Consider the following 922,746-nt stretch of genomic DNA (forward strand, 5'->3'; position numbering starts at 1 on the left):
GCCGTTATGATGGAACCGATAATCAGATATTTTCCCATGTCAAAAAATTCGTGAGCGGCATGATCCATCATGGAAAAAAATTTGTTCCGAGACGATCCGTCTGAAGAATCATTTGCATGGGAGTGGCTGGCGGTTTGCAGATTCTTCAATGGATTGCCTGAGACAAATTTATAGACGATAAGCCCGATGATCAGACCAACCACCAGAGCCAAGCCCATTCGGGAATAAACAATCTCTGGCTGTAAACGAAAGGCTTGATATGTTGAGGCATAAACGATAGGGTTAACGATCGGTCCAACCAGTATAAAAATAACCCCGATATAAAGAGGCATCCCCATCACCATAAGTCTCCGCACAATTGGGATCATGCCGCACTCACAGACCGGAAAGATAATGCCCAGCGTACAGGCAAATATGAAACCGAGGACCGGATTTTTGGGGCAGAACCGAGCGATCCACCGTTCTGATAGAAACAGCTGCATGAATGATGAGACAAATACACCGATCAGGATATAGGGCAATGCCTCCAATACAATGCTGATGAGCATCGTTTTGAATGTTTGGATTTTGTCCATATCGGGTACAGGCATATTTAAGTTTGAGATGACGTCCGGAAAAAGGGCCACATAGATTATGGCAAGGATGATTACGAGAAATGCCAGATTGAGTCCGGACTTTGATAACCACGTGCGCAAAACAGTACCTCCTATATGTAGACAGCTGCAGGGCAGCTGAGACGGGCAAATAATAAACCGGAGTTCATGCATGCTTCTCCTAATCCGTAATAATTACTATTAAACCATGAATGGCGATCCATTGACAACATCTTTGAGAACACTTGTGAAGATTGTCAGAATGGACTAAAGGCTCTTTGTATGAATTAAGCGCAAGATGAACCGCGTACCCTGTTTCTTGGTGTGCGGTTTTTCTTTATGCTCCGAATTAATGATGAGTAATACCATAAACCGGGAAGTTGACAGATATGAAATTATATCTTAATATGCGTCTAAGGCGTTATTCGTAATAATTACGATTAATGATCACAAAGAGTCAAATGGCTCGGAAAGAAGAGGACATCACCATGCAAAAAGGGATACATCCAACCTTCCAGAAAGTCATATTTCTGGATGCGAGCGTCGGTTATTCATTTCTTAGCGCCTCCACGAAAACTTCCTCAGAAACTATGGAATGGGAAGACGGTCATACCTATCCTGTGATTCGGGTAGATTCGAGTTCTGCGTCACACCCTTTCTTCACAGGCAAACAGAAAAATACTGAAATTGGTGGACGCGTCGATAAGTTCAAGAAACGATTCAGTTATAAAAAGCAGTCGTAAAGCGCTTCCCGATATAACAGTTTGAAGCGTATTTTGCACGCTGTCTTTTTATATTGAGAACGTTTCTTGGGGCATTGGACGAACAAGGGAAGCTTTGATCCAAGTATGGGACTCAAGGGAAGGCACTGTTGTGTTGAAGACTGCACTTGCTGATGGGAGGTTACTTCGTGGACAGCTTTACTCTGAAAAGAATCCGTACCCTTCTGGAAGGTTATATCGGTCTGAAGGTTCCCGCCGAATTAAGGGGAGAAGTACGTTTAACATACCAAATCAGGGAAACAACGATCACATTGTCAGAGGAAAGGCCGGATTGGACGCAGCGTGCCTGGAACGCGACGGAATTTGTTCAATTTCGGCTTGAGGATCATGAATGGCGTGTGTATGGCAAACCCGACGGTGACGAATGGGCTTCATTATCCACAATTGCACCCAGCAGAAATTTTGAAGAGGTGCTGGAGCAGGTTGAGATGGATACCCATGAAGTCATTTGGGTCACATAACCCTGTAAATTTCGATTTATGCAGTGAAGGAGCAGCAGTTGACCATGAGCAAAAGCAATGCAAGCCAGCGTATTCCTCGTGCCAAAGGAATCGATATGGCAGCCGTGTATTCACCTAAAGAGTGCGGAAGAAAGGCCAGGCATCTGATATTGCCTGAATTCAATCAGAGAATTGTGGATGAATTTATAGCCATTTTGGGAATGAGGGAGGAATTTGAGGAGCATCACGTGCCGATCCCTAACCGGGTTGTCATGTACGGTCCCCCCGGAACCGGAAAAACTTTAACGGCCTTTTATATGGCCAACATACTGGAGCTTCCTCTTGTCCTGGTTCGTCTGGATGCCATCATTCATAGTCACCTGGGCGAAACGGGCAGCAACATTCGTAAAATATTCGATTATGCCAACACATTTCCCTGTGTTCTTTTTCTAGATGAGTTTGATGCCATTGCCAGAACGAGGGACAGCAACGATGAAGTGAAGGAGATGGCTCGTGCCGTAAATACTTTGCTGCAATGTCTGGATGACTTCGGGGACAAGAGCATCATTATGGCTGCTACCAATTTGGAGAAGGATTTGGATCCGGCCATATGGCGCAGGTTCGACACAAAGATGACGTATTCGTTGCCGGACTATAAAAGAAGGCAGCATTATATGGAACTCCTGCTCGGAGATTTTCAGTGCGATGAGGCAGCATGGACTGAAGCCTGTGACCAGCTTGAAGGGTGCAGCTTTGCCGATATTGAGCAAATTGTGTTGAAAGCGAAACGAAAAGCTATTATAGAACGTCAACCGCTGCAGGGAAAACATATACAAGATGCTTGCGACGAATATAAGCCTGATGTGGCGACAACTTAACTGGCATGACCCTAATAGAGAACAGAAACAAATCGAAAAAGTGATTGGAAATAAGAAATAGCGGGTTCTTAAATCGTAATCTTTAGACTGAGAAAAACGGTTTTTCTGTCACAAGGAAGGAAGAGAAGGAGATATGATATTGTCTTCCATGCGCGACGTCTTTTTTGGATACGGGGACCAGGCTGTGATTGAACACTTGTCGCTGGATATCCATAGCGGAGAATTTATCGGCATATCCGGTCCCAATGGTGCCGCAAAATCCACCCTGCTGAAATTGATGCTCGGTTTGGCAAAGCCTTGGAGCGGGTCCGTGGTATTCAAGCGAGTGCTGGAGGACGGATCCAAGATATCGGTTGGATATGTGCCGCAGCAAGTAGCCTCATTCAACGCAGGATTTCCCAGTAAAGTGATTGAGCTTGTGCGATCGGGCCGCTACGCGCGCCTCGGTTTGTTCAAACGCTTCACATCCAGAGATCATGAGGTCATTGAGCGCAGTCTGAAGGATGTGGGAATGTGGGAATATCGCAGCCGAAAGATCGGCGAATTGTCGGGAGGTCAGAAGCAGCGGATATGCATCGCGAGAGCCCTGGCCCATGAGCCGCAGGTATTGATCCTTGATGAGCCTACAACAGGGATGGATGTTACGAGTCGTTCGGATCTGTACCGATTATTAAACAATTATGTCAAACAGAAAGGTTATACGGTCATTATGGTTACCCATTCGCTCGAAGAAATCGGTCCATATCTGGACCGTGTTGTCCAATTGGAGCGAGAGGAGAATGAGGGATGGCGATGCTCAGTTACGAATTCATGCAGCGAGCTTTTTGGGCCGGAGGTTTGATCGGCGTTATCGGTCCTGTTCTGGGTGTGTTTTTAATGCTGAGGCGACAGGTGCTTATGGCGGACACACTCTCTCATGTTTCCTTGGCAGGGGTAGCGTTAGGTTCTTTCTTGAAACTGAATCCCGCGCTGAGCGGTTTTGCTATCGCTATCATGGGGGCGCTTGTGATAGAACAGCTTCGTAGAGTTTATCGCACCTACAGCGAGGTTCCGGTCGCCATTATTATGACTTCCGGTCTTGCTCTGGCAGTTGTTCTCATGAGCTTGAATCAAAATCTGAGCAAGAGTTTCAGCTCTTATTTGTTTGGATCGATTGTCGCTGTTAGCGATATGCAACTTCGTCTGATTGCCGTGGTAGCGGCAGTGGGGGTATTGTTTTTTGTCGGTATGCGCCGGCCGCTCTATACCTTTGCTTTTGATGAGGAAACCGCTGCGGTATCCGGTACGCGAGTCTCGCTCCTTTCCTTTTTGTTTGCGGTGTTTACGGGGATGACAGTTGCGGCTGCAATGCCGGTTGTCGGTGTGCTGCTGGTTTCAGCGTTGATTGTGCTACCTGCCTCGATCGCGCTCCGGATTGCGCCGGGCTTTATTGCAGCCATGGGGATTGCCGTCGCTGTTGGCTTGAGCGGTGTTTTTTCGGGGCTTACCGCTTCTTACTATCTGAATACGCCCCCAGGAGGAACGATTGCCCTCATTCTATTAGGCTTCTTAACGATTGCTGTAATCTTTCAGAAATTAATGCAAATACAGAACCGAAGACGGATACAAAAAATAAATAGAAATAGGAGTTATAAAAATTATGAAGAGATTTAAACGCATGTTAACCCTACTATCCCTATCTGCTGTATTGGCTATTGCAGGATGCGGTTCGGGAAATTCGACGGCGGCTAATGAGGGAAGCGCATCTTCCGAAGGCAACCAAGCGGCGGACATTTCCGCCACGGAAACGGCAAAACTTCAAGTTAAAACCAGTTTCTATCCCATGTATGAGTTCACTAGACAGGTAGCGGGCGATCTAGCGGAAGTGGAGAACCTGATTCCTCCGGGTGTGGAAGCGCATGATTGGGAACCGACACCACAGGACATGGCAGGGATTACTGAGGCCGATGTGCTGGTGTATAACGGTGCCGGCATGGAAGGCTGGGTCGATCAGGTTCTGGAAAGCGTTCAGGGCACGGAGTTAACGGTAATTGAGGCAAGCAAGGGAATCGAGATCATGGAAGGATCGGGCCATTCTCATGAGCATGAAGAGGATGCTGATCACAGCCATGACGAGCATGCTCATGAACATGAAGAGGAGGCTGATCACAGCCATGACGAACATGCCCATGAACATGAAGAAGACGGGCATCAGCATGACCATGGTGGACTTGATCCGCATGTGTGGCTCTCCCCTGCCATGGCGGTCCAGCAGGTTCGCAGCATTGAAGCGGGTTTGGCTGAAGCGGCTCCGGAACATAAAGAGGCATTCAAGGCAAACGCGGATGCTTATGTAAGCAAACTGGAGGCATTGGACCAAGAGTTTAGAGATGGGCTGAAGGACGCCAAACGAAAAGATTTCATCACACAGCATGCAGCGTTCGGGTATTTGGCCAGAGAGTATGGATTGACTCAGGTGCCGATTGCAGGTTTATCCCCGGATCAGGAGCCGTCGGCAGCACAAATGGCCGAGGTTATTGAATTTGCCAAGGAGCACGATGTGAAAACCATATTCTTCGAAACCCTGGTGTCATCAAACGTTGCGGAAACTATTGCTTCCGAAATCGGAGCTTCCACGTCGGTCCTTAATCCAATCGAAGGGCTAACCGATGAGGATACCGCAGCCAACCTTGATTACATTGCCATCATGCGTCAGAATCTTGAAGCTTTGCAAAAGGCCTTGAATGAATAGTTACCAACAGAAGGGAGGTGTGTTGGCAAATGGCAAAAAAATCAAAAGTAGTGAAAGAAATGAAAAGACAACAGACGGTAGCTAAATATGCGCAGAAACGCAAGGAATTAAAAGAAAAGGGCGACTATGATGCCCTCCAAAAACTGCCCCGGGACTCTTCCGCGACTCGACTCCATAATCGCTGTGCGATTAGCGGCAGACCAAGAGGTTATATCAGTAAATTCGGTGTATCGCGGATCGTGTTTCGGGAGTTGGCCCATAAGGGGCAAATTCCGGGCATAACGAAGTCCAGCTGGTAATCGTTCCCTGTGAACCGCTATGGACAGAAGAGAAATGACTCCTTATAGATTAAGGGGTCATTTCTTATCATGTGCGAGATTACCGCCTAGCAGAGCAGGTGAAGATACGATTGTTGACAAGTGATAAAACCGGAAGTAATATTAATCGTAATTATTACGAATAAGAAATATAGGTTTGAAAGTTTACCGATCATCGGCTGTTATTGAACGACTTCATGTTTCCAGCAGGGCAGGTGTTTAGTGTGGAGGATAGCAGACAGCTTGATAAATTGATCGATTATCTGGTCGATCAGAGAGTTCGGATAACCACGCAGCGGAGATTTATGCTGGATCTGGTGGTAAGCCTGAACCGCCCATTCTCTGCGATGGAGTTATATCAAGCGATGGAGCAGACCTTTCAAGGTTTGAGTTACGGCACGGTGTATCGAAATCTTGAGCTGTATAAAAACCTGCGCATCATCGAAACGTTTGCGCTGGACAATGAACTTCGTTATCGCTTGATTGATCATGTGCAGCCTCAGCTTCATTTCATTTGTATGGATTGCAAGCAAACGATTCCCATGAGTTTTGATCCTGAGCAAATGCTGCTGCCCGAGCCGCAGCGTTTCCAATCATTGAATTACAAAATCGATGTGTTTGGCTACTGCATGGATTGCCGAGCTTCATCGGAAGAAGGCTTAGAGCAGCCTTAATCAAAAAAAAAGCGGTTTCGCCTTATGGTCTGCTTGATCAAAGATTGACAACCTAAAGCATAAAGGAGTTGTGGAGAATGAGTCATCTGATATTCGAAGATAAGAAAATACCGGTAACGGTACTGAGTGGATATCTGGGGGCAGGAAAAACGACGGTTTTGAATCATGTGCTGAACAATCGAGACGGACTCAGGGTGGCCGTTATCGTGAATGACTTGAGCGAGGTTAACATTGACGCCGGTCTGATCAGGGAAGGCGGTGGACTAAGCAGGACGGAAGAAAAGCTGGTAGAGATGTCCAATGGCTGTATATGCTGCACACTCCGTGATGATCTGCTGTTGGAAGTTGAGAGATTGGCCAGAGAGGGCAGATTCGATTACATACTTATTGAATCCACCGGGATCGGGGAGCCTGTACCGGTTGCTCAAACGTTTACGTACGTAGATGAAGAACAGCAAATCGATCTGTCGAAACTGACTCGTCTGGATTGCATGGTTACCGTAGTGGATGCGTATCATTTCTGGCAGGATTACAACACAAAGGATACATTGCAGGATCGCAATCAGGAAGCGGGAGAAGGTGATACAAGAGGTGTCGTTCATCTGTTGACTGACCAGGTGGAGTTCTGCGACGTGTTGATCATCAACAAGTGCGATATGGTCAGTGAGGAAGAGCTGGCTAACTTGGAAGCTGTTCTTAAAGGATTGCAGCCGCGAGCGAAGATGATTCGCACCACGCACGGCAGAATCGATCCCAAGGAAATTTTGAACACCCGTTTATTTGATTTTGAAGCAGCAAGCCAATCCGCCGGATGGATTCAAGAGCTCCAGAACGAACACCATACGCCTGAAACCGAGGAATATGGAATCTCATCCTTTGTGTATTCACGGAAGGTACCGTTTCATCCGGAACGTCTGCTGCAGTGGATGGGAAAATGGCCCAAGGAAGTGGTTCGCTCCAAGGGGATTTTATGGTTAGCCACGCGAAACCATATGGCAATGACCTTCAGTCAGGCGGGGGTATCACGCCAATTGTCACCGGCAGGCCTATGGGTTGCCGCGTTGTCGGAAGAAGAGAGATTTGCGTATTTTGGCAGCGAATTCGTGAAAACTCCGGACTGGGATGACATCTGGGGAGATCGCGTGAACAAACTGGTGTTTATCGGGGTCAACTCTGACAAGGAAGCCATCACTCGGTCACTGGATCAGGCGCTGCTAACAGACGCAGAGATGGAAAGCGATTGGTCTTTGTTAACAGATCCACTGCCAGCATTGTAGCGCGTGAATAAGCGAATGCATACTAATCTGCATGTCCTGAAGGTTAGTCGTTTTTTGATAAAGAGAGATGAATCATAACCATGATCCGGCAACGGATAACATGATAAAAAGGAGAGTACATCCATGTATTTAACATTCAAGCAACGCAAGAGATTCCCTCGGTTTGTGGCATTAAGCTCAGCTATCATCCTATGTGCATTCATATTGTCAGCTTGTGGGGGGCATGAATCTACAAGCACAGAAGCCGCTCCTCCAAGCAGTGAAACATCTCAAACGGGACAATCGGATTCAAACCTTACACCCATTGAAGAGGATTACATAACGTTTCAGGATTCAACGGGACGAACCATAACTCTTAAGGAACAACCTAAGCGTGTAGTGGTGTTATCGCCTGAATTCCTCGATCTTCTCTATGCCGTGGGGGGGAAGGCGGCAGGGCGAATGGAAGCCTCGGGAGTTTCCATCCCTGAAGAGGCGGAGAGCGTATCATCCGTTGGTACGGTCAGCCAGATTAACCTGGAGCAGGTTGTCGCTTTAAGCCCCGATTTGGTGATTGGACAGCCTCGTTTCCACAAGGAACTTGTCCAGTCTCTTGAAAGCAGCGAAATTCCTGTAGCCTTGATGAGCCTATCCGATTACGAGGACATGAAATCCAAAGCCGAGTGGATGTCTAGGATTGCTGGCACGGAAGAGCAACTGCCGGCGAAGCTGCAGGCATTGGATGACCGCGTGAATGACATTTTGGCTAAGCTGCCCGGTGAATCGCCTACTTTTATCAACCTGAATGTAACTCCTGGCGGGATTTCGATTCAGAAGGATGGCACATCGGGGCTTGAGATCGCTAAAATGCTGGGGCTTACCAATGCAGCCGGGGAGCTGGAAGCCTCACCTAACAGTCCGACGACCTCGCCATACAGCATGGAGACACTTGTGAAGCAAAACCCGGACTATGTTTTTATGATTATCCACGGGCAAAAGGCGGTTGGAGACAAGAAAATTCAAGAGGAATTGGAAAGCAATCCGGCATGGTCTTCTCTGGGGGCTGTCAAGAATCAAAAGGTGATTGTAGTGCCGTCAAATCTGTTTCTTACGAATCCCGGACTGCATTATGATGAAGCATTAGTGTATTTAGCGAAGCTAATTTATCCGGAGATCTTCGGTGATGTTCAATAAAACAACCCGCCCTGTGTGGATCATATTGATCTTTCTGACAGCTGCGATCGCAGCGTGTCTGTTTAGCATTGCCACAGGAGCGGTGATGATCTCTCTGCGAGATATCGTAGACGTTGTTCTGCATCATGATCTTCCAGGCATGAACCGGGACATTATCTGGAACATTCGGCTCCCGAGAACGCTTGTTGCCATGCTGGTAGGCGCCAATCTTGCAGTTTCCGGCGCGCTGCTGCAGGGGGTCATGCGGAATCCGCTCGCAGACCCACATCTTATAGGGGTTTCCAGTGGAGCCGGTTTATTTGGCATTTTCCTGCTGGTCGTTGTTCCACAATATGATCATTTCCTGACACCTGCCGCTTTTATCGGAGCAACCCTGGCTGCCTTCATCATCTACCTGTTGTCCTGGAAAGACGGGGTTAGTCCGCTGAGGATTGTTCTTGCTGGAGTCGCAGTTTCGGCATTTTTGGGATCAGGTATATCCGCGATGCTGACCTTTTACAGTGACCGAGTGCACGGCGCTTTAATCTTCATGGTTGGCGGGCTGGCTGCCAAGAGTTGGCCTGACCTGTCAACGATACTGCCTTATTCGATCATCGGTCTTCTTCTCGCAGTTGCCGGTTCCAAGCAGATGAACATTATGATGCTGGGAGATTCCAACGCACGAAATTTGGGTACTCGAGTGGAGCTTTCTCGGCTCCTGATAACGGCTACGGCTACGCTGCTGGCGGCAAGTGCCGTAAGTATTGCAGGATTACTGGGGTTTGTGGGTCTTATTATTCCCCATATCGCCAGATTGCTTATCGGGGGAGATTATCGAATTCTGATACCGGCATCCGCCCTGTTGGGAGCAGCCGTGCTGACGATTTGCGATACGCTCGCCAGAATCATGTTCTCACCGATTGAGCTTCCGGTAGGAATCATAATGGGTGTATTAGGCGCTCCCTTTTTTCTGTATCTCCTAAGGAGGAAACAAGTTTGAACAGTATCGAGACGGAACAGCTTTCACTCAGGTATCAAGACAAGTTCATTATTGAACAGCTGAATATTTCCTTTGTTGCAGGAGCCGTTCACAGCATTATAGGCCCGAATGGCTGCGGAAAAAGCACGCTCCTGAAATCGCTGGCCCGCCAACTGAAACCGGCTGCAGGTCAAGTTCTGCTGGACAGCAAAGCGCTATCCAACTTGAACAGTCGGGATGTGGCAAGGAAATTATCCTACATGGCACAATCCCAGGATCCGGTGGAGGTGACAGTAAAAGAGTTGGTCGGGTATGGCAGGACGCCTCATCAGCCTTATTGGCATCATACCAGCGAGAAAGACCGCGAAATTACGGAGTGGGCTATCAACGCCGCGGGACTCGCTTCATATCAGGATCGGATGCTCCATACGCTTTCAGGCGGTGAACGACAGAGAGCCTGGATAGCCATGGCACTGGCCCAACAGCCCGGGGTGCTGCTGCTGGATGAGCCGACAACCTATCTGGATATCGCCCATCAGTTGGAAATATTGGAGATGATTAGAGATCTTAATCAAACATTAAAAATGACCATCATTATGGTCATGCATGACATCAACCACGCTGCGTCGTATTCCGACTTTATTCTGGCCATGAAGTCCGGGACGATCGAAGGATTCGGTTCCCCCACGGAGGTATTGACACCGGAACTGCTTAGCCGAGTATTCGGTGTGGTGGCTTCCGTGGAATCCGACACGGTATATAACAAGCCATTTTGCCGGATTACCGGATTAATAGAGAAATAAAGGAGTTGAAGGTCTTGGATGCATTAAATACGCTGTATCCCTTTACTGCTATCGTTGGTCAATCCCAGTTAAAGCTTGCGCTAATCCTGAACGTCATAAATCCAAAGCTTGGCGGTGTATTGATCCGCGGAGAGAAGGGGACAGCCAAATCAACAGCCGTTCGTTCATTGTCCGGACTTGTTCCCGAACTGAACGTAGTCAATCTTCCGGTAAGTGCAACTGAAGATCGGGTAGTTGGCGCTCTGGACATCGAGCATGCAATCAAAACAGGCGAGAAGAAATTTGAGCCGGGATTGCTAGCGGCGGCACACGGTCACATTCTATATGTTGATGAAATCAATTTGCTGGATGACCACATTGTGGATGTGCTGCTGGATGCAGCAGCCATGGGGGTTAACACGGTGGAGAGGGAAGGCATATCTCATTCCCATCCTGCCCGGTTCCTTCTGGTGGGGACGATGAATCCCGAAGAGGGCGACCTGCGCCCTCAGCTTTTAGACCGTTTTGCATTATCGGTGGAGGTAGGCGGAGAGCGGGATGTGCGGGAGCGTGCGGCTGTCATTCGCAGACGGCTGGAATACGAACAGGACCCAGCGACCTTTGTTAAGCAGTATCAGTCGGAACAGGAGAACATGCTGCGGCAAATTCTGCAAGCTCGCAAACGGCTTGACGGTATACGAATCACGGATGACATGCTGGAACTGGCGGCAAGAATCGGCATAGGCCTTGAGGTCGACGGACACCGCTCTGACATAACTCTGATCAAAACAGCATTAACTTTGGCGGCATGGCATGAGCATGAGGCCGTTTGCCTGGAACATATAAAACATGCGGCTCGCTTTGTATTGCCTCATCGCATGAGGCGCCAACCGTTTGAAGAAACGGGCGGCATGGAGGAGCGCTTGCAGGCCGTGCTGGAACCTGCGCTGACGGTATGACGTGATGAACATACACCAGCATGAGCTTTTGAACATATCGTATCCCTTTAGTGCAATATGGGGACAGGAGAGGGCCAAGCGAGCGCTTCTGCTGTATCTTGTTAATCCCGCCATCGGCGGAGTCCTTGTCAGCGGTCCTTCCGGATCAGGCAAGAGTCTATTATTGCATGCGGCTTCGTCTCTGGCTCGGGGACGCCGGAAGTTATCCGTACCGGCCAATCTTACTACGGATCGGCTGTTGGGTTCATTGGACATCCAATCGACCCTGGAAACCGGGAAAATAGTCCATGCGCCAGGGTTGCTTGAAGAAGCTGACGGACAATTGCTGCTTGTGGACCATATGAACCTAATGCCTCAGACCATGATGAAGGAGATCGTCAGTGTCCTGTCAACGGGCAGATTTCACGTACAGAGGGAGGGGGTATCCGCCGAACGAAACAGCAGGTTTATGCTGCTTGCCGCTATGGACCCGGAAGAAGGGATTCCTTCGCCTCCACTGCTCGACCACTTTGGATTTTATGTGGCGATGGATCATATCGGCGAACTCGAAACCAGAGGTGAGATTATTCGAAGAGCGCTTCAGTTTGAAGGAGATCGGCCAGCGTTTAGGGACCGTTATTTGTCTGCTGAGGATGCGCTACACCTTCGATTGGAAGCTGCCGCAAGATCGCTTTCCGGGGTGGCGGTGAGTGAAGAGATGATTCAGCTATCAGCCTCCATCGCACACCAATCGGGAAGCAGCAGTTCTCGGGCTGAGCTTTGTTTGATCGAAGGCGCGAAGGCAGTCGCTGCATGGGAGGGGCGGGAGGAAGTGACTTCCGATGATGTTCGGGAAGCCGCGGAATATGCGCTGCCCCACAGAATGAGAAGTGCGGCGGAGAACCACGGCACTTCCCGGAGCACCTCTGAGGAACACGAGGGGGAGAAGCACTCCGTTTCTTCGAAGGAAGAGGAGGTCATCAGATCACAAGCACTTGTACGGCCGCATGATGGTCATGAACTAAATCGGCAGCATGATTTGAGCGGGGACTCATCATTCGATTCGGATCTGAAGACAGGCAGCGACAAGGCTGACGGGCAAAGCGATGGCCGGGACGAACAAGTGCTGCCGCCGGACGAAACGTTCTCAATCAAGCCTTTAGATCTGGACATGAAGCAGCGGGAGTTCCATCACGAAGGGCCCGGCAAGCGCAATCAAACCCGTGCGTTTCAACAGCAGGGACGATCGATCGGTTTCATGAATCCAAGCAACAGGCATAAAACGGATGTCGCTTTTGATGCAACCATTCGAGCGGCAGCCCCTTTTCAGCGCTTCAGGCCCAAAAGAAAGGGATTGGCGTTTGTCATTGAACCCGACGATTTACGCCAGAAGAAAAAGGAAAGCCGGGTAGGTGCCACGCTGCTGTTTGTGGTGGACGCCAGCGGCTCCATGGCAGCTCGAAAGCGCATGAAAGCTGTAAAAGGCGCAATTCTGTCTCTTCTGCAGGATGCATACGTGAAGCGAGATCAGATCGGCATGATTGCTTTCAGAAAGGGACAGGCGGAGCTTATTCTGCCAGTTACACGCAGTGTGGATGCCGCCTCGAAACAACTAAAGGGAATCCCCACAGGCGGGAAAACTCCGTTGGCAGCTGGGCTTGTCAAAGGCTATGAGACCATTCTTTCCGAAAAACGAAAAAACAAGGGAACATGGCCTGTGATGATTGTGGTGTCGGACGGCAGAGCCAACGAAAGTTTCACTGGACTATCCGCCAATCCTGATATTTGGAACGAATGTCTGGCAATTGCAAGGCGGATAGGTGCTGAAGGAATTCCAAGTCTGGTACTTGATACGGAACAGGGGTATGTCAGATTGGGACGCGCACAACAGCTGGCGGAAGCGCTTGGAGCGGAATATAGAATGCTGGACCACACGGATGATCAGAGATTGCTGAGTACCCTTCGCTCTACTTTGAGCTGAGCCAGCCGGTTTGTAAATAAGTTGAGAGGGGGAGATTCGATGAATATCGTTGTTTTAACAACATCGCACACAGCGATGAAAGATCTGTCACAAGTCTATAAGAATTTGGGACCTGCTCTGCGCAGCCGTTTATCGTTATCCGTATTTAATATTGAAGGAACTCTATCGGAAGAGGCGTGGAAATCGCTTGAAGTCAGCGTGGCAAGGGCAGGGTTTATCATACATGATCCTCATGGGACACCGGCTCCGACACTTGCCCGTATCCATGAATGGTGTGCTGAGGTGGAGGCCGAGCAAGTGATACTGGGCGGAAGTGCCGAAGGGATTCAAGATCTGTTTCGATTGGGTGCTTTGAGATACGAGGATACTGTGGGTGTTCGAGTGCAGGGAGGCTCTCCTGTTTCCCAGGGGGAACCGGGTATATCCAACGATTTGCGGCATTATCGTACGCTGCTTGAATATTGGAGGAATGCAGGAGATCGCAATCTGCACCACATGCTGGGCTATATTGTAACGCACTATGGAAAAGAAGCCAGCTGGCCGTCGGTCGAGCCGCCATTCGTCCTGGAATCATTGAGTATTTATGACCCGTATAAGAAACAGACATATGAATCGCTGGAAACCTATCAGACAATGACCAATATCCAGCAAGAACTGCCAACGGTAGCCGTTTTGTTTATGGGACACAGTTATCCGCTCCATACGGGGGACATAATCGGCGAAATCATTCAGGAGATTCGGAAATTCGCCCATGTGCTGCCCATCGCCATGACTTCTTTGGTTCACGTGGATTCGAAAAAGTTGAGAAATTTCCTGATGTTTGGCGGAACCCGTGGAGGGAAAGTAAACCTGATTGTCAATTTTATCCCGTTTCGGTTAGGAGCCGGTCCGACCGGCGGCAGAAGCGAAGAGATTTTAGCCCTGCTGAGGGAAGTGGAGGCGCCGATGTTTCATCCGTTTTTCCTGACCAGAAGAGAAAAAGAGGAATGGGAAAACTCGCGGCAGGGATTGTCCCCTTCGGAATTTCTTGTACAAATGATGCTGCCCGAGCTTGATGGCAGTATTGAAATGCTCCCGGTCGCTGCATTATCCGCTCGGGACTATGATGAAGAGATGCAGCTTCACATCAAGGAGCTGCAGTTAATCGAAGATCGTGCGCAGCGGCTTGTGAGCCGGGTCCAGCGGTATTTGGAACTTCAAACCAAGCCGCTGGCCAAGAAGAGGATTGCCATCATTGGGTACAATTATCCTCCAGGAGAGGGGCATCTATTCCAGGCATCCTTCCTGGATACCTTCGAGTCGATCTCCCGAATCTTGAATGCGATGAAACAACATGGCTACCACCTTACGGAAACGTATTCCGGAACGGAGCTGCGAGAGCGATTTATCCACGAAGGAATTGTGAATTCCGGCATATGGACAGACGAACGGGGGTCTGCATCTTTACTTAGGTACGACAGCGATCACTACGTTCAGAACAATGAGGTGTTTGCCAAACGACGAGAGGATTATGTTCATCAGTGGGGAGAAGCCCCAGGCGATGTCATGACGACTGAGTCCGGCGCATTCCAAATTCCGGGGCTGATGAGCGGCAATCTGTTTATCGGAGTGCAGCCCAGTCGCGGGATTCATGAGAATCCTGAAGCGGTCTATCATGATAAAGGCCTGCTTCCGCATCATCAGTATTTGGCTTTTTATCAATATATTCGGGACGAGTTCAAGGCCGATGCCATCCTGCATGTAGGAACTCACGGAACCCTTGAGTTTCTGGAGGGCAAAGAGAGCGGAATGTCCGGCGACTGTCTGCCGGATGCCCTGATTCAGGATCTTCCGCATGTGTATGCCTACTATGTCGGCAATCCATCCGAAGCTATGATTGCCAAGCGAAGAACGCATGCAACCCTGATTGGATATCAATCACCGCCCTTCACGGCAAGTGGACTATACGGCGAATATGCGAAGCTTGAAGCACTGCTGCATCATTACCGGGCTGAGGAACAGCTGAATCCGGCACGCGTGGCCGAAGCGTGGAAATTGCTGCAGGAGCAAGCAGCCTCCTTGTTTCTTGAAGCCGAGGGACCGGAAGAGATTGAGAAGGAGCTGTACCGCATCGGAAGATCCTTTATCCCTGACGGTTTGCATATTTTGGGGGAAGGCTATGATCATGAACAGGCTGCCAGGCATATGAACATGATTCTCTGTCATGATCGCGGTTCGCACGCCTCACTCCAGAGATTGTATGCCGCCTCGTTGTCTTGGGATTATGACGACCTGCTGGAGAGCCAGAACATTGATAGGCTCCAGCATCTGGACAAGTGTGTAGAGGACGCTGTCCTGTTTTATACCCGCAGCGGTGAAATTCCCGAACCTCCGCATCTGCCGGAGGAACTGCAGAGCAACTGGGAGGAAACGTGGAATCATGGATTGACGGCATACCGTTCAACCCAAGCCGATGCGGAGCTTAGCCATCTTCTCAAGGCATTGGATGGAAAATATATTCCTGTTTCTTTGGCAGGCGACTGTATTCGTAATCCGGAGGTGCTGCCCTCGGGCAATAATTTGGTACAGTTCGATCCCAGAGCTATTCCCAGCCGTACTGCCGTGATAAGCGGCTTACAAATCGCGGAGAATACGCTGAAGCTGTATCACGATGCACATCAGAAATACCCGGAAACTACCGCACTCGTAATGTGGGGACTGGAGACTTCCCGAACCCAAGGAGAAACGCTGGGACAGATTCTGGCTTATCTCGGTGTCAGAGTGAAGGAACGGGAACGCTCCATGCACAGGGAATTTGAAATTATTCCGGCGCAAGAACTTGCCAGACCCCGCTTGAATGTGGTTGTGCATATCTGTGGATTCTTCCGGGATATGTTTCCGGATCTGCTGGTGGAACTCCATCAACTATTTAAGGCTGTTTCGGAGCTGGATGAACCGGCAGAACAGAATATATTCAAACAGCGTTCCGAGCAGTTGTATGAACAATTGCGCAAGGCCGGAGCCGAGCATGACGAGGCTTGGGATTTGGCATGCGCGCGCATTTTTGGCCCTGCGGAAGGAGAATACGGGACGTCTGTAGCCAAACTGGTGGAGACCAAACAGTGGGAAGATGAAAGTCATCTGGGAGAAGCCTTTATCCACAGTCTGAAACATGTATACAGCTCGAATTACCGAGGCAGGGAAATGTACGAGCTGTACAAGGCCAATCTGGCCGCAGTAGATATCGTTTCGCAAATCCGGAGCAACCATGAGCATGAAATTATCGATCTGGACCATTATTACGAATTTTTTGGCGGTTTGGCCAAATCGGTTGAGATCTCCAAAGGGGAGACGGTCGACATATTCATTTCTGATACGACGCGAGAACATGTGCTGACCGAAGAACTCCAATATGCAGTCCAGCGAGGTGTTCGGACGCGTATGCTTAATCCCAAGTGGATCGAGGGGATGCTGAAGCATGATTATCATGGGGCACAGAAGGTGGCTGACCGAATGGAGAATCTGCTGGGTCTCGCCGCGACAACTAACCAGGTGGATTCTTGGATCTTTTCTGCAGTCCATCAGGAATATGTAGCAGATGAGCATCGCAGCAAGCAAATGAAGGACAATAACCGCTGGGCTTATCACGGCATGCTGGAGACCTTGCTTGAGAGCCATCAGCGGAATTATTGGAACGCTTCCGAGGAGGAGTTGGAGATGCTTCGGAATCGTTATCTGGAGATTGAGGGAGATTTGGAAGGCTAGCGATTCCCATAGGCTTCTTAAAAGAACAGCGTAAAAAAGCTCTTTCGCCGAGGGTCATTGCTAATGCTATGGCATATGCGATTGAGCAGCCGGATTATGTGGATGTAAGTGATTACAATAAGGAAGAAAACCAGCAATCTTCTGATCTGAAGGTTGCTGGTTTTTTTGTGTATCCTTCAACTGGCATATTTTAGAATACGGCAATGGGGAAACTACCCGAATCAAGCCTCAAACAAAAGGATAACCTATCCTTACATCTATGTTAATTAAAGGAGGTACAAGTCAAACGTGAAAGATAATTCACTCGCCCCCCACGAATCGCTCGATCTCCATGAGGTGCTGAATTTCAAGACGCTCTGTGCGGCAAAGTCCAAGCTGATGCAGGGAATCGTTTTTGACCAGGAATTAAAGATGCTTATGCAAAAAGACGTTGAACAATCTACGGTGGCTATCCATGAGCTGAAAGCGATTTATCAAAGAGCGCCATTCCAGGCTCCGGTTCCCGAAAGCAAGCCTACTCCCATTCTAAATTAAAGGTGATGACCTGATGAACAGCGATTATTTAGATCCGATCAATTCGCTTAACATGCCTGAAATGGCCGACATGACATTCGCCATGGATTTTCTGCTTCGAGCCAAGGAAGGGGTACGAAACACCGCCGTTGCCCTGACCGAAACCGTATCGTCCGATGCCAGAGAACTGCTCAAAAAGCAGTTAAAACAGGGCATTGCCCTTCACCAGGAAATTACCGAGCTTATGATCCGCAAAAAATGGTTTCATCCATATGAACTGAACGAACAATATCAGCTGGACCAGCTTTCCGCCAAAAATACGGCCATGATCGCCGGAATGAACCTGTTTCCGGGAGATACGTCGCGCAAAGGGATGTTTGACAGGACGCCGGATGAGCATAAGGGGGAAAGCCAAGCATGATGAAAGCAGTGACGTACCAAGGAGTTAAGAATGTCGTTGTCAAAGACGTTCCCGATCCGAAAATCCAAAAGCCGGACGACATGATTGTCAAGCTGACCAGCACCGCCATTTGCGGCTCCGATTTACACCTGATTCACGGCATGATTCCCAACCTTCAGGAGGATTACGTCATCGGGCATGAGCCGATGGGGATCGTAGAAGAAGTGGGGCCCGAAGTCACCAAGCTGAAAAAAGGGGATCGCGTTATTATCCCGTTCAATATTGCTTGTGGCGAATGCTTTTACTGTAAAAATCATCTGGAGAGCCAGTGCGACAATTCCAATGATAACGGAGATATGGGAGCGTATTTCGGTTACTCGGGAACGACCGGTGGGTTTCCTGGCGGGCAGGCCGAATACTTGCGGGTTCCGTTTGCCAATTTCACGCATTTTAAAATTCCGGAAAGCAATGAGCAGCCGGATGAAAGCCTTGCTTTGATCGCCGATGCGATGACAACCGCTTTTTGGAGCGTTGATAATGCGGGCGTGAAACAGGGCGATACGGTGATCGTGCTTGGCTGCGGTCCGGTCGGACTGCTTGCTCAAAAGTTCTGCTGGTTTAAAGGCGCGAAGCGGGTTATCGCGGTCGACTATGTGGATTACCGGCTGCAGCATGCCAAAAAGAACAATAACGTTGAAACCGTTAATTTCGAGCATCATGAAAATGTCGGAAGCTACCTGAAGGAAATCACCAAGGGCGGAGCGGACGTAGTCATCGATGCGGTGGGCATGGACGGAAAGATGAGCGACCTCGAGTACCTGGCGAGTGGTCTGAAGCTGCAAGGAGGGACCATGAGCGCTCTGATTATTGCTTCCCAAGCGGTTCGCAAGGGTGGGACCATTCAAATTACCGGCGTATACGGCGGACGCTACAACGGATTTCCGCTGGGAGATATCATGCAGCGCAATATAGCCATTCGCTCCGGACAAGCACCGGTCATTCATTATATGCCTTACATGTATGAACTGGTGACGACAGGGAAGGTCAACGTGGCCGATATCATTACGCATGTGATTCCGCTTAGCGAGGCCAAGCGCGGCTACGAATTGTTTGATACGAAGACGGATAACTGCATCAAAGTTATTTTAAAGCCGTGAAGAGCTGACTAAACGAGGGAGTGAACTTCTAGATGAATCCAACGTATGCAATGCATGAAGTCTTGGAGGTGCATGAGATTGCTGCCTTCAAGACGGTTTGCATGACGAAGTCCAAGACGATGCAGGCGCTGGTCACGGACCCCGAACTGAAGCTTATTCTTCAGCAGGATGCCGCCATGTCATCCGATCAGCTGTCCGAGCTCGCTGCGATCCTGACCAAAGGAAAGGAGACATTGCAATGAATCCTGTACTGGAGTACATGACGGGCATGAACAAAATGACGGATGATGTAATCGCCATGGACTTTTTGGCCACGGCCAAGAGCGGCGTCCGGAATTTGGCGATGGCCGTAACGGAATGCGTCACACCGGAAATCAAGGGTGTTCTGGAACGCCAATTGGAACAGGCAATCGATACGCATGAGAAGATCACCCATTATGCGATTGCCAAGGGATTGTATCATCCCTTCAACGTGCAGGAACAGTTCCGCGTCGATATACAGCAGATCGAAACGGCGCAGAGCATACCCTTACCATCACCAGCACCCTCACCAGTACAATAGTATCGAGCACACTTATAAATAACCGCACCTGATTTAGCAGAGAGCCGGCTGTAGCCATACAGCCGGTTTTGTTATGGCGATAGGCCACGAGCCTGGTTTATCATAAATAATATTATTGCAAATGCAACAATATTGAAGTAGAATGAATTCTAGCTATTTTTATTGAATTTGCAACAAAAATATAGAACAAGGAGTTAATTATGAAGGAGATTCTTCGTGAGATTGGAATCATAGCCAGGGCATTAGACTCCATAAGTAATATAGAATTTAAAGAGTATGATCTTACCAAAGGGCAGTATTTGTATCTTGTGCGCATATGTGAAAACCCAGGAATCATTCAAGAAAAGTTAGCAGAGATGATAAAGGTTGATAGAACAACGGCTGCCCGTGCTATTCAGAAGCTTGAAATTAAAGGATTTGTTGAAAAAAAAGACGATACCCATAACAAAAAAATCAAGAACCTCTATCCAACAGACAAAGGGGAACGAGTCTACCCTTTTTTAAAAAGAGAAAATGATTATTCCAATCGTGTTGCATTGGAGGGGCTTTCCGCACAGGAAGTAGAAACCATTTTTAATCTGCTTCAAAGAATAAGAAAAAATGTAGAAAGAGACTGGGAATTTGTAAAAAAGGGAAACGAACGAAGTTATTGATTCCATAAAAAGGAGCTACATGATCAAATGACAATAATTATAAAAAAGTGCACGCTTGAGGATTCGCGTCAACTTCAAGAAATTGGTTATGAAACGTTTAATGAAACATTTAAGGATCAGAACTCACCAGGAAATATAAATGCCTATCTGGAAAGAGCTTTTAACCTAGAACAAATAGAAAAAGAATTATCCAATAAGTTTTCGCAATTCTTTTTTGTATATTTTAATAATGAAGTTGCAGGATATTTAAAGGTCAACACCAATGATGAGCAGTCCGAAGAAATGGGAGATGAATCACTTGAAATTGAAAGGATTTATATAAAGAGTAAATTTCAAAAACATGGGCTTGGCAAATATTTGCTGAATCAAGCTAAGGATATTGCAGTAGAAAGTAATAAAAAGAAACTTTGGCTAGGCGTATGGGAAAAAAATGAAAATGCGATTGCTTTTTACGAGAAAATGGGTTTTGTTCAAACAGGAACTCATACTTTTTACATGGGTGATGAAAGACAAATCGATTTTATAATGAGCAAAATAATGATATAGCCTTTGTTTTGATAGCTGATATTGGGGACCTTGTTCGGATATGACATATAAAGATGAACTGTATGCTGCTGCTCCACTAGTTTAATGTCTGGCGACGCCAGGCGCGAGCAAAGAGTGGATAAATTACTCCCTTGACAATAAAAGGTTATTGTTCAATAATTAACACATCCAATTACTGGTAATATATCTTTCTTTTTTGTCTGACCGATACATCAACTTCACTTGGTTCATGACACTCCGCTAACACGATCCATTGTGACGAAACTCTTCTATTATGCCAGTCTATATAGATTCCTCCATATTTAGACATGACTCCATACCCCTCCATGCTTTTGCCAACAGGTGTGCTTGCTCGGTGTTGATCTCTCATAAATGCGTACTATGAATGTCAGCATTCATCAGCAGTTTACATAGCTGATTCTATATAGCAGAACAGAGCTGCTCACGCTTGATTTCTCCTACTCACGAAGATTGCGAACCCGCTTATTACGCTTCTCACAATTGCGATGAGGTATTGTTTTTCATGACTTTTTACGAGTATATAAGCTCTAAGGAGTTTATATAAATCGCCTTAAAAAGGAGCGGATGCCCACAAATAAACGGTTGTGCACAGCTTTGGCAGGATTATATTCAAGAGAGGAGGCACTCTCACACGCTTCGCGGCAAAGATAGTGTCGAAAAACGAAAGGCACATCATGACCAAACCAAATCATGGGAGGTAATGTGATGATGTTTCAAACCCGATTGGATTCCCGTTTCATCCTGCGATTCATGCTGATTGGCGGCGGATTGCTGCTCGTATTCGCTTGTATGTTCGCGTTCTCGAAGACCGTGTCAGCCCACGGATATATTAATGATCCGGCCAGCCGCGCGATTCAGTGTAAAAATGGATTGAATACCAACTGCGGCTCGATCGTCTATGAGCCGCAGAGCCTGGAGGGGCCGAAAGGTTTTCCTGCTGCCGGACCGCCTGATGGCAAAATCGCCAGCGCTGGCCTTGCCGGCTTCGCTCCGCTTGACCAGCAATCAGCTACGCGCTGGAACAAGGTAAACATGACGAGCGGCACAAAGAACTTTACTTGGATTTTTACCGCTCGCCATGCCACGACAAGCTACCGTTATTTCATCACCAAGCCGGATTGGAATCCCAATGCTCCGTTGACCCGCGCCCAGTTTGATCTGACTCCGTTCTGCACGATTAACGGGAATGGCCAGCAGCCGCCAGCCACGTTAACCCATACCTGCAACGTACCGCAAAGAGATGGTTACCATGTCATCCTCGGCGTGTGGGATATCGCGGATACCCAAAATGCCTGGTATATCGTCATCGATGCCCAATTCGGTGCTGGCGACAGCATTGCACCAACGGTGCCAACCAATTTGGCCGTCAGCAACGTTGGCACAACGACGGCCACGCTGACTTGGGGGGCCTCGACGGACAACAATGGCGTCACGGGTTATGAGGTGTACAACGGCGCTAATGTCATTGCCACTCTGCCTGGCAATCAGACAACCGCCAATCTTACCAATCTATTGGCAGGCACGAATTATAACCTCACTGTGAAGGCGTTTGATGCTTCCGGCAATCGGTCGCCTTCCAGCAATGGGGTCCAGTTTACGACCACGCAGCTCCCGGTTGACGTGACACCGCCGACCAATCCGACCGGCCTGCATGTGATGGGCACCCCGACGTCAACATCAGTCACGCTGATGTGGAATGCTTCCACTGATGCTTCGGGCATTGCTGGTTACCGAATTTACAACGGCAGCACAGTAATAGCTACCGTCACAGGAACAGCAACCGAGAAGGTCGTTACCGGTTTGTCGCCGAACACGCAATATACGTTTACGGTCCGCGCTTACGACCCGTCGAACAACGAATCTGGCAACAGCAATGCCGTCACAGTTACAACGCCTAACGGTCCGAGTGCAACGCCATGGGCAGCAAATACAGCTTATGCAGCCAATACACTCGTATCCTATGACGGCAAGGTGTACAAATGCCTCCAGGCCCATACCTCCTTGCCGGGATGGGAGCCGAGCAACGTGCCCGCGCTCTGGCAGCTGCAACCTTAAACTCAGGTCTTAGAAGAGCAGGAAGCCCGTCGCTTGCAAAGAGCGGCGGGCTTTTTTTCATGGCGATTTGGCTATCTATTCTGAACGAAGTTAAGAAATAGTTTGGATACCTCGGAGAACGATCATCCCTTTTTCCAAATGGCACCCACAGAAACTGCACATTCAGGTGCATTTTCGGGTAACCAGACCAAAGGATGTCTTTGAAGGCTAACGGTTTTTGGGTTCATCCAGGATGTCGCTATGAGGAAAGGATTCACCCCGCATTGCAGACCCAGTGAGACAGATCTATTCAGTTTCTGATGCAAAACGGCTCCATTTACGATATTCTGAATGTAACTCCAGAATTTTGATGGACAAAACCGAAGATATGGCCCAGAGAGGCCTTTTGAAAAGAGGGAATATGGTATACGAGAACAATGAAATCCCATTTCTGCTGGCATCTAAATTAAATCGACCCCAATCCCTCTACCAATCTGTCCCGCGTCCACGGCTATTGGCGCAATTGCATGAAGGATTAAAGCACAAGGCTGCTTTCGTGACGGCTCCGGCCGGTTACGGTAAAACCACACTGCTCAGTGATTGGACCAGGCATTTAGAGGTACCAGTCGGATGGTTATCGCTTGATAGCAAGGATAATGATCTCATCCGTTTCTGGAACTACGTTACGAAGGCGATCGAGCAGGCGAGGGGGGTGACCGATTCCCTTCATACCACATCGGCAGCGCTAAGTCCGGGTCAATACGAACCATTTATCGTCGCTTTGTTAAATGAATTGAACGAGTTGAATGAGACACTTGTCCTGATACTGGATGATTGGCATGTCATTCATAATGCGGATATCTTGGAGTCCGTCTCTTATTTTCTGGAATACTTACCTTCCTCCGTTCATCTATGCTTTGCAAGCCGAAGTATCCATGGATTCCTGAAATCGAGATGGATCAGCCGGAACTGGATCCATGAAATCACAACTCAACAGTTATGCTTCGATTTGCAGGAGACGCTGAAATTGTTCCAAGACGTTGAGAAGAAAGAGCTGCAGAGGGAGCAGATCGAAGGCATACTATACCAAACCGAAGGCTGGGTAACGGGCATTAAGCTGATCTCGTTGTCTTTGCGTGCCGATGAGTGGGCCGGTTCTTCCAAACATATACAATCCAGCCATGAACGCGTCGAGTCGTTTTTATTGGAGGAAGTGTTTGAGTCGCTGGGTGAGCCGCTGCGGCAATTTCTGCTGAACGTCTCCATTTTGCAGCGGATGAATGGGCCATTATGTCAAGCTGTTGCCGGAGAGGATGGTGCAGTGAAACTGGCGGAATTGGCCAAACTCAACTTATTCCTCATACCGCTAGATGAGGAGAAGAATTGGTTCCGGCTTCACCATCTGTTCGGCGAGTTTCTCCTGAAGCACCAGCAGCGCCTTGACCCCGCAAAGACAGCTGCGCTATTCCGGGCAGCTGCCGCATGGTGCGAATCGCAGGAAATGCACGAAGAAGCGGTAGATTACTATTTAGCCGGAGCGTGTTATACAGACGTTATCCGATTATTGGAACAGATGAGAAGCTTGATGATTCGCAGAGAATTCTCTACCATGAGGGACTGGTTGTCGGCCATCCCCGAGGAGCTGCTTATGCGGCATCCGTACCTTTATTTTTCGTATATTTTTTCATTGTTGTGGGCTCAAGAACTTGAACTGGCGGAGCGGTATCTGCAGCTGGCTGAGCAGCATTATGATGCTTCCTCGGCAAGCTGGACTAAGGAAGAGAATCATCGTTATTTGGGGTATCTGTATTATGTAAGGAACTTTAAAGCGACCCAATATGACATGGACATGATTAAAGGACTGGAATACATCCGACTTTCTCTTCAATATAGTCCTACGGGAACGGATCTGATCTTTGCATCCCCTCATATGCCACTGGCTCCGTCCATTTACAGGTCATATAATGGTAAACGTGGTCAGCATTTGCCTCGAGGCCTCTCCGATACTTTCTTTTTGAGTATGATCGAATTCATGAAGCCGATGGGTCTGCAGGATTCGGTTGTGGTCTGTTACGGAGAGTTGCTTTACGAACGCAATGAACTGAAGCAGGCGGAGGATTACTTTAGGTTGGGATTGCAAGGCCGAAGCCAGGCGCATTATCAACCAGAGAAGGTATACGTTCCGGCAAGTCTGTTCCTTTCCCGTATCAGCCAATCCAGGCAGGATATCTCCCAGGCTGAAAAATGGTTGGAAGAAGCTTATCGGAGAGCGCTCGAGGACGAGGCCAAGGCTGCTCTTATCCTGCTCGATTTGGAGATGGCACGTATGCGGCTGAATGCAGGGGATCTGTCAGCTGCTGATGAATGGAAGAATCGCTACAGGCTAGCGGCAGATGATCCGGTATCCGTATATCAGTTATTCGTCTATATCTTCCTCGTTAGCGTGTTGATGGAGAGTGGAAACGCAAGGGAAGCCTGGGCTTTATCTGAGAGGTTGCTGCCCATCGCGGTAAAAGGCCATCGCCCGATGGATGCCTTGGACATACAAGTACTCCAGGCAATGATGCTGCGACTTGAGGGTAAATCGCAGCAAGCACTGCTTAAATTGGAAGAAGCACTGAAATTCGCGGAACCCGATGATTATATCCGTGTGTTCGTCGATAAAGGCAGTCGGGTTGCAGAGCTGCTTACGGATTATGTTCAGCATCGCCAGAGAGGGAGCATTAGAGATAAAAATGCACCTTCACTATCGTATGTGCGAAGGATTCTCTCTGGTTTCGGAGGAACTGCCGAATCGCCGGAACAAGGCAAAATCACATTGGAGAACCTTCTGACACCACGAGAATATGCGGTTTTTCGTTACATGGAAGAGGGGATGGACAATCAGGCGATTGTTGCCGCGCTCGGCTTCGGCATGGGGACCTTGAAAGCGCACATCAATCGCATTTACAGCAAGCTGCAGGCGAAGAACCGAGTAGAGGCCATTAAACGAGGCAAAGAAATTCAAGGCTAGCCTAGAGGATTTAGCAGAAGACCCGCCAACCGGCGGGTTTTTTCATTGGTTCGACTATAACCAAGACTATAACCGGGGTTAGATTCGCATGATCGGGAAATCGAATATACTACGGATCGTGGCTATCGAAAATAATGAAAGGAAGAAAAGATGAAATGAGACGCATCTTCTGTATTTTAATGGTTTTTGTGCTATGGTTAGGAACTTTCCCGTTTCAGGCATTTGGCTACTTGCAGGTCGGCATGTCAGGTGACGGGTCTGCGGGTAATCCATACATCATCACCACATTAGATCAATTGAACGCCGTGCGTAATGACCTAGACGCTCATTACAGATTAGGGGCAGATATCGATGCTTCGGATACGGCAAGCTGGAACAATGGGGAAGGATTTATACCTATCGGCACCGTTGGAATTATCCATAGCGAGTTTAACGGCTCTCTCGACGGAGCGGGATATGTGATTCGCAATCTAACCATACATCGTCCACATGCTGATGTTGCCGGTCTGTTCGGGGTTATGGGTTCCAGCGGGGTGTTGAAGGATGTCGCTCTCGAAGGAGGTTCGATCACAGGAAAACTCGATGTAGGCGGGCTGACGGGGCGCAACTATGGCAGGGTGGACCGGTCCTTTGTTACAGGAACGGTTAGCAGCAATGAAGGCATCGTCGGAGGGGTGGCAGGCTACAATGGCATTGACGGTGAAATCACCTTTTCTTACAGCACCGGTGATGTAAGTGGCGTCACTTATGTTGGCGGTTTGGTAGGACGCAATGACGGGAAGGTGAGTAATTCCTACGCTACCGGTACCATCTCCGGTACGTCTATCATCGGGGGATTAGTAGGAGACAATGAAGGTGGAGAGATCATCCGCTCATACGCCGCTGGGGCCGTTAGCGGCAGCGCAGAACATGTGGGCGGACTAGTCGGCTTTAATATTTCCGCATCCATTCGCAACTCCTATGCCACTGGCGCCGTCAGTGGGCGGAGTGGCATAGGAGGATTGGTGGGCAGCACGAGCCACGGCTTGATAAGTCATTCTTATGCCACGGGTTATGTCAACGGGAGCAACCATATTGTCGGTGGATTGGTTGGGGACAATAGCGGAGAAATAAGCAGCAGCTTCTGGGATACCGAAACGGTCGGTTTAAACAGCGCCTGCGGAAACGATACATATAATAAATGCGCAGCTACCCCTCTCACTACAGCACAGGCGCTTATCCAAACCAGCTATCCGGACTGGGATTTCACGAATGATTGGTTTATGGTCGAAGACTCCACACGGCCGTTTCTGCGGACGGAATGGTCGACCGTCATCCAGAATTCCCATCAGCTGCAATTGATGGAACTGGATTTGTCAGCACAGTATACCTTGTCGAAGAATATTGATTTCGAAGCGACATTCAAGGACGACTCTCGCTCTGATATGTGGGCGACGGGTGCAGGTCATGGGTATGGTTTTGAACCGATTGGCAGCAGGAGCACCTCTTTCACGGGCACACTCGACGGCCAAGGTCATGCTATTACGGGTCTTTATATCCATCGAAACGGTTTATCGAATGTTGGGTTGTTCGGCCATATTTCCGGTGGTGAGGTTCGGGATCTGGATTTGAAGAGCGGATTCATCTCCGGAGACAGCTATACAGGCATGCTGGCAGGAGAGACCGATTCTGGCAGTCAAATCACGCAGGTTCATGCAACAGGGAGTGTTACCGGAACCAGCATGACTGGGGGATTGGTTGGAAATCACTATGGCAAGCTTACAGGTTCCAGTTCAAGTGCAACAATTAATGGTCAATTCAATGTTGGCGGATTGGTAGGACATCTGGATATGGGGGGAGAGATTAACCGGTCATTCGCCGCAAGTCATGTTACCGGTATGGATTTTGTTGGCGGACTGGTGGGGCGCAATGAGCGTGGTCAGGTACATAATGCGTACGCTACAGGTTCCGTTAGTGGTCGCGCCGAAGTCGGCGGACTGGTAGGACGGAATGTCGGTAAGATCGGTACGACTTACGCTGCTGGTCAGGTTAAAGGCAGTAACGAAGTCGGTGGTCTGGTGGGACGGAAATTCGACACGATTACCGCCAGCCTCTATAATCTGGAAACGTCAGGTCAGTCCGATACAGGCAAAGGGGAACCGCAAAAGACGTCGAACATGAAGCAGTACTCCGCCTATGGTAGCGAATGGGATTTCGGTGCAACTTGGTTGCTGCAAGAAGGGAAGATGTACCCCGTCCTGCAAGGGATCACAAGCAATCTCGAATGGGACGCTGCCCCACCAACGATCGTCAGCGCGAAGATCGAAAGTGATCATCCGGACCGGGTCATCGTAACCTTCGATGAAGATGTCCGACTAACGGATGCTGCGGGGATCGCGATTACGGCTAACGGCAACTCCACAACCATCACTGGTGTTGATGGAATGGGCACGAAGGAGCTTGTCTTTAGCGTGGATCAAGTGTTCGAAGAAAACGAGCGCGTGCAACTCTCCTACGATATGGCAGCCGGAAATATAACCGACGCTGCTAACCATGCGTTGCTTGGTGTTACGGATGTCGAGATCGTCTGGATGGTTCCGGCTGATCATACGCCGCCATCTATCGTCATTACGATGACCACTGCGGATGGAAGGGAGTATGTCGATGGTTCATGGAGCGACCAAGCAGTGAGCGTAAGCGCCGAAGCATCGGATGAGCGCGGCGTGACTTCGTTTACCTATTCTCTGGATGACGAAGTGACATGGAGTCCTTATGTATCGGATATCGTCTTACAGGATGACGGCGTTCATCGGATAACGTTCAAAGCCGTTGATACAGCAGATAATGAAGCGGTCGAACAACGGACGGTCAACATAAGCACGACAGGAATCACGCTAACGCCAACACTTGTAAAGGCAGATGGAAGCGAATATGTAAGCGGCGAATGGAGCAAGGCAAATGTCATCGTGAGCGTATATGCCGAATCGGGAGTCAGCGGAATTAATGGTCTTACCTATTCACTGAATGGAGGCGCCTTACAACCGTATGACAATAAAGGAAATCTTGAAATATCGAACGAAGGTGAGCATACCATCCTGTTTCAGGTATCCAACGCTGCGGGGGATACGCTCTCCCTGACGATCTTGGTGAAGATCGATCGTACACGACCGACAATCACCATCCATCCAAATGGCAGTGAAATACAGACGGCAGCGGTAACACCGACCGTCACGGTGACTGACACAGGAAGTAGGCCAGATGCATCCTCATTGGAATATGTCTGGACGACCGATATGTCTGCGCCAACCGCTGGCTGGATGTCGTTTGTGGACGGGGCCGTGCTTGGTAAGAACGGGGTGGAGGGTGATTGGTACTTGCATGTCAGAGCCCGTGATCAAGCGGGCAATGCGAGTAATCTGACTTCCAGCCGGTATCGTTTGATCACCAAGAGGATTGATGAAGCAAACGAAACCAATCCAACGCACGAAACCAATGTACCATCGCTCCCGAGCAACAGCTTTCTGGTAGGCGCGGAGGGCAGAACGATTGTTTTTGATGGTGGGCAAGTCCGAATCCCTGCCAAAGCTCTGAAACGACCGTTTTATGTATCCATACATCAACTAACCCTTCAGGCTGTCCCTCCTCTAAGAGAGGGTGAACGATGGGTAAGTAAAGTTATTGAGTTGAAGAAAGATGTATCAGGGAAATTTGATGAAGACGTAACGATCAGTTTGAAATTTGATGTGGACTCCAGTCGTAAAGACAGCGATGAACTCCTACTCTATCAGTTCAACGAAGATCTGAAAGAGTGGGTAGAACTAGATAACGTCGTCGTAGATTGGCTGGCAGGAACGGTAAGCGGTACGACCGACCATTTTAGCACATTTGCAGTCATCGAGAGAAAGATCGTCCAGGAGCCTGGAATCGGGGCTGCGTTTACAGATATCCAAGGTCACTGGGCGGAGAAGAACATCGAGAAACTTGCAGGAACAGGCATTGTGAACGGTTATATCGACGGCAGCTTCAAGCCTGATCGTACGATTAGCCGTGCTGAATTCACTGCGATGCTGGTGCGAGCGCTGGGTCTCACAAGTGATGGAAGCAACACATTTGATGATATGGCGGATCATTGGGCGAAGCAAGCCGTTTCTGCTGCGTATTCAAACGGGATTATTCAGGGATACGATCAGCGTACCTTCGCTCCCGATGACTTCATTACCCGCGAGCAAATGGCCGTGATGGTGGTTAATGCTTTGCGTATTAATCAAACGATTACGAATAGAAGCTTTGCCGATCAGGACAAGATTTCCACATGGGCACATGATGCGGTCATGATGGCGACAGCGTATGGAATCATAACCGGCTACCCTAACAACATGTTGAAACCGAAATCCCAGGCTACCCGGGCAGAGGCGATTACTGTGATCTTGAGAGCCACTGAGGAGCAGGAATGATCGGGCAAGCGACAACAGAAATAAAGACGCAGATGACATAAATGGTCTCATTAAAAGTCGCTATTCAAGCGGCTTTTTTTGTTTTACTGGGTACAAATTCTGTCTTCGACTGGACAAGAACTTGTGTGGCTCAACGAATAATGAACTTTCTTATAGAGCATATGTATCCTGCCAAGATCGATTAGACATATGGTCAACCAGTCATCCAAGCATGCCCTGAACCAAGCAGCGTGCACACAGGGAGGAGTGCGCACACTGCATCCGAGTTGTATAACTTGAACCAGCATGAAACGTTGTGAATAAAAGAAATTCACGTATAACGAAACATAACTACCTCTTTTAACGTATATCCATTCAGTTTCATATTTTAACAGAGAACACGATAGAGAAGTCTATAGACTATCGTAGAGGTCACGTCTATGCCGGTGTTGAAAAAACGAAAGTGGATGTTATGGGTATCAACTTTAGTTCTTATCGTTGCAGTTTCAATAACCATTTTCATGCAAATCATCATTCATTCCAATGTACCCGAACTGGCAGAAGGAAGCATTGAGCAGCGATATGCACAGCAAGGAAGCCATTCTGTAAAGTTGGAAGAAGTGAAGAGTTCGAGCGGGGAGGCTTTATTTAGAGTATACTACCCCGCATTTCAAGGAGACGAAACCTATCCTATTATTTCATGGGGAAATGGAACAGATGCTACGCCAGATCGTTATGATGAGCTCTTCACTCATCTAGCAAGCTGGGGATTCATTGTAATCGATTCCTATAGCAAGACAACAGGAACAGGCAAAGAAATTGTGGGGGCAATTGATTATTTGAAACATGAAAACGAACGAGCAAACAGCTTGTTTTATCAAAAAGTACAAATAGAACATATTGGTGCGGCTGGACATTCTCAAGGGTCTACGGGGGTCATTAATGCTCATACCAACTATAAAAGCGGATCGTTGATTAAGACGGTTGTATCCATCGCTCTCCCGGATTTGAAGCATTGTGATCCGGAAGATGTGTACGATACATCGCGTATTACCGTTCCCTTCTTCATTATGGGCGGTACACGAGATTTTCTAATCTCGCCGGTATCAACGAATCAATTAGCCTTGCACAGTTCGAACGCAAGCACGCCAGTGATGATGGGGATGGCCAAAGGTGCAGCTCATACAGCGATTGAAGGCAATGGTGGCAATCATAGGGGGTACTTGACGGCTTGGATGAGATATCAGCTGCTTGATGATCAGGAAGCCATGAAGGCATTTCATGGGGATTCTTCCGAGATGATGCTTAATACCAATTGGGAGGACGTGATACAAGCAAATATGGGTGAGTCAGACTGGTAACCATTCAAGAAACAAACTCTCGAAATGACCGTGAACCCAGTGGATATCTAATAGATCAGGGATGAATATCACGAATGATATGTTTCCTTTATAAATTGAATAAAGTGTGCAGTAGCTGGGCTGAAAATCTTATTCTTGTTCCAAGCGATGACATGGGTAGTAATTCGTTCAGGTTCAAAAGGAACAAAACAAGTGCTGCTGCTTTCTCGGATTGTATAGGCTCCACCCACACATATTGCATATCCAAGTTTCCTTTCCACCAACAGCATAGCATTCGTCAATAAATTATGTGATGCAATAATACAAAGGTTATCCTCCTCAACACCAAGCCAGCTTGTAATTTCATTCTGTACAATGGTACGTCGGGGTACAATCAAGGGTAAGGAAAGGATATCTTGGATACTAACAGACTTTTTTTCGGCTAGAGGATCATCACGTCTCATCAGAATCCCCCACTTTTCCTGATGAGGCAATCGAATATAGTCATATTTAGCGGTTTCAATCGGTTCCAATAGAATTCCGATATCTACATTTCCTCGGTCAAGTTTCTCCCGAATGTCATCTCCATCTGCACTATACAATTCATATTGCACCCTAGGGTGCTGATTCGAAAATTTCTCTAACCATTCTGGCAAAGTTCTTGATACCGTGGACTCTACACAACCAACAGAAACCACTCCACCAATCAAATCTTTTTGTTCTGCCAGATCTCTTTCTGTCTTATCTAAGAGAGAAACCATTTCTTTGACTCTTTGTTGAAACAAAAGACCGCTATTGGTTAGTGTGATCTGTCTTTTGCCGCGTATAAATAAACGAGTCCCCAATTCTTCTTCAAGGTCCATCAGCTGCCTGCTTAGGGTAGGCTGTGTAACATGAAGGATTTCTGCTGCTTTTGTTATGTTTCCAACTTTAGCCACCGTCAAAAAATACTTAAACACACGAATATCCATTTTTCATATCATCCTTTCATAATCTGATGGAGGGTTTCCTGATGATTATACGATACATATTAGGCATGATAAAACATTCATCATAGGCATTTGAAATTTTTCGCGCAGAAAATTACTATGGGTATATAACATACACAAAATTGTGGACTTGAAAAAAAACGGTTAAGAAAGGAAATGATTATGAAGAAAAGGAATCTGGGCAAAAACGGTTTGGAGACCTCGGAAGTTGGATTTGGATGTATGGGATTAAACCATCATCGGGGACCGGCAAAAGACCGTCGCGAGATGATTTCCGTTATACACTCAGCTATTGATTCGGGCATTACGATGTTGGATACAGCGGAAGTTTATGGTCCTTACACAAATGAGGAGCTTGTTGGGGAGGCGCTCGCAGGGCAACGGAGTAAGGTACAGATTGCAACGAAAGGAGGCTTTAAGATCACTGGCTTAACCAATGAGCTGGACAGCCGGCCAGAATCCATTGTCCATTCGGTGGAAGGGTCCTTAAAAAGATTACAAACGGATTATATCGATTTGTACTACATTCATCGCGTAGATCCAAAGGTTCCCATTGAAGAAGTGGCGTTGACCATGCAGCAGTTGAAAAAAGACGGGAAGATCCTCCATTGGGGGTTGTCGGAGGCGGGCGCTGAAACGATTCGCCGTGCGCATTGCGTTGAACCGCTGACGGCAGTGGAGAGTGAATACTCGATTTGGTGGCGGGAAACTGAAAGGGACATATTCCCCGTACTCGAAGAATTGGGAATCGGTTTGGTAGCCTATAGTCCTCTTGGTCGTGGATTTCTTACCGGAAAAATAGATAAGAACGCTTCTTTCACCGAGAACGACAACCGGGGGGAGCTCCCGCGGTTTACTAAAGAAGCGATGGAAGCAAATCAGGTGATTGTTGATTATTTGAATAAAGTGGCTGAGATGAAAAATGTAACCACAGCGCAAGTAGCACTCGCATGGATTCTTGCCCAAAAGCCCTATATCGTACCTATTCCAGGGACAACCAACGTTAATAGAATCTCCGAAAATATTGCAGCAAGCGATATCGTCTTCACTGAACAGGAGGTGAGGGTAATCAATGATGAGATTGGCAAGATCCAAATTGTTGGCGACCGTTATCCAGAAGCCGAGAAGAGAAGGACAGGTAAGTAAATGAGGTTGTGCCTTCTTGCATCCTGAGATTTTCCTGCAAAATACTGATGCACAAGCTGTGAATCCAGGGTATGGATGTGTTCATCATTGGGATAATGGGCAAGATCAGCGGACTGCTGGCGCAGAAGCTGCCGTTTACGAGATCAGCTGCCTCTGTTCAACTAACTTAAAAGTTACCTTGTAAAAATTCGTGTTCATAAACCGCTTGAATTCTTTCCAGAACGTTTGATGCCTGGTCTTTGAATTTTAATTCCGCAACCTGGCCTTTCAGCAAATACACGCCAGTTTTATTGTGGTGTTCCCCTAAAGCTCCTTCATACAGCTTGTTCGCGCCGTGAGTAGGAGGGGAGAAAAATAGCTTCATTAGTATTTCAATCAAAAAGGGCAATCCGGATTGTTTTCCTTTTCTTAGCGTATTATTGCTACCTGGGTCAACGCTGCGAATCTTGATGTCATCCTTGGCAAGCTGCGCCGCGATGGCCTGAGTCCAGAGTGAAAGAGCCAGCTTTGATGTTGCGTAAGGACCAAGCAGCTTGCGGAAGGTTTTGGGACGTTCCAGGATATCGATAGTGAATTCTTTAGTGAATTTTAGCGCTGAAGATGAGGTGTTGATCACCGTTTTTAAGCGACCCGCTTTTAGGAGTTCCTTCAACTCCATCAGAATAATATACGGAACGACCGTCAACAGCTCATAATGCTTCTCGCGTCCTTGTTTCGAATAACTCAGCTCGGGAAAGGACCCTCCGGCATTATTGAACAAAATATCAATTCGCTGCTCCTTGCGATTAATCTCTTCCAAAGTACGTCTCAAGCTGGCATAATCGGCAAGATCATCTGTTTTATAAAGTCGAAGTGATCCACTCTTTATTGCATGTTGGATGTTCACATCCTCCGCCGGAAAGTCGGAACGGTTCAAAGCAATCACCTGCCAGTCCTCTGACAGCAACTTTCGTGTTAATTCCAACCCGATCCCGGCGCTTGCACCTGTAATTAATGCGATATGTTCACGTGTATTCTTGTTCATTGTACATCTCCTCCTGATCTCCAGGGTATTTGCCCTGATAGCTCACACTCTACAAGTTGAAGTCGACTCCAAGTCAAGGCGCGAAACCAAGTTTTTTTCTAAAGAATTAGAAACTTGACTTGGAGCCAGCACCAGGATGTATAATGCACAGAAACACAAGCCTCAGGAGGGAACAGGATGAAGGAAGAGCGATTCTACACAATAAAGCAAACCGCCGAGTTAACCGGAATTACGGAGGATACGATCCGTTATTACGAAAAGATTGCGCTGCTGCCTCGTGCAGAGCGGAAGGACAACGGGCATCGCATCTACCGGGAGGAGGATATCCATACGATCCGGCTGATACCATGCCTGAAAAAAACGGGGATGCCGCTAGAGCAAATGCGCCCTTTTCTGGCAATCTCCGCCGATACCGATCCCGCGGAATATCCCGAGCTGGTGGAACTTTTAAGGAGCCATCGGGATAATATGGTCAGCCAGATCAACTCGCTGCAGCAGGTCGTCGATTTTATCGACATGAAGTTGGAGGAGGGCAGGTATCGACGGGACTGCTCAGGTGAAACTCAAGATGACTTATTAGAGCAAAAGGTGAGGCAAGTGAGACCAAAGCCCATCTCACCTGTTGAGATGATTTATTTCTCCGAATCGGCCAAAACGGGCAAATTACCTTCCTCAGCAAAATAAGTCGTAATAAGCGGCTTCTGCAGTTTCCTCTTACGCATATCCATCCTATGGCTGCTGCAGCCATCGATGTACTTCAGGAAACAGCACGCTCCACGTGGATTCGTGATGTGTTCCGCCAGGAATTATATCGAATCGAATCTGCTTCTCGGGAACCCCTGATGCTATCAAGGTCTGGTGTACCAATGCGACGTGCTCGCAGGCAAGCCGATTGAAGTCGGGATTGTCGGTTTCCAGTTCTCCAATGCTTAGATAGACGCGAAGCACAGGGGAGAGGTCCGACTCTTGAATCAATTGGATGATCCCACCACTGTCGTGCCACATGACAAAGGAAACCCCGCCCACACGGCCAAACTGATCCGGATAGCGAATAGCCGTATACAACGAGACGTAAGCACCAAACGAACTTCCAGCAATGGTCGTAAACTCCGCTTCAGGAAGCGTCCTGTAGTGGCTGTCGATATAGGGTTTAAGTGTCTCCGCCAGGAAATCCGCATACGCCGCACCCTTGCCCCCGAAGTTGTACTCCTCATTGATCGTAAAGTTATATTCATGGTTGCGGTCGTCACCCCCATGATCGATAGCGACCACGATCACCTCCAGTGCCGGGTCCTCCAGTGCTTTTTTACGAAAAAAAATAATATCATTGTGTCGAGGGACAAAAACATGCTCCTTTTGAGAGCTGGTACTAGTAGTTAAACATGACGAAATTAGGTTTCAATGGCTTGTCTAGGCCAAGATTTATTTATGATATAATTATGAGAAATGGTTTGCGCGTTTCAAAGAGAACGTTAGACCGGGAGCGTGATAAAATGCTGAAGGGAAACAAGAAAACAGTGATTAGACCGTTCGCAATCTTGCCCACCTTATTAAAGCCACAAATTCATTCGAGTTTCAGGATTATAGCCCATGCGATACGATCTTAATAGTGCAAGGGAATTCGCTATTCGCGTATGTGTTGCTGCTGGAGCAAGCATGGCGGTGGCGATTTCTCTTGCTGAAGCAACTATCGATGCAGAATGTTCAGGTCGGACTTCGGTTGGATTTGCTCATCTTCCCGACTATCTGGAAGGATTTTTATGCGGACGCATTTCTGGTACAGAAGAGCCGGCGCTTTTCTATCCAACGCCTACTATCATTCAGGCCGACGCCAAGGGTGGTATCGCCCAACTTGCTTTCGATAACGCTTTCGAGGAACTGCAAACACGGGCAAGCACTTATGGAGTAACCGTACTCTCGTTAAAGAACAGCTATACTGCTGGAGAGCTGGGCTATTATGTCAGGCGGCTTGCCCATAAAGGATTGGTAGCTATAGCTACCAGCAATGGACCTGCTTTAATGACCGCGGGACAAAGTAAGGAGGCTGTTTATGGCACCAATCCTCTCGCATTTGCCGCGCCTGTCGATAACAGGGCTCCCTTGGTTTTGGATCAGGCATCTAGCGCTACAGCGTTTGTAAATATACGGAAAGCGGCAGAACGGGGAGAGATGATTCCCGAAGGCTGGGCCATCGATGGAAGGGGGCAAAGTACTAATGATTCACGTGAAGCTCTCAAGGGCGCGTTGCTTGCTTTTGGGGGGTCACGAGGCGCCAATATAGCGCTCATGGTTGAAATACTCGCCGCAGGTATGACGGGCGCCAATTGGTCACTTGATGCTCCATCCTTTGATGAAGGGAGAACCTCGCCTGGTGTTGGCCTATTTATAGTGGCGCTGGACCCCCAACTACTCTCTCCCGGTTTTTCCACACGATTAGCGTCTCAAGTCGAACGATTGTCCTCCAAAGGAATTTATATTCCAGGAGGAAGCTATATTAAGGATGAAATAGACGTTCCGTCTACACTTGTTGCGACCCTGGAGGGGTATTGTTTCAAGTGAACAAGTCCACCCCTCATCGTTTTAGTGAAACGAAAGACAAAGCGGCAGCTCGAATCAGATTAAGGTTATATTATTTTATGCAGGAGGTCATCACTTCTTGAAATTTGAACTAGGACGTTGCTTACTGAATGAACGATTGATGGAATCCGGAAAGTCAGCGGAATGGCTGGCAAAAGACTTGCTTTTTAAACCGGAACGAATTTATGACTTTCTTGAAAACAAAAGAGTGATGCCGCTCAAAATTGCCATATCGATTGCCGATTCCATCGGTTGTGATGTTCGTGCCTTGTATGAATTAATTCCAAACGATAATCAATTTAAGCGAGATTAAGGGAACAAGTGTAGATGCATTAAGACTGCAAATATGATCATTAAGCTAACCGGAAACGTTAAGTATCGAGGGGCCAAAACATAGTCCCAAAAAAGTCGCTAAATTAGCGGCTTTTTCGTTTTATCGGAACAAGTTCTTGTCTCGAGCTGAGGACGAGGATGAGACAAGCACCTATCCAAACGGAAGTTTTGAATGGGGCATTGTGGAAACCAAGGTTAACTAACCAATGTTCGTAACGGACAAGAATATAATCATTGCATTTGGTAAAACATAACTTGGTAAACCGACATCGTATGAGGAGGAGAATTGAAGATGGGTATTTTGAGTGACAATCCCAAAAATGAACCACTGCATTATGGAGAGATTTTTAGCGTATGGCAATGCTCCATGGCAGCCAAAGGATTCGTTTCCTGTTATCAAGCATACTTGAATCATGCAGGTGACAAGGATCTTAAGAAAGTGCTGGATGATCTGCTGGATCAAGCCAAACTTGAGATTAAAGAATGTGATACCCTATTAACCGAAAATGGCATTGCCCCTGCACCAATGCTGCCGGAGCGGCCTCCTGTGAAGCTGGAAGATATTCCGGCTGGCGCTAGATTCACGGATCCTGAAATTGCAGCCAAAATAGCAGCCGATACTTCGTTAGGGTTAGTTGCAGCTAGCCAGGTCATGGGGCAGTCTATCAGAGAAGATGTCGGTGCATTATTTGCCAAATATCATCTAACCAAGACGGCTCTAGGAGTCAGAATTCTTCAGATGAACAAAGAGAAAGGATGGCTAGTGCCTCCACCTCTTCAAATCAAAAGACCCGATTCTGACGAAGCCTAAGTAACCGTATGTTTTGCTAAACGATTAGACTGTATTATCAGAGACAAAGATGGAGAGACTGCCTCTCCGTTCTTTGTCTTTTTTGCTGTGCTCTACTGTTTAAAATCATTTGAGCAGGTTATATACATTTTGAATTGATCAACTACCCATAATGGAGGGATTCATATGTTTCGACACCAGAAAGAGTTACAATTCGAGGTAAAAGTAGATCGCCCGGATCCCGTATTTGCTCGCCAAGTCCAAGAGGTACTAGGTGGACAATTCGGGGAAATGACCGTTATGATGCAGTATCTATTTCAAGGATTTAATTGTCGGGGCGAAGAAAAATACAAAGATATGCTTATGGATATTGGTACTGAAGAGATCGGCCATGTTGAAATGCTCTGCGCATTGATTAGCCAGCTGCTGGATGGGGCAACACCTGCTGAGCAACAAAAAGCAGCTGAAGATCCGGTTACAGCTGCAATTATGGGTGGCATCAATCCTCAACACTTACTTGTAAGCGGTCTGGGAGGGTTACCTACTAACTCTAACGGAGTACCCTGGAACGGTTCATACATCGTGGCGAGTGGTAACCTTCTGGCAGACATGCGATCCAATCTGCATGCCGAAAGTCAGGGTCGACTTCAAGTGGCAAGACTCTATCATATGACTACCGATGAAGGTGTTCGTGCAACTCTCCGTAAAATGTTGGCACGTGACCGTTACCATCAATATCAATGGATGGCCGCGATCCAAGAACTGGAGGAAAAGAACGGAGTCGTTGTACCGGCTTCATTCCCACCTGAAGCAGAACAGGAATCCCAGCCAGAAGCTTATGAATTCTGGAATCTCTCGGAGGGAACTGAATCAGGTGAAGGTTTGTGGGCCAAAGGAAGTGCACCCGATGGTACCGGAAACTTCGTGTATATTTCCAATCCTGTTCCAAAAGGACAAATATACGAGCCCCTCATCCCGGCCACAGAACTACACCATGACCTGAATGGTGAAACTATTGAAAAATAATAGATTTAATAGATTGCGCAATAAAAGCACCACAAAAAGAGAAAAACCTTAGAGATATGTACATTGCAGCATGCTCTAAGGTTTTTTGCTACCAAAATAACTACATTTTACATGAGGTGTGTCTAAGTGCCAGTGATTTGTGAAATTTGCGTATATGACTTCGTATATAAAAGATGGGAGATCACTCCAATGTAGTGTTTTGTTTTATCTATACAAGTTTAGTCGTGAATCAAGGACAAAGACTTGTACAAATTACCGATTAGCTCTAATAAAGAAACCGGCCTTCGCAAAGGCCGGTTTCAATCGTTTTATTCCTCGTGTTCATCTACTTCGATAACCAGAAGGTTGGAGTTGACCGTGAATCGCCGAGCCGAGTTGGCCAGCTGGAAACTGACCGATGCTTGGTTTAGCAATTTTTCATTTGGCGGCAATACCGTTTGTTTGGCCTGGAACACCACTTGAATCGTCTGTCCCGGAGCGATGTTACCCAGTGGGATGCCGGCTGCCGGATTGCCACCAGGTACAGCGACGCCGCCGACTACTACGCTTCCCGGCACGAATTGCGTGCCCGCTTGCAGAACGTCCGTTAAGATTGTGTTGAGAAGCGCGGTCGCGCTCGGGTTGGCTACCGTAATCGTAAATCGAACCCGATCGTCGACGAAGATGGAAGTGGCATCCGCTCTTTTTGTAACGGTAGGACCTGTAACCCTCACCGATGCGGCCGTACTGAGCTGTCCTGTCTGAGCTGAATTCAGCAGAACCGTATTGACGATGGTCTCTCCCGGTACGGCCGTGGCCGGAACGGTAAACGGAACGATCAGCGCCACGGTCACGCCGACATCCTGCATCTGTACAATTCCGTTAATACCGAGCAGCGGATCGGAATAGTTAATGTTGAAGAGCGGCACGTTGCCGGTGTTGGTGCCCTCCATCCGGAAGAATACCTCTTGACCGGGCAGGGCGTTGGTCGGAAACACCGTTTTGCTGATGGTCAGCCGTGGATCGCTCGCGATGGTAACGGCAGCCTCAGCCGTGATCGGCGCCGTTTGGTCAGACCTAAGCGTAGCGACATTCGTAATGACCGTACCGCCGCGCGCATCCGCCGGAATCGTGAACGTGCGCGACACAATGACGAAAAATCCGGGTGGAAGAGACGCCACTGTCTTGTCGATCCCGATCAGCTCATCGGTAAATCGCACATTGGTCACCGTTACGTTGGACGTATTGCGAATTTCGAACGAGAAGGTGACCGTGTCCCCAGGCAGCGCGGTAGTCGGGCTTACCGTTTTGATCAGGGTGAGCTGGATCTCCGGCAGCACCGTCACCGTCGACGTTGCAGATGTAGGGCCCGTTTCATTGGAGGTTGCCGTTGCGGTGTTCGTAAGAACGGTGCCTGCCGGTACATTCGGCGTCGTGAACGGAATCGAAAAGCTGCTGACCGATCCTATCGGCAGAGAAGGAATGACCGTATTGAAATTCAGAGTCGCATCCGTGATGACAACATTCGTCAGATCGACGTTGCCCGTGTTTGTGACGGTAATCGTAGCCGTTACGTCCACACCGGGCGCGGCTTGAGCGGGTGCAATCGCTTTGGTCACCGTTAAGCCCGGGCTTGGAACGACCGTGACGGTAGATGTGCCTTCCTCCGGATTCGTCTGATCCGACGTGACAACAGCCGTATTGACAATGACGGTGCCGCTTGGCGTACGGGCAGGAATGACAAATGGGAACGTCAGGACTTGGACTTGACCGGGATTCAGCGTGCCGATGGTTTGCGAAATGCCGAGCGTTGCGTCCGTCACGAGCACATTGGTCAACACGACGGTACCTGTGTTCGTCACCGTAATCGTATAAGTGACAGTGTCTCCCGGTACAGCGGTCAGCACATTCGGTGTTTTCACTACGGTGAGTGATGGCGGCAAAGCGTTAATCAATACGTTGGCGGTCGCTTGCACCGCTTCCGTTTGGTCGGAGATGGCTGAGCTCACGTTCGTGATGACCGTGCCGATCGGCGTTCCCGGGGGAACGACGAAAGTGAGCGTGAAGCTCTGCGACTGACCGACGGCTAGCGATGGAATGACGGTGCTTAACCCGAGCAGATCGTCACTGACACCTACGCTGGTTAATGGAATGTTGCCGCTGTTGGTCACAATCACCGTATAGGTGATCGTATCGCCGGGCAGCGCATTGACCACGTCCGGTGTCTTCGTGAGCGAGATCGCAGGGACTGGATTCACCGCTACGCTAGCGGTCGCATCCTGCGGTCCGGTTTCTGCCGGTGTGACGGTGACAACGTTTGGAATGACGGAATTGGGCGCCGCGGTGGCAGGAACGACAAACGGAATCGTCTCGGTGAACGACGCGCCGACCGCAAGCGAGGGGATCGTCGATGCAAAGGCCAACAACGGATCGGAGACGGCGACGTTCGTTAACGGGATGCCGCCGGTGTTGACAATGGTGAACGTGAAGTTCACCGTCTCTCCCGGACTCGCTTGCGCAAGGTCCGCCGTCTTCGTCACGGTGAAGGCGGGGAAGAGCAGGTCAAGCGTTGCGCTGCTGCTCGCTTCAATCGTTTGCGGGCCGGAGGTACCGGAGACCGTCGCGGTGTTCACGAACGGATTGGCGGTGCCGCTCGCGATAACAAACGGGAAGTCGATTGTGGTCGATTGACCGGGGGCGAGCGTGCCGATCGTCTGGCTGAGTCCAAGCAGCGGATCGGTGAGCAACACGTTATTCAAAGACGTATTGCCGGTGTTGGTAACCACGAACGTATACGTCACGGTAGCACCGACCGACGCCTGCTGCGGCGCGACGGACTTTACAAGCGTGATCGCTGGGGCGCCGATCACTGTCACGACAGCATCGGCTTGCGTCGGACCGGTCTGATTGGAGGTTACGGTTGCGACGTTGACGATGGTATCGGCTTGCATCGCCGTCAAGGGGATCGTAAACGGCACCGTAACCACGACCGAATCTCCCGGATTTACCGCATCAAACGTATGATCGATCCCGAGTGTCGGATCGACGATCCGCACGTTCATCAGCGTCTCGTTGCCGGCGTTTGTGGCTGTCAGCGTATACGTGACGGTATCCCCCGGCGCAGCCGTTTCCGGCGTGACGGTTTTAAACAGGACCAAATTCGGCACTGGTGTGACGATGACGGTCGCCGAATCGGTTGTCGGCCCCGTTTCGTTCGAGGTTGCGGTCGTTACGTTCGTGAATACGGTGCCACCCAGCGCGCCCGGCGGGATGGTGAATGGGACGGTAAACGATTGCGACGCTCCAACGTCCAGCGATGGGATCACTTGGGAGAAACCGAGCAAAGCGTCGGTTACGGTCACGTTGGTCACCGGGGCATTGGACGTGTTCTTCACCGTCAGCGTATACGTGACGACATCGCCAGCCGCAACGGAAACCCGATCCGCCGTTTTCACAACGGCGAGACTGAAGACGGGAAGCACGGTCACGACCACTTCAGCGGTCTGAGGAGTGGTCTGATCGGATGTGACGGTCGCGATGTTGTCGATTACGCTGCCGGCCGGTGTCCCTGGCGGGATGACATAATCCACGTTGAAGGTTACGACGTCTCCCGGCGGCATATCGAGCAGCACGAATAAGCCGAGCAGCGAGTCTTGGATTTGCACGTTCGTGAGGGTGGTATCACTTGTGTTCGTCACCGTAAAGGTATACGTAATCGTATCACCCGGGGCGCCCGTTGTCCGATTCGCCGTCTTCGTGAATTGGATGGAGGCCGGTAACACCTGAACACAGATATCGTCGGACGGGATGCTGCCAGTCAATATCGGACCACCAGCCACACTCTGATATTGGAAATTAATCGTGGCTTGATTGCAGACTAATCCGTTCGGAGGAAGCGACACGATGGTCACGGAGAAGGTAACAAAAACCGACGCGCCCGCCGCTAGCGAACCGATGGGAATGCCGACCGAGGGATCCGCTCCTGACGGCACGCCGTTTATCGTGACGCTCCCCGGAACAAAGACGGTGTTGTTCGGCAGCGGATCGACGATGACGGTAGAATCGGCGGAAGCCGTCCCGGTATTACTTACGATGATGCTGTAAGGTATCGTCTCTCCGACGACGGCTGTGCCATCAATGACGACGGCGTTGACGCCAGCTTGATTCGCGAGAGGGGGTGTGCTGCTTCCACTGCGAAATTTATTGACAATGATTTTCGGAGCGTTGATGTCGATATAAATCCCGACCGCATAGACGCTATAACCATCGTTTGTCGTTCTTAGCTCCAATGTGGCTGAGGTCTGATTGTTCGTTAACGTATTTGAAATGTTGACATTCGTAATATCCCAGCCTTGCCGGCCAGCGACGACGTTGGATCCCAGAGGCATATTGCGTGTGCCGAACGTGCCGGACGTGTCCAGATTACCGCTATCGTCGCAAATTTGTGAAGCGAAAAAGTTGTTCGAGAGGTTCCGCGGGCCGGAGAGGATGGTCAAGCTGGCCGGATTAGGTCCGAACAGTACTTGATCTCCCCCTTTGTTGGAATCCCCGTCTCCAGCGCAAAGTTGCATCCTCCCCGTAACCGGTCCGGTGATGGGTGTGGCGAAACCCGTAATGGTTGTGTCGACCGAAGGCGTACTCGCAAACGCGATATCGACGATACCGACGTTTAAGCTCAGATTGCGAAACGGCAACGTGGTATTTTGGTACACGACGCACAGCGTCCAGCCGCATTGGTTGCCTGTGGAAGTTCCGACGTTTTCCGTATTGCCGACGACACCGCCTACCGTGTACGTGCCGGCGCCTCCTGCCTGAATAATCGACGTGACATCAGCCGAACGGAAATAGTTGAAGTTCCCGTTAATGAACAGCAGTTGCGCCGTAACCGGATCGGGCGCTACGCTAACGGTCGCACCTAGCGGCGTCGTCACGGAGACGGACTTGTCGATAAACGGTGCAAAATTGGTCGTGCCCCCCGTTACCGCATACGTACCGGCCCAGATCAGCTCCGCATAGAGGATACTGCTTCCCGGCAGTAAATTGAGAATGGCGCTGGCGCTGTCCAGATTGAAATCGCTGGTGGTACCTGGCGGAAAGTTGCCGACTTGAAGAGACGTATCCGTTGTGACCAGCGCGCCGATAAAATCTTGTGTTCCCGCGACGCCATTCAGGCCGGATAACCCGAGCGTATTGCCCGTAAACGTGATTGCACCTGTATCATTACCTGAAAATCGAAGAATAAATGGCACGGCATGACCTCCTTTCGTGAAATAGGTGTTTTCAAACGATGGGAAGAGGAATATGAATTAGTAGGCGTGCGTGGGAAGAAGCTTACCGAAAAAAACACCTCACAAACAATCTATGTTGGAGCGGCTTGGTTACATGTCGCGAAGTAGGTGAAACAGGGATATATAATTTATTCAATGTAGTGAAAGGGGGAATTCGTATGTTGCAGCCTAGGTCAAAGTTTATGGATTGTTCGGAGGAGAGTTTAATATGATTAGTGTCTTAACCTTAACCTATCAACGCCATCATTTACTAGAGGAAGCCATTGAATCTTTTCTTCGTCAGGATTTTACAGGTGAATCAGAAATGCTAATTATTAATGATAGCTCTAAGGTCGAGTATGTATTTAATCATCCCAACATTCGAATTGTTAATGTGAAAGAAAGGTTTACATCCATTGGCAAAAAACTCGAATTTGGATTTTCACAATGTAAATATAATTATATATACCGCCTTGATGATGACGATTTAATGCTTCCTTGGGCATTGAGTCATACATGGAATGACACGATTACTCATCCAGGATATGAAATTTATCGAAGTGATGGTCATTATTGTTTTGAACATAACAAATTTAAAGGGATATTTAACAATGTTAATACTGGAAATGTCTACACAAAGAATTATTTGTCACGCATTGAAATACCTGAAAGCAGTTTTGGAGAAGATTACACCATGACTTTTAATAATAATGCAAAAATTTATCAATCTCCTCGTGGTCAAAAAACCATGATATATCGCTGGGGTATGAATACTTATCATATATCTGCAATGGGTGGTAAAATTAGTGAAAGTGTTAGACGTGAATGGACTGATCTTATTGTTAAAAATATAGCAAAGGAAAGGAATACAAGCGTAGAGGAGGGGGTACTAATGCTCCATCCCCACTTTCAAGAAGAATATTACCAACAAATTCCTGTATAAGTAATTACACCCATATCGTTGCCGTAAAATAGAAGAATTAATGGCACTGCATTCGCTCTTGTTTGTGAACTAGATGTTTTCAAACGATGGGAAGACGAATATGAATAAATACGGGCATGCGGTTAGAAGCAGACCGCAAAAAAACACCTCACGGAGCAGAAGGGGAGAAATGGATAGCAACATTATGCTATTGCGAGCGGTCGCACGATGAAGAGGATCCTTCATATGAAAGGAGACTGGTCTTATGAAAGTGGCCATTTTAACGATGTTTACCGGATTAAGCAGCACGTATTCGTTGGTTAACGTCGTTGCCGAACAACTGCGAATGCTTCTGGATGCTCATGTAGCGACCAAGCTATTGGTCTCTGAGCAATTTACTGACGAAGAGAAGGTTGGGGTTTTCCTCGATGAAAGAATTGAATGGGCGAGAATTGCAGGCAACTGGAGCCCCAAACACATCGAGTGGAATGACGATTCCAAGTCCAACGGCAGGGTGCACCATAGCTTTTTTGAAGAAGCGGGTGTTATTGCGCTTGATCTTGAGCGGCATCTGTCGGATGTAGACTATTGTTTGATGCACGATATTCTTTATCTGAGCGAGTATCTTCTCTATAATGTCGCTGTCAGGACGGCACAGCAGCAGTTGCCCAACGTACGTTTTATTGCTTTTTCCCACTCGGCTCCCGCACCACGGCCGCATAACAGCGTATGGCCGTTTGCGGCAAGGTATACGCCAATGGCCAATACAATTTATGCCTATCCTTCAGCCTCGGGAATTTCGGCTTTAGCCAAGCAGTATGATGTGCCTGAAGGGTTATGTCGAGTTGTAAGCAACAGCCTCAATAATCTTAGCTTTTTCAGCGATGAAGTCGGCGCTTTGGCTCGAAAAGTTGATTTGTTATCTCCCGATTATCTCGTTGTCTATCCTGCCCGTTTAGCGTTTGGAAAACAGCCTGAAAAAGTGGCTGCTTTATGCGGTGCCATTAAAAAGTTAACGAAGAGAAACGTTACCGTTCTTTTTTGTGATTTTCCATCCAGCGATATCGATCCCAATACATACAAGACCCTGATTCAAATGGCAGGTTACGAAAATGGATTGAGCTTCCAGGATACTGTCTTCACTACAGATATCGGTTTTGAAGAGGGGTTTCCAAGAAAGGGGATTTTGGAGCTTTTTACACTGTCGAATTTGTTCATTTGCCCATCGCTTTCCGAAGCATTACCACTGATGGTACTGGAGGCAGCCAGCCGAGGGAATTATCTCGTTGTCAATGAGGGAGTACCTGCTCTAGAGGAACTAGGAAAAAAACTGGGTGCCTATATGATGAGATGGTATGCTCACAACACTGGAGTTCCTGCAACTCAGACGTATGATCAGTCCGAGAGGATCTATCTGCAGGAGCATGCAGCCAAAATTGTAGCTAAGATGCAATATGATTCCGTAATCCATGCCAAAACCATAACAAGGCAGCAGTTTAGTCCTCAATGGGTATGGAGGAATCACTTGGAACCGCTATTGCGTAAGTAAATCTTCTTTAGTCTGAGGGGAAGTACCTAATGAACCAAAACCCCAAACATATCCCTAGGGCTGTGTTTGGGGTTTTATGATTCGCAACAATTCAGAACGCGAGACAGCCTTTCCGATTATGCATAATGAACACCCTTATACTAGTTAGAACTCATCCAAAGAATACGGACGTTGCCGTAATCCGACAGGGAAACGCGCATCCTATATGTAAACATAGGGCACTTGGGTTTACTGTAAGTAGACGCTTTTACCACCTTTGGTCATCACCCAGAATATAAGAGCAAAAGCGCTGACGGAAGCCCCAAGCACGCAAACTCCATGCCAACCATACTGTCCATAAATATGGGTCGAAGCAATGGAACCAGCAGCACTTCCGATGGAATAAAAAATCATATACCCGGCAACCATGCGACTGCGCGCCTGCGGGCGCAATGCAAAAATCATACTCTGATTCGTGACATGCACGGCCTGCACCGCCAAGTCCAGCAGAACAATACCAATGACTAAGGCAAACAGGGACTGCTCCGTGTAGCTGATTGGCAGCCAAGATAGTAATAACAGAAACAATGCAATTCCTGTCGTTCTCTGTCCATAACCACGATCGGCTAGCTTACCAGCCTTTGCTGCAGCCAATGCACCCACGACACCCACGAGACCAAACGCCCCGATGGCAGAGTGCGAAAGGGATAGTGGCGGCGAGCTAAGAGGCAGTACTAATGGCGTCCACAAAATGCTGAAAGCGGTAAAAATCAACATAGCCAAAACAGCGCGGATACGTAATAGCCGTTCTTGCAGGAACAGCATCAGTACCGACTTAAGCAGTTGAGAATAGGGAACAGTCTTTACCTTACGCTCACCATCTGGCATCACCTTATATAATGCGTAAACCATGAGCAGCATCAACGCGGCAGAAACCAGATAAACCGAACGCCATCCTGCTAGATCCTTCAAAATTCCTGAAATGGTTCGCGCGAGAAGGATCCCAATCACAACTCCGCTGGTTACCATACCAACGACACGCCCTCGTTCAGCAGGTGCAGCTGTGGTCGCCGCGAACGCTACAATCGTCTGCGTTACAACGGCAAGCAATCCGACCAATGCCAAACCCGCAAAGAGCATCGTTCCGGAGGAAGCAGTACCAACGATAACCAGAGCCATTATGGAGATTGCCATCTGAGCGATAATCAATCGGCGCTGGTTCAGCAAATCGCCCAGAGGCACTAGCAGCAGCAATCCCAATGCATAGAAGACCTGAGTGACGGTAATAAGAATTCCGATGATGGAATAGTCCATGTTGAACTCGTTAGACAGCTCATCGAGCAGCGGCTGTGCGAAGTAGATATTGGCAACTGACATTCCGCAAGCAACCGCAAACAACAATGTCACGTATCGAGTTAGAGGCGTACGATCAACGGACCCAGATTCAGTCGAGGTTACCGTCACCTGCGGGACATGGACCGCTTTTTCTTCTGTCATATCTTCCATTTTGGTTCATTCAACCCTTTCGATTATTATGTACTGTTCGGTATGTTAAACGGTCAAATAAATATACATCACAATTACAATTCAAGTCAACACGTATATTTTGAACGATAAGAGTATACGTAATGAATTGATATTCAACCGGATTATATAAGGGAATCTGTATTTGACAACCACAGCCGTTCATCATAAAATTAATTATACTGATTGGTAATGAAATGAAGTTGTATTCATACAAATGTGATCATAGCGTATCCACAAAAATCAAACGTAACGAGGGGTAAACCATTATGGGACGAGTCCGCGAATTTGATGAAGAGAAAGTATTAGATTCCGCGATGCAGTTATTTTGGGAAAAGGGATATGAGGCTACCTCATTAAGCGATTTGACTTCCAGAATGGGCATTCAGCGGCCTAGTATATACTCAGCCTTTGGAGACAAGAAAGAACTGTTCGAGACCGCTCTGCGCAAATACACGATGTCGCATGCTTCCGAGGCGCGAAGCAAACTTCAAAACCAGCCATCCGTCAGGGAGGCGTTTCGAGCTTTTTTTGAGAACCTGGTTGATGAGGAATATTCCGTAAGCCGCAGCCGCGGATGCTTTTGCATCAATACGATGGTCGAGCTTGCGCCACATGATGAGAAATTTGAAATTCTGACAAGGGAACATCAGATGTACCTGGCGGTCATATTTCAAGAAACCATTGAGCGAGGCATCCAATCTGGGGAGCTTGCAAGTCGCACAGACGCGAAAGCTTTATCGCAAGCTCTCATCGTTTCGTTAATTGGGCTGACCGTCATGTTAAAATCCCGTCCGGAGCGCTCATTTATAAATAATACGATTGAAGTGACTCTTACATTGCTTAAATAAGCGGGATACACTGTGATGGAACGTTTGAAGGTACTATCTCACCAAAGTGAATCTATCAATCGAATAGAGGTCCTTCAAGAAATCAAGAACATGGTCCCATTGAAAGTCGCTAATTTAGCGGCTTTTTGTTTTGTAGGTATAGGTTCTTGTCCCGAGTCGAGGATAAGACCGAAGATAACCGAACCGAAACGAAACGAAGAGCTATATTAAAGATGCTGCAAAAGTTAGCGAATGAATTAACGTTAGTAATGAAGATAAGGAGGCTGCCGATTAGATTAATCAATGCTCGTAACATTGCCAACTCATTTTGTTGCCCATTTTTTAGTTTGTGTTAATCTGTCTAATAGTGAACTCCATATAGAGAGAGGGATGTTACTTGAAAAGAAACGTATTATATATTGAAGATAATGAGAAAATAGGCAGCCTGCTAAAAGAAGAATTGGAACAGCGAGGATTCTCAGTTCAGTGGCTGCTTTCTGGTGAAGGAGCCGAAAAAGAAGTAAATCAGCATGAAGTCGTTATTTTGGATATCATGTTACCTGGTTTAGACGGATTTACAGTGGGAAAACGATTAAAAAAGGCAGCTCCTGCTGTTCCTATTTTGCTGTTATCTGCTCGAACATCGATAAATGATAAGGTAGATGGTTTACAATTTGCTGATGACTATGTAACGAAACCATTCCATACAGATGAATTAGTAGCAAGATTAGAAGTGTTAATTCGTCGAAGTGGTGGAACACATTTCGAACGCATTTTATTAGGAAATCAGATTGAAGTAGATCCAGAAGTCCAAATGGTATATGACAAGCGCACAGGAGAAGAAATTATACTGACAGGGAAACAACATCAAATTTTAATGTACTTCATACGCCACCCCAATCAAGTTTTACCAAAAGAACAAATTTATGAAGCCATTTGGGAAGAAACTTATATAACCGGTGATAAAACATTAATGGTGCATATCCATCGACTGCGTCAGAAGTTGGAACGTCATCCAGATTCCCCAGAGATTATTGAAACGTTGAAAGGAATAGGTTATCGGGTGAAGCTATGAAACAAAGAAGATCATTATTTCATCGTTTTTTAAAAGGACATTTTCTATTTATCTTTTTTCCTCCCCTTGTGCTTATTTTCTTCTCTGCGTTCGTTGGGTCTTCTATCAATGGAGAAGTTCTGAGTACGTTAAATCTATTTTACGTTGTACTACTATTGTTTGGTTTTATTATTGTCGCATTTGTTGTATTATCTTGGATTTTCTTCTTGAGACTTCGTAAACGTCTTAGCGGTTTACAGGAAATCATGTCATTTTCAGCTAATCATCATTCATTTCCTAAACCAATTTCTGTTCAAAGTGATCGTATGGATGAAATAGACCAGTTGGGAAGTTCTTTTAATTGGATGATTCAGCAGCTTGAAGACAGTCGCAAGCGGGAATATGAAGAGGAATTGTTAAGACATCGACTCATTGCGAATTTGTCTCACGACTTGCGAACGCCACTTACCATTTTGCGAGGACACATTACCAGATTAAATAAAGAATCCATGAGTTTAGAAGGACAAAATTCATTAACAGAGATGAACCATACGATTACAAGAGTCGGAGATCTAATGGATGATTTGCTTTCCTATACATTGCTTACATCAGGGAAACATCCTTTTGGGCCAACTTCAACAGATATTGGACGTTTAGTAAGAGCATCTGTTGCTGCGTGGTATCCTGTATTTGAAGAGAAAGAAATGCAGATCGATGTTGACTTACCGGCAGAGGAGACTTTTTATTGGGAAGCAGATCCTAAGTGGATGACACGGGTTCTGGATAATTTATTTCAGAATATTCTTCGCCATGCAGCAGAGGGGAAATATGTAAACATTGTGGTGGATGTAGAAAAAGAACGGATCATTGTTGCAGACCGAGGTCCAGGTATGGATAACTCTTCCTATGAGCGTGGAGCAGGGATTGGCTTGTCGACTTCAAATTATATGCTGCAAAAAATGAAGCTGAAAGCTGATTTTACATCCAATGAAAATGGGACCAAAGTAGCTATTGGTAGAGCTTAAACTAAAGTTAACCCAGAAGTAAACAGCATGATAACCGAGATGTAACTTTGATTCTTTATAATGAGAATCATAACAGAAAGGAAGTGTTATGGTTGCTTACCATTCATAACTTAGTCAAACATCGCGGAAGTCAAGAAATCTTGTCAGGTATCAGTTTTAAAGCTAGACCCGGTAGAGTAACTGGTTTTTTAGGTCCGAATGGGGCAGGTAAAAGTTCTACACTTCGCATCCTGCTTGGATTAGATCGTGCCACCTCAGGAAGTGCACTCATTAATGGAAAGCCATTCGCAGAATTACATAATCCTCTAGAAACCGTAGGTGCCGCACTTGATGGATTTGGAGCTCATCGTATGCGTACAGGACGGGCACATTTGCGTTGGATTGCTCGTGCCGCAGGATTGCCTCGCTCACGTGTCGAGGAAGTTCTGGAAATCGTAGGTCTTACGAATGCAGCTGGTAAAAGAGTTGGGAAGTACTCCCTTGGTATGGGGAGAAGGCTTGGCATGGCAGCTGCACTGCTTGGTGATCCCAAAATATTGATTTTAGATGAACCCGTAAACGGGCTCGACCCGGAAGGAATTCGGTGGATTCGGACATTCTTACGTGAACGTGCTGAGTCTGGAAACACGGTGTTACTATCCAGTCATCTAATGGGGGAGCTTGCAGAGACGGTTGATGATGTGGTGATTATTAAGCATGGAACAATCGTTGCAGATGGAACATTGGAAGAAGTAATAGGTAACCATTCCACGCTGGAGGAAGCCTTTTTTGCCCTGACATCTGAAAATGCAGGTGATGTTGTATGAGAGCATTCAACGCGGAACTATCTAAATTGTTCTCCCTGCCGGGTATTTGGCTTGCCTTTCTGATTGGAGCAATTGCCCCAGCGGTCATTGCTGCCTTGGACAGTACAGCACAAAAAGAGGAGATTATAGCTGGAGTTAGCACACGGCTATCGGAAGTTGGCTATATTGGATTAGCTCTTGGTGTACAAGGTGTCATCATTCTTGGTGTGCTTGCTGTCAGCAGCGAGTATTTGACAGAGAGCAGTGAATCTGGCGGAGGACAACAGATTACAACAAGTTTAACGGTTGTTTCATCAAGGCTTCATTTTTTGCTGGCCAAGGCAGGCGCTGTGACCGTAACCAGCATACTGCTTAGTGTTGTTGCTATGATGACCACTTTGTCAGCCACGCATCTTGTTCTTGGTGAATACACCCCTGCATTTGAAGGGTCCAAACTGCTCGGTGCAATTTGTTACTGGACATTTACTGCTCTTCTGGCATTTGGGATTACTGTTCTTACGAAGAATGGAACTATTCCGCTTGCTGTGCTCATCATAAATACATCCGTTGTATCATTCAGTTTCCTGCTTTCTAAGGTTACAAAGTTAGCATTATACTTACCAGATAGGGCTGGCATTGATATGTTTATGCTTATGAGCGACAGCTTTCTCACCCCGTTCACAGGTGGTTTAGTCATGTTTGCCTGGGTGGTCGTTATTTTTATTGCTGCAGCTATTGTTTTCCATAGGAGGGATATTGCATCATGAGTGTCTCATCGAGTAGAAAGATAACACAAATCCTTGGAGCTGAACTGGATAAATTAGTTACATTACCATTGATATGGCTCACTCTTATGGGTACATTCATTGTTAATTTAGTTTTAGCCGCAGCTTTTACTTCGGTTGGTCTGCAAGGTGCAGCAGGGACACAAAGTATACTGAATATAGGGCTTGCTTCTATGGGATATCTTCATGCAGGGTTCATTATTCTTGGGATCTTAGCTGCTTGTTCGGAGTATACTGGTGGACAGATTCGAACCACTTTAACTACGATACCTTGGCGTGGGTTTCAATTATCCACGAAGTATTTGGCATTGGCAATTATCACCATTCCTGTGGCGTTTATTATTGCTGCATCAGGTGTACTATATGCTTTTATTATGTTGAGAGACACGGCAGCAGTGATTAGAGTAGATACAATGATCGTAACACTAGTAGGTGCAACAGGCTATCTAACATTAACCACACTTCTCAGTGCAGCTATAGGTGCTTTATTAAGACGAACGACTCCTGCTTTAGTAGTACTGCTTGGTTATTATTACGTTGTCAGTCCATTGTCGAGAGATTTTCTACCTAGTATTAGAAATTATTTTCCGGATACGGCAGGATATTATATGTATATGCCGCCTTCCTCTGATGAATTAAATGTCCTTACACCCATGCAAGGGACAGGTATTTCAATGTTATGGACCCTGATCTTTGTTACAGTAGCTATTGTATTTTACCGTAAACGAGATGCCTGAGTGAATTTGCCCTTCTGGATTAGATTCAACTGCCCTGAAGATGCAAGAATTTTAGTATCCTATCAGTCTGGTTGACAATTAGGTGGCCCTTATCAAGAATTTTTCGGTATTGTTCGATCTCGCCTTTCTTTCTATCTCAGAAGCCACTCTTCGGCTTCTTCTTTACTTTCATACAATCTAAAATGATTGCCTTTGTTCGTTTCCATAGCCATTTCTTTAAATCTGTCTCTTTGAATCGTCTCCATTCGCTGTACTTAAAGGTTCAGTAGAACATATCGGACCATGCAAGCTGCACCAAAAATGTTTTTTTATCTCAGGGGCTTCAGGTGATGACACAAGCCATTTTTCAGCTCTTTAAGTCCTTCTTCTGTGATGGAATATATTTTTTTGAAGGAGTATCCTGATGGACCACTTCACTGGTGACAAGATGGAGGGACTGGATGCTCGTATCATTGTGTAGTGGAATATTTTATCCATTTATGGTTGATGAATTTCATGCTAAAGTAAAGCTCCTAATGTGTACGAAAGCAGGACTGGATAACTGATATATTATAATTAAAATGGCGACTTCGGAGTTATTAGAACAAGAGTGCTAATAACTAAATTTTCAGAAGAGGAAGAACACTTTGCCCAAGCACATAAAGATCTACGCACTAATACTTATGATTATCATATTAATAAATGCTGCGATGTACAGACATTTAGAAAACCAATCATCTGAAAAATACAATGACCTCTATTCATTGTATCAGCAGAAGAACGATTCGGCATTTGTCTATTTAGTCAAACACGCTTCTGAAACGGTGCCGCTTGCTGACACTTTAATGGCAATCAGCGAGTCGAAGGAAAATGAAGATCCTGCTAAGATACGGCAATTGATCGATAAGGCGAAGATACAAGCGGAAGAAATCGATGATCAACTATCAACATTCATTGAATTTAGCGATACCTACCTTAATAATGCTGTTCCTAAGCATTTTGTTAATAACACAGCAATGACAACGGATGAGCAGCTGGACATGTTTATTCTAGCGCGTGAGGCGAGAATACGGGGGTCGTTATATGACATAAGCTATGCATATTGGAAGTCTAATCCTAAAACGATAGACATCAAGACTCGAGAAACCTTGCGCTCGCTGGCGTTGGAGCTCTATGAGTTAAATAAGACGATTACGTCGTTTAAGGATAACGACGCGGCTCACATGTTTTATCTAACGGAGAAATATAAAGCTTTGATGCTAGGGAACTTGAAACCACACCTTGAAAGATTGAAAAAGATCCAGGATCATTTTCAGGACATTAATAAGTCAAAAAAAGAAATAGACACGTAATATGAAGCGTATGGTGCTGGTACATTCAGATAAATTATCATTATCTTCATCAAAGATAGAGTTTGCATTTGAAGAGGTTAACATGGATTCAAGCAATTCTTGTTTATAACTTAAGATGCTATCAATTTTTTCTTCTAATGTATTCATATTAATGAGTTTATGGACTTGTACCATGTTTTCTTGACCTCTATGCGGTGTACACGGTCGGTGGCTTGATTCTCATCTGCGGGGTTCCACCAACGATCAAAATGTATAACATGGTTAGCTACTGTTAGGTTTCAAACCTGTTCCTCCAGCTTTCAAGGGAAGAATAAAAATCGGTGTTTGTTTGCTTTGAAAATCATCCACCATCTTGGCCCGTTCCTTCTGTAATGTACTACCGTTCAAGAACAGAACATGGACATCAAATCTTTCAGTTAAATGTTGTTGTAATAACCCTCCCATTTTTACATACTGAGTAAAAAGAAGTACACTTTCATCTGCCTCAAGAATAGTACTAATTAGCTCATCAACCAGGGCTACTTTATTATATAGTCATCATATAGGGCTTCCGTGTTTTCCTCGTTAACTTCTTTGCTTTTTCTTTTACTTCATGCACCAATTTTTTGTATAACTCTTCTTGTTCATCCGTTAATGTGCAGTATTGCTTTTGCTCTATTTTCTCAGGTAGATCACCTTCCAATAATCAAATAATTCACATTCACTTAACTGTCCAGGCTTTTGCATACGTTCTGTATAACATGTACAACTGTATTTTAACTCTTGATTGTTCACCTCATTTTCCACTAGTTAGGGCCCATTTTCAGCTTTGAATGGAAGAGGGATTGCACAGCTTATGCTGAGTAATTCTTCGGGAGGGGGTATATCAGGGATCAGCAAAATTGCAGAAATGGTCATGCCGCTCTATAAGCTAAAGGGCAGGATAGCTCCATACAAGCATAGAATACCTAATATTGGATTTGATGTTATGGGGGGAGGAAAATGGAATTTATATTTATTCGGCACGGTCATGGAGAACATCTCAACGATTATCCAAATCGGTTGAATACTCTGCATCCAAGTCTTACAGAGTACGGCAAATTTCAAGTAACGCAGCTGCGAAACGAAATTAAAATGGATCCTGATGATTTAGTTCTGGTAAGTCCAACTAAACGTACAATTGAGACGGCAACTATTATAAAAAGTGGTATGGACTTCATTATTTCTCCACTTGTTGGTCCGAGAATGTATCCTCAGAACCCCGAACTCCCTTTATTAGCATGTGATCTTATCCTTTCTAAAACTGAAATTACAAATCTGTATGCAGATGCTGGAATTCTTGATTTCAATTTGGATTGCTGGAAAGAAGGGATTAATAGGATCGAACAAGAAATTTTTGAAGGATATGCTAAGCAGTTATTCGATTGGATCGGGGAAAGATATAAAAAAATATTCATTATTTCACATGATGGTACGATAACGAATTATCGAATATTGCTTGGAGAAACAGGGTTGACTCGAAAAGATTTTCTCGGTGAGACGGGGGTATATCGAATGAAGTTGTACTAGAAGGGACACGTGTTGAAACTCAAGGAGCTGGATATTTATTTCGGTGTTAATCGTTTGGAAGGAGCTAGTGATTATTGGTAGAATTAATATGAAGATGATCTGGTAATAAATTTGTACACATAAGGAGATAAACTATGGAAAAAAACAAATTACTGAGAATGGACAATGTTGGCATCGTTGTAGAATCCCTTGATGACGCAGTCTCTTTCTTTGAGGAGATCGGTTTAAAGCTCGAAGGGCGAGCTACTGTCGAAGGGGAATGGGCTGGTCGCGTAACCGGGCTGGGTTCACAGTGTGTAGAGATTGCTATGATGGTTACCCCAGATGGCCACAGCCGACTTGAACTTTCGCGATTCCTTACCCCACCTACTATATCAGATCACCGAACGGCTCCCGTAAATGCCCTCGGTTATCTGCGCGTCATGTTCACCGTGGAAGACATTGACGAAATGTTACCCAGACTCACTAAGCATGGTGCTCAGCTCGTTGGCGAAGTGGTTCAGTACGAGGACTCGTATCGGCTCTGCTACATTCGTGGACATGAAGGACTTTTAATCGGTTTGGCGGAACAACTCGGTAATAAATAAGTGACGTTTTACCTGTCGAGGGACAAGAACAATAGATCCATAGAAAGTCGCTAATTTAGCGGCTTTTTTTGTTTTATCGGTACAAGTTCTTGTCCCGAATCGAGGGCAAGAACTAGTTCCAATTACCGAGTAGATAAATATTTAACTACTTTTCACTGTTCTAATTCATTATGCTAACGGGCAGTGTAGTTCCAATAACATTTACCCTAAACTGGGTATATGTTAGGCTGGATGCATGGTTGGTGGCTGGGACTTTTTTGGAGTCAAAAGGTAAAATCACTATATTCGAGTGGAAGGATAGTGATCTATTTATGAAATCATTCCAAACAGAGCTTCATGTGTCTTACGAAACTCGACTTGCCCGTTATGCCAATGTATCTACTGCCTTAGCGTTGCTCAGTGATGAACGGCTTCGAGAGCGAGTGGAAGATGCTACGGTTCTTGCTACTGGCATCGGTGGTACAACGGCGTTATTGCAACTTGAAGACACGTCCATCTTCGTGAAAATAGTACCGCTAACGGAACTAGAAAGACGCACTCAGAATGTTATGTCCACTGGAAACCTATTCGAACTCCCTCCGTTTTGCCACTATGGCATAGGTTCGCCAGGTAGTAGCGTTTGGCGTGAGGTCGCCGCCCATACCATGACCACCAACTGGGTGCTGGCGAAACAGTGTGAGAGCTTTCCGTTAATGTATCACTGGCGGGTGTTACAAAGTCCGAAACGACGTATGCCAATCTCTGAGGAACTGAGCGATGTTTCCCGTATGGTTGAGTTTTGGGGTTCCCAGGCAGTGCGGGATCGTATCGAGGCGATTGAGCAATCCGTGGATAGTGTTGTACTGTTCTGCGAGTACGTTCCCCATAATCTGCAGGACTGGCTTACCGAACAGGTTGCTATTGGAGAGGCTGCATCCACCTCAGCGTTTGCCATGGTGGATTCCAACCTGCGGTCTGCTGTCTCGTTTATGAATGCGAATGGGTTACTACATTTCGATGTTCACTTTAGGAACGTTTTAACTGATGGACACCGTGTTTATATTTCGGACTTCGGACTTGCAACATCTTCACGCTTTGAGTTGTCCGATTGCGAATTGGAGTTTCTCGAATTGAACAAAGCCCATGATGGGTGTTATGTGGTGACAGAGTTCGTTAACTGGCTTGTAACGGTCTTAGGCAGTACAATGAATCGGACAGAACGTATAGACCTCATACGCCGATATGCTGAGGGTGACGAGTCGCCAGAGATGATGGAATCGGCAGCGGGGATTATTAAGCGGTACGCTCCAATAGCCATAGTGATGAATGATTTCTACACGAATCTCGTTGTGGAGAGCAGAGCTACTCCATTTCCAGTCGAGGAGATTCAACGAATCTGTGCAACAACTGGGTTCGAGCCGTAAGCTCATAGAGCTGTAATTGTGTAGATTACGCTCACGGGAAACGATAGTTCAACCAAGACGGCAGCCGGCCAGAAGGGGAGTTTTATTGAAATTGACTTCAAATTTTTACTAAAGAGGGAATGATCTATTTGGCAAAAACAATGTTCAACTTACAAGGCAGAAAAACGCAACGAACAGAGTTTTCCTGCGCCTATTAGTTGATTGGAGAAATATGAAAGGAGTTGAATGAGAAAGATGACAGCATCATTTTCACATAAGCCCGATGGATACGAATGTCCATTTTGTCGTGTGTGGGGTATCGAGCAACCGAATCAGGGAACAAAACAATGGGATATCATCTATCAGAATGAAAAGGCAACCGCATTTATAGCGAGCAAATGGTGGCCAAACAACAAAGGACATGTTCTTATTGTTCCTAATCAACATTTCGAGAACATCTTTGAGCTCCCGGCGGATTACGCTGTTGAAATTCACCGCGCGGCTCAGCTTACAGCGTTTGCCATGAAAAGTACATATGGATGTGATGGGATTTCTACGAGGCAACACAATGAGCCTGCTGGCAATCAAGACGTGTGGCATTATCATCTCCACGTTTACCCTAGATATGTGAATGATCAACTTTATCTGACTAAGGGTTCTCAGTCGGATCCAGATGAACGCGCTTTCTATGCTAATAAGTTACGTTCTTGGATAAAGGAAAACATATAAGGTCTAGTCATTCTTTTCTTTTTTCTATTTCTTTTTTTTGAAGAAATCGAACAAATCGAATTTGATCACATAATCAAAGAGAGAGGTAATTACAACAACTCCAAGTGGAATTATTGCGTATGCCCAAGGCGGATTATTTGGAGCTTCACCAGGGGGGGCATCAATTAAAATCTCAAAAAGGACAATACAATAAATTACGGCCAATACAATACCTGTTACGTTCCTATTTTTTTTCGGCATAGCTATTTCTAACCTCCCTTAAGATAACAGAACCTGAAAAATAAATCCTCTCATGAAAATTCAAAACTCACTATATTGTTTTGAATAAAAACCATAGATGTACGAACAAAGATCGCTATATAAATTAAGGACTTGGTCTACTTTAACATATTATAATACAGATCATTCATTTGATTTTGTAGCAGCAAGACGAATCTTTCTCCACTTTAAACAATCCACTTGAAGCGGCTCTAGAATTTTATCGAGGGACAAAAAAATATTCCATTGGAAGTCGCTAAATTGACGGCTTTTTCGAATTATCAGGCTAGCCAGAATCTTCTGGTTGGCCTTTTTTGTGGTCATTTTATATTTCGCATTCCTTAACATCGTTTGACATGGGAAGAGGCTTTTCTGAAGCTCGCCGCACTGAAACTTCAAGCGAGCACATGGTGGGGTTTGAACGAAGCAGCTTGACTTCTTACCGGCGCATTTTGCAGGATCAGGAGATAAAATCCGGGATTTAATGTGATCCAAGTATGCGCAATCGTCGTCCATGAGACGATTGTATAAAGAGAGTTTATTGGATTGATGTGGGGAAATGCGAGGTGGATACACATATATCAACTGTGAAACTGCTCTACGAACATAGGATTAAGTGAATCTTGTGGCGAATTCTCCGGGAGCATCCCGCCACAATTGAACAATGGGTAGAATAGTAGAGAAATTTGCAGCTTAGCTTGCCATTTTTACGAAAATTGCGCTAATTCCTTAAGAAGTGAAAGTTCAATTCATAAATTCATAAATATATATTTACGTGTATATACATATTGATATATATTAAGTTCATGAGAACAACAACTATGCAGTTAACGTTACTTACTCTTGCCGAACCCAATCGATTCAACATCGTTGAGTTGCTAAGAAATGGGCCCAAATCGGTAGGCGAAATCGTCCAAGCGCTAGGCATCAGCCAGCCGCACGTATCCCGTCATTTGCGCATCTTGAGCGAGGCTGGAATGGTACGCTCACGGAGCAAAGCACAATTGCGAATATACAGCCTCGAAGCTGGACCGTTCCAGGAGCTGGATGAATGGTTTGATTCCTTCAGCATTCTATGGGAAGAGCGTCTCGACAATTTTGAGGAGTATATGCTGGATTACAAGAAGAAGGAGGACCAATGACAGGTACCAACATTTTCATCGCGAGCTACATGCTGAATTACCGCGAAGTCTGGAACCAAAGGCTGGATTCCCTTGAAAACTACCTGAAAAGGATGACTGCAAATGAAAAGAAAAACTACCATTCGTAAAAACCGCGAGCTTAGAGAACTAACAGTCGAACGCAACATTGCGATGCCTGTCCATCTGGCATGGGAAGGCTGGACGGAGCCCAATCATATTACAAAATGGTGGGGGCCAAAGGGCTGGACGACAACCGTTTACGAAATGGATGTGCGGCCAGGTGGAGTGTGGCGGTATAGTCTTCAGGCGGAAGACAATAGCGGCGAGGCGGCCTATTGCAGAGCCACCTATGACGTAGTAGAGGCACCGGGCAAACTGGTGTACATAGACACTTTTGCCGACAGCGATTGGAATATGGTTCTGGATAGCGAAATGTATACGACCGTGTTGTTCGAGGAGAAAAGCGAGGGAACACGGATAAGCATCGTAACGCGATTCGCTACCAACGAACAATTGGACAACGCGGAAGCGATGGGCATGATTGAAGGATTCACCGATGCTTATGATCGACTGGAAGAATACTTAGAAACGTTAATAGGAGGCAACGACACAATGGAAACCGTTATTTCAAAAGATGGGACACACATCGCTTATACCAAACAAGGGACTGGTCCTGCAATCATCCTTATATCATCGGCGGCGGCTGACCATCAGGATGCTTCACCTTTAGCTGAGCACTTGTCTGTCAGCTTCACCGTATACAATTACGATCGTCGCGGACGAGGCCGCAGTACGGATACCTCACCCTACGAAACCGCACGTGAAGTGGAAGATATCGAGGCTTTAATTGCACTCGCCGGAGGACAGGCTTATTTGTTCGGAAGCTCATCCGGAGCCGTGTTGGCGCTTGAGGCCGCGAACTTGTTAGGAGATTCGGTTGCGAAGCTCTTCTTGTATGAACCGCCATTCATTATTAACGACAGCCGTAAACCTGTACCTAGTGACTACGTCGAACATTTGAATGCACTAATCAAAGCCGAGAAAAGGTCTGAAGCAGTCGAATATTTCGCATCCGAGGCTCTAGGCATCCCCGGAGAATACATCGGCTATATGAAAGCCGATCCTTCTTGGAACAAGATGGAGTCCCTGGCACATACGCTTGCTTATGATGGCATCATTATGGGAACGACGCAATCCGGGAACCCGCTGCCAGCCGGCAGATGGAACGTTACGGTTCCTACTTTGATTATGACGGGGGAAAACAGCGAACCGCTTTTCCATGACGCGGCACGCGCGCTTGTCGAGCTTCTACCAAAGGCTGCAGCTCATTCGCTCGCCGGTCAAGATCATTCCGCGGTTATCATGGCTCCTGATGTAGTAGCAAAAGCTGTAGCGGATTCCGAACAATAAGGAGGATGGGAGCATGACGAATCTTCAGACGCTTGATCGACTAGTCGGTTCTTGGCAAATCAGCGGCGGAGCAGAAGGAACAGTAACCTACGAGTGGATGGAAGGTGGACACTTTTTGATACAACGCGTCCATCTTTCCCAGAATGGACAAGAAGTGAAAGGGATCGAGATGATTGGGCATTTAAAACCCTTCGGCGAAAGCAAGAGTCCGGATATTCGGTCCCGATATTACGATACGTTAGGCAATACCTTCGATTATGTTTATGAGTTGGAAGGGGATTCGCTCGTCATTTGGGCTGGAGACAAAGGATCACTTAACTATTATAAAGGGACATTCCGCTCTGACGGAAACTCCCATTCGGGAGCATGGCATTATTCCGGCGAGGGAGGCTATGAATCGACGATGACGAGGGTCTCGCCAGCAGGAGGGATAGGCATTGGCTAAGCAGTTGGTCATGGTAAAATCTTTAACGATGACGGGCTCCAGGTTCGCCCTTGCGTCGATCATCGCTGGAGGATTGTTCGTGCTTCTCCTAAGCAGCCTTCATTTGCTGGAGCCCGAATTTGACCCGACATGGCGTTTTATCAGCGAATATGCTCTTGGCGACTTTGGTTGGATGATGCACCTGGCTTTTGGGCTGCTGGCTCTTGCTCAAATCAGTGTAGCAATTACGATTTTCCCGCATATTCGCACGGTTACGGGATACATAGGACTTGTTATTCTTGGGATCAGTGCAATAGGCGTTATAATCGCGGGCATCTTCGTGACCGATCCTATCACGGTTAGTCCTGATGATGCTACATTTAGCGGCAGCATGCACTCAATCGGAGCGATGCTGGACTACACGCCGGTAGCCGCATTATTGATTAGTCTTTCGTTAAGCCGACTTGATGTTTGGCGTCCTATGAAGAGAGTGCTGCTCACTAGCGCGATTATTGCAATCGTTGCGATGCTCCTATTTGTGATTCAAATTCCGCAAGACGGGCAATTTGGACCGGGGGTTTTGGCCGGTATGTTCGGACGATTCTTAATCTTGGCGGACATTGCGTGGCTGACTATTGTAGGGATTCATGCAACCAAGCTCGGAGCTTCTAAAAAAATGTAATCGAGGTAAATAGCGTTTCTATGCGTATACAAGTTTACCTCACCGCTTTCGTAGTGAATGTAAAGCAGATGGTCAAATTAACGAACAAAAGCAGCCCGCCCCCAGTTGAGGATGGACTGCTTTTTTTTGCAGCAATACCGTAGATTTTTCAATTCGGAACACTTGTTTAACAAAAAACGAGACTTTTGCGGGGCTCTTCTTTGGGAGTCTTTTTTTTGACTGCAAGCTACGAGTTAGATTTTGTCCCATCCCCCAGAGATTTGTTTTCATAAGGTTAACTCTATGTAAATGAGTGTTTCAAATTTTTTACAGGTAGATAATCATTCGATAACAATAGGCTTGTATGATGAATTTGGGTTTGCAAAAGGAGAGGCTAGACACTCGGTGAATCCGAATTATAAAAAGTGGGGGTATTTGATAGTGAAAAACAGATGGATGTTAACTGCAGTATTTGCATTAGGCGTAGGCCTTCTTGCAGGATGCGGTTCTAACGGAAACACGGCAAACAACGGAGCAGCAGCGGATAATACGACGCCTGCACCTCAGACGAATACGGCGCAAGAATCAACACCTTCTGCAACAGAGATCAAGGAGCTTAAGGTCAGCTTCGTTCCATCCAAGGACCCAGACCAAATCATTACGGCAACAGATCCATTGAAGGATCTTCTGAAAGAGCAATTGGCTACGGAAGGCTACAATGTGGAAAAGGTTACGATCGATGTAGGTACGACTTATGAGGCGGTTGGTGAGGCTTTGACGGCAGGGACGACGGACATCGGGTTCATCCCGGGCGGAACGTATGCCCTGTATGATGACGGTGCAGATGTGATTCTGACTGCTACCCGTGCGGGTCTGTCCAACGATTCCGACAATCCGAAGGATTGGAACGACAATAAACCGACGGCACCTACAGACGAGCAAGCAACCTACTACCGTTCGATTGCCATTGCTGGCCCAACGGATAAAGGTAAAGAGCTGGCAGCTAAGGTAAATGCAGGCGAATCCTTGACTTGGGAAGACCTGGACAGTGCAAACTGGGCAGTAATGTCCACTTCGTCTTCCGCGGGTTACATTTACCCGACACTGTGGCTTCAAAATAACTACAACAAGAGCATCACCGATCTGAAACATGTGGTGACTTCGGACTCTTACGGAAGCTCGTTCGCCCGTCTGGCGGCTGGTCAAGTGGATATCATTGTAGCTTTTGCTGATGCAAGAAGAGATTATGAAGAAAAATGGACAACCGAGTTCAGCCGTTCCGCTTCGATCTGGGATGAGACGAATGTGATCGGAGTTACGCAAGGAATCTATAACGATACAATCAGCGTAAGCAAAAACTCTTCGCTGATGGATGATCAATTCAAGTCTGCATTGCAAAAGGCCTTTATCGCCATTGCTCAAACAGACAAAGGAAAAGAAGTTATCGCCGTGTACAGTCATGAAGGCTACCAAGAAGCAAAATCCTCGGATTACGACAACGAGCGCAAGGCTCAAGAGCTGATCAAGAGTCAAAAGCAGTAATCCACGATCAAGGCGAGGAAGTTAGACGGAAGCTTTGGAATGAAATGAGTGCATCATGGCAACGTGATGCCCTCATTTTTTCACGTTTTTACGCAGACTAAAGGATCGGAGCTTATATGCCATGATTGAATTCAAACAGGTGGAGAAAAAATACGCAAACGGAACTACAGCCTTGAAAAATATTAATCTGTCCATCGAGCAGGGCGAATTCGTCGCCATCATCGGTCTCTCCGGTGCGGGGAAGTCTACACTGATCCGTTGCATTAATCGAATGCATGAGATTACCGGAGGCCAGCTCAATGTGGATGGCATAGATGTAGGGAAGCTGAAGGGCAGCCAGGTTCGCCGGTTCCGCCGGAGAATCGGCATGATTTTTCAATCCTTTAATCTGGTGACAAGAACTTCTGTGATCAAGAATGTATTGGTCTCCTTTGTCCCAGATCTGCCGTTGTGGCGCAAGCTGACTGGAATCTTCACTAAGGATCATAAGATCAAGGCGTTGGAGGCATTAGATAAAGTAGGCATCCTTGATAAGGCGTATATGCGTGTGGATCAGTTGTCCGGCGGTCAGCAGCAGCGGGTAGCACTGGCGCGGACGCTTGCTCAGAATCCGGATATTATTCTGGCGGATGAGCCGATTGCCTCGCTTGATCCGGTGACATCCCGGATGGTCATGGATGATTTCAAACGTATTAATCAGGAGATGAACATCTCGGTGATTATGAATATTCACCATGTCGAGGTAGCACTGGAATATGCCGACCGCATTATTGGCATTCGCCAGGGCGAGGTTGTTTTTGACGGGGAGGCTTCCGGGGTCACAACGGCAGTACTTGGCGAAATTTACGGCGGCCGTTTTGAGGAGGAAATGTCAGTCCAAGCGGAGGCCGAGATTGCTTATGTATGACAAACTATTTCCACCTAAAAAGGTTGCTCTTCCGAACGGCAAGATCGTTCTGGAGAAACGCTCCCGCACACCACTGATTCTATTGCTCCTCCTTGTGGCAGTTGCTCTGTCCGTGGAATTTACGAATTTTAATCTAAACGTGTTGTTTGTGCGAATAGGCAAGCTGTTCGGGATGATTGGCGAAATGTTTCCGCCGGATTGGGCGTACTTTCCTAAATTGTGGGGGGCGCTTGTAGACACCCTGCAGATGTCGCTTATCGGCTCCATGATCGGCGCGCTGCTTGCGCTGCCTATAGCGATTTTGGCCTCCTCCAATGTCGTTCCAAACCGGTTGGTGACAGCCTTCTTTAAGATTATTCTGAGTCTGCTGCGTACCTTGCCAACCCTGGTCACCGCCTTGATTGCTACCTTTATCTTTGGCTTGGGGCCAACCGCGGGCGTGGTAGCCATTCTGCTGTTTACGCTGTCTTATGTAGGCAAGCTGCTGTATGAGCAGATCGAAAATGTGGATATGGGTCCATTTGAAGCGATGGAATCCATCGGTATGACAAGAATTCAGGCATTTCGCTATGCCATGTTTCCACAGGTGCTGCCAAGCTATTTGTCCAATTCGCTGTTCTGCTTTGAGGGGAATGTACGTTATGCGGCGATCCTGGGATACGTGGGTGCAGGCGGAGTTGGCCTGTTGATTAAAGAAGATTTGGGCTGGCGTGATTATCAGAATGTAGGGATGATCATTTTGGCATTGGTCATCACGGTTTATCTGATCGAGACGACTAGTGAGCATTTCCGTAAAAAGCTGATTTGATGAAAGAGAGGAGGTTAGTTTAGTGACGACGATTGAGAAGCAACTTCAGGCCCAACCTCGTAATATGCGGTATGTGCTGACGCTTACGGTGATTATTATTGCACTGTTTGCTTGGTCGCTTGCTGCTGTTAATTTGAAGGATATCAATCAGAGCGGTCTCAAAATCGCTCAGAATATAATAACGGGAATTTTGAATCCTGACTTGAACTTGCTCTTGAGCGTTTCAAAACAGAGCGTATTGTATTTGCTGCTTGAGACGGTAGCCATTGCATTTTTGGGGACCATTGTAGGGGCGATCTTATCCGTTCCGCTTGCCTTTCTGGCTGCTTCGAATATCGTACCCAAGCCGGTGGCTTGGCTTACCCGCCTGCTGCTGATCTTCATCCGGACGATTCCTGCCCTCGTGTATGGCTTGATGTTCATCCGCGTCTCCGGTCCTGGACCGTTCTCAGGTGTGATGACGATAGGGATTACGTCGGTCGGAATGCTGTCCAAGCTGTATGTGGATGCTATTGAGGAGCTCGATACCAAGGTGCTTGAGTCCATGACCTCGATTGGCTGCACGACCTTTGAAAAAGTACGCTACGGCATCTTGCCGCAATTGATGTCGTTGTTCCTCTCGGTAATGATTTACCGGTTCGATATGAATATGCGCGAAGCATCTATCCTGGGCTTGGTTGGAGCAGGAGGGATCGGTGCCCCGCTGATCTTTGCCATGAACGGGTATAAGTGGAATCAGGTCGGGGCGATTCTGATCGGATTGGTTATACTGATTCTGATCATCGAGTGGATATCCAACAAGCTTCGGACTAAGCTGGTAAAAGGATAAGCGGGAGACAGGCTGCTGGTGCTGCCTAGTTGCCCTAAAAGCAACTAATTCGGCGTTTCCGATGAGGAAATTCGCCACCAACTCTAACTGAAAAAGGGCGACGTCAGAGAATGTGTCTCTGGCGCCGCCTTTTTCATTGTGGATTTAGGGGAAGAGACTGCCTAATAAGCTCAGTAAACAACCTCCCAATTATGATTGCAAGTCGCCTGGATCACGCCCACCCGGGAAATGTAATCTGCAAGAATCTCTGTCATATCGGTCGGAATTTCACGAACCACAGGCGCGTCCTTCAGCATGTCGAAGTTACCGCCACCGCCAGCCCGGTAGCTGTTCATGACAACATCGAAGCTTTCATCCGGATCCACAGGCGTTCCGTGGCGTTCCAATCTGACCACCCGCTGCCCGGCGGGCCTTGAGATATCGAGCGTATAGTCGATACCTTCCCACATATCATAATTGAAATGCTGCGGCTTTGGCTCCAGATAAGACGGCGCAATGCACAGTCCATCACCGGTCTCATTCACCTCAAAGTACTCAGCAGTCTGCTCCAGCATGGCTCGGATGTCGCTTCCCCTCATGCGGATAACCTTTAACGTATTAGGATAAATGTAGTTGGACACCACATCCCGCATGGTAATGATTTCTCCGAAGCCTCTGGCTTCATTGGTAAAGATGGCAGCCAGAGAGAGCTCAGCCCCGGTCACCTCCATCTGAATCCGATTTATCATTTCCGTAAAGGCATGATCTGCCTGGCGAGCTGTGAACGGATCGGGAATCGAGAGATCTCCCTCGGTGCGGCCTATGGGTTGATCGAGCCAATGCTGCGTTTGCCGTTCATCCTCAGCAAATAGAGCCAGAAAATCCTCATCCGCCTGATCCTCTTCATCTACAAGAAGCAATGAGGAAGATTTGCCCGATAGCCGCCATCCCTTCTCTGGAACCGCCTGAAATTCAAGCTCTACCTTTGCAATCGCTTGTCCGGCACTGCCAGGCTGCGTAATGACTACCCCGTTAATCTCCCCGTTTAACAGGCGGTGCTGGTGGCCGGTGAGCAGTATGTCGACACCCTGGATTGTTTCACATATAGCATAGCCTTGATTTTCACCGGTTAAGGGTTCGGTCGCTTCACCAGTCATGGGATCGCGTTCGAAGCCCCCGTGATAGCTCAAAATCACCGCATCCGGCTGTTCCGTCGAACGAATCTTGTCTACCCAGTACTTGGCAGCATCCAGCGCATCCATAAAGGACAAGCCTTCGATGTGATTCGGCTCCTCCCAATTCGGAATAAAGTGGGTGGTAAGTCCGAGCAGGGCGATGCGAATGCCTTGCGGAAGCTCAAAGATCCGATATGGCTTGCCGAATGCAGGCTTTCCGTCAGTCTTGTTTACAATGTTAGCAGATAACCATGGACAATCGGAATCACGGATCGCCTGTCGAAGCAGCTCCTGTCCGTAATTGAACTCGTGATTCCCAAGCACAGCTGCATCATATCCAAGTGCATGAAGCGCTCGGGCTGCAGGATGCAGACCGTGGCGGTTTAACTTGGCATAGTGATACATCAGCGGCGTTCCTTGAAGCAAGTCTCCGTTGTCAATCAGGAGCAGATTGGTGCTCCGGCTTCTCTCTTTCTGAATCAGACCTGACAGCTTGGCAAGGCCAAGCGGCTTGTCGCCAGGGCCACGGTAATCGGTCGGATACAGGTGACCGTGAATATCGCTCGTATGCAGAATCGTCAGATTTATAGAATTCATAGATGTCATCAATGGCTGCCTCCCATGCTGATCAGATAAATGTGGAACTTAAATGGAATACAGCTATTATAAACAACTACTTACGTGTCATGGTAAACGCAGTGTTATTTTTGAAGAACACAGATAAAAAAGAAAACGGTATCGGAAGCCTATGCTACTTAGCGTTCACCTTTGTGAGCGGATGTTTACTCGATGATGGGATTAGTGCAATCAGAGAAATCCGGGAACAACAGCGATCGTAAGAACAACACTTCACACGTTGGTTGCCCCTAGCGTAAACTCATGAGTTCAACTGATATAGGTATATAAATTTCTTTTAATTTTACGTAACCTGGCTTTTAAGCTAATAATCACATGTAAAAATAAGGGTGTAAAACTACTCTAAATCTCATGGGAGGGAAATTATGAGCAGAAAGCTGGTTGGACTTGGAAAGAAGATCGGGACGAAGTGGTTGGGGATCGGACTTGCTGTATCCTTGGCATTTACGATTCAACTGGAACTGGGTGCGATACTCGCACCCGTGCATGCCGAGGGTCCGAACGATCCCGCACCCTTTATTGCTGCCAAAGTGGTAAATGAGAATGCCGGCAAGAAAATTCTTTTTGACAACGCTCATGCCCAGACCGCAGGTGCTGCAGACTGGGTTATTGACGGCGGATTTTCCGATTTTGGACAAGCACTGGCTGCTGACGGATTTGATGTCGCCGAGCTGCGCAAGTCAACGCCGATTTCTTACAGCGATCTACGCGGCTATTCCGTATTTGTTATTGCTGAGCCGAACGTTCCCTTCAAGCAGAGCGAGCAGGCTGCGATGGAGCAATATGTACAAAATGGAGGAAGTATTTTCTTCATTGGCGACCACTATAATGCTGACCGTAACAAGAACCGCTGGGATGGCTCCGAGGCGATCAACGGGTATCGCAGAGGGGCTTGGGAGGATCCGGCTAAGGGCATGAGTTCGGAAGAGAGAAACTCAGAGGCGATGCAAGACGTCGTCAGCTCGGATTGGCTCGCAGACCATTTCGGAGTTCGCTTCCGGTATAACGCATTGGGTGATATCACAGCTAATCATATTGTAGAACCGGATCAGGCCTTTGGAATCACCGAGGGAGTTGACGGAATTGCGATGCATGCCGGTTCTACACTAGCGATTACCGATCCGGCCAAGGCCAAGGGCATTGTGTATCTTCCGCAGACGAATGAGTCATGGGGAAATGCGGTCGATCAGGGCGTATATAACGGCGGCGGCATGGAGGAGGGACCTTATGTTGCCGTAGCCAAGGTTGGGTTGGGTAAAGCGGCCTTTATCGGTGATTCCTCTCCGGTAGAAGATGCCACACCAAAGTATTTGCGCGAAGAAACAGGAGCTAAAAAGACAACCTATGATGGCTTTAAGGAGCAGGATGATGCCGTTTTGTTAGTCAATATGATCAATTGGCTGGCTGATCAGGAGAGTTATACAAGTCTGGCACAAGTCGGTGACCTTCAATTGGATGAGGTAACAGAGCTGCATTCCTTCGAAGCGCCACAGGCTTCAACGGAGCCTCAGTCTGAACCTTGGTCTACGCCGGCCGCGGGTTATAAATGGTGGGACAGATCGACCTTCAAGCCGGGTTCTTACGGCGGTGCTACAGTGAGCGCATCGCCAGTCTATAGCTTTGTTCACCAATCCGTTTTACCGAATGCAGCAGAGTTTCAAATCCGTGTTCTTATCGAGAACCTGCCTGCCAATTCAACGGTGACCGGATTTAGCGCAGGGATCTATTTGACGGGTGGAACCCAGGTAGCTATGACGCAAAGAGCGGACGGAACCTGGCCAACCGCGTATGGATATGGGGACACCTTCAGCTTGACCGCCGATAGTCAAGGGCGAGCTTATAAGGATCTGACGATACGCGTCAAGCCAGGCACTTCCGGGGGAGCCAATCTTCGATTGCGCCAGAACGGCAATAATCTGTTGACCCAATCCGTGACTTTAGGTAACGTGCCTGCCGAGCCATTGCCGGATGCAGGCAGCTCGATTCCGGAATTGATTACGATAGCGGAAGGAAGAAGCAAGCCAGAAGGAAGTCTGATCACGGTTCAAGGTACTGTAACGACTGAACCAGGGATCTATGGAGGACAAACCTTCTATTTGCAGGATGCTACCGGCGGAGTCTATGTGTATCAGAGCAGCACGGGGTTTCATCAAGGCGATGTGGTAAAGCTTACAGCCTCAACCACCCTTTATAACACAGAGCTGGAATTAGCGAGCCCGGTCTTAATCGAAAAGGTGGGTACGGAGGAACTGCCGGAGGCGGTTAAGGTCGACTCTGTAAATGCTGCCAATCAAGGCCAACTGATTGCACTTCAGCAGGTGAAAATCACGAATATCATTACGGCATCCCCATCGGGCTCCTTCGAATTTGATGCGATCAGCGCGAGTGGGGTCAGCAACCACGTCCGCGTGGATGTTAGAACTGGGCTGAGCTTGGGCGATTTTCCTTATGAAGAAGGACAAATTGTCAATCTTCAAGGTGTATCCTCGATCTTTAAAGACGTATATCAATTGAAGGTTCGGGGAATAAGCGATATTTCACTTTCTCAGGCGAACGTTCCTCCGGAAACCTCTGCCGCTCTATCGGAGCAGCCGAACTCGAACGGTTGGATTAACCGGAATGTGACCCTTACTTTGACGGCTACAGGTCCGGAGCCGGCATCGACCATCTATTGGTTGAATGACGGAGCTGAGTCCGAATACTCGGGTCCTGTGGTTGTCGACAGAGAGGGAATCAACATCATTCAATACTACTCTTCTGCCGGTGATGTGACTGAAGAGGTGAAGACGATGGAAATCAAATTGGATAAGACAGCCCCTGCCGTGACGTTGACTCAATCGGGGAGCCGAATCGGAGACGTATGGGAGCAGGATAACCTGAAGTTTGAGCTTCACAGCACGGACGAGATCTCCGGCGTCATTACCCAGAAGGTCCTACTGGACGGACAACTGATTGAAGAGGGTCAGACGATCAGCGCCAAGGAGCTGGGAGCAGGAGAGCATGTCATTGAATACCGCGTAGAGGACGCCGCAGGCAACGTGGCCTCAGACCGGGCTGTATTCCAGGTGAAGCAGCCGAATGCCGCCGCAGCGCCGGGCATACCTGTACTGTCAGACAATAATGGTTATAGTACAGGCCTTCGAGACGGAAATTATAAGGTGACGATGAATTTGTGGTGGGGAAATAACGGCTCGGAGTTCAAACTGTATGAAGACGGCGTACTGATTCAAACCATCCCATTGAAAGAGGCTTCTCCCTCGATGCAGACGGCTTCTGTCGATATTAAGGGAAAGGCCAATGGCGTATATACGTATGTCGGCGAATTGGTCAATGCATGGGGCGTATCGCAGTCGGAGCCGCTTCGCGTAATGGTGACGGATGCTTCGCCGGGCAAGCCCGTATTGTCGCACGATAATTGGGACGGAGATGGCAGCTATCTGATTAGCGCCAACCTGTGGTGGGGGACGAATGCTGCCGAATACCGTCTCTATGAGAACGGCGTACTGATCGACACCCAGGATTTGACCAACACTTCGCCTGGTATGCAGGCGGCTGTCACGGAAATCCATGATCGGGCGCCAGGTACTTACGAATATTATGCCGAATGGATCAATGCTGCAGGCGTAACGCAAAGCGACCGTATTCAGGTCCGCGTCGGAGCATCGGGTTTCAAGCCGCAGCAGGCCGCTTAATTCATTTTATAGGATGACTCGTGAAAGGCCGATCGGACCGGGGGAGCTCGGAGCCGATTGGCCTTTCTTGTCCTGTGAGGAAATAGAACATAATCTCATAGAAAGTCGCTAATTTAGCGGCTTTTTGTTTTATTCGTACAAGTTCTTGTCCCGATTGCCGAATAGGACAAAAACACGATCGATTACCGATAGTATCTAACTGAATTATACAGCTATTTCATTAAATTAACTGGCAGGATAGTTTAATCGCGTCTCGAATATTTTATCAGTTGGATAATTGAATGAACTGTGTGAATATAACGTTGTCTGAATGATACGTAAATCTTATATCCGAGGGTGATTTGTTTGAAGCAAGGACTCATCGTGTTTATGAACGGAACTTCAAGTTCAGGAAAGACTAGTATTTCTATGGAACTGAAAAATCAGAAAGAGATTCCTTTTCATCATTTATCCATAGACGATTTTTTTGGTAATTACGATGATTTTATTGATACTAAATTTCCAGATATTGAACCTACAAGAGAAGTGGATGATGTCGGACAAATACTTTTTGATCCCATAATGTCAGTGTACTATGCAACAATTAAATTGTTTTCAGAAATGGGTTTGAATGTCATCGTCGATACCGTAATCGACAATGACAAGCGGTTTAATGATTATCTTGATGTACTTTTTGATCATCCTACATTATTCGTAGGTGTCCTATGCTCGAAAGAAGAACTCACAAGAAGAGAGCAAATACGAGGAGATCGACAGATTGGACTAGCAAGTTCCCAGTTCGACAAAGTATATTGTTTTAATGAATATGACCTTGAGGTAAATACGGAAGAGCTGAATCCAACAGAATGTGCCGAAAAGATATTAAGTTTTATTAAGTCCGATAAGGATTACTCGGCATTTAAGAAATTAGGTAAAAGAGATATACGTGTTTCATAGAAGGCGAATTCATCAGATAACAACGTATTCAAGCATCGAGGATATCGCCATCCCTCGGTCTGCCCGTGGGATTTGTTCTTGGATGTGAGGCTTGCATATGTGACCAAGTATCCATTTTATTAAATTGAGGTAACTGAAGGACATCAGGAAAAAGGCTCTTTCGCGAGAGAATAGTTCAATCACGACTTAATTACCCCAGGAGAACCCATGGACCCGCAAATTAAACTACTGTTTCTGGATGAACAAGCCACGGAAGGTGCCGCGTGATTCGGTTTGATCCTCGAGGAGCTTGGAGATACACCGAGATTTTGGCATTCATGTACGGAAAATTAACAATATATTGATTTTCTTTACATATTTGCACAGCTTATTAAATGACTCTTCTATGCGTAGATTTTTAGACATTATTAGAAGATTTTTCCTACAGTGAATGAAGACAGCTCATTAATGGGCAGCTCATTGGGGCGATTGGAGCGGTTAGGTAGAATGAATCATAAAAATTTTTGTGAAATGCTTGTAAATAGGAGATGTGATTGACACTGTGACACTATTTTATTATATTGCTGCAAGCCATGAACTTCCAACAGGCTCGTTCGGACAGAAAAAAACGGTTATGACGATTAATGATTACGTAACGAATGTGAATCCTGCTGCTAAGGATCAACGCAATATGCAAATACTACTGGAGAAATACCCAAAAGGGGAGAAGTTAATGGAGGTTTACGATTCGGAAGAGGATGCAGCCGGTATATTTATAACCGGGCCCATAACCATACAAGCTTCGCATCTTTTCCGTCATCCATTTGTTTACCAAGTGAATCCTGAAGGTGGTTCATTCAAGATTAACGAAGAAATTAAACAATCTCATCCCATTTCATACCAGACTAGCAAAAAGTGCTTAATAGAGCTATTCGAGTATTTACACCGTAATATGGAACTAGGTGAAGACTCAGAGCTGTATTCTTGCTGGGCATCTGGAAAGGAGAGATTCCTGGATGCTCCTAAAAAGGAACTTGATCTTGTGATTGAACTATCCTCATTTCGATTGGAGAATGAGTTTGAGTGGAAAGAACGTCAGTATATAAGGATAAAGAAGTAAGTAAGGTACAGTTTTCCTTTACGTTAACGGGAAACGGATGCCGAGATCATCGGCAGTCTGTTAAGCTAGTTTTATTGTCGATGGACAACAACATGATTCCAATAAAAGTCGCTAATTTAGCGGCTTTTTTTGTTTTATCGGTACAAGATTTGTCTTGAATCAAAGACAAATCTTGTACAATTTGGCTGGCAGCATTCTCTAATTTGGAAATAGCCATTACAATAACAATAAGCCAATCTTAATGAGGTGAATTCTCTTATTCAAATTAATAGTATATGTAAGCCTTTACATTATGGGTGGGAAGTGGTATAAGATGCTCAGGTTTTCCGATTGGATCCGAAAAGTACGGCCGTTTATCATTCCGACTTCTCTAAAGCGAAAATTGGTTTATGTGCTGGTGTTCAGCACGCTCGTCCCGCTGCTGTTAATCGGCATGATCTCCTATATGTCCATGCATACCATTTTGGAGAAGAAAATCACCAGCGGTATACACAGTAATCTCAAGCAGGTGCGCGTCTCGCTGGAAAATGTGCTGAGCAACTTGAATTACAGTTCGCAGCAGCTCGCTCTCGATGGCCGGATCGGCAAGGATATCTATGCCTACTTGACGACGGAGCAGCCGTATGGGCGAAAAATGCTGGCGGGACAGATTGAAACGGAAATGAACCTGCTCACCTCGACGAATCCCAATATCGGGCTTATGTTTTACTACCTGAAGGACTCCGAGCAGATCCTTTTTCCCAATCTGCTTGTCAAAGATCATTTTCAGCCTGAGCGGCTCCCCGTGTTCACTGAACTGCAGAGCATGACGTATTACGGACCGCATCCGACTTATAATGCGCATTTTAATCGCACCGTCATGTCGCTGACCCGCAAAATGGACGTGCCGGATCTTGAGCCGCTATATATTTATATGGAGACGGACAATCGGCTGGTGGATACGATTTTTAACAAGCTGCAATATGGTATGGAAGTGCGCCATCTTGTTATCGATACCGACAACCGGATCGCATACAGCGAACAGCCGGATTTGTTTCCTGCCGGAACAATCTTCGGAGGAGCGGCGGAGCAGGGAAACGGGAAGATGATAGGCGATTTCTACCTATTCGAGGAAGACAGCAACCAGGGATGGCGAGTCGCAGCCGTCATTTCGGCATCAGCGTATAAACAGGAAATATTCCATTGGTTTCTGCAGTTTTTGGCCGTCGCTTTATTATCCTTAAGCGTCAGCCTTGCGTTTGCCTGGCTGATCTGGCGAACCGTTACCCGTCCGCTGACACGTTTGAACCGGGAAATCCGCTCCATGACCCAGACCCAGGAGGCAAGAGGGCTTCAATTGACCGGCACCGATGAAATTGACTATTCGCTGCGCCGGTTCAATGATATGCAGAAGACGATTGTTGAGTTAATTGAGGATATCAAGCAGAGCGAGCGGAAGAAAAGCCGCCTGGAAGTGGAAAAAAGAATTGCGCAAATTAACCCGCACTTTGTGCACAATACGCTGGATACGATAAGGTGGCAGGCGCGAATGAACGGACAGGAGGATATTGATCATCTCATCTCCACGCTGAATCGGGTGCTTCATTATAATCTGGGCAAAGGCGAGACGGCATCAATCCATGAGGAGCTGGAGGCCTTGAAGGATTATGTTGCTTTACAGGAGGTGCGCTACCAGTTTCATTTTGACATCCGGATCTCCGTTAGCCCGGAGCAGTTGATGCTCCGTATTCCACGGTTTATCCTGCAGCCGCTGATCGAAAATGCACTGTATCATGGCATCCGGGATGACGGATTCATCCGGGTGGAGATTGGCCGGTCGGGACAGGAACGAATCCGGATTCAAGTTTCGGACAATGGTGGGGGCATGACACCGGAGGAGGCCGGACAGCTTCTGAAGGAGGAGCATTCCTCCCGCAGACAGCAGGGGATGGGCATTGGCATTCCTTATGTAGTACAGTCCTTGAAGTATCAGTATGGGGATGCTGCGAGCATAGATATTCAGAGCGCCGTGGACGAAGGGACAACCATTGCCATAACGTTGCCGGCAGATTATGTTGAAGAGGAGAATGAGCATGCGAGTATTCGTTGTGGAGGATGACCGGCTCGTAAGGAAGGGCTTCATATCCTTGATGCCCTGGGAACAGTACGGGATGGTTATTGTCGGGGAAGCGGGCAATGGCGAGGACGCGCTCGAATTCCTGAAGCATCACGAAGTGGACCTCCTGATCACCGATGTGCTGATGCCCAAGATGGGGGGAATCGAGCTGATTCGGGTGGTCCGTGACCAGTATCCCCGAATATGGTCGGTCATCCTGACGTTTCATCAGGACTTTGAATTTATTCAGGAAGCATTGAGGCTCGGAGCAATCGATTATATTGCAAAAACGGAGCTGCAGCAGGACAAAATGGAGGAGGTGCTAGGTCGGATTGAGGGCCGGATCCGGTATGAAAGAGGCCAACAGGGCTTCCAGCCGGAACCGGCATCGCTGCGGAGCCTTGATCAGGCGCTTATATGGTTTGCCCATCCGTACATTCATCCGGTTGGGCTGGGAGTGTCCTTTCTGTCCCGTCTTCAGGCGGAGGAGATCGCGGCCGGCATTTGGATGCGCGCCATGGATGTCGCAGAGATTGAGGAGGAGGTCCACAGGCTGCCTGATTCGCTGCAGCCGGATACTTTTGCCGTATTGCGGCTAAGCGGAATTGGCAGCACGGATCGGGGAAGCGTGGCCCGGGTTCTGCAGCAGTACAGGGAGCGGCTGCTCTTCTATGAATGGAAGGGTTACGCTTCATCCGTTTTATGTAGAAGCTATGATCGGCTGTTGAGGTCCCTTCATGACAGGCCGGAAGCCGGAGCAGAGGAGCTGCTGAGGGAGTCCTGGTCGAGTCTGCAGTGGGTGGTCAATGACCGGTTGTATGAAGAGAACGTTGCGGTGCTGGAGCATGCGAAGCTGTCCCTGCCTCAGCTTGATGCATTGTTTGCTGTAGCTGCTGCCCGTTGGGAACGAATTGTGCCGGGACAGACCTGGACACCCGCAGCCGAAGCGCGTTCCTGCTGGGAAGGCTGGAAGCAATGGCTTGAGGGTTTACGCAGGGAATTGATGTCGCGGTTGTTCAAGCCATCCTATTCACAGGAAGTGCTTTCCTGCGTATGGAAGGCGGTGGAGAGCATTCTCCGTGATTTAAGCCGGGGGATTACACTTAAGGATATCGCCGTAGAGGTGAATATGAGTCAAAGCTATTTGAGCCAATGCTTCCGGGATATCGTGGGTCTATCCTTTAACGATTATGTGCGGCAGGCCCGAATGAACTGGGCCAAGCAGCTGCTGGCCGACACCAATCAACCGATTTATTGGATCGCGACACAGACCGGCTACCCCAATGAGAAATATTTCAGCCGGGTGTTCAAAGCGAAAACAGGAATGCTTCCCAGTGCATATCGTACCTCGGTACATGTGTTTGATTGAAACGAATGCTTTCAAAGTGAATGGTGTGAAGGGCAGAGCCCGGCTGGATACGGATCATCCTGCGGGCTTTTTTTTGTGGATTGCTGGCAGCTGTGATGGGCAGGTATCAATTGATCCGAAATAAAGGGCACAAAGGATTGAAAATCTGTCGATGCTGGAAAGGGAGCAGGGAGTTAGCGAACAAATCAACTCCCATTCAAAGATCGAATGTGCACTCTGCCGTTCATGTCTTCATATACAATTTAGCTATGGTCGTGCAGGAGGATCCAGCATCCGCCAGCAAGAGTGCATATTGAAAGCGTAAACATCATTTAAAGATGGAGGAGCTCTTATGAAAAAATGGTTAGTTGTATTATTAGCCGGCACACTGGCATTCGCAGGCGGCTGTGCCGGAGCGGGCAGCGGCGCAGCCACCCAGACGAAGAAAGAGGAGCTGACGACACCGGCTGATCCGTTCTATAAATATCCAGAGCCGGTGACACTGACGCTTGCGAAGCCGATCAACCCTGAGGATAAAAGTCTTCCCTCCGGCGATACCGTGGACAACAATCAGTTCACTCGTTACATGTTCGAAAAAACCAACATTGCCTTTGATTACGCGTTAACGGCCAAAACGGGAGATCCCTTCACCCAAAAAGTGCAGGTAGCTATTGCGAGCAATGACATCCCCGACGTCATGGTCGTCGGCGAGAAAGAGCTGCGGCAAATGGTGGAAGCGGATCAACTGGAAGATATGACGCAGGTCTACGAGAAATATGCCTCACAGCAGATCAAAGATTTTTACGCCACTACCGACGGCAAGGCGCTGGATAAGGCCACCTTTGACGGCAAGCTGATGGCCATACCGAATATCGTCCCCCAAGGCGATGCGCCTTATTTCCTTTGGGTTCGCAAAGACTGGCTGGATCAGCTAGGCTTGCAAGAGCCGAAGACGCTGGATGATATAGCGGCTGTCGCCAAGGCTATTATCGAGCAGGACCCGGACGGGAACGGCAAAGCTGATACGATCGGACTCCCGGGGTCACCGATAGATCTGGTTCACGGTGAAAATGGTTTTGCCTCGATATTCAGCTATTATAACGCGTATCCGGATTACTGGATCAAGGACAAGGAGGGCAATGTCTCTTACGGGTCCATACAGCCGGAGGTAAAGGAGGCGCTGGCGAAGCTGCGGGAATGGTACTCGTCCGGCTTGATCGACAAGGAGTTTGCACTGCGGAAGGAGGCTTATGAGCTGATGTCCGGCGGGAAGGCCGGCATGTTCTTTGGCCCGTGGTGGCTGCCGTGGGGAGCGCTTGGTGATGCAGTCAAGAATGATCCGAAGGCGAACTGGATTGCCCTGGCTGCTCCGCTGGATGCTGAGGGTAATTTCAAGACACATACCGTGCCGGTCAGCAATTCCTTTGTTGTCGTCAAGAAAAACATCGCACATCCGGAGGCTGTTATGATTGCCATCAACACTACGGTAGCGGGCGAACGTGGAACCGATCCCGATGCGAAAGGGCTGGACAATCGGGTAAACCCGATATACTGGCCGATCCGGGTCGTCATTGAAAATGCAGATACCGTCACGCGCAAACATGACATGCTGAAGCTGGTGATGGACGGAGAGTCCAAGCCGGAGGACATGATTCCAGAGATGCAGGATATTTACGCCAAAGCGAAGGCGGCCGATTTTGATCCCGTCATGGATCTGGGCGCCTGGCAGCCGTATTATTCCTATATGATCGGCAGCGCGCCGCTGAACGGTCCGCTGAAGCCACAGGAAAATCTGTTCACGTCTATTACCAAAACCATGGAACTGAAAAACGCAACGCTCGACAAAATGGAAAAGGAGACGTTTTTGAAGATTATTATGGGTATCGAGCCACTGGATTCCTTTGATACCTTTGTGGAGCAGTGGACGAAGCTCGGCGGGGACCAGATTACAAAAGAAGTCAGAGAATCGGTCGCGGAATAAACCCGCCGACCTTCATCCGTTAACAAGACACACCTGGCGCCTTGGAGCCACGATCCGAGCACAGTGTGAAAAGCTGCCGGCAGGGCTGGATTTGCAGGTTTCGATCAAGTTCTAGTGCCCTGTCGATGTGGCATGACTGCCTGAGAGGTGAATCTTCATGAAGAAACGATCATTTGCTTTCCATTACCACCTGATGCTACTTCCCGGCATTCTGCTGCTGATCTTTTTCAGCATCGTCCCGATGCTCGGCATTACCATAGCGTTTCAGAACTTTAAACCGGGACTTGGTTTTTGGCGCTCCGAGTGGGTGGGGCTGGATAATTTCCGTTATCTGTTTGAGCTGCCGGACAGCAGAACAGTCTTTTTCAATACCATTTATATTGCCATTTTAAAAATAGCGGCGAACCTGATCGTGCCGATCATTTTTGCACTATTGTTGAATGAAGTGAGATCCGTGCTGCTGAAACGAAGTGTGCAGACGATTGTGTACCTGCCACATTTTTTATCCTGGGTCATTCTGGCAGGGATTATATCCGATATGCTATCGACGGACGGGCTGGTCAATCAGATCATCGGCAGGTTCGGGGGCGAACCGATCATGTTCCTGGGCAGCAATAGCTGGTTTCCGGGTATTGTCGTGGGCAGCGATGTGTGGAAGGAGTTCGGATTCGGAACCATCGTCTATCTTGCCGCGCTGACCGGCATCAATCCGGCGTTGTATGAAGCGGCTGCGATTGACGGAGCCAGCCGGCTGCAAAAACTGCGGTATATCACCCTGCCAAGCCTGAAACCAACGATTATTCTTCTGGCTACACTTAGTCTGGGCAACGTGTTAAACGCCGGCTTTGATCAAATATTCAACCTGTACAATCCGCTGGTCTATGACTCGGGCGACATTATCGATACTTACGTTTACCGCGCAGGTTTGCTTCAGGTTCAATACGGGCTTGCGACCGCCGTCGGTTTGCTGAAATCAGTCATTAGCTTTGTTCTCATTGTCATCTCATACATGCTGGCGTCCAAATTCGCCAATTACCGAATTTTCTAAGCAAAGGGGCGGAGGCTTATGGTCCGGAACGACACTTTATTGTCACGTTTTGCAGATGGCGCCATCGTTGCCATCCTTGTTCTCTCGTCGCTACTGTGCCTGTTTCCGATCTGGTATACCATCGCGGTCTCTTTCAGCGATAAATCGGCGGTGGCTGCCGGATTGGTCACCTGGTGGCCGGTGGATGTCACGTTGTCGTCCTACATTAAAATATTGCAGGAGCGCGCGTTTTTTACGGCCTTTGGCGTTTCCTCGGAGAGAGTGCTGCTTGGCGGGCTGATCAACTTTGTCGTCTGTGCGCTGATGGCCTACCCGTTGTCCCGCAATCCCCGTCAATTCCGCTTTCGCAATGCGTACATGTGGTTCATTGTGTTTACGATGCTGTTCAGCGGTGGACTGATCCCCTGGTTCGTTACGATCAAATCCTACGGAATGCTGGATACCATTTGGGCGCTGGTGCTGCCTAATGCGGTTCCCGTATTTAACGTCATTCTTCTTGTCAATTTCTTTCGCAGCATTCCGAAGGAAATGGATGAAGCCGCCATGATGGATGGGGCAGGGCCTTGGTATATGCTGCTCAAAATCTATCTGCCGCTGTCCGTGCCGGTTCTGGCCACGATTACGCTGTTTAGCATCGTCGGCCACTGGAACTCGTTTTTTGATGGACTTATCCTGATGAACAAGCAGGAGAACTATCCTCTTCAGACTTACATTCAACAACTGGTCGTGCAGATCAATACAGACAACATGACGACGGAGGAGCTGCGTCAGAGCGCCCAGTTGTCAAACAAAACGTTGAATGCGGCCAAAATTGTCATTTCCATGCTGCCGATCCTGGTGGTTTATCCGTTTTTGCAGCGATTTTTTATTCATGGCATTATGCTGGGTTCCGTTAAGGAATAACCGTTGATAGGAGGAGTGTTATGAATTCGCCAATTGCACAAAATTCATCGATACACATCGGAGACTCGCATTGGAGTGCTGAATTGGAGCCGAGCGGCGTGATAAAAAGATTGGGGTTTCGCTCAGATGAGGATTGGATCGATATCCGTTACCGGAAAGGGGAGTACACCGGCTTTCGTTGGTACTTGGAAATGAACGGACAGAAGCAGATGGCCGAGATGGTCTTGGAGCATCAAGGCGTGGACAGTGCGCTTTTCAAAGGCAGCATTGGAGCCGTCAATTTCAAGCTGCAGTATCACAGCTCAGAAGGGGATTTCTCGGTCACTGCCTCGGCAGCCAATACCGGGAGGCTTCCGTTTCAGCCGCAGGCGCTTGGTCTGATCACAGGAATGGACACGTACATGGAACGATTTCCGGATTGGAACCATACCTTGTTTCCGACGCTGCTGCGCTGCGAGCCCACGCATTTCTGGGGCTACTGCATGCGGCCGGACGGGGTAATCCTCGGTCTTGCTTCCTCACAGCCGATGGCCTCCTGGCAACTTCAATATAATGTCGGTTACATGGAAGGCGATCTGGCCTGGGGTGGCCACCGGGTAGAGACGTTCATATTGGATTGCCTCCATGCTGGGCCTTTGCCTGAACGTCACCCGCAGCATCTGTTTCAGCTCCTTCCGGGGGAAGAAAAGCAGTGGAGCATCCGGTTCCGGCTCGTTGAACAGATGGATGAGGTCCTTCCAGCGCTGGCATCCGTCTGTCCGGCCCCGTTTATCGAGGTTGACCGGACAACGCTTGCGCTGGGGGAGTCCGCAAGGCTTATCATCCACTCCGGCGAGCCGGTTTCTGCGTTCATCTGGTATCCGGACGGGCAGCGGCTTACAGTACAGCCGGAAGCGATCGGCAAGAACAAGTACGAATGGGTCGTCCAGGGAGGTGCGGAATACGGACATATTCAAATTAGCGTGGAAAACCGCCTCGGTAAACGGAGTGAGGCCATAATTTCCGTACGTCCGCCATGGAGTTGGTTTATGAATAAAGCAAGGGAAGCGGCGTTTCATTTTCCGCCAAGAGCAACCTCTCACTGTGAAAGCTGGTATGGTCTATATACACTTTATTTAGCGGAGCAATTTGAGCCGAATCCGGAAATGCTTAGCCGAACGGAGCAGTGCCTGGACGCCATTTATCCCCTCATGTTTGATATGGAGCGCAATGAGCCGCTGCTTGTGAAACACAGAATTCAAAACGTCAGCACCATGGTGGGAATTTTGGTGGACCGCTACGAAACGACGGGGAATGAAGCAGCGCTGGAGAAGGCATCAGCTCTGGCGGATTGGCTCATTGATGTTGCCCAGCATCCTGATGGTTCTTTCCGGGCCGGGAATACTCACTATACCTCTGTCATTTATCCAGCCAAAAGCATCATGGAGCTTATACTGGCAGAGCAGTCACTCGCCAAACGGCATGCCATCTGGAAAACTCGTTTCGAAAAGCACGCTGCCTCCGTACGTTTGGCCATGGATGAGCTCGTACGAGCCGACGGAGATATCGATACCGAAGGCGAGCTGACATACGAGGATGGTATGATCTCCTGCAGTGCGCTCCAGCTTGGATTGTTTGCTTTAATGCAGCCAACGGAGGAACAAGGAGAGCCTTATGCGAAGGCAGCATTGAAGCTGCTGACCGGGCATAACTCGCTCACCAATCTGTTGATTGCCGATGGCCGGCAGAGGGGTGCTACCCGGCGCTTTTGGGAATCGCAATACGACGTAGCTATTCAGCCTAACATGCTGAACTCGCCGCATGGGTGGACTTCTTGGAGGATCTATGCCACATGGTACGCCTATCTGCTGACTGAAGACGTTACATATCTGCTGCAGACGATGAATGCCGTTGGCAGCACGGCACAGATGGTGGATATGCAATCGGGGCAGCTCCACTGGGCCTTCGTTCCTGATCCATATATTCGTGCTCGTCAGATCAGCAAACCGATGCAGGCAGTTCATGAAGCGGCGCAGCAAGGGCATCATCATACGATGAAGCATCCCTCACAGGAGTTTGTCATCGGAGAGCAGTATATTGACATGATCTCGGACTGGCATGAAAAGAGTCTGCAGGATAATGATGTGCATGAGCATTTCAAATGCCTCGCCGAAGTGGCATTAGACAAAGCGTATGTGGCAAAGGACGGCTCAGGGGGGCTGGTCACCTGGAATTGTACTGCACACGAAAGGGATGGTATCATCTATGTCCAGCTGACAGAACCTCGGATCCGGCTTGTTCATATGAATGCAGGAGCAGGGGAAGTCTGTTTTCGATTTGACGACCAGACGGTTCAGAGTCAGTTTGATGACACTTGCTGGATTACCCAAGAGGGACGGATAATCAGACATCTGTATGCTCTTTCAGATGACCTCAACGTCGCATACGGTTTTCCCGAGTCTAACATTCAGGGTTAAGGTAACGGGGAACGATAGTTGAGTACAAAAAGGCTACCGCGGTAGCCTTTTTTGCTTTATGTTAAGCCTAGTAGGAAGAACTTCCAGTTGAAGACGATCCCCTTCTAGAACTTCACGTGACTGTTTATTGTTTTCATTCCGCTTGTTGTCCGTATGCATATGCTCGTTCCCATGGACACCAGTATCGGAACAAAGCTTTTGCCTTACTTCGTAATGGAGTATTCACTTGATGAGGGGGATCTGCGTAATCAATCACTCGCTGTACGATATCCTGCTCCTCCAGCTCGCAGAAGGGTGAGCATGCGTCGGGCAATATCAGGAATCAACCTTCTCATCTCGTTTCAAGGCTTTACTTTGTGGGGTTATTTTACGTTGAACTTTACAGCTGCTATAACATTAGTGTCATACTTTACAATTAGCTATGACCCATAGTTTGAGAGGAGATATTTGTATGAATGATTCTAACCAAACATTTACATCTGCTGCAGATGCTCGCCAGTTACAGTCATTGGTCATTGGCCGTTGTTAAGCAAGAACTGGAAGAGCAAGTCCGGCAAATAAAGGATAGCTTGTAATGTAGCAGTTGTATGAGGAAAGAGCCAGTAATTTCTATGCTTTAGGATCACCGGTTTATTGATATAGATTGGTCCTCCGTGGATATTCGAAGAATAATATCGGCAGATCTCGAAAAATAAGTATTAGACTTGTCCCAATTATAAAAACAGCGTCAGTCGTGGAGAGAGAAAAGCCCTAGCCTGCCGTTGTATTATTGAGCTTAGGAGGCAGGAGGATTTGCATTGAGCCTGATTTCATCGTAGCGTTATTGCGCCCCTCGCCAATAATTCCATTATTACATGTCTCCGACAATGTTGACGATATTCCCTTTCCGTCTCCTCCAAAGAAGCAGAATACCATACCGATCTCGTCAATTTCGGTTAGTTGCGTCATGATTTTACCGCCTGACTGCATCATTCGTTCAATCGTTTCATCCATAAACCCATCCAAAAAAGGTGGTATGTCACAGGATTAATAAAAAGAGTTTCTCTCTTTTATTATTATGACATAAGGTGACATATTTGAGGTCTATAATGGAGGGGAGATAACGAAAGGGGTAACAAATCATGAAACGGAGAATAATTTTAGATTTAGCAATTACATTAGATGGTTTTATTGAAGGGAAAAAGGGGGAAATTGATTGGTGCATTATGGACTCTGAGATGGGGTTTATTAATTTCTTAAATCAAATTGATACTATTTTATATGGAAGAAAAAGCTATGATTTATGGGGACAATTTACTTCGGAAACTGAACATACGGATTCTGAAAAAGAATTTTGGGAATTGGTTCATAGTAAAGAGAAATATGTGTTCTCCAGGACGCAAAAGGGGACTGATAATAAAGCAATATTCATAAATGATAGTATTCTTGAAGAAGTAAATAAATTAAAGAATAAGCCTGGTAAAGACATCTGGCTATATGGTGGAGCAAGTCTTATAACAACTTTTATCAATTTAGGACTTGTTGATGAATTTAGATTATCTGTTCATCCTGTTGTTTTGGGGGAAGGGAAACCGTTGTTTGTGGATATAAAGCAGAGGTTGAATTTAAAAATGGTGGATACAAGAACGTTCTCCTCAGGCGTTGTACAACTCATTTATCATATGGATGGGAACTAATAATATTGCTCATTCCAATGATAAAATCGTAGATTTCATATTAACAGCGGGAGTCTAAAGCTTTATATTCAGATCTTCGACCGCCGCTTTGTCACCTATTGGGTTCAGTCTAAAATGTCTTCGACACCGTAAGCGCAGAAGCACAGAGACAGCTTAATGAGACTTTTACCGCATTCATCCGCAACCGCTTACACCGATTTAGTCAACCGGATACCGTCGGCTCGGCGGCAACTCCCGCTTCGACGGTCGATATGTGCCCGGAATGCTCCGGAGTCCAGACAGATGTGCAGTTTGTGTGGACAAGCTGCGGGGTAGGCTGACGAGTGAAGAGGTCGCTAGGGGTCATTAGGGCCAGATTATATTCTGATTGACTCAAGTCAATGAACTTGATATATTAACTTTTGAAGTAATCTCATGATTTTACATAAGGAGGTTAACATACATGGCTCGAAAGACGAAACCACCAGAGGAGCGACGCGCGGAAATTATTCAGACAGCCAAGGAATTGTTTGAGGAGAAGGGGTACGACGGAACACAAATTAGTGATATTACAAATAGAATGGGCGTAGCACATGGGCTCGTATATCACTACGTGAAATCAAAATCAGAATTGCTCGATGCCGTAGTTGAAGAGTGGGCTAAAGAGATATTGACAGATTTAATGGTTCTGATGAAAGACAACGCAATCAGCGCAGCGGATCGGTTAGAAAAAATGTTCCTGTTTACAAGCAATATGCTAAAAAAAGATGCCTCTTTAATTACAACCATACATCAGCACGAGAATGAGGAGATCCACAAGCGAATTGGCAGCACAGGAATCAAAATGATTCTCCCTATTTTTAAAGAGTTAATTAGAATTGGAAATGCGGATGGTACTTTCAACTGCTCATATCCTGAGGAGACAGCGAAATTTTGTTTATACGGCTGGCAGTCGATTGATTCAAGCATGTCGGATGAAGAAAGATTAGAAAAGCTAAAGTATTTTTATAAACGCATGTTAGGCCTTGATTAACAACTTCTTCGAAAGTTGTTTTATTTTTATCATATAATTGACTGACGTCAGTCAATAACAGGGAGGTAATATAGTGAAACATTTTAAGAACAAAGTTGTCATCGTGACCGGCGCAGGTGCTGGCATCGGAAGAGAGCTCTGTTGCCAATTATCTAAAATGAGAGCAACCGTTGTCGTAGCAGACATTCGTGAAGATCATGCTAAAATGACTGCAGATCAGATCATGAATAGTGGTAGAACCGCAAACTATATGCGTGTCGATGTCGCTAGCGAAATGGATATTCAACACCTAATTGATGTTACCGTATTACAATATGGCAGGATTGACTATATGTTTAATAATGCCGGCATTGCGATTGGCGGGGATGTCAGAGATTTGACCCTAGCGCAGTGGAAAAAAGTTATGGACATCAATTTCAGTGGTGTCCTTTATGGGTCGATGATAGCCTATCAGGTGATGGCGAAACAAGGGTTTGGACATATCATCAATACAGCCTCGGCCACAGGATTAATGCCGCAGCCCGGCAACACGCCATATTGCGCAAGTAAACACGCAGTCGTCGGATTTTCACAATCGTTAAGGTATGAGGGAGTTGATCTGGGGGTCAAGGTGAGTACGATCTGTCCCGGACATGTTCAAACCGACATTTATAAGAACATGACAGTTGCCAATGTAGCAAATGAAAAAATAGTGCAATCACTGCCTATAGGAGCAATGAATCCACGCGAGGCCGTTGATATTATATTAAAGGGCGTTATCAAAAATAAAGCTATCATTATTTTCCCGGCTTCCGTTCGGTGGGCATGGCGTATTTATCGTTTCTTCCCAAGGTTATTAGATCAAGCTTGGTTACAAAAAATTAGACGTATACGAAAGCTGAAAAACGGTTCTTGAAAACGTAAACAAATGAAGAAAGATAACCAGAGAGCAGACTACCATTGCACCTTTTTTATTAAAGTGACAGGCAGGATAGTGCATTGAGAATTGTTATCACTTGTTGTATATTAAAAACGATACATATAATGGAGTAGGGAGGATACATCATGCAAATATATTGGACTAAAATAAATAAGATTATTGAAGAAACACCGGAGGTTAAAACGTACCTCCTCGATTGTCCGAAAGACTTTACATGGGAAGAAGGTTCCCACACCCACTTCGCACTGGAAGGGTTCAATGCCGGAGATAAACCAAACCGCAGCCTGATTCGCCACATGTCAATCTCTACTTTACCGCACGAAAAATCAATCGGTATCACAACACGAATCAGAGAGCAGTGTTCTGAGTTTAAAACGATTTTAAGAAATCTTAAAGTCGGCGATGAAGTTGCCATATTTAAAACTCATTCGAATGTACCGCTTAAAAGAGAAGACAAAAATGTTTACCTGCTGTCATCAGGTGTCGGACTGGCAACTTTCAGACCGCTTGTTCTTGATTATTTCGAACGCGCTGACCATGTCAATCAAATTCATTCCCTGAACATAGATTCATCAAAAGATTTCTTATTTACTAATATTTTCGAATCCGTTCCTGACAAGAAGTTCACATCACAGTTCGTCGATAATCGTACAGACTACTATGAAGAAGTGAAAAATCTTGCTACAGACAAGGATGGACTGTTCTATGTTGTCGGCAGCGACGAATTCCTCCTTCAGAACATTGAAGTACTGCGTGAGCAGGGCATTAAGCCGGAACAGATTATGCTCGACAAGCGTGAACAACAACTACCTGAGTTTTTATCATTTTGATATGTCAATTTAAGTTATTGTTTCGATCAGATGACTATGAATATAGCAGTAGAGTGGATTTATTGATATATAACCGTTTGATATAAAACTGTTGAGGGATATGGCTTTGGGGTGTATACATACGCCATAGTCCCATTAAAAGTCGCTATTATAGCGGCTTTTTTGTTTTATTGGAACAAGTTCTTGTCCCGATAGGCGTAAAAGACAAGAACATGATGCGTTTATTGATTAGATAAGTATCTAACTAAGCTTCCATGCAAACTCGCATTCAATTCCAGCGGTGCTCCCAGGTGAAAGCACGGGGGAGAGAAGAGACTTATGTAGAAAGCTAACCCCTCTAATCTGGATCTGTTATCAGATGAGAAAGAAAACAATTAGTGATTAGATTCGGATGACAAGTACTTGATAACATTCCCGACTTATTACATTCTCGATATGATTTCATCGAAGGACGTCACACATAGCAAGGGGAGATGGTCGATTCGTCACCGCTTAGATCTCCAAGTGTCGCGAAACCCTGACGTTATAATGTCAAGAACTCGGTTCCATTACAGACGGCATAAACAAGCACCGAATTCATCCAAATCCGCATACATATGGTAAAATAAAGGGGCGATCTGGATGCCGCTAGAAAAAGAGTAACGATTATGCTAAAGAAGAACGATAGAACAAAGCTGCCGCAAGGGCGGCGTCTTTTGTTAATCCTTGAAGTAACGGGCAGATTAGCTTAATACCACAACGAGTAACAGGGTGAGAAAGTGATAAAAACGGCGCGTTGGAATTTAAGAACTGAGACAAAAGACATCCGGATGACTATATAAAGGACTACCTGTGTGAGACACATGTCGATGTCCGGAGAGCGGTGATTCGACTTCCGGAAATAGCAATCGATAAGAAGCCACATCACCTGTCTCATGATAGATTAAAAGTAAATTATCATTTCATAATGATGAAGGAGGAACTTAATTAATGTCAGAAAAGGGTGCTTCCCTTGCCCCACACAATCCGCCCAACCCGGATCTTACGCTTACTCGCTTGAGTGTATTCGTAGGTAAATGGAATACGGAAGGACTGATTAAGGCGAGCCCGTCGGGGCCGGCTGCAGTGGAAATCGGCACAACGGGTCTGCACGTACCAACAAAAGCTGTGAAATGGAGGAAAGTTAATGATTCGAAGTTCTCTCTTCATATTAATAGCGGTCATCGTATTTCTAGCGGGTTGCAGTCATGAACAGGATAAGAATGTTTTAACAAATCAAGACGCATCAGAATCCATTCAAAAGGAGGAACCGGAGAACAACAATTCAAACAATCACAACTCGCCGGATTCCAATCTCAATGAACCCCATTCCGAAATTCAGAACCCACCGGACTCAAACCACAACGAAACTCAGACTTCCTTGACAGACGAAGAAATATTATTGAAGCCTCCAGGGCGATTTGCCGGTTCCAACTATGATGAACAGAAAGTTCAGGCAGCGTTGGATCAATTGCCAAGCAACTTGACTACGGATCAATATAAGGATGAATTGCTTCTCCTACTTGCTGAAGATTATCGTCCGTACGTCACGAATTTTATGAACTTTGATACCGAAATCAGCGTGAACAATGAACGACCCGAAGGCAAGATTACATTGCCCGTAAACAGGAATCTGCATATCTCCATCCTGCTTGACGCCAGTGGCAGTATGAAAGCACAGATCAACGGAAAATCAAAGATGGATTCGGCAAAAGAAGCGATTCAGACTTTCGCAGATAAACTGCCCAACAATGCAGAAGTTTCACTACGGGTATATGGACATAAAGGGACAGGAGATCAGAAAGATAAGCGAGTATCCTGCGACAGTACAGAAGAGATTTTTCATGGCCAGGGCGATCAGACGAATCAAATAAAAACAGCACTCCAAAAAGTTGAGCCGGCAGGCTGGACCCCCATCGCGAATGCTCTTCAATCTGTCAAAAAGGATATCAATCCGGAGACCACCGATTCTGTTGTTTACGTCGTAAGTGATGGCATTGAAACCTGCGGCGGAAAACCTGCTCAAGTTGCACAAGAACTACATCAGTCCGAAGTGAAGACGATCGTGAATATTGTTGGTTTTGATGTAGATAACGAAGGACAAAAACTGCTTCGACAGATTGCTGCCTCTGGTGGCGGCGAATTTATGTCCGTGAATAATGACGAGGCTTTAAAAAATGTACTGAATAAAGCTTATGAACAATTACGAGGCGAGTGGACGAGGTGGAAAGAGAAAGGGGAAGGGGATGCCAATAAACAGAAAGAACAAAAACAAGGGGAAATCAATCGTGCACGAGAAACCATGCAAGGTCTAGCGAACAAAGAGAATTCACATCTGCTGGCAGCCCTTAATTATTTGAAATCGAAAGACAACCAGGAGTTCCCCAATACCGAACTTTTGAAAAAGGTCAATGAACGCAAGAGTTTCGCGTGGGGTTATGCCCGGGATACGGGGAAGCGTTTATATAACGCCGTTTCCGAGAACGGGATACGGGTTTATGGTGATATCAAAGAAGAGGGAAACAAGAATATTGATGATTTGACCAATAAGACAAATCGTTAATGGAGATCATGTGTCTGATCGCTTAATATAGAACCCGCAGCAATACGCTGCGGGTGTCAGAACGTATTGAAATGGGCTGATTGCGTTGTTTATTGACCCGCAGGTGTGTAATTCTCGTCTAGAAAAGATTGAACAGCTTGGAACGCCTGAACTCTATTTTTCTCGAGCAGTACCATGTGAGTTCCTTCTCCGATTTCCACCCAACGGCGATATGAGGCTCCGGTTAAGGAAGTAAAGAAATTTTGAGCCAAATCTAACGGTACATCAATATCCCACTCCGCATGAATGAGGAGGACAGGTACGGTGATATCTTTAGGTTCGTAGAAGGCTTTGCCAACCGTCCAATATTCACGTATGTCTAGAATTGGCCCGTTGGTAGCACGGATATGCTCAGGATGTACAGTCTTGCTATTAGGATCCGAGGCCAGAGTTGCTTCAACCCATTTCTCAAACCAACCGTCAGGGAGCAAGCTGTCACGTTTCCCTTCAGGAGCAGCACTTAACCAGCGTTCTTTAGTAGTACCTGCTGGCACAAGGCGGTAAGAGCCAAGCAAGCCGCCAGTATCAATAGGGATGGGTTTGTTGCTCAGCCATTGAGGGGCAATAAGAGTTAACTTGTTCACTTTGTTGTTATTAAGGCTTGTATATGCTCCAGCCACTGTGCCGCCCCAAGACATCCCAAGTACATTGACCTTCGATAGATTGCGGTGCTTCAGGACGAAGTCTACAGCCGAGCCAAAGTCACGGACTCCGGTTTCTGTACGGACAAGCGGAGGATTCTGATCGGCAGGTTGATCCATTTCTGGCGGTCTTGTGGATCCACCATAGCCACGAACATCTACACCATAGACGTCATAGCCGTGACTAGCGAGGTAATCAAGGAAGGTAAAACCGTCTAGCTCCACATCGTATAAGCTACCAATTGGATAAGTAGCACCATGGACCATGACGATCGTCTTCTCATTAGAGAAGACAGTCATAGATGTTGGACGTTTATTAAGGACCGATAGCTCAATCCCCGGCGTATCGCTGGCAATGTTAAATTTCTCAGATACGATGGAGATAGATTTGTTGAATGTATGGTTGGACATCATATTTTACCCTCTCTTTGATGTATTAGATAAAGTGCCAGTTGAAGCTATCTTCGCTTCTAGTGACGTATCCGGCTGAGCTCTCTGGGAAATGCGTACTGAAATAAATAATTGGACGATCGGCGATGTATTCCAAAGCCCAGCGGCGCGAGATTCGAGCCTGCTCACCAAATTCACAGTACATAGAATTCCAATCTGGCCTCATGACTTGGAAGGGATGATGCATGATATCGGCCCCGAACAAAGCTTCTTCATCACCTGATGAAAGACGAATGGACATTTGTCCAATACTGTGACCTGGAGTCGGAATGAATGTAAATATATCTAGAAATTTTCCGCCTTCTGGACCGATTGTTTCCGTCATGCCTGCCTCAATGATAGGAAGTACACTCTCTTCGTAAACGTTGAAGTTCGCTTCATTTTCTTTGTTATGGCTCACTTCGCTGGAGTAATACTCTTGTTCTTTAATAGGAAATACGTACGTTGCATTTGGGAATGTCGGTACCCATTTTCCGTCAACCAGCTTTGTATTCCAACCGACGTGATCCACATGCAAATGAGTTAGTAACACGTAATCGACTTCTTCTGGAGTAACACCTGCCTCTTGAAGTCGCTCGAGATAAGGTAGATGCAGATTACCAAGATCCGGATTCAGTGGCAGGTTTTTATCATTACCTGTCGCTGTATCAATAAGAATTGTATGTTGGGAAGTTTTCACAACCCAGGTGCCAATACTGACGATAAGTTGAGAGTTTTCATCAATCAAGCCCTCTGAGAAGGATTCTTTATTCGCTTCCAAAAAGGAGGGATCCCATGTACCTGGGAAATAAATTTCTGGTGGAACGCCACTGATTACCATTTCCGTGACTCGGGTAACCGTAGTTTCGCCTACGGTGTAAATCTTAGGAAGCTTAGTCATATGGTTCATCGCCTTCCTTTAAAATTTCGCTGAAAATGAAATGTTATATGGAAAAGAATTATGTGTAAATGTCCCGGGATGATATTTGCACATCTGCCTTGTTAAAATCTTAGTCCAATAATGCTGGTAAATCAACGTTTTTGCACCGAAATTGAACCTTCGTAAGAAAGCTTGCTATTACTCAATATTTTGATTATTATCAAATATAAATTTCGCTGACAGCGAAAAAAATGAATGTGTAGGAGAAATGAAAGATGAATTCTATAGGCGAGGTCATTAGAAATACCCGAAAAAAACAGAAATTAACACTTAAAGAAGTGGCAAAGGCGGGATCCATTTCATTATCTTTTCTCAGCGAAATTGAACGGGACAAAGCGAATCCTTCGATCAGTGTTCTAAAAAGGATTGCCAATGCGTTGAATGTTAATTTTACTGATCTATTTGGAGAGAAAGAGCAAAGCATCGTTGTGAGAAAAAACGAACGTAAACCATTGCTACATTCTGAAGGCTCACGTATTACGTGGTATTCCCTTAGCGAGGGAAGTAGAAATAAGATGGGACCCATATGGGGGGTTCTTGAAGAGGGTGCGACTTCTGGTGATGTGGGTGTAGGACACAGCGAAGGAGAGGAATTTCTGTATGTCCAGTCGGGGTGCTTGGAGTTTATGCTAGGGAATGATAGATATACGCTAGAAGAGGGAGATAGTATTTATTTCGATGCCAGGACGCCGCATAGCTATAAGAATGTATGGAGAGGAGAGACCCTGGTCATTGCCGTATCGACACCTCCAACTTTTTAAGTTCAAATGAAAAAAATATGGGGGAATAAATTATTCTTCATATAAAGTGAGTGAGGAGATTGAACCTGTTGTCGCTAAAGGTTCAAGTGTGGTACAGGCGTTTCGGAAAACGAAACGAGTCCTATGGAAAAGCTGTAGAAAACATGGAACGAGTGGATTCGAACAATTCGGGGAAATGTTGGGTAGGCTTCAAGGTGGCTACACCTATTACATGGTGAATCGGTTGCAACCCGAACGAGCAAAAGGGACACAGTAGGCGCAAAGTCAAAACGGATGCCCTGGATGCCTGGCACCTAGCTGACATGTACTACCGTGGCGACGTAAAGCTGCAGCGAACATGGAATATTATAAATATTATAACCCGAATTAAGGTTTCCATTTTTTTATATTTTATGGTATATATTTGGAGTGTTAAATTTCGAAACTAAATCTAATTGAATAATATATCTCTTCGCTATACTTGACATGAAGACTTTGAGGCGTGTTGATAACCAATTTTATATTCGTTCCCATGTAAAATCGCAGTCTATCTAACCATTTCAAATAGCGAGAGAGTCAAGAACCCTACCAGGTAATAATCGAAATATGACTTCATCTATTCAACAAAAGGCTGCTACGGGTGGTTCTGCTGATTTAAGTATGCATGCTACTGCAGCACAGAATGTTGATGTTCGTCAACAGGATGCCTACTGAAGAGAAGGGAAGTTGTTAACATAGAAAATTACTCTGTTATGAAAGAGATACAAAATTCTCTTTCTATCAAACGAATCGTGATTTGGTTTCTTCTTATGTTGTGGCCTTTTTTTTATTTTATAGTGCAGCGTAATAGTGTTTCTTTCCGAGATCGTCTGGATGTCTTCACTTTCATGCTTGAGGGTATATTGCCTCTTATTTTTGTACTTTTGGCTACATTGGTTTATGTAGGTTCCTTTTCTCAGGAAATAAAAAATCGATTTTTGGTATATACCCGTATGAGAATTCCACTTCGAAAGATGTTATTGATAAAATTTATAGCTAACAGCCTAACCACATTTGGTGTTTTTTTTGTGTTCACGTTCGGGTATTTTTTATTTTCTTTCTATATTGTTCAGCCGTTAGGGTTAATTCACTTTGAACCTGAAGCCTACAAACTTACTGAAACTACAGTCATTCAGGATTCCTATACGCGACATACCTTCACACAACTCCTACAATATGGTTCGCTAACATACGGTTTTCTATATTCTTGTTGGGTGGGTTTTAATGCTGCTGTTTATGCTATGATTGGATTTTTTTTGGTAATCATTATACGTAACCAGTTTTGGGCCTTATCCATCCCTTTTCTTATGTATATTTTGGGTAGTTTCGTGATGGGATTAGACAATAGTTTAATGCGTTTTAGGTTTCCTGATGCAATATTTCCGTATAGCTACATGCAATTGCCGATTTGGACAGCTTTTATACCCTTGTTATTTCTTCTCATCATATGTACCATCCTTGCTTTCTTTGTAAATAAGAATTTGGAACGGATTGATACCTTGTTATGAGTTATATTAAAAAGCTCTTTGATGAATTTACCACATGGAAGTGGAGTATTTTCATTATCATTATTCTCCTCTATGGCTGGAGTATTCGTGTGACTTTTGCTACAAATAATCTTGAACAGCTTCCGTTGAATCAATGGGACATAATTTTCACATTTTTGAGCAGTCCTTTCTTGAACATCTATTTTTATTTACCTTTTTGGTTGTTTTTTTCAAGTCAACTTATCATTAAAGAATGGGATTACACTCTACTTATTCGACTTAAGAGTTTTCCAAAATGGATATTCCATACAATAAGTCGGTTAAGCCCAATGCTGTTCATATTCCAGACTTTTTCCGTAATGGTTAGTTTCTTAGTTGCTATGGGTACTCCAGTTGAAAATGAGTGGAGTGTCTGGGGAATGACATATTCACCTTTAAATAATGTTGTTTTTGTTTTACAGGGAACTGGTTTGTCTCCTTGGATCATTTTACTCTTACAAACTGCACTGCTCAGTCTTTTTTTAGTTACGCTACATGTTGTTACAGCATCTATTTATGCACGTTTCCCGAGGATGAATGTAATTGCCGGTACTAGTTTGTTTCTTTTTATAGGAGCGATCATCTCATATAAAATTTTCCCTGCTGTATTCGTTTTGGGAAATGTAACAAATTACAGCATTCTTTCTTCTGCATATTCTACATTTGATTCTTTTCTTCCATCATTTATTCTATTAATCTTGATCATTACAATCTCTCTTTCCCTTATCGTCCTTTGGAGTAAGGGCTTTTTACAGAGTTTAGCCATCTTTTTATCTGACCATTATCGTTTTATTATATATAGCTCTATATGTTTAATAGGAATTTTTACGCAATTCACACATTCAGGATTAAAGGTTCTACATGTCTGGGAGAACTTATATTTCAATTTTTACGGTGTATCTAAAGATGGGTTTTCGCTTTATATTTACCTTTACTTCTGCATTGTGTTTTTAGGATTTGTGTACTTATTTCAACTTCACTTGAGTAATCTATTAAACGGACATATCTATTACCTGATGATTCGATATAAGTCTTTTTACCGTTGGTTCTTCCAGTTAATGAAAAGGACTATTTTGAGTGTGATTAGCCTACTACTTTTTTTAGCTTTTGCCACTATTCTAGTTGGTCTCATACAAGGACGAACACTAGCGTTTGATACTACTGAGAGTATGACAGAGCTCTTTCCTTATATTTTTTATCATTTTTTTATGAATGGATTCTTACAGATGCTTAACTACATACTTATCGTATTTATTGTAAGTTGGGTTTGGCATGAAGCAATGTACAGTTTGATTGCACTCGGTGTTCTGGCGGTGGCGGGCTTACCAATACTAAATACAAATCAATGGCTACCATCTGGGTTAAATAGTATGGGTTATGTTACGGATGACGGTACTGGCGTATTTAGTACATCTATCGTGCTGTTGATCTATCTTTTAATAGAGATTGGTATAATTGCTTACTTGTTTAGAAAACGAAAAATTTCATTTTAGTAAAGGAGTCTCTTATGACGCTAATTCATATTAAAAACGTGAGTAAATCCTTTAAAGGTATTCAACTTTTTGAGAATACAACCGTCCAGTTTGAAAAAGGGAAAATTTACGGAATTATCGGTCATAATGGATCTGGCAAATCCGTTTTGTTCAAAATGATTTGTGGGTTCATACGTCCCGATGCAGGAGAAATTATAATTAATCCCGCCTATCGGGATAAACAATCCATGTTCCCCAAAAACTTTGGCATTGTGATTGATCGTCCTGGATACATTAGTGGAATAACAGGTTTTGAAAATTTAAAGAGACTGGCTAGAATTCAGCAATTGATCAGTGATCAGGAGATCAGGCAGGCAATGACTCTTGTAGGTCTCGACCCTGAGACTAAACAAAAGGTGAAAAACTACTCACTAGGGATGAAGCAGAAGCTTGCGCTGGCTCAGGCGATTATGGAAAATCAAGACGTTTTGATCTTGGATGAACCATTTAATGCCTTAGACATCGATAGTGTCCATTCGATACGGCAATTGCTTTTAAGATTCAAGGAGGAGGGTAGAACTATAATTTTAACGAGCCATAACCAGGAAGATATCAATATTTTGTGTGATCACGTTTTTCAGATTCGTCAACATGCAGTGGAAGAAGTAAAAGCATAACGTGGTTCTAGAGGGGAGGGTTCTATTGGGAACGGAATTAGAATCGGGAAGTATGAAAGAGTTTTTGAGCGAGCAGTCCATTGAGGCATTTAGACCGATTATAAAGGCCTTGAAGGAGAGCGAAGAGCGCTATCGATTGTTAGCTGATTAGATAAGTACCTAAAATTTTTAAAATGCAATTTCATTAAGTTAACGAACAGTAACTTATATATTACGACGAAACTGAATATGCTGGTGAGCGATAGTGCTTTCAACTTGTTGATTTGAAAAGGCTTGGCAGTTACTAGGGGAGAAGGAAAACTTATCGAGAGTTTTACTGATGAGGATATCGTTCTTGAATTCATTAAAGCGGAAAAGCTCGATGACGGTTCTGGCGGATATGCTCCTTGGTTTTAGATTTGCTGCGATGAGAGTGTTGGGGAACTGGGCAACTGATTACATTTCATAAGAAAAGTTGCATTGATTATTTGAATCAATGGTGAATGACATAAAAAAGGGCGGAGTGTGTTCTGTAAAAATCCGGAGGATAATTTAAACGGGAACATTGACATATGAAGTAGTCGATGTTACGATTCCACTATAAAAATTGAGGAGGATTGCGATCTATGATTCCACGTATTTGGTAAGCACACGATAAAAAGGCTTATTTCCACCCATGTGGGCTTTTTTGAGTTGCTTATCTTTACGTATGAGGACATCGATTGCGATCTCTACGGCCTTTTTTACTGTGCCTTGTTTCGCTCTGTCCAATTGTGTAATTCAAAGCAGACCAAAGCCCCTATTCGGACTTGGGTCTGTTTTTTTATTGCTTTGAATCCAACTATCAAAGGAGTCGTAACAATGCGAGGCATACATCTGTATTTCTTTATTTAATCCTCTCTAAGTAAATCGCGGGTCAGCCTGCGAACGGAAAAACGGAAACTGCGATTTTCGAAGGAGGATTAAGTATGTTATTGATAAAAGCGAAGGATATTTATGTGGAATTTTTGGGGCGCGGCGTACTTGATATCGAGCAGTTGGAGTTGTATGAGTTTGATCGAATCGGTCTGGTTGGCACCAACGGAGCTGGGAAAAGTACGTTGCTCAAAGCGTTGCTAGGCAAAATGCCTTTGCAGCATGGCAAGATTGCAAGGGAGGGGACGTTTACCTATATTCCCCAATTGGAAGAGGCGGTTACCCAAGATGTACAGGATCACGCCATAGCGGGCAAGTTAGGTGTCAGTCAGGTACAGGTGGAGACAATGAGCGGCGGGGAAGAGACGCGGTTAAAAATCGCGCAGGCACTGTCGGGAGAGGTGCATGGCATTTTTGCCGACGAGCCGACCTCCCACCTGGATCGTGAAGGCATCGACTTCCTCGTAAACCGACTTAAACATTATTCGGGGGCGTTGCTCATTATTAGTCATGACCGTTACTTCCTAGACCAGGTCATAGATAAGATCTGGGAGCTTAAAGAAGGGAAGATCACCGAATATTGGGGTGGTTATACCGACTATTTGGCCCAGAAAGAAGAAGAACGAAAAAGCCAGGCTGCCGAATATAAACAATATGTAGTGGAACGTGAACGGCTGGAACTGGCTATTGAGGAAAAGAAAACTCAGGCCAGAAAGCTTGATCAAAAGGTGAAAGGAGCAGGCAGAAAAAACAGAACGGATAGTGGCGGACGCCTCAGCCATCAGAAATCCCAAGGCAGCAAGCAGCAGAAGCTTCATAACGCAGCCAAAAATATGGAACGGCGAATCGAATCGCTTGGCGAAGTCACTGCGCCTGAAGCCATACGAAACGTTCAATTCCGGCAGAGCAAAGCCCTGGAATTGCACAATCCATTTCCGGTTGTGGGATACGAAATCAGTAAACGGTTCGGAGACAAAGTGATATTCGACAATGTGTCCTTCCAGTTCCCGCTCGGAGGCAAGATTTCGATAACCGGTGCAAATGGAGCCGGAAAAACAACGTTGTTCAACATGATCCGCGATAGAGAGAACGGTATTACATTATCGCCCAAAGCGGAAATCGGCTATTTTGTCCAGAACGGTTACAAGTTCGACCAGAAACAGAACGTAATGGCATTTATGCAGGATAACTGTGAATACCCCGTTTCGGACATTCGGGCGGTACTCGCATCTTTGGGGTTCACACACCAGGATGTTCGCAAAGAGCTATCGGTATTAAGCGGCGGCGAAATCATAAAGCTCCAGTTAACCAAATTGTTGCTTGGACGCTATAACATCCTTCTTATGGACGAACCGAGTACCTTTCTGGATATTCCCGCCATGGAAGCACTTGAGACCATGATGCGAAATTACCTAGGCACCATCATATTTATATCTCACGATGTCCGTCTGCGCGAGGGTGTCGCCGATCAGGTGTATGAGGTAAGGGATGGCCGACTTGTACGATTGAAGTAATGTGTAAGTAAGGCGATCCGAAAGAACAAATTTAGGGGGTACAAGACTTCATGTATATGCAATGGAAAAAGAAGTTCGCATTCATCTTCAGCGGGCAAATTTTTTCGATTCTAACATCTTCTATGGTTCAGTTTTCTATCATCTGGTATTTGACTGAGACGACGGGGTCGGCTACCGTGCTGATGATTGCAGGTCTTGCCGGGTTCCTGCCACAAGCGCTCTTGGGCCCATTCATTGGCGTCTGGCTTGACCGATGGAATCGTAAGCTTACAATGATCGTTTCTGACAGCGTCATTGCGTTTTCCAGTTTGGTTTTAGGCGCCTATTACTTATGGGGCGAACCAAGTTTATGGGTCGTGTATGCAATACTATTTATTCGATCAATAGCCTCGTCCTTCCATGCCCCTTCGTTCCAAGCCGCGATCCCTCTGATCGCGCCGGAAGAACAATTAACCAGGGTGGCTGGCTGGAATCAGTTAGTGTTCTCCGCATCCAGCGTACTCGGACCAGCGCTCGGAATAGCGGTATACTCGGCTACTTCACTAGGAACGATATTGCTCTTGGATGTGGTTGGTGCATTAATCGCTAATCTAATGCTTCTATTGGTCAATATTCATCAACCGAAGCCGGAGATCATGCCAACGTCTTCGTTCCGTAGGGAGTTTACTCTCGGTTGGAAAGCGTTCCTGTCTGAAAAGTCCATTGTCACGATTACAATCGCAATGGCGATCTTTAGCGTTGTTTTTATGCCTCTGGCGATGCTGTTTCCCCTGATGACGCTGTCTCACTTCGGCCGCGGGGGTTATAGCGCCAGCCTGATTGAAGCAGTATTCGGAATTGGCATGATCCTTGGTGGTGCCCTGTTGTCGGTTCTTGCTTCTAAGTGGAAGGATTCCACTTATATGAGCCTGAGCTTGGTTGCGATTGGATTGGCCTGCGTCCTGAGCGGGGTACTAGGGAGCGATGCGTTCCTTGCTTTCATCGTCCTATCCTTCCTTATGGGTGCGGCGGCGCCTTTGTTCAACGGTCCTTACATGGCGATGATTCAGAAGTCTTACGAGCCTGAAATATTGGGGCGTGTGCTCTCATTTGTCACGAGTATTGGACTATTGTCTTCTCCGATCGGGCTCGCTTTGGCAGGACCAGTTGCCGACCGATTCGGGGTTCAAGTTTGGTTTTTCTGGTCTGGGATTGTCGTGGCCTTGATCGGAATTTTTATATTTGTCAAGTTTTATGATACAGGTAAAGAAAAGTAACACATCGGTCAGTGTTCGAATGAATGTTGTTCGAAATAAACAGGGCCTGGGCAGGTTGTTTTCCCCGAACACAACAAACAAGGAGCAAGATCGCCGTGGATCTTGCTCCTTGTTCTACACCGGAAAGAAAAATGAAAAAGAATTCTTGGCTGCGACGAAGATCCAGGGTGTGAGATAAACTCATAAGAAAACAACTTAGTATTTCAAGCGAGAAAGAACAACTAATAAACAACCTATATTGTGGCAAACTATTGGCTTTAAATATATCCCGATATGAAACCAAACTTTATTTGATACAATCTGTTTTATATATGTAGATACTTAAAAAATCTTAGTAGGAGGGAAAGCAATGCAGGAAAAAATCAATACAAATATTTTGATTGGAATCTTAATTTGTCTTATACTTATCGCTCTTAAGCCATTCCCCCAAAATAATGAGGAAAATACATCCAATCCATCATTCGTAAGCGAGTCAGTTGTACAGCTAGCTGAGAACAGAATAGCCATAGTTGAAACAGAACTTAATTCTGGACTGAGAGGAAATATAATTGTTTTAGAATTCAATGAGGATAGGAAGACCTTTGAACCTATTGGAAGATATAATTATCTTGATTTTTTTACGAATCCTGAAAAATACAATTTCTAGATTAAGAATTAGAATTTTTAATACTCATTGATGATTGAGATCTAAATCGTTTGGTGAGTATTTTGACTCTTGGAAAGTGGATGATGGATTGGCAGATGCTTACTATAGATGATCTCACTGCTCTCACTTTTGCCCTGCGCGGACTGCTCGCTTCCAATGCATACAGAGGTCTGGAGGAAGACATGCAATTGAATATGAGGCATGGAGCTTTAAAAGGGACAGGGGTGGTCTGTTGATAGGCTTAGTAAAGCCGTGACTATGCAAATACCGCCCTTCTCCGTAGAGGAAATCGGCGGTATTTGTATTGTACAATAGTTGAGTAAACACCATAACATGAATTACTCCCCAAAGAAATTTCTGCACACATGCAAAATTCCCTCGGCGTAAGGATAAGGAGCTACGTTGTTGTGGCATGATTTTGCCTCTGCCGTTGCGTTCTGGAGAAGATATCCATGGGCAACCATCCGAAGCATCTCGATGTCATTTCCGCTGTCACCGAAGGCCAATGTTTTGGACAGAAGTACCTGACAATATTCTATCAGGAATTGCACAGCCGCTTTCTTTCCAGTTCCAACGGGGATAAAATCGACATCATATGCGTGCTCCGGATCACCCGCCTTGGGATTGCAAATATTGATATTAATCCCGATCCCGTGATTTGCAGCCAGGTGCCTGATGATCCTTATATCATATTGGGTTTTGGCTGCTGATACCGGATAATAATAGTAGTTCATTTTATATCCGAATTGACCAAATTGAGTCTGTTCGTGAAGGACAATGTTGAATGTTGATTTTAATTCGCTAATTAAATCTTCTACATCTCTTCGAGAGAATCCGGATGTCCTTATAATCTTTGCCCATGAAGGAACAGTGACCAGTTGTCCGTCAGGCTCGACTTCCCACATCTCTGTGCCCAGATTGCTCGCTATAAAATGGGGGAGCTGCGTCATATCGGCTATTTTCATTTTTGCTTGTAATTGCTGAACACTGCTTCCGGTAACCCAAGCTATCTTTACTTGATGATTTCTGGCAAGGTGCTGGAGGTATTGTTCCAGTTCGTACACCATGTTGAGTTGTTCAGGCAAACATTCATGCGGGTAATACGTTTCGTCAAAATCAAACAATATCAGATATTCGGCTACAGTGGGGGTATAGATAACTTCCATGAGTGTGACTCCTCCTATAGTTTGTTAATGGTATCATAATTGCTGGAATCGTTCCCAGGTCAATACTTTAGATGAGGTGTTAATTTTGCCCACCATAATTGATATTTCACGTGTAAGTGGTCTCTCCAAGTCGACGGTATCACGTGTGTTAAACGACCATCCTCATGTATCTGTTGAAAGCAGACAAAAAGTACAGAAAGCCATTACGGAGCTGGGTTATGTCCGCAATACGCAGGGGGTTCAGTTGCGTCTACAGGCAAGCAATCATGTCGGTGTGCTTGTCCCGGATGTGGAGCAACCCTATTTCAGTCAGCTTGTAGGTGCATTAAGTCGATCTTTAAGCTCAATGGGGTATCAACTTGTTATCTATCAGACCGAATTATCCCGCGAGTATGAACGTGATGTGTATGCCCGATTGTTACGTCGAGAAATGGATGCCGTGGTTATTGCTCATTCCCATTTCTCGGAGAGAGAAATTAAAAAATATATAGGTTCTTACATTGGAATCATATGCAACGAAGCGATGGACGGAGAGTTTCTCGATGTCTTTCGATTGGATGAAGAAGATGCGGTCTTTCAAGCGACAGCATATTTGCTGTCCAAGGGACGCCGTCATCTGTTTTTCTGTATGGATCACCTGACACTATTGCAAGAGAAAAGATGGAACGGGTTTCAACTGGCTCACCAACAATTCGGCCTTGCGTGTACGAGATCACAATGTTATACGGGTCTGGTGTCTATGGAAGATGGTTATGCCTTGGGAGAACAATTATTTACTTCTGATCCATTGCCGGATGGAATGATAACAGGTAGTGACTTTGTAGCTACAGGTATATTGAAAGCAGCCAAGCAAAGGGGGATATCCGTGCCTCAAGAAATGTCCGTCATCGGATTTGATAACCATCCTGTGGGATTGATGACTAATCCGGAACTGACCACATTAACCAATTGTATTCCCGATATGGTCAGGGATGTTACAGAATGTCTTACCCGGAGATTGAAGGGGATGCGATCTGCTCCTATAGCGAAAACCTACAAGGCTACGCTGATTATACGCAATTCTACTTAAGAAAAGTGAAGTGAAAGACAAAGTAAAAAGAAGGATAGTGAAATCCTTCTATCGGTCAGGAATGTTACATGTCTGAAGAGGAATTGAAGCGTTACTAGAACTCTCGTTGTGGTACTTGAATTTCTAGACAAAATGGAGCATTTCTAAACAAGAAGATATTCAGTGGTTCTTTTACACTACCGTAACCTCAATAAATCCTTCTGCTCTCCACAGGAGGATTTTTTTCCCATTTATATTGACCAACAGGTCAGCATCCTGTATGATTTTACTAACCAATTGGTCAGCAAATTCAAAAAGAGGTGATGAATCTGCCGATACAGCTCTACGAACGAGAGAAGATTTTGCAAGCCTGCTTATCCGTGTTTGCCCGCAACGGTTACAAGAACACATCAACGGAAATGTTAGCGGAAGCTGCTGGTATCTCCAAAGCTTTGATCTTTCATCATTTCACGAGTAAGAAGAAACTGTATCTTAGCTTGGTTGACCACTGCTTTGAGAAAGTCCGAACCGGCATCCATTACGATGAGTGGACGGAACACACCGATTTTTTTACAGCTATTTCTCAGTTAAGCCATGCGAAGCTCGACTATTTTCGAGAGCATTCTGATGAATGGAAGTTAGTATTTGAAGCATTTTATGCCACACCCGATGGCCTGAAGGAGGAAGTCGAGGATAAGTATGGTCAGGTCAGCGAAACCCGCCAAGCGATGCTCGTAAGGCTTTTCGACAAGGTGCCGCTTCGCGAAGGCATAAACCGCAAGCATGCATTCGAGCTCGTCATGGCCGTAACCAGACATTTCGAAACGAAGTTTCTGGAGGAGACGAACGGTATGAACCACATTGATGAAACCTATACCCGTAGCCTTATGAAGGAACTGGACGCTTTTTGTGACATGATCCGATTCGGTATGGAAAACTAAAGTAAAGAGGTGATCAGCCGTGAAAGGCATAACAAGCAACGATTTTGTATCGCCGGATACAATGCGTGATTTTAATGCGTTTTACCAAAAGCTGACCCAACATCAGGAAGGACTTTATCGGCTTGATGACTTTTTTGGCATGGGCGAAGCTTGGGTAGCCTTTCGGTATGAGGATGTCTCGGCAATTTTAAAGGACCCCAGGTTCCTCTCGGATCGGCGAAAGTACTCTTCACAGCAAAAAGCCTCACCCCAGAACAACTCCGTCAATGAATTGCTTGAATGGTTCAAGAATATGCCCAATATGCTCACGGTGGATCCTCCCGATCATACCCGGCTGCGGCGTTTGGTCTCCAAAGCATTTACGCCCCGTATGATTGAAGAGCTTCGTCCGCGAATCCAACATATTGCCGACGAGCTGCTGGATAAGGTAGCCACCCAGGGCAAGATGGAACTCATTTCGGATTTTGCTTATCCGCTGCCTATCATCGTGATATCGGAGATGCTGGGGATCCCCAGCCATCATCAGGCACGTTTTCGTGAGTGGACCCACAAGCTGGCTCGGGCTGCGCTAAACCCCGGCCAAGAAAGTTTAGTCCAAGGAGCCCTTCAGGAGTTTATTGACTACATTCAATCTTTGATTTCCGAAAAGAGAGAGCACCCCGGGAGCGATGTCATCAGTGGGTTACTCCAGGCTTACGACGAGGGAGATAAGCTCAACGAGAACGAGCTGCTCTCCACCATATGGCTGCTCATTACGGCAGGACATGAAACGACCGTGAATCTGATCGGTAACGGAACCCTGGCGCTGCTGCAGCATCCCGAGCAAATGCAACTGCTTCAGGAGGATCCGACCCTATTGCCGGCAGCAGTCGAAGAACTGCTGCGGTATGCGGGTCCAGTCATGATCACAAGCCGAGTTGCAGATGAGGATATCGAGATACACGGTACACGGATTCGAAAAGGCGAGATGATTGTAGTTTCTCTGGCCGGAGCGGATATGGATGGAAGCCGTTTTGACGAGCCAGAGCGGCTGAACATCACAAGACAAGAGATCGATCATTTGGCCCTTGGTAGAGGAATCCATCTTTGCTTAGGGGCGCCCCTTGCCCGTATGGAGGGGCAAATCGCGTTCAGCTCTCTATTGCGGCGTTTTCCCAACCTGCGTCTTGACGTTAAACCGGAGGACTTGACATATCATTACAGCACGCTGCGATCTTTGGTGAGCCTTCCAGTCCGTTTCTAATACTGTTTCATATTACTAACGAGCCTAATGGAACGGTTTAACCATTGTGAAAAATGTGATATAACCTTAAAGGAGTGTAAAAACACAGATCGATTGGTAGTCCGGTCGCACAGGGTTAGCTCTAGTGTCAGTGACCTTCCCCCCTCGGGATGTCCATCACTCCAGTATAAACAGAGGGGGAGTAAGTGTGAAGCTTACCGTATTGTTTGATGAAAGTTGTAAGTACTGGATTGATGTGATTGAGCAGGAAGAACAGGGACGTCTAAAAGCTTGTCGTCATATTTTTGGTAACGAGCCAAAGGATACGGAGATATTAGAGTTCGTTAGCGAGAAAATGATGGAATTGATGAACCTTACGAAGGTAGGAACGGATGCGAAACGAAGTAAAAACACTCGAGTAAATCCGAAAAGACTAGCTCGCCAAGCGTCTAAGGAGATTGCCGAGCGAGGTTTATCTAGCCATGCTCAGGAGGCAATAAAGCTGGACCTCGAATCCAGGAAACTTCAACGAAAAGTGCGTAATCGCCAACAAATTCTTGAAGAAAATGAAAGAAAATATCAACTTAAAGTTCAAAAAGCGAAGAAGAAGCACATGGGCAAATAGTCAAAAACAAACTAGCGTCTCAGAGGAAGCACGTCTTATAGACTTGCTTCTTTTTTCTTAATTCTCTATAAGCTAGGCTAAAGAAATTTGATCGTTCATTAAACTAACGGGATACGTTAGTTTAATAAAGACAAGAAAGAAGCCGGTCAGATTGATCAGCTTCTTTCCTTAAGCTAACGGGCAGGATAGCTTTAAGAACATGTAAATTAATTTTGATCCAAAGTTCTTGACTCTGACGTTAGGTCATAGTGCATAATTCTCCCTATAAACGACTAGGAGTGAGAATTATGAACATAACAACATTGCGTTCAGACCACATTTATCAAAAAGTTGCCCAAGCTTCGCCCGAGGAAAAACTTGAATTATTCAGAAACGAAATGATGGCTCCCTTTATGAAACAATGGCAAGTTCAACAGATCCCTTTTAGAGCTGAAGAGGCAAATGGTTTTGACGTTGTCACGTTTAATAGTATGATGCATCGATCCCCTGATCAGATTACCCCGCAGATTTCACCTGAGGTAGAGTTGATTTCGTCAGATTCTTTTTGGTTAGAGTGTGAGCATGCTGTGAAGGAAAGCCTACATCTATTTATAGAGCATGAAATAAATCTCCCCGTTTCTGAATATTTGTTTACCATTCAACTAGGGAATCCGGAAAACCGTGCCTTAACGATAAACGAAGGATATAGCGGCTTTGGGGGCATTCCCGGGTTTATCTGGGGTACACTCTTGCCAAATGAGTACACGATTCCTCGAATGAAGGTTGCGCTGGCGCACGAGTGCAACCATAATGTGCGATATCAATTTATTCAGTGGGATCATACCGTTAATTTGGGCGAGCTTATCGTAAGTGAAGGATTAGCTGAAAACTTTGCTACGTCCATGTTTGGAGGAGAATGGCTCGGTCCTTGGGTAACGAAAACAAACGCAGAAACACTTAACTGGCACATTAAGCCCGTGCTCCGAGAGCAGTTGCAATTAACGGGGTTTGATCAATTGGCCCCGTATCTTTACGGTGACGAGCTCGCAGAACTTCAGAACTTTAAACCGGTCAATATGCCGTACAGCGCCGGCTACGCTTGCGGATATTATTTAATCCAGTATTACTTAAGGAAAACAGGAAGAACGATCTGTGAGGCAACTATAACGCCTGCTGCTCAAATACTAGACGAAGTAAAAGGATTTTGGGATGAAGAAACCATTATTAGCGGTTAAAGATATTGTTCAGATAACAGGCATCACAGCTCGCACCTTGCATTATTACGATAGAATCGATTTATTTAAACCGACACATCTGACGGAAAAAGGGTATCGCCTATACGATCGAAGCAGTTTGGAAAAACTTCAAACCATTTTATTCTTAAAGGAAATGGATTTTTCCTTGAAAGAAATTGCGGACATTTTAAAGCTGACCAGGCAAGAACAGAAACAAATATTAAAGAAGCAAAGTCAAAACTTATTATCGAAAAAACAAAGACTAGAAACCATCATGGTAGCTCTAGATGAATACGTTTCGGGGAATGACATTAGTCATTTGCAAATCTTCAACAGTTCTACCGTTTTGCCATTGAAAGAACAGTATGCCAATGAGGCAAGATTCATTTATGGAGAAACAAAGGCGTACAAAGTGTATAATGAAACGTTGGAAAATTTATCAGTAGATGAAAAAGAGAAACGTTTTTCCGATATGGAAGAAATATATAAAAAAATTGCGTCTTGTGTCGATCAAGATCCTTCCACAGATGAAGTGCAGCGATTAATCGAAGAGTGGAAAGAAAATCTAATGCATTTCATGACATGCGATGCAGAGTTATTGGCTTGCATTGCCCATACCTACAAATTCGATGCACGATTCAAAAGCTACTTTAATCAATATGGCAATGAGGATTTAGCAGATTTTCTTTACAGCGCAATTATGCGTAATATCAATCGGTAAACATATCAATGAATGGGAAATGCTCAAGGTAGCTTGGCCCATGACGATCGTCCATGTGGCCTACAAATGCATGACTCCGATAGTTATTGTAAGCTCGTAGATCAGTGGGGGCTTGCTACACTGAAAGAAATGAGCCCTCTTGTTATGAAAATTAATCATTAAACTACTGGGAAACTAACTATAGCTCAATAAAAACAAGAAGGCAGCCGATCTATATGATTGGCTGCTTTTACTCAACTGAAGTGCAGAGTGGTGGTTCTGTACAGGCGAAGCTCAACAGCCGAGCTTTACTGGTACAAGCATTTCCAGCTTATGAATATGCTTCATAGGGGGATCTTTTTATGAAGATCGGATACTTTTCTATGCACTAACTATAGGAATTCGCCTACTGGAAGATCTAGATCGATCGTTGTATGGCGCAGCATCGGATCATAGTTTCGGGCTTTTGTTGAAAACAGACGAATCAATACGACAACCTGTAAGGAATCGCTGGATAAGGCGCCTTCATCGCAACTAGCGATAAGCTTTACTTCCGGAGCGACCTGCCAAGCACCAGCACGTTCATAAAAATAGGCCAAAGACGGTTTGCACGTAAATATTCCAATACCCGTATTGCCATGCTCTTCGATCCATCGAGTAGCTGCAGCGACTGTACGCAAACCAAATCCTTGGCCATGATATTCGGGGTCAGTCGCCACACAGCTAAGTCCAGCTATGTAGAATAGCTGCCCGCCATGCTTAATAGTTTTGTGCACCACACCTACATAACTGACCAACCTTCCATCTACATAGTAAAGAAATGAACGTGCATTCAGTGATTCATCGTGAGTTGTATTTAAAAATGAAGCCATTGATTTTATTAAGCGATCTTTGACTTTAGGCCATATATGATCTAAATTTTTTTGTTAATGGATATTAAAGTAGAGCATAACATCAGAAAAGAGTCGCTTAAATTGCGGTTTTTTTGTTTTCTTTCTGAAATTGCACTGAACTGATAGAGATTCCCTTTAGGCTAACGGGCAGGTTTGTGAATAAAAAAGAAGGATTGAGACCGTGACTGACGAATTCCCATTGATGATTACAATTACCAAAGTAGGTGGGTGAGTATATTGGATGATTCTGTTTTAGATTTTTATAATGACCTAACAGAAGATTACCATCTTATTTTCGTTGATTGGCATCATGCCATTTCTTGGCAAGGAGAGGTTCTAAGCAAATTCATTCATTCAAAACTAGCGAGTCTTAGCAAAGATGGTGCCTCGCTTTTAGACTGTTCCTGTGGTATCGGTACACAAGCAATAGGGTTGGCTAATCACGGATTTAAAGTAACGGGTACTGATTTAAGCCCAGCTTCTATTGAAAGAGCAACAAAAGAGGCAGAATCTTTCGGGGTTAAAATAAACTTTGGGGTAGCTGATTTTCGTTCATTAGAGAAAGATGTTTCCGGAGTTTATGATGTTGTTCTTTCCGCAGATAATGCAGTCCCACACCTTCTGACAGATAAAGATTTATATCTGGCTGTGAGCAACATGTATTCAAAAGTCAAAAATAATGGCATTCTCCTCATAACCATAAGGGATTATAATGAGCTGGTAAAAGAAAAGCCTAGAGTTACTGAGCCACGCGTTTTCGAGAAGGGCAAACGAATTGTTTTTCAGGTTTGGGATTGGTCAGATGACGCGAAAACCTATCAGACAAACCATTTTTTAATACAAGAAATTAATGGGCAATGGATAACAAAGCATCACAAAACGAGATACAGAGCTATATTAAGAGAAGATTTTAATCATATTTTGAATACGGCTGGGTTTGTGGATATCGAATGGTCTATGCCATCAGAATCAGGTTATTACCAGCCCATTGTAACTGCTCGAAAAAAGGTGTAGTTTAAGCGGGAAACGATAGTTGAATAAAGAAAAGAAGGTTTGCCGTAAAGGACAAGAACATGAGCCGATTACCGATTAGATAAGTATCTAACTATGTTTCCATGCAATCTCATTCAGCTAACGGGCAGGATAGTTTAAGATCCATTCAATGTTCAATTAAATTCCATTAAATAACATAATAATGTTATAATTATAGGGTCTTGGATATCTAATTAAAATTTTTTATCTAGGGGGTAAATAATGAATAAAGATCATGAAACTCCTGAAAGAACAAGAGAAAGACTAAGACAAGAAGAATTGGAAAATAATCCATTTGGTCATATGAATAACGGAATGGGTAGGGCTCAGTATAGTTTAGTCGATTTAGTAGGTAGTTTAGGTTGGAAAGGCACTTTAGTATTAATCATTGTTATTATTGTTGGTCTTATAGTTGCCAATATTTTTAAGTAAGGGAATTATTATTAATGGTTTTAATTTTTTGAGAAAGCCTGTCTAAGAATAATCAGACTTCTCTTTCTTTATGGAATCGAGTCATCATCTTATGTTTGTACTTCTTTTGTGAGTAAACCAATAAGTTTTAACCGTAGTAACTGAATACTGAGGAGACTAGAAGCTGGCTTATTCGCCAGCTTTTTTGGTTTGCAATTGGCAGGTAAATGAACCCTTAATAAAAGATCAATCCTTTATACAAAATAATTTAAGGGGAGAACACATGGTTTGGAACAGATCGAGATATCGTGGTTGAAATACCCTATCCCAGCAGGCAACTGAACACCGCAAAAAGCAATGTAAGCTTCCGGAATAACTGCTAAATCACAATTCCCTCTTGGATGGGATCACATCAATTTTCTAGGCGAATACACATTCAACTTCAAGCAGAATACGTCTTTCGAACTCATTGCAACCGCTGAAACAACAGGAAGTTGAATGACCAGTGGTCCGGGCGGTATAGCCCGAATACAAGTGATTACATAACCTGGGCGATGACTTTATTTGGATATAAAACCAGCCTAGAATCATGGACACCTTGATGACCCTACCATTATTCGCTTAAATACCCGCCGCTTTAATGCAGTTCGCGAAAGCAGCAAACGATTTGCTGCTGAACTGGTCTTTACGCGTAACGAGCCTTGTCGTCATAAACCGATATTGTTCGGGAACCGGATGCACGGCTAATCGCTCGTCAGCTTCAGTAATGACCGATTCGGACAAAAGCGCGTAACCGATGCCTGCTCGCACACAGTTCAGCATCGTATCCAGCGCACTCACCTCGATCATATTAATGGAGGTTATCCCCATGCCTTGAAGCCAATCCACGCTGGCAGATCGGAAAGGGCAACCTTTTGGGAAAACAATCCATGTTGCATTGGTAACATCAGGAGGTGAATTACTTTCATCAGCATTAGTAAGTAGGATAACCTCATCTCGAATTTCGTAGGAGACCTTTAATGGAGCGAGATCGAATTCACCGGAGAAAAAAGCCCCATCCAATTCGCGGTTCAGCACCTTCTCATAATTAAGCGGCGATGTTCCGGTAACAAGCGATAACGCGACTTCGGGGTATTTGGTTTGAAAGTCGGATAACGCGCGAATAAAGGGAGGGGTGGACGCAACGGTTTCCACGACGCCGATCGCGAGCGGACCGCTCGGATGCTCAGACTCCTGAATGGCTGTAACCGCTTCCTCGTACTTGAACAAAATGTCGGCCGCGTACTGGCTGAAGACGAGCCCTTTTTCTGTCGGCAAGACGCCTTTCGGCGTTCTATGAAAAAGCTGGACGCCCAGCTCCGTCTCCATTTTGCGAACTCGCATCGTCAGATTCGATTGCACATAATCCAGTTTTTTCGCCGCACGGGTAATACTGCCTTCTTGAATAATGGCCATGATTATTTTCAGATCGGATAACTCCATTGGCTCCAACCTCCACCTGACGTAATGAGATCAATATTATTGATGTCCTCATCTTTACTGATCATTTTACTATATGCGGTATTCGGAATACAATCAAATCAAGTCATAAAAGCGGTGTGGCGGGATACAAAATACGAGCCCTCAGTATAAAACAAAAAACAAGATGGAGGTGTTGCCAATATCCGATGGCTGAACGAATGGGGGTTCCGATTACGTTGCCGCATGTATCCCCACAGCCTTATACTCGCTTAGCATTTCAGGGCTGCCAGTATGCAAAGGAAAATGGCAAAGCGATTGGATCAAGTGGCATCCAAGGAAGCCCACGAAACAGGAAAGTACAAAGAAGCGCATCCACAAGCACTGGAACATGCCAATAGCGAAAATATTATCTCGGTTCCGCACTTTCGTTATTGGTGACACAACAGTAGATAGTAATGACGAAATCGAGAAACAGAAATCAGATCGTTTCCCGGAAGGGCTGTCCTGCCCGAATCGAAGGCTGTAACTGAAATATGAAGTTGGATTAGGATATCGAAAAAAATACAAAAAACGTAACCTGAAGGGATGATAACAATGACAACATTTACTCAAGTACAAACTCAACCGGATCCATACGCTCCTTTTCTTATTTCACAGGCAATCAAAGTCAACGGATTAGTTTTCGTATCAGGCCAAGCCGCAATCGGCGATGATGGCAATCTCGTAGGGGTCGGTGATTTCGACAAGCAGGCGGACCAGGCTTTCCGGAATTTGGATCGCGCACTTAAGGCAGCCGAATCGGGACTCGACCGCGTCGTTAAAGTAACCATCTATTTAACAGCAATGTCAAACTTCGAAAAGCTTGTTGAGCTTCGTCGCAAATGGTGGTCCCAACCTTATCCGGCAGACACGCTCGTCGAGGTATCCTCGCTCTACTCGCCTGATGCGATGATCGAAATCGACGCGATTGCTCTTGCTAACTGATCAAACGTCATCGGGGAACCCGCTACTCATCGATTTACCCGCCCATGTAAAACAAAGCCGTCCGTTAGAGCAGAATATGCTCTTGTGGACGGCTTTGTTTACTGATCACCGAGTTAGTTCCATCGTAGCGGGTAGTGCCAGTTCGCTGGTACTACCCCTTCCTGGATATTTTCTGCTCTATTAGCATAGAACTTATTACATAACCTTAATTCATGTAATCCGTAATTTTTTTAAGCTCAAAAATAGCTGCCTCTGATAACAAGATAAGCCTATCGTTATTAACAACAAAAAAACTTACACTTACAGGTATGCTAAGTTTTGTAGAAGGGTCACTTATATCTATTGCCTTTACTTCATCATTTATATTTAAGTCTGGGATATCTATTTTATAATGTCTATAAAAAGAGTCAGAGTTATAGCATGTCGCTGTAATCTGATATAATGGATTTTTTAGTTCATATTGATATTTCTTATACTTTTTAAGTCCTTTTGATGAAAAAAAGTCTTTTTTGATTATAATTTCATCTCCAATAAATTTTTGCCCTGTTGGATATTCAGAAGCATCATTATATGAATTTGCAAATCCTAAAAGCTTCTCAACTTTCCAAGTTCCATAGAAATATTTTTCAGTTTCACTATCCAAATTTATACGTTCTACATTACAATATTCGGATGTGTTTTTTGGAATAATAGACTCATCCTTTTCAGGTTTATACTCACTAGAAGTATTTGGATTTGATGTCATTTCAACATTTCCACTAGCCGATGCTACCATCATCATTATCATAATACAAGCCAATATTGTTTGTTTCATATCTCACACTCTTTTTTTATTTTTTTCTTGTGTCACAATCCTCGTAAGAACCAAGAACTTCATAATTATTTTCTTCAGTATAGAACAACCAAGGTTTATAATCCGCGCAAAAGGTCATCTAAGCCCTTGATATCAGAATCAGCATTGGCTGAAAGGGATGGGGGATATCTTTAATGATTTGGATCAATACAAATCAAATCAAAGACCATATCGCTGCTTCTGCAGACGCAATTTGCGTGATGAAAGACAACACGATTATACATGAATGGTATTCTGGTTTCCATCATTTCCATAAAAGTGCTAGGAAGGTTGATGAATATTCTCAATTTAATGAGAGAAGGCGCTGCTGGACAATTACCTCCGAAAGCGGTCAGCAGGAGTCAGGGGGTCGCCAAAATTTTCGATTGAAAAAATCAAGAAACTACTTAAATTATGAATGAAAGAAGGTATAGAAGATGATACGACAAATTAAAGAGCAATTCACTGAAGAGATCCTTACTGAAGCAATAAAGCGATATGACATTAATAATGACACCGTTCGTTTATTGGGCGGTTATGAAAGCTTTGTTTATGAATACCAGAAAAACAATGCATTTTTCATATTAAAAATCTCACACACAATTAGAAGATCAAGAAATAATATACGGGGTGAAATTGAATTTTTAAATTTTTTGTCGAATGAAGGACTGGCAGTTTCTAATGCTGTTCCATCGACCAGAGGTAATATGGTTGAAGAAATTGCTGCAGAAAATGGTTCGTTCCTAGCCATTTCATACGAAATGTCTCTTGGAAAAGAAGTGTCGGATGAAGATTGGAATGAATCGCTTTACGAAAAATGGGGCGAATTTCTGGGGAAAATCCATCATGCCACAAAGGGTTATGAATGGAGTAATCCGGCGTTTAAACGACAAGCATGGGACCAAGAAGTTCAATTAAAGGCGGAGAAATACCTGCGACCTGATGATGTAATGATTTCAATTCTAAAAGAAAGGTTAACAAAACTTACTTCTCTGCCAAAGTCCAAAGATACATACGGTTTGACTCATACTGATTTTCATCAAAGTAATTTTTATCTGCATAACGGAGACATTTATTTGTTCGATTTTGATGATTGCGGTTATACGTATTTCGTAAACGATATTGGGATTACATTGTATTATGCACTTTCTTATCCGTTTAAGGAATTTGATAATAAAACGGAATATTATAAATTGTTTTTCCGCCATTTTATGAAAGGATATCTGAAGGAAAATACAATCCAAGAAGAAGAAATAGTATATTTACAAGATTCTATTAAACTTCGTCATGCATTGCTGTATCTTTATTTTCATCAAACAAACGATGTGTCAAATTTGGATGAAGAATCAATGAACTGGTTAAAAGAGCTTCAACGAGTAGCCGCTTCTGATGACCCTATGCTGCCGATTGATTTTGTTCAAGAATTTAAAAGCATTTATAATAGTATTCATTAACCTGGAAGCAGCGTATTTTACTAGGGACTATAGGAAATGATGGTGCATACTCGCACAGCAAGGCTGCACAGGTATTTAAAAAAATCCCTTCCTGTGTCGGTATCCCTGAGACGCATGGGGGATCATGAATATTATTGTCGAGGACAAGATTATGGTCCCATTGAAAGTCGCTAAAGCGGCTTTTTTATTTTATCGGTACAAGTTCTTGTCCCGAGCCAATGACAACAACTTGTACCGATTGCCGAAATGGACAAGAACATAGTTTGATTGCCGATTAGGCATGTATCTAATTGGTAAATGATATGAAAAAAAAAGTACAGATGATTCTCTAGAAATGGTGCGCTGAATTTACAAGATTAAATAATTATACCCGGGTGATATTGATACTTTTATTTTACCCTGGTATAATTATTGGAAAAGAGCTTTAAAGAAGGAGGTATAAAATGCAGACTGAACTAACTCAAATAAGCTGTACTGCCTTTGTAGGGGGAAAGAGCATTACCAAGGGGACATTGCAGCACATTGTTGCTTTTGTAAAGGATAGCCTGGATGATAAGGAATTCGCCCAATTGCTTATTTTTAACGATTTGACTGGAAAACCAATCGATATTGATTTTCGTGGAAAAACAGCTGAGGTACTTCAACGGTTGAGTAACCACGCTGACCATGCATCAGCTGAGGAAGAAAGCAAACAACCAACAAGACGGGTTGGTCGCCCCAAGCTGGGGGTGGTATCTGGCGAGGTTACTTTGCTTCCTCGACATTGGGATTGGCTTAAATCTCAACCTGGAGGAGCCTCTGTAACTTTGCGAAAACTGGTCGATGAAGCTCGTCGTACCGGGAAAAATGAGAGTAAGGCTCGCGCGGCACAAGAAGCAAGTTATCATTTTATGACGGCAATGGCGGGCGATTTCCCTCAGCATGAAGAGGCCTTGAGAGCACTATATGCCGGGAATCAGGATCGTTTTTACCAATTGATTGACGATTGGGCACCCGATATCAGAGACCATATCAAAACATTAGCGGAGAATGCATTCATAAAAGAAGAGACCTAGGAACTACGAAAAAATATTGAAAGGAATGTTATGAACGTGACTGAATTGATTCGTTACATTGAACCGACTCAAAACAATGGCATGAAGTTTGTACGCCGAAACATGGAGGGTAGTGTATTCATGTTAAATCTGCTGCGTTTTCGGGATATCGCAGACTACACATCTCACCCTGAACTAACCCCTAATGAACCGATCAGTGGGGCGGAAGCTTTCGATCGATACATTAAACACGCACTCCTTTTTACATGAAAGTGAGGGGGAGATCGTTTTTATGGGCAATGACATCGGACTGCGGCCATTGAAGATTCTCGCCTGCTCCCCATAACAGAGCTTCCTAAATTCATTTAAATGAAGGAGAGAACAACAATGAATATTCTGAAAGTAAACGGTATTGATCTCGCCTATGACAGCTATGGCAACGAAACTGACGAAACCATTCTTCTGATTGCCGGGCTTGGAACCCAAATGATTCGTTGGACAGTTCCATTTTGTGAGATGTTGGCGGCTCGAGGATTTAGAGTTATTCGCTTTGACAATCGTGATACTGGTCTATCCACACATTTTAGTCATCACCCTACGTTAGATTTCGAAGCACTCGCAAAAACACTTATGTCCGGACAACGCCCATATATTCCATATTCACTTAATGATATGTCTGACGATGTGATCGGACTGCTCGACGCTCTTGGGATAAAAAAGGCACATGTCGTTGGACGCTCGATGGGCGGCATGATTGCCCAGCTTGCAGCCGGCAGATACCCGGAACGGGTCCTGTCCCTTACTTCCATCATGTCGACTACAGGAAATCCCGACCTTCCACCAACATCACCGGAAGTCATGGCGTTGATGACTCGGCCTGCACCGAATCCGATGGAGGATGAGGCAGGGTATTTGGCTCATAGCCTAGCTTTTGCCAAGCGCATTGCCGGCACCGGCTATCCGTTCGAAGAGAACGAGTATCGTTCGCTTATTCGAGAGGAAGTTCAGCGAGCCTATGACCCGGGCAGTGTTGGGCGACAAATCGCAGCAATTGCCGTTTCTGGCGACCGTCGTCCGCATCTGGAAAAAGTAACCGTTCCAGCATTAATTATTCATGGTATGGACGACCCGATGTTTGTCCCCGCATGTGGCAAAGATACGGCGCAAGCCATCTCTGGTGCAGAGTTCATGTTGCTTGAAGGCATGGGACATGATCTGCCGCCACAACTGTTTGAAACCATTGCTGATGGAATCGAAAGGACAGCCCGGCGCAATGGATAAAAGGTTTGAAAAAGGGGAATGGACGGTGTCTGATATAGGGTGTTCTAATGTGATACGGATACAATTAATATGCTTAAACTTTTAGATCTAGCCGAGAAATGTATCGATAGGTTTTTATTTGTAATAAAGCCTAATAAGATGAAGGGAAAAATAACAAGAAAACGTCAATGGGTACAAGTTCTTGTCCTTTAACGGAACAAGCTCTTGTCCTCAGATACTACCAGACTGGACAAATTACTGATGGGATAGATCAAGTTCCAAATTTGCTCGATATACAAAAAAACAAAAGGGCATAATTTCATGAAAGTAGGGAACTTTGTGTCATTTTGGTAGGGAACTTTATGTCAATGTATGTACAATAATGTCGGACGACTAGAACATATATACATTAGAAGTCGCATATTCTGCGGCTTTTTTATTTTATCGGTACAAGTTCGTGTCCCGAGCCAAGGACAAGAACTTGTACCGATTGCCGGAATGGACAAGAACATAGTCCGGTTAACGATTAGATCAGTGTCTAAATGAAGCATACAGCTATTTCATTAAGCTAACGGGCAGGTTAGCACAGCCATAGTAGCTTAAAATATAGATGACCATTAAATTTAAAGTAAAAAATCCGAAATTAATGGATTATCGATAAGTATCTAACTTGATTTGTCTTTAAATTTCCAGCCAAGTAAACACCTGTTAGACTTAAAAACCACTTAAACCAAAAGTTTAGTACTAACAAAGGAACTAGCATTGCTACACACTATCATTGGATGACAAATATATGTAACACTCTTTTCGACAATAGGGCTCCTTACAAAACATTGACAGGAAATAGAAAAGTGTTTAGAATAAAAATTGATTGATCGATCAAAATAAAAAACGAACAATCAATAAAATAAAGGTGGATGAATAAATGGAGAACAAACAATCTTTGATAGCTGATGCACGGAGAGAACAAATCATTAAAGCTGCTATAGAGGCTTTGGCGGAAATTGGATATCACAACACAAGCCTTTCTAAAATAGCAAATAAAGCAAACATAAGTACAGGTCTTATATCTTATCATTTCTCTGGTAAGGAAGATTTGATGAAAAATACTTTGATGTATTTGGTTGAACAAGAGCGAGCCTTCATTAAGGGAAAAGTAGAACAGAAACAAACGTATATGGAGAAATTAATGGTTTTTATAGAAGCAAGCTTAGCTTATCTGGGTACAAACCGTGGATATAACACTGCTTTACTTGAAATTGTTTTTAATGCTCGAACGCCAGACAACGTCCCTTATTATCTGGCAGAAATTGATGATGAAGATCAATTAAATGTTTTGATGAAAGAGATTCTTTACAAAGGACAAGAATCTAAAGAATTTGGTGATTTTGATCCTCAAGTGATTGCAATTGTCATTCGGGGTGCTATATCAGCGTCAATGTCATTGCCTCAAAATGAATTAAGTCTTGAAGACTACAGTGAAAAGATAATAAAGAGCGTTTTAAAAATGATTAAAGAATAAATCGAAAGTAAGTTATAAAACGACGTTGCGAACCCAATGTCAGGAGTGTGTAGAAACTTCGCCATCTGCTTATTCCTACTCCCATATTTGTGGACACTAGTGAATTTAACACTAAGGAAGGAATGGTTAATAAGATGTTAAAATTTACAACACTGATATATTCTCTGTTGATTATGGTAGTGCTAGCTGGTTGTGCCAGTAACGATAGTACCTCATTAAAAAATGAAGAATTAAATGAGCAAACAGATACAGAAGAGAAAGTGAACGAAACAACACTTGATTATGATGGAGATGGAGGGTACTTATGGAAGGTTGTTAACGGAGAGACAACCATGTATTTGCTAGGAAGCATACATTTAGGTCATGAAAAATTTTTCCCGCTTGCAACTGAAATTGAAGAAGCGTTTGAGAATTCTGATGTCATACTTCCAGAAATAAATATGTTTGAAGCTGAAGTTGATAAAGAGAAAATTAATAAAATGGCTTTATTTGATGATAATACGACGCTTGATGACGTTTTATCAGAAGAGTTTTATGCAAAGCTTTCAGACATATTTGAAGCACACGGAATGCCTGTGGAGACTTTTAACCACTATCAGCCATGGTTTGTAGAGGGTTTATTAGCAGATCTTGTTACGAAGCAAAGTGTTTTAACACCAGAGTATGGAGTTGATTTATATTTCCTTAAACGTGCACTAGAAGACGATAAAGAAATTGTTGATCTAGAAACGATCGAAACGCAATATGAAGTTCTAAGTGGCTTTAGTATGGATACACAAGTGCAAGTTTTAGAAAGTTATATAGAGACATATGAGGAGCAAGCTGATTGGTTAAACCAATTAGGATATAACTGGGTGCACGGCAATAACAATAGCAATAGAGATGCATTTGTTAAACAGCTGTCGGATAGGTTGGAGAGTGTTGATAAAGAGTACAAAGAAGAGTTTAATGACACTCGTAATATTAATATGGCAAACAAACTTGATGAAATTCTACAGAATGACAGTGGACAGACTTATTTTGTTATGGTCGGTTCTGCACATGTTGTGATTGATCCGAGTGTCCCAAGTGAACTCGAGGAAAAAGGATACAAAATCGAACGCATATATTAAGGCACGTGAATGAAAATTATTAACTGATCAATACAAGTAGTCGAAGGCTATTGCACAACGTACTGCGGGAGTCCACGGGCGGTCCCCCGTGCTGGCTAGCCGGTATGTATTTACGGATCTGCTTCGGCTAGGCGCTGCCTATCTGCGCTGGAACATCCGAACCTTTAAAAAGGGAGAATTAATCGTGAACAATAAAAAATGGTATTTTTTGGGAATATCGCTGATCGTCTTGAGCTTCGCCGGAACGGCTTGTCAGCCGCTTGATTTTGTTGACAAGTTGCCCGCGTACGAGCAGAAATGGACGTTTACGCAGGACGAGTTGAATGCGCTCGTCATCGACAGCGAATATGACGTGAACATGGAGTTCATCGCCAGCCCCGACGACACCAACTACGTGGAAATCACCGGCAATATGCAGCAAAATACGATCGATCAGTTGAAAGCGACAGAAATCACAGGGAATGCGTTGGAACTCCAGCTGCAGAAAGATGTGAAATTAGCCGCCCCAAACTACAAGTCCATCAAGACGCGGATTATTGTAGCGCTGGCGGATGATACCCGGCTGCAGCAGATCAGCTATAAATCGGGCTCCGGCAATACCAGCTTTATCGGCTTGAAGGCGGAAAATATCGACTTGTCTGTTTCTGCTGGCAAGCTGCACGCGGAAGCTATCACCGCCGGACGGTTGAGTTTAACTTCAAAATCCGGGGATATTACGGCGGAGCGGATCCAGGGGGATGCGGAAATCCAGCTGCACTCCGGCGATATCAAGGTGGATGGGCTGAAGGGTGCCCTGAAGGTGCAGTCGACTTCCGGCAGCATTACCGCCGTGGATGTCGACGGCTCGGCCGATACCTCGCTGCATTCGGGCAATATTAAGTTTGACCGGTTTACTGGAAATGGCGTGTTTAAATCGACCTCCGGCAACATTACTTTGACGGGGCAGCGTTCGGACAGCCTGGATATCTCCATCCGTACTGGTGACGTGACTTTGTCGCCCGATCCGGAGTTCAAAGGGTTCTTCGACCTGAAGACCACATCCGGACACATCACGGCACCCGAATCCCCGCAAGAGACGACGGACGTTATCAAGGTACGGGCAGCTTCGGGCGATATTCGGATCTGGTGATGGGGGCCGTCAGTGAAAGCTCATGGTGAAAGAGGTGAGGCAGGCTTACGTCTCTGTTGAAAAATAGCGGTAATTTGTTCATTTAATAAACAAAAGGGAGGTGAGGAAGTGTTCACAGAGAGGAGTCGACGTAAAGCCGCGCGACGGGTCAAGGCCGGGAACGGACGTCCACTAAAGGACTTCCGCTGGTGGCAGCCGCTCTCCCGTGCCCTGTTCTACCTTCCGTTGACAAACGATGATGACCGACAAGTGGTCTTCGCCGTTGACGTCTCGTATTGGCAACAGTTTCTGGCGGATGATGGTAAGGGCAAGGCCCATCTATACCTCGATGGCAAACATCACACCGAGTCCAAACTCCCTGCGGCCTTCCCCGTGGCTGGAGGAACAATCGAAGTAGCGTCTACAGTTTTCGGCCTCAAACGTTGCCACTACGTCACCGACGAAGGAGCCGTGCACCAGCTCATCCCGGACGAGAGTTCCGCCGAAGGGCGGCGCGCTCGTCTTGATCGCGAGCACCCGTCGTTGAGCCGATGGATCGGATTCATTTCGCTGATCATGCTCATCGTTCCTATGATTCTCGCCATTCCTCAGATCATCGATTCGCTCACTCATGTACCTCTGATAGCTCAGCACCTCGGGACCTTCAACTCGCCCATTGCTCTGCCGTTGTGGCTCAACATCGCGCTCGGTCTCTGCGCCGCAGCAGGCAGTGTGGAGCGCGCAACACGACTGCAATGGAACGCGTTGCTAGACGGTAGCTTTTAGTAGGTAGCTGCCCATGCGATTCAATTTATCTATATACCGAGGCATGCTTCAAGTCTCAACCGGATCGAATTTAACATTAAATATTTTGTAGAAGAGCCTAGAGCTGATTTATATCGTAATGGCAAGCATATTGTTTATTCTAAGCTTCCAGCTACTTTCCTAATCGAATTTTTAAAATAACTTAAACGAAATAAAAGGGCTATCTAATGGATCATTCATGCGCAGCATTGTAACTTGAAGTTGCTATTAAAGCAGCTCCAGAAGAAACATGTGATTATGATGAAATTGATCCTATTAATCAGCATCGATACCGTTTCTAGTCGTTTCCAAAATGATTTGTTGCGTGTCTGTTCCGCTGCTTTCCAAAAAGTAGAAGATGGATTGCTCAAATGTATATTGCTTGATTATAGACATTGTATTTCTCAGCTGAAAGAGCTCAAAAAAGCGGATAAGTTTGCTGATTTCCCCATCATATGTCCCTATGCATATGCTTAAGTTTACTGGAGAAAGTCTCTGCTAAAGGAAGAATATTTCAACAGTGATAATCTGTGCAGAACGATGGAGCATAGCTATTTTTATAGATCACCATTAATTATAAGGGATCTTTTGAAGTACTTTGCAGACCAAATTGTCAGACATCAAATGAGTGTATCGGGAGGTATCCATCCAAACAGTTTATTCTGAGCACTTGAAAAAACAGTAACTAAGTTTAGTGACAATTTCTTCAAGGTGTGGTTGAGTATAGCAGGGAAGAGAAGTGAGGGAATATACAACTCCAAAAATCGGTTGATCTATATGTTAAAAAATTGAATTTTTAAAACCCGTTGATGATTAATTCCAACGTTTTTTTATTTTTATTAAAACGATGATGGAAGAAATCTAAGAAGGGAAAAGGGCAAATTGCGCAAAGGGTACAAGTTCTTGTCCTTTAACGTAACGGTACACGTTCTTGTCCTTCGACAGATTTGTCGGGGGACAAGAACATTTTCCTATTAAGTGTCGCTATTTTAGCGGCTACTTTTTATCGGTATAAGTTCTTGTCCCGAGTTGAGGACAAGAACTTATACCGATTGCCGAAAAGGACAAGAACATGGCCCGATTACCGATTAGATAAATATCTGATTAAAAAATAGAGCTATTTCATTAAGCTAGGGGCAGATAGTTGAATCAAACAAGAGTAAAATTTCCCAACCGGTTTACTTTTGTTTGGGGAAAGGCCGCAACTGGCCGTAATGCGAATAATCGAGCCTGAGCCTGTATTTAGTGATATGAAGAACAACCGAGGATTCAAGAGGTTCATTCTTCGAAGCTTCTTAAAGTAAGTTTGGGGGTCGGGTGGCTTTCTCTTGCCCACAATCTAATTAAGAAAGACGCTGTCGACGCCAAAAACCAAGGAGCTAAGCGAGAATAAATCGCTTGGCTCTTTCGAATACCATGCTATTTTATTGCTGAGAGTATCCGAAACTTTGCTTTTGGGACACTCCTTTTTTAAACAGAGAGGTCAGGAAAGGGGGGGAATTCCACATAATTTCCTTAGGAACAGAAGACTTGAACCTCTTCTCATCCGTTGCGACATGTTCGATATGACTCACCTTGTAAGTAATTCCTTCCGCCGTAATCTCAATGTCTGTTCTAGAATCCAGCCAATTTCTAACATCTTCAAGTGTGTTTTACAACGGTGAAAACACCGCTTATCATCTCAAATAGAAAACAATGTCTGAAATATGAGAGAGCCGCTAACCGCGTAATAGGGTTATCGGCTCTGTGTCTGTACGGCTAGCTCTTTGACATGCGTTGTCAGCAGCCTCTCGATTATGTCACTTGTTGCTGGTCTTCTTGATCAAGTCCACGCCATCGTATGCCAGACTTTCCACACTTGCCGCCTTCTGCAGGATGTAATGATCAAAAAAGTTCTTCGTATAGTCTGTAACAAGATTTCGCATCTCCATAGCATCCCGTTCGCCTCTGATTTCCTCATTAACACTGGTAAACACGATGTCGCAGTAATCTAAATGCGCAGCACGATCAACAGAGAAATAATAGGTTTCCATGCTATTGTTAGCGCCAATTATCGCATTCATGTTATAGTTAGGTTCACAAAACAGTAGCAAGAAGGGTTTCTTAAGGTCGCTGTCGAGAAGGCCGAACGCACCGCTATCGAGGCCAATCCCACAGGCGAACCGGTCGTCGTCCCGGCAAACAATCGCCGTCGTAAGCCCTCCATAAGAATGTCCGACGATGCCCATGCCGATGTCAAGCAACAATCTGCCCTTAAAGATGGAATTCAGCTCTCCAGAGTCCAGTTTGTAAAGATAATCGGCTACATACCTTACATCTTCTGCCTGTAATTCACTATACTCTGTTAACTTGGCAAGTATCGGCAGTGTAAGCACGTTATGGCACATCTCAATGGCAGTTTCATCGTCAGGCCGCATCTCCATCTCACCAGCCAACGCCAGCATCTCCGGATCTTCAGAAAACGCTGTAATGACATCCGAAAAATCCTTTGATACATTAAACAGGCGCCCATCTTTACGCTTATACATCGTGCTATTCTGATGGCCGATACTAACCACGACATATCCCATGCTTGCCAAGTCTGTACAGATCACTGTACCCCATTCTGGAGAACCGCCCCCGCCGCAAACATAGAATAACACCGGATAGCGCTTTTCCTTCCCGGAGAGAGCAAGGTCGTCGTAACACTGGGTCTTGATATCTATAGAGAAAACATCCTTCAACGCAGTGACAAGTGGCTGCTCATTAAACATCTCGTAGACTTCAGGAAACATGTACGTTGATGTAGTCTTACCTTCGCTACTGTCGGACGGATAGTACACAAACGCCGTCAGTTCTCTTTTTGAGTGATCTGATGCCGTGTACTCAAAATCCATCTGGGTTCGACCGACAGTATAACCGCCAATTGGTTCTGGAAATGCGTCATAGGTTTTCATTTTCTTGTTCCCCCTTAATTAATAAAAGTGGCGAATGTGAAATACATACATTGCACTATAAGCGCTTTTCAAAACTGTGAAACGATTACATCCTGTCTTCAGTGAATCATATCTACTCCTTGGCTTTCTTGAGATCGCTAACAATTTCAGCATATTTATGATCTTCTAGCAGCCCATGACTCATAAAGTCAGTAAAGTACTTGCTAATCTTATTTTGCAGCGTAGAGTCCTTAATATTGAACTCCCTATAAAACATGACTAAATTAAACTGCATTGACTCAAACATAAAAGAAATCAGGTCGTCGTCAAGATCAGGTCGGAGATATCCATCAACTCTCATTCGGCGCAAAATGTCCTTAATCAAGGGGAAAGACTCGCCCTTTAGCACATTCAGATATACTTTAAGTAAAACGTTCTCAGGAATGTATAAAAATGTTTCAGTGAGTTTGATTTCCAGCTCATTCAATGGCTCAGTCACAGTGCCATTAACGTTACCAAATAAGCCAGTAAGGAAAAACCGGTAAAGGGAATCTTCATTACTGTTATTAAAATACGCAGCTCTTTTCTGGGTCACATTACGTACTAAGAGACAATAAAGGTCATCTTTGTCTTCAAAATACCGATAAAATGTTCCCGGGTGCATGGACAAACTATCCAAAACCATCTTCATAGTTATATCCTCGTAAAGATGATCAACAAAAAGATGCATAGCGTTATTAGATATTTCCTCGCGCCTTGCTTCGTCTAAACGAATGAAAGAATTTTTTGGCATAGATTACTCCTTAATGTGAAGTGTGAATTGATTCACACTATACCGATAATCTATTCACATGTCAAGTAGTATTAAAATACTAATATCATTATAAAAAATGAAAACTATTGCATAGAACATTATCGGGTACTTGAAAAAACTCGGCATGTGGTCGAATGCGTGGCAAACAATTGGCCGGCGATGGACGATTTTATCTTGATCCGTAAATAAAGAAAAAGACGACAATGTGGAAGGGGAGTCGTCTTTTTGAACTAACCGTAATCTAACTTTCCATTCTTTATACTAAGGTAGCAGTTGCAAGATAACTCATATTAAACAAGGAGGAACTAAGAATGAGTTTCAAAAAATCTACAGTCGGTTTGTTGGTATTAGCTTTAATGTCAGTGACATCGATAACAGCTTTTGCAGCCAATGAGGTAACCAAGAAATTATATCCTGCTGCTCGTCCGCCGGGTATAACCAGTGACATCGAAGGAGCTCAGCAGGATAGAAGTGTGGATGAGGATGGACCCACTTCAGTTGAAGCTGTTCCACCATTGCCACCCATTGAAGATGGACCCGTTTCAGTCCAAGCCGTTCCACCATTGCCGCCCATCCAATAATTAACTGTACCTGCACATAATCTTGTAACTGCACAGCCAATAGTCGTACAATTCATTTGTGCGGCTATTGCATTGTTTGGTTTGTTGAGGAGGAAACTTCATGAAATTGCTGCTTGTAGAAGATGAAACTGCACTTCGAAATATCATAGCAAAGGGCTTGAGAAGATGTAATTACTCTGTGGATTTAGCTGCTGATGGTGAGGAAGCTCTGGAATTTTATGAGGTTTATGACTATGACTTGATTGTGCTTGACCTGAACCTTCCTAAAATAGATGGTATCGAAGTGTTAAGACGAGTCCGGTCGAACAATAATGAAATTAAGATCCTGATTTTGTCTGCTCGTACTGAAATAGAAGATATAATTAAGGGGCTTGACGATGGAGCCAACGATTACTTGGTGAAACCATTTGATTTTAATGAGCTGGAGGCAAGAATTCGCTCTCTGCTAAGGCGTTCTTTTATTCAAAATGATGTTGTATTGACACTTGGAGATATGAAGGTCAATACAGCGCAAAAATTTGCGGCTATTTATGACATCAAATTCGATTTAACCAAAAAAGAGTATTCTATATTAGAATATCTTATGTTCAATAAAAATAAAGTCATTAGCCCAGAGCAATTGATAGAGCATGTCTGGGATAGCGAAGTGGATTCATTTTCAAACTCATTGAAATATCACATCTATTCATTGAAGAAAAAAATACGTGCTGTCTCAGCTAACGACGAATTCATTAAAAATATCCGTGGTCAAGGATATATAATTTCCGAAAGCAAGGTTGATGGAAATGTTAAATAAGTTATCTTTGCAAATCAAACTAACGCTGCTCACAGGTTGTATTATTATTTTGGTCACCACTTGTTTAACAGGGATTTCAATCGGTAATTTTGGGTACAGTTTTTCTATTGCGCCTATTCCTGCATTAAGTGTAACCCCAGTCGGTGGCAAAGATATCAATGGAAGTCTAAATGAAAAAGCACCATCCCATGATGGCCGCATGGCAGCATTAGAAAAGGCAAAACAAGATTTCGCTGCTCGAAGTATAATTTGGATGATGCTCATAATGATTATAGGTATCGGAATGGTTTATTTTATTTTAGGCAAGGCTCTTAAACCAATGACCACTTTAAATACGATGATTAAGGGGATTAATGAGCATAATCTTTCGACCAAAATTATTATTAGCTCAAAAGACGAGGTAGGAAGCCTTGCCGAATCCTTTAACATTATGCTGGATAGATTAAATCGCTCATTCGAAAATCAAAAGCAATTCGCAGCCAATGCAGCCCATGAGCTTAAGACACCGCTAGCTACGATAAAGGCTGGAATTCAAGTTTTAAAAATGGATGAAGCGCCATCAGTAAACGATTATAAAGAAAATATCGATATTACAGAACAAAGTACAGAAAGACTTATAAAAGTAGTAGATGATTTATTAAATCTTAACTCAACCAAGAATGAACATTTTGCAGGTGAAATAGCTCTACAAGAAGTAATAGAGGATATTTTAAATGAATTGAGCATATTTATTGATGAAAGAAACATAGCAGTGTCTTTTGAAAATTGTGAACATACATTCATTGGAAATAAAAGTCTCATACATAGAGCCCTGTACAACTTAATTGAAAATGCAGTCAAATACAACGGGTCGGGTGGAAGGATACAAATAAATTCAGAAATGATTGAGACGGTGATACTAATCCATATATCCGATACGGGTATGGGCATTGCAGATGATGAATTGCCGAATATATTCGAACCCTTTTATCGTGTAGATAAGTCTCGCTCTCGTGAGATTGCCGGCTCGGGGCTTGGGTTAGCCATTGTCAAATCCATAGTTGAGAAACATAAGGGTCAGGTGAGAGTTCGTAGTGAGCAAGGTGTAGGTACAACTTTTAGTTTACAGTTTTCAAGTAATGATTCGGATTTGGGATAAAACCACCTCTAAATGCGGTCGCTCATTGTTGAGCGAACTTCGTTAGAGGTTTTTCTTTGATGTTGTACAAATATGGAGCAGCCATCATCTACGGGTATTTTGAACTACGTGCTGAAAAGCGTGGGCCTCTTTGGCTTTCGGCGTTATGGTCGTCCTGATCCGATCGGAATGTATTCCGTCGGGCCCATCGGGGGATTGTATTCAGTTCTTTCGCTCTGGATTTCGTCCGTTATCATTAACCGAAACAAGAAAAAAATTGCGGTAAGCATGAAGGAAACATTAGTTGTGAAACAAAATCTTCTGTGATACGATAAGATATATTGTTTCGCACAAAACAATATTATTATTTTGCGCAAAACAATAAATATAAACAAAAGGTGGAGTGGAGCATGCAAAAAATCAATCCCGTCACGCTAACGGATGTCGTTACCGATCTCGCAAATCGTCGTCACATCCCCGGCGAAACTGGCTTTTATCTCCGGCCAAGTGGCCTTGAATGCCGAGGGAGAGCTGATTGGGCCTAATGATTACGTCGCTCAAGCACGGCAAGTATTTATGAATCTGAAGCTGGCCATCGAAGCTGCGGGCGGCAGCGCTGAGCATGTCACCCAAATGAGGATTCATGTGGTGAACCACCGGCCGGAATTGGCAAATATCGTTTTTCAAGCGGGAGCCTAGGTATTCGGTTCCGAATGGCCTTTGACCGCAAGTACGTTTCTGGGGTTCAGGCGCTTGCTTTCCCGGAGTGGCTCATTGAAGTCGACGCGATTGTCGCACTTCCGCAGCAAAACTAAAGACGAGGAGGGGGACGAACATGAATTACGAAGTCATTATTGTCGGAGGCGGACCGGTCGGGATGCTGCTTGCAGCCGAGCTCGCGCTCGCCGAAGTCAACGTATGTGTCCTTGAACGTTTGAAAGAGACGACGCCGTATTCCCGGGCGTTGACGCTTCATCCCCGGAGTCTAGAGATTCTGGATATGCGGGGCTTGAAGCCGAAACTGCTGGAGACGGGGAAGCCGATCTCCACCGGACATTTCGCGGCGCTGGATACTCGCCTGAATTTCTCCAAGTTGGATTCCTCATCCAATTATACGGTCTTCATTCCCCAACATGATACTGAGAAGGTGCTGGAGGATTGGGCGCGAGAACTGGGAGTGGGCATTCATCGAGAAACCGAGGTTAAATCTATTAGTCAGGATGAACATGGTGTAGAAGTGACAGCGGTGGGACCGGAAGGAAAGCTCGTACTGACAGCGGACTATTTGGTCGGTGCCGACGGGGCCGGAAGCATCGTACGGAAGCACGCTGGCATTCCGTTTGTCGGTACAAGCGAGACGATTACGGCCATACTTGGAGATGTGGTTCTGACCGAGCTATCCGAGCCGAGCATTTTTTCGCAGTTCAACGAACAGGGCCAGATCATGGTTGTACCCTTGAAGAACGGCTTGCATCGGATAGTGGCAATCGATCCCGAGCGGGTCCATGTCCCCAAGTCGGAACCGGTTACGCTGGAGGAACTGCGTTCGGCCATGGTGCGTATGTTGGGAAGCGATCTGGGGATTTCCGACCCTTACTGGCTGTCCCGCTACGGGAATGCGACGCGTCAGGCGGAGCGTTATCGGGATGGGCGAATCTTCCTCGCAGGCGATGCGGCGCATATTCATTTTCCCGCTGGCGGACAAGGGCTGAACGTCGGCTTGCAGGAAGCGATGAATTTGGGCTGGAAGCTGGCTGCCGAGCTGAAAGGGCGTGCTCCCGAATGGCTGCTCAACAGTTACCAATCGGAACGGTTTCCGATCAATACGGCGCTGCTGCGTAATACCGAAGTGCAAACCTTCCTGATGGGCTCTGCGTTCACTTCGGACATGATCAATGTGCGCTGCATGCTCTCCGACCTACTTCTTGTCCCGGAGGCTAATTATAAATTGGCGAGCCAAATTTCCGCCTTCAACATTCAGTATGCATCCGCCGCAGACGATCTGCCGCACGAGCTCAACGGACGCCGGCTACCGGAGCTGAAGCTGTCTTCGGCGGATGGAGCGCTTCGGAATACCAATGCCTATGAGCTGTTTCGCACCGGCTCTTACGTGCTGCTTCATTTCGCCGAAGACGATCGGATAAGAGATGTGGTCGAAGCAGCGGGGGCAAAGTGTATTTGCCTCGTATGCGCTTCGCTAGAATTGGAAGCGCCGGACTGGAGCGATGTCCATACAGTCCTTGTTCGCCCGGATGGATACGTCGCTTGGGCGGTCTCACGATCGGAATCGAACCCGATGAACGTCATCGCGACAGGAATCAGCCGCTGGTGCATTCATCCATCTATCCGATAAAATGGTTTTGCGAAAAACAATTATTGTATAATAGGAGGGATACGATAAAGGAGGCATAATAGCTTATGCAGAACAAAGAACTCTCGAAGCAGTGGGTATACACCCTGTTCCTTCAATTGCTCACTCAGCATGACAGGAGAGATAACCAATTTGCCATACGGTTCGACGAAGAATTAAATAGTGTCGAGGCGGAACTGGGCATGAAGCTTAATTTGAACCTGTCAGAGATTCATCTGATCGCCAATATAGGAAGCGGAGACTCGCTTAACGTCACCGCGCTCTCGGAAAAAACAGGGTTGACAAAGGGCTCCATCACAAGAGTGAGCAAAAAATTGCTGAAGCTGGATTTGATTCGGCGGCAGCAGTTTTCCGATAACAAAAAGGAAGTGTATTTCACCTTAACGGAAAATGGAGAACGGCTCTGTCGCATTCATGACCGGCTTCATCAGGAGATCGAGATGCGCTTCAAAAAGTTTCTTGAGAAGTATACGCCGGAGCAACTGGCCTTCGCACGGGAATTTCTGCAAGACTTGCTGAATTGGGACTACTGATTGCATGGCATGAGCGGGACTCCGGCTATCTTGCAATGAGAGGAGTGTGAACGTCATGAGCGTCGCTAAGACGATTCGTGATAGAAGAAGCATCCGTACATTTAATCGGACGCCAGTGTCGAGGGAATTGGTCTTTCAATTGTTGAATGACGCGGTATGGGCGCCGAATCACGGCCTTCGCGAGCCTTGGCGGTTCGTCTATGTTGAGAATGAGAGCGGCAAGGAGCGTAGGCCGATCTGATCATGTCGGCTTCCGGCAGCCACAAGTGTCTGTGGACAAGAACATAGTTCCATTGAAAGTCGCTATTTTAGCGGCTTTTTTGTTTTATCGGTACAAGTTCTTGTCCCGAGCCAATGACAAGAACTTGTACCGATTGCCGTAATATCTAACGGATTGAAACTCGGAGACAATTTGTTGACAATTTGTTCAATAAATGATGATATCTCTGGACTATATTAAATATATGAAACTAAAAATTGATTTTCGTATTGTTTTGGAGAAGAAAAATGGAAGTACACGGAGGTACAAAAAATGAAGAAAAAAATATTCCAATCGTTTTGGTTTCAGTAGTAACGCTTTTAACAGGGCTCGCTCTAGGAGGATACTCATCAGATCAATCGATTTCTTCGTCAAATGAAAAGATGTTCATTCCCAGACTCTAGAACGTGTAGAGTGACGAAGCTGGAAAACAAGGCAAGTGACAAAGGCAGAGGATTCCAAGAAAAAAAACAATCAAAGCCATACGTTAATTCAAAGTGATAATAGAACACTTTGTTGTAAATTCAGTGAAAGTTGGAGGTATAGAAAATCAATGAACGTACCTTTTAAAGGAATAAAAATGATATTTGTACTGCTCATTTTGTTAGTAACCATTACAGGATGCTCCGCAAAAATGCCTGTATCGTCAAATGAAGATCATTCTTCAACGAATCTACCTCAAAATACATCCCCCACAATCGAGACAAGGAATGAAACACCCGAAGTGACGAACATACCATCAAACCCACCGGTTGAGTATGATCCTGCCTGGCCGGACCGTACGGTGAAGTCTTCTAACGGGCATCTTGTGAATAGTTGTGTTCCTGATGAGCTGCGCGATAAAGCAACTACATTGACAACCAGCGATGGGGTGTATCTGTCGGCACTTGTGCTTGGTAGCGGAGATAAAGGAGTCCTGCTTGCACACGAGCAAGGCTATAACATTTGCTCTTTTCTTGACATGGGAAATGAATTGGCTGAGAGTGGATACCTGGTTGTTATTCCTGAATATCGTAATCACGGTGCCTCACAGGATATTCAAGAGGATATTCAACATATAGATCGTGATGCAGATGCAGCCTTAAGCGAACTCAAACGATTGGGTGCAAAGAAAGTATTTTTGGCAGGAGCATCATGTGGCGGTAGTACAGCAATCATTGCAGGCGTTCGTCAAGAGCTGCCTATTGAGGGGCTAATTATTCTTTCTTCTCCTGCACAATGCGGGCCCCATGATGCAATTCCAAGTGTCAAAAAGATTAAAGCGCCATCCTTGTTTGTTTTTTCACCTGGTGATTATGGAGGCTCAATTGAAAAAGAAGTGCGCAAATTATATCAAGCATCCGGAGCAACAGATAAAGAGTTAATTGTGGATGAGAGTGGTTATCATGGAACAGATATGTACCATAAGGGAGAGCACGGTGATGCATTAAAGTCCAAGCTCATTGACTTTGTTAAAAAGAAATTTAATTAAAGTAAACTCAAAATGAGGGTGTTTATTCTGAGGCGTCCGTGTTGGTCGGGCATTTTCTCTTGTATCCTAATTGATTTTTGCATTTTTGATATTTCATAGAAAATGTAATCGAAAAAGAAACGAAGCAAGTATTTCAATAGTTCATCAAGTTTTGCTAATATTTCAGTACGTTACACTGGGGAATAATTCTTATGGGAATGTTATTTATTATCTTTGATTTTTTAAATGAGACTAATTATCAAAATTATCATTTAAGTAAGTATGCCGCTGTGAGTGTAGAATGGTATGACTCCAAAAAGTTAGACACAATATTGTTAGGAGCTGCTTTGTCTTATTTTATCTGTTTCAGCGCCTCTGACCGAGCTAAGTCGGTCAGAGGCGCACTACTACAACCAAACTAAAATCATAGATTCCTCTCTAACAATGTTCCCAGTTGTTCAGCAAGTTTATCATGTGTAACTGGTTTATCATTAGTAAACCACCACTCAATAATCCCTACTTGGGCAGAAGCCACGAATCTGACGAGGATTTCTTCCTCAATTTCTTCATTTTTGCCTTTGGTTATATCTACGTCTTTTCTAAATTCTTCGATCAGAAAGTCAAGGAATCGTTTACGGAAAAAGGGTGCCCCTCTACTGGCTAACATCATCGAAAAAAATGAAAAGTTTTTCTCGAAATACTCTGTCCAAATCATGGTTCCTTCTACATAATCCATTTCGGCTGCTTCTTTACAGAATTCCCTAAGTTCGTCAATATGCGATTCGATGAGTTTATCCAACAAGTCATATTTATCTAAATAATGTAGATAAATCGTTCCCCGACTTAAATTTGCTGTGTCGGAAATTTCCTGTATCGTAATATCATCGAAATTTTTTTTAGACATCAATTCAATTACAGCTTTTTTAAGCGCTTCTTGTGTTTTAAGTATTCTACGGTCCACTTTAGGCATGGAGAGTCACCAAACTTTCTGAAGATAATATACAATTCGCAGGTAGTTGTTCACTAATTAACAAATCGCGTTAATCTAACAATTGCATGGTTGTTGTATCAGTTTATAATTATAGACACAAGCCCATTAATTTAACAAGTTTCATTATCGTCACTTCGTTCATCTTTGGGCGGAAAAAGGAGATGGGATACATTTTAGGGGGCTGGGAACCTAACCGGCTTATCGTTGGCGTTTCGGAAGAAGAACTGATCGGAGTCAATACACATCTTGCTTTCTATACAGACAGGATGGTCGAAGGCGATGTCTGCCATCCAGGTTGCAAAGGAACTGTTTGCAAAAGAAGAATAACATTCATCAGACCGAAAGGATGTATACGTACATGTCGAATATTCAGAATAAAATTGTTATTATTACAGGCGCATCTAGCGGGATAGGGGAAGCGACAGCAAAAGAGCTGGCTTCTAAAGGGGCAAAGCTTGTGCTGGCAGCTCGTCGCGAAGATCGTCTAAAAAGCCTGCAAGAAGAAGTTCAAAAAAACGGCGGTCAAGCGGTCTACAAAGTCACGGACGTGACTTCTCATGAACAAATGGAAGAACTGGCTGCATATGCGCTTAAAGAATTTGGACAAATTGATGTTTTGGTCAATAATGCCGGAATTATGCCGCAAGCCTTTCTGTTCAAGAAAAAAATTGAAGAATGGGATCAGATGATCGACGTTAATATTAGAGGTGTTCTGTACGCTATCGGCGCAGTTCTTCCTTCGATGAGAGAACGCAAATCCGGCCATATCATCAATCTTTCTTCCGTTGCTGGACATAATATTTATCCGGGCGGAACGGTGTACTGCGGTACAAAACATGCGGTAAGAGCCATTTCGGAAGGGCTGCGTCAAGAGGAAGCCATGAGCGGTACGAATATCCGGGTAACCAATATTTCTCCAGGAGCGGTCAGCAGCGAACTGTTGGAAACAACTTCGGATACGGAAATGAAAGCTGGCTTGGATGATTTTTATCAAGTCGCTATCGATGCTCCTAATATTGCGCGTACAATCGCGTTTGCCATCGAACAACCGGCAGATGTAGCAATTAACGAAATGATTGTCCGTCCAACTGCACAAGTGGGATAATATAATTTGGTCATCTGCCCCGGCTATTTACAACTGGGGCAGTATCTATTTATGGAGGTTTTTTTATGATGCGTTCTTTTAGAGCAGGTGGGTGTCGAGGGGAAAGAGGTGGCAGCTTTTTGGACGGACAACGGAAATCCAGGAAACTATGCTACTGATTTTGAGGTGTCGGGGGACAAGAACGTAGTCCCATTGAGAGTCGCTATTTTAGCGGCTTTTTTGTTTTATCGGTACAAGTTTTTGTCCTGAGCCAAAGACAAGAACTTGTACCGATTGCCGGTTAGACAAGTATCTAACTATATTTCCATGTTCATTGCAATATTATATTTAGATTTTGTATTACTCGAACGCACTTTTCTTGATACAAACCCAAAAGCTAGTTCCTTGGGAGACCAGGAAAAGGAAAAAAATAATTACAAGTCGAAATATAATCGAATACTACATAAAAAGGACTGACATTCATATGAAATTGATTCGAAGGGGTAATTATGAACTACCCAAAACACTGATTATGCTCAGTGAATTGGAAGAAGAAATTAGAGAAGAAAGAGGTGAAGAATTTGCGGACTTAGTGGGGCTAAGCTTTTCTTTTTCTCCCGAAGAAAATGATTTCTTTACATATGCAAATGCGCCTATTGATATGGTGTTATTGACGTTCACAAGAGTAGACAGCTACTGCGGATTTATTACAGAATTTAGCACGATAGAAGATCTTGAATACGCCCCAATTGCAATTTTCGAACGACTGGGATTTTGTGATTCCGATTACAGTGCTAAAATTATTGCCAATAACATACGAGATTTTCTAAGATTGCTGATCACGGTTAAAAACATATTCAGCCTCGATCAGGAAGACGATGAAAAGCATGAAGACCAGACCCCTGAGGAAGAGTACTTCTATAGAAAAATCATGGAGAAATTCGATTTAGAGCCATTCGAAAGTGTTCAACAATATAAGCAAGAAATAATGGGAAGTCGAGCACGAGAAGTTGCGATTATGACTAATAATGGATTCGGCGTTATGCCAATTAGTGATGAAGGTTCCCACAAAATCTTTGAACTTAATGAGGAATGGGACAATCCAATAGATGAAATTAAACGTTTTTTTGAAGATGCAAGTTTGGAAAGCAAACTTGCATGTATTCGTAATCTTCAGGAACATTTCTCACTTGAGCATGGAGTTGACCTACTAGACTTTTTGATTGATGAAATGACAAAACTGGGATTTGCCAATGAAGTTAAGAAGTTAAGTTCATTGACTTTGTAGTGTACTGCAAACTGCTTTGGGGTACGTTGCGAGGGACAAAAACATGGTTTTACGCATGCTAACGCACCGAGACATCAACTCAGATCCGGACATGATATATTAAGGTGAAAGGAAACGTACTGATAATAAAATCACTATATAAAGAACCTCAAACTGTTTGGGACAATGTAAAGGATTTCTTTTCGGCTGATTATTATCCCTAATGGGGTACCATTGCCTAATAATATGCCTCATCTAGGTGAAAAGAATAGTGGAGGTACCTGGTTACCGATCCCTAGGAGAGGAATACCTTTTATGCCATTACGTTAAAAGGAGAAAATGTATGAATATTACTAAGTGTATTGAAGATATTTTATTAGATAGGTTCGCCCAGTTTGGGTTTAATTATGAGAAATCAGATACTGGTTGGACTTATATAAGGGAGTTTGGCGGAGTAAAGGAGTTCATCGAAATTGAAAAAGCAATTGGTATGAAAATGCTATAAGTTGTGAGTATCGAAAGGGTACTTCTACTAGAAATACTATTGCCTTTTTGAGAGATCGTATAGAACAGGTGCATGTTTTTTCAGATGAATCTACTTTAAAAGAAGAATTGAAATTGATAGTAGATATAACAGAAAAGTATGCTTTAAAATGGTTTGAACAAATAAAAGTTAAGAAAAAAGACCTGCCCGATAACTTTCTTAAAGAGGAGTGGGCTCCATTACTTCAGTCATTTATCAGAAAAAATAGTATTAAATTTGATAATATTGAATCCATTTTGATCTTAGACAAGATGCTAAAAAAAGAAGTTTCAAAAGAGGAGATATACTCAATAAGCTATTGTTTCGGGGAGATTATAAAACAAAATTTTGGTGCGGAATGGGATTATAGTCCAGAAGATGGACCATTTATTAATAACATTGCAGGCTCAGAGAAGATAGCTCTCAAACCATTTGTTCTTGTTACTAAAATAGTAATGAATCCCGATGTCCTTAGTTTAGAGTATTTCTTTATAAATATTAAAAGCGCGGTTGATGGTATCAAGAATTAATCCATGTGCACGCAAATATAGGAAGAATAAAACACGTGGTAGGATTCTGAAGATGGAGTATGTGTCTGATATTCTTATGGGAATGAATAAGGGACGTCAAAGCAATCCCTACATCATCCCATGTCGGGGACAAGAACATAGTCGCATTGTAAGTCACTAAAAATAGCGGCTTTTTTGTTTTATTGGTACAAGTTATTGTCCCGAGCCATGAGATTGGAACTGTCGGGGGACAAGAACATGGTATTCGGGAATCAAAGTATGATTACATAATATATAAATTAAACTAGATAGCGCTTGCTTCAGATGATTGTTGACTTTCAGTAAGAATATCATGACAAAAATATATATGCTAAGGAGCTACGAAAAGATATCTAATACTGCATCGGTACAGTGTTTGTTGTAAACTGGAAAAAAAGAAGGAACTTTATGTGTCGAGGGACAAGAACTTGTACCGATTGCCGTAATGGACAAGAACATAGTCCGATTACCGATTAGATGAATATCTAAGTAAACCCAATGCTCCTTCATTAAGCTAACGGACAGGATTACGTACTAACCCTATTCTCCGTCGATACGAGAAAAACATCGAGAAACCAATTGTTCTCCATGCTACAATGAACACCGTGGAGGTGCACATCTATGGTCAATAAGCAAAGAATTCAATCCGTACTTAATTATAATGAAACGCATGTACAGAAAGACATTCAGTGTGCTTGTAGCGTTTGACCCCGGCTTCTCTAAGTCACATTTTTTGCGCGTGTTTGAAGCGTACACCGGCTTCACTGACATGTCATATGTACGCGGTTGAAAACAAGATCTTGATGCAGAACGATTAAGGAATATCAATGATAAAATAACGGGGATCGCATATAACTACGTCTTCGAATCCCCTGATGAATTCGGAAGAGCTTTCAAAACCCTGTATAGAATAACACCAGAAAACTATCGGAGAGGAAACGGCTTCTTTTGTCTACCTACATTCCACGCTATAATTGAAATTAATTATCCTGAGCAATTTTTGTGAAACGGAGTAGAAAACAAAATGGTAGACATTCATCATAACTTTCATTTGTTTTTCGACGATTTTGGGCTGCAGCAGCAAAGCTCAAATGGTTCAGAACCAATGATTTTGCGAACGCCAATCGGAGACGGAACCTTTCGTCGACTCGTCCCTCGCCCCGATCTCAATATTGTGTTTTCCGATTTGACGTTTCATGGCGATTTCCTGATGCCGCTAAATGCAAGAACTCCAATGGTTGAGCTTCACTATTGTTTGCAAGGAAAGAATGTCATCCATGTCGAACAAAAACAATACGAATTTGTTCCCGGGATGTGCGCGCTTCAGCTAATCGACGAAGGGAAAGCGCAGTTAGAATTTATCGGGAATCAACATTATCAAGTGTTGTCAGTCGGGATCCCCATTTCGACCTTTAATCATTATATGGAGGATATCTCGGGTGCCAAACATCTTAACTTCTCCGGCCTTCTCGGTCGAAAGTCATTTCGCCTATTTCAGGAGTCCATCGATCCGGTAGCTGCCGTGATCATTAGACGGTTGACTCAGTACGTACAAACAAGCAGAATCAAAAATTTGGAGCTGGAGTGTAATGTGCTGGAGCTCCTGTTGTCGGCCTTTCAATCGTTTCTTTTCGAGCCGAAGCCTCCGAAATTATCCAGCATTGAAAGTCAAAAAATACAGCGGGCGCGCGATATCATGTTGGAACGCATGGCGAACCCCCCATCATTGGTCGAACTGTCCCGCATGATTGGCCTTAACGACTATAAACTAAAAATTGGTTTTAAAGAAGTCTACGGATCGACCGTATTTGGTTATTTGAAGGAAAAGCGTCTGGAGAAAGCCTTTCTCCTTTTACAGCAAGGAGACTTGAATGTGTATGAAACGTCGCTAATGGTAGGCTATTCCAACCCCAGTTACTTTTCGGAAGCGTTTCGGGATAAGTACGGTGTGAATCCCGGAAACTTGCGTAGACGTTCATTTTGATTAGCGGCAGTTATAAACTTGAAAATATTTCTTTGAAAGACTGTTCTTCGGAGTAGTCTTTTTTTGTTTGAATCGATTACTCCCTGTGGCCGCGAAAATACTCCGTCTAGTGGTAGATAAGGAATCAATTCGGTTGTATTCTAAAAAATGTGAAGGTCATGGGAGTGTAGCACTGGCTCCTATTGCTGGAATTCGCAAATATTTGTCGAAAAATGAGCCGAATCAGAGAAAAACGCTGCGATTTGCTTCTGTTATTGGTGCTGTAGGTGACTTAGCTGGGATTCTGATCCAAGTGTAGTGATCTGATATGGGAAGGAAGAGATATGACAAATTAAAAAGGGCTGACAAGACTGCTGGAAATCGCCGGAGAAAGCGCGGACTGATAATCGTCTCCTGCCTGTTATCTTCGCTCGGCGCAGTTTGTATGCTGGTGCCTTACGCTTCCATGTATTTCATTTTGAAAGAGTTGCTGGAACACTCAGCGTCACCAGTGTTGGCTGGAGGAGCAGAGATGATCCGTTGGGGCGTAATCGCATTACTCAGCTTCGCAGCCGGCTTGATCATGATGTACGCATATGATTCGCTGGAACGGATGAATGCTTCTGCCGTCCAGTATGTGCGGGGGATGCCGGCCGTCAAGGTGTTCGGGCAAACTGTGCAATCGTTTCGCCAGTTTCACCAGGACATGATCCGGAAAGCACCGATGATGCGCGAGGAAGTGATCGGCTTGATAAAGATGTGGAAAGTGGATTTCTTACGAGGCTGTGCAAGTGAACGATAAAGAATACATTGAGAGGTAAATGCGCATGAATCAAATTTATACATTATTGGTTGGCATCCATATTTTTGCCGCTATCTTAGGTGCGGGTCCTTTACTCTTATCGAACGTGATCCTAAAAAGTGCTAAGGATTTAAGTGAATTAAAATATGCACATCAAGGCGTTGAGAAACTGAATAAAGCTGCCACTATTGGTTGGATCACTTTATTGCCTACTGGATTATTGATGGGATGGATCAACCCATCACTGTTTCGAATGTTGTGGTTCGACACCTCAATAGCTTTGTTCGTAGTTTTCAGCCTTTACTCGGAAGTGGTTATTGGATCTAAAATGAAAACTTTGCATGAACTGATCAAATCCTGTGAAAGTGAAGAGATTCCGCAACAATATAAAACCTTGTCTAGTAAACTAATTCCTTATGATTGGTTTGGTAAACTACTCGTCGTTGCCATTATCCTATTGATGGTGTTTAAACCTTAAAACTGTAACAAAATATATACTCGTTCCATTTGTATGAAAAAAACAATAAGAGAGGTTTTTTAAGATGAAACGAAGCATACGCAGCAAACTGATAGAATCTATTTTATTAATGAGTGGAACAAAACAACGTTATTCAGATAAAGTGAAGTTTGCGAAATTTCTCGAACAAAAGCGAACCGTGAATGCAAAACCATATTTTTTGCCTAAAGGAATCCAACAAAAACTGAATATTGGCTTGGATCAATCGTATGGAAAGGACTGCTATGTATTACATGGGTACAAACAAGCCGATGATAAATATATTATTTATTTGCTAGGTGGAGGTCATATAAATCGGCCTGTAGGTGGTAATTGGAAATTCATACGTAAAGTAGCGGACCTGAGCAATGCTACAGTGATTGTGCCTATCTATCCAAAAGCCCCTCTTCATCAGTATCATGAATCATATGATCAAGTACTCCCCATTTATGAAAAGCTGTTAATGAAAACCTCTCCGCAAAATATTATTTTGATGGGAGATTCGGCAGGCGGTGGATTTGCGTTAGGATTAGCTCAACTGTTAAAGGAAAAAGATCTACCACAACCAAGTCGAATAATATTAATTTCTCCATGGTTGGATATCACATTGTCGAATCCAGATATTCAACACTTCGAGAAAAATGATGCCACCTTAGGTTCATATGGGCTCACCATCATCGGAAGGCTATATGCTGGCGACACAGACCCGAATCACTATCTTTTAAGCCCAATAAACGGTGATATACATGGCTTAGGGGAAATTTCCTTATTTATCGGAACTCACGATCTGATGGTAGCTGATGCGCGAAAGTTTAGAGACCGAGCTAAAAAGGAGGGTGTCATGATCAATTACTACGAATATCCAAAAATGAACCATGTCTTTCCTGCGATGCCGATTCCAGAAGCCAAAAAAGCAATTAGACAAATCATTGATTTGATCTCTTGAAATAAAAAACTGAAACTGCACCCGTTCCATCGAAACACGGGGAACTACTGACGAAGTGGCTCCCTCCTCCGGAGAAGTGGCTCATTTATTTCGTAGACCTGACTCTCAACTTACCGAAACAGTGGCTCTAACGCAACGGGATATTCGGGAAAAGGGACTGGGCGTCCCCACGTTCAGACTGCAAAAACTGCTGCTTGCCGATATGCTCTGTTATATGCATCGCATTCCGGTAGGACAACAGGTGTGCCGGGTCGGGTAAGAGCTCGCTCATCAACCATGTATTCATGCAGAAGTATCCCGACGACGATCGCGATCGACCAGTCCGCGGTCGGTGTATCCAACCGATCCATTTCTGCTACCTACACGGGGATTATGGATGATGTGCGTAAAACTTTCGCAACAGCCAACCTGGTCAATCCTGGGCTGTTCAGCTTCAACTCCAAAGGGGCTTGCGAGCATTGCCAAGGGCTCAGCGTTGTCTACACGGATCTCGCTTACCTGGATGAAGTTAAGTTACCTTGCGATGTATGCGGCGGCAGACGATTCAAGGAGGAAGTGCTCCGGTATAAGTTGAACGGACGCTCCGTCGCCGATGTGCTGTCCATGACTGTAAGTGAAGCGATCGATTACTTCGGCATGGGCAGCGGAGCATTGTGCGTAAACTGCAGGCGATGAGCGACGTCGGGCTGGACTATCTGTCGCTCGGCCAGCCGCTGAGTAAGCTGTCCGGCGGTGAATGCCAGCGATCAAGCTGGCCATCGAGCTGCACAAGCAGGACGGCATCTATGTGATGGATGAACCTACGTGTCGGGGGACAAGAACATAGTCCCATTAGAAGTCGCTATTTTAGCGGCTTTTTTGTTTTATCGGTACAAGTTCATGTCCCGAGCCAAAGACAAGAATTTGTACCGATTACCGAAAAGGACAAGAACTTGAGCCGATTACCGATTAGATAAGTATCCCAAAGTAGACTTACGGAGGATATGAATTGGCTTGAAAAAGTAAGAGAAACTTGTTCTTTATTTCCAATCTTCCAGTTAACTTTGTCTGAACCAGCAACATTCGGAACAGCGGTTACATTCCTTAGCGTTGAATCGAAAGAAATATATAATCTACACAAGATCTTGTTAGATGCGGTTTCCCCACCGCCCGAACTTATTGATAGGTATATAGAGTTGGATCACTTCATTCCACATTTGGGTCAAACAAAATGGGGCATGAATGAAGCAGAAATTATAGAAATGAAATTGGCTGCGAGAGAAGCATTATCTCCTTTTCCAAGCTTTGATGTATCATTCGTGCGGGTATTTGATATCAAAAAAAACGCACCTTTTGAAGATATCAAACTTGCCAAGTTGTTCTAATTTGATCATTTAACTAACGGGTACGATAGCTCATTAAAACAAGAAGGCAGCAGATCAACGTGATCGGCTGCTTTTGTTCAACTAACGGGCAGCTTAGCGTAACAGCGTGAATGTGTAAGAAAATCAAGAGTGTTGAGAATCCTTACTAAATACATGGACGTCTTAGAATTGGTTATACAATGATGGTTTGTTTGCTTAGAAGCAGCGTCATAAGCTGTAACATATTGTATCGCTGGATATCACATCGTTGTTGAGCGTACATTGCAACATTGGGGAAGTTAATGGCGTTATTTATTATAGAATAAAAATCGATAAAAATGAGAGGGAAAAGGAATGAGATGGCTTGGAGGTTTCATCATTTTAATTGTACTATTGTTAATTATTCTGGTGTCTTGTAAATCTTCATCCAACCAGAATGTGGTTGAATATCGTCAAGAAGTAAGCCAATCAGAAATACCTGCTTTCAGTATATCAGCCAATGAAGTTGTAAGTGTGACAACGCACATGTTGAATTCAGATGATATTGCCGGAGAAACACATGAGGAAAATAATATTAATAAATTATTGAATATTTTAAACCACAATCATGCAATGGATCCCGATGATTCTCCACCGGCGGACTTTTACAGAGAAGTACGCATAAAAAAAACAGATGGATCCTATATAGTACTAAATTTCGGAGGAGGGGGGTCCTTTTTTAAAGAAGAAGATTCAGGATTTTTTTATGTTCTTTCACCAAAAGAAAATTATAGATCATTAAATTCATTAATTGATTATATTGAAGGTGAAGACTAAATTAACATCATTTTTCGTATCTGTCGGGAGACAAGATCATGGTCCCATTGAAAGTCGCTATTTTAGCGGCTTTTTTATGTTATCGGTACAAGTTCTTGTCCCGAGCCAAGGACAAGAACTTGTACCGAATGCCGTAAAGGACAAGAACATAGTCCGATTACCGATTAGATGAATATCTAAGTAATCCCAATGCTACTTCATTACGCTCCCTCGAAATGATTCAGTTTCCTCACTCAGACTCATGAATTCGCAGGATTTCATCTTGGTAGTTAGAATGAAGAAGAGGATGCAGGAGGAGCTGGCGTCTTGAAGATGTAAAATGGGCATGCGGGAATAAAGTTGAAAGATGCGCCACCCATATTGTTCCATATACGCACGTCTCCACTTCGCCCTAACGATTCTCGCTCCCATGTCTCAACGGGTCATAGCCCTTTCATTCCTTCGTCACATCTAACTACGGGGTGGAGGTCGGTCTTTCTAACGGAACGGGTCATAGCCCTTTTGCGTAACGTCTCCCGATACTCCGTGCTTTTTAAAATCCTGCGAATACATGAGCTGGTGAGGATTGATTGGTTTTATGCTGCTTGTGGGAATACTTTAACCGGGTCGTAAGTTGTACTGTTTTTAGCCAGAGCAACAAGCATACGTGCTACTTTACCGCATAATTTCATGATGGATTTCATCTTTTTCAGCTTCTTTTCCTCCACATTGTAACGGTGTGACGCCTGAATTTCCGGGTTTGTCATGACCATACTCATCGTCATGAGATAAAGGAAATGACGTAAACGTGACCGGCCTCGTTTACTGAGCACCATCTTTCCACGCCATTTCCCGGAGCTAGCTTCAGCTAGATTTAACCCGGCATGACGAAGCAGAGCATTTCCGTGCGTATACCCGCTTAGATCTCCAGCCTCACCGAGTACACCAGCCAGGCTTGTTGCATTAACGCCTCGTATTTCAAGCAGCTTCTGCGCAAAAGGAACACGTTTAAGAATGAGATGTAGCTCATGCTCAATTTGTTCAAGCTGGCGCTGGGCTAGGTCATATTCTTCGAGTAATTGTCCAAGATGAAGTTTGTAAGCTTGGAGCGCCTGCGTAGTGCCCACACTGGATTTTGCAAGTGAAATGAGTAGTTCGGCACGGTTAACTCCGGCATGACGCTTCACATATTGCTTCCAACCGTTAATGACCTGGTCCGTGTTTAATTGACTGATCTCTTTCGGTAAAGGAAAGAGTCTGAGAGTTGCGATAGCACTGGTGCAGGTAAGGATTTTAAATACATGACGAAGCTCAGGAAAGACAATGTCTACCCACCGATGAATCTGATTTACCGCACTATTTAAGCGCTTGGTAACCGTTTCTCGGTTTGCCATTAGAATACGTAGTTCCTCGTAAGCTTCCGAATGAAAACGAACAGGGGAGTAGTATCCGTTTTTGACCATGTCTGCAATGACAAGCGCATCTTTATGGTCACTTTTAGACGGAGTATTATCCCGATTTTCCTTGTTCTTTTTGACGAGATGAGGATTAACCAGAACGGTCTCAAAGCCTTGATCGACAAGCCAGCGTGCTAGGCTGAACCAGTAGTGGCCAGTAGGTTCCATGCCAACGATGACGCTGCTAAGTTTGTAGGTTTTGAGCAGGTCCTCAATCCAGCATTTGAACAGCTTGAATCCTTCACGATGGTTGCTGAACTTGAGAGGAGCTCCCAGAGCGATCCCTCGAAAGCTGACAGCGCGGGCCATATGGAGCTCTTGGGCGATATCTATGCCGATGACCAGGTGATTAAACTTCATAGTAGAGCGACCTCCTGATGGGCTTTTTGAGGCTTTTGACCTCGTGCGTAACCCCATCTTACAGAGGCGCTCTGTTTTGTTCAAACTTCAAAATATTCGTAATACAGGAATTCTAACGGGCAGTTTAGTTATAACAAAACTCTCCCAAAATAAGGGGGTACATTTGATATAATCATCTAAGCAGTTGGTAAAACGGCTGTTGTTTACATAGATGGGTATCTATGCCGCTCAACATGATAACGAATATGTCCAGGATCATACGCGCTGCCTCATCGACAAAGAATTATTTTTCGTCAACTAAAATCCCAGATATCGCAAGCAAGATTTTAGGCGAACTTTCCATGAACTTAGATGAGAGTTCCAAATGGGCGATTACCACCTTAGATGAATCTTGGAACTACAAGAATTTTCCACAAAAACCGATTTTAATTTGGAAATAAGAAATCCCTCGATATTATGCTGCGGCTTGGAAATAAACTTCTAGCGGTAGAAGCGAAGGCACGTAGAATCAGGATGAATTCCATGTTTGTTTCTAAAGAATCTATCGAAAATGACACAGCACGAATGGTGATCCAGCCCCTTACCCAGTTGCATGATCGCTTAAAGGAATTAAAAGAAATGAATCATGATATTTTGCAGGGGGTCGATGAGATCTATTTAATGGCGGTTACCTTAGGTGAGTTTCCAACTTCAACCCCATTAAGACGATATCCGAAAGGAGCTGCAGGGCCATTTTCAAATCCCGATTAAGGCATATTATATACTACTCAACAAGCGGTCAGATAACGAGGCCACAAAAAAATACTGAAGGTAGATTGTCGCAACGGCTAGGATTTAATATTACTCAACTTCCGGTTTATTGAGCAAATCTTCCAGTTAGCAAGCGAGTAAACAGACGAAAACATAACTTTACAGTGGGAGTGTGAAATATGAAAAAAATATTATTGGTTTGTATTATGATAATGTTGATGCTAGCATCGGCTTGTGGAAATGTTGAAATGACATCAAATCCAAATACTTCTAGTGAGCCTAAACCTGAAAAGGATGAGTCTATTATTCCAAAAAACACATCCGAATATTGTACTGTAGGACGTATAAATTTGGATACTAAAACTGAAAAATATTTCTATGGAACTTGGAAAGTTGAGAAGCTTTTAGGATTTGCAAATTCATATAATAATGCTTCTGAATATCAACAGGGCAAAAATTTATTGGAGATGAAATTATAATCAAAAAAGACTTTTTTTCATCAAAAGGACTTAAAAACTATAGTAATTATCAATATGAACTAAAAAATCCATTATATGAGATTACAGCGACATGCTATAACTTTGACTCTTTTTATAGATTATATAAAATAGATATCCCAGACTTAAATATAAATGATGTAGTAAAAGCAATAGATATAAGTGACCCTTCTACAAAACTTAGAATACCTGTAGGTTTAAGTTTTTTTGTTGTTAATAACAATAGGCTTATCTTGTTATCAGAGGCAGCTATTTTTGAGCTTAAAAAAATTACGGATTAAATGAATTAAGGTTATGTAATAAATTCTGTGCTAATAGAATAGAAAATATCCTTCGTTGAAAGCAAAGATATCCGTAAAAACGGAATCTCATTCATAAAATGCTTATAATAAGTTTATACCAGCTTGTGGAAGTAAGAGCTGAGCAGAATCCCAAGTATCTAGTATATAGATCGTTATTGTATAATGCCCTATTAAGAAATGCTTAATTAAGACAAAGCAGTGAAGGCAAATTGAATTTTCCATTAAACTAACGGGAAACGATAGCACGATCAAAATAAGAAAGCAGGCTATACGGCCTCCCGCAAGTGATGGTTCTGCTAACGGAATGAAAGAGTACAGCGATGGAATAGAACCATCGCTTTTTTCGTTCAACCTTGCCAGAAGAGGGAAAGAAGGTTTTTTGTTATATAGAATGAACAAAAGAGATGAATGTCATAGGCCCTATTGGGCCGTTATAATAGGATGTTCAATGCAAAACTTTAGTTCAATCTATATAGATACTTCTATCGTCATAAAGGTTTTTCTTGGCTTTCAGAAATGTCTCTGATGAAATTGGCTTCGCGAACATGAAAAGTGATTACTTTCATTTTTCGTGCCTTATTGACGCGTCAGATAAGATAGTATATCATTTTTAATAGTAATCATTACGATTAACGGGATTTCATCATCATATTTTCCACGTAAGGGAAAAGTATACATCATTTCAAATCGTAATTATTACTGTTTACAAGAAGGGGGAATATCTATGATCAACTGGAATAAATTCCAGCTTTTATGTTGTGGGTGCGATGGTTAGGGAGCAAAACAAACGAGACATACCCCAAATATGGAGTCATGAATCGCACGATAATAACAAAACGTTAAGCAATAATTTCAATTCAAAAAAGGGGACACCGTAAGATGAAAAAACGTTTAGGCTCCGCAGTGCTGTGCACAATGATCACTTTATGCCTGTTTTTCGTGAGCGCCTGCTCCAGCAGCTCGCCTCAATCGGGAGAAACACTTTCCAAGGACAATCCGGCTGCGTCCGGGAGTGCGGAGGCATCATCGCCTGCCACGTCGCAAGCCGAAAGCAACGGAGAACAAGTCGTCATCCGCCATACGATGCACGATCACGAATTTACTCCCGAGATGATCGCGGAGTTCGAGAAAGAACATCCGAATATTAAAATCGAAACCGTACCGGCCGATTACAACAAGTTGATGTCGATGATAACAGCGGGGAATGTTCCTGACATTATTCGCACCGATTTGTCTGAGCTGCCAGGCTATGTCAACAAAGGGATGGCGCTTGATTTAACCGATTATTTCAACAGCAGTGCGGTGCTTCAACCGGACGATTTTCTGCCCATCGTCAACCAGTATCGCTACGATCCCGTGAAAGGAAAGCAAGGGGAAGGGGAGCTATACGGATTCCCGATGGACGTGTCGCCCGACTTTACGATTTTTTACAACAAAAAGTTGTTTGAAGCTGCGGGAGTGCCGTTTCCCAGCAGCACGGAAGCGATGACGTGGAGCGAACTCGTGGAGTTGGCCAAAAAGCTGACGGTGAAAAGCGGAGACAAGGTGACACAATACGGTCTCACCTATTATAAAGGCAATATCGCGGCTAACCAGGATCTGCTCAACCTGCAGCTTCTGCAGATGGGAAGTAGCGCTTACAGCTCCGACTTCAAATCGGCGGAATATACAAAGCCGGAAGTGAAGAAACTGCTTCAGTTTTGGGCAGACACGACTAAATCTATGATCGGACCGAACCCGCTGCATCCGGCAACAGATTGGGTCGGCCAACTGTTCGTCGAAAACAAAGCAGCAATGATGATGATAGGGTACCGTGGCTCAGGCTTCCTGAAAGCCAATCCGTTGACAAAGGACCGTCTGGCGGACTTTGGCGTGGCTCCGGCGCCTGTGGCGGATGACGGAACCCGTATTTCGCCGACAGCCTTTGGGACTGGAGCGATGATCTACAGCCAAACGAAGCATCCGAAAGAAGCCTGGACGGTGTACGAATGGTTTCTCGGCGGCAAGCCGGAGGAGGAACAAGTCAAGGCGGGCCTCGCCCTGCCCGGGACGCGCAAACTGATGGAACTGCTGCCGAAAGAGACGGATTTTGACAAAATGAACGTTGAATTCATTCAGAACGAATTAAAGTACAACAACGGGACCATGCCGTTCAATCCTTATCTGACGTATCAGGCCGTGGACTCGGTGTTTGATAAGTACTTTACGCCGGTATATTACAATAAGGATACGGTTGACGGAGCTGCGAAAAAAATGACGGAAGAACTAAACGTCCTCATACACGAAGGCATTCAGTTACTTGGCTCCCGCTGATCGAAAATAACCCATGAACAGAAGGACTAAAGAAGCACTGGAGTTCTACCTATTTATCTCTCCCTGGTTTGTCGTGTTCATCCTGCTCGGTCTACTCCCGTTACTTTATGGATTATATTTGAGTTTTACGAATTTTGCAGGTTTTAACATGCATGCCGTCAAATGGATCGGACTTGAGAATTACATCAAAGTGTTCACCGACAACGATGCCATGTACGCGCTCGGGCGGACGATCCTGATTACGGTCCTGATCGTCCCGTCGAGTCTCGTCGTCGGATTTTTGCTGGCCGTGCTGCTGAACCAGAACATGAAGCCTATCGGCATGTATCGCGCTTTGTTTTTCATGCCGTCTATCATTCCGGTCGTGGCGACTGGAACGATGTGGCGTTCTTTGTTCGTGCAGGATGGTCTGGCCAACCAACTGCTGACCGGGTTGGGAATGAAGCCAATCGACTGGCTCGGCTACGATTATGCGATGCTATCCCTGTTGATTATGTTGCTCTGGGGGAGCGGCGGGGGCATTCTGATCAATTTAGCTGGATTGAAGGGCGTACCCAAGCATTTGTATGAAGCGGCTGCTATCGATGGCGCCTCGGCGACACAGCGTTTTACCAAAATTACGATTCCGCTCATGACGCCCGTTCTGTTTTTTCAATTTGTGATGCACGTCATCGGCTCGCTGCAAATTTTTGTTCAGCCGGTCCTGCTCGCGGCCAATTCGAACAGTCTGCTGTCTTTGCCGATTCGTCCCAATTATGTGTTCTCGGTGCACGCGTTTCAACAAATATTCGCCTTCAACCGATACGGGTACGGACTGGCGCTCCTTTGGGTCATGTTTAGCCTGATATTGCTGCTGACGATGGTTGTATTTGTCACAAGCAAGCTTTGGGTGTTTTACGAAGTTGGACAGGAGGGAAAATAAATTGGTACAAACCGGTTTCCGCTCCAGGGCTGTACGCACGGGACTATACGGCCTGCTCATCCTGCTGTCCATCCTGTTTGTAATGCCTCTTTATTGGCTTCTGACGAATTCGCTACAGTTGGCAGGTTCTTCGATGGTCTTTTGGCCGAAGGGGTTCCATTGGGAAAACTACGTTTTCGCAGTTACGATGATTGACTACTGGAAATATACTAGGAATTCTATCATCATTACGTCGATATCCGTCGTGATTCCCACCTTTACGAGTGCGCTTGTCGGTTTCGGCTTCGCTCGGCTCCGAGGTCCCGGCAAAAATGCACTGTTTATGCTGCTGCTATCAACAATGATGCTGCCGGAAATCGTGACGCAAATTCCAACGTATGTGATCTTCTTTCAAATCGGGTTCCTCAACACGTTTTGGCCCTGGTTGTTCTGGGCGATCGGCGGCAGCGCCGTCAGCATTTTTCTGTATCGCCAGTTTTTCTCCGGCATCCCCAAGGACTTGGAGGAGGCAGCGAGAATCGACGGCTGTTCGACGTTCCGCATCTTCTGGAACATCTTCCTGCCTATCTCTCTGCCCGTCATTGCAACGGTGTCCATCCTCTTGTTCAACAGGAGTTGGGGCAACGACTACGTGACGCCATTTATGTTTTTGCAGATGGATCGATACCCGCTGTCAACGGCGCTTTTCTCGATCGGCTACAAATGGCCTAGCGGACAAAATATCCCGATCATCCAAAGCGCCGGAATCGTTCTGTTCATCTTGCCGATCATCGTTGTGTTTTTTGTAGGTCAGCGATACTTGGTAGAAGGGATCGTATCTCCTAGCGTTAAAGGGTGAGACACAAAGATCAAAAAAGGAAAGGATGAACGGTTATGACTAACGATATCCTCGACGCAAGCATTTGGGAGGAGGCTTGGAGGACGGATCCGACCACATTCGCCAATCGGGTGAAGAAATCCGGCTTAGATCCCGCGCATGCATTCGACGATAAAGCGAAAATTTTTGACAAGCAGGCGTTCAGCGAAGAAGGCATTCGGAGACGAGAGCGGATTATCGGCTGGTTGGAGGATCAGGGGGTAGCATGGAAAGGTGCTTCCGTGCTCGATGTTGGCGCGGCCTCAGGTGGATTCTCCATTCCTTTTGCCGAGCGTGGTGCGGAGGTTACGGCTGTGGAACCTTGCGTTCCGCTCGCCGATTTGCTCCTGGAGAACGTAGGAAAGCTCGAATCCGGCAGCGTCAAACTGGAGCGTGAAAAGTTTGAAACGATCGACCTCGATACAGCGGGGTGGCGGGACGCTTTCGATCTCGTATTCGCCTCCATGTGTCCAACTGTATCGGACTGGCAAAGTGTAGAGAGCCTGATCAGCTGCGCACGACAATACTGTTATATCAGCACGACTGCAGGCGGGCGGGAACACGGCTTATTGGATGAGATTTGGCCACTGATTACGGACCGTCAGCGCGAATCCGATCATTCTGAAATGGTTTACCTGCTTCAGCTGCTTTATCTCAAAGGCTACTCCTATGCTTCGCTGATTACCCGAGAAATGAAAACGACCGAGTTATCGATCGATGCGGCAATCGAAGAAGTGATGGTCTTGCTGCGCCTGCAGCAGATTCCGGCGGATGAGCAGACTCGTCGGACGGTTACTGAATATATGCAGCGCACCTATCCGGACAATAAGGTTGTGTTCCAACAAGGAGGACGCTTCGGTAAGGTTCTCGTTCAAATACGAGATCGTCATATGTACAGTAGGGATATCCGGAAGACCTGACGTCTTGCAGACCAATCTTTAACCAAAAAATAAGAGGAAAAAATCTCCATGATGCATCGTGGAGATTCTTTTTTATTATGGCTTTAGCCAGTTGAGTGCGTGAAACGCGCGAAACAAAAAACCACCCGCTATGCGGGTGGAGGGATCGAGGGTTTCACCACTAAGACCATTCCCATAAAATTGAGATATTCAAGCTCAAAAGAAAGGAAGGGTCTTAGATGGCAAACAAGAGCTACAGTCTAGCTTACACAAAGTGGATGTGCAAATGCCACATTGTATTCACCCCGAAGTATAGACGGAAAGAAATCTATAATCAAGTGAGAAAAGATTCAATCGAAATCTTCAGATGTTTATGTAAGAGCAAAAACAAATGGCGGCCCTGTGGCCGCCAGACTTCGTTACGCTTATGCTCGCCTTTCCTTAACAGAAGTCACAAATAACTTATCAATCTCACAGAGTGCTTATTAAACTTTTCAAACGCGCAGCCGTATCTGTTGAAGCTGTATAAATCATAATCTTCAAGTCGGGATTTTTTGACGGTTGGAGGATCACATGTTCAAACTCCATCTCTCCGATATGAGGATCGTAACTTCTTTTGTAGCGATCCGTAACGGCCTGAACGTCATGTAACGGCCATAACTCACAAAACAGCTGACTGGTCTTCATTAATTCCTCAATGAGCTCATTAAACCTCGGATCATCGTGTAAATATGCATAATCTGCACGAAACTGTGCGATCACAACTTGTGCTCTGTACTTGTCCGACCCTAGCAAGCCGCCCGTTAAAAGATGTTTCAACCAATTGGTTCTCTGCTGCATATGATTTGAAAATGGCGGTAATAGGAAAACGAATGCAGCCGCCCTGTTCCATATCAACAAATCCCAATATCTATTGAGAATAAAAGCTGGATTAGGTTCAAGAGCTCTTATTGTCTGTTCCAAACCCATATTAATTTGCTCATTATCTGCTCTTTCCTGTTGTGCCGGCTTTGCAAGAAGATGGAGGTGTTCACGTTCATCCTCCGTCAATTGCAACGCGTTTGCTATGTTATTGAGTACATCCTCTGATGGATTGACACATCGACCTTGTTCCAATGAGGTATACCATGAAGTTCCAATATGGGCAAGTTGGGCTACTTCTTCCCTTCGAAGCCCCGACGTCCGTCGTCGTCCATAAGATGCTAACCCTACATCTTCTGGAGAAAGGCGTTCGCGACGAGAACGTAAGAAATCACCTAGTAACTTTTTAGAGGGAACCTCCTTCATCATACTCCTCCTTATCCTGACACTCCCAATCATACGATAAACACAGGAAGGCAGCTAGTCGAGCCTTCTATTAAGCTAAACCTAAGACATTCAAAAGCTGAGGAGGATTTAAAAATGAACATTTTTGTAACAGGAGCTACAGGTAAAGTAGGAAGCCGTTTTGTCCCCCGTATGCTGCAGCGCGGACACCAAGTTAAACTATTAGTAAGGAACGCCGCAAAAGCGGATTGGCTTTATCAGCAAGGGGCCGAGCTTTTAGAAGGCGATCTTTTGCAGCCGGAAAGCTATGTTGACGATCTCCAGGGCACTGATGTTGTGATTCATTTGGCTGCACAGTTCCGGGGGGTAGACGAGAATACTACTAGAACAGCAAACTTCGATGGCAGTATAGCCTTAGCTCATGCGGCGTTGAAGGCGGATGTGCCAAGATTTGTTTTTACCAGTACCAATAACGTCTATGGTTCGGTCAATCGCTTGAGACCAAACCGCGAAGACGACGAGCTTAGACCCGTTCATCCTTATCCTCAAAGTAAAGTTGAGGCCGAAGAGGCGCTGCTGCAGCTTCATCGTGAACAGGGATTGGGAGTGCGCATCGTTCGGCTGCCTTTTGTTTATGGCGAATGCGATCCCCACATTACGGAAAGTCTGCCGTACTTCCGTAGTTGGAATCCAGCCAAAAGAATCCACATGATACACCACGCGGACGTAAGTCAAGCCCTGATGCTCGCAGCCATTATACCGGGTTTTGATGGCCGAATCTATAATGTTGGCGACGATGCACCGATCTCGATTGCGGAGCTTTTTCAACTTCATAACAGCGAGATACCGTCAGAAGCACTGCAAAAGGATTATGATCCGTGGGACATGGTCGTCGATACAACGCGAATAAGAGACGAACTAAACTATCGACCGATTTATCCTTCGTTCTACTCAGCAAGAGATGCAGGTGCGTTGTAATAAATTTATGGTAACCGTAATTAGAACAGCAGCGACATTCCATGACATTTGTCCAAGAATGTCGATATTTATTTATCCTCATAAACCGCTCGGCATGGAAGGACGACTTGTGAATATGCAATGCCATCGCTCTAATATTTTATTTGGTTCTGACAACCTCAACACCATATCCTACAGGGGAACCCAACATGAGCTACTCCCATCTTAGCACAATTGATCGAGGACAACTAGAAGCGCTGCATCGATTGGGCTGGTCATGCCGCAAGATCGGGCGTGAGCTAGGTCGACATCCTTCTACCACCGCACGAGAACCGAAACGCGGCGGCAGCAAGCAGGGCGAGGTTTATGCGGCTAGCTTTGCCACAGGCATATCACGAGCGGAGAACTTCGAGCTTGCCTGTCGGCAAGTATACCGCAGCTCTTGCAGAAGAGCTCAATCGGAAGCTACAGGGGATATGGTCGCCTGAGCAGATCGCCGAGAAGCACCGAGCCGAAGGAAAGCCGTTCGTGTGCTTCAAAACGATCTACAGATGGCTCTACGAAGGCCGTCTCGCAGCCGGAGAGGTCAAGGTGCACGACATAAGGGATCCGTATGTTGATACACTAAAAGTGTTCAGAGAAAATAAAGTGTTAGACTATGAAAATAATGTTGTAAACTGACTAAGCTTCGTTAAGCTAAAGTTGTATTCGGTCGGGCTGTGCACATTAGCAATCCAAGAGAAACCGGGCATGCTGTTGGATGATAAAATGTTCATAAAGGAGGCTCCATATGGAACGTGTAATCCTGATGATGAATGTGCGAGAAAACTAGGGAGGAGAATCAGTCGCATGGCAAAGATCGTTTTCGCATTGAACCAGTCTCTGGACGGATTCGTCGACCACGACCACCCGGCATTTCAGCCCGACCCCTTACTATTCCGCCATTTCATCGACGATGTGAGCGGCCTGTCGGGCATCCTGTACGGGCGCCGCATGTACGAGAACATGCGGGTTTGGGACGGATTTGAATGGGGAGCGCCGGAACGGGAATTCGCAGCGGCGTGGCAAAGCAAACCGAAGTGGGTGGTGTCGAAGACGTTAAAATCCGTCGGTCCGAACGCTTCTCTGATCGAGGGTGACCTCGCAGCGGCCATAAGTGGGCTGAAGGCTCAGCATGAAGGGGTGATTGAAGTTGCCGGGCCGGAGTTGGCCCACAGTCTAACGGAGCTCGGTCTCGTTGATGAGTATCGACTCTATCTCCATCCAGTCGTGCTGGGTCACGGCAAGCCGTTCTTCGCCGGTCCGCGGCCGCCGCTGCGCCTCGTGGCAAGCGATCGAATTGGCGAGAATGTGATCAGGTTGACCTACGTTCCAGCTTAGTTGTGCGGTTGACCCAGCGACCTAAAGGGGCGATAGTTCAATAAAACGGCGGCGGTCTATGACTTTATTTTTTCATTCTTGGCTGCCGCGGTTTGGGAGAGTGTGACACAAATCTCTCATTATAATCGGCGGAATAATACAAACCTAACCTCGTGAATGTAAATTGGATCAAATAATAAATGATATCAATTCTTACGCACAGAAACGAGGGAAGAAAAAAATTGTTGGGGGACAAGAACATAGTCCCATTGAAGTCGCTATTTCAGCGGCTTTTTTATTTTATCGGTACAAGTTCTTGTCCCGAGCCAAGGACAAGAACTTGTACCGATTGCCGAAAAGGACAAAAACATGAGCCGATTACCGATTAGATAAATATCTAACTATGTTTCCATGCAATCTCATTAAGCTAACGGGCAGATTAATTGAAGATCAAAACACGGAGTATCCATAAGTAACGGCAAGTTATTTTCGGGAATCGTCTATGTGCTCATCCATCCGTAGCTTACGAGCAGAGCTCCTGAAGATGGCGGGTGACGATCTGCTCAACGGTCTGCGGTGTGTATAGCTCCGGGCGGAGCAATGCGAGTATCGTCAAGCCTTCGACAATCGAGGCCAATCTTAATGTTTCGAGTTGAATGTCCACCGAAGAGGGGAGAAGCTTCGCCTTAGCTAGAATTTCAAGGACAGCTTTAGTCAGGTAGTGGAGTCCGTCCGTGAGCTCGTCTTTTTTAGCTTGTAATGCCAAACTCGTGAGAGATCGGATGGCGAAGATCCACCAGACGCCGACGGCAGTTCGTTTTTCCGCATCCAAAGGAAGCAGTTGTAACAGAATTTCCCTCGCAGCCTTCATCGGAATAGGGCTTATTTCCAGGCGCTCTTCTGCTCTGGCAACTCCTCTTGTCAAATAATAGTCTACGATAAATAGCAATAGTTCGTCCTGTGTTGAAAAATAATGCCGCAATGCGCCGGGTGACAACCCTGCCGCAGCTGCAACGGCACGGATTGACGCATGTTCAACCCCTTTTTCTTCAATGATATTCCATGCTGATTCGGCGATTAGTTTTCTCTTTTGTTCGTGGTCCACGACTTTCGGCAACGGTAAACGCCCCCTTGTCTTATTTAGCACACTGCATTAAAATAATTAATACAGTGTGTTATTTAGAATTTATTCAGTTATATCGCGTTGCAGTTATCACGTCAATAGTACTGGGCTTTGACTTGATTGACGGGAGGGGATTCCATGCAAGAACAAATCGATGGAGTTTTTCGTTTTCGTTCCACCTGTAATAGTTGCAGAAGAGAGTTTTATGTCATTGAGGGGACTCAAGCTTACGACCGTGTGAAACGAAATTTCAAAGGAATGCACTGCTGCGAAGATTGCAAAAACAGGATCGAACTTGAAGCCCGACTGCTGCTAGGAAGACGACTGTTGACCGGCAGAGATTAGGTTTCAAGACAGAAGGGGCCATCCTGAAAAGCTGAAAAGGGATGGCCTAATGTGATGTCGGGGGACAAGATCATGGTCCCATTGAAAGTTGCTATAATAGCGGCTTTTTTGTTTTATCGGTACAAGTTCTTGTCGACGACTCGGGACAAGAACTTGTACCGATTACCGAAAAGGACAAGAAGATGAGCCGATTACCGATTAGATACATATCTAATTACAATTCCATAGAACTTGATAACATTCCCGATTGATGACAAGAACATTGTTACTTTCCCGGTATGATTTCATCGACGGCAGCAGACATCATTTTATTAAGCTAATGGGCAGTTTACGCAAATGAATACTATTTTTTGTATTTGGAAATATTGATGCCGTAGGTAAGAAAGCTAAGGAGGGATTCATTTGAGATTTATACTTAGCGCGGTTATCATTGCCATGGTGACTTATATACACGGAATTGGAGATGAGCCAAAGCAAGTGCTCACCGCCGATCATAAATCGTCTCGAAACATGGCATAAATCATATCATTGTGCCAGGGCATAATGCTTGGTCCCATAATATGCATAGGGTGGAACATTGTCATGATTTTGTTTGATGTATTTTCATGGGATTGGATAAACGGTCAACAAGCCACCATTCTAAAGAAAGTATTAGAATTTCGAAGTGAGGGTAAGGGCTAAAAATGGATTGAACTTGGTAGTAAAGAGTGTTACTCTAAAAGTCTGTGTTCGACAATACATTTAATAATAGTCACCATCTTAGTTATAAAGAAAGGCACTACTATGATAAAAGTTGATAACTTATACTTCTCATTTCCACAAAAAGAACTATATAAAGACATTTCCTTTACGTTAGAAGAGTCACAGCATTGCGCTTTTATTGGAACAAGTGGCAGTGGTAAAAGTACACTGATCGATATACTGATGGATCCAGAAAGATATTTGTTCGAAGGCAAGTTAGAGATAGATCCAACCTGTAAAATTGGGTATGTAAGTCAGTTCTCCCAACTAGACAGAACTAAAGAATCAACTGTTTTTGAATATATCGGAGAAGATTTTATTAAGCTACAAAATGAAATAACATCTATTTGTAATGAAATGGAAACATCATCGGATATTGAGCCGTTACTCGAAAAGTATCAATTCGCTTTAGACGCATTTGATGCAATGGGCGGAGATTATTTTGAGAGTAACATTAATAAGAAGCTAAATCTTGCAAACCTCTTGAAGCTAAAAGATGTTAGGGTATCCGACCTGAGCGGCGGGGAATTCAAACTTATTCAAGTAATGAAGGAAATGCTTAATAGTCCAGACTTAATGATCATGGACGAACCGGATGTTTTTTTAGATTTTGAGAACCTAAATGCGCTTAAAAAACTTATTAATACTCACAAAGGTATACTGCTAGTTGTTACGCACAATCGATATCTATTGAATCATTGTTTCAACAAAATTATTCACCTTGAAAACACAGAGATCCAAGAGTTTGATGGGCGATATATTGAGTATAATTTCTCATTACTTCAGACAAAAATTGAGTTGCAAGAAATCGCAGTCGCCGAAGCTGAAGAAATTGAGAGATACGATAACATTATTGATAATCTTAGAGCTATCGCAACTATTAATTCAGAAGCATCTAGAGGTAGAGCGTTAAAAGCTAGAGTTAGATTTCAAGAGAGATTGGAAGCGCGTAGAATTAAGGCACCATTTGTTGATATTAAGCAACCGAATATCAGTTTCGTTATTGAGAATGAAATTGAAGACAGCATTGTTGTAAAAGTCAATAATTATAGTGTTGCCTTTGATGAACTGCTTTTAGAGAATGTTAGCTTTGAGATAAAATCTACGGATAAAGTAGCCATTATTGGTCCAAACGGTACAGGGAAAACGACTTTACTCCGAGATATCTTTAACAATAATCATGATTCCATTGAAATAAATGATGATATTAAAATGGCTTATTTATCTCAGAATCAAGGCGAAATGCTAAAGGATTCTAATACATTACTAGAAGAATTCATCGATGCTGGGTTTAAAACTTATGATGAAGTTAGATCGTATATTTCAAACTATGGATTTGAAGGCGAAATCGTTAATCAAAAGATTGAATCACTATCTGGTGGAGAAAAAAACATACTTCAATTGGCTAAAGTTTCTGCTAGTAATGCAAACGTATTGCTTCTTGATGAACCGACAAGCCATTTAGATACATATACACAAATTGCACTGGAAAAAGCCATTGAAGACTATAAAGGTGCAATTCTCATGATATCTCATGATTTCTATTCTGTTGTAAATGGTATGGATTATGTATTAATCATTGACAATAAGACGATTAGAAAAATGACTATGAAAAAATTTAAACAGATGATTTATGCTAGTCACTTTGATAAAGACTATTTAGAAGCGGAACAAAACAAAAAAGCAGTTGAAATGAAAATAGAATTGGCTTTAAAAGATACTAATTTTGAATTTGCAAAAGTACTGGTTGATGAGCTAGAAAAGCTAATTAAGTTGCTTTAAATTACAACTCTCTGATTGAAATGATTACAAGAAAGTGAAGTCAGTTACAGCGAATAGGGCTAAAGTGAATTAGTCTGAGTTCAACGATGAAACATGATGCTGGTGAAAAAAAACCACTAAAAAAGACACTGATGAATAGAATATCAGTGTCTTTTTACTACATTGATTTCTTGTAGCTCTTGCTTTAGGGAGGGAGAGAGATCATACATGAAGGAAGACAACCACAAAAGGTGATGTCCTATTAAACGTCACATGTCGAAGGACAGAAACATTGTCCCATTGAAAGTCGCTATTTTAGCGGTTTTTTTGTTTTATCGGTACAAATTCTTGTCCCGAGCCAAGGACAAGAATTTGTACCGATTGCCGTAAAGGACAAGAACATGGTCCGATTACCGATTAGATAAGTATCTAATTATGTTTCCATGCAATTTCATTAAGCTAACGGGCAGGGGCAGGTTAATGCAACTGAAGGAATTCCGGGAAATATGGGGAATTCTATTTTTACCCCCTATGGGAGATATCAGTAAAGTGAGGGAGATACAATGAGTCAAACCGCAAATAAATTTGAAAAAGAAATAACTAAAAGAGTGCGGATGAAATACCTCTTACATTTGCCAGATCAACATGAAAAAGAATCCTCAAATAAGTGGCCTTTAATCTTGTTTCTTCACGGGGCAGGTGAACGTGGAGATGATCTGGAGTTGGTAAAAGCACATGGAATTCCTATGATAGCAGAACGCGATCCTTCTTTTCCATTCATTACGATTTCCCCTCAATGCCCGGAGGATTCTTTTTGGAATGCTGAACAAGACGGATTGATGGCATTAGTAGATGAGATCATTGCAAACTATAACGTTGATCCAGATCGGATATACTTGACGGGGCTAAGCATGGGTGGTTATGGGACGTGGCACTTAGCAGCAGAATATCCAGGAAGGTTCGCAGCTATCGCTCCGATATGTGGTGGAGGTAACCCCAACCGGGTACATGAACTAGTAGGAACACCCATCTGGGCATTCCATGGCGCGAAGGATGATATAGTGTCCATTTCTGAATCAGAAAAAATGGTAGACGCACTTCGCGAAAACGGTGGAAATGTCTCTTTCACAATTTATCCTGAGACGAATCACAACTCCTGGACAGAAACATACGATAATCCGGAATTATATAGCTGGTTTTTAGGTCATTCTTTAATGGTAAGGAAATGAAGTTGTTTTACATTAAGTTAAAATATCATGGAGCAGTTCGCCTGTTGGCAGCTGCTCCTTTTTTTTAGCTAACGGAAGATATAGAAAAAACAGAAAATGATTGAATTACAAACTACCAAAATCCTATTGTGATTTGGTATCACAGTTTAGCAATGGTTCATTTCTGTACATGATTCAAGAAGTTAGTGCAGTAGGAGATAGAAACAAGAAAAACTTATCGAATCAGAGACTTTCTTTACAAAGAATGACGAGCGTTGAGACTCATAAAATGATTAATATTAGAGAGGGTGGATCAGTGGAAATAGGGCCATTTAATCCCGTTTTCTCTAGATCGTAAAGGAAATGCCTGGTGTTTTATTGCGAACCAGATGAAGAATGAAGAATACAAAGTTGCTTATTTCGATAGTCGCAACCCCAAATTGTATGGAATCATGGATAATTTCAATCAGTGGAAAGGTTTTGATAAACAATAGAGAGGAATTTATTAGAACCTTGTATGACTATAATGTGATTTCTATGGAATAAGGTTGGAATAAATACTAATTACGACGAGATTTTTCATAACACCTCACGTTCAATCAAACGTTGGAAATTGAGTGCGTCTCTAGGAGAAGGGATGAACGAATGTCCGAGGACAAGAACATGGTCCCTTTGAAAGCCGCTATTTGCGGATTTTTTCATTTTATCGGTACAAGTTCTTGTCACGAGTCAAGGACAAGAACATCGTCGGATTATTGATTAGGATAAGCACTTAACTACATCTCACTGCTCTAGATCATCAACTAACGAGAAGGATTACTCAATAACATTATAGAATTCCTTATATGGGATTATATGTTATAAACGATTATTTACTATGGAGAGGAGAGTTACAGCAATGAGGCGATTAATTTTAGCATTGATGAGCGTTGTATCGATATTACTTACTGCTTGTTCTAGTCAACCAGTTGATCTAACGAATAAACTAGAGAAATATGCTGTACCCGTTAATCAATTGACAGTACCCGATGGTGTCCAAATTATTGGTTTAGGCGAAGCAACTCATAACAACGGTGAGTTTCAGTCTGTACGGCTTGATGTATTTAAGGTGCTTGTTGAAAAGTATGGGGTTCGAACATTCGTATTAGAAGAGGATTTTGCTAATTCAGAATTAATGAATCGGTATCTATCAGGCGAGGAAATCGAATTGCAAGAAGCATGGGAAAAATGGTTTCCCTTCTACCATACACAAGAAATGGCTGAATTATTTGAGTGGATGCGAGAATATAACCGTTCTGCATCTAGTGAAGAACAGCTTCAATATTGGGGCATGGATGTTCAGCGATCAGAACTGATGCTACCCGCACTTGATAATTATTTAAAAGAGGTGGATCGTGAGCTCTCTAAAGAGCTTAACCGTATACAGGTCGGTAGTACTGATCTGTGGGAAATATCGAATCTATTACTCGGCGATATCTTTACCCCAATTAGTGAGCGTGCATGGACTAAAAGTGATTATAAACAACTGCAACGACAATGGAGTCCACTGGTCCAAAAGGAGGTTCAGCTAATTGAACAATTGATACACCGGATGGATATGAATGCTGATCTTCTTATCGCCAAATCAGATGAACAAATGTATGAGGTTGCAATGCAGAATATCCAGTCCATTTATGTTACCTACTCAGTAATCAATGATTCTTTGCTTCGAGATTTTAGCGAGGGGAATGGGTATCTTCACTTTGTTTCCTCTTCAAACCATCGTGATAAAGCCATGAAGGAAAAGGTAGACTGGATTTTAAACCAGTCGAATGGACCCGTTCTAATTGCAGGTCATAATGGTCATATCTCGAAAAAGAATAGTGCTGCCGCTGACAATTTTGTTAATGCAGCAAAAGATGAAAATATTAATGTAGCTAGCAAAATGCTTAAACTTACATATATAGGTGAGCTTCTGGAGGAAAGTTATGGCGATGCTTATTATGCTATCGGAACAACCTTTAATGAGGGCGTATTAGCAGCAGACTCAAAGATTATGACGGATCCAAATCCGCCTACCTTCACTATTCATAGTGATAATATATTACTAAATTCTTTGAAGCAATTGTCGGCGGATCGTTATTTCTTGGATTTTGATCGTGCGAAGCAAGATGAGCAGTTAAACCGGCTAATCTCCAAGGATGAGTTAAAGATGCCATATGTAGGTAGCCTAAACGGTGTTGATTTGAATGATCCTAATCATCGTAAGATAGACAACTACTATTCAGGCATGATTATAGATGATTCATTTGATGCATTAATTCATTTTCGCAAGGTAGACGTATTCACACCTTATGGAAGGTGATTAATGGAAAGGGGGGTGGAAGAAGCTTTGCGTGAACTTGGCATCGCGATAACACAAGACGGAATTTCTATCTCTCGCAAGGGAGAGGCGGAAATAGGTATTCCGTTCATTTTTGGCAACTTTTTCATGGAATAGGACGTCTAAATGAATAGGTCTGGAACAAATTAGGACTGATGAGGGGGAGGGCATTTGAAAAAGTTATTGATTAGCATATCGACGGTCATGATCTTTTTTCTTGCGAACGTCATTCCAACACAAGCATCAGGCAATGAAGTAATCGAGCATGGTATTCTAAAGAACAATCGAGTGCTGATCCCTATACGGGCAGTATCTCAGAACATGGGTATCGATGTGAAATGGAACCAATTTCAAAAAACAGCTCAATTGACCATTGGCGAGACTGTAATCACACTTGCGGTTCAATTCAAAAGGGCCTTAGTAAACCAGGACCGCGACGATTTTGATGCTCCGGTTGAGCTCATCCAAAACACAACTTATGTACCTTTAAGGTTCGTTAGCCAAACCATGGGAGCAGAAGTGAAGTGGGATCAGAAAACCAAAGAAGCCACCGTTATCCTGGATGACAAGCAAGTCGTCGTTAAGTTGATGAAGCCGAAGTATCAAGTACCTACCAACCAACGACTAAGTGATACTCGTATTGCGCGGTTATCGGAGAAATTGAACGAGGCATCTGATCTATCGAAAGTAAAACAGGTTCGCACTTACTTCAAACCTTATTTTACGGATCGTCTAATTCAGCAAATCATAGAGCAGGAAGGACTTCACTTTAAAGAAATGAATTTTGATATGAATACGGCAACGGTAAACTATGCAAGCAATACTAGCGCGATGCTTATTCAATCCTATATTCCAGGAAATATATTAACGGGCGAGCTGCATTATGTTTTTGATCGGGAAGCGCACATTATTTATGCTAATGGAGCATGGAAGGTGGACAAGGTAAGCGATCATTTGAGACAGATCCCTAATATGAGCCTGGAACCCGATCTTCAGTAGTGATATCTAACCAAATCATGCCCAGCTCAATGGATAGAGAGAATCATACTTAGCCATTATCCATATAAAATAAAGAAGCCGCAATTTTGATATGATCCCCTTTAAGTAGACAGTATGTAAACAGCGCTTTAAAGACAGTGGAACGATCAAGCCTCGGTTGACTCATTCCAAGGTGAAAGTTTGAAGTCGATGAGGCGCCTTAAACAAACGGGATACGATAGCAGAGGAGCTTGCAGTGATGTGGCTCCTCTTTTCTTATTGAAGTAACGGGCAGTTAATCGTGAAAGGATCTCGATATGGATTTTGATAACTTCAGATTTGAATAGGGAGAAATGGAAGAGGAAGATTCACGATTCGCAGGAATTCATATTAAAGAATGCATGTAAGAAGAAGGAACAAGGAGTTGGAGTTAGGTCTTGCTATATAAATCATAGTTCGATATTACTACTTTCTGTCTGTCCTATTGGACCTAGATCTGTTATTATAAAACAAATAACGGAAAAGGCGAGGACATCAGCATGGCTAAAAAATTGAATATCTTTTTATCTTTTCTAATATCTATTATCATCGCGTTCAGCTGCGGTGTGTATTTCTCGGAAGACTTGGGTTATAGTCGGAGTGAACCAACTATAGTTAAAGCTGGGCAAACAGTGGATGCCGAAAACGAACCTTCCAACGGAGATGGCGAAAAAGGCGCAACGATTTCCACGGCTCAGAATCAAGGAGGTAACGAAACGGCCAACGACGAACCCGAAGCTACCCGAGTGACAGCGAAGAATCGTTTCAGCGACCCAAGAGAGTTCAGATACAGTGTCAATTCAGCGAACGGTATCACGCTGACGTGGCTCGTCGATAATTTGACCGGCAAAACGATCAACTACTATACCGTGAAGGTCAGCACATTTAATCCCGTAGGAGACCCTTCGTATGACGAGCACTCCGGAAAGAACTCTTTCAATCTTCAATATGTCGGTCCGGTCATACCGGGATTAGAACTCGGTGTGTTTGAGCTCTTCACGTATCAAGGTGCTTTGGATTCAATCCGTATCGACGAAGTTGACCTGGAATACGCGGACGGCACCAAAGAAACCGTCGTCTACAATCGCACGACTAAGGACGATAGCGGGCTCAATAATAGATAGGGAAGTTTATTGCAACTTGCTTAGTATTCATGTAAGAGGAAAGAACATACATATCCATTTAAGTCCGCGTTTTACGCGGATTTTTTTTTTGGTTTGAATTTTGTTCTTTGTCTCGTAATTTAGATTGAAATATCTTCGAGTGTATATCATGATATTGAATGTTTATGGTGAACAAACTATATTTTTATCGATGTCAGATGAGGTACTAGATCCGATTTCAGTCGTTCAACTAACGGGGAACACTAGTTCAAATCATAAAGATTAAATCCTTCTATTAGAAGCAAACTAGATTTAATAGCTCTAATTAGGAGGTTTTGTTATGATCTAAATTAAACCTGGTGTCGATGGACAAGAACATTTCCCAAAGAGAGTCGGGGTACTACAATGCCTTGATTTTTCTGGTCCCGCTCATTACGATCGTGATCAGCGTTCTCTTTTTGGGAGAAACGATTACTACCAAGATGGTAGTGGGACTAATTCTAATTATCATAGGTATTGCACTTGTAAACCTCAAAATGAAATCACTGCAAAAGCGGGGCAATATGCTAGAGGGGGATATGTAGGCAAGGCAGGGGTAACGCACAATCGTTATTACTCATAACGTTAATTAATGATCGATTGGCTTAACCTAATGAATTAAGGTTTATTGAATTATCAGGAAATGATACCCCATAAAGAAGCAACGGCAGTCGACCAAGAGATCGGCTGCCGTTGCTTCTTGAACTAAGGTTTAATAGAGTGGATCATAGGAAGCAGCTCGTCATGATTGATCCCAGCAATAACACTGAACGAAGGGTGAGACGATGTGCAATTAAAAATTGTGTCAAATATGGTTGTATAATTCCTATAAAAACCAAAAAAGAGCGATAATCATCGTAGCTTCTCAGTTATCCTTCTTCGTGAATTGGAATGAGTATGCAGTTTCATAGACTGCATGTATTGTAGCAGACTCAATAGGGATCTTTGGACCCTCAAAACCAGTTATGATGCTGTCGAGGAATTTGGCCCCATTGAATCGCTAAAATAGTGTTTTGTATTTGACAAGAACATGGCTACTTATCCGATTAGATGAATGCTAAATGTAACTCAATATTAGATACCTTTACTTAGTTCAACGTAGCTGACCCTATCCTTAGACACACAATATGGTCGTTTCATTCGGAACAGCCCCAGTTTCACGGATTGTCTTTGCTGCCATTTACTTGCGATCAGATATTCTGACCACCCGAAACCTCGATTCTCTGCCCGTTAACCCAGCGATTATCGGAACCAAGTAAGCTGGCGACTGCGGGACCAATGTCCTCGGGTACCCCGACTCGACCAAGGGCAGTCATCGCGGCAAACGTTTCATTGTAAGCAGGTATGTCGCGTACAGAACCTCCTAGAAAATCGGTTTCGATTGCTCCAGGTGCAATGGTATTAGCAGTGATACCTCGGTGACCAAGTTCTTTGGCCAAATAGATAGTTAGAATCTCGACCGCCCCCTTTGCGGCAGAATAGGCGGAGAATCCAGGAAAAGATACGCGAGTAAGACCCGTTGAGAAGTTCACAATTCGACCACCATCTGCAAGAAGAGGCAGAAGGGTCTGTGTCAAGAAAAACACACCCTTAACATGCACATTAAACAGGCCGTCGAACTGAGCTTCTGTAGTTTCGGTAAAGCCGGTCATTTCTCCGTAGCCGGCATTGTTCACCAGATGATTGAAAGTGGTGCTATTCCAGGTTGACTGCAGGGTCGAACGAACTGTCTCAACAAAGGCAGTAAAGCTGGAGATATTTTCAACATCAAGTTGTAATGCCACTGCTTTACGACCTAGAGATTCGATCTCAGCAACGACAGACTTTGCTTCTTCTGCTTGGCTACGATAGGTCAGGATGACATCACCGCCATGACGTGCAATATTGATGGCAGTATTGCGACCAAGTCCGCGGCTGCCGCCAGTAACGATTGAGATATTTGCCATTGTAATTTCATCCTCTCAGAAATCATTTTAATTTACATTGATATCATAAAAGATAAAGTTTACTTGAAGTCAAGGTTATTTTGATTATAATAATAAGTGCCTAATCAAACAGATAAATTCACTGATTTCATTATATTTCTCTATTTTTTTTAGCGTAAATTTGGAAAAATCAATTTATGTTGCCAAATTTTCATTTAAAGTATACTTTAACAGATGGCGGTGAAGATATAGTTATGTTGACTATAAGGGAAGTTACGGAATTGACAGGAATAGCGGCTCCCACACTTCGATACTACGAAAAGGAGGGGCTGCTTCCACATGTGAAGAGAAATGAAAATGGGAAGCGGTTATATGACGAAGATGATTTAAGCTGGATTCACTTCGTTACTGCGCTTAGAGCAACAGGAATGCCGATTGCTCAAATTCAGAAGTATGTATACTTGTATAAAGAAGGGGATTCGACGATTTCGGAACGAAAAATGATGATGCTCCATCATAAAAAAGAAATTGAGAAAAGCATAAGGGAACTATATTTTAACTTGGATAAAATAAACTATAAACTTGCTCTATATGATGTAATAGAATCTCAGATTGAACGAACTAACATCAAAATTTGACAAAGTCGCTAAATTAGCGACTTTGTATTTTTGTATAATTGCATTTGACTCAAACATACATTTCCAAATAGCCATACCTATAACGTCAGATACAGACCGCGTAAAATAAGTACTGACATGATGCTGTCAAAGATTGATGCCGATTTATTTTCTCGGAGGTCCAATGAATGCGGAGCCGCTTCTTTACCTAACGTTCTCCTGTTTCTTGAGAGATCCCAAACAAACTGGAAATTTTGAGCAGTTTAACGAAATGATCAGGTGTTTTAGTTGGCTGTTAAAAAATGGATGGAAATTAAGTTAAATCATCACTATTTAGGAGAAGTTCAACAATTTATATATTCACCAAATGCAAATAGATCGTACTGTACTGGTATCCGTTTGGATTCCGGTAGGGTTTTAGAGAATTTTTGTGTTGGTGCCGATGAAGTTTGCTCAGTTATAAAAGCAACAATCGATGCCAATAGTTAAAACCAGTAAGTTAAATTCAATTGCAGATTGTAAGCCTTCGTGAAGTTAAATGGCGACAGTCAGGAAGTTGAAAAATGTCTGCTACTAAAGGTACGCAATTATGTTGAGGTACATGATATTCAACTGAGCAAGTCATTGCGCTAACGGAACGATAGTTCAATGAGGCAGTCTAAAACTATAAGTATTTTGGAGGCTAAAATGGCCGGGATTCCTTTTACAGATAAGGGGCCCCGGCCTATTACTTTATTATCACTGAAAATTAGATTTTACTGGAGGTGGACGATAAGGGACGAAGTATTTCGCCCGAACCGAAGCTTGATCCGACGCTGGAGATGAGGAGGCGATTCGCTATGAGGGCAGGTCGCTTGCAAAATGCAAGTATTTATTTTATAATTCCCCTAACTAATATTAGTTAGGTTTAAGGAGGTGGCGATAAATGATGACATCTGACCGCTTGAAACAGGCCGCGATGGCTATGTTCGCCGAACGGGGCTACGAGGGTGTATCACTGGCCGAAATCGCCGGTGCAGTGGGCGTTCGAACGCCGTCCATCTATGCACATTTTGCCTCAAAAGAGCAGTTGTTCCTCGCCCTGTTCGAGGACAGCTTGCAGGCGGACATGTCAGAGCTGGCCGACGTGCTGGAGCGGACGTTCGGTGCTCCGCCTCTAGAGCGGATGGAGGCTGCGTTTCGTCATTATACCGACCTTGCTCCGGTGACCGCCGCCTCCGATTTTCTGCGACGGTCGGTGCTGTTTCCGCCCAAGCACCTGAAGGAGCCGCTTCGTAAATCGTTTATGGGCTATGAAGAGAGGTTGAAGGAATGCGTGTTGGTCGTACTGGAGGCGGGAGTAGCGGCAGGAGACTTCGCACGCCAGGATCCCGCTGCACTTCTGGCGTTATTCTGCTCAATGACGAACGGCTTGACAATGGAGCAAGGGATCTATGACGGGGAAACCTACCAGGAGCGGCAGCGCATCCTATGGGACAGATTTCGTACCGCACTTGTGAAAGGATAACAAGGTAATGGCTTGGATCTACATATTCATCGGCGGGGTTATCATTTGCCGGCGTGGCCGGCTTGCGGATCAATTCGATTGAAAAGGGGTAGATTGTATGGGGAAAACGTCAATAACCGTGATTGGATTAGGTCCGATAGGGCAGGCCCTGGCGGGCGCCTTTCTGAAGGGAGGTCACTCGACGACGGTATGGAACCGGACGGCGGATAAAGCCGGTCCATTGATCGGCCAGGGCGCTGTCCGCGCCGACTCGGTAACTGAAGCCATTCAGGCCGGTTCGATCGTCGTCATCTGCGTGCTGAACTACGATGCGGTGCGTTCGGTTTTGGAATTCGCAGGCGAAGCGCTAGCCGGGAAGATTCTGATTAATATGACTACGGGATCGCCTTTTCAAGCCCGTGAAATGGCGGAATGGGCTGCCGGAAATAACATCGATTATATCGACGGCGTCATTATGACACTGCCTCCTGCGGTCGGTACGCCGGAGTCCGCCATCATGTACAGCGGGTCGGAATCCGCATATAGAACCGCACAGTCGTCCTTGGCAAGTCTCGGCGGCTTGTCGGATTATCTCGGTGAGGATCCGGGGCGCGCATCGGCCTTTGACTTGGCCTTGATAGGACTCTTCTGGTCATCCATGGGCGGCTATCTTCACGCCCTGGCTCTTGCAGGAGCAGAACAGATCGGTGCCGGACAATTCAGCAAATATGCCCAAAAGATGATCGGAACGCTGTCTGACCTGATGACCGAAGTTGCGAAGCATGTGGACGAAGGCCATTATCCAGGCGACTTGTCCAATCTTCACTCGGCTGTTGCAGGGCTAGAGAACATTATCCATACGTCGGAGCGCCACCAGATCGATGCCGGCCTCCTTCGCGCCTTTCACTCTTTGGCGAAGCGCGCGATCGACATGGGCTATGGCGACGAAGCCGTCTCACGTCTAACGCATGTATTGCGAATGCCGAATTAGCCCTAATACAAAGCCCTCAGCAGCGTCTGGTCAAGACCCCATTTTATAGACATTGAAAAAAGGACCCTAGGTGGAAAACTGGCGTCGGTACTCTGATATTATCCCCTTTAGGTAGACAGATAAGAGACTGACTCTTATTGTTAACTTGGAGGGGATTTTTACATGAGCAGAGTCCACACACACATTCAATTGAACCGAAATATAAAGCTGTTCAGATGTACCTTGAACATGGCTTCGGATATAAGCGAGTCGCGAAAGAGTTGGGTATTCCAGAAGCCTCTATAAGGCGCTGGGTCAAATTTTACGAGAATGAAGGCATGTCGGGGCTTGAAGAGAAACGCGGAAATCAAAGGGCATTAACAAAGGTAGGCAAAGAAAGAACCCGTTAAGGCCTGAAGAGGAATTAATTAGATATGAATACTTAAAAAAACTCTGGTCACTACAAAAGGGGCGAAGCGAACTGTAAGTAGAATCGCTGAGTATGTCGTCATAGAGCAGTTGGCAATTGCGGGATACAGGATCTCAATGCTTTGTAGAATCGCCCAAGTTTCTAGAAGTGGATATTGCAAATGGCGACGAAGACGTCATACGTTCTTACCTAAGCAACTAGAGGATCAAGCTCTAAAGAGAAGATATTGGAGGGCCATCAGCGTAGGAATCCAAGATCGGGGACGGATGAAGCGTTTGGATGCGAAAATATCGTGATGAACTGTAGAATGACATAAAGTCGCTAACCAAAAAAAACCTTATAAAACAAGGCGTTTTTGATTTTTGGTAGGGAACTTCTTGTCAATATTTAGTGACATAAAGTTACCCACTAGACTGGAGAATGACACATAAATTTGCCTACCAGGCTGGAAAAATTACTAAAGGAACAATACAACATGTCGGGGGACAAGACAGGAGGGGTCTACCGGATATCTGGGACAACCGAAATAGATAATGGGGCGCAACAATCTTGGTCATTTATTCTGAAAGTAATTAATCCCGATCCCTTGCGTGTGGACCCAGCTCATTATAATTATTGGCGGCGAGATCAGACAATCAGTTATCCAATACAATTGTCCGTATCAAGATGAACTAAGCAAAGAAGCAATTCAATCTATGTTATCATTTACACCTCAGAAAATTGCGCAATGTTGGTCATGAGCAAACCAGATGATGAGAATATAGACTGGAGAATGACATAAAGTTATTACCTACCAGACTAGGAAATGACATCATAAAATGGCCTACCAGACTGGAAAAATTCATGAAAGAAAAGATCAAGTTCTAAATTTGCTCGTTAAGTAAAAGTAAAGACAAAAGGGTATGTTTTCATCAAAGTAGGGAACTTGGTGTCATTTTCAATATACAGTTTTTTTTGTTTTATCGGTACGGTACAAACATATTCAGACATATGTACAAAATACGAGTTTTGTGAAATAGACTTTCGGGAAAACTTAGTAATCATTGATTTCATACAAAAACCTTCAGACAGAGATATTATTTTGTGGTTGGTTCTCACTCATCTGTTTCTAGGCCCTTATTGGTCTTTCTAGTTGCTTCTTAGTTGCTTCTTAGTTGCTTCTTAGTTGCTTCTTAGTTGCTTCTTAGTTGCTTCTTTAAACTTACTCTAAACGAAACATTCAATTGGTCGTCGATGTGGTATTTAAGTTCGGTTTTCCAAAGTTCAAAAACAAATTACATGATACGTCTAAATTACCGATTCCGCATTCCTTGATTGTTCGCATTCCTTGGTTGTTCAAAGGTTTTTTCTTTCGAGTTCAATTCCAATTACATTCCAATTACTGTAAATATTCGTGTGGTTACATATACAACTATAACCATTTTTAAACCTACTATACATAACAAGACATAACAAGCTGTCTCACCAAGGTACCCAACTCAGTAAATAAAAAAGCCGCGGATTCCCGCGACTTCTTCAACGAAGGTGCATAAACCAAACTCGCCCTATTTGCTTAGCCTCTTCCCCATACCATATTCCACATGCGTCTGCGATGATATCCATTTTGAGGATCGACACCGCATTCCATAAGCCACTTCGCTGCATTTTCTTTTTGACAAGGAGTAACCGGTACTCCCAAGCAATTGGACAATTCATCAATCATCCCACAGCACCTGTTATAGTCTCGCAAATCCTCGCAGCGTTTCTTGCAGAGAATTCCATACACTTGATGGAAGTATCTCGGATTCATCATTTTGCCTCGAAACGTTCCCATTAGTTCAGGATCAAGATATGCCATCTGCCTTCTCCTTTCGCAAGCTTCTTTTCATTCTCCTCAGGATTGAATAATAAATACAGTAAACGCTTATTGTTAGCTGGTTCCGCTTCCGACAATACGTCGGTAATAAAAGCATATGCTATGTTTCCAATATGGACAGGGTGTATAACCAGAAGGCTTCGGAATATGATGAATTAGGGCTGTTTTTGGTACTTCTGCACATAATGGCTCAAGGTAAGCAGCGGCCAGACCAGCGGATAACTGTGATAATGAATATAAAAATGTCCCGGCAAACCAGCACCAGCAGGATATGTGGTTCTCCTGCCTTCTTGTCGGTTCCACTCTATTAAACGAAGGATCCCCTGATCGATCACCTCGGTTGGATTGTCGTGAACTGCAATCAGCGCATCCAAAGCCCATGCCGTATGAACGACCGTAGAGTATGGAGCCGGATTATATTTCTTAATGAAATCGCTCCGACAGGACTCGCCCCATCCCCCGTCCTCATGCCGGATTCTCAACAGCCAGTCCACGGCCCGCCGGATCGCAGGATGATCTGCCTGCAAGCCGGCAGCAGCCATTCCAGTCACCGCTGCCCATGTGCCATAGATAAAAGACACTCCCCACCGGCCATACCAGGAGCCGTCGCTCTTCTGCTTCTTCACGAGCCAGTCTAAACCGTCTTGAATGCGCGGATGGGATAAACGCAGTTTCAAGTGATTCCCGAGCAGCTCCAGCACCCGGCCGGTAATATCCGCGCAGGAAGGGTCGGCGGCAGTTTCAGCAAAATGCGGTATTCGAAATAAACGTATAATCGACGAGACACTGTTCTTCTCAAAAGCAGCCCATCCTCCATCATCATTTTGCATACGGAATACATATTGAATTCCTTTTCTCCATGCCGCGCTGTAGTCACTCTCCTGGGCTGCTAACCTGGTAAGTACGCGAATAACCGCCTGTGTATCGTCAACATCCGGATTGGCCGTGTTGCTCTCGGAGAATCCCCATCCACCGGAGGTACGATGCCGTGAGTCTCTTTCCGACTCCTGCTTCTCCAAATGCTGCAAGGAAAGAAGATACTTCGCAGCTCGCAGAATTCCGGCATCTTCCGTTGATACTCCTGCCTCCTGGAGGGTATAGGCAATCAGTGCCGTATCCCAGACGGTTGATGGGGAGTTTTGAATGTGCAGCGACCCGTCGCGCGCAGTGTAACCGAAAGAAGCCAAGCCTTCTACCGCTTGCTTGATCATCGGTGAGTCCGTCTTATATCCAATGGCAAGCAGAGAATAAATCATAAAAAAGGTCGCGCTGGCATAGCTGTATTGTGTTCCGTCATTCTCAATATTTTGCAGGAGGATTTGCTCTGTTTTTTTAAGTGCGCTTCTCGACAGATAACCTTTTTTCTTTCTTTCCCGTGTGCGATTTGAACGTCTCGGTTCACGTAGTTTATGAAAATGCTGTGTTACAAACAGATGATGGATGTTGATCTCCCGAGGATGATGAAGCTTAAACTTGCGGTGGCCGAGGATCAGCAAGGAAGCAAAATGACTGCGGACATACGAGCTCCAACGGTAATAACTGAAAGAACTTGATTTGGGAAGCTGTATCAAATACAGGGGCAGCGGGAAAAAACGAGGCCAAGGATAGAACCCGTTTAGCGCCAGCATGAATTTAGTCGAAACATGGGCTTGCTCCACACCGCCATGCTGTACAATATACTCCTCAGCCTTCTGCATCATAACGTCTTCCCGGCTTGCACAACCGGATAGCAACAGGGCTGTATAAGCTTCGACCGTAGAAGACAGATGGCCCACTTCATCGTCGTACTGCTTCCATGCGCCGTTTGGAGCCTGACGCTGCTTCAGACGCTGCGCGAGCTGCGGAATTAGCTCCGGCTTGGTATCCAGGTTTTTCAATAGAATGATCATATTGGCATCTGTCATCGGCCCCGTTTCAAAAAGAAATCTCCAGGATCCGTCCGGAAACTGTAAGGATTTGAGATGCGAAATATAGGTTTGAATCTCTGTCTGTACGGTCTTCAGCCGACCCATTGTCGTCTCAACTCCTTGCCACATTGATAGGGTATCTCGTCACAAGAACCTGTTTTTTTATCGTATGTGGGGACAAAGCATCCGGTAGAGGCGTTTAGTCTCGGGTACATCCGCATATTTTGCACCAGGCTTAAAAGCCTGATTCCCATATCAGTAACCAGCAGCAGCAAATATCCTGAAAATATGCCGGGCTCCATTCCATCTCATAAAAAAACCGGCCACTTGGGCCGGCTTCATCTCTTCACTTGATTTGGACCATGCACATTTTACAATAAACTGGAATATATTGCATATTGGCTCATATAATCATCATGATTAGGCCTGTCTCTGAGGAGCTGCGCGCTTTATGCAGTCCTCTTGTAACCTACCTTACTTAAGATTAGCAGACCATTTCTCTGCACGTGCCTGCAGATCATCCAGAAACTTCTGAATATCCGGTGCATGACCGGATGCAGCCTGGCTAATAAATCCGTTAATGGCTGGAGCGATGTCGCTCATATAGAACGGATTGGCTTCATCCATAAGCTCCGAGTGGCCAACTTCCGCAATTTCAAGCGCTTTTTTCACAAATTTATCTTCCGGTGTTACGAAATCAGCGTTTTTCAATGTGGGGGTATTCGAGAAATTTTCATACATATATTTTTGCGTCATGTAACTCGTCAAGAACTTCATCACTTCCCATGACGCATCCACATCTTTTGCATTTTTTGCCATGATGAACGGGTCGACTGCAACCCAGCCTTCGCCTTTTGGACCCAGGTTCAATACCGGCTCAAATCGGTCCAGCAGCTCTTTGTTCTGCTTCGAACGGTATTCACTCATGGTTGAACCGCCGGTAGAATCCAGCGCGATGGCAATGTTGTTCTTCTCAAGCCCGAAATTCTCGGCACCCTGGGCGTTGACGAAACCGGCCGGCGGCAGCTTGGCAGCTTCCTTCAGCCATTCCAGCACCTTCACCATTTCCGGTGTGTTGAGATGCCACTTAATGTTCTTGATATCTTTCAACGACCCTTCCGCTCCCTTCGCGCCAAAAGCAAGGGTAAGCGCAACAAAGGTAGATCCGTTTAACGAGTTGCCGCTCCAATACAGGCCGAAATTGTCTTCACCGGTTTTCGGGTTTTTGCCGGTCATTTTCTTAGCTTTATCCAGAATTTCTTCCGGACCAGGCTGTGCGGTGAGTGTATCCACTCCCCAGTCTTCAAACAGCTTCTTATCGTAGATAGTCATCCGGCGACCAAGGGCGACAGGAATGCCAAATTGCTTGCTGCCATCCGGGGACTTGGTGCTGTAGGAATTGTTCATGATGCCTTCCAGATAAATGCTGGGGTCAAATGAGGTGTCCTTTTCAATCAGATCGTCCAGATCCCGCAGCAGTCCTTCCTGATACCATTGGGAAGCAAAGGCTCCGCCCGTGTATAATACATCCGCGTCCCCGGAGAGCAGCATGGCCGTTTGTTTTGCTTTTACGTTCTCCCATGGGATTTGATATACCTCAAGTTTAATGTTCGGATACATTTTCTTGAACGTTTTATCCAAATATTCGTTAAGGCCGATCGTCGGATTCCCTGTCAACGCATCAATCCCGTTCTCGAGCTGCCAGCCTGCCAGCGCAACGCGAACCGTTCCTTGCATATCAGACACTTTCTCAATTTGGACGCCGCCGGTTACGTCTTTTCCCGAACTGCCAGTGCAAGCGGCCATCGTAAACACAAGTACAAAAGACAGAATAAGCAGTACCGTCTTCTTCATATCAGACACACCTCCGTAAAAAATAGATGAAATTCGCGTAACGCGGGATTACTGCTTGATACCGGAGAGCGCAATGCTTTCGATAATATAACGCTGCAGGAACATATAGACGACGATAACCGGAATCAGACTCGTTGTGGTTGCCGCCATAATGATCGAAGGCTGTTGATTGATCCCGTTGTTATAGGTAAACATCGCCAGACCAATCTGAATGGTGTATTTGGTAGCGGATTTCAGAATCAGCAGCGGCCATAGCATATCGTTCCAGACGCCAAGGAACAGCAGAATAACCATGGTGGCGATAATGGGTGTACAGAGCGGAAGATAAACCCGGCTGAATACGGTAATTTCCTTGGCCCCATCCAATACCGCGGCTTCCCTTAAACTGCCGGGTAATTGATCAAAGAACGCCTTGGCTAAAAAAGTACCGAAAGCATAATTCATCGCCGGCAAATAAAAAGCCAGATAGTTGTCAACCAAACCGAGCTTGCTGAACAGCAGATACTGAGGAATCATCGTCATTTCGAATGGAATCATCATCGTGCTTAAGGCCAGCAGCAGAACGAAGTTTGCCCCTTTGAAGCGGAGTTTGGATAAGGCATATCCGGACAAAAGCGCAGACAACGAGCTGATGACAATGACTCCTGCACTAACAAGTGTTGAATTGCCAATATATCGAAACATATTGATGTTAGTGAAAGCGGCTTCATAAGTTCGGATCGAAGGCTCCTCCGGCCATATTTTGGGCGGGAAAGAGATATTGAGTCGTGCCCCCCAATCGAAGCTGGTCACGAGCATCCATAGGAACGGCACAATCATAATAAATGAACCCAGCAGCAGGGCCATTGTTAAAATAAGCTGTTGAAGTGTGATTCGTTTACGGCGTACAGGTTCCTTGGGTAAGGCTGAATCGATCATAGTTACCCTCCTGTCTTGTGAATTTACGGTTCCCTAAGGTTCCCGAATCGGCAAGGCGACCGAGTTAGTCTAAACTGTCTTTACGGCGGTTAAGCAGCATGAGGAATGCCGTCAGAATGAGTATGATCAGGAACAGTAAGTAGGATACGGCAGTGGCCAGACCCATCTGTGAAGCAAGGAACGCATTCCGGTAAATGTACAGCACGACCGTCATCAAGCTTCCTCCTGGATTGCCAGCCGTTCCCCCGATTAACCAGACATCGGTAAACCGCTTCATGCCGCCAATGGTTCCCATAATGAGCATAAACACAAAGATTGGACGCAAATAAGGAATCGTGATATACCACCACTTCCGGTACGTTCCGGCTCCATCCACTTCTGCTGCTTCGTAAAGATCCCGAGGAACACTTTGTAATCCGGCCAGGAAAATGATCGTGTTATACCCGAGCGCGCCCCACAAACTCATCAGCACAATGCTGTACCGTGCGACTTCAGGATTCGTGAACCATCCAACAGGATCCATGCCAAACAAGCCAATAACAAAGTTGATCAGTCCCTCCTTGGACGGAAAGAACAAGAACGAAAACAAGAGGCTTGTCGCAACACCGGATACCACATTGGGCAGAAAATATACGGCTTTAAAAAAATTACGGCCCAGATTCCACTTCAAGTTGTTAATGAGGCTGGCCAGAATAAAAGACAGTGCAATACCAAGCAGAACAGACCATATCCCCATCATAAATGTGTTTGTAAGCGCTTGCCAAAATAAGGAATCCTCCAGTGCGTATCGGTAGTTGCTGAGGCCCACCCAAGCGCCCGATAAATTGAGCCCAGATGTCTGATGAAAACTCATGAACAGCGCGGCGAACATGGGATAGATGGCAAATACCACAACCCCGATAATAAGCGGGGCACTGAATAGATAGCCCATCCAGTCATTGCGTGTAAATCTGAATCTTCGTTTAGCCATACTCCGATGATCCGCAGTCCATTTCCCTTCTGGGGTGGATGACAAACTGATCCTCCTCCTTTCGTTAATAACCGGATTCATGCCGGTGATTGGACAAGCGATCATGTCCATTCTGTACATGGTTATGTGGACGAATCCGGATTATGTGTTATTCTTTTTTTCACAGATGCGAACGTAAGAACAACATAGGTGTGACGATTCCTCATCGGCAGTGTATGCAATGGACCACATCTAGGTGTATGCCTATTCCGATTAAGGCATCATAATAAATATTATGTAAACTATCAAAACGAAGAAAACCGTCCATCTCAGATATCTAACCTGAAATTGACGGTTCATCATCACATACCCAGCATCGTCTTGAGCGTAATAAACACAACAGGAATCAGCAGCGCCGGGATTAGATTCATCGTTTTGAAATGCCGGATGCCTAATATGCTCAAGCCAGAACTCAGAATCAAGATTCCCCCAACAATGGATATTTCGGTTAACAGCTCCGGTGTGATAAAACCCGACACAGCACCGGCCAGAACGTTTGAATAATCCTTGCCAACAAAATAGTACAACGGCTGATAAAATAATACCGATACCAAAGGTTGACGCCAGACGGTAGATAATCCTTCCGCTAGATTGCCTGTCGAAAATCTGGACACCGCATGCTTAAATCGCTGTTCGATCAGGGGTCTCGCTGGAAGATTCTTTCTTTACACTTTAATTTGGGATAAAGAATAGTCTTTGCTTTCATACATCTTTATGGCAAGCATGATTTTTTTTTTGATTCAACCTTCGGTCTCCCTCCATTTCTTCCCCTAGCTCTAGCTACCGTCAGTCCATCTTTTGTTCTTTCACTAATGATATCTCGTTCCAATTCGGCTATGCTAGTTAACATTCTAAAGAAGAATCGTCCCATTGCTGTTGTCGTGTCAATCTTATCCTGAATGGATACAAAATTAATGCCTTTTGCTTCAAAATGTTCCATAAGTTCAACTAAATGCTTGGTACTTCGACTGATTCGGTCTAATTTATAGACAACACTGTATCGTCTTTGCGCAAAACTTTAAGAAGTTCATCTAACTGTGGACGGTTATGTCTTTTTCTTTAAAGGTCTCATTAACCCCATATTGATTCAATGCATCGAGTTGTAATGATAATGACTGATCTTGTGTGCCAACACGTGCATAACCAAATTTCAATACAAACATCCCCTTTCATACCAAAAACGGTCGTTTTTGATACGTTAACCCTCAATGCTAAGTGGCATTTATAAAGATAATTCTGATACAATATTGTTAAGCAAGAGGTCCAGATTATGGAATAATAGCTGTACTAAGATTGAAAATTTAAAATAATTTTATTAGGCTAAAAATTAGTAACCATTACGTTAACCTGTTCAAAGGGGGAAATATGAAATTGAATCCAAACATGATTAAGTTTCGAAGGCTTATATTCGAAGATTTACCACTTATGTATGACTGGATTAGAAATGACCGTTTTGTTAACCGTTTTTGGGCTTACAACAAAAAAGAACCTTATGAAAAGGTAACCCAAGAGTTTTCTGATTATATCAAAAGGGTTGAACCAACTGATCCGTATCTAATTCTTTATAATGATACTCCTATTGGTTATATACAAACATTCAATTGGAGTGATTATCCAGTATTTGAAAAGTATGTTGATCTAACTAATTCAGCCAGTTTAGACCTATTTATAGGAGAAGAGGAGTATAGAAATAAAGGACTTGGCACAAAAATTCTGTCACGTTTTCTAAGTCAGTTTGTTTTTTCCGATGAAAGTGTAGATAGGTGTATTATTAATCCAGAGGTTAACAATAGTATAGCTATACGAGCCTATGAAAAAGTTGGGTTTCAGATTATTAAAATGGTCCCAGATATCCCAGAAGAACCTGGACCTGTTTTTTTCATGAGTTTGGATCGTCATAATTTCCAAGGATAGATATCATAAAAAGAGTGATTCTTAATCAGTATCCTGTTTATTTTGTGAAAAAATCAGCAACTTTTTATGACGGAAAACCCTGTTACGACACAGATCTTTCACTTTTTCACAAGGTTACTTTCCGATTTCATGTTAAATACTTTCAAAACGCATACCCCCGTCCAGTTTTTGATGGAGGTAAAATAAAGTTTTATTCCACAATCGAGCCCGTTTGTTGAAGAAACTTCGCCAAATGTCATATTGTTTTCCAACCGTGAAACAGTGAGACTACTATTCAATCTAAAAAAGACATTCAATAAAGTTCATGCTTCTGTTTTGATTAGTTATTTTTGAGGGTTATTTCTGTTCGATAAATGTTTAACTAAAACATCAAACATGTTGTTCCATCCCTGTTCAGAACCATCTCTAAATTCACGATGCGCCTTTTCAATGTCTTCTGTGGTCCATCCTTGTTCATGAGGAACCACTATTTCTTGTGTGAAAGTCATTTCGCAGCCACCATCTATGGGTTCTAATAATACGGTTATTCGGTCTATCGTTTCGCTATATTTTGGGATTTGAAATGTAAATACTAATTTGAAGGGTTTATCGATTTCAAGATATTTCCCAATAGCTTCTCCTTCTTTGGGGTCCCTAATCCTATAAGACCCTCCGACGCAAAAATCATTCTCTACAAAATTAGCTTTTTCTTCTGGATTAAATAGCCATTTACTCATCATTTCTGGGTTTACCCACGCATCAAACACTCTTTCCGCAGTGAATTCAAAACGACGTGTCATTGTTAGGGTAGTTGTTGAAGTGATCATCTCAATCATCCTATTCATAATAATTTTATCGTAATAAGTTTATTGCAAATACCTTAATGTTCCTCCTTTTTAGCGTTACTAAGCTCACGTTCAAGAGCGTCAAACTGTCTGTTCCAAAAATGTTCGTAAAAGCGCAGCCAATCCGTTGCAGATGATAAGGATTCGGCATTAAGGCGACAAGTATGTGTTCTACCTTTTACACTCCTATCAAGAATGCCTGCCCGTTCTAAGACTTTAATATGCTTAGAAATAGCTGCTAAAGACATATCAAAAGGTGCGGCCAATTCCGATACTGTACGTTCTTGAGAGGCAATAAGACGAACAATTTCTCTTCGTGTTGGATCAGCCAAGGCGTGGAAAACACTATCTAGATTATTATTTTGTTCAACCATATGGTTAAATATAATGGATATACAATAATAAGTCAACCACTCAGTTAAATATTAAAACCCTGATTTTTCTACTTAGATTAGAAAAATTAGGGTTTTATCTTCCCAAAAAATGTATTACCATATATTATCTGTGTTTTGTCGGCAATGCCCCATATAGTAGGTGGCTTTATTGAGCTGTTAAGTACCATAACAATTAGCTAAAACTGCCCCACTCCCAATCCGCTCCTTCTTAAGCAGCGGGATAATTAATGTCATGAATAAACAAGACTGCCGACAGATCGGCAGTCTCTTTCATGCATTGCATGTATTCATTTTTGTTCCGAATGGTTCCCATGTTTGTTCGGTTTACTATCTACAGAAACGAAGATGGGATTGGAGTAGAACCACAGATCACTATAATTTCGTTTGTTAATTTCCGCAAAACGCATCTCATGGTCTTCGATGTCCGTCTTAGGATCCATTAACGGATTACCGTTACTTGTTTCTCCTGCTACATTGACCCCAAGGTTGGTACCTCTTAGACGGAAATATTGATCCTTCGTGGCTACGGTTCGATATGTGATCACGTTGTATCCGTCCCGATCGGTCTTCCAGTCTTTGCTTGTAAACCGCTTAACGACTTTGGTAGAATCGTTGGTACTCTTGCTATATGCAGCCGTACCTGGCTGTGCCTTACCTATTACATCCCCTGCGATCAGATCGACATGATCCACCTTTACAGCATCGCCATTGTTATTTTTCTTCGGGCTTTTGAAGCGGATGGTGATCTCGATGGGCGTTCCCTTCTTAACATGAAGATCTCCACCCATTTCTGCCTGTTTGTTACCATGACGGACCTGGAAGTCCAGTGCGTTAATCAAATCGCCGAAGACAGAGAATGATTTACCTGAACGCATACCGTCCAATACGCTTTGCATGTCTTGGCCTTGTATCCAAGTGTAATTCTTGGCGTATTGACCTGGCCAATATCCGCTGGAATACAACCGGTTTTCACTAATCTCAAAATGCGAATCCGAATTCGTGAAATTCCAGAACTCGCGTCCTTCTCCGAGCAAAGCATCCCATACGCCGCCAACCTTGGCGATCATGAAGTCAGCGCCGCCATAAGTTCTGTTTTCCGGCGTTGTCAGGTTTAAGCCGCCTCGATCCGGCTCCATCTGATTCCCGGGCATGCCTTCCATTCCAAATACGACGTTCGGAGCCATGTTATTGAAGTCGCGAATGTCCGCAATGGTGTACACGGTTTTTCTAGAGGGATGGTTGAGCAAGGCGTAACTGCTATTCCGATAATTCTTCTCTAGCCAAGCCAGTGCCATGCGAGCATCCTCCCGTGTCGTAAATGCCCTGCTTCCTTGTTTATTCCAATTCGCAACATCTGCGGGGTCGAACAACGATTCTTCACGGTTGGTGAACAGATACTCAAATTGACTGACGGCCTTCAGGCTAGATTCTGAGCCGAATTTTCCCGCAATAATACCGATACCCACATGCTCATAGGTAGGCATATCCCATTCAAACCCCGAGAAGATAATTTTGTTCTTATATTTCCCTGCTGCCTGAAGCTGCTTGATTCCGGGAACCTGGTACTGGGCCAGTCCCTGAGAGAGCGGAATAGGTCCGCCAGCAATCGCATTCCCATCTTCATCCCGTGTAGAGGTTCGAAGATGATCAGAAATTGCAATCCAGTCCAGATTGTACTCCTGAAATCCATGGTCCAGCACTTCTTGCAGGGATTGACTGGCATCATCGGATTGATAAGTATGTGCGTGGTACTCACCCGTCATCCATTTACCGTTACCTTCCGGCTTAAACTTGTAACCTTCTTCCTTCGCCGCATGGACAACCATGCCTTGCGAAAGAATGGACAAGCTGAGCGCCAAAACCATGATGGTTTTCTTCTTCAGCTGCACTTAATGGCACCTCCGAGTTGAAATAGTCACCGAACCATCTAAGCTTAATGCTCCAGGATTAGGAGATTGTCATCACAAATCGTTGATTGTGTAAGAACCTAGTCTTCAATTTTTCGACTACTAAATCTCGATGCCTTCCAGCAGGTTGAATATCCGATATTTAAAGTTTCAACAAAGTAATGGTATACATATTATATATTATGTAAACTTATGAGATGACGACAATGACTATAACCTACGCAGGGCTATAGTCATTTGGGGATATCTTAGTTTTGACTGCGATCTTTTTCCCGGATTCGTGAACGACGCACCAACTTTACCTGTCCATTCACTCCAGAAGGCAATGCTGATTTTCCATATAAATTCTCAAGTGTATTCGCTGCACGTATAGTGATTTGGTTGTTCCCCTGCCCTGCATAGGACGTGATATTCCAGTGATAAGGCGGCCATAAACGGACACCTGCCTCCCTCTCATTCACATATAAGCAAGCTGTCTCCCTGATATCCTCGGCTTCCAGCCATAACTCATCATCTGATCCTAGTCGGAGTTGAGCCATATCCAAATTTACTTGCTGAGTGTAATCTCCCGCTCCTGAATAATAAGGATAGCCGGCCGAATCCCAAGAACCAAACATATGTTCCGACTCCGCATTTAGTGTCATATGACCTTCTATTATAAATGGTCCTAACAGAAAGGCTGGAAACGAGATCGCCGCCATCGGCTCCAATAAAGATACCGTCAGAATCTCCAGCTCATTCTCGCCCGCAACCAAATGCTTAGTGATATCTACACGCTTATAGTGGGAGTCCTGCCAAGTTGATGGGCGCAGCGCATCTTGCCGGACGCCATTAACAAAAATCTCAAGATTCCGCCTGCGCTGCAGGAAACCGATATGTGAAGGGATGTTCTGCTTAACATCGTCCAGAACCAGCTCTATCTCAGTCGGCCTGTCACTTCCGGATTTATTCGAAGGACCAGAACGACTCGCAGACTGCACAAGGCCTATCAATTCCTGTGTCATGGTAAACGTAGTCCGATACGTATTCACCTGTCCGGGCATCGTTGCATTCATTTTGGACTGTCGGTCATTCAAAGTGACCTGCCATTGATCGAGCAGAAGAACGTTCGGCTCAGTGGTTTGGAACTGCCATGGATCCTGCAGAATAGCCACAACTTCGGAGATGCTGTTCTCTTCGCTCCTGTTAAAGAACGTATGTTCTTGATGCATATACGAACTCTCACCAGATGTAACCGAGAATATGCGCAGCTCTCCAGGCGCAAAGGATAGAGTTGCACCATGGCTCAACTGCTGAACCTTTCCGCTCTCCAAGTCCCATTCTTCTATACAATCCTTCGCTGCTCCTGGATCCAGCCTGATCGTGACAGACTGCTCTGACCAATTCATCAGCCAAGTATGCAGCTGGTTATCGAACATACGTTCCACATAGATCAAATCCCCATTTCGCCCATCTTCAAGCTGCCAACGCAGGGTCGGTGAAATCCTTAGCAGCCTGCTTACATGAACACAAAATCGCTCAAACAGATCTGGCAGTGGTACCTTCTCTTGCTCATCAAGAGTTGCAGCACGGTCGTTACATACTCCCTCTTCCTGGTCATGGTCACGTGCAGAACTATGATTGTCATCCATGATCATGGACGCTTCATGAGCCGTATCCTCTAGGGAATAATACTGTGTGTATCCCTTCCCCATTGCATATATTTCACCATGCCGCGGATGCGGCTGAAATAGCTCATTCATAAGCTTCGTCAGCTCTGGATCCTGCCGCATACGCTCGCTATGCTTCGGAATAGCCCCTACCGCAATGAGCGTTCCACCCTGTTTAACGAAGGAAACAAGCCTCGCGGCGACATCCTTGGACATCACCTGAATCCCCGGCATGATCAAAACCGAATATATGTTCTCACCCCCGCAGAATCGATACCCTGCTCCAGGAACGATTTCTGCCTCTCTCAGCTGGCATTCATCGACATAATCATAATCAATGGAGCTGCGAAGCAGGCGATCTGACAAGATTGAGAACCATTTGTCAGCAGAAGGATGTTGATCCGATTGCCCGGACAGGAACATACATTCGTACACCGTGTGGATAGGGGACAACAATAGCACTTCGGGCTTCCGCTTCGTCGAAGCACCCAGTACACTCAAACGTCCGATATAATCAGCAAAGGACTGATAATGCGGCCAATGCGGCGCATGTTTGAATTCGGTCGGCGGGAAATCGGTCTTCCGGTATCCTGCAAATGAATAATAGAATGCATGAGGGATGAACAGGTTCACACCCAGAAATGCCATGAAATTCGCATCCAGCCGCCGTTGGCGCATGGAGTAGCCGTGACCGCTTGCACCGAAGGATTCGCAGATCACTCGTTCCTTCCCGTTCAGTTGTGCGACAGAGGCCGCTGTTTTAACGGACACGATGCGGTGTGGATTCTCCTTCGTGCCGATGCCCGCCGTGAGATAATCCACCCCTGCGTAATGGAACTGCTGCAGCACCCGCGTCTGATTCCCTTGGGATCGGGCCTGTCCCCAGACCGGCTCCTCCAGCGTGTGACCGATGTATAACAAGCCATATTGCTCACACCATGTCCGGATAGCTGCATGATAGCCCTCAACGTACCAGCGGGTAATCGAATCATAATATTGCTGTTTGGTTGAGCGGCTGCCATCCGCCATGCCATATAATAAAGCGCCTAGTCTTGGGACCAGATCATACCCGTTCTCCTCTTGAAACCGCTCCCTCATCCCAAATGTCCAAGCAAAAACCATGCCCGGCAAGGTAGCGCCTACATCATTCACCGCCGTTCGGATCGCCTCCACGCCGAAGAAACCATCATGGATCATAAGCCCTGGCTCGTCGGTAAACACACCTTGAATGGTGGAGCCGTAATATTTCTGCAGAGGCAGAAACGGTTCATATGCCATCTGAATGAAGGTCTGAACGGCTTCCGGATTAAGTGTATCCAGATAATACCCTTGGGCAAACGTGATGCCTTCCGCGATTTCGCAGGACCAATAGGCCAGCACGATATAGGCGTCCTCCGTAGTCGGAGTCCAATCCCGTCCCCATAAATGTGTAATATTTTCGGGATCGTCATGCAGCAGCCATTCCTCGTCACTCCGGGTAGCACGATAAGCCAGAATGGCGATTAGCTCATTATGATCATGGCAGGCAAAATCCAGCCGTAACGCTTCTGAATCTGCCGCGCGCGAATGCCTTTTCTCCTCCACCCTTAAGTAATGCATGCGATATTCCGGATGCTGCCGCGTCAGCTTACCGCCCAGCGTGCCGCTTGGCCAATTATCCTCATCGTACAGCCAAACCACCATATTTCGTTTCTCGCACTCCATTGTGCAGAATTCCAGTACCTCCATAAATGCTGGCGACAGGTATGGCATTTGCATACCATGACGAGCATGCAGAACGACACCCCCAACACCCGCTTCAAACATCGCTTGAATCTGGCTCTCCAGTTCCGCCTTCTCAAGCTCATGGTTCAAAAACCAAAAAGGCTGCGGACGATACGCGGCTTGCGGATTCATAAATTCCCGCTTCAATAGGTTGAAGTCCATACGAGCTTCCGGCTTAACGTTATTCACCTGCATCACCTGTCTTCACTCGAATTTGCGGTTGATTCATTCATGAACTCTTTCATGAGAAGTTGGATGAAGAATCCCCCGACAACGGAACGATTCTGGAAATTCATCTGCCTGCCGGAGATCGTGTCATACCAATCCGTTACCGGGACGCGAGCGGAGGTCTCATTCATGAAATCCCATAAAGGCGAGATCAATGATTGGAACAACTCCGGCGTAGTGCTCATAGAGGCAGACCATACCAGCCAATCGGATTTTGTATACGTATCGCGGCTGTCCAGCGGATAGCCATATCGATTCTGTTGCTGCTGGTAATATGCCAGCTCTTGAACCGCAACCTCTTCCGGAAACAGGTGCAAACCAAGCAGGCGGTCCCACACCAGATTGTATTTCATGCTCCATGAATCGTTCGGACTGTCAAAAGTCAGTTTATAGTGATCTCCGGCATCAGCCATGGCTACCCATTCATTGGCCATCTTCTGCGCGGCTTCAAGGTAAACGGCTCCTTCCTGCAAATTGAGTTTGTCGCACATATACGCATAAGCAGCAATGCCCAAAATCGCCTTAATGGAGAGGTTGGCGTTGTGTGCCAAATGTCCGGCAAAATCATCGGTACACAGCTGATTTTCAGGATCAAGTCCGTTCTGAAGTAAATACCCCGCCCATTTCGTAAGAAGACCCCAGTGTTCCCGGGCAAACTCCGCATTTCCCTCATACTTGCTCACCGCCGCAGCCATCAAGAGCATGTTCCCGCATTCCTCAATCGGCATTTGGTATTCAAGCTTGTTCTCGCCGTAAACCTGTCCGTTAGCCTTAGGATAAGTCCCTGCGTCATGCGGGGCAAAATCAAACGTCCAATCACGGCTCATGGCATATCTATAAATCGGACGCATCATGCCTTTAATCAATTCAGGGTTATATCGAAGGAACAACGGAATCGACGGGTAGCTGACATCGACGGTAGCAATGCATCCATTACTGAAATTCTCTTTGGAGAAAAATAGAACAGATCCCGCTTCATCGGTTACCAATTTATGCGCGGCAATCGCCTGTCTGTACGTTAACGCCAGGATATCCCTATACTTCTCACCGCCTGCGGCTTGGCTCTCGGTCAGCAGTTCCCGATTAAAGCGATCACATCTTCGCTGGATCTCTTCATATTGCTGGGCGCTCATTAACAGCATGTCTCGGAACGTTAACCCGTTTCGTTTCCAGTACGCATCCAGCGGTTTGTGAAAATATTCGATAGCGTGAACATCGTCATACGCAAGCATCAGGTACTGAGTCACTGGCTCTTCCTGGATGACACCCATATCAATCTCTGCTGCCATGATCGGCATGTTATCGGAAACAGCTCTCGGCTTCTGAGTATCATCTTCCGCCGGTAATTGACCGCTTAGAACATACGACTCACGAGTTGATGCGGAATGAATGACCGTCTGGATACGAGGCGTTCGAGGAACCGCCAAATAGACGTATCCCCAATCGATTCTCGTATCGTCCCCGGCAAGTTTTAGCACCGGCTGTTCCACGGTGCCCATCGACATGGCATTCCATTGCCCATCCATCACATGATGCTCCCAAGTCACCTGTTGATCCGGTGTATCAACACACCATTCGCCTGTCACATCGAAATAGATTTTCACTTGATGTGATGCTCCATCCATAGAACGAACCTCATACGTCACATAGGTGACTGGCCTTGATAACACATCGAGATCATCCAGCAATAGAGGTGAGGTGAACCGAACCTGAAGCTCGATACCTTCCCCCTGAAACGTATACCGGGTGGTTACTGGCTCGACCGTCAGATCGGTTTGATCAAGCGTCTCAGGTTCTTGATGGGTTGAATCCTGCATACCCACTCTCCCCATAAAGCGTCGGGTCTTCCCATCAATGATCGCAAGTCCCACCATACCATGGATCTTGTTCGTCCAATGCCGGGTATGATCATCGTACAGTTGATCCGCAGCGGACCATACGCTGAAATAAGGATCTACGGTTACCAGAGGTACGGACGGAGGTCTAAAAGGTCTGAAATTCGTTGTCATCTACCTTCAACTCCTTTAGTTTATTCTTCATGACGCCAAGGATCTCCTTGCGATTGGGAACATAATACGGCGAAAGGCCTCGCCCTCCTTGTGCGTCAAGGTGCTGCGAAGCCTTTTGAGGTTTGCCGGACTCCCTTATTAAGGGAAGTCATGATTACGGTCAGTTCGGCATTTGGACAGTCACTACTTCTTTTCCTTGCAGATTTTCGTTCGTGAACTGCATGGCTTTCTCATATCCGGTGTTTCGGAGCTGCTCGCGAAGGTCGTTAATGATGCTCATCGAAGCTTCATCCGATTTGGCAAACACTGCTTCCTTCCAGGCATCTCCCATTCGATCCATCGAAGGTTTCAACATCTCCCATTCCGGTGCTTTCGTAATCACATCACCCGGATTATACGCTGTAATGACATGAATACCGTTCGGACGGAGGATTTTGCGAGCTTGCTCCATGGCATCAAGCCGTTCCTGTTCGGCCCAGATATCTCCCCCGGCAGCGGAATTAATACGGTCCAGACCCGTCAGTGATTCAAGGCCGATGCTGATACCCTCGTTCTTGCGTTGCTTCATGTTGGTGTCCGTGCTGAATTTGTCAAACCATTCTTGATTGGCAGCAGGCTTGCCGTCCTTCATGTCCCAGTGGACGCCCTGCACCCCGTACCGGGCCAGCATGAAGCCTTCGTCCGAAGCCATGAAATCGAGAAATTTCAACGCTGCGTCCACGCAGGCGCCCTTGCAGTTCTTCGTGATGGCTGTCACGTTATTGCCTTGAATACCAAGATCCACCGGCCGGTTCGGCTCAACGTCCGCACGCTCCAACGGACCGAGTGGAATGTAGTCGCTTCCTGGATGGGAGGTGACATATTCCTTGGAGGCGTCCAGTATAGCCGGGTAATGCGCGGCTAGGATGGCGATGCGACCTTGATTGATTTTCTCCTTGGCGATCGGATCTGTCTGAGTAAAGGCTTCAGGATCCAACAGCCCTTCCTCGACCAGCTTACGATAGAATAGCGTGTATTCTTCATAGCCTTTGGTGAAGAAGTCACGTTCTACCGTTCCATCGCCTTTGTCAACATAGCTGGCCCCTGAGTAGAACATGGTGTTGCCGATACCCACGGCCCAGCCGTTGCTGAACCCGCCAAGCGGAAAGACCGGCTGGCCGTTCTCCTGCAGCTTGGCGTCCTTGATTTTTTTGAGGAAGTTATAGAAATCCTCCTTCGTCACGACAGACTGCGGATCGACGCCGACCTTCTCGGCGATGTCCTTGCGAACGTAGAAGCCGTAGAGCCAATCCATGCCGTCCTCGTTGGTCGCAGGCTGATTTTGGAGGAGTAAATATTTTTTGCCGTCATAAGCATCAATCGCTTTTTCGTATAATGCAGGCGGTACATTTTCTTCCGCTATGGATTTGGACAGATTCGGGTAATCCTTCAATTTGTCGGATATATCAACCAATTGTCCTTCCTTGGCCGCCTTGATGATGCCGTCCAGCTCCCCTCCCCATGCGGGACCGGTATAAATATCCGGCAAATCCTGCGTGGCGAAGATCTGATTGACCTTCTCCGTCTCACTGCCTTTGGTATATTCCCACTGAAGGGTAACACCGGTCTTCTCCTTAATGACTTCCTCCACAGGAGTTATCGTATCGGAGCCGTTGGAACCGTTCCAATTGTGCAGTATTTTGAGTTTGTATGAATTCTCTCCTTCAGCGCCTTCTCCGTTATCTCCGTTCCCTGATGAATTCGTGCAGCTGATCAACAAACCGCTTACCATGATGGACACGAGCAATAGGGATATGCCTTTCGACCAAATCCTGTTCAAACCAATCGCCTCCTGGAATATGGATTTCCATGATCTTGTTACAAGCCTTTGCAAATTCCGGGTCAGGATGACCTAACCTTTAACCGAACCGATCATAACCCCCTTTACGAAATACCGCTGCAGAAATGGATAAATACACAATATCGGGAAGACCGTGATGACAAGCAAGGCCATGCGGAGCGATTCTGGCGTTGCGCCTGCGCCGCTGGTACCTCCAATCGTCTGTCCGCCCTGCTGGGCTGCGCGCTGCATCGAATTGGATAGCGCCTCTGCTTCCGTCAGCATTTCTTGCAATAGAGTCTGCACCGGAATCAAATCCTTGTTGGATACGTAATAAGCACCCGAGAACCAGTCATTCCAATGCGACACCCCGATAAAGAGCGAGATGGTGGCCAGCACCGGCCCGGAAAGAGGCAGTATAATCCGCAGGAAGATTTGAAAATCGCCATACCCGTCGATGCGGGCCGATTCCTCCAGTTCCTCCGGGATCCCTTGCAGAAACGTCCGAATGATGACGATATGCATGAAATTGAACAGCATGGGCAGCACGTATACCCAGAAGCTGTTGATCAGATGCAGTTTCTGAAGCGTAATGAAGAACGGGATGAACCCGGCACTGAAAATCGTAGGCAAAAAGATATAAAAGGTAAAAAAGGAACGGCCCGGCAGCGTCTTTTTGGAAAGCGCATAGGCCATAAGCGTAGACAGGACCACATGCAGGAAGGTTCCCAGCACGGTGCGCATGAGCGTAATTTGATACGCTTTCCAAATGCGGGCGTTATCGAACACCTGGGCATAGTTTTCAAGCGTAAATTTACGAGGAAGGAAATAAATCGCCCCCTGCATCGAATCCTTGCCGTCATTCAGGGAATAAGCCAGGATGTAAATAAACGGGTAGATCATGGAGAAACCAACCAAAGCAAGAAAGGTATAGTTCACGATTGAGAACAGGGACCATTTGCGTTTCATAACGTCACCTCCTTAGAACAGGGATACATCACTGACTTTGCGGGCGATCCGATTGACGGTCAGAACCAGGATAAGCCCGATAATGCTTTGGAACAGTCCGACAGCCGCTGCGTAGCTGAGACGCCCTTCCCGGATACCGGAGTTGATCGCGTGCACGTCGAGTACGCTGCCCATGCTCGCGGTTGCAGGTCCATTCAGGAGGAGCAGCTGCTCATAACCCGCACTCATCAGATTGCCTACGGCGAGAATGAATAATATGATGGCCACATTGCGGATACCTGGAAGGGTTATGTGCCACATCTGCCGAAATCGGCCTGCGCCATCCATCTTGGCAGCCTCGTACAGCTGCTGATCGATACCCGCAATGGCGGCCATAAAGATAATGGAATTCCAACCGATGTTCTTCCAGATATCGGAGCCCACAATCATCTGATAGAACCAGGTGGGGTTGTTGAGAAACTGGATCGATTCCGTTCCTAATGAACCCAGTAAGTCATTGACCGGACCACCATACGGAGTAAGCAGTCTTTGCATCAACGTGACCACCACGATCCAGGATACGAAGTACGGCAAGTAAGATAGGGTCTGAATCGTCTTCTTGAATTTCAGTTTCCGGACTTCATTTAACAGGAGTGCAAGAATGATCGGCATCGGAAATCCGATCAGCAGCTTCATGAGGCTGATGATGACGGTGTTGCGGATGATGTCGCCGGATTGATAATAATTGAAAAATTGTTCAAAGTACTTGAAGCCTGCCCATGGACTCCCCGTGAATCCGCCGACAAAGGTATAATCCCTGAAGGCGACTTGAATTCCATACAGAGGCACGTAGGAGAACAGGAAAAACCAGACAATGCCGGGCAGCATGAACAAATAGAAAAGCTTGTGCTGCCAGATTCGCTTCATCAATCGATGGTTTGTTATTCGTTGCTTAATCACATTCCCACCTCTCCTTTCTCATGGGGGGCGGATAGTCGCCCCTGCTTATACCTGCGGTAATTTTAATCGCAGCGTGATGATTTGAAATGGCGTGAAGGCTAATGCGATCTCCGATGAATCGGCAATCGGAAGCGGAGCAATGATATTCTCCATCAAATCAGCCATCCAGGCTTCGAGTGCCTGGAATCCAAGCCGGAGGGCCGCTTTGGCATGAGTTCCGGAAGTTTCATACAGCCGGATGATGATGTCATCGCCGTCCTCGGCTTTCTTGACGGATTCCACCATGATGTACGGATGGTCCGGCTCCAGAAATGCTGTCGTATAAGGCAATTGTCCGTTCTCCGGATCGGGCGGAGATGACATGGAAACCGTTCGAAGCGGGATGTTCAGTTCATGACCTCTTCGATAGACTTCGGCCTGCACATGGTTTCCTGGATGCGGATATAACGAATACGCGAACGCATGTTCTGCACGATCCGCTGCCGGATCCGGATAGGAGCTGCTGCGCAGCAAGTTCAGATCCAGCACGTTCTCGATGACCCTATGGCCATACTTGCAATCATTGAGCAGTGCGACTCCATAATCCGGTTCGGACAAGTCGATCCATTGATGTGCGCATATCTCATCCTTCGCGAAGTCCCACATCGTATTGCGGTGAGTCGGCCTGCTCAAGCTGCCGAACTGAATCTCGCAATGGACCTGATCGGCACGGATATGAACCGGAAAAGAGGTGCGCAGCATTTTACCGTCTTCTCTCCAGTCCACGCGGGTCTCGAAATCAATCCGCCGGCTGCCCTCTGTCAGAACAACGGTTTGGGAGAGCGAGGACTCCCCGTAGCTGTATTCGAAGAACAGCCCGATTCGTGGACCATCGCGAAGCTCGCGGATGCGGCGCAGAATTAACGGCATGCCCGGATTTACTGCATAGTCATGACGGAAATCCCAAGCGTCCCCATTGTCATGATAGACGCGAAGGTCATTGCCCAGACGGCCTTGCGGGATGACTTCACGAGCCTCGCCTTTATCCAGAATCGATAGGATGGCACCGTTTTGATCAAATTGCACGATAAAGGTATCGCTCTCTATGCTGTGTCCTTCAGCTGTAACACGTATTCCCGAATCCCAGGTTTCCGGAACCATCTCAATGCTGGACGCTGCTTCATCCTCTGAGCTTTGATCAACTCCATCTGCCATCACGGTATAGCCCATAGATGGAACCCGCACTTTGCGCCATCGTCCTTCCATGTGAAGCCATTCCTCTCGTGTCCAAGGCAGTGAATTGAATACCACGATCCTTGCGGAGCCATCGTCTTGAGATGTAATGTGATCGGCTAAAAAGCTGTAGGTGTCCGTGATCATGGCTTCTGTCTGCTGTAATAGTTCCTCATACCGTATGAGCGACTCATCGTACACACGCTGGATGGAAGAGCCCGGAAGGATGTCATGGAACTGATAGAGAAGCACTTCCTTCCAGATCGTCTCCAGCAGCTCGGATGGATAAGACCGTCCTAACCGGGCGGCCGCCAGTACGGAGGCGAACTCCAATTCGCGCAGCGCTTTCTCCATCTTGCGGTTATACCGCTTGCTTCTAGCCTGACTGGTGAGGGTACCTTGATGCTTCTCCAGATAAAGCTCGCCGCGCCAAGTCTGGAATCTCGCCCGCTCTTTATTCAGCCGTTCGAAGAATTTCCACGAAGGCTCCTGCGTGACGGGGGACAGGCCAAGCAGGTTCTTCTCTCGTGACAGCCGCTCCAGATGCTCCTCACCGGGACCACCGCCACCGTCTCCGATCCCGAAGAGCATCAGCGCATGACCGGATACATTTTTATCCAAGTACTCTCGCTCTGCCTTCACGATGGAACGCGGAGCCGCCGGACTGTTGTAGGTATCCTCGGGCGGCATATGCGTCAATACGGCCGAGCCGTCGATCCCCTCCCACAGAAAGGAATGGTGCGGATACCGATTGTATTCGCTCCAGGAAAGCTTCTGGGTCATCATGTAATCGACGCCGGATTTCTTCAATATTTGAGGCAAGCTGGCGGAGTATCCGAACACGTCTGGCATCCAGAGCGACTTCATCTCCAGCCCGAATTCCTGCTGAAAGTAACGTTTGCCGTATAAAATCTGGCGCACCAGAGATTCGCCCCCGGGTACATTGGTATCCGACTCCACCCACATGGCACCTTGGGGTTCCCATCTGCCTTCGCGTACCCGCTCCTTAATCTGGGCATACAGCTTGGGATAACGCTGTTTGATCCACTCGTACAGTTGGGGCTGGCTTGCGCCGAACACATAATCAGGATAGCGTTCCATCATGCGCAGCGCGGTTGAGAACGTTCTGGCTCCTTTACGGATCGTCTCCCGGATCGGCCATAACCAGGCTAAATCGATATGCGCATGGCCAACGGCGCTGATCGTGAGGACATGATCGCCTCCCTGCAAGCTCAGCTGCTCACCCAATCGTTTTTTCGCTTGCTCTAAGCACTCTTCTGAAAACTCTGCCAGCAGCATAGAGACGTCATAGAGCGTCTGATACATCCTCTCCTTGCGGGCGCTTCCGTCAGGAAGCTGCTCTGCCGTTTCCAAGAGCACCTCCGTATCGTAGTAGAGGCTTCGGATATCCTCCCGGCTGATCGCAATCATTGCCTCTTTCAACGTTCCTCCCCGGTAGTTACCGAATAAATCGTTATTGCCCCCATCAGCCCACACTTCAATTTCCTGCCCGTTCATAAACATCTCATGAAGCTGGACAACACGCTTGCCGGGGAGCCCTAATGAAAAATCGAATTCAGAATTAACGGTGGTCAATCCTTGTACAGGTGATCCTTCTTGATCGACCAAACACAGCTCACCGCTCACATCCAGCAGCAGGACAACGTTTTCGCTTGGGCTAGCTTCTGGAATCCTGCCTGAAAATCGAAACCAGGCACAGTCCCACAACAATCCCCATCGCTCTCCATGAGCGAGTGTAACTTCCGTGCCGGACATTCGCTCTTCGTAAGTTACCGGCTCGGGAGTCACCCATGCCGTCACGTCCAACTCGGCAATCGGCTTATAAATGGCCTCCCGAAGTTTATCCAACATCTGTTTTAACGGCTCTCGTCTGATCGGTTCGTATGGCATGATGATCAACTCCTCTCTATTACATCAATCTGTTGCAGGATCAGGAGTTAGGAGCCCAATTGACATGAAGCTCTGCATTGTTCTCGTTCCCATGCTCGTATCGAAGAAGCACCGTCATCGACTCTGGATCCCACTCCCAGATCGCAGGTATCGCTTGATCTTGGACCACATAGTGGGCGGATATCGGTTCGGCCGGACAATACAGCCGCGCTGCTGCCTGCATGTTGGCCGGACCTTTTGCTACAAATCGGAATCCTGCGGCGGATTTGGACAGACCTTCTATGCGGGAGGAAGCAGCCATGACGGATACTTCCCCAACTGGTGGACGTCCGGCTTCAACATCATAGAGCAGTGCTTGTTCTCCGGCATTCAAAGCCACCTGGCGCAGAACAGGCAGTTTCGAGTCAAACAAGTCAACAACCGGGCCTGGAATGACCAGCCGTTCATCGTTGACCGATTCATCCAGCGCAGAGGCGATAATGTAAGGCCCACGTTTGATCTTAAAATACGGCTTCGGATGCCATTGGAGATCTGGCCCGTGAAGGGTCTGAAGTGTTTCTTTCACGGACTGGCGCAGGCGGTCAGCCCCTGTCTTGGATAGGGAGAAGCTTGCCGGATGCTCATCCAGCCAGCAAACCGCTCCTTTTCCTATCCGATGAACGCCCTCTCCCATCCCCTCAAGGCCAAGCTGTTCAAACAAATGCGCTCGAGGGGAGATGTACGTCGTTTCGTTATCTCCCACTTTGCTGTCCTTGCCGTTATGGTTCCACCATCCACGAATGCCGTGATAAGGGTCACTGTCATCGCCGACATAGATTAACGCCCCGCCATCGTGCACCCACTGCGCAAGTGCATAATGAATGTCCGGATACTCCGGCTTGATGAATTCATAACTCAGCACAAGCGCGCGGTAGGATGCCAGGTAACCCGGATACCGCCTCACATTATCGAGCTGGAGCGGACGAACCGGAATTCCGTGTTTCAGCAGCGGCAGCGCAAGACCGTAAAAAGGGGAGAAATCCAGCAGCTCCGTATCGCCATTCTCCTGGAACCCCTCAGGATCCGTTCCATCGTATTTACCGGCTTCGGGTGCTTTCGGGTCGGGCTTCATCCGCTGAAACATTGCAGAGTCTGCGATCAGAACACCCACTTGTAACGAATCGCCTTCTGTTTCAATCACATCCTGGTCCATATTGCCGAGCGTGTGCATGACCTGCAGTAGCGTTGTTGCATAGTCAGCCGGGATATGCTCCTTGCCAGAGCCATGATCAGATGGATAAGTTCCTTTAAAGATTCTTCGCGGCCAAGGTGAGACTTCGTAATGGGCGACACCCGGATGCAGAAGCGAGGCAACAACGGTCTTCAAATAGTTCTGTTTGTAATCCGTCCAGGTGTGATTCGGATTATCTTCGATCGGATCATGCAAGAACCACATGCGCCGATCCGTTCCCCGCACCAGCTCCTGCATGATGCCGTATTCAAGGTAAGCGGTTTCAAAAGTGCGTTCCTTGCGCACCCCTTCATACACATTGGGGGTCCTTGATGTACCCGTCCAGATTTGGGCGATATAGCCGTCGATGGATGGAAGCTCAAGGAGCCCGGATTGCGGACTGACAATTCGCCACTGCGTGTAATTGATCAGGCTATGGGTCGGGACATAGAACCGAAGCACGCGGCCGTAGCGTCTTAGCGCATAATCCTTCATCTCGGCACATAAGCGGTCCAGAACGCGGGTATATAAATACGCTTTCAATTTCGAAGCCCGATATTGTGCATCAGGCGATGCGTGAGGCGGAATCCACGGTTCTTTGTAATACAACTGCCACTCCCGTTTGAAAGCCTCTGAATATCCCCCGTTCACCCAGAATTCAGGCTCCTCCAGATGGATGGCCTCCACGCCGGCATCAACGGCAATGCGTATTCGATCTGCTATATAGCGGCCAAAGGAAATGGTGGGCACCATGTAAGGAATAACCGGCTGATCGCCGTGAAGGATCATCTCCCCGTGACGGTCCATTTGGGCTTCATCCCAATGCGAACGGCCATCAACCTCGCCATCCAGGTAGCTGTTGTATGTTCCCCAAGCGACTCCTGTCATCAGATGGACGATGTATCCTTTTTCCTTCCATGTCTGAATACGTTCCGGCATCGTATCATCAATCCCGTAGACCATCACAAAGTCGGTCTGCAGATCATAATCGGGATGATACGCAGCCGATTCCTGAAATCCGGTCCGTTCTTCCTTTCGATCTCTTGTCACATGCTTAGCCTCCCTGCTCGTGTTGGATATGGGTTGCGTGTATGATTATCCATCATTTTCTAGAATATAATATATAATATTAATATATTCAATATGTTTTTTATATCAGCATGAAAAAAGCCTTCTCCGCTTTTATACGGAAAAGGCTGTTCTTCTTCGAGCATATCAGGTTTTGGAAACGGTCCCCGAGGTTTGACGTATCACCAGTTCGGGTTCGATCAACACTTTGCTGTAACTCTTCATTTCTCCTTGGTCACGCAATATGTCCAGCAGCTTGCTGGCCGCCCGGTATCCCATATCCCGCTCGAATTGCTTAACATGTGTAAAGATGCTGAATTCCTCCACGATGGAAGTGGGGTCATCGAAGCTTACAATCGATACATCTTCCGGTACGCGTAGTCCCGCTTGCTTCGCCATCTGATAGATCTGCACACCCAATCTTCCGTTAAGCGATATGTATGCCGTCACCATTCTGTTTCGGATATAGCGGTATAAGGGGTGGGCTTCCGCATCCTTCAGCACGCTGAGCGGCTTGAAGTCCGTAATCATATGAGCTGGATTGATTAGCGCTCCCTTGTCTTTCAATCCGTCCATATACCCTTCGATCCGCTCCTGTACCGTGACGGTTTGAAGCGGAGAATCCGAGCAGATGGCAATATCCCGGTGACCAAGCTCCCACAGATGCTCAACCGCGAGCCTTGTGCCGATTCTTCCATCGGCCGCAATATAATGTGTCTCGACTCCGGGCAAATACCGGTCCATGAGTATAAACGGAAAACCGGATAACTTCATGCCGAGTATCTCTTCGTTATAATTCTCCTCATCAACCGGGAAGATAAGCAGTCCTTCTGCGCCCAGCGCTTTCAGTTCTTTAATGGCGTTCTTTTCCTTATCAAGCTTCCCGTCAGTCAACATGATCATGCTGCGATAGCCTTTCTCATTCAGAGCTTGCTCAATGCCATCAATGAGCCTGATGGCAAAATAATCATGGATGGTCGGCATAATCACGCCAACCAATCCGGTTGTTGTTCCCTCCCTCCCCTTAATCGCAACCGCGGCCGTTGATGTCGCCGGCGGGATATCCGCTTCTTCCGCTACAAAACTGCCTTTGCCCGGTACGCGGGCAATCAATTTTTCATTCGCTAATCCCGTTAAGGCATTCGCCACCGTGATTTTACTGACATGGAACTGATCCATCAGTTCCTTCTCTGTCGGTATGCGATCACCGGGCTTCATATTTTCTGATGCTATAACGTGTCTGATATAGTCCTGGATTTGTTGATACAGTGGAATACGATCATTTGCACTCATTCTAATCACATCACCAATTCATTCATAATATTTGAAATATATAATATATCCTTACACATACAAGCGCAATAAACAAGCGTGAGCATATCCGCATTTAGAAACGTCATAACCCCGTTATCATCCTCTTTGTTATAAATGACTGATTTCCAAGAACGGTAGGAAGTTTTGTCGAATCCCTTGAAAAGTTATATTTGTATATATTTAATATGTGTTGTGATGCGATGTGTTACATGGCCAACCGGCCGCAAAAGGAGGACAGATGTTGTAGATACACACGCTCCAATTTTGAACCATAACAAGGAGTGAATTCGCCATGGCTCGTAGATTTACGCTTCTCTGTTTAGCCTTCCTCTGCGCTTTTTCTTTATCAGCTGGCGCAGCCTACGCTTCCGATGCGGATGTACAATCCGCTAAACCTGACGGCTCCACAAAACGCGAACTGCCAAGTTTCAAGAAGCCGAAGCATCTGGACGTTGCCGATATTTATGATGCGCCAGGTGATGTCAAATTGCTGCTAGGAACCTTGCAGGGAATCGTTAACAGGGAACAACCCCGAATCTATCTGATTGAATCCCAGGAAGAAGGCAAATGGACCTGGCTTGAGGATATGGACGTGCCTTACACGCTTCATCCAGATTATTGGGAAGTGTTCTCTGCTTATCGCAGCGAAGCCAAAGGCATGATTGTATATGATCCTGAGGTACCTGATACGATTAATGTCGCTACCACGCTCGCAGGACTGAAGAATGCCGTGGTTGCCAGCCCGGAGCTGGCCGTCAAATTGTCGAAAGCTCCGTATAAACTGAAGATCCTTGATGATCTGCGAGGTCAATTCGATAATCGGATTGACGCTTACACCTGGCAGTATGAGAACCTGTGGAAGCAGACGACACATCAGATGTTAATCGGACTTGATCCGGATACAGCGATTCGCATTCCTCCAGGTCTTCCTAAATCATTTGTTACGATTGCCGAGGAGAAGGAGCAGGTTCGGGATGCAAGCAATCGGAATACGTATTCACTCGACCTGTCCTCTCTCCTGGGAACATCAGCAGTTTATCTTCGCTTTGATGATGCCTTCACCCAGGATGGTTGGGGGCCTGCGGTACACGAAGTAACGGTCAAAGCTGACGGCACAGAGATTGCGCACTTCATTGCAGGATCCCCGGAAGAAGAAGCCTATCTCTATGACAGACAGAATTCCAAATTTGCCGAAGGTCAAGGCGGTCACCGCTTCGCCGACAACGGCAATTATTTTGTATATAAATTCTCCCCTCCTGCCGGAACGAAGAGCTTGACCGCCGAAGTGGATATGTGGAACCAGTACAAGGTTTCAGCCGGGAATATTCAGCCACCCTCCGCCGAGCAGCGTGAACCTTATGCGTATTTAAGAGATTACGCTGTCGCCAATAAAGCAATGGTATTCTGGCTGGATTCCAACGTGCCTGAACAGAAAGCGCTCTTCGAGAAAATCATGTCTGATGTCAAACCGGGTACCCCTTATCTCGGCTGGTTCAGCAATGATGTAGAAGGCGAGTTCAGCTCGGTCGAGATTGCGTCCCGTTATGGCGTTTATGTTCTGGCGGCGGATTGGTTCAGCAATCTGACTGTTTTCTCGGGAACCAAGCCGAATTTCAAATTGGCGAAAACGCCTCCCCGGCCCGCCCTTGAGAACAAAATCTATGTGACCTATACCTTTACCGAAGGCGATAATTTTCAGTATAATCAGCATCGCATGCGCGTGATGTGGGATGATCCGGCCAGAGGCAAAGTTCCGATTAACTGGACTTCCAGCCCGCTGCTCTACGAGGGTGCCCCTGCGATATTGAATTATTATCTGAACACGGCAACCGAGAACGATCTGCTGATTGCAGGACCTTCCGGTGCCGGCTACTTCTATCCGGGTCCGTGGCCTGATGCAAGCTTCCGGCCATTCCTGCAGCAGACAGAACAATATTTGAAAAAGACAGGAATGACGATCCCTTACGTGCTGAATCGGGTTGATGGTCAGAACATCCCGCTCACCCCGTTTAAAGCATCCGCTTACGAGAAGGATTATAAGGCGCCCGGCCTTTTCATTAGCTATGAAGACAACTATGGCATAGAAATCCTTGGCGGGAGCATGCCCGTCTCTACGATTCGCGGCATTAGCACGGCGCAAGACGGATTAAAGGTCCTTCAAGAAGCGAAAGCGAATTGGGACGGCAAATCGCCGCTGTTTATTTCCTTCGGCTTGCTCGCATGGAGCATGACCCCATCCGATGCACTGGCGCTTACCGAGCAGCTCGGAACGGATTTCAAAGTGGTCCGTGCCGATCATTATTTCTCCTTAATACGAGAAAGCTACAACTTGCCGGCTGCCAAGTAGTTGGTGGCTTACTAGCACTCAGGAAAATTCATAGAGGCGTCCTAACCTGAGAAATCGGGTTGCGACGCCTTTTGTACATGGTGCTTATTACGATACACACCTGCCAAACATGATGGCAACGGCATTTTCGGAGATATACTTAATATCATTAATTACATTTAATTAATCACGTTAACTATAAATGATTAATCGCATTAATTATAATAGTTAATTACATTAACTATTGATGTAATGTCCTCCTTAATAGTTTGATTCCATCCATTCAGCGCCCTTTCTGATGGAACTGTGACCTGGTTTTGAGATGCTCAATGTACAGGCGCGATGCAAGCGTGCCTGTTTCTTTTTTTGCCCAGCCAGGTTGTAGCCCATGATTCCAATAATTATTTCTTGGGTAATCGCAAAAACCACACACATTCGACATAAGGCATGTCGTTGCTCAGCAATGAACCATCCGTCATACTCACTGAGCCAGCAGATACTGGTTCGTATTGGCTCACATAACGGATGGGATAAGAATACTCCTCCAGCCTTCGTACATAAATTTCAGCAAATGGTAAATACTCACTGTATTGAATTAGCATGTATTCCCACACATGGAGACTAGTATAATGCCCACTAGCAAAAAGATATCCATCATCGACGTTTTCTTTATCATGCTGCTTTCCTTAGGGATTACCAACCATGTCATCTTGATTCCGCTGCTGCTGCAGGCCGCAAGCCGTGATGCGTGGATGGGCACGATTGTGACCATGATTCTTCACATCGGCTGGGTGTATATTCTCTACTTCATCATGAAGCGAACCCACAACCAATCCATATTTGCCTGGTTTCAAGAGCATTTTGGTAAGACGGTTGGCCGGATATTCATTACCATCTCAAGTTTCTACTTTTTTGTAATGGCGATGGTCATATTAAGAGAAACCACAACGTGGATCAGGGTCACGTACTTGCCTCAAACTCCCAAAATGGTTGTTTCGTTGGTCATTGTGCTGTTATGCGTGTATGTGACCTATAACGGAATTCGTTCGATAGCCATCATATCCGGAATTCTGCTGCCCATCGTATGGTTATTGGGACATTTTGTGGCTGTATCCAATCTGGAGTACAAAGACTATTCCTTGTTAACACCGCTGTTTGTCGAGGGTTATACTCCCATGCTGAACAGCATGGTCATCGCGGCAGGCGGTTTTATGGAGATGATTGTCCTTATTTTCTTTCAGCATCACATGAAACGCCGGATGAATTATTTTTATATCGTGTTACTGTCACTGCTGTTAGGTGGATTAACACTCGGCCCGTTAATGGGAGCGATCGCCGCATTCGGACCCACTCCTGCCATGCAGGCACGCTACCCAGCATACGATCAGTGGATGCTCGTAACGATCACGAAATATATAACGCATGTCGACTTCTTGGCATTGTATCAGTGGATCTCGGGTGCACTCATCCGAATCTCCCTGTTTCTGTTCATTATCACCGACGGCATGGATCTCAAGAAGCCAAAACACCGGGCTTGGACGTTGTTAGCGCTCGGGGTAACCCTCTCCATACTGACTCTGAATTCTACAATTGATAGACAGATCGAATTATTCGTTCTGGGAAAATATTCGCTGGCTTTCCTCTGTTTTGTTGCATCCTTAACGCTAGTCATTGCTGTCGCTGTTTTAATCAAGGCTAAGAACAAGGGGGGGCAGAAAACATGAAGCACCATAAAATCCGAAATCGAATGCTCCAGCGTCAACCTAAAGCAAGCGGAGATGAAGTGAAATCAGCCCCAGATGCGACAGCAGATGAGGAAAAAGCTGATCTGGAATCATTGAATGAAGAATCTTTGCGTGCCATGTTTTCCTCTTCCGCCGATGTCATCATCACCTCATACCCCGGTAAGGACAAAGGGGCGGTTCCTGTTCTCCTTCTCTATTGCGAAGGAATGATCAATTCGATGGTACTTACGCAGTATGTTCTCCCGAATCTGGAGCATAAGCTGGGGGACTCATCGGAATGGGATGAGCTTTCCAACATGCTGGATAAGTCGATGGAATGGAACCGGGTGGAGCAGCATGTCGAAGTGATGAAGCAATTGTTTGCGGGACGTCTGATTCTGTTCTTTTCAACCCATCAATGCTTTTACTCCATCGACATTGCCAAGATGCCGAAGAGACAGCCGGAGGAGTCTAACACTGAGGTCGCCATCAAGGGTGCTCGAGACGGGTTTACCGAAGATATTAGCACCAATGTGGCACTCATCCGCAAAAGGCTGCGCACCGCCTCGCTGCATCATGAGCGGTCCGTCGTCGGGGTCCGCAGTCAAACCAAAGTATCGCTCCTTTATATTTCCGATATTGTGCGTCCGGAGTTTATCCAGGAAGCCAAGAAACGTCTGGATGAACTTAAAGTCGATGCTCTGGTCACCAGCGGTCAGTTGGAGGAAGGCATCTGTAAGTCATCACTGTCCCTGTTTCCGCTCGTTGATTATATCGGAAGACCCGATTTCGTGGTTGAATGCTTGCTCCGCGGGCGATTTGTTTTTTTGGTTGACGGGTCGCCGATGGCCATCATCGGTCCGTGTAATCTCATCGAGCTGTTAAAATCCCCCGAAGATTCGTATTTCCCGTTTTATTTTGTCACATTCGAACGGTTGCTTCGGTTATTCGGTCTGCTCATCGCCATATTCCTGCCTGGTTTTTGGATCGCATTGACCAGTTATAACATGGACCAGCTCCCTTTCCCGCTGCTTGCTACCGTAACCAATTCCAGATTCGGCCTCCCCTTCTCCGGCCCTATGGAAATATTGATTATGCTGGGCATGTTCGAGCTGTTCCGGGAAGCGGGAATCCGTCTCCCCAAGGCGGTCGGACAGACAATTGCCGTTCTTGGAGGGTTGATTATCGGTGACGCTGCAATACGGGCGGGTCTTACATCGCCTACGATGCTTGTCGTTTCAGCCACGACTGCCGTCGCTACGTTTACCTTGGTCAATCAGACGCTGAGCGGAACCGTTAGCGTCATTCGACTGTACGTGCTTGCATGGTCCTCTTTGCTCGGGATGCTCGGTTTTTTCATAGGGATGATGAGCATCATCGCTTATCTATCCGTATTGGAATCCTTTGGCCTTCCGTATCTTGCCCCCTTGTCGCCGTTAACGCCGAAGGATGTGGTAAGCGCCATTCTTAAGAAGCCTTGGTTATATAGCAAGAGGAGACCGGAAATGCTTAATCCAATAGATGGCACCTCCAAAGAAGGGGATGGATCATGAGATGACGACCTGTATCCGGTTCTTATTGAAAATCGTGTTGGTCCTCCTAACGTTAAACGTCCTCTCCGGTTGCTGGGACATCAAAGAAATTCAGGACATGAATTATATTACAGCCATTGGCATCGATTATGAGGATAAACATTTCGTTGTGTACACACAAATGACGGATTTCACCTCCGTTGCCAAGACAGAGACCGGAAACTCAGGGAAACCCGCTCAAATTTGGACCTCGACCTCGCGAGGCAAGACATTGGATATGGCCATCAATCAACTGTACGATACGGCTCAGCAGCGAACCATCTGGAGCCACATCTCCAGTATCATTATCAGTGAAAAAGTACTGAAAACCCAGATTCTTTCTCAGCTCGATACACTCTCCCGGTATCAGGAAGTCCGTCTGACACCGTGGGTGTTCGGGACTCGGGAGTCCATCGAGGATCTCTTGACGGCGCCGGCGTTTTTTAATCTCTCCCCCTTGAGCACGTTGACCCATGAACCATTGGAGGAGTATAAACAGAAATCGTATATCGTTCCCCTTCGGTACTTCGATTTTTTGGCTCTCATGACCGAGCCTGCCTGCACGGCCTTGCTTCCTAACCTCACCGTGGACAAGGAAACCTGGGAGAAGGACAGAAAACCTAATCCCAAATTACGTGTTGACGGTGTATTTACCATCGTCAAGGACACCATGAGTGCGATCTTGACCAACGATAAACTTAACGGATTACGCTGGGTACAGGCCAACACGAAACGTTCACCCGTTCTGATCATGAAAGATGAAGACTATGCTGGAGTCGTGGTTCTTCAATCGCCCAAGATTCGCAAGGAGTTAAAGATTGTAAACGGGGAGCCTAAATACGAACTCCATGTTAAATTAGACGGAAACGTCGTTGAAGCGCTTGTCGATTTCACCAAGAGCGACTATGAACGGGAAGCCGCAAAGATTGTAAGGCAAGAGATCATCGATACCTTCAGAAATGGGCTGAAAGCGAAAACTGACATTTATAGCCTTGAGCACATTCTGTTTAAACGAGAACCGGGTCTGTGGAAAAAACTGAAGCAAACCTCGCCTCTCATTATAGATGAGGAGTCATTGGCTGTCGTTCAAGTTGATATTCATTTGGACCATGTCGGCATGAAACTGCTGCCGCGTCGGGATTAGGGTCGCCTGAGTTTTACAGCAAAACAAAAAAAGCCAGCCATATTCAGCTTCGACGCAGAACAGACTGGCTTTTTTCATGAAACAATGAGCAAAGGTCCCTTTCTGAATATTGCTAAATACAGCCATGCTTGTATGCAAGACGACTGGCCGTATGCTGTTCCAATATGCGCGGCCTTGCTCCATCTTCATCACCATTTCCAGCTATTTGTGAGGATCCATTTATGGCTCGTGAGGAGTTAGAGATAAGGGTCACAGATCAGATCATATATGTGTATTGCAAGTTTTTGATAGTTTCAGATAATTCCTGATTTCGCTGTTATATGATAATTTCCACGTTGTCTTCCGAGGTCAAGTCATCATATGCTATATAAAGGCCTATGCCTGCGGCGATTAGCACTAGAAGTGCCGCAATAAATGCTAATTGTTTAAGCGTAGCCGTATTCGAAGTTGCTTGCTGGTTTTTTTGATTTTTGCCCTGCGTTCCTTGGCCCATACTACATACCTCCCACTTCCCTGCCTTACCATAAATTATGATTCCAATATGAAAATGTTGTTAGGCAAACTACGCTTTTATAGTTTTCGTGACAAGAGTCCATGCACAGCTCCGGTATTTTGATCTGATTACACCCATCGCGGCCAAGTACAGACTGTAGCGGCTCCATTTCCCTTCACCGTCCTGAGGCGTCATGGACAGAAAGGGCTCTCTGCAGTTATTTGCTAATTCTATCTAGCTCTACTCCAAAAAACAAGACATGTCATAAGCAAGGCCAGCAAGAAACTGCTGATCGCCGGTACGACTAACTGCAATATAAATGCCAAGCCATCTCCATCCACCACCGTAATCATCGCCATAACCATCATGACGATAAAGATTGCTGCCCACACACACCAAAATGGTAAAATCGGATGCTGATATTTCCTTTTCTCAGGCATTACGTACAAATGGCGATGAATCCACCATACGATCAGACCCAAACCGAGGAGGGTGCTGCCATGCTGGCACAGCTTATACACCGGGATATGTATAGATCCCATTTGAATTGTTTGTGTAAGCAAGGGAATATGATTGACGAGCCATGCTCCCTTGTGCGTAAACTGATCCCACAGCAAATGTGTGGCAACACCTGTCATTCCCATGACGAGAACGAGGAGCCAGCCTTTTAATGATATGGGCAGCTTCCCTTCCCTACTCCAGCGATATGGGAACCATGAAGGTAAATACACGTGTAGAACCGGTCTTGCGACACATTCAAACAACAGGTATAGCAGCACAATCATGGGCAGATTGAACAAAATAACGCCTAAGCCCTCGTGGCTCCATACCGAAGCCGCTCGAAACCGGATAAAATACTCGAAATCCGGTGCCATGCAGCCGATTACGAGAGCAGACACTGGCAGTGATTTTTTCCTCCACCAGGGCATGGTAATGACAGGATGAGCAAATGTAAAAGGCATGGCTTCTCCTAACTTCTTCATAATTTAAGCGAATACGTTCCTTACCTTTTAACGCTCCACACGCAAACAAAGTTGCTCTCCTGCATCTGCTTCCAACCTGTTGCCTACAACACAAACGCATGAAAAAAACGCCAAGTCTCTTCAGTCGAGGACTTGGCGTTTGATTTGATGAAATCTATCACGAGCCCAGCAGTTCGCGAGCCAGCAGCCGATATACCTCAAGCCGTTTCTCCTGCGAATGGGGAATGCTGCATATCATCGCTTCCTGGAATCCGTACTGGGCTTGTTCTTCCTGCAAGCGTACGGCGATGTCTTTAACCGCCCCAACCAGATGGATCTTGCGCCCTTCTGCGATGGCCATCCGGTCGATTTCCGTTAAGGATACCTCTTGAGCCTGCTCGGGTGTCAGCACTTGAGTAATTCTGCCTTTACTCATCATCAGGCGAAAGATATCCTGCGGTAACGCCTCATACTCGGCTTCTTCCTTCGTTTCAGCTGTAGTCACCATATAGGATACATTAATCTCCGGCTTGTCCATGAAGACAGAAGGCTGGTAGTTATCCCGGTAATGGTCCAATATCTCATTACTCATCGCACCGTTGAAGAATTGTGCGAAGGAATACCCCACTCCCATCTGCGCAGCTTTGAGTGCACTATTGCCGCTGGAGCCGAGCAGCCACACCTCCGGGAGTGCTACATCTGTTGGAGCCGCGAGATTCTTCGTATACAGCTCATCTTCCGGAATCTGGTCTTGAAGCAGCTGCATCGTAATACCGAGTTTGTCATACATGTTATGCAGCATTAACTGGCGCCCTTCAGACAGTGCATACATGGCACTTGTATCGCCGCCGGGAGCCCGTCCGACGCCGAAATCAATTCTGCCCGGGGAAAAAGCACTTAGCGTTTTAAACACTTCCGCCAGCTTGAGCGGAGAATAATGCATCATCATCACGCCGCCGGTGCCGATTCGAATACGATTCGTTCTGGCGGCCAGCCGGGCTGCCGTTACTTCCGGTGCTGAACTGGCAAAGGTATTACCGCCATGGTGCTCTGCCATCCACATTCGGCTGTATCCCAGTTCATCGGCCAAGACAGCCAGTTCTTCTGCTTTATTCAAGGCACCCTCCGCTGTATTGCCACTTGTCACCGGAGCCTGATCCAATACGCTTAATCTCATGCTAATTCCATCCCCTTCTTCGGTTAGACGACCATTTTGTTGTTAATCCATTCCTCCAAACCTGCCACTTTGTCCTTAAAGCGTTCACCACACATCTCCTCCGACAGCGAAGCAATGGTCTCCCGCTTCAATACAGCTTTCCAGGAGGATTCAGCTTCTTCCATCAAATTCGTTAACAGGCAGCAGCTTTCTTCCTTTTCCAAATCCAGCATGTCCACCAGAATTCCGTGGGATGAATACAGCGACTGCTGTCCTTCCACCGCGAGGTAAACATCGTAAACACGAATATCTTCAGGCTTCTTCTTTAACCTGAAGCCACCTTTAATGCCAGGCACAGACGTAATAATGTCGGCTGTGACCAGCTTTCTTAACAGTTTTTGAAAATAGGTTGCCGATGCTCCAAGCTGTTGGCTAATCGCTTCTCCAGGCAGCACTGCTTTGTCGGGCAGCATGTTGAGCAGGACCAGAGCATACACCGACTGTTCCACCCCTGTTTTCATATGCATGAACAGCACCTCGATTTTAGGTAAGTAGCATGACTCAAATTGCAGTTTCTCAATTTATGCTTAAAGCGGATAATCATTATCCACGTTATATATTATATCAGTTTTCCCCGAAAGTAAAACCTCACTGAGCTCAAATGCAATGAATTCTGATAAAACAAAGAACAAGATGGCGTCACCAACGCCATCTTGTTCAGTTTCAACGTATTTCCCTCGCATAACTACTATAAGTAATGAGGGGGCCAATTGGTATGACCATTACATGACAAAAGGCATGACATTTGTATGATCCTTATATGACTTTTATATGACAGGAGTAACTGTTCCAAACGACGATCAAACCCTATACTCGTAGATATGCATGACAAAAAAAACACCACTTTCCATAGAAAGCGGTGTTCTTGAAGATCAAAAAAATGTCAATCAAAATCTCTAAGAGCATGTTTAAGCAGTGGAATGGCCTTGGTCCGATCATTCATGCCGATTTTCTCATAGATAACGCTAATGTAGTTCCGAACCGTTCCTTCCGTGATATATAACATATCGGCGATTTCCCGATTATTCTTATATTCCGTCATCAGCTTTGCAATCTGTAACTCTCGTGGTGTCAGATTATAATGTTGTGCCGGAAACTGAGGAGCTCCGGTTGTCCTTAACCGGGCTGCTAATTTTGCCGCCACCTTCGAGGGGAGCATCATCTCGCCGCGGACCGCCTCTTGGATCGAAGTAATGATTTTGTTGGAAGAGAAGTCCTTAAGTAAATATCCCGATGCTCCATTGGCAAGACACTCTATAATGAAATCCTCTTCTGTGAACGTCGTGAGGATCAGCACGATGGTTTCCGGATGTGACTGCTTAATCTGGCGTGTTGCCGCAATTCCGTTCATAACCGGCATTTCGATGTCCATTAACACAAGCTGAGGGCGCAGCTGCTCCACCAGCTCGCAGGCGGTCTGTCCATTGTCCGTGGTGGCAACAACATCCATGTCGGGCTCCAGATTGATAATCGTCTCCAGGCCCTCACGAACAATGGTTTGATCCTCTACAATAAGTATGGTTATGCTTGACATATCTGATCACTCCTTAAGCGTGGATCGGGGCATGGTGAGTACTAGCATACAGCCTGCTCCATCCTTCGTGCTGACCTGGAAGGTACCGCCCCTTCGCCGGGTAGTTTGGCGCATCATAGTCAAACCGAATCCAAGCCGTTCGGATTCGAAGGGAAGTCCATTATTCTCGAGTGTAAACCGAATGGATTCTTCGGTCTCTATTAATTCAAACCGGAAGATTGTACACTGCCCGTGACGTATTCCGTTGGTGATCCCCTCCTGCAGGGCATGGCGGATCAGCTTCTCAGCCTCCGGCTCGAGACTGCCATCCGAAACTTCAATTTTGTGCTCCACTATAACTTCCGCATATTGCTGGGAGTCATTGATAATCTGCAGCAAGGAGTTCCGGAACGTTGCAGAGGCAGCCTCCTCCTCGGCAAGCATATGCACAGATTTCCGCATTTCATGAAGTCCTCTGCGGAGCAGGTCCGATGCATGTTTCAGTTTCTCTGTTGATTCCGGTGCGTTATGGGCAGACATTTTCAAACCGGCCTCCAGCTGAACAACGCTGGCTGTAAGAATATGCCCCACGTGATCGTGGATATCTCCAGCAATCCGATTCCGCTCTGCCAGAACGGAAACCTTCGACATAGCCCTGGCCCGTTCTTCCAAAGAATGCTCAAGCTCTATGGTTCTTGCCTCCACTTCGCGTTCCAGCGTTGCATTCCAGCGTGCCAGTTGGAGATGCAGCTCCAGACGGGCTAACAGCTCCTGCTTGGCAACGGGTTTGGCAAGATAATCATTGCCGCCGTGTTCGAAACCGGCAACGAGATCCGTCATTTGACTTTTTGCACTGAGGAACAGGATAGGCAATTCCCCCGAGTTGTAATGCTTGCGTATTTCTTCTCCTAGCTGAAGTCCGGATACATACGGCATCATAACATCCAGCAGCGCGATATCTGGTTTATATCCATTCTCGATCCACTCCAAGGCCTCTTGTCCGCTGCATGTCGACCTGTGTGAATACTTTCCGCCCAGGAACTGCAAGAGCACCTGGACATTAATCGGATCGTCATCCACGATAAGCACGGAGGGCAGCTGCATGTTAGAGTTCGCTGGCTCCCTCTCGGTCTGAACGATCTCCCAATGGGGGAATGACTCGGTCTGGATATAGTCTGTGACGGGTAGAGGAGATTCCTTCGGTTTTCCCTCACCAGTCAAGGGAAGTGTAAAGCTGAACGTTGATCCTTCACCAAGTCTGGACGTTACTCCAATGCTGCCATCATGCAGCTCGATTAACTTCTTAGTAATGGAGAGTCCAATCCCGGTACCGCCTTGCTGCGATCGATGCAAGGGATCAACCTGCTCGAAGGATTCAAAGATGCGGACCTGATCTGCTTCTGCGATCCCGATTCCGGTATCGCTTATCTGAACCGATACCTGTCCATACATTCTCCTCGCCGTGACAGTAACGGTTCCATTTTCCGTGTATGCAATCGCATTGCCGATTAAATTATGCAATATTTGCTGCAGCCTATTCTCGTCTGCCATCACGTAGATATCGTCCGGCAATTGGTGAGATAATAGGAGCCCTTTCTTCTGGGCCAATGGGTTCAGCACTTGAAGGGTCAGCTCTACGGACAGACGCAAGTTAACCGTCACGATGACCAAGCCAATCTCCTGATGCTTTAGCTTTGAGAAATCCAGTATATCGTTTACCAAATGCGCAAGCCGCTGACCGCTAACCTTCATTAGCCGCAACAGATCGACAACGGGGGATGGCAGCTTGCCGGAGCTCCCATCAATCAATGCATCCGCTAAACCGATAATGCCATGGAGCGGAGTACGCAGCTCATGCGAAGTTTTTGCCAGGAATTCATCCTTCAGCTTGTCCAGCGTTAACAATCGCTCCGATAAACGCTCCACCTGGGAAAATGCCCGGGAAAATTTCATGGACAACAATAATGCCTGCAAAAAGACAAACCCGAGTACGCCGAATTGCAGCAAAGCTGGTGTGGCCAGGACTCCATTGCGATTTAAGGTATCATTAACCGCTGTCAGGAAGATGAGACTGAACCCGAGTATGAGAAGGACAGCCCCTTCTTGTCTTTGTCTGGCTAGCCGAATGGATGCATAGACGGCATACAGGACAAGCCCTATGGAATAAATCTGAAACGGGATCAGTGAATAATCATACACCCGAATACGGGTTGTAAGCACCAGCACAGTTAAGCCCATCGTGAATAACTGCGTCAAACGCCATACCTTGCGGGACAGAAATTGAGGAAACAAGTGATAGATATATGAGATCAAAAAGAACTCGCCGACGTAAATCGTTAAATACGATGCTTTGGCAAACCATTCCCATGAGAACGCTGGGAATACTTCCAGTACAAATCTCGAGCCAACCAGCATCGTTCGAACTGCAATGCAAATACAGAACAACCCGAAGTACAGCGGAGTGACGTCGTTGCGCCTCAGCATGTAAAGGATTATATGATAAACGGCGATAACCAGCAGGGAGCCGATGACAAGACTGTCTCGTACAAGCTCCTTTGACTTCTCCAGTTGCAGTTGCTTGGCATCTCCAAGCTCAAAGGCGTTATTAATTCCTCCCTTGGGATACGTAAAATTGGCAACCTGTATCAGCAGTGTTAATCGTCCATCCAAGTCGGGCTGCACGGGTACGACTAAAGATGCACCGTACTTCGGAACGGTGGAATCAGGCGTTGATCCTGGTTTTCCGGCCGAAGCTGCCAGGGTATCGTTCACCCACAAGTTGTAAGAGGAATATGTATTACGCAGCTTGAGTGCAATGGACTGTTCTGAATCAAGTCCGTTAATCGTCAAACGAAACGTTGCATATCCGTCGGCTGGAAGTTTCATTCCATTTAAGATATAATTCGTCCAATAATCGGGGACATTCACGTAGGCGCTGACTGAAGGAATCGTTCCCTGTTTCAGGTCAGCAGGCTCTAGCAGCTGATTCCAATAAAATGCCCACTTCCCGTTCAGCTCCAAACTCCCATCTGTGGCAAAATTCCATTCTGCAAGCTGTAACTCACCGTCCTTCACCGAAGTGGAGGACTCGGCTGCCGCAACCTTCGAATGGCAATCCACAGACAGGATCAGGTAAAAAAAATGAGTGCCGCCGCGTGTTTACGCCATTTCATGTGAGAATCGACGCTGCATCAATGTAAATTTCATCGCTTAATCGAGCATTTCCCAGCAGAGAAAGATGTCGCTTCGACGTAAAATCTTTGGGTTCGTAACTGTTAGGTGCCTTAGCTGAGGATAGCAGTTTTAATTGGATATAAGTTTCCGCCACCAGTTTACTGCAAAAAAAGTCGCGGAAGGAAGATGTAATGCCAAACTTGCCTTCGATGATTTCCCAATACATCTGTTTTTTATCCGGAAACACGGCATCATGCACCTGCTCGATAAAATGATCCAGCTGCTCATACATTTCAGGTGTTCGATCAGCATGCAGATGACGGATCGCAAACATCGTATCATAATGGTTACTAACATCCGTTGACAATCGATCCCGAAGCTTCACAATCTGAGGACCTGACTTTTTGACATGTAACCATGAATCCTCCAGATTATCGAGCGATGTGGATTCCCATAAGAGCACTTCATCGTTCGGCGCGCGTACGACCATCGCAACATGTGACCATGGGCAGTGCTCCAGCTCTTCAATGCGCAAACTTCCCTTGGCTACACCGTGAGCGAGCAGAATATCTCCGGTCTGCAGCTGCGGCTCAATCTCGTTATAAGGCACAGTGGTTTGGTTCATATTATCCCCCTTGGCTGGTGATGATCACCATAAAATTTATCCTTCAGTTTAATACTAAACGCAACCCATAAATTGTCAATCACTGATATTGGTCTCTCGCATCCTATTTGTCCATTTCAGCATCCATTTTTACTAGATACAGGTAGATTTCACTTCGTATTGGGCAGCAGTCGATTCATCAGTGAATCTGCACAAAAAGGCCAGCCAGGATTATACTCCGTTGCAGGCCTGCTTCATGTATATAGTCCCGGTCAAACTCGCCTTACGATTCGCTGATTTGCGAGCCTCTGCTGCTAGACTTCCTCCCATACTCGTTATCGAATTTGGCCGCATAATCGGCGATCTGCTGGCATCCTTCCCCAATCCATTTCAGGTGGGGTTCCAGATAATCGATGCCCATCTTCTCTGGAGGTAGCGTGAATGCGTGAATGCCGTCACATCATGACGCATGTGCTTGATTCCTAACCTGCGAACCGTATCCACATGGCGTTTAATCCGCTCAACTTTTGCTTCAAAGTCATCTCTGCCCTCCTGGACAAAAATTAGCAGGCATGGAATAGTTGCATAATGCGATACCGGCCGTGTCGGCCCGTTCACGTAGCGTAGATCATCTGCTGCGCAGGTGAAATGTTCAGACCCAAGATCACATCAGGATAATCCTCGCTGGCAAGCACCAGATTGAGCTTTTTTGTGCTCTATCACAGATTAATGAAGGCTGCGGGCCAGCGATATTCGCAAAAGGTGAAAAGAAATGTTGATTTCATTCAAAATGACAATTTATACAAAGTGATAGACTAATTGTGAAATTTGGTTATGGTCTTCCCCATCCCTTATACTGGATAAGAAGCTAACATTTTCGAGAGGAGACCCTAATGTATGAGTGCGAACGAATCTCTGAAAAATGCGTTGTTTACTGAGGAATTCACCCAAAATCCTTATCCTGTTTACGAGAAATTAAGACAAAGCGAACCGATTCTGAATCTGAAGTTTCCTGATGGTCGCTATGGATGGCTGATCACCCGTTACGACGAGGCGGTTGCCGCGCTGAAGGAAGGCCGGTTTATAAAAGACATTACCAAAGCTTACGGAGCAGAACATACCAGTGTATTCAGCACCAACATGCTGTTCGCCGATCCGCCGGATCACAAACGCCTCCGCGGACTGGTGCAGAAAGGCTTCACTCCCCAGAGAATTGCTGATATGCGGAGCCATATACAAGACATTGCCGATACCCTTCTGCATGAAGCCTCCGCCAAAGATACGATAAATCTCATTGATGAATATGCCTTTAAACTTCCTATTATTGTGATCAGCGAAATCCTTGGTGTACCTACGGAGGATCAGGACAAGTTCCGGGTATGGTCCAACTCCATCATCGGCGCTTCGAATCGGGAAACAAGCGAAGAGGTCGCTCAGCATATGCATGAATTTATCGCCTACTTGAAGGATTGGTTTGCCAAGGTTCGCGAGAATCCGGGCGATGATATGATCAGTCAGCTGGTCATGGCCGAGGATCAGGGGGATCGTTTATCTGAACAGGAGCTGTATGGCGTAGTCACGCTTATGATTATTGCCGGCCATGAAACAACGGTTAACCTGATCGGCAATGGCGTGCTTGCACTGCTGGAATATCCGGAGCAGCGCAAGCTGCTGCAGGAACAACCCGAACTCATTCATGGCGCTATTGAAGAAATGCTTCGTTATAACGGTCCGGTTGAATTCAGCACCTCACGCTGGGCCGCGGAGGATATGGAGTTTCATGGTGTTCAAATGAAAAAAGGCGATTTGGTCGTCGTTTCCCTGAACTCCGCAAACCGTGATGCAGGTCCATTTGAACATCCCGATCTCTTTGATATTACGCGGGAGAAGAGCCAGCATTTAGCTTTTGGCAGAGGGATACATCTATGCCTGGGGGCGCCGCTAGCCAGACTTGAAGGCGAAATTGCAATCAACACGCTGCTCCGACGCTATCCTCATTTTGAGCTTCAGGCTGGTGTGGATGAACTTAGATGGAGACCTGGCATGATCGTCCGGGGCGTGGAAGAAATACCGCTGGCCCTCCACCCTGAATCATGAGCAATCCTGGAATCATAGTCTTCAAATAACAAGAGGCGAATCCGCTAAACGGGATTCGCCTCTTACTTATAGAAAACAACACGGGATACCTGTATCGATTTCCACAACTAATTTAAGTGCATTTCACATATATACCATAATAAATATTATGTAAACTAATGTATAGGTCAGCAGCGGTTATTTACGGGACAACTGGCTGGCTCTGCGACATCAACCGATCAACGTTTACGCTTTTCCAGCGCGATGAAGGATCTTGAGCAGCAAGGCGTGACCTTTGTACCCGGTCGTGTAACTTCTCAGGATTTGAAATCCCGGCCGTCACCGATTCCGGTCGTGCCACGATTTTGTTTATTGAAGCTGTTCCAGATGGGATATTGGACACATTCAAGGAGATTAAAACTTCCGAAGCGTTCGAAGAACGTATGCGGATCACTGTCGAGGTCGAGGAATATTTTCCTGAAATCGCTGCTCGTATCACTCCTGCTTCATTGTGGGCTCCTTGATGAACAGGCTTATCTTCAGACAGCGATCACTTCGATCATTCACCGCCCTTATGTCATGGAGAATCACACCCTTATTTTGGGATGCGGCGACAGTGTCTTTTTGACTGATCCGATTACAGGTCAGGGCTGTAATACGGCATCCTATGCGGCTGAGCAAATCTATGAAACCCTTTTAACAAACAAGGAAGCCGCATGGGATGAAGCTGTTAGCGCAGCTTATTGGAACCGGGTAAAGGCCTATATCGTTGCGGTTACGGAATGGACCAACGCAATGACACAGCCGCTTCCCGAGCATATTGCAGGACTACTCATGAAAGCCGCCGCTGACCAACAGACGGCTGATGAAATCGCGGCCTGGTTCGAAGACCCCATCAAGGCAAGGGAAGCTTTCATTGGCAATTCCATTAATCCCCGCTGACAGGATTGTGCAGGCTGTCTTTTGTTTCCTCCGGCAATCGATTCGATATGCTAGGCACATTACGCGGCTTGTATTCAATGAGCTCAGAGGAAAATATGGATACCGTCATTCTTCCGCCACTACCGTAGGCCCGAATTAGAATAGGCTGGTTATATGCATTCTCAAACACAAAGTCGGGTCCGCCCCAGCTGACCGTCGCATCCCGCCCCGGAAGCACATAGGGAACATTACGGCTGTGGGAGTACCGCTTGACGATTTGCAATCCAGCCCGGTCGATGGCATTGAACAGTGTGGAGGATACCTGACAGATTCCTCCCCCCACTCCCTCTGACAGTTCACCTCTTACAATAACGCCTGCACGCTTATAACCTCTGTCTATCGTTCGCATGCCCACAACCTCATTGAAGGAAAAGGTTTCGCCCGGAAATACGACGGCACTATCAATCGCTTTTGAAGCTAATGCAATATTATGGGAACGATTTTTATTGCTGGAATTAAAATAAGTGACATAGTAACCGATGGGTTTAACCCGGATTGCCGCAAGAAGCTCCGTGTCCACCTTGGGATAAGTCGGGTACCATGGAGCCTCGATGGAAGCAGAGCCGGTGCCGTACATATAAGCATAGTATTGCTCCAGCAGCTTACGACGGTTCAGCCGATGACCGTTCTGTCCGGGAACAATCTGTCCGCTGCTGCCAATGCGGGCATTCTGTGCTTCTAGATATGTTTTCCGATCAAGCATATCCACCCACTGCTCGTATTTATCCATGTCCAGCAGCGGGAACACGTCAAGCGCGTGTTCGCTACGACTTACACTGGTCATGACTTTTCCTTCTTGCATAATCGTTAAATTGTTGTTATCCGGTTCATTCTCTTGCAAGAGTAAGAACAATAGGCTTACAACCGACATCCATCTCAAACCAGCTCACCCGCTTTTTCTTTAGGTTATCCTCTGTCCGTGCTTGCTCGGTCTACTACTCCGTATATTTCTTCTCTATGGTATTATGATTGCTTAACAGACAATTCATGCAAAGCCTTATAAAATGCAAAAAGAAACCCGCACCATGAAAGGTCGGGTTTCTACACAAGGTACTTATAGTGCAACGTGAGTGTCTTTGCGGCGGGTGAGCGGCATGACCAGGAATAAAAACGAACTGATCGCCAGCAATTCTGCAATGCCGATTACCGTTCCCATCGGTGCCGCCGTTGTGCCGTCACCCAGTCCCACCAGGGGACTGGCCGCTGCACCTAACAACAAGGGCAGCAAACCAAGCAGTGCCGAGGCGCTTCCCGCTGTACGGGCTTCCTGCTTCTGCATCGCGAGCGATGTTGTCGTAGCACTTACCATACCGACGGCCGATACAATCAGGAACAGCATCGGTGCAATGAATAATAATCCTCCGCCAAGCCATGTGATGACGAATAACGAGGTCCCTCCAAATGCGGCAATCACAAGTCCTGTCATTAACAGTTTCGTTTCACCGGTGCGAGAAGCCAATCTGCCTGTTATCTGCGAGAACAAAACAATACCAATTCCATTCACGGCAAAAAACAGACTGTACATCTGAGGGGAAACACCGAATATATCCTGCAGAACGAACGGAGATCCCGAGATATAAGCAAACATTGCGGCGGATACAAACGCTTGAGATAGCGCATAGCCAACGAATACACGGTCCTGGATCAGTGTACCGAATGTGCGAAATGTCTGCTTAATGCCACCGGTTGCTCTTTTCTCCCGGTTCAGCGTCTCGGGAAGACCGAAGAGGACAGCAAGCAGCATCAACACACCGATCAGGAACAATACAACAAAAACCCCGCGCCATGAAACAAAGTTAAGGATAAATGCTCCGAACACAGGCGCAATAATCGGTGCCAAACCATTGATTAACATCAGCAAAGTGAAGAATTTGGTCAGCTCGGAACCGGTGTATAAATCCCGGACGACTGCTCTGGAGATAACAATGCCCGCCGCTCCGCTTGCTCCCTGTATGAAACGAAGTGCAACCAGGACCCATATGCTAGGCGCAAATGCACAGAGCAAGGAGGTCACCGAATAAATAATCAGTGAGACGATCAGCGGCCCTTTCCTCCCCCTTATGTCACTTAACGGTCCGGCTACCAATTGTCCGAGTGCAAGTCCGAGCAAGAATGCCGTCAGGCTGAGCTGAGCTAATGAGGCAGGTGAACCCAAACTTTCTGACAGCTTGGGAAGCGCCGGTAAATACATATCAACAGATAATGGCCCAAATGCTGAAAGTGATCCGAGAATCAGAGCAAACTGAAGCCTCTTTCTGCGCGTTAGTACCATCGTAGAGCTGGCTTCATTGGTGGAAATCGACATACGAACGGTTACTTCCTTTCCTGCAACACAACGATGCATATCATGATTAATCTCTTCTCTAAAACATCCGACTGCTAAATAACTATCCTATCATAGGATATATTCCACGATATTGCTATCCATTTTTTCTAGGCCAACGGAATCCGCAAGGTAAATGTCGTACCCTTACCAAGCTCACTTTGTACGGTAATTCTCCCGCCATGATCCTCTACAATTTTCTGACACAGGGACAGTCCGAGACCCGTGCCCTCTTCTTTGGTTGTATAGAACGGATCGAAAATCTTTGCCAGATTTTCATCAGCAATCCCTTTACCTGTGTCCTCGACCCTTACCACTGCAAGCGCTTCTACTGCCTCTAGCGAGATACGAACCGTGCCGGTATGCTCCATCGCCTGAAATGAATTCCGGATCAAATTAATCAGCACCTGAATGATCTTGTCGCGGTCCATGACGATATGGATCGGATCATCGCTTAAATCGAGCGTAAAAAGATGTCCATGGGAAGCAGCTTCGGATTCACATAGGGAATAGACACGGGTCATACAATCCGTAAGCGACTCAACTTTCATGTTGCTGGCATGCGGCTTGGAAAAATGCAGAAACTCCGCTGTCAATTCCCCTACCCTCGTGATTTCGCCCATAATCACCTCATACCAGGGCTGTATGTTATAGCTTTGATTTTTCGAAAGTTGTATGAAGCCTTTAATCGAAGTGAGGGGATTCCGGATTTCATGAGCCATCCCGGCAGCCAGCTCTCCCACCATCTTCATCTTTTCCGTTCGAAGGATCTCCTCCTGGCTTCTCATCCAGGAATTGCGCCGCATCTGAAATATCCGGTCCTCCGCGGTGCTGAGCATCTCCTGATAGGTTAACGCTTCATGGGGATAACACGTAATGCTGTATGTCACCTGAACACCGATATGCTCAAAGTTAAACATGCTGCTCTCGATGTTTACATGCTCCGGGAGCAGTATAGCAAAGCGATCTCCTGCGTACCGGGAAGCTGCAAGCATATCGTTCAGGAACAGCTTGCGCAGTGCGCGCGAGAAACTGATAAGAATCTCATTGGCGGTCGATATATCTTTGGCATTCAATGATTTGAAGTTGTTGATATCCAGCAGCACCAATTGAAAAGGCTTGTTCAATTTAATTAAATGCTGAACTTTATGCAAATATCCATCATAATTGAGCAAACCCGTTAAAGGATCGTGATACGTCAGATAATCATTTTGCTTATATAACTTCTTCTTCTCCGAATCGAGAAAGTTCACGAAATGAAAAGAGATCACGATGACAAAAGACGCCAAGGTATCAAACACAGAGACCAATATATGATACTTCGTTAATGGCAAATAGGTCAGACGAATGACGGAATATTGAAGAATCATGAGAAAGCACAGCGACATCGAGTCTCTAAAATTCTCTTTCTTATGAATGAGATTAATAATAAATATGTAATACAAGAGAATGCACCAATTCAATTGGCTAACATAGTGAAAGGCCCCGAGGAAGAGAAATTGAACATTGCGGAGCCATTCATACTTTCGATCGAACACGACGGATAAGTACAATAGTGTTGCCAATAACAGCATCAAAGGGATGGATGATTGGTAATCCAGATAAACCGACGACACGATAATAAAGACCGATATCAAAGGAACAAATAGGAGCTTAAGGACAATAAATGGCAAAGCGAATCACTCCTAGATCGCTATATACTGGCGCAAAATGTAGAAATAACGGAGGCAAGTATCACCAAATATGGTACACCATAAGCAGATGTCTGAACAGCAGGAAAACACGACTTTCAGAAAAGCATGTGTAATTTTTTTCCTGAAAATGGTGTTATCCCTGCTTCCAAACCGTTATTCCTTTTAGAATTCCTCGTACCGTATCGTTATGAATTGATCCGTGGTCGGATTGAACACAACGATCGCATAAACGCCGAATTCACGGGTTCCCTTCTTCAACCAAAGCTTGAATTTCTCCTCCGCCAATTCGCTGGATTTCGTGGTTCTCCCCATATAGAGATAATCAATTACGTCCATATGATAATGGTCCTTCGTTTGATTTACTGCGAGATTCCCCCACTTCGCATAAGCCGGGTCTTTGCTATCAACGACATGAGTTAGAGACTGCGCGATTTCTGTCAACTCCTGTTGACTGATTGCCGACGAGGCTTGATTGGCTGCCGTCAACAGATACTGCCAGTCGCCTTTTTCGAATGCCAATAGCTGGATTGAGTTGATGGGTCCCTTGTAGAACTTGGCCACGTTATGATCCGCAAGCTCCGTTTCATCAAACGACAGATAATTCAGTTGTTGTCGGTTCTTTCTTGGATACAGCTCGATTGTATACTCATTCTCAGGCTTGTGTTGATGTTGATAATGAATCTCCAAATGCTCGTCCAATCCTCCCTGTGTGTCATAGCAGCGACCATACTGATGCGTGAAAGATACGGATGGCAGCTGTGGAGGCAAAAGGATCTTCTTTCCGAAATGTACCTCACAAGTCCTCACGGCCTCTTCGACGAGCTGGGCGCCGGATTCAAGAATGGCCTGCTGGTAGTCATTAATCGAGGATTCTTCCATGCTCTGATGATCACCGGGACTTATCCCGAGCCATAATATCCCTGTCAAAAAAATGCTGTTCAGCATGTAACCCCTCCTGCTTGTCCTCAATATCAACCCTGTCTGAGCCTAAGGTTCCCGCTGAAGATGTTCCTATGCGTGATATGGCATTCGTTAGATATATTTTAAGAGGACTAGAACATCTTCTGTTAATTATATGTTAATTTATCTAACATAAATATTGACTAACTTTCTATGAAGTGCTACATTTATCCAAAATAAACACCATTACGCAGCGTGTCAGTCTGCATTCACAATTATGCGTTATGTATTCTGACGCAAATTATTACAAAGGGAGTGACTTGGATGCATCTTACTTACCAAGAGAGAGACAAATTATTGCTTTTTCTAGCGTCTGAATTAGCGCAGAAACGTTTGGCCCGCGGGTTGAAATTAAACTATCCTGAAGCGGCCGCACTTATTTCAGGTTACGTTGTTGAAGGTGCTCGTGACGGCAAGTCTGTAGCGGAGCTAATGGAAGAGGCGCGCCATGTCCTGTCTGCGGATCAAGTCATGGATGGAGTTGCCCATTTGCTTACAGAAGTCCAGGTGGAAGCTACTTTCGTGGATGGCACCAAGTTGGTCAGTGTTCATGATCCGATCCAAGGCACTCTCGCTTCAGCGGGTATGATTGCCGGGGAATACGATCTTCGTGATGAGCCCATCGAGCTGGTTCCTGATCGGCCCCGCATTAAGCGTGAAGTAACGAATACCGGTGATCGCCCGATCCAGGTAGGCTCACACTTCCATTTTTACGAATGCAACCCGGCCCTGCAATTCGATCGGAACGGCACGCAAGGATACAAGCTCGATATTGCCTCTGGTTTATCCACAAGGTTTGAACCCGGGGAAACTTCAGAGGTTGTCCTTGTGCAGATTGGAGGCAGTCAAGAAATTCATGGCTTTGCTGGTTTGATAAACGGAAAAACGAATGGGATGGTGAGCTTATGACAAAGATTGATCGCGCTACCTACGCCAGTATGTATGGGCCTACGACAGGAGATCGCGTAAGACTCGCCGATACCTCCCTCTGGCTTGAGATTGAAAATGACTTTACCGTTTACGGGGATGAATGTGTTTTTGGAGGCGGTAAAGTCATTCGTGACGGCATGGGTCAGCATCCACTGGCGACCCGTGCGGAAGGCGTACTGGATCTGGTCATTACGAATGCCATCATCATCGACACCTGGGGCATCGTCAAAGCCGATATCGGGATTAAGGACGGATTCATTAGCGGCATTGGTAAAGCGGGGAACCCCCTGATGATGGATGGCGTTACCGACGGCATGATTATCGGAGTTGGTACCGAAGTCATCTCAGGCGAAAATTTGATTGTAACGGCTGGCGGCGTGGATTCGCATGTACACTTCATCAGTCCGCAGCAAGTGGAAATTGCACTTCAAAGTGGTGTGACCACATTTGTTGGCGGAGGCACCGGACCCGCCACGGGTACGCTGGCTACGAACTGTACTTCAGGGGTATGGAATTTGCAGCGCATGCTGCAGGCAACCGATGCATTGCCGATTAATATGGTATTTCTGGGGCGCGGGAACAGCAGCCGCCCTGAAGCGCTGGCGGAACAGGTGCATGCAGGCGCTGCCGGACTTAAGATTCATGAAGACTGGGGCAGCACGCCTTATGTCATCGATAAATGCCTGAATGTCGCTGAAGAGCTGGATGTACAGGTTAATATTCATACCGATACACTGAACGAAGCCGGTTTTGTTGAAGACAGCCTGCGCGCCTTTAACGGCCGGGCAATTCATACCTATCATACCGAAGGCGCCGGAGGCGGCCATGCACCTGACCTGCTTCGGGTGGCTTCCATGCCGAACGTTCTCCCCTCCTCTACCAGCCCAACGATGCCATATACCGTCAATACGCTGGATGAACATCTGGATATGCTGATGATATGTCATCATTTGGATCCGCGCATCCCGGAGGATGTTGCCTTTGCCGCTTCCCGAATCCGGGCAGAGACGATTGGTGCGGAAGACATCCTGCATGACATTGGAGCCATCAGCATGACCAGCTCCGACTCTCAAGCCATGGGCCGTGTGGGTGAAGTCGCCATCCGCACATGGCAAACGGCGGACAAAATGAAACAACAGCGCGGTCCGTTAGGTCCGGATACAAATGCTGACAATTTCCGGATTAAGCGCTACATTGCCAAATACACCATTAACCCTGCCATCACCCATGGCATCTCGAATTATGTCGGCTCCATTGAAGTGGGGAAAATGGCCGACCTCGTGCTCTGGAAGCCCGCCTTTTTCGGCGCCAAACCGGAGATGGTGCTGAAAAGCGGCATGATTGTCCATGCGGTCATGGGAGATCCGAACGCTTCGATCGCCACACCGCAGCCCTATATGTATCGGCCGATGTTTGGCAGTTACGGTGGAGCGCAGGCTGCACTTAGCGCGACCTTTGTCTCGCAATCCTCCCTAGAAATGGGGACGCTGGATCCATTAGGATTGCGAAAGCAGCTCCTGCCTGTTCAGAACTGCCGGACCGTGAGAAAAGCGGATCTTATCCACAATGGTGAGACGCCGGAAATTATGGTAGACCCTGTGACTTACGCAGTTACCGTGAATGGCGAGAAGCTGACAAGCGCACCATCTGCCAATCTGCCCCTGTCACAGCGTTATTTCCTCGTTTAATCCCAAGATATATAAGACTTCGGGATAGTAATACTAAAAAACCATGAACTGCTTACCACGCAGTTCATGGTTTTTTGTTCATGAGAAGTTTCTTAGCAGCGCATGCGAGCATGCGGTTTGAAGGTCCCTCCAGCAGCGGTTCACTTCCGCATCCTCCATAGCTGCGGACAGTCCCAGCAGTGGAAACAACTGCTGACCACAGGATAAAGCCGTATTTGCCGCTGCTATGCTCTTCGCCGTTACCTCGGCCTCTGTCTCAGCTGACAATCCGCCGACGCGAAGCAGTTCCTCCCATGATTTCTCTACCGTCACATAAAAGACGGACATGGCTTGCTCCAGCGCTGCCTTACATTCCTCCAGCTTGCCGATGACGTAAGATGAGCTTCCCCGCTGGACCGCAAGTACCTCTGCCGCCTCCAGAAAATGCTCTGCGATCCCGGCCGCAACACCTGCAAAAGAAACTTGTGCAAAAGGAAGGAAGGGATAGCGATAGATGGTTTCTCGCTCATATCCCTTGGTCTCCGTGAGCAAGAATGTCATGTCATCCGGTACGAATGCATCCACCGCCGATATCGTATGGCTTCCAGTTGCTCGCAGACCGAAGGCGTTCCAATCTGCCAGAATGTCAATCTGCTCCGGATTCAGGATGAAGGAACGAATCTCGGATTCGCCAGGTGCTGAAGAGGATACGGCATCATTACGGTTGGGCGCTGGCTCAATGACAGCATTGGCTGTATAGGTGGTCGCATAAGTAGAACCGCTGCAATATCTCCAGCTGCCGTTCACAACATACCCGCCTTCTACCCTTGTTGCAGTCCCGGACGGCATCCCACTGCCGGCAATCACAGCTTCCCGGTATGCGAATACGCCGCGGCTGACTTCCGGATTCATCATGGCTGCAAAGAACCCACCGCCTGCCCCAATCGTAACCAGCCACCCCAAATTCCCATCGATTCTGGCGCTCTCCTGAAAAATACGTGTTGCCTCGGGAAGCGGAGTCATTCGACCTTCAAGCTCATCAGGCACAAACAAGTGAAACAGACGATGATCATATAGGATATCTAATACTTCCTGAGTTATTTGTCTTTCCTTGTCCATACTTAGCGCATGCTCTCTAATGGTTCGTAGCTGCTGATTCGTAAATAACATATCGCCACCACTTTCCGTCATTCTCTGTCTATTCTATTGACTCCGCACCCAGGTTGTACGGACTGGCCTACTCTTTATGAGTATCCTGATCCCAGTGGTTTAACATCTTAACCAGCGATTCTATTACGGATATCCGTTGTTCTCTATGTTGTTGGTAGGTAATCAACAGTTCACCTAATAGAGCTTGGATACCACCTTCATCCACTTCCGGCTGAGCAGAAGGAGTTAAGCCGAGAGCGGCAGCATCCAACTGGCTCAATTGCTCCATCACGTCTTTCTCCGAAAGATTGATCTCCATCATCTCACGGAGCAGCGACCTCACCTTCACGACCTTGGCCAATCGCTGTTCATGGCTCCATTGCTCCTCAGGAATCGAAGGATCCACAAGAGACACGCTGTAGTTACGCATTGTACTCAGATCACCGGTATGAACTAAAGCTCCTTCCCGAATCAGGTGGCGAACCCTGTACTCAACGAATAAGTCCGGAACGGTCAGTTCGCCATTGCCGATCACATCGCCAATGATACGGGCTGATTTCTTGAAGAACCCGTGTCTGGCTTCAACCCGATATGCGGCTTCTAATATATCACCATCATAATAAGACTCCGATACCGTGTGCAGCTCCTTGCCTTTCAGCACCCGAAGTGTCCCGTCTTCGTTCAACAGCCGACTCCACTCCTCGCGGTAACCAGCCTGCTCTTCTGGCGATAGCCTCACAAGCTCGGATACGTTCAGTACGGTTTGGAGTTTCTTCGGAGTCATCTCATATGTTCCCTTATACCAGGTATTTGGATCTTGTTCATGAAGAATGCTTGTTGCATTGATCACCATGGCATCGGGATGGTCTGGCATCAAGGACAACAGCCTGCGCAGACCTAATTGTTCAGAAGCGGAATCTCCAGCCCATATAAGACAAGGCACCTCCATCAACTGCTGCGGCCATATGTGCCAACTAAACGCCGCTTGCAGCATGCTCTGCTTCCTGTCGTCTGCATATGCAGTGCTGTATCGCTCCTGAATCCATTCATTTCTGCCGGAGAACGAATGGGAGAAATCACGGTCGTTCGGAAGCGGTCCGACCATGAGGTTATCTCCCAGTGTAACTACAATCTCCCCGGGGTTCGATTGCAGCATTAATTTTAACGAGCCGGCGGTAGAGTCATCAAACGAAATATGAACTCTGGTTACATTGCCGCGGTGAATGGGAGATTCAGACAGGTATGCGTTATTCCCGATCGCCCATTCCTTGTCGAACGCTTGCAGGAAAAGTTCGAGACTCTGATGCTTGTTATCTGCAAGAAGTCTCGCTGATTCCGTGTTCATTCGATCCTTCAGCTTCAGTAGTTTCTCGTAGAAATGGTTGATGGCCGTGCTTTCACCCGACCGGTATTCCTCTTGCGTCATCTTCTCTCGAAGAGGAATGAAAGGATCATACATCTTCTGCCCCTTCCAGCCGGAATAAGCAAAAGTACGGGCAATGCCGATGACGCCAAGCGCATCCAGACGATCGGCGTCCTGCACGATTCGGCCTTCCAGGGTCCGCATTGTATTTCCCGTTCCGCCTGAAAATGACATCGTGTTTATGATTTCAAGCACTAATTCCCGGTCAGTGGTCTCAACACCGGCTTGCATCAGCCAATTCTGAACCCGCTCGTAACCCGCTTCCTTGGATTCATTTAACTTCTCGTCCGCCACGTCATGAAGCAGCGCCGACAGCTCACATATGTATACATTGGCACCTTCAAGATTCGCCAGGATACGGGCGATGCGGGTGACGCGCTGGATATGCCACCAATCGTGACCGCTCGAATCCCGTTCAAGAATTGAACGTGCAAACTCCTGGGCGTGCAATATGATCTGACGCTCATTTGACTTCATTAGATTCGTACCCCCCCCTCCATCTATAAATCCGGACACTAAGCTCTATTATTCCCCATTTACCAGATGGTCGCAACCCAAGAGAATGTGAGATGCGATTTGTATCCGCCCCTCATGTAGGGGCATACGATAACAAGGAACCTGCATCATATCCATTGCACCTATGTACATATGCAGCCTTAAGGACAAGACGAGGGAAAGGAACGTGAGCGGATGTTGGTATTTATTCTACCGAGAACGCATTCTCAATTAAGCGAGAGCACCCTATCCTCGGTTCAACGCGTTTTTCCGGACGCTCGTCCGATTGTGATTCCAAGTGAAGAACGCGTTGCATGGGTCATGAATGAAGCCTTGTCCGTGGAGATGTTTCCCTGGTTTATGACGCTCTACGCTGGTGATGATGTACAGCCTCATGCAAAGATCGAGCTGGACCGATGGCTGCGAACCACCTCTGACCAACTAGCAGGTTTTATTCTGAATCCCGTCCATACATTAGGTCAGCCACAAGTTTCGTCTTCCAGGGCCGCTTCACCTCCCCACATTCCCAGAGGACCCCTGATATGGCGCACGCAGGCTGTAATGAACGGCCATCAAAAGGGTTTTGCAACAAAGGATCAGCTTCCGTTTCAGAAATATGTGTTAATTGATAAACAGCTCCAATTATCCGGCCAATATGAATGGTCTGAAATTGATTGCCAAGCCATATTGTGTCATCATCGCAGGGCCCCTGCCTGGATGAAGGAAGCAGAAGAATGGTTGGCGGTGTCGCCGCTTCTTCTTGCAGCTGCCCATACCCATTCACAGCGGGCGGAGGCGGTTAGCCCCCCGCTTGTCACAATTGCTCTGTGTACTTATAATGACAGCGAGTATCTGACTTGGGCTGTCCGATCCGTGTTGGTACAGAGCTGTAAGGATTGGGAGCTTGTAATCCTCGATGATGGTTCAACGTCTGAAGAGACAGAAGCCTGCCTGCAGCATCTGCCCGAAGATTCCCGCATTACAATAGTAAGACAGCAAAAGAATCGGGGTAAAGCGCATGCATTAAACCGAATATTGCATCTATCCCATGCCCGCTGGCTGCTAGAGCTGGATGCCGATGATTGGCTGGCACCAAATGCGCTTGAAGTCCTTCTGCGAGAAGCCCATAGGGTGCAGCATGCTGACGTTATTTACGGCAATCATGTAGAATGGCTTGAGCGTGCAAACAAACAGCTGGTGTATCAAAGAGTACACACGGCCCCCTCTTCCCTGTCTTGCGATAGTCTGCGAAACGATGCATATGCTATAGCTCCGCGCATGTTTAATGTTTCTTCGCTTAAACAGGTAAAAGGCTGGAACGAAGACATGCTTTTTGAAGGAAGACTCTATGAAGATATCGATCTGCTGTCCAGACTATCCCTTCATCACAAGCTGTACCATGTACCAGAGTCGATATACCACCGCAGACTCCGAAGCTCCAGCACCACTCATCGCCATCCTCTGCACTATTCAGCATGGAGAAACTCTACAAAAGATGTGTTCAATGAATTGGAATAAGCCGATCACTCAAAGAGGCAAAATGCGAACAAATGAAATGCTCTCATTAAGTACTGTGACCACTTGTGATGTAGGGATATAATTTGAGCTTACAACCTCCACTGTAATGAATCCATCCGTTGCGGATCGTAACTGTCCCTGCAAAAATTGATTGGTTTGGATGATCTCTACCGTCCTGCCTATGAAAGTCGCCAGAATTTCCGAAAAATCCATTGTGTTCCCCTCCTCGGACTGTGATCAAGAAATAGATAAGAAGCTGCGCATCGGTATGATGGCAATACTGCCATTCGGCTCTGCGATCTGAACGAAATCCTCACCGATCGCAATCAGCGTTCCGAATACGGAGCCCGCCGTCGTTTCAACCGTCAGCCGAGTATTCAATTTTCCAGTTAACAAAGCGATGACACTGCTGCTTGGACCTCCTTGCCGTTCGTTCACCTGCTCCTGTAATGCTTGAACCCGGGCAGTTAACCGGCTAAGCTGCAACCGGATCTGTGCCAAATTCCGTATGAGCTTACGATGAAGCATCCGGAGTTTACACCATATCGAATGTGAAGGTCGCCCCTGTTTCTTCTTTCTTCGCCCCGTGATCTCCTTACACTCCCCTTGCTGCCCCCGGCTCCAATATCTCCTCACTAGTGCATCCCCCCTGTATATACTCATGGTACCGTATGTTACGGTCAGGACAATGGCAACCTGGAATGCCAAAGATAAGAAAATGGCCTACTCCGAGGGACATTAGGGTTCAATCAAGCCATAAGGAGACCCCGAACATTTTGGGTATTTCCGTTCCAAATGGTGATCTACCCATACAGATGATTTAGATGATACATATTTTGTTAAATAGACCTTTGCACCAGAGAGGAGGCTAATCTTGAATAAAATCAAGCAACACCGCCGCCGCAAGTCTTCTTCCAATCGATCGGCCTCACGTCAGTGGAAAGCCCGCCACAGCAGTCTGAAGTTCAACCGAAAGAAGCGGTCGGCTTCCAGGGTGTCCCCCGTTGTCTCGCTGCCAATGACGTATTCGCGGTCTTTGTTGCATACTGAACCTGAGCCTGAAAAGTCTGGGGAAGCCGACTTGCAGACGGCCGAGAAGACCGAACCTATATCCGCGCCTCTATACGATATCATGCGTTTTCCCGTAATTGACTGGCAGTTTCGATGGCAGCGTCCCCAGCAGTTATCGGAGCAGTTTGCGCAGCAAGGACATCGGGTTTTTTATGTAACGACGGAGATGGTTGGTTTAGGTAAAGAGGAAGCATCAAGGGAAGAAATCGGCCGCCAGGTAACGGTTAAAAATATTGATCGGAATGTTTGGCTTGTCACCTTATGTGCCAATCAACCGTTAAATTTGTACCAGGACGAAATGGATCTGTGGGATATCCAGTACCTGAAATGGTCAGTTGAGTATGTCCGGGATAAATTCGGACTGTTTCAATTGGTCTCCATCGTGGATCTTCCGTTCTGGACTCCACTCGTGACGGCAATGGATCAGCATCATATCGTTTACGATTGCATGGATCACCATGCCGGTTTTTCAACCAACGACCAGACCATGCTCCATCAAGAAGAACAGCTACTGCGTGAAGCCGAGCTTGTTGTAACCACCTCACAGCATCTGTACGATTGGGCCGCTCCCTATAATCCGTCCACAGTACTTATTCGCAATGCAGCAGATACTGTTCATTTCTCCAAACCGCCTAATGATAATGAACCTCTGTTCGAACTTGAAGGGATCGATCAGCCGATCATTGGTTATTATGGCGCCATCTCCGACTGGTTTGATATTCAGCTGATCGAATCGCTGGCTCGACATCGGCCGGATTGGACGTTTGTCCTCATCGGACACACCTTTGGCTGCGATACCTCAGGCATTGAGGGTCTAAGCAACGTATTGCTGCTCGGGGAGAAGCCGTATCATGAACTCCCGGCTTATCTGCATCGATTTCAGGTCGCGTTAATACCGTTCATAAAAAATGAACTGACGCAAGCTACCAATCCCGTCAAGCTGTACGAATATTTGGCGGCCGGCAAGGCGGTTGTCTCTACGGAGCTACCTGAAGTGAAGACCGTTGCGGGCGACATGATCTCGATTGCCAATACGGCTGCCGAGTATGAGGAGGCAATTGAAGCTGCACTGATTGAAACCGAAGCTGGCGTTATGAAGCAGCGGCAGCAATTTGCGGAGCATAACAATTGGGAGCATCGTTATGAAGCACTGAATACCCATATTGTGCAGAAGCTGTATCCCAAGGTCAGTGTCATCCTGGTGGTTCATAATAACTGCTCCTACACGCAGCAATGCCTCCACCGGCTGATGCAGCCGGGTCATTACCCTAACCTGGAGGTTATTATTGTAGATAATGCCTCAAGGGACCAAACCTCCTCCTATCTTAGAAGCCTGAGCAATCCGCTCATCAAGGTTATAACCTCGCCTACGAATCTTGGCTTCGCCGCCGGAAATACGCTGGGGTGTGAAGCATCTACGGGAGAATTCATCATATTGCTCAATAACGATACCATCGTTCCGGATGGGAGCTGGATCTCCCGTCTGCTCAGACCTTTTCAAGAGGATGCCTCGCTTGCCATGACAGGACCGATGTCCAATCATGTGGGAAATGATCAAGCGCTCGATCATTTCATAGGGGATGCTGTACAAGGCGCCAGTCCGCGTTGGCTTAGCGAGTTCTACGAGCGGTACCGGAGAAGAACCCGTTATACGGATCTCCTAGGATTCTTCTGCGTGGCTATTAAACGGAGTGTCTGGGAACGTGTAGGAACTCTGGATCCCGCATTTGGTCTGGGGATGTTTGAGGATGATGATTATTGCGAGCGCGTAAGAAATGCCGGGTACCGCCTGGCGATTGTCGAGGACGCTTTTGTATACCATCACGGCAGCGCTACGATCAAGAAGCTGAAGAATAGCGTGTACAACTCGCTATGGAACAAGAACAAAGCATATTACGAGCAGAAATGGAACAAGTCGTGGAGATTGCCAAAAGGACCGCATAGCATTTTTCATATGGTGGATCAACCTTCGGAAATAGCGTCCAGGATCCGGCAAACCGGTAAGCACGTTGTGCTGGTGCTCGGACTCACTCTATGGGAGACCAACTCAAGGCGATGGCAGCAGATCGTGAAGGGATTAACCGAAGATGAAGATCTGTTGGTGATTGTGTATACCCACTTATACCATGGCAATCTTATTGTGGGCACTCGGAAGATCGGGCCACAGCTTTATTTTACGAACCGGATTGATCTGTTCTCTGAGGTGTTATTCGATCAGGTCATCTACTGCGGATCCCCAGTTGTTCATGCGCAGATTCACTCCGAACAGTACTGGGCCGATCCCCTAAGCTATCATGAGCAACAGCTTACATCCTTGCAGACTCGATTACCGAATCTCCGGATACTGGAGCGGATCGCAGTATCTCAAGTCGTAAACGATCTGCGCTGCTCTGTGGATCATGTAACAAAATAAAGATACTCTAAAAAAAAGGCGCCTCCGCTCTGACTGAGTTCCGCTCAGCTCTAGGAGGGGCCTTCTTTCTTCTATTCTTCTATTGTTGTATTCTTTTATCCGAAACACGCTGTTCAGATCCTCAAATCCCCTGCCGACTCAAATGGTTGATGATCACTTCCGGATGCTGGCCTTGATAAGGCTTGGTGACGATTTCATATTCCTCGGGTCTGTAATTCCAATCCGGCTGTCCGTCATTCAGCTGCACATTTACGTCGCCTCTTCGATTGTCATTAAATTTGATTTTGTTGCCCAGTGCATAGTGATAGTGATACACGTTCACATCACAGCGCCCGCGGGGAATGCTCCATATACTCCGCCCTTCCGCAGCTTCCAGCGTACAATGATGCTTCTCGTCGCGATAACGTATGCCCTGATGAGCCCGCCACATTCTGGTGATGTCGTTGGACCAGCGTTCATCCCCGGGACTGTTGACCCGAATCGTCCAAGGATCTCCCCAGAAGTTGACGAAGGGAAACTGATAGACGTCCACATCTGTACGATTCATGAGCTCTGGCAAAACCTCGACAAAACGGTCATCCATGAGCTCGTCGATGTCCAGATTCATGATCCAGTCTCCCTGAGCCTGTTCAATCAGAACATTGCGGACCACGGACTCGTTCCAATCCTCGGTATAGGGCAAGCCCTTTTGTTGAACATGCAGCAACCGGATCGGATACCGATTCTGCAGACTGTCTATTTGTTCTAACGTTCCGTCCGTACTGCCACCATCGGCGATGATGATCTCATCGGCGTATCGGCTTACACTTTCTATATATAAGGGGATAAAAGTGATTTCATTTAATACCGGAACAATGACTGACAGTCTCATCGCTAGGGTACCTCCTTATTAACAAGTTTGTTCGTGAATCAAGTTCAGCATGGCGGACATGTGGCCGCGTGCCTTTTGATACCGCTGGTATAACGCGTAATTTGAATCGTAGTTGGGATTCCCGGAAGGCCCAACGAATGGGTGCCACAAGTGAACCATTTCTCCGTCCAGTCGAACATGTTGGCCAATCAGCGTATCCAGCGCGTACGCAAATGCTTCATCCTCCCCGCCCCAGCCGATAAACCGTTCATCATAACCTCTTACCGTTTCATATGCCTCGCGGCCAAGCACATTAAACCCTCCTACAAAAGAAGATGCCTGTTCTGCTGGCATGTCAATCTTTATAGACAAGGGCCATTCGCTTGCTTGCTGCAGCACAAGCCCGGTAATATCCTCGGATAAACGCAGAATTCGGCTGAAGGGGATTACCCACTGTCTGCTGTTCACGAGCGCGATGGATTCCTTCAATAGATACGGGTCATAAGCGATATCACTGTCTGCAATGACAATAATTTCTTTGGTAGCCTGAGTGTAGGCTCGATTGATGGCTTTGGATCTGCTGAAGGGCTCCTCGGTCCCGGATATTTCGCCTATGCATAACTCGATTTCCGGCATGGACTTCGCATAGTAGCCTAACACCCATTCCAATGCACAATCTCTGGGTCCGTTACCATCCGATTGATACGGAATCAGTACCGATACGCGGTCAAACACATCCTTCCCTCCTTACTCCTAGGCGCTTCCTATTTCTTTAAATTGAATAATACGGATAACCAGAGCGGGATCACTTGATCCATGGTCCAAAATGATTCAATGTGACGTCTGCACTTCTGCCCCATACCAGCCAGCTCGTGCTTCTGTCCGATCCACTGATGGATCGAAGCAATAAAATCTTCCGGGTTGTCGCTATCCAGTATCAACCCATACGCATCCGGATGAGCCGCGGCCTTTATGTTGCCCACATGAGTGCCTAGAACAGGCACTCCACATGCATAGGCCTCCAGCGCGGGTGCTCCGCTCCCCTCATTGGCTGCTGTGATCAGCAGCAGATCCAGCTGTTGATAGAATCTCGGCATCTCTTCATATGCATACGCTCCGGCTGTTTCCACGAACCTGATCCGTTCATCATTCCGGAAGTGCTCTCGGATGTGTTTATATAATGTATGATAATTTTTGGAACGTTTGGCAGGATCCCCGGCCCAGCCAACCACCAAGTGAGCACGGCCCTCGCGGGGCGTATCTAACGGTCGAAATAATCGGTGATCCACAAAATGCCCGATATACTGCACGTCTGCCTGCGGAGCAGTCACTTGCAAAGCGCGGCTCAGCCGCTCATTCATCGCGCCTATGACTCCAACTCGGGGTATGACTAACCTGAGGAATTCCGGATCGGGGATGAGCTCATTATTCGTCCATTCGCGATATGTCTCGTAATTCTGACTGAAGTAATAATAGGAGACTGCGGCAGAGGCATCAATACGAATATGCTTGAATATACAATAGGCAGCGATGCCCAGACACATCGCACATGTTCGGTCATAAGCCTGATTAAGCTCTTCGCTGCTGTGCTGCTCCAAATACCGATCCAGATCCTGAATGGACATCAGGTATAGATCAGGATGATGACGCTGTATGACCTTTGCATGTTTCCCTAATATCCACCAGTCCACATCATAGATCAGCAGATGCCTTCCCATGAATCGCACACTCCTTTTTGCTCATAATAGATTATATTCGTCTTCGAGCCTCCAAGTTTGCTCCTTGGACATAAATGATGAATTGGTCCATATTTGCATGAAAAAAAGCCGCCCCTTGCAGATGATATTCTGCATGGTAACGGCTCTTTAGATGAAATGATGATCAAGCTGGATCAACTATCGACTAGACACTTTGATCCACGATATGCCTGTTCACTTCGTTAACGCTTAGTTGAATAAATCCCTTAAGCAAGCTCTGCAGCACTGCATAGACCAGCTCGGAATCCTGAAGCTCGTTCGCCTGAATCCGCCGCAAGCATTCCTGCACGCTCAGCCGGACCACGTCAATGTTCTCATATCCTTCGAGCTGTTGTTCAGCTTGTCTGATTCCGTCATCCGTATAATAGACATGCGCAATCTCATTGCATCTCCAGGATGCCGGGTACAGCCAGCCCAGATAAACAAGCTTGCCGCAAGTGCAGCCTGTTTCCTCCAGCAGCTCCCGGCGGGCTGCAGATTCCAGATCCTCCCCTTCATCAACGCCACCTCCAGGGAGCTGAATAACATCTTCATCCACGGCAGCGCGATATTGGCGGATCAGCAAAAACTCCTCACCTTGCTTAGCCAGAACAACAACGGATTGATGATGTTCCTTGGTATAATAGATTTTACCTGACGCTTCCTCGTAAATCGATATCCCATGATGACGAATCAACAATTTCGTTTTTCCCATGACGGTAGAATCCCCTTTTCAACCCTATGTATTTCGAGCTTCGAATTCTTCTCTCAGGAGGGAGAACAGATAAGAATCGTGGTATCCGCCTTTAAACCATAAGTGCTGCCGCAGATGCCCTTCCTGCTTCATTCCAATGCTGCGCATCACACCTGCTGACCCGACATTGCCGGGCCGGCACGTAGCAAATATCCGGTTCACGCCCAGCTCTTTGAAGCCGAACTCGGACATGGCTCTTGCAGCTTCCGTAGCATATCCCTGACGCCAGTAATGAGAATTCAAGCAGTATCCAAGCTCCGCATTCGTCTTGGAACGATGAAGACCCACACCGCCGATTAATCGGCCGTTTTCCTTCAGTACGATCGCTAACTCATAGCTGTCCCTGGGGTTCTGCTTCATCATCTGAAAAATCTCTTTCAAATAATTCGATGTATCCTCTTCCGTGTTCGGTCCCCACATCGTGTATTCAGTCACCAACGGATCTGAAGCATATGCGTGGATGCTTGCCCAATCCTCTTCCTGAAAATCCCGGATCATTAGTCTTTTCGACTCCATCTGCATATGGACGCACTCCTTGAAAACGGCTATCATTTCATGCCGCTACAGAAATTTTACTAATTATACCACATGGCTTTGAAGGTTACGTTATAAAAAAGAAGCCTGGGCATGCTATTCGCCCAAGCTTCTTGCAACACGTAATGTCAGGATATACCATCCAGTTTTTCCTGGCTGCCGTGCGTATTGAATTTATGAAGATAACGGGAAAGCACGCCATGTTTTGGAGAGAACAGGAAGCTGATGAGAAATACGATTCCGGTTGCAAAAGCCATCGATCCTGAGATCGAGGTGTCCAGCCATACCGCGATATAGTAACCCGTGAATGCGGAGATCACGCCGAACGCTCCGCTTAACACCAGCATAATCGAGAGTTTATCCGTCCACAGATAAGCAGCCGCTGCAGGTGTTATCAGCATGGCCACCACCATGATTGCCCCCACGGCATCAAACGCGGCAACGGTTGTGATCGATACCAGCGACATGAATACATAATGCATCAACACCACGGGAATTCCGATGCTGGCGGCCAGAGCCGGGTCAAAGGATGTGATTTTCCATTCCTTGTAGAACGTCAAAATCACAATAACAACGACAAGTAATACGGCACCCAGCATAAAGGTTGCTTTCGGGACCTCACCTAACAACGGAACATGCATCAAATCCCATGGCACAAATGTAATTTCCCCCATGAGAGCATGCTTTGTATCCAGATGGGCATTGCCTACTTGGGTTGCAATCAGAATCACACCAATCGCAAACAGGGTAGTAAATACAACACCGATAGATGCATCCTGCTGGACGCCCCGGGAATTAAACCATTGAACGAGCACTGCGGTAAGCAATCCCGCCACAATAGCACCGATTAACATATGAGGACCACTTAGTTCCCTTGTGATGAGGAAAGCTGTTACGATTCCAAGCAGCACCGTATGGCTGATCGCATCTGCCATCATCGCCATTCTGCGCAGAATGAGGAACACCCCAACGATCCCGCAAGACAAACCGACAAGTGAGGCGGTCAATAATATCCATCCTGTATACGTCATTGATGGCTCCCCCTCTCCGACAGCTGTGGTTTTATAACGGCTTGATTGCTGGATTCGATATGCTCCTTTTTCTGGGAGCGCAGCTGCATCGCCTGGATAAGGAGTCCCTTCTCTGCACCAAATACGAGTGAAATGGTAAATAACACAGAGGAAGCGACTACGATGAATGGCCCTGTTGGCCATCCTTTTCCGAGTGTGCTGATCAACGTGCCGATAAATCCGGAGCCGCCGCCAAATACAGCAGACAGGATGACCATCGTTCTAAACGATTGTGTCCAGTATCTTGCACTGACTGCAGGGATGATCAGCATCGCTGCCATGAGAATGACGCCAACGGCCTGGATGCCGATGACAATCACGAGAACCAGCACCCCCATGTAAAGACTGTTCATCAGTCGGCTGTTCAGCCCCAAACCACGGGCAAAATCGGGATCGAACAGGAACAGTTTCCATTCCTTAAAACCGATCGACACAACCAGGATAACCAATACAGCCAGAATTAGCATCGTAAAGACATCCTTGCGCACCATGGACGCTGCCTGACCAAAAATAAAGTTATCAAGGCCACTTTGATTCCCGCCAGCCGTACGGTTAACAATCGTGAGCAGCATAATGCCTAAACCGAAAAATACGGATAAAATCATGCCCATTGCCGTATCTTCCTTAATGCGGCTGGAGGAACGAATCCACTGGATCATCCATGCCCCGATCAATGCGCTCACGGCTGCTCCGAGAATCATGACCAGCAGGTTCTTGCTCCCCGTCAATGCAAAAGCGATCACGACACCAGGCAGAGCCGCATGCGACAACGCATCACTCATGAGACTTTGACGCTTCCAATAAGCCAGACAGCCGATCATACCTGCTGCCATGCCTAATATCAATGTGCTTAACAGCACCCATTGCGTGTTCGGTGATAGTAGTGAGTTCAGCACAGGTTACGCCTCCTTCATCCAGCGAAGCGTACCGCCATATGCGCGGTATACATGCTCCTTCGTGAATGCTTCTTCCGTCTTGCCGTGCGCGATGACCGTACGGTTCAGGAGCAGAACATGGTCAAAATAATCCTCAACCGTTTGCAGATCGTGATGGACAACCATAACAGTTTTACCTGCCGTTTTGAGATCCTTCAGCGTGGTCATGATGGCTCTCTCGGTTGCTGCATCAACACCTGCAAGCGGCTCATCCATGAAGTATAGATCGGCATCCTGTACAAGCGCCCGGGCGAGAAACACCCGCTGCTGCTGTCCACCGGAGAGCTGGCTGATCTGTCGGCCGGCAAAATCGGCCATGCCCATCTGCTCAAGGGACGCCATTGCTTTCTCTTTATGGCTCTTGTTGGGACGTTTCAGCCATCCCACGCGGCCGTATAAACCCATCATGACAACATCCAGTGCGTCTGTTGGAAAATCCCAATCCACGGACCCGCGCTGCGGCACGTAGCCAACGCGGGTTTTGGTCTTGCTTAAGCTCGAACCGAAGAAGGAAACATCGCCAGATAGCTTCGGGTGAAGCTCCAGCATGACCTTTAACAGTGTCGATTTACCGGCACCATTCGGTCCGACGATACTGGTTAGAGAACCTTGCTCCACTTCAAAGGACACATCGTGAAGCACTTTATTTTTTCTGTAGGATGCATTGAGGCCTTGAACTTGGAGTACAGACATTTTATTCACCACTTCCTGTTAGTGCATGGTAAATCGTTTCGACGTTATGGCGGTACATTCCGATATAAGTTCCTTCCGTTGTTCCTGCTTCACCCATTGCATCGGAGAACAACTCGCCACCAAGCTTTAGATTAAGGCCATTCTTGGCGGCACCTTCGATGACGGCATTGATGGAAGCAGGATTGACACTGCTCTCAACGAATACGGCAGGGACTTTGTGCTGAAGCAAAATATCTATCGTTCCATTGATATCCGAGAGGCCGATTTCATCCTCCGTACTAAGACCCTGCAGGCCCACCACCTCCAGCCCATACATGCGGCCGAAGTATCCAAAGGCATCATGCGCGGTAACCATGATCCGCTGCTCTTCAGGAACCTGACTCAATTTATCCTTGGCTTCTGCTTGTAATTCGTCTAATTGCGCAAAATACTTCTGCTTGTTCTCTTCAAAATACGCCGCATCATCCGGTGACAGAGACTTCAGCTTCTCTACGGCAGAATCCAGGGAGGTTTTCCACAAATCGATATCAAACCACACATGGGGGTCTGTAGCCTGTGTATCATCCTGCAGCAGCTGATCCTTCGGAATGGCGTCAGCAATGGCCAGTACAGGTTTATTCTTGCCGATCTGCTCGAAAATTTCCGTCATATTTCCTTCCAGATGCAGCCCGCTGTAGAATATGACATCCCCGCTGTCCAGTTTCTTGATATCACCTTGAGTTGCGTTATATAAATGCGGATCAACGCCTGGTCCCATCAAGCTGAGTACCTCCACGCGGTCTCCCCCGATAACGGAGATCGGTTCCGCAATCTGTCCAATGGTTGTGACTACACGAATTTTCTTATCGGGCTGCTCGCCTGCCGCACCCTCCTGATCAACTTCCCCCGTTGCGCATGCAGATAATACCAGCAGCAAACTCAGTATGGCAGCCCCTATCAATATCCTGGTTCTTCTAGTCCCCTTGTTCTTCATCTTCTTCTCCTCCACTCCAATAAATGATGAGTTCGCTCAATTCATTCAGATAAAATGTATAATCCCCTAAAACTCGTCCTGCCATTTGCCAATTATTTTGCTCTTGTGCAACTTTAATTCCCATGTACAAAAAATAATCCATCTATAGGCTTTTGTCAATGCAAATTTTATACTTTTTTGGTTCTCACCCTTCCTCTTCTTTTAGGAAAAGCTTGTTTTCATTAGTTTAATCGATGATTTACAGCTTGTTTTTTCATATGCGCAAAATATTTAGCTCTATATAAATATTTTAATATGATTGAAATGAAATCAGCTCCGCGACCGCAAAAAGACGACTTCTCATGAAGAGAAATCGTCTTTTTGATAATCCTGATTCAGATCTAGCTTAATATTCCACACCGCGCACTTTAGAATAGATCTTCAAGTGAGAAAATCCGCCGGAATCATTAGGTTTCACATTACGCAATACACCTTCCAATGTGAAACCGCAGTTCTCCGCGACTCTGACACTTCATTCATGTCTGGAAAAGACAACAAGATCGGATTTTTTCCCATTGGTGTTTCCATTCCCATTCAATCCTTCTCCTTGTTTAGCCACAGACTATCCAAAAAAACGGATATGTGCGAGTTTGGTTCTTATTCGGTCGATTGTTTTCTTAGCAGGGCTTCGATGATCGGGTAAAAGATCCACACGCGCCAAAGCGCCAATTGTCTCCACCACTGCATCAATCGTTAAATGGTCGGTATCAATATGATGGCGGAACACTTCACTTGAGAAACCGTCGATGCAGCGATCGATTTGCTGTGCAGCCCATGAGTTTGGACCTTCCCCTCTGCTTCGCAAACGTCGGAGGAGTATTTCCTTGGATGCGCACAGTGTAAAGTGCTGCACTGCAACCCCATCGCGTCTTAAATGACCGACAATTTCATTGAAATAATCAGCATTTGTTATCGTCATCGGTGCAATGATTAATTGATTGGATTCCTGATCCAGATACTTAAACATGGAGTAGTTGAATTCCCTCCACATGGGATAGTGCTGGAAATCACCACGTTTGACATCGGCTGGTAGATTGTCCCGAATGAAGTAACCGGCATTCTCAGGATCATACACATACGAATTCGGAATTCTTCGGTGAAGCTCGTACGCTGCCTGGGTCTTACCGGAACCAAATGCTCCGTTAACCCATATAATCATCGGTGAATCCTCCCTTCTAAGCAGGGTTATGCGCAAGGATTCTGACATCCCTTAGTACCGGAATCATACATCTTTAAGGAGGCAATTACTCTTTTTTAAGAAAATCCGGTCTTCGGCTCAACGTCTTCCCGTGGTCACGGACAAAACCATATTGCTCATAGAGACCATGGGCATCTTGTGTTGACAAGATTCCAAATAAATTGCGGTAAGTTTCATGGGTGGTAATCGTTTCGATTAATTTCTTACCCACACCCAGTCCGCGGCAGGCAGTATCCACAAACACATCACATAACCAATATACCGTGGCACCATCGGTAACGACTCGGGCAAAGCCGATCTGATGATCGTTATAATAAGCCCCAAAGCATGTAGAACCTTCAAGCGACTTCTGGATTTTCTCCTCTGACCGTTCCTTAGCCCAGTAGCTCTGGCGCAGAAAGTGCACAATTGCCTCAACATCCAACAGTGCGGGGTCACTGCTAATCAAGACCTGTTTTATGTCGATGTCCTTCATCGATCCGTTAACTCTTTTTCCCCGAGCCAAAAGCGATAACATAGTTGTCCGGATCTTTAATCGCAAAATCCTTCCATACGCCCCAATCCGCCTCCATTAATACCGGCTCCTGTACCACTTCTGCCCCTTTGGAGGTCAACTCTTCATACAATTCATCAAGTTCATGATGTGTATCCACATATGCATAGGTATCCCATGGCGTCTGTTGATCCTTGCCTGCTTGGTTTGGCGTTACGTCTGTAGCAGAATTCGCCTGAAGCAATTTGAAGCCGAGCGCAAAATCATCCCGCACAGCCCAGACGTCGTTCACGTCACATCCAAGCACCTCTTCGTAAAATAACTTGGAACGGGTAAGGTCTGATACTAAACGAACTTGAACCGAGAATTGAATTTTGCTCATTAGATCATCTCCAGCTATATTTTTCTTCCATAATACAACCGTCCAGTTCGCTTAACAAGAACTTTCCGTAAGTGGGAGCGTCCCGCCCTTCAACCTATCCAGACCGGCAGATGAATGGAACTTATGCAATCGGAGTTCCGTTGGGGAGGTCGAAATCCGGCTTCAGGAGCACAACATCCCCCTGCTCCGGAACTCCGCCGATGACGAGAACCTCAGAATCATAGCCCGCGATCCGCCTAGGTGGGAAATTCACGATTGCTACCACTTGTTGTCCTACGATCGAATTCTCATCATACCGCTTCGTAATCTGCGCACTGGTTCGTTTAATCCCAAGCGGCCCGAAATCGATCTTCATCTTAATAGCCGGAACACGGGCTTTAGGGAAGGGTTCTGCCTCTATAACCGTTCCGACTCGAATGTCCAATTGGGTGAAATCCTCAATAGTTGCCATAAACGATATCTCCTTAGTGAGTAATGAAGCATGTAATGTACACTCCACAACACGAAATTTTTTATGAAACATCTTATCATTGGGGTACGTGGCACTTCAAGGGAGAGATCCGTTAAATAGGTTTTGTCCCTGATAAATCAAACAAGAGACCACCTCAGGCGCTCATTATGATTTATGACTTCATGCTGGAATTCTTACTAAATTATACCTTAAAACCATCCGCGAAGAGCATAGTCATCGCAATCATATCCGCATAATTTTACCTGTATGTACAAAACCTAGGAACAAATAAACGTGAGTCCCTGACTCACCTCACAGGAGATGGAATTATGCAGGGTTGGCATAAAATTAAAAAATACCTCGTAGCTGACCTGTCTCAGACCCAAAATCCAAATGCTCCATTCGCATTGAGACCTTTAAAAAATGATGAAGATGCCGGATTGTTGAATGGACAAGAACCTGCCAGCATGCCACAAATCAAGCCTTTGCTTGGGGATAATGGTCCCCTCGCGATGACGTCGACATTAGAGCAGAATATCAATTGGCTCAAGGGGCATTTCTCATATCCTCAGAACAGCGGATTGGTCTTTCGTCCTTTTGTCATCGAACAAACAGGGGCGGTGGTTCAGGGCATGATTGTCCACTTGGAGAGTCAGGTGGATTCGCAGCATCTCAACCAATTCGTCATTCATCCCTTGATCAATGCCAAGCTGACGGAGGATCAGCCTTTAAGCGTGGATACTTTGAAAACTCATATTGTCACAGACTGTCATTTAACATCAACCTCTTATTTCGGGGAAATCGTCCATGAGATTCTGAACAGTTCCGCCGCTATTATCATCGATGGGTTAGATACTGCGATTCTGGCTGATGTCAAAGGCGGTGAGAAAAGAGGTCTTGAAAGTCCAAAAACGGAAAATGTAGTGCGCGGTCCACAGGTAGGCTTCACTGAAGATATGCAAACCAATTTGTCTTTGCTCAGAGGACGTCTTAGCACTTCCGATCTGATCGTTGAATCCGGTGTTGTAGGCACGGTCTCCCAAACAGCCGTTTCTATTGTGTATCTGAAATCTATCACGAATGCCGAACTGGTCAACGAAGTTCGCCGGCGTATAGCCGCAGTTCGGATCGACTACATCGGGGATAGCGGAATGCTAGAACAATTGATTGAGGATAAGCCCTATTCCATATACCCGGGGATGCTTAGTACAGAGCGTCCGGATCATACGGCAGCTCAAATTGCGGATGGCTATGTTGCAATTCTGGTTAACAACTCGCCCTTCGCTCTCATCGTACCGACACAATTCCCGCTGTTCCTGCAAACCGCCGAAGACAGATATCTTCGTTGGCAATACAGTTCCTTCCTGCGAATCATACGGGCGATTGGATTTCTCATGTCCCTTTATTTACCAGCGGTTTACGTGGCGATTGCTAACTTCCATCATGAGATGATACCGACTACTCTCGTTCTTGCCATTGCGGGGACACGCGAATCGATTCCGCTTCCCGTGGCGGCAGAAGCATTTCTTCTGGAATCCATGTTTGAGCTGATCCGGGAAGCAGGCGTCCGCATTCCGAGTGTCATCGGTCCCACAATCGGTATTGTCGGCGCTCTTATCCTGGGACAAGCCGCTGTCCAAGCCAATATTGTAAGTCCGATCATGGTTATCGTGACAGCCGCCACGGCGCTCGCATCTTATACCATTCCTAATTACAATATGCAATTCACAACGCGAATCCTCCGTTTCGTTTATTTGGCATTCGCATCTTTTATGGGATTAATCGGCATCGTCTTGCTCTCCATCATTCTCTGGACAAGCTGGATGTCTGTGAACCGATTCGGCGTACCGAGTCTGGCACCCCTTACTCCTCACCCTAAAAATGAAAATACACTGCTTCGCGGCCCCCTGCAGAAACCGCTCGCGCGGCCCTTCTCTGTGCGCCCGCAACGATCAAAGAAAAAGCCGAATGGACAAGACGGTGCTCCCGAGCAAGGGGGAGAAAACTAATGTACCAGCATCATATCGGAATAAGGGAAGCCGCATCCATTGGGATCATTTTCATCATCACCAAGATATTCCTTCCTTTTCAGAGATCACTGGCGGAAGCAGGAGGTACGGCAGGATGGATGATAGCCATTATCGCCGCCATCTTCTGTCCGTTGACGTGGTGGGCGATCCGCGGTGTTCTCCGGAATGCGAAGCAAGGCTCCACGCTGATCGAAGCTACGGAAGAAATATGGGGCCCCTGGGTGGGGACCTTTTTGAATCTCGCTTACTTTTGCTTTTTCTTTGCGATAACCTTTCTCGTGCTGCGTGAATTTTCGGAGCTTCTATCCTCCGATATTTTACCGCGTACGCCGATGAATATGATTCTGATCTTTCTGATCGTTCCGATCGCCTTTGTAGCGTACTGCGGAATCGAGTCATTGGGCCGAATCTGCTGGCTTACCATTGGTTTGATTATCGGAAGTGTGCTGATTGTGCTGATTGGTGGTCTGCTGACACACGCAGAGCCCAGTGCGCTGTCCCCTTTTTGGGGAACGGGGAAATCCAGGATCATCATGAGCGGGATTGCCAAAAGCTCACTGTTCTCGGAGATGCTGGTCTTTGGTTTCCTGCTGCCCCGAATGCGCAAATCCCGGGAATGGGGACGTGCGGTCTGGTGGTGCATCGCAATCTCATCCATCACCCTATTCAGCACCACTATTGTCTATCTTTATGTATTCCCGTATCCAACCGCCATTCGATTAAACGTTCCGATGTTCGAAGTCAGCCGACTGATTATATTCGGCAGGTGGATTCAACGCCTGGAGAGTCTGTTTCTGATTGCCTGGCTGATTAGCGCAGCCCTTAAACTGGCCATAGGATTATATTGCACCGCGGCCACCATGTCTCAGATTCTGCGATTACCCAGGGTCCAAACCCTCATCTTTCCACTTACACTGCTTGTTTATGGATTTGCGTTGCTCCCGAACAATGAAATGACAGCCGTGTCATGGGATGGCGGGTTTTTGCGTACCTATGGATCTATCTTCTCCATAGCTCTACCCATGTTGACCTGGTTCGCCGGAATCATGAGGCACAGAATGAGGAGACGAACTGCATGAAACTTATGAGACGGATCATTCATTGCCTTCTCATCCCTGCGATATGTATTCCCATGCTGACGGGTTGCTGGGATCGGCTGGATCCAGAGAACATGGCCTTTATTATGGCAATTGGAGTGGACACCGGCCCGAAAAATGACTATATCTATACATTTGCCGTCGCCATGCCGAAAGCCAGCAGCGGAGCAACTGCTTCAAGCGTAAGTGGATCGGATCAGAGCAGCAATAAGGTCGTCACAATCTTCTCTGAGGAAGGAGCCAATTTGTCTGCTGCCCTGCTAACAAGTCAAAGTTTTGTCGCCAGACGACTAACCTTGATCCACTCCAAAGCCCTTGTCCTAGGGGAAGAGCTTGCGCGTCAAGGCATCCTTCCTGTTGTTGGCGAGGTTGTTCGGAATACGGAGTTTAGGCGGAACGTTAACATCCTGACAACGAAGGGTCGTGCCCAGGAATATATGCATTACATTAAACCCAAGATGGAAAATGACATTAATCTATGGTTCGAACTGGAATTAGACCCTCACAATATAGGGGCAATTACACCCAAGCAGGCACGATTTCATGATTTTATATTGGACATGGAACAGCCGGGTAACGGCGCAACGTCCATTTTAACGGCTGCGCGGCCTGATATCGACAAGGGCAGTGAGAACTTGCATGATGGTGAATCTGCCAACAATTCAAATACAAGCCAGCCACTGGTTAGTGAGCATAAAGCGGGAGATTTACCAAGAGCTGGAGAAGTTCCTATCGATTTTTTTGGCACCGCAGTGTACAAGGGGCAGAAATTACGGGGATTCCTTAACGGTATGGAGACCAAAACACTGAATATGCTGCGCGGCCAGTTCGAGAAAACCGTATGGGAATTTCGCGACCCTTCCGATCCGAAGCTGAACATCAGTATCAACATGGGCACACTCACCAATAAAGTCATGCATGCACAACGTTTCGATGATCATATTCAGATCATCTTCAATATTACGATGGAAGGTGATCTGTTAGGTTCGGTTTCCGATGTTGATTATACCCAGTCGGAAAATACGAAGAAGCTGGAAACATCCATCGAGGAGCAATTAAAGGAAAGAGCTTCTAAACTGCTAAATAAAATGCTGTATAAATGGGAAGTCGATTGCTTCCACATCGGGAATCAGATTCGCGGCAGCTTTCCCACTCTTCAGGATTGGTACGCCTACAAATGGAGAGATCACATCCACACGGCCAAATACGACCTTAATATCCAATTCAAGATGAGAACGTTCGGAGACCAAGTCGGTCCCGTCATTGAAGGAGACCAGATGACAGAATGATGCTTCAGATTGCCAAGCTTACTTTGGTCGGAATCTTTTCCTTGTGGGCAGCCTTCTATGTTGGAAGTCTGACCCCTCAGCTATGGCGTCAAAAAAATTACCGCGGAGCCATCGGTGCTGCGGTTCTTGCGGGTATGACCATGGTCGTGCCAGTCCTGTTTACGCTGCTGAATGAATACTAGTCCATCCCTGAAATCAAGCGGAGCAGAGATTTATCTCCGCTTCTTAAAGTCGGAGACCTCCCTCGTCAGGCTTCATTTGCTGCTTAATTCTTCCTGTTTATGTTATCATTACTACCGAGGATGCTTTAAAGCGCAGCTGTATGCAGTTCCTCGTAAAGCGAATTCAAAGGTTTCATTAATTGATGACAAGGGAGAAGATGCACTATGGCACAAAATGAAACTCAGCGACCGTCTCGTGTGGTTATTATCGGGACAGGAGCGGTTGGAGCAACGACTGCGTATACCTTGTTCTTACGAGAGAGAGTATCTGAGCTGGTGTTGATCGATGCGAATCACGATAAAGCGCTTGGTGAAGCCTTGGATATGAACCATGGTCTCCCCTTTGCAGGAGGAGTTAAGCTGTGGGCTGGAGATTACAGCGATTGCAAGGATGCAGATATCATTGTCATTGCAGCAGGCTCCAACCAAAGACCCGGCGAGACACGGATTGATCTGCTGAAGCGAAATACGGCCATATTTGACGATATTATTCAGAACATCGTGAAGTACAATGACCACGGCATCATTCTTGTAGCTACCAACCCGGTGGATATTCTGTCTTACGTTACTTTGAAAAAGAGCGGTTTCCCTGTAAATCGGGTTATCGGTTCGGGTACGCTTCTGGATAGCGCCAGATTCCGCTATTTGATCGGACAGAACAAAGGAATTAATCCGCGCAGCATTCACGCCCATATTGTCGGAGAACATGGCGATTCCGAGCTGCCGCTGTGGAGCATTGCCAACATAGCCGGTATCGGCATTGATTTGTCAGATGATGAAAGAGATGATATTTTTGACCGGACCAAGAATGCTGCCTATGAAATCATCAATGCAAAAGGCTCTACCTCTTATGCAATCGCGTTAGCGCTTGACCGGATCATCGTCTCCATACTGCAAAATGAAGGGTCGGTGCTTAATGTGTCGACACTGCTCACCGATTATCACGGCGTGTCTGACGTATACCTGGGCGTGCCTTGTGTGGTTGACCGCACAGGGGTAAGGGAAATTCTCAATCTTGAGTTCAATGACGAGGAGCTCACCCAATTTCACGCTTCCGCTAATAAGCTAAAGGAACAGATCTCCAAAATCTTTGAATAACGCCCAAGGCTTAGCGGATCCGTGATCCGTAAAGCCTTTTTTTCGTCCAGCACAGGGATAATATCATGGTCACTGAGGACAAAATCAGCTCACCGTAAAGACAGAAAAGGCGCTATAAATGAGAAGCAGCCCCATAAGTATATTGAATGGGCGTTCATATCGGGACAAAAGGCTCTGAAACAGCGAACCGCATAATGCCCAGGTCATGTTAGCGCAGAGGCCGACCAGCGTGAGTATCACCGAGAATAATGCCAGATGGGCATGCGATGAATAGAAAGGAATAACGAATGTTGAAATCGCCGTAATTCCGTATAAAATGACCTTGGGATTGATGAACTGGAAGATGAATCCGAAGAAAAAGCTGTTGAAGCCCTCCTCCTTATCGCCCCGCTCCTGTGGTTGGCTGCGTATGATTTTTACGGCCAGATAGAGCATATACAGACATCCAATGATATTCATTACGAATTGGATCTTCGGGATGAATTGATATAATACCAGATTGAAATAACTGGAGAGCAGCATAATGACCAAACATCCGGCAGCTACCCCACCTATAAATTGCAGCGTTTTTCTAAAACCATGATTTCGTGCGTTGGTCATTGAAATGATGTTGTTGGGACCTGGCGTGAATGAAGCGACAATCGCATAAGTCAACAGCGGAACGATAAACAAACTACCCACCCCTTTCTTGTATGTGTGTATGATATAATGTAATGAAATGTACGTTATAACGTCCGTACGCTATGATTATACATTAAGTATGTTATAACGCACAATATGTATACGAAGGTGGTTGATGACGTTGAAACCCATTCATCTTATATTGGCTCATAATTTGAAGAGTCTCAGAGAGCAAAGAAAGCTGAGTCTGGATAAAGTCGCGGAACTGACCGGAATCAGCAAGACCATGCTGGGGCAGATTGAACGCGGCGAATCCAGTCCCTCCATCACAACCGTATGGAAGATTGCGAACGGGCTGAAGCTTTCATTCACTTCCCTGATCCATGAACCCTACTCGAATACAGTCGTGGTATCAAGGGATGATGTGCAGGCACTAATAGAAGATAATGGAAGGATTCGGATTTATCCGCATTTCCCTTTTGAGGACGGACGGCGCTTTGAGATGTATTCCCTCGAAATGGACAAGGGCGGTTATCTTACCGCCGAGTCCCATATCGAGGGTACTGAGGAGTTTATCACCGTATTCCAAGGAGAACTTACGGTGCGCATCGATAACCAAGAATATACAGTGGGCCATGGTGAAGCGATTCGATTCACAGCAGACAAGCCCCATGTTTACCACAATTCCGGCGATTCCATGAATCGCTTGAGCATGGTTATCCATTATCCCAAGTAACAGTGAGTGTGAATTTCATAAACGCAAAACGCACCCTCTGATAGAGGGTGCGTTACGTTGTATATGAAGCCATCTCTTCACCGTCGCAATGAATTTGCGCTGACTACGCCGTATCGGGACAATAGCTTTCGGCCCAGCAATCCGACAGCACGATCTGTCAGGAATCCCATGAATCCGAGGCAGATCAGCCCGACAAAGATCCAGTCCGTACGGAAGAACAAACGTGAATTCCAGATCAGATAACCCACTCCTTCATTGGAAGCAATCATCTCTGCTCCGATAATGGCCATGAACGATGTTCCCATCGCAAGCCGAATGCCGGTGAACATGTACGGTACCGTTGCAGGTATGATCACATGAAGCACAATCTGCCACTCCGAAGCACCCATGCTGCGGGCGGACCTTATCTTATCCTCTTCCACTGACAAGACTCCGGTCAACGTGTTCAGGACCACAATGAAGAAGGTCGCATACAGAATAAGCATGACTTTGGATGTCTCCCCAATCCCGAACCAGACCAGGAACAAAGTGATGAATGCGATGGGAGGAATGAACCGGATGAAATTAAGAAACGGTTCCGCAAAGACCCGAATCGTCCCAACCTTCCCGATAACAAGTCCAGCCGGGATCGCGATCAGACTCCCAAGCGTCCACCCGAGCAGCACCCGGTATGAACTGATTCCGATGTACTGTAACAAGGTGCCATCCATCAATAGTTCGTATCCGCCTTTCGCAGTATAGATCGGTCCCGGCAGAATTTCGGGTCCGTACACAAGGGACAGCAGCTGCCATATCCCAAGTCCGGCCATCCAGAACAGGATGTGCAGCAACCCTTTTTTTAGTCTGTTGCTCATGTGGTCTTCACCTTCTCTCTACTCATCAAAGTGCGATTGGATTTGGTTGTACAGCGTATGAAAGCCGGGATCTGACAAGTCTCTCGGGTAGGCAAGCGGCACCTCGTAGATGTCCGTTATTCGGGAGGATGGACCCGCTGACATGATGCCGATTCGTCCCCCCATCAGAAGCGCCTCCTGGATATCATGCGTCACGAAGATAACGGTTTTGTCCGTGTCTTGCCATATCCGCACCAATTCCCGCTGCATCGTTCGCCTTGTCATGGCATCCAATGCACCGAAGGGTTCATCCATGAGCAGAATTGCGGGATCATTGGATAGTACCCGAGCGAGCTGTACGCGCTGTTTCATCCCGCCCGACAGCTCTCTTGGATACTTGCTCTCATGGCCTGAAAGCCCCACCAGCGAGATGAATTGATTGGATATTTCCTTTCTCTTCGCCGCAGGAATTCGTTTCATGCGGAGACCAAATTCCACATTTTCTCTAACGGTAAGCCATGGAAACAACGAAGAATCTGCCTGCTGGAATACAACCGCGCGGTCTTGGCCCGGGCGCTCCACCTCCTTCTCCCCCACTCTCACTTGACCGGAGGTCTTGGATACGAAGCCCGCAATCAGACTGAGCAGCGTTGACTTTCCACACCCGCTCGGACCCAGCAGAACAAAGAATTCTCCGCCCTTTACCGCCAGATTGACATTTTGGATAATATAATGCAAATCACCGGCTGTGGGCTGTGCGTAGCTCTTATTCAACTGTTCGATATGGATTTCATTCTGACTTGACACGGCTCTCATCGCCTTCATCTCCTTACTTTAAATCGATTATGCGTTCCGGGAATGCTTCTCTTACCATATCCAAATTCAATTTATCGTTCAGCTCAAAATCTTGCTCGATCATCCCGTTAGCTACCATATAATCCTTCTGGCCCTGTAATCCTGCATAGGCCTTATCCGTAAATCCAAGCTTCCATGGATTCTTTGGCAGATCCTTGAAGGTGGCTTCTCTCGGCTGCTTGACTTCCTCATACATGATGTCGGCGGTTTCCTCAGGATGGGCCTGGGCATAAATCGATGCTTCATCCAGCGCCTTCAGAAACTGGACGAAAACTTCCCTATGGCCCTCCAGCAGCTCGTTTGAAGCGATCAGTCCTGTTCCGAGCCGTACCGGGGTCTTCGACATATCCGACAGCTCTTTCGCTTCCGCAAGTGCGCCAAACTTCTCGTTCAGCACTGCACCGTATACCCAAGCCGCGTCAATCTCGCCTTTTTTGAGCGCTACGTAGGCTTCGTCAAACCCTCCTTGTCCGATTAACTCCACATCGGACAGGGCAACCCCGTTTTCCCCAAGGTAAACGTCCCATAGATAAGGCACGAACGTCCCCCTGGAGAAGCTTAGCTTTTTACCCTTAAGGTCAGCTGCACTGCCGATTTCTTTACGAACGAACAGCTTCCATTCATTTGCACTCAGATCCGTCGCTGTCCCGGATGAAGCGAATATCGAGTAATCGCCTTTGCTGACAGCATTCAGAAGTGGAAAATCAGCTCCGAATGCCACGTCCACCTGCTTGATGAATAAGGAGTTAACGCCTTCTGCCGGCGTGGCGAAGTTTACCAGTTCCGCATCAATTCCATGCTTCTCGAAGATCCCTTTGTTTTTTGCCACCCGAAATACGGTATTTGTGGAGATATCGGCGATTTTCAGTTTGAGGCGGCTTCCTTGCTGATCGCCTGAGGCGTTTCCGCAAGCACCAAGTACGCTGGTGGCGAGAATTGTACCCAGCAGCAGAACACACCAACGCTTCCAAATATGTCGGCTACTATTCATCGCGATCCCTTTCTTTCTGCACGACTTCATCCGTTCGGGCTACGCAAAGCGCGCCTTCACCATACGAGATCGTACCTTCAACCTCCACACTGGTTGCGGCACCTCTGGGCGCCGCGCCCGGAAGGCGGTAATCGGCAACATCGATCGGCACGAGTTCCGTTTCCACAGGCAAATCGAGCTGAGGCACCCATTCATATGGAACCCGGTAAGCGCGATAGACCATGTTGGAATTGCGGCTGTTCTTATAAGGAGAGATATATTCCCACACCAGCTCAAATTCTCTTGTCACTTCGAATATCCGACCGTCTGCGCCTTCGGTTATCAATGTGTTGCCATTCGGAAGCCGCTGGGCCGAACTGATATAGGGGCTGTAGAAGCGATAAGAATCGAGCGGCGCCTGAAAGCCAGCCTCTGTTGGTGTATACTGCCATTCAATCTCCAAAGTGACCGGGTTAATCTCCAGAATGCGGGAATGGTCGCGACGGGCGATTTTCAACCCATCCTCCGATTCGGGGTTTGGCCGTCCATACCCGCCCCAGCCGCCGTTGTCGAAGATCAGGATGTTGCCTTCTCCCGGAAGGCCCTTCGGAATGAGATGGGCATGATGCTGGCCGATGATCCAGCCGATATGCTTGGTTTCCGCGGTTGAATAGTCGGGGCCAAGCCTCCACACGATATTCCCGGTGCTTTTATCAATGATGGCAATGATATTGCTCTCCCGTGCGTCCCAGATGATATTGTCGGGATGGAACCGTTCGTCTCCTGTGTCATAGAACTTGTTAGGGCCGAGCACCGAGGCCGAATTGATGTGCATCCAGTCCCCTGCGTGGGCACCGAAGCCACGGGTATTGGGATCACGGGATAATGCCAGCTTGGCATCCTCATCAAATCCGAGCTCATGGAAGTGGTCGCTGACCGCCCACTCCCAGATTACGTTTCCTTCCCAATCCACTTCGATAATCGTGTCATCGAGCAGCTCAATATCGGATATATCGGGACGCTTCACATTTTTATGTGCCAGAATAAGGGTGTTACCGGAATCCACCTTCGGTTCTTGCCCCGGAACATAATAACCGACGGGATTCCCCTCACGCTGGTAGTCATGATGCTGGCGAGCCATCCACTGAGCCGGATGTCCGGGGTCCTCTATGTATTCATAGTGATCAAACTTCCAGACGATATTGCCGTCCCAGTCCACCTGCACGAGATTGGTCTCATCCTGAAATCCGTATTTCGGATCACGCTCGGATGTGCTGCCAAGGACATAGCCTCCCGGGAACAACTTATTCGGAAACCCCCGTAGTCCTTTCCACAAATGAACCTCCCTGCCATTCATGTCGATTAATAGCGCACCTGTCTCCGCCGCTTGATAGATCGTGTAACCGCTCCATGCCTTCGCAGGGTTATATACCGTTGTGCCTGTTGGATAAATCGTCGGATGTCCCATCGTTCTCTACTCCCTTTCGTTGATTAATGAATAGATTCAATAAGAGATAAATTTGTTCGTACGCTTCGGATGGCTTACGTTTGTCTGTGAAATGTCTGCGAATGACTTATCAGCTGAATGGGTCTGCCCGAGTACGGAGACCGCAAATCCTTCCAGACGATCATTCAGCTGTTTAAAAAAAGCGATTTGATCGCTTAACTCCTCTTGCGAGAACGCCCCAAAAATGACTTCAATCATATACCCGCCCATGTTTTCGTTACGCTTCAGCATCTCTCTTCCCGCATCCGTGATGGCAAGCGCAATCGATCTCCGGTCGGTCTGGCTCCGCCTTCTAACCGCAAAGCCGCCAGCCTCGAGTTTGTCACATAAAGCCGTGACCGCCCCGGATGTGAAATCCAGCTGTTCGGCTAACTCGCCCAGTCTCTGTTCCCCATCACGATGTATCGTATTTAGAATCAACAGGCCAGGTAACGAAATGCCTTCCACTGATATTTTGTCGCGCTCCTTCACGAATCTGCGAACCATCCTGCGAAAATGCCAATCGGCTTCCTCCAGCAATGCCCAATCCTTCTCTTCCATGCCGCTCCTCTCCCGGGTCATACACCTCCGTATGCCAACCTATCAGCCTATGGGTTTGTTCTCACTACAACCTGGTGTGGTCGTTATGAATATACAGAAAGGCCCCTATTTACGCTTCTCGCTGCAATCACGAAAAACAGTAAACAGGAGCCTTTGGTGGACCAATCGGCTGATCATATTGTTTAATACTGAGATAATGAACAATCATTTAATGATGGCTAAATGAAATTGCTTGTCGCTTAGATTAAACCAATTAATGACACCTGTCAAGTAGGGATTAATTTTAAAAAAGAGAGGACTTGCTGTTTAAGCGCCCTCTCAGTCAGAATTCGTTCGATTATCTCGATAACAAGCAATGGTTAAATAGGCACCTGCTTTTTTTGGAGCGAGGATGTTAAAAAACAGCTGCCATGATGACAACTGCTTTGATAATAATCAATTACATCATAGACTATTTGCCAGCCTTCAGTGCCAGCGCAGGTCTTGTTAAGGAATAGACAGCACAGACCAATGCCACTATAACGACTCCTCCGCCTACCCAAGCCGTGCTGGCAACCGAGCCGCCCTGTTCCAATACGAGCCCTCCGATTGCTGATCCCATCGCGATTCCGATTTGCAGCGCGGAATTGTTGAAGCTCTGCTGAATATCGGACGAAGCGGGATCGACTTGAATCAGGTAATTTTGCAGTGGCGGAGCCAGGCTCCAGCTTAATGCGCCCCATACCATCATCACGACTAAAAATACACCAATCGAGAACGTTGAGAAGGGCAGCAGGAACAGCACCAGGATAAAAGAAGTGATAATAATCACGATACTCTTGTGTGATCCGATCCGATCGGCAAGTGCGCCTCCGAACGCCCCGCCTCCAACGGCCGACAGTCCGAACAGGAAGTAACAGATACTGATCCAGTACGGAGTCAAGCCGAGTTCCGATTCGAGAAATGGCGTAAAATAAGCGTAAATGGTGTAATGCCCTGCCAGCATAAACAAGGTCGCCAGATGGGCACCAGCGATTTTGGACTTGCCCAGCGCTTTGATCTGCTGAGACAACGGTATTACATTTTCAGGCTTGATCCGATCCAGGAACATATAGATCAGCACCATGGAACCGATGGACAGAATGCCGATGCCAAGGAACAATACTCTCCATCCAAAAGCTTCACTGATTAAAATACCAAGCGGCACCCCGAGCACCAATGACGAGCTAATCCCCATATAGATAACGCCCAGTGCTTTTGCCCGGTGTGCGGGTTCAACGACTTTAGCTGTAATCGTAAGCGATAAGACGATGATAAGAGCAGTACTCATAGCAGTTAATATTCTGGCACCCATCAGCAGCACAAAGTTCGGGCTCACGTACGCCAGCAAGTTACCGACGAAGAACACAAATAAGGAAATGATATAGAGCCGTTTGCGTTCCACCTTTGCCGTAAGTGCAAGGAGAACCGGTCCCGAAATCGCATAGACCAATGCGAATACCGTAATCAATTGCCCTGCCGTGCCAAGCGAAATGTTTAAATCATCTGCAATCAGCGGCAGAATTCCGCCAACAATAAGTTCTACCAATCCTACGGATATGGTTGAAATCGCTAGAATTAATACTTTCAGATTCATCTGGAATGAAATCCCCTTTCTTCGAAGTCATATTTGCTTATAGTCAACCAAAAAAAATAAATCCCGATTACAAAAAATGAGATACATTTTCTGTAATCAGGATTTTACGGTTCCTGGTAGAGACCCTCAGACCATATTAATGAGGTTATACATTCAAATTCAAATATTCAGTTCCGTTGCGCAACAATCGATGATTAATTTATCATATCCCTTACAACATAGTCAAGCCCAATTAGGATTCCAGCAAACCTCCCAGAGATGTCCGTCCGGATCGAGAAAATGACCGGAGTATCCTCCCCAGAATGTGTCTTGTGCCGGCACGGTAATCGCAGCTCCCGCCCTTTTGGCTTGCTCCATCACCTCATCCACTTCTTCCTTGCTGCCCACATTGTGTCCGATGGTTAACTCTGAGGAACTCACAGGAGACAAAGGAACATTCGCTTCAATCGACAGGTCTTTGCGATTCCATATCGCCAGCTTCACGCCCGCCTGCAGGTCAAAGAACGCTACCGCTCCATGCTCAAATTCAGTCCCCATGATCCCTTCGTCGGAAGACCGAGCCCATCCCGATAAAACTTTAGTGAGCGCTCAAGATCATCAACGCCAAGTGTCAATACGGATATGCTTGCTCTCATTTTGCATGACCTCCTGTACATCATTATCATAACCTCTTACTCATTTTCGTTATAATTAAGCTTGTCGGCCAAGTCATGAATCGTCATTCTTCCTCTTGCCGCGTACAAATACTGCATGCCATGCTTCAGCAGCGGCTCGGAACGGACATGATTCAGTCTGATGACGTTCAATAAAAACGTTTCAATCAGTTCGATCCTGCGTAAGTATTATAGCTTCATAACCGGACATCAGACCGGCAATAAATCCAGAGGTTGATGCTTCCAGCGACTTCAGATTAAATATAATATCTACGCAACCATCCGGAAGAATACGATGAAGACGATGATGTTGAAACGGTAAAACTTCATAATGCATTGTCCAATAACAGGCCACATAAGGAGTCAATGGCCAGCTTGGCAGGTATTCCTGATAGGTATAAGAAGAATCAGCAGATCGATTCTCCAGCGTCGGTGCTTGTACAGGGACATAGTTCCGCATGTGCTCACCCTTTAATCAATGGATTAGCTAATTAACCCGTATGACTTTTTACTCTAGGTCCTTTACGTGGAGGGACTCGCATGCTCCCTAATAAACTTCCCGATCCGCTGTGCTGCTTCCTGCAGGGCTGCCTCTTCCTGGACAAGTGCTATCCGCACATAACCCTCGCCTTCGCTGCCAAAGGCATCTCCCGGGATAACCGCTACCCCGGTTGCAAGCAGCAGCTCGCGGGCGAAACGGCGTGAGCTCCATGGCGCCGATGAATTGCGGAACCCCTCTGGGAGCCGAGCCCATAGAAACATCGTGGCTTCCGGCTTCGGTACGTTCCATCCTGCTTCGGCCAGTGAGGCTACCAGGATGTCGCGGCGCTGCTGATACAATGATGCCACGCCATCCTCCTCTTCGCTACATGCCATTGCCTGTTCCAACGCATAAATAGCTGCGGCCTGGATCGGCTTGAATATGCCAAAATCAATGTTGCTTTTTAACTCCCGGAGTGCTCCAACCGCATCTGCGTTCCCCGCAACGAATCCGATGCGGCAGCCGGCCATGTTAAAGCTTTTTGAGAAGGAATGGAATTCAACCGCAATCTCCCGGGCGCCTGGAACCTGGAGAACGCTAACAGGACGGTAACCGTCAAAGCCCATTTCAGAATAAGCAAGATCATGCACCACGAGCACGTTCCATTTTTTCGCCAAGCCCACCAATTTTGCAAAAAAAGCCAGATCCGCCCGCACCGCTATCGGATTCCCCGGAAAATTCAACAAAATAAAAGTCGCTTTTGTCCAAATCTCCTCGGGGATGTCATCCAGATCGGGCAGAAATTCGTTCTCTTCCTTCAACGGAAGATACCAAGGAGTTACACCCGCAATCGCAAGGGCTCCCGTATAGATCGGATATCCCGGATTCGGCACAATCGCAATATCTCCAGGATTACATACAGCTTGAGCCAGGTGCGATAATCCATCCTGAGAACCCATTAAAGACAGAAGTTCGGTCTCTGGATCGACTTCCACGCCAAATCGGTGCTTCATCCATGCTGCTGATTGTCCGCGGAACTCCGCGCTTCCTCTTGTACCCGGATATGTATAGTTCTCTTCTTTCAGCGCCTCCTGGCTCAGCGACTCACGAATTTCAACTGAAGGACCAAGATCAGGACTGCCAATGCTCAAATCGATAATATGTCGTCCTGACTGAAGCGCCTCCAGCCTCCACTCGCTAACCTCTGAGAATATGGAAGAACCAAGCTGTGAAAGTTTGTCCGCACGCCATGATCGCTCCGATGTATGTTTACTCAAGGTTTCCACCTACTCCGTTTTTTCCTCATATTATAGCATGAACCCCATCAGTCTCGAATACCTGCCTGGAGCTGCAGTCGCGTTTGCTGTAGGTGTATTTGCCGTAACGTCACGTTGTCATAGGCTGGATCAAGAACATTGATAGGCATAAAACATCTGGAGTTAAAGCTTCATAATGGAATCCAGCATACCCAAGACCATATATCATCGTAAAAACAAATACCTTTTCGAAAAAATGATACACTAAAAACGTTTTAATTCGATGGTAAACTAATCCAAAGAAAGGAGGAATTGTACTTTTGCAAACGCTTAATCCAAATGAATTGAAGGGGGTTTGGTCATGTTAAAGTTCAAGTTGAATATGAAAAAGCCGCTGCTCTTTCTATCCATGCTGTCCGTAATATGGAGCGGCTCGGCCCTGAGTTCTCTGCCGATTAAGGCGGCGGGACCATCGGTTGAGGTCTGGATGACTCGCGATAATCTTAGCACTGCTTTGCAAAGGCAGGGCGATATCGTCTTCCAGCAGGACAGTCCCGGTAATCAGCGAACCATTGATGTGAATGACTTTTTGAAATATCAGCAAATGGATGGTTTCGGTGCCTCCATGACCGACTCATCCGCATGGCTGATCAGCCATCAGCTGTCGGATTCGAAACGTGCCGAGGTCATGGAGCGATTATTCGGTCAGAGCGGCATCGGACTCAGCATGCTGCGCCAAACGATTGGCGCTTCGGATTTCAACTGGGAAATGTACAGCTATGCAGATACAGCCTGGGACTGGAACCTGAACAATTTCAGCATTAACCGCGACAAACCTTACATCATTCCCATGGTCAAAGCAGCCCTGACGAAAAACCCACAGATTAAGGTGATGGCTTCTCCTTGGAGTGCGCCGGGCTGGATGAAATCCACCGGTTCCATGATAGGCGGCTATCTGAACCATGATTCTTACGAGGTATACGCACAGTACCTTCGTAGATTCATTCAAAGCTACCAGTCGGAGGGCATTCCGATTTATGCCATAACGCCTCAGAATGAACCGTTGTTTAACGGTTCGAACGAATATCCGACCATGTATATGTCGGTGGATGATCAAACTAAATTCATCCGCGATCATCTGGGGCCTGCCCTTCGCGGCAGCGGTTTACAGACCAAAATCATCGCTTATGACCATAACTATGATCAATATGCGTATCCGCGGGACGTCCTGAATAACGCGGCCGCCGCCTCTTATATTGCCGGCAGCGCTTTCCACCATTACGGCGGGGATGTCACTGCCATGACGACGCTTCATAACCTGCATCCGAACAAGGATATCTGGTTTACCGAGGGAGGCTTCGGCTCATGGAATGACGGCTTTAAGAACCAGATCCGGGAGATGATTAACGTTACCCGGAACTGGTCCAAATCGTACATTTTGTGGAACATTGCGCTGGATCAGAATAACGGCCCTTCCCTGCTCTCCAACAGCATTAACTATGGTATGCTGCGAATTCGTTCGGATGCGCAAGATCAAGTCACTTATAACAATCAATATTATGCGATGGGACACTTAAGCAAATTTGTCGTACCTGGAGCATACAGAGTGGATACCAATACGTATGCTAACAGCCTGGATAATGTCGCTTTTCAAAATCCGGACGGGTCCAAAGTGCTCGTAGTCGCGAACTCCGAGAATCAGAACCAGACCTTCAAGGCCCGATGGGGCAATCAATCATTCACCTACACCATTCCCGCTGGTTCTGCTCTGACATTCAAGTGGTACGGGGAGACAACCCGGGACGTGATATCGTTAAAAGCATCGGCTAACGGCAAATTCGTCGCTGCTGAGGACGGGGGCAACAGTCCCTTGATCGCCAATCGCGATGCTGTGGGCGGTGCGTGGGAATCCTTTGAACGAATCAATCTGGGCATCGGAAATTATGCGTTTAAATCCATGGCCAACGGACGGTTTGTTGCTGCAGAGAACGCGGGGGCCTCGCCATTAATCGCTCGAAGCGGCTCCATCGGGACATGGGAAACGTTCCAGGTTGCCAGCGTTAGCGGCGGCGTTACCTTGCGAGCTGCTGCGAAAAGCCAATTTGTCAGCGCGGATAATGCCGGGGCTTCTCCCCTCATTGCCAATCGGAGCACCGCATCGGGATGGGAAACCTTCCAGATCAGTGTTCATTAATGTATGATCCAAAAAAGCGTACACCGCCTCACAAGGGGTGTACGCTTTTTTTCTTGTTGCGATCAAGACCAGACCTTAGTGCTTCGAACAGAATCCTTCTGATAGTCCGAATATTTCCGTTCAAAAATATCGTACCCCAACTGTTCAGCAGCCATCAGCGGCGATTGGATATCCAGTGCTACCTCACCACGGCTGTTACCTACTCCACGAACTGCCCCAACGAATTCAGAATGAGTATAACGAGCGTATTCCTGTATCTGATGAATAATGCCTAAGGCCGCACCCGGATAGGTTTCCTCCGATGCAAGCGTCAAACCAATTCGTTTGTTAGACATTCCTTCCGATATCACAGACGAATTTTTGTACGAGGCCGCGTAATAACAGAACAAGCGATCGAAGAATGCTTTCATCTGGGCAGATAAGCCATACCAATAGATTGGGGAACAGAATACTACGCCATCCGCCGGGACAAACTCTCCCATGATTAAGGATTCATAGTTATCCTGTATCGAGCATTCTCCACTTGGGAGCCGGCAAATCCGGCAGTCATGAAGAAAACTAGAGATGAAGTCATCTACAAAATGCAAAGCCACCTGCGTGCCCTTCTTCTCGGCCCCTCGCTTAACTGCGGCAGCCAGCGTGGCAGAGTTCCCGTCTCGTCTCGGGCTTCCAACAAGCACTAACAATTTCTGGTTCATGTTCTGGTTCTCAAGCATCATCCGATCCCATCCCTTCATGCACGTGGTCTAATTCTATCTTTTAGCATAAGGTCATTGGGAATCGTTGTAAAATCGTTTGTATTCATGACGATATCATTCATTTTGATGACCATGTCGACTTGAAATCTTGTATATAACCGATGCTTCCCTCTGTAAAACACAAATAACGACTGCGTGAGCAGTCGTTTATCGAATAGTAAATGTACAATTACTTTATCATAGCCATTCGTTGCACGAATCAGCTAAGGTCTGCAGATCTTGGAAGAACAAACTTGCATGATATCCATCGCACACGGCATGATGTACCTGCAATGCGATGGGTAACAACATGCGACCGCCTTGCTCGGCAAATTTGCCCCCGGTAATGATCGGCCGAAAATCGGTGTTCCCGTTCGTCATATTCAGATTGAAACCGCTAAAGCTTGCCCAGGGTATCATCGATATGAAAAATGTATTCGGAGGGGGATTTTCTTTAACGAAGATTCCCTTCACGTCACGATAGCGTTCCATATCCTGCTCATATCGATTATGAAACCGAGAGAAATCATCAGAAAACTCAGTCCATACGCAGGAGAAGGTCTGGTCATCGTGATGAAAATAGGTGTAGCTCGGTGTCATGGAATCCCAGTAACCTAACAACGGTTTGGGATGATATGAAGTTCTGAACTCTACCCGCTCGTTGACCACTCTAGTTACCATGTAAATAAAAGCAGGATAGAACTTTAATCCCCTAGTCCTCAACGACTGAAGCAGCAAAGATACATCAACGTTTAAAGTCATGCTGTACGTGCATTCATGAACGGACGTATAATGCTCGAAATACGGTTTTCTGGGCCACTGCTTAATATCAATCACATTAAAATTCATCGGTCTTATCCCTCCTAAAAATATAAATCATTTCATTTTAGGAGGGTACATCCACTGATTTGACCACCATTCATCACTCCAGTATGGTCCGTCAACCCGACGGAGTCTATACCCAACACTTTATCATTCATCTCTTCATTTTCCAATAAAAAAAAGACCTCATCACTCTTCAACCTGTGACCCGGTCTTGAACCAGGTACAAACTGAAGTGATGAAGTCTTCCGTATGGTGTATTAATGAACCGTGTCTGGCATCTGGGTAAACAGCAGATTGACGGGCAGGTTACTTCCCGGCGCTGCTGTAAGCATAATTTCAACCTTTTGCTCGTAATCACCTGTGCGATACAGAACCGCTTGCTCGCCAGGAGATACCTGTCCGAGGGAATAGATTGGTACAATCGTACCATTCATCATCGCATAGCCAGAGTATTTACCGCCCCTAGGGTTAAAGGAGATCAGTGTATTTGGAGCCACGCGATCCAGCGTGATTTTGTACAAGACGCCGAAGTTGCCTGTATTGTGCGTGATATCTCCGACCATAGGATCCATTCCCTGCAAGTTAGGGTCATCCTGGTTATCTCCCAGAACGAGACGCTGGGATTCCGCACCAACGAGCTCGGAATAACGGATGATGCGTGTTGAATCCGGGTAAGTTCCGCGGTTATGCACCCCATCGCGGTCCAGGATCGGCAGTGTGCCCAGCACCTTCAATGGATCGGACTTCTCATCGATCATAACGACATCGAATTGAATCGGCTGGTCGCTGTACATATCCGAGTAAAGGGAAATAACATGTCCCTGTTTCATTCGGATCTCGCTCAGCTCTGTCATAACCAGCTTCTGTTCACCTGGAGCAAGCGTAACCGATGTTCTCTTCGATCCATCCTGCATGGATTGGAAATAGTATTGCACGGATTTTTTGCCTGCAGCCGTTGCAATCGGGGATGGCCCAGCAAATCCCAGGTAATCTTGTCTCAATGTCACAGGTGTACTGTTCTTGTTCGTTGCAATTACGTACATTTTGACATTCTTGTTCAGATTGTTCACATGGTGAATCATGAAGCGCATGTCTCCAACCGCTGTCTCACGATAAACGATACCTTCTGAATTTACCGTTTCAGGGCTGTTGCTGCGGATCAGCGTGCTGGGCTCATCGTTAAAATCATAATTGATTTTCGGACGGGACGTCACGTTGCCAAGGAACGAGAATTTCTCCCCTTCCGGAATGAAGAGCATATTAAAATCTTCTTCTGTATACAGTGTTTCATTGGTTACATAAACCGTCGATTCATAACTGGAGCTAAGTCCCTTCTTATCGGTAACGGTCAACTTAATGGTATGAACGCCGGGTGTAAAGAAGGCATAGCCCTTGTTCTCCCACTTATACGTCAGATCCTCGGTCTTGTCTTGATCATCCGAGCTCTTGTCCGTATACGTGATCAGCTCACCCATTTTATATTCCGACTTGTCAGTTTCGAACATTGCCACAGGCGGAAGATTAGGCTGAATGACCGTGATCGTTTGACTGTAAGGATCACTCCACGTTCCGGTAGAATCCTGTACAGAGTACGTGACTATGTATTGACCTGGTGCATCGAAGATATCCTGATTGCCTTCCCAACGCTCGTTGATAATCTCGCCTTGCACATTCTCAACTTGCGGTGTGTAGGTAACTGTAGTTTCTCCTGCGAAAATCTCTTTAGGCCCTACCGTAAATTTGGCGACCGGCTTGCTAACCAAACTCATGATGACACGTTTACCTACGTTATCCACTTTATACGGGATTTCCAGCGCCTGCGTAATCGCTGTCAGTGGAACCATGAACGTGCTGTTGGTCTGATAGGAAGTCCCTTTCATATCCTTGGATACACCGTTTACGGTATACTTGCTGCTGTCAGTCTTAAAACGAAGCTCGTTAGTTCCTTTTGTGATAACCGTTTCCTTGGTCTTCTTATCGTAAGTGACCTTGAAGCCTACGCGGTCCACAAGAGCACGAATGGGAACATAGGATACTCCCTTTTTGACTTGCATGGGTTGTGGTGCATTGTAGGTGACGCCGTCTTGAATCATTTTTGTGCTGTTAAAAAAAAGAATAAGTTCTTTTCCGCTTGCGACTTGCTGGCTATTGCTGTTGTTCTGGTTGCCCTGCACTTCCGTTGCCGTGGCTGGTTCTTTAACTTCACCGGTTTCCTCAGTGACAGGCACGTCCGTTGTTCCTGCGTTATTCGTCTCTTGAGCCCCTTCTGTCTCTGTTGTTTCAGGTGTCTCTTGAGTCGTATCGTTGGCCCCGGATTTCACTGCGTTAGATGCCGCGGTGTTTTGCTCATACACTTCTTGGGTGACTGGTGGCTGTGTCTTGTCTGCGGCATTTGCATCCGCGCTCGCCGGATAAGCTGCAGCTAATTGGGCAACAGCCAGTACGGTAAGCAATGATCGTTTCTTCAGTTTCATTCCATAACTCCTTCTAATCCTTTTTTGATATTTAATGAGGTCATACTATTAGACGTAAATTTTGGTAAAAAAGTTTCTCTGATCCGTTAATAATATTTAAGATGATGTAGAACTGTGTCACAAACTTAGTAAAAAACCCGTAACACCAATGTGACCGTTACGGGAGAGACTGAACCTATCAGGTCGCAGCCAAATGCTCTTGCCAATTCGTTGCCATTATGACCTTTTTCCCACTCGGTTCATATTGCCATAGATGGACGCCCGTATCGCCAGTAGGAATGAATATCTCGGAATGATAGGGAAGATTCAAGAAAGCTCGAAATAACATCGAGATCATGCCGGATTCCCCGCCCTCAATGGCATCATGCCGCTTTCTTCCCCCGGCCGGTATCGGATACTTCATTAATGCTTCATCTCTCAACATCCCAGCGATGACGCCATTATTCTGCTCCATGAGATCATTGTCATAGGTTACAGGCACTTGCGTCAATTCAGCAATAGCTGCCGCGGTTTGCTTGGCCCGAATCAAGGTGCTGCAAAAAATCGCATCCAAGGCGTAATTACGCTGAATCCACTCGGCCAGAAGCTGTGCTTGCTGCAACCCGAGATCGGTAAGAGAAAAGTCAGCCCGTCCTTCACACCGATTTAAAATATCCGCTTCCGATTGTCCGTGTCGTACAACCATAATCTCAACCATGTGTAAGCCTCCGTTTAACATCCGCACTCAGGTTTGTTGTTTCTTGCCAACGGCAATCCAGCGCCCATCCACATCCTCAAACACAAACTCATGGTTGTTATAATCCGTCGTGGACAATGGTCTGACAATCTTCACATCCAGGTTCATTAAATCTTCCTGAATTTCGTACTGATTACAAGTAATAAAATACGCATCATATCCGTAGCCATAACGAATCCGATTCGGCACGACTTCAATCTCCGACTTGATAACACGATCTCTATGGAATCCTGATAGAGACACACATGCGGTTCTCCTGAATCCAGATAGGCAACCGCACGAAACCCAATCCGCTCATAGAACTCGATTGTTTTTTGAAAATCAGCGGTAGGAAAGATTTGCAAGCAGTGCGTAAAACCTCTATCCATGATCCTATCTCCTGTCTTGTTATCAATTATTTGTCTTTCTCGTTTTCTCGCTTAAAATTCCCGGTCACTTAGCCATGATCAGTTGGACATCTTTAATGTTTGCTTCTTTTCATCTATCCATGTTTTTTGCTGTAGTACCAAACAGATGAAGGATACCTAAGTAGAATGGGTACAAGGCCAATGCAGCCATGGCAATAAGTCCTGTCACAGGGTTAGGTTGATCTGCTGGTTCGGTGATCGGCAGCCATGAAACGAGAATACTGACCAGTATCACGAAATAGGGAAACCACAGGATAAGCGAAAAATAACTTGCTTTACGGCCATCCAGCCAATGCCTGATCAGCTTCGGAAACGCAATGTTGGATACGGTGATGCCAGCCACGCAGAAGGCCAGGATTAGCTTGTTCACATGACTTAACTCCCAACCTGTTACTCGACTGATTCGGTAAACATTGGCCATCAGTTCAAGGACTGCGAAAGGGAACATTGCATACAAAAAACTCGAAACATTTAATCGAATGAAGAATCTCATGTACCCATCTCCCGGCAATCCTAAGAATTGAAGAATTTATCCTCAGTGGAAAATGATTTATTTCCCTAACTCCTTAATTAGATATAAATTCAGATCACCATCAGCGCATACCATTTCGCCGGGAACAACAGGCACAAGGTTGTACATAATGCCGTTTCCGTCGGGAATGTAACCGCGCCGGGCATAGATTCTTTGTGCTGGACCATAGTCCTTGTACAAGCCCACACCAATTCCGATACGCGGCAGCTTTTTACTCACGATGGTTTCGAATTGTTCAATGATCCTGTTCGCTACACCGTTCCTTCGGTACTCAGGAAATACGTTCAGATCATTGATCTCCGGAATGTTCTGATCTCGAAAGTACGGATAGTCCGATTCATATTTCAAGTGGGCAACTCCGGCCAATTTGTCATTAACAAAAGCTAACATGGTGACACGAATACCAATCTGGTTTTCAAATTCACACAGATTATAATACTCTTCCGAACGGTGTATATTTTGCTGCTGGAATCCTTCTTTCCAGGTGCATTTAAGCTCCGTGCTATCTAATACTTTCAATATAATTTCCATACGATGTACCTCACTGATATGTATTTTATGGGAGGAGGCTTCCTTGTCCTCCGGATAACTCCAATACTCGGTTTACAAAATCTGATTTTCCTACCATATAGCCCTCGCGATCATGCCGGAAGACGGTGGACAACTCTTTCTTCAAAATGGCGTATTCCACAACCCATTCTGGATGATGAAGGAGTGCATCCCGAAAAACAATATGCCTATGCAATTCACGGCTTTCTTGATCGCAGACATATACATGTTGAGCAAGTTTCAATTCAAGCCCATCGCTGTAGGGGACATAATCATCCTTTCTCCCAAAAGCCTCTCGGCCCTCGACGCCTAAATTCCCCTGATGATAATAACCTAGGGTTTCGAGTTTCGCTATAACTGTAGGAAGCGATTTCATAGAATCGATCACTACATCGATATCCAGAACAGGTTTTGCAGCCAGCCCCGGGATGGAGGTGCTCCCTACATGCTCGATTCTCAATACATCGTTACCAAGCGTATGCTCAAGTATGGTTTTGATCTCAAGAAACTTTTTTGGCCATTCCGGATTGTACTCTTCGATGATTACGGGTTTTGGACTCATATGTACGAGATGCCTCCAGTAATTGTGTAATGTGTAACGAACAGGTCTATGATGATTACCTGTAAGACCGTATTTCAGCCTCAATCGCTTCCGCATCTTGATGCTCTAGCCCATGCAAAGCCTCTTGCAAATGCCGTTAACCTCTATTTTAATAGTTTTCCTGATGTTGGTAAATCATTAAGAAACAATATTTATAATTTTGTCACCATTTCTCTGACAGTATAAAGCGCGGTTCCATATAAAAAGCGGCCAAGACACTCGTCTTAGACGCCATTTCCTCCTGTACCATACCAGATCCTATACCGCGTTCCACGTATACTGCAACAATGGCCCGTCTAGCCCCTATTTTCTTGCCGATATCAATAGAAACATGGGGCGATGGCATTCCTCTTCCCATTCCGGATGGGACATGATCTGTTCATCGGACGGCCCCCAGTCTTCTACATGGGTAATCGTGAAACCCAGCCCTATCATCATATTCAAGTAGGTTCCCATCGTCCGGTGCTGCTTAACAACGCCATCGGCTAACCAGTTCGTCGTACGCATCCCCTCATATTGGTAGTTATCAACAGGCCATGTGTTGTATCCATTTGGATGCTGGATCCATTCAGGACGGATCGATGCGGTGTATATCGGATGCTCAACAGAGCACACCAAGCTTGCCCCAGGTTTGAGTGATGAGTACACTTCCCCCATCAGACCCGACAAGTTCTTAATATAATGAAAAGCCAGGGAGCTGTAGACCAAGTCATACGACTCCGGCTCTAATTCCAGGACCTCCATATCGGCTCGAATATAAGTAATATGAGAATCCTGCGTTTCGGCCCTTCCCCGCGTCAGCATGTTCTCGGATACATCGACCCCTAACACCTTAGTGGCACCGTGTTGTCTGGCCCAGCGGCTGAACCATCCGAACCCGCAGCCTAAATCCAGCACATGAGCTCCGGTTAGATCCGGCAGCATGGATCGCAGGCTCGACCATTCAGGAGCACCATCCAGTCCGTGGACAGATCGGCTAAGTTGACTATACCCTTTAAAGAATTCATCATTATCATATATGTTTTGAGTCATAAACATGAAGCTCTCCCTTCTTAGTTATACCTGATCTAAACTTAGCTTCTTTAGGCTGACAACTCAAGTTCATGTTTAATTCTGAATGAATCAGGATCGCGCGAAAGAAGACATAAAGCGACATCTGATGAATCCGCGTGGGTATCATCGAATGTCGCTTTAAATTCTAGAGTTTCATTTTCTCACTCCGAATAATTCTACGGATGGATGGCTCCGTTAAATAATATCGCTCGGATAGGGCTTGAATGGAATCACCCTTCACATAGCTCTCCAGAATCATCTGATTCCGAATATCCAGATCCTTCTTTATCCCGGTTTGCTCTCCCCAGGACTTCCGATTCTCCGACTTTCTCGGAATATAAATATAACTTCCATCAATATAATGTTGAATGGTTTTGACTATGTGTTCAGGCAAAATATCTAGTGCTTTCTCGTATTTCATTCTCCCTGCTCCTATCTACATAGAATCGTGTAAATAGCGAGCAAAGCACTCACATGAAATATAAGCCGCTATGGGTATAGAAGTAGGCTCCGAACAAATCTTTGTTCGCTTATCTCCGTGCTGCTTTGCTCGGAGCCTGATTTAACGGTTTGAACGGTTGTGCTTCTACTATGAGCCATGCATTTCACCTCGCTGAAAAGAATGGGATCGTTCATTATTATTTTCTATTCTAACAAATTCAATTTCCTTCGTGCCAGGTTCAAATAACAACATGGTAGAAAATTGGAAAACATGCCCGTTTGAACCCAGTTGAAAGGTCACGGACGTTTTAATGTTAAACACGGCAATATAAAGTTCAAACTGAAGGTCGCTAACGTGTGTGAGGGGGAACTGCATGGAATTGAAGGTTGCCCGAAGCTCTCCCTCATCCAGCTCAACAACCATTTTGCCGTATCCCGGGTGTTCATAGGTTCCCATAAAATGCAGTAATGAGAGCGTTAATGGAATGACGAGTGCTTTCACGTCCGGAAGTGTCTCACCCTCTGCTGTCGGCTTAATTTCCACCTCGGATGCTTTCATTTTTTCCAGCGCTTGCGCACTCCAATCCTCTACCTCTCCACCCAGCATACGGTCAAAAATATGATTGGCAATCAGCACGGGAAGGGGGGTGCCATTGAGATTCGATAAAACAACGATACCTATTTGCTCCGCCGGAATAAAGGCGACATGAGCAGTGAACCCATCAATATTACCTCCATGATATACCATGCGTGAACCGCGATATGGCTCGATTGCCCAGCCAAGACCGTAACTCGCCATATTCGTCTGGTTCTGATTGATCTCCGTCATGTCACATACCATGTGGGGCGAATGTATAGCTTGCAGCATTTCTTTTGACACGATGTGCTGGTCATCATAGATCCCATGATTTATCTGAAACTTTACCCAGTGTGCCATGTCCTTTATGTTGGAATTAATTGAACCCGCCGGACCAATGGTATCGATGTTGCGGAATGGTATTGGTTTAGCTTGTTCTTCGAGAAGTATGTAAGGTATTGCAAAATCATGCTGAAGCTGCGTCTGATCCACCGAGAACTGACTTGAGGTCATACCAAGCGGTGTAAATATCCGGTTCTGCACAACCTCTTCCCAAGAAGAATCACTTACATATTCCACAAGATATCCTGCCACCATGTACATTATATTCTGATACTGCCACTTCGCCCTGAAATCCTCATTCGGCTCCAGATATTGCAGACGATGTATGATCTCTTCTCTCGTCAGGGCGGAATTGTACCACATCAGATCATGTCTGGGTAAACCGGAACGATGGCACAACATGTCCCTGATGGTGATTCTCTCCGTTGCAAAAGCATCAAACATTTTGAAGGTAGGGAAATACTCCTTGACAGGCTTGTCCAAATCCAGTTTCCCTTCATCCGCCAGGATTCCAGCAGCAAGCGCAGTAAAGGCTTTAGTGGATGAACCGATGGCAAAGATGGTCTCACTTGTCACAGGAAGTCCCTGATCGATATTTCGATGACCATAACCCTCCATCATGATGATCTCATGATTCTTCACAACCGCAACAGATAATCCGGGAACCTTCCACGCCTTCATCTGCTCTTCGATATAGGTATGGATCCCGTTCAATGATTCCATACCGGTTAATAACTCACTCATATCATCGGCCCTCTCCCTCACGCTTCGTTCATTCGATCACAATGATTTTGTGCAACTTGTAATCTTGGACATTCGACGTGCCCACACGGGATACCTTGTAGTACGGTTACAAGTAACCACTATTCTCTGACGCTTATCTATTAAGAAGAAAGGGATCAAGGAGAGTTTGGGATGTACGAACCCGGCCCTCGTTCCCTATACGCGAGTCAGGGATCGATATGTGGAAAACTTGAAACAAGTATAGTTGTATACGTGACAAAAAAGAAGCCTAAGGATCTATATCCTCGGGCTACGATCAACAACACGATCCATTTGTTTTACACACTGATTAAATATCTTTACCTAAATAGATCACTATCAGGTTATGATTCATAACCTTTTCCTTAAACTTGGTATAACCTAATCTTTCGTAAAATGCGAGATTTTTCGTGCTTTTGTGACCTGTGAACAGCTCTGCCCGGTTAACATCACTATAATGGTTCTCAACAGCGTTCATGTAAGCATCGTGCTGTAGGTCAAGTATTGCAGGTAAATCCCCGATTTCTGCTTTGCCGATGGCGATCATTTTCCATGAGCTCCTCTCCATATAGGTCCTTTTTATGGATGCACAGCCTCTAGCAGCTTCTCATTCAACACACGGAAGGCTTCTTGAATGGCTTCCCTCGGCGTCTTGCCGTATCGTTCCCCTATATGAACCTCAGATTGGCAATGATCTTCACTTGCCTCTTTAAGATAACTGATAAATCCGATGCCGGTCGTATTGTAAATATCCATTAGGATCGGTTCAAGCTGATTCTTGCCCAGTTGAAAGTACACATGAAACATGTTGGATACCGGAACTATAGGCTTAGTGACAACGGCATGACACTGATTAAACATCGCAGCCAGCTCTTTGGCCTCTTCATAATAACGGCCCATCTTCTCTATTCTCTGTTTATAATAGTACTCCGAGCTGATGATATACGGGTACAGACTGACCAAATCACCGCCATGACGCCGCTTCCATACTTTGGACTTAGCCAGGAAATCATTGTCGCCAGCCAGAATGGCTCCGGCAATCCCTCCGATGCCCTTGTAGAACGACACATATACACTATCAAAAAGCGAGCAGATCTCTGCAGCGGTTCTCTGATAATAAGGCGTAATTTCAAACAATCTTGCCCCATCCAGATGCAGCTTTATGCCTTGAGATCGACAATAGGCCGAAATGGCCTCAAGCTCCGCGTAATCGGGTAGCTGCCCTCCGATTTCACGCTGCGGCAGTTCAAGCAGCAAACAAGCAATGTCGCTATTCAGATTCTGAACATCTTCGAGTGTGATCAAACGATCCTCGCCAGCAAGGAGAATTGTCTCAATCTGATGCAGCTCCTTAAGCCCATCCTCTTCGTGAATCTCCAAATGGCACAGCGGGTGATACGCTACCCGTTTCAGTTCGGCTTCATCACACCATATCCGCAGGGCAATCTGCTGCGCCATCGTTCCGCTTGGAAAAAACACGGCCGATTCCTTCCCTAATTCGTCTGCCATAAACTTCTGAAAATCTTCAATAACGGCACCATTGCCGTACATATCTCCCGCCTGAGACCCGTCAACAGGCTGAAATGCCTCCAATAACACCTCGACATTCCTGCGACTATGCCCAATCAATGGATATGTAGTCTCATTATAAGCTTCGCCAAGAGATTTATGTTGTTCGTTCATAAGGTCAGTCACTCCTTCTGTTCAATTGAATGGATATGGCCGTGCCGGATGATGAATCGCCTGCCCCTTAAGCATACTAGATAACGAAACAAGTGAGAATTAAATTAATTTCAATTGAATAATTCCCGGAAAAACTTGACAACTCACAATTAAAGAAATAACATTATATATGAACATATGCTCATATTTAAATCATGATTGTATTACAACCATTAATCAAAATGTTAACATCATTCATTTGGAAGGGGAGTTTTTGATTATGCATCAACATAACCATCAACACGGACATGATCATAGCCATCATGATCATGCCCGGTCAGGGAATAAGAAAGGACTTCGCATTGCCTTGATCATCACGGTTGGCATCATGATTCTGGAGTTTGTCGGAGGATTGCTGACCAACAGTCTGGCTCTGTTATCGGATTCGGGCCATATGTTAAGTGATGCCAGTGCTTTATTGCTCAGTTTGGTAGCTCTATGGTTTGCCACAAAGCCTTCATCACCGAATAAAACCTATGGATTTTACCGTTTTGAAATCTTGGCGGCTCTTTTAAATGGTGTCGCATTGTTTGTCATTGCCGGATTTATCGTGTGGGAGGCGATCCAGCGTTTCAATGACCCTCCGACTGTTGCCAGCGGGAGCATGATGCTGATCGCCGTTATCGGATTGCTAGCTAACCTTCTCAGTGCCTGGTTCTTAATGCGAACGGGTGATGTGAAGAACAATGTAAATCTCCGCAGTGCTTACCTTCACGTCATTGGGGATGCGCTTGGCTCTGTGGGTGCTATTGTCGCCGGGATTGTCATGATTGCTTTCGGCTGGTATATTGCCGATCCCATAATTTCCATCCTGGTATCGATATTAATACTCAAAAGTGCCTGGAGAATCATACAGAATACGGTTCATATTCTAATGGAAGGGGTACCGGCATCCGTACACCCAGAGGCCGTAACGAAGTCATTGTTATCCATTACAGGGGTTACAGGTATCCACGATCTTCATATTTGGACGATTACGTCCAATTTCGACTCCTTGAGCTGCCACGTTGTTATCGCAGATGACATAGATAGCTTTGATGTTTTACAGCAAGCCATCGACCTTCTGGACACCCAGTTCCACATCGAACATGCCACGATTCAGATTGAGAATACCGCTATCGTTCATAAGAAGAATAAAGTCTAAAGCCCTTCCCTGCGGCAGCCCTGTAGTTCGTTAAAAGGGGAAAATCTGCTGCTCATGTTTACCCTTTTTACAAGTTCGGTGGACCTCCATAATGAAAGTATCAAGACATTCCGCATGGATGAAGCGAATTTATGAATGTCTTGCAGGGAGGTCACATGAACAACGATATATATACGCTGGAGAAGTTACATGAGTATCAACAGACAAGATTGGATGAACTTGATCGTCAGGGAAGATTCGTTATTTATGACGAGACAGGAATAAGCAAATCCCAACGCGCCGCCAAAAATGTCCGTCTTCTCGATAAGCTTTATGGCTTCTTTCGAAAACGCAGATCACGAAGAAGCCATCATAAATCTTTATAAATCAAAAAGAGCAAGCGAGGATGTTCTCGCTTGCTCTTTTTGTTGGCGGATCACACCTGCCAAATTTGCTTAAAATCCAGCCAGCCCAGATTATTGATGACTACACCCTTGTATGATGAATGTAACTGCGCTTGAAACTTGGAATGAATCAAGAATGAGACCTGTGCCTCCTCCCGAAGCCTTTCCTCAATGTTCGCCAAGAGATTCAGCCTTTCCTTGCACTCCTCACTGGCAAGCGCATCATCAATGCATTCTTTCACCCAGTCGTGCAGCGACGGATCCATGAATTCCTTGACAACGCTGTCCTCCTGCTCGTAATTTTCGATCAAGCATACTTCTTCACCAGGCAGAACAAGACCTTGCAGGATACAATCCATATTACTCATCACTTCTGGTTTGTGAATGGTGTCCATCTTCTCTTCGCAGATGATCAATAGAATGCCAATGGCAGCGCATTGATTCTGAACCCATTCCGCATCTTTCATATGATGAGCGAGAGAACCCATTCGAATGGGGGAACCGTCATAACCTGACTGCTGCAGCAGTTGTTTAGCCAAATCCGGATCGAATCGATCTTTGTGGTAAGGCGCTCCATCGTCTATCAGAAAACCTCTGGCCGGATACAGTCTGTACTCCCCTAATTCACGTACCATTCCGGACCGATTGAGAATCAGGCTGAAAGCACGTCGAAATTCGATGGATTGATATGGCCCCGGCTTCCTCATGTTCCACGTAATCAAGGTGGTACAGCCGTTCAGAGATTCAACGGTGTCCATGCCACTCATCTCTTCCGTAGGATCGCTTGGATCCGAATCCTGCAGCAACCGCTCCCACCTGACATCAGAGTGCTCTGCATCTTCCGGCATGAAGATGATTTGGACGCTGTCCAAGTGCGGCCGCCCCTGATAATAATAGGGACTCGCCCGAATAGACAATCGATCCTCCGTCCATTCCTCTACCTGAAAAGGTCCCGTCCCCACAGGAAGCTTCCAGTATTGCTCCTCATTGAAACGGAGCAAATGCTGCGGCACAATCGACATGCACGTGGCAGAGAGATACCGTATAAAGATCCGATTCGGTTTATTGAGGATAAATCGAACTTCGCGAGGAGAGACCACTTCAACGTTTTTTAGTTCGCGTAAGATCCAGCGGTTTCTTTTTCGTCCCAAGCGTTCCATCGTAAATTTCACATCATCTGCGGTTAATTCTTTGCCGTCATGAAACAGAATCCCTTTCCGAAGATGGAAGGTCCAGACCGTTGCGTCATTGTTGTTCTCCCAGTGATGTGCAATCGCCGGAAGATACTGATCCGTAGCGTTCTCATAGATCACCAAGCGGTCGAATATCTGCTGGATCATATGAGCCGGAAAGCTGTAGTAGCATTCTGCGGGGTCCAGCGTATCAATTAACCGGTAGACGGGAAGCCGCAAGGAATCCCTTGCTTCCTCTCCCTCCTTCTCCTCCTTGCAGAACCCGAAATGCCCATTCATCCATTCCACATAAGACTCATGCGTGCGGATTTCCTCACCGTAGTTGCGCATCAGCTCAAAGGCTTGTTTATATTCTCCTTTTTCCGTGAGCTGTTGTGCTGCTTCCTGCAGCAGCGCTTCCTTATCCGCCTGAAAAGTCAGCATGGAACGTATCCCTCTTCCACGGCCTGCCTTCCAGATGATCCATTCCTTCTCTTCCAGCTTGCGAAGAACCAGCTTGGCGTTTCGAGCTGAACAATACAGCGTGTTGGCAATCTGTTCAAGTGTTACTTCCGTAGCCATGCTGGCTGGAGCGTTAACAGCAAGCTTTTGGTGCAGCATAAAATATTGTTCGTGCAGCATTGCAATCCGCTCCCTCCTGGTAAATTCTATACGTTTTATTTTACTCGGAGATCGATGGGAGCGCGAGTGCCTTTTCGGTAGAAATCAATTATAGTCAAACATGACAAAAACGAGTTCAATGAATATTTGCATGGGACAATCTTCCTACACGTTATAAAGGACCTCCTCAAAACGTAGAGCATTATTTTCCACGACCGGCCTTTTTGTTGTTTTAAGCCAGAACGAATAAATTTCCTTAATCATGCAAGACTACCTGTATCTAGAGCAACATCATAAGGTGGTTATCCGCATGATACGATTTAGAAATCGAAAAAAACCGCAAAAAAATCCGAATCTGACCACTCGCAGAACGCCTGGTACACCAGAGAAACTGACGGGCTGCTTAGAGTCTGATTTAATGATCGTACGCTCCTGCCTAGGAGACAGTGACGACATCGAAATTCGCCATCTGCATATTTTCAATGAATTTCAAGGCGTTATCATCTACTACACAACCTTGGTCGACACCCTATCCATATATCGTGATATTCATAAACCACTGATGTATAAGCCTCGTCATCTGGAGGACAAGTCTATTCATTTGGATAATCTGATGGACACCCTGATGAATGAGACCTTGTACATTAGCGAAACGGCACGGGTATCTGATGGAGCTGACATTCTGGATGCCATTACAGAAGGCAGCACCGTGCTGCTCATCGATGGCATTCCCGGCGGCCTTGTGCTCGACACAAGGCAAATTGAGAAACGAGGTATCGAGCAGCCCCAAACTGAACATTCCATTCGAGGTCCGAAGGACGGGTTTATCGAGGTATTGGATTCCAACATCTCCCTGCTGCGTGCTCGTATCAAAGTGGGCGATTTTCGAATAAAAATTGTTCGCATTGGAAAAAGAACGAAAACCCGAGTCGCCTTATGTTACATCGAGAGCATTGCCAATCCCAAACTATTGAAGGAAGCGGAGAAACGACTTTCCAAGATTGACATCGATGGCATCCTGGATTCCGGCTATATTGAGCAGTTCATAGAAGATCATCCCTACTCCCCATTCCCTCAGGTTCAAAACACAGAACGACCGGATAAGGCCACTGCCTCCATCCTCGAAGGAAGAGTTATCATTATGGTCGATGGGTCCCCTTTCTCCCTTATCATTCCGGCGGTGTTCAACCAATTCTATCAAGTGACGGATGATTATTCGGAACGGTTCATCATGGGGAGCCTGGTTCGATTTATCCGGCTTCTGGCGATCGTCTTCTCCCTTATATTTCCTGCCCTGTACGTCTCCATTATCTCCTTCAATCCGGAGATGATTCCGACAGACTTCGCCGTGGCCGTGGCCGGTGGGCGGGCCGGTGTCCCCTTCCCTGCCGTTGTGGAAGTATTACTCATCGAGGTGTCTATGGAAGTGCTGCGGGAAGCGACGCTTCGATTACCGCAGCAGATCGGCGGTGCATTGTCCATTGTCGGCGTGCTTGTTGTTGGCGAGGCCGCCGTAGGGGCAGGCTTTGCCAGTCCGATCACGGTTGTTGTCATCGCGCTGACCACGATCGGTTCTTTTGCTACACCAGCCTACAATGCGGCCATCTCGATCCGAATGCTCCGATTCCCTCTGCTGATCGCCGGTGGGATGTTCGGGCTTTATGGCCTCATGATCGGTCTGATCATCATCATGAATCACCTGCTGTTCCTTGACTCGTTTGGCGTTCCATATATGAACCCGGTAACTCCGGTAAGCAAACAAGGGCTGAAGGATTCCTTGATTCGAGGACCGCTCTGGAGTTTCAAGAAGCGGCCCAGCCATCTGCATACCCTGGATGATGATCGATTAGGCTACGAAGGAGTGCCGAAAGCTGAACCTGTTCTTCAATCCAACAAGCAAGGAGAATAAGTCATGCAAGCTTCCTCACATATCACGGAGCGGCAGGTCGGTGCAGTGGTCATTAGTGCCATTATTGGTGTGGGCATACTTGCCCTGCCGCGAATAGCCGCAGAAGAAGCCAACACGGGGGCTCCTCTTGTCACACTGCTTGGAATCGGAATCGCGTTTATCGGTTTGCTCCTGCTCACGCTGCTGGGCATTCGCTTCCCTCGTGAGAGTATTTTCGAATATGGACAGAGAATTATAGGGCGCCCCTTGGCTTATGTGTTTAATACATGTCTGGCCGTCTTCTTCATCTTGCTGACCGCTCTGGCGGTGCGCGAATTCGGAGAAGTCATTACATCAGCCGTCCTCCGGCGGACTCCAACAGAAGTCACCATTATCACCATGATGATATTAGTCGTAATGGCTACAAGACAGAAGCTGTTGAAATTCACATACTTCCATGTCTTCTATCTCCCGTTCATATTAGTCCCGGGGCTTGCCATCGTCCTGGTGTCCTTGCAAAATGCTGAACTTCTGAATCTTCAGCCGATTATCGGGAACATTCCTGCACGATACGGAAAAGGGGCATTAACGATTGCCGCCTTGTTCCAGCCGGCTTTTATCGTTACACTGCTGATCCCGGCTATGCAAACGCCAAAAAAAGCAATCAAATCCTTTCTGGGCGGCATTTTCATATCAGGTACGCTGTATATGCTGATTGTCTGCGCCGCTGTAGCTGTATTCGGACCGCATGAGATCAATCATCTCATGTGGCCGACTCTGGAACTCGCGCGGGCCACCACCATTCCGGGTGACACCTTGGAGCGCCTCGATGCTATTTTTATCATCGTATGGGTGGTCTCGGTCTTTACCTCACTCGCAGCAAGCTACTATATATCGATTAATGGTGCCCAGAAGGTATTCGGAAGTCAGGATCATCGTTTCATTAGCCATTTCTTTCTCCCTTTCGTCTTTATTCTGGCGATGATCCCCAAAAGCGTGTTTTCCTTGTACGTGTTTGTGGAGATTGTGGGAATAATCGGACTGGTGCTGACCATAGGCTATCCCTTCATATTACTGATCGTGGCTTTATTGAGGAAAGTTAGAGGTGAACCGCATGGGAATTCTAGCGAAGTGCAAGAGACAGATTAGCTTTATGCTTCTGGTTTTATTAGTGCTCTCACTGACAGGCTGCTGGGATCGAATTGAAATCGAGGACCGGGCCTTGATTCTGGGGATTGGCATTGATGAGGCTGAGGAAGGGGCAAGCAGTACAGAAGATTTAACTACCCATTCCAGGGAAGAAGCAGCGCCGCTGGACAATCGCATGATTCGATTAACGGCGCAGATTGCCGTACCCGGCCGTATTCCGTTAGGTCCTGGCGGTAATGGAGGCTCGGCCGAGGGCAAAGAAGAACCGGTCTGGGTGGTTAGTGTCGTGGGACATACCATTAATGATGCCATGAATAATCTGCAGCAGGAAATTGCGGATCCCCGGTCATTGATTCATCTTCGAGTCATTGTTGTCAATGAGAACGTTGCACGTAGAGGCATGGACGATCTGAATGATTATTTGCGCCGTAATCAGGAGGTTCGCCGATCCACATGGCTGCTGATAACCGATAACAAAGCGGCGGATTTAATGGGAGTTGCTCCGCCATTAGAGCGGGTACCTACCTTATATTTATTGGCCATGCTTGAGAAGGCTGCCGACATGGGGAAGTTCCCGAAGAATTCCCTCTCCAACTATTGGAATAGTGAATCGAAGCTGGGGCAGAACGCCTACCTGCCCTACGTATCGATTCGTCAAAAAGAAAACATTCTGATTAAAGGCTTGGCCTATTTTAATTCCAATAAGCTGGTCGGTACGACCACACCCATCGAAATCGGTGCTTACATGGCGGCTAAGGGATTTAATCCCGGGGGTTATACCGCAATGTACAATGTTCCGGGTATTGGATTTGTTACGATCCGTGCTACAGAGCGCCAGTCCAACATCAAAGTCGACATACGGAATGGTAAACCTCATGCAACGATAAACGTCCGAATCCAGGCTGAATTGGCCGAGAAATACAGTCCCAAGCCAGGGATGGACGATCAGGAAGAGTTGAACATGGCTGAGAGGGGATTTAACCGGTTTGTCAAAGAAATGATCACGAGTTTACTTGAGAAAACTCAAAAAGACAAATCGGATATTATAGGTTTCGGTGAGATCGTAAGAGCAAACAACCGGGATTACTGGCACAAACACATTCGTGACAAAAATGACTGGGCCCTGTTGTACTCCAACATGACGTACACTATTCATGTGAGCTCCGATATAAGAAGAGTCGGCATGAAGGTAGATTAGGGGGTAATAGATATGGTTTCTGTGTTTAACTCTGCAGCTTATGCAAGCGTGATGCTCCTTGGATCGGGTCTAATGATGCTGACGGTCGACCGGAAAAATTATAAAGCAAGAAATATGAAAAAGGAGTACCGCTATTCCATCATTTTAGGAGTACTGCTGATCGTGCTGTCCGTCCTTGCCATCTGGAGTTACTTTACGATATTTCATACTTGACCGATGGTATGTAGATGGAAAGACCTCGCGCTGCCGCTTCCGGCAAAGCGGGGTCTTCGTGTATCCAAGCTGATGCAAACCGCTTGGTTCATGCGTGTTGATTCATGAATTCTGCTTCATGAATGCCACGACTTCTTCAAGCCGCATCTGAACCTCCGTATTCTCTTGCATATCCTTCAATCGCACCTGTCCCGCAGCCGCTTCCTTTTCGCCGATCAGAATTACATACGGGATGCCATCGGAAGAGGCCTTCGACAGCGTCTTTTTCAATTTCCGTCCGTTATGAGCGAATTCGGTACGTAATCCTTGGTTTCTGAGGACTGCAGCTGCTCGAAGCCCTTCCGGAATGGCATCTCCTATCGGAATAACAATCACCTCCGGCTTGCTCGTTCCCATTGGGCGGTTGCGGATCATTTCCATGATGGATTCCATTCCGAACGACAGCCCAACCGTCGGATAGGCAATATCATCCCTTCCGACGAGGTGTGCGATAATGGCATCATATCGTCCCCCTCCGCCCAGGCTTGAACGGTAGCTGCCCGAGACATCAAAGATTTCATATACGGTACCCGTATAGAAAGACAATCCGCGTGAAAGAAATGGATCGAACACACAATCCTGCTCAAGCCCTACTCGCTGCAGCATGTCTTGCAGCATCTGGACTTCACGTGCACCGGGGTTGTCGCCTACGCGGTATCTCCCGACAATCTGTTCGAAGGACGGCTCTTTAAGATCAACAAACTCAAGGATGTGATCGCAAACCTCAGGAGCCAGCACCTTGCTCACCAGTTCTTGCCGAACTCCTTCCCTGCCAATCTTCTCGATCTTGTCGAGCGTTAGCATTACCGTTGATTTCATCTCTGCGGGAACGCCCATCGATTCAAGTACCTCCCCCAAAAATCGGCGGTTATTCCATCGGAGGAGAACCGGAATCTCCAATCTCCGAAACGCTTCAACTGCGAGCTGCATCAGCTCGACCTCCGCTTCCGGACCCGGAATCCCCACCACATCGACATCGCATTGCAGAAATTCCCGCAATCTTCCCCGCTTAACGGGTCCATCCCGAAAGACCTTCCCCATCTCAAACCGTTTAAACGGCAGCTCGATACCGGGGTTAAAGGCAATCACCTTGGCAAATGGAATCGTCAAATCGTATCGTAGACCCAGGTCTCGCTTTCCCTGATCGGTCAGCTGATACATCTCCTTCTGAATTTCTTCTCCGCCTGCATACTTCGAAGACAACAGTTCCCGCTCATTCAGGATGGTGGATTCCATCTCCTCATAATCATAGCTCTCAAACACGTCGCGCAGTGTGGACTGCACCTTTCGCCGAACGGCCTGCTCCTTGCCAAAATAGTCGTATGTCCCTTTTACGTTCTGCACCTTAGATCATCCTTTCTTCTTCTGAAAATAAAAAACGCGCCGGACCTCTTGGTCCCGCGCGCTTGGTATGCGGCAGGGAGGCCAACGCGAACAGCGTCAGCCCACCCTGATTGGTTACAGGTGTGCTAACGCTGCTTGTGATGATGAAGTTGATTCCATTGGATGTTCATCATGATATAAACCCCTTCACTCCATAAATGATTAAAGGGAATTATACCTTAATCCATTCCTGTATTCAAGCAATACCCAAAGTTAAATAGCGCGCGTCCAATGACGATGCGCAGCGATTGCCTCCATGAAGGCTTGTCCGAACGGTTTAAGCTCCTCATTCTCCTGAGCAATCACGATACCTTCTCCATTTGCGGATGGCAGCAGATTAGCCCCTTCCGCAATAGCGCCGATTGGCTTGAAATGCTGGTAGGCTTCCTTGATAAAATCGAGAGTCTTCGGCTCAGTCAGGAGCTCCGACACGCTTAAGGCGCCCCCTGCGACAAGCACCGCGTCAAACAAGACCGAATCAGCCCCGAGGAGGGAATGCTGAACCTCCAGCTCCCCGCTGGTTTTACCCTTAATGGTCCCCAGCTTCGGACTAACCACTTCGGCGATGATGCCCGCTTGCTGCAGCTGGGATAACACAAACGGCAACTCGTCTGTGAATCCGTTACCTGCAAGCACAGCCACCTTACGCGTTAAGGGCAGCTTTACCGTATTCATCATGCTCAGCGCAGGCGAAGACTCACTGGAAGCCGAACCGCTGGTTTGGGGAGGAATCGTTCCGATGCCTTCCGAAATGCGGGTTGCGAGATCACTGTCGACATGAGCAAACAGATCAACGACCTGCTGGCGGATTTCCTTCCGCTGCACCTTACCAAGCTCGAATTGGAAAGCGGATACGATATGCATTTTCTCCACATCCGACATACTGTTCCAGAACATCGCCGCCTGGCTGAAGTGATCCTTGAAGCTATCGCTGCGGGCCTGGACCTTGCGTCCCTCTACCTTCTCCGTATAGTGCTCGTAGCCGCCTTTCTCAGGCGGAACCGGCTTCGGCGTATTGCCGGCGATGCCGTTCTTGTGATAGCTGACCGGTCCCTTATTGATGGTCATGCGGTGCATACCATCCCGCTGGTTGTTGTGAACCGGCGCAACGGAACGGTTGATCGGAATTTCATGAAAATTCGGTCCGCCCAGCCGGGATAGCTGCGTATCGGTATAAGAGAACAGACGACCTTGCAGCAGTGGATCATTCGTGAAATCAATACCGGGAACGACATGTCCCGGATGGAATGCGATTTGTTCCGTTTCGGCAAAGAAATTATCCGTATTGCGATTCAGTGTCATTTTGCCGATGATTTTTACCGGAATGATCTCTTCAGGCCATACCTTCGTCGGATCGAGGATATCAAAGTTAAAATCGAACTCGGCCTCCTCCGGAATCATTTGCACGCCAAACTCATATTCCGGATAATTCCCGGACTCGATGGCATCCCACAGATCACGGCGATTAAAGTCGGGGTCCTTCCCTGCCAGCTTCTGCGTTTCGTCCCATACGAGGGAATGTGTGCCGAGTACCGGTTTCCAGTGGAATTTCACGAAATGCGCTTTTCCCTCCTCATTCACGAAACGGAAGGTATGCACGCCAAAGCCCTCCATCATCCGAAAGCTTCGCGGGAGCGAGCGGTCGGACATTGCCCACATAATCATGTGCGCACTTTCTGTGTTGTGAACAACGAAATCCCAGAAGGTATCATGAGCGGACTGGGCCTGCGGAATCTCGTTATGAGGCTCCGGCTTTACCGCATGAATGAAATCGGGAAACTTCATCGCATCCTGAATAAAGAATACCGGCATGTTGTTGCCCACCAGATCATAATTTCCTTCTTCCGTGTAAAATTTGGTCGCAAAACCGCGTACATCCCTGACCGTGTCAGCTGAGCCTCTGGAACCTGCAACTGTGGAGAAACGGACGAATACCGGTGTGACCACGGAAGGATCCTGAAGGAACTTGGCTTTTGTATAGTCTTTCATCGATTCATATACCTGAAAATAACCATGTGCCCCGAAACCGCGGGCATGTACGATCCGCTCCGGAATTCGTTCATGGTCAAAATGCGTCATTTTTTCCCTAAAGTGAAAGTCCTCCATCAATGTCGGACCGCGTTCACCAACTTTAAGCGAATGTTCATCCTCAGAGACGTTCAGTCCCTGATTGGTTGTCAAGTTCTTGCCGTCATTGTCTACCGTGAATTGCTCCAGCTGTTGGTCCTTGCTTGTCTTGTTCTGGTTGTTAGCATTCGGATTGGAATTTGAATTGTCCATTTGTCGGAACCTCCTGGTATGTAGTAGATGAGCATCTGACGAGTGCAGCGATTGGCAACAGATCCGCTCGTGAACCCGAGATTTAATTACCCTGCAAAATGGAATGCGAATCCAGTTTCATCATTCCTTCATAAAATGCTCATGGAATGAACGCCAGCGGTTCCAGCCCCACCGGTATTAACCAAAAAAGCAGCCCACTCCGAAGAGCTGGACTGCTTATAACCTAAGCCGCATGCCTTCCGGCATGAGTAGTTCATACCTCCGATGCTGGCGGCCCATCTCCTTTTTTATATGCGATTTGCACATAACACGAGCTTGGAGCATGTTTTGTACACCATACAGAAGAAAAAATGATCTCAATCCACTCAGTCCGGCTCAGCCGACTCTGCTGCCCTGTCACTAGATTGCAGATGCATTGATTCTGTGTATCTCTTATACCTTCACGCGATCCGCTATCTGAATCAGACGCCTGATACCTTCTTCCAGCTGGATCTCACTGATATACGAATAACTGAGCCTGATCCACGAATCCATCCTATCCAGAGGATCACAAATACGCCCGGGAACAAAGGCTATCGACTCAGCAAGACATTGCCGCAATAACTCATCCACGTTGACGTTGTTCGGGAGCTCTATCCACAGATTCAACCCTCCTCCTGGGCTGGTCCATCGCCAATCCGTAGCCTCCAGCAGCTTCTCCATTCTGGCTTTACGAAGCTCCAGCGCAATTCGAAGCTTAGCCACATGCTCCTGAAGCCTGCTGGAGAAGAAATAATGCTGGAATATCTTCTGGGTCAGCAGCGGCGTTCCATTGTCCGAAAGGGCCTTGATCGGAATAATGGCATTCATCAGCTCCGGACGGGCAGCCAGCACCGATATTCGCAAGCCGGGAGCCACATATTTGCTGAAGCTTCGAATGTGAATGACATACCCTTCGGTATCGTAATAAAAAAAGGGCAGCGGCGGCGGATCTCCGAAATAGATGTCGTGATATACCTCATCCTCCACCAAAATGCATTGATACCGTTCCGCCAATTCAACCAGCGCCTTGCGCTGTCTGACGGGAACCGTATATCCCGTGGGATTCTGAAATGTAGGGTTCATATAGAACAGCTTCGGCTGCTCTGTACGCATAAGAAATTCGATCTGTTCGAGATCATATCCTTGCGGCGCAATCTCGACGGGAAGCAGCTTCACATTCTGCTGCACAAACAAATCAATCGCCGGACTGTATGTCGGCCGTTCAATCAATACGCGATCTCCGTCTTTCACCAAGGAACGTGAAATCAAGTCAATTGCCTGTTGAGAGCCCGTTGTGATCAGCAGCTCTTCCGGATGTACCGTTATGCCTTGTTTCTCCATAAAATACCGGGCCAATTCCGCTCGCAGCTCTATATCTCCGGACACCGAGGAATAAGTGCTCAGCACCTTCGGATACATATCAAACACTTGTTTGACATGATTGGACAGGTAGGCATTGGGCAGCAAACCAGGATCAATCAGGGCTTCGGACATTTGGTAATCCACTTGCTGCCTGTGAATGTCAGATAACCGGCTGCGATGGACATACAGCGATCTGGCCTGATAATCCCATGATCGGCTGTCCCGATGCGATGCTGGCGATGCATCGGCGGCTGCCGATTCCGATGCCGATACGAAATATCCCGATTTGTATTTTACATGAACAATCCCATCTTCCAGCAGCTGCTGATAAGCCTTCAGCACCGTCAATCGATGAACGTTCATTCTCCCGGCCATCACTCGCACGGAGGGCAGCTTGTCCAGTTCCTTCCACTCACCTTGGGTTATGCCATCCACGATAGCGTCATAGACAGATTGCTGCAGCTTCCGTTTTTCATGTTTAGCTCCCACCGTTGTGATTTCCATAGATGTTTCCCCCAATCTGTACCATTGGCGCATCTGTTCTATCTTCTAGCGATCTGGTCTACTAACTACCCATTATAGTATAGAAAAAGGAGGATGCTGCATGATTATTTTCAACTACTTGCTAATGTGCGCTATTTTCAGCACAACGTTTCTCGCCATCAAGGTTGGCGTTGAAGCCGGACTGCCGCCCTTTTTCTCGGCAGGGATTCGATTCCTTCTGGCGGGCGCACTCATCTTCCTGTGGATGATATCACGGCGTAAAGTGAAGTTGAAGCTGCTCCTGCGCAAGGAGTTCATTCTGATTGGAATGACCAGCACGTTTATGACATTTGCAACACTGTACTGGGCTGAGCAGCATATAACTTCAGGAATCGCTGCCATTCTGTCGGCAACAGGTCCAATGATGATTCTGATAGTTCAATCGGTTGTGATGAGGAAAAAAGCCCGGCGCAGCGATTATTGGGGATGCGCCGTCGGTTTTGCGGGGGTCTGCGTGCTCATCATGCCAAATCTGGTGCTGGGGAGCAATATGATTTGGATTCTGAGCTGTATCGTCATTCTAATCGGGGAGATCGGATATAGCGTGGGCTCCCTGGCTACCCGCAAACTGTCATTTGACATGCCCGATATCTCGCCGATCACGATCAATGCGGTCCAGATGATGTATGGCGGAGCTGCGTTATTGCTTCTGTCGGTATTCAGTGAACAAGTTCGGTTGCATGATATTCTGACCCTGCCTGCTATAGGCTCTGTATTGTATTTGATGATCATCGGCTCGATGCTGGGCCATAGCCTGTATGCCTGGCTGCTGAAAGCAACGAATGCGTTTTTCCCTTCCACCTGGCTGTTTGTTTCTCCGATTATAGCACTGGGACTGGGCGTGCTCCTGTATGCTGAAGGCATTTCACTCTATTCAATCCTTGGCAGTCTGTTGATTATTGGCGGGATCGTCGTCATCAATCTTCCTGAACTTCGAGCACGCATGAGCGCAAGACGCTTGGCGTCGAACACGCTTTAGAAATAGCACTTGGAGAAAAAAATTAAAACAGCTGCACCTCGTAACCTTCGTTACGAACGCGCAGCTGTTTATGTTTTAATATCCCAGATTATGGTTCAATTGTTAGTCCACTTTCGCACGATAAGATTCAGCAGTCAGCAGCTTCCCGAGGGCTTCCTCCAGCTCACCCTCCACCTCAACCTCAATAATCCATCCGCCATCGTACGGCTCTCCGTTTACAAGCTCCGGCTGGTCTTCCAGTGAATTATTCACTTTGGTAATGGTTCCGGATACAGGGGAATACAGCTCTGATACGGTTTTAACCGATTCAATTGTACCAATGCTATCGCCTGCGGAAACCGCAGCACCTGCCTCAGGCAGCTCAACGAATACGATATCGCCCAGCTGGCATTGCGCATGATCGGAAATGCCGACGCGCACCACGTTTCCTTCTACCTTCAATGCCCATTCATGATCGTCGCTGTACACCAAATTCTCTCTGATTTCACTCATTTACGGATACTCCTCTTTTCTTAAAGAAATGAAATTAAGGTGAATAAATGAAAAAAAAGAACACAAAAAAGGCATTCGCCTTCTCTCTGTCCTCGGTACCTGAGAGTTTGTGATCGACCACGTGTCGCCTTGGTCCTATCTTTCCCCTTGGGTGGCTTGCGCACTCTCCAGAGCTGCGTCAGATGGCGGTACTTTTACCTGAGAGATTACTCGTAAGCCCGGCAGGCACAACGGTTTGCTCCTTCGGTGCCGCCCGGCAGCTATACCCTTTTCGGCGGTCTCTCCCATCCATCGTCATCCGCATATTCGATTGGCTTATTCTCCCACAGAATAAAACAGGGACGAGGCGATGTCAAGATATCTGACAAAAATTTTAGCATTGAAAATATTTAAGTGAAATAAAGGTTGACACTTTATGGAGAAAGACGTTTATAATAATCACAAGAACAAAGGAAGATCATTACAACTCAATATATTTTCACGCGGATGATGGTAGCGGGAGAGATTACCAACAGGATTGACAGGTAACGCCGAAGGAGTAAGCCGTAACACGGTGAATCTCTCAGGCAAAAGGACCTTTACCGGACGCACCTCTGGAGAGAATTCTAAATGCAGAATCACCCACGGGGAAACTCACACACGCTTTACACAATACTAACATGACATGTGGGGTAACTCTCAGGTACAAAGGACAGAGCAGAAGGATGATTTAATGAGCGGGCTTTTTTTCGAGCGCCTCTTGTTATCCTTCTGCCTGTCCTTTTTTTGGTGTTCCCCCCTTAATCATGCCAATTAGAAGAGGTGAAGAGATGAGTTCATTACAACGTACACCGCTCTACCCGCTTTATTCCGATTTTCCTTCGGCTCGCTGCATCGACTTCGGCGGCTGGGAGCTTCCCGTGCAATTTTCCGGCATTGTTCAAGAGCATGAAGCTGTGCGCAAGCAGGCTGGGCTGTTCGACGTTTCCCATATGGGCGAATTTATCGTCACAGGAGCAGACGCTGAAGCCTTTATCCAGAAGATGACTACGAATGATGTAACCCGATTATCAGCTGGTCAGGCCCAATACACCCTAATGTGTTACGACAACGGTGGTACGGTTGATGATCTGCTTGTCTATAAACTGTCGGCGGATCAATTCATGCTGGTTGTGAATGCCTCCAACATCGACAAGGGTCTCCAGTGGCTTCAGGATCATCTTGCGGGTGATGTCATAATCCGGAATGTATCCGCAGAGACAGCGCTGATTGCAATTCAGGGGCCTGACGCTGTAAACATCATGGCGCAGGCTACCTCCGAGACACTAAGCGAGCTCCCTTCCTTCCATTTTATTCAGAACGCTCAAGTATTCGACGCGACAGCGCTGCTGTCCCGGACCGGTTACACCGGGGAAGATGGCTTCGAAATCTACTGCTCCGCTGCAGATGCACCTGCCATTTGGAGTGGTCTGTTAGCCGCTGGACAATCTCATGGACTCATTCCAACTGGACTCGGTGCCCGTGATACGCTTCGCTTCGAGGCGAAATTGCCATTGTACGGGCAGGAACTTTCAAGCACGATTTCTCCGCTTGAAGCCAGCCTGGGTTTCTTCGTGAAGCTGGACAGCGGTGATTTCATCGGTCGGGAAGCGCTTCAGCAGCAGAAAAATGCGGGTGTACCGCGTAAACTTGTCGGCATAGAACTCATCGACCGCGGCATTCCTCGCTCCCATTATCCTGTATTCAACAGTGAAGGTGAACCCATCGGCGAAGTGACAAGCGGTACTCAGTCCCCAACGCTCAAGAGAAATCTAGGCCTGGCCCTGATCGAAACCGCCTATACAAGCCTGGATTCCGAGGTATGGGTGGAAATCCGCGGTAAGAAGTTAAAAGCCAAAGTGGTTAAGACACCATTCTACAAAAGAGGAGCTGCCTTATCATGAAGCATCGTTACTTGCCTATGACCGATCAAGATCAGGCCGACATGCTTGCCGCAGTCGGTGCGGAGACGATCGAGGATCTGTTTGCCGATATCCCGAAAGCTGTCCGTTACAACGGAGTCATCCCTATGTCGAAACGACTGGGTGAGCCGGAACTTCTGAAGCATATGCGCAGCCTGTCGGATCGCAACGCCGATTTTGATCGCTATACAAGCTTTCTGGGCGCCGGTTTATATGACCACCATATTCCCGTTGTGCTCAATCATGTCATCTCCCGCTCCGAATTCTATACCGCTTATACGCCTTACCAGCCGGAGATCAGTCAGGGCGAGCTTCAAGCAATCTTTGAATTTCAATCCTATATCTGCGAATTGACCGGCATGAAGGTCGCGAATGCCAGCATGTATGACGGATCTACGGCACTTGCCGAAGCTGCAGCGCTTGCCAGCGGGGCGACTAAACGCAAGAAAATCGTCATTTCCCGCGCTGTTCATCCAGAAGCACGGGAAATCGTTCTCACGTCGGCTCATGGCCTCGACCTGGAAGTCGTTGAAGTCGGCATTGTGAATGGGGTTACCGACCAGAAAGCTCTCGCTGCCGCGATTACAGAAGATACAGCGGCCGTACTTCTGCAATCGCCGAATTTCTTCGGCTGCATTGAAGATGTGAGGTCGATCGAACCGTTGGTGCATGAGAAAAAATCGCTCCTTGTGCTAAGCGTTAATCCGCTCTCCCTTGGTTTGCTGGAATCTCCAGGCGTCCTTGGGGCCGACATTGTGGTCGGCGATGCTCAGCCGCTTGGTATTCCTGCATCTCTTGGTGGACCCACCTGCGGTTTCTTTGCGGTATCCGAGCCGCTGATGCGCCGGATTCCCGGTCGTATTGTGGGTCAAACCGTTGACCAGGACGGCAAACGGGGATTCGTGCTAACCCTGCAAGCGCGCGAACAGCATATCCGCCGCGAGAAGGCAACGTCCAACATCTGCTCGAACCAGGCCCTGCTCGCTTTGTGTGCGTCCGTTTATATGTCCACCCTGGGCAAAGCGGGCATGCAGGAGGCAGCTCTTCTCAATGTGCGCAAATCCCATTATGCTGCTGAGCGTGCATCCCATGGGTCCCTCTCCCTTCCATTCAGCTCTCCCTTCTTTAACGAATTCGTAGTGAAGCTGCCAGAAGGGACTAACATCAAGGAGCTCAACTCGAAGCTGCTGGGTGCAGGTTATATCGGCGGATATGATCTCGGTGTCTCCTATCCCGAGCTTCAAGGATGCATGCTGATTGCCGTAACCGAGCGGCGAACGAAGGAAGAAATCGACCAATTCATTGGCGAACTGGAGGCGATCATATGAAACCGGAAAAAGCATTGATATTCGAACTCAGCAAGCCGGGGCGTGTCGCCTATTCCCTTCCTGAGTGTGACGTTCCGGAAGTGGACGCTGCATCCCTCATCCCAGAAGATCTGCTTCGCAGCAATCCGGCTGAGCTGCCGGAAGTATACGAAGTAGATGTGATACGGCACTACACCGAGCTGTCGAGACGAAACTTCGGTATCGATAACGGCTTCTACCCGCTCGGTTCATGCACGATGAAATATAATCCGAAGATTAATGAGGATGTTGCCCGCTTTGCCGGGTTTGCCAAGATTCATCCGTACCAGCCTGAAGAAAGCATTCAGGGGGCTCTGGAGATGCTCTATACCCTTCAGAACGATCTGGCGGCACTTACCGGCATGGATCAGGTAACACTGCAGCCTGCTGCGGGTGCCCACGGTGAATGGACGGGTCTTATGCTTATCCGTGCTTACCATGAGAGCCGCGGCGAGAAGCGCACCAAGGTGATTGTTCCCGACTCCTCGCACGGTACGAATCCAGCCAGTGCGACAGTAGCCGGTTACGACACCATCACGATCAAATCCAACGAGCGCGGTATGGTGGATCTGGATGCTCTGCGCGCAGTTGTTGGTGACGACACGGCCGCCCTGATGCTGACGAATCCAAGCACACTGGGTCTGTTCGAGGAGCAGATCGTGGAAATTGCGGAAATCGTGCACGAGGCAGGCGGTCTCCTCTATTATGACGGAGCCAATTCCAATGCGATTATGGGTATTACCCGACCAGGCGACATGGGTTTTGACGTAGTCCATCTCAATCTGCATAAAACAATGAGTACCCCGCACGGCGGCGGCGGTCCGGGTGCTGGTCCTGTCGGTGTGAAGAGTTTGTTGATTCCGTTCCTGCCAAAACCGATTGTATCCAAACGCGAGGACGGCAGCTTCTATTGGGATTACGACAGGCCCCAGTCGATTGGCCGCGTAAAGGCATTCTATGGCAACTTCGGTATCCTGGTTCGTGCCTACACGTATATTCGCACCTACGGTCCAGACGGGCTCCGCCGCGTCTCTGAACTCGCCGTACTGAACGCCAACTATATGATGCATCGTCTGGCTCCATACTACGAGGTCGCTTACCCGGGGCTGTGCAAGCACGAATTCGTCCTGTCCGGCAGAAAGCTGAAAGAAAACGGTGTACGTACTCTTGATGTTGCCAAGCGGCTGCTCGACTTTGGTTATCATCCGCCAACCATCTACTTCCCGCTGAACGTAGAAGAATGCATCATGATTGAGCCGACCGAGACAGAAAGCAAGGAAACACTTGACGGCTTCATCGACACGATGATCCAGATCGCCAAGGAAGCTGAAACCACGCCGGAGGTTGTCATCAACGCACCTTATACAACCGTGGTGAAGCGTCTTGACGAAACAACCGCCGCACGCAAACCGGTTCTGAACTGCACTTGCGGTTAATATAAAGTTTGAGCTGTTATACAAGAAAGGGTGTCCCTCGCCAGTTTCTGGCGATTGGGGCACCCTTCTTTTGTGATACGGCATAATATGAACATTTATAATACACTACATCTTCATCCACAAAGGCTCTCCGTTCACGGCATCGATAAATTCCAGTACATGCTCTTCCGTTGTTCCTTCCAGCTCTGCTCTCCTCTTGTAGACGGGATCATAGATTAATTTGTAGCATGATGTGTTGTCGTCACCGTCAATGAACCACCTAAGCGATACTTCGAGATGGTCCGCATAACGGGCAAGCGCCTCCTCGGGCGAAACCATGGACTCAAACCGGCAGGCCTCCAGCTCTAGAATTCTCTCCTTCGACACACTGCGGTAGATAAGGACTTCACCTGTAATGGTACTTACGCTGATATGAACACGCTCGGTCCTGACCCTGTATTGATCAACAAATAACGGTAGATGGAAGTTCTCCCGCTTGCGCGGTTCAGCTGCGCCTTGCTCTTCCTCAAGCTCTTGATCCGCTTCCGACTCCTCTTCATCCCACTCCACTTCCAATTGCAAGTATGCCGCATATTCAGGGAAGAACCGCTGCAAGAATCGTTCTGCGACCCTCCAGCATTGCTCACGCGTTAACACCGCTTCACCCTCAGGGCTCCTTTGCTTATAATGCAGCCTTTCCAGATGGCCCGTCGATTTATCAATATGTACCATATAAGCCGCATCAAAGTTTCGAAGTGCGTCTCCCCATCGTCTTTCCATGTATCCGTCAACGGATAACGGGTCCGTTGTGGGACAACTCTCCTGATCCGCGCCAGCTTCATTGTTCGCGAGGTTTTTTTCAAAATAGTACAGAATTAGGTTCTCCTCGTCTCCTCTGGGCCGATCCAGAACGTACCTTGCGGTATCTATCCCAAGCTGTGCCTCCCAGAAGCGAATCAGGCTTGTGTATCCATCCGAGGACATATTCTCCGTTTCGGGGTTTGAATGAGCCATCGCCTCAAGCAATGCTCCTTCAGTCTCTTTGGACGGCTGCTGTATTTCATCATGGGCAGGGGGAATGGGAACCGTAGGCGGCAGCAGATCGTGCTGCAGAGCAAACAAGGGCTCACCCGTCACGGCATCGATCTTGCGACGTCCTTGAGCCGGTTCATAGACCAGACGATGCTGCTCCTCATTCCCTTCCAGTTCGTAAACTGACGGATATAATGTCGTAATGATTAACCCCATATGTATATCCTGAATGATCCGCTCCTTCGTTGCCTCAGGGGTGACGATTTCAGAAGGCCAACCGGGAAGTTCCACCCCCGTGTATTCGTCCGCCTGATATCGGACCACATTTAAATTTTGATCAAGTCTGACTTCACATCCGGTATTAGGCAGAGGCAATCCTCCTACTTCGGCCCTAATTTCGACATCATAGCGGTTTCTCTTAAACTCAGCGTGAAGGGAGGTCAACGCTTTATGATCCGGATGAAACTTGCTCATGAACGCTTTCGCGGCCTTCTTCGCCTGTTCAATTGCAACAGCCTCCTCCATCGATTCATGTGACTCCTGTTCGATTTCCAGCCTCATCAGCTGTCCGGTTTTCAAACTTAAAGATACCTCGATTTTATGATCTTTAAGCTGAGGATCCTCCCAAATAAACGTTCTTGCTCTTTCATTAAAACCCTTAGGGGTATTGTCCTCCATAACAAGTCTATAATGCTCAGGTATGAATGTTATTTTTCTAGCTGCCGTCAGAAGGGCGGTCATATCCATCGGCATAATCTCCACTCCGTTTCCTTCTCTATTAGAAAGTTCTGATTTATGATATAAAGTATATAATTATATTTCGCTACGTTCTACCAAGCTGACCAAATACGAAAGTTGCGGTGATGAAATGAATAACAAGGTCAATACCCTGGACATAAACCAGTATCTGGATCGTATTGGATACACCGGCCCAATTGTAAATAGTGCCTATATGCTTGCCAGATTGCAAGAGCAGCATGTGCACACCGTACCCTATGAAAATCTCGATATCCTGGACCGAATTCCCCTTTCGCTGGATATCCCCCATCTTTACGATAAAATCGTGACGAGGCACCGCGGCGGTTACTGCTTCGAGCTGAATGCCCTGTTTGGCTGGCTGCTGCAGGAGCTGGGTTTTGAGGTCACTCATTACTTCGGCCGCTTCTGGCGGGATGAAACCGATACTCCAGCCAAACGCAGGCATCATATTCTGCAGATAAATATCGGGGAGCAGCGCTTTATTGCCGATGTTGGTGTGGGAGGGGCAGGTCCGCGTCAGCCGCTGGAGCTGGTGGATGGCCTGGAACAAACCCAGGGCAATGAAACCTACCGTCTCGTACAAACAGAAGCATACGGCTGGATGCTTGAGGAGTGGAAGAAGGAAGCCTGGGATCCCGTATTCTCCTTTACGGAGGAACCGAATCTCCCCCGAGATTTCATTACGACTTCATTCTGGTGCGAGCATGCTCCCGAATCGCCCTTTAACAAAACCGCCCGAGTATCCATCCGTACGGCAGAAGGCAGAAATACTGTTGACAATGACGAATTCAGAATCTACAAGCCCAGCGGCGTCCATTCCTTTAAGCCAGGCAACGAGCAGGAATATGCGAATGCGCTCAATACTTATTTTGGCATCAAAATTGCCAAGTCATAAACAAACCCGGGCTACCCTTACAGGAAACCCGGGTTCTTCATGTTAATATTCAATTTTGCGCTCGGCTGAGCTCCAAGCTTGAAAGGGCAGCAAATAATTATCGGTCTGAATCTGCTTCATGGGAATCGAACGCTGTTCCATGGGTGTTGCAATCTCGTCATATATAAAATGATCATCAAACCCGATCTCGGCTGCCTCTTTTTTGGTGCTTGCATAATAGACGGCGTCCGGTCTTGACCAATAGATAGCTCCCAGGCACATCGGGCAAGGCTCGCAGCTGGTATAAATCGTACAGCCCTTTAACTGAAAATCCTCCATATGCAGGCATGCTTCTCGTATCGCTTGCACTTCGGCATGAGCTGTAGGGTCATTCAGAGCAGTAACCAGATTCCGGCCTCTGCCTATCACTTTCCCCTCTTTAACGACAATCGCTCCAAAAGGTCCACCCTCCACATTCTGAACGTTTTGATGGGCTTCCTCGATGGCTATCTGCATCCAGTATTCATGATTAGGTTCGGTCATTGCGTTAAGCTCCCCTCTATGGTCTCTACTCTCTACGCTCCCGTGGTCACAATCCCACTACATTCTCCTCGGGGCGATTATGTATAATCATAGCATATCTTCCCTCTGTCTCCTCGAATTTTCCAATATCCTAAATAAATGGATTGACGAAATTGTATACGAACGTATACAATCAAATTATGAGGTATACATACGTATACAATTAATTATTTTGAAGGAGGTCGTGCTGCATGCGAAAAGAGGATCAGGATATGCCGGGCCAGAACCGGGAGGAATTCCGCCATCGCGATAGCCACCGTCAGGGCGGGCATCACGGAAGACGTCTTGAGGAACACCACGGCGGCAGAGAAGGCGGTAAGATGGCGCAGACGTTTCGCAGGGGGCGTGCGCTGTCTTTTCTAGACCATTTATATGTGAAACGGGATACCTTGAAGAAGCAGGTAAATGACCCCGACTTTCAAGCAATTAAAGACGTGGTCAGCGGAGAGCTGAAGGCCGTGGATCAGATCATTCACGAGTACATTCAAGCTTTTGAGTTGTATGATACGAAGCAGCCCAGTGACAGCCGTTAATGGCTGTTAGACATTGTTTATTCAAACCCATAACCCTGACAGAGGTATAACTTGGAGCGTGATGATACTTGATCAGAAAGTTTTTTTCGTACTATCGTCCTTATAAGGGATTGTTCATTCTGGATTTTACGTGCGCAGTCATCGCCGGACTCCTTGAGCTTGCTTTTCCGCTGGCCGTTAGCAAATTTATTGATGATCTGCTGCCAAGCCAGGATTGGCCGTTGATCCTTATCGCCTGTATCGTCCTGCTGTCCATCTATGCGCTGAACACCGCGCTGCAATATATTGTGACCTACTGGGGACATATGCTGGGCATTAATATTGAAACGGATATGCGGGAGAACATGTTCTCTCATATTCAGAAGTTATCCTTCCGTTTCTTTGACAACAACAAAACCGGCCACCTCATGGGCCGCATCACGAATGATCTGAACGATGTCGGGGAAGTAGCCCACCATGGGCCGGAGGATGTGTTTATTGCCATCATGACATTGCTCGGATCGTTCTCCCTTATGGCTTACATTAATCTGGAGCTTGCACTGCTAACCTTCATCATCGTGCCATTCATGGCATGGCTGATCATCAAATTCGGCGGAAGAATGACAACAACGTATAGACAATTGTTCGGGAATGTAGGGAATTTCAATGCCCGCATCGAAGACAACGTTGGCGGTATCCGTGTCGTTCAGTCGTTTGCTAATGAAGAACATGAGAAGAAGCTGTTTGCCGAGGAGAATAAGCAGTTCCGTGCCACCAAGCTGCTGGCTTACAAAACCATGGCAAAGAGCATGTCGGTCAGCTATATGCTGATGAGATTAATCACGGTGTTTGTTATGATCTGCGGTGCCTGGTTCTTTATCCAGGGCAAGCTTGAAATGGGTGAGTTCATGGCATTCCTGCTGCTCTCCAACATCTTCTTCCGCCCGATCGAGAAGATCAATGCGGTTATCGAGAGTTATCCCAAAGGCATTGCCGGCTTTAAACGCTACCTGGAGATTATGGAAACCGATCCGGAAATCGCGGATGCCCCTGATGCCGTTTCCCTCTCCTCCGTCCGGGGAGATATCCGCTTTGAAGGGGTAACCTTTGGATATGAGTCGTCAAGAACCATTTTGAATAACATTCACCTGTCGATTCGTGCCGGGGAAACCGTCGCGTTTGTCGGTCCTTCCGGTGCGGGCAAAACGACGATCTGCAGTCTGCTCCCCCGCTTCTATGAGGTGGAGCAAGGCAGCATTACGGTTGATGGAATCGATATCCGGGATGTCCAATTGCGAAGCCTGCGCAAGCATATCGGCATCGTGCAGCAGGATGTCTTCCTGTTCTCCGGCACGATCCGGGACAATATCGCGTATGGCGATTTACATGCAACCGATCATCAAATCTGGGAAGCCGCTCGGCGAGCATCGCTGGATGACCTGATACGCAGCCTGCCAGACGGCATGGAGACCATCATCGGGGAACGCGGAGTCAAGTTGTCCGGCGGTCAGAAGCAGCGATTATCCATTGCGAGAATGTTCCTTAAGAACCCGCCGATTCTGATCCTGGACGAAGCCACGTCCGCACTGGATACAGAGACGGAGGCCCAAATCCAGAAGTCGCTTGCAGAACTGTCGGTGGGCAGAACAACGCTGGTTATCGCTCACCGCCTGACCACGATTCAGAGCGCGGACCGGATTATCGTCGTGAATTCCGATGGCATTGCCGAACAGGGCACACATCAGGAATTGATTCATTCCGGCGGCGTGTACAGCCGGCTTCATCAAGTTCATTAAGCATATGAAAGAAGGATGGTTCCCGGTTGTAAGGGAGCCATCCTTTTTATGTTCTCAAGCACACTCTTCGCTTGCACCGAAGGCCTTACAAAATTTCAGCAGGACTGCACAACAGCATTCGTTCAAATTGTCCATGGATAAAAAAGTTGTTGCGAGGAAACATTAATGGCGTACCGCAATGACTATGGTTATAGGAGGCGCTTTATGTTCTACATCTACAGTATCGGCTTGCTCTTCGGCGGTCTGTCGATCATCAATCTCGTATTTTCATACCAAACCAAGCATATCCAGCATCTTTTCTGGCCTACGCTGCAGTTTCAGTTGTTCATGCTCCCCTTGTTCCTCATTGCCAATATGTGCATAGGATACGGGATTCGTTATGGATACAAAGCTACCGATCAATTAGGCTACACCCTCATCTTCTCTAAATGCCTGGAAATCCTGATTTCATTAGGAGTGGCTTACCTGTTCCTGAAGGAAGTTCCAACTTGGAAGAACTGGGTCGGCATCGGAGTCATTGCGGTTGGCATCTTCCTTGTTAAACAGAAATAGACACACCATGCACCGGTTTCTTTTGCCGGAATCTTAAATTTCGTGTCCTCTTCATCCCTTAAACCGATTGGAGATTGGTATCATCTGCGGCTATACTTACGTTCTCTTCCCCATCCAGCCTTGCTCAAAGGCATAGCGGGTAAGCTGAACCCGATTCTCCAAATGCAGCTTTTGCAAAATATTTTTCAGATGATTCTTGACGGTATTCTCGGATATGCACAAGGCGACAGAGATATCGCGATTGGACAAACCTTCGGCCACGCGGCCCAGAATTTCTCTTTCCCGTGCGGTTAGCGGACTGTTGTCTGGATCCGGTTTCTCTTGCTGCGAGAACTCCTTCAGTATTCGAAAAGCGAGTTCACGGCTCATCGGCGCTTCGTCCACGGCTATAGCTTTCAGATATTCATGCCACGATTCAGGATTCAGGTTCTTTAACAGATACCCCTGCGCTCCGCGCTTCAAGGCATCAAACAGATGGGCGATATCATCGGATACCGTGACCATCACGATTTTAACGTAAGGAAACTTGTCCTTGACCTGCTTGGTCGCTTCTAGTCCGCCCATTCCAGGCATCTGAATATCCATCAGGATGATGTCAGGCATCCATTTCTCCGTGAGCTCCAGGGCTTCCTCGCCGCTCTGCCCCTCAGCTACCACCTCAAAGGTAGAATCACTGCTCAAGATGGTGCGGATTCCTTCTCTCGCAAGATCGCTGTCATCGATGATTAATACCCGAAAAGGCTGTTTATTCATTAGGTGATCTCCTTCCGAATGCTAATAATCGTTTTGTTATGCAGTCTTTCCATCATGAATTTCCAGCCCATGGCCTCTGCCCGGTCTCTCATAATTTTGATACCGTATCGGTTGCTGCTGAGCGGCTTGTTCAACTCAAAGCCCCTTCCATCGTCGCTGACGGAACACTTCCAGCCTGAGTCCGTTTCTACCGCCGTTATGCATACATGCTTCGCTTCGGCGTGTTTGTGGATATTCAATAAGGATTCCCTTATTGAGGCCAGAAGCTCCACTTTTTCCTTGGCAGACAGCATCGTGTCCGGAATATCCCACTGTATATCAAATTGGAGGTTGGTCTCCTGCTTAATTTCAGTTATCAGACTGTTCATGCTCTGCATCCAGGAGACCGACTCCGGATCTATAGGGTATCTGAGATTGGCGATTGCCTCTCTCACATACGTATTGGCACGATGCACACTCTCTTTGACCTCCTGATACGGAAGTTCCCCGGAGTCTCCGATGGCCTCCATCCGATCGATCTGAGCATTCAGCAAAAACAGGGATTGTGCAATGCCATCATGAAGCTCGCGGGCAATTTTCTCCCGCTCCTGCAGGGATGCATGCAGCGCCCGGGCTTCATTCAGCTCCGCCTGGTTACGCTCTATCAACGAGAACAGCTGCGTCAGAAACAGAATGGATACCAAAAACACAATCACCGGCGCAAGCCAATTCCCTAAATCCATCGATATATAAGGCAGCAGGAACTCATGGCGAACATACTCCCAGATGCCAATCGTCAAGGTTGGAATGATTAAGATCAACCATTTCATTTGTTTATAGGACATGTTATTTCCCGCCTTCGTTAATTTCATGACTTATCTCGTGATGTCTGGTCAAGCTCGTTATTCCCTCATTGTAATCAATATCATTATATATCGGTATGGCTCCAAAGAGCTATTGGAGATCGGATTGGCTTGACTGAACCCGCTGCATAAGACCCAGGATACGGCTGTAATCATCCAGCTCGCCGACGACGCGATCAACCATGATGCCGTTCTTATCGATCAGAATTGTCGCTGGCAAACCTGTGATGCGGTACAGGCGTTTCACTTGATTGTCCTGATCCAGCAAGATCTTGAATTCCAGATCATAGCGTTCTGCAAACCGCTCTACGATGGCTGCGTCTTCTCCGACATTGACGGCCACCACCTCCACGCCATGCATTTTCTTGGAAGCCTCGTTCATAAGAGGGAGCTCGTTAACACAAGGGTTGCACCAGGAAGCCCAGAAATTGAGCAATACCCCCGATCCCCTGAAATCACTCAGTTGTATCTCCTTTCCGTCCATCGTGGTTAACGTAAAATCAGGGACTTCATGGCCGATTCGAACATCGGCTTCGTTAGCGGTGTATGTAAGAACCGACTTCATTGTCAGAATGACAATGAGGATCAGTGCACCCCCTAACAACAGGTGCCGGATCACTTGAATATTTCCTGTGGAAATTTTGCGAATCATATTGACCTCCTTTAAGCATCATCAAAATATTGTCAAAAACCGATGAAAATGACTACTTTGAGCCATAGGTTGCTAGATAGAGTCGCATCTATAATAACAATTGTAAGAAAAATTCCAGTTTAACAGGGAGTAATGATTGATGAAAAGTATGTTAGAAGAGGATGCTATCACCCCAGCAACAAGATCCAAAAAACCGCGTGTCCGTTGGACGACTTCCCTTTATCAGTCGGTATGGAGATGGCATTTTTATGCTGGTATTATTTTCGCACCGTTTCTGATTATTCTGGCGTTCAGCGGGTCCATGTATCTGTTCAAGCCGCAGATTGAAGGGTACTTGTACAAGGACATGCTCACTGTACGCGAAGTGGGCTCGCAGGCACTCCGTCCATCCGAGATCATTGCCAAGACAGAGGGTGCTTATCCGGGTACCAAGATATCCTCGATCACCCTGCCTGATCACCCGGAGTCCACGTTCAGAATGTCGGCCATACGCAATGAACAATCCGTTATCCTGTATGCCGATCCCTATTCAGGCACGATCCGCGGGATTCAGAACAGCGACCAAACCTTCTCCGCTTTCTTCAAAAAAATGCACAGCCAATTGCTGATGAGCGGAACATGGCCGAACCGGCTCGTCGAGCTATCAGCCTGCTGGGCCGTCATCCTTGTCATTACAGGTCTCTATTTATGGTGGCCGCGCAATAAATCAGCGATATGGGGTACGCTGCTCCCCCGATTAGGCAAACGAGGCAGCCGCACATTCTGGCGTGATCTCCATGCCGTCCCTGCTTTTTGGCTGTCCATCAGCATCGTGATTCTCATCCTCAGCGGACTTCCGTGGTCAGGCGTACTGGGTAAACAAATCGATCGGTTTGCCAATGCCACGCATACCAATTATCCCCCGTATGCATTAGGTTTTATGGACAAGCCCCAATCGGTTACGGTCGCAAAAGATGTTGCCGAAGACATTCCATGGGCCGCCGAGAACATTCCGGTACCTGCATCGATGAGCGGCAGCTATATCCGTTTGGATGTTAATGAAATGACCGGAATCGCAGACCAGAAAAACGTTCAGAAGCCTTACACCATCTCCATGCCGAATGGAAACAGCGGGGTGTATACCATCTCTACCGACCATAAGAAGCCAGGTCTTAATGCTACGCTGCATGTCGATCAGTATAGTGGAGCCATCCTGACCGATGTTCGGTTTCAGGATTATGGCATCATGGCCAAAGCGATCACGCTCGGCATTGCCTTCCATGAAGGACGATTGTTCGGGGTTGCCAATCAGATTCTTGGCCTCTTGACCTGCATCGGCATCATGCTTATCGCGATCAGCTCCTACTTCATGTGGCGTAAACGCAAGCCTTCAGGGAAGCTTGGAGCACCGGGCCGAGCGAAGGACAAACGACTAACCATAGGGGTGCTGGCGATTATGCTGTGCTTTGGGGTGATCATGCCGCTGGTCGGTGTATCCATTCTGGTTGTCTTGCTGCTCGATGTACTGATCATTCGTCATATTAAACCACTAAAACACTGGTTTACAGCCTAGGAGGAGTTGCGCAAATGCCATCTAAAATAAAAACAGCTGTATTCGGTTTGTTGCTCATGATGCTCTTGCTGTGCGGATGCACTTCCCATGATCCGTCCCCATCGGCAGACGGCCTTCTCCCTCACCTGTCGGTTGACTTACAGATCACAACAAGTGCGGATTCGGACAACAACAAAACCTTCTCCGTTGCCATCGAGCACAATGAACAACCGTTCCAGGATGCCGATCGGGTGCAATTTGAAATTTTCCCTGAGAACGATCCGGAAGCTGTACAAATGGTTGAGGGTCACCAAACGAAACCGGGACTCTATGAAGCCAGCCAGAAACTGGATAAGGGACTCTATGTTGTAACGTGCCGAGTCCATTCGAAGGATTATCAGGTGATGCCTTCCCGGTATTTTGCGATTGGCAATGAAGCAGTCGAGAAGCTAGCTCTAATCGAACAGTCCCTTAAGGGTGACGCTGTCCAGACTCCTGACGGAGGAGGACACCACCATCATTAAGTACATACGATAAGCAAAAGAGCCGTCGTGAGCAGGTCAACTGTCACTTACGGCTCTTACTCATCTGGGACCATCGGCTATACCGAATAAATAATCGAATGCTTTCTCCATGCCTGATGAACCCAACTGCTGCCGAATATCTTCACCGGACCCTTCGAAACGAATCGCGCCTTCCTTGAGAAATAATATTCGATCTGCCAAAGCCTCCGCGATGTGGAGCTGGTGTGTTGAGAACAACACCGTCTGACCTCGGTACGCCGCTTCGCGAACCATTTCCACAAAGCTTTGCATCCAATAGGGATCCATACCGTTCGTGGGCTCATCCATGATGATAAGAGGGGACTGCCCCAACAATACTTGCGCAAACAAAACGCGCTGCCGCATCCCCTTGGAGAAGGAGGAGACCGTTTTGTTTCCGGTATGCTCCAATCCGACCCGGGCAAGCATATCATCGCCGTGCTTTGCCGTCAGTCCCTTAAGTTTAGCCCAGAAGGCCATCGTCTCCCTTGCCGTCAGTCCAGGACTGAATCTGTAATCGTCAGGCATATAACCGATAAGTTCCGCATATCCTCTGCGGTTCTCCTTCCAGCTCCAATCCCCTACCCGGATGTCCCCGCGGGTGGGCTGGATGATTCCGGCCAGCATCCGGAGAATCGTACTCTTGCCGGCGCCGTTTCCTCCCAGGAGAGCCACAACCTGTCCCCTTGGAATCTTCAGGTTTAGCTGGTTGACGATGATCTGACCCTTGATCGTTTTGCCTACATCGGTCATTTGTACAAATGTTTCACTCATCGCGCTCTCCCCCTCTCCCACAGCCAGTGAGTCAAACCGGTTGATGCCCCTACCCAGACCAGAATGGCTATGATATAACCCGCCGAACCCATCGGCTGCCGAATCCATCGGACCCAATCGTAATACTGCGGTCCGAGAACGGAGCCGCCGCCTAGTTTCACCACAGCAAATACCCGCGACAATTCTGCAGGATTAAACAAGGTAAGCACAGAAATGCTGGGTTTTATCCAACCGTAAGGCATCATGCCAAGCACCGCAATAAGCAGAGGTGACCATGCGATAATGGCGAAAAACCATACCGCAACAGCAACGGTCAATGCTTGCCAGCGATTGACAGCCACGGTGCCGATCAGAAAGGATACCGCCAGAAACATAAGCGCCAGACTGATCGAAAAGCCATATAACAGAATGTAAGTATGTGCGTCCAGACCTCTGCCCGTGATCCACCCCATAACGGCCGACAGGCCAAAGCCGAAGGAAACAAGAACAAACAGAACGACAGCAAGCCCCGCAAACTTCCCTAATATAAAAGACAACGTGCGGAGCGGATAAGACGATAGAAGCTCCCAGCTTCCGTCCTCCTTATCGCCTGTCAGGGAGAACGCGCCCAGCATCAACGTCATCAGCGGAAGCAGGTACAATATCAAATTCAGCATGGTACCCGTTATGCTGGAGTATCCCTCCACATAGCCGCCGTTATTAATAAGCAGCAAACATAACATAAACAATCCAAACAGTCCCATGAATGAATAGGACCACGGATTGCGAAACCCCATCTTCATTTCTCTGACGGCAATATGCACCGCATCATTTACCATGATGTTCTTCTTCCTTGTGGGTCTCTTCCGCATCAGCTGTTTCTTCAGTGTGGGAATGGTCATGTGATCCCATATCCATCATGTCTCGGTTGACTTCCCAGGAATGGTCCTCCAATTGTTCGGCTGTCATGAGTTTGCCTGTGCCTTGTTCCTTCATGAACGCCTCGGCCTCCGTTTTTTGTTCAAACGATACCAGACCGTATGCCATCGGTGTTTTGATGGAGGCATCATAAACGTAATAGGCTTTTTCGTATTTGAGCCATTGGCTGCTGTTATAATCCCTGACAAACGTAGCGCCTACCGCATCGGTACCATTTTGCGTGATCCATTCATTCATGCAGCCAATATCATCAAATTTTAGCGACTGACCGTCAGTCGTGATGATTTGAGTCGCAAATACGTCATCTTTTATCGCCATGTTACAAATAACGCAGCGATCGGTTTCTTCATTAATAGCCTGCGGTTTATAGTCCTTGCTCCCACAAGCGGTCATCAGCCAAACGGCCAATATACACAGCGCAGTTAGCGAAACCCGGTACGATTTGGAACTTCTTGTCCATTTCATCATTCTCTTCTCCTTGCCCATTGTAAAATAGATAACGTTAAGATCAATAAAGCTGCTCCGATAAGTCCGCTTGCGGTAGACGAAGCTTTTTGGCCGGAAGTTTGATCAGAGGTCAACGGAACCATGAGCGGTTCCTCATCGGTGGTCCAGGTATTCTGGTCAGCCTGGTACAGCCCTTCCAGAAATACCATGCTCGGTGATTGGAAGAAAAGCTGGAATGCCGGTCGTTCTTTAATAAGCCCCTGAAAAAAAGGATTGATCGCATACGCAATGTTGCTGATGCCGTCGCCGTCCGTGTCAATCCCTTGGAACGAGTCCCAATAATTACGATCAAGTGAATTGTTGGCGCTGTCCTGGGCCAATGTTTCGGTAACATTCCCGGACAGGGTATTGCCCGTGATGAGGTTGTCCCGTGCACCCAAGAGCTGAATGCCGATAAAATTATTCGCAATCTCATTATTCTCCATCCGATTGTTCTCGGATTGTTCCAGATACAGACCCACCCGGTTTCCAATCACCTTATTGTCCTTAAATAGAGAGTCCTGTACCTGAAAGATCAGGATTCCTTGCGAGTTTACGTTCTCGCTTTGTTTTCTGAACACGTTCCCGGTTAACTCTACCTCACGGCTCGCCATGATCATCGCCCCGGTATAATTGAAATTCCCTTGGTTATTCTGAATAACGGCTCCTTTTGAATACATGCTGTGAATCCCGTAACGGGAATGTTCAATCACATTAAAGGTCAGTCGATTGTCATCACTATTCTCCATATAGATCCCATCATGCACTCGCTGAATCGTATTATCGCGAATGATGTTCCGATGCGAATTATACAAGTCGATCCCGTTTCCCTTATCAAACAGCTTCACGGCCCGGCCTGCCGCCGAGCCACTCCACTGAATGATATTGCTCCTGAATTGCCCATCATTCGCATCCTCGAGGACTATGCCTTGTGATGCTGTCTGAATATTCATGTTCTCCACAACGGTGCGGTCCCCTGTTATGAGAAGCGCAGGGATTTTAGATGGAGACTCGTTAATGATCTGAATACCCGAAATTTCCACATCATCTGCTGCAATATGTATGACTGACCTCGTGTTAGGGTTGGCGTTTACGATGGATACGCTTCCTTCCGTCTCCGCTTCCAGCGTAATCTTCTTCGATAGTATTAATGACCCTTCATAAACCCCGGATGGAACCCGGATGCGCTCCCCTGGGTGCGCCTGATCTATCAGGGCTTGCAGCTCGCCGGTGCTCGAAGTTGTATTGGCCAGTTCTGCTTCGGCAGTTGAGACAGAGATGATTGCCTGTCCTATCAAGACGGCTGCAACCATTGTGAAACAGAGGATTGCGGTTTTATTTCGCCTTCTTGTCAACATATCGCATCGACACCATGAACTGGACGAATTCCAAAGACCATCACTCATTTCCCTCCCTGCTCGTATTGGAATGAACTGATTATATCAATGGAATTGAATTTGTCCTATGACCATATCGAGCTATATGCTAACGAAATCGTCTCTGATTTATGGACAGATTTTTCACAATTATAGGGTCATCTTCAGCCCTGAGATATTCCCTCACAGTGCTATGCACTGTAATAACCTATTTACAATCGGAGTACATATCGCTTATAAAGAGGTAAAGGTATCCATTCATTCCATTTCTGATGAAGGGGGCTGCCGTTGCATGGAGCAAAAAATTGCAGTGATCATTATACACGGATTGGGAACACAGAAAAAAGATTATGCGGATAAATTTATGCAGAAATTAAAAGAAACCTTCTCTCGAACATCCGGAATTCCGCATGATCAATTGGCAATAGAAGCCGTGCATTGGGCCGATGTTTTTGCGTCTCGTGAAGATGAGTTAATCCGCAGCAGCATAAAGCCTTATCGTTTGCGTTATCAGCAGCTCCGGCAGTACGTCATTCATAATCTGGCGGATGCGGTAGCTTATCAGCCCGTGGAATCCGAAGACCAGAACTACGAAGCCGTCCATCGGACCATCAGTGAAGGCCTCCACAGACTAACCTTATCCGCCGGTCCCCATGCTCCGTTATGTGTCATCTCGCATAGCCTGGGGAGCGTGATCGCAAGCAATTTCTTCTATGATCTGCAATTCTCCTCCCGCGGACACCGTCTGGTCATTGACCCGAAATCTCCCTTGGAGCGAGGCGAACTGCTGACGTTGTTCTACACTCTGGGTACTACCTTGCCCCTGTGGAGCATGCGCTACCGTGACTTTGACAGACCGATCGAGGTTCCTTCCGAGCAGTTGAAGAACTACCATCACCAGCTTCTCGGCGAATGGGTTAATTTCTATGATGCAGACGATATCCTCGCATACCCCCTCAAAAACGTAAATGAAGAATATGATCGCACCGTGCGTAAAGATGTGGCCGTTAATGTTGGAAACTGGTTGACAAGCTGGAATCCGCTCGCTCACAGCGGTTATTTCTACAGCAAACCGATACTGGAATATATCGCCTCTAATTTAGAAGCTACTTGGCGTGGAATCAATCAACTTTAACAAGATAAATAAGCAATGCCGCAAAGACGAAAGGTCTTTGCGGCATTGCTATGATGCGTGACAATGAACGCTACCCGTTATGAGCTTGCTTTTCTCACCCTGTTTCTTCACCGTACCACAGCTGACGGAAGCTCTCGCTTGAACGCAGCAGCTGCTCTGCTGTACCTTCAGCTTCGATTACTCCACCATTTAATACTATGATATGGTCGGCATGATGAAGAGCCGCCTTCCGATGAGACACAACAAGACATGTCGCGCCGTCTCGATCGCGGAAGAGCCGCTCCCATAACTTCCGCTCTGTCTCCACATCGAGTGCGCTGGACAAGTCATCGAACACATACAACTGTGCGTCCCGCACCAGCATTCTGGCGGCAGCAGTCCGCTGCGCCTGACCGCCGGACAGCTTCACCCCGCGCGGACCGACCATCGTCTCCAGACCATATTCCAGATGCTTCATATCATCTTCCATAACGGCTGCATAAAGCGCGCGATCCAGGCTTCCTGGCTGTTCGGATATTCCAAGCAGGATGTTGTTGCGCAGTTTGTCGCTATACAGCCTGGGTATCTGAGCGGTGTAAGCACTTTGAGGTGGAATGAAGAAATCCGCTGGCTCTGCCACCTTCTCGCCGTTCCACCGAATTTCGCCGGCTTCCGCCGGCAGCAAGCCCAGCAGTGTGCGAACCAGTGTCGTTTTGCCGCTGCCAATCATCCCCGTAACAACGGTAAAGGAACCGCGTTTCAGCGTGAAGTCAATGTCCGAGATGCCGCGTCCGGTTTCAGGATATTGATAGGAGAGTCCCCGTACTTCCAATATCGAGAGGGGAGGTGCCTGAATATAAGTTCTCTCCACTCCGTCTTCAGCCATGGAGATGGCTGAATTCTCCATCATCCCCACAGCCTCTGGATCCCGTTCAGCCACACGACTTCCGGTTTCTTCGCCATGGCTCCTGCGTTTGCCCTTAACTCGACCGATACCGATATAGTTGGCTGCTGTAAGCAGTGACGCAGGCGCCCCTTGCAGCATCGTTTTAATCCGCTGAAAGCTGACCGCCATCTGTTTGTAATAGGTCATGAAGTTGCCTACGTTGGATATGAGCTGAGTAACAAAAGTTAAATAATATACAAAGAGAGACAGGTCACCGACCGTAAAATCGCCATTCCGCATCTTGAAGCTGGCAAGGACAAGAATCAGCCCTGTACCCAAATTGACAGAGTTGGTGAATATGGAGGACAAGGTTTCCGTTAACAGCTTATCCTTAACCATCGATTGACGCCGTTTCTCACTAAGGCTTACGAACCGGTCGACTACGCGTTTCTCGGCGCCAGCCACCTGAATGGCCTGGACATTGGCAAACATTTCACTGATCGCCCCGGTTACCTTAGCCGTTGATTCCCGGCTTGCCGCCCTGTATTTCTGAATGCGTGCCGTTGCGATTTGTGCTGCGGTTACCACCAGAATTAACGGGACAAATACGAGAATCGTAAGCTGCAGATCAATGGAGATGAGAATCCAGCTGGCAACCATAACAAAACCGATCAGTCCCAGAGTATCCACCGACCAGCTGGTGGCTTCTTCGGCCTGATCAACATCATCTCGGAAATTGCTGATTGCTTCCCCGGGGGAACATGGAATTGCCCGTGCTCCCGGTTCTTTCATAACATGGGACAGCATATTGCGGCGCAGCAAGGTGCTGATACGGAACCGAAAATGCACGTCTGTCATAAATCCGCCGTAGATAAGTGCGATCCGGGCTAAAGCTGCACCAATCAGAAGCACCGCAATCGCCCAGACTCCGTAAGGGAAAGTATATGTACCCTCCAGATGATCGAAGAAGGCCTTGGTCAGCAGTCCGGGAACCAGCGGTGCCATATGAATGAGGGACCATGCCAGCAGGTTCAAAAGATATAGACCGGGGCGGTAAAGAATCAGCCGCCAGAAAAAATGTCTTGTTTTCATGCCAGCACCTCCTCCATTCCAACGGCAAGCATGCGGCTAAACCGCGACTGCGGATCTGAAGCAAGCTCATCCCGGCGTCCGCTCTCAAGCGTTCTTCCATTCTCCAGAATGAGAATGCGGTCGGCACGTTGGACGGTAGCCAGACGATGTGCAATGATGATGCACGTCTTCTCCTGCAGCAAACGCGTAATGGCTGCTTCAATCCGGTATTCGGTTAACGGATCGAGTCGCGATGATGCCTCATCAAGGATAACGAGGCCTGGATCCGTCAGGAACACGCGTGCGAATGCCAGCAGCTGGGCCTCGCCTGCAGACAGGCTGCCACCGCCTGAGGCGAGGTTCGTATCTAATCCATTCGGAAGGGAGGCATACCAATCCCCGAGACCGAGTTCTTCCAGAACGGACACGATATCGCTGTCAGCGATTCCCTCATCAAACAAAGTCAGATTGTCACGGACCGTCCCTTCAAGAATCTCAATATTTTGCGTGACCATGGCAACTTTTCGACGCAATTCATGCAGCTTGCAGCCCCGGATATCCATTCCTGCAAGCTCGATGCTCCCCTCCTGGGGATCATAGAATCGCAGCAGCAGGCGTGCAATCGTTGTTTTACCGCTGCCTGTACGCCCTAACAATCCTAACGTCTGCCCAGGCTCCAGACGCAGCTGCAGATCTTCAAGCGTCGCTTTCCCACCTTCTTCATACGCAAACTTCAGATTGCGGAATTCCACTGACAACGGACCAGACGGAAGCTGAGCTCCCGGGCCGTCTTTAATCAGTGATTCGGTCGCGAGCAGTTCCCGGACCCGCATCAAACTGGCATCTGCCTTTTGCAGATCCTCCAGCTGGGTACGGATCTTCTCAATCGGCTTCGCAAGGAGTTCCGTGTAATAGAAGACAAGATAAATGGAACCGATCGTCAAGCCGCTCTGCCCATTCTTCCACAGAATGAAGCACACAATAAAAGCGGCGGCATTTCCGAGCGCAAACACCAATATCGTTGTACTCCACATCAGAAAAAATCCAATGAACGCCCGAACACGAACCGGCAGCATACGTCTGGCCATCTCATAGAATCGGTTCATGACATATCCTGCGGCTCCATTGGCACGCGTATCCTCCGTACCTTCGAGGTGCTCTCCAATGAATCCATAGAAGTCCGCATTCAGCTCGCGCCACCGCTTCCATACCGGTATGGCAAACTGCCGTATCCGTTGAATAACGTAGATGCTTCCGATAACAAACACCGTCATCACAAATCCGATCCAGAAGTTCTCCCGGTACAAAAGTGCCAATATCCCGATCATGAGGATCAGATTGCCGAACAAATGGATAATGAAACTGGAGAAAAAATTAGCAAGTGCGTTGACGTCGCCGTCCACCCGCTCGATTAACGAGCCTGACGTTTGCGTTTTGTGAAAACTCATATCCAAAGAGAGACAATGCTCCGCCAATTCAGCACGCAGCTTGTTGGTTGTCGTCCAGCCCAGGTTCTCGCTGTAGTAGGCCGCCGCAATGGATACGCCTTGCTGAAGCAATGAAAATACGATAAAAAAACCGGCCGCGTAATAAAGGGAGGCCATGCTGCCCTCTCCTTGTGCCGTATCGATAAAATACCGGATGATCTGCGGATTAATCAGCTGCAGTCCAATGGAAAATAACAGCAGCCCCGTTAAAGCTGCCAGCAGCCTTTTGTGAGGGAATACATATCGGACAAGCATGTCCCGGTAGACACCAACACCCGCGGTCCTTCGCTTGCTTTTTAACATTTGATTGCTTTGCATTCGTTCATAATCCCTCCCGCTTCGAGTAACACGTCGTAGGAAGCTGCTTCACAGCTATCCCGTTCAAACTATTCGGATTACACAGCGACAGAAGATTGAATAAGATCATGCCATTACCTTCCGTAATCCATCAGGAACATCGCTATGCTGCCTTTTCTAATAGCTGGTTCATTTCCGATCCCTATCGTTCATTCCCCCGCCCCCATCACTTGAAGTCAACGTTTAAACAACCCTATTGATAATAATAAGCTTACTGGGAAGATATGACAAGAACGTGGGTTCCCGTTTTTCAAAAAAATCACAGCAATTTTGAATTCATCTAATTAATATTTAATTATATAAATTAAATTGCAATTGAAAGCCCCCCTCCCCCAGCCTTTATCCAATCATATAAAAAAGCCCTGGCTCCGAATGGCGGAACCAGGACTGCTGACGCTTTAATTGCTATTGGAATACATTGAACTCGCGAACCGACCACCAGTTTGATGCGGTGCCCGTCTGTACAACTTTGATGTAGCGTGCATTTTGACTCGCAAAATTCACCGTAATCACAGGTCCGTTTCCGCTGCCGCTGGAAACTGCATTTCCCCAACTCGTTCCGTCATTGGATACATAGACTTCATAACCGCGGGCATAATCCTCATCGCTGCCCGTGGAATCCATCACAATCTTGCTAAAGCTCTTCGCGCTTTTCATATCAACGACAAAGTATTGGCCCGGCGCCATGGCTGCACCCGTGCTCCAGCGTGTCGACATATTGCCATCCAGGAGGTTAGCCGGTATATCTCCACTGGAAGGTGTAGACGCTGCGGTCCAAGTGGTACGGTCAAGCGCAGCGCCTCCCCCCGTATTCTCCGAACCGTACACATTCAACTCGGTAATCGACCACCAGCTGGAGGCCGTACCGGTCTGTACTATCTTAATATACCGTGCATTTTGATTCGCAAAATTCACCGTAATCACAGGTCCGTTTCCGCTACCGCTGGAAACCGCATTGCCCCAATTCGTGCCGTCATTGGATACATAGACTTCATACCCACGGGCATAATCCTCATTGCTGCCCGTGGAATCCATCACGATTTTGCCAAAGCTTTTTGCGGCCTTCATATCCATGACAATGTATTGTCCAGGTGCCATCGCAGCTCCAGTGCTCCAGCGTGTGGACATATTGCCATCGAGCATATACTCAGGCACATCCCCGCTCGCTGGAGAGGAGATGACGATCCAGCCGCTTCGGTTCAGCGGCAAGCTGCCACCGCCACTGTCTGGAGCCGTTACGGCTGTTACCGTGCTGCTGTAACCCGATAGATTGCCTGCTGCGTCCTTAGCCCTTACAGCATATTGATATGTCGTTGCGGCAGCTAATCCGTTATCGGCGTAAGAGGTTTGTGCTGCGCTGCCAACCAGGACTCCATTACGGTAAATGTCATACCCGGTTACACCCACATTATCCGTCGCAGCGGTCCAGCTCAGATTGATTTGGCTGCTGCTGACAGCCGCTGCCGCTAAGTTCCCGGGTACCGTTGGCGCTGTTGTATCACCGGAACCGCTGCCAGCGTATTCGACTACCGTTTGCCGCATGGCTTCAGCAGGAGAGTTCGCATACACTTTTCCGCCTGTATTATTAATGACATGCGTGATTTCACTGCCTGGTACTCCGTTAAGCCAGATGGTGGTGGCATGGTGAATTTTGACGCCGGGCACATTCGGCACTTCAATGGCGCTTTGAAGTTTCACAGCGGCGTCTCTGAAATACGAGTACACGCCAAGCCCCCACGCTTCATGGCTGGTGACGTGATCAGCCACCTTATACGAGGCAAACCCGTTAACGCTTCCGTTCTTGCTCATCCAAGAGGGTTGGTTAGGAACATCGTAAGGGATTTCCGACTGATAGAAATATAGTCGACCCCCGTTTCCGTTCCATACCGTCTGATATTCGTTATGGTGTTCGTTAAACAGTCCGTACAACGTCACGTTGTTGCCGTTAACGACAAGACCATTCTTGGACACATTGGTGTTCCAGGCTGCCCCGGCACCGTGGTCTGCACGCCAGATCCAGAAGTGATCGCCAATCACGTTGTGGCTGTTGATGACAATGCCCTTATCGTATTTCCCGCTAGTGGCTCCTCCAGTTCTTACTGTAATATCATGGAGCGATGTCGGATTAGCAGCATGCAATCCCGAGCTTCCATTCGGGCCAATTTCGAGCATGACGGGAGATTCCTGAGGCCCTGCATCAAGGACCAGACCCGCTATTTTTACACCGTCCACGTCCGCAACCGACATCGCCGCTTTTCCATTGTCCGGGATGAGCGTAGGGAGTCCAATCCCCAGTACAACCGTGTTCGGGTTATTGACCCGAATCGTATCGTTCAGATGATAATTTCCCGGTGTAAACAGCAGATGTTTGCCTTGGCTTAACGCACTGTTAATGCTGGCTGCTGTTGCTGTTCCAGGCTGCGCAATATAGAATTGATCGATGGATATCGATTGGCCCGGTGTCGAACCATTCGCCCAGCTGACCCCTTTGCTGTTAGTTTGAAGCGATGGAACAAACACCTGATACTGTCCGGCCTGATTAACGTAGAGGTATGGTTTCTCGCGAATTACCGGCGTTCTGTCAACCACGGTATACGGAGGATCAGGAAATTGCCCGGTCGGTGTATTGTTGCTGCCCACGAACACCATATTCCAGACTCCATTGTTCCAGTTGGCCCACTGACTGTTCCGCGAGAACCATTGCTGCTGGGAGGCGGGTACCACAATGCCGTCAACCATGGAATCTGCCAAGAATCCCCCGCTGGCCCAGCCTGCATTCCAATTGTTATCAAAATCAAACAGATCCAGCTCGCCCTTAATGTGGAGACGCCGCAGGGGAGCTGCCTGAGAGACCGCAATTTGCGTTTTGCCACTAGATGGGGTAATGCTCAGATTCTCGATGGCACGCCAGAAGTTACGCGTTGCATTCCCGTTGTCCCAGTCCGCATTGACATTCAATCCCCCGGTAATATTAACGTCCGATGGATTCTGTCCCAAACCGGCTACATGCGTATAAAATCCGACATTAAAATTAACGTTATACGATCCCGGCTTAAACAGGAAAGCGTACCGGTTGCTGCTGAACTCATTCGATTCCATCTGACTGAACACGGTGTTTGTGATATTGTTTATTTCGGCGACAGGAGTTGAAGGATCAAATACATATACATTCGGTCCAAAAATACTTGAATTCGCAGCGGTTACTTCGACATCTGCCGCTTCCGTGGCGGCGGGGTTCACTGAATATAAACCGAGTACGATAGCCAGAATGGATATCGATGAAACGAACCGTTTCATGTTCAAGATTTGCTACCTCCTTGTTTGTCCTTAAAATATTCCTGATTCCCACGGTGTCTTTAACAGCTAGCTGTTATATTCTTAATCACAGGCTCCTCTCCAAGGTAAGCGCTTGCATAACGGGCGTTCGTTTCACCTTCTTTCTCTGAGGTACTTCCACCAGACACTCATTGTTTACGTATTTCTCTACGTCGTCCATGAGAATGTCCCCCCAGTGCATTTGAAACAATTATCGGGCCAAATAACATTTTATGGAATGTATTGATTTTTAGATGTGAGGTATTATTTTTATGATCATGATCCGGAACTGCACAGCAACGTGTCAAAAAGACCAGCCCCTTACATCGGGACTGGTCTTCATAAAGGTTACGTATTGGGACGCAAGGCGAACTTACTTATGTCTCTGCTACGATTTTTAAGAATTGATCAATCATTTCTGTTGTAATCTGTTGGTCTTCATGCGATTGGGCTGTTGAATTCTTATTCACGGATTGAATGGCCACGTTGGGTCTGACTGCGCTTGAAGCCATGCCGGATTGGGCTTGTCCGTCCTGGACATGATCATTGCTGGCAAGCATCATCATCAGGAAAGCACTTCCCAGCCCAATAGACCACATATTCATTTTATTCTTCTTGTTCATCTGCGTTGCTCCTTCCATCACTCTTAGTGACATACTTAGTATAAGGTCCGAACCTTAGCGAGAGATGAAGACAACCTAAAAACAAATTAATTTTAAAGACGGCAATGATGATTTATCCGTCAAACCAACCCACCCAAACAATTAGTTTACATAATATAATTTATGTTTCTTTTGCAAAAATTTATTCCCAAACTTGATTTAGTTTGTCGGAATAGAAGACAATAGCTCTCTGGTAACGATGGATTCCCTCATCGCTGCTCGTTTCGCCAAGCTCCTTCAGCAGAAACTCCATCGCTTTATCGTATTGACCGAGATTATGTAATGTCATGGCATAAAATACGTTAAACTCCCTCGCCTGAGGGTAATCCTGCCTTCCCCGTTCAAAAATCTCCTTGGATTTATTGTACAAGCCTAGTGTACGGTAAGTACTTCCAAGACCAAGCAAAGCGCCGCGCCGCTCGGGATCTTTCAACCCGGAAGAAATCGCCTTCTCATAATAAGGTACTGCTTCACCTTCGAGCCCCATTAGATCATGTACCCAGGCCAGTTGATACAGAATGTCGGGATCTTCGGGCGATTGCTCCAGCAGACCCAGAAGAATTTGCTTGGCTTCCTCCGACTTGCCTGCTGACCGAAGCTCGATTGCCGTTTGTATCGTCGACATAGGTCACATCCCTCTCGATTCCTTTTTCAAAACATTCTCTTCCTTATCTTACCAGCGCTCCTCCGTACAAGTCAAAACAGAAGACAGCCACCCTCGATTCCCTAGTCCATCCTAAGAAATAGAGGTGGCTGCCTACTGAATTGTTGTATTTATCTAATCGTCACGGCACAAATCTGTTCGAATACTAACGGCTAATCCCTTCGCTTCTACTTGACCAGACAGAAGTTGCATTCCTATACGATGCGCTGCATCTAACTTATGCGTTGTTCTCGACTTGCAGTGGTTGTTTCTCTTCTGTTGCCATGTGAGATTTACTTGGCCAGAACGCCCACTTGCCCAATAGCGTTGTTATTGCAGGCACCAGGAATGGTCTGACGATAAACGTATCCAGCATGACTCCGATTGCCGTGATAATCCCAAACTGCACCAATACCTGAATCGGAAGAGTTGCCAATACGGCAAACGTTCCTGCCAGGATTAATCCGGCTGATGTAATCACCGAGCTGGTCTCGCCAACGCCTTCCTTAATCGCTTGCTTCAGCGGCATCTGCTTCCTCTTTTGCCATATGCTTGAGATCATAAATATGTTGTAATCCTCCCCCAGAGCAACCAGGAATACGAAGGAGTACAGCGGTATCGCTCCCTGGATGGCTTCCGCTCCGAGGCCGTAGTGAATAATGATCCAGCCAAGGCCCAGTGCCGAGAAGTACGATAAAATTACGGTGGCTATCAGATACACAGTCGCAACAACGGATCTCAAGTAGACCAGCAGCAGCAATGTGATCAGTCCAATGACAACCGGAATAATCAATTTGGCATCATGTTCTCCCGCAATTTCCGTGTCATACTGCGTAGCCGTTTGACCACTAATCCACACCGCTTCACCGGGGTTTGAAACGCCTGCCTCCCGAAGAGAAGCTTCTGCGACTTCACGCAAATCCGGAATATGCTGCATCGCTTCCATAGAGTATGGATTCATGGCAAGCTCAATGTCATAACCGATAATGTTGTTATTCTCCGCACCGTTCTGCGGTTCCGACACCCGATCCACGTATTCGAGTGACTGCAGCCGTTCCCCCAAATCCAAAGTTTGCCCGTTGCTGTTAACCATCAATCGAACGGGTGCAAGCTCTCCTTCCGAGAATTGTTCCCCCATGATGGCGAAGCCCTCACGCGAAGGAACATCTTCCGGGAAAGACGAGAGCAGATCATAGGTAAACTTGATATGGGATGAGAATGTCGCAAGCCCGCCAAGTAATACCAATGCAACCAAAACAACGGTCCATGGTTTCGTTGTCACCACGCGACCGATCCAGCTCTCCTTCTCTTTATGCGGAGCTTTGACGGGTTTTCCTTTTTTCTGAGCGTGTTCGGCTTGCATCTCCGGGGTTCTCGGGATGAACGGATAAAACGATCCTCTGCCGAAAATGGCCAATAATGCCGGAACCAATGTCAGACTGGCTATGAACATAATTAGAATCGATAAGCTGAAGGGTACGGCAAAACGCTGATAGGCCCCGTACTGGGCCAGAAGAAGTGCAAACAGCGAGAGCACCACCGTGAAGCCGCTCATGGCAATGGCGCCCGATGAACTTGTAATTGCCTGGAACAAGGCTTTGCGTTTATCAGGTTCATGCCATAACAGCTGACGGAATCGTGAGATCAGGAACAGGCAGTAATCCGTCCCCGCCCCAAAGAGCAGCACCGTCATAATCGCAATGGATTGGGAATCCACTGTTATCACTCCTTGATCGGCCATAAAGCCGAGGATCGGGCTTGTTACCATATAAGCAAAACCAACTGCGACCAGCGGGATCAAGGAGAGTATTGGTGAACGGTAAATGAGCAGCAGTAATATAAGAACCAGCAGCACGGTAGCGATCATCAGTGACACGTCTGCGTCTGCAAACAATCCCGTTGCATCGATGGAGATTCCAACAGGCCCTGTTATTCGTGCACTGATTCCGTCCCCGCTCTGAATAGGTGCCTGAAACGGATTGCTGCCAAGCAGCTGTTCCGTCCGGAGCTCGAGCTCTCCCGTCCCTTCCTTGAGCTGATCCGTTTCCTGATCCTCATCAAACAACACCGGCATTACCAGTGTGCTCTGATCCTCTGACAGCTGCGCGGTCAACGCTTGCGGCGGAAGTTTATGAAAGGGAACAACGAAGCTCTGATAAGGCAGCGGGTCTGACTCAAGACTCGCTGTCAGCTCTTGGAGCTGGGCCAGATCGCCTTCATTCAAGCCATTCTCCTTGTGCCATACGATTAACGCCGGAATTCCCCCATTGCTGGGAAATTCTTGATCTGCAATCGCCTCTGCCATTACGGAAGGGACAGTCTCCTTCAGATTGGCTGCATGGTTTTCCTCTTTATCTCCTACAGCAGGCCATAACAAATTCAAAGCCAATGCGATGAGCACCCATACCAAGAGCGTGACCCATTTGCTTCTCTTTCCAGCAACCCATTTCCCATAGCTCGGTCCTGTTCCGTGCATATGTAGATCCTCTCCAATCGGTGTTATTCCTCATACATATCATGATTCTCTCTTAATAAATCTGGGAACATAACAGCGCAAAATTAATTATATATACCGGAAGGTTAATTATCAATATTTATTTTGAAAAAGCACTCCGCATGTCTTACACTATAGACAGGAGGTCATCATGACAAAAATACGCAACCCCCGAAATCCCGGACGTCCCAAAGCTGCTGCCGATCAGGCGCCAGTCCAGGATACTATTCTTTGGACTGCCTCCAAGCTATTTATGGAGAACGGGTACGAGTCCGTATCCTTGCAACAAATCGCGAAGGCTTGCCAAGTGACCAAGGCTTCCATCTATTATCATTTCACAAGTAAACCTGAGCTGTTTAAAATAGCGGTAACCACGATCCTTAATAAAGCATATGCTTCAACACGCAGGTTCCTGGATGAAGCGGATACCCTGGAATCCGGATTAATCCGGGTGGCTGAAGCGAAGATTGCAAAGCCCCACGCTGAGATGGAGACCATGATGCGGGAAGCAGAACCCTTCTTATCCAAGGAGCAAATGGCTGCAATCCGTGAAGCAGAACAGCGTATTCATGAGGTTCTCTCTGAGCGCTTCAATCAAGCGATGCTCGCCGGTGAACTTCGGAAAGGCAACACAATGCTGATGGCGCAGGCTTTCTCAGCTATGCTGATGCTCGGTAATCGCGAAGATACCCGCAGCGGTTATGCTGGCCCCCGTGAGATGGCTATTGAGATTGTGGATTTGTTCATGCATGGAGCCGTGAAACTTTCCCATTGATTCTTCACTTTTCAGGCCATACACAAAAAAGAAGGAGATCATCATGATGATCCCCTTCTTTTTTGTATAACGATTTATATTTCATTCCAGAAAGCAACGTCTTCGAGCGGCAGTCTTACCGTCGGCCGTCCCGGAGCGGCTGCTTTTCCGATTGCAATCAACATCACACTGCGGTAGTGGGAAGGAATATGGAACTCTTCCACAAATTTGACTTTGTTATATCCGCCCATCGGCACGGTGTCATACCCTCTGGAGCGTGCACTCAGCATTAGCTGCATGGAAATCAGTCCCGCATCCACGTCGATAATGCTTTCTTTCACGTCATTATCCATACCGGCGTAGATATTCTCCGCTGCATAGATAAAGCGCTGCTTCACCTCTTCGGTCATATAACCTGCTTCTTCAGACATTGAATAGATTTTCTCGCCCTTCTCATACCATTTCAAGTCTCCCAAAACAGCAATGACTGCGGACGCTTGAAGTACATGCTCCTGATTGTTGGCAATCGGGTGCAGCTTCTTCAACAGCTCAGCATCATCAATCACCAGAAAGCGCCAAGGCTGCAGGTTGCTTGAAGAAGGTGCCAATGTAGCATCCTTCAGAATCGCTTCCATCTCTTCTCTCGGAATTTTCACCGACGGATCGTATTGACGAACAGAATGACGTTCCTGAATTACAGTTTGGAAATCAGGTTTGGTTACAGTAGACATGGTTTATTCCCTCCACATTTTATATTGTGCATTTTTCTGCACAGTTTATATCGCGAGTTAACTGTGTTGTTTAATGCACAGTATATAGCAGACATAAATTCGTTGTCAACACATTTTATATCGTCTGTTCTACCATGTCGGCAATGGTACGGGATTCCAATATTTTCAGCGTGCTTTCCTCAATCTCGGATAAAATTCCGGCAAAGGACTCCCTGATTTCCGCTGCAAAGCAATGCCCGGTCGTGGCATCCAGCATGCCGTCGCTTATGGAGTTATGAACCTGGAGTATCGAATATACTTCAGCCAGTGTGATATCGCTGGCATTCTTCTTCAGGCGGTAACCGCCGTCCCTGCCTTCACGCGACTCAATCATATCAGCATGGGCGAGTGTTTTCAGAATACGACGAATCAAGGTGGATTCCAAGTGCAAATACGAAGCAATATCACCGCTTGAGCATTTGCCGGAGTGACGTTCGAGAGCTACCAATGCTTGTACTGCGAGACTGAATGTTTTGAAGGTGGACGGGCAGGCCGTTGCAGGTTTCTTGGAGGCCGCTTCTTTATGGATGCTCATGTTCCTCCCCCTCGTTAAGAATTAGCTGTTCCTGATGGCAAGTGGGCAGCAAAAGATGCTGACCCCATGCTTCTCATTATTGTAACGTAAACCTGTCACTCCATCAAGCAGAACGAGGGCTCTCCCTTAATGACCCTCGTTCTCAACCAGTTCTTGAGACTCGAATAAGTTCGCCTCGCGATAATTTACATCCATCCTCAGATGGTTTGCCAGCGCACGATCCACCTCTCCCTGTTCAAACATTCGCTGAATCTCGTTACGCTCCGCTTGAATTGCTTTAAGCTCAAGCTCTCTGCGCTCGCTGCTCAGCTCGGGTTCCATTCGGCTCCATATTCGATCGTTCTCGATGTGATGCTCCATCGCGCGATAATCTGCGATAACGGCATGGGCAATTTCCAGGTTCTCTATAGGCTGCATGGCTTCGATCTCATGTATCGCTGCGCGGATCGCCTCCAGCTTCAGATCTTTATACATCTCCCAATCCGGATGACCGGGAGACATGGGGGTCTCTTTATGCTCCGGTTTTTGCAGCAGACCTCTCAGATGCCGCCATGATGCTTTCAACAGAAGTTTAAACTTATAACGGCTGCTAAGCAGCATTTCTACCCTGTTGAGCGAAGATTGGAATAGCTCCGCTATGTCAAGGGATACTCTTTTTTCCTTAAGCCAAACCTCCGCAACGTTACGTTCTGCTTCCAGCGCCTTCTGCCGAATCGTAATCGCAGCTTCCCAAAACTCCCGCATGTCGGCCTTATCCGAAATTTGAGATTGCTGAAGACGCTTGGTATATACGTAGATGAGCTGAAGGGCCTGCTCTTTGTTCTCATCCGTCATTTCTTCCCGCACAGCCCGAAGACCCGCTTGCAGCATATGCATCCGCGCTTCACGCTCATGATCTTTTGTTGAAACCGTCTCGGTATTCTTCTCACGGGTAAGCAGCGGCAGCAGAACACTGGCGATAATCAAAGTTAACAGAATGACACCCGCACAGATAAACAGCATTAAACTCCGCTCTGGAAAAGGGCTGTGATCCGCAAGTGTCAAGGGAATGGAGAAAGCCGCCGCCAATGTCAAGGCACCTCGAACTCCCGACAGGGCTGTCAACAGAGAAGTTTTAAACTGCCGGTTCGTTGAAGCCCACACCCAACCGAAACGCAGCAGGATCAGCACCGCCGTTATCAGTACAATGTAGCCGACCACTTGTCCGTTGTTATAGGCCGGGTCACTCCATATCTGATTAATAACTCCCGGAATTTCATGCCCCAGCAGGATAAACACCAACCCGTTTAGCGTATAGAGAATGACGGACCAGGTGCTGTCCGATACGACGCGGAGCTTAATGGATGCCGATCGCATGCGATCCCTCTCCACCGCATGGGTGACACCCGCTGCAACAACAGCCAGGATTCCGGATACATGGAATTCCTCTGCGATCAGGTAAATGATGAAGGGTGTCAGTATGATAATCAGCATATGCAGCGTAACGTCCTCCATACCAAGACGACGCAGCAGCATTCTGAACCATATCACAAGAAATCCTAACAGAGCGCCAACCACGATTCCTCCAACCGCAATGACAAAGAAGCTGCCGATCGCATTGGTTAAGGAGAAGTACCCCGTTACCGTAGCTGCGATGGCAAAATTGAACGCAACAAGTCCGGATGCATCATTCATAAGCGCTTCGCCTTCAAGCAAATGCATGATTTTCCCAGGCAGCTTGACTCTTCCCGATAAGGAGCCCACCGCAACCGCGTCGGTAGGAGAAAGTATCGCGGCCAGCGCAAAGGCTGCCGATAACGGTATGGCAGGAATAAGCCAGTGAATGAAAGGCCCCGCAATCAGGACGGTAGCAAACACAAGCCCAAGAGCAAGCAGCAGGATATAGGATCGCAGCTTCCATAACTCGTCACGCGGTGTAAGCTTACCATCGTTGAACAAGAGCGGTGCGATAAACAGCACCATGAACAATTCCGGATTTAACGGAACATGATGAAATCCGCGGATATAGGCGGCAACGATACCCAGTGCAATCTGGATCAGCGGAACGGGGATGAATGGCAGAAAACGATGAATGATGTTGGAAATGCCGACCAGGACCAGAAATGTTAGCACCATCAGAAATATTTCCATAGTCCGCCTGCTCCTCTCTATTTGGAATCCTCTATGTATCTTCATCATGTACAGCCATGAACTCATCAATAGGTTGCGTAGAAGAATAGCGGTTTATTTATCCGATGATAAGTTTAGTTACATCCGTCGCATTAGATAAAAAATAAACAGGGCTCCCTAAAGGAGTTATCCTTTAGAAAGCCCGTGGGGAACAATAATTTATTAATAGGCTGTCCAGCCTGCGTCGGCGGTCACGACAGTACCATTTACAAAGCTGGCTTCATCCGATGCGAGGAACAATACAACTTTTGCAATCTCTTCCGGTTCGCCTGCCCGGGGATTCAAGTTCATGCCGGCCATTGCTCTTTCCATGCCGAACGGATTCGGATCGTTGATGGTTGTGTTGATATTCGTGCTAACCCCGCCTGGAGCAACCGCGTTACAGCGAATGCCCTTCGTGGCGTACTGGAATCCAACATTCTTGGTCAAGCCGACAACAGCATGTTTAGCGGCTGTATAGGCTGCACCGGCTCTGGAACCCATAAGTCCGCCAGCCGATGCGATGTTCACGATAACACCGCTATTCTTCTCCAGGAAAATCGGCAACGATTTTCGGATGGTTCTCATCGGTCCGGTTGTATTGATGGCAAATACGCGGTCCCACAATTCATCGGTCACATCCGCGGCCGGAACAAAGTTGTCCATAATTCCCGCATTGTTGATCAAGATATCCAGTGTTCCATATTCATTCACGGTAGCGTCAACCAATTGCTGTACCTCTTCCTCCTTGGCAACATTTGCTGCCTGAGCAAGAGCTGTGCCTCCCTTGGCTACAATGCCGTCAACAACAACTTGTGCCGTTTCCAGACGGAGGTCAGACACAACAACCTTTGCCCCTTCGGCAGCAAACAGTTCAGCTATTGCTTTTCCCATACCGGAAGCAGCACCTGTAACAATTGCAACTTTACCAGATAATCTCATGTTTCATACCTCCATTAGTGGTTGTGAAATCGATGGAAATGACGAACATCATTCAACAACTGTTCAATGTACGACATATGTCAATTCTAGTATAACTATAGTATGATATAACTCACAATCATTAAAAAAAGCGAAACTGTGCGATAATGAACAAAAAGAATGGAATTGTTTATTTTTTATATATTTAAATTCGTTTTATATTTAACCGAAAGGAGTCGAATCTATGCAAACCTCGAAAAACATGACGGATCGGCGGATCATCCGCAGTAAAGAAGCATTGAAACAAGCGCTGCTATCCCTGCTGTCCCAGAAAAGCTTCTCCAGTATTTCTATCACGGAGATTGTTGAGCTGGCCAATTATAATCGTGGAACCTTCTACACCCACTATGACAACAAAGAAGCTCTGCTGGATGATATTCTCACCCCGCTAATGAAAGAACTGGTCGCTTCCTACAGGGCTCCTTACGGTGAAGTCGATGTGTTTCATATCGATGAGCTGCCCGCCAACGCAGTGAAAATATTCGACCATATCCATCTATATGCAGATGTGTATACCGCCCTGTTCAAAAGCGATGTTTTACCGCTTGTGCGGGATAAAATGTTCTCGGCATTAAAGCATATCGCCATGGAGGATCTGGACTATCCCAGCGGTGAGCTCAACCATGAGCTTCTGGTCATCTACAACATGCATGCCTTGATTGGCCTTGTGTCTCACTGGATTGAGAGCGGCTTCCAATATCCGGTCACTCACATGAGAGATCAGCTGATTCTTATGATCAACTGGCGTCCGAGAAGCGTAAAAACCCAAATCAAACGCACAGACAAACCGTGAAATATTGGAGCAGGGCTGCCACTGAAAAAAACCATCTACCGTTCAGGGATTTAACGAACGATTGGATGGTTTTTTAACGTGCTAGATCCTGCAAACCAGTTAAAGAGCTCCCATACCGCCATCAATCCGATATTGAGCACCTGTAATAAAGGTGCTTTCGTCAGATGCCAGGAACAGAACCAGATTTGCGATATCGCTGGTTTCTCCGTAACGCCCGAGCGGAATGGTTTTGGCAAGCGTGTGCTCATCCACTTTCATGCCGCTTTCGAGTGAACGCATCATTCTGGTATTCACCGGGGATGGATGAATCGAGTTTACCCGTACGTTCGATCCCGCTACCTCAATCGCCGCCGTTTTGGTCAAACCGACGACGGCATGCTTGGAAGCGATATAGGGAGCTACGCCAGGGCTGCCGTCAAGTCCTGCAACCGATGAAGTATTGATTACACTGCCGCTGCCTTGTTGGATCAGGTGTGGAAGCACATATTTCAACCCCAGAAACACGCCGCGAACATTGACGCTGAGGACTTGATCGAAATCCTCTACTTTCTGATCGACAAGCGGAGCCACTTTCCCTTCAATGCCCGCATTGTTGAAGAATACATCAATCCGGCCAAAGTGCTCGATGGCCCTCTTCACATAACTCTCGACCTCGGAAGCGTTCGTAACATCCGCTTTAATGGCGATAACCTCGCCATGACCATCAAGCTCACTCTTCGCCTTATCGAGGGCATCCTGCATGAGGTCTACAATGACAACCTTGGCTCCCTCTTTCAGGAATTTCTCGGCTGTAATCTTGCCGATCCCACCCGCTCCGCCCGTAATGACGGCTACTTTTCCAGCTAATCTGCTCATGCTTCATATCCTCCACAAGGTTCATAAGTAGTTCTATCTTAGTTCTATCGTGAACTATTCTTATCCCCCGGATGAAATCTTATTCCTGTTTCTCTATTGGCGAGGACTTCGGTTCATCCAAGAAGTGCTGGGAGCCATCCGTGCCGAAGTGGGAATCGACTACCCGGTGCAGTTGCGGGTATCCGCCTCCGATTTTTCCGATGGCGGTTTGACCCCTGCCGAGGTTGCGCTAGCCTTGACCTACCTGGAAGCTGAGCTTGATGCGGTGCATGTATCCTCTGGCGGCCTAGTCCCCGCTGCTCCGCTAGCCACACCGGAAGGCTACCAAACCCCTTATGCTGCCATGATCAAACAATATGTACAAATCCCCGTCATTGCAGTGGGCAATATCCGCACCCAAGCGCTCGCCAATTTCATTCTAGCAGATCAAATGACGGATTTAATAGCCATTGGCCGACCGCTGCTGGAAGATGCAAATTACGGGGAAAAGATGTTGGCGCTGGCTTAAATGTTTTACCGATAGGGAATTAGTGAGGGACTTGCGGCGCCTGCACGAGAGGGATTCCTCACTGCAAGAGGTGCGCTTTGGTATACTCCTGCAACTGGCTGTCCCCCAAAATTAGAAGCAATCTTGGGGGCAGCCATAATCTTATATAGAAATCCGCATCCAACGCATGTTCGACTATCAGCCCGGCCATCACGCGATATAATCAGACGCCTTCAAAACCCCTCGTGCTGAACATTTTCCCTGGCGTATCCATGACAGGCTGTTTTCCTATAGCATCGGTAGAAGTTGCGCTTTAATGTGCCGCTTCACCTAACATCATCGTCCCCGAAAATATCGCTTAACGGTTTCATAGGCCAGCTTGGGACGTCGATATTCATCCACAATGCCTTTACTGTTACGTGTACATGAACGGGCCAGCAGCCAGCCAAGGCCTTCCGTCACACGACAATCGCTGAATTGCCATATGAAAATGCCGGATATATAATCCCGTTCCAGGTAAGCCCTTAAATTGCTGTCGATAATATCGGCCTGCCTCTCCTCCGAGCCCTTCTCCCGATTCGGACTGCGGAATCCGTAAAACCCGTCCCCCCCGAACTCGCTTATGATCATGGGTTTCCCCTTTCCGCCTAACGCATCTGCCCAAAGCCTTGCCTGATCCGCCAGTTCTCCCGGATTCTCATTGGTATACCAACCGGGGTAAAGATTGAAAGACACAATCTCCGCCAAGTCAAAACACTTCTCTTGATCCCTGTGATGGGAAGCGAAGGAACGGGGCCTGCTTGGATCAAGCTCGCCGATGATCGTCAGCTGTTTCTCATAATGGGCTCTCCCCTCTTCGGTATGACTTGCACATTCATTAAGAATGGCCCATATAAGAATGGACGGATGGTTATAATGCTGCTGCACCATTTCACGTGTCACCTGCTCGCTCTGCCAGCCAAAATTCGGATTCAGCATTTGCTCTAGACTCAAGCCTCTGGCATGATTCTCTTCCCACACCGCAATACCGCGTTCATCACATAAATCGAGAAAACGCTCATCGTAGGGATAATGGCTCGTCCGAACGGCGTTACATCCCAGATCCGTGATAAGTTCCAAGTCTCTCACCATCAGATGAAGAGGAAGCGCTGATCCGGCCATGGGATGATCCTCATGCCGATTGACTCCTTGAAGAACGACATCCTTGCCGTTCAACTGGATTTTTCCGTTATCCGTCGTAATCGTCCGGAAACCTACGCGATCCAGCCAATCATCGCAATCGTAGCCTTCCTCTGTCGTAAGGATGGCTGTCAGTGCATAGAGGTTGGGATTTTCCAATGACCATTCCTTCACATCCGGATATGCCACCCACGAAGAAATCTCCACAGTTTCTCCCGACTTCACCAGGGACCTGCCCAGCTCCGCGTCTATTCCTGCAAGTATTCCTCGGATCGATACCATTCTCTCTGCCTGACCCATGTTTCGGACGACCACTTTCCATGAACCATGCCAACCAAGACCCTGCCTGACGGGTGTAAACATGACATTTTGAATGTATAAATCGCTTATTTCTTCTACGGCAACCGGCCGTATAATCCCTCCATAGGTGTAATAATCATTGGGTACATGGAGAGCGGAATCCTCATGAAATGAATTATCAACGTAGACCACCAAATCATGAGTACCAGCTTCTACCTGAGGGATGACACACTCAAAAGCAGTATATGCGTTATAATGACAGGCTTTCATTACGCCATCGAAATAAACATGAGCCGTATGGCTAACGCCTTTGAATTCCAAGCGGAGATTACTTCGTTGATGAAGGGTTACCTTCTGCCTATAGACGCCAATCCCCCGGTAGTTACCAAACTCGGGATGCATCTCCCAACAGCCCGGTACCGGTAATCGATATCGATACGCTCCTACCTTTTCCCCCATATAAGCAGCAGGCGTGAAATCCCAAAGTCCCTCAAGTTCCGTGCTCTTACGAATCTGGTGCGTGCTGAATAGTCGAATCATAGTAGGCCTCCTTTTAATCGTCCTTTTTAATAAACATAAAAGAACCCCTTCCCGAACACCATAGCCAAGAAGGGCATTTACATGTCAAAATCGCTCTTTTGAAAATTGGAATTCAACCCGTGGTTAGGATAAACTTAAGAAAGAACCACGTTCTAATCACTTTACCAAAAAAATCGACTTCAGAAGGTGAGTTGCTATGTATCAGATGCAGGACTTGGTTGTGCGAATTAATTGGTGTTTCCAAAAGATGACCTCCTCCAACTGGTCGGACATACGAAACAACACCACGCTGCACAGTTTTTATTGGATTCACGAAGGCAGCGGTGTTTTTCATACGGATCAAACGTATCAAGTCGAACCAGGTATGCTGTTTTACATGGAGCCTGGGCTGCGTATGCGCATGGCAAGCTCTACCGAATCCCCCCTGCTCATGAGCATGGTGTTGTTTGAATGCTGCGCTGTGCATTTTTCCACGGGTCAATGGCAGATGCCGGCAGCTGTTCCTCGACTGGATTTGCCGTTCGTCAAGAAATTCAATGGGGATATTGCTCTAAAACTGGATTCTACTTTCAGGGACGTTACGCATACGTGGGTACCGACTAATCCCGACAGTGAGCTGGAGAGCAGCGCCATTCTTCTCCGATTGATCGCAAAGCTGCATCAGCAGGAACAGACTCCTGTGCAAGAAGAGCAGGCTTTTGAACGATACGCTCGCATTAAGAAGGAGATCGAGAATCATTTCGCGGAGCCTCTTCATATCGAGCAGATGGCTCGGGAGCACGCCATTTCGGTCTCGTATCTGCGAAAACTATTCCTGAAGCACATCCACCTCCCGCCCAAAGACTATTTGACCGCCATCCGGATGCAGCACGCCGAACGCTACCTGACCTATACAAATCATACGTTGCGCGTAATCGCTCACGCCTGCGGCTACAGCGACGAATTTCATTTCAGCAAAGCCTTTCGTAAGTGGAAAGGAGTCGCACCAACGGAATTTCGAAACGGTGTTGCGCAGGTGTTGGGCAAATGTTGACAATGAACCGCTCTCTACCATAGCACCACACTCGTTTATAAGAGCAATATCTAAAAAGTTGATGGTGTGCAGCTGCAGCATCAAGCACGAAAAAACGGCAGCCGATGTTAACCGACTGCCGTTTTTTTACACTTGTTATGCTAGCGTCTCCCCATGAACGATCTTCTGTAAAATATGGTTGTTCGGATAATGATCCTGTGGGCGGGCAATGTACTGAATCATAACTTCGGCCGCTTCCCGGTAAGCGTCAGCATCAAAAACAACGGTCTCCGCCCTCCCGGAGATTAGTTCTGGGCAACCGCTTGTACACAAAGCGGCGAGCCTGCCTGCGGTGTCAAAACGGAGTGCCTGTTCGCACAAGAATTCATTGATGACAACGCCCGGTAGACCTGAGTATTGAGCGAGAAACTTTTCAAGCTCCGAAGCGCTGGAATAAACATGCATCCGCTTCTCGTCCATGCCGGCCATTTCCCTAATCTGCTCCGTCATGCCGTGATCGACATAATGGTCGATCAGAAGAAATTGCGGCTCGGCTCCAAGTCGCCTTGCAGCTTCCTCGATGCCCGCCTCAAAATCCGGGACAACCGTATGGAAGAGAGGGTCATCAAGCGATGTATCGATCCCGATGATGGGAATCCCGACACCGTAATGCTTGGAGATCCGATGAAAAATGGAGGAAGAAGCATTCAGAGTGAAGACCCCGTCCAGCTCCCTCTCCAACAGAATCGGAAGTTTGGAGAATTGCGGGTCGATATAAGAAACGACCAGCTGGTATCCAGCGTCGTTCAAATGCTTCCCTAGATGATACAATGCCTGTGAATACCGATAACGTGCCCAGTAAGGTTCACCCGTCTGATCGGGTAACAGAACGCCGATCAGCTCCGACTTGCCGCTTTTCAGCGCCAGTGCTGTTAAGTTTCGTTTATAATTGAGCCTTTGGGCAGCTTTCATTACTCTTTCCCGTGTTTCGGCAGAGATCGATTGATTATTCACGTTGTTCAGAATATAGGAAACGGTCGCCACCGATACGCCCGCTTCCTCGGCAATCACCTTCATAGTTACTTTTTTCATGTGTTTCAGCATCCTTTACTCAATCTCAATCGGCGGCTTTCGCATCAGAAGCCGTGTTTGCTAGGTTAATCATAAAGAATGCTCATTCGTACGTCAACGAACGAAGCGGACAAGGTTTATGCTCATGTAAACATCAATCAAGCGGTGCTACCTTAGGATTAGAATGCCTGTCCCCGCGTCCATTGGATTACCTCGTATTGTAATTTTAAATCACCGTTCACAACGAAGTGTCGTTGTACAGAAACTTTTCCCTCATGATCCGCTTCCATAAGGCCTGATTCCTCGGTGATATGAAAAGAGAATCCTGCATTTAACGGAAGCTCGGCCTCGGCTTCATAAATGCCAACCCCCTTCTTCACCAGCGGAATCCCCGCATGAATTCTGGCGTCTTCTGGCGTATCCGTCGGCACGCGCACTCGGATCGCAACGTTCGCCTTCTCCCGCAGATGAGGCAGCACGGTCAACGGATGGAGGGCGCTGCCGAGTCGGCCCTTCTCATACCGCACACAGCAATCACCTATTGACCGTGGTACGATCAAACCATGCTCATCGATATGCGCACTGTCTTCTGGATGCAATACGAGTTCGGCTTCTCCGTCCACGATGGTCAGGCCTCCTGCGTACCGGAGCAACGGGTGCACATAGGTCGGCTTACCCTCCATCCCCGCCACCCGGCTGCCTGTGAGCTCCACTCCGTCTGGTTCCCCCAGATGACCGAACAAGAATAGCAGCGGTCCATGAACCCGATCCGCCCAAGCCTCTTCGTTATGTACTGCTTCCGGAAAATACCCGAAAGCCAGCTCCTCCCCATAACGATAGCCTAGACGCAAGAGGCGTGCGGCCATCTCCCGGACGTGGTCCGCCAGCACTGTCATCCCCTCCATGCCCCCGGTATCGATCCAGAGCTTAAGAGGTCCTTTCTCCTCATATTGATTGAATATGGGTTCATGGCTTAAAGAACTCTCATGATATTGATAGAAATAGGGCGACAACATAGCCACCTTGCCGAAAACGTCGGGTCGATTGAAACCAAGATGATACGTGACCAGCCCTCCTCTGGAGGAACCCATCAGTCCCGTATCACGGCTTTCACGTTTCGTTCGGAAGGATCGGTCTACGAATGGCTTCAGCTCTCTGATTAAAAAGCGTTCGTATGCTTCTCCACGGCATGGATATGGCAACCGCTCTGCAAATGGGCCTCCATGCGCGTATTCCTCGTTTCGGAGCAAGCCCGCATTGCCTATGGCAACAATGATAATCTCCTCCATCCGGCCTTCCGAAATCAGCCGGTTGCACACATGGTCCAGACGCCAGGACTGACCATTAAAGCCAGAATGAAATACATTCTGCCCGTCATGGACATATAGAACCGGGTACCGCGTCTGTGTATCGCGGTCGTAACTTGGCGGCAAATAAATGTGAATGTCGCGGACGTTATTCATGACCGTTGAATAGAACGATTGAAACGTAATGATTCTGGCACAACTCATTACGATAGCTCCCCTTTCGTATGTTCTCCTGCAGGCAAATCAATCCAATTGTCCACTATATACGAAACTTTCTGATCTCTGTCAGCGTTTAATCTTCGGTACGGTACCGGGCGGTTCTGATCATCCGCTTCTTCCTTCTCATACCCCCGTGAAACCTTGAATCGGAAACAGACTCCCCTCGGAAGGCGGGCAGTACCCCTGTAGAGACCCTTTCGGACCTTCGATAGCTTAAATACCGCATGAATGGATGCATCCTCAGGTGTCGTGTCCGGTACACTCACCTCTACTTCCACCGTGACGGTAGCCGAGAGTTTCTCTACGACCGCGATTTTCATGCTTGCCTGTAAATTGCGGTTCTGATATCGAACTATCGTTTCTCCCGGCTTCCTAGGATGCAGCCTTCCTTCAGGCGTCACCTCCAGAATTGCGGGATGATCGACGGTATAGCCTCCTTCTAAGTCGGTGTACATCAACCCGTTGTCCAGCGTTACGACTGCGTTTAGCGTTGCGGAAGCCCCCTCCATTCCGACCGTATCAGGTCCGAACAAGTCAACTCGTTGGGAGACGCCCTCCCTGCCAAAAAAGAATCGCAGCGGAAGCTGCGCACGTCTTCCCCAATCGGTCTCAGCATGCGCGGCGTCAGGTTCCTCGTAGAAATACAACGTCTCCCCTTGTACGCAACCGCTGCTTAACAGTTCTTCCGCCACCGAACGAACGTGAATCGGCATGAAGAAACCTTCGGCTCCACCGATGTCGAGCCATAGCTTTTGACCGGGATTTGGCTTATGCGGCCGATACTGCTTCTGTTCGACAAACGTCTCTTCATCCAGATGGACAAAGAACGGGGACAGCATCCCGAGCAAACCGAATACATCAGGATTCCGCATACCGATGTTGTAAGTCGCAAGTCCTGCGGCTGAGGAACCCATCAGTGCTGTATGGGAAGCGTCCGACAGCGTCCGAAACATTCGATCGATGATCGGCTTCAACTCGTAAATCAGGAAAAATTCATATTGCTCACCCAGCATTTGAATCGGATACGCACATTGATCGTGGAAATACTCACTCGCTCCCTCGTTTTGCTTATGTTCAACCGCAACCACTATAATCTCCTGGATCTCACCGTTTCGAATCAAACCGTCCAGCGTCTCCCGAAGCCCCCAGGTTTCTCCCGATCGCTTGCGGGATTGAAATACATGCTGTCCAACATGCATGTAAAGCACGGGGTACCTTAGGCTTTGCAAGTCATCGTAGCTTGGAGGCAAATAGATCCAGGCATCTCTTTCGTTGTTCAATCGACTTGCATTAAGACCAGATAAGCTAAGAATCCGGGATTCCATTCGTTCTATTCCACCTTTCATTTCAATATTTACAACTTAATCGATTAAGTGAAAGTGATATATAGTCCTTTTTCTTGTCTCATCGATGATGTGTAAATCCTTACTAAAATAACGTTTATGATGGCCGCTCAAGTTTAACTTAAACGATTAAGTTTATTCAGAGTATAATTGCTTTTCTCTTGAACTGTCAATCCTATTTGACCCGAATTTTGAATCCCTCATCCGAAATCTCGCTCCTGTAATTGCTTCGGAGATGTCATTATAATACTGATTGTAAGCGCATTTATTGGTTTATATATATTATTTTTGATGAAGAGGGTGATATGTGTAAAATGGGTCGCTGAGCCCCCCTGCCCAGCAGATGCATCTTGTAATCTAATTTCATACTTAGGAGGAACAATGATGAGAAAATGCTTGTCTTCCCTGCTAGTCTTGTTCATGCTGGTTACATCCTTTTCCTTGTTTAATTCCAGAGCAGAGGCTGCTGACTACACCCAAGGGGTTGAACTATCCGGGGCTGTGGCGACGGTCTGGTTTAAATCAACCGTGAATACGAGCTGGGTGGATATTCATTATCAAATTAATGGCGGCCCCCAGCAAAATTATCGAATGGCCAATAATAGCGGCAAATCCCGATATGAGCAGGCCATCTCAGGCATAAACAGTGGCTCCGTTATTACTTATTTCTTCACTTACAACAATGGAACTCCCGCTTACGATACCGGCACATTCACATATACTGCTGGCAATACTCCTCCACCATCCAATTCTTCCGGTTCCATCTACGACATCAATCCGTCCACCATTCCCGTTGCACCAGGCGGCTCCATATCCATGAAAATATTAAACGGCACAGGAGGCGCATACGCCGACAACCAAGTATACTGGGGCGTTCTCGGCATAAACCCTGCCAACAATAAGTGGAGTTATCTGGATTTAAGCGGAAATTTGGTGCCGATTTCTACGGCTCTGAATGATGCGCCCGGACATCTGACTAAAAATGGGATCAATTATGCCAATATCTATCATACCGTGAGTGACGCATCGTGGGTGAATCTGCCCAAAATTACATCCGGCCGAATGTTTCTAAGCGTAGGCACACCGCTCTATATTAAGACTTACAACGATGGATTTGCCGGACCTGATATCAACAATCCCACCGATCCGAACCGGAACATTTACTTCGATTTTGTCGAATTTACGATTGACAACGCAGGGTATCATGGAAATACGACCCGTGTTGATGGTTTTGGTTTCCCCATTCAACATCGTCTCGTAAACCAATCGGGCTCCTACGATAAGACCGTTGGCGAGCTTGAATCGGAAACCCGTGCCGGGATATTCACCAAATATCAGAATGAGGTGCCTGCCGCTTTCAAATCACTTGCAACGATACAGGCTCCGTACCGGATTGTAGCACCGATTCATGGCTCCTTTGCTCCAGGCGGAGCCAATGCCAATTATTTTAGCGGATACTCAAGCTACAGCACGCAGGACATTCTAAGATGTGATGGTGCGCTTACAGATGCTGCCACTTGCGCAGCCATTAACCGTCATGTATACACAACGAGCGACTGGAATACGGTATCCAACTATTATAAAGCTGCACCAGCGAATTTTTATGCGAAATTCTGGCATGATCATAGCATCGACCGTTTGGCATACGGTTTTGCCTATGATGATGTCAACGGTCAAGCCGCTTATTTAGAGGTAGGTGATCCAAAAGGACTCATTATCCGCGTTGGCTGGTAACCAGCTTGCCGCTTTATAGCCAACATGTATGAATAAAAATCCAGACACCCTCTTGTTTAAAGAGGGTGTTTGAAACATTCAAGACAAACCAACCGTATAGTTTAACAATCCGCAGATTATGAGGATGGAATGTACGTGAACGTATGGGTACGGTTGAGCTGATCATTATCTACGAGTAAGACGTCCATCTATACCAAGTACTTGTTTTTAAGTACCGTTCTTTCTTCCTCAGTAACGCCAAGCCCTTCATGAAGATACCGATCAAAGGATCCGTAATTCTCATCAATTGCTTCGAGCGAAGCCTGTATAAAGTTAGCTTTCATCATTTCCGGGATCTCTCCTGTCTTTCCCATTAACTCAGGCATATGGTCCATGTAATCCTTGCTGTCTGCCAGGAAACGCTTCATGAGTTCATCCACCGCCAGATTGGTCAATTCGTAATCCTCGATGACCACATCGCGCGGCACACCCAGCGTGAGAAGAATAAGCGCGCATACCACCCCTGTACGGTCCTTGCCGGCAGCACAGTGGAACAAAGACGTGTACCGACCTTCCTGTAACAGCTCATGAAGAATGAGCGAACACTTCTCCGTATTCATCATCATGGCTTTGTAACCTGCGTTCAGGTCAAGTCCGATCTTCTCCATATCCTCCGGATTAGCTTCCGCCATAAAGGGGATATTCGTATTGATTGCCTTGCCCATTGCGGGGCTCGGACGTTTCGCTACCTCGAAATCGCTGCGCAAGTCGCATATCCAGTCAATGTCGAGTGTACCTGCTATATGCAGATCCTGCTCACTCAGTTCATGCAGATCGGCGGAGCGAAGCAGTGCTCCCCAGCGAGTGGTCCGTCCATCCTCTGTAAGGTATCCGCCCATATCACGGAAATTGATCACTCCGTCTGTATTGATCATACGGTCATATATTGTTGAGACAGAGCCATCGTTGAACTTTAGGTGATAGTAATTGCGACCCGGGGACTGTGTTCTTGTTACAGAAGCAGCCTCCAGATCGATATGAGCTTCAAGCCGCGCGCTTTGGGACTCGTCAAATTCCAGTTGATTTGAAAGGTAGATACCCTCGACTTCAACATGTGCAGCCGTATTCCAGGACATCGTAATCCGGTTGCTAACGCTGTATTTGGCTTGAACTAAGGGGCCCTGCTTTACTAGGTTGTTTGATATTGATATAGACATGATCAGAACTCCTCATTTCCTATTTTTATTTAACAAGTGGTTAGTGTTTACGAACTTTCAGATTCATTTTATATCGATTCGCCACAAGCTCTACGCTGAATACCATGATAAAGATAACGAGACCGACAAACAAAGCCCCGGCAAAATTATACGATTTCATCGCATGGGTCAGCTCATATCCGATACCGCCTGCACCGACTGCGCCAAGAATCGTAGATTCTCCAAGGTCCCCCTCGAACCGCAGTACGCACCAGGCAATAAAGGCCGTCTTTACCGTTGGCAAAATACCCTGCATGACGATGGCAAGCCAGCTGGCGCCGGTGGCCTGCATCGCTTCCAGCACGCCTTTGTCGACCTCTTCCAGCGATTGCGCGAATACTTTAATGAGCATACCTGCCGCAGACACGGTAATAGCCAGCACGCCTGGAAGCGATCCAAGCCCGACAGACACGATAAAAATAAGCGCCCACACGACAGTCGGTATCGCACGCAGCAGCGAAGCGGCACTTTGGATGATCCACGCAATGAACGGATGGGGCGTCAGATTGCTTGCTGCCAAAAAGGAGAGAAAAAAAGCAATCAGGATACCCAGCACGGTTCCCAGAATGGCGACCTGCAACGATTCCATCGCTGCCAGAAGCACATGCCGCCACGCCGTAAAGTCGGGAGGAAACATGACTTGGACAATGCCCATGAGCTTCATGAAACCTGCGGCGATCCGGGAATAGTCGAATTGCAGCTGAATTAAGCTGAACACAAACAGCAAGGCAACAAGAGGCATTCCCACCACAAGAAGGCGGTTCTTTTTGGGTTTTTTGGGCTCCGCCATAGACGTAAGCACCGTCAGGGATGGTTTTGGCTCATTCCATTGCGCCCTCATATGATCCGCTCCCTTACACGATTGGTGATCGTTTCAACTACAAGAACAATGACAAGCACGAGAAGTACAGCCATGCTGGCTTTCTGGTACTGAAACAATTTCAGATTGGATTGCAGAATAAAACCGAGGCCTCCCCCGCCAACCATCCCGACAATCGTCGAAGCGCGCACATTAATTTCGAAATTGTACAGGCTCCAGCCGATAAATCCAGGCATGAATTGCGGGATGACCGCTTGAGACAATACTTGAAAATAACTACCTCCAGCCGCGCGAACCGCTTCTACCTGACCCATATCGATCTCCTCAAGCACCTCCGCAAAGGATCGGGTCAGCATGCCTATCGAGATCAATATGAGCGACATCGTGCCAACGATAGTGCCAAGCCCGAAAGCTGCGACCAGCAGGATAGTCCAGATGACAACCGGAATGTTCCGGAACAACGACGTAGCCGCTCGGACAAACACCTGCAGATAAGGATGCGGACTTGTCGTGGCTGCCGCTAAGAAGGACAGGAGTCCGGCTACAATCGAACCGATAACCATCGCCACGACGCTCATGTATATGGTCTGCATCGCAGGCTCGAGGAGCTTCGGCAGTGAAGAGAAATCCGGCGGCAGAAAATCGAGAAAGATAAAGCGAAAGCTTTCCCCCACCCCTGCAAACAGCGCGGGAAGCGAAAATTCTGCGCCGATTGAAGACCAGATAACAAGAGCCAGCAGCACTATGAGGAACAGTATCGTCTGGGTCCGTTTCATTTTACGAGCGGATTGCATTTGTGCCGCATTCATGTCAGGCGGTCTCCTTCACTTTAGCATGGCTCTGGTTGTAGATGAGCTGGATCATATCGTCTGTGAGCTCCTCAGGGGACCCGTCAAACACTTTGGAACCTTTGTGGATACCAATGATGCGGGTGGCATACTTCTTGGCGATTTCAACCTGATGAAGATTGCACAGGCAGGCGATGCCCTCCTCCTTGCAGATCGTGTACAGATAATGCATGATCGTCAAAGAGGAAGCCGGATCCAGGCTCGCAATCGGTTCATCCGCCAAAATCAAGTCCGGCTTCTGGGATAAGGCTCGCGCAATCCCTACTCGCTGCTGCTGGCCTCCACTAAGCTCATCTGCGCGTTTGTACATTTGCTCATATAACCCGACACGCTGCAGCATGCTCTTGGCAGCTTCCGTATCCGATTTGGAGTAGAGGCCAAGCGCGCCCTTGAACGGACTCATATAACCGAGGCGGCCATGAAGCACATTTTTGATTACCGATACGCGGGTGACAAGATTATATCCCTGAAAAATCATGCCCATATGGCGGCGCATTTCGCGAAGCTTTTTCCCCTTGATCCCCATTGTCTCCTCGCCTTTAAAACGTATCTTCCCGTTTGTCGGCTCGATCATACGGTTCAAGCTGCGCAGCAATGTGCTCTTGCCAGCACCACTGGGTCCGATAACAACAACGAACTCTCCCGTACGAATCTCTAAATTCAGGTTGTCAAGTGCTTTAGTTCCATCCGGATATATTTTAGACAGGCCTTCCACTTGCAATAGTGTCATGTTTAAATCCTCCCTTGTTTATCTCTATTTGCTCAGCAATTCCTCAGGGGACATTTCAAGCGCTTTAGCGACTTTACGAATCGGATCAAAATCACTGTCGCTCCCCTCTACAAATGAAGAAGCGCCTACGCTTTCCATAAACTCAGGATTTTTAGTGTGATAATCCAGCATAAGCTCTCGAAGCTTGGTTACCAGCTCTTCAGGCAGATCTTGCCGATACAGCAGCGGAGCACCGCCAACGATGGGCTCGGACTCGGCGATCACGCGGAAATCTTCTTCTTTAACAAGACCCGATTCTGCCAGCATCGGCAGCATCAAACTGGACGTTCCGATTGCGTCGGCATTGTTATTTGTCAGGGCAAGGAGCGATTTGTCATGTCCGCCCGAGAAGGCGACGCTGCCGAAAAAGGATTCCAGCTCATTGTTTGCCAGGCCGAGTTCATTCATCAGCGTGGCACGGGGATACAAGTTACCTGAAGTCGATGCCGGATCGACGAATAGAAAATCTTTGCCTTTCAAATCTTTTACACTTTGATAAGGGGAGTCTTCACGAACGAGAATGACGGTGTTGGATGATTGTCCACTTTCAGAACGGACAAGCAGCTTGGCGTTCGCCCGCTCCGTTGCGATGATGTAGCCAAACGGACCAATGAGTCCAATCTCGATTTTACCTGCACGAAGCGCTTCAATAACCATATTGTAATCCTCAGCTACAAATATTTCGGCAGGAATGCCTGTTGCATCTGTAATGTCTTTGGCCAACTGCTCCTGGGAACGATTCATCTCCCCCTCTTCACTTGGCATCATGCCCACGCGGATGACTTCCGGAATTCCTTCGCTCCCGGATTCGGAACTTGCGGCAGTTCCGCAGCCGGAGAGAATAACCATCATCATGACAAGCGTTAGAATCAAACTTTGGCGACCTGTGTGTCTTTTGTTTTTTAGCATCCTATATCCTCCTGAAATAGATATCATATTCTGTGGTACACAAGTAGGATACAAGTTGAATGTAAGAAGGATATCTTCGCAGATGAACAGGTTTGTTAAATTTCCGAATTGGTTGCGCACCTTCTTAGAAGACTGTTAATATAGGGTAAAATGTTAAAATAACGTAGAGTGTCGAAAGAGACCATCTCAAGAAACACTGGTCGTGGGCAGAAAGGAACTACTTATATGAACAAAATATCGCTTGTCGACACAGCATACCTGCTGCTGCGTGAGCGGATGGTTCTCGGAGAACTCATGCCGGGCACCCTGCTATCGGAGAATGAATTAGCCGAGGAGTATCAAATGAGCCGTACACCGGTCCGCCATGCGATTGCCCGTCTGGAGTCGGAAGGCTATGTTACCTCTCTCAAAAATCGCGGCGTGTTGGTCAAGGAAGTGAGCAGCAAGGAGTTTCTCGATTTAATTGAACAAATTCAGTCCATGCTCTTCTATTGTTTCGAAATCATGAAAGACCCGAAGCGGGAGATTCGCCTAAACCTGGAGTCGCTTGCAGCTCATGTTGAGGCACAGCGAATCGCCGAGCAGATGGATGATTATCCGTTATACACCAAGCATCATTTCCTATTAATGCGAGAAATTGTAGAATCCTTGGGCAACGGCGTGATGCTGAGCACGTTTGACTCTTTTCGAGATAAATTATGCATGTATGCGATCGTCCGCTTCAAGCAAACTCCACATATCAAGCATTACAGCGCGATCGGAATCAACCGGGATACACTTCAAGCTCTATCAAGCCATGATTATGGAGCAGCGCAGGCGGTCGTCCTCTCTCTCAGCCGCATATCCAGAGAACGTATGCTGGCTACAGGGCGGTTTTAAAAGACCGTCCTGGAACAAAACAGGCTTGAAAAGAATATAAAGAGAACGCCTGAATCAGGCGTTCTCTTCTTGTGATAACTTGAGTTATCGTCCACATGAAGTTCTATCTTGATTTTTGTTCAGCTGCTTATCTAAATGCAATTCATCCTTAAGAAAATCGGCGTTTATTATGCCCATTATATTGTTCACAAGCGTGTAATCCCATCCACTTCGTATGGCATTGATGTAGACGGATAGATCATACAGGGTGACAGATTCACCCCGAGTAGAGGTGTTTTGTCCACAAGCATCTCCACGGAGCTTCTTGAAGCGTTACAATGTCATGGCGTTACCATACCTTGCGAGGAATGCTTCCTTTTCCTTGTAATCCTTCATTACACTTCCGACAAGCCGCCAAAAGGATCGATCGTGGTTCATATGCAAGAGATGACAAAGCTCATGAATGACCACGTAGTCAATGACCTCGATGGGCGCCATCGCAAGACGATAGTTGAAGGTGAGATGTTTAGCCGAGCTGCAGCTGCCCCATTTTGTTCGGGACTCCTCGATGATGAAGGATTTAGGCGTGACTTTCAGCAGCTTCTGATAGATTTTGATGCGTTCACCGACTACCTTCTTGCAGCTTGCGAAATAGAACTTCTTCAAATCGTTCTGAAGCTCTTCTTCCGTACGCCCCTTCGTCTCGATTAACTCATGAAGCGAACAATATCGGCCGAGATGAAGGAACTTGCCTTCCTCTTCGTATTCCCTGACCTTCGGTGAGGTACGTGCTGCTTCGATGGCTTGCAATTGCTTCAATATCTTGTTCTCATGCTGCCTTACGGTATGTATCACCACATCATCACTTGTATAATTCGGTGCCTTCACCGTAACCAGCCCTGAGGGATGGATATGGATCGAGAGTTTTTTCCGTGGACCGTATTCCACATGAATTTCGATTTGTTGGTGTCCCAGTTCAATTTTCATGATCAACATCATTTCTATAAGATAGTATATCTATTGTAACAGAATCGAGCTGGATTAAGCTGCTTCATTATCGCTCTCTAGCTCTGATTCTACCCACTTCAAAACTTCATTGCCGGAACACCCTGTCCTTTCCATCAGATCATCATAGAATATCATATGCTTTACAAGGAGGAGGGAATGAGCCATGGGAGAAGTAGTAGAAGGTGGATATGGTGGATATGGTGGATATGGTAACGGTGTAGGAGCAATCTTGGTATTGTTCATCTTGCTGGTTATCATCACAAGTGCTTTTATCTAATAAGAACCAATCATCAGCCTAGCTCAGTAAAAGGCCATGAAAGGAACCATCCTTCATGGCCTTCTTCTCTAAGAAAATTGAATTCTCTATACATACATGTTCCTGTCATTTATCCTAATGCAACATCAAGAATCATCATCAATGTGAAGCCGAACATTAAACTCATTGACGCTAGATCCTTATTGCCTTTTTCTTGCGAACTGGGTATAACCTCTTCGGCTACTACAAAGATCATAGCTCCAGCTGCAAAGCTTAATGCGTAAGGTAATAAAGGTTCAATAAATGAGACAGCCACTGCACCGATTACGGCAGCGATGGGCTCGACCATACCCGAAAACTGTCCATAGAAAAAGCTCTTTCTTCGAGACATCCCTTCTCCTCTTAGAGGCATGGAAACTGCCACGCCTTCCGGGAAGTTTTGTATGCCAATGCCGAGGGCCAGCGTCAGAGCACCAGCCAGGGAAGCCTCGGTTCCCCCATTGGCGAGCGCACCAAAGGCTATCCCTACTGCCAAGCCTTCCGGAATATTATGAAGCGTAATGGCGAGCACCAGCAATGTACTTCTTTTTCTTCGTTTTGGAAGATATCCTTCCGCACCAGCAATCGAAGAATTGGGATGAAGGTGAGGTAATATTTTATCAATTCCCCACAGAAATACCCCGCCTAATAAGAATCCAAAGGCTGCCGGAAACCAGTTCCCTATGGGATTTCCTTCCGACATGGTTATAGCTGGCGCTAATAAAGACCAATAACTAGCGGCAATCATGACACCACCGGCGAAACCTAACATGCTGTCCAATAGTCGCTGGTTTAATGTTTTTGTCATAAACACAAGGGCTGCCCCTAATGCAGTCATTCCCCATGTAAACAAAGTCGCAATGAATGCTTGCGTAATCGGATTGAATTTCATTAGGAAGTCTACCACTGTGCAAGAGCTCCTTCTTCAAAATATTAAAATGAATCGACAAATAGTATCCCCTAAATAAGAGCCCTACATGTATTTATGTCCTATCATCGGGCTGAATGATCTTCTATGAACTTATTAACCATATTAACGTGACTGTATCTCACCCGCGTCGGTTTCCAACAAAAAAAGCCGCGATGATCGCGGCTTCTTCGATACTAAACAATGGGCTTGCTTTCTTTTGAGAAAAGAGTTTCTTCTGCCACCTGGGCTAATTCCTCGGCTTTATTGCTAATTTCCTGGATCGTTACTGAGAATTCTCGAATCGCCCCTGACTGGCTGTCAGTTAACGTGTGAATATCAGAAAAAGCATGATTTAATCCCAGCAGCAGTTCCTGAATATTCTTCGTAATACCATTAATCCGATCCACATTCTCTTTGGAGATGGTCGCCAGCTTCCGAATCTCATCGGCAACGACGGAGAAACCTCTTCCCGCTTCACCTGCTCTTGCTGCTTCGATGGAAGCATTCAGCCCCAGCATGTTACTCTGCTCCGAAATCTCCTTAACCACGGTGGAAATCTTACCGATCTGCTGAGCACTTGAGCTGACGTCCTTCATTTGAGTCGTTACGTTGGTTACACGCTCGGTGAGGTGAGAAACCGATTGGCTTATATCTTCAATGGACGCCGTTGTCTGTTCGACAATAGCAGAGAAGCTTTCGGCCATCTCAAAAAGCTTATTCGCTTTCTCGAGGCTGGTCCCCATGCCTACGCCGCCAATAACGCGGCCCTGCTCGTCATGCAGCGGGATCGCGCGTGCAGCAAGCGGGAAACCAAACAGCTCTTTCGGAACGACCGCGGATAGAGCCGTATTATTCCTGATCGCGTTGGTGACGATATCCCCTTCCATTAAAGGGTCACCTGGGCTCACATTCAATGAGAACGTTTTGCCCGGATAGTTGATGATCAGTTTCTCCGTATCATATATGCCAATGGTGATATCATCATTCGTAAGATTATTCAGCAGTGGAGCTATCCTTACAAAAGCTCGGATCAGCTCATGCTGTGTTTGAACTTCAGTCACATTTACCATCCTATCTCCCCCCAGCCCTTAGTACGGGAATTTCCTTTGTCCGTAATGAACCGATATCCACTTCATCGTGGTGAATTCATCCAGGCTCCATGCCCCATTCAAGCGGCCCAGCCCGGACTGTTTCTCTCCCCCAAAAGCAACAATCGGCTCGTCGTTAATCGTGACATCATTCACATGGATCATACCGGTGTGGATTTTCTTCGCCATCTCTACCCCACGCTCCAGATTGGAGGTATGAATAGCCCCGCTAAGCCCAAAACGTGAATGGTTGGCAATTTCAATAGCTTCTGCTTCTGTTTCGAACGGAATGATACACACAACCGGGCCAAACAGCTCCTCTTGCGCTACCACCATATCCGGTTTGACGTCTATGAGGATGGTAGGCTCCACCATTCTGCCCGTAATCTGACCTTTCAACAGCGGAACCGCCCCTTGCTCAATGCCCTGTGCAATCAGCTGCTGCAGTGTCTCTGCCTGACGGTTGTTGATGACGGGTCCAAGGATGGTCTGAGGATCACTCGGGTCACCTGTTGTAAGCGTAGAGACCTTCGCTCCGAATTTATCGATAAATTCCTGATAGATCGTCTTCTGTACCAGAATTCGGTTGGCCGACATGCAAATCTGACCTTGGTGCGTGAATCTGCTGAATGTCGCCGCTTGCACCGCATAGTCGATATCCGCATCCTCCATAATAATGAACGCGCTATTTCCCCCAAGCTCCAGCAGCGGTTTTTTGAAATTCTTGACAGCCAATTGTCCAATATAGCTCCCAACCTTAGTGGAACCCGTAAAGGAAATGATTCTCGGGATCGGATGCTCAACAAACGCATCGCCGATCTCCTTGATATCTGTCACCACTACGTTCAACAGGCCCTTCGGTACACCGGCTTCCTCGAAAATCTTGCCAATCAGAGTTCCACCCGTAATAGGTGAATCCTCGTGCGGTTTCAGTACCACTCCATTGCCAGCACCCAGCGCCGGAGCAACTGATTTCATGGACAGGAAGAAAGGGAAGTTAAACGGACTGATCACCCCAACTACCCCAGCGGGCATACGGTACAGCCGGTTCTCCTTGCCGTTCTCTACAGAAGGCAGAATCTTACCCTCCATTCTAAGAGGGAATGTAGCTGCTTCCTTTATGATATTTTTCACAAGACCGATTTCAAATGCGGCCTTCAGCCGCGTTCCGCCCAGCTCCTGAACAATAATGGACGTAATCTCTTCCTCATTCACTTCAATATATTTAACGGCATTCTCAAGGATATCGCGTTTATTGTAAGGATTAACCTTGTCCCATTCCAGCTGAGCTTTACAGGCCGCTTGATAAGCAGCATCAATGTCTGCAACACTGGCGATTTGAAATGCGGTGATTACCTCATCATTATAAGGATTGATATCAGGCAGCGTTATACTGCTACTACCATCTCTCCATTCCCCGTCTATGAATTGCTTTCCTAACTGTAAATAGTCCATATTCTGCCTCCTATGTCGATAAATTTGTTGTTACTACCCCATATATTTATCGACAAAATATCCATTGTTTGTTAAGGTAAATTTTTTCATATTGCCAAAATTCTGCACCCCAGAATGATCTTCAACCTCTTCTCGTGCATTCAAGTGAATGGTACAAAACAAAAAAGCCGCCAATATGGCGACTTATAAAGCATATATATTTTTGTCTCGTCTCCAACGTATAGGTTTCACCCCTGTTCAACTCGCACCCATTACTGATGTCCCACGATCCGATGAGGTACATACGGTTCTTCCAATGATGCAATTTCTTCAGCTGTTAATGTTATGCTAAGAGCCGCGACCGCATCCTCAAGATGGGATAGCTTCGTAGCGCCAACAATGGGAGCCGTGACCGGCTCTTTCTGCAGCAGCCAGGCAAGTGCGATTTGAACGCGCGGAACGCCGTGTTTTTTCGCTATAGCTGCAACCTGATCAACAATCAAGCGATCAGATGCTGCGGTCCCATCGTATTTCTGTTTTGCGATTTGATCGGTTTCGGAACGAAGCGTGGATTCCTGCGGATCTCTTGTCAATCTCCCACCGGCAAGCGGACTATATGGAATCACGCCGATCTTCTCCTCCTTGCAAAGAGGCAGCATTTCTCTCTCTTCCTCACGGTAGATGAGGTTTAGATGGTTCTGCATGGATACAAATCGAGTCCAGCCATTACTCTCGGCAACAAACAATGCCTTTTGGAACTGCCATGCATACATGGCTGAAGCTCCAATATATCTGGCCTTACCGGCCTTCACCACATCATGCAAGGCTTCCATTGTCTCTTCAATGGGCGTGTTGTAATCCCAGCGGTGAATCTGGTACAAATCCACATAATCGGTTTCCAGTCGTTTTAAACTTTTATCTATCTCACTCATGATGGCCTTTCGGGAAAGTCCGGCGCCGTTCGGACCTTCGTGCATGCGTCCGTTAATCTTCGTGGCTAGCACGATTTCATCGCGATTGGCATAATCCTTCAGAGCACGCCCCACGATTTCCTCGCTATGTCCAAGTGAGTAAACATTTGCCGTATCAAAAAAATTGATGCCCAATTCCAAGGCTTTCTTAATAATGGGGCGGCTGTTCTCTTCATCAAGTACCCATGGATGAACCCAGCCCTCTGCCGATCCAAAGCCCATGCAGCCAAGGCACAGCCGGGACACATCCAAGCCTGTATTTCCAAGCTTCGCATAATTCATATGATTGCTCCTCGCTTTCCCATAGTTACTATAGACGCCATTCACTCTTCTTCTCTATTTTTGTTCTGCAAAATAATGCGACACCGCATATTGATACGATTGCAAGAAAAACGCGACTGCCTTTTGGCTTACCGCCGCTTTAGGGTTAATGATATCAAAACCATGATAACAGCCCTGGTACAACTCGAAATCAACCGGAACGCCTGCTTGCTTTAATTTCTCCACGTAATGAATGGTTTCATCCCGGAATGGTTCGAGATCACCGACATAAGTGACGGTAGGCGGAAGATGGGTGTAATCGGTGGCTCTGGCAGCCGCGGCATAGGGAGATACCTCTTTTCCGTAGCGGTCCCCAAGGTATAACTTCCAAGCCCATTGATTCATATCGGAGTTCCATATAGGAGCGTTATTCTCCTTGGCCGATTCCGTCATCATTCGATCATCAATCATTGGATACAACGGCATTTGAAAAGCGATGTTCACTTCTCCTTTATCCCTTGCATAAAGCGTAAGGGCAGCCGTTAGTCCTCCCCCCGCGCTTTCCCCGCCTACCATCAATTGATTACTTCGGATGCTCAGCTCCCTGGCATGATTCTTCATCCATAGAAGAGCGTCATAGCTATCCTCCAATGCTGCTGGATAGGGTGCTTCGATGGATAGACGATAATCGGGAGCGATGATGACACAGCTGCTGGTGTCCATTAATTTTTTGTACGTATTCTCGAACATTTCGGGTACACCCATCGCATCCCCCCCTCCATGCAGCCACAAGATACCGGGAACCTCTTCATTCGTATGATGGGGTTCATAAATTAGAATGCGCAGTTTGGAGCCATCTTTACGTGTAATCCATTCTTCACGGACATTTAAACCCTCCATGTGACTGCCTTTCCGTTTATCGCTTTGTTTCTTTCGATTAAACATCGTTTTGACAAATTTAGCTTCGCTGGAGGTGCCCAATAAGAGACCTAGAAGCTTTCCTCTCCATCTTAATTCCCTATCCATCATGGTATAAGTTACTTTCATGAGTTCCCTCCAAGTACATATTGATCTGAAAATGTGTTTACAATATAGTAACACTGTGTAAGATAATCAACAGCCAGTTCGATAAATATTGCCGCTTATCGAACGAAAAAATCAAAAACATGAAAGTTGACCGCAGAATCCGCTATACCAAGATGGAGATTATCTGAAACGTGTGATCTATATTTTGCACGATCGCAGTATCGAGGCTTGGAGGGAACAAGCACCGCAGAACAATGTCCATACGCCTGAAGCCTTATATTCATTTATATCCAGCGGCAGCGCAGCAGCGATTAAGGAGTGGGTTCAGAACGGAATGACCCAGAGCCCTGAAGAAGTAGCAGCGTTCATCGATAAAGCCACTCGTTCTGTGGAACGGTCTTTTTTGGAATGAAAGCCAATTGGCATACGAGCAGCCATAAGTGCTTGAAAGCCCGTTCTTCCATCACAAACCCGTTCTTCTCTCCAGTTCCTCGGGATAACGGTCACCCGTAAGCGTGATTCGAGATGTAGCCGAGTTGATCGCAAGCAGATCTTCGGGCGTCAACTCCACTTGGGCTGCTCCCAAATTCTCCTCCAACCGATGTAAATTTCGTGTACCTGGTATTGGAACGATCCAGGGCTTCCGAGCAAGCAGCCATGCAAGTGCTACCTGAGCCAGAGACACGTTTCTGGGTTCAGACACTTGTTGAAGTACTCGAATCAATGTTTGATTGGCTTGAATCGCCTCTGCCGTAAATCGTGGAAGGATACGACGCGTATCATTTTCATCGAAGGCAGTATCTGCACTCACTTTTCCGGTTAAGTATCCCTTACCTAAAGGACTGAATGGAACAAAACCTATACCCAGTTCCTCCAGAACAGGCAATAATTCCTCCTCCGGACGTCTCCACCACAAGGAGTATTCACTCTGAACGGCAGTCAGAGGATGGACGGTATGCGCACGACGAATGGTTTTGACTCCTGCTTCCGAGAGACCCCAATGCTTCACCTTCCCCTCCTGGATAAGATCCTTCACGACGCCCGCCACTTCCTCAATGGGTACCTTGGGATCCACGCGATGTTGATAATAGAGATCAATGGCTTCCACGCCAAGCCGTTTGAGCGAGCCTTCTACGGATTGCCGGATGCATTGAGGTCGACTATCCTGGACCTGTTTGCCATCCACCATCCTAATGCCAAATTTAGTCGCCAATACAACCTTGTCCTTGAACGGCGCAAGCGCTTCTCCTACCAGTTCCTCGTTGATGAAAGGACCGTATATTTCGGCTGTGTCAAAAAAAGTAACGCCTCGATCAATGGCAGCATGAATCACCGATATCATTTCCTTCTTGTCAGCTGCGGGGCCATAGCCATAACTCATGCCCATGCAGCCAAGCCCAATGGCGGTAACCTTCAATCCGCTTGTTCCTAATTCGCGCATTTGCATCATCATCTTCCCTCCCATTGATTCATGTTTAGATTACATACTTAACATGATTTCATTATGCTATAGATTATAAGGAGATCGATATCTCATTTGTCTTAAATGATTGCCTAATCCTCTCATTACATTACCGCTGTAGAGAAACATGCCTTATACTGAAAGAAGTGAAATAACAAGGAGGAGCTTATGTCCGAGGAAATACGCAAACACCGGAATGTGCTGGTACAACTATTGGAGCGACATGCGAATCAAAGCGGGGTTCACAAGACGGATATTCCATCATTATTCTTCATTCGTCACTTGCAAGTTACGGAGCCGGTTCATCGGGTCTACAATCCTTCCCTATGTTTTATTGCACAAGGTTCAAAAGAGGTATTGTTGGCGCAGGAACGATATGTGTACGGACCCGCTGATTATCTGATTTCCTCCATGAATGTGCCGGTGGTGGGTCAGGTCATACATGCTTCGAACGAAGTTCCTTTTTTGAGCCTGAAGTTGGAGTTTACGCAGAATCAAATCCTTGAGGTACTCAACGAATACGAACTTCCGATCCTGACTAAGGAAAACGCGAGAAGAGCTTTGTTTGTTGGTCAGATGGAGGCATCACTTCTGGAAGCCATGGTTAGGTTGGCACGCTTGCTGGATCATCCTGCAGAAATATCATTCCTTGCGCCGCTTTATATTAAAGAAATCTTGTTTAGACTCTTGCAAGGGCCTTACGGTGTTGCATTGGCTCAAATCGCTATGGAAGGCAGCAGCACTTATCGAATAAGAGAGACTATTGAGCAAATTATCCGGCATCGTGATCAACCGCTCCGTATCGAAAGTTTAGCTGAGACCGCGAGAATGAGTGTATCTTCGTTCCATAGGCATTTTAAAGAGGTAACCGCCATGAGTCCGCTGCAATTTCAAAAGCAGCTCAGATTACAGGAAGCAAGGAGATTATTATTGTCGGAATCAGCCGATGCCGCCGATGTTGCCTTCCGGGTTGGTTATGAGAGTCCATCCCAATTCAGTCGGGAATATGCGCGTCTATTCGGTTGCCCGCCTAGAACAGATATCAAGCAATTGAAGGAAAAGTATGATGTTTTGCGAGATGCCAACACCTTTTAAGGAACGGATCTGGCATAATAGCTTGGCGAACGACGTAAACGGCACGGCTATGCTATTATCGCAAAAAAAGCACCCACGGAGTGTATACTCCAAGGGCACTTCATTAGTGGGATATGCTTCGGACTACAACAGAAAGATCAGAATCGTATGGGACTAGAAGGTGTCGGATGATCACTCCTGCGTGGCTTCCTTCACCAGCGGCATGCCAGCTTCAACTAATCGCTTGTTGCGAATGAAAAATAACGCAAGTACAAGCATGAAAAGCCCCGTTCCCATGAGCAGCCATTCAATCTCAATGACATCGGCAAGCGGTCCGAAGACCAACATCCCGAGGGGCATCATGGAAGTCGAGATCATGCCGAAGACCCCGAATATGCGCCCTAAATAATTGTCGTCCACTCTCTCCTGCAGCAAAACAGTCGTAGGCGTGTTGAAAATAGGCATTGCCACTCCAAACACACCCATAACTGCCAAGTAAATCCAGAAGATCGGCACAATGCCGAGCGCGAAGGTGCACACGCCCATGATGATGCTGGCGAGCGTCATGGTGTACACTTTATTTTTGAAACCGCCCCATGAAGCGATAATGCCCCCGCCAACCATCATGCCGATGGAGAACGCGATCTCGATGGCAGTCAAGCGCCATACGTCGTCACCGAAGGTACGCGTCACTTGCAGCGGTGTCAAAAAGGCCGCAGGGGCCATGAGCACGAAGAAAAAGGCGAAAAAGATAAAAAATGTTTTTAAAAAGGCATGCTGGCCAATATAGTCCAAACCCTTCTTGAAATCATCAAGGTAACCTGTCGTTTGGGCACTGGCTGCCTTTTGGTGGAGCGGAATTTTGAGAAGGAACAGTAACGTCAGGATCGCGATTGCCGCTGTGATGACGTCTATGAAAAAAATTATTTCGATTGTCGCCATGGTGAGTAATGCCGCGCTGGCGATAGGCGCAACAAACATAATGAGCGCCTGCAAGGTGCCATTGATGCCGTTTACTCTTGTTAGCTGATCTTGCGGCACGATTTGCGGTAAAATCGCCCCGACCGCAGGTGTCTGAATGCCTGCCCCAAGTGCGCGTACAGCAGCTATGACAAACAGCAGCCATAACGCTTCATAGCCCAGCAAAAAAACGATGGCCAGAATAAGCGTAACCACTGCGATCATGGCATCCGCGATCATAATTAGCCATTTGCGGTTAAAACGGTCAGCCCACACCCCAGCAAAAGGTGAAAGTAAAAAAGTCGGAATAAATCCGCAAATGATATATAACGTCATCATAATACCTGACTGTGTAGTCAGCGTAATATACCACATGATGGAATACTGCACCAAGGCCGAACCAAACAGAGAGATGGTCTGGCTGCTTAAAAAGAGAACAATATTCCTTTTCCAATGCTTTTTCTCATCAACTTCAGATTGTGACATCGTTACCTGCTCCTACCTCCTTCATCTCGATTACGCTAACTCTATCACAAACCTGACGAGCATATTTCTTCTTGATTGCTCATGTTGATCTTCCCTATGACGATACTCGAAAGCTCCTTATTTCGCAGGGAATGAATGCTGTTTCCCTCACCAGGCCACGAGGAGTGCGAGGATTAAGAGCGTGAACAATCCCCACGGAAAAGAGCTGGCACCAAAGACTTCAAGTAAAACGCCTCCTGTTACTCCCCCGCCAGCGTTAGCCAAATTCCATACCGTTGTGCGCATTGGAATGACCATATCCACTTTGCTATCACCTGCTGCTCTGCAAGCGCTGTTTGCAGCAGCGTTGCTGCGCCGCCGAATGTTAATCTGGCGATGGAAATGACGGCGAATGCTAACTACGCTGTTCAGTACATTTTAGAGGGGATTTGGGATAGCTGTAAAAAAGACCTGAAATAAAAAAGCCGCAAATCTGCGGCTTTCATATTTTGCAAAGGCTAATTCATTTTGGCGATTATTTAAATACGCTATCAGGGACGTAGTAAACTTTCTGCGTATCTTTTTTGTTTACCGGATCTGTAACTATGGTGAAATATACGTTTCCATTTTTAGTCTGTACTCCCTCGATCTCGCGCTTTCCCACATTGGTAATATTCACAAGGGTTTTGTAAGCTCCTGTGCTGGATATGAATGCGATCTGCGGAGTGTCGCCATCCGCGCCGCCTGAGGTATAGATTTCTGTTTTTCCCAGCATATCAGCACCTTGGAAAGAACCGTTAGGTCTGATGATATTACTCCCCGACTGCGTAAAGCTGCTGACCGCGGCGTTGACAGCTGCTGCACTGTCCATTCTCACCTGCTCATTACTGTCTAGCAGCTTGTTTAATGCTACCGTGTCATAAATGGACCACGTTACGGTTCCTTCTGATGTTTGTACGCGGAAAACCGTGTGGGTGCTGTTGCCCCCGCCATCCACGCGATAAGTCTCACCTAATCTTGCACCTGTTGTATTGGCATAATTCATATATGTGAACCGATGCAGGTCCGTATAATCCACTGTCGTTCCGGCCGAATATTGAAGCCTGGCTACCTGAAGAGACCAGTAATACGTGGTGGAAGGATCTGCTTTTGAGCTAAAATAAAAGTAGTTTTCTCCATTATAGGTATACATGTCAAGCGTTTGGCAATGGCCTGAATTGGTGATGGTCATTTCATCAACATATGTGGCATCATTCCCGCTCATAAGCAGTCTTGACAGATAGCATGTTCCCCCCGAGCGTTGGGTGACGTAAAGATACTTGTCTGCGATATAGGCTTTCTGAACGGCCACGTTGTGGTTAAGTCCCTTGAGATTGTAAGCAAGTGTGGCGGAAGCATTTACGGTTTTCTCAGGACTTGCCGCAAATACGGGCATAACGGACACGGCAAAAACCAGAACGGCGAGCATGGCGGAAACCATCCATTTCATTGGCCTTCTCATAAGACGCAGTGCTTGAGCTTGAAACACAACAATACCTCCATTCGAATTCGAAATGATAATTCATGGGACTAATATCGAACTCCGTGTGTGTATAACCTCCTTTATCTTGTATTTAAAAAAATGATTGGCAAACCATCATACACTAAATACCATACCAAAAAATGGATTGGATTTCCAATGCCATGATGATGATAATGTCATCACATGTCGCCACCATCTCTCGTTTCAGTAAAAAGAATATCCAACGATCGCTCCCGAACCGGAGATCACTGAAACAGATGCCACTCATGCAGGGAATGACTCTTTAGGGCAGCTACGGAGAGAGCTAAACTCGTACAGCAACGAGGGCACGGTCTACCGAATTAAGTTTATTCGGGTCGGGGATGATCCCCGGAAAGCATTAAGGGAAAACGATGAGCTGGACGAGGAACAATTGACCTCGCTTCACAAGCGTCTTGAGCGATTGGATCAGGCCAGCCCTGCTGGTTTGTGGACGGGTGATTTTTTACGTATCATCGAAAAGAATCCAGGTGTTCGAGCGGCAGAACTGGCAGTCGCTATTGGCTGGGAAACCGATAAACTGAAACTGAACGTTCTTAACTTATCCCGACATCAGATATTCTCGAATGTAAAACTGCATTTTGTTCCCCCATCTGCTATACACTCCTTACGTTCGACGCGACTGTCCAGTAAAGATTCAAACATAGCCAGCTCGCATTGACACGCTTGCCGGTAACGGCTAGCCACTTGAAAAATGGGACAGTTTCCTTCCTCTAAGGAATACTTGTCATCGTGAATCTTCACTAGCGAGGTCATGTATCCTGCATTATCCTGGATTTTGGCGAGTGTTACTATTTTTTCCTCGAAATTTTGTCCAGTCATGGCTAATTGGTATTTTTGTTCAAGCCTTTTCCTTCTTCGCTTAAATAGTTCGTCAACGAATAATTCACCGAACATATGGTTAATCTCTTCCATCAGCTCTAAAGACAGGACATCATATTGAGTAGGAAATAACTGTTCCGCTAAATCAGTCAGACTATATATATAAGTTGGTCTACCGATATGCTGACGAATCGTCGAGCTTTGGATATAGTTATCCTTTTTCAATGCATTTACATGTTTACGAACAGCCATTCCTGTCACTCCTAGATGTTCTGACATTTCTTGAATGGTGGTTGATCCTAATTTTTTGAGCAACAACAATATTTCTCGTTTCGTCGATGATTCCCGCAAAGGAGCTGTAAGTGTGTTCATTTAATTACCTTCCTTTCTGAACAAGAACATCGATGCAGGCAAAAACTTGGCAGCTCTTTCGCAGCATCCGTCCGGATTTCCTTCACGGTGGGAGGACTCATGAGAAGTCCAGTACAAGCTCTATTTTCGTAATGCCCTCCTCCAGAAGCAATGAAGTAAACACAAGTACAGTTTATACGCTTAAAACATATTTGTATACACTCAATTTTGTTTATATTTAGAAACAATTTGTCGTTAAGTAAACATATGTGGATTATACTGGGTGTGAAAATGTTGAAATGAGGTGAATCCAATTGGATTTTATGCGTGTGTTGATTGAAGGCAGCATTTTATCCGATGTTTTCTTGATCATCGTGCCTTGTTCCATCCGTGTGCCGTTGTTTCCTTTTGACTTCCCTGTCATTAGGTTTAATATGTAAGTAAAAGAGATGGGGGTATGATATGGAAAGAACTGAAATTATAGCAATAGTATCATTGTTAATATCCATCTTCCTTCTGCTTAAGCACTTTAGAATGCAATCCCGAATCAATGAGCTTACATCCGATCTTGCACGCCTGGAGGGCCGATCGGAGGTTTATCCTCCTCCCCGCCCACAGCAGCCGGCTGTTGTTGATACTCATTTCATAAGCTCGGGGAGCTCAGAGCTTTCACCAGAGCTGGAGCAACGCCTGCGACAACTGCTGGCTGAAGGAAATAAGATTAAGGCGATCAAAGAATTACGTGAGGCTATGCATCTCTCCCTGAAAGATGCGAAGAATTACGTGGACGCCATGGATCAGCGCTAGGCTATACGTACAATGAGTGCCTCTTGATCATGAGGCATTCTTTTTTTTGTGGTGCCCCTTCACTAAGCTAGAAATGCTTCTTCAGAAGTTCTTCAGAATTAATTCAGAATTCCCCTCGTTTTATCCCAAGATTTCCCCCTTAGAATAGAATCCATAACATGATTACGGGGTGATTTACACAATGACAAGGCTGATGGATTGGCTGCACGAGCAGGCTGTTTTTTTAAGCAGATTTCTTATATCGCCGGGGCAGATCGGAAGTGTAGCACCAAGTTCCAGAGAACTTGCAGAGACCATGGTGAAACCGGTAGCTTGGGAGCATATAAAGACCATTGCAGAGCTTGGCGCAGGTACAGGTGCGATTACAAGACACATACAATCCGCTGCCGGAGTGGATACAAGAGTGCTGTTATTTGAGAAAGACCCTTATCTTCGCCGTAAGCTGAAAGAGCGATATCCGCACTATTCCTGTTACACCGATGGCAGTCACCTTCGTCTATTCCTTAAACAGGAAGGCCTGGAGTCACTGGACTGCATCATCAGCGGACTTCCTTTTTTTAATTTTCCACAATACGTTCGGGACCGCATCATAACCGAAATTGTTGCAGCCTTGAACAAGGACGGGCTCTTTATTGCATTTCAATATTCACAACAGATGAAGAAGCAGCTCATGGAGCATTTTGACATCATCAACATTCATTTCGTTCCGAAGAACTTCCCTCCAGCCTTCGTTTACGTGTGTCGAAAAAAGCAAATTTGAGTGCTGAGGAGCCTCATCGTTGAATACTTTATTATGGCTTATCCGCTATGTTACTCTTTCATTAGATTGCGCCGACATTCAAGCTTGATCTTGGCCTGGGAGCCTACTAGCAAAGGAGAGCATGTCCTTGAAAAACATTAACGTTCTGATCGTCGATGATGATAAGGAAATCCGCGACGTCCTGCACGTCTATCTTCGCAATGAAGGCTATCACGTATTGGAGGCGGAAGATGGGCTTCAAGCCCTCCAGCTTCTTCAACAACATGAAGTTCAGCTCATCATTCTCGACGTGATGCTGCCGAAACTGGATGGGATCGCGGCCTGTCTTCAAATACGTGAGCGATCAGCGATTCCCATCATTATGCTCTCGGCCAAAGTAGAATCTCTGGATAAGATTACGGGACTGTCAACCGGGGCGGACGATTATGTCACGAAGCCGTTCCATCCGGTGGAGCTTATGGCAAGGGTAAAGGCCCAGCTGCGACGGCAAAATTTCCTGAGCCTTCGGGAAGAGGAACCTTCCGAAATTCATATCGGCGACCTGTCCATTCATAAAAAACAGCATCTGGTGAAGGTTCGCGGTGCTGCGGTTTCCCTGACACCTATTGAGTTTTCCATTCTAGAGCTTCTTGCGGCGAATCGCGGTCAGATTTTCAGCGTAGGCAAGATTCACGAGTGCGTTTGGAAAGAACAGACCCCCTTTTTCTCTGACAATACGGTGATGGTCCATATCCGTAATATCCGAGAAAAGATAGAGCTGGTCCCCCGCAAGCCGCAGTACATCAAAACCGTATGGGGAGTAGGGTATAAAATTGAAAAATAAACGGTATTCCTTGCTGACGGGGGCAGGCAGCTTACGGATGCGAATGCTCTGGTCTTTTGTCATCAGTATACTTGTGGGTTTGCTTGTCTCACTGGTAACGCCTAGGTTCACAGAAGTCTATTATGTGAATTTGCTGGTTGTGCTGGTGTCGTTCATCCTCCCCTTTTTCTTCACCTTCTTTTTCCTGACGCGTCATATCATCCGGTACGTGTCGGAAATGGCCTCTGGTCTTGACACTATCGCTCAAGGCCAGCTGGATTACCGAGTTATGGTAAAAAGAAAGGATGAACTGGGGGATATTGCGCTGAATATCAATGCCATGGCTGAAAAGCTCGAAACGCAGATTGGCCGGGAGCGACAGATGGAGAAAGCCAAGCTGGAACTGATCACGGGCGTATCTCATGACCTGCGCACCCCTCTCACAAGCATTATCGGCTATCTGGATTTATTGAAAGACAAGGCGTACCAGGACTTGAAGGAACATGACCGTTTTGTAAGCAATACCTACAACAAAGCGCTGCAGCTCAAGCAGCTCATCGATGACTTGTTTGCGTACACCCGGCTGGCTTCGAATGAAGTAAGCCCGGAGATGGAGAGGATTGATCTGAGGGAACTGTTGGTTCAACTCTTGGTTGAGCTTGAACCGATTGCCAAAGAAAACCAGCTTCGATTGGAGATGAACATCCATGAAGCCCCCCTTGTTCGCGAGGCAGATCCGGAGATGATCCGCAGAGCCATCGATAATCTGCTGATGAATGCACTGAAGTTCTCGGTGAGGCCCGGTGTTATTCGCATAACATTACTCCACAGCGATGATCATATGGAGATCTCCATCGAAAATAAAGGAATGCCGATTACGAAAGAGCAGGCGTCCCGGCTATTCGACCGCTTTTACAAAGCTGACGATGCCCGTACCTTTCAGAGAATCCAGTCTGGTTCCGGTCTTGGGCTTTCCATAGCCCGCAGCATTGTGGAGCTGCACAGCGGAGCGCTTCAATTTCATCATCAAGACGGACATTTTACGTTCAGCATAATCCTTCCTTTATGAATGAATCCATCCCAAACGACCTCCAAGGCTCTTTTCAAGCGCAATGGACATGGATTAAAATGGTAGTAACAGTACCTAATCCCAATGGAAAAGAGGTTTGCCCATGAAAAGAAGATTCGTTCTATTGCTTGCCGCCTTATTTGTCACCGTATCTTTATCAGCCTATTCATCCACCGCTGTCTCTGCAGACGGAACAGAGTACACTGTATTCTCCGATCGCCAGACAGGTACGGTAAAGCCTTGAGGACAAAGGATTCTGCTTGCCGCATCCCCTGCTTAAACAAATTCCTATCTTGACTCTATTAAATTCACGACAATACACCCATACGTAAAGTTACTCTAACAGAACAGGATGAGACGATATCGGCTCTTACTGCCCCAATCGTCTCATCCTGTTCCTCTTTCTATTTAAATATAAATTCAGCGGTTTGCAGCTTCTCTCTTATTGCCCAGCCAAATATTCATCCAATTGACGCTGGATTTCCGCTACGTAATCATCAATGCCTGCCGCCTTCAGTTTCTGGATGGCCTTCGGATATTCGGTTTCAAAATTTACAAAGCCGGAACGTATGGCAGCTAAATCCTTGCCTGCCACTTCCTTCAATGCCGTTTCGATTAACTTCACCTTCTCATTATTAAACCGGAAACCGAGTGAAGCCGATCGTACGGCCTGATCATCCCAGCTCTTATAAGTATCTATGGACTCTTGTGCTACATTCGGCCCGAACAATTGATAGTTCTGGTTTCTGAACATCCATTCATAGAAAAATTCGTTAGGAGTCAGCTTGTTGATTCTTCCGTCTACAATCTCGTAGTCCTTGCCTTCGACGCCATAGAGAGCAAACAGGTAATTTTCCTGGGATTTATAAAGCCAGTTGACAAACTTCATGGCCCCTTCCGGATTTGGAGCATTCACAGGGATACCTAGCACTTCTCCGCCTGTGGCCGTAATATAACGCGGCTTCTCCGCCGCTAACAGATAGGTTTTGACCTCGGCATCCGGAGCATTTGCTTTAATTGCATCAACAATCTCCATTTCCTTGCCCAAGGACCCTTCAACCCATAAGTACAAGCCGGTCTGCATCCGGGAGTCTCTTTCATTGTACTTAATGGTCAGATCCTCCGTATATAACCCCGCATCATACATGCCGCGGTTGAATTTCGCTACTTCCTGGAAAGCTTCCGTTTCATAGTAGCTATATGCTTTTTTGCTGTCTTCCCCAAACACAACCAGATCTTCTACAGCAATCCAGTTATATTGTTCTTCGGCAAAATACCGGGTTAACGGTTTAAAGATAATGTCAGCAGGCCCCTTCATATCAGGAAAATCCTTGGCCGCCCTTGTCGCAAACTCTTTCAAATCGTCGGCAGTCTTCAGATCCGTCATCCCCACGGCTTCGAGGATATCCTGACGCACGGCAACTAACTGATACATAGCAGAGGACGGCGCATAAGCTGAAGGAATACCGTAAATCTTCCCGTCGATGGTTGCGCCCTGAAGCTGCTCCTTGGGCAGGACTTTGAGCATATCCTGGCCATGTTCCTGAATCAAATCATCCAAGACCATGGCTTGTTTCTTGTTCACGATTGTTGAGAGGTCCGGGAGACCGTCCCAATATAAATCAATCGGTTCGTTGGCAGCCAGCATGATATCTTTTTGTTCCCAATACTGCGCCCACGGCACAAATACAACTTCTACCTTCAAGCCAAGATCGGCAGCCATTTTCTCGGCAAATTCATTGTCCAGAAATTCGCTCATCCGATCGCTTCGATCCCCCGGGTACAGAATCGTAACCGTTTCCAGCGCAGCGGCTCCCCCTTCTTTTTTGCCGCTGCAGCCTGCCATAACGGAAACAGCCGCAATCAGTAACACCATAAAGATCAGCATTTTCTTTGTTCTCATGAAAGACCCTCCCTAATCAAATGGTTAATCTATGTTAAAAGCCTGTATCGGCCAGTAACCACTTAGGTGTCTATTCTTTGACCGCACCGGCCATAATTCCATGCACGAAGTATTTCTGAATGTACGGGTACAGGAAAATAATCGGCCCAATCGTAATGACCGTAATGGCCATCTTCACGGTCTCCGCAGGCAATGTGATGTTGCCGGAGGCCCCTGATGGAATGCGCCCGGAGCTTATCGCATTGACGTTGGACAGAATGTTGTAGAGATAATACTGCAGCGGGAACAAATCGCGTTCATTAATAAAAATCAGAGCATGCCACCAATCGTTCCAATATTGAAGCGCATACATTAAACCTACCGTCAACAGTGCCGTTTTGCTTAACGGGAGCGCTATTTTCACATAAATCGTAAAATAATTAGCGCCATCCATCTCCGCCGCCTCATATAGGGATGAAGAGATGCTTGCAAAATACGTCCGCATGAGGAACATGTTCCATACGCTAAAGATCGAAGGCAGGATCAAGGCCAGAATGCTGTTCTTCAGTCCGTAATAATTGACACTGACCATGTACCACGGAATCAAGCCGGCCGAGAAGATGATGGTGAAATTACTGATAAAAGCGAGTACATTGCGATATTTCAGCTTTTTGATCGATAGGGAAAATGCAATCATGCTGGTAATCAGCAAAGCCCCCATTGTACCCACAAAGGTTACAAATAAAGTCACGCCGTAGGACTTGAGTATTTTCGTTCCGCTATTAACGAAGATATATTTATACGTATCCAGGCTTGGGCTCAAGGGAATAATCGAATATCCGTTTCTCGCCACGGCCTGTTCCGAAGAAAAGGACACGCTTAGGGTTAGAACAAGGGGATACAGACAAATGAGTGCAAATACGCCAATGAAACCATAGGCAACGCCGATCACCAATTTATCGCCTAGCAATCTGTTCTTTTCCTTCATTAAAATAGACCCTCTCCGTCATTTATTTTCTTAGCGGATTTGTTCGCAGCCGTAATCAGGATTAGTCCCATCAAGGACTGGAACAGCCCGATGGCCGTCGAATAGGAAAAGCCAAGCGTGCGCATCGACTGATACACATAGGTATCAATGACCGTTACTTCCTCAGCCAGAACCGGATTGTTGCCGACGATACCGTAAATCATCCCAAAGTCGCCATAGAAGATTCGTCCGACACTCAGCAAGCTTAAGACGATAATGGTTGGTTTCAGCATGGGCACAGTCAAGAAAAGAATGCGCTGCAGTTTGTTCGCGCCATCAACTTTGGCTGCTTCATATAAACTCCCATCGAAATTGGACATCGCCGCCATATAGATAATGGAGCTGTACCCGCTCCACTTCCAGACGCTTGACAGAATGATGATCCATTTCCAATATTTCGGCTCCGAGTACCACCGAATGGGTTCTGCGCCAAAGAACTCCAAGACATGATTGGCAACGCCCACATCCGTGGAGAAAATGCCGTACAGGATCGCCCCAACGACGACCCAGGATATAAAGTACGGAAAAAACATCATGCTTTGTGCTATCTTTTTGTAGGTTTTATGCCGGATCTCATTAATCATGATGGCAATCGTAACAGGGATGATAATGCCTAGGATAAGACCGAAAAAGTTGATGTACAGTGTATTGTAAGTAACCTTCCACCCCATGCTGTTTGCCGAAAAAAAGTATTTGAAATTGTCTAGGCCCACAAACTTGCTGCCAAAGATGCCATCCACGACATTAAAATCGGTAAATGCCATCCATACTCCCGCAAAAGGGATGTAAGAGAACATGATCAGCACAATCAGAGCAGGCACGCACATGAGATACAGTATTCTGTTCTTCTTGATTTCATATAGAAAGCCCTTAACACCCGAACCCATTCCATCACTACCTTTGCATTGTGATTAAACGATTATGCTGTAATGCTGTGCTGCAGCTTCTCCTTCAGTTGATCCAGATCAATGACGGTGCCGGTGAGCCTTGCCTCTTCTGCTGCATAGGCCATCATGTGGCTTTCGACGGACATATCGATGGAGGATCGGCTGCTGAAGCCGGCGTTCCCCAAATTATCCAGGAAATCGATCATCAGACCGGTATCGCCGCCATTATGTCCGCCGCTCATCATGGCTGGCCGAACAACAGTCTGCTCAACGGGTTCTGCCATATTGGAGTTAAAGCGGGTCACTTCGATGACGTTCAGGTTATCGTCTCCTCGAATTTCTCCATGCTCGCACATGATTTTAATCGTGCGGTACATCTTGTTGGTAAACGCGCTTAAATTAAATGTGGCCGTTACCCCGTTCTTGAACTCGATCAGTGTCACCTGATGATCACACACATCGTTGTCCGTCCGGTAAACACAGCGTCCGTAAGGACTCGTTGCCAATACGTTTAACAGTCCCTCTTCACTTTGATCGACCGATATGGCCGTTGCCGGCCACTGCCCTCTCATCGGCAGATAGGCCTTTCTGGCATCGAACCGGCAATCTGCGGCCACCTTGCAGTCCAGGCATCGCTCGGCACTGCCGGCCGGCGCATTCTCTTCCTTAAAATAAGTCAGGTTGCCATAAGAAGAGATTCGTTTAGCCCCGCTGTCCACCAGCCAGGAAAGAATATCCATGTCATGACAGGACTTCTGCATAATGATCGGACTCGCCAGATCACTTCTTCTCCAATTGCCTCTTACGAAGGAATGAGCCATATGGAAATTGCCAACGTTCTCGTTATGCTGAATCGTGATCACCTTGCCAAGCTCCTGGCTATCAATGATTCTCTTAATCTCGGCAAAAAAATGAGTGTAACGGAGCACATGACATACAATCACTTTGCGCCCTTTTTCATTGGCCTTCTGCTGGATTCTCAAGCATTCTTCAGGACTTGGGGAAATGGGCTTTTCAAGCAAAATGTCATATCCCAGATCAAGCGCCTGCATCGTCTGCTCATAATGGTCTCTATCCATGGAAGAGATAATGACGGCATCGCAAATTTTTCCGAGCCGGTAAAATGCTTCTACGGATTCAAACTGTCGGTCCAGCGGGATCTGGAACTCATCCGCAGCAGCCTTTCTTCTGTCGTCATTTGGTTCGATCACCGCAACGATGTCTTCGCTTTGGTAAGCGTATCTTGTGTAAATCATGCCTCTTTGTCCTGCGCCGATTAATGCTAACTTCAAATCTATGACCTCCAGCGTTCTCGTATTTGTGCCAAACAAGCTATTCCTGCTCCGGAACTACAGGGTCTTCCAAGGGATAATATCCTTCCGGATAATACGTATCCCATATATTCGTCAGTGGATCTTCATGGGTGATTTCGACTTGTATTGAACCTGTCTCATAATATCCGTTCTGCTGCCGGTTTTGTATATTCAGCGCGACATAGGAACGGTCTTCGAAATAGAGGGCTATACTCAGCGTATAACTTCCCGGCGACATGTCCGGCAATGGAACCATCTCATTATGGACATGGTCCCCGGTCAGCCATGTATGGGTAGCCGCGTGCAGCGGTAGTTCATAGGATACTTCTCCCTGCCTTAACTGAACGCAGATTTGAAAATCCCGATAAATCCTCGAACTGCCCGTGTTGGCAAACCAGAATCGCAGTGGCAGGCTCCCATGGCTGGACACGGTTTCCGGATAAGTCAGCCTGCGCAGAGCAAGATCATACCCAAGCCCTGCATTCACATTCGAGAGGCTTGCATGCCATCGCAATGCTTCCCGTCTGATATTCGGACCACACGCTAGATCAGTCACATGGAGAACAACCGGGTGGCTCTTCCATACATGCTGCAGCTTTTGCACGGCAAACGCCTCGCAGCATTCGATCCAATTCGCTTCGCTGCACCTCACCAGCAGGCCAAATCCACAACTGTGTTCCTTTACATATTGGATTAATCGATCATTCTGCAGCTCAGCCAGCATTGTCTGTGAGTCAAACGCCTCTATATAGGCGTTCCATTCTTCCTTGCTGTCAGACAGGGTGGATATCAGAACAGCTGTAAGGCGCCTGTCCGAACCGATATAACTCCCGACTTTTCGGATCAAGGCTGCAAAGCAATCATCGGCATCATTCTTCACCCACACAGGCAAATCCGGCATCAGGACTAGAATTGGATTAAGGGCAGCACGCAGGGCTTCCTCTATCCCTTCGATCCTAAATTCTCCTCTTGCCGGCTCCAGCTCCCTCCATGACAATTGGACATATTGAAACTGTCCGTGGCTTGGATCTTGATTCTTATTCGGTAAGGGAACCGGCCGAATTTTTACGGTTTTATATTTTTCATAGTTTTCAAGCGAGTATGGGGTCATCCGATTAACTCCCCTTTATATGGCTGTCAACGGTTTGGAGGAATTCTTCAATGTCGGAGGCTTTGATGTAGGGATTAAGCCCAATCTTCTCGATTTCTTCGCTTAGCACCACCATGCTTAGTGTATTAAACCGGGCTCCCGTCTTCATGTATGCCGCCGCTGCTTTTTGCAGCGATGTAGTCCATTCCCCGGGATTTAGGACCGGATCAGCCTTCCAATCCCCAAAGACCTCATAACGCAGCATACCGTCTCCCTCCATCGTCGGATAATTATAAAATTGCCGTTGGATATGCACGATGTTGCTGCTCTCATTGTCCAAAACAAGCCCTAACCGCGTATCATAAAGCCAGCTTGCACTCCAGAAGCCTCTAATGGCTAATTCCGGAAAATATTGATCATAGAATGCTATCGCCATTGCCATTGAATTCTTCAATCTGTCCGGTGTGTACCCGGGTCCGGCTGGAATGTGAAGCGCCAAGAGCATGTTTCCCTGCTCCAGAACAGGCACCCATTCCGCCTTTAAGATGGGAGTCGGTTCTCTTTCCACGAATCCCATGGGGTTGATCCGGTTAGCTATAACAAAAATGTCATTCTCCTGCCATTCCGTAGTGAAGCTGCCTTCAGGGTCGTAAACGTCATTGATTCCGTTCCTTTGTCCATCGCTGCGGAACTCTTCCCCCGCATGCGCAAGGGCGATCACTTCATGTGTCTCCACATGACGAAACATCGTGAAAGAATCCCCGAATCGGTAGGGAATAAAGTAAAACCGATCTAACAGAAAGATGGAACAGGTATAGAAATTCATCACCCACGGAAAATCATGTACCTTCGCATCACCGTGCAAAACCAGTTTCTCTAACTGAACTTTCAGCGGTTGATGAGGAATCTGCTCGTAATACGCTTTGGGCACGGAGCGCTCCTGCAGCCTTTGCATGGAAGGGTTAACGCAAGCCAGCAGCAACAAAAATGAATACAACTCCCCGTATTCCTTCATGCATCCAGGCGTCATGTTCGTATAATGGGTTTCATCGCAGCGATTTCGCGCAGAGCACATATCATCTACTAAGAATTTGGTGAAGTGAAACAACACGGCATCTTGTTCGATCGCCTCAATCCCATGAATGAGCCATTGCTGTGTATGTTCTGGAATATGATATCGATCGAAGAGTTCGTGCAGAAACTCGCGCGGAAGGAGAAACGGATTCCGATTCGGTTCATAGCGGTTATATTTTGCTTCCAATCCATCCGGCAGATCATCAAAATTGCAGCTTGCCGTACATTCGTTATAACTCAACACATTCAGCATTTCGCTTCTTTCCCCCGTTCAACGAATAGTTTGCCCATCGGGTAATAGCCGTCCTGGTTTCCCTCGATCGCAAGCTGGATATTGCCGATTTCGGCTACCCCGGTTTCGATGCCAACCTCCAAGCTGTACTCTCCTTCCGGCATATCCTCCGGTAAAGTAAAACTTTCTTCCCAAGCAATATCCACATCAGGCAGCCAATTCCGAATGTCTTCCCTACTTCGAAGGGTATACGTCTGACTATTGCCTGTAAGCCTTACCACAAGTGAATAATGATTGTAGATCGGAGCGACTCCCACATTCGCCCACAGAGCAGCAATACCGAGCTCTGCGCCCGCACTCACTTCCGAGTCGTATGTGAATTTCCTCAGTTCAAAGCGGTATCCCATCTTGTTCAGCCATGCCTTGATGTTCTCTTTCCACGGCTCCGGAACGACCGTTCCTTTATTGTTAAATGAAGAGATATGCCACTTCAGCGTTTCTTGAATGATATAATCAATATCCCAACCCTGCAGATACCAATCATTCATGTGCCAACAGGCTTCAAATAAAATCGGCGCCTTCTCCCAGGCATCGGCCATCTGAAAATTCTGTATATTTTGAGGATAGAAGTCCGTCATATGGGACCATTGGTCGCCATGGAACCCGCCCATATCGCCCAAGCAATCAACACGAAAGCCTACCTTAGCTTTACGTTCCTTTATGATCCGGATTGACAACGGGTCATGCAGGAGTGCCTGGAGAGGCGTTATTTTAAAACCGTCCAGATAGGCATCCGTTATGCTCGAAATGGCCTCCGGCTTCAAAAACTCGGTTCCTCCGCCTTCTCCCCATGCCCCTACAATCGTCATATCCACCGAACTTATGACCGGATGCCCGTCAAACCGTGCCGCGAACGCCTTGATAAAATCAGACCAATAAGCTATGTATGGGGTCGTCTGTGGATCTACTCTCCAGAATGGAAATTCGGGTTCCTCCGGATATTCCTCCCGAAACCACGCCGGGATATCATCCTCATCACTTAACGCATAGGGCGAACAACGAACGACAGCCGTACAGCCCATCGATTTGGCGTAGTCCAGCTTCTCCTCCAGCACTTCCCAATGAAAAACCCCTTTGCTGATTTCCAGGTCCCTCCAGCGTGCACTGCAGAAATACACTTTGCTGTCGGGATGATTGAAGGTTCTGCCGTTTTCGGTGAACTTATATTGGCTATGTTCTTCGCCCCGATTATCATAGATTCGGTCCGGCTCCCCCATTAACCCCGGTGCCGCTGTAAAACCGATGCCTGGATTGCTTAAGATGTCATCGGATATCGCCGGATAAACCGTCACTGCTCTGTTCACGTGCATCACCTCCCCACCATGTGCTAAACGAATTTGCATTTTGTTACGTTATTTGTTACGTTATTGTTGCTATTTTTATCATTTTGTTTAGTAATCTCATGTTATATCACCCACCCCTAACCTTGCAATATAAATTTACGTTTTTTTAAAATTTCATGTAACATAGCGCGGCACAGATGTGTTATGATGAGTTATAAATAGCAGACATTCTCAAAATTAATCAACGTAACAACATTACGTAACAAACATCCTGATTTGAGTAATCATTGTCTGGAATGTAACATTCCTATAAACTCTAAATGGTGATCATTAGTAACTTAAAAGGAGAATGTGTTTATTTATGAGTACGATTCGGGATGTTGCTAAATTAGCCAAGGTATCCACTGCCACCGTATCCAGAGTTCTAAACAATGATACGAAATATAAAATCACCGACGAAACCCGAGAAAGGGTATGGCAAGCCGTTACTCAGCTCAACTATAAAATCAGCGCAAGCCCCAAGCGAAAGGTTGCCCCCAAGGATGATGCCGAGAGCAAGTCCCATATCAAAATCGGATGCATCCTGAGCGTGACAAAAGATAAATATAACGACCCTTATTTCATGTCGATTCTATCGGGTGTGGAAGAGCGGTTGCTCAGTGCAGGATATAACATTGCCTTTATTCGCACAGGAATAGAGCTGAATGATAATAAGGTTCTATTCAACACCTTCAGTGAACCGATTACCGGCCTTATCCTTATGGAATCCTTGAACAGCGAGACTTACGAGTATATACGCAAGCAGGTCCCCTATATCGTGGGCATTGACACAGAACGCGGAGATATCGACAATGTGGGCTATGATCATTACCATGTAGCTTCTATGGCAGTAAACCATCTCATTGAGAAGGGACATACCCGTATTGGTTATATCGGGGGAAGCGGATTAACAAGCAACTTAAAAGACAGCCGCCGCTATCGAGGTTACTATTCCACCATGCATGCTGCCGGATTGTCAGTAAATTCAGATTGGGTTATTGATTGCATGTGGGATGAAGCGGTCTGTATCGAGAAAGTCAATCATTTATGCAAAACCAGGAATTACCCTACCGCCTTCTTCGCCGCCAGCGATCTGATGGCGATGGCGGCCCTCAATGGCTTGTACAACAACGGCATCTCTGTTCCTCATGAAGTGGCTGTTATAGGACTTTCCAATATCGAGGTTTCCAAGTATTCCAATCCTCCGCTATCCACGATCGATATCCCAACCAGAGAAATTGGTATGGTCGCTGTCGATAACTTACTAGACCGAATCAACGGAAACGTTCTCCTGCCTAAGAAGGTTATTCTGCCCAACCGCTTGGTCGTACGCAGCTCTACTTAGGTATGGGGCGACACACGTACAGGTTTAACAACCTGCGCCAAATCAAGGATCAAGCACCCTGACACGGTGCTCTTTTTTCATAGTACATGAACATTCTGCTTATGAAAGGGGGTGAGCGCTTCGAATCCAATAGACTGATTTTCCAAGCTGGAAGAATGCTGGATATGCGGCTGTACAGGCAACCCATCATATTGTAAGGAGGTTCTTGATGAAAACACGCGGTAATTCAATGAAATTGACATTTATTCTTGTTACGATGACGGCTATTCTTCTTACCTTGTTCCCTGTTTCACCCTTTATTTCGACTGCGGAAGCTGCATCTATCGTCGTAGACGGTGACTCAAGCGATTGGGCAGGTATTCCGGCAATCTCCACCAATTCCGGGACAGCCAGAGTCTTAAAGGCTTCCCACGATGACGTGAACCTTTATTTACTTGTCGAAGGCTCAGGTCTCAGCACCACCATGGGGAGTTTCTGGCTAAATACAGACGGGAATGCTTCAACTGGTTATCAAGCCTACGGTTGGGGCACAACCGGGATTGAATGGCTGCTTGAGAATCAATCGCTATACCGTTATTCAGGTGTCGGAAGCAGCTGGAATTGGGATTGGTCATCCACGCTGTCTTCTTCGCAATATGTACGGACCTCATCAACAATCGAGGCAGCCATTCCACTCTCCACGCTTGGACTCACAGTAGGCAGTACCGTAAATATCGGGTATCTCGACAACAATTCGAATGTGAATCGGCTGCCGGCGCAGAACCAATCACTCCCCGTCTATACCATTAATGAGAGAAGTCCCGGAGGAAATATGATCGAATTTTATCCGCCTGAGCTGAATGATCCGCTTAACAACCCGTTCAAGGGCTGGGCTCCTTCAGCGAAATCCACCAGCTATCCCCAGGACCACCGTCTGGTTTATGTCGGTGTCACCTGGAAGGAGCTGGAGCCGACCAAAGGCAGCTATGATTTCGATGCCATCGAAGCGGCCAATCATTTCAGCTATTGGCAAAGCCGCGGCGTCAAGGTCGTGCTGCGCTTTATTCTCGATAGTCCTACCGGCGTGCCTCACCGGGATATTCCCGATTGGCTGTATAACGATATGGTCAGTCTGGGACAGTCGCCCGGCACCGCTTATCAAGATGCAACCGGAGGTATGGGAGCTGGCAACAATACGGGCTTCTCCCCGAATTACAGCTCTGACTATCTGATTGCGAGACACAAACTTGCCATTGAGGCCATTGCTGCACATTACAACACGCCTGACAGCCCGATTGCGTTTGTGCAGATCGGTTCGCTGGGCCATTGGGCAGAATTTCACACTTGGCCCTATGTAGGGCCGAACGGGGAAAGCAACTACACAGGCGCATTCCCTCCAAACTCCATATCCAACCAGTACATTCAACACTATATTGATGCCTTTGCCGCTCAGGAGGATCATACGCAGTTATTGATCAGACGGAGCGTGGAATTGGCCAAGAATAATAACAAAGGCCTCATTCTCGGCATGTACAACGATGTGTTCGGCGATCAGCCGAGCTTCGATTCCGAATGGGGCTGGTATACGGGCACACAGAACGGATATTGGGACGATATCGGTCAGCAGCAGCCCAATCACGCCAACTTCTGGGACACCCGTGTTTCTGGCGGTGAATTTTACGGTGGTGCCTATGGCATGAATGCTGCACTTACGACAGGCAGCGGCTTTAATGAGACGCTCCGGCAAACGGAGCTCAGCAAACCGAGCTGGCTGGGACCGAATGCTCCAGCTTCCTTGTCCCTGGGCAATCCATTGCAAGGCAATATGAACATACTTAAGAAACGAATGGGTTATCACTTTGTTGTGAACAAAGCAGCGTACCCGCAAGCGAATAACGGAAGCACGCTGGATGTATCCATCCACGTGGAGAACAAGGGCGTTCAGCACTTCCCGTTCAACTGGCCTGTTGAAATTCAGCTTCGCAGTGGGGGCACCATCGTGGCACGTCAATCCACGTCAGCGGACTTGAGAACCTGGAGAACGGGAATGCACACAGTCTCAGGCTCTATCTCTACCAGCACACTGCCAAGCGGCACCTATGAACTGGCCATAGCCATCCTGGACCCTTCAACCAACCGTCCGGGGGTTGATTTTGCGAACACCGACAGGCTTGCTGATGGAGCTTATAAGCTCGGTACATGGACCAAATAATAACGCTATAATGCAACGAGCAGCAGACCTGCCACCCGTTAGAGACGGGCAGGTCTGCTGCTCTTCTATGATCACTATTTTTCACTATAGCCCAGACGTCTTGCCGGGTATTGGGCTTCTTACATCGGACATCCAAACTACTCTATTTTCGCCAAAAAGTAGAACAGTCTGCCTTATCTTCTAAATTGTACTCGATCATCTTCTCAAGTAACGAATAGTCCACCGGGCCGTCCCATCGGATACGGACCAGTTCCTTCGTGTGGTCATAACCTGCCTGCACTATGTCCTCCGAGAAACGGACAATCCCTGCCTTTTCAGGGGCAACGGCCATATGTTGCTTGGATGCGCTGAAGCCGATAATAAAGGTATCGTGATCGGTAAACATCGGCTGGTTCCACGCGATTTTCGGCTTTAAATTCGGAAACTTCCCAACAATCCAGGCGAAGATTTCCTCCATTCGCGCTCGATGATCCGGGTTGTCAATGCCCTTCAAATAATCTGCAAAAACCTCCATGCGGCTTCCCTCCCAAAATCCAAACGATATTTTCATCGTATTGCGTACCATTATACTATAATCCCCGCTTCTTCTGATCACAATGCATAGCCCCCCTTATATAAGGGAGAGGGCGTGGCCATATTGATATATAGAGACTGGAACTGTACAATCCATTAAAAATCATTACAATTAAGCCATATAGAACGTTGATGCGAGATAAATGAAGGAGTGCTTCTTAATGACGAATACTAATCCTAAGGTGGATGGATATCTGCGTAAAATCAAGAAATGGAAGGCAGAATCCGAGAAGCTGAGGGAGATTATTCTGGACTGTCAGCTGACCGAAGACTTTAAGTGGATGCATCCTTGTTACACGTTTCAGAACAAGAACATCATATTGATCCATGGCTTCAAGGAATATTGTGCGGTTCTGTTTATCAAAGGTGCTTTGTTAAAGGATCCACACGGCATTCTTATTCAACAGACAGAAAACGTACAAGCAGGTCGTCAAATTCGGTTCACCCATGTTGAACAGATCATCGAAATGGAAACTGTCTTGGAAGCCTATATTCATGAAGCCATCGAAATTGAAAAAGCCGGCTTGACCGTGGATTTCAAAAAGAATGATGAGCTTGTCATTCCTGAAGAGCTTCAACATAAATTCGATGAAGTCCCAGGCCTGCAAACGGCTTTTGAAGCCTTGACCCCTGGTCGCAAGCGTGCTTACGTACATTATATTAATCAAGCCAAACAAGCCAAGACGCGGGAGTCAAGAGTCGAGAAACATGTGCAGCACATCCTTGATGGCAAAGGATTGAATGATTAGATTCCTATCACTAGAGTCAGATCCATTAAGGGAAGTTCATGTATTCTAATGGCTTAATATGCGCTTCCGCTTTATGAAGAAGAATGAAAAACGCTTTAGAATTCTCGTATTCTTTGGGCAGATCATTGATGAAGAGTTGAAGCTGCTGCTGCGTGAAGCTTAATTTTTTTTCGGAATCGGATCTGTCCCTTTTCATTAGCTGACTCCGTACAAGAGATTCATATGAATATCTTAATCTCAAAAATTGATCCTTCAGGGAAGCATATTCATTCCCGTGGGTCGTCTCATTCATCATCAGATTCAATCGATCATGAATGAACGCGATATTGGACAATACGTCAAACATAGCGATTGCGGTTGATTCAGGATCGGAGTCTGTATCGACCGCTTGATCCATGACTGTCTTCAATGTCATGACATTGGACATAAAACCGCTGTAGTATTTTGCATTCGTTTCTTGATTAACCCGGTTTGTCTTGTTGTTAATAAGTAAGACGATAGATATCAATACAAGGAATAAGAAAATGAGGATGGCTGCTCTTTTGTGTATTACCATGATGTTGAATCCTCCCTGCTGCTGTTCTGCTCTTATCGTTATCGTACGAATACATTTTGAGTCATAACCCTCTATCCTCTCATACAAAAGCCTTCAAGATGCCTCTCTAGCTGTCCGTCTTACGAATCAACTCATCAATCCACAGCATTTCTCCCTTTACTTGGGATATGGAAACTTGCAGAACTTCATTTCTGTACCCATCGTCCACGTGTTTGCCTTCCCGCTTCTTAAGATCTTCCCAAAGCGCTTCCAGGTCTTTTTTTCTCATGTTTAATATTCGGAGTTGATTATCCCGAGAAATGCGCTGAAATAGCGACACTCGGATGAGAAATTCGATTTGATGCTTGGCGTCTTTCTCCGAAAATGCGTTGATAAGATCCGTAATTTTGGTTTTACCCGCCTCGGTTATTTCATAAACGAATTGATTGGGTTTACCATCCTGTTCGTTTATTTTTTTAGTAATCAAACCCTGTTCCGTAAATCGGCGCAAAGTGGGATATAACATATTGTGGTTAACATCTGTTAAATAACCTAAATCCCGTTGTATTTCCTTCTTGATCTCATATCCATGCTTAGGAGCCATTTCGATCTGGATCAATATAAGTAGTTCAATGTACATGTATTCTTACCTCTCCATTAGATTCAATGTTCTTTTTGTACGAATATAGTAAGCTTACAGCCTACGAATTCGTTCTTCAATCATAACTCGACAAATAAAGACGATTAGGGTCCTTTTGTCTTAGGCCATTAGCAAGATTCTCCCCTTGTTTATATATGTTAAAATAACATGTGTTAAATTAACTCCACTAAAATTTAGCAGTTGGGAGGAAAGATATGAATAATGAAATTATCTCTTTAGAGGAAATTACTCAATTTCAATCGCCAACCGAGGAATTCAACCCTTATGTGTGGTACAAACACAAACTGCAAAATGAACCGGTAAGCTATAATCAGGCAACCGATACCTGGAATGTCTTCCGTTACCAAGACGTCAAGCGAGTGCTTAGCGACTACGATCACTTCTCCAATGTGAGGATGCGCACAACCATCAGCGTAGGCGCAGATAATGATGAGGGTAAACATATGGGCAAGTTTAACCTGATGACAGATCCTCCGGAACACAGAAAAAGCCGCTCCCTGCTCTCTGCCGCATTTACTCCTCGCAGCTTGAAGCTGTGGGAGCCCCGGATTCAGGAGATCGTGAACGAACTTATCCATGAGATGGAAGAAGCCGAGGTCATTGATGTTGTTAAGGATTTTGCCAGCGCTCTGCCTACGATCGTGATCGCAGACTTGCTCGGCGTTCCTTCACAGGACAGACAATTGTTTCAACAATGGGTATACGATTTATTCCTTCCCATCCCCAAAGAAAATACTGAAAGCGTAAATGAGCTGAAACGACGAGCGGCTAAAGAGTATTACAGTTATCTCTACCCTCATATCGTTCAGAAAAGAGCAAACCTATCAGACGACATTATTTCAGATTTGATTCAAGCCGAGGTGGATGGTGACCGATTGACCGATGACGAAATCGTAAGAACCACGATGTTTATCTTAGGTGCCGGTATTGAAACGACAAGCCATCTGTTAGCCAATACATTCTACGCATTCCTGTATGATAATAACCAAATCTATGCTGAAGTTCGAAATAACCGCGAGCTGCTCCCTAATACCATGGAGGAGATGCTCCGTTATCGGTTTAATATTGCCAAAATGGATCGGACCGTCAAACAGGACAATAACTTGCTTGGGGTTGATTTGAAAAAAGGCGATGTGGTTGTTGCGTGGATGAGCGCTGCAAACATGGACGAGGAGGTATTTGATAACCCCTTCACATTGGATATTCATCGTCCCAACAACAAACAGCATTTGACCTTTGGCAACGGACCCCATTTTTGCCTGGGTGCTCCGCTTGCCCGATTAGAGGCTAATACCGGGATTGGCCTCTTCATGGATAAATTCTCTCGGATTGAAGCTGTGCCAGGCTTTAAGCTTGAAGATAACTTGACTCCATCCGCAGCGGGACAAATGCTCTCCTCCCTGCCCGTTCGTGTATACCGATAGAATCATTCAGTAAAAAGAAACACCTTACATCATAAAACGAGGCAGCCACCCAAGTGTAAGGGCGGCTGCCTCGTTTTAGTCGTAAGCGTAAAATACTACCCACCTGTAAATGCAATCCGCACCAATTGTCTATCTGGAAATATCAACAGCTAATTTATAGTTTTCGCCTATTTGTAGTAGAATAATGAGAAGTGATGCCATATAAACAATCTTTTAAGGTACCCTATTAATTAGGGGGATCTTGAATTTTAATAGGTAGCGAATCTCTCGGTAAAGGATGCATTGCAATGAACAAAACGGATCGTTTATTAGCCATAGTGCTTGAGCTGCAGCGTAACGAAGTGTTACGAGCCGAGGATTTGGCCGCTATATTTGAAACAAGCGTGAGGACAATCTACAGGGATATTCAGGCTTTGAGTGAAGCTGGCGTATCCGTGATAGGGGCTCCAGGTCAGGGATACTCCTTAATGGAGGGGTATTTCCTGCCGCCTGTCAGTTTCACGGTGGAAGAAGCAGTGACGTTACTCATTGGGACAGATTTTATCGAGCAGTGGTTCGATACCCACTACAGCAGTAAGTCTCGCACTTCTAGAAAGAAGATTGAAGCCATTCTTCCGGAACCGATCCGCAGTGAGGCAACCCGGATTCGCAAGAGCTTTCGTTTGCTTGCAACCGCTGAAGATAAAACACGAATACAAGAGAAGACATACTTGGAAGTGATTCGCCGGACGATACTAGAGGAGAGGAAAATAAGTTTTCACTATTCCAAAAGAATCGCTGAAGCTAATGGGAACCGCCAAAGTGTTCGTACGGTTGCTCCTTATGGACTTGTGCTTCATCAAGGATCATGGGTACTCATTGCATGGTGTGAATTGCGTCAAGATATCCGTCATTTCCGGTTGTCCCGAATGACGGAGCTGATCGAACTGGAAGATAGATTTATGCTGCCAGCAGATTTTCATTTAGATGTATACCAGCCTCCAGACGATCGTAACGTCAGAGTGCGCATCTGGGTCCAACCTGACATTGCCGATAAGGTAAGGGAATCGAACAACTTCTATATAGACACCATAGAGGAACAAGCGGAAGGTTTGCTGGTGAACCTTCGCGTTCGGCAGCCTGAGGAATTGCTGCATTGGGTGCTTGGCTGGGGAGCCGGAGTGGTTGTGCTGGAGCCGGAATCCTTCCGACATCGGGTTAGAAACGAACTGGAAAAAACGTTAAAACGCTACTGACATAATGGTGTCAGTAGCGTTTTTGTATATTTAGATAAGAAGAAGACTAAAGGAGCTGATCCATGATGATTACAACAAAAGAAGCACTACAACGCTTTGAAGAAACTGCGACACATTATATTCACGAACTAGATCAATTCAATATAGAGCAGTTGAAGGAAGTGCCAAGTGACAACGAGTGGTCTATCGGACAGATGGTTCAACATCTCATCAGTTCGGCGCTTGATATGCAGCTTCGTAATCTGGATCAATGCTTGATGCCAAGCCAAGATCCCTTGGTTCCTCGAACGGAAAAAACCGAGCTTGGTGCGGCTGTATTTGCTCAAGGAAGCTTCCCGCCCATTCGAATTCATGTTCCACCTTCCCCACAATATACGCCGAAGCAGCCAGCAAGCAAGGAGCAGCTCATTCAAGGGTTACACACGGTTATCCAGAGAATGAAGGAGATCGAACCGAGCCTTAAAAAAATGTCCAAAGAGAATACAATGCCCCATCCGTCATTCGGCGGACTGTGTGCGGAGGAATGGTTTTTGCTTGTTGAAATGCACTACCGGCATCATCTTCTGCAGCTGGACCGCTTAAAACAAGGATTGGTACGGGAAGCAACATAAACAAATATAAGCGACAAATGGCCCTCGCTTTTAACAAGATAGGGGCCATTTGTCGCTTACCTTTAGTCTATAACAGCCGGGATGATGTATTCCTTAATCAGTGCCCACCTGTCCCGGGGATTCATGATGAACTCGGAGGCAATGGCTACGACCAGCTCCATTTCCGGAATACAGCAAATCACATTGCCGCCATCGCCTAACGCCAGGTTGGCACGTACGCCGTCTTCTTCGCGCAGCCACCATAAATAACCATAGTTATGGGGATTCATCGTTGTAGATTCGTCAATCCAGGACCCCGATATGATCTGGCGGTTATCCCATAAGCCGCGGTTCAAATAGAGGAGACCCACTCGTGCCATATCGCGGGGACGAAGCGTAAGCCCCCATCCTCCCGTGGAATGACGATGGGGATCTTCAACCCATCCTTTCACGTTCTTCCCAAACAGATCCTCAAACCCGAATGATGTCATCCCGTAATCCGGAATTACGTTCATGCCAATAGGCTTAAACAATCTCTCGTTCGCATAAGCGCGAGCATTTTGTCCCGTACTGCGGGTAAGAATGGCTGACAGCAGATGCGCCCCAGCGGTTGAATACTTAAATGCACCAATATCTCCGCCCTTCCCCAGCATATCCAGCGTATACTTCACCCAGTCAGGCTGCATGCACAGCTTATCGAGGGGTTCATGCCAGTCCTCGAATGGATAAGGAGCCGTCATTGTCAGCAGATGGCGTATTGTGATTTCCTGCTTCTGCGGATCAATAGCATCAGGAACATACTCAGGGAAAAAATCCAGCACCTTCTGGTTCACCGTTTGAATGCATCCTTCATCAATGGCTATACCAATAAGGGCAGACAATATGCTTTTTGTTACGGATGCGACATGAATCGCATCATCCGGGCCATAGCCATTGTAATATCGCTCATAAGCAATATGCCCATGCCTCACAACCACGATTCCGTTTATATTGCTGTACCCGGAATTAATGGCAGACTCAAGCTCTGACAGCTTCCCTACATCCATTCCCAAAACTGCAGGATCCTCAGTTTGCCATTCTCCGGTTGGCCATTCATAATGCTGCATCATCAGCCCCTCCTTCTCTTCACTGGAAAATACACCTCGGTCACGCAGTCCTCAGAACCCGTGGCTCGTTTAGGGTCGGTTATATAAACTTCATATGGCGAATTCTCCAATTCGTATCCCTCGCGTTCAACCCATTCCATAAGGGCTGCATATACCGACGTCAGCTCCGAATATGAGCCCTTTAGGACAGACTTCGCACATAGACCTCCAGACAAATCTCGCGTCCCCTCTACCGTCTCCTCGATCGGGATGGCAAACTCGGTATCATTGCCGTCAGGCTTGTATTCAGAGCTGTGATAAATCGTCATGGGCGTACCCAGCAAGGTGAGTTTTTCAGTTGCAATCTGTTCGTACAAACTCCCGAAATATGTTCCATATCCTAGAGCGTAGTCGTCACCTCTTATCATCTGACGCATACTAAGAATTCGGATGGACGGGGTTTCAACGAGTTCTACTTCAATGCTGTCGAGGTACGACATCAGGGGGACGCCTTTCTCTAAATTTGAGATATCAAGACTCATTAATTTCAAAGTGTGTTCTATAGCATTCAGCTTCTCCAGCATCTCCCTTCTCTTACGACATAGATCTGCACAGAGCAGTTCTTCAGATGGATCTTCTTCCCGTTCCAGAATAGCTTTAATTTCTTCCAGGGAGAAATGATAGGATTTCAAACGGTTGATAAAAAGCATCTTTTTGAGCTGACTGATGGAATAATACCTGTAACCGTTCTCCGGGTTAATCTCATCGGGAAGAATTAATCCGATCTCCGCATAATATCGAAGCGTTTTGGTAGATACTTCGCATATTTTCGAGAATTCTCCGATGGACAGCATGGGATCACCTCATTCTTTTTGTTGGTATACGGATGAACGCTTCAAGTCCGAATCTTTGTTCCATTTCAATGTACACGTTGCCCTAAGGACAAAGTCAACGGTTCAGATCTGGCTGTGCTGAGATATTTACGAGAACGTTGATACTATGATCATTGTTCATGAAGCAGAAACTCCCGCCTTCCGGCTGATCGCCGTTGGACGGGAGTTCGATTACTTCAGATGGTTTGGCGGTGAATCATATAGCCCTGATGTGTCTTTAAACCATTTAAAGATGTGGGTTGCGCAAACCTTAAGCACCGCATACCCGGGAACGGCCAGCAGAATGCCGACGACACCAAACAGATTACCCGATGTGAGAATAACGAAGATAATCGTGATCGGGTGAATTTTAAGCGTTTTGCCCATAATCTGTGGTGAGATAAACTTGCCTTCGATTAACTGTACGATCGTCCAGACTGCCACCATCTTCAGCAGCATCACGGGAGAAGTAACCAGAGCCACAATCAGCGCTGGTGTAATCGCGATCGCTGGCCCCAGGTAAGGTACGATACTCGTAAACGAGGCAATGATGGCCAATATAAGTGCATAGTCCAGACCAATGATCATGTAACCGATATAGAGCAGAATACCGATACAAAAGCTGACGATAATCTGTCCACGGATAAACGAGCTGATCTGGTGATTAATGTCTTGAAGTACGTGGAATATGCCGGAACGGCTCTTGGTTGGCAGGAAAGACAAAATCTTCTGCGGCAGCTTTTTGCCGTCTTTCAGCATATAAAACAGAACGAATGGCACCGTCACGATCGACAACACAATCTCGGTAAAAGCCCCCAGGAACCCGCCCACTCTGGCCCATGTATGGTTGAATATTTCCGTAGCTTTCTGAGTAAGGGTATTCCACCAATCCTGAGAGTTAATGCTCACTGCATCCTGAAGCTGACTAAACAACTGACTGCCCGTAAGCTCCTCGAATTGCAGCCTAACATTCTCGCTATATCTCGGGAAATTGTCAATCAGTCCCGTAATTTGATTGCGCAGCACCGGAATGACCGCAAGCACGACCACCGTCAGTATACCCGCAATAGCCAAATACAGGATAAGTATGGACCATCCGCGTTTGATATTCCTCTTTTCCATGATATCCACAAGGGGATTAAGCAGATAATACAGTATTCCGGACAGTATGATCGGCAATACGATCGTCTTGATCAACACGGCGAGCGGGTGCAGCACAAATGAAATCTTGCTCAGCACCAGTATGTTGACTCCCGCCAGAAGCAGAATGAGCAGCAGAAGTACAAACTTGTTGTTCAGAAAAAATCGCTTGAACCGATCCGGCCAAATGCGGGGTTGTTCCATATATGTCCTCCCTCACTTATGTAACGTTTAGTAAAATGTTGCGCCACTTCATACAGAAGAAATTCAGCAGCTGCTATTAAAACTAACGTTCGTTAACTTCATTCTTTTAACTATAATATTGAACCTGGTCCCATGTCCAGTTCACCAGGTTTAAGCTAGAAAAATGCATACAGTCCTTCTTCAAAGTACGTGTATTCCTGCTCATTTATTATCCTTTTTCCATATCCTTCAAAGAATGTATTCTTCTCGGATGGAGTTTCGATGGCGTCAGGCTTAGGGCGAAACCCTCTCCATTATACGGGCTGCTGTCGATTCCATGCGAGCAAAAAAGACATCCGATCCCGGATGTCTCTACTTTTTTGCAAACCAAATGAGCACTCATTCGTTATTTCAATATGAAATTTCCGGACCCTGTGCGAACCTTTAATATCACGCCGCCATTGCCGAACATTCCCTTTAATCGGTTCTCGTCTTGGTCATTACCCTCATAACGGATTCCGTCCCACTTCAAATCCCAATTGCCGGAGCTTCCTTCAAAATCAACTTCCAGCGAGGAAGGCTCTTTAGCGAGATCGATGGTCACACGGCCGCTGCCTGATCGAAGATCGGTTTCATGCATGATCCCGTCCGCTTCAAGAAGTATACTTCCGGATCCCGTTTTTCCTTGTATCGCTGATTCTCCGCCCTTCAGTACGACCTTGCCGCTGCCACTCTGAAAGCTTAACTCCGAAGCCTCATAGCGTTCGGCCGATATATCGCCGGAGCTTGACTCCAACATGATCGAATCAGCAGCAATCTCCTCGGCTTTAATGTCACCGCTGCCTGTGTGTATGACCCATTCGCCGCCCTTCACTTGCTGCACGTCGACATCACCGCTGCTTGCCTTGATCGTAACCGAATCTCCCTGCAATCGCGCGATTTCGATATCGCCGCTGCTGCTGTCAATCTCGGCGGATGACCATTGTTTCTCCGGCAGCTCCACCGTCAGATCCAGATGCATGATCCGTACGCCCACGTCGATACCTTGGGGTACATCTATCCCAAGCTCCAGCGTATCACCGTTTGGTTCTGCCTTCAGCTTCACTTGATCCGCCCACTTTGGGCTTACTTTTCCGTCTAGGCTAACCTTAATCTGATCGGTATTCCCTTGAACGAAATGGATATCACTGCTTCCTGTGTGAAGGTTCAAGTGACGGTAATCGTTTGCGTCGAAGGTCTGCCCTTCGCTGATTTCTTGAGTATCCAATGAAAAGCCGAAGTTGATACCCGAAAAGATTTTTATCGGGTTCATCGTAATAATCAGCAGCAGCACACCCACCGCAACGATCAACAAACCTGTTTTTTTCTGCATAACGTATCTCCAGTCCTTCCATCTTTACGATTCCACTTCCGCTGCAAATCCGAAGTCCTGTTCAGTATATCACCCTGGAAAGAGTACTAACATTAGGCCTGCGAATGAGATTGGAGCCCCGACTTTAGTCCAGTTTCGCTGACAAACGGAAAAAAGCCGCGATTTCTCGCGACTTCTAATGCAAACATATCTTCACTTGTGTTTTCCCATATTCCTACTCGTTTAATGAAATTTCAAATTGGGAGCCAGCCTCACCTGCAAATACAATACGTCCGTTCTCTGGCAAGATGACCTCATTCTTACCGCTGACCACGGTGTGATTAATACAAATACCCGTCTGGTCATATACTGCAAAGGCATTGAGATAGACCATTGAAGTGTATTTCTCATTCTGAGTTTAAATGTTTTGCTTGATTAGAGTTCTTCCGGGTCTATAAATTTCACCTCTGGATACATGTCGCTCGGTCCCTGAATCAGATTTCCACCCGTTCCTTTTAGTTGTTTATTAAAGAAATCGAGTACATATTGATTAACAATGCTTGATCCTCTTTTACCATTGATATCTCCTGTTATCCCCGACAGTTTAATTAACTCCGAATAGAATTGAAGGTCCGTGAAATTGAAGTGCTGCGTTCCTTCTACATAAATCACATTTCCCCCATGTTCGCTAACATTTTTCATAATGTGCAGCTCATCTGAGAGAAATTTATTGACTTCATTATCCGAATTTCTATCATTTTCAAAATTGACTAACCAGTCTTTAAAACTTCCCGATCTGATGAACATAAACGGCTTGTTTATATCATCTCTATTTTCCACTTCATTTAGTGACCCGTCCATATTGACCCCGGCCTTGACTCTTTGATCTAAATAAGTTGTATTAAACGCCGTTGCACCCCCAAAAGAATGCCCCATCACGCCTATGTTTTTTAAATCGATCTTCCCTTTAAATTGACTTTCAATTGCACCTAAATTTAGCTTTTCGATTTCATCTAGTATAAACTCTACGTCTTCTGTCCATATATTCCCGATTTTTGTACGATCATCTATGGTTGTCATCTTTGTTTTATAATCCGTTACACGGCCATCCGGAAAAATGGTAGCAAAGGTGCTGTACGTATGATCGATTGTGACTACGACAAAACCATGACTGGCCAGATTCTCGGCCTGTGATGCCTGTAAAACTCGACTGGTTCCCATGCCATGAGATAGCAGTACCAAGGGATAAGGGCTTGTAGAAGGCAATATTTCTACATTTTCATACGAGTTGGTTCTATTATACTTCCAGTAGTCGAGCACAAAGGCGGGCAGCTTTAAAGAAGTAGAGAAGCTCTGAATATACTTTTTGAACATTTCTGTATCACTTGGAAAAAGAGTTCCACGCTTGTTGTTATTCCTATTTTCAGTAGGGTACCAAACTTGAACCATTAGCTCCCTCTTATCGCTTTGATCTTCAGTTAAAACTTCATCTCTGTTTTGATCCGTAAAATGAAAGGTTTGAGTACCCACTTTCTCTGGGCCATCAGGCTCCGGCAAATCAAAAACAGGTAAGTATGCAGACAAGACGGTAGAACCCACAAGCAGAATGACGATTAGGGAAGATAAACTATATTTCAACAGCTTTCCTATTTTTAGATTCACCATCTTACCTGAATGCCTGAATGAAACGATGAGTATGAATAGAGCCGTCATGATATATACCAGAAGTAATTGCCATCTGTATCCTTCAACCAACAATTGAACTACAAATATCACGCTACTTCCTATAGCCAAACCCAATCCTGTTTTCTTTGCACTTCTTTTAATAAACAATAGATCTACGAGTAAAGCGAAACAGGATAGAACTAAAAGTATTTCAAATAATCTCATATGTAACCCTCTCTTTCATTACGGATATCAGCCGAAATGGACAAACTGTGGAAAGCCGCCCCACGGGACGGTTTCTCACATTCATTAATGCACATCTGTGAAATCACGAGTGGACTTTTTCAGAACATTTACTTCGCTTCGTTCATAAAGGTTCTAACATCTTCAGCTATTTCTTTAAATAAAGTATGGTGCAAGTAATGCTCGCCATCCATTGTTATTACTTTTCCATGTACCGAGTCTTTGATCTGCCCTTCATGCAGAGGTATCCATCCTAGTACGTCTTCATTATTCCCTTGTACAAAGAGAAGAAGAGGAAGATCTTTGGGGAAGGTTAAACCTTGAGCCCCTTTAAAATTGGAAGAAATATGATCCATCTCATTCAACATCGTGGAACTGTTTGAGTTTTTATTTGACAGCATTTTCATCTGCTCGACGGTGTGATCATCAAATGGGAGTCCAGCATAAGGGTCACCACCAAATTTAACCACTAATCTTTGGAGACCTGATTTTTTAATAAATCCGAACATTTTTGTAGGTAATTTGGCATCAATACCCGGTTGTGTTGGAACACTGCTGTCAATTCCGACGAATGCAGTTACCTCATCCGGATATTTGTTCACATAATCAATGCCGTAAATGCCTGCAATGGAGTGGCCCATAAGCATATATTTGTTAATATTAAGCTGCTGTAGAGCTTCATGAACTTCACTTACGATATTTTCTGCGGTTCGTTCTTTTTCAGTTCCATCACTCAATCCATAGCCGAAAGGCTCAACTGCAACAACTTTGTAAAATGGAGATAATTCATCAATAAGCAGCTTAAAATCTAGCGCTGGTGCTGCTGTTCCATAACCGGGAAGAAGCACGATCGTTTCCTTGCCTTCGCCTTGAATGAACACATTCATATTTTTCCCGTCTACAGATACGTGCTGGCCGTATGGCTCTATCTTCTTCGCCTCTGAATTGCTACTGATCACATTCGTGATATAAACAATACCTAGAAACAGAACAATGGCGATTACGATTGCTCCTAATATTTTAAGTATAATGTTTCTTACCTTTCTGGCCCTCGAACCAATCTTCGCTTTCTTTTCCTCTGGTTGCGTCACTCTCATCTTCTCCTGTCCTGAACTGTTTGTCGTGAATCATTCATTGCTGCTGCGGCCTCATTGGATTTCCATGGCTATAACGATTGTGTGTCACATACACCTGCTCCTATGCTCATCTGTTTAATGGCCGTAACAAGCCGTTAATGCAAGCCTAACCAACCAAGATGTCCTCACCATGACGACAATATGAACGGAGTATGAACTAACAACAAAAAGGCCACGTTTCACATACAAGGAAGCTTGTATGTGAAACGTGGCCTGAAAATTCGGTTTAAACCATAATCCAGTGTATATTCTGTTCTGTACATTCATCTCTCCTGTATGTCTAAATATCGGTGGGTGGAGTGATTGGCAATGAAACGATGAAGGTCGTTCCCTGACCAACTTCGCTTTCCACAACGATATCACCTTGATGAAGCGATACAATCTGTTTAACGATAGCAAGTCCCATACCACTGCCATCATACTTGCGGCTGTGGGAACGATCCGCCTTGAAAAAACGCTCAAATATGCGCTTCTGGTCTTCGAGAGGAATCCCAATACCCGTATCGGAGATTCGGACGATTACAATTTTGACATCCAGCTTGATGCTGACGTGAATCACGCCGCCGCCATCCTTGGAAAATTTGATGCCATTGCTGAGGATATTTGTCCACACCTGATTCAATTGGTCATGATCAGCCGTTACTTTCACATTCTGCAGCTCAAGCTCAAAATGAATATTGCGGGCAGACCACTGCGGCTGGAGGGCCACAATGACCCTTCTGATCTGTTCATCCAGACTGAGTGTGACCAGCCGGGGCTGCTGTGACTGCGATTCAAGCACACTCAGCTTGAGCAGGCTGTCACTCATTTTGGATATCCGCTTTGTCTCAGCGATGATAATATCAAGATAACGACTTCGTTCGTGATCGGCGAGATTCACTTGCTTCAGCGCTTGAGCATACCCCGATATCGAGGTGAGCGGAGATTGAACCTCGTGCGACACGTTTGTCACAAATTCCCTGCGCATCTGCTCCAGCTGCTGCAGATCGCGCATCATGTCCTCGAAGCTACGGGCCAGTGTCCCGAGCTCCCCTGTTTGCTTGATATTAAGCTTGACGTTAAAATCTCCAGCGGCGATTCGCTTGGTCGCTTTTGTCAGTTTTTTGATGGGTCTAACCAGGAATATAGAAGCAATCAAAATCAAGATGCTCCCTACAATCAACGAACAAGATGCAAAGATCAACGCCCACTTGACAACAAAAGAGGAGGATGGTGGGGCGAGCGTTTCCAGAAACATCGCTTTCGTTCCCATTTCCGTTTTCAAGGGCAGCCCTAAGAGGACCGTAGCAATACCATTCGGAGTGTCCTGAACAACGCCTCCTCCCAATACCTTCTGCAGCTGCTCCGTCGACACAGCGGCAGGCTGATCTTCATGATACTTACCATAGGACTGGAACTGTCCCGATGCTTCGTAAATTCGAATATGATAGGAATCGAGCTGCTTCATTCCGCTTACGAATGAATCCGCTTCATGTAATGGAAGGATCTTGTAAATCTGCACGATGTCTTGGGCGAAGTTACGCAAATTGATCCGAGCATTTTCGTTCAGTTTATCCTCGAATATTAAAGTAGACATAAAAAAAGAAATGACCGTGCCGGCGATGACAGAGACCAAAAATGTCAGGACCACACGAATATATAACGTTTTGATCATTCGTAAACCTCAAGCCGGTACCCCAAACCGCGCACCGTCTCGATCCGAAAATCGGGCGTTTCCGCGAATCGTTCACGCAGGCGTTTAATATGTACGTCTACCGTTCGATCATCTCCGGCATAATCAATTCCCCAGATTTGATCAATCAGCTGCTCGCGCGTATAGACTTGTCCGGGTGTTCCAGCGAGCTTATAGAGCAGCTCGAATTCCTTCAGCGGCAGCGTGAGCGACTCTGTCCCTCTCGTCACCTTGTATGTCTGCCGATCCAGGATGATGTTGCCAAAGTGGACCGTCTGGGTGGATCCAATCTTGTATCGCTTCAGTAATGCTCTGACACGAACCGTGAGCTCCAACGGATCAAACGGTTTCGTTAAATAATCATCCGTTCCCAGTTCGAATCCTTTCACTTTCTCCCATGTCTCACCTCTTGCAGTCAGCATAAGCAGCGGAAGATCCGGATTGGCTCTTCGCAGCTCCTTGCACAGCGTCCAGCCATCCATAATTGGCATCATAATATCGAGCACGACCAAATCGACGGGTGTTGAACCGTAAACGGCCAGTGCTTCCTTGCCGTCCCGTGCTTCAACCGTTGTGAAGCCGTCGTTTCTCAGAAATAAACAGACGAGCTCGCGAATGTTCGGATCATCGTCAGCAACCAGTATCGTAGGCATCTAGTCCCTCTTTTCCTTTATCCATCCTGTAGAGTAATCACCATTATACTATAAATAAATTTAAAACCTAAAAGCGTGGATCATTGAGAAATACTAGAGTTTAGAGTAACACTCACATTTTGGTAAGTACCTGTAGTAAAAGTGCATACTTACGTATTCGAAGTCCACCCATTATACTCAGGAAGTAATCATCCTGAAGGAGGACAAATCATTGAAAACACTTGTAATCGTCACACACCCAAGCATAGAAACATCCGTCATTAATCAGCGGTGGGTGGAGGAACTCCAGAAATATCCGGACAAATATACGGTACACGAACTGCATAAGGCTTACCCTGACGGAAACATTGATGCAGAGAAAGAGCAGCAATTAATTGAAACGCATGGCAGCCTCGTCCTGCAGTTCCCTGTCTATTGGTTCAATTGTCCGCCACTTCTCAAGAAATGGCTTGACGATGTTTTTGCTTACGGCTGGGCTTATGGTTCAGGTGGAGGAGATAAATTAAAGGATCGCAAAACGGCTTTGGCTGTAACAGCCGGGATCAAAGAAGAGGATTATCGTGAAGAGGGAAAATATCGCTATACACTTGAACAGTTACTGACACCATTCGAAACAACCTTCCTATACTGCCGTGCGAATTATCGCTCGTTCTTTGCGTATTATGGTAAAGAAACGGAGCCTGGTATAAATGATGAGTCGGCTTCAAGCGATCTGGAGACAAATGTGCGAGAGTACTTGAATTTTATTGACAGCCTGTAAAGATCGCTCTCATCCAGCTGTATGTTCAACACAAATTTGAAGCCTGCCGCTGCGCAGCATCCAGTGGCAGGCTGCTGTTATTCTCTCCCCACTCACACATCATGTTTAACAGCGGAATGAGCGAAAGTCCGCGTTCTGATAATGTGTATTCCACTTTGGGCGGGACCTGGGGATATTCCGTGCGAACGATTAAATGATCCGCCTCCAGCTCTTTTAGCATGACACTTAGCGTTTTATATGATATGGTGCCGATTTTTCGTTTCAGCTCATTATGACGCATCACTTTATTTTCAGACAGCCAGTACATAATGATCATTTTGTACTTACCGCCGATTAAGGACAACGTATATCCAAAGCCGGTCTCTTTTACCCCCACGCCCGTCGGTACACAGGTTTCGCTCACAAGTTACACTCTCCTTCTGAATCGTTTCGATATCGACAAGATGAACTGGCAATAACCGCAAAGCACGGGTCCCTGTCGAAAATTAATCTTATCATAAACAATAATTAAGAATTGCAGCATCCCTTATTCTTCCGAACTTTTTTCCTCCTCTTCAGTTTAGCAAAAAAAGCCGCGAATATCGCGGCTACATATACCTGTTCGTTGTTGTCCTTGACTAACCGCATTCGACAGCCTCGTCTCGTTATGTCAAGAGTCGTTGCCCTTCGCAGCGGAGATCAACCTGCCCAAACATCCTTTACATATTGGCCCTCCGCTTCCAGCCTGGATAACCAGGAGGCAGCTTCATCCGCGTCCACGCCGTATTTATCCTGATAGGATACAATCAGCGTTTGTTCAACCTCAGGCGCCATCCGGGAGCCGTCACCGCAGATGTACATTCTCGCTCCATCCTCCAGCAGTGACAGCAGCATTTCCCCATCCTGTCTCAACAAATGCTGGACATAGCATTTCTCCGTACCCTCCACTCTCGAGAAGGCAGTATGAAGAGTCACCAGGTTTTCTCTGGCCGCCTGTTCAAACTCCTCTCGGTAGAGGTAATCGTGCTCCGGATTCCGGCAGCCGAAATACAAATGCGCGGGACCCAGCTTCTGTCCTTCTGCCCGAAGGATTTGTCTGGCCTGAATGAATCCCCGGAACGGTGCCACACCGGTGCCGGGCCCGACCATAATGAGCGGGGTGGCTGGGTTGTTCGGGAGTTCAAAGCCCGATTCAGGCGAACGGATAAACATCAACACCTCTGCGCCCGTCTCCAACTGGCTCAAATAATTGGAGGCAATGCCCCGGTATTCCCCATAACCGCTCCAAGCGCTTTCCCGCACGACACTGACTGTGATACTCGCTTGGGTCCAGCTGACTCTCGGAGAGCTGGAAATCGAATAATATCTCGGTTTGAGTGCTGGCAGCAGCTCGAGAAAGCGTTCAAAAGGCAACTCACAGGCTTCATACCGTTCCAGCAGCTCCAGCATGGTGAGACGTTTAGCCCGTACCTCGGTCTGATAAGTGTCTTCCGCAAGCAGACTCTGCAGCTCTTTGGCATGCGGCGGGCATACCGTACAGGCTGCCATCTCCCGAATCTGAGCCCTTGTGGCCGTCTCCTGCAGCTCGATGCTGCGATGCAGCAGATCGTCCAGACGCACGGGAACCCCTGCCGGTAAATGGGCGCTGCTTCTTCCTTGAACGGACAAGACCAGATGTGCCGCGGCATCCAAGTGGAATCTGCGGAGCACACGCTTCACCAGACTCTCCGGATTGACTGGGAGTATGCCCATGTGATCGCCTTCTGCATAGTTCGTTCCTTCCGGCAGCGATATTTCGATATGCTGCGTGATGCGTCCGCTATCGGCATGCTGCAAGTTGCGGCTGTGCGCGATGTGCCCGGTGACGGCATGATAGGTTTCTGCCAGTGGAACGGCTGCCCCTCCCTGAACGAACTCAACAGACAAGGTGCTGCGCTTCGGCTTGCTGCTGGCCATGACTGGCAGTCCCAGCGCCTGCATCAGATCGGGCCATACATGTTCCGTCCATTCATCAACTTCACGTTCAAAATCGCCGCTCGCATCACTCTCACCGCGCGCAAGCAGGCGCTGTGCCCCTTTGGCTGCCAGCAGCTCGTCAATTTGGCGCGGAATCCGTTGGTAGGTGCTGGCCCAGTTGTGATCCCCGCAGCCGAAAACCGTATACCGAACGCCTTGTATTTCGGATTCAGCCGCATTCTCCAGCCATTCCATAAAAGCCTTGGCATTGGAGGGCGGCTGACCGTTATAAGAGGCGGTTACAATCACAACGGCGCCTTCCTTCGGAAGATTTCCAGCGAAGTCGTCCAGTGCACCTACCTGACTGTCGAATCCATGGTACTTGGCTGCATCAGCCACCTCTCTGGCAATGCCTTCACCCGTGCCCAAGTTGGACCCGTACAGCGCGAGCAGCGGCGTATGATGAGCGTTATCCGCAATCCTGTCGGACTGGGCGTATTCCCTCTGTTCCTGTTCGGGCACAGCAACACTTCCTGGAATCAAGAGGGCTGCCCCTCCCTTACGGTTACGGACTTTAATGTGGAATGCATCCGGCTTCAGGGTCAGTGTCTCCTTGACTTTCAGCTCATAATGCTGGGTATCGACCAGTTCAAAATATTTGAGAACCAACCCGAGCACCAAGGTGGCCTCCTGGAGTGCAAACTGTTGGCCGATACAAGCACGCTGTCCGTTGCCAAACGGTTTGTACGCGTCATGCGGCACCTTGCTCGGATCTTCAAAGCGCTCCGGTTCGAATGCCTCCACATCGTCTCCCCATACGCGCGCGTCTCTGTGGAGTCCGGGAATCAGCACCGTCACACTATCCCCTTTCTTAATGGGATAGGTTCCACCGATACGGGTATCCTCTTTTGCAGATAACGAAAAGGCAGGCGCAGTCGGCCATAACCGAAGTGACTCGCTCAGAACCATGCGGACGTATTTGAGTTCCCGCACCTGGTTATACGAAGGAACTGGATCCTTCAGCACGCGGTCCACCTCACTTACCGCCTTGCGCAGCTTATCCGGGTTTTTCATCAGAAAATAGATCGCGAAGGAAAGCAGCCCGCTTGTGGTCTCGTGCCCCGCGATCAGAAATGTGATCATCTGATAACGGATATTCTCATGATCCAGCCGCTCGCCTGTATCAGGATCCACGCCCTCCAGCATGTGCGCCAGCAAATCTCCCTCCTCGCCGCCATGCGCCTTGCGCTCTTGAATAAGCTCATCCACAAGCGAGAACATCGACTGAATGTCCTCCTGAAACTGACGTTTCTTCTTAATCATGAACATGTCCTGAATGCCCAGCCGGTGAAGCTGGTTCATGCCTTCATCAAGTGAACGCACCATGCTGTCGATAAATGGATGATTGTCTTCGCGATAAAAGCTGTTAAACCTATAATTAAACCCGCACAGGCCGATTGTATCGAGTGTCAGGCGTGTCATATCGGCAGGAATATCCACTGTTTCATCCGGATTGAGCCGTGCCCATTTCTGGATAAGCTGCATGGCAATATCAATCATCTTCGTATGATATCCCTGCATTGCACGCTGGCTGAAGCTGGATAACAGAATGTTATGAGCTTTTTTCCAATTGGGCTCCTGCGTCGCGCTCGTAAACAATCCATCCCCCGCAAAGGGGCGGACATTCTGCAGTGGTGCCCAGATTCGTTTATCAAAACGCTTCTCGTCACACGCGTCCTTAACATACTCATGGCCGGAGACATACAGCTCCTTGCGCCCCCCGGGATACTGAAACTGGAAGATCGGCCCGAATTCCGAGGCGACCTTTACAAGCGATTGGATCGGAGCCGCTGAATCCAGCAGGGGCAGATTACCCAGCGGTCCGAAGGTTTTAGGTTGAGGCACCGGTGTCGTTTGTGTCATGGTTTTTCCCTCCATTATCCCATAATTCTCTTTGTATTTGCCCTTAGGATAGGGCTGAATGAAGCACAGACAATACTGATTGACCATAATCGTAATTCGGTCATTTTTTGATAAAAAAGAAGGATCCGACGCGCATCGCTGGTTTCCACTTACAATGATGGTCTTATCCTGCCTCTTACCCTATCACGATATGATTGTCCCGCACATCAGCCGCAGGTCCATAATTCCAATGAGGGCTTCTGCTCCTCTTTATATTACTTTTCAACCAGAATATGCTCCATTATTGAAACTTTAGGACTATTCAATGCCCATTAATTCATCCGCTGTTCTATAGGAAAACACAAAAAAAAGACACCTTGATGATCGCCCTCATAGTGCGCACCTGGTATCCGGCTACAGAAAACGTTCACAAATCTGTCACTTACGAGAGACTTTCCCTCATCTCTATAATTACAAAGGTAAATGAGAGAGGATGATGAAATTGCCAGTAACAAAGAAAGAGCATTTTTATTTTGGGTTGATGATGTGCATCGGGATGGTCATCATGATGACCTCCTACAATGTAATCACGAACGGATTAATTGGTGAAGTTTCATTCATCGCCATAATCAGTCAATTCGTACTGGGCTTTATCATTGCCTTCTTACTGGAACTGTTTATAGTCGGTCCAACAGCACAGAGAATCGTGTTTTCGATAACGCGCCATAAGTCCGGTAAAATGATTACGATATTGGCAATGTCATTCTGTATGGTGACGGGGATGGTTTTCTTTATGTCTATGTATGGATTAGTTTCAGCTTACCTTTCCCATCACCTCGCAGGAGAGCCCTTGCTTGGAAGTTATTTCGCCATATTCTTGAAAAATTTTGTTTTTGCTTTCCCGCTTCAGCTCCTTATCATGGGACCGCTCGTACGGTTCTTATTCGGTAAAATTAAAACGAGTCGGCTGAAGCAATCATTGACCACCGTCTAGGCTGACTGTCACTAACGCTCCTTAATAGTAAAAAGCCGCCCAGTTGGGCGGCTACTAACCACTGCTCACAAATTGGATTACCCCAATGAGAGCTAATAGAAGAAAAATAGCGTCAGTCTCCTTAGTTCGTTATCATCTACCTATATCCATTCGATAAACACGAGCTAAATCCTCTTCCTACACTACAGAGCCGATATGAGAAGGAAGCGCTGGCCCAATGCCAGTAGCTGTCTGATGCCTTAGTCTATCAATCCATCGCTTTGCGCAGATCATAGTCATGTAGATCAATATCGAGCGTGTCTCCTAGTGCTAACTTTGCCAGTTGGCTTCCTATAAAGGGTCCCATGGTGAGTCCGGACGCTCCAAGTCCGTTTGCCGTTATAAGCCCTTTCCAGCCCGGAACAACGCCTATCACAGGAAGGAATCCGGGCGTAAACGGACGAAAACCCACCCTGACCTCTTGAAAAGTGCTGTCGGCTAAACCCGGTGCTAATTCAAGCCCTTTATTGAGGATTTCCTGCATACCGCCTGCCGTTACTCTAGTATCATAACCTTCAATTTCATTTTCATGGGTCGCGCCTATCACGATTTTCTGTTTATCAAAAGAGAGCAGATATTGATCTGTAGGCGGTATGACTACAGGCCAGCTGCCTGTCTCTTGCTCACCCTGAATTTTCACGTGCATGATCTGAGCTTTTTGATAACTCACCTTAAAATGAATACCTAGGGGCTGGAGCAGTTGGTTTGCCCAAGCGCCTGCACAAACAATGACTTGGTCAGCCTCGAAACGATCCGTCCCGACCGTTACTCCCGTTACTCGGTTTGCCTGATACACCAGCGAGGCATCCCCGCTGATCAGGACAGCCCCGTTTCTATGCGCGGATCGGATTAACGCATCACGCAGCGCACGACCATCTATCCTTGCAGCACCGCTAATATGAACCGATTGATAACCTTCTGCCAGCAAGGGAAACCGCTCATGGGTTTCTGTTTCATTCAACCGGGTGATTTCACCGATTTCCGGAGCATCTGCTTTTCGTTGATGTGCCCGCTCCTCCATCTTTCTGATTTTGTCCAAATCCGCATGAATGCTAAGAGCACCAACCTGAGCATAGCCGGTATCTGGCTCTCCTTCGCTTTCCAGCTCATGGATCAACCCGGGATAGAAACGCGCACCGGCCTTAGCCAGCTGGTACCAAGCTTGATTGCGCCTTTGCGATAGCCAGGGACAGATAATGCCAGCCGCAGCATCCGTCGCTTGCCCTTGATCCTGACGATCTATGATTAGGACCTCTGCTCCCATTCTCGCTAACTGATATGCTGTTGATGCCCCCAGGATCCCTGATCCGATGATGATGACTTTCTTCATAATTACATCCCTTTCCTAAATCACTGTATCCATTATAGCGAATACAGTCTGAAAGTATAATGGCAGCGTGTGCTCCTGCGCACCACCCTTATCGTTGAACGCAAAAAAAGTCGCCGATCCCGGCGACTTCATCATACTTCTATACTCTTGAACTCGGACGAGCCTCTTATACAGATACCCGTTATATTTTTTCAACCCATTACTTTTCCATTACGGCAAAATAGTTATCTTCCTCATCAGCAAAATTGAAGACTCTGCCGGAAGGCAAATTTACAATTTCACCGACCTTGACATTCTTATTCGACAAGTCACTCATTAATCCATCGAAATTTTCCGTGTAAAACATTAAAGAAGGCGTCCCCAGATTTACGCCAGGCGAGAATTTTGCGACAAGTTCCTTATCATGCAGCACGATGCTGGTTTCCGAGCCCTTTGCAGGAGCAATTTCAATCCATTTCATCTGATCGTTGCTTTCTTCGGAAATGACATGAAATCCTACCTTCTCTGTCCAGAACTTCACTGCCTCATCCTGGTTATTCACATACAACATAATTTGTCCAAGTTGGCTAATCATCATCTTTCCACTCCCTTATGTAAAATGAATATCCAATATCCAATGCTCCTAATTCTCTCCATCGTAGTGGTTTCTGATACCTGTTGTGATAGTTCGGTTCTATAGTATCATTCCTTATAAATGCCAAGCCCGCATACGCCAGGCAGTCTACCCTTTCTAACTCGCCTGTGTCACTACCTGAATATTATAGCATGTACACAACGTCATAGTTTCTTATGAATTGCTTATTTTTATAAATTTCTACAAAATTAGAGTTCACGCATCCGTACTTGACCAAAAATAACAGAAATCCTTATAAGAATGGGCTCCCTCTTACCTATGAACATCTAATCGAAGTGAAAGCAAGCCGCATAGGATAGATTAGATGGACAAGAGAGTGTGGTGACGAATTTGAAACTGCAAGACGTCAAAGGTGCTTACGATGTAATTATCGGCTTGGGCAGTTGGTGCGGACCTTCGCTTTATTTGCGGCAACGTGGACTGAGAAGGTTTGCCTTCCCGCTGGACTGGATGATATCCAACTCGATTTCGGATGTCAGCCGATTATTGGACAATCGCTTCGTTGGATTTATGGATCTGGAGCAGCTGCAGAAGACCAAGGGTACTTCGGCTTTGTTGGAAGATGGAGTCGCTGTTTTGTCTGAAGGAAATCAGGTGTATCAAGATGCCCATTTTATTCTGGATACCCGGTATAACATCATATCCGTGCATGATTTCCCCGTATTGCCTAACCAGGATTGGATGCATTCGTACGATGTTTACAGAGGAAGACTCAATCATCGCATCGATCGATTCTTCAGAATTCTTGAACATAGCGAATCCGTTTTATTTGTCAGGTGGGGGGAAGTGACCGCCGACGAAGCAGCCGAGCTGCATGCGGTGTTATCTTCGTTAGTTCGCGGCACATGTAATGTTCTCTTCCTTCAAACTCTTCTCGATTTGGAGAATGTACAAGAAATCGATTGGGGAATGGACGGTATTTGCACGCTGCAGGTCCCGGACAGCCGCCCGAATGATATATCCATTTGGAATTATGCGCTTGATGGCCTCCGTTTGACCAATCGCTGGGGGATGTAACAGCGGAACCATAATAAGAAGGTTACCGGAAAGATAAAAAGCTGCCGCTGAATGTGGGGGACGGGACTGACCCCCACATTCAGCGGCAGCTTTTTTAAGTTCATCATTCAAGAAAAGGCTTTGAATTTGCCTGATAACGTTACAGTTTTCTGCCATTTTGATCTTGCGCATTTGGCAAGTTGCTGATAGGATAATTCGAGTGGCGAAAGTGGTACATGCCTCACATTATGGATTAAAAAGCAGGTGAATAAAATGAATTTGTTAAAAGAATTTAAAACCTTTGCGCTCAAGGGAAATGTGCTTGATTTAGCCATCGGGGTTATTATTGGTGCTGCCTTCGGCAAAATCGTATCCTCGTTGGTGAGTGATATCATTATGCCGGTAATCGGGCTGCTGCTTGGCGGAGTGGATTTCTCCGGGCTTAAGGCTACGATCGGAGATGCAACGCTGACATATGGCGTATTTCTTCAAACAGTTGTGGACTTCCTGATTGTCTCCTTCTCGATCTTCTTGTTCATTCGTATGCTCAACCGTTTTAAACAGAAAGAAGAGGAAAAGCCCGAAGAGCCTCCAGCTCCATCCAAGGAAGAGTTGTTGCTGGCCGAGATCCGCGATTTGCTGAAGCAGCAGAACCAAACGGGTAATTAAGCTCTGCAACTGCTGAGAGTGTTTTCGTTAACTACGAGAGCACTCTCTTTTTTTATGGCTTCACTCTCCCTCACCCATAATTGGTGTTGACAGTTGATGATTCCAAACCTATAATCCTCACTATACCTAGTTAAATAGTATATATTAAAATAATGGAGAACCTGCCTATCCGTACTGAGACTGTTCTCACAAAGAGGAGTGTAAAAGCATGCCAAATGTTCAAACATTCAAAGCAACTGCCCATTTAGAAGAAGGCGTTCGAGTTGTGACCCAAGTAAGACAATTTGAATTGGTTATTGACGAGCCAAAAAGCCTTGGAGGAACTGACACCGGAATGAATCCTGTCGAAGCATTGCTTGCCTCCCTTGGGGCATGCCAATCCATTGTCGCCCGGGTTTATGCTTCTAAATTCGATGTAGTTCTGGAGGATTTCAGGGTAGATGTGGAAGGTGACCTGGATCTTGACGGATTTTTCAACCGATCCGAGGTACGCCCCGGATACTCCGATATTCGATACACTTTTTACATCAAGACTCCTTCGCCAGCAGAAAAGGTCGAGGCCTTTGTGGAATTTCTGGAGAGCAAATGCCCTGTGGGCGATACGATTGCCGAACCGGTGAAGCTCAAACGGAATCGCGTCGTTATTGAAAATTAGAAGAATACATAAAGGGCTGCAGAGTTGCACGAAGCAACATGACAGCCCTTATTCGCTACATTTAAAACCGCGTGATCTCACCCGCTTTTATTTCCAGGGACTCTCCTTCTACACTAACCCAGACGGTCTGAGCACAAGGGTTATGGATCATCCGGCTATCCGCTGAGAAGCGAAGCTGTTCCAGTACGCGGCAATAAGCAAAAATTTCAGCATTCGTGGCATACCAGATATCGTCCCGACCGGCAATCTTCTCTCCGAATCGATCAACCAGATCCCAATTCCGATCATTCTCGAATTCATAACTATGACCCCAAACGTACAGAATCGCCATCCGTGAAAATCTCTGCTCCATATGTACAAACTTCTCGGCATAATCCACCATCTCCATATGATGACAAGTCGGATGCCAGCGAAGCCACTCATCCGGCTTATGGAATAAGCCGTGGCTGTTTACTGTGCGGGCATATTCGATGCCAAGGGAACGCAGCAGGCCGACCACTTGATCGTTGTAAGTGCCAAACGGATAGCTAATTCCCTTTACCGGATAATGGACCAGCGATTCCAGCCTTTTCCGGTCCTCCACAATCTGTTCTATCGCTTGCTCCAAAGGCGTCTGGTCCAGGAAGGGATGATCCACCGTATGCGCAGCCACTTCATGTCCACGATAAAGAGACTCCACCTCCGATTCATCGATATACCCTTCCTTCCCGAGTGTTCCGCTGTTTAAATGAAACGTACCGCGTATCCCGTAATCATTCAGCTTTTCTACCAATCTCCGATCATATTCACGCCCATCATCAAAACTAAGCGTCAATGCTTTTTTTGCGCCGCCCGGAAACCGATCATATTGTATGCGCATTCAAGAACCTCCCTAAAAATCAATTCTTATTGGCACGATGCATCTCCATTCGCACCGATTTCATTTTCATTATACGATGTAATGGGTCCATGAATTGTATTATTTTTTGCTAACAGCATACAGGAATCGGCAGTAACCGATCTCGGCCGCATTTTTCATAAGTTCAATATTGAGCCATGCGAGCAGCTCATGGAATGGCCTATCTTCGAAGGGCCATCGTGTTCGTTCCATGGAAAGCAGCGCTTCCCCCGGTAACCCAGCCACTTCACGCTCCCATTCGTCCTTTAACCGGTTAATCCTATCCCAGGTCTCTTGTATGTTCCCCATAGACAGGACCTCTTCACGAGTCAAGGTTCCACTGCCAAACGAATGATCCAAAACCATGGACCACCAGTATGTGATATGCCATGTTAGCCAGGATATACTTGGCGGGCCAATCTCGTACTCCTCGGTTTCCGGCCAATCCGTACGCCAAACTCCAGATTCGTGATACACGTGAAGTCCCTTCATAGCAGGTCGCGAGTGAAACTCTTCGTCTTGCAGCCCAGTGAGATGAATGTTAAGCATCTGCCATGATATTTGAAACTGAAAATCAAGTGTGCTTCGGATAAGCTCGTTCGGGTTTGATATAGGATGTTCCCCCTGCACGACACTCCACCTCCATTTTAAATAAACAAATCAGACTTTTGTCTTTTAAATTATAGACATAATATTATAACGTCTTATTATTGTCAATAAACAAACTAAGTTATGATTCGCTAGAATGTTGAAATTGAAGTTCGGCGACATATGAAAATAAAAAAATAAAAAAGCCGCTAAAACGCGGCTTTTACCGTGTACTCATGCCTGATTCGGATAACCTGGTTGCTTTCACTAAATAGGACGCCAGTCCAGGAATCATCCGTGTAATGCCAGGGTAGAACCGATTGGTTTTGGCAAAAGCGAGCTTCTGAATTCTTCTCGCCCTTCGAAGCAGCTGCGTAAAGGTATCATTGGCCTCCTTGGTATACTCCTTCTGCCAATCAAGATAGCTGAGTTCTCCCTTGAGGTACTTGTCGGTCCAGTGAGAACACAACAGCGAAGATCGCAGTGCAACGGACATCCCGTCCCCGCACAGAGGCGGAAGCATAAGCAGCGCATCCCCGATATGCGGATATTCAGACCATGGCTCTGGCGTGTCCGACAAGTGGAGCGGCGCAATCGATACCTGGGTTCCTGGAACAGGCGTCCCAGCGGCGATTCGCTGGGCTAGTCTTCCGTTCGTCAGGGAAGCAGCGTGCAGAATTTCCGGAACCGATTTCCCACTCCCTTGTACTGCGTCCAGTGTCAGCAATGCGGCAACATTGACCGCTCCATTCTCGATCGGCGACATCCCGACATAACCACCCTCGCAAAAATACAGTTCGACCCGAGGAGGCAGCGTAATTCCGCTGTAGTGGGATTTCACACCAACATATACGGTATCATCCCGATTATCATCGGAAGCCGTAACGCCACGAGGCTTTTTTGTACCGTATGCGCCGATTACAGCTTTGGCCTGATATCGAAAACGCTCATTCCCCTGCCTCGTTTCTACTTCATACATCTGATGCTCCACCTTCTGAATATTCATTACGGTTGTTTTGGTGGCAATATGCGTACCCGCTTCCAATGCCTTCTCATGCAATAGAGCATCCAAAACATAACGACTGATACCATAGGCTTGCCCGGGTAATGGAGCTGTTATCTCGCCGCCTTGAGGCATGATGATTCTGGCATGCTCCATGGTGCCGGGGTTAACCTCATGTCCGAGCAGATGGATACCCAAGTATTCAAGCATTTCCCTGGTCTCGGGTGACATGAATTCACCGCAGGTCTTATGGCGTGGAAATTCTTGACGATCCAGCAGCAGAGTACGGTGACCTTGCTTGGCAAGCTGCAGCGCACAACTGCTGCCTGCAATTCCTGCTCCGATGACGATGACATCCATTTCCTTCGACATGTATGAACACCACCTTTTCACTCTTTCATTAGCACGTTGCCTTTTACTCATTAGGTGACAATTTCGTTTTATGATTTTGGAATCACGACGGAATAACGGAACAAAGGCTTCCATTCGTAGGTCATCGTTTCGTGGTTAAGCTGCTTCTTTAACTCTCTCCAATCCCTTCCTTTGAAGCCCTTGGCAACCGAAAGCGGACCATCGTGCCGAATGTAACGATTGCGCGAAATCATCCGCGTAGTAATCCATACGGCCGTGTAGGGTACCAGGTGGCGATGGATATCACTGATAACGACTCCATGAACCGAGGCTCTCAGCATATGCGACACGATATCAATCAGCTGCTGCCCATTAAAATGGTGGACGAACTGGGAACCGGTCACGATATCTGCCGATGCAGCCGGCAGTTCCTTGACATCAGCACGCCGTACATCAACCCTCGGCTCATCCCGGAATAGCTGCTTGGCCTCGTCGCATGCCTCCTCTGTCATATCGACAAGCGTTATTTTTAGCTCGATGCCCTGTTGATCCGACCATTGCAGCAGCTTCTGATTAACATCGCCCGATCCCGCACCCACATCCAAAACACTAAGGGTTCCAGGACTACCCATCGTTTTCCATAACTTTTCCACACCGGCCAGGGTGGGTCCCGGTGCCGCGAATATTTTGTTCAGCCGCCTTAAATGCTGAAGTGCTTCGCTCAGCTCTTCCCCTCCCATGGAGAAATCATCCATAAGCTCTTCTTCCTGTGCCCGCGAGGACAAAGCTCTAAAGAAGGACATGGTCCTGCTCCTTAACCGATGACGAGTAAGCCTTTACATAGTTAAAACGCATGAGCTCTGCTGTCAGGCCGGGTCCGAAGGCCATGGCTACACCTTCCGTGAACGTCTGATCCTGCGCCTTCATGTCCTGGCGCATGGCATTCAATACAAACATAATGGTGACCGATGACAAATTGCCCGCGGTTCTTAAAATCTCTCTGCTGTATTGGGTCTGCTCATCGCTTAAGCGCATAACTTCCTGCACGGAATCCACAATGCCCCGTCCGCCGGGATGGATGGCCCAGAGTTCAGGGAGCTTGTCCCCCTCCAGCAATACACGCAGCTCTTCTTCCAGGTGAGCACCGAGCAGCTTCGGAATACGGGGAGATAAAAAGAGATCAAAACCGGTATTGCCCACCTCCCATGTCATATCCTCCGTTGAATCCGGCAGCAGAACAGAATAACCTGAACCCAGCTTCAGATAATGCTGGTGATGAGATTCAGGAGGGCCGATGACACAGGAGGAGGCGCCGTCTCCGAAAAACGAGGCTGCAAATAACGCTTCTCTCTCCTTCACCGGCTGAAAATGAAGAGTACAAAGCTCCACGCATACGACCAGTACTTGCGACCCTGGAGCTCCTTGAACGACATCTCGCGCCATTTGGATCGCTTTAAGTCCAGCGGCGCATCCTTGAAATATCAGCGGCAGACGATTGACGCGCGGAGACAATCCCAAATGCCGAATCAGCATAACATCCAATCCCGGCTGATATTGACCCGTGCAGCTGACTGTAATGAGATGTGTAATCCGATCCGGTGCCATGTCGGCATCTTTCAGAGCCTTCTCGGCTGCTGTTAAGCCAAGCGGGAGTGCCTCTCTCTTGTACTTATCCATTCTTTCCTCTGTTGTCGGAACGGCTGACTCGTCATGGGAAGGCAGATAACGGCATGCTTCCAATGGATCCAGATAGTTCGATTCGCAAGTATAGCGTGTCTCGACACCGCAGGATCTGAATACTCTTCGGGCGAAGCGCGCCAGATCGGATCTGTTCTGCAGCGTAGATGCAATTAATTCTGCAATATCCGATTGTGCTACGGAATGTTTCGGCAATGCCGTACCCATCCCGAGAATCGCAGCATCGGACATACCGTTTGTTTGTTTCATGCTCAAACCTCCTGCATTGTCTTGGAATTATTCATGATTACCCTTCCCCGGGCATTTTGAACGCGTTCAAGACTCATTGAGGTTAGGATAACCCGAACTTGGCGAATTATATCCAATTCAAACCATGCCCTATAACCTCTCAAGGATAACTAGCGCCCCAACTCCTGCTTCCTCTATGACTGGAAGGATGAGATGCGAGAGGAATTGAACACCGCGGAACCTGACAATAAGCGTGAGTTAATGGTACAGATCTGGTATCCGGCCAGCCCATCGGCCAAAGGCAACAAGGCACCTTACGACGCTTACCCCGATATTTTTGAAGATGGATACAGCCAAGCGCTTCATATGCCTAAAATGTTATTCAAAAACCTTGGCTTGATCAAAACGCGTGCCGTAGAAGCAACTGAACTCTCGGATACGGCGCCTGCCTATCCTGTGCTTCTGTTCTCGCATGGCTTTAACGGCGTCAAGAACCAGAACACCTTCCAAATCGAGCAGCTGGCAAGTCACGGGTATATTGTTATCGGTATTGATCCCTGATGGACGCGTGGTTTATTTCTTTCCGCTTATTAATAGCGGCTACGAGTATTTGGATCAATTGAATAAGGTCTGGGTGGGGGATGCGATATTCGTGCTCGATCAAGTGGAGAAGCTGGCGAAGAATGATCCAGACCAGCACTCCAAATCATCTCGCGAGTAAGCGGTTTTTTTATGTATTACACACCAAATTGTTTCAGATGATGATCCAGGTGCTTGTATATTCCTTTTCCCCACTGCTCCGGGGTCAGTTTACCGAAAAATGGATGGGGATGCGATGTGCATTTCTCAGGTCCATTTTGTTGGAATGATATAATTTTCTCCTTCAATTGTTCTCTTTCCGTTTCAAAATCTCTTGGATCTGCAATCAATATTTCCGGAATGCTGGACATATTACGGGGTACTGGCTTCTCATTATATAAAACAGGCCTCGCAAACCTTCCAACGACCATACCCAACCAGCCTCTTGGCAGGTTTGTGATGCCGCTGGCTATGTCTTGGAACGCGGAGTTGTGAGCCAGCATTTGCGTTACATTCATTTTTCCCCATAGCGGCTGTGACAGCGGGCTTAAACGATCTATTCGGTTCAGTATTTCGGTCATATCCGTAGGATTGAATATATTTTTCATGGTTCCCTGCCCCTATAATCCAGAATTAATATTTTAACAAAAGGATTAATATCATCAACCCTGTGAACGAAAATGAGATTGTTGCCAATATCATGGAAACCCGGTGGCGCCTCGCTTCCGGAATATGCTTCCATTCCATGTAACCACGAAAGCAGAAGGCCAAGGTCACTAAGAACGGCCATAACGGATAAGGTTCGCTTCGATCGATCATCCATATTAATGCTATGATTACAATCATTAAAATCCAAGAACCAATAAGATACCGTTTATACCCAGGTGTATCACGCATTTCTTCTTCCCCAACATCCGTGACCTTATACTGGATCCATTGAACCACCATAATCGTAAGAAGCATGAATGAATACAAGCCTTCCATTAACGCCATCCCTCTTTTCAATTTCAAAAAAAACGCTGCGACACGTAAGAAAACAAAAGGCCCATGCTGGATTGGTGTACAATGGGAGTTATCACACACCCATTGTACAGCAGAACCCAACATGAGCAACTCTCATCTTAGCATAATGGAACCAGAACCACTAGATATTGCATCTACTGCGAATCGCGCAGAAAGGCCTGTAAATCTGCAGGCAAGTTATTGTTCCGGGTACAACTCTTGATTCAGTTCACTTGTTGCTGCCATGAACTGATTCAATAGGGATTCGCCAGCATCAGATTTGTTCAATGCCTGGTTTGTGGCCAGGTTTTCAAATTGAGTTATCAGTTCTCCTTTTTTCTCCAGCTCTTTCAAAACTCGCTGCACGAGCGGGTCTTCAGAATTCTGCTGGTCCGCATAATAAGCACTTTCAATTGCGTACAGGTCTTTATAACCTGCAAAAACTTCGTTAAATTCATCAAGGGCGCTTTGTGGATGGAGTTCATTGTCTAATTCACCAGCCCTGCTCTCCAGCTCCTTAAGCTTCTGTTCATCCTCTGTTGTGGCTCCAGGTGCATCCGCAATTTTTTTCTGTGCTTCATAGCTTTCGTGTGCATAGGAAACCTTCTCTTGCAGGTTCGGACTGTTTGCATCAACCTTATTCGCGTTCATGTTAGCCCATGTAAAACCTCCAATGGCCAAAACGCTGCAGACAGACAGAATGATCCACGTGTTTTTCTTCAACTTTTCTCAGCTCCTTTAGCTTTTGATTTTGATGGATACGATCCACGAACCGTAAGCGACATAAGATTTTAACGAGATATCCTTGTTCCATGTTCCATTGCTAACAGAATGTTGTGCAACCTTGAGATCGTTTCCAGGTCCATAACCGTTTACCATTTGTGAATGGATCGTATGTCCGGCTGAATTCACGTGTTGGACAATATCTCCCCGAAACAACTCATTGTAGATGGGTTGGAAGTTATTGCTTAATTCCTGCGACGTGTATTTGGTTGCCCTGTAGGCCTTCTTTCCACCTTGGTCGTTTATAACTGCAAAATGCTCTCTGAATTGATGTGCCCCCGTCCAAGAAGAAGTTCTTGGATTTGTAGACGGCGGAACATGAGGGCCATAATAGTACCAATCCACCGTATTTCTATTCTGTCCTTTGGTTCCATTAAATGGCAGTCCGCCTCCTTCATACAATGCTTGGGATACAAAGTTAGTGCAATCTCCTCCATCGCTGTTACTCCCATAATTAGCATAACTAGGATTCGCTTGTGTTGCCCATGTTTCTGCATAGTCGGCGGCGCCGCCGCGGTCAAACGAGCTATTGGTACTTGTGGAATTCGTGAACATGACTTCTGCTCCGAAAGCTTGTGTAGACATTAATAACGTGGAACAGGCAACAACAGTGGCAACAAATGCTGACTTCAACTTTCGTTTCAACTAAAATCCAGCCCCTCCCGTGACTCTCAGTCTAGCTAATTGTAAAGCTAATCCGATTATGTAATCACGAGTTGTCCGCCTTACCCTTAGCTTAAGCAAAGAGTGCTAAAATTTTTATATTGTAACAGGACAACAGGAATTCTCACATTTAAGATGTTCCCGCTGAAACCTGGCACAACTGACCTTCTTGTAATATAGACGCTTATAAACAGAGAAAAGTTATACTGAATTGTAATTTTTTTACTAAATATTTATTCCTCTCCCATTAATAGATAGATATTATGAAATAAGAGACCCTTGCAGCAAAATCGCTGAGGGCCTCTTCAACCAGTTTTTTGGGGATTGCATCTTACAGATTAAAATGAAGCAGCTTCTCGGGATTCATGACAATATAAACATTGGAGATAAGATCATTCTCAATCTGTATCGAAATAACCGAAAATGTAAAGGGACCCGTCTTGATAACAATACCCGGAAGAGCGTTCACTTCACGAAGCTCGCATACGAAATCCTGCGGTACTTTAGGCCGAATCGCCTCGAAATAGCGAGCGACGATTTTGGAACCGACAATCGGCCGGAGAGCGGCTTGCGCTTTTCCACCGCCGTCGGTGTATAGAGTGGCATCGACCTTCAGAATATCCAGAAGTAGATTCATATTGCCCGTCGCAAGTGCCTGAATGAAGGTCTCGACATGACGCACACCCACAGCTCTCACCTCAGACCGCGTTTCCGGTTGCTGCGCCAAACTTCGGCGTGCCCGGTAATCAATCTGTCTGCAATTTCCTTCGCTCTTGCCAACAATCGTGGCGATCTCGCTAAACGGCAGGGTGAATACCTCTCGGAGCAGAAATACGATTCGTTCCATATCTGAAAGCTGATGCAGAAGGAGCAAATAGGCGGTTGTTAGTGACTCCTTAATAATGTACTGATCCATAGGATCATCGCTAACTGCTGCATAAGGCTCTGGAAGCCAGGGACCAACATACGTCTCACGCTGCCTGCTGGCCGACTTCAGCTTGTTGAGACATCGATTGACCGTCATTTTGCACAAATAGGATTTGGCATTACGAATTTGCGTACCGTCCCCTTCTTCAAGCGAAAGAAATACGTCCTGCACGATGTCCTCAGCATCCATAACACTGCCCATCATCTGATATGACAAAGAAAATAGCAGATGCCTCCATTCGTTATACCAATGTTCGGTTTCTATTGCGGCTCACCCCAGTCCTGCGTTCATCATCATTGCGTTTAATAATAGCATGTGCCGCTCGTTTGGCACTTGCGAACGCGGCGTCCGCCAATACTTCTCCATGGCTTACCCAATCTCCTGCCACATATAACCCTTCCACTTCCGGTACTGCCGGACCCGGAGGGGGATCACTCTTGTCGGTGGAACGAAAATCATGAACGACCGTAATTCTTGGCAGATACTGCCGCGCAATCTCCTCGCTTCGCCATCCCGGATGCATTAAATCCATCGCTGCCTCAAGCTGCTGCTCATTATCCTGCGGATTCCCAGCGTGTTCACCAAGCTGCTTAACGAGATGAATGATAAAGCTTCCATCATCATTCAATCTGGCTACAGATGAAGGACTGTTATAAAAAATTGGCGCATCCAGCCAGAAACCGGCAATGTAAGATCGGTTTTTTGGATTCGGAAACCGGCGAAGCACTAAATCCAGGCAGGCAGCTGCCATGGGCCGAGTCTCGTTCTTCCAACGGAGCAGACTCGTCTTCTCCGCGCCCCTTACCAGCTTGCATGCTTGTTCAGGACTTCCTGTCATCATCACGTTTGGAACAGTAGTCGTTCGGTTGTCTGAAAAATGAACGATCCACGCCGACTCGTGTTGAACAACCTCAGCAACACCCAGTCCGGTTGCCATGACAACGCCTGCTCGCGAAGCCTGCGCTTCCAGTTCGTTGATGAGCGATACCCATCCCCCATCGAGATAAAACGCTTTACCCGCAAACGTACGCTGCAGTTGACGTACAGCCTCTCTTGCCCCATGAAGGCTGGGATCGGGCACGAAGGAATTGGATCGGCAGATCGAGTAGACGATGTGCCGGATCATCGGGTCGTTAATTTCCCGCTCCGCCCACTCTCTTAACGTCAGACGTTCCAACTGCCCCGTTTTGATTCTCCCAAGCTTTATCATGAACCGAACGAGCTCGGCCTTGCCGGATAACGAGAGTAAACGTGAGGTAAGCAGCTTTACGGGGCCCGTAGGAATGTCATACACTTTACGATTCCAGATGCCCGCAACGCGCGGAGGAGGGTTGGCTCCAATCAGCTTCACCCCTAACTCATTCAACACCGCCTCCCCTTCCCCATCCTGGTAAAAAGCATGCACGCCAAGATTCAAGGCTGCCCCTTTCTTCTTCACCGTCATCGCGCGTCCCCCAAGCCGATTCGATTTCTCGGCCAGAAGAACGGAGAGACCTGACCGCGCTAAATAAATAGAGGCAGTTAGACCTGCCAGCCCACCGCCTATAATGACAACATCAAAGGTTTTATCCCATTGATCCACCTTCATCACCTCTTCAATTTTATAGTTAAGACAATTGGAGGCGATCATTTGTTACAAACCAATTCTTAAAATCACGAAAAATTTTAGCATAAAGCCAAAAAAAGCCCCGATTTACACGGCAGCTCCAGGTCTATGTATTCTCATTCGTCTGACATATTGTAATGCATGCTGGAATTACATGATGAACACCTCATTCTTTGAAAACGTTCCTGATATAATAGAAATAGGTAAGGGTTTGATACGATCACCGCCTTTTCCCCTTCTCCGCACCGTGCGTGCGACTTTCATCGCACACGGCGCTCCATCTTTTTAGATTTTTATATCAATAGGTTCCAAGTTACTCATTTTACGGTACTGGTTGATCTTCTGAATTATGGATTCAGAAATTTCAATGGTAGACATGAGTTTAACAATCGTCTCCGGTATTGATGCATGAATTATTTTATGGATATCTTTGTGTAGGATTCGTAGATTTTTGTACATGTCCGTTCCTCCAAGGTGAAGGGGTTGAAGGTGATGACAATGTATTTCATCAGCGGTAAGGAAGACGCCTGAAATTTCGCATTTCCCCGCCTTCATACTGTATCTACTCAACCTGTTATCCAGATATTCGATGCTCCGATCCGGGATGTTGGACTTCATGAGTTTAATAATCTCAGAATTTATGTCCGGATTTAATTTCTTATGAAGTAGTGTTCTACCTTCAGATGTGAATGGGTTTAGATCTTGTTGAAAACATAAGTTGTTCATCGTTTTCACATCTCTTAAAGGGAATAGGAATACTCCTGCAACTTTAAAAGTTCTGTAGTTATTCTTGTAGAACTTTTTGTAGGTTGGTGGTGGAATATCTGGATGTTGATATTTCCCGATTGCTTTTAGACGATTGTAAGTGAATGCTTTCAGATCATAGGCAAGTCGTGCGAACTCAACACTAACATGTGTTGCTCGTGAGAAGTACCTGTGGATTCCAAGTACAAAGCTATTGAACAAGAGTGCATTTTGTGCAGTGGGCGATTTGTGTATTGTTTTGATTCGATCTTTTGCTTCCTTCTTGAGCTGTTCTTTCTTTTTGTTGTTTATGCCCGTGTATGCTACTCTCTTTTTTCCTTTTTTCTCAGCCCATATAGTGAACCCTAGGAAATCAGATTTTCGTTTTCTAAGGTTCACGATTTGTGATTTTTCGGGTGAGATGTCAAGTTTAAGACGATCCTTGAGATAGAGTCTGACTGCATGGTACCACCTATGGGCTGTCTTCCAATCGCGGCAGAGTATTTTGAAATCATCTGCGTATCGAACAATGTAACCTTCTTTGAGGTTGGTTTTCTTGAGTGCTCTAATTCTGTGAAAGTTCCCCGCATACGCATATTGTGTTTCAAAGTTTACCCATTGCCCAGCTACCCATTGGTCCAAGTCGTTTAGTACGATATTGGATAATAGTGGTGATAAAATTCCACCCTGTGGAGTGCCCTTTAATGGGGTACCTTCTCCTTCAATCTCAGCTTTTAGCATTTTGCTGATGATTCTCAGTACTCTTTTATCCCTTATTCCCATGTTCCATAGCTGTTTTAAGAGTAATGTGTGATTAACATTATCGAAAAACCCTTGTATGTCTACGTCTACAACATAGTGGAGGTTCGCCATATTAATTAAATGTTGCACTCTGGCAAGGGCATTATGTGCTGACCGCACTGGTCTGAAGCCGTAACTATGTTTGTAGAAATAAGCTTCAGCAATGGGTTCAATGACTTGTTTGAAGCATTGCTGAATGATTCTATCGGTTATACAGGGAATACCCAGCGGCCTTTTTTTCCCGTTAGGCTTGGGGATATGGACTCGTCTGACTTTCTTTGGTTGATAATTCAGTAGCCTTCTCCTTATTAGGAGTACCATTTCTTCATCAGTTAGTGTCTTTAGGTTATCAATCGTTTTGCCATCTGTTCCGGGTGTAACCGAGCCTTTATTTGACTTTATGGTGCGGTATGCCAAAAGGATATTTTGTTTTGTTATTATTAGGTCGTAAAGATTGTTAAAAGCTATCCTTTTTTGAGCGTTCTCATATAGGTCAGTAAAGGTACTCGTCATGTCGTAGTAGTCCCAGTAACGTAGAGTTTGCATTGTGGCCTCACCTCTTTCAGGAGATTTCCCACGTTCCTACCTGATCGGTGCAATTCACTTTTTGGAAAATTGATATTAATTTAAAAAGACTTGAGGCTGTTCCTCCACACCCATTACAGGTATTTCATCGGTCGTGCCTCTACTCTCACAAGGATTAGTACACTTCGGCATGTGTTCTGCCTTATAGTAGACGTCTGGGATGGCAGTCCGCTATTACGACGTTCCTTGCTTTCCTTGTTCCCTGAGACCTAGCTATTTGTGCTGAGCCTTAGGTGCCTCCTTTGAGCCTGTGGACTGGATATCGCCTTAGTTCGATATAGCGTATTTCCTAGATCACAATCGTACTTTACGCCATCCACCCTGATCATTGGTCAGGACATATGTTTCCATATGTTATGAATATAGACCCGTACATTCGGAGGTTCGTCAGATCCTAAGATCATTCTCACCATAGCTAACTTTTCAGCCATCCGGCATATCAGTTGGCATACCTTCTTAGATAAGTGGCTCTAGCCTTCTTTCTGCCGACTTTACCTGTGCTTCGAACCCAACACGCTGCCCGTGTTACGCACGCAGGAGATTAATGGGATTGTTTCAGGAAACCTGGTCCCCTCATTCCAATCCTCGGTCACAGAGTTAGACTTAATTCATTAAGTCTCCGCCTTTCCCTTTATAAACCGGTTATAGCAGAACAAGTCACTCGTCATCTTCATTCCATATCCCCTTGTATAAAACGGGAACCGCTGCAAGCCCCAAACGATCCGCCCAATCCTCTGTCTCATCCCATGAGAGGCATACGTTATGTTCGTTCCACACCGAGAACAGTAAGAAATAGGAAGGCAGCGCTGAGTACAAAAGGGAATGCTTGGCATATGCGTTTTCCCCGCATATGCGATATCCTTCCGGGATCCGATATTTAATCATACGCACATAAAAAAACTGACTGCTGACAGGACCGCATCCCGCCAAGCAATCAGCTGTGAAACTTCCGTCTACTTAACCGAGTTGCCTTTTGGAGCGACTGCGGTTGTTCCTCTCTCCACTAACTTGACCGGTACCAGCATCCTGCTCGGCGTCTGCTTCCCTCGTTCCAGCCAATTCACCACGTTTTCAGCCGCTTGACGACCAATCTCGTAAAAATTCTGTTCTACCGTGGTCAACGGAATGATGACATGCTCCGTCACCGGATTGTTATCAAAACCTATAATCGAAATATCCTCCGGAATACGGATGCCTCTCTCCATGCAAAGATTCAGCAAATTAGCTGCAATCAGATCGTTCTCTGTCTGAACCGCAGACACTCCTTCCATCCGGTAAGAGTCCAGCAGCTCATTATAAAATCGTTCGACGCCAATCTTTTCCCGGTATCCCTTCATATTCAGCTTGATGTATCTGCTGTCTACAGGAAGTCCATGGTCTTTAAGCGCTTGGCAGTATCCGAAATATCGGTCGCGCACGGAAGAGGTGGATTCGATGCTGACCGCGGTCAGAAAGGCGATTTTTCGATGTCCAAGCTCAATCAATTTGGATACGGCTTGGTAGGAGCCGTTGAAATTGTCCGATACAACCGCTCCTAAGGGAAGGCTGTCGAAATACTTGTCAATGGTGATGATCGGATAGTCTTCAAGGCAAAGCCGATGCAGAATATCGTAGTTCGTCTGATCGTTTCTCGGATACAGAATGATGGCCGCAATGCCCTTCCGGGTCAGCATCTCCAGCAGATCGCGTTCTTTCTGGGAGTCGTAATCGCTTTGGTGAATGCTCAAGTAATAGCCGTTCGCGTTTAGCCAGTCCGAAGCTCCGCGAATATAACCCATCGTACCACGGTCGTCCTCGGAAGGCAGGATAAGCGAGATCATTTTCTCTGTTCCATCGGAACGCTGCTCAGGGCCCCGGGTTCGAGACTTTACAAAGCTCCCGCTTCCCTTAATTCGGTAGATGAACCCGTCCCGCTCCAGCTCCTCGAGCGCTCTTCTTGTTGTAATACGGCTCACGCCGAAGGTGGTGCTAAGTTCAGCCTCTGTCGGAAGCTGGGCTTCCGGAAGGTAACGCCCCGATGAAATTTGCGATTTAAGCTCGTCCATAATGACGCTGTACAGCGGTTTATTGTCTTTGCTCAACTTGGTTCTCATCCCATCTTTATCTTTTTTCCAGTTGTGGACTAGTCGCACTCAAATTATATCGTTTGCATCAATAGCATGTAAACCGCCCTTAGGATCAGTCCTATCCCACTTTCCCCAATCCGGTCAAGCGACTCCCTTAACATCATGGAAATTCAGCCTTTCCGGATGGGCGGCTTACCTCATTTTATTTTACGTTTGAGTAGCGTTCATACTGTGCCTTTTTGATATCCAGATAGCTCTGGGCTCCCATCTTGTCGAGCGTCTTCACGTAATGATCCCAATCGGTATCCAGACTGGCTTTGCCCGTGACAAACTTTACCCGCATTTCCTCAATATATTTATTAATGTCGGTCAGGATCGCGCTTGTTTGATTCGCTTCGTCATCCGTGGGTACAAAATCCGGCCACAGCTCTTTGGGCGCCAAAACATCCAGCTCTGCCGGATCCGCCTTGATCTCATCCGCAACCGTCGTTCCCCTCGCTGCCATTCGCAAGCTGTCGTCCGGCTCAACATATGGATAATAGGCTCCATATACATTGTCAACATATTGGAAAGCACCTAGCTGGACGCCGCCCTTGTAGTTCAAGATCTCATCCTTGTATTTCGGTTTGCCATCAACCAGGTCGTAGGTTTCGCCTTCCAGGCCAAATGTGCCAAAATTGATGCCCTCCTCTCCATAGAAATAATCAATCCATTTGATTGTTTCAACGGGATACTTGTTTTTGTTCGTGATTACAAAACCGAAGATACCCTTGGCCGGAGGGCCGAGCACGCCTGCCAGCTTATCACCGTTCGGACCTTCCAGCGCATGGATTCCCACATAGTTTTCTGCTGCATCCTTACCGATGTAACCCGGCCCTTCCCACACGAAGGAGCCAATCAAGTTGTTAGAGCCGTCCGTTGACCACTTGGCATAATCATAACCGGTCGTAAAATTTTGCTGAGCAAGCGAGCCGTCCTTATACAGATCATTCATATAACGCAAAAGCTCCCTGTACTTCGGATCATTGAAAGTTGTTTTAACCGCGCCGTCCGCGTCCTTGTAGAGGTATTGGCCAAACGCTTTGGCTCCGCCTTCTCCCATGCCGAAGCTGCCTGCCAAAAAGCTCTCCAGGAACGTCCAGTATTGGGATTCGAGCACCCAGCCCAGACGTGAGCTGTCCTTCTCCCGAATCTTCATCAATGCCTCGCGGAACTCAGCGGTTGTCTCCGGAACTTCCAGCCCTGCTTCATCGAGCCAGCTTTTGTTAACGTACAGGCGAACGGAATTGAACGCTTTGGAGAAATCGACGTAAGGCAGCGCATAGATATGTCCGTCCGACATGGTGATGGCTCCCTTGATGTCCGGATTGTCCTTGAGCAGCTTGCTCAAATTGGGCGCGTGCTCTTCAATCAGTTCCTCCAGAGGGATAAACAAACCCTGCTTGCCGTATTTCATCAGCTCGTCCGTGCCGAATGCAATGCGATAAAACGCATCTGGCAGGTCATTGGACCCGAGCATCACATTTTTCCTTTCCGTCACGGCAGACCCGGCCAGCTCCTCAAACTCAACGTGAATTCCGGAAATCTCCTCATATTTTTGCCACATCCACAGTTGATCGGCTGGAGGATGTACATCGGTATATCCGCGTTTCACAATCTTTAACGTAATGCTTCCCGGATCGCCGTCCGTTCCGGCAGGCTCCGGTGTTGCCTCTCCTCCTGAACCGCCGCCGCAGGCGGAAAGCACCAGTGAGAACATCATTGTTATAGCAAGCAGAAGATACAGCCCTTTTCTCATATCCACAAACCCTCTTTCCACGATTATGAGGTCCTGACGGAAAACCAACTGCTTTTCCCGCTTCAGTACCGGCCTTACCCTTTGATAGCTCCCACCATGATGCCTTTCTCAAAAAAACGGGACAGCAATGGATACAGCAGAAGCAGCGGCAGGGCGGACAAAACAACGATGGCGTATTTCAAACCTTCCTTCACCATCATCTGATCTGCGTACTCAGCACCAACCGATATTCCGGCCATTTCCTTGAAATCGTTCTGAACTAAAATTTCTCTTAAAATGAGCTGAAGCGGAAATTTGTCCCGATCCGTCAAATAAATCATGGCGTCAAAATAGGAATTCCAATGGCCAACACCGTAGAACAGGATCATGACGGCGATGATCGGCATGGATAAAGGGAGCACAATTTTATACAGCATATGAAAGTCATTACATCCGTCCACATAAGCGCTCTCCTCCAGCTCGACCGGAATACGGGTCTGAAAGTAGGTCCTCATGATAATCATGTTGTAAGCACTAATCGCTCCAGGCAGCACCAGCGCCCACATCGTATTCAGCAGGCCCAGCTCCTTGTTCACCAGGTACAGAGGAATCAGGCCGCCACCGAAAAACATCGTAAAAGCGAACAACAGCGTGAACAATCCCTTACCGTAAAAACGCTTTCTGGACAGAGGATAGGCACCCAGCACCGTCATCATAATATTGATGGCTGTACCTGCGAATGCGTAGAGGATGGTATTGGCGTATCCCCTCCATATTTCACTGTTCTCGAACACTTTGGCATAACTGTCCAGGTTGAAACCTGCCGGATATAGTAGCAGCGGCTTGTCCCAAATCTGGCGTGGATCGGAGAATGAAGCCAACAGGACGAAAATAAGCGGGTATAGAATAACGATGGTCACCATGATCGACATAATAAGAATGATGATATCCGCCAGCTTTTCCCCTGTCGTTCGTTTGATGTTCAGCAGCACGGCTTAAACTCCCTTCTTTGCACGGTGATCTTTCCCTACCATAGGCTGGTCTCCCCTGCTTTGCGGGCAACGGCGTTGACGATGATCAGAATGATGAAGTTGATCACGTTATTGAACAGTCCCACTGCCGCGGAAAAGCTGTATTGCGTATTCAAAAGCCCGCTTTTGTACATGTAAGTGGAAATGACCTCGGACGTTTCCAAATTCATTGGATTTTGCATCAAGAGGATCTTCTCGAAACCTACACTCATGATGCTTCCTGCACTCAGAATCGACAGAATCATAATCGTTGGCACAATTCCGGGGATGGTGATATGCCAGATTCTCCGAAATTTGCTGGCACCGTCCATGTAAGCCGCCTCATACAAGTCTGGGGAGATGCCCGATATGGCTGCGCTGTATATGAGTGACGACCAACCGACTCCTTGCCAGATGCCGGACCAGACATACAGATGCCAGAAATTAGAAGGCTCTGCCAGGTAATCTACCGGTTCCCTTCCTAAAGATGTAAGAACGGAGTTAAAAACGCCGTTCGTAGGTGAGATGAAAAAGAACAGAATGCCAACCGCGACCACGACCGAGATAAAGTGCGGAGCATAAGAGACGCTTTGTGCGAATGAGCGGAGTTTACGACTCCGAATCTCATTGAACAGGAGCGCTAGCAGGATGGGAGCGGGAATGCCGATCAGCAGGCCGTATAAGCTGATGCCAATCGTATTCTTGAGAATCGTCCAGAAGTAATACGCGTCAAACAGCCTTTCGAAATGCTCGAAACCGACCCATGGGCTGTTCCAGATGCCAAGTCCGGGCATAAAATCCTTAAAAGCAATCTGCACACCGTACATCGGCCAGTAATGCCAGATCAGGAAGTACAGCACCGCTGGGGAGATGATGATGTACAGCCCGATATTTCGCTTTAGCTGCCTCTTGACATGTTTCCATTTGCTCGGCTTGGGAACGGGATGTGGGGATGCCGAGTTTAATCGGGCGTCCATACTTTGTCATGACCTCCTTTTTTGCTTCAGATCAGAGATTCGGGAGATTAATGCAATCTCAGCAGAGCTAGAGAATCTCGATGCAATTGAATTCTCCCAGTTCAGAAATTCATCACCTCCCTCCTTATAATTTGTTCTAACATTTTTTATGTATATGATTATTTGTTATAACACATTTTAGTGAGGATTTATTTTCCAGTCAATATAGCATCGAAAAATTGTGACTTTAGTTGTATTAGGCCTGCATTTGTTATGACAAATTTCGACGAAGGTGTGAAACAGTAAATTTCTTAGCTTGTGAAATAAATAAAACAGCCGCGTAAATATCGTGGCTGTTGGCTTTTTTTCAATGAGTTATGAGATTGCACTCGGTTACACCTGGACGCTGCAAGTCCTTTTTCGCAACATAGCTGGGCAGAAAAAAAAGAGCAGATCATCTGCTCTTTTTTGCGTATTCCCATCAACCGATGTTACTTATCCAGGAATCCCAGCTGCTTTCCCCTTCGATCGGCTCCCCCCGCGGTTAGTAATGAACACCCCGGATAGTATGAGAATAAGGCCGATGATAAGGTTCCATCCGATAGGTTCATCCAACAGCGTATACCCCCAGATCATCGCCGTTGCAGGAACCAGGTAAGTGACGGAGGTGGCGAATTCCGGACTTCCTTTTAACACCATATAATTGAACAGGATGTATGCGACACCTGACCCGAAGATGCCAAGACCGACCAGAGCGCCCATGTTGGCAGGTTCTAAGATCTTTGTCACGTCAACCCTCTCCGTCGTAAAGGCAAGGATGCCGCTCCCTACCATCGCGCCAAGCAGAGTTCCGAACGTTAACTGATACATCGTGAGTCCACCCAGCAATCGCTTGGATAACTGTGAACCCACGGCATAACACATAGTGGCCCCGATCATCGCAGCAAAACCAATGAAATCGACGGTCATGAAAGAGCCTGGGCGAATGCCCAGCAGAATGATCAGACCGACAAGCGCAATTCCCATGCCGACCCACTGTATCCGCCGGAATACGGAGCCGAAGAATAGTAACCCTACAAGCATCGTCCATATCGGCGTCGTTGCATTCAATACCGAAGCCATGCTGCTGGCTAGCTTAGTCTCGCTAAACCCGATTAATGTCCATGGCAGAGCCATATTAATCATGGCGACTACGAAGGTTGGAAGCCATTTAATTCTTCGCAGGTCGAACGGCTTTCGCATTATCAGCATGATAATCGAAATAAATAGAAATCCGCAGGTAGAACGCAGAAATGCAATCCCCCATGGACCGAAATCGTGCAGTAAACTTTTAATGAAAAAGAACGAACCTCCCCATATGAGACTTAGGAGGATGAGCGCAATATACAAGGATCGTGCCAACGTAATACCTTCTTTCTATTTGTAGGACATCCTTATAATTTAACATCTCGTAAGGGAAGTTGTACAGAGCGTTTTTCTACAGCCCTCATGCAGGCAGGAGACAGCCTTTTCCTTATTTGAGCAAGTACTCCCGGCGAAACCCAAGTTTCCGACCTCTCGCGATGTAACATCCATACGAATAAGCATAGCCGTTTCATGCATTGCACTTCAGCTTACAGCATGGATGTCGGCTTGTAATCCTGGCGATACTGCCTCGGCGAAACCCCGTATTGTTTACGAAACTGATCCGCAAAATGATTGTAACTGTTAAAGCCGACATCCTGAGCAGCCTCGCTTGCGGTCCGGCCGGAATGAGTCATCAATAAAGCGGCATGGCGAACCCTCATTTGATTCAGATGCTCTACGATGGTGTACCCTGTCTCTTGTTTGAACAAATGTGCCAGCCTGGACCCCGAGACTCCGACCTCTCGCGATATGGCGTCAATTCGAATATCTTCCTTTAGCGAACGGGACAACAGCCCCAGCGTTTGCTCGACTCTAGGGTCCATTCTTTTATTTGTGCGCTGTGCAAGCAGAAGCAAAATCTCACGCAGCGCGTTCTCACACAGCGCCTCCCACAAATCTAAGCGGTCCAGTGAATCTTGCAGCACATTCCGGAACGCTTGCTCGACACGGCCTCGGACACGTTCATCGGGCAGGGTTTCGACCAGAAACTCCTGGTTTCTTAGCATCCAGTTTTCCGGAAGTCCAGGATAATGGATCCAGAGAAAGTTCCAGCGCTTCCCTGGTGCTGTCCCGTATTCATGAGTGATGCCGGCGCGCAGCAGTCCAAGTTGCCCGGATCCGCAGCGTTTCTCCCCGGCAGGCGTGCGAAAGTAGCCCTCTCCATGCAGCGTATAAACAAGCAGCCAGTCCTGCATCCCTTGAGGTCGACGCAGGCGATAAGCATCGTCTTGTTCAAAATGGTCGCCGAATATCGTTCCGGTACTTTCCAACGATATGACAGCCCGTTCGTTTCGCATGAACCTCTCCTCCCCGATTCCTCAAATAGCAGAATCCCGGTACTTTTAAGCAGATATCATACTTCCTCTCAAGATAAGCAGACCTTTTTCTATTGTCAACAGGAAAAACCATCATCTGATCGGAGGGACTACGATGCGAGAGAAGTTAAACGTATTGACCGAGGAGCAGCTGCACAAGTTCGAAACAGAGGGGTATTTAATTGTAAAAGGGCTCTTCCGGCAGGAGGAACTGGCTGAAATTGAAGCAACGTTTGAGGAGATCAGCCAAAAGACCGTACCCGGCCACTTCGAGCCGGTCTTCAATGATACAGCTGTCGAACCGCTGAAACGCTATCCGCGTGTTATGCATCCGCACCGTTTTGATGCAATCGCAAAAAAATACATGCTGCACAAGCCTGTCATGGACGTATTGGCTGATTTGTACAGCGAGCCTGCGCTCGCAGCTCAAAGCATGTTTTATTACAAACCTCCCGGTTCCCCCGGTCAAGCGCTGCACCAGGATAATTTCTACCTGCAGGTGGAGCCGGGCAACTGCATCGCGGCGTGGACGGCGATCGACGCGGCTGATGAAGAGAACGGCGGCTTGCTCGTCGTTCCGAAAACAAGTAATTATGCCCTTGTGTGCCCGGAGGAAGCCGATTCGCGCGAGTCGTTTACCACCCATTTCGTGAAACCGCCAAAAGATCAAACGGTCCTCCCCGCCATAATGGACAAAGGCGATGTGCTCTTTTTTAACGGCAACCTCATCCATGGCTCTTACCGCAACAAATCGAACCGTTTTCGCCGTGCCTTTATCTGCCACTATGCCAACGCGTCGGCAACCAAGATCGGTGCTTTCTACCGGCCGTTGTTCCGGGAAGACGGCACGGAGGTCCATCTGGACAGTAATCCGAATGGCGGCCCTTGCGGCGTCGAGTTGGAAACGCCGTATCCCCATTAGATTTCAGACGACCAGCGCACATTTTCATGGCACTGGTCGCCCTATGTTAACTTTCATTGAATAGAAGTTTTTAGCATGCATTGAACCACTCTGCAATTTTATATCGGAGCAGGCTCCCCATTTATATCTCTTGCTTGGAATCGATATAGGTCTGCTCTGCCACGATGGTAAATCGCTCCACGAGATCACTGATTTTGAAATTCTCCGCACCAATCATATAAGTCTTTACCGTATCATGAAACGGCGCATGCCAATGGGCAGGAACGCCCTCCTTGCCAACGATTGCCCCGACGATGCTCCCTGCGGTAGCCGCTGTGCAATCATTGTCCAGCCCCATTGCCACCGTCTCGGAAATGACCTTGGACACATCCGTCCCTCCGATCATTAAACCGAATACAGTCAAACATGCATTGTTGTTCGTATGAACGGGAGACATACCTTGAAAGCGCTTGTTCACGGCTTCTCGCGCTTCTGCGTAATTCCGGATATCTCCACCTATGGCGAGCGCCCATTCGATATCCTTATATAGGCTGCATTCGCTAGGAATTTCTGTCAGTCCAGTGCGAAGGGCGTCCACCGGATGATCGACGGCAAAGGCGGCTGCTTGAGCCGCACTAAAAAACATTTCGCCATAAATTCCGTTCCTTCGATGGCTCAAATAAGCGTCTCGATACGCGTACTCTGCCGCTTTCGACGGGAACCCCGGTGCAATGTATGCCCACGGATCGGATCGAATATCTGCACCGATCCATTGACAATACGGATTCTCTAAGCTTGCTGCTTCCATAGCCGTCTTGCCTGCTCTCAAGTTACGAAGGGCAACCTCTTCAGCCGTACATGCAAGCGGCAAATATTTCACCCAGCTCTTCCCCACGTCCTCCGTCGTAAAATGAATCCCATGCTCCTCCGCGATCAGCAGCCCCAGAATCGTATACGTAATATCATCGTCGACGGGAACTCCGCTCATGCCTTCAAGCGTATATTCATAAAATGTGCTCTTCCCATATCGCCGATGGTTCGGATTCTTAATCCGGGTCCAATAGCTGCGCGGTGGAAAGGCATCCCCAATGTACTCGGCCCAACTCTTCATTTCATCCACTTCCCATAGTTCGACGGGAGCTCCCAGCGTACATCCGGCGAATCGGGCGAGCATAGCGCCCTCCAGCTTATCTTTATACTCGGACTGATTGAATGTTTTCCACATTCTTCGAGGACCATTCGTACGAAGCTGCTGAATCCCACGCAGATCATTCGGCTCTTGGGAAGCCAGTTTCCCATCAACAGGCAGACCTTGCAATTTCTCCGCGGCTTCCTGCATTGCCCGTTCAATATCCTGCCAAATGCCGGAAACGCCATCTGCACCATATTCATGGGCTAATCGCCCGTACTCCATAATTTTTTCGGATAACTCAGCCAATTTCGGTTCTATAGGATAAGCCATGTCACTTTCTCCTCTCGCTTCATATGTAATCGATTTCATATCTAGTTTATAATATGAAAGATAACAATTCTGCTCAATAAGGACTGAAAACTATGCAGAAACAACCATCTTCCTATGAGATTATCGGTCAGCCGTATTTGCTCCCTCCCACGTTTCCCGTGGATTGGATCGGAAACCATGTCCAAAACGATGCCGATATTACGTATCTTCATTATCACAATTGTCTTGAAATCGGATACTGTCACGAGGGCTCAGGCGTGTTTTTTGTAGAGGACAAGATCCTGCCTTACTCAAAAGGCGATGTGAGCATTATTTTTCCGGGGCAGCTTCACCTTGCGCAAAGTGTTAAAAGTCAGGTGAGCCGATGGGATTTTTGCTTCTTAGATCCGAATGCGCTGCTTGGCACGGCCCATCCCCGATCGTGGAACGCCCCTGCTCCAGCGGGATTCGCTAATATCATCAGTCCGGGCGATGCTCCCGACATCACATTAATGACGGAATATCTCATGAAAGAACTAAGTCAGCAATTATCAGGCTACGAATCGGCCGTCAAAGGGTGCCTTTGGACGCTGATGACCCTCATTACCCGAATCATCGATCAGATGGCTGACGATACACCAGTAGTTGGAGCTGCCGATCGAAATTCCATGAACACAATTTCCAAATCGCTGGAGTACATCTCACAGCATTACATGGAACCGATTCATATTCATGAATTGGCGGCAGTTTGCAGCTTAAGCGTCACGCATTTTCGTCGAACGTTCCGCGTTTGCATGGGAATGGCTCCGCTCGATTACTTGCACAATGTGCGAATGCAGATGGCCTCTGCATTACTATCCCATACCGATAGCAGCATACTGTCAATCTCCCAAGAGGTAGGCTATGCAACAATATCCAGCTTCAACCGCCACTTCAAACATTGGACGGGAATAGCTCCCTCCAAATGGCGCGCGATAAAAAAACAGGGCAAACAACCCATGAAACCGTGAGAAGAGGTTCGTATCTTGATCGCAGAATACCATCCATTCCCATGCGCTCTCCAACATACAAAGAAACCGTCTGTTATCAGACGGTTGGATTGAACCAATGCTATGTATTTCGATACCCTCCACGCGGTTTATCTCCTTTTTCAATAACAAATCCCATTCTGGTATGGTAAGCGATGGAGCTTGTATGGATTGGAGACGTGATACAGCGAACAATTTCTAAACCCCGTTTATTCACTTCATTAAAATACGTTTCGTAAAGCTGACGTCCGATGCCACGCTGCCGATGCGCAGGATGGATGCCAACAAATGAATATAAGCCTCTTCATTTCGGCTTTGGGATAAAAGTCCAATAAGGAAACCTAGCATTGCTCCATTCTCTTCAACTATAAAACCCGTATCTTGAAAATGATCAAAAACAGCTTCGGCCGCATATCTGCCATTAGACGACCGTTCCACCAATTGTATAAAACAGAAATTGTCATCTCGTAATCAGACGATTGGGCCTTGGGGACAAAAAAAGAAGATGACCCAATTATAGCAAAGTCATCTTCTAAGAATTTTATACAAATACATTCAAAATAAAGAGCTTCTCCATCGAAAATAACTAAGCCGAATACTCTTTATTGTCAATGACGATGACGGGTTCAGTTCCTGATCTCGCAGCTGCGGTCTTCTTGGTATGGATAACCAATTCATGGATATTGCTGCAGGATTTCTTCGCACCCATGACCAATAACGGCACCCCTAGAGCGTCCAGTTTCAACCTTCTGGATAACAGTCCGCCCATCGTCATGGAGAATGGTACCGTTGGCGACGTGTTGGAATATATGATAGGCTCATCGTTCTGGTATTTGTCTTGCAGGATTAAGCTCAAGTTCTTCAATGCTTCCACTACCACCTTGGAGGATCCCCGCCCAACCGAGTAAACCGGATTCCCGTTCTCATCCAGGCCGTGAAAAATGAGCTTGCCCATATCCGAGGTTTTCAGTTTGTTGAAATAATCAACCGCCAGAATTTCTTCTTTTGTAAGCTGTCGATTCGTAGGCAATTTATTTAGATGATACGCTGCTGCCAACGACGTTGTGTGGGTCCCCCCGTAATCATTGTAAATAAAGATCATACATCCCGTCTCCAATCATAGAGTAATGTGCTTATTATTACCATTAAGCTCTGTCTCATTCGCCGGATCTCAGCATCGAGCTAGGTGATAACAGAAAAAAGCCCTGATTCCTCAGGACTTCTTCTTATCTCTATATGGAAATATTCATAAACTTGATTAATCCAGGTATACTGCTTTTCCAAGACGGGCCGATTCGTACAGAGCTTCCAGAATACGTGATACAACATAAGCTTGCTCAGGAGTAACGACAGGGTCTTTATCCTGATCAATGGCTTCGATCCATCTTCTCATTTCAACATCCGGAGCCTGTTCCTTCTTACCGTCATAGAAAGCTACCCCGCCGGAGTTCAACTCAATTTCATTGGTGTACAGACGGCTGAATTTCTCCCCGTTAATGCGCAGGCCGTTCTTCATATCGGCCCCGCCTTCCGAGCCGCTAAGTGTACATTTGGCTTCATCAATATCAAGCGTATTTAACGCCCAGCTTGATTCCAGGATGATGGTTGCTCCGTTCTCCATTACAATCATGCCGAAAGCGGAATCTTCGACCGTAAATTTCTCGGGATCCCACGGTCCCCAAGCATTTGCCGCATTCTCCTTACGGGACAATTCATGATATGTAGTACCCAGTACGATTTTCGGCTTGTAATTATCCATCATCCAGAGCGTCAAATCCAGCGCGTGCGTACCGATATCGATCAGCGGCCCTCCGCCTTGTTTTTCCTCATCCAAAAATACGCCCCAGGTCGGAACAGCTCTTCTCCGTACCGCATGTGCCTTTGCATAATAAATATGACCGAGCTCTCCGGCTTCGCACACCTCTTTAAGATAAAGACTGTCTTCACGGAACCGATTGTTGTATCCGATCGTCAGTTTCTTGCCCGTACGCTGAGCCGTTTCCATCATCAGTTTGGCATCCGCAGCCGTTTTGGCCATCGGCTTCTCGCACATAACATGCTTTCCGGCCTCAAGCGCAGCAATGGAAATTTCCGCATGTGAATCATTAGGGGTAAGCACATGAATGATATCAAGGGTAGAATCCTTTAGCAGCTCCGTGTAATCGCTATATACTTTTGCTTCCTCGCTGCCATATTTGCCAGCAGCCTCTTCAGCCCGATCTTTGACGATATCGCAAAACGCTGCAAGCTCCACACTATTCAATCTGCTTAAGCTGGGCAGATGTTTTCCGTTTGCGATTCCGCCACAACCGATAATACCAATGCGATAAACTTTTGACATGTATCATCACCATCACTTTCATGAGTTTTTATAAGAAGCATAATTATAGAGCCCTGCCCCATACATTTAATGAGGTCTTGACTCCACATATAAGGTATCATATCTGACCATTTTTTTTAGTATAACTATGCGACAATTCATATATAAAATCACGACATCCATCTCCTATTACAAGATGTTCGTCCAAGCCATCATAACAAAACATCATATACTACTAGCAATGGACTGATTTAATAGAACAGGTGGTGAAAGCTAGCCTTGACAAAATTTTTAGATGCACGCACCTCCAATCACTGGCCCATAGCATTCCCAGGCTCCACGGAACGTTTCGTGGTGGACACCCCCGTCATGGTCGGTCAAGTGGGTTTGAGTGTGCCTGTCGATACAACCGGTATCATCCGTACTCAGCTTCTTGGGCAAGTTGGCTTCTATATACTAAGTGAAGATATATTTGCTCCGATTATTCAAATTGATGTCATGCGGGGCTATTTAACAACGGATCCAGTTATCCATACCACTTATGTACAATATCAGCCTTCCCAGGTTCAAAGCCAAAGTGTCTCCTTTGTCGCTGCAGACTATAATGTAACCCCTCCCCCAACCGGTCTTCTGGTATATACCATGTATGTGACTGCACTTGTGCTGGATATGGGCAGAACAGGACCAGAATGCTTTAATGCTTCCGTATATACGGATTAGAGCATGCTTCCTATAGAAGTTGCATTGAAAAAGGCAGCCGATCATCGGCTGCCTTGATTCTTCATATAAACGTGACGAAAGCGTCATTCCTGTGATTCAGTCGTATTGCTATCGTATATTAACTTTTCATTCGCGGATCCAGAGCATCGCGCAGACCGTCCCCCATCAGGTTGAAGGCGAGTACCGTCAGCATGATCGAAACTCCGGGAAAAATCACCGTCCATGGGGCCGTTGCGATAAACTGACGCGAATCAGACAGCATCTTTCCCCATTCCGGAGCGGGAGGCTGGGCGCCAAGGCCCAAAAATCCGAGCGCAGCCGCTTCAATAATGGCCGTCGCGATGCCCAGCGTTCCTTGCACGATGATTGGAGTCAGACTATTCGGCAGAATATGATGTCTCAGAATTCCACTGTTCTTCATCCCTATAGCCTGCGCAGCGCTGATGTACTCCTCGTTCTTCAAGCTGAGGACTTTAGCGCGAACCAATCGGCCATAGGTCGGTATGTTGACGATGGCAATGGCATATAACGCATTTTGCAGCGAAGGGCCCAGGATGGCTACGATGGCTATCGCCAGCAAGATACTCGGAAACGCCAACAAAATATCAAAGAAACGCGAGATGATCATATCTATCCACTTGCCGTAAAAGCCTGCCAGAATACCGAGCAGCGTTCCCAGAATGATAGAGCCAAGCACGGAAAATGTACCGACCCACAATGAGATGCGCGTTCCATGCAGCACCCGGCTGAGCAAATCCCGTCCCAAATCATCGGTTCCAAACCAATGCTCAGCTGACGGAGGTTTTAACCGGTCGGCAAGCTCCTGCGCTTTATAATCATAGGGCGCGATTAATGGCGCGAGCAGTGCGATGACAATGAAGAACATAATCATGAACAGTCCAGCCATCGCGATTTTGTTCTTGCGGAAAGCTCTCCACGCATTACGCCAAGGTCCGGAAACCTTCTCGGAAGGAATGGCAGAGCTGTCGTTCAGGTGTGTTGTAATCTGTGGCATAGCTTCCCTCCTACCGGTAGCGGATGCGCGGATCGACTGCTGCATACAGCAAATCCACAATCAGATTGATGACAACGAATATAAAAGCGATGATCAGAATCCCGGACTGAATAACCGGGTAATCCCGTGAGCTGATCGCTTCATAAATATAGCGGCCGACACCAGGCCATGCGAAGATGGTCTCCGTTAATACCGCTCCCCCAAGCAAGGCGCCCGTCTGCAGGCCGATAACCGTAAGCACAGGGATGAAGGCATTCTTGAGCGCATGCTTGTATACAACGAAAAATTGGGACAGTCCTTTGGCTTTAGCCGTGCGGACAAAATCGGAATTCATGACCTCCAGCATGCTCGATCGCGTCATCCTGGCGATAACCGCCATCGGGATGGTGCCCAGCGCCACGCTGGGCAGTATCAGATGTTTGACGACCGTCCACAATTGATCGAAGCGTCCGGCGATGATACTGTCAAGCAAGTACAAATTCGTTACGGCTTCTACCGGGTCACGCTGATTCATCCGACCGATCGAAGGCAGCCAGTGCAGTTCCAAGGAAAATATCCACTGCTCCATTAACCCAAGCCAAAAGATGGGCATCGAAACCCCGATTAATGCGACCAGCATACTAATGTAATCAAACCATGAATTGTGCTTCCAGGCGCTGATGATTCCCGCATTGACGCCGAAAAAGATGGCAAAGGCCATGGCGGCAAACGTTAATTCAGCGGTTGCTGCCAAATACGGCGTGATTTCTTCGGCAATCGGCACCCTGGTACGGATGGATTGTCCAAGATCGCCTTGCAGCAAATCTCCGATATAGGAGAAATACTGCTGATACCAAGGATTATGAAGCCCCAGCTGCTCACGAAGAGCCTCCTTGGACTGTTCCGTCGCCTTTTGTCCCAGAATGGTCTCAGCGGGATCGCCCGGAATGGCATGAATGATAGAAAACACGATGATGGTCATCCCGATCAGAACCGGAATCATGATGAATATTCGCTTCAATATATAGGATTTCAAGATAGATTCACCTGCCAAAGGCGTTGTGGTACAGCCCGTTATTCAAAATAAACGTTATAGTAGTATTCCGTTCCTGTAGGAGCCGGTACGTATCCCTTCACATTTGCTTTGGCTGCAAGGAGAGGTGTCGTATGCACGAGGGGTACCCATGGTGCATCCTCTTTAATGATGACTTGAGCTTCTTTATACAGCTCCTCGCGTTTGGTCTGTTCGGTTTCCTTTTGAGCGGCAATCAAAATTTCATGGAGCTTGTCACTGGCATAATAGCTGTAGTTATTGGATGGGATGGCATCTTTGTCAAGCAGTGTGTACAGAAAATTGTCCGGGTCTCCGTTGTCTCCCGTCCAACCGAGCATGAAGAGGTCGTCTTTTTCTCCAGCTTGCGCATCATCCAGATACGTCGCCCATTCGGGTGATTCGATTTTGACCTTCACACCGATTTTCTCGAAATCAGCCTGAATCACTTCCGCTACCTTTTTACCATCCGGCATGTAAGGACGAGGAACCGGCATCGCGTAGAAGGTGTATTCGTCCGGCAATCCGTTCGGGTAACCCGCTTCAGCCAGCAGCTGCTTCGCTTTTTCCAAATCGTATTCATAATCCTGAATGCTGTCGTTATACCCCCACAGAGATGGCGGCAATGGATTGACGGCCGGTACGGCCTGTCCAGCGAAGAAGGCATCGATAATCGCTTGTTTGTTGACGGCATAACTCAGGGCTTGTCTTACTTTCACGTCGTCAAACGGCTTTTTCTTGAGGTTGAAGCCGACATAACCAACGTTGTTGGAGGGACGTTCGATCTTCTGCAGATCCGGATTGCTTTCAAGTATTGCCAAGTCGTCCGGGCTCAAATCTTCCATCAGGTCGATTTCCCCGCTTTGCAGCGCATTGAAGCGTGCAGAGTTGTCGGGAATGGAGCGAACGATCACTTTATTCAGCTTCGGAAGTCCTTCTCTCCAATAGTTCGGGTTCTTCTCCAGTGTAATCGAATCATTTCGTTTCCACTCTTTGAACATAAAAGGTCCTGTGCCAACCGGCTCGTTCTTGAAGCTGGCTTGTTTCTCTTGAATCGCCGTAGGGCTGGCAATGCCGAAGGAGGTCATCGCCAGGTTCTGCAGGAATGGTGCTTGCGGCTGATTCAGCGTAAATTCAACGGTATTGGCATCCACTGTTTTAACTTCCTTGATGACCCGTTTTCCATCGGGACCAAACATCGAGTCATAATAGTCAAAGGAGTCGCCTTCATACTTGTATTCGCTCTTTGGATCGGACCAGCGGGTGAAATTGAATACCACGGCATCCGCATTAAAATCGGTTCCGTCATGAAATTTCACGCCTTGGCGAAGTTTGAAGGTATACTTCAGCCCGTCTTCGGAAACCGTCCAGCTTTCGGCGAGCGATCCTTGAACCTCGGTTGTTCCTTCCTTATATTCCAGCAAAGAGTCGAACACTTGGTGCGTGATTTTGAGGGATTCGCCGTCTGTTACAATTGAGGGGTCAAGGGATGAGGAATCCCCGCCCCGTCCGACAATCAACGTATCCTGTGTGGACTGTGACGGGTTATTCGGTTCTGTTGTTTCTCCCGTATCCGTTCCTGCTGCACCATTATTGCCGCTGCTCTTACTGCCGCTGCAACCCGCAAGGGCAACAACGGTGCATAACATCAATACCATAACGAGACTGCTCCATCTTTTCACTTTCATATTCTGGCTCCCTTCTATTCAACCGAATATTTCATTTGTTTATATGAGGCCGGACAACTTGTCCAGACTATAAACCGGAAAGAAGAAAAGTGCTTCGACAGCTATAAAGAAATGGTTGCGATACGTACGTCTTAAATCGCTTTTTCGGTTGCATTCGCCCCGTTATACAAATGGCAGGCTGTCAGATGGGCGGGCTCGGTTTCCTTCAGCTCGGGCCGCTCGTTCAGGCAAATGTCCATCACCATTGGACAACGTGTGTGAAATGCGCAGCCAACAGGCGAGTTTGCGGGGCTTGGCAGCTCTCCCTGCAGAATGATTCGTTCGGTTTTGATATCCGGGTCCGGCTGAGGCACCGCGGAAAAAAGCGCTTTCGTATATGGATGCTGCGGCGAGGAATAGAGTGTGTTTTTCTCGGCAATCTCCACGATCCGCCCGAGGTACATCACGGCAATTCGGTCACAAATATGCTTGACCACACTCAGGTCGTGCGCGATAAAAATATAGGTAAGGCCAAATTCCTCCTGTAAATCCTGCAGCAAATTAACAATCTGCGACTGGATCGACACGTCCAGTGCCGAGACGGGTTCATCCGCAACGATCAGCTTGGGCTGGAGCGCCAATGCCCTGGCAATGCCAATTCGCTGACGTTGTCCGCCAGAGAATTGGTGCGGATACCGCTGAAGATGGCTATGCGTCAAGCCGACGACATCGATCAAGCGGCTGATGATGTTTTGTCGCTCTTTTGCATTCCCTACTCCATGCACGATGAGCGGTTCCTCCAATATCCGCTGGACAGTATGCCGCGGATCCAGAGAAGAGAACGGGTCCTGAAACACGATTTGCATATCTTTGCGCTTCAGCCGGAGCTCTTCCGGGGATAAATCCGTGATATCCTGCCCATCAAACCGAACCCTGCCGGACGTCGGCTCAATCAGACGCAGCAATGAACGGCCCGCAGTGGATTTGCCGCACCCGCTTTCCCCTACCAATCCAAACGTCTCACCTTTTTCCACGGAAAACGAAATATCGTCAACGGCTTTGACGACTTGCTGCTGCGATCTTCCGAACCACCGACTTCCCAGCGGGTAGTACTTCTTGAGATGCTCCACGTGCAGTAACGGTTCGCTCATACGACTTCCTCCTTCGGCGTTTCGTGCAGCCAGCAGCGGCAGCTATGTGCCTCTTCATATTCCTTCAGCTCCGGAAGCTTCTCAAAGCACAGCGGCATCACGTTCTGACATCGCTCGGCAAACCGGCAGCCCTTCATCTGTGTATTCAAGACCGGTACGTTGCCGGAAATGGAGAACAACCGGCGATGCTGCTCATTCATCCTGGGTACCGACTTGATAAGACCCTGAGTATACGGATGTAGCGGTTTTTTGAATATATCCCGCACACTCCCTTCCTCAACCACCTTCCCGGCATACATTACTGCTACCCGATGACACATCTCCGCGACAACACCGAGATCATGCGTGATCATCATCACCGCGGTTTGATATTCCTCATTCAAGCGGCGGATCAAATCCAGAATTTGAGCCTGAATCGTCACATCCAGCGCAGTTGTCGGCTCATCGGCAATGAGCAGTTCAGGATTGCACGAAATCGCCATCGCAATCATGACCCGCTGTCGCATCCCGCCGGATAGTCGATGGGGATATTCATCGATGATCTCCACTGCCCTTGCAATGCCAACCTTTTTCAGCATCTCAACCGTATGCTCTCGAGCGTGTTTCCTGCTTAGCCCCCGATGGAGGCGAATGGTCTCGCTAATTTGCTGGCCAACCGTAAAGAGCGGATTAAGCGACGTCATCGGCTCCTGAAAAATCATAGAAACGGCATTGCCGCGAATTGTACGCATCTCACGCTCTTTGAGCGGGACGATATCCTTCCCCTTAAACAAAATTGAACCGCCAGTGACTCTACCCGGAGGCTGCGGAATCAGCTTTAATACCGAAAGCGCTGTGACACTCTTGCCGCAGCCTGATTCGCCAACAACTCCAAGCACTTCTCCCGGCCTAACATATAGGCTCACACCATCCACGGCGGGTATTTCACCTCGGTCCGTAAAAAAGTGCGTGTGCAAATCCTGAATCTGCAAAATAGGTTGACTCATATTACAGCCTCTTTTCTGTAGATAAGATAGATTTTGCAGCCTTTTTCGACTCATCCTTCCATAGCCCGTGACCTTTCGACGAAAATCAGCATAAAATTGACCTCAGGTCAATTAATATGTCAAAAACTCTGACATCAAACCAAATATAGTTTATTTGATATGTTACTTTACATCATTTTTTTAGGTTAGACAAGAAATATTTACTATATTTTCTATGTTATGTTCATGAAAGATTTTACAAAAAACTAGAATGAGCTACTAGCCTGACAGCCAGAATTCAGCCAATGGAAATATCATGCTATAGAATTCATTAAATTAATATTTCATATTTATGAATTCAATATAATTCGGCAACTGCTCTCCATCTAGCAAACAAAAAAAAGCATCTGATCCAAGATCAAATGCTTTAAAAGTGATTTCGCAACAGGTTTCATCGGACTCTACCACGCTGCATGAGGGTGTCTTCGCATGAACTCAATCATACGGGCATCAACAAGTACACCCACATGCTGAAGTGCCTTTATCACAGCTCCGGATGCGGCCGACAATTCAGGAGCCTTGTAAACATACTGTTTATTTTTCCCAAATCGCAGGCTCTCATTAAACTTTAATTTCATATAGGGACTGTTCACGACACTGCCAATTCCCGTAACCGATACGTGATCTGATTGAAAGAACGATCCCAGAATCTCGACGCCTACCATGATTTGCTTCATGGCTTCATCACACACATTCTGGGCCAATGGACTTCCGGCTTCAGCTGCAATCGTGATGATTGGTGCCATGTCTCCAAACTTCTTGTTGCGCTCCTTACTCTCTTCCATAAATCCTGCGGCAGCCAAGAGGCGAAGCTGTTCCATATTCTCAACATTCCAATAGCTCTGAACGCTGCGAACCAGCGTTTCATCCGATTGTTGAATATTCCCGGCCAGTATTTGGTACACCGCATCATACGCAAGAAATCTCGCTGCGCTGGCGGCATAATGGTGAAAATCGATATTCTTAATCGGTGTCTCTTGTTCCGTTATGGCTAAAATCATGGAGCCCGTTCCAGATACAACCACGATACCCGGCTTCCCAATGAATGCACCTGCGTGCGCGACAACGGAATCGTTGACATACCATTTCGGGCATTGCAGCCCCTCCACATCGGTTAAACGGGTCACCCAATCCAGATCTTGATCGGACTCGTAACCCGCTATTCCCGCATATAGTCCTATGACTTGGTCCAGGCTGCAGCGCGCCATAGAAAGCGACGATTGAATGGTTTCTTGAACATTTTTGTGCGCATTGCTGTCCTTATGTATCGAGGATGCGCCGCCAACTGCATATGACCGGATATTACCATTCAAGTCACTGACCATGACGCGCGTTTGCGACCCGCCTCCGTCAATCCCAATCACTACCTGATCATTCATCTCCGAGATCCTCCTGAACTCCTATTCTGGCGCCTTACAAAGACGGGGCTGAACCACCGTCGATATTGATGGAAGTTCCGGTTACATAGGAGGCCGCGTCGGATGCCAAAAAAACGATGACTTTTGCGGCTTCATCCGTATCTCCAATGCGTCCCAGCGGAATCTTGTGGCGCGGGTCCCGAGCATATTGCTCCCATGAGAGCCCTGGCTCCTCCCGCTTCCACCGCTCCTCCAGCTGTGCACTGCGGATCATTCCTATGCATACCGTGTTTACTCTGATTTGATCGGATGCCAGATCATGACTCATGGCCTTGGTCATGGCCTGTCCGGCTGCCCGGCTGACACTGCTCGGCATGGACGAAGCCGGCGGCGTCTTGGCCCAGGACGTTGTGACATTGATAATCGCCCCGCCGCCAGACTTACGAATATGCGGAATCGCAGCACGCGAAAAGCGAATGGCGCCGAACAGCTTGAGATCCAGATCGGATGCCCATTGTTCGTCTTCAATCAGCTCGAATGGCTTCGCTGCCGCAGTTCCCGCATTGTTCACCAGGATATCGAGTCGACCGAAATGTTGAACGGTATCCCTTACCGCCGTCAAGCATTCCTCGGATTGAGTCACGTCCGCTGTTATCGTCAGCGCCTGAAATCCGCTTGAATCTCGAATATGTTCAGCCGCAGCAGCTAATTGCTCTTCATCCCTTGCACAAATAGCCACCTTTGCGCCTTCAAGAGCAAACGTGACTGCCGTTTCAAGGCCAATGCCCCGGCTCCCTCCGGTAATCAATACAACTTTGTCTTTGAGTCCTAAGTCCATATCTGATCGGCTCCTTTACTTTGATATTCCGAAACGTTGTCACTATCATACCTTCAACAAAGGAGATGATTTCCCCTCCTTCCGCTGCTGCAACAGCAAAAGCCGCGATCTCATCGCGGCTGCTTGACACTTCTATCTTTTATTTGTTCCAATGCTCCACATTGGATTCTCTTCTGGCAAAATCGACAAACTGGAATTTATCTAACCGGTGTCTCGATTCCGTATATTGAAAGAGTGTTGTATCCTCCAGATGAACGTAACCCCGGACTACGACGACATGTGTATCGTTTCCAAGATCCATGTAATCGTGGTCCATGGTTGTAGCACGTTCAACAGAAATTATTTTTTTGGCATAACTGATTTTCAAATGCAATTCTTCCTCAAGATATTGAAAAATAGAATCGCCGGTAATTTCCTTCGTCAAACCCGTGACGATGTCGGCAAGCAAACAATCAATATCCAGGATGATGCGTTCCCCTTCGATCTCCCTGGCGCGAATCACCTTCCACACGAGCTGGTCCGGACGGATTTGAAGCTCCTTCGCTATGCTCTCCCCTGCAGGGACGCATTTCGTTTCATACACAAAGGTTCGGCTTCTTCTGCCTAACCGTTCAGCCATCTCTTTATAACTGACCAGACCCGATACCGGAAAGTTCAATCTGCCTGTATCCAGAACAAAGGAGCCTTTGCCTTTAACCTTGTGGATATACCCGTTTTGCGCGAGCAAATTAAGTCCTTTGCGAACCGTTTCCCTTGTAATCTGATAGGTGGCGGCAAGCTCGTTCTCCGATGGCAGCTTACTGCCGGCCTGGAGAATTCCCGTATCGATTTGTTCGGCATAATCTTTGTAAAGCGTCCAATAAATATTGTTTGTCATCCCTTATCACCATCAGCTATTGTACCATGATCCAGCGATGATTACATGCTCCACAGGTACCGTCAGATTTCAGAATGCAAAACGGCTTGAAGCACGCGGGTCTGACCTTGAACGGCCTCTCCTTCATACTCCACAACCTCCTGAATGAGTTCCTGTCCATCCGGTACGATGATCGGCGTGATAACAGGCAAGCCGGCTTGTTCAATACGATGGATATCGAATTCAAGCAGCAATTGTCCCTTGGTTATGGCATCCCCCGTCTCTACATGGGCGATGAATCCCTCCCCTTTTAAGGAGACGGTGTTGATTCCCACATGGATCAGGATCTGGACCCCGTGTTAGTATCGGTCAAAATAATCGCATGTTTGCTCTTCTTGATCAGATGAGCGACCTGACCGTCAAACGGTGCGTAGACTTTCCCTTCCGACGGAATGATGGCAATACCTTGCCCCATTTGTTTTTCAGCGAACGCAGGGTCCGGAACTTCAGCCAAAGGCACGACTTTACCGTTCATCGGTGCAGCGATATCCACCATAACCTTCTTGGAAGCATCGGCTGAAGTACTTGCCTCAGAAACAGAGGATATGGAAGAACGGGTTGGGGCTGCAGTCGCACCGTCCGTCCGTTCATTTTCAACGTTATCTTGGGGAATTTCCTTCCCTTGGTTTCTGATTGGCCTCGACATCTGGTAACGTCCGAACAACAAGGTTCCCGTGAACGGAACAACCAGTACAATCGCCATCCCCAGGAAGAACACGCCCCACTGGTTAGGGAATATGGACAGAAAGCCCGGAATACCACCGACTCCGATCGAAGAAGCCAGAACGTTGTTGACTGCCAGCAGCACGCCGGCAATACCGGATCCGACCATACCGAATATGAAAGGATATTTATGACGAATGTTTACCCCGAAGATAGCTGGCTCGGTTACGCCCAGAAAGGCGGAGATCGATGACGTAACAGCAAGCCCTTTGGCCTTCTGTTCCTTCAGAATGAACATCATGGCAAGCGCGGCCGCACCCTGTGCAATGTTGGACAAGGCCAGCATCGGCCACAAGAACGTTCCTCCGTTACTGCCGATAAGCTGGAAATCTACCGCAAGAAACGTATGATGCATTCCCGTGATAACCAGCAGCGCATACAATCCGCCGTATATCAGGCCGCCAAGAGCGGCAAACGAATCGAAAATGCTGACCAGTCCTGAAGTGAGGACGTTGCCAATGGCAAAGGTGATAGGTCCCACCAGGATAAATGCGAGGAAGCCGGTTACCAGCAAGGCAACGGGCGCCACAATAAGCAGCTTGATGGAATCATGAACACGCTTGTCCAGAAACTTCTCGATCTTGGCTAATATATAAGCAGAGACCAGAACAGGCAGCACCTGACCCTGATATCCGATCTTCTCAACGTCAAAACCGAATAAATTCCATACCGGAACCGTGCCCTCCAGTTTGGCGTCCGCATACTGATAGGCACTCAGAAGATCCGGATTAACCAGAATCAGTCCTAATACGATCCCAAGCAGCGGGTTGCCCCCAAACTGCCGTACCGCCGACCAGCCGATCAGGACGGGAAGAAAAGTAAATGCCGTACTTGCGATAAGATTGATAATCGATGCCACATCCGCCCATTCGGGATGCACCTGAATCAGGGATTGTCCTTCGTAGAAGATACCTGGACCCGTAAGCAGATTATTAATGCCGAGCAGCAAACCTGCCATGACAATCGCCGGCAAAATCGGAATGAAAATATCCGCTAGCGTCTTAATGGCCCGCTGAATCGGATTTTGTTTCTTGCTGGCAAGGGTCTTCACATCATCCTTGGATGCTCTTGTTCCACCGGTGATATCCATCATTTCATTGTAGACCTGGTCCACCAGACCTGGTCCGATAACAACTTGAAATTGACCCTGAGAGGAGAACTGCCCCTTCACCAGATCGTTCTCATCCAGAGCTTTGGTATCAACCTTACTGTCGTCCGCAAGGGCAAATCGTAATCGTGTAACGCAATGCGTGGCGGCTTCAATATTGTCTTTTCCACCGACTGCTTCGACAATTCGCTCCACATTTTTGCGATCAATGGCCATAGCTGTACGCTCCTGACTATATAAATTTAGTTGGTTTCAATAAGCCACATATAAGAGGCATATGGTTGAAGTTTCACAACCTCGGCAAGCTCCGGTTGTTCCGTCGTATTGCGGATAAGCAGCTGCGCGGAAGCCATGTCCGGTTTCCCCCACATATTCGGTGGCAGTTCGTACGAAACGCTGCGGCTGCTAAAGTTGGAAATTACTATGAGCGTCTGCTCTTGCGTTCTTCTGGCATAGGCATAAACCTCGGGATGTCCTTGATCCAGCCGAACGTATTCCCCGTCGGTTAGAACACGAAGGTTCTTGCGCAGCTCAATGAGCTGGCGATAATGGTGATATATCGAATGCGGATCCTCCACTTGAGCTTGTGCATTGATCAGGGGATACCGCTCATCGATCTTGATCCATGGCGTGCCTGTCGTAAAACCGGCCTGATGACCGTCATTCCACGGCATAGGCAGTCTGGAATTGTCCCGGGACCGTACGGTCACAATATGGGCAGCTTCTTCCGGCGTTTTGCCCTGCTGCTGAAGAATCTCGTACATATTCAATGATTCGATATCCCGAAATTCGGACATATCATTCCATTTGGGATCCGGCATCCCGATTTCTTCCCCTTGATAAACATAAGGAGTGCCTTGAAGCCCATGAAGTGTAGTAGCAAGCATCTTCGCACTTTCTGTCCGGTATTCCTTATCATCCGTGAACCTTGTAAGCGCGCGCGGCTGATCATGGTTGTTCCAGAACAGAGCGTTCCAGCCTCCGCCTTGCTGCATGCCGGTTTGCCAATCGGATAGCACCTTTTTCAGCTCCTCAAAATCATAAGGCTTGAGCTCCCATTTTTGCCCGTTCGGATAATCCACCTTCAGATGGTGGAAGTTGAAGGTCATCGAGAATTCGTTCTCCTTCGGATTCGAATAACGGATGCAATGTTCAAGGGTTGTAGAGGACATTTCCCCGACCGTAACCAGGTTATACGGTTTGAACACTTTTTCATTCAGTTCCTTGATATACTCATGCACCCGCGGTCCGTCGGTATAAAATTTGCGGCCGTCTCCGGGAGACACGGAGCCGTCATCATCCGGGAAATCTGGATCTTTCGATATCAGATTAATGACATCCATCCGAAATCCGCTTACGCCCTTGTCCGCCCAGAACCTGAGAATATCAACGACTTCCTCTCGGACCTTCTCGTTCTCCCAGTTCAGATCCGCCTGTGTCTTGTCAAAAAGAGTCAGGTAATATTGCCCTGTGCCTTCGTCATACTGCCAGGCAGGTCCCCCAAACTTGGACTTCCAGTTATTAGGTGGACCTCCATCGGTTCCGGGATCTCGCCAGATGTAATAATCGCGATAGCGATTATCCCTGGATGTTCTTGCCTCTTTAAACCATGGATGCTCGGTGGATGAGTGATTCACAACGATATCGATCATCAAGTGCATATTTCTCTTTTTCAATTCTGCTACAAGTTCGTCGAAATCTTCCATGGTACCGAAAGCGGGATCAATACTGCAATATTCTGCAACATCGTAACCGTTATCATTTTGCGGAGAAACGTAGACCGGCTGGAGCCACACGATATTGATACCAAGCCCCTTTATATAATCAAGCTTCTCCATAAGTCCGCGGATATCGCCTGTACCACGGCCAGTTGTATCATTAAAGCTCTTCGGATATACCTGATAAACGGTGGAAGTTCTCCACCAATCCTGGAGCGGGTTCCCTATGGTATGCATAAAACGGCGTCCTCCTCATCATCTTGTATATACAGGTTATCTATGAAGAAATGATAACATGTATATACAGGTTGTCAACCATCTATCAATTAAATACCCATTTTTGCAACAATTAGACGACCACTCACAAAAATAAACAAGACAAACAAAGCCCCAGGCTCTGTTGAATCAACAGGACCCGGGGCTGTTCGATTATCCATTCTACCTTTCACATATCACGATACCATCAGTGATTTGGTTACATTTACTGAATGATGATGGTGTGAACAGCACTGTTCACGCCTCCTTCATTATCCGTAACGGTCAAACGCACCGTATACGTTCCTGCATTGTTGAATTTATGCTTGACTTTGGCCTTCGAAGCGGTTGATCCATCCCCGAAATCCCAAACATAACTCACAATTTCGCCGTCTTCATCCACGGAGGAGCGAGCATCGAATTCAACATTTTTCTTCTTCTTTGCATTAGACGGAGCCTGAATCACGGCCACGGGGTCCTGATTGGTCGGCGGTTCAGGATTCTCTCCTTGGCCGGAAGATACATACAGCCTTCCGCCAGCTTCAGTCTCGGATGTATTGCCGGCCGCATCCCGCACCCGAATCACTATGATTCCACCATCCAGCACCAGGCTGGACGGTGTTGTGTAGGTCCCCGAGTAGTGACCGGATTCCGTCTCGGTCAATGGAATTTCGCCTCGTCCCTGCGCACTCAGATCCAAAGGAAGCTCAATTCGGAAAGAGGCTTGAAGATTCGGAACACTGTCGAAGGAGACCGTTACAGTCTCTCCCGCTGTAATTCGAACATCCTCTGCTGGTGAGATATTGCTTATTTCCGGCAATGCGGTATCTACGTAGACGGTACGAGTTACCGTCGACTCATTGCCTGCAAGGTCTTTGGCTTTTACGGCTATCGTGTTCTCGCCTTCGTTGACCAGTACGCGATGCGTAAAACTTCCGTCCTCACCGAGCTGTACCTGCTGTTCGTTCACGGTCAGCGTGTCAATGAATTCATCAAGGGCGCTGCCGGTAACATGGACCACCTCCGTATTGGTGTGGCTGCCTTCCTCAGGAGTCACAATCGTTAATTCCGGGGCAGTCTGATCCAGCGTTACAACTACCGGCAGCGAGCGATCTGTAGCCTTTCCGTTGACTACAGCCTCGGCAGTGAGCGAGTTGGTTCCCGGTGTCAGCTCCACATTCAGCGTAAACTGCCCATTCTCAACAACGGTGGTCCCTGCCGCTTCCTCGCCGTTGTAGATCCGGATCTCTGCACCCGATGCCGGAGAAGTGCCTGTTAGGGTCACCGTTTGTTCATTCGTGTACGCATGATTGACAGGTGACGTAATGATAGGTGCATTAACTGGATAACGCACCACTGCGCGGATCATGTAATTGCCCTCTTCTGCGGGAGCCTGACTCCAGGCACCACTTACACGCTGCCAGCTTCTTAAGGCATTTTCGCCCGATTCATCGGTTGCAAGCCCAGGGGCATTGTTTCCTGCCTCCGTCTGAACGTACACGATGTAGAAATCGCCTTGCACAACAACGGGCTCTGGGAATTCAACTGTGGTCCATTGATCGTTGCGCAGTGCGGTTCCGTCAAAAGGACCTGCCAGCAAACGACCCGGCGCTCCATTCTCGCCCGAAACGTCATACACTGCATATTGGAACGCGGTGCCGCCTGGTTGCGGCCATTCGGTGTTCCAGAAGCGGAGCGATGCGCCCGTAAGCTGCGCGGCCTCGTGTTCCGGCGTCATCCTTACCGCCCAGGCATTGCCCGCTGCTACGAAGGCTCTGGCATTTTCAGGTATGCCATCGTCATACGCAATTTCGCCAGGGAATCCGATAAACGGTTTAAGGGTCACATTGGCCTCAGCTGTTCCGTTGCCAGGAACCGTAATTTCAACCGTTTCACCATAATAATCCGCAGCCAGAATCGATAACGTATAGGTGCCTTCCAGGACATCCAGGGTGAACCTGCCGTCTTCCCCTGTGCGCACATCACCGACCCGTGGATCTTCCAGAACTGCTATGCTAGCCCCACTGACCGGTTCTCCTGTACGTTCGTCGGTTACAACACCTTCAATCTGTCCATGCGGGATGGCTTCCAGATTGAAATTGGCTTTTGCCGATCCGCCATCAGTAATCGTAACGACTTCGGTTCTCGGATAGTATCCGTAGGCCTCGGCCTTCAGCGTGTAATCACCTGCAACATGAGAGAAACTGTATTTGCCAGTTGCCGGATCAGTCTTCACCGAACGCCCGGTCTCCAGCACCGTAACCGTTGCGCTTGCAGGCAGGCTTTGCGGTGTCACCTCTCCGGTTCCCGGTTTCCCAGCTTCCGGCTGCGGCTGCTTGCTTTGATTGAATTCATACTTGTCGGTTCTGCTAATTTTGTACCAAGGATTATCATAGGCCGGTTTCGGCTTGTCACTATGCAGTACTTCCGCAGTATCCTTGGTGACCGCTCCAGGAGCAACGCCAAGAATCCGGAAGTCGTCGATGTACCAGCCCGTTTTCACCACACTGTTATCCGAGGTCAGCCTGAATCGGAATTGGACCTCGTTTCCTTTCCATGCATCAAGATCATAAAATACCGGTGTCCATTGCTTGCCGTTGGTATTGTGAGAGAACTTCCCGAGCTCGGACCATGTGTTTCCTCCATCGGAAGAGGCCTCAACATAACCGTAATCGTATCCTCCCTCAATTTCATACCAATGATTAAAGGTCAATGTTGCTTCGGTAACCTGGGTCAAATCCACAACCGGGGATACCAGGGAATAATTCGAACCACTTTCATAGGTATTGTCCAGATCGGTCGCCCACGCATTGGGTACAGAGAATGCATGGCCAGGTCCCGAAACCGGAACACCGCGTTCCCACTCATCTTTGACGCCGGAATGCGTCCAACCGTTGTCGCTGCTGCCATCAAAATGATCGGTATAGATGTCCTCCGGCACCACGATGTCAATGGACACCTCGCTCGACTTCTCGCTTTCATTGCCGCTGTAATCGACAGCCGCCACGGTATAATAATAAGTAGAACCGGTGACAGTTGTTGTATCCGTGTACGTTGTTGCCGCCGTATTTCCAATCGCTTCATAGCCTGTGCCCGAAGCGGTGGATCGATATACGGTGTAAGACTTCAGATCCTCAGCATCCGGACCGGTCCAGTTTAAGGTTGCATTGCCCAATATATCGGCTGAAACGGCCAGCCCGCTTGGCGCTCCCGGAGCAATGTCATCCGGTGCCTGAATTTCAAAATCGTCGATGTACCACCCTGCCTTCTGAACCGAAGCATCACTCGTCAGATTGAACTGGACGAACACCTGCTGTCCGGCGTAGGCCCGTAAATCCACATATTGTGTTACCCAGCCTCCACTAGTCCCCGTAAAGCTAAGTACCTCCTGAAAAGCAAAATCATTCTCCTCGGCGGCAATGTATACTTTGCCCCAATCAATATTTCGCTCCAGGTCATACCAATGCTTGAAGGTTAACAGGCCACCCTCCGGACTGTCTGTCAGGTCGATTGGAGGTGCAAGCAAATAGGCGTTGCTGCTCGCACCGTACGTGCCCTCGAGGTTAGTCGCGATCAGCTTGTCCCCGGAATATGCACCTCCTGGACCGCTTGTTGGTGATCCCCAAACCCAGGCGCTTCCTGTCCCGCCTGCGGTAAAGCCCAAATTATTCTCTTCAAAATCCTGGATATATCCAGGCTGCACACCGTCCGAGACCTCAACTTTATAGACGCTGCTCTCAAATCCGTTATTGCCGTAATCATTGACCCGAATATAGTATTCCAGCCCTTGCGATTCGATCAGAAAAGCGGGAATGACCGCCGTGTACGTTCCATCCTTGCTATCCCCGGCTATGCGATTCATCGGCAGATAGACGTACTGGCTTGTGCCCGCTGTTCTTGCAAAGGCCTCTACAGCGGTGACGCCCACATTATCGGTTACGCGCGCAGTAAGCGGAACGTCAATCCCCGTAAAAGCCGAGCTCACTTGTGTATGCTCAAGCACCGGCTCTTCCAGATCATCGCCTGCGGTTACAACCCTGCCCGATACGGTGCCGATGCCTTCTACCACCGAACCTACAGCATCCAATGCATTAATGATTCCGTGACCATACCCATTGTTGGGTGAAGTCGGATACTGACTGTCCGTTCGAGGCGTGGCCGTCTCCATGATAATCTGCTCCAGCTGATCGACGTTTAGAGAGTGATTAGCCTGAAGCAGCAGAGCTGCCAGCGCGGTTGTATGCGGCCCTGCCATTGAGGTGCCGTCCCATCCTCCTTCATAAGCACCACCTGGTACAGAGGATCGGATATTTACCCCAGGTGCTGAAACCTCGGGTTTGATCTCATCATAGGGCGAAGGACCACGTAAGGAAAAAGAGGCTAGGTTGCCGTTAATATCGGTTGCCCCGGTGGCGAAACTCTCCGGATAGTTGGCAGGGTTGGCAACGGAACCCGGTCCGCCCGGGTTCGTCGGCCGCACATTGCCTGCGGAGAACTCGGGGAAGATCTGTGCATCACGCCAGGCCTGGACCATGGGCCGGAACCATTCGTCCAATCCGGCGCCTCCGCCCCATGAATTGTTAACCACATCAGGGGCCAGCTCTGGATGCAGATTGCCTTCCGCATCCACGGGTGCAATAAGCCATTGTCCGCCGTCAAGGATGATGGCATCTGTCGTTCCCGGATTGAATATCCGTACGGCTATCCAGGTTGCTCCCGGAGCAACACCAATCTGGTTGCTCCCATCCTCCTCAGAGCCGACCATGGTGCCCATCGTATGGGTACCGTGACCATCTCCATCGGCAGGAAGGGACGAACCGCTGTGCGGATCATACCAGCTCAGCTCAGGATCAACGATATTACCCGAAGCGTCATAACCTCTCCATTTTCGATTCAGGGCAGGATGGGTGTAGTCCACGCCGCTATCCAGATTGGCTACCACGATTCCCGTCCCGTCAATGCCCCTCTCCCAAACTTCCGGGGCATTGACGTAGTCAATGTTCCATTCCACATTTTCCGTTTGCGGTTGAGGAGCGTTTGTGGCTTCATCACGGGCTCCCTTGGGAACCGCAGGCTGAATGACCGATACGCCTGACTCCTGTACGGATGTCTTCGGAGTACTCGATTCCTTTTCCGTGCTTGCGTCCTTCGTGTTGACCTCAGCCTTCTGAAGGAAACGCTCTTCATTTGGCAAAATTTTATCCACTTCGGGCAGGAGCGCAATCTCCTCCATAACTTCCTGGGTACTGGTCACTGCCAGCGCATTAACAATAAAATAGCTTTTATATTCTTTGACCTTGCCGAGATCAAGTGCCTTATCCAGATAACGTTCCAGTGTGTATTGGGTTCGCGATGCCGTCTCCCGCAATGAACTTACAACGGAAGTCCTGACGGAGAGCTTGGTTGCCGAGGGGGTCTGCTTCTCCAGCGTTGCCTTCTCCATAGCCTGCTTAGAGACCGAAGCGGTGTCCACTTGTTCCTTCATCTTTACCAGATAGGTGACATAATCGTCTTTCTCAAACTGCTTGCTCAGCTTGTTGCTGACCTTGTCCGTTGCAATCTGGGCCAAGCTGGATTTCATGTCAATCTTCTGAGAGGAGGTGTTGTCTGCTGAAACCGGATGAATGAATGATGCTGCCAGGAGAAGCGACAGACCCATGGAGAGAGGCTTGCGTAACCGATTTAACTTTATCAAACTTTTCCACTCCTTTTACCCGGTTTTTAATCTGTGAATGGTTGGACCCATTCCGATTCATGAAACAGTGAATCGCCTTAGCCTGAGCGAACCCGCATGTCAGTGAAATTTACATGAAGCCTCACCTCCTTTTCAGAACAAGTTCATCATCGATTTGATTATCATTGCGTAATGGATAGCAGCATTGCGGAAAATAAGGATTGAGGGAAGAAGGATGTTCCGGTAAGACACTGAAGTTTGCAGAACATTTGCTATGGAGGGTAATCGATTGCGCTAGTAGAAACGCATAGGCCAACGAGTCTGTAACTCCTGGCAATCCGGGGTGTCATTCGTGATATGCAAAACTATTAATATTACATATAATATAAAAATAGTATTTATTTGTTTTTAAGAAGTAGTATAAAGTCATCATATATGAAGTTCAAGCATTTATCTTCTAAATAATAGAAAATAAGCCTTTTTAAGTCTCTCCTATCTATCCAATGACTCTCTACATGTCAGCTTCAATGCGCAATTACGCAAGTCATTCTATGACTTGGCTCATGGCCTGCATTAAGTCATTATCCGTAGAGCAAAGTAAGAGATATGTTCCTAGCGAGACGAGCACGCTAAATAGACTCTTACAGCCTGGCTGTAAGAGTCATTATTTTCTTGCTTCACTTAACGGGCGCTGAGCTGCCTTCGTTTGTTTTACTTCGGTTAAACAGCACCATCTGTCCTAATTCATCCGGATAGAATGAGATTAATTTAATGTCAGGCCCGTGGAAGTACCTTTTGCCCATTCTCCTACCGGAGTTACGGTATAGGTCGTGCCTGCTCTTAGTTTATCGCCCTCCGTGAGATCAAACACGCCTACCGCACCTTTGCGGCTAGAATATTTATATACGGCCACCTGCTTATGACCCTCTGCGTCGATCAATTCCACGCTGCGGCCGGAGAACAACTCATCTCCCGGATCCTCGGATAATGTAACGGCAACCGAAGTTTCACCGATAGCCTCGGCTCCCACCATTTCCAGCGGGATGAATTCTTTAGCAACGAATGTCCGGCTTGCAATCTGTGCCCAATCAGAGGTGACGGTATACGTAACACCGGGGGTCAGCTGCTGACCTTCAGGTAAACGGAATTTTGGTTCTTGCTTGCCATCGGTCGATTGCGTGAATGGAACGTATTTTGCCACCATGGGCAGTCCGCCCTCCGGAGTGATGGTTACTTCTCTGCCCTGACCGGAGGAAATGACTTGATAAGCTTTCCCATCAGCTCGGTTGTTCTCATCTAGTATGAATGCGTTTTCTCCCCTGCCGCTGCTATATGCAGAAATAACGTAGCCATAGTCTACAACCCCATTAGACTTAAGCGCCTCCAGTTCAAACGTATCCTTGGCGACCTGCCTTGCCTCTGTCATGTCCAGCTTTGTGGCGCTGCCTGCAAATGTACCTGCTTTCTGCCCTTTGTAGGTAAGCGTATAGTCGGTATCCTCATTTTGTACGGATGTCGGAACAATATAAGTGGATATCGAGCCCGTTTTCAGACGCGGCATGTTGGTTAGCGCAAGTCCATCGCTAAATACAAAATCTTCTTTAGCCTGTGCAAATACCTCATTGTCTGCTGTCAAGGGAGCATCTAAGGTAATCATCAACGTAATGGCATTCAATGCGCGGACACTCGTAATTTTGGCTTCTGCCGAAGGGATCGCTTGGTGTGCCGTATTCAGCAGGTATGCAGCTTCTCCCCGAGTGACATGACCTGCGCCTTCACGTAAACGTTCCGCCCAGTAAGCCACGGATTTCACGTCGCGTTTCAATGCCTGCGATACGATAATAACCAGCTCGTCGCGAGTGACGGTTCCCTTTGGATTAAAACGTCCATCCGTCGTTGTCATGATATCCAGCGCCGCCAGCTCAGCTGCATAATCGGAATACCAGGCATTTGGATTGACATCCGTTAAGCCTGCCTGGTTCTCGGCTGCTCCCTCCAGCCCAAATGTAAGGACTACCATTTTGGCCAACTCGGCTCTTGTAATGGGATTCGTGATTCCCATCGTTCCATCCTGGTAACCCTGCATCACGCGAAGCCCGGACAACTCCTGGATCGCTTGCTGAATATCTTCGGGTGCTATCATGACTTCTGCTGCTTTAGCTTGCAGCACATTGAACGGTAGAGATGCCGTTCCCAGTGCAGCTGCCAACATCAGGGCAGCCCATTTAGTAGCATGCTTGTTCTTGTTCATGTGTTAACCCTCCTTAGAATCTATGCGTATCATTAGCTGATCGTCATAACTCCATCATAGAGGAGAGTCTTAAACTGCCAAGAAAGCTGGGATTAATAAATTCGAAACAATATATTAACTTTTTATAAACTCCATCAGACAGAAAAGCGATAGCCTGCTCCCCAAACCGTCTCAATATACTGTGGATTGGAAGAATCCAGCTCCAATTTTTCGCGCAGCTTGCGGACATGCACCGTTACGGTTGCTATATCCCCACTGGAATCCATACCCCAAATTCGTTCAAACAGTTCATTTTTGCTGAATACGCGGTTAGGGTGGCTTGCCAAAAATTCGAGCAGGTTAAACTCTCGGGTCGTAAACACGACTTCCTGATTGCGCACGTACACTCTTCGAGCGGATTTATCAATGACCAGGCCGCGTATATGAATCTCTGCATTTTGAACCGTCTCTTGTTTGCCCATCAGTCTCTTGTATCTCATCAGATGTGCCTTGGCTCTTGCAACTAATTCGCTTGGGCTGAACGGCTTGGTAATATAATCGTCGGCGCCGAGATTAAAGGCTCGGATTTTATCAATCTCTTCATTCTTGGCCGAAACGATTAGAATCGGGACCTCCTTGTTCTTCCTGATCTGGCGACATAATTCAAAGCCGTTCATCCCGGGGAGTTGCAGGTCGACAACGATGAGACTGTAGTCCTCGTTAAGTGCCAGATGTAATCCCTCATTGCCCGTATGGCATAAATCTGCGAAAAATCCATTCAGTTCAAAATAATCCCGCTCCAGCTGAGCAATTGTAGTCTCATCTTCAATGATGAGTATGCGTGTGGTCATGGATCCTCCTTAATTGATCGCCCTTTTGAGTGTAAAGAACAGGCTTGTACCGACTCCCAGCTCGCTTTCCGCCCAGATGGTACCCCCATGCCCTTCTATAATCTGGCTTGCAATTGCCAGCCCAAGCCCGCTGCCACCCGTAGAAGAATTGCGAGATGGTTCAACGCGGTAAAACCGTTCGAATATATGCGGGATCGCGTCGCGCGGGATGCCCATCCCATTATCTTGGATTTCAACCGTCACCCATTCGGGAGATATTCGGGTCGAGACACGAATGGTTTTGGGTTGCTTATCCATAAAATTTTGGGCATTTCCAATAATATTGAGCACTGTTCGCTTCAATTTTTCCAGATCGGCTATGACCTCAACTCGATCCGCCGTACGCTCCATCCACTCCAGTTGAATCCCCTTTTCATCAAGAATGAACTGAAGTTCATCAATGCAGTCGTCTAGAAAGCCGATGATATCTACAGGCTCGAACATGAATGGCACTTGCTTCGAATCAAGCTTGGAGTACAGGAACAACTCACCCACAAGTTTATCGAGATCAACCGCTTTGGCATAAATGATGTTCACGTACTTATCCATCTTCTCCGGTGTATCGGCAACTCCGTCGCGAATCCCTTCGATGTATCCTTTGATACTTGTAATAGGTGTACGTAAATCATGCGATATATTGGAGATCAGCTCCTTCCGGTTCTCTTCATCCTGAAGCCGGAGCTGAATCGAGGCCTGCAGCCGCTTTCGCATATCCTCAAAGCCCTCGTTCAATTGTCCGATTTCGTCTTTCGTCTGCAAATCAAGCGAGAATTGGAGATTTCCCTCCTTGATGTGCTCAGCCGAATTCCGGAGCAAATCAAGCGGTTTGACAACGCTGCGGGTAATCCAGCGGTATAACAGTACATTCGTTATCACAATGATGCCGATCAGAATCAGAACGAGGACAGGCAGCAGCTTGCGTGTCACTTCACCAAAGGGACTACGCTCCCGTATGACAAAGACACTTCCTTTCGCACCATCCGAATAACGGAAATCATACTTGGCATAAGCATAGAATCGTTCGCCAATGTTAAACGTATGGCGGATCTGATTATTGTTCAAGTCATAATGAGGCAGACTCCGTTCCAGTTCGGGCTGATTGAATGTATGGGATTCAAACACCTGATCTTTTTCCCGGCGGACATAGAGCCCGGCTCTCACCGTTCTCAGCTTGAAATCATATTCCTTCAGCAGCTCTTGGTTTTGGAGCTCGTCCGGTTCATTCTTAGCCAGGTATTTCAATTCCAGAAAGATGGACTCCTCTTGCTCTGTTAGCGGGTTGACCTGATAATGCACTTTATAAAAATCCCGAATGTCGCGAATGTCGCCGGTTGCTGCGATGGTAAACAATCCGGCAATCAACACAAATACCAACAAGCTGAGGACAAGCATGCCGGTATAGGATAATAACAATTTAATTCGGATGGACATCTATTTACCTCGCTTTGGCAGAGGATCGTCGCCTAATTTCGTGATTCCAACTGCATCACCCCTTACAGGGATGAATTAAAATGAACCCGAAACGATATCCCCTTTGAACATCGTAACGACTCGCCTGGATCTTCTTGCAATGGCTTCGGCGGAGCATGAGGCTTCAACGAACACGATGCTTGCTTCGTCTCCGACTCGCGGCCATACCTGCTCCCCCTTGTCATTAAGCGGTGTTATGCCACCGGTTATATAGCGGAGTGTGTGCGCCAGTGAGCGTTCATCCACCCATCTGGATATTTCCGCTAAACGACCTGCACGTTCCAACACATCCCCATTGCCAAAGGGCGACCATACATCAAAAATGTTATCGCATCCAACTGCCACCTCTACTCCACGCTTGTGCAGCAGACCAACGGGAGGGAACGTTCGGCCAATCGGCACGCTGGTTATAATAGCAATTCCTGCATCGGCTAATAAATCCCCCATCTCCTCTGCTTCGGACGGTGATATATCGCCCAGACCAAATGCATGACTAATCGCAACCTTCCCCTGCAGCCCTGCTTCCTGGGTTAGCTGCGCCAGTCTCTTCAAGGTGTATATCCCCTGGTGGTCGGCATCATGCAAATGCAAATCGATTCCTGCGTTACCTTCGACTGCGAGCTCCACCATTTGCTGCAGGGAGGCCACGATATCGCCATCAATCGTAGCCGGATCAACGCCTCCGACCAAGCCGGCTCCTCTGCGAAGAGCTTCCCGCACCCATTCCTTTGCCTGTGACCGCAATAAACCATGCTGCGGAAAGGCAACGATTTCGTGTGACAGCTTGCCCTCAAAGCTGTGCAAGGCTTGCTGAACAGCTTCCAAATGGTCTAATCCAGCCTCCGGATATATATCCACATGTGTACGTACATGTGTTACTCCGGAGTCTACATAGAGGTTGAGCAGTTTTTCCGCGCGGTCCTGGATACGAGTATCAAGCGAAGGCAGTGTTTTCTTCTCAATATCCAAGCGTTCAAATATACTGGAGACCGGCGTTACGGAACGCCAACGGTCACCTAGCAGCGTTTTATCCAGATGACAATGCTTTTCAACAAAAGACGGAAGCAGCAGCAGCCCTTTCACATCCTGTTGAACGGCTTGGTCCGGGATGTTTGTGTCGCAAGAAACCACCTTCGCGATTTTTCCATCCTCTATAAACAGATGACAACTTTCCGTCCTGGTGCCTGTAATGACACCATCTTGAATATTATAGCCGCTCTCCAGCCGGGCGTTTGTCAACCAATAAGATGACTTCATATCCATCGATCCCCTCTCTCCTAAACTGGTTTACGATTATGCTAACATAGGATCAACTATATGGATAATATGTATTAAATAAGATTCACTTAGGTTTTTCATATAGAAGAAAGAGAAAAACCACCCGCTAGGATGGTTCACAATAAGATGGTTCATATAGTTTTTACGATAATAACGTTCAAAAAACAAAACACCGCGATGTAAGCAATGTTAAAAACAGCGTCTGCTTCCCATGTGAACCAGCAAGATATGCCTCCCCGTACACGGACTATACAATATAAAATATGCGTTCTCCTGATAAATAAGGAATGCAGTAATCCGCGCACAATTTTGGCATCCGCTCTCCAGCCGCTCAACCACTGCCGGGTCCTTCACGTCATCCTTTTGCAGATCCCTGCCTTCCAGCCAGGTAAGTACGGAACTGTTCCACGTCTTCCCTTCGTGCTGTATGATCGTAATCAGTTCGCCATCCCGATTGCGGAGTGGCTTCTGAACATGAAGATTGTTCCAGCTTGACAGGCCTTCCAGCATGTTCAGCTCTGCTTGCAGACCCTCATAGGTATGCTGTAAGCCGGCCATGCTGTCTTTGACCGGTTGATGAATGCGCAGCAAATAGGAGCTGCCGTTCACCTCATCCACTTTGTAGGTTCTATTCTCGTTATGTCGTATAAAGGTAGTCTCGGATTCCTCAATGCCATAACCTCTTAAAACATCCTGAAGTTCTTCATCCCTCATATGTATTTCTCCTTACGATCAGTATAGGACTTTCGGGTGCTCCATATTAAATAATAACTCGATCTGCATGTCATTTCATCCTCCCCAAAAAAGCGAGTCACCTCAAGCTCGTTTTGTTTACATTTCAGAAACATATTAGAGACTCTATCGATATAACTCTCCTATATACTGAGTAAACAGCTAACGAGGAGGGACATCATATGAGAATGAATGGGGTTAAATACAAATCCATTCTACCAGCCGTCATGATCGGTTTGGTGGTTGCAAGTTTAATGATGAACGGTTTCGATACCGTTTCAGGAATGAACCAAGTGGAAGCGGCTGCGGCATCTTCCTCCAGTTCCACCTTCACTGCGTTTTTGGCAAACAACGCACCTGGCCGGACGCTGAAGTATGTTAACGGCGTTACCACGGTCACAAATCTATCAAGTACCGTTGTGCTGGTCAATAAAAAGAGAAACCTGCCTTCCCATTATGTACCGCAAGATTTGGTTATACCCCAAATTCCGTTCAGCTTCTCGGGGCCTAGTCCCAAAAAACAGATGAGAAAAATAGCTGCAACCTCGCTGGAAAAACTGTTCGCTGCCGCCAAGAAAGACGGAATTGATCTCAAAGCTGTGTCGGGCTACCGCTCCTACGCAACCCAAAAATCCATATTCGAACGCAATGCAAGCATTAAGGGCGAGGCTGCTGCCAACAAGACCAGTGCAAGACCAGGACAAAGCGAGCATCAGACCGGTCTGAGCATGGATATATCGAGTGCTTCCGTAGGTTATGCGCTGGAGCAGAGCTTTGGAAATACCAAGGAAGGCAAATGGCTGAAAGTCAACGCCCCTAAATACGGATTCATTATTCGTTACGGTAAAGGTCAGGAGAAAGGGACCGGCTATTCCTACGAGCCTTGGCATGTTCGTTATGTAGGGGTATTCATTGCCGGAGAAATTACGAGACAAAACCTGACCCTCGAGCAATATCTGGAAAAAAAACAATAATAACACGAAACGTTTTTGGGCCATTGCGGACCCATTTTTTTCGCCTAATTTCCTCTTGAATTTGCTTGCAGGTACAACCGCATATTTTGCAACACAACATGGGGACAAAGTACTCCAGATAGCCTAAACACGTACATTAACAGCAGCAGACAGGTTAGTTAGCACAGTATGATTTTCGCAAAGAGGTGAAAACAGTGCCTATTAAATCGGGGAAAGAGTATATCGAGCGGATTGATAAGCAAAATATCAACATTTGGTATAAAGGAGAGCGTATCGAAGGTCCTTTATCACAGCATCCTGCATTTCAAGGTCTTATTGAAACCCAAGCCGATCTTTATGATATGCAATGTGATGCGTGCTATTTAGACCGGATGACCTATCCTTCACCTGATACGGGAGAGCTTGTTGGTTTATCTTTTCTCCCGCCAAGGAATGCCGAGGATTTACAAAAACGCAGAATCATGATGGAGCTCTGGGCGAACAGGCACCATGGATTCTTAGGACGCTCTCCCGATTACATGAACACCGCGATCATGGCTCTATTCACGGCCGCTGATATTCTTGAAGAGCATAATCCGCAATATGCCGACAACCTCAGGCGATATTATGCTTACTGCCGGGAGCATGATATTACCTTGTCCCATGCGTTCATCCAGCCCTACGCGAGCAAGCTATCCGGTCAGAATGACGATGTAGAGGATTCCATCGCTGCTAAAGTCGTAGAAATTAACGACAACGGGATGGTCATAAGCGGAGCTTTTATGATGGCTACGCAAGGTGCTACTTGTGAGGAGATGTTAGTCTTTCCGACTCCGTCACCCACGATATTCAATAATGTGAATCCATCTGCCTTTGCCTTTGCGGTACCCAATGATCTGCCAGGGATGGCTTTTATCTGCCGCGAGAGTTACGGAGCCAGCTCTACCTACGATCACCCCTTGAGCGCAAGATACGAAGAGATGGATACACTCGTTATATTTGATCGTGTTCTTGTGCCGCATGATCGCATATTTTATTACGGGGATGAAGCCTATGCAGGGCGATTGTTTGGCGAGAGTCACTTCCATACCCATATGGCCCATCAAATCACCACTCGTTATATTGTTAAAACCGAGTTTTTACTCGGTTTGCTAGAGTCATTGGCAGATGAGCAAAATGTAGGGCTTGAACCGCAAATGGTCTTGAACGTTTCCAAGATCATTACATTCATCGAGACCTTTAAAGCCTTAAGACTGGCTTCTGAACAAGGCGCACTCCATGATAAATTCGGATATCTCGTTCCTGCCACCAGCCCGCTCCTGGCTTCCAGCATCCTGTTCCCCAAGTTCTATCCTGAGATGGTTGAGATGATTCAAATTCTAGGTTCCAGCGGCCTTATCATGATTCCCTCCGAGCTGGATTTCGATTCGGATACAGGACACTACCTCGATCAATATTTAAAAGGCACAACCTCAGAGGCCTACGACCGCATCGCCTTGTTCAGGCTCGCCTGGGAGCTTGGGGCAAGCTCATTCGGTGGCCGGCAAACCCAGTTCGAACGATTCTTCTTCGGCAATGCACATACGGTCGCTTATCGCATGTACAACAGTTATGAGGATCACGAACAGCTCCGGCAATTGATCAACGATTTTATAGCCAAAAACAACAGTGCATCTTAGCACAATATGAGGCGGAACGAAACTCATATCATAACCTCTCTCATGCCTGTAAGGTATGGGAGAGGTCTTGTAGAGTTGACCTTACATAACAATCCTTGCTTTGAAGAGCTCCTCCAGCATAGAGATTTCAATGGGAACAGTCTGCTCCCTAGCCGTGCGAAGCAGCGACAATGCTGCAGTATATCCCAGGTTATTCATGATATAGCTCTGCTGGCTCGCATCCTCATTCGTTACACCTGTTTCAGTTGCTTTATTAAGCTGTTTCGTCATCATACCGGCATATCAGCGCTTGAGTTTCGAAGAAAGATAGAGTCGAGCTGGTTCTTGCACCTTCCGCTACTCGTATAATCCCATCAAAAAGCATATAATGTACGTTGATAGCGGTCTGAGATATTTGGATTTACCAAAAAGGAGAGTTGGAGTCGATATGCGTCTTATTTCATCCTTGAGCTCCTTCATCAACGCTTGGCGGGATTATCCGGCCGAGAAGAATACGGTTCTGGGAAATCGCTATATTGTTCAAAACATGATTGGCGAAGGCAGTTACGGCTTAATATATAAGTGCATGGATCGGAAAAGTGGTCAGATTGTAGCCGTCAAACAAGCAAGACCCAGCAAAGGCAGCTACGCAGAACACTTGCTGAATCGGGAGGCTGCCATATTAAAATCTCTTCAGCATTCGCATATTCCGGCTTACCTGGATCTTTTTACGGACCATCGCCATATCTATCTGGTAATGTCCTATATGAATGGAGATACGCTGGAAGACTTGATTTTTGAACAAAACCAAAAATATCAGGAAGCCGATTGCGTGTCTATTACGATGCAGCTTATGGAGCTGGTGCTGTACCTTCATAAACAAGGTTTTGTTCATCTCGATCTGCGAATTCCCAACGTGCTGTTTAAGAATGGAGAATTGAATCTCATCGATTTTGGGTTGGCACGCAGAATTGGCGAGCCACCTCCGCTTCGGAAGCCAACACGGCCATGGTTCCGTCATGGCAGAAAGATATCTTCTGAACACCATAAAATATCGCAGGAAAGCGAGGATCTGCAGGACATCGGCCATTTTATGCTGTTTATGCTGTACTCGGTCTATGAGCCCGAGAGCAGCCAAAGCGTTATCGCCGAGCGAAGCTGGCAGGAAGAATTGCAGCTCTCCAGTGAGTTGAAAATGATGATTGAACGCTTACTCCAGCTGCGAGATCCATATTCTGGATCTTCAGAGTTTATGAAAGAGCTGCGCTGGCTGGTTAACGCCAAAAACTTCCCATCCAAATGATGGGAGGCCCTGAAGTTGATTATGGGGTTTACTCTGTGGTACGATCCGATTACGTAGACTGGAATAAGATGAACTAGAAAGGAGGAAGACCGAAATGTTTAAGAAAATAATCAATAAGCTTCTTCACTCCTCATCTCATAGTGATAGTCGAAGGCATCATGGCAGCTCTGCTAAGAATTACGGAAGAAAATACAGCAGCAGCCATGGGTATTCACGTCGTAAAGGCTCTTCTTCAGATTACAAGCGCAGGCATGGAAATCAAGGGCATGGCTATTATAAAAATAGAAGAGGCAGCTCAAGCTGACGATATGGAACCAAGCACTTCTCCCCTCACATGGTTGAGGGGATTTTTTGCGAGGAATGTCATACTGCAGCAATGATTTCATTTGATGGTGAAATTGACTCCATACAAGGACAATCCCAGCTTTCCGGCTACCCGCTGGGAGGAGAGATTCTCCCATGAAGTACTGTAGAGCGGCAATGCCCCCATCTCTCGCACGGCCATCGCCCAACCCGCAACAACTGCGGCGGCGTATCCCCTGCCGCGAAACTCGCCCAACGTCTCAAGCCCGGCTTCGTGTGCTTTTGCTGTCACCCGAACGCTGCGGCAGACCGACACAATCCTGCGGTCATGTACAAGTGCCACGCAAGGCTGTGCGTATTCTATTTCAGAGGCAAGGCATTCGAAACCGGCAAGCGAATGATCGCTCATATGTTCTCGGGTGATGCGTACCACCTGGATGGTCGACGACGTTTGAACTGGAATACAATAACAGGGTCCCGTCGTGTGATGTCCGCTCTGGAGAAGCTTCATATACGACCCGAAATGTTTGGGCTTCGCTTGGAAATCTCTCATAATCGGCTCGTCCTCGACCAGTTCTTTCAATAGAAGAGCAAGATTATCTGGAACATCATGGCGAAACCTGCAAAGTGCCGTCCCGTCTATCGTCCGACCCAGGAAAAAACGCGGGGCTGGATCCTCACCCGGCCATGGCTCGTGGATTGCGCGGATCCGCCCGTTTGGATCATGCGTGAACATCGCCTCTACGTGCAGCTCCATCAGCTCTTCGGCCGTGGGCTCGTTATCCCTGCAATGATTCAAGCTCTCATCCCCTTTTCAAATAAAAGATGTTTGCTGTGCTCCTTATCATCGTACCAAATCCATCCCGTTATGGCTCGGGTTTAAATCATTATAAACAAATAAACAGCCCCGTTTCCTGAACATCTGGAGACGGGGCTGTTTACCATCCATGGATCTCAAAATTCATGTTTCTCGTCCAAGTGAGTTTCGCTGCAACCTTGGTATGAATGCATAGGCAAATGTGAACAGCGGACTTAACCATAAGAATACGGCATAAGGTGCATATTCCACAACCGGAACGCCAAGGGTAGCCGCGAAGAAGGCCCCGCTGACACCCCAAGGGATTAACGGATTCACAAGCGTGCCGCAGTCCTCCAATGTACGGGAGAGCGTCTTCGCTGGAATTCCACGGCGGGCGTATTCCTCCTTGAACATTTGTCCTGGCAAAAGAATGGACAAGTATTGCTCGCCCGTCATACCGTTTACCGCGATTGAAGAAGCGCCCGTCATGAGGACAATGCTGCTCTTTCGCTTCAAGGGTTGAATGATTTTATGGAAAAAGGCTTCAATGATACCGCAATGCTGAAGCAATCCTCCTAACGATAAAGCAATCAAGATCAGGGACACGGACCACATCATCGACTGCAATCCACCACGGTTGACTATGGAAGCCACGATTTCGTTCGTGATTGTGCTCTTGTAACCACTTTGCATGACACTGAACCAGACATCGATGGCCGTCTGCTGCTGAACGAATGCGGTTACCATAAGTCCGGTAACAATACCCACAATCAGTGTTGGGAGGATCGGAAGCCGCTTGATGGAGCAAGCAATAACGGCGAGCGGCGATATCAATGTCAGCCAATGAAGTTGGAACCCATCATTCAGAGCTACCTTCATTTGCTCGATTGAAGACAAATCCAGGGAGTCCGTCGTTGGTGCGAGCAGGAAAAAGACCGTTGTAACAATAAGTGCCGGTACGGTAGTGTAAACCATGTTGCCAATATGAGTGAATAGTGATATTCCCGCTACCGCGGGAGCAAAATTCGTTGTGTCGGATAACGGAGACATCTTATCGCCGAAACAAGCACCGCAGATCACCGCTCCGGCTGCCAGGGTTGGAGAAACGCCCGTCGTTGCGGCAATTCCCATAAAGGCAACGCCAACCGTGCTGACAGTCGTAAATGAGCTTCCGGTGAACATAGAGACCACGATGGTCACATATAACGCGCTTACCGCAAAATAATGCGGCTCTATATAATCCATGCCATAGTATAAAATCGTTGGCACCGTGCCGCTCATCATCCATACAGCGATCAGAATTCCGATGAGCGATAGAATGAGAATCGGCATAATGGCCGTTTGAATTCCCTGGATGATGGCAGATTCGAGCTTCTTCCAGGAGAAACCGAATAAACGCAGCAGCGCGGCTGTGCCAACGGTGGTTGCAAGCAGCGGCAGATGCGGCTCCGCTTTGAGAAGAAAGATGGAGACAAACAGCAGTGCCAGAATAAATACGATGAGGATGATGCTTTTGGAGAAACTGAGCTGACGTTCCATGATGATGAGACTCCTTGTACATTAATATGGGAGGGAGATTTGATTTGATACCCGTCCCTTCTTATGCAGCGTTTGTTTTGATGGTTAAATATGTTTTACTTTCTCGCTTTTGCGCTTTTTTGCTTTTGGGCATTGAAGCACAGAAATTCACTATAAACGATAGTGTGGACTTAGTCAACGTCATGATCCGCCGGGAGAGGACACTTTAACCAGCATCAGTATGGATTGTGAAATGACAAAAAAAGACGGCTGCACAAGCAGCCGCCCTTTTGAGATCCCTATTCGTTATTTATATAGACTGAATTTTTGATTTACATGCGGACACACAGCCGATTGATGACCTCCATGGACTTGGCATTTACACGTTTCATGAAGGCGGCTACGTTGATGCGAATGTGATAAAACTTCTTGTAAAATACGTTATGAATTACATCGCTTTTCAGCCACTTCCATAAGCCTTCAATCAAGTTCAGATCCGGGGAGTATTTCGGCAGAAAAACGAACTGCAACCGTTTATGTTTTCGCAAGTAGGCTTGTACTTGAGCGGAACGATGAATTCGGCCATTATCCAGAACCATCACGATTTTGCCTTCAGGATATGCCTCCAGCACAGCATTAAGAAACTGGATAAAAGCAGGAGCATCATACCGCTCGCCGTCACGGTAAAGCACGTGTCCGGTCTCATAGTTCAATACGCCAAACAGCTTCGCACCTTCATGGCGGCCATAAGTCGGAACCTTTCGCTGCTGCCCCACAGGGAACCAGTTATATTGCAGCGACTGATACGCACGAATCATACATTCGTCTTCAAACAGCAAATGGTCGATCTCTTGGTTCATCAGCTTTTTTTTAGTGCGGGAAAGGTCACCGACTTGAACGCTTCCTGCTCCGCAGGATCGGCTAACTCCATCGTATAGGTCGCTTTGGTATGGCTGAATCCGAGCCGGTGCAGCAGGACGGACATTCCTTTTTCCGTGTAGCTTTCGCCGAACTCTCGTTCGACATAGAGCATGGCCAGTTTTAGAGTCCAGGTATACTTGGCCTCGATCCCTACGTCGACCGGGCGTTTGTTAGCAACTGTGTCTGCCAGAATCCCCTCTTGCTCGTCAGTAAGACGGCGAGGTTTGCCAGGTGAATGGCCCATCGCCAGACCTTTGATTCCATCACGCTCAAAACGATGAATGTATCCGGCGGTAGTTTTCTCTGTACGTTTGATCATCTTCGAAATGTCTTTAATTGTGTGGCCCTCAAGGCGGTGGAGAACTGCCAAATAACGTTCATACATCCGTTTGTCGGAAGTTTCACGCAACGCCAGTTCAACTCGATGCTTTTCATCAGTGATTGTCATAAGATCACGTCCTAAAATGGTTATTTTCCTTTTATTACCCCACTTAGGAACGCATGATTTGTCAAAATGCAGTTCATTAATTCAGTCTATATAGCTTGAATATATCCTTCTGCTTTCAACAGCTCAGCGATCAGAACAGCACCGCCTGCAGCGCCGCGCAGTGTATTGTGCGAGAGTCCGACAAATTTATAGTCGTAGATCGAATCCTCGCGCAATCTTCCTACCGAGACGCCCATACCACGCTCGATGTCACGATCCAGCTTGGTCTGAGGTCTGTTATCTTCCTCAAAATACGTGATGAACTGCTCTGGCGCACTCGGGAGACGCAATTCTTGCGGTCTACCCTTGAATTGCCGCCACCGGTCCAGGATTTCATCCTTCGCCGGCTTGTTCTCGAACGATGCAAACACAGTAGCTAAGTGGCCGTCCGTTACAGGGACACGAATACATTGCGTCGTAATCAGAGGTGAGCTTGCTTTAACGATTTCGCCATCTGCCACGCTTCCCCAGATGCGCAGCGGCTCCTGCTCGCTCTTCTCTTCCTCGCCGCCGATGTACGGAATCACGTTATCCAGCATATCCGGCCAATCGGTAAAGTTCTTGCCGGCTCCGGAAATCGCTTGATACGTCGAGGCAACCACGTGGGTAGGCTTATAATCGAGTAAGGCATGAAGTGCCGGGACATAGCTCTGAATGGAGCAGTTAGGCTTAACCGCAATGAACCCGCTCGAAGTCCCCAGCCGTTTTCTCTGTGCAGCAATGACATCCATATGACCCGGGTTAATTTCTGGAATAACCATCGGTACATCCGGAGTCCAGCGATGTGCCGAGTTGTTGGAAATGACCGGCGTGCCTGTCTTGGCATAAGCCTCTTCCAGTGCTTGTATTTCATTCTTCTTCATATCCACTGCGCAAAATACGAAATCGACCTCTGCAGCAACCTTCTCCACTTGTGAAGCATCCTGTACGACAATGCTTTTCACAGGATCCGGGATAGGGGTAGCCAGCTTCCAGCGGCCTTGCACGGATTCTTCATAGGTTTTGCCAGCAGAGCTCTTGCTTGCCGCAATAGAGGTTACCTGGAACCATGGATGTCCATCCAGCAATTGTACAAAACGTTGACCAACCATACCTGTTCCACCAACAATACCAACTTTAAGTTTTTCTGACATTCGTTGCTCATATCCTTCCATAGTGGCGTCATGTTCCCCATACATCGGTTCTAATCCAGAGTACGGATAATGGCATGCAATAAGCTTCTTCTTAGATAACTATTCAACTCGTCTGAATTGGTGTAGGATTCCTACCTTGAGCCTTCGTTTTTCTTCTGATATAACAAAAAATCCCACCCCCAAGACCGTAGTCTCAGGGACGAGATTGTTACACTCGTGGTACCACCCCAAATTTGCAAATATGTCGCCATATTCGCCTCGTCGAGTACGGCATTACAACGTAATGCATATACCCTAGCTCTGTAACAGGAGCTCCTGGCACATCATCCACCTCTCATGAGGTTTCCATGTGCTGCTCTGAGTCTTTTTTCAATAAAGAACGCTTCACTCCTTCTCAACTGCCGGAGCTCTCTGTGCAAGAATTCATTTATTTACTCGTCTCTTCATCGCATTTATTAGAATCATTATATATAAAACCATATCGCAGGTAAACCTTATTTATAAAATTTTCGGAAAGGATGATCCATTGAGGGTATCTTATTCCAGTTACGATGTTCACTACGATTCGGTTTTGAACACTTGCTTGCAAGCAAACCAGCTGCGGAGCCGCCCGGGGCCCTCAGCCTGATCTGTCTCTGATTGACTTTTAATTTTGACGGAGCCTCAAGATAAGTTCTCCTCGCGGACGAATTCCGCTGTTGGCGCAGAACGCTGTCCGTGGAACCCTCTTCCAACCCAATACCACAGAACCTCCACCACCGCGATTGCACCCGCTACGTCCAGCAGAACATGCTGCTTCACGAACAAGGTAGATCCAATGATGAACCACGCACATATTTTCACTGCAGTCCGTTCCCTATTGGAGAAACCGGCACTGGTGACCGCACCCTTGATCATCAAATAACTGGTCAGCACATGAATGCTCGGAAAGCAGTTGTAGGGATTATCCGTGCTGTACACCAGGTTCACTAGCCAGTCAAGAATCCCCGCCTCCATGATCAATGGCCGATCAACCGTTGTCTGGAACAAGAAAAACGTGATGTAACAAGCGATTAAACCGATGCACTGCGACAGCAGCGTCCGATAATACACACTTCGATCTCTGGCACAGAACAGAAAGAGCATAATAATTATAAATGGGTACCATATCAGATAGGGAATAATAAAAATCGGCATAAATGGAATGGCGGCATCCAGATCCGTCATCAGACTGTACACCGGCGTATGCGCCTGATTCAGGATACCGTAAAAAATGTTGAGCGCAGGAATCATGAGAATCCACAACATCGGGAGATAGGTTTTCCATTTCCGGTTCACAGACTTCCTCCCTTCCTCGGCACTTTCGGTCGATACCATTATATGAAGCAGAGACACGTCTACACACCTGTTTGCCATCTCAAAATACAAAAAGCAGCCCGATAACGGACTGCTCGCTGCTTGCTTGTCGTTAATTCTTAAGCCGTGTAACCGATTTTCCCGTTGACAATCGTCATCCTGACACTTGTGCGAAGCAGGTCATCCGGGTCCATTCCATCAGCCAAGTTACGATCCACAACCGTAAAATCCGCGTATTTGCCGAGTTCAATACTTCCCCGCTGACCCGCTTCTCCTGCGGCGCCCGCGCTGCCGCTTGTAAACAGCCGGATCGCTTCCGTTATGCTCAGCTTCTCTTCCGGCATATACCCCTCATGACTCTCTTCCGGCTTGCGTCTCGTGACGGCGGCATGAATTCCGAGCAGCGGGTTCAGCGGCTCAATGGGTGCATCGCTGCCGCCTGAACAAGGCAGCCCGGTAAGCAGCCATTTTTTCCATGCATACAACCAGCTTGTCCGATCAGGGCCGACACGCTCCAGCACCCATGGAAAATCGCTGGCTACGAAACGAGGCTGCAGGTCAACGGCTAAATTCAGCTTGCTCATTCGCTTCACCGCATCCGGGTGTACAACTTGAGCATGGATGAAGCGGTCCGGCAGCCTGGCTTCCCTACTCAGCGGAAGTTGCTCCAGCACCTCTGTCATCATTTCAGCCGCACCGTCTCCAATTGCATGGAATGCAACAGGATAACCGAGCTTGCGTGCTCTGCCGACAATCTCCCTTAGCTCCTCCGGAGAATGCATGGCCAGGCCTCGGGTATGCGGAGCATCATAATAGGCTTCCTTAAGCAGCGCTGTTCTGCCTCCGATCGCACCATCAGCAAAAAGCTTGACGGCACCGATACGGTTCCAGTTACTTCCGCTGCCTGCCTGGATACCAAGTGCCTCCATCTCATCCAGAAAGCCATGATACATCAGCTGATGCGTTCGGAAGTAAAGGCCCTCCTCCTTGAGCTCGCGATGGATGCGAAGCATAGCTTCAACACTGCCCAGCAAACGAAGATCCTCGGTATGTGCTCCAGTAAGGCCGAGCCGAAGCGCATCCTGACAGGCCTGAAACATCACCGTTTTCAGCATGGACGGATCAGGCACTGGCTGGACATCGGCAAAAGGGGCCGAAGCGTTCTCGTAGATACAGCCGTTTAGCCGGCCATTCAAACCGCGGCCAAATGCCCCCGACTCCGGATCAGGCGTATCGGCTGTGACACCCGCTCTGCGGAAAGCCTCCGAATTCCCAAGATAAGCATGGAAGCAGGTTCTGGTCAGATACACCGGATGCTCCGTTGTGATTTCATCCAGCTCCAGCAGGTGTGGAATCTTCCCGTCAGGAAAGTTGTTCTCGTTCCAGTTGAGACCCAGAATCCACTCTCCGGGCGGCGTAACGGCTGCCCGCGCCCGCAGCATGGCCAGCATCTCTTCCTTAGAAGCCGCTTCGGTAAAATCAAGCATACCCAGCTTCATTCCATGCATGCCGAGATGCATATGGGCGTCGACCAGGCCTGGCAGCACGCAGCCTCCGTCCCAATCCACTGTTCGATAGTCCCTGCCCGCCAGCTGCAGCCGCAGCTCGGCAGTTTTTCCAATGGCACGTATGACTCCATCCTCCACGTATACGGAATCCGCAGGTGAAGCGGCATGAGGTGAAAAAAGCTGGCCGTTAGTAAATAGAACAGGCTGCATATCCGAACTCCTCCTGATTTTTTCATTATTATACCAAACATGCCGTCACGCGTCAGCCTGTGCCAATGTAAGGATACTTCGAAAAAAATGAAACAAGCAGCCCCCGGAGGGACTGCCTGTTATGATCAGTTGATTTTGGTAAATGCCCACTTCTGCGCATCGGAGCCGTTATCACTCCACTGCTGAATGGCAGCCCCGTCTGCTGTAGAGGCGCTGGCAACGTCCACGACCAGCCCATTGGTTTTGGATATGATTTTGTAGTAACCGCCACCCACATCTACAATCCTCCATCGCTGTGCATTCGACCCATTGTCATCCCACTGCTGCAGCTGGACACCGGTCGCAGTAGATGAGTTCGGTACGTCGAGCACTTTTCCACTGTGTACAGCTGTGAGCTTGTAATATCCGTCTCCCGTGCTCTCAACCCTGAATCTCTGATTATTGGCAACGTAGTTGGTCCACTGCTGGATTTTAGCTCCGCTTGCCGTGGATACATCCACAACATCCATTACCTTGCCGCTTGCCTTGGCAGCTATCGTATAGATGCCGTCACTAATCACGTTCGATGCCCCATTGTCCTGATAAACACGTACATAATCCACCAGCATCTGTGACGGGAACGGCGTTGCGTTATTCGGACTGCCAGGCCAATTCCCGCCGACTGCGAGATTCAGAAGAATAAAGAACGGGCGCTGGAACTCCTCGGTATTGCCGGTCCCATTTTCAATATAAAATTCATTGAACTGCACACCGTCCACAAACCAGCGAATATATTTGGAGTCCCACTCCATGCTGTAAACATGGAACTGCGAGAAATCCAGATTGCCCGATACCCGTCCATATTCCGCGTGTCCTCCTGCGTCCCAGTGTACGGTTCCATTCACGTAAGGGTTATTATTCACCCGCTCCATAATGTCAATCTCTCCGCTCTTCGGCCAACCCACCGAGGTGATGTTGCTTCCAAGCATCCAAAATGCAGGCCAAAGCCCTTGACCCGATGGCAGCTTGATTCGTGCCTCTACCTTCCCGTAAGTAAAGGTTTTTAAATCTTGCGTTTTGATCCGGGCAGAGGTGTAATTCATCCCGCCGTAGGATTCCTTTTGCGCCGTAATCACCAGATTGCCGCCGGTAACCTGCACGTTCTGCGCACGGTCGGTATAATATTGCAGTTCATTATTTCCCCATCCGCCGCTGCCAGTACCGATTTCAGGAGTCCAATTCGCCCTGTTAAGCGAAGTTCCGTTGAACTCGTCGCTCCATACCAGATTCCAGTTCGGCGCTGCGTTTGTTGTGTTAACAGGCAATAGAACGACCAGAAGACTGAACAGTATCACTGCACATATTCCTTTTCTTAGCATCATGTTCCCTCCTATTATTTTCGGATCAAGGTTTCATAGATACCTAGTGTACATACACAGCTGTTCTTCCAGCGGACGGTCCACTGAAGCTGAAATCACCTCTCCTCCTGTTCATGATTCATTGCCCAAAAACCGATCTATGATGAACATTCACTTGTTGCTTAAACTTACATATATTAATGCGCTTACATTTTCATTATATGCCTAACATATACCACTATCAACCTATATTTATATTATTTTACATCTTCGTTTCTTCTTTAAATTCACATCTTCCCACGTGCTTTACGAGCAGCATAAATGCCGGTGTATCAATAGACGGAGCACCTTCCGGTCGCTCCCCTCCCCACTTCGGCATCGTATCCACTATTACCCCTGTACCTTGCATGGGCAGAGGACATAAATGTCCGTTCAGAATATCGCATTCCGCCTCCGCTATTCCCAGCACTCAAGTGTATTGCCTCCTGCAACAGGACAATCAAGCCACAGAAACAGGCCAACCCGTTGAGTCTGGTTGACCTTCTTGAACCTATATAAATTAATGAACTAACTATCCCGATTAACCATATAGTTTAATAAATGCTTTAGAAAAGCAGTGTTCCGCGGCATCTCTTGCAAGGCCTCCACCGCCTGGCAGTAATGTTCCCACATCTCTTGGCTGGCGCCTTCCTGACCCAGGATCGTCACAAAGTTTGACGTGTTGTTCTCCGCATCCTGACCGGTGGGCTTGCCGAGCCGCTCCAGGTCTCCCTGCACATCAAGCAAATCATCCTTAATCTGAAAGGCTATGCCTGCATGATAAGCAAACTTCTTCAACAAGGCGATTTCTGCCTCATTTACCTGAGCCAGAATGGCAGGCATGACCAATGAGGCCTCGAATGCAATACCGGTTTTGTAAAAGCAGATCATATTCAACTGCTCCAGGGTCAGCTTCTTCCCTTTGGAATCCAAATCCATCGCTTGCCCCATGCACATCTCACCAGCCCGTTTAGACGAATACTGGATTAAGGAAACGACAGAGCTAGCATCAAATCCCACAAGCGACGACTGCTCCTCGATCGCCTTCTGAATTAAATACAGACCCGTTATTTCTGCCGTGGCGCTGTTATGGACCTGATGCAGGGTTGGCCTCCCGCGGCGCGTAGATGCGTTATCCTGTGAGGGTAGATCGTCGAAAATCAAGGATGCGGTATGCATATATTCCAGGGATCGGAGGAGCGGCACAATCGCGGAAGGCTCCAATCCGTATTCATTTACCCCCATGACCCAAGTTAAAATCGGCCTTAAACGCTTGCCATCTCCCTCAAGCGTGTAGTTGGCCGTGTCAATCAGCGACACTTGCATGGGCGGTGTATCGCTTGGCTGCTTGATTTGCAATTGGCTGTTGATCTCATCGCGGACAGTTGAAAAGGTGTTCGAAAAGCATTCCTTTTCTTGGCGGTTGTTCCTTAACACCGTGATGATCTGATCCCGCAGCAACTTATCAAAAAAATCCACATGATCTGCTTTCCGCACCATCTTCTGAATCAGTCGATTGAAGTCAGGGTTCCCCGAGGAGAATATCTCCATGATTTCGTTATATTTCTCAATCCCGATCCGTGCTTTACAGCGCTTCAAACCATTAATGGCCCGATCCAGAATCACGTCCCGCGTCTTGGCATCCGAGTCATATACATTGTGGATCAGATGGGAAATGACGGCCCAGTATAATTCGAAGGGGTTGATCAGATCGGCGCGTTGACCGCGATATTTCAGATAATAGGTGTAAGGGGTGACGGCCTCGTCCTCCATGTCATCAAACATATCTGCAAAATCATCGGCCAACTGATTGTAGATGCCGTAAAAGAAGGTCCGTTCATCAAAGCCTTCATCCGCTTGAGCGCTTAGAACTGACCGCACAATCAAGCGGGAAGATGACGATTTTAGAATGATCGGCAAATATAACTCTTCATTGGTGTATCGGGCATTGGAAAGATCCTTAATACGATCGATATGCTGCGAATGAAAAAACACGTTGGCTTGCTCGAAAAACGTCTCCTGCGTTTCCGGACGCTGGTGTCCCTTAATATACTCAAAGGCATCACGGAGCTCCGCGTGCACGAAACGGATCAGCTCCACGTTATTACCGCCCCAATCACCTGGCTTCGGTACCGTTCCGGTAAGCAACGCAGTGCGTATCATATGGGAATACTGTTCTTTTTCCTGCTCATTTAAGACGCCCGAGTCCAGTAAATCGTCGATAAAGGGATAGGTTAGACCATAGGAGTAACCGAGCCTGATGGCATCATCGAGACGAGCTGAACGTTCCGCAGGCAATACCGAGTCATCCATATCTTCAATGACATGCAGAACAACGCCCACAATGATCTTCATTAATTTGCGCTGGGCATGCTCTGCATTCATCTCCTTCGGAATATGGCCTGCTACTTGCTTCAGCTTATGGATGACCCATATCACGGCATTCTCGATGCCTTCCTTCTGGCCCCACCGGTATAACCCGGCTAAACTCATGCCATCCGGCGTACCTCCTCCATCCGATTTGGTGGATTGAAGAAGATGTTTTTTTATATCCGCAACCATGCGATGAATGCTGGCTTTCGTGTCTGGCGAGTCCAGGGCCTTGCCCAGATCCCTCATATAAATATAGGAAATGCTTCGATCCAAGTAGCCATCCAGTTTACCTGTATAATGGAGCCACCCAATATATCTATGATAGTCCCGGGTATCAGGTTTTCTCTGTCCCGAGGAAAAAAAGGATAGCCATGAATAACGACGAACATGCTTCCTTTTCCACATTAGAATGTCTTCTGTCAGGATCGGCACATATGTCTTTTCCTTAACCTGTACATAAAGTGATGCAAAATACTGAGCCGCCTTCTGCTCAGCCAGCCGATATCCCGTATCGGCTTGATCTGTATACGCAACATTCATATGATGGAATCCCTCAACTTCTATTGGTGTTAAACATGTACCCATGTTTATAACCTTTATACGCAGAAGTTTCAATCGGGTTACATTCTCGTTAAGATAGCTGAAATCTAATCCATTTCCTGAATCCAATGGTCTAACGCTTCCGTTACTTCTTGCAACTGCTCCTCTGCGGTTAAGTAGGCTTCCCTGTCACCTTTTTGGAAACCGTAAGAACCGAACTGCCCATGGTTAGCCCCTGCAATATCTACATACATGGTACCGTCAGGCAAATTCGTCCTGGCAGTCTCCCATTTCGATCTATCCAATACCCCATCTTGAGTGCCGGTAATTTGAAGCACGGACATGTCCAAACCGTTCAGCGCCCCCTTATCGTCAGCGTAAGATGCCAAGAAAAAAACACCGTCAATGGCATCTGAATGTTCAGCCGCATACCTAGAAGCGAACACACCACCCAAGGAGTGTCCTCCGATCACATATCGGTTGTCTGGGTATTCCTCAATGAAAGAGTCGGCTTTATTTTGTCCGAACACGGCCAGATTCAAGGGCATGGCAGCAATGTACACCCGGTATCCTTTCTCAGCCATTTTCCTGGCAAAAGGCGCATAACTCTTAGGTTCCACTAAACCGCCCGGATAGAAGATGATGTCGGGTGGAAGGCTATCCCCGTTCACGGGCTCGAAGCGGTAACCGTCTGTCAGCTGTTCGACACCGATTTCCGTGTTGCTATGAAACACGGCTTCAGCTTCATCCAGCGGCTTGTACGTCAGTGAATCCAGAATGAGAAGGCATGCGATAACAGCAAGGGACAGGATAGTTACAGTCCATATCGTTATCCTCCGCCAGCTCTTGTTCCCCTGGTTAATGAACTTCTTCATGCTCTTCACGATCCCTTCGGGTCCATTTTTTCGTGAGTAAATTATACCGCAGGGTTAATTAATTTTCTATTGAACCTCCGCACGGAAGCATTTACTCATGTATATAAAAAAAAGGCTGCCGATTTTCTCAGCAACCTCGTGAAACCGTTCATGATCCATCGACCCGCATAAACCGGAACCAACCAAAATCAAACTGACTTCCCGGAAGAAAGATGAATGTTACCTTGTAACAACCGGCGATAGGTTCCAGATCAAATACCTGCTCTTCGTACCCTCTGGACTGCGTAAATTCTACCAGCTGATTGCTCTCTCCTTCTGGACTCTCAAAGCGGATATGAATCGTATTCTTGTCAATCGCAGAGCTGCCGTTAACGATCAATTTCGATGAGCCTGCTTCTGCAAAATCCATCTGATCAAACTCCAGGGAAACATTATTTCCTATCCCTTCAACGGCCTTGTTGTCCACAATGGTAAAGGTATCCCCATAAATTCGGTCGCAATCCGCTGCAAAATTCTGCTCAAATGCTCTATTCCCTTCATGAAAATAGAAACCCTTGATATGCACCTTCTGATGAAGGATAAAACAAATCGAAGTAACGCCCCGCAGCTTCTTCGACAACCGATAGGTTTCTTCCTGATAGACATTCCACTTGGACTCTTTTTGGTAAATACAATCGGCTATTTGTGAGCTGCCTTCTTCACCAGGCATGCCTTCCCAGATTTGCAAAGAGTACTCCTCGCTTGAGAGGGCAAATATCGGGATCGTGATGGTATCGGAGCCGTGAGGACCAAAGTCGATGTCCCGAAATCCGACTTGCGTCTCGCCGTCTCTGCTGGTAGCAACACCTCTTTCATTCCCGTTCCCTACTTCGCCTTGGCTGTAATCATAAAGTCCGGCAGATATGAAAGAGTACGGGTCTTTGTAAGCGGCCCCCAAACCGTCGACTTTGAATTCCAGCTGGGATATAAGCTTGATTTTATCCGTACCGTTTCGGCTTGTACACCGAAGACGAAATTCACCGTCACCCAAGGCCGTTACCTTGGCTTCATGCCCATCGGCTTCTACCCTTGCAATATTGGATTCGATCCCCGCATCGTTCACGACAGCCCATTGGACCTCCTGATAAGAGGTTTCTGGCGGATGCAGTCTGGCACGTACCACCTTCTCACGATTGGACGGATCAAACGCTTGACCCCTTTCGCTGATCAGCTCAATCTTCCGAAGCGGCAGCTCTTCCACACACCCTGTTAAGCTTGGCAGGTTCTCATTCTTCGTGCTGGCCGCTATCCCTTCCGTTCCTTCATTCTGTGCGGCTGTGGAATTCAAGGTAAGAAATTGGCTGTCCAGACCCATGGAAGACACTTCAATCCGGATCTGGCCCGGCTCCAAGGTGGAGCCGATGATCGCCATCAGCTTGCCGCTGAACAGTCTTCTGCTCTGGCCCTTGTACGGATCGTAATCCGTGCTGTCCCCGTTGTCCATACCGAGCAAGCGCCCCGCACCCGTCACATGTACCTGCACCCGGTTATTAGCGTTCTCGACAACAAGGCCGGCCTCATCTTCCATCGCAATTTCGACGAACACAAGGTCTGTGCCGTTCGCGATCAGATTTTCTTTATCCGGGTTCAGAACAATCTTCCTGGCATCACCGAATGAGGTTCGAACATCCGTGGCAATGATGCGACCCGCTTCGTCGTAAGCTATCGCTTTCAATTCCCCTTCGACATAAGGGATCTTCCACCAACCCAATAGCTCCCTTCCGTGTTCATGGTCGATATCATGGGTCCCCATGGTTATGCCATTGAGCTGTAATTCAACTCTCGGCGCGTTTGAGCAAATGCGAACATCGATCATTTGACCGTTATTAAAATCCCAATAAGGTAACAGATGTACCATCGGTTTAGTCCGGTAATCCGCCCATGCCGCTTGATAGATATAATAGGAGTCCTTCTTGAAAGTCGCTGTATCGATCTGCCCGAAATAAGAGTTTTTGGTATGATACGGCGTAGGTTCACCGATATAGTCGAATCCGGTCCATAGAAATTGTCCGAGTGAGAACGGCATGTCCCGCTCAGCCAGGATGCACGCCTCAGCCGATTTTGCTCCCCAGCTCGTTGAGCTGTTACCCAGGGAAGAACACTGCTCGTCATCGTCTGCCAGGATGGATTTTTCGAACGGGAAATGATAGATGCCCCTGCTTTGTACAACAGACGCGGTCTCACTTCCATAGATGATCCAATCCGGATGCTCCTCATGATGCTTCTCGTAATATTTCTCGGCATAATTGTAACCTGCCACCTTCACGATATCGGCGCATTTCCGAGCATTCTCCCAAGGCATATAATTCGAACCAATGGTAACGCTTGCATTTTGCTTGGGATCGTATTTCAGAACTTCCTCCATCAGCATCCTTGTTACTTCCTGTCCTCTCTCGCCTGCGTGGGTATCATAGATTTCGTTGCCAATGCTCCACATGATGAGGCTTGGATGGTTCCGGTCACGTTGAACCCAGCTCTTCACATCGCGTTGAAACCATTCTTGGAAGAACCGGGCATAGTCATAAGACGTTTTCGAGCGTTCCCACATATCAAAAGCTTCCGAGACGATGAGCATCCCCATCTCATCTGCCAGGTCCATCAGTTCCTTTGCAGGCATGTTGTGTGCTGTGCGTATCGCGTTAGCGCCCATGTCTTTCAGAATGACAAGCCTTCTGGCTAAGGCCGTTTTGTTAAACGCGGCTCCCAAGGCTCCTAGATCATGATGCTCGCAAACCCCGTTCAATTTCAATTTACGGCCGTTTAGAAGAAAGCCTTGATTCGGATCAAGCTGAATATGCCGAAATCCGATGTTGTGGGATATGCTTTCAATAACCTCATGCTGACAATCTGGTTCTGATTCTGATTCCTGATCTGTTCCAGCAAGCCTCATTTCGGTAATCAATTGATACAGGCTGGGTTCATCCGGGCTCCATAACAACGGATTCTCCACGACTAAGGTTTGGCGGTTCGTCGATATGCAATGGACGGCCGCTGCAACCTTCTCGGATCCCTCAGCTATCTTCTGACCTTCCTTCACGATGGTATTCTTGATAAACACATCAGCCATGGTGTTCACTTCCGTGTCGACTTCGACCTGCCATCCGCTTTCGTGCTGCTTGGTCGTGATATAAATGCCGTCCGTCACGATATGGCTCTGATCCCTGGTTTTGAGCCACACGTTACGATAGATGCCCGCTCCTGAATACCAACGGCTGTTCGGGCTTTGATACACAACCTTCACGGTAATGACGTTCTCCCCTTCAACGAGCGCCTCCGTGATCTCGTGTTCGAAGGAAGAATATCCGTACTTCCATTCTCCCACCAATTGACCATTAACATAGACGGAAGAATCCATGTAAACGCCATCAAAACACAATAGCACCTGCTGGTTCTCTTTGCTATCCCACGACCATAACTTCCGGTACCACCCGATGCTGTTCTCATATAAATCCATGGTGTTATAGATCAGCCAGTCGTGGGGTACATCCACAGGTTTAAAGATCAGATTATCCGAATCCGTTACGTCCAGACCGCTTTTGGCAAACGTCCATCCGTCATTGAACAAGGCTTTTTTATTCATGGATGCTGTACTCACTTTCTTCATTTATTGTGATGATGAGAAAACATATTAGCTAATTAAGGCAGTTGATTCTACTATATCATGTTGTTCTATTATCAGAACCCGTATCTGATAAGTTCTAAAGTTTTCAAAGGATTTTCTTTAAGCAAGAATATTCCTGGCCTTCAACGCAACAAAAGAAACCCCGCCGCAATCAGCAGCAGAGCTCCATGGTTGTTCCTATGTATTGCTTCCCAATAGGAATCAGTGCAGTTTGACTCATCGGGTTCCTTCAGGTATCGGCCTCAACTGCAATTCTTTTGTAAGCATCAATCGATAACTTAATATGCTCAAGAGCATACTCGTTATGGCAGCTGAACCCGTGAAGGAGAATACGATCAGAATTTGATAGCGAACGGCTTCCACCGGATCTGCCCCGGCTACAATCATACCTGTCATCATACCCGGTAATTGGACGAGTCCGACTGTTTTCATACTGTCGATTGTTGGAATCATGCTGAATTTAACAGCCCGCTTCCTCACATCCTGCATGGCCTGCGACGCTGTGGCTCCAAGCGAGAGCAGGACTTCAATCTCACCCTTGGAGGATTGAACCTCCCGCCGCATCTGATTCACGTATAACCCGGCTACGACCATGGCGTTCCCGATCGTCATCCCGCTAAGCGGAATGATGTACTGGGGTGTCGGTTCAATAATGTTCAAGCCAAGCAGCATCCCCATCATCAGCAGTTCGGTTGTCAGTATCGACAGCGCAATCCTCCACACGATCCCTCGCATCCCCGGAGCCCGCCGAGCCGCATTCCATGCCGCCACCCCAATCATCACCGAGATGATCATAACCAAATAAATCACATGCTCCGTCCGGAAAATATACTGAAGCACATATCCGATAGCCAGGAGCTGAATGGCTGAACGTATCGTACCCGTCGCAATCTCTTTCTCCAAACCAAGCTTCTGCCATACGGAAATGAGCATGGTCGCGATGACAAAGAGAAGTGTAAAACTAAGCGCCAGTAATGTCATAGTGCAGCCTCGCTAGCCAGGAAACGCACAAATTGCCTTCCCGCTTCTGTTGCCGGCTGACGAAAAAAATCAATCGTTTGCTGATCTTCCAATAATGTGCCCCCGGACATGAACCAGGTCCTGCTGCTGGTCCGTGCTGCCTGCTCCAAATCATGCGTAACCCAGATCATGGTTGTTCCTTCCCTCGCCTGCCATTGTTGCAGCATGTGCTCCACTGCTCTTGCGCTAATATTATCCAGCGATGCGGTAACCTCATCAAGAAGCAGCACGGCTGGCCGCAGCAGCAGCGATCGAATGAGCGCAATCCGCTGCTTCTCTCCACCGGACAGCTCGCTGGCATTCTTCTTGCGATCCAGTCCAGCAAGTAATGTCTCTTCCAGCAATTGCTCGGCAAGCTGCACATCATACACCTCTCCATGAAGACGACTTGCCGTTCGCAAATTATCCTCGACGCTGCCTGGCAGCATAACCGCTTGCTGAGCAACATAACAAATTTCTTTTCTCCACAACCTGGGATCCTTCTCCCGATAGGAGATTCCCGCATAAGATATATCGCCCTGATCCGGCATATCCAGCAGTGCTAACGTCCGCAGCAAAGTGCTTTTTCCTTGGCCCGATGGGCCGATGACAGAGATGCACTCCGGCTGCTGAATGACTGCAGACACTTCTTCAAACAGATAAGGGGATTCCCTGTTGTCTTGGTTCCAGGAATGTTTTGCTAACCGTTGAATTTCCAGAATAGCCGCCAAAATCTAGTAACTCCTCTCATAATCACTCATTTGCCCCTCGCAACAACAAAAAGAGAGCGGGATGGCTCCCGCGCTCTGCGCTACACGTGTCATTCCTATCTACCTATAAAAGCTTATACGAATTCATTACCCCCGTAAAGTATAGGTTCCACTGGATTTATTACTTCGTAAACAATTGCTCTGCATCGTCCATGGCCATGCTCTGACCTAGTGAAGAGTAGTCCAACCATTTTTGACCGTCAAGCGTATACACATGATTGTTCTTTACGGCCTTCAGATTTTTCCAGAGCGGGTTATTTTCCAGCTCGGCATAAACCTTTTTGGCATTATCATCATTGTTTACGATAAGGAAAATCGCATCGGCATCAAAGTCGGGGAGCACTTCCTTGGATATGACAGCGTACGGCTCTGAGGCAGAAATCTTCTCAACGCCGTTGGCTGGCTTCAGCTTCAAATCCTGGAACATAATAGGTCCAACCGGCCTGCCTGCACTTTGCACCCGGATCTCCTTGGCAGATACCCGGATTGCCATCGCTGTAGCATTTTCTCCCAATTCGCTTGCTATCAATTTACTAACCTGATCCGCCTTCTCTTCGTATTCTTTAATGAAAGCTTCCGCTTCTTTATCACGCCCAACAACGGCCGCAACGCGTTTCAGATGATCCTGCCATGTCCCCTCATCCAGATTGGTGCTAACCACCGGCGCAATTTTCTCCAGCTTCGAGCGTTCCTCACCACCGAAATGCTCATCGATAAAGATGTAATCCGGTTTCAATCCCAACACAGCCTCCATGTCGGAATCCCCGACTACGCCAAGCTTCGCACTGCCTTCAAGAAGATGCGCCACATGCGGCAGAAAGTCCCCTACTCCGCCTCCAATGGCAGATCCGGCAGGCTTAATTCCTAACGCCAGCAAATTATTCGTCATGTGTATCGACATCGAAGCGATTTTGGCATTCGGATCAACCTGCGTGACCGAATCCTTCTCCCCGGCTTTACCGCTATCCCCAGTTTCTTGCGCCGAAGATGAGCTGGCTGAGGTATTCACTGCCTCTGACGCTTGTCCGCCGCAGGCAGACAATATTCCTATACACAGTATAATAGCAAGGGTCCCGCACCATTTCTTCATCATCAATCTATACCTCCGTATGTAATGTTAGTTATAGTTGTACTTATTTTGTTGTGAACAATAAATATAGAAAATAAGGTCCCCCGACTGCGGCTACGACAACCCCTGCCGGCACCGCATTAGGCTGAAACAGGGAGCGGCCGATCGTATCAGCAGCGACCAAGATCACAAGCCCTGTCATGGCCGCTATGGGCAGAAAATGTCGGTGCTGCGGACCTACGAGCCGCTTGGCTATATGCGGCGCTGCTAAACCGATAAAGCCAATGCCTCCGGCCATCGATACGCTGGCACAGGACAAAGCCACGGCAAGCGCAAGCAGGATCAACCGGCTTCGGGTAACGGCACTTCCGAGGCTTGCTGCCGTTTCATCGCCCAATGTAAACAGATCAAGCGTCGCGGAACGATAATATATGATTGGAATTAGTACAACGATCCATGGAAATAATCCCCAGACGTTTACCCAATCTCTGCTCCAGACGCTGCCTGCCAGCCAGCGGGCAGCAAAGGTATATGTATCTTCATCTAATCGAAGAGAGAGCAGCAGCGTCATCGCACTAACACCTGCAGACACGGCGATTCCGACCAGTATCAGTCGAATGGGCAGCAGCCCCCTATAGCGGTCGTATGCAAATAAAAATATTACCAGTGCAATGACGGCTCCTCCCGCAAACGTAAACAGCGGAATCATCAGTGCGGCAGGTCCATCCAGTGAACGGAAGAATGAGATATAGGCAATCAACCCAAATGCCGCCCCGGCATTAATCCCTAGGATACCCGGATCAGCCAGCGTATTCCGCGAAACACCTTGAAATACCGCACCGGCAATGCCAAGGCCGGCTCCCGCCAGCATCGTAATGATAATTCGAGGCAGACGGTATTCGTACAGAATCATGCTCTCCTCCGCCGTGCCATAACCAATTAAAGCCTTCAGAACACTGGTAGGCGACAGCCGGATGGTCCCCGTGTTCAAGCTGATCAAGATGACGGTTAAGGCTACACCAAGCAAGACAATCGCAACACGGATTGTTCTTTTTCTTCTTAAGAGGAATATGGCCTTTTCATCCATGACTACAGATCACTCCTCTCTTTACGCGCAAGATAAAGAAAGAAAGGAACGCCGACCATGGCCACCATGGCCCCGATTGCGAATTCTCTTGGCGGATTGACCATACGTGCGGCAAAATCAGCCCATACCAGCAATATGGAGCCCAGAATGGCCGAGAGCATGATGATCTTCCTGTAATCCGCTCCCACAAGCCTGCGGGCGATATGGGGGACAATTAAGCCCACGAATCCGATCGATCCCGCGACTGACACAGAAGCTCCTGCTAGTACAACTGCAGCAGTCATTCCGAGAAAACGAACCCTGCTGGCTCGTACGCCCAAATTGGTCGCGGATTCATCCCCTAGTGACAAAAAGCTGATGGATCGCCCCATCATGCAGGCCCATATCGTTGCAATCAAAATGATAGGTACCAGCAGCTTGAGATGGGACCAGGTTACACCGGCTACACCTCCTGCATACCAGAAAGCCAGGTCCTGACTCAAAGCGAAATAAATCGCAATACCCGTGCTTAACGACTGGAGTATAGCGGCAACGACAGCTCCCGCTATCGTTAACCGAATAGAGTTCAGGCCGCCTGGCGTTAGCGAACCCAGCAGCACGATAAAAACAGTAGTCATAGCTGCCCCTGCAAATGAAATAGCCATCAAGGCCGAATAAGACAAATTCGGTAAAAATGCAAAGCATAACGCCACCATGAAGGTAGAACCCGCGTTGATGCCCAGAATGCCGGTGTCGGCCATGGGATTGCGGGTTACCCCCTGCATGATTGCTCCAGCCACGGCGAATGCCATTCCGGTTATTGCTGCGCCTAATACGCGTGGCAATCGGATCTCATGAACGATCTGATGCGCCGTCAATTCCGCATCGTAATGCATGACGGCAGACCATACCGTGCCCATGGTGAGATCTTTAGCGCCATAGGAGACAGACATGAACAGGGTAAGCCCCAAGCCCAGCAATGCAGCGAATAACAGCAAGATAAAGATGATATGTCTACTTCCACTCATAACAATAGATTTGAACCCCTTCTCTCCGTCCACATTGATCGATTCGTACCCAATATGATAATAATAATCATTATCATTGTAAACTATCTACCGAATATGTACATGATCTTTTTTAAGGATTGGAACTTGCAATCGTTCTTTGTGATGACCTGATGATTTCATATCCCTATTTCTCCAACCTTTTGAACTGAGAATCGTTATCATTTATATGTTCATTGTAGTTCCAGGCCCTTAGTAAGTCAATGAATTCCTCTATCAAAGAGATGCAGACTGTACCCCATTCATGGAACGCAAAAAAACCACTCCATGACCATGGAGCGGTTTTCCCATAACTGCAAAGAGAAAGGCCTATAATGTACATGATGGCGGTTATGATCCCGAAGAATTATCAGGCTGCAGATTGAGTTCCAGCCATTCATCCGTATCTTGAAAACCAAACTTCTTATATACCGGCCTACCTAGTTTGGAAGCACCGAGCCATATTTTCGAAATCCCCGCTGTTCTCGCCTCATCCACTAGTATAGATAACATCCTGGTTGCAATCCCCTGTCCGCGGTAATCTTCTCTCGTATACATATTCGTAATATAAGCCTTCTTGCCACTCTTATTCGAGTATGAAGGCGGGAAGTCATAGAACATGACGGCCCCCGTAGCAATGATCTCTTCGTTATCCTCTACGATCCACTCTATCAAAGAACCATCACTCATTTTATGGTTAAAAAAAGATAGCAATTCTGCATCGATATTCTGATAAGGCTCTATCCCCTCATCAATTAACTGCTTTTTCCTTAATTCGATCAATTGATGGATTTCATCCATGCTTGCTTTCCGATAATTCAAGCTCCCACCACCTCTGTATAATAAGCAGCCTCACCTTATCACTAAATCCTTATATATACGAACGGATAATCGAACTTATCTGTACGGAGTTTATCATATTCGAAGATCGAAGTCACCGGCAACAGCTTCAAACGAACAAAAGAGACCAAGCAAGCTTGATCTCTTAGCGTAACCTTACATTAATGCAGATACCCTGTTTCTACCTCGTTCAGAACATTTCGAGCCTGCTCCACCCACATATCATCAACAGTCGCGTCAGGGTCGATCGGTGATTGGAATTGATCAAATAGGGCACCTAACAGATGAGGTGCTGCGTGCTTATCGGTGCCTTTATTGTAAATATGACGGAACACGAACGGGCGTCCGAGTTTGATGGTCGCGTGACATCCTCCGCATTCACCATCCAGACTCCCCTTGGTTACGCGAAATGGAATCCGAAGCCACACCATCCGGTCCTGATCCAGCCTCTTATCCAGATAGCCATGCTTGTAATCCCAATTCCCGGCCAATGTAAAATCATGCTTGCATAAATAGGTGTCGATATTCACAAAACGGTCTTCGATATTCTCAAGCCTCGATTCCAAATTAATCAAATCGCTTACCTCCGGTTTTAGTTCTAGGATGGACGTGAATTCCAGGCTTTATACGGAGCGCCCCTGGGTCATTCTTGCTTTTTCATCCCACACTTGTTATGATTACTGACGAACGTTCGTAAGGAAAGGTGATACGATTGAAAAGTGACGATATTAAGCAAGCAGCGCTCAAGCATTTCTCGACTCACGGTTATGAAGGAGCTTCTCTCTCAAAAATAGCTGAGGAAGTTGGACTGAAAAAACAGTCCCTGTATTCTCATTTTAAAAACAAGGATGATTTGTTTCTGCAGGTTCTGCGAGATGCGGGCGAAGTTGAACTGCAAACAAAGCTAACGTTTTTCAACAATCGGCAGGACCCGTCACCAGAAAAATCGTTGTATGCGTTTTTGGTTATGGTCAAGGAGCTGTTTCAGCTGGATGAGCGCATGAAATTCTGGCTGCGCATCTCCTTCTTTCCTCCGGAACACCTCTATCACCTGATCGGAAATGAAGTCCTCGCCATTGAGGATCAAGTGCGGAAGATGCTGGAAGCGAAGTTCGCAGAATGGATGAGCAAAGAGCAAATATTTGTGGAGAAACCCCGCATTCCCGCCAGTGCATTTATGGGCATTGTCGATGCTCTGATGATTGAATTGGTATATGATTCAAACCCGGAGCGAATTAATGAGAAGTTAGAATCGGCTTGGACCGTCTTTTGGCGGGGCATTTCAAAATAAATCAAATTGTTATTCGCAATGAATTAGGAGAGTACATCATGTCAACCACGGAGCAACAGCAACAGAATATTCTTGATACACAGTCAACAGGGAAGGTATTCCTGCGTTATCTGATCCCCTCTTTAGTCGGGATGGTATTAATGGCCGTTAACATCGTTGTGGACGGCATCATGGTTGGAAACAAGCTTGGTGCCGCGGCTCTTGCAGGAGTCAATATTTCCGGGCCGGTATATACAATCTTCGTCGCGATGTCGATATTGATCGGGATCGGGGGAGCAACCCTTTATTCCCAGAGCATGGGCGCAAGTAACCCGGATCGGGCCCGCTTCATTTTTACCCATTCCGTTACGCTCATCTTATTGTTTACCATCGTTGTTGGTGGCATCGCGTTTTTATTCCATGGTCAGCTCGTTTATCTACTGGGAGCCAACGCGGAAACGGCTCCATTCGCATCGGACTATATGAATGTCTTTCTTACACTCGGATTTATCTTCACATTGGAAAATGCCTTGAGCATTTTCATCCGTAACGACGGGAATCCAACACTCGCCATGCTGGCCCTTATCGTTACGGCCGTCTCCAATGTTATCTTTAACTTTGTCATTCTGTACGTGCTTGAGCTTGGCATTCGCGAGATTGCTTTCGGCACCATTGCCGCAGCCTTCTTGGGGCTTTTGGTGTTAGGCACTCATTTTTTCAAAAAGAGCAGCAATTTGAAGCTCCAGAAATTCCGCTTCGATAAAAAGCTGTTTATCCTAACGCTCACTTTCGGTTTCCCGAGTTTTCTTGCGGAATTGGGTATTTCCGTCTTCACCATAGCCCACAACATTGTTTTCTCCAGACTTGCCGGAACCGAGGGTGTTGCCGCTTTCTCGATTGTTAATTATGTGCACGGAATTATGCTTTTGCTGTTCCTTGGCATGGGTTCTGCCATTCAGCCGCTTGTCAGTTATTATCATGGTGGTCAGAAGCATGATCGAAAGCGGGAAACGGTTCGAATTGCGACCTGGACTGCCATAGGTACGGGGGCAGCCTTTACGATGATCGGTCAAATAGCCGCAGCCCCCATTGTGAATATCTTCGGCGATTTCTCAGCCGATATTCAAAATATGGCCACTTCAGGGATTCGTATTTTCTTCATTGCTTATCTTGTTATGGGAATAAACTTTATTATGATGACCTATTTCCAATCGATCGGCAAGGTGAAAATGGCAGCATGGATCACGGCGGGCAGAGAAATCTTTTTCCTGCTTATCTTCTTATCGATCCTTCCCGCCTTATTCGGGATTCAAGCGGCGTGGCTGGCTGTTCCGATCTCGGAATTCGTCATGCTCATCACCATCATCATCTATGTGAAACGCCAAGGACATTACTTCGGTAAGCAGGGCACAATCTTATAAAGCAGGATTGTCGTCTCCCTTTTATTACAAGCCAAATTCTATGGAATCGATCGTAACCATAATATTCAAGGCAGCATGAAATTTTTTACTGCAAATTGTGATACTAGGACAGACCAAGACTGCAAACCGCAACTTTATTCCTGAGCAGTTAGCCTTAAAATCGTTAATATTCATATAATTTATATCATTTAGTAAGATAATTCCAAATAAGAAGTAGTTCCTTTTATACCGATCATCCGTTCGATGCGCGGAATTCAGCTTGTCCCGTAAGAACAAGGGCTCATCTTTTTTTGAAACATCAATGCTATAATAACTCCGTTTACTAAATAGAGAATGGGTGGAGTTCTCACAGAGAAACGGAGGGAAAACATGAAGGTGAAAGGTTACCAGAATCTTGCCGGCCTGTTGGTTGTCATGCTTCTGGTGGGGCTTCAAACCCCGGCATACGGAGATAGTACTACGGTAAAAGCAACTTGGATATGGCAAACCGATCTGATCAAGGATGGCGGAGAAGAACTGCTGGATTTTTCCCGTGAAGAAGGAATAAATCTGATATACCTGCAGATCAATCGTCAGATGCCAGCAGAAACATATGAAGCGTTTATACAGCGTGCGCATGACGCGCAGATTGCGGTGCATGCCTTGGGAGGAGACCCCCGATGGGCATTGACCGAATATCGCAACGATATGCTCGGTCTTGTTACTTGGGTTAACGACTATAATAATAAAGTTTCAACCAGCGCCCGATTTGACGGAATTCATCTGGATATCGAACCCTATGTGCTTGCTGAGTGGGAAACCGCGCAGGATCAGATTATCGCGGCCTGGGAACAAAACTTAACGCTGTTCCTAAGCCAGGCTTCCGGAATGGGATTAGAGCTTGGAATCGATATCCCCTTCTGGTTTGATCATTATACTTTGCCAAACGGAGTCGGCTTTAATGAATGGCTGATCAGTGCATTTGACCATGTGACAGTGATGGCGTACCGGAATCAGGTGGAATCCGAGCACGGTATCCTCGACCTGACGCGGGAGGAGCTTGAGCTTGCCGGCAGGCTTGGGAAGCAGCTTCTCATTGGGGTTAATACCAAAGAGATGCCCGGTCAGGCCCATACTACCTTTTATGGACATGGAAAAGAGAGAATGAATCAAAAGCTGGAGCATCTGTCCAGCGTGCTCGATTCCTACGAGTCCTTTGGCGGAATCGCTATTCACGATATACGGAACTGGCAGATCATGTCGGATGGAGAGGTTATCCCCCCTGGAGGAGGAAACCCTACACCTGATCCGGATCCTGACCCGGGAGAAGGCGAACGCGTACCGGATGCGGATCCTGTTACCCGGGATCCGGTGGTAAGAGGCACTTACATATGGGAAGCCCATGAAGTGGTGCAGAACAGCCGGGAGATTCTTGATTTTGCCAAAGAAAAGAATTTGAACTGGCTCTATGTCCGATTGGATCTGGAGCAGCCCTACAGCTCTTATTCCTCTTTTGTCAAAGAAGCGGCAGAGGCCGGCATCGAGGTTCATGCTATGGGCGGCCATCCGATATGGGCGCTTGAAGAGAACAGGCCCAGAATGCTCAGACTGGTCAATTACGTGAAGAATTATAATCGTGCCGTGGAAGGCAATGAACGTTTTCACGGCATTCATCTGGACATTGAGCCTTATGTGCTGCCAGCATGGAAGGAAGATTCGCAGCAGGTCATATCCGAATGGACCGCGAATCTGGACGCCTTTGTTACGGAATTGAAGAAGGACTCCAATCTGGAAGCCAGCATGGATATGGCCGTTTGGCTGGATAAGTATAAAGTGACGGGCCAAGACATATCCCTCAGCAAATGGATGATAAATCGTATGGATCATGTATCCCTTATGGCCTTCCGGGATTCAGCCGAAGGGTCTAACGGTATCGTCGCGGTATCCAGAGAAGAAATCGCGTTTGCGGATGAACTCGGCAAGCCGCTCCTGATCTCAGTGGAGATCAAAGAGAGCCATGAGGGCGACCATATTACCTTCTATGAGGAAGGCGCAGCCTACATGGAGGCAGAACTTGCGAAGCTGCCTGAATTATTAAAGGATTCTTCCTCCTATACCGGAAGCATTGTTCATGCTTATACGTATTGGAAAAATGCTAAACCCTGATTAATTAAATGGATAATAGCCCTGCTGCTCTTATTGAACAGCGGGGCTATTTTTTTATGGCATATGTTATAACTCTTTTAGAATCGTCCCTCCCCCCCATCGTTATCGGCTTGATTTGCTTCCGCAATTAGTGGATACGACTGGCTTCCCAGCAGTACTCTACGGCCTTGGAACTCATCGTAGAGATTCATTCGAATCGTCCCTCCGCTCAACACCTTGTGGAAGCTATTGTTGAACGTTATGGAATATGATTTATGGTTGCCTATCGTAAGGTCGGTTCCCAGCGTTAATGATGTTTCCATGGCTTTCCCTAGCGGGTCTATCATCTCCAGGATAAGTTTATGATCGTACGATCCCACGTTATATTCGCGATTTAGAGTCAGGTCGTAAATAAAATCAAGAGCAACCTTACTTTCGCTAAGGGTCCCCTCTGCTCTCGTAATGGATAGGTTATACGGGAACAATTCCACATTCCTTAAATTTGTCGCAGGCTGAATCATTCCAGGACTAAGGGCTAATCCAATCGTATTAATAGATCCCGTTGACTCCTTGCCTGGTTCCGTCAGCTTGCCGTCGGCTACGCCTTCCCCAATATGCAAGACAAGCTGTGAAGTGTTCACATCCAGCGGAATTTCACTCCACACGGTGACCAGATTTTTTCCGCCAGGGCTTACTGAGTTGGACGATTGAGTAACTTCGGCTTCATAGTATTGATTCTCAGTTGTTTTGTAGTAAGCCACCAGCTGCGATGGCTTGGATTGACGTGTTTCTGCGCTGGTCATGGCCAATTCCGTATATATCAGATTTGAGCTGCCGTCACGGTAGACGGTCGTTAGACGTTCGCGGACTTCCGCTTTCCTGCCTATCGTATCGATTTGATATGACTCGCCTGCAGCAACATGAGCCATTTCATAATCAAGTGCGCTCGCATTCAAAGTAAGAAATTTAACAGCATCCTCTCCCGTATTTTCCTGCAGTACAATCCTTAGCTGATTGAAATGGTAAGAGTACGGGACTTTGGTCAGCACATATAGTTCCACCGTTTCATTAGGAGCAAGTACCGTTATATCGTTCGGAGCGACGATTTGGGTAGTGCCGCTGAGATCCCGCATTCCCGCGTTCACCTGGGCTTTAAGGACTGGCAGTTGCACAGACGATGATGTCGTATTTCGAATTCTGATTTTAGCTGCAATTTGATCTTCATCCGTCCATGGCAGCCGGTGATAGGAACTGAGCTTTACCCCGAACGTGCCATACTGGTTCTCGACAATGCTCTCTAATCCTAAATGGTTTTTTCCTTCCTGGGCATAAGGAATTTTATAATACGCAGTAGGAAATATAATCTTATCCGTCACAGCAGGTTCTGATAATTGCAGCTGCAGCGCATTTTGTTTCAGATGTAAGGGCACATCGGCACTTAATTCAACGATCTTCTCCTCCAGTGGCTTCAAGGTAAGGTTAGCAAGTGCCTTGCTATTTACTGGAATGCTGTACCCTTCGGAAGCATTGATGGACAACTCATAAGCGGGAATCGTTATGGATTTTTCACCGATGTTTTTCATACGGAATTGAAGACTCCATTTTGCAGAATCGTTCTCTGTATAGACCGAGGCGTTTTTCAGCTGTGTTTCGATTGAATGATGGTTGATCGTAATTTTCTTGACGCCATATTCGTTTACGGGAACATAAGATGCTGCTGCCGGGAGCTTAAAGGTTTTTACTGGAAGATTCATCTTCAAGACTTCGTCTTGACGGGTATATTGCAGCATCATATTGTCGGTTCTCAGATTGGAGGGCACCTCTGCCACGTAGTAGATGGTTTTCGTTTGTTGCGGCTGTATCTTATAAAGACCTTCCGTATCAACTTCATCCTCAGGCAAAAGTTCGAATACCGAACCTCCTGCCGATCTCAGGTATGCTTTATGACCGGGATCACCGAGCACCTTCGTCCCCCTGTTAGAGAGATTAACCCCTACCTTCAGGTACACCTTCCCATTCAGTTTCAGTCTCTGTAAACTCTCTGCCCTGGTCATTACAGGCAACTGATCCATCATGATCTTAATGCCCTGGCCTTTGGCTACAGGATTGTCAGGGGCTGCCGCAGGAAGCTTGAAGGATCCGACCGGGAGATTTATATTCAAGGCTGCCTCTTCCTGGGCAAATTGAAGGATCATACGATCCGTTTTCACATAGGAAGGAATCTCCGTCCAATAGTACATCATTCTCTTCTCCCGCGGCTTGATTTGGTAACGGCTGCTGGTTTCATCTGGCAAGAGCTCAAATACCGAACCTCCAGCTGATTTCAAGTATGCCTTATAACCGAGATCTTCCAGTACCTTCGTCCCCCCGTTCGTGAGACTGACCCCTACCTTCATGTATACCTTCCCATTGTATTCCATTTTCTGCAGACTTTCCGCCCTGATCAGGACAGGCAGGTTATTCATGGAAATTTTCTTGCTTTGGCCTATTGGAACGATGGATGAATATTGGTTAGGGATCGTAAAACTCCCCAATCTTTTCTGGTAATTACTGCTGCTGAAATCCCACCCGAATAGGGACACCTCCACTCCGCTTGTCTTTGTGGACTTGCCGATATTCACATAGTACGTTATGGATATGCTCCTCTTTGCAGGCACTATCTTTGGGGTTGAGTCACTCGAAACAGGTTTGCCTTGCATGGTCGATCCGCCTGTCGTGGTAACCTCCGAGAAATAATCAATGAGATCCACATTACTTCCGCTACTGTTACTGTAACGAAGTGTATATATGAGGATATTCCCACTCGGCTGTGCAAAAATGTCCATATCCATCAGTTTCACGGTGACATTGCGCTTTAAACTGACCGGGGCGAGTTCATCCAGCGTGAACAATGACGCTGCTGTAATAGACTTGGAAACGGACGAAGCTGACATGGATGCCCCGTAAACTCCATTGGCCGTGAATGGAATTAATACCGCAGCGCTAAACAGAATGGCCACATACGTCTTTCTTGGCTTGTACATAAAGATACCTCCAGTTGAAAACAATGAATGAAATCAATTTTCGATTTCCCTCTTCTTGAAACATGAAGCAGCGCACGATGTGGGCTGCTTCATGTTTCATCAACCTGTTCGTTTAAATAGATTGCCGTCCGGTGTTGACTTGCCCGTGACCCATTGAAGTCATTGGCCAATATGATTATTCTTCCATGTACAGTGTAATTTTGTTTTGTAGTGTTTTGGCTACGTCCTCAGCAGTTTTTTCGCCTTTAAAGAATAGTACTGTTTCTTCCATCACAAGGTCGTTGATTTTGGGTTCGATTCCGCCATAACGCGCCAACTGAGGTATAATCTCCTTCGCTTTTGCGACTTCTTCCGTTGACAGCTTATTCTCTCCCGCTGTCTCAAGCGCTCTGATTTGCGTCTCGGCGGTTTTTTTGTTGACCGGCAGACCTTGCAAATCCTGCTCTGATTGCATCTCTTCCGATAGAAGAAATTTAAGGAAGTCCCATGCCTTGTCCTTATTATTCGACTTTTCATTCATCGCAAGCAGCATGCCTACTCGAAATGAATTACCTTTGCCGCCGTCCTCTATAGGCGGCATGAACACCTGTGGGTCGGCGAACAGCATTTTCCCAAAGTTAAGCGACTCGAATCGTTGCAGCTTGGATTTAACGAAAGCTTCCTTCAAATTCAGACTCTCGCCCGCTTTGCCCGATCTGGTTCCGTATGATTCAGGTTCCTGAAGAATCCCGTTGTCGTAATAGGATTTGATTTCGTTCAGCAAACCGATGAATTCAGGGCTGTCAAAACTGGCTTTTTTCTCGTTCAGGTTCATGAACTTGTCGATATTTTCACCAACTCTTTCACTGGTGAAATATTCAGGCACAACGTATTGTACAACTGGATCTTCGCCTTGCTTGGCAAGCTCTCCCAGCTTTTCGGAAAATTGAGCCCAGGTCCATGAATTCGGATCAAGGTCCAAGTCAATAATCCGTTTTTTATTCCCAAACCATATATCCGGAACGACGTTTGGAGCAATCGCATACAAGCCATCCTTATATTTAAGCGCGTCAAAAATGTTCATGTAATAATCTTCGTCGTTAAAACCCTTTTCTTCTGTCATATAAGACTGCAAATCAACCAGCAGATTTTTATCAGCGTATTTGGTATACGCCAGCGAATCAACCATAATAAGATCGGCAGCATTGCCGTTCATCAGCTCCGTATTGACGGTAGTGACATGCTTCTCCACTGCAGCCGGATCGTATCCGACCGGACGCGAGGGCGCCATAGCCCCGCCTTGTGGTTTGGGAGTTTCGTAGGATTGTTTCAATTCAATCGTAACGCCGGGATTGGCCGCTTCATATTTCTCTTTCGCCAGCTCCAGTAATCGGTTGGACGTAACGACCGATACGGTAATGACATTGGATCCCGAGCTGCTCTCGCCTGAACCCTGCTCCGCGCTTTGAGAACCGCTGGCAGAGCCCGCTGCCGGGGTATTGGATCCCGAGCTGCAGGCCGATAAGGCAACTGCACTTGCCAGAATACATAAGACTATACCTTTTTTGCCAATCTTCCATCTAATGCTCAACATAATCATCCTCTCGATTCGGCTGCCTATAAGCTGCCATGAATAAACTAAATCCGAACAGTGAACCCCATAAGCCGGGCGAAATAAGCTGTGGCAAGCCAAGCAGCAGCAGGGCTAGACCCACCACCAAATAACATGCAGCGATGCAGTAAAACAAACGGATAAATCGATCTGAAGAGGGGAGGGCGATCATTCTCCATTCTCGAATTCCAAGCAGGAATAAGGGTAAGCCAAGCAGCAAGCCGATTGCTGCCACAACCGGGATATAGGAATTAAGCCGGTCCTCCATCAATTGATAGGGAAGCATATGTCCGAATAAAGCGGGTTGCTCCTGCCAATGCTGGAAGAGCTTTGTTTTGAAAAAGCTCAGATCAATCCATCGGCCGGGAATATACTCAGCAGGGATGAAAAAAGAAAATCGAGCAAGCAGCACTAACACGGCTGTGCTGACGCCAATTGCAAAAAATGACAGCATCTGCTTCAGCATATAAAACCTTTCCCGTTTCATTACCTCGTTGGAGTCGCCGATCTGCAGCGCCAGCTTCATTCGGCTGTATGTGCCACCGGCGATTCTCCGCATCCACATCAGACCTAGTACAAGAGTGAGAATACCCGTCAGCGCCGGAAGCAAGCGCGGAAGCTGCTGAATCAGCCTTAAGCTTTTTTCGCCGATACGAATTTTGTAAGTTTCAACGGACAGGTTGTTATCCATCAACGCTTTATGGACTTCCGCCTCCCCGTTCAGCAGCGCATCCCCGGACGCTTCAAGCAAAATGGTTCCTACCCGAGATTCCGGGCTTAAATCGGCAAATACGGTTGACGGCAGCAGCGCCTCCGGCCTGACACCCTTGGTCATCCATTCCATCAGGTTATTTTCGGAACGGTAAATGCCAATGATTCGAAACTTCTTGTCTCGGATAAAAAGCTCTTTGCCCAAAACATCCGCAGAGCCGAACAGGTAGTCGGCCAGGCTGTCGCTAATGACAACGACCTGATCCCTGCGTTCAATAGACGCTTTTGAAATCATGCTGCCCCTATCCAGCAAGATGGACGTAAAGTCGCTATAATCCCCGCCGATTCCGGCAGTGTTAACCTCTTTCTGGCGGTTATCCGCCTTCAAAGGGAAACTTCCTTTTATGGAGTAAGCCGCTTTTCCATTCCAGGACTCGATCAGCTTATTCACCTCTTGGTCGGTGTAGCCGGCAATCCCGATTTGACCCGGAACAGAGCTTGCCTGCACCTGCAGATTAATCCGCTCGGAGCCGATCGTCCCGCCCGACTGCTGCCATGCCATGACGGCGGCTTCGGAGAACACGCTGCTGAAACACATCAGAAACATGCCGATGGCCACCAGAAAAGTAGCTAAACGCATTATCCTCACTCCGTTCCGTCTCCGTTGGATACCAGCACCCTCTTGCCTTCCTCAATCGGCTTATTGCTGGAAGTGACTACCCTATCGGACGGACCGATCCCGTCCTTGACCACGGTGTATTCCGCATCAGACTCCTCAACGGTCAGCTTGACCTTGCGAATGAAATACTCCTTGCCGAGAGAGCCCTTTCTTTCGGAAACGAGGTAGACAAATTTCCCATCTTCATTGCTCTCCCGAATTGCGCTGTTTGGAACGAGTGTTTTACCATCCTCCTCTGAACCTGCTTTTTTTGTCCATTCGAAATCCCCGGCCTCACCCCCTTCAAGTCGCTTGTCCTTAATAACAGCGACCATTTCCTTCTGATCCGCGGTCTGCTGCAGGCCTCCGCCTGGAGTGTTGTTCTGCGGGCCTTCCGGCTGGTCGAGCTTTTTTGTTTGAATGGACTGGATTTTGACCTCGAATTCGGCATCGTCCAGACTTGGAATCGTAATTTTAACGAGATCTCCAGCCTTCAAGCGTTTCGCCTGTTCATTGGTTACATCGGCTTTGAACTCGAAGCTTGTCGTTGCTACTTGGAGATTAACAACAGCAGTCCCGGGAGAGACAAGCGCGCCAACTGTGGCGAGAACCTCGGAGACAACGCCTTCCTGCGAGGAGGTCAGCACCGCGTAGTTGCTGATTTCCTCTCTCAGGCGGTCGACTTTGCGCTTCTGGGCGTCCAGATCGAGCTTGGCGCTCTCGATATCGCGGGCAAATCCGGCTGCCAGCTTGTCATCCGCAGCCTGCTTCGCTTCCTTATAGCTGGTCTGCAGCTTTTCTAGAGTGATCTGCTGTTTCTCGTAGTTCAGATGCTCCGTCTCGATCTGCTCTTCCGTATCCGACGTATCGAATCGGACAATCACCTGGCCCTTTTTGACCTTGTCTCCGACCTCCACCTCCACTTTCTTCACCGGCCAAGCGCCATTCTCGGATATCACCTTGACCTCTTCCGCCGCCTCAACCGAGCCGGAGCCGTTTACGGTGAAGATGAGGCTGCCGAAGGTCGGGCTAGCAGCTGAAACCCGGGGTAGAGAGTATTCAAGGATCGTATTGGAAAATAACGTAAGCACGAGCATCATTAAAATAAATGCGACCATGATTCCACCCGTTTTTCTTTTTTTTGATTTGCCGGAGGATCTCTCTTCGGTTAAAACTGCAGCTTCCATATCGATTCTCCTTTCTATCCTTTAACGCCTGAAAGCTGTACACCCTCGACAAGCTCCTTCTCCGCATGAAGCATAAGCAAAATCGCAGGCAGCATGTAGATGACTGATGCCGCGAACGCGAGGCCTATATCGTCCTCGCTGATATAAGCGAGATATACGGACAAGGGCTGTTTAATGGCATCTTTCAGAAAAATAAGCGGCTGTTCGACCATGTTCCAGTTGTCGATGAAGGCCAGAACTGCAAGCGCGGCTATTCCGGATCGGCACATGGGCAGCACAATCGTAAGCAGAATTCTCAAATGCCCGGCTCCGTCCATGTGGGCTGCTTCAATGTAGCTGTAGGGAACAACCTGCATGAACTGCCGCATGAGAAACACCCCGAATGCGTTGAACATGCCCGGCAGAATAATCGACCATTCCGAATTGAGCAAACCAAGTGAATTCGCCATAATATAGTTCGGCACAAGCGTAACCTGGAACGGCATTAGCATGACGACAATATAAGCGAAAAACAGCGGCTCCCTAAGGCGGAATCGGAGCTGGGAGAAGGCGTATGCGGCTAGCACCGATAGGATGACCTGCCCGGCCACAATCGGCGCCGTCAGCCTCATGGAATTCCAGAACAGCATCAAAAACTGCGGCTGAGCTAACAGAATGTCGTAGTAAGCGTTCAGCGTCGCTTTTGACGGGATCAGCTTAAGCTGGACGTACTTGTTCTCTTCCCCGATTGACTGCTGATTGTTTTGCTCCTCTTCATCGGAACTCTTGATAATCGGCTTCAGCTCGCTTTTTATTTCACTAGGCGTTTTGAAGGAATGGATCGTTGTCATCACGATTGGGAAAACAAAGACGACGACAAGCAGCGCCAGGAATGCGGTTAACACTCCTTTATATAATTTGCTGCCAAATTTCCCGCGCAGCATAATTCCGCCTGACTTCATTCGGCTCCACTCTCCTTCCAAGGCATCGAGTCGCCCTTTTATAACCACCGATTGAATCGGCGTTCTACGGTAAACAAAACAAGAACCATCAAAACAATTGTGCTTGCCATCAGAAACGCCGCAGAAGTCATTTTCTGATAATCTAGCTGCTGGAACATGTTGTTCATAAAATGCTGGAGCATGTACAGGCTTTGATGCGGATAAGGCCCTGCAAGCATATACGTTTCTCGGAATACCTTAAACGAGTTAATGATGGACATAACGAACACGAAGAAGGTCGTCGGGGTCAGATAAACGATGGTGATCGAGCGCCATTGGCGCCATCGCCCCGCTCCATCGATGCGGGCCGCTTCATAAAGATGCTCCGGTATGTTCTGCAGGCCCGCCAAAAACAGCAGCATGTTGTAACCGACATTTTTCCAAATATAGATCAAGATGACGATGAACATTGCCGACTCGCTGTCCATCCAATCAACCGGCTCCATCCACCAAGCCTCCAGCCAGCCGTTCAGCGTCCCGTTCCGTTCGAAAAAAATTTGCCAGATCAGCACAACGGAAGCGACCGGAATGACGAGCGGCGAGATGAACGACAAGCGGAACCAGCGCTGCCCGTACACCTTGCCGTTCAGCAAGCCTGCCAACAGAAGGGAGAGCATCATATTGATCGGTACGCATAATGCGGTGAATAAAAACGAATTCCATAACGCTCGTTTGAACGAATTGTTGCTGAGCAGATCGATATAATTGCGGATACCGACGAGCTTACCGTCGATCGGCGTATCCACTAGCGAGTAATAAAAGCCGATTCCAAATGGCAGGAAAAAAAACAAGGTCACTCCCGCTACGCTCGGAATCAAAAACAAAGCGGCATATGATCCGTCGGAACGGAAGACTCGAAGGAGACGACGACCGAAATTAATCCCATCCATCGGATGATTCCTCCTCCGGCAGCGTGATCCTAGATGCAACCCCATCTTGTTGCCCTGAATAGTCCAAATCAGCACATCGAACGTCGCTCTTCATCCATAACGGAGTCGGTGTTGCCATGTTGTTGTATGAAACGAGCGGATCAGACCGCTGAACCCTGCCGATTATAGTAATTTCCGTCAGCGATTTTCGAATCCAGTTGGGCATAGGGTAAACTTCCTTTCAAATTCCAAAATATTGTGAGTTTCTGCCCTTGCTCATCTATCGCTATTACGAATAGATTGAGCAAGATATGAAGCATAGGCCTGGGCCCATCTCGTTACAGATGAACGCTGTTCTTTGCGGACCATAAGTTAAAATTGACCAGATATCTCCACTAAATGCAGTCGATCCCCCGGTACCTGTCAATGCAAGAAATATAGGCAGGCAGCAACGATCCCTATGGCTGGAAGCAATCTGCGGATGCGTCTTCCTCAGAACCGTCCTTGTGATTACATCAAATCCCCGTCATATAGCATTGTTTATAGTCTGACATTGGTGAGCGCTGTCTGAGGAAGGTTAAAACTTCTCCGTAGGTTAAACAACTTTTTAAATCTCCTCTCTATCACTACTTCGCTTATATGGACAGTATAAAACTGCGATATATGATAAGTGAGATGGAGTTGTAATGAAGTTGTAATTGTTGAAAATAGTCCGCACGCACAAAAAAAGACTAGCTGCTTTATGCAGCTAGTCTTGGTTTTGAAGGTTGACAGGCGATCTCGGATAATTCTTGAGCATTACCATCAGATCTTTGTTGAAGCCTGTAACTTTCATGCTGGTTAAATTAACTGTAATTTGATATTTCAATGAATTGTCTTTCTTACTCCTGTAATATATCTCTGCTTCATCTGCCGAGCTAAACGAGCCAAAATCCGCACTCAAATCTGATAAAGAGTAACCTTCCTTATCTTGAATAAACTTGCCCGAGGTTTCAGTTATTTTAGAAGAAGGTATATTTTTATTTATATCTACTGTTGTTTGATAGTCCGATTTCTGGAAATTAGAGATTTTCAGGACATTGCCATCTCTTGCATTCAATACGATATCGTATCCTTTTTTGCGAGTGGGAGTTATGGTCATCGTAACATAGTACAGGCCATCGGGAATATTATTCAACTCTGTTTTGGCATCCTCCCTATCCTTCTGAGATGCACGCGAGGCAATGTTTTGTTCGACCAGCTCTTTCAACTTGTTTTGATCTGCCGCCATTAGCTCAAATTGAACTTGGTTCAACGTTAATTGTTCATTGAAATACTTGTTGACCGCATTTATGCTTAATGTTTTCACGGCCTCTTGTGAAAGCACGCCTTCGTAATTCACTTCATTGCTTTCTCGCTCATTGCTTATTTTTTTAACCATGACCTTGTCCTTCTCGATGCTGTTATAGAATCCACCGCAACCCGTCGTTAAGATCATGAACACAGCGAAAATAATAAGAAAGCTGAGCTTGTTCATTGTATCCCCCCGCCTTCTCGTTCTCCTTGATCGAAGATAAGTCTGAATGTCGTACCCTGATTCTCTTCACTACTCACTTCAAAGATGGCATGATGTATACGAGCTATGCTTTGACATATAGAAAGGCCTAAGCCCGCTCCATTGTTTCCTCTCGTTCTGCTTTTATCCGCCACATAGAACGGTTCAAAGATTTTGTCTTGATGCTCTTTGGGAATCCCGATACCCTGGTCGATGACTTCCAGCACGTATCGACTGCCGCGCCAGTATGCACGAATCGTAATGATTTGTTCTGCAGCAGATGCCTTGAGTGCATTGTCCACGAGATTGAAGATCACGATTTTTATCAAATCCTTTTCCAACAACAGACTGCCTTTTTCGCAATCGATAGCAATCGTAACGTGCTTCTCCCTAGCTTTCAACTCCATCGTAGATTTAATCTCAGCAATGATTGCTACCAGATCATGTTTTTCTAATTGATATTGATCCTCCTGAAGCAGGATCAAATCCATCAGTTTCAACGAAAGTGACTCCAACCGTTTTCCTTCGGAGTAAATCACATTCAGTCCGTCTAGAAGCTGCTCTTTGTTGTACTTGGATATCCGAAGAAAATTCGCATATCCGATTATTGATGTCAACGGTGTTTTTAATTCATGAGTAAAATTGTTAATGAATCGTTGCTTCTCTTGATTATGCAGCTCCAACTCATTGATTTTATCCTCGACAACGGCGGCCATATCATTGAAATTACGTGCCAGAACGCCAATCTCATCCTTTGATTTCAGCTGCACACGTTCCGAAAAATTTCCTTTTGCAATGATTTGAGCCGTTTGGTTAAGTTGTTTGATCGGTTTTGTCAGTCCTCTGCTTATGAAAAACATAATAATCATATAGAGTAAAACTGCGGCCATATCCACTCTAATGAAAAAGCTATACTGAGCCAGGCGCTCCTGATACACAAGAGAAATGTCTTTGATATAGGTGAACACATAATTTTTATGATTGATATCCGTAATATTCGTTGTAAACAATAAAGTACGTCCGTCGATATCCCTCAAAATATATTTGATTTCATCCGCGGCCAGTTTGTCCAATTCCTCGCGCTGCGATGGCATCTTAAAGTCCGTATTGCTGAAGATAGACTGCCCCTTGTCATTCATAATATCCATGTATGTGTGCTGATCAACGTTTTTCTCGACAAATTCTTTGGCAATATTCGTTAACACGGTTTTCTCGTAATCAATGGAATCATAGATGCGAAGAGTCGGAACGATCGCGTTGACACTAGAGTGAATGTTCATGTTCTGGCTGATACCGCTGTTGATTTCCTGCTGCAGCATCTTGCTATGATTTCTCTCAATGACCATGATACAGGCAGCATTAAAGATAAAAACGAAGGATAGAATCGAAGACAAATAAATTTTATGCCAAAACTTCATCGATCAATCCTCCAGCCGGTAGCCGATTTTGTATATGGTTTTGATATTTTCCTGCAAATGAAGCTTTTTGCGCAGCGATTTGATATGCATATCGACCGTTCTTGTTTCACCGAAATAGTCGCCGCCCCATACTTTATCGAGAAATTGCTCTCGTGAGAGGGCGATATTCTTATTTTTCAGCAACACAACTAACAAATCGTATTCCTTCGGTGTCAGCTCTACGGGTTGGCTATGGATGGTCACTTCCCTTTTGTCCATGTTGACTTGAACGTCTTGAAATTGCATCATGGATTCTTCTTTGCCGTATCTGCGTAGCACAGTTTCAATACGGGCCAAGAGCTCGATCGCCTCAAAAGGCTTGACCATGTAATCATCCGCCCCTAATTTGAGTCCGGTGACTTTGTCGTATACCGAGTTTTTTGCGGTAAGGAAAATAACGGGTATACGATGGCGTTGGATTTTTGAAATCAATTCAAAACCATCTATCTTGGGAATCATAACGTCTAACAGAATGAGATCAAACGTCTCACGTTCTATTGCCTCCAGCGCCGCCAATCCATCATATACCTCCGTGGTCGCATAGTTCACGATGTTGAGATTCATTTTAATGATATTGGAAATGTGAATATCGTCTTCAACGATCAATATCTTCTTATTCATTTTCTTATTTCTCCTGACCTGACGTTCAATACGTATTTATTAACTCAAACCATAACAAGCATAGTGTGCTGCTAACTTCAACGCCTCCATCATAAAGCTAATACCATTATAATTCTGGTCTAAGTCGTACAGTTTGACAATACCCAATGTTATTTGCCCTCACGAAAGATCAACCAGTTGTGAAGCCTCTTAATTTCTATCTCCCTCTGCTGTCTGTTCCTCCCATTGATTAGAGATTAGAGACCATTTGTTAAGAAAAAGTGTGAAAAATATTAAAAATTCCTTAAGTTCACCAACACAAAAATACCGCGATTTCTCGCGGTTAGTTAATATGCCGTTCATGAATCCTTTACCAGCGCTCTTTGCGCTCGCTTCGCGATTCGCTGCCTATCCTTGTTGTTAGGATAACCCGCTTGCATTTAATTAATCCTATAGCCGGATTTCAATCGTGGTGCCTTGACCGACCTCACTCTTGACCTGGATATCTCCTCCATGCGCAATAATAATATCATGCGTTATCGCCATGCCGAGGCCTGATCCTTTGTGCAATTCACCTGTATTCGTTCCCCGGAAATACCGATCGAATATTCGCCCAAGCTCCTCCTGCTTAATGCCCTTCCCATTGTCTTCAACACGGATCAGGGTATGAAGCCCATTCTTCTCCACCCGGACCTTAATGACGATATGTTCTTCATTGTGGACGATAGCATTGTAGATCAGGTTGCTTATGGCTCTGCGAATCAGAATACCATCAACCTCGATGGATATGAACTCGTCACTGCACTGAAAATCGATGGTTCGATTGGAATATCGAGCATCATTGAGTGTATCAATTACAACATTTCGAACCAGACGCACGATATTGATATTGTTTTTGTTCAACGTCAGCTCCCTATTCTTTAATCGCGTGGACAGATTCAAATCCTCAATGACGTCTTTCAAGTAGATGGATTTGCGTTCAATGATCTCGGCGTAATCCCTCATCTCATCGACGGAGAACTGATACTCCGGATCCTTCATCATCTCGGCATACCCTTGTATCGAAGCGAGAGGTGTTTTGATATCATGCGAGATATTACCAATCCATTCTTCCTTCATAGCATCCAATTTCTTTCTTTCCATTTCGCTTGATTTCAGTTCCTGAGACAGATGATTGATGTTGGAGAAGACGTCCTTGTATACCCCTTTAGGTCTATGGTAGACGTTGTAATTCTTGTTAGCCAGGCTCTTGATGCTGTCTATCAGAATATGCAGTGGTTTGGTCAACCGCTTGCTAAAAATATAGGCGATGCATAAGGCGATAATTCCATCAACCGCGATGATTGTCAGGCTAAACACCTTCAGCACCTGTCCTAGATTACGGGAATCGAAGGTTAATACTTGCCGCTCCAGGTATGGAGTCGTGAAACCTACCAAGTAGCTGTATCGATGGTTCGGCACTTTTTTCTCGCCAATGAAGACGGTGGAGAGAACTTCCTTCTCGACATACTTATAGATCTGCACGATATCGATGGGGGTATATTTTGTTCTGGCCGCTTCGGGTGCGAGATACCGATAGATTTCCCTGCCGTTCTCATCTAATATTTGTACCCACGCCTGATTATCCCGAAGTATCTCCTTGCCTCTTTCGGTAACTGACGGACCTGATTCTGCTATAAGGATATATTCCTTAAAGGATCGGGCTATTGCCTCTGCAGAGGTTTCACTCTCAGCTAGCGAGAAATCCTCGTTCATCGCCTGCAAGACAAATAACCCGAGTACCACCATGATATTCATAATAATGACGATAACGACAATCAGAACAACGGAGAACAGATACCTGCCGGTCAACCTCCATTTCATACCCTATTCATCCTCTGCGACAAGCTTATATCCGAGACCCTTTACCGTCAGCAAATATCGGGGTGCTGAAGGATCATCTTCTATTTTCTCCCGCAGCCTCCTTACGTGAACCATGACCGTATTATCAAATCCGAAGAATTCCTCACCCCATACCTGATCATACAGGCTTTCCTTACTGATGATCTGACCCGGATGTTTAAGCAGCAGTGTCAACAATCCCAGCTCCTTCGGTTTAAGCGGAATGACCTTGCCATTCTTCTTCAGCTCCACCTTCTCCTCATCTAACTCAAAAGGGCCTACTTTAATGAGACGATTAGCCTTATCCTCCAGTTGAACAGGATCAGCCCTTCGGAAACGTGCCTTAATCCGATAAGCCACTTCCTTAGGACTAAACGGTTTGGTGATATAATCGTCGCCACCGATGGCAAAACCCAAGATTTTATCAATCTCCTCCGCCTTGGCCGATAAGAAAAATATGGGGACATTGGAGACAGCACGGATTTTCTTGCATACCTCGTAACCTTCTCCGTCCGGAAGCATGATATCCAAAATGACGATGTCGGGCTGGCATCTCTGGAACTCATCCCACGCCGCTTCCGCAGTAGCTGCTGTATATACCTGATCTATGCCTTCCTTGACCAAGACAGTCTGAAGCAGTCTGACAATATCGGCTTCATCATCAACGATCAGTACCTTCTGATCAAATCCCATTTCGTTCACCCCCTGCTATAAACAACATCTTTCCCACCTTAAAAGCCGCTATACCCAAGCGGCGGCTCCAAGAATTCGATCCCGAACCTCCGGCTTACTCCTCCGCGAAAAATTGGGAAAGAGGGTTCTCCACTTTTTTATCCGACATCACCTTGCCCGTCTTGTCCAACACGTAATACTGATAATAAGCACTCGTGAATCCGATGGATTCCTGCATCTTCATCAGGTAAGATTCAAATCCTCCGTCGGCTACCTGATCTCCATTCCAGAAGAAGTGCAGCATCAAGCGATTCTGATTATATGGATGTTTGATAATGTAGGCACCGGCGGCTGAAGGTTGATTCATATTCGCTTTCCATGCAAACCCTATTTTGTTGGCCCGTTCGATGATGCTGGATCTTAAAGCCTGCACAAAACCGTTTGTCTTCTCATTGCCGATCACAATCAGGTTGCTGGTCCCCAGTTCTTTCTTCATTTTCCTCTTCAGCATCTGACGATCCCTGATTACGTCATAGTCGACTCCGCTTAAATCCAGAAACATCGTCAATTGGTTTACCATATCTTCCTGCTGCTTGCTTGCTGACTTGTTTGCTTGATCGCTGAGAACAATGGTTAACGCTTCACCATGAAGCGCTTTGTCGATCACGCGGCTCATGGTCTCGTAAGCCAAACCCGGAATCTGGGTTAAGGATGATTGATACAACAGTTGGAACTGATCGTGCAGATATGCAGATTTCTCCTTATCCGACATTTGATATTCGGTCTTCAGTTTAAAATTCGGTTCATACAGGGCCGTTCTCATTTCATTACGCGCTTCTTCGCCAAGCACATCTTCAATGGTTTGAAGCAGTCCGTCCATTGTAGCATTCTGATACACATAGCGCGTGAAATATTCTCTCATAAATTCATCAAACTTCGCTTCTCCGACGGTTCGGTACAATTGATATATCGCTTGACGGCCTTTATCATAATAAACTGGACTGGCCCAGTCCCCCACCTCTTCATTGGTTGACGCTATGGCCCGATCGATGGAGGAGTCGTCAAATTGAATGGATTTAAAGCCATTCATCTTATCTCCCTGCTTCTCGGCGAAATATACCTTGGAAAAGTCCGCAAATCCTTCATCCAGGAAGGATTCGGTCTCGGAATCATTTCCGATCAACGCATGGAACCATTGATGTGCGATTTCATGAACGAAGACGGTGTCTTGTGCGGGATCGGCATTACGTTTGATCTGCCCCATTTGAATCACCCGTGCGTACTCGACTGCCACACCCTCCACGTACGATTCGACAATCCGAAACTCAGGGTAGGGATAAACACCGTATTTATCACTGAAAAAATCAATGGCTTTGAATGCCTCATCCATGTATCGTTCAACAAGCTTATTCTTCCCTGGCTGGTTGTCAAAATAATAATATTCCACCGTAAGACCATCACGGGTAACACTGTCAACTTTGAAATTCGGACTGGCAAAAAATACGAACTCTCTTGTATTCCGGGCCTCAGTGGACACCACTTTGCGTCCGTTCACCACATCATTTCGTACCGAGATCGTGCCGGGCATCGCTACCTGATAATCGTCGGGAACGTTTAGCGAAACCTCATAGTCTGCCGAGGTGTAATAATCCGTCTCGAATGTACGGCTGTAAGGAGCTGTATTCCACTGATGCTTGTCCTCGTCATAGACAGACATGACCGGGAACCCGTGGGCTCCGTTAATGATATCTTTATAATACGATAAGCGCTGTGAACCGTAAGGTATTTTCAGATTGAAGTCAATCTGAACCGAGACCGATTCTCCCGGCTGAATGGGATGTTCTAATTGCACCATCAGGGCCTGGTCTTTGTTCCTGAACTCAAGAGTTTGGCCGTTTGCCGTCACTCCTTCAATATCAATGCCACCAAGAAAGTCTTCCGGCTTCTTGTCCGGGTTGTTACTGCTGATTTCTTCATTGGATCGCTTGAACATGGTTGTCTGAGTAGACTTCGAGCGGTTGGCATCGGCATAAGTATGAAAAACCAATTGCTTCAAAGTATCTTTGCTTGTGTTCCGATAAGTAATCCATTCACTCCCCTGCATCGTCATCTTCTTCTCATTCAACCGGGCTTGAATTTGGTATTGAACAGGCGCTTGAGCCTCCACATTCGCTGCACGCTGTGAAATCGTCGGAACAAGCGCTGCGCCCGCCGCAGCGCTGCCCGCATTGATGAGCGGGCATGCTGTCAAGATCAGTGCAAGCGAGCTGAAAACTGTTTTTTTGAATAAGGTTGATATAGCTTCTCTGGATGGGTTCATATGATTCTCTCCTCTGAGTTTTGAATTCTTTACGGTCTTATTTCTCTAACATTTCAAGCTTTGCCCTGGCTTGTTCCGGCAGCTCGTTAGCCTGTACTTCCTGATAGGAGCCAACACCCGATTTTTTAACATACACTCGCAGATAAGCTTCCTTGCGGAGCTCTTTTTGCGCCGTAAAGGTTAGCGTTTTGGCTGCTCCCTCTTTATCGAATCCTTCCAGGGTATATTCATAATAAATATACTTCTTACCATCATCTGACTTATCTTCCACTCGGGTGCCCTCTTGGATTTGCACATAATATTGGTCCGTACCCAGACGGTTGATGTTCACATTTTGAATAAAAATGATAAATCCAATGAGAAGTGCTGCTAAAATGCCTCCGAAAATCATCACTTTTTTCATGGTTATTCTCCTCTGCAATTTAAGTTTATTTATTTTTGGTTACGATTTTATAGTAGGCATTCACAGTGATAACGTAGTAGACCAGATAAATACACGTATACACGCCCATGCAAATCACAACCGGAATCACAATATTCATATGGAGCAGCTTGGACAATGCGGACAGCGCGACAGCACAGTGGGTTATGCCGGCTATCAGCGGCAGAGCAAAAATAAACATCACCTGCTGGGCAATCGTTTTTCTGACCTCTCGTTTATGCACTCCGATTTTGTTCAGAATCTGATACCTCGCCTTATCCGAATTCGCTTCCGTTAACTGCTTGAAGTAAATGATGCTGCCCGTCGCCGTCAAGAAGACGAGTCCAAGGAATCCTCCCATAAAAATCAACAGTCCCGTAGACTCCATGCCTCTGGCATAATCGCGATAATAGCTGGACAGTGATGCGCTATCCGGCAATATCGCCTCGATACCCGCCGTCAACTGCTTCGCTTTATCCTGATTCGTGATCCCGTAAGCTTCTAACTGAATGGATTGGGTCTGCCGTTCCAATTGGGAGAACAGCTCATCACTTACAACAATGCTGGAATAGACGGTCGCCGGATTCAGCACACTGTATTTCTTCAATTCCGTAAAGGTTATATTCTCCCGGAGCTTGTTCTGCTCAAGTTGAACTTCCGCTCCCACATACTTGGGTGAGATGCCTTCATAATAAACAGGGTCCAGTGCAGCAGCCTCATTCCCCTTTAATTCGATGGTGTCTTCACTGCCCTGCAATTTCGCGAGCTCATTAAAATCACGGTTAGAAATCACGGTATATGTCTGCATATCACCAGCAAACAGATCACCAAGACCGCTGACATCCGCATCCACTTCAATGACCGGAACGGTAGTGTGATACAACAGCTTATGGTCCGGGGACGAAGATATCATCTCGTCAACCCGCTTCGTTGTACTGTTGTCCCCACTGATAAACATCATGCTGTTTGGGTTCGCTTGCAGCGCGTTGCTTGCATTGCTGTAATAGAAGCTGTAGGCCGTTCCTACAGCAGTCAGTGTTGTAGCACTGAGCACCGCTATAATCGTAAGCGTACGTGCATTGCCTTTAATCCGGTATAGAAGCTGGGATATGCCGATGATATTCATCCCGTTCCAGTACCGCTTCTTATTTCTTCTGGATAGTCTCAACAGCGTAACGGTCAAGGTACTGAACAAGAAATACGTTCCAATAATGACCGTGACCAGAATCACGAGCGGGGTGAGCATGTATCCGAGTTTAGCCCATACGCTGGATTGCAGCAGGTTCTGCAGGGCAAGCCAGTATCCGGTACCGATTAACACCAGAGACAGCAATGCCGTGATCCATGACGCTTTCGGTTCTTGCTCCCCCTGCTGATCCGCATGAAACAATTCAATTAACTTGAAGCGGTAAATCAAGCGGTAACCTTGCAGTGAAGTAATGAGGGTTATGATCATGAACACAATGGCTGTGTTGAGGATCGCGGCAGGCGAGATCGAGAAATTCGAAACCGCATCGAAACCCATTATCTTCATCAAGAGTGATACGAAGAACCTAGCGAGCACGGAACCAAGTGCAATTCCTATTAATAACGCCAGAGCACCCATCAGAAAATTTTCATAAAATAACATGCGCCCGATCTGTTTCTTGCGCACACCGAGCAAAGAATACAGCCCTACTTCCTTCTTGCGCTTGCGCGTAAAGAATGAGTTCGAATACCAGATAAAGATGGCCACGAAAATAATAAGCACCACTGCGGCTGCGCTAAAGGCTGAGCTGATTTTCGTGGAGGCCTCCGATGCGGATTGAATCGTATGGTCGTATTTTAATGAAACAAATGTGAAGTAGATGACTATACTAAAGATCATAGATGCGAAGTACAGAAAATAATGGGTGAAGTTCTTGCGGATGTTTTTTCTCGCGATGCTAAACAGTGTCATCATGCTCACCCCCGAGTTCAGCCAGTACCTCCAGAATCTGTTCAAAAAACACTTTGCGCAGTGGATTCTCTTTATGAAGTTCCTGATACAATTGACCGTCCTTAATGAAAATGACGCGTTTGCAGTAGCTTGCCGCATAAGCATCATGAGTGACCATCATGATCGTGGAATGATGAAGCTCATTAAGCTTGCTTAAGCTTTGCAGCAAGCTCGTTGCCGATTTGGAATCAAGCGCCCCTGTCGGTTCGTCTGCCAATATTAAGCTAGGATTTGCAACGATGGCGCGCGAAGCTGCGGTTCGCTGCTTCTGACCGCCTGATATATGGTACGGGTACTTATTTAATATCTCGCGAATGCCGAACGTATCGGCGATTTCGTTCACCCTCCGTTCAATCTCGGCTGCGGGTACCTTGGACAAGGCCAAGGGCAGCAATATATTTTCTTTGACCGTGAGTGTATCCAGCAAGTTATAATCCTGAAAGATAAATCCGAGTTTATTCCGGCGAAAATCCGATAGCTGCTCTTCGTTCATCGTCACGATATTCTGACCGGCAATCGTGATCTCGCCCGCTGACGGCGTATCAATGGTTGAAAAAATATTCAGCAGCGTCGATTTGCCTGCCCCGGAAGGACCCATAATGCCAACAAACTCGCCTTCTTGAATCTCAAGATTAATATCCTGCAATGCTGTATATTGATTTCCTTTTAATCCGAATGTTTTTCCTACATGTTTGGCTTGTAAAATAGTTGTCATCTAACGTTCTCCTTCAAGTCGTGGATTGTTAAGCACAGATGTAATTATAGATGGCGAACCTTACACTATATTTATACGAACCTTACATAAAGCTTAACAAAGTGAGGGCAAACACTTTCAACGATATAAGGCTTCAGACCAAACGAAAAAACCCGCACAGGGTATGGTTCTATGCGGGTTGCAGCGTTATATGAATTCTGTATGCCTAACATCAGCGTTACTCTTCTACGATCAATGATAAGCTATCCATGAATAATACATACTTGCCGAATCCTTGGCATGATCATAAAACACCCTGAACATGCACAGTGCCTGCTGACTCTGATTCAGACTTGTAATCGCCTGCGCTTTGACAGCCGCATCTTTACCGCGAATCCCTGCAAGCGTCCTCTCCACACAAGCCCATCCCAATCTCTCGTCACTCAGCGTATCAAAATCCGTTTGTTTCATCGTCACTAATGTCATTAAACACCTCTTCTTTCTAAGTCTCATTTTATCATAATGTTCCACATTGAAAATCGAATAATAAAACAGTTGATGAATGATGAATCGATCGGATAGAATAATCTCGACTAATCCTGAACAGCTGTGAATCGGGTGATGATTGCACGAGCTCCGAAAAATGAGCGTTAGAAACAAGTTGGTTTGATTCTGAATTCCAGGAAGGAGCTTACTTTATGGCATCGCCCGAAATGAAATCCATCCGGCAGCAGCTGCCCCGCTGGCTGGAGACAAGCTTGCCCTGTGCTACGAGAGGCAACGTCGCCTCCTATATCCCGGAGCTGTCTAAAGCTCCCCATAACGCCTTAGGCATTACCCTGTTGAGTGCAACTGGAGAATCCGCCTCCGCTGGAGATTGCGGGCTGCGCTTTACGATGCAGAGCATCTCCAAAGTGTTTACGCTGATATTGGCTCTGATGGACAATGGCGAAGATGAAGTGTTCAGCAAGGTCGGCATGGAGCCGACAGGAGATAACTTCAATTCCATGCTGAAGCTGGAGTTAGTGAGACCAGGCATTCCATTCAATCCGATGATTAACGCGGGTGCGATTACGGTTTCTTCCTTGATCCGCGGAAGCAGTCCGGAGGAGAAATCCGAGAGGATCCTTCATTTTTTTAAGGACCTTGCGGGAAACGACCGCCTGGACTATGACATGGGGGTATACCGTTCGGAATCGGATACCGGCAATCTGAACCGTTCCATCTCATTTTTCTTGAAGGAGAACGGGGTTCTCAGTGGGGATGTTGAAGAGGTGCTGGATGTGTACTTTCGTCACTGCTCGATTGTTGTCGATTGCGCCGATTTGGCCAGAATGGCGTTGGTGCTGGCTTCCAATGGTACGGATCCGCTGACGGGCAAGCAACTAATCCCTCGAAGATACGTCCAAATCGCCAAGACGTTCATGACAACGTGCGGAATGTACAACGCATCCGGGGAGTTTGCCATCCAGGTCGGATTGCCGGCCAAGAGCGGTGTCTCGGGCGGTATATTAACCCTGGTTCCAGAACGTTATGGCATTGGCGTTGTAGGCCCGGCACTTAACGATAAGGGCAACAGCTACGCCGGTGTCCACCTGCTGCAGACGATCTCCCGAGAGCTCGATTGGAGTATGTTCTAACTTGTATCTTCAACGCTCGGATGTCCTAGCTAAGAGAGCCGCACAGTAAAAAGATTGTGAAAGGGTGAGAGTGCTATGGGTTCGAGAATCATGCACTTGATCATTGCTAATCGAATGGCAGATATCCTTTCGATAGGAGAGAGAACAGCATTCTTACTTGGAAGCGTTGCTCCGGACGCCGTCTCACCCAAAGACTTGTCGCATTTCTTTCGAGGTGAGGTACTGGATCATTCAAGACACATTGATTATAAAGGGTTTCTGCATAAATATCGCTCGCAAGCAGACAGCCCCTATATACTCGGATATTTTACACATTTAATTGCGGATGATATCTGGCTGAAGGGCTTTAATCTCCCCTGGTTGAGAAACCGAATGGAAGCCAATACGGAATTATATCGTTTATACCATCATGATTTTCATGTGCTGAATGGAAAATTATTAGAATATTACGGTTTTACTGATATATTGGGCAGCATACTCCGGTATCCTTCTGCCATACTTGATTTGGAAGAAGTCAAGTCGAGTGATGTGGAAGAATTCATTCCCTATGTATTAGGCGATATGGAGTACGATATAGAAGTTTTAAACGAAAGCCTTCAGGTCTTTACGCTTGATCAGATCATTGGTTATATCGAGACATCCGTTGATTTAGGGTTACTGAATATCAAACCTATACTTTCTTAAAATATATGCAAAATATATGATCTTCATCTAAATGGCTTTAGTAGAAAATGAATGGGAGCCGTTAAATACACGACTCCCCATTCGTTTGTTTCCATATGAACAATAAGAATTAGCATGGTTATTTTCTGAAAAACAATCTGCCAATTCGATCCGCAAATTCCTGCATATTTACGCTGGATGGATCCAGACGGTAATATCCGTTTTTTACAGCCTCCAGTACCCAAAGCGGCAGCTTCTTGCCCTCCAGCAGCGGGTAGACATTGTCGTACGCCCATACGAGATGCTCCCACCTCTTGTCGTTCCCGTCCTGAATATACTCTGACACGTCGAGCACTTTGCCTCTCCCCTCCTGCAGCAATACATTCTTTAAGTGAATATCGCGTGGGTTAAGACCTTTGTCCCGGACAAAAGCTCGAGCTGCTTCGACGTCATCAATTGCCTGCTTAGGGATAGATACACCATAGAGCAAACAGTCATACAGGGTTAACCCCGATTCATGGCTAATCACGACATAGCGCTCACCTGCTCCATAAAACACCGGAAAATAGGGGCTGCCCGTAAGCTTATGATAAACTTCAATCTCCGCTTCCTTCTTGGGAAGCGCCTGACTTGCATACAATTTGTATGCGTAAGAAGGCAAGGGTTCGTAGACAAATACAGCGGCATCTGTACCTATTCCGATACAGCGCAGATCGTCCGATTCTCCTTCAATCGTCACAGGATCATTGTCTCCGCTTTTAATAACCTCCATTCGAGATAATGCGGTTTCAGCCTGCTTCCATTGTTCGTTACTCATGAGCCACCTCATCGTTACTGGATAAAATCAGTATGATCGTACCATACTCGCATCATAAAAGACATCTTCGGATCAAGTGGTTCTCCTTAATTTTCTTGACAGCCTGCACCCTGTTTTTAACCTCTAACTTTTGAAAATATTATGAATGTATCGTTTCACGGTTCCGATTGAGATCATGAGCATTTGGGCAATTTCCTCATTGGAGCTTCCTTCCATTATGAGGACTAGCAATTCCAGTTCCCGCTTGGTGAAATGAATCTCGGAAATACCCGCTCCCATGGACTGACTTGAAATCATCGCATTCCGGATCACGTTTAAACGTATCCAGCAAATGATTGGCGTAACCAAACTCATACGATTTATGATCTCCCTGAAACTGTTTTGTCCACTACTGAAGCAATTGGAGCATGGGGCGGCCTTCATCTATAAAGATACGGACATAATCCTCGGTTGCCCGATCAATATGGCCCTCCCGATAGCACTCAAGGAAGAATCCGGAAGTTCTTGTAATGCGTAGGCCTGTCCCAAGAGAAGTAAAATTTCTAACTGGCTGCCGATCCGTGCCGTTCTGGTAGCTTCGCAGTATGCTGGATCAACTTGGTAATGAGATTAGGCTGTGACGAAGAGTTCATCGAATCATTCCTTTATTTCGTGGCATCGTTTACATAGCTCCATTATCACGGAAAATGTCGAAACGTTCAATCTGTTTGTATATTATCAAGAAAGGAACCGCGAAGAGGATTCGCGGTTCCTTTCTTGGATGTATCTACATACTAGGGCTTAACAAAATATCCGATATCAGAAGCATAATTTACCATTTTTCTGAAGAACTGCTGATCTGGCACAGCGCATTTCACTCCGGATTGTAACAGGAACTCCGTCGTTTGAGGACAAGTATACCGATAAACAGAATTCTTCGCCCCATCACCTTCAAACTGTGCCATTGCCAGTTCCAGGCCTTCCTTGTCTTTCGGCTGCTGTGGATCCAATAGCCATGTCTCATATTCCTTCCAATGCATCAGGGAAATATCATAGCCAATGGCCTTAAAGTGCTCCACCATCTCCTCATAAGAGATAGCGACCGGATTGCAGATATGGAATACTCGTCCGACGGTTTCCTGCTGCAGAACCAACGCGGTAATGGCTTCTCCTGCATAATTAATCGGCGTAATATCCACTTGCCACTGCACGTCAGGTGCTTTCTTTAAGAGCAGCATACCTTTGAGCATTCGGTAAAAAGCATTGTTGTCGATATTCTTTTGGAACATACCGCTCTCGGAGTTACAGGACAAGTTACCGACTCTATAAACGGCTGCCGCAATCCCTCTCTCCATACCCGCTTTAATGACCAACTTCTCTGCTTCGAGTTTGCTGTTCGTGTAGACATTCTCGATATACGACTCTTCATATCCTGATCCTCCAACGATAGCATCCCACTGGCCACCAAGTGCCAAATCCTCAGGGATACCGAGAGTAGATATAAAATGGAAGCGGATGTGAGGTCTGCTCTGAGCTAATGTCAATAGACGATCCGTACTCTCTACATTGACTCTGGCAAAATAGTCGGAGTCGCCAAAATGCTTCACTTCTGCTCCGCAGTGGATAATGGAATCGATGTGCTGCTGTGCCCATACCCAATCTTCTATGCGCAGGCCAAGATGTTCTTGTTCCAAATCTCCCTGAATAGCCACAACCCGTTTATCCATCAATGACTTAACGCCTTCTCCGAAATAGCCGGTCATGATCTGCTCAAGGCGGGCGTAAGGTTCCATATGCTGCGAAGGACGAACCAGGCAATACACGGTTGCAGTGGATTGACGCAATAACTCATGCAGTAGATGTGAGCCCAAATATCCTGTCGCGCCGGTCAGCAGTATGTGCTGCTGGGTGTACTCGCAGCCTATGGAAGCATTACGAATAGGGAAAGCGAGCGGATACTCAGCCAAGTCCTGAATGGGCTGACCTGAAATGTCCATAAGTTCAGCTGGGGTCTCTGCGCTGCCCAATTCCTCAATTCTCTCCGATAATTTAGCAATCGTCGGATAGACAAAGAAGTCATTGATTTTTAAATGGGGATAATGCGGTTTGAGTTGCACCAGAATCTCCAGTATTTTCAATGAATATCCGCCAATATCGAAGAAATCGTCGTGGATGCTGATTTTGGTTTGTCCGAGCGCTTTTTCCCAGGCAGCACTCACGTTCAGCTGTATTTCATTAACCGGTGCTTCATACTGGGAATCATCCGCTTCCAGATCCATCGACAACTCGTATAACGCAAGTTTCTTACGGTCGATTTTACCTGTCGGGGATAACGGCATCTCATCCAGAAAACACATATACTTAGGAACCATATAACTTGGCACCTTCTGACCTAAGAACTGCGCCAGCTCTTTAGCGGAAGCTGCCTGTCCATCATTCGATGTATAGAAAGCCGCCAATATCTTAGTTCCGTCTTCATCCGTTCTCGGGATAACCGCGATGTCCTTCACCGATTCGTGTTTAGCCAGGTTATCCTCGATTTCACCGATCTCAATACGGAAACCTCTGATCTTCACCTGGGAATCTTTTCTTCCCCGGTATTCCACTTGTCCATTCGGCAGCAGGCGGACCAAATCGCCAGAACGGTAAAACTGCTTTCCGGATTCCGGCATTATCGGATCCTGAATGAAGGCTTCCTTTGTCTTCTCGGGCTGATTTAAATACCCTTTGGCTACACCTACCGAGCTGATAAGCAGTTCGCCGGTTACACAGGTTGGACATAATGCGTTGTGTTCATTCACGATATACAATTCATAGTTCGCAAACGGCGTCCCGATATACACCGTGGCCAAATCATCAGGGACCGGATAATCCACGATATGTCCTGTTGCCACTACCGTAATTTCAGTAGGACCGTATAGATTCACAATAGGAATCTGGAGTTTCTTCTGGAACATCCGAACAGTTTCCCCGGCCAAAGCCTCGCCGCCGACCACGATGCTCTTAATGTTACGATACTTCTGAATCTCCTCCAGAGGCAAATAGGCCGCCAATTGATTGAAAAATACGGTAGGCAGTATCGCTACACGCGTGGCACTGGTATTTTCCACTGCCTCTGTGAAGGCATCGATGGAGAAACGCTGCTCATCGGACAGCAGGTGCAGTCTGGAACCACAAGCCAGCGACCCAAAAATATCATATACCGACGCGTCAAAGCTGAATGTAGAATACTGCAGAATAACGTCCCGTTCATCCATCTGTAATTTCTCTTGATTGGCCAGCGCCAGGTTCACAACGCCCTGGTGGGCGATTAGTGCGCCCTTCGGTTTGCCTGTAGAACCCGATGTATAGATGATGTACGCCAAATCTTCAGCTTCAACCTGGACGCCGCAGGAATCGGTTGGATACTGAAGGAACTGGTCATCCAAACAGAAGAATTCCGGCTTCGAATTAAATCCAGCCAATAATCCATCCAGCTTGGCTGTAAAGTTCTGATGCGTCAGAATGATAGCCGACTTGGTATCTTCGATAATATAAGCATTTCTTTCATCAGGATGCGAAGGATCAAGCGGGATGTAGGCGCCGCCGGCTTTGAGAACGCCAAGCATGCTGACGATCGTATCCAGCCCTCTTTTCATAAAGATGGACACAAACTGGCCTTTACGCAGACCCTTGCTTATGAGCATATGGGCGAGTTGATTGGAGACATGGTCAAGCCGTTCATACGTCATTTGATCCTGATCGGAAGACAATGCGATCCTCTTCGGAAATCTCTCCACAATGGAAGCCAGCATGGCTACAATGGTCGGGTTATCCGGAAGATCCCTCTTCGTATCATTGAGAATGGTATAGGCGTTCCAATCCTCTTCAGTCAGCATAGGCAATTGACTTATCGGCATATCCATGTCATCAATAACAGCGCTGGCAAGCTGCTCGAAATGCCTGCTGAATTTTAGGATCGTCTCTTCTTGATACAATGCCCGAGCATAGGAAACATGCAGTATCCACTGATTCATGGTCTCCTCATGAACCATCCAGTTCAGCCAGCTGTGGCCCTGAGTATGAGCATGGCCATAAACCGTTTGTAGGCTGATCGGCTGACCGTGCAGCCCTTCTATTTCCTGAAGCGATAGATCGGAAAGCTCAATCTGCTCCATTTTGGCTGAGATCTGTTTATAAACTTGTGTAAATGTATCACTCCCGCTTAGGTTGATCCTGAGCGGAAGCAGATTCCCCTTCCGATTGTTTACGCCGATCAGTAAATCGGTATCGTGGGTCATTCGATATAGAAAAACCGCATAGCTTGTCAGCATCCATGTGTTGATGTTGTAAGAATCACGAAGCAGCCTCATCTTATCGGTCTCGATATGAAGATGAATCGCCATGCGATTGAGCTCATGCTGCTGAAGATGCGCTGGACCATCAGTGTACAGATAGAATCCCGGTAAAGGTAGCTGCAGTTCGTTCAACCAATATTCTTTGCCTTGTTCGATCATCAATGTTGTATTCAAAAGGTTTCAGCTCCATCTTTTTCTCTACATTTTCTGTTACATCACACTATACACGCAATTTGTTAACAAGGACCTCCAGCTCAGTGGATACCTGATTGATCTGCTCGGCAGACTCGAAGATTTTAGTAAAGGACGCCTGCTGTTCTTGAGCACTGATCCGGATCTCGCCGGACACAGACGAGTTTCGCTCTGCGAGCTCAGCCAACTGTTTAATGGCAGCGGTTATCTGTTCGGTCTCGGCAACCATCTCCTGGGTAGCGGCAGACACCTCTTGGATCTGGCTGGTCACCGTATCGGTTGCAAGCAGCATTCCTTTAAACAGCTCGCCGGTTTCTTTAACAACTTCAATTCCCTTGGCGACGTTATGCTCGCCTTCGCTGATGGCTTCTACCGCAAATGCCGTTTCCTCCTGAATGTAACGGACCAACTCGATGATCTGGTCTGCCGATTTTCTGGATTCTTCTGACAGCTTCTTCACTTCGTTCGCTACAACCGCAAAGCCGCGCCCCTCTTCACCCGCTCTTGCCGCCTCAATACCTGCATTGAGTGATAGCAAATTCGTCTGCGAAGATATTTCGGTGATAACCTGAACGATCTGACCAATCTCATGTGAGCGGTTTTGCAGCTTCTCAATGATTTGGACTGAATTTTTGACCGAATGATCGATCGAATTCATCTGCTCGATAACCTGCTCTACATTTTGATTGCCTCGCTCCGACTGTTCCTTCATCTGCAAGGAGATTTCGGAGAGATCCGACGTATTGCCGGCAATGGTCGACACCCCGGACGAAATTTCTTCGAGCGAAACCACGCTCTCGGTAATGGACGTGCTCTGCAGCGCTACTCGTTCAGACATCTCCTCCATATTCTTGGTGATGACGGAAGAGTTGTTATTATTGACCTCCACAGCAGAGAAGAGGAACTTGGATTGCTCGGCGGATTGCTCAGATACGGATTTGATCGTTGTCACGAGTTCGTTGATATGACTGACCGTGGTGTTGAACTTGGCATTCACTTGCCCCAATTCATCGTCTCCGGCTTGCAGTTTGACGGTGAAATCGCCTTTGCTCAGCTTGTCCAACGCCCCCATCAGCGCTTGAATCGGAGCGAAGGTGCGTCTGATCGTGAAATACTGCAAAGCTAACACAACAAGCAAGGTAATAAGCAAAGCCATGACCGTTCTCGTTATTAATTCCTGTTTACCGGATGAGATCAGGCTTGCATCCACGTCGATACCCATGTAAGCGAAAACCTCGCCGTCGGCGCTCAGGAAAGGATGGAGCACGGTGATCCAGGTACCGTAATTGTCTGTGTACGCTTTGGTATGAACGAGCTTTTTCGTCTCCAGCATTTCTCTGACGGCATCAGCATGAATTTTAGGCTGTTCGTATAAATCACCAAGGTTCAGATTCTCTTCGGCAAACATGTCGAGAACCGCTGTCGGCATAGCCACTATCGAAGTTTTGTTGCCATCCTCTAACTCCGGTCCAAAAATATAGCCCTGCGCAACGTTCGGGTAAAGTACAGATAATTCGTCGAAAATGCTAATTAATTTCTTCTGGATATCGGCATTACGGTCCGTTGCCCCTTTTACCGCCACTGCATCCTCAACTGAAACCTTATTGACCAAGGTGCCCATGATTTTACCCGAATCTGACTGGAGCTGCTTAGTCAGCACGTTGTCCTGAATATAAAAGCTGGAACCAATAACGATTGCACCCGTGATAATAATATAGAGACTCGTCCATAACATATTTCTTGTAACGATACTAAGATTCTTAAATCTCAATCCTTTTGAGAACGTTTTAGGCTTGCTCACTCGGTGTCTCTCCTTTGATATCTCTTATGTATTTCATTTTGGCTAGGGCTTTCTCTATCAGGCTTTTTCACCACCTACTTTCCTAGACATCGTGAATAATTTCGGTGCTTTTCATGAATTGATTACATTTTTCATAAAAGGTCATATGTAAAGATCACTTCCCTCCAATGTTCTTCTGGCTTTGCACATTTCACTCATTATTTGTGTTAAGTGAAAAATCCGTTCAATAGACAGAACTACCGTATAAACTCATAAATCTTACATCTTTTGTACTATAATAATCGGCTTATATGCGTAAAATCTTAATACTTTAGTAATATAAACTTACAAAAAAAGTGTTATTTTCGACAACGGTTCGAATTTTATAGATATTCCTATTTCAAAATAACCATGCTGTCTCCGTCTGCCTGGCAAACAGAAAAAGACCGCGATATACGCGGTCCCGGGTGTTGGATTACAATCTTGGAATGGAATCCTCTTTTCAATTTTCCTTTTATAGCCTGCATATGCTCGATAGACGAATATTAAGTATTACCAGCCGCCTTCACCATGCTGTGGACTTGCAGCAGTATAAGGCTTCTTAATAATCGGACTCGCTTCATTCCCTGAAATCATAACATTGGGTAATGTAACAATGACCAGACTAGCAATTAACAACAGTGACACTAACTTTTTCTTCATCTTGATCGTAGACCTCCTTCATGAATGCAGCGTATTTTTGAAGATCAGAATAATCTATTTGGGATCGAATTTTCTCGATTGTGCTGCAGCACCTTACGATATTTGCTGTATTATTGATTTTATATGAAACTGCCAAACTATCCAATATATATCGAACGCCATTATGAATATTATTTCTTCGGAGATAATATAAACCTACATCTGTCAAAAAGTTTGCAAAGCGATCATCAAAAAATTGAGTCGTATAACTTCCAACATTCTCACTTCTTTCGAGCTGATCCATGATGATGTTCTTGAACCGTTCAAGATATTTATCGATATCGAATCGATAAATATTTGCGGCTTGAACAATTTTAAATAAGGCCATCAGCACCTCGTTCTTGCGAACCGAAACATAATCTACGTACTCTTCCAATACATCCGTATTCCCAGACATTAACTGGTAGAGATACTTGTTTCCAATGGCCCAGTCCTTGAATTGTTTCTTGGTTTGCTCAGATTCTTCATCCGTTTCTACAACCCAGCTAAGATCTTCATAAGAGGAAACGTAATACAGAGCTTTTTCATAATCAGCATCTTCGGCTGAGATAGCCCCTAGCATTAAGTTTGCATATAAAATGTAACCAAATAGTGGCTTTGCAGGCTCTATGGTCTTCTTTCTCTGGCTCTTTCGGTTTACTTTCTGTTCATATAGATTTTTTGAAACATGACCCATCAATTTTGCATAATATCTTGCTTTTGTCCATTTTCGTAAAGATAAAAATAAATTCGCGAGATCCTTTAAGGCATCAAGTTGCTCAGCTTCTCCTAAGCGTAAAATGTAAGATTCAAGTTGTAAAGCGCACTCTAAATTATGCTCTTGATTCTTAGTTAATGAGCATGTAAAGATTCTGTACTGGCATAAGGCTAATCTCTCAGCATGCTGGTACCTTTCACTTTCAGCCACTTTCCGGTAGATAATCACTGCAGCATCTTTATAACCTTCTTCAAATAAATGTTCTGCACAATCAAAAAGATGCGATGCATAACTAAGACTGTCCATCATGAGGCTGACGACTTGGTCTACAATTTGTAATTTCCCGAGCTCGGCGCAACTCTGGATAAAAGGCCCAAGCCGTCGCCAGTCAAGTGAAGACAAGCTGCAGCTTTCTGTCGCATATAATGAATAAAAATATCCTTTTTCAAGATTCATAGCCTTGGTTATTAAATCAAGACTTGATACAGAAATCGTTTGCTGTCCATTTATGATTCTGCTGAGTGTTCCCGAGTTGATTCCCGATTTATCTGCAAAGAAGGAGATTGTCAGATTCTCTTGCTTTAAATATCTTAATAATTCTGCACTAATCGTCTTGTTGTCTGTAGGTTCCAATAAGATCCCCCCCAGATCTATAATTTAATGTATAAATATACCAATGGTCAATATTATTTAGATATATATCTGAGACTCTTATTACTAATGATCGGATTCATTGTCATTATCATTAATATCACAAACCCTACCGATTCTCTAAACTCCAATATCGTTAAAACGTTTACCCTACCTGCAAATCTGTGCTAACAAAGCTTCAATCGCAATTCCTGCATACAAAAAACCACCACAAAAACCATGGATATGTGGTGGTTGTATACATATGGGATTAATATCTTAAAGTTTACATATTGAGTAACCTAACGAATATCTTTATAATCAAGATACCCACATTTAAGAAGGAGGCCTCGGGCTTTTGTCAAGCAAACAGCAAGATCAACCAACAGATCTGCAGGAAAATCTCACCTTGCGCATGCGGAGACTCGGAACCCGAACGGTACTGTACCAGCAGCAGGTAGCTTCCTCCCTCGGGTTATACAATAATGACTTTATCTCCATCGATATCCTTCATGAAAAAGGCCCCATTACAGCCGGGGAACTCTCCAAACTAACCGGGCTTACGACAGGCAGCGTAACTGCATTAATTGACAGGTTAGAAAAAAGCGGGTATGTTCGCAGGGAAAATGATCCCAAAGACCGCCGTAAAGTGATTATTGTTCCCTTATATGAAGATAAAGAAGACGTCAGCGAAACTTATCTGAAGCTTTATACGTCCATGATGGATCTGGCTTCCAGTTATACGGAAGAGGAGCTTGACCTCATTACACAATTCCTAGGCAAAGCAAGCACGGTATTGGAAGAGCAGATCCAACATCTCAGTTCCACCGCACGCAGCAAATCTTCTTCCTGAGCGCATGAGGCAAGAAGAAGGGCGATACTCCGACAAGTCATGGTGACTCTGGAGTATCGCCCTTCTTATTTAGTCCAATACAGCGGTTATATGCTCGGTCGTAATCGCCCAGTGCGAAGCCGTCCAATACTTGGCCTTGTCCTTCACACAGATAATTTGTGGCGACTCGTGCTTTACGTTCAGATCTTCGGCAATTTTATTGGAAACCGGGCGGGATTCGATGACTTTAACCAGAGTATAATCGACATCACCATTCGGTGTCTTTTTCAAATAAGAATCGTATTCCGCAAGAGCATTGGAGCTAACCGGACAAGTTGTACTGTGCTTCAAAATAACTTGACCGCGCTCTGAGGATTTCTCCAGAATCGCATTCCATTCTTCCAGTGTCGTGATTTCATTCCATTGCATGTATTATTCTCCCCTTTGATGATATTCTTGCAAGTATCTCTTCTATTATATAGCCAAAGCTATTATAAACATAAACCGCCCAGTCTCTCTTGTCCAGAATTACAACTCTTATCCGCTATGATTCTTCATCCGCTACCCGAATCGTGTCACGGCCGGAACGCTTCGCTTCATAGAGCGCCCGGTCGGCCATTTTCAAGAGTCTCTTCAACTCTGAATCCCACCATATCTCTGCTTCGCCATCAGTCGCTATAGGTTCAAGCTCCACGGACCGCTGCAGGTTAAATGGAGCAACCGTTCTTACCGCTTCTGAACCGCCGTCTTCTTCATTCTCGGTCCCAGAGCGGCTCCTAGAGCTTGAGTTCACCGAGGCGATGCCAAAGCTGGCTGTAATCTGCAGCGGACCTTCCGGTGTAACCAACGGCTGCGCCACGAGTTTAGTACGAATACGCTGTGCTGCCGCTTCAGCCTCAGACGGTGTCATATCCGGCATTGCGATAGCAAACTCCTCTCCGCCATAACGGGCGAATAAATCCTCAGGACGAAGTGCCTTCCGGGTCACCATAACTACATGCAGCAGCGCCTGATCGCCAATATCATGGCCAAACACATCGTTAATCCGCTTAAAATAATCGATATCAAACAGCAGGAAAGCCAATGGCTCCCGATGGAGGACAGCACGGCTCAGGATCGCTCGACTCAGCTTCATGAAGTGTGCCCGATTATAAATTTGGGTTAGTCCATCATAATATGCCATCTGCAGGAGCTCCTCCTGGAGCCGCGCCCTTTCCGTGACGTCGATGAGGACAATGAGTCGTCCGGCCTCCCGTCCCCGCTGATTGCGTACAATGGAAGACCTGATCTGGTACTTGAACATTTTGCCCCCGACCTGCCACTGGATTTCCTGAATATCCGCATCTCCATTGTCGCTGACTCTGCTGTCCTCCAAACAGAAGACCGGCTCCACGGTTGCGTGATGCTGCCATAAATCATGTAAAGGCTCGCCGATTGCTGATGCACTAAGTTCAGGCATCATGGATGCTGCCGCAGGATTGAAATCAACCAATCTGCTGTCCAGATCCAATACGAGCACACCGTCACGCATACTCGCAAAAAGATTGTCCCTTGCAATCGGCGCTACATGAAACAAGCCTTTAGAGGTGAGCGCCCAGAGATACAGTGCGGAAGTTACGGTCATGATGACCGGAATCGGATCTATTCCATCTGGCGTAAGACCGCCAAGATAGAGGAAATCGCCGATCAAGGGCAGGATAAGACCGATGAGCATGGTGCCAAGCTGTAACCGGTAGGATGGCATCCTGCGCCAGCTGCGCAGCAGCAGTATCACTCCACCGATCAAACAAGCGAAAGTATATGCGCCCTGGATGATATACCAAGGCCCTGCGATCACATCCACCTTCAGGCCGGAGATACCTGTGCGGAGCACGATATCTCGGTAATAAAGATGATGCCATTCGTTTGTCATGACCAGCAGCATCGTCACGACGGGAATGGCAAACATGGCAATCTGCAGATCACGCCTCAAATATCGTTCCATGCCCAGATAGGACAGAATGATTAACAGATTAAGGGGTGGCAGAAATGGCATGCCCAAGTATTCAATCTTGATCCAGAATTGAATTTCCTGAAGCGAATCGCTTGCCAACTCCAGAGCAGCACCAAACGTATAAATCGCCGCCATCATACTGAAGACAAAGAAGGTTTTGACTGTTGCCAGCTTCGAACGTCCCGACAGCGCGTACAGACTCATAATAATATTCAATACGCCTGCAGCGACAATAAGGGTAATGATAGCCGAGTAAGGTGTTCCCATTTATGTAGGCTCCAAATCTGCATGTGGTTAACCGGCCAGATGACAACCGATCGACTCTTAATCCGATGTTACCATAGTGTACCTATCGGAACAATATTCCTTCCATTAGCAGCTTGATATCATACCTGCAATTTTGGGTACATCCTAACCCCTTTTATAATCAGCCGCGGCATTCACCCTACTCGTCAATGAGACTCTCGGCCAATTGAAGAAGCTCATCTTTATTCACAAGCCCTTTGACGTTGACCATAATGGCATATACAATACTCCGATTAGGATCATACCATGAGACCAGGTCGCCGTTTGCCTCGTGTTGAAGGTAAATGCCCTCCATATGTTTCAATTGGACCTTCTCGGGGGAGGTATCCGGTAATTTCGTGAAACTTGCCTTTTTCCCGTAACCCGCGGTAATTGTAATAGCTGTACTGCTCTTGCCATCAGATAGATAAACAACAGAATTGGAAGCCTTGGACCATGCCAGCTTCTCCACAAACAACTTCTCTTGGCTGGTCGATGACTGGGCTTGATGCATCAATCTTTGCTTCAGGGCATCGTACTGCGCACGCTCTTCTCCGTAAAGCTGCGGCCCTAGAGGAAAGACTTGTCCATATGCAAACTTCACCCCGTCGGGCAGACTTCCAGGTTTCTTAATGGGAGGCGCCGAAGTTCGAGCCTGCTCTTTTTGAAAAGCTTCATAGGAGTGGTAGTCCGTCGGTCGATACTCGAATTTGACGGGATTCAAGGTGTCATAGCCATTGCCTTCATTGATGTAGTCATCCTTGATATAGTAGGCAGCGAGCTCTCCTTGCTGCAGTTTGGACATGACGCGAACTCTGTATTCCTCAAGCAAACCGCTTAGTTTGGCAGGGAGGCTCCCCGGCGGATCGATGGTTTTGACCACTACTTCCCCTTTATTGTTCAATATCTGGATATGCCCAGATGCTGCATACGCAGTGAAGGAGGCTAATAATAGGCACGGAATAACGATCGACATTACCGTTTTGCGTGTGAAGGATCGGTAACCTGAAGTATTCTTGTACGGGTTTATCTCCATATTTTGCTGAAGCCTGGACGTAATATCTATCTCGCGAAAATGATCATCTGTTACAGAATGCTGCTTCAGCTCTTCGATTGGATCAAGGATGGCTCCCACTGTTCTTCCCCCTTCCATTTCATCATAGTTTCTTTTACTTTTCTCCTGATTCGGGTCAGCTTTTTGCGAACGGCTTCCGGCGTTTTGCCGATGATTTCACTCAGTTCCGCATAGGTCTTATCATGAAATACGTACAGAACCAATAAACTTCTTTCTTCTGCGGGCAGACTGACAAGCGCTCGGGATAAGGGTTCGCTAAATGCCCCTCTTAAAAATTCCTGTTCGGCGCTTTCCGCGAAAATTTGTCCCTTCAGCAATCTCCCCAGCTTCTCCGATAACTGCCGTCTATGAAGCAGATTTAAACAATGATGATACGCGATTTTGTACAACCAAGCATTAAAGCTGACAGTGGCCTTATAACCGGAAATTGATTGATAGGCCTTTAGAAAAATCTCCTGTACAGCGTCCTCTGCATCCTGTTCACTTCCAAGCAGCCGACAGCAATATATGTACAACTGACGTTGGTACTCCCTCGCAATGGGAATAAATGCTTCCGCATCCCCATCCTGAACCTGGTGAACATACTCCTCTAATACGGCCGCGTCGATTGTCCCTTCCCCCTCTCTTTTCATGAATACCTATATAACAAAGCAGCACATGCAAAACGGACTCCGTTTAAAATATTTCGAACAAAAGAAACCGCGATTTACGCGGTTCCTGATTAATCTATATGTGTTTCTCCCCATCTGGAGCTGTTTTCAGATGAATTCTGACTCATGCTTCATCCAAGGGTAAATAAATATTTATTTTGCTGTCCGCTTGATCCAGCGCGTCGATGTTAACCCAGTACTCAAAATCAAACGATCGCAAACTCGCAACACAAGTATGTTACATGACCATGAATGGTAAGCCGTTAGGATCATGGTTCAATTCATGCACTATGACGATTTCTCAGCCTTCACAATCAGAAAATGAGGATTAGCCATAAGGCGATCATACCATTTGCCATACCATTCCCTCGCTTCCGGGTGATCCTTATACACGGGACTCGGCTGCGGCTCGACGATTTGTTTTATTCCAAACCTGGAGGAGGTAGCGTTTATAATTTCCTGCATGGGTCTTCTATAGAAAGTGACCTCTACAGGGCCGGATTCCTGCTTGTTCCAAACCTCTGACAGTAATTCATGGGCAAAGTAATCCGGACGATTAAAATGTTGAAAGTCCATGAAGGGGTGATGGACGGAGAAAATCAAAGTCCCTCCTGGCTTTAACACACGCTCAAATTCACGAAATGTCGGTGCCCAATCGTCGATATAGTGAAGCGTCAATGAACTGACAATAAGATCAAAGGTTTCAAACTCAAACGGCAGTGCTTCTGTTAGATCGCACGTCAATACCGTCGCTTGATCACCGACACGCCTTTTGCAGGCTTCGACCATGGCCGGGCTCAGATCAATCGCAGTCACCCTGGCCCCTTGCTGGAGCATATGCTCCGTATACCAGCCTGCTGCACATCCCGCATCAAGAACCGTCATCTGACTCATGTCCCCCGGCAGCAGCTCAATCATCGCGGGCCGCTCATAATATGCATTATGCCCACTCTGCTTATCGACATGTCTCTCGTAATCTCCTGCCAGCTTCTCGTACGCCTGCATAACCTTCTCCTTCATGGTTCTGAACCCCTCCTCGAAATTTTGGGCACGTCCATTCGGTGATTCGTTTACCAAGAGATAACCAACCTGCGTACACACATGCTCCCTTCTTTTTGATAGAGCGACAGATTGGGTATACAAACAGAGAAACCGCGAATTCTACGCGGTTCCTATGCACTTTCTTCAGCTAGTTGAACAGGTCTTCAATGATGGAACGATCGAATGGGCTTGCGATCTTATAGGTCCAGGAGTATCTTTTATGCTGGGTGCCTTGATTAAGGTCGATCCGCATATTATCAGGTTCCGTATACATTATAGTAAGGAGAGTGTGTTCGTAATTAATCCTGATATAGTAATACGTACCTATCGTGTAATTCTCTGTTCTTATTAATTTCACTTCGGAAAAATTGTTCATGATGCGATCAATCATGTCAGGATCCGTAATTTCCACCCTCTGGATGTCATCCCAGCGGTCACCGAATTTCTCAATACTGATATCCCTGATCTTCTGGGTATCGCTGTACCGGTCAGGCACCAGCTCCCGAAAAGAAGTTACCGATTGAAGTGCTGAGTAGAGAACCCCCGATAAAATAATCAGAGCAACAACCATAATAAAAATACGCCAAGATTTGTCACTCATCACGAGCCCCTGCTGAATGGCTCAGCCATTGTGGTCTGTCACTTAATCTATCCCTCATGTCTCCCTCCATGATACGGATCATTTGTTTCCATCATTGTATCATAATCCAGGAGCAGGAACGCCCATAATTGTTAAGGTATGTAAAATGAAGCAATCATGCGCCGATGTTTATGAAGCTTACTACCATCCTGCAACAAAGCCATCCGTTCGGGCGTCGCTTCCTCCGCAAAGAACACCGGTTTTCTCGTCTCGCCAGATGATTTGTCCTCTGCCAAAAGAACTGAAATCAGCAGCGACCTGCACCTCATGCCCCATCCGCTCAAGCCTTCTAGCCATATGCATCGGAAAATGCGGCTCAACCATGACGGTCTTCCCCTTCACCCACTGCCATCTCGGAGCATCCAATGCCGCCTGCGGATGGAGCCCGTAATCAATCAAGTTCATGGCAACCTGCACATGTCCCTGGGGCTGCATATAACCACCCATGACCCCAAATGCTCCAATGGCTTGGCTGTTCTTCGTAAGAAACCCCGGGATGATGGTATGATACGTACGTTTGCCCGGCTCCAGCCGGTTTGCGTGGGTATCATCCAGAGAGAACTCCAGTCCCCGGTTCTGCAATGAAATTCCGGTTCCAGGGACAACCAAGCCTGAACCGAACCCTGTATAATTGCTCTGAATGAAGGAAACCATGTTTCCCTCTCCATCCGCAGTCGCCAAATAGACGGTTCCACTGCCTCGGGGTTCCCCGGCTTCCGGCCATAAGGCCTCGCTGCCAATCAGCCTGCGGCGCTGTTCTGCGTATTCCTCGGTGAGAAATGCATATGGATCGCAGGACATCCTGGATGGATCCGTAATGTAGCGGCTGCCGTCAGCAAACGCCAGCTTCATCGCTTCGATCTGCCGATGATAGGCTTCAGGCGATTCCTGGGAACTAGCGGGATAGCCTTTCAACATGTTTAAAGCGATAAGTGCAATAAGTCCTTGGCCGTTCGGGGGAATCTCCCACACATCGTAGCCGCGATAGGATACCGATATTGGCTCCACCCACTCCGGTCTATATCCAGCCAGGTCTTCCTTTGTCAGAAAGCCGCCGGAACGTAAGATGCACTCGCTGATCGTATCAGCCAGCACGCCCCGATAGAACTCCTCTGCTTCTGACGAGCCGATGAGACGCAAGGTGTTGGCATGGTCAGGCGAACGCCATACTTCCCCTGCCTCAGGCGCTCTTCCATTCGGAGCAAACAAGTCAAACCAAGGTTTAAATTCCGTACCAGTTAATGCGGTGCTGTACCGCCGAAAAGCGGAATTCCAGTTGCCGGCTGCCGTCGGCGATACCGGATACCCTTCCTCCGCATAGCGGATAGCTGGCTCCAGCGTCTCGGACAGCGGCAGCCTGCCGAATGTACGGGAAAGCTCTGCCCAGGCTGCAGGCGCGCCCGGAACCGTGACAGGAATCGCCCCATAGCGCGGCATTTCGGTATGTCCAAGCGCCTTCACGGCATCAATCGAAATCCCGGCAGGCGATGGACCGCTGCCATTCAAACCGTGCAGCTTGCCTTCCGTCCATACTAGGGCGAAGGCGTCTCCGCCAATCCCGTTCGAGCATGGCTCAACGACCGTTAAGGCTGCCGCGGTTGCAATAGCTGCGTCAATGGCATTGCCGCCGCGCTTAAGAATGTCGAGCCCCGCGCCGGCGGCGAGCGGCTGTGAAGTAGCGACCATGCCCCGGTTAGCATACACGGGCAGGCGATAGGTGGGATAGGGATGGTACAACGGATCAAAGGACATTCGCGCGTCAGCCTCCTGTTTTCCATCTTTTTGCCGGATAATTTATCATCTCTGTGTAACGCTGTCAATCTTATTTTTAGGATTGATAGGCAAGGCGCCCCATTCTTAGAACTGGTTATACATGTTGACACGAGTCCCATCTATGATGAGTCCGCTGCTATCCACTACGATTTCCTGCTGATCAAACAACCCTTCGCTGACGGCCGTTCTATGGTCATTGGAATCAGAGATCTGAATCGGCGTACGTACAGCATAATAAGTATTTCCGAGAGGGCCCTGCGATTCGTTTAGGGTGAATACATAAGCGCCTTCGCTGTCTTTATGCACCGCTTGATTCGGTATGAGGAACTGATCCGTACTCGTTGTCGTTAAATTCACGTTCACTTGTTCCCCTCCGGTTAACCCCTCTTCTTCAAGCTTAATCCACATTCGAGACATCGTACTGGTTGAATTCTCAGCAGCATCGTCAGCATTTGCAAGTGGTGAGTTGATTCCTTCCGCTATCCTTTCTATCTCGCCTGTAATCCTTCTCTCTTCCTTATCATCCAACATGATATGATCCAGAACATCACCGACGTCAAACATGGAAGCGATTTGCAACGGGATCGACAGTTCGAGCCCATATCCTTTTGCCAGGTTGGTCATTGTTATATCGGGTGCTCCGGTGGAATTTAAACCATCCATTGCACCGACTTCTACAACAATGCCGTCAAACGGAGCCTCCATCTGCTGATTGACGGAAAGGGTATGCTTAAGGTTCTCGATATGCTGCGCTTGCGCTGCTATATCGATCTTTGCTGTTTCGAACGCGGTAGAGGCGCTAATACGAAGAGCTTCATCTTCCTCCTGCATCGCATGCATGATATTGTATTCAAGCAGTTCGATAGACAGTTCCAGCTTCTTCAGAGCGGACTGCTCCACAGCAAGCTGCTGCTTAACCTCACTGCCGTCATATTGCACAAGAATCTGGCCTTTGCGCACGGTTTCCCCTTTTGTAACAAGCACCTTCTCAACTTTCCAACCGGACGGGTTTACGAGTTCTCTCACCTCCTTCGGATGTACCGTTGATCGGCTGCTATAAGAATGATCCAGCGAGCCCTTGGTTATCACCGCAGTCACTACATGAGGAAGCGTTAAGTTCTGTATGGTGTTACCCGCAAAAGTAAGCACAAGCAGCAGACCTGTAAACAAACCGGCAATCAGGCTGAGTTTGCGTTTTCTCGCTTGGGTCGTTCCTTTTTCCAATATGAATCACTCCTGCCACTTAAACTAACCTTTGATGCCAGACAATTGAACGCCTTCAATAAAATAGGACTCCGCATGCAGGAATAGCAGGATCACGGGGGCCATGTACAATGCCGATGCCGCAAATCCGATGCCAAGCGCCTCTTTATTAATCTGTGCAAGATATAGCGACAGCGGCTGTTTATAAGCATCTTGCAGAAAAATAAGCGGCTGCTCGATCATATTCCAGTAATCCACAAATAATAGAACCAGCAGCGCTGCCAGTCCAGGCCTCGCAAGTGGCAGAATGATCCGCCAAAAGATGACCCATTGTCCCGCTCCGTCCATCATGGCTGCCTCGGAATAAGCTCCCGGGATATGCGCCATAAATTGCCTCATCATAAAGACAGCAAACGCTCCAAAGATGCCCGGCAATATGATAGCAGAAGTATGATTCATCAGCCCCAGCTTGTCTATAACCATATAATTCGGAACCAAAGTCACCTGAAACGGCATGAGCATCGTCATCAGATAGATCATGAACAGCTTGTCCCTGCCAGGAAATCGGAGCCTGGCAAAGGCATATGCGGCAAGTGAGCCAACCATTGTCTGTCCGACCACGATCGGTACCACCAAGCCGACAGAATTCCAGAACATGTTTAGAAACTTCGCAGATAAGATCAGTACTTCGGCATACTGGCCGAGAGAGATCCAATCCGGAACGATTTTCAGATTGATGAATCGATCTCTGCCGCCTTGGCCAACGTCAATCATCTGACCGATCAGGTCGTAATTCCGCCCGATTTCTTGCTCCGTCATCAGGGAGTTTGTCAAGGTAAGCAGGATTGGCACAAGCATCAGGATGGCTGTCCCACCGAGCAGCAGCGTCAGCAGCAGCTTGGACATCCACTGTATTTTATTCATGATGATCCTCCCCGCTCAACCCAAATTATTGCGAAATCGTCGTTCTATGCTAAGCAGCCCTGTTACCAGAATCACGATGCAAGCAACCATAACTGTAGCAGCAGTTGTCAGCTTCTGAATATCCAGAGAGAAGAACATGTTGTTCATGTAATGCTGCATCATATAGATGCGGTCATATGGATATTCACCTGCAAGCAGATAAATCTCTCGAAAGACTTTAAAAGAATTGATGATTGAGATAAGAACAACGAAAAACATCGTTGGCGTCAAATAGATAAGCGTAATATGGAACAATTGACGTAATTTTCCTGCACCTTCGATTTGCGCCGTCTCGTAGTAATCTTTGGGAATGGCTTGGAGTCCTGCCAAGAATAAAATCATGTTATAGCCGATATTTTTCCATACATACATCAGGACAATGATGCTCATAGCCCCATCCGATTGCATCCAATCGATCCGTTCTTTATGGAAATGATGCAGCCAGGCATTCAGCGTCCCATTCCAGTCGAAGAAAATTTGCCAGAACATGACGATGGAGGCGACCGGTACAACCAAGGGCAGGATAAACGAACTGCGGAGCCAATTGCGCAAGTACAGGGACTTATTCAACAGCAAAGACAGAACCAGTGAGGACATGATGAGCAGCGGGACGCCAACGCCGGTAAAAAGCAGCGTATTCATGGAGGCTTTGCGAAAAGAAAGGCTTCCCGTTACCTCCTTATAATTACCGAGTCCAACAAAAGCACCGCCTTGCGTTCCATCCGTAAAGGATTCATAGATGCCCATCAGGAACGGAAGGAGATAGAAAATCGCGAAGCCGATCAGGCTTGGAGCCAGGAACCCGATCGCCTTGAAACCATCGCTCCGCAGCAGCGTTCGTACCGTTTTCTTATTCATTCAAATACGTAGTCACTTTATTCTGAATAAGACTGGCAACATCATCGGCCGATTTCTGACCGGTGAAGTAGGCAACGGCATCCTGAACGATGATATCGCGTACTTTATCCGACTTGAAATCCACTTGGTGGATGGCACCGTTAACAAAGCTCTCCAGTCGATCGAGCATAGCTCCGTCAACTTCAAAGAATTCTCCTTGCAGAGGCCCTTCCTTGTATGCCTGCACCTTTCCTTGTTCCTTCAACTGGCTGATCCGTTGGGTGAATGCTTTTTTGTTAATCGGAAAACCTGCCGCCTCCAGTGGTGTCTGTGTTGGCTCCGACATCATGAATTTGATGAAATCCCATGCCTCTGCTTGCACCTTGGAGTTCGCGTTGATAGCAACATCCCGATAGGTTCGGAAATAACCTCCCGCCGGCGTATCCGAGGCATGCGGTTTGATGAACAGTTTCATGTTTTCGCCATATTCCCGTAAGGTTACAAGGTAGTCCCACGGTGAATTGATTTGGATGTTTCTAAAATAAGATTTGCTGCGAAAGTCTGTATTCACAATCCTGTCATCAAACATCGTCTTGACCTGATCCATAAGCGATGTAAAAGCGTCGTCCTCAAAATGAGCTTCACCGGTAACCCGGTTTATGTATAAGGAGTAGTTATCCAATACCATATCGGCGAGCAAATATTCAGGGCCCTCATACACCAATGCCGTTGAAAAACCGTTTGTTTTTGCAGCCACCAGCTGATTCGCGGTTTCCGTAAACTCTCCCCATGACCATGTCTTGTCGTCTACCTTTATGCCGGATTCGGCTATCGCTTCCTCGTCGCCAGCAAAACCCATTAAAAAATACGCAAGCGGCATGCTGTAAAGTCCGTCCCCTATCCGGGTGGCATCGAGGATATTCATAAAGTATTCTTCCTTCTTGAAGGTTGGATCTTGATCCAACATCGTACCAAGATCCGCCAGCAGCTTATTCTTCACGTAACTGTCCGTAGGCAGCATATCCATCTGGATTAAATCGGGGCCTTTCCCGGCCAGCATCGCCGTATTGGTCGCTGTTACATATTTCTCCATCTCAGCTTCCAAATGGGCATCATCGATTTGCACATATTCCAGTTTAATTTCAATATTCGGATGAAGTTTCTCATATTTCTTCTTAGCAGCTTGAAACCGTTCATCCGGAAAAAAAGTCGAGAACACAATGGTCTTCTTGCCTCCTGTATCGGAATCTTTCTCTTCTCCGGCACCTGGTACAGTCTCTTTCGATTCCTTTGATGTTTTACTTCCGATACTTGTCCCGCCATGGCTTGAACCGCCGTTTCCGCATGCTGCTAATGTGAAAACAATCATGCAGCATACCGTCAACCATAATCCAAATTGTTTCATCTTCTCAACTCTCCCTCTTCATTTAATAAATCGAAGCCATCTTTGTCCTAAGGTACTGACCGCTCCTCCACTCCACAAATGGCATACCCAATCCCCAATCCTTCGGACTCCTATCAATATAGGACGATCATGTCGCCAAAACTTCATCTACTTGTAAACAATTTGTCAACGAAAAAAAGCGAAAAACCGAACGATATCGTTCGGTCTTCCGCAGCATGGAGAAGATGCTATTACATTCCTATCCGTCTTTGCCTTACTCGAATTCTATTATAAAAGGACGAAGATCCATAGGTTTTGCCTCCTTGACCACTCGTGGTTTCACATAGGTCTTCCGGCCATTCACAAGAAGACGGTTATGGTCTGGACTCCAGTACATGTCCGACGGGATGATCCCATGATAAATGGGTTCAGCGTGCAGGATGTTTTTACCCTGAAGCTTGCCTGCATAAAGCGTATCCTTTCCGTTCAGGGAATAGGCAATATACTTGCGATCCTGGGAGAACTCGAAACTGTCTACTCTCTCTAACAGGATGGACAGCTCCTGATTTCTGCGATCATATTCGTACAGCGTTCCTTCCATTCCCTGGAATACAAATTGGTCATGATTCAGCCAGTCGATCTGATCACTTCCTATTTCATGCTCATACTGAAACTCAATCACGCTTCCATTGATTGTCCCCATCGCAACGATGCGCCCATTGCTGGACTGATCCAGCACAATGAGCATCATCCGGCCATCATCCGAAATCTTGGCTTTAATCGGAATCCCTGCCATGTCAAACCCTTTCAATCGATAAACCTTGGCCTTCTCGGCTTGTGTATCATAAACGCCGATGCTCGCCAGCCTTCTGCCTTCTTCCATGACGAGATAACTCACGTATTGGCTATTAGCAGACCAGGTGGGTTGTTCAAACAATAGCTGCTGCGTAGAATCCGTCGTAGCTTCCACCATCTCTTCTTCGCCACTCGGATACGTAATCAACTTCAACGAAGCACCTTCAGCTGATTTGGCTACCCCTGAAATGGTCTTGCCATCCGGAGATAAATGGTGATACATCGCATTGTTGCCCACGGCTTGAAGCGTTTCGACACTTTCATACGGGGCGGAGAGACGCTGAAACTGCAGACTTAATCCCTCTGACCGACTAGCCTCCTCAAAGAGACCGATCACAGACTCCGGTGTTGCCCAGCCGAGCAGTTCGCCTTGATCTGTGATGGAATCGGGAAGACGGTATATCGTCTTCACCTGAAATGGCCGCCTCTCTTCGTCCAGCGTATGATTCTCTTCCTTGCTCGGTATAATGATGGTCTCCGATCTCGGTCCATTCGCACAGCCGGTCAAGAGCAGGATGGCGAGAGTCACACACCATAACCCAGTTCGATTGTATGTCATCATGATCTCTCCACCCTTACATAAGGAATTTCCACATAGACGACGGTATGGGACTTCTCACTGACAATGCGTATGGTTCCCTTGTGGTCATCAACGATGGATTTAACGATGCTGAGTCCCAGACCGACGCTCCCTTCTTCCTTGGAACTTTGTGGCCCCGAGAAAAACGGCTGAAACAAATTCGCAAGCTGGTCCGGGGGGATGGGTTCTCCCGGGTTATCGAATAGGAAGTGAACGCCCCCGTTGATATGCTTGGCCTTGACAGAGATTTCGGAATGAGATGCGCTGTATTTGATTGCATTGTCCAGAAGATTGATAAAGAGCTGGCGCAGCCTGTCCGGCTGACCAAGCACAAACAGCTCTTCTTCCGTCTCACAGGTAATGCTCTTCTTGTAACGCTTGGCTCGGAATGACATCGAGTCAATCACATCGCGGAGTATTTCCCCCGTATCTACAAGTTCCAGGTCGCCATCATGAGCGTTGTGCTGGGACACCTCAAGCAGCTTCAGCACCATGCTGTGCAGTCGGCGACTCTCTTCGACAATGTGCGTCATTCCTTTATCAAAGAACTCTCTGTCGTCGTCCCCCTTTTCCCTGATGATCTCGGCATAACCAAGAATGGAGGTCAGCGGTGTTTTGAGTTCATGTGTCACATTGTCAAAAAAACGCTTCTCCTGTTCGTTCAGACTCTTCAGTCGGTCCCGATCTCGTTCAATTGTGGAAATTTGACTGCCGATCCGGTCTATCATGTCATTAAAATTCAACGCCAGTTCGCCAATTTCATCTCTTCGCTGGAACTGGATTCGGACATCCAGATTGCCGTTCTTAACATCTGTAGAAGCCCGCGTTAACTTCACCAACGGAATTGTGATATGCCTGGAGAGCATGTAGGAGAATAGAAATGCAGCAGTGAATATGGCGAGCGCGATGTAAAAAATGATATCCATGATGCGTCCGCTTTGTTCGTAGAGGAGGGTGAAATCTTTAGTAAAGCGCAAAATGCCCACCTTAACCCCATCAATAATTACTGGATAGGAATAAAGAACACTTCCGCTGTCGCGGCCGTACGTGATGGTATAAGCCGTTTTACCCTCAATGGCTTGCTGGAGATCCTCATTCGATTGTCCGATGAATTCCTTCTCGTCCGATGAGAACAATAACGTGCCATCAACGGTATATGCACTGACATGACTTGAAGTGGCGTGGTTCAAGTCTTTCACCATTTCCTCGGCCATCTGCCCGAAATAAAGTGTGTTGTTTGTGAAATGGTTGATGAGGAAAGCTTGCCGTACATAGACATTACTGTTGTTTTTAAGCCCGACCAGATCGGATGTTACAATCTTCTGATTGCTGGTCCGTATGACTTCTTTAACGGTCTGATTGAGCACAAGGAAAGAAAGGCTGAAGATCAGAAAAAAACCAACGATAAATTTGGCTCTGATGGTCCGAAGCATCCCTTATTCCGCCACTTTCTCGAATTTGTACCCGATGCCGAATACGGTTGTGATGAGATCGCTGGCATCCAGCTTTTTGCGGAGCCTTTGAATATGAGTATCCACCGTCCGCGTATCCCCCATAAAATCATAACCCCAGACCAAATCAAGCAGCTCCGAGCGCGTATAAATCTTTCCTCGGTGGCGATACAGGGTCATGAGCAGATCGAATTCCTTCGGTGTGAGATCAATCAAACTGCCGTCTTTCTTGACCAGACGCTCCTCCATTACGATCTCGATGCATTTAAACCGGATAACAACCTCTTGTGCCTCTTCTCTCTCAACATGGTTCGCCTGATCCAGCCGCCTAAGGATGGTGCGAATTCGCGCAACGACCTCCCGCAAATCAAAAGGCTTCGTGATATAATCATCCGCACCAAACTCAAGCCCAAGCACTTTATCCGTAATATCCGATTTAGCCGTAATCATGAATATGGGGATGTTGTAATCTGCGGTTACTTTTTTGCAAATATCGAGTCCGCTTTGATCCGGCAGCATCCAATCCAGCAAGAGCAGGTCAGGGCTGAAATCCTCCAGTTCCCTAAAACCTGCGGCTCCGCTGGCTGCCGTTCGGGTCTCGAACCCCTCCATAGCCAGCCCATACGCAAGCAAATCGGCGATCGGTCCCTCGTCTTCGATAATGAGAATTTTCGTTTTTTTCATGAGGTCTCCATTCTTAATCCTTAACCTGTTAATGAATCGATTTTAGCATATACCTTCTGCAAATGATAAATTAGATAAGCTGCAAGCGTGGTGAGTCTACTGTGTATCCGGTAAATGCAGCAGCTCTGGTACAGTGACAAATGAATAACCTTGGTCCTTCAAATCAGGAATCAACTGTTTAAGGGCTTCGATTGTGTTGGCAAGATGATTCTTACCATTAGCCGTATGCTGCAGGATAATGCCTCCCGGCTTTAACTGCGTGTGTATTCGCTGCATGATCCCCTGGGCAGGCAAGCCTGACCAGTCCATCGTGTCCACGGACCAGTTCACGATGGCTAAATCCAAACTTTGTATGGCCTCTACTTTTTCCTCATCCAAAGCGCCATACGGAGGTCTAAACAAGGAGGGGCGGTAGCCTATAATATCATTCAGCTTGTCCTGCGTATCATTGATTTGCTTCATCGCTTCTTCCATGGTTATCTCCTTGAAGTTGGGATGGGACCAGGAATGATTCCCTATGGCATGACCTTCCTCCACAATCCGCCGCACGGTCTCAGGATGGGACGCAGCCCGATCTCCCAGAATAAAGAAAGTAGCTTTAATATCGTTCTCTCTCAATATATCCAAAATCTGCGGCGTAACGATGGCATCCGGACCATCATCGAACGTTAATGCGACCTGCTTACCGTCTTTTGCCGATCCGTTAAAATACACCTTCTTCTCCATCGACTGATTCTGATTCTGATTCGTGCCGGATGAGCTTATCTCGTGTGGGCTGCCATCTGTTTGCTGACCAGCCGAGTGTCCCTGCTCTCCCATAAAATAGTCTCGGAGTCCGTCTACAATAGATTGAGCGGCTCGCTCCAGCCCTTCATTGCTCAGGAGCAAATGTTCGTCGTCCGCATTGGTGAGATATCCAACTTCCACAAGTACTGCCGGCATCTTGGGGGTAGCGAGCACTTTTAATTGTTCCTCTTTTATGCCGCGATCCCGGAGTCCAAGCCCCTTCACTACCTGCTTCTGAAGGGTTTGAGCCAACGGAATGCTGTCCTCGTGCCGATATAGGGTTTCCGTTCCCGAAGTTGTGGGATCTGTATACGTGTTGCCATGGATTGAAATCATAACATCCGCATTCCAATCATTCGCGATAGCTGCCCGGTCTTCCAATTCTACAAATTGATCATCTATACGTGTCATAAATGGCTCAAACAAGGGGTCTTCTTCCAGAATATCAAACACCCGCCCGGCAAGGGATAGGTTGAATTCCTTCTCATATGCGCCGCTTACACCGGTAGCACCGGGATCTTTACCCCCATGACCAGGATCGATAGCGATTCGATACGTCTGATTATTGTTAGGTGAATCAGGAAGAGTCTTATAGGTCTCTCCATGTTTAGCTGATGATGCCGGTATTAACTTCACCGTAGCTGAGCCGGTGTGCCATGCCAATTTGAATCCTAGGCAGAAGATGATTCCGATAAGTATAATATAGAAGACTTTCGCTGGTTTTTTACGTTTCTTGTGATGGATCATGGCTCCTCCTTCTGGGTGATCGGTTCATATTTTGTTAATGGAACTATGGCAGGAAACACCTCTCTTTTTATTTGCTAGACTTGTTCCATAAGAAGAATATAATCGCTGGATGTGACAATGATTTTACCGAGATGTCAACAACTTGTGTCAAAGCGCTGCTTGATGTAAATCCAAAACAAATCTATCGTTCCGCCGTCCGGCTGGGTTTCCTTTCATCCCATCTAAAGTCCGCCCGTTCCGACACAACAAAAAAAAGCAGGCTGCCGTGGCAGCCTGCTTCTATCGCAACTATACGAATATCTCCTGCGCTATCGCAGGAATGTTTCTACATTTCTACTATTATACGTTCAATGAATAAGCCGAGCGAGCGATTTCTGTCGCTTGAACCATGTTGCGCAAGGATTCCACTGTCTCTTCCTTACCGCGTGTCTTGAGACCGCAGTCCGGATTAATCCAGAACAGCTTCGGATCCAGCACACGCAATGCGCGATCAATCATACTTGTCATCTCTTCGACTCGCGGTACCCGTGGACTGTGGATATCGTATACACCGAGTCCAATTCCCAGCTTGTAGGTGTTGACTTCAAAGCTATGGATCAGTTCGCCATGGCTGCGCGAAGTCTCGATGGAGATCACATCGGCATCCATGGATTCAATCGAATCAATCATGTCATGGAACTCGCAATAACACATATGCGTATGAATTTGCGTCGTTGGCTGAACCGTGCAAGTGGTCATGCGGAAGGCTTTAACAGCCCATGCCAGATACTCCGCCTGATCTTCTTCCTTAAGCGGAAGTCCTTCGCGCACCGCAGGCTCATCCACCTGAATCATTCCGATGCCTGCTTGCTCCAGCGCCTCGACCTCTTGTCTTAGGGCATAAGCCAGTTGATATGCAATCTGTTCGCGAGTGATATCTTCACGGACGAACGACCAGTTCATGATCGTAATCGGTCCGGTCAGCATCCCTTTAACAGGACGGTTGGTCTTGGACTGTGCATACTTCGTTTCCTCAACGGTCATCGCTTTCTCGAAGGCAACATCGCCGAAGATAACAGGTGGTTTTACGCAGCGGGAGCCATAGGATTGAACCCATCCATACTGTGTGAAGGCAAAGCCCTCAAGCTTCTCACCGAAGAATTCAACCATGTCCGTGCGTTCAAATTCACCGTGCACAAGCACGTCCAGACCGATCTCTTCCTGCAGCTTGATCCAAATATCGATCTGCTCCTGAATAAAGCCCTCGTACTGTTCATTATTCCACTCGCCCTTGCGCCACTGCTGGCGAGCCTTGCGCACTTCGGCTGACTGCGGGAAGCTTCCAATGGTAGTTGTCGGAAAAATCGGCAGCTGCCATTTGTTCTGCTGGACGACGTGACGCTCTGCGAACGGCAGACTGCGAGCCGGCTCCTGTGCACTCACCGCAGCAACAGCCTGCTGAACGTCATGGCGGTTACGCTCACCCGATTGCTTAAGCGCCTGAATTGCAAGCTCGGACTGCTCCAGTTCTTCAGCGATCCGGGCTGCGCCTGTAGAGACCGCTTTAGTTAACAGGACCAGTTCATTCAGCTTCTCATCCGCAAAGGCAAGAGCACCCTTCAGTTCGGGAAGAAGTTTCGTTTCGTTGTTCACTGTCACTGGTACATGGAGCAAACTGCATGAGGATTGAACGATGAGACGCTCAGCAGCCACGTATTTGGTCAATTCCTCCAATTGTGTCAGTTTCTCGCGCAGTGACGCCTTCCAGATACCGCGTCCATCGATGACACCCGCTCCCAGAACTTTGTTCGAAGGAAATCCTGATTCTTTGATGGCTTGGACATTACCAGTCTGCCCATGCACAAAGTCAAGGCCTATGCCACTGACAGGCAGCTGAATGATGTCCTGGTAGTTTTCTACAGCTTCAAAATAGGTTTGCAGCATGATGTTCAAGCCAGGAGCCGAGGCTGCAAATGTTTCGTAGATCGTTCTTAACCGCTGCAGATCGCCATCGCTTAATTTCGTGACAAGAATCGGCTCGTCGATCTGTACCCATTGAACGCCTTCTTGTGCCAATTCCTGAAGAATCTGCACATAAAGGGGTAACAATTTCTTGAGCCAAGCATCCGTCTCCGAGGGCTGATATCCCTTCGACAATTTCAGGAAGGTTAACGGGCCAACAATTACCGGCTTGCCTTCAATCCCGAGCTTTTCCTTCGCCTCTTTATAGGCAGCAAGCGGTCTGTTCTCCGTAAGAACCGGCGTCGCTCCATCCAATTCAGGCACGATATAATGATAATTGGTGTTAAACCACTTGGTCATTTCACTTGCCGTAGCATCCTTGGTTCCGCGTGCAATGCCATAATAAACGGACAAAGGCACCTCGCCACCCTCATAGGGAAAACGCTTCGGGATAATGCCAAACATTGTTGCCGTATCCAGTACATGATCGTAATAACTGAAGTCATTGACCGCAATGAGATCAATTCCCTTCTCCTGCTGCTTGCGTAAATGATTCAGTCGAATCTCCTGCAGCTGCTGGTGGAACTCCGATTCTTCAAGCTTCCCCGCCCAGAACGCTTCTAACGCTTTCTTCCATTCACGATCCGCACCAATTCGTGGATACCCCAAAACGCTGCTTCTTGTCATCTATGTAACACTCCCATACAAATTGTTACAAAGAAGATATCATGTATTGATCGGTATAGTGTAACTCGAATAAGCTATATCCAGTTATAGCTTAAGGCTATAACAAGTGTGTTTTGCGGGTTTAGCTCATGGGAATCATGGACAGAGTCTAGAGGCCCCGGTTCAGATTCGCCTTCGTTCTTATATTTTTTGTTATCCAATGCAAAGAGCTTGGCGATAAGCCAAGCTCTTGTAAACATATATAACTTGACCCTCTGAATCGGTTAGTGGCCTATTTTAGCAGCTTGAAACTCCAGCTCCATATTCCATGACAGTATCCTCCAAGGACTGTCTGACTGATTAAGCGAATGGCGGATATGACGAATATGTCCCGCTGTTACCTCATCCTCAAGCTCTTTGGCCCAGAACTGGCGGCCGATGATATAAGCCATACCATATTCCTCCCAGCTCGCGTACGATTGCTGAATCAATTGTGCGTTTTGCATCAGATAATGCCAAGCTTCTTCCTGCTGAATATGACCAAACGTCATGCATAAATGACAAATAAAAGCGGCTCGTCCCAAATCCCAGGCCAGAATGCCGGCAGTTGGCAGGTATCTGTGATAACGTTGAATGATGAGTAATTCGACTGCACTGAATTCATCTTGTATGGATGAAATATAACGGTTCTGCTGCTGTGGCGTCATGAGTGGCAAACCACTACGGAGACGATCAAATTTCACGCGATGCCCACCCTCTACCGTGAGCCAATTCAACACGCGCCAAGCCGAGCTTTCGTCCCTTATGTCCCATGCGTCGACCAATACCTCTTGATTAATCCGATCCCCTTCGGCTCCGCTTCGCGCCAGATCATATTGGCATGTAAAATGGACCCTGTTGTTATGAAGCAGAACGTCTCCCAGCGCTAGCGCCCAAAGCTGGCTTTTACTTAAATGACTGCTCATTGTTTTATCACGACTCCCGGATATTCATTCTGAAGCTGCGGATCTCCCAGAATATCCGGGTAATCCAAATTCTGCACGACCGGTTTATTTGCTGCCGTTGGAAGAAGACCTAACCTTGCGAACAGATTTTTGCGTTTATTCATTTGCTCCTCCATTTGCTTCAAACGCTCCTCGTACTCCCCATGCCCCGGACGATCCTGAAGCGCTTCGCGAGCCATCGAAAGGGCATCATGCGATTCCCCGAGCTGATAAAGAACCAGACTGTAATAGCTGCAGGTGTCTCCGCGGAGTCCCCCTTGGTAAGCCAGTTTAAAAAACTTCGCTGCTTCCTTATAGTTATTGACATAGTACAAAAAGACTCCGCCGTAAAACCAGATATAGGGATTTCGGGATTGCAGATCAAAAGTCTCAAAATACGTTTCCAGATTACCTTCAATCTTGTCCCAATTCTGCAATTCGGCATGAACCCTTACAGTATGCAGCATCGCCCATTCGTTCTGATCATCCAGACGCAGCACTTCTTCCAATGGCTGGATGACCTCCTTAAATCTGCGAGCTGCCAGCAGAGCGGCTGCAAAAAGCTTGATGTATTGGGCCCTGTCCATATCCGATGGCAGATACTTAAGCATTTCATTAAAAAAAGAGACCGCAGCATTCCAATCCTTCAGGTAAAAGCTGCTGATTCCGCTGATTAAGTTGGCATCAAATTGCGAATCACCAGGAACAAGCTCCATAAATATCCGCAGATCGGCGCGGCAAAGCTCGAATTCTTTCAGCATGAATCTCGCAAACGCCCTGTTGTAATATGCATAGGGATGGTTATTCCGCTCTATATCCGCATCGAATATTTGAACGGCTTCCCGATACTGGCCGTTCAGACGAAGCGCAGATCCGTATTCGAAATAGTGTTCTTGTCCCTTGTCATCATCCAGCTTGGCCTTTCCGAAATGAAACACACTTTCCTCATACTGATCCAGATGATAATAGCAGCTGCCCAGATCTGCATGAAGAAACCAAAGGTCTTCGATGTCCAGAGCTTTTTTATAATAAAGAACCGCTTCTTCAAACCGCTGAGCTTCTTTTGACATGACTGCCAAGTAGCGAAGCGATAACAGATGACCGGGATCCAGTGCCAGCACCAGTTCAAACTGCTGAATAGCAGCGGGATAATCCGACTGCTGGTACGCGTTTATCCCTGTTTGGCAGCGTAATTCCAACAGAAACGCTTCGTCCTTATTCTCTGCGTTGCCGGCAGCAGCGTAGTATCGGGTTGCTTCCTCGTATTGTTCCTCTTGATGCAGCGAATAGCCGAGTTGATAGTTCTGCCTAGCTGTAAGCTCGCCGAGCTGCACGAGCTGAAGCCATACGCCGACAGCCTGATCATACTGCTGCTGCTCCATATACAGACCGGCCAATTCATCCAACGTTTTCATTTGATCCGGTCGACCTTCAACCTCCAAGCGCATCTTCATTTGCTGCTCAAGTCGCTGATTCAGCGTGTCTATCTGAGTGTGAGCATGCAGGTCCCAGGGACATAGCTGCTTGATTCGAAGGTATAACTCTCTTGACTCCTTGATCCGCCCCAGCTGCTCAAGACATTGAGCTGCCCCGGTCAAAGCCTGGGCATGATCCGGGGTATGCACAAGAACTTTTTGGTACATGGAATAGGCATCTTCCAGCATTCCTAATTGAAGCATACAGTAAGCCAGGTCGCTGTTGTGATGGACTTCCGCATTCCCGGAAGCTTCCATCCTCTTGAAGGCTTGGAAGGCTTCCTCCCAATTGCTGTACTGCAAGCAAAGCTCCCCAATCATCCGATTGAGATCAGGTTCTTCCGGCATGATCTGAGCGGCTTCCCGAAGCCAGTGCTCCGCACCTTCCACATTCCCTTGGACTAAGCAAATCTGTGCATTTGATCGGGCAGCCAGAAATTGCTCCAGTTCATCCAGCGGGGTCATGCTGTCTGTTACATAGTCATAGCGAAGATCCCAGAAGCCTTCAAGCTGCATCATCACATAATCCACATATGTCTTGGGAAACAGCTCCTGCATCTCTATTTCCATGCTGCTCCACGCGAATGTCTCATCCAGCAATCTCCAGACCGGACCCGGAGCCCAAGCTCTATCCGCAAACAGCCGCAATACCTCGAATTGAAGCCGCTGTCTGGTTTCGAAGCCCGAGAATTTCTCATCCTCCAGCAGGGTAATCCAGCGATCCTCGTCCACTCGCGTTTGAATGTCATCATACAGATCGACAGCTTGAAGTAAAAACTCGTTAGCTAAAGCAGCCGGCAGGCTGTTAGAGGAATTCTGCTCTTGTATATCGGGTAAATCCCGCTCATGAACCGAGTCCTCCGTCCAATCATCAAACACTCCTGGATGATCTGTGTCTGCGTTTACTGCCGAAGGTGCTTGAGTTTGTCTTTGTATGTCCTTAGCTTCTTTTAAAGCGGCATCATAGGCTGTTCGAAGCTTCTGAAAGCCTTCAGGGTCCTCTTCGGGATGATGAAATTTAAGCCGGGCCATATAAGCGCGTTTAATAAGTACCGCATCCTCAGTAGGCTGGATGCCAAGAAAACTCCATATATCTGTCATTAGAAATCCGTCATCCTTTCGAGTTCGTCCAACCAGACCTTGCAATGCTCCGCTGCTTTACGAATCTCCCTGTCGTTCTGACGGCGGAGAATATCCTCGAATTGGCGAAGCACGGAGGCAATCTGTTCACGTGATGATCCGAGCGATTCTTCATAAAGCCGTTCCCCGCGTGCTAGCAGAAGCCTGTTCTCCATTCGGTCTCTAGGGTGGATTTTAATGTCCGAAAGCTCTTTAAATCGCTGCTCAATCTGCTCCTTGGAGAACTGGCCAGGATTCTCCTCAATCACAATTCGGGATTGTTCTCCGGTACTTACCACGGTGGCTTCCACTTCTAAAATGCCGTTGATATCATATGTAAAACGTACCTCGACCACCTCTTCCCCTTTAGGCGAAGCTGGAAGTTTGACCGAAAATTCACCTAGTCTGATATTGTTTTGCGTTAGCCGGCTTTCCCCTTGATATACAACAATGCTCATATCTTTCTGACTCTCACGGATCGTGCTATAGCTCTCTGTTCTGCTGACGGGCACAACCGTATTACGATCTATGATTGGACTGAAATGACCCGATTCAAAATACCCGGAGGCATTCTCTACTGAAACGCCTATGCCTAATGTATAGGGACACACATCGGTTAATACGATATCATGTAAAGCGGCATCTCTTGCCTTCATTCCAGCCTGGATGGCTGCACCAAGAGCCACTGTCTCGTCTGGATCGATATGAGCCGATGGCAGTCTGCCAAACAGTCTGGCAGCAAATCCAGTAATGATAGGCATGCGAGTCGCTCCACCCACCAAAATAATCGCATCCAAATCAGAGGGACGTATTGCGGCATCTCTTATCGCTCGTTCCATCGGCTGACGAAGACGGGCTAATAAAGGTTTAGCCAAAAGCTCAAATCGCTCCGCAGTAATCGTGCATCGCAGAAGCTCCTCATTGCTCACAATTTCCATATCCGCAGCTTTTCCCCTGGATAAGGAATGCTTGGCCTTTTCCGCCTGTTTTCGGATCAGGTTTGCCAGCTTGGGATCCTCCAGGTCAAGCATGCCTTCCTTTTGCCGGATCATGAATTCTTGCATCAGCAGTTCCGTGAAATCTTCCCCGCCAAGAAAATTATCGCCTGCTACCGCCTGAACTTCCATCAGGTCTTCGAATCGCTCCAGTATCGATACGTCGAAAGTCCCTCCACCCAGGTCAAAGACAAGAAATCGTGTGCTCGGTTCTTCTAAATGGAGGCCATAAGCAACAGCTGCAGCTGTAGGCTCATTAATGAGACGCTCGACTTTCAATCCCGCTAACTGGCCCGCTCGCTTCGTCGCTTTGCGCTGTGCATCGTTAAAATAAGCGGGTACACTGATAACGGCTTCCGTAACGGGCGTTCCAAGATACGCCTCTGCATCCTCCTTCAAGGCACGCAATACAAAAGATGACAAATCCTCCGGACTAAATTGGTGTTCGCCCAAGAGAAACGTTTTATTTGTTCCCATATACCGCTTGAACACCGAGGCAGTCAATTGCGGATGGGTTATCATTCGCTGCTGTGCCGCTTCCCCGACGAGAATTTGTCCATCTTCGTCCACGCTGATTACGGAGGGGGTCAAATGCTGCCCGAGTGCGTTCGGTAAGATTTTGGCACCTTCCGGAGAATAAACTGCTACCACACTGTTCGTTGTACCCAAATCAATTCCAATAATCGTCAATATGTTGTACCTCCCACGATGAACTGCATTAGCGCTGCATCAACGTTCAATTTAGCTGTTAGGCATGTTGACGCATTATAATACCTTAGTTGTCTAAAACGCCTATACAGTATATCGGACAATCAAGAACAGTTCTATAGAATTTAATCCAAACCTTTCGGCTAACTTCCTGGATCCACGATAAAGAAGCATCCAGTTCCTGCCCTCTGGATGCTTCCTTTTGTTCATTCAGAGTGTATACACATTATTTCAATAACCACAGTGCCGGTACATTGGGCGGTTCCCAGCCAGTCAGCGATGTATGCGGCTGACGACAGATGTAGGTTTTCCCTCCGTAGGTCACTTCGTCGTTGACTTTGTAGCTGACATTTGCCGCCCAGGGCTGCGCACCGCTTTGCGGAGCAGTTGTCACACTGATGATGGTACCTGCCGACACATTTCCGGCTGCATCCTTAGCCGTCACGGTGAATGAGTAGCTCGTATTAGCCGTCAACCCGTTAATCGTAGCGGACGTTCCCGCTGTATTAACGGAGCTGGTTCCGTAGGTGACTATGTAGCCTGTTACACCGACATTGTCAGTGGAAGCATTCCAGCTTAAGGAAACGCTTGTTGCCGTCTTGGCTGTCACTTGAACATTGCCCGGGGCCGTCGGAAGTGTTGTATCTCCCCCCGTACCTGGGGGATCGGTTGTCACGGTAAGCGGCGTGCTGGCTGCGGATTGGTTGCCTCTCGCGTCGACCGCCTTGACCGTGAAGGTATAGGATGTGTCCGGTGTTAAACCTGAAATCACTGTACTGGTCCCGGTCACGCTGACGGATTGGGAACCGTAGTACACGATATAACCTGTCACTCCCACATTATCCGTGGATGCCGTCCAGCTTAAGCTTACGCTCGTTGCAGATTTGGACATGGAGGTCACATGGGTCGGAGCCGTTGGCGGCTGCGTGTCCGGCAACGGCGGACTTAAAGCATCCAGATAAGCGCGATGACTGTTCGAGAATTCAAAATTGTTGAATTTATCCCAGTTGACGGACCAGGTCATAAGACCGCGGAAATTCGGATAGCCGCTTACGCTTCCCCGGGTTTTATAGCTCGGCAGCTGGACGCCTTTAATCAGTGCATCCAGCGCCTTGTGTACTTCCGCAACCGAAGTAAAACCCCCGCCTGCATTGACGTTGGCCGGCAGCCCGAGCACGACTTGGTCCGGACGCAGCGGTGGAAACATCTGATTCAGGTTTTTGGCAACAGGGAATCCGGTTAAGATCATATCTGCCATGGCAACGTGAAAATCGGCATTTCCCATATTATGATACTGATCGTCCAGCCCCGTAATCGGACCCGAGTTATAGTTCTGAACCTGCAGCCAATCGAGGATATCGCGTGTGGCATAAATAACCGGCAGATAAGCTCCTGCGCGGTTGTCGCAGCTGATGCAGCTGCCTCCGTAGAAGCTATAGCCAAGCTGTACAAAAAACGTTTCAGGCGCCATCGTTAAATAAAACGGTCCCGTTCCAAAATGGTTATTAATTGTGCGCAGGGCGGAGATCAAGTTGACGATGACCGGCGTGGTCGGGTTCTTGAAGTCGCTGTCCCCCGAATTTAAATAAAGCGAATGGCCTTCGAAGTCCACGTCCAGTCCATCAAATCCGTATTTTTCGATGATTGCGATAACGGAGTTCACGAAATTATCCCTGGCCGAAGTGCTGGGAAGCTGTACCTGCCCGTTTGCACCTCCTATGGAAATGATGACCTTCTTCCCCTGACTTTGAAGATATGCAACATCTGCTTTGAAGTCTGCCTCCGTATAGTTGTAAGGAATGAAGCCGATAGTTCCGTTGGTTACACCGGATGTTGGTTCAGCAAAAGATACGTTGATGATGTCGAATTTGGGAGATACGTCCCTAAGCTTGATAAAACCGGATCCGTTATCGAAGTTATGCCAATAGCCGACAAGGGTTTTGCTTGCCACAGCCGCGTGTGCTTTAGGGATATGAATCGCCGTTACCTGAAGAAGCGATAAGACCACCATAACCATCAGTGCCTTAATCCATGATGATTTGCGATGCATAAAGCGATTGACGGGCATCCTGAGTATTCCTCCTTCACAACCAAATGATAGCGTTCTCAAATCACCCTTAAAAAGAGTTGCATTCAGCGATCCCCCTTTCTTACCCGATTAAGGCGATCAGGACATTAGGGATCATATGTTTATATATGGTAATAAATTCTGGCTGAAAACGAATAATTCAGTGCCAGGCAGGAAATCCTAATTCGCGGCAACTTCATTAAAATAACACTGAGGAGATCTGTTCATGATCAAACATTTGAAGGATATCGGGCTCGGACTGGCTGTCTTAATCCTGATTGCAGGCTGTACGCCAAATAACCAGGTAAATCAGCAGCAAGTTAGCCACAAACCCTTAACACAGAAGCAAGTGAATCCTGCTCCGGTCCAAATATCGTCCCATACACGCAATGCTCAACCAAAGCCACTCTCCACCACCACACAAGCATCTTCCACTTCGACTTTTTGGATGAATGGTTCAAGGTTGTCGGCTAAAGGAACCCAGGACGAGCTCCCATCGGAGCTGCTTGATCTGCTTCAGCCAGGAACCAATAATCCAGCAGGACAAGCTCCGGCTCCGGCAAATAACAATGGAGAACAAACGTCAGACAGGAGTGGTGCAGGAAACAATAAGGGAAATCAGAAAGACTCCTCCCAATTCGCTCAGCAGGTATTGGACCTGGTTAACAAAGAACGATCCAAAGCAGGACTTGGCTCTTTAACCATGGATGAAGAGCTGTCCAAGATGGCTATGGCGAAGGCTGAGGACATGTATGATAACAATTACTTTGACCACAATTCCCCGACGCACGGGTCGCCTATGGACATGATGAAGGAATATGGAATCACCTATAACTCCGCTGGCGAAAATATTGCCAAGGGACAGACCAGCCCTTCTCAAGTCATGAAAGATTGGATGAACAGCCCGGGCCATAAAGCCAATATCTTGAACAAAAGCTATACCAAGATTGGCATTGCTTTTTACAATAACGAATGGGTTCAGGAATTTACCGGTTAACACTTCAGAAGCTAAAGCCTGGTCGATATGACCAGGCTTTAGCTTTTTATTTATCGTGCTTAAGGTGCCGCCCTAGGTAGCTGCCCCTGAGGCGGGTATATCTCAACGTGCATAGAAGGATCGACGTTTGGGCTCCGGTGGTTATTTAGTGGTTGCTGCCGTTTACAGCAGAAAAAATGTATGATAAATTAAGTTATATCTCACCAAGCAATATATAGTTTCATCTAGTGAAACTAAATTTAATCTTTTTTTTTAATCTCTGAACTCATTTTGAATGTAGGAGGAATAACCATCGAAGATTCAATAAAAAGCCAAGTGCAGCAGCAATTTGCCAAGAACGCTGGAAAATATGTAACAAGTCAAGGGCATGCCAAAGGTGAAGACCTGTCCCTGCTGGTCTCTTGTTCCCAGGCGGATCAGACGATGGAGGTGCTGGACATCGCAACCGGAGGTGGACATGTGGCTAATGCCCTCGCTCCACTTGTCCGCCGCGTAACGGCCTTTGACTTGACGGAGGAAATGCTGACAACCGCCGCTGCTTTCATTCATGGAAACGGCCATACCAACGTTGATTTCGTGCAAGGGGATGCGGAACAGCTGCCTTTCGAGGATGCTTCTTTTGATCTGGTAACCTGCAGGATTGCGGCCCATCATTTTCCGGATGTACCTGCTTTCGTGCGCGAGTCCCTTCGCGTGCTCAAACCCGGTGGTAAAATCCTGCTTATCGATAATGTCGCTCCGGAAAAAGAGAATTTGGATGAATTCTATAATGAAATAGAAAAACAAAGAGATTACAGCCACGTCCGTGCATGGAAGAAATCGGAATGGATTCATCTTCTGGAGCTCACTGGCTTCCGCACAGAAATGGCCGTGACTTTTCAGAAGCCCTTTCAATTCCACGACTGGTGCGAGCGATCCGGGCTGGCTGAGGAGGAGAAGATTCTACTGGAGCAGAAGCTGCTTCATGCTTCCGAGGAGGCACGGCACTACTTCTTGGTGCGAAGCGATAAGACCGGTGCTGTCTCCGGTTTTACCGGTGAGTCCATCTATATTCAAGCGAGCCGCTCTTCTGTACTGAACTGAGCTCCTACGCACAATATATATTTTGACAGAAAACCGCCATGTCCAGCATAGGCGGTTTTCTGTGCTGTGCTGTGCCGATCTCCCGAGTCATAATTCATATAAATGCTATTGACAGGCATCGCGAGTAGCCTTACAATAACCTGAGAATGATAATCATTATCGATTTTATATCCAACACACTCGATTGAAATGATGATTGTTCAAAAATACATAGCTTTTTTGGGGGAGAATCATTTTGAAAAAATATTTCACACTGTCCATCCTGCTAGCCCTTCTGCTTTTAAGCGCTTGTGGCGGTCAAGCAAACAGCACCAATACAGAAAGTAATGAAAGTAAGCCCTCCGAAGAAATCTCCTCTTCGAAATCCGATACCTTTACTTATCAATCGGAGAACGGGCCCGTAGAGGTTCCAACCAATCCACAGCGTGTCGTTGTGCTTACCCGATTCTTGACGGGGAATGTGATGGCCCTTGGAGTACCCCTCGTAGGCGTAGACGAAATGTCCAAAACAAATCCTCAGTTCGAGGAAAAGCTGAAGGATATTGAGGTGGTATCCGACGAAAGTCTGGAGAAAATCATCGAACTGGAGCCGGATCTGATTATCGGTCTATCCAGCATTAAAAATATCGATAAATTCCAAGAAATAGCTCCTACCGTAACCTATACCTATGGAAAAGTTGATTATTTGACACAGCAGGTCGAAATCGGCAAGCTGTTGAACAAGGAAAAAGAAGCACAAGCCTGGGTTGACGATTTCAAAGTCCGTGCTCAAAAAGCCGGAGAAGAAATCAAAGCCAAAATCGGTGAAGATGCAACAGTTTCCGTCGTGGAGACGTTCAATAAACAGCTCTACGTTTATGGATTTAATTATGGTCGCGGAACAGAGATCCTGTATAACGAATTCAAGCTTGCCATGCCGGAGAAAGTAAAGGAAGCTACAGCAAAAGACGGCTATTTCACTTTGTCGTCCGAAGTACTGAAAGATTACTTCGCTGACTATGTCATCTTCAGTAAAAACGCAGAGGAAGACACTTCCTTCCAAAATACGGATATGTACAAGAACATTCCGGCAGTCAAAAACAACCGTGTATTCGAAGTCGATGCCAAAACATTCTACTTCAACGACCCGTTAAGCCTCGAATATCAACTGGATTTCTTCACCCAACATTTCCTCGGCAAATAATCGCTCCCCCCCGCATCCTGAATCACACCGAGATTTAGTTATACTCGCATAACATCGAAGGACCTGTCTGTTATGGACAGGTCCTTCTGTTATTTTCTTTCTGTTACTTTCGTTTCAAGCATAAGCATTTACAAATAATCGATACTGTTTAACACCAAAATCACTCCGGCAATACACAACACCCACGATAACAGGGAACCGGAGCTTTCGGCAATCTTCACACGCAGCTTCTCCAGCGGTCTCTGCATCACGCCGCCTAATACAAGGTGTAATCCGAGCAAGATCAATGGAGGAAGCACCATCACCATATTATAAGCAGCCAGGATCGGAACCCATTGAACCGTGTTCAATTGGGCGGTAGTCATTAGCCCGATTGCTGCAAAATAAGGAAGCGCGGTGGCCACCTCAATGAGTGAAGTGGTGAAACCTAGCCCGATCATGGCGCCGAAGCTTTTTGATTTCGGGCGGCGCGGTTCGGATTTCTTTTTCGTAGGAACATAAAAACTCGCAACAAACAGGACTCCACCGAGAATGGCCATCATCCAGCTGACCGTTCGATTCTGAATGATATCGGATATCGATTTCATGACAGCACCCAAGCCGAGCATGAGCACAGCTCCAACCAGGAAGTAGAAACCGGCCACCGTAACCAAGTAAACACCTAAACGGGAGATGAGTCGATCGCGCTCGGTCAGAAGCAAATACACCGTTACCCCCAGCGCGGCCGGGCTTAGCATATCCAATAGTGAGAATACCCCAATGGATAGCAGCAGCTCCAGTGTCATGATGTCTCCCCCCTCTCCGTTTGTTGTTCTTCCTTGCGCGTTACATAAATATCAAATGCCCGTTCCATAAATGCAAGAAGCTCTTGTTCTAGTGGGTATAACCCCATCTGCTCGGACTGATCCGGTGATTTACGAATCTCCCACAACTTGTCCACGAAAGAGTCCTCTTCTTCAAAATGCTCCAAGCGTTTCTCATCCATGCGCCGTACAATTCTTTGCACATCGGGCGAATCCGGAGAATCCTCCATCAGCCTTTTGAGCTGACCTAACAGAGCGATCCATTCCAGCGAGTCGGGATCTGCACTGTTCATGTTAGGAAGCAGACTCAGCATTTCCACCTCACGTTCATCAAACATTTGATTGCGGAACGATTGTTTTAGCGATGGATCTTGTCCTGATAGCTGGATTAATTTCTGAATAACCGCCCAGCTCGTCTCGCCTTCCACCGCAATGCTGTGGAGTACTGCTCGTAAAGCCGATTCCATCTGACTCAGCTTCCTTTGTTCCTTATGAACAAAGTCTAACTGATTCATGAGACTGGTAGACCAATTCCACTCCCGGCTCGAGATCATATCTGATATTTCCTGCAAGCTGAAGCCCAGCTTCTTCAGAAACTGAATTTGCTGCAGTTTCCGCAGCTCCGCATCGCTATATATCCGGTGCTTGCCCGGTGTTTTGGAAGCAGGAATCAATAAACCAATTTGATCATAATAGCGCAGCGTTCTCACCGTAATTCCCGTCTGTTTTGATAACTCCTGAATAGGAATCGAATTCAACTTCAACACCTGCTTTCCTCCATTCATCTTATGAACTTAACTATATAAGATGACGCTGCGTCACTTTCAAGCAAATTCTCAAAAAAGTTATCTTAATAAACAAAAAAAGCCTGATTCGTCAGGCTTAACTCATCCAGTGCATCCGATAGAAGATGGAATATTTATTTCGATTTTAATATTTTCGTTCTGCTCAGTCCGATTAGATAGAGTCCGAAGGGAATCACCAGCAAATGAAGAAATGCATAGCTTGCCCACACTTGCTGAATGATGTTAGCAACATAAACGGTGTTGATATACGTATTCCAGGCCACAATGATAAAGAGAACAGATAACGGATAGATTAAGTGGTTCTGCTCCTTCAGCCTGAATACGGTTTTTATTCCATGAAGGATGGAGAGGAACAGCAGCGAGATTTTGATAAAAAACGTAAGCACCCAAAGCGTAATCAAGATACCTTCCACGCGTTGAAAGAAATTCCCGACGTTAATCGTCTTCGCTAATGCAAAGGCCGGGAACGTGCTGTTCTCCGTTTGTTCGATCCCAAGAATGAGCACGCTGAGCAGGACCGTGACACTTAACACGATTCCGCCTGCAACAGCTCCCCACAGCAATGCCTTCTCCCCCTTCCGCTCACCCTTGACCAGAGGGAGGAACACCATCAGTACAATCAGCTCCTGAAACATAGAGGAGTGAAATCCGGCATTGGCAACGGGAATCCATCCATCCTCAAGTATAGGCTTGATATGATTCCAATCAATCTGGGGAATAAGTGAGAGCAGAAGGACCATAAACAGAAACACAATCCACGGAAACATCAATTCACCCACCCGCGCTAGGATGATGATGCCCATTCTGGCGCACATGATGGCCGCAATCAAGAACAGAATCTGAATAGCTTCGATTGGTGTCTCCGGCATCATTTCGCTGGTTATAAAAAAACCTAAATTGCCAAGCAATGTTCCCGTAAGTATCAAAAAATAAAAAAGATAAATCAGTGACATGGCCTTGCCCAGGATTTTGCCCAGAACCAGCTCATTCATTTGAAAAATCGTTTTACCAGGGTATAGCCTTGCGATAGCAATATACAGCACAACCATAAGGATATTTATCAACAAACTGCACAAGGAGGCGATCCACGCATCCTCCCGTGCAGTATGCGCTAAACCAGAGGGTGTGACCAGAATCGAGGTGCCAATGGTCAAGCCGAAGGTTAATATAAAAAACTGCCGTGCCGCGATTCCCTTGTATTTTATCACGTGCGACCATACCCTTCTTGTTATGAAATCAGCCTGTTCAGTGGTTGCATCATGATGCTGATCCAATCCAGCGGCCGAAGCTCAGTGAGCTCCAGCATGTCCCCGATTATCGAAAGCAGCGTCAATCCCCATACGGCATAAAATACGATCATATCCCGAAGAGAACGCAGCCGAATCAGATGCCTTGTTTCCGTGACCACAACAATCAACAGAAACGTTATCAATACAAAATGCCAATTCACTTCTCATCGACCTCCTGATTTAAGGGTTGAATGATGGACCCGATCCGCCGGATCGCGACATGGGAGTGCACATCGATGCTCATCGATTGGAAGCTCTCTCCCCAGTGACTTCTGTACGTTTTCCATACCTGGGGATATTTCCGGTGCAGGACTTCACCAAGTGCAAAAATATCGGCTCCATACCGCTGTTGAACATCCTTAACATGTTTCTCGATGTTTTCGTTATATTTATCCTCGATGCTCCTCTCCAATGCTTCTATGGCCGAAGGCTGATTGATATCAATTGGACATTGAACGGAGTTGATATCCGCTTCTATCTCCATTTTGACGGAAAATCGAGGAATATTCTCAGCGCTCAGCATAACATCAAGCGATGTGTCTGCCCGGTTTACCGTGAAGCCAACAATCCCGCCGCTCGGACATGACACATATCCAACGGTGGACTCGACTCTGTTAAGAACGTAATTCACCGTTTTGCTTGGTGGCTCCCCAAGCCATCCCACCAGCCGATCCCCTTTGAATACACCTAATCCCGCATGCTGTAGGAGTGTAGAGGGACTGATTTTTTTTACATTCTCCACGGACTGGCCTTCCGCCGAACTTCCGTTTAATTGAACCCCGGACAATATCGGATCTGAACCGCTTTGCTTTAATTCGGTAACAAACTGCTGCAATGTAACTTTCCCCGTGGCCGCCCATTTTTTTTCCGATATCAGAATGGAGGAATAGAGCGAGTTCGCAGGGATATATTCGAATGGCGTCACCACCTCCAAAATCTCAGAGGCATTTCCATTCTTGGCTATCAGCATGAAGAAGTCTGTTCGCAGTTGATGATTTCGGGATATGTAATCAAGAACATCGCTGACCCCTTGCCGCGCCAGATCTTCCCCCAAGACCAATACGCGGACATGGGACAGATACAGCATGCGGGGCGCCATGCTTAACATCCGCTGAAGGGCGTCAGGTACCGTTTTTCCTACAGACTTGTAAGTGACCACAGGAAGACTTCCAATGGATCCCCCGCTCTTCGTTGCCAGCTCGCTGGAATTGAGCACTTGCGCGGATACAGCGTAACCGTCCTTATGCGTGTCGATTCCAAGTGCCATAACAACAGCCAGCTCATTCAGTTCCTTTCGGCTCCAGCATCCCGATGTGATGATCAGGCTTATCATAAGCAGGACTGATAGTATTGTTCTTCCCAGCATCCACAACCTGTCCCATCTGTTTAAAGTAGAATCCGCATGCCCATTTCTTAACTGCAGATCATGATTTGGCTTTGCCCATATACTTCTTCATATTGTGACGGGATAATCGGAGCAGTGCATCCTTCTGGCTCCTCCATCGTATGGGTGCAAAGGAGGTCATGTACGGAACTCCCATAGACTGCAGGCTGCACAGGTGCAGTGCCAGGACAATCAGGCCGATAATCATGCCATACAATCCAAAAGACGCCGCAATCGCCATCAGGCCAAATCGCAAAATCCGGACAGAAATCCCTACATTAAAGGCCGGCAGCGCAAAGTTGGCTATGGCCGTAATGGATACTACAATAACCATGGCGGCCGATACCAAACCTGCTTCCACAGCAGCTTGTCCGATAACCAATGTCCCTACGATCGAGACAGACTGGCCGATTGATTTGGGTAACCGAATGCCGGCCTCGCGCAAAATCTCAAATGTGATTTCCATAATTACCGCTTCAACAAAGGCTGGAAAGGGAACCCCTTCCCGCTGTCCAATCAAGCTAGTCAACAAATTGGTCGGCAGCATTTCCTGATGAAAAGTGGAGATTGCAATATACAGCGAGGGTGTAAGAAGGGCAATACCGAAACATAAATATCGGAGCAGGCGAACCAGGCTGGCAAAATCCCATCGCTGGTAGTAATCCTCGCTCGATTGAAAAAATTGCACAAACAATGCCGGAACGACCAGAACAAATGGGGTTCCTTCCACAAGAATCGCTATTCGACCTTCCAATATAGCTGAAGCAATGACATCGGGACGCTCCGAGTTGTACACCGTCGGAAAGGGGCTGTATCGATGATCCTGAATCATCTCCTCGATATAGTTGCTCTCCAGTACGCTATCCAGCTTGATCCCATTCAGCCGTGTTCGCAGCTCGTGGAGTACCTTGGTGTCGGCCAAACCATCCATGTACATGACAGCCAGCTGAGTATGGGTATGCTCGCCTACCTTGCTCTCTTCGATGCGCAGCTTGGGACTTTGAATTCTCCGCCGAACCAAAGCCGTGTTCTCGCGAAGCGATTCCGTAAAGCCCTCTCTCGGTCCCCTGACAACCGATTGCGAGCTGGCTTCTTCAACCCCGCGCTGCTTCAGCTTTTCAGTACCCACGTAGAGTGAGGTAGACGTTCCCTCAATAAAAACCACCGTATTCCCTGACAACACGTTCTCCTCAACCTCAGGATAGGTTGTGGCTTCCCCCACCTTCCCCATCGTAATCGTGAGTTCCTTCAGCATCCTCACGCGATCGTCCGGGGACTGATTCGTCAATTCCTTAAACAACGGCGAATCCATATGAAGAGCTTCTATTAAAAAGCGGGGGTCTCCCATCCCTTCAATGTAAACGATGACCGCAGGTATAGTACCCAGCATCAGCTCCCGGTAGATGATATCCCCGCTCTGCCCGAACCGGGTCTTCATATTTTCTATGAACTCTGAGATGAGAATCGGCAGCGCTTCTTGTAAACCTTCCTTGCGGGATATGTTCTGCATCCTGTACACGACTCCTCGTTTGATACTCAAGATGAGCTCTGCCTTACCTCGGACCGTACGACCATCCTGAATCTTTTTCTCTACTGTTCCCGGAGTTGGATATATTATACTTTTTGCCGCTTTAACATCCGATCGTTATAGGCCATAACAAAAAAAACGATCCGAGTATGTATGACTCGAATCGTTCTAAACGCAATCTGTCAGGTTTCTTACTCCCTGGATTCAATCTCTTTCCGGAGGCGTGCAATCATATCATCGATAGCGCTCTCCCCAAGCTCACCCTCGCCGCGTTTGCGTACCGCTACCAGGTCCGAGTTCATTTCTTTCTCCCCCAGGACAAACGTGTAGGGCGTTTTCAGCAGACCGGCTTCACGGATTTTATACCCCAGCTTTTCGTTCCTGATGTCAACCTCCACCCGTACGCCTGCATGCTCCAGACGCTTCTTCACCTTAAGGGAGAAATCGATATAGTGGTCTGACACCGGAATAAGCATCACATGAACGGGAGCGAGCCATAGCGGAAATGCCCCGCCGTAATGCTCTGTAAGAATCCCGATAAACCGCTCGATGGAGCCGAATACCGCGCGGTGAATGACAACCGGCCGATGCTTCTGGTTATCCTCTGCGATGTAGGACAGATCGAACTTCTCAGGGAATTGAAAATCCAACTGGATGGTGCCGCATTGCCAGCTTCGCTTCAGGGAGTCGAGAATGTGAAAATCTATCTTCGGTCCATAAAAAGCGCCATCCCCTTCATTTATCCGATAAGGCAGCTTCTGTTGATCCAATACCTCCTGCAGGGATGACTCCGCCTGCTCCCATAACTCATCAGAGCCCATGGAGTCTTCCGGTCTAGTGGACAGTTCAATCGTATAATCAAAGCCAAAGACTCGGTATACCTGACTAATAAAGTCGATCACCTGTCCAATTTCATCATGGATTTGATCAGGTCTTACAAATATATGCGCATCATCCTGACAGAACGTACGGACCCGCATCATGCCACTCAGCGCTCCTGAATATTCATGGCGATGCACCTGACCGAACTCGGACAATCGAATGGGAAGCTCTCTGTAGGAATGCAGCGAGTTTTGATAAACCAGCATGTGACCCGGACAGTTCATGGGTTTCATTACATACTCCTGCTCATCCACCTTCGAAAAGTACATATTATCCTTGTAGTGGTCCCAGTGACCGGACATCTCCCACAGGCGTTTGTTCATCATCAGCGGAGTGCGAACTTCGTCATAACCGCGGTGGAATTGAAGCTCTCTTGCAAATTGTTCCAGCTCGTTACGGATAATCGTTCCTTTGGGTAAAAAGAAGGGCATTCCCGGCGCATCATCCGAGAACATAAACAGTCCCAGCTCTTTGCCTAGCTTGCGATGATCCCTCTTCTTAGCCTCTTCAAGCAAGAAGAGATGCTCTTCGAGCTGCGCCTGCTTGGGGAACGCCGTTCCATATATTCGCTGCAGCATCTTATGATCCGAGTTCCCCCGCCAATAAGCTCCGGCAACACTCATCAATTTGAATGCCTTGATTCTGCCAGTCGAGGGCAGATGCGGCCCTCTGCATAGATCAATGAACTCTCCCTGCTCATAAACCGAAATGATTTCCTCCTCCGGCAAGCCAAGGATGAGCTCCCGTTTGTAAGGGTCGTCACTGAATAGTTGTTCCGCTTCTTCACGGCTAACTTCTCTTCGAATAATCGGTAAATCTTCCTGGACAATCTGCTGCATCTCCCGCTCGATGGCAATCAAATCATCGGTTGAGATCGAATGCTCCAGATCCATATCGTAATAGAAGCCGTCTTCGACAACCGGTCCCACTCCGAGGTAAACGGGCTTGCTGCCATACAAACGTTTAACCGCCTGAGCCATCAGATGAGCTGTGCTGTGCCGGTAAATGTTCAGTCCGTCCTCTGAATCCAGGGTCACAATACGTACTTCCGCATCCTCACAAAGTTCGTAATTCAAATCCACGAGCCTGCCATTTACTTTTCCTGCGACTGCACTTTTCCTCAGCCCGGAATGAATGGATTCCGCGATTTGTTTCATCGTCGTTTGTGCGGGATACTCCTTTTTACTTCCGTCTGCTAATGTTACTGTGATTGACATGGTTATCCCTCCATCAAATTTAGATTGAACGCAAAAAAACACACGATCCCCAAAGGGACGAGTGCGTTCGGCTCGTGGTTCCACCCTCATTTGATCCAGACCTGCAGCGCTGTGTGGCCGCGTGCTCATCGGATCCTCATTAAGACATCCGGTAACGGGGATGATTCGGTGTTTTCTACTGCCCTGTCCATAAGTAAACCTATAACTTAAGGGTTCAAAAACACAGCTACAAAGGGGTAATTCATGAAGCAAGCACGGAAGAAGCTTTCACCAATCACTTCTCTCTCTGGGCAGGTCGTTTCAAGAATCATGTCTTTGATGGTTGCTGATAGTAAAGTACTATAAGTCAGTTCTTTCCAATTGTCAATCATTCAGTTTTCACTTTTCATTGACCATTTAACCCGATATCCAATACCTAAACCGACAAGAACCCCGGGCAACGCACTGCCCAGCGCTAATCCAATACCAGCCCCAATAATGACACATGCGTAAATGATGATATCTCCCTTGTTCAATCTTTCCAGCTCCCTCTTGTAAGTATTTGATCCCTCATATTCCTTGAACCAAATACAGTTTACAAGATGACGCCGCGTCGCTTTCAAGCCTTAATTTTATGAAAAAAATGAATTTCATCCTAAATGAAGCCGTAACTCTAGATGAAAAAAAAGCCGCTGCATCCAGCGACTTTCTCGCACCTCCACGACTCTGTATCCATCCCGCTACAAAGCGAATTCAACAAGGTACTGCTCACAAATGGCTTCATATCCCAGCGACCGATATAGCCGCACCGCGTTTAGGTTGTCCTCCAGAACATTCAGATACACGTCTGAGGTGACTGCTCTCCCTTCGCGGGTCAAGGCTGCAGATACCTTTTTCCCGTATCCTTGCCTTCTCCACGCAGGTTCCGTTCCTATATTTCCCAGTTCGACATAATCCTCGCTGTAGATATGGTACCCGCCAACCGCGATCAGCTCCTGATCATGCACTACGCCGTAAAAAGGATTCTGCAATTCCTCTCTTGCAAAAGCCATTGTGTCCAGCTCTGTCATTATCGACTCGATCTGCTCAAAATATGACGGCCCTAAACGAAACACAGCCTCGTCCTGTGACGGCAAATCTCCGGGATGCTGGTGTTTCATCAACCAAATTCCCTTGGGAGGTTTCGTAACATCCATCTTTAAGCTAAGATGCGCCCATCTGTCCTTACTCACAATAAAACTTCCAACTGCACCGTCGGGAATACCCAATTCTTGCTTCATTAGGGCCAACACTGGCTGAGGCCGGAACGATTTCTGTACTGGATAAACCGAAAAGGCATTGAAAGGCAGTCCTTTCAGAAAGGCTGCCACTCCCAGCAGCTCCCCATGTTCCGAGAAATGCCCGTAATGAACCGTATGCTTTTTCCGGAACGTAAGGTAAGAATAATACAAAAAATGCCGTTCTCTATTTATAGATGCCAGGATAATTTCCAGTTCTTCAGGGAAAAGTCTGCGAATCATTGAGTCGTCTCCCTGTCTCAAAAGAAGTCCAGGAGATAGGTTTGCCCTGCAGGAATCATCGATTCCAATTGGGCTGCTGCTGCTGGGTTTCCAGTTAGCCGATGAATGGCATGTAAAGCCTGTGGCCTTTTGTATCCCATAAAGAGTGCAGACAGACTCTGAATATCAGTGGACAGATCAACCGGACCCTCGTAATCTGAAGGAAGCTCCAACAGCTTCGCTCTCCCCTCTTCATTGACCGACAGCTTCCACAGACCCGCATTCCAAGGTGCTGCAGGATCTTCCACCTCCACGGTCAACTCAGCTGCATGATGAGCTTGCGCTTCGAAAGCGTACTGCTCCACGAAGGATTTCAAATCCACGATACGCGCCATGAAGTAAGGGATAATCTCCTGCGTAATCCGCGGATCTGGCAGCATGAACGGCAGCTGATCATCCATGGGCACCATCACCATGTTGACTTGTTCAATCCTGGAATCATGGTTGGCAAAAAAAGTCCATAACGCGGTTCGCGCTTCTTCATTCAGGTAAACAAACTCGTCACACACAAGTTCTTTGTCTTTTAACTCATATAACGCATATCCCGTCGGCTTGCCTTCGGCAGAGTAATACACAACGCTGTGTCCATCACCCTGCAGGACGAATCTTTTCCACCAACCTTCATCGCGCACAAGGGTACCGTGATATCGGCTAACATAGGCTTGATATATGCCATCCAGCGTAGGGATATCGTCTACGCCTCTGACAATCCGGCCAGGCATCTCCGCTTTGCGCGGGAATTTAGCTGCCGGGATGACATACTTCTTATACTCTGCGAAAAGTTCCCATCCGAATTTACGATAAAACGGGATTGAGAACGGATGCAGGAAGGACAGAGTCTGGCCGTTGTTCTTCATCTCCTGCAATGCATGCTTGAGCAATGTAGATACATGTCCCTGTCTGCGGTTCTCCGGCCATGTAGCCACGCCGGCAATACCGCCCATATCAAGAATCTTCCCTTGCATATAAACCTGCAGCGGAATGATGGTCAGCTTCGCTTGCAGTTCTTCCCCATCAAAGATCCCCCAGAATCGCTCAGGCTTAAAATGCTTAAGAGAGGACTCTCTTTGCTCAGGCGTCAGCGTATATTGAAAGGCATATTCGGATAATTTCGTACTGATTTCAAATTCGTCAGATCTCAATTGTCTAAGTTCCATCACAGTTTCACCTCAACCGATTATATTTTATGTAATCTGGTTAGCAGTCTACCTGCCTTGCAATTCTTTGGTCATAAACACACTGTTCGGGTCTTCTGTATAATCCGAGAAAGGCTCGCCATATTGAAATCCGAAGCTGGCATAAAGTCTTCTTGCCGGTTCAAATGCATCCATGGACCCCGTTTCCAAACTGATCCTCTTATAACCGCGGCGCTCCGCCTCTTCTATGATGTGCTCAAGGAGTCGTCTGGCAACGCCCTTTCGCAAATGGGAGGTTGACGTCCGCATGGATTTGACTTCGCCATGTGTACCATTAAGCTCTTTAAGTGCTCCGCAGCCCATTAATTCATCGTGCTCCCACAGGCTCCAGAACGTAATTTCCGGCTGCTTCAATTCCTCAAGATTCAGAGCATGTATGCTTTCCGGTGGGGAATGCTCTGTCATTCCCTGCAGATGTTCACTCACCAATTGGATAATTGCGGATCCTGTAAGATCATCGACTTTTATTACCATGGGCCCACTCCTAAACTTCGTATAAATAAAATGCAATAATATCCATAATGTGGATATGTTTAAAACTTATTCTCTATAATACTAATATAGCATCGTGAATTACTTCAAGATACTCATGACAGCTAAAGTAATCATTTTTCGAACAAACTTTTTGTAAGCTACTTGACAAAGTTAACCGACTAAGATTATTATTAGCTCATGCAAAAAAGCAAACACATCACGAAAAAATAAATCAAGAACAATTCGGGAGGTAAGATCATTGTCAAAATTAAATATCGGTATTATTCTAGGTAGTACTCGTCAAGGACGTTTAAGTCCACAAGTGGGTGAGTGGGTAAAAAACATCGCGGATCAGCGTGGAGACGCCAATTATGAGATCGTGGATATCGCTGACTACAAACTTCCTTTGTTGGGCGAAGAGGATGCTACTGAACAAGCAACGGCTTGGAATACGAAACTTGCCAGCTTGGACGGCTTTGTATTTATCGTCCAAGAATATAATCACAGTATTTCAGCCTCTTTGAAAAATGCGCTCGATTACGCTCGTGAGGCATGGAACGACAAGGCTGCAGGTATCGTAAGTTATGGATCTGTTGGTGGCGCTCGTGCTGCCGAACATTTGCGTGGAATCCTGGGCGAGCTGTCTGTAGCGGATGTTCGCGTTCACCCTGCTCTGTCCCTCTTCACTGATTTCGAAAATCCATTTACACCTGAAATGGCCTTTAAGCCAGCTGATCTGCATCTTGTAAACCTTAACGGTATGCTGGATCAAGTGCTTGCTTGGAGCGGAGCACTGAAAACGTTGCGTTAATCTTTAATCCTGAAGTAAAAAGCGAGACCCGGATTTATCGGGCCTCGCTTTTTGTTGTTATGGCTTAAGAGGAATTGTCATTTCCAGATCCTTCAGATAGGTTTTATCGCCATAGCTGTTCTCTCCTTGGCCGATAACGCTCCAGTCCTTGTTGTTTACGGTGAGCGTAAACGGCTTGATGGTAATGGATTTAGGAGTTCCCTTAACCGGGCTGAACAGCTGATCGATATGGTACTCGGTTAGTGGTTTGCTGTTAAAGTAATCGAATTTTCTAGGAGTCAGAACGTTGCCTTGGTCATCTACCAGCTCATAATAGACCATGCTTGCACTGTAATTGCCCTCCTGCTGTGAAGATGCCGGCACGGCGCCCTTACTGTCCAGCACCAGGCGAGTCGACACGGGGGACATATCCAGCTGCTTGACGGTATAACTGAACTGCCCATCTGATTTCGAAACATTCGGCTTCAGGACAACAGATTTATTAGTGACACTCACAGGAATTGTGAAGTCAAAGCTCTCGTCTACCCGGGTAACACGGGTCTGAATGGTCAACTCAAACTGATCCGGCAGCTGCAGGTCTTTAGTAAGCTCAACGACATACGTATTCTCCAGTCTCGGGTGGTCTCCGAAGACTCCTTCGCCCGATTTCACTTCCTGTCCGTTGACCAGAATTTTGGGTGTTTCAATGTATCCTTTCATCTGATCTTCCTTAGCAACCTGCCTCGACTTGATATAATCGCTATCGGGATTTCCAATGATCTTTGCACCCTCATCTAAGTACGGCGAAGCTGTATTCGGCAAATCTACCCCATCACGCTCCAGAACAAAGGATAGACGGGTGCCATCATACAGTAAGTCAGCTACCTTCAATGTTACACCCTCGTGAGTAACACTCAGGTTAGGCTCCGATATGATCCCTTGTTGTATAGCTGCATCGACAGCCTCATGGCTCGTTCCTTCAAAAAGCAGGCCAATCATAGGAATTTGCTTAAGGGTTGCCGCCATCGCCGGCGATACGAACCCCGTGCCAATCACGGTCCCCCCTAGTACAGCTGTAACAGATGCAACGAGTAATGTCTTTCTTAATACATTCGGTTTTTGTTTGGTTGATACTCTTGTCATGTCACGATCTCCAATCTGATTCATAATTTGATAACTCATACTCTGCTTCGGAAAATTGGATTCACGAACCATTTGTTCAATTGCATCCATCTCAGCGAATTCCGTTTGTTCCGGCAACTGTCTCATGTGCCACCGCTCCTTTTTGGCTTATTCGGTCCATCAGTTTATGGCGTAAGCGTTCATACTTCTTCCGTACCGTTGCTGATTTGAGTCCCATAATCTCGCTTATTTCCTCGAAGGTATACTGTTCTACGGCCTTCAATAGCAAGATATGGCGCTCTTCGGCTGTAAGGTAAGTCAACAGCTCGTACACAACCGACTCGTGCTGAGATATTTGCATTACCGGCTGCTGCTCTTTACAATGCTCGATCAGGTTGAGAAAACGGCTCTGCTTCTTCTTGATATTGATTAGATGATGATAGGCCATTTTGTACAGCCATGCAGAGAAGGATACTTGCCTCTTGTACTGATGAAGATGTTCATAGGCACGAATGAAAATTTCCTGTACGGCATCCTCAGTCTCCGCATGATTCTTCAGAATATAGTAGCAGTATGTGTACATCTGCCGTTCAAACTGGATAATGATCGCATGATAGGATTGTTTATCTCCTGCTTGGATCTGTTCTATGACCGCTTCAATGGCGTTCCGTTTTCCTTCCGCTTCCCCGGGGATGGTTGGCTGCAAGCGAGCTCACCTCCTTCTTTGTTTACCTATATAACAATCCCAACTTGCTATTTTGTGACACGACTTTATATTCATGAGCTGCATGATCATAGATTCATCCGTCACAATAAAATGAACCCGCCATCATATGATGGACGGGGCCTGCCGGATTAGAGCCTATTTTGGGCATATTCTGCATGACAGCACAGCTACAGCTTTGGATAATTCTTAACATAATTTAAGAATCGTTTCGTAGCCGGAGACATTTCTCTCATAGAGCTAACCGCAATCCCCAGTGAGCGAAAATAGGGCTCCTGCAGCTCAACTAGGCGTATATTGCGTCGTTGCCCGCGCAGGACCAGTTCCGGAAGAATACTGATGCCAAGCCCCTTCTCCACCATGGCCATAATGGCATAATCATCTCCAACGGTATATTTAATATCCGGCTTCGTTGAGGCTCTCTCCAATACGCGATTCACATCATCGTCGGAGCCTTTGCTGGGCATGATAAACGGCTCATTCTCAATCTGAGATAAACGAATCGAGGCCTGTGAGCTAAGAGGGTGCTCCATGGGCAGCAGCACCAGCATCGGATCTTGATGCAGCGGCATCGCATCGAATACATCCCACGTTGGAAGCGAGAGAAAGCCGCAGTCAATCCTGCCCTCTGCGATCCAATCCTCAATCTCCCGATAGTCTCCTTCTGCCAAACGAATCTCGATATGGGGATAATCCTGTTGAAAATCCTTAATAATACTCGGCAGCCAGTGCACAGCAACACTTGTGAAGGTTCCTATATGAATGGTACCCAGTTCGATTCCATGAATAGAGGCCACTTTTTGATCCAGATGCTCATTCCACTTCAATATTTCCCGTATCGTCTTTACAATCTCCTCGCCATTGGTCGTCAGCTTCGTTCCAGAACGGCTGCGAATCAACAGCGTGAAACCAAACTCATCCTCCAGGCTGTTGATCATATGACTGACACCGGACTGCGTAAATCCCATCGCTTCGGCGGCTTTTGTCAGGCTTCCCAGCTCGACAACCTTCATCAATACTCTAAATTTATTCATGCTCAAGGGGGATTCCTCCAGATGGATATTCCATTAGATTTACTCATGTTTATCATAAGAAACATTCGTTTTACTTGTCTATTGTACGTGAGTATACTGATTCTGTTCAATCATTAGAAGGAGGAAATAGACTTGAAACCGCTGAAGGCCGATCTTATGATTTTGTTTATCACCATTTGTTGGGGCTCGTCCTATCTTTTTATGAAAATGGGACTGGATACACTAGGAGAATTTAACTTGATTGCCCTGCGATTTGGATTGGCCTTTATACTTGCAGCAGCCATTTTTTACCCCCGCTTGCGCCAGGTTAACTTGAGGACCATTCGTTATGCCATGCTTCTGGGCTCTATCTTGTTTATTATGTTCACAGCGCTTACCTTTGGCTTGAAGACAACGACAACATCCAATGCTGGATTCCTGATCAGCTTAACGGTAGTGTTTGTACCCTTAATACATACGTTCCTATTTAAGAAGAAAATAGAGAAGAAACTGATCGCAAGTATCCTGTTGGCTTTAACAGGTATTGCCCTCCTGACGATACAGCTTCCTTTTACGTTTAAAATAGGAGACCTGTTCTGCATAGCGGCGGCATTATGTTATGCCCTTCACATCAATGTGGTAAGCTCGGCCGCACAGAAGGTCGATACACTTAGCCTTGGCATTCTGCAGCTCGGATTTACCGGCTTGTATGCGTTTGTCATGTCGTTTATCTTGGAAACTCCGGTATTGCCAAGCACAACCCATGGATGGATCGCTATCCTTGTGCTCAGTGTGGTCTGCAGCGCCTTAGGCTTTATCCTCCAGACTATCGCCCAGAAGTACACAACCGCTACACGAACCGGACTCGTATTCTCATTGGAGCCTGTGTTCGCAGCCATGTTCGGATTCTGGTTTGCTCATGAGATCATGAACTCCGTTCAGTACTTTGGCGCAGCGCTTGTGTTTCTTAGTGTTGTCATAGCGAGTGTTGAAGTGAACACGTTGAAGCGTTCCAACATGAGGAACAGACCCCGTATTAAGAAAGAGAACACTGCCGCTTAAGCAAGGACCTTCTCTTGATTTATGCTGCAATCATGATAGGATAGCAAAAAAACCTTGACTTCTTACGCAAAAATCTATATCTTTATATCACGGCTTAACTGATGACGATATCAGTTATGCAGGAACGTGATTAAAGGGGAGTAGCTGTCACAGCAGAGTCGTCATTACGGGATAATTCCCCGGCTTTGTTGGCAACTTTACGTTGTTTGCGAGACCTTTACCACACACACTGTGGTGAAGGTCTCTTTATTATTAGAGACCTTCACCTGCCGGTGGAGGTCTTTTTATGCCTTCAATACTACAACAAGGAGGAAGTTGCATGGAGCTTTTATTGGAGTATGGGTGGGTACTGTTAGTACTCATCGCACTGGAAGGATTGCTGGCGGCAGATAATGCGCTTGTCCTTGCCATTATGGTAAAACACTTGCCAGAAGACCAGCGTAAGAAAGCATTGTTTTACGGATTGCTCGGAGCTTTTGTATTCCGTATAGGATCGCTGTTCTTAATCTCGTTCCTGGTAGACGTATGGCAGGTACAGGCCATCGGCGCACTTTATCTTCTCTACATCTCGATCAATCACACCCTGAAGCACTTTATCAAAGGTAAGAAACCGACAGAAGATGCTAAGCCGAAGCCGGACAAGCCTAAGAAACAATCCGGATTCTGGATGACCGTATTCAAGGTTGAAGTGGCAGATATCGCGTTTGCCGTCGATTCAATCCTCGCAGCTGTCGCACTGGCTGTAGCATTGCCGGCAAGCGGACTGCCGAATATCGGAGGTCTGGACGGAGGTCAATTCATCGTCATCTTCCTGGGCGGATTTATCGGTTTGATCATTATGCGTTTTGCTGCCTCCTACTTCGTCAAGCTGCTTCAGCAGCGCCCGGGACTTGAAGTTGCAGCATTTCTCATTGTAGGCTGGGTCGGAGTCAAGCTGGCTGTCATCACCCTTGCCCACCCTGATGTCGCCCTCATCGATCATCACTTCCCAGAGAGCTCAATTTGGAAAGCATCGTTCTATATTGTTCTTGTTCTGATTGCCGTCATCGGATGGTTTGGTTCATCGAAACAAGAAGTACAGGATGAGGATAATGCAATTAAAGAAGTGGAAGACCAACAACCTGGAAAAACATTTCAAGGATAATTCGTTTCCAGTATAGGAACCAAAAGATATAGACCCGAAAAATCTAAAAGGCGATTTGCAAACGGTGCTGACCGTTCACAAATCGCCTTTTTTTCATGCCTAGATGGTTAATTGCATATGAGACAAACTCGCATAAACGCCCTTGCGGGCAATTAACTCTTCATGTGTGCCCACCTCTTCAATCCCATTCTGGGACAATACCACGATTCGCTGTGCATTCCGGACAGTTGACAAGCGATGTGCGATCACAAGCGTTGTTCGGTTATCACTCAGTCGTTCCAGTGAATCCTGAACCGCTCTCTCGCTTTCATTATCCAGAGAACTGGTCGCTTCATCAAAGATAAGGATCGGCGGGTTCTTCAAGAACACGCGGGCGATGCTCAGCCGCTGCTTCTGTCCGCCGGACAATTTAACGCCGCGCTGTCCGATATCTGTATGATACCCGTCAGGCAATGCCATGATAAAATCATGGGCATTCGCTTTTTTCGCCGCTTCGATGATCTCATCCATGCCGGCCTCCATGCTGCCATAACGGATATTATCGGAAACGGACCCGGCAAACAAGTACACATCCTGCTGGACCATGCCGATATGCTTCCTTAATGAACGCTGCGTGATATCCCGGATATCTCGTCCGTCCAGTAAGATACGGCCTTCATTCACTTCATAGAAACGGGGAATTAAGGAACATAACGTCGTTTTTCCGACTCCCGAGGGGCCTACTAATGCAACGTATTCCCCGGCTTCGATATCCAGGGACACATGATTCAGCACGTACCCATAGTCCTCTTTGTACTTGAAGCTGACGTCCTGAAACGTCACACGCCCCCGAACTTGCGTAATCTCCGCGGCATCAACGGAATCCTCAATATCCGGCTCCACCTCCAGAATCTCCATAAACCGGTCAAATCCGGTGATTCCCTCCTGATACAGCCTTGCGAAATTAACCAATCTCTGGATCGGCTCGATCAGGATGCCGATACAGAGGAAAAAAGTCAGCAAATCGGCAAGCGCTAGCTTGGCATCAACAATCGCTGCTCCACCAAACACAATGACAGCTATCGTAATGAGTTGGGTAAAACCGACCAACCCTTCGTGAAAGTACGTTTCACTCTTGTATCCTTCCCTTCGGCTGTCGACAAAACGCCCGTTCGCATAGGCAAACTTCTTCTTCTCCACCAGTTCATTCGTAAACGATTTCACCACACGGATGCCGGATAAGGAATCCTCCACCTGTTCATTGATATCACCGATACGATCCTTGCTTACACGCAGCGCAATATTCATCTTCTTGTTGAAATAAAAAGCAAACACAGCCATGATCGGTAGAAAAAGAAATACGATCAGGGTAAGCTTCACATCAATATACATTAGAATGATGAATGCCCCAAGGAACTTCAGAATCGAGATCACGATATCTTCAGGTCCATGATGGTACAGTTCCGTAAGCGACAGAATGTCATTGGTGGTGCGGGTCATGAGCTGTCCTGTTTTGTTCTCGTCGTAAAAGCTAAACGACAACTTCTGAAAATGGTCAAACAGTTCCCTTCTCATGTCACTCTCCATATAAGCCCCCATCATATGCCCTTTATAGGAAATGAACATATCGCACAAGGTATGGATGATGACCATGGCCAGCATGACAGCCCCCACCGTATAGATTTGGTTCAGCGGATGGGGCGAATTTCCTTCTAACACGTTGATGGTGATGTATCTTATACATAGTGGAAGCATCAATGTTATGGCTGAGACAACAAAGGCGCATGCCAAATCAACACACAATAACCCCAGATAGGGTTTATAGTAGGACAAAAATTTTTTGGTTCTAGAATTCAAATACATCTCCTCCATTATAGTGGAGGGTTACTTATTCATGCCCCTCCAAATGTGGTTCATGGTGACGTCCTTTGTTTTTCTCATCGATAACACCCTTCCTTTTACTTGATATTTCCATCTTACTCCGAAGCGGCCGTAATCCGGAGTGTAAGAATCATTTATAATTAAAAAATCCCCTCTGGGAAGAAAAAAGCAGGCTTGGATCCCTGCCCAAGCCTGCTTCAGTATGTTCAAATTCTATCGATTCCAGCGCTCCGCAAGCAGCTCTCCGTTCAGGCCAGCGGCGGCTATCGAGCCCGACGAGGCAGCTGCAATGGCCTGGTACATCTCCGTTGCTGCATCTCCGGCACTATAGACACCAGGCACGCTGGTTTTACCATATGCATCAACAACGATGCTTCCGGCTTCATTGAATTCGCAGCCGATGGATGCAGGGAGATCCGAGCCGGACACCAGCTTCGGCGCAAAGAAGATGCCTGTGCAAGGGATGCGGGTTCCGTCCTCCAGCACAACCTGCTCCACCATTCCGCCGCTCGATTCAATAGACTCGATCGGGGCGTTGAATACGGGAATGTTATGCTGCTTAAGCTCTTCACGCTGCTCTTCCGTCCATTCATCGGGACCGTTGGTGCAAATTGTATATCTTTCGCTCCATCCTGCGATCAATTTGGCAAAGTGAAAGGCTCCCGCACCATTGGAAATCACGACCAGCGGCTGATCTCGCAGCTCCCAGCCATCACAATAGGGGCAGACAAATGCGCTTTTTCCATATACGTCAGCCAACCCGTTGATGTCGAGTGGGGAATCTTTTTTGCCAACGGCGAAGAGCAGCTTTTTACTGCGGTATATCGTTCCCTGTCCCGTTGTAATCTGAAAATCACCGTCAACCCCAGTAACGGCTGCAGCCGTATCCTCTACAAACCGGACCGAAGGATAAACGCTAATCTGTTCCTTGGCAATTCTCCGAAACTCGCTTGGACTAATACCGTCCCGGGTCAAAAAACCATGCGTCTCACGAGTAACCTTGTTTCGCGGCCTGCCTTCATCAATCACTACCACTTGTTTTCTTGCTCTTCCCAATACTAATGCCGCGCTTAATCCGGCTGGTCCGCCTCCAATAATAACTGCATCATACATGGGTTCACTCATCTAGTAACGCCACCTTCCTGGATTCTTAATATCCATAATTAGAGTGCAAGAAGTCACAACTTCTTGCTTGTTTATCAATCTTGCCATGCTGGGTTCGACAATTATAGACCCACAGCGTCTATTATAGACAATAAAGATCCGCAATACAAGTGATTTTTCTGGACAAGGGTTTCTTCCCTTATTTCACGTAAACACCATAGTCCAATACCACATTCCCCTTCTCATCGGGTGTCGTGAAGCGGGGATGATGATAACGCTCGAAGAACCATGCATTCGCCCCCTGCTGCCAGCCTTGTTCCGCGATTTTGGCCATGCATAAGTTATGAGGGTCCATGCCGTACAGCTCTCCGTTATCTGCATTGCCGTATAACCAGCACACGCCTACATCGCCTTCTGCCAGATCCTCGTACTGGTACCCGTCAGGAGCCGCCGTGTTGGTCGGGAAGAGCATGCCGATCCAATACTCAAACCGATCCCCATTCATACGCATAAGGCCGTAAGAAGAGCCCTCGGATTCCGGCAGCGCCCCGAGCTTTCCGATTTCTTCGAACCAGCCATTGAGGAACCACTCCGCCCATCGCCCCGCAAAGCTTCCTGCTGCATCTCGGTCCTCATCGCCATACCGTTTGCCGATCAAGCGTGCTGATGGAACATGTTCTTTGTACACCCTGGTCACTTCTGCTGCCACTGTCCTCTACCTCCTGAATTTGGTTTCCCTCTGACATTAACTATGTAATTCGGGAGCATCGAAGGAAATCCTGCACATCCTGGGCGCAAACTCAACACTCACTGAAATAAAGCTTGAACACTTCCCGCAAAGCATGTCACAATAAGCAGTGTAAGCATATTCAAACCGATTAGGAATGGGAGGCATTTCATCATGAAAACGATTAAGCTTGGAAGCAGTTCACTCGAAGTACCTGTTGTAGCCGTTGGTTGCATGCGAATAAATTCATTGGAAAAAGCAGAAGCCGAGCGCTTCGTGCAAAGCGCGCTGGAGGAAGGAGCCAACTTCTTCGATCATGCCGATATCTATGGCAGCGGTGCTTGCGAAGAGATTTTTGCAGATGCCATACATATGAACGCAGAGATCCGCGAGAAGATCATTCTTCAATCCAAATGCGGGATTCGTCAGGGCATGTTCGATTTCTCCAAGGAGCATATCCTGGACTCCGTGGATGGAATTTTGAAGAGACTGAAGACCGATTATCTTGATGTGCTTCTCCTTCACCGTCCGGATACACTTGTTGAGCCCGAAGAGGTTGCTGAAGCCTTTGACAAACTCGAAAGCTCCGGCAAAGTGCGCCATTTTGGTGTATCCAACCAGAACCCGATGCAAATTCAGTTACTGAAAAAAGCCGTGAAGCAGCCGCTCGTGGCGAACCAGCTGCAGCTCAGCATCACGAACACAACCATGATTCAAAGCGGTATCAACGTCAATATGGAGAATGATGCCGCTGTAAACCGCGATGGCAGCATTCTCGAGTTCTGCAGACTTCATGATATAACCATTCAGCCTTGGTCGCCTTTCCAATATGGTTTCTTTGAAGGTGTATTCCTTGGAAGCGACAAATTCCCTGAGCTTAATCAGAAAATCGATGAAATTGCGGAAAAATACAGCGTAAGCAACACAACGATTGCCATTTCATGGCTGCTCCGCCATCCTGCACATATGCAGCCCATTATCGGTACAATGAACATCAACCGTTTAAAGGACTGCATTAAAGCCGGCGATGTGACATTGACCCGTGAAGAATGGTATGCCATTTACCGTGCAGCAGGCAATATTCTGCCATAAATTCATTGCCAAACAGCCTCCTATCGACTGCGATAGGAGGCTGTTTCTATTATGATGCCGCGTTATGGGATGATGCAGCCTTGCGAGCTTTGATCGCGCTTAAACATACAGGTATCAGCACGAGCGCAAGCAATCCTCCTGCTATCGAGAGTGTCCCATAGCTGGTGCTCGCTACCACCATGCCGGATAAAGCTCCACCCGATGCTCCGGCTAAGGCAATCAAGACATCCACCGTTCCTTGTGTCTTGGCACGGGTGGAAGCAGGCGTTGCATCGATGAGCATCGCTGTACCGCTAATGAAGCCAAGGTTCCAGCCTAGACCAAGCAGGGCAAGTGCCGTTATGATGAGTCCCATGGATTCCGCAGGAGCTACTGCTGCGAGGATCCCCGAACATAACATCACGATTCCGGCAGTGACGGACATGGCAATCCGGCCGATTTTATCCACAAGGAAACCCGTGAACAGCGAGGGCAGATACATTGCCCCGATATGGATTCCAATCACTAACCCGACGGCATTCAAATCATGGCCGTGATGTTTCATATGAACGGGCGTCATGGTCATAATGGAGACCATCACCACTTGAGTCAGTATCATCACACAGGCTCCAACCAAGATCCCCCGTGTATTTCGCTCGGATCTGTTCACAGCTTCATTCGAAGAATCAACGACGTTGCGGATGTTCGCCTCTTCTATCGCTTGGGCAATTCCATACGGGTCCGGACGCAGGAATAACAGAAGAATCAAACCTGCAAGAATAAAGGCTCCCGCAGCAAGAATAAACGGCCCTGCCAATGCAGGGACACCGATAGATTCCGCAACTCTGCCCATGACGCCGACCAGATTGGGACCTGCAACGGCGCCGAAGGTGGTCGATACCATTGCCATACTGACTGCTGCAGCCCGCTGTGAAGGTTTGGCCAGGTCAGTCCCTGCATAGCGGGCCTGCATATTCGTAGCGGTACCTGCTCCATAAATCAGCAGCGAAGCGAACAGCAGATAAATATTCTGATGAACAGCCGCGATAATGATGCCGATAGCTGCAACACCACCGGCGAGGAAACCGCTAGCCAAGGCTGGCCCCCTGCCCCATCGCTGGGTTAGGCGTCCGACAAACCACGCTCCAAGTGCCGAGCCTACTGTAATGAGAGCAACGGGGATTCCTGCGTAGCTGTCCGTCTTCAGCATATCCTGTGCCAGCAGGGCACCGACGGTTAAGCCTGCCGCAAGCCCTGCACCACCGAATATTTGCGATAGAATGACAACAATAAGTGTCTTTTTATATAGCTGCTCCTGCAGCTTCGGAGAACCCACATAACGTTGAATCGTTGGTGTTCGCTTATTTCCCGCTTCGGAAGATGAAGATTCTTGTGTCATCCCATTTCTCCTTTAGTAAGTAATCATGATGGAACCAAGTTAAATTCATATCCCTCATAAGCAAATTCTATTTGAAAACCGATGCGACGTGCAATCCCGTTTGAAGGCAGGTTCCCTTCCGAGCAATCCCAATAAGGGATGAAATCATGTCTCAAACAATGCTCTACCATAGCATAAACCGCACATTGCGCAAGTTTGTTCCCTCGATGTGATTCCATGGTCTTGATATCAAGGGCGTGTATATTCCGATATCTGAAACCGGTCATACACAAGCTTACGACCTGCCCATGATAAAGTACACAGAAACCCAGGCCGTTTTCCAAAAAATCTTCCTGGCTCTGCCAAAACTCCCCGATGGTTGCCTCAATCATCTCAAGATGCTGCATTGGATGATTCCGGAGCAATTCCATAGTCACTTGCTGAACTTCATAGTCCGCTCCGAGCTCGGGTCTACGAATGGAGCGAAAGTCTGCAGGATTCAGATTATACACATATTGATTCCAGCCCGCCAGATGCCGATCCGCAAAAAGCTCTTCTTGAAAAACTCGGTACCAGCTCGGATGGTCACCGAGACATTCAAACCACTCGACACCGAGTTCTACGGCTTGGGGTGTAATGATGGTATCGATATAAGCCCGAATTTCGTAATTGAATGCCGGATTTCCGGAATCCCCAACAAAATGAAAACCGTCTAAATTACCCTGCCATATCATGCCTGACCGTGGATGATCCACGTCATCAACGAATACCCTCCCCGGATTCATGCCTGCTATGATGGCCTTACTCTCTAAGTTCATCCCCCGATTCACTAAATTTCGGCATCGATGAAACTGTGCTGGTTCAAGTTCATGTATCATGGTGATAACGCTACCTCTCCTAAGCTGATTTTAGTTTAATGTATTCTTTCCTTTCTATAACCTATAAGCAATTGAATCACAATTCAAGGGAACAAACAGCTTTATTAAAATAAATCAGATGAACAATCTTCGGAATACGGCATGCTGTTTGCATCAACTGCATCCATCCTCTTGTTCTTCATCTTCTGAGCGAATCACAACCTCGCAATCGATCTTCCGGCCTGTCTGCCCGTAAAGAGACAGCCTCCGAGGAAAGTTCCCTCCAGCGCCCGGTATCCGTGCAAGCCTCCTCCTCCGAATCCCGCCGCTTCTCCGACCGCATAAAGCCCTGGCACAGGCTTGCCGGAGGCGTTCAACACTCGACCGGATAAATCCGTCTGCAGTCCACCTAAGGTTTTACGGCTTAGAATGTTCAGACGCACCGCAATCAACGGACCGTTGGCAGGATCCAGAAATTTGTGAGGCTTGGCAACGCGGATCAGACGATCCCCTATGTAGTTCCTTGCTCCCCGCAGGGCTGTAATCTGCAAATCCTTCGTGAATTTATTGTCCATCTCCCGATCTCGCGCAAGAACCTGTCTCTCCAGATCTGCCAATTGAATGAGTCCGTGACCCGTAAGCTCGTTCATCTTGCTTACAAGCTCAGGCAACGTTCCCGCTTGGACAAAATCCTCTCCCCGATCCAGGAAGGCCTGCACCGGCCCCGGCGTACCGGCACCTGCTCTTCCCAACACTTGACGTATGCTCTTCCCCGTCAAATCGGGATTCTGCTCTGAGCCGGACAGAGCGAATTCTTTCTCAATCACTTTTCGGGTTAAGATGAACCAGGAGTAATCATATCCTGTATCCTGGATCGCTTTGAGCGTTCCCAGTGTATCAAAGCCCGGAAAATTCGGTGCCGGGAACCGCTGCCCCCTTGCATCCAGCCAGAGAGATGAAGGACCCGGCAAGATCCGAATTCCGTGCATCGGCCAGACTGGATCCCAATTCTGGATCCCTTCCGTGTAATGCCACATTCGATCCCGGTTGACCATCCGGCCACCTGCTTGCTCGGCGATTCCCAGCATGCGTCCGTCAACATGAGCCGGGACACCGGAGAGCATATTTTGAGGTGCCTTCCCAAGCCGTGACGGCCATAATTGTCTGATCAACTCATGGTTGGCCCCAATTCCTCCACTGGATACAACAACGGCCTCTGCATAACACTCGTATTCACCAATTACATCCCGCGAGCTTTTTTCGCCACGCAACACCGGGCTTGGGGCTAACACCGAGCCTTTGACACCCATCACCGCTCCATCATGCGTCATAAGCTCATCCACCTGATGCCGGGGCCGATATTCAACCAGTCCTGAGCTTATAGCCTCTCGAACCCTGAACTCAAAAGGCTTGACAATTCCCGGACCGGTCCCCCACACAATATGAAAACGGGGAACGGAGTTGCCGTGTCCCTCTGCCAAATATCCCCCGCGCTCTGCCCATCCTACAACCGGAAAGAATCGTACGCCCAGGGAGTGAAGCCATGCCCGCTTCTCACCTGCCGCAAAGTGAACATAAGCCTCCGCCCACCTTCGACCCCATAGATCTTCGTCTTCATCCCGATCAAAGCCAGCGGAACCAACCCAATCCTGCCATGCAAGGTCCCGGGAATCCTTGATTCCCAATCTTCGCTGTTCTGGTGAATCAACGAGAAATAGTCCGCCAAAAGACCACCATGCCTGCCCGCCAATGAAGCTTTCCGGCTCCTGATCAAGCAGCAGCACTTTCTTCCCGGCCTCAGCCATCTCTGCGGTTGCTACCAGACCGGATAGACCGGCTCCCACCACAATCACGTCATATTTCATGCGTGCCCCCGTTCTTCAGCTTAAGCTGACTAATTCAAGTCATGTAGAAATCATATTCGTCGGTGCGTAAACGTTTTCCTGTAACAGAACCAAATAGTTTGCTAAGCCAAAACAGCTTGCTATGTAAGCCCGTACAATAACAAAAGAAACCCACACCGAGCAGCCGGTGTGGGTTTCCGTATTCAATTATTAAACGCCGAATCCGAATCCGAATGCAGATACAATGATTACCAAGAGAATAAAGAGAACCAGTACTGCACCAACGGATCCGTAACCTCCGCCGTAACCGCCAACTCCATATCCAGCAACTTCACCCATTTGTCTAACCTCCTTTATTTTTCCGAACACCATATCCTATGCTCAATAATTCAAAGAGACTAGACTCTCGAGAAAAAAATAAAGCAAACGGGCGTTTGGAAGCGGCAGGAAATCCGATGTCATGAAAAAACCTTAATCCGCCAGCATTTTCTTCGCGAAACTGAGTACGTCCGACTTGGCGCTTTCTGCCCAGATGGTGTAGCGAATCTGACTTTCCTCATCTACCCAATCCAAATGATCTCTCCCTTTGGAGTCATCTGTATACACGCACTCCACTCCGTTGATGACGATGGTCTCTGTTTTCTCGTTTGGCTTCTCAGCCGGTACAGGAGTTCCGTTCATTGGCGGAGCCGGATGAATATAATTTGCAATGACATCCAATTTCACGCTGCCTTTCTCATAATTGAGAACAACTGCTGTTGCTTCATTCACGTCAGGTATTGCTTGGGTGTATAACGTTTTATTTCCTTTCGCGGCCTCTGCTTTCAGTTCCTTCTCTAACTTTTTATAGAGATCGGATGTTTTTTCCGGGCTCTTTAAGTATAGAACGGCATTTTGGAAGACATAGCCCTTGGGCAATATATTCGGTTTTGTCAGCGCGGGGGCGTCCATGGCCTTCGCCTTCTTCAAGTAATCAGAATACGTATCGTAAACAAAACCCTTGCTTGCAAAGTAAATTTGATCCAATGGATTATATTCTTTGTCGGCAGCATAGTATGCAACCATCTGACCCGGCTTAAGTCCTTTGGTCAGCTCATAAATTTGATCATCGAGCGAAGACGTCAACTTCTCTGATTTCACGGAAGAGGCTGCTGCAGGCTTGATCTTGGTCTGCGGTACCGTTGTGCTTGCTGCATAAGCATTAGCGGATCCGATCATCATCGTAGCGGCGAGAAATAAGGCAACTTTCATCTTGTTTTTCATCATGGTACAATTCGTGCTCCTTTCGGCGGCTAGGCCTTCTAAGTTTTTAAATACATTTCGTATAACGCCCAGCCGCGAATAAAAGGGACATTTTGTTAAAAAATCAGGGGGATTCTTTATTCCTGCAGGAGACCGGCGGCAATTTTCGCAAAATCATCGTTGGACAGCGGATCCTTCGGGTCGTCCGTAATCACATACATCACTTCTTCATTGTCGCTAAGCCATGTTAACTTACGGTTCGCGGAAACAGAGTTGGAGGACAGGATCATTTCTTTTCCATTCACCGTTAGTTTTACAGCTTGCTCTGTAGGAACACCCGCCTTTGAGCCCTTTTCTCTGGCAAATGCGATGAAAATAATCCGGCTTTCGTCTTTTCGGTATTCCATCACCGTAGATGCAATCTTCGACCAAGAGACCCTTTTATAAAACAGCCCCTGTTCTTCATCAGACCTTGCAGCTTGCTCCTTGAGTTCATTCAGAAGGCTCTCATACTCTGGCGTGCCCCATACAGGTTCGTTCCTAATTTGGATTTGGCCCCGGTCAAAGAAGTACCCTGACGGGACATATTCCGGTTCTTGTAACAGGGGAGCTCCCTTCTCCTCAATTTCCTTGGCCAGATCGTTATAATTCGGATGCTGAATCGTTTTGTAAAAATAGTTCAGAGGATATTTTTTGGCGGATGAAGTCATGTGCCTGTCCTTGATATAATACACGGCCTGTTCTCCCGGCTTTAACCTCTTGCTCAGTTCTTCTTCCGTTTCCCTTTCACGTTTGGCGTTATATTCCGATTCGGTGTATTTCCATGGCTTCATGGTAGTCAGTATGATTTCGCCTTCCTTGTTTTTGATCTGTATGAAGTATTGACTGGCGTAGACACTCATCGACGAAAGAATCAATATGGCAGATAGTGAGGCCATCATGAAGTATTTCCTCCGATTACGGAATACCCTTCCCTGTTTCTTCTGATGAATTTGACGAACCTGGCGCATGATGGCAGGGGTTACGTCAATCTCATCCTCTACCGATTGCAATTCCAAACTTCTCAGCATTCGATCTTCGTCCGACTGTCCGTAATCTCGCATAACTCCGTGCCCCCCTTCTCCTCCATCAACTTGATGACTTTCTGTTTCATGCGTGCATATTTTTTCTTCACTGCACTAAGATTCTTATCCAGAATCTGAGCGATCTCTGAGAACGGTTTATCTTCAAACACCCGCAGCACCAGCAGATTCCGTTCTTCAACCGACAGCTTGTTCATAGCATACTCCAGCGGTTCGCTGAACCATCGGCGCTCCAACGTTTGCTCCACGCTATCAGCATGCCCTGCCGGTTTCATAAGCCGACTTACCCGTAAACGCACGCGTCGCTTGCGAATCAGGTTGAGGCAATGATGATAGGCAATTTTGTACAACCATGACGAGAACGATACCTTCGCTTCATAAAGATGAAGCTTGGTGAAAGCCTTGATGAATATATCCTGGACGGCATCCTGCGCATCCTGTTTGCAGCCAAGCATTCGGCAGCAGTATATGTAGATCTGTTTTTTGTACGTTTCGACGATGGGCTCAAAGCAATCTACCTCACCGGCCTTAACGCGTCTCACACACTCCTCGATGTAATCCAATTCGAAGCCGCACCCCCGCGTACACCATATTTACGTTATATAACACCCCTCCTGCCGAAAAGGGGACATCTGCAATCAAAAAACAAAAAACAATCCATACCTTAAGTATGAATTGTTTTCATATAATGTCGATATTTTCTTTTTAATCGGAAATACCCGCCAGCGGCAGGCCCCCGGTCCCTTTTTCAAGGTACAATCAACTCCGTGAAAAGAGCTTCCTGCGTACGAGCACCAGTCCACCAGCCACGATGACCACCGCTGCGCCGATCCAGATCCACAGATTCATGCCCGCTTCCTCCGCTGCGACCACGTCGGCTTCGGCCGTATTCGCTCCATAGAGTATCGCTTGCTCTCCTTCCACCACTTGAACTTGATCACGTCCAAATTTCTCGTAGAGGAAGTTGGCATGCTCTTCATTGTAAGGCGTAATGCCAACTTCCACCTTATCTCCTGCTGCAACCGTGTGGGTTACAGTAAAGCCCTCCCGTGAAAGCTCCTCTTGGCCTGCTCCGGCAACATAATCATCGATTTCCGCTTGTTTATCATCCAGGCTCTCATCAGCGGCGGACACGATATGCATGGACGCGGACATCACGCCATTCGGCGCAGCCGCAGCATTGCCTGCCCCTGCCATGAGCAAGACACACCCCAGCATCATGAGCTTAACCCATTGTTTTATATAATCCTTATTCATTTTTCACTACCTCCTGATTATCTCTGGTTTATGGCCTATGATCTTTCTGCTTAACAGGCTCCATGGATCGTGCAATGCGAAGAGCTTCCTCAGCGCTCACAAGCCCTGATATCATGAAGTGAATATCATCCGTGTACCAGTGAAGCTCAACATTCGGTGTGGTTAATCCGTCATCCTGCAGCGGTTCACCTGCGATCAGGTAACCAGCGGCACCGTTCACATCGACGGTTTCATCGAAATGCTGCGGCATGCTTGAATTCGCGCCTTTGTCAGCAAATAAACCGAAGGAACGCTCGCCTGCTGTATAACTGAATACGGCCGCTCTTACCGCTTCGTTCGGTCCCGTCACTGAAATTTGCTGAAGGGAGAAACCCTCCGGAAGATAGGACGGGACGCGGAGCTTATCGCCAAATGCCTGGCCCGCCTCTTCATAACTGCCAAGGATTCGCGGCTCGTCATTGTAGCCAACTGGCGGATCATCGATTGGAGGGTCAGGGTCCATTAGGGTTACAGGAGGATCCTGATCTAATGGAGGAGATCCCGGAGAATTGGAGAAATCGGGCTCAGCAAGGAACAGACATAGTCCGATGAATATCGCGGCCACTGTTGTTCCGGCGAACCACCGATGATTTCTCATTCTCATTCTTGTTCTACGCACCGGGCTCTCCTCCTGCAGGTTCGCTTCATGCTGGATACGCTGCTTCACCTTTTCGCACATATGCGAATCAAAGTGAAGATTGCTGAACAGCATTTCATCCGCTTCGCTTTTCACAAGGTCTCGAAGTTTGTCCTCCTGAGATGTCATAACACGAGTCCCTCCTTTGCCAGGTATTCACCCAGAAGCGCCCTTGCCCGGTGAAGCCTTCCTCGAACGGTTCCTTCCGGTGCGCCGGTTGCTTCAGCGATATCACGGGTTCCCAAATCCAGGTAGTAATACAAGTAGATAACCTCATGATAATGAACCGGCAGTGCAGCAATATATTTAAGAATGGTAGTTTGATCCAAGCGTTCTAAAGCCTCCTCCTCCACGCTGCGGAGAACGGAATTCTCCATTAGCAGCGGATCTGTTGGCTGCTCTTTCATCATTTTTAATCCCTGTTTATCCCGGCATGCATGGATTGCAATCTTGGTGAGCCACGTCTTCACGCTGCTATCTCCACGAAACGATGTCCAGTGGCGAAAAGCTCGCAGGAATACCTCCTGGCTGACGTCCTCTGCTAGATGTCGATCGCCCAAATAGAAGTAGGCTGTACGCAGTATGGAGGTGCCATACTCGGTCATGAATTGCTCCAGTGCCAGGGAGGGCTCAGACGGGTATCTGGATTTGTCGTTAGGGCCGGCCGGCCTTGCCATCTGTTGACCACCTCCATACCCTATAGACGGGGTAACTCTCGATTCCGCTACATGAATTCTGAAAAAAAAGAAAATAAAAACGGTCGAAAAAAAGGCCAGCCAGTAGATTCTGGCTGACCCGATCATACGAAAAAGCCTGATTCATCAGGCTTTTAAATAACGGACCCCATATGTCATCAGGTATTCCTGAACGGTCTCCGGTCCGTCTTGGGACCAAACTGCATTTGATACAGCCCCCATACCAGGATGCTTAAAGCGGTCATTATAAAGAAAATATTGCTGTAAACATAAGCCGACTCGTTACCTGTCAGCGGATTCAACCGCCAGGTTGCCGACTGATCCAATACCTTGCCTATAATGCTCATTGCCATCGCGCCGGATATAAAGTTCAGCATGGAGAACAATCCCATGCCGACACCGACCTGTTCTTTGGAAAGCGTTCTTGAGATCGTGTTGGACATCGCAATCTGCATAAAGGTTTGTCCTACTTGACCCATGATTAACAGCAGTGCAATGACATACGGTGAAATGCCAACAAAAGTGGAGGTCAGAATGAAGCATAGAACCAGCAGTGCAGCCGCAATGGAAAATAGAGTTGAATTCCCGCGTTCATCCGCAAGTTTACCCCCGACACGGCCAAGCGTGGCCGCTGCAATGGCAGCAGGCACCAGGACAAAGCCAATGCTCCCTGCAGACAGATCGTTCAGTGCCGTCAAATACTGGGGCGTAATAAAGGTAATGCTAAAATTCATGGAGGTCGATATAAAAGCGATGACCAACGCACCGGTATATCTGGCATTCATGAACAGCTCCGGCTGAATAAACGGATGGACCGCTTTTCGAATGCGGATCGCAAACATCAGTAGGAATAGCCCCCCGATAACAGCAGCCGCCCAACTGCTCTGCGTGATGGCTAGCAGGAACAAGCCCACCGCTGCCGCAAGGAATCCTCCGCCTATCACATCCAGCGGCTTGGCTGCCCCTCTCCCATCGTTCAGATATCTTCTGAAGAAAGGTATGGTCAGCAGCGGCAGTAATGAGAACAAGAACAAGATGCGCCAGCTGCCAAAACTCATAATCATCCCGGACACGATCGGACCCAGAGCACCTCCAAGTGCCAAGCCAATAGCCGATGTACCGAGCGCTCTCCCGCGTCTCTCAGGTTCAAAATATCGGATTGGAATAATCATGGCTATGGCTGGCAATACGGCAGCACCTGCTGCTTGAAGCACTCGGCCGAGAATAATCATCCAAAAATCAACGGCCAGCATCCCGACAACCGATCCGACAGCAAATAAGAGCAGCCCGTACGTAATCAGACTCTTCAGGCTATAGCTGTCTGCAAGTTTACCAAAGACAACCGAACCGATTGCATAGAGAGCCATATAACTGGTCATAATCCAGCTTACTTCAGATGGAAGCAATTCAAATTCTTTACCGATGGCCGGTAAAGCCACATTGAACATCGTACCGTTCATGACGGAGAATATGAGTGTTACAACGAGGACGCGGAGCAGTTTGTCCCCGTTGTTATACGTATCATTTTTCATGGTTATCCCTTCCCTCGTGTTTGAAAGATAAAATCGTCCATAATAAACACCTAGCTGCAGCATGGAAATGAGTGTATAATTTAATGAGTTTACTCATTATATGTTTATTATATAGTGAGTAACCTCACTAATTATGAGCTTAAGTATAAAGTCTGCTTTTGTCAAGGAGGAACTTATGAAACCAAACGACGCTGTACCCTCATCCATCGATATCATTCACATGCTTGTAAGAACTACTCATGCCATCCAAAAAGAATTCGACGCTCAACTAGGTATGTTCCCAACCCCATATCAAGTGTCCGGACCGAGACTTCGCGTGCTCTCTGTCGTCCTGGAAACCGGAAGCATTCGAATGAATGAATTAGCAGCAAGGCTGGGCATTAAAGCCCGCACGCTTACCGATTTAGTGGATGCTCTTGAGAAGGAACAACTGCTTGTCCGTGTCCAGGATCCGCAAGACCGCCGGGCTATCCTGATTCAGCTCACGGAACAGGCACAAGCGACCATTAGGCCCGTACTGGACTATCAAACGGAAATCGCCGAGAAAATCCTCGGCAGCCTTACCGAGAGTGACCGCAGGGTTTTCTATGACATGTTGTTAAGCCTCTCGAAGAACAAGGATCTGTCCGCCTGTATAGAACTTAAATAGCGGATTTGTTTCCGAAAACCCATAATTGCATACATAGAAAAGGAGCAGAGAGATCTGCTCCTTCAACATCCATTTCATTTCCCTGCTTTATGATGATCAAAATCGAAAGACGATCTTTACATGATCATTCTTGATTTCGTCGACAGTCTCCTGAACCCCCCGTTCCGCTCTATAACTATGAAGCGTCTTTCTCCAGAAGGCTTGTGCCCTCTTATTGCTGTCCGTGGCGTTCGTTTGGATCTCCCAGCTGCCTGAATGCTCGTTGAATACCTGTGCCGCAGCCGCCTCTGCGATATTCTGGCCACGGAAGGGCTTCATCACAAAAAACTCGTTCATGTAGAATTCACTGCCAAAGGTATACGGCGCGGTTGCAACCAATGCAAAGCCCGCTGGAATGTCATCGGCCCAAATAAGATACGGGAATAACACCTCTGGCTTATCCCACCATATATCGAACACTTGGATTTGATCATTCAAGGTTCTGGTATCATCATCTTCAAACACGCCATATCGATTCGGCTTCCATCCCCATATTCCTGACAAATCGTGCAGGTACAGCGGATACATATTATTAATGATAAATTTAGTCGAGGCATCACTTAACTCCACCGTGACTCTCATCCGTTCTCCCCCATTCTGTCGGCTATCTCGAAACCTTTGAAATACCGCATCTTGCCCTATTAATTCAGATATTTAACGGCTTCAACGTAAGCGTAACATCGTCCCAAAACCATAAATAGAGGAGGTATGAGTATAATTAACTTTTATATACTGACGTCGGCCGCAATAAAAAAAGCAACGAGCACTGTCCAGCTCAGACATGCTCATTGCTTAATATGCGTGTTAGTCCGTTACTTTCCCGCAAAACCCATCAAATCTTTCACATGTAACGTATTTTCTCGCGTTGTCAGCTTTTCCAGCAAAGTGAAGGCCACTTCAAAGGCTGTTGCCGGGTTACAGGAAGTGATCAGATTTCCATCGACAACGACTTGTTCGTCCACCACGATGGCGCCAAACTCGCGCAGCTGTTTCTTTCTGATGCTCGTTGGATGATCGTAGGTTGTTGCCCTGCACCCCTCCAGCAGCCCGGCCTTGCCAAGCGTCAGGGCTGCAACACATATGGGGGCGATCCACTTGTCTTGTGCATGGAATGCCTGAATGACGGAGGAGAACCTGGGATCGTATGCATCCTTGTAAAACCCGGCTTCCTCAAATCCGCCTGGAATCGCAAGCGCATCATAGTCATCAACCCGGACTGAATCCAGTGTCACTTCAGGAATCACGGTGAAGTTCCAGGTACACTTTAATCGGTCGTGCAATCCGGTCGTTACCACCTGCGTGGTGCCGTCTCCCTCAAGCATGTTCCATCCTAATACGTCGGTAAAGACGCTTGCTTCCACTGCCTCGAATCCATCGGCCAGCAGCAACAGCACTCTTTTCATCGTCATCCCTGCCTTTATGTTTACTAATAATTATAGTCCCCATTACCTCTCATGGAAATATACCTCCTGAAACTATTCTATCTGTCTATATCCTTTTCTCTCTTTGATGAATAGAATGTAAGACTTAATTAAAAGAGGTGAGCATATGACTCCGTTACAGTTGAATGGGATTGTAGGTGGGAAGAATCCTATTGATGTAGGTGCTGGAAAGACCATTTTGTTGCAGCAAATTGTAATCAACGTGAGAAACGGCAGAAAACTGGTTCTCAAAGATATTAACTTTTTGTTTAACAATGATGCTTTTGCAATCAAAATTGAGGCACAGCCATCCCCCGGCGTATATATTGCCAGAGGTGGCGCTGGTGATTTGCACCCGAACAAAGTATTGTTCAATAATAATACGGGGTCATCCGTTTTGATCTTCTTACTGGTTAGTGCCGTCAATACGTCCCGTAACAAGCGTTCGCTCAGTCGTTCTGACAGCTGGCACCTTAATCTCAAGCGACAATAAAGCATTCCTCCTACAAAAGGAAGCAGCTCCTGTGCTGTTTCCTTTTTTTTTATGGCGGTAAAGGGCATCATGCCGGAAAAAGCAGCCGCCGTCGCAACTTGACATCGTTTAATACCCGCGTACCACCAAATGAATGCCAGCGCCGTTACGATCGGAACGTACCATACGAGCGCCAGCCATTCTTGCATTCCAATTGCAGCAAGGGAAGCTGCCGGATTTTCGAACCATAAGGGAATGAGACACAGGATAAAGGCCGCCGCAGATACCCGTGTTGTCTCGAGTCCTTCAGCAGATACAATCGCTCATCGGTGTTAACAATACCGGACGTTGAATCCTTGTACTTGACTGTTGCTTCTCCTCCCCATTCTCCTTTCATGCATAAATTAAAACATAGAATGGAAATGATAACTAAATCATGTATTGCATGGACTAGGGAGTGAGTGTATGGATCTCAAACAGCGTTTGGCTGATTATTTCAGGGCAAATGCCGATTATTTCAATGTAGAAATTCAATTGCTGCAATATCGAGTTCAGGTGATCGGCTTGGATTCTTTGGTCGATCTTCCTCAGAGCATTGCTATGCTCCAGACGCAGACAACAAACATGGTCGATGACTCGCTGTCACCGGATTCATTGCTCAAGATTATTGGACAGCTTGTGGACCCCGATCTGGGTGCAATTGTGCCTGACATCATAAAGGGCAACTTGATTGTGCTGGAACCTCTGTCAGGAACATGCTGCGCTGTCCTTCCTATATCCAAAGTTGTTACCCGGTCGATCGGACCGGCTGAAACGGAGAACACCCTGTATGGGTCCAGCAGCTCTTTTCTTGAAGATCTCAACACCAATATCGGCATCCTTCGGAAACACTGCACAAGCGCCAACTTGAAAGTAGAAACTTACAAGGTCGGAAAGAGCAATCCCAAAGCCGTTTTGTTAATCTACGTTGAGGATCAGGTTAAGCCCGCGCTTATCGACAACCTCCGGAAGAAAATTGAAGCCGGTTTGGATAAGGATATCCAGCATCTGCAGCAGCTTGAGAAAATTCTGGGATCAAACCCCTGGACGCTGGTAGCCCGGTTTAACGCAACCGAGCTCCCGCAGAATGCGGCACATTCCCTGCAGCAAGGGAAAGTCGTGTTAATGATTGATCGACTGCCGTTTGCGGTCATCATCCCAAGTCTGATCTGGGATATGTTCTGCATGAAGGATGATCACAATTTCCCGCTGCCCTTCATGTATCTTATCCGCTTACTTCGCATTCTGGGCGCGCTGATTGCCACCATCATTCCGGGTCTCTATGTTGCCCTGGTGTCCGTAAACCCAGAAGTATTGAGGCTGCAATTGGCGCTATCCATTGCCCACAGCCGTCAAGACGTCCCGTATCCCGCCATGGTGGAAACTTTACTGCTTCTGGTTGTGCTGGAGCTCATACTGGAAGCCAGCATTCGCCTGCCCAAGAGCATAGGACCGACCGTTACGATGGTCGGAGGCATTATCCTCGGGCAAGCCGCAGTTGCGGCGAAACTCGTCAGCAATCTGTTAATCATCGTGCTGGCGGGCACCACCATTGCCTCTTCGACGGTAGTCGGATTTCAGAACTCTGTGCCGATCAGGGTCTTCAAGTATCTGCTCATTATTTTATCTGCTATTTACGGGGTATTGGGTCTGCTCGCGGGGATTGTGCTTATCTGCGCCTACATAGGCAACCAGAGCAGCATGGGTGTTCCTTACTTGTCCATGCCCTCATTGACCCAGAAGGATGAACCCAATGGCTAAAGGCGGACTTCAATCAGCCGTAATGTACGTGGTCTGTCATATGGGGCTTATCTTTTTTCTATATCCCTCGAGGTTTTTTTCTGCTATGCAAACCGGGCACTGGATAGGCATTGTATTCAGCTACGCCGTACAGATGACCGTTGTTTTCTTATATATCATGGGCTTGCGATTTGCCAAAAATCAAACGGTCATTGATATATTCCGAAGTGCAGGCAGGGTTGTTCCATGGATTGTCCTGCTGCCTGCCTTCCTGTACCTGGTCGTTGCGTTTATCGTAACTATTCGTGCCTACTCTGAAATGCTCACGCTGATTTTCTTATCCAACACACCCCTTTGGGCCATCCTGCTGCTCCTGTTCCTTGTCGCCTTTGTAATGGCTTGGCAGGGAATTGGCAGTATGGCCAGAACAGCCTTATTACTTGCTATCTTGTTCTCGGGTCCACTCCTGTTTGTCCTGTATCTATCCTTTCAGAATGTCGATTGGTATTACGCTTTGCCGTTCGTCGGCCATAAACAAACGTTTACCTTCATAACGGATGTAGAATTTCAAGTTAGTCTGTTTGTGTATGCGGGGGGATTCTTTTTTCTGGGACTACTCCCCGTCTCTATTCCTATCAACATGAAAAAGATGGCCATCGGCGGACTGCTGCTGCTCCCAATGTACCTGCTGTCGGTATATCTTCCCCTGCTGACCTTTGGCCAATCGACCGCTGAGCTGTATGAATTCCCCATGCTGATGACGATCGATACGGTGAACGTGACCTGGCTGATGTTTGACCGGATCACCATATTCTTCCTGCTCAGTTTGATGGCTTTTGCTCTGCTATACATGGCAGTCACCCTATGGACTTTAATGACCTTAACGAAAAAAGCACTGCCCTTTATCCCCGATCCTTACGGGCTAATCGGGTTGACGATTCTCCTATTTGTTATCTCATTGGCCATTCCGGACTGGGACTTCCTGAAACAGCTGCAGATCGGGATCATCCCGCTCAGGTTATACATTTTCATTGTCATCCCCGTGCTCACTTTCATTATGGGATGGCGGCTCAAGAACAAAGCCAATCGTAAAGCGGAGGTATCTTGATGATGATCATACGAACCCCTTTTCGTTGGAGGATGAAACTTCTGATGGTTTCGATAATCCTTCTCCCTTTATTAAGCGGCTGCTGGGACAACAAAGATATTAACCATCGAGCCCTCCCTGTCATCATGGGGATATCCCTGACCGAGCATAATCAGTACAAAATCTTCTTGGATATCCCGTCAGCGGATGATTCCAACAACATTACGATTGTATCGGATACCGGAGACACCATTAACAAGGTCATTGACCATATGAGTATGAATATGGAATCTCAAGTTGATTTGCTTCATCTGAAAATTGTTATTGTGGATAAGAAATTTGCGCAAAGCGGAATGCAGGACGTTGTGTCGGCCTTTAATCGGTCCCGTGATATTTCTTCCAAAACGCTGTTTGCTATCAGTGAACAGCCGTTGGAGCAATTCTTCTCCGAGATAAAGGCAAAGACTCTGAACAGCGGGAATATCATTTATGATTTTTTCGAAAAAAACGCCGGATGGAATCCCCAATTAGCCGATACACGGGTATGGGAAATGTTTCGAAGCATTAATTCCTATACGCATGATGTCATCGTTCCGCTTATTCGCTCAGGAAAGACAACGAATATCGAATGCATTGGCTCGGCCATTATCAAGAATGGGAAGATGACGGGACAGATCAGTCCGGAGGAAACGCTGGTCGCTAACGCTTTTTATGGAAAAAGCGCCTATGGCAAGCTCGAAGTTATGGACAGTGCGACAGTACAGATTATCAGCAACAAACTTACCCATAAGAGCTGGATGAAGAATGACCAGGCTTTTTTGAGGAGTAATCTGAAGCTGAATGTCACCATTCTGGATTCAAAGGGCCATCCCACGGAACAAGAGATTAAAGATAAATTGGAGCAACTGCTCACCTCTCGATTAGAGCATTTATTTAAGCAAACCCAGCAGGACGAAGCGGATATATTAGCATTAGGCCAATTTTTCAGAAACGATCTGACCCGTGAGCAATTGTCCAGATGGCGATCCGAATATTACCCGGAGCTGGACTTCGAGCTTAAGGTCACGACCAAAATCGAGAACCGGGGCAATCTCAAAAATTTATGATAGATATGAAAAAAGGACCCTTTGCGGTCCTTTTTTTACTTTCCTCTTATTTCATAAGCAGTGAAATTCCATTTAATGCCTCAAGCCGTATTTTGATTCTCCTCGGCGGTACCTACAGAGATGCGAATATTAAACCTCGCTGTAATCGATCTCCAAAAACTGTACGACTTCCTTCTCCCAGCGATCCTCTACAAAGGCAACATGCTGCGGATGCACATGGTATGCTTCATAATCAGCTTCGCTATCAAATACCATGGAGAATCCGAAATCGTATGTATTCTTATGGCTGATCTGCTTGAACACCTTGAACTCCTGAACCACTTCAATCGTACTAAGGGCAGATCGCCCATCCTCCAGAAAACGCAGCTCCTCTGCAGAGCCCTTCTCATGCTTCAATGAAAAAATAACGGAGTGAATCATTCGGTTTGATGTCATGTCAATCCCGCTCCTCTCATGTCGTCTTTTGATTCGGTTTCATGTTTCCTGGTCCATTTAAAAAAAGCCAACGAGCCGAGTACAGACGTGATGAACAGGATGGCTCCCATCGGCACGGCTGTAGACTCATCCATACCGACAAGCGGTGATACGATGGATCCCAGCAGGAGTGGAAGCAAACCTATGACAGCACTTGCACTTCCTGCGCGGTGTCCTTGCTTCTCCATGGCCAGCGTAAATGTGCTTGTTGCCACCATTCCAATGGTGATCATGTAGATGAATATCAATATAACAACGATGGCCAGAGGCCCTTTCAGCATCGTCATCAGCAACAACAGGAACGTTGCGCTCACCGCCATGATGACTCCGACCCGGAGCAAGCTTCGTTCATGAACGATGCCGCCAAACCGTCCAATAATGAAACTTCCCGTAATAATAGCGATCCCGTTAATCCCGAACAGTACGCTAAACATTTGCGGTGAAACACCGTAAATTCCCTGATACACAAACGGCGTTCCCGAAACGTAAGCAAAGCTGCCTCCGTGAATGAAACCCACCGTCAGGGCGTACCCGATAAAGGAACGATCCTTGAACAAACTTCCCATCGTACGGACGGAATGGCCCAGCGAGCTTGGCGTTCTTCTCTCCTGCGGCAAGGTTTCCTTCAGACGAAAGGCAACGATCAATACAATGAAGACACCGAATATGCTCAAGAAATAAAAGATCGTGTGCCAGCTTGCAAACGGGATCAGCAGGATGGCTCCGCCTGACATCGGGGCAACCATCGGGGCAACCGCGTTAATGACCGACAGCAGCGCAAAGAATTTAGTAAGCTCACGCCCGCTGAACACATCGCGCACAACAGCACGTGAAATCACAAGCCCGGCCGCCGCCGTGAATCCCTGCAGGAATCTGGCAACAACCAGTGCCGTAATATTCGGTGCCAGTGCACAGAACAAGGAGGATATCGCAAATAAGGCTAGCGAGACTAATAACGGCTTTCTTCTTCCGTGAGCGTCACTGATCGGTCCAACAATGATCTGACCAACCGCGAGTCCGATGAGACAGGAGGTCAAACTCAGCTGGACAAGCGAAGCCCGCGCCCCAAAATCATGGGCAATCTCGGGAAAGCTGGGCAAATACATGTCGATATTGAACGGTCCTAATATACCAAGCAAGCTGAGAAGCAAGGCTAATCCGAGGCGTTCTTTTCCTGTTGGGTTATGAAGCATGCGTGTCAAACACCTCTACTCTACTATTGTTTTGTATTCATATAATGTAACAGCTTTGTCCCAAATAGAATAGTGCCATTGCAAGGCAGCATGATAACATATTTGCATTTGCACAAGCCAAAGAGCCCGGTTCTGATCAAACCGAGCTCTTCGAAGCTTTTATACAAGATCCGGTTCACCTTCTCCGTGCTCAGCATCAGGAATGAAACGCCTTCCAGAACTCGCCTTCCGTATTGAGGATGTCTTTAATCTGAACAAAAGGAATCGTGAAAGTGGGAAAACCTGCGGCATAGGGGCCGATCTCATACGGTGCAAACACCAGATGAAGGGCATTCTCTGTCACATAGAAGGACTGGTCTGCGGCGATTCCCGTATAACTGCCGGGGAATACATACGAATATTGGGGATCTTCCTTAATCTGCTTGCCAACGATCCGGCTGAGCTCTGCGACATAATCACTGCCCGGTTTAAACAAATCCTTCAAGCTGTACATGCTTCCATTCTCCATGTTGATCACGGCATACACTTTGGTTGGCATGCCATGGGCGGCTCCAAAAGGATAATGATATCCGTTCAGCTCCATTTCAAGCAGCTTCTGCTTAAAGAAAATTACGTCGAAATCACCGGAATAGGAATAATCCAGCTTCTTATCGGCAGGAATCGGCTTCACCCCAGACATATCCTTCAGCTTGGTATTCACGGTTTGCTGAGTCCCCTGGTCTCTCATTCCTGTGACCTGCGGATAATAGATCAGATAATCCGGATTCGGCTTATACTTCTCTTCTGTTACCTGATAAGGCCGCTGCAGCGGAATAACGGTATTCTGCGCCCAGACGATACGTCCCGACCGGTCCAGATAGGATAGACGCAGATCGACCAATGCCTTAATCAACCCTCCGGGTTCTAGCGTAAGCGTACCGCTGCCGTTCACTCGGGGAAAACCCGGCGCAGGTTTGCCGGTACGGTCAATCAAATACGTTTGCTTCGCATCATACACGGAGGCCAAACCGTGCTTGTAGTCGGAGATATCGCGATACGTAAAGTCAGATAGCATCTTCCCGTCCCAATCTGCAATCGCATATATCGAGCCGATGAAAGGCTGTTCAGGATCAATCGCGCGCCCGAGCGCAAACCGTTCTTCCGTTAAATCCCGAATATCGTTGTATTCCGGATGGATCACCCAGGTCCCCTGTCTATTGATGACGCCATACTTCGACTTGTAATCTTCAGCTGTATTTACAATAGCTCTGCCATCGTGAAACGGAAATGCCGATGTATAGGTCGGCGGAATGACGATTTCCCCCTTCTCATCGATGTAGCCATATTTGCCCGTGCTCTCCTTCTGAAAGGCAAGCAAGCCCTCGCCAAGCGGTCCGACATAGGCAAAGTGATACGTGGCCAGTTTCCGTCCATGAAGATCAATGAGCGCATAATTATCATCTTTTAACTTCACAACAGCTTTACCATCAACAAAATCATTCGCGTCCGCGTACCGAGCAGGAATCACCTCATGACCATCGGCATCAAGGTAGCCGTAACGGCTGTTATCCCCATCACCGCTGCTATGATCGGTAACATAGAACACGGCCCTTCCTTCACGCAGTTCTGCAATGTATGGATACGCCCGACTTGTCAGAATTACCCCTTGTTCGTTAATCATCTTAAAGCCTTGACCATCCATGACCGTCGCGCGATGCTCCGAGAAAGGACTGATGGACTGATATTGGGGCTGCACAACATAATGGGCGCTTCTATCAATGACACCATAGCTGCCGTGTGCACTTACGATTGCAAGACCGTTATCCTGAAAATCCTGTGCATCATCATATACCGGATGAATCACCATCTCACCGCTATGGTTAATGTATCCCCATCGGGTTCCACTCGTTGTCTTCACAGATGCCGGGTATAACCGGGAACCCAGCTGTGCCTCTCCTCTTCCAGCCAGCATCTCCTGAATCCGGCGCTCAAGCTCAAGCAGCGTATGGCGCTCAGGGTATGGCTCTGCAAAAGAGAGTGCCTTACGGACGGACTTCAGCGCAGCTTCCGGCATTCCCGCACGATATTGCGCATCCGCCAGATAATACCAATAGAATGAATAATCCGGGTGTTCCTGGGTCAGCCTCTCGTAGTAACCCACTACGGCGGGAAAATAATACGGATAAACGTCCGGTGCAGCTTCAAACGCCCCATGATTCCATCTAACGACCTCAATCCGGTAAGCTTCGCCTGTATCATGAATCCACAGCGCGATTTCAGCCTGACCATCCGTCCCGATCGAACTTGGCAAATCAACGATATCGATATGGCTGTAGGTCATATCCGCGGGTGCTGCATCCTTCAGCCCCTCCGGTGTCCAGGCATATATCGACAACTTAGACCAGATGGCGCCGATCTGCCAGCCTATGATCAACTGGTTTACGTTATGACCCAGCACCGGTGCGGCCGTCATTAAAGTGACGCCATATCCCTGTCCCTTCACGTTGGCAACGACTTCCCAGCCTCCCTGACGGTGCATGAGGACCATTACATAAAGTTCACCGTTTAATCGATATACTCCCGCAATTTCAGGCACCCGATCTCCCGTAATGTCAGCTGCATAAACGGCTTCATGCGCACCCGACGCATCCTTCCCTACCAGTTCTGCGCCGTTAGGCAATTTGGCCTTAACCGCCTGCACCAACTGCTGCTCATTGTAAGCGGACATATCAGCATCCTCCCTCTTCGCAAGCTTTCTCGCCTAATCGTATGCCGTCTATTACCAAATATTCGCTGGCTTGAGAAGCTGCAAGAGGAACTGACGCCACTACGTGATGCGGTCCGGAACATCTGTCGGCGCTCGGTCAATCAAGTGCAGCTGATTGCCATTTAATCCTCAACTAAAAAGAAGGACCGTCACCAAGGCGACCGTCCTTCTTGATTCAAAAAGGCTTGCTGATCATCAAGTACAAGATGATTACCGGCAGTAGTGTTGCTGCCGTCCCGCCTACCGCCCAATACATCGACACTCTCTTGTATCTATCGGAAATAACTCCGCCGCCTATCGATTCCAGACTAAAGCGAATCATTCCTTTTTGCAGTGGTATCAAAATCCCTGCCCACAATATGCCTGTGATGCCGAACAGGATCAAAGAGACCGCCAGCCAGCTCATTCCACCCATTCCATATCCCGCCTGTACAGACATGACGACTCCAGAAATAATCAGCAGCAGCAAGCCTGGCAAGGTAAACACATAATCGGCTAGCATAACATTTTTGACCGTATGATGGATTTCCGTTGGATCCCCCTTCAGGTCTGCCCTCACTTTCCAGAAAGCTGCCGTGATAATATTGCCCAGGAACAGCACGCATCCGGCGATGTGAAGAAATAACCACAATGTCATAGGCCTTCCCTGCCTCCCTCTTTGTTCCCGGGCCGCAGAATGTCGGTTATAAAATCCGAATATTCCTTGGTACTGAATACATTTCCCTTCACTCCGATCAGTCCCCGCATCCGCAGCCCGAAGGATAACAGCTCGAACAGCTCGGCTGTCCGTTCAGCATCAATTGTATCGGTGATAACACCTGCCTCCTGGCCTGTTACAATCCACTGCTTGGAGGTGGCCGTGGCTTCCTTATAGAAGCCCGCAACGATGTCAGCTATCTCGGGCTGATCGCTTTTGCCGATAAGGTACATCAAGATGAGGTTGCTTACGTCATCCCGGCTTTCCAGGCTCGACATGCTGTTTATGATGGTATTCATCGGACCATCAAATTCCTTGATGTCCCCTTGCTTGTTCACTTCGCTCATGAAATGCTCGTTCTGTTCCGCAAGCCTGGCTTTCAATACATGGACAAACAGTTCGTCTTTACTGGATACATAATGAAAAATAGCTCCTTTGGACATGCCGGACCGTTTCATTATGTCATTAAGCGTCGTTTGGCTGCAGCCTTTCTCCCTTATCAGTTCTTCCGTGGATTCAAGCAATATCCGCTTGGTCTGCTCGCGCCGTTCTTCCTGCTTCATCTGGAATCCTCCTTCTTCTCGATGGGTTACCCCTGGGGCGGAAGCCATCCTGCTGCTAGAGCCGCAGCAAGGAACAGCATTTGCATAATCGTTCTCGCTCCGATTGGAGTGACCGGTTTGCCCCCAAGTGTCAGCTTCTTCTGGGCCGCATATATGTTGGCAGGAAATATAGCCAGGAGCATTAGTGCCAGCCCTGTTGACGCAGCCATCGCAGTTGCCGGGATGAGGAGCATAATCGCACCCGCAATCTCAAGAATACCTGTAAGACTGATCAGGATCTGGGCATTCGGTATTCTTGGCGGCATCATGGCAATCAGATCACCTCGAAGTCTGCCCCAATGCGCCGATGCGGCTACCAAAAACATGATGGCAACCGCAAACCGCAGGGAAATCACCCAATCATTCATGTAATCCCACCCTGCCCAGCCCAGCGTCCGAAACAATATAAGCGAAACCAGCATGGCTGCTAATGGTACCATCTCCTTCACCTCCAATTTGAATATTCTGTATTTTTATTATATATACCGACCATCGGTTTGTAAATATCTTATTTGTATCTTTAAGGGAGCAAGCTCACGGCTGTGATACAACCGGGCTGGCTCCCTTTTGCAAACACTATTCTCTTCCTACGCCCTGCCCTCTTCATAAATTCTGAACAGCAGGGTATACAGCACCGCACTGATCAGTGCTGCTGCCAGAATGATGGTGAAGATTCCCATAGGCGGCAGCCAAGCGGACAGGAATACCGTCACCGGTGCAAAAAACCTGCCGATCGTATACTGCAAACTGTCCGCCCCCATATACTGACCTCTTGCATGCTCGGGAGCATAACGACTGATAAAGCTCTGTGTCACCGGAGAACGAACCATTTCGCCAAACGTGAACACCGTCGTTACAAAGAACAGGAACCAAATATTCGTGTGTAAACCAAGGGCAAACGTACCGATTCCGGACAACAGTGAAGACAGGACAAATACGTTGCGCTCCTTCCAATGGTGGAACCATTTTGTGATCGGGATCAGAAACAGGACAAACAATAGTCCGCTATACCCCAGCAGCCAGCCTAATATTTCTGTGCTCGACAGCATAAGCGAATTTCCGTTCCAATGGATCAGTGCTTGGGAAGGTACATAATGGATGACATACACCGCTAGATACATATCCAATTGCATGATCGTCACAAGCGCAAAGATCCCCGCCAAAATATACAGCAGAAACACCTTATCCCTGAATATAATGCCATAGCCTCTCCATTGTTCCTTGAATGCATGTTGGATCGAGGCTGAACGTTCTGTGATTCTCGCTGACGCTGGCAATGTTTCATGAACAATGAAGTATATGGCGATGAAGTATGCCAGCAGAACGATGGAACAGGACCACAAGAGCTCTTGCCGATATTGGAAGAAAAAAACAGCCCCGAGTGCCGGACCCAGTACAGCGCCCACATTGTTGGCTGTCGTAAACATGGCGAATACTTGTCGCCGTTCTTGTGCCGGAACCAGATCCGCCACCATCGCCGTGCTGGCCGGTCTATAGATAGCTCCGCCGAATCCAATCGCTATAAAAGCCGCATAATCCATCCAATGTGAAGGCGATAGCGCAAACAGCGCAAACATGAGCGTTTGTAACGAAGCGCCAAGCAGCATGATGGGCCGTCGGCCTAACCGATCCGCCAAGGCACCCCCAAGCAGGTTGCCGATAATGCTGAATATCGGGGGGACCGTCATTAGAACACCCGCGATATGATTGCCCAGAGACTGACCAAAATAAACCGTTATGAAGGGAAAGTACATCCAATACAACATATTGAACAGCCCTTCGCCCAACAACCGGACCTTTAAATTGTTATCCCATAATCGTATGTGCACAAGACTCCCTCTTTCTATCCAAACAGCGCATGGTAAAAAGCTTCCGCGCTAACACGTCTCCCGGCCGGGTATTACAAACTATAGAGCATTTCCCTGCCAAAATATAGACTTATAATGAGGGCTGAGTTATACTAATAATATCAAAGCCGAGTATACAAGTATTTAATTTCGATGCCCCATAAAACGAACATTTGTTCCGCATATAATAAGACGCTCCGGTCGGAGCGTCTTTTTTAGTGCATTCATATATGCCATTATCATGCTGTTCCAGCTTGCCTGAAGGCTTAATCAGCCAGCATCTTCTCGTTATGCAAATAATCAAAAATCATCTGACAAACGGCGGATACACGTTCCCTGTCCTTATAAGTGAACCAAGCTAAGGCTTCAATCTCCGAAGCTGGGTTCAGCTCTCCTTCATAGTCCGCGGTGTAACAGGTCATCGTTACTTGAACGCCCTCTAATTTACCGTGAGCGGCCGCATGAAAGCTGTCGACGCGCGCTGCCGTCTTTCTGTTGATTCGAACAGACAGCTCCTCCTCGATTTCTCTCACCAGCGTATCGATATCGGATTCTCCCGGTTCGCGTTTCCCTCCAGGCAGATAATAGGTGTCCTTGCCTTTGGAACGAGCAGTTAATATCCTTCCATCTACGATATGAAGCCAGGCGATTTTATCAATCTCCGTATTCATCTGGATTCCTCCTCATCATTTCAACGCGTGTTTATGCCGCCTCTTGCTGCTCATGTTTCCCGCCCAGTTTAAAAACCAGGATGCCTCCGACAATAACGACAACACCGATCAGTTGGTTCTTCGTAAAGGGAACCTTCTCCAGGCCTAACCAGCCGAGGGAGTCCCATAACAAAGCAAAGCCGAGCTGTGAGGTCATGACGATCGAAATAGCGAACGTTGCTCCCAGCAGCCTTGTCGCCTGCACGAGACAGATCACCACACCGACACCGATCAAACCGCTGATCCAGTACCACGGCTCCATATTTTGAATATTAAACGTACCCTTACCCTCCACGATAAGACTCATGCTTAATGAAGCCACAAAGCCCATGCCTAACACCAAGGTGGTTGTGGACCATGATCCTGTTTTTTCATTGACTCTATTATTGAAGATATTTTGCAGACTGACCAGTGAACCTGCGATAAGTGCTAATATTAATCCTGCTATCATGCTCGATCTCCCTTGCTGAATGATTCATATTGTTGCGTGTTACTCTTCATAAATATTGCCGCCGGCTACAATTGTCAAAGCTTCTCGATTCTTAATCAGAATGAATCCCTTGCTGCGTTCAATCAGACCCTCTTGGCTAAATTTCAAAATCACGCGGTTTAAGTGCCGGTAACTGGTTCCGAGTAAATTCGCGATATCGGTGAGGTTGAATGCGGTTGGATCATCTGTCTTGAGCGTGTCCGAATCCTCCACCGAGACCGACAGCAAATAACTGGCCAACCGCACCTCTACCGGATGCAGCAAATTAAAGCTTAGGAAATTGGATTTAATATAAAATTTTCGTGTAATGATGCGCAATAAAAATTGCAGCAGCGGCGAATGCTCCTGTCCGTATTTTCGTAACCAGCGATAATGCACGCCAATCATGTACACGGGCGAGACGGCTTGAACCGTATTAATCATCGGATTCCCTTGGATATATTCAATATCTCCAATCACCTCAAGAGGTGTTTTGAAGGAAAGAACGAGGGCTTTGCCTTCCGCAGAGGTTGTGTATATTTTGATTTTCCCCTGGACAAGGATGTACAGCATTTCGGCAGGTTCTCCTTGCGTGCAGATGATATCCCCCTGATCGAAGCGATACAACACCAAATAAGGCATTAACTCCTCATGAAACACGGACTCCATCTCATGGTTCAGCAGAAAGTTTCGCAGAAGCTCTGCATTATGAATTTCCTTCACGTTTCTATCTCCCTCTCCAGCCTTCCAATCTTCGGCACCAGCCGCGCCTCATCATAATTTTATAATGACCACTCCAGCGATCATCATCCCGATGCCAATGAATTGTGGCAAACTCATCCTCTTCTTCACCACTCCGAACCAGCCGTTGCTATCGATCAGGAAAGTCAAAAATAGCTGCGCTATTAACAATGCAGATATCGTTAACGTAACACCGATATTCTGAATGGCCGTAACTTCACTGAATATAATGGGCGCTCCCAAGGCTCCTCCAATCAGATAAAGCGGCTTGACCTGTCCAAATCCTTGCTTGCTTCCGTCCCGGACGAACAGTAGAATAACCAAAGCCATCATGAATCCGGTCAACTGCGTTACCGTTGCGGCTTGCCAGGTGCCCATATCCTGACTGATCCGGGCATTCGCTACGCCTTGCAGTGTAATGCAAGCTCCGCCAATGAATGCAAATATAATTCCCCTCATGGTTCAAACTCCTTCATATATATAGGTCTGTATACTATTAAAAGTGAAATGGCTGAACTCAGGAAAGGACATATGTCCTGAAATGGTTTAAAACCTGCATGCTCTCCTATAAGAAATCACGAATTCCATTATATACTATCCGTCAACTTTGCATTTAACATACAAATAAGCTGCCCGCGTTTCTTGACAGCTTAAGTTTTATTCGTATAGCACGCCCCATTTACGCTCCCTCATATTAATCGTCTCGCATGGTATAAAACAGTTATAACCAAGTTTGCTTATATGGTGCGGCCATCATTATGTTTTACTATAAATATATAAATGTAAACCGCTTTACATATTGGAACGGGAAGGAGCTCCTGTAAGTGATGTTAGACAGACAAGACCATGCTCACAATGAACGCAACCGTATGAATCTGCAATCCGACTGCAGCAGCTGCTTTGGATTATGCTGCGTCGCGCTGCCCTTCGCGGCCTCGGTTGACTTTGCCATGAATAAAGATGGCGGGACGCCTTGTCACCATCTGCAATCCGACTTTCGCTGCGGCGTTCACGGCAGCTTGAGGCAGCGCGGCATGCGAGGCTGCACCGTATTTGATTGCTTCGGAGCGGGACAGATGGTTTCGCAGGTTACCTATAACGGCCGTGATTGGAGGCAAGCTCCGGAAACGGCACAGGAAATGTTCAATGTATTCCCGGTCATGCGACAGCTTCATGAACTGTTATGGTACCTGAACGAAGCCATGACATTGCAGCCAGCGCAGGAGATACATTCCAACTTAAGAGAGGCACTGGACGAGACCAAGCGGTTCACTCTGCTTCCACCCGAATCCCTGTTACGGCTGGATATCGCAGCACACCGGTCCGAGATGAACCGGCTGCTCCTTCAAACAAGTGAACTCGTACGGGAGAATGCGCGCCGTTTACACAGAGATAATCCTGTCCGCCGGAAGATCGGCAGCCGTGGAGCCGATCTCATCGGAGCTAAACTGAAAGGAGCCGACCTGAGATACGCGAACTTGAGAGGCGCATATCTGATCGCCGCGGATCTCAGTGGAGCTGATTTGAGAGCCGCTGATCTGATCGGTGCGGATCTCAGGGATGCCGATCTAAGGGGAGCTGACCTGACGGACAGCATTTTCCTTACCCAGTCCCAGCTTAATGCAGCGAAGGGCGACGCCAATACCAAACTGCCACCCTCCCTGTCACATCCGATACATTGGGTGGATTAAGCCTAATGAGGGACGGTATATCATATGAAATGGGTCACGAACGCTTGGAAGAGCGGCGGTAGCATTTTGCCCCATCTTGGTGACCGTAATTGCCATCATTTCACCGTCAACTACTTTGAATGGTTTGCAGGCCAATTCCACGAATCCTTCAATGAAACGATGCGGTTAAACACAAGCTTGTGCTCTGTTGAATACTTGGAATCCACGCAGAAATAGCCGTGTCGGATGAATTGGTACGTGTTGTGCGCAGTCGCTTCCGCCATCAAAGGCTCCAATACAGCGGCTTCGACTTTAATGAGCGATTCCGGGTTGATCAAGTCTTCCCAGACGTTACCCGATTCGGATAACTCGGCTGATTCCTTCAGCAGCTTATCATACAGATGAAGTTCCGCTGTGATCCCATGCCTGGCCGAGACCCAATGCAGCGTCGATTTCACCTTTCTTGCATTAAATCCGCTGCCGCTCTTGGTTTCGGGATCATACGTACAGTGGATCTCCTGGATTTCCCCTGTTGATTCGTCCTTCACGATATGCTCGCATTTGATAAAATAAGCGCCCTTTAAGCGCACTTCCTTGCCGGGCGACAACCGGTGAAATCCGGGAGTCGGCTCCTCCATGAAATCCTCCCTCTCGATAAACAGCTCCCGTGAAAAAGGAACCTCCCGGACCCCTTTCGATGCATCACCTTCATGATTCGGAACAATAAGCATCTCGCTCCAATCTTCCGGAACGTTGGTAATGATAACCTTCAGCGGTTTGATGACAGCCATCACGTTGTGGCAGCGTTCCTTCAAATCTTGACGGATGTAATGGTCAAGCATGGCCGAATCCACCATGCTGTTGCTGCGAAACACGCCGAGCTCACCCAGAAATTTCCGAATCCCTTCCGGTGTCACTCCCCGCCGCCGGAGCCCTTTAAGCGTGGGCAGTCTGGGGTCGTCCCAACCATCCACGAAACCACCTTCAACCAGCTCCCTCAGATACCGCTTGCTTGTCACGAAGCCGGAGATGTTCAATCGTCCGAACTCCCTTTGCTTGGGCGGCTCCTTGATTTCAAGCTCGGTTACCACCCACTCATACAGCGGTCGATGATCTTTAAACTCGGCTGAGCACAGCGAATGTGTGATTCCTTCAATGGAGTCCTGAATCGGATGGGCAAAGTCATACATCGGATAGATGCACCATGCGCTTCCGGTTCGATAATGCTCGGCATGAAGGATACGATACAGCACAGGGTCTCTTAAATTCATGTTGGGCGAAGCCATGTCGATTTTGGCCCGGAGTACTTTTGCTGATACAGCGAATACCCCCGCCTTCATTTGCTCAAATAATGATACATTTTCTTCAACGCTGCGCTCACGGAATGGACTGTTCTTGCCTGCTTCCGTCAGTGTTCCCCGGTACTCCGTCATTCCCTCGGGCGTAAGATCACAGACGTAGGCCTTCCCCTTGCGGATTAGTTTCTTGGCCGCTTCTGCGATTTGCTCGGAATAATCCGAGCCATAATAAACCTCCGGCGTATACCCCAGCCACGCGCTATCCTCCTGGATCGCTTGTACGTATTTCACATCCTCCTTCAGAGGATTCGTATCGTCAAACCGAAGGTTGAATGTTCCATGAAATTGGCTTGCTATGGAATGGTTGATGTGTATGGCATAAGCGCTGCCAATGTGCAGGTAGCCGTTAGGCTCAGGCGGAAAGCGGGTGGCCACGGGTCTGTGGTACACTCCCTTTTCAATATCTCCCTTAACCATTCTTGTCAAAAAATTCACCGTTTCTTCTCCCAAACTCTTATCATGAATCATGCTGAGCTCCTCCTTCGAATTCATCCCGAATAACTTCCTGAAAAAATAAAAAAATCCCGTCTCCAAGACATTAGTCTTGGGGACGAGATTGGTTTCGCGGTGCCACCCCTGTTTACCGATATATCACGATATCAGCCTTATCGGGTACGGCTATCACAAAACAAGCTTATACCCTAGCTCTGTAACAGGAGCTCCTGTCGCACCATCCCTTATCCATAAGTTCCGATGCGCCGCTCAGAGGCTTGGTTCAATAAACGGCTTCCTGCCCCTTTTCAGCTTACCGGAGCTCTCTGTAGGGAATCCTGTTTCATCTACTCTTCTCTTCATGGCGTTTATAATTTGATCCATAGTATCATCTATAAATAAAAAAGTAAACCGTAAGCGTCACTTAAAATCGCAAAAAATCTTATGAAAATCCCTCCGTTAAACGGTCCAGGAATCAGATTGGCAGCAATTTAACGGTAGCCAACTTGCCGCTGACCTGAATGCCGGTCTCCTTCTTGCCGACCTCGGCCAGATCATGGACCAGACGCTCAAGCAGCTTGCGGGCTGCTTCTCCCTCCTTGCCTTGAATGCGGATGACCGGCTGCACGGCTTTATCCGCTGCAAGCAGCTTATGCATTTGTGACAGCTTGGTATCGTAGTCGTGCTCCTCGATATGTACAGACAAGCGGAATTCCTTCACTTTAATTGGACCGGATGTTTCATTATGGCCTTTCTTTTCCTTCGCAGCCACCTGCTTAGCCTGCCCCCGGCTCACCAGCTTACATGGTGGCGGGCTGCTAAACAAAGAGGTACACACCAGATCGGCTTTGTGGCTCTTGGCCAGTGCGAGCGCCTCTTCCCTTGTGACGATGCCCAGACTCTCGCCGTTTAACCCGGTAAGTTCAACCTCTCGTGCCTTTATCTTTTCATTCATAATCAACATAAACAAGTCCTCCCATCATACGTGTCTCTCCCATTTCTTCTCTTGATAGAATAACATATTCCCTTATCTGCATGGATTGTTTTAATAATGACAATAGTTGTCACTATTATGGGTTATAGTTGAACTACAAACAACAAGCAATGGGATAGGTTCCATTGCCCTAAGGAGGATATGATATGCAGTCCGCTCAGGATATTCAATCAACCAAACGCAAGTATTTTCAATCAGGCAATTTGAAACTCTCCTACCTCGATTATGGTGGCGAGAGTCTTAATGTTCTCCTTATGCTGCATGGGCATATGAATGATGCCGAAACCTTCACGAAATTGGCCGCAAAGTTTACGGATTGGCGGGTGATCGGGCTTGACCAACGCGGTCACGGCTGGAGTGAGCATTCCCCGGATAAAAATTATTCAAGAGAGAGTTATGTGGAGGATATCCACACCTTGATTACATCCGAGTTAAAGGGACAACAGGTAACATTGCTCGGACATTCTTTAGGAGGTATCAACGCATACCAGTTTGCCGCCCGGTATCCGCAGTACGTTAAAGCCGTTATCGTAGAAGACATCGGGGCTGAGATTGACGTCGACATGTCCTTTATCGGGAACCTGCCGGAACGATCAGATACACTAGACGACCTTAAAGAGGCTCTTCTGCGTATTGGCCTAAGAAATGTCGATTACTTTGCTGAAAGCGTATTTGAAGATGAGAGAGGCTGGGGCTTCCGTTCGGATCTTCAGGGAATTCCGGTTTCTGCACAGCATACGAAAGGCGACTGGTGGAAGGATTGGTTGGCCTCCACTTGCCCGATCCTGCTTATTCACGGCAAACAAAGCTTCGCCTTGGACGAAGCCCATGCCAAGTTGATGGCAACTCGGAGGCCTCATACTTCTCTCGTTGTTTTTGAACAATGCGGCCACGATATCCATTCTACCGATTTGGAAGGATATACCAAGGCAGTGAAGGAGTTCCTAGACACGCTAACATAAAAAATCCAAACAGATAGCAGGCAGCATAACGAGAAGAATGTTGAAATTTTTTTATGTAGGATAGACTTTCAAGATAACATTCTCCCTGAAACTACGTAAGCGTGGTGATAAGAGTATGCAGCTGCTTGGCAGAATACTCATCTTTATTCCTCTATTCTTGATTTTTTATTTATTAGGTAGGTTTGTGATATTTGATATCATAGATTTTGGGATTAATCTCTCGGAATCTAAGACCTTAACTCGACGAAATTACACCCTTTTGTCGAGTTAAGGTGTTTTTTTCATTTCTCGAGGTTCTGCTTTAACGGGACAAAATAAGTTTGGTAAACCTCTCCTTCCTTGATTTCCAGGCAGTTCAGCTGTTTGCCGTACACGCATGCCCCATCAATGCCAATCTTGTCTCCGTCCTCACTGAACCAAACCTTCTCGGATGCATGCAGGTTGATGGCCGGCGTATGCCCGAATACAACGGTTTTGGGAAGACGGGTCGGATAATTATAGAACTTGTCGCGAATCCATATGAAATCATCCTGCACCTGCTGCTTCCAATCCTCCACAGCCGGATTAATCCCGGCATGCACAAAGATGTGGGTGTCTGTCTCATAATATAGCCGGAGTGTATTGAGGAATGCGAGATGATGTTCATAATGCTTCTTAATATAGGCTTTACCCTCGTTATACTTGTCCCGCTCCATTTCACCTTCAAAGAAATCAGCGCCGCAGTAACTCTCAATTGTATGTCGCGCACCGTTGCGAATCCAGCGCGAATTCACTTCCTCAGTATCCAGCAGAATAGCATCCAGCATCATCTGATCATGGTTCCCGCGAAGGGTGATGACTCCGCAATCTTGCAGTGCCATTACCTGTTCCACAACTTCCTTGCTTCGCAGTCCCCGGTCCACATAATCACCAAGCAGGATGAGTCGATCTTCATCCGGATCAAAACAAACGTCTAACAATAACTGATTAAACTCATCATAACAGCCATGAATGTCACTAATAGCTAAGACCCGAATCGTGATCCCCTCCACTTCTTAGGAAATGATTTAACCCCAAACACCCATAAATTGTACATTCTAATTAGGTATTCTAGCATAATCTTATCATTCGCGAAGAACACTTCTATACGGCCTGCCGTGGATCTCACATAAAAAGAGGCGCTCCATCAAGTCCTATTGACCCGCTGGGAACGCCTCTTTTAGCTTGCAGTCATCTCTACTTTATTTTTCGATACAGCTTTTCCCTGTCATCCATCGCTTCATAACAGTGGGTGTAGGGATTAAACAGAATGGATTCCTTATCCCCAAGAACCAGAAAGCCCAGTTTAGCCAGACTCTCATAAAAAAGCTGATGTGCCCTGTGCTGCAGCTCTCTATTGAAATAGATGAGCACATTGCGGCACAGAATGACATTGAACTCATTAAACGACTGGTCCGTCACCAAATTATGTCTGGCGAACACGATATTTTTCATCAATGAAGAATGAAAGATAACCGATTCATGCTGCGCTGTATAATAATCCGCAAAATCCCGCGTTCCGCCGGATCGGATGTAATTCTGCGTGTATGCCTTCATGTTACGCAAGGGAAAGATGCCTTTTTGCGCCGATTCCAGCGCATCGTCATCAATATCCGTTGCGTAGATACGCGCTTTGTCATACAGGCCTTCCTCTTGGAGAACAATCGCCATGGAGAGCACCTCCTCGCCCGTAGAGCACCCCGCATGCCAGATTCGGATATGCGGGTATGTCCGCAGGTACGGTACCACCTTTTGTCGAAAGGTCAAATACATGGAAGGATCCCGAAACATCTCCGTGACATTCACCATGAAGTAATTCACAAGCTGCTGCATACTGTCCGGTTGATAAAGCACTCTGGGAATGAGAGAGGCAATCGATTCCTCACCCATTCGCTGCATGCCATGTCGAATCCTGCGCCGGATGTAATCATACGCATAATTCCGAAAGTCATAACCGTACATCCGATAGATAGCCTGCAGCAGCAGCTCTACCTCAATCTTCTCGCGTTCGGCATATTCATCGTTGACCGATGGATTCATCATCTCATCCTGGTTGAGAATAATCTTCTGCCTCCTCTATGTGTAAAGCCATACCTTCAGCAAGGACAGCAGCTTCTCGACATCAATCGGTTTGGTGATGTAATCGGAAGCACCCGCATCAATGCAGCGCTGACGGTCTTCCTTCATGGCCTTCGCTGTCAGGGCGATAATCGGCAGCTTGTCGAATTGCGGGATCTCTCGAATCGCCTTCATCGTCTCATAACCGTCCATTTCCGGCATCATGATATCCATCAGCACCAGATCAAAATTGTGATCCTTCTGGAGCATCTCAAGCGCTTCCCGCCCGTTTTCTGTGAAGACCACGTTCAGTTTATAGGATTCCAGCACACTGACCAGCGAGAAAATATTACGGATATCGTCCTCCACCAGCAGAATCCGTTTTCCTTCGAACGCATCTTCATTGTTATACAGCTTACGCAATAGATTGCGTCGATCTTCCGGTAAATTGGCCTCTACCCGGTGCAGGAACAACGCCGTCTCGTCAAACAGCCGTTCCTGCGATTTCACGTTCTTAATGATGATGCTCTCCGCATATTTCTTCAGTTCGATTTCTTCCTTCATATCCAGTTCTTTACCCGTATAAATAATAATCGGCAGCTGCTGAAGATGCTTGGTCTGCCGAATGCGGTCCAGCAGCTCGAAGCCCGTAATGTCAGCCAGCCCCAAATCCAGTACCATGCAGTCAAAATGCTCCCGCCCCAGCTCGCGCAGTGCTTCCGCCCCCGTGGAAACGGCCGTTATGATGACATCATCATGGCCAATCAGCTCTACCATGCTGCTGCGCAGAATAACATCGTCTTCAACAATCAGCAGCCGCTTGAGATCACGATCGACAAAGGTTTCGATATGAGCCAAAGCTCCCTCAATCTGATTCTTGTTGGCCGGTTTCTTCAGGTAGGCCATTGCCCCCATGCTTAAGCCCTGCTGCGGCTCATCAACCACGGAAATGACATGCACCGGAATATGGCGCAAATCCGGCTGCTGCTTCAGCCGCTCGAGTATGGTCCAGCCATCGATGACAGGCAGCTGAATATCAAGCATAATGGCATCCGGTTTATAGGCATGCGCAAGCGCCAAGCCCCGGTCCCCTTTCAGCGCAACAATCCCTTTAAATTTATGTGCGCGAACGATATCCAGCAGTATTTTCGCAAAATGGATATCATCCTCAATGATTAATAAGATCCGGTCGCCAGGCTTAATATGTTCCCGGTCATCCTCCATTTCGGAGACGGTCAACAGATCGGGATCGGATAATTCAATATCCGTTGCCAGAACCTCTTCCGAAGACGAAGAAGATGAGGATACGCCCGGGATAACGGCTTCATGGGCAGCGGCGGCTTCCTGAATACCTGATGCCTCTGGTAGAACCGGGGTTTCCGGCACATATAGCGTGAAGGTGCTGCCTGTGCCTTCCTGGCTTTTAAAATCAATGTATCCGCCAATCAATCCGGCCAGCTCGCGGCTGATTGTAAGCCCAAGTCCCGTGCCGCCGTATTTGCGGCTAGTGGATCCATCCGCCTGCTGGAACGCCTGGAAGATGACATCTTTTTTATCCATCGATATGCCGATGCCCGTATCGGTCACGGAGAATGCAGTCCATCCCCCTTGACTCATTTCACTGAAAGGCTGTTGATGATTCGTACGGATTACCTGCAATGTTACAGAGCCCTGGTTGGTAAATTTGAAAGCATTGGATAACAAGTTTTTCAGAATCTGCTGCACGCGCTGTACATCGGTATGTAACGAATGAGGCAGACCCTGCTCCATCTCGATATGGAACTCAATGCCTTTTTTCGCCGCAAGCGGCTCGAAGCTGCGCTGCAGGGTTTCCTTAATCTCTTCGAGAATAACAGGCTCCAACTCAACCTTCATCTGTCCCGCCTCTACCTTCGACAGGTCGAGAATATCATCAATCAGATGCAGCAGATCATTGCCCGAAGAGTGAATCGTTCGCGCGAAATCCACCTGCTTCTCATTCAGGTTCCCTTCCTTGTTCCCCATCAGAATTTCGGACAAGATCAATAAACTGTTCAGCGGCGTCCTGAGCTCATGGGACATATTCGCCAAGAACTCCGATTTATATTTCGATGCAGACTGCAGGTCGGAAGCCTGTTTCTCCAGCATGAAGTTCTGCTTCTCAATCTCGTCTTTGATTTCTTCAATCTTGCGCATATGCGCTTCCACTTGCTCCGTACGATTGCTCAGCTCCATATTGTTCTTCTCCAGCTCTTCTTGCTGAAGCTGCAGCCGTTCTTCGGATTGTTTCAAGGCCTCGTTGGACGCCTTCATCTCATCTTGCTGTGACAGCAGCTCATCCGATTGTGCCTTTAGCTCTTCCGTTTGCACCTGAAGTTCCTCGGACATCGCCTGAGACTCCTCCAGCAGACGCTTGACTTCCATCTGGGCAAGAACATTATTCATCGCAATGCCCAGCGTACTCCGTGCCTGATCTACCAGCTTCAATTGTATTGGAGTAAAGGCTTCTAGCGAAGCAAGTTCAATAACCCCTTCAAGCTCTCCTTCATATTCAACAGGAAAAATGAGAATGCTGCGCGGGGCAGATTGCCCGAGACCGGTCGTTATTTTCACATGATCATCAGGAATTGCTTCCATAACGATGGTTCTTTTCTCAACGGCGCATTGACCGACCATACCCTCACCCATATTGAATATCGAGGCGCCTATATCGGTGCCTGAAGCAGCGAATGAAGCCGTCTTATGAAGCTTGTCACCCTTCCGCAGGTAAAAAACACCATAGGAGGCGCTGACCAGATGTGCCATTTTGGTAATGAAGGCCTCGGCAAGCGGGTTGATATGGCTGATGCCTTGATACGAGATAGCTACATCCCCGATACTGGTCTGGAGCCAGCTTTGTCTCTCGTGATTTTCGAGCAGCCGGTTGGTGGCTTCACCCAAATCCCTGACCTCATCCTTGGTTCGAACCACAATACGCTTGGAGCGTAAATTGCCTTCGGAAGACGCAATGTCCGAAATCGCATGGACCACTTCCCGGATCGTGTTCACGATAGACTTCGAAATCACCACGCCAACTGTAATGGAGAGAACAATGACCAATGCCAGAACAATATAAAGCACGTTTTTGAAGTCCGCGTTTTTTTGATCGAGCTCATCTACGCGCTTCTGTGTCAGACTTTTCTCCGTGCTGCGGAAATCTGCCAGCTGTGACCGCATTTGATCAACGATTTTTTTACCCGGGTCCTCCATGAAGAATTGAAGGACTCCTTCGTTGTCATTCGCTTTTTTCATAGCAACAACGGACTCTCCAGCGGTATCAATCCATTCTTCGATGTTGGCCTTGATCTCCTCCAAACGATTCTGCTGATCGGGATTATCGGCTATTAACTCATGGAGATTGGAAAAATCCTTCTGCCAATTGGCCTGTCCGTCTGTATAGGGTATTAAGTATCGGTCATCCCCGGTAAGGGCAAAACCTCTCTGTCCTGTCTCCATATCGAGCACATGTTTTTCAATCTGATTCGTCAAATTGTGAACTTCAATATCATGCTCCACGATAAAATCAATCTCTTTCTCAAGAGATGAAATTCGATCGCTGAGAACAAAGATGGAAGCTCCCAGAAAAATAACGATGATCAAATAACCAAGCACAATCTTTGATCCTATGGTAAGCCTCATATTATGTAACACGTTTTTCACTTCCCTTTCCCCGGCATCCATCCTTTTTTGAGGAACCAAACCATAAAGAAGAATACGCCGAACCCTTTCATCGAAAAAAGGACTTGGCGTAATTACGGATACTTCTGGCACATGTCGTACTCGAAGCTTGATATGATAATGTCTCTATCACTCACGTTTAAGTTTACGATAGTTTCAATGATGATGTCTAGATTTACATAGGGTCTTTTATATATAACTATATTTGGCCATCGCATCTCCCCACGGAGCATAACCGGCTTCCTGGAACCCCATTTGGGTGTATATCGTTTTGGCCCGCTCATTCTCGGGTTTATAACATAACATCACATGGTCTGTTCGGTCCGAAGCCTTTCGAATCTCATCAAGAACGAGCCGAATCGCAGGTTTGGCATAATGCTGCCCTTGAAACCTGCCGTCGATCATAAACCGGTATATCCAGTAGTTATCATCGCAAGAATGAGGACCGTACATGACAAAACCAATCATCTCGTCATCATGATAGATCGCCCTGGTTTCGAATCCTTCCATAAATTGTGCCTCGGCTATCGAGTATAGATTAGGTGCAATCCATTTCTCTTGTTCCGGCTTGGGTTTGAGACGGATGCAATCCTCCCAATTATCTTTATCTATGACATGAAGTGTTATCAAGTGCAAGACCCCTTCAATATGGTTTATGCCTCTATCCTAATCCAATGCGAGCTATTTTTCACGGTATTAAATATGTAAATCCAAATAGAGCGCTTCAAAACAAGATAATTAATAATTATAAGCGTTTGTTCCATATTCCGAACATGCTGCGACGGATAAACTAAAGTTAACTTTATTTAAATGGAGGCGTTTATCTATGCGGCAATTCAAAAACCATACCCAATCGAAAGGACTACAAAACATGAAACGAATGAGGGTTATACTATATGCAGAAAATATTGAATATTGGGGTTCTGGCCCATGTTGACGCCGGTAAAACCACACTAACAGAGCAAATTCTCTACCGATCCGGTATCATTGAGCGGGCTGGCTCGGTCGATCAGGGCAATACAACCACCGATTCCCTCGAAATTGAGCGAAGACGGGGAATTACGATTAAATCCGCGGCGGTATCGTTCACGCTGGGTGATCTTAAAGTCAATCTCATCGATACGCCGGGGCATGCGGATTTCATCTCGGAGGTCGAGCATTCCTTAAGTGTTCTGGATGGCGTCATTCTGGTTATTTCCGCCGTTGAAGGTGTACAGGCCCAAACCCGGGTGCTCATGCAAACACTGAAAGAACAAGGTATCCCTACCCTACTGTTCATGAACAAAATCGACCGAATGGGTGCGAACTACAACCGAGTTCGTACCATGCTGCGGAATCTGCTGGATGAACATATTTGTGAAATGAGCCGTGTTGATAATGAAGGCAGCACATCCGTTCACGTGGACATGGCAGATCCCCATAACTCAGGTTGGCTGGAGATCATGGCGCTGCTTAACGACGAGCTGCTGCAAGATTACGCTCATGATGTTCCTGTATCCAGCGAACGGCTGAAGGAAGAATTGCGCAAGCAAACCCGGCAGGGTAAAGCTTATCCCCTGTTTGCAGGCTCCGCCGCCAAAGGAGTTGGCATGGAGCCGCTGCTAGCGGCACTGAACGACTTTTTCCCGGTTAACGACCCGTCTGAGCTGAATCATGAACCGCTATCCGGCTTGGTGTTCAAAGTGATTAAACAGCCGAGCGGGGAACGGAATGTCTATTTTCGGCTGTTCGCCGGGAAAGTCCAGGCCCGTGATGAAATCTCGGTTACGTCACAGGACGGACAAACCACGATGCTTAAAGTGAAGCAGCTGCATGCTCTGCAGCATGGAAAATCCGCTCCGGCCGGTCATATTGATGCAGGGGATATCGGCATCCTGATCGGTAGCGAACTAAGGGTCGGCGATGTTATCGGAGCCGTGTCTGACAAGATGAAGATTGTTCACTTTCAGAAGCCACCCATTCAGGTCCATGTCTCAACGAAACAACCCGAAGACGAACATAAACTGCACAATGCACTAAGCGATCTGACCGTTGAGGATCCATTTCTGCAGTACGTTCAGGATACAAACACAAAGGAAAACATCATCCATGTGTTCGGCAAAGTCCAGCAAGAGATTCTGGTAGAGACGCTTCAGCGATACGGCATCGAAGCTGTTTTTTCAGCTCCCCGGGTCATTTGCATCGAGAAACCCTGCGGTGTCGGAGAAGCTGTTGAATATATAGGGGAGTGCCCATTCTATGCAACCGTCGGCTTGCGGGTTGAACCGGGAGAACCGGGATCCGGTCTGCAGTATCGCTTGGACGTTGAGCTGGGCTCCCTTCCTCTATCCTTCCAGAAAGCGATTAAGGATACCGTCATTGGGGTGCTTCAGGAAGGGCTGTACGCATGGTCCGTAACGGATATCATCGTGACGCTGACGCATACCGGTTACGCAAGTCCCGTATCCACAGCCAAGGATTTTCGCAGCTTAACCCCGCTTGTCCTTATGGAAGCGCTGAACCAAGCCGGGACGGAGGTATACGAGCCCATGAATGATATCCAATTCATCCTGCCGGAAAGCAGCTTAAGCAAAGTTTTATCCAGGTTAGCTGCACTTGAAGGAACCTACCAGGAACCTGAATTCCGTAACAACGTCGTTCATCTTCATGGCACGATTCCTGTGCGTACTTCCGACGAGCTGAAATCAGAAGTCCATTCCCTGACAAGCGGTGAAGGCATGCTCTCCGTTAGACCAGGCGGCTACGTGAAGGTGCAGACCACCATCCCTGAGAATAAACGGCGACAAGTAAATCCGCTGAATCGCGGTGAATATATGCTTCACTTGAATAAGATCCTGTAATGAAGAGAAGCAGGCACATTACACCACAGAAGAAAATTCCCTCCGCCCAAGCGAAGGGAATTTCTTCTGTCTAACACCATATCTAATAAGCGAAAAGATAAGTTCGAGCACGCTACACTTACGAAAGGCGGCGAACAACCCAATCATTATTCATATAATCTGAATATTATACTATGAAGAAGTAAGATGATTCTTAATCATGATATATCAGGAGGCTAGACGCTATGCCTGCAATAATAGGGGTTCTTTCCGTTATACTGATGTTGCGCGTCGTTAAACGCAGATCCCGGAGGAATAATCGCTAAGCCACCTTTCCCTCCCATACCCATAAGAAAACCGCCAGTTCTTCTACTGGCGGTTTATTGTTTATGTTTATGTGTATGTGTATGTGTATGAAGAACTTCATGGACCGGTACTTACCCTGTACAAATTCAGCCACCTTCTTGTTCAGATTCATTTATAAGCACGATTTCGCCATATTTGTCATCCACAATGAATTATTTCTGAATCTATTGATATTCTGGTCCGTAAATACCTCCTCACAATAATTATATGCGGCACATGAAATAGAAGCATGCCTATGCCTATTCTCGTTCTCTTTTCGCGGAGGTTGTGGGTCTAAGCTGGTTTCAAGTGTAAGTAAGATCAATAGTCCGATAATCCACCAGTTCATGTTAAGGTAACCGCCATTCTCTCTTTTTCGCACGAATACCAACCTTTCATCCCTGCAGCTTATGCTGGGTTATTTCTTCGATCTAGTAGACCTTGATCCTCATCCATAGTGGTTCATCCCCCTATCATATCCGTTCAATAACGATAACCTCCAGCAAGCCAAGTTGTTTGTTAAGCTGTTATACTTAATTAACGCTTCAAGCCCCATCGTAGTCTCGCTCTATCTTTCTTAGTCTGGTGCAACTCTTTTTGCCCCTTGTCACTTATTAAGAGAGAGGAAAAAACGTTGCTCTAGACCCACCCATAATCAGCTTGGTAATATAGTCAGGTACTATTCAGGGGCGTGCGGAAGGAGTCGGCTAGATGTGGAGCAACAACGTTTCAATGATTTAAAATTAGGTGAAAAAGGTGCCATTATCAGTATCATTGCTTATATATGTTTATCTGCAATCAAACTGTTCATAGGCTATACCGCGAACTCCGAGGCCCTGCGGGCGGACGGATTAAATAACGCCACGGACATCGTGGCCTCCATTGCAGTCTTGATCGGACTTCGATTGTCACAAAAACCGGCTGACCGGGATCACCCCTACGGACACTGGAAAGCGGAGACGGTGGCGTCCTTAATCGCTTCCTTTATTATGATGGCTGTAGGTATCCAAGTATTGTACGGGGCCATATCTTCCGTATTTGAAGGAAATCATGAGTCCCCTGATCTCATATCCGCGTGGACCGGTATCTTCTGTGCTATTGTGATGTTTATGGTTTATCGCTATAACAAACGACTCGCAACGAAAATAAACAGTCAAGCCGTTATGGCAGCCGCCAAGGATAACCTCTCGGATGCCTGGGTCAGCATCGGTACGGTTGTCGGTATTGTTGGCGCTCAATTTCATGTGCCATGGCTTGATCCGCTAACTGCCGTCCTGGTCGGCTTTCTGATATGCAAAACCGCATGGGATATCTTCCGCGATGCCTCTCACCATTTAACCGATGGATTCGATGAGAACATCATTAAGAGTTACAGAGAAACGGTGAAGCAGGTTTATGGAGTAAAGGGAGTCAAAGACATTCGTGCAAGAAATTATGGCAGCAACACAGTTGTCGATATCGTTATTCTCGTAAAATCAAATCTGGATATCCGGGTTGCTCACGATATCTCGGATCAAGTGGAGCATGAGTTAAAAGAAACGCACGGTGTTTATGATGTTCATGTTCATATCGAACCGAATTAAGCTTCCAACAGACGACAAAACAAGGTCCGGCCGTATCTACACTGGCCGGACCTTGTTTTGTCTATTTTGCGTCTTCGAGCGATTTTTCAAGATCAAGCTTAAATTGCTCCAGCGTCTCATAACGAATGATGGTAACTCCCTCCTCGATTAGGAGTTTCTCCAGACCCGATTCCAGGCATAGAACCGCTTCGTGAAGCGGAGCGAAATTGCCGGGATCCAGCACTGACACCAAATCCGGCAGCCCTTTGCTGAGATAAACCTGTTGATAGTTCAGACTTGAATCTAATGAGGTCGGCCAATACCCATGTTCAGCGTAATAAATAAAACGGGCGATCTCATCTTGGGCACCAATCGACCAGAAGTAGGCGATTGGATAATTCCCAGTTTCACAGGCCGTCTTGAGTTTATCCAAAATCCCCTTCAACTCTTCATAAAATCCCTTCATTCGGTCCGGATAAGAGGGCTGCCCCGTTAGCCCAGCTTTCTCCTCGATCAATAACGAAAGCATACTCTCGACGAGATGTTCGCATGCATCGCGAATGCTCTCTGCCGAATCTGCACACATGATGTAATCCATCTGTTCTTCCAAACGGGCGGGTTTTAGCGCAAAATTCATGATCTGGCTTTGGTTCTTGCCCCAGCCGCTCTTGAGATAGGTTCTATTGAGAAGTGCCAGACTCGAAAGCACCTGGATTAGTACATCATGAGCTTCATTGCGGTAGTATGTGATGTTTCCCTCGTATGGCGCCTTCCCGAGCTTATACAAATGAAGATACACGGCACGTAACTGTTCTTCGGCTTTATTAATAAACGACTGCTGGCTCGGAGGCATATCGATAATCGTTTGCTGCAGCTTCTTAAAGCGTGACAGATCCTCATCGCTCCGCGAATACAGCAGAATCGAGTCCGCGATGATGGAGGTGTTCGTTTCCTGATAGGTTGCCATGCGTTCGGCACGTTCCCAGCTGATCGGCCAGAAATCGAAGCTGATATCTTGCATAACAAACTGTATACTTGCACGATAACCTTTTGGCGTGGCCGGTATGAAGAAAAAATCCAGATCCGATCGCTTGGTAGCCGTGCCCTGTGAGTATGATCCGTAATAGGCAACAATTGCGATATCCTGTGGATAATTATTTTTGATATGATCCACCAACGTTTCAGCGACGTCCATTATATGTAACACCAGGATTCCCCCCTTTCAAATTCGAATGGCTTGCTCTATGATAACAGAACGGATTCGAACATCTTAAGGGAAACTTCAAGTATAGTTTAATTTTACACTCCGTAATAAAAAGCCAATGAGCAAAATGAGCAGACATGTAAAAAAGAGTGATGCATATTAGTCGAGCCTAATGTGCATCACTCTTTTATGAACGCCTTAGCAAGGAGGATAAACCTCCTCCAACAGCGTGATCCTAGCGCACTTTAGTAGTCTTCCACGTCGAATTTCCTATCTTTATAATAATACGGTCGGTCCTCTTCCGTAATCGTTCTTAAGACTCTGCACGGATTCCCGACAGCGATCACGTTGTCCGGCAGGTCTTTGGTAACCACGCTGCCTGATCCGATGACTACGTTATGACCGATGGTTACACCCGGATTAACGACCACGTTAGCACCTATCCAGACGCTGTCGCCTATGGTAATGGGGATCCCATACTCATATCCTGAGTTTCTAGAATCCGGATGAATCGGATGTCCAGCCGTGATGATGGATACATTGGGGCCAAACATGACGTTATCCCCAATCGTCACCCTGCCTACATCCAGGATCGTACAATTGAAGTTGGACATAAAGTTATTCCCAACCTCAATATTTTTGCCATAGTCACAATGAAAAGGCGGTAAAATATTAAGATTTGATCCGGCTTTTCCCAGAATGCTTCTCATAATCTCATCTATTCTCTCCTTCTCCTCGGGAGGACATAGATTATATTCGCGGATCTTCTTCTTGTTCGCTAATTGTTCTTCAGCAAGTCCATCCATCCATGCTTTATACGGAAGACCAGCCAGCATTCTCTCTTTATGGTTCATCATTTCTTCTATAATCTCCTTTATGTAAATGATGTTGGTCCATGCTATTGTACCAAATAAGCCGCTTGCGCTTAAATCCGCTGGATAAAGCGGTCTCCTCAACACGGTTATCCAGTATCAGCTTCCTATGGTGGTGTCATGACCAATGAAGAAGGTCCGGCCATATTTCTATTTGCCGGACCTTTCATCGTCTATTCTGCATTTTCGATCGACTTTAGCGCCGTGTCGAAGACTTAGCCTCGCAGGGTTATCTGCTGCTCATGCTTCTCCGAATAAGCTTCTGTAGATTAAGAGGCCTATATGTATCGATATGTTAATACTATGTTATCTGTAGCTTTACACTTCTCATGCCATTTCGACATTCACGATGTCTCATCAACTTCAAGGCCGAAAGCCTGAGTGGTTTGTCGGCAGTTAGTCAGTGCAGATGTCTCTGTTGTCTTTAATTACAGGCAATAAATAATCGAGAATTTCAGAAAATCTGTCAAATAAGTTTTCGTTAAATGCTACACCCCAGCATACTTCCCCAGCTTTTTGAAATGAGGTCATTTTCATCATTTTGTAAAGGAGGCTCGAGGATATTCAATTAGCTTTACTCCGACTTTCCTCATACCAGATGGTGAAATTGGCCTGCAGTGCGAATATCGTGTTATCCGAAATCCTCGTCTTCATTGAGACACCCTAAATATGTCTTTCATTATTGTTTGTCTAACTTTTTCACTTGATTGCTCTAACATTTGTACCAACTGACTTGCATAATAAGATACATAAGAAGAATCTATTTTAGATTCTTCATCAAAAAAATTTCCAGGGTATTCGGATCGGCTAATATCTTCTTCTCGAACTGCACCAAAATATTCAAATACATATTGAAATCCGGCATTCTCAATTAGTTCATCAACTACTTGTTCTATTCTTTCACGGCTTATATTATCTACAATGACTACTGGAGAAGATCCGCACCAATATGCCCCGTTTAAACAATGTCCATTTTGCAAATAATCTTTTCTAATTGATTCAATACATTTGATGGTATAAAAATTTGAAATCCATTTTGTTGAATCAGGGAATGTGACGACTACATCCACCTGAGCATCTTCTACATCATCTGCCCATCCTTCTGCACCTATATGAATATGCCTTCTTTTTTCAAACATAATTTCCACTCCTTGTCTTTTAACCCTCATACATATCAATCTTTTTTTGAAGGTATCACATAACGTTCTTACATTCAATTCGAGAGGCTTAAAAGAGCGATCAGTGACTGGGTGCGCAGCACATAGCCTCGCAGGATTGTCTGACGATTCACTTCTTCGAATCACCTCTTGCAGACCAAGGAGCCGTTAGGGGACGCTGCGTGAATACTATGTTAGGCGGAGTTCAATTGGAATATCACAAAATTTGTTCGATCTCGGCCGGCCGCGATGCGGTTGGGTGAATGGATGTGTCCCAGCGATCACTTCTCCGATTTTTCTTCCGGGACCGAGGCAGTTTGACTGCCTATGAGTGAACACATTGTTATACGAAGATCACTACTTCCTTGTATTACTCGCAATTCCATTGTTCTATAATTGTTTCGATTTCTAGCAAATCTCTTACTAGTCCATCATATTCAAATTGATCTGTATAATAAGTATCCTCCTTCCAGATCCCCTTCATACCAGCATTCTTACTCGCAGTGACATCATTAATTGGATGATCACCTACATATACACATTCCTCAGGTAATACTTTCATCAAATCAGCTGCTCTAAGAAATATGGCTGGGTCAGGTTTTCTAAGGCCCTCTACCTCAGAGATCAATATCACCTCAAAGTACTTCTGTATTCCTAAAGCGTGGATATTACTAGATTGAAAATCACTGAATCCATTAGTGATCATCCCAAGCTTGTAATCTTGTTCTTTGAGCTTTTCAAGTATTTCAAAGGTATTTGGAAATGGTCTAGCATACTTACAAAATCCATTTTTATAATCAGCTAATAACTCATTCCAATCAAGTTGCAGATCAAATTCCTTTATTAATTCCTGGTAGACTCTATCCTTCCAAACATATCCCCGATTATCCAGTTCAATAAAGCGATTAATGTAGCTCTCCTTATCTATATTCTTAGCCTTCTTTATGATCCGTTCATATTGATCGACAATGAATTCATATAGTGAACTGTTACGGTTTAATATAGTACCATCAAGATCAAAGATAATTGATCGAATCATATGTTTTTCCGCCTTTCAATGCGTTTCAGTGATGTTCGCCTAACGTTCCTGTATTCATGACGTCCCACCGACTCAAAGCGACGAATGTCGCCGGGCTCGATGTGCGCTTAGTCGGTGCGGATGTGTCCGGTGATTGCGCTTCCCTGCAACTGAAATGCCTCACGGAATCACTTCTAACTTCATGCCGGACCGAGGCAGCTTTTCTGCCGAAGCGTGAATATACTGTTATACGATGCCTTGTCTTCTAGAACTGCCACCAAATCTGCTCTTCACCTTTATTTCTTTGCCCTTTATATATTATATCTCCATCTTTTTCTGACTTTATATCAAAATTAATTTGATAGCTTTTTCTAAACAGGTTTAAATCTGTAATTCCTCTTTCTATTTCATCAAAGAAATCAAAGACTAATTCTTTTGCTTGTTCATTAGTTACTCGAACTCGTTGCAGTAGTAGTAACTAGCTCTTTACTATTCATGGTCTTTTCCGCTTTAACTAATGAATCTACTAATTGATTAAAATCGATTTCATTATTATTGTTACAGCCAACTGTAATAAGAGAAAATAAAATTATTGATACTATTAAATATCTCATTTAATCTCCTTCTCTTAATGATTTTACAAGGATTTCACATAACGTTTATGTATTCCCGAACCGAGAACCTTAAGGCCCGAAGGGCCGGACCGCGACGCGGTTAGGCTCGCAGGGTTGTCCGCCAACGCTTCCCTGTACCTCTGAATTCTCTCCGCAGTGAAATCCCTTCGCTCTTGGCGCACCAAGGGGCAAACGCCCCGCTGCGGGAATATGGTGTTATGTAATGTCTGCCTCATCTTCGAAAAACTTTCAAAAATTATAAGTACTTCTTAAAGGCTTTACTCGAATCACCGTCATAACCTAACTTTGTATAGAACTCGTGTGCTTGCTTCCTCGAAGCTCCGCTGGTTAAAAAGACCTTAACGCAATCCCTTGAAATACACAGATCTTCAATATGCTTCATAATGAGCGATCCATAACCTTGAGCTTGTCTGTTTCCAGATACAACTACACGTTCTACAACCCCAAAAGGTTGTGACTCTATCAACGCATCTAAACATAGATGCAGATGTGCAGTTGCAACGATCTCTTGGTCTACTTCGCAAATGAACAAGAAACTATTAGGATTTTGTTTAACTTCTTCTATTCTATCTTCCAACACTTTTATTTTTGTGTTGTTTGGAAGCAATTCTTTATATAGTCGTTCAATCGCTCCGGCGTCCTTTGTTTCAGCTTCACGAATTATCATTCACATTCTCCTCTGTATTTAGGCTTATTTCACGTAACGTTTGTGTATTCACGAACCCGAGGGGATTAAGGGAGCAACGCGACCGGGTCCAACGGACTTAGCCTCGCAGGGTTGTGAGCTGATTCTACTTCCCTGACTACCTCATCTTGCGAACCAAGGGCGTAGTCCGCAGTGTAGATACTGTGTTAGGCGATGTATCTGCCTTCTTCGATTACACTTTTCTAATAATGAGCCCTTCTTCAAACTCCTCTATCTTATCCATGTCTCTTCTAATTCTCTTAATCTATGAAAACGTACAATAGTGAAATTACTACCAATGTCTTCACTAAATATCTGATTTTGCAAAGATAGACCCTAGTTCTCCATTTTTTTTATGTAGCCCAAAAAAGAGAAAATGGATTATTTAGAACTTTCTATACTTTTGAAGGGGTCTTCTAAGTAAAGGATGTAAATATGAAGTCAATATCATCACTTTAAGTTTTCAGGATTTAATCCTTTTAAAATATCAGGAATAAACATTCCATCTTTGCGGATTAATATATCATCAAACCATATCTCTCCACCGCCATAATCCCTTTTTCAAGTATCCTACACGCTTGGTTATTCGAAACAATTAGATAGCTTTAAATATTCATGTTTCAAAATACTCATCAATATACGATCGACATATTGACCATTTTTATAGACTTCGTCTCTTAGTATGCCATCCTTCTTGAAACCAGCCTTTTCATAACTCCGAATAGCACCAGGATTATCAGCGTCTACAGTCAAATACACTTTATGAAGGTTTAAACGCTCGAACGCAAAATCCAGAACAACACTTGTCACTTCTGTAGCATAACCTTTCCCCCATACCATTTTGTTCCCAATCCAAATACCAAATTCAGCATGCTTGGACCAAGGATGGATTTTAAACAATTGGGTACTGCCAATCGCGATGCCGTCTTCTTTTATTATGGTAAAATAGACAGCTGATGGATCTGTTTGCGCGTAACTCCGGGTACGTTCTCTAACCACTTCCGGTGTTAGGGGCATACCACTTCCTGATGGTAACGTTCGGTTAACTACAGGATCGGACAGCCATTCGTATCGCAGTTCCCAATCTTCTTCAACAACAGGCCTTAATGTTACTCGTTGTCCGTATAGCATATTTCCCCTCCGTGTACTTAGATAGGTAATTATTTTAGCCCACAGTTATAATAATAGATTTTATCTAGCAGTATGTCATATAACGTTTATGTGTTCCTGACGTCGAAAGGCTTAAGCTGCCTCAATCCATATGCGAAGCATGTACTGAAGCCGGGTGGTTCCGCCACTTAACCTTGCAGATGTGTACGCCTGCCCTACTTCTTCGCCGCTGAATTCCATCATTGTGAGTTAACTTCTATAACCTCGGGCGGACCGAGCGGTGATAACCGCGAAGCTGGAAAACGGTGTTATCTGCTGGATCTGCCCCACTTCTCCGAATCAAGACAGGACGTCGGCCACAGCCTTATTCTCTTTATAGACCTATTTGAATTTGATGTCTTTTCAGACTTTATAGCTTAAAAGCCATTGTCTCGGTAAAATTATATAGTTTTTTGACTGTTTATAGTCTTGTATTCTTCGTAATGGCTTTATCTAGTTTTTATATGTATTTAGGGCTTCATCTGTATTCTAAGCTTTGTTATTTAGATCATCCTAACATCTCGTTATTTAAATCGTTATAATCAGTTTCGATCCCTTAAAATTTCTTTAATCTCTCGTAATTCTTCTATCATTTCTTTCATTTGTTGATTGTTCCTAGAGTTGTCCATTCCAATTTTCACACTAAAGATACCAATTACTAGATTCACTGCCAACATAATAATAACTTCCAATATATCCTTCCTTTCTCCAAGCAACGGGACGTTGCGAATGTATAGCTCTCAAAATGTCCCTTTGGGGCAATATCTTGCAGATAACGTTTCTGTATCTACGAACCCTCACCACCTTAAGGGACGAACTTCCCGGCCGCGATGCGGTTAGGTGGTGCAGGGTTGTCTGGCTGCTTCTACTTCTTCGAAATTCCTCGGGCAGACCAAGGTTCCGTAGGAACCGAAGTGGGAACATGTTGTTATGTGAAGTTCCTGACTTCCTGAATATACTTTCAAAATCATTCCTTATTCAATGTGCATTTAAATCGTTCTACTCCAGGATACTTCTCTCCTAAACTTGTAATGTTAAAACCGATCTTTCTGTAAAAGTTCACTGCATTCTTATCGGTTTCGGCTTCCATTCTTCTTATAAGATTCTCTTCCATAAATTCCATTATTAATTTCTTTCCTAATCCTTTTCTTCTATTGTTAGATTTTATTGCTATATGTTTTAATTCAATTTCATAATCTGTTTGATAAATAATTCCGATAAGTCCGACTAATTCATGATTTTCCATTCTTCCCAGTAATATTCTTGATTTATCATTCTTATATCGTTCATATTCTTGAATTACTCGGTTATTATCTGGATACATACATTCAGCTAGCAAATTCATTATTTCCTTTCGATCTTTATAGTCCATTAGGTTAATCATGGATTTCACCTGATTTCTATGAGTTTAGTTCTTTCAGGAATTTCACATAACGTTATTGTATTCCTGATCCCGAAAGGCTTAAGATTGCTCGATTGATCCATGTGCAGCGATCAATCCCAACCGGGTGGCTCCGCCACTTAGCCTTGCAGGTTTGTCGCCTGATTGAGCTTCCTTGAAAATCCTCTTGGCGACCAAGGATCTCTTAGAATCCGCAGCAGGAATACGGTGTTAACTGATGTGCCCTCTTATTCGATTATTCCATATGCCTGTATACGTCCTTATTTCTATGTTCTTACAAGCTTTTCAAATGTCTTTTAATTTCTTTGACCTTTATACTATTTCATTGTTTTCTAACCAACGCACAATCAAATCAAAGTACCCCTTACAAACAGACATTATCTAGATACGCGTCCATCCAACCATCCATTATCTTCCTGAAATTATTGTTGGGGTTTCCAAAGGGGCTTGCCCATTGGCACACGACTTTGTAGAGCAAAGTGTAGTGTCTTATACGCTCTGTTAGCGTTGCCGTGAAAACGCCGTTGTCGGCGGCGCAATGGTACGGCAAGGATCCAGCCAGTCAATGGTTTAAGAGTGGAGATTTTGCGTCAGCAAAATACTACTCGTCCATTGACTAGCTGGATAGGCGTAACGGCCTGATTTGCGAGTAATTCTGCAAGTTGTACTTTCACATTGTTGGACTAAGGCATAATGGAAAAAACACTTATACTATTCGCCTGCTCTTTTTGTCGTATATCACAACGGTTACAATTGAAACAAGAACAATCACAGCATTTGCGGCAATAGTTCCCGCCCAAGTCATAGGCAGGATGCCAAAGACGGAGCTTGCCGCATTGAACATGGTATGGCATAATACGCACATAAACACACGGCTTATGCCTGATATTTTGTAGATTGCCCCGTATAAAAACCGAAACGCAATGAGTTGAACTGCAAACATCCAGAAGTCAATGAGGCCCTCGTAGTGACCCGTCCCTGGAATGAAGAAGAGAGGGACATGCCACAAAAGCCAAATGATTCCAACATAAAGAGATGATAATACATAACCATATTTCTTGTTAAACCCCGGCTGCAATATGTACGTCCAGCCAGCTTCCTCCAAGCCACCGATAATAAGGTTGCCAGGCAGGGCAAGGAAGAACATATAAAGTGGAAGAACCGTATCAGTGCGGCCTGAAACTGCAAGATGTATCAAAAAATACAGCGCAAGCCCTGCAACAACGAATAAATAAAGAAATGTGTTATTTTTGGCGTAAAAAACAGTTTTCAACCATTCCTTAAAATCTGCTATTTTGTTATTTTTCTTCAGAACGATATATGAAGCAATAGCGGGCGACAAAATATAGATTGCAAAAGGAATATTCATCCCAAACTGCTGTAACGATTGAACCGAAGAGTGAACCGAAAATCCGAATTGCCCAAGAGTAATCAAAGCACCTGACACAAGATAGGCTATGCAAAATGTCAGCAGCGTAAATTGTACTATGATTTTTTTGTCAGTCACGACTTCTTCACCTCACGTTTTGCAAATACATTAATTTTGACGGATGGACGCTTTGACTTTTATCACCTAATGTTTGCTTTCTGCCATTTCAAATTTCGTCTAGTCAGTCCCTTATCAGATACGCCCTCAACCAAAAATCCAATATCTTCCTGAAATAATTCGACTTATATTGCTACATTCCTTAAAAAGACAAAAACCGTATCCAGGTAACCCTTGCAAGCGATGAGTTTCAAGATACGAAATCGATCTTCCTATATTTAAAATAACGTCTCAAGTATTGGTTTGCTTCTTGTTGAACAATCTTTGGTCTTCATAGATTGGTTTACAAGCATTAGGGTATTTCAGTTAACGTTCTCTGTGTTCACGAACCCGAAAGGCTTAAGATAGCGTAGCTACCGGGTCCAACGGACTTAGCCTCGCAGGGTTGTCTGCTGAATCGCTCTCCAGCGTAGATACTTTGTTATGTGATGTAGATTACTTCCTTGAATACTCTAAGCCCTATATCCCCAATATTGAAATATATTCATTTTCTTTTAAATTTTCTTTAATCCATGTTTTAAAGTCCAATATCATTACTTTTAATTTTTTGAGATTTGCTTCGTAGTTATTTATAAAATCTTCTTCAGTGCATTCATATAAACATTCTACATATGTTCTTAGTAATTCAATGCTAGGTTGTTCTTTTATTAGAAGATTAAGCTCATCTAATTTTGTCAAGATCTTTATCCAAGTCTCTTTTGGAATCTCATTAAATGCACAATGATCATAAGTTTCAAATTCCTTCTCTATTGATTTTTCAAGTAGTGCGAAATCTTCTTCAGTGAAAAAAATAGAACTATCATTCCAGCATTTATTTAGGTATTTGCCTGGCAACACTTCTATGTAGCAGCTTCCTTCAAGTTTTTTTATATCTTTTATAATCATTATGGTTTATTCCCTCTTTACATTTTCTCATCGATTTCACATAACGTTCCCGTATTCACGACGCCCAGCGAATGCTGGGTGTGTCCGGCTCTGCTTCTGCTTTCCCGAAATCTCCCTGCTGGACCGAGGGCGTATGCCCGATGCGTGAATATAATGTTATGTGATGTCAGCATCATCTTCTAACTACTTAAGTCGGTTCTTTGATTTCTTTGCCATGGTTTTAAACTCTTCGTATTTCTCTCTCGATGCTTTAATTTTACTCTCAACAACATACGGGGCAGCAGCAGCTAAATTAGGTAACTTCTCATTTATGTAACTGTATAATGATCTTTTCTCACTATCGGTTGGAACTATAGGAGCAACAGGTATAGGTAATGGTTTATCATCGACTTCTACTCCTTCGAGTAAACTCGGCATTCCAAAAGCAAAGAAATTATGAAAAGCTCTTTTCCTATCTACTTCTGTTTCTTCATAATTGCCATTGGAATCTAATCGGAATCGGTCAAATTCGATGGTAAGCAATTGATGTGGCTTCCTGTCTTTATTTTTGTAAAATAAAATGACCTCAAGTACATTCTGATTTGCTAATTGAGGTACAGACTTATATTTGTGATTTTTGGGTTGGGAGATCTTTATAATCTTATCTCCATTAGAAGAAATGAATAAAAATCTGCATCCAGTCATTCATACCACTCTTTCAATTTTTTTATGTTGATTTCACATAACGTTCCTGTATTCATGACGTCCGACTTAGTAGGATGTGTCTGCTGAAATTCCTCCTCGAAATTCTTCCAGAAGACTTAGGCTTCACCGGAGCCGCTACTTGAATATTATGTTATCGGATGTTCTCATGTTTCTTCTTCATTCAATGTACGTAAGATAGGTATTTCAACTACTTCCCCTTTAGCAAGTTCTTCAGCAATCAATTTATAAAAGTCATTTAATAAAGTCACTGTACCATGTATCTTTTCATAACGGAAAGTAAAGTCATCAACAATTCCAACTATGGGATAATCTCTAATTACTCTATAAAACATTTCAACCTGTATAAGAACAAGGTTAACCAAACTTAGTAGTTGAAAATTCAGTTCTATCAAATATCCAAGAAACTCCTTGATAGTGTTCTTCACTCAATTCAAAATTTCCAAATGCACTTAAGATACTAGAATGCGCGAATTTACTATTAATCTGCTTTTTATACACATGAATTGTATCAGACATGTCTTTATAATTATTTTCAATCCATTTATTTGCTTTTGATTTTACTCCTGATTTCTCTACCATTGAACCTTGATCATTTTTGATAGCAAAACTATCAATTTTAGGATTATACAATGCATAACACGCCAATACTGAAGACTCAATTGATTAACGTAAATTAAAGCTTGTTTGAACAGTATGCTTTCTAATTAATGATAAAATCGCTAAATACAATGAATTATTGGTTTGAGATAAAAAACCAGCAAATATCCAGGCACTGATCTGATAATTTTTAGTAAATGTCCAAGATAACTCTATTGCCTCTAAACATACTTCAAAGATTAATCCAAATTGATCGTTTGCTCTTATAATCATCTCATGTTCTTCCTGAGATATTTCATAAATGCTGAACATTCTTTACACCTCCTGTACAGTTTTTTTATTCAGTATATTTTATGAGAATTTCCGATAACGTTCGTGTGTTCCTGACGTCGATTCCCCTTAGATAGCTCTTATCTTAGGGGGAATCGATGTGCCTGCCTGAATCCGCTTCCTCAAAATACCTCAGGTAGACCGAGCGGCGGCAGCCGCGGAGCTGGAACAATTTACGATTATTTATCGTTCTTTTTGAATAATGATGTAATAATAATTTCTGCACATTCTTCTGGTGAATTCAAACTTGTATCGACTGAGCAGCTATAGCGAATGTTTTGTGACATTATTTTATTTTGCTCATCTGATTGTTCTTCTCTTCTATCACCACGTTCTATATTTCGTTTACGACAAAGATCTAAAGGACAGTACACCTCAACTATTTCCAAAGGATACCCATTAAAAATATCTTTGACTTTATCATAATGTGGCTTTAACTCAGGCCTTTCAACAAGTATCCCATCGATTAAAACATTCTTTCCATTATCCGAAAATAATTTTGCAGTGTGATACATCATAATTATTACTTCACTTAGATATTTCCAGTAGTCTGTCTGCAGATGTTTATCACCAATCGTATTTTCAAAAAGATCATTGGCAACTACATAAAAAAATGGTTCAGAGTAAGATTGCATAGCTTCTACTATAGAAGTTTTACCTGAACTTGTTATACCATTCAAAAATATAATTCTCCCTTTATCCATGTTTCTCATCTTCCTTTGCATGGGTTTTATGTAGATATACTCTTTCTTATGTTTTATAAGATTTAGGGGGTTTCGGATAACGTTCCCGTATTCACGACGCCGAGTGGCTTAAGGTCACGAAGTGACCGGGTCCGACTGGACTTAGCCTCGCAGGTGTGTCCGCCTGATCCACTTCCTCGAAAACCATCTGGCGGACCGAGGGGCCGGCCCCGATGCGTGAATACATCGTTATAAGATGTCGGCGCTTCTCCGATTCACTTACAAATTTGTTTTAATGGGGTTCCATCCGCTTTTTTGGCTCCATTTTTTCGCCTTCTTCATAATTTCCCATATGAAATCAGTTTTGGCTGAATACTCCGGAGCATATTGAGCCAGCATTCCGGTGAGTGAGAGCCACGTCTCCGGCATTATGAGCCAGCTCTCCGGCAAAGAGAGCCACCCATTTTCTTGAGTGGCTCTCAGGTCTTATTATAGAACTATCGTATTCCGTTAACTTAATGAGTTGTGATACGATTCAGAGATTTTTTCTTTAGGCACAGGTTATTTCTGATTGATCGAACTGGAGTAATGGCTAATCTGAATGACATGTTATTTCTATTTCTTAAATGATAAACCAAACTTCTCTAATGCCATTCTTAGCTTTGGGATCGTACTGGGACCGACACCATGTAGCTTCAAGATATCCGACTCAGCATACTCTGACAGGCGTTGGAGTGAGGTAATATCGTTCCGTTCAAGAGCCCTTCGGGCAGGTGCACCTATCTTGGAGAGAAAATCACTTTCGATCTCTCTTTCTGCCTCACATATAGGGCAAGTTGGGCAATCAGAGCTTTTATAGTAGTCGTGACCATTTTTACAAGTCCTCAAGGTTGTAATAGCCATCGTAATTGTCCTCCTTTTCATGCAAACCCTTTATTCCCAAGTATAACATTTTGGAGTTTATTAAGTTTCTCATAAATTGCTTAATTGTCCGTTTGGTTGGTTAGCGCTTACGAAGTAAAAGACACTAGGGACGCTTCATCAATATCATCAGGTTATTGAGCAATTCTGCTCTAAAGCTTAACGAGACTGCCTTTACAGATTCATGGCAGCCTAGTTAATTCCCTATATTTATATCGTTCCTTTTTAGGCCGCTGGGTCAACCATAAAACTAAACTGGAACGTAGGTCAACCTGATCACCTGCTCGCCAATTCGATCGCTTGCCACAAGGCGCAGCGGCGGCCGCGGACCGGCGAAGAACGGCTTGCCGCGACCCAGCACGACTGGATGGAGATAGAGGCGATACTCATCAACGAGACCGAGCTCCGTTAGACTGTGCGCCAACTCCGGCCCGGCAACTTCAATCTCCCCTTCATGCAGAACCTTCAGCCGACGTATGGCCGCTACGAGGTCGCCCTGGATCAGAGAAGCGTTCGGACCGACAAGTCATCATTATCCAGACGATATCGGAAGCCTAATGATGCAAGGCCGGATGCGACACTCTCCATGAACACTAAATTCTTAACAGATATTTGAATATCAATGATGGGCTTTGCAGCTAATCCAGTTACTGCAGTTGGTGATCAATTCTTAGTATGTCAGAGCCAATCATTGTCGTGATCTTGGTTTGTAATTCATTGAATAGATTCGGCCAATTATAGCTGTATCGCTCAATAACGATTGGATCCTTCATTGAAATCACCAACTCAAATGATTTTAAATGCTCTTCGCCGATTTCTTATAACGTTTCTGTATTCACGACCCAGCGTATGCTGGGTGTCCGGCGAATGCCGGACCAAGGGCGTATGCCCGCAGCGTGAATATTATGTTATGCGACGTTTGATAGAACTTTTCTTTTTATACTGAACTACAACAAAAAATTAATAAACAATTGAGTTTACAATATAATTTCTTCGAACTTGCTATTCATGTAGTCATTAATTTCTCTATCCACTTTTTTTCAATTCAAGCAATTTTATTATATCTTGATCTACTATATAAATAATGTATTTATCATCTCTTAATGCATCCTTGAGTCTCTGTATTAAGAGTTTATCGTCTGTTATCTTTCTGGCAGCTAAAATGCCAAAATTCCCGATATGTTTATTTAATCTTCCAATTAGTTGATCCACTTCACTATTAGCAAGATCATCATTGTAATTTTTACATTCAATAACGATATTCGGACAAAAAATATTATAGTCATTTTTTAATCCATAAAAAAAATCCATGTTTTGACTCATTGCTAAAGACCACATCTATTCGTTTTCTACCTTCATTTACTTTGACTTCGGAGCGTTTACGAAATAGTTGGTCAGAAAATATAACTTCAAAAGCATCTTGAAGCACATTCTGATATTCATATGCCTGTAACTTCCCCGCTTCTATTTCTACAGTATCTCTCGCTGTAGCGACTTCGATATCCTTTTTCCATCTTCTTAATAAATCCACAGAGTAAGCCGATTCAGCAGAATCTATTTCTTTTGAACATCTCGTGCATACCCATATTCCATTTGATGCACTCTTACGTTCATCTGTTGTTAATCTTTGATCATATCTTGGGCCGTTTGGGCTTGCTGCTGTGATATGTGCAGCAATTCCAAGATTAACTGAAAGCTCCGGATCATTAGGATGAGCTTTTGAAGTCGCTCGTCTACAGACTGGATTAGAACATCTATGACCTGCTCTATCCGCTATAATTTTAGTTATCCTTAGCGAAAATGAGTCTCTCATTAGATGACCATCCCTATTGTTTATTTGAATCCGCGCTCATTGCAGATAACGTTCGTGTATCCACGACGTCCTACCAACTTAAGGCTGCGAATGCAGTCGGCGCGATGCGCTTAGTCGGTGCGGATGTGTCCGCCTGCACGCTTACCTGCCAATACTCATCGGGCGGACCAAGGAGTCGTCAGATTCCGATGCGTGGATATGATGTTATCAGAAGTAGTTGCCAACTTGAATTACTTGCGATTTATCTTATCCTTTGCAGCCTCAATAAAGTAATCTGTATTCATATATAAAACATGAACTGGATAATCTGAATAGTATACTGATTTTCTAAAGTTAAATTTACTAACTTTAAAATGATTACGATATTTATTCATAATTTTTTGTTTCTCTAAATTTATTTTAACGTTTCCCCAAGCTGTTAAGACAAATTGATATTCATCATTTAATTCTCTTGTCTTAAATAAAACATCCTTATAGTCCATTAATTCATTGACAAGTTTTATTGCTTTTTTACTTTTCTTTTCCCTTAAATTAAATAAGTTTTCCACATGAAAAGTATATTGTTCGGGTAGAGGTATGTTATTAATTTCGAATGCAGTCTTAATCAATCTTATAGCCTTACTCATTGTTTTATCAGGTTTAGTTAACTCCAACTCATCGATTGTGTGCTCTGTACTACAAAGCTTTTGAAATTGCAACTCTGAATCGGGCCTTGCCTCACCTGGATTCATCATTACAATTAGTCCTAATACTTCTCCTGGACCATTAACTGATTGAAACTCTGTATCATATCTGAAGATATGATGACCTATCGGAGTTGAAATAGATTTATATTTTGCATATGTACGCAGGGTATCCATCCTCCCTTTTTAGATTTATTTGACTTTGCAACTATTTCTGATAACGTTCCTGTATTCATGAACCCCAACGGGGTTGTCTGTTGAAATGCTTCTTCGAAAGCCACCTCGCAGACCAAGGCTCCAACGGAGCCGCTGCTTGAATATTATGTTATGTGAGGTCACTTAGCTTCTTTGAATTACTCTCATTGATTATGTCATTATTATTCTTTAATATTGCTAATTTGTAGTCATACCGTTTTAATATTTCTAAGATGTCCTTTTTTTTCTGCGCTTCAAATCCATGATTCCATTTAATCATTTCCAATAATCCTTTTAGTGTTTGTCTATAATTAGATTTTTCAATGCCTATTCTTTGTTTAATAAATCTATTAATTATTCTTAAGTCTCTTACAAATGTATTTGGTGTTAAAAATATGATTTGGTCTGCTAAATTGAAACTCTCAGTCAGCCACTTGTAATAAACTCCTTCTACAATCCAAGAGTCCTTTACTATTATTTCATTTAATAGTTTCTCACGAACTTCAGGAGAATTTTTCCCTGCCATTTCTATTGAACTACTCCACATTACCTTGTCTAGTTCATAGTAAGGAATGTCCAATTGCTTAGATAAATTTTTAGCTAGGTAAGTTTTACCACTTCCAGTAGAGCCAATGATGTGGATTCTTCTTGGCAATTGGGTCATAGTTTCTCCTTTATTTATTTGATTTCAAGCAATTTCACATAACGTTCAGAGATTTACGACGTCTCACTCCCTTAAAGGCCGTAGACCTGGCCGCGACGCGGTTAGGGAGTGCAGATGTATCCGGCACACTTCTTCGATTCACCTTACCCGGACCGAGAAGCGTTAGCGACAATGCGTAAATCTAGTGTTATGTGATGGTACTCTGAAATATTCCATCTAAAACTAGTATTTATCCCAAACCTAGTTCCATAGAAATCACATTATCGTCATATATGGTTCTAATAACTTCCTCTCTATTGTTTATCAAAACCTTTAACCACTCATTGAAATTATCCATGATTCCATACAATTTGGGGTTGTGGCTATCGAAATAAGCAACTATGTATTCTTCATCTATCATCTGATTCACAATGAAACACCATGCATTTCCATTATGATCTAGAGAAAACGGGATTAAATGGTCTACGTTCACAGATCCACCCTCTCTAATATTAATCATTTCATGAGTCTCAACGCTAGTCATTCTTTGTAAAGAAAGTCTCTGCATCGGCAAGATTTGTTTGTCTCCATCTCCTACTGCACTTACTTCTTGAATCATGTATATAAATGCACCATTGCTAAACTGTGATACAAAATCGCAATATGATTTTGGTAGTTTGCAATTCAAATCATTTTCTGTTTTTTCTATATCTTCTTTCGATGCTACTTCATATGTTTCATGGATCTCTTTTTCTTTAACAAGGGATTTTATGAGGCTTTGTCCATTCATTCTAGAACTCTCCTTTTTCTCATTTTGACTTCGCACTTTCACATAACGTTCCTGTATCCACGACGTCCCATCGACTTAAGCGACCTACGGGAGCGGCCGCGATGCGGTTAGTCGGTGCGGATGTGTCCGCTGAATCTGTTTCCCTGCCAATGCTTCTCGCGGACCGAGGAGCCGTTCGACTCCGATGCGTGGATATGATGTTAGGTGATGTTACCCACTTCCTGGATTTACTTTCAACAGTTCTTTATCTGTTCCGTTATATACAATCCTTCTTGAAAAATTAAACAATTCAACTGCATTCCATATGCACATCCGCCATCAATTCCTATCTTGTCTTTACTAAACCAAATATCTGATGCGCCATGGATATCAATAGTTCTTGTATGTCCAAAAATAACTCTTTTGTTTAGATCCTCAAAAGTGTGTTGAATGAATTCATCCTTAATATACATAAAATCATGTTCTGGCTGGTTCTTCCAATCTATAAAATTGGGATTCAATCCCGCATGAACATAAATGTGATCATGATCTTCGTGATATAAAGGTAATTCACTTAAAAAGTCTATGTGGTGACCAAAAAAAGTCTTAATTTTATCCTTCGCCTGGTTCAATACCTCATTAGAGATTTCGTTATTAATGTTATTAATATCACAATAACTTTGGAGAGTTTGTATTCCCCCATGTTCAATAAATTTAGATCTAATCAATGCGCTATCATTATTTATAAAATCAACCAATCGTTGGTCATGATTGCCTCGTAAAGCAATGGCATTATGCATACTTACTAATTCGATTACTTTATTAACTACTGCTTTACTATTAGGTCCTCTATCTACATAATCACCAAGCAAAAACAACTGATCATCTATCGAATTATATTTGATAAGTTGCAACATCTGATTTAATTGATCGATACATCCATGAATATCGCTAATCATTATTATTCGCTTCATAGAATCTCCTAACTATAAATGTTTTTAAACTCTTGGGGGATTTCACCTGAACGTCTTTTTCACGAACTTCGCAAAATTATCATCTCTTGAGATGTTTACGAACTTCGTGAACACATCTTCAACAACCAAGTGTACGACTCCTCTTCCATTTGATCTAACGGACTTTTAATCATTCTTATGTCCTTCACACTCACATGTGTGTACCTTTCGGTGGTGCGTACACTTTGATGACCGAGCAACTCTTGAATGAAGCGAATGTCAATTCCACTCTCCAATAGATGTGTGGCGAATGAATGGCGTAAGGCGTGAATACTAACCTTTTTCTGGATTCCAGAGACAGCACGTGCTTGTTCGAACACTTTTTGAACAGTTCGTTCAGTAATATGGCGCTCTGGGTGTTGACCTGGGAACATCCACATCTCAGGCTTTTCTTGTTGTAAATACGGTTGAACAATATCAATAGCTGTATCGGATAACAGCGTAAGACGGTCCTTTCGACCTTTGCCTTGAGAAACTCGAAGTGTTTTTCGCTCGAAATCAATGTCTTGAGTTTTCAAACGGACCACTTCCCCTACCCGTAATCCTGAGGAATAGGTAAGGTATAGGATCGCACGATGTTTTAAATTATGGAGTGCTTTTAAGATTAACATCACTTCGTTCATCGATAACACATTCGGCAACTTCTTTTCTTTCTTAGGGCGAACATAAGAGACGGTTTCCTCATGCAATAATACTTTATGAGCGTAGAATTTGATCGCGCTGAGCGCTTGATTAACATAGGAATGGGAACATTTCCTATGAAGCAAGTGCAAGGAATAACTCTGAATCATTTTCTCGTGATCCATCCCATTATTTTGCTGCTGTACAAAAGCATCAAATCGATGGACTTGACTACAATAAGCTTTTATCGTTTTTTTGCTATAACCTCGAAGCTGCAGTGCATGAACGAAAGACCTTTTTATCGACTCATTCCATGAATAGATTGGAATGTGATCCTGCATGTTAACTTCATTCTTAAACAAGCTGCACTCTTTCATCAACATGCTATCAACATGAATCTTCGTTCCTTCAAAAAGTGTATGCAACTGTCGAATGGATTCGGTACATTCTCACCCTCCCATTATAGCAGCAACCTAATTATTGGAAAGCAAAAAGAGCTCACAATCGCCGTAATCGACGTTGTAAGCTCCCGATACTTTCGGTGCTGTCCATCCTTTATGATCCAACCCCATTCAACTCAGTAATATTACATTTAGGGGTTTAAAATGCTTTTAGCCATTAAATAGATTAAACCATAATTAGAGTAGCCATGGCTACTTCATTTCTCACCTTACTTCAAACACGAAGATGCAGTGCAAGCGAAATCTTCGTACTGCACTTTCCGTGTAACATGATAACGAGTAGCGTAGCAAATCGATTTTGATGTTACACGCCGTCTTCGAATAACTCACAACTTAAGATATATATCCATCTGCGTTCAGTGGCATTCTTACCTAAAGAATAGAGTATACGTAATTGTTACTGCAGCTCCTCGTTTCACGAGACCATCTTGTGGTGGATCTTGAAGGGGGATCCCTACACTCCATGGGAAATGACGGCCATGGTATTACAATTGTCCATTGACGTACCCTACCAATTCTAGAAATCAGAAGGAATATTTGTCCATTTCATCGAAATACAATGTACTAATACGAAATCGATAGAAAGTGATGTGTATCTTATGAACGGAATTCTGGGCGTATCCGGACTATCATTCCTGCTGGTGACACTCTTTACGCCACTGCTCATCTGGGCATTACGCACCTTAAAGCTTACACAGCCGATACGGACCGAGCTGCCTCCCGATCATCAGGCCAAACGCGGGACGCCGTTAATGGCTGGGCTTATTCTGCTGGTTGGCGTGGCCATGTCACTGCAGTTTCATCCTGCGCCACTTACGGTTTTTTTGTGCTCATCCTTTCTCTTGTTCAGCTCCATCGGGTTTATGGATGATTTCAAAAAAGCAGCCTGGCAGGACCCCTCCGGTATTTCCGGACGCATGAAACTCGTGCTCCAGTTCCTGTTTACCGGTATACTGCTGTATGTGTTATTCCAGTCCTTCTCGCTGACAAGTGAGATCACGCTATTCCATGGATTTCAGCTTCATCTGCCTGTCAGCGTATACATCATCGTCATGCTATTATTCATTGTAGGGTCGGCTAATGCCATCAACTTTACCGATGGTTTGGACGGGCTGTTAATCAATGTGGCGATACCTACCTACTTTTTCTTCTTTCTGATCTCCGATAAACCCGAGGTGCAGATGTTCTCGCTGGTCATGATTGGCTGTCTGCTCGGCCTGCTGCTCTATAATATTTATCCTGCCCGAGCGTTCATGGGTGATACTGGATCACTGGCCATTGGCGGGTCCCTGTCGTTTCTGGCCGTCATTGAGAAGGTCGAAATTCTGATTCCGCTTCTGTTCTTCATCTATTTGGCTGAACAGCTTTCCGTCATTCTGCAGGTATGGTATTACAAGCGCACCAAGCTGCGGTTGTTCCGGATGACGCCTATCCACTACCACTTCAGTCTCAAGTATGGCTGGAGCGAGAACAAAATCGTGATGGTATTCGGGTTTGTTTCTTGGTTTATGGCTCTGTTCTGTTGGGTGCTTGTAAAGTATGCAATGTAGGGACTCTGAAATAGGGTGAACGTCGGTATAGCATATCGCCATCCGTGTATTGCGATTCATCAGAGACTTGGACAAAACCTCTAGGTTTTGAAGTAATTCACAAAACTAAAGGATCAGACCGCTAGGGCCTGATCCTTTAGTTTTCTTAAATTATTGAATCAAATCCGACTTCCTGAGTAATTTCTGAAGTAGTGTAGCAACTTCAGCACGAGTGATTTTGCTCTTTGGTTGAATGGTATTGGTTGTTCTACCATTTATAATATTCAGGTCTAAACCTGCGGCTATATGATCTCGAGCATAGCTTGAAATCGATGCTGCATCTTTATAGCCATCTAGCAGTCTGTTTACTCGCTCAGGAGATAAGTCAGGATTGATGCCCGTGATATTCATTGCTTTGGCAATGATAGTCATAGCTTGTTCTCGAGTAATCGTGTCCATGGGTGCGAACCGAGAACCACTATAACCCTCAATTAACTGATAATCATGAGCAGTTTGGATATAATCAGCAAACCAATCGGACTTATTTACATCCACAAACGAAATTTCGCCATTTACCGGCATCAAACCAAGTGCCCGTACAACCATAGCCACGAACTCTGCACGCGTAATATCCCTATTCGGTTCGAATAAATTCTGGCCCATCCCAGTAACAATCATTCGTGATCCCATGTCATTGATTGCATGCTGTGCCCAATGATCTGTCACATCAGCAAACTCGACTGGATGCCAGACCAAGGTGTACATACTATTGGTCAAGCTGTTAACCACTGCATAATAACGATTGTCTTTTTTCTGTACATATGTCGGTACATGATGAGTGGAACCATCCAATCCTACAACAATCCCTGTCGTGATTTGATTCGGATCCACTGTCTCTGGAATAGGAATAACCCGTTCAACATAACGAGTGAAGCGATTTAATTCTATTTTTGCACCGTTAAACTCAGCCATTAAGGTAAAATGAACAGGCTCCACTAAAAGTGAAACTCCTTTTCGATTCAACACACTTTGGGCAAGGCTTGTTTCTGATGATAGGGCTTTAGACATCATGATTTCAATCGTCACTTCAGATAACGAAGCATCTGCCCCAAGTTGGTCCGCTATAGCTACAATTGGGAATTGATCCGCATGTATTCTGTAAGAAGCCATTGGGGTAACCAGCTCCAATACGGCTGATTGATCTGCCATCCTTTTAACAACATTAGCTGTCAGCAGTCCCACAATGGAGTCAGATGAAACATCAACTGGAATAGTAACTACGGCATTCTTACCTTCTCTCTCTAACCACTCTATCAGTTTATCTGGGTCAGGAGTAATGGTTGTTATTTTTCGATGGTCAACGACCTTCGTTTCCAGCTTGCCGATATTCTCTGACTTGCCATTGATCATTACAGGCACACCACCTGGATCCGGTTGTGACGGATTCGGAGACGGTGTTCCGCTGCCTTGAGAACCACCAGCGCTACCGTTATTGCCTGAATTTCCTGGATTCTCCCCACCGCCTGAGCTGCTTGGAGGATTTACGGTCAACACCAGGTTAGCAGTTGCTATCTCTCCATTCCCATAAACAGCCGTTATTACTGAAGAATGGGTTCCTGCTGGTAAGCCTGTCACAGGACGTACCGTCCAACTGTCGATACTTTCACCTGCAGCTACAATTCCTCCATTCCCCTCAACGATAAATTTGCCGGGTTCACTGGATGTAAGACTGTTGATCGTAGTATCGACCATCCCTGTATTCCTGATGATCAATTTTTTTGCTGGAGGCTGTTCGTAACCAACTGTTACAGGCGTAAAGGAAGGTGCAACAATACTCAATACAGGCAAACTTTCTGATATATCCTCAAACTCAGCACTAATGGTTACATCCCCACTTGGCATGACAAAGCTTCCATCTGTGATGGGGAAGTCTGTGGAATTGAAAGTGTATTTCAGTGATCCAACTTTCAGTCTCTTACCAAAATCCGGTACAGTGTTCAAGCTGATAACACTACCTGCTGAAGCAACAGAAGGGGTAGCTGTTATATGGCCGCCATTCAAATGGCTTATCGTTACCGTATACACATCAATATCACTGACTACTGTAATCGTGGCACTGCCGGACTTACTGCTGTCCACGGTCGAAGTTGCCGTAACCGTGTACTGGCCCGGCACGGTGTTAGAAGCCACACTCACCAATCCGTTCGCATCCACGGTCACATTGCCACTCGAGTCACTGCTGCTCCATGTTACCGTTTGGGCTGCACCGCCGCTGACATCCACCGTTGCAGTCAGCTGTTCCGTTCCTCCCTGCACCACAGTTGCACTGGCCGGGCTGACCGTCACGCTGTTTACCACTGGCGCCGCGGTGACTGTAATCGTAGCGCTGCCGGACTTCGTGTTGTCCACGGTTGAGGTTGCCGTAACCGTATACTGGCCCGGGGCGGTGTTAGGAGCCACACTCACCTTTCCATTCCCATCCACGGTCACATTGCCACTCGAGTCACTGCTGCTCCATGTTACCGTTTGGGCTGCACCGCCGCTGACATCCACCGTTACAGTCAGCTGTTCCGTTCCTCCCTGCACTACGGTTGCATTGGCCGGAGAAACTGTCACTCTGTTTACCACTGCCGCCGCGGTGACTGTAATCGTGGCACTGCCGGACTTCGTGCTGTCCACGGTCGAAGTTGCCGTAACCGTATACTGGCCCGGGGTTGTGTTAGAAGCCACACTCACCTTTCCGTTCGTATCCACGGTCACATTGCCACTCGAGTCACTGCTGGTCCACGTTACCGTTTGGGCTGCACCGCCGCTGACATCCACTGTTGCAGTCAGCTGTTCCGTTCCTCCTTGCACCACGGTTGCATTGGCCGGAGAAACCGTCACGCTGTTTACCACTGACGCCGCGGTGACTGTAATCGTGGCACTGCCGGACTTCGTGCTGTCCACGGTCGAAGTTGCCGTAACCGTGTACTGGCCCGGGGTTGTGTTAGAAGCCACACTCACCTTTCCGTTCGTATCCACGGTCACATTGCCACTCGAGTCACTGCTGCTCCATGTTACCGTTTGCGCTGCACCGCCGCTGACATCCACCGTTGCAGTCAGCTGTTCCGTTCCTCCCTGTACTACGGTTGCATTGGCCGGGCTGACCGTCACGCTGTTTACCACTGCCGCCGCAGTGACTGTAATCGTGGCACTGCCGGACTTCGTGCTGTCCACGGTTGATGTTGCCGTAACCGTATACTGGCCCGGGGTTGTGTTAGAAGCCACACTCACCTTTCCGTTCGTATCCACGGTCACATTGCCACTCGAGTCACTGCTGGTCCACGTTACCGTTTGGGCTGCACCGCCGCTGACATCCACTGTTGCAGTCAGCTGTTCCGTTCCTCCTTGCACCACGGTTGCATTTGCCGGAGAAACCGTCACGCTGTTTACCACTGACGCCGCGGTGACTGTAATCGTGACACTGCCGGACTTCGTGCTGTCCACGGTCGAAGTTGCCGTAACCGTGTACTGGCCCGGCACGGTGTTAGAAGCCACACTCACCAATCCGTTCGCATCCACGGTCACATTGCCACTCGAGTCACTGCTGCTCCATGTTACCGTTTGGGCTGCACCGCCGCTGACATCCACCGTTGCAGTCAGCTGTTCCGTTCCTCCCTGCACCACAGTTGCACTGGCCGGGCTGACCGTCACGCTGTTTACCACTGGCGCCGCGGTGACTGTAATCGTGGCGCTGCCGAATTTACTGCTGTCCACGGTTGATGTTGCCGTAACCGTGTACTGGCCCGGGGTTGTGTTAGAAGCCACACTCACCTTTCCGTTCGTATCCACGGACACATTCCCACTCGAGTCACTGCTGCTCCATGTTACTGTTTGCGCCGCACCGCCGCTGACATCCACTGTTGCAGTCAGCTGTTCCGTTCCTCCCTGCACCACAGTTGCATTGGCCGGGCTAACCGTCACGCTGTTTACCACTGGCGCCGCGGTGACTGTAATCGTGGCGCTGCCGGACTTCGTGCTGTCCACGGTCGAAGTTGCCGTAACCGTGTACTGGCCCGGCACGGTGTTAGGAGCCACACTCACCATTCCATTCCCATCCACGGTCACATTGCCACTCGAGTCACTGCTGCTCCATGTTACCGTTTGGGCTGCACCGCCGCTGACATCCACCGTTGCAGTCAGCTGCTCCGTTCCTCCCTGCACGACGGTTGCATTGGCCGGAGAAACTGTCACGCTGTTTACCACTGCCGCCGCGGTGACTGTAATCGTGGCACTGCTGGACTTCGTGCTGTCCACGGTCGAAGTTGCCGTAACCGTGTACTGGCCCGGCACGGTGTTAGAAGCCACACTCACCTTTCCGTTCCCATCCACGGTCACATTGCCACTCGAGTCACTGCTGCTCCATGTTACCGTTTGGGCTGCACCGCCGCTGACATCCACCGTTGCAGTCAGCTGTTCCGTTCCTCCCTGCACCACAGTTGCATTGGCCGGGCTGACCGTCACGCTGTTTACCACTGGGACAGGAGCTGATTTAATATGACCGTCATAAGTTAGATTGTCATAGCCTACGGCGACTGCTCGTCCTCCACCTATACCAATGTCAGCAAAATCAATGGACGAGGAAGCCTTACTCCATTCCTCAAGCCAATCAACTCCATTTCGTGAGCTTGCTACTCTTTCATTTGTGCTGACTGTATAAAATTTACCTGCGGCATAGGTCACTGAGGCTAGGCCCATTCCGTTGTAATTCAGAACCGTTGCCTTCGTCCAGGATATGCCATCATTTGACACGTAGGCCTGACCGGCTTCTCCTACCGCTACAAACACATGATTTCCGTACGCAATATCAAAAATCGCTTGGCCTCGATTCGTTGTGTAAACTTGCGCCCAACTTAATCCATCAGTCGATCGATAAATTTTGGTGGCTTCTCCATCCATATAGGTTGTGGCAATATACACCCCATCACCGTACGTTACTCTGTAGAAATTAGGGACTGAATTGTCGGTATACACCACTTCCGGTTTGCCATTTCCTATGAATGAATACAATTTGTCTTGTCCCGCTAATAGAACTAAAAAGCAACATGCCTGCCAACGAACTCTGAATGAAACGATTCAACCCTCTTTTTCTTGAAAACATACCCGCCCCCCATATTTAAGTGTATTTGGCTAGTTCACTCATTGCCTTATTCATTTCCCGATGATGGCTTTGTGAATGAAGGAAATGGAAATTACTTTCATCATAAACGAGACTCTCATTAAGGTAAATATAAAATTAGGGACTTTTCTCACAATGTAAAGACTTTTAGCCCACTTCAATCTACCTTTCATATTCTAATTCCATAATCTCAGAAACATAATTCGCCATTATTCGATATAAAATCACAAAATTTTAATGACAGCCCCTTTCCCATCTGTTATAAACAAATTATGACAACGATGTTGCAGCCCCTACTCTTAAATAAGGGAGAAAATAAACATTGATTGATACAGTTGCAGCAAGACCTGAAGATGAGATCTTTTTGTTTCAATTGTATTCATTGACTCGAGCAGACGAATTACAAAATTGGGGCTGGGGAGTAGAAGAGCAGGAGCAGTTTTTGCGTATGCAATGGAGAGCTCAAACCATGTCTTATGCTTCTTCTTACCCAGATGCCATTCGTATGATCGTCCGTTACAATGGTGCGCCTGTCGGTCAAATATATGTGCTTGATCAGGGAGCAAGATGGGTGCTAATTGATATTTCTCTTCTTCCGGAGTACCGCAATCAAGGCATAGGGACTCGTTTGATCATGGATTTACAACATCGGGCAACTCATGCCAATGCAGCTGTTCGTTTAAGCGTACTTCCTATGAACAGGGCATTGAGTTTGTACCAGAAGCTTGAGTTTGTTCCTGTACACAGCGAGGGTATTCATCAGGTAATGGAATGGCGTGCTTCAAAAACAAAGTAGGTCTGAATCATAATTTGGCGAGGTGAGAACAAATGAGTGAAGCTTTTTTAGGTGAAATTCGTATGTTTGCGGGAAATTTTGCCCCTCAAGGGTGGGCATTGTGTAATGGACAAATACTATCTATTGCTGGAAATGAAGCTCTATACACCCTACTCGGTACGCTTTATGGCGGAGATGGCCAGAACACCTTTGCCTTGCCCGACTTACAGGGCAGAGTTGCCGTTCATCCAAGTACTGCGTATGCAAGGGGACAAAAAGCAGGGGCTCAGGAGGTTACAATAAATTCAAATCAACTTCCGGCACATACGCATCAGGTATACACAGCCTCGGACTCCTCCACGATCTCCTCGACTCCAACGAATGCAACATGGGCTGATTCACCACGCAAAATATATTCCACTGCAACCGGAGCCAGCACAGTGAATATGAATAACACCGCCGTATATTCAACTGGTGGAAATCAGCCTCATAACAACATGATGCCTTCGACTGTCATCTCGTTCATTATCTCTCTAGAAGGCACTTTCCCGCCTCGACCTTAAAACAAAATACAATTCAGGAGGTAAGCGCATGTCAGAACCTTTTTTGGGCGAGATTCGATTGTTCGCCAATAACTACGCCCCCAGAAACTGGGCTTTTTGTGAAGGACAAATACTGTCGATTAACAGCAATCCGGCCCTTTTCTCTTTGCTCGGCACCGTCTACGGGGGAAATGGAGTTTCTACTTTTGCACTTCCTGATTACCGTGGCCGAGTCCCCATTCATGTTTCCCAAACCATCCCGCTGGGCTCTGCCCAAGGTGAAGCTTCACATACGCTAACATCTAATGAGATGCCAATACATACTCACCAAGCCGTTGCTTCTCAAACCAATCCGACGATGGCATCTCCTCTGAACAATGTATGGGCCGCTGTCCCAAACTCATTTGGATCGTCAGTAGGGCAAAATCCAATGAATTCAGGAAGTCTCTCCACAGCGGGTGGCTCACAAGCCCATAACAATATGCAGCCTTACACGGTTTTGAATTACGCTATTGCGATTGAGGGAATTTTTCCTTCTCGCAACTAATAAGGAGGACAATACTATGGCTGAGGCATATATCGGAGAGATCCGAATTTTTGCAGGCAATTTCGCGCCGAAAGGCTGGGCTTTATGTAATGGGCAGTTATTGTCAATAGCCCAAAACACAGCGCTATTCTCTGTGCTGGGCATCCAGTATGGAGGTGATGGGAGGAGCACCTTTGCATTGCCAAATTTAATGGGTTCAGCTGTAATACATCAAGGGACGGGAACGGGTTTGTCGCCGCGGCATGTTGGGGAGAAACTTGGTGAGCCGACGGTGACATTAACACAAACGGAGATTCCCGCTCATACGCACACGCCTCAAGGCATTGTTGCAACCGGGAATCAGAATTCACCTAAAGATGCTTACTGGGCCCAAGCTCCCAAACCTATACCGACTGCACCGCAACCTCCGTTGTATAACAACACTGCTGACACACAGATGGCACCTTTGGCTGTGGGGGTAGCTGGTTCTTCCTTACCTCATAATAATATGCAGCCTTTTATCGCCCAAAATTTTATCATTTGTTTGCAAGGCGAATTTCCTTCTCGTGGCTAAGCCTTAAAGCATTCAATAGATTCAAAAAAGAGGCGTCCATTATGGGCGCCTCTTACATTACAGACCCGTCAGTAGGGATTCAATCGAACAGACGGTTGCAAACTCTACAGTTCTATAACAACCGAATCTGCTTGCACAACTTCAGTTCCATTACCCGGAAGGCCAAACATTTCATGATCCGCAAACGCCTCGGAAATCGGTTTCTTCGCTGCAAAGGCGCTCAATTTTCCGGTGGGGGCCTTTGGAGTGGTATACGCCTCCGCCTTTCCTGCCAAAGTCATTACGATCTTTGTCACCTGACTGAGATCTACGCCTTCGTTAAGCGTAAAACCTCGTCGATCCTCAAGTGGGACCTCAATTGACCAAATCGACAATAAGCCTGGCATAATTCGGCTATTCCCATCACCCACTGCTCCGCCGGACAAATTGCCAATGTACTCTTTAGGTTCTCCAGCATCGCCCGCATCTTCACTTGGTGTCACTTCATATTCAAAGAAACCGTGGCTTTTGTTATGGACAAAGTCAAAACGCTCGCCATACGAATCCAGGAACGTGGAGTGACCGGAGTGTGTATACTCAATGTGAATGCTGCCCGCCGAATGCCGGGCACCCGGCAACTGAATGTGACAGTCACTGACCATCATATGAGCTTTGCCTGCAATCTTCTCCCTGATGAGTTTGTTCTCCAGTGTCAAAGGGAAAAAGGCTGTTCGATGGTCTCTGAGTGCTTCGAATTGCTCTGGAAAGGATGCTTCATTCAAAATGAAAGTTACGTTCTTAAACGGCTGCACCGGATTCTCCGATGCGTTCAGCGCATTTTTCAGTTTAATGGTCATATCAGCATGGATACGGGCGAGCTCTGCCACATGACTATCCCGGATAAACGGGAAAAAGTCCTTACTAAGCACCATATAGCGGTACGCTTGGTATTCCTGATACAGAAAATCGGTCAATGCCAATTTCAAACCGTTGTAGAGATCGAGAATATACGTATGGAACAGCGGCAGGCCTGCGTCCACCTCATCACCCATCGCCTGCCGGATCCTTTCTTGATCTGCACGGCGCTGTTCCATTTCGGCAAACCATTTTGCCTCTTCAAGATGTTTTGCTTTCACCGATTGTATTTTGCCTTGATATTCTTCGACAACGTTTAGATATTGATTGAAGGCTTTGCGATATCCCTCGACCTTCTCCTCCGGCATCTGCTTATAGATCGGCTTCAGCATGTTTTCGAACTTTTCGCGCGACATCGTAAGCATGGATGAACGATAGCCAAAGGAATCACGCGCCGCATTCATCTGACCGATCAAATCATATAGCTCTGCTCCATCCTTTAATACCGCTAAACCGGAAGAAACGACCGTGGTCACATTTTTGATGGATTTGGAAAGCTCCGCTTCCTTCTTCTTCTTTTCTTTTTCCACCGTTTTTGTGTTTTTGAATGGATCATCAATGACAATGGATTTGCCTGTATTCCAATAATTACTGACCGCCGAAGCGATAGCTCCCCCTGTTTTGAGCGCCGTTATGGCCGGAGTTACGTTAGTGACCAGTGCCACACCGTTAACCACCAGATCAAATGTAGCTTTCAGGGAATCCAGGGCGAGCTTCTTCCTGAGCGCTTGTACAAATTCTTCCGCTACTTTCTGGAGATGCTTCTCATTAGACAATATGCTTTCATACAGCTTGTCTGCTTCCGATTCCAAGCGCTCCCGTTCGATGATCGATTTTTGCCTTTGATCATCCAAATCGTTGATCCGGTTTACTGCAATGGATATGGTGTCCTTTAATATTTTCACGCGGCCCCTTTGATCGTTTTCAGCCTTTACATATTCATGATATAAGGTTTCAGCTTGTTGAGCAGCCGTAATTAGATTGCCACCAAGATCTTGGTACTTATCTAAAGGCATTAACGGCGTCCAGTTCCAGGGATGGCTGAAATAATCAAGTCCCTGTCCCAACTGTGAAAGGAGAATAATGGACTTGTTGCGTAGTGCCAGCCATTGAATGGACGCATCCAGCATGCTGCCTTGAAAAGCCGAATAATCGCTCAAAGCTCGAACCACGTCAAACCAGGCCTCATCCGGAGTTGTACGCTGCAGCCAATCCAGCAGACTCGCGGATTCTTCGAGCTTCTCCTCACTCCCCGTCAAATAGGCCAATCCAGCCTTATGCAAAGTCAGCATTTGGCGTTCAAGTGAAGCACCTAAGGCCGTTTCCAAATCAATCGGAGAGAATTCTTTGTACAATTCTGTTTTACTTAGCTTCGATCCATAAAATTGATCATATTGTATCTGCACCACGGTGGATTTGGCGGGTTCGCCATTAGCCGCATTAGTTGCGATAAGCCCAGATTTGCCGTCCATGCCGTCCTTCCCGCCAGCATCCCTCTTATTGCTTACCCGGGTGACGGAAGAGGTTCTCCCAACGGTAACAGTCTCTAGCTTATACCCGCCTATCCCACCCGGAGCTCCCGCTCCCGCTTTTCCCGGTAAGGTAGGTGCCCCGGCGATCCCGACTTCATTTTCCATCGTAATCCTGTGTTCTCCGCTGGAAACCACGTATCCGACAAAAATACATCCGGCATCTCCTCCATTCCCTGAATGACCGGCATGACCGCCGTTACCTCCATCGCCACCGTTACCACCCGGTGTCGAATAATCATTCGCGTAAAACCAGTGCTTCTCGGCGTCTCTTCCATCCTCACCCCGCCGGCCATCCATGCCGTCTCCTCCGTCTTGGCCACGACCTCCGTTGCTGCCATTAGCCACGAGCCTTAATTCCCCTTTTAGATCAAAACGTTCCGCAGCCAGCACCATATGTCCGCCGGACATCCCTGCTCCTCCATCGAGGCCATCCATACCATCTCCACCACGATCCCCATTCTTGATCGCCTTCATTCCCGGATCAGCCTTGGGTTCCTGTACAAAGTCCTGATCCGAAGGGACAGGGGCTCCTGACGTACTAATCGACACATTCCCATCAGAAGAAATGATTCTTGCATTCAGCATCAAATTACGCCCGGGCAAACTTAACGACCCGATAAGATGAATAGTATCGGCCTGAATCCAATAGTGAGCCGATGAATCGGATAAATAATCCTGCGTTAAATTTAAATCGGTAGCCGTTAGATAGATGTACCCCTCTTTTTTGCCTCGCTGGACACCGGAATATAACGACTGGCTTGTTCTTTCCATAACTTCCATCTGTGGTGGGTCTCCTCCCTAAGTCTCATAAATTGTGTGACAATCCCCCTTCTTTAGGTCCATAAATTCCACAAGATAAACTTCGGAATGGTGATAATTGTCACTATATACCTAATTGTAAGGGGATTTTATCCATAAATATATATTTTTTTCGATGGCTTAACCTCGCAACTTGCATCAAAAAAACAAGGAAACTGCAGCAGTCTCCTTGTTTGGGGTGTACTCATTTTCTATTGTTATTCTTTTTATTCTAATGGCCTTCCTTCTTTATAATAAAGATTCCGATTTAGAATCACAAAGAAAATATGTACGTTTCGGTACCCGTGCTCCGACAGTATGCCATGAATGCTGGCTGCCACCGCATCGTGAACCTCCTGCGCTCTCTGGAACATCAGAATTTCCACGGATAATGGCGTATTCGTAATGATCTGATAAGAAAGAAGCTCGATCTTCACAATCTCTTGCGGAATTTGAACAATACCCGCGAATTCGTCAACAACCTTAGGTGTTATTTCTTCAAGAAATACATCTGGAAAACCTTTAAAGCGTAAATATGGCACTCTAATCCCTTCATTTCGTCAATTTATTGTCTTATAGATGTCTTCTGAGTGACTTTTGTCTCTATCCCTACTATACAATATTGTTATTGTGAAAGGAATCACTATGATTCAGATCCACTCATCGCCTGGTAAAGTTCAGCTATAGCTATCATATAAGTTGCCATGTAAAGATCGAACCTATAGACTGGATGAGTGTAAGCGTTCAATCTACTAAATAAGGAGTTGAAGTTGAGCATGGGTCGTAATCTATGGGATGCAGAATGGGAAGTTACAGAACCGTTAGTGCAGCAGCTGTTAAACCTCCAATTTCCCCGCCTAGCCTCTCTGCCGATCCGGGAAATCGGGAACGGATGGGATAACACCGTATATCGTGTAGGCGATGAGTATGTATTTCGCTTTCCCAGACGACAGGTAGCCGTTGATTTATTGAGAACCGAAGCAAGAATTCTACCTAAGCTGGCAGGCTATATTACAGTGCCTTATGCCAAGCCCCTCTTCTTCGGGAAAGAGAGCACCCACTATCCAGCTCCCTTTCTCGGTTACTCCTATATACCGGGTAAATTTCCGATTGGAATATCGGACGATGCACGCGTGCAGTCTGCAGCTGCTCTGGCCAAGTTCCTGAAGAACCTGCACGTTTTCCCTGTGGAAGTCGCACAGCAAGAAGGCATATTGTTTGACCAGCGAAATCTGACGGACCTGGCTGGACGCAAAGAGAGAATGCTGGATTTTCTATCCCGGTTTAACCTTTATATCACGCAAGAGGAACTAGACGAAATCGCAAACTATTTGCAAGGGATCACCCTGGAACGAGTGGAACACCGACAGGTTCTCCTCCATGGCGATCTGCATTTTAAGAACATGTTAGTGGACGATTCGGGCATACTTGCGGGCATTATCGATTGGGGCGACGTGAACATCGGACATCCGGCCTGTGACCTCAGCATCGCGTACAGTTACTTGCCTCCAGCCTCAAGACAGGCTTTTTATGAAATCTATGGTGAAGTGGACGATGAAACGAAGATTCTCGCACGAATGATTGCGGTATACATACCTATGCTACTATTTATGCAGGCTGTGGACGATAAGGATGAAGCCATTGCAGAGGAGGCCAAATCGATTATTCAACGTGCTCTGGCCGATTGATCGATAGTTAGCCGGAACGGCATTCGGTCCCATGCTTAATTCGCAAAAACACGTCGCATAAGAAAGAAGCTTGAACCCCTTCAAGCTTCTTGATCACGGATCTACGAATCGCCGTTATTATATTTTTAACATCCCCATTAATGGCATAATGGTTTTAATTACATTCATTCCCAATTTAATGTGAGGCACGATCTGTCCCAAAAATCCAAAACCTCCACCACCGCCTCCGGCTGCAACAGCCTCTCCTTCCACTGCTCCTTCAGCTGCCGGTCCGCTTGGCGGACCTCCGAACAAGGCACTCAAAAAGCCGGAAATTTGCGCTTTATCCCCGCTGCGGGCAATCGAAGCCGGCATCTTGTTGTTGGCGCGGAGCCCTGATAGAGTTACTGCCTGACCTTCGATCTGACTCAGTTCACCAATATAATAACTGCCGTCTTTGAGAACGACCACAACCGGTTGACCTACCCAATGCTGTGACGCAGGTACAGATTTGGGAACAGTCCTGGATTTCCTTACGCGTTTCGAAGACATACGATGATCACCTCGCTTTCCATTCTCATGATTATGACATCATATGCAAATTTGCCTTTCTTTCTTGTGCCTTTATAGGATAGATATATAAATAGATCAAAAACCTAGTTTTACCAAGCTGAATCACTCTGAGTTCCCCTCATATCGAAGCTTTCCTATATAAACGATTCATATTTCGCCTCTGAAAATATTTTGTCACTGTGGCTTTTTGCCTCCCTCCGGTGTCTAATTTACTGTAAGGTCAAGAGGAGGTTCTTACCCATGTCTAGAGCTCATGACAAACTCCCTATTTATCCGGATGATCAGGGAACCAAGCGAACATTTGAGGATACGTATGATGAGTACCGCCAGCGGATTCGCCAATCCATCTCCCTTGATTTTGCCAGATATGTTGATATTCGAATCGATATTGGCGCGGCACTCAGGCTGTAGGCGAAACGGATGCACCTGATTGGTTTATGGGCACGTTTGATAACAATACGTTAAAAATCGTCTCGCCCTTGAATCCTGGACCCGAGCATAGGCTCCATACCCAATGGGCGGAAGCCCTGTACAATCAACTAAAATAGCATAAAAAGAGCAGTCACGTCATACACGCGGCTGCTCTTTTTTGATAATTGGTACAACTTGTGACACTCGATCTTCATGCACCACCGCAACAGCTCTCTGAACCATAACTGTTCCCTGCGACTCCCAATCAACATGTTTACTATCATTAAAATTGCTCGCGTTATAGTTTCCAATATAAATCCAAGTCACTCATGGATTACGTCTAATTTATGGTTTGGACTTGTTCACCGTATGGAGATCGTCCGGCGTTCCAGCAGAGAATACCGACAGACCTGCATAGATCGACCGGAAGATCACATACAGTCCGTATCCAAGCACACCGCCGGCCGTATTGAGAATTAAATCGTCTACGTCGAAACTTCCCATGGAAAACACAATTTGCGAGCATTCCAGTCCCAGGCTTAACCCCAGGGAAATCAGGAACGAACCGAAGAACCCGAGGAATTTGCTTCTGATCATTAAACCAATCCATATGCCATTCGGCATAAATATAGCGATATTACCAAAGAGGTTCATGACATCGTGCGGGCTCGGCAGCCGCTTCATATTTTGATTAATTGATTCAAAAGGCGTAAAGTTGGCAAACTGCAATCGCGCCTGCATATATTCGGGATTATCCATCGTCCGTTGCAGCTGCTGCCACAGAAATGAGATATCCACGGAACCGAATTTGAACAAGATCACCTTGACCAGCACGTATAAATATACGACATACAGCCCTAGAATGATCCATTTATGCGGTTGCTTCATTCCCCATCATCCTGACTGAGGTTCACCGTTACAATGACTCCATCGATATTGTTTCCAGATACCTCATACTCGCTTCCTACCGGAATCTCAAGCGCAATGTCTTTCGTTGTGACGGGCACATACGTTATTTCGTACTTTTTCCCTTCAACGGTTGTTTTGTAGCTGGATGAATTCTTCAGATAATCGAGATATTCCTCCAATGTCAAACCCAGATCGTTCATGATCATGCTGTGCGGCAGTCCTACATAACGAAAATGCCATGGTTCGTACTGGATGCCTGTAATCTCGGTCTTATCCGGGGGATATCTCAAAATAAACCCAAACTCCCACGCATGCTTCTGCAGCCATTTTCCTTCGGGCGCCTGATCGATCGACATCTGCGTCGATCCGATATCCATGGATAAACCAAGGTTATGTTCGCTGTAGCCGGGAGGCAAGGCATAATCCGAACCCTTTTCACGGTAAAGCACCTCCTGCTCTTCGGTGTCCCGGTACCCGCTGCTGATCATGAAATGATGGACTCCGTCTTCACCGGCCGCTTCAACCATCTCACGGAATTGCAGCGCAACGCTGCGCGATAACCGGATCGTGTTGTCCAGAAGCACATAACCATTCATCAAATCTTGTTCCTGAAACAACTTCACGATATCCGTCGGAACCGCTCCCTCATCAAGCGGATGTTCCTTGTTAACCAATACCAGATTTCCCCGGGTCACCTGCTCAGCTGTCACATGGATTGTTTGAGTCTCTATATTGGAATCGTTCTCGTCGGAGTGGTTGTCACTTCGAGTGGCGGAATCGGCATTCGCTTCTTGCCCATCTTTGTTCTTCGCATCATTCGCATTAGGGGCGTTCGTTAGAATGGACTCACACCCGACCAGCAGGAATATAACAAGCAATATAAAACCCTTCTTCAACTTCAACATCTCCCTCTAACTTTGTCTATCTAGCTTAAAAAATATAGTTTAAGGAAAAGTAGAGAAAAGTTAAAGTTTTTCTTAAGTAATGTGAGCTTCACAAGCCTCTTTTCCTTTGATAAGGCTGAAGCGGATGGTTTAACAACTAGGTAACTATTTTGGGAAAACAACCATTATCAACCTCCTCACTCGCTTCTATGAGATTGATTCGGGCCTTGTCACGATGGATGGCATGGAAATGCGGCATAAACTGTACAACAACCCGTTTAAACGGAGCAAGTAAGTCGACTTCAGAGTATCCTCATGCTGTCGGGAGCCGTGAACACAGCAAAGCCGATTCTAAATGGAATCGGCTTTTGGTGATGCCCTAGGCAGGTAGATTATGACTTATGTTCTCGTTCGACCTCCCGCTGAATCTAACGGACCAGACCGCTGCTATAGAGGCCAAAAGAGCACCTTTTACAATCTAACGGACACCCATAACGTTATACGGCGTTATAAACGCGATATCTCCCACTATTCCAATAAATAACGCCCCTCATGTCCGCTGCGTGTTTCAACTCCATTTTTTCCTGCCATATAACGCCCCCTCGGTCCGCCAGCAATCAAGCCTTTCAAGGTTTGCATCTTACCTCATCCACCCTGCTGGCAAGACTCACGATTCGTTTAACGGCACCAATCATCCATTCCATCTCCACATACTGGTTTCCCGGCGCATTGTATTCCACACCCCAGTAACCACGGTATCCACCTGCAAGCAAACTCCGTACCTTGTCCTCCGCATCAGGAAGGAGCACCGTCCTCGCATCAAAATGTGTATGTACCGCCCATGGCGCAACCATCTCATCCCCCGCAGTCTCATCTGCTTTCCATCTGCCAAGATGAAGCAAAAAGCCGAATGCCGGATGATCGACCTCTTCCGCAATCCGTTTCATTTCTCGCGGCAAGAGGGACGCGCCCATATGATTTTCAGGACCGATGAGATACCCCCGTTCCGCAGCACGATCCGCATATTCTTGATAGCGCTTGACGGTATATTCGAATTGTTCGTCCGACATCGGTTCCGATTCCTGATAACTGCCGCCTGTGTCGATCCGCACCGTTTCAGCCCCTAAGATTTCAGCTGCATCCAGATGAACAAGCGCATTTTCATACAGTTTCTGACGGATGTCCGGGTCGGGATCCCATAGATGTGCTCCATCTACAGCAAAATTAACCACCCTCATCTCTTTCTCATCGAGCGCTTCTCTAATTTTACGAATGTAGCTCTCATCAGCAAGTTTGTATACAGGGTCGCTCCGATCAATAAAAAAACCATTCCACAGATCAACCGCATCCATACGATACCGGTACTTCACCGTCTCCAGATAACCGAACACATCCATCTTTCCCTCTAGGAACGTATTGAAAAAAGAATAACCGCCAATCGAAATCTTCATCGCCATACCTCCTTCATCAAAGTTGGACTCAAGCTACCCCTAGTTTACCGTACTTCCAAACCATACCATATATGAATTCTTACTTGAGGGTGTATTTCAAATGGTGATATTCCCCTCCTGAGAGGAAGCCTTTATTCTTATACAATTGCTCAGCTCGATTTCCCGAAGTGACAAAGAGGCGCAGCAGGGGGTGCTGCGGCTCCAGAACGGTTAATGCCCTCTCCAGCATCGCGCCTGCCAAACCTTTGCCTCGATGCTCAGCTGTTACTGCAATGCTGTAGACAAGGGGCAACCCTTCCCATAAGGAAATCAAACATACACCTGCCATTTCTTCAGATGCTCGATCATATATTAGAGAGGATGCCTGCAGCAGCTTGAGATCTATTTGATCAAAATAATGGACTGTATCATTCATATAGACTTCGACTTCCCGTTCGTCCGGACCATTGGCATAAGCTTTCCTAAACACTTCAACCAGTTCAGAGATATCTTTTCTTGCAGGTACTCTCGCAATATAGTTAACATCGAAGGATGCTTCAAGCTGTTCGGTCGGCCGGATCATGCACTGCCTGGATTCAACCTGTACAAAATCCGCTTCCCGAAAAGCAAACTCCTGTTCATCAAGGACATTGTATGCATGAAGATCATGCTCCTCCAAACTCCAAGATTGAAGGGCATGGTTCTTGACCTCTCTGATCAGTTCAGAGGTAATGGAATACGGCGGTATTCCGAATACTAGTCCGATAGATTCGTTGTTCAAATAAACTCCCGCGGCTTTGTCATCGCCTGAAAGTACCCAGTAGCCATCGTCCGAATCCGATAGAATCTTGGCAAACTCCGCCCAGCTCGGTCTAAACCAGATATTTTTGTAATAGGTAGCAAAATATTTCGAGAACGCCTTAGGGTCAGCCTTTACCAACCTGTATTCCATAACCCACCGTCCTTATTCCTTTTTTTGATAGATCATGACTAGAATTAGGCTCATTATAAAGGTTACGAGATCCAAGGACAAAGGAATAAACGTCTTTAGAGAAAAAATCACAGCCCGCCCATCAAACCAACCCCCAGATAAACCGCTGTTCCCCACATAATCAATGCCGAAATCTTGTTCATCACGGGTAACAGCTTACCCGACGAATCCAGTCTCCCCGCCGACCTGCCAGCAATACCAAGGCCCAGGAACCACAGCCAGGATACAATAATGCATGCAATGGCAAATATGGCCTTGTCCGTACCTGAATATTGCAGCGAGCTTGTGCCTATAACCCCCATCGTGTCCAGCACGGCATGCGGATTCAGCAGTGATACGGATATGGCAAAAACAATTTGCTTTTTCGTCGTAAACGAACGAGCAGCTTCCTGTTGCTGCTCCGAAGGTTTTGTCTTCCATGTTACGAATCCCATGTAAACCAGGAATCCGATCCCGAAGGTAAACAACACCATTCGGATCCAGTCATATTCCAGAACGATCACGGATACGCCCAAAATGGCTAAGGAAATAAGCAGCGTGTCGCACAGAGCCGCCGTGATGATAACGGGCAGCGCCTTAGCGAAGCGAGGCTGAACCGCTCCCTGATTAAATACGAACACATTTTGCACACCTAATGGAAGAATAAGACCTAGTGCCAGGATGAACCCATGAAGGATAACGCCTATCATATGAAACCTAACCTCCTGCGGATATTTTCACCATTGTAAGGGTCGATCCCAGCAGCGTCTCCAACCAATTGGTTGGCACGAAACCCAACCAATGAATTATAATGAACAAAATACGTGGCGAAAGCGAGTTTCCTATGACAGAAGAATGGAAATTAAACAAGTCCTCCGACATACCGCTGCATCAGCAGATCTACAATTACATGAAGAACAGAATTATGAACGGGGAATGGCCTGTCGGGACCCGGATTCCGACGCAGAGAGACCTTGCTGCCAAATTTGGGGTAAACCGAAGCACCATCGTTTATGCATTGGGCGAGCTTGCCGCGGACGGCTTGATTCAATCCAAGGTTGGACAAGGGACGGTCATCGCCAACAATACCTGGAGTTTAATAGCCGCCACGCCTCCGCCAGATTGGAATCAGTATGTGAAATCCGGCTCCTACCAGCCAAACATCCATATGATCCAGCAGATCAACCGTTCGGAAACCGATCCGGATATAATCCGGCTCGGTACAGGAGAGCTCTCGCCGGAGCTGCTTCCCACTGGCCAGATGCGGGAGATCTTCAGCGGCAGCATGGCCAGCAAACTCTCTTTGGGATATTCTGAGCCGAAGGGGAGCCTCTACTTAAGAGAAATCATTAGTGACTATCTGAAAAAGAAAGGAATTCATGCCACCCCGTCATCCATTCTGATCATCTCCGGTGGACTGCAGGGATTGCAGCTCATCTCATTAGGCTTGCTGTACCAGGGCTCCGCCATCTTTGTAGAGAACCCCTCTTATCTGAACTCGATTCATGTGTTTCAGTCTGCAGGCATGTTTCTGCATGGGATTCCTATGGATCAGCACGGCATTAGAACGGAATCGATCGGGAGACTTAAGCGCCAACACAATGCTGCCCTGCTCTACACGATTCCTACCTTTCATAATCCGACCGGAACGCTGATGTCTTCCAGGCGGCGAACGGAGCTGCTTCAAATATGTGCAAGGGAAAGGCTGCCCATCATAGAGGATGATGTGTACGGGGATTTGTGGTTTGATGCTCCCTCTCCGCCGTCTCTGAAAGCGCTGGACCAGCAAGGGCTTGTGCTCTACATGGGAAGTATGTCCAAGACGCTTGGCCCCGGCCTTCGCATCGGCTGGATTGTGGGTCCTGAGCCGGTAATCGACCGGCTGTCCGATATCAAAATGCAAACCGACTACGGATCCAGCGCACTTTCCCAGCACGCAGTCGTCGAGTGGTTGTCGAGCGGGATGTATGAGTTGCATCTCATGCAGATCCGAGCGGAGCTCAGGAGTCGCAGAGATTTTACGCTCGATATTCTCAAGCAATATTTCCACGATATTGCCCAGTGGAACATACCGCAAGGCGGGTTCTACATCTGGCTTCACGTCACCAAACCTATCTCCATACGTCCTTTATTTGAACAAGCCCTGAAGGAGGGCATCCTGTTGAACCCCGGTAATATCTATAACCGCAGCGACCAGCAGCATCTTCGTCTTTCCTATGCCTATGCCTCCTGCAATCAACTGGAGAGCGGACTCATCAAACTGGCCGAGCTTATCCGTCTCCATACATAACCATAAGAAAAGGCCCCTTCCATGGTCATCAACCATGGGAGAAGGCCCTGTATTCACCTGAACGGATTCGTGATTGTGCCTGACGGCATATAGACCCCGCTGATCAGGGGCATGATCGGAATGATTGACGGAAACAGTGTATTAAACTGCTCCGGGGATTGCAGGATACCAACCATGAGCATAGATAAGGCTACGATCGTCAGCGTATAAATCACAACGACCATCAACAGCAAGCTGTAGCCGTCACCTAAATCGAACCCGAAGCCATAACGGAATATCATAAATACCACCATCATTTGCAAAATGCCTATCAAAGAGCTCTACAACCAAGCAGGCGTAAAGGGGACGGCGAGATCAGCTCGCCCCTCGCGTACCTTCGTCCTTGCGGCTTTTTCGTCCTGCATTCTGAATTCAAACGAATCGCTTTGATTTAATAATTCAATCCACTTCGAATTCGATTCATCCGGCGTTTCATATTACGATATTCGCTGAGCAGCGTTTCATATCCGAACCGAAGACTCTTCATAACGGGCCCAGACGGTACGGAATAAAGCAAGCCCAATTGCGAGAATAACCGAATATCGAACCAGGAACGGCGATGGAAAGCCGGGGTAGCCTAACAAATCCGGCATGATGGCGCCGACAACCAGAACGATACCAATGACGCAGGCCTGAATGGCCGGAAGCCGATAGGCCGCTTTTCCCGCAATAATGGAGAAAACCAGGAGAATATAGGGATTAAAAGCATCTGTGCGATCGGCCACAGCGAGGCAACGAGCAGTGTGACAAATAGCATTGCAGGCCTTGCCCGGCATAACAGCGCTATAAAATAAGCTGTGAAGAAAATAGAGATGCTCCCCAATCTCCAAGGCAACGGGTCAGAATTAACATGTTGAACCTCAAGCAGGAAGGCACATACCCAGCTTGATATTAGAAATAAGAGCCATATCCAGAACGATCGCACATCATCCCCTCACTTTCGGCCAACGAGTTGAAGGCTTCCAGCAAAAAAACGGTTCCAATTTTTAGTTATATCATAGCACAGGAACATACATGCCTCTTGGTTAAATAGGTATCCTGGAAATGAAAAATCGCTCCTTTTATCATTGTGAAAAAACATACATACACCTCTAAACCCTTATAAATACTAGGATTTATGCTGTCTCCAGATTGGCTATTAAAGGCAAAAACCAGCCCGGAATTGTGACGAAACTGGTAACACTCGTGAATATTTGAACAAAGTATGAACTGCGATTAAACCGCACCACTACAATGATTTGCCTCACACACCAATCCTTTTGTAACAAATTGAACACATAAAATTACACACATTGACACGAATGTGGATTTATATGTAAATTATACAAATTTATGTGTTTTGCAAAGCCAATCAGAACTTTCTACTATAGATGTGTTAGAAACATTTGAACGAAGCCGTTTCAAGGAAAGGGGTACATCATGAACAAAAGAGGGCCGTTATTTGCATTGTTATTAAGCTTCACCTTGCTCTTATCGGGATGCAGCTCACTCACGGTATTGGATCCGAAAGGACCGGCTGCCAGAACCCTATCCGATACAATCATATTCTCCATTCTCATGATGGTCGGAATATTGGCCGTAGTTTATGCGCTTTATATCTTCATGCTCACCAAATATCGAGCGAAGAAATCCAACGAAGGTTACGAACCGCCACATGAAGAGGGCAATAAATGGCTGGAAATATTATGGACCGCCATTCCGATCCTGATTGTTGCCGTCCTCTCGGTTGTGACCGTCAAAACGACGGTGGCCGTAGAGAATGTGCCGGAAGGCTATGAAAACCAAGAGCCGCTAGTCATCTACGCTTCCTCTTCGAACTGGAAATGGCACTTCAGCTATCCGGAAGAAGGAATCGAAACGGTGAATTACGTTAACATTCCAACACATCGCCCGATTGAATTCCGTCTGTACTCATTCGGTACAATCTCAAGCTTCTGGATCCCTCAGCTTCATGGCCAGAAATATGCGATGAGCGACATGATTACGAAGCTTAACATGGTAGCGGACGAACCGGGCTCCATGATGGGCCGTAACGCGAACTTCAACGGCGAAGGCTTCGCACACATGGAGTTCGAGGCGCTTGCAATGTCTTCGACCGAGTATGACAAGTGGGTTCAAGATGTCAAGGAAACTGCTCCTGAGCTGAAGGAAGATGAGTTTAAGAAGCTGCTGGAAACCGCGCATGTCGGTCGAATGAGCTTCTCCAACACGCACCTTGAATTCAGCCCGCCGCCTTCCGAAGATCATCACCATGGCGGTGATGTCAATGGCAATGAGGAGCATCAGGACCATAAAGACGTCCACCCGGATCCTGCTACAACGGAGGAAACGGAATTTGACAGCGAAACGAACGTGGATCCGAACGAGCCGCTGCCGAACTTCCCGGCTGAAGAAAGCCCAAATCATCAACATGATGGACATTAAATCGGTGAGTGAAACGTTGTTCACCCGATCTACTTCATACATCCAGAAAGGAGCTAGGCTCTTATGAAATGGGACGAATTTTTCGTTACCGGTGATCCGTTAATTTACGGCGCCATGGTGAGTATTGTTCTCGTCTCGCTTGCAATCCTCTTCGGCTTGACCTATTACAAGAAGTGGGGATATATGTGGCGGGAATGGCTGACCACCGTGGATCACAAAAAAATTGGCGTTATGTATATCATCTGTGCCTTGATCATGCTGTTCCGCGGCGGCGTTGACGCCTTGATGATGCGTGCGCAGACCGCTGCACCGGAGATGAAATTTCTGACGGGTCAGCACTATAACGAAGTATTTACAACTCACGGGGTCATTATGATTCTCTTTATGGCCATGCCGTTTATCTTCGGTCTGATGAATGTTATCATTCCGCTCCAGATCGGTGCCCGTGACGTAGCATTCCCTAAACTGAACGCAATCAGCTTCTGGCTATTCTTCGCCGGTGCGATGCTGTTCAACATCTCCTTTGTCATTGGAGGCTCGCCGGATGCCGGCTGGTCCGCCTATTTCCCGCTGGCCAGTATCGAGTTCAGTCCGACGGTTGGCAACAACTATTACTCTCTGGCGCTGCAGATATCAGGGATTGGTACGCTCCTTACAGGCGTTAACTTTATCGTAACGATCCTGAAGATGCGTGCACCAGGTATGACACTCATGCGCATGCCAATGTTCACATGGTCTGTGCTGATCACTTGTGTCATCATTATCTTTGCTTTCCCGGTACTTACGATTGCGCTATTGCTTATGATGTTCGACCGCGTGTTTGGTTCACAATTCTTCACGATGTCCAACGGCGGTATGGATATGCTCTGGGCCAACCTGTTCTGGGTATGGGGTCACCCTGAGGTATATATCGTTATTCTGCCTGCATTCGGGATATTCAGTGAGATTATATCGACCTTCTCCAAGAAAAACCTGTACGGTTACGGTTCCATGGTCTTCAGTATGGTTATCATCTCAGCTCTGTCCTTCCTGGTCTGGGCCCACCATTTCTATACGATGGGTCAAGGCGCTATGGTCAACGGCTTCTTCTCGATCACAACGATGGCGATTGCCGTGCCGACCGGGGTCAAAATATTCAACTGGCTCTTTACGCTGAGGAAAGGCCGAATAAGCTTTACGACACCGATGCTCTATTCACTGGCATTTATTCCGATCTTTACGATCGGCGGTGTTACCGGCGTTATGCTGGCGATGGCCAGTGCCGACTATCAGTATCATAATACGATGTTCCTGGTTGCCCACTTCCACTATGTGCTCATTCCAGGTGCCGTATTTGCCGTCATTGCCGGTTTCCATTACTGGTTCCCTAAAGTGTTCGGCTTCCGTCTGAATGAGAAACTTGGCAAAATTGCCTTCTGGTTCATTGCCATTTCGTTTAACGTTACCTTCTTCCCGATGTTCTTCCTGGGACTGATGGGTATGACTCGCCGGACGTACACGTACTCAGCTGAAACCGGCTTTGGCCCGCTGAATATGCTGTCGATGGTAGGTGCGGTCGGTCTGGCAATCGGATTTGTTATTCTCGTATATAACATCTACTGGAGTACACGTTACGAGCCGCGCGACAAAACAGGCGATCCATGGGATGCACGCGCTCTGGAATGGTCAACGCCAAGCCCGGTTCCTGTATATAACTTTGCTGTCACACCACAAGTAAAAGGCCGTGATGCCTACTGGTTCTCGAAGAAAAACAACGAACCGCTCTCAGATGAGAAAATCACGAAGATTCACATGCCTAGCAACACCGGAAAACCATTTATACTGGGTATTGCCTTCTTCTTCCTTGGCTTCTTCCTGGTATTCAGCTGGTGGATTCCATCCATCGTGGCTGGTGTCGCGGTGCTGATTATAATGGCTACCATGTCCTTTGACCGTGATCACGGATATTACATTCCGGTTGAAGAGATTGTTCAAACCGAACAGAAACTGCGGGGTGATACGGTATGAAAATAGATGCCACTCAGCCGCTGGAATATGGAACAGAGGAAAACCGCAATCGTATCTTCGGATTCTGGCTGTTCCTCGGAGCTGAAATTGCGCTCTTTGCTACCTTGTTTACCGTCTACTTCGTTCTCGTGAACCGCTTCGCCAGCGGTCCGAGCGGAGCGGAAATCTTTGAAATAACACCGGTTCTACTTGAGACCTTCCTGCTCTTAACGAGCAGCTTCACCATCGGATTGGCTGTTCATGCGATGCGTCTGGGTCTGAAAAAGCAGATGATGATCTTTATGGTCATCACCCTGCTGCTGGGTGCAGGATTCCTTGGTATCGAGATCTTTGAATTCTTCACTTATGTGCATGAAGGAGTTACACTCTCTACCAGCGCATTTGCGTCCAGCCTGTTTACACTGCTTGGGACTCACGGAGCTCACGTTACCTTTGGTCTCCTGTGGGGAACTGCCATTCTGATTCAACTTAAAAAGCATGGATTGGATCATTCCACAGCCAACAAGTCCTTTATCTTCTCGCTCTACTGGCACTTCCTGGACGTTGTGTGGATCTTCATATTCAGCTTTGTATACCTGAAAGGACTGATGTGACATGATTAAGCAGCTGTTTCCTATTAAGCATGTAGCGGGTTATATATCGTCTCTCGTCCTTTCAGCTGTTGCACTCGTGGTTCTGCTGGATATGCCGACAGCTTCGAAATTTGCCATCCTGCTGGTCACCGCGATACTGCAGGCTGCCGTTCAGCTCATGCTGTTCATGCACGTTGGCGAAAGTGATGACAAGAAATCCGTTTATATCAACATTGCGTTCGCTCTGTTTGTTGGACTTGTCACGATCTTCGGAACGCTCTTCATCTTCGTATGGGGATGGTATGCATAACAACCGGCAATAGCCGAGCTACAGATTAACCGATGAACGTATCGCATTGCGCGATCGCTTCATCCACATAGAAGGGGCCGTCCCAAAAGTCACTTGACTCCGGGAGGCCCCTTTGTGTTTTATAAAGACGCTGAGGAACGAAACATTCCTCCAATCGCTGTTGCCCCCCAATATCCTGAATTCATCTTTAAGGAAGGAATCGCTATGGGGCAGCGTTCTCCAGAATTTCATCGATCTCGCTCTGAAGTTTGGTCGTCAGGGTCTTCTCATCTCCAATAATCCAGGCATGATTATAGGGTGCTTCCATTGGCGAATTGTCATACGCTTGCTGTATTGACTCTACGTACTTCATGATGGAACGGGGAACCCCATCCCGCTCCGTATATAACAGCGGTGCATGTTTACCCATATGGGACAATGGCGCAGCCGCAATGGACAAGATAGGAGAATCCGGGATGGAGAAGGAGAGGCTGTAGCCCGGTGAGCGTATCCCCCATCCGAACCCCGTTCCGGGATCATGGTACTGTGCGAAGTGAATGGCATTCTCGTATGGATCATCCCCGGCGATTCGAATCACGTTGCCATATTGCCGGAGATTTTCCTCCACGCTGTGGGATACCACCTTCTCCGGGCCGATGATATAGATATGTGCCTGCCCATTTCGCTTCTGAAGCGCCTTCACCGTATCTTCAGGCACGTCCTTCTCACTGACAAACAGTAGTGTCTCCGGCATATGCGCAATCCAGCTTACCGCAGGCAGCGTATAATTCGGGCGCTCCATCGATCCAATGATGACGGAGGTTGGAACGGATCCCGTTACCTTTGTTGCGTATTCGTCAATAGCAGCTGCTGCTTCTGCCGGCTCCGTTGCATCTATGTGGTCGACCTTATAGTCGAGTCCGTTCAGATCCTTCATAACCTTTTCCGATATCGGGCCGACCGTGATAATGTCAATCCCTTTGTTATTCTCCGCTCCCCTTGGCTTCAAGCGGCGCAGCTCCTCCAGCGTTTCCTTGGGAATCCCCTCCTCTTCCACAAACAACAGCGGCCCCTGGCTCAGCTGAGTCAGATCGGCACTGACAGCGGCTATGGGCCACTGGGCCGAATCCACCAGAATAACGCTCTGCGGGCGACTGTGCTCATTCGTGGACAGCCACAGCGTTTTGGAGGTCAGTACCGCCGCACTTACTGGATCCGACGTATTCAATCGGATGGTATTCTTGGTAGCTGACCATGGCACAGGGGTATCCTTCAGCAGCTCTTTGCTGTGAACAGCGGATGGAATCGAGGGCTCCGAATGATTCACAGTCTGACTCCAAGCGAGAATGCCTGCCGTAAGAAGGGCAAGGGCCCAGCCGGCGATCATTTTCTTCACCGTACATTCCTCCTGTCTGCACACAACGTAACACGCATGCATCTCTGCTATCCTTCATGCGGATTTAGGGGTCACATATCTTCCATTAACTTCTCTTCATCCAAATCCGGCGGCAAACCAGGACGTTCATGGGAACGGTTCCGCATCCATTGTTCTTTCAGCATCTTCACAAACACATCGTCCCGGGATAGCCAGACACCATACTGGCGCTTCATGTGCCGCTCTGCCTCGTCAAACGAACGGAATGTAAACGGCAGCGGATCGCCGTTCCACTCCACCACCCATTCTCCTGCGCGGGCATATACAAACAGCATATCCTCGCCCCAGCTTTCGTACAGAACACCGGACTCGGTACCTTTAATGTTGAACTGATTCCGTGAGGCATCTAAACGGATCGGTTCAAGTTCAAACGGATCGGCCGCAAACAGCTGATATACTTCCTCCGTTATTGTGCATCCCGATGCTTTAGCATGACCTCCGCCGCCGTACCGAATTGCAATTTCGGATACATCCACATGATCATGAATCGTCCGCAGGCTCATTTTCCTCCCGCCCATATTCAATATGGCGATATAATCAAGATGAGGATAGACGGATCCCAGCTCACTGGCAAGCTCAGAATGATAGGACTCGGCGTATACGATACCTACGCAGTATTCATCAACGAAGGTTTGAATAATTTCACGCTGCTTGCGGCGGATATAACGCTCGATTTTATCCTCTTCCATGTCCAGAATTTTCTCTTCAAATTCATCGAAGAAAAAGCCCTCCGATTCACGAAGACGCTGGATCATCTTGCTCTCAAACTCATCAACGGCCAGCATATAGAACAGATCATTCAACCGTTTCGCCTGAATCTTCTGATGTTCTTCCCATTCCCATGTATCATAGAGCCGGACAAGCTCCACGAATTGATCCATCCCTTCGCTCCTGCTCAGATGTCCATGCTCAATCAAATATTCATAAAATAATGAGGTTGCCGAGGCCGCTCTGCCGTCTCGATGCGTCACAACCACCTGTCCCCATATGTAATCATTCAAATGAAGGGCAGTTTTATGGTGATCGATAAGCTGAACCTGTCCTCCTTCTTCCACAAACACGTTTAATTCCTTCTCGATGTCGGGAGCAACCGATAAATCCGTAATAAACAGCACGTCGTACGGATGCTCCTGAACGGAGGTCCGGTTTAAATACCTTGCGACTTGCTGATTCAATCCGTGAATGGTGTTATATCGGACATCAATTCCTTCGCCGAAGGCGCATTTGGCTATGATGCCGCAGCCGATGCCATCCAGATCATTATGGCTGTACAGATGATACATAGGTGATTTCCTCCCTAGAAGGTGGAATGGACAAGCGGTACATACCTTTTCACCCCTACGATTCCCTAAAATCTTCCGTTTTATCCCCCTGCTGCTGTTCTGAACCATCAGAATTGGACAAAAAAAGAAGAAGTGGACAGAGCACCACTTCTTCTTGAATATAGAAGAGATTATGCCTGTTGAACAGGTCTTGGTCCTTTGGATGCCATAACCTCATGCTCTTTTCCTTACGCAGCATAACAAAAAATCCGATCAGCAAGAGGTCTGCCGATCGGATTTTTTTCAGTTCATGGAGGCGCGTTGCAGGGAATTGCAAGCCGTGCAATCCTCCTGCAAATAGAATATTGAAGTGAAACCCGCCTTCTTGAGCTTGCGCGCCGCCAGAAAGCCAGCTGAGCGCTTCGGTGTTACGATGACTACGGAATCATCTGGTTTAAGTTCCTGATCCCAAACATAAGACAGTCTTCCAAGGGAGATGTTAATGGTCTCTTTCCACGGATTTGCCATAAACTCGGACACATCGCGAACATCGAGCAATTTGAGTTCAGGGCATTCCTTTTGTGCAAGACGAAGATCGCTGCACTTCATGAACCGCAAGCCTGTTATAGGTACATACCTCCGGTAGTATAGAACGAATAGGAAAACCATAAAGACGGCTAATGCGATCAGCACGTAGCATTCCCCCATCAAAGTCATGTGCATCATCTTGATGCATGGTGGGTGAACCAAACAAAATCTTACCCCCACGGGTATATAGTATGTGCTGTCTGAATAAAAGTCAATACATGATTACAATGCACACTCTTCTATTTCAAAACCCAAGTCTTCAATCAATCCCCAGTCTGCCGTATGAGCCTGCCCTTCTGTCGTCAAATAATCACCAATGAATATGGAATTCGCTGCATAAAGACCGAGCGGCTGCAAGGAGCGCAGATTGACCTCGCGCCCGCCCGCGATCCGGATCTCCTTCGTCGGATTAACAAATCTCATCATAGCCAGAATCTTCAAACACATCATGGGTGTCAGTTCCTTGCGTCCTTCAAGGGGAGTTCCGTCGATTGCGTTCAGAAAATTGCACGGAATGGAATCCGCCCCGACCGATTTTAGAGCAAACGCAATTTCCACCCGTTCTTCCAGGCTCTCTCCCATTCCAAAAATGGCTCCGGAGCATGGGGACATGCCGGAAGTGCTTGCCTGCCTCACCGTGTCCAGTCGATCATCATATGTATGCGTGGTTGTAATATGTTCATAGTTATCTTTAGAAGTATTCAGATTATGGTTATATCGATGCACCCCGGCATCCGCAAGCTTCTGAGCATGCACCTCATTCAAAAAGCCCAGGCAGCAGCAGACTTTCAGACTGGTCGTCTGCGTAATCTCCTTCACCGCTTCAATGACATGCTCAATCTCCCGGTTGGAAGGGCGGCGCCCAGAAGCAACGATGCAATAGGTTCCGGCCTTTCGGCGAATCGATTCACGGGCACCTTCAAGAATCTTTTCTTTGGTAAGCCATGCGTACTTTTCAATCGGTGCTTCTGATACGATGGACTGGGAGCAGTACCCGCAATCTTCAGGGCACAGACCGGATTTGGCATTCACAATCATATTCAGCTTAACCTTATTGCCATAATACTCCCGCCGGATGCGATACGCAGCCTGCATAACAGACAACAGTTCCTGATCCTCGCTCTGCAGAATAGCCCGTGCTTCCTCCGGAGTTACTTCGTACCCTTGTATAACTTGATCTGATAATTTCAGCCAATCACGATGAATTTGAGTAATCATATGATTAGGTCCCCTCTCCGTTTTCATTGTCAACCAAAAATTATTAATTATAGGTTAACAATATGAGTAATAATATCACAGATCCCGGAACACAACAATCAAGATGGAAGCCTCTCCTCATGTAAAAAAAGGACTGCTTCGCCAGCCCCGTCACAGGGCTGATGAAACAATCCTCTACCTCGTTATCCATTCTGATTCGTATCAGGGTGCCCGCTTAGGCAGCATCTTCACATACTCATCAGACAGCTTCATTAATTGGAGAATATAATCATAATCGCTGCGGTAAGGCGTAATATCCGCAACCGGCTCCAGCGTTTTCAAAGAAACCGCCGTTCCATCCTCAAATCCATCCCCGGGTACAAACAGGATCTCATTGTTGAAGAAAGATCCCGTTGGCAAATAGTAACGCATGCCAATCACGTTACGATCTACATTCAGCAAGTCCTGCCCGAAAGCTGTAAAGCCCTCTTGATCAAGCGATATGCCCAGCAGGTTCGCCACGGTTGGCAGAATATCGACTTGTCCGCCGACCTGATCTATGACCTGACCTTCATCCATGCCGGGAACATGCATGATAAGCGGGATGTTAAACCGGCTGACCCGCTCATGGTAAGGAATACCCAGCGTTGAAGAAATGAGATTGGCATCCGCTTCAGCCGGATTGATACCGAAGTGATCCCCATACACAACCAGCACGGTGTCATCCCACACTCCATTTTGCTGCAGACGGTCAACCAGCGTTCCCAGCGCATAATCGGAGTAGTTCACCGACTTCAGGTAATTGCCCAGATGAGTTCCTTCCAGCTCTGCAGGCAGCGTCATCTTCGCGAATTCATCCTTGACGTTGTATGGGGAATGATTCGACACCGTAATGTAGTGGGCATAGGTCGGCTTGTTCTGCTGCTCATTCTCCAGCAGCTTCTCGACCCCTACTCGGAACAACTCTTCATCCGAAGGCCCGAATTCATTATAATAATCATTCGTGAAATAGGGCTTGTCATAGTAATGCTGAAAATCAAGTGCCGGATACATTTTGCTTCGATCCCAGAACTTTACGTCATTCACATGAAAAGTGCCGGTATCATACCCATGCTCGTTCAGGGTCCTTGGCAGTCCCGGCAGCTCCTTGTTCCCGAACCCGGTAGACATCGCCGTCGTACCCGTCGGATAAATCGAAGTATTCACTGCAAATTCGGCGTCTGATGTATTGCCTTGTCCAATCTGCTGAAAGACATGCGGGAAATAAAAGCCGCTATCGGCAAGCTGATTCATTACCGGCGTCAGCTCTTGCCCGTTCAGAGATTGACCAATCGGGAAGTTCTGAAGAGACTCCATCTGAACGATGATCAGATTTTTACCCTTGGCCGCACCGAAATAATCCGGCTTGTCCTTCACCTGCTTAACGTATGGATAGGTCGCTTGCAGCTGCTGGGCTCTCAGTATAGTATCCTGCAAGTTCCCTTCCGCCAGCGCGCGATTCTCCTGTGAGTTCCGCACAACAGCGGACACCTGGTAATTCATGAATCCCATTTGCTCTGCTCGAACGATTTCATTCTCGATTCCCCATTCCTTTCGAATGATGAATCCGGACAACACGACCGCTATGATAAGGACAGCGACCATTGAAAGTCGCCATTTCATACCTAGTCCCCGCGAAGCATATAATGCCGAGTAAGAACGTTCTCCACCGAAATGCAGTCCTCTTCTTGCACGTGAACGGACTTTTTTGACCGCCCATATAATCAAGAGCACGACCAAATCCAGAAAGAACAGAAAGTGCTCCGGCTCAAGCAGCGCTGTTATGCTGGCTCTTACCTGGTTCACCTGACCAATGCCCGCGAGCGCGGTATACGTTGGTATGGAACCGAAGTGAACGTTGTAAACAGCGGAAGCAAACATCATGAAAGACAGGACCACATTCAGGACGATGTATACCGTTTTCTTGCCTCTTAACGGCAGAATCAGCTCCACTAAGCTGATCAGTGCCAGCACTGACAGCGCATCGGTAAGCACCTTCCCCCAGGCAACCCCGTTAAATAGAAATACCCTTAGCAGGATCAGCTTCAATAAGAGCGTTATAAACACGAGTGTACTTAACTTCAACCTTTGCTCAAGGCTACGTTCCATGCTGCATTCCCTCTTTTTGTAAATGTAATGTTAATTGACAGCTTTCATTATAACAGGAATGTAAACGCCAATCTAATCCGCCCATTCCTCGGCTACCCCCGTCAATTGTCCAATGCATGAATCCCCAGTGTCACGTAGGATAAAGCATCCCAATCAAAAGGCTGGAGGGTATAATCCATGAAGATGGTTGTGACCGGCGGAGCGGGCTTTATCGGCTCTCATCTGGTGAATGGACTCGTGAACCAAGGCTATGAGGTCCATGTTATTGATAATCTGACAACCGGAGACCCAGGTCGCCTTCATAGCGAGGCAATTTTGCATGTGGCCGACGTGAACAGTCAGCAGACAACAGCGTATATCTCCGTGCTTAAACCGGACGTCGTATTTCATCTGGCGGCCCAGGCCGATGTACAGCGATCGATCAAAGAGCCTCCGCTGGATGCGGGTGCCAATATCATGGGCACCATAAACATACTTGAAGCTTGCCGTAAGGCAGGCGTACGTAAAATTGTATTTGCTTCAACTTCAGGCGTATACGGGGATTTGGAGAAACCTCAACTGACAGAGGATGATCCGGTCTCGCCCATCTCGTTCTACGCACAATCGAAGATTACAGGCGAACAGTATATTCGTCTCTATCACCAATTCTTCGGACTGAAGTACACCATCCTTCGGTTTGGGAATGTCTACGGTCCAGGCCAGACCGCTAAGGGTGAAGGCGGCGTAGTGGCGGTATTTGGAAATCGTCTTCGCCAAGGCATTCCCCTTCAGATCTATGGCGACGGTGAGCAAACCCGGGATTTCATTTATGTAAAAGATGTCGTGGAAGCCAATCTCGCTTCCATCCATCAAGGCGATCAGCATGTGCTCCATGTAAGCACTGGCAGCGGCCGTACCATCAACACGCTTGTCGATGTCATCGGCAGGCTGCATCCTGATCCTATCGATGTAAATTATATGCCTGCAAAGAACGGGGACATTCTGCACAGCTGCCTGAACAACGACAGGACCCGGGAGCTCTTGGCGTGGAATCCGTTATATAGTCTGGAACAAGGGATTGCAGAAACCTACCGTCACTGGCTGCGTACATCCTAGGGCAGCAAGCGACTTTTGCATTCATACGAAAAACAGCCTTATTCCCTTGCAAGCAGGGGCAATTAGGCTGTTTTTCGTGCATTTTTGGCGCATGCGGCTTGAAGGATCACATGCCAATCGATTGAAGCAGACCCGCAAAATGGATCGCATAGCTATGCGGGTTGAAATTCTGTTCGACGTGTCCCTTGGCATGACTTCGAATCTGTTCGCGCAGGGAACGATCATTCATTAGCACCAGCGCTTCGGCAACAGCATGCTGAATATCTCCCAGCACATAGAACTTGCCTGTCGAATTGTGAAACACCGATGTCGATACCCCATCCGAATCGGTTGTCAGCACCGGACAGCGGCAGCTCATCGCTTCAAGAACCGAATACGGCGCGCCTTCCACCTTCGAGGTGCAGCATAGGAATCCGCCGGAATCGCCAATGACGGAATAATAGTAGGGCATCTCTGCATGCGGTACGTTGGATCGAAGAGTTAACCGCTCCGACAGATCCAGCTCTTCAATGAGTGCAAGAAACTGTTCACGCTCTAGCGGCTGACTGAGTTGAATATCCTCGAACATCCACATTTGCAGATCCGGTACATGCTGTTTAAGCTGATGACCGATATGAAGAAATTCGCGCCAGTTCTTGTTATCCTCAATCCGCCCTAGCCATGCCATAATTGGGCTTGCAGACCTTGGATAGGGTCTGTACGTGAACTCCTGGCTGTCAAAGCAATTGTTGAAATTAAACTGCGGCTTATGCGGATACAGCTCCTGGAATAACGCAGCAATATGAGGGGTGTTGGGATTCAGCAGCGCAGCGGCATGCTCGTTGACGTACGGCGCTGCCTGTGTAAGCTGCGCATGCGCAACACTCTTAGGTCCATAACCCTGGATTTCCAGCACGAATTTCCCTTTGAAGCCCAGCATTCGAAGCCGCGGGAAGCTCGCATGATCTGTTGTCACGACAATGACGTCAAAGCCGTTGGAATCCAGAATATGCTTGATTTCAATATCATTGCGGGTTACATAGATCGGGAAATCAGCGGCATTCTGCATGCCGGATCCCCAGGCATAATACAGACAATGCGCCTCGATCCCGGCAAGTCGAAGTGCACGGCATCGCTGTCTGTTTAATGTTTCAACGCCCCCGCTTGGCACGTAGTAGACGAACAGCACCTTCATGTCGTACCCCTCCCCATTATTCGATGGCTTGAAAATCAGAATTTGAGTAGACGGCTACAAGCTGTCCCTGGTTCTTGGCATGGACGGTAACCAGCGTGGAGTGAGTGTAGTTAATGTTGGTCACGAGCAGCAGGCTGAATGCGGTATTATGGTTCGTGATATTGGGCACAAAGACCGTCGAACCTGCCCCGACATGAACGAGGCCAACATAATAGACCCCGTATAGGTGATATCCGTGAATAAGGACATCAAATTCTTCTGCCCCTGCATTGGTTATCGTGAGATCCACGGACTGTATATATCGCGCATCAATATGGCCGTACTCCACTGCATCTAAACGATAGATGGACATATCATTCCCTCCCAGGCAATTGCAGCATCATTAATATCAGGTTATGTAACTACTTCTGATCAGGTAAGGGCATATCCATAGTGACGATCATCCAATTGTGTATTTCTTGACTCCACGGTCCAAGCCGCTTCTTACGGATTCGCATTTAATAGTATGTGGAAGTGATCCGAAAGAAAGGGACGGTGACAATAGATGTTGAGCCTGCAGGATATCAAGGGACCCTATCATGCCATATTCAGTCTGGGAAATAATTGTTTGCCGGGCATTGAGCTAAGAGAACACGGGCTGCGCAAATTTGCCGGGCCAATCGATTGGATGGGCACCCCGGTGCTGCCCCAAATTTCAAGGATGCTTCGCAACCGGTTTCAAGGCATGCTGATTTATCCGAACCTCCACACGGTTAGCCAGGCCAATGATGAGCTGTACAATGTATGGGATCGAGAGTACGATCTATATCTGAATCATGATTTTTACGTGGTTAACAACTTCCCTCCCCATCTGGCAGCTTATCCTGAGATCAAGGTAAAATATGACCGGAGGATCGCCAGATTTCTGCAGACACTGGAAAGCGGAGGGCGAATCCTCTTTATTCGGACCGATTCCAGCTATGAAGATATCAAGGAGCTGGTAGATTCCCTGCAGCAGATCTGTGTCGGGCCTTTTCATGTGCTTGCTGTCAATCATGAGCCCGTGAAAGAGATCGAAATGGCGGACTGGAACATAGAGCATGTGTGTGCTGTGAAAATGCCGGACATTGATATCTGGATCAGCAACCGTTATCGCTGGACCTATTTGTTCCAAGGCATGTATTTGACCTAAATGAACGAAACTTCGATATGGATGTCGAGGCAGCTCAAGTACAGCGAAATGGCAGGCCAAGATAATCCCTTGGCCTGCCATTTTACATCAGGATTTAAATGTACGTTACGGGCTCATCGGGCAGCTTGTAATCTTTCGGCAGCGATTGAAGAATCCGATTCCATACCACATAGTCGACCAGAATCTCCGGATTTGAGATCTGGTTGACAAAAATTCGGTTGTACAAATCGCTCATCACGGAAAATGCTTGCTGATTCATGGGCTCCCCCCCTTTTTCATACAGATGATTTCTGAGCTATAGCACCGTAATATACGTTCAGCGTCCTTTGGACCATCAGATCCATGGACCAATGATCTTGAGCGAATGCCTTCGCATTCTGACCAAGAAATTTTCGGTAATCCTCCCGCTCCAACAGCAGACTCAGCTGTTTTGCCGTACTTACCGCATCCCCAACCGGTGCGATCAAACCTGTGTAACCGTGAGTCACCATTTCCGGCAACCCTCCTGCCGTGGATACAACGCTTGGCAGACCTGCCATTTGTGCTTCCATGACCGAGAAGGGCTGGTTATCCTGAATGCAAGTGTGTGCAAAAATATCCGCTTGCGCCAGTAAGCCGGGGACATTGTTGTGCTCGCCAAGAAAAAACACGTCATGCTGAAGTGAGGCTCTTACCGTCTGCTCCTCCAGTTGCCCCCGCATACCGCCATCCCCGACGATCCAGCAAACCCAATCGCTTCGCATCTGCTTCAGAACGGCCAGGGAATCGAGCAGGACATGGACCCCCTTCACGTATACCAATCGGGCAGGACAGATAATCACCTTCTTGCCCAGCGGCCGCCGGAGTGGTGTTCCGGCATTATATTTTGCTTGAAAGGCCGCAGCATCGAGCCCATACTGAAACACCGTAATTCGATGGTCAGGTACACCGCAATCGGTCATGAGAATATTTTTGGACCAATGGTTGGCTGCAATGGTCAGATCCGAAGACATGGCAGCATGATATTCAAGCGCAGGAAAATAGCGCCACGCCGGGCTTCTTTCATCGACACCTTTCGAGGGGTTGTTGCGGAAGTGATCCATCATTTCTCGCGCCACAGAGCCATGTACGTGGGATACGAGCGGTGTCCGCCCCGGTTTCACCCGGCCCAAGGAACGTGTCGAGAAGCTATCCTGCGTATGGATAATATCGTACTGCTGCAGCCCGAAATAAGCAGCAGCCAGCTCCATGCAATAACGCTCAAGCTCGTAATGGCGGATTGCATAATGCTGATTCAATCCCGGAGCCGTTTGCGAGTTAAGCTTTGACTCCAGCATAGGAAGCAATGCTTCCTTGGCCAGTTCCTTCCCCCGATTGACAATATGGATTTTTTTGTAATCCGGACTGTTACCGAGCAGATCCACTTCATGACCTAATTGTTCCAAACGGTTCTTGAGCTGCTCCATGAAGTTCCATACTCCGCCGACATGAGGGATTAACCAGTGAGTTGCTAGCAGTATTTTCATGGTATCCCCCATTAACCGCCATGCTGAGCCAAGTGCTCAAGTACGTGACGATAATTATTTTTTACCATCTCATATTCCCGGGCAATCGTTGCTTTATGCCGAATGGTGCCCATCTGGGAATGCACACGGTACATCGTAAGCATATCTGGCAGAAATCCGAACGAAGCCCCGTTCATCAACAGCCGAATCCAGAGATCGTAATCATGTGTGTAGGGAAGCTGCGCATTGAACAGCCCTACCCTGTGAAGCCAGTCTTTCTTCATAATAACAGTGCATCCATTAATCGGATTGGAATAGACCAGTTGACGGGCCAAATCCGCATTGTTCGCCATTGGAATCCCTTCGTACGGTCTTGTCACCCGATTGTGCTCATTAATGACTGAGAAACCAGTGAAACTGATGTCGAGACCCCTGCTCAGCATAAACGCCATCTGTCTTTCAATCTTCTGAGGAACAAAACGATCGTCTGAACTGAGCCAGGCGATATATTGGCCCGAAGCATGCAAAATGGCATGATTCAATGCGCTGGCTGTACCGCCATTACTCTTGCCCATATAGTAGATTCTGTTCTTATAGGGTGCGATCAGATTGGAATATTGCGTTGACCCATCATCCACCACAATGATTTCCACAGCAGGGTACGTTTGTTGTACCGCACTTTCCAAAGCTTGCTGTATATACTGGCAGTTATAGAAAGGTATGACTATCGTAACCGTCGGCATCATCCCCTGTCTCCTCCTTCTGCCTATCTTGATATGTGATCTCAATACACATCATGGGTTAGTACACCATATGCATTGTTTACGCATTCCGCACGGACCCCTGTCCCCTGACATTTGACCAAATAACAGGCAGACGGCACATGAAGCAGGGAAATTTGACAACCAAAATAAGCTGCCCCCCGCCGATTGGCTAGAGAGAACAGCTTATAAACCATGCTTCACTTAATTCAAATCAATATGCGCAGCCCAATCAAAGTCAGAATACCCACAATGACCGTAGCAAACAGACTTTTCGTTAGAAAAGCTGTAAGGAAGGCGGGAACAGCCGCAATCAGCTCAAGCAAGTGACCGGCAGGGTCGACACGCCCGTCCGATACGAGCAGTTCCTGGGCCAACAGGGCGCCCATGACCGCGATTGGCACATGATCCAGCCATCTTATCATCATATCCGGAATCCGCAGCTTGCTGAGAATCATAAGCGGCAGAACTCTTGGAATAAGGGTAACCACCGCACAGCCAATAATCAGAGCTGCAATATGCCATCTCATTTCCATCGTTCCATCACCATCCCCGCTGTAGCCGCAACCAGAATAGCGGCAATGACTGCTGCGCTTCCCGGCATCATCGTGCTGAAGGCCACTACTGCAATGACCGCAATGATAACGACCATGAAGTCCAATTTATATTTTTTGCGGCTGAGCCATTGCAGTGCCAGCAGCCCGATAAACATACCCGGCAAAGCAAAATCCAGACCAAACTGCTCCGGGTCCGGTATCCACTCGCCGACGAGCCCCCCTGCAACGTTAGCCGCACACCAGAACAGATAGGCTGTAATATTTAAGCCCACCATCCATTGATAACCCAGTCTTTTCTGCTCGGTCGCCTTGGCGGCAGCAACACCGAATGTCTCGTCAGTCAGCAGGGAGCCGATAAAGAAACTCTTTCCGGTGGAGAGACCTTTAAAGTACGGGGCGATCGCTGCGCTTAACAGCAGATGCCTGGCATTCACGAAGAAAATCGTGATGATGATCGAGATCACCGGGCTTGCTGCCGCCAGCATTCCTGCCGCGATAAATTGACCGGAGCCGGCATAGAGCAGGAGCGAGATTAACGCGATTTCGAGCAGGCTGAAGCCTGCAGTCCGCTCAACTACACCTGCAGCAAAGCCTATGCTCAAATAGCCTAGCAGGGTAGGAATACAATCCTTAAAGCCTTGAAGATACGAATTTCCCTCCATATGCGAAGGAAGCTGTTCTGACTTGGTGTCCATCTTGGTCCGATTCCTCTCTTACTCTCCGATTCTACTTTTAATTACTATGAATACATCCTCCTTCCTTGTCAACGCCAAATATGCCATTTATCCATAAAAAAAGCGCCCCGGAAGTGCAACAAATCTTCCGGAACGCACAATGTGATGATTGAATTTTCAAGCGGTCAAGGCTTCAAAATGATTTTAATACAGCCATCCTTCCGCTCATTGAAGATATCATAGCCATGGGCAGCCTTCTCCATCGGAAACCGGTGCGTGATGATATCCGAAGGATCGACCGTCCCCTCCTTCAGCATTTGATACAGCTTGGGCATATAATGAATGACGGGCGCCAGTCCCATTTTTAACGTAATATTCCTTTCGAACAGCTCGCCGAGCGGAAATGCATTATAGACAAGCCCATATACGCCGGTCAGCTGGATCGTCCCGAACTTGCGAACCATCCTGACGGCCATGTTGAAAGCTCCCAGAGAGCCGCCCTGCAGCCTGAGCATGCTGCCCAGCATTTCGATAGGGGTTCTTTTGGCATCCAGCCCCACACAATCAATGACAACATCGGCTCCACCATGTGTGATTTCTCTAATATATTCTTCAATTTCGGGTATTTTTTCGAAATTATAGGTTTCCACCTGGTTAGTTCGTTTTGCATGCGCCAGCCTGTAATCTACATGATCGATTGCAATGACCCGTTTCGCTCCCTTTAACCAGGCAAACTTCTGCGTTAACAGCCCGATCGGACCGCAGCCTAGAACAACCACCGTGTCGCCAGGCTTGACTCCCCCGTTCTCTACACTCCAGATGGCTGTTGGAAGCGCATCGGAGAGCATGAGCAATTTTTCATCCTCCATATCGGCATCCTCCGGAATAATAAAGGGCATAAAATTTCCGTATGGAACACGCATCAGTTCCGCCTGGGCTCCCTGGAAACCGCCGTATGCATCACTATATCCAAAAAAACCTCCGGTATCCTTGGCATCATTAGCATAGTCGCACTGGCTCTCCATCTGATTCTGGCAGAACAAGCATTTGCCGCAAGAGATGATAAAGGGAATAATGACACGGTCCCCAACCTTGACTCTGTTTACCTCGGGGCCAGCTTCCACCACAACTCCCATGGGCTCATGGCCGATAATGTAATCATCATGAAGCTGCTTCATCTCACCGTTATATAAATGCAGATCAGAACCGCAGATAGCTGTCGTTGTGACTCGGATCAGTATATCGTCGCTGCGGTGCAGGGCCGGATCCTTCATCTCTTTCACTTTGATACGATGTCTGCCTTGATAGGTGACTGCTTTCACGCACATATGCTCCTTTACAATCCAAAATCCATTTCTTACAGGATTTGGGGTGATTGATATGTTCAGTGTGCGCTAATTGCGGGCTAACTACTCGGCCATAGAAAAAATTAATCTAGCTCTATCCGAGCCCTTCGGGTTGTACCTCCACAGCCCCCTTTTTCGGTTTTCCGACCTTCAGGAAGAACACGAGCCCTAACAGTACAAGGGCACCCCCTCCTGCCTGCAGGGTGCTCATCGATTCATTCAACAGAAGGAAAGCGAGCAAACTCGCCCCCACAGGCTCACCCAGAACGCTCATCGATACGGTTGAGGCCGAGGCATATTTCATAAGCCAATTAAACAACAGATGACCGAATACGGTCGGCACGACTGCCAATAGAGCAAATATTCCCCACTCACGCGCCGAATACCCTGCCAGCGGAATATGCATGCCCACGTTATAGACAGCCAGAATTACAGCAGCTACCACAAAAACAAGCCAGCTGTACAGAAAGGACGGAAGCCGTCTGAGCAGTAATTGCCCAAGCAGCATATGTGCAGCAACAGCTGCCGTTCCCAGCAAAGACATCACATCACCGGTCAAATGCCCCGCACTCCCGCTGAGTCCGCTGCTGCCAATGAGCAGGAACACCCCAAGGAACGCGATTGCCATGCCGCCGATTGCGGCGAGTGATGTTTTTTCCTTAAACCAGAAGTAGGCACCAATCATCACGAATACGGGCTGCAGAGCCAGGATGATGGTAGAGCTTGCAACGCTTGTCCATGTTAAAGAGCCCATCCATAACAAAAAGTGCAATGCCAGCATGGCTCCTGACAGGATCAGCAGCAGCACTTCAGAGCGCTTCAATGACTTGGCAGCGGGCAGATATTTTCCCGCAAACGGCAGCATGATCAGAACAGTAATAACGAGTCTGTACATGGCTTGAACAGAGACCGGACTACTGGACCATTTCACAAAAATGGATGAGAAAGATATCGCAATAATGCCGATAAATAAAGGAATAAATACGGGTATAGGCGGTTTCTCTGAATTCATGATGGTTAAATGATTCACCTTTCGTGTTATATTAGAGAAATGATTTTAAAATTAAAACTTTCGGAAAAGGAAAATTAGCATGAAAAAGAAAGACCTGCGCAATCAAATGACCCCGCCCAAGTTTCTGGCGATCGGCTTTGCATCGATCACGCTGGTGGGGACGATCCTGCTAAAGCTTCCCATCGCCACAGCTGACGGGACCTCCACACCACTGATTGATGCGCTCTTCACAGCGGTTTCCGCCATCAGCGTGACCGGATTAACCGTTGTGGATACGGGAACCCATTGGTCCGTTTTTGGACAAATTGTCATGCTCATGCTGGTTCAGCTGGGCGGATTAGGCTTTATGACCTCTGCCACCTGGATTGCATTGATGTTCAATCGCAGAATCTCGCTGCGGGAACGCATCATTCTTCAGGAAGCGATGGGACAATACCAAATTCAAGGCATTGTGGACCTCATTCGAAGAGTCCTCGTATATACGCTGATTATAGAGGGCATAGGCGCTCTGCTGCTGACATTCAGGTTCTCTGCCATCATGCCGCTCTCGGATGCAGCTTACTTTGGCACATTCCAAAGCATATCCATATTCAACAATGCTGGCTTTGATCTGTTTGGCCAAATCCATGGGCCATTCTCCGGGTTTGCCACTTATGTAGAGGATCCTTATGTCAATATTATCATTGCTGTCTTGATTTTCCTTGGGGGAATCGGCTTCATTGTTATCTTTGATCTTATCGAGTACCCGAAAACCAAAAAAATATCGCTTCACTCCAAGGTTGTTCTGACGGTGACCTCTCTGCTAATCGTCATTGGAGCTGTCATGATCTTTCTATTGGAGCACAGCAATCCCAAGACATTAGGCCCGCTCTCGTACCCGGTCAAGATTATGGCCTCCATCTTCCAATCGATTACCCCGCGTTCCGGCGGCGTCAGCACCCTGGACATCGCGAGTCTGGAGCAGTCGTCACAGTTCTTTATGATCCTCCTGATGTTCATCGGGGCTGCGCCTGGATCCACAGGAGGCGGGATCAAGGTGACGACCTTCGCGGTCCTGATTGGTGCAGTGGTTACCATGATCCAGGGAAAACGCGATGTTGTTCTCTACCGTAACAGAATCTCGCAATCCCTGGTCTACCGCTCCATAACGCTAACGATACTGTCATTGCTGCTGTTGGTGGGGGCTTCCATGTTCCTGTCCGTAACGGAATCGGGTGAATTCCTAAGAATTCTGTTCGAAGCCGTCTCCGCCTTCGGAACAGCCGGCTTATCCATGGGTCTCACAACCGAATTGTCGCCGATTGGCAAGATCACTATCGCCTTGCTGATGTTCCTGGGCCGTCTCGGTCCGCTTACGCTGGCTTACGCACTTAGCCGCAAAAGCAACAAAGAACTGTACCGTCACCCGGAGGGCCGGATTACGATCGGCTAAACCGTGTGCATTCCCTCTTCTTGCCGGCACATATAAACAAACCGTACGCTCCCTCATCTGCCGGGAGTGCACGGTTTGTTTCATTTTCATCTCATGTTGAGTAGTATCCGATTGAACCGGCTCTTATTCTCCGAACTCGCTGGCATCGATCGCAGCATCCAGCAAATCATCAAACAACTCGTCATCGGTTTCGATCCGCTCATCAAGCTGCATAAACTGCTCCTCGATTCCCGGCTCGCCTGCGAAATTCAGGCTGTAATCCCAGTCCCGGCCGTTCTTGCTCAGGAATGTAATCTCGTACGATGCTGCATGTCTATCTATAGAAAATACGGTATACCCCACGAATTGATTGCTCTCATCCCGTTTCATATCCGCACGCTCGATTCGGACTTGTGACACGTTTCCACTCTCCTTCGTTTCGTTGTGAACAACTCACAACACTCAGTATATCACTTTTAATTGCCGCTGATTATTGTTTTTCTTATGCAACTTGATCTAGTATAATATGGTGGAAAAGAATAAATTTCATTGGAGGGTTCCAAATGTCCGATTTCAATACATCCTTGGACAAATATGCCGAGTTGGCTGTAAAGGTTGGAGTTAACATACAGGAAGGACAAACCTTGGTGGTTCATGCCCCTGTTGACACTGCCGAGTTCACTCGCTTGATCGCCAAGAAGGCCTATGAAGCAGGTGCCCGCCTGGTGAAAATTCTATGGACTGATGAAACTGTCACCAGACTTCAATTCGAAAAAGCAGCGGATGATGTGTTTACGGAAGCACCAAAGTGGTATGCCGGGGAAATGACTGAATTGGTGGAGAACGGTGCAGCTATCCTCCACGTCCTTGCGGAGAATCCGGATCTGCTCAGCGGCATTGATTCCGAACGCATCGGAAACTTCTACAAGGCCCGCGGAGAAGCGCTGAAGCAATATCGCGCCTATCAGCAGTCTGACAAGTTCAGCTGGTGCCTGATTGCAGTGCCTTCGGCGCCATGGGCTGCCAAGGTATTTCCCGATGCACCGGAATCGGAGCAGGTCAGCAAGCTGTGGGATGCGATTTTCCACACGGTGCGCGTGGATCAGGATAATCCGGTTGAGGCTTGGAACCAGCATCTTGAGGTGCTTGAAGCGAAATCTTCCGTGCTGAACGCCAAGAAATACAAGAAGCTCCACTACATTGCGCCAGGAACGGACCTTACCATTGAACTGCCTGAAGGCCATATCTGGGCGCAGGGTGACAGCATCAACGAACGCGGCCATTCGTTTGTGGCTAATATGCCAACAGAAGAAGTGTTTACTGCACCGCTCAAAACGGGGGTTAACGGTACCGTCCACAGCACGAAGCCTTTGAGTTACGCCGGCAATATCGTGGACAACTTCTCTCTTACGTTTGAAGCCGGTAAAGTAGTCAGCTTCACAGCAGAGCAAGGGTACGAGACCCTTGAGCGTCTCCTGAACATGGATGATGGTGCCCGCTATCTTGGTGAGGTGGCGCTTGTGCCGCATCAATCTCCGATCTCCGAATCCAACATTCTGTATTACAATACGTTGTTTGACGAGAATGCTTCCAACCACCTTGCGCTTGGCAGTGCCTATGCCTTCTGCATAGAGGGAGGTAAAGAGATGAATCAGGAGCAATTAATTCAAAGCGGTCTCAATACCAGCGTGACGCATGTGGACTTCATGATCGGCTCCGGCGAAATGGATATTTACGGAGTTACGGCAGAGGGTAAGGAAGAACCGGTATTCCTTAAAGGAAACTGGGCATTTTAAGAATATCGTGATCAAAGCAGCTATTTCATGCGAAGTAGCTGCTTTTCTTAAACTTTTCCTGCCTTTAATTGACCTGAGGTTGATTTACAAACGGAAAAATTGTGCGATAATCAAGAAAGCGCATGAAGCTACTTAAAGGTAGTATAAAAGGAATGGAGGTCCTTGTATGTCAAGCTTTGAACAAAAATTGGAGCGTTACGCCGAGCTCGCTGTCAAAGTCGGTGCCAATGTGCAGCCGGGGCAAACTCTTGTCGTTAACGCCATGATCGATGCTGCGCCGCTTGTGCGCCTCATCGTAAAGAAGGCCTATGAAATCGGTGCCAAACAAGTGAAAGTCAACTATAGCGATGAGATCGTCAGCCGAATACGTTACGAGTTGGCTCCGGATGACGCATTTCTGGAACCGCCGAAATACTACGCGGAGGAAGTAACGGAGCTCGCTGAGCAAGGAGCCGCATTCTTGACGGTCCTCTCCTCGAACCCTGATCTGCTCAGCGGAATTGATCCTGAACGTATCTCCAACCATCAACGTACATATGGCGCTGCGATGTCGAAGTACCGTCAATATCAGCAAGCCGATAAAATGAGCTGGACAGGCGTTGCCTTTGCTTCTCCGGATTGGGCGGCCAAGGTGTTCCCTGATGTTCCGAAGGAGCTGCAGGTGGACAAAATGTGGGATGCGATCTTTCATGCGGTACGCGCAGATCTGGATGACCCCATCAGCGCGTGGGAGGCGCATATTGATACGCTCCAGCAGAAATCCGACGAGCTTAATGCCAAGAAATATCATAAGCTTCGCTTTACCTCACCTGGAACGGACCTCACGATTGAACTGCCAGAAGGCCATATTTGGACCCAAGCGGGCAGCCATAATGAGCAAGGGGAACGCTTCGTTGCCAACATTCCAACGGAGGAAGTGTTCACGGCTCCTCTTAAAACCGGCGTGAATGGCACGGTTCGCAGCACAAAGCCTTTGAGTTATGGAGGAAATATTATAGACAATTTCTCGATTACGTTCGAGAACGGTCGCATTGTCGATTTTTCTGCCGAGCAAGGTGAAGATACGTTATCGCGTCTCGTCTCCATGGATGAGGGCTCCCATTATCTTGGCGAAGTGGCCCTTGTTCCCTACCGTTCCCCGATTTCGGAAAGCGGTATCCTGTATTACAATACGCTGTTTGATGAGAATGCCTCCTGCCACCTGGCTATCGGCAGTGCATACGCCTTCAACCTCGAGGGCGGCAAAACCATGACGTCTGATCAACTGCAAGCCAGCGGACTGAACACCAGCATTACCCATGTGGATTTCATGATGGGCTCCAAGGAGCTGAACATCACAGGAATCACGCATGATGGCACCGAAGAGCCTGTATTCATCGATGGCAACTGGGCGTAAGCCGCACTAGCCATCATTCAAATACCTCACTCGATCTTACAGGACGTCCTCCAGCAGAGGGCGTCCTGTTTTTCCAGTTATTTTTATCTGCCGACACGCTTCTCCTCCATGCAATGATGCATCCTATTTCGATTAATATCCTTAGATTACCGAACATATCATGAAGAGATGGGCGCACTCTTGAGATATCCCAAACCTACTCGAGAATGACGATTTGTTTAAGAGTCCAATTCCTGAGGAATACGTCGTTACATACTTCTCCAACATCAATCACCAGAGTCTGCTGTTATTTGAAATTGTAGGGCTTTTTTATCTGATATGTTGTAAAATGATGAGAGAAATAGGATGGTTACACCAGAGAGGGGAATATCGCGTGTCCAACCGATTACAGCTCCTCCTTGCAGCAGATTTCGCTGATTTGAGCGAACCTATTCAGGAAGAAATTTACTATGAATTTTATGATCTCGTATATGGACAAATATTGTATGTCGTACGGGATCATGCTGCTGTTGAGGATATCATTCAGGAGTCCTTTATAAAAGTGATTACAAGCAAGCCTAACTTCGAAATGGAAAGCAAGATGCGGGGATGGCTGCGCGTCGTCGCTAAAAACTCAACCATGAATTATTTAAGAAAAAATAAAAAATACCGTAACCAAGTGGATGTTGATAGTGTTTTTATTAATGAAGAGGACGTAGCGGTCTCCTCCGCGAACGTGGAACACCAGGTGGAGTCGAATATGCTGGAGGAATCCATTGAGCAGTACCTCGACAAACTCAAGCCTGAATACAGGTTATTGATTGAATATCGGTGGAAGCACAGTCTGACGTACAGGGAAATCGCCGAGCTGCTGAATACACGCGAAGAGATCGTCAAGCAGCGCTTGTTCCGAGCGAGAGAGTCCGTAAAGAAAATGCTGTATAGAGAGTGGGGTGAATTGGATGAGCAACGAAAAATACGATGATTGGTTTGATGAGGCCTTTGACGAAGCCTTTGATCGTGCAGCTTCATGTTCCTCACTCCCCACTGACAACGAATCGAAACGTCAATCTTGGCAGCAAGTCAAATTACAAGTCGAGAAGTTAAACAAACGAAAACAACAACGACGCAGATTACAGTTTTCCGGTATCGTTGCTGCATCCATGTTAATTGGAGCTTTAATATTCTCTCAACCAACAGTTACACAAGCCGTGTCGCCCATTTACCAACAAATCGTGGATTGGGGCAACGGCATAACGGGCCAGATATTCGGTAAGAAAGAGCCCGTCGATCCAAGCAAAGCTCTTACTGCCCCGCCACCGGATGCAACACCTATACCAAATAACGCTGATCCAGTACCACCAGCCGAATTGGTCGAAACTGAGGATATTCCATTTGCTGATTCTGATGAATCCCTCATTGAGTCACAAAAGCGTGTATTATTCAAGATACCTCAAATTGGGTATATCCCGAAAGGCTTTGAGTTCTATGAGGCAACAGGAATCGCGGAAAGTGAGACCGCGCCGCTCTTGGATCTGCATCTTCATTACAAAAATACAGATGAAAAGGTATTTTACATTGATCTCATTGACATGTCGTCCGAAAGATCCATCGGCCTTGGAGGGAAAGTGACAGAGACACTGACACTGAAATCGGGAGCTGTGGCCTACCTGACTGAAACGAATCTCCGTTTTTTGCATGACAATGACAAGATATTGGTAAATATCAGCGGATTATTCTCAAGAGATGAATTAATTAAGATAGCAAACAGCATACATTGAAACAAAATGCACAGATAAACTAAAGAAGCGCACTTCAGAAAAGTGCGCTTCTTTGTTTTATATAGTTTTATATACCGGAATTATTGCTCTGCTAATATAGAATTCGTATAATAAGTCGCTTCTTCATATGTACCATTCTCATTAATCCAGTGAATCGTCTTGCCCCGGTAATAATAACCTGTCTGAACACTGAAGTTTTTAATACCGCTGAGGGAAGTTTTGTTTGAACCGTTTTCATAAGCACTTCCAGTATCTATCCAAGCCGACCCGGTCCATCTCTGTAGGACAAAATTAATACCAATTGTATCTACAGCTTGTCCTGCTCCTGTAAATCCGTTAAGGCTTACCTGGGTACTATTTACCTTGCTAATTGTAGAATAATAGTTAATCAGGTACTTGTTGGCTAAGAGGTTAAAAGAAGAATTCAGATTCATTTCTACTGGTGGCGGTGTAGTTAAGGCACCTGGTGCAATGTCAGTAGCGGAATCCGCGTAAGCCCCTCCCGCCAGAGATAAGCTTAATAGAACACTGACTGCAAGAGTTGAAGCCATACGTTTAGAACTGCGTACTTTTGACATAACATCACCTTTCTTTCTAATTATTAGGAACATCCATATTTTAACACGTGATGTCAGCACAAAAGTATCTAATTCTTCACGGTTTGATATAATTTTTGAAACTTTTCTGCAAATAAAAAGAAGCAACGACATATTTTGTCGTTGCTTCTTCTAATATCCAGTTCACGCGCCTGCTTCTTCCTGAAGCAGCTGCTGCTCTTGCCTGATCAGACGAATGCGCGAGATTCGTTTATTCTCGGTCTCCTCAATCACAAAGTGATAGTCCTCATACAAGATAGACTGACCTTTATGCGGGAGCAGCACCTCAAGACGTGAGGACAGCCATCCACCGATGGTATCATAGTCTTCTGTATCCACATTCAGACCAAATTGGTCATTAATTTCATCAATCAGCATCAATCCATCAATGGAGTATTCATCCTCCCCCACCTTCTCAATTCCCGGACGCTCTTCGTCAAACTCATCTTGAATTTCTCCGACGATTTCTTCCATGATGTCCTCCAGCGTTACAAGACCTGAAGTCCCGCCGTATTCATCGATCAGAATGGCAATTTGCGTCTTGCTCCGCTGCATTCTTCGCAGCAGCTCGCTGATCTTGATGGATTCAGGAACAGCAATAATCGGGCGAATCAGGGAAAGCTGGTCACGGACGTAACCGCGCATCAGATCCTTGATGTGAATGAAGCCAATGATATGATCCTTGTCTTCGTCACAGATCGGATAACGTGTTCGCATCCCCTCGCTTGCAATTTTCAGATTTTCTTCCAATGAAAGATTATTGTATAAACAGATCATCTCTGTCCTTGGGATCATGATCTCCCTAGCGGTGGTATCGGCAAATTCAAAAACGTTGTCCACCAATACCATGTCCGTATTATCCATCATCCCACTCTCACTGCTCTCTTTCATCATATCCCGAAGCTCCTCCTCGGTGTGAACGTTGCGCTCCACCACAGGTTTCATCCGGAATATTCGGAGAACGTTATTAGAAAGACCGTTGGCAAACCAGATAAATGGAAACATGATGGTATAAAATATTCTCAGCGGACCTGCCGACAGCAGCGTGATTTGTTCCGCTTTGCGAACAGCCACCGTCTTAGGTGCCATGGCACCAAATACGATGTGCATGAGTGCAATCAAGATAAATGCAATCACCAAGGAAACGGTATGAACAGCCGTATTGCTCCATCCTATGCCGTTGAACCAAGGCGTGATCATGGCGGATATGGTTCTTTCGCCGATCCATCCAAGTCCAATGGACACGATGGTGATACCAAACTGGCAAGCGGATATATATCCGTCCAGATTCTTCAGTATGTTCTGTGCAAATTTTGCACGTCTATGTCCTTCTTCAACCAAAGCGTCAATCCGACTGCTTTTTACCTTAACAAAAGCTAATTCAGCTGATACAAAGAATCCATTTAGCAGGACGAGAAACAATACCAAGGTTAAGCTTATCCAACTCGGTAAGGGGTCACTCAATCGATCTCCTACCCGCCATACAGCATGCTATGACGAATAGGAACACCTCCTTCGGTTATTAAAAATGTGTGGTGCCATCAAGCATAACAACGTGTTCGGACAACGCATCAACTTCCCAATGGTCTCATCTCCTTATCTTATTCCGTCGTAATCAAGCTATATAAGTAATTATATAGTACTACGATACACAGTCAAACGTTGTCTTATGACATTAATAAGCGTTGTTACAAGCTATAATTTGATTCTCAGCCATTAACCCTCATTTCCGGTGAATTCATATATTCTATGAATAAACATTCAAAATGTTAAAAGATTACTATGAATCCCCGCATCTCCCTAGGACAAAAATCGCATTTCGCTGAATATTAGCCTGGTGAGCCAAATAAAATAACCCCCGTTTACATGGTGTAAACAAGGGTTATTCGTATTTCCGTTGGCTTATCTTGAAGTTGGCGGCGGGTTGCCTATAACACCCGGATATTGGTAATGAAGCGGCTCATCAAATACGACATAATCCAGGTTCACCATCAGCAGGATGATACGGCGTCCCGTCGAACGTTCGCTAATGACAATATGATCGCGTCCAGCAGCTTCGATTACGCCAGTGAACACTTTTGCATTCCATTGCGAGTTGTTTTCATATGTCATGTAAAAGGTAGCCTGTTTGCCCAAGTTCAAACGGAGAATATTCTCAACGTAAGACTGCTCGAATTGAGGGGCCGGCATTACAGTGCCTCCCGGAGTGATCGGGCTTCCGCTTGGAACCTCCGGTGGAATGTTGGCCGTATAACCTGCTGTTCCGCGACCAGGCACTCCCGGATAACGCACTCCATTCATGAAGTTCACAGGTGGCACACCTTGATTGTAGTACATAAGTAATTTCCTCCTTTAATGTATATCTTCCGCAATATGCGGATGTACAACGTGGATCAATAAACTGCCGGGCAATCGCCATATGTTGGACTGAAGAAGCAGTGTGCTTTAAAGCGGCCTGTGTTCTGCTGGTTGTACCAGGTAGGCGGGCAATCCCCTACCGGACGGAAAAACCATAATGCATTGGTTGCCGGCCAGGTGCGCTCTCCATTGATAACTCTTTGGGCTAGGCGCCGGTCGGCCTCCCTGGCTCTTTGATAAAAATAGCCTTTTTGTGTTGCTTCAAACCCTCCCGGGTTCTGGAACACCATATCATTCATGTTGCGGATGTTCATAAAGTCCAAGCAGTTGGACAGTATCCGGTTCACGCCGACATTCCCAACCATGAGCATGCCTTGCTCGCCTTCACCCTCTGCCTCTGCGCGGAGCAATCTTGCCAGAAGATCCACATCATTCGAATTTGCTTTGATGACTGCCACAGAGTTCCCCTCGCTTCCTTAAGATCACTTTGTATCGTATGTGCATTCGCCCATAAATGTGACAGTAGCAGCAGAAAAATATTCTGATGGTGCATTGGAGGGTGAACAACAGGTTGTCATAGGCTTATGCCTAATTTATTTGCATGCTTTTAAATACTATAATCATCGTATCGATTCTATGCGAAGAACGCCTCGAATGCTGCCTATTGGAGCTTGTTCGAGGCGTTCTTTTGTGAGCTGATTGGAACTAAACTAGAAATGGAACACCGCATAACGAATTCTTCCGACGTCTCGCTGTTTATTGATGTGTATCATGAACGTCTCCGACTTGGATTTGAATGCGAGGGCTTAGCGCTCATGCCGAAACCATAACACGTGAACGCTTCAGCTTTGAAAAAAGCAAAGTACGTACCATGCTCGAGGCACGGGATTGCCTATGTTCCTTTCAGCATGGATGAAGTTGAGAAGCGACCGGAAGGCTGTAGAAATTCCTTGCTTGAGATGCTCGATCATTATGGCTGCCAGACAGCTCGAACCCCAGATTTAAACCTATATGAAAAAGAAGCACTCCGCTATCTAAATATGCTGCATAGACCTTTTTCCCTTAGGGATATTCAGAATCGGGACCAGATTGTAGTGTTGAAATATAAACCCGATCTTCCTTCTCCGAAAGACCGTCAGTTCATCGTCCTTCATATCGAAGATAGATTTCCCGTCAACGATAACTTGACCGCTAGTCCCCTATCCAGATCCCATCCTTTGTTAATATCATTATGGGTATCATACTTCCTAATCCTCTATCCTATGATTTATTCCTGAACAGAAAAAGCTCTGTGCCGCAATCCAGCGCGGTACAGAGCTTTAGATTCATACTTTTATTCATCCCTAACTGGAATGACCGGTGAATTTATAACAGAAATGATAATGACCAGATCCTGCTTGAATCACAACGCCGGCTTTGCCATCGGAAGTGGAATGAATGCCCTTGGCTTCAAGCAGTGGCGTCCCATCGCCTTCCGTTACCCTCGTTCCGTCAAAAATACCAGGCAGACGGATTTCCGCTGTTGTATTGGGCGGAATGGTTATCTCCAGCTGGAAGTCCCCAGCATTGCCCAATCTCCAATACGACCGGACCCTTCCATACATCGTATCGATCGTTCCTGCTGCCCACGTCAATCCCTCGCCAGGCACGGGAGCAATCACGATTCGTTTATAACCCGGCGCTTCCTCCACCGTCTGGATTCCGGCAACCGTTCGATACAGCCAATCGCCGATCGCACCGTACGCATAATGATTAAACGAATTCATGTCGCGACTCCAGAAGCTGCCATCTTCCTTAATGCCGTCCCAATGCTCCCATATCGTTGTGGCGCCCTTGGTGACCGGATATAGCCATGAAGGATAGTCCTGCTGGAGCAGCAGCTTATAAGCTGCGTCATGCATGCCCTGCTGACTTAACACATGACTAATGTAAGGAGTGCCCACAAACCCTGTCGTCAAGTGAAACTTGCTCTCTTCCAGCAGAGTGTAAAGACGGGCTGCTGCCCGTTTCTCTGCCGCTTCATCCAGCAATCCGAACATAAGTGCAAGCACATGCGCGGTCTGTGTCGATGCCGCAAGGCGTCCGGATGGGGTCACGAATTCCCTGCGAAACGCGGCTACCACCTGCTCCTTCAGTTTGGAATACAGGGCCGCATCCTCTTTTTGGCCCAATACTACTGCGGTCCTCCGCAACAATTCAACCGAATAGGCATAAAACGCCGATGCGATCAAATCCCGCTCTGTGGCACCTACGTAGTCACCCGATTTCGCATCCAGTCCCAGCCAATCTCCAAAATGGAAGCCGGTATTCCACAGATATTCATTCTCCCCTTGGCCTTGAATGTAGGCAACCCAGCGCTTCATGCTCTCATATTGCCGTTCCAATATTCGCTGATCACCGTAACTCACATAGATCGTCCAGGGACATATAACCGCTGCATCCCCCCAAGCGGCCGAAGCGAAGTCTTCCTTGCCGAGCACATGAGGAACAACGAAGGGAACCGCCCCATCGTCACGCTGTTCTGCAGCCAAGTCGGATAACCATTTGGTAAAAAACGGGGCCACATTGGACAGATAGGATGCTGTCTGAATAAACATCTGCGCATCTCCTGTCCAGCCTAAACGCTCGTCACGCTGCGGACAATCCGTGGGTACATCGAGGAAATTCCCCTTAAGCCCCCATCTGATGTTGCTCTGCAATTGATTCACCAAGGGTTCGGAGCACTCAAAGGTCCCCGTCTCTTCAAAATCCGAATGAACCACAACGGCTTCAAAAGCTTCATGATCCAACTGCTCCTCCGTGAATCCGGATAATCGAACATACCGAAAGCCCTGGAATGTAAAATGAGGTTCATAGGTTTCTTTGCCATCACCCTTTAATGTGTACCCGATGGTTTGTTTAGCTGTTCGGAGATTCTCGGTATAGAAATTCCCCTCGCTATCCAATATTTCGGCATGTTCCAGTGTCACCACAGCGCCTTCTGTCCCCGTAAGACTGAAACGGACCCATCCAACCAGGTTTTGTCCAAAATCAATGACCATCTCGCCTTTAGGCGTAACCAGCCACTCAGTTGGCCGTACCGTTTGGATTGCTCTTACAGGTCCGTTAATCTGAGGCTTCAACATGTCATAACCATGCTCCAGCGATTCCACTCCATGCCAATCGCGAGACATATAATCCGGTGTGCTGAAATCCTCGAATTCCAGGCGGGCGTCATAGGTTTCGCCGTGATAGATCTCTGACATTACAATCGGACCTTTGGCTGACTGCCAGCTTGAATCTGTTGTGATCAGCTCCTCGCTCCCATCCGTGTATGTTATATGCAGTTCTAACAGCAAGGCTAGTCGATCTCCATAGATGGCACCCTTCTCCTGCCAGCCCAATTGCCCTTTGTACCACCCATTTCCGAGCCATGCTCCAATCGCATTCTGTTCCGTTCTTAACATGTCCGTTACATCATAGGTTTGCGTCTGAATCGTATGCTCATAACTGGTCCAGCCAGGCGTGAAATAACGATCTCCCACCCGCTGCCCGTTAAGCTCCAGCTCATATAGCCCTAATGCCGTTGCGTATATTCGTGCCTGCCTGACGGAGGAATTCAGCCGGAAGCTTTTGCGGAGGAGCGGCAGATGCGGGGAGTCGGTGGGCAGCAACGATAAGGGTGCAGATATCCATTTCCCTGCCCACTGCTCCCCTTCCAGCTTACCGGTCTCCCAATATGCGATATCTGACCATTCCGATAATTCCCCGTCTTGATTCCACAGGCGCACGCGATAGTTATAGCGCTTACAAGATTTTGTATCCAGCTCCTCCAATTCAACATGAACCGATTGTGATGAAGCCACTTTTCCCGAGGTCCAGTAAGGCTCAGAAAAATTTGGAAGATTCGAAACCTCAATCTCATAAGCGGTTTGGCTGACCGCTCTTTCATCCGAATCCAGCCTCCAGCTTATACGAGGACATCTCTCTCCAATACCAATCGGGTTATGCTGATACTCACACCGCAAGTCCGTCACCTTAAACATAATCAAGCCTCCGTTCACTTCATATTTATGGCACACACCTTGGTTATAGGACTTCTGCCGGAATGTAATATTCCACATTCGTGCCTATTTCAACTATTATTATAAGTGAACATCATCTCAATATTATGGGTATAACGGACAAGTGCATGCGGTATTACGGACTTTCTTCCGTTATGGTCCAGGAGGGGCATATATGATGAAAAGACCGATGGAAACCTACTATGGGGATCACTTTTTCCGGGATGACACCATGATGTACGTGAATCGAAATGCGGAGAATTTTTCAGGCTCATACCATAACCATGATTTTTTGGAAATCGCTTATATTGTGGAAGGTGAAGGCTTTCATCATCTGGAGAACACGGTGCAGCGAGTCCGCAAAGGCCATATTTTCTATATACCGCTCGGCGTGTCCCACGTATTCCGGCCTACTTCTGCAAACGGGAAGCCGCTCATTGTGAACAACTGCATATTCTCTGTACAGCTGCTGTCCAAGCTGATTGCCTTTGCTTCAGATTCCGATACAGCATCCTTTCTGCAACGAATGCAGGACGGCTCTCTTGGGTATAAATCGATTATGGACCAGCATGACCGTTTCGAGAAGCTGTTCGACTCCCTCTATGAACAAAATGCCATGCCAATCCGTGGGTCAGCTGTTTATTTGCACACTCTGCTTCTACAGCTGGTCATTGAATTCAGCCGGGCAATCGAGCATTTGCATACAAAGCCTTCAGAACTTCAACATCATTCATTTCAAGATGTTCTTCAATACGTGGAGAGACATTACATGCACGAGCTTTCGCTAACGGTTCTTGCCCATATCAGCGGATTCAGCGAACGCCATCTGCAGCGCTTGTTCCGCCGGTATACCGCTCAAAGCTGGCATCATTACTTACAGACCGTACGTGTTCGGATGAGCCGGGAGTTGCTGCGAACGACCCCGGATAAAGTCAGTGCAATTGCCGAGAAGGTAGGTTATAAGGACATTCACTCCTTTAACTCGGTATTCAAAAGGAATACCGGACTCACACCGGGTCAGTACCGCAGTGAAACCAGGATCGATTGAACAGAGGTCCAACTCCTAATAACGGAGTCCTCAAACTTTGAACAATTTTACATGCTCTTGCGCCCACTCGGCAAAGGTTCTGGCAGGTCGGCCCGTTACGATTTCAACTGTTGGATTGACGGTGTAGGCTTCGACCGGAGGGTTCATATGCCAGTTGATGACATAATCCATGATGTCCTCCCCTACTCCAAGTTCCGCCATGCGTTTACGCTCCTGCTCCTCTGTTAAGCGGATGAATTGAATGTCTCTGCCGATAAGATCGCTGAGGATTCGAACCTTATCTTGAACGGATAATGCTTCGGGACCGGTTAAGGTATAGATTTTACCGGCATGACCGTCTTCCGTCAGGGCTGCGGCAGCTACCCGTCCAATATCTCCTTCATGTATCAATGCACTGATCGAGTCTCCATAAAGATCACGGACGACCCCCTCCGTTCGTATCGACTCCCTCCAGCTCAGCACATTGGACATGTATTCAACCGGCTGCAGCTGTGTCCATTCCAGATTGCTTGATTCAACTGCATGCTCTACCGTGCCTTTCTTTCCGTCCCATAATACACTCACTCGCTGAACCCCTGCTGCTTCGGCAGCTGCAATGATCTCTTTCCCTGTCGTAAGCGGAACGTAGCCTGTTCCAGTGGTAATTAAATGCAGACCGCTCACCCCCTCTAATGCGGGTACCAGAGTGTTAGGATTACTTAAATCTCCGCCGACAACTTCAACAGCTGCAGGCAATTTAGCTGAAGCCGGATAGCGGCTAAGCGCCCTTACCTTATGACCGGCCTTAAGCAATTCTTCCACCACATGACGTCCTACATTTCCGGTTGCACCTGTGACCAAAATCGTCATTTTCATTCCCTCCCTATGGGTGATTGTTGTATTTCCATTAAACCGCAATTCGAAGTGGGTTACGTCCAGCGCTGGTCTTATGCCAGCATTATAAAAAGGCCTTATCCAAAGATAAGACCTCTCACTACGACCATAGTCTGATATTTACTTGCCGTACCAATGGTTCCTGATCGCATACAGCGCTGCCTGGGTTCGATCCTGCACCTCCATTTTTCCTAAAATATGAGTTATATGCGTCTTTACGGTTTTCTCGGTAATATGCAGCTCCACCGCAATCTCTTTATTGCTCCGCCCCATTGTAATTTGTTCGAGTACATGCTGTTCACGCTTGGTCAGAATATCAATCCCTTTGGCAGCTTCCCCGTCTGTTGCTACATGAGCGATTAACTGGTTTGTCACTTGGGGATGAAGCATTCGATTCCCGTTAACGGCAGCCACGATGGTCTCTACCAACACTTTGGGTTCAATATCCTTCAACTGATATCCAATGGCTCCCGCTTTGATGGCTGGCAGGACGGAATCACGGTCGGCAAAACTGGTAAGTATGATAACCTTGATATGAGGAAATTCGCTTGTGATCCGTTTTGTGGCTTCAACTCCATCCATCTCCGGCATCATCAAATCCATCAATACGACATCAGGCTGCAGCATTTCTGCCTTAGCCAGAGCTTCGCGCCCATTCAGCGCCTGATCCACAATTTCAATCATGGGCTGGGTCTGCAAGAAATAACGCAAGCCCCTTAATACAACGAGATGATCGTCAACGATGAGAACTTTAATCTTCATGCATCTACAACCTCTTTCTCAGTCCATAACGGAACCATGACTGTCAGCATTGTCCCTGTACCTTCTTCACTGCTAATGCTTAAGGTTCCTTGGATCTCGGCTGCCCTCTCCTTCATGCTGGTAAGCCCAAGCGAACGGTGATGCTGCTCTGAAGAACTGGGGGTAAACCCCCGCCCTTGATCCGAAATTTTCATATATAAATGGGGACCGACCTTCTCCATTCTGATCCATGCGCGATTCGTTCCCGCGTGTTTGCTGACATTGTTTAACGCCTCCTGGCCGATTCGATACAGCGTCCCTTCCACCTGCTTTGTAAGCTCTGGAATTTCCTTCATGAGAAACGTGAGCTGTATGCCAAGCTTCTCGGCATAATCCCTCAAAGAACCCAATATCCCTTTCGCTTCCCCGGAAGGCCTCAGCTGCCAGATTAACGTCCGCATTTCGGTCAGCGTTTCCTGAGCCAACTGTCCAATATCACTCATGGCTTCTGCCGTATCCGAATTCTCATGCAGGGTCTGCTCGCGAACCCCTTGTGCAAGCAGTGATAGAGAGAATAGCTTTTGATTAACCGAATCATGCAAATCCCGCGCCAGACGGTTCCGTTCTTCGACCAATAGCAGATCTTGCCATTCATAATATAAACAAATCTTTTCAATCGCAAGTGAGATATGCTCTGCCAGCACCTCCAGTATTTGGATCTCCAATTCACTAAAGGACGGGTTCTCCCTACCAATGAAGAGTACGCCCACCATCTCATAGGTTTGAAAAATACGCTCATGATGCTTTAAGGGCAGCGCTGCGGTATACATATAAGGCTGTACGCCCGGAAGTATCCGAACCGGACCTTCATGAACCACCACCTTCTGTTCCTCATACGCACGATGTACGCTTCCTGTTTTTTTGCTCGTTTTCTTAGAGCCCTTACGAACAAGCTCCTTAAGATTGTGTGTCACGCCATTCTGCCGAAAGGTGCGCAGATGCAAGTCATCATTTTCGTCAGACGTAATCATGGCTACACTTGGCCAGTCAAACGACTGAGCAAGCTGCTCCACAATGGCCGTATACATTTTGTTCATGTCATTAATTTTCCAGAGGTATCTTGTCACCTTGCTTGCCTTGGCATAATAATCCACGATAAAACGAGATATGCTATCCACTGCTTGCTTCTCCTTCTGCTCGGAGAGCCTCGTCCGCTCAACGGCAGTCCCAATCTGATAAGCAACAGATTGTAAAAGTGCCAGCTCACCCGCGCTGAAATGCTCTTTGCCCGGTGAGCCTACATTCAGCAGCCCCAATCGTTTTCCTTGAACGGTCAGGGGGATTGTAGCATGATGGGTCAAATTGCCGGTTTCTCCCCAGCTCTGTTCAATTGCGTTATATAAACGTTCGCATTCAATAATCGTAACAGGTTCATTTAAGCTTCCAGCCCAATGCATACGAAGACATAAGCAGTCCCCGCATCGCATCGGTTTTTTATCTTCCCTGGCTAGAGCTGGAGGGAGATTGAAATCCGCCATCTTATCATACTCCGGTTTATCACCAACCAGAAAAATCCAGCCTGTCTCAAGATGGGTTAACTCCAGCAGCCGTTCAAGCGTCGTCTGAAGCATTTGCTTCATGTCGTTGCTCTCATTCAGAGTTTCTGCAATGGTCTTTAGAATCATCAATTCTTCAACATACTGATCTTTATCACACAGTATCAGACTCACCTCCACTCCATTCCTAAAAATGAAATTACCCTAGATTCTTTAAAGCCGTTTCTCGAGCATAACCTCATCTTCCTGAATATAACCCGACTTCGCATAAGCTCCGATCGCCTGATCGTTGTCGTGACCTGTTAGCACCTTAACCGTCTTCACTCCACGCTCAACCAGCTGTTCCTCCAGGTGTGCGATAAGCATTCCTGCCAGCCCCTGTCTTCTCGCCCGCTCCTGAACATACATCTCCGTAATTTCGCCCATAAGCTCAGGGTAACAGAAGGACTGAAAGGACTGCGCACAGGCAAATCCCACAGGAACATCATTCAAATAAGCAATCGCCACAATCTCGTGCGCCTGTTTCAAGCTTCGCTCCACATCCTCCTGCGGCATTAGAGCTTCATTAAATTCCTCATTCAATTGAACCAGAACGGAAGCATCGGAATGAGATGCCATGCGAACCTGTTTGTGAATATCCATTCTATGTATCCTCCATTATCATCCTTTTAAAATATGGAAAAATATGCTATGTTGTTCCTCCAGTATACCACCTTCTCCAGCCTTTTATATACTTTGGGGTATCAAAAAAAGGGTCCTTGCTGCAAACACAGCAAGAACCTTTTTCAATTCCAAATCACTCGGCTTGTTCAGCCTGCATTAACCGAGAACATCAGACCGCAGTATATCAGCACAACAGCGCCTAACCCACTTAAGAGTCCGCCGGCAGCCGCGCGGTTCCTGCGAAATACATTCACGACATTCCACAAGAGGACAAGCCCGATACACAGGCTAAGAATCCCTATCCAGCTCCATGTAAATGCCAGTTCACCGATCGTAAACCCGGGATGGAACCAGACAAAGGTTGAAGCAGGACCGTAGGATGCCAGCGTATCTGTGACATCATGCGGGGCCGGCTGCTGGTTCATATACCCCGTTGCAATATATATCAACCAGATGAGAATGCTCTCGCTTCGCGCCCATGCCGTCGGTTGATAGCTTGCGTCATGGCGAAGCTTGCGCTTAACCAGATGACCGTTAACAAAGGCGAAGACCAGCAGCGGCAGGATCAGAATGTGCTTGACAAGCAAGGCCTGTCCGTAGGATAACGTCCAGCTGTTCACGGGATCCGGCGTCACCGCCGTCATCAGGAACAAACCTGATCCGATCACGATGACAACGCAGACGATTGCTGCTGGATGAAACCATCTCAGAAATGCACCCCAGCGCTCTGGATCCGTACTGAACCACCCTGTAATCAGCAAAGTTCCCGTCCAAATGGCCATCGCTGTAAAATGGCCAAAAAATGCAAGCTGCCCTGCGCTTTCGAATAAGGACGCTGCGTGGTTAAACGAGGACATGGCTGCTGCAATACCCAGCAAGGCAACCGGCATAAGCCAGCGTAATACCGTGCCTGAATTTCGGCGGACGATGATGGTCAAGACCGCCAGCAGTATCGAGAGGACCAGGATCCAGGCATAACGTTCGCCTTCACTGAACTTGAACATAATACTGTTAAAGGACTGCCAGAACCCAATATCATCCTTGAAGAACATCATAATCTGCAGCAGAGGGACGAAGCCGCACACCATAATGGCCACAGCTGAAACCGGACCCAGCCAGGCTGGCAAGGAAATTTCAGGTTTATATGCTTTTGGCACCAGGGACAGCACCGTGATACCTGCCAGAACGGCATAAGCTAAATATAAGAACGGTTCACTTAACCAGTAGTAAGACATTATTTTCTCTTCCGCGATGCTCGAATTCCAAAATATCCTGCGACAAATGCCACGATGACTATAATAGCGATCCAAATAGCAGATCCGCCACCTTCAGATGATTCGGCAGCCGGAGTGTTCTCAGCTTGCTGACCCTCAGTCGCGGTCTGATCGGTGTTGTCAACTGCCGTGTCATCAGCAGGTGTTCCTTCATCCTGCGCATCACCGGCATCCGCAGGCGTGTCTTCGGTATCGGCAGGCGGTGTTTCCGGCGCAGTCTCCGCTTCCGGCACTTCTACCTCGAAGGCATACGTCCCGTCAACAGGATGTCCATCACCGCCAACAATCTTCCATTCTACCGTGTAAGAACCGGATGGAAGAGGTGCTGCCAGCGTACCCAGCAGCGTACTCTGGGTTACTTTTACCTCCGACACTTCTACCGACTCGCCTTGCGCATTTTTAATCTTGACCGTACTCAAGTTTTCATCGATATTTTCATTAAAGGTTAGACTGACTTCCTTGACGCTTTCCGTCAGCTTGGCATCCGCGGCAGGCGTACTGGTTTCCAGCTTGGAATGGGCCCATGTTGCTGTCGGGAACACCAGCACAAGCAGCAGACCCAAGGTCAGCAAAACTGAAGTTTTCACATGTTTCAACACGTATATCTCCTCCAAACCATTATCTCAAATTTGAATCTTCCTCATCATAACAAAGTCATTTCGACAATGCCAATGAGTATATTGTGAACAATGATTTTCAAATATTTTACACAAAAAGGGCATGCCGCATATGACGCGACATCCCCTCAATGTTCCAAATAGCTGATCTACCTATTCTCTCTCATACCAATAACCCGGTATCCTCTGGGTCAGCCGCAGCAGTGCTTCAAGATAATAATAGTCGCCCCAGATCATATAATCGTCCGGTCCCATTCCACCTCTGACATAATAGGAACCGTGCTTGATCAAGCCTTCTTCCCCTTCCTCTCCAAGAGTAGAATATCGGCTTGCCAGGGAGGTCATCGACCGTTCGACCGCATCTGTCAATAGCCCTTTATTGCCATCTTCATTCTCCAGATGCTCCAATATTTCCAGCATGCCGCATGCTGCAATCGCAGATGCGGAGCTGTCGCGAGGTGTATCCGCTTCAACCGGAACATCGAAATCCCAATAAGCAACGTTATCCTCCGGCAGATGGCTGATAAAAAAGCGTGCCGCTCGTATAGCCGTATCCAAGTACTTCGCATCACGGGTATAACGGTATGACAGCGCAAACCCGTAGATCGCCCAAGCCTGACCGCGCGTCCAGGTGGAGCCGTCGTGATACCCCTGATGCGTCCCGCCTCCGATGGGAGTTCCATCCGACGGATTGAAGTAGAACGTATGATACGAGGAGTCGTCCCCTCGCATTAAATACCTGCGGCTCTTATCCGCATGCGCCACAGCCACAATCCGGTATCGCTCATCTCCGGTTTGGTTATAGGCCCAGTACAGCAGCGGAATATTCATCATGCAATCGATGATGATGCGTCCTCCGTTCTTCTCGTCCCCCTTCCGGCCCCATGCCTGAATATACTGTCCTTCCTCCCGCCAGCGCAGCATCAGATGGTCGGCAGCTTTCAGAGCGAGCTGTTTGCCCTCTTCATGCTCGTCCACGATCCACGCCGCTAATGCAGACGGCAGGTAGAGGAACCCGATGTCATGATGATCCAGATGCCGCTTCTCCTGTAAGCGCAGCTTATAATCCTCCAAGTGCGCTAGTGCCGTCTCCTTAAACAACGGTTCCTTTGTATATTCATAACTCAGCCAGATCATTCCGGTGTAGAACCCCTCGATCCAGTCATTGCTCTCCCCCCACTCGTAACGCTTCTCCGCCGTGATATGCGGAAATTTCTTCGGATATCGGCTCATATTGCTCTTGATCTTTTGGATCGCATCCTGAATGGCTTGTTCCCACATGATTTTACATTCCTCCTATTCTTTGATGGCTCCGATCATAACGCCCTTCACGAAATATTTCTGCAAAAAAGGGTACAGGAACAAAATCGGCAGCGTAGCCACCATAATTGTTGCGTATTTGATCGTTTCGCCCACCGGCATCCGGTCTCCTCCGCCTACTGAGGTCATCATGCTGTTGGTGTCGTTCTGAATCAGAATCTCGCGCAGAATCAGCTGCAGCGGGAACAAGTTCCGGTCCCTTAAATAGATGAGTGCATCAAACCATTTATTCCAGTGCCACACTCCGTAAAAGAGTACCATAACCGCAATGACCGGCAGCGACAGCGGAATGATGATCCGGAACAGAATCGTCCAGTCGTTGGCGCCGTCAATCCGCGCGGATTCCTCCAACGCATCGGGGACCCCTTGAAAAGCGGTTCGCATAATAATCAAGTTCCATGTTGTCATGGCGCTTGGAATAATCAGTGCCCAGTACGTATCCAGCAGGCCGATGTTTTTCATTAACAGGTATTTCGGAATAAGCCCTCCGTCGAAAAACATCGTCATGACAATCAGCATCATAATGGTGCTTTTCCACATGACGTTTTTTCTGGATAGACCATAGGCTCCAAGAGCCGTCATCAGAATGTTCAGCGTCGTTCCGACCGCTACATAAAAGATTGTGTTCAGATAACTGCGAATGATGTTCGGATTCTCAAATACCATCCGGTAGGAATCCAGCGAGAACCCCTTGGGCCACAGCAGGATTCCCCGATGCTGAACGAACTCGGCAGGCGTACTGATCGAAGCAAACAATACATATAGAAACGGGTACAGCGTTACGATTGACAGCAAACATAGAAGAATCACATTCGCCGCATCAAATATGACCTCACTGATTGATTTTGAAGTTCGCATAGATGGCCCCCTTTCCTACCACAGCTTCGTATCGGTAAAGCGTTTGCTGAGATAATTGGCTCCAATGAGCAGAATAAAGTTAATGAGGGAATTAAACATGCCGACGGCCGCACTGAAGCTGTAACTCGCCTCCAGAATCCCCTTGCGGTAGACGTAAGTGCCGATAACGTCCGCAGTCTCATAAATAACCGGATTATACATAATCAATATCTTCTCGTCCTGAAGCGCCATAAATGAACCAATCCGCAGGATCAGCAAAATGATAACCGTTGGCAGGATGCCTGGCAGTGTAATCTGCAGCATCTGCTTCCACCGTCCGGCACCGTCTACCTTCGCTGCTTCATACAAGGATGGATCGATGTTCGAGATGGCTGCAAGATAAATTATGGAGCCCCAGCCAATCCCCTGCCAGATGGCAGACGAGGTATATATCGTTCGGAACCATTCAGGCAAACGCATGAAGGAAATCGGTTTTCCACCGAAATACGTCACTAATTGATTGATCAATCCGTCAACGGACAAAAAATCCACCAGCATGCCGACAACAACTACCACAGAAATAAAATGAGGGATATACGTAATGGACTGCACGGTCCGTTTAAATACCCGATGCCGCACCTCGTTCAGCAGCAACGCCAGCACAATCGAGGCGGGAAACACAAATATCAGGTCGTACGCGCCCAGGATAATCGTATTGGATACGACCCGTTCAAAGAAAAAACCGTTAAAGAAGTCGCTGAAATGCTGAAAGCCGACCCAAGGGCTGTGCCATATTCCAAGTCCTGCCGAGAAGTTTTTGAACGCAATCTGCAGCCCGTACAGCGGACCGTAATGAAACACGGCATAAAATGCCACAACCGGAAGCAGCATCAGGTAGATCATGGAATTCCGGCGAAAATCCTTTGCAACTCTTATTTTGAAGCTATCTGGTTTATTCCGTATGACAACGCGGTTGGTCTCTTCCTTCAGCTGCACCGAATGCCCTCCTCTGATACAAGATCGAACACGCCGGAAGGGAGAAATCTGACTTCTCCCTTGGCATGCTTCGTCAACTTAACGGCTGTTGAATCGGTCGAGCGCAGCTTGCTGAATCTGAAGCGCTTCTTCAATGCCCATTCCCTGAAGCGTCTGGACGAATTGATCAAACCCGCTGATTGGCTCCACGCCCATAATGAATTTATTGACCATCTCTTCGTAATAGGTATTAATATCATTCATGATGGAGGCATAACGAGTGCTCTCTTCAGCCGTTGGCGAAATAATCGGCATCAAGCGCTTATTATCCGCCTTCATCCATGTCTCGATGGCTGCTTTCTGCTGAGGAAGAGCGGAATACTGTTCAATATACCGGCGATCCTGGACAAAAGGTCCCGAGTAGCTGGCAAGGTTATATTTGGACAGCGCTTGGGTGATGGATAAACCATCCGGGTTCTTCATCACTTCGTCCGTATAGGCCGGGTACCCGTCCTTCATGCTGTAGCTGACGCCTTCTACGCCAAAATTAAACAGCATATGTCCTTCTTCGCCGTACTTATAATCAAGCCACTTTACGGTCTCCACCGGGAATTTGTTCGCTTTCGTAATCGCCGCCCCGAATCCATTGAATGGCGAATCCTTCTGCCCCAGGATCGGAGTGTCGCCCTTCTTCAGCACGACGTTAGGAGCACCCAACAGTTTCACATCCGGATTGGATTTCAGCATAAGCTCCGAATATCGGCCCAAGCTGCTTCCCATGTATCCGGAGAATGCGCCCAATTGATTGTTAGTCACCTTGGCATCCTTCAGTGTGGCATCTGTGGCGGCGTAATCCTGATCGATCAGCCCTTCGGCATACCATTTGCTCATCGTCTCCAAATACGATTTAAACTCCGGTTGAATAGGGCCGTAGCTTACCTTGCCATCCACCTGGTAAAACCCTGTCGTAATTCCCCAGGCTCCGATAAACGCATGATTCAATGCCGTCATATCCAAGTCAAGCAGGAGCGGAATTTCATCGGCCTGCCCGTTCCCGTTTGGATCCTTGGTTTTGAATGCCGTTAACACTTCGTGCCACTCATCTATCGTTTCCGGTACGGACAGCTTTAATTTCTCAAGCCAATCCTCGCGGAGAATGATGCCGTTATAGGTCAGCAAATACTCATCCCCGCGGATAAAAGGAAATACGTAAATGTTGCCGTCGTCTGTCGTTATGAGTTTTTTGTATTCCGGATGCTCGTTTAACAGCTTTGATATATTCGGTGCATGCTCTTCAATCAGCTCATTCAGTCGAATGATCGTTCCATCCGAAATGGCTTTGTCCGGTCCGCCGGATACATTAGCCCAGCCGTACTCGATGACATCTGGCAAATTGCCCGAGGAGACCATAATATTGAAGGCATCTGCCTCCTGTCCGGCAGGGGGATGCTGAAACTTAAGCCGGGTCCCCGTCAATTTCTCCATTTCCTGATAAGCTGCAATCCCGTTCATATCCTGCATCGTTGCCGATGCGTTGGCGTTAAGAGATACCCAGTACGTCAGCTGTCCCGGATAACCCGGCTCACCCATTGAAGAAACACCGGCTCCTTCCTGCCCTTTTTCGCCCGCAGGATTCTGAGCTCCCGAGCTTTTCCCGCTGCATCCAGCCAGCATGGCTACGATTAATATGAAAATTGCCAGCCTTGTCGCTCGTTTTTGGTTTGTTTTCAAATCACGACGCCTCCCTTTTTCCTGTTTGAATGATCATCCGATTTAACCAAGGACCGAAGTGATCAGCCCTGTTTAAATTCTAGGGTCAAAGCGCCTTCATCGTATACCGTACACATTCATGATCTGTTAACAGAGATTAAGAATTGAGATGATCATTTCTTAAGGTGGATGGTAGAGAATGCAGAGTTTCCTTGTATTTTCCCGGGGTTATTCCTTCATATTTTTTGAATACCCGGATAAAACCCACATCGCTGGTATAACCGACGGAACGGGCAATATGTGAAATCGTATTTTTGGCATCCTTCATCATTTCCTTAGCATGCTCGATCCGAATCTTGGCCAGATAATCCGTCAGGTTGGTGCCGCTGTTCTTCTTGAAGAAAGCCGACAGGTACGGGGGCGTAATGTTGAACTGCTCGGCGATGGAAGCCAGACTGATCATGGTATCGTTGTGATGATCTTCGATGTAGATTTTGATTTTTTCCAGCAGCAGTGAAGAGGAATCTCCTCTCTGCTCTCCCACGTACAAGCAGACCTTGCCGAACATCCACTTCACCTCCTGATATAACTCTTCCACTGTGCTGCCTTCGGTGATATCCTCGATTGTTTTGCCAGCTGTTCCGAAGATGTCCTCATACTTCAAATTTAAAGCATTGAGCAGTTTGAACATTGTGCTGAGCAGGTTCGCGAAGAGGAGTCTCCCCAGATCCGGTGAGATGGACTTGCCCATAAAATTGTTGCTGTACAGGCACTGAATAATGTCTTGAGCTTTATCGACATCCCCGCTCTTCATCGCGTTAATGAGCTTGACCTCCGTCTCAATGGGAAAATCATAATACACCTCCGTTTTTTGTTTCATTTCATCATAGAACAGGATCGGTTTATAGGCTGTAAATATGGAATATTCGAGTGCTTTCAGGCTCTCGGTATAACCGCTGGACAAACATCCGGGGCCTGTATGAATCCCGCTGATTCCGATTGTTGTCACGGTTTTGAAGCGCAGTTCGATGACCTGTTTCACCTGCTCCGCCCATTCAACCAATTCCTCTAGCCCGCACTGCTGAGAGTCGGGCACGTTTAATATGATAGCAACCAGATTTTTCTCCAGTTCCACCGAGTAAGCGGCAAAAGGATGGATTTCCTCCGCTACCTTGCCGGTAACGAACCGGATCAGTGCCCACTCGCTTTCGCGCTCGTTATGAATAAATCCACTGGCATCCCTGAGCTCGATCAAGGCAACAGCAAACCCCCGCTCCGGAAACGAGATGCCCATGAACGCCATGGCATGATCGGACATATCACTTGCGTCCACATTACCCTTCAATAAACGCTGCAAAAAGTTGGAGCGGATGACCGGCGTTTGCCTGGACAGCTGCTCCCTCATCTCCGTCTGCCTGCCAAAGGAATCGGCCATCGTCGATTTGATGAAATCATATTCATTGCGAACGGCCCCCTCCCGTGCCGGGTGCGCCTGCCGAATAAAACGGATAATGTCACGCAGCGGATAATACGCCCGATAAGTCATGAACGCGCAAGCGGCTACCCCGGCGGCCAGACAGATCACAAGAACGCCGGCGGCCATTCTTTTGACCATATTAACCTTCTCCATGAACACTTTCTCGGGCACGATGGATACGTATTCCCACCCGCTTCTCTTCGAGATTGCCGACACAGTCATCATCGGATGATCCTCCGGTGTCTTCCCGACTCGGCTGACCGAGGCTGCTCCGGCACTTAAAATAACTTGTCCGCTGGCATCCTTGATATATATCGTCCCATGATTTGTCTTCACGATCTCTTCCAGGAGCCCTGTAATCTGTCGTTCGTCAATCAGCATGATTAGCGCACCTTTCGGATGGTTCTTCTCTCCAAATGGAAGCGTTTGCATATATGTCAGCATCCGTTTCTGATTCAAACCTTTCCCGACCTCCGTCACGGGCAAGTAACGGTTAAAGTGAACGCCGTGCAGGATATCCGACCGATACTGTTCATAGGTTAGATTTTCATATCCATAAATATCGGAGAACAAAACGCTTGAGGTTGTCTTTAAGGTTGGACTCAGAACCGTGTTGCTCTCCCTTAAATAGACATAAAAATCAGTAATAAAGCTGCTGCTGTTGCGGTAACGCTGCATTTCCTGCATAAAGCTGAAGTAATTGTAATGCTCGATGCCATTCTGAGGCGAGCCTGCCTTGAGCAGCGCGTCCAGCCTTGGATTCGACGTGATATTCCGGGAAATCAAATGCATCTCATCCAATCGGCCGTCCACTACCTGCTTGGCTTGCTCAATCAGCGCCATGTTGCTGTTATTCGCGTTCTCGATCATAATCTTCTCAATACGAGCATACAATCCGCCGAATACAATGACCGGGATCAACAGCACGACAAGATAGGACATGAGCAATGTAACGAACACGGACACGCGATTGGAACGCTCCATTCTTGCACTGGTTGTCGTCAACTTCCCCATACCCTCATTCCTTCCGGTTTCAATGGTTATATATCTTCCGTACTTACATTAATTACATCATACTGTTTTTATTTAACATGAACAGGCCATCTTCAAAAATGTTAATCGATCACGAATTTGTATCATGCTCGAAGGCTTCAGCCTCCACTAAGGCCACAACGAAATTCCTCCACCATGCTGTGCTCATCAGAGGCGATAACGCCAATCCATGAGATGAATTAGCCTCATCGAAGTGTGGTGTGTCCTCTAATTGCTCAGTGGTTCAACATTCTCAGCGGCCGCAAGAACAACGCCAAAAAAAAGGAACGCCTCTATAGAGACGCTCCTTTTTGGGGTTCAATCCGATTCAGCTTAAGGCTCATAGATCATTTTGCGGGTCATGCCCCCGTCAACGACAAGATGCGCACCTGTCACAAAGTCATTATCCGGATCGGTGAAATAGAAACAGGCTTTGGCAATATCAGCAGGAACTCCCACCCGCCCCGCTGGATGCTGCTTGTGGTCCTCCGAGCGAAGATTGTCATAGCTGCCGGTCTCAATCCATCCCGGACTAATGCAATTCACCCGAATCCGATCAGGTCCAAGACTAATTGCCATCGCATGACTCAATGCAACAATGGCTCCTTTGGAAGCCGCGTAGGCTTCTGAATTCGGCTCGGACATGATGGAGCGTGTGGAGGATATATTGACAACAGCTCCGCCTGCACCCGACTTTTTCATATATAATGCGGCTTCACGCGTCGCAAGAAAACAGCTTCTGGCATTGGTATTCATGACATCGTCCCAATCCTCGACAGACAGCTCATAGGGAGATTTCCAGCGGGATACTCCTGCATTGTTGATCAGGATGTCGATCGAACCGCCATGTTGAACGGCTTCTGCCATGAGGCGTTTAATACCTTCTTCCTTTCGTACGTCACAAGGGATGAAGACCGCCTTCAGTCCTTGTTCCGTCAAGGAGTGTGCCGCCAGGCTTCCCTGCTCCTCGTTAAAGTCGCTTAATATGACTCGCGCTCCGCTTGCAGCATAGGCTTCCGCCAATCCGCGGCCTATCCCATTGGCAGAGCCCGTAATCACGACTGTTTTATTCTCAAAATTCATTCGCAGCTCCTCCTTTTTCTCCTACATTATATACCACAGGAGGAAGCTGACTAAAATCAAGTCCGACATTTATTTAGGATGCTCATAACCCCTCACCACGCCAAGATGTGCCTTCGGGTGCCGTGCAAATCCGTAATACCGGGTACCTTGGAAACGCAGTAGCCCCTCGTCGCCTTCCGCACACATGCCGAATTCTTCACCGTTTACAATAAACTCCATCCGATCTCCGCTCTCAACTTCAAAAGTAAGATAATAGGTGGTACGAGTACGGCTCGACATCGTATCATCTGTCTGCTGCGTGTGTTTCACTTCCGTTCGCTTGCTCACAATTTTGGAATCAACCGATAGCAAAGGCTGTCGGTTATTCTGACTCCACTGCAAGATTCCCTTACCGGCCGACAGCAAAATGATCCCGATGACGACGATGAAAAACACGGGCATTACGCTGCCGAAAAAATCGAACATCCAATCTGATCCCGATCCCATACGGCTCCCCCCTCCACCTTGTCTTGAAATATGTATATGCTTCTTCTTGGACAATTTAACTCATATGTCGTGGAAAGTTTGATTGAAATTTTAAAGAACTTGTCCCTTTCTGAAAACGCCAAAAAAGAAGCTGGTCTCTGCTCTTGGTCAGCTTTCAGCTTCTTCGTGGGACTCAAACACCCTGATCTATTCATTTTCCTTCTCATCGCCATTCACATTCAATCGTAAGCCAATCTCAGCCATTTTGTTGTCTCTTCTTGTCCTGTCATTTCTTGATCCTCAGGTGTCAGCTCCTGTTCATTCCAGCATGCCAGGCATTGTTCCTCCGTATCGCATAAACATGTATCATCACAATGGTAACACAAGCGGAGGAAATTTATCGTCACTTGATCGGTATGCATATGAATCGTTCCCTTCTCTAACATAATGGAGTATCTAATTACATCTTTATAGTAGCATAGATATTCACTTTTTATTGTGATTTATTTCACAATATAATGTCAATAAAAAAAGGCTGTACCGGATCTGACTCTCTCAACAAGGTACAGCCTTTATTCAGTAACTTATAATAGCAAATTCAGACTATAAACCCTGCCAGGTTTCACCACCGTCACTGCTTTTCATGAGTCGGGAGCGCTTCTTGTCGGTGGTTTCAATCAGCATCCAGCCTACATCAGAGGAGGTAAACTGCAATTTCACCACGTTAGGATACTTGGCTAGATTATCTGCTAGTAACTTGCTTCTCGGGAATGGCTTCCAGGTTTTTCCTAAATCATTCGAATGATACACAATGCCGTTAACCATACGCCAGCCGTCATGAAGCCGACGGAAGACAGGCTGGATAGTTCCCTTACCGGCATCTCCCGTCATCGGGAATGACACCAGATTCCACGATTTTCCGGTATCTCCCGTGAAGTATCCCATGTAGCTCGCCTGATTATCCTTTACGCAGGTAACCGGAATATATACTTCGCTATCGCTGCCGCCTCTTCCCAGTAACTTAGGCGCCCCGGCGTAAACCGAACCGCACGGGTCAAGAAGCTTGCTCTTGAACACTTGACCCGAAGATTTCCACTTCTGACCACCATCACGAGTAATATACAGCTTCGAGGACTGCATCTCCCGAATGGTAGCAAATCCGACCAGCGAATCCGTGAACGTTAAACCGATGACTGATCCTGTTCGCGGAATGACGCTGCCTGGGACACGCGAAGTAGAATACTCCGTATTCTGCATGACTTCATCCCATAAACCGCCATTGTTGCTAGTGTGGAACAGGGATTTCTCCTCAGAGCCCCGGGATATGTCGCCTTTTGCCATGATCCATCCCTGCTGTGATGAAACGAAGGACAGTGCAGTGACAACGCCTGTCTTGGGCAGCGACGAGAGCTTCCAGCTGTCACCGCCATTGGTTGTATTCAGCAGAATGGTTTCCGCTGATCCCTGCTTATTTCGTATAATCCAGCCATGATCCTTATCCGCAAACACGATGTCTTTGCCATACTCCAGCTTGTCAATGAATTGAACATTGGAGGAGGGTGAAATATCCACCCACGTTTCACCATGATCTTTAGTTTGGTAAAGACGAAGTTCGGTGTTCGTTATTCCCCATGCAATTCCCGTTGACTCACTAAGGAGATGGAAGTCTGTCAACCGTGTATGTATCTGATATTTACTTTTTTCCTCAGGGGCCTTCATGGCCGTATCCGGCGTTACTAATGTGATGGTCTGACCTTCTTCTTCATCTTCAACCGATTCAGGAGGACCTTCCGGTGTAGAAGGTTGCTGTTGCTGCTGTTGTTTTATCGGTTCTGAGGTACAGGCTGCTAACATAACTGCCATCATTGCCAGCATACTGAGCCAGAATATAAAACGACTTGATCTCAAGAATTCTTCCTCCTCATATTTCGATGTGCATGTTGCAAATCCGCTTTTTCGACATTATAACATATTCCATCCAGCTGATAAGTAAAGAACTGACTTGCAAAATTTACAATACTGTAGCTTTTTAATAGATTCACTCTCATATTCGGGTAGGTTAATCCATAGATAGACATCAAAAAAACCCTAACGTGATTCATACGTTAAGGGATTAATTTACAAATATAATGCTCGCCCATTTCGAGGGTTCTTGATAATCACCAGGTTTATGAACCAAATCGTCCGGTTTGTTATGTATTCGCCTATGTGAAAAGACTCGGGCTTTCTAGAGATACCTTCCTTTTTAACCGGAAGACATATTAGAAGAGAGGTGGTTATGAAGCATGACCTTAGAGGTGTCTAGATGCAGGATAGAATGTGGATCTTCTATTATGAATTTTTCATATGATGAAATAAAATAATATTGTTGATTGCTGTTGTTGTTTTCATTCCTTATTTTCACGCATAAAAAAGCAAGCTGATTTCGTATCGAAATCAGCTTGCTCGAGGATTTATATATTAAGATATATCCCGGGCTGATTAAACCTCGGATATGACCGTATAGCGTTCATTGAGATGCTTAGGCAACTCAATTTCATCCAATACCGCAATCGCGTAGTCCTCATAGCTGACATAACTTTGACCGCTGGAATTGACAATGACATGATCCTTACCTTCTTGATAGCTTCCTGTCCGCTGACCATTCGGATTAAAGAACGCTGCCGGACTGAGATATGTCCATTTCACATCTGAAGAATTCTCCAGGTCTTTCAGGTTCTCTCCTGCATGGAATGCTGTCGGATAGTATTCCTTAGGAAAATCAGGTGTTTCCATCAGTCGGGTGGTTTTGGCCTCATCAACAAACAGACTTCCGGCTCCTCCCACCACGATCAGTCGGGTATCGGCTCCTTTCAGAGCATTTATCAGCACGCGTCCAACTTCAATATATTGAGTTTCCTGCCCAGGCGCTGCGCCAAATGTATTCACTACCACGTCGAAGCCTTGAAGATCGGCATCGGTTAAATCCAGCACGTTCTTCTCCACGATGTTAACACTGGAATCGGTAATCCTGGAACCATCACGAACAATTGCCGTTACTTCATGTCCGCGTGCTTGCGCTTCCTTGAGAATCAAATTTCCTGCTTTACCTGTTGCACCGATAATACCAATCTGCATGATGAATCGCTCCTTTATCAATTGTATATACAAATGAGAAGGTGAAAAAGAGCTACAGTTTTCCCTTTTTCAACATTTCACTGGACTCATGGAGAAGTTTAGTTAGTTGTTCGCTATGTTCCTTCCCCAAAATGGAAACATATTGTCCGTACAGCTGTTCAAAATATTGGTTCAGCTCCTTATATAGAGCTTTACCTTCCTCTGTTAAGAAAATATGCGTTTCCTTCCATTCGGACTTGCGTTCAACTAAATTCTTCTCTTCCAGCTTGTCAATGAATCGGGTGCTTGTGGATGGAGCAATCGATAACTTATCACATAACTCTTTCTGCGTGATTCCTGGGTACTGGTGTACCACCACCAACACATAGGAGTACGTTGGCGATAAGTCGGCTTTTGCAAAAGCATCCTCCGCCATCTTTGTCATAGAACGTGCAAACCGATTCGATGTAAAAAACAAGCATGAGGTCAAAATGGAATCATCTATGTTCATCATCATCACCTTTCATTTGTATATACAAATTATCACATTGCTATCTTTATGTCAACATCTTTATTTTAGTAAGTTTATTGGTTCATGTTTACCTCATACACCAACTGAGATGCAAATTGAATGAAGTATGAGCATGCATGAAATATATACTATTTCACTCTTCTTTTGTGAATTTTTCATATGTTGAAACAATCACCTGATCTATCGATTTCAAAAGAATCAGCATTAGCGAGTCTGGCTGGTATCGCTTCTTATCTTGGAGAGGATTACGATCGCGCCGCGGCATATGATATAACGCTGCTCGATATATTCTGGACTGCCATGACTGGTTACATACACGCTCTTGCTATAGCGCGTGCCGAGAATATTGCCGCATCGGACCTTGCACGTTACGCTCACAATTTCATTCGCATCATGCCTGATATTATGACCTATAACGCGAGCGACTTGGATCGCGGGATCTATCCTGGCAACAGTTCCAGTCTTCGTTCCGACGCCGCGAGTATGGAGCATATTATCCATGCAGCCGAATTTCACGGACTTGACAGCAGCATTCTTCATGAAGCAAATGTTTATTATTCAAAAAGCAGTTAACGCCGGGCATGGCAATGACGGTTTCTCACGCCTGATCGAGTTTCAATAAACCCTCTTCTTAAAGAACGATACGCAGACTAACAACGAATAGGCAAGTCAAACAGGTGACGAAAGGGTCCCCTCTTGACTTGCCTATTCGTTGAATTCGCTGCCTGCTTACCCTTTGACGGCTCCTTCTGTCAAACCTTTTTGAATATATTTAGAGATGAACAGGTACACAATCAATACCGGAATGACTGTCAGTGATACGGCTGTAGCCATAAGTCCAAAGTCGGTACCATATTGTGAACTGATTTCATTCAACAATGCCACGATCGGACGAACATTCTCTTTGTTAACAAAGATTAGCGCAGAGAACAAATCATTGTACGCCCACATAAATACAAATATACTTGCCGATGCAAAGACAGGCTGCGAGATCGGCACAAAGATTTTCACAAACATTTGCCATCGGTTGCATCCGTCCATAAACGCAGCTTCTTCCAGCTCTTTCGGAATGGTTGCCATATAACCGGCAATGACCAATGTCGCAAACGTCAGATTGCCTGCCGTCTGAGGAAAAATCAACCCCCAGTATGTGTTTACCAGGCTCGTTTTAATCAGAAGCTCATAGACCGGAACTACAGTTGCAAATGCTGGTATCAGCAGTGTTGCATACAGAATGGAGAAAATCGTTTTTTTGCCTCTGAAGTTAAATCTGGATAACACGTATGCTGCTAATCCTCCAAGCAATAGCACTAAAAACACGGTACTGAAGGACATCACTAAGCTATTAATATAACTTCTTCCAATATTGATGCGGTCAAATGCATTTTGATAGTTAATCAACACCGGATCCCATGCGATACCGAATGAATTGTTCATAACATCGCGAGATACTTTGAACGAGTTGTTCACAATCCAGAATAACGGATAGATTGTTGTTAAGGACCACGCTGTTAAAATCACGTACATCAACGTGGTGCCTAAGCTAAACCGACTCTTCCTAACTCGCTGAGTTTTGTGTTCAACGACGATGGTTGGCTCCATAACAGTACACCCCTATAATGCTTAGTATGTAATCTCGTCTCTTTTCAACAAACGGTTAGCAATTAACGCAAGCACTACGCCAAAGACCACCATGTAAATGGCAACGGCTGATCCGTAGCCAAAGTTCTGATCCACCATGGCTTTTTTGTACATATACGTCCCCAGTACTTCCGTTCCATTCTGGCCGCTTGTAATGACCCAGATGAACTCAAATATCTTCAACGTACCCGTAATAGCAAGGGTGATTACAACCTTGATATCACTCATGATAAGCGGGATGGTTAGCATCGTTGTTTTCTTAATGCCGGTTATCCCTTCCAGCTTTGCTGCTTCGTAATAATCGGCAGGTATTTTGGCCATTGCAGTCAGGAACAGAATGAAATAAAAGCCCACATAATGCCATACCGTTGGAATCGAAACTGCCTTGAGGGCGTTCTTCGCATCCAGCCACAGAATCTTCTCGATATTGAAATTAGCCAGCAAATTGTTCAATAGTCCAAAGTTATAGTTGTAGAACAGCACAAACAACAAGGAAATCGCCGTACCGGAGATGACAACCGGAAAGAAAAAGACGGTACGATAGAAACCTTTGAACTTGGCAATGTTATCGACCAGAACGGCAAGCACAAGGGCTATCCCAACCTGAAATACGATAACATACAGCATAATCTCTAGTGTGTGCAGGGTCGCAGCGCCCAGCAGCTTATCCGTAACGAGTCTCTCATAGTTAGCCCATCCCACAAACTTTTTGTCAAAAAAACCGCTTGTGCGATAAAAACTGAGATACAAACTCTTGAAGAACGGATAATATAGAAAGATTGTCATGATGGCAGCTGCAGGAAATAAAAACAGCACAATATACTTGCGATCACCCTTCATATTCATCACCCTTGATGTTTATTTTTCTTCATCCATGTCTAAATGACTACGCCGCCCTAATGAAAACAGAGGGCGGCGTGCATCACTTTTATTTCTACCGTTTCTGATGAAAACTATTTTTTGTTAGCATCCTCGGTTTTCTTGGCTTCCTCGATGGCTTGAGTTGGCGTTTTCTTGCCTTCAACTACAGGCTGAACGCTTGCACGAAGGTTGCCGAATGTTTCTTGTGAAACCTTACTGTCAACAGGTGCACTAATGGAATCAGCTTTAGCTGCCATTGCAAAACCATCAAGAGCCACCTGTGCCAAACCGGTTACTTCTACATCAGCAGCTGGCGTACCACCATTAGCTGAAGCGATTTTTTGGATGGTTGCCGGGGAAGTCAGGTGTTTCAGCAATTCAACGGCAGTATCTTTTTTGGCTGCATCGTCATAAGTGGATTTGGACAGGTAGAAACCGGAACCGAATCCGCCAACGATATCGTTACCGCTGCCAGCACCGTCAGGAACCGTCGGGAATGGAAGAACCGTGGAATTGTCACGGGTATCATCGCTCCAGCCACCTACTGCCCAAGATCCTTCGATTGTCATAGCAGCCAAGCCTTCGCTGTAATAGTTGCCGGACATGCTCAGATCAATGGTTGCAGCATCTTTAGGGAACGCGCCAAGATCATAGAGCTCTTTCATTGCAACATAAGCTTTTTCCCAGTTTGGATCGATGCCGTCGATCAGGCCTTTGCTTTGGCTTTCAGGACCCGCAGCAGACAGAATGGTATGCTCGATCAAATAGTGGGATTGGTCAAATGGTACGGACAAAGGAATGATACCTTTGGCAGACAGCGTTTTCACAGCTGTGGTCAGCTTCGCCCAGTCTGTTGGAAGCTCAAGGCCATTTTCTTCGAAGATTTTCTTGTTTACGAACAAACCTTCATAGAAACCAGTCAATGGTGCAGCATAAATGTTTCCGTCTTTTTGCTTGGCAAGCTCAAGCGCATCCGGAATAAATCCGTTCTTCCAGTCAGCGTTAGCATCAAGAATTTCGTTCAGCGGTACAACTTTGCCCGCATTTACAAATCCTTCTGCATCAGCACCAATGAAGTAGAACAACAGGTCAGGCTCGTTGCCGCTGTTCATGTCCGTGTTGACTTTGGTTCTGAAGCCATCGTCGTTTGCAGACATCGTGTCATTCTCAATCTTCACGTTCGGATGAGCTGCAGTAAATTCATCCAGTGCTGCTTGGAAAGCTTCGCGAGCAGCATCAGTTCCGCCGAAAGTCGAGAACACGCGGAGTGAAACCGGAGCGTTCTCTTCTGCTGGTGGAGTTTCCGTTTTCGGAGTCTCCCCTTCTGCTGCAGGAGTGTTCGTGCTGCCGCTGTTACCACATGCCGCAAGGAACATGGAGAGCAACAACATAACACTCATGAGTAACATGGAAGTCCTTTTCATTTGTAATCCCCCTAAGTATTTTTTTTCAAAACCTTATGTAAATACTTGCTGTCTACCAGAATTTTATTCCAAGCCCCGAACGTTTCAAAGGGGGATATTCATCTTCTATAGGGGGAAATTTTTCCATGTCATATATATAGAAGCTCTATGAGCGTGTTTTGTTGGACCTTTATATGACCGTAAATCTTATAGATACAGGGAAAAGATAGCGCTCCTTGTTATTGCTGCTAGATTCAGGAGATCCGAATGTGTTTTTCTATTATGAAATTTTCATATGATGATATTGTATAATGATGTCTTCATCTGCTTATGCTATCTTCTTTGATTTGAATTTCACGCCAAAAAAGAACCTGCTGAAATTCATCAACAGATTCTTTGAGATAAGCTTATCTCTTCTAATTTTAGCCCGTAATTGCTATTGCGACAGGTTTCAAACAATCCCCGGATGCTACACCTTGCCTACCCAATCGGCGCCCGCAACCTCTTTCCATCCGAGCCGAAAGCGCATTCTGCCATCATTCTAAAACCATTCGCATGATCCTAAGAATTAAAATATTGTGACGGATTGTCGCGCAGTGGATCTATAAATTCCTCGTATCTGCCGCCGGTATAAGACTCAATCACCCTCCGCCAAAAGGCTTGTGCGGGCAGATTGCTGCTTACCTGTGTTACCTTCCACCGCCCGGGGAATTCATCAAACAGCCATGTCGCTGCCCACGTTCCCAAACCGTGACGGCGATATTTTTGCATCACGAAAAATTCTGTCATATAGTAGTCGGCCTCCGTGGCATCATCCATTCGTTCAATTAGCGCAAATCCGGCGGGCCGCTGGTCAAACGTAATGAGGAACGGATACTTCCGATCGCGCTTTTTCCAGAATTCATCCAAATCGGGATAAGGTAAAAACAATCCTTGATCATTGACCGAGATATCCAGATACTTCGTAAAATCATATAGATACAACTGCATCAAGTTTACGATTACGGCTTGTTTTCTCTTCGGAACCAGCTCAATTCCCATACGCTCCGTTAGATCTGACCTCATGGTGCTGCCTCCCCGGGTATCTCATATAAATCTTTACTATGTAACATACATTCATCATATAATTTCAGCTAAACGAAACACAAGTACAGATCCTATGTGCAGGCAACGGCCTTACCGGACAACCGCCCCTGATCGCAGGATTATTCGGTTTCCATATGTTACACTAATAGCTAGCAATACCGTGTCTTCTCCATATAGATAAACATAGATAAACATTGAGGTGGAACATGAATATACAAAAAGATATCGACCGTGCAAAGCTTGATGAGAAAACACCGGCCATGCCTTGGTTTGTACAGCAATTTATCGACTACAAACTTCCAGACCTCTCCCCCTCGACCCTGCTCGAATATGTGAGGGACTATCAAACGTTTTTCAACTGGCTCCGATCAGAAGGGCTGTCACAAGCATCCTCCAATCAAGAGATTACCTTGATGGAGCTTGAGAAGCTCCGCATGGAGAGCATCACCAGCTACCGCTTATATCTGACAACCCGCAGGGACGGGACCAACTCGAGAATTACGGTTTCCCGCAAGCTGTCATCTCTGCGCTCCCTGTTCCATTACCTGAGCCAGATTGCCGAGGACGAGGAATTTTACCCGCTGCTCAAGCGCAATATCATGGCCAAAGTAGAAATTAAGCGAATTCATAAACCAAAGGATACAGCGGCCAAGCTAAAAGGAAAAATCTTGGAAGAAGAAGAACTTCAGGATTTCATCACTTACATTCATGAAGGATACGGACAGGATGTCGAGAACAACAAACAGGCGCTCTACGCGCACGAGTTGAACAAGGTAAGGGACGCGTGCATAGCCAGCCTTATCTTAAACTCCGGTCTGCGCGTATCCGAGGTGGTAAATTTGAATCTCGCCGATATCGACCTGAACAATAAAATGCTGCATGTATTCCGTAAGGGTAATAACGACGAGACTTTCAAGACACCGGTCTACTTCCGCGCGCAAGCCAAGGATGATCTGGAATTTTATCTCCAGCTTAGACAGACACGCTATAAAGTGCCCAAGAAGGAAAAGGCACTGTTTGTCGCACTGCGCAACGGGCAACATGAAGGACAGCGCATGACCAAACGAGCGATTCAAGCGATGATCATCAAATATGCCAAGCGCTTTGGCAAGCCATCCCTGACCGTTCATAAGCTGCGGCACTCGTTTGCAACCGACTACTACCTTCAGAACGATATATATAAAACAAAGGAACAGCTAGGGCACGCTTCCACAGAAACTACAGAAGTATACGCACATTTAACGGATAAAACGATGTCTCAAGCGATTGAGCGCCGTGCCGATGAATAGCAGCATCTAAATTGACAAAAGCATCGATGTGATCTCCTCAATATCATTCCATGTAACCAAGGGAACCGCTAGCCGCTGCTGAATCTCATGCAACGCTGACGGTTCCTTTAACATTTCAGGACGTACCACGATCCCTCTAATCTCCTCAACCTGATCCAGCAGCATCATGTCTTCCAGCCCCCGCAGCAGCACCAGCTTGGGATAAGCCATCTTTTTATAGCCTTCTACAAGCACCATATCAAAATCCATATACAAGGGTATCAACGATTCTAGACCCAGCTCCGTTTCCCTCATGACAGCCGTTCGTCCGGGAGAAGCAATGGCAATTCCTTCTGCTCCCGCTTCACGGAATTTGTACGTATCTGTCCCTTCATGATCCATATCAAACCCGTGAGCGTCGTGCTTGATCACGGCAGTCCGAATGCCATGCTGCTTCAGCTGAGGTATCAAAGCCGTGATCAACGTTGTTTTGCCGCTATTTTTATATCCGCACAGCTGAACAATCTTCATCCGAAGGCTCCTGGAAGGACAAGAACCTGTACTGACTGTCCTTTGACCGCTCCTCTAAGCTCCGGTGGTACCACGATCAAACAGTCGCTGTCTTTGATTGTAATCATGACACTCGATTCATCGAGCGCTGCAGGTGTCGCCACAAGCCTGCCGTTTATCACGGCCAGTCTTCCCCTGACAAAACGGGTGAAGTTGTTCACTTTGGAATAGTCGGCCCCCAGTTCGGCCGTCCATTCGGTCAGATATAACTGCTCCATACCGAGCATTTTGCGAATCGAAGGCCTGACAAACAACAGAAATCCTACATAACAGGCACCAGGATTGCCAGATAGCGCAAATAACAGCTTCCCGTCCTTAACCGCAGCCGTTGTTACGCTTCCCGGGCGCATCGTGACTTTATTAAACAGCATGTCCAGGCCACCGGAGGTCACAAGCTCCCCCATGATATCGTAATCGCCCACAGAGACACCGCCCGTTGTGACCACGATATCGTACTCGCCAAGTGCCTCTTCTACCTTCTGCCGGGCAAGCTCGATATCATCCGGAATCGCCTCCATAATGACCGGCACGCCTCCGGCTTCCCGAATTTGCGAAGCGAGCATGTAGGTGTTGCTGTTGCGTATCTTGCCTGGCTCAAGCGGCTCGGTGATGTCTAGCAACTCGGTTCCCGTCGAGAAAATCCCTACCACCGGCTGCCGGTACACCTTGACCTGATGAATACCGAACGTAGCCAGAACCGAAATCTCGCCCGGCCCGATGCAGGTTCCTTTACGCAGGAGCAAATCCCCTTCTTGCAATTCGAATCCCCGCGGAGTAATATTTTTCCCAGTATCAATCGAACGTTTTAACCCTACATAGGTTACACCTTCCTTCACTCGAAGCTCTGTCGCTTCAAGCATAACAACAGCATCAGCGCCTTCGGGCACCTGTGCGCCTGTCATGATACGGGAAGCCAGTCCCTGTTTGATCGGAATAGAAGATACATATCCGCATGGGATCTGATCAACAACCTTCAGCCAGACCATTTCCCCTTGATCACATGCCGCTAAATCGCTTGAACGAACAGCGTAGCCGTCCATACCCGAGCGTGCAAATGCCGGAAAAGGGTGCGGCGCAACCATGTCAGAAGCAAGCACGCGCCCATCGCTGTCCTGCAGCCGAATTTGTTCCTCCCCGCCAACATGGACATAAGACGTGGCAAGCGCTTGCGCTTCTGGCACCTGCATGGCGCGTCGATCGAATTTATCGTGTTTCTTAGTTAAATCAGCATAGGTATGATCCAAAATGATGTCCTCTCTTTCTGACTAAATGCTAACCCTTATTCTAACTGTACTACATTCTGTTCCAACTTCAAACCAGCTCTAATAGCAATGTCTGAGTTGACAATAACCAGAGACACATGCTCCCTCCCGTCTACAAAAACAAAAAAGGAACCGCAGTCCTGCGATTCCGTAAGCCATCCTCAATTCCTGCTACTCCTCTTCTTCCGTGACCTCGTAAAATACGATGTTTGAATCTACTTCAACCGTTACATTTGAGCCTTCGGGCTCGTAAGTGACACGTCCCTGATTCTCGGCCCTTTCATTAGCGGGGACCGCGTACTGCAAGACTTGAAATGAAACTCTGACCGTTTCACCCGGTGTCAATGATCCGATCCGAATTCCCTGAGCTGGATTGACATCAGCTGCCAGTTGGTTGTTAATGATCACACTATTTCCTTCAAACCTCGAGCCTGCGGGCAGATCATCAAACAGAGTCACGTTATTCAACATCGTGGGACCTACGTTGGTTATAAGCACAGTTCCGGTCATATTCGTTATCATGAATGAAAAGGTAAGGGTATTGCCGGTTTCCGTAACAAGCGGGAATACCGTCTTCTCTACATTCAACAGCGGTTGACTCGTCACGATGACCGAAGCCTGTGCACTTACAGGTCCTGTCTGTGCAGATACTGCCTGGGCCGTGTTGATAATGACAGTACCAATGCCGGTATCCGCCATCACGCCATATCGAGCTTGAATGGTAACCGATTCGTTCGGATTGAGCCGATCGAGGGTACGATCAATTCCCAGCAAAACATCCGTGATGCGTACCGACGTTAGGGCTGCCTCCCCGGTATTCGTTACCGTGATTCGGTAATGGATGGTATCACCGGCTCGAGTCTCCGCGCGATCTGCGATTTTGGTAATCGCAAGGTTGAATACCGGCGTTATCACAGGTGGAGGTGGCACCACAAGCGGAGGCGGCTCCACAGGTGGAGGTGGCACCACAGGTGACGGACGTACGGCCACCGATGTTACATCATGAATTGGATCGGTTTGGTCAGAAACGGCTGTCGCTGAATTGACCAACACGGTACCCGCTGCACTACCGGCTGGAATTGTGAAGTCTCTGATAATGACCGTGCTCCCTCCAACCGGCAAACTGGATAGGACCTCATCCAATCCGAGAAGCGCATCGGTAATGTGAATGTTGGTTAGTTCAACTTCCCCTGTGTTTGTTAATTCCAGCCGATATTCCACAAGCTGTCCGGGTATTGCTTCCGTTGGCGATACGCTTTTTTGCAAAACGAGTCCAGGGTTTAGAACAGGTGTCACCACTTCATTGGAAGGGATATCTCCTGTAAATATAGGCCCCCCGGTAACGCTCTGATAGTCAAAATTCACAACGGCTTCATTCACGATAAACCCATCCGGTGGAACAGACACTACCCTGACCTGATAGGTTACGGTGACCAAGCCTCCGGGAGGGACTGTACCCAGCGAGATCCCTGTTGTCGGGTTGGCATTCACATCGCTCACTGAATTAATCGTGACACTCCCCGGCACAAACTCCGTATTATTAGGCAAACCATCAAACAGCAGGGAAGCATCCGCCGGAACGGTACCCGTGTTTTCAATCACTACGGTATAAGTCAATAATTGACCGACCGTTGCGGAGGTAGCGTTAACACTCTTCTGCACCGTTATCCGCGGTGAGTTAATATCAATGTAAATTCCGACAGCAATGACGCTGTATCCATCGCCGCCCGTGCGCAGCTGAAAGACCGCCGTGGTCTGGTTATTTGTGAGCGTCTCGGAAATATCTACATTGGTGATATCCCAAGATTGTCTGCCGCCCACGATTTGACTGCCAGGCTGCCCGTTTATTTGATTTCGATCCCCAAACGTCCCCGTGGTATCCAGATTGCCGCTATCATCGTTAATTTGGGACGCAAAGAAGTTATTCGGATAATTGTTAGGGCCTTCCAGTACGGTCAAACTGTCTTCGGCAGGTCCGAACAACACCTGGTCCCCTGTTTTATTGGCATCTCCATCCTGGGCGCATAGAGCCATTCTACCCGATATCGGTCCAGAGGTCGGTGTCGCAAAACCGGATAAAACCGTTGTCAGTTCAGGTATGCCGGCTGCAATCTCGACAATGCCGACGTTTAGACTCAGATTGCGAAACGGCATCGAGGGATCCTCATACACAACACAAAGCGTCCACCCGCAGCTGTTCGCTGTGCTGTTGCCCAGATCAATATTACCCACCACACCGCCGACAGTGTAAGTACCAGCACCCCCGGCTTGCACCAATGAGGTCACATTGGCGGAACGAAAGTAATTGTAAGTTGCATTGCGGTATGAGGTTTGTGCTGTCACAGGGTCAGGCGAAATGCTGGATGTCGTACCTTCCGGCGTTATTAAAGAAACGGTCTTATCTATGAATGCTATATAATTATTAGTCCCTCCCGATACCCGGTAAGTCCCAGCCCAGACCAGTTCGGCATATAACACGTTACTATCGGGCGGAAGCCTCAGAATAGCACTCGCGCTATCCAGATTAAAATCCGATGTGGTCCCGGGCGGGTAGCTTCCGAACTGCATGGAAGTGTCCACCGTTACAAATGCGCCAATAAAATCCCGGGTGCCCGGCACTCCTGTTTGATTGGAGCGGCTTAACCCGAGTGTATTTCCGGTAAACGTAATCGCTCCAGTATCGTTGTTACTGTAGCGGAGAACAAACGGCACGTTGTATTCCTCCTTCAGTGGAAAGCCAATCCATTGTTTGGCTATGCGTATGCGAAGACACAGCTTTCTTGTGTATAGGCTTATATTCCAATATATGAAGGAGAGCATGCAGTGTATGCTGTCTGATGCAACAAAAAAAGCGCATGGTTCTTAGACCATACGCTTGTCACTTGCGGATTACCTTCGCCCTCTTCGGGATATTCCTCCTGAGCCTATTCGAGTCTTCGGTTTGGTGTAGGATTTCTTCGGCGAATCGAATAATCCCCCGCCGCTTTCGCCGCGCTTGATCGATCCGCGGTCTCCGCTTGAAGTCGGGTTCCGTTTAAAGAGGCTTCCTCCCGTACCGACGGCATCCTGACCCCGGCGTGTAATCTTTCCGCTTCGGTCAACCGTCAGGGGAGGAGCTATTTTCTTATCCTGACTTGTCGGCTTCTTATAGTTGCCCTGCTTCGGTTTATACACATCTTTGCTTGTATACCCGCGGTAACCGCCGCCTCCACCCATCGAATCGAATAAATTCCCGATCAGCACAGCGGTTAAATAACCCTGCAGGAAACTTGAGTCATAATTGCGCTGAACATATTCCTTGGAATCAATCTCAATCAACGTATCGGTTAGCTTCTGTGGATCCTGCTGCAAATGGTAATACTCATCACCGTATATCAGAAACATCCGCTCGGTATCCTCCGGAGACGATTGGTCCGGCGTATTGGCGGCCATCAGCTCACCGGCTACCTCGGGTACGCTTTTATCGGCTGCCCGGTATACGTAAGACGTTGCGTTCCCGTCCCGGTTGACGGATTCCAGCGGATAGGTATCTTTAATATTCGGTGCTCCGCATCCGGCTAATAAGGATACAAACAGACTCAGCACCAATATCATTTTTATGGATAAAAAAGAGCGTTCCTTCATGCCACCACTCCTAAGTCGCCCGGATAACTCGAACGTCCCCCGGTATCACTTTCTCGCCTTCATACAACATAAACCGCCCATTCTGCCATTCGATTCGCAGCAGCTTGTAATCATCCGATTGATATTGCCACACATGCTGCTCACCGCTCTGCGTAAATGCGGTACGGCCAGTTATCGAAACATGTCCGCCATATTCTTCCTCCAGATGAAACACATGATCGTCCAGATCGAGGATTGATGGCACCTCGTCCGGCGAGTCCAGTCGTCCATCGATAGGCGAATATAATGCATACTGAACCGTCTCACGTTCTTCAATATGAAGATAAGCTATGGTGCTGCCATCCTGAAGTGTCAAGACTACCGCATTGCGTCCGCGATTATGCACACGCCCCGTAACCTCATAGGTAACCAAGGACACTTCGCATATATCGCCCGGCGCCAACTGCAGCATGCTTTTCTCTGCTTTGGGTGGTTCTGGCTTCGCAAATAAATTGCCGATTCTTTTCCACATACTCATCTTTCCTGTCCCCTATCTTCTTTATGCGTTCTACAAGCAAGCGGTAATAATTAACGCACCAACCACATGCAGCGAGCCTGCAAACAGTCCGTAACCTGTCTTGCCCTCGCGTGTGCCTTTGTCCAGGTTCAGCTTGCCGAAATTCCGCAGCATAAGCTCTGTCAATGCTTCGAGTACAAACAGAATGATAAACGAAATTATGGATACCACAACGGCTTCCAACAGATGATATGACGTTCCGATCGACACGGATAAAATATACCCTTGTGCAATCAGTTTCAGAATCAGTCTTGTGGTTACTGCCATGTTGCCCGCTTTCACTTCTTCAAGATCGTTATACTTGGTGAACAGAGAATCCACAAACATCAAAACAAACAGCAGCAGCCCGCCGACAGCTGTCCAGAGTAAAACACGCAAGATCATATCGAAATCCATCTCTAATCCTCCACATTCAACATACAAAAAACTCTAATCGACCCTTCAGTGAGTCAAGCCGTCTTTAGAGGTTGTTTCCTTATATATCCTGTCAAACAAAAGCGAAGGAGAAGCACGGCTGTATTCAGCCCTGCTGTTTCTCCCTCGCCCCCTACACTATTTACATGTCTTACAGGATCCCATTACTTGTTCTCGTATTGTTTCATCAAAGCTGCAAGCTCATCCTCAACGACTTTGTCTTTGCCGAGGTTCTCAAACTCTTCGTCCAGAGATTTCTCACGGGTCGACATTTCATTGCTTGCTTCCGCACGGGCTTCCATGGCCAGCATCTTCTCTTCCATCCGTTTCAATCCGGCGGAAGCTGTGTCCGAGCCAAATCCGTTCATCGCTTTGTTAATCTCGGTTTGAGCTTTGGCAGCGTTATAACGGGCTACCAGCGTCTCACGTTTGTTCTTCATCGCGGTAAGCTGCTTACGCATCTCTTCCAGCTTGGCACGCAGATTGTCTGCTGCCAATTTGTTCTGATCATAACTTGCTTTGTACTCGTCACGTTTGGCTTCAGCAGCCTTCTTCTCTTCCAGCGCACGACGGGCAAGCTCAACGTTTTGAGCTTGTGCTGCCGTATGAGCCTGCTGCGTGCGTTTTTCCACGAGTGCAGCCTGTTCTTCATAAAGTGCTTTAAAGCGTTTCTCGATGGCAATTTGCGAAGCTACCGCTTTCTCGGCATCCTCAAGATCTTCCGTCATATCCCGAATGTACTGATCGGTCATCTTAATCGGATCTTCCGCCTTGTCGATAATGGCGTTAATATTGGACATGGTCAAATCGCGTAATCTCTTAAATATGGACATCGTTCTCTTCCTCTCGCTTTCACTTTAAAATGACTGGTATATGATTAATACTTACGTTGCATGATCCAAAACGTTTCAAAATATTTTTTAGTATCCGCGTTCATATGGTTTTGGCACCTTCTGTCCCCCATCAAGCGCCTTGGCTGCATGAACAGCCCAATATGGATCCCGAAGCATGCCTCTGCCGATCGCCACCAGATCCGCCTTGCCCGACAAAATTACTTCCTGCGCAGCATTGTATTCGTCAAGCAATCCTACGGCAATTACAGGCACTTTCAGCAGCTGCTTAAATTCAGCAGCCAAATCCACTTGATATCCAGGCTTCGCTTCCGGACCGCCATTCGAGCCGACAGGCCCTTCGCCCCCCGAAGAGATATGGAAGATGTCAACACCGGCATCCCGATAACGCTTGCAGATTTCGGCACAGTGCTGAACGTCGTAACCGCCGTCCACATACTCTTTGGCTGACACCCGCATGATAATGGGCATGCCTTCAGGAAGAACCTCCTTGACGGCTTCGACAACCCGCTCCCCAAACAGAGGAAGATCCTGGCCATACTCATCACTGCGCTGATTGGTGAGCGGCGAATGGAACTGATGAATCAAGTAACCGTGGGCGCCATGGATTTCAACGGTATCGAAACCTGCCTCGACAGCACGCCGAGCTCCTTCTCTAAAGGCTTGAATGAGCTCCTCCACTTCGGCGCCGGACAATGCCCTCGGCATTTTATAATGAGAACTGAACGGAATGGCGGATGGTGCCACGGATGGCTCAGCATCCTGTGCTTTTCTTCCGGCATGGCCCAGTTGAATTCCGATCTTGGTTCCATAGGAGTGCACCGTCTCCACAATCTTGCGATATGCTGGAATCTGATCATCACTCCATATCCCCGTGTCCTGATTGGTAATGCGGCCGTCAGGATGAACTCCTGTCATTTCCACGATAATTAAACCGGTACCGCCTACGGCACGGCTGACATAATGGACAAAATGCCAATCATTCGGAATCCCGTCCTCTGCTTTCACGGAATATTGACACATCGGTGGCATAACGATTCGGTTCTTGAGAGTCAGGTTCTTAAAATTGTAGGGTGTAAACAAGTCTGCCAAGCGATTATCTCCTTCCATATCCAAATGATCATGATGTAATTAAATCCGTTACGGGTTATTATACACCTTTTCGCAGGGAAAACTAAAAAACAGCGGTTTCCCATATTGAGGATAATTGTCTGTTCAGATGGGTATACCATACAAAAAAGCTAAAGGGGCCGATCGTGATGTTCAAACGAAACCGAGCAGGAAGCTTCCTGCTGTGGATGATGTTAATCTTTTTAATCCTGCCGATAAACCCGGCAAATGGGTCCGATTTACATAATCCTTCGCTTCACCACCAAGAGACTTCCGTCATGTCGGAGTCGGGTCAAGCTGTGGATCACTCCAAGCGAACGAAGAACAAGAATGCCGGAGAACCCCTGACGCTGAGTCAATTGCTCAGAAAGTACCCGGATACCTTTCGCTCCAGCGGCCCCCGGATCAAACAGATCGCTTTGACCTTCGATGATGTGCCGGATCCGCGATTTACCGGGAAGGTACTCGATGTGCTGAAGGAATATGATGTGAAAGCCACCTTCTTTGCCGTGGGGGATCGAGCCAAGAAGCACCCCGACCTTGTAAAACGAATCCATGATGAAGGCCATTCCATCGGTAATCACTCCTACAATCATGCCCAGTTGAACAAACTGAGCCTGGATAAATTCAAGAGCCAAATTGAACGGACCAATACCATTTTGAAATCGTTAACCGGAGTAAATCCCCGGCTCATCCGTCCACCTTATGGTGATATTAATGAGGAACAGCTTCAATGGGCGCGCAAGAACGGATATAAAGTCGTGAACTGGAATGTCGATTCCCTCGACTGGAAGGGGCTTAACAAGGAAGAAGTCAAGAAAAACGTTCTGTCAGCAGTCGGGCCCGGTGCCATTGTGCTTCAGCATGCCGGCGGAGGCGTGGGGTCAGATCTGAACGGTACCGTTGAGGCACTGCCGGATATCATTACAGAGCTGCGAAATCTAGGATACAGCTTCGTCACCTTACCCGAGATGTTGAGTGTATCTGAGTCCAAATAAAGATTACGTAGAAGCAAAAAGACGGCTGCCCGGGATAATTCCAGGAAAGCCGTCTTGAATATGCTATAAAGTCAAATACCATTATTCGATGATGAACAATTTGATGTCTTGAATTCCGAATTGCTTAACGGAGGATTGTGAGCCAGGGATGAAAATGTCGATTTTGTTTCCTTTAATGGCACCGCCGATATCACGGGCTTCTGCTACAAATGCTTTCTTCGGAAGGCCGGGATGTTCGTGTCCTGTTACAAGTACTTTGGTTCCCAGCGGGATGACCTTAGGGTCAACCGCGATGGTTCCCAGCTCGAGGGAATTCCCGAAATAATCGACCGCACCCCATTTGCCATTCTCGCTTGCAGCAGCAGAATACGCTGTAGCTTTCACGGACAACGTCTTGCTGTAATTAAACGTTTTACCCCATGCTTCAACTACTTTGCTCTCAGGCGAAACGTTCAAGCTGGGTGTAAAACCGGTTGTTCCGGGAGCGATGGGAGCAGCAGAAGCCGTCGAGTTCATCGATACCGAACCGGGGATGGTGATTTTGAGACCCGGATATATATTCTTCGCTTCAATTTTTGGATTGGCATTCATCAGCTTGTCCATATTCACGCCGTACTGTTTGGACAAGAAGTAGAAGGTATCACCGCTCTTCGCAACGTGCACGGAGCTGGCATGTGCCTGCATTCCGCCTCCGGCAAAAGTCAGGCCAAGTGCAACGGCTGTAATAGTGAACCATTTTGCTGTTTTTCCAGCGATCTTGTTATTGTTGAGTCCTCGATTGATTTTCCATGATTTCATTTGTTGTAACATCTAAGATGCCTCCCTTTATGTAGCTTGTTCATGCGGATGAAGTATGTCAACGAACATGAATATATCACAAATTTGTAACCTATACTGCAAGAAATTGTTACCAATAAACAAACAAAAACAGCGTCAACGCCTGAAAAAATCAGGTTTGACGCTGTTTTCGTCTGTTACGATTCAGATATAAAAGTTACAAAACCTTGCTTAAAAACTCTTTTGTACGCGGATGTGTCGGGCTGCCGAACAGCTGGTCCGGCGTGCCTTCCTCAACAATTTTTCCGCCATCCATGAACAGGATTCGGTCCCCCACTTCGCGTGCAAAGCCCATCTCATGCGTAACGATGATCATTGTCATGCCACCCAGTGCGAGTTTCTTCATGACCTCCAGCACCTCACCGACCATCTCGGGATCGAGAGCCGAGGTAGGCTCGTCAAACAGCATCACATGCGGCTGCATCGCAAGCGCTCGCGCAATCGCGATTCTCTGCTTCTGTCCGCCGGACAGCTGTGAAGGATAAGCGTCTTTCTTATCCTGCAGACCAACAGACTTTAGCAGCTCGTCTGCAGTAGCTTCCGCCTCCTTGGCAGAGACTCCTCTTACTTGAACAGGAGCCAATGTGATGTTATCGATCACTTTTTTGTGGGGAAACAGATTAAACTGCTGGAATACCATCCCCATTTTCTCACGGGTAGCGTTAATATTGTGATTCTTGGCAGTGATGAGTTCGCCCTCGAACGAAATTTCTCCGCTAGTCGGCACCTCAAGCAGATTAAGACAGCGCAAGAACGTACTTTTGCCGGAGCCGCTGGGTCCGATGACAACCACGACTTCTCCCTTTGCAATTTCGATGTCGATGCCCTTCAATATCTCCAGCTTGCCAAACGATTTATGAAGTTCCTTAACGGTTATCACTTGCACTCAACTTCCTTTCCCAGACACCCAGAAGCTTCGAAAGAACGAATGTCAATATAAAGTAGATCATGGCGGCCACAAGCAGCGGATTCAGCGGGGCAAAGGTTGAACCGCGCAAAATCTGAGCTTGGTACATAATATCGTATACCCCGATGAACGATACGATGGAAGATTCCTTAATAATAACAACAAATTCATTACCGATCGCAGGCAGGACACCCTTAAGTGCCTGAGGCAAAATAATGTGACGCATCGCTTTGCCCCTCGTCATCCCGAGCGAGCGTGCAGCCTCCAATTGACCGCGGTCCACGCCTTGAATGCCGGCACGGAATATTTCAGCCAAATACGCGGCGCTATTGATAGACAGCGTGAGAATACCGGACTGAATCGGAGAGAACTTAATATCGAATGCAGCCAAGCTGTAATGAATGATAAACAATTGAACCAGCATCGGCGTACCGCGGATTATCTCAATATAAGCGGTCGCCAGGAACTTCAGGATTTTCACTCCCGACATACGCATGAGGGCAATAATCAAACCGAGAATGAATCCGAAAAATACCCCTAAGGCAGAAATCAGTAATGTAAACTGGATTCCCTTCGCATAATAATCGCGATATTTCCAGAAAAATTCGAATGTATTCAGATTCTCGGTCGTACGTCCTGCCGCCAAATCACTGGCCTCGTCGACAAACTTCTGAATCTGGTTGTTCTCCTTCAAGCGCTCCAGTGTAGCGTTGATGCTGCTGAGCAGCTCTTCATTCCCTTTGCGGACCCCGATGGCATAAGAGTCGTTCTCAGCCGTTGGCTTGGCATCCGTGATGGCCATAGTCGCTTCATCCATATTCGTCTTGGCAATCGGATATTCAGCGAGGACAACATCCACCCGTTCAGATTCCAATTGAAGCAGCAAATCCGGTATTTTATCCAGTGAGACCACATTCGCTTTAGGAATGGTTTTGGCGATGGATTCCTGAATGGAGCTCTTCTGAACCCCGATCCGGGCTCCCTCGAGGCTTTCAAGTGTGTTAAACTTCAGCGCATCTTCCTTGCGCACCACCACGGACTGCTCCGCGGCATAATAAGGCTCCGAGAAATCGATGCTTTTTCTGCGTTCTTCCGTCGGATTCATGCCCGAAATAACAAAATCCACACGACCGCTTGTCAGTTCAGGCAGGAGTGCATCAAAGGAAGTATCCTTGATGATTAACTCAGCGCCCAGATCCTTGGCGATTTCCTTCGCAATGTCGATATCAAATCCGACGATGGTATCCACACCGTCTATCGTTTTATGGAACTCATAAGGTGCATAATCGGCACTCGTACCGAGAATCACCGTTTTCTTCTCACCCTCTGCATGGACGATACTGCCAAAAGACAGTACGACCACCATGAACAGAGTCATCCACGCTGTAAATTTACGTTTCATATGTTTCGTTTCTCCCCTAACTGTTACGGATAAATACATCAAATAAATAAATGCAACTGAGTCATTATAAAACATGGTGCATGAATATGCAATGAAAATTCATGGATTTTCATACAAGCTTACGCTGACCCTATTTTTCTTCATTGCATGCTTGCCCTATTTTATTACAACGGTTAATTAATCATTCACAAGAGCCGCTTATGTATCCTCGTATTCGTTGTATGTGTGAATAACTTTAATTATATGAAAGGTCCACTCATGAAATGTGATGAACTTCCATAACTACCCAGAGAACATCCATGTGCATACCCTCTGATCCATATTTTATTTCGCTGCACCTATATATAGAAATAGGTCTTCGGATTCACTCGTTATGCAACTGGCACTCAAATGAATATTGCATAATCCAACCGTTCACATCCCATCTTATAATACGTATAGATTCTATGCCCGATTATCATCTCCTGCCGTCAACTCTCTGTCTGTCTCTGCTTCCATGATTCATGCAAGCTTGCGGCTGGTTATTAATTAGCTATAGCTATACTCATATAGGAGGTGTAACCATGCTGTTAGAAGCACTGTATCATGTTCCAAGAGATAAATGGGCTTATGCATATGATACCTATACCATTCATCTCAGGATTCGAACCAAGAAGAATGACATTGATTCCGTTGTTGCTATGACCGGCGACAAATATGACTGGGACCGTACGTACTTCGAGATCACCATGGAAAAGGCTGCCTCTGATGAGATGTTTGATTACTGGGAGTGCGGAGTCAGGCCAAAATACAAAAGATTATCTTACGGATTCCGGATCCATGCCGGAGATGAGACGGTTTATATGGTGGATAGCGGGATCGGATGGGATTACCCTTACCCGCCTGCGGGTTACTTCGAATTTCCGTACATACATGAGGTTGATGTGTTCAAAGTCCCGGAATGGGCTAAAGAAGCTGTGTTTTATCAAATTATGACAGAGCGCTTTGCCAACGGGAACCCGGCCATCAACCCTGTCGGAACAGAAGTATGGGGCGGCAAGCCGGAAGTGGATAATTTCTTCGGCGGCGACCTGCAAGGTGTGCTGGATCATCTGGATGATCTGGTTGAGCTGGGCATTAATGCGATTTATTTTACCCCCCTCTTCCTCTCCCCCTCCAATCATAAATACGACACGGTCGATTATAAACAGGTGGATCCGCAATTCGGCGATAATGAACTGCTGAAGAAGGTTGTGGATACTTGCCACAGCAAAGGAATTCGAGTCATTCTTGATGCGGTATTCAATCATTGCAGTGAAGAGTTCCCGCCTTTTCAGGATGTGCTGAAGCATGGCAAGGACTCTCCATATGCCGAATGGTTTCATGTCAATCAATTTCCCTGCGAGGTAAAAGATGGCATCCCGACCTATGATACCTTCGGCTTCTATGGAAATATGCCTAAATTCAATACCGCCCATCCAGAGGTTAAGGAATACTTGCTGGGCGTAGCCGAATACTGGATCAAGGAGATCAAGCTGGACGGTTGGCGCCTTGATGTCGCCAACGAAATTGACCATCATTTCTGGAGAGACTTCAGACAAGTCGTCAAGAAGGCCAATCCTGAAGCTTATATCGTGGGAGAGGTATGGTCAGACTCCTTAATCTGGCTGGCCGGTGACCAGTTCGATTCGGTGATGAATTATCCTTTTGCTGATAAAGTGCTCGAATTCTTCAATGGCAATATGGATGGGCTCACTTTTGCTAACCGTATCGGATCCATTCTGATGCGTTACCCCCAGCAGACCAATGAAGTGGTCTTCAATCTGCTGTGCAGCCATGATACTCCTAGGCTGCTCACGCGCGTGGGAGGAGATACCCGGCGCATGAAACTCACCGTTGTATTCCTGTTCACTTTCATGGGAACTCCCTGTATTTTTTATGGCGATGAAGTCGGATTAACCGGAGATGGAGATCCCGATTGCCGCAAATGCATGGAATGGAATCCCGAAAAACAAAACCTTGAGCTGTATGAATTTTATCGCAGCATGATTGCACTACGAAAAAAGCACAAGGCTCTCAGGCAGGGTCGTTTTCGCTTCCTCCAAGCCAATCTTCATGACCCATGCATCGTATACGAACGTGCAGATGATCAATTGCATTTTATCGTCTGGATGAACAACAGTGACTCCTATCGTACCTTGTCCCACCCCATCGTCACTACCGATTGGTTTGATGCGCAAACCGAAGAATCCGTAAAGCCGGTAAACGGAATCATGCATGTTGACTTGGAGCCTTACGGGTACCGTATACTGTGCCGTCGCCTCAAACCATAATCTGTTGTTGTAAATGGCGATCAACCTCGCTGAGCTGTAGAAAGTGCCACCTCACAAAACGTATACCCAGTTGTCACAAAGGGGTACCTGGATAGCGGAAATCTCAAGCTATCCAGGTACCCCTTTATCAATGCCTTGTCCTATCGGCTGGAAATTTGATGGTATATCTCTTGATACTCCTTCGCCGATACGCTCCAGCTGTAATCCCCGCTTAATGCGTTCTTGCTCACTTTGCGCCAGTGTTCCGGCATGCGGTATATCGATGTCGCCCTGCGAATCGTGTTCATCATGTCATGCGCATTGTAATCCTTGAAAGAGAACCCGTTTCCTTCACCGGTGTATTCGTTATAGGCATGCACAGTATCATTCAAGCCACCCGTTTCACGCACGATCGGCACGCTGCCGTAACGCATGGCAATCAGTTGGCTGATCCCGCATGGTTCAAATTTCGATGGCATCAGAAACAGGTCGCTGCCTGCGTAGAATCGCCGGGATAATGGTTCATTGAACCTGATTTGGGCTGACATTTTGTTCGAATATCGATTCGCCGCTTCCCGGAACCAATGCTCATAGGAAGGATCTCCCGTTCCCAGGACAACAAATTGAATCTCATCGTAATACAGCAGCTCATCCAGAATGCGGATTACGAGATCGAGTCCCTTGGAATCAACCAGACGGGTTACCATCGACATTAACGGGATGTGTGGTGCCACCGGCAGATTCAATTCTTCCTGCAGTGCTATTTTGTTCTGTGTTTTCTTGTTCAGTCCACTCCGGTACTTCACGGCCAGATGCGGATCGGTAGCCGGATTGTAGCTCTTGGTATCAATCCCGTTTACAATGCCGCTCAGCCTTGAACCTTGTGCTGACAAGAGCCCGTCGAGTCCATATCCATAATAACCGGTTTGAATCTCGGAAGCATAAGTCGGACTCACCGTCGTGACATGATCTGCGTAGACAATGCCAGCTTTCATGAAATTCACGTTGCCGTAATACTCTACGCCATCCGCCTTGAAATAACGGCTGTGGATTCCCAGCAGATCAACCAATACCTCATACGGGTAAACGCCCTGATACAGGAGATTATGGATCGTGAATACCGTTCGAATCCCTGCGTAGAAAGGATTATGACGATAGACATCCTCAAGGAGCAGTGGAACCATCGCGGTATGCCAATCGTGGCAATGAAGCACGTCCGGCTGGAAATCGATGATCGGCAGTATCTCGAGCACCGCACGGTTAAAGAAGGAGAAACGCTCGCCATCATCCATATAACCATAAATACCGTCACGGCCAAAATAATACTCGTTATCAACAAAATAAATCGTTACACCGTCCTCAACCAAGGACTCGATACCGCAATATTGCTCACGCCAGCCTACCCGGACCCGAGTTTCTCCAACAAACAGCATGCGTTCCCGATACTCCGCAGGGATGCCGCGATATTTCGGCAGCACAACCCGAATATCCTCGCCCATGCCACGAAGTGATTTGGGTAATGCAGCGATGACGTCCGCCAATCCGCCTGTCTTGATGTATGGTCCACATTCTGATGCCGCAAATAACAATTTCAATCCTGCTTCCCCCTTTGGCTCCGTTTGGTTTTGCGAACAGTCTTCTCTTTTGCTGCTGCCGCCTTCAGCTGTTCTTGCTCCGAATCTTTCGTTTTCCTCGAACGCGGCGGTTTTTTCTTTAAAACGACCATGCTTAATGGAGGCAGCTTGATCTCCAAGCTATGGTTTTGCTCGTGCCAGGCTTGCTTCTCCGCTTTCATATCGCCGTCGTTCAGCAGTCCGGCGCCTCCGTAATCGGTATGATCTGAATTCAGTATTTCCACGTACTGCCCGGCTCTTGGCAAACCGATCCGATATTTGTCATATGCTCGGGGCTGAAAGTTAATGACGATGATCAGCGTATCTCCGTGCTTGGTCCCTTTCCTCATGTACGCTATAACACTCTGGTTGTTATCATTGGCACAAAGCCACTGGAAGCCATCCATGACGTGATCCTGTTCCCACAGCGCCCTTTCGTCCACATACATAGCGTTTAGCGCTGCCGTAAAAGCCTGCTGTTGGCGGTGGCTTTCATAATCCAGCAGCAGCCAATCGAGCTGCTCCTCATCCTTCCATTCGATGAACTGACCGAATTCCCCGCCCATGAACAGCAATTTCTTGCCAGGCTGCGTCATCTGATAACCAAGTAAAATGCGTAATCCGGCAAACTTCTGTTCATAACTGCCAGGCATTTTATTGAGCAGCGATTTTTTGCCATGGACAACCTCGTCGTGAGAAAGAGGCAATGTAAAATTTTCCGAATAGGCATAACAAATGGGAAATGTTAGTAAATTATGTTGGGTAGGCCGCAACACATACTCCTGCTCCACGTAGGACAGTGTGTCATTCATCCAGCCCATATTCCATTTGTAATTGAACCCCAGTCCGCCTTCGTGCACAGGGGCGGTTACCCCTGGCCATGCGCTGGATTCCTCTGCCATCATCAAGGCATGGGGATAATAGCTAAACACCGCTTTATTCAATTTCTGCAGAAAGGATATCGCTTCAAGATTTTCCAAGCCCCCCCGTTCATTAGGGCTGAACTGACCCTCGGACTTCTCAAAATCAAGGCGGATCATGCTTGTAACCGCATCAACACGAAGTCCATCAATATGATACATATCCATCCAAAATAAAGCATTGGAGATGAGGAATGAAATCACCTCAGGCTTGGCATAATCGAAAGACAGCGTTCCCCAGCCCGGTTTCTCCGCTTTTTGCGCATCGCCGTATTCATATAGCGGTGACCCGTCAAACTGGCGAAGTCCGTGGGCATCCTTGGCAAAATGCGCGGGCACCCAGTCCAGCAGCACGCCGATACCGGCTTGATGCAGCTGGTCTACCAGGTACATGAAATCATGGGGACTGCCGTATCTGCTAGTCAGAGCATAAAACCCGGTTCCCTGATACCCCCATGAGAGGTCGTAGGGATGTTCGGCCAGCGGCATAAATTCCACGTGGGTATAACGCATATCCAGCAAATAAGGAATAAGCAGATCCGCCATTTCACGGTATGTAAAGAAGGAGCCGTCCTCTTTTTGCCGCCAGGTTCCAAAATGCATTTCATATATGTTCATCGGCTTGCTGTAAGGTGATGTATTCTTCTTTTTCCACAGGGCATCGTTCCACTGATATCCAGACAGATCCGTAACTACCGATGCAGTAGCAGGCCGTAGCTCCGCATGAAACGCATAGGGATCCGCCTTTAGGAACGTTTCACCGAATGATCCAGTAATCTGGTATTTGTAAAAAGTTCCAGTCTGCATACCGGGGAAAAACCGACTCCAAATTCCTGAATCGGGTATCCTATATAACGTGTCATGGGTGCCATCCCAGCCGTTCCACGCTCCCGCAAGACCAACCTGCCTTGCGTGGGGAGCCCATACCGTAAAACGCACGCCCTCTTGCCCATCTTCTACGGCAACGTGTGCGCCCATACATTGATAACTGTGAAACCAAGTTCCTTCATGAAATAAATACACTTGTTCCGGAGTCATGTTTCCTTCCCTAACTGCTTGATTCAATTGTCGTCACCTGCTTTTTCTTAAAAATCCATTATTATTAATGTTATTACCCCATTCTTACCATGTTGAAAATAAAAAATGTAACCCATCAATAAATTTGTAATTTTCAAAATACTTTTTCAATATAATCGTTTCAAACCCCGGGAATGTCGTTTATGTAATGTACAACGTGAAAATACATTGGGAGGGAAACGTGATGAAGAGAAAAGACTGTATTGCTATGCTTCTGGCCGGAGGAGAGGGTAAAAGATTAGCCCCCCTTACGTCCAAGCTGGCAAAACCCGCTGTTCCATTCGGCGGACACTACCGTATAATCGATTTTCCTCTCAGCAATTGTGTGAACTCTGGAATCGATACCGTTGGAGTACTTACACAATACGAGGCAGAATCATTACACGAACATATCGGCGAAGGTGAACCCTGGGGACTAACACATACAGAACACGAAGGTATTGCGCTGCTTCCGTCAAACAACATAGATCAAGAAGGCTACTTAGGAACAGCAGATGCCATTTATAAAAACATTCCTTACATCGATGAACAAAATCCGGAGCATGTGCTCATACTGTCTGGTGACCACATTTATCAGATGGATTATCGGGAAATGCTCGATGCTCATATGAAACAAGGTGCACCTGCGACAATTTCTGTTATGGAAGTTCCTTGGGAAGACGCCAGCCGTTTTGGTGTTATGAGTGTTGACGATAACCTGAATATCATTGAATTTGCTGAAAAACCGGCAAAACCGGAAAGCAATCTTGCATCCATGGGCATTTATTTGTTCCGATGGGATTACCTGAAGCAGCATCTAATGGAGGACGCAGCCGACTCGAACTCTAGCCATGACTTCGGGAAGGATGTGATCCCTAAAATGCTGTCCGGAGAGGAGCCATTGCTGGCGTTCCGTTTCCAAGGCTACTGGCGTGACGTAGGCACCGTAGAGAGCTTATGGGAGGCACATATGGATGTGCTCAGCCAAAATGAGCTTGTGCTTGAGAGAGCCGATTGGCCGATGTACACTCGTGCTTGGAAAACCAAACTTACTGCAGCTCGTACCCGTAATGCGGAGCATACGGATTGCCTCATTCACGACCAATGCACCTTTGAAGGAAAAGCCAAGAGCTCTGTTGTATTCTGCGGTGCAGAGATCGGTAAATATTCCATCGTGAAGGACAGCGTGGTGATGCCCAATGCCAAGATTGGCAAAGGAGTCCATGTTGAGCATGCCATCATCGGCGAAGGAGCCATCATCAAGGATGGAGCCGTTGTAAAAGGCGCTCCCGGCAACGTGGTTGTGGTGGGACCGTATGAGACGGTGCTACCGAAACCAACCGTACGTACCCAGCCGTCCCGTCTACTTCAGGATGTGTATGAAAAAGGTCGTATGCGTGCCAACGTTTCTTCATCCTAGCCTTCCCTCATTCCATGGAAATGGGGTCAGCAGTGATAATCTCCCCCTTCCTCCTTTATAAAAAAAGCGATCCCGTAAGACGGATCGCTTTTTCTCATGTATGTTGCCCTGCTGACTTTTTCTTAAGCGCGTGCGACTTACAGATTTTATATAGTTAGTTGGTTGAGATTAACCAAAAGTCTTCTCATATAAATTCACGAACCGACCGCCCATATCCTGCTCGGCCACGAATTGAAATCCCTGACGCTGATAAAATTGATTCAGTGTAGGCAGATGCGAAACGCAATCCAGCCGAAAGCCCCGTCTGCCCTTTGATAACAAATACGCCTCCGCAAACGAGATCATCTTCGCTCCGAGCTCAAGTCCCCGGTAGGAGGAGCGTACGGTTAGCCGATGCAGATACCCGAAACCCGGATCGTCCCGATCACCCCAATACGCAGCATCTCCGTACTGAAGGGTGAACATGCCAGCGGCTTCCCCTTCATGCCACAGAATAAACACCTCTCGCTCTGCCAAGTACTGCTGCATCAATTCCAGGGAAAATAGCGACGGGCTCCACTGCCTCCGTCCTTCCTGCTCCATCACTTCGGCTGCCTCCTTGAGCAGAAGCAGCATCTCCCCTGCATTTTCTTCCTCTGCGAGTCCCAGCTCAAAGCGACCCCGCCCGGTTGAAAACGTTGCTAACGCCTTATATCCCACTCTCCTGCACGCTCCCTTCTAAAAAAGCTTTGCCGGTCACCCGGCAAAGCTTAAGCGCTCGGTCCGGCCAGATCGTCCTCGCCGTTCTCCAAACCACCAGCCATGGGAATTTTCCCTTCCGGCAGCGGAAGTTTGACGATCACGGAGGTTCCTTGTCCAAGCTCACTCTCCATCTCCATCGCTCCCCCATGAAGCTCTATGAGCTGCTGGGTAATAGCGAGTCCAAGTCCTGTTCCGCCATTCAATGGGTTTACCTGGAAGAATCGGTCTTTGACCCGTCTAAGATGCTCATCCGATATGCCAATACCATGATCCTTGACGGTGACAATCACGAATTTTTCCTCTATGGTGAAGGATAAATTGATCGCACCGTTCTCATGCGAGAACTTGACCGCATTGTCCACGATATTGAGAAACACCTGTTTTAAGCGGTTGGCATCCCCGTAGATGATCGGTTTTTCGTCGGACACCAATTTGATCTGGATGCCCTTCTTCTCGGCTTTGGTCCACAGATTGAGCATGATCTCCTGCAGAAGCTCGCGTAAGTTCACGATCCCCTTCACAAGTTTCATTTCATTTTGCTGCAGCTTCGAGAAGTCGAGCAACTCCTCTACGAGGCCAATCAACCGATCGGTTTCCTTGGTGATAATCTGCATTCCGATTTTTGTTTCTTCAGGATCGTAACCGCCGGAGTCAAGCGTTTCGCTCCAGCCCTTGATGCTGGTGAGCGGTGTGCGCAGCTCATGCGATATCGATGAGATAAAATCATCCTTTACCTGATTGCTTCGCACAATCTCCTGAGCCATATAGTTCAAGGTGGAGGATAACTCGCCAAGCTCATATTTATAATCGCCCTTGATCCGCACGTTAAACTTGCCCTTGGCCATCTGGGCGGATACCGTTGTGATATTGTTGAGCGGCTTCACAATGGAGTTAGCCAGCCCAATGCTGAATGCCAGGACAATGGCAAGCACGGCGGCTCCGATGCTGATCGCAAACAGCGTCATTTTCATCAGTTTATCGTTAATGTACTCAAGCGATGTCACGTAACGAAGCACATAGGTGTTCTCAAAACCGTTCGAAACCGTTTGGGATACGGCCATGACGATCTGACCGGTACCCTGCTGCTTGCCGATCCAGCGGCTCGTATTGCCGGCAAGCGCTTGAGTGACATCACTGGTTTTGATCGTCTGCTCCAAATCGAAACCGGTCGAGGTGGTGAGGACTTGCCCCGCAGGATTCAATATTTGAAGCTCCGTATTATACAATTCAAAATGACGGAGCATCTCGCTCAACTGATTAACATTATCCGCCGAGGTCAATCGAAAGGGCTGATAAAATTCGTTGGCGGTGTGAATATGGTTTGTCATATGGTTGTATACCGTATCGTAATAATACGTTCGTACAGCGATAAGAAAGATAACCTCAATCAGCAGCAACGCAATGAACACTACGAGAAAGTAGTGAAGCACGATTTGCCGCCGAATGCCTTTTTTGATGATCATTGTCCCTGACCCTTCCATTTATAACCATGACCCCATACCGTCTGGAGGTATTCCGGCTCGGAAGGATTGCCTTCGATTTTTTGGCGCAGTCTCCGAATGTTCACGTCCACGATTTTGGGATCACCCATATATTCTTTGCCCCATACATGATCCAGCAGTACATCACGGCTAAGCGGCGTGTTTTCTTTCTCCAGGAAGAACTGCACCAGCGAGAATTCGGTCGGCGTCAGCTCCACTGGCTGCCCGTTCTTCTTAAACTGCTTGGAGATCAGATCCAGCGTGAATGGACCTGATTGAAAGGATACCTTAGCGGTTCCCGCACGCTGAACATTCACCCGTCGGAGGAGAGATTGCAGTCGCGCAATTAACTCTGTCGGACTAAACGGTTTGCTGACATGATCATCGGCTCCGACTGAAAGAGCATATACCTTATCCTGCTCCTGGACTTTCGCTGTCAGGAAAATAATGCCGATTCGCTCGTTCGTTTCCCGAATTCTACGGCACACTTCAAAACCGTCAATTCCCGGAACCATCACATCGAGCAAGGCGATATCGATATCTGGCGTCGTTTGCAGCATACGAAGGGCTTCATTGCCGTCTCCTGTCTCCAGAACGTCAAAGCCGTTTCGTTTGAGATTGATTACAATAAAACTGCGGATTGATTCTTCATCTTCTAATATAAGCACTTTACTCAAGGTCTAGTTCCCCTTTCTTTCGATAGGAGCCACATTATTGCTGCTTGGCTTTTTATCTTTTTTACTCAGCTTCAAATCTCCGTGACTCCGGTAAGCGATCACGCGGTTCTTCTCTTTCACCAAAATCTCCCAATCAGATTCTGCTTTGCCCCACTGGGCCATCGTGAAGAATTTAATCTCAGCGACCGATTCGCCCGTGTCCGTCAAGACAAAATTCAAATAAGCATTTTTGTTGGATTCCGGTGTGATGGTAATCTTCTGATACATGTCCGGCGGAAAGTCCAGATAAAAGCGATTATCCATGTCATAGTATCTTTGAAGTACAAATTGCAGGCCTTCCCGTTCGCCGCTCTCGCGAATTTCCCCGTCCCACTGGAAGTAGGTGGTAAAGAACGGGATCTCATCCACGATAAGCCGATCCTCCCAGCCGCTTGGTCTCGTAAGAACACCAAACTCCAAAATCCCGTCATCATTCACGTCTTCGCTCTCTACAGGCAGTTCCTTGTAGGTAAGCAGTTCGTCCTGAAGCACGTCAATAAACTTGCTATCTTCCATAATGATGATTTTGGAATACGAGGAGTTGGATACAACGGAAGCGTCCAGGATGATACCTTCTTTGTTTTTGGCCACTTTACCTGCGACAACATTGTAATAACTTTCAATATTTGGCCCAAGATCCAGCTTGTTAAGCTCTACAAAGGCATCTTCAAACTTATCATACTGATAGGTGCTGATATACGATAACTCCTTCTGCTGGAGATAGACAACCGTGATATCCTTGACCTTGTCACCATTCATATCACCAATATTAAAGTGCGTGTACGGCAAGGCAGGCACTTTTTCCAGCGAATCCCCGGAGAATGAATACACGGTCAGCAAGTTTTGGAGATTCTCTTCGCCGCGGGAGAAACCAGCTACGATATCAACCTTGCCGTCATTCGTGAAATCAACGAAATCAAACGATTCCAGAACCGTCCCTTCCCCGTCAAAATCTAGCTTCTTCACCCATGTATCACCCTGCTGCTGCATGATCATGCCATGGATCTTAACTTCTTCATCCGGCGTCTGATAGAAGACAACCGCTTCCAGAATGCCATCATTGTCCAGGTCATGGATTCGGATCGAACTGCTGTCCACGTCACTTCGCGGCCGGATAATGGCTCCGTTGTCCAGCTTAAGCTTCTGAAGTGCAGACTGGATGGCACCATTCAGTGTCGCTTTATCCGTCGGCAAATCCGGTTTCTTCATTAAGGAGACTGGGTCCTGAATGAACGTGCAGCCGCTTATGATCAATAGTAACAAGCCCGATAAGAGGGCTTGCATCACTCTATATTTCAATAAGTATCAACTCATTTCTATACATTCACCCAGATATAAGGGCAAACGATAATTACAGTCTTGACTTCTCACCATGCGTTAAACGTCTCCCGGTTACATCCACTGCAAGCTGCCCGCCCGCAAGACCCATGATGCGGGTGCAATATTTCTCGGCAAGCTCCAGGGGGATAACGGTAAATACCGTTAAACGTTCTTCTTCACACAATGTTTTAAGGGTCTTCAACACGTGTTCGGCCGAGGCCGGATCGAGCCCCGTCACCGGTTCGTCGGCCAATATAACCTTGGCCCCGTGGACCAGTGCCCGTGCAATGGCAATTCGCTGCTTCTCGCCGCCGCTGAGCTCGCCTGCCTTGCGCTTAGCCTTGTCCAATAAACCAAGATGCTCGATTGTATCCATGGCCCCCATATAATCATCAGATCGAACCATCCCCGTAACCATTCGCCACATCGGCGTTTGGCTGGATTGCCCGATCAATACGTTCTTAAGTGCGGTACGATTTACATTTAAGGCCGGGTTCTGCTCAAGATAAGCCCATTCCCGGCGAATCCTCCGTTTTCCAGCAGGATTCATCATATCTTCGCCATCGATGGTTAACTTGCCGCCATCCCATTTTTGCTGCATGGAGAGGCAGCTCATCATCAGACTTTTTCCGCTTCCGCTTGCACCGATCAGACCGATCATTTCCCCGTGTTCCATCTGAAAAGTAATATCCTTTAACACCGGTGTGCGTTCAGGGCCCATCGTTTTCTTCAGGCGATCCACTTTAATCATGTTATCGTCTCTCCCGTCAAGTGCATATTCCTACTCTCTAGTTTAGAAGAAAGCGAAAGCAATTGCCATGAGAACACACGTTTCTATTTCTGTGGAGATACAGATTTGACTTTAAACCATAAACCCGTACACGCAAACAAAATATACAAGCCTCCGAGCAGAACAAATATGCCTCCGTTCCATCCGGTTTCCATAATCGCCCCGCCGGCATTAGGGCCTGCTATGCTGCCCGCATTAAAGTGAAAGGAAGCCACAACGTTTGCTGCCGGCAGCAGCACTCGGGGAAGTATATCGGCAGCATAAGCCAGCCCAAGCGAGAAGAACGATCCGACCAATCCTCCCGCCAGAGTTAACAATACTAATATTGCCCAGAAATTCGTTCCTGCCACCGGTATGAGCAAGAAACAGCACCCGCCCACGATCCCGGCGATGGTCAGCACCCGTTTCCGTCCGAATTTGTCGCTCCATATTCCGAGCGGAAGCTGCAGCAGGAGTCCGCCGATCCCGACAAAAGGCAGCAGAGCCGAGATCTCGCCTAAAGTGAATCCGCTTCTTAATCCATATACAGGGAAGTTGCTGTTAATCCCCGCTTCCATGTACCCGTACAGAAAAGCAGGGATTAATGCAAACCAGGCCAAGCGGTAGCTTTTGAGATACCGGCCTCCAGGCTGCTGTTCCCCGTTTTCGCTTTTTTCCGGCTTCAGATTCGGGAGCTTAAAGAGCACAACCAACAGAATGAACAAGAACAGTACCGCCAGGATCAGAAACGGTACCGCTTCGCCATATTTTAATAGAGGAATGCCCAGCGGCCCAATACTAAATCCCAGTCCGTACGACATGCCGTAGAAGGATATGCTCCGCCCCCGGTTTTTGGCCGTTGACATCATGAGCACCCAGAGCTGTGCCGCATAATGAAGGGCACTGTCGCCAATGCCGACAAGCACCCGGAGCACAAACCAGACGGCCACACTCGGTATTAATAGAAATGCGACAAGCGACAGCATGACCAGAACGAGCCCGGACACAATCAGCTTTTTGAAGCCGACCCACCCGAGAACCCTCTCGGCCACCAGCGTCATCGCAAAGGATCCAACGTATAGTGCGGCTGCATTCAATCCGTTCATGGATGAGGAGATGCCCATCCGTTCCAAAAATATAGCCAGTACCGGCAGTAACAGTCCCTGGCTTAAGCCCGCCGCAACCACGACGGCAATTAATATAAAATAATGAGTTCTCCCTTGACGGGGGTTTACAACTTCTGCCACTGCAATATAGTCCTCCTCTAATGTGAAAAAACGATGAATTTAAACAGTCAGATGAACATTATAGTGGACAAGCCCAATCGATACAAGCCATAATAAGAACAATGCCATCAATTGGGAGGGTATCTGTGTAATGAAGTACAAAGTTAGTATTGATGTATCCATGGTGTACGAGCTGCTGGGCAGCTTCATGATATATGCAACAAGAAAATGGACCGATAACCTGGATATCGGAAAGCAGCTTATTACCGAGATGGACGAACGTTTGCCTCAGCAGGTGCGCGTCCAGTTCAGTGGAGCCCGTTTATGGCCGCTGGCCGATTATGACGTATTATATGCCCTGATCATGCTTAGGGGAGAACATGAGGAGATTCCGGATTTTCTTGAATGGATTGAATCATCCCCTGTGGGAGAACTCCATGGTCTGCTGCAGCCGCATTTGCCGTCCCTGTCACTGGATGAAATCTCTAGAATCCGAGCAGACTACACACCACTCATGAAACTCTGGTATGAGCATTATTTTTCCAATGTGGAACGGGATTTGTATCATTTGCTGGAGGAAGATGCCGAGGAAAAACGGATGCTTCTTCCCAAAATGGACGACGAGAACCTGATCGAATACGCCTCAAGCGGCGTTATCCTGGACGATGTGCGGCAGGAACATGTGGTCTTGTTCCCCGGAACTCATTTTCGCCCGATCAATACCTATTGCTTCTATGAAAATGTACTCCTGCTCCAATATCCGATCGATATCCCGGAGGAAGAGGAAGATGAACCCCCCGTTGTGCTCCTGCGCATGACAGAGGCGCTTGCGGATCCGGAACGTCTCCGTCTCCTGCGATATATTGCGGACGAGCCGAAGGCCGTATCCGAAATGGCAACTGAACTGGGGCAGCCTTATGAAGATCTGATGCATCATTTAATGATATTGAGGGCGGCAGGTTTGCTGCGCTCCCATCTGAAATCCGAAAATAACGAAAGATTCAGCCTGCGACCGGATGGAGCATCCGAACTGCAGATGTTCCTGGAGACCTACATTCGACTTTCATAGCAAGAAGGAGCGTACCATGAGCCAAACATCACAGCATATTATTTTCGACATGGATGACACCTTGATTCACTGCAACAAATATTTCGATCTGATCCTGGGTGATTATTTCGAGTGGATGACCGAATGGTTCCAGCAGTATGGTGTAACTACTCAGGATATCCGTACCAAACAGATGGAAATCGACGTAGCCGGCGTGGATAAGATGGGATTCGCAAGCGTTAACTTCCCCAAATCCCTGATCGCTACGTATCATTATTTTAGCAAGGTTCACGGAAGAGGAAGATCTCCAAAAGAAGAGGAGCTGCTCTTCAAATTAGGTCTAAGTGTGTATGATCAGGAAATTGAGGCTTATCCCGGCATGATTGAGACATTGGAGGAGCTTCGAGATGAAGGACATCAATTGTACCTGTACACCGGTGGAGAATCCAAAATTCAGACACGTAAAATCGAACAAATGAAACTAGCGGAGTATTTTAATGATCGTATCTATATCCGTCAGCATAAAAATATTACGGCCCTGGAAGAAATCCTGAGCCTGGGAACATTCGACCGCTCCGACACGTGGATGATCGGCAACTCGCTTCGCACGGATGTGGTGCCGGCTCTAACGGCTGGTATTAATAGCATTTATATCAAGCAGCAGCGAGAGTGGCAGTATAATCTGGTGGAGCTGAAACAAGAACCCCATAATGTGCTGTACACCGTTTCCGCCTTAACCGAGGTGCCTGAAGTCATTCAGGAGCATTTAAATTAAACCAAATAAAACCGAGCCGCTCAGGACAGCATCCTGAATTGGCCCGGTTTTTTGCTTTACTCTACATGACAACCCTTACTTCACGGACGCGCTTGTATCCTCTGCCTGTACGGATAGCTTTCCATTACCGTCGGCAGCCAGCACAATCCTGCCCTTATACGTGCTGCCATCATCATTTTTAAAAGATAATACCTGGGTTTTGCCTTGAAGCAGCAAGGATTTCAGCATCGCATGCGTAACATTCTTGCCCGCAAATTCCTTCCAGATCACATAACTGCAGCCGGTCTTGAAGTTCGCGCAGCCATAACCCTTGCGTCCTTCAATAATCTGCCCGTCACACCCGGGTCTAGGACAGCGCCCTAACGGTGATCGCACGGACGACGCATCGGTTGCTGTCTTAGATTTGGGAGCACTCTTCGGGGGACGCTCTTCGCGGGCGCGAGCCGCGGCATCCGCTTTCCCCGTGCTCCGCTTCCCTCTGCCCTTCGCCTTGTCCTCATCTCCACCGAATAAGGACGAAGGTGCAGGACGCTGCGAGGATACCTTGTTTATGATGGAAATGGTAAACTTCTGCACATTTTGCATGAACACGTCTGCCGAAGCCTCACCCTTGGATATTTGGTTTAGACGCCGCTCCCATTGGCCTGTCATCTCGGGTGAAGCCAGCAATTCTACACCTGCATGCCGGATCAGCTCAACCGCCGTTCTTCCTTTTTGGGTTACGGTGATTTTCTTGCCCTGCATCGTAATATATCCAACCTTTTTCAAACGCTCGATCGTTGCTGCCCGGGTTGCCGGCGTTCCAAGCCCGCTGTCCTTCATGGCATCCCGAAGTGCTTCATCCTCAATGGACTTTCCGGCGCTTTCCATCGCCTTCAGCAAAGTCCCTTCCGTGTAACTCTTCGGCGGCTGGGTCGCCTTTTCTTTCACTTCGGACTTTTTACAGTGAACGGGATGATCGGGAACCAGGTCGAATGAGCGATCGTTCCACTCCTGGGTCTCCTCTTCCTCGTCCTCTTTTCCCTTCTTAGAGGAAGGCTTGGCCTTCTTCTGCTCTTTATCCCGGGTTATCAGCACCTTCCAGCCGAGGGACAGCAGCTCCTTAATTCCGGTCTTAAACGTCTCTCCCTCAACCTCGGTAAGCACCGTATGCTGCTTGTACTTCGCCGGTGGGTAAAAATGCGACAGAAAACGGATGATGACCAGATCATAAATATGCTGCTCCTCCTTGCTCAGCGTGCCCGGACGCTTCAATGTCGGGAGGATGGCATGGTGATCCTCTACCCGCTGCGGATTGCATACGGCTTTGTTGTTGATATTAACGCGGCTCGGCTCGGCCCCTTCCGCCATGGAGGCATAGGGGGTCGATTTTAACATATGAAGCGCCTTGTGCATCCCTTCAATGTTCTGTTCATTGACATAGTTGGAGTTGGTACGCGGGTACGAGATCACCTTATGGCGCTCATATAGCGCTTGTGCAAGATCCAGCGTTTTTTTGGCAGAGTATCCGTACTTGGCATTGGCATCGCGCTGGAGAAGTGTCAAATCATACAATTTGAATGGATATTCCTTGGTTTCCTTCACTTCATATTTCGCAATGACACCGTTCTTACCGTTCACCTTGGCAGCGATCGTGTCCGCTTTCTCCTGGGAGGTCAACCGTTCTCCCTGCCATGTCCCGGTATAATCCAGCTTCTCTTGCTTAAACACCGCCAACACATCGTAAAAGGTTTGCGATTCGAAGGCTTCAATCTCCTTCTGCCGATCATAGATAAGAGCAAGAACCGGCGTCTGCACCCGCCCTACGGACAGTAATGTCTGATGACGCGTTGTAAAGGCGCGTGACGCATTCATGCCGATCAGCCAATCCGCTTCACTGCGTGCGCGTGCGGCTTGGGTCAAATACTCGAATTCCACCCCGTCCTTCAGCTCCGCAAAACCTTTGGCAATGCTTTCCGCCGTTAAATCCGATATCCATAATCTTTTTACGGGTTGTCTGAGCTTTAATTGCTGCTGGATCAAGGCGAAAATATACTGTCCTTCCCGTCCCGCATCACAAGCATTTACGATATGGCTGCAGCGCTTGGCTACCTCGCCAATGACCTTCAATTGGTCCTTGGTTTTCGGATTCGGGATGATTTTGAACTGCTCCGGAATGATCGGCAGATCCCGTAAATTCCAGCGTTTATACTTCGGATCATATGCATCCGGCTCAGCAAGCCCTACCAGATGTCCGATAGCCCAAGTTATGATATACTGCTCTCCTTCAAGATATGTACGGTTATTCTTCGCTCGCGGCTCGATTACCGCAGCAATGTTCCGTCCCATATCCGGCTTTTCGGCAATGACCAACGTTTTCAAATGACATTCTCCTCCCCGACCGAGTTGCCCCGTGCGCAGTGGCTAACTCCAAAAAGGACTTCGCTCTCGCGAAGTCCCTTTAACTACTATTTATGATAGCATATTTAGGAGAGGGTTTAAACCAGAACCGTAGCACCCATCAAATATTTGTCTACCTCGCGTGCGACTTCACGGCCTTCATTGATCGCCCATACGACCAGGCTTTGTCCGCGGCGCATATCGCCGGCAGCAAATACTTTGTCCACATTGGTTGTATATTTGCCATAAGGGGCTTTCACGTTGGAACGGCGATCCGTTTCAAGTCCCAGCTGTTCTACAAGCGTCTGCTCCGGTCCGTCGAACCCGATAGCAATGAACGCCATTTGTGCCGGGAAAGCCTTTTCCGTGCCCGGAATCGGTTGATATACTTTTCGTCCGGTTTCATCCACGATACGCTCGATCTGCACAGTGTGAAGTTCTTTCAGATTGCCTTCTTCATCACCAACAAATTTCGTGGTCATAATGGAAAATTCGCGTGGATCGCTGCCAAACAACGCTTTGGCTTCCTCATGAGCATAATCGAGTGTATACACATTCGGAAATTGCGGCCACGGGTTCGCAATCGGATCGCGCTGAAGCGGAGCTTTTTTATGCGTACCGAACTGGGTTACACTGCTGCAGCCATGACGCAAAGCAGTTGCGACGCAGTCAGAACCCGTGTCACCGCCGCCAATCACGATGACATCCTTGTCTTTGGCCGACAAGTAGTTACCGTCTTCAAGGCCTGAATCGAGCAGGCTCTTGATGGTCCCATTCAGATAATCCATCGCGTAATGGATGCCCTTAAGGTCGCTGCCCTCAATGTTGAATTCACGCGGCTTTGTTGCACCGCCACACAGTACGACAGCATCATAATCCTCCATAAGCTGCTTGGCCGCAATGTCCTTGCCAATCTCGGTATTGACCACGAACTCCACACCTTCAGCCGCAAGCAGATCCACGCGGCGCTGAACAACGCCCTTATCCAGCTTCATGGATGGAATTCCGTAAGTTAACAAACCGCCGATGCGGTCTGCACGCTCATACACAGTCACTGAGTGGCCCGCTTTGTTCAGTTGGGCAGCTGCTGCCAGCCCCGCTGGACCAGAACCAACAACGGCAACGCGGCGTCCCGTGCGCTTCTCAGGCGGCTCAGGGACAACCCAACCTTCTTCAAAGCCTTTGTCGATAATCTCTTGCTCAATGGATTTAATCGTTACCGGCTCCCCGATCAAGCCTACTGTACACGAACCTTCGCAAGGTGCAGGACATACGCGTCCTGTAAATTCAGGAAAGTTATTTGTTTTGTGAAGACGCTCGAGAGCCTCTCTCCACAAGCCTCGATAAACAAGATTGTTCCATTCCGGAATCAGATTGTGGATCGGGCAGCCGGATGTGCCGCCGATCATATCGATCCCTGTATGACAGTATGGTGTACCGCAGTCCATGCAGCGTGCTCCCTGGGTCTGGAGCTCTTCTTCTTCTAAATGTTTATGAAACTCTTCCCAGTCTTTTACTCGTTCTGCCGGGCTCCGGTCTACCGGTAGCTGGCGCTGAAACTCCATAAATCCTGTTGGTGTAGACATACTGCTTTACCCCCATCCGTTCTATCCATGCTGATTACCATGTACAATTTATCATATCATAAATCATCCGACATCTATCGTCAGATAACCACAGAAACAGCATTCAGCCTGATTTATTTTTTCTTATTTAAACTAAAAAAATTTTTATCAGTGCCAAAACCCTACTATTTGCGGCTATTTAAGCAGCAATGTGTATAAACATTAGAAATATAGTAGCATTTCGCTTTTCGCCTGTTAAATGGACTATATGCATGATCATTTGTATTATCCTACTATCCCAGGGTTCACAACATAGATAGATAGCTGCAGTCTATCCCTTCAATTGGTGCTCATTACTACTTGTGTTTTCGCTCATAAATAACAAACCGGTAAGTGTATGGATTTTTCTCATCTGTAATGCCCGGGATTTCTTCAATAATCTGCCATTGATCCCAGTCCACCTCCGGGAAGTAAGTATCCCCTTCAAAAGACTCGTCAATGAACGTGCAATACAGACGATCTACCTTGGGCAGCATCTTCTCGTAGATTTGTGCTCCACCAATTACCATTAATTCTCCGTTGTTCGAATAAGCCGTAGCATCCTCGATATCGTGAAGAACGATCCCTTGATCCTCCGACAGCGTAAAATTCTCGTCCCTGGTAAGCACAATGTTCGTTCTGTGCGGCAGCGGTTTACTGCCAAAAGATTCCCAGGTTTTACGCCCCATCAGAATCGTTTTGTTCAAGGTGTTCTCCCTGAAAAAAGCCATGTCCCGCGGCAAACGCCACGGCATTGTTCCGTTTAAGCCAATCACCTGATCCTTGCCCATTGCCCATATCATGGATATCATGATAGATCATCTCCTTCCTTGCTCTGATAGATTGTCATGCAACAGATTCAAAGGAATTACACGGCTACAGTTGCCTTGATGGTCGGATGATATTGATAACCCTCAAATTCAAAATCGTCAAATGTATAGTCAAAAATACTCTCCGGTTTGCGCTTAATGACCAGCTTCGGCAGCTCGTACGGTTCACGCTCAAGTTGGGTTTTCACCTGTTCCATATGGTTGGAGTAGATATGCACGTCCCCTCCGGACCAAATGAATTCACCAGGCTCTAGCCCGCATTGCTGTGCAACCATATGGGTCAGCAGCGCGTAACTGGCAATGTTGAACGGGAGGCCCAGGAAACTGTCCACAGACCGCATGGTCAGCATACAGGAGAGTTTCCCGCCCGCAACGTAGAATTGGAACACAAAATGGCATGGAGGCAGCTTCATGTTCTCAATCTCCGCCACATTCCAGGCGCTGACGATATGCCGCCTGGAGTCGGGGTTATTCTTAATTGACTCGATCACGTTTGCAATCTGGTCGATATGTTGTCCATCCGGTGTTTCCCAAGCCCGCCATTGCGAACCGTAGACCGGACCCAGATCGCCATTCTCATCCGCCCATTCGTCCCATATCCGCACGCCGTTCTCTTTGAGATATCGTATGTTCGTTTCCCCGCTCAGGAACCATAAAAGCTCGTGTACAACCGATTTAAGGTGAATCCGCTTCGTTGTCATTAGCGGGAACCCTTGTGAAAGATCAAAACGCAGCTGTCTTCCAAATACGGATAGCGTCCCGGTCCCCGTGCGGTCTCCCTTCTCTACACCATGATCCAGTATGTCCTGCAGCAGCTCCAAGTATTGTTTCATCTATAGTCACCTCACTAGAATCTCATATCAACAGTCTACCATGATCGTGGAATGTATGACACGCAGAAAATAACTCTGCATTTTACGATAATCCATACATTCGATCATCCGCAAAAAAACAAAAACAGGAGGCAGAAACCGCCTGCGCGTTCTCTGCCTCCTGGCCAAATATATAATGACTAAGGTAGTGTCCTAGAATTAACGGGAAATGATGTGGATCGGATGACCCATAACCAGTTCCGCAGCTTCCATTACGATTTCGCCCAAAGTCGGATGCGCATGGATAGTCAAAGCTACATCTTCAAGTGTAGCACCCATCTCAATGGCAAGACCAAGCTCAGCGATCAGGTTTGAAGCTTCCAAACCTACGATTTGTGCACCGAGGATAAGTCCTGTTCCTTCTTCGGCTACGATCTTCACAAAGCCTTCAGGATGGTTCAGGGATACAGAACGTCCGTTGCCTGCGTAAGGGAATTTGCCTGCTTTTACTTTGTGGCCTTTTTCCTTCGCTTGAGCTTCGGTGTAACCTACGCTGGAACATTCCGGATCTGTGAACACCACAGCTGGAATACATTTGTAGTCAACAACAGATGGCATTCCGGAGATCACCTCAGCAGCAACCTTACCTTCGTAAGATGCTTTATGAGCAAGTGCCAGACCGGATACGATATCACCGATAGCAAAGATATGAGGAATGCTGGTGCGACCTTGATGGTCGACTTTTACAAAGCCGCGCTCGTCAAGATCCATACCGATCAGATCCAGACCAAGCTCACCATCCGTATTCGGACGACGGCCGACAGTAACCAACAGGTAGTCTGCCGTTACTTCCTTCGTTTCACCGTTCACGGAATATTTCACGGTAACTTCTTTATCATTCTGCTCAGCACTTTCAGCTTTTGCACCTGTAATAATCTCGATACCGGTTTTCTTCATGTTTTTCGTAACAAGGCTGGTCATGTCTTTGTCGAAGCCAGCCAGTACGCTGTCCAGACCTTCGATGATGGTAACCTTTGAACCAAATTTGGAGTACATTTGACCAAGCTCGGCACCGATGTATCCACCACCGATAACGATCAAACTCTTCGGTACTTCTGGCAGGTTCAGCGCTTCGGTCGAAGACAGGATGCGTCCGCCGAATGGGAAAGGCTTCAGTTCGATTGGACGGGAACCTGTAGCAATGATGCAGTTCTTGAAACGGTAACGCGGAGATTCATGATCGTTGAATACACGCGCTTCGTTTTCGTTGATGAACATGCACTCACCGTTGAAAACTTCAACTTTGTTGCCTTTCAGCAAGCCGGATACGCCGCTGGTCATTTTCTTAACAACGCCGTTTTTGAATTCCTGTGTTTTTGCAAAATCAACTTTTACATTCTCTACAGAAATACCGAATGCATCCGCATGCTTAGCTGATTCAAACTGATGAGCAGCAGCGATCAGCGCTTTTGAAGGAATACAACCACGGTTCAAACAAACACCGCCGAGCTCCGATTTATCAACGATCAGAACTTTTTGACCCAGTTGGGCGGCACGAATCGCCGCCACATAACCACCAGGACCAGCACCAATGACTAGGGTATCAATATCCAAAGAAGCATCTCCAACTACCATTAGTTACACCTCCATAACAAGCAGCTCAGGGTTAGCGAGCAGTTGTTTAATATAGTTCATAAAGTGTTGAGCTGTAGCACCATCGATGATACGGTGGTCAAAGCTCAGGGACAATGCCATTACAGGTGCCGCAACAATTTCACCGTTCTTCACAACCGCTTTTTCGCTGATGCGGCCGGTACCAAGAATAGCAACCTCTGGGAAGTTGATGATCGGCGTAAAGAACATACCGCCTGCAGATCCGATGTTCGTGATGGAAATTGTGCTGCCCTTCATTTCGTTAGGAGACAGTTTGCCTTCACGGCCGCGAGCAGCCAGATCACGGATGCTGTCAGCGATCATCCAGATGCTCTTACGATCTGCATCTTTGATAACCGGTACAATCAGACCGTTGTCTGTATCTGTAGCGATACCGATGTTGTAGTACTTCTTGTACACGATTTCGTTCGCTTCTTCATCGATCATTGCGTTCAAAGCAGGGAATTGACGGCTAGCCGCAACGAGTGCTTTCACGATGAATGGCAGATACGTAACTTTTGTGCCTTTTTTCTCTGCGATTGGCTTCATGCGGGTACGGAAAGCTACCAGCTCGGTTACGTCAACTTCGTCCATGATCGTAACGTGCGGAGCTGTGTATGCCGATTTAACCATCGCATTCGAGATCGCTTTGCGGATTCCTTTGAATGGTACGCGTTCTTCTTCTGCACGAGTATCCACCGCTGCGGATGCTGCAGGAGCTGCTTTAGCTTCGGAAGACGCTTCTTGTGCAGGAGCCGCTGCTGCCTGGCCGCCGCCGTTCTTGAAGCCTTCAACGTCTTCGCGTGTTACTTTGCCGTTATTGCCGGAGCCTTGTACTTGTGTGATGTCTACGCCTTGCTCACGAGCGAATTTACGCACGCTAGGTGTAGCCAAAACTTCACGGTTAGGTGCTGCTGGCGCTGCCGCTTCACCGTTTCCGCCTTGCTTAGCGTCAGCCGGAGCATCTTGAGCCGGGGAAGAAGTTGTATCCGCGCTGCCCTTAGCTGCGTCGGCTTCTTGAGCGGCTTGCTCTTCAGCTGGAGCTTCTTGCTCAGGAATGTCGCCTTCAGCATCGATGATAGCAACCACTTCACCGACACGGCATACTTGACCGTCCTTGGCAAAAACTTCTTGAACCGTACCGTTCACGGGACAAGGAACTTCCACGACCGCTTTGTCGTTCTGTACTTCCATGATGATGTCGTCGTCTGTTACTTTGTCGCCTGGCTTGATATGCATTTTGATGATTTCACCTTCATGCAAACCTTCACCCAGCTCTGGAAAACGATATTCAAATTTTGCCAACTGAAAAACCTCCCTAGAAATTGCTGCTATTAGAAATTCAATACTTTATTTACGGTTTCAACGATACGCGCTGGAGTAGGCAGCCAAGTGTCCTCGATTTGTGCAAAAGGATACACGGTGTCTGGCGGTGCTACGCGCAGTACTGGAGCTTCCAGATGCAGGATCGCTCTCTCGTTGATTTGAGCAATAACTTCCGCGGCAACGCCGGCGGATTTTTGCGCTTCTTGAACCACGATGGCACGGTTGGTTTTCTTCACCGAAGCAAGCACGGTATCGATATCGATTGGAGCGATGGTTCGCAAATCGATGATTTCGGCCTTGATTCCGTTCTTCTCAAGCTCATCAGCAGCTTTTGTTGCTGTGTGAACCATCAGACCGTAAGCGATAATCGTCACGTCGGTTCCTTCACGAACCACATTAGCTTTTCCAAGTTCTACGGTGTATTCACCTTCAGGAACTTCAGCGCGGAACGCATGATACAGGTTCAAGTGCTCCATGAAGAATACAGGGTCATTGTCGCGGATTGCCGCGATCATGAGTCCTTTTGCATCATAAGGATTGGAAGGCACTACAACTTTAATACCCGGGGTTTGCGTGATGAAACCTTCCAGTGCGTCGGTATGCAGTTCTGCCGCTTTAACCCCGCCGCCAAACGGCGTACGGAATACGATCGGAGAATGGTAACGTCCGCCGGAACGGTAACGCATGCGCGCTGCTTGAACTACGATTTGGTCAAGAGCTTCAAAGATAAATCCAACGAATTGGATTTCAGCGATCGGGCGGAAGCCCTGGATACCGAGACCTACTGCCAAACCACCGATAGCGGACTCGGCCAGCGGCGTATCGAATACGCGCTCTTCTCCGAATTCCTTTTGAAGGCCTTCCGTTACACGGAAAACACCGCCGACATTACCCACGTCTTCACCGAAGATGACAACGTTAGGGTCACGGCTCAATTCAACGCGCATGGCGTCGCGAATCGCTTCTTTCATGTTCATTTGTGCCATTGCTTCATTTCCTCCTTAAGAAATACAGTTGACTAAACTTCCATTGTTAAGCCTTAAAGCGGCTAAATATATATCGAAACGTTATATAAAGACCTGCTGCACCCATGACAAAACCGGATGATTATCCCAGGATCAACCTATGACAATCATCGGCCCGTCATTTTTATTGAAAATCAGCTTTTTGCTCTTCAAGATGCTTAGGTGTTTGTTCGAACATGCTGTCGATCAAACCAGGTACTGTCATTTTTTCCGTTTGTTCTGCTTTTTTGATTTGCTCGTTGACTTTCGCTTTCGCTTCGTCTTTTACGCGAGCTGTATCTTCTTCAGTCCACAGACCTTTTTGCTCAAGGTATTTCGCAAGGCGTGCGATTGGATCCTTCTCGTTCCACTCGCCTTCCTCTTCCTTCGTACGATATTTGGAAGCATCATCAGACAGGGAATGCGGACGGAAACGGTAAGTTACCGCTTCGATCAGAGTTGCACCTTCGCCGTTGCGACCACGCTCTGCAGCATCGCGAACCGCCTTGATGACTGCCAGAACGTCCATACCGTCGACCTTCACGCCCTTGATACCAGCTGCAACTGCTTTATGAGCGATAGACAATGCTGCCGTCTGCTTGGAGAACGGAGTTGTAATCGCGTAGCCGTTGTTTTGCACAAAGAAGATAACAGGCAATTTATACACGCCTGCATAGTTCAATCCTTCGTAGAAGTCGCCTTCCGAAGATCCGCCGTCACCGGTGTACGTGATAACGACTTGCTTCTGCTTTTTCAATTTATAACCCATAGCAATACCCATTGCGTGCAGAATTTGAGCACCAATGATAATCTGAGGCATTAATACGTTAACGCCCTCTGGAATTTGTCCGCCATGCTGATGTCCACGGGAATACAAGAAAGCTTGATAAAGCGGAAGTCCATGCCATACGATTTGCGGCATATCGCGGTAGCCTGGGCATACGAAGTCGTCTTTCTCAAGCGCGAACTCACTGCCAACCATTGTTGCTTCTTGACCGGATACAGGTGCATAGAAACCGAGACGTCCTTGACGGCCGAGATTCACGGCGCGGTCGTCCCAAGTACGGGTAAATACCATACGGTACATAATTTCTTTCAGCTGATCGTCTGACAATTCAGGCAGAAGATCTTTGTTTACGATTTTGCCATCCGGGGAAAGTACAGATAGAGTATCTACTTCCTCGGTATATACTTCATAAGGAACCTTGGTCATTTTTTTCACCTCAATAAATATTTGAATATCAAGTTCCGCTGTTATAGAATTATTATACACCTGTTTTACTCCATTCGTCAAAGAAATGCGGGATAAAATTTCAGATTTCTTGACTTTTGTATGTATAACAGTTAATTGATAATACTATAACAGTATGACAAACATCATAGAACAGCAGACAACATAGACATGTCAGGGTAATTTTAACTTATTGTTTACTGCATTTCAAAAACTAACCCGAAAAAGGTGACGAATGATGACGAATGAACGTTTATTGAAGCGAACCATCGTTAAAGAAGTAATACAAAGCAAGTTTCTGCAGGAAAATCGGACACTGCGCATCTATCTTCCTCCCGGTTACAATGAAATTCTCAGCTATCCCGTTGTTTATTGTCAGGATGGAGAGGAATTTTTCAATTTCGGCCGCATCGCGACATGGGCGAACCAGCTCATTCTCGAAGAGGGCGTCGAGCCGTTCATCATTGTAGGCGTGGAAGTGAACACGAAAGTTCGCACAGAAGAGTATGCACCGTTCGGAAATCGATTCGACGCTTACCTTTCCTGCTTCGCCGAAGAGATTATTCCCTTCATTGAACAAAATTATCCTGTTCGCAGAGAGCCTTCCGAGCGTGTGCTCGCTGGCGATTCCCTGGGCGGAAGTGTCTCCGTGCATCTGGCCCTGCGTTACCCTCAGCTTTTTACAAGAATCATCAGCTTGTCCGGTGCCTTCTATGAGAAGTCCCAGGATATGATTCGGGAGGAAGCGGATTTGTCCTGGCTCGACATCTATATGATTGTAGGCTTGCAAGAGGACAACTATACAACCGATACAGGTGTCTATAATTTTGTTGAATTGAACCGTTCAACCAAGGCTCTGCTGGAGGAACGGGGTGCCCGGATATCTTATCTCGAGAAAGACGGGCGTCACCTTTGGGGCTTCTGGCAAAAAGAGCTTCCTGCTGCGCTTATGTACTTCCTGGGTTAATTCGAGTCGAGCACGACTGGCAAAAAAAGATGAACAATCGCGCATTTTTTATGGAATGTGCATTGTTCATCTTTTATGTTCAGCAGTCCGTTCTCTTGGTATCGCTTTCAATTGCTTTCGTCAAAAAAGCGGCTGACTCACCGCTTGTTCGAATAAGATTATAGCTTTTCTTCAATGATTTTGTCCAGTAAGATGTCACACCCGGCATCAATGAGCCGATACACTTCCTCAAAATTTCCGGTGAAATACGGATCAGGCACCTCGCGCAGCTTTTCATTCGGAAGCAAATCCATAAACTTCAGAATCGCAGCGTCGTTGCCCCCGGATAGTTTGCGCATATTCGACACGTTGGAATCATCCATGCCGATTACATAATCGAAGTTCGCGAGATCCTGGCTGACCACTTTACGCGCAACCATTCCTTCATAGCTGATACGCCAGCTGTCCAGCAGCTTTCTGGTTCCTTCGTGAGGAACGCTGCCGATATGCCAGTCACCTGTTCCTGCTGAATCCACGCTTACCTGATCCTGCAGCCCCCGCTGCACAATCTTATGACGCAGCACCGCTTCAGCCATAGGCGAGCGGCAGATATTGCCCAAACATACAAACAAGACGGATACCATAGTTCCCCTCTCCTTTACGATATAAAAATCGTCTTTCGCGTGTCTTCTCTACCCACGAATAACGTTTGTTTGCATCTCCATTAACCCGAGCTTACTTCTTTTCCGCTGGGTGCCTGACCTATTCCACGGTGAAGCGACCTTCTCGGCAATCTCCATTTATAAAGCACCGATAGCATCCGGAACAGGATGACAACTGCAAATAGTGTGAGCAGCTGCCAAGTCTTGGTTGCGATGCCGAGACCGATGGCGACACCTGCAGCCATGGCCCAGACAGCATAGATCTCATCGCGCAGCACTAGCGGTTTGCGGCCTGCCAGAAGATCGCGGACCATCCCTCCGCCACTGCCTGTCAGGACGGCTGCCACGATTACTGCACTAAGAGGGTGATTCATCTCTGTGGCATATAAGGCCCCCTGAATCGCAAAGGCAGATAAACCGATCGCATCGAACAAGGCCTCCGTTTTCTTCCAGTGCTGAATCAAACCAAGCGGCAGCACAAACGCTACGAATACCGATATCATTGCCAGTACGATTAAATCCCCCTGACCCCACAGGGTGGTTACCGGCACGCCAATCAGTACATTCCTTATTATACCCCCGCCGAAGGCTGTGACTAAACCAAGCACCACAACCCCCAGAATATCGTATTCTTCTTCCATTGCTACAAAAGCTCCGGACATGGCAAACGCAATGGTGCCAATGATGCTGAATACGTCAAACACATGCATGTCCAAAATTCAGTTCCCCCGCTCCCCCGTCAATTTTACATATTACATTGTAGCCGTGCCTATCAAAATTGTGCAAGCATGAAAACTGCTCTATACTAGAGTTCAATGGCAATTCTCTCAAAAAAGGAGGAATTTACTATGAAGCATACCCGCGTCCTGATCTTTACAGGTGGGGAGTTGTCACCACGGTTTCTGGAAGAGATCCAGAACGGAGACTTCATTATAGGGGCAGACCGGGGAGCCCTTTACCTGATTGAGCATGGCATTCGACCCAACCTGTCTGTGGGGGATTTCGACTCCATTCCGCCAGAGCAGATGGAACGCGTAAGGTCCATGAGCGAGAAGGTGGTTGACTGTGACCCGATTGATAAAAATCTGACCGATACCGAGCTTGCCTTTGACCTGGCACTTGATAAATCCCCCGAATCCATATTGATTCTTGGGGCAACAGGCTCGCGCCTGGATCATACGCTCGCTAACATCCACATGCTGATTCGAGGACTGCAGCATCACATCTCATGTTCTATATTAGATGAGAACAATTTCATCACACTGACAGGCACGAGCTGCATTGTCGAGAACAAGGGGTTTACATATGTCTCCCTGCTGCCGCTCACAACGGAAGTGACAGGCATCCATCTTGAGGGGTTTGAGTATCCTCTCCATAATGCCACATTACGATTGGGACAATCCTTAGGGGTCAGCAATAAGCTGGCCGAAGATAAGGGGACGGTCCGGATTGAGGGCGGTTTGCTGCTCATCATTCAGAGTAAGGATGGCTAATCGTTACTTTTTTGTAATCTTTAATCGATAATTGTTAACAACTTAAATCGACGTTAAAAACCCTTGTGTATCAAGGGTTTTTATTCGTTTCGGAACTATTACATGGAACTATTTCTTAATATTTTGTAACTTTTAATGATATTTTAATAATTCGCTTTCATTTCATGTGTCCCAACGCTTTGCGCCAAATATCCAAAATATAGACGGTTTCAAATCTGATATACTCGGTTCATCGCAAAAACAAAACTGCTTGGAGGTATACAACATGAATCGACAGAATTGGATTAAGAAGGCCGTAGTAATCAGCTTGAGCGCTACATTGGGAGCAGGGGCAGTCCTTACGGTTGCACCGCCAGCTCCTGTAGAAGCCGCATCAGTAAGTAAAGGAACTCAAGTCGTTAACTTTGGTAAACAATATATGGGGACACCTTATAAATTCGGAGCATCCACGTCCACTACAAGTGTTTTTGACTGCTCATCCTTCATGAAACATATTTTCAAGAAATACGGAGTAAACCTTCCACGTACATCAGCTGCCCAATCCAAAGTTGGCACAGCGGTATCAAAATCTAACCTGAAAGCAGGCGATTTGGTATTTTTCTCAAGCGGAAGCCGTGCCAATGGTAGCAACGTAACTCACGTTGCTGTCTACATGGGTAATAACAAAATTCTGCACACCTACGGCAAACCGGGTGTAACAATCTCCAGCCTGACAGGCAACTGGAGCAAAACGTACCTGAAAGCTCGTCGCGTACTGTAGTTTAATACTATCTATCAGAATAATGAAGACCGTCTTCCACTCAAGGAAGACGGTCTTTTGTGTTTGCATCGATCTCATCCTGGGATAAGAGTTTATATCCGATTCCCCGAATGGTGCGCAGCAGTTTAGGCCTGCGTCCTTTATCGATTTTTTCTCTTAAATGAAGAATATAAACATCGACCACATTGGTCCCCGTATGAAAATCATAATCCCACACTTCTCTTAATATGTCCTCTCGCGTACAAACCTGGCCCTGCCTTCTCGCCAAGAACAGCAGCAGATCATATTCACGATGAGTAAGTGCAAGCGTTTCATTCTCCCGGGTGACATTTCGGCATAAAGGGTCAATGGCCAGATCTCCGATGCGAATGATCTCATCCTGCTCCTTGCGACCTGTCTGAAAGAGTCTCAACAGATTGGAAATCCGCGCCAACAATTCCCTGGTGTCCCATTCATTCGGAATATAGTCGTGGGCACCAGACTCCAGCGCTTGAATAGCTTCATCAGAACCATCATTCCCAATGACGATAATAGGAATCTGCTCTCTTCTGCCTGTCAGCCGTTGCACAAGGTTAAAATGACTCATTCCCGGCAGCTTGCTATCCATGAGCAGCAAGTCAGCGTTTGTGCGCTGTAACGCTGCGACCACCTCGGAGTAATTTAAAGCATGTGTCACCTTGTAACCTGCTTGTCCGAGTTTCTCCATGAGCTGTTGAACCCGCTCTTGATTATCCGCCGCAATCAAAATAACTTTCTCCACGGGTTCTCCCCCGCTTTCAACACTTAATATTGTAAGTATGTCTATTTGTTCCTGCTTTCAGTCTTGTTTCAAATTTTTAACAGCTGTAACCAAAATCGTCTCTCAATCACCCTTATTTATCCAATTCATGCTGGGATCACCTACAATTTCCGTAGAATTACATCTTATCTTCTCATTGGATCTATTTTTATAATGGGATATATGAACACGAAAGGGGGGGCTTCTAACGCATCGCGCATATTGTTCGGAGGTGTAAGTCTCATCCGGTAATCAAGTCTGAAAAAGGGCATTTTCTTGAAATCGTTTTCATTCTTTTCAGCGAACCGCACGCCTTCGTCGGGTATCAATCATTTATGAAGGAGGAAAAATAACATGCGCAACAAACACGTAGCATGGCCCCTTGTCGTAACCATGCTAATATCCATTTTGTTTACGACTGCCGGGCCTGCCGTTCCCGTTTCGGCCGCAGGTGAAACCAACCTGTCACTGGGCAAACCTGTAACAGCAAGCGGTCAGTCCCAAACCTACAGCCCAAGTAACGTCAACGACGGCAATCAGGGCACATACTGGGAAAGCACGAATCAAGCGTTCCCGCAATGGATTCAAGTCGATCTCGGCGCCAATACGAGTATTGACCGGATCGTGCTAAAACTCCCCTCCAATTGGGAATCACGGAGCCAAACCCTGTCTGTGCAAGGGAGCGTGAACGGTTCAACGTTCACGAGTATTGTAGATTCGGCGGACTATGAGTTCAGCCCATCCGGGACAGGAAACGCGGTCACCCTCCATTTTGACGAGACAAACACCCGCTATGTCCGACTGAACGTTACAGGGAACACGACTTGGCCCGCTGCGCAGCTGTCCGAATTCGAAATTTACGGATCTGCCGACTCTCCGTCAACTCCTCCAACGGGAGACAATATCTCGATTGGCAAACCTGTAACCGCCTCTTCAAGCACATTCACGTATGTAGCATCCAATGCAAACGACAACGACATCCATACATACTGGGAAGGCGGAAGCAATCCAAGCTCTTTAACACTCGATCTGGGATCGGACCACGAGATTACCTCGATCGTATTAAAGCTAAACCCGTCGGCGGAGTGGGGAACTCGCACCCAAACCATTCAAGTGTTAGGGCATAACCAAGGTTCAACTAACTTCAGTAATCTGGTCTCGGCACAAGCTTATACGTTTAATCCGGCTTCCGGCAACTTGGTAACCATACCGGTCACAGCAACTGCGAAACGTCTGCAGTTAAACATTACGTCCAATTCCGGGGCACCGGCCGGACAGATTGCAGAATTCGAAGTATACGGCAAGCCCGGACAGAATCCGGATCTAACCATAACCGGTTTGTCCTGGACTCCTTCCTCACCGCTTGAGAATGATCAAATTACGTTACAGGCCATCGTAAAAAACATCGGCGGCGTTGAAGCTCCGCCTACAACCGTCAATTTCTACCTGAACAGCACGTTGGCTGGCACTTCTGCGGTAGGAGCGCTTGCAGTAGGAGCTTCCACCACGGTTTCGCTGCAGGCCGGTACCTATGCCGCTGCCTCCTATTCGCTCCGAGCAAAGGTCGATGAAAATAATCAAATCATCGAACAAAATAAAGAGAATAACAGCTATTTGCATTCCTCCCCACTGGTCATCGCACCTGTGGAAAGCTCCGATTTGGTAGGAACGGTACAATGGACTCCAACTACACCCGCTGCAGGTAATGCTGTAGCTTTTACCGTTAACCTTAAAAACCAAGGGAACAAAGCTTCTGCAAGCGGCTCCCATGCCATCTCAGTCGCGCTGAAGAATCCTGCAGGATCAACGATCCAAACCTTAAATGGAGCCTATAACGGCACGCTTGCTGCCGGTGCATCCACTAGCGTCACTATTCCAGGGACCTGGACAGCGGCAAATGGCAGCTACACAGTAACCACAACTGTCGCAGCAGATGCGAATGAAGCACCGGTTAAACGAGAGAATAACGTCAGTCAGGCCAATCTGTCCGTTTATTCATCTCGCGGCGCAAGCATGCCGTATACCCGTTACGATACGGATGATGCCGCTCGAGGTGGCGGTGCCATTCTAAAGACAGCTCCGACATTCGATCAAGCACTGACAGCCTCGGAAGCTTCTGGCCAAAGCTACGTAGCTCTTCCCTCTAACGGCTCCAGCCTGGAGTGGACCGTCAGACAAGGCGAAGGTGGCGCTGGCGTAACCATGAGATATACGATGCCGGACTCGTCGAACGGCATGGGATTGAACGGCTCGCTTGACGTTTATGTAAATGGAGCCAAGAAAAAAACCATTCCGTTGACTTCCTATTATAGCTGGCAGTATTTCTCCAGTGATCATCCTGAGGATGCACCGGGTGGCGGGCGTCCCCTCTTCCGATTTGATGAAGTACACTGGAAAATGGATACTCCGCTCCAGCCAGGGGACAAGATCCGTATTCAGAAATCCAATGCCGATAACCTGGAATATGGTGTCGACTTCATCGAAATTGAGCCGGTTCCTGCAGCTATCGCCCGACCAGCCAATTCGGTATCGGTAACAGACTTCGGCGCTGTAGCGAACGACGGCAACGATGACCTTCAAGCGTTTGAAGCCGCGGTTCAAGCTGCTGCTTCATCGGGCAAAACCTTATACATTCCGGAAGGAACCTTCCATTTGGGCAACATGTGGAAGGTAGGATCCGTTGGCAACATGATCAATGATATCAAGATTATGGGCGCTGGCATCTGGCATACAAACATCCAATTCACCAATCCGAATGCAGCGTCAGGCGGAATATCGCTTCGTGTCACAGGACAGCTGGATTTCAGCCATATTTACCTGAATTCAAATCTGAGGTCGCGTTATAATCAAAATGCCGTCTACAAAGGATTTATGGATAACTTCGGCACGAATTCCAAAATTCATAATGTGTGGGTAGAGCATTTTGAATGCGGCTTCTGGGTAGGGGATTATGCGCATACTCCGGCGATAATCGCGGATGGACTGATCATTGAGAACAGCCGTGTCCGCAATAATCTCGCGGATGGCGTCAATTTTGCTCAAGGAACAAGCAATTCAACCGTACGTAACAGCAGTATTCGAAATAACGGGGACGACGGACTTGCCGTGTGGACGAGTAACGTGAACGGCGCGCCTGCCGGCGTCAACAATACGTTCTCCTACAACACCATCGAAAACAACTGGCGTGCGGCAGCCATCGCATTTTTTGGAGGAAGCGGCCATAAGGCTACTCACAACCTGATTGTTGACACGGTTGGCGGCTCCGGCATTCGAATGAACACCGTGTTCCCTGGATACCATTTTCAGAACAATACGGGCATTCTGTTCTCCGACACCACCATTATAGGCAGTGGAACCAGTAAAGATCTGTATAACGGGGAGCGTGGTGCAATCGATCTGGAAGCATCGAATAATCCGATCCGAAATGTCACGTTTACCAACATCGATATACGGAACACCCAACGCAGCGCTGTGCAGTTTGGTTATGGTGGAGGCTTCCAGAACATCGTATTTAACCAAATCAATATCGACGGCACAGGACTTGATGGAATCACAACTTCACGGTTCTCCACCCCGCATCCGGGTGCGGCGATCTACACTTATACAGGGAATGGATCTGCGACGTTCAACAATCTCACCACACGAAACATCGCTCATCCTAATCTGTACTTCATTCAGAACGGTTTTAATCTGATCCTGCAATAAAACATGATGCAGCAAGAGGAGGTGCCGTGTAAGGCGCCTCCTCTTGTTTAGTTTCTACACCCATGCTGTATTTTACATTTCTACACCCATGCATTTTTCGTCATTATCCACCGACGTATTTATGATAAAGCGTTCTGGCTCTGGCTAAATCCGATGTCCCATGGACCAGCGTTCTGCCGTCCCCGAATATAACGAGACGATGGGGATCTGCCTGATAGATGATCATGTACGGAGTTACGGTGGCTTTTCCTTGCTGAAGCCGGTTCAATCGATCGGCTACTTCGTGAAGATCCAGCTGTAATGGTCTGGCAGGTCGGATCTGTACCGTATCTCTCCCGCATAACACTTCGCTTTTGTCCACATTCGCTGAGGTCAGGTATGGATAATCAGGATGCTCTCCGCACGTTGGACAATCTGATTTCTTGGCACGGTCCACGCCAAATTCCACCCGCTCATTGCGCCACAGGTCAAATGACAGCATCTTTTTTCTAAGGGCATTCCTTTGCCCTGACAACAGTTTCATCGCTTCCATCGTTTGATGGGCAGCTACGATCTGTACCGCTTGGGGGAGTATGCCGTTTATATCGCAGGTGTCCCCGCCTAAAGGAATGGTTCCGAGCAGACAGTTCAGGCAAGGGGTTTCTCCCGGCAGAAAAGTGTAACTCATTCCTGAACTCCCCACGCACCCTCCATAAATCCACGGGATCCCTAACTTAAATCCGATATCATTCACGATCAGCCGGGTTTCAAAATTGTCCGTGGCGTCCATTATCAAATCTGCGCCTTGGCAGAGGATCGACAATTCTTGGGCACGAACATCCATCACGATGCCATCAATGATACCATCCGAATTAATCTCAGTTAGCCGCTTAGCCGCTGCTATTGCCTTCGGGAGCCGGTCGATTGCATCCTGTTCGGTGAACAGCTGCTGACGCTGCAGATTACTCCACTCCACGTAATCTCGGTCGACGATGGTTACGTGCCCAACTCCTGCGCGAACCAGAGTCTCCGCCACGGCACTCCCCAGCGCACCCGCCCCAAGGACAAGCACATGACTGCTTGCAAGCCGCTGCTGTCCTTCGCTTCCAAAGGGTGCAAATCGCTCTTGACGGGAATAACGGTGCTCACGTTCTATCGAAAATGCATCGCTTCGGTCCGAGACCTGCGCAGCTGCTGCATCGAAAACCTGTTTGATGTTTATCGGTCCCTCACGCTTATCACTGAATCCAGACATGACCTTTCCTCCTGATGATCTATTTCTGCATACAAATACCCATCCCCCATGAGGATGGGCAGCCTCATCGTATCTTAATATAACTTGGTATTCAGCGCATACTAGCGATGACGCAGAATCCAGGCAGCACTCCGTGCTCTACAAGCCATTCCCCATAAAAGACCTTGCGCCTCCGGCGTTATCTGCTGCTCTATCGCTTCTTCGGCTGTTTCCCTGACAACGACGTCAATTATCCTATCCAACAGAGCCGGTCTACGGGATCGTTCTACACCGTATGCGTCAACCAATATACGGAGCTGACGGGCACGGATTTGGGCACTTGGTAAACCTACCCTCCCGGCTACGTCATCATTTTAGCATATCACAAATGTACATGGATTAAGAACACTTTAGAACCCTGACAAGGCACAGAGGTTGCCACCGATACCAAGAAGGACGAGCTGCAGTCAGCTCGTCCTTCTATAGGTAACCCCTTATTCAGTGCAATTTGATGAATGATACATCCTGCTGCTCTTAAGAATTCTGAGTAGACCAATCCTCTACGTTCCAGATCTTGGTCACCCAGTCCTCATAAAATTCAGGCTCGTGAGAAACCAGCAGGATAGTGCCTTTGTATTCCTTCAATGCACGCTTCAGTTCCTCTTTAGCTACAACATCAAGATGGTTTGTCGGTTCATCAAACAAAATCCAGTTGCTCTCACGCATCAGGAGTTTGCACAGGCGAACCTTCGCTTGTTCACCACCGCTGAGTGCCTTCAATGGGCGGGTAATGTGCTCATTCTTAAGCCCGCACCGGGCGAGCGCAGCACGAACCTCATGCTGGTTCAAGTGTGAGAATTCGTTCCATACATCATCAATCGGCGTAATATTGCCCGCACGAACTTCCTGCTCGAAATAAGCAGGCACCAGGAAATCGCCTTGATATGTCTTGCCGGAGAGTGCTGGGATTTTTCCTAATATCGTCTTGAGCAGCGTCGATTTACCTACGCCATTACAGCCGACGATCGCAATTTTCTCTCCGCGTTCAATGGTTATGCTCATTTTGGGAAGCAAAGGTCTGTCGTATCCAATTTCAAAGTCCACGCCCTCAAACACCGTTTTGCCGCTGGCACGGGATTCCTTAAAATTAAACACAGGTTTAGCCGCTTCCTCTGGGCGGTCGATCCGCTCTATGCGATCCAACTGCTTCTCCCGACTCTTTGCACGACCGGAAGTGGAATAGCGGGCTTTATTCCGCTGAATGAAATCTTCCTGCTTCTTGATAAACTCCTGCTGTTTCTCGTAGGCATCGATATGCTGGTTCTTATTGATATCGGCCATTTCCAGAAACTTCTCATAGTTAGCTGTATAGCGAGTTAATTTCGCAAATTCCAGATGATAGATCACATCGACCACCTGGTTCATAAATTCGGTATCATGGGAAATCAACATGAACGCATAAGGGTACTGCTTCAGATATTGGGTGAGCCAGTCGATATGCTCTACATCCAAATAGTTGGTAGGCTCGTCCAATAACAATACGTTGGGCTTTTCCAATAGAAGCTTGGCAAGCAATACCTTCGTACGCTGCCCCCCACTCAGTGTAGCAACATCCCGGTCGAGGCCAATCACGGATAACCCAAGTCCGTTCGCCATCTCTTCAACCTTAACATCCAGCATATAAAAATCACCGATGTCCAGCTGCTCCTGAATCTCACCCATTTGCTCAAGCAAAAGCTCAAGCTCCTCTGGAGAGGCATCACTCATTTTATTGGTGATTTCCATCATTTCTGTTTCCAGCTGCAGCAGGGGCAAGAAAGCATCCTTCAGCACATCGCGAACGGTTTTCCCAGGTGTCAGCTTGGTGTGCTGATCCAGATATCCATAACGAACTTTCGGTGTCCACTCTACCTTGCCGCTATCTTTTAACAGCTGGCCAGTCAAAATATTCATTAGTGTTGATTTGCCTACACCATTTGCTCCAACCAGACCAACATGTTCTCCGGCGAGCAAACGAAAGGATACATTTTTAAATAGAGTACGATCCCCGAAATTGTGTGATACGTTCTCTACAGTCAATAAACTCATGGCTATAGTAACTCCTGTCTGTATAAAATGAACTTATTTAATGTTAATTTAGTGGATTGTACACAGTCAAGAGTTTATTGTATCACATCCATGAGTCCAGCCGAAACTATAACTTTCAGGGATTACAGAACACCGGGATTATAGCAGCTTTTCTCTTGATATCCAGCAGCGGCTGCTTCCTTGGCATTGGGAAACACTTCTTCTACACGATAATTGTATTGACAGGCATCTCGATAATAGTATTTCAGCCCTCTGCTATCTATACCCCCGAAATAGACGGGGGCTTTAACCAGTCTCCCACCCCCAAGCGCATAATTATTGTAGTACTGATCGCCTACGGGAATGCCTTGGATAAACGCCATAATACCGATATCGTCAATCGTGTTCACCCAATCCTCCCGGGATATCAAAGGAAGCGTGAATGTATACGATATACCATTCCGCAGAGCGATCTGATTATGTCTTTGGATGTAATAAGCAAGTTGATCTTGAATCGTGTTCATAATGGTAATCCGACGAACTTGCTCAAACATATCCTTATCATCCAGCAACGCTACACCGGTTTCACCGATCAAGTCCTTCCGAAACCCAGACTGCCAGCGATTAGGCCCGGACTCAAATACATGAACAAAAGAATCCAAGGTAAATCGGATGCTGTTTCCGGTATCATCGGTCCAAGCGTAAGGGATTTTCGGTGTCCATCTATGCTGCATGATCTCTTCGCCATGTTCACTCGAATAGGTCTGCGAAACATACAGATAATACCCGTCATAATCGAGGACAACCATCGCTGGAATGTACCACCAGAGTGCAGCCTGTGCAGCTGTATCTTCCGCAATCCCCATATTGACATATAATGTCCGGGCGAAGGAATCCAGCGCCTTCTCTTTATCGGCCCGCATAAATTTTAAGGAATCATAGGCCGACTCCTTCGCCTGTGTTTCGTTATCATTCAGCATCATTCCGCCATCTTGTACAGCTGTGCGCAGAGCTGCCGTGTATTTCATTTCCACATACCGGACATCCTCCAGGCTTTCAGACCGCATACCCACAATAAGAAACAATGGGAAAAAGATCGCAGTAAATAGGATGGCAAGATCAATAGAAATAGGTAAGGGTTTGATACGATCACCGCCTTTTCCCCTTCTCCGCACCGTGCGTGCGACTTTCATCGCACACGGCGCTCCATCTTTTTAGATTTTTATATCAATAGGTTCCAAGTTACTCATTTTACGGTACTGGTTGATCTTCTGAATTATGGATTCAGAAATTTCAATGGTAGACATGAGTTTAACAATCGTCTCCGGTATTGATGCATGAATTATTTTATGGATATCTTTGTGTAGGATTCGTAGATTTTTGTACATGTCCGTTCCTCCAAGGTGAAGGGGTTGAAGGTGATGACAATGTATTTCATCAGCGGTAAGGAAGACGCCTGAAATTTCGCATTTCCCCGCCTTCATACTGTATCTACTCAACCTGTTATCCAGATATTCGATGCTCCGATCCGGGATGTTGGACTTCATGAGTTTAATAATCTCAGAATTTATGTCCGGATTTAATTTCTTATGAAGTAGTGTTCTACCTTCAGATGTGAATGGGTTTAGATCTTGTTGAAAACATAAGTTGTTCATCGTTTTCACATCTCTTAAAGGGAATAGGAATACTCCTGCAACTTTAAAAGTTCTGTAGTTATTCTTGTAGAACTTTTTGTAGGTTGGTGGTGGAATATCTGGATGTTGATATTTCCCGATTGCTTTTAGACGATTGTAAGTGAATGCTTTCAGATCATAGGCAAGTCGTGCGAACTCAACACTAACATGTGTTGCTCGTGAGAAGTACCTGTGGATTCCAAGTACAAAGCTATTGAACAAGAGTGCATTTTGTGCAGTGGGCGATTTGTGTATTGTTTTGATTCGATCTTTTGCTTCCTTCTTGAGCTGTTCTTTCTTTTTGTTGTTTATGCCCGTGTATGCTACTCTCTTTTTTCCTTTTTTCTCAGCCCATATAGTGAACCCTAGGAAATCAGATTTTCGTTTTCTAAGGTTCACGATTTGTGATTTTTCGGGTGAGATGTCAAGTTTAAGACGATCCTTGAGATAGAGTCTGACTGCATGGTACCACCTATGGGCTGTCTTCCAATCGCGGCAGAGTATTTTGAAATCATCTGCGTATCGAACAATGTAACCTTCTTTGAGGTTGGTTTTCTTGAGTGCTCTAATTCTGTGAAAGTTCCCCGCATACGCATATTGTGTTTCAAAGTTTACCCATTGCCCAGCTACCCATTGGTCCAAGTCGTTTAGTACGATATTGGATAATAGTGGTGATAAAATTCCACCCTGTGGAGTGCCCTTTAATGGGGTACCTTCTCCTTCAATCTCAGCTTTTAGCATTTTGCTGATGATTCTCAGTACTCTTTTATCCCTTATTCCCATGTTCCATAGCTGTTTTAAGAGTAATGTGTGATTAACATTATCGAAAAACCCTTGTATGTCTACGTCTACAACATAGTGGAGGTTCGCCATATTAATTAAATGTTGCACTCTGGCAAGGGCATTATGTGCTGACCGCACTGGTCTGAAGCCGTAACTATGTTTGTAGAAATAAGCTTCAGCAATGGGTTCAATGACTTGTTTGAAGCATTGCTGAATGATTCTATCGGTTATACAGGGAATACCCAGCGGCCTTTTTTTCCCGTTAGGCTTGGGGATATGGACTCGTCTGACTTTCTTTGGTTGATAATTCAGTAGCCTTCTCCTTATTAGGAGTACCATTTCTTCATCAGTTAGTGTCTTTAGGTTATCAATCGTTTTGCCATCTGTTCCGGGTGTAACCGAGCCTTTATTTGACTTTATGGTGCGGTATGCCAAAAGGATATTTTGTTTTGTTATTATTAGGTCGTAAAGATTGTTAAAAGCTATCCTTTTTTGAGCGTTCTCATATAGGTCAGTAAAGGTACTCGTCATGTCGTAGTAGTCCCAGTAACGTAGAGTTTGCACTGTGGCCTCACCTCTTTCAGGAGATTTCCCACGTTCCTACCTGATCGGTGCAATTCACTTTTTGGAAAATTGATATTAATTTAAAAAGACTTGAGGCTGTTCCTCCACACCCATTACAGGTATTTCATCGGTCGTGCCTCTACTCTCACAAGGATTAGTACACTTCGGCATGTGTTCTGCCTTATAGTAGACGTCTGGGATGGCAGTCCGCTATTACGACGTTCCTTGCTTTCCTTGTTCCCTGAGACCTAGCTATTTGTGCTGAGCCTTAGGTGCCTCCTTTGAGCCTGTGGACTGGATATCGCCTTAGTTCGATATAGCGTATTTCCTAGATCACAATCGTACTTTACGCCATCCACCCTGATCATTGGTCAGGACATATGTTTCCATATGTTATGAATATAGACCCGTACATTCGGAGGTTCGTCAGATCCTAAGATCATTCTCACCATAGCTAACTTTTCAGCCATCCGGCATATCAGTTGGCATACCTTCTTAGATAAGTGGCTCTAGCCTTCTTTCTGCCGACTTTACCTGTGCTTCGAACCCAACACGCTGCCCGTGTTACGCACGCAGGAGATTAATGGGATTGTTTCAGGAAACCTGGTCCCCTCATTCCAATCCTCGGTCACAGAGTTAGACTTAATTCATTAAGTCTCCGCCTTTCCCTTTATAAACCGGTTATAGCAGAACAAGTCACTCGTAATCTTCATTAAGAACCAAACCTCCGTAAGGAAAAGCGATAGCTGCCTTCCCGCCTGAATTTGATCCTGTCAATGCATCGAATATCAACAATCCGGGTGTACGATTCAAGCTCCGAACGCTTACCTGGAAGTGATCGCCGGCCGTTAGGCGGTATCTACGGCTGTCATCTTCCTTGGCAACATGCGAATCCGGAAACAGATATCGCATTACATCGTCCTGATAATAGGCATCGTATACAACGGAGTAGCGGTTCAGGAATGTGTCCGGATCTGAAGGATCGCCATATTCGGGATGGTATTTCTTATGGTGATGCTCCATCTCCACGCTGTACATGTTCCCGGTGGCTGCCAGCTCTTGCAGGAAATCATTGTACATGATAGGGGTAATATATCCCTTCGTACGAACGCTGTCTACGAACTTGGTAACGGATTGATAGACAACGAGCCGTGACAGGTCATCCTGCCTTCTGGCCATCTCGCCCGCGGGAACTAAATAGAGCAGAAGAAGTGCCAGAAAAGCCGCAAACCATTTCGAAACCGAGTTTGACATTGTTGCTACCTCACTTTAACAAACTGGATGCTATCCACTTCTCCATTGGTTCCGCGAAGATATTGCACGCCATAACGAGCGCTCATATCGATAATCGACAGATCCAGCTCTTCTGGATTACTGCCTGAGCTGAATCGTATTCCGTCCACGGACATATCGTAAACATTCGTCTGAACCTCACGAAGAGTAAACAATACTTCGCTTCCCTTATAGGTCAGATTTCTATCCTCGTTCATCATCTCCACTGTTGTCACTCCGGCATGCTGCTCCTGCGTCATCCTGCCCGCGGCGCTTATGCCTTGGTCGAGGAAGGTCTGCATATTAACGGCATACATACAGGCACCTATAAACAATGTCACCCCAGCTGCCAATTCAAGCATATTTATCGTTTGTTCACGCACGACGCGTCACCTTCCAAAAATAACTATTGATCAAACTTGATGCCCCTGATCACATTGGAATTATCCTTAACAATAGTCGCCCTGAATTTTCCGCTTGGGTTGACATACTCCGTGCTCTTCTCATCCATTACGAGATTGATATTCCCTTGCCTCGAATCCGGATTCAGGATAGATCCGTCCGTCTCCAAAACATTACCGTACCATTGCCCTGCTTTGTTTTTTCCGGTTGCTATGAAAACCCCGAACTGATCCTTATCCTTGTACTTGCGAAGTGCATTCGTAACCTGAGATCCGCTGATCGTTGTACCGTCATAAACGGTGAAAGCTGCCTGGGACAGCTCTGTTTGAATATCCGAGAAATTGTTCTGTGCGGTTTTGGTAGCTTCCTGTGCCGAAATAAACAAAATAACAACAATGGTGATCAGAGCAATTGTCAAAAATATTCCCGCGGCCACCTTCAGAGCTGATGATGCATTATTCATTGAAATCTCCCTCTTTTTCTCATTTATTATTTGAGTCTACGAATCATGACGACACTACACTACACTCGCGGCAGCATCTACAAACGCTGGATTTGCTCATAATACGTTTCCATCTGGGAAAAACTCATACCAATTAAGGGAATGACCAGATACATAAAGATCAGAGCATACATAGGGGTAAAACCGATCAATCGCGCCCATGCCGCCTTCGTATCAATCATCGCCTCATATTCCTGTTTGCGCTGCTCGAAGCTGAAGATCATCTCGCCATCCAGATCATCGAATACGTCCTTGATCGGTACTTTATCTACCGCAAGCAGCAATTTGTCTACCAATCGTTGAAAGTCAGGGAACCAAACATCTTCCTTCAGCTCCAGCAAAGCCAATTGGGCTCCATGCTCATAATGCAGCAGGCTTTTTTGGATCGGGATCTTAAATATGACGGCGAATCGATTAAGCCATTCCAATATGCCCTCAACCGAGATTCGTTCCATCCCCCGCAATATAGATATGACCGTCTGGAACTGATATACTTCATGCCGCATTTCCATATTGCGCACTTTCCGGTGAAAATACAGCAGCCATAGAGGGGCTCCGTATGCTGCCATCCCTGTCAAAAAGGACAACAGCAGCTCCCACCATTTTAGATATTCGCCATCATATCGCTGCAGCTTTATCATGATTCGATCAGTTATGATATCAAGCTGCTCCATAGTCAGTCCCATCTGATCCGTTTCGCTTACCATGTGCTTAACCTGATCGTGGGTGACATTCGGAGACATTTGCAATTGCTCCATCAACAGCCGATCCTGTTCCACAGTCTCTTCTGCCTGCCGTCGTTCGATCTCACTCATCTGACCGAACAGTGAATTGTTCAACGCTGCGGGAACATACAACAATTGATGTTTAGCCTGGACATGCAGACCCATTGCCACAGATAACGAAAGGAAAAAAGCCAAGAAAAAGAACGTTAACCTTCTGACATATAACCATTCGAATTTGATTCTTGCATTGCTTTCCTTTAATAGTCGGAGTTGTCTGTCATAGTTCAACGTACCAGGGCTCGGTGCCATCATATCCACAAGCCTACGAACGAAAGAAATACGATACAGTCTCTCTTCCCAAGTGACTTTTTTCTCTACCCCTGCACGGTAATCCGTTTCTCGATTCTGCTGAAGCTTCTGCAGCAGGACGTACGAGATTAGAATAATGACATAAATCGAAATCTTGGTAATAAAACCAAGCTTGCTCATATAAAACTCATCCATTGAAGGAAAACTGCTTCTTGCCCAGCGTTCGATCGGTTTCGTAAAGAAAACAGGTGCCAATGCGATAACATTCAAGCCCTTCATCAAATAATCGAGCTTGTCTCTTCTCAATATTTCCAATTGGATTTCCTTTTTCAATCCGCTTAATCCATGCAGGTAGATGGAGCCTTGCTTTCTGGCGTGATCGCCAAACTCCATAACAAGGTGGGAAATGCCCGCAAAAGCCTTAAGATAACGATTAGGTGCCACCTCATAATAACGTTCCAACTCTTCGTCGGGATCATTGGATACCAAGGCATTGTAAATTCGATGTGCATGAATTGATATTTCGTGTCCGGAGGTTTCAGCACCCTCGTACAGCGCTTCCTCCACCATGCCATGCTGCTGATAGTGATGACGGACTAGAGAGAATAATTCAACCGATTGAACGAGCACTCTTCGCTCCAGGCGATTGATGAACATCTCAACAAGCATATTGTTAATAACCGCAGCCGCAAGAATGACAATGACCATAAATCCGAAGTCCGGTTGGCTCCATATAAGCAGTAACGCTGTTAGCGTGAGGGTGCCTGTTATAGCGAAGGCAAGTTTCATCGTCTCAAACCGAAGCGCGATTTCATCGTAAGGATGAATGATCGCGATTCTCTGCCTGATCCGTTTGAGATAAGATCGGACCAAGGGGATTTTCACCCCGTACATATAGGCCAATTGAAACCACTGTCGGTACATCTCACGCAGTGGCTTGTTTTCTCCCATCTCTGCCCTTCCGACGCTTCCTCTATGAAAAACTCGTCTTCTGGATAGCCATAACACGATACCCATGGTGATCGCAAATAGCAGCAGAGATATAATGAAAACCAGGATCAGCACATCTTTAGAGGTCACCTTCTCCCCCCCAACCTGCAGTCAGAAATGCTTTGAATTCTTCCGCATCTTCCGGCTGCATCTGCTCCGTCATTTCGAGGATACTGCGCTCGGATAGCTTGGCAGCAGCTATATAAACTCCATCCCGGTACTCAATCACATTGCGGGATATGAAATGACCTTCTTCATTCAATCTCCGTATATGCTCTGCACTCAGCTTGAAATATTCCTCCAAACGTTTCTTCAAGCTGCCACTATCCGAGTTTATATTGATGTCTGGGAATGTCCCCTTCTCTATCGGGATACATTCTGTAATGCGCTCTATGTAACGGTTGCCATTCGCATCTCTTCTAAGATGAACATCAAAGTTGATGACACTGATTACCTGCTGCTCGGCAATGTGCTCCTGTCTGAATACTCCACTCTTGAGCAGGGAATTGCGCAGCGATTGAACCAGATCCTTGAATGTCTTGGCATGATGGGTAAATACCGTGAACAAACTGGCCACTTGGGACATCTGAATCATCCATGAAGCTACCTCGTCACTAGCTACCTCGCCAAGAATATTGACCGTACCGTCCGTTTTCTTCTGAAGATCCAGGCCTGCCTGCCCGCTTATGTGTTCCGTTTCCCTGAAGCTGAGGATGTTCCTTCGGCTGTAGATCTTCCTCAAATGCAGCTCAAAGGCCATTTCCTGAACCCGAAGCGTATAGGACGCATATATGTGGCCCACCATCGCCATAAGCAGCGTTGTTTTTCCCGACCCTTGTGCACCGGTGATAGCCGTAATCCGACTGCCCCTCATCAAATATTTCAACAATCCAATCGGCAGTTCCGCACCGCTGCCCGTAATCAACTGATCAAGCGAAACCTTAGGCAGATCGAATTTGCGAACAAAAAATGCCCAGGATTCTGCAAACGGAGGTCTAACCACGACGACCCGTGAACCATCCTTCATCTCATTTACCTTGTAACCGCTGGCTTCGGAAAGCTGTCCGGGATGATTGTATTTGTATATGTTCTGACATACCCTCTTCAGTTCCAGCATCGACCCAAACGAAAGGAAGGCCAGATGCATCGATATCCCCCGGTAAAAAATCCACACACTTTCACAGCCCGTTGAAGGTAATCCGGCGTGCTGTGCCCCAATTCCCAAAAAATCATCGTGAGAACGAAAGATCTCCTGTCCGCTGTCACGGTCGACAGTTATCCCGCTAACTCCACCGCTAACCCCGTCAATACGCTGATCTCTGATTTCATCCACAACAGAAAAGCCTTTGTACTGCTGATAAATGCGTTGAACCACGATATCCAGCTTCTCCTGAAACAAGAGCGGGCGCTGCTCGGACTCATAAATATAAGCCATGTCATCCGCCGTAACCGCATATACGCCGCCCTCTCCATAACCGGGGATCACCCGCGGTCTGGCAAGATCATATGTTTCGACCAGTACAGACAAGGCATCCTCACCATGTCTCTGTTTATATAGGTATAAGACGATTTCGAATTGATCCTGGGCTGTCAGGTCCAGCTGATTCTCGAACGAAATTGCAGCATTAATATTGGACTCATTCAAACCCAAATGGCTGACAAGCAGCTGTTTCAAGAAATCCTTTACATATGCCTTGTCCAGTACATCACCTGATACGCAGCCTTTGAGAGCGCGTCTCAATTCACTTCGCTTGTTCAATCTTCTTCGATACTCTACTTCATGGAGTCCTAAATCGGACAGTTGACTATGCGTCAGTTGATGCAGGGTATCCTTAACAAACTCTGTCATGGACCCGAGTGAATACGGGTCCGTTCCCCTTGTCATGTCAGCGGCTGTTTTCTTTGTGTCCAAATAGCGAAGGTATACAAACAACAGCGCAAACAAAATCAAGATTACGATCCAAACCATATTCAAAGAGCTACCCGAAAGCATGCAAGCCCCCCGCTTTCGAAGCACCGGCAGGCAGACCCAACTGCTCGGCAGCAGCGTCGGCTACATGATGCACGGCGTTATAAAGAGGATTCATCCGTCTAAGGTCAGCACCTCCCCGGCTGCGCTGCATATAGGGCAAAATCGAACGCATATTCCATGCATCCGTCATGCCGGAACAATACGGAACACCGAGCACCACGTTTTTAATGCCAAAGCGACGCTTGATATTTTGCAGAGTGCAATTGCTCTCCCGATCATATTTGCCGATTACATACAGCCGGTGCTTGTCCGTAAGCTCAGAGGGCAATCGTTCCTGTACAAGTTCTCGCTCAAGCGCATGCAAATTTTGGTTCAAAGCCACTACGATCAGGTCAGCACCTAGTAATATTGCTCGGTCTGAGGCCCCAGGTGCTCCATTCCCTGCATCGGCTATCGTGACATCATAACTTCGCTTGGAGGATTCCATGACTCTGTTCATTAGGGTGGCCTGATTCCCATCCTCCGCATGCTTGGCCGATTCGAATTCATGCTCAGGCATATGCCGCGGCCCACACAGCAGATCCAGTCGGTCTGACAAAAGTGGCAGGGTATAATTGCGTACATTCTCTGGACTCAATCTCCCACTTGCATCAAGCCTTTCCAAGGCATCCATGCCGCTGTCCTGGAAAGCCGTAATATAATCCAGTGTTTCCTTTCGATGTGTAAATGCTTGTTCCACTCGTTCTCCATGGTATCCGCCATGTGCCAGCAGCACTTTGACCTGATACTCGAACGCCAGCACGATGGGCAGGCTTGTGGCCAGCATGGTACTGCCACTGCCGCCCCTCAACGGACTCCACACAGCAATCAGACTCATGCATGCCTCCTTCCTGCTTGCCTTAACGCCCGGCGGATATGCCGCTGTTCCATCTCCGACAATCTGCGGATAAGTTCAGTAAGGGATCGCTTATACTGCCTGGACAATGGCTTAATGCCCAGTCTACCCGCATGCTCATTCTTAATTTTCAGGGCGAAAAACAGTTCGTCCCACGGCATTTTCACGGGTGGACCCAGCCACTCGATCCGACTTTCTTCCAGATAACCTTCGATGTAAGCTTCATCTGTTAAATCTTCGATCACCTGAACGTATACCCGATGGAACGGTGGTAATGGATCATCTATTCTTGCAGCTCTTAGCTCATCCAGCAAAGCTGAGCTCTTTCTCAGTCCTGTTACCTCGAATCCGCTGACCCAAACATAGGCATCGGCTTCATCCCATTGATTCTTATCCAAAAATTGCGATTTCTCTACATCCATAATGACGTAGTCATACGTCTTCTCATCTCTTCCTTCCAAATATTTCCTCAGTGAAGAGTAATTCTGAAATCCGGTTGCCACATCAAACCCGGCAAACTCAATGATCGGCAGTTTAGGATGCATCACGCCTATGCAATGTTTGTACTTCGCATCAAGCGCACCATCCACTAGCAACACCCTGTTATCTCCGAACGCTAATATTTTGCACATATACAAAAGCAAGTCGCTCTTATCACAGATGCCCGTAAATATCCAAGTCTTCAATTGCTAACACTCCTTCATTCGCCTATCTGTTATTCAAGATCAATATGTTCCCGCTCAGGGACTTGAGAATATCAAATCCGCATCAGGTGTTCCCACTTCTGTTGTGGGCTTTGGATCCGCTGTTCCCTGTGTTCCCAGAATCTGCTCAGCTTCAAGATCCATCTCACCGCGTAGCGGGGTATCCCCCTGTTCGTCAGATTGGTTATCAGCCGAACTGCTATTAGCAGGAGGTGTCGCTGGAGTGCTGTTAGTGGATGCCGGGCTCCAAGAGTCCGGACTTCTGGCACTGCCTCCAAACGTGGAACTATAGTGCACATCAGAAGCCTGAACCTGCTGATTCGAATTAAGTTTGCTTAAATCCTCTTCCAGCGTGCTCCGAAGCGAAATCTCCAGATGCTTTTCCGCTTTCTTCACTATGTTCGGATTGCTTGCAATCAGGCTGGATACTTCCTCATTCGGCGGATAGTTGGGAATCGCCTTATCCTGCAGCTCCGGTTCAACATAAGTAAGTGCATACAGTGTTGCACCATGAAGGTAAGCGTCAACCAAAGCACTGGAGAGCAGAAGAATCTCCTGTTCACTTAACGTCGTCCAGAATGCCGGATTTTGAAACCTGTCAATCTTCTTCTTGGACAAAATAATGTAATCCTGTCCTGTCGGGAATTGAACCCGGACATCCACAACGTCCCCCTGTCTCAAATTACTTGGCAAATATACGGATTTCATCTCCCGATGACGCAGATCTGACGGAGTAGGCTCCTCTTCAAACAGCATCGTGCGCGTGATAGGTGTTCCTTGCAGCAGTTCGATCTTTACCCCCTTCCCGGCGATCTCCTCCTTGACCGAAAGAAGATTGTTAGAAGCCCCTTCATACGGCAGCCGAACTTCCTTAATATCCTTTGCCTCAATGAAATGTCCAGGAGGAATATCTCTTACTGGAACCCATGCAACCTGCATCGAGTTCAACTGCTGAAGCTGCGTCTCTTCCAGCTCCGTGATCCGCAGCTCGTATTTCATTCGCTCTTCACCCTGCTGTTCCTTATAGCCGTTCAGATAGTAAATCATGGTGCCGGCACACAGGGCACCTGTCACGGCTGCGCCGGCAAGTCCGGCAAATATCAGCTTGCGGCTCCGCCGCCTGATAATCGGCATTGCTTCATCTCCTTCATATCAAATGCGGTTAATACTTTCGAAACCTGAATCTTCGCTTCCGTTCTGTCGAAGGCAGATAGTCCTGAAATACTTGGGCAAATGTCTGTTGGCTGCTATTCGGTATCTCAAATGGATCCGATTGCAGAGGCAATGCATGAACTTTGCTCGTTCCAAGCGCTTTCCTCATCTCCTGAATCGTTTCTTCCCCCGCGAGCGGCAGTGCATAAATCCGTCCAGGCTGAGGATGTCTGGACAGCATCCGGGCTAGCGTCACCACATCATGCTGCCGCCACTCCGCTCCTGAACCGATCACGATCGGCAGATCGGCCCGAAGGAATTCCTCCAACCGTTCGCTGTCACGATAGGACCCCAAATCGAGGACAACCGCATCATAACTGCCACCCAGCAGCGAGATGACCTCCGTTCTGGCCGTTTGGCGCCAAAAGTGAATTCCATTGATTTCAAACTTTCGAATGGACCCAAGCTTTCCGCCTTCCGCGATTTCCTGAATCCGGCTGAATGCGGTGGATTTCGCGCTCATTTCCACAATCGCCACTTTTCCATATCGCGAAGCCAGGAAATGTCCAAACGCAATACAGCTATGTGTAGTTCCTACACCTGACGATGCACCTAGCACAGCAGCCACCAGCGTCCCGGCAACCGTACCGGACTGAACCCCCGAACTATTCACGGGAATCGACTGCTGCCTGCTGAGTGCAGAACGCACTTCCATCGTGGATTGATATCGATGCTCGGGTGCATATTGCAGCAGTTTACGGATAACAGGCACCAGTTCTCTTGGCAAGTCACCACGAATATGACGCTCCACGCCTGTGATCCATTCACTGAACTTGCCACTGGTTGAGAGATATAGCAGCAGCGCGCCTAACCCATACAGATCCGATCGCGCATCGCTTTGCCTTCCCCCATACTGCTCCGGTGCTGCAAATCCGACCGTTCCAAGCTTGACCGTATCCTCGCCGCTCTCCTGCTTGTAACTTCTCGCGATGCCAAAATCGATGAGTCGAACCTCCAGCTGATCGGTCAGCATGATGTTCGATGGCTTTAAGTCCCGGAATATGACCTGAGGCTCATGACCATGGAGATACTCCAGCACGTCCAGCAATTGCTCTGTCAGTTCCATGATAAATTCCGGATTCACGTTTCCGCGGTATCCCCGAAAGTACTTCTCCAATGTCATGCCCTGAATGTAATCCATCACCAAATAGGTGTAGCCGGTATCCTGAACATGGAAAAAATCAACGATTCGCGGCAAGCGCGGATGACTGAGTTTAATCAGCAGCTGCGCCTCATCCTGAACAGCGCGCTGCATACCGGGCTCAGACATACTCTCCTTCACCGCCCATTTCTTGCCGGGCAGCTTCAAATCCTCCGTCAGATATACGCAGCTCATACCGCCTTCGCCGATAATACGATCTATAACATAACGTTCGCCTAGCACTTCCCCATGCAGCAATCTGCAAGGCTGCTGTTTCATGATTACGCCCTCTCCCCTGTCTTATAAGCACAACAAAAAGGGAAAACACTCCGCCACATCACTAAATCGTGATGAATAGCGGGATGCTTTCCCTGTAGTTGTTGTTGGTTAATTTTGGAATCATTATAAAACACGATTCATTCACTTGTAAAGACTTTTTTAATACTTAATCATATATAGCGTAATCTCGTCCCGATTATGAAACAGCTGCTTCGCTCCCTGAACCTGCATTCTCGCCTCTTCAAAAACCGCCATGATCTCTTTCACAAGCGCCATCGGTTTCTTGGTCAACAGCTTGACTGTAATGACTGCCGTGCCGCCCGCCTGAAGACTGTACAGGAGCCCTGTCACCATCTTCGCCGTTTGTTTCGGACTCCAGCTCATATCGCAGACCAGCAGATCGAATTCATGCTCCTTAAACGACACATCGGCCGCGTTCTTGTGGATGACCCTCAGGTTCTTGTGTCCGTGAAGCGATGGATGCATTTTGGCGGGATCCACCGCTGTAACCTGCAGGCCGCGCTCCAGCAAAAAGGAAGTCCATCCTCCAGGCGCAGCACCGATATCAAGGGCCTTGCGGAACGAATCAAATGGGATTCCGAACTGCTTCTCAGCCTCAAGCAGCTTGAACTTCGCCCTTGAGATTTGACCCTCTTCACGTTGAAAACGGACTGCGCCTCCGTTCCAATCCGACAGGTTCTCCTCTGGCCGCGACACGCCGACATACCATAAGCCGTCCGCTGCGAACAATGATATGATCCACTCCGGCGCCTGCACCGTGTATTCGAGTTGGAGCGGAGTCAAACGATGCTGAAGTTCATCCCGGAGCGCTGCCGGGTTTTCCGTCCACAAGCTGTTCTCCGTCTTTCGGATCTGGATGGATACTCGGCTGCCGCTGATCTCTTCCCGCTTCAGTATATACGCTTCGACCGCATGTAAAGCTTCATCAACGGTTTCCGCCGTTATTTCGAGATGTACGGGAAACAGATGCCGTAGAAAAATAGGGGGCTTGGACATTATCAGTCCCTTGGCCTCCTCTTCCGACCTGCCGAGTGTTGTTACAAACACCTCACCCGGTATCAACATCGTGCTCTTCAGGCTGCCAAACATCCGGCGCAGCTCTTCCTGGGCATAGGGTGCAAATCCATGATTTGCTGTGCACACCCATTTACAGTGCAAATCCTGACTTTTCCGATCCTCTTCTTCAAGACCCTGCATAACATTTAATTCATCCAAACGGATTAACCTCCAGAAATAACTTTGATCCAGGGACGTCCGCCATTCCATTCCAGCTGAGCGTCAATATCATAAGTTTGTTTGATAAGTTCAGGTTTTAATACTTCTTCTTTCCTACCCGAGGCCGTTAAGCGTCCGTCCTTGATAAGCGCCACATGAGTAAACAAAGGGACAATCTCCTCGATATGATGCGTAACGTACACAACCGCTATCTTACGCTGCTTCAGAGAATCAATCTCCAGCAGCATCTTCTCCCTTTCGTACAAATCAAGGCCGGCACACGGTTCATCCATAATCAGAATCCTCGGATCAGCCATAAGGGAACGCGCCAGCATTACTTTTTTTCGTTCGCCCTGGGATAAGGTTCCGAGAGGCTGCTCTGCCAAATGACCAACATTCATCTCATTCAGCAGAGTGTAGGCTCTACTCCGTGCTTCCTCCGGAATGTCCTGATAGAACCGCAAAAAGTGCATAAGCGCCTGTGGCGACTACTTCCCATACCGGGTCGCTCAGAGAAAGCTTTTCCAGCAGCGATTGACTAATATAGCCTATGGATTTGCGGACATCTCGAACGTCACATTGTCCATATACATGGCCGAGAACTTCAACTCGTCCACTGGAAGGGAACATATACCCCATCATCATTTCCAGCAGCGTGGTCTTGCCTGAACCATTCCGGCCCAAAATAACCCAGTTTTCTCCCGGTCTCATCTCCATGCTGACATTATCCAGAATATGACGGTCCCCTCGGACAAGCGATATATGCTGCAACGAGATCATGGCTTCACACTCCTGACAAAACTTGCAATATCCTGCACGGAGCCCATCCGGTACAGCACAGCCGGTACGGCGCCAGCACTTGATTGGACAGCCAAGAGAGCAGGAACACTGCGAATTTGATACCGTTCCACAATGCCCGGAAGAAAATTCACGTCTGCTTCAAGGAGCTTCATATCCGGAACCACATGCTCCACAATTTCGATCATTTTACGCGCAGCGGCACATGTACCGCATAATGGCGTATGCAAAAATACGATGACAGGATCAGCTTCCATATCCCGTTTCGCCATACGCTCTTGCCATTCGAGCCTCTCCACCAGTTCCCGCTGAGTAACCTCGATCATCTTGTACCCTGCGCGACTTCCCGCATTACGGATTCCGGCATCGGTCCATTATGAACCTGCACGCCTTCGGGCATATGTGCATAGAGCAGTTCATACATTTTTCTTCTGCCTGATGGACTTGAGGTGTGAAGATATATTTCCTTGGCCTGCAGCTTCTCGGCAATCATAGCAGCAACTACATCGCCGCCGTTCATTTGATCATGCCCCAACTCAAAATCAAGTGACAGCACATCCACTTCGCATTCGCGGAGCATCAACAGACATTCTTCCCCGTTTCGAGCCAGCGCAAATCCTTTCGGATTAGGACGCCAGTCGTCTAAATACAGATGAATCATACTACTCTCTCCCTTAATCAGGACCAGGACAGCACCTTGGCGATGTCTTCCCGATGTGTGCCGTCAGCCCCTTTTTCACTTTCCAGGACAAATGCCTTGCCCGTGAGCTCCTGTGCCAGAGCCAAATGCTTCAGCGCTTCTGTACCTATCATACCTTGCCCGACACGTGCATGACGATCTTTTCTCGAACCGGCTCCATATTTCGAGTCGTTTAAGTGGACTGCTACCAGGGAATCCCAGTAACCAAGCGACTTGCCTCTGGCAAGGAGCTCGCCTGTGTTGGATATATCCCATCCTCCTGCCGCAAACAAGTGGCAGGTATCGAGACAAAAACCTATTTTTTCCGGATAATCAGCCAGCTGTCTAACCTTTACACTCTCCTCAAGGGTCATGCCCATCGATCCATGGTCGCCCGCCTGATTCTCGATCAGCAGCTTGGCCTTGCCCTTCCAAGATGATAACACATCGTTCAAACAACGAATAATATTCTGATAGCCTTCCAGCACATCCTGACTCTTGTGATGCCCAAAATGAACAACGATGCCAAGCGAGCCGCAAGCCTCTGCAATTATAAGGTCATTCTTGAGTGATTCCACGGTCAACCCGTAGAATTCTTCGCCGCGGGTCAACCCTACCGCCATATTCGTCGGATAAGGCGTGTGCGCAATCGAAACAATCCCTTGCTCCTGGCAGAACCTGGCGCATGCGGCAGCATTCCGAATGTCCGGCGTCTTCAAATGGAGACTGCGCGGATTTTTCGGGAAATATTGATAGGCCAGTGAACCGATCCCGGCTGCACGCTGGGCTGCTGCAAGAAATCCGCCCCGGGTGCTGACGTGGCTTCCGATCCTGATCTTAGGCTTCATGCTGGCAATGGGGACAAAAGAAAACTTTGCGCGAGGTATGCTCCGCCTTCGCAATAGCGGTACCGCAGCGAACGCAAGGCTCTCCTTCGCGATCATACACCTTGCATTCGTCGTTATAGGCTCCTGTCAGCTGGTCCCCTTCCTGAAACGGCATCTCCATGTAACCTCCGCCATCAGTCGCTTCATTCATTACCTTAACGGTGCTGTCATACAGCTGCTCCAAAGACTGCTCCGACAAATCCTGGATTTTGGTCAATGGATGAATTCTGGCATCAAATGCGATCTCATCTGCGTAACAGTTACCGATTCCAGCGACAACCTGTTGATTGACCAGCGTAGTTTTTAATGCGCCACGCCGCTTTCCGATCAATTGGACAAAGCGCGCTTTGGTCATGCGTCGGTCCAGCAGCTCAGGTCCAAGCTCTTTTAGCGCATCATCGGCTTCTTTTGCCGTAAGAAAATGCAAATAACCCAGGCGCAGACCGATAAAATACAACACCTGATCACCAAACGTGATCTCGACTTGAGTAGAACGGGGAGGACGCTCTTCATCGATACGCCCTAAATACAGAATGCCTCCCAGCATCAAGTGAAGCAGCAGCCGGCCTCCGTTGTGGAGATGAAATACGAGGTGCTTCCCTCTCCGTTCCACAAAAATGACCTTGCTTCCTTTTAATACGGAAGTAAACTCATCAACAGGCACGTTTAGTGATTTCTCACGGTTCACGACAACATTTGTGATGGGTACATTGACAATGCTCTGAGATAACAGTCTTCGGTAGTTCTCCATTTCCGGCAGTTCCGGCATGATTCATCTTCCCTTCGTCGATCACAAAAGTTTATGTACGCTTCGCTTTTTACGAACACAGCAGTTTGACCACTTCACTCAAATCGCGGCATATATAGTCTGGCGTAACACCCGTTGCCTCGATATGTGCCTCCATGTTGAGATCTGTCGTTATACCCGTCATAACGAGCACCGTCTTGCATCCGGCATGTGCACCCGCTGCGATATCCGTACGGATATTATCCCCGATCACATAAGTTTCTTCCGGTGCCAGTCCAAGACGGTCCGAGGCAAACTTCATCAGAATCGAGGAAGGCTTGCCAATCACGGTCGGCTTAACTCCGGAAGCAGCTTCAATGGCGGCCCCAAGCGAACCTGCACCAGGCATTAAGCCGGTATCCGACGGGAGAAGCAGATCGGGATTGGTCAATACAGACACCGCCCCCTCCTGAATCCAGCGGACAGCACGGGTCAGTTTATCGTAATGAAACGCACGGTCAATTCCTTGAATGACATATTCAGGGGAGTCCTCCACGATCGTGAGGCCTGCAGACAACAGCGCTTCCCTCAGTCCCTCTTCCCCGAGCATCGCAACTCTGGCTCCCGGCGATTCCTCGGCAATATATCGGGCCGCTGCAAGGGAAGAGGTGCACACTTCGTTTGGCGAAGCAGGTATCCCCATTTCCATCAAATGCGCTGCCACCTGCTCCGGTGTTCTCGAGGAGTTGTTGGTTACGTACAGGTACGGAATCTGCAGCTCCTTCAATCGCTCAATGAGAAGATCCGCTCCCTCAATTCGGTTGCGGCCGTGATACAGTGTTCCATCGAGGTCTATCAGCAATCCTTTGGGTTTTTCCATCATGTTATAGCACCTTCTTTATTTCTTTCCTTCATACCCTAAATGATTCATCGGCTGAAGTAAAAGTGTATTCTCGCCAATCCGTTATCGGCATCCATCATCATGAATATGTATCAAACATAAATACCCCAGTAGTATTATTGTAAAGAAGCCCACATCCGGTTGCAAGGTTCATGCCGGGCGCCTCATCCTGGTGCTGCCGAGTCGAAAGAAATCGAAGGCTGTCCAACCATCAGCGAATATATATCGGTTTGTCATTTCCTGCGCTTTCCCGGAAAATAATTCACTTCACATTTCCCTGTAAGCCGGGCAGCTGCTCCATTTTTACGATCTTCTCTGGATGGGGTACAATCCGAAATCTTCAGCCAGCCGTGTATTCTCAAAAATCTGCTGCGCTTCCTTAAGCAGTGGCTGCAGATGCTCGATATCTTTATAGCGGGAACTAAAGTGGGTCAGGAACAGCGTCTTTACTCCGGCTCGTTCTGCTGCCTCTGCTGCCTGCTTAGCTGTACTGTGATAATATTCGTGAGCGAGCTCCGTCAAGTCATCCATAAAGGTAGCTTCATGAACGAGAAGATCGGCTCCCTTCGACAGGCTCTCCACCCCCGGGCATGGGCGCGTATCCCCGAGAATCGTAACCACTCTGCCTTTTTTCGGAGTTAGAAGCACGTCCGAAGCATGTATCCACCTGCCGCCGCCGAGATCCACGCTCTCTCCTCTTTTCAGCTTCCCGTATAACGGTCCCGGCTTGAGCCCGTAAGCCTCCAGCCGCTTCAGATCCAGACTGCCGGGAAGGTCTTTCTCCTCTATGCGGTAACCGTAGCTCTCCGCTCGATGATCCAGCTTTGCCGCTTCCACCCGGAAGCTATCGTCCTCAAACAACACACCGCCCGTATGCTCCATGATCTCCATCGTGTAAGGAACACGGGATTGGCTGATGTTTAATGTGGTCTCAATGAACGATTTAATCCCCGGGGGACCGTAAATCGCAAGCGGTAAAGTCACGCCTTGGGCACCGCGGCTCGAAAGCAGTCCCGGCAGGCCGAAGATGTGATCACCATGCATATGGGTAATGAATACCTTCTCAAGCTTGGACAGCTTGAGCGGGGATTTCAATATTTGATGCTGTGTGCCTTCTCCACAATCAAAAAGCCACAGACTTCTGCGCTCCTCCAGCAAACGCAGTGCAATCGAGGTCACGTTACGCTGTAGCGTCGGAACCCCCGCGTTCGTTCCTAAAAAATAGAGTTCCATCCCTCTTCTCCCCTTTCGGTTGTAAACCGGAGAAATCCCCCGAAACATTCGGAGGATTTCAACCCGGCTATGCCGGTATTCAACAGGTTAAGCTTTATCCACGTTAAAATAATGTGCCTCAGGATGGCTGAACACCATCGCCGATACCGACGCCTCAGGCTCCATCATGAATCCTTCGGTGAGTTGAACGCCGATATCCTCTGGCTGCAGCAGCTTAAACAACGGCTCCTGATCTTCCAGGTCCGGGCAAGCCGGATAACCAAAGGAGACGCGAATGCCTTGATACCTGGCACCCAAGCGCTGCTTCATGGTCATGTCTGCCGGATCCGGATATCCCCAAGTATCCCGCATCATGTGATGAATCCGCTCCGCCAGTCCTTCTGCCGTTTCCAGGGCAACGGATTGAAGCGCATGGGAGCGGAGATAATCTCCCTTGTCCTTCCATTCCCCGGACAGTTTTCCTACGCCGTGTCCTGCTGTAACAACGAGAAATCCGACGTAATCCATCACGCCGCTATCTACGGATTTCAAGAAATCCGCCAGACATAGGTATGGCTCAACCTGCTGTCTCGGAAACGTAAACGTATGCAGTTCTTTGGTTGTGTCATTCGGATCATATATGATGATATCGTTGCCTCTCGACTGCGCCGGGAAGAAACGGTACATGGCATGCGCCTGAATGATGCCCGATTGAACGGCCTCCTCCAGGATACCGTCAACGGTTTCCTTAAGGGATACTGCCTTCGGATCATTTGCTTTTAACAGCTGTTCCACGGATCCTTTAAGTCCCAGATGATGTCCTAACAGCATCTGCATGTTGATATAAGGCAGGATATGCGAGATCGGATAATTCCGGAGCACATGCCGCTCCATATCCGGCGGTATATACACCGGGACATCTGTCGATATTTTGGATCGCAAGCCCTCTGACAGCTTAGGCATCACTTTCACCACTTGAGGAGCCGCAGCTTCCGCTTCTTGCTCTGCCTTGATATCTTCAACCATTCTTGTCCGCTGCACCGGATCGCTAAGCTGGTTTGCCAAAGCAAGACCATCCATCGCATCCTTGGCATAGAGCACCATCCCATCGTACTCCGGACGAATGCGCGTTTTGGTGAATTTTCGTGTCAGGGCAGCTCCGCCTACCATAATCGGAACGCTGATCCCGGCATTCTTCAAATCCTGGGCCGTTGATACCATCTGCTGGGCTGATTTGACCAGCAAACCGGACAAACCGATTGCATCAGGCTGTTCACGCCGGTAGGCCTCGATAATTTGCTCCGGTGGTACTTTTATACCCAAATTAATGATTCGATAACCATTGTTGGACAGAATGATCTCCACCAGGTTTTTGCCGATATCATGCACATCTCCCTTGACGGTGGCGAGCATGATTTTACCTTTGACCGATGACTCGTTTTTCTCCATAAAAGATTCCAAATACGCCACGGAGGCTTTCATTACTTCTGCGCTCTGGAGCACTTCTGCCACGATTAACTCATTGTTGTTGAACAAGCGGCCAACCTCGCTCATTCCATTCATCAATGGGCCGTTAATAATCTCAAGGGCTCCGTATTTGGTTAATGCTTCATCCAAGTCCGGAATAAGTCCTTCCTTAGACCCTTCCACTACATAGGAGGCAAGGCGTTCCTCAAGTGTCAAATTCGAGACTTGAACCTTCTTCTCGACCTTCTTGTTGCGGAATGCCGCCACAAAGGCTGCCAATGTCTCATCATTGGTGCGGTAGATCAGCTCCTCCGCCAACCGGCGCTCCTCTTCCGGAATGGAGGCATACCGTTCCAGCTTCTCTGTGTTCACAATCGCATAATCCAGGCCCGCCTTGGTGCATTCGTACAGATACACGGAATTCAGCACTTCGCGTCCTGCTTCCGGCAATCCGAAGGAAACGTTGCTGATTCCAAGAATCGTATGCACTTTCGGCATCGCTTCTTTTATAATACGAATGCCTTCAATGGTTTCCTTGGCGGATCCGATGTACTGCTCGTCTCCAGTACCTACAGGGAATACCAGTGTGTCAAAAATAATATCTTCCGGTGAAACACCATACTTGTTCACGAGCAGATCATAAGAGCGCTGAGCTACCTTCAGCTTGTCGTCACGATGGATCGCCTGGCCGCTCTCATCAATGGTGCCCACTACGACCGCAGCACCGTATTTGTGTACCAAGGGAATCACTTGCTCAAATTTCTCCTCGCCATCTTCAAGGTTAATGGAGTTAATTATCGCTTTGCCTTGCGAGTATTGTAGGGCTAAGTCAATGACAGCCGGATCGGTTGTATCCACCATCAGTGGTACCTTAACCTTTTTCACCACGAGCTCCAGGAATTTGACCATGTCTTCACTTTCTTCACGATCAGGGTCCTGCACACAAACGTCAATAATATGAGCACCGTTCTTCACTTGTGCACGGGCAATCTCGGATGCCTCTTCGTATTTGCCTTCAACAATTAGACGCTTAAACTTGCGCGAACCCAGTACATTCGTACGTTCACCCACCATATATGGGCGGTTTTCTTGCTCAATATAGACAGGCTCGATGCCGGACAATGCCGGTAAATGCGTACCATCCAGCGGACGTGGCAGGAAGGTGTCCATCGTATTCTTTAGCGCACGAATATGATCAGGAGTTGTCCCGCAGCAACCGCCGGCAATATTGAGCCATCCCTTTTCTGCAAAAGCACCCATCTTCTGGGCCAACGACTCAGGGGATTCATGATACTGACCGTTCTCGTCAGGCAGACCAGCGTTAGGATAACAACTGATCGCACTTCTTGACATTTCAGACAAAGACCGGATATGGTCGCGCATGAATTCCGGGCCTGTAGCGCAGTTAAGCCCGATGGATACCGGATTTAAATGTTCCAATGAAATGTAGAACGCTTCAATATTCTGACCGGCAAGCGTGGTTCCCATCGGTTCGATGGTACCGGAAATCATAATAGGAAGGGTAACACCCGTCTTCTCAAACGCCTGGCGAATGCCAATGCTCCCCGCTTTAACGTTCAACGTATCCTGTGAAGTTTCGAGCAGCAGCGCATCAACCCCTCCTTCAATCAAAGCCACGGCCTGCTCCTCGTAACTCTCAATCAACTCGGCAAAAGTCACACCGCCGGTGACGGAGAGCGTCTTGGTTGTCGGCCCCATTGCCCCCACCACATAGCGAGGACTGTCCGGGGTAGAATATTTTTCAACCGCAGCACGCGCCAAATGCGCTGCTTTCAGGTTGAGTTCCCTGGCAAGCTCCGGAACATCATATTCAGCAAGGACAACGGAGGTTGAGCCAAATGTATTCGTTTCAATCAGGTCTGCACCTGCTTCAAGGTATTGTTCATGTATTTTCTGAATGACATCCGGCCGATGAATGACCAGCATTTCATTACAACCGTCCAGCTCCGGGCCGCCAAAATCTTCTGCCGAGAGGTCCTCTTGCTGTATCATGGTGCCCATGGCACCATCAAGAATTAATATTCGTTCCTTAAGTACTTCTTGTAAGCTAGGCTTGTTCAACTCATAAACCTCCCCGGAAAACGTTAAATCTTAGTGTATCAGAATATTTTTCAATAGAAAAGCTGAAATATGCGTTGTTACTCGGGCAAATCAACATTTGCAGATGACAAACGCGGTGAGGGGGGCTATAATACATATTAATCCAACGGGAGAAAGAGGGTTAGAGCTATGGCAGAGATTGTAATTCGCAATACGAACGAACGTATTACCGGGGAAGAAAATGTTCGGGAATTCCTGAATAACCAAGAGGTTGTTTACGAGCACTGGAATATGGAAAAACTCCCGGCAGCGCTTCAAGAAAATTTCAAGCTTAGTGATGACGATAAGAAGCGCATTTTGGACATCTTTGATGTAGAGATTCGCGACCTGGCTGCAAGACGCGGCTACAAAATTTGGGATGTCATCACACTTTCCGAGTCAACGCCCAATATAGAGGACCTGTTGAAGAAATTCGAAGAGGTTCACACGCACTCGGAAGACGAAATCCGTGCGATTGTCGGCGGTAAAGGGATCTTCATTATTAAAGGTTCTGACGATGTAGGATACTTTAATGTTGAGCTTGAGCCCGGCGATGTCATTTCCGTTCCGGAAAACACGCCTCACTTCTTCACATTGATGGAGAACAAACAGATCATCGCAGTTCGTCTCTTCATTGAAGAGAACGGATGGGTAGCTACACCGGTAGCGGATCCCCAGTTCCAATAAAACTGCAATGGTTGATTGAATAGGAAAATAAAATAAGGCAGCGCAACCATCCGATTCACGGATCCTGCACTGCCTTATTTTATTGTGTTGCATTACTCCATTACTCCGTTACCGTGAGTTCCTTCAACGGCATCGAGTGCTGTCCTCTTGCAGTGACGTGCGAAACGATACGATACGTTCCGGCATCGGGGAAGGTTTTTTCCATTTGGTATACCCCATCCTGATCGTGCTTAACCGGCACCTTCGCCTGTACGCCTCCACCTTCGAGTGTTACTTCAAATTCCACATCATTCGCATCTTCCACCGGATTGCCTGCTTGTGTCACCTTTGCTTGAATTAATACCTTCTCACCAGCCTGAATGCTCTCCGGCGTCAACGTCAGTTCTACAATGATAGGCTCTGCCATCACATCATCGCTGTATTCCGCTTGGCTGTCACTGCATGCAGCAAGCGCAACAGCCATAAGTACCATCGCTGCAAACAAAGCCACCTTTTTCGTTGTCATGCCTAACACCTCTTTACGATATAATGCTATGTATGGTTCATCCACGTAATGGTCAATGCCAATCTGCGTAAGCTTACTATCCATTATATCGTATTAACCTTTTTTTTCTATCTCATACAGCTTACAATTGTGTGACGTTTGTCACAGGCGGTAATCAACAACAAACCTCAGGCGACAGAACCAACAAAAAACAGCCCCGGATCGCATAATCTGCTTCAGGACTGTTTCTATGTACGATAACGTATCGATGGATATTTATATACTTGTAATTTACAAATTCCTCAAAATGCCGTGCAGTTCGGATAAATGCTTGATTTCAAACTTCGGCTGTATACCCGGATCATGGGGACGATCGACCCGATTGATCCATACGGTATGGAGCCCAGCCGCATTGCCGCCCTTAATATCCGTTGTCAGTTTATCCCCGACCATAACAGCTTGATCGGCCTCCACACCTAACAGATCAAGTGCATGCTTGAATATGGAGACATCTGGCTTACCCTTGCCGAAATCGCCGGAAATGATAATATGATCGAAATATGGGACCAGCTCCGGGACGCCATCCAGCTTCTCCTGCTGCAGATCAGGACTTCCGTTCGTAAGAAGCAGTAATTTCACGTTGCCCTGCAATTCCTTCAGAATTTCAAAGGTCTCTTCATATACATAGGGTCTTGTTCGACGTTCTGAAGCAAATCGTTCAGCCAGCTTCTCAGCCAACGACTCATTATCCACACCCACGCGAATAAGTCCCCGGCGCCACGACTCTTTGCGGTAAACGGGTGCAAGTTCCTGAAGTTTCCTGAATTCCGGCTGTGCTCCAGCCGTAAAATTCGCCCACAAGCCTTCAAACGGATTAATTCCGATCATTTTAGTAAAAGCAAACGTATCATACGATTCATATAATGCTCTTGCTTCCTCCCTGACCGCAGACAGCAGTTCAGCTGCATTGACGCCGGTTTCCGCTGCCCCCGCTTGGCTTGTCACTTCGAAAGCCTCTTCCACACTTCGTTCGTCCCACAATAACGTATCATCCAAATCAAATAACACTGCAGCTATCGGCATTTCTCTCCCACTCCCCATATTGACTGTTATCTGCTCTGTCGATTAGTCATGCTCCACTGGAATTTGATGAGTTTTGGCAAACTCCTCCAGCCTCTCGCCCATCGCTTTGGTATCATAAAGATTCATCATGCGTGAGAACACCCAATTGCCCGCTTTCCCTTTGCCCTGGATAACCACGGAACCCGAAGCAATTTTGATCTTCTCGATGTCAGATACAGCCAAACGGCGTTCCCGGTTGAATTTCATCGTGGATACAGAGGCACGCTCTATCTTCAAATAAGGCTTACGCAAGAAAATCATAAGCGCCAATAGAATATACAAACTGACACCCACCCAGTTCAACACATCATTGCTTCCTCCTGTTGCCCCAGACGTTGCAGTGCCCAGAAGGGCGTACAGCCCGGCAAGCGCAACGAGCACTAACGGCAGAACGTATTTACGTCCTTTAAACACATCACTCTTATCGGAGATGGTGGAACCTTGGTACGAGGACAGCCCTTGCTTCTTACGCTGCTTGTTGAGTTGTGACATATTCTTGTTGACTTTTCTTTCCCATGATCGTGACATATGGTTCCCCCTGGACTCAATTTCAATATGATTTAAACCATATAAACTTGGGAAACCGTGTTCAATTCTCTACAAATGAACCGGCATCCCAAATGTTATAATTCTATCCTTCTATCTGCCCATTAATTCTCTGATCAGATCATGAGACAGTTTTCATAGACTACTGCTTTAATCGTGGGCCGCCTTTTTCTTCATTTTCATCTACCCATTCAATCGATTCAAGCTGTTGTCTAAAGTTACTACGAATATTGTTAAGGTATATTTCCCGAAGCTCAGCCCGTTCCTTCTGCTCTTCTTCGGTCAACCCTTCACTCTTCTGTTTTCTTGCTAATACATTAATGCGTTCCACCAAAGTATCAATATCCATGCCTTCTCCTCCAATTCCAATATCATTTATAACTTAAACATGTGAAAAAGAGCTTGTCAAGGAAACCGCACCCTTGCAAACTCTCATTAAGAATAAATATGAATGTATGATCAGTATGAATGGGTTCTCCCCATCATTAACAATAGAGTATTAGTAATTAGAAATACACAATACGCGTTAGAATGGATTGCTCATTACATTACCACACCGGTAATGATAACACCTCTCCTGCCTGTATGTCAGGACCTTTCAAACCGTTCGTTCTTCTAATACTATCAATATATACGCGCGTATCCATATCAGCTGGTTTATGAAGGGAAGCGATACGCCATAAACTATCGCCGGATTGAACAATGACCAACTTCTCACCTGTCGGCTTCTCCATTCCCCCGGCAAAAACGGAATAGGCCCCCGTCCAAAAGGATGCAACAATCAGCAGAATGAATAGAAGTTTAATTAAGGGGATGGAAGTCATTCTGGATTTCAATTGATAGACCCAAGTCACCGAAGACTTCTCCGTTCGCACAGGAACGTTCTCATAAATACTACGGTATGTACTGTATTTCAACATGGAATCATCATCTCCCAAACAAGTGTTCTCTTATGAATTCATAATAACACGAACATTTGTTTGATACAATACCTAAAAGAACATTTGTTCTATCTTTTTTTAGAACTTATGTTTGTACGAACGGAAGTTCTATGTTATAATTTTCCCAAACGTTACTAAATGGGGTTGATACGGCATGTCGAAAATATCCAGCCGCCAGCTGGCGATCTTAGAGTTTATCCGCAACGAAGTTCGTAGCAAGGGTTACCCGCCTTCTGTCCGGGAAATCGGCGAGGCTGTAGGACTAGCTTCCAGTTCAACGGTCCATGGGCATCTAGACCGATTGGAGAAGAAAGGCCTGATCCGCCGTGACCCTACGAAGCCAAGAGCGATCGAACTGCTTGGCCAAGAAGAATCCGATAGCGCTAATCTGTTTACCCACACCATTGCCAGAGTGCCTGTTGTCGGTAAAGTCACTGCAGGCGTACCTATTACCGCCATGGAGAACATCGAGGATTACTTCCCTCTCCCTCAGCATTATGTAGGCGACGATAAGGTATTCATGTTATCTGTTGTTGGTGACAGCATGATTGAAGCTGGCATACATAGCGGTGACTATGTCATTGTTCGCCAGCAGCAAACTGCAGACAATGGGGACATTGTAGTAGCGATGACAGAGGAAGACGAAGCAACCGTAAAGACCTTCTACAAAGAGAAGGACCACGTTCGCTTGCAGCCGGAGAATCCTACTTACGAGCCCCTGCGCCTGAATCATGTAACCATTCTCGGCAAAGTCATCGGTCTCTTTAGGGATGTACACTAACTTCATATATCAATGAACAAGAGGTTACCTCCTTAGTTGGATGGTAACCTCTTGTGCTACGTTATTTAATCCTTAAGATTTCCGGTCCTTGCGCAAGACCATCACCATGGCATTTTGCCTAAGATCTAATTGATACATTCTCTCAGCCATATTATATTCAGGCGAGCCTTCCCCGCCTGGACCCTCCGTAGACTTCAGAACAAGCTTATTATCTTTCACCGTAGGTGTAGTGCCCGGTCTGTAATAGGACGTGCTGGCTCTAGAAAACTCCTCCTCAAATTGCAGCTGCACCGCCTTACCACTCCCATGCTCCACCGCAAATGCATAGATTTGTATTCCGTGACAGTCCTTATATTGCGGGGCGAGTATGAACACATCCGCTTCCTGAAAAGGCAATCGAATCATCTGAAGAGCAGCGGAAGTTGGTTGTATGAAGGTGAGATCCTCAAGGACAACCACATCCTCCGAGGTCCCCTCTGCCGCGTACTTCACTTTGTAATCCCCTTTAAACGACAGATCCGTTTCGAGTCCGAAACAGCTGGGAGCTCCTAATTCCGTTATCTCTTCCTTATCGATGGCAACTACCTGTAACGTTCCTTCATCCGTTGTACCTTCTGCGCGAATCGTCTCCGTCACAGATGGGGATGGTCCCCCCCCTGCCGTATGCTGTTGTACCGTACGTTCCCCCCAAGGAAACTGAATCAATAGCAGTAGAGTGACAAACAATAGCACGCCAGTCATACCAACACGTAAATATGGACGACGCTTTGATCTATGGCTACCTTGGGTCAGTGACACCTGTACCTTATTTTTCATCTCGGCGGTAAATGGTTCATTTTGAAAAGGACCTTGTTGCGCTCGCTCGTACCAATCAGGCTTTTCCTCATTCATAACCAGAATTCTCCTTTAACATGTTCTGCACTTTTTTTCTCGCCCGATACAGCCTGGATTTAACCGTACCAGTCGCTACGTTTAGAAGCTCCGCTATCTGAGTGATCGGCATTTCGTAGTAAAGATCTAGAACCAGCACCTCCCTGAACTTTCTTGGCAGACTCATAATCATCCTCCATATCTCATCCGTATACTGACTTTCCATATATTCCGCTTCAGCTGACCGGCTCTGGTCATCCAGACGCGGCTTGTCCTGCAAGGTCACTTTCCGCAAGAAAAAAGCCTGTTTGTGCCGGAACGCCGTATGTCTTGTAATCGTAAGCAGCCATGTCTTTAACGTCGACTGCCCACGAAACGTATGTATTCCATAATAGGCCTTAATAAAAACCTCTTGGGCAATGTCATCAGCAAGAGCATGTTGCTTGGTCAAAAAATAGGCGTAATTCCATATATCATTTCCATACTGGTTCATCATTTCATTCAAGGTTTGTGTATCCATCTTCGACATTTGTGTTACGTATTCAAGCTCCAACCGATTCACCTCATCTAATTAGAGTCATTGAAGCGAGTAAAAGTTCCCTAATTTTGATAAATAAAAAAGGCATCTTCCCCCACATGGAGTAGATCCCCTTCATTCCCGGTTAATGTTATCTGGTTTCTAAAGATTATGTTACTCAGTCGTTAAAGGAGCCTGGTCCCAATCCAATTTAAATTCAGAACCAAATCTTCTTACGGATTCTATATCAGCAGTAAGATTAAAATCCTGCTCAGATCCGTAAAAACCCAATTGATAACTTCCTGCCGTATCTGTTTCTTTCCAATCCAATTGATATAAATGTTTTTCAAAAGACATAAATAAACCATTAAGACTAAATGAATTAAGCCTATCAAGAGGAAATTCCGTCGTAACTCTAATATAATTTCGAATCGTCAGGTTGGTCCAACCAAAATTCAAATCATAAATTAAATGATCCGCTTTAAAAAACTTGAAATGGATCTGGCATCCTTCATTCTCACCAGGTATTCGTGATATAAAACGGAATTCAACCCGAGTTCCCTCTTCATGGAGGTCCCTAAGTACGGCCATTTATAATCTCCTCTACGGTTATTCCTTTGATTTCGGGTAATGTTATTGTAATCAAGCGTAGTTGGAATGACAAGTCGGCGCTGCCACACCTACACCGACTTAAACAAAAAAATCCCCACTGCCATATAGCAGCGGGGATTCCTCTATTAATACATCGTAATGTACTGATCGCGTTCCCATTGGTGAACTTGTGTTCTATACATGTCCCATTCGATTTCCTTCAGCTCATAGAAATGCGCCAGCGCATGATCGCCGAGTGCGTCGGAAATAACTTCGCTGCGAATCAATTCGTTGAGCGCTTCCTTCAGGTTTGCCGGCAAGCTTGGGATACCTTCCTCGATGCGCTCTTCTTCCGTCATCACATAGATGTTACGGTCAATTGGAGCCGGGAGGGACAATTCGCGTTTAACGCCATCCAAACCTGCTTTTAGCATTACAGCAAGAGCGAGGTATGGGTTAGCTGCTGGATCCGGGTTACGCACTTCGATACGTGTGCTGAGGCCACGGGATGCAGGAATGCGGATCATCGGGCTGCGGTTGCTTGCAGACCACGCTACGTAGCAGGGTGCTTCGTAACCAGGCACGAGACGCTTGTACGAGTTAACCGTAGGGTTCGTAATCGCAGCAAATGCGCGTGCATGCTTAAGAATACCCGCCATGTAGTTACGAGCGGTTACGCTCAAGCCAAGCTCATCACTCTCATCAACAAACGCGTTCTCGTTGCCTTTGAAGAGCGATTGGTTGCAGTGCATACCAGAGCCGTTCACGCCAAAGAGTGGTTTCGGCATAAAGGTAGCAATCAGACCATGCTGACGAGCAATCGTCTTAACTACCAATTTGAAGGTTTGGATCTGATCGGCTGCTTTGATAGCACTCGCATATTTAAAGTCAATTTCGTGTTGGCCAGGAGCCACCTCATGGTGAGATGCTTCGATCTCAAAACCCATCTCTTCAAGCGTCAACACGATATCGCGGCGGCAATTCTCGCCAAGGTCCGTTGGTGCCAGGTCAAAGTATCCGCCTTGGTCATTAAGCTCCATGGTTGGGTTGCCTTTTTCATCAGTCTTGAACAGGAAGAATTCCGGTTCTGGACCTACATTCATGGAAGTGAAACCCATCTCTTCGGCTTCTTCCAAAGCTCTCTTCAGAATACCGCGCGGATCTCCGGCAAATGGAGTGCCGTCAGGCATATAGATATCGCAGATCAAACGCGCAACACGATCCTCGGATACCCATGGGAAAATCATAAAAGTATCGAGGTCCGGATACAGATACATATCGGATTCTTCAATACGTACATAACCTTCGATGGAAGAACCATCAAACATCATTTTATTATCAAGTGCTTTTGGCAGCTGGCTTACAGGAATTTCAACGTTTTTGATCGTTCCAAGCAAATCTGTAAATTGCAAGCGGATAAATCGAACATTTTCTTCTTGTGCAATGCGTAGAATGTCCTCTCTGGTATAACTCACTTTATCCTCTCCTTTTTAAATAAAAACTAGTAATGTGAATGAAGAATTACAGCATGGCAATCCTTATTTATTAAAAAACCGGGATAATTCCCCTTGAATCAATGAAACCTGACCCGGTCTTTTAGCGGTAATCAATTCCTGCTTCAGCAAACGACGCAGCTGCGACTCTGACATCTCACGGCGTCTGTTCTCCGTATCAGGAGTAATGACGGTAGCCTCTTCAGACTCTTTTGTGACAGGGTTCATAACTTGCTTAATGCCAGCGATGTTAACACCTTTCTCAATCAAAGCCTTAATCTCTAGCAGTCGCTCCACATCATTGAAGGAAAACAGGCGTTGGTTGCCCGATGTGCGGGCAGGGACAATTAAATTATGCTGCTCATAATAGCGTATCTGTCTGGCAGATAGATCCGTAAGCTTCATAACGATGCCTATCGGAAATAACGCCATATTCCTCCGAATCTCATCACCCATATCTCATCAACCTTCCAAGTGGTCTATTCTGATCCTATTGTACATTTCCTGATCAGCTACGTCAACCGCATGTAAGGATAACTCACAATAGTTTACGATCTTTCATACTTTGAAGGGCCATAAGTACCCCATATTTAACATGAGAGTACGTCAGACCCCCTTGCATATAACCAATGTATGGAGATCGGATAGGAGCATCTGCCGATAATTCAAGGCTTCCTCCCTGAATGAACGTGCCTGCAGCCATGATTACCGGGTGCTCATATCCAGGCATATCCCAAGGCTCAGGCACCACATGACTGTCTACTGCCGCTGCCCGCTGAATCCCTTGAACAAAAGCGATCAAGTGATCCGGTCCGGTAAAAGAAACGGCCTGGATCAAATCCGTGCGTTCGTCCTGCCAGCCCGGCTTGGTTGTATATCCTACGGCCTCAAACATCGCAGCAGCATATACACTGCCCTTGACCGCTTGTCCCACCGTAGAAGGTGCGAGGAATAACCCCTGGTAAATTCCCCTCGTCGTGCCTAGCATAGCTCCCACCTCACGCCCGATTCCCGGAGCGGTAAGCCGATAGGCTGCCATATCCACATAGGCTGCCTTGCCGCAGATGTAACCACCGGTTTCGGCAATGCCGCCGCCCGGGTTTTTGATGAGAGAACCTGCCATCAGGTCAACGCCAACTTCGGTAGGCTCCAATTGCTCCGTAAACTCGCCATAGCAGTTATCTACGAAAATAATCAAATCCTCGCGAATGGAGCGGATACGGGCAACCATTTCACCAATCTGAGCGACCGTAAAGGAAGAGCGCCAATCATATCCGCGGGAACGCTGGATACCGATGACTTTCGTTGTTGGCGTGATCATCATCTCCACCTGATTCCAATCAATCTCACCTTGTTCTGTTAGCGCAATCTCATGATAACCGATGCCAAAATCCCGAAGGGAACCCGTGCCGTCTCCAGGCTCGCCGATGACTTTATGAAGAGTGTCATACGGACGTCCGGAAATGTACAGCAGCTCATCTCCTGGTCTTAAAACGCCAAACAGCGCCGTCGAAATCGTATGCGTCCCGGAAGCAAAATGAGGACGCACCAGGGCCGATTCGGCCCCGAATACGTCTGCATATACTTCATCCAGCACTTCCCGCCCGCGATCATTGTATGCATAGCCGGTGGAAGCCGCGAAGTGAAAATCACTTACCTGATGCTTCTGGAAGGCATCGATCACCTTCCACTGATTGAAGTCCACGATCGCGTCAATCTCGCGCAAGCGCTGTCCTATTTTTGCTTCCATCTCATTGCTTAATTCAAGTATATCCTGCGAAAATCTTGCCATGACAAACCGCTCTCTCCTCTATTACACATGATGTCTCACATCTTAACACTTCATCTTTAATTCATGCTGTTGTATCTCCATTACTGCTGCTGAACGTAATCATGAAGCAAATAACCCATCTTATCGTAATCAGCTTTATTAATTCGAATCTCGTAGAGGATATCATTCTCATCAAAAGACTGCTCCAGCACGTCGCCGATACGGTATACAGCCGAGTTCAGATCGCCCCGGTCAGCGGGAATACGAAACGTCACATTCCCACCCGACAGCTGGTTCTGGATCGCTTCACGGACCGTGTCCAGGTCCTGATCATTATAAGCACTAATCTTTAATTGCCCCTCCCCGGTCGGCAGCATCTCCAACTGCTCCGGCTCACACGCATCCTTCTTGTTAAAAAGAACGATCTGCGGTTTATCCGCTGCTCCCAGGTCCTGCAGAATAGAATGAACCACAGCCATCTGCTCATCTCGCATGGGTGAGGAGGAATCCACAACATGAAGGATCAGATCCGCTTCATTGGCTTCTTCCAGCGTCGCACGGAATGCCGCAACGAGATCATGTGGAAGATTCTGAATGAATCCTACGGTATCCGTAAGGACCACTTCTTTGCCGCTTGGCAGTTCGAGTGCACGCGAGGTCGGATCCAGCGTAGCAAACAGCTGATCTTCGATATACACGTCTGCGGCCGTTAAACGATTCAGCAGTGTCGATTTGCCGGCATTCGTATAGCCGACCAAGGCTACCTGTACGGCGCCACTCTTCTTGCGGCGCTCCCGGTGCAGACTCCGGTGCCTTGTCATCTCATCCAGCTGCCGCTTCAGGTCGCTGATTCTGTCGCGAATATGCCTGCGGTCCGTTTCGAGTTTGCTCTCGCCCGGTCCGCGTGTCCCGATCCCCGCTCCGAGCCTTGACAGATTCTTGCCATGTCCCGATAACCGCGGGAGCAGATACGTAAGCTGAGCCAGCTCCACCTGAACAATCCCCTCACGCGTCTTGGCGCGCTGGGCGAAGATATCCAGAATCAATTGAGTCCGATCGATAATCTTCACATCGAGGGATTCTTCCAAATTCCGTACTTGCGCACCGGATAACTCTTGATCGAATATCGCGGTGGTTGCGCCCAATCCATCAATCGCCATGCGAAGTTCTTCAACTTTTCCCTTACCGATAAACCATTTGGAGTCCGGGACTTCGCGATTCTGGGTGATCACATCCAGCACCTCAACTCCAGCCGTTTCAGCGAGCTGAACCAGCTCCTGCAAAGAATATTCGGGATTGATTCCCGAACGTTTAACCTTATCCGTCACCAAGCTGACCAGTATAGCCCTATCTTCGATCTCTGTCCGGGTATCATGCGTTGTATTAGTCATATATCCAACTCCTTCTAACGATTACGTCTCTTATGTTAACTAACCACGGCTGCCTGCAATAAACATGATGATGATCAGGAAGCGGTGTTACCCCTTCATTATGTTCGAAGACAGGTTTAAAATCATTGTAATTTTCCGTTTAACTTAAAGTCCTCCGGCCTTAGTGTCATAAGCTCCAGCTTGCCGGGATTCCCGGTCACATATTGGTTCAGCAGCCGAACCGATTGATTGCGAATGGATTTCTCGATCACATTCCTCACATAACGGGCATTACTGAAGGCATGGAGTCCATGATCCTTCTCAGATTGCAGATGATCCTTCAGCTTGCTGAGCGACTGCGGCATCAAAATATAATCCCGCTCCTTTGCCATCAGCTCTGAAATCTGAATCAACTGATCCATGTTGTAATCCGGAAAGTCCATCTGTATCGGAAACCGGGAATGCAGTCCAGGATTCGTATCCATAAAAAAATCGATCTCATCACTGTATCCTGCCAATATCAGAATAAATTGATTCTTGTGATCCTCCATTGACTTTACAAGGGTATCGATCGCTTCCTTGCCAAAATCCTTCTCGCCGCCTCGTGCCAAGCTGTATGCCTCGTCAATAAACAGGATTCCTCCCAGTGCTTTCTTGACCAGTTCTCTGGTCTTTTGAGCAGTATGGCCGATATATTCGCCGACAAGATCCGCTCTTTCTACTTCAACCAGATGTCCTTTGCTCAGCACGCCCATCTTCTGGAACAGCTTCGCAACGATGCGCGCGACAGTCGTTTTGCCGGTACCGGGATTTCCTTTAAAAATCATATGGTATACATGACCGCCACTTAATAAGCCTGCTTCTGAACGCATCTGAGACACTTGAAGCAAAGCGTAAATTTCGAACACCAGGTCTTTGATTTGATCCAGACCTACTAGCTGATCCAGCTCTTTCTGTATTTCCTGGAATAGACTGTGCTGGGAAACAGGGTTTGGCGAAGGGGCCGGTTCGCGTTCCGGAACCACGCTGCTGACAAGCGGAGGTTCCGCGCTGCGGAGCACGACATTAATCTGCCTGGATGGCCGTCCTTCAGATCGGCCGTTAGCGGCCGTTACACGCCCGTTCATTGCTCCTCACCTCTTTATCCAAAGGGCTGACTATCTATTCCAATGTATTCTATTTACAGCCTGCTTATTAGAAGTTTCGTCCTCATAGGACACCAACTGCGATCAGCAGCCGATCAGCCGTCCATTTCGTGTAAGCAAGCACTTCTCTCGACTTGTGTTTGACCATGGGGAGAACGGTAGATTCCGTCAGCGACATAGAAGGATGATCATAACCAAGAGTGGTTGCTACCTCCATCGACCTCGTGCCATGATAATCATGCGTAATTATTATGGCCGTCTTCCACCCGTTGTTCTCCATGATATCTTGACTGTAGAGCAAATTCTCATAGGTGCTCGTGGCTTCGTTTTCCAAGTAGATGCGCTCTTCAGGTACGCCGGCCTCCACCAGGAAGTTTCTCATCCCTTCGGCTTCGGTATACGTATACCCTGGCTTGTCGAGACCGCCTGACACGATAAAAGTATCAAATCGTCCTGCGTTGTATTCAACCAATGCTTGCTCCAGCCGTTCCCGCAGTCCCGGGCTTGGCTGATCGCCCCACATGGATGCACCCAGAATGATGCCGACGTCCGCTTTCTCTGCCGGGCTGCTCTCTGCGCTTTCAATTTTCCAATACGCATAACCCGACCACAATACCCCAAGAACAACGAGAGAGAGCAGGGCATACATCCCTCTTCTAAACCATGCTCTCTTCTTCGTGCCCGCTCTCGGCAAATTCTTATGTATTTCCTGACGCATTATTTCTTCCTCCTAAATTCTCCGTTATGAAATAACTGGTCACGATGCTTCAGAGACATCATAAAGTAAGGAAATTCATGTGCGTCGATGGCCCGAAGAAGGTTCCTTGCAGTCACCTTAGCAAGCCTGTAATCATCCCGGGTAATATCATTCCGGCGCAGGGCATCCTCAAGCTCATCTTCATCCAGCAAAAACACTTCACCGTTCTTGACGACCACAACGTCCAGATACAGATCGTCAAACCAAGGGACACCCTGATCGGTTACTCCTTGCTTCTTGCAAATATCAATGTACCATTGCACGATCTTTCGCTTGTCATCAAACATGGCGGTAACGATGAAATGGCTGTCCTTCGGATAATACTGCAGCCAAGAATAACCTTTGTCCGCGATTCGGTAGGTATGACGGCCATACGTCTTCCACAACGGTTCTTTCAGGCCGTATATGGTATATAGCGTGAGATACCCTGTAAATTGCTCACATTCCACATACCGGGAAGTGAAGTGTCGGCGGGTGATACGGCGCCAATTCGCCCGATCTCCGAATTTACGTTTCATGGAACTTTTCCTCCCCATATCGTATTCCCAGCTTACCACATTTGGGTTTCACACTCAAAACAAAGAAGCCCCCGCAATTCAAGCGGAGGCTTTCTTGTTTGGTTATGGGCTTTCTTGCGGTGCATCCTGTGTATTCGCAGGATCCGATGGATCAACAATGGTCCCCGGTACCGTAGAAACATTGCCCGTATCCGAGTTGGTTCCCCCTGTGCCGTTGCCTCCATTGTTGGAGCCATCCCCTGAACCATCAGAACCATTGCCTGGGTTCTGGCCGTCTTGACCCGTTCCGGTCCCATTGTCAGGAGGTGGATTCGTTCCATTGCCGTTTCCGCTGCCAGGTCCTTCACCAGTGCCATTTCCATTGCCTGTATCTCCAGGACCAGTGCCATTACCGTTTTCGTTACCCGGAGGCACTTCGTTCCCTGCTCCATTGTCACCATCCTCAACCGGAGGCGGTTCTTCGGTATCTACCGGAGGTGGTTCCACTTCCTCAGGCGGCAGCTCCTCCGAAACAGCGACGACCTGCAGAACGTTCGAAGGTTCCGACTCCTTGCCAGTCGAAGTATCAAAAGCAGTCACGTAGTAATCGTAGGTCAATCCTTCCATGGCGCTCACATCTTCAATGGAGGTTCCGCCCAAGGAATCGAGAATACGGGTGTATTCCGCCTCGGATGTTTCCTTACGATACAAGTGATACTGAATATTGCTGCCTTGAACCGCATTCCAGCTCAGGGATACGGTCTGAGTCTCGCCATTATACGAACCGGTCAGTCCGCTGACGGCGGTTAATGTCGTTTCTTCTACTGGAGGCGGTGGCGGTTCGGTGCTCGGGAAGTTCTTCGCTTCATAACCCTGAACCGCCTTCTCCATCACTTTGCCCCATAATGAAGCCGAGATCGAGCTGCTTCGTTTCAGCAAATGCTGTCGGTCAGGCGTATCGTATCCCATCCACACAGCAGCGGTTAACTCCGGTGTGTATCCGACAAACCAAACATCACGGTTCGAGCTAACACCCTTGTACCCACTTTGCGTGGTTCCGGTCTTACCGGCTACCGGGCGACTGATTCGGGCGTTCTTGCCCGTTCCTTCATCAACGACGCGACGCATCATGTCTGTCATTTGCGAAGCTGTAGAAGCTTCCATTACACGCTTCCCTTTGCTTCCTTTGTTCTCATGCACAACCTTACCTTTGTTATCTTTAATCTGTTTGATCGCAAAGGCCTCTTTAAACTCACCGCCATTTGCGAAGGCACTGAACGCTTGTGCCATTTCAAAAGTATTTGTACCGGTATCCATTCCGCCCAGTGCAAGGGACAGATTCGCGTCACCCTCGGACATTTTGATGCCCAAACTCTGCGCAAAATCAAAACCGGTCTTAACTCCAATCTGATTCAACAGCCAGACGGCCGGAATATTCTCGGAGCGCTGAATCGCTTCAGGCATACTGATTGTCTCCGAGTAACCATGCAGGTTATTCGGACAGTAATTGCCGCCGAAGCACTGCTTTTTATTGCTCAGCCTGGAATCTTTCGTGAAATTCCCGGATTCCAGCGCAGGTGCGTACGACACAATTGGCTTCAACGCGGAGCCCGGTTGGCGACGGCTGTCGGTTGCCCGGCTGAACCCGCCTCTCGTATACTCACGCCCACCGGCCATGGCAACGATACCGCCGGTCTCTTGGTTAATAATAACCATAGAGCCTTCAACAGGTACATCATCCGGGCTTTCTTCGAAGTTAGCCGGGTTGCTGAACTCCTCCTCCACAGCCTGCTGAGCATTGATATCCATGGTGGTATAAATCTGGTAACCTCCGATGTTGACATCATCCTCGGTAAGGCCCCACTTCTCTTCGGCCTCTTCCATGACGTAATCAATAAACGCCGTATACTTCTGCTGTCTTTCAGGCGGTGTATAATCATAATCCACCTTTTTCGCTTCCTCAGCCTCACCGGCCGTAATGTACCCTTGCTGCTCCATCAGAGTCAGCACCACAGCACGACGTTCTTTGGAGAGGTCGGGGTTCTTCAGCGGATTGTAACGGGAGGGCCCCTTCGGCATTGCCGCCAGTGTTGCCATTTCCCACAATTCCAGATTGTTCAAGTCGGATTCCCCAAAATACCGCTCGGAAGCCGCTTTAATGCCGTAATAAGGTCCACCGAAGTTAATTCGGTTCAAATACATCTCAATGATCTCTTCCTTGCTGTGCTGACGCTCAAGCGCGAGCGCGATCGACATTTCCGTCGCTTTGCGGAAAAATGTTTTATCGCGTGTCAGGAAGATATTTTTTGCAAGCTGCTGTGTGATCGTACTTCCGCCCTCTACCATGGATCGAGCCATGATATCCTTGACCGCAGCACGGCCGATCGACCACATATCCACGCCGTTATGCTCCATAAATCGTTTATCTTCTGTTGCAATGAATGCCTGTACTAATAAATCAGGAATATCTTTGTACTCGACCGGGTCACTCTTCTGGATAGATAGTTCACCCATCAGGGTGCCGTTACGGTCATACACTTTGGAGGTACCGTAAGCGGTCAGTTTATCCTGGTTCTGCTCCAGCAGCTTCTCGCCGCTGATCAGGATGAACAAGTAACCTGCAAGCGCGCAGAAGATCGCAATGACGGCTGTAAAAAACAACGCCCATGCAATTCGTTTGCCTTTGCCTTTTTTCTTCTTCGATTTAGGTTTGGTGGTTTTGGATGTCTTCGAGTTGTCTTTGTTTTTGTTCAACCTTGACATCTGATTATCTTTTCCAGCCATTTGTCCCCCTCCTTACTCCCTTGCGGGATCAAGCCTCTGACTCTCGTCAAGTCTCGGAAAGAAAAGAACAACCTTCTCAGGTTGCTCTCTGCACTCCTTATAACTAAACGAATTATAAACAAAAAAGTTTCAAAATAATCAGGATGGTATGATTATGCTCTCTATGAATCAATCTAAAATCTATTGATCGTTGTTGTTATCCTGCATCAGGGACACATTGCGCTGCGGCATGAACGTGGAGATGGCATGCTTGTACACCATTTGCTGACGGCCGTCGCTGTCAATCACGATGGTAAAATTGTCAAAAGCTTTGATCGTTCCACGGATCTGAAAGCCGTTTGTCAGGTATACCGTGGCCGGAATGTTCTCTTTACGCAGTTGGTTCAAGAACGTGTCTTGGATGTTAATGGACTTGTTCATTAGCCGTACCCCCAATGGTTCAATTAGATTGTTTTGAAATATATTCAAGATTTCAGTGAAACTTTCCTGCTATTATAGCACGGATTTTTTGATAGTTTGCAGAAAAATTTCCCGAGTCGGTGACGTCTACCCACTCGATGTCTTTCATATGACGAAACCATGACAGCTGCCGCTTAGCGAACCGGCGTGTATCACGCTTGAGCAGAACCACCGCTTCCTCGTAGCTAAACTCCCCGTTAAGATGCGATACAATCTCCTTGTAACCAAGCCCTTGCATGGATACAAGCCCTGGAGCATACCCTTTGTCCATGAGCGCCACCACCTCATCAACAAGTCCCTGATTCAGCATAAGATCAATTCGCTCTTCAATACGGTTATATAGCATTTGCCTGTCCATTGTCAAACCGACCAAGCATAAGTCATAGGGAGACTGCTTGGTTTGAGGGGCCAGTTGGGCTGAAAGCGGGATACCTGTCATGTGGAATACTTCCAGTGCACGAACGACCCGACGTAGGTCATTAGGGTGAAGCCGATCGGCTGTTTCAGGGTCTACATCGGCAAGTTTCCGGTGAAGGGCTTCCGCACCATTTTCGTTAGCATAACGGAACTGCTCATCCCGAAAAGCCTCGTCCGCCCCGGTCTCGCTGAACTGATAGCCATAGCATACCGATTCCACATAAAGCCCTGTTCCACCAACGAGGAACGGCAGCTTGCCCCGGCCAGCAATCTCGGTTATCAATCTTCGGCTCTGCTCCTGAAATTCAGCCACTGAATAGGGATGATCCGGCTCGTGGATGTCAATGAGATGATGGGGAATGCCTTCCATCTCATCCGCAGAGATTTTGGCTGTGCCGATATCCATGCCCCGATATACCTGCATCGAATCGCCGGATATAATCTCACATCCAAATTCCTTGGCAAGTTCAATGCTCATTTTGGTTTTGCCTACAGCTGTCGGTCCGATAAGAACGAGCAGTTTCGGTTTTGATTCATCTGTCAATGGAAATCACTCCGTACGTTATTTTCGATTTTCCCCGCTCAGGCAAAGAAAAGCCCAGCCGCTCAAACTCTCCGCTGTACCGTGCTTCCTTCAGAACAACGGTCTTTCGTGCAACCCTGACCGCTTCTCTCACACTTTCCTCATCCAGCGGTTCCCCATTCGCATAATGCCTAAGCGGATTGATGGATGCCGAATCTGTGATCGGCTCGCGGAACATCGGATCGAAATAGACAATATCCACGCTCCGATCCGGCAGCGATTTCAAGTAGTCTAAGTGATGGCTGTGCCGTACCTCGATTCTCCTCATGGCCTGATCACTGGCCTCCAGATGACTTTCATAGGTCCGAAGGCCCTCTTTGAGCAGCGCATACAAGGGCAGCGAGCTCTCCAATGCGGTGACCCGGCTGTTCTCCCCGCCTTTGCCCGAGAACACCAAGGAGTCAGCGCCGAGCCCGGCCGTACAATCGAGAACAGAGTCTCCTTCGGCCATACCGGCAGCATCCAGCATAGGATCCGGATTGCCGTGCAGCACGCGTTTCAATCTGACAAATCCCATGCTCGGATGAAATTCCATGACAGAGCCGCCCGGTCCGCTGAGACGCACATGTCCGTTCAATACGACCAGAATGTCGTCGTCTCCGAATCTGCGGGCTAATTTTCGTAATGAATGACCGCCGCGCTGAACATATCGGCACCCGGTCTCCTGGGATAAGCTTATCGCACGTTTAACAATGTCCGGCGCTTCCGCTTCTCCAGTTGTAATGATCATGAAAGTCCTCCTTGCTGTTACATGACGCGTTTAAACATTTTCTCCAAATCATAAGCTGAGAATGAAACCACGATCGGTCGTCCATGCGGACAGGTGTATGGCTGGCGACAGGCGCCCAGACGCTGAATCAATGTCATGGCCTCCTGCTCGGTCAGCTTCTGATTGGCTTTGATAGAGGCCTTGCAGGAGCACATGATCGATGAGGTCTCTCTCAGCTTCGCAACATCAATATTTCGTTCGCTCAGCACCCACTCAGCCATCTCTTCAATGATGGCTTTCTCGTCACCCTTGGGGAACCAGAACGGGTGGGAACGCACCAGAAAGGTTTGGCCGCCGAAAAACTCCATATATACGCCGACCTTCTCAAACCAGTGCAGCCGCTGCTTCACCTTCTCCGATTCCGATGGTGTGAATTCAAGTGTAATCGGCAGCAGCAGCTCCTGTGAGGCGTCAGCCGGCTTACCGAACTGCTCGTAATAGTACTCGTAGTTAATCCGCTCATGGGCGGCATGCTGATCAATCAAATATAGCCCGGAATCATTCTGCGCAATCAGATAAGTTCCGTGGTGCTGACCGATCAATGTAAGTTCTGGAAATGGCGGGATTTCCGGGGCAGGCCCTGATGCAGCCTGAAGCCATTCCTTGGTTACAGACGGAATATCGGCATTCCCCTTGTTCTCATAACGGTAATCGCTGCGATAGGAAGAGGCTGCAGCCGTTTCCCGCATGGGAGCCGTTGCTGGCGTTCCGCCTGACCCATCCCCATAAGAGCGCCTGATACCGGATTCGGGCTGTAAATAATCCCGCTTCTCGGGCCATGCTGATCCAGGTGGGATCGGGAAGGACGTCATACCTTGATCGGATTGATCACCGCTTCGTGCCGCCGGGGCCTCTCCGTCTTCCCTGCTTCCTACCGAAGCATCCCGATCCTGCGCATTGGGAAAATGCAGCTGCTCCTGAATGAAGGCATGCTCGCTTTTGCCAATAGCTTGTTTGGCAGGGCGGGGAATGAGTATTTCCTGCTGCAGCACCTTGCGGATCTCCTCCTCCACAAATGCAAACAGCTCCTGTTCTTTGCTGAACCGCACTTCCAGCTTGGATGGATGCACGTTCACATCAATCAATGAGGGATGCATGGTCAGCTGAATGACAATGAGCGGAAACCGGTTAATCGGCAGCAGCGTGTGATACCCTCTTAAGATGGCCTGCATCAGGCCATAGTTGCGGACATATCTTCCATTGATGATCAGCGACATGCCGTTCCGGTTCGCCCGGGTGTAATCCGGACGGCTGATGTATCCGCTGAGTGTGTAATCCATATTCTCCGCTTCAAACGCGAGCATGGCTTTAGCGGATTGGGTGCCATAGATAGCCGCAATCACTTGCAAAGCATCACCATTACCCAGCGTTTGAAGCAGAGAGTTTCCATTATGCCGAAGCGTAAAAGCAATATCCGGCCGCGAAAGAGCCAACCGATACATGTAATCGGAAATATGCCCAAGCTCCGTCTGGATCGTTTTCATATATTTCAGCCTTGCCGGCGTGTTAAAAAACAATTCTTTCACCAGGAAATCCGTTCCCCTGGGTGCAGCAGTCTCTTCGTTCACACGAAGATGGCCGCCTTCGATTTCGATCTTCCGGCCGCGGCCGTCCTGAACATTGGACGTCACCAGCCGTACCTTGGATACCGCGGCAATGGACGGCAAGGCTTCGCCTCGGAATCCGAGGCTCGTGATCTGAAACAGATCCCGACCTTCCGTAATTTTGCTTGTCGCATGGCGGTAAAAAGCCGTCTCGCAATCTTCCGGGTCAATGCCTGCCCCGTTATCCGTGACACGAATGCTGTCGAGTCCGCCTTCTTCGACCGTAACGTCGATCTTGGTGCTCCCGGCATCGATGGCATTCTCCACAAGCTCCTTCACAACGGAGGCAGGCCGCTCCACCACCTCGCCGGCAGCAATCTGGTTTGCGATATGCTCGTCCAAAATACGAATAATCCCCATTGTTCCTACCTCCGTTTCACTTCAATCCCATGCAAAAATTATATATCCTTCGCCTGGATCTTCAGATCATTCAAGAACTGCATGGCCTGAAGAGGTGTCATATTCATCACGTCGGCACCCTTCACCGCATCGATAATACCTCTGATCGCAGGAGTTTGTACAGCTTCCGGCGCCATGGCATGTCCATCCTTGCCAACCTTCGCCGTTCTCGGATCAGGCACTTCGTCTTCTCCAAAAATAGAGAGCTGTACCACACCCCCCTTCCGTTCTCCATGGCTCAGGTCGCGAGGGGTATACGGGAACGCATCTTCACGCTGCTCCCTTGCCATTACTGCTCCATCGGTACCCTCGGCAGCCAAAGAGGCTGAAGCGGTCTCTTCCCGCTGCAATGCCGCCCCATGCTCCGAAGCCACAGCGGCCAGCGAAGCCTGCTCCAAGCCCTGCAGCAGGCCATAAGCACGGTCAATGATGCTGCCGGGCAGACCTGCCAATCTGGCGCAATAAATACCATAGCTGCTGTCTGCTGCCCCCGGGATCAGCTTGCGGAGAAAATGAACCTTATCTCCGCTCTCCTGAACGGCCATGGAATAGTTCTTAAGGCCGCCAAGACTTTCCTGAAGATGAGCAAGCTCATGGAAATGCGTGGATACAAGCGCCTTGCATCCGATATGATCATGCACATATTCAATGACGGCTTGTGCAATGGCCATGCCTTCGCTTGTTGACGTTCCGCGTCCCAGTTCATCAATGATAATCAGACTGCGAGGCGTTGCTTTTTCCGTCATGACCTGAATATCTGCCATTTCGACCATAAAGGTGCTCTGGCCTCCAATTAAGTCGTCCGCTGCTCCGATGCGGGTAAAGATCCGGTCTACCAGCGGGATAACCGCGCGCTCGGCCGGAACAAAGCAGCCGAGCTGGGCCAGGATTGACAATAAGGCAACCTGGCGCATATATGTGCTTTTTCCAGCCATATTCGGACCGGTAATAAGCAGGATAGAGGAGCCGTCCTTACGCAAATCCGTGCCATTCGCAATAAATGCAGAATCCTTCATAACCGATTCAACAACAGGATGGCGTCCGCCTTCAACGATGTAATCATACCCGTCGCTCAGCTCCGGCTTCACGAACCGGTACTCTGCACTGACCGCAGCCAGCGATTGGTAAACGTCGATTTCCGCGATTCGCTCGGCAAGCTTCTGCAATCGGCTCACTTGTGTATTCAGCTTGTCCCTAAGCTCGGTAAAGAGGGCATATTCAAGGTCCACCATCTTCTCCTGGGCCTCCAGGATCAAACCTTCCTTCTCCTTCAGCTCCGGTGTAACATATCGTTCCGCATTGGCGAGCGTCTGCTTCCGCTCATACCGGCCTTCCGGCAGGGAAGACAAATTGGACTTGGTTACCTCGATGAAGTAGCCAAACACCTTGTTGTAGCCGATCTTCAGGGATTTGATTCCTGTAGCCGCGCGTTCCTTGGCTTCCAGCTCTGCGATCCAGCGTTTGCCGCTGGTGCTTGCCTCACGGAATTCGTCCAGGCGCTCGTGATATCCCGGCTTGATAATCCCTCCATCACGTACGGACACCGGCGGCTCATCCACAATGGCGTCCTCGATCAGCTCGCACAGATCGTCGCAAATATCCGTATCCGCGGCTACACGCCGGAGGGTTTCGGAAGGAGATTGAGCACACAGCTCTTTCAGGGAAGGAATTTGTCTCAGCGACAGCTTGAGCGCATTCAAATCCCGACCATTCGCACTGCCAAACGCAATCCGGCCTACCAGCCGTTCCAGATCGTAAATCTCTTTAAGCGCCATCCGCAAATCTTCTCGCAGTATGTACTGGTTATAGAGATGTTCCACAGCCTCCAGCCGCTCTTCGATCCGGCTTCGGGACAACAGCGGTTTATCGATTCTCCGCCGCAAGAGCCTTGCCCCCATCGAGGTCTCCGTTCGGTCCAGAAGCCACAGGAGCGAACCCTTCTTCGAACGCTCACGCACCGTCTCGACCAGCTCCAGATTGCGTCTTGTGAATGGATCCAGGACCATGTACTGTCCCGGTTCATAGGAAGCAATCTGCGTCAGCTGCCCTAGTGACCGCTTCTGCGTCTCGCTTAAATACGAGATCAGCAGAGATACGCAGGCTCTGCGTTCCTCTTCCAGACGAGCCCAGGCGGGCTCCCCGAATTGGGTTCGAACCAACGCATCCTCTCTTCGATCCCACGCCGTATATACGATATTCCGGCTGCCGGGAAGCGACTGTGAAGAGATGATCTCAAGCAGCGCTGCGTCACCGATAATCTCGGAAGGCTCATAGAGGCCAATCTCGTCCCGGAGCCACTCCTCCGACCATGGAACCGAGGTCACATAGAGCTCGCCGGTCGACAAGTCGCATGCGGATAAAGACATCAATCCGCCCGCTTCTGTGACACACACCATATAGTTGTTCGATTTGTCGTGAACAACCTTGCCGTCCATGATCGTTCCCGGCGTTACGACCCGGACGATTTCCCGGCGCACCATGCCTTTGGTGACGGAGGCATCCTCCATCTGCTCACAGATGGCGACTTTGTACCCTTTTTCAATCAACCGCTGGATATACCCTTCGGCTGAATGATACGGCACTCCGCACATCGGTATTTTCTCGGTGCCACCGCCTTCGCGGCCGGTTAGTGTAATCTCCAGTTCCTTCGACGCGAGGATCGCATCATCAAAAAACATTTCATAAAAATCGCCTAAGCGGAAAAAAAGAAACGCATCCTTCGCTTGTTCCTTCACATTTAAATATTGTTCAATCATCGGCGTATATTTAGCCATGACGTACCTCCATGCCTTTTCTAGCTTGGCCTCTATTATAACAGAAATTGACCTCAAGGCATCAAGGCTTAACGGGAATATTCCACAGCGGTCTGATATCCCTGCTCTCATCCCAGGTTCGCCCCGCCTCGATATGCACAAGAGCAAGCTCAATTTCACGGGCATAGTCCTTATACTCCGGCAGTGCGGACAGATCCCGGTGCCACCCCGCTATACACTCTTTGAGCACGGTCTTATCCCCGTCGTAATAGGCCCGGTGGTATCGTTCGGTATTCAGGGGCCTTGCGAGCAGCCGGTCGCTGTATCGGGCGATCAGATAGGCGAGATACAGCGATACCTTCGCCACGAGGGGGGAGACGAGAAAGCTGGGAAGCGTTCGGTACTCAAAACCGCCATACGGCTGCCTCCGGAAATCTCCCAGGAAACCGTATCGGGGTCTGCGATGGCGCCCTTTGGGATCTTCCAGCAGCGCCAGCGGCAGTGCCAGATAATTATCCAGCGTCTGAAGCAGTGACAATGACAGCGGAACACCGCTGAAATGAATATGCCCACCAAGCGGGAAGTCCCCGCAAGGCAGAGCACCTGCTCTCCATGTCAGCGAACGATCCAGAATCATCGTTTGGGCAGTGCGCAGCGCTTTTTGCATTTCGTGAAGCAATTCCTTAGGGTCTGCTTTGGGTGACGGCCTTAATTCGGCAATGGGGTAAATGACCTCCCCCCGAAAACGCACGGCATCACTGCCGACTTCCCCGCCACGTGCCATGAACTCGGAAGCAAACACGATTTGCCCGTTGTCCTGCATCAGCACAAACTCCGGATCCATTCCGATCAGCAGCGATGGAGTGATTGGAGCGTCTCCGGTCTCGTTAAGCGTATTGCCCCCTTCCGTCGGGCCGCCCTTGGCACTCATAACCGCTTGATTCCGTCCCCCCTTCATTCGAACACTCTCAACCACGTATCTCCGCCCGGGCCGGGCCGTAATGATGACCTCTCCTTCATCCACACCCAGCGTATACAGCGAACGCAGTGCCGCTTTCTCCAGTCTCCGGTGCAGACCGTCTTCGTATCTCCCATTCTCGGGATCAGGCTCATACAACACCTCGCTGCCTCCCAGCTGATGGTGGCGGATCGAGGCTGCAGCCAGCTTCCGAACATGAACCGAGTATTTGGCTGTGTAGCGGTGCTCCTCCCCGGAAGCCATGCCCAACTGGCAAGGAATGCCGGACCTGATCATACGTGCCTGTGCCAGGATTGCATTAGCCCCATTGATTGGAACATAACCTTTTGCAGCAGTTGGTTTTACCATGGATTTAGTCATCCCCTAGCCCCCCTCGCGAAAAAAATAAAAAAGAGGGCATCCGCCCTCCGCAAAGCTGCCCTCACTGCATATGCTAAGATTATAATCATTCCTACAGGAGGGGTAACTTACAGTTCATCCTCCAGACCTTCGTAATCAAGGTCTTCGTAATCATCGACATCGTCTCCCAGGGCGTAGTCGAACTCTTTGTCTTCGTAGTCACCATGGTGGTTGGTGCATACTTTTACAACGACCTTGGTTTCGGCCACCAGCTCCACCGCATACTCTCTCTCTACCCGCAGGATGACACTCGTGCCATTCGAGGATACGCTGGCTTCGACGCAGCTCGGCTCCTGTGTCGCTTCTGCCGACACTTCCACCGTTGCTGCGCGATGCTTCGGATCCAGATAGGAAAGAGGCACGCGTTCTACATACGACACCGTTTCTTTCGCCACGTCGGTCTGCGAATTTTTGTCATAGGAATACCAGATGTTAACATCGTAAGTACCAATAACTTCAATTCCGTCTCCGGCGGCAACCGCCTCGTATTGATGGTTTATAATCCAGGCCCCCAAAATACTGGTCGGATTATTAGGCGGAGTCACGGTATGTGTTACGGTAGAGAACTTACGACCCTTGCCGCAGATCGCCTTCGTGATGATTTCTCTACATTGGTGTTTATGACTCAATGACATCTTCGAACCTCCTCCATACAATCATTCCATACATGTGTATGCACGAGATGGGCGAATGTTGAATGAAGTGGTCCAAATAAATTCATATGATGCTAAAAATATCAGATTTTTTTTTGAAAAACCCTGAGCTACGGGGCCGAATCCGCACGCTTCTGCGGTTTTTTTGCCGTGGGTGCCTTATACTTCTTCGATATATTCAAATAGTATTCCAGCTCATGGCAGAGCTGCAGAATCGCGGATCTGACCTCGAATTCCTCGCGGGTGGTCGGGAGATCCATTTCCTTGAACCGGTCTTCCAGCTCAATCAGCAGACCTTCGGACTTGCCCGTATATCCTTCAGCAACAACATCCTTGCTTAATTGATCGAAAATTTCAGCGGTCAGCACCCCGTGAGGAAGACGCTCGTACACCTGCGATATCTGATGCATCATGCTCTGGATGTTCTCCATCTGTTCCTTCCGCATATAGAAATATATGTTCCAAGAGCCGTCCGGATGAATCATCTGATTCTCCGATGCCCGCTTCGCTTCTTCTATTCCCCGCTCGATCTGCCGATTGGCCTCAATCAGTTCTTTACCGTCCCATATATGTTCAGGGTCTCTCAGCGTGAGCGAGAAATGATTGAAAATGACAGAGAAGAGCCCGTCCACCCTGCGGCGGATCTCCATCATCGCTCCCTCACTGTTTGGCATGTACACCAAGTTCACCAGCATCGCTGACCCAAGGCCGATAATTAGTAACTCAACCTGAGTAAGGAGAATGTCGAAGCCAATCTCTTCGCCCTGAAACACTCGAAACACCACGACGGAGCTGGTAACGATTCCTTCCTTGAAATTCGCTTTTGAAATCGCAGGGAATGCGAGAAGTATGTAGAGTGCCAGAACCCAGTAATGAAAGCCGAGAAAATAAAAAAGAATGCACGCCAGCAGCAGTCCCAGCAGCGAAGCAAAGAACCTGGATGATATGGAGCGCACACTCCGTTTGCGCGTGACGTCCACGCCGAGTATAGCAAGAAGACCGGCGGACGTAGCCCCCGGTATATTTAAGGCATCTGTAATTAAAATGGCAAGCAGGCTTGCCGCGGCCGTTTTGATGACACGAAATCCCATGTGATGAAGAGCCTCCAGGCGATTGTGATGGTTTTACTTCATCCTAGCCTATTTTCATGCCATAGACAACCATACAGGGAACCTGCCCAAGACAAGGCGCTTTAACGATGAGTTAACAATTTTCTTTCTATATATACAACGATTTGATACATGGCCGTGGCCACGACAGCGATAATGAGAAGGCTTGATAGGACGAGCGTAAAGTTGAATACCTGAAAGCCGTACATGATCAGATAACCAAGACCCGATTTCGCAACCAGGAATTCACCGACTATGACACCGACCCATGCCATGCCCACATTGACCTTCAGTGTAGACACGATGGCCGGATAGGATGCCGGCAGAATGACACGCTGAAAGACCTGACGCTTGGTGCCGCCGAAAGTACGGACAACCTTGATCAGATTGGAATCCACCTCATTAAAGCTGTTGTATACCACAAGGGTGGTCACAATGACCGTAATGGATAATGTAGTGATCACGATAGCGGTAAAGCCGGCGCCGAACATGACAATAAAGATAGGACCCAGCGCCACTTTCGGCATGCTGTTGAACACAACCATGTAAGGGTCCAGAACCTTATTAAGAAACGGTGACCACCAGATCAAGACAGCCAGCAGCGTGCCGACAAGCGTGCCCAGCAGGAACCCGACAACCGTCTCTCCAACCGTGATCCCCAGATGCCCCCACAACTCGCCGCTAACCATGTTGCCCCATATATTAGAGAAGATTTTGGACGGGTAGCTGAATAAAAGCACGTCAATCCACTTCCATCTTCCAGCCGCTTCCCACCAGATAAAAAACAGCAGCAGCAAGCTAAGCTGGACCGCCAGTACCCGATTCCGGATGCTTTTCTTCTTCTTTGTGTGCTTAACATAGATATCCTGGAGCCAGCCCTTCGAAGAAGAAGCAGAAGGCTCATGCCTTGTTGTCATAGGCTTCACTCCTTCCCGATGGTTTGCATTTCGCCCCAAATCTCATGAAACAATTCATTAAAGCCCGGCTCCTTGCGGGCAAAAAAAGGCTGCGCCCGTCGGATGTTCTCCGGAATATCAAATAACCGGTGAATCCGCCCGGGATTGCGGTTTAAGAGAATGACCCGATCGCTCATCGCAATGGCCTCCGACAGGTCATGGGTCACCAGAATGGCGGTCTTTCCCCGCTCTTTCAAAGTCTCCACAATCAAATCCTCGAGCTGCAGCTTCGTCTGATAATCCAATGCGGAGAATGGCTCATCGAGCAGAAGCAGACCGGGATCCGTTGCCAAGGTCCTAACGAGTGCGACCCGCTGTCTCATCCCGCCTGAGAGTTGTGACGGATACAGATTGCCGCTGTCGCCAAGCCCCATCTCCCTGAGCAGATTCTGCACGGCGCTGCGGCTCTCCGGATTCAATCGTTCCGTCAATTCCAAACCAATCAAGGCGTTATCCATAATGGTCCGCCACGGAAATAAATAGTCCTGCTGCAGCATGTATCCCACCTCCGGTGACGGCCCGTATATCGGATCGCCATTCACGTAAGCGGCTCCTTTGGACGGCTGCAGCAGGCCGGCAATGACAGACAATATGGTCGTCTTGCCACAACCGCTAGGTCCAACCAGGCTGACAAATTCGCCGGGCTCCACCTTCAAGTGAATTCCTTCCACAGCCAGAGAGGCTTCCCGATCGGTGACATATACGTGAGCGATATCATTCAATTCAACTACCGGTACCATGGTGCTCTCTCCTTTCGTTCTATGGATCAGGAGTACGTCATTATTTCGCTAACTTCGCTTTCTCGGCAAACGTGTTGTTAACGATCTTCTCAGGAGCTACCCGCTCTTTCAGTTCGCCGGCTTGATCCATCACGTCCAGCAGATTGTTCCATTCTGCATCATCCACGATCGGATCGGTTGCGTAGCTCCCCTGCTCTTTGTACCGTTTAACAGAAGAAACGACGATATCCCGGTCGCTATCCTTGAAATAAGGCATGATGGCATCAGCAATATCCTCAGGAGTGTTGGCATCCACCCATTGCTGTGCCTTGTAGAGGGCATTGGTAAACTTCTGAACCGTTGCGTCATGTTTGTCGATATAACTCTGCTTGGTCATGAACACCGTATAAGGCAGATGTCCGCTTTCCACGCCGAAGGAAGCTACCACCTTACCCCGGCCTTCTTTTTCGAAGATGGAGGCTTGCGGCTCAAAGAGCTGCACAAACTCACCCGTACCGGAAGCATAGGCTGATGCGATATTGGCAAAATCAATGTTCTGAATCAGCTCGAGATCACCGTGCGGGTCAATCCCTTTTTTGTTCAGTGTGAACTCGCCTGCCATCTGCGGCATTCCGCCCTTGCGCTGGCCCAGGAATACCTTACCCTTCACGTTGTTCCAATCAAACGCGCCTGATCCGTCCCGGGCCATCAGGAATGTGCCATCCGTCTGTGTCAGCTGACCGAAGTTAATGACAGGATCCTCAGAGCCCTGCTGATAGACGTAAATCGAGGTTTCGGAGCCGACTAGCGCCACATCGATAGCTCCTGACAGCAATGCCGTCATAGTTTTGTCACCGCCCGGGGTCGTCTGCAGCTCCACATCAAGCCCCTCTTCCTTGAAAAATCCTTTCTCCAACGCGACATACTGCGGAGCATAGAAGATCGAACGTGTCACTTCGCCAATCTTGACTTTTGTGGCCGATCCACCGCCACCGCACCCGGCAAGCGCTACTCCGCAAACAAGCAGCATCGATAACGCCAGCCCCCACCATTTTTGACGCTTCATGGTAACCCTCCATTCCCTTGAACAAACTTTTCTTTTCAACATATGCATGCGTCTGCCCAAAGGTTAAACGCCTGGCAGTGTCACTCATGCCGCTGTACCCTATGTGCGGAGAAGATAAAATACCAAATGAGCTTTTCCTATGTAAAAGAAAAAAAACGCAGCCACAAGGGCTGCGTCTCATCCATTAAAGCTTATAAATCTCTTTATATTTCTCTTCCAGATAATCCGCCAGATAGTCCGGGTTCAGCTCTTCTCCTGTGATTCTCACAATAATCTCGGAAGGTTTCTCGCTCTTGCCGTACTTGTAAACCTTGTCTGTCAGCCATTCTTTGATTGGAGCCAAATTCCCCTCTTCAATCAACTGGTCAAGGTTCGGCAGCTCTTTACGCATCGTGTGAAGCATTTGGGCAGCATACATGTTACCCAGCGAATAGGATGCAAAATATCCGAAATCACCGCCGGACCAGTGAACATCCTGCAGCACGCCCATTCCATCGTTTGTCGGCATAATGCCGAGGTATTCCTTATACTTCGCGTTCCAGGTTTCCGGAAGATCCTTCACAGCCAATCCTTCGTTAAAGAGCATTTTCTCGATCTCGTAGCGAATGATGATGTGCAGGTTATATGTCAGTTCGTCTGCCTCAATACGAATCAAAGAGTTCTCTACCTTGTTCGCAGCCAGATAGAATTGCTCAACGTCCACTTCCTTTAATTGCTCAGGGAAGTACTGCTGGAGGTCCGCAAAATAACGACGCCAGAACGGGCGGCTCCGGCCAATCATATTCTCCCAAAGACGGGATTGGGACTCATGAATGCCCATGGAGGTGCCGCCGGAGAGCGGCGTGCCTGCCAGTGTCTTGTCGATATTTTGCTCATATAGTGCATGCCCGCCCTCGTGCAAGGAGCTGAATACCGCACTGAGCACGTCATCCGGAAGATACATGGTCGTAATGCGCACATCGCCAGGATTGAGACCCGTCGCAAATGGATGCACACTCTCATCCAGGCGTCCTGCTTCAAAGTCATAACCCATTTGCTCCAGCAGAAACAAGCTGAATTTCTCCTGCTGTTCCTTTGGGAACAGCTGTTTCAAGAAAGCTGTTTCCGGTTTGAAGGAAGACTCCTGGATTGCATGGACCAGCGGCACCAGACGCGCTTTCAGACGTTCGAAGATGGCATCCACCTTCTCCACCGTCAGATCCGGCTCGTACATATCAAGCAGTGTATCGTATCGGGTATCCTTCACGCCCCAATATTCGATAAACTCCTGCTTGAACGCTACGATTTTGGTTAAGTATGGCTCGAAACCTTCGAAATCACTATTCTTCTTCGCTTCCTCCCACTTCGTTTCCGATTGGGCGGCAAGAATGGAATATTCCTGGAAGCGTTCAGGGGGAATGGATTTGCTCTGGTCGTACATTTTACGCACTTCCGCGATCATGCGGCGTTTGCGATCATCCAACTGCTCTGCCTGTTCCGGCTCGGCAAAAAAAGACAGAAGCTGTCCCATCTCCTCCGAGATTTGCAGTTTAAATGCTTCTGTAGATAGAACCCCGATCGTTTCGGAACGAATTTCGGTTCCTTTGCGGGGAGCACCTGTCCGTAAATCCCAATGAAGTAGGCCTATAGCTTCGTAGTAGCTCATGATTTTGCGAACCAATCGATCAAATTGTTCCCATTGCTGTGAATGTTGTACTGCCATACGGGCTCACCTTCTTTTTTTAGTGATAGGAATCTTTTATACTCTATTGATGATACTTTTTACAAGGTATATAATCAACTTCCAGAAAGAATAAATAACATTCTACATATAAAGGAGTGTCAGGATGCCTTGATTATTCAACTCACCCCCCAAGCCGAGCAGAAGCTGAAGGATAAACTTGGGGACAAGCCAGGCACCATCAGGCTGATCTATGACACGGAGGGATGCGGATGTGCCGTCAACGGCGTTCCAAGCCTGCGAATTGTAGATGAGCCTACAGTGGATGATATCACTGTAGATACGGGAAGCCCTGTGCCTTTTATTGTAAACCGTCGGCAGGAAATTTTCTTCGAGGACAAGATGAAGCTTGACGCCGATCCCGGCGTGTGCTCCTTCCGCCTTGACAGCAGCGGACAACATTACGGCACCAATATTCAGATTATAGATACCCGAGTGCAACAACTATAAACGACGATCGAAACGAAGGAGAGAATATCCATGGAACAACACCTAAACAGCATTTTGGAACACAACCGCAGCTTTGTAGAGAACAAAGAATACGAATCCTATCTGACCGGTCGTTTTCCTGAGAAAAAACTCGTCATCATCACCTGCATGGATACACGGCTCGTCGAACTGCTTCCAAAAGCAATGAATTTCAAGAATGGCGATGTCAAAATCATTAAAAACGCCGGCGCTATCATTTCCCAGCCTTTCGGCAGTGTGATGCGGAGCGTTATGGTTGCACTGTACGAGCTTCATGCGGAAGAAGTAATCGTAGTAGGCCACTATGAATGCGGCATGGCTTCCCTGAACGCCGAGGATATGATCCAGCATATGAGAGACCGCGGGATCTCGGATGAAGTTCTCTCCACGCTTGAAAATTCCGGCATCCGCTTGTCCAAATGGCTTCGCGGTTTCGATAACATTACAGACGGCGTAAAAAACACCGTTGACCTGATCAAAAAACACCCGCTGCTTCCGCCAAACGTACCCGTTCACGGCATGGTTATCGACCCTAACACAGGCGCGCTTGATCTGGTAGTCGAAGGTTACGAGAACAAATAAATCATTCAAAGTCAAATTGGAGCACAAGCGCTGAGGCGTTTGTGCTTTTTTAGTCACAATTTTACCAAAAGCAGAGAGAAAGAACCCTCCCCCAGTTGTCAAACCATACAGTTTCAGTGTACACTTTTTATCAACCGGACCGATAGGCGGATTTCCATCCCAACCTTAGTGTCCACGATATGCGTTTCAAAGGGAGTTATGTCCATGAATACGTTGTCATACGGCTTGTTAGGACTACTAGCAAGAAGAGAATCATCAGGATACGATTTGATGCTTCGCATACAGCCATTTTGGCAAGCCAAACACAGTCAAATTTATCCCCTGCTGTCCAGCATGGAGGAGAAGCAATTGTTGTCCTCTCACTGGGTCCAGCAAAGTGATAAACCGGACAAGAAAATCTATGCGATTACCGAAAAGGGCATGCAGAAGCTGCGCGAATGGATGTACCAACCCATTGCTCCCGCAGTCACCAAAGATGAACTTTCTCTTCGAACCTTCTGCCTGTGGTTAGCGGAGATCGGCATCGCCGTTGATATTTTCGAGGACCGCAGAATTGGCTATCTGGAGAAAAAGCGTTATTACGAGCAGATTTTAGAGGGGATTCCGGAGGAAACCCGAGAGCTTGGAAGCAAGGCGTTCAGCAATTATGTACTCGCTACCAAAGGATTGATGATGGCTGAGACCGAGCTGAAATGGTGTGATTGGGTACTGGATTTATTAAAACAGCAGCAGCGCTCAACCGCCTCAAAACATGGTCGCACAAATTTTGAAACCTTATCGTGACTCGTCCGTAGTACTCTTTATTACTCTAAATTCACTGGGAGGTTCGACAGAACACGATGAAAAAAGTATTGACTATTCTTGTAGCGATTACACTGTTCTTTGTAGCGCTGACACCAGATTCCGCAGATGCCAGAAGAGGCGGCGGCGGTTTCAAATCCGGTAATAAGACATACAACAGCACTCCGAAAAAGAATGATACCAATAATGTGCAACAATCCAACAACCGTTCCAATAACACAGGAGCAGCCAACACAACCAAACGCGGATTCTTTAGCGGCGGCGGCTTGATGAAAGGTCTCATGATCGGTGGTCTTGCCGGTTTGCTCTTCGGCGGAATGTTCGCTGGCATGGGCTTCATGGGCGAAATTATGGGATTGTTGATTAACCTCATTGCAATCTGGGCTTTGATTATGGTCGTTATGGCTGTTGTACGCGCCGTGAAGAATCGTCGTCAACAAAACGAGCGTCGCGACAACAACAACAATAACAATAATAATCGGTACTAATCCATGGTTCTAAGCATGGACGAAATCATCAATGCGGTCTGTCTTCACCAGGCGGAACGCAGAGGCGTCAAACCGACAGATGTATCGCTTGAGCTTAGCTGGGATGAGGATACCGGTTATACGGCGGAAGTATGGGTAAGCGGAAGAACCCAGTATTTGATTGAGGCTAACCTCATTGAAGCGATTCTTCGCTACCTGCACTCCGAGTACAACATTCGCGCATACAGCGAACAGGTAAGACTTGAGCTTGAAGACGAAATTATCGCAATTGTTCAACAATAAGCAAGAAATCAAAAAAACTGCCGCCTTGCGTAACGCGAGGCGGCAGTTTTTTTATAATGAACCCTCTTCTTTTTCCAACTTATCTGCAAACGTTCCTGCAGGCTATTCATGCTGCTGAAGACCATCCGGCGTGTACACCATGCAATACTGCCGGAGTGAACTGTTGGGTAACGGAATGACCTTGACCATGCGATAATCGTAGTGCTCATAAATGGGTACGTTGCTTGGGGTCTGTGTCTCCAACGTACATAAGATATTCTTCGTATGACATTCTGCAAGCAGTGGCTTTATGATCCTCGAAACGTATCCTTGTCCGCGGCAGCCTTCCTGCACAGCAATCATATCCAAGTGCATATACTGCCGGTCGCCCAGCATCGATAGCCAAACTGAACTCATGCTGCGCAAAATGGTTAGTCCTCGAACAAATCCTCGTATCCCAATGATTCGGCAAATCGGCAAGGATTTGATTATGGCAACCCCGATCTGTTTCGCATACTTGACGTTAGAGAGCAGTGTTCCTGCCTGTCGCTCCGAATGGAATACCAATGCCACGGCCTCGTAGTCCTTAGACGTCGTTAATACATCCGAATAAGGATACAACATTTCAATATAGCACTGAAAAAAAATATTCAGTGCGTCGAGCCTCGTTGTCTCATCAGGCAAGATATGTTGATATAAAGGGTCATCCTTTGCAAAAGCTTGCGCCAGCGTGCTGGCTGCCTTTGGAATGTCAGATCGATCTACTCTCAATAATGTGCTATAAATAATTCCACCTCAAATTGAATTGTCCTTCGAATCAGCAGTTTCATACATGCTCATGCTATACGCTATTTTAGCTAGGAAGAATCCACATGAAACACCTGATACTGCTTCCGGTATTCCCCGGGGGTGTACGACGATTGACGTTTGAATAACCGTGTAAAGTAGTTATTATCCTGGAAGCCGCATTGCTCTCCGATTTTGATCAGGGACAGCTCCGAATGTTTCAGTAGCCGTTTAGCTCGCTCAATCTGCAGATGATGTCTGTATTGCAGCGGACTCATCCCCGAGTATTGCTTCAAGCAGCGCGCCAAATAATCAAAATGATAATGCAGCTCGCGCTCCATCTCTCCCGAATCAAAGGGCTGCTCCAGGTGATTCGCCAAGTAGGAAGCCACCTTTTCGCCAAGAATATAGGATCGGGCATGCGGACTGCTCTTTCTCATGCCGTTCTGCAATTGCAGGAGAAGCTGACCGAACAAATTATGCAGCTCAAACGATCGGTATGGTGTAAGCGCACTGTACAGTACAAGCATATCTGTCAATAATGGCACAACCGTTCGCAAATCTACAGTGGAAAATTTAGGAATGTCGATCATAGCAGGATGAGATTCCGTATCCTGATCCGTCCGCTTTAACAGAGGCTGCTGCCAGTTGTTCTTCTCCACCAGCTGCGGGGACAGCGGATACTGAAAATGAATCCAATATACCTCGGTCTCATCTTCTGTGGGACGGTATCCGTGATGTATTTTCCCGGTTCAAGGACCAGCAGCATCTCCTGCTCCACCTCATATTCAACTCCATTCTCCTCCATGTACAGCGTGCCCTTGGCGTAGATAATCATGTCAAACACCCCAAATCGACGCTTGGCGTGTACGATCCCCGGCTTCCATACCGTATGGCCTATCGTAGCCAGCTGAGGAAACGGCGGGACTTGCAGTTCAAGTACGAGCATCCCATCACCTTCTAAATAAAGATGTAGAGATTGTACTATACGAAGTCGTCATTCTCAGCTGTAACAAGGAACATAATGATCTAGAGTGGTAGGTTATAGAGGATCTTCTCCCTCTTGTGGACACCCAGGTTACCATTGTCACAGGAGAGCCTGTTCGGGAAGTATATCTGGCTCCTGGGACTGCACTTCCCTTCCATCAGGAGAATGGTACCTTAAGCTACTCGGTTCCCACATGGGCTTGCCATCAGATGATCGTACTCCAGTTCTGAGTAACGAACGAAAGCTGACGCCTCGATATTCCTCCGGTGTCAGCTTTTTCTTTTCCATATGTGTATCGCATTCGCCTTATCACTCACTCTAAGAATCAACATGATTCCGAATAAATTCCCGCTCATTTTTATTCAGTCGTTTAAGCGAGCTTTCAAATAAATAAAAATACATAGAACGAAGCTGTTTGATCTTCTCTATCTCTCCAGCAGGGATGGCTTCCCTGATTGCTAAGGCTAATTTGCCATTACCATTTACAATTTTCTCCGAGCTTAGGATAACGTCAATCAGAAGCTTCCCCTCTTGATCTTTCATTTTCATTTCATTCTCCATCGATGCTTTTTGGCTCCCTCCTATCATTATTCATAAATTTTATGCGAAAAGCGCATAAATATCAATATGCAATTTTCGCATAAACTAAACTTTGCTTGGGTGATATACGATGTATAAACGAATTCGGGATTTGCGCGAAGACAGAGATTTAACGCAACAACAGATGGCCGATTACCTGCATATTTCGCAAACCACTTATTCTCGATACGAAAGTGGTAATTTGGATGTGCCAAGTACGGTATTAATCAAATTAGCGGATTTTCATAACGTAAGCATCGATTACATTCTGGGTCAGACGGACATGGCAAAGCGTAATCATGACAAGAAATAATCCGGCAAACTAATAAGAAAATCGAATTCTCTCCATGCAAAAAAGTGAGATTACAATAATCTCGCTTTTTTTGCGTTTTTCACATTTTGTTAATTATTAAAACATTAAGAGGAGGGAGTTTATTGATTTTTCCTTTCTAATTAAAAATGTTATAATACACAAACTTCAAAAATGGGCTCAGCCTTAGAGCTGCAAAAGTTTCAGCAATTTACCAGAAGTAGGCTCTCTCTTATCTTAGAATATTATTAACGTAGCCCCGATTTGCTCGTTCTGATTCCGTTCCGACGAATATCCCCTCCCACATTTCAGATAAGGTATATAATATAAATAAAATCATACTTCTTTCTGACAATTGTAAAAATAGCACAATAATATTCTATCTCTGAGATCGTTTAGAGGATATTAGGTTGAAATTACATATTAAATAATTAAATCCCCATAAAAGCTCTTATGGGGATTTAATTATTATTCTTATACATTCCTATTTAAATTACTACAAACTAGCTACCATAATTCTTTTGGAGACTTATAATTATTAGAAAGAGTGGCTTGATAATTTTCAATCACTATTAGCATTGATTCTAGGTCAGTAATTATACTTTCAAGAATAGGTTTCTGAACATTCTGTTCATCTTCTGCTAATTTTAACAGAGCTAATTTGTTGAATAATGATAGGAACTGTTTAATTTTATCTACTTCCAAAAGAAGTATGTTTTCGTTTCTTAATCTTTCAATAGCGTTAAAACTTAAGTGCTTTTTTAATTCTAAGTACTTAACATTACGCTCAAGGCATTTATTTAATAGTTTAATTATATATTCTATTTCATACTCGGCTAGCAAACATTGGGCTAGATTTTGTTTTATATTTTTCAATTCCTCACTTTGTCTGTTTGCCTTAATCTGTATATAACTTGCATAGAAAGCGATGTAACCTCCAATCATTGAAGTGCCTAAGGCTGTGAATATTGATAATATTGAATTTAATTTATTAAAATCCTTATCCCCAGATAATAAGGTGTAGGCACAAAAAGAAATACCCACTGAGAGAGCTAATATAATAAAAGCACTTGAATTAATTCTGTTCCTAAACATCTTGTATTAAGTCCCCCCACAGACCATATTCCATTAATCCTGCAACATCAGCGGTGAGTGGGGGAACCGTAGAGGGGATGTCAAAAATGTCTGGAATCTTAGCTTGAATTACTGGTCTTTCCAACAATTCAAAGTAGATTTCAATCCTCTCTGGATGACGAAGTGGATAAAAGCCATCGCAGTCATCATTACAGTAAATATATTCTCTTGGAATTTCCTCTAATGAATAGAAGGTCTGATAAGGTTGATGGCAATTTGGACAACTTACAATGTATCTTACTTTAAGTAGTGGGGTTGCTTCATATTTTCTGAATATTTTTTCATTACAACAAATTGAAAATAAATTTAATGCTATCTTTTCGTTAATAGAAGCTTGATAACTAAAGTCTAAAGGATTTAGATAATCAGTTGACATCTGAGGTTTTAGAGCAAGCCATTCGTCTAATTTTTCTACGGCTGTAAAAATTACCTTAGTCTCCTTGCGCAAGTGTTCTAATTTTGGAAAGTACATGGTCAAGTTCATCCTTATTTAAGATATAGTTAAAGAAATGAATTTCATAATATTCTTGCGTGCATTCAATTCTAGTATCAATAATTCGTTTTCCTTCACCAAACCAATTAATCCATATTTTATCAAAAGTCCGCACCTTATCTATGGTGTCTTTTGTATCATAATATAACTCTGATAATTCAATTGCCCTACCATTTTCTTTTGTAGAGGATTTTATTTTTCCTCCTGAGTTATCTGAAAAAACAAAACTTGAAACCCAACCTAGCTTCCCTTCCTCTTTCTTTTTTAATTCTTCAAAATTACTTTGAATTAGTGCCCGTTCTAAAAGCCGAGTCAATCTAAATTCTAAATCAAATTCCTCTTGATTGATATCAGGCAACTTGCTCGATAATGTTTTAGATATTGTTATGACATCATCTTTAATTGCTTCTACTTGCTTTCTCCACTTCTTCTCAGCTCTTTCAGTAAGTTTGATTCCAATGTTGTACATACTTCTCTTGAAATGTACGGACTTAATTAAATCCAATCCATTAAATATTTTTTTCATTGCGTCTTCTACAATATAAAAGTATGCATTCTGGTTGACTTTTATAAGCTTAGAACCATCTTTGTCAACTATTCCACCGCGTGGTCTTATTCTAACTGTAAATGTACTCTCCTCAAAGTTAATGGTAACAAAGGCAAAATCCGTCTCTCTTCTAATCACTCCATCATAGTTACAGGAAATAGTCCTAGCATAGGTTAAAGTGAGTTGGTCTTCATCACGCTTCAACTCACAGATTTGTAATCCGGTTGGAAAATGAACATCTGCAATGAAATTATTCTCTGGTAATGAGTATCCCTTAGTTATTATTAACCGCTGTACTTCCTCATAAGTTAATGATTTCATATAAGCAATTGAGTTCTTCTCAACGTCTTTTACAAACAATAATCGATGGTGCCCATATCTTATTTCAGAATCAATAAACTGCCCTAATTGCTCTTTACTAAGCGTTCCTTCATTTACAGCTTCGTTAATAGTATCAACCATTGCGGTTTTAGCTCCATAAGCCTTAAACTTTAATTCTTTTAAGAATCTGCTAAAAGCAATTTTAGATATATTTCGCACATGTTCTTCATGGAGAATGTACATACTTTCAACTTCTAACATAATTTTCACCCCTATGTAGTAACAAAACTATAGTTTTGTAGTTCGATTGTACCAGAATTCAACCGGGATTTTTATCCTTTTTTAGAAACAAATTTATTTAAATACTTGTTACTATATATTAAGCGATTATAATTTTGAAAAAAGGGATATTTACCCGTAGTCAAAGAATGAGGAGATGGAAATTTGTTATAAGTTAAAAAAAATCACATTATAGGTTTGGTGTAAAAATGAAATAGTAGAAAGGGGAATTTCATATGATGACGAATTAATAAAGTCAATGGGATTTATATCTTGAGAAACAATTAATATAAAAGTTGTTATAATGAATTTTAAAGTTACGAAATAAAGTTTATAGTAGTTTTGTTATGGTTCCAAAGTATACATAATTTTAAGAGTTATTTCTATGCATTAAACTATTCTCTTGCTCATCATCAACGAGTTGTATTAAATAGAATTAACGTTGTACTCAGTTCAGAAAGAGTGCAGTTAACTATTAATATAACAATTCACAGTATTTAAAAATCAACTCATGGAGAGTTTAAATCCTTGGTATACCTCGGTCTTGAAATTGATTTTGAAGAATCCGGAATGACCGGCGGTTTTACCATCGATAATCCGAATGCCAAGGCAACATGCGGCTGTGGCGCGAGCTTCAGAACCGCAACCTATAAAGGCAACCGGCAAAAATGTGATTAACATAACCCAAAACCCGTTTCTCTGTGATGAGAACGGGTTTTTGTGTTTTTTGGATATAGTGCTTTGAAACCACCTATTTCTCCACAAGCTTCGCGAATAGGCGCCGGTATCGATGCCTGATAAACAGGAACCCTCTCTGTTTTAATTATGAAGTAAGCGATTTCGCAAAATTCTGATGATATTACACCCGAAGCCAACTCATCTTATGCCGCGATTCCAAGCGGGGAGAACAATACATATACCGCGATCATCAAAACAATCATGACAACTGTAAATGCTCTCGCATGTTTCCACGGTGTCAGGTCTACCTTGCCTGAATTGTACAGCACGAATTCTTCTTCACGCGGCGCAAACTTACCCACAATTAGCATGACAAACACACATACAGGGAACAGCACACTTAGGATATACAAGAAGTTAATCTCACCTAAGAAGTACTTGGACAACGCATAAAGTACGATATGTACACACAATGCGATTTTGGGCGCCATCGCTGGCACTCGCTTCGTGAAGAACCCAACCACAACCGCCGCGATAATCGGCACATTATAGAATCCAAACATTTCTTGCAAGTAATAATATAAACCTGAGGGTGCAAATAAAATAAGCGGTGCTATCGCTACGGATACGAGGCCGAGTGCGATAGCAAATATACGACCAGCTTTGACCAATTGCTTCTCTGTTGCTTGAGGCTTGAACAACGGCTTATAGATATCGAGCGTAAACAACGTCAAAGAGCTGTTCAATGCTCCATTGAAGGAGCTTAAGATTGCTCCAAACAATACAGCGGCGAAGAATCCGGATAACAGTGTTGGCAATACTTCGATTACAAGAGAAGGATATGCCATATCCGCATTTGATAATGAGTTATTGAACAAGTGATACGCAATGATACCTGGAATCACAAGGTAGAAGGCCCCGAATATTTTGAACATGCCTGCATACAGAACGCCCTTTTGGCCTTCCTTCAAGTTCTTTGCGCCTAGTGTACGCTGTACAATCGCCTGATTTGTACACCAGTAGAACAAATTATTGAATAGCAGGCCGAAGAAAATCGTAACAAATGGAACAGGTGAACTGCTGTCACCGATGGAATTCAACTTCTCAGGCTCTTTTTGCAGCAAGGTATTGACGCCATCAACCAGGTCCCCACCGCCTAGTGCAACTAGACCAAGAATGGTAATTAATAATCCGCCTACGATGAGACCTACCCCATTCATCGTATCTGACAAGGCACAGGCCCGTAGACCACCGAGAACAACATAGAGGATACCGACAACACCGATCACCAATGAAACGACAAGCACCATTCCATAGTCACCAAAGCCAAAAATAGAGGATAAGCTAAAAATTGTATCTAACACAAGCGCGCCTGAATAAAGAACTGTCGGAAGATACGCCATCGCATAACCGAGCAAGAACAAGATCGAAATAATCTGTCGTGTACGCATATCGTAGCGCTGCTCCAAGAAGTCTGGAATCGTTGTGATGCCTGCTTTCAAATAACGAGGCAGGAAAACAAATGCCATGAATATCAGCGCGATTGGCGAAGTAACCTCCCACGCCATGACAACCATGGATGAGCCATAGCTCTGTCCATTCAATCCCACCATTTGCTCGGTGGATAAATTCGTCAGAAGTAGGGAGCCTGCAATAACGATCCCCGTCAAACTACGTCCGCCTAAAAAATAGCCATCTGAACTATTCAAATCCACTGATTTCGTCTTATGCCACGAGTACCACGCTATGAAGCACGTATATAGTAAAAAGGTAATGACTGTGATGTAAAGCATGCCTTATTCCCCTTCCGCTCATCGAGTAACTACTGTTCTCCGTCGTTTATTTACCAGTCGATACAACGGACTGCACAGCAACCAACTGGCCCGTCTCGAACGATAGCTTGCACGCATATCCTAGTATGGTCGACTGAATACCATCGGCTACCGTTACCTCCGACTTTCGAGCTTCACGGATACAGCGGATAAATTCAATCACTTCATCCACGTATGCAAACTCGAACCGCTCCAGGAATCCGCTTGTGCATTCCTGTACGATTCCGCGCTCATCCATAAGCACAACTTGATTTTTATCTGGATTTGTACCGATACGCAAAGAGCCATGCGTCCCGATAATTTCTGTCTCAATATGGTAACCATGGGCACAGTTCCTACTTGCCACGAATATCCCCATCTTCTTACTTCCGAACTGTACGAGAGCCGCTCCGGTTTCTGCATCCTGCAGCTGTTCAAATTCCGGATAACGATGGGAACCGCCAATCGCCCATACCGTTTCCGCTTCAGCGCCAAGATACCAGCGCGCTAGATCAAAATCGTGAATCGCCATGTCAAGAAATAATCCGCCGCTGTAGTTGCTCTTAGCGAACTTCAAGAAGGTAGGCATCGCCTGAGCAGGATCAAGCCCATAACAGCGGACAAGCACCGGCTCGCCAATCGCACCAGCATCAATCTGCCGCTTGGCATAAGCGTAAGAGCGGTCATAACGTCTCATGAATCCAAGCATGAACACTTGATCAGGATGACGCTGTACAGCTTCCCGCACACGCAGTGCTTCTTCGATACTCAGGCCCAGCGGCTTCTCGGAGAAGACGTGGAAGCCCGCTGCAAAGGCCTGCTCGATCTGCTTGCAGTGGAATCCTGATGGAGAGGCAATAAAGATCGCATCAAGCTCTGTATTTTGCAACATTTCCTCGTAATCCGTGTATCCATACGGAACGCTAAGTTCTCGCTGAGCAGCCACTACTTCCTCTTCCTTCACACTGCATACGGCAGTCAATGTACAGTGCGGTATCCGAAATGCCAAATTTTCAGCATGCTGTCTTCCTAATCGCCCTAAACCCACCAACCCTACCGATATACGTCTGTTGTCGTTCAATAACACGCTCCCACTCCTTATTCTCCGGATCACTTTTTCACTAAAACTCCGGTGATTTAATATCCACGCAGCTGTCGGCTCATTTCTTTCATACCCCTCGTTCCCAAATCCCTGATGGAACCCGCTTCGACGTTAGAAATTTCCCGGACTATATACCTGCTGTGTTCCGAATATAACCTCTCGCTTTTATCGCAAATTCCAACGGATTTGCTCTCGCCGGGTCCTGTTCTGCTTCGACTAGCAGCCATCCTTCATATGCAGCACCCGATAATTCCTCAAAGACAGGCATGAAGTCGATGCAGCCGTCTCCCGGAACTGTGAACACACCGGACTTCACGGCTTGTAAAAAGCTCATCTGCTCAGTACGAACTTGATGTGCTACGTCTGCCCGCACATCTTTCAAATGCACATGCTTAATACGGCTTATGTGACGCTTCAACACATCCAGGTGACTCTCTCCAGAGAACACGAGGTGACCGGTATCATACAGCAGGGATACAAGTGCCGGGTCCGTGTGCTCCATGAGTCGGTTGATCTCTTCTGTGGTCTGTACACCGGTACCCATGTGATGATGATAAACAAGGTGCATCCCTCTCTCCCATGCCCTTTTTCCAAGTCCGTGCAAACCCTCTGCCAGAAGGCTCCATTGCTCCTCGCTAAATACAGGCTTATTGGCAAACAACGGCGTCTCCATCTGACATTGAACGCTGTGCCCTTGCTCTGAAACGACGATGACCTTTGCACCCATCGCATGCAGGAAATCACGATGTTCGATGAACATTTTCTCTGTCTCCGCGTAGTCCCGAACGGTTAAATGCGCGCTAAACCACGCGCTTGCTACTTCCAGGTTTCTTAAGTGCAGCGCCTTTCTTAAAGCGCTTACATTTCTGGGGTACTTATTCCCAATCTCCGTTCCTGTGAACCCCGCCAATGCCATTTCACTAATACACTGCTCAAACGTATTTCCTGCGCCCAATTCAGGCATGTCATCATTAGTCCAACCTATAGGGGCAATTCCAAGCTTTACATTTCCTGCAGCAAACATATTCATTCCTCCCAGCTGAGTGATTTTCAATGAATCCCCATACGGGAAAAGCCGAAAGTGAAGGTGATCGCCAATTAACCCTGCTCCATTCTTAGCAGTAATCTACGACCACCTTGCCTTCTGCCATTATTCACCGATCCAATTATCGGTTTAGTAAGGCCTTGCCTGCTTCAAACGACCCTCTCGGTCCTCCGCAGCCTGCTTCATTCCAGCCTGATCTGAAACTTGAGCGACGCCCACGTTCCACCAAGCGCCATACCCGTCTGTCATAGTCTTTGGCAATACCTTAATGTCCAAAAGCGTTGATGTAGTCTGTCGTTTAGCCCACTCCATCGCCTCGGCAAGCTCGTTCATTGTACGTACGGTACGCGTTGCAACACCGTAACCCGAAGCGCTTTTGGCGTAATCGATCGACAGCAAATCTCCGTCAAGCTTGCCTGTGGCCGCGTTACGCGCCCTGAACTCTGTGCCAAAGCTCCCCATGCCATGACCCATCTGCAGGTTATTAATACACCCAAAGCCGATGTTATCGAATAGCAGCACATTCACTTTACGCTTTTCTTGCAAGCTTGTGATCAGTTCGGAATGCAGCATTAAATAGCTGCCATCCCCGCAAAATGCGTATACTTCACGTTCTGGTTCTGCCATTTTCACTCCCAGGGCTCCCGAGATTTCATAGCCCATGCAGGAATAACCATATTCCATATGATACGTGCTTGGTTTCTCCGACTTCCACATTCGCTGCAAATCTCCTGGCAGACTGCCAGATGCACCAACAACGACTGCCTCATCATCAAGTAGATCGTTTAATGCGCCAAGCACCTGAGTCTGAGTCAGATGACTGCTCAGCACCTGTGCATATTCCAGCATGGCCTCATTGAAATGACCTTCAATCTCTGGTTTGAAGCCGCTAGCGTTATAGTCGATCTGTGTCAGCCTATTCCACTCTGTCGTCCACGATTGCTTAGCAGCTTCAACCTCTGTAGTGTAGTTCGACTTGTAAGTGGCCTGCACCAGTCGATCGTAGAGAGCGAGAAGCGCAGTGCGGGCATCCGCTACGACACCTACCGCATCAAGTTTACCAGCATGAAATGGCGAGACATTAATCGTCAACACCGCTTGGTCAGGATGCCCGAACAACTCTTTCGAGCCTGTAGTGAAGTCGGTGAACCGTGTTCCGACACCGATAATAAGATCGGCTTCGCGTGCCAGCTTGTTAGCCGCCTCATTCCCCGTAACCCCGATCCCGCCTACATTCCACGAATGGGATGCAGGGATCACGCTTTTTCCAGCCTGTGTCTCGGCGATTGGAATGCGGAACGCTTCAGCGAAAGCCATTAAGGCCTCCCCGGCCTCGGAGTAGCGGACACCTCCGCCGCATACGAGGAGCGGCTTCCGTCTTTGACCGATCAGTTCCACAGCCGCATTGAGCGCGGCATCGCTCGAAGGGCGGCGTTCGATGCGATGCACTCTACGCTGGAAGAATGACAGCGGATAATCGTAAGATTCCCCCTGTACATCCTGTGGAAGTGCGATCGTAACGGCTCCGGTATCCGCAGGGTCCGTCAGCACGCGCATCGCTTGAATCAACGATGACATCAGCTGCTCCGGACGGGTTATACGATCCCAGAACTTGCTTACCGGCCGGAATGCATCGTTAGTTGAGATCGTAATATCATGCGTTTGCTCAATCTGCTGAAGTACCGGATCCGGCTGGCGGGAAGCGAAGGTGTCGCCCGGCAGTAGCAGCACCGGGACTTGATTCGCTGTAGCGGTCGCTGCAGCTGTTATCATGTTTGCTGCACCCGGCCCGACAGACGAGGTGCACGCACAGATTTGTCTGCGAGCTTTCTGCTTCGCAAAGGCAACAGCAGCATGTGCCATGCCTTGCTCATTCCGCCCTTGATACACTTCAAGCTCCCCAGGATCCTCCTCCAGCGCCTGACCTATACCGAGCACATTACCATGCCCGAATATCGTAAATACTCCTTTTATAAATTTCTCCTGACGCCCATCAAACTCAATATATTGTTGATTCAAAAACCGAATCAGCGCTTGTGCTGTCGTCAATCGAATCGTTGTCATCGTTAGACCAACCGCCTTTCGAACACCGCTGCAGGTGTGAGATTACCACCGAGTCGTTACCATCTTTTTGCGTGTATAGAACTCCACTCCATCCGTGCCGTTTGCATGCAGATCACCATAGAATGAATCCTTCCATCCAGAGAACGGGAAGAAAGCCATTGGGGCAGGAACGCCCACATTCACGCCAAGCATACCTGCATCGATATTTTCACGGAACTGGCGCATATAAGCGCCGCTGCTGGTAAAGAGACAAGCACCGTTGGCAAATCGGGACCCATTTGCCCATTCAATCGCTTCATCAAGGCTTTTCACCCGTACGATAGACAGCACCGGAGCAAATATTTCATCCTTCCATATCTTCATCTCCTGCGTCACTTCATCAAAAATCGTTGGGCCTAAAAAGTAACCTCTGCCAGATGTTTGAGCATCATTGCGACCGTCCCGTACTAGGCGGGCTCCTTCTTCAACGCCAGCCTCAATATAACGGAGTGTGCGCTCTTTATGTGCTTCACGAATTACCGGACCTAAAAATACGTCTTCCTCCATTCCGTTGCCAATGTTCATCTCATTGGACGCTGTTACAAGTCGGGATACGAGTTCATCTGCAACCTCTTCGTGTACAAGTACAACGGAGCAAGCCATACAGCGTTCGCCAGCAGACCCGAATGCTGCATTAATGATTTGGTTCGTTGTTACATCCAGATCCGCATCTTCCATCACGATGGAATGATTTTTCGCTCCAGTCAGTGCCTGAACACGCTTCAAGTTCGCCGTACCGCGTTTATACACATACTCCCCTACCGGCTGTGAGCCAACAAAAGAAATCGCTTTCACCAACTTATGATCCAAGAGCCCATTCACCACGTCGTGCGCACCATGCACAATATTCAAGACACCTTTTGGCAAACCTGCCTCACTGAACAGCTCGGCAAGGCGGATCGCCAACAAAGGCGTGCGTTCAGATGGCTTCAATACAAATGTGTTGCCGCAGGCAATTGCAAGCGGAAACATCCAGCAAGGCACCATCATCGGGAAGTTGAACGGAGTGATCCCACCGACAACGCCGATTGGATAGCGGTACATACCCGATTCAATGTTCGTTGCAATATCTGGAAGCTGTTTGCCCATCATCAACGTAGGCGCACCTGCGGCGAACTCCACGCACTCGATTCCGCGCTGAACTTCACCATGTGCTTCCTTGAAGTTCTTGCCGTTCTCGTGCGTAATCAGCTTCGCCAGTTCGTCCCAATGCTCTACCAAGAGCTGCTGAAATCGGAACAGAATTCGCGAACGTCGCGGAACAGGTGTGCGAGACCATGTCTTAAAGGCACAAGTAGCGGCTTGCACTGCCTCATTTACTTCTTCTGTTGTGGAGAGCGGTACATGTGCGATCACTTCTCCTGTCGCCGGGTTGTATACAGGTTCAATATGAGTGGATGAAGAGGATTTCCATTCTCCATCGATGAAGTTGCGGACCGTAATTTCTGCTGCCATGATTTTTTATTTCCCCTTTCGTGTTTGAAATGGACAAACTTATAAATGAATTCAAAAAGTCCCCCGTCATTCGTTACAGTTGAACCCGTTCTGTTGTCTCCATGAAGCTTCGCAGTTCTTCTGCTGTTGGCATCGCTTCTGAACAACTGTGCCGCGAAATAACAATTGCAGCTGATGCACTCCCATAGTCCATCGCCGTAGCCACGTCGTGTCCTTGCATCAAAGCATAAATCATAGCTGAAGCGTAGGAGTCGCCGGCTCCGAACGTCTTAAGGACTTTTGTTTTGAAAATACCGCCCTTGAACGACTGCCCATCCTTCGTATAAGCAATCGATCCCGATCCGCCATGCTTGATAATAACAACCTGTGCATGATGCTCAAACCAAGTCTGAGCAGTTAGATTATCATCGGACTGCTGACCATCAAACGCCTCCATCATATCGAACTCCTCACGTGTTCCGATAATGAAGTCGCAATACTGCGCCGCGATCTTATAATAAACCGCTGTTTCGGATGCATCCTTCCACGTGTATGGACGGTAGTCCAAGTCGAAAAATACGAATACGCCGTGCTTACGGGCATAGGATAAAGCGACAAATACTGCTTCACGAGATGGGCTTGCCGCTAATGCAGTCCCAGAGATTAGCAATGTTTTCGCCTTCCTGATGTAATCTTCGGATACTTCCTCAGGACGCAGCAGAAGGTCTGCGACATGGTCACGGTACATCAAAATGCTGCAATTTTCAGGGCTTTTAATCTCTGTAAATGCTAACCCTGTCACAGCCCCTGTATGATCAACGGCTAACTGGGTCGTATCAATTCCCTGCTCCTCTAAATATTGCTTGATGAATCTTCCCATTTGATCATCCGAGATTTTGCCGATGAACCCGCTCTTCAGCCCGAGTCGTGCTACACCGATGGCGATGTTTGCCGGAGATCCCCCTACATATTTTGTAAATGTGCGTGTCTGTTCCATCGGACGATTGATTTCATTTGCATTTAAATCAATGCAGAGTCGGCCAAGCGAGATCATATCAAGCTGTCGCTCCCGTGAAAATTGAATCTTACTCATTTCAATCCACACCTCCCATTAGTCAAATACCGTATGTGCTGCTTCTCAGCTACATTCTTTTGTCACGTGTTGCATCGTACTGTGTTGCTCAGCACGCAAATCCTAAATTAAAGTTAAGCGCTTACCTTATGGCTCATTATAATCACATAATCCCGCCAATGTAAACGCTTTTTTAAGCTGTTCTAAAGTTCTTTATTTCACATTCGTTTTTTTGTTTCCTTTATAAAATAAAGGCTATAGAACAAGCTTATAAAGCTTTTTCGTTGGAATTCCAAATTCATATCTTGAAAAAGAAAACGCTGTCAGATATGATGAGATTATGAGTTAAGCGCTTTCCTTAAAATCAATCTATGTCAGAGAAAGCAGGAGATATTATGTTTCAAGTAGGTATCATAGGTGCTGGACGAATCGGTAAACTACACGCTGAACATATTCAACGCACATCGATGGCACGCGTCCGTTCCGTATCTGATGTCGATATTCAAAATTTGGATTCTTGGGCAACGAGCCTTCATATCCCGGTAGTAACTGACAACTATCAAGATTTGTTACAAGATCCCGAGATTGGTGCCGTATTCATATGCTCTCCAACGAGTACGCATTCGACGATCATTCAGGAAGCAGCACAAGCGGGCAAACATATATTTTGCGAAAAACCTGTAAGTTTCTCGGTAGAAACTACGGAACTTGCACTGCAGGCTGTGCGCGAAGCTAATGTAATGCTGCAAGTTGGCTTCAATCGTCGCTTCGACCATAACTTCAAGAAAGTTCGCGATACCGTGCAAGGCGGTGTCATTGGGCAACCGCAGGTATTGCGTATTACATCACGTGATCCTGAGCCGCCTTCAGCTGAATATGTAGCCAAATCAGGTGGCCTGTTCATGGACATGATGATTCACGATTTCGATATGGCACGGTATGTCATGCAGAGCGAGGTTGTGGAGGTATATGCACAAGGGGCCAATTTGATTGATCCGAAGATTAGCGAGATGAACGATATTGATACAGCCGTCGTCTTGCTTACTTTTGCAAACGGAGCGATCGGCATTATCGAAAACAGCCGCAAAGCTGTTTACGGCTACGATCAGCGTATTGAGGCATTCGGCTCCAAGGGCTCCATTGCTACGGAAAATGATCGTCCTTCAACCGCAGTCATTTCCACGAGTGACGGCGTTATGATGGATAAGCCGCTCTATTTCTTCCTGGAGCGCTATGCACAGGCGTATGTACAGGAGATCGAAGATTTCTTTCGTTCAATTCAAGGAGAGTTCCCTATCGTATGCAATGGAAATGACGGTTTGCAGGCTGAACGACTTGCGCGAGCAGCGAAGGAATCCCTTGTTGCAGGTCGTCCGATCAAGCTTAATCATATGAATGTGTTAGAAGCAATGTAAATCGAATATTTAAAATTTAACGCGAAGGAGGCATTCCGTATGTCTAATCTTATCGTCTCTCCGCATACACGCGATGCAGAAGGAAATATTATTCGTGTCACACCTGAGAGTGCAGACTGGAAATATGTTGGTTTTGAAGTATACTCCTTGAAGTCCGGCGAAACTCTCCAGCGAAACACGAACGATCAGGAAGTCTGCCTGGTGCTCTTAAGCGGAAAAGCAAACGTATATACAAAAGAAAAGCAATTCGGAATTATCGGACATCGCATGAGCGTATTTGAACGCCTTCCACCGTATTCTGTTTACGTCCCGAACGATGATCAGTACACCGTCATAGCAACCACTGATCTTGAACTAGCGGTATGTGCAGCACCTGGACGCGGGACCTACCCTGCCCGTCTTATCCAGCCGGAAGATGTTGGTGTCGAAACACGCGGTTCGGGAAACATGGAACGTCATATCCAGAACATTTTACCCGAGCAAAATGCAGCGGATAGCCTGCTGGTCGTGGAAGTATATACACCGGGTGGACATTGGTCCAGTTACCCACCGCATAAACATGATCAAGATCATTTGCCATATGAATCCTACTTGGAGGAAACGTATTATCATGAAGTAAACCCGGGTCAAGGGTTTATCATGCAACGGGTGTACACTGACGATCGTTCGCTCAACGAGACGCTAGTCGTGTCTAACCGTAACGTCGTGCTGGTACCGGAAGGGTATCATCCTGTATCCGTGCCTCCAGGTTATGATTCGTATTATTTGAATGTTATGGCCGGCCCCATTCGGACCTGGAAGTTCCATAATGATCCTGAGCATGAGTGGTTATTCCCTCGATAAACTCAACTAAATGGTCTGCAGTGTGGTTATACTATTAGAAGGGAGAATGGGTGTAGTCCATTCTCCCTTTGTTGCTTATAATAGACATAAAGAATGAGTCGTGCATGGTCAGGTATCAATTCATTACTAGACGGTGTCCTCCTGCTATGACGCATGAAGGAGAGAGCTATGAAATCTACGATTTACGATGTCGCTAATGCGGCAGGCGTCTCTATCGCAACGGTATCCAAAGTGGTAAACCGAACCGGTAACATAAGTCAAAAGACACGTGAACATGTGCTCAGCGTTATGGATGAGCTGCAATATCAGCCTAGCGCTGTCGCTTCCGCACTAACGGGAAAGAAGACATCTACCTTTGGACTTCTTCTATCGAATATTGCAAACCCATTTTTCGCAGAGGCAGCGCGTTCCCTTGAGGATGAAGCACGGGCTGCAGATTACAGCATCGTAATGTGCAGTACCGACAATGAGGACGAGCGCAGCTTGAATTATCTTTCTCTCTTGCAGCGCAAACAAGTCGATGGCATGATCATCGCATGTCATTTCACGGACTGGTCACTGCTTCAGCCATTTTTGGCAACTAATATTCCCGTCGTGCTATTCTCAAAAGATATCTCTTCCTTAGATGTACATACCGTTACAGTTGATGATTACAAGGGCGGCTATAAAGCAATCGAATATCTTGTTCACAACGGGCATCATCATATCGGAATCGTGGCTGAAGCAGGTCCTAGTGGCGAGCACCGGATTCGCGGTGGACAGCAAGCGATGAAAGATGCCGATATCCAGTACCGTCCGGAATGGATCACCAATGTTCATTCCTCCATTCGAGACGGCTATACCGGGGCACTTCAAATGCTGGGGCAATCTGAGCGGCCTAGTGCTATCTTTGCATGCAACGACATGCTCGCTGTTGGTGTACTGCAAGCCGCAGAGGAACTGGGGCTGCAAGTTCCGAGTGACCTCTCTATTATCGGTTTTGATGATACGCTGCTGTCACAGATCGTACAACCACGGCTTACAACGATATCGCAGCCTATTTCAGATATGGCACATCACACGATCCAACTGTTACTGCGTCATGCAGACACTCCCGACATGGCTAAACAGAAAGCGATTTTCCAGCCGAAGCTTATCAAGGGGCGTTCGACCCAAGCGATTACACCTACATCATAAACACGAAATTAATATAAAGAGTTGGGATTTGTTGTAAGGCATGAAACACGTATCAAAGCCCTGACCGTGGATTTCATGTTGTTCTATGAACAAAACTCCTCAACATGGTATAATCTACTATTGTGGTGGTTATCTTCCATACAGAACCGATTTGAGAGGAGAACAATTTCATGCAAGAACACAAACGCTGGAGTAGAGTCAAGCGCTGGGCCGGTGCCGGGGCATTAAGCTTAACCATTTTGTTAGGCAATGTCTTCCCGATTCATGCCGACACACCGACTGCTCCCGTACCCGACATCAGCCCTTGGTCGATAGCTACACTGAACGAAGGTGAGAAATACGGCATATATCCGATGGAATGGTATTATGACGGAACCTTCAGACAATCCATTACGGAAGATAAGTTTCAATCTTTAATGGCTACTACGGCGAAGAAGCTGGATCAGCTGGGTCTTAAGAAAAAAGAAGCTTCCTTGTCCTATGTAACAGCCGATGTAATCACAAGAGAAATGGTCATCACCTCTTTATTCAAGCTCCTGTCCAATTACGAGCTGCCGGAAGCTTTCGGGAACACGGCGGTCAAACCGATGGATTACATGCAGCAAAAAGGCATCGTAAAAGGCACCAAAGCAGGTCTGCAGCTGGATCAGCCATCAAGCGTCGAACAAGCGGTCGTGATGGCCAGCCGATTGATTGAGTATACATATGATATGGCCGATGGCGGAGCCGAAGGCCTGATGTGGAAAGTGACTAACGATAACAACACACTGTATTTGCTCGGATCGGTTCATTTGGGATTGACCGACATGTATCCGATGCATCCGAGCATTCGCGATGCGTTTGCGGCATCGGACGATCTTTGGGTCGAGGTTGATATTGTCAACGGGGATATGTCTTATTTCCAAGAGAAGATGATGTACAGTGACGGTACGAAGCTGCAGGATCATATATCCGCAACTTCCTACGAGAAGCTGCAGAAGGCGCTGAAAAAGCTGGCACTGCCAGTAAACACGTTTGATAGCTTCAAGCCCTTTGGCGTATCCAACACCCTCTCCACGTTCGGTTATTTCGAGAATCCGGCCGACAGTGCGTTGGCCATGGCAACCGGTATCGACAGCTATTTCCTTACTAGTGCCATGCTGACAGGCAAGCCAATTCATGAGCTGGAGAGCATTAAGCTGCAAGCTGACCTGTTCGCTGACGTGCCTGCCGAAACGCAGGAGAAAGAATTGAATGAGCTGCTGGATGTCCTCTTGTCAGAAAAAGGATCGCAGGAAATTGCCAACAACCTGAAGCAAATGCAGCTGGATTGGATTGAAGGCGACGTGGAAGGCCTGAAGAAAACCCTGACCGCTGACGGACAGCTCACCCAAGGGGAAACCAATCAGCGTCTGATCGGCGAACGAGACAAGAACATGGCCATTAAACTGTCCGAACTGCTGGAAAAAGAAGGAGAGCATACTTCCTTTGTCGTGGTAGGCGCGGCACATTATGTCATGGATGGCATGGTTGTCGATTTATTAAAAGAAAAGGATTATGATGTACAGCTTGTACAGAAATAAACAAGGTATCCTGCTGTATTGATATTGTATCGCCCTGTCCGTATTCATGTGGACAGGGCGATTTTTTATATATAGAGATGCTCCGCATGTATCATGTGTCATTGACCTGCGCTCACAGATTACCGATAATAGTAGAATGAGTTCACTATCTTCAAAGGATTGGAGCTATAACATGAAATATCACAATTTGGAAGAGTGCATCATTGATCTGGAAAAAAACGGGCATTTAGTTCGTATACATGAAGAGGTTGACCCTCATCTTGAAATGGCAGCCATACATATGAAGGTCTACGAGGCAGGCGGCCCGGCACTGTTGTTTGAGAACGTAAAAGGTTCGAACTTCCGTGCGGTATCCAACCTGTTTGGAACGATGGAGCGCAGCAAATTCATTTTTCGGGACACGTTCGAGTCTACGCAAGATGTCATTGCATTGCGCAATGAACCCATGAAAGCGCTCAAGAATCCTTTTAAATATGTCGGGACGGGATTAGCGGCTAAAACCGCATTGCCTCTCAAAAAAACAACCGCCCTCCCGCAAGGGTTTCAGGAAATCCAAATCGCCGATCTGCCGCTAATCAAACATTGGAAGGACGACGGCGGCGCTTTTGTCACCTTACCACAAGTGTATTCCGAAGATCCGGAAAAACCGGGCATTATGAATTCCAATCTGGGGATGTACCGCGTCCAGCTTACAGGCAACGAATATGAAATGAACAAAGAAGTCGGCATCCATTACCAGATCCACCGCGGCATCGGCATCCATCAGGCAAAAGCAAACAAGCTGGGCCAGCCTCTTAAAGTAAGTATTTTTATAGGGGGTCCACCTGCCCACACGATATCGGCCGTGATGCCGTTGCCTGAGGGCATGAGCGAGCTTACCTTCGCGGGTTTGCTGTCAGGGCGCCATTTCCGGTACAGCTATGTCGATGGTTATTGTATAAGCCACGATGCGGATTTTGTAATTACAGGGGAGATTCATCCCGGCGAGACCAAACCGGAAGGACCATTCGGTGATCATCTGGGCTATTACAGCCTTGTTCATCCTTTTCCTGTCATGAGAGTGCACAAGGTGTATGCCAAACAGCGGGCCATTTATCCGTTTACGGTTGTCGGCAGACCGCCGCAGGAAGATACGTCCTTTGGAGAGCTGATTCATGAGCTGACCGGCGGAGCGATTCGCCAAGAGATCCCGGGTGTCAAAGAAGTGCATGCGGTTGATGCTGCCGGGGTTCACCCCCTGCTGTTTGCCATTGGCAGCGAACGCTACACCCCCTACCAACAAGTAAAACAGCCGGCAGAGCTGCTCACCATTGCCAATCGGATTCTAGGCACCGGCCAATTGAGTCTGGCCAAATATCTGTTCATTGCCGCTGAAGAGAAACAAGCGTTAAGCACGCACCATATCGAGGGGTTCTTGACGTATATCTTGGAGCGCATCAATCTGCACCGGGACATCCATTTTCAGACCAATACTACAATCGATACCCTCGATTATTCCGGAACCGGACTCAATACTGGCAGCAAGGTTGTCTTTGCAGCGGTTGGGGATAAAAAAAGAGAGCTCTGCCATGAAGTGCCTGAAACCTTGAAGGATCTGCCAGGATTCTCGACTGCCCGATTGATCATGCCAGGCATTGTGGCTATACAGGGTTCCCCATTTACCAGCTATTCCGATGTTCAGCAGGAAATGGACGGTCTAAGCGAGGCTATTCAAGCGAGAGGCCCTCTCCCCTCTTGCCCGATGATCATTCTATGTGATGACAGTGAATTCATGAGTGCGGCCATCAGCAATTTTCTCTGGGCGACCTTTACGCGAAGCAACCCTTCCCATGACATTCACGGTGTGAACGGCTACTATGAGCACAAGCATTGGGGCTGCGACAATATCATTATCGATGCCCGTTCGAAACCGCATCAAGCACCGCCCCTCATTCCGGATGCCGCAGTCGAACAACATATCAAGCGCTTGTTTACAGACGGCGGCAGTTTAAGCCGCATTCAAATACGCTAGCAGCCGTAAACGTGCTTTGAATCTTATTTCCTTCAAATGAAAGCAAACCTAAAATGGGCTGGTCCTTAGTCATTACTGACTTTGGATCAGTCCATTTATTATGCCAGCACCCTCAGCACATCTTCAATCTTCTTCCCATGCGAGATCACCCCATAATTCATCCAGGTCAGAAAATCGACCTCGTACACGCAGCCGCCCTGTACAGCAGGTAGTGATTGCCATTCTGACCAGTCCAGCATACTCCGTTCCTCCCCTTCCCAGGAAGAATGACGCTTATCAAACGTAATGAACAGATGATCGGCATCCAGCAACTTCAACCATTCCTTGGTAAGGCTGGCTATCCTGGCCCCCCGGGACAACTGCAGAACGAGTGGATGCGGGGTCAGACCAAGGTCCTTGTACAGTATAGGTCCCGTATATCCGTGATCAGGACCCGCATAGAGACTGATTCCGAGGGCTGATATTCGAAGACAAGCAACGGTCTGTGTACGGACCGATTGCCTAAGAAGCCTCTTGGCTTCGCTGGCCTTATGCTCATACTGTGAAATGATATCCAACACGCGGTCCTTCCTGCCCAACAGTTCCGCCGATTTACGCAGGGTCAGACGCCAATCCTCACCCGGGTGCGGGAACTGATACGTTGGAGCCAACCGTCCCAAACCATCGTCCGACATCCAGCGTTCAAACCCGATATTTATGATAATGCAGTCAGGCTTATGACAAGACAGTACAGCAATATCCTCGTTCTCAATATCAATAACCGGGACGTGCAGCAAACCGAGATAATCCTGCTTACCCCATCTGGAGTGTGAGCACTGCACGACCGGGGTTATTCCGAGGGCCACCAGAAAATCTTCAAGGAAAGGTGCAAACACTCGCATATTCTCCTGTCGGTAGTGGTTACGGCGATATTGTCCAGGAGAAACACCAACGGTTTGTTTGAAACGACGGTTAAAATAATATTCGCTGTTAAAACCGACAAACTGTGCAATGTCCAGCAGTCGGTCATCGCTTGCCAGCAGCATATGTTTTGCCCGATCTATTCGAATCCCGTTCAGATAATCGAGGGGATACTGGGTCGTAATCTCTTTGAATATACGTGTATAATGCCAGCGTGCAACATTCGCTAATTCAGCCAGTTGTTCCACGGTCCATGGGTTTGCATAATGCTCTTTCAGATGTTCAATCGATAACTCTACAGCATGACGCATATTCAACGTGTAAGAATCGTTCTGATTCTGACGATATAGGAATAGCATGAACGCTTGAAAACAGACGGCTAATTCGAAGGATTCAAGTTCGTTACATGTATGCCGGTGCCGATAAAGGCTTTCCAGATAGTCGATGCATTGGGAGAACGGGCGGCACAACAGTTCCCCCTGCCGCAGAGAAGATTGAGAGCTCCGTACAGGCGCAGTTTGTCCAGGGTCATCTCCCTCACTCCGCCAGAGTTCATAAGTTAAATGATAGAAACACATGCCTTCTGTTTCAGAACGGAGACGTGCTGTCGAACCGGGAGCTATCAGATAACTCTGCCCTCCACGCATAGTGAGCTCTGTTTTATCCAAGACCCATTTCCCGCTTCCGGCCGTCACGATCAGCAGCGTAAACTCGTTGCCCTGCACGAAATCTTCCCGCCAATCGATGTACTCTGAACGAAGCTGAATATCCTTCAACACATAGAACCAAGTGGAGCGGTTTATCCTGCCGTTCTCATTCTTCATCTCATCTTCCCCTGACCAAGAAACTTTTTTCGAATATAGTGCAAAGAAACAGAAAGCTCATCCAGCGCAGCCGGCAGCTTTCTGTTTATATTCTAGTTTACGGACGATCTGCTTATTGGACAAACCATTTCAAGAGATCATCAACCTTCATCATATTAGCGGTAATTGCGCCGGATTGCCAGTGCGTCCGATTGCCTTTATAGACATGTCCATTTTTGACTGCCGGTACCGACTTCCATAGCGGGCTATCAAATACTTGCATCGCTTCTTGGTTCTCCTCCGAGTCCCATCCGCCGTTCGATGGGAATACGATGATATGATCTGCATCCAGCTCAGGAATTTTCTCTTGCGACAAAATGGCCTGATAATCGGTCATGTTTCTCACAAACGGATGAGGGATCAATCCCATCTCTTTATAGATGTTGCCGGTAAAACGGTTTTCGATACCAAACAGAGCAAGCGTCTTATCCCCGATATTCAGCCTGAGGACGGCAACGGTCTCTTCGCCAACGGCCTGTTTCAGCTTCGCTTTGGCGTCAGCGATCTTCTCATTGTACTCGTTAAGCGCACGTTCAGCTTCTTCAGGAATACCGAGCACATCCCCTATCGTTTTCAGGATTTCCGTTGGTTTCTGCAGAATGGACTCCGGCAGCCGATAGGTGGGGGCTATTTTGGAATACAGTTCATATTTTGCTGCATCCACCGCACCGTCAACGATGATCAAATCCGGGCTTGCCTCCAGCAGCCCTTCCATGCTCCCTGTTATATCAAAGGTTGGCACATCCAGATCCAAGTAATCCTGTTTCCCCCAGCTCGGATGATACCACTGAACAACTGGCGTAACGCCGAGAGCCAAGAGATAGTCCTCCACATAAATACCCGCTACCCGTTTCGGATTTACCGGAATTTCGACGTCGCCGAATTCATCCTTCATCACTTTGGTATCAGCCTCTGTCTGATCCATCTTATTTTGAGCCGCCTGCTTGTCCGCCGTGTCCTGCTGATTGCCGCATCCAGCCAGAACCATCATCAGTACAAGTAAAGCCATTATCCATCTGGCGCTCTTGTGATGTGTCCTTATCCCTAACATAAAAACCATTTCTCCCCTTGCCTGTTGTTAAAAGGTACGAAACGAGATCCTATTGCATTTATTGATTATGATAATCATTCTCATTTCGTTCAGATACATTGTATCCCACTCAATATCACCAAACAATGCACTTTCTCAAAATATTTCTTATACAAACTCAAAAGAAAGGCCTCCTGCTAGGAGCCCCTCTTCTCTTATCCTATGAATATTAATATAATGAATAGTATTCAGACTGTTAATTTCTACCTGGGAGGGAAAGCATGTTTCCACGATTAGAGACAGAACGATTGTTACTGCGAGAAATTCACCAACAGGATGCTAGGGCTCTTTATGATTGCTTCTCGAATGACGATGTTGTCCGCTACTACGGACAAGACAAGCTGACTTCCCTCGACCAAGCGCTCCAACTGGTTGATTTTTTCGCCAAAAACCATGCCGAGAAACGCGGCCTTCGATGGGGAATCGAGCTCCAAGGGACGAGCGGTTTGATCGGAACGATCGGATTTAATCTATGGTCTCCAAGGCACAAGAGGGCCGAAATCGGCTATGAACTTCATCCTGAGTTCTGGGGTCAGGGTTATGCAAGCGAAGCTGCTTCGGCCATCATTGCCTATGGGTTTCACACGCTGGATCTGTCCCGTATCGGCGCCGTTGTTTTTATCGAGAACCAGGCATCCCGGACGCTCCTAACCAAGCTCGGTTTTGAAGCGGAGGGAATTCTTCGCCGATATATTTATCAAGACGGTGTTCCGCATGACACCCAGATGTACTCCCTATTAAGAGAGTAACCGGACGGGCATGATAGGGCTCCCCTATTGTCGTTACGTGTTATTCATCAAGCGATTCCGAAGCATCCAGGAAGGGTTTATTTACAAAATAATACATAAAGCCCATAAGCAGCACGCCTCCAACTAAATTGCCGAGCGTCACCGGAATCAAATTGTGCAGCACACCATCAAATGAAATCGTGCCCGGATGGTTCAGAACCAACGCAATGGCAAACGTACACATATTCGCAATGCTGTGCTCATAGCCGGAGATGAAGAAGCAGAATACAAACAGCATCATCGCGAACATTTTGGCGCCATCGCCCTTCAGTGACATGGGGATAAAAAATGCAAGGCATACGAGCCAGTTGCACAAAATCGCCCGGAAGAACAGCTGCACCATCGGGGTTGTCATTTTTTGCTCAACCACATGCAGCAGGAACCCGTTCACGGACGAATCCATAAAGAGTCCCGTCAAGAAAATCAACAACGCAAACGCGCATGCGCCCAAAATGTTCCCGATGTAACTGAAGATCCACAGTTTGACAACCTCAATCCACTTGAGCTTCTTGCGCAGAGCGGCGTACGTGTAGTAGAAGGTATTCCCGGTAAACAAATCTCCTCCCCCATACGCAATCAGAATGATGGCGGCGCCAAACGTAAGGGCAGCCATCGGGTATGTCAAGGGGGAATGCTCCAGATAAAAAAAGTTACCTGTCTTAAACGCGACAATGACGCCAAAGCCAATGAACATGCTGGCAAGCATGGACCGTGCTAAATATCGAAGCTGGCTTTGCTTAAATATTTTGTGTTTTTTCAGAGCAAGCTGCTCCACTTTGAATAGCGATTTGGTTTCCATAACTCCTCCTGAAGAAAGACGGTTCTATATAGATTACACGATTTTACATATAATTCATATCATCTTAAGCGGCCTCATCATCTCTTTCCGCAGCCGGTGTACCCGTTTGACGTGTGGTAATCACAGCCTTCTGCAAAACCAGCTTCGCATTTGAGTATCAATTCTGAGATTTCATCTTCATAGAATCGTAACCTAATATTTCTTCGCTTCCACTATCATGGGAGGATAAGTCCGGAATTCTTGTTTGATAAACGGAGCATGTGGTAAATACATGTTACAAAGGAGAGGATACAACATGGACATGAAACAGCCAGCTAAAAAAGCAATCGTCACCTTTACCATGGCAGGGGTTGTCGGCCTGAGTGCTTTGGGAGTGAATTATACCGTTTTCCCTATTCACCAAGCAGAAGCGGCCACAACGGCAAGCACCGGCAATTACGCTTCCGAACAGGCTCTTCAGAGACTCAACAGTTTCTATAAACCCGCACTAAAGGGCCAGTTTCCTGGTTCAGTCAGCGGTTTAACAATCGGTAAAAGCACAAAGCAGGATGTTTACAAGACGATTGGCGAGCCTTCTTTACCAGGTAAGGATGCAGACGCCTTTGACTTGTACGGTGCCAACATGGGGAACCCGGGCTATGCCTTCTCCTATAAACTGAACAAAATCCGTGAGATGCGTTATTTTGGAACCAATGTGGAACGACAGACTAATATCGGCGGCATTACGATGAAGATGTTAAAGCAAAACTGGTTTGCTCCGGATGCCACATCCACTTTCAAAAACGGCAAGACCACTCAAACCAAACTCACCTACAATCGGGGTGATTACAAATTAGAGTTTATTTTCAACAGCAATACGGAACTTGACCATATGAATCTGCTGAAAAAATAATGCAAAAAACCATGATTTCTTAGAAATCATGGTCAGAGCGTCGAGCCCGGTCTCTAAGAGAGTCCGGGTTTTTTCTTGGTTGCGTTGCGTTTCATCGATTAACCTTCCTTCTGCTTACATCAAATATTGATTCAACATGTCGTCCATCCACTCATGACTGTGTTCCAGACGTTTGCATCCTGCAGCTAGCGAACCCACCTGCTCCCTTAACACGTTGACATCATCCGTTCCTTCTATATAACGACTCATAAAGTGCAAAAACACATCGACCATGCGCAAGCGCATGAGAAACGGAATCGCCGTAATTTCTTCCGAACTTAACCGTACACGGCACGCAAACCCTTCACAGAACCTCTTAATGAGTTCTCGCTCAAACTCAGAACCCAGAAAACCTGAAATCACAACCGCAGGCTCCATTGCTCTCACGTCCCGCGTGCAAAACTCAAAATCAAGCAATGCGACAACTTTGCTTGATTCCTCTGCGTCTACCAGCAGGTTAGAAAAATTCAGATCGCCATGAACCAGCTGCTGCGGAAGCTTTTTCAGGGAGTCCAGCCTGCCGCATATATCAACATAGGCCTCTTCTAATATAAGAAGCGCGTCGCGGAGATCGCTTAACGGCTGTGGTGGGCGCTGGCAAAAATCAAGAACAAAGGCCTCACTGCATAAAGGATACGATTGAAGCAGCTCGTAATACGGCGGATACACCGGGTCCATACCAACTGAACAAACAGCAAGTGCGTTTACAAGCTCCCCCGTCTTCTCCCCGAAAGATAACACGGATTGAATCGAGTCTGCTTCCGGGCGCACTCCTTCAATGTAAGCAAATAGGCATGCGTATCGGTCGCTGCCATCCGATAATTGCACCACATGATCGCCCGATGTGGAGATGATTGGCACAGGAATCCTAAAACTTAGCGGCATCTGCTGCAGCGAGTTCAGTACAGCAAGTTCAAACTGGATCTTGCCCTTATCCCGATGTGTATTGTACATACGCATGACAGAACGGCGGTTCTCACGAACACGATGGATAAAACAGGTGGTATTGTTCCAGCCCGTAGGACCATCCACCGTGCTGCCGTTCCAGTCAGGCCAGTACGCTTCCATCAATCGTTGAATCATGATTATTACCTCTCCAACTCTTTGTAATCGATTCTTATGGCAGAAATCGGGGCTGGTTCACTTCCGAACCGTATTATACAACTTCAGTGCCATCCTAAATATAGGTTATGTTGAAATAGGAGCCGGTTCTATGATTTCATTAACATGGGCGAGTCGGCTTTGTGGAGGACCGTTTTTTTAAGCGCCGTTTAGTTACTCAGATTCCATGCTCAACATAATGATGAGCTCTCTTCCGTTTTAGCTACCACTACCTTTACACCGGTCTCCTGAATGCGTTTCACCACTTCCTGGTCTGCCTTCTCATCGGTAATCAACACATCCAGATCTTCGACAGCACCAGCTTTAGCAAAACCATCCTGACCGATAACATGATGTGTCGCCATTCCAATTCTGCGGCGGGAGACGGCAGAAGCCGCACGTCCAAAAGCGGCTACTTCAGGTGTCGCAACGAAGATTCCCTCATCGGAAATGCCGCCGCCGGTCATAAAACCGATATCAAATTTGAATTGGCGAACAGACTCGCTCGCAAGCACATCCGTCATATTGCCGGATGGTTTAACCCGTCCCCCAATTAGATACGTATCTATCCATTCGCGTTCGCGTAAAGCTTCGGCAACCTTCATGGAGTTCGTCACAATCGTCAGCGGCATCTGCTCGGGAAGATGCTTCAGCAGCAAGTAGGTCAGTGAACTGCTGCCGATAAACAACGTATCTTTCTCGCGTATATAGGAGACGGCAAGTTTGGCAATGGCGTTCCCTTCCTGCGTGCCTTCGCCATACCGTAGTTCCGGGGGTTGGGGCGGCTGCCTGACTTTCATGGAAGGAATCGCTCCTCCGTGTGTTTTCTGAAGTAAGCCCTGCTCCTCCATAATCGTCAGGTCCCGGCGAATCGAATCAATTGAGATTTCAAATCGTTCGGCCAATTCCTTGGCAATCACCCGTTTCTCTTGATGCAGCAAAGCAAGAATTTTCTGACGACGTTCCTCGGCAAACATTCCTGATTGATCTTGCATCATGCATTAACCCTCCATATTATTCATTATTTTTCCATCTACACCTCGATTATATTCATTTTTATTCTGTTTTGCAATCCGTTTTTATCAGTTTTATGCGTTTATATTCGTTTTTCATGAAATGAATTGCCTGGGAAAGTGGATGAATGCGGTAGCGTAGGAGCAGGATTGCGACTGCAAGTCCTTAAAAGGGTCTTGCAGAGCTGAGTGCGGCGCGTTCTGCGGCTGCATTCCTGAGGAAAAATACGGCAGGACACTTTTTCATAATGAAATTGTGGAAGACATGCCTGGATAACTGCTTTCCACATTATCCTCTCACAATGCGAAAACCGCAGTTCCCCGTTGAGCTGTCGGGCGTATTACCGCTTCTCGCAGCTACTCTATATCGGTTGCAATAGGATTTATGACACAGATACGAACCGCCTCGCATCGATCTGCTGCCGCTTGGCTTCGCATAGAATGGGTTGGCTGCAGAGGTCTGTTGATGATAGGCAGGACTGAACCAATCCGCACACCATTCCCACACGTTGCCGGACATGTTATACAGTCCGTAACCATTGGGTTTGTAGGCATCTACCGGCGCTGTACCGATGTATCCGTCGCTGGCGTTATTTTTGACCGGGAATTTGCCCTGCCATATGTTGCATTGATGTTCGCCGTCCTGCTTCAACAGATCGCCCCATGGATAAGTCCTGCCCTCCAAACCGCCACGTGCCGCATACTCCCATTCAGCTTCTGTCGGAAGCCGCACGCCCGCCCATTGGCAATAAACATCCGCGTCATTCCAGGAAACGTGCACAACCGGATGATCCATCCGACCTTCAATGCTCGAATCTTTACCCTCCGGCGCTGCCCAGTAGGCTCCTTCAACGACCAGCCACCAAGGCACTCCCTGCGGGACCTGGACGACGCTTGCCTTTGTTTCTTCCGAAACCAGCAGCTCAAACACATAGGACCATCCATATTTCTCCGCATCCGTCACATAACCCGTTGTTTCTACAAAACGTTGAAATTCCGCATTCGTAACGGTAAATGGCGATATCTCAAAACCAGATACACTTACTCCCCGAGCAGGACCTTCTCCGTCTCGTGGGAACCCTTCCTTCGTATCGGTCCCCATCATAAATTTCCCCTCTGGGATGTGAACCATGTTGGCATGGGGTGCAGCATATGGATCATGCATCTTGGCTCTGCTCGGAGTTCCATCACAATCCTTGGCTACGCTCAGATTTCCATCCTGCTCCTTAACTACGCTCAGTTTCCCAGCACAATCCTTGGCCACGTTCGATTTTCCATCCCGCTCCATGGCTGCACCCAGGTTACCATCAAGTCGATCCTTCCCATTGCTTTCCACAAGCTGTACCTTTTCCCTGGAACCTGCACAGCAAGCATGATGTTCTTGCATACCTCTGCCTCCTCTTCATGCAAACAACGGGACCTCCACTCTGTCGTGGCTGCCCCGCTGTTCTAACTTTCTCTAATCCCCTAAGCCAACTCCTGAGGATGGCGGCGTATCAGCTCCGGCACCGCTTCTCCGCGGCCCGTGTTTCTCAAACGCTCGATGTATCGAGGAAGATGACCTTTGGCATGGTAAGGGCCACCCTCCTTCATTACCGTCCACAGCGGGTCCACGTCAAAAGGCATCGTTGCCATCATAAGATCATGCCATTCATTGAGCAGGTATACAGCCTCCCTGCAAAGGTCCGGCCTTTCAGACGCCAGATTGTGCTGTTCATGCACATCCTCGTGGATATGGAACAGCATCTCTTTATCAAACAGATGATAGCCGTCATGATACGTTCGGATGTACAGCCAATCCCCGAATCGCACACTGCGCTGACAGACATGGGCACACTGGGATACCACCAGATAGTCACGGCCGCTCCCTTTCCCGCTTCGCAAACTCTCTGCATAACTGATGCCATCCCAGCTTTGCACGGGTGAAACGTTCATATATTCCGCCATCGTAGGCAGCAGATCCAGATGATAGTGCAGCTCGTTATCCGTTACCCCCTTCATCATGCCAGGCCCCCGGATAATCATCGGAATGCGGCAGGTTCCCTGATCTGCTGTCCCATGCTCGCCATAAATTCCAAGCTCCCCCATATTCTCGCCATGATCCGCGGTAATGATGATGATCAGATCATCCCACACGCCTTTGTGGATTAACAATTCAAAAATAGCGCCGATATGCTCGTCCATATGCCGAATGCCGCAATCATAACCATCCACCATCGCACGTAAATCCTCCATCGACCTGATCTCACCAGGATGGCGCGGATAATCGGGGGATACCTCGCTGTTGTACATGTTAATTTCGTTCACACCGTGCGGGCCCACCTTCTTCTGATGCTCCTGCAGCACATCTTCGGTAATCCAGTCAGGGAGAGGTTCGTGCTCGAAGGGATTTCCCAGCGACTCGGGTGCCCGATACGGTGTATGCGGATCCCAAAAATTCACGTACAGCATCCAGTTCTCCTCATCCGCATTCCGTTCCAGCCAATCCAGCACAACGGGGGAAACTTCTTCCGCCGATTCCAAACCGCCCTTGCCGGTGTTATACATTTCATTAAAGCCCGCATAGAAGGTCCAGGCCGAATGCCGTTCCCCGAACGGACTGATCAACGCCGTCTTCATGCCCGCACGTCGGAAAATAGCCGGGAAACTCTCGGATGCCAGCTTGTCGCGGAAATCCCGGGTAATGCCTTCATGCCTTACGTCAGCAGCCGTTCCTCCATGACCGACCACACCGTTATGAATACCGAACCTCCCTGTCATTAATGCCGTTCTTGAAGGGAAACAAGGCGCATCCGAGGTATAATAATTGTCGAAGCGAACACCTTCTGCCGCTATCCGATCAATGTTCGGCGATGTATTCCGATGATACCCGTAGCAGCCCAGATGGTCCGGTCTGGTAGAATCCAAATCCAGCAATAATACTCTCATATCCGCATCGTTTCCTTCCTCATCTAAATTCGCATATACTCTCTTCAGATCATGTCAGCGTTTACAAATATTCATGCAGTTGACTGAAATTATAGGCCACGATTCCACGAACCGTCGATGTACATTTCATTCATTACTTGTACATTTCTATTTCTTTTTTCAACAATCGTCCGATTAAAGCAATGATTTCACTACTCTTGGGGAGCCTGGATATGCTAGGCTATAGGTATAAAATCACTGTGAGGTGCTGACCATTGATCAAGTTGATGAGTGTGAATTTTGATGACTGCATTCCGAACTGGCGGACACAGCTTGAGACGATTGAATATAACGTTCTTGTAGTTGTGAGAGAAGGCAAAGTAAGGTACGAACTGAATGGGGAAGAGATGATTGCGGAAAAAGACGACGTACTCTTTATCCCGCAATCGACAAGACGCAGCGGAACGAACTGGAACGGCATACCTCATCAGAAACATACCATCCTCTTTACAATGGATCGTCATGAACCTACGGGCATCCCATTCCTGGATGAAGGGAAATGCCTAAAATTCAACCTGTCCCATATTCAATATGCGTATCATCGCTGCGAGCGTTTGTACGAAGAAATGCGGGGAGATAAAAGCTACCGTACCATGATCTGCCTGGGCATTATGCAGGAGCTGATCGGCATGCTGGCCCGTGAACTCGAGAAGACCGAGCTGGCACCAAGCAAACGCAAATACGCGGATACCATCAAATCTTATCTGCTGGAGCATTATCGCGACCCTATCGAAATCGAGTCGTTGGCAAAGTTAATCCATCGCTCTCCCAACTATGTTACTGCCCTCTTCAAGGAGGTGCACGGTCATTCTCCCATTCGGTATATGCATCAGCTGCGCGTGCTGGAAGCCTGCAGCCTCCTGCTTCATTCGGACATGACAATCGCTCACATCGCCCAGTATCTGGGTTATTATGATACGTCCTACTTTTACCGCATTTTCAAAAAATACACCGGCCTTTCGCCCTCCGACTATGTCCTGCAAGGTGAACGGCCCGATATTTCCAAGCTATTCACCTGATTCTAGAAATCCCTGGCTTTCATTCACTTAAGCGGCTTCTGTCCCGCGAACTGAATGACATGGGACAGACCTTGATGTCCCTGCCCTTCCTGGCGAACGACCTCTCCCATAAAAAAATGCACGATCCGCCAGTCTGCAAAGGGCTCGAGAATATCCGCTGGCGTGTATAAAAACTGTTGATCTTGCGGTCCCCCGCTTCGATAAGGAATTTGATGAACAGAATAAACCTCGGTGAGGAAGTAGCCTCCCGGCTTCACTGCTTCCCTCACACCGGCCAGAGTCTTCGTTCTCAGTTCCTTCGGAAAATGCCCGAACACACAAATGATTTCATCCCACAGATCCTTCGTCCATTGTGCTTCCTGCAGATCCACGAGCTCAGTGTGAATGCTCACGCCGTTTGCCGCGGCCAACCGTTTGGCTTTATCCAGGCCCGATTCCGCGTAATCCCATACGGTTACCTTCATGCCTTCACGAGCCAAATAAACCGCATTTCGCCCTTCTCCCTCGGCAATAGCGAGTGCATCACCTGAGAGTGCTAGTTTCTTATGCATGTCGGCAATGAATACATTCGCTTCTGTTCCAAATATGTAATCTTCCCCCTGAAACCGTTCATTCCATGGATTCATCGTTTCACACCTCTTTTTTGTAAGTTCACTTTATCCTCGAGCCTGAATCTGTACCAGCCCTGTACCAATCGAGTCTAATACCATATTACCATGGCTGAGGCAGGGTTGCAGCGAGCCCCCTCATGACCCCGTATTTCTTCTTGTAATGGCTTAAAGTCAAGAGCGGCCATATGTACCGATAGCTGTGATAGTGAGTATAGAAGCTGCCCGGAAGCCCGGCACCCATCGGATAGGAGGCCGTCCAGTCGTCTTCATGAAGCAATTCGATGAGTCTGTTTATCCCTCTGTTAACGGCAGTGGACGGCTCTGACTGAACCGCTATGAGTGCATCGAGTGCCCACGCGGTTTGGGATGCCGTGCTTTGGCCTAGAGGCATGTATTGCATCACCTGGTCGCTGGTGCAGGATTCACCCCAGCCCCCGTCCGGATTTTGAATCTCAAGGAGCCATGCAGCTCCTCTTTGAATCACCGAATGGTCCGCCGGCAGACCGGCAGCCTCTAAACCTGTCAATGCTGCCCAGGTGCCGTAAATGTAACAGATTCCCCATCTTCCATACCATGAGCCGTTTTTTTCCTGATGAGTGATAAGCCATTCGGTTCCTCGTTTGATAAAATCATGCTTCATGCCGAATCCGCAAAAGTTTCCGAGATATTCAAGCGTGCGTCCGGTAAGGTCGGCCCCGGAGGGGTCAATGGCCGCGGATTTCGCACCGTCTATCGCCAGCCACGTCAGCATTTCCTTATCGGTGTTTTTTTCGAAGGCGGGCCATCCGCCATCTTTATTTTGCATCGATAACACCCAGTTCAGTCCCCGATTGGTTGAATGCTGATAAATGGGCGTGGTATGCGACAACGAGTGGATCGCTCTTAAAGCCGCAGTCGTGTCATCCACATCAGGATTCAAGGTATTGGTCTCGGAGAAGCCCCATCCGCCGGGAACCGTATCCCGGTTATGAATGCTCCAATCCGCCGTTTTATCCTGTTGTCTGGATAAGAGATAGGCTGCTGCCCGCTGTGTCGTCTGTTGATCCCCGTCGACGCCGGACTCCTGCAGCGCATACAAAATCAAAGCCGTGTCCCAAATCGTCGAGGGCGAATTCTGAATCGTGACCTTGCCGTCCACGCGGTACTGCAGCGCGGTCAGCCCTTGAACCGCATTCATGAGTATGGGATGCCGTTTATCATAGCCCAGTGCAAGCAGGGCAAATACCATAAGAATGGTGCTGCTCGCATAACTATAGAGGGTGCCGTCCGATTCGATCCGATCCAGCATGAACTTCTCGCCCTTGGTTGAGGCGGCTTCATGGATGAAACGAGGAGTTCCGAGAAGTCTGCTGAGGCCCATACGTATGCTTTCCCCAATCTCCCGATTTTCCTGGGGTAACGAATCATCGTCATCATCGCGGGAATCGTTCAGATCGGACAAATCGGGAGCCGTCTCCGTAGATATGGAGAAATTCCTGTCGGCCATAATCAGCATGGGAATGAGATGAATGCGGGAGTACCCTGAGAATTCATATAGATTGATGGGCAGATAGGCAGGAAACAGAATGATCTCCAGCGGTATGAGCGATATGGACGCCGGCCACTTTCGCTGGCCCGTTGCAGCCAGGATCGCTTTTGTCAAAACACTCTTGGATTTACCCAGCCCGCCTTGCGATTGAATGTATCGTCTGGTATGTTCCATGTGTTCGTCGGACCATTTGCTGAATCCGGAGTAGAGCAGCCCATAATAGGCATCAATAGTAGCCGATAAGCTGCCTCCTTCTTCGTCGTGATACCAGCGCCAACAGCCTTCCGGCTGCTGCTCTGCAAGGATGCGATCATGCAATTCTCTGATAAGCTCTTCATTCTGAATCTCCAATATTCGAAAGAGGATTATGACATAGGCATCCAGCGTAATCCCGTTCTCAAAGCAAAAATGCCAGGACCCGTCTTGATGCTGCCGCTGTATGAAAAAATCAATCAGCTTGCTTATTTCCTCTTCTACCGCGCTCTGTACATCATTCATGTTCTCGTACCTCCATCGTAGCCTCATGATGAACATTATATGAGTGCAGGAATAAGGAAATGATGTGCCGCTTAAGGAACGTCAGAAACGATCATGAATCTCCATAGAGACCAGGGTCTGCCTATCATAAAATGTCCAGCCAAATTTTGATGGCCGTCGCCAGGATTAACACGGCTAGAATGATCTGCAGTACCTTGGTATTCATCTTCTTGCCTGCCGAAGCGCCCAAAGGAGAAGCAATCAGGCTGGCAATCACCATGATGAGTGCAGGAACATAATCCACCTGTCCTGTTGTCAACTTGCCTATTGCCGAGCCGATCGAAGAGATGAATGTGATTGCGAGAGAAGTGGCGATAGTCATCCGGGTTGGAATTTTCAGCACAACCAGCATAATCGGTACGAGAAGGAAAGCTCCGGCTGCTCCGACGATCCCGGCTCCAATTCCGACGATAAGCGCGAGCACAGCGGCGAGCCACTTGTTGAACGTAACCTGATCAAGCGATATATCGTCCACTCCTTTGTTCGGAATGAACATCATCACGGCGGCAATGAGTGCCAGGATTCCATAGATGAGATTGATGCCGTCTTCACTCATCATGTTGGAGCCGAAACCGCCGAGGAAGCTGCCCAGCAATATGGCTGAGCCCATATAGATAATGAGCGTTTTGTTTAAATAACCGCCTTTGCGGTATGCCCACACCCCGCCGATGGTTGCAAAAAACACCTGTACAGCACTGATTCCGGACACTTCATGCGCCGTAAATGCCGCTAGCCCGAACAACGGCGGAATGTACAGCAGCATCGGATATTTGATAATCGAGCCGCCGATACCGACCATGCCTGAAATAAACGAGCCAATGAATCCAATGAAAAATATGGTGGTGATGAAGATTGCGCTCAGTTCCATCATGATGCCCCCTTATATCTTAGGAAAAGGGAACCTGTGCCGGTTCCCTTTCCCCATCCATCTGTGTTCATTCATCAAGTTTACTTGATCGAGTCATGAAGTGATCATCCCTCATCACTCTGAATATAGAGTCGTTCAAACGAATGACGATCCATCCAGATCAGCGTACCGCACAGCGGTTAGGCCCGATCTCCATCTCACGCTGCTTGTCGGTGTCCGGCAGCATTTTCCCCATGTTCGTTTGACGAATTTCTTGATAGCTGTTCGGCTGCGGAGGCAAATTCTTCGTTACCATTGTTCGAAATTCTGCTTCATCGGACATATTCAGGCCGTGGTTATCCCGGTACAAATCGCCCAGTTTCTTCGCAACCGTCCCGTCCTCGTTCAGCTCGTCCATGATCATAAAGTGGGCTGGCAGCACGGTCAGATCATCCGATAATTCGGCGTAACGGGCATAAAGGGTTTCTCGCAAATCGCCAACCCAGTCCTCTGCCAAGCCGGCCAAGTCCGGGCGACCAATGGAATCGATAAACAGAATATCGCCTGTCAGCAGGTACTGATCATCGATGACAAACGAAGTGGAACCGATGGTGTGACCCGGAGAATAGAGCGCTTCGATGCTGATGGTGGTGCTGCCGATTCTTACCTTTTCTCTATCCTGCAGCGGTTTGTACTCAAACACGACCTCAGCAGCGTCTTTCGGAGGAAGCCAGTATGCTGCACCCGTTTGCTCTGCCATCATTCGTCCCCCGGAAATATGGTCGGCATGCAGATGAGTATCCAGCACATGCCTGATTTCAGCATTGATGCTTCGAGCGAATTCAAGATAAACCTCGGTCATACGGGTCGGATCAAACAAAGTAGCCTCACCGTTCGATACCGCCATATAAGACAAACACCCTTTTCCTATCCGAACAAACTGATAGAGCTCACCGCCGTCTGCGAGGTTTCCGACCTTCAGCGGAACCAGATGTTCACTCCACGCTTTCATGCCGCCCTTCAGGTAAGCCACATTCCGGCCATGCTCGGCCAGCATCTCAGCCACCATTACCGAGGAGCCTTCCTTGGCGCATACCACGAGCACCTCTTGATCTGACGGAATCTGATCCAGAATATCCTCTACCCCGTCGATCAGATCAAAGTAGGGTATATTCAGATGCTTCAATTGTTCACCTTCAATCTTCCACTCTTCAAAATCCGAAGGATTGCGAACATCCAGAATGAACTGACTTTCTTTATGAATTGCCTTCATGGCAAGTTCTTGTGCTTGCATTTCTCGTACTGTCATGTTGAAATTCCTCCCGTAGATTTATAATGCCTCGCGCCATCAACCTGCATATCCTACGCCCTATCAAACCGTCAGTCTTGCATAGGCACCCAGCACCCTGTGATCCATCAGCTTATTCGTCCAAGCCCTTCGTTGCTCCGCTCCAGCCGCTCATTCCCGGCACTACGTTTAGTACACTTGTAAATCCGCTTGCGGCAAGCTTTTGTGCCGCCATATCACTGCGGGTTCCCGTGCGGCAGATAACGTAAATGAAGTCCTGCCGATTCAGTTCATTCAATCGCTGATCCAGCTCGCCAAGCGGAATGGACACTGCATTCGGAATATGCTTGAAGGCAAATTCCGCCGTTTCCCTCACATCGAGAATCACGACCGATGCGCCGGATTGCAGCTTCTCTTCCAATTGCGCATTAGTAGCCACATGCGGGTAGGATCGTTCCGCCGACTCCTCCCCTGAAGACTTGCGCAGGTAATGCTTCAGCACGTCACCCTCTTCAATCGTTCCAAGATAATGGTGTCCCGAGCTTTCCGCCCACGCTTTCAGGTCGGCCTTGGACCCTTTGTCAGTCGCCTCAACCTCCAGCACTTGGCCACCTTCAAGTTCCTTCATCACTTTTTTCGTACGAACGATGGGCATCGGGCAAGCCAGCCCCTTCGCGTCAAGCTTTACATTGGAATCAATTCCGGCCATATCGTTTCGAGCCTCCATTCTATTTTTTATACCACCCAGGGTATATTTCATTCCAAAAAAAAGGTGCGTCAAACACACCTGTTACGGTTATACCGAAAACCAGCCTACTCGGTCTTGCCTTCCCATGCGAGCATGCCGCCCGTCATATTGATGACTTGATAGCCCTGACCCTCCAAGTATTCCGTCGCCTTACCGCTGCGACCGCCGGATCGGCATACCACAATGTACTCCTTCGACTGATCCAAATCCTGCTTACGAAATTCAACCAAACCAAGTGGAATGTTGACTGCGCCTGGAATTTTTCCTTCTGCGACTTCTTCCGTCTCTCGCACATCGATAATATGCAGGATTGTTCCCTCTTCCAGCTTCTTCTCTACTTCTTTAGGAGAAATCTCTCTCATACCTGTATACACTCCCTCTTCATATTAATATTCAGGACCACGTACTCATACCGCCTTTGACATTCGTTACCTTCTCAAAACCCGATTTCTTCAACAATGTACCCGCCTTACTGCTTCTCATGCCGCTCTGACAGATCAATACCACTTCCTGATCCTTCAAAAGTGAGTCACTGCTTAACCGAAGCTGATCCAGCGGAATATTGCGAAAGCCTCGAATATGATTTGCCTTGAATTCACGCGGTGAACGGACGTCGATGAATTGTTTGTTCCGATCCGCCAGTTCATCCTTGAGCTGGGCTGCCGTAATCTGCCTGACTCCCTTCGCCGGAAGAATTCTCCATAGGATAAATAAAATAATAAGTGCAATGAACACGATATTTAACATATTCATCATGAATTCCCCCTTGATATTGAGGTACAATCGCCCATCGCTCATTAAATGAACAAGTTTACGTTGCCATCCTGGGCATCACCCAGATAACCGGCTACACCCGCATATTCAATATCCTCAAACAGCTCCTCTTTTTGCAAACCAAGAAGATCCATCGTCATCGTGCATGCAACCAGCTTCACGTCTTGCTCCTTAGCCAGTTCAATCAACTGCGGCAGCGGAACAGCATTGTGCTTCTTGATAACGTCTTTAATCATTTTCGGACCCATCCCTGCAAAATTCATTCTGGAGAGTCCCATGTTATCTGCCCCGCGCGGCATCATTTTTCCGAACATTTTCTCCATAAAACTCTTTTTCTTGGGCAGTAAAACCTCCTCATCCTTGCGAAGAGCGTTCAACCCCCAGAAGGTGTGAAATATCGTGACCTCATGATCGTAGGCGGCGGCACCATTCGCAATAATGTAAGCAGCCATCGCCTTGTCGTAATCACCGCTGAATAGAACAATCGTTGTCTTTTTGGCTTCTGTCACCTCGTGATCTCCCCTTGTAATTCATAATGTTAGATTCCACTGCATTTCCTCATACCCCTATGGGTATGTTAAAACTCAAAAAAAATTATCCCTTCTTAATCCAAAATTTCAACACATCGCCGTCCTCTTGAAGTTCCAACAATTCGTTGCCAGTCGACTTGGCCCATGCCGTCAAATCGCTCTTTGCGCCTGGATCCGTTGTATGAATCTCCAGCACCTGGCCTGCTTCCATTCCCTTCATCTCCTGCTTCGTTTTCACGATCGGCATGGGACATGCCAAACCTGTGGCATCCAATACTTTATCCACGTTCATCATGATTCCTCCTTACACGTAATGAAAAAGATCTATTTTAATACCCATAGGGGTATATTATCCAGTTATGGACGGTGTGTCAACCCTGCGATCGGGTCTCAACCTGCTGCTCCAACAAAAAACAACGACGGTTATCTGCTTCGTACGAGCAGGTTCACCGCTTCAACCACAAGCTTTTCTGTATCTTGTCCGCTTTCTTCGGCTTTCTGTACACATTCCACAAGGTTTGAGCTGACTACGACGCCAATCGTACGATCAATCGCCGTCCGCGCTGCCGATAGCTGGGTAATCACATCCTTGCAATCCTTGTCCTCCTCCATCATCTTCAGAATGCCCCGCAGCTGACCCTCAATGCGCTTCATCCGATTTTTCATCTGATCATTGTAATTCATCTCAAATCCTCCTGTCTGTATACGAATTTAATTACCCTATAATTCTTATTGATTTACATGACATCAAATATATACCCATAAGGGTATAGTGTCAAGTGTAGGGATATCTCCATCTTCATGATGAAGTTTCATTTGGAATCCATTGAACTTATCCCCTTTTTTATTTTTGTCACACATTTCATGTCTGCTCTATGCTATTATACCCCATAGGGTATATAAAAAACCATTCATAATATCCACCAATATAGGGAGGAATATACTATGGGCAACAAAATCATCATTGTCGGCGGTGTAGCCGGAGGAGCTTCGGCAGCTGCCAGGCTGCGGAGACTGGACGAGAGTTCGAGTATTATTTTAGTGGAACGGGGAGAATATATTTCGTTTGCCAACTGTGGTCTGCCATATTATATAGGAGAAACGATTAAGGAACGCAGTAAGCTGTTGGTTCAAACCGTACCTGGTCTCAGCAGCCGGTATCAATTGGATATACGGAATTTAAGCGAGGTTACGTCCATTCAGCGGCAAGAGAAGCAGGTTACCATTAAGAACCTTAGAACCGGGGATATCTATACCGAAAGTTACGATTATCTGATTCTCTCGCCTGGGGCGAAGCCCATCGTGCCGGATATACCCGGCCTGTCGGAATCCCGCAACGTATTCACACTGCGCAATATCCGGATACCGACCGGATCAAACAATATATAGAGAAAGAAAAGCCGAAAGAGGCCGTTGTCGTTGGGGGTGGATTTATAGGTCTTGAGATGGCTGAGAACCTGGCCGAACATGGTATTCAGGTAACACTCATTGAAATGGCTAACCAGGTCATGGCTCCTCTAGACTACGAGATGGCCTCCATCGTACATTCACATCTGATGGAACAAGGGGTCCGTTTAATTCTGGAAGATGGTGTTCGAGCCTTTCACAATGGAGGGAGCCGGATCGAGCTTTCCAGCGGCCTGCTTGTGTCCACCGATATGACACTCCTGTCTATTGGCGTTCGTCCCGAGAATGTGCTGGCTGTTGAAGCAGGTCTGCAAGTCAATGAACGCGGCGGCATTCGTGTGAATGCCCATATGCAAACGTCTGATCCCCATATCTATGCCATCGGTGATGCCATTGAGGTGAATGATTACATTCACCAAAGCCCTTCCATCATTCCTCTCGCAGGACCTGCCAACAAGCAGGGACGCCTTGTCGCAGACCGTATCTATGGGAAAAGCAGCAGTTATAAGGGCACCCTTGGCTCCTCGATTGCCAAAGTCTTTGAACTGACGGTAGCGGCTACGGGTTCCAATGAGAAACGACTCAAGCAGATGAATATCCCTTATCAGGCCATCCACATTCATCCTTTGTCTCAAGCCGGATATTACCCCGGGGCGTATCCAATCTCGTTGAAGCTGCTGTTCCATCCGGAAAGCGGACAAATCTTCGGCGCACAGGCGGTTGGGGCAGATGGGGTGGATAAACGAATCGATGTGATTGCTACAGCGATCAAGGGCAACCTCAACGTGTGGGATCTGACGGAGGTGGAGCTTGCGTACGCTCCCCCCTATTCCTCTGCCAAGGACCCCATCCATTACGCCGGATATGTTGCATCCAACATACTGGATGGGTTGGTTGAAACCGTACAATGGTTTGAAATGAACGACTTGGTCTCAAGCGGCGCCACCTTAATTGACGTGCGTGAACCCAGCGAGCGGGAAGCAGGTTATATTGAAGGCTCCATCAACATCCCGCTGAACGACCTGCGCAGCCGTTTGAAAGATCTGCCGCAGAACGAAACCTTGTATGTAACCTGCCAGGTAGGGCTGCGCGGCTATTTGGCAGCACGCATACTGACTGAGCATGGCTTCCGTGTAAAAAACCTGGACGGCGGCTGGAAAACGTACGCTTCGGTTTATAAGTCATCCTAACCGGGCCCGCCTTGGTCCGGCTATGAAAGAATATGTAAAAAGCCCCGGTTTCGGGGCTTTTTCCTTAACAAGCATATAGAATCACCTAAATTAACTTATGCGCATACCATTTCTTTCCACGGAATCGCCATAGGAAAATAGCTCCCCGCACACCCCATTCGCAGTTCATCGCGAGCCACACACCGAGAATGCCATAGCCTAGGACAATCCCCATAATATATCCGAGAATGACCCGGAATAACCACATGGTCAGCATCGACGTAATCGAAGTGAATTTGGAGTCGCCCGCTGCCCGGAGCGCCGATGGCAGTATAAAACTAACCGACCATAACGGCACCTGTACCAGCGTATTAATCAGCAGTACGACAAACAGATCGTTCACAATCTCCGGAGGCGGGTTGAACAATCCCACCAGCGGCCTGTACAGGGGCATGAGAATCAGTCCCATAAGGGCGAGCGAAAATGCGCCCAGCCATAAAAAGGATCTGATGAATTTGCGGGCATCCGCAATATTTCCACGACCGATGCACTGACCTACCACGGTTACGATCGTTAAGGACAATGCACTCGCTGGAATTTGGAATACCGCAGCAAGCGAAGAACCGATGGCGTTCGTTGCGATTGCGTAAGTACCCAGGCTAACGATAAATACTTGGGTTAACAATTTCCCCCCGTTAAAAAACATCTGCTCCGCAGCGAACGGGAGCCCGATAAACATAATCTTGCGCAGCATGGATATTGGAAAATGAAACAGGTCGCGCAGGCGGATATGGAGCGTTGCGTCTACTCTGAACAGGTAGTACAGTGCGCAGGCTGCACCGGCAAAGCGGGCGATGTTCACGGCCAGCGTCATCCCCATAACGCCCATATTCAGGAGCGTGATGAATACGATGTTAAGCAGAACGTAGAGCAGGTTCATGATTAACGACAACGCAAGCGACGCCCGGGTCTTGCCGATCCCCCGCAGTGCACCGCAAACCGCCTGCACCACTGCAATCCCGATGAAGGAGGTGCTGCTTCCGATCAGATAAATTCGCGCACTCTCAAGCACTTCAGGTGAGGCTGAGCCAAATAGCAGATTCAGAACAGGCTGGTGAAGCCCAATAATCAACAGAGCAATCCCTAACGCAATCATCGCAACCGAAGTTACCGTAGCCGCGGAAGCCCTTGATACCATCAGGGCATTGCCGCTTCCCTTATACTGCGCCACCACGACGGTTCCCCCGGTGGCCACCGCCACAAACACATTGATCAGGAATATATTCAGGGAATCCACCATGTTCACGGCGCTGACAGCCGCTACCCCCGATGAGCTGATCATGGCCGTATTGACCAAATTCAAGCCAATAATAAACGCCTGATCGATCAGAATCGGGAAGAACAGAGCCAAGATCTGTCGGTAATCCATCGACTCCCCGGATAAATTTCTTTGAAGCAAGCCGTTCATTTGGGTTCGTAATCGAACCAGCATCTGTCATCACATTCTTTTCGCTGTAATATAAAGAAAAAACTCTTCATACGAAGAGCTTCAGGCTAACGGTATATAGAAAATGCCGCCGCAACTGTTCCTCATGGGAGAGCTCACTCCCTCGCCAAGGGGACAGATACGGATGAATTCATTTGATCCCGGATAAACCCCGTCTTTGATTGGAGGATATCACCAGACCCGAGTCCTGTCAACGGATGTGCGCCACAGCAAAAGACCGTAAACCGCTGATATACGGAGCTTCCCAAGAGCCTGCGGGTTGAAATCCTATATAACGCAGCAGAAGAGGGTGCACCCTCCGTTAGTGCGTAGAGGAGGTGGTATCTTTGGTGCGGTATTTGCGGAAGCGAAGTTAATAACCGGAGAGAAATAATATGGCAGCAGGTTCATTCAAGAATTAGCTTGAATCTACATTAAGCAGATTCTTATTTCTTCAACAGTCGTTGTCATTCTCGGAAAAATATGAATTATATGAAAAACGAGCTGTGCGCCACTGAACTGAACCTTCAACTGTTAGAGTGTGTCTAACAATTGGGGAGCAGTTCACATTCGCGGCTTGTTTTTTTCAGGTAAATTTTCCTCAATGTACAGTTTTTTAGACATAATATTTGTAGTTGTTGCTGTACTCCACGCCTTCCCGTGGTCGTTGCCCCTTACCATCTCTATCAAAATACATATGATAGATTTAAGGAGGTCTGGTAGCATGACAACCCATCTTTCGTTTGATGCCATTTTCAGTCTCGGATACAACTGTCAAGTCGCTGTTCAGCTTAGAAGAAACAAGCTGCGCAAGATGGCAGGGCCCTGGGATTGGTTCAACTTCGCCTCGACCAGTGAATTTTGCAAAGTCATTAGAAATCAATTCAGCGAATTCATGCTGCGGGATAATCTGGACATCTACGGCAAATCCGTGAATTGTTACTATGTACGGGACAAACACTCTTCCTGCTTGTCCTTTCATGATTTCAAGAACGATCCGGAGGAGCGCCCGCTGTTTGATTACCCTGCCTTTCGCGAACGCCTGGACAGAAGGATCGAACGGTTTAACAGCTGTTTGAATTCTACTCAAAACACACTCCTCGTGCGGATCATCCCGCATAAAAAAGATGCTGAAACGATTGATCAAGCTATTCGTGAAACATACTCAAACCCAAACGTAACCCTGTTATTTGTCATGCTTGGCAATGCTCCGCACATCGTGCAGCTCCCATCGTTCTCTGACCAGGTTCTCATTATTCAAATACCGAAAGGGGCCACTTGGGAGGGGGATTTTGATGCCTGGAAGGCTGTACTTGGAAGGTTTTCTCTTAAGTAAGGGAATAAACGTTTGACAAATTCATATTTTTCCCGTATATTTACAAAAAAAGAATCGGAATCTCTTACGAAGGAAGCACCCGTAAGTCTGGCGTCTAACCGCGCCTTTCTTATGGGTGCTTTTTTTGTCGCGGATCCGGCTATCTCTGCGTCATTTACTTGCTGCGCTGGAGATCATCTTTGAATTAAGGAGCGATGTTTATGTTTAGAAGAATGCTGTTTTCATGCCTTGTTATGATTCTGTTGTTTGCTGCTGCCCCCATTCATTTCGCAGATGCGTCAACGATTGAGTTCACCGATTCGGTAAACGCTCAATTTAAAGCCACAGCTGAACGTGCTCCGGGAACCATCGGTTCCAGACTCATCAAGCAGTACGATGATTTTAAATCAGAACGCAAGCAGGCGATGGATTGGGACGATCGAATCTCCGCTCTTCGATATGCTAATGAAGTCAGAACTTCGGAAACACGCAAGCAAATTAATGAAATCGACAAGGACCATATCCATAAACTGGAGGAACAGCTCCAGGCAGCCAAGACTAAATACCAACCATTGTTTAATGGATATACCGCCCTGAACAAGCAAATTACCGCAGCCAGGAAACTTAAAGATAAATCGCTGTCCAAGCTGCTGCAATCACAAGCCGACGGAATGAAAATTCTGGTTGGCCTGGGACGTCAGGATATTCGAAACAAACAAGCTGCGCTTACGGCCGCCAAGAAAGAGAGAACGTCCAAAGCCGCTAAGATCCGCTCTATCCTATCCGAGATGGATCCGTACAAAAGCAAAATCAAAGGCGACAAGAGTGCTATATCCACTCCAAACAAACTGATGGAAACCGAGTGGAAAAACTTCAAAGCAGCTGTGAAGGCCAAAGAATCTGCCAGAACCAGCGACACCCTGTCCCGTTTATTAACCCTCTCCGGTCAGATTCTGACGAAGAAGAAAAGCATCTACCAATATGAACAGAAAATCGAGACCATCATCACACGCGCTAATGCACAATTAAAATGAGCCCGAGATACAAAAAAACCTCTGCGGCAGGCAGAAGTTTCACTGGATTGTATGGGTGCCTTGATATAGTTAACGTGCTGTGGCCTGCAATGGGTAATGGACCCCGGCCAGTCTCGACTCATCGAGCAGCGGATAATCATATAACATCCCTTCATATACGATTTCGAACGCCGGATGCTGGAAAAAATCATGCGGCGTTACCGCTGAAGAAGGACGGTCCCACAAGTGGATTCTGCTCTGCTTCATCGCCTCGGCTACAAACTGCGAACAGAAGTAGGAGCGTTCCCGTGTGATATCGAGTCTCATCAGAACACCGATCATTCCGATGAGATTGTAGCCGTAAGCATCTTCTTCATCCTTGTAATGCTGAATCACGCTTCTTGCTGCCTCATATTGCTGACTAGCCACCTGGAGACGAAGGAGAGCACAGCGCGTGCCGGGGAAGTGTCGGAATGTTCCTTCATAGACATCCTCCTCCACAAATCCACCGCTCCAGGGATTGTTGGCACATTTCCGGCCAAAACTGAATACTTCATTCAGATTCTCATCCAATGCCAGCGAAGCATGGTTATATGGTGCGGCAGTAATTCGTTTAATCAATTTGGTAAACATCGTACCTGTATCAGTCAGCAGAACGTATATATTTTTGCTATCGGTCATTTGGCTTTCCCCCACATACATTTACATATTTCACTTGGATCCGGATTTCGTCAAATCCTTCGTTAACTTCATTGTAGTAGAGGCAAGCCATTTTCATAACCGACCATAGGTGTGATTAGGACCTGGACCTAAGTCGAGTTCTATCCCTGACCCGACAACGTAATATAGATAACTATACCCCATATAAGCGACGATAGGAAGATGGTGTCATGCCTTCATGCTCCATAAATCGCTTGTTAAAATAGCTGACACTGGGATAACCCGCTTCCACTGCAATTTGTCCGATCGTTTTTTCCTTGTGATCGAGCAGCCACTGCTTTGCCATCTGAAGGCGGCATCGTGTTACAAAATCCATCGGGGTCATCTCCATCACGTTGCGAAACAATTTGCAAAAATAGTAGGTCGTTACGCCAAGCCTGGCCGCCCACTCTTCCAGAATAAACGGCTGCGCAGCCTCCTGCTGCATGATCGGCAGGAGCTCCAGAATTCGGTTCGCCGAGCTGTTTGATTTATTGTCGTCCGATAACGCGGAAGCCTGCTCTACGAATACGGCGAGCAGGGAATAAGTCAACGTGGACAATTGTGCAGGTTTGAGCATACGATGGGTCTCTGCCTCGGTTAATAGAGCTTCATGTGCTTCCTCAAACGCAGACGGCTGACGAATGCTCCATAATTGACTCTTATGAAATCCACGCTCGATAAAATAATTCTGCAAACCGCTTCCATAAAAATGGAACCACCGCACATCCCAAGGGTCGTCCTCGCTGCTGTAATAACGCTGAGCCTGCATAGGAAAATACAGCACGGCTTCTCCGGGACCCAACGTATGAACCACATTATCGATTTCAATACATCCTTTGCCGGAAGCAACATAATGGATGTTAAAATTGTTTAAAGACCCGGCGGCCCGGATTACGGTATGATCCGGTTCATCCCGGTATATTCCAACCGATTCCGGCAGGCAGAAGAACGGCATAAACGGGAGGGTCAGCAGGTGGCTTTGTCGTTTCATCGCAACGCTCCTTGAATGACAATATTGTTATATCGCACTACAAAATAATATTATATCAATTTTAATTCCTGTCTTTTATAATCGCAATATAATCTTAATAAGTCGTATAGGAGCTGATGAACATGAGCCAGAAACTTCGTTGGGGAATACTGGGATGTGCCAGCATTGCCAAACGTTCGGTCATTCCCGGATTACAGCAATCCCGTCTGAATGAAGTCGCTGCCATTGCTAGCCGAGATCAGGATAAAGCCACACAGGCGGCAGAGGAATTAAATATCCCGACTGCATACGGCAGTTATGAATCCTTGCTAGCGGATTCTTCCATAGATGCAATCTATATACCGCTCCCGAATCATCTGCATAAAGAATGGAGCATCCGCGCAGCGGAAGCCGGCAAACACATTCTATGCGAGAAACCGCTCGCCTTGACTGAAGCTGAGGCAGCAGAAATGGCCGAGGCGGCGGCTAAAGCAGGCGTGCTTCTAGCTGAAGCCTTTATGTACCGTTACCACCCGAGGTATGACATGATCAAAGAGCTTATCACTTCAGGAGCCATCGGAGAGGTTCGGGGTATCCGCAGTGCGTTCACGTTTAACAGTTCAGCCAATCATGGGAACGTCCGGTTTCGCAAGGACTGGGGCGGCGGTTCCATCTATGATGTCGGTTGTTATCCGATCAACGCCGCGCGTATTCTACTGGATAGTGAACCCGAAGCCGTCACCGTCCAAGCCTTTTTCTCGCCGGAACATGATCATGTTGATATGATGGCTTCCGGATTAATTGAATTCGAAGGTGATGTTTCTCTTACGTTTGACTGTGGGATGTGGGCAGCATATCGGAACCCGCTTGAAGTCGTGGGCACGGAAGGCCTGATTGAAGTCCCCTTCGCCTACAGCCTGCCCGAGAACGGTGCTAACTTCTTCTTAACGACCGGAGACGGTCGCAAAGAAATCGAGGTTCCTCATGCAAACGCATACAGTGAGCAGGGTGACCATATGGCCGAAGCCATATTAAACAACAAGCCCCTCCGTTTCCCGACGGAAGATGCCATCCACAACATGAAAGTCATCGACGCTTGCCTGCAATCCGCCCATGAGCGAAAGAGAATAGTGCTGTAATTGTGCTGTAATTACACCCCCAAGGAGGATATGAATATGAAATATATATCAATCAAGGGATTAGACAAACCGGTCTCTGCACTGATGAAAGGAACGGACTACTTCTATCATGATTCGTATGAGAAAGCCGCTGCTAATCTGGACGCCTATCTCGCTATAGGCGGCAATTCCGTTGACACCGCGCATATCTATTGCGGAGGTCAAAGCGAAGAAGTCATCGGCCGTTATATGCAGGAAAGAGGAAATCGTGATCAGCTTGTCATTTTGACCAAGGGCGCCCATCACGATCAGAACGGACCGCGTGTCAGCAAAAAAGATATTAAACACGATATCACGATAAGCTTTGAAAGGCTCCAAACGGATTACATTGATCTGTACGCGCTGCACCGTGATGACTCCTCTGTTCCAGCAGGCGAAGTGATTGAAGCGTTGAATGAATACATTGCGAATGGCAGTGTGGGGGCCATCGGGGTATCCAACTGGACATGGGAGCGTATCCGTGATGCAAATGACTATGCCGCCGCAAATGGACTGGTCGGATTCTCCTTCAGCAGCCCCAATCTAAGTCTGGCCAAGCCGAATGAACCGTTCTGGAAAGGCTGTGTCTCGGCGGACGCCGAAACCTGCGCTTGGCATGAGTCCGAGCAATTCCCGCTCCTCTCCTGGTCTTCTCAAGCCAGAGGATTCTTCACCGGCCGATTCACGCCGGAGATTCGAGACAATGCTGACCTTGTGCGGGTATTCTACAGCGATGAGAACTGGAAGCGGTTAGAGCGGGCCAAACAACTGGCAGCATCCAAAAATGTGACAGCCATACAGATCGCTTTGGCATACGTGTTGAACCAGCCATTCCCAACCTGTGCGCTAATCGGTGCACAGTCAGCAGATGAATTAAAATCCTGTGATGAAGGATCTCTTATTCAGCTGACAAAAGAAGAATTGGACTGGTTGGATCTTACAACGGATCAGATGTCCTGATCACACACAATGTTGGGTCCAAATTTACCGTCCAAATACTAACAACTTACCCTTGCAATTGAAGATCGTGAAGAGTAATTCCATGTATCCAAACCAAAACTCCAACCCCTATCCAAAGGTTGGAGTTTTTCTGTATCCGGATCATTTCACCTAAAACCACTCACTTAAATCGATACCACTGCTTAAGCGTTATAATGCCCACAGTCATTTGTCCAACGTATGCTTCGAACCAGAACCAAAATTTCTAACGGACTAAGCAGACGTTATTCGAAAATATCCGCCCCTTTTATAAAACTAACGGACACCAGAGTCCTAATAAACAGTAAAAATGGGGATTCAAGGCGGATTATGGTTGTATAGCGTATCTCTGGTCCGTTAGATTTGGAATAGAGCACGATATTAGCATATAACGGCCATGAGGTCCGTAAGATTTTCTAGTGCCTGTTCGTCTAGTTGCCCTACTGCTCACTCTGTTGCTCTACTGTTCATCTAGTTGCCCTACTGCTCAAGTTGCTCTACGGCTTACCTTGTACTCTACTGCTTACACTGTTACTCTACCTGATCACCCTGTTGCCCTACTGCTCACCCTGTTGCTCGTCAGCCCATCTAGTTGCTCTGCTCTTCATCTAGTTGCCCTACTGCTCTCCCGTTGCTCTACGGCTTACCTTGTACTCTACTGCTTACACTGTTACTCTACCTGATCACCCTGTTGCCCTACTGCTCACCCTGTTGCTCGTCAGCCCATCTTGTTACTCTACTGCTCACCTGTTGCCCTACTGCTCCCCCGTTGCTCTAAGGCTTACCTTGTACTCTACTGCCTATACTGTTACTCTACTGCTCACCCTGTTACCCTACTGCCCATTCTTTAGCTCTACTTACCTTGTGTCTATTGCTCACCTATTCCTTGTCGCCCTACTGCTTACTCTGTTACTCTACGGCTCACCTGGTCTCTGCAAACGCCCCTTCACTCCTCACGCACCATAATAATCATTACGAGATCCACAAGGCCAAAAAACCGACCCTGGTTCAGGATCGGTTTCTCTTAATTCTCTTCGCTTATGGCTTTCAGGCCAAGGACTTCATCCTGAATCCCTCGAGCATTCCTGTTATCACATCCATCGTTTCCTGAAGGCCTCCAGCCGTTTCCGGCATCTGTGCGATCCATAGCGAGCATTCATTTAACGCCCCTGACAAGGCATGGGTTAATGCATCCACAGGAACCGGCTTCAGAATTCCCTGTTCCTGCATCAAGACCAGCTGCTCTCTCAGATGAGTCATCGAATTCTGCTCGTCCATCTCGCGCCAAGCCTCCCAGCCCACAACACTGGGACCGTCAATAAGCATGATTCGCTTGTTTTGCGGTTCTACCACGGCAGTGATAAAGGCACGACAGCCAAGCAGCAGCTGATTCCAAGGATCCTCTGAGCTAGTCGCTTCCTGTTCTACCCGATCTGCAATTTCCGTTTGCACTAACTCAAGCACGGCAAGGAATAAACCTTGTTTATTCTTAAAATGATGGTACAGCGCGCCACGAGTAACCTTGGCTTCGTCAGCAACCTCCTCCAATGCTGTATTCGCATAACCCTTATCCGTAAAGTGGGCTCTGGCTACCTTCAGCAGCAATTGAATGGTCCCATGGGTCTCGCTTTTGCTTCTTCTCATAGTATACAGGTTCTCTCCTAAACAAAAATACTGATATTAAATTCGACGATACCAGCCCTAACACTCAGACGCAAGCGGCTTTATTTCATCCGATAGAGGATATGCCAGCTCCGTTAACAAAACAATCATGCAGGGATGGACACACTCATTTTCCAGCTCCGCTCTCGTCGGATGACCATACATCCTCGTTGTACTGCTCCAGAAAGGCCTGTGAAGGCGGGATGATCTTGATAACATCGATAAGCACCCCATTCGGGTCGCTGGTAATGAAATGCCGTTGGCCAAACTCCTCGTCCCGAATATCCAGATGAAGCGGCAGCTTCTCATTTATTATAAGCCTTTCGTACTCCGCATCAACATCCGCCACCTCAAAATTTAGAAGCAGTCCTTGTACATTCGCCTGATAAGCGGAAGGAACCGTAGGGTGATCTTTAGACAAAAAGGCGAGTTCATAGGAGTTCTTCCCTTGTTCTCCCCATTTCAGGCTTACATACCAATCGGCTTCAAAAACAATCTCAAATCCAAATAGCCGCGTGTAAAACTCTGCGCTTTCGGCTATTTGCTTTGTCATAATAACGGGATAAAATCCTTGAAGCTTCATATGGGAAACATCTCCTTATATTTGGGATGAATCCAATTTAACATACATACTGTATGTATGTAAACAATAATTTTCAATACCTTCGCATAAAAAAAGAACCTGCAGCGTTAACTGCAGATTCTTCTGCTTGCTACCACAGCAAGCTGACAGCCAATAAATTGAACAATGCAAGCGGTAATATTACATTAGGATTGGGCCCAAAGGGAGGATAACCGGGATAGAATCCTCTGTTTCCTTGTTCTACAAGAATGTACACATTCTTTGCATCTACATTAATGACTGTACCTTCAAAAGCTTCATCATCCATCGTATGGACTCTTACCTTGCGATTCATGACATTTTTCATGGCTGCATGAGCGTTTTCTCTATGCTTCTTCATGGAATGCACCAACTGATGGTCACATTGAAACAGCATTTGCTGTTGATTGGTATAATTGTTCATGATGCTCCTCCTTCATTATCTTCTAATCGCATTGTATGCAAACGGCCCGCCAAGGGTGTTCGCCTACCTGCTATTCCCGTTTAATCCATGCCAAATACGGGTATAGTACAACCAAATATAAGGAGGGCAGAACATCATGGATAAACAAAGTATACAGGCTAGAACCGGAGGTTTTTTTCTTGAAGATAACGGAAAAACAGTAGCGGAAATCTCCTACTCCCCTCAAGGAGAAGGTGTGATCAGCATCGACCATACCTATATTTCACCAGGTCTTCGGGGACAAGGGCTTGCAGACGAGCTTGTCCGCAAGGTCATAGATTATGCGCGCGAGGAAGAGCTGAAAATCATCCCCGCCTGCTCCTATGCCGGGCATTATTTTGACAAAAACCTGGACGATCGCGTATTGCTCTACAAATAGCATCCGGATCGGAACAGCATCCTATCCTATTATATTTCATTGAGAACGGATCTACCTTTTAGCTCGACCTTAGGACCTTAGCCAGCCATAAGATTGCTTCTCTTATCGGTTGGCTTTCATATGTCCATTATTTCCAAGTTCATATTGAAATTTGGGAATATCTATTGCGATAGAGTGATCCTATCCACTATGATCAGATGGTATAAGCTTAGCTCAGGGAGGCAACTGATATCATGACGCACGCAGCGGAAGATTGGGTCTGGGAACAGATGTTTAACAAGCTGCCCCTCGGGGCAATCCTGATTTCTGCGGTTGACGAGCAGGTAGTTAAGGTCAACGACCGGTTCTGCGAACTTATCGAATCGGAGCGTTCTGCACTGCTGCAGCGCAAACCTTCCGAAATCCAAGTGCTATCCGACCTATCCATCAACCAAACACTACTATCTTTAACTAATGACAGAACATCCCGTCTAAAAAAAGATTCTTTTTTCATTCGTCAGGATGGCAGCAGATTTTCGGTATCCGTGGATATATCGCTGCTTGAGCATCCTTCACCTGGAGAGGCTCCGTGGATATTATGCTGTCTTGGACAAGAAACGGTCCAGAAAGTAACTTCTCTGCCGGTCATCAAGAATGATGAATTGCTTGCACTCATCTTCAAGAGCGGACAAGATCTAATTTCCATTAGCAGCGAAGACGGAATCATTGAATACATCTCACCCTCTGCAACAGACATACTTGGCTATACCCAGGAGGAAATGACTGGGAAGCATCGAGCAGCCTTCTATCATGAAGTTGATTCTGAACAAATGAAGGAACCCGGAAAGCTATTTTCGGATGACCATAGTTTCATACGCCGTATCCGCCATAAGAATGGCCATTATTTATGGTTTGAAACGTCCTTCCAGCTGATACGGGGAACGAAAGGCGAGATTTCGAAAGTCCTTGCCATCGCGCGCAACATAACCAAGCGTAAAATCGATGAGGACACATTAGCCCAGGCGCAGCGAATCGCCAAGATCGGCTCCTGGCGTTGGGACTTGATCACGCATACGTTAACCTACAGCGAGGAAATGAGGCGAATCTATGGATACCAGATCAGCACCATCGAATCAAATCATGATTCACTGCTGGCAATGGTCATACCGGAAGACCGCGAACGCGTAGAGTCCATCGTAAGAAAAGCTCTTGTCGGTACAGCCGATGAAGTCATCTATCGGATCAAGCTTCATGACGGACATATTCGGACGATCCGAGCGCAGTGGGAGGTCTCCGTTACGAACGATGGCAGGCCCATTGAGATGGTGGGTATGGCCCAGGATATTACCGAGCAGGTATTGATTGAACAGCAGTCGCTGGACAATGAGAACAAGTACAAGCTCATCACCGAAAACTCGCTTGATTTTATATCGAGAAGCACCATCGAATGTTCAACATTTTTATACTGCTCCCCCTCCTGTTATTCTCTCCTCGGGTATCGTCCGGAAGAGATGGTGGGTACGAGTGCTTTTGATTACGTGTACGCCGAGGATATTCCCTCGCTTCAGGAGTATTTTAGCAGCTGCCTGGTCGGGAAATTGCTCACACCGATCACCTTCCGCTATATACATAAGGATGGCAGGCACATCTGGTTTGAAGTCAATTGCAAGTACATTAGCACGCAGGACAATCAGAGGAACGAGATTATCTCGATTGCCCGCGACATATCCGAACGCAAAATGATGGAATTTAAACTAAAGGAGAATGAACAGCGCTACCGCTCTCTTTTTGAATACAATCCATCTGCCGTTTACTCCATGAATCTGGACGGCGATTATTTAACGGCCAACCACAACCTGCAGGAGCTGACGGGTTATACATTGGACGAATTAGTCGGCATGTATTTCGGACCGATTGTAGCGGAAAAAGATATAGCTCGCACGCTGTACCATTTTAACCTGGCGAAGGAAGGCAGACCGCAAAGCTATGATCTGACCATTATTCATAAGGACGGCCATCCCATCGAGATCAATACCATTAACATTCCGATTTTTGTGGATGATGAAGTGGTTGGCGTCTACGGCATTACAAGGGATATTACCGAACGTATACGCACCATGGAAGAGATCAAGAAACTCAGCCGGGAGTTATCCCTGCTGCTTAACACGGTATCCGAGGGGATTATTGGACTGGATATTCACGGTCAGGTCGCATTCATCAATCCGGCTGGTGCAGCCATGCTTGATTACGATCCCCTTACCACCATCGGGAGACCCTGTGATCAGATTGTAAAAGAGATTCGCCATGACGGCACCTTCTATCGGGGCGAGGATTCCCCTCTTGTACAGGCTGTCAGGCAGGGAACTCCGCTGTCAAGAGCCGAGATCGTACTCTGGCGCGGAGATGGCACCAGCTTTCTTGCAAATTACCAGGTCAATCCGATCTGGGATCAGGGTGAACGCAAGGGCGCTGTCATGGTGTTCCGCGATATCACCGACGAAAAAGAAATCATCCGGGCTAAGGAGAATGCTGAACGAGCCGATCAAGCAAAAACGGAGTTTTTGACCATGATGAGCCATGAGCTGCGAACACCGATGAACGGAATTATCGGCATGATTGAACTGTTGAAGACAACCGAGCTCGATGAGGATCAGCGTAATTACACGGACATTCTCATGGAAAGCAGTGGCTCCCTGCTGCACATTCTGAACGAGATCCTGGATTTCAGCAAAATCGAAACCGGCAATATGACCCTCAATTCTGAGCCGATCGATGTACAAGCTTTGCTTGAGAGCATTGTCGATTTATTCTCGGCCAAGGCCAAGGAAAAAGGTTTGTTGCTATCGTGCAGCATAAACACCACGGTTCCCGATGTGATCATCGGCGATGGCTTGCGATTGCGGCAAGTGCTTGTTAATCTGATCAGCAATGCAATCAAATTTACGAATGAGGGCAGCATCTCGATGAGTGTCGAGGGATTGCACAGAACGGGAACTCAGGAGTTCACCCTTGCTTTCCAAGTGAAAGACACCGGAATCGGCATACCGGCTGAGCAGCAGCATCAGCTGTTCATGTCATTCTCTCAGCTTCATCCCTCCCTGAATCGTAAATATGGCGGGACTGGACTAGGGCTCGCGATAAGCAAAAAGCTGGTCGAGCTAATGGGTGGTGTCATCGGCGTTGAGAGCCGGGAGCAGCTTGGTTCCTCCTTCTACTTTACCATTCCGACACGTACGCTAAATGAAGATGGATCAGGATAAGTAATATGAGGACTTATTGTCTCCATCCGCACAAAAAGGGTGATCTACAGCCAATGCAGGCTGTGGACCACCCTTTTGTTCAATGAGCGAATATCGCTCTACTCGTATAAGGATTCCAGCTCGTCTACCAGAGTTCCTACATAAGCTACCGCTTTGGAAATCGGCTCGGACGTGGACATGTCCACACCTGCCATCGCCATCAATTCCAGCGGGCTCTTGCTGCCTCCGGCTTTGAGAACCTGAAGCCAGCGGTCTACGGCCGGCTGCCCTTCCTCACGAATCAGCTGCGCTGCCGCTGTTGAAGCAGTTAATCCCGCTGCATACGTATACGGATAAAGCCCCATGTAATAATGCGGTTGTCGCATCCAGGTAAGTTTTGCGCCTTCATCCAGCTCCACTGCGTCTCCCCAGAAGTCCGAGAGCACCGCACCCTTAAGCTCAGACAGCTTATCTGCCGTAATCGGCTCATCCGCCATCGCATGACGGTATACCCTTCTCTGCATCTCCGCTTCGAGAAGATGTGTCACATAATTATGATAGTACGTGCTCAGCAGTTGAAGAATGATCCACCGGCGCATCCGCTTATCCTCGGATTGACTGAGCAAGTGATCCGCCAGCAGCAGCTCGTTCATCGTTGAAGGTGCTTCGATGAAATACATCGAAGGACGGGCATTCGTGATGCTCTGATTATGGGCAGCCAGCATCAAATGACCTGCATGCCCAACCTCATGCGCCAGCGTAAAGGCATTTCGCATATTGTCCGCCCATGCCATCAGAATATAGGAATGCACACCGTAAACGGAGGAACAGAAGGCACCCGTGGATTTACCGATATTGTCGGCGTAATCCACCCAGCGCTTGGTGAACGTTGACTCAACGATCTCACCGTATTCCGGCCCAAGAACCGACAGCGCTTGAGAGATGGTCGAGCAAGCCTCTTCATAGGTTACGCTTGGATTAAAATCCGGATCCATCGGTGCTTTCAGATCGCAGAACAGCATTTGATCCAGTCCCAGCACACGCTTCTTCAGCTTCATGAGCCTCCGCATATGAGGAGCAAGCTCCGTCAGGATGGTATCATGAATATTGTTGTACATTTCCATTGTCACTTGCTGCGGCTTCAACAGCATATCTGTTACGGAATCGTATCCGCGAAGGCGAGAAAGCACTACTTGTTTCTTCACTTCCGTGGCGTAGGCTTCAGCAAATGTATGACGAGAGCCGTGCAATGATTTCGAAAATGAAGCAAAGGCTTCACGGCGAAGCTGTGCATCCTCGGACATCTCATAAGAATTCTCGTATAAACGGAACGAGACCGGCTTCGTATCTTCGTTCACTTGGATATCATCAAAAGTCATATCCGACAGCTTGCTGCGCAGGTATATGCGGTAAGGCGAACCGAGCACCTCTCCGAGTGATGCGAGCACGCTTTCCGTCTCAGGGCTCAGGCGGTGCGGCTTGGATTCCAGTAGCAGATTCAAGCTTCGGGCGTAAGGGGCGAGCCCTTGGTTGTTTGTTATGTATTGATCGATAATCCCTTCTTCAAGATCCAGCAGCTCCGATTCAATGAATGTCAGGGAGGACTGGATGCGGGATAACACATCACCGGTTTTCGCCGAATTTGCCAAATTAAGCGGGTTGGTTCCATCTTCGGATTGTCGAAGTCTGGCATATGCCCCGACTTTGCTGATGCTCTCCATCAAAACTTCCTGTTCGTTCAGGCATTCCAGAAGAACAGAGGCACCTTCACCTAGCTTGCCTTTAAATCTTGTCAATTCAGCGGCCTGCGATTCAAGCGCTTTTAAACCCGCTTCAAATTCGTCTTGCGAGACAAATAAATCATCCAGATTCCAGGTAGCTTCAATCGGAACCTCACTACGTGTCAGCATTTTTCCCATGGAAACAGCTCCTCATGTCTTATAATCTCATGACCACATATTCCTCACTAAATATTAGTAAAAGAATAACAATTCCATCATATCACAGTTTATTTCTGGAGCGTATCCGATTTTCTATCTTGACTTCTGGACCTGTTTATGGATATAGTTATCCCATACTCTGATCTAAAGGAGAGATTTTGATGTCGGTGGTCGTTCTTAACTAACCAAATTTCATATGGGTCGAAATGGAAAATTATGGACATTCCCTGCTTAGGGCTATGTTTATTTTTTGATGGTTATTCATTTCGTCCGTTGAATTAGTTAAGAACTGCGGATATCAATTGAAGCCCCTTTGGGTTTATTCCGATATGATATGGTGATCCGTGCTGAGTTCAGCGCGGATTTTTTGGGTCTCCCCTCTGCTACATCAGGGGTTATTTGGAGCTATCCCATCACACCGTACCCATCAGAATAACGGCCTATGGGCGGAAAGTGAACCTTAGTAGTTCACTTTCCGCCCTTTTTTGCGTTGCATGACACTCATTTCCAGAAAAAGGAGAACCGAAAACCATGAATCCATTTGCATTAAACAAATTAGAATATGAGAATATTCGCACCGATCTCGAACGCTTTGCCGTTTCATACCTGGGTATCGAGTATATACGGAAAATGGCGCCGCTCACCCAAATGAAAGCCATCCGCCATAAATTGAATGAAACCGAGGAAGCAAGAATTCTGCTCCATACCGGAGCGAGCGTACCCATTCCATCACTGGAAGGAGTCGAGATGATTTTAGATCTGCTCGGCACAGGATATGTGCTGTCTGAACGAGATTTCGGGAATATGGTCCAGTATCTGAGAAGCTGCCGGCAGCTCATTCAATATATGAATGCCAAGAGCGGCATCGCACCGACGATAAGCTCCTACGCCTCCTCCATGCATGAGCTGCGGCCGCTGCTGTCCGAAATTGAACGCAGCATTCACGGTGGCCGCGTCGTGGACCAGGCCAGCAAAGATCTGGCTAAAATCCGCAAGAAAATAATCGTAACCGAGGAACGGATCAAGCGGAAGCTCGACAGCCTTCTGAGCCGTTATAAAGCGATCATGCAGGAGAGTGTCATCAGCAAGCGAGGAGGACGTTATGTGCTGCCTATCAAGAAGGAGCATCGCAAACTCGTGAACGGATCGATTCTGGACGAATCGGCAAGCGGGCAGACGGTATTCATTGAACCATCTGACCTGCAGGGACTCCAAGTGGAGTTGAACCTTCTTCATTCGGACGAGGCACGGGAAGAAACCAAGGTTCTGAGTGATTTGACCGCACTCACCGAGCAGTATCAATTCGAACTGAGAACCAACGCGGATACGGTCGGGATCTATGACTACATTATCGCAAGGGGCAAATATGCCATTTCCATAGGCGGACGCAATGTCCATTTGAACCAGGAAGGGTTTATCCACCTGAAATCGGCCGTTCACCCGCTGATCGGCTCTTCCATGGTGCCGCTGGACTTCACCATTGGGAACCGTTACAAAACACTGATCATCACAGGTCCTAATACGGGCGGTAAAACCTCGGCGATCAAGACGGTTGGACTCATTACGGTGATGGTTCAATCCGGTCTGCTGGTACCTGTAGCGGAAGACAGCCACTGTGCCGTCTTTGACGAGGTTTCCGTGGATATCGGAGATGGGCAGAGCCTGGAGCATGCCCTCAGCACCTTCTCTGCACACATTCGCAACATCCGCGACATTTTGCAGACGGCTGGCCGCTCAACGCTCGTGCTGCTGGATGAAATGGCATCCGGGACGGACCCGGGAGAAGGTGTAGGCTTATCCATTGCCATCCTGGAGGAACTGCATAAACGTCAGGCTACCGTTGTGGTTACCACCCATTTTACCGAAATCAAAAATTTTGCGGAACGTACGCCAGGCTTTGAGAACGCACGAATGGAATTCGATGCCGAGACGCTGGAGCCGCTCTATCGCCTCCGGATCGGGGAAGCCGGCCACAGCTATGCCTTTGTCATCGCAGCCAAGCTGGGCATTCCTGAAGCCATTATCGCCAGATCACGCGAAATCACGGAAGCGGGAATTTCCAGCGGCTATACAGCCGTTGTACATCGAGAAAGCAGGGATCCCGTAGGCTTGGAGGAATCGAGCTCACCGGAACTCCCTGTCCTTCCCCCAGTCAAGCCGAACGAGTTAACGGACGTCAAGGCGAGTGAGGACGAAGCCTCCTCTTCCTCTCCCTTCCATCTCGGAGATCGAGTCTATGTACCTTATTTGAAACGAAGCGGTACCGTGTATGAAACTATAGATGCAAGGGGTAATGTAGGCGTCTTGATACAGAAGGACAGAATGAGGATTAACCATAAACGCCTGAAGCCTTACATTGCAGCAGAGGATCTGTATCCGGACGATTATGATCTTGACATCGTATTTGAGAGTAAAGAGAATCGGAAGAAACGCAGCATAATGAAACGCAAACACATTGAAGGACTTGAGATTGAAAAGAAGCCCGAGTGACTCGCACTTTGTTATGGCCAACCAGCCATCAGAAGCATACCCCGAACCACGCATCGTGCGCACAGGGAGCCGTGCGCACGATGTTCAAAATTTTAGAGTCGGTGTCGCATCGGATCATCGGAAACGATAACCCATTTTATGTTTTAAGGAGAGATATCTATGAACATTCGGACTGAAACTGGAGCAGATTACGAGAAGGTACACACCCTTCTCACCCGTGCTTTTCCGGGACAGGAAGAAGCCATTCTGGTACAACGGCTGCGTGCCGATAATTCCTTTCAGCAGGAGCTGTCCATCGTTGCGGAAGAAAACGGGAAGATTACGGGGCACATTATGTTTAGCCAGGCCGCGCTTTGGGAGGGAGGTCATGCCCATTCTGTCGCCGCACTGGCGCCGCTGGCTGTGCTTCCGGAATTTCAACGTCAAGGAATTGGCGGCAAACTCATCGAAGAAGGTAAACGGCGGTGTCGGTCGCTTGGCTATCCCCTTGTCTTTCTGTTCGGCCATCCGTCGTACTATCCTAGGTACGGTTTTGTACAGGCCAGGAACTACGGGATGGAGATGACCCAGTTTACCGTTTCGGACGAAGTTTTCATGGTTGCTGAGCTTCAGGAAGGGGCACTCCACAGCCTGCATGGAGAGTTCCGGTTCCATCCAGCATTTGAAGAACTGGGCTAAGCTCTACTCCAAAGACCACATCATGCGAATCGGTTAGAGCGATCCGCCTAATCCTTGGTGGCATTCATCTTCAAATATGTTGTACAATATAGTCTAAATGACTATTTGAAGGATGGTTTTCAACATGTATGTAGCTCAGGATTGGCAAGATTACGAGGTTATCGATACCGGGGGCGGGGAAAAGCTCGAGCGCTGGGGAGATGTCATTCTCAGACGCCCGGACCCGCAGATTATATGGCCGATTGAGCAAGAAGACGGAGAATGGCGCAGTGTTCACGGACACTATCACCGCAGTTCGTCCGGCGGCGGTCAGTGGGATATGAAAAAGCAGCTGCCGGATCGGTGGACCATCTCGTACGACCAATTGAAATTTCATATTCGACCCACCAATTTTAAACATACTGGTCTGTTCCCGGAGCAGGCTGCCAACTGGCGCTGGATGATGGACAAGATCGCAGCGGCAGGTCGGCCGATAAGCGTACTGAACCTGTTCGCTTACACCGGAGGTGCTACGGTTGCTGCAGCGTCTGCAGGCGCACAGGTGGTTCATGTCGATGCTGCAAAAGGCATGGTCCAATGGGCTAAGGAGAATGCTGCATTATCTGGCCTTGCCGATCGCCCTATCCGTTATATTACGGATGATGTGTTTAAATTCGTACAGCGGGAAGAGCGTCGGGGGAATAAATACGATGCGATTATTATGGACCCTCCTTCCTATGGCCGCGGACCTAGCGGGGAAACGTGGAAGCTTGAACAGAGTTTGTACCCGTTCCTGGAAAGCTGCATGAACATCGTATCCGATAATCCGCTGTTTATGCTGATTAACTCCTATACGACCGGCATTTCCCCTACGGTATTGAACAACATGCTGACCATGACCATGAAACCGAAGTACGGCGGTACGATCAGTGCAGGCGAGATCGGATTACCGATCACTCGAACCGGCATGAACCTGCCTTGCGGCATCCTGGGTCGATGGGAGTCCTAAATCGATGAGCAGACGGGAATCCGCAGTGTACCCGGTCGTACCGATTCTGTTCGAGGATAATCATGTGTTAGGCGTGGCTAAACCGGTGAATGTCCCTTCTCAGGAGGATGCTACCGGAGATCCCGACATGCTGACCATACTAAAGCAGGACATCAAGGAGCGCTTTAATAAACCCGGCAACGTATTTTTGGGTCTGGTGCATCGACTTGACCGTCCCGTTGGAGGGGCAATGGTATTTGCCAAGACCTCCAAAGCCGCTTCCCGATTATCCGAAGCAGTTCGGAGCCGCAGCTTCCGCAAGCAATATGTAGCGGTCGTTCACGGCATTCCTTCGAAGCCTTCCGGCCGACTCGTGGATATGCTGTATAAGGATGCAAAGACCAATACCGTCCATGTGACTTCAGAAGGCACTGACGGGGCGAAGGAAGCCATTCTGGACTATACGGTGCTCCAAACCTCGGAAGGCTTCAGTCTTGTCCTGATCGAGCTACACACGGGCAGACCACATCAGATCCGTGTCCAGCTTAACCATGCGGGGCATCCATTGTTCGGGGATCAGAAATATGGCAGCAAGGTGAATAAAGCGGGTCAGCAAATTGCGTTATGGTCTGTGCTGGTTGGATTTCCTCACCCCGTTACCAAAGAGGACATTTCCATACACTCGATGCCGCCTCCCGTGTATCCCTGGACCTCATTCTCCCTGGATAAACTGGAGCTGGCATTACAAGCTTACCGATAAAATCACAAAAAAACGAAATCCTTCCTAATGGATTTCGTTTTTTTGTCTTACTTAACGATTATGGAAATGAAAGTAATATGTTATTCCTTTACATTGCTTACAGCATGCCGAAGAATAGGGCAACGTCTCTCCTTGCAAGCAAATACCGCATGAAATTTCCGGCACCAGGATGGTTTGCTAGGGCTAAACTTGGCTGGCCCCACGCGTGAGCTGCAAGGTGTAGTCTCGCTCAGGGGCTTTTCACTCTATGCTTCTACCAAAACTTCCTGTGGTGCTGTGTTGATTTTTCCTAACAGATAGACAAGCAGTTGTTGATTATGGGATGATATGCGGTTCAGAATTTGGGAAAGATACTCTTCCCTTACCTGCAGCCCCCGCGTATATTCCTCGCGACCTTTATAGGATATCGTAACCCACACGATCCGTCTGTCATGCACGTCCCGCTCTCGTTTGATCAATCCGTTCTTCTCCATCCGGTCCAGCAGCATCGTCACAGCAGCCGGACTTGTTGCCAAGTATGGAATGAAATCGGATGGTTTCATCCGCTTCTGCTCTGCAAGCACCTCCAGCACCATCAGTTGTGGCTCCGTCAATGTAGGTGCTAATCCGGCTTCCATATGGAGTTTATAATCCTTGGCCAGCTTGGACCACACTTTGGCAAATTCGGCAGTATGCATATTATCCCGTCCTTTCCGTTATGTCTGTCAAGATCGATCATCACAAGCGTGTTGTGGTCAAACTCGAAACGATAGAATTCCACCGAAGTCATGCTTTTCATATTAGTTTATAGGATTAACTTTTCGCGGGAGACCTCGCAATATCCTTCTTTTTTCGTTAAAAAATATAATTTCCAATCAAGCGACAAAACCTGATATCCCTTATATGACGGCGTATTTCAAGGTTCACTCAACTTCGACAATGCCAGACATATGTCAAATAGTATAAATGTAAAATGTCCCCTTTCGCAAACGCAGAATATAACAAAAGCACCTCGACAAAATATCATCGAAGGTGCTTATTGTCCATCTTACACTCTCAGGATTATGCTGATTAGATAATCTATGTTCAACTTTCTTTGCCTGTCTCCGTAATGGGCAGATTGACCAAATCCACAATCTGTCCTTTTTTGCCAACATCGGCAAGAAGCTTGCCAATCGATTTACGTTCTGCGATCGGAACCTGCTCCGTATGAATCGGATAGGCTTGTCCATCTTCGCTGTAAGCCATAATCTGCAGAGGTTCCCGGCAGTAGAATGCCCCGGCAATGGCACTGCCGTTAGGCTTCACCCGCTTGCCTTCCTTGAACTCAAACGTAGCCATCCCTTTGCCGCCACGGCTTTGAGCCTGGTAATCCAGCAGCAGACTGCGCTTGCCATAACCCAGATCGGTGATCGTCAGAATCTCACCCTCGTCGTTCTCCACCCATAAAGCTGCAACAACCTCGTCTCCGTCACGGAGCTGGATACCCCGAACCCCACCGGACACGCGTCCCATCGCATTGACTTCCTGTTCATTGAATCGGATGCTCATTCCTTCTTTGGAGATCAGCACAATATCTTTATGGCCATCACTCATGACAACCTGGATAATGCTGTCATCCGCTGCAACCTTGGCAGCAGCGACCGCACCAGCCCGCTTCGTGGCATAATCCTTGAGCTCGGTGCGCTTCACTTGGCCTTTGCGGCTTACAAATACCAGCGATTTGCCTGGATCTTCAAAGTTTGATACCGGTATGACGGATACGATGTTATCCTCTTTTGGCACTTGGATCACATTGACTATGGCGGTGCCGGCATCTTTCCATTTGTACTCCGGAATCTGGTGGACCGGCAGTAAGAAGTATTGCCCCCGGCTTGTAAAGATGAGCAAGTTCTCCAGTGTGTTGACTTCAAACAGACGGGTGATGTAATCGCCATCCTTCACGCCGGAGCTTCCCAGCTCACCGCCGCTGCGCGTAAAAGATAACATGCTGGTGCGCTTGATGTAACCTTCGTTCGACAACGTTACGAGCACATCTTCGGCATTAACCAGCACCTCAAGATTAACCTTGATCTCTTCCACTTCTTCCTGAATGACCGAACGCCGTTCGATGCCGTACTTCTCACGGATTTCGAGCAGTTCCTTGCGAATGACAGCAATCAGCTTTTTGTCGCTGTCCAGAATCGCACGCAAACCCTCGATTTTTTTCGTCAGCTCGTCCAGTTCTTTTTGCAGGGAATGAATTTCAAGGTTGGTAAGGCGGTATAATTGCAAAGTCAGAATGGAATCGGCCTGACGCTCCGTGAAACCGAACATCCATTGCAGGTTGTTCTGTGCATCCTGACGGTTTTTGGAGGCTTTAATCGCCGCAATAACCTCGTCCAGAATGTTGAGGGCCTTAACCAGACCTTCCAATACGTGCGCCCGGTCCTCCGCTTTCTCCAGCTCAAACTGCGTGCGATTGGTGACAACTTCACGCTGGTGCTCGATATAAGCAGTAAGCATCGCTTTGAGCCCCAACTGCTGAGGGGTTTTATTCACGATGGCAACCATATTGAAATTGTATGTGATCTGCAGATCGGTTTTCTTCAACAAATAAGCAAGAATTCCGTTTGCGTCAGCATCCTTCTTCAGCTCAACGACGATGCGCAGCCCTTCGCGGCCGCTCTCATCCCGCACCTCGGCAATGCCCTCGACTTTTTTCTCAAGCCGAATATTCTCCATGGCGGTGACAAGCCTCGATTTAACGACCTGATAAGGAATTTCCGTGATCACAATCTGCTGCTTGCCGCCGCGAAGCGATTCAATGTCCGTCTTCGACCGCAGATAGACGCGGCCTTTACCTGTGCGATAAGCATCCAGAATGCCTTCGCCGCCCATAATGATGCCGCTGGTCGGGAAATCCGGACCTTTGATAAAGGTCATAATTTCAGCCAGCTCAATCTCTGGCTTTTGCATGACGGCAATACAAGCATCAATCACTTCCCGCAAATTGTGAGGCGGAATTTCAGTGGCAAAGCCTGCGGAAATCCCGCTTGCCCCGTTAACGAGCAGGTTCGGATACCGTGAAGGCAGCACAACCGGCTCCTTGGCCGTATTATCAAAATTGTCCTTGAACAGCACGGTCCGCTTCTCGATATCCCGCAGCAGCTCCATCGCAATGGATGACAGCCTTGCTTCGGTATAACGCATCGCTGCAGCCGGATCATCATCCTGGGAACCCCAGTTTCCGTGACCGTCCACCAGCACATGCCCCATCTTCCAAGGCTGGGCCATACGGACCATGCCTTCATAGATCGATGAATCCCCGTGAGGGTGATAATTACCCATCACATCTCCGACCGTTTTCGCCGATTTACGATATGGTTTATCCGGTGTGTTACCCGAATCGTACATGGCGTACAGAATTCGCCGCTGAACGGGTTTCAGGCCGTCACGAACGTCCGGGATTGCCCGATCCTGAATAATATACTTGGAATACCTGCCGAATCGATCACCTACAACCTCTTCCAGATAAGCCGGTAAAAATTGCTCCGATAAACTCATTCATTCACCTTCTATTCCTCAAACTCCGCGAAGTTTACATTTTCTACAATCCAGCGCTTGCGAGGGTCCACCTTATCGCCCATCAGCGTTGACACGCGACGCTCCGCCTTGGCAGCGTCATCGATCTGCACCTGCAGCAAGGTCCGTGATTCCGGGTTCATCGTTGTTTCCCACAGTTGTTCCGGGTTCATCTCACCCAGCCCTTTATAACGCTGCAGCTCATAATTCTTGAATTCCTTCAGGTAATTAGCCAGCTGCCCTTCTGTCCAGGCATAACGAATCGTTTCCAGTTTCCCGGATTTGCTGGCGATTTTATATAATGGAGGCTGCGCAAGATAGACACGGCCTTCATCAATCAGCGGTTTCATGTACCTGTAGAAGAACGTGAGCAGCAGCACTTGAATGTGAGCGCCGTCCGTATCCGCATCGGTCATGATAATAATCTTCGAATAATTGCTGTCCCCAGCCGTAAATTCCGTGCCGATCCCCGCACCAATCGCAGAGACAATCGCACGATATTCATCATTCTTCAAGATATCGGCAAGCTTCGACTTCTCCGGATTCATCGGTTTCCCTTTAAGAGGCAGAATGGCCTGGATTTTCGAATCCCGTCCTTGCTTGGCAGAGCCTCCTGCGGAGTCCCCTTCCACAATAAACAATTCGGTTCTTGAAAAATCCTTCGATTGCGCTGGAGTCAGCTTGCCGCCAAGGTTCGAGCTTTCACTGCGTTTCTTGCCGCTGCGCATTTCATCGCGTGCTTTACGAGCCGCTTCCCGGGCTTTAGACGCCTGAATGGCTTTCTTCAGCAGCGTCTGGGCAACCTGAGGATTCTCTTCAAGGAAAATCTGCATCTTCTCGGTGACTATGCTGTCCACGGTGCTGCGGGCAGAGGCGCTTCCCAGCTGATCCTTCGTCTGACCGACGAATTCAACCTCAGCCATCTTGACGCTGATGACCGTCATCATGCCTTCGCGCAGATCGTTTCCTTCAAGATTCTTATCCTTCTCCTTCAGGAGATTGTTCTTGCGGGCATAATCATTCATCACGCGCGTATAAGCCGTCTTAAAACCCGTCTCATGTGTACCGCCGCCGCGGGTCGGGATAGAGTTTACGAATGAGGCCAGCGTCTCCGTATAACCGGCATTATATTGAAGGGCGATTTCGACCTCGATGTCATCCTTCTCCGCGTAGAAATGAATCACATCGTGCAGTACATCCTTGCCTTCATTCAAAAACTGTACGAACTGGCTTGCGCCGCCTTCATAGAAAAATTCTTCCCCATTTCCGCTTCGCTCATCTTTTAATACAATGCGAAGTCCTGAATTCAGGAAGGCGATTTCCTGCAAGCGCTCTGCAAGCGTGTCGTAATTCAAATGCGTGCCTGTAGTAAATACACGCGCATCCGGTTTAAACGTAATCTTCGTTCCCGTTTTGTTGGTGTTGCCGTGCACTTCAAGCCCGGTTACCGGTTCACCGACATGCTCTTTCCCTTTAGCATCCTGCCAGTATTCGAAGCGCTGGCGATGAACTTTACCTTCGCGGTAAATTTCAACTTCCAGCCATTCGGACAACGCATTCGTAACCGATGCGCCAACTCCGTGAAGACCGCCGGACTTCTTGTACCCAGAGCCTCCGAACTTACCCCCGGCATGCAAAATGGTAAATACAACTTGCGGGGTTGGTATGCCTGTCTTGTGCATTCCTGTTGGAATTCCGCGCCCATTATCGTATACCGTCGCGGAACCGTCCTTATGCAATGTAATTTCAATTCTCGAGCAGTACTTGGCCAAATGCTCGTCTACGGCGTTGTCCACGATTTCCCAAACCAGATGATGCAAGCCTGACGAGCTTGTGCTCCCTATGTACATGCCTGGCCGTTTGCGTACCGCAACAAGGCCTTCGAGCACTTGAATGTCGTCAGCATCGTATCCTGAACGGCTGTTACCGCCATTCTTTGATGACTCTGCAAACATATCGATCTGTTCGACCATTCATGCTCCTCCTTCAATTTCACGTATCGAGTGTATTTCTTCGTTCAATATTTTAGAAGAACGCTGTTCTCTAAAAAAATGCAAACAAATGTTTCATGCTTTGTCCATTTTAATTCAAGATATCCCTTCTCGTAAAGACACTGAATGAAACAATAACCGCACAAGCCGCCCAGAGGGCCAATACGATAAGGGAAAAATTCAATGTCATCCCTTCAATCGGCGGCAAATTGCCTGCCAAATAATTTGTCAAATTCAGGTTCACCATGAACAAATATTTCGCACTGCTCCAGGCCGAGGCCATATTGATCAATATATTGCCCGCAATCAGAGCCGCCATCATAATCACGATGCTGGCCGCCGTACTGCGCACCAGCACCGACACCATAAAAGCAAGCATACCTATACAGATGCCAACGAACCACACCAAACCGCCCTGCATCAGCAGGTACTTCCACTGGGGCACGGCATGAACTCCTGACATATCCACCTCAGAGCCAACGATCTGGAAGCCAGTGAATACCGGTATATCAAATCCCTTGTACCCGAAGGCAAGACCGGATATCAGATAAGCAATAATATAAGTGGACAATACAATCAGAGATGTAAACATGATCAGAGCGATCAGTTTGCTCAGCAGCACCTTCCAGCGCTTGACTGGCCTTGTAAGCAGCATCTTGATGGTTCCTGTCGTCCGTTCGCCGGATACAATATCCGATGCAATGGCCATAATGAGCAGCGGGATAAACAGGGATATCGCATTGTTCAGGAACTCCCGCGTGAATGTAACCCCGTTTGGTTGATTAGGATTCACATCATGCTGCAAATAATACTGCATTTGCTGAATAAAAATCAGACGATATCTTTTCCACTCATCCGGCACCCTGTCACTACTGAGTGAGTTCTCATTATCCGTTATCCGCTGCTGAAGCTCAAGCCGCCAGTCACTGTTGAACTTCTCCTGGCTCCGCTCCGCCGATTTCATCTGGGCATAGGTAAACATGGGAACAAGAGCAAGCAGAACAAGCAGGACAACATAGAAGCGCTTCCGTTTTATGATCTTAATGCACTCATTCTTGATCAGAGGCAAAAGACTACTCAATGCTCTCACCTTCCGTCATTTGCAGGAACAGCTGCTCCAGCGTAGGATTGATCCGGTGAACTTCCCGGACCTGTACACCCCCGGACACCAAGCGTTCCACTGCCCTTGACGTATTATCCGAGCTGATTCGGGTCACAACAGCTTCCGGCGACATGCCTGCCAGCAGATTATCGTCAAGCACTTCCTCCGGATGATTAACGATCTCACAATAATCCAGTTTTTGCAAAATCCTCTTACCTTGCACTGCCGGATTAAGATCCCAGATCACATGATCACTATTGCCTGCAATCAATTCGTCAACCTCACCGACCGCCAGCACTCTTCCACTGCTGATGATCGCCACACGGCTGCACAGAAGCTGAATCTCGCTCAGTAGATGACTCGATACAAACACCGCCAGCCCTTCCGCGGCTAATTGGTGGATGAACTGCCGCATCTCTTTGATCCCCTTCGGATCAAGACCGTTGGTAGGCTCATCAAGAATAAGCAGTTTGGGCCTGCCAAGCAGTGCCTGTGCAATCCCCAGGCGCTGCCTCATCCCCAGGGAATACGTGCTCACCTTGTCGTGAATCCTTCGGTCCAGCCTCACGGTGTTTACAACTTCCTCAATCCGGTGCTGATCGATGCCGGGCTGCATCCGTGCAAAATGCTCGAGATTTTCCCATCCCGTCATGTAGGAATACATTTCAGGATTCTCTACAATGGAACCAATATAACGCAGCGCCTGTTCCTGCTGACGGTTGACGTCATACCCGCATACCCTGATCATACCAGATGACGGCTTAATCAAATCTACCAGCATGCGGATTGTGGTTGTCTTTCCAGCCCCGTTAGGACCGAGGAATCCAAAAATTTCTCCTGCACGGACGTCAAAGGAGACATCATGTATAATCCATTTTCGACCGATTTTCTTTTTTACATGCTGGACGGATAGTACGATTTCTTGCGCTTGTTCATTCATCGATTCCAACTCCCCATATGACATGTCTCTGTGACTAGAGCATTCCCTGCACAATTCGATCCGCTATAGCCTGATATCCTGCACCATTCGGATGAAAGTGATCCGACGACAGATATTCGCCTAGCTTGTGCTGGAACAGATCAAATGTCGGGACCAACGTCATATTGGGATCCCTGTTCACGATTTCCATGGCCGCTTGATTCCATGCAGAAACAACGATATTGCCGGGTATCAGCAATTCTTCCAAATCGGAAAAGGGATGATACAAACCGACATAGACAATTCTTGCCTCCGGGTTGATCAAACGTATCTTTTCCAAAATCGCCTGCAAACGTTCGGAAGCCATTGGCAATGCCCCCATTAACTTCGCAGGATCAAGCTCCAGCTCATCGGGGCTGGTCGCCTCCTCCATTAAATCGCTCCCCTGAAAAATATCATTGCCGCCGATGGAGAGCATGATGACGTTTGCTTGCTTCAACGCGTACTGTATTCCTTTATCGTCCAGCTTCGGCAGGAGCCCCTCGGTTGTCATTCCGTTGATAGCCAGATTAGCCAGAAGTTTGGCTGTTCGCCCGTCACCGTTCATCTGATCGACGCTTCGACGTACAAACCCGCTTCCGGAGTTGTCACCTGTTCCTTTGGCAAGCGAATCTCCGATGGCTGTTACCTTCAGATCTTTCGGCAGTGCAGGAAGGGATGGCCCTTGATCTGGTTTCGCCGGTGCTGCCTCTTCGTCGGATATCTCTGGTTCGCCGCCGGATAACAAAGGCTCGCCTTGCGGATTATTAATATCCTTGAAAGCATACACAAAACCCAGAATGAGTACAATCGTTACAATAACCGACACGGAGGCAGTAATACGCCATATCCATGCAGATGATTTCATGACATTCCCCCTACAAAATTCCTCATTACATTACCTTAAGACTTCTATAAAAAATTTGCAAATCGCAACACGCAAATAAGACTGCCCCGGACGCAGTCTGACGACGTGCTCGGGGCAGTCCTGATTCATATAAATGATATTAATTGCTTATTGGCTAATGAATTCTTGAACCCAGTATCCGTTGTAGTATCCTACACCGATCATGGTGAAATTCGGAGAAAGGATATTCTCACGGTGTCCTTGGCTGTTCATCCAGGAGTTCATCACTTCTTGTGGTGTGCGCTGTCCCTTGGCAATATTCTCTCCAGCATAGCCGAAGGAAATACCGTAAGCTTTCATCATATCAAATGGCGAGCCATGCGTCGGGGACGTGTGGCTGAAGTAATTGTTGTCACTCATGTCTTTTGCTTTATCAACGGCTACCGTAGTCAGTTTTGCATGTACGGTCAGCGGCTTCAGACCTGCATTTGCACGTTCTTTATTCACCAACGTCACAACCTCGGAAGCAAAATTGGATTGCTCCGTGGTACCTGTCGACTCGGAAGGCTTGGACGGTGTAGTAGATGGATTGCTTGTTTCCGGTTTGCTAGCCTCTGGTGTGCTCGTTTCCGGTTTGCTTGTTTCTGGTTTGCTTGCTTCTGGTTTGCTTGCTTCTGGCTTGCTTGTCTCTGGCTTGCTTGTCTCTGGCTTGCTTGCTTCTGGAGTTTCAGCAGCTGGCTTGTCTGTCTGAGGTTTTTCCGTTTGCGGCTTCTGAACTACGCATTTGAATTGTGATTCATAACCTTGGCTCTCTAGAAATTTTTGAATCTTTTGCTGCCAGTTTAAATAATTATTGCTCTCAGCAGGTGCGGCAGACGCCGTAGTTGGAAGCATAATGCCAACAGCCAGTACAGCAGCAATACTTCCACCCGCGATTTTCTTTATCCACTGGTTATTCATGAATACTCATCTCCCTATGCTCGTAGTTGTAGAGTTTGCCTGACCGTCCATTCTTTGGTGTGAACTTCTTAGGTGTAGGACGATCAAACAATAGTTACATTTTTGTAATCAGGTACGAACACATTGTAACACATTTGATACCTTCAGCAATCCTACAATTGTTGGAAAAGAAGCCTTTGATTCCTACTTCCTATTAATCCGCTTTTGTCACACTCAAGTCCTGGTTCCTGATTGAATCCTGTGTCTTATGAACGAAACTATTAATATGATCTTATATCGGATACATGCCGCAAGAGTTTAAGTCACCAAACAAGAAAAAACCCATCCCGGGGAGGGATGGGTTTAATGAAAAGACGAGGTTACAGTTTTTTGCTAAACTGGTATCCAGCCTTTTCAAATCCAATATGTTCATAAAATGCATGTGCGGGAGCAAGTTCTTCCCGGTTGCCGCTTGTGAGAAACAAGAGGTGGCTACCATGCTGTCTTCCCCATGTCTCTGCACCGCGTATTAGTCGTTTGCCAATTCCTTGGCCGCGGCAGCTTGAGGTTACAATAACCGAAGTGATTTGAGTGACCGGTTCGGTCATAGTGAAGGATTTGACTTGACGAAGCATGATCATACCAACAACAACGCCATTAACCTCTGCAATCAGATTGCCGTATAACGGATTGTCGTTCATCGCTTCCATCCGTTCGCGCATAACATTAAGCGTGGTCGGATAATTAAGTTCTCGCATCAAGGATGTGACAGCTTCCAAATCATTCTTCTCAAAGTTTCGAATCAGCAGTGCAGGCGCAGATAATACGCTTTCGATGCTCATTATACCCTCATGCTTCCCTTCTTCTATGAATTCTGAGTAAACTCTATATCTATTTTGTAAGTTTATGAAGAAGATTGCAAGTATCAAGCGACATTTTTTTTACATTTGTGTCGGTTTTGTTAAACCTTTGTTAAGCCGTTTTTACAAAAATCGGTATTGAGCTTCAATCAACCCATGGTAAGTCCCCTGCTTCTGCATAAGCTGGCTGTGATTTCCTTCTTCAATGATCTCGCCATGGTCAAGCACAACGATATGATCGGCATGCCGAATTGTTGATAAACGATGCGCCACAATGAAGGAGGTTCTGCCCTGAAGCAGCACTTTCAAGGCTCCCTGAATTTTCAGTTCCGTCTCGGTATCGATACTGGCTGTTGCTTCATCGAGAATCAGGATCCGCGGATCGGCAAGCAGTGCTCTGGCAAAGGACAGCAGCTGCCGCTGACCCATGGACAGCATGTTTCCGCGTTCTTCAACCTCGGTTTCATATCCGCCAGGCATCTGAACGATAAATTCATGAGCGCCGACAGCCTTGGCGACTTCCTCAATCTCTTCGTTCGTGGCATCCAGACGACCAAAGCGGATATTCTCCCGAATGGTTCCCGAGAATATAAACGTATCCTGCAGCACGATACCAATCTGGTTTCGAAGGCTTTCAACCGTCACCGACTGAATATCATACCCGTCAATCGTCAGCTTGCCATCCGTTATATCATAGAAACGGCTAAGCAGATTGATGATGGTGCTCTTGCCCGATCCCGTATGGCCGACCAGTGCTATCGACTGACCTGCCTTCACATCGAGGTCGATGCCTTTAAGGGCCTGGCGTCCTTTTTCATACTCAAACACCACGTTCTCCAGCTTGATATCCCCTTTAATCGTGGGCAGTTTCTTTGCCCCGGGCTCATCATCAATGCTGGGCTTCTCGTCAATAAATTCAAAGATACGCTCAGAGGAGGCCATCGCCACAAGCAGCTGGTTGTACATTTGCCCAAGCCGATTGATCGGCTCCCAGAAGTTTCCTACATATTGAGTAAAGGCAATTAACAAACCAATGGTCAGCTCGCCTTGTTGAATCAAGGTCGCACCGAGCCAGAACAGGATCAATGAGCCGAAGCCACCGGTAATTTCGATGAGCGGCCCAAAGCCCTGGTTCATAGCAGATGCTCTATCCCAAGACTTCTTGCTGTCCATATTCATGTTATCAAAAAACTTCATATTCTCTTCTTCCTGCGTGTAGGCCTGGGTCACGCGGATACCCTGAATCGATTCATTCAAATGGGAGTTAATCCGCGAGTTCCGAATCCGTACATCCTGCCATGCACGCCGAATGCGTACACGGAGTTTGGTCGAGATGAAGAACATGATCGGTACGGTAACAATAACAGCTAGACCAAGCTTCCAGTTTATTAACAGAAGAATGACCACAATACCTACCAGCTGCACGCAGTCGATGATCAGATTGACAACCCCGTTAGTAAACAAATCCTGCAAGGAGTTAACATCATTCGTAACCCGGACCAGAACCGAACCAGCTGGGCGCTTGTCGAAAAAATTAAAGGACAGACGCTGAATGTGCCGGAACAGATCTGCTCGCAGGTCATAGATCACTCGCTGACCGATGATATTCGTAAACTTGATCCGGAATATCCCTGCAACCCATTGAATGATATACATCACCAGAACGGCTATCGTAATCTGATACAGCAGGGTTAGACTCGGGTTCCCGTTCTTGGGTTCGATAGCCCGGTCAATGGCCAAACTGGTTAAGAACGGAATGGCAAGCTTCGTTATGGTGCCGATGACCATCATCAGTCCGATCAACGGGAGAATCTGTTTGGCATAAGGTTTCATATACGAGATCAGCCGAGTCAGCTGTGTCCAGTTAAACGGTTTTTCAATCGCATCATCGTCCTTGTATACAAAACGCTCATTGGTTTCTTCCGAGTTTTTCTTCATCCTGGGAATCTTTTGCTTCTGATGCGGTTCAGTATTTACATTGGCGTTCATGCTTGCACCTGCCCTTGCGTACCGCCTGATTGAGCTTGCTTGGCGATAAGGTCCGCATATTGTATTTTATATACATCCTGATAAGGTCCTGGCACTGCAATCAAATCGTTATGCTTGCCGCGCTGCACAACACTTCCCTCATCCAGAACGAGTATTTCATCCGCATGGCGTAAAGAGGAAATCCGGTGAGCGATAATAAACGTCGTTCTGCCGTTCATGACTTCCTGGAAGCCGGATTGAATTTCGTGCTCGGTTTCCATATCCACTGCGCTGGTCGCATCATCCAGGATCAGAATTTTCGGATCCTTCAGCAGAGCCCGGGCTATTGCGATCCTCTGCTTCTGTCCACCGGAGAGTCCCATTCCCCGTTCGCCAACAATCGTATCGTAGCCGTCCTTCATCTCCATGATGAACTCATGAGCTTTGGCCAGCTTGGCTACCCGGATGATCTCTTCCATACTGACGTTTTTCATCCCGTAAGAAATATTGTTGCGAATACTGGATGAGAACAGGAATGTCTCCTGGAATACCGTGGCGATCTGACCCCGTAAACTTCGCACCTTGATATCATTAATGTTGACTCCGTCCAGTTTAATGCTGCCTTGATTTACATTGTAGGCATGCATCAAGAGCTGAATGATTGTCGATTTGCCAGAGCCCGTTCCGCCAAGCAAACCAATAACGGAGCCGGGACGCGCATCCAGATTAATATCTTTCACGGCAGCCATCTTATTGCCATAAGCGAAGGTGACGTTATCAAATACGACGTGTCCCTTCACTTCGCTTGGCACCAGGTCTACCGCACGCTCGCGGTCTTCCACATCAATCGGCTGATTCAGCAGCTCCAGCACACGTTCTCCGGAAGCCTTGGACTGCGTATAGTTGTTAATGTGGAAGCCAATTCCCCATAAAGGGCCGATTATGTACCAGATCAAGGTGAAGAATGCTGCCAGCTCCCCCACGGTCATGGAGCCTTTGATAACCATGCCACCGCCGACTGCAAGCAGAATGACGACACTGATATTCGCAAACAGCTCCATCATCGGGAAGTAGCGTGCCCATAGTGAAGAGGCAAATATCTGGTTGGTTTTGTAGCGCTCATTCCGTTCGGAGAACTTCTCCACTTCGTGAGGTTCGCGTGCAAAGGATTTAACGGTTCGAACGCCCGTAATATTCTCCTGAACCGCGGTTGTCAGCGAGCTCAGCGCAAGACGCATTTCCTGGAACGCCGGATGGATCCTGGATTCGAACTTCAGGGCTGCCACAACCAGGAATGGCATCGCTACCAAAGTAACCAGCGTTAATTGCCAGCTGATGGTAAACATCATGATGGAACCAAAGGTCACCATCAATACTAAGTTAAGAAGCTGGGCAAAGCCGAACCCGATAAACATCCGGATTGCTTCCAGATCCCCCGTAAGCCGCGACATCAAATCCCCGGTCCGAGCCGTGTCATAATAGCGAAATGATAGAAATTGCAGTTTTTCATAGCAGGCGTTTCGCAGCGAGTATGCCAGGTAATTACCCAGCCTCCCTCCAAAGAATCCATGCAAAAACTGCATGAAGGCTTTAAGGATGACCACACCCAGCACTGTAAGTGCGAGCTGCGGTACGATCCCGTAATTCTCCAGCTTGATTGCATCGTCGATCAGCACTTTCAACAGCTGCGGATAGACGAGTCCCAATGCGGTTGCAATCGCCAGACACAGCATGGAAAGAAAAAGATAACTTCGTTTTTCCCAAAAGAAGCCCTGCAGTTGCCTGAGAACATTCATGTTTATCCTCCTTTGGATTATTTTCGTTCAGGTTATGTAGCATTTATGAAGTTTATCATCGACCCGAACCCGCGGCAAAGAGGGAAAACCGTCATAAATGAGCCAAAAGGACCTAAAGGCGGCAAATAGTATAACTTATCTTTGTTTCATGATTAAATCATCGGGAATTCTCATAAATACTAGGGGATATAATCACATTGTCAGTCCCTACAACCATCAGGCTTCATCCACTCTTTTCGACTTTTTTGAACATGCTTACAAAAGGGTAAAATCCTAACCTGCTTTCATCCTAGTGACGAACGCTGGAACGGATAAAAAGACGCGATCCCATCCCCTTGACATGCCTCTGCTAATCTTGGAAATCTAATTTAATTAGGACAAAAGACGCCCCGCCAAGATGGCATACGGGACGTCTTTTTAGAGAAAACATGTAAATTTGGGGTTCGCAACAGACAGAGATCCGCGAAAGAGCACAACGGCTATTCTTGTGGGACTTTTATTGAACCGGAAGAATTGCTATGCACTCTTAGTCAGACGATTAACCTGATCAGGTCCGCTCATGCTGCACAGTCGCGGACAATGCATCCAATTCGTCAGCCAGTTTTCTCCACATCATCGGGGATTGACCATCCTGCAGGGAACTGATGATGGCAGCCATGGATTCATTAAGCTGCTCCTCCAATACCGATACCTGATGCTTCAATGAAAGGGCGCCCATCTGTACATAGTGATCCGTTAGCTGTTCTTCACGCATGGCGACTACATCCGCTATCGCTTCCTTTACCTTCGGTTCGGCTGCTTCACGAAGTTTGGAGCTGCCGCTGCCTTCAAAGAAATGCTTCGGGTTCTTAAACAGCGACCAGTAGGATAACCAATCTCCTTGAATTTGGAGCTCCGTTTCTCCAAGTGCCGGCGCTTCCCAGTCCGATTCCCGCCGAATCCCAAGCGACAAGCCCTCGGCCATGCCATTCATATCGGCTGCTGCCTTGGCAGCCGCACCTTCGGTTAATGTGCGGCCGGCCTGCTCCAGACGAAGCGTTGTCGCCCACAATTCCTGATCCAGCTCAATGGACAGTGTCCGCATCAGATCACGGCCGCAGGCCGCAAATGCCGCTTTCAGATGGCCTGCGTCTTCCCGAAGTACGGAAGGGTTAAAGGATTCCTGGAAAAAACGATTCATCGCGTAGTCCAGCCGCTGCCGTACATGAAAGAGCAGCTCGCTGCTTTCTTGCGATATTTCCCGGGTTATGTTGTGCTCAGCCAACGCGGCCAGGGTAGATAAAGCTTGCACATGAGCCTCTTTGAGCTCAGTGATTTTACGCTCGCGCGTGGTTTCATCCTGGGCAGCCATATCCGCCCAAGCGCTGATGCGATTCCGCACCGAGGTTATCTCGTCATAACCCGCACGTTGTGACAGCCTTGGCAGCTCTTCCACAGCGAATCGGCTGATCGCTTGTTCAAAGACAGGGAAACCTGACTCCGCCAAGGTGTCTTCATCCTCATCCTGCTTGCTGCTCAGTGCAGCCAAACTGGACACGGGGAATATATGCGGGCTGCCCACTCCGCTTGCGGTGAGGTTGCTGCGAACATGTTTCACAACCTCCTCCAGCTCCTCTTCGGATTGTGCAAGATCAGCCGCATTGACGATAAAAAACATCTTATCCAAGGCAAAACTGTCTTTCACCCGACCAAGCTGGGACAGAAATTGTCTGTCCGCTTTCGAGAAGGCATGGTTGTAATAGGTGACATAGACAATGGCATCCGCATTCTTTATATAATTGAACGTTACACCGGTATGACGGGCATGCAGGGAATCGGCTCCGGGCGTATCCACCAGTACGATCCCTTGCTCCGTCAGCGGGCAGCTGTAATACAAGTCAATCCCTTCGACAAAACAGGACTTGGTTTCATCTGCTACATAGCCGCGGTATTCGGCCAGTTCTACTGTTTCCGTGGTACCCAGTTTCGTCTCCATCTCATTCCAGCCGGAGGCGGCTGCCTTCAGGAATCCGTAATGCGGCAGTCCTGCCGGATGAATGCCGCCTGGGGTTAGTCCCTCCGCTACGCTCCGCCAATTCCCCGGATTCGGCTCTTCCAATCCCAATACGCTGAACGAATACAACAGATCGTCCCACCACATGTCGCGGCTCTTCATCCGCACGGCTGCAGTACCATGGGCATTCCCCTCAGCCGGTGCAACAATCCGGTTCACCGCCGCCGTTGTCGGATGCGGTGACACCGGCAGGACCGACTCGCCAAGCAGGGCGTTGGCGAAGGAGGACTTCCCGGCGCTGAACGCTCCGAACAGCGCCAGGGTGAACGAGCCGCCCGCAAGCGCATCCGCGCGGGCGGTTAAATCCCGCGCGGCCGATGCCAGCGCGGGATGCGGCGCCAGCAGCGCGGCGGCAGCGCGCAGCTCTGCTGCCGCGGCCTCCAGCCGCTGGCGCCGCTGCGGGGCCGCCGCCTGCGCAGCGGCGCGGCGGGGCGCTGTGCGCCCGTGCCCCGGCTGCGCCGCTGGGGCACCAGCCCGGGCAGCCGCTTGTGCGGGCTGCCCTTCCGGCTCCCTCACCTCCGGCAGGAGGCCGGGGGTGAGGGAGGTCCGCGGCGGGAGCAGCTGCGCCAGCTCGGCCGCACGGGCGGCTTCCGCCTGCTGCAGGGCCGCGTAGCCGGCGGAAGCCGCGGACTGCGCCAGGAGCTCCGCGCCCTGGCGCTCCAGCTCCAGCAGACGGACGGCTGAAGCGTCCGTCAACACCGCCATGAGCCGGTCGGCAAGCGCCAGTACGGCTCGGCGATAGCTGCCCTTGATTTCCTCGGCCAGCTCCCGGTTGTAGTTCAGCACATATTCACCGGACACCGTTGCCTCCGGGTTCACCGTGCGTGTAATCATATCTTCCTGAACCGTCGGGAGTTCAGCATCCATCAAACTCTCCCAATTCGCGCTCCATTCGGTATGCTGCTCCACGCTTTTACGGAACAAGGTCCGCAAATGCCAGTCAATCTGAGCGGTTGTCTGTTCCTTCAACCGATGATGGAAAGCCTCCAGACGGCGGCGACGCTCCTCCTCCGTCTTCCCTCCTGAAAACAGAAAACCAACCTTGAAGCCGCTCTTGCGGCTTTCCAAAAAGGACAAACTTAAATCGCGGACATCCGCCGGAGTCAGATTAGCATTCGCCAGAAGAGTATCCGCTTCTTTGCGGAGTTTGCTGCGAACGACTTCCGGAAGGAGCTCCTCGGCAAGCTTTTGATCCTCCAGCTCCTGTAAGCGCGCCTTCAGCGCAGCAGCCGCTTTTTCGCCGCCCATCTCCTCAAGCAGCCGCTCCTTCTCCTCCTGATGACTGCGCGTATAGGCCTCCACATGCTGATCGGCAGCATGCCGAATAGAGCAGGATACACTATATTGTAACAAGGGCTCCCTATGGGATATCAGTTCACCGATTAAAGACTTCAGCGTTTCCCATTGATTGTAGGGATGATCCTGGACTTTAAGAGATGTGCACAATAACCCCTTATATGTGATTTTCCACTGAGCGAAGGCTTTTTTTACGTCATTCAGATAAGAAGCCAGTGTAAGCTCATCATCACGATGCTTATCGATCTGATTCACGATCAGGTAAAGCGGCTTCCCCCAATCCGACAAACTCTTCGCAAACATCAGATTACTCTCAGACTGCACATGATTGTAATCCATCACATAGAAGACGATATCCGCCATATGCAGGGCTGAATGCGTGGCAAGCCGATGTCCGTCATCCGTTGAGTCCACTCCCGGGGTATCCATCAACACGCCAGCTTCGCCAAGCAGCGGCACATCATCCCATACTTCAATCGCGGAATACTCCCTGCCTTCCTTGCAATATTCAGCCAGTTCGTCAATCGTGACTGTTAAAGGTTCACCCGAATCCGCAGCAGATCGATGGATCAGCGCCCGCGGTTCACCGCTGCGGATCGTGACCACGTTCGCACTTGTCGGTACCGGACCCGACGGCAGTACCTTCTTGCCGCATAGTGCATTAATCATGCTTGACTTCCCTGCAGAAAAATGTCCGCAAAAAGCAAGCGTAAGCTCACCGCCTGTACCCTTGCGTATTAAATCCTCAGCCAAGGTGTAGGAGGATTCATCATTCCACTCCAGGAATCGGTCACGAACCTGGGCCAGTTCCGAAACGTTATATCCAATCTCATGTTCAGCAATCAACTTCAATGTCATTTCTCGCTCCTGTCCATTGATCTCTCAATCTCTGACACAAATGATTCACATCATTTTATTTTATCACCGCTTGCTTCGTAAAGGAATCATTGCATTTTGATCCGGAGCCCATTCTTGCAAAATCACACTTCCAAGTATATGCAAAATGGCAGGCCAAGGAAGATATCTCTTCCTTGCCTGCCATTTGTCCAAAGACCATTACGACTGACGCAAACAGGAAACATGAAGTTGCATTCTTGTTCCATGCTAGTGCCAGGATATCCAATATTTTAAAACATTAAAATGGGAAGCTCTTAAGATACAACGGTATTTTCTTCGGCCGGAATCAAAATTTCAAATACATTCCCGTGCTGAAGAATAGTCAGACCGCGTGATTTATCGCGCATAACAACCACTTCCGGCTTTTGCGACATACGCTCCAAATAATGCTCCGGAGCATCCCCGGAGTGGCTGAACGTAACACCTTCAACTTCTTGTTCTTCGTTTTCGCTCAGTTGGCTTTGGCTCTCCACCACATGTTCAAAAATATCCGAGAACAATTCAAAATTGTCGGTGTAAACAGAGATGCATTTCATGTGTAATCCCATCCTCTTTTAAATTTGGCTCATGCTGATTCAGGTTGCCGTCCTCTCCCGATTTGCGAAGAAGTCAATCCCGTTCACTGTTATTTCCAGATTTCCATTCGCTTTTGGGGCTGAGATAGAAATCCGGAGACAAAGGCGAGCGATATTCTAACTTAAAGATCTCGTCTGCTTCGCTGGCAGTTCGAAGGCGTTCATCACACCGAATCGGCTGAACTTCTTTTTTGTCTATTTCTTGCTGATTTTCGTTTGTTCCTTATTCTTCCTGACTGCTGAGGTTTTCATACGCTTCTTTCCTTCGCGGCAAACATCCAGCAGAGGGCACACCTGACATTGCGGATTTTGGGCTTTACAGTGATACCTTCCGAAAAAAATAATGCGATGATGTGTCAGCGTCCATTCCTCACGCGGCACCCGCTTCATCAGCTTTTTCTCCACTTCCAGCACGGAATCTTTCCAGCCGGCCAGTCCCAGACGCTTGGATACCCTTTCCACATGCGTATCAACCGCAATAGCAGGTACACCAAAAGCATTGGAGACCACGACGTTGGCTGTTTTACGTCCTACGCCCGGTAATTTGACCAGCTCATCATGAGCTTCCGGTACCTCACCGCCATACTGCTCGATCAGAATACTGCACAGATTCTGAATATGTTTGGCCTTGTTGCGATACAAGCCGATCCGTCTAATATCCTGTTCAAGTTCCTCAATCGGGACAGATACATAATCCAAAGGTGTTTTGTATTTCTGAAACAGATCCTTGGTCACTTTATTCACCGTTTCATCCGTGCACTGCGCGGATAGCAGCACGGCGATGGTCAGCTCAAACGCATTGCTGTGAACCAGCTCGCAATGTGCATCTGGGAACATGCTCTCCATCGTATCCAGAATATGCCGCACCGTTGCCGCATTCATATGAATTCCCTCCCGCAAAAAAAAATCTTGATGCGGAAATCCCCGCATCAAGACGGTGTTTCTCGAGCAATCCCAAGTAGATAATCTACTGTTTTACGATCTCTACAACGACACCGTTGTTTAAGTACAGTACAATATTATCATTTTCCTTGAGGGATTGCACGGACAAAGTAGTGTCACCTTGATGAACAAATACTTTATCAGATAATGCATACCGGAAATTATCGTTAATCGATTTACGCTTCACTTGAATTTCCGAGTTGTTCGCCAGCCAGAATGCACGTTCAAGTTTCTCCATGACGTTCACGATGGTGACGCCTTGAATGTCCTTGCGGATCTCTACGCGATCGCCGGAGACCAACGTGCTCAAATTCGTTGCCGTAGAACCATTCTTAACAACTTTTACACCGCCGCTTACACCCAGTGTCTGAGTGTTGCCGGAATGATCCTTCACTGTCAGCATATTACCGGAAGTATCTATACCCGTAACTTCACCAAGGGTCAATTTGACTTCGGCAACGGCAACGGCCGTTGTACCTTGAAGTGTGATATTAACAAGTGTTCCGGGACGCAGATCTGCAAGCAGGATCGCTTGTCCACTGTCTCCCGTCAAGGTAGCCTTGTCGGTATAAATATCGCTTGTAGTGCCCCCCGATTTTACACGAATTCGGTTCTTCGAAGGCTCCGTAAAGACAACCTCAAATTGAGCCGAAGTTTTGAGCTTTAAGCTCTGCAAGTAGTCCTGGTTGGTTGACAACTGGGCCGACACTTCGTCACCCACACGTACATCGGCCAGGGACGCATTCGATTTTCCGAAGATATCCACAATCAGAGCACTGTTATATGGTATCTCTTCCACTTTGCCATTCGCAGACAGAATGGAAATGATTTTCTTGGACGTGTTGATACTGCTGATTTTGCCTTCAACTTTGTAAACCACTTCTAATGACAGCGCGCGGGTTCCAATCAAGGTCACACTCACTTTGCGCCCTGCGCCAAGCAGCGGCTCCACTTTGTCAAGCGTCGTTCCGTTGCTAGATTCCAGCTTTGTCTTGTCATCCAGGATAATGACTCTAGGCTGGTTGTTGGCATCCTTGACCGTCAGCCAATGCGTCTTCGAATCATAGTTTACAATGGTGACCGCGTCCAGTTGCTCCATCTGACGCCCGGTCACTTCGATCTTGGTGATTCTCTCCTCACCATTGATGGTAAGTGTCACTTGATCGCCGGATACCGAATCAGCCAACAAATCGGACAACACCGGCTTTACTACGCCGCTCATAATGATCTCAGGCTTCTCCGCCAAGAACTTCGTTTCGAGCTGTGTGCTTCCGCTGCGCTTGTAGGTGATGGTCTTTCCGTTATCTTCAACGGAATACAATGTCGCTTGCACGGTTCGATCGACGCTTTGCGTAACCTCGAGCGATTGCAAGATGCTGTTTTTCACGGTGAAGTTCACGGTGAAACCCGTTTTCAGCTCAGCCGGCGTCAGGATTTGATTCTGGTAACGAATCACCGTTGCATCATCCCACGTGTACGAATCCTCATAACCGGTGCTATCCTTGAGCGTTACTTTTTTGTTTGCCGTGTCAACGTTCTGAACTACGCCAGCTCCAGTCTTGTTAACCAGGCCGCTCTTCACGCGAATAGCCACGATTTTCTTCTGCGGACTGTAGGTTTCACGCTCAATGGTAAGCAGGCTGCCTGCTGCCAATGTTTTCGGATCAATTTTGTTGCCGTTCTGATCCAGGAATACGGTGGTTGTTTCGTAGCTTAGCTCCTCAAAGGTACTGCCTGTATCCAGCCAAATCACGTTGTTGGGCGACAACCTTGCATAGGTGCGGTCGAACCGCTCCACCTGTTGGGTTGCGTCCGTAATTTCTACATAGGCAGCCGTACCGTTATTAACAACCACCACGGCTTGTGTATACGGATTGATATCTGAGAATTGCAATCTCTTCTCGGAATCGGATGCAAAGTATGCCGTGGAAGCATCCAGCTTGAACGAATTCAGCTTGCCATCCGCATACAGCTCCAATTTACCGTTCTCAAGAGAAGCAATGGAGCCTTTGTATTGATTCTCATAATTGGTCGTAATGTAGGCTTGTGCCCGGCTGAAGAACGTTGCAAGCTGGGCACGAGTCACAGCCCCCTGCGGATCGAACTTGTTGCCGGCGAGCCCTTTGGCAAGCCCCAGCTCAACCGCTACATTAACATAGCCCAGACGGTCGGGGGTTATTTTGGCGTTATCCGCAAAGCCTGTCGCTTTATTTTTGGCTGCATTGGCCTCCGTGGTACGTCCAATGGAACGGACAAGCACTTCGGTTATCCATTCGCGGGATGCTTTCTGCGCGCCCCAAATGACTTTCTGATCCGTATAACCGGATTCCTTTTGCTTGTCGAGCAGGTTTTGCTGAAAAGCCAGTTCAACATATTTCGTAAAATAGTCATTCACTTTAATATTTGTCGGTAATGTCGCAGCACCGCTGCTTAATTGATTCTGCATGTTTAAAAACCGGATCGCCATCGTTACAGCTTCCTGCTGTGTTACGGGATCATTCGGACGGAATTTTCCGTTATTCCCGGTTACGATCCCTTGTGCCGCCAATTGATAAATGTACTTCTCTCCCCAGTAACCGGAACTAACATCACTGAATACATTAATGGCCGATTGGGCTGCATTTGCTGTTGGTGCGTTTGCCGTTTCTTCATCTGCCGAGACGATCGAAGCCCCGCCTCCGAATGCTATAAGTCCGGCCATGACGGCGGAGACCACTTTTTTGGAATGAACATGTTTGCTGTGTCTAAGTACCATTTTCTTTCCCCTCTCAATAACTACTGCTTCATCATATACTAATATTCGACAGCAGAACGTGATCTCCTTCAACCATCATTACCGAGTCATAGGATTTTCCAAATCGACATGCCCCATCAACGATTCGGCCTGCTGACCATCTACCAGGAGCTGAAGTGATTTGACTTCGTCGAATTGGAAAAAGGTTTTCTTGATCGCATGGACAGCAAATGACTCTCCTCCTGCTCCCAAGTTGGCTTCATCAGGAACCGTAACGTCGATCGTCAAAGCCCCGTTTTCGAACTTCACCGAATTCAGCTCGATTTTCTCCCACAAGGGAATCATTTCGGCGTTATCACTTTTTTGGAGAGCCTTGTATGCCGCTTCGTATTTTTCATTGGCTTCTTTATATGAAATATCCGCGGTGCCTTCAACCAACTCCATCAATTCAGGGTCGGTATAGTAGGCTTTGATGCTCTCTGTTTTCACATCCGGTGTGGTCGTTTCATTACCGCCACCCGATCCATTGGAAACTCCGCCGTTCCCTTGTCCTGTTTGATCATCAGGTGCAGGCGTAACTTGCCCCGGTGTATCGTCCGGTGCTGCGCCCGGTTTCTCTCCACAGCCTGCTCCAACCAGCATGACGGCTGCCAATAATCCAACTGACCATATTTTTTTATTCAAAAATAGCCACCTCCTGCAAATCACGATAACTTTCGTATCGTTAATCAACCTTCAAATAATTTTTAATGCCTCTGACAATAGCCGCAGCTACGCGATCCTGCGTCGCGGGATCAAACAGCTTGCTCTCATCGGTTTTGTTGCTCAGGAATCCTACCTCCAACAGAGCACCCGGCATTTTCGTTTCACGAATGACATGGAAATTGCCATATTTCACGCCACGGTCTTTTAAGCCCATGGCTTGAACGATCTCTTTGTGGAGCGCATTCGCCAGCGCTTTGTCAGATTCATTGTAATAATACGTTTCGGTTCCGCTTGCAGTGGAAGGGCCACTATTAGCATGTATCGATATGAAAACATCTGCCTTCAGATCGTTCGCAATCTTCGCGCGATCCTTCAGCTCGAGGAAAGTATCGTTACTGCGAGTCATGACAACTTGGATATTTTTTTCTTTGGCCAACAACTTCTCAACCTTTAACGCCACCGCAAGATTGAAATCTTTTTCCTTCTTCTTGGTTACACCGATTGCACCCGGATCGTGGTCTCCATGACCCGCATCGATAACCACGAGTTTCTTGCCGCCCGTACCCGGATCCGGTGTAGGGTTCGTAGTTGTGTTCAGATCGACAATGAACAGGCCTGATCCGTTCTCTGGGCCTGATACGGTGTAATTTTTGGCGGAGTTCAGATCAATAACGATGCGCACGGTCATCGGATTGCTGTTATACAAGGAGTAGCGGACCATTTTCACATCCGGGTATCCCGAAACCGTCAATTGACCGCTCTTTGTTGCATCATTAAAACTGGCGTTGCTGCTGAATGTATCCGAGAAATTCGTATTCTCCATATCAATGACGATACGATCCGGATTGCTCAATTTAGATACATTCGGCTTGGCATTCCCTGTAACGGCAACCATCAGCCTGTTCTCACTAAAGCTGAGGCCATCCACCGTCGACGTGTTTCCTCCAGGTTGTTCACCAGGATTACTCCCGCCGTTGGATGAAGTAAGGTAGACCGCCTTCTGGGCATTGTCCCATCTAACCTCAAGTCCCATCTGCTCACTTATGAAACGGATCGGAACCAGTGTTGTTCCACCGCGCAGAACGGGTGCTTTGGCCATTTGTACACGCTGGCCGTTAATGTCAGCATACTGGCTCCCAATTACCATCGTTACTTTCTGTGAGCCGTCTTGGACAGTTACCGTCTGACTTGCCTTGTTCCAATTCACGTTATATCCGAGATTTTCGGAAATGACACGGATCGGAACCATGACTGTGCCGTTGTTGTTCTCCACCTTCACGCCAGATGACAGATTGATTTGTTGACCATCCAGGTAAATTTTTGCGCTGTACGAACTCGCATCCGCCATTTTAGGAAACGCAATCATGATGACAACCAGAAACATTAAAAAACCGAACTTCTTCATCCTTCACCCCTACCATCCTATTATTTTGCCATAGATTGGCGTTTCTGCACTCGGCCTGTCCGACATTACCTGACAACCTATAGACGCCGAGTCTGAATGAAAGTTGCGAAATTGTTCCCTTTTTACCATAAAAACACCTATTTCAAAAATCGAAATAGGTGTTTGGACCTTCATATGAAACTTATCGTTAGTTCTTTGTAACTAGTTTCGAGTCATCGGATGTTCAAGCTCTACATGCCCCATCAAACTTTCCGTCTGATTGCCATCAACCAGAAGTTCAAGGGATTTCACTTCATCGAACTGAAAGAAGGTTTTCCGTAAGGCATCAAGCGCAAACATTTCTCCCCCCGCTCCGAGGTTAGCCTCGGCCGGCTTGGTAATGTCCAGCGTCAACGCCCCCTTGTCAAACTTGAGTGAATTCAGAGTGATCTGCTCTGACCACAACGGATTCAGTTCCGCATCGCTGCTCTTTTGAAGTCCTTCAAAGGCTTTTGTATACTTATCCTCTTCATTCGAATACGTAATCTCTTTACTGGCTTCTTTCAAATCGATGATTTCCGGATCCGTATAATAGAGTTTAATATTGGCCTTCTTGGCTTGAGTCTCCGTCGCATTCACGTCCTTCGTATCGGCTGGGGTGCCAGTACCTTCACCAGCCGTATTCTGCGGCGAATTAGTTGTCCCCTCGCTTGCGTTTACGGTTTGCGCTGCTTCGTTAAGATCACCAGTTGCCGCATGATCAGGATCCTCCTGAGGCGTTTGCGCTTGTCCTGATGAAGACTCCGGACTCGTGTCGGCGGGGGCTGCAGCCGGCTTCTGTCCACATCCGGCGCTAAACGCAAGCAGAAGCGCCAGCAATCCTGTCATCCAATATTTTTTGTTCATCGTTTTTGTCCCCCTCTAAGTTCATCAAATCCTGTACAAGTTATTGTACTTTAAGATATTCTTTAATACCCGCTACAATGCCTTGTGCAACACGATTTTGAAAATCGTCATTAAACAACTGGGCTTCGTCACCCTTGTTGCTTAAGAATCCAACCTCAAGCAGGACAGCCGGCATTGTTGTTTCTCTTGTAACATGAAGACTGCTGTATTTAACTCCTCGATCTTTAAGACCCGTCGCTTTTGCCAGATGTTTATGGATCACATTCGCCAAAGATTTGCTTGAATCTCTCGTATAATACGTCTCAGTACCATTTGGACTGCTGGACGGGTTGCTGTTTCCGTGAATGGATACAAATATATCAGCTTTCAAATTATTAGCAATTTTAACGCGATCACTAAGCTCAAGGTGTGAGTCATCGCTGCGAGTCATCACCACATGGATATTTTTCTCCTTTTTCAGCAATGCTTCGACCTTGAGGGAAACGTCCAGATTAAATGCTTTTTCCGTCCTTCCTGAAGGGCTGATCGATCCAGGCTTGATTCCACCATGGCCGGCATCAATAACAACAATCTTCTTGCCGTTACTGTTGACAGGAGGCACAGGCGGTACCAGGATATCCCCCTCAGCGTTCAGATCAACCATGATGATGCCCGATTCATTGGTTACCGCATAGTTTTTAGGTCCTGTCAGATCCAGAACGATGCGCACGGTTGAAGGATTATCGCTGAAGAGTGCATATCGTATGTTGGTCACGTCAGGGGAGTCTGTGACGGCCATATTGCCGCCGCTTTGGACGTTCACGGCATGTCCAGCCAAAAATGAAGCGGAGAATACCGTGTTCGGAAGATCGATAACAATCCGATCTGGTCCGGTTACACTGAACACATTCGGTGCTATGGCACCACCCTCTGTAGCAATCATTAATCGGTTGTCGCTAAAGCTAAGCCCCGTCATCGCTGGCTGGTTACTCGATTCAACAGGTGGTGGCGTCTCGTTTCCTGTATTGTTCTCGTAGCCAGGATCAATCTCCACTTCGGAGACCGGCGGAATGGAACTAGACAGGAATACCGCTTTGGTCTGGTTGTCCCATTTCACATCAAGACCCATCTGCTCACTTACAAACCGAAGCGGCACAAGTGTGGTCTGCCCATTCAGTACGGGTGCCAAATTCAAATCTACCGATGCGCCGTTCAGCTCTGCTTGCGGGCTGCCTACCACCATACGAACCGTCTTCTGGCTATTCTCAACTGTTACGGTTTGACTGGCTTTCTCCCATCCTACCTTGAAGCCGAGATTCTCTGACACTACGCGTATCGGAATCATCACATTACCCTTCATATTGGCTACTTGGACGCCCGAAGACAAATTCAATTGTTGCCCGTCAAGAAAAATAGTTGCGCTTGAAGAACTGGCTTCACCAGTCCTTGGAAACGCCAGCAAGAAGACTATTAACACCATTACAAACCCTAACTTCTTCATGAATCCACCTCGATCATCCCATGATTGAATTTGAAAAGCAAATGAAGCAAAAAAGAGAAGTGCTAAAAGTATGTAAATCAGCATTCCGGCCCAGGTCCAGCCGGACAAATACTGACATAAAACGTTGGTTCCCATCATAACCGCTGCATATTAATTCCATAATACCAAAAAAAACTTCCATTTCCTACACAGGAAATGGAAGTTTAATAATCTTGTAACCTTTTGTAGAGTCATTAGCTAGATTAAGCGAACAGACGGTCCCCATGCTTCTTCTCATAGGCTTCAATTGCACTCTCATGCTGCAGCGTCAAACCGATGTCATCCAAGCCCTGAAGCAGGAATTGGCGGCGATGCTCGTCAAGATCAAAGTCAATATGAAGTCCTTGTTCATCGGTAATCGTTTTGCTCTCCAGATCTACGTTCAGTTTATAGCCTTCCGTGGCATCTGTACGCTGAAACAATTCCTCGACTTGCTCCTCCGACAGTTTGATCGGCAGGATCCCGTTCTTAAAGCAGTTATTGTAGAAAATATCCGCAAACGATGGAGCGATGACAACACGGAAACCGTAGTCCAGGATGGCCCAAGGTGCATGTTCGCGGGAAGATCCGCAGCCAAAGTTGGCGCGGGAGATTAGAACGGTGGATCCCTGATAACGGGGCTGATTCAGCGAGAAGCTGTCGATATTGCCTCCCGCCTCGTCAAAACGCCATTCGTAAAACAAATACTGGCCAAACCCTGTTCGTTCGATCCGTTTCAAAAACTGCTTAGGAATAATGGCGTCTGTATCTACATTCACCCGGTCCACGGGTGCGACAATACCGTTTAGTTTCGTAAATGCTTGCATATATTTCTCCTCCGTCCTTCTTAGCTCACAACTTCTTCTGCTGCAAAGTTCCAGTCACGTACATCCACGAAGCGTCCTTTAACTGCAGCCGCTGCTGCCATTGCCGGCGATACGAGATGCGTTCTGCCGCCACGACCTTGACGTCCTTCGAAGTTACGGTTGGACGTGGAGGCGCAGCGTTGTCCAGGCTTAAGAACATCCGGGTTCATCGCAAGACACATGCTGCAGCCTGCTTCACGCCATTCAAATCCGGCTTCAACAAAAATCTTATCGAGGCCTTCTTTTTCCGCCTGAATCTTCACTCGGCCCGATCCTGGTACAACGATAGCTGTCACATTGCTGGAGACTTTATGGCCTTTTGCAACAGATGCGGCAGCACGCAAGTCCTCAATGCGTCCGTTCGTGCAAGAACCGATAAAGACGTAATCAATCGGAATCTCTGAGATGGGCGTCCCCGGAACAAGGTCCATGTACTCAAGAGCCTTCTCGGCAGCCTTGCGCTCATTCTCGGTCTTGAAATCCGCCGGGTTTGGAACCGCCGAAGAAATGTCAGTACCCATTCCGGGGCTCGTTCCCCAGGTTACTTGAGGGATCAGCGTTTCAACATCGAATTCAACAACCACATCAAACTCGGCGCCTTCGTCTGTCACAAGTTCCTTCCATGTCGCTACCGCAGCATCATAAGCTTCGCCTTGAGGTACATATTGACGTCCGCGCAAGTATTCGAATGTCGTCTCGTCCGGAGCGATCATGCCCGCTCTTGCTCCGCCCTCGATGGACATGTTGCACACGGTCATGCGCTCTTCCATCGACAACTCGCGAATAGCTTCCCCTGTATATTCAATAACATAGCCTGTTGCAAAATCCGTTCCGTACTTCGCGATAACGCCGAGGATCATGTCCTTCGCCGTTACGCCCGGATTGCGATGACCGACAAAACGCACTTCCATCGTCTTTGCTTTTGCCTGCTGCAAGCATTGAGTTGCCATGACATGCTCAACCTCGCTCGTACCGATACCGAACGCAAGCGCACCAAACGCACCGTGGGTGGAGGTATGGCTGTCACCGCATACAATGGTTTTACCTGGATGAGTCAGTCCCAGCTCTGGGCCCATAACGTGCACAACGCCTTGATCAATCGTATCCAGATCGTACAAGGTAACGCCGAAATCCTGACAGTTCTTGGTCAGGGTATCGATTTGCTGCTTCGAGATCGGATCCGTAATGTTGAAGCGATCCTTAGTTGGAACGTTGTGGTCCATCGTCGCAAACGTCAATTCAGGACGTCGAACCTTGCGGCCGCTAAGACGCAGACCTTCAAATGCTTGCGGGGAAGTCACCTCATGCACCAAATGCAGGTCGATGTACAAAATACCCGGCTTGCCTTCTTCCTGATGAATAACGTGGTTATCCCAAATCTTTTCGAACATTGTCTTTTTACTCATCATTATCACCCCATTGTTCATTACGTTCATATGGAAGATCAATACTTGCATTCTTCTTAAAAAGGAAGACCTGCAACGCATCATCTTTACGTTGATAGTAATATAACATTTCCTTCTTCATTGATCCAAGATATAATATCTATAGATGTAATAGGATTCAGCTATAACGGAGTGATATATTTATGGAACTTAGACAACTGCAATATACGCTGCAAATCGCAGCCGATAAAAACTTCTCGCGCGCAGCCGAGAAACTTCATATCGCGCAGCCTTCACTTAGCCAGCAGCTCTCCAAGCTGGAGAAGGAGCTCGGCGTTCTGCTGTTCCAGCGCAATACGAGCAACGTTGAGCTTACCCATGCCGGTGCCAGCTTCGTTGAGCATGCCCAGAAGATTATGGATGCCGTCGAGCAGCTGAAACAGGAAATGTCGGACATTTCCCAGCTCCGCAAAGGCAAAGTCGTCGTTGGCAGCATGCCGATTACAGGTTCTCATCTGCTGCCAAGGGTCCTGCCTGCATTTAAACAGGGCTACCCCGATATTGAAATCACCCTCCTGGAGGATTCCTCCATGAATCTGGAGAAGCTTACCGCCAGCGGCAAAGCCGACCTCAGCCTGCTTGCGCTTCCGCTCTCCGAACCGTCGCTGTCCTGGGTTCCCATCGGTGAGGAAATGATCGATTTGGCCGTGCCTCCGCAGCACCCGCTTGCCCAGCGGGCAACCTCTGATCCTGTCAGGCCGATCACATTGGATGAAATCCGCGATGAAGCCTTCGTCGTGCTCAAGAAAGGCCAGGGCTTCCGAAAGCTTACCCTAGATCTATGCCGGGAAGCCGGTTTTGAGCCGAATATCGTGTTTGAGAGCAGCAACATCGAGACTCTCCAATCTCTTGTTGCTACCGGAATGGGAGTAACGCTGGTGCCTCGATTTATCGCCCGGGCAAAACGAAGCGAGTTTATTCCGGTATACCTGCCGCTCGCCGAGCCGGTTCCGAGCCGCACACTGGTTGTGGCCTATCGCCACGGCCGCTATTTGTCCAAAGCGGCGGATGCGTTTATCGACACCTTCAAGCAGGTCATGGACAACCTTGTGGTTACAAGCGTTCAGGATAAATGATGCCGTAACAAAAAAGAGGCTCTGTACGTGGTCAATGGGGACGGGACTGACCCCATGACCAGGCAGAGCCTCTTTTTTTACAATCAATGAAAGACCGGAAGTCCCATCATGTGTAATCGTCTACTTGCGCAGGTTATGCTTGTCAATCATTCGATTCTGTTCATCTGCGGTGCGAGACTGATCCTGAATCGATTCGTTTTTTCCATTGCTTCCACCGGCTACGTTTTCAACAAAGCTGCGGAACTGCTCTTTCTGTTCTTCTTCCTGCTCATTGTTTCGGCTGTCGAATGGGTTGTTCTCTGCCATGATTCCAAGCCTCCTCTCAGACGGATTACCCATAGTATACCCGCCTCTGCACAGATGAAACTTACATTTTTAGAGGAGAGATCATAGAGCAGGCTATTGAAAGTACAAATTCGGACGACGATCCTCAAACACCGGAATCCGCCCTCTCACTTCATCCGGGAGATTACGATCAAGCGTACCTGTCAGAATGGTTTCCTGCTCATCCCCTTCCGCAATGACCTCGCCCCAAGGATCGATTATCATGGAGTGTCCGAAGAAGTCCGTATCGCCGCTGGTTCCTACACGATTGCAGGCAACCACGTACATTTGATTCTCGATCGCTCTTGCCATAAGCAGGGTTCTCCAGTGATGCAGGCGCGGATGAGGCCACTCCGCAGGCACAAACAGCACTTGAGCGCCGCCTAGGGCAAGAGTGCGTGATAGTTCCGGAAACCGGATATCGTAACATATAGACGCGCCTGCCTTGATTCCATCCAGATCAAAGGCTACGGTATGCTGGCCTGCTTGCAAATGCTTCTCTTCGTCCATCAGGCGAAACAGATGGATTTTGGAATATTTAGCGACCTGCTCCCCGTTCCGATTGAACACATACATGCTGTTATAGATTTCATTGTCCACTCTTTCAGCTACAGATCCGCCAACCACTTGAATCCGGTGCCTCCGCGCGAAATCGCTCAGCATGGATGAAGTTTCTTGTCCCATGGGATCGGCCAGCTCTTGAATCCGGTCGAGCGCGTACCCTGTGTTCCACATCTCCGGCAGCACGATCACATCCGGCTTCGTATTGGCGGACGCGGCCTTCTCCATCAATTCCAGCATGTTATTCATATTGGCATTTACGTTGCCTATCTCTATATTCGCTTGTATAAGCGCAATATGTAACTGAGCCTTGGCTGTTTCCGTCATCTTGCAACCTCCTGTTAGTCGGAATGAATCACGTCGGGGAAGCCGGATCTTGTTTTTCAACATGGATCTTGCTTCGTTTTTTTGATTCATCCGATGCTATATGTCCTCATCATAGCCTCCTCAGCCCAGCAACTGCAACACCCAAGCCCCATTTCCCTCTATACACCCCTGATAAATCGTGTTAAATTAATCCTAATTGTTTTCAAGACCCCAATCGATTCGAGCGTAAATAGATAACGGAGTGATGAACCTGCGATGAACAGAAAATTAAAAGATTTCCATATAGAGCCGGCTGAGATCATGTCCCAGCTGCCTACGCAATTTTTCGCCACCTTGGTCTCCAAGGTAAACCGCCAGGTTGCGTTAGGACACGATGTGATTAATCTCGGCCAAGGGAATCCCGATCAACCCACACCGCCACATATCGTATCCAGTCTTAAGGAAGCGTCGGACAATCCGCAGTTCCACAAATATTCGCCATTTACCGGCTTCTCCTTCCTGAAGGAAGCCATTGCGCACCGGTACAAGGAGGACTATAACGTGGACCTGGATCCGGAAACCGAGGTAGCGATTCTGTTTGGAGGAAAAACCGGGCTCGTGCAGCTGCCGCAAATCCTGCTTAATCCGGGCGATGTTTGCCTTGTCCCGGACCCCGGTTACCCGGATTACTGGTCGGGCGTAGCACTGGCCAGGGCGCAGATGACATTCATGCCGTTAACCGAAGACCATCAGTTTCTGCCTGATTATGATGCAATAACACCTGCAGACAGGGAAAAGGCGAAACTCATGTTTTTGAATTATCCCAATAATCCAACATCCGCGGTTGCACCATTATCGTTCTACGAGGATACGGTGGCTTTTGCCGCAGAACACGGCATTGCGGTTGCCAGTGATTTTGCCTATGGTGCCATTGGATTTGATGGCAAGCGTCCGGTCAGCTTTTTGCAGGCAGAAGGCGCCAAAGAAGTTGGCGTAGAATTCTACACGCTCTCCAAGACCTACAACATGGCCGGATGGCGAGTCGGCTTTGCCCTGGGGAACATGAAGATTATTTCACTGATCAACCAGATGCAGGATCATATCTATGTCAGCCTGTTTGGCGGCATCCAGGCAGCAGCGGCTACAGCCCTTACCTCATCGCAAAACTGCGTCGAGCAGCTTGTAGCCCGTTACGAATCAAGACGGGACGCCTTCTATGGCGCCCTTGCGGAAATCGGCTGGGCAGCCCAGAAACCGCCGGGTTCCTTCTTCAGCTGGCTGCCCGTTCCGAAAGGCTATACGTCGGTAGCCTTTGCCGACTTGCTGCTGGAGGAAGCCAAGGTAGCGGTTGCGCCTGGCGTCGGCTTTGGAGACCATGGTGAGGGGTATGTCCGCGTTGGCCTGTTGAGCAGCGAAGACAGAATGCGGGAAGCCGCTTACCGCATTGGCAAGCTTAACCTGTTCGGCTAGCCTATTTCCTTTTGAAAAAACAAAAACGATGTGCTATTCTTGCAGTAACAATCGAATGCAGTTTCAAACGCGAAGACGGGACCAGTACGAAAGCATACGGTACGATAAAGAGAGCAAATTCCATGGGCTGAAAGAATTTGCCGTGACCTCCTTTCCGAATCCTACCCCCGAGCGGCCTGGCTTGCCAGGACAGTGCCTTCTGTTACAGGGCTAAAGCCGGATGAGCTGCGCTCATCAACAAAGGTGGTACCGCGGAAGTTAAACTTTCGTCCTTTTTCATACAGGACGGAAGTTTTTTTATTATCCATTTTGGATTCAAGCAGCTGCAGCCACTATCATAAATACAAGGAAGTGATCACGATGCTCTCTCGCATCGTCGTAAAAATCGGAAGCAGTTCCCTTACAACAGATGAAGGTAGATTGAACCTGGACTCCATTGCTTTTTTTGCAGGCGAACTCTCTGCGCTGCGAAGTGCTGGTCATGAAGTTCTGCTCGTTACATCTGGAGCCGTAGCCGCCGGGTTCCGGGATATCGGTTATGAAACGAGGCCGCGGCAATTGCACGAGAAGCAAGCGGCAGCCGCTCTGGGTCAGGCACTGCTGATGCGGGCTTATCAGAATGCGCTGGCCGATCATCAGCTGAAAGCTGCGCAAATTCTGTTGACCAGAACGGACTTCGCGAACCGCAAACGCATGAATAATGCCAACATGACCATCACCGAGCTTTTGAAGCAGGGAGTCATTCCGATCATCAACGAGAACGACACCGTGTCGATTGACGAGCTGAAGTTTGGTGATAACGATACGTTATCCGCACTTGTAGCCAATCTTGTCCGGGCGCAGCAGCTTATCATTCTGACCGATACGGACGGATTATACACGGCAGATCCCCGTAAATCGCCGGATGCAACCAAATACGAGGAAATTCATGAAATTACCGAGGAGATTTACAGCATGGCTGGTGGAGCGGGCTCCAGCGTAGGCACAGGCGGCATGCGTTCCAAAATCGATGCGGCCAAAATCGCAACCCGCGGCGGCGTTCCCGTCTTCATCGGCAAAGCCAACGAAACCGGCGATCTGCTGAAGGCATTGGAGCATACAGGCAAGGGAACCTATTTTGCCACACATCTCTCATCTCTTCCCATGAAAAAACAGTGGCTCGGCTTTATGTCCTCGCCGCTAGGCCGGATTGTAGTCGATCCGGGTGCGGAGAAAGCGCTGATTCACGGGGGCAACAGCCTTCTGCCGGTTGGCGTGAAACGGATCGAGGGCAGTTTCCATGCCGGGGATGTTGTGGAGGTTGTGAACATTGGCAACGAGAGGCTCGGCAGGGGAATCGTGAATTATGATGAGGACCAGCTCCAGGCCGTGCTCGGTTTACCGAGCAGTCAAGTGATCGGAATCATCGGCGAAGTCCATCGCCTGGAGGTCATTCACCGCGACGAATGGATCACGCTAAAATAGTCAGCTCACCATCACTATATATGTCAATAAGGAGGAATCATCATGAGTGAGGTACAAAACAAGGCCCAGTTAGCCAAAAATGCCGCGCTCCGTATCGGCAGGCTGAACACGGAGGAGAAAAACCAGGCTCTGCTTATCATGGCAGACGCTTTGATCCGGCGTACGGCCGATATTATCGAAGCAAATGCGGAGGATCTTCGCCGCGGCAAGGAGCTCGGCACCTCTGCCTCCCTGCTGGACCGCTTGGCTCTGAATGAATCCCGCATTGAGGGGATTGCCGAAGGATTGCGCCAGATCGTCGAGCTGCCGGACCCGATCGGCGACACCTTGGAAAGCATTGACCGCCCGAACGGGCTGAGTATCGTGAAGAAACGTGTTCCGATCGGGGTCATAGGCATTATATATGAAGCACGTCCGAACGTGACGGTGGATGCAGCCGGGCTATGCTTGAAGACAGGCAATGCAGTCGTGCTGCGCGGCGGCTCGTCTGCGCTTTCCTCCAACCGCAAAATGATCGAGGTGCTTCATGAAGCCATGGAGCGCACGGCACTGCCTAAGGAAGCTCTTCAGCTTATCGAAGATCCGAACCGCTCCTCCGTGGATGAAATGCTGAAGCTGAACGGACTGCTGGATGTCATTATCCCGCGCGGCGGCAGCTCCCTGATCCAGAACGTTGTCATGAACGCCACGGTGCCGGTCATCGAAACCGGCGCCGGAATCTGCCATACCTACCTGGATGCCACAGCACAGCCGGACATGGCTGCTGCGATTAGTATCAATGCCAAGGTGCAGCGTCCTTCGGTCTGCAATTCCATGGAAACCTTGCTTGTCCATGCCGATTACGCCAAGCTGCACCTGACCGCCCTTGCGGAGGAGTTTCGGGAACGGAATGTCGAACTGCGTGGATGCCAGCGTACACAAGCCTTTGCGCCTTGGGCAGCCTTGGCTTCGTCCGAGGACTATGCAACGGAGTATAACGACTATATTTTGAACATCAAAATTGTGGACCATCTGAATGAGGCCATCGAGCACATCTCAAATTATGGTACGAAGCATTCAGAATGCATCGTTACGGAGAATGAAGATCATGCCAGTCGTTTCTTGCAGGAAATCGACGCAGCGGCTGTTTATCATAACGCATCGACCCGCTTCACCGATGGCTTTGAATTTGGCTTTGGCGCCGAGATCGGCATCAGCACCCAGAAGCTGCATGCCCGTGGACCTATGGGACTGCCCGCGCTTACTTCCTCCAAATATGTTATTATCGGTAGTGGTCAAATACGCGAATAAATCATTCAATTTATCCATGAAGGAGGAAACAACGATGTGCCAATCCCCACAGAACCGCCCTTTAATAGATAAAGCAATTACCTTTTACGGCGCAGGCTCGATGGCAGAAGCGATTGTACGAGGCTTAGTGAGCCGTTCCGTCGTGCTTCCCGAGAATATTACGATGTTGAATCGAAGCAACGCCCATCGTCTTCAGGAACTGAGCGAGCGTTACGGTGTCCAGATCAACAATGACGATGCCGCCAAAATCGAAATTCTCAAGACGTCCCCGGTAATCGTGCTGGCGATGAAACCGAAGGATGCAGCTAAAGCGCTGAAAGAGCTTGGTCCGAAGCTCTCCAGTGATCAATTGATCATCTCCGTGATTGCCGGGCTGTCCATCTACACCACGCAAACATTGCTTGGAAACCAACAGCCCATTGCAAGAACAATGCCGAATACTTCCGCCTCCATCGGACTCGGTTCCACAGGAATTGCGTTCTCGAAGGAAATCAGCGAAGAACAACGACAGCTCGTGCTTACCCTGTTCGAGGCTGTAGGGAATGTGACCGTTATTGAAGAAGAGAAGATGGATATCCTGACCGGTATTTCCGGTAGTGGTCCGGCTTATTTCTATTATATGATGGAAGCCATGACGGCAGCCGGCATTCGAGGCGGCCTGTCACCGGAGCAGAGCCGTGAATTGACACTGCAAACGATCCTGGGCGCCGCCCGGATGGTCCAACAGACCGGAGAGCAGCCGTCATCGCTGCGTGCGAAGATTACGTCACCGAACGGTTCCACGCAAGCCGCCTTGGAGACACTCGATCAAGGAGACTTTTTTGAAACCGTCATTGCCGCTGTAAACCGCTGCGCCGAGCGTTCCAAAGAAATGGGCGCCATGCTGAAGGAGCAAATCTCATGAGCCAATGCATCGCAACTTACCGTATCTACGACGATCAGGCGGATTTTCGTAAAAAAGCGACTTCCATTGCCGTTGGCATGACGGTTGGCAGCTGGACCGAACTGCCGCAGGCCAAGCGCGAAGCGATGCAGAAGCATCTGGGAGAAGTCGTCGATATTCAGGTTAACGAAGGCTGGGAGCCAGGCAGCCGCTATGCGGATGTTAGCATTGCGTATCCCGACATTAATTTTAGCCGCGATATTCCTGCCCTGCTCGTGACCGTGTTTGGCAAAATTTCCATGGACGGGCGCATCAAGCTGACCGCTCTGGACTTGTCTCCCGACTTCCTTAGCGCATTTCCGGGACCGAAGTTCGGCATCGACGGAATCCGCGATATTCTCGGTGTTCACGACCGTCCGCTGCTGATGAGCATTTTCAAATCGGTTATCGGGCTGAATGCGGACGAGCTTAGAGCCCAATTCATCCGTCAGGCACTCGGGGGCGTAGATCTGATCAAGGATGATGAAATCCTGTTTGAGAACGATCTGACCCCGATCGAACAACGCGTACGCATGTGCATTCAGGCCGCTGCTGATATCGAACAGCAGACAGGTAAAAAACTGCTGTACGCAGCCAATTTGACAGGCCGAACCTCGAAGCTGCGGGAGCAAGCACTACGCGCCATCGATGCCGGCGCAAATGCCCTGCTCTTCAATGTGCTGTCGTACGGATACGATGTTCTGCACGAGCTAAGCAGCGATCCGGATATCACGGTCCCCATCGCGGCGCATCCTGCCCTTGCCGGTGCGATTTACCCGTCTCCTTACTACGGGATAGCGGCTCCGGTACTGCTGGGTCAGCTGATGCGGATAGCGGGAGCAGATCTGGTGCTCTTCCCTTCTCCTTACGGATCCGTAACGATGCCAAGAGAAGAGAATCTGGCCATCCGCGACGAACTGCATAGTGCCAAACTCCGTGTGAAGCGCAGCATGCCCGTACCGTCTGCCGGAATTCATCCGGGACTTGTTCCGCGCATCATCCGGGACTTCGGCAACGATGTGGTTGTCAACGCTGGCGGCGGGATCCACGGCCATCCGATGGGAACCGAAGCGGGCGGCAAAGCCTTTGTACAAGCCATTGAGGCAACGATGAAATCCGTGCCGCTCGCCCACTATGCCGAAGAACACGAGGAACTGAAAGCCGCACTGGACATCTGGGGAGGAGAAGTATGACATCAGGAGAGAAACAGCCGATTATTTTTTGCGACTTTGACGGAACCATTACAAATAACGACAACATTGTAGCCATTATGAAGCATTTCAAGCCGGAAGGTTATGAAGCTGTCATGCAGGATACACTTGACCGTTCCATCTCCATTCGGGAAGGCGTGGGCCGCATGTTCGCCCTCTTCCCTTCCTCCATGAGAGACGAAATCACGGATTTCGTCCTTCAGCATGCAGGCATTCGCGAAGGATTCGGAGCATTCCTTGACTATTTGGAAGCCGAACAAATCGAGTTTTTTGTTACCAGCGGGGGGATCGATTTCTTTGTGGATCCGCTGCTGAAGCCTTTTGGCATCCCTGCCGACCATATATTCTGCAACGGTTCGAATTTCGAAGGGGATCGCATTGAAATTACCTGGCCCCATCCTTGCAAGGGATTTTGCCGCAACGACTGCGGCATGTGCAAGGTAACCGTAATGGAACGATTCCCTGCTGATCAGTATTACCGGATCCTGATCGGTGACAGCCTTACCGATTTCGAAGGCGCGAAGCAGGCCGATCTTGTCTATTCCCGTTCCACGCTCACCGAGCAGTGCAGGAAGCTGGGTGTGCATCATGTGCCGTTTGAGACATTTACCGATATCCAGGATGACATGAGAAACAAGTTTAAACAGGAGGTGCTGTAAATGGCATTTTCAGATATCCCGCTTGAACAGAAACAGGCGGCGCTGCATGATCTTAAAGAAATCAAGGCGCTGTTTGCTGCAAGAAGCTGGTTCCCCGGCACCAGCGGTAATCTTTCGGTACGCGTTGGCGAGTTTTCGCCAGAACAATTTTATTTTGCAGTAACCGCCAGCGGAAAGGACAAGTCCGTACATACGCCAGAGGATTATTTATTCGTGGATCAGGACGGTGCGCCAAGTGAGGCAACGGGTTTAAAACCTAGCGCGGAGACCTTGATCCACTGCGAGATTTATCGCAAGACCGGCTGCGGTGCCATTTTCCATGTGCACACCATCGATAACAATCTAATCAGTGACTGGTATGGTGAACAAGGTTATGTACCTGCTCAAGGAATCGAGCTGATCAAAGCCTTTAACATCTGGGATGAAGATGCAGCGATTCGCATTCCTGTCCTTCCGAACTATGCCGACATCCCGCGGATTGCCGAATTGGTTCCAGATGCGCTTGACCCTGCGGTACCCGGCGTTTTGCTGCGCAACCACGGCATTTATGCTTGGGGAAAAAATGCCTTCGAGGCGAAAAAACATCTGGAGGCGTTCGAGTTTATATTCGAATACTCGTATCGGCGTCTTCTTCTCAATGCTGCCAGTACTAAATAAATCAACCAAGTAACACCATTAGAACTTCAACAAGCCGGGATCAGCCGCTTTGACATGTGGCTTGCACCCTGTCTCGACCTGTTTGCAGGGTGCATCCGGCGCTATTTTTTCCGAGGAGCGTGTAGAGGTGCTTGAAAGTTTATCCATTGGCATTGTGTTTATTCTGTACGGGTTGGTCCTCTTTCTTCTTCCACCTAAAAGTTCCAAGAGTTTTTACGCTTATAAAACCACATCATCGCTTAAAAATGAACGGAACTTCAAAGCAGCCAATGCCTACGTCAGCCTGCTGCTGATGGTGTTCGGTGTCATCCTTCTGCTGATCGCCAGGCTTACAGGCCATTTCTTAACCACCGGTATCGCAACTTTCATCGTCTTTATCTTGATCTATATTCTGGTTGAACGAAAACTAAAAAACATCTAAAACGATCCAGATCGTTTTAGATGTTTTACTTTATGTCCTTATATGGATTATAGCCGATTCTGATCATGCTCCGTTAAAGAGAGGGCAGGTATAGGTACCTGCTCAGGCGTTGAATACGTATTCGCGATAAACAAACAGGTTACAACAAACAAAGCAATATACAACAGATAATACAAATTCTTAGCCACGATATCTCCCTCCACGCCTTTTTCAATTATATTAGATCTGCTATCCAGCATCATATTGACTTGTATGCACCGTCTATGTAATGTGCTTTGCCCTAGCTGCTTCGGTCCCTCACGACCACTTTGACCGAAGCCGGCACGGACACCGTCACATCGAACCACGAAGACGATCCCCTGAATGCATAACGGGGTGGATCGTTCAGCTGAACATACAGAATATTACCCGATTGTTTGATTTGAATGAGTGCAGGCAGCCCGGCTTGGCTCCAAATTTCAGAATCTTCCGTCCGCAGACTGCCAAAGATGAGCATCTCATCCGCACTGGAAACATCCTGCCTGATGTTGTGATTGTAACTGCCCTGAACAATGACTTTCTTAACCTCGTCCGGTATGGCCACCTTCTGGTCCGGTATCGGAATCGTTTGCTGTATAGCCATCGTTTCACGCCGAATCTGCTCCATCAACCCAGTTGCACTTAAAGCTGCCATACCAATGCAGCAGAAGGTTAGAAAACCAATAAGGAGAATGCTGAACATATCGTATCTAACCGTATCCTGCTTACGAAAGATTAACGTATACACGACGATTTCCGTGCCTAACAGGACAAATACGATGGGCCACCATCTAACAGCGGAACTGTACACCTCTACACCCTTCCAGGCTGATAACAAGACAAGCAAGCCGAGTATAAGCAGGGAAAGTCCCATGGAGAGTGTACCGACTCTCCACTGCCGGGCAAACTTCGATGGAGGGGCAGCCAAATCGTGAATAGATATATTATTCGTTGTCGGATTCATAATAGGAACGCTCTCCTCTCACAGGTCCTTTTTTCGAACCTGTCATCAGCTTGATTCCGCCCCCTATCAGGAGAACCGCTACGATTACCGTCTTCATCAAGTCGCGGAAGCGGGAATCCACATACGTCGCAAGATACGGCATAACAAAGCTGTTAAACACAAAATAAATCCCCAGAATCAGCAGTCCAAGCCCGAGCCAGCGCTGTTGATGTCCAAGCCCCGAGATGATCGGCCGATCCCGCAGCGGTTCCCTGCCATACCGGCTTACTTGCTGCAGGCCGTCAAAGAACGCATAGAACCAAATCAGCGGAATCAGAAACAGGAACACGGACAGCTTCAGCACATCCAATACATAAATGCTGCCCAGAAACAGAACCATGAGCTGAAGCCCGCGTTTTTGCAGACCCAGATACATTTGCCCGGCTCCAGGGAGCGCGGATAACAGGGTGGCAAACACCTTGCTGCGGCGCCCGCTCTCCCGGCCGCTCTCCAGTTCGTCAAATAGCGTACGGTCCTCCAGCAGCTCCCCGGCCTGTTTGCGGTGAACGAGCTGTACAACATCAAACATGCAGTAGAGCCATATAATGGGCAGCATCCCCAAAAACAGCAGGAATACGGATTCATGGGTCAGTCCTGTCAGAAACAGGAGGATCGTCCCAAGACCGAAAAATGCGATTAAAAACGACAGTCCGCGCTGCATCAAGCCCAGTTGAAAATGTCCCAGGCCCGGAATGAAGGATAATAAAATCGTGTAGAAGCGTTCCGACTCGTCGCTCTTATCCTGACGAATTTCCATGGGTCTGCCGTACTCGTCATGGATAATCGTGACGGGTGTGTACCTGATTAAGGCGACCAGCAGATCAAGCATGCTGATCCCCCAGATCATTAACGCCCCGAGAATCCCCAGGATCAATACCGAATCGGAGTGTGACATGATGCCGAGCAGAAATCCTCCAAACAAACTTCCGAAGAATAATAGTGGATACAGCAGGGCGCGTCCCTTCCTCCCCCAATAATAGTGACCGAGGCCCGGAAGGATATTTAATATGAAGGCGAACCCTTTATTTCGTTGCGGTTGCACTAGGCATCTTCCTTTCGTATTTTCTTATCTGGACAATAGCTGGTCCAGCCAGCCCGTTGTTTTATTCATCAATTGCTCGCTGTAAGAAGGAGTGTTCGATAAGGGAACTTCACCACTGATCTCGCCGGGAAGAAGACGGTCGAATGCTCCGGTAAAGAGGAACAGCATGGTAATGGACGCGGCGAAGGTATAGTGAACGATGGCGCGTTCGTACCAGCGCTTGGGACGTTCCTGAATCTGCGACGGTTCTTTGCGAATGTATGGCTTAACGTGCTCATGATCTACCACCTGATCCGCAAACCCTTCAGGATCTGCCAGATTGGGGAGTTCCGAATCAAGCTCTGCCAGCAATTGCATATATAACTCCAGCACACTGTCATCCGTTAACATGAGCTCTTCATAATACGTTCGTTCTTCAAGTGAACCTTCCCCTCGAATATAGCGTTCAGTCAGCTGTTTAAGCCTGTTGTCCTTAACGTTCATTTCCATTCCTCCTCCTTCCAGGATTTCCGAATCCATTGTCTGGCCCGGTACAGCTTCGACTCCACGGTCTTCACCGTAACGTTCAGCTCGGTCGCAATCTGTTCATAATTTTTCTCATCCAAATAAAAGGCCGTTATAATTTCTCGGTGATTGTCCGGCAGTTGTTCGATCTTCTCTCGAAGCTCTTCTCTTCGCTCCTTATGTATGAGCAGAGAGACCACATCTTCGTCCCGGGAAGGGAGTTTATCCAGCACTTCATCATGTTCACCGGGCAGCTGCTCCGGTGGTTTACGGGAAAGCTTCCTCTTCATATCAATCGCTTTATTTAGCGTGATGCGCGTAATCCAGGTTTTAAACCCTTCAGATCGGTACTGGGGGAGAGCTTTATATACTTGAATAAACACTTCCTGCGACGCATCCTCCGCTTCCTTGGCATCCCGCAAAACCGAGTACGCCGTATGGAACACGTGCTGACTGTAATGGTTCAC

Annotated in this window: 815 protein-coding genes, 12 pseudogenes, 3 riboswitches and 3 other annotated features (2 of these 833 cut by a window edge); of the genes and pseudogenes, 293 read left to right on the forward strand and 534 right to left on the reverse strand. The window is 47.2% G+C overall.

Annotated features, from left to right (window positions below; genetic code table 11):
- Positions 1-695, reverse strand: partial view of a permease gene (locus WDY75_RS15595; protein WP_063479646.1) — the 5' portion only. Its footprint begins 319 nt before the window's first position; only the first 695 of its 1,014 coding nucleotides appear in the window; it begins with the start codon at positions 693-695; the stop codon falls past the left edge of the window.
- 386 nt (positions 696-1,081) lie between these two features.
- Between WDY75_RS15595 and WDY75_RS15600 the strand changes: the two genes are divergently transcribed.
- The 26 genes from WDY75_RS15600 to WDY75_RS15725 all read left to right on the forward strand — a co-directional run bounded on the left by WDY75_RS15600 (position 1,082) and on the right by WDY75_RS15725 (position 31,940).
- Entirely contained in the window at positions 1,082-1,336 is a 255-nt protein-coding gene (locus WDY75_RS15600; protein ID WP_006210223.1) for a type B 50S ribosomal protein L31, read from the forward strand.
- A gap of 167 nt (positions 1,337-1,503) precedes the next feature.
- Positions 1,504-1,836 (forward strand): DUF3024 domain-containing protein, encoded by a 333-nt coding sequence (locus tag WDY75_RS15605; RefSeq protein ID WP_051449157.1) that lies wholly within the window; start codon positions 1,504-1,506, stop codon positions 1,834-1,836.
- Positions 1,837-1,880: 44 nt separating this feature from the next.
- Positions 1,881-2,693, forward strand: a complete 813-nt coding sequence (locus WDY75_RS15610) for an AAA family ATPase (RefSeq protein WP_063479645.1) — start codon at positions 1,881-1,883, stop codon at positions 2,691-2,693.
- A 133-nt stretch (positions 2,694-2,826) separates the two neighbouring features.
- Entirely contained in the window at positions 2,827-3,534 is a 708-nt protein-coding gene (locus WDY75_RS15615; RefSeq protein WP_063479644.1) for a metal ABC transporter ATP-binding protein, read from the forward strand.
- Positions 3,480-4,346 (forward strand): metal ABC transporter permease, encoded by an 867-nt coding sequence (locus tag WDY75_RS15620; RefSeq protein WP_063479643.1) that lies wholly within the window; start codon positions 3,480-3,482, stop codon positions 4,344-4,346. Before WDY75_RS15615 ends, WDY75_RS15620 begins: the two co-directional genes overlap by 55 nt.
- Positions 4,333-5,424 (forward strand): metal ABC transporter substrate-binding protein, encoded by a 1,092-nt coding sequence (locus tag WDY75_RS15625; RefSeq protein WP_063479642.1) that lies wholly within the window; start codon positions 4,333-4,335, stop codon positions 5,422-5,424. Before WDY75_RS15620 ends, WDY75_RS15625 begins: the two co-directional genes overlap by 14 nt.
- 29 nt (positions 5,425-5,453) lie before the next feature.
- Positions 5,454-5,723 (forward strand): 30S ribosomal protein S14, encoded by a 270-nt coding sequence (gene rpsN, locus WDY75_RS15630; RefSeq protein ID WP_006210215.1) that lies wholly within the window; start codon positions 5,454-5,456, stop codon positions 5,721-5,723.
- 242 nt (positions 5,724-5,965) lie between these two features.
- A complete protein-coding gene (locus WDY75_RS15635) occupies positions 5,966-6,415 on the forward strand; it encodes a Fur family transcriptional regulator (RefSeq protein ID WP_006210214.1) in 450 nt (149 codons plus the stop codon).
- Between the two features lie 77 nt (positions 6,416-6,492).
- Positions 6,493-7,692, forward strand: a complete 1,200-nt coding sequence (locus WDY75_RS15640; protein WP_006210213.1) for a GTP-binding protein — start codon at positions 6,493-6,495, stop codon at positions 7,690-7,692.
- Between the two features lie 123 nt (positions 7,693-7,815).
- Positions 7,816-8,865, forward strand: coding sequence for an ABC transporter substrate-binding protein (locus WDY75_RS15645; protein ID WP_006210212.1), 1,050 nt, complete (start codon positions 7,816-7,818; stop codon positions 8,863-8,865).
- The gene (locus WDY75_RS15650; RefSeq protein ID WP_036639019.1) at positions 8,855-9,844 is read left to right on the forward strand and encodes an iron ABC transporter permease; all 990 of its coding nucleotides are present in this window, start codon (positions 8,855-8,857) and stop codon (positions 9,842-9,844) included. Before WDY75_RS15645 ends, WDY75_RS15650 begins: the two co-directional genes overlap by 11 nt.
- Positions 9,841-10,626 carry an ABC transporter ATP-binding protein gene (locus WDY75_RS15655; protein WP_063479641.1) on the forward strand — a complete coding sequence of 262 codons (786 nt, stop codon included), beginning with the start codon at positions 9,841-9,843 and terminating at the stop codon, positions 10,624-10,626. The genes WDY75_RS15650 and WDY75_RS15655 overlap by 4 nt, the downstream gene beginning before the upstream one ends.
- A 14-nt stretch (positions 10,627-10,640) precedes the next feature.
- On the forward strand, positions 10,641-11,564 hold the full coding sequence (locus WDY75_RS15660; RefSeq protein WP_063479640.1) for an ATP-binding protein: 924 nt from the start codon (positions 10,641-10,643) through the stop codon (positions 11,562-11,564).
- 4 nt (positions 11,565-11,568) lie between these two features.
- On the forward strand, positions 11,569-13,524 hold the full coding sequence (locus WDY75_RS15665; RefSeq protein ID WP_063479639.1) for a VWA domain-containing protein: 1,956 nt from the start codon (positions 11,569-11,571) through the stop codon (positions 13,522-13,524).
- A 39-nt stretch (positions 13,525-13,563) separates the two neighbouring features.
- The gene (locus WDY75_RS15670) at positions 13,564-17,268 is read left to right on the forward strand and encodes a cobaltochelatase subunit CobN (RefSeq protein WP_063479638.1); all 3,705 of its coding nucleotides are present in this window, start codon (positions 13,564-13,566) and stop codon (positions 17,266-17,268) included.
- A gap of 288 nt (positions 17,269-17,556) precedes the next feature.
- A complete protein-coding gene (locus WDY75_RS15675; RefSeq protein ID WP_006210207.1) occupies positions 17,557-17,802 on the forward strand; it encodes a hypothetical protein in 246 nt (81 codons plus the stop codon).
- Positions 17,803-17,815: 13 nt separating this feature from the next.
- On the forward strand, positions 17,816-18,202 hold the full coding sequence (locus WDY75_RS15680; protein ID WP_006210206.1) for a spore coat protein: 387 nt from the start codon (positions 17,816-17,818) through the stop codon (positions 18,200-18,202).
- On the forward strand, positions 18,202-19,338 hold the full coding sequence (locus tag WDY75_RS15685) for a zinc-dependent alcohol dehydrogenase (protein ID WP_040680683.1): 1,137 nt from the start codon (positions 18,202-18,204) through the stop codon (positions 19,336-19,338). The genes WDY75_RS15680 and WDY75_RS15685 overlap by 1 nt, the downstream gene beginning before the upstream one ends.
- 32 nt (positions 19,339-19,370) lie before the next feature.
- On the forward strand, positions 19,371-19,580 hold the full coding sequence (locus tag WDY75_RS15690; RefSeq protein WP_036639034.1) for a hypothetical protein: 210 nt from the start codon (positions 19,371-19,373) through the stop codon (positions 19,578-19,580).
- Positions 19,577-19,900, forward strand: coding sequence for a spore coat protein (locus WDY75_RS15695; protein ID WP_063479637.1), 324 nt, complete (start codon positions 19,577-19,579; stop codon positions 19,898-19,900). Before WDY75_RS15690 ends, WDY75_RS15695 begins: the two co-directional genes overlap by 4 nt.
- A 200-nt stretch (positions 19,901-20,100) precedes the next feature.
- Entirely contained in the window at positions 20,101-20,553 is a 453-nt protein-coding gene (locus WDY75_RS15700) for a MarR family winged helix-turn-helix transcriptional regulator (protein ID WP_006210201.1), read from the forward strand.
- 27 nt (positions 20,554-20,580) lie between these two features.
- Positions 20,581-21,099 (forward strand): GNAT family N-acetyltransferase, encoded by a 519-nt coding sequence (locus tag WDY75_RS15705; RefSeq protein ID WP_063479636.1) that lies wholly within the window; start codon positions 20,581-20,583, stop codon positions 21,097-21,099.
- Positions 21,100-21,828: 729 nt separating this feature from the next.
- Positions 21,829-23,175 (forward strand): lytic polysaccharide monooxygenase, encoded by a 1,347-nt coding sequence (locus WDY75_RS15710; RefSeq protein ID WP_063479839.1) that lies wholly within the window; start codon positions 21,829-21,831, stop codon positions 23,173-23,175.
- Between the two features lie 385 nt (positions 23,176-23,560).
- Complete coding sequence (locus WDY75_RS15715; RefSeq protein ID WP_231888086.1) at positions 23,561-26,167, forward strand: LuxR C-terminal-related transcriptional regulator; 2,607 nt, start codon at positions 23,561-23,563, stop codon at positions 26,165-26,167.
- Between the two features lie 155 nt (positions 26,168-26,322).
- Complete coding sequence (locus WDY75_RS15720) at positions 26,323-30,600, forward strand: S-layer homology domain-containing protein (RefSeq protein ID WP_063479634.1); 4,278 nt, start codon at positions 26,323-26,325, stop codon at positions 30,598-30,600.
- Between the two features lie 419 nt (positions 30,601-31,019).
- Positions 31,020-31,940 (forward strand): hypothetical protein, encoded by a 921-nt coding sequence (locus WDY75_RS15725; protein WP_063479633.1) that lies wholly within the window; start codon positions 31,020-31,022, stop codon positions 31,938-31,940.
- A 68-nt stretch (positions 31,941-32,008) separates the two neighbouring features.
- Here WDY75_RS15725 and WDY75_RS15730 read toward each other — a convergent pair whose 3' ends face one another.
- On the reverse strand, positions 32,009-32,890 hold the full coding sequence (locus WDY75_RS15730; RefSeq protein ID WP_036639054.1) for a LysR family transcriptional regulator: 882 nt from the start codon (positions 32,888-32,890) through the stop codon (positions 32,009-32,011).
- Positions 32,891-33,070: 180 nt separating this feature from the next.
- On the opposite strand from WDY75_RS15730, the gene WDY75_RS15735 reads away from it, so the two are divergent.
- The gene (locus tag WDY75_RS15735) at positions 33,071-34,054 is read left to right on the forward strand and encodes an aldo/keto reductase (protein WP_063479632.1); all 984 of its coding nucleotides are present in this window, start codon (positions 33,071-33,073) and stop codon (positions 34,052-34,054) included.
- A gap of 166 nt (positions 34,055-34,220) precedes the next feature.
- On the opposite strand, the gene WDY75_RS15740 is transcribed toward WDY75_RS15735, so the two are convergent.
- Positions 34,221-35,078 carry an SDR family NAD(P)-dependent oxidoreductase gene (locus WDY75_RS15740; protein ID WP_063479631.1) on the reverse strand — a complete coding sequence of 286 codons (858 nt, stop codon included), beginning with the start codon at positions 35,076-35,078 and terminating at the stop codon, positions 34,221-34,223.
- A 177-nt stretch (positions 35,079-35,255) separates the two neighbouring features.
- Between WDY75_RS15740 and WDY75_RS15745 the strand changes: the two genes are divergently transcribed.
- Positions 35,256-35,762, forward strand: a complete 507-nt coding sequence (locus WDY75_RS15745; RefSeq protein ID WP_036639061.1) for a MerR family transcriptional regulator — start codon at positions 35,256-35,258, stop codon at positions 35,760-35,762.
- A 45-nt stretch (positions 35,763-35,807) separates the two neighbouring features.
- On the opposite strand, the gene WDY75_RS15750 is transcribed toward WDY75_RS15745, so the two are convergent.
- Positions 35,808-36,350, reverse strand: coding sequence for an alpha/beta hydrolase-fold protein (locus WDY75_RS15750; protein ID WP_231888085.1), 543 nt, complete (start codon positions 36,348-36,350; stop codon positions 35,808-35,810).
- Positions 36,351-36,668: 318 nt separating this feature from the next.
- Here WDY75_RS15750 and WDY75_RS15755 point away from each other — a divergent pair, with 318 nt between their 5' ends.
- The 4 genes from WDY75_RS15755 to WDY75_RS15770 all read left to right on the forward strand — a co-directional run bounded on the left by WDY75_RS15755 (position 36,669) and on the right by WDY75_RS15770 (position 39,804).
- Positions 36,669-37,637: an Ldh family oxidoreductase gene (locus tag WDY75_RS15755; RefSeq protein WP_063479630.1), complete on the forward strand. Its 969-nt coding sequence runs from the start codon at positions 36,669-36,671 to the stop codon at positions 37,635-37,637.
- Positions 37,638-37,734: 97 nt separating this feature from the next.
- A complete protein-coding gene (locus WDY75_RS15760) occupies positions 37,735-37,968 on the forward strand; it encodes a hypothetical protein (RefSeq protein WP_063479629.1) in 234 nt (77 codons plus the stop codon).
- Between the two features lie 312 nt (positions 37,969-38,280).
- A complete protein-coding gene (locus tag WDY75_RS15765) occupies positions 38,281-38,799 on the forward strand; it encodes a DUF3231 family protein (RefSeq protein ID WP_036639072.1) in 519 nt (172 codons plus the stop codon).
- A gap of 165 nt (positions 38,800-38,964) precedes the next feature.
- The gene (locus tag WDY75_RS15770) at positions 38,965-39,804 is read left to right on the forward strand and encodes a manganese catalase family protein (protein ID WP_063479628.1); all 840 of its coding nucleotides are present in this window, start codon (positions 38,965-38,967) and stop codon (positions 39,802-39,804) included.
- A 308-nt stretch (positions 39,805-40,112) separates the two neighbouring features.
- On the opposite strand, the gene WDY75_RS15775 is transcribed toward WDY75_RS15770, so the two are convergent.
- Entirely contained in the window at positions 40,113-45,032 is a 4,920-nt protein-coding gene (locus WDY75_RS15775) for a beta strand repeat-containing protein (RefSeq protein ID WP_063479627.1), read from the reverse strand.
- A gap of 247 nt (positions 45,033-45,279) precedes the next feature.
- On the opposite strand from WDY75_RS15775, the gene WDY75_RS15780 reads away from it, so the two are divergent.
- Both WDY75_RS15780 and WDY75_RS15785 read left to right on the forward strand, forming a co-directional pair.
- On the forward strand, positions 45,280-45,993 hold the full coding sequence (locus WDY75_RS15780) for a glycosyltransferase family 2 protein (RefSeq protein WP_063479626.1): 714 nt from the start codon (positions 45,280-45,282) through the stop codon (positions 45,991-45,993).
- Positions 45,994-46,237: 244 nt separating this feature from the next.
- Positions 46,238-47,521 carry a hypothetical protein gene (locus tag WDY75_RS15785; RefSeq protein ID WP_063479625.1) on the forward strand — a complete coding sequence of 428 codons (1,284 nt, stop codon included), beginning with the start codon at positions 46,238-46,240 and terminating at the stop codon, positions 47,519-47,521.
- Between the two features lie 228 nt (positions 47,522-47,749).
- Here WDY75_RS15785 and WDY75_RS15790 read toward each other — a convergent pair whose 3' ends face one another.
- Positions 47,750-49,006 (reverse strand): MFS transporter, encoded by a 1,257-nt coding sequence (locus tag WDY75_RS15790; protein ID WP_197477133.1) that lies wholly within the window; start codon positions 49,004-49,006, stop codon positions 47,750-47,752.
- A 287-nt stretch (positions 49,007-49,293) separates the two neighbouring features.
- Between WDY75_RS15790 and WDY75_RS15795 the strand changes: the two genes are divergently transcribed.
- The 6 genes from WDY75_RS15795 (at position 49,294) to WDY75_RS15820 (ending at position 54,240) form a co-directional block, all read left to right on the forward strand.
- Positions 49,294-49,875 (forward strand): TetR/AcrR family transcriptional regulator, encoded by a 582-nt coding sequence (locus WDY75_RS15795; RefSeq protein ID WP_063479624.1) that lies wholly within the window; start codon positions 49,294-49,296, stop codon positions 49,873-49,875.
- A gap of 376 nt (positions 49,876-50,251) precedes the next feature.
- The gene (locus WDY75_RS15800) at positions 50,252-50,929 is read left to right on the forward strand and encodes a response regulator transcription factor (protein WP_063479623.1); all 678 of its coding nucleotides are present in this window, start codon (positions 50,252-50,254) and stop codon (positions 50,927-50,929) included.
- Positions 50,926-51,933, forward strand: coding sequence for a HAMP domain-containing sensor histidine kinase (locus tag WDY75_RS15805; RefSeq protein ID WP_063479622.1), 1,008 nt, complete (start codon positions 50,926-50,928; stop codon positions 51,931-51,933). The genes WDY75_RS15800 and WDY75_RS15805 overlap by 4 nt, the downstream gene beginning before the upstream one ends.
- Positions 51,934-52,025: 92 nt before the next feature.
- Positions 52,026-52,739: an ABC transporter ATP-binding protein gene (locus WDY75_RS15810; protein ID WP_063479621.1), complete on the forward strand. Its 714-nt coding sequence runs from the start codon at positions 52,026-52,028 to the stop codon at positions 52,737-52,739.
- Positions 52,736-53,485 carry an ABC transporter permease gene (locus WDY75_RS15815; protein WP_063479620.1) on the forward strand — a complete coding sequence of 250 codons (750 nt, stop codon included), beginning with the start codon at positions 52,736-52,738 and terminating at the stop codon, positions 53,483-53,485. The genes WDY75_RS15810 and WDY75_RS15815 overlap by 4 nt, the downstream gene beginning before the upstream one ends.
- The gene (locus WDY75_RS15820) at positions 53,482-54,240 is read left to right on the forward strand and encodes an ABC transporter permease (RefSeq protein WP_063479619.1); all 759 of its coding nucleotides are present in this window, start codon (positions 53,482-53,484) and stop codon (positions 54,238-54,240) included. The genes WDY75_RS15815 and WDY75_RS15820 overlap by 4 nt, the downstream gene beginning before the upstream one ends.
- Before the next feature lie 131 nt (positions 54,241-54,371).
- Here WDY75_RS15820 and WDY75_RS30770 read toward each other — a convergent pair whose 3' ends face one another.
- Positions 54,372-54,485: a DUF4180 domain-containing protein gene (locus tag WDY75_RS30770; protein WP_197477132.1), complete on the reverse strand. Its 114-nt coding sequence runs from the start codon at positions 54,483-54,485 to the stop codon at positions 54,372-54,374.
- Between the two features lie 381 nt (positions 54,486-54,866).
- Here WDY75_RS30770 and WDY75_RS15825 point away from each other — a divergent pair, with 381 nt between their 5' ends.
- Entirely contained in the window at positions 54,867-55,571 is a 705-nt protein-coding gene (locus WDY75_RS15825) for a hypothetical protein (protein WP_063479618.1), read from the forward strand.
- 143 nt (positions 55,572-55,714) lie between these two features.
- Here the strand turns inward: WDY75_RS15825 and WDY75_RS30775 are convergent, their stop codons facing one another.
- Together WDY75_RS30775 and WDY75_RS30780 are read right to left on the reverse strand one after the other, a co-directional pair.
- Positions 55,715-55,825, reverse strand: a complete 111-nt coding sequence (locus WDY75_RS30775) for a hypothetical protein (protein ID WP_156515084.1) — start codon at positions 55,823-55,825, stop codon at positions 55,715-55,717.
- Between the two features lie 7 nt (positions 55,826-55,832).
- Positions 55,833-56,087 (reverse strand): helicase-related protein, encoded by a 255-nt coding sequence (locus tag WDY75_RS30780; protein ID WP_082834360.1) that lies wholly within the window; start codon positions 56,085-56,087, stop codon positions 55,833-55,835.
- Positions 56,088-56,552: 465 nt separating this feature from the next.
- Between WDY75_RS30780 and WDY75_RS15830 the strand changes: the two genes are divergently transcribed.
- The 4 genes from WDY75_RS15830 to WDY75_RS15845 all read left to right on the forward strand — a co-directional run bounded on the left by WDY75_RS15830 (position 56,553) and on the right by WDY75_RS15845 (position 59,817).
- Positions 56,553-57,119 (forward strand): phosphoglycerate mutase family protein, encoded by a 567-nt coding sequence (locus WDY75_RS15830; protein WP_006210169.1) that lies wholly within the window; start codon positions 56,553-56,555, stop codon positions 57,117-57,119.
- Positions 57,120-57,253: 134 nt separating this feature from the next.
- Positions 57,254-57,706: a VOC family protein gene (locus WDY75_RS15835; RefSeq protein WP_006210168.1), complete on the forward strand. Its 453-nt coding sequence runs from the start codon at positions 57,254-57,256 to the stop codon at positions 57,704-57,706.
- Between the two features lie 644 nt (positions 57,707-58,350).
- Positions 58,351-59,109 (forward strand): protein kinase domain-containing protein, encoded by a 759-nt coding sequence (locus WDY75_RS15840; protein ID WP_228030158.1) that lies wholly within the window; start codon positions 58,351-58,353, stop codon positions 59,107-59,109.
- 234 nt (positions 59,110-59,343) lie between these two features.
- Positions 59,344-59,817 (forward strand): HIT family protein, encoded by a 474-nt coding sequence (locus WDY75_RS15845; protein ID WP_036639099.1) that lies wholly within the window; start codon positions 59,344-59,346, stop codon positions 59,815-59,817.
- A gap of 24 nt (positions 59,818-59,841) precedes the next feature.
- Here the strand turns inward: WDY75_RS15845 and WDY75_RS15850 are convergent, their stop codons facing one another.
- A complete protein-coding gene (locus WDY75_RS15850) occupies positions 59,842-60,057 on the reverse strand; it encodes a hypothetical protein (RefSeq protein WP_006210165.1) in 216 nt (71 codons plus the stop codon).
- Positions 60,058-60,896: 839 nt separating this feature from the next.
- On the opposite strand from WDY75_RS15850, the gene WDY75_RS15855 reads away from it, so the two are divergent.
- The 8 genes from WDY75_RS15855 to phnE (WDY75_RS15890) all read left to right on the forward strand — a co-directional run bounded on the left by WDY75_RS15855 (position 60,897) and on the right by phnE (WDY75_RS15890) (position 67,798).
- The gene (locus WDY75_RS15855; RefSeq protein ID WP_006210164.1) at positions 60,897-61,217 is read left to right on the forward strand and encodes an ArsR/SmtB family transcription factor; all 321 of its coding nucleotides are present in this window, start codon (positions 60,897-60,899) and stop codon (positions 61,215-61,217) included.
- A 102-nt stretch (positions 61,218-61,319) separates the two neighbouring features.
- Positions 61,320-62,627 (forward strand): alpha/beta fold hydrolase, encoded by a 1,308-nt coding sequence (locus tag WDY75_RS15860; RefSeq protein WP_231888081.1) that lies wholly within the window; start codon positions 61,320-61,322, stop codon positions 62,625-62,627.
- Positions 62,628-62,640: 13 nt separating this feature from the next.
- The gene (locus WDY75_RS15865) at positions 62,641-63,072 is read left to right on the forward strand and encodes a hypothetical protein (protein WP_063479616.1); all 432 of its coding nucleotides are present in this window, start codon (positions 62,641-62,643) and stop codon (positions 63,070-63,072) included.
- Positions 63,065-63,733 (forward strand): DUF998 domain-containing protein, encoded by a 669-nt coding sequence (locus tag WDY75_RS15870; RefSeq protein ID WP_063479615.1) that lies wholly within the window; start codon positions 63,065-63,067, stop codon positions 63,731-63,733. Before WDY75_RS15865 ends, WDY75_RS15870 begins: the two co-directional genes overlap by 8 nt.
- Before the next feature lie 420 nt (positions 63,734-64,153).
- Positions 64,154-65,254: a phosphate/phosphite/phosphonate ABC transporter substrate-binding protein gene (locus tag WDY75_RS15875; protein ID WP_370511124.1), complete on the forward strand. Its 1,101-nt coding sequence runs from the start codon at positions 64,154-64,156 to the stop codon at positions 65,252-65,254.
- 121 nt (positions 65,255-65,375) lie between these two features.
- Positions 65,376-66,161 carry a phosphonate ABC transporter ATP-binding protein gene (gene phnC / locus WDY75_RS15880; protein ID WP_036639109.1) on the forward strand — a complete coding sequence of 262 codons (786 nt, stop codon included), beginning with the start codon at positions 65,376-65,378 and terminating at the stop codon, positions 66,159-66,161.
- Positions 66,154-66,969 (forward strand): phosphonate ABC transporter, permease protein PhnE, encoded by an 816-nt coding sequence (phnE, locus tag WDY75_RS15885; RefSeq protein WP_006210157.1) that lies wholly within the window; start codon positions 66,154-66,156, stop codon positions 66,967-66,969. Before phnC (WDY75_RS15880) ends, phnE (WDY75_RS15885) begins: the two co-directional genes overlap by 8 nt.
- A gap of 22 nt (positions 66,970-66,991) precedes the next feature.
- Positions 66,992-67,798 (forward strand): phosphonate ABC transporter, permease protein PhnE, encoded by an 807-nt coding sequence (gene phnE / locus WDY75_RS15890; protein WP_006210156.1) that lies wholly within the window; start codon positions 66,992-66,994, stop codon positions 67,796-67,798.
- A 170-nt stretch (positions 67,799-67,968) separates the two neighbouring features.
- On the opposite strand, the gene WDY75_RS15895 is transcribed toward phnE (WDY75_RS15890), so the two are convergent.
- A complete protein-coding gene (locus tag WDY75_RS15895) occupies positions 67,969-69,558 on the reverse strand; it encodes a bifunctional metallophosphatase/5'-nucleotidase (protein WP_063479614.1) in 1,590 nt (529 codons plus the stop codon).
- A 395-nt stretch (positions 69,559-69,953) separates the two neighbouring features.
- Here WDY75_RS15895 and WDY75_RS15900 point away from each other — a divergent pair, with 395 nt between their 5' ends.
- The 9 genes from WDY75_RS15900 to WDY75_RS15940 all read left to right on the forward strand — a co-directional run bounded on the left by WDY75_RS15900 (position 69,954) and on the right by WDY75_RS15940 (position 85,146).
- On the forward strand, positions 69,954-73,280 hold the full coding sequence (locus tag WDY75_RS15900) for a chitinase N-terminal domain-containing protein (RefSeq protein WP_063479613.1): 3,327 nt from the start codon (positions 69,954-69,956) through the stop codon (positions 73,278-73,280).
- Between the two features lie 345 nt (positions 73,281-73,625).
- Complete coding sequence (locus WDY75_RS15905) at positions 73,626-74,216, forward strand: chloramphenicol phosphotransferase CPT family protein (RefSeq protein ID WP_063479612.1); 591 nt, start codon at positions 73,626-73,628, stop codon at positions 74,214-74,216.
- A gap of 541 nt (positions 74,217-74,757) precedes the next feature.
- On the forward strand, positions 74,758-75,315 hold the full coding sequence (locus WDY75_RS15910; RefSeq protein WP_063479611.1) for a hypothetical protein: 558 nt from the start codon (positions 74,758-74,760) through the stop codon (positions 75,313-75,315).
- Between the two features lie 313 nt (positions 75,316-75,628).
- Positions 75,629-77,413 carry a sensor histidine kinase gene (locus WDY75_RS15915; RefSeq protein WP_063479610.1) on the forward strand — a complete coding sequence of 595 codons (1,785 nt, stop codon included), beginning with the start codon at positions 75,629-75,631 and terminating at the stop codon, positions 77,411-77,413.
- Positions 77,388-78,779 (forward strand): response regulator, encoded by a 1,392-nt coding sequence (locus WDY75_RS15920; RefSeq protein WP_063479609.1) that lies wholly within the window; start codon positions 77,388-77,390, stop codon positions 78,777-78,779. Before WDY75_RS15915 ends, WDY75_RS15920 begins: the two co-directional genes overlap by 26 nt.
- A 331-nt stretch (positions 78,780-79,110) precedes the next feature.
- Complete coding sequence (locus WDY75_RS15925) at positions 79,111-80,739, forward strand: extracellular solute-binding protein (protein ID WP_063479608.1); 1,629 nt, start codon at positions 79,111-79,113, stop codon at positions 80,737-80,739.
- Between the two features lie 157 nt (positions 80,740-80,896).
- Positions 80,897-81,787, forward strand: coding sequence for an ABC transporter permease (locus WDY75_RS15930; RefSeq protein ID WP_063479607.1), 891 nt, complete (start codon positions 80,897-80,899; stop codon positions 81,785-81,787).
- A gap of 18 nt (positions 81,788-81,805) precedes the next feature.
- Positions 81,806-82,690: a carbohydrate ABC transporter permease gene (locus tag WDY75_RS15935; RefSeq protein ID WP_063479606.1), complete on the forward strand. Its 885-nt coding sequence runs from the start codon at positions 81,806-81,808 to the stop codon at positions 82,688-82,690.
- Positions 82,691-82,710: 20 nt separating this feature from the next.
- Complete coding sequence (locus WDY75_RS15940) at positions 82,711-85,146, forward strand: hypothetical protein (protein ID WP_063479605.1); 2,436 nt, start codon at positions 82,711-82,713, stop codon at positions 85,144-85,146.
- Positions 85,147-85,896: 750 nt separating this feature from the next.
- Here the strand turns inward: WDY75_RS15940 and WDY75_RS15945 are convergent.
- On the reverse strand, positions 85,897-86,139 hold the full coding sequence (locus tag WDY75_RS15945) for a hypothetical protein (RefSeq protein WP_063479604.1): 243 nt from the start codon (positions 86,137-86,139) through the stop codon (positions 85,897-85,899).
- A gap of 128 nt (positions 86,140-86,267) precedes the next feature.
- On the opposite strand from WDY75_RS15945, the gene WDY75_RS15950 reads away from it, so the two are divergent.
- From WDY75_RS15950 to WDY75_RS15975, 6 genes are all read left to right on the forward strand, one after another.
- Positions 86,268-86,822 carry a dihydrofolate reductase family protein gene (locus tag WDY75_RS15950; protein WP_063479603.1) on the forward strand — a complete coding sequence of 185 codons (555 nt, stop codon included), beginning with the start codon at positions 86,268-86,270 and terminating at the stop codon, positions 86,820-86,822.
- A 442-nt stretch (positions 86,823-87,264) separates the two neighbouring features.
- Complete coding sequence (locus tag WDY75_RS15955) at positions 87,265-87,834, forward strand: TetR/AcrR family transcriptional regulator (protein ID WP_006210151.1); 570 nt, start codon at positions 87,265-87,267, stop codon at positions 87,832-87,834.
- A gap of 73 nt (positions 87,835-87,907) precedes the next feature.
- Complete coding sequence (locus WDY75_RS15960; protein WP_006210150.1) at positions 87,908-88,729, forward strand: SDR family NAD(P)-dependent oxidoreductase; 822 nt, start codon at positions 87,908-87,910, stop codon at positions 88,727-88,729.
- Between the two features lie 149 nt (positions 88,730-88,878).
- A complete protein-coding gene (locus tag WDY75_RS15965) occupies positions 88,879-89,583 on the forward strand; it encodes a hypothetical protein (protein WP_006210149.1) in 705 nt (234 codons plus the stop codon).
- Positions 89,584-90,552: 969 nt separating this feature from the next.
- Positions 90,553-90,813 carry a hypothetical protein gene (locus WDY75_RS15970; RefSeq protein WP_197477129.1) on the forward strand — a complete coding sequence of 87 codons (261 nt, stop codon included), beginning with the start codon at positions 90,553-90,555 and terminating at the stop codon, positions 90,811-90,813.
- On the forward strand, positions 90,749-92,164 hold the full coding sequence (locus WDY75_RS15975) for a vWA domain-containing protein (protein WP_063479602.1): 1,416 nt from the start codon (positions 90,749-90,751) through the stop codon (positions 92,162-92,164). The genes WDY75_RS15970 and WDY75_RS15975 overlap by 65 nt, the downstream gene beginning before the upstream one ends.
- Before the next feature lie 89 nt (positions 92,165-92,253).
- Here the strand turns inward: WDY75_RS15975 and WDY75_RS15980 are convergent, their stop codons facing one another.
- Together WDY75_RS15980 and WDY75_RS15985 are read right to left on the reverse strand one after the other, a co-directional pair.
- On the reverse strand, positions 92,254-93,258 hold the full coding sequence (locus WDY75_RS15980) for an alpha/beta hydrolase (protein WP_231888080.1): 1,005 nt from the start codon (positions 93,256-93,258) through the stop codon (positions 92,254-92,256).
- A 22-nt stretch (positions 93,259-93,280) separates the two neighbouring features.
- Positions 93,281-94,174 carry an MBL fold metallo-hydrolase gene (locus WDY75_RS15985; protein ID WP_063479601.1) on the reverse strand — a complete coding sequence of 298 codons (894 nt, stop codon included), beginning with the start codon at positions 94,172-94,174 and terminating at the stop codon, positions 93,281-93,283.
- A gap of 254 nt (positions 94,175-94,428) precedes the next feature.
- Between WDY75_RS15985 and WDY75_RS15990 the strand changes: the two genes are divergently transcribed.
- From WDY75_RS15990 to WDY75_RS16020, 7 genes are all read left to right on the forward strand, one after another.
- Positions 94,429-94,974: a helix-turn-helix domain-containing protein gene (locus tag WDY75_RS15990; RefSeq protein ID WP_036639127.1), complete on the forward strand. Its 546-nt coding sequence runs from the start codon at positions 94,429-94,431 to the stop codon at positions 94,972-94,974.
- A gap of 1,522 nt (positions 94,975-96,496) precedes the next feature.
- Positions 96,497-98,011, forward strand: a complete 1,515-nt coding sequence (locus WDY75_RS15995; protein ID WP_063479600.1) for a hypothetical protein — start codon at positions 96,497-96,499, stop codon at positions 98,009-98,011.
- A gap of 14 nt (positions 98,012-98,025) precedes the next feature.
- Positions 98,026-98,667, forward strand: a complete 642-nt coding sequence (locus tag WDY75_RS16000) for an ABC transporter ATP-binding protein (RefSeq protein WP_063479599.1) — start codon at positions 98,026-98,028, stop codon at positions 98,665-98,667.
- 25 nt (positions 98,668-98,692) lie between these two features.
- The gene (locus WDY75_RS16005; protein WP_269148271.1) at positions 98,693-98,818 is read left to right on the forward strand and encodes a hypothetical protein; all 126 of its coding nucleotides are present in this window, start codon (positions 98,693-98,695) and stop codon (positions 98,816-98,818) included.
- Positions 98,819-99,614: 796 nt separating this feature from the next.
- On the forward strand, positions 99,615-101,075 hold the full coding sequence (locus WDY75_RS16010; protein ID WP_063479598.1) for an Msr family ABC-F type ribosomal protection protein: 1,461 nt from the start codon (positions 99,615-99,617) through the stop codon (positions 101,073-101,075).
- Positions 101,076-101,125: 50 nt separating this feature from the next.
- Positions 101,126-102,331 (forward strand): MFS transporter, encoded by a 1,206-nt coding sequence (locus WDY75_RS16015; RefSeq protein ID WP_063479597.1) that lies wholly within the window; start codon positions 101,126-101,128, stop codon positions 102,329-102,331.
- Positions 102,332-102,680: 349 nt separating this feature from the next.
- Positions 102,681-102,977, forward strand: coding sequence for a hypothetical protein (locus WDY75_RS16020; protein ID WP_063479596.1), 297 nt, complete (start codon positions 102,681-102,683; stop codon positions 102,975-102,977).
- A 338-nt stretch (positions 102,978-103,315) separates the two neighbouring features.
- On the opposite strand, the gene WDY75_RS16025 is transcribed toward WDY75_RS16020, so the two are convergent.
- A complete protein-coding gene (locus tag WDY75_RS16025) occupies positions 103,316-104,143 on the reverse strand; it encodes an HAD-IIB family hydrolase (RefSeq protein ID WP_063479595.1) in 828 nt (275 codons plus the stop codon).
- Between the two features lie 76 nt (positions 104,144-104,219).
- On the opposite strand from WDY75_RS16025, the gene WDY75_RS16030 reads away from it, so the two are divergent.
- The 6 genes from WDY75_RS16030 (at position 104,220) to WDY75_RS16055 (ending at position 109,914) form a co-directional block, all read left to right on the forward strand.
- A complete protein-coding gene (locus WDY75_RS16030; RefSeq protein WP_338840031.1) occupies positions 104,220-105,212 on the forward strand; it encodes a LacI family DNA-binding transcriptional regulator in 993 nt (330 codons plus the stop codon).
- 302 nt (positions 105,213-105,514) lie between these two features.
- A complete protein-coding gene (locus WDY75_RS16035) occupies positions 105,515-106,132 on the forward strand; it encodes a TetR/AcrR family transcriptional regulator (RefSeq protein ID WP_231888079.1) in 618 nt (205 codons plus the stop codon).
- Between the two features lie 19 nt (positions 106,133-106,151).
- Positions 106,152-107,375 carry a cytochrome P450 gene (locus WDY75_RS16040; protein WP_063479593.1) on the forward strand — a complete coding sequence of 408 codons (1,224 nt, stop codon included), beginning with the start codon at positions 106,152-106,154 and terminating at the stop codon, positions 107,373-107,375.
- A gap of 187 nt (positions 107,376-107,562) precedes the next feature.
- Positions 107,563-107,979 (forward strand): YjdF family protein, encoded by a 417-nt coding sequence (locus WDY75_RS16045; RefSeq protein WP_063479592.1) that lies wholly within the window; start codon positions 107,563-107,565, stop codon positions 107,977-107,979.
- 287 nt (positions 107,980-108,266) lie between these two features.
- Positions 108,267-109,193 carry a DUF2268 domain-containing protein gene (locus tag WDY75_RS16050; protein ID WP_063479591.1) on the forward strand — a complete coding sequence of 309 codons (927 nt, stop codon included), beginning with the start codon at positions 108,267-108,269 and terminating at the stop codon, positions 109,191-109,193.
- Positions 109,168-109,914, forward strand: a complete 747-nt coding sequence (locus WDY75_RS16055; protein WP_063479590.1) for a MerR family transcriptional regulator — start codon at positions 109,168-109,170, stop codon at positions 109,912-109,914. The genes WDY75_RS16050 and WDY75_RS16055 overlap by 26 nt, the downstream gene beginning before the upstream one ends.
- Before the next feature lie 371 nt (positions 109,915-110,285).
- Here WDY75_RS16055 and WDY75_RS16060 read toward each other — a convergent pair whose 3' ends face one another.
- Positions 110,286-110,765 (reverse strand): GNAT family N-acetyltransferase, encoded by a 480-nt coding sequence (locus WDY75_RS16060; protein ID WP_231888078.1) that lies wholly within the window; start codon positions 110,763-110,765, stop codon positions 110,286-110,288.
- Between the two features lie 258 nt (positions 110,766-111,023).
- On the opposite strand from WDY75_RS16060, the gene WDY75_RS16065 reads away from it, so the two are divergent.
- Together WDY75_RS16065 and WDY75_RS16070 are read left to right on the forward strand one after the other, a co-directional pair.
- Positions 111,024-111,800 (forward strand): class I SAM-dependent methyltransferase, encoded by a 777-nt coding sequence (locus WDY75_RS16065; protein WP_063479589.1) that lies wholly within the window; start codon positions 111,024-111,026, stop codon positions 111,798-111,800.
- A gap of 240 nt (positions 111,801-112,040) precedes the next feature.
- On the forward strand, positions 112,041-112,250 hold the full coding sequence (locus WDY75_RS16070) for a DUF6366 family protein (protein ID WP_063479588.1): 210 nt from the start codon (positions 112,041-112,043) through the stop codon (positions 112,248-112,250).
- Positions 112,251-112,850: 600 nt separating this feature from the next.
- Here WDY75_RS16070 and WDY75_RS16075 read toward each other — a convergent pair.
- Positions 112,851-113,711: a LysR family transcriptional regulator gene (locus tag WDY75_RS16075; protein WP_006210668.1), complete on the reverse strand. Its 861-nt coding sequence runs from the start codon at positions 113,709-113,711 to the stop codon at positions 112,851-112,853.
- Positions 113,712-114,284: 573 nt separating this feature from the next.
- Here WDY75_RS16075 and WDY75_RS16080 point away from each other — a divergent pair.
- Entirely contained in the window at positions 114,285-114,674 is a 390-nt protein-coding gene (locus WDY75_RS16080) for a RidA family protein (RefSeq protein WP_063479587.1), read from the forward strand.
- A gap of 205 nt (positions 114,675-114,879) precedes the next feature.
- Here the strand turns inward: WDY75_RS16080 and WDY75_RS16085 are convergent, their stop codons facing one another.
- Positions 114,880-115,488 (reverse strand): hypothetical protein, encoded by a 609-nt coding sequence (locus tag WDY75_RS16085; RefSeq protein WP_063479586.1) that lies wholly within the window; start codon positions 115,486-115,488, stop codon positions 114,880-114,882.
- Positions 115,489-115,661: 173 nt separating this feature from the next.
- On the opposite strand from WDY75_RS16085, the gene WDY75_RS16090 reads away from it, so the two are divergent.
- The 9 genes from WDY75_RS16090 to WDY75_RS16130 all read left to right on the forward strand — a co-directional run bounded on the left by WDY75_RS16090 (position 115,662) and on the right by WDY75_RS16130 (position 124,277).
- The gene (locus WDY75_RS16090; protein ID WP_063479585.1) at positions 115,662-115,928 is read left to right on the forward strand and encodes a hypothetical protein; all 267 of its coding nucleotides are present in this window, start codon (positions 115,662-115,664) and stop codon (positions 115,926-115,928) included.
- Positions 115,929-115,943: 15 nt separating this feature from the next.
- Entirely contained in the window at positions 115,944-116,960 is a 1,017-nt protein-coding gene (locus WDY75_RS16095; RefSeq protein ID WP_063479584.1) for a phosphotransferase enzyme family protein, read from the forward strand.
- A 443-nt stretch (positions 116,961-117,403) separates the two neighbouring features.
- Positions 117,404-118,015, forward strand: a complete 612-nt coding sequence (locus WDY75_RS16100; protein WP_063479583.1) for a DUF2239 family protein — start codon at positions 117,404-117,406, stop codon at positions 118,013-118,015.
- 366 nt (positions 118,016-118,381) lie between these two features.
- Entirely contained in the window at positions 118,382-119,275 is an 894-nt protein-coding gene (locus WDY75_RS16105) for an alpha/beta fold hydrolase (protein WP_063479581.1), read from the forward strand.
- 904 nt (positions 119,276-120,179) lie between these two features.
- Positions 120,180-120,776 carry a TetR/AcrR family transcriptional regulator gene (locus WDY75_RS16110; protein ID WP_063479580.1) on the forward strand — a complete coding sequence of 199 codons (597 nt, stop codon included), beginning with the start codon at positions 120,180-120,182 and terminating at the stop codon, positions 120,774-120,776.
- Between the two features lie 134 nt (positions 120,777-120,910).
- Complete coding sequence (locus tag WDY75_RS16115; RefSeq protein ID WP_082834403.1) at positions 120,911-121,888, forward strand: TraB/GumN family protein; 978 nt, start codon at positions 120,911-120,913, stop codon at positions 121,886-121,888.
- A gap of 88 nt (positions 121,889-121,976) precedes the next feature.
- Positions 121,977-123,017, forward strand: coding sequence for a DUF4097 family beta strand repeat-containing protein (locus tag WDY75_RS16120; RefSeq protein WP_231888076.1), 1,041 nt, complete (start codon positions 121,977-121,979; stop codon positions 123,015-123,017).
- A gap of 108 nt (positions 123,018-123,125) precedes the next feature.
- Positions 123,126-123,782 (forward strand): hypothetical protein, encoded by a 657-nt coding sequence (locus WDY75_RS16125; protein WP_063479579.1) that lies wholly within the window; start codon positions 123,126-123,128, stop codon positions 123,780-123,782.
- Between the two features lie 276 nt (positions 123,783-124,058).
- Positions 124,059-124,277, forward strand: a complete 219-nt coding sequence (locus WDY75_RS16130; RefSeq protein WP_006210681.1) for a hypothetical protein — start codon at positions 124,059-124,061, stop codon at positions 124,275-124,277.
- 1,322 nt (positions 124,278-125,599) lie between these two features.
- Here WDY75_RS16130 and WDY75_RS16135 read toward each other — a convergent pair.
- Together WDY75_RS16135 and WDY75_RS16140 are read right to left on the reverse strand one after the other, a co-directional pair.
- A complete protein-coding gene (locus WDY75_RS16135; protein ID WP_063479578.1) occupies positions 125,600-126,736 on the reverse strand; it encodes a choline esterase in 1,137 nt (378 codons plus the stop codon).
- Positions 126,737-126,848: 112 nt separating this feature from the next.
- Complete coding sequence (locus tag WDY75_RS16140) at positions 126,849-127,508, reverse strand: TetR/AcrR family transcriptional regulator (RefSeq protein WP_006210686.1); 660 nt, start codon at positions 127,506-127,508, stop codon at positions 126,849-126,851.
- Between the two features lie 332 nt (positions 127,509-127,840).
- Here WDY75_RS16140 and WDY75_RS16145 point away from each other — a divergent pair, with 332 nt between their 5' ends.
- The 8 genes from WDY75_RS16145 (at position 127,841) to WDY75_RS16180 (ending at position 134,657) form a co-directional block, all read left to right on the forward strand.
- Complete coding sequence (locus WDY75_RS16145) at positions 127,841-128,110, forward strand: hypothetical protein (protein WP_063479577.1); 270 nt, start codon at positions 127,841-127,843, stop codon at positions 128,108-128,110.
- A gap of 100 nt (positions 128,111-128,210) precedes the next feature.
- Complete coding sequence (locus WDY75_RS16150) at positions 128,211-128,906, forward strand: response regulator transcription factor (RefSeq protein WP_006210688.1); 696 nt, start codon at positions 128,211-128,213, stop codon at positions 128,904-128,906.
- Entirely contained in the window at positions 128,896-130,044 is a 1,149-nt protein-coding gene (locus tag WDY75_RS16155; RefSeq protein ID WP_063479576.1) for a sensor histidine kinase, read from the forward strand. Before WDY75_RS16150 ends, WDY75_RS16155 begins: the two co-directional genes overlap by 11 nt.
- Positions 130,045-130,464: 420 nt before the next feature.
- Entirely contained in the window at positions 130,465-130,722 is a 258-nt protein-coding gene (locus tag WDY75_RS16160; protein ID WP_231888075.1) for a RidA family protein, read from the forward strand.
- Positions 130,723-130,858: 136 nt separating this feature from the next.
- Positions 130,859-132,376, forward strand: coding sequence for a monooxygenase (locus tag WDY75_RS16165; RefSeq protein WP_063479574.1), 1,518 nt, complete (start codon positions 130,859-130,861; stop codon positions 132,374-132,376).
- 65 nt (positions 132,377-132,441) lie between these two features.
- Complete coding sequence (locus WDY75_RS16170; protein WP_006210693.1) at positions 132,442-132,927, forward strand: MarR family transcriptional regulator; 486 nt, start codon at positions 132,442-132,444, stop codon at positions 132,925-132,927.
- Positions 132,928-132,982: 55 nt separating this feature from the next.
- Positions 132,983-133,168 carry a nitroreductase family protein gene (locus tag WDY75_RS16175; RefSeq protein ID WP_063479573.1) on the forward strand — a complete coding sequence of 62 codons (186 nt, stop codon included), beginning with the start codon at positions 132,983-132,985 and terminating at the stop codon, positions 133,166-133,168.
- 457 nt (positions 133,169-133,625) lie between these two features.
- Positions 133,626-134,657: an alpha/beta hydrolase gene (locus WDY75_RS16180; RefSeq protein WP_197477127.1), complete on the forward strand. Its 1,032-nt coding sequence runs from the start codon at positions 133,626-133,628 to the stop codon at positions 134,655-134,657.
- 403 nt (positions 134,658-135,060) lie between these two features.
- Here WDY75_RS16180 and WDY75_RS16185 read toward each other — a convergent pair whose 3' ends face one another.
- A complete protein-coding gene (locus tag WDY75_RS16185; protein WP_063479571.1) occupies positions 135,061-135,606 on the reverse strand; it encodes a TetR/AcrR family transcriptional regulator in 546 nt (181 codons plus the stop codon).
- A 379-nt stretch (positions 135,607-135,985) separates the two neighbouring features.
- On the opposite strand from WDY75_RS16185, the gene WDY75_RS16190 reads away from it, so the two are divergent.
- From WDY75_RS16190 to WDY75_RS16225, 8 genes and pseudogenes are all read left to right on the forward strand, one after another.
- Positions 135,986-136,732, forward strand: coding sequence for an SDR family oxidoreductase (locus WDY75_RS16190; RefSeq protein WP_063479570.1), 747 nt, complete (start codon positions 135,986-135,988; stop codon positions 136,730-136,732).
- A gap of 463 nt (positions 136,733-137,195) precedes the next feature.
- On the forward strand, positions 137,196-137,999 hold the full coding sequence (locus WDY75_RS16195; RefSeq protein ID WP_063479569.1) for a hypothetical protein: 804 nt from the start codon (positions 137,196-137,198) through the stop codon (positions 137,997-137,999).
- A 322-nt stretch (positions 138,000-138,321) separates the two neighbouring features.
- On the forward strand, positions 138,322-138,483 hold the full coding sequence (locus WDY75_RS16200; protein ID WP_156515072.1) for a hypothetical protein: 162 nt from the start codon (positions 138,322-138,324) through the stop codon (positions 138,481-138,483).
- 47 nt (positions 138,484-138,530) lie between these two features.
- Positions 138,531-139,031, forward strand: a complete 501-nt coding sequence (locus WDY75_RS16205) for a hypothetical protein (protein WP_156515071.1) — start codon at positions 138,531-138,533, stop codon at positions 139,029-139,031.
- A gap of 1,042 nt (positions 139,032-140,073) precedes the next feature.
- Positions 140,074-141,033 (forward strand): AraC family transcriptional regulator, encoded by a 960-nt coding sequence (locus WDY75_RS16210; RefSeq protein ID WP_063479567.1) that lies wholly within the window; start codon positions 140,074-140,076, stop codon positions 141,031-141,033.
- A gap of 341 nt (positions 141,034-141,374) precedes the next feature.
- A pseudogene (locus WDY75_RS16215) lies at positions 141,375-141,724 on the forward strand (hypothetical protein); the annotation flags it as partial.
- A gap of 115 nt (positions 141,725-141,839) precedes the next feature.
- Positions 141,840-142,292, forward strand: a complete 453-nt coding sequence (locus WDY75_RS16220) for a DUF2269 family protein (protein WP_063479565.1) — start codon at positions 141,840-141,842, stop codon at positions 142,290-142,292.
- 64 nt (positions 142,293-142,356) lie between these two features.
- Positions 142,357-143,256 (forward strand): alpha/beta hydrolase fold domain-containing protein, encoded by a 900-nt coding sequence (locus WDY75_RS16225; RefSeq protein ID WP_063479564.1) that lies wholly within the window; start codon positions 142,357-142,359, stop codon positions 143,254-143,256.
- Positions 143,257-143,383: 127 nt separating this feature from the next.
- Here WDY75_RS16225 and WDY75_RS16230 read toward each other — a convergent pair whose 3' ends face one another.
- Positions 143,384-143,542: a hypothetical protein gene (locus WDY75_RS16230; RefSeq protein WP_156515070.1), complete on the reverse strand. Its 159-nt coding sequence runs from the start codon at positions 143,540-143,542 to the stop codon at positions 143,384-143,386.
- Here WDY75_RS16230 and WDY75_RS16235 point away from each other — a divergent pair.
- From WDY75_RS16235 to WDY75_RS16245, 3 genes and pseudogenes are all read left to right on the forward strand, one after another.
- Positions 143,502-144,061, forward strand: a pseudogene (locus WDY75_RS16235) (ATP-binding cassette domain-containing protein); the annotation flags it as partial. The gene WDY75_RS16230 and the pseudogene WDY75_RS16235 sit on opposite strands and share 41 nt — an antisense overlap.
- Before the next feature lie 178 nt (positions 144,062-144,239).
- On the forward strand, positions 144,240-144,620 hold the full coding sequence (locus WDY75_RS16240; RefSeq protein ID WP_063479562.1) for a 2'-5' RNA ligase family protein: 381 nt from the start codon (positions 144,240-144,242) through the stop codon (positions 144,618-144,620).
- A 333-nt stretch (positions 144,621-144,953) separates the two neighbouring features.
- Positions 144,954-145,415 carry a hypothetical protein gene (locus WDY75_RS16245; RefSeq protein WP_063479561.1) on the forward strand — a complete coding sequence of 154 codons (462 nt, stop codon included), beginning with the start codon at positions 144,954-144,956 and terminating at the stop codon, positions 145,413-145,415.
- Positions 145,416-145,990: 575 nt separating this feature from the next.
- Here the strand turns inward: WDY75_RS16245 and WDY75_RS16250 are convergent.
- Positions 145,991-147,211, reverse strand: coding sequence for an IS110 family transposase (locus WDY75_RS16250; RefSeq protein WP_338840053.1), 1,221 nt, complete (start codon positions 147,209-147,211; stop codon positions 145,991-145,993).
- Between the two features lie 522 nt (positions 147,212-147,733).
- On the opposite strand from WDY75_RS16250, the gene WDY75_RS16255 reads away from it, so the two are divergent.
- The 7 genes and pseudogenes from WDY75_RS16255 to WDY75_RS16285 form a co-directional block, all read left to right on the forward strand.
- Positions 147,734-147,961 carry a hypothetical protein gene (locus WDY75_RS16255; RefSeq protein ID WP_063479559.1) on the forward strand — a complete coding sequence of 76 codons (228 nt, stop codon included), beginning with the start codon at positions 147,734-147,736 and terminating at the stop codon, positions 147,959-147,961.
- 179 nt (positions 147,962-148,140) lie between these two features.
- The gene (locus WDY75_RS16260; protein WP_231888074.1) at positions 148,141-148,440 is read left to right on the forward strand and encodes a hypothetical protein; all 300 of its coding nucleotides are present in this window, start codon (positions 148,141-148,143) and stop codon (positions 148,438-148,440) included.
- 1,199 nt (positions 148,441-149,639) lie between these two features.
- Entirely contained in the window at positions 149,640-151,073 is a 1,434-nt protein-coding gene (locus WDY75_RS16265) for an ABC transporter substrate-binding protein (protein WP_063479558.1), read from the forward strand.
- A gap of 148 nt (positions 151,074-151,221) precedes the next feature.
- A complete protein-coding gene (locus tag WDY75_RS16270) occupies positions 151,222-151,995 on the forward strand; it encodes a carbohydrate ABC transporter permease (protein WP_338840054.1) in 774 nt (257 codons plus the stop codon).
- A 1-nt stretch (position 151,996) separates the two neighbouring features.
- A complete protein-coding gene (locus WDY75_RS16275) occupies positions 151,997-152,833 on the forward strand; it encodes a carbohydrate ABC transporter permease (protein ID WP_006210643.1) in 837 nt (278 codons plus the stop codon).
- Positions 152,834-152,868: 35 nt separating this feature from the next.
- Positions 152,869-153,771, forward strand: a complete 903-nt coding sequence (locus tag WDY75_RS16280; RefSeq protein WP_063479556.1) for a class I SAM-dependent methyltransferase — start codon at positions 152,869-152,871, stop codon at positions 153,769-153,771.
- 218 nt (positions 153,772-153,989) lie between these two features.
- Positions 153,990-154,139, forward strand: a pseudogene (locus tag WDY75_RS16285) (transposase); the annotation flags it as partial.
- An 82-nt stretch (positions 154,140-154,221) separates the two neighbouring features.
- Here the strand turns inward: WDY75_RS16285 and WDY75_RS16290 are convergent.
- Positions 154,222-155,040, reverse strand: coding sequence for a helix-turn-helix transcriptional regulator (locus WDY75_RS16290; protein WP_231888073.1), 819 nt, complete (start codon positions 155,038-155,040; stop codon positions 154,222-154,224).
- A 111-nt stretch (positions 155,041-155,151) separates the two neighbouring features.
- On the opposite strand from WDY75_RS16290, the gene WDY75_RS16295 reads away from it, so the two are divergent.
- The 3 genes from WDY75_RS16295 to WDY75_RS16305 all read left to right on the forward strand — a co-directional run bounded on the left by WDY75_RS16295 (position 155,152) and on the right by WDY75_RS16305 (position 157,353).
- On the forward strand, positions 155,152-155,994 hold the full coding sequence (locus WDY75_RS16295; RefSeq protein WP_006210640.1) for an NAD-dependent epimerase/dehydratase family protein: 843 nt from the start codon (positions 155,152-155,154) through the stop codon (positions 155,992-155,994).
- A 188-nt stretch (positions 155,995-156,182) separates the two neighbouring features.
- Entirely contained in the window at positions 156,183-156,461 is a 279-nt protein-coding gene (locus WDY75_RS16300) for a helix-turn-helix domain-containing protein (RefSeq protein ID WP_082834354.1), read from the forward strand.
- A gap of 361 nt (positions 156,462-156,822) precedes the next feature.
- Positions 156,823-157,353 carry a dihydrofolate reductase family protein gene (locus tag WDY75_RS16305; RefSeq protein WP_063479553.1) on the forward strand — a complete coding sequence of 177 codons (531 nt, stop codon included), beginning with the start codon at positions 156,823-156,825 and terminating at the stop codon, positions 157,351-157,353.
- A gap of 502 nt (positions 157,354-157,855) precedes the next feature.
- Here the strand turns inward: WDY75_RS16305 and WDY75_RS16310 are convergent.
- Complete coding sequence (locus tag WDY75_RS16310; protein WP_063479552.1) at positions 157,856-158,449, reverse strand: TetR/AcrR family transcriptional regulator; 594 nt, start codon at positions 158,447-158,449, stop codon at positions 157,856-157,858.
- Between the two features lie 144 nt (positions 158,450-158,593).
- Between WDY75_RS16310 and WDY75_RS16315 the strand changes: the two genes are divergently transcribed.
- The 7 genes from WDY75_RS16315 (at position 158,594) to WDY75_RS16345 (ending at position 167,576) form a co-directional block, all read left to right on the forward strand.
- Complete coding sequence (locus WDY75_RS16315; protein ID WP_006210637.1) at positions 158,594-158,800, forward strand: hypothetical protein; 207 nt, start codon at positions 158,594-158,596, stop codon at positions 158,798-158,800.
- A 783-nt stretch (positions 158,801-159,583) separates the two neighbouring features.
- Positions 159,584-161,323: an ABC-F family ATP-binding cassette domain-containing protein gene (locus WDY75_RS16320; protein ID WP_063479551.1), complete on the forward strand. Its 1,740-nt coding sequence runs from the start codon at positions 159,584-159,586 to the stop codon at positions 161,321-161,323.
- Between the two features lie 542 nt (positions 161,324-161,865).
- Entirely contained in the window at positions 161,866-162,531 is a 666-nt protein-coding gene (locus tag WDY75_RS16325; RefSeq protein ID WP_006210636.1) for a prolyl oligopeptidase family serine peptidase, read from the forward strand.
- An 877-nt stretch (positions 162,532-163,408) separates the two neighbouring features.
- On the forward strand, positions 163,409-164,854 hold the full coding sequence (locus WDY75_RS16330) for an erythromycin esterase family protein (RefSeq protein WP_063479550.1): 1,446 nt from the start codon (positions 163,409-163,411) through the stop codon (positions 164,852-164,854).
- Positions 164,855-165,043: 189 nt separating this feature from the next.
- Positions 165,044-165,871, forward strand: coding sequence for a copper amine oxidase N-terminal domain-containing protein (locus WDY75_RS16335; RefSeq protein WP_063479549.1), 828 nt, complete (start codon positions 165,044-165,046; stop codon positions 165,869-165,871).
- Positions 165,872-166,521: 650 nt separating this feature from the next.
- On the forward strand, positions 166,522-167,013 hold the full coding sequence (locus WDY75_RS16340) for a hypothetical protein (protein ID WP_231888072.1): 492 nt from the start codon (positions 166,522-166,524) through the stop codon (positions 167,011-167,013).
- A gap of 344 nt (positions 167,014-167,357) precedes the next feature.
- Positions 167,358-167,576 (forward strand): EamA family transporter, encoded by a 219-nt coding sequence (locus WDY75_RS16345; protein WP_063479547.1) that lies wholly within the window; start codon positions 167,358-167,360, stop codon positions 167,574-167,576.
- 645 nt (positions 167,577-168,221) lie between these two features.
- Here WDY75_RS16345 and WDY75_RS16350 read toward each other — a convergent pair.
- A complete protein-coding gene (locus WDY75_RS16350; RefSeq protein WP_063479546.1) occupies positions 168,222-168,977 on the reverse strand; it encodes an SDR family NAD(P)-dependent oxidoreductase in 756 nt (251 codons plus the stop codon).
- 233 nt (positions 168,978-169,210) lie between these two features.
- Here WDY75_RS16350 and WDY75_RS16355 point away from each other — a divergent pair, with 233 nt between their 5' ends.
- From WDY75_RS16355 to WDY75_RS16375, 5 genes are all read left to right on the forward strand, one after another.
- Entirely contained in the window at positions 169,211-169,594 is a 384-nt protein-coding gene (locus tag WDY75_RS16355) for a MerR family transcriptional regulator (protein WP_063479829.1), read from the forward strand.
- A gap of 267 nt (positions 169,595-169,861) precedes the next feature.
- Positions 169,862-170,062 carry a hypothetical protein gene (locus tag WDY75_RS16360; protein ID WP_156515069.1) on the forward strand — a complete coding sequence of 67 codons (201 nt, stop codon included), beginning with the start codon at positions 169,862-169,864 and terminating at the stop codon, positions 170,060-170,062.
- A 436-nt stretch (positions 170,063-170,498) separates the two neighbouring features.
- Positions 170,499-171,080 carry a TetR/AcrR family transcriptional regulator gene (locus WDY75_RS16365; RefSeq protein ID WP_063479545.1) on the forward strand — a complete coding sequence of 194 codons (582 nt, stop codon included), beginning with the start codon at positions 170,499-170,501 and terminating at the stop codon, positions 171,078-171,080.
- A 97-nt stretch (positions 171,081-171,177) separates the two neighbouring features.
- A complete protein-coding gene (locus tag WDY75_RS16370) occupies positions 171,178-172,050 on the forward strand; it encodes an NAD(P)-dependent oxidoreductase (RefSeq protein WP_063479544.1) in 873 nt (290 codons plus the stop codon).
- Between the two features lie 215 nt (positions 172,051-172,265).
- Positions 172,266-172,439: a transposase gene (locus WDY75_RS16375; protein WP_197477125.1), complete on the forward strand. Its 174-nt coding sequence runs from the start codon at positions 172,266-172,268 to the stop codon at positions 172,437-172,439.
- Between the two features lie 1,572 nt (positions 172,440-174,011).
- Here the strand turns inward: WDY75_RS16375 and WDY75_RS16380 are convergent.
- The 7 genes and pseudogenes from WDY75_RS16380 to WDY75_RS16410 form a co-directional block, all read right to left on the reverse strand.
- Positions 174,012-174,296 (reverse strand): hypothetical protein, encoded by a 285-nt coding sequence (locus WDY75_RS16380; RefSeq protein ID WP_036639133.1) that lies wholly within the window; start codon positions 174,294-174,296, stop codon positions 174,012-174,014.
- A 173-nt stretch (positions 174,297-174,469) separates the two neighbouring features.
- Complete coding sequence (locus WDY75_RS16385) at positions 174,470-176,326, reverse strand: prenyltransferase/squalene oxidase repeat-containing protein (RefSeq protein WP_063479543.1); 1,857 nt, start codon at positions 176,324-176,326, stop codon at positions 174,470-174,472.
- A 369-nt stretch (positions 176,327-176,695) separates the two neighbouring features.
- Positions 176,696-178,075 carry an extracellular solute-binding protein gene (locus WDY75_RS16390; RefSeq protein WP_006210628.1) on the reverse strand — a complete coding sequence of 460 codons (1,380 nt, stop codon included), beginning with the start codon at positions 178,073-178,075 and terminating at the stop codon, positions 176,696-176,698.
- Positions 178,076-178,123: 48 nt separating this feature from the next.
- Positions 178,124-178,993 (reverse strand): carbohydrate ABC transporter permease, encoded by an 870-nt coding sequence (locus tag WDY75_RS16395; RefSeq protein ID WP_006210627.1) that lies wholly within the window; start codon positions 178,991-178,993, stop codon positions 178,124-178,126.
- Positions 178,994-179,057: 64 nt separating this feature from the next.
- The gene (locus WDY75_RS16400; protein ID WP_006210626.1) at positions 179,058-180,008 is read right to left on the reverse strand and encodes a carbohydrate ABC transporter permease; all 951 of its coding nucleotides are present in this window, start codon (positions 180,006-180,008) and stop codon (positions 179,058-179,060) included.
- A 296-nt stretch (positions 180,009-180,304) separates the two neighbouring features.
- A complete protein-coding gene (locus tag WDY75_RS16405) occupies positions 180,305-180,616 on the reverse strand; it encodes a DUF554 family protein (protein ID WP_082834353.1) in 312 nt (103 codons plus the stop codon).
- Positions 180,617-180,667: 51 nt separating this feature from the next.
- Positions 180,668-181,165 (reverse strand): annotated as a pseudogene (locus tag WDY75_RS16410) (recombinase family protein).
- Between the two features lie 202 nt (positions 181,166-181,367).
- Here WDY75_RS16410 and WDY75_RS16415 point away from each other — a divergent pair.
- On the forward strand, positions 181,368-181,916 hold the full coding sequence (locus WDY75_RS16415; protein WP_063479541.1) for a GNAT family N-acetyltransferase: 549 nt from the start codon (positions 181,368-181,370) through the stop codon (positions 181,914-181,916).
- A gap of 323 nt (positions 181,917-182,239) precedes the next feature.
- Here the strand turns inward: WDY75_RS16415 and WDY75_RS16420 are convergent, their stop codons facing one another.
- From WDY75_RS16420 to WDY75_RS16470, 11 genes are all read right to left on the reverse strand, one after another.
- Entirely contained in the window at positions 182,240-182,722 is a 483-nt protein-coding gene (locus tag WDY75_RS16420; protein ID WP_036639145.1) for an SRPBCC domain-containing protein, read from the reverse strand.
- A 53-nt stretch (positions 182,723-182,775) separates the two neighbouring features.
- Positions 182,776-183,072 (reverse strand): metalloregulator ArsR/SmtB family transcription factor, encoded by a 297-nt coding sequence (locus tag WDY75_RS16425; RefSeq protein WP_235187341.1) that lies wholly within the window; start codon positions 183,070-183,072, stop codon positions 182,776-182,778.
- Positions 183,073-183,422: 350 nt separating this feature from the next.
- On the reverse strand, positions 183,423-185,024 hold the full coding sequence (locus tag WDY75_RS16430; RefSeq protein WP_063479540.1) for a hypothetical protein: 1,602 nt from the start codon (positions 185,022-185,024) through the stop codon (positions 183,423-183,425).
- A 266-nt stretch (positions 185,025-185,290) separates the two neighbouring features.
- Positions 185,291-188,617: a glycosyl hydrolase gene (locus WDY75_RS16435; RefSeq protein ID WP_409348335.1), complete on the reverse strand. Its 3,327-nt coding sequence runs from the start codon at positions 188,615-188,617 to the stop codon at positions 185,291-185,293.
- A 32-nt stretch (positions 188,618-188,649) separates the two neighbouring features.
- Positions 188,650-190,692: a glutaminase family protein gene (locus tag WDY75_RS16440; protein ID WP_063479538.1), complete on the reverse strand. Its 2,043-nt coding sequence runs from the start codon at positions 190,690-190,692 to the stop codon at positions 188,650-188,652.
- A 160-nt stretch (positions 190,693-190,852) separates the two neighbouring features.
- A complete protein-coding gene (locus tag WDY75_RS16445) occupies positions 190,853-192,511 on the reverse strand; it encodes an extracellular solute-binding protein (protein WP_063479537.1) in 1,659 nt (552 codons plus the stop codon).
- 72 nt (positions 192,512-192,583) lie between these two features.
- Positions 192,584-193,480, reverse strand: a complete 897-nt coding sequence (locus WDY75_RS16450) for a carbohydrate ABC transporter permease (protein WP_006210615.1) — start codon at positions 193,478-193,480, stop codon at positions 192,584-192,586.
- A gap of 12 nt (positions 193,481-193,492) precedes the next feature.
- Positions 193,493-194,419, reverse strand: coding sequence for an ABC transporter permease (locus WDY75_RS16455; protein WP_006210614.1), 927 nt, complete (start codon positions 194,417-194,419; stop codon positions 193,493-193,495).
- Between the two features lie 45 nt (positions 194,420-194,464).
- Positions 194,465-197,542 carry a glycoside hydrolase family 38 C-terminal domain-containing protein gene (locus WDY75_RS16460; protein ID WP_063479536.1) on the reverse strand — a complete coding sequence of 1,026 codons (3,078 nt, stop codon included), beginning with the start codon at positions 197,540-197,542 and terminating at the stop codon, positions 194,465-194,467.
- A 40-nt stretch (positions 197,543-197,582) separates the two neighbouring features.
- Positions 197,583-199,802 carry a hypothetical protein gene (locus WDY75_RS16465; RefSeq protein WP_063479535.1) on the reverse strand — a complete coding sequence of 740 codons (2,220 nt, stop codon included), beginning with the start codon at positions 199,800-199,802 and terminating at the stop codon, positions 197,583-197,585.
- 165 nt (positions 199,803-199,967) lie between these two features.
- Positions 199,968-201,113 (reverse strand): substrate-binding domain-containing protein, encoded by a 1,146-nt coding sequence (locus tag WDY75_RS16470; protein WP_063479534.1) that lies wholly within the window; start codon positions 201,111-201,113, stop codon positions 199,968-199,970.
- A 313-nt stretch (positions 201,114-201,426) separates the two neighbouring features.
- On the opposite strand from WDY75_RS16470, the gene WDY75_RS16475 reads away from it, so the two are divergent.
- The 4 genes from WDY75_RS16475 to WDY75_RS16490 all read left to right on the forward strand — a co-directional run bounded on the left by WDY75_RS16475 (position 201,427) and on the right by WDY75_RS16490 (position 207,899).
- Positions 201,427-203,481, forward strand: coding sequence for a GxGYxYP domain-containing protein (locus WDY75_RS16475; RefSeq protein WP_063479533.1), 2,055 nt, complete (start codon positions 201,427-201,429; stop codon positions 203,479-203,481).
- Between the two features lie 608 nt (positions 203,482-204,089).
- Positions 204,090-205,184, forward strand: coding sequence for an endospore germination permease (locus WDY75_RS16480; protein WP_063479532.1), 1,095 nt, complete (start codon positions 204,090-204,092; stop codon positions 205,182-205,184).
- On the forward strand, positions 205,181-206,737 hold the full coding sequence (locus WDY75_RS16485; protein WP_063479531.1) for a spore germination protein: 1,557 nt from the start codon (positions 205,181-205,183) through the stop codon (positions 206,735-206,737). Before WDY75_RS16480 ends, WDY75_RS16485 begins: the two co-directional genes overlap by 4 nt.
- Before the next feature lies 1 nt (position 206,738).
- On the forward strand, positions 206,739-207,899 hold the full coding sequence (locus WDY75_RS16490) for a Ger(x)C family spore germination protein (RefSeq protein ID WP_280756058.1): 1,161 nt from the start codon (positions 206,739-206,741) through the stop codon (positions 207,897-207,899).
- 316 nt (positions 207,900-208,215) lie between these two features.
- On the opposite strand, the gene WDY75_RS16495 is transcribed toward WDY75_RS16490, so the two are convergent.
- From WDY75_RS16495 to WDY75_RS16525, 7 genes are all read right to left on the reverse strand, one after another.
- On the reverse strand, positions 208,216-208,392 hold the full coding sequence (locus tag WDY75_RS16495; RefSeq protein WP_006210706.1) for a hypothetical protein: 177 nt from the start codon (positions 208,390-208,392) through the stop codon (positions 208,216-208,218).
- A gap of 230 nt (positions 208,393-208,622) precedes the next feature.
- A complete protein-coding gene (locus tag WDY75_RS16500) occupies positions 208,623-209,354 on the reverse strand; it encodes a DUF4184 family protein (protein WP_063479530.1) in 732 nt (243 codons plus the stop codon).
- 178 nt (positions 209,355-209,532) lie between these two features.
- Positions 209,533-210,531 (reverse strand): LLM class flavin-dependent oxidoreductase, encoded by a 999-nt coding sequence (locus WDY75_RS16505; RefSeq protein ID WP_006210708.1) that lies wholly within the window; start codon positions 210,529-210,531, stop codon positions 209,533-209,535.
- A gap of 23 nt (positions 210,532-210,554) precedes the next feature.
- Positions 210,555-211,037 (reverse strand): Rrf2 family transcriptional regulator, encoded by a 483-nt coding sequence (locus WDY75_RS16510; protein ID WP_063479529.1) that lies wholly within the window; start codon positions 211,035-211,037, stop codon positions 210,555-210,557.
- Between the two features lie 416 nt (positions 211,038-211,453).
- Positions 211,454-212,104 (reverse strand): response regulator transcription factor, encoded by a 651-nt coding sequence (locus WDY75_RS16515; protein ID WP_006210710.1) that lies wholly within the window; start codon positions 212,102-212,104, stop codon positions 211,454-211,456.
- Between the two features lie 6 nt (positions 212,105-212,110).
- Positions 212,111-215,203, reverse strand: a complete 3,093-nt coding sequence (locus tag WDY75_RS16520) for an ATP-binding protein (RefSeq protein ID WP_063479528.1) — start codon at positions 215,201-215,203, stop codon at positions 212,111-212,113.
- A 49-nt stretch (positions 215,204-215,252) separates the two neighbouring features.
- The gene (locus WDY75_RS16525; protein ID WP_006210712.1) at positions 215,253-215,882 is read right to left on the reverse strand and encodes a hypothetical protein; all 630 of its coding nucleotides are present in this window, start codon (positions 215,880-215,882) and stop codon (positions 215,253-215,255) included.
- Positions 215,883-216,758: 876 nt separating this feature from the next.
- Between WDY75_RS16525 and WDY75_RS16530 the strand changes: the two genes are divergently transcribed.
- The 3 genes from WDY75_RS16530 to WDY75_RS30790 all read left to right on the forward strand — a co-directional run bounded on the left by WDY75_RS16530 (position 216,759) and on the right by WDY75_RS30790 (position 218,879).
- Positions 216,759-217,958: a cytochrome P450 gene (locus WDY75_RS16530; RefSeq protein ID WP_063479526.1), complete on the forward strand. Its 1,200-nt coding sequence runs from the start codon at positions 216,759-216,761 to the stop codon at positions 217,956-217,958.
- A 344-nt stretch (positions 217,959-218,302) separates the two neighbouring features.
- Complete coding sequence (locus tag WDY75_RS30785) at positions 218,303-218,461, forward strand: styrene monooxygenase/indole monooxygenase family protein (protein WP_409348300.1); 159 nt, start codon at positions 218,303-218,305, stop codon at positions 218,459-218,461.
- A gap of 100 nt (positions 218,462-218,561) precedes the next feature.
- Positions 218,562-218,879 (forward strand): hypothetical protein, encoded by a 318-nt coding sequence (locus tag WDY75_RS30790; RefSeq protein ID WP_409348301.1) that lies wholly within the window; start codon positions 218,562-218,564, stop codon positions 218,877-218,879.
- On the opposite strand, the gene WDY75_RS16540 is transcribed toward WDY75_RS30790, so the two are convergent.
- The 4 genes from WDY75_RS16540 to WDY75_RS16555 all read right to left on the reverse strand — a co-directional run bounded on the left by WDY75_RS16540 (position 218,866) and on the right by WDY75_RS16555 (position 223,880).
- Positions 218,866-219,789 carry a VanW family protein gene (locus WDY75_RS16540; protein WP_036639174.1) on the reverse strand — a complete coding sequence of 308 codons (924 nt, stop codon included), beginning with the start codon at positions 219,787-219,789 and terminating at the stop codon, positions 218,866-218,868. The two genes, WDY75_RS30790 and WDY75_RS16540, sit on opposite strands and share 14 nt — an antisense overlap.
- Before the next feature lie 183 nt (positions 219,790-219,972).
- On the reverse strand, positions 219,973-221,223 hold the full coding sequence (locus tag WDY75_RS16545; protein ID WP_063479524.1) for a multidrug effflux MFS transporter: 1,251 nt from the start codon (positions 221,221-221,223) through the stop codon (positions 219,973-219,975).
- A gap of 128 nt (positions 221,224-221,351) precedes the next feature.
- The gene (locus tag WDY75_RS16550) at positions 221,352-222,914 is read right to left on the reverse strand and encodes an ATP-binding protein (protein WP_063479523.1); all 1,563 of its coding nucleotides are present in this window, start codon (positions 222,912-222,914) and stop codon (positions 221,352-221,354) included.
- Positions 222,915-223,097: 183 nt separating this feature from the next.
- Positions 223,098-223,880, reverse strand: coding sequence for a DUF3889 domain-containing protein (locus WDY75_RS16555; RefSeq protein ID WP_063479522.1), 783 nt, complete (start codon positions 223,878-223,880; stop codon positions 223,098-223,100).
- Between the two features lie 279 nt (positions 223,881-224,159).
- On the opposite strand from WDY75_RS16555, the gene ureA reads away from it, so the two are divergent.
- Positions 224,160-224,804, forward strand: a complete 645-nt coding sequence (gene ureA, locus WDY75_RS16560) for an urease subunit gamma (RefSeq protein WP_063479521.1) — start codon at positions 224,160-224,162, stop codon at positions 224,802-224,804.
- Positions 224,801-226,513, forward strand: a complete 1,713-nt coding sequence (gene ureC, locus WDY75_RS16565) for an urease subunit alpha (RefSeq protein ID WP_063479520.1) — start codon at positions 224,801-224,803, stop codon at positions 226,511-226,513. The genes ureA and ureC overlap by 4 nt, the downstream gene beginning before the upstream one ends.
- A 78-nt stretch (positions 226,514-226,591) precedes the next feature.
- On the opposite strand, the gene WDY75_RS16570 is transcribed toward ureC, so the two are convergent.
- Both WDY75_RS16570 and WDY75_RS16575 read right to left on the reverse strand, forming a co-directional pair.
- Positions 226,592-227,662: an acyl-CoA dehydrogenase gene (locus tag WDY75_RS16570; RefSeq protein ID WP_063479519.1), complete on the reverse strand. Its 1,071-nt coding sequence runs from the start codon at positions 227,660-227,662 to the stop codon at positions 226,592-226,594.
- Between the two features lie 67 nt (positions 227,663-227,729).
- Positions 227,730-229,541, reverse strand: coding sequence for a DUF3658 domain-containing protein (locus WDY75_RS16575; protein ID WP_063479518.1), 1,812 nt, complete (start codon positions 229,539-229,541; stop codon positions 227,730-227,732).
- Between the two features lie 213 nt (positions 229,542-229,754).
- Here WDY75_RS16575 and WDY75_RS16580 point away from each other — a divergent pair, with 213 nt between their 5' ends.
- Complete coding sequence (locus WDY75_RS16580; RefSeq protein ID WP_082834352.1) at positions 229,755-231,077, forward strand: glycosyltransferase family 2 protein; 1,323 nt, start codon at positions 229,755-229,757, stop codon at positions 231,075-231,077.
- 9 nt (positions 231,078-231,086) lie between these two features.
- Here WDY75_RS16580 and WDY75_RS16585 read toward each other — a convergent pair whose 3' ends face one another.
- Positions 231,087-231,290 carry a hypothetical protein gene (locus WDY75_RS16585; protein ID WP_006210728.1) on the reverse strand — a complete coding sequence of 68 codons (204 nt, stop codon included), beginning with the start codon at positions 231,288-231,290 and terminating at the stop codon, positions 231,087-231,089.
- A 24-nt stretch (positions 231,291-231,314) separates the two neighbouring features.
- Positions 231,315-231,713, reverse strand: coding sequence for a hypothetical protein (locus tag WDY75_RS16590; protein ID WP_228029976.1), 399 nt, complete (start codon positions 231,711-231,713; stop codon positions 231,315-231,317).
- 238 nt (positions 231,714-231,951) lie between these two features.
- Here WDY75_RS16590 and WDY75_RS16595 point away from each other — a divergent pair, with 238 nt between their 5' ends.
- Complete coding sequence (locus WDY75_RS16595; RefSeq protein WP_063479516.1) at positions 231,952-234,561, forward strand: glycosyltransferase; 2,610 nt, start codon at positions 231,952-231,954, stop codon at positions 234,559-234,561.
- 121 nt (positions 234,562-234,682) lie between these two features.
- Here WDY75_RS16595 and WDY75_RS16600 read toward each other — a convergent pair whose 3' ends face one another.
- The 14 genes from WDY75_RS16600 to csaA form a co-directional block, all read right to left on the reverse strand.
- Positions 234,683-235,432 carry a glycosyltransferase family 2 protein gene (locus WDY75_RS16600; protein ID WP_036639260.1) on the reverse strand — a complete coding sequence of 250 codons (750 nt, stop codon included), beginning with the start codon at positions 235,430-235,432 and terminating at the stop codon, positions 234,683-234,685.
- Between the two features lie 18 nt (positions 235,433-235,450).
- The gene (locus tag WDY75_RS16605; protein WP_006210732.1) at positions 235,451-236,146 is read right to left on the reverse strand and encodes a galactosyltransferase-related protein; all 696 of its coding nucleotides are present in this window, start codon (positions 236,144-236,146) and stop codon (positions 235,451-235,453) included.
- Positions 236,147-236,175: 29 nt separating this feature from the next.
- A complete protein-coding gene (locus WDY75_RS16610; protein WP_063479515.1) occupies positions 236,176-237,129 on the reverse strand; it encodes a glycosyltransferase family 4 protein in 954 nt (317 codons plus the stop codon).
- 184 nt (positions 237,130-237,313) lie between these two features.
- Positions 237,314-237,862 (reverse strand): NUDIX hydrolase, encoded by a 549-nt coding sequence (locus WDY75_RS16615; protein ID WP_063479514.1) that lies wholly within the window; start codon positions 237,860-237,862, stop codon positions 237,314-237,316.
- A 24-nt stretch (positions 237,863-237,886) separates the two neighbouring features.
- Positions 237,887-238,423, reverse strand: a complete 537-nt coding sequence (locus tag WDY75_RS16620) for a GNAT family N-acetyltransferase (protein ID WP_063479513.1) — start codon at positions 238,421-238,423, stop codon at positions 237,887-237,889.
- 140 nt (positions 238,424-238,563) lie between these two features.
- A complete protein-coding gene (locus tag WDY75_RS16625) occupies positions 238,564-239,466 on the reverse strand; it encodes a metal ABC transporter permease (protein WP_063479512.1) in 903 nt (300 codons plus the stop codon).
- Positions 239,463-240,401: a metal ABC transporter permease gene (locus WDY75_RS16630; protein WP_006210737.1), complete on the reverse strand. Its 939-nt coding sequence runs from the start codon at positions 240,399-240,401 to the stop codon at positions 239,463-239,465. Before WDY75_RS16630 ends, WDY75_RS16625 begins: the two co-directional genes overlap by 4 nt.
- Positions 240,402-240,404: 3 nt before the next feature.
- A complete protein-coding gene (locus tag WDY75_RS16635; RefSeq protein ID WP_063479511.1) occupies positions 240,405-241,133 on the reverse strand; it encodes a metal ABC transporter ATP-binding protein in 729 nt (242 codons plus the stop codon).
- 1 nt (position 241,134) lies between these two features.
- Positions 241,135-242,106: a metal ABC transporter solute-binding protein, Zn/Mn family gene (locus WDY75_RS16640; protein WP_040680720.1), complete on the reverse strand. Its 972-nt coding sequence runs from the start codon at positions 242,104-242,106 to the stop codon at positions 241,135-241,137.
- Complete coding sequence (locus WDY75_RS16645; protein WP_156515066.1) at positions 242,087-242,230, reverse strand: hypothetical protein; 144 nt, start codon at positions 242,228-242,230, stop codon at positions 242,087-242,089. The genes WDY75_RS16640 and WDY75_RS16645 overlap by 20 nt, the downstream gene beginning before the upstream one ends.
- 477 nt (positions 242,231-242,707) lie before the next feature.
- Positions 242,708-243,304, reverse strand: a complete 597-nt coding sequence (locus WDY75_RS16650; RefSeq protein ID WP_006210742.1) for an AAA family ATPase — start codon at positions 243,302-243,304, stop codon at positions 242,708-242,710.
- 85 nt (positions 243,305-243,389) lie between these two features.
- Positions 243,390-243,818 (reverse strand): GNAT family N-acetyltransferase, encoded by a 429-nt coding sequence (locus WDY75_RS16655; protein WP_063479510.1) that lies wholly within the window; start codon positions 243,816-243,818, stop codon positions 243,390-243,392.
- Positions 243,819-243,825: 7 nt separating this feature from the next.
- Positions 243,826-244,218, reverse strand: coding sequence for a VOC family protein (locus tag WDY75_RS16660; RefSeq protein ID WP_006210745.1), 393 nt, complete (start codon positions 244,216-244,218; stop codon positions 243,826-243,828).
- Positions 244,219-244,339: 121 nt separating this feature from the next.
- Complete coding sequence (gene csaA, locus WDY75_RS16665; RefSeq protein WP_006210746.1) at positions 244,340-244,669, reverse strand: chaperone CsaA; 330 nt, start codon at positions 244,667-244,669, stop codon at positions 244,340-244,342.
- A gap of 329 nt (positions 244,670-244,998) precedes the next feature.
- Here csaA and WDY75_RS16670 point away from each other — a divergent pair, with 329 nt between their 5' ends.
- The 5 genes from WDY75_RS16670 to WDY75_RS16690 all read left to right on the forward strand — a co-directional run bounded on the left by WDY75_RS16670 (position 244,999) and on the right by WDY75_RS16690 (position 250,404).
- Positions 244,999-246,678, forward strand: coding sequence for a spore germination protein (locus WDY75_RS16670; RefSeq protein WP_063479509.1), 1,680 nt, complete (start codon positions 244,999-245,001; stop codon positions 246,676-246,678).
- Positions 246,678-247,778, forward strand: a complete 1,101-nt coding sequence (locus WDY75_RS16675) for a GerAB/ArcD/ProY family transporter (RefSeq protein ID WP_063479508.1) — start codon at positions 246,678-246,680, stop codon at positions 247,776-247,778. The genes WDY75_RS16670 and WDY75_RS16675 overlap by 1 nt, the downstream gene beginning before the upstream one ends.
- Positions 247,775-249,085 carry a Ger(x)C family spore germination protein gene (locus WDY75_RS16680; RefSeq protein WP_063479507.1) on the forward strand — a complete coding sequence of 437 codons (1,311 nt, stop codon included), beginning with the start codon at positions 247,775-247,777 and terminating at the stop codon, positions 249,083-249,085. The genes WDY75_RS16675 and WDY75_RS16680 overlap by 4 nt, the downstream gene beginning before the upstream one ends.
- The gene (locus WDY75_RS16685; RefSeq protein ID WP_006210750.1) at positions 249,082-249,267 is read left to right on the forward strand and encodes a hypothetical protein; all 186 of its coding nucleotides are present in this window, start codon (positions 249,082-249,084) and stop codon (positions 249,265-249,267) included. Before WDY75_RS16680 ends, WDY75_RS16685 begins: the two co-directional genes overlap by 4 nt.
- A 204-nt stretch (positions 249,268-249,471) precedes the next feature.
- Complete coding sequence (locus WDY75_RS16690; RefSeq protein WP_006210751.1) at positions 249,472-250,404, forward strand: L-lactate dehydrogenase; 933 nt, start codon at positions 249,472-249,474, stop codon at positions 250,402-250,404.
- 84 nt (positions 250,405-250,488) lie between these two features.
- Here the strand turns inward: WDY75_RS16690 and WDY75_RS16695 are convergent, their stop codons facing one another.
- Positions 250,489-251,076, reverse strand: a complete 588-nt coding sequence (locus WDY75_RS16695) for a LysE family transporter (RefSeq protein WP_063479506.1) — start codon at positions 251,074-251,076, stop codon at positions 250,489-250,491.
- 130 nt (positions 251,077-251,206) lie between these two features.
- Between WDY75_RS16695 and WDY75_RS16700 the strand changes: the two genes are divergently transcribed.
- Positions 251,207-251,761, forward strand: a complete 555-nt coding sequence (locus WDY75_RS16700; protein ID WP_172963950.1) for a helix-turn-helix domain-containing protein — start codon at positions 251,207-251,209, stop codon at positions 251,759-251,761.
- A 77-nt stretch (positions 251,762-251,838) separates the two neighbouring features.
- Here the strand turns inward: WDY75_RS16700 and WDY75_RS16705 are convergent, their stop codons facing one another.
- From WDY75_RS16705 to WDY75_RS16750, 10 genes and pseudogenes are all read right to left on the reverse strand, one after another.
- Positions 251,839-252,615, reverse strand: coding sequence for an ABC transporter permease (locus WDY75_RS16705; RefSeq protein WP_063479504.1), 777 nt, complete (start codon positions 252,613-252,615; stop codon positions 251,839-251,841).
- Positions 252,616-252,633: 18 nt separating this feature from the next.
- Positions 252,634-253,410, reverse strand: a complete 777-nt coding sequence (locus tag WDY75_RS16710; protein WP_082834350.1) for an ABC transporter ATP-binding protein — start codon at positions 253,408-253,410, stop codon at positions 252,634-252,636.
- 13 nt (positions 253,411-253,423) lie between these two features.
- The gene (locus WDY75_RS16715; RefSeq protein ID WP_156515065.1) at positions 253,424-254,440 is read right to left on the reverse strand and encodes an ABC transporter substrate-binding protein; all 1,017 of its coding nucleotides are present in this window, start codon (positions 254,438-254,440) and stop codon (positions 253,424-253,426) included.
- Entirely contained in the window at positions 254,433-255,887 is a 1,455-nt protein-coding gene (locus tag WDY75_RS16720; RefSeq protein WP_063479502.1) for an aryl-sulfate sulfotransferase, read from the reverse strand. The genes WDY75_RS16715 and WDY75_RS16720 overlap by 8 nt, the downstream gene beginning before the upstream one ends.
- A 36-nt stretch (positions 255,888-255,923) precedes the next feature.
- Positions 255,924-256,466 carry a MarR family winged helix-turn-helix transcriptional regulator gene (locus tag WDY75_RS16725; protein ID WP_063479501.1) on the reverse strand — a complete coding sequence of 181 codons (543 nt, stop codon included), beginning with the start codon at positions 256,464-256,466 and terminating at the stop codon, positions 255,924-255,926.
- A gap of 451 nt (positions 256,467-256,917) precedes the next feature.
- Positions 256,918-258,081, reverse strand: a complete 1,164-nt coding sequence (locus WDY75_RS16730; RefSeq protein WP_063479500.1) for an MFS transporter — start codon at positions 258,079-258,081, stop codon at positions 256,918-256,920.
- A gap of 73 nt (positions 258,082-258,154) precedes the next feature.
- A riboswitch (purine riboswitch) is annotated at positions 258,155-258,254 on the reverse strand.
- A gap of 49 nt (positions 258,255-258,303) precedes the next feature.
- Positions 258,304-258,716: pseudogene (locus WDY75_RS16735) on the reverse strand (VOC family protein).
- A gap of 36 nt (positions 258,717-258,752) precedes the next feature.
- A complete protein-coding gene (locus tag WDY75_RS16740; RefSeq protein WP_269148270.1) occupies positions 258,753-258,887 on the reverse strand; it encodes a hypothetical protein in 135 nt (44 codons plus the stop codon).
- Positions 258,888-258,897: 10 nt separating this feature from the next.
- Positions 258,898-259,194, reverse strand: coding sequence for a DUF6597 domain-containing transcriptional factor (locus WDY75_RS16745; RefSeq protein ID WP_063479499.1), 297 nt, complete (start codon positions 259,192-259,194; stop codon positions 258,898-258,900).
- 62 nt (positions 259,195-259,256) lie between these two features.
- Positions 259,257-260,492: an aminotransferase class I/II-fold pyridoxal phosphate-dependent enzyme gene (locus WDY75_RS16750; RefSeq protein ID WP_409348302.1), complete on the reverse strand. Its 1,236-nt coding sequence runs from the start codon at positions 260,490-260,492 to the stop codon at positions 259,257-259,259.
- Positions 260,493-260,832: 340 nt separating this feature from the next.
- Between WDY75_RS16750 and WDY75_RS16755 the strand changes: the two genes are divergently transcribed.
- A complete protein-coding gene (locus tag WDY75_RS16755) occupies positions 260,833-262,665 on the forward strand; it encodes a glycoside hydrolase family 30 beta sandwich domain-containing protein (protein ID WP_063479497.1) in 1,833 nt (610 codons plus the stop codon).
- A gap of 62 nt (positions 262,666-262,727) precedes the next feature.
- On the opposite strand, the gene WDY75_RS16760 is transcribed toward WDY75_RS16755, so the two are convergent.
- The 13 genes and pseudogenes from WDY75_RS16760 to WDY75_RS16820 all read right to left on the reverse strand — a co-directional run bounded on the left by WDY75_RS16760 (position 262,728) and on the right by WDY75_RS16820 (position 274,384).
- Positions 262,728-263,384, reverse strand: a complete 657-nt coding sequence (locus tag WDY75_RS16760) for a flavodoxin family protein (RefSeq protein WP_338840105.1) — start codon at positions 263,382-263,384, stop codon at positions 262,728-262,730.
- Between the two features lie 216 nt (positions 263,385-263,600).
- The gene (gene catA, locus WDY75_RS16765; protein ID WP_006210764.1) at positions 263,601-264,251 is read right to left on the reverse strand and encodes a type A chloramphenicol O-acetyltransferase; all 651 of its coding nucleotides are present in this window, start codon (positions 264,249-264,251) and stop codon (positions 263,601-263,603) included.
- 233 nt (positions 264,252-264,484) lie between these two features.
- Entirely contained in the window at positions 264,485-266,701 is a 2,217-nt protein-coding gene (locus WDY75_RS16770) for a stalk domain-containing protein (protein WP_063479496.1), read from the reverse strand.
- Positions 266,702-266,879: 178 nt separating this feature from the next.
- Positions 266,880-267,398, reverse strand: a complete 519-nt coding sequence (locus WDY75_RS16775) for a histidine phosphatase family protein (RefSeq protein WP_063479495.1) — start codon at positions 267,396-267,398, stop codon at positions 266,880-266,882.
- A gap of 27 nt (positions 267,399-267,425) precedes the next feature.
- A pseudogene (locus tag WDY75_RS16780) lies at positions 267,426-267,805 on the reverse strand (VOC family protein).
- Positions 267,806-267,914: 109 nt separating this feature from the next.
- On the reverse strand, positions 267,915-268,214 hold the full coding sequence (locus WDY75_RS16785) for a hypothetical protein (protein WP_231888069.1): 300 nt from the start codon (positions 268,212-268,214) through the stop codon (positions 267,915-267,917).
- 180 nt (positions 268,215-268,394) lie between these two features.
- Positions 268,395-268,907 carry a GNAT family N-acetyltransferase gene (locus WDY75_RS16790; RefSeq protein WP_063479494.1) on the reverse strand — a complete coding sequence of 171 codons (513 nt, stop codon included), beginning with the start codon at positions 268,905-268,907 and terminating at the stop codon, positions 268,395-268,397.
- Positions 268,908-268,932: 25 nt separating this feature from the next.
- Complete coding sequence (locus WDY75_RS16795) at positions 268,933-269,487, reverse strand: GrpB family protein (RefSeq protein ID WP_036639319.1); 555 nt, start codon at positions 269,485-269,487, stop codon at positions 268,933-268,935.
- 342 nt (positions 269,488-269,829) lie between these two features.
- Positions 269,830-270,558, reverse strand: coding sequence for a class I SAM-dependent methyltransferase (locus tag WDY75_RS16800; protein ID WP_063479824.1), 729 nt, complete (start codon positions 270,556-270,558; stop codon positions 269,830-269,832).
- A 166-nt stretch (positions 270,559-270,724) separates the two neighbouring features.
- Entirely contained in the window at positions 270,725-271,000 is a 276-nt protein-coding gene (locus WDY75_RS16805) for a CD3324 family protein (protein WP_063479493.1), read from the reverse strand.
- 168 nt (positions 271,001-271,168) lie between these two features.
- Positions 271,169-272,683 carry a serine hydrolase gene (locus WDY75_RS16810; protein ID WP_063479492.1) on the reverse strand — a complete coding sequence of 505 codons (1,515 nt, stop codon included), beginning with the start codon at positions 272,681-272,683 and terminating at the stop codon, positions 271,169-271,171.
- 328 nt (positions 272,684-273,011) lie between these two features.
- Positions 273,012-273,248: a hypothetical protein gene (locus WDY75_RS16815; RefSeq protein ID WP_063479491.1), complete on the reverse strand. Its 237-nt coding sequence runs from the start codon at positions 273,246-273,248 to the stop codon at positions 273,012-273,014.
- Positions 273,249-273,280: 32 nt separating this feature from the next.
- On the reverse strand, positions 273,281-274,384 hold the full coding sequence (locus WDY75_RS16820) for a threonine aldolase family protein (RefSeq protein ID WP_063479490.1): 1,104 nt from the start codon (positions 274,382-274,384) through the stop codon (positions 273,281-273,283).
- A 259-nt stretch (positions 274,385-274,643) separates the two neighbouring features.
- Between WDY75_RS16820 and WDY75_RS16825 the strand changes: the two genes are divergently transcribed.
- Complete coding sequence (locus WDY75_RS16825; RefSeq protein WP_063479489.1) at positions 274,644-275,567, forward strand: cation diffusion facilitator family transporter; 924 nt, start codon at positions 274,644-274,646, stop codon at positions 275,565-275,567.
- A 415-nt stretch (positions 275,568-275,982) separates the two neighbouring features.
- On the opposite strand, the gene WDY75_RS16830 is transcribed toward WDY75_RS16825, so the two are convergent.
- Entirely contained in the window at positions 275,983-277,764 is a 1,782-nt protein-coding gene (locus WDY75_RS16830) for an ABC transporter substrate-binding protein (protein WP_063479488.1), read from the reverse strand.
- Between the two features lie 289 nt (positions 277,765-278,053).
- Here WDY75_RS16830 and WDY75_RS16835 point away from each other — a divergent pair, with 289 nt between their 5' ends.
- From WDY75_RS16835 to WDY75_RS16850, 4 genes are read left to right on the forward strand one after another with little or no spacing between them, the layout of a single operon-like run.
- Positions 278,054-279,652 (forward strand): spore germination protein, encoded by a 1,599-nt coding sequence (locus WDY75_RS16835; RefSeq protein WP_376167126.1) that lies wholly within the window; start codon positions 278,054-278,056, stop codon positions 279,650-279,652.
- A 3-nt stretch (positions 279,653-279,655) separates the two neighbouring features.
- Positions 279,656-280,780, forward strand: coding sequence for an endospore germination permease (locus WDY75_RS16840; protein ID WP_006210780.1), 1,125 nt, complete (start codon positions 279,656-279,658; stop codon positions 280,778-280,780).
- On the forward strand, positions 280,746-281,978 hold the full coding sequence (locus tag WDY75_RS16845; RefSeq protein ID WP_040680724.1) for a Ger(x)C family spore germination protein: 1,233 nt from the start codon (positions 280,746-280,748) through the stop codon (positions 281,976-281,978). The genes WDY75_RS16840 and WDY75_RS16845 overlap by 35 nt, the downstream gene beginning before the upstream one ends.
- Positions 281,979-281,990: 12 nt before the next feature.
- Complete coding sequence (locus WDY75_RS16850; RefSeq protein WP_006210782.1) at positions 281,991-282,191, forward strand: CLC_0170 family protein; 201 nt, start codon at positions 281,991-281,993, stop codon at positions 282,189-282,191.
- A 102-nt stretch (positions 282,192-282,293) separates the two neighbouring features.
- Here WDY75_RS16850 and WDY75_RS16855 read toward each other — a convergent pair whose 3' ends face one another.
- From WDY75_RS16855 to WDY75_RS16865, 3 genes are all read right to left on the reverse strand, one after another.
- Positions 282,294-283,574: a histidine--tRNA ligase gene (locus tag WDY75_RS16855; protein ID WP_063479487.1), complete on the reverse strand. Its 1,281-nt coding sequence runs from the start codon at positions 283,572-283,574 to the stop codon at positions 282,294-282,296.
- 252 nt (positions 283,575-283,826) lie between these two features.
- The gene (locus WDY75_RS16860) at positions 283,827-285,893 is read right to left on the reverse strand and encodes a catalase (protein WP_036639341.1); all 2,067 of its coding nucleotides are present in this window, start codon (positions 285,891-285,893) and stop codon (positions 283,827-283,829) included.
- Between the two features lie 432 nt (positions 285,894-286,325).
- The gene (locus WDY75_RS16865) at positions 286,326-287,780 is read right to left on the reverse strand and encodes a PLP-dependent aminotransferase family protein (protein ID WP_063479486.1); all 1,455 of its coding nucleotides are present in this window, start codon (positions 287,778-287,780) and stop codon (positions 286,326-286,328) included.
- Between the two features lie 100 nt (positions 287,781-287,880).
- On the opposite strand from WDY75_RS16865, the gene WDY75_RS16870 reads away from it, so the two are divergent.
- The gene (locus WDY75_RS16870; RefSeq protein WP_063479485.1) at positions 287,881-288,798 is read left to right on the forward strand and encodes a DMT family transporter; all 918 of its coding nucleotides are present in this window, start codon (positions 287,881-287,883) and stop codon (positions 288,796-288,798) included.
- Between the two features lie 102 nt (positions 288,799-288,900).
- Here the strand turns inward: WDY75_RS16870 and gcvH are convergent, their stop codons facing one another.
- Positions 288,901-289,290: a glycine cleavage system protein GcvH gene (gene gcvH, locus WDY75_RS16875; RefSeq protein WP_006210786.1), complete on the reverse strand. Its 390-nt coding sequence runs from the start codon at positions 289,288-289,290 to the stop codon at positions 288,901-288,903.
- Positions 289,291-289,467: 177 nt separating this feature from the next.
- Positions 289,468-289,587, reverse strand: a riboswitch (glycine riboswitch).
- A 189-nt stretch (positions 289,588-289,776) separates the two neighbouring features.
- Positions 289,777-289,878, forward strand: a riboswitch (glycine riboswitch).
- A gap of 221 nt (positions 289,879-290,099) precedes the next feature.
- Here gcvH and gcvT point away from each other — a divergent pair.
- The 3 genes from gcvT to gcvPB are packed head-to-tail and all read left to right on the forward strand — an operon-like array spanning position 290,100 to position 294,012.
- Positions 290,100-291,212 (forward strand): glycine cleavage system aminomethyltransferase GcvT, encoded by a 1,113-nt coding sequence (gcvT, locus tag WDY75_RS16880; protein WP_063479484.1) that lies wholly within the window; start codon positions 290,100-290,102, stop codon positions 291,210-291,212.
- Entirely contained in the window at positions 291,209-292,558 is a 1,350-nt protein-coding gene (gcvPA, locus tag WDY75_RS16885; RefSeq protein WP_063479483.1) for an aminomethyl-transferring glycine dehydrogenase subunit GcvPA, read from the forward strand. The genes gcvT and gcvPA overlap by 4 nt, the downstream gene beginning before the upstream one ends.
- The gene (gcvPB, locus tag WDY75_RS16890) at positions 292,555-294,012 is read left to right on the forward strand and encodes an aminomethyl-transferring glycine dehydrogenase subunit GcvPB (RefSeq protein WP_063479482.1); all 1,458 of its coding nucleotides are present in this window, start codon (positions 292,555-292,557) and stop codon (positions 294,010-294,012) included. Before gcvPA ends, gcvPB begins: the two co-directional genes overlap by 4 nt.
- Positions 294,013-294,117: 105 nt before the next feature.
- On the opposite strand, the gene WDY75_RS16895 is transcribed toward gcvPB, so the two are convergent.
- Entirely contained in the window at positions 294,118-295,776 is a 1,659-nt protein-coding gene (locus WDY75_RS16895; RefSeq protein WP_063479823.1) for a YcdB/YcdC domain-containing protein, read from the reverse strand.
- Between the two features lie 115 nt (positions 295,777-295,891).
- Here WDY75_RS16895 and WDY75_RS16900 point away from each other — a divergent pair, with 115 nt between their 5' ends.
- Positions 295,892-296,677 (forward strand): arylamine N-acetyltransferase family protein, encoded by a 786-nt coding sequence (locus WDY75_RS16900; RefSeq protein WP_006210795.1) that lies wholly within the window; start codon positions 295,892-295,894, stop codon positions 296,675-296,677.
- Positions 296,678-296,719: 42 nt separating this feature from the next.
- On the opposite strand, the gene WDY75_RS16905 is transcribed toward WDY75_RS16900, so the two are convergent.
- A complete protein-coding gene (locus WDY75_RS16905; RefSeq protein ID WP_063479481.1) occupies positions 296,720-297,199 on the reverse strand; it encodes a nucleoside deaminase in 480 nt (159 codons plus the stop codon).
- A 230-nt stretch (positions 297,200-297,429) separates the two neighbouring features.
- Between WDY75_RS16905 and WDY75_RS16910 the strand changes: the two genes are divergently transcribed.
- From WDY75_RS16910 to WDY75_RS16920, 3 genes are all read left to right on the forward strand, one after another.
- Complete coding sequence (locus tag WDY75_RS16910) at positions 297,430-297,771, forward strand: hypothetical protein (RefSeq protein WP_063479480.1); 342 nt, start codon at positions 297,430-297,432, stop codon at positions 297,769-297,771.
- 68 nt (positions 297,772-297,839) lie between these two features.
- Positions 297,840-299,546: an ABC transporter ATP-binding protein gene (locus WDY75_RS16915; protein WP_036639361.1), complete on the forward strand. Its 1,707-nt coding sequence runs from the start codon at positions 297,840-297,842 to the stop codon at positions 299,544-299,546.
- A gap of 204 nt (positions 299,547-299,750) precedes the next feature.
- The gene (locus WDY75_RS16920) at positions 299,751-300,098 is read left to right on the forward strand and encodes a hypothetical protein (RefSeq protein ID WP_006210800.1); all 348 of its coding nucleotides are present in this window, start codon (positions 299,751-299,753) and stop codon (positions 300,096-300,098) included.
- Between the two features lie 96 nt (positions 300,099-300,194).
- Here WDY75_RS16920 and WDY75_RS16925 read toward each other — a convergent pair whose 3' ends face one another.
- The 3 genes from WDY75_RS16925 to WDY75_RS16935 form a co-directional block, all read right to left on the reverse strand.
- Positions 300,195-300,851 (reverse strand): response regulator transcription factor, encoded by a 657-nt coding sequence (locus WDY75_RS16925; RefSeq protein ID WP_063479479.1) that lies wholly within the window; start codon positions 300,849-300,851, stop codon positions 300,195-300,197.
- Positions 300,851-301,675, reverse strand: coding sequence for a sensor histidine kinase (locus WDY75_RS16930; protein WP_006210802.1), 825 nt, complete (start codon positions 301,673-301,675; stop codon positions 300,851-300,853). Before WDY75_RS16930 ends, WDY75_RS16925 begins: the two co-directional genes overlap by 1 nt.
- Before the next feature lie 109 nt (positions 301,676-301,784).
- A complete protein-coding gene (locus WDY75_RS16935; RefSeq protein ID WP_082834348.1) occupies positions 301,785-302,345 on the reverse strand; it encodes a redoxin domain-containing protein in 561 nt (186 codons plus the stop codon).
- 139 nt (positions 302,346-302,484) lie between these two features.
- Between WDY75_RS16935 and WDY75_RS16940 the strand changes: the two genes are divergently transcribed.
- Complete coding sequence (locus WDY75_RS16940) at positions 302,485-303,897, forward strand: PepSY-associated TM helix domain-containing protein (RefSeq protein WP_006210804.1); 1,413 nt, start codon at positions 302,485-302,487, stop codon at positions 303,895-303,897.
- A gap of 14 nt (positions 303,898-303,911) precedes the next feature.
- Positions 303,912-304,400, forward strand: coding sequence for a FixH family protein (locus tag WDY75_RS16945; RefSeq protein ID WP_063479478.1), 489 nt, complete (start codon positions 303,912-303,914; stop codon positions 304,398-304,400).
- 60 nt (positions 304,401-304,460) lie between these two features.
- Here the strand turns inward: WDY75_RS16945 and WDY75_RS16950 are convergent, their stop codons facing one another.
- The 4 genes from WDY75_RS16950 to WDY75_RS16965 are packed head-to-tail and all read right to left on the reverse strand — an operon-like array spanning position 304,461 to position 307,954.
- Positions 304,461-305,192 (reverse strand): ABC transporter ATP-binding protein, encoded by a 732-nt coding sequence (locus WDY75_RS16950; RefSeq protein WP_006210806.1) that lies wholly within the window; start codon positions 305,190-305,192, stop codon positions 304,461-304,463.
- The gene (locus tag WDY75_RS16955; protein ID WP_063479477.1) at positions 305,189-306,010 is read right to left on the reverse strand and encodes an ABC transporter permease; all 822 of its coding nucleotides are present in this window, start codon (positions 306,008-306,010) and stop codon (positions 305,189-305,191) included. The genes WDY75_RS16950 and WDY75_RS16955 overlap by 4 nt, the downstream gene beginning before the upstream one ends.
- A complete protein-coding gene (locus WDY75_RS16960) occupies positions 306,000-306,578 on the reverse strand; it encodes a nitrous oxide reductase accessory protein NosL (RefSeq protein ID WP_231888068.1) in 579 nt (192 codons plus the stop codon). Before WDY75_RS16960 ends, WDY75_RS16955 begins: the two co-directional genes overlap by 11 nt.
- Positions 306,575-307,954, reverse strand: coding sequence for a nitrous oxide reductase family maturation protein NosD (locus WDY75_RS16965; protein ID WP_063479475.1), 1,380 nt, complete (start codon positions 307,952-307,954; stop codon positions 306,575-306,577). The genes WDY75_RS16960 and WDY75_RS16965 overlap by 4 nt, the downstream gene beginning before the upstream one ends.
- Positions 307,955-308,264: 310 nt before the next feature.
- Between WDY75_RS16965 and WDY75_RS16970 the strand changes: the two genes are divergently transcribed.
- Positions 308,265-309,107 (forward strand): hypothetical protein, encoded by an 843-nt coding sequence (locus WDY75_RS16970; protein WP_063479474.1) that lies wholly within the window; start codon positions 308,265-308,267, stop codon positions 309,105-309,107.
- Between the two features lie 94 nt (positions 309,108-309,201).
- On the opposite strand, the gene WDY75_RS16975 is transcribed toward WDY75_RS16970, so the two are convergent.
- The 6 genes from WDY75_RS16975 to WDY75_RS17000 form a co-directional block, all read right to left on the reverse strand.
- On the reverse strand, positions 309,202-311,064 hold the full coding sequence (locus WDY75_RS16975) for an ABC transporter ATP-binding protein (protein WP_063479473.1): 1,863 nt from the start codon (positions 311,062-311,064) through the stop codon (positions 309,202-309,204).
- The gene (locus tag WDY75_RS16980; RefSeq protein WP_063479472.1) at positions 311,061-312,848 is read right to left on the reverse strand and encodes an ABC transporter ATP-binding protein; all 1,788 of its coding nucleotides are present in this window, start codon (positions 312,846-312,848) and stop codon (positions 311,061-311,063) included. Before WDY75_RS16980 ends, WDY75_RS16975 begins: the two co-directional genes overlap by 4 nt.
- Positions 312,849-313,292: 444 nt before the next feature.
- Positions 313,293-316,184, reverse strand: a complete 2,892-nt coding sequence (locus WDY75_RS16985) for a discoidin domain-containing protein (protein WP_063479821.1) — start codon at positions 316,182-316,184, stop codon at positions 313,293-313,295.
- 395 nt (positions 316,185-316,579) lie between these two features.
- Positions 316,580-316,825 carry a hypothetical protein gene (locus WDY75_RS16990; RefSeq protein WP_006210815.1) on the reverse strand — a complete coding sequence of 82 codons (246 nt, stop codon included), beginning with the start codon at positions 316,823-316,825 and terminating at the stop codon, positions 316,580-316,582.
- A 181-nt stretch (positions 316,826-317,006) separates the two neighbouring features.
- Entirely contained in the window at positions 317,007-317,489 is a 483-nt protein-coding gene (locus WDY75_RS16995) for a tetratricopeptide repeat protein (RefSeq protein WP_006210816.1), read from the reverse strand.
- A 256-nt stretch (positions 317,490-317,745) separates the two neighbouring features.
- Entirely contained in the window at positions 317,746-319,983 is a 2,238-nt protein-coding gene (locus WDY75_RS17000) for an MMPL family transporter (RefSeq protein WP_063479471.1), read from the reverse strand.
- Between the two features lie 169 nt (positions 319,984-320,152).
- On the opposite strand from WDY75_RS17000, the gene WDY75_RS17005 reads away from it, so the two are divergent.
- A complete protein-coding gene (locus tag WDY75_RS17005; protein WP_006210818.1) occupies positions 320,153-320,776 on the forward strand; it encodes a TetR/AcrR family transcriptional regulator in 624 nt (207 codons plus the stop codon).
- 74 nt (positions 320,777-320,850) lie between these two features.
- Here the strand turns inward: WDY75_RS17005 and WDY75_RS17010 are convergent, their stop codons facing one another.
- From WDY75_RS17010 to WDY75_RS17025, 4 genes are all read right to left on the reverse strand, one after another.
- Positions 320,851-321,486, reverse strand: a complete 636-nt coding sequence (locus tag WDY75_RS17010; protein ID WP_006210819.1) for a nitroreductase family protein — start codon at positions 321,484-321,486, stop codon at positions 320,851-320,853.
- 115 nt (positions 321,487-321,601) lie between these two features.
- On the reverse strand, positions 321,602-322,060 hold the full coding sequence (locus WDY75_RS17015; RefSeq protein ID WP_036639384.1) for an RrF2 family transcriptional regulator: 459 nt from the start codon (positions 322,058-322,060) through the stop codon (positions 321,602-321,604).
- Positions 322,061-322,186: 126 nt separating this feature from the next.
- Positions 322,187-324,190: a Na+/H+ antiporter gene (locus WDY75_RS17020; RefSeq protein WP_063479470.1), complete on the reverse strand. Its 2,004-nt coding sequence runs from the start codon at positions 324,188-324,190 to the stop codon at positions 322,187-322,189.
- A gap of 201 nt (positions 324,191-324,391) precedes the next feature.
- Positions 324,392-325,150 carry an SDR family oxidoreductase gene (locus tag WDY75_RS17025; protein WP_036639390.1) on the reverse strand — a complete coding sequence of 253 codons (759 nt, stop codon included), beginning with the start codon at positions 325,148-325,150 and terminating at the stop codon, positions 324,392-324,394.
- Between the two features lie 223 nt (positions 325,151-325,373).
- On the opposite strand from WDY75_RS17025, the gene WDY75_RS17030 reads away from it, so the two are divergent.
- A complete protein-coding gene (locus WDY75_RS17030; RefSeq protein ID WP_006210823.1) occupies positions 325,374-325,982 on the forward strand; it encodes a TetR/AcrR family transcriptional regulator in 609 nt (202 codons plus the stop codon).
- A 99-nt stretch (positions 325,983-326,081) separates the two neighbouring features.
- Here the strand turns inward: WDY75_RS17030 and WDY75_RS17035 are convergent, their stop codons facing one another.
- Positions 326,082-326,837 (reverse strand): SDR family NAD(P)-dependent oxidoreductase, encoded by a 756-nt coding sequence (locus WDY75_RS17035; RefSeq protein ID WP_006210824.1) that lies wholly within the window; start codon positions 326,835-326,837, stop codon positions 326,082-326,084.
- Between the two features lie 49 nt (positions 326,838-326,886).
- Here WDY75_RS17035 and WDY75_RS17040 point away from each other — a divergent pair, with 49 nt between their 5' ends.
- On the forward strand, positions 326,887-327,345 hold the full coding sequence (locus WDY75_RS17040) for a hypothetical protein (protein ID WP_231888066.1): 459 nt from the start codon (positions 326,887-326,889) through the stop codon (positions 327,343-327,345).
- A 315-nt stretch (positions 327,346-327,660) separates the two neighbouring features.
- Here the strand turns inward: WDY75_RS17040 and WDY75_RS17045 are convergent, their stop codons facing one another.
- Complete coding sequence (locus WDY75_RS17045; protein ID WP_063479469.1) at positions 327,661-329,343, reverse strand: glycoside hydrolase family 2 protein; 1,683 nt, start codon at positions 329,341-329,343, stop codon at positions 327,661-327,663.
- A gap of 196 nt (positions 329,344-329,539) precedes the next feature.
- On the opposite strand from WDY75_RS17045, the gene WDY75_RS17050 reads away from it, so the two are divergent.
- The gene (locus WDY75_RS17050) at positions 329,540-330,376 is read left to right on the forward strand and encodes an AraC family transcriptional regulator (protein ID WP_063479468.1); all 837 of its coding nucleotides are present in this window, start codon (positions 329,540-329,542) and stop codon (positions 330,374-330,376) included.
- A gap of 135 nt (positions 330,377-330,511) precedes the next feature.
- On the opposite strand, the gene WDY75_RS17055 is transcribed toward WDY75_RS17050, so the two are convergent.
- The 3 genes from WDY75_RS17055 to WDY75_RS17065 all read right to left on the reverse strand — a co-directional run bounded on the left by WDY75_RS17055 (position 330,512) and on the right by WDY75_RS17065 (position 334,277).
- Complete coding sequence (locus WDY75_RS17055) at positions 330,512-331,447, reverse strand: LacI family DNA-binding transcriptional regulator (RefSeq protein ID WP_063479467.1); 936 nt, start codon at positions 331,445-331,447, stop codon at positions 330,512-330,514.
- 158 nt (positions 331,448-331,605) lie between these two features.
- Positions 331,606-332,937 carry an alpha/beta hydrolase gene (locus WDY75_RS17060; protein WP_063479466.1) on the reverse strand — a complete coding sequence of 444 codons (1,332 nt, stop codon included), beginning with the start codon at positions 332,935-332,937 and terminating at the stop codon, positions 331,606-331,608.
- Positions 332,937-334,277, reverse strand: coding sequence for an alpha/beta hydrolase-fold protein (locus tag WDY75_RS17065; RefSeq protein WP_063479465.1), 1,341 nt, complete (start codon positions 334,275-334,277; stop codon positions 332,937-332,939). Before WDY75_RS17065 ends, WDY75_RS17060 begins: the two co-directional genes overlap by 1 nt.
- A gap of 402 nt (positions 334,278-334,679) precedes the next feature.
- On the opposite strand from WDY75_RS17065, the gene WDY75_RS17070 reads away from it, so the two are divergent.
- On the forward strand, positions 334,680-336,029 hold the full coding sequence (locus WDY75_RS17070; protein WP_063479463.1) for a glycoside hydrolase family 64 protein: 1,350 nt from the start codon (positions 334,680-334,682) through the stop codon (positions 336,027-336,029).
- 188 nt (positions 336,030-336,217) lie between these two features.
- Here the strand turns inward: WDY75_RS17070 and WDY75_RS17075 are convergent, their stop codons facing one another.
- The 5 genes from WDY75_RS17075 to WDY75_RS17095 are packed head-to-tail and all read right to left on the reverse strand — an operon-like array spanning position 336,218 to position 340,610.
- Complete coding sequence (locus WDY75_RS17075; RefSeq protein WP_063479462.1) at positions 336,218-337,225, reverse strand: tyrosine-protein phosphatase; 1,008 nt, start codon at positions 337,223-337,225, stop codon at positions 336,218-336,220.
- A gap of 40 nt (positions 337,226-337,265) precedes the next feature.
- Positions 337,266-338,105 carry a phosphonate ABC transporter, permease protein PhnE gene (gene phnE / locus WDY75_RS17080; RefSeq protein ID WP_036639410.1) on the reverse strand — a complete coding sequence of 280 codons (840 nt, stop codon included), beginning with the start codon at positions 338,103-338,105 and terminating at the stop codon, positions 337,266-337,268.
- The gene (phnE, locus tag WDY75_RS17085) at positions 338,102-338,893 is read right to left on the reverse strand and encodes a phosphonate ABC transporter, permease protein PhnE (RefSeq protein ID WP_006210835.1); all 792 of its coding nucleotides are present in this window, start codon (positions 338,891-338,893) and stop codon (positions 338,102-338,104) included. The genes phnE (WDY75_RS17080) and phnE (WDY75_RS17085) overlap by 4 nt, the downstream gene beginning before the upstream one ends.
- A gap of 1 nt (position 338,894) precedes the next feature.
- Positions 338,895-339,662 carry a phosphonate ABC transporter ATP-binding protein gene (phnC, locus tag WDY75_RS17090; RefSeq protein WP_063479461.1) on the reverse strand — a complete coding sequence of 256 codons (768 nt, stop codon included), beginning with the start codon at positions 339,660-339,662 and terminating at the stop codon, positions 338,895-338,897.
- 24 nt (positions 339,663-339,686) lie between these two features.
- A complete protein-coding gene (locus WDY75_RS17095) occupies positions 339,687-340,610 on the reverse strand; it encodes a phosphate/phosphite/phosphonate ABC transporter substrate-binding protein (protein ID WP_063479460.1) in 924 nt (307 codons plus the stop codon).
- 225 nt (positions 340,611-340,835) lie between these two features.
- On the opposite strand from WDY75_RS17095, the gene WDY75_RS17100 reads away from it, so the two are divergent.
- Positions 340,836-341,489, forward strand: a complete 654-nt coding sequence (locus WDY75_RS17100) for a GntR family transcriptional regulator (RefSeq protein WP_006210838.1) — start codon at positions 340,836-340,838, stop codon at positions 341,487-341,489.
- A 312-nt stretch (positions 341,490-341,801) separates the two neighbouring features.
- On the opposite strand, the gene WDY75_RS17105 is transcribed toward WDY75_RS17100, so the two are convergent.
- The gene (locus WDY75_RS17105; protein WP_063479459.1) at positions 341,802-342,455 is read right to left on the reverse strand and encodes a M48 family metallopeptidase; all 654 of its coding nucleotides are present in this window, start codon (positions 342,453-342,455) and stop codon (positions 341,802-341,804) included.
- 184 nt (positions 342,456-342,639) lie between these two features.
- On the opposite strand from WDY75_RS17105, the gene WDY75_RS17110 reads away from it, so the two are divergent.
- On the forward strand, positions 342,640-342,753 hold the full coding sequence (locus WDY75_RS17110; protein ID WP_006210840.1) for a hypothetical protein: 114 nt from the start codon (positions 342,640-342,642) through the stop codon (positions 342,751-342,753).
- 109 nt (positions 342,754-342,862) lie between these two features.
- On the opposite strand, the gene WDY75_RS17115 is transcribed toward WDY75_RS17110, so the two are convergent.
- The 5 genes from WDY75_RS17115 to WDY75_RS17135 form a co-directional block, all read right to left on the reverse strand.
- On the reverse strand, positions 342,863-343,678 hold the full coding sequence (locus tag WDY75_RS17115; RefSeq protein ID WP_006210841.1) for a ZIP family metal transporter: 816 nt from the start codon (positions 343,676-343,678) through the stop codon (positions 342,863-342,865).
- Positions 343,679-343,875: 197 nt separating this feature from the next.
- Entirely contained in the window at positions 343,876-344,751 is an 876-nt protein-coding gene (locus WDY75_RS17120) for a methyl-accepting chemotaxis protein (protein ID WP_006210842.1), read from the reverse strand.
- An 18-nt stretch (positions 344,752-344,769) separates the two neighbouring features.
- The gene (locus tag WDY75_RS17125) at positions 344,770-346,224 is read right to left on the reverse strand and encodes an aldehyde dehydrogenase family protein (protein ID WP_006210843.1); all 1,455 of its coding nucleotides are present in this window, start codon (positions 346,222-346,224) and stop codon (positions 344,770-344,772) included.
- Positions 346,225-346,475: 251 nt separating this feature from the next.
- Positions 346,476-347,456 carry an aldo/keto reductase gene (locus WDY75_RS17130; RefSeq protein WP_006210139.1) on the reverse strand — a complete coding sequence of 327 codons (981 nt, stop codon included), beginning with the start codon at positions 347,454-347,456 and terminating at the stop codon, positions 346,476-346,478.
- A 54-nt stretch (positions 347,457-347,510) separates the two neighbouring features.
- A complete protein-coding gene (locus WDY75_RS17135) occupies positions 347,511-348,482 on the reverse strand; it encodes an alpha/beta hydrolase (RefSeq protein WP_063479458.1) in 972 nt (323 codons plus the stop codon).
- 172 nt (positions 348,483-348,654) lie between these two features.
- On the opposite strand from WDY75_RS17135, the gene WDY75_RS17140 reads away from it, so the two are divergent.
- A complete protein-coding gene (locus tag WDY75_RS17140) occupies positions 348,655-348,873 on the forward strand; it encodes a TetR-like C-terminal domain-containing protein (RefSeq protein ID WP_063479457.1) in 219 nt (72 codons plus the stop codon).
- A gap of 51 nt (positions 348,874-348,924) precedes the next feature.
- On the opposite strand, the gene WDY75_RS17145 is transcribed toward WDY75_RS17140, so the two are convergent.
- Positions 348,925-349,908, reverse strand: coding sequence for an aldo/keto reductase (locus WDY75_RS17145; RefSeq protein WP_156515082.1), 984 nt, complete (start codon positions 349,906-349,908; stop codon positions 348,925-348,927).
- Positions 349,909-350,091: 183 nt separating this feature from the next.
- Between WDY75_RS17145 and WDY75_RS17150 the strand changes: the two genes are divergently transcribed.
- The gene (locus WDY75_RS17150; protein WP_063479455.1) at positions 350,092-351,018 is read left to right on the forward strand and encodes an AraC family transcriptional regulator; all 927 of its coding nucleotides are present in this window, start codon (positions 350,092-350,094) and stop codon (positions 351,016-351,018) included.
- A 171-nt stretch (positions 351,019-351,189) separates the two neighbouring features.
- Here WDY75_RS17150 and WDY75_RS17155 read toward each other — a convergent pair whose 3' ends face one another.
- Positions 351,190-352,443: an MFS transporter gene (locus WDY75_RS17155; protein ID WP_063479454.1), complete on the reverse strand. Its 1,254-nt coding sequence runs from the start codon at positions 352,441-352,443 to the stop codon at positions 351,190-351,192.
- Between the two features lie 181 nt (positions 352,444-352,624).
- Between WDY75_RS17155 and WDY75_RS17160 the strand changes: the two genes are divergently transcribed.
- Positions 352,625-352,828, forward strand: coding sequence for a hypothetical protein (locus tag WDY75_RS17160; RefSeq protein WP_156515063.1), 204 nt, complete (start codon positions 352,625-352,627; stop codon positions 352,826-352,828).
- Between the two features lie 129 nt (positions 352,829-352,957).
- Here the strand turns inward: WDY75_RS17160 and WDY75_RS17165 are convergent, their stop codons facing one another.
- Together WDY75_RS17165 and WDY75_RS17170 are read right to left on the reverse strand one after the other, a co-directional pair.
- Positions 352,958-353,911 (reverse strand): helveticin J family class III bacteriocin, encoded by a 954-nt coding sequence (locus WDY75_RS17165; protein ID WP_197477150.1) that lies wholly within the window; start codon positions 353,909-353,911, stop codon positions 352,958-352,960.
- A gap of 624 nt (positions 353,912-354,535) precedes the next feature.
- Entirely contained in the window at positions 354,536-355,177 is a 642-nt protein-coding gene (locus tag WDY75_RS17170; RefSeq protein ID WP_063479453.1) for a helix-turn-helix transcriptional regulator, read from the reverse strand.
- A 441-nt stretch (positions 355,178-355,618) separates the two neighbouring features.
- Between WDY75_RS17170 and WDY75_RS17175 the strand changes: the two genes are divergently transcribed.
- The 5 genes from WDY75_RS17175 to WDY75_RS17195 all read left to right on the forward strand — a co-directional run bounded on the left by WDY75_RS17175 (position 355,619) and on the right by WDY75_RS17195 (position 358,838).
- On the forward strand, positions 355,619-355,963 hold the full coding sequence (locus WDY75_RS17175; protein WP_063479452.1) for a ribosomal protein L7/L12: 345 nt from the start codon (positions 355,619-355,621) through the stop codon (positions 355,961-355,963).
- A gap of 181 nt (positions 355,964-356,144) precedes the next feature.
- Positions 356,145-356,723 (forward strand): class I SAM-dependent methyltransferase, encoded by a 579-nt coding sequence (locus tag WDY75_RS17180; protein WP_063479451.1) that lies wholly within the window; start codon positions 356,145-356,147, stop codon positions 356,721-356,723.
- Positions 356,724-356,844: 121 nt separating this feature from the next.
- A complete protein-coding gene (locus tag WDY75_RS17185; protein WP_063479450.1) occupies positions 356,845-357,546 on the forward strand; it encodes a response regulator transcription factor in 702 nt (233 codons plus the stop codon).
- Positions 357,536-358,594, forward strand: a complete 1,059-nt coding sequence (locus tag WDY75_RS17190; RefSeq protein WP_082834345.1) for a sensor histidine kinase — start codon at positions 357,536-357,538, stop codon at positions 358,592-358,594. Before WDY75_RS17185 ends, WDY75_RS17190 begins: the two co-directional genes overlap by 11 nt.
- 103 nt (positions 358,595-358,697) lie before the next feature.
- Positions 358,698-358,838, forward strand: a complete 141-nt coding sequence (locus WDY75_RS17195) for a hypothetical protein (RefSeq protein WP_156515062.1) — start codon at positions 358,698-358,700, stop codon at positions 358,836-358,838.
- Positions 358,839-359,036: 198 nt separating this feature from the next.
- Here the strand turns inward: WDY75_RS17195 and WDY75_RS17200 are convergent, their stop codons facing one another.
- From WDY75_RS17200 to WDY75_RS17230, 7 genes are all read right to left on the reverse strand, one after another.
- On the reverse strand, positions 359,037-360,497 hold the full coding sequence (locus WDY75_RS17200; protein ID WP_006210125.1) for an ABC transporter substrate-binding protein: 1,461 nt from the start codon (positions 360,495-360,497) through the stop codon (positions 359,037-359,039).
- A gap of 70 nt (positions 360,498-360,567) precedes the next feature.
- The gene (locus tag WDY75_RS17205) at positions 360,568-361,464 is read right to left on the reverse strand and encodes a carbohydrate ABC transporter permease (RefSeq protein ID WP_063479449.1); all 897 of its coding nucleotides are present in this window, start codon (positions 361,462-361,464) and stop codon (positions 360,568-360,570) included.
- Positions 361,464-362,390 carry an ABC transporter permease gene (locus WDY75_RS17210; RefSeq protein WP_006210123.1) on the reverse strand — a complete coding sequence of 309 codons (927 nt, stop codon included), beginning with the start codon at positions 362,388-362,390 and terminating at the stop codon, positions 361,464-361,466. Before WDY75_RS17210 ends, WDY75_RS17205 begins: the two co-directional genes overlap by 1 nt.
- Positions 362,391-362,422: 32 nt before the next feature.
- Entirely contained in the window at positions 362,423-363,682 is a 1,260-nt protein-coding gene (locus WDY75_RS17215; RefSeq protein ID WP_063479448.1) for a Gfo/Idh/MocA family protein, read from the reverse strand.
- Positions 363,683-363,722: 40 nt separating this feature from the next.
- Entirely contained in the window at positions 363,723-364,814 is a 1,092-nt protein-coding gene (locus tag WDY75_RS17220) for a DUF4832 domain-containing protein (protein WP_063479447.1), read from the reverse strand.
- 4 nt (positions 364,815-364,818) lie between these two features.
- Positions 364,819-366,120, reverse strand: a complete 1,302-nt coding sequence (locus tag WDY75_RS17225; protein WP_063479446.1) for an acyltransferase domain-containing protein — start codon at positions 366,118-366,120, stop codon at positions 364,819-364,821.
- Entirely contained in the window at positions 366,114-367,463 is a 1,350-nt protein-coding gene (locus WDY75_RS17230) for a DUF4832 domain-containing protein (protein ID WP_063479445.1), read from the reverse strand. The genes WDY75_RS17225 and WDY75_RS17230 overlap by 7 nt, the downstream gene beginning before the upstream one ends.
- A gap of 340 nt (positions 367,464-367,803) precedes the next feature.
- Here WDY75_RS17230 and WDY75_RS17235 point away from each other — a divergent pair, with 340 nt between their 5' ends.
- Together WDY75_RS17235 and WDY75_RS17240 are read left to right on the forward strand one after the other, a co-directional pair.
- Entirely contained in the window at positions 367,804-368,826 is a 1,023-nt protein-coding gene (locus tag WDY75_RS17235) for a LacI family DNA-binding transcriptional regulator (RefSeq protein WP_063479444.1), read from the forward strand.
- A gap of 208 nt (positions 368,827-369,034) precedes the next feature.
- Complete coding sequence (locus tag WDY75_RS17240; protein WP_063479443.1) at positions 369,035-371,017, forward strand: DUF4832 domain-containing protein; 1,983 nt, start codon at positions 369,035-369,037, stop codon at positions 371,015-371,017.
- Between the two features lie 142 nt (positions 371,018-371,159).
- Here WDY75_RS17240 and WDY75_RS17245 read toward each other — a convergent pair whose 3' ends face one another.
- Positions 371,160-371,531 (reverse strand): iron chaperone, encoded by a 372-nt coding sequence (locus WDY75_RS17245; protein ID WP_063479818.1) that lies wholly within the window; start codon positions 371,529-371,531, stop codon positions 371,160-371,162.
- A 220-nt stretch (positions 371,532-371,751) separates the two neighbouring features.
- On the opposite strand from WDY75_RS17245, the gene WDY75_RS17250 reads away from it, so the two are divergent.
- Positions 371,752-372,339, forward strand: coding sequence for a YdeI/OmpD-associated family protein (locus WDY75_RS17250; RefSeq protein WP_006210115.1), 588 nt, complete (start codon positions 371,752-371,754; stop codon positions 372,337-372,339).
- A 25-nt stretch (positions 372,340-372,364) separates the two neighbouring features.
- Here the strand turns inward: WDY75_RS17250 and WDY75_RS17255 are convergent, their stop codons facing one another.
- Together WDY75_RS17255 and WDY75_RS17260 are read right to left on the reverse strand one after the other, a co-directional pair.
- Positions 372,365-372,895, reverse strand: a complete 531-nt coding sequence (locus WDY75_RS17255; RefSeq protein ID WP_006210114.1) for a hypothetical protein — start codon at positions 372,893-372,895, stop codon at positions 372,365-372,367.
- A gap of 106 nt (positions 372,896-373,001) precedes the next feature.
- A complete protein-coding gene (locus WDY75_RS17260) occupies positions 373,002-373,514 on the reverse strand; it encodes a PadR family transcriptional regulator (protein ID WP_006210113.1) in 513 nt (170 codons plus the stop codon).
- Between the two features lie 215 nt (positions 373,515-373,729).
- On the opposite strand from WDY75_RS17260, the gene WDY75_RS17265 reads away from it, so the two are divergent.
- The 3 genes from WDY75_RS17265 to WDY75_RS17275 all read left to right on the forward strand — a co-directional run bounded on the left by WDY75_RS17265 (position 373,730) and on the right by WDY75_RS17275 (position 376,805).
- Positions 373,730-374,959 carry a cytochrome P450 gene (locus tag WDY75_RS17265; RefSeq protein ID WP_006210112.1) on the forward strand — a complete coding sequence of 410 codons (1,230 nt, stop codon included), beginning with the start codon at positions 373,730-373,732 and terminating at the stop codon, positions 374,957-374,959.
- Positions 374,960-375,246: 287 nt separating this feature from the next.
- Positions 375,247-376,194 carry a helix-turn-helix transcriptional regulator gene (locus WDY75_RS17270; RefSeq protein WP_006210111.1) on the forward strand — a complete coding sequence of 316 codons (948 nt, stop codon included), beginning with the start codon at positions 375,247-375,249 and terminating at the stop codon, positions 376,192-376,194.
- A 65-nt stretch (positions 376,195-376,259) separates the two neighbouring features.
- Positions 376,260-376,805: a DinB family protein gene (locus WDY75_RS17275; protein ID WP_082834401.1), complete on the forward strand. Its 546-nt coding sequence runs from the start codon at positions 376,260-376,262 to the stop codon at positions 376,803-376,805.
- 62 nt (positions 376,806-376,867) lie between these two features.
- Here WDY75_RS17275 and WDY75_RS17280 read toward each other — a convergent pair whose 3' ends face one another.
- From WDY75_RS17280 to WDY75_RS17320, 9 genes are all read right to left on the reverse strand, one after another.
- Positions 376,868-377,890, reverse strand: coding sequence for a serine hydrolase domain-containing protein (locus WDY75_RS17280; protein ID WP_063479442.1), 1,023 nt, complete (start codon positions 377,888-377,890; stop codon positions 376,868-376,870).
- 2 nt (positions 377,891-377,892) lie between these two features.
- Positions 377,893-378,723, reverse strand: a complete 831-nt coding sequence (locus WDY75_RS17285; protein WP_063479441.1) for a MerR family transcriptional regulator — start codon at positions 378,721-378,723, stop codon at positions 377,893-377,895.
- Between the two features lie 210 nt (positions 378,724-378,933).
- Positions 378,934-380,085 (reverse strand): AI-2E family transporter, encoded by a 1,152-nt coding sequence (locus tag WDY75_RS17290; protein ID WP_006210107.1) that lies wholly within the window; start codon positions 380,083-380,085, stop codon positions 378,934-378,936.
- Between the two features lie 385 nt (positions 380,086-380,470).
- A complete protein-coding gene (locus WDY75_RS17295) occupies positions 380,471-381,436 on the reverse strand; it encodes a DUF4097 family beta strand repeat-containing protein (RefSeq protein WP_063479440.1) in 966 nt (321 codons plus the stop codon).
- A gap of 214 nt (positions 381,437-381,650) precedes the next feature.
- Positions 381,651-381,809: a hypothetical protein gene (locus WDY75_RS17300; RefSeq protein WP_006210105.1), complete on the reverse strand. Its 159-nt coding sequence runs from the start codon at positions 381,807-381,809 to the stop codon at positions 381,651-381,653.
- A gap of 41 nt (positions 381,810-381,850) precedes the next feature.
- Positions 381,851-383,305: an alpha/beta hydrolase family protein gene (locus WDY75_RS17305; RefSeq protein WP_063479439.1), complete on the reverse strand. Its 1,455-nt coding sequence runs from the start codon at positions 383,303-383,305 to the stop codon at positions 381,851-381,853.
- A 128-nt stretch (positions 383,306-383,433) separates the two neighbouring features.
- The gene (locus tag WDY75_RS17310; RefSeq protein ID WP_063479438.1) at positions 383,434-384,414 is read right to left on the reverse strand and encodes an alpha/beta fold hydrolase; all 981 of its coding nucleotides are present in this window, start codon (positions 384,412-384,414) and stop codon (positions 383,434-383,436) included.
- Positions 384,415-384,739: 325 nt separating this feature from the next.
- Positions 384,740-386,113 carry a sensor histidine kinase gene (locus tag WDY75_RS17315; RefSeq protein ID WP_006210102.1) on the reverse strand — a complete coding sequence of 458 codons (1,374 nt, stop codon included), beginning with the start codon at positions 386,111-386,113 and terminating at the stop codon, positions 384,740-384,742.
- The gene (locus tag WDY75_RS17320) at positions 386,110-386,784 is read right to left on the reverse strand and encodes a response regulator transcription factor (protein WP_006210101.1); all 675 of its coding nucleotides are present in this window, start codon (positions 386,782-386,784) and stop codon (positions 386,110-386,112) included. Before WDY75_RS17320 ends, WDY75_RS17315 begins: the two co-directional genes overlap by 4 nt.
- A gap of 211 nt (positions 386,785-386,995) precedes the next feature.
- Here WDY75_RS17320 and WDY75_RS17325 point away from each other — a divergent pair, with 211 nt between their 5' ends.
- A complete protein-coding gene (locus WDY75_RS17325) occupies positions 386,996-387,544 on the forward strand; it encodes an NAD(P)H-dependent oxidoreductase (protein ID WP_006210100.1) in 549 nt (182 codons plus the stop codon).
- Between the two features lie 25 nt (positions 387,545-387,569).
- On the opposite strand, the gene WDY75_RS17330 is transcribed toward WDY75_RS17325, so the two are convergent.
- Together WDY75_RS17330 and WDY75_RS17335 are read right to left on the reverse strand one after the other, a co-directional pair.
- On the reverse strand, positions 387,570-387,947 hold the full coding sequence (locus WDY75_RS17330) for a winged helix-turn-helix transcriptional regulator (protein ID WP_006210099.1): 378 nt from the start codon (positions 387,945-387,947) through the stop codon (positions 387,570-387,572).
- Between the two features lie 275 nt (positions 387,948-388,222).
- The gene (locus WDY75_RS17335; protein WP_063479437.1) at positions 388,223-391,402 is read right to left on the reverse strand and encodes a bifunctional cytochrome P450/NADPH--P450 reductase; all 3,180 of its coding nucleotides are present in this window, start codon (positions 391,400-391,402) and stop codon (positions 388,223-388,225) included.
- 481 nt (positions 391,403-391,883) lie between these two features.
- On the opposite strand from WDY75_RS17335, the gene WDY75_RS17340 reads away from it, so the two are divergent.
- Positions 391,884-392,375, forward strand: coding sequence for a DUF2798 domain-containing protein (locus tag WDY75_RS17340; protein ID WP_040680659.1), 492 nt, complete (start codon positions 391,884-391,886; stop codon positions 392,373-392,375).
- A 247-nt stretch (positions 392,376-392,622) separates the two neighbouring features.
- On the opposite strand, the gene WDY75_RS17345 is transcribed toward WDY75_RS17340, so the two are convergent.
- Together WDY75_RS17345 and WDY75_RS17350 are read right to left on the reverse strand one after the other, a co-directional pair.
- Positions 392,623-393,744, reverse strand: coding sequence for an NAD(P)/FAD-dependent oxidoreductase (locus WDY75_RS17345; RefSeq protein ID WP_063479436.1), 1,122 nt, complete (start codon positions 393,742-393,744; stop codon positions 392,623-392,625).
- Between the two features lie 199 nt (positions 393,745-393,943).
- Positions 393,944-394,318: a VOC family protein gene (locus tag WDY75_RS17350; RefSeq protein WP_172964053.1), complete on the reverse strand. Its 375-nt coding sequence runs from the start codon at positions 394,316-394,318 to the stop codon at positions 393,944-393,946.
- Between the two features lie 381 nt (positions 394,319-394,699).
- Here WDY75_RS17350 and WDY75_RS17355 point away from each other — a divergent pair, with 381 nt between their 5' ends.
- The 3 genes from WDY75_RS17355 (at position 394,700) to WDY75_RS17365 (ending at position 396,698) form a co-directional block, all read left to right on the forward strand.
- Positions 394,700-395,395: a DUF1796 family putative cysteine peptidase gene (locus WDY75_RS17355; protein ID WP_231888063.1), complete on the forward strand. Its 696-nt coding sequence runs from the start codon at positions 394,700-394,702 to the stop codon at positions 395,393-395,395.
- A 252-nt stretch (positions 395,396-395,647) separates the two neighbouring features.
- On the forward strand, positions 395,648-396,043 hold the full coding sequence (mscL, locus tag WDY75_RS17360) for a large conductance mechanosensitive channel protein MscL (protein ID WP_006210093.1): 396 nt from the start codon (positions 395,648-395,650) through the stop codon (positions 396,041-396,043).
- Between the two features lie 208 nt (positions 396,044-396,251).
- Complete coding sequence (locus tag WDY75_RS17365; protein WP_006210092.1) at positions 396,252-396,698, forward strand: OsmC family protein; 447 nt, start codon at positions 396,252-396,254, stop codon at positions 396,696-396,698.
- 61 nt (positions 396,699-396,759) lie between these two features.
- Here the strand turns inward: WDY75_RS17365 and WDY75_RS17370 are convergent, their stop codons facing one another.
- The 5 genes from WDY75_RS17370 to WDY75_RS17390 all read right to left on the reverse strand — a co-directional run bounded on the left by WDY75_RS17370 (position 396,760) and on the right by WDY75_RS17390 (position 401,464).
- Positions 396,760-397,557, reverse strand: coding sequence for a polysaccharide deacetylase family protein (locus tag WDY75_RS17370; RefSeq protein ID WP_063479435.1), 798 nt, complete (start codon positions 397,555-397,557; stop codon positions 396,760-396,762).
- Between the two features lie 99 nt (positions 397,558-397,656).
- Positions 397,657-398,205 carry a DinB family protein gene (locus WDY75_RS17375; protein WP_063479434.1) on the reverse strand — a complete coding sequence of 183 codons (549 nt, stop codon included), beginning with the start codon at positions 398,203-398,205 and terminating at the stop codon, positions 397,657-397,659.
- A gap of 181 nt (positions 398,206-398,386) precedes the next feature.
- Positions 398,387-399,538, reverse strand: a complete 1,152-nt coding sequence (locus WDY75_RS17380) for an NAD(P)/FAD-dependent oxidoreductase (RefSeq protein ID WP_063479433.1) — start codon at positions 399,536-399,538, stop codon at positions 398,387-398,389.
- 68 nt (positions 399,539-399,606) lie between these two features.
- A complete protein-coding gene (locus WDY75_RS17385) occupies positions 399,607-400,320 on the reverse strand; it encodes a methyltransferase domain-containing protein (protein ID WP_006210088.1) in 714 nt (237 codons plus the stop codon).
- On the reverse strand, positions 400,307-401,464 hold the full coding sequence (locus WDY75_RS17390) for a type III polyketide synthase (RefSeq protein ID WP_063479432.1): 1,158 nt from the start codon (positions 401,462-401,464) through the stop codon (positions 400,307-400,309). The genes WDY75_RS17385 and WDY75_RS17390 overlap by 14 nt, the downstream gene beginning before the upstream one ends.
- Before the next feature lie 192 nt (positions 401,465-401,656).
- On the opposite strand from WDY75_RS17390, the gene WDY75_RS17395 reads away from it, so the two are divergent.
- The gene (locus WDY75_RS17395) at positions 401,657-402,004 is read left to right on the forward strand and encodes a hypothetical protein (RefSeq protein ID WP_063479431.1); all 348 of its coding nucleotides are present in this window, start codon (positions 401,657-401,659) and stop codon (positions 402,002-402,004) included.
- Positions 402,005-402,180: 176 nt separating this feature from the next.
- Here the strand turns inward: WDY75_RS17395 and WDY75_RS17400 are convergent, their stop codons facing one another.
- The 14 genes and pseudogenes from WDY75_RS17400 to WDY75_RS17465 form a co-directional block, all read right to left on the reverse strand.
- On the reverse strand, positions 402,181-402,630 hold the full coding sequence (locus WDY75_RS17400) for a DUF1569 domain-containing protein (RefSeq protein WP_063479430.1): 450 nt from the start codon (positions 402,628-402,630) through the stop codon (positions 402,181-402,183).
- 25 nt (positions 402,631-402,655) lie between these two features.
- The gene (locus WDY75_RS17405; RefSeq protein ID WP_231888060.1) at positions 402,656-403,129 is read right to left on the reverse strand and encodes a DUF4181 domain-containing protein; all 474 of its coding nucleotides are present in this window, start codon (positions 403,127-403,129) and stop codon (positions 402,656-402,658) included.
- 93 nt (positions 403,130-403,222) lie between these two features.
- Positions 403,223-403,747 (reverse strand): hypothetical protein, encoded by a 525-nt coding sequence (locus WDY75_RS17410; RefSeq protein WP_036639511.1) that lies wholly within the window; start codon positions 403,745-403,747, stop codon positions 403,223-403,225.
- A gap of 15 nt (positions 403,748-403,762) precedes the next feature.
- Positions 403,763-404,452, reverse strand: a complete 690-nt coding sequence (locus WDY75_RS17415) for an amidase domain-containing protein (RefSeq protein ID WP_006210081.1) — start codon at positions 404,450-404,452, stop codon at positions 403,763-403,765.
- A 349-nt stretch (positions 404,453-404,801) separates the two neighbouring features.
- A complete protein-coding gene (sigJ, locus tag WDY75_RS17420) occupies positions 404,802-405,602 on the reverse strand; it encodes an RNA polymerase sigma factor SigJ (protein WP_231888059.1) in 801 nt (266 codons plus the stop codon).
- 37 nt (positions 405,603-405,639) lie between these two features.
- The gene (locus WDY75_RS17425) at positions 405,640-406,980 is read right to left on the reverse strand and encodes an NAD(P)/FAD-dependent oxidoreductase (RefSeq protein WP_052649280.1); all 1,341 of its coding nucleotides are present in this window, start codon (positions 406,978-406,980) and stop codon (positions 405,640-405,642) included.
- 309 nt (positions 406,981-407,289) lie between these two features.
- Complete coding sequence (gene ltrA, locus WDY75_RS17430; RefSeq protein WP_006210078.1) at positions 407,290-409,095, reverse strand: group II intron reverse transcriptase/maturase; 1,806 nt, start codon at positions 409,093-409,095, stop codon at positions 407,290-407,292.
- A 705-nt stretch (positions 409,096-409,800) separates the two neighbouring features.
- Positions 409,801-410,016 (reverse strand): annotated as a pseudogene (locus tag WDY75_RS17435) (RNA ligase family protein); the annotation flags it as partial.
- 71 nt (positions 410,017-410,087) lie between these two features.
- Positions 410,088-411,215 (reverse strand): substrate-binding domain-containing protein, encoded by a 1,128-nt coding sequence (locus WDY75_RS17440; protein ID WP_063479429.1) that lies wholly within the window; start codon positions 411,213-411,215, stop codon positions 410,088-410,090.
- Between the two features lie 187 nt (positions 411,216-411,402).
- A complete protein-coding gene (locus WDY75_RS17445; RefSeq protein WP_063479428.1) occupies positions 411,403-412,998 on the reverse strand; it encodes an extracellular solute-binding protein in 1,596 nt (531 codons plus the stop codon).
- 74 nt (positions 412,999-413,072) lie between these two features.
- Entirely contained in the window at positions 413,073-413,969 is an 897-nt protein-coding gene (locus WDY75_RS17450; RefSeq protein ID WP_036642640.1) for a carbohydrate ABC transporter permease, read from the reverse strand.
- A 35-nt stretch (positions 413,970-414,004) separates the two neighbouring features.
- Entirely contained in the window at positions 414,005-414,964 is a 960-nt protein-coding gene (locus WDY75_RS17455) for an ABC transporter permease (protein WP_006210074.1), read from the reverse strand.
- 474 nt (positions 414,965-415,438) lie between these two features.
- A complete protein-coding gene (locus tag WDY75_RS17460; RefSeq protein ID WP_006210073.1) occupies positions 415,439-416,344 on the reverse strand; it encodes a DMT family transporter in 906 nt (301 codons plus the stop codon).
- A 212-nt stretch (positions 416,345-416,556) separates the two neighbouring features.
- Entirely contained in the window at positions 416,557-417,366 is an 810-nt protein-coding gene (locus tag WDY75_RS17465) for a helix-turn-helix domain-containing protein (RefSeq protein WP_063479427.1), read from the reverse strand.
- 133 nt (positions 417,367-417,499) lie between these two features.
- Here WDY75_RS17465 and WDY75_RS17470 point away from each other — a divergent pair, with 133 nt between their 5' ends.
- Positions 417,500-418,306 carry a phytanoyl-CoA dioxygenase family protein gene (locus WDY75_RS17470; protein ID WP_063479426.1) on the forward strand — a complete coding sequence of 269 codons (807 nt, stop codon included), beginning with the start codon at positions 417,500-417,502 and terminating at the stop codon, positions 418,304-418,306.
- 121 nt (positions 418,307-418,427) lie between these two features.
- On the opposite strand, the gene WDY75_RS17475 is transcribed toward WDY75_RS17470, so the two are convergent.
- A complete protein-coding gene (locus WDY75_RS17475; RefSeq protein ID WP_063479425.1) occupies positions 418,428-419,747 on the reverse strand; it encodes an ADP-ribosylglycohydrolase family protein in 1,320 nt (439 codons plus the stop codon).
- Positions 419,748-419,839: 92 nt separating this feature from the next.
- Here WDY75_RS17475 and WDY75_RS17480 point away from each other — a divergent pair, with 92 nt between their 5' ends.
- Complete coding sequence (locus tag WDY75_RS17480) at positions 419,840-420,736, forward strand: AraC family transcriptional regulator (RefSeq protein WP_063479424.1); 897 nt, start codon at positions 419,840-419,842, stop codon at positions 420,734-420,736.
- 100 nt (positions 420,737-420,836) lie between these two features.
- On the opposite strand, the gene WDY75_RS17485 is transcribed toward WDY75_RS17480, so the two are convergent.
- The 3 genes from WDY75_RS17485 to WDY75_RS17495 form a co-directional block, all read right to left on the reverse strand.
- Positions 420,837-421,034: a GNAT family N-acetyltransferase gene (locus tag WDY75_RS17485; RefSeq protein WP_338842212.1), complete on the reverse strand. Its 198-nt coding sequence runs from the start codon at positions 421,032-421,034 to the stop codon at positions 420,837-420,839.
- A 306-nt stretch (positions 421,035-421,340) separates the two neighbouring features.
- Positions 421,341-421,856 carry a DUF3189 family protein gene (locus WDY75_RS17490; RefSeq protein WP_006210067.1) on the reverse strand — a complete coding sequence of 172 codons (516 nt, stop codon included), beginning with the start codon at positions 421,854-421,856 and terminating at the stop codon, positions 421,341-421,343.
- 156 nt (positions 421,857-422,012) lie between these two features.
- Positions 422,013-423,095 (reverse strand): Gfo/Idh/MocA family protein, encoded by a 1,083-nt coding sequence (locus WDY75_RS17495; protein ID WP_006210066.1) that lies wholly within the window; start codon positions 423,093-423,095, stop codon positions 422,013-422,015.
- Between the two features lie 258 nt (positions 423,096-423,353).
- On the opposite strand from WDY75_RS17495, the gene WDY75_RS17500 reads away from it, so the two are divergent.
- On the forward strand, positions 423,354-423,794 hold the full coding sequence (locus WDY75_RS17500; RefSeq protein ID WP_040680626.1) for a hypothetical protein: 441 nt from the start codon (positions 423,354-423,356) through the stop codon (positions 423,792-423,794).
- Positions 423,795-423,912: 118 nt separating this feature from the next.
- Here WDY75_RS17500 and nikC read toward each other — a convergent pair whose 3' ends face one another.
- From nikC to WDY75_RS17580, 17 genes are all read right to left on the reverse strand, one after another.
- Complete coding sequence (gene nikC / locus WDY75_RS17505; RefSeq protein WP_063479423.1) at positions 423,913-424,809, reverse strand: nickel transporter permease; 897 nt, start codon at positions 424,807-424,809, stop codon at positions 423,913-423,915.
- Between the two features lie 10 nt (positions 424,810-424,819).
- The gene (locus tag WDY75_RS17510; RefSeq protein WP_006210063.1) at positions 424,820-425,824 is read right to left on the reverse strand and encodes an ABC transporter permease; all 1,005 of its coding nucleotides are present in this window, start codon (positions 425,822-425,824) and stop codon (positions 424,820-424,822) included.
- A 38-nt stretch (positions 425,825-425,862) separates the two neighbouring features.
- A complete protein-coding gene (locus WDY75_RS17515) occupies positions 425,863-427,527 on the reverse strand; it encodes an ABC transporter substrate-binding protein (RefSeq protein WP_063479422.1) in 1,665 nt (554 codons plus the stop codon).
- 131 nt (positions 427,528-427,658) lie between these two features.
- On the reverse strand, positions 427,659-428,657 hold the full coding sequence (locus WDY75_RS17520; protein WP_006210061.1) for an ABC transporter ATP-binding protein: 999 nt from the start codon (positions 428,655-428,657) through the stop codon (positions 427,659-427,661).
- A complete protein-coding gene (locus WDY75_RS17525) occupies positions 428,654-429,643 on the reverse strand; it encodes an ABC transporter ATP-binding protein (protein ID WP_063479421.1) in 990 nt (329 codons plus the stop codon). Before WDY75_RS17525 ends, WDY75_RS17520 begins: the two co-directional genes overlap by 4 nt.
- Before the next feature lie 440 nt (positions 429,644-430,083).
- Positions 430,084-431,061 (reverse strand): N-acetylglucosamine kinase, encoded by a 978-nt coding sequence (locus WDY75_RS17530; protein ID WP_082834344.1) that lies wholly within the window; start codon positions 431,059-431,061, stop codon positions 430,084-430,086.
- Between the two features lie 34 nt (positions 431,062-431,095).
- Entirely contained in the window at positions 431,096-431,878 is a 783-nt protein-coding gene (locus tag WDY75_RS17535; RefSeq protein WP_063479419.1) for an SDR family NAD(P)-dependent oxidoreductase, read from the reverse strand.
- 139 nt (positions 431,879-432,017) lie between these two features.
- Positions 432,018-432,755 carry a trehalose operon repressor gene (treR, locus tag WDY75_RS17540; protein ID WP_063479418.1) on the reverse strand — a complete coding sequence of 246 codons (738 nt, stop codon included), beginning with the start codon at positions 432,753-432,755 and terminating at the stop codon, positions 432,018-432,020.
- A gap of 62 nt (positions 432,756-432,817) precedes the next feature.
- Complete coding sequence (locus WDY75_RS30795; protein ID WP_409348304.1) at positions 432,818-433,069, reverse strand: PTS glucose transporter subunit IIA; 252 nt, start codon at positions 433,067-433,069, stop codon at positions 432,818-432,820.
- Positions 433,070-433,074: 5 nt separating this feature from the next.
- The gene (gene treP, locus WDY75_RS17545; protein WP_409348305.1) at positions 433,075-434,841 is read right to left on the reverse strand and encodes a PTS system trehalose-specific EIIBC component; all 1,767 of its coding nucleotides are present in this window, start codon (positions 434,839-434,841) and stop codon (positions 433,075-433,077) included.
- Between the two features lie 26 nt (positions 434,842-434,867).
- Complete coding sequence (gene treC / locus WDY75_RS17550; protein ID WP_063479417.1) at positions 434,868-436,580, reverse strand: alpha,alpha-phosphotrehalase; 1,713 nt, start codon at positions 436,578-436,580, stop codon at positions 434,868-434,870.
- A 244-nt stretch (positions 436,581-436,824) separates the two neighbouring features.
- Entirely contained in the window at positions 436,825-442,293 is a 5,469-nt protein-coding gene (locus WDY75_RS17555) for a S8 family serine peptidase (protein WP_063479416.1), read from the reverse strand.
- Between the two features lie 742 nt (positions 442,294-443,035).
- Complete coding sequence (locus WDY75_RS17560) at positions 443,036-444,523, reverse strand: S-layer homology domain-containing protein (protein ID WP_063479415.1); 1,488 nt, start codon at positions 444,521-444,523, stop codon at positions 443,036-443,038.
- A gap of 134 nt (positions 444,524-444,657) precedes the next feature.
- Entirely contained in the window at positions 444,658-445,353 is a 696-nt protein-coding gene (locus WDY75_RS17565) for a response regulator transcription factor (protein WP_063479414.1), read from the reverse strand.
- A gap of 9 nt (positions 445,354-445,362) precedes the next feature.
- Positions 445,363-446,823 carry a cell wall metabolism sensor histidine kinase WalK gene (locus WDY75_RS17570; protein ID WP_063479413.1) on the reverse strand — a complete coding sequence of 487 codons (1,461 nt, stop codon included), beginning with the start codon at positions 446,821-446,823 and terminating at the stop codon, positions 445,363-445,365.
- A gap of 75 nt (positions 446,824-446,898) precedes the next feature.
- On the reverse strand, positions 446,899-448,119 hold the full coding sequence (locus tag WDY75_RS17575; protein WP_063479816.1) for an amidohydrolase: 1,221 nt from the start codon (positions 448,117-448,119) through the stop codon (positions 446,899-446,901).
- Between the two features lie 210 nt (positions 448,120-448,329).
- Positions 448,330-448,854: a phosphotransferase enzyme family protein gene (locus tag WDY75_RS17580; protein ID WP_197477121.1), complete on the reverse strand. Its 525-nt coding sequence runs from the start codon at positions 448,852-448,854 to the stop codon at positions 448,330-448,332.
- Positions 448,855-449,054: 200 nt separating this feature from the next.
- On the opposite strand from WDY75_RS17580, the gene WDY75_RS17585 reads away from it, so the two are divergent.
- Together WDY75_RS17585 and WDY75_RS17590 are read left to right on the forward strand one after the other, a co-directional pair.
- The gene (locus WDY75_RS17585; RefSeq protein ID WP_172963954.1) at positions 449,055-449,846 is read left to right on the forward strand and encodes a D-alanyl-D-alanine carboxypeptidase family protein; all 792 of its coding nucleotides are present in this window, start codon (positions 449,055-449,057) and stop codon (positions 449,844-449,846) included.
- 194 nt (positions 449,847-450,040) lie between these two features.
- The gene (locus tag WDY75_RS17590; RefSeq protein WP_063479412.1) at positions 450,041-451,504 is read left to right on the forward strand and encodes a 4-hydroxyphenylacetate 3-hydroxylase family protein; all 1,464 of its coding nucleotides are present in this window, start codon (positions 450,041-450,043) and stop codon (positions 451,502-451,504) included.
- 81 nt (positions 451,505-451,585) lie between these two features.
- Here the strand turns inward: WDY75_RS17590 and WDY75_RS17595 are convergent, their stop codons facing one another.
- Positions 451,586-451,777, reverse strand: a complete 192-nt coding sequence (locus WDY75_RS17595) for a hypothetical protein (RefSeq protein ID WP_063479411.1) — start codon at positions 451,775-451,777, stop codon at positions 451,586-451,588.
- 154 nt (positions 451,778-451,931) lie between these two features.
- On the opposite strand from WDY75_RS17595, the gene WDY75_RS17600 reads away from it, so the two are divergent.
- Both WDY75_RS17600 and WDY75_RS17605 read left to right on the forward strand, forming a co-directional pair.
- Positions 451,932-452,786, forward strand: a complete 855-nt coding sequence (locus WDY75_RS17600; protein WP_036642682.1) for a protein kinase domain-containing protein — start codon at positions 451,932-451,934, stop codon at positions 452,784-452,786.
- Between the two features lie 94 nt (positions 452,787-452,880).
- A complete protein-coding gene (locus WDY75_RS17605; protein ID WP_076151039.1) occupies positions 452,881-453,090 on the forward strand; it encodes a hypothetical protein in 210 nt (69 codons plus the stop codon).
- A gap of 78 nt (positions 453,091-453,168) precedes the next feature.
- On the opposite strand, the gene aac(2')-IIb is transcribed toward WDY75_RS17605, so the two are convergent.
- The 19 genes and pseudogenes from aac(2')-IIb to WDY75_RS17700 all read right to left on the reverse strand — a co-directional run bounded on the left by aac(2')-IIb (position 453,169) and on the right by WDY75_RS17700 (position 476,190).
- A complete protein-coding gene (gene aac(2')-IIb / locus WDY75_RS17610) occupies positions 453,169-453,888 on the reverse strand; it encodes a kasugamycin N-acetyltransferase AAC(2')-IIb (RefSeq protein ID WP_082834342.1) in 720 nt (239 codons plus the stop codon).
- 162 nt (positions 453,889-454,050) lie between these two features.
- Positions 454,051-455,427 (reverse strand): Na+/H+ antiporter NhaC, encoded by a 1,377-nt coding sequence (nhaC, locus tag WDY75_RS17615; protein ID WP_063479410.1) that lies wholly within the window; start codon positions 455,425-455,427, stop codon positions 454,051-454,053.
- Positions 455,428-455,738: 311 nt separating this feature from the next.
- Positions 455,739-456,458 carry an IS630 family transposase gene (locus WDY75_RS17620; RefSeq protein WP_231888103.1) on the reverse strand — a complete coding sequence of 240 codons (720 nt, stop codon included), beginning with the start codon at positions 456,456-456,458 and terminating at the stop codon, positions 455,739-455,741.
- Positions 456,359-456,775, reverse strand: a pseudogene (locus WDY75_RS17625) (transposase); the annotation flags it as partial. The gene WDY75_RS17620 and the pseudogene WDY75_RS17625, both read right to left, overlap by 100 nt.
- Before the next feature lie 86 nt (positions 456,776-456,861).
- Positions 456,862-457,947, reverse strand: coding sequence for an aspartate-semialdehyde dehydrogenase (gene asd / locus WDY75_RS17630; RefSeq protein ID WP_082834400.1), 1,086 nt, complete (start codon positions 457,945-457,947; stop codon positions 456,862-456,864).
- A gap of 192 nt (positions 457,948-458,139) precedes the next feature.
- Positions 458,140-458,403: a binding site (T-box leader), on the reverse strand.
- A 207-nt stretch (positions 458,404-458,610) separates the two neighbouring features.
- A complete protein-coding gene (locus tag WDY75_RS17635; protein WP_006210036.1) occupies positions 458,611-459,264 on the reverse strand; it encodes a phosphatase PAP2 family protein in 654 nt (217 codons plus the stop codon).
- Positions 459,265-459,401: 137 nt separating this feature from the next.
- On the reverse strand, positions 459,402-461,000 hold the full coding sequence (locus WDY75_RS17640) for an amidohydrolase (protein WP_063479409.1): 1,599 nt from the start codon (positions 460,998-461,000) through the stop codon (positions 459,402-459,404).
- Between the two features lie 125 nt (positions 461,001-461,125).
- Positions 461,126-462,361, reverse strand: coding sequence for an RICIN domain-containing protein (locus tag WDY75_RS17645; protein WP_370511102.1), 1,236 nt, complete (start codon positions 462,359-462,361; stop codon positions 461,126-461,128).
- A gap of 238 nt (positions 462,362-462,599) precedes the next feature.
- Positions 462,600-462,806 carry a hypothetical protein gene (locus WDY75_RS17650; RefSeq protein WP_006210033.1) on the reverse strand — a complete coding sequence of 69 codons (207 nt, stop codon included), beginning with the start codon at positions 462,804-462,806 and terminating at the stop codon, positions 462,600-462,602.
- A 98-nt stretch (positions 462,807-462,904) separates the two neighbouring features.
- On the reverse strand, positions 462,905-465,289 hold the full coding sequence (locus WDY75_RS17655) for a polyprenyl synthetase family protein (RefSeq protein WP_063479407.1): 2,385 nt from the start codon (positions 465,287-465,289) through the stop codon (positions 462,905-462,907).
- A 107-nt stretch (positions 465,290-465,396) separates the two neighbouring features.
- A complete protein-coding gene (locus tag WDY75_RS17660; RefSeq protein WP_063479406.1) occupies positions 465,397-466,164 on the reverse strand; it encodes an alpha/beta hydrolase in 768 nt (255 codons plus the stop codon).
- Positions 466,165-466,312: 148 nt separating this feature from the next.
- On the reverse strand, positions 466,313-469,783 hold the full coding sequence (locus WDY75_RS17665) for a glycoside hydrolase family 2 TIM barrel-domain containing protein (protein ID WP_063479405.1): 3,471 nt from the start codon (positions 469,781-469,783) through the stop codon (positions 466,313-466,315).
- A 258-nt stretch (positions 469,784-470,041) separates the two neighbouring features.
- Positions 470,042-470,806, reverse strand: coding sequence for an ABC transporter permease (locus WDY75_RS17670; protein ID WP_036642701.1), 765 nt, complete (start codon positions 470,804-470,806; stop codon positions 470,042-470,044).
- Positions 470,803-471,555: an ATP-binding cassette domain-containing protein gene (locus WDY75_RS17675; protein ID WP_156515061.1), complete on the reverse strand. Its 753-nt coding sequence runs from the start codon at positions 471,553-471,555 to the stop codon at positions 470,803-470,805. Before WDY75_RS17675 ends, WDY75_RS17670 begins: the two co-directional genes overlap by 4 nt.
- 160 nt (positions 471,556-471,715) lie before the next feature.
- Positions 471,716-472,684 (reverse strand): ABC transporter substrate-binding protein, encoded by a 969-nt coding sequence (locus WDY75_RS17680; RefSeq protein WP_063479811.1) that lies wholly within the window; start codon positions 472,682-472,684, stop codon positions 471,716-471,718.
- A 43-nt stretch (positions 472,685-472,727) separates the two neighbouring features.
- Positions 472,728-473,750 (reverse strand): FecCD family ABC transporter permease, encoded by a 1,023-nt coding sequence (locus tag WDY75_RS17685; protein ID WP_063479404.1) that lies wholly within the window; start codon positions 473,748-473,750, stop codon positions 472,728-472,730.
- A 2-nt stretch (positions 473,751-473,752) separates the two neighbouring features.
- Entirely contained in the window at positions 473,753-474,757 is a 1,005-nt protein-coding gene (locus WDY75_RS17690) for a FecCD family ABC transporter permease (protein WP_036642706.1), read from the reverse strand.
- A gap of 369 nt (positions 474,758-475,126) precedes the next feature.
- Positions 475,127-475,597, reverse strand: a complete 471-nt coding sequence (locus tag WDY75_RS17695; protein ID WP_063479403.1) for a GNAT family N-acetyltransferase — start codon at positions 475,595-475,597, stop codon at positions 475,127-475,129.
- A gap of 179 nt (positions 475,598-475,776) precedes the next feature.
- Positions 475,777-476,190, reverse strand: coding sequence for a YugN-like family protein (locus tag WDY75_RS17700; RefSeq protein WP_006210025.1), 414 nt, complete (start codon positions 476,188-476,190; stop codon positions 475,777-475,779).
- A gap of 128 nt (positions 476,191-476,318) precedes the next feature.
- Here WDY75_RS17700 and WDY75_RS17705 point away from each other — a divergent pair, with 128 nt between their 5' ends.
- The 3 genes from WDY75_RS17705 to WDY75_RS17715 all read left to right on the forward strand — a co-directional run bounded on the left by WDY75_RS17705 (position 476,319) and on the right by WDY75_RS17715 (position 480,451).
- Complete coding sequence (locus tag WDY75_RS17705; protein ID WP_269148269.1) at positions 476,319-476,906, forward strand: TetR/AcrR family transcriptional regulator; 588 nt, start codon at positions 476,319-476,321, stop codon at positions 476,904-476,906.
- Positions 476,907-476,944: 38 nt separating this feature from the next.
- Positions 476,945-478,306, forward strand: a complete 1,362-nt coding sequence (locus WDY75_RS17710; RefSeq protein WP_036642710.1) for an MATE family efflux transporter — start codon at positions 476,945-476,947, stop codon at positions 478,304-478,306.
- A 369-nt stretch (positions 478,307-478,675) separates the two neighbouring features.
- Positions 478,676-480,451 (forward strand): hypothetical protein, encoded by a 1,776-nt coding sequence (locus WDY75_RS17715; protein WP_063479401.1) that lies wholly within the window; start codon positions 478,676-478,678, stop codon positions 480,449-480,451.
- A 77-nt stretch (positions 480,452-480,528) separates the two neighbouring features.
- On the opposite strand, the gene WDY75_RS17720 is transcribed toward WDY75_RS17715, so the two are convergent.
- The 17 genes from WDY75_RS17720 to WDY75_RS17800 all read right to left on the reverse strand — a co-directional run bounded on the left by WDY75_RS17720 (position 480,529) and on the right by WDY75_RS17800 (position 501,492).
- A complete protein-coding gene (locus WDY75_RS17720; RefSeq protein WP_063479400.1) occupies positions 480,529-483,453 on the reverse strand; it encodes a hypothetical protein in 2,925 nt (974 codons plus the stop codon).
- A gap of 175 nt (positions 483,454-483,628) precedes the next feature.
- Positions 483,629-485,026, reverse strand: coding sequence for an ABC transporter substrate-binding protein (locus WDY75_RS17725; RefSeq protein WP_036642713.1), 1,398 nt, complete (start codon positions 485,024-485,026; stop codon positions 483,629-483,631).
- Complete coding sequence (locus tag WDY75_RS17730; protein ID WP_036642714.1) at positions 485,013-486,395, reverse strand: ABC transporter permease; 1,383 nt, start codon at positions 486,393-486,395, stop codon at positions 485,013-485,015. Before WDY75_RS17730 ends, WDY75_RS17725 begins: the two co-directional genes overlap by 14 nt.
- 5 nt (positions 486,396-486,400) lie before the next feature.
- Positions 486,401-487,600 (reverse strand): efflux RND transporter periplasmic adaptor subunit, encoded by a 1,200-nt coding sequence (locus WDY75_RS17735; protein WP_228029966.1) that lies wholly within the window; start codon positions 487,598-487,600, stop codon positions 486,401-486,403.
- Positions 487,601-487,614: 14 nt separating this feature from the next.
- Positions 487,615-488,541: a carbohydrate ABC transporter permease gene (locus WDY75_RS17740; RefSeq protein ID WP_197477119.1), complete on the reverse strand. Its 927-nt coding sequence runs from the start codon at positions 488,539-488,541 to the stop codon at positions 487,615-487,617.
- 38 nt (positions 488,542-488,579) lie between these two features.
- On the reverse strand, positions 488,580-489,470 hold the full coding sequence (locus WDY75_RS17745; RefSeq protein ID WP_063479399.1) for a carbohydrate ABC transporter permease: 891 nt from the start codon (positions 489,468-489,470) through the stop codon (positions 488,580-488,582).
- On the reverse strand, positions 489,457-489,675 hold the full coding sequence (locus tag WDY75_RS17750; protein ID WP_063479398.1) for a hypothetical protein: 219 nt from the start codon (positions 489,673-489,675) through the stop codon (positions 489,457-489,459). Before WDY75_RS17750 ends, WDY75_RS17745 begins: the two co-directional genes overlap by 14 nt.
- 522 nt (positions 489,676-490,197) lie before the next feature.
- The gene (locus WDY75_RS17755) at positions 490,198-490,965 is read right to left on the reverse strand and encodes a hypothetical protein (RefSeq protein WP_036642722.1); all 768 of its coding nucleotides are present in this window, start codon (positions 490,963-490,965) and stop codon (positions 490,198-490,200) included.
- Positions 490,962-492,401, reverse strand: coding sequence for a sensor histidine kinase (locus WDY75_RS17760; RefSeq protein WP_063479397.1), 1,440 nt, complete (start codon positions 492,399-492,401; stop codon positions 490,962-490,964). The genes WDY75_RS17755 and WDY75_RS17760 overlap by 4 nt, the downstream gene beginning before the upstream one ends.
- Before the next feature lie 3 nt (positions 492,402-492,404).
- Positions 492,405-493,061 carry a response regulator transcription factor gene (locus tag WDY75_RS17765; protein WP_063479396.1) on the reverse strand — a complete coding sequence of 219 codons (657 nt, stop codon included), beginning with the start codon at positions 493,059-493,061 and terminating at the stop codon, positions 492,405-492,407.
- A gap of 429 nt (positions 493,062-493,490) precedes the next feature.
- The gene (locus WDY75_RS17770; protein WP_063479395.1) at positions 493,491-494,903 is read right to left on the reverse strand and encodes a sensor histidine kinase KdpD; all 1,413 of its coding nucleotides are present in this window, start codon (positions 494,901-494,903) and stop codon (positions 493,491-493,493) included.
- Positions 494,904-494,906: 3 nt separating this feature from the next.
- A complete protein-coding gene (locus WDY75_RS17775) occupies positions 494,907-495,614 on the reverse strand; it encodes a response regulator transcription factor (RefSeq protein ID WP_063479394.1) in 708 nt (235 codons plus the stop codon).
- 94 nt (positions 495,615-495,708) lie between these two features.
- Positions 495,709-497,913 (reverse strand): M1 family metallopeptidase, encoded by a 2,205-nt coding sequence (locus tag WDY75_RS17780; protein WP_063479393.1) that lies wholly within the window; start codon positions 497,911-497,913, stop codon positions 495,709-495,711.
- 37 nt (positions 497,914-497,950) lie between these two features.
- On the reverse strand, positions 497,951-498,316 hold the full coding sequence (locus WDY75_RS17785; RefSeq protein WP_006210006.1) for a YxeA family protein: 366 nt from the start codon (positions 498,314-498,316) through the stop codon (positions 497,951-497,953).
- 25 nt (positions 498,317-498,341) lie between these two features.
- On the reverse strand, positions 498,342-500,273 hold the full coding sequence (locus tag WDY75_RS17790; RefSeq protein WP_063479392.1) for an ABC transporter permease: 1,932 nt from the start codon (positions 500,271-500,273) through the stop codon (positions 498,342-498,344).
- Complete coding sequence (locus WDY75_RS17795; RefSeq protein ID WP_006210004.1) at positions 500,260-501,027, reverse strand: ABC transporter ATP-binding protein; 768 nt, start codon at positions 501,025-501,027, stop codon at positions 500,260-500,262. Before WDY75_RS17795 ends, WDY75_RS17790 begins: the two co-directional genes overlap by 14 nt.
- A 231-nt stretch (positions 501,028-501,258) precedes the next feature.
- Positions 501,259-501,492, reverse strand: coding sequence for a hypothetical protein (locus tag WDY75_RS17800; protein ID WP_063479391.1), 234 nt, complete (start codon positions 501,490-501,492; stop codon positions 501,259-501,261).
- A 212-nt stretch (positions 501,493-501,704) separates the two neighbouring features.
- Between WDY75_RS17800 and glsA the strand changes: the two genes are divergently transcribed.
- Together glsA and WDY75_RS17810 are read left to right on the forward strand one after the other, a co-directional pair.
- A complete protein-coding gene (gene glsA, locus WDY75_RS17805; RefSeq protein WP_036642734.1) occupies positions 501,705-502,646 on the forward strand; it encodes a glutaminase A in 942 nt (313 codons plus the stop codon).
- Positions 502,647-502,721: 75 nt separating this feature from the next.
- The gene (locus WDY75_RS17810; protein ID WP_063479390.1) at positions 502,722-503,330 is read left to right on the forward strand and encodes a zinc dependent phospholipase C family protein; all 609 of its coding nucleotides are present in this window, start codon (positions 502,722-502,724) and stop codon (positions 503,328-503,330) included.
- Between the two features lie 118 nt (positions 503,331-503,448).
- On the opposite strand, the gene WDY75_RS17815 is transcribed toward WDY75_RS17810, so the two are convergent.
- The 6 genes from WDY75_RS17815 to WDY75_RS17840 all read right to left on the reverse strand — a co-directional run bounded on the left by WDY75_RS17815 (position 503,449) and on the right by WDY75_RS17840 (position 512,485).
- A complete protein-coding gene (locus tag WDY75_RS17815) occupies positions 503,449-504,126 on the reverse strand; it encodes a serine/threonine protein kinase (RefSeq protein ID WP_036642739.1) in 678 nt (225 codons plus the stop codon).
- A gap of 123 nt (positions 504,127-504,249) precedes the next feature.
- A complete protein-coding gene (locus WDY75_RS17820; protein ID WP_063479389.1) occupies positions 504,250-504,480 on the reverse strand; it encodes a helix-turn-helix domain-containing protein in 231 nt (76 codons plus the stop codon).
- 419 nt (positions 504,481-504,899) lie between these two features.
- Entirely contained in the window at positions 504,900-508,616 is a 3,717-nt protein-coding gene (locus tag WDY75_RS17825; RefSeq protein WP_082834340.1) for a non-ribosomal peptide synthetase, read from the reverse strand.
- A gap of 46 nt (positions 508,617-508,662) precedes the next feature.
- Positions 508,663-510,435, reverse strand: coding sequence for a methyl-accepting chemotaxis protein (locus WDY75_RS17830; protein ID WP_063479388.1), 1,773 nt, complete (start codon positions 510,433-510,435; stop codon positions 508,663-508,665).
- A 531-nt stretch (positions 510,436-510,966) separates the two neighbouring features.
- Entirely contained in the window at positions 510,967-511,116 is a 150-nt protein-coding gene (locus WDY75_RS17835; protein ID WP_155984630.1) for a hypothetical protein, read from the reverse strand.
- Positions 511,079-512,485, reverse strand: coding sequence for a helix-turn-helix domain-containing protein (locus WDY75_RS17840; protein ID WP_006209996.1), 1,407 nt, complete (start codon positions 512,483-512,485; stop codon positions 511,079-511,081). The genes WDY75_RS17835 and WDY75_RS17840 overlap by 38 nt, the downstream gene beginning before the upstream one ends.
- 412 nt (positions 512,486-512,897) lie before the next feature.
- Between WDY75_RS17840 and WDY75_RS17845 the strand changes: the two genes are divergently transcribed.
- Positions 512,898-513,335, forward strand: coding sequence for a MarR family winged helix-turn-helix transcriptional regulator (locus tag WDY75_RS17845; protein ID WP_231888119.1), 438 nt, complete (start codon positions 512,898-512,900; stop codon positions 513,333-513,335).
- 69 nt (positions 513,336-513,404) lie between these two features.
- Here WDY75_RS17845 and ytxJ read toward each other — a convergent pair whose 3' ends face one another.
- The 20 genes from ytxJ to WDY75_RS17945 form a co-directional block, all read right to left on the reverse strand.
- Complete coding sequence (ytxJ, locus tag WDY75_RS17850) at positions 513,405-513,743, reverse strand: bacillithiol system redox-active protein YtxJ (RefSeq protein WP_006209993.1); 339 nt, start codon at positions 513,741-513,743, stop codon at positions 513,405-513,407.
- A 115-nt stretch (positions 513,744-513,858) separates the two neighbouring features.
- Positions 513,859-515,574 carry a histidine kinase N-terminal 7TM domain-containing protein gene (locus tag WDY75_RS17855; protein ID WP_063479386.1) on the reverse strand — a complete coding sequence of 572 codons (1,716 nt, stop codon included), beginning with the start codon at positions 515,572-515,574 and terminating at the stop codon, positions 513,859-513,861.
- 178 nt (positions 515,575-515,752) lie between these two features.
- Positions 515,753-516,727 carry a hypothetical protein gene (locus WDY75_RS17860; protein WP_063479385.1) on the reverse strand — a complete coding sequence of 325 codons (975 nt, stop codon included), beginning with the start codon at positions 516,725-516,727 and terminating at the stop codon, positions 515,753-515,755.
- Positions 516,694-517,299, reverse strand: a complete 606-nt coding sequence (locus tag WDY75_RS17865) for an RNA polymerase sigma factor (RefSeq protein WP_063479384.1) — start codon at positions 517,297-517,299, stop codon at positions 516,694-516,696. The genes WDY75_RS17860 and WDY75_RS17865 overlap by 34 nt, the downstream gene beginning before the upstream one ends.
- A 306-nt stretch (positions 517,300-517,605) precedes the next feature.
- The gene (locus WDY75_RS17870; protein ID WP_036642747.1) at positions 517,606-518,337 is read right to left on the reverse strand and encodes a class I SAM-dependent methyltransferase; all 732 of its coding nucleotides are present in this window, start codon (positions 518,335-518,337) and stop codon (positions 517,606-517,608) included.
- Positions 518,338-518,506: 169 nt separating this feature from the next.
- Positions 518,507-518,959, reverse strand: a complete 453-nt coding sequence (locus WDY75_RS17875; protein ID WP_063479383.1) for a hypothetical protein — start codon at positions 518,957-518,959, stop codon at positions 518,507-518,509.
- Positions 518,960-519,139: 180 nt separating this feature from the next.
- A complete protein-coding gene (locus tag WDY75_RS17880) occupies positions 519,140-520,750 on the reverse strand; it encodes a gamma-glutamyltransferase family protein (RefSeq protein WP_006209983.1) in 1,611 nt (536 codons plus the stop codon).
- A 105-nt stretch (positions 520,751-520,855) separates the two neighbouring features.
- Entirely contained in the window at positions 520,856-521,995 is a 1,140-nt protein-coding gene (locus WDY75_RS17885) for an efflux RND transporter periplasmic adaptor subunit (RefSeq protein WP_063479382.1), read from the reverse strand.
- A 24-nt stretch (positions 521,996-522,019) separates the two neighbouring features.
- A complete protein-coding gene (locus WDY75_RS17890) occupies positions 522,020-522,898 on the reverse strand; it encodes a carbohydrate ABC transporter permease (RefSeq protein WP_036642752.1) in 879 nt (292 codons plus the stop codon).
- 15 nt (positions 522,899-522,913) lie between these two features.
- Complete coding sequence (locus WDY75_RS17895; RefSeq protein ID WP_063479381.1) at positions 522,914-523,795, reverse strand: carbohydrate ABC transporter permease; 882 nt, start codon at positions 523,793-523,795, stop codon at positions 522,914-522,916.
- Positions 523,788-525,179: an ABC transporter substrate-binding protein gene (locus tag WDY75_RS17900; RefSeq protein ID WP_063479380.1), complete on the reverse strand. Its 1,392-nt coding sequence runs from the start codon at positions 525,177-525,179 to the stop codon at positions 523,788-523,790. Before WDY75_RS17900 ends, WDY75_RS17895 begins: the two co-directional genes overlap by 8 nt.
- Before the next feature lie 253 nt (positions 525,180-525,432).
- Positions 525,433-526,575, reverse strand: a complete 1,143-nt coding sequence (locus tag WDY75_RS17905; RefSeq protein WP_063479379.1) for a hypothetical protein — start codon at positions 526,573-526,575, stop codon at positions 525,433-525,435.
- Positions 526,572-528,026 (reverse strand): sensor histidine kinase, encoded by a 1,455-nt coding sequence (locus tag WDY75_RS17910; RefSeq protein ID WP_063479378.1) that lies wholly within the window; start codon positions 528,024-528,026, stop codon positions 526,572-526,574. Before WDY75_RS17910 ends, WDY75_RS17905 begins: the two co-directional genes overlap by 4 nt.
- A 3-nt stretch (positions 528,027-528,029) precedes the next feature.
- Entirely contained in the window at positions 528,030-528,728 is a 699-nt protein-coding gene (locus WDY75_RS17915) for a response regulator transcription factor (protein WP_036642760.1), read from the reverse strand.
- 96 nt (positions 528,729-528,824) lie between these two features.
- Positions 528,825-530,261, reverse strand: coding sequence for an N-acetylmuramoyl-L-alanine amidase (locus WDY75_RS17920; protein ID WP_063479377.1), 1,437 nt, complete (start codon positions 530,259-530,261; stop codon positions 528,825-528,827).
- A gap of 339 nt (positions 530,262-530,600) precedes the next feature.
- Complete coding sequence (metE, locus tag WDY75_RS17925) at positions 530,601-532,889, reverse strand: 5-methyltetrahydropteroyltriglutamate--homocysteine S-methyltransferase (protein ID WP_063479376.1); 2,289 nt, start codon at positions 532,887-532,889, stop codon at positions 530,601-530,603.
- Between the two features lie 263 nt (positions 532,890-533,152).
- Positions 533,153-533,833 (reverse strand): DUF1266 domain-containing protein, encoded by a 681-nt coding sequence (locus WDY75_RS17930; protein ID WP_006209968.1) that lies wholly within the window; start codon positions 533,831-533,833, stop codon positions 533,153-533,155.
- Positions 533,830-536,427 carry a tetratricopeptide repeat protein gene (locus tag WDY75_RS17935; protein ID WP_063479375.1) on the reverse strand — a complete coding sequence of 866 codons (2,598 nt, stop codon included), beginning with the start codon at positions 536,425-536,427 and terminating at the stop codon, positions 533,830-533,832. The genes WDY75_RS17930 and WDY75_RS17935 overlap by 4 nt, the downstream gene beginning before the upstream one ends.
- The gene (locus WDY75_RS17940) at positions 536,427-538,130 is read right to left on the reverse strand and encodes a molecular chaperone HscC (protein ID WP_006209965.1); all 1,704 of its coding nucleotides are present in this window, start codon (positions 538,128-538,130) and stop codon (positions 536,427-536,429) included. The genes WDY75_RS17935 and WDY75_RS17940 overlap by 1 nt, the downstream gene beginning before the upstream one ends.
- Before the next feature lie 244 nt (positions 538,131-538,374).
- The gene (locus tag WDY75_RS17945) at positions 538,375-540,216 is read right to left on the reverse strand and encodes a fibronectin type III domain-containing protein (RefSeq protein ID WP_063479374.1); all 1,842 of its coding nucleotides are present in this window, start codon (positions 540,214-540,216) and stop codon (positions 538,375-538,377) included.
- 226 nt (positions 540,217-540,442) lie between these two features.
- Between WDY75_RS17945 and WDY75_RS17950 the strand changes: the two genes are divergently transcribed.
- From WDY75_RS17950 to WDY75_RS17960, 3 genes are all read left to right on the forward strand, one after another.
- The gene (locus tag WDY75_RS17950; RefSeq protein ID WP_063479373.1) at positions 540,443-541,213 is read left to right on the forward strand and encodes a CAP domain-containing protein; all 771 of its coding nucleotides are present in this window, start codon (positions 540,443-540,445) and stop codon (positions 541,211-541,213) included.
- Between the two features lie 291 nt (positions 541,214-541,504).
- The gene (locus tag WDY75_RS17955) at positions 541,505-542,296 is read left to right on the forward strand and encodes a class I SAM-dependent methyltransferase (protein ID WP_040680642.1); all 792 of its coding nucleotides are present in this window, start codon (positions 541,505-541,507) and stop codon (positions 542,294-542,296) included.
- Positions 542,297-542,531: 235 nt separating this feature from the next.
- On the forward strand, positions 542,532-543,479 hold the full coding sequence (locus tag WDY75_RS17960; RefSeq protein ID WP_006209960.1) for an iron-hydroxamate ABC transporter substrate-binding protein: 948 nt from the start codon (positions 542,532-542,534) through the stop codon (positions 543,477-543,479).
- Between the two features lie 128 nt (positions 543,480-543,607).
- Here the strand turns inward: WDY75_RS17960 and WDY75_RS17965 are convergent, their stop codons facing one another.
- The 11 genes from WDY75_RS17965 to WDY75_RS18015 form a co-directional block, all read right to left on the reverse strand.
- Positions 543,608-544,264 carry a GAP family protein gene (locus tag WDY75_RS17965; RefSeq protein ID WP_063479372.1) on the reverse strand — a complete coding sequence of 219 codons (657 nt, stop codon included), beginning with the start codon at positions 544,262-544,264 and terminating at the stop codon, positions 543,608-543,610.
- The gene (locus WDY75_RS17970) at positions 544,261-545,046 is read right to left on the reverse strand and encodes a MerR family transcriptional regulator (RefSeq protein ID WP_231888118.1); all 786 of its coding nucleotides are present in this window, start codon (positions 545,044-545,046) and stop codon (positions 544,261-544,263) included. The genes WDY75_RS17965 and WDY75_RS17970 overlap by 4 nt, the downstream gene beginning before the upstream one ends.
- Before the next feature lie 155 nt (positions 545,047-545,201).
- Positions 545,202-546,296, reverse strand: coding sequence for an endospore germination permease (locus WDY75_RS17975; protein ID WP_006209957.1), 1,095 nt, complete (start codon positions 546,294-546,296; stop codon positions 545,202-545,204).
- A 20-nt stretch (positions 546,297-546,316) separates the two neighbouring features.
- On the reverse strand, positions 546,317-546,538 hold the full coding sequence (locus WDY75_RS17980) for a hypothetical protein (protein ID WP_063479370.1): 222 nt from the start codon (positions 546,536-546,538) through the stop codon (positions 546,317-546,319).
- Complete coding sequence (locus tag WDY75_RS17985; protein ID WP_063479369.1) at positions 546,535-547,743, reverse strand: Ger(x)C family spore germination protein; 1,209 nt, start codon at positions 547,741-547,743, stop codon at positions 546,535-546,537. Before WDY75_RS17985 ends, WDY75_RS17980 begins: the two co-directional genes overlap by 4 nt.
- Positions 547,744-547,801: 58 nt before the next feature.
- The gene (locus WDY75_RS17990) at positions 547,802-549,271 is read right to left on the reverse strand and encodes a spore germination protein (RefSeq protein ID WP_063479368.1); all 1,470 of its coding nucleotides are present in this window, start codon (positions 549,269-549,271) and stop codon (positions 547,802-547,804) included.
- Between the two features lie 209 nt (positions 549,272-549,480).
- Positions 549,481-551,388: a threonine--tRNA ligase gene (gene thrS, locus WDY75_RS17995; protein ID WP_063479367.1), complete on the reverse strand. Its 1,908-nt coding sequence runs from the start codon at positions 551,386-551,388 to the stop codon at positions 549,481-549,483.
- Between the two features lie 371 nt (positions 551,389-551,759).
- The gene (locus WDY75_RS18000; protein WP_338840319.1) at positions 551,760-551,903 is read right to left on the reverse strand and encodes a hypothetical protein; all 144 of its coding nucleotides are present in this window, start codon (positions 551,901-551,903) and stop codon (positions 551,760-551,762) included.
- 204 nt (positions 551,904-552,107) lie between these two features.
- Entirely contained in the window at positions 552,108-552,887 is a 780-nt protein-coding gene (locus tag WDY75_RS18005; RefSeq protein WP_063479365.1) for a GNAT family N-acetyltransferase, read from the reverse strand.
- Positions 552,888-552,904: 17 nt separating this feature from the next.
- Positions 552,905-554,083, reverse strand: coding sequence for an enhanced intracellular survival protein Eis (gene eis / locus WDY75_RS18010; protein ID WP_063479364.1), 1,179 nt, complete (start codon positions 554,081-554,083; stop codon positions 552,905-552,907).
- A 48-nt stretch (positions 554,084-554,131) separates the two neighbouring features.
- On the reverse strand, positions 554,132-554,596 hold the full coding sequence (locus WDY75_RS18015) for a GNAT family N-acetyltransferase (protein WP_063479363.1): 465 nt from the start codon (positions 554,594-554,596) through the stop codon (positions 554,132-554,134).
- A 259-nt stretch (positions 554,597-554,855) separates the two neighbouring features.
- On the opposite strand from WDY75_RS18015, the gene WDY75_RS18020 reads away from it, so the two are divergent.
- A complete protein-coding gene (locus WDY75_RS18020; RefSeq protein ID WP_036638265.1) occupies positions 554,856-555,407 on the forward strand; it encodes an NADPH-dependent FMN reductase in 552 nt (183 codons plus the stop codon).
- A gap of 57 nt (positions 555,408-555,464) precedes the next feature.
- Here WDY75_RS18020 and WDY75_RS18025 read toward each other — a convergent pair whose 3' ends face one another.
- The 3 genes from WDY75_RS18025 to WDY75_RS18035 all read right to left on the reverse strand — a co-directional run bounded on the left by WDY75_RS18025 (position 555,465) and on the right by WDY75_RS18035 (position 558,272).
- Positions 555,465-556,655 (reverse strand): DUF4179 domain-containing protein, encoded by a 1,191-nt coding sequence (locus WDY75_RS18025; protein ID WP_063479362.1) that lies wholly within the window; start codon positions 556,653-556,655, stop codon positions 555,465-555,467.
- A complete protein-coding gene (locus WDY75_RS18030) occupies positions 556,621-557,214 on the reverse strand; it encodes an RNA polymerase sigma factor (RefSeq protein WP_006209946.1) in 594 nt (197 codons plus the stop codon). The genes WDY75_RS18025 and WDY75_RS18030 overlap by 35 nt, the downstream gene beginning before the upstream one ends.
- A 188-nt stretch (positions 557,215-557,402) precedes the next feature.
- Positions 557,403-558,272, reverse strand: coding sequence for a LysR family transcriptional regulator (locus WDY75_RS18035; protein WP_063479361.1), 870 nt, complete (start codon positions 558,270-558,272; stop codon positions 557,403-557,405).
- A gap of 126 nt (positions 558,273-558,398) precedes the next feature.
- Here WDY75_RS18035 and WDY75_RS18040 point away from each other — a divergent pair, with 126 nt between their 5' ends.
- Positions 558,399-559,307 carry a DMT family transporter gene (locus tag WDY75_RS18040; protein WP_063479360.1) on the forward strand — a complete coding sequence of 303 codons (909 nt, stop codon included), beginning with the start codon at positions 558,399-558,401 and terminating at the stop codon, positions 559,305-559,307.
- Positions 559,308-559,626: 319 nt separating this feature from the next.
- Positions 559,627-560,451, forward strand: coding sequence for a TerC family protein (locus WDY75_RS18045; protein ID WP_006209941.1), 825 nt, complete (start codon positions 559,627-559,629; stop codon positions 560,449-560,451).
- A 99-nt stretch (positions 560,452-560,550) separates the two neighbouring features.
- Here the strand turns inward: WDY75_RS18045 and WDY75_RS18050 are convergent, their stop codons facing one another.
- From WDY75_RS18050 to WDY75_RS18060, 3 genes are all read right to left on the reverse strand, one after another.
- Positions 560,551-562,287 carry an ABC transporter ATP-binding protein gene (locus WDY75_RS18050; protein WP_063479807.1) on the reverse strand — a complete coding sequence of 579 codons (1,737 nt, stop codon included), beginning with the start codon at positions 562,285-562,287 and terminating at the stop codon, positions 560,551-560,553.
- Between the two features lie 237 nt (positions 562,288-562,524).
- Positions 562,525-563,436 (reverse strand): NAD(P)/FAD-dependent oxidoreductase, encoded by a 912-nt coding sequence (locus WDY75_RS18055; protein ID WP_063479359.1) that lies wholly within the window; start codon positions 563,434-563,436, stop codon positions 562,525-562,527.
- 178 nt (positions 563,437-563,614) lie between these two features.
- Positions 563,615-564,124, reverse strand: a complete 510-nt coding sequence (locus WDY75_RS18060) for a hypothetical protein (protein WP_063479358.1) — start codon at positions 564,122-564,124, stop codon at positions 563,615-563,617.
- 192 nt (positions 564,125-564,316) lie between these two features.
- Here WDY75_RS18060 and WDY75_RS18065 point away from each other — a divergent pair, with 192 nt between their 5' ends.
- Positions 564,317-565,234, forward strand: coding sequence for an aldo/keto reductase family oxidoreductase (locus WDY75_RS18065; protein ID WP_063479357.1), 918 nt, complete (start codon positions 564,317-564,319; stop codon positions 565,232-565,234).
- Positions 565,235-565,283: 49 nt separating this feature from the next.
- On the opposite strand, the gene WDY75_RS18070 is transcribed toward WDY75_RS18065, so the two are convergent.
- The 11 genes from WDY75_RS18070 to WDY75_RS18120 all read right to left on the reverse strand — a co-directional run bounded on the left by WDY75_RS18070 (position 565,284) and on the right by WDY75_RS18120 (position 575,776).
- Positions 565,284-566,612: an MFS transporter gene (locus tag WDY75_RS18070; protein ID WP_063479356.1), complete on the reverse strand. Its 1,329-nt coding sequence runs from the start codon at positions 566,610-566,612 to the stop codon at positions 565,284-565,286.
- Positions 566,613-566,635: 23 nt separating this feature from the next.
- On the reverse strand, positions 566,636-567,409 hold the full coding sequence (locus tag WDY75_RS18075; protein WP_197477117.1) for a GNAT family N-acetyltransferase: 774 nt from the start codon (positions 567,407-567,409) through the stop codon (positions 566,636-566,638).
- 254 nt (positions 567,410-567,663) lie between these two features.
- On the reverse strand, positions 567,664-569,313 hold the full coding sequence (locus tag WDY75_RS18080; RefSeq protein ID WP_063479354.1) for an FAD-binding dehydrogenase: 1,650 nt from the start codon (positions 569,311-569,313) through the stop codon (positions 567,664-567,666).
- Positions 569,314-569,502: 189 nt separating this feature from the next.
- The gene (locus WDY75_RS18085; RefSeq protein WP_006209929.1) at positions 569,503-569,631 is read right to left on the reverse strand and encodes a hypothetical protein; all 129 of its coding nucleotides are present in this window, start codon (positions 569,629-569,631) and stop codon (positions 569,503-569,505) included.
- 132 nt (positions 569,632-569,763) lie between these two features.
- The gene (locus tag WDY75_RS18090; protein ID WP_063479353.1) at positions 569,764-570,558 is read right to left on the reverse strand and encodes a hypothetical protein; all 795 of its coding nucleotides are present in this window, start codon (positions 570,556-570,558) and stop codon (positions 569,764-569,766) included.
- Between the two features lie 113 nt (positions 570,559-570,671).
- On the reverse strand, positions 570,672-571,637 hold the full coding sequence (locus WDY75_RS18095) for a hypothetical protein (protein WP_231888056.1): 966 nt from the start codon (positions 571,635-571,637) through the stop codon (positions 570,672-570,674).
- Positions 571,598-572,158, reverse strand: coding sequence for an RNA polymerase sigma factor (locus tag WDY75_RS18100; protein ID WP_387800745.1), 561 nt, complete (start codon positions 572,156-572,158; stop codon positions 571,598-571,600). Before WDY75_RS18100 ends, WDY75_RS18095 begins: the two co-directional genes overlap by 40 nt.
- Positions 572,159-572,375: 217 nt before the next feature.
- Complete coding sequence (locus WDY75_RS18105; protein WP_006209923.1) at positions 572,376-572,873, reverse strand: hypothetical protein; 498 nt, start codon at positions 572,871-572,873, stop codon at positions 572,376-572,378.
- A gap of 28 nt (positions 572,874-572,901) precedes the next feature.
- Complete coding sequence (locus tag WDY75_RS18110; protein WP_063479351.1) at positions 572,902-573,678, reverse strand: DUF4367 domain-containing protein; 777 nt, start codon at positions 573,676-573,678, stop codon at positions 572,902-572,904.
- Entirely contained in the window at positions 573,675-574,226 is a 552-nt protein-coding gene (locus WDY75_RS18115; RefSeq protein WP_063479350.1) for a sigma-70 family RNA polymerase sigma factor, read from the reverse strand. Before WDY75_RS18115 ends, WDY75_RS18110 begins: the two co-directional genes overlap by 4 nt.
- Positions 574,227-574,402: 176 nt before the next feature.
- Positions 574,403-575,776, reverse strand: a complete 1,374-nt coding sequence (locus WDY75_RS18120; protein WP_063479349.1) for an MFS transporter — start codon at positions 575,774-575,776, stop codon at positions 574,403-574,405.
- Between the two features lie 175 nt (positions 575,777-575,951).
- Here WDY75_RS18120 and WDY75_RS18125 point away from each other — a divergent pair, with 175 nt between their 5' ends.
- The gene (locus WDY75_RS18125; RefSeq protein ID WP_006209919.1) at positions 575,952-576,425 is read left to right on the forward strand and encodes a MarR family winged helix-turn-helix transcriptional regulator; all 474 of its coding nucleotides are present in this window, start codon (positions 575,952-575,954) and stop codon (positions 576,423-576,425) included.
- 96 nt (positions 576,426-576,521) lie between these two features.
- Here the strand turns inward: WDY75_RS18125 and WDY75_RS18130 are convergent, their stop codons facing one another.
- Entirely contained in the window at positions 576,522-577,046 is a 525-nt protein-coding gene (locus WDY75_RS18130; RefSeq protein WP_063479348.1) for a GNAT family N-acetyltransferase, read from the reverse strand.
- Between the two features lie 230 nt (positions 577,047-577,276).
- Entirely contained in the window at positions 577,277-577,867 is a 591-nt protein-coding gene (locus WDY75_RS18135; RefSeq protein ID WP_063479347.1) for a DJ-1/PfpI family protein, read from the reverse strand.
- A 145-nt stretch (positions 577,868-578,012) separates the two neighbouring features.
- Here WDY75_RS18135 and WDY75_RS18140 point away from each other — a divergent pair, with 145 nt between their 5' ends.
- The 4 genes from WDY75_RS18140 (at position 578,013) to WDY75_RS18155 (ending at position 582,329) form a co-directional block, all read left to right on the forward strand.
- Positions 578,013-578,378, forward strand: a complete 366-nt coding sequence (locus tag WDY75_RS18140) for a hypothetical protein (protein WP_006209915.1) — start codon at positions 578,013-578,015, stop codon at positions 578,376-578,378.
- Between the two features lie 444 nt (positions 578,379-578,822).
- The gene (locus tag WDY75_RS18145) at positions 578,823-580,157 is read left to right on the forward strand and encodes a spore germination protein (protein ID WP_063479346.1); all 1,335 of its coding nucleotides are present in this window, start codon (positions 578,823-578,825) and stop codon (positions 580,155-580,157) included.
- Positions 580,150-581,244 (forward strand): GerAB/ArcD/ProY family transporter, encoded by a 1,095-nt coding sequence (locus tag WDY75_RS18150; RefSeq protein ID WP_063479345.1) that lies wholly within the window; start codon positions 580,150-580,152, stop codon positions 581,242-581,244. The genes WDY75_RS18145 and WDY75_RS18150 overlap by 8 nt, the downstream gene beginning before the upstream one ends.
- 44 nt (positions 581,245-581,288) lie before the next feature.
- Positions 581,289-582,329, forward strand: a complete 1,041-nt coding sequence (locus WDY75_RS18155; protein WP_234972872.1) for a Ger(x)C family spore germination protein — start codon at positions 581,289-581,291, stop codon at positions 582,327-582,329.
- A 129-nt stretch (positions 582,330-582,458) separates the two neighbouring features.
- Here WDY75_RS18155 and WDY75_RS18160 read toward each other — a convergent pair whose 3' ends face one another.
- The 11 genes from WDY75_RS18160 to WDY75_RS18210 all read right to left on the reverse strand — a co-directional run bounded on the left by WDY75_RS18160 (position 582,459) and on the right by WDY75_RS18210 (position 592,267).
- Entirely contained in the window at positions 582,459-582,764 is a 306-nt protein-coding gene (locus WDY75_RS18160) for a Dabb family protein (protein WP_006209907.1), read from the reverse strand.
- The gene (locus WDY75_RS18165; protein ID WP_063479344.1) at positions 582,761-583,996 is read right to left on the reverse strand and encodes a Bcr/CflA family efflux MFS transporter; all 1,236 of its coding nucleotides are present in this window, start codon (positions 583,994-583,996) and stop codon (positions 582,761-582,763) included. The genes WDY75_RS18160 and WDY75_RS18165 overlap by 4 nt, the downstream gene beginning before the upstream one ends.
- A 196-nt stretch (positions 583,997-584,192) precedes the next feature.
- On the reverse strand, positions 584,193-586,703 hold the full coding sequence (locus tag WDY75_RS18170; RefSeq protein ID WP_063479343.1) for a WG repeat-containing protein: 2,511 nt from the start codon (positions 586,701-586,703) through the stop codon (positions 584,193-584,195).
- Between the two features lie 214 nt (positions 586,704-586,917).
- Positions 586,918-587,379 carry a DUF2269 family protein gene (locus WDY75_RS18175; RefSeq protein WP_063479342.1) on the reverse strand — a complete coding sequence of 154 codons (462 nt, stop codon included), beginning with the start codon at positions 587,377-587,379 and terminating at the stop codon, positions 586,918-586,920.
- On the reverse strand, positions 587,376-588,002 hold the full coding sequence (locus tag WDY75_RS18180; RefSeq protein WP_006209902.1) for a TetR/AcrR family transcriptional regulator: 627 nt from the start codon (positions 588,000-588,002) through the stop codon (positions 587,376-587,378). The genes WDY75_RS18175 and WDY75_RS18180 overlap by 4 nt, the downstream gene beginning before the upstream one ends.
- A gap of 26 nt (positions 588,003-588,028) precedes the next feature.
- The gene (locus tag WDY75_RS18185; protein ID WP_063479341.1) at positions 588,029-588,481 is read right to left on the reverse strand and encodes a hypothetical protein; all 453 of its coding nucleotides are present in this window, start codon (positions 588,479-588,481) and stop codon (positions 588,029-588,031) included.
- Positions 588,482-588,628: 147 nt separating this feature from the next.
- On the reverse strand, positions 588,629-589,870 hold the full coding sequence (locus WDY75_RS18190) for an MDR family MFS transporter (RefSeq protein ID WP_063479340.1): 1,242 nt from the start codon (positions 589,868-589,870) through the stop codon (positions 588,629-588,631).
- Between the two features lie 284 nt (positions 589,871-590,154).
- A complete protein-coding gene (locus tag WDY75_RS18195; RefSeq protein ID WP_036638322.1) occupies positions 590,155-590,559 on the reverse strand; it encodes an NUDIX hydrolase in 405 nt (134 codons plus the stop codon).
- 31 nt (positions 590,560-590,590) lie between these two features.
- On the reverse strand, positions 590,591-591,049 hold the full coding sequence (locus WDY75_RS18200; RefSeq protein WP_063479339.1) for a DMT family transporter: 459 nt from the start codon (positions 591,047-591,049) through the stop codon (positions 590,591-590,593).
- 39 nt (positions 591,050-591,088) lie between these two features.
- On the reverse strand, positions 591,089-591,790 hold the full coding sequence (locus tag WDY75_RS18205) for a Crp/Fnr family transcriptional regulator (RefSeq protein ID WP_063479338.1): 702 nt from the start codon (positions 591,788-591,790) through the stop codon (positions 591,089-591,091).
- Between the two features lie 51 nt (positions 591,791-591,841).
- Positions 591,842-592,267 carry a DMT family transporter gene (locus WDY75_RS18210; protein ID WP_006209895.1) on the reverse strand — a complete coding sequence of 142 codons (426 nt, stop codon included), beginning with the start codon at positions 592,265-592,267 and terminating at the stop codon, positions 591,842-591,844.
- Between the two features lie 368 nt (positions 592,268-592,635).
- Between WDY75_RS18210 and WDY75_RS18215 the strand changes: the two genes are divergently transcribed.
- A complete protein-coding gene (locus WDY75_RS18215) occupies positions 592,636-593,499 on the forward strand; it encodes a pentapeptide repeat-containing protein (protein WP_063479337.1) in 864 nt (287 codons plus the stop codon).
- A 110-nt stretch (positions 593,500-593,609) separates the two neighbouring features.
- Here the strand turns inward: WDY75_RS18215 and WDY75_RS18220 are convergent, their stop codons facing one another.
- Positions 593,610-595,304, reverse strand: coding sequence for a glutamine--tRNA ligase/YqeY domain fusion protein (locus WDY75_RS18220; RefSeq protein ID WP_063479805.1), 1,695 nt, complete (start codon positions 595,302-595,304; stop codon positions 593,610-593,612).
- A gap of 75 nt (positions 595,305-595,379) precedes the next feature.
- Positions 595,380-595,640 (reverse strand) — a binding site (T-box leader).
- A gap of 103 nt (positions 595,641-595,743) precedes the next feature.
- Entirely contained in the window at positions 595,744-596,232 is a 489-nt protein-coding gene (infC, locus tag WDY75_RS18225) for a translation initiation factor IF-3 (protein ID WP_063479336.1), read from the reverse strand.
- Positions 596,233-596,408: 176 nt separating this feature from the next.
- Between infC and WDY75_RS18230 the strand changes: the two genes are divergently transcribed.
- Positions 596,409-597,224 carry an alpha/beta fold hydrolase gene (locus tag WDY75_RS18230; RefSeq protein ID WP_063479335.1) on the forward strand — a complete coding sequence of 272 codons (816 nt, stop codon included), beginning with the start codon at positions 596,409-596,411 and terminating at the stop codon, positions 597,222-597,224.
- A 281-nt stretch (positions 597,225-597,505) separates the two neighbouring features.
- On the opposite strand, the gene WDY75_RS18235 is transcribed toward WDY75_RS18230, so the two are convergent.
- From WDY75_RS18235 to WDY75_RS18250, 4 genes are all read right to left on the reverse strand, one after another.
- The gene (locus tag WDY75_RS18235; protein ID WP_231888055.1) at positions 597,506-598,183 is read right to left on the reverse strand and encodes a metallophosphoesterase family protein; all 678 of its coding nucleotides are present in this window, start codon (positions 598,181-598,183) and stop codon (positions 597,506-597,508) included.
- A 256-nt stretch (positions 598,184-598,439) separates the two neighbouring features.
- Positions 598,440-599,282, reverse strand: a complete 843-nt coding sequence (locus WDY75_RS18240) for a CheR family methyltransferase (RefSeq protein ID WP_387800899.1) — start codon at positions 599,280-599,282, stop codon at positions 598,440-598,442.
- A gap of 36 nt (positions 599,283-599,318) precedes the next feature.
- The gene (locus tag WDY75_RS18245) at positions 599,319-602,969 is read right to left on the reverse strand and encodes a response regulator (protein ID WP_338840359.1); all 3,651 of its coding nucleotides are present in this window, start codon (positions 602,967-602,969) and stop codon (positions 599,319-599,321) included.
- A 216-nt stretch (positions 602,970-603,185) separates the two neighbouring features.
- Positions 603,186-603,626 (reverse strand): GNAT family N-acetyltransferase, encoded by a 441-nt coding sequence (locus WDY75_RS18250; protein ID WP_063479333.1) that lies wholly within the window; start codon positions 603,624-603,626, stop codon positions 603,186-603,188.
- A 266-nt stretch (positions 603,627-603,892) separates the two neighbouring features.
- On the opposite strand from WDY75_RS18250, the gene WDY75_RS18255 reads away from it, so the two are divergent.
- Both WDY75_RS18255 and WDY75_RS18260 read left to right on the forward strand, forming a co-directional pair.
- Complete coding sequence (locus WDY75_RS18255) at positions 603,893-605,836, forward strand: elongation factor G (RefSeq protein ID WP_063479332.1); 1,944 nt, start codon at positions 603,893-603,895, stop codon at positions 605,834-605,836.
- 1,037 nt (positions 605,837-606,873) lie between these two features.
- Positions 606,874-607,743, forward strand: coding sequence for a cation diffusion facilitator family transporter (locus WDY75_RS18260; RefSeq protein ID WP_063479331.1), 870 nt, complete (start codon positions 606,874-606,876; stop codon positions 607,741-607,743).
- 61 nt (positions 607,744-607,804) lie between these two features.
- On the opposite strand, the gene WDY75_RS18265 is transcribed toward WDY75_RS18260, so the two are convergent.
- From WDY75_RS18265 to xerA, 24 genes are all read right to left on the reverse strand, one after another.
- Positions 607,805-608,929, reverse strand: a complete 1,125-nt coding sequence (locus WDY75_RS18265) for a nucleotidyltransferase domain-containing protein (protein ID WP_231888054.1) — start codon at positions 608,927-608,929, stop codon at positions 607,805-607,807.
- Positions 608,930-609,171: 242 nt separating this feature from the next.
- The gene (locus WDY75_RS18270; protein WP_063479801.1) at positions 609,172-609,780 is read right to left on the reverse strand and encodes a sugar O-acetyltransferase; all 609 of its coding nucleotides are present in this window, start codon (positions 609,778-609,780) and stop codon (positions 609,172-609,174) included.
- Between the two features lie 668 nt (positions 609,781-610,448).
- A complete protein-coding gene (locus tag WDY75_RS18275) occupies positions 610,449-610,937 on the reverse strand; it encodes a hypothetical protein (protein ID WP_063479330.1) in 489 nt (162 codons plus the stop codon).
- A gap of 388 nt (positions 610,938-611,325) precedes the next feature.
- A complete protein-coding gene (locus WDY75_RS18280; protein ID WP_063479329.1) occupies positions 611,326-611,994 on the reverse strand; it encodes an HAD family hydrolase in 669 nt (222 codons plus the stop codon).
- A gap of 849 nt (positions 611,995-612,843) precedes the next feature.
- Positions 612,844-613,275, reverse strand: a complete 432-nt coding sequence (locus WDY75_RS18285) for a GNAT family N-acetyltransferase (RefSeq protein WP_063479328.1) — start codon at positions 613,273-613,275, stop codon at positions 612,844-612,846.
- Positions 613,276-613,875: 600 nt separating this feature from the next.
- Positions 613,876-614,424, reverse strand: coding sequence for a GNAT family N-acetyltransferase (locus WDY75_RS18290; protein ID WP_063479327.1), 549 nt, complete (start codon positions 614,422-614,424; stop codon positions 613,876-613,878).
- Between the two features lie 985 nt (positions 614,425-615,409).
- Complete coding sequence (locus tag WDY75_RS18295) at positions 615,410-615,826, reverse strand: GNAT family N-acetyltransferase (RefSeq protein ID WP_063479326.1); 417 nt, start codon at positions 615,824-615,826, stop codon at positions 615,410-615,412.
- Between the two features lie 724 nt (positions 615,827-616,550).
- Positions 616,551-617,351: a CPBP family intramembrane glutamic endopeptidase gene (locus tag WDY75_RS18300; protein WP_063479325.1), complete on the reverse strand. Its 801-nt coding sequence runs from the start codon at positions 617,349-617,351 to the stop codon at positions 616,551-616,553.
- Between the two features lie 498 nt (positions 617,352-617,849).
- Positions 617,850-618,275 (reverse strand): hypothetical protein, encoded by a 426-nt coding sequence (locus WDY75_RS18305; protein WP_063479324.1) that lies wholly within the window; start codon positions 618,273-618,275, stop codon positions 617,850-617,852.
- 183 nt (positions 618,276-618,458) lie between these two features.
- Complete coding sequence (locus tag WDY75_RS18310) at positions 618,459-618,959, reverse strand: hypothetical protein (RefSeq protein WP_036642810.1); 501 nt, start codon at positions 618,957-618,959, stop codon at positions 618,459-618,461.
- A 164-nt stretch (positions 618,960-619,123) separates the two neighbouring features.
- A complete protein-coding gene (locus WDY75_RS18315; protein WP_063479323.1) occupies positions 619,124-619,372 on the reverse strand; it encodes a hypothetical protein in 249 nt (82 codons plus the stop codon).
- Complete coding sequence (locus WDY75_RS18320) at positions 619,335-619,610, reverse strand: hypothetical protein (RefSeq protein ID WP_156515058.1); 276 nt, start codon at positions 619,608-619,610, stop codon at positions 619,335-619,337. Before WDY75_RS18320 ends, WDY75_RS18315 begins: the two co-directional genes overlap by 38 nt.
- A 33-nt stretch (positions 619,611-619,643) precedes the next feature.
- On the reverse strand, positions 619,644-619,889 hold the full coding sequence (locus WDY75_RS18325; RefSeq protein WP_063479322.1) for a hypothetical protein: 246 nt from the start codon (positions 619,887-619,889) through the stop codon (positions 619,644-619,646).
- Positions 619,890-620,086: 197 nt separating this feature from the next.
- Positions 620,087-620,611: a phosphotransferase-like protein gene (locus WDY75_RS18330; RefSeq protein ID WP_006209851.1), complete on the reverse strand. Its 525-nt coding sequence runs from the start codon at positions 620,609-620,611 to the stop codon at positions 620,087-620,089.
- Between the two features lie 594 nt (positions 620,612-621,205).
- On the reverse strand, positions 621,206-621,487 hold the full coding sequence (locus tag WDY75_RS18335; protein WP_036642829.1) for an RNA polymerase alpha subunit C-terminal domain-containing protein: 282 nt from the start codon (positions 621,485-621,487) through the stop codon (positions 621,206-621,208).
- A 274-nt stretch (positions 621,488-621,761) separates the two neighbouring features.
- Positions 621,762-622,016 (reverse strand): dihydrofolate reductase family protein, encoded by a 255-nt coding sequence (locus WDY75_RS18340; protein WP_338842213.1) that lies wholly within the window; start codon positions 622,014-622,016, stop codon positions 621,762-621,764.
- Entirely contained in the window at positions 622,013-622,138 is a 126-nt protein-coding gene (locus WDY75_RS30800) for a hypothetical protein (protein WP_081742828.1), read from the reverse strand. The genes WDY75_RS18340 and WDY75_RS30800 overlap by 4 nt, the downstream gene beginning before the upstream one ends.
- Positions 622,139-622,537: 399 nt before the next feature.
- Entirely contained in the window at positions 622,538-622,822 is a 285-nt protein-coding gene (locus WDY75_RS18345; RefSeq protein ID WP_063479321.1) for a hypothetical protein, read from the reverse strand.
- On the reverse strand, positions 622,794-623,324 hold the full coding sequence (locus WDY75_RS18350) for a hypothetical protein (RefSeq protein ID WP_063479320.1): 531 nt from the start codon (positions 623,322-623,324) through the stop codon (positions 622,794-622,796). The genes WDY75_RS18345 and WDY75_RS18350 overlap by 29 nt, the downstream gene beginning before the upstream one ends.
- Before the next feature lie 230 nt (positions 623,325-623,554).
- Entirely contained in the window at positions 623,555-624,184 is a 630-nt protein-coding gene (locus tag WDY75_RS18355) for a hypothetical protein (RefSeq protein ID WP_063479319.1), read from the reverse strand.
- A 148-nt stretch (positions 624,185-624,332) separates the two neighbouring features.
- Positions 624,333-624,866: a hypothetical protein gene (locus tag WDY75_RS18360; protein ID WP_063479318.1), complete on the reverse strand. Its 534-nt coding sequence runs from the start codon at positions 624,864-624,866 to the stop codon at positions 624,333-624,335.
- A gap of 229 nt (positions 624,867-625,095) precedes the next feature.
- The gene (locus WDY75_RS18365) at positions 625,096-625,635 is read right to left on the reverse strand and encodes an SMI1/KNR4 family protein (protein ID WP_063479317.1); all 540 of its coding nucleotides are present in this window, start codon (positions 625,633-625,635) and stop codon (positions 625,096-625,098) included.
- Positions 625,636-625,868: 233 nt separating this feature from the next.
- Positions 625,869-626,588 carry a metallophosphoesterase family protein gene (locus WDY75_RS18370; RefSeq protein WP_063479316.1) on the reverse strand — a complete coding sequence of 240 codons (720 nt, stop codon included), beginning with the start codon at positions 626,586-626,588 and terminating at the stop codon, positions 625,869-625,871.
- A gap of 95 nt (positions 626,589-626,683) precedes the next feature.
- Positions 626,684-627,610 carry a site-specific tyrosine recombinase/integron integrase gene (gene xerA / locus WDY75_RS18375; protein ID WP_338840373.1) on the reverse strand — a complete coding sequence of 309 codons (927 nt, stop codon included), beginning with the start codon at positions 627,608-627,610 and terminating at the stop codon, positions 626,684-626,686.
- 698 nt (positions 627,611-628,308) lie between these two features.
- Here xerA and mraY point away from each other — a divergent pair.
- On the forward strand, positions 628,309-629,259 hold the full coding sequence (gene mraY, locus WDY75_RS18380; protein ID WP_172963959.1) for a phospho-N-acetylmuramoyl-pentapeptide-transferase: 951 nt from the start codon (positions 628,309-628,311) through the stop codon (positions 629,257-629,259).
- A 150-nt stretch (positions 629,260-629,409) separates the two neighbouring features.
- Here the strand turns inward: mraY and WDY75_RS18385 are convergent, their stop codons facing one another.
- Complete coding sequence (locus tag WDY75_RS18385) at positions 629,410-634,290, reverse strand: Ig-like domain-containing protein (protein ID WP_338840374.1); 4,881 nt, start codon at positions 634,288-634,290, stop codon at positions 629,410-629,412.
- A gap of 431 nt (positions 634,291-634,721) precedes the next feature.
- Here WDY75_RS18385 and WDY75_RS18390 point away from each other — a divergent pair, with 431 nt between their 5' ends.
- From WDY75_RS18390 to WDY75_RS18405, 4 genes are read left to right on the forward strand one after another with little or no spacing between them, the layout of a single operon-like run.
- Positions 634,722-635,195 carry a GNAT family N-acetyltransferase gene (locus tag WDY75_RS18390; protein ID WP_051449125.1) on the forward strand — a complete coding sequence of 158 codons (474 nt, stop codon included), beginning with the start codon at positions 634,722-634,724 and terminating at the stop codon, positions 635,193-635,195.
- A 32-nt stretch (positions 635,196-635,227) separates the two neighbouring features.
- Entirely contained in the window at positions 635,228-635,737 is a 510-nt protein-coding gene (locus tag WDY75_RS18395; RefSeq protein ID WP_082834336.1) for a phage tail protein, read from the forward strand.
- 28 nt (positions 635,738-635,765) lie between these two features.
- Positions 635,766-636,263 (forward strand): phage tail protein, encoded by a 498-nt coding sequence (locus tag WDY75_RS18400; RefSeq protein WP_006209826.1) that lies wholly within the window; start codon positions 635,766-635,768, stop codon positions 636,261-636,263.
- 16 nt (positions 636,264-636,279) lie between these two features.
- On the forward strand, positions 636,280-636,816 hold the full coding sequence (locus tag WDY75_RS18405; protein WP_006209825.1) for a phage tail protein: 537 nt from the start codon (positions 636,280-636,282) through the stop codon (positions 636,814-636,816).
- A gap of 104 nt (positions 636,817-636,920) precedes the next feature.
- On the opposite strand, the gene WDY75_RS18410 is transcribed toward WDY75_RS18405, so the two are convergent.
- On the reverse strand, positions 636,921-640,022 hold the full coding sequence (locus WDY75_RS18410) for a hypothetical protein (protein ID WP_063479313.1): 3,102 nt from the start codon (positions 640,020-640,022) through the stop codon (positions 636,921-636,923).
- Positions 640,023-640,267: 245 nt separating this feature from the next.
- Positions 640,268-640,582 (reverse strand): DUF1904 family protein, encoded by a 315-nt coding sequence (locus WDY75_RS18415; protein ID WP_063479312.1) that lies wholly within the window; start codon positions 640,580-640,582, stop codon positions 640,268-640,270.
- Positions 640,583-640,816: 234 nt separating this feature from the next.
- Here WDY75_RS18415 and WDY75_RS18420 point away from each other — a divergent pair, with 234 nt between their 5' ends.
- Positions 640,817-641,728, forward strand: coding sequence for an aminoglycoside phosphotransferase family protein (locus WDY75_RS18420; RefSeq protein WP_063479311.1), 912 nt, complete (start codon positions 640,817-640,819; stop codon positions 641,726-641,728).
- Between the two features lie 117 nt (positions 641,729-641,845).
- On the opposite strand, the gene WDY75_RS18425 is transcribed toward WDY75_RS18420, so the two are convergent.
- Positions 641,846-642,259 (reverse strand): hypothetical protein, encoded by a 414-nt coding sequence (locus WDY75_RS18425; RefSeq protein WP_006209819.1) that lies wholly within the window; start codon positions 642,257-642,259, stop codon positions 641,846-641,848.
- A gap of 261 nt (positions 642,260-642,520) precedes the next feature.
- Here WDY75_RS18425 and WDY75_RS18430 point away from each other — a divergent pair, with 261 nt between their 5' ends.
- Complete coding sequence (locus tag WDY75_RS18430; RefSeq protein WP_231888051.1) at positions 642,521-642,691, forward strand: hypothetical protein; 171 nt, start codon at positions 642,521-642,523, stop codon at positions 642,689-642,691.
- A 345-nt stretch (positions 642,692-643,036) separates the two neighbouring features.
- On the opposite strand, the gene WDY75_RS18435 is transcribed toward WDY75_RS18430, so the two are convergent.
- From WDY75_RS18435 to WDY75_RS18455, 5 genes are all read right to left on the reverse strand, one after another.
- Positions 643,037-643,579: a VanZ family protein gene (locus WDY75_RS18435; protein ID WP_063479310.1), complete on the reverse strand. Its 543-nt coding sequence runs from the start codon at positions 643,577-643,579 to the stop codon at positions 643,037-643,039.
- Positions 643,576-644,496 (reverse strand): D-alanyl-D-alanine carboxypeptidase family protein, encoded by a 921-nt coding sequence (locus tag WDY75_RS18440; protein WP_063479309.1) that lies wholly within the window; start codon positions 644,494-644,496, stop codon positions 643,576-643,578. The genes WDY75_RS18435 and WDY75_RS18440 overlap by 4 nt, the downstream gene beginning before the upstream one ends.
- 614 nt (positions 644,497-645,110) lie before the next feature.
- Positions 645,111-645,935, reverse strand: a complete 825-nt coding sequence (locus WDY75_RS18445; protein ID WP_063479308.1) for a sugar phosphate isomerase/epimerase family protein — start codon at positions 645,933-645,935, stop codon at positions 645,111-645,113.
- A gap of 79 nt (positions 645,936-646,014) precedes the next feature.
- Positions 646,015-646,866, reverse strand: a complete 852-nt coding sequence (locus tag WDY75_RS18450) for a GNAT family N-acetyltransferase (protein ID WP_063479307.1) — start codon at positions 646,864-646,866, stop codon at positions 646,015-646,017.
- 107 nt (positions 646,867-646,973) lie between these two features.
- Positions 646,974-647,594, reverse strand: coding sequence for a LysE/ArgO family amino acid transporter (locus WDY75_RS18455; RefSeq protein ID WP_063479306.1), 621 nt, complete (start codon positions 647,592-647,594; stop codon positions 646,974-646,976).
- Between the two features lie 134 nt (positions 647,595-647,728).
- On the opposite strand from WDY75_RS18455, the gene WDY75_RS18460 reads away from it, so the two are divergent.
- Positions 647,729-649,174 carry a PLP-dependent aminotransferase family protein gene (locus WDY75_RS18460; protein ID WP_063479305.1) on the forward strand — a complete coding sequence of 482 codons (1,446 nt, stop codon included), beginning with the start codon at positions 647,729-647,731 and terminating at the stop codon, positions 649,172-649,174.
- 53 nt (positions 649,175-649,227) lie between these two features.
- On the opposite strand, the gene WDY75_RS18465 is transcribed toward WDY75_RS18460, so the two are convergent.
- Positions 649,228-649,455 (reverse strand): hypothetical protein, encoded by a 228-nt coding sequence (locus WDY75_RS18465; RefSeq protein WP_063479304.1) that lies wholly within the window; start codon positions 649,453-649,455, stop codon positions 649,228-649,230.
- Positions 649,456-649,674: 219 nt separating this feature from the next.
- Positions 649,675-649,938 carry a hypothetical protein gene (locus WDY75_RS18470; RefSeq protein WP_156515057.1) on the reverse strand — a complete coding sequence of 88 codons (264 nt, stop codon included), beginning with the start codon at positions 649,936-649,938 and terminating at the stop codon, positions 649,675-649,677.
- A gap of 694 nt (positions 649,939-650,632) precedes the next feature.
- Here WDY75_RS18470 and qoxA point away from each other — a divergent pair.
- The 4 genes from qoxA to qoxD all read left to right on the forward strand — a co-directional run bounded on the left by qoxA (position 650,633) and on the right by qoxD (position 654,526).
- Complete coding sequence (gene qoxA / locus WDY75_RS18475; RefSeq protein WP_006209805.1) at positions 650,633-651,637, forward strand: cytochrome aa3 quinol oxidase subunit II; 1,005 nt, start codon at positions 650,633-650,635, stop codon at positions 651,635-651,637.
- Between the two features lie 63 nt (positions 651,638-651,700).
- Positions 651,701-653,644, forward strand: a complete 1,944-nt coding sequence (gene qoxB / locus WDY75_RS18480) for a cytochrome aa3 quinol oxidase subunit I (protein WP_006209803.1) — start codon at positions 651,701-651,703, stop codon at positions 653,642-653,644.
- Positions 653,641-654,237, forward strand: coding sequence for a cytochrome aa3 quinol oxidase subunit III (qoxC, locus tag WDY75_RS18485; protein WP_006209802.1), 597 nt, complete (start codon positions 653,641-653,643; stop codon positions 654,235-654,237). The genes qoxB and qoxC overlap by 4 nt, the downstream gene beginning before the upstream one ends.
- Before the next feature lies 1 nt (position 654,238).
- On the forward strand, positions 654,239-654,526 hold the full coding sequence (gene qoxD / locus WDY75_RS18490) for a cytochrome aa3 quinol oxidase subunit IV (protein WP_006209801.1): 288 nt from the start codon (positions 654,239-654,241) through the stop codon (positions 654,524-654,526).
- Between the two features lie 202 nt (positions 654,527-654,728).
- Here qoxD and WDY75_RS18495 read toward each other — a convergent pair whose 3' ends face one another.
- From WDY75_RS18495 to WDY75_RS18515, 5 genes are all read right to left on the reverse strand, one after another.
- Complete coding sequence (locus WDY75_RS18495) at positions 654,729-655,892, reverse strand: cell wall-binding repeat-containing protein (RefSeq protein WP_231888116.1); 1,164 nt, start codon at positions 655,890-655,892, stop codon at positions 654,729-654,731.
- 80 nt (positions 655,893-655,972) lie between these two features.
- A complete protein-coding gene (locus WDY75_RS18500) occupies positions 655,973-657,223 on the reverse strand; it encodes a DHH family phosphoesterase (RefSeq protein ID WP_036638163.1) in 1,251 nt (416 codons plus the stop codon).
- Between the two features lie 282 nt (positions 657,224-657,505).
- A complete protein-coding gene (locus WDY75_RS18505; protein WP_036638162.1) occupies positions 657,506-657,895 on the reverse strand; it encodes a rhodanese-like domain-containing protein in 390 nt (129 codons plus the stop codon).
- 117 nt (positions 657,896-658,012) lie between these two features.
- Entirely contained in the window at positions 658,013-659,008 is a 996-nt protein-coding gene (gene bioB, locus WDY75_RS18510; protein WP_063479300.1) for a biotin synthase BioB, read from the reverse strand.
- A 201-nt stretch (positions 659,009-659,209) separates the two neighbouring features.
- A complete protein-coding gene (locus tag WDY75_RS18515) occupies positions 659,210-661,135 on the reverse strand; it encodes an LTA synthase family protein (RefSeq protein ID WP_063479299.1) in 1,926 nt (641 codons plus the stop codon).
- Between the two features lie 177 nt (positions 661,136-661,312).
- Here WDY75_RS18515 and WDY75_RS18520 point away from each other — a divergent pair, with 177 nt between their 5' ends.
- A complete protein-coding gene (locus tag WDY75_RS18520) occupies positions 661,313-662,230 on the forward strand; it encodes an NAD-dependent epimerase/dehydratase family protein (RefSeq protein ID WP_063479298.1) in 918 nt (305 codons plus the stop codon).
- 106 nt (positions 662,231-662,336) lie between these two features.
- On the opposite strand, the gene WDY75_RS18525 is transcribed toward WDY75_RS18520, so the two are convergent.
- On the reverse strand, positions 662,337-663,404 hold the full coding sequence (locus tag WDY75_RS18525; RefSeq protein WP_063479297.1) for a glycosyltransferase family 4 protein: 1,068 nt from the start codon (positions 663,402-663,404) through the stop codon (positions 662,337-662,339).
- Positions 663,405-663,420: 16 nt separating this feature from the next.
- Positions 663,421-663,756 carry a hypothetical protein gene (locus WDY75_RS18530; RefSeq protein ID WP_063479296.1) on the reverse strand — a complete coding sequence of 112 codons (336 nt, stop codon included), beginning with the start codon at positions 663,754-663,756 and terminating at the stop codon, positions 663,421-663,423.
- A gap of 192 nt (positions 663,757-663,948) precedes the next feature.
- Here WDY75_RS18530 and WDY75_RS18535 point away from each other — a divergent pair, with 192 nt between their 5' ends.
- Positions 663,949-664,575, forward strand: coding sequence for a DUF1796 family putative cysteine peptidase (locus WDY75_RS18535; protein WP_063479295.1), 627 nt, complete (start codon positions 663,949-663,951; stop codon positions 664,573-664,575).
- Between the two features lie 94 nt (positions 664,576-664,669).
- On the opposite strand, the gene WDY75_RS18540 is transcribed toward WDY75_RS18535, so the two are convergent.
- The 7 genes from WDY75_RS18540 to WDY75_RS18570 all read right to left on the reverse strand — a co-directional run bounded on the left by WDY75_RS18540 (position 664,670) and on the right by WDY75_RS18570 (position 670,409).
- Positions 664,670-664,834: a hypothetical protein gene (locus WDY75_RS18540; RefSeq protein ID WP_160163988.1), complete on the reverse strand. Its 165-nt coding sequence runs from the start codon at positions 664,832-664,834 to the stop codon at positions 664,670-664,672.
- Positions 664,835-664,850: 16 nt separating this feature from the next.
- Positions 664,851-666,080 carry a glycosyltransferase family 4 protein gene (locus WDY75_RS18545; protein ID WP_063479294.1) on the reverse strand — a complete coding sequence of 410 codons (1,230 nt, stop codon included), beginning with the start codon at positions 666,078-666,080 and terminating at the stop codon, positions 664,851-664,853.
- Positions 666,081-666,091: 11 nt separating this feature from the next.
- Positions 666,092-666,805 carry a glycosyltransferase family 2 protein gene (locus tag WDY75_RS18550; protein WP_006209787.1) on the reverse strand — a complete coding sequence of 238 codons (714 nt, stop codon included), beginning with the start codon at positions 666,803-666,805 and terminating at the stop codon, positions 666,092-666,094.
- A 224-nt stretch (positions 666,806-667,029) separates the two neighbouring features.
- Positions 667,030-667,356 carry an AzlD domain-containing protein gene (locus tag WDY75_RS18555; RefSeq protein ID WP_063479293.1) on the reverse strand — a complete coding sequence of 109 codons (327 nt, stop codon included), beginning with the start codon at positions 667,354-667,356 and terminating at the stop codon, positions 667,030-667,032.
- The gene (locus WDY75_RS18560; RefSeq protein ID WP_006209785.1) at positions 667,347-668,072 is read right to left on the reverse strand and encodes an AzlC family ABC transporter permease; all 726 of its coding nucleotides are present in this window, start codon (positions 668,070-668,072) and stop codon (positions 667,347-667,349) included. The genes WDY75_RS18555 and WDY75_RS18560 overlap by 10 nt, the downstream gene beginning before the upstream one ends.
- A gap of 164 nt (positions 668,073-668,236) precedes the next feature.
- Entirely contained in the window at positions 668,237-669,373 is a 1,137-nt protein-coding gene (locus WDY75_RS18565) for a zinc-dependent alcohol dehydrogenase (RefSeq protein ID WP_063479292.1), read from the reverse strand.
- 118 nt (positions 669,374-669,491) lie between these two features.
- On the reverse strand, positions 669,492-670,409 hold the full coding sequence (locus WDY75_RS18570; RefSeq protein ID WP_063479291.1) for a DMT family transporter: 918 nt from the start codon (positions 670,407-670,409) through the stop codon (positions 669,492-669,494).
- 79 nt (positions 670,410-670,488) lie between these two features.
- On the opposite strand from WDY75_RS18570, the gene WDY75_RS18575 reads away from it, so the two are divergent.
- On the forward strand, positions 670,489-671,841 hold the full coding sequence (locus WDY75_RS18575) for a TrkH family potassium uptake protein (RefSeq protein ID WP_036638141.1): 1,353 nt from the start codon (positions 670,489-670,491) through the stop codon (positions 671,839-671,841).
- Positions 671,842-671,964: 123 nt separating this feature from the next.
- Here the strand turns inward: WDY75_RS18575 and WDY75_RS18580 are convergent, their stop codons facing one another.
- The gene (locus WDY75_RS18580) at positions 671,965-672,240 is read right to left on the reverse strand and encodes a hypothetical protein (RefSeq protein ID WP_063479290.1); all 276 of its coding nucleotides are present in this window, start codon (positions 672,238-672,240) and stop codon (positions 671,965-671,967) included.
- A gap of 143 nt (positions 672,241-672,383) precedes the next feature.
- On the opposite strand from WDY75_RS18580, the gene WDY75_RS18585 reads away from it, so the two are divergent.
- The 4 genes from WDY75_RS18585 to WDY75_RS18600 all read left to right on the forward strand — a co-directional run bounded on the left by WDY75_RS18585 (position 672,384) and on the right by WDY75_RS18600 (position 676,772).
- Positions 672,384-673,616: an aminopeptidase gene (locus WDY75_RS18585; RefSeq protein WP_006209781.1), complete on the forward strand. Its 1,233-nt coding sequence runs from the start codon at positions 672,384-672,386 to the stop codon at positions 673,614-673,616.
- Positions 673,617-673,782: 166 nt separating this feature from the next.
- Positions 673,783-675,012, forward strand: coding sequence for an aminopeptidase (locus tag WDY75_RS18590; protein ID WP_063479289.1), 1,230 nt, complete (start codon positions 673,783-673,785; stop codon positions 675,010-675,012).
- 373 nt (positions 675,013-675,385) lie between these two features.
- Positions 675,386-675,976, forward strand: coding sequence for an RNA polymerase sigma factor (locus WDY75_RS18595; protein WP_006209779.1), 591 nt, complete (start codon positions 675,386-675,388; stop codon positions 675,974-675,976).
- Positions 675,954-676,772, forward strand: coding sequence for a DUF4367 domain-containing protein (locus tag WDY75_RS18600; RefSeq protein ID WP_006209776.1), 819 nt, complete (start codon positions 675,954-675,956; stop codon positions 676,770-676,772). The genes WDY75_RS18595 and WDY75_RS18600 overlap by 23 nt, the downstream gene beginning before the upstream one ends.
- An 80-nt stretch (positions 676,773-676,852) precedes the next feature.
- On the opposite strand, the gene WDY75_RS18605 is transcribed toward WDY75_RS18600, so the two are convergent.
- The 6 genes and pseudogenes from WDY75_RS18605 to WDY75_RS18630 form a co-directional block, all read right to left on the reverse strand.
- Positions 676,853-677,482, reverse strand: a complete 630-nt coding sequence (locus tag WDY75_RS18605; protein ID WP_228029922.1) for a hypothetical protein — start codon at positions 677,480-677,482, stop codon at positions 676,853-676,855.
- Positions 677,483-677,512: 30 nt separating this feature from the next.
- Positions 677,513-678,832 (reverse strand): hemolysin family protein, encoded by a 1,320-nt coding sequence (locus WDY75_RS18610; protein ID WP_063479288.1) that lies wholly within the window; start codon positions 678,830-678,832, stop codon positions 677,513-677,515.
- A gap of 438 nt (positions 678,833-679,270) precedes the next feature.
- Positions 679,271-679,705 carry a spore coat protein GerQ gene (gene gerQ, locus WDY75_RS18615; RefSeq protein WP_006209774.1) on the reverse strand — a complete coding sequence of 145 codons (435 nt, stop codon included), beginning with the start codon at positions 679,703-679,705 and terminating at the stop codon, positions 679,271-679,273.
- Between the two features lie 56 nt (positions 679,706-679,761).
- Positions 679,762-680,184 (reverse strand): cell wall hydrolase, encoded by a 423-nt coding sequence (locus tag WDY75_RS18620; protein WP_006209773.1) that lies wholly within the window; start codon positions 680,182-680,184, stop codon positions 679,762-679,764.
- A 609-nt stretch (positions 680,185-680,793) separates the two neighbouring features.
- Positions 680,794-680,922: pseudogene (locus WDY75_RS18625) on the reverse strand (ABC transporter ATP-binding protein); the annotation flags it as partial.
- Between the two features lie 147 nt (positions 680,923-681,069).
- Positions 681,070-683,751, reverse strand: coding sequence for an alpha-L-rhamnosidase (locus WDY75_RS18630; RefSeq protein ID WP_063479287.1), 2,682 nt, complete (start codon positions 683,749-683,751; stop codon positions 681,070-681,072).
- A gap of 193 nt (positions 683,752-683,944) precedes the next feature.
- On the opposite strand from WDY75_RS18630, the gene WDY75_RS18635 reads away from it, so the two are divergent.
- A complete protein-coding gene (locus WDY75_RS18635) occupies positions 683,945-684,817 on the forward strand; it encodes an AraC family transcriptional regulator (RefSeq protein WP_231888050.1) in 873 nt (290 codons plus the stop codon).
- A gap of 30 nt (positions 684,818-684,847) precedes the next feature.
- On the opposite strand, the gene WDY75_RS18640 is transcribed toward WDY75_RS18635, so the two are convergent.
- The 16 genes from WDY75_RS18640 to WDY75_RS18720 all read right to left on the reverse strand — a co-directional run bounded on the left by WDY75_RS18640 (position 684,848) and on the right by WDY75_RS18720 (position 703,047).
- Positions 684,848-685,666 carry an NmrA family NAD(P)-binding protein gene (locus tag WDY75_RS18640; protein ID WP_063479286.1) on the reverse strand — a complete coding sequence of 273 codons (819 nt, stop codon included), beginning with the start codon at positions 685,664-685,666 and terminating at the stop codon, positions 684,848-684,850.
- 144 nt (positions 685,667-685,810) lie between these two features.
- Positions 685,811-686,452 carry a response regulator gene (locus WDY75_RS18645; RefSeq protein ID WP_006209768.1) on the reverse strand — a complete coding sequence of 214 codons (642 nt, stop codon included), beginning with the start codon at positions 686,450-686,452 and terminating at the stop codon, positions 685,811-685,813.
- Positions 686,449-688,161, reverse strand: coding sequence for a GAF domain-containing sensor histidine kinase (locus tag WDY75_RS18650; RefSeq protein ID WP_082834335.1), 1,713 nt, complete (start codon positions 688,159-688,161; stop codon positions 686,449-686,451). Before WDY75_RS18650 ends, WDY75_RS18645 begins: the two co-directional genes overlap by 4 nt.
- 39 nt (positions 688,162-688,200) lie before the next feature.
- Positions 688,201-688,629 (reverse strand): GNAT family N-acetyltransferase, encoded by a 429-nt coding sequence (locus WDY75_RS18655; protein WP_063479285.1) that lies wholly within the window; start codon positions 688,627-688,629, stop codon positions 688,201-688,203.
- Between the two features lie 167 nt (positions 688,630-688,796).
- The gene (locus WDY75_RS18660) at positions 688,797-689,885 is read right to left on the reverse strand and encodes a copper resistance D family protein (RefSeq protein ID WP_063479284.1); all 1,089 of its coding nucleotides are present in this window, start codon (positions 689,883-689,885) and stop codon (positions 688,797-688,799) included.
- On the reverse strand, positions 689,885-690,523 hold the full coding sequence (locus WDY75_RS18665) for a copper resistance protein CopC (protein WP_063479283.1): 639 nt from the start codon (positions 690,521-690,523) through the stop codon (positions 689,885-689,887). Before WDY75_RS18665 ends, WDY75_RS18660 begins: the two co-directional genes overlap by 1 nt.
- Before the next feature lie 171 nt (positions 690,524-690,694).
- Entirely contained in the window at positions 690,695-691,822 is a 1,128-nt protein-coding gene (locus tag WDY75_RS18670) for a glycoside hydrolase family 88 protein (RefSeq protein ID WP_063479282.1), read from the reverse strand.
- A gap of 15 nt (positions 691,823-691,837) precedes the next feature.
- Positions 691,838-692,719 (reverse strand): carbohydrate ABC transporter permease, encoded by an 882-nt coding sequence (locus WDY75_RS18675; protein ID WP_006209762.1) that lies wholly within the window; start codon positions 692,717-692,719, stop codon positions 691,838-691,840.
- A gap of 15 nt (positions 692,720-692,734) precedes the next feature.
- On the reverse strand, positions 692,735-693,694 hold the full coding sequence (locus WDY75_RS18680) for an ABC transporter permease (protein WP_036638118.1): 960 nt from the start codon (positions 693,692-693,694) through the stop codon (positions 692,735-692,737).
- Positions 693,695-693,772: 78 nt separating this feature from the next.
- Positions 693,773-695,404: an extracellular solute-binding protein gene (locus tag WDY75_RS18685; protein WP_063479281.1), complete on the reverse strand. Its 1,632-nt coding sequence runs from the start codon at positions 695,402-695,404 to the stop codon at positions 693,773-693,775.
- A 136-nt stretch (positions 695,405-695,540) separates the two neighbouring features.
- A complete protein-coding gene (locus tag WDY75_RS18690) occupies positions 695,541-697,874 on the reverse strand; it encodes an AraC family transcriptional regulator (protein WP_063479280.1) in 2,334 nt (777 codons plus the stop codon).
- Between the two features lie 351 nt (positions 697,875-698,225).
- Positions 698,226-698,975, reverse strand: a complete 750-nt coding sequence (locus tag WDY75_RS18695) for an SDR family NAD(P)-dependent oxidoreductase (RefSeq protein ID WP_063479279.1) — start codon at positions 698,973-698,975, stop codon at positions 698,226-698,228.
- 69 nt (positions 698,976-699,044) lie between these two features.
- Positions 699,045-699,461 carry a DUF2500 domain-containing protein gene (locus tag WDY75_RS18700; protein WP_006209756.1) on the reverse strand — a complete coding sequence of 139 codons (417 nt, stop codon included), beginning with the start codon at positions 699,459-699,461 and terminating at the stop codon, positions 699,045-699,047.
- Positions 699,462-700,043: 582 nt separating this feature from the next.
- Complete coding sequence (locus WDY75_RS18710) at positions 700,044-701,348, reverse strand: WD40/YVTN/BNR-like repeat-containing protein (RefSeq protein ID WP_063479277.1); 1,305 nt, start codon at positions 701,346-701,348, stop codon at positions 700,044-700,046.
- A 573-nt stretch (positions 701,349-701,921) separates the two neighbouring features.
- A complete protein-coding gene (locus WDY75_RS18715; protein WP_006209748.1) occupies positions 701,922-702,557 on the reverse strand; it encodes an NAD(P)-dependent oxidoreductase in 636 nt (211 codons plus the stop codon).
- 52 nt (positions 702,558-702,609) lie between these two features.
- Positions 702,610-703,047, reverse strand: a complete 438-nt coding sequence (locus tag WDY75_RS18720) for a MarR family winged helix-turn-helix transcriptional regulator (protein ID WP_006209747.1) — start codon at positions 703,045-703,047, stop codon at positions 702,610-702,612.
- A 180-nt stretch (positions 703,048-703,227) separates the two neighbouring features.
- Between WDY75_RS18720 and WDY75_RS18725 the strand changes: the two genes are divergently transcribed.
- Positions 703,228-703,641 (forward strand): hypothetical protein, encoded by a 414-nt coding sequence (locus WDY75_RS18725; protein ID WP_231888048.1) that lies wholly within the window; start codon positions 703,228-703,230, stop codon positions 703,639-703,641.
- Positions 703,642-703,797: 156 nt separating this feature from the next.
- Here the strand turns inward: WDY75_RS18725 and WDY75_RS18730 are convergent, their stop codons facing one another.
- The 4 genes from WDY75_RS18730 to WDY75_RS18745 all read right to left on the reverse strand — a co-directional run bounded on the left by WDY75_RS18730 (position 703,798) and on the right by WDY75_RS18745 (position 708,038).
- Positions 703,798-704,670 carry a carbohydrate ABC transporter permease gene (locus tag WDY75_RS18730; protein WP_006209743.1) on the reverse strand — a complete coding sequence of 291 codons (873 nt, stop codon included), beginning with the start codon at positions 704,668-704,670 and terminating at the stop codon, positions 703,798-703,800.
- A gap of 21 nt (positions 704,671-704,691) precedes the next feature.
- Positions 704,692-705,549 (reverse strand): carbohydrate ABC transporter permease, encoded by an 858-nt coding sequence (locus tag WDY75_RS18735; protein WP_006209742.1) that lies wholly within the window; start codon positions 705,547-705,549, stop codon positions 704,692-704,694.
- A gap of 113 nt (positions 705,550-705,662) precedes the next feature.
- Positions 705,663-706,994 (reverse strand): ABC transporter substrate-binding protein, encoded by a 1,332-nt coding sequence (locus tag WDY75_RS18740; protein WP_006209741.1) that lies wholly within the window; start codon positions 706,992-706,994, stop codon positions 705,663-705,665.
- Positions 706,995-707,534: 540 nt separating this feature from the next.
- Positions 707,535-708,038 carry a GNAT family N-acetyltransferase gene (locus WDY75_RS18745; RefSeq protein WP_006209740.1) on the reverse strand — a complete coding sequence of 168 codons (504 nt, stop codon included), beginning with the start codon at positions 708,036-708,038 and terminating at the stop codon, positions 707,535-707,537.
- Between the two features lie 227 nt (positions 708,039-708,265).
- On the opposite strand from WDY75_RS18745, the gene xerS reads away from it, so the two are divergent.
- Positions 708,266-709,348 carry a tyrosine recombinase XerS gene (xerS, locus tag WDY75_RS18750; RefSeq protein WP_006209739.1) on the forward strand — a complete coding sequence of 361 codons (1,083 nt, stop codon included), beginning with the start codon at positions 708,266-708,268 and terminating at the stop codon, positions 709,346-709,348.
- 6 nt (positions 709,349-709,354) lie between these two features.
- Here xerS and mobB read toward each other — a convergent pair whose 3' ends face one another.
- The 8 genes from mobB to WDY75_RS18790 all read right to left on the reverse strand — a co-directional run bounded on the left by mobB (position 709,355) and on the right by WDY75_RS18790 (position 717,696).
- Positions 709,355-709,858 (reverse strand): molybdopterin-guanine dinucleotide biosynthesis protein B, encoded by a 504-nt coding sequence (mobB, locus tag WDY75_RS18755; RefSeq protein WP_006209738.1) that lies wholly within the window; start codon positions 709,856-709,858, stop codon positions 709,355-709,357.
- Complete coding sequence (glp, locus tag WDY75_RS18760; protein ID WP_063479798.1) at positions 709,855-711,084, reverse strand: gephyrin-like molybdotransferase Glp; 1,230 nt, start codon at positions 711,082-711,084, stop codon at positions 709,855-709,857. Before glp ends, mobB begins: the two co-directional genes overlap by 4 nt.
- Positions 711,085-711,330: 246 nt before the next feature.
- The gene (locus tag WDY75_RS18765) at positions 711,331-713,871 is read right to left on the reverse strand and encodes a DUF11 domain-containing protein (RefSeq protein ID WP_063479276.1); all 2,541 of its coding nucleotides are present in this window, start codon (positions 713,869-713,871) and stop codon (positions 711,331-711,333) included.
- A 177-nt stretch (positions 713,872-714,048) separates the two neighbouring features.
- Complete coding sequence (locus WDY75_RS18770; RefSeq protein ID WP_063479275.1) at positions 714,049-714,783, reverse strand: DUF4247 domain-containing protein; 735 nt, start codon at positions 714,781-714,783, stop codon at positions 714,049-714,051.
- A 10-nt stretch (positions 714,784-714,793) separates the two neighbouring features.
- Complete coding sequence (locus tag WDY75_RS18775) at positions 714,794-715,300, reverse strand: DUF4178 domain-containing protein (protein WP_006209734.1); 507 nt, start codon at positions 715,298-715,300, stop codon at positions 714,794-714,796.
- 30 nt (positions 715,301-715,330) lie between these two features.
- The gene (locus WDY75_RS18780; RefSeq protein ID WP_006209733.1) at positions 715,331-715,735 is read right to left on the reverse strand and encodes a DUF350 domain-containing protein; all 405 of its coding nucleotides are present in this window, start codon (positions 715,733-715,735) and stop codon (positions 715,331-715,333) included.
- Positions 715,736-715,917: 182 nt separating this feature from the next.
- Complete coding sequence (locus WDY75_RS18785) at positions 715,918-716,586, reverse strand: PspA/IM30 family protein (RefSeq protein ID WP_006209731.1); 669 nt, start codon at positions 716,584-716,586, stop codon at positions 715,918-715,920.
- 87 nt (positions 716,587-716,673) lie between these two features.
- Positions 716,674-717,696, reverse strand: a complete 1,023-nt coding sequence (locus WDY75_RS18790; protein ID WP_063479274.1) for an NADH:flavin oxidoreductase/NADH oxidase — start codon at positions 717,694-717,696, stop codon at positions 716,674-716,676.
- 167 nt (positions 717,697-717,863) lie between these two features.
- Here WDY75_RS18790 and WDY75_RS18795 point away from each other — a divergent pair, with 167 nt between their 5' ends.
- Complete coding sequence (locus tag WDY75_RS18795; protein ID WP_063479273.1) at positions 717,864-718,712, forward strand: polysaccharide deacetylase family protein; 849 nt, start codon at positions 717,864-717,866, stop codon at positions 718,710-718,712.
- An 81-nt stretch (positions 718,713-718,793) separates the two neighbouring features.
- On the opposite strand, the gene WDY75_RS18800 is transcribed toward WDY75_RS18795, so the two are convergent.
- From WDY75_RS18800 to WDY75_RS18810, 3 genes are all read right to left on the reverse strand, one after another.
- Positions 718,794-719,522, reverse strand: coding sequence for a 3D domain-containing protein (locus WDY75_RS18800; protein ID WP_006209728.1), 729 nt, complete (start codon positions 719,520-719,522; stop codon positions 718,794-718,796).
- A gap of 184 nt (positions 719,523-719,706) precedes the next feature.
- Complete coding sequence (locus WDY75_RS18805; RefSeq protein WP_063479272.1) at positions 719,707-720,429, reverse strand: amino acid ABC transporter ATP-binding protein; 723 nt, start codon at positions 720,427-720,429, stop codon at positions 719,707-719,709.
- Complete coding sequence (locus WDY75_RS18810; RefSeq protein WP_006209724.1) at positions 720,416-721,858, reverse strand: ABC transporter substrate-binding protein/permease; 1,443 nt, start codon at positions 721,856-721,858, stop codon at positions 720,416-720,418. Before WDY75_RS18810 ends, WDY75_RS18805 begins: the two co-directional genes overlap by 14 nt.
- A gap of 563 nt (positions 721,859-722,421) precedes the next feature.
- Between WDY75_RS18810 and WDY75_RS18815 the strand changes: the two genes are divergently transcribed.
- A complete protein-coding gene (locus WDY75_RS18815; protein ID WP_036638078.1) occupies positions 722,422-724,170 on the forward strand; it encodes an alpha-glycosidase in 1,749 nt (582 codons plus the stop codon).
- A gap of 140 nt (positions 724,171-724,310) precedes the next feature.
- Here WDY75_RS18815 and glgA read toward each other — a convergent pair whose 3' ends face one another.
- Positions 724,311-725,744: a glycogen synthase GlgA gene (glgA, locus tag WDY75_RS18820; RefSeq protein WP_063479271.1), complete on the reverse strand. Its 1,434-nt coding sequence runs from the start codon at positions 725,742-725,744 to the stop codon at positions 724,311-724,313.
- On the reverse strand, positions 725,741-727,720 hold the full coding sequence (gene glgB / locus WDY75_RS18825) for a 1,4-alpha-glucan branching protein GlgB (RefSeq protein ID WP_063479270.1): 1,980 nt from the start codon (positions 727,718-727,720) through the stop codon (positions 725,741-725,743). Before glgB ends, glgA begins: the two co-directional genes overlap by 4 nt.
- Before the next feature lie 223 nt (positions 727,721-727,943).
- Between glgB and WDY75_RS18830 the strand changes: the two genes are divergently transcribed.
- Positions 727,944-729,158, forward strand: coding sequence for a glucose-1-phosphate adenylyltransferase (locus WDY75_RS18830; protein WP_063479269.1), 1,215 nt, complete (start codon positions 727,944-727,946; stop codon positions 729,156-729,158).
- 168 nt (positions 729,159-729,326) lie between these two features.
- Here WDY75_RS18830 and WDY75_RS18835 read toward each other — a convergent pair whose 3' ends face one another.
- From WDY75_RS18835 to WDY75_RS18860, 6 genes are all read right to left on the reverse strand, one after another.
- Complete coding sequence (locus WDY75_RS18835) at positions 729,327-729,857, reverse strand: GNAT family N-acetyltransferase (protein WP_006209719.1); 531 nt, start codon at positions 729,855-729,857, stop codon at positions 729,327-729,329.
- Between the two features lie 50 nt (positions 729,858-729,907).
- Positions 729,908-731,362 carry a sensor histidine kinase gene (locus WDY75_RS18840; RefSeq protein WP_006209718.1) on the reverse strand — a complete coding sequence of 485 codons (1,455 nt, stop codon included), beginning with the start codon at positions 731,360-731,362 and terminating at the stop codon, positions 729,908-729,910.
- Positions 731,359-732,057, reverse strand: coding sequence for a response regulator transcription factor (locus WDY75_RS18845; RefSeq protein ID WP_036638069.1), 699 nt, complete (start codon positions 732,055-732,057; stop codon positions 731,359-731,361). The genes WDY75_RS18840 and WDY75_RS18845 overlap by 4 nt, the downstream gene beginning before the upstream one ends.
- 3 nt (positions 732,058-732,060) lie before the next feature.
- Positions 732,061-733,305 (reverse strand): VCBS repeat-containing protein, encoded by a 1,245-nt coding sequence (locus WDY75_RS18850; RefSeq protein WP_006209716.1) that lies wholly within the window; start codon positions 733,303-733,305, stop codon positions 732,061-732,063.
- Between the two features lie 142 nt (positions 733,306-733,447).
- Positions 733,448-734,167 (reverse strand): phosphonate ABC transporter ATP-binding protein, encoded by a 720-nt coding sequence (locus WDY75_RS18855; protein ID WP_036638066.1) that lies wholly within the window; start codon positions 734,165-734,167, stop codon positions 733,448-733,450.
- An 83-nt stretch (positions 734,168-734,250) separates the two neighbouring features.
- Positions 734,251-735,432, reverse strand: coding sequence for an MFS transporter (locus WDY75_RS18860; RefSeq protein WP_063479268.1), 1,182 nt, complete (start codon positions 735,430-735,432; stop codon positions 734,251-734,253).
- Positions 735,433-735,562: 130 nt separating this feature from the next.
- Between WDY75_RS18860 and WDY75_RS18865 the strand changes: the two genes are divergently transcribed.
- Together WDY75_RS18865 and WDY75_RS18870 are read left to right on the forward strand one after the other, a co-directional pair.
- Entirely contained in the window at positions 735,563-736,480 is a 918-nt protein-coding gene (locus WDY75_RS18865; protein ID WP_063479267.1) for an ArsR/SmtB family transcription factor, read from the forward strand.
- Between the two features lie 16 nt (positions 736,481-736,496).
- Entirely contained in the window at positions 736,497-737,234 is a 738-nt protein-coding gene (locus WDY75_RS18870; protein ID WP_006209709.1) for an HAD family hydrolase, read from the forward strand.
- A gap of 75 nt (positions 737,235-737,309) precedes the next feature.
- Here WDY75_RS18870 and WDY75_RS18875 read toward each other — a convergent pair whose 3' ends face one another.
- From WDY75_RS18875 to pdhA, 8 genes are all read right to left on the reverse strand, one after another.
- Complete coding sequence (locus WDY75_RS18875) at positions 737,310-739,595, reverse strand: type IA DNA topoisomerase (RefSeq protein WP_063479266.1); 2,286 nt, start codon at positions 739,593-739,595, stop codon at positions 737,310-737,312.
- Positions 739,596-739,711: 116 nt separating this feature from the next.
- Entirely contained in the window at positions 739,712-741,199 is a 1,488-nt protein-coding gene (locus WDY75_RS18880) for a glutamate synthase subunit beta (protein ID WP_006209707.1), read from the reverse strand.
- Positions 741,200-741,534: 335 nt separating this feature from the next.
- Positions 741,535-742,029 (reverse strand): dihydrofolate reductase, encoded by a 495-nt coding sequence (locus WDY75_RS18885; protein ID WP_082834333.1) that lies wholly within the window; start codon positions 742,027-742,029, stop codon positions 741,535-741,537.
- A gap of 56 nt (positions 742,030-742,085) precedes the next feature.
- A complete protein-coding gene (gene thyA, locus WDY75_RS18890; protein WP_063479264.1) occupies positions 742,086-742,880 on the reverse strand; it encodes a thymidylate synthase in 795 nt (264 codons plus the stop codon).
- A gap of 198 nt (positions 742,881-743,078) precedes the next feature.
- Positions 743,079-744,494 (reverse strand): dihydrolipoyl dehydrogenase, encoded by a 1,416-nt coding sequence (gene lpdA / locus WDY75_RS18895; RefSeq protein WP_006209704.1) that lies wholly within the window; start codon positions 744,492-744,494, stop codon positions 743,079-743,081.
- 3 nt (positions 744,495-744,497) lie between these two features.
- Positions 744,498-745,817, reverse strand: a complete 1,320-nt coding sequence (locus tag WDY75_RS18900; protein ID WP_063479263.1) for a dihydrolipoamide acetyltransferase family protein — start codon at positions 745,815-745,817, stop codon at positions 744,498-744,500.
- A 29-nt stretch (positions 745,818-745,846) separates the two neighbouring features.
- Positions 745,847-746,824, reverse strand: coding sequence for an alpha-ketoacid dehydrogenase subunit beta (locus WDY75_RS18905; RefSeq protein WP_006209702.1), 978 nt, complete (start codon positions 746,822-746,824; stop codon positions 745,847-745,849).
- A 163-nt stretch (positions 746,825-746,987) separates the two neighbouring features.
- The gene (gene pdhA, locus WDY75_RS18910) at positions 746,988-748,055 is read right to left on the reverse strand and encodes a pyruvate dehydrogenase (acetyl-transferring) E1 component subunit alpha (protein WP_036638211.1); all 1,068 of its coding nucleotides are present in this window, start codon (positions 748,053-748,055) and stop codon (positions 746,988-746,990) included.
- Positions 748,056-748,311: 256 nt separating this feature from the next.
- Between pdhA and WDY75_RS18915 the strand changes: the two genes are divergently transcribed.
- The gene (locus WDY75_RS18915; RefSeq protein ID WP_006209700.1) at positions 748,312-749,040 is read left to right on the forward strand and encodes an alpha/beta hydrolase; all 729 of its coding nucleotides are present in this window, start codon (positions 748,312-748,314) and stop codon (positions 749,038-749,040) included.
- Between the two features lie 158 nt (positions 749,041-749,198).
- Here WDY75_RS18915 and WDY75_RS18920 read toward each other — a convergent pair whose 3' ends face one another.
- Together WDY75_RS18920 and WDY75_RS18925 are read right to left on the reverse strand one after the other, a co-directional pair.
- The gene (locus tag WDY75_RS18920) at positions 749,199-749,663 is read right to left on the reverse strand and encodes a low molecular weight protein-tyrosine-phosphatase (protein WP_036638049.1); all 465 of its coding nucleotides are present in this window, start codon (positions 749,661-749,663) and stop codon (positions 749,199-749,201) included.
- Between the two features lie 80 nt (positions 749,664-749,743).
- A complete protein-coding gene (locus tag WDY75_RS18925; protein ID WP_036638209.1) occupies positions 749,744-750,391 on the reverse strand; it encodes a trimeric intracellular cation channel family protein in 648 nt (215 codons plus the stop codon).
- 138 nt (positions 750,392-750,529) lie between these two features.
- Between WDY75_RS18925 and WDY75_RS18930 the strand changes: the two genes are divergently transcribed.
- Together WDY75_RS18930 and WDY75_RS18935 are read left to right on the forward strand one after the other, a co-directional pair.
- Positions 750,530-751,174 carry a thiamine diphosphokinase gene (locus WDY75_RS18930; RefSeq protein ID WP_063479262.1) on the forward strand — a complete coding sequence of 215 codons (645 nt, stop codon included), beginning with the start codon at positions 750,530-750,532 and terminating at the stop codon, positions 751,172-751,174.
- A gap of 265 nt (positions 751,175-751,439) precedes the next feature.
- A complete protein-coding gene (locus tag WDY75_RS18935; protein ID WP_036638045.1) occupies positions 751,440-751,934 on the forward strand; it encodes a C40 family peptidase in 495 nt (164 codons plus the stop codon).
- 40 nt (positions 751,935-751,974) lie between these two features.
- On the opposite strand, the gene WDY75_RS18940 is transcribed toward WDY75_RS18935, so the two are convergent.
- Complete coding sequence (locus tag WDY75_RS18940; RefSeq protein ID WP_063479261.1) at positions 751,975-752,694, reverse strand: response regulator transcription factor; 720 nt, start codon at positions 752,692-752,694, stop codon at positions 751,975-751,977.
- Between the two features lie 372 nt (positions 752,695-753,066).
- Between WDY75_RS18940 and WDY75_RS18945 the strand changes: the two genes are divergently transcribed.
- On the forward strand, positions 753,067-756,417 hold the full coding sequence (locus WDY75_RS18945; RefSeq protein WP_063479260.1) for a discoidin domain-containing protein: 3,351 nt from the start codon (positions 753,067-753,069) through the stop codon (positions 756,415-756,417).
- A gap of 103 nt (positions 756,418-756,520) precedes the next feature.
- On the opposite strand, the gene WDY75_RS18950 is transcribed toward WDY75_RS18945, so the two are convergent.
- The 22 genes and pseudogenes from WDY75_RS18950 to metH all read right to left on the reverse strand — a co-directional run bounded on the left by WDY75_RS18950 (position 756,521) and on the right by metH (position 783,109).
- Positions 756,521-757,651 (reverse strand): ThiF family adenylyltransferase, encoded by a 1,131-nt coding sequence (locus tag WDY75_RS18950; RefSeq protein ID WP_082834332.1) that lies wholly within the window; start codon positions 757,649-757,651, stop codon positions 756,521-756,523.
- A 513-nt stretch (positions 757,652-758,164) separates the two neighbouring features.
- Positions 758,165-759,718 carry an ABC-F family ATP-binding cassette domain-containing protein gene (locus tag WDY75_RS18955; protein WP_006209691.1) on the reverse strand — a complete coding sequence of 518 codons (1,554 nt, stop codon included), beginning with the start codon at positions 759,716-759,718 and terminating at the stop codon, positions 758,165-758,167.
- 122 nt (positions 759,719-759,840) lie between these two features.
- Positions 759,841-760,890 (reverse strand): hypothetical protein, encoded by a 1,050-nt coding sequence (locus WDY75_RS18960; RefSeq protein WP_063479259.1) that lies wholly within the window; start codon positions 760,888-760,890, stop codon positions 759,841-759,843.
- Between the two features lie 21 nt (positions 760,891-760,911).
- Complete coding sequence (gene ltrA, locus WDY75_RS18965; RefSeq protein ID WP_006210078.1) at positions 760,912-762,717, reverse strand: group II intron reverse transcriptase/maturase; 1,806 nt, start codon at positions 762,715-762,717, stop codon at positions 760,912-760,914.
- Between the two features lie 696 nt (positions 762,718-763,413).
- On the reverse strand, positions 763,414-763,971 hold the full coding sequence (locus tag WDY75_RS18970) for a hypothetical protein (RefSeq protein WP_006209688.1): 558 nt from the start codon (positions 763,969-763,971) through the stop codon (positions 763,414-763,416).
- Between the two features lie 5 nt (positions 763,972-763,976).
- A complete protein-coding gene (locus tag WDY75_RS18975; protein WP_082834331.1) occupies positions 763,977-764,372 on the reverse strand; it encodes a hypothetical protein in 396 nt (131 codons plus the stop codon).
- A 23-nt stretch (positions 764,373-764,395) separates the two neighbouring features.
- Entirely contained in the window at positions 764,396-764,854 is a 459-nt protein-coding gene (locus WDY75_RS18980) for a hypothetical protein (RefSeq protein WP_006209686.1), read from the reverse strand.
- Between the two features lie 77 nt (positions 764,855-764,931).
- Positions 764,932-767,007, reverse strand: coding sequence for a hypothetical protein (locus tag WDY75_RS18985; protein WP_063479258.1), 2,076 nt, complete (start codon positions 767,005-767,007; stop codon positions 764,932-764,934).
- Positions 766,997-768,910 (reverse strand): ATPase, T2SS/T4P/T4SS family, encoded by a 1,914-nt coding sequence (locus tag WDY75_RS18990; RefSeq protein ID WP_063479257.1) that lies wholly within the window; start codon positions 768,908-768,910, stop codon positions 766,997-766,999. The genes WDY75_RS18985 and WDY75_RS18990 overlap by 11 nt, the downstream gene beginning before the upstream one ends.
- Positions 768,897-769,766, reverse strand: a complete 870-nt coding sequence (locus WDY75_RS18995; protein WP_006209683.1) for a hypothetical protein — start codon at positions 769,764-769,766, stop codon at positions 768,897-768,899. The genes WDY75_RS18990 and WDY75_RS18995 overlap by 14 nt, the downstream gene beginning before the upstream one ends.
- Positions 769,763-770,470 carry a hypothetical protein gene (locus tag WDY75_RS19000; RefSeq protein ID WP_036637564.1) on the reverse strand — a complete coding sequence of 236 codons (708 nt, stop codon included), beginning with the start codon at positions 770,468-770,470 and terminating at the stop codon, positions 769,763-769,765. Before WDY75_RS19000 ends, WDY75_RS18995 begins: the two co-directional genes overlap by 4 nt.
- A gap of 54 nt (positions 770,471-770,524) precedes the next feature.
- Positions 770,525-771,622, reverse strand: coding sequence for an SAF domain-containing protein (locus tag WDY75_RS19005; RefSeq protein WP_036637562.1), 1,098 nt, complete (start codon positions 771,620-771,622; stop codon positions 770,525-770,527).
- A 28-nt stretch (positions 771,623-771,650) separates the two neighbouring features.
- Positions 771,651-773,120 carry a serine/threonine protein kinase gene (locus tag WDY75_RS19010; RefSeq protein WP_063479256.1) on the reverse strand — a complete coding sequence of 490 codons (1,470 nt, stop codon included), beginning with the start codon at positions 773,118-773,120 and terminating at the stop codon, positions 771,651-771,653.
- A 159-nt stretch (positions 773,121-773,279) separates the two neighbouring features.
- Entirely contained in the window at positions 773,280-774,356 is a 1,077-nt protein-coding gene (locus WDY75_RS19015) for an SAM-dependent methyltransferase (RefSeq protein WP_006209675.1), read from the reverse strand.
- A 5-nt stretch (positions 774,357-774,361) separates the two neighbouring features.
- Positions 774,362-775,136 (reverse strand): annotated as a pseudogene (locus WDY75_RS19020) (ABC transporter ATP-binding protein).
- Positions 775,133-775,480, reverse strand: a complete 348-nt coding sequence (locus tag WDY75_RS19025; RefSeq protein ID WP_051449105.1) for a thioredoxin family protein — start codon at positions 775,478-775,480, stop codon at positions 775,133-775,135. The pseudogene WDY75_RS19020 and the gene WDY75_RS19025 overlap by 4 nt, the downstream one beginning before the upstream one ends.
- A complete protein-coding gene (locus WDY75_RS19030; protein ID WP_006209670.1) occupies positions 775,477-775,815 on the reverse strand; it encodes a cyclic-phosphate processing receiver domain-containing protein in 339 nt (112 codons plus the stop codon). Before WDY75_RS19030 ends, WDY75_RS19025 begins: the two co-directional genes overlap by 4 nt.
- A 17-nt stretch (positions 775,816-775,832) precedes the next feature.
- A complete protein-coding gene (locus WDY75_RS19035; RefSeq protein ID WP_063479255.1) occupies positions 775,833-776,681 on the reverse strand; it encodes a deoxyribonuclease IV in 849 nt (282 codons plus the stop codon).
- Positions 776,671-777,489, reverse strand: coding sequence for an Fpg/Nei family DNA glycosylase (locus tag WDY75_RS19040; protein ID WP_006209668.1), 819 nt, complete (start codon positions 777,487-777,489; stop codon positions 776,671-776,673). The genes WDY75_RS19035 and WDY75_RS19040 overlap by 11 nt, the downstream gene beginning before the upstream one ends.
- A gap of 49 nt (positions 777,490-777,538) precedes the next feature.
- A complete protein-coding gene (locus WDY75_RS19045) occupies positions 777,539-778,327 on the reverse strand; it encodes a TIGR01457 family HAD-type hydrolase (protein ID WP_063479794.1) in 789 nt (262 codons plus the stop codon).
- A gap of 324 nt (positions 778,328-778,651) precedes the next feature.
- On the reverse strand, positions 778,652-779,581 hold the full coding sequence (rnz, locus tag WDY75_RS19050) for a ribonuclease Z (protein WP_006209666.1): 930 nt from the start codon (positions 779,579-779,581) through the stop codon (positions 778,652-778,654).
- A gap of 87 nt (positions 779,582-779,668) precedes the next feature.
- On the reverse strand, positions 779,669-783,109 hold the full coding sequence (gene metH, locus WDY75_RS19055; protein ID WP_063479254.1) for a methionine synthase: 3,441 nt from the start codon (positions 783,107-783,109) through the stop codon (positions 779,669-779,671).
- A 168-nt stretch (positions 783,110-783,277) separates the two neighbouring features.
- Between metH and WDY75_RS19060 the strand changes: the two genes are divergently transcribed.
- The gene (locus tag WDY75_RS19060; protein ID WP_006209664.1) at positions 783,278-783,814 is read left to right on the forward strand and encodes a cupin domain-containing protein; all 537 of its coding nucleotides are present in this window, start codon (positions 783,278-783,280) and stop codon (positions 783,812-783,814) included.
- 100 nt (positions 783,815-783,914) lie between these two features.
- Here the strand turns inward: WDY75_RS19060 and WDY75_RS19065 are convergent, their stop codons facing one another.
- The 5 genes from WDY75_RS19065 to WDY75_RS19085 form a co-directional block, all read right to left on the reverse strand.
- Positions 783,915-784,319 (reverse strand): FixH family protein, encoded by a 405-nt coding sequence (locus tag WDY75_RS19065; protein WP_063479793.1) that lies wholly within the window; start codon positions 784,317-784,319, stop codon positions 783,915-783,917.
- 270 nt (positions 784,320-784,589) lie between these two features.
- A complete protein-coding gene (locus WDY75_RS19070; RefSeq protein WP_006209662.1) occupies positions 784,590-785,381 on the reverse strand; it encodes an HAD family hydrolase in 792 nt (263 codons plus the stop codon).
- Positions 785,382-785,423: 42 nt separating this feature from the next.
- Positions 785,424-785,948 carry a hypothetical protein gene (locus WDY75_RS19075; RefSeq protein ID WP_006209661.1) on the reverse strand — a complete coding sequence of 175 codons (525 nt, stop codon included), beginning with the start codon at positions 785,946-785,948 and terminating at the stop codon, positions 785,424-785,426.
- Between the two features lie 160 nt (positions 785,949-786,108).
- Complete coding sequence (locus tag WDY75_RS19080) at positions 786,109-786,315, reverse strand: DUF896 domain-containing protein (protein ID WP_006209660.1); 207 nt, start codon at positions 786,313-786,315, stop codon at positions 786,109-786,111.
- A 199-nt stretch (positions 786,316-786,514) separates the two neighbouring features.
- A complete protein-coding gene (locus WDY75_RS19085) occupies positions 786,515-786,886 on the reverse strand; it encodes a LysM peptidoglycan-binding domain-containing protein (RefSeq protein ID WP_036637582.1) in 372 nt (123 codons plus the stop codon).
- Positions 786,887-787,061: 175 nt separating this feature from the next.
- Here WDY75_RS19085 and lexA point away from each other — a divergent pair, with 175 nt between their 5' ends.
- The gene (gene lexA, locus WDY75_RS19090) at positions 787,062-787,688 is read left to right on the forward strand and encodes a transcriptional repressor LexA (protein WP_006209658.1); all 627 of its coding nucleotides are present in this window, start codon (positions 787,062-787,064) and stop codon (positions 787,686-787,688) included.
- 72 nt (positions 787,689-787,760) lie between these two features.
- Here the strand turns inward: lexA and WDY75_RS19095 are convergent, their stop codons facing one another.
- The 23 genes from WDY75_RS19095 to WDY75_RS19205 form a co-directional block, all read right to left on the reverse strand.
- Positions 787,761-788,579 carry a hypothetical protein gene (locus WDY75_RS19095; RefSeq protein ID WP_063479253.1) on the reverse strand — a complete coding sequence of 273 codons (819 nt, stop codon included), beginning with the start codon at positions 788,577-788,579 and terminating at the stop codon, positions 787,761-787,763.
- Positions 788,572-789,111, reverse strand: a complete 540-nt coding sequence (locus tag WDY75_RS19100) for an RNA polymerase sigma factor (protein ID WP_063479252.1) — start codon at positions 789,109-789,111, stop codon at positions 788,572-788,574. Before WDY75_RS19100 ends, WDY75_RS19095 begins: the two co-directional genes overlap by 8 nt.
- Before the next feature lie 138 nt (positions 789,112-789,249).
- Entirely contained in the window at positions 789,250-789,666 is a 417-nt protein-coding gene (locus WDY75_RS19105) for a hypothetical protein (protein ID WP_006209654.1), read from the reverse strand.
- 146 nt (positions 789,667-789,812) lie between these two features.
- Positions 789,813-791,141, reverse strand: a complete 1,329-nt coding sequence (gene glnA / locus WDY75_RS19110) for a type I glutamate--ammonia ligase (protein WP_006209653.1) — start codon at positions 791,139-791,141, stop codon at positions 789,813-789,815.
- Between the two features lie 63 nt (positions 791,142-791,204).
- Positions 791,205-791,615: a MerR family transcriptional regulator gene (locus tag WDY75_RS19115; protein ID WP_006209652.1), complete on the reverse strand. Its 411-nt coding sequence runs from the start codon at positions 791,613-791,615 to the stop codon at positions 791,205-791,207.
- A gap of 82 nt (positions 791,616-791,697) precedes the next feature.
- On the reverse strand, positions 791,698-792,951 hold the full coding sequence (locus tag WDY75_RS19120; RefSeq protein ID WP_063479251.1) for an aminotransferase class I/II-fold pyridoxal phosphate-dependent enzyme: 1,254 nt from the start codon (positions 792,949-792,951) through the stop codon (positions 791,698-791,700).
- An 80-nt stretch (positions 792,952-793,031) separates the two neighbouring features.
- Entirely contained in the window at positions 793,032-794,321 is a 1,290-nt protein-coding gene (hflX, locus tag WDY75_RS19125) for a GTPase HflX (RefSeq protein ID WP_063479250.1), read from the reverse strand.
- Between the two features lie 122 nt (positions 794,322-794,443).
- Positions 794,444-795,427 carry an AAA family ATPase gene (locus WDY75_RS19130; RefSeq protein ID WP_006209647.1) on the reverse strand — a complete coding sequence of 328 codons (984 nt, stop codon included), beginning with the start codon at positions 795,425-795,427 and terminating at the stop codon, positions 794,444-794,446.
- An 82-nt stretch (positions 795,428-795,509) separates the two neighbouring features.
- Positions 795,510-796,163, reverse strand: a complete 654-nt coding sequence (locus WDY75_RS19135; protein ID WP_006209646.1) for a YdcF family protein — start codon at positions 796,161-796,163, stop codon at positions 795,510-795,512.
- A complete protein-coding gene (locus tag WDY75_RS19140) occupies positions 796,163-796,720 on the reverse strand; it encodes a DUF402 domain-containing protein (protein WP_006209645.1) in 558 nt (185 codons plus the stop codon). Before WDY75_RS19140 ends, WDY75_RS19135 begins: the two co-directional genes overlap by 1 nt.
- 102 nt (positions 796,721-796,822) lie before the next feature.
- Complete coding sequence (locus tag WDY75_RS19145) at positions 796,823-799,483, reverse strand: PBP1A family penicillin-binding protein (RefSeq protein ID WP_063479249.1); 2,661 nt, start codon at positions 799,481-799,483, stop codon at positions 796,823-796,825.
- Positions 799,484-799,663: 180 nt separating this feature from the next.
- A complete protein-coding gene (gene hfq, locus WDY75_RS19150; protein ID WP_006209643.1) occupies positions 799,664-799,903 on the reverse strand; it encodes an RNA chaperone Hfq in 240 nt (79 codons plus the stop codon).
- A 52-nt stretch (positions 799,904-799,955) separates the two neighbouring features.
- Positions 799,956-800,903 (reverse strand): tRNA (adenosine(37)-N6)-dimethylallyltransferase MiaA, encoded by a 948-nt coding sequence (gene miaA / locus WDY75_RS19155; protein ID WP_063479248.1) that lies wholly within the window; start codon positions 800,901-800,903, stop codon positions 799,956-799,958.
- Positions 800,893-801,672, reverse strand: a complete 780-nt coding sequence (locus WDY75_RS19160; RefSeq protein ID WP_036637537.1) for a class I SAM-dependent methyltransferase — start codon at positions 801,670-801,672, stop codon at positions 800,893-800,895. The genes miaA and WDY75_RS19160 overlap by 11 nt, the downstream gene beginning before the upstream one ends.
- 17 nt (positions 801,673-801,689) lie before the next feature.
- Positions 801,690-803,675 (reverse strand): DNA mismatch repair endonuclease MutL, encoded by a 1,986-nt coding sequence (gene mutL, locus WDY75_RS19165; RefSeq protein WP_063479247.1) that lies wholly within the window; start codon positions 803,673-803,675, stop codon positions 801,690-801,692.
- Positions 803,676-803,713: 38 nt separating this feature from the next.
- Positions 803,714-806,488 carry a DNA mismatch repair protein MutS gene (gene mutS / locus WDY75_RS19170; protein ID WP_063479246.1) on the reverse strand — a complete coding sequence of 925 codons (2,775 nt, stop codon included), beginning with the start codon at positions 806,486-806,488 and terminating at the stop codon, positions 803,714-803,716.
- Positions 806,489-806,549: 61 nt separating this feature from the next.
- A complete protein-coding gene (locus WDY75_RS19175; protein ID WP_036637530.1) occupies positions 806,550-807,806 on the reverse strand; it encodes a putative amidoligase domain-containing protein in 1,257 nt (418 codons plus the stop codon).
- 107 nt (positions 807,807-807,913) lie between these two features.
- Complete coding sequence (locus WDY75_RS19180) at positions 807,914-808,480, reverse strand: outer spore coat protein CotE (protein WP_006209636.1); 567 nt, start codon at positions 808,478-808,480, stop codon at positions 807,914-807,916.
- A gap of 128 nt (positions 808,481-808,608) precedes the next feature.
- Positions 808,609-809,589 (reverse strand): aromatic acid exporter family protein, encoded by a 981-nt coding sequence (locus WDY75_RS19185; RefSeq protein WP_006209635.1) that lies wholly within the window; start codon positions 809,587-809,589, stop codon positions 808,609-808,611.
- A gap of 101 nt (positions 809,590-809,690) precedes the next feature.
- Positions 809,691-810,524 (reverse strand): ABC transporter permease, encoded by an 834-nt coding sequence (locus WDY75_RS19190; RefSeq protein WP_006209634.1) that lies wholly within the window; start codon positions 810,522-810,524, stop codon positions 809,691-809,693.
- A gap of 5 nt (positions 810,525-810,529) precedes the next feature.
- Positions 810,530-811,303, reverse strand: a complete 774-nt coding sequence (locus tag WDY75_RS19195; protein WP_036637528.1) for an ABC transporter ATP-binding protein — start codon at positions 811,301-811,303, stop codon at positions 810,530-810,532.
- A 40-nt stretch (positions 811,304-811,343) separates the two neighbouring features.
- Entirely contained in the window at positions 811,344-812,348 is a 1,005-nt protein-coding gene (locus WDY75_RS19200) for an ABC transporter substrate-binding protein (protein ID WP_006209632.1), read from the reverse strand.
- A gap of 184 nt (positions 812,349-812,532) precedes the next feature.
- Positions 812,533-814,050: a carboxypeptidase M32 gene (locus WDY75_RS19205; protein WP_006209631.1), complete on the reverse strand. Its 1,518-nt coding sequence runs from the start codon at positions 814,048-814,050 to the stop codon at positions 812,533-812,535.
- 129 nt (positions 814,051-814,179) lie between these two features.
- Here WDY75_RS19205 and WDY75_RS19210 point away from each other — a divergent pair, with 129 nt between their 5' ends.
- From WDY75_RS19210 to WDY75_RS19230, 5 genes are all read left to right on the forward strand, one after another.
- On the forward strand, positions 814,180-814,518 hold the full coding sequence (locus WDY75_RS19210) for an iron-sulfur cluster biosynthesis family protein (RefSeq protein WP_036637526.1): 339 nt from the start codon (positions 814,180-814,182) through the stop codon (positions 814,516-814,518).
- 30 nt (positions 814,519-814,548) lie between these two features.
- Positions 814,549-815,118, forward strand: a complete 570-nt coding sequence (locus WDY75_RS19215) for a beta-class carbonic anhydrase (RefSeq protein ID WP_006209629.1) — start codon at positions 814,549-814,551, stop codon at positions 815,116-815,118.
- Between the two features lie 204 nt (positions 815,119-815,322).
- The gene (locus WDY75_RS19220) at positions 815,323-815,901 is read left to right on the forward strand and encodes a PadR family transcriptional regulator (protein WP_036637524.1); all 579 of its coding nucleotides are present in this window, start codon (positions 815,323-815,325) and stop codon (positions 815,899-815,901) included.
- Positions 815,902-815,957: 56 nt separating this feature from the next.
- A complete protein-coding gene (locus WDY75_RS19225) occupies positions 815,958-816,407 on the forward strand; it encodes a hypothetical protein (RefSeq protein ID WP_006209627.1) in 450 nt (149 codons plus the stop codon).
- 3 nt (positions 816,408-816,410) lie between these two features.
- The gene (locus WDY75_RS19230; protein ID WP_006209626.1) at positions 816,411-816,689 is read left to right on the forward strand and encodes a YxcD family protein; all 279 of its coding nucleotides are present in this window, start codon (positions 816,411-816,413) and stop codon (positions 816,687-816,689) included.
- Between the two features lie 102 nt (positions 816,690-816,791).
- On the opposite strand, the gene WDY75_RS19235 is transcribed toward WDY75_RS19230, so the two are convergent.
- The 4 genes from WDY75_RS19235 to WDY75_RS19250 form a co-directional block, all read right to left on the reverse strand.
- A complete protein-coding gene (locus tag WDY75_RS19235) occupies positions 816,792-817,241 on the reverse strand; it encodes a GNAT family N-acetyltransferase (protein ID WP_338840504.1) in 450 nt (149 codons plus the stop codon).
- 284 nt (positions 817,242-817,525) lie between these two features.
- The gene (locus WDY75_RS19240) at positions 817,526-818,116 is read right to left on the reverse strand and encodes a helix-turn-helix transcriptional regulator (RefSeq protein ID WP_063479245.1); all 591 of its coding nucleotides are present in this window, start codon (positions 818,114-818,116) and stop codon (positions 817,526-817,528) included.
- Entirely contained in the window at positions 818,083-818,403 is a 321-nt protein-coding gene (locus tag WDY75_RS19245) for a hypothetical protein (RefSeq protein WP_063479244.1), read from the reverse strand. Before WDY75_RS19245 ends, WDY75_RS19240 begins: the two co-directional genes overlap by 34 nt.
- A 357-nt stretch (positions 818,404-818,760) precedes the next feature.
- On the reverse strand, positions 818,761-819,003 hold the full coding sequence (locus WDY75_RS19250; RefSeq protein WP_063479243.1) for a hypothetical protein: 243 nt from the start codon (positions 819,001-819,003) through the stop codon (positions 818,761-818,763).
- A 109-nt stretch (positions 819,004-819,112) separates the two neighbouring features.
- Here WDY75_RS19250 and WDY75_RS19255 point away from each other — a divergent pair, with 109 nt between their 5' ends.
- Positions 819,113-819,334, forward strand: coding sequence for a helix-turn-helix domain-containing protein (locus tag WDY75_RS19255; RefSeq protein ID WP_063479242.1), 222 nt, complete (start codon positions 819,113-819,115; stop codon positions 819,332-819,334).
- A 504-nt stretch (positions 819,335-819,838) separates the two neighbouring features.
- Here the strand turns inward: WDY75_RS19255 and WDY75_RS19260 are convergent.
- Genes WDY75_RS19260 through WDY75_RS19270 form a run of 3 tightly spaced genes read right to left on the reverse strand, consistent with a single transcriptional unit; the run spans position 819,839 to position 822,087 of the window.
- Positions 819,839-820,426: a hypothetical protein gene (locus WDY75_RS19260; RefSeq protein WP_063479241.1), complete on the reverse strand. Its 588-nt coding sequence runs from the start codon at positions 820,424-820,426 to the stop codon at positions 819,839-819,841.
- Positions 820,419-820,937 carry a hypothetical protein gene (locus WDY75_RS19265; protein WP_063479240.1) on the reverse strand — a complete coding sequence of 173 codons (519 nt, stop codon included), beginning with the start codon at positions 820,935-820,937 and terminating at the stop codon, positions 820,419-820,421. The genes WDY75_RS19260 and WDY75_RS19265 overlap by 8 nt, the downstream gene beginning before the upstream one ends.
- The gene (locus WDY75_RS19270) at positions 820,897-822,087 is read right to left on the reverse strand and encodes a hypothetical protein (RefSeq protein ID WP_063479239.1); all 1,191 of its coding nucleotides are present in this window, start codon (positions 822,085-822,087) and stop codon (positions 820,897-820,899) included. Before WDY75_RS19270 ends, WDY75_RS19265 begins: the two co-directional genes overlap by 41 nt.
- A gap of 558 nt (positions 822,088-822,645) precedes the next feature.
- Here WDY75_RS19270 and WDY75_RS19275 point away from each other — a divergent pair.
- Positions 822,646-822,783, forward strand: a pseudogene (locus WDY75_RS19275) (HesB/IscA family protein); the annotation flags it as partial.
- 203 nt (positions 822,784-822,986) lie between these two features.
- Here the strand turns inward: WDY75_RS19275 and WDY75_RS19280 are convergent.
- The 6 genes from WDY75_RS19280 to iolC all read right to left on the reverse strand — a co-directional run bounded on the left by WDY75_RS19280 (position 822,987) and on the right by iolC (position 831,371).
- The gene (locus WDY75_RS19280) at positions 822,987-824,576 is read right to left on the reverse strand and encodes a solute:sodium symporter family transporter (RefSeq protein WP_063479238.1); all 1,590 of its coding nucleotides are present in this window, start codon (positions 824,574-824,576) and stop codon (positions 822,987-822,989) included.
- Positions 824,577-824,622: 46 nt separating this feature from the next.
- Complete coding sequence (locus WDY75_RS19285; RefSeq protein WP_063479791.1) at positions 824,623-825,675, reverse strand: Gfo/Idh/MocA family oxidoreductase; 1,053 nt, start codon at positions 825,673-825,675, stop codon at positions 824,623-824,625.
- A gap of 148 nt (positions 825,676-825,823) precedes the next feature.
- On the reverse strand, positions 825,824-826,720 hold the full coding sequence (gene iolE, locus WDY75_RS19290; protein WP_063479237.1) for a myo-inosose-2 dehydratase: 897 nt from the start codon (positions 826,718-826,720) through the stop codon (positions 825,824-825,826).
- A gap of 150 nt (positions 826,721-826,870) precedes the next feature.
- Positions 826,871-828,805 carry a 3D-(3,5/4)-trihydroxycyclohexane-1,2-dione acylhydrolase (decyclizing) gene (gene iolD, locus WDY75_RS19295; RefSeq protein WP_063479236.1) on the reverse strand — a complete coding sequence of 645 codons (1,935 nt, stop codon included), beginning with the start codon at positions 828,803-828,805 and terminating at the stop codon, positions 826,871-826,873.
- Positions 828,806-828,847: 42 nt separating this feature from the next.
- A complete protein-coding gene (locus tag WDY75_RS19300; RefSeq protein WP_063479235.1) occupies positions 828,848-830,299 on the reverse strand; it encodes a CoA-acylating methylmalonate-semialdehyde dehydrogenase in 1,452 nt (483 codons plus the stop codon).
- Positions 830,300-830,372: 73 nt separating this feature from the next.
- Positions 830,373-831,371: a 5-dehydro-2-deoxygluconokinase gene (iolC, locus tag WDY75_RS19305; RefSeq protein ID WP_063479234.1), complete on the reverse strand. Its 999-nt coding sequence runs from the start codon at positions 831,369-831,371 to the stop codon at positions 830,373-830,375.
- 374 nt (positions 831,372-831,745) lie between these two features.
- Between iolC and iolG the strand changes: the two genes are divergently transcribed.
- The 5 genes from iolG (at position 831,746) to WDY75_RS19330 (ending at position 838,357) form a co-directional block, all read left to right on the forward strand.
- A complete protein-coding gene (iolG, locus tag WDY75_RS19310) occupies positions 831,746-832,765 on the forward strand; it encodes an inositol 2-dehydrogenase (protein WP_063479233.1) in 1,020 nt (339 codons plus the stop codon).
- Positions 832,766-832,804: 39 nt separating this feature from the next.
- Positions 832,805-833,608 (forward strand): 5-deoxy-glucuronate isomerase, encoded by an 804-nt coding sequence (gene iolB, locus WDY75_RS19315; RefSeq protein WP_063479232.1) that lies wholly within the window; start codon positions 832,805-832,807, stop codon positions 833,606-833,608.
- 168 nt (positions 833,609-833,776) lie between these two features.
- Complete coding sequence (locus tag WDY75_RS19320) at positions 833,777-834,784, forward strand: LacI family DNA-binding transcriptional regulator (protein ID WP_063479231.1); 1,008 nt, start codon at positions 833,777-833,779, stop codon at positions 834,782-834,784.
- 170 nt (positions 834,785-834,954) lie between these two features.
- Complete coding sequence (locus WDY75_RS19325; protein ID WP_063479230.1) at positions 834,955-836,346, forward strand: TraB/GumN family protein; 1,392 nt, start codon at positions 834,955-834,957, stop codon at positions 836,344-836,346.
- 172 nt (positions 836,347-836,518) lie between these two features.
- The gene (locus WDY75_RS19330; RefSeq protein WP_063479229.1) at positions 836,519-838,357 is read left to right on the forward strand and encodes a UbiD family decarboxylase; all 1,839 of its coding nucleotides are present in this window, start codon (positions 836,519-836,521) and stop codon (positions 838,355-838,357) included.
- Positions 838,358-838,455: 98 nt separating this feature from the next.
- On the opposite strand, the gene WDY75_RS19335 is transcribed toward WDY75_RS19330, so the two are convergent.
- A complete protein-coding gene (locus WDY75_RS19335; protein WP_063479228.1) occupies positions 838,456-840,081 on the reverse strand; it encodes a helix-turn-helix domain-containing protein in 1,626 nt (541 codons plus the stop codon).
- Between the two features lie 112 nt (positions 840,082-840,193).
- Entirely contained in the window at positions 840,194-841,129 is a 936-nt protein-coding gene (locus WDY75_RS19340) for an ABC transporter substrate-binding protein (RefSeq protein WP_231888045.1), read from the reverse strand.
- Between the two features lie 302 nt (positions 841,130-841,431).
- Between WDY75_RS19340 and WDY75_RS19345 the strand changes: the two genes are divergently transcribed.
- Positions 841,432-841,959, forward strand: coding sequence for a GNAT family N-acetyltransferase (locus tag WDY75_RS19345; protein ID WP_063479226.1), 528 nt, complete (start codon positions 841,432-841,434; stop codon positions 841,957-841,959).
- A gap of 40 nt (positions 841,960-841,999) precedes the next feature.
- Here the strand turns inward: WDY75_RS19345 and WDY75_RS19350 are convergent, their stop codons facing one another.
- Positions 842,000-842,797, reverse strand: coding sequence for a formate/nitrite transporter family protein (locus tag WDY75_RS19350; protein WP_036637514.1), 798 nt, complete (start codon positions 842,795-842,797; stop codon positions 842,000-842,002).
- A gap of 295 nt (positions 842,798-843,092) precedes the next feature.
- Between WDY75_RS19350 and WDY75_RS19355 the strand changes: the two genes are divergently transcribed.
- Positions 843,093-843,689, forward strand: a complete 597-nt coding sequence (locus tag WDY75_RS19355; RefSeq protein WP_006209614.1) for a YjgB family protein — start codon at positions 843,093-843,095, stop codon at positions 843,687-843,689.
- Positions 843,690-843,803: 114 nt separating this feature from the next.
- Here WDY75_RS19355 and WDY75_RS19360 read toward each other — a convergent pair whose 3' ends face one another.
- From WDY75_RS19360 to WDY75_RS19375, 4 genes are all read right to left on the reverse strand, one after another.
- Positions 843,804-844,811, reverse strand: coding sequence for a phosphotransferase (locus WDY75_RS19360; protein ID WP_063479225.1), 1,008 nt, complete (start codon positions 844,809-844,811; stop codon positions 843,804-843,806).
- Positions 844,812-845,020: 209 nt separating this feature from the next.
- Complete coding sequence (locus WDY75_RS19365) at positions 845,021-845,806, reverse strand: DeoR/GlpR family DNA-binding transcription regulator (RefSeq protein ID WP_063479790.1); 786 nt, start codon at positions 845,804-845,806, stop codon at positions 845,021-845,023.
- A 325-nt stretch (positions 845,807-846,131) separates the two neighbouring features.
- Entirely contained in the window at positions 846,132-847,007 is an 876-nt protein-coding gene (locus WDY75_RS19370) for a formylglycine-generating enzyme family protein (RefSeq protein ID WP_082834398.1), read from the reverse strand.
- 302 nt (positions 847,008-847,309) lie between these two features.
- Entirely contained in the window at positions 847,310-848,770 is a 1,461-nt protein-coding gene (locus WDY75_RS19375; RefSeq protein WP_063479224.1) for a sulfatase, read from the reverse strand.
- A 254-nt stretch (positions 848,771-849,024) separates the two neighbouring features.
- Here WDY75_RS19375 and WDY75_RS19380 point away from each other — a divergent pair, with 254 nt between their 5' ends.
- Positions 849,025-849,828, forward strand: a complete 804-nt coding sequence (locus WDY75_RS19380) for a helix-turn-helix domain-containing protein (protein WP_063479223.1) — start codon at positions 849,025-849,027, stop codon at positions 849,826-849,828.
- Positions 849,829-849,851: 23 nt separating this feature from the next.
- Here WDY75_RS19380 and WDY75_RS19385 read toward each other — a convergent pair whose 3' ends face one another.
- From WDY75_RS19385 to WDY75_RS19430, 10 genes are all read right to left on the reverse strand, one after another.
- Positions 849,852-850,454 carry a class I SAM-dependent methyltransferase gene (locus WDY75_RS19385; RefSeq protein WP_006209606.1) on the reverse strand — a complete coding sequence of 201 codons (603 nt, stop codon included), beginning with the start codon at positions 850,452-850,454 and terminating at the stop codon, positions 849,852-849,854.
- Between the two features lie 85 nt (positions 850,455-850,539).
- Positions 850,540-852,465, reverse strand: a complete 1,926-nt coding sequence (gene shc / locus WDY75_RS19390; protein WP_063479222.1) for a squalene--hopene cyclase — start codon at positions 852,463-852,465, stop codon at positions 850,540-850,542.
- A 124-nt stretch (positions 852,466-852,589) separates the two neighbouring features.
- The gene (locus WDY75_RS19395; RefSeq protein WP_006209604.1) at positions 852,590-853,372 is read right to left on the reverse strand and encodes a sulfite exporter TauE/SafE family protein; all 783 of its coding nucleotides are present in this window, start codon (positions 853,370-853,372) and stop codon (positions 852,590-852,592) included.
- 160 nt (positions 853,373-853,532) lie between these two features.
- Positions 853,533-854,660 (reverse strand): MBL fold metallo-hydrolase, encoded by a 1,128-nt coding sequence (locus tag WDY75_RS19400; protein WP_063479221.1) that lies wholly within the window; start codon positions 854,658-854,660, stop codon positions 853,533-853,535.
- A 112-nt stretch (positions 854,661-854,772) separates the two neighbouring features.
- Positions 854,773-855,348 (reverse strand): sulfurtransferase TusA family protein, encoded by a 576-nt coding sequence (locus WDY75_RS19405; RefSeq protein ID WP_006209602.1) that lies wholly within the window; start codon positions 855,346-855,348, stop codon positions 854,773-854,775.
- Positions 855,349-855,452: 104 nt separating this feature from the next.
- Positions 855,453-855,749 carry a rhodanese-like domain-containing protein gene (locus WDY75_RS19410; RefSeq protein WP_063479220.1) on the reverse strand — a complete coding sequence of 99 codons (297 nt, stop codon included), beginning with the start codon at positions 855,747-855,749 and terminating at the stop codon, positions 855,453-855,455.
- A 31-nt stretch (positions 855,750-855,780) separates the two neighbouring features.
- Positions 855,781-856,140, reverse strand: a complete 360-nt coding sequence (locus WDY75_RS19415; RefSeq protein ID WP_036637566.1) for a rhodanese-like domain-containing protein — start codon at positions 856,138-856,140, stop codon at positions 855,781-855,783.
- A gap of 44 nt (positions 856,141-856,184) precedes the next feature.
- A complete protein-coding gene (locus WDY75_RS19420; RefSeq protein ID WP_036637495.1) occupies positions 856,185-856,670 on the reverse strand; it encodes a DsrE/DsrF/DrsH-like family protein in 486 nt (161 codons plus the stop codon).
- An 85-nt stretch (positions 856,671-856,755) separates the two neighbouring features.
- A complete protein-coding gene (locus WDY75_RS19425) occupies positions 856,756-856,983 on the reverse strand; it encodes a sulfurtransferase TusA family protein (RefSeq protein ID WP_006209597.1) in 228 nt (75 codons plus the stop codon).
- 131 nt (positions 856,984-857,114) lie between these two features.
- Positions 857,115-857,375 (reverse strand): metal-sensitive transcriptional regulator, encoded by a 261-nt coding sequence (locus WDY75_RS19430; RefSeq protein WP_006209596.1) that lies wholly within the window; start codon positions 857,373-857,375, stop codon positions 857,115-857,117.
- Positions 857,376-857,636: 261 nt separating this feature from the next.
- Here WDY75_RS19430 and WDY75_RS19435 point away from each other — a divergent pair.
- A pseudogene (locus tag WDY75_RS19435) lies at positions 857,637-859,288 on the forward strand (FAD-dependent oxidoreductase).
- Between the two features lie 85 nt (positions 859,289-859,373).
- Here the strand turns inward: WDY75_RS19435 and WDY75_RS19440 are convergent.
- The gene (locus WDY75_RS19440; RefSeq protein ID WP_006209595.1) at positions 859,374-860,759 is read right to left on the reverse strand and encodes an MATE family efflux transporter; all 1,386 of its coding nucleotides are present in this window, start codon (positions 860,757-860,759) and stop codon (positions 859,374-859,376) included.
- A 718-nt stretch (positions 860,760-861,477) separates the two neighbouring features.
- On the opposite strand from WDY75_RS19440, the gene WDY75_RS19445 reads away from it, so the two are divergent.
- Both WDY75_RS19445 and WDY75_RS19450 read left to right on the forward strand, forming a co-directional pair.
- The gene (locus WDY75_RS19445; protein WP_036636989.1) at positions 861,478-862,089 is read left to right on the forward strand and encodes a DUF1796 family putative cysteine peptidase; all 612 of its coding nucleotides are present in this window, start codon (positions 861,478-861,480) and stop codon (positions 862,087-862,089) included.
- A 200-nt stretch (positions 862,090-862,289) separates the two neighbouring features.
- Positions 862,290-863,102, forward strand: coding sequence for a hypothetical protein (locus tag WDY75_RS19450; protein WP_063479219.1), 813 nt, complete (start codon positions 862,290-862,292; stop codon positions 863,100-863,102).
- Positions 863,103-863,171: 69 nt separating this feature from the next.
- Here the strand turns inward: WDY75_RS19450 and WDY75_RS19455 are convergent, their stop codons facing one another.
- The gene (locus tag WDY75_RS19455; RefSeq protein ID WP_036636984.1) at positions 863,172-863,762 is read right to left on the reverse strand and encodes a hypothetical protein; all 591 of its coding nucleotides are present in this window, start codon (positions 863,760-863,762) and stop codon (positions 863,172-863,174) included.
- A gap of 172 nt (positions 863,763-863,934) precedes the next feature.
- Positions 863,935-864,774, reverse strand: a complete 840-nt coding sequence (locus tag WDY75_RS19460; RefSeq protein WP_063479218.1) for an AraC family transcriptional regulator — start codon at positions 864,772-864,774, stop codon at positions 863,935-863,937.
- A gap of 122 nt (positions 864,775-864,896) precedes the next feature.
- On the opposite strand from WDY75_RS19460, the gene WDY75_RS19465 reads away from it, so the two are divergent.
- Positions 864,897-865,892: a Gfo/Idh/MocA family protein gene (locus tag WDY75_RS19465; protein ID WP_063479217.1), complete on the forward strand. Its 996-nt coding sequence runs from the start codon at positions 864,897-864,899 to the stop codon at positions 865,890-865,892.
- A gap of 36 nt (positions 865,893-865,928) precedes the next feature.
- Positions 865,929-866,870: an aldo/keto reductase gene (locus WDY75_RS19470; protein WP_063479216.1), complete on the forward strand. Its 942-nt coding sequence runs from the start codon at positions 865,929-865,931 to the stop codon at positions 866,868-866,870.
- Positions 866,871-867,935: 1,065 nt separating this feature from the next.
- Here the strand turns inward: WDY75_RS19470 and WDY75_RS19475 are convergent.
- The 3 genes from WDY75_RS19475 to WDY75_RS19485 form a co-directional block, all read right to left on the reverse strand.
- Positions 867,936-868,532, reverse strand: a complete 597-nt coding sequence (locus WDY75_RS19475) for a TetR/AcrR family transcriptional regulator (protein WP_006209586.1) — start codon at positions 868,530-868,532, stop codon at positions 867,936-867,938.
- A gap of 145 nt (positions 868,533-868,677) precedes the next feature.
- Positions 868,678-869,133 (reverse strand): VOC family protein, encoded by a 456-nt coding sequence (locus tag WDY75_RS19480; RefSeq protein WP_006209585.1) that lies wholly within the window; start codon positions 869,131-869,133, stop codon positions 868,678-868,680.
- 130 nt (positions 869,134-869,263) lie between these two features.
- Positions 869,264-869,575, reverse strand: a complete 312-nt coding sequence (locus WDY75_RS19485) for a hypothetical protein (RefSeq protein ID WP_006209584.1) — start codon at positions 869,573-869,575, stop codon at positions 869,264-869,266.
- A 136-nt stretch (positions 869,576-869,711) separates the two neighbouring features.
- Here WDY75_RS19485 and WDY75_RS19490 point away from each other — a divergent pair, with 136 nt between their 5' ends.
- Positions 869,712-869,993 (forward strand): GNAT family N-acetyltransferase, encoded by a 282-nt coding sequence (locus WDY75_RS19490; protein WP_006209583.1) that lies wholly within the window; start codon positions 869,712-869,714, stop codon positions 869,991-869,993.
- A 233-nt stretch (positions 869,994-870,226) separates the two neighbouring features.
- Entirely contained in the window at positions 870,227-873,232 is a 3,006-nt protein-coding gene (locus tag WDY75_RS19495) for a PAS domain-containing protein (RefSeq protein WP_063479215.1), read from the forward strand.
- A 98-nt stretch (positions 873,233-873,330) separates the two neighbouring features.
- On the opposite strand, the gene pepF is transcribed toward WDY75_RS19495, so the two are convergent.
- Complete coding sequence (gene pepF, locus WDY75_RS19500; RefSeq protein ID WP_063479214.1) at positions 873,331-875,130, reverse strand: oligoendopeptidase F; 1,800 nt, start codon at positions 875,128-875,130, stop codon at positions 873,331-873,333.
- 552 nt (positions 875,131-875,682) lie between these two features.
- Here pepF and WDY75_RS19505 point away from each other — a divergent pair.
- From WDY75_RS19505 to WDY75_RS19520, 4 genes are all read left to right on the forward strand, one after another.
- Positions 875,683-877,641, forward strand: coding sequence for an endonuclease MutS2 (locus tag WDY75_RS19505; RefSeq protein ID WP_063479213.1), 1,959 nt, complete (start codon positions 875,683-875,685; stop codon positions 877,639-877,641).
- A gap of 159 nt (positions 877,642-877,800) precedes the next feature.
- On the forward strand, positions 877,801-878,319 hold the full coding sequence (locus tag WDY75_RS19510) for a GNAT family N-acetyltransferase (protein ID WP_006209578.1): 519 nt from the start codon (positions 877,801-877,803) through the stop codon (positions 878,317-878,319).
- Positions 878,320-878,443: 124 nt separating this feature from the next.
- Complete coding sequence (locus WDY75_RS19515; protein WP_063479212.1) at positions 878,444-879,307, forward strand: class I SAM-dependent methyltransferase; 864 nt, start codon at positions 878,444-878,446, stop codon at positions 879,305-879,307.
- A 4-nt stretch (positions 879,308-879,311) separates the two neighbouring features.
- Entirely contained in the window at positions 879,312-880,046 is a 735-nt protein-coding gene (locus WDY75_RS19520) for an RluA family pseudouridine synthase (protein WP_006209575.1), read from the forward strand.
- A 245-nt stretch (positions 880,047-880,291) separates the two neighbouring features.
- On the opposite strand, the gene WDY75_RS19525 is transcribed toward WDY75_RS19520, so the two are convergent.
- The 20 genes from WDY75_RS19525 to leuC all read right to left on the reverse strand — a co-directional run bounded on the left by WDY75_RS19525 (position 880,292) and on the right by leuC (position 909,312).
- Positions 880,292-880,723, reverse strand: a complete 432-nt coding sequence (locus WDY75_RS19525) for a MarR family winged helix-turn-helix transcriptional regulator (RefSeq protein ID WP_006209574.1) — start codon at positions 880,721-880,723, stop codon at positions 880,292-880,294.
- A gap of 388 nt (positions 880,724-881,111) precedes the next feature.
- Positions 881,112-883,571 (reverse strand): DNA gyrase subunit A, encoded by a 2,460-nt coding sequence (gene gyrA / locus WDY75_RS19530; RefSeq protein WP_006209573.1) that lies wholly within the window; start codon positions 883,569-883,571, stop codon positions 881,112-881,114.
- Positions 883,572-883,582: 11 nt separating this feature from the next.
- On the reverse strand, positions 883,583-885,562 hold the full coding sequence (gene parE / locus WDY75_RS19535; protein WP_006209572.1) for a DNA topoisomerase IV subunit B: 1,980 nt from the start codon (positions 885,560-885,562) through the stop codon (positions 883,583-883,585).
- 109 nt (positions 885,563-885,671) lie between these two features.
- The gene (locus WDY75_RS19540; protein WP_063479211.1) at positions 885,672-886,661 is read right to left on the reverse strand and encodes an ABC transporter permease; all 990 of its coding nucleotides are present in this window, start codon (positions 886,659-886,661) and stop codon (positions 885,672-885,674) included.
- On the reverse strand, positions 886,654-887,622 hold the full coding sequence (locus WDY75_RS19545; RefSeq protein WP_006209570.1) for an ABC transporter ATP-binding protein: 969 nt from the start codon (positions 887,620-887,622) through the stop codon (positions 886,654-886,656). The genes WDY75_RS19540 and WDY75_RS19545 overlap by 8 nt, the downstream gene beginning before the upstream one ends.
- 34 nt (positions 887,623-887,656) lie before the next feature.
- Positions 887,657-888,508 carry a GDSL-type esterase/lipase family protein gene (locus tag WDY75_RS19550; RefSeq protein ID WP_036636958.1) on the reverse strand — a complete coding sequence of 284 codons (852 nt, stop codon included), beginning with the start codon at positions 888,506-888,508 and terminating at the stop codon, positions 887,657-887,659.
- Positions 888,509-888,655: 147 nt separating this feature from the next.
- Positions 888,656-889,447, reverse strand: a complete 792-nt coding sequence (locus tag WDY75_RS19555; protein ID WP_063479210.1) for a CAP domain-containing protein — start codon at positions 889,445-889,447, stop codon at positions 888,656-888,658.
- Positions 889,448-889,806: 359 nt separating this feature from the next.
- Positions 889,807-890,268: a GNAT family N-acetyltransferase gene (locus WDY75_RS19560; protein ID WP_006209567.1), complete on the reverse strand. Its 462-nt coding sequence runs from the start codon at positions 890,266-890,268 to the stop codon at positions 889,807-889,809.
- A gap of 141 nt (positions 890,269-890,409) precedes the next feature.
- A complete protein-coding gene (locus WDY75_RS19565) occupies positions 890,410-892,275 on the reverse strand; it encodes an ABC transporter ATP-binding protein (protein ID WP_063479209.1) in 1,866 nt (621 codons plus the stop codon).
- Complete coding sequence (locus tag WDY75_RS19570; protein WP_036636952.1) at positions 892,272-894,050, reverse strand: ABC transporter ATP-binding protein; 1,779 nt, start codon at positions 894,048-894,050, stop codon at positions 892,272-892,274. Before WDY75_RS19570 ends, WDY75_RS19565 begins: the two co-directional genes overlap by 4 nt.
- 547 nt (positions 894,051-894,597) lie before the next feature.
- On the reverse strand, positions 894,598-898,257 hold the full coding sequence (locus WDY75_RS19575) for a dynamin family protein (protein ID WP_063479208.1): 3,660 nt from the start codon (positions 898,255-898,257) through the stop codon (positions 894,598-894,600).
- Positions 898,258-898,550: 293 nt separating this feature from the next.
- Complete coding sequence (locus WDY75_RS19580) at positions 898,551-898,832, reverse strand: hypothetical protein (RefSeq protein WP_006209564.1); 282 nt, start codon at positions 898,830-898,832, stop codon at positions 898,551-898,553.
- A 234-nt stretch (positions 898,833-899,066) separates the two neighbouring features.
- Positions 899,067-899,753: an endonuclease III gene (nth, locus tag WDY75_RS19585; protein WP_006209563.1), complete on the reverse strand. Its 687-nt coding sequence runs from the start codon at positions 899,751-899,753 to the stop codon at positions 899,067-899,069.
- Between the two features lie 85 nt (positions 899,754-899,838).
- Positions 899,839-902,568 carry an S-layer homology domain-containing protein gene (locus WDY75_RS19590; RefSeq protein ID WP_006209562.1) on the reverse strand — a complete coding sequence of 910 codons (2,730 nt, stop codon included), beginning with the start codon at positions 902,566-902,568 and terminating at the stop codon, positions 899,839-899,841.
- A gap of 78 nt (positions 902,569-902,646) precedes the next feature.
- Positions 902,647-903,231: a GerMN domain-containing protein gene (locus WDY75_RS19595; RefSeq protein WP_063479207.1), complete on the reverse strand. Its 585-nt coding sequence runs from the start codon at positions 903,229-903,231 to the stop codon at positions 902,647-902,649.
- A gap of 40 nt (positions 903,232-903,271) precedes the next feature.
- The gene (locus WDY75_RS19600) at positions 903,272-904,657 is read right to left on the reverse strand and encodes an N-acetylmuramoyl-L-alanine amidase family protein (protein WP_006209560.1); all 1,386 of its coding nucleotides are present in this window, start codon (positions 904,655-904,657) and stop codon (positions 903,272-903,274) included.
- Positions 904,658-904,858: 201 nt separating this feature from the next.
- A complete protein-coding gene (locus tag WDY75_RS19605; RefSeq protein ID WP_006209559.1) occupies positions 904,859-905,542 on the reverse strand; it encodes a GerMN domain-containing protein in 684 nt (227 codons plus the stop codon).
- Positions 905,543-905,582: 40 nt separating this feature from the next.
- Positions 905,583-907,022: an N-acetylmuramoyl-L-alanine amidase family protein gene (locus WDY75_RS19610; protein WP_040680543.1), complete on the reverse strand. Its 1,440-nt coding sequence runs from the start codon at positions 907,020-907,022 to the stop codon at positions 905,583-905,585.
- A gap of 242 nt (positions 907,023-907,264) precedes the next feature.
- Positions 907,265-907,867, reverse strand: coding sequence for a 3-isopropylmalate dehydratase small subunit (gene leuD, locus WDY75_RS19615; protein WP_036636936.1), 603 nt, complete (start codon positions 907,865-907,867; stop codon positions 907,265-907,267).
- A gap of 20 nt (positions 907,868-907,887) precedes the next feature.
- Positions 907,888-909,312: a 3-isopropylmalate dehydratase large subunit gene (leuC, locus tag WDY75_RS19620; RefSeq protein ID WP_063479788.1), complete on the reverse strand. Its 1,425-nt coding sequence runs from the start codon at positions 909,310-909,312 to the stop codon at positions 907,888-907,890.
- A 182-nt stretch (positions 909,313-909,494) separates the two neighbouring features.
- Here leuC and WDY75_RS19625 point away from each other — a divergent pair, with 182 nt between their 5' ends.
- Positions 909,495-910,427, forward strand: coding sequence for a LysR family transcriptional regulator (locus tag WDY75_RS19625; protein WP_063479206.1), 933 nt, complete (start codon positions 909,495-909,497; stop codon positions 910,425-910,427).
- A gap of 120 nt (positions 910,428-910,547) precedes the next feature.
- Here the strand turns inward: WDY75_RS19625 and WDY75_RS19630 are convergent, their stop codons facing one another.
- A complete protein-coding gene (locus tag WDY75_RS19630; protein WP_036636931.1) occupies positions 910,548-910,733 on the reverse strand; it encodes a hypothetical protein in 186 nt (61 codons plus the stop codon).
- Between the two features lie 93 nt (positions 910,734-910,826).
- Entirely contained in the window at positions 910,827-911,639 is an 813-nt protein-coding gene (locus tag WDY75_RS19635) for a carbon-nitrogen family hydrolase (RefSeq protein WP_063479205.1), read from the reverse strand.
- A gap of 255 nt (positions 911,640-911,894) precedes the next feature.
- Between WDY75_RS19635 and WDY75_RS19640 the strand changes: the two genes are divergently transcribed.
- From WDY75_RS19640 to WDY75_RS19675, 8 genes are all read left to right on the forward strand, one after another.
- Positions 911,895-913,088, forward strand: coding sequence for a pyridoxal phosphate-dependent aminotransferase (locus WDY75_RS19640; RefSeq protein ID WP_063479204.1), 1,194 nt, complete (start codon positions 911,895-911,897; stop codon positions 913,086-913,088).
- A 63-nt stretch (positions 913,089-913,151) separates the two neighbouring features.
- Positions 913,152-913,365: a binding site (T-box leader), on the forward strand.
- A gap of 83 nt (positions 913,366-913,448) precedes the next feature.
- Positions 913,449-914,552 carry a glutamate 5-kinase gene (gene proB / locus WDY75_RS19645; protein WP_231888115.1) on the forward strand — a complete coding sequence of 368 codons (1,104 nt, stop codon included), beginning with the start codon at positions 913,449-913,451 and terminating at the stop codon, positions 914,550-914,552.
- Between the two features lie 42 nt (positions 914,553-914,594).
- Positions 914,595-915,842, forward strand: coding sequence for a glutamate-5-semialdehyde dehydrogenase (locus WDY75_RS19650; RefSeq protein WP_063479203.1), 1,248 nt, complete (start codon positions 914,595-914,597; stop codon positions 915,840-915,842).
- A 34-nt stretch (positions 915,843-915,876) separates the two neighbouring features.
- Positions 915,877-916,746, forward strand: coding sequence for a pyrroline-5-carboxylate reductase (gene proC, locus WDY75_RS19655; RefSeq protein ID WP_006209546.1), 870 nt, complete (start codon positions 915,877-915,879; stop codon positions 916,744-916,746).
- Complete coding sequence (locus tag WDY75_RS19660; RefSeq protein WP_063479202.1) at positions 916,743-917,957, forward strand: 2,3-diketo-5-methylthiopentyl-1-phosphate enolase; 1,215 nt, start codon at positions 916,743-916,745, stop codon at positions 917,955-917,957. The genes proC and WDY75_RS19660 overlap by 4 nt, the downstream gene beginning before the upstream one ends.
- Entirely contained in the window at positions 917,954-918,634 is a 681-nt protein-coding gene (locus tag WDY75_RS19665; RefSeq protein WP_063479201.1) for a 2-hydroxy-3-keto-5-methylthiopentenyl-1-phosphate phosphatase, read from the forward strand. The genes WDY75_RS19660 and WDY75_RS19665 overlap by 4 nt, the downstream gene beginning before the upstream one ends.
- The gene (locus WDY75_RS19670; protein WP_063479200.1) at positions 918,635-919,291 is read left to right on the forward strand and encodes a methylthioribulose 1-phosphate dehydratase; all 657 of its coding nucleotides are present in this window, start codon (positions 918,635-918,637) and stop codon (positions 919,289-919,291) included.
- Positions 919,292-919,418: 127 nt separating this feature from the next.
- Positions 919,419-919,712, forward strand: a complete 294-nt coding sequence (locus WDY75_RS19675; RefSeq protein ID WP_036636917.1) for an SdpI family protein — start codon at positions 919,419-919,421, stop codon at positions 919,710-919,712.
- 47 nt (positions 919,713-919,759) lie between these two features.
- Here the strand turns inward: WDY75_RS19675 and WDY75_RS19680 are convergent, their stop codons facing one another.
- From WDY75_RS19680 to WDY75_RS19700, 5 genes are all read right to left on the reverse strand, one after another.
- The gene (locus tag WDY75_RS19680) at positions 919,760-919,900 is read right to left on the reverse strand and encodes a hypothetical protein (RefSeq protein WP_164481448.1); all 141 of its coding nucleotides are present in this window, start codon (positions 919,898-919,900) and stop codon (positions 919,760-919,762) included.
- Positions 919,901-919,992: 92 nt separating this feature from the next.
- Positions 919,993-920,694 carry a hypothetical protein gene (locus WDY75_RS19685; RefSeq protein ID WP_063479199.1) on the reverse strand — a complete coding sequence of 234 codons (702 nt, stop codon included), beginning with the start codon at positions 920,692-920,694 and terminating at the stop codon, positions 919,993-919,995.
- Positions 920,675-921,775, reverse strand: coding sequence for a hypothetical protein (locus tag WDY75_RS19690; RefSeq protein ID WP_036636915.1), 1,101 nt, complete (start codon positions 921,773-921,775; stop codon positions 920,675-920,677). Before WDY75_RS19690 ends, WDY75_RS19685 begins: the two co-directional genes overlap by 20 nt.
- 24 nt (positions 921,776-921,799) lie before the next feature.
- Positions 921,800-922,258: a hypothetical protein gene (locus WDY75_RS19695; RefSeq protein WP_063479198.1), complete on the reverse strand. Its 459-nt coding sequence runs from the start codon at positions 922,256-922,258 to the stop codon at positions 921,800-921,802.
- On the reverse strand, positions 922,255-922,746 hold the 3' portion of the coding sequence (locus tag WDY75_RS19700) for an RNA polymerase sigma factor (protein WP_006209537.1). It continues 120 nt past the right edge of the window; only the last 492 of its 612 coding nucleotides appear in the window; the start codon falls outside the window, past its right edge; its stop codon occupies positions 922,255-922,257. The genes WDY75_RS19695 and WDY75_RS19700 overlap by 4 nt, the downstream gene beginning before the upstream one ends.

It is taken from the genome of Paenibacillus glucanolyticus, from assembly GCF_037333485.1.
GTDB lineage: Bacteria > Bacillota > Bacilli > Paenibacillales > Paenibacillaceae > Paenibacillus_AQ > Paenibacillus_AQ glucanolyticus.

Excerpts from the sequence above, each read along its gene's own strand:
- nth (WP_006209563.1), bottom strand. The coding sequence starts at position 899,753 with ATGAATGCGGCAACGGTGCGGCATATTCTGGATACGATGGAGAGCATG.
- WDY75_RS15665 (WP_063479639.1), top strand. The coding sequence starts at position 11,569 with ATGAACATACACCAGCATGAGCTTTTGAACATATCGTATCCCTTTAGT.
- WDY75_RS17535 (WP_063479419.1), bottom strand. The coding sequence starts at position 431,878 with ATGGACTTAGGACTCAAAGACAAAGTTGTATTGATTACCGGAGGGAGC.
- WDY75_RS17750 (WP_063479398.1), bottom strand. The coding sequence starts at position 489,675 with ATGCCCAACTGGATTCGAAAATCGCTGACGGAAATTACTATAATCGGC.
- WDY75_RS15820 (WP_063479619.1), top strand. The coding sequence starts at position 53,482 with ATGAGTGTCTCATCGAGTAGAAAGATAACACAAATCCTTGGAGCTGAA.
- WDY75_RS17725 (WP_036642713.1), bottom strand. The coding sequence starts at position 485,026 with ATGTTGAGCATTAGATGGAAGATTGGCAAAAAAGGTATAGTCTTATGT.
- WDY75_RS16870 (WP_063479485.1), top strand. The coding sequence starts at position 287,881 with ATGATTATTTTCAACTACTTGCTAATGTGCGCTATTTTCAGCACAACG.
- WDY75_RS18285 (WP_063479328.1), bottom strand. The coding sequence starts at position 613,275 with ATGATAATTCGTGAAGCTGAAACAAAGGACGCCGGAGCGATTGAACGA.
- WDY75_RS17035 (WP_006210824.1), bottom strand. The coding sequence starts at position 326,837 with ATGAGCAGATTAGCTGGAAAAGTAGCCGTCATTACGGGCGGAGCGGGT.
- WDY75_RS17740 (WP_197477119.1), bottom strand. The coding sequence starts at position 488,541 with ATGAAGTCAGGCGGAATTATGCTGCGCGGGAAATTTGGCAGCAAATTA.
- WDY75_RS16600 (WP_036639260.1), bottom strand. The coding sequence starts at position 235,432 with ATGAGACTGTCAGTCATTGTTCCGGTATTAAATGAAATCACTTTTATC.
- WDY75_RS16350 (WP_063479546.1), bottom strand. The coding sequence starts at position 168,977 with ATGGCAAATATCTCAATCGTTACTGGCGGCAGCCGCGGACTTGGTCGC.
- WDY75_RS17005 (WP_006210818.1), top strand. The coding sequence starts at position 320,153 with ATGACAAAAATACGCAACCCCCGAAATCCCGGACGTCCCAAAGCTGCT.
- WDY75_RS17640 (WP_063479409.1), bottom strand. The coding sequence starts at position 461,000 with ATGCAGCCTGTTCTATTTACTAACGGCCAGCTTTTTTCACCTCATGCC.
- WDY75_RS18395 (WP_082834336.1), top strand. The coding sequence starts at position 635,228 with ATGAGTGAAGCTTTTTTAGGTGAAATTCGTATGTTTGCGGGAAATTTT.
- WDY75_RS17370 (WP_063479435.1), bottom strand. The coding sequence starts at position 397,557 with ATGCGCATACAATATGATCGGTTTCCGGGCGGCGCAAAAAAAGCATTG.
- WDY75_RS16900 (WP_006210795.1), top strand. The coding sequence starts at position 295,892 with ATGAATAACAAGGTCAATACCCTGGACATAAACCAGTATCTGGATCGT.
- WDY75_RS19395 (WP_006209604.1), bottom strand. The coding sequence starts at position 853,372 with ATGGAACTGAGCGCAATCTTCATCACCACCATATTTTTCATTGGATTC.
- gerQ (WP_006209774.1), bottom strand. The coding sequence starts at position 679,705 with ATGTACTACAATCAAGGTGTGCCACCTGTGAACTTCATGAATGGAGTG.
- WDY75_RS17870 (WP_036642747.1), bottom strand. The coding sequence starts at position 518,337 with ATGAAGGAGAAGGTTATGCAGGCGTACGAGAAGCTGGCAGGAGATTAC.
- WDY75_RS15835 (WP_006210168.1), top strand. The coding sequence starts at position 57,254 with ATGGAAAAAAACAAATTACTGAGAATGGACAATGTTGGCATCGTTGTA.
- nhaC (WP_063479410.1), bottom strand. The coding sequence starts at position 455,427 with ATGGAACGTCAGCTCAGTTTCTCCAAAAGCATCATCCTCATCGTATTT.
- WDY75_RS15900 (WP_063479613.1), top strand. The coding sequence starts at position 69,954 with ATGAGCAGAAAGCTGGTTGGACTTGGAAAGAAGATCGGGACGAAGTGG.
- WDY75_RS19410 (WP_063479220.1), bottom strand. The coding sequence starts at position 855,749 with ATGAGAGAGATTTCTCCTAAAGAAGTAGAGAAGAAGCTGGAAGAGGGA.
- treC (WP_063479417.1), bottom strand. The coding sequence starts at position 436,580 with ATGCATACCATAGGGAACCCGCTCCAGGATTGGTGGAGAACTTCCACC.
- WDY75_RS15610 (WP_063479645.1), top strand. The coding sequence starts at position 1,881 with ATGAGCAAAAGCAATGCAAGCCAGCGTATTCCTCGTGCCAAAGGAATC.
- WDY75_RS17685 (WP_063479404.1), bottom strand. The coding sequence starts at position 473,750 with ATGGATGAAAAGGCCATATTCCTCTTAAGAAGAAAAAGAACAATCCGT.
- WDY75_RS17050 (WP_063479468.1), top strand. The coding sequence starts at position 329,540 with ATGTATCAGATGCAGGACTTGGTTGTGCGAATTAATTGGTGTTTCCAA.
- pepF (WP_063479214.1), bottom strand. The coding sequence starts at position 875,130 with ATGGGAAAAATGCTGACACGTAGTGAGGTTCCGATTGAAGCTACCTGG.
- WDY75_RS17105 (WP_063479459.1), bottom strand. The coding sequence starts at position 342,455 with ATGAAAATTGAACTGGGACACCAACAAATCGAAATTCATGTGGAATAC.
- WDY75_RS18865 (WP_063479267.1), top strand. The coding sequence starts at position 735,563 with ATGAAGTACAAAGTTAGTATTGATGTATCCATGGTGTACGAGCTGCTG.
- WDY75_RS18080 (WP_063479354.1), bottom strand. The coding sequence starts at position 569,313 with ATGAAATATGACGTGATTGTGGTGGGAGCCGGTCTATCCGGTCTGGTA.
- mutS (WP_063479246.1), bottom strand. The coding sequence starts at position 806,488 with ATGGCTAAATATACGCCGATGATTGAACAATATTTAAATGTGAAGGAA.
- WDY75_RS16270 (WP_338840054.1), top strand. The coding sequence starts at position 151,222 with ATGCATGCCGTCAAATGGATCGGACTTGAGAATTACATCAAAGTGTTC.
- WDY75_RS18070 (WP_063479356.1), bottom strand. The coding sequence starts at position 566,612 with ATGACACAAGAATCTTCATCTTCCGAAGCGGGAAATAAGCGAACACCA.
- WDY75_RS17710 (WP_036642710.1), top strand. The coding sequence starts at position 476,945 with ATGTCAACCACGGAGCAACAGCAACAGAATATTCTTGATACACAGTCA.
- WDY75_RS16115 (WP_082834403.1), top strand. The coding sequence starts at position 120,911 with ATGTTAAAATTTACAACACTGATATATTCTCTGTTGATTATGGTAGTG.
- WDY75_RS17490 (WP_006210067.1), bottom strand. The coding sequence starts at position 421,856 with ATGATCTTTATTTACAATGATTACGGGGGGACCCACACAACGTCGTTG.
- WDY75_RS30770 (WP_197477132.1), bottom strand. The coding sequence starts at position 54,485 with ATGGAGACGATTCAAAGAGACAGATTTAAAGAAATGGCTATGGAAACG.
- ltrA (WP_006210078.1), bottom strand. The coding sequence starts at position 409,095 with ATGCAAACTCTACGTTACTGGGACTACTACGACATGACGAGTACCTTT.
- WDY75_RS18055 (WP_063479359.1), bottom strand. The coding sequence starts at position 563,436 with ATGAGTGAACCCATGTATGATGCAGTTATTATTGGAGGCGGACCAGCC.
- WDY75_RS19505 (WP_063479213.1), top strand. The coding sequence starts at position 875,683 with ATGAATCCATTTGCATTAAACAAATTAGAATATGAGAATATTCGCACC.
- WDY75_RS15995 (WP_063479600.1), top strand. The coding sequence starts at position 96,497 with ATGAGTTATATTAAAAAGCTCTTTGATGAATTTACCACATGGAAGTGG.
- gcvPB (WP_063479482.1), top strand. The coding sequence starts at position 292,555 with ATGAAACCGGAAAAAGCATTGATATTCGAACTCAGCAAGCCGGGGCGT.
- WDY75_RS15945 (WP_063479604.1), bottom strand. The coding sequence starts at position 86,139 with ATGGATGAAACGATTGAACGAATGATGCAGTCAGGCGGTAAAATCATG.
- WDY75_RS17810 (WP_063479390.1), top strand. The coding sequence starts at position 502,722 with ATGGGTTCGAGAATCATGCACTTGATCATTGCTAATCGAATGGCAGAT.
- WDY75_RS15815 (WP_063479620.1), top strand. The coding sequence starts at position 52,736 with ATGAGAGCATTCAACGCGGAACTATCTAAATTGTTCTCCCTGCCGGGT.
- WDY75_RS16210 (WP_063479567.1), top strand. The coding sequence starts at position 140,074 with ATGGTAGACATTCATCATAACTTTCATTTGTTTTTCGACGATTTTGGG.
- WDY75_RS16090 (WP_063479585.1), top strand. The coding sequence starts at position 115,662 with ATGATTTGGATCAATACAAATCAAATCAAAGACCATATCGCTGCTTCT.
- WDY75_RS19250 (WP_063479243.1), bottom strand. The coding sequence starts at position 819,003 with ATGGAGAATGAAATGAAAATGAAAGATCAAGAGGGGAAGCTTCTGATT.
- WDY75_RS15745 (WP_036639061.1), top strand. The coding sequence starts at position 35,256 with ATGAAGGAAGAGCGATTCTACACAATAAAGCAAACCGCCGAGTTAACC.
- WDY75_RS15970 (WP_197477129.1), top strand. The coding sequence starts at position 90,553 with ATGTCAGAAAAGGGTGCTTCCCTTGCCCCACACAATCCGCCCAACCCG.
- WDY75_RS17320 (WP_006210101.1), bottom strand. The coding sequence starts at position 386,784 with ATGCCTACGATACTGGTTGCTGACGATGATCCGAACATTCGCGAGCTC.
- WDY75_RS16570 (WP_063479519.1), bottom strand. The coding sequence starts at position 227,662 with ATGTTATTTACGAATCAGCAGCTACGAACCATTAGAGAGCATGCGCTA.
- WDY75_RS18540 (WP_160163988.1), bottom strand. The coding sequence starts at position 664,834 with ATGAATCAGCAAGCATTTTCCGTGATGAGCGATTTGTACAACCGAATT.
- WDY75_RS17670 (WP_036642701.1), bottom strand. The coding sequence starts at position 470,806 with ATGACATTACTGGCGCTTAGTTTTACACTTCTCTTTGTCATCGCGACC.
- WDY75_RS19300 (WP_063479235.1), bottom strand. The coding sequence starts at position 830,299 with ATGGCAGCAGAAATTACGGTCCGCAACTTCATCGATGGAGAATGGAAA.
- WDY75_RS16330 (WP_063479550.1), top strand. The coding sequence starts at position 163,409 with ATGAGGCGATTAATTTTAGCATTGATGAGCGTTGTATCGATATTACTT.
- WDY75_RS15805 (WP_063479622.1), top strand. The coding sequence starts at position 50,926 with ATGAAACAAAGAAGATCATTATTTCATCGTTTTTTAAAAGGACATTTT.
- WDY75_RS16250 (WP_338840053.1), bottom strand. The coding sequence starts at position 147,211 with ATGAAGTTTAATCACCTGGTCATCGGCATAGATATCGCCCAAGAGCTC.
- csaA (WP_006210746.1), bottom strand. The coding sequence starts at position 244,669 with ATGGCAACTATTGAGGATTTCACCCAATTGGACATTCGAGTCGGAACG.
- WDY75_RS15780 (WP_063479626.1), top strand. The coding sequence starts at position 45,280 with ATGATTAGTGTCTTAACCTTAACCTATCAACGCCATCATTTACTAGAG.
- WDY75_RS19480 (WP_006209585.1), bottom strand. The coding sequence starts at position 869,133 with ATGAAGCTTCAAGGATTTTATCCCGTTATTATGACAAAGCAAATAGCC.
- WDY75_RS19145 (WP_063479249.1), bottom strand. The coding sequence starts at position 799,483 with ATGGCTGGAAAAGATAATCAGATGTCAAGGTTGAACAAAAACAAAGAC.
- WDY75_RS19140 (WP_006209645.1), bottom strand. The coding sequence starts at position 796,720 with ATGAAACGTAAATTCGGAGATCGGGCGAATTGGCGCCGTATCACCCGC.
- WDY75_RS19465 (WP_063479217.1), top strand. The coding sequence starts at position 864,897 with ATGAGCCAGAAACTTCGTTGGGGAATACTGGGATGTGCCAGCATTGCC.
- WDY75_RS18455 (WP_063479306.1), bottom strand. The coding sequence starts at position 647,594 with ATGATAGGCGTTATCCTTCATGGGTTCATCCTGGCACTAGGTCTTATT.
- WDY75_RS17585 (WP_172963954.1), top strand. The coding sequence starts at position 449,055 with ATGAGAATGAATGGGGTTAAATACAAATCCATTCTACCAGCCGTCATG.
- WDY75_RS16910 (WP_063479480.1), top strand. The coding sequence starts at position 297,430 with ATGCGAAAAGAGGATCAGGATATGCCGGGCCAGAACCGGGAGGAATTC.
- WDY75_RS16080 (WP_063479587.1), top strand. The coding sequence starts at position 114,285 with ATGACAACATTTACTCAAGTACAAACTCAACCGGATCCATACGCTCCT.
- WDY75_RS19450 (WP_063479219.1), top strand. The coding sequence starts at position 862,290 with ATGTTTAGAAGAATGCTGTTTTCATGCCTTGTTATGATTCTGTTGTTT.
- WDY75_RS16170 (WP_006210693.1), top strand. The coding sequence starts at position 132,442 with ATGCAGAACAAAGAACTCTCGAAGCAGTGGGTATACACCCTGTTCCTT.
- WDY75_RS16680 (WP_063479507.1), top strand. The coding sequence starts at position 247,775 with ATGAAACTTATGAGACGGATCATTCATTGCCTTCTCATCCCTGCGATA.
- WDY75_RS16070 (WP_063479588.1), top strand. The coding sequence starts at position 112,041 with ATGAATAAAGATCATGAAACTCCTGAAAGAACAAGAGAAAGACTAAGA.
- WDY75_RS16325 (WP_006210636.1), top strand. The coding sequence starts at position 161,866 with ATGAGTCAAACCGCAAATAAATTTGAAAAAGAAATAACTAAAAGAGTG.
- WDY75_RS17795 (WP_006210004.1), bottom strand. The coding sequence starts at position 501,027 with ATGACAACTATTTTACAAGCCAAACATGTAGGAAAAACATTCGGATTA.
- WDY75_RS17275 (WP_082834401.1), top strand. The coding sequence starts at position 376,260 with ATGATTACAACAAAAGAAGCACTACAACGCTTTGAAGAAACTGCGACA.
- WDY75_RS15670 (WP_063479638.1), top strand. The coding sequence starts at position 13,564 with ATGAATATCGTTGTTTTAACAACATCGCACACAGCGATGAAAGATCTG.
- WDY75_RS17245 (WP_063479818.1), bottom strand. The coding sequence starts at position 371,531 with ATGGAGGTTTTTGCAGATTATTTGAAGGGCATTGACAACCCGGATCAT.
- WDY75_RS16955 (WP_063479477.1), bottom strand. The coding sequence starts at position 306,010 with ATGGTAAATGATGCGGTGCATATTGCCGTCAGAGAAATGAAGATGGGG.
- WDY75_RS18795 (WP_063479273.1), top strand. The coding sequence starts at position 717,864 with ATGTTCAAACGAAACCGAGCAGGAAGCTTCCTGCTGTGGATGATGTTA.
- WDY75_RS16960 (WP_231888068.1), bottom strand. The coding sequence starts at position 306,578 with ATGATGAAATGGACAAGAAGTTCCAAATCGTACCGGGTTTCGCTAACT.
- WDY75_RS19570 (WP_036636952.1), bottom strand. The coding sequence starts at position 894,050 with ATGAATGTTCTCAGGCAACTGCAGGGCTTCTTTTGGGAAAAACGAAGT.
- WDY75_RS18870 (WP_006209709.1), top strand. The coding sequence starts at position 736,497 with ATGAGCCAAACATCACAGCATATTATTTTCGACATGGATGACACCTTG.
- WDY75_RS16685 (WP_006210750.1), top strand. The coding sequence starts at position 249,082 with ATGATGCTTCAGATTGCCAAGCTTACTTTGGTCGGAATCTTTTCCTTG.
- WDY75_RS17880 (WP_006209983.1), bottom strand. The coding sequence starts at position 520,750 with ATGTCCTTTGATCCGTTGTACCATCCCTATCCCACCTATCGCCTGCCC.
- WDY75_RS16635 (WP_063479511.1), bottom strand. The coding sequence starts at position 241,133 with ATGTCTGTACTCCAAGTTCAAGGCCTCAATGCATCCTACAGAAAAAAT.
- WDY75_RS16475 (WP_063479533.1), top strand. The coding sequence starts at position 201,427 with ATGGCTCGTAGATTTACGCTTCTCTGTTTAGCCTTCCTCTGCGCTTTT.
- WDY75_RS16230 (WP_156515070.1), bottom strand. The coding sequence starts at position 143,542 with ATGAATACATGGTTGATGAGCGAGCTCTTACCCGACCCGGCACACCTG.
- WDY75_RS19280 (WP_063479238.1), bottom strand. The coding sequence starts at position 824,576 with ATGCTTTACATCACAGTCATTACCTTTTTACTATATACGTGCTTCATA.
- WDY75_RS17400 (WP_063479430.1), bottom strand. The coding sequence starts at position 402,630 with ATGAAAAATATATTCAATCCTACGGATATGACCGAAATACTGAACCGA.
- WDY75_RS16480 (WP_063479532.1), top strand. The coding sequence starts at position 204,090 with ATGCCCACTAGCAAAAAGATATCCATCATCGACGTTTTCTTTATCATG.
- WDY75_RS18240 (WP_387800899.1), bottom strand. The coding sequence starts at position 599,282 with ATGAATCCATCGGTCAACGATGAATATGCCGAACGCGAGAAGATTGAG.
- WDY75_RS17760 (WP_063479397.1), bottom strand. The coding sequence starts at position 492,401 with ATGAAGTTTTGGCATAAAATTTATTTGTCTTCGATTCTATCCTTCGTT.
- WDY75_RS15855 (WP_006210164.1), top strand. The coding sequence starts at position 60,897 with ATGCAGTTAACGTTACTTACTCTTGCCGAACCCAATCGATTCAACATC.
- iolE (WP_063479237.1), bottom strand. The coding sequence starts at position 826,720 with ATGTTTGCTGCAGGAAATGTAAAGCTTGGAATTGCCCCTATAGGTTGG.
- WDY75_RS17185 (WP_063479450.1), top strand. The coding sequence starts at position 356,845 with ATGTCCTTGAAAAACATTAACGTTCTGATCGTCGATGATGATAAGGAA.
- WDY75_RS17065 (WP_063479465.1), bottom strand. The coding sequence starts at position 334,277 with ATGGAATCCCGGATTCTTAGCTTATCTGGTCTTAATGCAAGTCGATTG.
- WDY75_RS18275 (WP_063479330.1), bottom strand. The coding sequence starts at position 610,937 with ATGTTTGAAAAAAGAAGGCATATTCATATAGGTGCAGAAGGATGGGCA.
- WDY75_RS17715 (WP_063479401.1), top strand. The coding sequence starts at position 478,676 with ATGAAGGTGAAAGGTTACCAGAATCTTGCCGGCCTGTTGGTTGTCATG.
- WDY75_RS19565 (WP_063479209.1), bottom strand. The coding sequence starts at position 892,275 with ATGAACGCCAATGTAAATACTGAACCGCATCAGAAGCAAAAGATTCCC.
- WDY75_RS16035 (WP_231888079.1), top strand. The coding sequence starts at position 105,515 with ATGAATCTGCCGATACAGCTCTACGAACGAGAGAAGATTTTGCAAGCC.
- WDY75_RS18345 (WP_063479321.1), bottom strand. The coding sequence starts at position 622,822 with ATGGATTTTTTTTATGGATTAAAAAATGACTATAATATTTTTTGTCCG.
- WDY75_RS16515 (WP_006210710.1), bottom strand. The coding sequence starts at position 212,104 with ATGTCAAGCATAACCATACTTATTGTAGAGGATCAAACCATTGTTCGT.
- WDY75_RS16010 (WP_063479598.1), top strand. The coding sequence starts at position 99,615 with ATGTTATTGATAAAAGCGAAGGATATTTATGTGGAATTTTTGGGGCGC.
- WDY75_RS16845 (WP_040680724.1), top strand. The coding sequence starts at position 280,746 with ATGGGAATTCTAGCGAAGTGCAAGAGACAGATTAGCTTTATGCTTCTG.
- WDY75_RS16140 (WP_006210686.1), bottom strand. The coding sequence starts at position 127,508 with ATGCCAAAAAATTCTTTCATTCGTTTAGACGAAGCAAGGCGCGAGGAA.
- WDY75_RS15790 (WP_197477133.1), bottom strand. The coding sequence starts at position 49,006 with ATGGAAGATATGACAGAAGAAAAAGCGGTCCATGTCCCGCAGGTGACG.
- WDY75_RS18525 (WP_063479297.1), bottom strand. The coding sequence starts at position 663,404 with ATGAAGGTGCTGTTCGTCTACTACGTGCCAAGCGGGGGCGTTGAAACA.
- WDY75_RS19430 (WP_006209596.1), bottom strand. The coding sequence starts at position 857,375 with ATGAATTACAATGATCAGATGAAAAATCGGATGAAGCGCATTGAGGGT.
- phnE (WP_036639410.1), bottom strand. The coding sequence starts at position 338,105 with ATGAGGGCGCAATGGAATGAGCCAAAACCATCCCTGACGGTGCTTACG.
- WDY75_RS18930 (WP_063479262.1), top strand. The coding sequence starts at position 750,530 with ATGAAGCATACCCGCGTCCTGATCTTTACAGGTGGGGAGTTGTCACCA.
- WDY75_RS16655 (WP_063479510.1), bottom strand. The coding sequence starts at position 243,818 with ATGAAGGACATCGACATAAAACAGGTCTTGATTAGCAGTGACCCCGCA.
- WDY75_RS18310 (WP_036642810.1), bottom strand. The coding sequence starts at position 618,959 with ATGACTGGATGCAGATTTTTATTCATTTCTTCTAATGGAGATAAGATT.
- WDY75_RS16260 (WP_231888074.1), top strand. The coding sequence starts at position 148,141 with ATGAAAAAAATATTATTGGTTTGTATTATGATAATGTTGATGCTAGCA.
- WDY75_RS19370 (WP_082834398.1), bottom strand. The coding sequence starts at position 847,007 with ATGCATGATCCATATGCTGCACCCCATGCCAACATGGTTCACATCCCA.
- WDY75_RS16525 (WP_006210712.1), bottom strand. The coding sequence starts at position 215,882 with ATGAACCAAACCACTGTGCCTTATAACGAGATTGAGCCGCAGCTGCAG.
- WDY75_RS17875 (WP_063479383.1), bottom strand. The coding sequence starts at position 518,959 with ATGAGTGACAAATCTTGGCGTATTTTTATTATGGTTGTTGCTCTGATT.
- hfq (WP_006209643.1), bottom strand. The coding sequence starts at position 799,903 with ATGAACAAGTCCATTAACATCCAAGACACGTTCTTGAACCAACTGCGT.
- WDY75_RS16835 (WP_376167126.1), top strand. The coding sequence starts at position 278,054 with ATGATACGATTTAGAAATCGAAAAAAACCGCAAAAAAATCCGAATCTG.
- WDY75_RS19180 (WP_006209636.1), bottom strand. The coding sequence starts at position 808,480 with ATGTCATTGAGTCATAAACACCAATGTAGAGAAATCATCACGAAGGCG.
- leuD (WP_036636936.1), bottom strand. The coding sequence starts at position 907,867 with ATGCAAGCATTTACGAAACTAAACGGTATTGTCGCACCCGTGGACCGG.
- WDY75_RS18575 (WP_036638141.1), top strand. The coding sequence starts at position 670,489 with ATGAAAAAGAAAGACCTGCGCAATCAAATGACCCCGCCCAAGTTTCTG.
- WDY75_RS17350 (WP_172964053.1), bottom strand. The coding sequence starts at position 394,318 with ATGATTAGCCAACTTGGACAAATTATGTTGTATGTGAATAACCAGGAT.
- WDY75_RS19095 (WP_063479253.1), bottom strand. The coding sequence starts at position 788,579 with ATGAATGAGGAAAAGCCTGATTGGTACGAGCGAGCGCAACAAGGTCCT.
- WDY75_RS18120 (WP_063479349.1), bottom strand. The coding sequence starts at position 575,776 with ATGAAAAATGATACGTATAACAACGGGGACAAACTGCTCCGCGTCCTC.
- WDY75_RS19400 (WP_063479221.1), bottom strand. The coding sequence starts at position 854,660 with ATGACAGTACGAGAAATGCAAGCACAAGAACTTGCCATGAAGGCAATT.
- WDY75_RS19555 (WP_063479210.1), bottom strand. The coding sequence starts at position 889,447 with ATGAATAACCAGTGGATAAAGAAAATCGCGGGTGGAAGTATTGCTGCT.
- WDY75_RS19490 (WP_006209583.1), top strand. The coding sequence starts at position 869,712 with ATGGATAAACAAAGTATACAGGCTAGAACCGGAGGTTTTTTTCTTGAA.
- WDY75_RS15845 (WP_036639099.1), top strand. The coding sequence starts at position 59,344 with ATGACAGCATCATTTTCACATAAGCCCGATGGATACGAATGTCCATTT.
- WDY75_RS19575 (WP_063479208.1), bottom strand. The coding sequence starts at position 898,257 with ATGACATTGAAGTTGATTGCTGAACATGAGATTGGATATAACGTTTCG.
- WDY75_RS17895 (WP_063479381.1), bottom strand. The coding sequence starts at position 523,795 with ATGAATAAGAAAACGGTACGAACGCTGCTGCGGAGCGATGGTTTCAAG.
- WDY75_RS17015 (WP_036639384.1), bottom strand. The coding sequence starts at position 322,060 with ATGAGCATCCATAAAGAAGCGGCCTCCAAGAAACCTGCAACGGCCTGC.
- WDY75_RS18420 (WP_063479311.1), top strand. The coding sequence starts at position 640,817 with ATGGGTCGTAATCTATGGGATGCAGAATGGGAAGTTACAGAACCGTTA.
- WDY75_RS17920 (WP_063479377.1), bottom strand. The coding sequence starts at position 530,261 with ATGATCCATCACAAGAAACGTAAAAAACCAGCGAAAGTCTTCTATATT.
- WDY75_RS16355 (WP_063479829.1), top strand. The coding sequence starts at position 169,211 with ATGTTGACTATAAGGGAAGTTACGGAATTGACAGGAATAGCGGCTCCC.
- WDY75_RS19475 (WP_006209586.1), bottom strand. The coding sequence starts at position 868,532 with ATGAGAAGAAGCAAAAGCGAGACCCATGGGACCATTCAATTGCTGCTG.
- WDY75_RS15680 (WP_006210206.1), top strand. The coding sequence starts at position 17,816 with ATGAACAGCGATTATTTAGATCCGATCAATTCGCTTAACATGCCTGAA.
- WDY75_RS16320 (WP_063479551.1), top strand. The coding sequence starts at position 159,584 with ATGATAAAAGTTGATAACTTATACTTCTCATTTCCACAAAAAGAACTA.
- WDY75_RS16825 (WP_063479489.1), top strand. The coding sequence starts at position 274,644 with ATGCATCAACATAACCATCAACACGGACATGATCATAGCCATCATGAT.
- WDY75_RS19520 (WP_006209575.1), top strand. The coding sequence starts at position 879,312 with ATGAGCAGACGGGAATCCGCAGTGTACCCGGTCGTACCGATTCTGTTC.
- WDY75_RS17790 (WP_063479392.1), bottom strand. The coding sequence starts at position 500,273 with ATGACACTGTTTAGCATCGCGAGAAAAAACATCCGCAAGAACTTCACC.
- WDY75_RS18585 (WP_006209781.1), top strand. The coding sequence starts at position 672,384 with ATGTCCGATTTCAATACATCCTTGGACAAATATGCCGAGTTGGCTGTA.
- WDY75_RS17580 (WP_197477121.1), bottom strand. The coding sequence starts at position 448,854 with ATGAGGGATGAAGAACTTCAGGATGTTTTAAGAGGTTATGGCATTGAG.
- WDY75_RS18085 (WP_006209929.1), bottom strand. The coding sequence starts at position 569,631 with ATGGGTGAAGTTGCTGGATATGGAGTTGGCGGTTACGGCGGAGGTTAC.
- WDY75_RS18150 (WP_063479345.1), top strand. The coding sequence starts at position 580,150 with ATGGCTAAAGGCGGACTTCAATCAGCCGTAATGTACGTGGTCTGTCAT.
- WDY75_RS17210 (WP_006210123.1), bottom strand. The coding sequence starts at position 362,390 with ATGGGTTCGGGTGTTAAGGGCTTTCTATATGAAATCAAGAAGAACAGA.
- WDY75_RS15965 (WP_006210149.1), top strand. The coding sequence starts at position 88,879 with ATGCAAATATATTGGACTAAAATAAATAAGATTATTGAAGAAACACCG.
- WDY75_RS19010 (WP_063479256.1), bottom strand. The coding sequence starts at position 773,120 with ATGAAACAGCAGCCTTGCAGATTGCTGCATGGGGAAGTGCTAGGCGAA.
- WDY75_RS16720 (WP_063479502.1), bottom strand. The coding sequence starts at position 255,887 with ATGGGACATCCGACGATTTATCCAACAGGCACAACGGTATATAACCCT.
- WDY75_RS18520 (WP_063479298.1), top strand. The coding sequence starts at position 661,313 with ATGAAGATGGTTGTGACCGGCGGAGCGGGCTTTATCGGCTCTCATCTG.
- WDY75_RS18560 (WP_006209785.1), bottom strand. The coding sequence starts at position 668,072 with ATGGACACCAAGTCAGAACAGCTTCCTTCGCATATGGAGGGAAATTCG.
- WDY75_RS19060 (WP_006209664.1), top strand. The coding sequence starts at position 783,278 with ATGGCAGAGATTGTAATTCGCAATACGAACGAACGTATTACCGGGGAA.
- glp (WP_063479798.1), bottom strand. The coding sequence starts at position 711,084 with ATGCAGGTGCCAGAAGCGCAAGCGCTTGCCACGTCTTATGTCCATGTT.
- WDY75_RS19265 (WP_063479240.1), bottom strand. The coding sequence starts at position 820,937 with ATGTACTTTCCAAAATTAGAACACTTGCGCAAGGAGACTAAGGTAATT.
- WDY75_RS17520 (WP_006210061.1), bottom strand. The coding sequence starts at position 428,657 with ATGAGCGAACCGTTACTGCACGTGGAGCATCTCAAGAAGTACTACCCG.
- WDY75_RS17845 (WP_231888119.1), top strand. The coding sequence starts at position 512,898 with ATGCGGAGACTCGGAACCCGAACGGTACTGTACCAGCAGCAGGTAGCT.
- WDY75_RS16745 (WP_063479499.1), bottom strand. The coding sequence starts at position 259,194 with ATGCGGAACTATGTCCCTGTACAAGCACCGACGCTGGAGAATCGATCT.
- rpsN (WP_006210215.1), top strand. The coding sequence starts at position 5,454 with ATGGCAAAAAAATCAAAAGTAGTGAAAGAAATGAAAAGACAACAGACG.
- WDY75_RS18830 (WP_063479269.1), top strand. The coding sequence starts at position 727,944 with ATGAAGAGAAAAGACTGTATTGCTATGCTTCTGGCCGGAGGAGAGGGT.
- WDY75_RS18405 (WP_006209825.1), top strand. The coding sequence starts at position 636,280 with ATGGCTGAGGCATATATCGGAGAGATCCGAATTTTTGCAGGCAATTTC.
- WDY75_RS16580 (WP_082834352.1), top strand. The coding sequence starts at position 229,755 with ATGTTGGTATTTATTCTACCGAGAACGCATTCTCAATTAAGCGAGAGC.
- WDY75_RS18925 (WP_036638209.1), bottom strand. The coding sequence starts at position 750,391 with ATGCATGTGTTTGACGTATTCAGCATCATTGGCACCATTGCGTTTGCC.
- WDY75_RS16185 (WP_063479571.1), bottom strand. The coding sequence starts at position 135,606 with ATGCCTAAAGTGGACCGTAGAATACTTAAAACACAAGAAGCGCTTAAA.
- WDY75_RS18810 (WP_006209724.1), bottom strand. The coding sequence starts at position 721,858 with ATGAAACGTAAATTTACAGCGTGGATGACTCTGTTCATGGTGGTCGTA.
- WDY75_RS17720 (WP_063479400.1), bottom strand. The coding sequence starts at position 483,453 with ATGTACAAGCCAAGAAAGACGTATGTGGCCATTCTGTTTAGCGCTGCG.
- WDY75_RS17250 (WP_006210115.1), top strand. The coding sequence starts at position 371,752 with ATGACGAATACTAATCCTAAGGTGGATGGATATCTGCGTAAAATCAAG.
- WDY75_RS16130 (WP_006210681.1), top strand. The coding sequence starts at position 124,059 with ATGATGAAATTGATCCTATTAATCAGCATCGATACCGTTTCTAGTCGT.
- phnC (WP_036639109.1), top strand. The coding sequence starts at position 65,376 with ATGATTGAATTCAAACAGGTGGAGAAAAAATACGCAAACGGAACTACA.
- WDY75_RS19080 (WP_006209660.1), bottom strand. The coding sequence starts at position 786,315 with ATGGATATTGATACTTTGGTGGAACGCATTAATGTATTAGCAAGAAAA.
- WDY75_RS19355 (WP_006209614.1), top strand. The coding sequence starts at position 843,093 with ATGGACATGAAACAGCCAGCTAAAAAAGCAATCGTCACCTTTACCATG.
- WDY75_RS17655 (WP_063479407.1), bottom strand. The coding sequence starts at position 465,289 with ATGAATGTTGCGTATACAGATCAAGCCGATACGGGATATCGGCTGGCT.
- WDY75_RS15785 (WP_063479625.1), top strand. The coding sequence starts at position 46,238 with ATGAAAGTGGCCATTTTAACGATGTTTACCGGATTAAGCAGCACGTAT.
- WDY75_RS18365 (WP_063479317.1), bottom strand. The coding sequence starts at position 625,635 with ATGAATGGACAAAGCCTCATAAAATCCCTTGTTAAAGAAAAAGAGATC.
- WDY75_RS19495 (WP_063479215.1), top strand. The coding sequence starts at position 870,227 with ATGACGCACGCAGCGGAAGATTGGGTCTGGGAACAGATGTTTAACAAG.
- phnE (WP_006210157.1), top strand. The coding sequence starts at position 66,154 with ATGTATGACAAACTATTTCCACCTAAAAAGGTTGCTCTTCCGAACGGC.
- WDY75_RS16095 (WP_063479584.1), top strand. The coding sequence starts at position 115,944 with ATGATACGACAAATTAAAGAGCAATTCACTGAAGAGATCCTTACTGAA.
- hflX (WP_063479250.1), bottom strand. The coding sequence starts at position 794,321 with ATGACTAATACAACGCATGATACCCGGACAGAGATCGAAGATAGGGCT.
- WDY75_RS15615 (WP_063479644.1), top strand. The coding sequence starts at position 2,827 with ATGATATTGTCTTCCATGCGCGACGTCTTTTTTGGATACGGGGACCAG.
- WDY75_RS19190 (WP_006209634.1), bottom strand. The coding sequence starts at position 810,524 with ATGACAACAAGGCATGAGCCTTCTGCTTCTTCTTCGAAGGGCTGGCTC.
- WDY75_RS19515 (WP_063479212.1), top strand. The coding sequence starts at position 878,444 with ATGTATGTAGCTCAGGATTGGCAAGATTACGAGGTTATCGATACCGGG.
- WDY75_RS19525 (WP_006209574.1), bottom strand. The coding sequence starts at position 880,723 with ATGCATACTGCCGAATTTGCCAAAGTGTGGTCCAAGCTGGCCAAGGAT.
- WDY75_RS18920 (WP_036638049.1), bottom strand. The coding sequence starts at position 749,663 with ATGGTATCCGTCTTGTTTGTATGTTTGGGCAATATCTGCCGCTCGCCT.
- WDY75_RS18295 (WP_063479326.1), bottom strand. The coding sequence starts at position 615,826 with ATGATTAACCTAATGGACTATAAAGATCGAAAGGAAATAATGAATTTG.
- gcvT (WP_063479484.1), top strand. The coding sequence starts at position 290,100 with ATGAGTTCATTACAACGTACACCGCTCTACCCGCTTTATTCCGATTTT.
- WDY75_RS18115 (WP_063479350.1), bottom strand. The coding sequence starts at position 574,226 with ATGGCAAGGCCGGCCGGCCCTAACGACAAATCCAGATACCCGTCTGAG.
- WDY75_RS17990 (WP_063479368.1), bottom strand. The coding sequence starts at position 549,271 with ATGCAGAACATATCCCGCAAGGAAGGTTTACAAGAAGCGCTGCCGATT.
- WDY75_RS17905 (WP_063479379.1), bottom strand. The coding sequence starts at position 526,575 with ATGATGACATACAATCGAACTGGGTTATGGTGTGTGACTCTCGCCATC.
- WDY75_RS19640 (WP_063479204.1), top strand. The coding sequence starts at position 911,895 with ATGAACAGAAAATTAAAAGATTTCCATATAGAGCCGGCTGAGATCATG.
- WDY75_RS19325 (WP_063479230.1), top strand. The coding sequence starts at position 834,955 with ATGCAAGAACACAAACGCTGGAGTAGAGTCAAGCGCTGGGCCGGTGCC.
- WDY75_RS17100 (WP_006210838.1), top strand. The coding sequence starts at position 340,836 with ATGAACAAAATATCGCTTGTCGACACAGCATACCTGCTGCTGCGTGAG.
- WDY75_RS17445 (WP_063479428.1), bottom strand. The coding sequence starts at position 412,998 with ATGAGAAAAGGGCTGTATCTTCTGCTTGCTATAACAATGATGTTCTCA.
- WDY75_RS17800 (WP_063479391.1), bottom strand. The coding sequence starts at position 501,492 with ATGACATTAGTGACGATGAAACAAACGGATTTTGATACGCTGAGTGAC.
- WDY75_RS17205 (WP_063479449.1), bottom strand. The coding sequence starts at position 361,464 with ATGAAGGAAAAGAACAGATTGCTAGGCGATAAATTGGTGATCGGCGTT.
- WDY75_RS19630 (WP_036636931.1), bottom strand. The coding sequence starts at position 910,733 with ATGGCAGAGAACAACCCATTCGACAGCCGAAACAATGAGCAGGAAGAA.
- WDY75_RS18410 (WP_063479313.1), bottom strand. The coding sequence starts at position 640,022 with ATGGAAGTTATGGAAAGAACAAGCCAGTCGTTATATTCCGGTGTCCAG.
- WDY75_RS18445 (WP_063479308.1), bottom strand. The coding sequence starts at position 645,935 with ATGAAGATTTCGATTGGCGGTTATTCTTTTTTCAATACGTTCCTAGAG.
- WDY75_RS16420 (WP_036639145.1), bottom strand. The coding sequence starts at position 182,722 with ATGATCACTTCAACAACTACCCTAACAATGACACGTCGTTTTGAATTC.
- WDY75_RS18735 (WP_006209742.1), bottom strand. The coding sequence starts at position 705,549 with ATGAAGGGTGATCGCAAGTATATTGTGCTGTTTTTATTTCCTGCAGCT.
- metE (WP_063479376.1), bottom strand. The coding sequence starts at position 532,889 with ATGACAAGAAGCAGCGTTTTGGGGTATCCACGAATTGGTGCGGATCGT.
- WDY75_RS17475 (WP_063479425.1), bottom strand. The coding sequence starts at position 419,747 with ATGGCTTATCCTATAGAACCGAAATTGGCTGAGTTATCCGAAAAAATT.
- WDY75_RS16950 (WP_006210806.1), bottom strand. The coding sequence starts at position 305,192 with ATGAGTGAAACATTTGTACAAATGACCGATGTAGGCAAAACGATCAAG.
- WDY75_RS16365 (WP_063479545.1), top strand. The coding sequence starts at position 170,499 with ATGATGACATCTGACCGCTTGAAACAGGCCGCGATGGCTATGTTCGCC.
- WDY75_RS17145 (WP_156515082.1), bottom strand. The coding sequence starts at position 349,908 with ATGCAAATGCGCGAATTAGGAACAAGCGGATTGAAGGTTACCGCCATT.
- WDY75_RS19260 (WP_063479241.1), bottom strand. The coding sequence starts at position 820,426 with ATGTTTAGGAACAGAATTAATTCAAGTGCTTTTATTATATTAGCTCTC.
- WDY75_RS15730 (WP_036639054.1), bottom strand. The coding sequence starts at position 32,890 with ATGGATATTCGTGTGTTTAAGTATTTTTTGACGGTGGCTAAAGTTGGA.
- WDY75_RS17765 (WP_063479396.1), bottom strand. The coding sequence starts at position 493,061 with ATGAATAAGAAGATATTGATCGTTGAAGACGATATTCACATTTCCAAT.
- WDY75_RS19205 (WP_006209631.1), bottom strand. The coding sequence starts at position 814,050 with ATGGCAGTACAACATTCACAGCAATGGGAACAATTTGATCGATTGGTT.
- glgB (WP_063479270.1), bottom strand. The coding sequence starts at position 727,720 with ATGACTCCGGAACAAGTGTATTTATTTCATGAAGGAACTTGGTTTCAC.
- WDY75_RS17855 (WP_063479386.1), bottom strand. The coding sequence starts at position 515,574 with ATGGGAACACCTTACTCGGCTATCATTACCCTTATTGTCGCTGCAGGC.
- WDY75_RS19460 (WP_063479218.1), bottom strand. The coding sequence starts at position 864,774 with ATGAAACGACAAAGCCACCTGCTGACCCTCCCGTTTATGCCGTTCTTC.
- WDY75_RS15940 (WP_063479605.1), top strand. The coding sequence starts at position 82,711 with ATGAATTCGCCAATTGCACAAAATTCATCGATACACATCGGAGACTCG.
- WDY75_RS16675 (WP_063479508.1), top strand. The coding sequence starts at position 246,678 with ATGTACCAGCATCATATCGGAATAAGGGAAGCCGCATCCATTGGGATC.
- mutL (WP_063479247.1), bottom strand. The coding sequence starts at position 803,675 with ATGGGGATTATTCGTATTTTGGACGAGCATATCGCAAACCAGATTGCT.
- WDY75_RS16660 (WP_006210745.1), bottom strand. The coding sequence starts at position 244,218 with ATGAGCAAAATTCAATTCTCGGTTCAAGTTCGTTTAGTATCAGACCTT.
- WDY75_RS18675 (WP_006209762.1), bottom strand. The coding sequence starts at position 692,719 with ATGCGAACTTCAAAATCAATCAGTGAGGTCATATTTGATGCGGCGAAT.
- WDY75_RS16295 (WP_006210640.1), top strand. The coding sequence starts at position 155,152 with ATGAACATTTTTGTAACAGGAGCTACAGGTAAAGTAGGAAGCCGTTTT.
- WDY75_RS17020 (WP_063479470.1), bottom strand. The coding sequence starts at position 324,190 with ATGGAAATATTTCTGATGGTGCTAACATTTCTGGTCCTGGTCGGCATT.
- WDY75_RS18700 (WP_006209756.1), bottom strand. The coding sequence starts at position 699,461 with ATGGGATCGGGATCAGATTGGATGTTCGATTTTTTCGGCAGCGTAATG.
- WDY75_RS19215 (WP_006209629.1), top strand. The coding sequence starts at position 814,549 with ATGGAACAACACCTAAACAGCATTTTGGAACACAACCGCAGCTTTGTA.
- WDY75_RS18290 (WP_063479327.1), bottom strand. The coding sequence starts at position 614,424 with ATGCTATACGGACAACGAGTAACATTAAGGCCTGTTGTTGAAGAAGAT.
- WDY75_RS17985 (WP_063479369.1), bottom strand. The coding sequence starts at position 547,743 with ATGCTGGGAAGAACAATACTATCAGTCCTGCTTATGATAAGCCTGATC.
- WDY75_RS16860 (WP_036639341.1), bottom strand. The coding sequence starts at position 285,893 with ATGGACAATTCAAATTCCAATCCGAATGCTAACAACCAGAACAAGACA.
- WDY75_RS16110 (WP_063479580.1), top strand. The coding sequence starts at position 120,180 with ATGGAGAACAAACAATCTTTGATAGCTGATGCACGGAGAGAACAAATC.
- WDY75_RS17075 (WP_063479462.1), bottom strand. The coding sequence starts at position 337,225 with ATGTCTATATCAATATCAAACAACCTAGTAAAGCAGGGCCCCTTAGTT.
- WDY75_RS17130 (WP_006210139.1), bottom strand. The coding sequence starts at position 347,456 with ATGAATTATGCGAAGCTTGGAAATACAGGCTTGGATGTGTCCCGGCTG.
- WDY75_RS18370 (WP_063479316.1), bottom strand. The coding sequence starts at position 626,588 with ATGAAGCGAATAATAATGATTAGCGATATTCATGGATGTATCGATCAA.
- WDY75_RS16770 (WP_063479496.1), bottom strand. The coding sequence starts at position 266,701 with ATGAAACTGAAGAAACGATCATTGCTTACCGTACTGGCTGTTGCCCAA.
- WDY75_RS16305 (WP_063479553.1), top strand. The coding sequence starts at position 156,823 with ATGGCAAAGATCGTTTTCGCATTGAACCAGTCTCTGGACGGATTCGTC.
- WDY75_RS18660 (WP_063479284.1), bottom strand. The coding sequence starts at position 689,885 with ATGTCTTACTACTGGTTAAGTGAACCGTTCTTATATTTAGCTTATGCC.
- proB (WP_231888115.1), top strand. The coding sequence starts at position 913,449 with ATGCTCTCTCGCATCGTCGTAAAAATCGGAAGCAGTTCCCTTACAACA.
- WDY75_RS16815 (WP_063479491.1), bottom strand. The coding sequence starts at position 273,248 with ATGATCGCCATCGGCAAAGCAGAAATCGGGGATTTACCTGCAATACTT.
- bioB (WP_063479300.1), bottom strand. The coding sequence starts at position 659,008 with ATGATTACTCAAATTCATCGTGATTGGCTGAAATTATCAGATCAAGTT.
- WDY75_RS16485 (WP_063479531.1), top strand. The coding sequence starts at position 205,181 with ATGAAGCACCATAAAATCCGAAATCGAATGCTCCAGCGTCAACCTAAA.
- WDY75_RS19545 (WP_006209570.1), bottom strand. The coding sequence starts at position 887,622 with ATGAATGAACAAGCGCAAGAAATCGTACTATCCGTCCAGCATGTAAAA.
- WDY75_RS15685 (WP_040680683.1), top strand. The coding sequence starts at position 18,202 with ATGAAAGCAGTGACGTACCAAGGAGTTAAGAATGTCGTTGTCAAAGAC.
- WDY75_RS18535 (WP_063479295.1), top strand. The coding sequence starts at position 663,949 with ATGTTGAGCCTGCAGGATATCAAGGGACCCTATCATGCCATATTCAGT.
- WDY75_RS16195 (WP_063479569.1), top strand. The coding sequence starts at position 137,196 with ATGAAATTGATTCGAAGGGGTAATTATGAACTACCCAAAACACTGATT.
- WDY75_RS16020 (WP_063479596.1), top strand. The coding sequence starts at position 102,681 with ATGCAGGAAAAAATCAATACAAATATTTTGATTGGAATCTTAATTTGT.
- WDY75_RS19600 (WP_006209560.1), bottom strand. The coding sequence starts at position 904,657 with ATGAAGAAGTTCGGTTTTTTAATGTTTCTGGTTGTCATCATGATTGCG.
- WDY75_RS16470 (WP_063479534.1), bottom strand. The coding sequence starts at position 201,113 with ATGAGTGCAAATGATCGTATTCCACTGTATCAACAAATCCAGGACTAT.
- WDY75_RS15895 (WP_063479614.1), bottom strand. The coding sequence starts at position 69,558 with ATGACATCTATGAATTCTATAAATCTGACGATTCTGCATACGAGCGAT.
- WDY75_RS19195 (WP_036637528.1), bottom strand. The coding sequence starts at position 811,303 with ATGGTACCGGTAGTTGAATTGAATGATATCGCTCACGTATATGTCACC.
- WDY75_RS18960 (WP_063479259.1), bottom strand. The coding sequence starts at position 760,890 with ATGAAAGTCGCACGCACGGTGCGGAGAAGGGGAAAAGGCGGTGATCGT.
- WDY75_RS17935 (WP_063479375.1), bottom strand. The coding sequence starts at position 536,427 with ATGACAGATATATGGAGTTTTCTTGGCATCCAGCCTACTGAGGATGCG.
- WDY75_RS17270 (WP_006210111.1), top strand. The coding sequence starts at position 375,247 with ATGAACAAAACGGATCGTTTATTAGCCATAGTGCTTGAGCTGCAGCGT.
- WDY75_RS18915 (WP_006209700.1), top strand. The coding sequence starts at position 748,312 with ATGACGAATGAACGTTTATTGAAGCGAACCATCGTTAAAGAAGTAATA.
- WDY75_RS15710 (WP_063479839.1), top strand. The coding sequence starts at position 21,829 with ATGTTTCAAACCCGATTGGATTCCCGTTTCATCCTGCGATTCATGCTG.
- WDY75_RS16980 (WP_063479472.1), bottom strand. The coding sequence starts at position 312,848 with ATGCAAAGCAATCAAATGTTAAAAAGCAAGCGAAGGACCGCGGGTGTT.
- WDY75_RS18325 (WP_063479322.1), bottom strand. The coding sequence starts at position 619,889 with ATGTTCAGCATTTATGAAATATCTCAGGAAGAACATGAGATGATTATA.
- WDY75_RS17170 (WP_063479453.1), bottom strand. The coding sequence starts at position 355,177 with ATGAACACACTTACAGCTCCTTTGCGGGAATCATCGACGAAACGAGAA.
- WDY75_RS18230 (WP_063479335.1), top strand. The coding sequence starts at position 596,409 with ATGCAGTCCGCTCAGGATATTCAATCAACCAAACGCAAGTATTTTCAA.
- pdhA (WP_036638211.1), bottom strand. The coding sequence starts at position 748,055 with ATGACCAAGGTTCCTTATGAAGTATATACCGAGGAAGTAGATACTCTA.
- eis (WP_063479364.1), bottom strand. The coding sequence starts at position 554,083 with ATGGAACTTAGACAATTGAGATCTGACGAATTTGAAATCAGTACGAAA.
- WDY75_RS16105 (WP_063479581.1), top strand. The coding sequence starts at position 118,382 with ATGAATATTCTGAAAGTAAACGGTATTGATCTCGCCTATGACAGCTAT.
- WDY75_RS18690 (WP_063479280.1), bottom strand. The coding sequence starts at position 697,874 with ATGGGGAAGTTGACGACAACCAGTGCAAGAATGGAGCGTTCCAATCGC.
- WDY75_RS19425 (WP_006209597.1), bottom strand. The coding sequence starts at position 856,983 with ATGAACGTGGATAAAGTATTGGATGCCACAGGTTTGGCATGTCCCATG.
- WDY75_RS19405 (WP_006209602.1), bottom strand. The coding sequence starts at position 855,348 with ATGGCCGGAATTGATTCCAATGTAAAGCTTGACGCGAAGGGGCTGGCT.
- WDY75_RS17660 (WP_063479406.1), bottom strand. The coding sequence starts at position 466,164 with ATGAAGAAGTTCATTAACCAGGGGAACAAGAGCTGGCGGAGGATAACG.
- WDY75_RS17030 (WP_006210823.1), top strand. The coding sequence starts at position 325,374 with ATGCAAACCTCGAAAAACATGACGGATCGGCGGATCATCCGCAGTAAA.
- WDY75_RS16530 (WP_063479526.1), top strand. The coding sequence starts at position 216,759 with ATGAGTGCGAACGAATCTCTGAAAAATGCGTTGTTTACTGAGGAATTC.
- WDY75_RS17335 (WP_063479437.1), bottom strand. The coding sequence starts at position 391,402 with ATGACACAAACGACACCGGTGCCTCAACCTAAAACCTTCGGACCGCTG.
- WDY75_RS17835 (WP_155984630.1), bottom strand. The coding sequence starts at position 511,116 with ATGAAGAAAAAGTTAGTGTCACTGTTGTTAATTGCTAGTCTGGTCATT.
- WDY75_RS15725 (WP_063479633.1), top strand. The coding sequence starts at position 31,020 with ATGCCGGTGTTGAAAAAACGAAAGTGGATGTTATGGGTATCAACTTTA.
- WDY75_RS17465 (WP_063479427.1), bottom strand. The coding sequence starts at position 417,366 with ATGCGAAACGAACGGGCTGTCATATCGTTGGAAAGTACCGGAACGATA.
- parE (WP_006209572.1), bottom strand. The coding sequence starts at position 885,562 with ATGGTCGAACAGATCGATATGTTTGCAGAGTCATCAAAGAATGGCGGT.
- rnz (WP_006209666.1), bottom strand. The coding sequence starts at position 779,581 with ATGGAACTCTATTTTTTAGGAACGAACGCGGGGGTTCCGACGCTACAG.
- WDY75_RS18670 (WP_063479282.1), bottom strand. The coding sequence starts at position 691,822 with ATGTGGGAACAAGCCATTCAGGATGCGATCCAAAAGATCAAGAGCAAT.
- WDY75_RS16995 (WP_006210816.1), bottom strand. The coding sequence starts at position 317,489 with ATGTCGACGATACAAACGGCAATCGAGCTTCGGTCAGCAGGCAAGTCG.
- WDY75_RS18855 (WP_036638066.1), bottom strand. The coding sequence starts at position 734,167 with ATGATTAAAGTGGATCGCCTGAAGAAAACGATGGGCCCTGAACGCACA.
- WDY75_RS17195 (WP_156515062.1), top strand. The coding sequence starts at position 358,698 with ATGAAAAGAAGATTCGTTCTATTGCTTGCCGCCTTATTTGTCACCGTA.
- WDY75_RS16145 (WP_063479577.1), top strand. The coding sequence starts at position 127,841 with ATGAGTTTCAAAAAATCTACAGTCGGTTTGTTGGTATTAGCTTTAATG.
- WDY75_RS18570 (WP_063479291.1), bottom strand. The coding sequence starts at position 670,409 with ATGAATTCAGAGAAACCGCCTATACCCGTATTTATTCCTTTATTTATC.
- WDY75_RS18730 (WP_006209743.1), bottom strand. The coding sequence starts at position 704,670 with ATGGAGCCAACCATCGTCGTTGAACACAAAACTCAGCGAGTTAGGAAG.
- WDY75_RS16710 (WP_082834350.1), bottom strand. The coding sequence starts at position 253,410 with ATGAGAGCCGTGTCAAGTCAGAATGAAATCCATATCGAACAGTTGAAT.
- WDY75_RS15930 (WP_063479607.1), top strand. The coding sequence starts at position 80,897 with ATGAAGAAACGATCATTTGCTTTCCATTACCACCTGATGCTACTTCCC.
- iolD (WP_063479236.1), bottom strand. The coding sequence starts at position 828,805 with ATGACAACGATTCGATTGACGACAGCACAAGCGCTGATTCGGTTTTTG.
- WDY75_RS18360 (WP_063479318.1), bottom strand. The coding sequence starts at position 624,866 with ATGACCCAATTGCCAAGAAGAATCCACATCATTGGCTCTACTGGAAGT.
- WDY75_RS16220 (WP_063479565.1), top strand. The coding sequence starts at position 141,840 with ATGAATCAAATTTATACATTATTGGTTGGCATCCATATTTTTGCCGCT.
- WDY75_RS15840 (WP_228030158.1), top strand. The coding sequence starts at position 58,351 with ATGACCACCAACTGGGTGCTGGCGAAACAGTGTGAGAGCTTTCCGTTA.
- WDY75_RS15955 (WP_006210151.1), top strand. The coding sequence starts at position 87,265 with ATGGCTCGAAAGACGAAACCACCAGAGGAGCGACGCGCGGAAATTATT.
- WDY75_RS15860 (WP_231888081.1), top strand. The coding sequence starts at position 61,320 with ATGAAAAGAAAAACTACCATTCGTAAAAACCGCGAGCTTAGAGAACTA.
- WDY75_RS17365 (WP_006210092.1), top strand. The coding sequence starts at position 396,252 with ATGCCAAATGTTCAAACATTCAAAGCAACTGCCCATTTAGAAGAAGGC.
- WDY75_RS17265 (WP_006210112.1), top strand. The coding sequence starts at position 373,730 with ATGAATAATGAAATTATCTCTTTAGAGGAAATTACTCAATTTCAATCG.
- WDY75_RS16495 (WP_006210706.1), bottom strand. The coding sequence starts at position 208,392 with ATGGGCCAAGGAACGCAGGGCAAAAATCAAAAAAACCAGCAAGCAACT.
- WDY75_RS18955 (WP_006209691.1), bottom strand. The coding sequence starts at position 759,718 with ATGAGTTTATTGACTGTAGAGAACGTATCACACAATTTCGGGGATCGT.
- WDY75_RS16865 (WP_063479486.1), bottom strand. The coding sequence starts at position 287,780 with ATGGAAATCACAACGGTGGGAGCTAAACATGAAAAACGGAAGCTGCAG.
- WDY75_RS16970 (WP_063479474.1), top strand. The coding sequence starts at position 308,265 with ATGGAGCAAAAAATTGCAGTGATCATTATACACGGATTGGGAACACAG.
- WDY75_RS18630 (WP_063479287.1), bottom strand. The coding sequence starts at position 683,751 with ATGTTTAAGGTGACGGACTTGCGGTGTGAGTATCAGCATAACCCGATT.
- WDY75_RS15695 (WP_063479637.1), top strand. The coding sequence starts at position 19,577 with ATGAATCCTGTACTGGAGTACATGACGGGCATGAACAAAATGACGGAT.
- WDY75_RS18105 (WP_006209923.1), bottom strand. The coding sequence starts at position 572,873 with ATGAATAAGGATTATATAAAACAATGGGTTAAGCTCATGATGCTGGGG.
- WDY75_RS16795 (WP_036639319.1), bottom strand. The coding sequence starts at position 269,487 with ATGAGTCCAAAACCCGTAATCATCGAAGAGTACAATCCGGAATGGCCA.
- WDY75_RS16375 (WP_197477125.1), top strand. The coding sequence starts at position 172,266 with ATGTACCTTGAACATGGCTTCGGATATAAGCGAGTCGCGAAAGAGTTG.
- WDY75_RS16290 (WP_231888073.1), bottom strand. The coding sequence starts at position 155,040 with ATGATGAAGGAGGTTCCCTCTAAAAAGTTACTAGGTGATTTCTTACGT.
- WDY75_RS18600 (WP_006209776.1), top strand. The coding sequence starts at position 675,954 with ATGAGCAACGAAAAATACGATGATTGGTTTGATGAGGCCTTTGACGAA.
- WDY75_RS16490 (WP_280756058.1), top strand. The coding sequence starts at position 206,739 with ATGACGACCTGTATCCGGTTCTTATTGAAAATCGTGTTGGTCCTCCTA.
- WDY75_RS18655 (WP_063479285.1), bottom strand. The coding sequence starts at position 688,629 with ATGGATATTCACAAACAGGTTCGCATGGCATCTCATTCCGATGCTTCC.
- WDY75_RS17070 (WP_063479463.1), top strand. The coding sequence starts at position 334,680 with ATGAGAAAATGCTTGTCTTCCCTGCTAGTCTTGTTCATGCTGGTTACA.
- WDY75_RS19270 (WP_063479239.1), bottom strand. The coding sequence starts at position 822,087 with ATGTTAGAAGTTGAAAGTATGTACATTCTCCATGAAGAACATGTGCGA.
- WDY75_RS18015 (WP_063479363.1), bottom strand. The coding sequence starts at position 554,596 with ATGGTAATAAAAGTCGATGATCTTACAGGATCCGCAATTATCCAATTG.
- WDY75_RS15865 (WP_063479616.1), top strand. The coding sequence starts at position 62,641 with ATGACGAATCTTCAGACGCTTGATCGACTAGTCGGTTCTTGGCAAATC.
- WDY75_RS15755 (WP_063479630.1), top strand. The coding sequence starts at position 36,669 with ATGCGATACGATCTTAATAGTGCAAGGGAATTCGCTATTCGCGTATGT.
- WDY75_RS16800 (WP_063479824.1), bottom strand. The coding sequence starts at position 270,558 with ATGACTCAAAACATATATGATAATGATGAATTCTTTAAAGGGTATAGT.
- WDY75_RS19455 (WP_036636984.1), bottom strand. The coding sequence starts at position 863,762 with ATGACCGATAGCAAAAATATATACGTTCTGCTGACTGATACAGGTACG.
- WDY75_RS15935 (WP_063479606.1), top strand. The coding sequence starts at position 81,806 with ATGGTCCGGAACGACACTTTATTGTCACGTTTTGCAGATGGCGCCATC.
- WDY75_RS19230 (WP_006209626.1), top strand. The coding sequence starts at position 816,411 with ATGGTTCTAAGCATGGACGAAATCATCAATGCGGTCTGTCTTCACCAG.
- WDY75_RS18125 (WP_006209919.1), top strand. The coding sequence starts at position 575,952 with ATGAAACCAAACGACGCTGTACCCTCATCCATCGATATCATTCACATG.
- WDY75_RS15645 (WP_006210212.1), top strand. The coding sequence starts at position 7,816 with ATGTATTTAACATTCAAGCAACGCAAGAGATTCCCTCGGTTTGTGGCA.
- WDY75_RS15975 (WP_063479602.1), top strand. The coding sequence starts at position 90,749 with ATGATTCGAAGTTCTCTCTTCATATTAATAGCGGTCATCGTATTTCTA.
- WDY75_RS17125 (WP_006210843.1), bottom strand. The coding sequence starts at position 346,224 with ATGGACTATTTACAGTTAGGAAAGCAATTCATAGACGGGGAATGGAGA.
- WDY75_RS16015 (WP_063479597.1), top strand. The coding sequence starts at position 101,126 with ATGTATATGCAATGGAAAAAGAAGTTCGCATTCATCTTCAGCGGGCAA.
- WDY75_RS16280 (WP_063479556.1), top strand. The coding sequence starts at position 152,869 with ATGACTAACGATATCCTCGACGCAAGCATTTGGGAGGAGGCTTGGAGG.
- proC (WP_006209546.1), top strand. The coding sequence starts at position 915,877 with ATGTGCCAATCCCCACAGAACCGCCCTTTAATAGATAAAGCAATTACC.
- WDY75_RS19470 (WP_063479216.1), top strand. The coding sequence starts at position 865,929 with ATGAAATATATATCAATCAAGGGATTAGACAAACCGGTCTCTGCACTG.
- WDY75_RS18305 (WP_063479324.1), bottom strand. The coding sequence starts at position 618,275 with ATGATTATAAAAGATATAAAAAAACTTGAAGGAAGCTGCTACATAGAA.
- WDY75_RS16985 (WP_063479821.1), bottom strand. The coding sequence starts at position 316,184 with ATGAAACGGTTCGTTTCATCGATATCCATTCTGGCTATCGTACTCGGT.
- WDY75_RS18465 (WP_063479304.1), bottom strand. The coding sequence starts at position 649,455 with ATGATATTCCGTTATGGCTTCGGGTTCGATTTAGGTGACGGCTACAGC.
- WDY75_RS18025 (WP_063479362.1), bottom strand. The coding sequence starts at position 556,655 with ATGAGACAGTTGCCGGAACAAACGGAATTCGCTGAGATGGATGCAATT.
- WDY75_RS16625 (WP_063479512.1), bottom strand. The coding sequence starts at position 239,466 with ATGACGTATACAGGATGGATATTATTGACCGCCTCACTTGTCGGTTTG.
- WDY75_RS18090 (WP_063479353.1), bottom strand. The coding sequence starts at position 570,558 with ATGATGAAAAACAAGATGAAAGTTGCCTTATTTCTCGCCGCTACGATG.
- ytxJ (WP_006209993.1), bottom strand. The coding sequence starts at position 513,743 with ATGCAATGGAATGAAATCACGACACTGGAAGAATGGAATGCGATTCTG.
- WDY75_RS16775 (WP_063479495.1), bottom strand. The coding sequence starts at position 267,398 with ATGGTTGAGATTATGGTTGTACGACACGGACAATCGGAAGCGGATATT.
- WDY75_RS18170 (WP_063479343.1), bottom strand. The coding sequence starts at position 586,703 with ATGTCCGCTTACAATGAGCAGCAGTTGGTGCAGGCGGTTAAGGCCAAA.
- WDY75_RS15690 (WP_036639034.1), top strand. The coding sequence starts at position 19,371 with ATGAATCCAACGTATGCAATGCATGAAGTCTTGGAGGTGCATGAGATT.
- WDY75_RS19005 (WP_036637562.1), bottom strand. The coding sequence starts at position 771,622 with ATGCCGATTATCAGGCGGCGGAGCCGCAAGCTGATATTTGCCGGACTT.
- WDY75_RS16500 (WP_063479530.1), bottom strand. The coding sequence starts at position 209,354 with ATGCCTTTTACATTTGCTCATCCTGTCATTACCATGCCCTGGTGGAGG.
- WDY75_RS18545 (WP_063479294.1), bottom strand. The coding sequence starts at position 666,080 with ATGAAAATACTGCTAGCAACTCACTGGTTAATCCCTCATGTCGGCGGA.
- WDY75_RS19350 (WP_036637514.1), bottom strand. The coding sequence starts at position 842,797 with ATGGAAACCAAATCGCTATTCAAAGTGGAGCAGCTTGCTCTGAAAAAA.
- WDY75_RS18195 (WP_036638322.1), bottom strand. The coding sequence starts at position 590,559 with ATGAATACGGAGATTGATAAAATCGCCTGGCTTCATATCGTAGATGGA.
- WDY75_RS16190 (WP_063479570.1), top strand. The coding sequence starts at position 135,986 with ATGTCGAATATTCAGAATAAAATTGTTATTATTACAGGCGCATCTAGC.
- WDY75_RS19360 (WP_063479225.1), bottom strand. The coding sequence starts at position 844,811 with ATGATTCAACGATTGATGGAAGCGTACTGGCCTGACTGGAACGGCAGC.
- WDY75_RS17665 (WP_063479405.1), bottom strand. The coding sequence starts at position 469,783 with ATGAATAAAAAAGCCTTGTTCAATGACGGATGGACGTTTGCCAAAAGC.
- WDY75_RS18950 (WP_082834332.1), bottom strand. The coding sequence starts at position 757,651 with ATGTCTGGATTCAGTGATAAGCGTGAGGGACCGATAAACATCAAACAG.
- WDY75_RS17890 (WP_036642752.1), bottom strand. The coding sequence starts at position 522,898 with ATGAATAAAATACAGTGGATGTCCAAGCTGCTGCTGACGCTGCTGCTC.
- WDY75_RS17405 (WP_231888060.1), bottom strand. The coding sequence starts at position 403,129 with ATGTTGGGTTCTGCTGTACAATGGGTGTGTGATAACTCCCATTGTACA.
- WDY75_RS16840 (WP_006210780.1), top strand. The coding sequence starts at position 279,656 with ATGCAAGCTTCCTCACATATCACGGAGCGGCAGGTCGGTGCAGTGGTC.
- gcvPA (WP_063479483.1), top strand. The coding sequence starts at position 291,209 with ATGAAGCATCGTTACTTGCCTATGACCGATCAAGATCAGGCCGACATG.
- WDY75_RS16175 (WP_063479573.1), top strand. The coding sequence starts at position 132,983 with ATGAGCGTCGCTAAGACGATTCGTGATAGAAGAAGCATCCGTACATTT.
- WDY75_RS19225 (WP_006209627.1), top strand. The coding sequence starts at position 815,958 with ATGAAAAAAGTATTGACTATTCTTGTAGCGATTACACTGTTCTTTGTA.
- WDY75_RS18995 (WP_006209683.1), bottom strand. The coding sequence starts at position 769,766 with ATGAGTCTGATTGCTGTGTGGAGTCCGTTGAGGGGCGGCAGTGGCAGT.
- WDY75_RS18005 (WP_063479365.1), bottom strand. The coding sequence starts at position 552,887 with ATGATTCGCAGACTTTTCCCTGAAGAACTGGAAATTATCCTGGCATCT.
- WDY75_RS15915 (WP_063479610.1), top strand. The coding sequence starts at position 75,629 with ATGCTCAGGTTTTCCGATTGGATCCGAAAAGTACGGCCGTTTATCATT.
- WDY75_RS18425 (WP_006209819.1), bottom strand. The coding sequence starts at position 642,259 with ATGTCTTCGAAACGCGTAAGGAAATCCAGGACTGTTCCCAAATCTGTA.
- WDY75_RS15620 (WP_063479643.1), top strand. The coding sequence starts at position 3,480 with ATGGCGATGCTCAGTTACGAATTCATGCAGCGAGCTTTTTGGGCCGGA.
- WDY75_RS16620 (WP_063479513.1), bottom strand. The coding sequence starts at position 238,423 with ATGCAGATGGAGTCGAAAAGACTAATGATCCGGGATTTTCAGGAAGAG.
- WDY75_RS19610 (WP_040680543.1), bottom strand. The coding sequence starts at position 907,022 with ATGAAGAAGTTAGGGTTTGTAATGGTGTTAATAGTCTTCTTGCTGGCG.
- WDY75_RS16505 (WP_006210708.1), bottom strand. The coding sequence starts at position 210,531 with ATGAGATTAAGCGTATTGGATCAGGCTCCGGTGACAAGTGGCAATACA.
- WDY75_RS17730 (WP_036642714.1), bottom strand. The coding sequence starts at position 486,395 with ATGCGTTTAGCTACTTTTCTGGTGGCCATCGGCATGTTTCTGATGTGT.
- WDY75_RS17680 (WP_063479811.1), bottom strand. The coding sequence starts at position 472,684 with ATGAAGAAATGGTGCGGGACCCTTGCTATTATACTGTGTATAGGAATA.
- WDY75_RS17755 (WP_036642722.1), bottom strand. The coding sequence starts at position 490,965 with ATGAACAAGCTCAGCTTTCTTATTATTTTCGCTGTGTTCATGATCTTA.
- WDY75_RS18180 (WP_006209902.1), bottom strand. The coding sequence starts at position 588,002 with ATGAAGCAGGAAGAACGGCGCGAGCAGACCAAGCGGATATTGCTTGAA.
- WDY75_RS16705 (WP_063479504.1), bottom strand. The coding sequence starts at position 252,615 with ATGAGCAACAGACTAAAAAAAGGGTTGCTGCACATCCTGTTCTGGATG.
- WDY75_RS15920 (WP_063479609.1), top strand. The coding sequence starts at position 77,388 with ATGCGAGTATTCGTTGTGGAGGATGACCGGCTCGTAAGGAAGGGCTTC.
- WDY75_RS17280 (WP_063479442.1), bottom strand. The coding sequence starts at position 377,890 with ATGCAGCATTATGAATGGCCAACCGGAGAATGGCAAACTGAGGATCCT.
- WDY75_RS15600 (WP_006210223.1), top strand. The coding sequence starts at position 1,082 with ATGCAAAAAGGGATACATCCAACCTTCCAGAAAGTCATATTTCTGGAT.
- WDY75_RS18450 (WP_063479307.1), bottom strand. The coding sequence starts at position 646,866 with ATGGAATACAGGTTGGTAAAGGCTGACCCTAAGGCGTTCTCGAAATAT.
- WDY75_RS18135 (WP_063479347.1), bottom strand. The coding sequence starts at position 577,867 with ATGAAAAGAGTGCTGTTGCTGCTGGCCGATGGATTCGAGGCAGTGGAA.
- WDY75_RS18720 (WP_006209747.1), bottom strand. The coding sequence starts at position 703,047 with ATGAACATAGATGATTCCATTTTGACCTCATGCTTGTTTTTTACATCG.
- gcvH (WP_006210786.1), bottom strand. The coding sequence starts at position 289,290 with ATGAGTGAAATCAGAGAGAATTTGGTGTACAGCGACGATCATGAATGG.
- WDY75_RS17200 (WP_006210125.1), bottom strand. The coding sequence starts at position 360,497 with ATGAGAACAAAGAAAATGCTGATCTTTATGGTGTTACTGATTGCGGCT.
- WDY75_RS19160 (WP_036637537.1), bottom strand. The coding sequence starts at position 801,672 with ATGATCATTACAACTGGAGAAGCGGAAGCGCCGGACATTGTTAAACGT.
- WDY75_RS16940 (WP_006210804.1), top strand. The coding sequence starts at position 302,485 with ATGAAAAGTATGTTAGAAGAGGATGCTATCACCCCAGCAACAAGATCC.
- WDY75_RS15990 (WP_036639127.1), top strand. The coding sequence starts at position 94,429 with ATGAATTCTATAGGCGAGGTCATTAGAAATACCCGAAAAAAACAGAAA.
- WDY75_RS16390 (WP_006210628.1), bottom strand. The coding sequence starts at position 178,075 with ATGAAGAAGACGGTACTGCTTATTCTGTCTTTTGTACTTGTGTTTACG.
- WDY75_RS19075 (WP_006209661.1), bottom strand. The coding sequence starts at position 785,948 with ATGTCACGATCATGGGAAAGAAAAGTCAACAAGAATATGTCACAACTC.
- WDY75_RS17240 (WP_063479443.1), top strand. The coding sequence starts at position 369,035 with ATGAAAACACGCGGTAATTCAATGAAATTGACATTTATTCTTGTTACG.
- WDY75_RS19065 (WP_063479793.1), bottom strand. The coding sequence starts at position 784,319 with ATGACAACGAAAAAGGTGGCTTTGTTTGCAGCGATGGTACTTATGGCT.
- WDY75_RS17165 (WP_197477150.1), bottom strand. The coding sequence starts at position 353,911 with ATGAAATGGATGGTTTCCGCCATGCTCGCCGTTCTGGTTTTTGCCGTG.
- WDY75_RS19045 (WP_063479794.1), bottom strand. The coding sequence starts at position 778,327 with ATGGAAAAACCCAAAGGATTGCTGATAGACCTCGATGGAACACTGTAT.
- WDY75_RS19440 (WP_006209595.1), bottom strand. The coding sequence starts at position 860,759 with ATGCTGGTTCGATTACGAACCCAAATGAACGGCTTGCTTCAAAGAAAT.
- WDY75_RS17055 (WP_063479467.1), bottom strand. The coding sequence starts at position 331,447 with ATGAAAAAAGTAACTATGAAGGTGATTGCCGAGGAAGCGGGCGTATCG.
- nikC (WP_063479423.1), bottom strand. The coding sequence starts at position 424,809 with ATGCCACAGATTACAACACACCTGAACGACAGCTCTGCCATTCCTTCC.
- WDY75_RS16650 (WP_006210742.1), bottom strand. The coding sequence starts at position 243,304 with ATGATTATATGGGTTAACGGAGCATTTGGTTCCGGTAAGACCCAGGCA.
- WDY75_RS18850 (WP_006209716.1), bottom strand. The coding sequence starts at position 733,305 with ATGAAGAAACCGGATTTGCCGACGGATAAAGCGACACTGAATGGTGCC.
- WDY75_RS16810 (WP_063479492.1), bottom strand. The coding sequence starts at position 272,683 with ATGAGTGAGTTATTAACCGGTATGGAATCATTGAACGGGATCCATACC.
- WDY75_RS19695 (WP_063479198.1), bottom strand. The coding sequence starts at position 922,258 with ATGAACGTTAAGGACAACAGGCTTAAACAGCTGACTGAACGCTATATT.
- WDY75_RS18220 (WP_063479805.1), bottom strand. The coding sequence starts at position 595,304 with ATGATTCATGATAAGAGTTTGGGAGAAGAAACGGTGAATTTTTTGACA.
- WDY75_RS17300 (WP_006210105.1), bottom strand. The coding sequence starts at position 381,809 with ATGGTCTATCTCAATGCCTTTGCAGTATATGACCAGACGGGTATTTGT.
- WDY75_RS18695 (WP_063479279.1), bottom strand. The coding sequence starts at position 698,975 with ATGAATTTTGAGAATAAAACAGTCGTGATTACGGGCTCTGCCAATGGG.
- WDY75_RS15735 (WP_063479632.1), top strand. The coding sequence starts at position 33,071 with ATGAAGAAAAGGAATCTGGGCAAAAACGGTTTGGAGACCTCGGAAGTT.
- WDY75_RS17770 (WP_063479395.1), bottom strand. The coding sequence starts at position 494,903 with ATGAAATGGAGGTTGACCGGCAGGTATCTGTTCTCCGTTGTTCTGATT.
- WDY75_RS19025 (WP_051449105.1), bottom strand. The coding sequence starts at position 775,480 with ATGATCGAGGTTACTCAGCGGGAACTGGTGGAGAGGCTCGAATGGCAA.
- WDY75_RS16135 (WP_063479578.1), bottom strand. The coding sequence starts at position 126,736 with ATGAAAACCTATGACGCATTTCCAGAACCAATTGGCGGTTATACTGTC.
- WDY75_RS18185 (WP_063479341.1), bottom strand. The coding sequence starts at position 588,481 with ATGGTACCATTAGCAGCCATGCTGGTTTCGCTTATATTGTTTCGGACG.
- WDY75_RS18200 (WP_063479339.1), bottom strand. The coding sequence starts at position 591,049 with ATGATAGCAGGATTAATATTAGCACTTATCGCAGGTTCACTGGTCAGT.
- mobB (WP_006209738.1), bottom strand. The coding sequence starts at position 709,858 with ATGAAGATTGTTCAGCTGTGCGGATATAAAAATAGCGGCAAAACAACG.
- WDY75_RS17345 (WP_063479436.1), bottom strand. The coding sequence starts at position 393,744 with ATGAAGAAAGTCATCATCATCGGATCAGGGATCCTGGGGGCATCAACA.
- qoxA (WP_006209805.1), top strand. The coding sequence starts at position 650,633 with ATGAACAAAAGAGGGCCGTTATTTGCATTGTTATTAAGCTTCACCTTG.
- WDY75_RS17820 (WP_063479389.1), bottom strand. The coding sequence starts at position 504,480 with ATGAGTTTGGTTACGCCAATCATTTGCTGGATACGTTTAAACGTGATC.
- WDY75_RS18330 (WP_006209851.1), bottom strand. The coding sequence starts at position 620,611 with ATGGATAAAGGGAGAATTATATTTTTGAATGGTATAACAAGTTCAGGT.
- WDY75_RS15640 (WP_006210213.1), top strand. The coding sequence starts at position 6,493 with ATGAGTCATCTGATATTCGAAGATAAGAAAATACCGGTAACGGTACTG.
- WDY75_RS17530 (WP_082834344.1), bottom strand. The coding sequence starts at position 431,061 with ATGAATGATCAGGTAGTGATTGGGATTGACGGAGGCGGGTCGCAAACG.
- shc (WP_063479222.1), bottom strand. The coding sequence starts at position 852,465 with ATGAATGATGTACAGAGCGCGGTAGAAGAGGAAATAAGCAAGCTGATT.
- WDY75_RS18145 (WP_063479346.1), top strand. The coding sequence starts at position 578,823 with ATGGATCTCAAACAGCGTTTGGCTGATTATTTCAGGGCAAATGCCGAT.
- WDY75_RS16150 (WP_006210688.1), top strand. The coding sequence starts at position 128,211 with ATGAAATTGCTGCTTGTAGAAGATGAAACTGCACTTCGAAATATCATA.
- WDY75_RS18555 (WP_063479293.1), bottom strand. The coding sequence starts at position 667,356 with ATGGAAATGAGATGGCATATTGCAGCTCTGATTATTGGCTGTGCGGTG.
- WDY75_RS19330 (WP_063479229.1), top strand. The coding sequence starts at position 836,519 with ATGAAATATCACAATTTGGAAGAGTGCATCATTGATCTGGAAAAAAAC.
- WDY75_RS17395 (WP_063479431.1), top strand. The coding sequence starts at position 401,657 with ATGCGAGAGGAATTGAACACCGCGGAACCTGACAATAAGCGTGAGTTA.
- WDY75_RS16935 (WP_082834348.1), bottom strand. The coding sequence starts at position 302,345 with ATGATTCGCAAAATTTCCACAGGAAATATTCAAGTGATCCGGCACCTG.
- WDY75_RS17645 (WP_370511102.1), bottom strand. The coding sequence starts at position 462,361 with ATGATGCTAAGAAAAGGAATATGTGCAGTGATACTGTTCAGTCTTCTG.
- WDY75_RS18605 (WP_228029922.1), bottom strand. The coding sequence starts at position 677,482 with ATGTCGTTGCTTCTTTTTATTTGCAGAAAAGTTTCAAAAATTATATCA.
- WDY75_RS19605 (WP_006209559.1), bottom strand. The coding sequence starts at position 905,542 with ATGAACAAAAAATATTGGATGACAGGATTGCTGGCGCTTCTGCTTGCG.
- thyA (WP_063479264.1), bottom strand. The coding sequence starts at position 742,880 with ATGAAACAATACTTGGAGCTGCTGCAGGACATACTGGATCATGGTGTA.
- WDY75_RS16380 (WP_036639133.1), bottom strand. The coding sequence starts at position 174,296 with ATGGCATATCTTGATCCTGAACTAATGGGAACGTTTCGAGGCAAAATG.
- WDY75_RS15650 (WP_036639019.1), top strand. The coding sequence starts at position 8,855 with ATGTTCAATAAAACAACCCGCCCTGTGTGGATCATATTGATCTTTCTG.
- mraY (WP_172963959.1), top strand. The coding sequence starts at position 628,309 with ATGAACGGAATTCTGGGCGTATCCGGACTATCATTCCTGCTGGTGACA.
- WDY75_RS18905 (WP_006209702.1), bottom strand. The coding sequence starts at position 746,824 with ATGGCACAAATGAACATGAAAGAAGCGATTCGCGACGCCATGCGCGTT.
- WDY75_RS19590 (WP_006209562.1), bottom strand. The coding sequence starts at position 902,568 with ATGGTACTTAGACACAGCAAACATGTTCATTCCAAAAAAGTGGTCTCC.
- iolB (WP_063479232.1), top strand. The coding sequence starts at position 832,805 with ATGTCTAATCTTATCGTCTCTCCGCATACACGCGATGCAGAAGGAAAT.
- WDY75_RS17900 (WP_063479380.1), bottom strand. The coding sequence starts at position 525,179 with ATGAAACAATTTGGATTATGGTTGACGGTATGCTGCATGATTGTTTTC.
- WDY75_RS16640 (WP_040680720.1), bottom strand. The coding sequence starts at position 242,106 with ATGAAGAACAAGGGGACTAGAAGAACCAGGATATTGATAGGGGCTGCC.
- WDY75_RS16025 (WP_063479595.1), bottom strand. The coding sequence starts at position 104,143 with ATGGAAGTTATCTATACCCCCACTGTAGCCGAATATCTGATATTGTTT.
- WDY75_RS16265 (WP_063479558.1), top strand. The coding sequence starts at position 149,640 with ATGAAAAAACGTTTAGGCTCCGCAGTGCTGTGCACAATGATCACTTTA.
- WDY75_RS18075 (WP_197477117.1), bottom strand. The coding sequence starts at position 567,409 with ATGAACTTAGAGAGTAAGGCCATCATAGCAGGCATGAATCCGGGGAGG.
- WDY75_RS18715 (WP_006209748.1), bottom strand. The coding sequence starts at position 702,557 with ATGCAGATTGGTATTATCGGTGCAACAGGTAAAGCAGGAAATTTGATT.
- WDY75_RS19685 (WP_063479199.1), bottom strand. The coding sequence starts at position 920,694 with ATGAATCCGACAACGAATAATATATCTATTCACGATTTGGCTGCCCCT.
- WDY75_RS17525 (WP_063479421.1), bottom strand. The coding sequence starts at position 429,643 with ATGAGTCAACCTATTTTGCAGATTCAGGATTTGCACACGCACTTTTTT.
- WDY75_RS18460 (WP_063479305.1), top strand. The coding sequence starts at position 647,729 with ATGACAGAAGAATGGAAATTAAACAAGTCCTCCGACATACCGCTGCAT.
- WDY75_RS16730 (WP_063479500.1), bottom strand. The coding sequence starts at position 258,081 with ATGAATCTGAAAGTATTAATTCTAGCGATTTCAACCATATCCGTAGGA.
- WDY75_RS18045 (WP_006209941.1), top strand. The coding sequence starts at position 559,627 with ATGGAGCTTTTATTGGAGTATGGGTGGGTACTGTTAGTACTCATCGCA.
- WDY75_RS19670 (WP_063479200.1), top strand. The coding sequence starts at position 918,635 with ATGGCATTTTCAGATATCCCGCTTGAACAGAAACAGGCGGCGCTGCAT.
- WDY75_RS19635 (WP_063479205.1), bottom strand. The coding sequence starts at position 911,639 with ATGACGGAAACAGCCAAGGCTCAGTTACATATTGCGCTTATACAAGCG.
- qoxB (WP_006209803.1), top strand. The coding sequence starts at position 651,701 with ATGAAATGGGACGAATTTTTCGTTACCGGTGATCCGTTAATTTACGGC.
- WDY75_RS19375 (WP_063479224.1), bottom strand. The coding sequence starts at position 848,770 with ATGAGAGTATTATTGCTGGATTTGGATTCTACCAGACCGGACCATCTG.
- WDY75_RS17560 (WP_063479415.1), bottom strand. The coding sequence starts at position 444,523 with ATGAACAAGAACAAGCATGCTACTAAATGGGCTGCCCTGATGTTGGCA.
- WDY75_RS18815 (WP_036638078.1), top strand. The coding sequence starts at position 722,422 with ATGCTGTTAGAAGCACTGTATCATGTTCCAAGAGATAAATGGGCTTAT.
- WDY75_RS18350 (WP_063479320.1), bottom strand. The coding sequence starts at position 623,324 with ATGAGAGACTCATTTTCGCTAAGGATAACTAAAATTATAGCGGATAGA.
- WDY75_RS16245 (WP_063479561.1), top strand. The coding sequence starts at position 144,954 with ATGAGATGGCTTGGAGGTTTCATCATTTTAATTGTACTATTGTTAATT.
- WDY75_RS17175 (WP_063479452.1), top strand. The coding sequence starts at position 355,619 with ATGGAAAGAACTGAAATTATAGCAATAGTATCATTGTTAATATCCATC.
- WDY75_RS17495 (WP_006210066.1), bottom strand. The coding sequence starts at position 423,095 with ATGTCAAAAGTTTATCGCATTGGTATTATCGGTTGTGGCGGAATCGCA.
- WDY75_RS17910 (WP_063479378.1), bottom strand. The coding sequence starts at position 528,026 with ATGCTTCGGACCATCAGAGCCAAATTTATCGTTGGTTTTTTTCTGATC.
- WDY75_RS18530 (WP_063479296.1), bottom strand. The coding sequence starts at position 663,756 with ATGTCCATCTATCGTTTAGATGCAGTGGAGTACGGCCATATTGATGCG.
- WDY75_RS19665 (WP_063479201.1), top strand. The coding sequence starts at position 917,954 with ATGACATCAGGAGAGAAACAGCCGATTATTTTTTGCGACTTTGACGGA.
- WDY75_RS17260 (WP_006210113.1), bottom strand. The coding sequence starts at position 373,514 with ATGTACATTGAACTACTTATATTGATCCAGATCGAAATGGCTCCTAAG.
- WDY75_RS18270 (WP_063479801.1), bottom strand. The coding sequence starts at position 609,780 with ATGAACCATAAAGAGAGAATGCTGGCTGGTCTTCCGTATAAAGCATGG.
- WDY75_RS15770 (WP_063479628.1), top strand. The coding sequence starts at position 38,965 with ATGTTTCGACACCAGAAAGAGTTACAATTCGAGGTAAAAGTAGATCGC.
- WDY75_RS16075 (WP_006210668.1), bottom strand. The coding sequence starts at position 113,711 with ATGGAGTTATCCGATCTGAAAATAATCATGGCCATTATTCAAGAAGGC.
- WDY75_RS17455 (WP_006210074.1), bottom strand. The coding sequence starts at position 414,964 with ATGGACGCCCGATTAAACTCGGCATCCCCACATCCCGTTCCCAAGCCG.
- WDY75_RS18280 (WP_063479329.1), bottom strand. The coding sequence starts at position 611,994 with ATGATTCGATCAATTATCTTTGATCTTGATGGTACTATATTAAACCGT.
- WDY75_RS18495 (WP_231888116.1), bottom strand. The coding sequence starts at position 655,892 with ATGATCGCCGGCTGGGCCCTTGCCCTTCTTACGGCAGGCATTCTCGCT.
- WDY75_RS17865 (WP_063479384.1), bottom strand. The coding sequence starts at position 517,299 with ATGAAAAGAGAGGGGGAAGGGACAATCGACGCGGCCGTATTAGAGGAG.
- WDY75_RS17110 (WP_006210840.1), top strand. The coding sequence starts at position 342,640 with ATGGGAGAAGTAGTAGAAGGTGGATATGGTGGATATGGTGGATATGGT.
- WDY75_RS17060 (WP_063479466.1), bottom strand. The coding sequence starts at position 332,937 with ATGAGTTGTGCCAGAATCATTACGTTTCAATCGTTCTATTCAACGGTC.
- WDY75_RS19070 (WP_006209662.1), bottom strand. The coding sequence starts at position 785,381 with ATGCCGATAGCTGCAGTGTTATTTGATTTGGATGATACGTTATTGTGG.
- WDY75_RS16790 (WP_063479494.1), bottom strand. The coding sequence starts at position 268,907 with ATGGAAATTATATTGAAAGTATTAGATAGCACGGAGCTTAAATGCACC.
- WDY75_RS19175 (WP_036637530.1), bottom strand. The coding sequence starts at position 807,806 with ATGACTAAATCCATGGTAAAACCAACTGCTGCAAAAGGTTATGTTCCA.
- WDY75_RS16930 (WP_006210802.1), bottom strand. The coding sequence starts at position 301,675 with ATGTCCTATAAACAAATGAAATGGTTGATCTTAATCATTCCAACCTTG.
- WDY75_RS16830 (WP_063479488.1), bottom strand. The coding sequence starts at position 277,764 with ATGCTGCACGAACAATATTTTATGCTGCACCAAAAGCTTGCTGTTAAC.
- WDY75_RS17690 (WP_036642706.1), bottom strand. The coding sequence starts at position 474,757 with ATGAGTGGAAGTAGACATATCATCTTTATCTTGCTGTTATTCGCTGCA.
- WDY75_RS19105 (WP_006209654.1), bottom strand. The coding sequence starts at position 789,666 with ATGGCCGTACTTAGGGACCTCCATGAAGAGGGAACTCGGGTTGAATTC.
- WDY75_RS18880 (WP_006209707.1), bottom strand. The coding sequence starts at position 741,199 with ATGTCTACACCAACAGGATTTATGGAGTTTCAGCGCCAGCTACCGGTA.
- WDY75_RS18745 (WP_006209740.1), bottom strand. The coding sequence starts at position 708,038 with ATGAGGTCAGATCTAACGGAGCGTATGGGAATTGAGCTGGTTCCGAAG.
- WDY75_RS17255 (WP_006210114.1), bottom strand. The coding sequence starts at position 372,895 with ATGGTAATACACAAAAGAGCAGCCATCCTCATTTTCTTATTCCTTGTA.
- WDY75_RS16050 (WP_063479591.1), top strand. The coding sequence starts at position 108,267 with ATGAACATAACAACATTGCGTTCAGACCACATTTATCAAAAAGTTGCC.
- WDY75_RS18640 (WP_063479286.1), bottom strand. The coding sequence starts at position 685,666 with ATGACGATTTTGGTCACAGGTGCAACCGGAAATGTAGGACGTCATGTG.
- WDY75_RS16820 (WP_063479490.1), bottom strand. The coding sequence starts at position 274,384 with ATGAACGAACAACATAAATCTCTTGGCGAAGCTTATAATGAGACTACA.
- WDY75_RS17235 (WP_063479444.1), top strand. The coding sequence starts at position 367,804 with ATGAGTACGATTCGGGATGTTGCTAAATTAGCCAAGGTATCCACTGCC.
- ureC (WP_063479520.1), top strand. The coding sequence starts at position 224,801 with ATGACAAAGATTGATCGCGCTACCTACGCCAGTATGTATGGGCCTACG.
- WDY75_RS15720 (WP_063479634.1), top strand. The coding sequence starts at position 26,323 with ATGAGACGCATCTTCTGTATTTTAATGGTTTTTGTGCTATGGTTAGGA.
- WDY75_RS16315 (WP_006210637.1), top strand. The coding sequence starts at position 158,594 with ATGCAAGAACAAATCGATGGAGTTTTTCGTTTTCGTTCCACCTGTAAT.
- WDY75_RS17595 (WP_063479411.1), bottom strand. The coding sequence starts at position 451,777 with ATGATGACGAAACAGCTTAATAAAGCAACTGAAACAGGTGTAACGAAT.
- WDY75_RS17180 (WP_063479451.1), top strand. The coding sequence starts at position 356,145 with ATGACAAGGCTGATGGATTGGCTGCACGAGCAGGCTGTTTTTTTAAGC.
- WDY75_RS17390 (WP_063479432.1), bottom strand. The coding sequence starts at position 401,464 with ATGAAACAAACAAACGGTATGTCCGATGCTGCGATTCTCGGGATGGGT.
- WDY75_RS15830 (WP_006210169.1), top strand. The coding sequence starts at position 56,553 with ATGGAATTTATATTTATTCGGCACGGTCATGGAGAACATCTCAACGAT.
- WDY75_RS19255 (WP_063479242.1), top strand. The coding sequence starts at position 819,113 with ATGTATAAACGAATTCGGGATTTGCGCGAAGACAGAGATTTAACGCAA.
- WDY75_RS18645 (WP_006209768.1), bottom strand. The coding sequence starts at position 686,452 with ATGAAGATTAAAGTTCTCATCGTTGACGATCATCTCGTTGTATTAAGG.
- WDY75_RS18210 (WP_006209895.1), bottom strand. The coding sequence starts at position 592,267 with ATGAGGGGAATTATATTTGCATTCATTGGCGGAGCTTGCATTACACTG.
- WDY75_RS17915 (WP_036642760.1), bottom strand. The coding sequence starts at position 528,728 with ATGAAAAAAACGAAAATTCTCATTATCGAAGACGAGGGACCGATCGCC.
- WDY75_RS16435 (WP_409348335.1), bottom strand. The coding sequence starts at position 188,617 with ATGGACTTCAACCTATTGAAGCGGGAATTTATGAATCCGCAAGCCGCG.
- WDY75_RS16300 (WP_082834354.1), top strand. The coding sequence starts at position 156,183 with ATGAGCTACTCCCATCTTAGCACAATTGATCGAGGACAACTAGAAGCG.
- WDY75_RS16760 (WP_338840105.1), bottom strand. The coding sequence starts at position 263,384 with ATGATGCTTGAGAACCAGAACATGAACCAGAAATTGTTAGTGCTTGTT.
- phnE (WP_006210835.1), bottom strand. The coding sequence starts at position 338,893 with ATGAATGCGGCACAAATGCAATCCGCTCGTAAAATGAAACGGACCCAG.
- qoxC (WP_006209802.1), top strand. The coding sequence starts at position 653,641 with ATGAAAATAGATGCCACTCAGCCGCTGGAATATGGAACAGAGGAAAAC.
- WDY75_RS16715 (WP_156515065.1), bottom strand. The coding sequence starts at position 254,440 with ATGAATAGTAGCCGACATATTTGGAAGCGTTGGTGTGTTCTGCTGCTG.
- WDY75_RS16460 (WP_063479536.1), bottom strand. The coding sequence starts at position 197,542 with ATGCCATACGAACCGATCAGACGAGAGCCGTTAAAACAGATGTTGGAT.
- WDY75_RS17735 (WP_228029966.1), bottom strand. The coding sequence starts at position 487,600 with ATGGAAGCTGCAGTTTTAACCGAAGAGAGATCCTCCGGCAAATCAAAA.
- WDY75_RS18215 (WP_063479337.1), top strand. The coding sequence starts at position 592,636 with ATGTTAGACAGACAAGACCATGCTCACAATGAACGCAACCGTATGAAT.
- glsA (WP_036642734.1), top strand. The coding sequence starts at position 501,705 with ATGGCATCGCCCGAAATGAAATCCATCCGGCAGCAGCTGCCCCGCTGG.
- gyrA (WP_006209573.1), bottom strand. The coding sequence starts at position 883,571 with ATGAGTTTATCGGAGCAATTTTTACCGGCTTATCTGGAAGAGGTTGTA.
- WDY75_RS18590 (WP_063479289.1), top strand. The coding sequence starts at position 673,783 with ATGTCAAGCTTTGAACAAAAATTGGAGCGTTACGCCGAGCTCGCTGTC.
- WDY75_RS19030 (WP_006209670.1), bottom strand. The coding sequence starts at position 775,815 with ATGATTCATCTGTATTTAGACGACTGGCGTCCTAATCCGAAAGGATTT.
- WDY75_RS18400 (WP_006209826.1), top strand. The coding sequence starts at position 635,766 with ATGTCAGAACCTTTTTTGGGCGAGATTCGATTGTTCGCCAATAACTAC.
- WDY75_RS17120 (WP_006210842.1), bottom strand. The coding sequence starts at position 344,751 with ATGGTAAATGTGACTGAAGTTCAAACACAGCATGAGCTGATCCGAGCT.
- WDY75_RS18725 (WP_231888048.1), top strand. The coding sequence starts at position 703,228 with ATGTTGAAACAATCACCTGATCTATCGATTTCAAAAGAATCAGCATTA.
- WDY75_RS16585 (WP_006210728.1), bottom strand. The coding sequence starts at position 231,290 with ATGGATTTTTCGGAAATTCTGGCGACTTTCATAGGCAGGACGGTAGAG.
- WDY75_RS15925 (WP_063479608.1), top strand. The coding sequence starts at position 79,111 with ATGAAAAAATGGTTAGTTGTATTATTAGCCGGCACACTGGCATTCGCA.
- WDY75_RS16000 (WP_063479599.1), top strand. The coding sequence starts at position 98,026 with ATGACGCTAATTCATATTAAAAACGTGAGTAAATCCTTTAAAGGTATT.
- WDY75_RS15980 (WP_231888080.1), bottom strand. The coding sequence starts at position 93,258 with ATGATGTCCAACCATACATTCAACAAATCTATCTCCATCGTATCTGAG.
- iolG (WP_063479233.1), top strand. The coding sequence starts at position 831,746 with ATGTTTCAAGTAGGTATCATAGGTGCTGGACGAATCGGTAAACTACAC.
- WDY75_RS19340 (WP_231888045.1), bottom strand. The coding sequence starts at position 841,129 with ATGGCTTTACTTGTACTGATGATGGTTCTGGCTGGATGCGGCAATCAG.
- WDY75_RS16690 (WP_006210751.1), top strand. The coding sequence starts at position 249,472 with ATGGCACAAAATGAAACTCAGCGACCGTCTCGTGTGGTTATTATCGGG.
- xerS (WP_006209739.1), top strand. The coding sequence starts at position 708,266 with ATGAATATACAAAAAGATATCGACCGTGCAAAGCTTGATGAGAAAACA.
- WDY75_RS19200 (WP_006209632.1), bottom strand. The coding sequence starts at position 812,348 with ATGAAGCGTCAAAAATGGTGGGGGCTGGCGTTATCGATGCTGCTTGTT.
- WDY75_RS16965 (WP_063479475.1), bottom strand. The coding sequence starts at position 307,954 with ATGTTGACAAGAAGGCGAAATAAAACCGCAATCCTCTGTTTCACAATG.
- WDY75_RS16160 (WP_231888075.1), top strand. The coding sequence starts at position 130,465 with ATGTCGTTACCGATCTCGCAAATCGTCGTCACATCCCCGGCGAAACTG.
- WDY75_RS18500 (WP_036638163.1), bottom strand. The coding sequence starts at position 657,223 with ATGTATCATCTGTACAGCCATAATGATCTGGATGGCATCGGCTGCGGC.
- WDY75_RS17930 (WP_006209968.1), bottom strand. The coding sequence starts at position 533,833 with ATGAGCAGTCATTTAAGTAAAAGCCAGCTTTGGGCGCTAGCGCTGGGA.
- WDY75_RS17945 (WP_063479374.1), bottom strand. The coding sequence starts at position 540,216 with ATGCCCGTCAATCGCTTTATGCATCGCAAATCATCATGGATTAAGGCA.
- WDY75_RS18065 (WP_063479357.1), top strand. The coding sequence starts at position 564,317 with ATGAAAACGATTAAGCTTGGAAGCAGTTCACTCGAAGTACCTGTTGTA.
- WDY75_RS17950 (WP_063479373.1), top strand. The coding sequence starts at position 540,443 with ATGATCAAACATTTGAAGGATATCGGGCTCGGACTGGCTGTCTTAATC.
- WDY75_RS17785 (WP_006210006.1), bottom strand. The coding sequence starts at position 498,316 with ATGAAAAAAGTGATGATTTTCGGAGGCATTTTAGCAGCACTTCTCATT.
- WDY75_RS19115 (WP_006209652.1), bottom strand. The coding sequence starts at position 791,615 with ATGGGTGATGAGATTCGGAGGAATATGGCGTTATTTCCGATAGGCATC.
- WDY75_RS17305 (WP_063479439.1), bottom strand. The coding sequence starts at position 383,305 with ATGAGATTATTTGAAATACTTTTAGTTCTATCCTGTTTCGCTTTACTC.
- WDY75_RS16385 (WP_063479543.1), bottom strand. The coding sequence starts at position 176,326 with ATGGGTCGGCTGAAGACCGTACAGACAGAGATTCAAACCTATATTTCG.
- asd (WP_082834400.1), bottom strand. The coding sequence starts at position 457,947 with ATGTCAGAAAAACTTAAAGTTGGTATTGTTGGTGGAACAGGTATGGTT.
- WDY75_RS15850 (WP_006210165.1), bottom strand. The coding sequence starts at position 60,057 with ATGCCGAAAAAAAATAGGAACGTAACAGGTATTGTATTGGCCGTAATT.
- WDY75_RS15740 (WP_063479631.1), bottom strand. The coding sequence starts at position 35,078 with ATGAACAAGAATACACGTGAACATATCGCATTAATTACAGGTGCAAGC.
- WDY75_RS19510 (WP_006209578.1), top strand. The coding sequence starts at position 877,801 with ATGAACATTCGGACTGAAACTGGAGCAGATTACGAGAAGGTACACACC.
- WDY75_RS16990 (WP_006210815.1), bottom strand. The coding sequence starts at position 316,825 with ATGAACAAGAAGAATAAAATGAATATGTGGTCTATTGGGCTGGGAAGT.
- WDY75_RS16240 (WP_063479562.1), top strand. The coding sequence starts at position 144,240 with ATGAATTGGCTTGAAAAAGTAAGAGAAACTTGTTCTTTATTTCCAATC.
- WDY75_RS18160 (WP_006209907.1), bottom strand. The coding sequence starts at position 582,764 with ATGACATCAAACCGAATGATTCACTCCGTTATTTTTTCATTGAAGCAT.
- WDY75_RS16610 (WP_063479515.1), bottom strand. The coding sequence starts at position 237,129 with ATGGGAAGGCATCTGCTGATCTATGATGTGGACTGGTGGATATTAGGG.
- WDY75_RS18430 (WP_231888051.1), top strand. The coding sequence starts at position 642,521 with ATGTCTAGAGCTCATGACAAACTCCCTATTTATCCGGATGATCAGGGA.
- WDY75_RS16370 (WP_063479544.1), top strand. The coding sequence starts at position 171,178 with ATGGGGAAAACGTCAATAACCGTGATTGGATTAGGTCCGATAGGGCAG.
- WDY75_RS19320 (WP_063479231.1), top strand. The coding sequence starts at position 833,777 with ATGAAATCTACGATTTACGATGTCGCTAATGCGGCAGGCGTCTCTATC.
- WDY75_RS17295 (WP_063479440.1), bottom strand. The coding sequence starts at position 381,436 with ATGCAGAAAAAAACAGGTTTGTTGATCGTTGCGGTGGGTGTGCTGCTG.
- WDY75_RS16225 (WP_063479564.1), top strand. The coding sequence starts at position 142,357 with ATGAAACGAAGCATACGCAGCAAACTGATAGAATCTATTTTATTAATG.
- catA (WP_006210764.1), bottom strand. The coding sequence starts at position 264,251 with ATGAATTTTAATGTGATTGATATTAAGCAGTGGCCCAGAAAACCGTAT.
- WDY75_RS18255 (WP_063479332.1), top strand. The coding sequence starts at position 603,893 with ATGCAGAAAATATTGAATATTGGGGTTCTGGCCCATGTTGACGCCGGT.
- WDY75_RS17025 (WP_036639390.1), bottom strand. The coding sequence starts at position 325,150 with ATGAGATTATCTGGTAAAGTTGCAATTGTTACAGGTGCTGCTTCCGGT.
- WDY75_RS17570 (WP_063479413.1), bottom strand. The coding sequence starts at position 446,823 with ATGTCCATCCGAATTAAATTGTTATTATCCTATACCGGCATGCTTGTC.
- WDY75_RS19185 (WP_006209635.1), bottom strand. The coding sequence starts at position 809,589 with ATGGGATTTCGTGTCATCAAAACGGCCGCGGCAAGCCTGCTTGCCATT.
- WDY75_RS18780 (WP_006209733.1), bottom strand. The coding sequence starts at position 715,735 with ATGGATTTCGATATGATCTTGCGTGTTTTACTCTGGACAGCTGTCGGC.
- WDY75_RS18095 (WP_231888056.1), bottom strand. The coding sequence starts at position 571,637 with ATGCGAGATTACGGACAGTCGGACGAAGATCGAATGCTGAGAAGTTTG.
- WDY75_RS16615 (WP_063479514.1), bottom strand. The coding sequence starts at position 237,862 with ATGGGAAAAACGAAATTGTTGATTCGTCATCATGGGATATCGATTTAC.
- leuC (WP_063479788.1), bottom strand. The coding sequence starts at position 909,312 with ATGAGTAAAAAGACAATGTTCGAAAAGATTTGGGATAACCACGTTATT.
- infC (WP_063479336.1), bottom strand. The coding sequence starts at position 596,232 with ATGTTGATTATGAATGAAAAGATAAAGGCACGAGAGGTTGAACTTACC.
- WDY75_RS16440 (WP_063479538.1), bottom strand. The coding sequence starts at position 190,692 with ATGACAACGAATTTCAGACCTTTTAGACCTCCGTCCGTACCTCTGGTA.
- qoxD (WP_006209801.1), top strand. The coding sequence starts at position 654,239 with ATGATTAAGCAGCTGTTTCCTATTAAGCATGTAGCGGGTTATATATCG.
- WDY75_RS15705 (WP_063479636.1), top strand. The coding sequence starts at position 20,581 with ATGACAATAATTATAAAAAAGTGCACGCTTGAGGATTCGCGTCAACTT.
- WDY75_RS19580 (WP_006209564.1), bottom strand. The coding sequence starts at position 898,832 with ATGAAATGCATCTCTGTTTACACCGACAATTTTGAATTGTTCTCGGAT.
- WDY75_RS15950 (WP_063479603.1), top strand. The coding sequence starts at position 86,268 with ATGAAACGGAGAATAATTTTAGATTTAGCAATTACATTAGATGGTTTT.
- WDY75_RS16925 (WP_063479479.1), bottom strand. The coding sequence starts at position 300,851 with ATGAATAAACAGCCTTTTCGGGTATTAATCATCGATGACAGCGATCTT.
- WDY75_RS19085 (WP_036637582.1), bottom strand. The coding sequence starts at position 786,886 with ATGTTGAAATACAGTACATACCGTAGTATTTATGAGAACGTTCCTGTG.
- WDY75_RS17385 (WP_006210088.1), bottom strand. The coding sequence starts at position 400,320 with ATGTCCTTCTTTAGAGCTTTGTCCTCGCGGGCACAGGAAGAAGAGCTT.
- WDY75_RS16725 (WP_063479501.1), bottom strand. The coding sequence starts at position 256,466 with ATGGAAGAGAAGGATTGGGCATTGCTGGAGGAAGCCGATTGGCATTTT.
- WDY75_RS17315 (WP_006210102.1), bottom strand. The coding sequence starts at position 386,113 with ATGATCAAAACGTTATATATTCGTGTGGTCCTGACATTTTTGGTCTCT.
- WDY75_RS17000 (WP_063479471.1), bottom strand. The coding sequence starts at position 319,983 with ATGCACGGAACAGGACCGAGCTATGGGAAATGGGTTGCTGGAAAGAGA.
- WDY75_RS18635 (WP_231888050.1), top strand. The coding sequence starts at position 683,945 with ATGATGAAAAGACCGATGGAAACCTACTATGGGGATCACTTTTTCCGG.
- mscL (WP_006210093.1), top strand. The coding sequence starts at position 395,648 with ATGAATTTGTTAAAAGAATTTAAAACCTTTGCGCTCAAGGGAAATGTG.
- WDY75_RS18175 (WP_063479342.1), bottom strand. The coding sequence starts at position 587,379 with ATGACATTGTGGTTATTTCTTCACATCGCCGGATGCGTGCTGTTCCTG.
- WDY75_RS16540 (WP_036639174.1), bottom strand. The coding sequence starts at position 219,789 with ATGTCGGTTGTAAGCCTATTGTTCTTACTCTTGCAAGAGAATGAACCG.
- WDY75_RS19220 (WP_036637524.1), top strand. The coding sequence starts at position 815,323 with ATGAATACGTTGTCATACGGCTTGTTAGGACTACTAGCAAGAAGAGAA.
- WDY75_RS17220 (WP_063479447.1), bottom strand. The coding sequence starts at position 364,814 with ATGACCCCATACTCGCTTGAAAACTATGAAAAATATAAAACCGTAAAA.
- WDY75_RS16920 (WP_006210800.1), top strand. The coding sequence starts at position 299,751 with ATGTTCTACATCTACAGTATCGGCTTGCTCTTCGGCGGTCTGTCGATC.
- WDY75_RS16545 (WP_063479524.1), bottom strand. The coding sequence starts at position 221,223 with ATGTCGATTTCCACCAATGAAGCCAGCTCTACGATGGTACTAACGCGC.
- WDY75_RS16510 (WP_063479529.1), bottom strand. The coding sequence starts at position 211,037 with ATGCATATGAAAACAGGGGTGGAACAGTCGGTGTATGCTCTGGTCCTG.
- WDY75_RS16645 (WP_156515066.1), bottom strand. The coding sequence starts at position 242,230 with ATGGGAATTAAAGTTGCACAAGAGCAAAATAATTGGCAAATGGCAGGA.
- treR (WP_063479418.1), bottom strand. The coding sequence starts at position 432,755 with ATGACAAACAATATTTATTGGACGCTTTACAAAGATTATGCCGAACAA.
- treP (WP_409348305.1), bottom strand. The coding sequence starts at position 434,841 with ATGGCCATTGATCGCAAAAATGTGGAGCGAATTGTCGAAGCAGTCGGT.
- ureA (WP_063479521.1), top strand. The coding sequence starts at position 224,160 with ATGCATCTTACTTACCAAGAGAGAGACAAATTATTGCTTTTTCTAGCG.
- WDY75_RS15985 (WP_063479601.1), bottom strand. The coding sequence starts at position 94,174 with ATGACTAAGCTTCCTAAGATTTACACCGTAGGCGAAACTACGGTTACC.
- WDY75_RS16060 (WP_231888078.1), bottom strand. The coding sequence starts at position 110,765 with ATGGCTTCATTTTTAAATACAACTCACGATGAATCACTGAATGCACGT.
- WDY75_RS19415 (WP_036637566.1), bottom strand. The coding sequence starts at position 856,140 with ATGAATATGTTAAATATCGTGTTCATTGCACTTATTATTTTATTTATC.
- WDY75_RS17600 (WP_036642682.1), top strand. The coding sequence starts at position 451,932 with ATGCGTCTTATTTCATCCTTGAGCTCCTTCATCAACGCTTGGCGGGAT.
- WDY75_RS16850 (WP_006210782.1), top strand. The coding sequence starts at position 281,991 with ATGGTTTCTGTGTTTAACTCTGCAGCTTATGCAAGCGTGATGCTCCTT.
- WDY75_RS19385 (WP_006209606.1), bottom strand. The coding sequence starts at position 850,454 with ATGAATCCATGGAATGAACGGTTTCAGGGGGAAGATTACATATTTGGA.
- WDY75_RS19550 (WP_036636958.1), bottom strand. The coding sequence starts at position 888,508 with ATGAAATCATCTGCATGGATATGGCGTATTACTGCCTCCGTGTCGGTT.
- WDY75_RS18550 (WP_006209787.1), bottom strand. The coding sequence starts at position 666,805 with ATGATGCCGACGGTTACGATAGTCATACCTTTCTATAACTGCCAGTAT.
- WDY75_RS16895 (WP_063479823.1), bottom strand. The coding sequence starts at position 295,776 with ATGCCGATGGATATGACCGCCCTTCTGACGGCAGCTAGAAAAATAACA.
- WDY75_RS19650 (WP_063479203.1), top strand. The coding sequence starts at position 914,595 with ATGAGTGAGGTACAAAACAAGGCCCAGTTAGCCAAAAATGCCGCGCTC.
- WDY75_RS19040 (WP_006209668.1), bottom strand. The coding sequence starts at position 777,489 with ATGCCGGAACTGCCGGAAATGGAGAACTACCGAAGACTGTTATCTCAG.
- WDY75_RS18165 (WP_063479344.1), bottom strand. The coding sequence starts at position 583,996 with ATGCTTCATAACCCAACAGGAAAAGAACGCCTCGGATTAGCCTTGCTT.
- WDY75_RS17515 (WP_063479422.1), bottom strand. The coding sequence starts at position 427,527 with ATGAAAGTGAAAAGATGGAGCAGTCTCGTTATGGTATTGATGTTATGC.
- WDY75_RS17775 (WP_063479394.1), bottom strand. The coding sequence starts at position 495,614 with ATGGGATTTGATCAGAAGGTACTGATCGTTGATGATGAAGCCGATATT.
- WDY75_RS17225 (WP_063479446.1), bottom strand. The coding sequence starts at position 366,120 with ATGCTGAATGTGTTGAGTTATAACGAATGTACGGCAAGCTGCAATTTT.
- WDY75_RS16905 (WP_063479481.1), bottom strand. The coding sequence starts at position 297,199 with ATGACCGAACCTAATCATGAATACTGGATGCAGATAGCCATCGAGGAA.
- WDY75_RS17745 (WP_063479399.1), bottom strand. The coding sequence starts at position 489,470 with ATGGATGGGATTAATTTCGGTCGTCGTCTCCTTCGAGTCTTCCGTTCC.
- WDY75_RS16200 (WP_156515072.1), top strand. The coding sequence starts at position 138,322 with ATGAATATTACTAAGTGTATTGAAGATATTTTATTAGATAGGTTCGCC.
- WDY75_RS15625 (WP_063479642.1), top strand. The coding sequence starts at position 4,333 with ATGAAGAGATTTAAACGCATGTTAACCCTACTATCCCTATCTGCTGTA.
- WDY75_RS19345 (WP_063479226.1), top strand. The coding sequence starts at position 841,432 with ATGTTTCCACGATTAGAGACAGAACGATTGTTACTGCGAGAAATTCAC.
- WDY75_RS16395 (WP_006210627.1), bottom strand. The coding sequence starts at position 178,993 with ATGATCGATTCAGCCTTACCCAAGGAACCTGTACGCCGTAAACGAATC.
- WDY75_RS16555 (WP_063479522.1), bottom strand. The coding sequence starts at position 223,880 with ATGCTGAACAGCATTTTTTTGACAGGGATATTATGGCTCGGGATAAGT.
- WDY75_RS16255 (WP_063479559.1), top strand. The coding sequence starts at position 147,734 with ATGTTTGTTTCTAAAGAATCTATCGAAAATGACACAGCACGAATGGTG.
- WDY75_RS16155 (WP_063479576.1), top strand. The coding sequence starts at position 128,896 with ATGTTAAATAAGTTATCTTTGCAAATCAAACTAACGCTGCTCACAGGT.
- WDY75_RS19485 (WP_006209584.1), bottom strand. The coding sequence starts at position 869,575 with ATGAACAATTATACCAATCAACAGCAAATGCTGTTTCAATGTGACCAT.
- WDY75_RS16415 (WP_063479541.1), top strand. The coding sequence starts at position 181,368 with ATGAAATTGAATCCAAACATGATTAAGTTTCGAAGGCTTATATTCGAA.
- WDY75_RS18885 (WP_082834333.1), bottom strand. The coding sequence starts at position 742,029 with ATGATATCCATGATATGGGCAATGGGCAAGGATCAGGTGATTGGCTTA.
- WDY75_RS18740 (WP_006209741.1), bottom strand. The coding sequence starts at position 706,994 with ATGAAAAGGACTTCCATGTTACTCATGAGTGTTATGTTGTTGCTCTCC.
- WDY75_RS17380 (WP_063479433.1), bottom strand. The coding sequence starts at position 399,538 with ATGTCGAAGGAAATGGATGTCATCGTCATCGGAGCAGGAATTGCAGGC.
- WDY75_RS18110 (WP_063479351.1), bottom strand. The coding sequence starts at position 573,678 with ATGACATCTCAGGAGGACAAACTTCGAGACCTTGTGAAAAGCGAAGCG.
- lexA (WP_006209658.1), top strand. The coding sequence starts at position 787,062 with ATGTCGAAAATATCCAGCCGCCAGCTGGCGATCTTAGAGTTTATCCGC.
- WDY75_RS18435 (WP_063479310.1), bottom strand. The coding sequence starts at position 643,579 with ATGAAGCAACCGCATAAATGGATCATTCTAGGGCTGTATGTCGTATAT.
- WDY75_RS17155 (WP_063479454.1), bottom strand. The coding sequence starts at position 352,443 with ATGTCACAATCTGAAGTTGATGAGAAAAAGCATTGGAAAAGGAATATT.
- WDY75_RS16165 (WP_063479574.1), top strand. The coding sequence starts at position 130,859 with ATGAATTACGAAGTCATTATTGTCGGAGGCGGACCGGTCGGGATGCTG.
- WDY75_RS19660 (WP_063479202.1), top strand. The coding sequence starts at position 916,743 with ATGAGCCAATGCATCGCAACTTACCGTATCTACGACGATCAGGCGGAT.
- WDY75_RS17565 (WP_063479414.1), bottom strand. The coding sequence starts at position 445,353 with ATGACCACACGCATACTCATCATTGAAGATGAGACTACAATTGCTCAG.
- WDY75_RS15700 (WP_006210201.1), top strand. The coding sequence starts at position 20,101 with ATGAAGGAGATTCTTCGTGAGATTGGAATCATAGCCAGGGCATTAGAC.
- WDY75_RS19625 (WP_063479206.1), top strand. The coding sequence starts at position 909,495 with ATGGAACTTAGACAACTGCAATATACGCTGCAAATCGCAGCCGATAAA.
- WDY75_RS17575 (WP_063479816.1), bottom strand. The coding sequence starts at position 448,119 with ATGAAGTCATCTTATTGGTTGACAAACGCCCGGCTGGAGAGCGGCTAT.
- WDY75_RS19445 (WP_036636989.1), top strand. The coding sequence starts at position 861,478 with ATGACAACCCATCTTTCGTTTGATGCCATTTTCAGTCTCGGATACAAC.
- WDY75_RS19130 (WP_006209647.1), bottom strand. The coding sequence starts at position 795,427 with ATGAACGGGCGTGTAACGGCCGCTAACGGCCGATCTGAAGGACGGCCA.
- WDY75_RS19365 (WP_063479790.1), bottom strand. The coding sequence starts at position 845,806 with ATGTTTGCCGAGGAACGTCGTCAGAAAATTCTTGCTTTGCTGCATCAA.
- WDY75_RS18140 (WP_006209915.1), top strand. The coding sequence starts at position 578,013 with ATGACTCCGTTACAGTTGAATGGGATTGTAGGTGGGAAGAATCCTATT.
- WDY75_RS16805 (WP_063479493.1), bottom strand. The coding sequence starts at position 271,000 with ATGAAATACGAGAAAGCACTAGATATTTTGCCTGAACACATAGTCAAA.
- WDY75_RS18935 (WP_036638045.1), top strand. The coding sequence starts at position 751,440 with ATGAATCGACAGAATTGGATTAAGAAGGCCGTAGTAATCAGCTTGAGC.
- WDY75_RS16345 (WP_063479547.1), top strand. The coding sequence starts at position 167,358 with ATGGACAAGAACATTTCCCAAAGAGAGTCGGGGTACTACAATGCCTTG.
- WDY75_RS18970 (WP_006209688.1), bottom strand. The coding sequence starts at position 763,971 with ATGTCAAACTCGGTTTCGAAATGGTTTGCGGCTTTTCTGGCACTTCTT.
- WDY75_RS17965 (WP_063479372.1), bottom strand. The coding sequence starts at position 544,264 with ATGACACTGGAGCTGCTGCTATCCATTGGGGTATTCTCACTATTGGAT.
- WDY75_RS17290 (WP_006210107.1), bottom strand. The coding sequence starts at position 380,085 with ATGGAACAACCCCGCATTTGGCCGGATCGGTTCAAGCGATTTTTTCTG.
- WDY75_RS17010 (WP_006210819.1), bottom strand. The coding sequence starts at position 321,486 with ATGTCTACTGTAACCAAACCTGATTTCCAAACTGTAATTCAGGAACGT.
- WDY75_RS18355 (WP_063479319.1), bottom strand. The coding sequence starts at position 624,184 with ATGGATACCCTGCGTACATATGCAAAATATAAATCTATTTCAACTCCG.
- WDY75_RS17285 (WP_063479441.1), bottom strand. The coding sequence starts at position 378,723 with ATGCTGTCCATCGGAGAATTCTCGAAAATATGCGAAGTATCTACCAAA.
- WDY75_RS18130 (WP_063479348.1), bottom strand. The coding sequence starts at position 577,046 with ATGAGAGTCACGGTGGAGTTAAGTGATGCCTCGACTAAATTTATCATT.
- WDY75_RS16975 (WP_063479473.1), bottom strand. The coding sequence starts at position 311,064 with ATGAAAACAAGACATTTTTTCTGGCGGCTGATTCTTTACCGCCCCGGT.
- WDY75_RS17780 (WP_063479393.1), bottom strand. The coding sequence starts at position 497,913 with ATGAACCCATCCAGAGAAGCTATATCAACCTTATTCAAAAAAACAGTT.
- WDY75_RS16755 (WP_063479497.1), top strand. The coding sequence starts at position 260,833 with ATGTTAAAGTTCAAGTTGAATATGAAAAAGCCGCTGCTCTTTCTATCC.
- WDY75_RS16670 (WP_063479509.1), top strand. The coding sequence starts at position 244,999 with ATGCAGGGTTGGCATAAAATTAAAAAATACCTCGTAGCTGACCTGTCT.
- WDY75_RS19135 (WP_006209646.1), bottom strand. The coding sequence starts at position 796,163 with ATGCGTCAGGAAATACATAAGAATTTGCCGAGAGCGGGCACGAAGAAG.
- phnC (WP_063479461.1), bottom strand. The coding sequence starts at position 339,662 with ATGACACTATTGCAAGTGGAAGGCCTGTCTAAAATATATCCGGATGGA.
- WDY75_RS18990 (WP_063479257.1), bottom strand. The coding sequence starts at position 768,910 with ATGCTTTCGGGTAGCTCTTTGAATATGGTTTGGATCGTAATCTTGATT.
- WDY75_RS19245 (WP_063479244.1), bottom strand. The coding sequence starts at position 818,403 with ATGCTCGTACTTGAACTGCAAGTCCCGCCGTTTCCTCAGCTGGCTACG.
- WDY75_RS18945 (WP_063479260.1), top strand. The coding sequence starts at position 753,067 with ATGCGCAACAAACACGTAGCATGGCCCCTTGTCGTAACCATGCTAATA.
- WDY75_RS17045 (WP_063479469.1), bottom strand. The coding sequence starts at position 329,343 with ATGATTCGACTATTCAGCACGCACCAGATTCGTAAGAGCACGGAACTT.
- WDY75_RS18155 (WP_234972872.1), top strand. The coding sequence starts at position 581,289 with ATGGTTTCGATAATCCTTCTCCCTTTATTAAGCGGCTGCTGGGACAAC.
- WDY75_RS16575 (WP_063479518.1), bottom strand. The coding sequence starts at position 229,541 with ATGAAGTCAAATGAGCGTCAGATCATATTGCACGCCCAGGAGTTTGCA.
- WDY75_RS18770 (WP_063479275.1), bottom strand. The coding sequence starts at position 714,783 with ATGAAGGAACGCTCTTTTTTATCCATAAAAATGATATTGGTGCTGAGT.
- WDY75_RS18800 (WP_006209728.1), bottom strand. The coding sequence starts at position 719,522 with ATGTTACAACAAATGAAATCATGGAAAATCAATCGAGGACTCAACAAT.
- WDY75_RS19560 (WP_006209567.1), bottom strand. The coding sequence starts at position 890,268 with ATGAGCATCGAAAGCGTATTATCTGCGCCTGCACTGCTGATTCGAAAC.
- WDY75_RS18515 (WP_063479299.1), bottom strand. The coding sequence starts at position 661,135 with ATGGAACGTAGCCTTGAGCAAAGGTTGAAGTTAAGTACACTCGTGTTT.
- WDY75_RS16085 (WP_063479586.1), bottom strand. The coding sequence starts at position 115,488 with ATGAAACAAACAATATTGGCTTGTATTATGATAATGATGATGGTAGCA.
- WDY75_RS17135 (WP_063479458.1), bottom strand. The coding sequence starts at position 348,482 with ATGAAAGTAACTTATACCATGATGGATAGGGAATTAAGATGGAGAGGA.
- thrS (WP_063479367.1), bottom strand. The coding sequence starts at position 551,388 with ATGTCAATCACAGTAACATTAGCAGACGGAAGTAAAAAGGAGTATCCC.
- WDY75_RS18980 (WP_006209686.1), bottom strand. The coding sequence starts at position 764,854 with ATGAATAATGCATCATCAGCTCTGAAGGTGGCCGCGGGAATATTTTTG.
- WDY75_RS17095 (WP_063479460.1), bottom strand. The coding sequence starts at position 340,610 with ATGCTAAAAAACAAAAGACACACAGGTCGCCAAAGTTTGATTCTAACG.
- WDY75_RS17605 (WP_076151039.1), top strand. The coding sequence starts at position 452,881 with ATGTTTAAGAAAATAATCAATAAGCTTCTTCACTCCTCATCTCATAGT.
- WDY75_RS18785 (WP_006209731.1), bottom strand. The coding sequence starts at position 716,586 with ATGTCCATATTTAAGAGATTACGCGATTTGACCATGTCCAATATTAAC.
- WDY75_RS19120 (WP_063479251.1), bottom strand. The coding sequence starts at position 792,951 with ATGGCAAGATTTTCGCAGGATATACTTGAATTAAGCAATGAGATGGAA.
- WDY75_RS16055 (WP_063479590.1), top strand. The coding sequence starts at position 109,168 with ATGAAGAAACCATTATTAGCGGTTAAAGATATTGTTCAGATAACAGGC.
- WDY75_RS16450 (WP_006210615.1), bottom strand. The coding sequence starts at position 193,480 with ATGAAACGCAAATGGTCCCTGTTCTCAATCGTGAACTATACCTTTCTT.
- WDY75_RS16945 (WP_063479478.1), top strand. The coding sequence starts at position 303,912 with ATGCCATCTAAAATAAAAACAGCTGTATTCGGTTTGTTGCTCATGATG.
- iolC (WP_063479234.1), bottom strand. The coding sequence starts at position 831,371 with ATGAGTAAGATTCAATTTTCACGGGAGCGACAGCTTGATATGATCTCG.
- WDY75_RS19335 (WP_063479228.1), bottom strand. The coding sequence starts at position 840,081 with ATGAAGAATGAGAACGGCAGGATAAACCGCTCCACTTGGTTCTATGTG.
- WDY75_RS17470 (WP_063479426.1), top strand. The coding sequence starts at position 417,500 with ATGCGAGAGAAGTTAAACGTATTGACCGAGGAGCAGCTGCACAAGTTC.
- WDY75_RS17480 (WP_063479424.1), top strand. The coding sequence starts at position 419,840 with ATGCAGAAACAACCATCTTCCTATGAGATTATCGGTCAGCCGTATTTG.
- WDY75_RS18775 (WP_006209734.1), bottom strand. The coding sequence starts at position 715,300 with ATGAGTATGTGGAAAAGAATCGGCAATTTATTTGCGAAGCCAGAACCA.
- sigJ (WP_231888059.1), bottom strand. The coding sequence starts at position 405,602 with ATGATGGGCAGTGTTATGGATGCTGAGGACATCGTGCAGGACGTATTT.
- WDY75_RS15765 (WP_036639072.1), top strand. The coding sequence starts at position 38,281 with ATGGGTATTTTGAGTGACAATCCCAAAAATGAACCACTGCATTATGGA.
- WDY75_RS17150 (WP_063479455.1), top strand. The coding sequence starts at position 350,092 with ATGTCCGAGGAAATACGCAAACACCGGAATGTGCTGGTACAACTATTG.
- lpdA (WP_006209704.1), bottom strand. The coding sequence starts at position 744,494 with ATGGTAGTTGGAGATGCTTCTTTGGATATTGATACCCTAGTCATTGGT.
- WDY75_RS17815 (WP_036642739.1), bottom strand. The coding sequence starts at position 504,126 with ATGAGTAACGAACAATGGAAGCAGGCTGAAACCGCATTATCTCGAATG.
- WDY75_RS19035 (WP_063479255.1), bottom strand. The coding sequence starts at position 776,681 with ATGAAGCCTAAGATCAGGATCGGAAGCCACGTCAGCACCCGGGGCGGA.
- WDY75_RS18840 (WP_006209718.1), bottom strand. The coding sequence starts at position 731,362 with ATGATCATCAAAAAAGGCATTCGGCGGCAAATCGTGCTTCACTACTTT.
- WDY75_RS16100 (WP_063479583.1), top strand. The coding sequence starts at position 117,404 with ATGCAGACTGAACTAACTCAAATAAGCTGTACTGCCTTTGTAGGGGGA.
- WDY75_RS15795 (WP_063479624.1), top strand. The coding sequence starts at position 49,294 with ATGGGACGAGTCCGCGAATTTGATGAAGAGAAAGTATTAGATTCCGCG.